The sequence below is a fragment of the Paenibacillus sp. RC21 genome (genome assembly GCF_044907935.1).
Lineage (GTDB): Bacteria > Bacillota > Bacilli > Paenibacillales > Paenibacillaceae > Paenibacillus > Paenibacillus terrae_A.
Genome location: NZ_JBIYCS010000004.1, coordinates 57,672 through 769,778, shown reverse-complemented (window position 1 = coordinate 769,778; position 712,107 = coordinate 57,672). Strand labels below are relative to the sequence as shown.

The window sequence follows — 712,107 nt, the reverse complement described above, 5'->3', positions numbered from 1 at the left end:
TTTTAAAACAACCCCGCTCGACTTGCATGTATTAGGCACGCCGCCAGCGTTCGTCCTGAGCCAGGATCAAACTCTCCATTAAAGACCAACCGAAGCTGGTTTATAGAAAGAGCGATACGCTCATTTTGAAACTGACGAGATAAAATATCTCATTGTTCGCTTCCATTTTATACAGCCTGACGGCATGTACCAAAATCTCAGCGTTGGATTTTGCAAGCAAAATCCGTACTCACTCGTTGTTCAGTTTTCAAAGATCAAACATTTCTTTTTCGCCTCAGGGTTTCTTTCATCCCCTCAGCAACTTTTATAGTATATCATGTATCTCTCAGTTGTGTCAACACTTTTTTTTCAAAAGTGTTTTTCGCTCTACTTGATAACACTTGAAGCGACAAGAAATAATATATCATACTTCTATTATATTACGCAACTGTTTTTTTAAAAAAACTTACTTAAGTAACAATACACTCGATATATAGCTCTCTTTGAACCATTAAGTTAATGATTTCCCCGTTTACCTGCACCAACGGACGAGTCGGATGGTCTCGATCAGCAAATATAATTTCCCCTGTACGGTTATCATTGAGACGCACTTTGGTTCCGTTATTGAATTGAGTGAGCTTTTGGATGAAAACCTGTACAACACCCGGGTCCAGCTTACCAAATGATTCTGATTTGATTTGCTCCAGTACCAGATACGGGGATTGTGCTGGTCGGTAGGTCTTCTCCAGTGTCATGGCATGGAATACATCAGCCACTCCAACGATTTTAGCGTAAATATGAATTTGCTCCCCTTTGAGTCGCAATGGATATCCGGTACCATCCACTTTCTCATGATGCTGAAGAGCTGCCAGACGTACTCCTTCATTAATGGCCTTCACATTTTTGAGTAATTGGTAGCCTAATGAAGTATGCTGACGAATTTCTTCCTGCTCCTCCCACGTTAATTTAGAGGGCTTGTACAGAATGGCCGGGTCCATTTTAGCATTACCAATATCATGGAGTAATCCGGCAAAAGCAACCTGCATCCAGTCCTTTTGGGGCAAGCCAATCCATTGAGCAATAGAATACGAAGTCAGAGAGGTTAGTACCGCATTATGAAAAATATAATCAACTTCAATCATGACACGCGGAGTAAACGTCATTACATTATAGCGCTGGATGTATACCAGTAAGGCTTCCAACTGCCCCCGCAACTCATATATAGATAGATTAGATACGAGTACCGATTGGAATGCATTTTTCACGAGCATCACCATTTTGTCGTACTCTTCCTGGAATAAAACGGACTCATCCCGCTCCTCTAACGAAGGGGATTGCGCTTCAGGAGCCCCAACTCGAGCAGTAGCATGATCTTCACCAGCTTTTGTCGAACCATCAGGCCCTACTTCTACTTGCTGGATCAGGAATGCTTGTAAAATCTCCAAATCACGCGGTAGCAAAATACGGCCCTTCGGGAGCAGCAAGCTGCCCATTTCAGTAAATACGTCGCTTTGCAATCTAAGTCCTGCTTTTAATTCGGATACGGGTACTGTTGTCATGGTCAACCTCTCTGTTCTCATAACAGCAGCTCTAGCTGTCAGTTTTTATTATGTCATTATATTACTTGAACCTGATCCTGTACATTCATTTTATATGATTTTTAGCATACTTGCTGTATTCATCTGTCGGCAATAAAAAAAGACTCCCTGACCAATGGCCAAGGAGTCTTCCCCGTCATTTAAAAACCAATACCACTGTTTATATCGGTGGATTGTTACTCGTCCTCAGAAGGCTCCGAATCGTTACCTTGTGTACCTTCTACATCCGTACTAAGTGCTGAATCATCTGGTGATGGAGATGCACCCTCACCAACTTCTAGGTTAGTATCCTGCTCCTCGAGCAATTCATCGAGCAATTCATCCTGCTCCTCATTCTTGTTCGCACGACAAACGGTAGCAACCGAATCATCTTCGCGGATGTTGATCAGCCTTACCCCTTGTGTATTCCGACCCATCGTCGAAATTTCCTCCATGCTGGTCCGAATCAAGGTTCCACTGGCTGTAATGATCATCAGATCCTCTTCGGTTTTTACAACCTTGAGGCCAACAACTGGACCATTTTTATCCGTGACATTAATCGTCTTGATCCCCTTACCTCCACGGCCTTGGATACGGTAATCCAGTACAGGAGTACGTTTGCCATATCCTTTGGCTGTTACGATCAGGATATCCAGGCTGGTATCAACAATATCCATGCCTATTACAGCGTCACTCTTATCGAGAGTAATACCTTTAACCCCAGTGGCACTACGACCCATGGAACGTACATCACTCTCAGGGAAGCGGATAGACATGCCCTGCGCCGTACCAATGATCATTTCCTGCTGTCCATCGGTCAGCTTCACTTCGATCAGGGCATCATCCTCACGCAGGTTGATGGCAATCAAGCCACCCTTACGGATATTAGCGTAGTTATCGAGCGGTGTCTTCTTGATAATCCCTTGCTGAGTAGCAAAGAACAGATAGCTGTCCTCTACAAATTCCTCAATTGGAATAACCGCATTGATCGACTCGCCCTGCTCAATCTGAATCAGGTTAATGATCGGTGTCCCCCGGGCTGTCCGGCTCAGATCAGGAATCTCATAGGCCTTAATCCGATATACTTTACCCTTGTCGGTGAAGAATAACAAATGATGATGTGAATTCGTAATGAACAGATGCTCTACGAAATCCTCATCCTTGGTATCCATCCCCACTACACCACGACCGCCGCGTTTTTGACTACGATAAGTAGTCACGGGAAGACGCTTAATATATCCGGTATGGGTTACAGTAATGATAACATCCTCACGGGGAATAAGATCCTCATCCAGAATACTCTCTTCACCCACTGTAATTTCAGTACGACGTTCATCTGCGAAACGCCCTCTTAGCTCATTAAGCTCTTCGCTGATGATGTTAAGCACCAGATGCTCGTTGGCCAAAATTTCGCGGTATTCCGCAATCTTTTGCAACAACTCATTGTATTCGTTCTCGATCTTCTCACGTTCCAAGCCAGTCAGACGTTGCAGACGCATATCCAGAATGGCCTGAGCCTGCTCAAGAGACAGCGAGAAGCGTTCAATCAGTCCTTCACGCGCTGCTTCTGCGGTCTGTGAGGAACGAATCAATGCAATGACCTCGTCCAGATGGTCAAGGGCAGTGCGCAAACCTTCCAGAATGTGTGCCCTGGCCTCGGCTTTTTTCAGATCAAATTCTGTACGACGACGAATGACTTCAACCTGATGCTTGAGGTAATGATACAAGACATCTTTCAGGTTCAGAATCTTCGGCTCGTTATTTACAATTGCAAGCATATTGATACCGAAAGTGGACTGCATTGCCGTATGCTTAAACAAATTGTTCAGAACAACGTTCGGGTTCACATCCCTGCGCAACTCCATAACGACACGCATGCCTGTACGGTCCGATTCATCCCGCAGATCGGTGATGCCCTCAATACGTTTATCACGTACTAATTCAGCAATTTTTTCGACCAGACGAGCCTTATTTACTTGGTAAGGCAGCTCATGCACGATAATCCGTGCTTTATTGCCAATCTCTTCTATGGTGGTCTTCGCACGCATAGTTACAGATCCGCGGCCAGTCTGGTATGCCTGACGAATGCCCGAGCGTCCCAAAATATAACCTGCTGTCGGGAAATCCGGCCCTTGAATATAATCCATCAGTTCCATCGGTGTAATGTCAGGGTTCTCAATCAGTGCTTGTACACCGTCAATAACCTCTCCCAAGTTATGCGGAGGAATATTAGTAGCCATTCCGACCGCAATCCCGCCGACGCCGTTCACTAGCAAGTTAGGATAACGTGCAGGCAACACGACTGGCTCGTTCTCCTCACCATCGTAGTTCGGCATAAAATCAACGGTCTCTTTGTTCAGATCACGCAGCATTTCCATCGCGATCTTCGACAATCGCGCTTCCGTGTAACGCATCGCAGCCGCCATATCTCCATCAACGGAGCCAAAATTACCGTGTCCGTCCACCAGCATATAACGCAAAGAAAAATCCTGCGCCATCCGAACCATCGTATCGTATACAGCCGTATCACCATGAGGATGATATTTACCAATAACTTCACCGACGATTCTTGCCGATTTTTTGTATGGCTTGTCTGGCGACATGCCTAGCTCGGACATCGCAAACAAAATACGGCGGTGTACCGGCTTCAGTCCGTCCCGCACATCAGGCAAGGCACGGCTAACAATAATACTCATGGCATAATCCATAAAGGATTCGCGCATTTCCACTCCGATATCCCTGTTGATGATTTGCGAGTTTTTTTGATCCGCCATGCTGGTCCTCCTTCTCATCCTTCAATACATTGCTCTCTATGTGAAAAGCCTAACAAGACACTGCCTATATACTCCGCTCTGTGCGCAGGATTTTGGCTGAAATCCTCATCTGTATAATTATATTACTTTCACAAAAAGAGCACAATTAAACACATCTGTCCGCTTTACAGCGTAAAACCCTCAGAAGTTGCCCTTCTATGAGCAGCAGATGGCTAATGCATCGTACGGCTCACAGGTCCTGATCATGACAAATTCCCCCGAACTGGGGATTAGCCCCCACCCTGAAGGCCTTTTCCACATACAATACGTATACGGTCAGGGTTAACTGAGCACAATTCCGAAAAAACGCCGTATTTCTCTATTATATCATTGTTTTAAGCACTTGTCCTTTAGTTTCCCTTGTTTTGTTCAAGCGTTTTGAATTCCATGGAACGTGACTTACATTTTCAAAAGAAAGGGATGAGAATACTTGTCTATTCAACGAGTATCCAGTAAGTGGACCAAAACAAATGTCATCCTCCCCAATCCGTCGTTGTCCACTTATGTACCAGAAACACGTTTGTATGCAATGGAACACTTGAATGAAATGTTGGCAGTGTACGGAACCGTCTATATTAAGCCGGATAACGGTACTTATGGGAAAGGGGTTATGCGCGCAGAAAGACTCACTGAACCGCTTCCGCCGACTGAAGAGGGAATTATCGGGGAAAGAACGTGGTACATCCTTCGTTATGAGGTAGAGACCCACACCTTCGAAAATCCGGAAGACCTGCATAAAGCAGTTTCTCATCGCATACGGAAGCGCCCTTATCTAATTCAACGAGGAATCCCCCTTCTTCATCATGATGCGTGTCCCTTTGATCTACGGGTATTAACACAGATGAACTTGAGAAAGCAATGGGAGACAACGCTCATCATAGGACGTGTAGCTGCTCCTGACAAAGTCGTCACCAATCACCACAGCGGGGGCACAGTGCGCTTTTTCAATGAACTAGTAGCCCCATATCTGGATGTAAAGGAAGCGGTACGACTGGAGCAAAAACTATCGAAAATGGGCGAACGGGTAGCTTGGCAGCTACAAAAAAGATATCCTCGTTTGAGGGAAATTGGATTGGATATAGGACTGGATCAGCAAATCTATCCGTGGATTTTGGAAGTGAATACGAGACCAGCCATTAAAGTGTTCTCTTCCCTGCCCAACAAAAGCCTATATCATAAAATATTCAGGTATGCTGTAGGCTACGGCCGTTATACAGCATCCACGGGTAAACCTGCACGCACTAAGAAAAAGGCGTAAAGCTTTGATATTAAATATTCAAATTCTCCCCGACGGGTTAATGACAGGAAAAGGGACGCTCAATCTGAGCGCCCCTTGGCAAAATCCATCAATGAAAGCAGTTAATACAGCCGTCCATGATGGAATAGTGTAAATTTAAACATCAAGATTTTTCACGTACTTGGCGTGCTCCTGAATAAAGTCGCGACGCGGTTCAACATTATCGCCCATTAGGGTATCGAACATCGTATCAGCCAGCATTGCATCACTGATGGTAACTTGAAGCATTGTACGGCTCTCTGGGTCCATTGTCGTTTCCCACAACTGGGTTGCGTTCATTTCACCCAAACCTTTATAACGCTGTACGTTGTACTTCGCATTTTCTCCGAATTCACTGATGATAGCATCACGTTCGGCTTCAGAGTTTGCATAACGTACGACCTTATTGCGCTCTACCTTAAACAGCGGCGGCTGAGCAATATAGACATAGCCGGCGTCAATAATTTTACGCAAGTACCGATAAAAAAATGTCAGCAACAGCGTCCGAATATGGGCTCCATCGACGTCCGCATCGGTCATAATAATGACCTTGTGATAACGAGCTTTAGCAATATCGAAATCGTCGCCAATCCCCGTTCCCATAGCCGTTACCATTGACCGAATTTCATCACTGGACAAAATACGATCCAAACGTGCCTTCTCGACGTTCAGGATTTTACCGCGAATCGGCAAAATAGCCTGAAAGTGACGATCACGGCCTTGCTTGGCCGATCCGCCCGCTGAATCGCCTTCGACGATGTACAGTTCGCTAATCGACGCATCCTTGGAAGAACAGTCTGCCAGCTTACCTGGGAGGGAGCTGATTTCCAGCGCACTTTTACGACGAGTCAGCTCACGCGCTTTACGTGCAGCCTCACGAGCACGGGCTGCTTGTAATGATTTATCAACAACGCGACGGGAGACAGACGGATTTTCCTCCAGAAATTCCTGAAGTTTCTCTGCGAACAGGGATTCGACAATCCCGCGCACCTCACTGTTACCCAGCTTCGTTTTGGTCTGACCTTCAAACTGAGGTTCCGGGATTTTGACGGAGATAATCGCTGTCAGTCCTTCACGCACATCGTCACCCGTCAAGTTGGCGGTGTTGTCCTTGATAAAGCCATTTTTGCGTGCATAATCGTTAATGATCCGGGTCAATGCGCTCTTGAAGCCAGATTCATGGGTGCCGCCTTCATGGGTGTTGATGTTGTTGGCGAAAGAATAAATATTTTCGGTATAGCTGTCGTTATATTGCAGCGCAACTTCGACCTGAATCATATCGCGTGAGCCTTCGACATAGATCGGTTGCTCATGAAGTGCTTCTCTTTTCTGATTCAAAAATTGCACGTATTCACTGATTCCGCCCTCGTAGTGGAACGTATCACTGGCGCCAGTCCGTTCATCGGTCAAGCTAATCGCAATTCCTTTGTTCAGGAAAGCCAACTCACGAATCCGCGTTTGGAGCGTCTCATAGTCATATACGGTCGTTTCTGTAAAAATTTGATCGTCCGGGTAGAACGTCGTTTGGGTACCGGTTTCGTCCGTATCGCCAATGACTCTGACATCATACTGCGGAGCACCGCGATGGTATTCCTGCTCGTACATATGCCCATCCCGTTTGACGTGAACGACCATTTTGCTGGAGAGGGCGTTCACTACGGATACACCAACACCGTGCAGACCGCCGGATACCTTGTACCCTCCGCCTCCGAATTTACCACCTGCGTGAAGCACAGTCATAACGACTTCCAGCGCAGATTTTTTCATTTTGGCGTGTTCGCTTACTGGAATACCGCGTCCGTTATCTGTAACGGTAACGCTGTTATCTTCGTGAACGACAACTTGAATGCTGTCACAATAGCCTGCCAGCGCTTCGTCAATGCTGTTGTCCACAACTTCCCAGACCAGATGATGGAGCCCTTTGGCACTGGTGGAACCGATATACATCCCGGGACGTTTCCGAACCGCCTCCAGGCCCTCCAGGACCTGAATCTCACCCGCATCATAAGACGGTTGATTCATAGACATGCCTTTCACCTACTTCTATAGATTCTATGGTTAAGCATTGGCAACAAACTGGTTTGCCCGCTTTTTGAGAGTTGTTGAGGAGATGGGGGAATAATACACCGTATTTTGAGTCACCACGATGGACTTGGCTTCCTCTTCACCAATCATCTCGACATGCTTTTGCTGTTGGGCGTGGTTCACGTACTGCTTGGAGATTTTAGAGGATTTTTCAATCGAGATATCGAAAATAGCCACAAGCTCTGACGAGCGGATGATTTTTTCTCCACCCAGATGAATATACATAGCGGTCACTCACTCCTTAGTGTTCCACATGCCCGTCGTGGACGTGATAAATACTGGCATCCTTGAGCCGTTCTGCATTCAAGGTCTCAATACCAGTTGCCGTAATAAAGGTCTGTACCTTGCTCTGGAAGGTCTCGATCAGTTGGGTCTGACGGTAGGGGTCCAGTTCGGATAGAACATCATCCAGCAGCAGGACAGGATATTCACCAATTTCCTCATGGATTAATTCAATTTCAGCCAGCTTCAAGGACAGGGCAGTCGTCCGCTGCTGCCCCTGAGAGCCATACGTATGCACTTCCCTGCCGTTAATGGCAAAGGCCAAATCATCACGATGGGGTCCTGCCAAAGTCATACCACGGCGGATTTCCTGTTCCCTCATTTGGGATAACTTTATCATAAATCGCTCCAATAAGACAGCTTCATCTTCTTCCTCCGGCTCGCTGAAGGAGGGAACATAGGTTAATTTTAACTCCTCAGTCCCTCCCGCGATCCCTTCATGAATGGCCTGAGCCCACTTTTGCAGCTTTGTTATAAATTGTTTCCGCTTTTTAACAATTTTAACACCGTGCTCAACAAGTTGCTCATTCCATACCTCCAGCATGAGCTGTACGGAAGCCATATCTTTGCCCCAAGCTTGTTTGAGCAGGTTGTTACGCTGGACCAGCACTTTCTGGTATTGCTGCAAATGGTACAGATATCCCGGAGCAACCTGTCCAATTTCCATGTCAAGAAACCGGCGACGTACCCCCGGTGTTCCCTTGACGATTTCCAAATCCTCAGGTGCAAACATAACGACATTCAGCGAACCGATAAAATCGCTCAGCTTTCGCTGCTCCAGTCCGTTGATCTTCGCTTTTTTCCCTTGTGTGGATAACGACAGATCCAGCCTGATTTTTCCGTATTTTTTATCCACATCCGCAGCTAGATGAGTGGAGGTAGCCCCGAAAGAGATCAACTCCTTGTCGCGCGACGTCCGATGACTTTTGGTCAGAGCCAGGACAAAAATCGCCTCTACCAGGTTCGTTTTGCCCTGCGCATTTTGTCCAATCAGCAAATTAACGGGCCCAAATTCATTCAGCTCCAGCTGTTCATAGTTCCGGTATTGCTGCAAAACAATATTGTTCACAAACACATAGGGTCCCCCTTGTTATTCCGCACCTAAAAGGAGTCCTTGCCGACCAGGCGATCATGCTCCTGCCGTGATCTCGAAACTTCCGTTGTCCTCTACTTCTACGGTATCGCCTGGGTACAATTTTCTTCCGCGTCGTTCTTCCGGCTCACCGTTGACACGAACTTGCCCCTCCTGCAACAGAGCTTTGGCCATTCCCCCTGTAGAAACACAATCAGCTAATTTTAAAAATTGATCGAGCTTGATGTATTCGGTCTGTATAGATATCCGTTTCAAGGCTTGTTCATCCTTTCGCTTGCTCTCAATAAGTGACGCTAGACGTTAGTTGGTGGTGCGATATGGCAGGATGATGTACAGTGCATTGCTGGAGTCTGCCGGTTTTAAAATGATCGGGCTCATAATGCCGGTAAAAGCAATCGTCAGCTGCTCACTGTCAATCACCTTCAGCACATCAAGCATATATTTCGAGTTGAACGAGATTTTGAGCGGCTCTCCCTCAAATTTGGAGACTGTGACTTCCTCACGTACTTTACCCAGCTCGGAGGAGCTGGAGGAAATCTCCAAGCCACCGTTTTCCAGCGACTGCATTTTTACAATATTCGTTTTTTCCTCACGGGACAGCAAATAAGCACGGTCGATGGATTCGCTCAAACTTTTTGTATCCACAATCAGTTCTGTTTTGTAGGAGGTTGGAATAATTCTAGAAGTATCCGGATACGTTCCGTCCAAAATGCGGGAATAAAACAGAACCCGGTCAATTTTGAATAGTACCTGGTTGTCTGCTACGACGATATCCACAAGCATATTTTGATCCGGAATAATTTTGCTCAGTTCGTTCAACGTTTTACCTGCAATGACAACATTGCTGAAGCGCAAGCCTTCGGACGTTTCCAAACGGGCGCTACGGGTGGCGAGGCGGTGGCGGTCCGTTGCTACAAATTTTAATTCGCCCTCAGCCAAATTCCACAATACCCCTGTCAAAATAGGTGTCGTTTCGTGAGTGGAAATGGAGAAAACGGTCTGTTTGATCATGTTTTTGAGCAAATCACCTGGTACAGAGATAACCTGATTTTCTTCAATGCTCGGAAGCACCGGGAATTCCTCAGGGTCCAGACCCACAATCTGAATTTCGGTTGCACCGGATGAGATGAAGGTTTGGAAATGGTCTTTTACCTCCATGCGGATCTCCTGAGACGGCAGCTTCTTGATGATTTCGACAAAGAACTTGGCTGGCAGTACAACACTTCCCGGTTGTTCGACCTGAACGACGGTTTGGTCACCATCCTCCATCGGAATAAAGGATTGAATGGAGATGTCAGTATCGCTGGCAGTCAACGTTACTCCCTGATGATTCACATCCAGCTTAATACCACTCAAAATCGGAATCGTGGTCCGACTTGATATGGCCTTGGATACATGTTGTATAGCCTCGTTCAATACGTTTTTCAAAATGCTGATCTTCATAAGTTCCTCCTACGGGTTTTAATCCTTCAAGCACGCGTTGACGCGGGCCTTATTTAGGTGATGTATATCTTTAAAATCTATTAGTAATAGTAATAGGCGCACTGAATATGTGGATAAGTCGGTGTAAGCCTAATAAAATCAAGCCTATCCACATGTGTATAAGTTGTGTATAGGCTCTGAACTTGTTCAGGTTGGATTTTTGATTTTTTCGATTAGGCTGTTGATAACTTTGAACAGCTCCTGATCCACTTGAATGGATTTGGAGATTTTTTCGTGCGCATGAATGACGGTTGTATGGTCGCGTCCACCGAAGGCTTCTCCGATTTTCGGCAACGAATAGTCGGTTAGCTCGCGCGACAGGTACATGGCGATCTGCCGTGGAAAAGCCACAGCCTTCGTCCGCTTGCGTGCTTTGAAATCCTCCAAGCGCAAATTGTAAAATTCCCCGACTTGATGCTGTATATCCTGAATGGTAATCATTTTGGGACGACTGGAAGGAATAATGTCCTTTAACGCCTCGGCCGCGAGATGACTTGTCACATCCTGATTGGTCAGCGAGGAATAGGCAACAACGCGAATCAGTGCCCCTTCCAGCTCACGGATGTTCGTATCAATCTGGTTGGCGATATACATCATAGCCTCATTGGGAATATCCAGGTTTTCCGCTCTCGCCTTTTTCCGGAGAATTGCAATTCGCGTTTCCAGATCCGGCGGCTGAATATCCGTAATCAATCCCCACTCAAAGCGGGAACGCAGCCGTTCCTCCAGCGTTGGGATCTCCTTAGGCGGACGATCACTTGAGATAATAATTTGTTTGCGTTCCTCATGAAGCGCATTGAACGTGTGAAAAAATTCCTCCTGCGTCGACTCCTTGCCTGCAATAAACTGAATATCATCAATGAGCAAAATATCAATATTACGATATTTGTTCCGGAAGCTTTCCCCACGGTTGTCCCGGATGGCATTAATAAATTCGTTCGTAAACTTCTCCGATGACAAATACACGACCTTGCTGGCCGGGTTGTGTTCCAAAATATAATGCCCGATGGCGTGCATCAGATGCGTTTTTCCCAGACCTACACCGCCGTACAGAAACAGCGGGTTGTAAGCTTTGGCCGGCGCCTCGGCGACGGCCAGCGATGCTGCATGGGCAAAACGGTTCCCCGATCCGATGACAAACGTATCGAATGTATATTTGGGATTCAGCATATGGGACACGGCTTCTTCATGTACGACCGGCTGCTGCTGAGGTTGTTGCTGGAGATCGAACTCGGCGGGCTTGTTCTCCTCAATGACGAACTTGACCTCCAGCTGCTTGCCCAAAATTTCATAAACCGTTGCCCCGACTAGCTTGGTATAGCGGCTTTCAAGCCATTCCACGGCAAAAGTTGTCGGTGCGGAAATCACAATGGAGTGGTCATTCAGTTTCGCTGCCTTGGTAGCCTTAAACCAAGTGTCGTAACTCGGCTTACTCAGCTTGGTTTGTATGATGGATAGAATTTGCTGCCATAGTTCAGAGGTATGGCTGTCCACAGACGTCACTCCTTTTAAATCCTGACATTTTGCCGTTTAAGCTGCAGAGAGCTGCTCCCGGCGCTTCGGCAAAACGCCTAAAATCCCAAAAATGTTGTTGAAGGCCATAAAAAGACATACCGCCGCCTAAATCATGCGGCAGTGTGATGAGAGAACGCAGCACAAAATGGTCCTGAAAAAAAGCTAATGGAAAAATCCGCTGCTGATCGGCAGAAGAAGGCGATATTTCTCAGGAGGGTATGTGCGGCACGATCCGTTCTCTTGATCCCGCAGGCCAAAACGGGACTGCAATATGTCGAAATCAAATGAAAAATGTAGAATATATCCCCAGAATCCCGAATCCGCACAAAAATAAAAAGATGGATAAATTGAACTTGTTCACAACTTTATCCACAGGGTGTTGATAATATGGAGGGTAAAACAACATATTCACATTCAAAAGTAATATCATCATAGCAAAAGAAGCCTTGTATTTCAATGACTCATGGTTATTTATCCACAAATTCAATCTGTTGTGTACAATTTTTATTCACAACACAAGATATTGTTTATAATTTGTTCAGTTTTCGACAATAACTCTTTATCGTCTCAAAATGTTATGCACAGGTTATGACCATTTAAATCACAATTCAGCTTTTTTTGTGGATCTGTGCATAACAGCCGTTGCCTTTTGGTCACAGGAGGCGTTTTTCCTGTTGAAAATTTCCGGTAACGTTTCCGAAAATATTTTTAATGATATGGTCATGATGCTTGGAAATATGCCGATCTCAAAATAGAGACGGTGTGAAGGAATAGGAAGGAAGAGCAAACAGTAAGGAATAGGAGTGGTGGAAGGAACGCAAAATGTAGACAAGCTGATATTGAAGAAGGAAGGTCAAAGAAAATCCACGATAAAAAAGGACAAAAGAGCGTGGGATAAGTGAACTGGATGAAGGAGCAAAATCTCTGGGCGTGAAAAAGAGGGAGAGGATTGCGTGATTTTGGGGGAGGGGATTAAGCTGTACATTGACTTTGGCCGCTATTTGTGGTTAAATGTACAAAGGTGTTTTTTGTGGAGATTGCTATGTTAGGTATATTCCATATAAAACGTATTCCTTGTAAGGAGGTGCAGTACAATGAGACCGACTTTCAGACCGAATGTCAGCAAGCGTAAAAAAGTTCACGGCTTCCGTAAAAGAATGAGCACAAAGAATGGCCGTAAAGTTTTGGCAGCTCGTCGCCAAAAAGGCAGAAAAGTATTGAGTGCGTAATGCGTGCATAAAGACCACTACGGTGGTCTTTTTTTTTCATAATGGAGGTATTTATGGGGCGGATCGCTTTCCCTGTGTCTGCAGAAATGCAGTGAAAAAAGAGGGAGGAGCACCGCAACCTGCTCTATATTAGATGAAGCTTTTGAAAATGGATGTAAAATAAGCGAGATTACCATGGGGGAATGTTGTCCATACTTCTTACTATATAAGGGGTAAGGATTGGCATGCCGGCATGTGTAAAAGAGATGAGCAAGGAGAAGCGCCGTGCAAAAAAAATTGCGTCTACGAAACCGGGCGGACTTTGGGCGAGTATACCGCCATGGCAAATCTTTTGCCAACCATCAGTTTGTGGTGTACTGGTTCCGCCGCAGAGAGGTAGAGCAGTTCCGCGTTGGAATTTCGGCCAGCAAGAAGATCGGCAACGCAGTTGTCCGCAACCGGATGCGCAGGATCGTTAAGGAAATTATGCGCCATCATGAGCATGAATTGGTGGAGCAAATTGACCTGATTTTTATCGTCCGCAAGGGAGCGGTTACAATGTCGTATCAGGAGCTGGAGAAAAGCGTGCTGCACGTTCTGCGCAAAGCCTCGCTGCTCAAGTCTTCACGCCGATAGTCAGTATCTTTGTCCTACAGGATATGGTATGATTTACGTTGGAATGGATTGGTTAAGAAAGGGGTTATGAAGTGTCGCGTTTGAAGACTCAACGGGGGAAATGGTTCCTCCTGATTGCCTTATTGGCACTTGTTGCTGTGCTGTCTGGATGTGCTCCGACAGTCCACAATTCTTACACGACGGCAGATTTGGCCAATGGATCTTGGTGGCAAAGATATGTCGTTTACTGGTTTTCGTATGCGCTGGATACGTTTGCCCAATGGTTCTCTGGAGAGTATGGCCTGGCCGTACTGATACTGGTGATTATCGTGCGTACCATTATTTTGCCGCTTACACTCAAGCAAGTACGCAGTTCTAAAGCAATGCAGGCCATTCAGCCGCAATTAAAAGAAATTCAAGCGAAATACAAGGATACGCCTGAGAAAGTCCAGCAAGAGACGATGAGGCTGTTCCAGGAAAACAAGGTCAACCCGATGGCGGGCTGTCTTCCTTTGGTCGTTCAGATGCCGATTTTCATCGCGCTCTATAATGCCATTTACTATAACTCGGCATTGCGGGATCATGATTTCTTGTGGCTCCAGTTAGGTAAACCGGATCACTTCTTTATCCTGCCAATTCTGGCGGCAATCACAACATTCGTCCAAACCTGGATGATGATGAAAATGAATCCGACTCCGCAGCAGGGACCGATGCAATTTTTGCTGTACGTCTATCCGGTGCTGATTCTGTTCATGTCGTATAACTTCCCATCTGCTTTGCCGTTATACTGGTTCTACAGTAATATTTACACGATTATTCAAAACTATTTCCTTTATCGGAATAAGGATAAAGAAGTTGCGCTGGCAAATGTGAAAACAGCCAGTCTTACGAAAACAGGTTCCTCCAATAGCAATAACAAGAAAAAAGGTGGCAGAAACTCGAAGGGGGCTAAAAAGTCGAGATGACCAAAGTCGTGACTTCAGGAAAAACCGTTGAAGATGCTGTAAAACAAGGACTCTCCCAGCTGGGAGTAAGCCGTGAACGGGTAACCGTAAACGTGTTGGAACAGCCGTCAAAAGGATTCCTGGGGTGGCTCGGGGTCAAGAAGGCGAAGGTAGAGCTTACTCTGCTGTCTGATCCGTCTCCCGAAACCACACACGCGGCTGAACATTATGTATCGACACAAACGCCAATCGTGGGACAGGCTGTTGTTACGGAAGCTGAACCTGTTACGCAGGAAGTACGTACGAGCAAGGAAGCCTCCACGGGCCATGCAGATCCCTATGAAGAAGCTGTGCGTTTTATTCATGAAACAGCAGCGGGAATGGGACTGGATGTGGAAGTGGATGTTCGTCACCGCAAGGATGAAAGCATACTGGATATATCCGGTCCGTCGCTCGGCATGCTGATCGGCCGCCGGGGACAGACGCTGGATGCATTGCAGTACCTGACGAATATCGTTGCTAACCGTCATTCTGACAAATTCATCCGGATTGTGCTGGATGCCGAGCAATTTCGCGCACGTCGGCAAAAAACGCTGGAGGATTTGGCGGATCGGCTGGCCAACCAAGCTATTCGTTACGGCAAGGAAGTAGTGCTGGAGCCAATGCCGTCACAGGAGCGGAAGCTGATTCACGCCAAGCTTCAACAGCATGCGCTGGTTAGAACATACAGCAAGGGGGACGAGCCGAATCGGCGCGTCGTCATTGCTAAAAAATAATCCGACGCAATGGCTCTCTGCAAGGTGCAGAAGCCATTGCTTTTTTTTAAACATAAGACTTTATAAGTTACACTCTATTTGTTCTTATATTTCTCGCTGAAACGGTTGCCGTCCTTGATCAAGGACGGCAATGCCGTTTCTACTTGACAGGAGGTAGAAATCATATGCTGAGCGATACCATAGCTGCCATAGCAACGGCTGTCGGCGAAGGGGGCATTGCGGTTGTACGGGTCAGCGGCCCGGAAGCCGTTACGGAAGTGGAAGCTTTGTTCCGAAGCAAAACGCCTCTAAGCAAGGCTCCATCTCATACGGTACACTATGGACATATTATAGATCCTCAAAGCCACGAAAAGGTGGAGGAAGTTCTAGTTACGGTCATGCGAGCGCCGCGTTCTTTTACAACAGAAGATGTCGTAGAAATCAGTACCCATGGTGGGGTTGTAGCCGTCAAACGGGTGATGGATTTACTACTGCTGCAAAATATACGTTTGGCCGAGCCGGGCGAATTTACGAAGCGTGCTTTTCTGAATGGTCGTATTGATCTGAGTCAGGCGGAGGGAGTCATTGACCTGATTCGCTCGAAGTCGGATAAAGCTTTTTCAGTAGCTTTGAAGCAAGTAGATGGACAACTGTCACAGAATATCCGCCGTTTGCGTCATGTTCTGGTAGAGACACTGGCTCATATTGAAGTGAACATTGATTATCCTGAGCATGATGTGGAATCTTTTACGTCTGAGTTAATCAAGGATAAGAGCAGTCAGGTCATGGCGGAAATTGATCGGCTGCTGCATACAGCGGAGCAGGGGAAAATTTTACGTGAGGGCTTAACCACAGCGATTGTCGGAAGACCGAATGTGGGGAAATCCTCGCTGCTGAATACACTGGCTCAGGGCGAACGGGCGATTGTGACCGATATTCCGGGCACGACCCGTGACGTTATTGAGGAATATGTGACGATTAACAGCATTCCTCTGAAGCTGCTGGATACGGCTGGCATTCGGGAAACGATGGATGTAGTGGAACGGATCGGGGTAGAGCGTTCGAGAACGGCGGTTAGTGAAGCGGATCTGCTGCTCATCGTGATTAACGCTAACGAACCACTGCATGAGGATGAAATGGCATTAATGGAACAAATCCGCGGTAGACAAGCGATTGTCATTATGAATAAAATGGACTTACCGGCCCAAGTAGACCAGGATTTGCTGCTGCGTTATGTTCCTGAAGAGCTTATCGTACCGATGTCTGTAAAGGAAAATGAGGGAGCAGATCGGTTGGAGCAGGCCATATCACAATTGTTCTTTAGCGGTAAGCTGGAATCAGCCGATATGACATATGTCAGCAATGTACGGCATATTGCTTTGTTAAAGAAGGCTCGCCAATCGTTGGTAGATGCCTATGAAGCCGCTGATCAATTCGTTCCGATTGACATGATTCAGATTGATGTACGGCTGGCGTGGGAGCATTTGGGCGAGATTGTGGGCGATACGGCGCATGATGCCTTAATCGATCAAATATTTTCACAATTCTGTCTGGGCAAATAGGACATTCGAGTATGGCTGGGTTAAGCCCTGCTATCTTTATAGATATACAAGAGCATATTCGGTACGCGAACACCGAAGTGCATAAGGAGGTAAGAAAGGTATGGGATATCAAGGAGGCGACTATGACGTAATTGTCGTAGGCGCGGGCCATGCGGGTGTGGAATCCGCCTTGGCAGCAGCCCGGATGGGCTGCCGTACGTTGATGATTACGATTAACCTGGATATGGTCGCGTTCATGCCCTGCAACCCGTCTATTGGGGGTCCTGCTAAGGGACATGTGGTGCGTGAAATTGATGCTTTGGGCGGCGAAATGGGCCGGAACATCGACAAGACGTTTATCCAAATGCGGATGTTGAACACAGGTAAGGGGCCTGCGGTCCACGCATTGCGCGCACAGGCAGACAAGTTCTCTTATCAGCATACGATGAAGGAAACGATGGAAAAGGAACCAAATCTGACCTTGCGCCAGGGAATGGTGGAAGAGCTGATTATTGAAAACGGTCATTGCGTGGGCGTCATCACGAAGACCGGCACGGAGTACCGAAGCAAAGCGGTTGTATTAACTACAGGCACTTATTTACGTGGTAAAATCATTATGGGTGAGCTGATGTATGAGAGTGGCCCGAACAATCAACAGCCTTCGTTGAGACTGTCTGAGCATTTGCGCGAGCTGGGCTTTGATCTGGTCCGCTTCAAAACGGGTACACCGCCGCGCGTGCATAAGGACACGATTGATTTTAGCAAAACCGAAATTCAGCCGGGGGACGATCAGCCGAAGTTTTTCTCGTATGAAACGAAGTCTTCGGATAATGAGCAGCTTCCTTGCTGGCTGACCTATACTTCAGTGGAAACTCATCAGATTATTAATGATAATTTGCATCGTGCGCCGATGTTTTCTGGTCTGATTGAAGGAACAGGACCGCGTTATTGTCCATCTATTGAAGATAAAGTGGTGCGTTTTAGTGATAAGCCGAAGCATCAGATTTTTCTGGAGCCTGAAGGTAAAAACACATCTGAATACTATGTTCAAGGCTTGTCGACCAGCTTGCCTGAGGATGTGCAATTAGCTGTGCTGCGCTCGATTCCGGGGATGGAAAAGGTAGAAATGATGCGTAACGGCTATGCGATTGAGTATGATGCCATGGTGCCTACACAATTGTGGCCTACGTTGGAAACGAAAAGAGTGCCCGGCCTGTTCACGGCGGGTCAAATTAACGGCACTTCCGGTTATGAAGAAGCTGCGGGTCAAGGGATTATGGCAGGTATTAACGCGGCTCGTAAGGTGCAGGGCAAAGAACCTGTCGTGCTGGACCGCTCCCAAGGCTACATTGGGGTTCTGATCGACGATCTGGTGACCAAGGGTACGAATGAGCCTTACCGCTTGCTAACGTCCCGTGCGGAATACCGCCTGTTGCTGCGTCATGATAATGCAGATTTGCGATTGACTCCGATCGGGCATGATATCGGCCTGATTACGAATGAACGGTACGAGCGCTTTTTGGATAAAAAGCAAAAGGTAGAGCAAGAGATTGAGCGTTTGCGTCTGGCGAAGGTTCGTCCAGTTGATGTAAATGAGATGCTGGAGCAAGGTGGATCTGCACCGATACAGGACGGCAGTAATTTGTTAACCGTGCTGCGTCGACCAGAGATCAGCTATGCACAAGTGGCACAAATTTCACCTTCACCTGTAGCTCTGACTGAGGAGGAACAGGAGCAGGTCGAAATCCAGATTAAGTATGCGGGCTACATCGAGAAACAACTGATGCATGTAGAACGTCTGCAAAAAATGGAGAAGAAAAAACTTCCAGAGGATATCATATACGATGAGGTTCAGGGTTTGGCGATTGAAGCCAAGCAGAAGCTTGCCAAAATTCGTCCGATGTCGATTGGTCAGGCATCCCGTATTTCGGGTGTGACGCCTGCGGATATTTCCATTTTGCTCGTTTATCTGGAGCATTATAACCGCGTAACGGCAGCAAGGGGATCATAATGGACGCGATACAACAGCAATTTAAGCAGCGACTGGCAGAGCATAGCATTGTGATTAATGACAGTCAGCTAGAGCAGTTCGAAACGTATTACCGTGTGCTGGTTGAGTGGAATGAAAAGATGAACCTGACAGGCATTACAGAGCGTGATGCGGTGTACACCAAGCATTTTTATGATTCTCTTTCGCTGGCTTTTTATGTTCCGTTAAATGATGTGGAAAGCTTGGCAGATATCGGATCGGGTGCAGGATTCCCCGGTATTCCTTTGAAAATATGCTTTCCGCAGATTCAGTTGACCATTGTGGATTCGTTGAACAAACGCATACAATTTCTGGCGCATGTGGTAGAACAACTGGGATTGGAAGACGTGGAGCTGATTCATAGCAGGGCAGAAGAATTGGGTCGTAAAACGGGATACCGGGACAGCTATGATCTGGTCACAGCCAGAGCCGTTGCCCGTCTTGCGGTGCTGAATGAATTTTGTTTGCCTTTTGTCCGTGAAGGAGGTCACTTTGCTGCGATGAAGGGCAGTGACCCAACAGAGGAAATCAAGGAAGCTTCCTACAGCTTGAAAGAGCTTAAGGGAAAAATTAAGCATATTCAGGCTTTTCAGTTACCTGTAGAGGATGCAGCCAGACATATGATTATTATTGAAAAAAGAGCAGCTACACCACGGAAATATCCGCGTAAGCCGGGTACGCCTTTAAAAACACCGTTAGTGTAACCAATTGAAAGAAAGTGAATGTTTCACGTGAAACATTCACTTTTTTTATGGCTTGCGATGCTCTTTACATAAACAACGTAAAATGCAGAAGGTCTTTACTTACGACGCAGAGGAACATGGATAAATAGGCATCTGATCGGGTACACAATTTATTCTCTGATCCTTCCGAAAAGCTGGTAGAGACGATAGGATTATGGCTGGAAAAGTGATAGAATAGAGATAATCGTTTTTGATGTAAGTTGACTGCTTCCCGTACCGTTCAATTCAGATATACATAAGGGGGAGCGGGACAACAATGCCAGGGAGAATACGTGGAGTGTACCCGGTTACGGCGCTGTCTCATATAAAAGGGGCTACGATCCGCGTAAGGAACTGTTTTTCACGAAGCGCTGTTAGTATGGTGCTATTATGAAATTAGGTGGTATTATACGGAATGAAAGAACAATTTTCCAAGCTATTTGGTTTGACGGAGCGATCCTCTGGGGACGAAATAAAACAAATTCCAGTTGGGGATATTGTCAGCAGTCCTTATCAGCCCCGCACCATATTTGACGACGAGAAGATTGATGAGCTATGCCAGACCATTAAGACGCATGGTGTAATTCAGCCGATTGTCGTTCGTTTCCGTAATGGACATTACGAAATTATAGCAGGGGAACGTCGATGGAGAGCTGTTACCAAGCTGGGGATGGATACCATTCCAGCCATTGTTCGTGAGTTTAATGATTCACAAGCTGCGTCCATCGCGTTGATTGAGAATCTTCAAAGGGAAGGGCTAACAGCGATTGAAGAGGCTGTAGCTTACCAGAAGCTGATTGATCTGCATCAGCTCACCCAGGAAAGTCTCGCTCAGCGACTTGGCAAAAGCCAATCCACTATTGCTAATAAGATACGGCTGCTTCACCTGCCAGAGAGAGTGAAAGGTGCTCTAATGGAACGCAAAGTGTCCGAGCGTCATGCCCGTGCGTTATTGTCATTAGAGACTGAAGAGCTACAGTATAAGGTTTTGGATGAAGTCATCGCTAAGGAACTCAATGTGAAACAGACAGAGGCGAGAGTCGCCTTTTATAAACAAGTGTCCACGATGAAGAAATCCAAGCGGATTTCCTTTACTAAGGATGTCCGGCTTGCGCTGAATACGATTCGTCAATCCATTGATATGGTGTCTGGCTCAGGGTTGGATATCAAGACCAAGGAATCCGATCATGAGGATCACTATGAGATTGTCATTCAAATTCCCAAACGTAAGTAAGGGATGAAGCGTACAGGCGGCAGCAATTGCCGCTTTTTCTGTCTAACGCCGAATAAAACCGCAGCATACTCGCATTCTATTTTAAAAATTGCCGTTATCCGTAAGCTAATGATGGAGAATCGTCTTACTAGAGGATTTTGCAATATAAGCATTTTGCATCAATCGCAAGAGCGATTTTAAATCAGCAATATATAGATCCAAACGGTTTAGTTTGTCTATCTATTGTACTTTTAAGCGTTGGGAATCGAATGATGCAAAATGCTGTTCAAGAAATATAGCAGGATTCCGATTAAATTATGAGGTGAATGAAGTGTCAAAAATAATAGCCGTAGCCAATCAAAAGGGCGGAGTGGGCAAAACAACTACTTCCGTGAATTTGGGCGCCGGACTTGCTTCCCTCGGCAAAAGGGTATTGCTCGTGGATATCGACCCGCAAGGTAATACAACCAGCGGTGTGGGTATCAATAAGGCGGATGTGGCAAATTGCATTTATGATGTACTCATTAATGAGGTTGATCCTAGCGAAGCGATTGTCAGTACACAGATTGAGGGACTGGATATTATTCCGGCCACCATTCAGCTGGCAGGAGCGGAAATTGAGCTGGTACCGACCATTTCTCGTGAACTCAGGTTAAAAAGATCGCTCCAGCTCGTCAAGCATAAGTACGATTATATATTGATTGATTGCCCTCCGTCGTTGGGGATTTTGACACTTAATTCTTTAACAGCCTCTGATTCGGTCATTATCCCCATTCAATGTGAATATTACGCATTGGAAGGATTAAGTCAGCTACTGAATACGGTGCGATTGGTACAAAAGCACTTGAATACCTCGCTGCAAATTGAAGGCGTATTGTTGACGATGTTTGACGCCCGCACTAATTTGGGTATTCAGGTGATTGAAGAAGTGAAAAAGTATTTTCAAAGCAAGGTTTATCAGACGATTATTCCACGCAATGTGAGACTCAGTGAAGCACCATCACATGGCCAGTCCATTATTACGTATGATCCCCGCTCTCGTGGGGCAGAGGTATATATTGAGTTGGCAAAGGAAGTGGCATCTTATGAGTAAACGGTTGGGAAAAGGGCTGGATGCACTCATTCCCTCCCTTACAGTCAATGATGAGGACAAGGTTGTTGACATTCCACTTAGCCAGTTGCGTGCAAATCCGTACCAGCCTCGAAAAACGTTTGATGAGGAATCGATTAAAGAACTGGCAGAATCCATTCGTCAGCACGGTGTTATCCAACCTATTATTGCGCGTAGTGTATTAAGAGGCTATGAAATTATTGCAGGTGAAAGAAGATTTCGGGCTTCTCAATATTGTGGGAATTCGACGATACCTGTGGTTGTTCGCAATTTTACCGATCAGCAGGTAATGGAGATTGCCCTGATTGAGAATTTGCAGCGTGAAAATCTGAACGCTATGGAAATAGCAGTAGCTTATCAGGGATTAATGGATCAGTTCTCGTTAACTCAAGAGGAATTGTCCTTGAAAGTGGGTAAGTCGCGCTCTCATATTGCGAATTTTCTTCGTTTGCTTGCATTGCCGGAGGAAGTTAAGGATCATGTTTCACGTGGAACATTATCTATGGGACATGCCAGAGCGATTGTTGGGCTTAAAAATCCCGATATGGTGAAGCAATTGGCGACACAATGTATTGAGCAACAATGGAGTGTTCGGGAGCTGGAAGAAGCTGTACAGCAGTTGGATCATAAGCCTGGTGAAGCGAAGGCCAAGTCCAAGGTGAGAAAAAAGGACCCTTTTATTGATCATATGGAAGAGTCCTTGCGTGAACGTTTTAAAACAACTGTGAAAATCAAGCATAACAAGGATAAAGGTAAAATCGAATTGAATTATTACAGCCAGCAGGATTTGGAAAGATTACTGGAGCTATTGCAGTAGTCTGTACGAAATAGGACATGTCTCCTTGATCGAAATGGGAAGTGAGATATGTCTTTGCTTTGTCTGGAAGTGAAGGAATCAGAATGGTCTGGATGGATAAACTAATAGCCTTTTGTTATTTGTTTCGCTGTCCTCAAACGTATAAAATAAGAGGTATGCAGTGACATGATTTTTGAGGTGGAGGAGTAGAAGCAAGCATATGGCTGAATTGAACGGACTAATCATGGAACAGCTTGCCGGAATCGTTGCAGGGATTGTGCTTATTTTGCTCATCCTGATGATTGTTATCATTGTGCAGGGTGCAAAGTTGAAGAAGATGCGACGAAAGTATGAAACCATGATGGCAGGCAGCGGTGTCGAAAATTTGGAAACGCTGCTGATTGATTTGAAGGTGCAAATGGATACGATTGAGGATGAGCAGGAAGCCCATCGTGCAAGTATGGAATCTCTACGCAGTAAACTGACTGGCCTGAAGGGACATATAGGTATCAAACGCTATAATGCCTTTGGCAAGCGAGGGAGCGATTTAAGCTTCTCCATGGCCATTGTAGATGATAATCAGGATGGTATCGTATTAACCGGTATTTATAACCGGGATGGCTCTTATGTGTATGCCAAGCCCCTGGAAGCGGGGCAGTCATCCTATTCCTTATCTCCTGAAGAGAAAGAAGCCGTTACTCTTGCGCAGCAAGCAGGACGGAACGGTAATGCCACTCCTTAATCGCGGAGTATAAGCTGCCAGCAATGATATCTGATAATTTCATTACCAGATTTAGTCTTGTATTTTGCAACACAAAGTATTCCATAAAGCCGCCGACGTTAACGATTCCTGTCAAATGGATATCGCCGACCGGCGGTAATTCTTTATTTACCCCCGCTCCAGGCTTCAAAGGCCCGTCCGCAACCTGAATGCATCCGACGCTGGAGGTTTGTCCAAGACATGCGTCTATGCCGATGATATAGGGCTGGTCGTACCGGGTGTGTATGCCGTCCAATGTTGTTTGCAGATTCATAGCATGTACAGGCTCCTCCAATGTTCCGTAAAGGTGAAAGAGCGGGCTTTTATAACGTGACAACTGGGTACCTACGAGCGGGCCGAGACAATCTCCAGTAGAACGGTCGGTGCCGATGCAAATAATAACGATATTTTGCAGACTGGGCGCCTGGTGCAAATGGAACAGCAAACGATGGCTGATGGCTGATTGGATCCCGGGGTCGGTGTGTGATATTTTTAAGCTAAGGGGTTCTTGCTCCGGAATGAAGTCAGATGGATGAGTCATGGAATCTTCCTTTCGCTCTGTAATGGAGTGTGCAGATTGCGCTCGCTTTATAGACCGTTAGCTGTTGGCATAGCATTGATCAGAGATGAAAACCAGCAGTAAACTGCCTTAGAGAATGACAATTAGCCTGCGGGTAACAATTATTCTCAAGATAGTAGATAGTATATGGATAAGTTTGGGGTTTTATACTCGGCGAAGTAGATTATTCATAGCAAAATGAATGAAACCAGTAGATGGGCTTATGTAGTAGACAATAGAATTTGGGAAACCAGAAGAGTGTCCCTTGTGTAAGGAGGAGCAACAGAATGACCTTAATGCGTTGGTTGGAGAACAATACAGGGACGACTGCTGTTGTGAAGGATGCGATGCACTGGAAGGATGTTATATGGGAATGGCTTTCAGATAGTGCGATGTGGTCGACTTTGTTGTTTGTGGTTTTGAAGATTGCCATTATTTTCATCATCACACGTATCTTTATTCGCGTTATTAATAAAATTATAGATAAGTCGATGCAGCAAAAGGGAGAGAACAGCAGGTTTCAATTGAATACCAGGCGGCTAACAACCGTCCGAGAACTGCTGAAAAATGTAACAAATATCGTATTCAATTTTATTCTGATTATGCTGGTATTGTCTCAAATGGGCATTAATCTCGGGCCTCTGATTGCCGGAGCCGGAGTGCTTGGGTTGGCCGTTGGTTTTGGGGCGCAGAGCTTGGTTAAGGATGTGATTACCGGGTTCTTTATTATTTTCGAGGATCAGTTTGCTGTAGGAGACGTCATTCAGACAGGAACCTTCAAAGGTACAGTAGAAGTGATTGGGCTGCGTACAACCAGGCTGGTGAGCTGGAAAGGGGAAGTTTATATTTTACCTAACGGCTCGATTACGGCGGTTACGAACTTTTCCATGTCCAATTCGTTGGCGGTGGTGGATGTACCGATGAAGGCCGAGCGTACTCTGGAGGAAGCTGTTGGTTTGGTAAAGCAAGCGATCCATGGCATTGAAGAGTCCAACGTGCAGATGCTGAATATACCGGATGTTCTGGGGGTTCAGTCCATGACGACATCAGAGTATATTGTGCGTGTTGTGGCGGAGTGTATGCCGAATACAGGGGCTGCGGTAGAACGTGATATTCAGAATAACATCAAGAAGGCACTAGAGGATGAGGAACATCGTCAGAGCGCGCTGGAGACGGCGGTAACCCTCGAGAAGGAAGACGAGCAAGAAAGAAAAGGGGGAGAGAAGGGTGGAGCGTAAGTCGTTTGAACTGGGGGACATTGTGCAGATGAAGAAGCCCCATCCCTGCGGAACGAATGAAATGGAAATTATCCGTATGGGTATGGATATTCGGATCAAATGTGTCGGTTGCCAGCACAGTGTGCTGATTCCGCGTGCCAAGTTCGAAAAGAATATGAAGAAGGTGCTGCGTTCAAAATCCAACGCTGACGGGCAAAATTCGGAAACGAACTGAGCCGGGGGAGCTGAGTGATTTTGGACAGCAATGAACTTGCATCATGGGCACAATGATGATATAATAAACCTTGCTGCGGAAAGGTACCCAAGAGGTCTAAGGGGGCTGACTCGAAATCAGTTAGGCGTCGCAAGGCGTGCGTGGGTTCGACTCCCACTCTTTCCGCCACTATAATAAATCGCACTGTATCAACGTTTTCAGTACGATATGTGGGTCGAAAGCTATACGATTTTACACGAAAATTGAGCTAGATGATTCCGATATACCTAAATAAATGATTCCGTTAACCTCTTACGCTAAACACGCGTAGGAGGTTTTTTAGTATGGATAAACGTATGGGCCGCAAGACAATTAGCGCGCGTAAACCGTTGCAGACGTGGGGCTATCATCAAACACGCTTGAGGAAGCGTTGGACATTGTTGTTGAGGTGAAATGTGCGTGCGTGTTAGAGAACACTGAGATTAATTACGTGAAAAAGCAAATTTGCTACCAGCGGTGAAGAATAAGAACCGTAAGTCGCGTATTTTACCGTTGTCCACAACTACAATTCGGCTACTAAAACAGTTGTCCACAGAGACAGCAGAGCATTTTGACACGCCATACTTATTCACAACCAATTACGGACAGTAATTAAGTGAAAAGACGATACAGAAATCGTTCGATAAATACGCGGAGAAGGCGAAGCTAGGACGGTCAATGTCGCCGCATGTGTTGAGGCATAATTTCGCTACTATGGCGGCTGAGAATGGAATGTCGATATTTCATCTACAGAAGTTAATGGGGCACGCAGATATTGCAACAATGCGGAAGTATGTACAGATTAGCGAGGGAAGTCTAGCGGATGAGCACCGGAAGCATTCTCCGTTATCGAGACTGCGGAAATGAAAGGAATTTATGTTTGCAAAAAGTAGGATTAGAGCGTAGTTTGTTGTATAACATTCCATAGCAAGACGCACGGTATTGGTGAGGCGTAATGAGTAAATTTGAATCGTTGTCTTTGCTTGTCCAATTTGGAATGCTTATTTTAAGTCTCATTGCTATAATTATTTCTATCGTTAGATTGAACCAAAAGCAGGATAGAAAAAGAGAATAGATAAAAAGGAAATAACCTGCATCTTACCGGACCAGGTTATTTCCACAAAAATTAATTTAGAAAGGCCGTGCGTCTTGTCACTACGGCTTCTTTCTTTTGTCAATTATATTTTACAGCTAATTGCTTAATGATACAACAGGATTATTATTATATTTACTTATATGTTTGCCTAACAACGTGTCTTCATCGTTTGAGACAGAATGATAGGAATTCAAAATAATCGCTTACCCCTTCGTGTGAGGAACGTAGATGGGTCCGTTTTTCTGCGTTTTCTTTTAGTGACAATGGACTAGTACAATGGTATTATTTAGGTAAATTTGAGATGAAGGGGGGATTCTGGGTTGTTGGGCGGATTGTATACGTAATGAGAGATTAAAAAGCGAAGGAGTTGACGAAGTGGCCCTCGAACAAGCCGCGTTTTTCAGTACTAGATCGTTTATGGCCGAAATGTTTAATGATGCTCTTTATTATCTTCAAGAAGGTGAAGCTGCGGAATATGAGTTTGCGCAATATAGATTTTATAGGTCTGCAATTATAAACTTTTGTGCCTCGGCTGAAGCAGCGGTATCAAAAATAGTACATAATCATCTTAGACAGAATGAAGATTCTTTGGAGCACTATGACATTGATTTGCTGAAGAGTCTTAATGACTTTAATGCACCCCCGCCAAAGAGCTTCAGGACAATTAGAAGTAAAATTACAACGGTCGAACGACTACTAAATCAAAAATATACCAAGAAGAATAAAAAATCATATATAGAATTAACTGAGCTGAGAAATAAAATCATCCATTACAACACTTCCTATGCTGCCATTGTATACGAGGATGGGAGTGTGAAAAGAGTGGCGAGTGGGGCTCCTGAAGTTGTCGATGCTTTTATAACTGAGTTGCTCAGATTGTATGGATATAACTCGGTGGAGGGGTTTCATTCAAAGCGTATACCTATTTATTAAGTGTTCTTTTACCGTAATTTCAACCGCAGATCAGGACCTAATTTAACGTTAAAATCACGTATCCCATAGGTTAGACGATGATGATATAGGAGTTGGAGTAGTTCACATTATAATTGGACACTCAAGGTTTGAATTTTTAGCTGGGGGCGACGTTAACTTTTTAAATGTTTTTCTATATATAATAAAATTAGTTGCTGAGGTCGGAACACCCAACCGACACGCCCAAGCGGTCTTAAAAGGGATGGAGAAGATTTTAACTAATTTTCAAAGGATAGGCCTCGTCAATTTGACGGGGCTTTTATATCATTCCTCATCTATGAGTGTGATTATTTCACGAATGTCTGTAATGCCTAATGCATCTGCGATTTCCTCGATATGTTTGAAGTTTATATTTTCTCTCTTTTCATTCGCCAGTTCAGATAGAGCTGCTCTACGGACACCAGTCTTGTGAGACAATTCGTTTAGGGAAATCCCTCTTGCTTTGATTAACTCGCCGAGCATTATCTTTACCTTCATTCCACACACTCCTATTTTATTTTAAAACCCGTTGACTGTACTCATAAGCGTACAATATAATAAAGATAAATGTTGTACGTATAAGCGTACGAATTAAAAAAATAGTCCCTATTATTTTAGGAGCTAAGGCGTTTAGAGGAAGAAAAGGAGGACGGATGTATGAGTAAATCGTTGGGATTGGAATGGGCTTCGATGGTATACGGGCCGTATGATTTGCCGCATATGTATGAGATATTCGAGGGAGTACTTTATAAAGGATGCTACTTCTTCTATCTGGACAATGGTGTGCTATGCCTGCGTCAGGTTCGCAAGTTAGGTCAGCCGGAGCATACACAATTGTTCATCGATGGAGATAGTGCAGGACTACAACTGGCAGTGGGGATTCGGCGTGATTTGATGGAGGTAGTAACTGACATCATCAGAAGCTGGAGGGACAAGAGCGGGCTTACTTTTCTGTTCGATGAATTACTGTGTCTACAAGGAAGGGGAGACATACAACTGAATCTTGTAAAAGACAAGGGTTAGGATGTTCTTCTGAGGTGTCATTACAGCAAAAAAATACCCCTGACAGCAGGAAAATAAGTACCGTCAGGAGCATATTTTGTTGTTATAGCTGGTTTGGCGGGTAGTTATAGCGTTTTGTTTTTTTCGAGCCGGAGATCATCAGTAGGATGGCTGCGATCAAATGTAGTATCCAGCCCACTACGGGGATCCAGGCCAGCAAAGAGGTCAATATCCCCCATACAGAGCCGTAGATCGCTTCCTGATTGCGTAACGACAGGATGAGTGTTACTGCATGCAGGATAAGCATGAATCCCAGAGCCGAGTAACCGGTCCCCATGACAATAGCTCCTCCTACAATCGGTACGGCAAGCACCAATTCGAATATACCTGATATCCACTTTAATATTCGAGAATAACTCATCTTAAAACCTCCGTAAAAGTAGGTCTTTGTACTTGGATATATTCTAGCAGAAGGAGCCGGATTAATCTGCATTTTACCAGTATATGCAAAAAGTCCGATAATGCAACAAAGGAGGACCTCAAAGGTCCTCCATCGTAGGCGATACATTTTTAACAGGATACGATCTGTCCAATCACATCACGAAACTCGGTGTACTGACAAGCAATACCAGTGTTGAAAAGACAGAGTCCTTTTACACAAACCTAACGCTTCTAATGCCCGGAATGGATCTCCTAACAGTTTGTTCGGCTACGTCATCCAACGGAACCACACCTCTCTGTTGTATCGCCTGATTATAATATGGCCCGAATGTCGAGAAAATATACATTAATGAACGCGGGCTTTCGTTTTTTTCTTCCATTTGCGATTATGGTTGGTCGTCTCCGGAAAAGATTCGCCTCTTTCCAGTGTCACTTGCTGCGGGTTTTGAATTTCGGTATGAAAGCTTTTCTCGCCCACTTCCATATACACGCCGTCATTTGGTGCTTTGTCACCTGGCTCAAATTCGGTTTTTTCACCCATAAGGTTGTTCCTCCTTTACTACTTGGATTGAACTGCAACGGTTATTGTGCGCCGATATGAGCAGAAACATCCGGGAACAAGCACACTGAATGTCAGAAAAAAACCGAGTTCTTTCCTATATATAGATAAATCTTACTGTACATATAAAATCGTGAAGAATGGAATGTATGAAGCTGATTTAGCTGATGTACAACACATGAACTCAATTGCAGGTTGCAATCAGCTGCTCGATTTGGTAAACTGTTTTAGTGCGAGTTTAGGCTCGTTCCTTGCTCTCAACCGAGATTGAGGGCCTTATGTCCATAAGGAGGTGTAAAGAATGCGCAAATATGAAGTGATGTACATTATTCGTCCTGACATTGAACAAGAAGCTGTTCAAGCGGCAGTCGATAAATTCCAAGGTATCATCTCCAACGGCGGTGGCGAAATTACGAGTCACGATGTAACTAAACGCCGTCTTGCGTATGAGATTAAGAAATTCCGTGATGGTTCTTTCGTTCTGGTAAACTTCACAGCAGAACCTGCTGTAGTTGCTGAGCTTGAGCGTATCATGAAAATTTCTGACGAAGTAATTCGTTATCTCATTACGAACGACGTAGCTTAATTATTGTACGTGATTATGTAATGAACAACGCTCAAAGGAGGGGATTGGATTGTTGAACCGTGTCATTCTGATCGGTCGTTTGACCAAAGATCCGGAGCTGCGCTATACACCGTCTGGTGTAGCAGTAACCCAGTTCACCCTGGCTGTAGACCGTCCGTTTACGAGTCAAGGCGGCGAACGGGAAGCGGATTTCTTGCCGATCGTAACCTGGCGTCAGCTTGCTGAAACATGCGCTAACTATCTTCGCAAAGGTCGTTTAACGGCTGTTGAAGGCCGTGTTCAGGTGCGTAATTATGAGAACAATGAAGGAAAGCGTGTATACGTGACTGAAATTGTAGCTGATAATGTGCGTTTCCTGGAATCTAACCGCGATAGCGGTAACGGTGGCGGCAATAGCGGTGGAGCTGCGCGTGAGGAGTCTCCTTTCGGAGGCGGTAACAGCAATAGTGGACGCGGGAATAATAACTCGCGAAACAATCAGGATCCTTTTTCCGATGACGGAAAACCGATCGATATTTCGGATGATGATCTACCATTTTAATTGGGAAAGGACTGACAAAGAATGGGCTTCAGACAAAGAGAAGGCGGAGACGATAACAAAAGACCAGCTCGTCGTGGTGGTCGCAACAAACGTCGTAAAGTATGTTTCTTCACTGTGAACAAAATTACTCACATTGACTATAAAGATACAGACCTGCTTAAAAAATTCATCAGCGAACGTGGAAAAATTCTTCCTCGTCGTGTGACTGGAACAAGCGCGAAATATCAACGTATGTTGACAATCGCGGTTAAACGTTCCCGTCAAATCGCATTGCTTCCTTACACTACTGAATAGTAGTTTCATGGAAGAGAAAAAGAGGCGCTCCCGATTTCGGGAGCGCCTCTTTTATGATTTTTCTTATTGACAACAAGTCCCATGTATTGTAACTTACTAATAATACAATCCATGTTTAACCATTATGCTTAGCTCGGCTTTTCTAGTCGCATTTGTGATCGCATGTTCCCCCAACTCGCCAGAGTATACATTTAGATTTCTGAAATGTTATTTTATATTACATGGTAACTAATATTATCGGTAATTTTTTGAAATAAAATTCATAAACTTTACAAAAAAAGATAGTTTGCATTTTTACATTACACAAAAAAAGATATTGACGTGATATTAATTTACACTTAAGATAAGCCTTAATAAAAATATAATGGTTATCAGAACCCTAAATTGACCAAAGGTCTAAAACACGTGTTTACGCTATCATTGGTAACGGTAAGGAGGATGCACAGATATCATTTTCAAACCTCAAGCTTTAACGAATCAACGCAGGAAAGAGACAGGCTGTTAAATAAAAGAACCGACTAAGGGGGATGAATAGAATGGTGCAAACGAAGAAATGGGTTTCTTTGCTTATGGCGCTTACGATCGTTGGTGTTCTGTTTGCAGGATGTAGCGGAGGTGCTAATGAAGCACAGCCGGGCAATACGGATAATAAAACAGAGGGTAAAGAAAGCAGCCCACAAGTCACGGAGGGTGTTATTAAAGCAAGTGATCTGACGCAAAATCCGCCTGGTGCTACGAACCGGAAGGATAACATTGTGGTAGGTATGGTATCACCTAAAGGGGTATTTAACCCGTTGTTCTGGCAAACAACTTACGATCTATATGTAGTCAGAACGTTATTTGATTCCTTTTTACAGGTGAAAGCGGATGGTACATACGAAAATAGCTTGGCTGACAAGATTGATGTATCTCAGGATGGCTTGAAATACACGTTCCACCTGAAGCCAGGTGTGAAGTATAGTGACGGGACACCAGTAACGGTGAAGGATTATGCTTTTGTCCTGAAGGTACTGCATGATCCGAATTACGATGGAGAAACCGATATTCTGTCCTTCAAAATTAAAGGCGGCAAGGAATATCATGATGGCAAGGCGAATGATATCTCCGGTATCAAGGTCATTGATGATAATACGGTAGAGGTAACCGTTACAGAAGCAACAGCTTATACAAAGGATTTTCTGGGTGAGCAATACTTCATGCCAGAAGCTTATTATGGAAAAGGTTTCAAAAAGGGCAACCTGGACAGCATCAAGGCGCTTAATAATAAGCCAATCGGCTCCGGGCAGTATGTGTTGAAAAGCTTCTCCCCGGGTCAACAAGTCGTACTTGAAGCCAATCCAAACTACTTCAAGGGCGCACCGAAGGTAAAATCGGTTATTTTCAAAACCACGACAGACGAAACCAACTTGTCTATGCTGCAAACGGGTGAGACCGATATAGACAATGTTACGGTTACAGAAGATAACGTAGAGGAATTGAAATCTCTGGGCTTCCTGGACGTGAATATTATGCCGACCAACGGCTACGGATATATTGCATTTAATCACAAAGAAAAGAAATTTCAGGACCCTAAGGTGCGCCAAGCTCTGACCATTGGTTTGAACCGGAAGGAGATTGTGGAAGGGGTGTACGGTCCGTATGCGAACGTCATTAACATTCCACAGTCTACAGAAGCCTGGTCTTATACGAATGAAGGCATTAACAAATATGAGTTTGATACCGCTAAAGCAAAGGCTCTGCTGGATGAGGCTGGCTGGAAGGTTGGAGCGGACGGTATCCGTGAGAAGGATGGTGAAAAGTTTACCATTAACTTCTCAGCGACTGCGGATAATCCAGTAGTAGAGGCCTTGCTGCCGATTATGTCCAACAACTACAAGGAACTGGGCATTAAGCTGAATTCTGAAACACTGGATTTTAACGCGATTATGGATAAAAAAGATACGGGCAAGTTCGATATGTTCTTTGCCGCCTGGGGATTGACACCTGATCCAGATACAACGGTCTACCTGACCAACGGCTCACAAAATGATGTTGGCTACTCCAATAAAAAGGTCGATGAGCTGACGATTGCGGGTAAAAAGGAATTGGATCAAGAGAAACGTAAAGTGATTTACAAGGAGCTTTATCAAGAGCTGAACAAGGATTTGCCAGCCATTTTTATGTATCAGCGCAGAGATATGTGGCCAGTTAATGGGCGTGTATCCGGCTTAGAAATTACACCATACAAAGATTTTGAATTCAGTCTGTATAACGCTCAGCTCGCTCAATAAGGGTTGCCAATCGTATGCTCAGCTCTCACGGGCTGGGCATATCAATTCTTTATTTGTCTGGAGGAATGATTATGAAGCAGTATATTATTCGAAGACTGCTGCAACTCATCCCCACACTCATTGGCATATCCATTATCGTATTTGCGATTTCAGCCATGGTGCCGGGTGATTATATTACAGCCAAGCAGAACCCGAATATGACCGCCGAAAAGGCACAGCAGCTACGACATATCTACGGGTTGGATAAGCCGGAGTACCAACGCTATTTTATATGGGCGGGTAATATGCTGAAGGGTAATATGGGGGATTCATTACAGCATAAGCAGCCGGTAACGAAGGTCATTGGCAATTATGTATGGAACTCTTTTATTATCGCTTTTTTCAGTCTTATTTTTAGCTGGCTGATTGCAGTTGTTGCCGGGGTATTTTCAGCCAAGTTCCAATACTCGTTATTCGATAAATTCGTCACGCTATTCATATTTTTGTGCATGTCGCTGCCGTCTTTCTTTATCGGTCTTTTGGTGATCAAAATATTTGCACTGGAATGGGGTATTTTCCCGGTTGGCGGCATGACAACTGCAGGAATGGAGCCAGGCTCATGGGCTTATATCGTGGATGTTCTCAAGCACATGTTCCTGCCAACGCTCGTTCTTACGATGCTGAGCACAGGCAGTCTAACCCGGTATTTCCGTACAGGTATGCTGGAGGTTATTCGTCAGGATTATATTCGCACCGCACGCGCTAAGGGCTTGAAGGAACGGACGGTTATTTTCAAGCATGCTCTGCGCAACGCACTGATTCCAGCTATCACGCTGCTTGGCTTTGAGCTTCCCGCCTTATTTGGCGGGGCGATGATTTTGGAGAAGGTGTTTGTGTGGCCAGGTGTGGGTCAGGTTTATCTGGAGTCGATCAGTATGCGGGATTATCCGTTTATGCTGGGCTTCACTATTTTTCTGGCGGTCCTTACGCTCATTGGTAATTTGCTCTCGGATGTATTGTATGGCATGGCAGATCCAAGAATTCGCTTGAAGTAGGAGGGATACTATTGCCCGCAGAAACAGTCACGATTGAAACCAATCAAAAGGCGGCGATCCGTCCTGAAGCGTCTCCATGGAGAATCGCCGTTCGCCGTTTTAACCAGAACCATTTGGCTTTAGCTGGACTCATTATATTGATTCTTATGGTGATCATTTGCATATTTGGGCCGATGATTTCACCTTATCATCTGGATGATTACAAGCTATCTGACAAAAATTTAGCCCCGAATGCCCAATACTGGCTCGGTACGGATAAGTTTGGCAGAGATATTTTGCTGCGTACGATGCTGGCTGGCCGTATTTCTTTGACGGTGGGGTTGGTGGCCACGTTTATTTCGGTTGTGATCGGTGCGACGTTGGGTGCACTGGCAGGATTCTATCGTAAAGGCGTGGATACGATCATTATGCGGATTGCCGATATTTTTATGGCATTGCCTACATTGCCGCTGCTGATTATTTTAGGTGCCGTTCTGTCCGATTTAAAGGTTGATCCAGCGAACCGGATTTATTTTCTGATGCTCATTATCGGGGTCTTGAGCTGGACGAGCTTGTCCCGTCTGGTCAGGGGACAGATTCTTACGCTGCGTGAACAGGAGTTCATGCAAGCGACGGAAGCGCTCGGCTTGAGAGACCGCCGCAAAATATTCCGTCATCTGCTGCCGAATACGATTCCTACTATTATAGTTACAGCTACGCTCGGGGTGGCCGGGGCGATTATCACGGAGTCAGCGCTCAGTTATCTGGGGATCGGCGTTGTGCCGCCCACACCTTCGTGGGGAAATATGATTTCGGCTGCGAACAATCTGATCGACTTCCGCAAACGGCCCTGGATATGGGTTCCACCAGGAATGTGTATTTTGATTACGGTTGTAGCAATTAACCTGATTGGCGACGGTTTGCGCGATGCACTGGATCCTAAAATGAAGAAGTAGGAGACGAACGTTTATGGAAAATGCTTTGATTGAATTTCGTAACCTGAAAACCCACTTTCATACCTCTAGCGGAACTGTCAAAGCGGTCAATGACGTCAGTTTTAAAATACGTGAGGGTGAAACGCTCTGTGTGGTAGGCGAATCCGGCTGCGGCAAAAGTGTAACAGCCATGACGATGATGCGGCTGATTGATTCCCCACACACCTCGGACGGTGAAATCTGGTTTGAGGGCAAAAACCTGTTAACGCTGAATAAAGGTCAGATGCAACAAATTCGCGGCAATGACATTTCAATTATTTTTCAGGAGCCGATGTCTTCGCTGAATCCAGTGCTCACCATTGGAGAACAGATTACCGAGCCGCTGCTGATGCATACATTAATGAGTAAAAAGGAAGCACATAACCGGGCGATTGAGCTGATCAATCTGGTTGGTATTTCGCGTCCGAAGGAAATATTTCATTCGTATCCGCATGAACTGAGTGGTGGTATGCGCCAGCGGATCATGATTGCTATCGCACTGAGTTGTAATCCGAAGCTGCTCATTGCGGATGAACCGACAACGGCACTGGACGTTACGATTCAGGCGCAAATTCTCGATCTGATGCGGGATTTGAAGGATAAACTCAAAACGTCTATTATGCTGATTACGCATGATCTAGGTGTAGTGGCTGAAATGGCCGATTATGTGGTCGTCATGTATGCCGGGAACGTGATTGAAGAGGCCCCCGTCATTGAGCTGTTCAAGAATCCGCAGCATCCATATACGCAAGGGTTATTGAAGGCGAAGCCCGTCATTAATCAGAAGATTGATCGGCTGTATTCGATCCCTGGTCAGGTTCCCAACCCGATTGAGCTGGAGGAAAACTGTCATTTTCATGATCGGTGTGCGCATTGTATGCAAATCTGTAAGGATCAGGCCCCTCCCCTGCACGAAAAGAAGAACGGTCATAAGGTTGCCTGCTGGCTATATGAGGAAGAAGGAGGGCAACGGGTATGAGCGAGCCTTTAATTCAAGTGGAAGGTCTGAAAAAATATTTCCCGATCACAGGCGGGATTTTTCAGCGTACCGTGGGACATGTGAAAGCGGTCGATGATGTGTCTTTTAACATCCATAAGGGAGAGTCCTTCGGTCTGGTAGGAGAATCCGGTTGTGGCAAAAGCACGATTGGGCGTACGATTCTCAGACTGATGGATAAGACAGAGGGATCAGTGCGATACAAGGGAGAGGACTTGCATGCGTTAAGCAAGGAGCAGATTCGTGCGCTTCGTCCGAAGCTGCAAATTGTCTTTCAGGACCCTTTTAGCTCATTGAATCCGAGAATTAAGGTAGGTGAAGCCATCGGGGAAGCACTGCTGGATCACGGATTGATTGACCGTAGCAAGCTGCGGAAAAAGGTGAACGAGACGCTGGATATCTGCGGGCTATCCTCCTATCACTATGATCGGTATCCGCATGAGTTCTCTGGCGGTCAGCGTCAGCGGATCGGGATTGCGCGGGCTTTGATTTTGAATCCTGATTTTATCGTGGCTGACGAGCCAGTATCTGCACTTGATGTGTCTATTCAGGCTCAGATCATTAACTTGTTAAGTGATTTGCAGCAGGAACGGCAGTTGACTTATCTGTTCATCTCGCATGATCTGAGTGTGGTCGAGCATCTATGCAGCCGTATCGGTGTGATGTATCTAGGCTCGATGGTGGAGTTAACTTCCAAAGAGGAGCTCTTCCGCAATCCGCTTCATCCGTATACGAAGGCGCTGCTGTCGGCGGTTCCCATTCCCGATCCTACGATCAAGAGACAACGGATTGTGCTAAAAGGGGACATTCCTTCCCCGGCGAATCCGCCGTCAGGCTGCAAGTTCCATACACGTTGTCCTATGACGGAGGCCCGTTGTAAAACGGAAATTCCAGCGTATCGGGATGCGGGCGATCAGCATTTTGTGGCCTGTCATTTTGCCTAGAAACATAGTAGAAAGCCTTTTTGAATCATTTGACTTATAAAAATCTGTCAGCCTGCAAGCAGGAATTGGCGGGTTTTTTGCTGTGGAATGTAAAAGACAAAAAAATTGTATCTTTTTTTCGAAAAGTTGCAGACAAAATGGATTTTTCATCGTCTAATAAAGTATGGGGGTTATTACGATGATGAAAAAATACTGGTTACGTTGGGCTATTGTTGTCCCGGTACTTATTATATTGATTTTTATTACACTTGGACCAAGGCTGCTGGTCGGTAAGCCGGATGTGGATGCAGGAGCTGCGGTGCTGATGGACATGCAGACGGGAGAATTGTTGATGGATGTGAATGGCGATACGCCTATGCCTTCCGCAAATATGTCCAAGCTCATGACCGAGCTGCTGGTGCTGGAGGATATTCGTGCCGGGCGGTTGGGCTGGAATGATGAAGTGAAAATCAGCCGTTACGCAAGTACAGTAGGTGGTGTAAATCTGTCACTCCGATATGGTGAAAGGCTGACGGTGTCCGAACTGTTCCAGAGCATGGTTGTGTATTCGGCTAATGACGCGGCTGTGGCACTGGCGGAGCGCTCAGCAGGCAGTGAACCGGCTTTTGTGAAGCGTATGAACGATAAGGCGGCTAAGATTGGATTGACGTCCTACAGCCAATTCAGCAATGCGTCAGGAGCGGGGCAGAGTGAGTTGGGTCCTAACCATCCCGAGAATATTCGGGGAGAAACGCAAATGACGGCAAGCGATACGGCGAAGCTGGCCTCCTACCTTATTACGTCGCATCCGGAGATTTTGAGAACGTCCAGCCGTACGCAGATGGAATTGAAGGATAAGGGCATCTATATTAGTAATACGAACTGGATGCTGCCTTCCTTGGCGGGACCCTACTCTTACGCAGGAACGGATGGACTGAAAGCGGGATACACCAGCGATGCGGGATATTGCTTCACTGGTACAGCCGAACAGCATGGCAGAAGGCTGGTTGCTGTAGTGCTGGGGGCACCGAGCAAGGAGGAACGCTTCGAGCAGACACGGAAGCTGTTCGACTATGGTTTCGCTCTGTCTACCTCTTTCCCGGTACGACTGCAAAATTTGGCTAAGCTGACTTCGCGCTAAGGTAAGGAACGACTTTAAAAGCTTCATAGGGGGAACCTCGGATTGATGATGGGATTGCACACCCAATGACCCCAAAAATGAAAACTAGAGTAGAAGCCCCTTTTGCAGATTCAGTGTAGGAGGGTCTTTTTGTTGTTTTTCGGAATGACGGTTTGGTATAGTGTGGGGAAAAAGCGTATGTCGCAGAGGAGGAAGAATACATACGATTGGGCACTGGAAGTAGAATGGGAGAAGGAGGGAATGGGTATGGAAGACCGGGATTGGCATCTATTACAGGCTTTATATACACATAAAAATATTACGAAAACAGCCCAGAGCATGTTTATGTCACAGCCTGCTTTGACCAGTCGGCTCCAGCATATTGAAAAGGAGTTCGGCATTACGATTGTACAGCGGGGAAGGCGGGGGGTTAATTTCACTCCCCAAGGGGAATATATGGCGCTGACTGCCGAAGAAATGTTGAAAAAATATCAAAAGATAAAAGATGATCTGCTCAATATGGAAGAGAAGGTTACTGGGACGTTAAGGCTGGGAGCGGGCTTCTTTTTCACTAAAAATAAGCTGCCCAAGGTTCTGAAAATGTTCAAGGAGCGTTATCCTGATGTCGAATTCAAAGTCATAGCGGGGCAGAGTAAAAGAATCCATCAATTGATTTTTAATCAAGATATTCATATTGGCTTTATCCGGGGGGGTTATTCATGGAAAGATGAGAAGCATTTTTTATTTCAGGACACCCTGTGCATTGTTTCTAAAAGTGAAATTGATCTGAGCGATCTGCCCAATCGACCCCGAATTGACTATGGTACGGATTATGTATTGAAAGCATCCATAGACAACTGGTGGGCTGAGAATTATTCGGTGCCTCCCTTGGTAGGTATGGAAGTAGATCAGGTGGACGCCTGTCGGGAGATGGTCATGAATGGTCTGGGCTATGCGATTATGCCGAGTATGTATTTTGATGAAGAGGATATTACGAAGGTGGAAATGAAGAATCAGGAAGGGAAGCCTGTCCACCGCAATACGTGGATGTTTTACCATGGGGAGTCGTTGCAATTGAACGTGGTGAAGGCTTTTGTGAGCTTTGTCAAAGATCTGGATTTTCAGAACATACGGTGATGGATAAGAACTGTCATAGCTATTTGATATGGCGGGGCATCAGAAAATTCGATTTTAACGGATATGGTTTCTATATTACAGTAGTAGTAAGCATAACGGAGGCAGCACTATTTTGACCGTCTATACAGTCGGCTGGAATAGGGCGTTATTTTTAATCTAAAATCTCATTAAACCTATGAGTAAAGTTTATTTAATATTATTATATTCGATGGAGGCGAATGAGAAGGAAGGCCGGAATTAGTTGATAGAGGATGTGAATCCGTGAGTAAGTATATTGGAAAAACGTTGCTGCAAGTGGTACCGGTGCTTTTTATTATCACACTGATTGTATTCATTCTTGTGCATATAACAGGTGATCCGGTGGCGATGATGCTACCAGATACGGCAACAGCTGAGGATCGGAGGATATTGACGGAGGCGCTTGGTCTGGATCAGCCGCTGTATGTGCAGTATTATATTTTTCTGTCTAATTTGGTACAAGGGGATTTTGGTACTTCCTTCCGTTACAGTGAACCTGCGTTGCCTATCGTTCTGGAGAGGTTGCCTGCCAGCTTTGAGTTAGCGGTTGCATCGATGATTATTGCTTGCTGTCTCGCTATTCCTCTGGGGATATGGTCTGCGGTGAAGCGTAATTCCTTCATTGATATCTTCATTTCGGGTGTATCCGTACTGGGTAAAGCCATGCCGAATTTTTGGGTAGGCATCATGCTGATTCTGGTCGTAGCTGTTCATTGGGGCTGGACTCCGGTATCTGGAAGAGGGGGCTTGTCTCATTTGATCTTACCGGCGATTACATTGGGGACAGGGATAGCAGCGGAAATGACCCGATTAATCCGTTCCAGTATGCTGGAAATCATCGGACAGGACTATATCCGAACCGCTCGAAGCAAAGGAATTAGGGAAATGATCGTGATTAACAAGCATGCCCTCCGCAATGCATTAATTCCGGTGGTGACGATAACCGGGCTGCAATTCACTAATTTGGTGGGTGGATCACTGGTGACCGAGACTATATTTTCCTGGCCCGGCATGGGGCAACTGATTGTGCAGGCGATTAATACTCATGATATGGCGATCATTCAGGCTTCGGTATTCGTAGTAGCCATTATGGTCATTCTGATCACGGTCATTACGGATATTGCCTATAAAGTTCTGGATCCTCGTATTAAGTACAATGAATAATAGCGAAGGCTCTATTTTTTTAAATTTTAAACCAACTAAACAAGTGGAAAAAATAAGTTTTCGGGGAACTCGAAGAAAAATAGAAGAGGCAGGTAGAAGAGGATGCGGAAAATAGCTTGGGTATGGCTGATGTTAGTTTTGGCGGTGACGGGATGCACCAGTACGAACGGATCGGTACAGGAAAAGACGCTGACGATCGGCAACACGATTGATAACGTAACGTTCGATATCCATGATCATGGAAATACGCAGACAGAATCAATTCATGTCAATATATTTGAATATTTGGTGAAGAAGGATGGCAATGATCCACAAAAAAAACTACCGGGGCTCGCTACATCCTGGAAGCGGACGGATGACAAGACATGGAGATTCGAGCTGCGGAAGGGAGTCAAGTTTCATAACGGAGATCCATTCACCGCCGCAGATGTGAAGTTTACACTGGAGCGCGTAGCCAAAGATAAATCGCTCGTGGATTATTCATCTTATTCCGGTATCCAGCAGGTGAACGTTATTGATGATTATACTGTGGACATCATTACGAAAGGACCTGACCCGATTCTGTTGGGTCGCTTAAGCAGAATTAGCTCAGGGATCCTGCCAGCAGCTTATTTTCAAAAACAGGGTGTAGAAGGATTCATCCGAAATCCGGTGGGCACAGGCCCGTACAAGTTGGATAAATGGATTAAGGACGACCGTGTGGAGTTGGTCAAAAATACAGACTATTACGGAGACAAGCCCCAATGGGATCGTCTGGTGTTCCGTACGATTCCTGAATCCACGACCCGTATATCCGAGCTGTTGACAGGCGCTATTGATATTGCTGTCATCATCCCGCCGGGGGATATCCAGCGTGTACAGGATAGCGGATCAACTTACTATACTGATAAGGATAGCGCGCGGGTCCAAAGCTTGCTGGTGCGTCAGACACCCGGAGTCGTAACCGCTAATCCCAAAGTGCGGGAAGCTATTGAGCTGGCTATTGATAAGAAGGGACTCGTAGACAATGTACTTGGTGGGGCAGGAGTTCCCACACAGGAGGCGATTGGCCCGGGTATCCTGGGACATGAACCCAAGCTGTTCAATACGAATGTCTATAATCCTGAACGTGCCAAGCAATTATTGGTGGAAGCAGGATATCCGAATGGGGTGGAGCTGACGTTGAGCAGTCCGGCCAGTACGAAGGAGGTCGCTGAGACGATCGCTGCATATTTGACAGAGGTCAACTTCAAGGTGAAGCTTGAAATTCTGGAACAGACGCAATATAAACAACGGGATAACTCCAATACCTTTAAGGAACTGGCGCTCCAGGGTAAAGGCAACTCCATGTTTGAGTCACCACTTCCGCTGGAAGTATTTACAACGGAAAATGCCAAAGGCCAGACCGATTATAGCAACCCGGAGGTCGACAAGCTTCTGAAAGACGCTGCTACCAATCTGGATGATCAGAAGAGAGCAGAGCAGTACCAAAAAGCACAGGAGATTCTGGCGGTGGATCGCCCTCGAATTTTCTTGTACCAGAACAAGTTCAATTATGGTGTCAGTAACCGGGTGGAGCTTACTCCACGTGTGGACGAGATGTTCTATGCAGATGATATTAAGCTGAAAGAATAGTCGGATAAAAAGGGAATGGGGTGGTATGAGTATGTCTGAATCTGTACAATCCAAGGCTGCTCTTGCTTTGCCCGTACAAAGCGTGGGTACACAAGGATTGCTGAGGAGGGGTCTGAGCTATCTGTTTCAGAGCAAGACAGGCATTCTGGGCCTGATTGTTCTTGTCATTATTGTGTCTATTTCTGTGGCTGCACCCGTGATTGCCCCTCATGATCCGGCTCAGACCAACATCGCGCGGAAGTTGTTGCCACCGGCATGGATAGCAGGAGGAACGACTGAATTTCTACTGGGGACAGATAGTTTGGGCAGAGATATTTGGAGCCGAATCGTGTACGGGTCGCGTGTCTCGCTAATCGTGGGTTTCTGTTCCGTAGGTATTTCGGGTGCTATTGGCATTACTCTAGGACTGATCTCGGGATATTACGGCCGCTGGGTGGATGCGTTCATTATGCGGATTGTAGATGCCTTTCTGGCTATACCCACGATCCTGTTTATGATGTTGTTCATGCTGGTGCTCGGGCAGGGAGTGGGAACGCTGATTTTTGTCATTGGGATAACGGGCTGGGTGAGCTATACAAGAATGGTACGGAGTGAGGTTCTGAGTGTACGCGAACGTGATTATGTACGCGCGGCAAGAGTGGCCGGTGCTGATGATTTCCGAATCATACGAGTACATGTGCTGCCTAATGTGATTTCTTCTTTTATTATCATTTCTACGCTTAGCATAGGCCGGGTGATTATTTCCGAGGCGGCTTTGAGCTTCCTTGGATTGGGCATTCAGTCGCCTGCCGTATCGTGGGGAGGAATGTTGAGTGACGGGCGCCAGTATTTGGCTACAAGCTGGTGGGTGGCTACTTTTCCGGGTATTGCTATTACGATTACCGTGCTCGCCATTATATTTGTCGGAGATTGGCTAAGGGATTGGCTTGATCCCAAGCTGGATGTATAGCAGGTCAGTTGATGGTTCGGCATAGGCAGGAAAGGAGAGATAGAATGCCGGAAATGTTGCTGGAGGTCAAGGATTTACAGACCTCGTTCATGACGAAGTCTGGTGTGGTCCCGGCAGTCAATCGGGTATCGTTCCATGTAGCCAAGGGAGAAACGCTGTGTATTGTCGGTGAATCAGGCAGCGGCAAAAGCGTGACCTCGTTGTCCATCATTGGATTGATAGATCGGCCGGGGAAGGTCGTAGGCGGCGAAATTGTACTGGAAGGCTGTAATTTGTTGGAGCTGAAGCCCAAAGAAATGCGTAAAATTCGCGGTAACGAAATCTCGATGATTTTTCAGGAGCCTATGACTTCGCTGAATCCCGTGTTTACGATCGGCAGCCAAATTTCGGAATCACTACGAACTCATACGGGATTGAGTAAACAGGAGGCCAGGCTCAAAAGCATCGAGATGCTGAAACTGGTCGACATTTCCCATCCCGAAAAGGTCATTCATTATTTTCCTCATCAATTATCGGGCGGTATGAGACAACGAGTCATGATTGCGAGCGCCTTGTCCTGCCACCCCAAGCTGCTCATTGCGGATGAGCCTACAACGGCACTGGATGTAACCATTCAGGCGCAAATCATGGATCTAATCGGACAACTGAGCGACACGCTGGAGATGGGCGTCATCTGGATTACTCATGATCTGGGCGTGGTGGCTGAAATGGCAGACCGGGTTGCGGTAATGTATGCCGGTGAAATTGTGGAGGAAGCGTATGCAGTTGATTTGTTTGACCGTCCGCTTCATCCGTATACGATAGGTCTGATGCATTCGCTACCCCAAATGGATGGATATCAGGAGGAATTATATTCGATCCCCGGGACAGTACCTCAACTGTCGCAGCTTCCGAAAGGGTGTGCCTTTCAATCACGTTGTCCTGTGGCGACAACCAGATGTATGTTGGACAAGCCAGAGCTGGAACAGGTGGAGGCAGGTCATGTCGTGCGTTGCTTTTATCCCGGCGCTAAAGGGGAGGTGCTATGAGCTTGGCCATTTCGGAAGAGAAGCCTTTGCTTGAGGTCAAGGACTTGAAAAAATATTACCCAGTAAAAACAGGATGGTTATCACGCAAAACCGGTTATGTTCGAGCGGTGGACGGTCTTAGCTTTTCGGTTAACCGGGGGGAGACGCTGGGTATTGTCGGTGAATCAGGTAGCGGGAAAACGACGCTGGGACAGATGATTTTACAATTGCAGGAGCCGACAGGCGGTGAAGTCTGGTTCGACCAGCGTAAATTGACAGGGATGAGCGGTAAGACATTGCGTCATGTTCGTGCCGATTTGCAGCTCATTTTTCAGGACCCTTACGCTTCTCTGAATCCACGAATGAAAATTAAGGATATTATCGCAGAGCCGCTGATCATTCGCGGGGAAACAGAAGGATTGCAGTTAAGAAAGCGAATTAGCGAATTGATGGAAATTGTCGGCTTGGGAGAGCATCATCTGAATCGGTATCCGCACGAATTCAGTGGTGGACAGCGGCAGCGGATCGGAATCGCCCGGGCATTATCGCTAAATCCAAAGCTGATTGTTTGTGACGAGGCGGTTTCGGCGCTCGATGTTTCGATTCAGGCTCAGATTTTAAATCTATTGAAAAGGCTGCAAAAGGAATATCAGCTAACGTATATTTTCATTGCTCACGGTCTTGCCTCCGTTAAATTCGTCAGTGAACATATAGCTGTCATGTATTTGGGCAGGATCGTTGAAATGGGGCAGAGGGATGAGCTGTTTGCTCACCCCAAGCACCCGTATACGAAGTCATTACTGTCGTCCATTCCTGTATCTCATCCACGGAAAACCAAGGAGAGGATTTTGTTGAAGGGCGACATTCCAAGTCCGATCAACCCGCCAAGCGGTTGTAGCTTTCATACTCGTTGTCCAATGGCTCAGGATATTTGCAAAAGTCAGATTCCAGTCTTCGAGCAGCATAAAGACAGGCATGGCGTAGCCTGCCATTTTCCAATGTGAGTGACGATGTAAGCAACACATACAGGAACAAATGCGGAAACTCAAATGAACCAGAGTGTGAGGTGAGGGAAAGTGAGTTATCAACGTCAAATGATTTTGAATTTTTTTATGAATAGTACAGGCTTTCATGAAACCGCGTGGAGGCATCCTCTGGCAGAGCCGGCGGGGGTAACAGATTTTTCTTTATATAAGAAGATGGCGCTTATTGCAGAACAAGCCAAATTCCATACGATATTTTTGGCAGATTCTTACGAGTTGGGCGAGAAAGTCAAGCATCAGGCATTAAACCGTCTGGAGCCGTATACGCTGCTGGCGGCTTTAGCTGCGGTAACGGAGCGCATAGGATTGGTGGCTACGGTATCTACTTCTTATACAGAACCTTTTCACACAGCCCGTCTGTTTGCTTCGCTGGATCATTTGAGTCAGGGGCGTGCAGGCTGGAACATTGTGACGACAGGCATCGGCAACACGCATCTGAATTTCAGCAGAGAGCAGAATTTTGAGCATACGGAGCGCTATGAACGGGCCTTGGAATTTGTACAGTTGACGACCAAGCTGTGGGATAGCTGGGAAGACGATGCGCTGCTGTTTAACAAAGACGAGGGACTATATGCCGATACGGACAAAATCCATGCGATTCGCCATAAAAGCGAGCGCTTCTCGGTCGAAGGTCCGCTGAATCTTCCACGCCCTCCGCAGGGCTATCCGGTGCTGGCACAGGCGGGTTCGTCGGAGGATGGGAAGGAACTGGCCGCCCGGACGGGAGAAATGATCTACACGGCCCAGCAGACGTTAAAGGATGCACAGGCGTTCTATGCTGACGTGAAATCGAGAGTGGAGAAATACGGACGTAATCCGGAGGATGTCAAAATCGTACCGGGCTTTAGCTTGATCGTCGGAGCTACCGAATCTGAGGCGAGAGAGAAGGAGGCTGAGCTGCGCGAGTCGGTTATACCCGAGCTTGGGCTACAGCGGTTGTCTAACCGACTGAAGGTGGATTTGTCCGCCTATCCGCTGGATGGTCCGGTTCCGCAGTTGCCTGACCCTGCCACCATTAATGAGAACCGGAGTCGGTTTGAATTAATGAAAAATATGATCGAAACCGAAAAGCTGACGATTCGCCAATTGATCGAAAGGGCTTCCGGGGGCAATGGCCACCGTACCTTTGCCGGGACGGCTGTCCAGATTGCCGACGAGATGGAGGAATGGTTCAGTCAGGGAGCCTGTGACGGCTTTGTAATCCGGCCGCAGCAGTTGCCGACCGGGCTGGAGGATTTTGCTCGCCTTGTCGTGCCTGAGCTCCAACGCAGAGGATTATTCCATACGGAGTATGAGGGAAGAACCCTGCGTGAGAATCTCGGTCTATCTCGGCCGACGAATCAATTTGCTGCCAAGTTACAGAAGGGGAAAGGAGTTCTTCATACATGAGCGAAGGAAGAAAACTGAAATTCGGATTGTTCATTCAGGCTGCCGGTCACCATACATCGGGCTGGCGGCACAAAGATGCCCAATCGGGAAGTGAAAATTTTGAATTAATCAAGCAACTGGCTCAAACAGCCGAGCGGGCCAAACTGGATATGGTTTTTCTCGCTGATGGTCTGATCACGTCTCCCGATGCTGCGGCATCCGTCATCGCCCGTTTTGAGCCGATTACATTGCTGGCTGCCTTATCTACGGTCACCAGCCGGATCGGTCTTGCTGTCACAGCCTCAACGACATATTACGATCCTTTTAATATCGCCCGCTTGTTAGCATCTGTGGACCAACTGAGCCAGGGGCGAGCAGCATGGAATGTTGTCACAACCTCATCACCTGAAGCGGCCAAAAACTTTTCGCGGGAAGATCACCCGGATCATCATTTGCGGTATGAACGCGCTGCGGAGTTTGTCGAGGTCGTCAAAGGGCTGTGGGATAGCTGGGAACAGCAGCCCTACATTGTGAATAAAGAAACGGGAGAGTACATCGACAAGAGCAAGCTGCATGAGCTGAATCATGAAGGCACATTTTTCTCCGTAAAAGGGCCGCTTAATGTCACGCAAAGTCCTCAAGGCCATCCAGTCATTATTCAGGCAGGATCATCTGGCCCGGGCCAGGATCTCGCTGCCCGGATTGGTGAAGTGGTGTTTACGGCACAGCAATCCTTGGAGGATGCACAGCAGTTCTACAGTCATCTGAAAGCACAACTGCCCAAATACGGTCGTACCGCTGAGCATCTACACATCATGCCAGGATTGCTTCCGGTTATCGGTGCCACAGAGAAGGAAGCTCATGAAAAATATGAATATTTGCAAAGCTTTATTGATGACTCCTTCGCTTACGACTCCTTGTCAGAGAGATTTCAGTATGATATGAGGGCTTATTCTTTGGATGAACCGGTTCCGGATATTCCGGAAGCGGACGGGCGAAAGAGTCGTCCTCAACTGCTGCTCAAGCTTGCACGCGATAAGGGGTACACGTTGCGCCAGCTGTACAAGGAGGTTGCCGGAGCGCGTGGGCACCGCATTGTGACGGGCACGCCTCTGCAAATTGCAGATCACATCCAGCAATGGTTCGTGGGATATGCCGCCGATGGGTTTAATATTATGCCGCCTTATGTACCGGGTGGATTGGATGAATTTGTGGGCGGTGTAATCCCTGAACTTCAGAATCGCGGGTTGTTCAGGACAGAGTACGAGGGCAGCACGCTGCGGGAGCATCTGGGCTTACCTGTCCCGGTAAACCGCCATACACGCGTGGCTTCACCATAAACAACCAAAAGCAACCAAGAGGAGAGAACGATATGTCGAGCATAGACCAACCATTTAAGGAGCTTCCGACAACCAGTATTTCAGATGTTCTGGGCGGATTAACCAATCTGGATTATGATATTAAGCCGATACACGGGCACTGCAAGATTGCAGGCAGAGCATTTACCGTGACTATACCTGCGGGAGATAATTTGGCCGTGCTTCGGGCCATTCGGGAAGCTAACCCCGACGATGTGTTGGTTATTGACGCCAAGGGAGATACCAGCCGTGCGGTGGCGGGTGATTTTGTGGCAGGATTAGCGCAGACACTGGGGTTGCAGGGGATTGTAGTGGACGGCGTGATTCGCGATATTGAGGGGGTCCGAACGCTGAACTTTCCCATTTTTTCCAGAGGGACTACGATTGCCTCGGGCAATAAATATGGTGGAGGCAAAACGAATGTACCCGTATCGGTTGGCGGAGTAAGTATCCAACCCGGAGACTGGATTGTCGGGGATATTGACGGCGTCGTGGTTGTTCCACAGGGGATGGAGCAGCAGGTGGCTGAAGAAGCGAGGCTGAAATATGCTCAGGACCAGCGGCGGGAGACAGAAGTGTCCGGCAATAAAGAAGCAGCACTGCGTTATCTGGACAAGGTACTCGGATTAGGCGCAGGCTCCATTTAATTATACACATACAGAAAAACCATCTACCCCTTTAGAGGAGCGATAGATGGTTTTTCTGTATGTGTACTTTTCAGTATGTTACGCTTTTTGACAACAAGGTAGCAGACCTTTTATGCTGTGGGGGGGAAGTTTCCGCTTCATAAGAGCCAAATTCGGTTTAATGAAGAGATGGGATTTATCGAAGTAAAGAAGGAAGGAACCTGTTATGGAGAGAAGACATAGGAGAAGGACAGACGGCAAGCCTAAGAATAAAAAAAGGTTTACCGCTCTATATATTTCATGTATTGTTTTGTTTCTGATTGCGGTGGGAGGATATCTGTTCCGTAAACAGCTGACGCTGGTGGCCTTTGACTGGTTCGTATCTCCGACGTTGGAGAGCAAGCTGGAGAAGTCCTTTCAGCCGCGCCAATCGGAGGGACAGAAGCAGTCGGAGCCGGTTGCTTATCGGAAAGAGCCGTTTTCGGTGCTGCTGCTCGGTACGGACCAAAGGCCGAACGAGAAGGCGCGTGGCCGCTCGGATACGGTTATTTATGCGGCTGTACGGCCTGCGGAATCGCGTGTGCTTCTGGTTTCCCTTCCAAGGGATACGTATGTCCAGATTGTCGGACATGATCCAAATCATGACGGTGAGGATGATTTTGATAAGTTGGGGCATGCTTATGCGTTCGGAGGCGAGGATATGTCCATAGCTACGGTAGAGAAGCTGATGGAGCATAAGGCCGATTATTATGCTACGATTAATTTCCAGGGTATTCAGGATGCTGTAAATGCGGTGGGCGGGGTTGAGCTTCCCATCGACAAGCCGATTGAGAATAAAAATCCGCTGCATATCAAGTTCCGCATCGAGGCGGGCAAGCCGCTTTATAATGGCGAAGAAGCGATGTATTATGTTAGATATAGGGAAGACAGCGACTTTAACCGTACCAAACGGCAGCAAATTTTTCTGAATGCAATGGCGGATAAGCTGCTGAATATCAACGGAATCTCCAAGATTCCGGAGCTGCTCGATACTATGGGAGCCAATTTCAAGACGGACATGGAGCCTACTTTTATTACAGGACTTGGCAAGCAGGCCATTTCGCAGGGGCAACCACAAATTTCGAGCTTTACGATTACAGGGGAAGGTTTCAAGAAAAAGGGCCTGTATTATGACCGGGCCAATGAACAGGAACTCGAATACGCCAGACTTATGATCGCAAACTGGCTGGATTCTGGCACAACCCCGCAGACGCTGAAGCTTCCCGACAAGCAGGACATTCAGTGAGTAATCATTTGATTTTACAATTGATTTTGAGGGGGATTCTTTTCTCATGAATATCGCTTTTTTCTTGCTTCCCAAACAAGAGGTTGCTTTTGTCACGGCGGATGCAACTTTACGGCAAACGTTGGAGCGAATGGAGCATCACCGCTTCACGGCGGTTCCGATTTTGGATAAGGAAGGTAGATATACCGGCACGGTTACAGAGGGTGATCTGCTGTGGCATATGAAGGAATCTGAGGGGAAAATAACCTTTGAAAACGCTTCGAAGTTTATGCTCAAGGACGTCCCGCTTCGGGTTTCGATAAAGCCGGTGTCCATTGATGCCAATATGGAGGATTTAATTAATTTGGCTAAGGTGCAGAACTTTGTACCTGTGGTGGATGATATGGAACGGTTTATTGGCATTGTCCGCCGTAGCCAGATTATTGAATATTGTGAAAAATTCGTGTCGAGAGAATCGCTTAACTCGTCATCCTAAAGCAAGCAGCATAGCTGCTTTGAAAATAACTATTTATCCTATGGGGTAACAGTTATTTTCAAAATAGGATATGCTATAATGGAGAATAAAGCTTTTTCAGAGGGGTGTGACTCTTCATCATATGCCTAAAGAAATGGATGTAGTTAAACGGGCCAAGGTGATTGAATGGCTCAAAACAGAGGTACTTGATCAGGTTTCCCGTCTGTTTAAAGCGATGTGGGAGGGCAGTACAGCCCGCATTGGCGATTGTCTGGCGAGTCTGATGATGAGCAGTTATATTTTGGGAAGACGTCTTGGGGTGCCTTACCGTGAATTGGATGATCTCCTCATCGACAAGCTAAGAAAGCACAGAAAAGAAGGACACCAGCTGGAGGATTGGTATCAGGACATATCCGCACTGGAAGAACATATGCGTAAGAGGTGAAAACTTTGAAATTCCGCTTGGCAACTGTAGCATGGAGCGTTATTTATTTGCTTCTGCTGCTGTCTCTATTGACACCCTTAAGAATCTTTACCGTATTTTTGCTGATTGTGCCTGGCGTTGTATTGTTTTCATCGCTGCCTTTCAAGGGATTTCTGATTCATGTCATACCGGTGCTGTTGATTATAGCGCTACAAGATGTATATTTGCTGCTTCCCGCGATTTATTTTCTGATCCCCGCCTTGTTAATGGGACGGGTATATAAAAAGGGAGCACCTGCTTTTCAGGCGTTGATGACCGGAACGGGTGTGATTTTAGCCGAGTTGTTGGTTGTATTGCTCATCGCTACGTATACCTTCGGGTTTGATCTTTCGCAGTATCTTCGTGATCAGGCTGCTATATCGGCAAATCTGGTACAGCAAATCCTAAATGGCAATCCGATGCTTCCTGGCATGAATTGGACAGCAGAAGATACACAGAGACTCGGTACGATGATGATCGGCAAAGTTCCATATGTGCTGATCCTGACCTCGTTTTTACTGGCTGTGATCACGCACGCTCTGACGCGTCCGGCATTGAGTAGCCTTGATGTGCCTGTACGCAAAATGAAGCCTGCCCGAGAATGGAGACTGCCACGCGCGCTCATCTGGTATTACCTGCTGGCGATTGTGTTTGAGTGGGTGGCTATGTCCTCTGACAGCAGTTGGGTTCAGGCGGTTTCTGTTAGTATGTTGCCGCTGATTCATGCGTGCTTTATTATCCAGACGATCGGATTTATTTACTTCTGGACGCATAGCCGTAACATGAGCCCTGTGATCGCGGTGCTGCTATCGCTCGTCGTTCTGGTGTTCCAGCCACTCCGCATTATCGGTATTATTGATTTGGCCTTTCCGCTGCGTGAAGCTATTACAAGATCAAAGAAATAGGGTGAACAGTCATGCCTAAATTTCTACAAAAACGCTGGCACGGCTATCAGACTGTCTGGGCGTTTTTACTGCTGCTGGTGCTTGTCATATGTATTTCCATGTATAACTGGGAACTGGGTGTGATGGGACTGGTGCTGTCATTCTTGCTCGGCGGGCTGATGCTGAAGACGGAATTGGATTTCCGTCGGGAACTGAATCAATATATCAGCGGCCTTTCCTTTCGCATCAAGCGGGTGGAAGGGGAAGCGGTCAGCTCACTGCCGTTTGGCATCATTTTATACAGTGAAAATCGAACGGTAGAATGGCACAATCGGTTCGCTGGGGAAATGTTCGAGGACCAGTCACTGATAGGCGAGCCGCTCCAGGACCTTTTTCCCCAGCTGGCAGGAGCTTTGGGTGCCAAAAAGGAAACGAAGGAGCCTGTGCGTGAGCTAAAGGTAGAGCTACAGCATGATGAGCGCTATTATCAGTTCCTCATCGTGCTGGATGAGCGTCTGATTTATTTGTATGAAGTAACGGAGTTGGCGGTGCTGCGCAAGCAGTATGAGAACGAGCGGCTGGCGCTCGGCATCGTTATGCTTGATAATATGGATGAAGCTGCTCAGGGAATGGACGATCAGCAACGTACCGCGCTTATTGCGAAGGTGTCGAGCGAGATTACAGCATGGGCGAACCAGTACAATATTTATTTGCGCCGTTTGTCATCCGAGCGCTATCTCATCATGCTGAATCACAAGGCGCTTCAGGAGCTGGAGCAAAGTCGATTCGTCATTCTGGATACGGTGCGGGAAATGACTGCCGATTTGAAAGTGCCGATGACACTGAGCATCGGTTTGTCCTTCGGCGCGGAGAGCATCAAGGAGCTGGGTGAGCTGGCTCAGTCCAGTCTGGATATGGCGCTCGGACGGGGTGGCGACCAAGCGGCGGTGAAGGCCGGACAGCGTCTATCTTTTTACGGCGGCAAGTCCAATGCTGTCGAAAAGCGTACACGGGTGCGCGCGCGGGTCATTGCGCACGCGCTGCGTGACCTGATGCAGGAGAGCGACCGCGTGCTGATCATGGGGCACAAAATACCGGACATGGATGCACTGGGAGCAGCCATTGGGGTGTGGAAGGCGGCAGCGCTCTACAACGTAGAGGCGCACATCGTGCTGGATAAATCCAATCCGTCCATCGACCGGATGATGGAGCAGGTGAACAAGGACGAGAATCTGTCGGCAGCGCTCATGACACCAGAGCAGTCGCTCCAGTTGATGACCGAGCACAGCCTGCTGGTCGTGGTGGATACGCACAAGGCCTCGATGACGATTGAGCCAAAATTGGTGCAGACGGCGAGCAGGGTGGTCGTTGTAGATCATCATCGTCGGGGCGAGGAGTTTATTAACGACTCTGTTTTGATTTATCTGGAGCCATATGCGTCGTCGGCTTGTGAGCTGGTGACAGAGCTGCTGCAATATATTCATGAGAAGGTTCAACTGACGCCGCTGGAGGCGACATCGTTGCTTGCAGGGATTACGGTGGATACCAAGCATTTTTCCTTGCATACAGGCTCGCGGACGTTTGAGGCTGCCGGTTTTTTGCGGCGTAGCGGGGCGGATACAGTGATGATCCAGCGTTTGTTAAAAGAGGACCTGGATGAATATATTGCTAAGGCGGAAATTATTAAGCATGCTAAAATGATATATGGGCACATCGCGCTTGCGGTGACAGAGCCCGGACAGAAGATACCGCAGCTCCTGATTGCTCAGGTGGCGGATTCATTACTCAATATGACGGATGTACTGGCCTCTTTTGTGGTCAGTGAACGTCCTGACGGCCTGGTGGGGATCAGCGCCCGTTCACTCGGACGCATGAATGTACAGGTCGTCATGGAACGGCTAGGCGGCGGAGGACATCTGACGAATGCGGCGGTTCAGCTGGATTGTCCGCTGGAGGAAGCCAAACGCAGAGTGGTCGACGTGCTGGCCGAAATTGATGGGGAAGAGGGGTTATTTGAATGAGAGTGATTTTTATTAAAGATATGAAGGGCCAAGGCAAGAAGGGACAAATTAAGGAAGTATCGGATGGGTACGCAGCGAATTTTCTGCTGCCGCGCGGTATTGCCCGCCCGGCGACGGAAGGGAATATGAAGACGCTGGAGAACCAGAACGCTGCTGAGGAAAAGCGCAAGCAAGAGGAAAAGGAAGAGGCGCAGGCACTCGGCAAAAAGCTGGAATCCACAACCGTTCAGCTGAAAGCAAAAGCTGGTGAAGGCGGTCGACTGTTCGGCGCAATTACAAGCAAGCAAATCGCGGAAGCGGTCGCTGCAACGGGGATTAAGCTGGACAAACGCAAAATCGAGCTGGAAGAACCGATTCGTACGTTGGGCGTGACTCAAATGACCGTTAAGCTTCATCCTGAGGTCAAAGCTACGCTGAAGGTACAGGTGACCGAAGAATAATTATGGGCGGCGAATTTTTCGATCGGATTCCTCCGCAAAATCTGGAGGCAGAACAGGCGGTTATCGGGTCCATTTTGCTCCAGTCCGAAGCACTGATTACAGCGATGGAGCGGGTGCAGACCGAGGATTTTTACGATAAGGCTCACCAGATGATTTACGAAGCGATGATTGAGCTGGGTGAATCCGGACAGCCGATAGACTTGGTTACACTGACCTCGAAAATTCAGGACAAGGGTCAGCTGGAGGATATCGGGGGCGTCAGCTATCTGGCGAAGCTGGCTCACGGGGTGCCGACAGCGGCTAACGTGGATTATTACGCTCAGATTATTGAAGAAAAGGCGATGCTCCGCCGATTGATTCGTGCAGCCACGCAGATTGTGAGCGAAGGCTATAGCGGCGGCGAGGACGTCGCTGGTATGCTGAGCGATGCCGAGCGCAAGATTATGGAGATATCCAATGGGCGCTCGGGCAGCGGCTTTATTGCCATCCGCGATGTCGTGATGGAAGTGTTCGACCGGGTCGAATTGCTGCATCAGAACAAGGGCAATACGACCGGGATTCCGTCCGGCTTTGTTGATTTGGACAAGATGACGGCGGGTTTCCAGCGCAATGATCTAATCATTGTGGCAGCTCGTCCATCCGTGGGTAAAACGGCGTTCGCCCTGAATATTGCGCAAAACGTTGCGGTTCGGGCGAAGGAGACGGTAGCCATCTTCAGTCTGGAAATGTCGGCGGCCCAGCTCGTTCAGCGGATGATCTGCGCCGAGGCCAATCTGGACGCGAACGTCATGCGGACAGGTGATTTTAAAGGCGACGACGATTGGGCGAAGCTGACGATGGGCATTGCGGCCTTGTCAGAGGCCGAGATCTATATTGACGATACGCCGGGTATTACTGTTGCGGATATCCGTGCCAAGTGCCGCCGTCTCAAGACGGAAAAAGGACTCGGCATGATCGTGATCGACTACTTGCAGCTCATTCATGGGCGCGGGAAATCGGGCGAGAATCGGCAGCAGGAGGTATCCGAAATTTCACGGACCTTGAAGCAAATTGCCCGTGAGCTGGAAGTGCCTGTAATCGCCCTTTCCCAGTTAAGCCGGGGTGTAGAGCAGCGTCAGGACAAGCGTCCGATGATGAGTGACTTGCGGGAATCCGGTTCCATTGAGCAGGATGCTGATATCGTCGCGTTTCTGTACCGGGATGATTACTATAATCAGGAAACGGAAAAGAAAAATATTATTGAGATTATCATTGCCAAGCAACGTAACGGCCCGGTCGGTACGGTAGAGCTGGTGTTTCTCAAAAATTATAATAAATTCGCCAATTATGAGCGTGCCCATTCGGATGCGTTCGCTGGATAACGGAATGATATATTTGAAAAAAGGCTCTTTCGACGCGGTTTGCGCGATGTCGAAGGGCCTTTTACATATCATGCTCATATGTTTTCATATAAGGACCGAAACTCTCAATTACGAACAATACTATTTTCATGTGATATAATGTTCGCTTTTTATTTGACTTTAAAAAATGGTGCTGTTACACTTATAGTGCTGCTTCAACGCAGTGGGGAGATCATTACGCCCGGGGCTTTCCGTACCTACGGAATGTCTGCGACGGACGTTTTTTCCTGCTGTCCGAGAACGTTCTATATCTGTCCGCTCAGGCGGTTGAAGTCAGATATACGTAGCGCGTCAGCCCAAAATCAGAGTGTCTGTGGGCACTCCACGGAGGAATGAAACATGTCAACTGTAGTCGTTGTGGGAACACAATGGGGAGACGAAGGCAAAGGTAAAATTACGGACTATCTGGCGGAAAGCGCTGAAGTGGTGGCCCGTTACCAAGGCGGAAACAATGCCGGTCATACGATTCTCATTGACGGTAAAAAGTACAAGCTGAGCCTGATTCCATCCGGCGTTTTTTATGAAGATAAAAAGTGTGTCATTGGCAACGGCATGGTAGTTAATCCGGCCGCTCTTATTGAAGAAATTACTTACATTCACGATAATGGCTTTTCTACGAAAAATCTGGTCATTAGCGACCGTGCACATGTTATTATGCCATACCACATCACGTTGGATGTGCTGGAGGAAGACCGCAAAGGACCTAACCAAATCGGTACGACGCGTAAAGGGATCGGCCCTGCTTATATGGATAAAGCTGCACGTAATGGTATTCGTATTGCTGATTTGCTGGATGCAGAGGAATTCGAAAAGAAGCTGCGCCATCAAACAAAAGAGAAGAATCAAATGATTGAACAAGTATACGGCGGCAAGCCGCTGGATGTAGAAGAAATACTGAAACAATACCTGGAGTATGCAGAATTTGTTCGTCCTTATGTAGGGGATACGTCTGTTGTGTTGAATGATGCGATTGATGCGAATCAAAAGGTACTGTTCGAGGGCGCGCAAGGCGTTATGCTCGATATCGACCAAGGTACGTATCCGTACGTTACGTCCTCGAACCCATCGGCTGGCGGCGTATGTATCGGTTCCGGTGTAGGCCCGTCCAAGATTCAACAAGTCATCGGTGTAGCTAAATCCTACACAACTCGTGTCGGTGACGGTCCGTTCCCAACGGAACTGAATGATGAAATCGGCGATTACATCCGTGAAACAGGTCATGAGTATGGTACCGTTACAGGTCGTGCTCGTCGTGTTGGCTGGTTTGATAGTGTGGTTGTACGTCATGCCCGTCGTGTCAGCGGACTTACAGGTTTGTCCTTGAACTCGCTGGACGTATTGACAGGTCTGAAAACGGTGAAAATTTGCACAGGCTACAAGTATCGCGGTGAGGTGATTACGCATTATCCGGCTAGTTTGAAAATGCTGGCGGAGTGCGAGGCCGTATACGAGGAACTGCCAGGCTGGAGCGAAGACATTACTGGCGTGAAAACGCTGGAGGAACTGCCTGAGACTACTCGTAATTACGTACAACGCGTATCTGAGCTGACAGGTATTCCAATTGCAATCTTCTCTGTTGGTCGTAACCGTGACCAAACGAACCAGGTGCTTCCGATTTACCTGTAAGCTAGCAGAATTGTTTTCATCTGTTAAGGCGTTATGCATAGCTATTCCTGCACGACCAAGGAGAGAGAGGCTGTTAAAAGCCCCCCTCTCCTTTTTTTATGTAAAAACCGTTCCTCTGATTTCCTTCCCCTTTACAAAATCTTATCGCCCATGTCGATTTGTGATAACAAACCCTCTCTATAATCCAGATAGAAAGAGATTCGGACGTCTAGACGTCTTGAGAGGGATGAATTATGAACTGGTATCTTCGCTCACTTGGCACACGCAAAATTGTGGAGTTCATCGTGCTCGTTATTTTCGTCATTTTTTTCCTGGGGCCTCTGACTAACCTGTTGCTGCTGGCGGTTTCAGGAAAATGGCAGTATCCTGCACCGCTGCCACAGAGCTTGTCACTGGAATGGTGGAAATTTGTATTGACCCAGGATGATGTGCTCAGCTCCATATCTCTATCCTTCCTGATCGCCATTACGGTTACCGTGTGCTCGATTATCGTATGTGTTCCCGCTGCCTACGCCTTCGCGCGGATTTCGTTTCCGCTGAGTAAGTGGTTTTTGTTTTCATTTTTGCTCACGCATGCTTTTCCAAAAATGGGGCTGTACGTGTCTATCGCGGTGTTGTTCTACAAGTTCGGGCTGATGAACACCTTTACGGGCATTGTATTGATCCACATGGTGAACACGCTGATGTACATGACCTGGATTCCTTCCTCTGCGTTCCGCAGCGTCCATCGTGCTCAAGAGGAATCTGCCCGGGATGCCGGGGCGGGACCGTTACGGGTTTTCTGGAAAATTACGTTCCCCATGGCGCTGCCCGGCATTGTGGTCGCTTCCATCTTTACATTTCTCGCTTCATTAGATGAGGCGCAGGGAACGCTGCTCGTCGGGACACCAGACTATAAAACGATGCCTGTCATTATGTATTCCATTATTGCGGATTATCCGAGTACTACGGGTGCTGTATTCTCCGTCATTTTGACTCTGCCCACAGTGATCTTGCTGCTGGCCGCAAGGCGTTTCGTAAGTGCGGACGTGCTGGCTGGCGGATTCCAGGTGAAATAATGCAATTGGTAAAAAGGAGCCAAAGCTAATGTCCATTCAATTATCCATTCGTGAGTTAACCAAGCGCTTTAAGACGGGAGACGGAGTCAAGGGCATCTCACTTGACGTGATGAAAGGGGAACTTGTGACCCTGCTCGGTCCTTCCGGCTGTGGTAAAACAACCGTGCTTCGCTCCATTGGCGGCTTTCTGGACCCGGACAGTGGCGACATTCAGATTCAGGGTAAAAGTGTGCTCAAGTTGCCACCCGAAAAACGCCCAACCGCTATGGTGTTCCAAAGCTATAATTTGTGGCCGCATATGACGGTGTATGACAACCTTGCTTTCGGGTTGAAGATTCGTAAGGTGAAAAAGGCAGAGATTGACCGCCAGGTGAAGGAGGCGCTGGCGCTGGTTCGGCTGGAGACGGCAGAGCGTAAAACGCCGGGGCAGCTCTCGGGCGGTCAGCAGCAGCGGGTAGCACTTGCTCGGGCTCTGCTGCTAAAGCCGGATGTATTGCTGCTGGACGAGCCTTTTTCAGCGCTCGATGCCAAGCTGCGCATGGAGATGAGGGAGGAGCTGCGCGACATCCAGACCCAGACGGGGATGACGATGGTGTTCGTCACCCACGATCAGGAGGAGGCCTTATCCATTTCCGACCGGATCGTCGTTATGAATGCGGGTCGGATTGAGCAGCTCTCGTCACCGCAGGAGATTTATGACAAGCCACAGTCGCTTTTTGTAGCGGGCTTTATTGGTCGCATCAATTTATTAAAGGGGGTGAGTACAGGTCGCAGTGTGTCCGTGAGCGGAATTGCGTTCGCGCAGGAGCATGAATACAGCGGTGAATCCATGGTCGGTGTAAGGCCAGAGGATATTGTTCTGACGACGGAAGAAAATGGCTCTCTAGCCGGAACGATCAGGCAAGTGATGATTCTCGGGCATTATGCGGAGGTTTCGCTGGATAGCGGTACCGATCATCTGAAAATGTTTGTGCCACGTGAACGGGCGGCCGATCTGCGCAGTGGAGAGCAAATCAGATTCAGCTTCAGTAAAATTGTTACTTTTCCAGCAGCACAGTGAAGATTCACGATCAACCTCTACATCGCATCAATGTCCATCATGAACGCATCATCTGGTGATGCTGCGAACTTGTGCAACTATCTAAAGGAGGCAACAACGTGTTTGGGAAAAAGAAGATGGGTCTGATTTTGTCTGGGGTGCTTAGCTTATCGTTGTTGGCTGGATGTGGAAACGGTGGTAATGCCGCTACAGCTACAGGGGAAGCCAAGGATACGAAAGCGGGAGCAGCTACGGGAACGACAGAAATCTCCTTGTACACTGGCGGTTCTTTGAACGTCAAAGAGCTGTGGGAAACGTTAATCAAGGACTTTGAAGCTAAAAATGATCACGTTAAGGTCAAACTGGTGTATTTGCCAGCGGGAACCGGGGGCGCATCTACACTGGATCGTCTGATCGCAGCCAAGAAGAGCGGGCAAACCGATACAGATATCGACCTGTACGAAGGCAGTCTGGATGACATCACCAAAGGGGTAGGCGAAAAACTGTGGGAAACGGTAGACACCGCCAAAGTTCCGAACCTGGCGAATGTAGATGAAACGTATCTCAAGCAAGTAAACAATCAGGCCATTCCATACCGTGCCTCTTCGGTTGTTCTCGCCTACAACAGTGCAAAAGTAGCGACACCTCCGAAAACAGCGGATGAGCTGTATACGTGGATTCGTCAGCACCCGGGAAAATTTGCTTATAACGACCCGTCCACGGGTGGATCGGGTAGCTCGTTTGTGAACACGGTTATCTATAATTTCCTTCCTCCAGAGGCGATGAACAGTGATGATCCGGCAAATATGAAGAAATGGGATCAAGGCTTCTCGTTGCTCAAGGAACTGGGTCCTTCGATGTACCAAAAGGGAGTCTATCCGAAAAAGAACCAAGGCACGCTTGATATTTTGGCAAGTGAAGAGGTGGACATGGTTCCGGCCTGGTCCGATATGGCGCTCGAACAACTGGCTAAAGGTCTGCTTCCAGACACGGTGAAGCTGACACAGATCGACCCTGCTTTTACAGGCGGTCCGTCTTATCTGATGGTTCCTTCGCTTTCCTCCAAAAAAGAAGCAACACAAGAATTCCTGAATTTTGTGCTGACGCCAGAAGCGCAAACGGTGGTCATCAACAAAATGTATGGCTATCCGGGGATTAAGTGGAGTCTGATGCCAAGTGAATTGCAAGAAAAATTCAACAGTGTATCTTCTGGATACCGTAGCTTTAACAGCGGCGAGCTCCAGCAGGAAATCTACAAACGCTGGCAGAGTGAAGTAGCGGGCGGTTAATCATGAGTTCATCGTCCAAAAGGGGGATGCTGGGGCTTGCCCTGGTCATCCCGTCTTTTCTCATTTTGCTGGTCGTCGTCATTATTCCGATTCTCTATGCCGTAAAGGAAAGCCTGATAGATCAGCATGGAACGGGCTACGGGCTGGCGAACTATATCCGCCTCTTTACGGAGCCTGCGATGCGAAAAAACATTATATATACGATCAATGTCACACTGGTCTCGACAGCCCTCACATTGGTCATCAGCTACGCTTTGGCGATTTATCTGCGATTTGGAAAAGGTTTTGTTGTCAAATGGATCGGCCGATTGTATTTTGTCCCGATGTTCGTTCCCGGCGTAATTGCAACCTATGCGATCATTACGATGTACGGCAATCATGGCTGGGCTGCACGCCTTTTGTTGCCGCTGGGTATTGAAACCATTCCGAGGATTATTTACGACTACAAAGGTCTGGTGCTGGCTAATCTGTGGTTTAACATTCCATTCGCCACCATGCTGCTAAGCTCGGCCCTTGCCAGCATTCCAAACGCTGTTGTGGAGAGTGCCAGAGACGCGGGAGCCAGCACGCTGCAACTGTTTGGGCGCTTTATTTTACCCCTTTCCTACAAAACGATGTGGGTTGCGGTGACCTTCATCTTTATGGGGATTATGGGCAGCTTCACAGCTCCGTTCCTGATTGGCGCCAACTCGCCGCAGGTGCTGGGTGTCGCAATGCAGCAGGTATTTTCCAGCTATCAGGAGACGCATACAGCCAGCGCTATGGCAGTGTTTATGTTTTTACTGTGTTCTTTTATGGGATACTTTTACATTCGAACCATGGTGAATGATGCGGATGCGAGCTAGACAGCCGCTATAAACTAAGGAGGTTACAGGGATGAACAGCCAAGCAGAGGTGCAGATTACCGGGTTTAGTGGGCGAGTGTGGGAAAAGGACCTGCTGGATTGCGGGTATCGGATTGCCTTACACAAAGCGGAGGTTGAACTCAGTCCGGGGAACGGATTCCGGTTCACGTTTTCCATGCCCGAAGACGGGTTCGCGGAGCTTGACCTGCTCGCCAGATCGGACAGTGACTGGGCTGCGACAGATCGGGAATCCGCCTTCGTGCGCCTCTACCTGAACGAAGCCTATAATCAGGATGTTATTTTGTATTATGGCAGCAGTCAGGGTGTGTACACCCGTTTGTTGGGGTATCTAAAAGAAGGCGATTATGAGGTCTATGCCGAATTTCGAGAACTGGAGTCGGCTCCGCTTGTATCCAGAGCATGGATTGACGGGGTTGAAATGCGCTGCGTGGCCGATTCGTCTCCAAGATCGCTGATTTATCGCCACACCCCACTTTTATACGGTCGCAATCTGGCACATCCCTATGAGAACCGCTTTACGGATACACCGCTTGTTCTGTTCTACTCCGTGGAAGAGAATGAGGGGAAAACGGTCATTGAATACCAGATGATGTACAGCCATGAGGATGAAGGAACGCCCGCACCGCTGCTCATGAGCAAATGGGGGAGAACCACCGATATCGAATGGATGTACCGCGTCGAGCTGGATGCCGGGGGCAATGTTCTGGATGCTGTTTTCCAGGGGGCATATCATATTACGACTGCGTTTAATGGCAACTATGATCTGGGCGGGCATCCTGTTCTCCAATCCGCAACAACCAATGGAAACTTTAAGGATGACATTTCATCGGACTATCGTTTTATGCTGCCGCCTGCTTTCCAGTGGAAGCCAGAGGAAGAGCCGCGTGAGGCGGTCATGAGTCGTTTTCCTTTTGCCTATCAGGTCACCGGGTGGGAGATGGAGCGTCAGCAGGAGCTGGAAATGCCGTCAAATGCGTCTTCCATTATGCTTGCCCACCAACGCAGCTATGTATTTATCCAGACTTCAAAACGCCCCTTAAGGAATTCCAGCAGTGAATTGTCTCCAGCGTCCAAGCCGGGCTTTAACCGACGCGAGGAAGATGCCTGTGTGGATATAGAGCTTCGCCTTCACGGGTCGGAGCAGTGGTATTCATCGTGCTATCATGATCTGCGACTGGGTGAATTCAGGGCTGCTTATGAGGGTGCAGAGTCGCATTTTTCTACAACGGTCAAGTTATCTGGAGAGGCTGTGCTTGAGGATATAGCTGAAATCAGAGCCGTATTGCTGGAGGGCGGTGCGGACAGCATGGAAGTGGCTGGACTGTATGCTTTTACGCTAAACGAGGAAAACCTGCCGCAGTTTCCTGGTATTCGTACAGATCGGGTGATTGAGCTAACGCGGCATCATCCAGCGGGTATTTTATGGGCAGCAGACAAAAACGGAGCGGGTGATGGCAATCATACTGTGAATCATATGGTGAACCGTACTGTGGATGACCCGACAAGTCAGGATGGGGAGTCATGAGCAGGCTACTGTATGTGGAAGGAACGGTCGATAGAACCTGCACCCAGAGCCATATTACGTACTCTTTTCACATCCCACAGCCGACTGACACGATCCGCATTCACTTCTCTTACACCCCCAAGTTATTGGAGGATCAGGAGCAAGCGCGAGAAATTATTGAGGAAAGCATGAGCAAATACGGATACGACGAACCGGGACATTCATCAGATCTGTGGAAGAAGTATATGCCACTGCAAAATTTATTGACGCTGTCTGTCGATGACCCTCTCCGCCATCGGGGAAATGCACACCGTCCCGAGATGCAGCAGGAGCATTGGCTCGGTTCGTCTGCGGCTTCGCCGGGATTCCTCGCAGGAGATAATCCGGCGGGAATGTGGCGGATTACCGTCAGTCTGCATGCCGTTGTGACCGAGACGCTTGTTTACCAAATTCACGTATTGGGGGAGGGAGCCATATATGCTTAAATGGATTCCGTCTGAGCTTCACACCCATACGCTTCACAGTGACGGAAAGCAAACGCTGGAGGAGCTTGCCCAAAGCGCAGCGGACCTCGGGCTTGAATGCATCGCTATGACGGATCACAATACCCAGTCGGCACTTGTGGATCAGGAACGGGTCCAGCAGCAGTTCGGTGTCCCGATCATTTCAGGGATGGAGTGGACGACCTTTTACGGACATTTGCTGACGCTGGGGGTAGACCGCTTTATTGACTGGCGAGTGCTGGGGCCGGATGACATTCATGAGGGAATCCGGCAAGTGCATGAGCAGGGAGGCATTGCAGGGCTTGCCCATCCATTCAGGATCGGAAGTCCGATCTGTACGGGGTGCTTTTGGGAATACACCATTCAGGACTGGCATGAGGTCGATTATATTGAGGTCTGGTCAACGCTTATGCCGTCTATTAAGCGGGATAGCCAGCGGGCGTTTGCCATGTGGACGGATTTATTGAATCAGGGGTATCGCATCACGGCTGTAAGTGGTCGGGACTGGCATGTATCCAAACCGGATGATGCGCTTCCGGCTGTCACGTATCTGGGTGTTCATGGTGAAGCAGAAGAGCAGGAGAGCTTAGTTAACCGGGCAGTCGAGGCGATCCGCCTCGGTTCGGTGTCGGTTACGATGGGACCGTTACTGACGATGTCGGCACAGGTTAAGGGCAGTGAAAAGCGATATCACATCGGCGAATGTGTAGAGCTGGCTGTGGAGGATTCACTGTCTGTGACGGTTCAATTGGATGTGGAAACGAGAGCAGGCCATTACAACCTTGAGCCTCAGAACCTTCGCCTTCTGCTGACAAGCGGCCAGGGGGTATGCTTCGAAACTTATATCCCTGCTCAATCAGGTGAATATACGCTATCATTACAAGATCCAACAGGAAAAGGCTGGGTGCGAGCCGAATTATATGGATATATGGAAGATTGCGTCACGATGATTGCCTTTACAAATCCGATGTATATCACTTGAACTCAGGTCACTATAATAGAAAGGCTGGGCTTTGGACGGTGTCAACAAAACAAGAGAACATTAAGCAGCTTATAGAGGAATATATAGAGGTCAACCAAATTGAGCCGGGCGAGAGGCTGCCTTCGGAAGCTGAACTTTCCCGATTGTTCTGCGTCTCGCGTGCGACGCTACGGGGAGCCGTCCGCCAGTTGGAAACGGAAGGCAAGCTGTTGGTGAAGCACGGGAGTGGTACGTTCGCTACTTGCCCGCTGCCGAGCATTCCAAGCTCGCTGGACCGCCTGTACAGCATCGGGGACATGATCCGTTCGGCAGGGTTGCGGGAAGACGAGCAGCTGGAATCTATCAAGAGGATGAAGGTTTGTCCTCCTGAAATTGCCGAACGAATGAGGTTTTCCGAGAATGAGCCCATGATCGTTCTGGAGCGTACTCGCACAGCCGATGGGGAAGCGGTAGCACATTCTATCAATTGGATGCCGGAGACATTAGCAGGTTCGATTTTGGACGGCGGGTCTTTTTCGGGTTCGCTTTTTCAAAGTCTGGAACTTAAAGCCGGGGTACGAATCGTTGGCGCGTATTCGGAGCTTACCGTCCCGAGTCATGACGATGCCCATATGACGCGTCTGTTGAAGCATCCGCAGGCCACGGTGTTACTGCTCAAGCAGCTTCATTACGATGAGCTGAACAGACAGGTGTTGTATTCACTGGATTATGTCCGCAGCGACATTTTCCATTTTTGGGTGCGCCGTACGCGCTGATTCATGTAAGAATTACATCTACTATCCAACCGTGCTAGTTTTACATATTCCAAGGGTTAAAAATCGTCATATCTCGTCAATACTGATCTATATGCACTTCATGATGATACACATGGCAAGATGCGTATAAGGAGGTAACGGGATATGAGGTGGCTTGGATGGCTGCTTAAAAAAGGAATAACAGTGGTGCTGGTCAGTGCTTTAACGCTGGCAGTAACAGGTGTGGTCGTGAATGCCTATGTTCAATCGCTGCTGCGGCAGTTTAACATTCAACTGGATCATCAGCCAGTATGGGGATTGGGTTGGCTGAATGGAAGCTCTGGCACCGATAAAAGTACAGGTACGGGAAAAAACAAAGCTACGGGTGGCGGTTCGGAAAGTGTAACACCGCCTGATGATGCTTTATCCGTCATGGGACAGGGCTTAGATGAGAGTGGGAGCGGCGCAGGAGGCACGGGTACCAGTGGGGCAACGAATGGGAAAACCCCGCAGGAGGGCGGTTCTTCGTCGACTGGTGCGTCACGGAACGCTACACCTGAAACGAGTATTGAAGGTCATGACCTGGTCATCACGCCCGATAATTTGACGGAAAAGAAGAACAGTTTACCCGCCGAGCAGAAGCAGGAAATTTTTGCGATTCTGATGAATAAATTGCCGCCTGAGGAAATGCAGAAAATATCTGCCGCGATGGAAGGCGGCCTGACCGAGCAGGAGCTGCAGGATATTCAGCAGGTGCTTGCGAAGTATCTAACGAAAGAAGAGTATAACAAGCTGATGGGTATGCTTAAATAGTAACGATTCGACTATGGGGAATGCTCATGCTCACAATAGGACTGTGGAATCCGCGCCGGGCGCGGATTTTTTTGCGTGTCAGGCAGAAATTGGAGTGGAGTTGAATTCTTTGTAAAGGCTATGTTAAAGTAAACAGTGTCGCGAAAAGGTTAAAATTTTGAAACCTTTTACGCAACTATGCAATGCTAGATAGCGACTAATATCATAGATACTTGTAAATACAGGCTGGAATCATAGCGAGAAAAACCAATAACGAACGCATTTATATAGAGATAAGATATGCTGAAAAGGAGAGAATCATGGAGGTTTTTAAGGGGAAGCATTCACCAGACAGCAGGAAAGAAGAATCAAGCGTTGAAAACAAGCCTGCTGGAGCAGCAGGAAAAATAGCAATGTGGTGGAACGGACGGAGAAAATGGTTGAGCTGGACCGCAGGCGGTGTGGTGATTGCAGGCAGTCTTATTTTTGCTGGCAATCAATATGTCGGAGCCAATACGGTTCCTTATTATAAAGTGTATGTAAAGGGTGTGGAGGTCGGAAGCATCCTCAATGAGCAACAGCTAAATCAACTGTATGCAACGAAGAGCAAGCAATATAAGGACAAGTATCCCGGTGTGGACATGGTGCTCAATACAAGCGCGGTAACGACAGGCATTGAAAAGGCGTATAAAGTGGATATCGACAGCGGAGCAACACTGAAGAAGCTGGACGGCATGCTCACCGCGTATGCCAAAGGAGTAGAAGTGAAGGTCAACGGCCAGACGGTCGGTATTGTAAAGGATAAAGCGACTGCACAGGCTGCTTTGAAGCAAGTGCAGAAGAAATACACACCTGCGGGTGAGGCCACGGCTACAGGCATCAAGGGACTGGTTCGCAAAACATCCGTGGGCAGCAGTCATGCAAGTACCAGTAGCAAAGCCCCTAAAGCATGGCTGGAGTCTGCCAGTATTCGTGAGAAAATTGCATATGAGCCTGTAAAAGCGGACCCGAATAAGGTGCTGACAGAGGCAGAAGCGGTTAAAGCACTGACTGAGGCGCGTGAGGAACCTGTAACGTATACGGTACAGGAAGGCGATTCCTTGTCGTCGATTGCGAATAAATTTAATATGACCGCTTGGGAGATTAAGCAGAACAACCCCGGCTCGCGTGAGCTGTATCTGCAAATCGGGGATGAATTGAAGCTTACCGCTCCAAAGGCTCCGGTTACGGTCCGGACGGTAGAGAAGGTCGTTGAGCAGATTGCCATTGAGCCTGAGATTGAGGTTCGCCAAAGTGACGAGCTGAAAGCAGGAGTTACCAAGGTTGTCAGACCTGGACAGGCAGGCTTGAAGGAAATGGATTACCGTCTGACCAAGGAGAATGGCGAGGTCGTGCAAGAGGAATGGCTCGGTCAAAAGGTGTTGCAGCCGTCTGTTTCCGAGGTGGTTTTGAAAGGAACAAAGGTCGTAGGCGAAGGATCGGGAGAGTTCGCTTGGCCGGTGTCCGGCGCAGCGATGTCGAGCAGCTTTGGCGCACGCTGGGGACGTATGCATGAGGGTGTCGATTTGGTCGGCAGTCCTGACATCCACGCATCGGATGAAGGTGTAGTTACATTTGCAGGTCAGCAGAATGGCTACGGCAATGTCATTATGATCGACCATGGTAATGGCTACCAGACGGTATACGGGCATTTGAGCAGCATTGGCGTTCATGTGGGACAGGTGGTTCAGCAAGGCGAGTCGATCGGTGTTATGGGGAACACGGGACGCTCGACAGGAACACATCTGCATTTTGAAATTCGTAAAGACAATACGCCACGCAATCCAATGACGTATTTAAGATAGAAGGATCGTTTATAACGCTGGATGATAATTCATGAGGATACGGGGAAGGCCATGTTTTTCTGCATGCTTAACAGTGGGTGCAGGCATGGCTTTTTTTGTGTAAGAAAAAGGGGCTGGACAAGTAATAGAATGGCGTGCGGGTATGGTAGAATAGAATAAGCAACTTATGGACACTGACAAACGAAAGTTAATATATAACATGATCCGTAGGAAGAGGTGAGCGCTGTATGCAGGGAACGATTCTGGTGGTGGATGATGAACAGCCTATCGCTGATATTTTGAAATTTAATTTGGAAAAAGAGGGCTATCAGGTGATTTGCGCCTTCGATGGAATCAGCGCGGTGGATATCGCAGTCAAGCAGCAGCCTGACCTGATCTTGCTGGACCTGATGCTGCCGGGGATGGACGGCATGGATGTGTGCCGCGAGGTGCGCGGGCATCAGCTCCAGACGCCGATTATTATGCTGACCGCCAAAGATGGGGAAATCGACAAGGTGCTGGGGTTGGAGCTGGGCGCAGATGATTATGTGACGAAGCCGTTCAGCACACGGGAATTGCTGGCGCGGGTGAAGGCACAGATGCGCAGACAGCAGCGCGGCGGGGCAGGCACGTCGGAAAGCCGTTCGCAGGAAGAGAAGCAGGGGCTGCGCGTGGCGGACCTCTTTTTTGATACGGATATGTATACAGCATACAAAAACGGTACACCGCTCGATCTGACGCACCGGGAGTATGAGCTTCTGTATTATATGGCTAAAAATGCCGGGAAGGTCATGACAAGGGAGCATTTGCTCCAGGCGGTGTGGGGCTTCGAATACTACGGGGATGTGCGGACGGTGGATGTGACGATCCGGCGGCTGCGCGAGAAGATTGAGGAAAACCCGAGCAAGCCGGAGACGATCCTGACGCGCCGTGGACTCGGATACATTATTAGCGGGGGCAAAGGTGGCCTGCGGGCATGAGATGGCTGTCTTTCTTTCGCACGATTCATGCGAAGCTGATCATTATTTATGTGCTGTTGATTTTAGTGGCGATGCAGCTGATCGGGGTCTATTTTGTCAGCTCCATGAAGAACTCTTTGACGAGCAACTTTACACAGGACTTGCAGGCGCGGGCGGAAATGCTGTCCGTGCTGGCAGAGCAGGATCTGAACGGCAGTGACGGTAAAATGGAGGAAGACAGCGTGGAAAGTCTGCGCGCACGCGTGAATAATCTGTTTGATTTTAGCGGTGCAGAAATTCAGGTATTGGATGCCAGCGGCAAGGTGCTGATTACTTCTCAAGGCTCACACGCCGATTATGTCGGACGCAAAAATACGCAGACGGTGGTCAGCCGTGCACTCCAGGGTATCCGTGACAATGAGGAGTACATGGTGGACGAGGATAATGTCCGCAAGAAGGTCGTCGCCAAGCCCGTCATCAGCCAAGGCAAGATTGTCGGTGCGGTGTATATCGCCGCCTCGATGACGGAGCTGTACGATACGATGAAGCGCATTAACAATGTGTTTCTCTCGGGTATGCTGATTGCGCTGGCGTTGACGGCTGTGCTGGGCGTGGTGCTGGCGCATACGATTACGCACCCGATCAAGGTGATGACGCGTCATGCGACAGAGGTTGCCGAGGGCAAATTCGACCAGCAGATGCCTGTGTTTGGCGACGATGAGATCGGCAGGCTCAGTGTGGCCTTTAACTATATGACAGGCCGCTTGCGCGAGGCGTTGTCACAAAATGAAGAGGAGAAGGAAAAGCTCTCCTCCATCTTGACCAACATGAGCGACGGAGTGGTCGCTACAGATGACAATGGCCGGGTTATTCTGGTCAACCGCCGAGCCAGTGCGATGCTGGGCGTGAACGAGAACGAAATGACCGGCAGACATATCGCGGTGCTGCTCGGTATCGACCCGGAGGAAACCGAGGCCCTGTACAGCGGTTCTTCGGCTTCCACGCTCTTGCAGCTGGAGCCAGCGGGTCAGGACGAGCCGATCGTTATCCGCGTGACGTTCACGCCGATTCATCGGCGGGAATTTGGCATCACGGGAACGATTGCGGTGCTCCAGGACGTGACGGAGCAGGAGGAAATGGAGACGACACGTCGGGAGTTCGTAGCGAATGTATCGCATGAGCTGCGCACCCCGTTGACGACGATCCGCAGCTATGCCGAAGCGCTGGATGACGGCGCAATGGGTGAACCGCAGCTCGCGGAGCGTTTCGTAGGCGTGATCCGCAACGAGACGGAGCGTATGATCCGGTTAGTCACGGATTTGCTGCATCTGTCGCGGCTGGATTCCAATGAAGCGCCCTTGCGGATGCAGCCTGCGGATGTGATGGAAATGCTGGACGAAGTCGCGGATCGATTTTCTTTTCAAATGAAGCAAAAGCATATCCGGTCTGGAATGTTCGTGGAGCAGGGGATCGGCAAGGTCGTGATTGACCGGGATCAAATTGAGCAGGTGCTGGACAATCTGATGTCCAATGCTTTGAAATATACACCTGAGGGCGGAAATATTCGGATTGAAGCTCGCCGCAATAGTGAGGGGATGCTGTCTATTTCGGTACAGGATACCGGGATAGGGATTCCCAAAAAGGATTTGGACCGGATTTTTGAACGGTTTTACCGTGTGGACAAGGCCAGATCGCGCAATATGGGCGGTACGGGACTAGGGCTGTCGATTGCCCGGGAAATTGTAAAGGCGCATGGAGGCCAGATTTTTCTGGAGTCAGAATATGGTCAAGGGACCTGCACAACCTTTACGCTCCCCATGTTGGGTGAAGGGAGGGAAGCACAGTGAAGGAACGTTTGAAATCATGGGCGCTTATTTTGCTGGTTGCTTCCAGCCTTGTACAGAGTTATTTTCTGATTTATCGTCTTCCGGGCAGTGATTCTGTACTTACTTCGGAGACGAACTATGTCAAAACCGAGAGCATGGGACAGGAGAAAAAAATTGAAAAGCTCGTGTTTCCCGATAAAATGCTGATTCATCAAGGGCAAAACAAGCATACCGTTTTTTATCCGGGCGTTGCTTTCTATGATTTGATTTTTACACGGCTGGAGAGCCGGAGCTTCAACAGCTTTAAACGTCGGAGTATCCAGTCGGCAGATTGGGCGCGGATTCGCAGCGAGAATGAGGGCATGGAATTATCCTTTTCAGGCGGTGTCCCGGTTTCATTACTGGAGCGAGTTATGCGTCTGACGCCGGATTCCGTGTTTCAGGGAGAGACGATTAATCGTATCTGGATCTATATAGATGAGAAAAATGCCAAGCCGCACGCCCTCTTTTTCAGTGCCAGAGGCGATGTGGTGTATGAGGCGAATCAGTTTGATATGACGATGGAGGATATCCGGCAGCATGTGAATTTCGGTAAAAATGCCCCGTTGTACGAGCTGGTGGATAATCAGTACTATATTCCTGCAGATGACCTGGAGACGGTGCAGCCCGTGGTATATGCCGGGCTATTCACGACAGAGCAGATGCAGCGGAATTTGTTTTTCGATCCAGGGATTACGCGAAATATTCAGGAGAAGGACGGTTCCCAAATTTATACGGACAGCAAGCGCAGTCTGCAAATTAAGCAGGAGCAGCGTTGGATGAGCTATACCGATCCGAGTGCACCGGGGGCGGGCGGAAGCAGTTCGGTGAGGGATGTGCTGTCGGCAGTTGATTTTGTGAATCAGCATGGCGGTTGGGATGCTTCGTATCAGTTGAAAATGAGAAGCAGCGACGAGAACCGTACCAATGTGCTGTTCCAGCAGTATTACGGATCTTATCCGGTGCTGGATACGCCATCCTTCCGGTTTGGCACGATTTTGTTGGAAATCCAGCAGGAAACGGCATCCGTCTATGATCGTTCGCTGTTGTATCTCAAGGGCGGCGAGCCATCCTCGAAGAAGGTTATGCTTCCGGGTGGCGAAACTTTGAAGAAGCAGCTCGAAGCTGTAGCTAAAGGGAAAACGATTAGAGATCTGACCCCTGTATATCAGCCGGAGCTGATCAATGATGGGTTAAAGCTCGTTCCCGAGTGGAGTGTTACGTTGGGCGACGGTTCTGTGGCAGAGATTCACGCTGTTGCAGTGACGGCGACAACGTCGAGTACACCGCAAACGCAGCAATCTCAGGCGGTAAAGAAGTGACTGATTCAGATTTGGTGCTGCTCACACAGCATAGCACCAGCAAAGGGATAAAGCATGGCCAGGGTTATGACAGAAAGGGGGAACGGGAATGGATTGGAGCCGCGCCAAAAACGTACTGATCTGCACGTTTTTGCTGCTCAATGTAGTACTGGGGCGCCAGTTGTGGAGTGATGCGCAGGAAACGGCAGGGCCGAATCTGGATTTTACTTCGCTGGATGAAAATACGCAGCGTTTAATGGAAGAGAAGAGCATTCAGGTGTTGGCTCCGATTCCCGGGGATACCCCCCAGTTGCCGAAGCTGTCTTACACGTATGTACATGGCGGGGAAAAGGATGAGCGTGTGAAGTTACCGGAGCCGGTAGACAGCAAGCTGGTATTCACCCACGATGCGCTGGTTGAGGCATTGCAGCCGCAAATCAGGGACATCGACAACTACCAGTATGATCCGCTGGATGTTCAGGAGGAGCTTACATCCGGACAGGCAGATGCTTTTGTGCTACACCCATTGGTACAGGGAAAGTGGCCTTTATTTAATGTGAAGATGGCCCTGTTTTACAGTAACCAGAAAATTATCGGATATCGCAAAATTCAGGTTGATCTCCAGCCCTCGGATGAAGCGAAGAAAATGCTGCCCGCATCCAAGGCGCTGGCAAGGTTGATTGACAGTTATTTGCCGCGTGATGCGATTGTGAAGGATATCCGGCTGGGTTATTACGGACAAACCTTTAACTCGGATAGCCAGGTGGCTGCACCTGTATGGCGGTTTATGCTGGATAACGGGCAAGGCGTGTATTACGTGCAGATGAACGGAGATGTCATAAGTCCAAAGACAGAACAAACAGAAGGGTCTTGAACAGATATGGGGATTTCATTTACCGTGCTGTCGAGCGGTTCGACCGGCAACGCCACCGTTGTCCGGAACGAAGACACGACATTACTCATCGACGCAGGTCTCAGCGCGAAGCGTATTGATGAATTGCTGAAGGAACGCGATCTGAGCGGAGAAGAGTTGGATGGTATTTTGGTCACACATGAGCATTCCGATCATGTTAAAGGACTAGGCGCCATGGCGCGTAAATATAATTTACCTGTGTATGCGAATGAGAAGACGTGGTTTGCCATCAGCAATGCTGTTGGGCAGATTGCGGACGATAACCGCAGGATATTGGAGACAGGCGCAACACGCGAATTTGAATCGTTGCGTGTAGAGTCTTTTGGTATATCTCATGATGCGGCTGAGCCGGTAGGCTATAGCTTTTACGATGGGGCAGAGAAGCTCAGTGTAGCCACCGATCTGGGCTATGTCAGCGACAAGGTGAAGCTGGCGATTTCCGACGCAGATGTATTGGTACTGGAGTCTAATCATGATGTGGAAATGCTGCGTATGGGGCGTTATCCTTGGAACATCAAACGCCGTATTCTCAGTGATATCGGTCACTTATCCAATGAGATGGCGGGCGCGATTCTTAGCGAGCTGCTGACGGGACGGACGAAGCGAACGTATTTGGCACATTTGAGCCGCGACCACAATATGATGGAGCTGGCAAAGCTGACCGTGCGCGGGGCGATGGAGGACCGTGGCTGCTTTTACAAGGACAGTGAGTTCCGATTGTGCGATACGTATTATGACCGTCCTACACCGTGGGATAAGGTAAGTGAGTCATAAAGCTGTCTAGCTCGGCGGCTTTGCGTTCTACCTCTTCGCGGGTTACAATGCCTTTGTCCACCAGTAACTCAATGAGTGTACTTAACGCCAGAGTGTTGCGGTAATGCTCGTCTTTCAGATCCGCAAGCTTGGCAGCCATACGAACTTCATCCATAGCTGAGCGATGTTGATTCATCATACATTCCTCCTGTTAAAATATTTGAAAAATGGCGTGTGATCGGCTTGGTTTTGCCGGGTGCTGTGATACAATAAAGCTAACAACTGAAAGCTTTCTGAAAGAAAGCTCGTATCAGAAGCATAAGCTGTTACAAGCGAACGGGAACAGGCCAGAACGTCTCTATGAGACGATCATTTTGTAATAGAATAGAAGACTTGTTACTATTGTAGTCAATTGATTTGGAAATCATTCCTCCTTTTTCCTCTATTCGGAGTGGATTGCGGCGTGTATGCTGGTTAATGAGATCAGGATGCTTAGGGAGGCCCCATTTGTGGTGATTAATAAGTAGGCTGAAATGAGCTGTTGTTTCGGTCATGGGGGATATTCAATCCATTTTGGCGTTCAAACGGAGCGAGTCTCTGTAGCATAGGTTGGCGCAAGCCCGAATAGCCCTAATTTTTTAGTGAGTGTCGGTGCATGACAACGAAGGGGAGAGGATGAACATGGGCTTGTTTGATGACGATTTTTATTCAACGAGGGTATCCACGCGTGCGGCCAAAAAAAAGGCATTCAAGGCACGTCGTGGAGGACAGGAACGTTGGTCGCACAGGAACCGGAGCGTGAGTCCGGTGCAGGCCGCTGTCATTAGCGGTGCAGTTAGTGCGGTGGTTGCGGTGCTGCTGTTCAGCTTTATTACAGGTCTGCCCTCCACGACAGCGGTAACCGGAGCAAGTCATTATCCCATGCGCCAAGCGGCGGGTGATCCGTATGACCGAATTGTGCAGGCGGCAGCCAAGGTACGTCCGGCCGTCGTCAGCATCGTGAACCTGAAAGGGGAAGACGGTCATAGCACGGAGCCGTCGGCGCTTGGATCAGGTGTTATTTTCCGGATAGCTTCCGGCAAAGCCTTCATTATGACTAACAACCATGTGATCGAAGGCTCGGATGATCTGGAGATTGTAACTGTGGATGGTATCAAAAAAGAGGCGAAGCTGATCGGCAAGGATCGCATTAGCGATATCGCAGTGCTGGCGGTAGACGATAAGGGCATTAGCACAATAGCGGATATCGGTGATTCCAGTAAGCTTCGTCTGGGCGAGACTGTGATTGCCATTGGCAATCCGCTTGGTTTGGGCGATACGCTCACATCTGGTATTGTGAGCTATACGAATCGGATCATTCCCATTTCCATTAATCAGGATGGCGTATATGACTGGGAACAGCATGTCATCCAGACCGATGCAGCAATTAATGAAGGAAACAGCGGCGGTGCGCTGGTCGATCTGGACGGACGTGTGATAGGCATCAATACGATGAAAATTGCCGATACCGGTGTTGAAGGACTCGGCTTCGCGATTCCGGCCAATGAGGTCATGAAGACGGTGAATGAACTGGTTGAGGATGGCAAGATTACCCGCCCTTATCTGGGAGTATACACGGTCGACCTTAATAATGAGTATGCTCCGCTGGATGAAACACAGCGCAAGGAACTCAAGCTGCCTGACACCGTAAAGGACGGGGCAGTTGTTCTGGAGGCGCACGGCCCTGCCGAGGAGGCAGGCTTGAAGCTGAACGATGTCATTACCGCGTTCGATAGTGAACCGATCAACTCGACGCTTGATTTGCGACGCTACTTGTACGATAACAAGAAAATTGGCGACGAGCTGAAGGTTACCTTTTATCGGGCAGGCAAGGAAGAATCCGTGACGTTGAAATTAACGGATAAGCCGGAAGGCTAAGGTTTAATGGTTAGGCATAACTATAAAAAAAGGCGTTCTCCGGATCATTTTCCGGGAACGCCTTTTCAGTTTGTCGGTTGTATTTTAGGCTAGGATGCCGTTCCTGTCACACGGGTTCCGCTCTTGGTAATCTTGTAGGTCACCACATCGCCGCTCCAGAAATGGAACTTCAGCGTGACTTCACCATCCTTCACACTGTTAAAAAATTCAGGCAGCAGCTTGATGCCATTCGCATCATAGGCAGGGGCAAAGGTGTTGCCAAATTCCTTATACGGTGTCCAATCCTGCGGACCGGCATTGCCGCCATTGGTATAAACAGCTTCCATTGTGGCAAGCTGGCTGCCACGGAAGTCCGTTGGAATGGTAAAGGTTTGCGTAGTACCCTCGGTTGCGCTTAATTTTGGTGTATCATATACGATTACTTTGAAATTCCACTCTGCCCCCTTATTAAACTTGGCGTTAATGACTGCATTCTCACCATATTTACCGGAGGTGGTTAGGCTGGTAAGCAAGCTGGCCTTCAAGGTTAATGTATCTCCGCTCAGTGTGTAGTCGGTGCCCTGTTTCAGTTGCTTGTTGTTGGCGCTTAGTGTGCTCAGCTGATTGCCGTTCAGGTTTAAAGTGACCGTGGCATCCTGAACGGAAGTGCCTTTCTTCAAGTGAATGAGGTCACTGACTGCATTGGAGGAACGTCCTTTTAAGCTGGATTTCATGACATTAAAGAGTTCAGGATCGGACCACTTGTATGTTGTGCGGTTAAAATGCTGGCCATTGTCCCAGAGGATGCCTGTTAATTTTTTCTCTTTCATATAATAGGTCAAAAACTCAAAGAATTTCAGCTTTTCGCCTTGTTCAATAACGCCTGTATTTTTATCGAAGCCGAGCAGACCGTATTCGCCGACAATGACCGGAATACCTTTAGACACAAATGTGTTATAGGCGTTATCAAAGGTTTGAATAATATCGTTTTTGGTATCCTTCTCAAATGTAGTATATCCGGCAATATTCACACTAAAAGGCCAATAGCCGTAATAGTGAATGGTCGCAATCAGGTTGGGATCGTTCAGCTTGGTTATCGTGTTGTACAGCTCGTTGATTTTGTTCTGGGCAGGTGAAGTATCCAAGCCGGGCAGAACAAGTGGGCGGGTTGCATTATTACCGCCAGAGGCGCGGACGATTTTGTGGAAGGAAACATTCAGTTCTTGGAGCATCTGGTTCATTTTCGCTTCATCCGTCGTTCCTCCTTCGGAGAAACGGGGTTCGTTAATACTCTCGAACATCAGCTTGTTCGGCTGATCTTTAAAGCGATTGGCAATTTGTGTCCAAAGTGAATTATAACGAGCCAGCACTTCATCATGCTTGGGCTCCATACTGCTTACCCATAACCACGAATCATGATGGACATTGAGCATGACGTACAGATTGGCATCCAGTGCCCAGCGGACGACTTCTTCTACACGGTTCATGTAGGCAGCGTCAACGGTATAATTCGGTGCTGCTCCTATGTGTTTATCCCAGGTGACGGGAATACGAATGCTTTTGTATCCTTGGGCAGCAATTTGCTTGATCAGTGCCTGAGTAATGCGTGGATTGCCCCAGGCAGTCTCATCTGCCCCGACAGCATCCAGAGAATTTCCTAAATTCCATCCGGGCTGCATGGCTTCGACATATGATTGCATACTGCTTGTGGCGGCAGTTTGCGATGCTTGTCCGTCAGATTCGGCAGCGGCGGCAACGGACGCGAACGTGGATAATAAGAGGGTAATGGCAAGCGTCAACGACAGCAATGAAACGGGTCTTCGTTTGAACATACAGGCAGGCCCCTTTACAAAGTTATTTTTGAAAGCGCTTTCCATTGAGATACTACCATACTATTCCATTATAGAATACCTATATAATTAGTGGGAAAATCATGTGATAATTAGTTATTTTATGATTGTAAACGTTATTGTTGCCAAAATGTAAGAATGATTGTAAAATCTATGGCCCTACGCAGAAATCAGAGCAGCATTGAATAGTAAATACAGGAGGAAGAAGGAGATGAATATGAACAAGTGGGACACGGAAGAGGCCATTCGGCGCTGGAATATGCATGCTGAGAATTTTACCGCCAGATACACTGAAGAAGGGGATCGCTCTCGCGAAGTGCTGTTGAATCCTGCATTACAAGAATGCATGGGCACCCTCGCGGGTAAAAAAGTGCTGGATGCCGGGTGTGGTGAAGGTTATCTGAGCCGTAAAATGGTCAGGGCGGGTGCGCTGGTGGAAGGTGTCGATTATTCGCCGGAAATGCTGGAGCTTGCAAGAAAGCGGACACCGTCAGATTTGGGGATTACGTATCATCACGGTAATCTGGAGAAGCTGGAGATGTTCGGGGATCAGAGCTTTGATCTAATCGTTTCAAACATGGTCATACAGGACCTGGAGGATTATGAGCAGGCGATTGCGGAAATGCGGCGGCTGCTGGTGCCAGGGGGCAGCTTTATTTTCTCTATATTGCATCCGTGCTTTCAGACACCAGAGAGTGGATGGGTAAAGGATGAGGCAGGGAAAAAGCTGTACTGGAAAGTAAACCGTTATTTCAGTGAAGGCGTATTGGAGCAAGATATGCCTTATGATCAGGAGGAAAAGCTTCTGTACTTCCACCGCACGCTGGGCAGCTACGTACAGGCTATTACTGGAGCAGGTCTGCTGCTGGAAGCAATGATCGAACCGAAGCCGTCCGCAGAGATGCTGGAGCGATATCCCGATTTCCACGAGGGCCTGAACGTCAGCTATTTTCTCATTTTTAAAACCAAGCGTCAGGGATAGGAATCAAGCCCTTTTCTTTCCGCGTTAAGTGTGGTAGAACAAAAGAAGGTGTTTGTAACAGACACCAAACAACTGGAAGAGCTTCATACGGAAAGGGATGCAACTGGGATGTACGTGGTATGTAAAGAGCATGTGGAACTGGCAATTGATATGTTCGTCGATGAATACGAGGATGCACCGGATGTCGTCGATCTCAAGGAAACGAAATTTTCGGATTGGGACCCTCCAGTGAAGTGCAAGGAATGTGAGCAGAAAGCGGAATTTTTAGTCGTCTAAAAAACAAGCACGGGCGTTTCGGGCAGAAACGTCCTTTTTGTATACTAGGATTTTGCAAAATCCTCATACATATAGCTATACTTATTCCCAACAGGTGCTGAGACAGGAGTGAACGATGGATGGACCCTTTGCTGCATTCACTGTTTCGTCCGATTCAGGTCAATGGAAGTGATTCTTCCACAACCTATATCGAAAAAAGGCCGTCTGCTGCGCTGAGAGCTTATGTCGCTTGCTATTGGGAGTCCGGTCCGGTTACTGGAGAGGTTTTGGAGGGGAATCTGGGTGTTTTGTGTGGTAACGAAGCTACATTAAGCTTGTCAGGTGAAGAAGCGGTGGATCGGGTATTACCTGATGGCTGTACGGATATTCTATTAAAATACAACCCGGTGAGTAAGCGTCAGGATATCTCGTACTGCGGGACGTTTACACATCCGTTCGTGTCTGCCAGACAAGCAGGTACCGAGACACGCATTTTTGCTGTGCGATTTTTTCCGGGCGGAGCACATTATTTTCACGGCATGCCGACTCACTTGTTTACAGGCGGTAATTATCGCTTGGATGATATATGGCCCGAGAATATCGAGATCATAGGTGAGCGCATTTTGGAAGCTCGGGATTTCAATGAACGGGTGCGGATGATGGACGAGTATCTGAACCAGCTTATACTGCGCCAAGGGACGAACGATTGTGATCTGATGAAAAATCTGCTGCATCGTATTTTTGTAAGTAGTGGGAGTATGAGTGTTAAAGAGCTTGCAGAGCGCGAAGCGATCAGTGAAAGACAGATCAACCGCAAGTTCGGGCAATGGATCGGGATCAGTCCCAAAAAGTTCAGTGAAGTCGTCCGCTTCCAAAGCGTTCTGCAAAGTATTCAAAGCGGTAACCCTCTGGATTGGACGGAGCTTGCGTTGGAGCACAGCTTTTTTGATCAGGCCCACCTGATTCGTGATTTTCGCAGGTTTTATGGAGATTCTCCGCTTACCGCGGCTAAGGATTTACGGAAGTTGTCCGATTTTTACAATACACGCCCAGAGGCTTCGGCTATACTCAAAATATGAATAAGAATGGCAAAGGAGAGATGTGAATATGAGTGGAACGCTGCAAGTTCGAGATCATTTGCTGAATGAGCTGGAGACCGGAGTACGGACGGGGGAAGCCTTGATCCGTAAAATACGTCCAGAGGATTGGGGCTTTCGCCCGCAGGACAATTTCCGCTCACTTTTGGAGCTAGTGCATCATTTTGTACTCATTCCTGCTTCGGATCTTGCCATTATGCATCAGGAGAAGTCCGAGGAAGAAGTGGGGAATATTGAAAACAGCCTGTCCGAGGTAGACGATCCCGAACGCTTGGCTGCAAGTTTCAGGGAGAATTTTGAGGCGTATAAAGCTTACATTCTTTCGCTTAGCGAAGAGGATTATCTGAATCGTTCGACCAAAGCCTTTTATATGGAGCATGGACATTTGCAGGTCCAATGGCAGATTGAGACCATGACACACGTGTTCCATCACCGTTCGCAAATATATAATTATTTGAAGCAGTTGGGGCATGAAGTGAGCTTTTTTATGTTGTATGCTTGAGTATTTTTTAAAGATTTATGGAGGGCACCTGCGCGGTGCTCTCTTTTTTGATTGTAATTAAGCATTTCTGAGATGGTATGGCTCTACTCAAACGCGCGTGAAACTTCTTTACTAACTCGTCTGAGAATCCCGATTTGCTTTTCATTCAATCTGCTGGTCAACGCAACAAACTCATCTATTGCCTCTTGCCGAATAGTTTCGTCTTTAGTCATATGTTCTTTGGAAAACATCAATTCACTGATAGACACGTTTAAGGCAGTTAACACCTTTTCCAAGGTATCAATCGAAAAGTTTCTTTCGCCTCTTTCTAATGCACCAATATATCGATAGTCCAAGCTTGCGATGTCAGCCAGTTTTTGCTGTGTAAGTCCCTTTGCATTTCGAATAGCACGGATTCTTATACCCATTTGCTTGCGTAATTCTGTCATATAACCACCTCATAACAAGCTTATGGAAGATGCAGTATAAAAGTCAGGTCAAAATATATAGTAAAAATGGTTTATATTACGCATTTTAAGTAGTATAATTAATTTGTTTAGTCACTCCTTACGAGTGGTTAGCAATTCTAAATCGATAATGAGGATATACTAGAGGAGGTAATATTTTTGCAAGAGGACATTCTAAAATCACTCAAACCGGACATCATTGTTGAAATGTTAGAGATGGCTGTGGCTTTTGAAAATTGGAAGAAGGTGATGGAGACGGCAGATATTTTGTACCAATGTGTACAGCGTATCTATGAAGAACGACAGTATCATAAAGCAATGGAATTACCCATTCCGCATGTCAATTTAGAACGTCCGTTGGTATATTATTTTGGGCTCAGTCACCTGATGTGTGGAATGGTTCACCAGAACCAGGGCGCATATGAGCAGGCAAGGGAGTGCATCTATAAGTATGCTGAGCTGGGGTGGATGGAGGATTTAAAGGAAGAAGACATTCAGGTTGTCGAGGAGTTCAGGTTTTTAGCCAAAACTAATTTATATGCAGTAGATATTTTGTCTGGAAATATAGGGCTTGTCGAGGAATACGTTGCCTTTTTGCAGGATAATCTAGAGGAAATATTACCTGGGCTGAATACCATATTACAGGCAGCGCTTATGTATCATTTGGATGTAGGGGATATTTTACATACGTTTGCAGAGCAGATTGATGAATTCGGGAGTTATGAAGACGCAGAGAACATATCTTACTATTATAGCTACTGCTATCACTTGGCTTTGTACTATCGGAAGTGTGGCAGATTACAGGAAGCGGTGGGGCTTACTGTGCAGGCGATACATATAGCCGATCAGTCAGGTAACGATCGTAATTTCAAGAAATGTACAGCATTGTTCGAATCACTGCGCGAGTGGGCGACAGCTGAACAAATCAGCGAATATCGTCAGATGCTAATGCAGTGTCTTGATGAATACGAAACGGATAGGCATACATTGTGAAGATAGTAAATGAATGATCCGCTATGATCTGAACAGCGAATAGGCTCGTAACGGAGAGGAAATAGATAGGTAAGAGACGTTTCAGATGCTAAAATAACTATGTTAAAGCCATCTTTTTAAGTTAGGGATTTTAAATACGATTTTACATTATCATTCGACATAGATAGGGGTATGGAATTTGTTTATTCAACTTATAGGTGTTGGCAAGTTAAAAGAGAAGTATTTGGTCATGGGCATTCAAGAATACGCTAAACGGCTGGGACCATACATCAAGTTTCAAATGATCGAAGTAGCCGATGAAAAGGCTCCTGACACACTGAGCGAAGCGGAAGTCCGACAGGTCAAGGAGCGAGAGGGAGAGCGCATCCTTGCTCATGTGAAGAGTGAAGCACACGTGATTGTGCTTGCAATCGACGGCAAACTGTGGAGCTCGGAAGAGCTCGCAGAGGAATTGGACAAGCTAGGCACCTACGGCACAAGCCATGTTGTCTTCGTCATTGGCGGCAGCCACGGTCTCTCTGACGAAGTCCTCCGCCGCGCCCAGCAGAAGCTAAGCTTCGGAAGGATGACTTTGCCTCATCAACTGATGAGGTTGGTGTTGGTGGAGCAGATTTACCGAGCGGTGAAGATCAATCGAGGGGAACCGTATCATAAGTAATAGTAAAGCGAATCCCCCTTTTTGCATACATTTTATCTTCATTATAAAGTATATTTTCCGATGTTCATTTAGGAGAAAAAGTTGATTTCTTTTCATAAATAGTGGAGAAAATGGATCGGATACACTTAATTTTACAGAAAAAATAAGGGATTGTAGAATAAACCTATCATGTTAAGGAGCGGATCTCTACAATGCCAAAACAACAACGACGTACCTTTACCTCAGAATTTAAAAAGCAAATGGTGCAACTCTATGAAAACGGGAAATCCAGAGCAGCCCTTGTGGAGGAATATGGCCTCACAGCCTCTGCTTTAGACCGCTGGATCAAACAAGCTCAGACATCGGGTTCCTTCAAAGAGAAGGACAATCGTTCGCCCGAGGAAAACGAATTAATCGCTTTGCGAAAAGAACTCCAGCGTCTGAGGATGGAAAACGATATTTTAAAGCCATGGGACGAAAGTAGCTATCATCCAGAATAACCGTGATAAATACTCGGTATCAGCAATGTGTGACGTCCTGCAAATCGCAAGAAGTACATTTTATTACGACGCCCAAGAACGAGCCACTGAAGACGATGTCACCGAAGCTATTGTGGATATCTTTCACAAGAATCGCAAAGCCTACGGCACACGCAAGATCAAAGTGAAGCTACATGAGCGTGGGTTGATCGTCTCCAGACGCCGAATTGGTCGGATTATGAAAGAGCAAGGACTGGTTTCCAGCTACACCGTGGCACAATATAAGCTCCATAAAACTGCTTGTAATACAGACACAACGGCGTGAGTTTGAGCAAACGGAAGCCAAACGCTTCGTTGTTAGCGATCTGACTTATGTGAAGGTCCAGAACCGATGGCATTACATTTGTGTGCTGGTCGAGGTCCAAACAAGGATGCTGCTCTGATTTCCCGCGCTTTTGCGAGCGTCAAGGGCGATTTGTGTCAGATTTAGTGGTTTCATACGGACCGTGGCAGCGAGTTTAAAAATCAAAAGATGGACGAACTGCTGGAGACGTTTGAAAAAAGCTTCGTATCCATGGAACACTAGGATATATGACGCCTGTTCAGTATCGTCATGCAGCCCTTAAAAAAGTTGTCTGATTTACTGTTGACAATCCAAAGTCAGCTAATCGACCTTGGCAGGAAGGCATTCTTAATCTCAACAACTATTCTAATAATTACCCCAACAACCACTGATGCTTTGAAGTCTGTCAGAGGTTGTTTTTTTATTGAGATTTGCAGGGAGAGGGTACGGTCTGTATTTTATAGAGATTTTGTAGAGGCTAGGATTTAAACTATGAAAAAAGTTTGGTGAAAATGTAGTTATCATGAGCTGATTTCCTAAGGATCACAATAAAATTGTGTTTTGAAAAAGCAGATATTCTTCAACATTGTCAGACAAGATACTAGAAGTATGTTTTCCAAGTCTTGTCGAAAAAAGTTTATTGGCTTACACTGAGTAGGTAAATTGTCTCAAATTTAAAAATATGAAAAAAGAACTAAGATAGGCTAGCTATATGTAGATGTCCTATAATCGGTGTCCTACATCTGAGAGTTTTTTTGTGATGATAGTCTACAGCGAAACTAAGATACTAGGAAGAAGGAACTACTACATCTACCAGCAGGCCAATCAGTTTCTAAGAGGAGGTGAAAAAGAGGGAACTTAGCAAGTTACATCTCGGCAGACGGTTTAAGCATACCTAGTTCCAAGAATAATCAACTGAACGGATGGTTGGACCGCATGTGATGGTGGAAATTGAGTTTCACGCTTCATATTGTCGAGCGGTTGTTTAGATTTTGTATAGGTCCCTCGTAATATAATGTTGAAATACATTGTGTAAACTGTGCGTATTCTGCCGTTTGCAGTATGTAAGTAGCAAAGACCATCGAAGGAGAGGGGAAGATAGCTACTAAACATGATCAACAGCCAGCACCCCACGGCACTTACACGTTCATCTGGAACTCCGCAAGAGTTTCGATGATATAAAAAAGGCTGCTGGGATCAAGCCAATAGCATATGTTTATTCGCTTGAGCGGTTAAATCGAGGAAATGAGCTCGATATAGAAAAAAATCTGGCAATAAAGGGGTAATTTGTTTGAAAAGAAAACGTAGTTTGAGCAAAGCTGTGCTATCTCTCTGCCTAGCAGTTTTGCTTTTCTTGCAGACGGTGACGTTCTCTGCTGTCGCGTTTGCGGAGAGAACGTCAGACGGTTTCGGGACGGCGGACGAACCGTCGTCGGTATCTGAGGCAGTGTACGCTGCGCCGACCGAACCGTTGCCAGTACCAGAGGCGGTGTTCGCTATGCCGGCCAATCTCGTAGCGATGGCGGCAGTCCCGACGGACAAAACGGCGGTGTTCATGGAAGCTAATTCAACCTTTCCGCTGGAAGTGACGCAGGGAAATGCTGTTATTGATCCAAACGGTATTATTCAGGGTAGACAGCCATTTACTCTCAAATCGGAAGGTCTGAAGGTGCCAGTGAATGGTGATGACTCTAATCCGACAAATGCGAATCTCGACCTATACATTCAGAAGGGTGACTGGATCGAGCTGAAAAGAGAAGACTACTTCAAGGAAGTGGTGTTGCCGACAACTAATAAAACCCTGAATGCACAGACTGAATCAGGTATGAAACAGCTTGGTACCGCCTATTTCACTCCAAATAGCATCAGGATTGTATTTAACGGTGATGATAACTTTTTCAATGGTGTTGGACGAGGTATTGTCTTCAGCTTTGTAACTACTGCCGATGCAGATGTAACGGGAATGGAGTATGGCGATACAAAGCCTATCAACATCTTTGGCGGTGCTTATCAGCTAGAGAACCCAGATGTTACAGCAGCGTATAGCATTACTTTAAGCTCGCCTGGAATGATCAGGTGGGATCAGTATGGTTATCGCGGAATTCAACCGGCACAATTTGTTGAGGGAGCGATTACTTGGCAGTCAAGCGTATCTGCATTCGATCAGTTTGATAAAACAATCAAATTACCGCTAGACGGGAAGACATTTTATACGAATCCTTCAACTTATAATACCGGCTTTGGAAATGTCCGCGGTATCTATATGGAGGATTCATTCAAAGTAAATGACCAAAATGTAACTCCAGACATTGGGGCAGACGGATCGCTGACTTACACTTTCCCACAGGGAACAGGTGTAGATCCAAAGGTTGAATATAAAACATGGATTCCAAAGGAAGCCTATTATTACGAGCACCGGAATCCGCCAGGCAATCTTGGTCGCAGCTATCGGGATATGAATGGCAAAGTGGAACTGAGACAGGACAATAATATGTTGGTGCAGGCAGGTCAGGAAATTTCTTTCGCACCCGACTGGATTCAAGCCAGCGCCTCGTATGACAATCCTAATGAAACAATCACATGGAAAGTCACTGTTAACCAGTATAACAAAAAAGGTTTAAAGGACTTTACCATCACAAATGTACTACCTCAAGGGCTGGAGTTTACTTCAGCCACATGGCAGACGTGGGTGGATGGCACTGCATCTGAGGTACAATCAATTGTACCGGATGCGAACAGCGTTTATTCCTTTGGGGATATTAACGGTAAAGTGGAACTAGTGATTAAGAGTAAGGTAACAAGCGGTTCCAACTTCAGAATCGACCCACGCGCTAACTGGAATTTGGACACAACAGGCGGTATTCAGAACAATGATGTGACAACTGGTTTAAGACCTGTCGCAGTAACTGACGAGGCAATCGTTACTATCGGTGCGCATACTTTTACAAAAACAGGCTCTGTTTCGATGGAGGATTATAACCTGGGCGGCATCACGTGGACCGTTAATTTAACACCACAGTATGCCCTGCCAAATGCGGCGGTATACGATGTGCTAGTGCATGGCGGCGATTTGAACGTCTTGGACAACGCAGTGGATGCAACAGGCGAGGTGAGTGCGGAAACGATTGCGAAAATCAAGGCGAATGTTAATACTGCTCAGCTTTGGAAGCAATATCGCGAAGGTACTCTCAAGAGCGCAAACGGCTTAACCTTGAAGGTTATCCCTTTGACAGTGAACGGTGAAGTCGTGGCGGATTTGATCAAGGTGACCGGATACACCGACAAAGCTGCATCCTTCAGCTTCCGTTCACTTGAGACCAAGCCGGATATCCTCTTCAGACAGGATATTAACGCAGGGAAAACAAGCTGGAATCGGGCCTTGCTCTTTGACGGCGAAACCGTAAAAACTGCTGCGGAAAACGCTGTTAATCTTCATCTGCGTATGCTGAACAAGGATATGCTCTTTGCGTCGAAGCCATTGAAAGCAGATGGTACACTTGAAAATGTTAATCCAAATAACGTAAATAACTACATTAGAAACGACAGCAATGAAGCGTGGACGATTTCTGGCTATGACAGGACAACCAAGACTGTTACATTCCGCTTAGGGGTGAATATGCCAGGATACAACACAGAAGAAATGGCTAAGGACGGTGGTAGCCGAGTAATCAGCAACATCAAGCTAGTGGATACACTGCCTGAAGGCTGGGAATTCGTGCCGTTTTCTGAGAGCAAAGATGTTGAGCTTTGGAAAGGCTACTCGGACAATGGTGGAGGCACCGAGTATGGTGTCAGAAACGACGCCAGAACAATTATTGAACCAGGCACTAATGCTCATGTGGTAAACTTCTCCCATAATGAAAACGTAGGAACTTTCACCTTCTCTAAATTGGAAAGTCCTTATGTCATTTTGGTAAAGGCAAGACCATCCAATGTGGCATTAGGCAAATATTTAGAGGAATACACTACAAACGGCACAACCAAGCAGGTGTTGTATAATAAAGCTGACCTTCATATGACATGGGGCGGAGAGGAAAAGGTTCTCACTGAACAACGTAAGATTATCGTACCTATTCAGACCTTGGGCAAGTCGGTAACTAAGCCAGTTCCAGGGGTGCTGGAATGGACAGTGAACTATACCCCGCCATTTAACATGAAGCAGGGCGTTTATCTGCAGGATACCCTAGGTGCAGGCATGAATCTGCGCTATGAAGAAAACGGAAAGCTTGTGCTGACAGCGCCTAGTATGGCAGTCTATCGTGCTAAACTGACTGCCAGCGGTGCTCTGGAACGAGAGGGCGCAGCACTGGATCTAAGCGACCCGAATGCTGAAGTTCAGGTAGAAGCTGCACCAGGCGCGGGAGGCACCACAGTTTTAAAATTCAAAATGAACGACCCTAATAAGTTTTACCAGTTTGTGTACCAAACAGAGGTTGATTCATCTAAAGCGAAAGCCGGAGACAAAATGGGCAACGAGGTAAAGCTGGAGGGTGATGACAATCTGAAATCTGTCAGTGCCAGAAGCGAAAGCACGCTGGACAGTTCGGACGTAGCCGGCAGTTCAAGCTCCAATGCCCTGCTGCCCCTGAAAAAGGTGGATCCTAATGGCAATCCGCTAAAAGGCGTAGAGTTTACGCTCTATAAGAAGGACGATGGAACTCAAATCGCCAAAGGAACAACCGATAGCGGAGGGAAACTTAATCTGCTATTCCCAGATCCAGGGTATTATGAGCTGAAGGAAACTTATATTGACACAACGACATGGTTGCCGACTACAAGAATTTATCAGGTGTACGTAGGGAATACGCCCGGGAAGCCCATCTGGGTAGATGGCGTAAAAGTAACCTCTGATAATCCGCTGGTCGTACCTACGCCGGCGCAAGGAAAGCTGACTATCAGCAATAAGGTTGGAGGAAACGGCAGCGATTCTTCCAAGGAATTTGAATACACCGTGACCTTTACCGGCGAAGGCAAGGACGGAAAGTACACCTATAAGAAGCCGGATAATACGTTTGGCACGATCAAGAGCGGAGATAAGATTATCCTCAAGCACGGGGAATCTGTGACGCTCCCGATATTGCCTGCGGATCTGGTCTATACCGTAACAGAGGCCGATTATACGACCGTTGACGGTTATATCACCACGCCGGAGACGAGAGAGCTGTCCGGCACAATCGTGAATAAAGGCGACCACAAGGCGGATTTCATCAATGAACGGACCGTCAACAAACTGACCGTCAGCAATACGGTCATGGGCAACGGCGGCGACAAGACGAAGGTGTTCGAGTACACCGTCGTCTTTGAGGATGCAGGCAAGGATGGAAGCTACTCTTACTTGAAGTCGGGCGGAGGCACAGGTACGATCAAGTCCCGCGATACCTTCAAGCTCAAGGATGGAGAGACACTGGATATTTCGGGTCTGCCTAAGGGTCTGAAATACACAATTACCCAGAAGGAATACACAGCCGACGAATACGTGACCATTCCTGAGGAACGGTATTATACCGGAGTCATGGAGGGCAAAGATGAAGATGCCCCGTTTACGAACGTGCGAGTCTTGGAGGGCGACTTGCTAATCAGCAACACGATTAAAGGCAAAGACGACGACAAAAAGAAGCCGTTCAAGTACACAGTCACCTTCACAGGCGAGAGAGCGAACGAATCCTACTCTTATGTGAAGTCGGATGGCAGTAAGGGCACGATCAAGAGCGGAGAGACCTTCGAGCTTACAGATGGCCAGACGCTCATTGTGCAAGGACTTCCGACATATCTCCAGTATAAGGTGACCCAGGATGATTATACGAAAGACGGCTATGTGACAGATCCTGAAAGTCTCGTTCGCACAGGCACCATTCCACAGAAAAAAGCGGCCGAAGCACACTTTGTCAATACCCGCCCGTATCTGGAAGGCGTGCTGCGTGATAACAACACAGGAGAAGTCATTCCGAATGCCCCCATCACGGTGACCGATCTGAACACAGGCAAGGAGCTTCAGACGAAGACAAATGAGAAGGGTGAATATTCGGTCCCAGCCGCAGCGGATACCGACTATACGATCACATATACGAAGTGGTATCAGGTAGGTGGGAAGGGTGTGCCTGTCGAGTTCACGCAAAAAGCAAATGTGGACGGCAGCGTGACGGACGAGACCGTTCCGGCGGACATTACGGCGGTAGGGATCGTTCTGTTCAAGCAGCTGAATGGAGCAAAAGAGCTATTCAACGATTCGTTTACCAACCAGATGCATATCTATTTGAAGGACAAGGACGGCAATTATATTAAGGAGAACGGTCGTCCTAAGGCGTTTCCGATGGCTTCGAACGGAACTTTCTCTGTGGAAGGGCTAAGCGAGCAGAAGTACACAATGGAAGTTCGCTATAAAGCTGAGACCGGCGAGGAACTGCTCCTCAAAGTGACGCAACTGGACGTGAAAGCTAACGGAGAGCTGAATATTTCCGAGGAATTGGTCGACCCTTATGGTACGGTTTATGATGAAACGACAGGAGATGCCATCACTGGCAAGAAAATTGACGGAGCCAAAGTTACACTGTATTATGCGGATACGAAGCGGAATAGAGATAACGGCCGCATTCCGGGTACGAAAGTAACGCTTCCTCCGGTTCCGAATTTTCCACCGCACAACAACGAGAGCCCGGAGCAGGATAGCGATGCAAATGGCTCCTATGCGTACATGGTGTTTCCTGAAGCGGATTACTATCTGATCGTAACGAAGGACGGATACGAGACGCACCGGAGTGATACGATTTCTGTCGATTTTGACATTATAAAATACGACGTGCCAATGAAGCCGATCAGTTCCGGTGGCGGCTCCGGCAATGGTAACAGCGGAACCGGCAACGGCAACAGTGGAACCGGCAACGGCAACAGTGGAACCGACAACGGTAACAACGGAACCGACAACGGTAACAACGGAACCGACAACGGCAACAGTGGAACCGACAACGGCAACAACGGAACCGACAACGGTAACAACGGAACCGACAACGGCAACAGTGGAACCGACAACGGCAACAACGGAACCGACAACGGTAACAACGGAACCGACAACGGTAACAACGGAACCGACAACGGTAACAACGGAACCGACAACGGTAACAACGGAACCGACAATGGTAACAACGGAACCGACAACGGCAACAGTGGAACCGACAACGGCAACAACGGAACCGACAACGGTAACAGCGGAACCGATAACGGTAACAGCGGAACCGATAACGGTAACAACGAAACCGACAACGTCGGCAACGGAACCGACAACGTCGGCAACGAGCTGGACGATGCTCCGAAAACCGGAGACAACAGCGTATCGCCAATCTTCTATATGGTTTTGGCGCTGATGTCCTTGATGACGATTGGGTTCTGTCTACTCGGTAACAAGAAGAAAAAGCACATCCAGTGACCGGGAAGGCGGTAAGAAAATGAGCAAAACTAAAAAGTTTCTTATCGCCGTTTCCTCCCTTCTGTTGGTATTTTCCCTCGTTAATATTGCGAGAACCTTTCTGGGGGATTATGCCGAGCAGCAGAAAATCGAAGAGCTGACAAAAGTTTGGGAGGAAGGGTCGGACAAAGGCGGAGGGGATGCATTCCCCTCCCTTTTGTTCAATAAGGCGAATGAGCCGGTTATGCTTCCCGAATTTCGAGAGCTTTACGAGAGGAACTCGGACATCGTCGGCTGGCTGAAGATTGACGGCACCCGAATTGAGTACCCAGTCATGCAGAATCCACAGGATGCGGAGTACTATCTCAATCATGATTTCGATAAAAAGGAAAACAAAGGGGGCCTCCCCTTTTTGGACGCGCATAGCCGGACCAACGGTTCGGACATTTTGCTGATTCACGGACACCACATGAAAAGCGGCTGGATGTTTAAAGATTTAATGAAGTACAAGAACGAAAGCTTTTATAAAGAGCATGCTACGTTCCAGTTCAGCACGCTTTACGAAAAGGAAGAGTATGAAATTGTTGCCGTTATTCTGTCAAAAGTTTATCGCAAATCGGACGACGTTTTTAAATACTACCAGATTGAGAAGGTAAGTACGCCCGCCGAGTTTGACTCATATATTCAGAACATCAAAAAACTCGCTCTTTACGATACGGGCGTGACAGCCCGATATGGCGACAAGCTTATTGTACTGTCTACGTGTGAATACTCAACCGAGGACGGCCGGTTAGCGGTGATCGCCCGAAAGCGTAAATGACGATATTGAAACACGGTGTCAAGCTGCTTCATATGCGTTATAGAAGAGAGGCAGGGCATTAGTGCCTCTCTTCTATTTTTTTGTGACCAATCTCTCCATCTGACGCCACCGTTTCGTTCCTTAAGCAAATGCACCTCCAGCATATCCTCTTCATACAGACAAGGAAATGGATCATCCCTTATTAGTCATGTTAGCCACCTGTAGAATCTAGGAAATTAGTGAAGAATACTACAGTATACTACATTTAAATGCTCTGTAAGATGTGCAGCTCTTAAATAGTTTTACTTAAAGGAGGTTTATTACAGGATTGATTGAGCAAAAGGTGGGCTACCTGATGAATGAAGAACTTATACACCTACCACGTCTTTGTTCTACTTTTACGATATAAACTGGGCGTTTGCCGTTACTAGGACAGGTGTCCCTACATAGAAATAAGTTGATGAGAAAGGCTTATGTCATGAGCAGGGATGGTGTAAAGTAGATGGCACAAAAGTTGCAAAAGAAAAGTACACGATTAACCGGAAGGATCGTAATTCCGGGTAATCCGTCATACAATACGGCCAGAATGGAGTTCAATAGGCGCTTTTCCAAATTTCCAAGGGTCATTGTTTTTTGCCAACGGACTCAGGATGTGATCAACGCAGTCAAATGGGCTCGTGAGCGGGGCATACGTCTGCGAGTGCGCAGCGGGCGGCATAGCTATGAAGGCTTCTCGGCTGTAAATGGCGGCATTATTATTGATGTGAGCGAGATGAATAAGGTTAAGGTTGATCGAAAAAATAGAGTGGCCATTGTACAAACGGGAAATCCACTTGCCCGTGTGTACAAAAAGCTGTGGGATAAGCGTGTGGCCATTCCGGCGGGGACTGCGCCCGACGTAGGCGTAGCTGGGCTTACCTTGGGAGGAGGCATTGGACTTCTTTCCCGCAAATATGGACTTACGTGCGATAACTTGAAACAAGTGAAGATGGTCGTAGCTTCGGGAAGGTATGGGGCAAGGACGATTGTGGCAAACCGGAAGAAACATTCCGATCTGTTGTGGGCATCACGAGGCGGAGGGGGAGGGAACTTTGGTGTTGCTACAGAATATACATTTCGGGTTAGGCCGATTTCATCGGTATCTATTTACAGTATTACATGGAAATGGAGTGACCTTGAGAAGGTGTTACCAACTTGGCAGCGCTGGGCCCCGTCTGTCACGAACCGCTTAACCTCAACAATTGAGGTGGCTGCCAAGCAGGTGGGAACCATTGTATCTACCGGGCAATTGCTTGGCGGTGCAGAGGAGCTGCGTCGATTGATTAGACCGCTCTTGCGAGCAGGCACTCCGGTGAAGGTGATGGTGAAGACAGTACCTTTTATTGAAGCAACCAAATTTTTTGCCGAATCGGACCTGAATTTGGAACCGAAGTTTAAAATAACCGGGGCCTACGGGTTCCAAGCTTTGCCGCCTGTAGGAGTACGAATTATACGTGACTTTTTATCCAAAGCACCCAACAGACATTCTAGCGTGTGGAGTCAAAGCTTAGGTGGTGCAGGAAGCGCGGTGAGTCGAGTATCGCCTACTGCAACGGCCTATCCTCATCGGAAGGCTGAGACAATCTACGAACTGTCAGCCCGCTGGAGAAACAATGGGGAGCAGGAGCGGAATATTCAGTGGGTGGAAAGGTTTCGCAGAGCGTTACGTCCCTTTGTTAAAGGGGATTATGTGAATTTTCCCGATCTGCAGATTAAGAACTGGCCCAAGGCGTATTATGGCGTGAACTTTGGCAGATTGAAGCAGGTGAAACGAAAGTACGATCCTCATAATGTGTTTCGTTTTGCTCAGAGTATTCCAGTGGATAAACAGGTCGGAAAATGACAATATGCACACCAGATCGAAATTGCTAAAAGAGCTGACAGATGCAGCTCCTTTAGCAATTTCGCTGATAGAGACGTAAGCTGAACCGTATCATAAGTAGGGCGAAAAATAATAAGAGCTACGAATTTCAATACCAATGCGCTTCAGCGTATGGACTTTCAGAAGAACTTTAGTCTTAGGTAACGACTTTAGTCGTTGACATTCATGTCAAAATCAACCTGCTTTGAGCAGGTGGTCGTTTAAGTGGGATGATGTAGCTTTTGGTATTGATGAGCATCGTCAATGCCAATCATATTCTTAGGTTGATTGGTTCAAAAGTTACATGGGGGAATACGAGCAAGCACGGTTATTGAAGGAATTTGTAGACACTGAGCTTGTGCCTGGTAACTTATCAATCGCCAAACCCTGAAAACTATACAGACAATGCTAGCGACTACATTTAATTCATGGAAAGGCTGATATAAAAATGGACTTGTTGTAAGTTATGCAATAAAGGCTAGGCGCTACTCCAGTGAGAGAGCTGCCTGTGAAAGATGGCTCAGAGGGTGTTAGATATACTTGATGATATAATGGCATAAAATATTAAAAAGGATGACTGATATGAAAAAAGCAGTGAAAGTAGCCTCCTAATATTAAATAAATTATATTAGGGGGCGTTGAAGTTGGAATTCAGTATTATTAATCGTGACAATTGGTATCGAAAAGAATACTTTGAACATTATTTACAACAACAGACAACATTCAGTATGACGAATGAAATTAATATTACTGTTCTAATGAAGAACTTAAAGAAAAAGGGATATAAGCTATATCCTGCGTTTATTTTTATGGTTACAAGAATAGTTAATTCTCACAGAGAATTTAGAACGTGTTTTAACTCAGAGGGTAATTTAGGTTATTGGGCAGAGATTTGTCCTTGTTATACTATTTTTGACAATAGGACGCATACATTTTCAGCCATTTGGTCGCCAAATATGAATAATTTTTCAGAGTTTCATTTTCAGTATGAAAAGGATGTCCGAAAATACAATGGTACAGGTAGTTTATTTCCAAAAGAACCTATACCAGATAATAATATTCCGATATCTATGATTCCTTGGAGTTCTTTTAAAGCGTTTAACTTAAATATTAATAATGGTGGAAACTTTCTCTTACCAATAATAACTGGCGGAAAATACTCCCAAGTGAATAATGAATTATTCCTGCCTGTCTCTTTACAAATTCATCATTCTGTTTGCGATGGCTACCATGCATCTGTTTTTATGAATGATTTACAAAGATTCGCTAATGAAAGCGAAGACTGGGTTTAACTGGTCGTTTGTTGATAAGCTTGGCGTTCGATGGTGCTTGATGGTTTAAACGTATGTGATTACAAAGTAGGGCCATCCGACAAAGGATGGTCCTAAAACTTGCTGTTACAGACAGCGCGGAGAACCTTATCAGAAGCGAATCGGCTCGCTTGAAATTCTCCACTTGGGGTGTCCACTCTATTGACAGTAGTCCAAGCTGTTTGCTGCACCAGTTGTATACTGGTAAAGACCTACTTAAGATACATATAATTCTAAAGAGGTAAGGCCCTTAGAAAAAATAATAAAATTGCTGGATAAGCAAACAAAGGAAACCTGGCTATAGTCAACAGGAGGGTTCAATATGTGGTTTGGGAAGAAAGAAACGCAACTGGATCGAATAAAAAATAAACTGAATCAAGCCATGCGCAAAGACACGGCTTTCTCGGTGTTCGGAGCATCCTCACATCAATACAAGGTTAATGAGAAGCTTACAGCAAAAGAGCTGGCGGACTGGCAGGCCCATAATCAGGTCACTCTTCCTGAGCCTTACGCGCAGTTTTTAACGAAAGTCGGCAACGGAGGCGCCGGACCCTATTATGGAATTTATCCGATTGAAAAGGCAGCTTCCTATACCGAGCGCCAGGCACTCCTTGCAAAATCCGTTCTGCATCCCGGGATGACCAAAGAGGAATGGAACCATCTAATTGAGCCCCTGACCAAGGATGAGGACATCCCCGATGAGGAATACGACGACACCTGTAATAAGGTGCTGGGCGGCATGTTGTGCATAGGTACCCAAGGCTGCGAATACGAAATGTATCTCGTACTTGAAGGGAAACATAGGGGGAGAATTGTGTACACCTCCGATTTTCATCCCGATCATCCCTTTTTCTTTGTCTATGAAGACAGCTTTCTGGACTGGTACGAGCGCTGGCTGGATGAAATTATTCTGGATTATGATATCGGGTGGTTTGGCAGTCGAATACCGGGTGATGAGAATGTGCTGATCCAGATTTATCAGAGCGCTCCAAACGAAGAAATCCAAGCAAAAGCGCTTGATGGAATGTCCAAGTTTAAGAAAATATCTCAGCCAACCCTTGGTTTTTTGAAAAATATTGCGGAGCAAAGCCCAAAAAATCGGACCGCAGCCATTTGGCTAATCTGCAAAACTTCTTTTGACGCGGGTAGAAAATATCTTCTGGAGCTGTTGCAATCGGATGGGCATGAGGATTTTCTGCAAGCTTTACAGATTCTACATGCTTCCAGTAAAACTGCGGATTTAACGGAATGTATTTCAGTGATCTTGCAAAGGCTTGACAGGATTCACGACCCGGAAACGTTGCGTTATGCAGGGTATATCTTGGAAGATTACGGTGGGATTACTCTCCAGAACTTTGCGCCTTTCTTGTGTCACGCCGACCCGAAAATGCAAACCACGGCCATCTATGCCGCGCGCAGTTGCGAAAACAAGCTGGGAGGCTGGCAGATCATTGAACAGATGTTGATGGGGGGCGGCCCGCAGGTTATGAATAACTTAATTTTGTACTGGGGCATTATTCCACATGAGAAGTTGCTGCCTTACTATAAGGCGGTATGGCCGAAATATCAAAGAGATCCGAAATTCAGAGAAAAATTTATGGGTTGTTTGCGAGAACTACATTTGCCAGATGATTATTTCGACAAAGACGAATCGTGAGGAAGGTCTAGATGATCCCGTTAGTAGATTTGAGCCTATTGAGTAGCGGCAAGTTTTTTTGGAAATAATGAGATAAAAGGAGAGATGGAAATGTCCTATATCGTTGATTTTACTAATGTGTCTACGGTTGGTTTAGAGTCTTCACCTGTAGTAGAAGCGCTTGCTGGCTTGCGTGCTAATGAAGCCCGTTACTTTATGAACAAATACAAGCATGAATTTACGGTTGTGTCAGCTAGTGAAAGTCAGGAGACCCTTGATTATGTGAACCGAGTTCTGAAAGAGCGTGATATTGAGTTTGTGGCCAAACCTTTAGAAACGTCACGTTTTCAAGTTGAAAATATTAAATTTGCTTACGTCTTTTATGAGGATGGTCTTGAGGTCAACGTCATGTATACGGTTGGTGACCCTAAGAAGCGGGCCGTTGGTTTTAAGCTTTCTGAGGGGATGGAGGTACCAAAGGAGCTAGAAGGGAAGTTTAAGTTCGCTAGGCAGAAGTCAAAACTAGCTGGAACAATCCGAGGTTCGTTTTTTGTAATTAAAAGAGAATATTAAAGTAAGCAAAAGTGCAATTTGGAGGAATCGATCCACTTATTCTATTTGCAAAAAAAGATGCGATATCAAAGAATGGACCATCCCGCAAAAGGATGGTCCTAAATCTTGCCGTTACAGACAGTACGGAGAACCGTATCACAAGTAGATTGAAATTTTTTCCAAGGAAAGGGTTGAGCGTTCTTCCGTCTTTCAACCCTGATCTCGATTTCGATGAAGGACCTGCTTCGGTAAGAGAAATACGGACACAGCTGAGGGAGGCAAATGATGTACTTTTATGTACATCTGAATATGGGAATGGCGTGCCCGGTGTGTTAAAAAATGCCTTGGATTTGAATGCTGGGATTGTAGAAAGAGGGAGCTATTTAATGTTTTTCTTTAGTAACAGTAGACGTTCCAATCCCACTGCTCATTTTTTTGAATAGCAAGATGGCAAGAAGTAATGCAACGCTTACAGCAGCCAAACCTACCCAATTTAAATTCAGAACAGAGGTACGACTGATGACAAGGCCGCCTAATCCAGATCCTAGCGCAAAACCAAATTGGATGAAGGAAGTATTTACGCTCAGGGCAATGTCTGGATTTCGAGGTACCAGAGTGACCAAAAATAGCTGCTGAGCAGGGGAAATGCTCCAGGTTGCTAACATAAAGATCATTAAAACCAAGATTAATACAATGATATTGACACCAGCTAGAGTGAATAAAAGGAGCATTGCTCCCTGTAACAGGAGTCCAATACAAATTGTGAATCTCGATCCCTTTGTATCTGCCAATTGTCCACCCACTTTGGATCCGATGAAGCTGCAAATTCCCGCTAGGAATAAAACACCGCTAATTTCGGTTATGGAAAGAGAGGATGCGGCTTGCAAGAAAGGTGTAATATAAGTAAAGAGCGTAGAGTAACCACCAATATAAAATAAAGTAATAGCCAAGGCAGTTACAATTTTTGAATCTTTTAAAATAGAGAACTGCATCCTGAGGGTAACAGCTTCTTCTTCTCTGATTGCAGGAACCTTTTTATAGATGATAAACAATGGAAGAACGCTTATTATACCGATCAAAATAAACAAAACTCTCCATCCAAACATCTCGCTAAAAAATGTACCAGCTGGAACACCCAGAACTAACGAACTACTGAGCCCCATCAAAATAATACCGATGGCATTGCCCCTTCTTTCTTTTTCGACGAGTCGTGTCGCTACTGCCATGGCTACTACGGTAGCGATTCCTCCGCTAGCCCCTTGAATAATTCGTACCCATAGTAATGTTTCGTAAGAAAGGTTTACAAGCATAAGTCCGTTGCTGGCAATAAACACACTGAGGGCAGCCATCAGTAGCTTCTTGCGATCCATATTAATTGTTAATGCAATCAGAATCGGAGCAACAATGGCCGCTGCGAGAGCAAATACAGTCACCAGTAAACCAGCTTCGGAAGTAGATACTCTCAAGTCCATGGCGATCATTTCAATGACTCCTGTAATAATATATTCAATGGTTCCAATTAGAAAAACAGCAAGTGCTAGGACATATATAATCAATTTATTTTTCAATTTAATCCGCTCCTCCTCAGTTTCATTCAAGCAAGAAACTTTTTAGACTTTTATCTATAAATACGGAATCTGGTTCATGCTGTCCAATGCCTGCGCAATGCCCCCACTTGGATTCAATCGGGAGGAAGAATGCATTTGGTATATGGCGTGCTTCAACTTTGTTATCCTGGGGAGGGAAGAAAAGGTCTGTACTTCCCGGCATAACCAGGGCCCGTGCTGTTATCCTGCTTAATGCAAGGTCAAAATCGCCGTTATACGTCGGATTAGCGCTAATGTCACCTGTAATTCCGGTACGTAACATGGTGATCAGGTCATTCGCATCAAAGGTCAAAAATACGTGATCCCAGTAATCGACGAGATATTCCTCCAGTGTGTGGTAGCCCTCTTGCTGATAGAGCTGCTCTAGATAATAAGCCTGAGAGAACCCCCAAGCTGCGTAGACTCGACCCATGGCTGCCAATCCCGTTTTGGGTTTCTGCGTGTAAAAGCCATTGTTCCAAGCAGAATCAGCCTGAAGAGCAGCGATCATTCCTTCAAATACAACCTTTGCATGTGGCCGAGTCATGGCAGTCCCGCCGAATGGAGCGATTCGTTTTACCATATCAGGATAACTTGCCCCCCACTGAAAGGTCTGCACAGCGCCTAGTGACCAACCTACAACGAGGGCGATTTCTGCAATACCAAACTTTTGATTCACCAGTTGATGCTGCAGTCGCACATTATCATAAATCGAAATCAGCGGGAAATTTGCTTGATGATAAGGTGGTGGCGTATTGCTTGGCGAGGAGGAGAGTCCATTGCCCAACATATTGGGGACGATGATAAAATATTTTTCTGGATCCAGTGCCTTGCCAGGTCCGATTAACCATTCGTTATCAGTATGCAAGCCGGCAAACCAGGTGGGATAGACAATCACATTATTTTTGGCTGCATTTAGCATGCCGTATGTTTTGTAGGCGAGAATGGCATTTGGCAGAGTGTCACCGGATTGCAGCAGAACATCTCCTAATTCATAAATTTCATAATCCCTCATATAAAAAACTCCTTTTCATAGCTAAAAGTATGAACTACCTTCCTTGTCATCACTCTACGATGCTGCTATTGTTAAGTCAAAGAAACGTTTATAAAGAGAACGTTCATTTTTTTTGAATTAAGGAGCGGAACTCCATGGAATTGCGCCAATTAAAAACCTTTTATACGCTTGCTTCCACACTCAACTTTACCCGAGCTGCCGAAGTGCAGAACTATGTCCCTTCCACGGTTACGATGCAAATGAAGGCCTTAGAGGAAGAATTGGGTGTCAAGCTGGTGGACAGATTGGGTAAAAATGTGACTTTGACCGATGCAGGGAGAACGTTCCTGCGCTATGCAGATAACATATTGAGTGTGGTTGAAGAAGCACAGCATGCCGTCAAGCAATCCGGCGAATTGACGGGTACGGTAATCATAAGTGCCGATGAAACGTTGTGTACGTACCGGCTGCCGGCTGTATTGCGCCAGTTTCGGTTGAGCTATCCAGGGGTTCGGTTAATGTTCCGACCGCTGCCTAATTCGAACCTCAAACAGAGCTTGCGTGAAGGGGACGCTGACATTATTTTTACGCTGGATGAGGACAAGGGCGAGACCGGATTTTGCGGTGAAAAAATGCTGGATGAGCCCTTTTATCTATTGGTATCACCGGATCATCCTTTGGCAGCACATCCTGCATTGGCCATTGAAGATTTTCATGGCGAGACCTTTTTGTTGACGGAGAAGGGATGCTCCTATCGCACTTTTTTTGATCGAAGTCTGTCACAGAAGGGCATGGGGGGAATTACCGAATTGGAGTTTTACAGTGCTGAGGCTATTAAACAATGTGCGAAAATAGGAATGGGCATTGCCATACTGCCTGAAATGGCCGTGATCGGAGAAGTGAATCGGGGAGAACTGGTTCCGTTGCCTTGGGATCTGACCGCCACATCGTTTGCAACCCAAATGATGTGGCATGAAGAGAAGTGGATTTCGCCTGCAATCGAAGCCTTTTTGAGCTTGACCAGAGAAACATTTTTGAAAAATAACACCTAAAGAGATTCGGATTCGCGCACAGGTGTGCAATTAACTCATGATCCTACGCATGATGAATGCCAGTCTTGATTATTCGCTAGATTTAGAATATAAGAATAGAGTTGAATTCGGCAGGTACTGGTCATACTTTATCTGCTATTTTGTATGCGGCTAGGATGTCGACAGAGTGTTTCGTCGCACTGGATTTTTCGCCGATAGACCTGTTAAGCTGAACCGTACCACAAGTGATGGTAAAGAAAATTCGTTACCCACAATAAAAAGCACTTAAATATGTTCTACCTAGTTCGGTGCAAAGACTCATGGAGGTTTTGCATTTTATGTCTAAAAAGCATGAAGATAGGGAGAATATTGCATTGCACGTCTGGATAAGGTGCTGTCAGAAGCGTTGAAAGAATTGGTTACTGACAGTCTCGTTGAACGGACGGTATATCCAGAAATACCGGCTAAAGTCTGTTATAAGATCACGGAATATGGAATGACACTGAGTTCGATATTTGAAGTGTTGCATGAATAGGAAAAAGAACGCAGCAATAACCTATCGAACTACCGGCAACAACTAGTTTTGCTTCCAACGTTTTAAGCAGGCTAAAGCTCCGATGGAGAAGAGCCTATCAAGCGATTTTTGGCGTGCGCATGCCCTTGGCGTAAACTGAATTATAATCAGTGAGCGAGGTGAACTTCCATGGCACAATCGAATGAAATGCGCGCACGGGCTAAGAAGTTTCAGGATCGTCCGGTCTACGTCACCCTGCACAGCGGAGAGACTTACGTCGGCTACATCACCGACGTTAATTACGGCGAGTTGGTACTTGCCAGTTCTGGAGCTCCCCCACGCGCTTCTTCCGGGAAGCAAGACTCCCGATCTCTCAAACGCAGAGCTGGTGTGTATACCCCGGGCGTCCGTCTCGGCAACCGAAGAAGCGGCGCGAGTAAACCGTCTGGCCGTTCGCGCTTCCACAAGCCGGACGCAAGGTGTCTGCATTTCTGCCGATGGTGGGAGCGCTGTTCGGCATGATCCAGAAAAAGGTGATTATAGTCTAATCCACATATAGATTCCATTAATATGCATTTTTTGTGTGGTACTCTAAGGTGGTTCAGTGGTGACCTTAAGAGAAGATACAATGAAAAATTGGTTTCAATGCGCTCAAACTAAACGTTACGGATGAACAAAGAAAGCTGTTTGCTGCACCGGTTGTATACTGCTGAAAACCTACTTAAAGATACATATAGTTCTAAAGAGGTAAGACCCTTAGAAAAAATAATAAAATTGCTGGGTAAGCAAATAGAGGAAACCTGGCTATAGTCAACAGGAGGGTTCAATATGTGGTTTGGGAAGAAAGAAACGCAACTGGATCGAATAAAAAACAAACTGAGTCAAGCCATGCGCAAAGACGCGGCTTTCTCGGTGTTTGGAGCATCCTCACATCAATACAAGGTTAATGAGAAGCTTACTGCAAAAGAGCTGGCGGACTGGCAAGCCCACAATCAGGTCACTCTTCCTGAGCCTTACGCGCAGTTTTTAACGAAAGTCGGCAACGGAGGCGCCGGACCCTATTATGGAATTTATCCGATTGAAAAGGCAGCTTCCTATACCGAGCGCCAGGCACTCCTTGCAAAATCCGTTCTGCATCCCGGGATGACCAAAGAGGAATGGAACCATCTAATTGAGCCCCTGACCAAGGATGAGGACATCCCCGATGAGGAATACGACGACACCTGTAATAAGGTGCTGGGCGGCATGTTGTGCATAGGTACCCAAGGCTGCGAATACGAAATGTATCTCGTACTTGAAGGGAAATACAGGGGGAGAATTGTGTACACCTCCGATTTTCATCCCGATCATCCTTTTTTCTTTGTCTATGAAGACAGCTTTCTGGACTGGTACGAGCGCTGGCTGGATGAAATTATTCTGGATTATGATATCGGGTGGTTTGGCAGTCGAATACCGGGTGATGAGAATGCGCTGATCCAGATTTATCAGAGCGCTCCAAACGAAGAAATCCAAGCAAAAGCGCTTGATGGAATGTCCAAGTTTAAGAAAATATCTCAGCCAACCCTTGGTTTTTTGAAAAATATTGCGGAGCAAAGCCCAAAAAATCGGACCACAGCCATTTGGCTAATCTGCAAAACTTCTTTTGACGCGGGTAGAAAATATCTTCTGGAGCTGTTGCAATCGGATGGGCATGAGGATTTTCTGCAAGCTTTACAGATTCTACATGCTTCCAGTAAAACTGCGGATTTAACGGAATGTATTTCAGTGATCTTGCAAAGGCTTGACAGGATTCACGACCCGGAAACGTTGCGTTATGCAGGGTATATTTTGGAAGATTACGGTGGGATTACTCTCCAGAACTTTGCGCCTTTCTTGTGTCACGCCGACCCGAAAATGCAAACCACGGCCATCTATGCCGCGCGCAGTTGCGAAAACAAGCTGGGAGGCTGGCAGATCATTGAACAGATGTTGATGGGGGGCGGCCCGCAGGTTATGAATAACTTAATTTTGTACTGGGGCATTATTCCACATGAGAAGTTGCTGCCTTACTATAAGGCGGTATGGCCGAAATATCAAAAAGATCCGAAATTCAGAGAAAAATTTATCGGTTGTTTGCGAGAACTACATCTGCCAGATGATTATTTCGACAAAGACGAATCGTGAGAAAGGTGTACCTGAATCACCCCAAGGTTGTCTCCTCCATTCATACAGAGGTTTTGTTTTCCATAAGGACGAACCGAATAAGAATGTGGACTAATGCAAATGCTTCGATAGAATATCATTCTATATTGTTGTATTCAGGATTTTATAATACAGATTGGAGAGGTAATCATGGGAAATACGGATAAGTTTGAAATGATAGCTAATGTATATGACACTTCTGAAAGAATTCAGATTGCAAAGGCATCATCTGATGCCATTCGTGAATATGTAGTTGACGCTAATAGTAAGAATGCTATTGATTTCGGGTGTGGAACGGGTCTCGTCGGAATGAACTTGTTAAACGATTTTAATTCTATGCTTTTTCTGGATACTTCACAAAACATGATTAATCAAATAAAGCAAAAAATTACTGATTTTAATATTCATAATGCAGATACAATATGCTTTGATTTTGAAAAGGAAGGTCTATCGGATCTTCATGCTGACTATATTTTTATGGCTCAGGTTCTGCTCCATATTCATGATGTTGAATTCGTTTTATCCAGATTATTTGATGTTCTAAATGAAGGAGGACATTTATTAATCGTAGATTTTAATAAAAATGAAAAAGTAGTTTCAGATATAGTTCATAACGGATTTAGTCAAGAAGAGCTGACTGACATTATGACTAAAATAGGATACAGAGATATTCAGTCCAAAACTTTTTTTAACGGAAATAAAATATTCATGGGACATGATGCATCTATGTTTATTCTTGATTCTAAAAAATAAACTTTTAGGCAGAAATGATCCCGTTAGTAGATTTGAGACTATTGAGTAGCGGCAATTTTTTTGGAAATAATGAGTTAAAAGGAGAGATGGAAATGCCCTATATCGTTGATTTTAATAATGTGTCTACGGTTGGTTTAGAGTCTTCACCTGTAGTAGAAGCGCTTGCTGGTTTGCGTGCTAATGAAGCCCGTTACTTTATGAACAAATACAAGCATGAATTTACGGTTGTGCCAGCTAGTGAAAGTCAGGAGACCCTTGATTATGTGAACCGAGTTTTGAAAGAGCGTGATATTGAGTTTGAGGCCAAACCTTTAGAAACGTCACGTTTTCAAGTGGAAAATATTAAATTTGCTTACGTCTTTTATGAGGATGGTCTTGAGGTCAACGTCATGTATACGGTTGATGATACTAAGAAGCGGGCCGTTGGCTTTAAGCTTTCTGAGGGGATGGAGGTACCAAAGGAGTTAGAAGGGAAGTTTAAGTTTGCTAGGCAGAAGTCAAAACTAGCTGGAACAATTCGGGGTTCGTTTTTTGTAATTAAAGGAGAATATTAAAGTAAGCAAAAGCGCAATTGGAGAAATCCATCCACTTTTTCTATTTGTAAAAAAGATGCGAGATCAAAGAAAGGGCTATCCCACAAAAGGATGGCCCTAAATTTTGCCGTTACAGCCATCGCGGTGAGCCTTACCATAAGTAACGGCAAGCTTTTTGGAGAAAAACTCGCAGCAGCTTGTATTACATCATGCCGACCATAGGAGCAGGTTGGGTCAGACTCTGATCGGAATGATGCGTAAATAGGCTCCTGCAAGTTTTTTCAACACAGTGAGTAAATGTACGATGCATTCCTTTCACTTTCTGGGGGCGTAGAAATCTGGAATCGAGAGTTCATCTTTACAGAGGCGAAGTGAGTTTTTCAGATAGTTGACCGAGCTGATCCAGGGTAGGTTATAGTTTTACTGGCTTGAAGCCTACATTTATAACCTGTTTTTTCATGGAAAAATGATTCCTTTAGTTTTGCTTCCAACGTTTGGAGCAGACTAATGCCCCGGTGACGGCGAGCCCATCAAGCGATTTTGGGCGTGCGCATGCCCCATTCGCACAAGCAGCCCGCCCGCCCCTGGCGTAAACTGAATTATAATCAGTGAGCGAGGTGAACTTCCATGGCACAATCGAAAGAGATGCGCGCACGGGCTAAGAAGTTTCAGGGCCGTCCGGTCTGCGTCACCCTGCATAGCGGAGAGACTTACGTCGGCTACATCACCGACGTTAATTGCGGCGGGTTGGTACTTGCCAGCGCTGGAGCCCCCCCACGCGCTTCTTCCGGGAAGCAAGGCTCCCGATCTCCCAAACGCAGAGCCAGTTCGCATGCCCCGGGCGTCCGTCTCGGCAATCGGAGAAGCGGCGCGCGCAAACCGTCCGTCCGTTCGCGCTCCCGCAAGCCGGACGCCAAGGTGTCGGCATTCCTGCCGATGATGGGCTCGCTGCTCGGTGGCCTGGGCGGCGCCACTGCGGGCGCAGGAGCGCTCGGCGGTGCGCTCGGTGGCGGCCTGCGGCTGTTCGGCATGATCCAGAAATTTGTTCCGGTCGTGAAGATGGGCTACGGCATGATCAAGTCCATTCGCCCGTTCTTCGGCGCAGTTCAAGGCTTGATGACCCCGGTCGCGTCGGATAACGAATAATCGTATATCTGTCAAAGGGGGCTATTCGCGATAGGTGCGGACGCATATTCTGCGCGGATCAAGGGATAATGGCGGCACGGCCTATACCCTATCCTTTTCTAAAAAGGAAGCTAACGTGACCTCGAAGGACTGGTCGTCTTTGACAACCAGTCTTTTCGTTGCTGTTTCAGACAGCACGGTGAACTGTATTATAAATAATAGAAAGCTTTGGTATAATAACCCGGGAGGGAGAAGAACATGCACACGATAGAGAGCTTAATGAAGCAATTAGAGCAATTGAGTATTGACAGCAAAGGGACATTGTTGGTCCATTCTTCTATGAAAAGTATGGGGTCGGTCGAGGGTGGTGCGGACACAGTCTTGGATGCGTTTACAGAGTATATGAAGGATGGGCTGCTGGTGTTACCGACCCATACGTGGTCCTACATCAATGCGGATAATCCCAGATTTTACGTGGATCAGTCATCTTGCTGCGTCGGTATCCTACCTGAACTTTTTCGCAAACGGCCTGGCGTGATACGTTCGTTACACCCCACCCATTCGGTGGCAGCATTAGGTCGGGATTCCATAGCTTTCACCAACGACGATCATCGTTACGATACGCCATGCGCGAGAGGCTCCGCCTGGGGGAAGCTGCTCGATCGAAAGGCGACCATCTTGTTGGTTGGGGTCGATTTAAAACGCAACACATTTATCCATGGAGTTGAAGAATGGGTAGACATCCAGGGCAGGTTAACGGATGAGCATGAGATGCTTTACACGGTTCTACCTGATGGAACGGAAATCCCTGTACCTTCCCGCAGACATTGTGGGTTGTCGTGGTCGGAGCATTTTTGGAAAGTAGATGAGGTCCTTGAACGTAAAGGTGCAATGTATAAGGGACAGCTTGGCGATGCGATTGTAAGGGTTTGTGATGCGGCGATGGTGGCGGACGTCATCACGGAAATGCTCAAGGACAATCCGGATTTGTTCTCGGATAATCTTCCCTTGGATCATTAATATGGATTATGAAAGGGCCGTCCGGTAACGGATGGCCCTAAAAATTTGCCGTTACAGACAACTCGGTGAACCGTCAGAGATTAGACTGCGATTATGTAAGCTAGATCACTCTTTTTGCTATATGATAAGATGTAGTTAATTTAACTGAACGCAATAGTAAAGGAATATACTATTTGAGGATTTTGCAGAATCCTGTATTTCAATGAATCGTAGTTGTCGAATCAAAAAAGGAGAAGATTTGTGAGCCCATCAGTATGGTATGATCTCGTTTTATTCCTCCTATTGTTTGCTTTATATGTTTATGTTTTTGCTACCGTTAGGATTACAAACTTACATAAGGTTTACTTCTTATTTCATTTTTTAATGATGCTTTGGCCATTGTGTCAATTTGCTACAGATATGGCTCATGATCGGCGGTTGCAGTTGTTTTATGTGACCATGTCCTTTGTCTCACTCTCCATGTTGGGGAGCGGTTGGCTTCTTCTTACCGTTTTTCTTACCGGAAATGCTGATAAATTAGGAAAAAAAAGATTATTCCTGTTGTTTGCGCCAGCGGTTATTGCAGTAGTTGGTGTGGTCATGAACCCGTTTAGTCTGTTTGTAGCTCCGCTGGAGGGCGGTTACATCGATAGAGCATATGGCCCATGGTTCTGGATTGTGATCGTTATTCTGGTCAGCTACTTTTTTGCTTCCCTCTCTGTTTTGTTTCGGACATTGCATTCCTCCCAAACGTCACCAACGATTAAAAAACAAGTAAAAATAACGCTGTGGGGAATATTCGTGCTGTTCGCTTTTGCAGGTAGCGATGCCCTTCTTAATGTGGTCCTAAGCGAGTGGTTGCCGATCATTCCAGGATTGACTTCTCTGGGGATTTTTCTTTCAGATCTATTTTTCGTATATGTCATAAAAAAATACAATGTGTTTGATCTTGTTTACATCGCTCATGAGGATGTGATCAATACGATTCCATATGGAATACTTGTGCTAGATGAAAATGAATCCATTGTTGAAGTCAACAAAGCTTTACAATCCTTTATAGATCTACATGTGGGCGATCATTTTGATATGGAGGCGTTTCTGGGGTCTGTTCGTGTAGAGGGCAGTAGCAAGAGGTTTCTGGATCATTATAAGCAAAAAGAAAATACCTTGTCTCCAATGGAAATCATCGTTGAGCGCGACAGCGCGCGTCATTTTATACTACAAGCTTCTCCGATTGTTGATTCTTACCGTATGCAAATCGGTCATATCCTTACGTTTCAGGATGTCTCACAAGAGCGCTATCTTGTTAAAGAAATGAATCGGCAGAATGAGATCCTTCAGGAACGAAATCATTCACTTGATCGCATTCGTCATGAGTTATCCCAAGCCAATCGACAACTTGAAGAATTAGTCCTTACTGACAGTTTAACAAACTGCTACAATCGCCGTTATTTGACCCAGCACCTGACTCATGAGGTGATTACCAATATTCATTATAAAACCCCGTTTTCACTCATACTCTTCGATATTGATTTCTTTAAAGCTATCAATGACCGCTATGGACATGTAAAAGGGGATGAAGTTCTTTATCGTACTGCTCAAGCAGTCAAACAATCCATTCGTAGTACCGATATTCTAACTCGATATGGCGGGGAGGAATTCATGATCTACCTTCCGCATACAGAACGCCAGTTAGCCAAACAATTAGCGGAACGAGTGAGATTATCGGTAGAGTCGAACCACATTGTAGTGGAGCATGAGATCGAACAGGTTTCCATTACGATAAGTATAGGGATTTTATCCATTGAGGATTTTGATCATGAACATGTACTGGACAATCCAGAAGAGTATTTAATCCAACTTTTTGCTGCAGTAGATAAGGCACTTTACCAAGCCAAGCAAAATGGACGCAATCGGATCGAATTTGCAGAATTCCAGAGTAAAAAGGAAGGATACTCATATCATACAAGGAATTATAGAAACTCATATTAACGTAAGTGACTATGAAAATTCGGCACACAAAAAACTCTGGGTTCCTTGGTGCAGGTACCCAGAGTTTCGCTTTGTTGATGGTATGCAGGGAGCCGTGCGGCCCCATTTTTCGGTCATAAATCGGCTTCCGATCTCTCCGCAAGCATGGTCATGACTTGGATTAATTATCTTTGGAGTGTCGTTCCCCCACTTGGTACTCATTCTCATGTTCAAACATATATTTCACCGTTACGGGATCTTGGCCCGTCAGCTTCTTGAAGTCGTCCGTAAATATATCCATTTTCCCTAAGCGAATTGCTTGTCCAAAGGTAACCATACCTTCAGAAGAGAAGGGGGCTTCGGAATCTTCTGCAAATTTGCCATCTGTTGTTCTGGGAACTCCCATTGCATCAAATACGCCGTAATTTTCTTCATCTGTGATCTGCTTGTAGGTAACATGATGACCCGTTACTTCATTTGCAATCTCGATAAAGTCGGACATTGTTATTAATTCAGGACCATTTATATTTAATATTGCCTCATGATAGTTGTCTGCTGCTAATGCATAAGCGACAGCCTTTGCACAATCTTTCCGTGAGATATAGGCCATCTTGCCGTCACCCTGGTTATTTTTCAACACGCCGTCAGACTTCACAAAGGTGAAGTAATTGGTAACCATAGCTTCCGCATATTGCGAATTACGCAGGAAAATATAATCTAACCCGACACTTTTGATATAATCCTCCGTATACACATGGTCCAGTTTTTCAACACTTGGATTGGATTCATCAGCCGCGTTAACCAATGAAGTATAGATGATTTGTTTTACTCCAGCTTCTTTCGCCGCATCGACCACGTTTTTGTGTGCATTTTGGCGCTTTACCCCTACAAAAGGCATGGAGATTAAAGCAAGCTGATCTGCATTAGCAAAAGCTTTTGCAAGACCGTCTATTTTATTGAAATTGGTCACATGTGTTTCAATGCCTTGATCTGCATACTCTTGTAAAGATGCCGGATCATATGCACAAAAAATAATTTGGTCTTTTTCCACTAATTTCAATAAATATTCAGCCGCTTGTCTGCCCAGATTGCCATCTACACCTGTTAATAATAATTTACCCATGCTTGTCGTCACTCCTTGCTGAAATGATCTACACTTATATATTATGTGAAAAAAAGAACAATGTATAACACAAAAAACTTATGGACTATTGCTAAATCGAATTTTGTATTTGATGCAGGAATGAGTACAATGCCGGATTTGAATTATTTTTTAAGTAGCCTATTTCGATTTTAAAAGTATGGTGTGAATCATGTATGGGAATGAATCGGACCTCTTCCTTCAGGTCAGCAAGATCATAGTTATCTGGAAAAAAGCCAATTAAATTCTCTGTAATGATATAAAACAGCTTGGTTTCGACATCATCTGCGGTTCGAAGGATATTGGGCTGGTAACCATCTTCCATGGCATGTTGAATCATCAAATAATAGGAGTCTCCAATAATCATTGGATTCAGCATGACAAGCGGATACTTATATAATTCATCCTTTGAGATGGATTCACAACAGAAGAGGGGATGTTGTTTACTTACAGCCGCGCAGTATCGCCCGCTATATAATGTATGGGTTAGGATTTCCTCTTTCCCTGTAAACTCTGAGTCAAAGGCCACGGCCACGTCATATATTCCTTTTTGCAGATACTCAGCGACATCCTTTAGCAATACTTTATTTAATTCAAGTTTAATCTTTGGATAATTTTCTTTAAATGAAGGAATGAATTTCAACAAGCTTTGGATATCTGTGATCGCAGCATATTCGATGCTCAATAGTTGGGTATTATTTTTCCGGAAATTTTCCATGCTTGTTTGCATATGATTATATTGCTTCCAAAGCACGACGGCCTCTGCATAAAACAGCCATCCCGCTTTTGTGGGCTCAATCGGAATTTGTTTTCTGTCAATCAACTGAATGTTGAACTCATTCTCAAGCGCGGCAATTTGTTGGCTAATCGTAGTCTGCGATACAAAATTTTTCTTTGCTGTTTCTGTAAAATTTCTACATTCAACGAGATCTATAAAATATTTCATCCTTTTTAGATTCATGTTTACCTCCAATTGTATGAAATTTATTATAACTTACGTTCCCGCCATAAATTCAAGCCAGCGTACCCTAAGGTTAATAGGCAAACCGGCGGTTCATAATTTGGAGGTAATGTCAGCTTATTGCCGCACATTGCTAAGTAAAGAATAAGCATAAGGATTTCCGCTACAGATTCTAGGGTCCTTATGCTTTCTTTGGATTCTATTTTTTGTAGTATTGGCCGTTGGGCAAGAATGGATAATTCATCATTAGTATATCACGCTTACAGGTTCTTAGACACACCATGCAGACATGTAAAATGTGAACTCGCGTATCTGCTGGCCAGTTGTTAATGTACCGGAGCATCCGAAAAATAATGCGGAGCGATGAGAAAAAAAGCACAGGGTGCCCCATGCTGAGCTGGTTCTATTTTTTTATACTATATGAACGATGATTTCAAATTTTCTCTTTTCAAGAAAAATGCTGAGCTATATTTGCTAGATACTCTTCTTCATCCGTATTTTCTTTCATATGAATGAGCATCTTTGCATCTTCTCCAACTACATATCGGAATTGATTTGTACCGTCTGTGGCCGCTTGATATATTGTTTCGGCAACAATATCTGGAGGCGAAGCGTATGCTGGGTGTTTTTCCATTTCACCCAATTTACCCAGAAATGCAGTAGTAAACGGCTTATAGTCCGTTAATGCATCATTAAAAAAGAACTCCATCGATCTTCCACCAAAGTCCGTATTAATAGCACCTGGTTCAATCAACTTTACTTTGATGTTTTGTGATGCTAATTCATAAGATACGGATTCAGAAAAACCTTCTACCGCGAATTTAGATGAATGATACAGAGACATCGTAGGAAAGGTCACTTTCCCTCCCATAGAAGAGATATTGATCAGCAAACCTTCTTGATTAGATCTAAAATGTGGCAACATGGCTTTAGTCATACGGATAAGACCAAAAACGTTCACTTCAAACTGTCTTCTAATCTGCTCATCCGTAGCTACTTCTATAAGACCCATTGTTCCATATCCAGCATTATTGAGAAGAACGTCAATTTTACCAAACCGTTGAATCGCTTCCGCTAACGCAGATTGAATAGTATCTTCTTTCTCAACATCAAGCCTTAGCACCAACACATTATCTAGTGTAATGAATTCAGTTTCTTGTTCAGGTGAACGCATCGTGGCTACTACGTTCCATCCTCTTTCAGCAAAATGTTTTACCGTAGCTCTCCCAATGCCCGATGAAGCACCCGTGATGAAAATTGTTTTCATTAACAATTCCTCCTAAAAGTTTTGTGAGCGTTACATCTTGAACATGGTTGGTACAAAACTTACTTCGTAAGCATTTGAATTCACTAAATTCTGCTCTTCTCTTGCACTAACTGCTCCATGCTTAACAATCCCTGGGCAATGGTTGTAAGTTTGGCTTTATATTCTTCTATCCCAATTTGGATGCAGATGATCTGTGCTGGATGCATTTCATCTTTATAAAGCGAATATTGCTCAAATAATTGATCTAACTTTTTTTGTGATTCCTCTTGTACTTGCCTCAACCAAATAATCACCTTGTCATACCCAACAAATTCACCGAAATAAAGCCTCATCATAAAATCAGATTTCTTAATACTGTCTCCCTCTAGTGGCGCTTGTAAATAGGCGTTAAAACATTCTCGTCCTTTAGCCGTTATATTTAAAACATTCTTGTTAGGCTTACCTTCCTGGAGCACAAATTCCTTAGTTATCAATTCCTCCTTCTCCATTCGAGTAAGTGTGGGATAAATCGTTCCATAACTTGAACTATAGAAATTAGAGAATACATCCTCCAATAACTGTTTTATTTCGTATCCAGTCAACGATTCTTTCATAAGCATGCCTAAAATAACATCCTGAGTGTTCAAAATAGGACCTCCTTGCAATTTAGGAATATTTGTATATCACGATTACAATATATCAATCAGATATATGCTATGTCAATATATAAAATTTATTATTGCATGTAGATAACAAGAAGAAGCCCCATCTTTAGCCTATTTTATGCTTTCTTGTTGAATAATTTCGAGAAAATGAAGTGGAGAACGATACCACAAGTAACGGCCAATCCAAGCTATAACCCTTACAAAAAGCTGAGTTAAGGCCTGGGTTTTATATTCTTGGAGCCCTGTGGACAACTTATCACTTTTTTTTCCATACTCAAATGGTTTATAATTATCAGATAATAGTCGATATAATTTTTAATAGATTATATTTTAGTTATAATAGAGACAGAAAAGGTATGTTCCTGAGTGGAGCCTTGCTTCTTGTATCACCTAAGCAGGAGGGCCTACTCTTTTTTGCAAATATAAGAGATAAGGAAGGTTTTTATGAGTAGCATACAGAAAAAAACAGACGTTATCTTAATTGGTGCCGGAGTCATGAGTGCGACTCTGGGATCATTGCTTAAAGAGTTAGCACCGGAATGGGAAATCACAGTGTTTGAGAAACTCGCAAGCGCAGGAGAAGAAAGCTCTAACGAATGGAATAATGCCGGTACGGGCCATGCCGCACTATGTGAGCTGAACTATACATCCGAAAAAACCGACGGATCTGTAGATATTAGTAAAGCTGTAAATATTAACGAGCAATTTCAGCTCTCAAGACAGTTTTGGTCTTTTCTTGTAAACAGCAATTTGATTCGTAATCCGCAGGACTTTATCAAGCCAATACCTCATATGAGTTTGGTAATAGGGGAACAAGACGTAACTTTTTTGAATAAGCGATTTAAAGCGCTATCAAACGTCCCTCTGTTCCAAGGAATGGAATTTTCTGATGACCCTGAAAAGCTGAAGGAATGGATTCCGCTGATCATGGAAGGCCGTACATCGAATGAACCGATCGCGGCAACCAAAATCGACTCCGGAACAGATGTCAACTTTGGTGCTTTAACACGCATGTTGTTTGACCATTTACAAAGTAAAAACGTCGAGATCAAATACAAGCATAGTATTAAGAATATTAAACGTACGAGCGACGGCTCATGGGAAGTCAAAGTGCATAATCTTGAAAGCGGTAAAATCGAATACCATACTGCCAAATTTATCTTTATCGGTGGTGGTGGCGGAAGTCTACCTTTACTACAAAGAACTGGTATTCCTGAGTCCAAACATATCGGAGGATTTCCGGTAAGTGGACTGTTTATGGTATGTAACAATCCTAAAGTTGTCGAGCAGCATCATGCAAAAGTATACGGTAAAGCTAAGCTTGGTGCTCCTCCCATGTCTGTTCCACATCTGGATACAAGATACATCGGCAACAAAAAAGCACTATTGTTTGGACCGTTTGCCGGCTTCTCACCAAAGTTTTTGAAAACGGGTTCAAATTTGGATTTGATCTGTTCTGTCAAACCCAATAACCTCTTCACGATGTTAGCGGCAGGCGCAAAAGAGATGGCATTGACCAAATACCTGATCCAGCAAGTGATGTTATCGAATGAAAAGCGTCTGGAAGAATTACGTGAGTTTATTCCGAACGCCAAAATTGAGGACTGGGAGATCGTGATAGCGGGCCAACGTGTGCAGGTGATCAAAGATACGGAGGCTGGTAAAGGAACCCTTCAATTTGGTACGGAAGTGGTTAGTGCCGCTGATGGCTCGGTAGCTGCATTGCTCGGTGCTTCTCCGGGTGCTTCTACTGCTGTTAACGTTATGCTGGAAGTATTAGAAAGATGTTTCCCACAACATATGAAAGAGTGGGAACCGAAGATAAAAGAAATGATTCCTTCTTATGGTGTGTCACTAGCAGAAAACCCGGAGCTTTTCCAAGAAATTCATGATTCCACAACGCAGACGCTTGGTCTGGGCGAAAAGGAACCGATCCATGGTTAATTTTTGGATGTAGAACCTAGCCCCAGGCTCAACTCACTTGTGAGAATTACCTTTTTTGATAAAATGCACATTAATCTTACGATATGTATTAAAATCGCATAAACAACAACGTCAAGCGGTGGGAAATATTCCCACCGCTAAAATGCTTGCATAAGAATACAAAATGTTGCAATCCTCCCATGTTTCCGATCATAGGTGTCTGATATAGTGATCACAGTAATTATGTAAGCGCTTCACATAAAACGGAATCGTTTATGGGTATTCGGGGTTGAAGAAAGGGGACAGAGAGATGAGAAGAAAGAGACAGGCATGGTTGTTGCTGGTGGTGGCGATTATGTTCAGTTCGTGGCCGATGCGGCTGACACCAGCGGCGGCAGCCGCATCGGCTGGTGTTTCGGCAGTCGTAAACGGGGGATTCGAGACGGACTTCTGGAGTGATCAATCGTGGCAGGTGGAAGCATCAGATTGGAATCAGATGGATATTCAGCATTATGCCTATGCCAGTGATCCTTTTATTACGCCGTCTGAAGATACGTATGCACTCAAGTATTGGATCAACGACGCGGCGCCGACGGACCAGCAGGTCACGGTCAGCCAGAAGCTTCCGACGCTGCAGCCAGGCAGTTATGAGCTGTCGGTGCAATCGATGGGCGGCGCCGATGCCGAAGCGGGACATTTACGGGTATTCGCAGGTACCGATCAGAGCGGTGAGGTGGCAACGTCAGGCTATAACCAATGGGGAAGCGTGACCTTGAAATTCGTGCTGACCGAGCAGACTTCCGATCTGGTCATTGGGGCGAGGATCAGCGGCGCTGCGGCTGCGTGGGGCTATCTGGACCGCTTTACCTTAAAGCAGGCCAGCACGGATACGACCCACCCGGTAGCAGCGGATATTTTCGTGAAGAAGGTCGAAGGATTGAAGTCTGATTTTATCAAAGGTGTCGATATATCCAGCATTCTTTCTCTGGAGCAGAGTGGAGTACGCTTCTATAACGAGCAAGGCACAGAGCAGGATATATTCCAGACGCTGAAGGAATCCGGCGTAAACTATGTCCGGGTGCGTGTGTGGAATAACCCGTATGATGTGAAAGGTAACGGCTATGGCGGCGGGAACAACGATCTGGCCAAAGCGATCGAAATCGGCAAGCGGGCGACCAACAACGGGCTGAAGCTGCTGGTGGATTTCCACTATTCCGATTTCTGGGCCGATCCGGGCAAGCAGCATGTGCCGAAGGCCTGGCAGAATCTGAGCTTTGCTGACAAGGAACAGGCGGTGTACGACTATACCCGGGACAGCCTGCAGCAGCTGCTCAATCAGGGTATAGATGTGGGGATGGTGCAGGTCGGCAATGAGACGAACCAGTCGTTTATCGGGGAGAAAGATTGGACGAAGATTAGTGCTTTATTTAATAAGGGAAGCCAGGCGGTGCGTGCCGTGGATCCGAATATTCTCGTGGCACTGCATTTTACCAATCCGGAGACGCCGGGCCGCTATGCTTCCTATGCGAAGGCGCTGTCGGACAACCGCGTGGACTATGATGTCTTTGCCAGCTCGTATTATCCGTTCTGGCACGGTTCACTGAGCAATCTCACAGCAGTACTGAAGCAGGTAGCAGATACGTATGGTAAAAAAGTGATGGTGGCGGAAACGTCCTATGCGTATACATCTGAAGATGGCGATGGGCATGAGAATACCGCCCCGAGAAGCTCGGGACAGACGCTGGACTATCCGATCAGTGCTCAGGGGCAGGCCACGTCGGTCCGTAATGTCATTGAAGCGGTGTCCAATGTAGGCGATGCAGGCATTGGTGTATTTTATTGGGAGCCAGCCTGGCTGCCGGTAGGACCAAGAGCCGATGTCGAGCAGAACAAGCAGCTGTGGGAACAATATGGTTCCGGCTGGGCGGCGAGCTATGCTGCGGAATATGACCCTGACGATGCGGGCAAATGGTATGGCGGTAGCGCGGTAGACAACCAGGCGCTGTTTGATTTTACGGGCCATCCACTTCCTTCGCTGAAGGTGTTTAACTACGTCAACACGGGAGCGGTTGCTACGCTCCAGGTGGATGCAGTCCAAGCGGTCACGTTAACGGCCAATGTGGGCGATAACATTTCGCTGCCAGATTCGGTCACCGTGATGTATAACGACGGCAGCACCGGAACACTTGCTGTGGAGTGGGACCAGGCGGCCTTAGAGCAAGCGGTGAGCCAGGGAGCGGGCAGTTACGTGATTAAAGGGACAGCCAAAGGCGGTTATCCGGCGCAGGCGGCGCTGGAGATTCGCAGGCCGAATCTGCTGGTGAACGGCGGCTTTGAACAGAGCGACCGGAGCATGTGGGAGATTACTTACGGTGACGGAAGCGCGCCCCACACCGACTACCAGAACAAAGCCTCCGATGCGAAGTCGGGCCAGTATTCGCTGCATTTCTATTCGGCGGCTGCGGTTAATTTCCGGGTGGAACAGGCGGTCTACGGTTTGAAGTCCGGCTACTACGACCTCTCGATGTCGATTCAGGGTGGCGATGCGAAGAACGCGCAAATGAAATTGTTTGCCGCGACTGGCGGCAAGGAAGATAAGGTAGATGCCGATGTAAATGGCTGGGTACAGTGGAATCAGCCGGTCATTCGCGATATACGGGTAACCGACGGCAAGCTGACGGTGGGTGCTTCCATTCAGGCAGACGGCGGGGCGTGGGGATCGCTGGATGATTTCTATCTGACGTTCGTCCGGGATGTAGAGGCAGCACCGGGCAAAGATTCCTCCAAAAATTCGTCTACTGGTGGCGGCAGTATATCTGCCGTACAGAGCGAGAATGTGACAGTCAGTGTGGACGGCGGCAAGAACAGCAGTACTATGCTCTCCAATGTCGTCATTCAGCGGACAACGCTGTCCGACGGGTCGAAAAAAGACCGGGTCAGCTATGGAGCTGCTCAGGCACGGGAGGCATTGAGCAGCGTGAAGGCCGAAGGACGTTCCAGCGTCCGGCTGGTGATGCCTGATTCAAAGGATGAAGTCTCCGAGCTTGAATTCGCTCTGCCAAAGGATACGGCGAAGACGCTGGCGGATGCGGGGGTCGGTCTGGAAGTATACACTAACCATGCCCGTCTGATCCTGTCCCCATCAACGCTCGCTTCGATGGACGGGAACCGTCAGTTTACGCTCAGTCCGGTAAAGAGTGAAGCGGCAATCCAGGCGGTAGCGGAACGGGCAAAACAGAATAGCCTCGTGCAAGAAGCCGCCGGACAGGGTGAAGTTCGCGTTATTGGCCGACCGGTGATGATCGAGACGAATCTGCAGGGGCAGTCGGTAGAACTGGTGCTGCCACTGCCGCAGCAATCGCTGCCGAACTCTGCCGAAGAACGCCAGGCTTTCCTGAGCAATCTGGCTGTGTATGTGGAGCATGGCGACGGCACCAGAGAGCTGGTGCAGCCGACGCTGCTGTGGGACGGTAACCACCCGGCAGGACTCAGTTTTAGTGTAAACAAGTTCAGCACCTTTACGGTACTGCATCTGAACAAGCAGATCGCGAGCATAGGCGGAGAGCAGGAGAGTGAGCGTTCGCAACCGTATATGCAAGGCTATCCGAATGGGACATTCCAGCCGGCGCGTAGGATGACACGGGCGGAGCTGGCAGAGATTCTGTTTCGTCTGGCTGTTGACCGATCGGAGCAGCCGTTGGTGGAATCGTCAGCATCGCAGAATCGCCCTAACTATACGGATGTTGCTGGGCAGAACTGGGCTGCCGAAGCGATTGATACCGTGACAACGGCCGGATGGATGAAGGGATACAGCAGCAGCACTTTCGCACCGGAGCGTCCGATCACTAGAGCAGAGATGGCGACAGTGCTGGCACGCTGGAAGAATCTGAGCGGAGCAGCTTCGGCAACCTTCCCGGATACGACCGGACACTGGGCGAAAGATGATATTGCACGGGTACAGCAAGCCGACTATATGCATGGCATGCCGGACGGCAGCTTCCAGCCGGACCAGACTCTGAGCCGGGCAGAGGCGGTCACTTTGTTCAATCGGGTATGGAAGAGAGAGCCAGTATCCTTCACTAACTCGTCTAGGTGGTCAGATGTCCCGGTCGGACATTGGGCTTTCGGGGACATTGCCGCAGCAACAACCCGGATTCGCTAGGATATACTGGTAAGCCAAACTTATCTGCATTTCCTGCCTGCATGTCTGGATCACATTCGGTCGGTGATTCCCCAAAAGGCCTTGGCTTTTACCTGCCAAGACTATCTAAATCATGTGCATGATCAATTACCTCATGATATATCTCGTTTAGATTACTTCGCAAGAAGAGTCTAGAGTTAGTAGGTTGGTACTCAGAATTATATATTGATTCTACTTCTTTAACTGAAATTGCATCAACAGTGGCGACTCTTCCTGCTGTTTCAATAGACCATTTGGGTATATCAAAGCTGTCCTTTGCGGGATGGCTTTTTGGTCAAAACTTGCCGTTACAGATAGCGCAGCGAGCCGTATCACAAGTAATAGTAAAGCGCAGAAAGTAGGATAGATCGAGTTTTAAATCATCCGGTTGCTGGAGATAGCGGTGCCGGGAATGTTAGAATTAAAAAAAAGGGCGAAAAGTAGGAGGCAGAGCTGATGCGGGACAATCTGTTGCCACAACTGGAAGCGTGGCACGAGGAAGATGAATTCGAAGAAATCGTAAATGCCATTATGGAGTTTCCTGTGGAGGACAGGGATTATGTGTTGGTCAGTCATTTGGGCAGAGCGCTGAACAATCTCGAGCGTTACGAAGAGGCGGTTGAACAGTTCCTATCCATTGAAGAGGAGGGGAAAGGCGATCCGCTGTGGCATTACCGCATAGGTTTTGCCTATTACTACCTGGATCAATATGAGGAGGCCTTGCGCGCATTTGAAACCGCAGATCAGTTAGACCCTGGGGATGAGGATACCTTGGAGTTCCTGGATTTGGCTCGGAGCAAAGTCCTTCAGAAGGTAGTGGAGGTGTCCAATGCCGAGGTTGATACCGTTGTGGATTTCGATTTCACGGACTTTTGGGATGACAGTGAACATGCGTTAGAACAATATGTTATGGATGATCCGCCCACTGATGAGCTAATCGCCTCCTTAGAAGAGGAATTGGTATTCAGGTTGCCGGCCTTCTATATTCATATGATGAAGCTGCATAACGGGGGAGTTCCTCAGAACAGATGCTTCTCTATAGGTGGATCGGTCTCCGGGTCGCAAGAGCATATCAGAATTTTAGGCATTCTGGGAATTGGACGGGAAAAGAGACATTCGCTGTGCGGTGAATCAGGCAGCCGTTTCAGAATTGAGAATGGGGGATATCCTGAAATTGGCGTGGTCATTTGTGATTGCCCTGCCGAGTCTGAGGTGGTCATGCTGGATTACCGTGAATCCGGCAATGACGGCGAACCGGAGGTTGTCTATGTGGATAAAGAGAATAACTACAAGATTACGCAGCTTGCGCCCAATTTCGAGGCCTTTATTCGCGGGCTGGAAAAAGAATAAATGAGGAGTCTGATTCGTTCAGGCTCTTTTTTTTGCCTTGCTATCGTTCCGCTGAACCGCATTCTCCGAAAAATTTACAACTCTATAATAACTTTCAATCAGAGATTTGGCAGAAAACGTATTTGTGTGTGCTGAATATCATATCGACGGGATCGATCCGGCAGTCAAAGGAGACGTCTTGTCTTCGAGAAGATCGGGAATGATCATGCGCTCGATTCGAGCCAGTCTCGAGAGACAAGTACGTCAAAGCCTGGCTTTGTTATGATGAAAAGTGAACCCAATCTTTCCCTTGGGCAGCTCCCATCTTTTTAAAGAAAATTTGAGCCCGTTTATTCTCAGTAGAAGTTATCCAGGTCATACTAGCATATCCATGATTTTGTGAATATTTTTGACATTCTAAAAAAAGCTGTGATTCCACTTCCGTATCTCTAAATGGTTCCATTATAAAGAGGTCGTTCATAACTGTGATTTTGTCTGCTTTCATCGTGCTAAATGTAAAGAATAATGTAGCAAAGCCGACTAGCTTTCCACCTTGTTCTGCCACAAATTGTATACCGTTTTGCTGATCAAAAAGGGTTTGAATCAAATTATGAATTTTTTCGACAGGTGGCCTAGGGTTTTGATAAAAACCAACGATGTACTCATACATTAACTCGGTCAAACTGTTTAAATCATCAGGCGCAGCGTTTCTTACTACAAATGACATTAGATATACTCCTTTTTCATTAAATTTGAATTATTATACTATATTAAGTATAAATATTCAAATGGGCGTGTACTGTGAGAATGTGGACAGCGCGTCCTAACAACCATTGCCGACGTTCCATGTCGTTGATGGTTGTTTTTACTCCAATAGGTTTATACAGGCCTAGATGGCTTAATCCCTATCAATTATAGGTCGTTTTTAGCCGATAAACCAGTTAAGCTGAACCGTATCATAAATGAATGACCCAATCGTGATTCCCATTCGTTAAAATTGAACTTATTCCGAATTACTTAAGCAATGTAAGTGTCACCTCTATCGTATTATCAATAAATGATCGCTCTGGACGAGACTTCATCATTACGGTTAGTCCAATTAACGATACGATTAGCGCCTGTGATACAGCCTTCGCATCTAGCCCAATCTCAAGCTCACCTGATTGTATACCTCGTTCAATGGTTTCTTGAAATATGACCGATAGGTACATTTGATGTTCCCTTGTAAGAATTTCAAATTTCTCATCATGAGGCGCAAGTTCGACCATTGTATTGATGCAAAAGCATCCTTTTCTAGGATCTCCTGTATATTCCTCATCGACCACACCTTCAAAAAAAGTGCGAAATGCTTCTTTTACAGATGGGTTGCTTTGAAGTCTGGTTCGGACCAGAGAAGCACGGGACATCATGTATTTGCGTAGCGCGACTTCGAACAATTCTTTTTTGCCCCCAAAAGCTGAGTATATACTGGGGCGTTGAATTGCCATTCTGGAAGTTAAATCACTTAATGAGGTAGCCTCATATCCCTTCTCCCAAAATAGTTGCATAGCTGCATCTAATACTTGTTCTTCGTCAAATTCGCGGGTTCGTCCCATAATCAATACCTCTCGTTACTCTTGATTTTATTTTAATTGCTCAATGACTCTGATCATGTGTAATTGTCAGCAGTCTTTTTTTGCGTACCAAATAGTATGTTATTATCTTATAATTAGCCGTTTATATTGTCAAATGAAGGTTAGTTTATCCTAACAAGGGAAGTTGATTTATTGACATTATTCGTTTCTATGAGTTATATTTACTGGGAAAATTATCATACCGATCAGTATGATATTTTTTGCCGTATTTAAAATCAATGGAGATAGGGGGGCAGCATCAATCTGAGCTACACATCAACCTGCTTGAAAAGAACCGGAATAATAGTTTGAAGCTGCTGACAGAGAAAGCTATTAGTATAGGAGAGATTGATCATGGAAATAGGTATTACTTCGTTTGTAGAAACGAAACCGGACGTTCAGACAGGTGAAGTGATGAGTCACGCACAGCGATTGCGTGAAGTTGTCGAGGAAATTGTCCTTGCTGATCAAGTAGGACTTGATGTGTTTGGCGTAGGTGAGCATCATCGGAAGGATTATTCGGCATCTTCACCAGCAGTTGTGCTGTCTGCGGCTGCATCGCAGACGAAACGGATTCGGCTGACCAGTGCAGTGACGGTGCTTTCTTCAGCTGATCCGGTGCGCGTTTTTCAGGATTTTGCTACGCTGGATGGTATTTCGAATGGACGTGCGGAGATTATGGCTGGCCGGGGCTCCTTTATAGAATCTTTTCCACTGTTTGGCTATGACTTGGACGACTACGATGAGCTGTTTGAACAACATTTGGCATTGCTCCTTAAGATACGGGAGTCCGAAAAAGTAACCTGGAAGGGCGGGCATCGGCCAGCGATTAACAATTTGGGCGTGTATCCAAGGCCGGTTCAGAATCCTTTACCGATATGGGTTGGCAGTGGGGGCAGACAGGATTCTGCTATCCGAGCAGGTCTGTTAGGACTGCCATTGATGCTGGCGATCATTGGTGGAAACCCGACCAATTTTGCACCGCTCGTGCAGCTTTATAAGAAAGCAGCAGCACACGCTGGTCATGATGAATCGCAGCTTAAGGTTGGGTCGCACTCGATAGGATTTGTCGGAGAGAATACTGAACGAGCTGCAGATACATATTTCCCTTCTACGATGGCAGGTATGAATAGATTAGGCAAGGAGCGGGGCTGGGCGCATTACGATCGTTCTAGCTACGATGCCGCGCGCAGCTTTGAAGGTGCACTGTATGTCGGCGATCCGGAGACTGTTGCCCAGAAGATCATCCACCTTCGCAAAAATGTAGGCGTTACACGCTTTATGCTGTATGTTCCGTTAAGCACGATGCCGCATGCCGAGGTGATGAGAGCCATTGAGCTGCTAGGAACAGAGGTAGCACCCCGAGTTCGGGAAGAAATAGCCAAGTGGGAAGCCGAGACAGAAAAAAGATCATAATTCAATTATAGGAGTGATTCAAATGAATTTTGAAAGTCGGGTATTGCCAGAATTAAGGCCGATATTAGCACAATTTCCTGGTTTTCAACTGGAGGAAAATTTAGAACTGAGCAGAAGCTATTTGTCGAGTCCTCCCATTGAGAAGTCGGAGCACGTACATACGACAAGCCGGATGATTCCAAGCGTAGCAGGCGAAATATTGGTCAAAATCTACGAACCTGCCCAGCGCACTAACGCTAAGCTTCCGGCCATGCTGTGGGTTCACGGGGGAGGCTATGTGATGGGGCATCCTGATATGGACGACGCTTTGTGCGAACGCTTCGTGTAGGCGGCTAAATGCGTCGTCGTATCGGTCGATTATCGACTTGCTCCCGAGCACCCCTACCCAGCTGCCATCGATGACTGTTATGCCGGCTTGACGTGGATGACGGGCGAAGCTGAGCTGCTGGGCATCGACTTGGATCGGATCGCGATTGCCGGTGCAAGCGGGGGCGGCGGTTTGACCGCAGCGCTTGCTTTAATGGTTCGCGACAAAGGCGGGCCAGCCCTCGTCTTCCAAATGCCGCTGTATCTGATGATCGACGACCGCAATATTACGGCGTCAAGCCATGAAAATACGGCCGATAATGCAACATGGAACCGGACGAACAATTTGGCGGCCTGGAGCATGTACTTGGGCGATCGTACCGAAGATAACGAGGTGTCCCCACATGCGGTCCCGTCGAGAGCGGAAAGCTTGGCGGGGCTACCGCCGACCTATACGTGCGTAGGCCAGCTCGATCTGTTCCGAGATGAGACGATCGAATATGTGGCACGTCTTGCTCAAGCGGGTGTAGACGTCGAATTTCATCTGTATCCCGGCACATTCCACAGCTTTGAAGGGATGGTTCCGAAAGCGGAAGTAAGCCAGCGCGCCAGCCAAAGTTATGTGGACGCCATTGCAAGAGCGCTTAATCCTTAAATAATCCAGGGGCTGTCTCCAAAGGTCTGAAACGACTTGGGAGATAGCTCCTTTGTAATACACAGTTCAGGATTTTTGCAAATTCCTCAGTTATCAAAGATGGTAGGGAATGAAAGGCACCTTTTCCGTAGAAAATTAATACAATGGAGCATGAAGCATGACATTAGCCCAGAAAGGTGAGTGATTATGGACGGAACGATCCTTAATTTCTATGCCAGCGGCAATACGGCTGAAGGATTTGCTAACCTGTATAATTCGTCACTTCAAGGATTAACACGTTTGTTTGTCTTAAAAGGAGGCCCTGGAACGGGGAAATCAAGGCTTATTCGAGAAATTGGAGAGCATATGGCACAGCAAGGCTATGAGATATGGATTCTCCATTGCGCAGCGGATAACGATTCGTTGGACGGAGTAATTATACCCAAGTTAAAAGCAGGAATCGTGGATGGAACGGCACCACATGTCATTGAGCCCGAACTGCCTGAGACAGTCATCGTACACGTGGATGTAGAGCAGGCAGCCGATAGGCTTCAGTTGAATCTGCAGAAGCAAGAAATCGACAGCTTGACCGAACAGATCACGCAAGCACATAACCAAGCCTATTCCGGCTTTGCCGAAGCACTTCGTATTCACGACGAATGGGAAACCATATATATAGCCAGCATGAATTTCCAATTAGCTGATGAACTGACCCAGGAGTATATTGAACTCCTCTATGGTGATCGGAAACTGGAGAGAGTAAGTCGGGTAGACCGTCGTTTTCTAGGTGCGACTACGCCGAAGGGGGCTGTTGATTACGTCCCTAATTTGACCGCGGGCTTAAAGAGGTATCTGGTTAAAGGCCGCGCCGGATCCGGTAAATCTACTCTGTTAAAGAAATTAGCGGCTGAAGGAATACAACGTGGCTTTGATATCGAAATCTACCATTGTGGCTTCGATCCGAACAGTCTCGATATGATTATCGTGCGAGAGCTTGGGTTTGCTATTTTCGACAGCACGGCACCGCATGAGTACGAGCCCGTCCACGCCACCGATGAAATCGTTGATATGTATTCGCGATGTATACAGACCGGCACAGATGAAGCGCATTCGGATGCTATTGCCGACATTAAAGAGCGATACTCTAAAGCCATGAAGCAATCCATACAGCATCTGACACAAGCTAAGTCCTTACGGGATGAGTTAAAGGAAATCTATGCGGCGACGATGGATGTCCACCTTGTAGATCAGATAAGATCCCGGATAGAACAGGAAATTAGGGAATATTTGGTATCTGTGAGCAGGAACAACTGACCTCGTTAATTAAAATGGCTAGAGGAAAGGTGCGTCTATAGCGCCTTTCTCCTAGCCCTCTTTTATACCGTGTAGTCTCTACTTATTTCCCTTGCGTACCTTTAACAGTTTACCTTTTACGGTCGTATTCTTCATAATCTCCATTACAAGTGGACCCTTACCATTCAAAATCTCAACATCGGTTACATGATCAAGAATCGTAATGATCCCGATATCGTCTGCGGTTACCCCGTCAAGCTTAGCAATGGTTCCAACAAAGTCTACGGCTCTAAGTTTCTTTTTTTTGCCACCATTAAAATTCAACTTCATAATCTGTTGGTTTAATTGCTCGCGCTTGTCTTTTTTAAGTACAGTTCTGACATGTAGCTTCTGTTCAAAATCTTCTCTACGGCGATCAACAGCCTCTTCTGAGGGAGCCTTTACTTTCGGAATCGCGAATCCAATGTATGCTTCAATATCGGCTAATCGTCTGTCATCCTTAGGCGTAACTAAGGTAATGGCTTTCCCCGTCTTGCCTGCACGTCCCGTACGTCCTGTACGATGAACATAGCTTTCCTTCTCAAGGGGAATATCATAGTTAATGACATGGGTGATATTCGTGATATCAATACCTCTAGCAGCTACATCAGTCGCAATCAAGTAACGAAATTGTCCCCTTCTGAACGCATTCATCACCTCGAAACGCTCCTCCTGCTCCATCCCCCCATGAATACGATCACACGGATACTCCAGATCAGCCAAGGCTCTGAATAGTTTATCTACATTTTCCTGCGTACGGCAGAAAATAATGCAGCTCTCAGGATTCTCAACAATGAGCAGATTTTGAAGTAATACCAGCTTGTCCGCCTCCGCCACCTGAATCAAAGAGTGATCAATTGTAGCTGTAGTTATACCGGCTGCTTTTATTTCAATTTCAACAGGATCGTTCATATACTTGTGTGACAGTCTGGCTACATCCTCAGGAAAAGTAGCGGAGAATAACATCGTAACCCGGTCACTAGGCAGGGCCTGAATGATCGACTGAACTTGCTCGATAAAGCCCATATTCAGCATTTCATCAGCCTCATCAATAACGAGATAGGCCATCCGATCTAACGATAGCGTGCCTCGTTCAATATGGTCCAGTACACGTCCTGGCGTACCTACAGCCATATGTGTTCTTTGTTTTAACTCGGCCTTTTGTATATGAAAAGGATGTTTCCCATAAAGGGGCGTTGCTTTTATCCGCTTAAAGCGTCCAATATTCGTGATGTCTTCGGTGACCTGTAGCGCGAGTTCACGGGTTGGCGTCAGGATTAAAGCTTGGGGCTTATTTTCATTCCAATCTACTAGCTCACAGAGTGGAATACCATACGATGCTGTTTTGCCGCTACCTGTTTGTGATTTGGCAACAAGATCCTTCTTCTCAAGCGCAACTGGAATGACTTTCGTCTGAACTTCTGTTGGCGTCTCATAGCCTAGACTATCCAGCGCTCTCACGATTTCTTCACTTAATGGATAATCTGAAAAATGCTTCTGACTCATTTTCAACCTCTTCTGCGCTGTATTTGGAATACCTATACATATAGAATGTCATCGTGCATCTAACTTATACTTATATAGTATACTCTATATCCAGACTCACTCTAATACATATCGAATATTCCCCAATCTTGCCGTTACAGACTACAAAAGCAATTTTTCGCTTAGATTTAATTGAAACGATGTATAGCAAAGGATCGCAGATGTTTGGCTGTCCCGCAATGATGTAAAGTTTTTCGGGTTAAGTCTTTATTTTCACACGTAGCAGAAAATAACCACTCATTATTATAATTGGGAATGTAAGCGTTTTATTTATTTGAAGATATTAAACCTAATACGTGTAAGGAGGAGATTTGATGTTGAGGTTTAAAGCAGGCAAGTTGGTGAGCAGTTTGGCGTTGGCAGGTGTGTTGTTATCGTCTGTTCTGGTGAATCAGGCTGATGCTGGTCTGGCGAAGGGAAGCAAATTCCTCGGGAATGTCATTGCTGGCAGTGTCCCTCCTAGTTACGGAACGTACTGGAATCAGGTGACGCCGGAGAATTCAACCAAGTGGGGCTCGGTTGAAGGCAGCCGTAACAATATGAACTGGTCGCAGGCGGATACCGCCTACAATTATGCCCGTAATAATGGCTTCCCATTCAAGTTTCACACCTTGGTATGGGGCGCCCAGGAGCCAGGATGGATTGGCGGATTGTCGGCTGCTGATCAGAAGGTGGAAGTGACCCAGTGGATTCAAGCTGCCGGTCAGCGCTATCCGAATGCGGCGTTTGTAGATGTGGTGAATGAGCCACTGCATCAAAAGCCGTCCTTCCGCAATGCCATTGGTGGTGACGGGTCGACCGGATGGGATTGGGTAATATGGTCGTTCCAACAGGCCAGACAAGCTTTTCCGAATGCCAAGCTACTTATAAATGAATATGGAATTATCAACGATCCTTCATTAACCGACCAATACGTCAATATTATTAATCAGCTCAAGAGTAGAGGCTTAATTGACGGAATTGGAATTCAATGCCACCAGTTCAGTATGGACACCGTCTCAGTTAACACGATGAACACTGTACTGAACAAGCTATCGGCAACAGGATTGCCAATCTATGTGTCGGAGCTGGATATGACTGGCGACGACAACACCCAGCTTGCCAGATACAAGGAGAAATTCCCGGTATTATGGCAGCATTCCGCGGTGAAGGGAGTTACGCTCTGGGGATACATCCAGGGGCAAACCTGGATATCGAATACACATCTGCTGAACTCGAACGGTTCGGAACGTCCTGCGCTCCAATGGCTGAGACAATATCTGGGCAGCTAGTCCAATGGCGATGCAAAAAAAACAGATGTGGGACTTTTGCTGAGCGTCTGGGATGGGGGTGACGTTTACTTGACTAAGTCTTTTGTAGAATGCTTTGAGCGACTTTAAAGCTTAAGCCTTGGGTGAAATGATGTGCTCCCAAGGCTTTTTTCTTTTTAACCTATATGTACGAATACATAGAGCAAACTTGGCTATTACTAAATGCAAAACTTTAATCTACTTGAAATAAAACCGTCTGGACGGTATAATAAAATGGGTGGTGATAAAAATGAATACAACTAAAACAGCATTAAAAAAAGAATTAATTCTTAAAGCGGCTTCCATAATTGTACACGAAGAAGGAGTAGAGAAATTAACTTTAGAAGCGGTTGCCAAGAAGGCGGGAATAAGTAAGGGAGGATTACTTTATCATTTTCCGAATAAAGATGAATTGATTCTGGGCATGGTCGAGCAACTGTCGAGCAGCTTTGTAACCGAATTTAATGAGAGAGCAGAAAGTGATATGCATTCTAAAGGAAGATGGACTCGCGCTTATATGAATTCATCATTTTCTGGAGATCGGGACGTAAGTGACCTGTATACAGCTCTCTCTGCCGCTCATTTTACTAACCCTCAAATGCTAAAACTACTTCAGGACGAGTATGCTAATATCCAAAATAAAATCGAAAACGATGAATTGGATCCGATTCGTTCTACAATGGTCCGATTAGTTATAGACGGTTTGTGGTTTGCGGAAATGTTCGGGTTAGCTCCTCCGAATGAAGAACTACGGAAGAAAATTACGGAAGAATTAAAGACATATATAAAGGAGCATTTTGCATAAATCCCATAAGCGTTGGGAATCGAATGATGCAAAATGCTGAAAGGAGAATGAATAATGGCCTATCTTTTCTTGGTAATCTCTATTATTGGTGAGCTTATTGGAACTTCAATGCTTAAAGCTTCAGAAGGCTTTACCAGACTGTACCCGACTTTATTTACATTTGTCGCGTTTTTTATTTCCTTCTTTTTTCTCTCTTTGGTTCTCAAAACGCTCCCTTTAAATATGACTTATGCAATCTGGTCAGGTGTAGGAGCTGTTGCTACAACGCTTATTTCAGTATTGATTTGGAAAGAAAAAATCAATACAGGAAGTATCGTAGGCATTTCTTTAATTGTTATTGGCGTGGTGGTGCTGAACCTGTTTGGTGCAGGACATGGTGAGGCAAAAGGTACAACAGAAACAGTTAGCTCAATCGTTCAAAAGTGAGATAAAATATATAGTGGTCCAAGTAGAACATATGCAAACCAGTCTTTTTTTGAAGGGTATTCAAAGTCCAGATTCCTGAAAGGGGATATGGGCTTTTTGTATGTGCAAATGCACAATCAATTTCGTCCGTTCTTCAATATTTTTCACCCTCCGTAATCGATATAATGAAAGCGTAATCAAAAATTGCCCGGGGGGTTAGGCAGATGGAAGGGTTGACGATTAGTTGGATAGGAGCTCTGGCAGGGCTGGCTATTGCGATTATTCTGATATTAAGAAAGCTGAATCCGGTTTACGCTTTGTTTTTGGGAGCCATTGTAGGCGCTTTATTGGGCGGAGCCAATTTAGAGCAGACCATTAGTGTGTTGATTAGCGGTACGCAAAGTGTGATGGGGACGGTCATTCGTGTGCTCGCCGCAGGGGTATTGGCAGGTGTGATGATGGAGTCCGGGGCGGCGGAGACGATTGCGCAGGCTATTGTAAAAAAGTTCGGCGGTAGCAAAGCAATTCTTGCACTAGCCTTGGCAACGATGATTATTACGGCGGTAGGCGTATTTATTCCGGTCGCAGTGCTGATCGTGGCACCTATTGCGTTGTCGGTCGGGAACAAAATGGGGATTTCCAAGCTGGCGCTCCTGCTGGCCTTATCGGGAGGCGGAAAGGCGGGTAACATCATCTCACCGAATCCCAATACGATTGCGGCGGCACGTGGATTCAATCTGGATTTAAGCCATGTTATGCTGGCAGGTGTGGTTCCTGCGATATGTGGTTTAATCGTGACCGTTCTGGTTGCGTCTATGTTGAAAACCAAAGGTGTGAAGGTATCCGACCAGGATACGATGGACAGTGATGTCGATACTTCGAAGTACCCGGCGCTGGGACGGGCAATTGTAGCTCCGTTGGTAGCTGTTATTTTGCTGATGATTAATCCGATTGGTTCCATTTCCGGTATTGAAGCGCTGTCGAGTTTCAAGGTGGACGCGATGTACATTTTGCCGATTGCCGGGATTGTGGGTATGCTGGCAATGGGGCAAGGACGCAATATTTTAAAATATTCGGCCTCCGGTTTGAATAAAATGACGGCGACCGTGCTGATTTTGATCGGTGCAGGCGGGATTGCGGGTCTGATCTCTGCTTCCAACTTGTCTACTCAGGTGGTTGGCTTGATTGAAGCCTCGGGAGTTTCTGGCACATTTTTGGCACCGCTTGCAGGTATTCTGATGGCGGCTGCCACAGCGTCGACCTCAACGGGAGTTATTTTGGCGACAGGCTCGTTTGGGGAAGCTATTCTGAACATGGGGACGGCCCCGTTGGCCGCAGCTGTGATGGTGCATACAGGGGCTACGGTCATCGACTCCTTGCCACAAGGCAACTATTTTCACGTCACGGCAGACAGCATGAAAATGAGTATTAAACAACGGATGGGACTCATCCCTTATGAAGCTATTGTGGGTGGAACGATGACGATTGTGGCGACATTGATATATGGATTTTTACTTTAACATTGATGATGAGGTGAGAAGATGAGAGAGAAGACATTTGTGCTGGCACCGGATTCCTTTAAAGAAAGTATGACAGCCAAAGAAGTGTGTATCGCGATGGAAAAAGGACTGCGCAAGGTCTATCCGGCCGCAAATTATGTCCACGTCCCTATGGCGGACGGCGGTGAAGGAACGGTACAGTCATTGGTGGATGCGACAGGCGGGCAGATTCGTTATATCGAGGTGACCGGACCGCTTGGAGAACCTGTAACTGCTGCATACGGCTTGCTGGGAGACGGCACCACTGCAGCAATTGAGATGGCATCCGCCAGCGGAATTCATCTGGTCAATAAGGATAACAAAAATCCGCTAAAGACAACAACTTACGGTACGGGTGAGCTAATCCGTGAGTGTCTGAATCAGGGGATTCGAAAGATTATTATTGGTATTGGTGGAAGCGCGACGAATGACGGCGGTACAGGAATGGCGGAAGCGCTGGGTGCCAGATTTCTTGATGCAAAAGGGAACACTCTTCCACGCGGCGGGGGCAGTCTGGGAGAACTGGCCAGTATTAATATTTCATCTCTGGATGACCGCTTGCAGCAGGTACAATTGATTGTAGCCTGCGATGTGACGAATCCGTTGTGCGGAGCGCATGGAGCATCTCATGTATTCGGTCCGCAAAAAGGGGCAACACCGGAGATGGCGCAGCAATTGGATGCCAATCTTGCTCATTACGCGGAGGTGGTGAAGCGACAGCTGGGCAAGGATGTGCGCGATCTTCCTGGCGCGGGAGCAGCAGGTGGATTGGGTGCGGGACTGTTGATTTTTACTCAGGCAGCGCTGCAAAAAGGCATTGAAATTGTGATCGAATACACCGGGTTAAAGCAAAAGCTGGCGAAGGCGGATATCGTTTTTACGGGGGAAGGCGGCATTGATTTTCAGACCAAATTCGGGAAAACTCCATATGGGGTAGCTCAGGCTGCCAAACAATCCGGCAAAAAGGTCATTGCAGTCGCTGGCTATATCGGGGAAGGGATCGATACGTTGTACAAGGAAGGAATAGATGCGGTGTTCGGCATCGTGCCGGGAGCCTCGGAGCTGGATAAGCTGTTGGTAGAAGGGCCGCAAAACGTAGAGCGTACGTGTGAGAATATCGCAAGGGTGCTTCAATTCGGCGAGAAATGAACAATCGATAAGCGAGGTAACATAAAACGGCATAATACAAATACGATATAATACGAGTGCTCGCCTGCAATCCCGATCTTAGCCAAAGGAGATTGGCTGAGAAATTCGGGAGTGACGGCGAGCGGAAATATGTTATTTTTACCGAAAAATGATCTGGCATAATACAGCAGTTCATTGATACAGTGCCAATAAGCCGTGCGTAAGCTCAAAAAGTTGAAGGAGATTTCGGGGATCTTTACCCGTTAAGGTATGGATGCGCTTCAGGCGGTATTGCAGCGTGTTCCGGTGAATATTTAATTCGTCTGCGGTGAGGGACACACTGCCGTTATGGTTAATAAAGCTTCGCAGCGTATCCAGCAAATCCACGGTGTCTTCCAGTTTAGTGACCAGATGGATCGTGTTCGTCAGGTTAGATTGGCTCAGTTTGACCCAAAATTCGACTTCTGCAAAAGAGATTATCTGCACGGGCGGGCGCAGAGCCAGTAAAACATTCATGGCTGACTTGGCCTGCAAATAACAATCCGCAATGTTATGCTCTTGTCTGCTGACGGCAATCAGCACATGGGGGTGGCTACGCACAAGCGGCTCCAGCAGCTTGTCTGTCACCTCCTGATTTTGCATCAGGATGAGATAGCTGTTCTCCTCCATACGAAAGGACGGATGCTGCATGAATATATTGGACAGTTCGGCTAAATTAGCCGGGTCGTCAGGAAGATACTTTACATATACCGCCGAAGTTTTTAGAAGCAAATCAATGTGATATTGAGTCGCTTCTTTTTTTATTTTTAGGGTATAGGCTCCCTGATGATTCAACAGCATTTCCAGCACGGATTTTTTACGGTTAGCTTCGTGGGCCAGATGCTCCAGAGAGATTCGCTGCTCGATCAGGAGCGATACCGTGGTTTTGACGATATTGCAAAAAGGCCGCACTTCATCGGGATTGCCCGTAATGCCAATAACACCGACTCGTTCATGATGAATGACGATGGGCTCATTGGTCCCCTTTTTCTCATAGTGGCCGTCCTGCCATACTTCAATCATTTTCCCGGTTTCGAGCGCATGAACAGCTCCTTGGTGAACAGTTCCAACCCGTTCGCTTTCGCCGCTGCCAATGATGATGCCTCGTTCATTCATAATATTGATATTGTATGGAATATCCTTCATCATTTTGTCTACGATGTCTTGGGCTTGTTTTTCGGAGAGCTGGAACAGTCTGCGATTCCTCCTTTATCTATAGTGATATAGTATATTTTAATACACTACCTTTATGAAAGGGTTTCCAATTTATTGTGCATCTGAACAATATGATAAGGCAGGTCGCTGAACATGTCAGTCAATTTTATCATAGATGTGAAATTGCAGCGTATTATGATAATCCATTAGACGATGTTATATATTTTAGTATTGAGTTGTAATCTACGGAGGAGAGTATAGTTGTAGGCAAAAGTATAACCGTGCCCACAAAAAGGACATTTTGAAAAAAAGATGACCCGCTTGTGGGCCTTTTGTGTTTTAATCAGAATATTAGAAGAATACGATATGGGGATTTAATCAGAAAATCTTTGTCTTGATATGCTGATGTACCTATTGGTCGAAATTATTTGATGAAATGAGCCTTTAATATTTAAATGGGGGAATAAATAAGTATGTCAGAACAACATAGTATTAATATTCCAGCACATCATAATATATACACAGGTAAGTCTAATCGAGAACTACGAATTGACTTTTCTATCCCACAAAATGGAGTTAATGAAAACACGGGATTGATTATTTTCGTCCCTGGGTTCGGCGGTAATATTGATTCTAAAGTTTACATGAAAATGAGGGAACTATTTGCTGACAAATACAATATGGTAACGATTCAGTGTAATTATTTTGGTAGTTCATATATGCAATCATCAGTAAACTACAAGTTTAAAAATCCTCAGATTTTACGAAGTGTACTTACGATAGATGAAATGGAGAGAATAAATAAAGACTCTTCTATTTTACTAAATATATTGTCTGAAAAAAATATTCTAGTTTCTGTGATTGCTGATATAGATGAAAGCATAGAGGAATTTAATGATATGAGTTATATGCAGGCAGTAGATATTATCAGCGCTGTAGAGTCGGTTAAAATCATACTAAATGGAAATGGTTTAACATTTAAGTCCAATAGAATTATTGGATACGGACACTCTCATGGGGCATACCTATTACACTTAAGCAATAGGTTAGCACCTACTTTGTTTTCATATTTGATAGACAACTCGGCTTGGATAGAGCCGGCATATTTATCCGATATTAGAGTTTTATATAAGACTATGGGAAATTCAACGTTTGTTTATGAATTTGACTATTTTGCGAAGAAAATAGTGCGAAATAAGCAAGACTTAAACTTAGAGACGCTTTATAAAGATTTTAATGGAAATACGCAGGTTTTATCTTTTCAAGGAGATGAGGATAATTTAGTTAACCATGTAGAAAAAAAACGTATTGTAGAGACTATCAATAATTCAGATTTTATACTTGTTAAAAAGGAAGATGTAGATCATATAAAATATAAATCGAATGGTCATGGTTTAGATGCAGATTTTTTAGAGCTTTTCTCCTATGCATTAGAATTAGAACGCCCAACAAAAGAAACCTTAAAAAAAGATTTGAAATATAAAGTCGATTTTGAAAGTGTATTTATAGAAGTTGATTATGCGCACGGATTACCAATATTTAATTTTAATTTTAAGTGAAACGTCAACCTCATTCAGTACTTATCGCACCTGCTCAGTTTCCCATGTGATTTTTAAAGTTTAGTTTATATATCAGGTAACAAGCACCAAAAAGCAGGCTGCTCTTAAGGAGTAACCTGCTTTTTCTGTCTTACCCTTTTTATTGCCAGCCACGCAGTCTAATGATGAACCTCGCGGAAGCTATAGGTAATGTCGTGCAGTTCTTTCTTTAAACGGCCGTCTTTAGACGCTGGTGCATATCCAAGCACCTGGTAGTAATTCTTTTCGGTCTTAATAATCACTACATGGGTGACATATTTGTCCACATCTTTCTTGCCTTTAATCGTGAACTCAAGGGCAGGATATCCATGAATGGTTGTGTTAGAGACAGGTCCTACACTGGACAGGTTCCACTCTTTGGTTAAGTTATTTTCAGCTTTCTTACCATACTGTTGAAGAGTTATATTGCCCAATTGCTTTTTTGAGTGGGATAGTACCACAACGGACTTTTGAATGTACGGATTGAATATCGCAATCCCTGCTTTTCCTTCACGGTCCGGGTCTGTTGACCAGTCCAGTGGGGCCGTGATTTGAAACCGTCCATCTTTACTTACATAGCTTTGCTCTTTCTTGCTCACCAGGGCTTCAGGAGGCACATAGCTATTTGCCAGTATAAAAATAGCATTTACAAACGAGGCTCCCAAGATCACCATTGCGGTAAAAAATATAAATAGCGAACGTTTCATTGTCTTTTTGCTAATCGACTCTAAATCCCGTACCTTTACAACATATGTACCTGCAGCTAAATCACCAATTCGTTGTCTTGATGCAGTCACTAACACGCTGATACCAGCAGGTATCCCACCCATTAGCAACGGATTGGTGTCTATTAGCCTGAGCAGCGTACGAATGAGTGATTTAAGAAAACCAGGAGGCTTTCCTTCCCCGTTAACCACCTTAATACGAAAAACGAACTTACCAAGCGTATAGCCTGTGTAACCTTCCAAAAGCAAATAATAGCTGAAGAAAGCAATAAGGAGAATACAACGGGATGCAATCGCTAAAGGCAAAAACCATCTATCCGTTATTTGAATGACAGAAATAAAAAAACAAATATACCCGAATAAAAAAAATATGAAATCAAAAACCGTTGCTCCCCACCGTCTATACAGAGTAGAATTCCCGTACGTTTTTGATATTTCGGCCATCCTGTTGGTGTCTGCCCCATAATTTTGACCATGCCGAATGTACATCTGTCTTGCAGTTTCCTGCGGATTGTGTGATACGTGCTGTTCGTCCAAAAAATACACCTCTTCTTAATAATTAAAAACATACTCCTTATATTAACGGTCATTTTACAATCCATGTTTAGGAAAACATTCTATAAACAAAGAAATCACTATAAATATCCCTTCCTCTCATTTACTCTATAATTGGAAGAAGAAAGTAACGATAGACTCAGGAAGCATAGGTATGCAAGAAAAACTGGCAAAAGTGAACAAGGCGGCAAGAGGTGAGAATGTGAAAGGTGAGTTTCCGGTTATAACGACCGAACGTCTCTTATGACGAAAAATGGTAGTGACGGACAGCAAGGACATGTTGGAATACTTTTCAGATGAGCAGGTTATGAAGTTTTATGGACTGAGCCCGTTTGAGTCTGAACAGGATGCACTGGATGAGATCAGTTGGTATGATCGGATTTTTGAGACAGATCAGGGAATCCGCTGGGCTATTCAAACAAATGAAGGTAAAATCATCGGTTCTTGCGGATTTCATAACTGGGATCAACGTCATCACCGGGCAGAAATGGGCTATGAATTGTCCAGAGCCTATTGGGGCCAAGGGTTAATGTCGGAGGTACTTGCAGCTGTAATCGACTATGGGTTTAATACCCTCTCATTGAACCGCATTCAGGCGCTAGTAGAGCCAGAGAATGCACAATCCTTGCGTTTGCTTGAAAAGACGGGCTTTCGGCAAGAAGGGCTCCTCTCCCAATATGAATTTACGTCCGGGAAATATGATGATCTTTACATGTGCGCATTGGTCAAATCAGAGTATATCAATCGTTCTCAGAAATGATAGATGTAGGTGGATCAAGCGGGGGAGCATGGATAGGAAGAAGGTTGGTCATTGTACAACATGATCGACCTTCTTTTTGATTTAAATGTGGTGAACCATTATCGTTGAAGCGGCATACACATTTCATATTGCTCAATGGGGTCTTTCGAGAGACCTATTTTTTGGATAAAGCCTTCAAGAGAGTCATTGTCGGACAGACAAATGTACACCTTCTCAATCTTTTGGATCTCTGCTGCTCTATGAAGGAGGGTGCATCCTAATCCTTGGTTGCGATGCTTAGGATCGGACCCAAATAAAGTTGATTTTACCCTGAGCACTCATGCTCACCATGCCGAGGCGGTTAAACACCCTAATTCAGGACAATACACCTCTTATTCGATATCAGATGTAGAATTTCGTTAATTTGCTTTGTTTCTCGCCGCCCTGCACCTGGTTTATCTTATACACAAGATGGTGAGCCAATCAGTGATGAGCAGATTTGTGAATGGATCATGGAGTTCTTAGCAGGCGAAGGCGCGAACTACGGCTATCGTAAACTGACCGTGCTTTTAAGCCGCCGCCATCAACTGAAAATTAACAAGAAGAAAGTTTACCGTCTATGCAAGCGGATGGATGTGCTTCGTCCACAGCGGAAACTCAAGATTAAATTCTCTGGCCCATCGCAATACCATCTTTGGATCAAGCTCATGTTGTCTTGCTATAGCGGTCATGTTGCCGATTTCCTTCCCCTTGGCAACCATCATCTTCTTGAAATTTAGATCATACTGTTTCTTCTTCATTTCGTTCCCCTCCGCCTCAATATTATTGTATCGGAGTAAGGGGTGTACTGTCCAAGTTCAAATAGGGGCTAAATAGACACCAAAAAAAGAGCGGGCTATCTTTTCGATAACCTGCTCTTTTTCTTGATTTTTAGCCTTGCGCCATACTTAATGACATTGGCTTAATGGCACGCCTTTTTATGCACCTATTGTCATTGAATAGTCCTTCATGTTGAACGAACAATCGTTAAGCATTATTACATGATACATATTTCGAGTGGTATCCGGCGAGTCTAGCGGCCATGATGCACCCGCGCAGAAGCACTAACTGAATCTCGGTCAGATCACCAGCACGCGTTTGGCTATGCGCGTGGCGGCTGTGACTTTGTTGTTACGCGCCGCTATTTGAACTTGACGAGATCCTGGAAGATCAGTTCAGCCCAGGTATTGCCCCTGGCCTGGACGAGCGAGCCGCCATCCTTGAGCGGTCCTAGCGCAATCGGCGCGAAACCGAGTTGTTCGGCCAGAACCGCGACCGGCGCCACCGCATTTTCGTCGTCGCTTGACAAAAACACGACGCGGCTGCCGCCATTCACGCTCGGATCAGCGGCCAGAACGGCAGCGGGCAGATGGTTAAAGCCCTTTACGAACCTGGCGCCGGTAAACGCTTTGGCGACAACTGCGGACGACGGCTGACCATCCAGGTCTTCAACGGGAGCATTTGTATTTGTCGCGTCGATGATCGTCTTGCCCTGCCAGGTTGTGATCTGCTTCGCGACTTCGCGATGTTCCCAAAACGGAATCGCCAGGAAGATCGTGTCGGACGCGATTGCATCCTGCAGCGTCCTAGGGACAACGGTGGGGCCGATCGCTCGTGCCTGCTGTATCAACGTCACGGGAGGGCGCCGGCTGGCGACGGTCACATCGATGTTCTTTCTTGCAAATGCTCGGGCGAGTGCTTGGCCTACCGCGCCAAAGCCAATAATCGAATAGCTCATGTTAACTCTCCATTCAGGGGACGTTTTGATCAACCACGGACCCATGTTAATTGGTAACCGGGCGTGAGGGACCGTTGCCCGCGATGCGCCACGCGAGACAATACCCGCTGGACAATCACCGAAATAAATCCCGCTTATTAATCAGGATTCCATACTTATCGACACAACTCGGATCATCTTCGTCAAGTTGACAGACCCCCCACACGCTTTTCGGCGTGATCTCAGATGGCTGATAAGCCGCCGTCGACAGACAAATCCACCCCATTCACGAAGCTCGAATCGTCTGAAGCAAGAAACAGCGCGGCCGTCGCAATTTCCTCAGGACGGCCCATCTTTCCCCGCGGGATCAGGGATTCGAACATCCGCTTCGTCTCCTCGTCGATAGCTTGGTCCTGCATCGGTGTGGCGATCGGCCCCGGGCTCAGCACGTTCACCCGGATATTCCTGCCCTTCAGTTCGTTGAGCCAAGTGCGTGCGAATGAGCGCAACGCCGCCTTGCTCGCCGCATACACGCCGAAACCAGGAAAACCTTTCACCGAAGTAACTGACCCGGTCATGATGATCGATCCGCCATCGTTGAACAGCGGCAACGCCTTCTGGACCGCAAACAGCGTTCCGCGCGTATTCAGGCCGAAGGTCGCATCGAAGTGCTGCTCGCTAATCTCGCCCAGTGGGCCGGCTTCGCCCGTGCCAGCGCTCGCGAATAGGACATCGATCTTGCCCTTTTCCCGCTTTACTGTATCGAACAGGCGGTCGAGGTCGTCGAGATTGGCCGAGTCGCCGCGCACGCCGGTCACGTTCCGGCCAATCAGCTTGACGGCCTCGTCGAGCGCCTCCTGCCTCCGGCCCGTGATGAAAACATAGGCGCCTTCTTCAACGAACCGCATGGCGCTCGCCAGCGCCATGCCGCTCGATCCACCCGTGATGACTGCAACCTTACCTTCAAGTTTTCCCATGACTTCTTTCCCCTTTCGTGATGTCCGACAGTGTCTCGGTTCCCATTTGCACAAATGTGCTGTATCTTGTGGATCACTGATTCAGATACAGGTTCATCATATATGGATCAGTGATCCATTGTCAAGGCGATTTATGCGAGACTACGCCATAAAAAATTACATCCAATTTGATTATAGTTCCCTTTCGGAACATTAGCAATAATATTTGATAGAATGTTTCCAAAAGGAACATTTATAATGTAATATATTAATAGGGGTGATTTAGGTGGCTACATTCGCCGAGAGATTTAAAATGCTTCGTGAAGAGCGAGGATGGACGCAGGAGCAAGCTGCAGAACGATTGAAAATATCTAGATCTACCATAGCTGGATACGAGTCTGACAAAAAAGGCAGAACACCAAGGAAGGAAACGATCGATAAGATTGCCACTCTTTTTGGGGTTTCTATAGACTTTTTATTAGGTCGCATTAACGAAGAATACAGCGGCCAGTACTCAGATTCTAGAAAATATTTCCGAGCGAGCGCTGTCACGGGCGAAGCCGGCCCACTGGGCGAGATTACCGAGCAGCCATTGTCAAGGCGATTTATGCGAGCCGACGCCAGAAAAAATTACAGCCATCTACTTGCAGTCGCGCGTGACGTCGTCACCGAGCATGGTGCCGACGCGTCCATGCGAGATATCGCCCGCCGGGCCGACGTCGGGTTGGCCACACTGCTTCGCCATTTCCCGACGCGAGAAGCCTTGTTCGAAGCGTTGCTGCGTATGAATGTGGACGCACTGATGCAGCAGGCAGCCGAACTCGAAACGTCGAATCCACCTGACGAAGCGCTGGTGTCCTGGTTTCGCGAAGGGGTGGCATTCGTTCATAGCTATAGCGGCGTTTGCGCCTTGTTGGCGAGCGCCCACGCGGACCCGGACTCCGCGCTTCACGCTTCAAGCTCAGCGGTGCGGTCAGCGGGCGCGCGACTACTGCTCCGCGCTCAGGCCGAGGGAACTGCGCGCGCCGATATGGATGGGGTCGACCTGTTCGCCCTGATGTCGGCGCTCGGCTGGCTCGTCGGCCAGCCCGGATTCGCGCCACGGGGGGATCATCTCTTTCACGTTATTACGAGCGCCATCCTGATAAATCGGCCTAGCAACGGTGTCAAGAAGGCAACGTGTTGAATCAGATTTGCCGACGCATACTTTCCTACCAGGGAAGCCCCGGGGATTCGAACCAGACGGCGGAAAGCTGACTGGAGCCGACACTCGAAGGTCATTACCGCACTCGATCGATTGGCCGCTCCTGGCCGACACCGGAAGCTCGCCTTCACATCGGGGGCGAAAGTCGGCTCAGCATGTCGCCTAGGCTAAACTGTTGCGTAACAGTTACACTGGATTACATTTCTGTCGGAAACTTGCGAAGCCCGCCCATAGCCGCTGTCGGACCCGGACGGGACATTGGCGCGCGCGACACAAGGCGCGGGATTGCGTTGTGACGGAGCCTCACCTAACGTACAGCAAGCGAGAGCGCTCCGATTCTGCATAGATAGCTCGCGCCAGCATTTGTGCCCTGCCGACTTCAGGAGAAAATGATGCGTGGCCTGGTGATGGGAATCGCTATCATCTCAGCGAGCTGGCCGTTTATAAAGGCTCTCGCTCAGGATGACTCGGACATGCCTAAGGAGAGATGGGGAAAGACGGAAGACGGTCACAGCCGAATCACCGCGCGGCAGAGAAACTCAGAAATCGGACTTCGCGACAATTGTGGCCCCTCCTGGTTTCGCCATCGCTATGGACAGGCTGGACAGGACAATACACCTCTTATTCGATATCAGATGTAGAATTTCGTTAATTTGCTTTGTTTTTCGCCCGAATTGACGTTCTTCTCCACACTTCGGGGGAGACCCGCAATCAAAAGTCAGGCTCGGTTAGATTTCGATAAAGTTCTAAATTGCCCTTCTCTAGGGCATCGCGTTGCTCTTTAAGGTGTTGAATCTCTTCACGCAGACGTTCGATGGTTGCTTCCATCTCGTCGATTCCGTCTTGTAGTTGTTGGCTGTACTCGTTCATGCGTGTTGCTCCTTTCTTTACTTATAGCGGCTTAAGATTAAACCTTAATCTGCTTTGGCTTCACAGTGCCTTGTTTCACCGCTTCCATATATTCATACGGGGACAAATCGTAAATGCTGCCGTGGATGCGGATACGATTATAATCTTGTATAAACTGACTTACGACTTCATAGGCCTGTGGATATGTTTCAAACTCATGCCGCTGATAGCACTCCGCCTCTATGATCGAATGATACGATTCGATATGCGCGTTTTTATTCGGCGTTTTTGGCGGGATGCGCTCGTGAATCATGACAAACTCGTTACAAGCTTCCTCAAACAGGTTGCTAATAAATTGCGGACCATTGTCCGAACGAATGACGGGCTTTTCTGCCTTGTCAAAGAGCTGACGTTTCATCAGTGCTTCCTGCATGATCTGAACGAGATGCTTCGCTTCGCACGTCAATCCAATGTGATAAGTAACTACGGCGCGATCAAACACATCTAAGATGCTCATTAGGAAGAAGAACCGTTGCTCGCCTTGGACCCATCCATACTTAATGTCAGTCTCCCACAGTTGATTAGAGGCCGTTATGACGCGATTGTTGGCAAGTCGCTTGGGATGCTTAATCTTGAGTTTCCGCTGTGGACGAAGCACATCCATCCGCTTGCATAGACGGTAAACTTTCTTCTTGTTAATTTTCAGTTGATGGCGGCGGCTTAAAAGCACGGTCAGTTTACGATAGCCGTAGTTCGCGCCTTCGCCTGCTAAGAACTCCATGATCCATTCACAAATCTGCTCATCACTGATTGGCTCACCATCTTGTGTATAAGATAAACCAGGTGCAGGGCGACCGGCCCTGTGGATTGTTTCTTGGGCTTGCTCTGGCCTATTCACGTATGCATAATACGTTGAGCGTTCTACCTCTAGCACACGCAGTACAAAGCTGATGCTATGCCCTCGTGTAATATACTTCTGGGCGATTTCTATTTTATCCGCAAGTACGGGTTCGTTTTTTTAGTAGGTCTTTGAGAATATCCCTCTCTAAGGCTTGCTCTGCAAAGAGCTTCTTAAGTTTCTCATTCTCTTTCACAAGCTCTGCATAATCTTCTGAAGTCGGTACAAATTTCGCTTGCTTAATACTAGAATCATCCAGTGTATCTAGATCCTTACGATTTAATTCTCTGGCCCATCGCAATACCATCTTTGGATCAAGCTCATGTTGTCTTGATATAACGGTCATGTTGCCGATTTCCTTCCCCTTGGCAACCACCATCTTCTTGAAATTTAGATCATACTGTTTCTTCTTCATTTCGTTCCCCTCCGCCTCAATATTATTGTATCGGAGTAAGGGGTGTACTGTCCAAGTTCAAATAGGGGCTAAATAGGAGGCACGTTTGATTCACTTCGTAGATGCCAAGAAAAGCTTCCTGTGTACTGGTGGCGTAATAAGGTGTGTCACTTTGCCAATGGATGTGACAGTCGGTGAGGGTCTTACGAAAAGCTGCGACGTCATCAAATGTAACTTCCTTAAGAATATACGAAGATGAGGGGGCAGCGGCTGGGGTGGAGGGCAGAGTGCCGTTGTAGTATTTCAGCGTATAGCGTGCCTGGTAGCCTTGCTTTTCATATAATTTGACTGCCCGATGATTATCCTTGATGACTTCGAGCCATAGCTGCTGGCAGTCCGCGGAGATGCCTGTTTGTTTATGTAATTCCAGCAACTTGTTGCTAATCCCCTGACCACGATAAGCCGGAGCGATGCATAGCGTGCCGCAACGCATGGTCTTGTACCCGTCGAACTGCCGGACACCGCCGAGAATTAAGCCGATCGGTTGATCCTCATCCATGGCAAGGAAAGAGTGATTCCGTGTATTACCCTCTGGACCAAAAAAACGTGCTGCGAAATCGTCCTGATCCGTGGTCAGGCGAATGGAATAATCCGAGAACCCAAGCGAAAATGCTTGAAAAATGTGTTCCATGCTGACGTCATTGCATCTCATATAGGTGATCACCGTTATTCCCCCCTAGAAATTCATGCTATATTTGGATTATAGGGAATTAAGGGGGCTCCATCAATCTCCCACTGAAAATGAAAATAACCCCTTAAAAAAGGGGATTGGTGCTGGGTGTTGTAGGGGTGCAATTCGTGTCGCCAAGATCGGGATTTGCAGAGATGTCACGATAATGGTTGAGCTTATATTCAATAATTTTTTGGGTTTCCATAAGTCTGGAAATTTCTTGTTGAATCTTCTGATTATGTTTTTCAAGTAAGGAGTCGCTTCTGGCAGCTACAACGAAGGAAGAAGTATATCAATTGCTGGATCAGGTGCATTAATTCAATGCGCTAAGAACTTGAATCAAAGAAGAGAGACTCCCGAAGTTTCAGTCGGGAGCCTCTTTTTTGAGAAGGTCATTGCGTGAGTCAGCGGCGTTCACCGCGTGACATGAGCATGATGCCCAGAAATACAAAGCCTGCACCAGCTAGATGAGCAAATGAGAAGGATTCACGGAGGATGATATAGGACAGCAGCAGTGTGCTGACGGGAATACAACCCGTGTATACAGCTGCTGTACTAGCCGGTACTCTTGACACGCCCCGAAACCATAATACGTAGGCTAATGCTGTGACAAAGATACCATAATATAAGACTAGCCCAATCTCCCCTGCACCAACGTGGTTAAAGTTGAACTGTTGGGCCTCCCCAAAGGAACAAGCCAGAAACATGAAGAATGAAAAGAGTGTTATATACATGGTTCCAAGCAGGGAAGAGACATGGCTGGATAGCATCTTGCGTAACACTGTCAGTGCCGCTTCTCCAAACACAGCAGACAGAACAAGCAGCAGGCCAATGAACGAGGTTGCGTTGGGAGCATTGAACCAGAGCGCCGATATGTGAGGTACTTGCAGTGCCAAAACACCGAGCAGTGAACAGGCGATCCCGAGACCGGGGCGTAGCGTAATCTTTTCTCTCAGCAGTACATACGAAAGAAGTGCAACGATAGCTGGGGTCAAGCTTGTTAAAATTCCACTTTCGGAAGCAGAGGCGTAGGCCAGCCCGTACAGCATTAGGACGCGGAAGAGAAACATGCCGATCAGAGCCTGAATGAACAGGATTAATGCATCCCGTTTGCTGATCCTTAGTGAATATTTCTTGATGAATACAATGGGTATCAAGAACAGAAGGGCAACGGCCAGACTGGCAGATTGCGATAAAAAAACAGGCAGCCGCATCACGACCAGTTTACCGACTACCACAGAACTGCCGACAATGGAGGTTGCGATCACTAATTCCATGTAAGTCGAAAAGGTTGGTTTGTTCATTTCATCTCACCTCTTGTACAGATATTGATATATACTGTACCAATAGAAACTGGGCACTTGTAGATCCAGTTGAAGAGGTTTTTGACAGTACCGCTTGAGGGGGCAGCCTATGTGGGTATCTATCGATAAGAATGTGACAGTTCCGATGCTGCGTCAGGTGTATCAAGCGATACGGGACCGTATTTTAGCCGGAGAACTGCAAGCAGGATATAAACTTCCTTCGACCCGGGTGCTGGCCTTACAGTTGAACGTTTCCCGGAATGTTATTCTCGAAGCTTATGAAATGCTGCTAGCCGAAGGCTTAGCCATTGCGCGCCCGGGTTCAGGTACCTATGTAGCCGAGGGGGCCGTTCTTCCAGGTTATGTATCCGCACCGCCTATCGAGGCGTCTGTGTCTGCAATGGATACTCCATATTCAAATGAGGTGTCGGTAATTTCCTTCCGGACAGGCCTCCCCGCATTGGAATTATTTCCGCGCAAATCATGGGCCGACTTGCTTCAGAGCGTATGCAAAGAGGCTCCTGATCTGGCACTGGGTTATGGCGACCCTGCTGGAGAGCCTGAGTTACGAAGGGAGCTGGCCGACTATTTGGTTCACACCAGGGGAGTGAAAGCCAGACCGGAACATATTGTAATCACTAGCGGAGCAGTACAAGCGATTCAGCTTGTCACCCGTCTGTTGCTGTCAGTTGGGGACGAAGCTCTGGTAGAGGAACCGACAAATGAAGATTTAAAAAGCATTCTGTCGGCTACAGGGGCCACACTGCGGAGCATGCCTGTTGATGATTCGGGAGTTATAACAGCCGATCTGCCGCAAAAGAAACACCCCAAGCTGGCATATCTTACACCCTCGCACCAGTTCCCGCTGGGAGGTATCTTGCCGATCCAAAGGCGGATCGAGCTTATCCAGTATGCAGCCCGGACAGGATGCCTTCTGCTCGAAGATGATTATGACAGTGAGTTCCGGTATGATGGGGCGCCTGTCCACTCCTTGCAGAGTCTGGACCCAGACCGGGTGCTATATGTCGGGACGTTTAGCAAAATTTTGTTCCCCGCACTGCGGATCGGCTATATTGTTCTTCCCCCATCACGAGTCGCTGATTTTATCCGTTTAAAGCAACTGGCGGATTACCAGACGGCGAGCTTGGAGCAAATTGTGTTGAGTCGGTATATCAGGAAGCGACTCCTTCATAAGCATGTACATAAGATGAAAAAAGTGTACGCCAAGCGTCGTCAGGTCCTGCTTGATAGCCTGGAGCAGCATTTTACAGGGCAATACCGGGTATGTGGCCGATCAGCTGGTTTACATTTGGTAGCAGAGTTTCAGTTCCCACTCCGAGAGAATCTGCTAGAACATCTCCGTAGCGAAAATGTATTTGCAGCACAGCTCGAAGGAAACCGACTGCTAATGGGCTACGGGCATCTAAAGGAAAACGAAATTCGTGAAGGGGTTAGCAGGATTAGGAATGCCCTGCAACGGTAGTACACGCAAAAGCATCCTATCCTTAAGTGAGGATAGGATGCCCTTTTCATAGCAAGATATCGTGTTCCATGATCACTATTCATACGAGGTTTGAGCAATGTAATTGCTACATAAAGTCAAAAAAATAACGGATTACATGAAAAAAGACGGGCGAGGTGTAGGTCAAACTATCGACCCGGCTTAAGTAGCTTTTTTTCAAAGCATCGAACTTGTCATCATCGCCGATTAATAAATCCCGCTTCAGCACGGAAACCGTTAAGCTGCCGAAGAAACCGCTCAAGCTGATCAGCATGCCGAAAATAATTCCAAATTTCAGGTCAAATGGCGTCAGGTAGGGATAGATCAGATACGAAGCTCCTATCGTCACGATAAACGCGAATGCAAAGCCTCCCCAAGTTAAATTCGGGTTGGAGGTTGGGACGACTTTCCGCTTACCGAAATAGAGAGATGCCAGATAGTGTGCAACATCATTGAGTTGTGTCAATACCACTAGAAAAAGTACGAGTTTCGCCCCGTATTGCGGTGTAGCGAATTGAAAGTAGGCCAAGTGACTAAGCCCGAAAACCATCAGCATAAGCCCCCACTGGGTTGAGCTGACACTGCGCAGAAAACCGACCGTTCCTTTGTTAATCAATCGCGGGAGCGGCAGGAGCAAGAATACATAAATAGGGATAAAGACAATAAACATCCCGTACCACCCGATATAAATCCAATAAAACTGCACAGGAATCGCCAAGTACGCCCACAAAAAAAGTCTGCGATCGGCTTTTCTGGATTTGATCATGGAGAAATATTCTTTCAGCGCAAAGAAAGTGAGTGCCATCAGGGAAAGCAGTGAAACAATCGGATTAAAAAGAGTTGCCAAGCAAAAGATAAAGAACATGCCCCACCAGGTTTTGATGCGAAGTCCGATGGCTGCATAGTCTTTGTTGGGCTGTGTTTTGACGATCACAACATAAATCAATTGGATAGCCAATAAGGCTGTGAAAATAAGGATTAACGTTAATAGCGAGCTGTCCATTGCCAATCACCAACTTATCGCGAGGTAGGAGTCCATTATAGGATTCCTATGTTATTATGAAGGAATAACCCAAACTTGATAAGGAGAAATTTTGTAAATGGTAGCTGATCAATCCGTCTTTATCTTACTTACGAATACGGGAACGTTTCTTACGAGAGTCATTAAGAGCTATACGAGGGCACCATACAATCACGCCTCCATTTCCTTCAACCGGGAACTTTCGGAGTTATACAGCTTCGGGAGAAAGACCCCTAATAACCCTCTGGATGGTGGTTTCGTGAAAGAGGATATTAAGACAGGTACATACAGCAGATTTCCGAATACAACATGTGTCATCTACGAGCTTCAAGTAACCGAGCGTGAAGTCGAGAAAATGAAACGGGTCCTACACGTCTTTATCAGAAGTCGTCAAAAATATATGTATAACTTACTGGGTTTGATTGGTATTGCACTCAAAGAACCCGTCGAGTTCAGTAATTCCTATTTTTGTTCGCAATTCGTTGCAGAAATTTTACAGCGATCCGGCATAAAAATATGGAACAAGTTGCCCGCTCTTATTACGCCGGACGATTTTCGGCAAAGCGACCGACTGCATTTGATTTATGAAGGAAAATTGAGTGACTACGAGCCTCAATCCTAAGCTGGAGAGCCGCGAGCGCCCCTTTTATTCAAACGCCCCGCGTACCTCTTTAACAATTCGCTTTAATGCATCAATCTGCCTAACATTTAATTCGCTGACAACAGCTGTGTTTTCATCAACTCCAAATTAGACAAGCATCATATTTATAGCTACTATAGAAAGGTAAATAAAATCTGAATGGAGGATTTCATATGAAAATCGCATTAACAGGAGCAACCGGGCAACTGGGTTCCATCGTGGTAGAGGCGTTGCTTGCATCCGTATCGGCAGAAGACCTTATTGTTAGCGTGAGAAATCCGGAAAAAGCAGAAAACTTGCGTGCCCGTGGCGTTGACGTTCGTCTTGGCGATTTTGATAAACCGGAGACGCTGGACCAAGCGTTTACTGGTGTAGACCGATTGCTGATTATATCCGCAGACGGCGATAATGATACGAGAATCCGCCAGCATAAGGCTGCTGTGGATGCTGCTGTACGTGCGGGAGTAGGCTTCATCGCTTATACCAGCGCTGCCAATGCGGCTGACAGCACTCTGTTCCTTGCACCTGTACATCGTATAACGGAGGAGTTCATTCGCGAATCGGGCATTCCTTACTCCTTCCTGCGTAATAACTGGTATCTTGAGAATGAAGCAGGCACGATTCAATCCGTGCTGGCCGGGGCTCCTTGGCTGACCTCAGCAGGTTCCGGTAAAGTAGGTTGGGCTGCCCGTGCAGATTATGCGCAAGCGGCGGCAGTCGTTTTGTCCAGCGAAGGGCATGAGAATACGATATACGAGCTTTCAGGCAAGCCGATTACCCAAGAAGAGTTTGCGGCGATTCTTGCTGAGGTGCTGGGTAAGGATGTGCCTGTACAGCAGGTAGACGATACTGCGTATGCCGACATTATGCTTGGTGCGGGCGTACCGGAAGCCGCAATCCCTATTGTGGTCGGTATTCAAAAAGCGATTCGTGAAGGAGCTTTGGATGTTGTAAGCAACGATTTCGAGAAGCTTCTGAAACGCCCGCTTACGCCGCTTAGCCAAGGAATTCGTGAGCTGGTTGAGCAAACAAAGGCATAAAATCGCCGTAGAGCACATTTTCAAAATATGATTCTGCTCATGATGAAGGATGCTACCCTAACAAGGCGGGCATCCTTTTTTAATCATCATAATCATTTCAAAAGGAAAGGGAAATCCTAAACTAATTTCCTCTATTAGTGGAATCGTTGCTGATTATCCAATATACTTGTAAGGAACTCCAAGGAGGGCTTGGAGCAAGGTTTGTTTCATAGGACGATCACAGGTGTAGAATTGATAATGAATGGAGTACATACAAATATGTCTAATTTGCCAAATTGCCCGGAATGTAATTCAGAATACACGTACGAGGATCGGAGTCTTTTCATTTGCCCGGAATGCGCTCATGAGTGGTCTTCCGAATCAGAAGCAGCAAACAATGAAGATGTAAAAGTCATCAAAGATGCCAATGGTAACGTTCTGCAGGACGGTGATTCTGTAACCGTCATTAAAGACCTTAAAGTCAAAGGAAGCTCATCCGTCCTGAAAATCGGCACAAAAGTAAAGAATATCCGTCTGGTGGAAGGCGATCATGATATTGATTGCAAAATTGATGGCTTCGGAGCGATGAAATTAAAATCGGAGTTTGTGAAAAAGAACTAAAAGCTATGTTAACGCAACCCAACGAGTTTGGAGTTTGTACTGGAAAAACCCTTTGATATAAGAGGGGTTTTTCTTTATATTCGGACAGCTTCAGGAGGTAGAATCATAGTCATAGATGGACCAACAGCAACAGCCCTGAAACTTGAATTGGAAAAAGAAATATGCTGTTTATCTCAACGTATTTCAGAGACACTTTTCAGTTCAATGAGGATTTAGAAAAGGAGAAGCTAGGCGCTTCTCCTTGGATTATACATCGTTTACAGCGGTGCCAGCCAAACGGTTCCGGTTCCCCTGTACACATTGACCAGCCCTTCGCCGGAAGCAGCCGAGCCCATTTTGGTTTTCCCGGATTTCTCGACGGTGAACTGTAAGGTATTGGACCACATGAGGGCAAAGTTACCATCCACCTTCAGCACATCGTTTTGCAATTCTATAACGACCGCTTCCTCGGAAGGGATAGGCGCTTGCAGGGCAAGAACTCCTTTTCCCCGAGCGCTTAAATTAAATAATCCTTCTCCACCCAGAGCGGCCGAGGAAAGGTTGCTACGGGCAACAACGGATATGTCCAGCGTAGTTTCACAAGCTAAAAATAAGCCGTCTTCGATAGCAATGTGATCATTATCGACATCAATGAGCCAAATGTAACTATAAGTAGGTTCCAGCATAATCGTACCCGTGCCTTTATAGAGAGGTTTGATGGCACTTGTTCCCGTTACAGCACCGGACACCAAATTTCGCATTAAGCCCCCGACGCCTTTTACGCCGGTAGTCATCTCCATACTGCCCACCGTATATTGCATGGCGCCCGCCTTCATCATAATTTCACTATTGTTGATTTCGATCATGAGCTGCTTGCGGCGCATGTTACTTTTGCTCATATAGTAATTGGCTTCCGCAGCCGCAACCGAGGTGCAGCTTAAATCCGATATGTATTCCAATACGGTAAATCCACCTAATTGGTCTGCGATGGCAACATTGCTGTTATCCTTTAGGTTATTGATGACAAAAGCCATGGATGTATGAGCCCCCTTGCTGTATTCACGCTGTGAGGATTGAAATCTCTTTTATTCCATAAAATATTCGACAGAAAGATTTCGTTTCCTGCGGAAAATCCTCAGGTTCTCTTAAGCCGATTCCATATTTAGAAAGCAGAGCTTGAAAAAAACGCGGAAAAGGTTCAAAATAAAGATATCGGTTTTTAAAATGGTTTGCTCACAAAGCAGCCGATGAGAACGAGACATTGAAGCAGGGGGTAGGGCAAGTGGAGATAGGTATCAGCACATTTGTAGAAACAACGCCGGATACACAGACGGGTGAGGTCATCAGTCATGCACAACGAATACGTGAAGTTGTCGAGGAGATTGTGCTTGCAGATCGGGTAGGACTGGATGTATATGGCGTGGGAGAGCATCATCGTAAAGACTATGCGGCATCTGCTCCTGCGGTAATACTAGCTGCTGCTGCTTCACAGACCCAGCGGATTCGGCTGACCAGCGCGGTTACGGTGCTTTCCTCGGATGATCCGGTACGTGTATTTCAGGATTTTGCCACATTGGACGGCATCTCGAATGGACGAGCTGAGATTATGGCAGGCCGGGGTTCTTTTATCGAATCGTTCCCGTTGTTTGGCTATGATTTGGATAACTATGACGAACTGTTTGATGAAAAACTCGAACTGTTATTGAAAATACGGGATTCTGAAAAAGTCACCTGGAAAGGTGGACATCGGCCTGCGATCAATAATCTGGGCGTGTATCCACGTCCGGTTCAGGACCCGTTGCCCGTATGGATTGGTAGCGGAGGCAATCAGGAATCTGTGGTTCGCGCGGGCTTGCTCGGGTTACCATTGGTTCTGGCGATCATTGGCGGTAGTCCTGTGCAGTTTGCGCCGCTTGTGGAGCTGTATAAAAAAGCCGCTACGCACGCAGGTCATGATGCATCATTACTTCCGGTTGCATCCCACTCGCATGGTTTTATTGCGGAAAGTACCGAGCTTGCAGCGGAAAAGTTTTTCCCTTCCACCCAGCAAAGCATGAACGTCCTTGGGCGTGAGCGTGGATGGGGTCCTTACACCCGTTCCAGCTTCGATGCCGCACGCAGCTTTGAAGGTGCATTGTATGTAGGCGATCCCGATACGGTTGCTCAGAAAATCATTCACCTGCGTAAGCAGGTAGGCATTACACGCTTTCTGTTGCACGTACCTGTAGGCACGATGCCGCACGAGGATGTCATGAGAGCCATTGAGTTATTGGGAACAGAGGTAGCGCCACGGGTGCGCGAAGAGATATCCAAGTGGGAAGCTGAGAGTAAATAAACGTTTTTCTTCTAAATGGATGGATAAATAAGAAAGGAGCAGGCCTTTGGTACAAGGTGGCTCCTTTCTTTTTTGAGAGTTATCGAGTATTCAACAAAGGGCACTTAAGAGAAGGGATTGGACAAAGGTTTCTTAATCGCTAAAATTGAACCATTTGCTGACATCTATTTTTTTATGTTCATACCTATATCGCCACTCGTTGGATTCGGGCTGATACGTATAATCCTTTTGCCACGCTATGATATTTCCTACAACCGCTCGTATGGAAGAGGTAAGATAGGAGACTTCCTGATTCGTCATCATGGGATGGAGGGACAGGCGCACCCAGCCGGGTTTTCTCGATAAGTCTCCCGCATGGATGAGGTCTGACATCTCATTAGAGGTTTGTTGATCGATGCCCAGCAAATAGTGTCCATACGTTCCTGCACAGGAGCAACCGCCGCGGACCTGAATTCCGAACCGATCATTCAGTAATTTTACGATCAGATTGTAGTGGATATGGTCGACAACGAAAGAAACGATTCCGAGTCGTTCTTGGCTTCTTCCACCTAAAACGTGCAAGTGTGGTATTCCTTTCAACCCTTTTAAGAGTGATGACGTTAACTCCTTTTCGCGCTCCAAAATGCGGTTTTGGCCCATCTGTTCTTTCAGTTGAATGCAGAGCGCCGTTCGTATGGCCTGTAGAAAAGCAGGAGTCCCCCCATCCTCGCGTGCTTCGATATTGTCTTTATATTCGTACCCACCCCAAGGATTGGTCCAGCTTACCGTACCGCCTCCTGGCTGATCCGGGGCATGGTTGAGGCTTAGTTTCGGATCCATAATGAGAACACCGCTTGTTCCGGGGCCGCCGAGAAATTTGTGGGGAGAAAATACAATAGCATCCAATCTTTCAAGCGGCTCTGTGGGATGCATGTTGATCTCGGCATAAGGGGCGTTTGCGGAAAAATCAATGAAACACACCCCGCCATGCTCATGCATTTTGCGGGACAGTTGATAAATCGGCGGTTCAAACCCCGTAACATTGGAACAGGCTGTAAAAGCGCCGATCTTGATAGGGCGACGACGGAATTGAAGCAGCAAACGTTCCAGATTTGCCGGATCAACGGTACCACCGGGACCGGGAGGAATGCACACGACGTCTCCAATCGTTTCAGCCCAGGAGATATGATTCGAGTGATGCTCCATATGGGTGACAAAAATAACGGGACGTTCTTTTTCAGCGATAGGGTAGTGATGCTTTAATTTTTCATGTATTTTCAATCCCAGCATGCGTTGAAGCTTATTTATTGCCCCTGTCATACCGGACCCGGCAAACAGAATGATGTCTTGTTCGTTGGCATGAACGTGGTTCTTAATGATTCGCTTTGCCTCTTCGTAGGCTTGGGTCATCAGGGTACCTGTCAAATTAGACTCCGTATGGGTATTCGCCACAAAAGGGCCGAAATGGTTAGCTATTTTGGACTCAATAGGTCCATACAGACGACCGCTGGCAGCCCAATCCGCATACACCAGCTTTTTTGGCCCGTATGGAGATTCAAAGGTTTGACGATATCCAATCGTACCTTTCCGATACCGTGCGAAATAAGCCTCGCCAGAAGGCTGGTACGCACTATTGTTGCTTCCGATTCGAGCCTTGAGCATACGGGCGCCTCCCATGTGGTTCTGTCGTTCTAGGGTACGTAGGAAGACCCGAATGGGTTAAGAAAAATAGGCGAATGTCATCATTTTGTCAAAATAAAAGCCTCATCCGAAAGCCGGACAAGGCGTGCGTACATCTTATATGAACAGCTGCATATCGGATTCGAGCGCATCTTTGAGATACGTTTTGGCCTCGATAATTTCTAGTTCAGGTATGAATTCTTCGGGTTTAAAACCCATAATGTCCACCGATAGCTTGCAGGCATAAAATTTGACGTTCTTTTTCCGTGCCCCCTTCAAGAAATGAATCAGCTTCGGGGCTTCGTTATCTTCGATCATTTCTGTCAGCATCAGCTTGCCGAGACCGCTAAAATTCATTTTGGACAACGGCAGCTGCTCAGGTCCTTTTGGAGTCATCCAGCCCATAATTTTTTCATAAATCGTCTTGTCCTCAAGCGTCATTTTATCAGGATCACGAACCAGAAATAGTCCCCAGAACGCAAAAAACATCGTCACGTCCACGTCCAATTCCCGAGCCGTATTCGCCAAAATCAGTCCAGCCATCGCCTTATCGTAATCCCCGCTGAACATGAGCAGGTTCATCTTTTTGTCCACTACCTTCCGCCTCCATTACCAACAGATATATTCAGTATGGATTTGGAAATGAGAAGTATGCCCAGTTCACATATCGCTCACAATTGGAGGGCAACTATCGTAAGAAGGAATGAATATCAAATCGTTTTGCCAACTTATTAAAAGTATCTTTAACCAAGCAGTATAGCGAAGAGCCGATCTTACTTTACCTCCTTTCAGTAACACTATAAAATACACAGTATGCATATTTATGTCTTATACCCACCTAAAGGAGAGTGTAACTTATGAGTGAAAGCTGTGTTCCTACTGGTGTGATGCTAAAAGATACTGGGTTCGGATATACGTTGTCCTTAATAGGCGGTAAATATAAAATGATCATTTTGTATTGTCTATCTGAAAATAAGGTTATGCGGCATAATGAGCTGAAGCGAAGGATCGGTACCATTTCTTTTAAAACGCTAAGCATTATGTTGAAAGAACTGGAGGCAGATGGCCTGATTATACGCAAGGAATTTCCCCAAGTCCCTCCAAAAGTTGAATATTCATTATCTGAACGCGGTCTTTCTCTCATTCCATTGTTAAATATGATGTGCGAGTGGGGAGAGAATAACAGTTCGCCAGCTCTGGAGGCTATACAGCGGTAGGCATAGCTATTTAGTCTAATTCAAAAAGAAGTATCTCCTAAACAAGGAAATACTTCTTTTTTAGCTTTAATAAAGCTACCTATTACAGGTTGTCCACAAAATTCAAATAATCTTTTGTGCTATTTTCCAAATGGCGTGTAACCGGTTCATTTTCTTTGCCAGGCTCATTTTCACCAGGTTCGCTTTCTATACCATAAAACGCAAAAAACGAACGATAATCCGCATTGCAGTATAGCAATGTAGTTTCAAAAGGAGATAATAAATGTTCAAGCGTATAGCGGTATCTTCCCTCTTCGCTGTAATCTTCTTTTTTGATTCCGGCAGATACAGCTAAGCCGACTTTACGATTCTTTAATTTATCCCCTCCATTTGAACCATATGCCCAACCATAAGCAAAAACATCGTCAAGCCACTTTTTAAGAAGTGGCGGACAATTAAACCAATAGACCGGGAACTGTAAAACAAGATTACGATGTGATTCAATTAATTGCTGTTCTTTTTCCACATCAATGTTTCCGTCAGGGTAAATGTTATACAATTCGTGTACAGTATACTTTTCAGGATATTTTTTGAGTTCTTCTACCCATCGCTTATTAATCACGGATTTTTCTATGTTTGGGTGCGATACGATAATGAGAGTTTTCAAAGATTTGCCCTCCTTGAATATGGTTTACTTCTAGAGTATAGAGTACGCACTGCAAATAAGTAAGTATGCACTTTTAGTACAGGTACTTACATAAAGGTTAGTGTAAATTCAGTTTTGTATATTTTTTAGCCTACAGATTTATAGAATACTATTATTTTTGCTGGGCGGTTGGTATGGGGTGTTATAGGCATAATGCGAGTAAAATACATGACCGGATAAAGCCATGTCTTCTCGGTTATATGCGTGTATTCCATACCATTCATTTAGAGTGACCGTTACCAATGTCATATCTCCATGCCATCCTCATTCTGTATAATCTCAAAGGAATTCAAGACACAAGCCTGAGATCGGGAGGATCATGAGAAAGTGAGTATAGAGAACAAATATAAAGCGCTTGAACTGGAAAAGCCAGGTATCTACGAATTGGAGGGGCTGGAGGTTGGAGTCACCTCCAATTGTAATTTTAAATGCGATTATTGCTGCGCATACCAGCGTAATGATGGACAATGCATCAGCAGTAAAGAAGTGATACGCATCATTGATGAAATCCCCACCTTAAAGCGCGTGCGGCTGTCCGGGGGAGAGGTGACCTTGAAGTATCAGGATTGTCTGGACATTGTGGCTCACTGTTCGAGCAAGGGAATCGCTACCCAGCTCAACACTAATGCCAGCTTGCTCAGTCCTGAACGAATTGAGAGGCTGCGTGATGCGGGGCTTTCCAACATCCATATCTCCTTCAACTTCACGGACCCCGAAAAATATGCGGCATATTATCATGTTCATCCGCGCATGTATGAGACAATCGCCCAGAATATTCGGTTATGTACCGAAGCCAAGCTGGAAACGGTGCTGGAGACCTTGCTATTTGCCGAGACGCAGAACAACATGCCAGCGATCAGCGAGAAAGTATATGAACTCGGTGTACGAATTCATGAAATCCAAAATAGCATCGTGATGGATCATACCAACTGGAACGCTATCTCCACCAAGGAAGCACTTGTTCGTTCCGTTCATGACTTGATCGCACATAAAAAGGACGATACCGTGCTGTATTTCACCTGTATGGATCGTTTTGCAGAAGCACTGGGCTTCAAGGAGCAGCCAGGTGTTTATTTTTCCAACTGCGTGGATGGTAAGAAGCAGCTTCATCTTCACGGGAATGGCGATATTCTGATCTGCGAGCTGTGCCATCCTGTGGTCATAGGCAACATTTACAACGGAACTTCCTTAAAAGATATTTACACCCATAAACCCAAGCCGCTTCAGGATTTTCTCGACAAACTGCCTTGTCCTGCATACGATGCACTTTTTCCGAATGGGATATAAGAGAGGAAAGATGTAAATAACGGAGTGATTGCCCTTAAAAGCGGCTATTGCTAAATAGCAGGGATGTTACAGCATCCTTGCTATTTTTTATTATATATTTGATCACAATTCCATCAGGATTTACAATGCGTAAAAGTGAAATGAGGCAACTACCTGATTTCTATGGAATTCGTTTTCGTGAAAGGGTTTACATGCTAGAATATAAGAAGGCTATCCTCTTACGAAAGAAGGAACAGATATGAAGTACAGAAATGTAGGCAACAGTGGTCTTAAAATCAGTGAAATCGGTTTGGGCAGTTGGTTGACGTACGGGACAGCCGCCGAGCAGGAAGCAGCTCATACCTGTATTGCCAAAGCCTTTGAACTCGGGATCAATTTCTTTGATACCGCCAATGCGTATAATCGGGGTGAGGGCGAAAAGGCTATGGGAGCGGCTTTGAAGCCTTATCGAAGAGAAAGCTACGTGTTATCTACGAAGGTTTACTTTCCAATGGATTCCGGTCCTAATGACAGGGGACTGTCCCGCAAGCACATTATGGAGCAATGCGAGGCTAGTCTTCAACGTCTTGGCACGGATTATATCGATATTTACTTCTGCCACCGTTACGATCAGGACACCCCTTTGGAAGAGACGCTGCGGGCTCTGGATGACCTTCAGGCTCAAGGCAAGATCCTGTATGCTGCAGTAAGCGAATGGAGTGCTGCCCAGCTCACGGATGCTTATGGCATTGGAAAAAGGCTGAATCTGCGTCCGCTGATTGCCAACCAGCCGATCTATAATATGTTCGAACGTTATATCGAACATGAGGTACTCCCTGTATCCGGGCAGGTAGGTATCGGCCAAATTGTATTTTCGCCTCTGGCCCAAGGTATCCTCACGGGTAAATACAAACCGGGACAACCTTTACCGACGGGCAGCCGCGGGGCTGATGCCTCCGTCAATAATGTCATCAGCAGTTACATGAACGATACCGTTCTAAACTGTGTCCAGGAGCTGGATAAGCTGGCGAAGGATTTGGGTGTCACCCTGTCACAGCTCGCGCTTGCCTGGATTCTGAGAGAACCGGGTATCAGCGCTGCACTCATTGGGGCCACTAAACCGACACAAATCGAAGAAAATGTGAAAGCAGTCGAGGTGACGCTTCAACCAGAGGCATGCGCGGAAATTGAGCGGATTCTGAAGCAAGCAGAGGGGTTCGAGCCTTTGCGTTAAGCATTCACACGAGCCCCTGTAGAGGGGGACCATCAATAAAAAAGTCTCGCTCTTCCTGTCCGTAACAGAGAAGGGCGAGATTTTTTAACTTGCTTCAAGCATCGCGTAAATACCCGAAATCACACTAAATACAATCCCGCTCACTACAATGAGGTTTGTTTCTTACTAAGATCTATCGGATCGAAAAAGATGGGCAACAGCCATTTTGACTGACGAAAATCCATAGGGCTTCCAGCAACCCTAGCATCAATACCTTTTGCCCCCAGTACTTTCGTCTGGAGCTTTTGACCAATTATAATGCTGCTTTAATGACTTTTTTATAATACAGGATGGATAGTATCCCGAAAATGGAATATAAGGCGGTGTATAGTACCATAACGATGATCATAGGCATCCAAACTTCTGTTCCAAACAAGAACCAGCCGGATTGGACGGCGAAATAGCTGTGTGAAAGGCCGATTACTAATGGAATGCCGAAGTTAAAGATTTGTTTTATTTTGATGCCTCTAAGCAGGTCCCCTTGTGTGAACCCTAACTTTCTCAACACCGTATAATTGGCTTTTTCGTCTTCGCTCTCATCCATTTGCTTAAAATAAAGGATACAGCCTGATGTAATGAGAAAGGTGAGTCCTAAAAATCCAACTACAAACATGATCACTCCCATATCTCTCTTCTGATTGCTGCTCATTTCAAGGCGTGATGTTTGTTGGTCATTAAAATTGGCGGCTTTAAAGAGGCGATCGGCTTCTTTGATCTGGTCCTCATTCATCATATCAATTCCAATATATAAGGATGATTTCTTTTGAATCTCAGGATTTGCATCTTTCTTTAACCGCTCAAAGATGGTTTCGTCTACAATGACAGTGGGTAGTCCGCCGGCTGTAAAATAGTAGGGAATAACATATTCCTTTTTTAGACCCAAATATTGTTGATGTATGACTTCCTTTTTCCCCTTCAAGTCCAATGGGCCAAAGCTTTTCAAGGACATAAATTTCTGTAACAGATCATTATAGCCCGTTAAAATCGTTTGACCTGGGGATACATCCGTAGCCTCCACAGATTGATCGCTTATGACAGGCAGCGTCATGGAATTCGTACCGATATTTAATCCTTCCAGAGGGGTCTCCATAATTTGCGCTGCGTTCACACTGACTTGAATGACTTCAATTTTCTTTTCACGATACTGTATGTCATGCTCCTGAAGTAACGTTTTGAATTTCTCCGCATCCGCTACATTCGTCATTGCAAAATGGGAAGGTACATTGCCCTCAGCCGCTTGATCCGCAGAATAATAGGCGATATAGCTTAAGGAGAGTAAACCGATGGCAAGTGCCGATACCGTCGTAATAATGGTCAACAACAAAGCATTGGATTTCATGCGGAACATAATGGATGAGAGAGACAGCACCTCATTAATGTTTAAATAGCCGCCTTTACTTTTTCTGATGATATTTGAAATAAAGCGGATGGATCCTTTATAAAAAAGAAGTGTTCCGATGATGACAGAGCCCAAAATAAACACCATAGCCATAAATAATTCATTCATGGATGTAAAGTCTCCACCAAACAATTTGGAAGAAACATAGTATCCTAAAGCGATGAATGAAACTCCAATGATCCCAATGATCATCTCAAAGATAGATATTTCCTTGATTTTCCCTTCGGTGGTTGAGGTCACTCTGAACAAAGACAAAATACTCTGTCTTTTGATAAAGGAATAATTCATGATCATGATCAACAGGTAGATCATACAAAATACAATAAGTGTTTGAACAAGTGCCTGGTTGGAGAAATACAGAGTAGCAATCGCATCGATGCCCGTCGTCTTAAATAAAATCATGATCACTAATTTGGAAAAGGAAAATCCAACTATAATTCCAATGAATAAGGAACTGAAGTATAGAATTAAGTTTTCAGCACTCAGGAGGCGAAAGATTTTATTTTTGGTCATGCCGATTAATTGAAACAAACCAATTTCTTTGCTGCGTCTTTTGATGAAAATATTATTAGCATACAAAAGGAAAATACAGACAATAGCGACCAGCAGGACGGATGCTGCCCGTATGGAAGCTGCACCTTTAACAGAGCCCTTCACTTCGTCCATGGAGGGATCGTATTGTAATGTGACAAAAGCGAAATAGAGCGCAACACTGAAAATGAGAGCAAAAACATAAAGGTAATAATTTTTCAGGTTTTTTTTCAAATTCTTTAGAATGAGCAGATTAATGTTCATATTGGACCCCGCCTAAGACCCCTTGGGTTCTCATGATATCTTGGAAGAAGCTTTGTCTTTCTTGTTCACCTTTATGAAGCTGTGTATACATTTGTCCATCCTTAATAAAAATGACTCTACTGCAATGGCTGGCAGCGACGGGATCGTGCGTGACCATAATGATGGTTGCCTTGCGCTTCTGGTTTAACTGGCCCAGCTTGTTCAATAAATCGGAAGCTGATTTGGAATCCAGCGCACCCGTAGGTTCATCGGCAAAAATAATACTGGGCTCATGAATAAACGCTCTGGCCGCAGATGTACGCTGTTTCTGTCCACCCGAGATTTCATTGGGGTACTTATCTTTCAACTCATAAATTCCCAGTTCTGTAGCCACGTCCTGAAATCTTCGGTTGGCCTCTTTTTTAGGCGTTTTGGTGATGGATAAGGGTAAAAGAATGTTCTCCTTCACGGTTAGCGTATCCAGCAGATTATACTCTTGAAAAATAAACCCTAAATGCTTTTTGCGGAATTCAGCCAGTTGCTTTTCCTTCATTTTCGTCATTTCGATGTCATTGATTTTAATGGACCCGTGGCTCACGTGATCAATGGAGGAAAGGACATTCAGCAGAGTGGTTTTACCTGAACCAGAGGCTCCCATAATACTGACAAATTCGCCTTCTTCAATAAGGATATCAATTCCCTTTAATACCTCCTGCATATTTAACTTATTACCGTAGCTTTTATGAATTTTATGGGCTTCTAAAATATTCACTTCGATGCACTCCTTTTTGTTCTTGTAACTTTATTATAAAAATAGGGATGCTGCTTTTCCTTTGATTGAGCGAACAATACATAAAAGCATGTGACATCTCTGTCACATGCTCACCATACTCACGAAATCATTTTGTTTGGGAAAAATTAAAGTAAAGGTTGTACCGGCGTCCGGTTTGGAATGCATATCTATATGTATGAGCAAAGGCGTTGCTGCCTTTTTCGTTAAATATAACCCCATGCCCGTTGAAGTATGATCAGAATGTTGGGTCGTGGATGTAAAACCTTTCTCGAAAATACGGGGTATATCCTTCGGATCAATACCGCGACCAAAGTCTTGGACCTCAAGCCGTATTCGATCATTTTGTTCATAGCTGTGAATGATAATATCACTGGCATCGCTATATTTGATGGCATTGGTTAAGAGCTGCCTAACGATAAAAGCAAGCCATTTGGCATCACTCAGCACTTCCATTTGCTCAAGTTGGATATCAAAACCGATCCCTTTTTGGATGCACCATGATTGTAATGTTTTAATCTCTTTAAAAACCAGAGATTTTAAATTCACTTGCTCCACATACAAATCATTTTCAATAAAAGATATGCGTTTGTGATGGAGCTGCTGATCCAGCAGTAAGTGAATTCGTAACCATTCATAAGTTAGTTGAGCCTTTAGGGATTTATCGTCCAATCGCTCAATCATCAAATGCATGGCGGTCAAAGGTGTTTTTACCTCATGAATCCAGGATAATAGTTCATCTTTTTCGTGTTCAAGTGTCAATTGATTTTGCGAGATGATTTGTTGTAATCGTTCGGTCTGGTCGGTGATTTTTTGTTCAATGATTTGCTCAAATGGACTCTCCGGTTCGCCTATACCCGTTAATTCGAGAGGGATTTCCCATTCTTCTAGTGTTTTATAGAATTTGGTTTCTTTAGGGTAGCGGATAATTAAAAAACCCAAGAATACCATCATAGATAAGAAGACAATATAAAGGATCGGCATAAACGGGATTGCTGCATCCACATAAGCGATGAGCAGGATAAGGAATTGCTGACATACAAAAAGTAGAATCCAGCTTCGCCTTTCCATAAGATATTTTTTAATCATAGGCATGTGCCTCTTCTGTAGCCATGTAGCCTTGCCCCACCTTCGTTTCAATGAAACGGCCCAAATCCAGCTCATCCAGTTTTTTTCGCAGGCGATTCAAGTTGACGGTCAGGGTATTGTCGCTGACAAAACGTTCATCATCCCAAAGGCTTTTAATTAATTCCTCCCGGGAGACAATTTTGTTTTTTTGCTCAATTAGAAGCTTTAAAATATAAATTTCGTTCTTGGTTAATTCGATGGAGCCAGCCTCATTGGCAACTACATTTTTTTCGTAATCGACCGTGGCTCCACACCATGTTTTCAGGGAGACAGGTTCTGTATTGTAATTGTACACGCGGCGAAGTGTCGCCTGTAATTTTGCAATGAGTACATCAAAATGAAACGGTTTTTGGATAAAATCATCCGCTCCAAGCTGCATCGACATCACCATATCCGTAGGGTGATCACGTGATGATAAGAAGAGGATAGGGACGTTAGAGCGGGATCGAATCATTCGACACCAATGAAACCCATCAAATTTCGGTAATTGAATATCAATCACGACCAGATCAGGCTTTATCGTTGTGAATTCCTGAATTACCTTACTAAAGTCCTGGATGCCATACACATCATAGGCCCATTGAGTTAATCTATCTTTAACTTCATGAAATAAAGTTTCATCATCTTCAATTAGCAAGATTTTAAACAACGATTTCACCGCACTTTTAACATTTTTATATAAAGTGTATAGCAAAATTGGTTTGCGTGCTATATGTATAAGTCTCCACTTTATACTGCGCTAATCTGCTGTTAATAGTTGAGCTCTATAGTAGGATCTATATCCACAAATATCATATAAACTAAAGGATGGATACAAGTATGGGGATTCATACGTATTTTCGATCGCTAAACGAGCTGGAAAGGATCATCCGCTGTCCAGGCAAGTTTAAATTTGAAGAACACAGCGTATCTGCTCATTCGTGGAAAGTGGTACAGTATGCCAAAACGCTGGCTGATATCGAAGAGCGAAACGGCGTAAGCATTGACTGGAAAAAGCTTTACGAGATCACAAGTAGTCACGATTATGGGGAGATTTTTATTGGAGACATAAAAACGCCTGTTAAGCATTCCTCCAAGGAACTCCGGTTATTAATCCAGCAGGTCGAAGAAGGTATGGTTGAGTATTTTATTGAAGAGAACATTCCGGAGGAGTTCAAAGCCATTTTCCGCAAACAGTTACGGGAAGGCAAGGACAATTCAGTAGAAGGTTTGATCCTTGAAGTTGCTGACAAGATGGATCAGGTGTACGAAGCATTTGCCGAACTACAGCGGGGAAATACTGAAAAAGAATTTATAGTCATGTATCGTAATGCGCTCGTTAAAATCAAAAATATTCGATTAAAATGCGTTGATTATTTTTTGGAAAATATTTTGCCGGATATGGTTAAGGAAGAAACGCCTTCATCCATTGATATTAAAAAGATTACGGAAGAAGCCTTAGCACTATAAATGAATTTTCTTACCGTCCAGAAGCTACAGAAGCGCTTCTGTTCATACATAATGATGTTTTTTTTAGTAATGGAGTAACCCCCGTATAAAAATAAAGAGCAATAAGTGGCAGTGATTAAAACTGCCCTTATTGCTCTTTTCTTCATGCATAGTCCTTGAACACTTTCTTAATATATGAAAATGTTATTTATTCCGAAAAAGGGTTGGGGAAATTCGTTTTAGTGGCTGCATTTTGTTGCTTGGTATTGCCAATTCCAAGTTCGCCATTTTTGTTATATCCCCAAGACCAGACCGTTCCATCCGCTGTCAAAGCGTGCGAATGGTTGCCTGCTGCACTGAATGCTACTACATCAGTAAGTGGAGTATTCATTTCATCTACCACTTGGGTAGGGACTTTAATAGAAAATACATCGGTTCCATCACCTACCTGCCCATCATTATTCGTTCCCCATCCCCACAGAGTTCCGTCATTTTTAAGGGCAAAAGTTTGGGATTTGCCTGCTTTCAGTCTACTTACATCGGAAATATTGATCAATACGGGTGATCTTCTAAAAGTAGAGGTTCCGTCCCCAAGCTTTCCAGAAGTATTGCTACCGGAAGCGTATACTTCTCCGCTATTCGTTAAAACATAAATGCGGTCAGCCCCGGCAGTAAAGGTTTTGATATCATCAATTCGATATTGAACAGGGGTAAGCTGGTTTTCTTTATCATCCTGTCCCAGTGCGCCATCATAACCTTTTCCCCATACCCATAGCTGATTATTTTTGTCTAAAGCTGCACCAAAGCTATCGCCAGCGTCAATGGCTACAATATCCTCCAAACCTTGTACCTGGACAGGCTTAACGGAAAAGGCGGAAACCCCTTTTGTGCCAATACCGAGTTGCCCAAAGTTATTTTCTCCGTAGGCCCATACGGTTCCGTCATTTTTTAAGGCCAGTGTGAATTGACCTCCTGCTCTCACTTCCTTAACATCATTAATATATTTGTTCTTAACAGGCTCTCTTGCCGTATCCCTCTTATTTCCAGTGCCCAGCTCGCCGTAACTTGCAAAACCCCAGGACCAGATGGTTCCGTCTTTTTTGAGCAAGGTTGAATGCAAATCACCAGCATCAATCATAGCGATATCAGATACAGCCGCTTGCATCGGACTTGTTTTATTATTTCCTCCACCAGCGCCTACGCCGAGTTTGCCATTACTGTTACTTCCCGTTGCATAAAATGAAGATCCATCTTCCATGGCCAGGAAAGCATTAGTTGTCCCTGCCGAGAGCAAATGATCGTAATTTACAGTAGAATCAGCGCTTGCTGTAATGGAACTTCCCATCAGAAGTGTGGATGCGGCGAGAGCTGCGAAACCTAGTTTTTTTAACATATTACTAAACACACCTTTCGAAATATAATGGATAATACTGACATGATTACAGCAACCAAATTGTTCCTGCCCACGTCTTAATAGTGAATCGTATTTTATAAACCAGATTAGGGAGGATCACTTATGAAAAATAGAGTTTCTGCCCTTGCCCTTATCTTGCTTGCAGCAGCATTATTGTCGGCATGTTCTAAAACAGAATCGGTTACGTTGGTTAACGAATCTAACGAATCGGTAGCTCAATCTATTTTTGATTTAGATCGTCTGGAAAGCACAACGGTATACACGGGGCGTGCTAAAATCGAAAGTATTGAAAAGATTGAAAAAGAAGTAGAACAACCATTAGCTGCCCCCACCATGGACTATTTGATCCGATTTGAACAGCCTGTTCAATTTGCTAAAGGACTGCCCAAAAGTGATGATCCAACCGAAAAGCCTATCCAGTCGGTGTATATATCTGTTCCAGATACACATATTTATAAGCAGATGGATGATCAGCGCAGGCAATTAATCAATCCAGCAGAATTACAGGTGGGGGAACCCATTGAAGTCTCTTATGTGTACCCTGTAACACCTGTTTTCCTGGCATTGGAAATCATCGTGCTGGATGAATGATAAAGGAGGCTGGTAAGGCCTCCTTACTCCTATGGAAGCACATTACATCGTAAGGCTTAGGTGATATTAATGAGTTTTACCATGTTGTAGATATAACGTGTTTGCTCATACTTCACCATAGTGCCTGCAGAGTTTTTAACTTGAATACCGGTCGAGCCTCCACCATCAAGAAGAATGGCTTCAAAGCAATCCTGTTGGATAAAATAATTGCGAAGCTGTTTCAGAGTCGCATTTTCATGAACAACCAGGTAGACCTGCCAAATATTATTCACGACTTTGAAGCCTAGGCCAGTTCGCCCGGTGGAGTCGGTGTATCGCAAGGTTCCATTCAAATCGAATTTTTCAATATCTTTTAAAGCCTCAAGCCATTCTTTTTCCTCCATCTTCAGCGACAGGCTGCCGCCGCTAATAATAGACTTATACGTAATCGAAGTCCCCATTTGTTTTTTGAGATCCGTCACACTTGAAGCACGGGTAATCCCCATTTTTGTTTTGTTGCTCTCCGTGTACACAAATGCTGTACCCCGGCTATTCCCTTTGGCATTCGCCTTGCTGTCATGGGTATTATTGGGTGTGACCGCAATGGATAGGCAATCCGTCGGCGGCTTTGTTGTGCTGATGGGGTTGAAGAAGCCCCCATTAATCCCATAGTCGGTTTGCTGTGTGATCCGGCTTCTAATATTTTTATTTTGAATATTCGAAGCTGGCGTAATGATCACATGAAAACCATCGGACGTTTTGGTATAAGAGTAGTTTGTTGGCATTATGGGCAACCTCCGGGTGAAGTATTTTGAAACCGAATCTCGCGCGATAATTCGTTTCTCATATATATAGGAAATTTACAGCCGTCTCTTACAACCTGGAAATCAAATTTTTCTAAAAATATTTGATATAGCGTGTACTGAGACAATGCTTGACTTCAAGTTAACTTTAAGTAGTAACATACTGGATGTAACGTGATGGTGATCAGAAAGGCCGATGACATTCTTTTGATATAGGAGTGATGGAAATTGAAAAAGAAACAACTGGGTAAAAGTGACCTTAAAGTATCTGCACTGGGTCTGGGCTGCATGGGAATGTCCGAATATTATGGAGAGTTGAATGATCAGGAGTCGATCAAAACGCTTCATCGTGCGTTGGAATTGGGGATCAACTTCTGGGATACAGCAGATGTCTATGGTGTAGGAGAAAATGAAAAATTGATCAGTCAAGTCCTGCGGAGCCACCGGGATGAGGTGGTATTGGCTACCAAATTCTCCATTATGCGCGGAGAGGATGGGGGATTCTTGGGTGTAAACGGCCGTCCTGAATATGTGAAGGAAGCGTGTGACCGCAGTCTTCAAAGGCTGGGTGTAGATGTCATTGATTTGTACTACCAGCACCGTGTCGATCCGAATGTACCTATCGAGGAAACGGTCGGCGCGATGAGTGACCTGGTTCAGGCGGGTAAAGTCCGCTATTTGGGACTGTCCGAAGCTTCTCCTGCGCTCATTCGACGCGCCCACAAGGTGCACCCGATCACAGCCCTGCAAACGGAATACTCCTTATGGAGCCGGGAAGCGGAAGATGAGGTTATACCCGCTTGCAAGGAGCTGGGAATTGAGTTTGTAGCGTACAGTCCGCTGGGACGCGGTTTTTTGAGCGGGCAAATTCAGAAGTTTGATGATTTTGCAGAAGATGATTTCCGTCGTACCGTGCCACGCTTTCAGCCTGAGAATTTCCAGAAAAATCTCGATCTCGTACAGCATATTAAGGACCTCGCTGCTCAAAAAGGGGTCAAGCCTTCTCAACTGGCCTTGGCATGGCTACTTGCGCAAGAGGGAATTGTACCGATTCCAGGCACCAAGCGGGTTACTTATTTAGAGGAAAATGCGGGGGGAGTCGATATCTCTTTATCTACGGAGGAAATGGAAAATATTAACGAGATCATTCCCAAAGGAATGGCAGCTGGCCTTCGTTATGCGGCAGAGCGGATGCCGAATTGGCAAGCAGAATAATTCCAGCTTTATAACCCAAAAAGCCGTCCTTAACGCGGATCGGCGCGAAAGGCGGCTTTGCGGGGCTTACATATACAGCTATGGTCGTGGTTTGAAAATACCGAAGGGACGTCCTACAGGCAGGAACGTACGGCCAAAATGTGCATTCAGAACAGCGGCTCCTGTACCGTATAGCGAGAGTAGACCAATACCCATTTCAGCATAAGCGGCGATGGTATGGAAAATCTCTGGTGCAACGCCGAATGCATCAAAGCTAAGACCGAGGAACAGAAAATCAATCAGGACAAAGATAAAGAATAGGACCTTATGCGTCTCCATCGCTCCAATGGTCATGAACAGCGTGAAGATGAGGTAGCCGGCAAAGGCAAAGCCGAGCTGCTTACCGTCTACAGCAGACGCCAGCTCAGGGCCGAATACGCCCATTTTGATCATCCAGCTACTGGCTACGGCTAACCAGAAGAAGGCGTAAGCACCAAAAGCCGTCATGCCAAAGGTGTTGTTATGCTTTGCATCCTGAATGCAGGCAAACAGCTGTGCAAAGGCACCAAGGAAGATAGCCCAAGGGATGATGAAGCTCAAGCCCTCAGTGAGACCGAGCTTTTGGGATGAAGCGACAAGCGTTACAATAGCCAAGCCAAACAGACCGATCGCGCTCGGATCGGCCGTTACGATTTTTACGTTAGAATGAGATTCGTTTTGCATGAAAAAATAGAAGCCTCCAATAATGTTCAAGTACGCGTCAATCTGCCGATGCCAGAATCACACTGACATATTGTAACGGAAACAGAGGAACTCGCATAGTACATAATTCTGCTAGCGATTGCGGTTGCCTTTATTCACATTATTGCTCCCACCCTCAATACTGACTGATTTGCCTGAAGTATCTGTGATGTTGTCCTTAATTTCATTGGAGCTGGAATCGGTGACACGTATTCCTATGTTGGAAAATCCGGAGTACGTGGTCATTTCGTTACCAATAATTTTGTTGTTGTTTGCGTTAGCAAGGCGAATGATTGTGTCAGGATTAAGTGAAGAATTGGTTTGAAAAAACTCATTGTCTGTAAAAGTATTGCCGTCCGATTGAACCAGAAGACCTTGCAGGGATGCATTTTTTATCGTATTTTTGTATACATTATTGTCTGTTGCTCCAGTCAGTACAAAGATTCCCCGAGGATAATTTTCAATTACATTATTGTTGACGGTGTTGTGGGCACCGCTATTAGGGATACGAATGCCAGCATATCCGTCGGATTGATGGGTTTTGTTAATAATTTGGTTTCCGGTGACCGTTGTGTAGGTTGCGCGTGACAGATTGATTCCACTGCCGCCGCCCGAATTGGTAATTTGGTTATTCGTAATTTTGACGTTACGGAACTCGCCTGCCGGATAGCTTTCATGTCCGGTGGCAATGGCATGTCCATTATTCTGGTCAAAGCGGCTGTTGGTAATCTCTGAATCTCTCGTTCTGCGAAGAAGGGCTCCGATTGTGGTATCGCTAATCTCCACGCGATCCAGCGTGAGGTGCGAGACGGCCACATCTATAATCATACCGCCTACCTGACTTTCGCCACGAGCTTCACGGTTCGCACGGTCTGCGTCAATGGTGAGATTCGATAACTTCACGTCTAGTCGGTCAGAATTGTTTCGTAGAATCGGATTCCCAATCACGTATTGGTTTTTAGACCCTGTTTTTTTGAAAATCGTTTTGCCCATTCCGTCACCGTTCAGACTCACCCCGGCATATAAACGGATCGAATCGTCGACCAGATATGTACCTGCCGGGAAGTACACGGTTCCCTCTGTACCACGATCATAAAAATACTTCAACGCATTTTGGATTTCCCTGGATTGTGATGAATTCGAATTGGGTTTAACGCCAAGATCCTTGGCATTAATTACATTGTCGGCTGCTTGGGCCACATGCGAGCTTCCTCCTATAGAGCCTTGAATAACGAGTGCAATGACAGCTACCAGCAATAAGCTGAGCCTGCCCTTGCGATTAAAAATACTAGACATTGTAAACACTCCTCCTAACAAGATTGTTGAAACAATTACATAATTACCCTTAATGTATCGGTTAAAATGGGTTTTATTTCAAGTCTTTACTACAATAAAATTACAGAGCCACTAACTTTCAGCTTGCTTTAATTTTATTTTCAGCTTGACTGGGTACAATCAAGGCAATTTTCCTTGGGAGGACACATAACGAATGAAAACGAAAAAGACCGTTTGGATTCCAGCAATAATCGCAGTGACGGCAGCAGCTCTGCTCGTAATCTACTATTACTACATGTCTTCGGTTTCCGGCGGCGGACCTGGTCCGCGACCGCCAGAAGGCGGCGTAAGTAACCTGCCTACAGGGCCTGTGGGCAGACGTCCCGGTGGAGAAGGTGGGGGCAATGGGGAAATATTCAAGACTTTGGGTACGATCTCCGTATTCCTTGGCGCGGCCGCTTTTTCTTGGTTCTGGTTTAAGAAGAAGCTAAGATCGCCATCGATATGGGTCAGAAAAGCCGGGAAGTTGTTACATTCCCTGCATAAGCTGCTGGGTTGGGCGACCTTGATCCTGATTGCTGTTCACGGTATCTATTTCTTGATTACCAAGCTTCAAGATCACAAAACCTACACCGGGCTTGCGGGCTTTGCCATTCTGCTGGCAATCGCCGGGTATGGCTTCTTCATTAACAAAGTTCGTAACAAGTGGATGCGGACCGTGCATCGTTTGCTGGGATTGCTTTGGGTTCCCGTGTTGCTGCTACATGCTGGCGGATCCGCGATCATGGCGGTCATCGCCAGCCTTGCAGTGGGGGTTCTTGTCTGGGTACTGGAAAGAATGGCAGGCAAAACGACGAAGCCTGTCCCAGGGGACGCTCTCTGACTATCTTGAATGGTGTTACGTCGGGATTTGTGATAATATTTACACTTATATAAAATGAGGAAGTGACAAAGTGATAAACATAACGATTCCAATCCCGGACATCACGATTACCAAACAGGTTAACCCTGAACTGAGCCATATTTACGGATTTACAGATTTCCACCTGATTCCCAGAGATAAGAGTGGTATTTTTATGTTTTACAACGCGCAGGAGGAATTATTGTTCGTTGGTAAAGCAAGAAAGCTGAGACAAAGAATCAAAAAGCATTTTGAAGACACCGTATCGCCGATTAAGGCGAATCGCAACGAAGTGGCGATTATTGAGGTTTGTATTGTAGAGGATGCGGTAGAGCGAGAAATCTATGAAACCTACATCATCAATTCACAGAAGGCTAAATATAACGTCGAGAAAGTGTTTTTTAAGTAATGAAGTAACTTTCGTGTGAACATAAAGAGCAATAAGTCGCAGTGATTGTACTGCCCTTATTGCTCTTTTGTATTACTGTATTTAGATCCTTCCAGAGAGGGTGACGTGGTATGAATAAAACAGACCGTCTGCTAGCGATCTTGCTAGAGTTGCAGCGTAAGGATATTTTACGAGCCGAGGATTTGGCGGCTATATTCGAAACGAGTGTAAGAACCATCTATCGGGATATTCAGGCTCTAAGCGAATCGGGCGTACCGATTGTAGGAGCGCCGGGCATTGGATATTCCTTGATGGAGGGGTACTTCCTGCCCCCAGTGAGCTTTACCGTAGAAGAGGCTGTGGCATTGCTAATCGGGACGGATTTTGTCGAACAAAAATTTGATACAGATTACGGGACCAAGGCGCAGGCTTCCCGTAGGAAAATTGAAGCCATTTTACCGGAGAGCGTTCGCAGGGAAGTTTCCCGGGTGCGTACAACCATCAGACTGCTCGCGGTAGGTGAAGGGGCAAACCATAGAGAGAAAACTTATTTGGAAACGCTGCGTCTCGCTATATTGGAACAACGGAAGGTACGATTCGGCTACTCCAAAAGAATGCCAGAGGCTGACGGGAATCGTCAAAGTGTGCGTGTGGTCGCCCCCTATGGTCTTGTACTGACTCATGGTTCATGGGTTTTGCTTGGTCAATGCGAATTGCGGCAGCAGCTCCGCCACTTCCGCTTGTCCCGTATGGACGAGCTGACCGTGCTGGAGGACAGGTTTCAGCTCCCCGCCGATTTTAAATTGCAGGATTACAAGCAAGCAGATGATCGCCATATATATGTTCGCATACTAGCCCGTCCTGAGATTGCTGATAAAGTGAAGGAAGCGAACAATTTTTACATGGAGGCTGTAGAGGAGCATCCGGATGGACTGCATGTACTCTTCCGTGTCAGACAGCCGGAGGAACTACTGCAATGGATACTAGGGTGGGGTGCAGATATGTTCGTGCTGGAGCCTGAATCGCTCCGGGATCGGGTACGAACGGAAGTCGAAAAAATGTTGAAATGCTACTGACATAAGGCTGTCAGTAGCAATTGTGTATAGTAAAGCTACTTGAAGGAGAGGGGCAGTTAATAGTATATGAATACAACAACCGAAACATTGCAGCGTTTTGAACAAACGGTACAACACTATCTTCTTGAATTGGACCACTTTAGCTTGGAGCAATTGCAGTACACACCACAGGAAGGCGAATGGTCGCTTGGACAAATGTACCTTCATTTGGTGAACTCTGCTCTTTATATGCATCTGAAGAACATTGATCTTTGTCTAAAGCCAGATGGAGAGATAGGGACTAAAACGGAGGCAGGCACGGCCATTTTTGATCTGGGAGGCTTTCCGCCCGTGCGTATCCAGGTCCCGCCATCCCCGCAGTACACTCCCCAGCAACCGACTGGCAAAGAAGAAATTGTGGAGGGATTAAACGTTGTAATTGGAAAAATGAGAGAGATTGAGCCGAACGTTGGGGAAACAGCAGGGAAGTCTACCGTTTCTCATCCCAGATTCGGCGCGTTGAACGCTGGAGAGTGGTTTACGCTTATCGAGATGCATTATCGCCATCATCTTTTGCAGAAGGAGCGCTTGAAGCACGCAATAGCCGATTAATCGTCTCCCGGCGCAGCCCGATGAACTGGCCGATTTCCTCCTGCGTCAGCACGTCCGTTAACGTGGCGGGGGCAATATAGGAGTGGAACCAGCGTTGAAGCTTCCGAAGCTTCTCGGCAGGTGACACCTCGGTGAGCTGGTCAATTCGTTGCTGCATCATGCGCAACTTGTCCTGTAGCTGCAAAGCGATAGCCCGACATTGAGCCGGGTCCTGCTCCAGCGCCTGATACCATTCTTTTTGCGACAGAACCTCAACCTCAGAGGTTACCAGCGCCACCGCTGTACCATAATAAGGATTGGGGCTGATCAGGGAGTGGTGCGGGATGATTTCATCGGGCACAATAACGTTGACTAAAATTTGTGAGCCGTCCTCATGGACTCGGATGATTTTTAACAAGCCACTCTTTAACAGATACAGAGGGCCGGATTCTCCTTGTCGAAATAGGGTCTCCCCTTTGTGTAATATCATGAACGTGAACAGCCTCCATTTCATGTATTTCGGTTTTTAGATGAACCCGCCGTTGACGCGGATCGTCTGCCCGGTAACCCATTGTGATTTGGCGCTGACCAGGAACTCAATCACATCCGCGATATCCTCGGGTTCACCGAGACGGCCGAACGCATTCATTTTTTTCATACCTTCGATCTGCTGCTCGGTTTTCCCTTCTTGAAAAAGCTCGGTATTCACGGGGCCGGGAGCCACGGCGTTGATCGTAATTTGTTTGCTTCCGAACTCCTTGGCAAGCTGACGGGTAAATTGCTCAACGGCGCCTTTGGTACCCGCGTATACGCTATACGAAGGAAACATTTGTCCAATCACGGATGTGGAAATGTTCACGATTCTTCCGTAGTTCTCCATATGCTTCATCGCTTGCTGGCAAGCAAAGAAGGTGCCTTTTACATTCAGTGCAAATTGTTTGTCAAAATCGGCCTCTGTCACGTCTGCAAGCGGCTTGGTGATCATCAGCCCTGCGTTGTTAACCAGAATATCCACTTTTCCAAATTCAGTAATCGTACTTGTAAATAATGCTTCAATATCACTCATCTTGCCCAAATCAGCGTGAAGTGCTATGGCTTTGCCGCCTTTTTGAATAATGCCCTCCACGACTTCTTTGGCTTTGTCCGGGCTGCTGGCATAATTGATGATTACATTAGCGCCCAGATCAGCCAGCTGCTCGGCAATGGCACGTCCAATTCCTCTGGAGGAACCGGTAATAATCGCTGTTTTTCCGTCCAAATGCTTCATATGTGCTTAACCTTCTTTCCATATATTTTTTAAGAGATTCCTTTTTCTAAAAGCGCCCATACATCCGAAAACTCCTGGTCAATCGCAGGATTCTTCCATTCGTAAGCATGAGCGGGATGATGGAAACGGGCTGTGGCATAGAAAAGGGTACGCGCCAGTTGGGCTGGCTGATCCGATGTGATGCCCCCGCGTACAATGATGTCAGCGAGCTGATCTACAATGTGGGCGATATGCTGGTCGATTAAATCAGTGGCTTGCTCGGTGACCCGGGTATACATGTCGAACATTTCCTCGTCATCGCGGGCATAATACTGCTTGAGTTCGATCAAGGTCTGTGTATATCGTTGTAAATGCGGCGTTCCCAGCAGGGATGAATCCTGACACACCTCCGTTAACGGAGCGATAATCTTTTCATTCAGCCATTTTTCGGTCACGCCTTCAAGAAGCTCGGCTTTGCTTTTAAAATGTCGATAAATGGTGCCATGACTTACTCCCAATACTTTGGCAACATCGGTCACGGAGGTTTTGGCTACACCAAAACGTCTAAGTGTGTCTTCTGTAGCGATGAGAATCTGTTCCTTGGTTAAAATATCTGAGGATTTTTCCATAGAGACACGGTCAAGTTGCCGTGTGAGTCACCTCCTTAAAGTCAGGATATCAAAAAGAGTATCAAATGACAAATATTTATTTTTGTCATTTGATACTCTTTTATTTTTAAACTAATTTAAAGGAATAAACTGAAACCCTACAACAGTGATTCGATGACAGAATCTATTTCAAAGGGCTCCGTCGTTGATTCAAATCTTCCATTTACATGACCATCGCGATCGATCAGAAACTTGGAGAAATTCCACTTGATCCCGTCGCCAGCGTATATTTCCGGATACTTATCCCTCAAGAAATCCTCCATCCATTGACCGTCCTTGGTTTGGGTATCGAAGCCTTGAAACGGTGCCTGTTGTGTCAGATATTGAAATAAAGGATGAGGAGATGGACCTCTTACATCCGTTTTCTCAAATAGCGTGAATGTTACTCCATGGTTAATTTGGCAGACTCCCTGAACTTCCGAATTGCTACCCGGCTCTTTTTCATTGAATTGGTTACAAGGAAACGCGAGAATTTCAAAACCCTGTTCCCGTCGACTTTCATAGAGCTTCTGTAGATCAGCGAATTGACGGGAAAAGCTACATTTGCTGGCTGTGTTTACGATGAGGAGAACTTTCCCGCTGTAGTCTGACAGTTTAATCGGCTTCCCGTTAATTGAGGTTGCTTGAAAATCATAAATAGACATATTAAAATCCCTCCTCATATTACTTTTTATACATCATATATCCAGAGTGTCTATTGGTCTAATATATTATTCGAATGACCTTTATAGGTAGAAGGGGATTTGCCTCTTTCATATCAAACTGTGGCATTCGCCGTTACCAAGATAGAATATGGATGCATATTCATGTAATGCGTGCAAAAACCCAACAGAATCGAGGGATACTCGTGCCCATTGGAAAGATGATTCAATATAAGGAAATGCGACAACATCCCGTTTTAAGTTCTTATCTGCCGGAGACCCGTTGGATTAGCAATGCAAGAACTTTGCGCATGCTGGACGAATATCGGACGGTTTTCATTAAGCCTAATTATGGAAGCGGGGGGACTGGTATTATACGGGCCAAAAAGCTGGGGAGGAGGTATGAGATTCGTTGCGGCTCCAGTCGAAGAATTGTCAGATCCCACGCGGTGAGAAGAGCGATCAAAACCCATCGGAGGCCTCATCGCCGTTATTTGGTACAGCAAGGACTTCGGTTAGCGAAGTACAAAGGTTCGATTTTTGATGTTAGAGTGTATATGCAGAAGCCGGATTCGGAATGGGTCATTTCAGGAATAACCGGTCGTGTTGCCGCACCCCAAAAAGTGGTTACCAATTACCGCAAAGGAGGACATGCGGCACCATTGTCCAAAGTGCTTTTAAAGGTCTTTAAAAATGACAGAACGAAAATGAAAGAGACTCTGGATCAGATCATCGAACTTTCTAAAATGGTTGCCGACACGATAGATAAAAATCATCCGTTTCGCGAGCTGGGTATTGATCTTGCTATTGAGAAGAATGGTCAAATCTGGATTATCGAGGCCAATCCGCATCCCGGACATAAGTTGTTCAAGCAGCTCCCCAATCATAAGATGATTCACAACATTTTGAGAAACAAACGTCGGATTGAAAAACATTAGTATAAAGTTATACTCCATTTTTCAGCCTGAATCCGGCCCTCATCAAGAGCCGAATTCAGGCTGATGTGTTATTTTGTCTTGTTTTATAGTGTGGTCATTGGCCTCGCGGTTCAACATATTCAATAAAAGTGCCATCCGGGTGCTCTACAAAAATACTCGGCCCCACAGGACCGTGCTGATCCCTTACAATCGGGGTCCCTTCTGCGGCCAGAATGGCTTTAAGCTCTGTCATGGAGTCCACATACACTACAGAGCGCAGGTTTTTGGCAAGCTCCAAAGCTTGCTCGGTCCCCGAAACGATGACATAGGGATAGACCGAGGCTAATTGAAGCTCGGCGTCGGGAATAGCCCATTGTCTGTCTGACGGCTTTCCTGTTATTTTTTCATAATGGGCTACAGCCGACTCCAGATTACTCGCAAATACGGGAATAAAATGATCTGTAATATTCATAATTTCATCCTCCAGTTGAGTTGTACATAATGGTGGTATTTTATGTAAAAAGAAGCCGCTCAAAATCATGAGAAGGCTCCTTATTACGGATAATGGTTCAGTTATCCGTCGAACTACCTAAACTGAATGAAAGAATTGTTTGATATTCGTTTACATGAGGCTGCGGAAAAAGAATATAACCAGCTGGATGGTTCAGTTCTTGATGAGGTCAATAAAGTCAATGAAGGAGTTAATATTCCGGTATGGAAAAGACAATATGATTAGAATGGTGAAGATCATTATAGGAGCAGACTACTCCCCCTGCTCTTGTCTTGCCTGCTCTCCTGCTCACCGATCCAGAAGCCAAGCGCGAGTAATGCTAAAAAAAAAAAAGACGCTTCTGGTTTCCCAAAGACGTCTTTAATAATCTTCAATCCATAAAGATACATATATAAATAAGACGTAAGCTAGAACAAAGAATGTAATCACACTAAGGGGGATAATCCAAGTAAGATGAGTCTTAAATGGTGTTAGCATTTTCTGGATAGTCGGCAGAGATCTATATTCTAATTCTTCTAAATCTTCCTCCGCTTCTTCTTCATCTCTAACTAAAAGTTCACTCCATAACTTGTAAGTTCAACAGCTGATGGCTTGACAGACGATGTACTATTCTCTTTTGATTGAGACTGAATTAATTTTTCAACCTTTTTGCTTTTTGTCTCTTGCCCGCCTATCAGTACCTTCCAACTATCGCCCTTTTTAATGATGGGGTATGTGACTGTATTTATTGAACCATCATCTTTTCTAGTTAATTCAACCGTAGCAGTATAGGTGCCATCAGAAGCTGAAACGACATTTTTGATGCTGACATCAGAAAATGGATTATTGCTTACTGATTCCTTATACTCTTTCAATTGTTCCTGTTCGCTATTAAATCTCGTATCTATCACCCATTTTGCGGCTTCCGAAGCATCTCCGGATATTGCGGCTTCCACATAGTTTTTTATTGATTGTTTGGCTAATTCTTCATTAGAAGCACTCTCGGCGCCAGTAAGACCAGGAAATACGGACATTGCAAGCAAAGAAATCAATAACATTGTCTTTTTTATTTTACCATTAAAGCTTGAAAATTTCATTAATATTCCATCCTTTCTTTTTTTAGATAAATATACCTTACGTCGTTTTGGAATAAATGTTCACTACAATCATGTAAAAAAGTTCAATAATAATGAGGCCGCCACCTGAATACAATTTACTTGTTATCTTCTTCCTTAACATAAGTAGCGTCATATGCAATAATTACTTTGGTTTTATCTGTAGCCTCTGAAACATCGTAAACTACTTCATTTTGACTGAAGTGTTTTTACAAACAATCCATCCTTCGTTTTGATCCTGTCAGGATGATTAAGTTGTTCTACAACATCGGCCGGAACTGGCTCGTAAGTAACACTTTCCGATTTTCTAAGGATATCAGCTTCGGCATTTACATTATTTATAATACATCCAGTGAATGCAACAGCACTCACTGTTAAAATAGCCAGCATCCAAGTTATTGGTTTTAATTTCATAGAAACCTCACAAATTATTATTTATTTTGTATATCCATTTCCAGATATAGAAATTCCGCCAGAGTGATTTCCAATGAGTAAATACACTGGGTTATCTGATGTTCCTTTAGGAACATTATAAAATGTAATTGTTGTCTTATTGCCGTCACTAATATTGCCATAAACCTGAACTGTATCAGATTTATTTTTATAATCTTTAGTCATGAATTGATAGTTAACTCTAGCTGGTTTACTAGAACTATAGGTGTCCTGTACTAAAGTAACAGAAACTTGCCCAGATCTATGAGTAGGTAAAGGGCTTGGCATGTGAAATAATATTATAAATATATTGCATTGTTATTATAATTTTTTATCAATGGTAATCATTTCAATAATAATTATATCACACGATTTCTGTTTTTCTACGCAAATGTTCAATAATCCCCTATAAATGAATCCCCTCTCCTAGATAGCTAACCTTACAAAGCTTTTAACAAGCTTGTATTGCCATTTCCTTTAGGTTAAAGGATAGGTTTTATGGGTCATTGGTTGGTTTTTGAAATTAATATTTATAGACAGTATGAACACTTTCTCTATTAAACAGACATTTAACATTCACTTTAACGAAGAAGCAAAATTGATAATTATAGGGAGTGTTTCACTTGTTCTAAGATGTAATTTCCAGAAATGAGATTAATTTATTGAAAATATATACATTAATTAATCTGTGGTCAATTTATTTTTTACATAAATACATTCTTTTGAATTATTTGATATGATTAAGCTTTTCTCAAACTACAACGTGAACCCTAAGAAACAACGCAAAGAAGTCTCCAGACCTGAGGCCCAGAGCTTTCTTTGTTTAGGTCAGTTATTATTTTGCGTCCGAAGGCAATGAACCGGCTACGCCCCAAATTTCCACATTAACTTTGTTTGTACCACCGCGGAACTGAATTGTATATCGTCCAGAACGCAAACCGTCCGAAATTCCCGCATCAGTACTTCTCCAAACTGTTTCACTGTTTTTGCTGATTGTCTTGCCGTCAACATACACTTTACCAGAATCGTTGTGCTGTACAGTAAAATCAACCGGGGCATTAACATAGTTCCTAATGCGCAATTTAACATGCCCAAAACCCTTAGGAACCTCGAAGCTACCTGGTGCAGTTGCACTTCCCCCTACAGTAAAGTTAAAAGAATTCCCCACGCTCTGAGGAGTTACTACATGGTCACCAGTAGTTGTTGTACTTGCATCTTGGGTCGCTGTAGTGGATATATTCGCAGAAATCCTATCAGGATGATAAAGTCTGTCTAGTACGTCAGCAGGGGGAACAGGATCGTAAGTAACGCTTTCGTTTGGAATAGGGGCATCGTGATCAGCAAGCACACTATTTGTAATAACAACAGTTAATACACTAGCACTTACTGCCAAAATAATGAGCCCCCAAGTTGTTGCTTTGAATTTCACAGCCACACATCCATTCTAATTATTTTGTAAACCCATTTCCTGATATGAAAAGTCAATAGGCGTGACAAATCCCGTCCATTATTGAAAGAATAGGATAGGAAGTGTAACTGTTGAACATTCAGAATCTCACGAACTAAAAAGGACGCTCCAGATCAATTCCAGAGACGTCCTTCGTGACTTTTCTGTTTTTCAGTAGCATTGTTTTAAAAAATCAGAAAGTTGCTGGCCCTACTCAGTTGTTATTGGTAAGCAGGTGCAAGGTAAGTATTGCGAACATTCGTAGCGACAAAATCCCATGAGCTTATTCTTTGTCCAGTGTAATCATCATACTGAACGGCTCTATACTTTTTAAGAGTTAAGTCAGCCGAAACCCCTAGTCTACTAAATCTACTCGGGTCTGCCGGGATTTGCGTTGCTACTGAATACAAGTACGAAACTCCGACAGTAAAAGATACATCGTCGTATTTTAGCGTAGTAGAAGCGGTATAGGTTTCCCCACTATTAACTGTATAATTACTTGCTTTGGCCCAGTAAGGAGTATTCTTATGATAATTGATAAATTGGTGATCTCTTGTAGTACCTGAAATAAACGTGTTGTCAATGTGGGTACTGGAAGGCCGTATTACAGAGTCGACAGCTTCTAACTGGACTGTGGTATTCTTATCATTTGAGGCAGCTACGTAAGAATCATAATCTTCTTTTGTCAAAAAGGACACTACATCGCCGTTATCCAAAGAAACCGTTTTATAGGCTCCATCAACCACAATAGTCGCAGAAACAACATCCGGTTGGGGTACTGCTGCATCATTTTGTGCTGCGTAAATGTTAGGTGTACCCACAACAAAAAGCAGTAAAGCAGAAAGAATAATCGCGAATTTTTTCATAAGATTTCCTCCTGGTCATATATTTACATTATAATGATAACAATAACATCTGTTTTGCGGACGTTTTATCACACTTCATAAAGGAGAGATATACATGTATTCCGTAAGCGGCACCATAGCTTTAATATCAAGCATGTCTATGTTCTGGCTTTTATACTATTTAGAACACATCAGTTCCGCAGGGTTTAATGATGCTTTTTACTTATTCCCACTGATCTTAATTGTTCTTTGTATTTATTTTTATTGGAAGGATCATGATGCAAAAAAGTAGGTGATCCTTCATCTCATTATCCAGACACTTATATCCCCTCCCTTCTTGACCGGTTGATGCACACATTCGGTCTTGGGTGGCATTTTCGCTGCCCTTGACCCGGTCACTCTACCGATTGATCTTGCTTCGTATGTCACTACATTTTCACAGCCAGGACTCCTTTCCAAACAAGTAGCTTAAATACCTTGTTAAGTGATATTTATACAAATTCCTATGCACTATTGAAGTAGATAGGAGGTGTATACATCTTGCGTTACAAAAATACATAAATTTTTAATTAATGGTAATCATTTCAATAATAATTATATCACACGATTTCTGTTTTTCTACGCAAATGTTCAATAATCCCCTATAAATGAATCCCCTCTCCTAGATAGCTAGCCTCACAAAGCTTTTAACAAGCTTGTATTTCCATTTCCTGTTAATGTATTTTTATTTTAAAAAATCCATTATATAGAATGATTATATTAGTTAGATGAGAGGAGGGATAGTTCCGCATAAACAGCATCCGTTTTATTTACTTGAACGAAACCAGCGTCATGCTAAGGCAAGAAAAACAATGTAGGTGATGTGGCTCTGAAAGCATGAGGATGTTTGGTTATATCAGTTGGGTCAGCTTCTTGGTCTGGAACATACGGTTGTACTGATTTATCAGTTCATCCAAAAGCATAGACTGTTCAAGCACACAGGCATGTCCGAAACCATACTGTTTCGTACAGATCATGCAATCGTTGCCGGGCATCTTCCAACTGTTGATTTAACGTTTCATCTGTATTCATAGCGCATTTCCTCCTAATGTATCTCATTTTAGGATGGAATGTGGAAATATGAATGGCTGTTTTAGCAATCAAAAATCAGCAAAATATAGCAAAAACGTGCATACTGCTGCGGTAAGAATTGTTGTGTGTACATATCCGTAGATGAAACTTCCTGATACGCCGTAATTTGAGGTTCAAAGCGCTGGAGAATATGATCCACATCAATAGCTCTCCGCCTAATTAATCATAGACCCCGAAAATGTTTGGGGTGGAAAACCGCTCACGAATCCTTTTCAGAGTAACTGTCGCACTTGGCTTGACAATCTGTCTCTATATAAAAAATTCAATATAAAGGGTTAATATTCTTGTATGTGGTGAGCTGCTTTTTAGCATGGTCATCGTGCGAGTGCCTTGCCTTCTGATCACTGGGTGTATGGTCAGGAAAATCCAGCCAACATACGGATTTGTGATTGAACAGTTACATTACATTTTTGTGCATGTTAATTTTTGAAATGAGAATGTATTTAACTATAAAATAAGACATTTCATAGAATAATATTCGTTAAGTGATAGGAGGGTTGTTTTTGCATACATCAAGATGGATTAGAAAAGTAGATACCTTGGGAAGAGTCGTTATACCGATGGATATAAGGAGGGAATTAGGCATTGTAAAGCAGGACGCGTTCTCATTGTCCTCAACAGAACAAGGCATCATCCTACATCAAATAGACAAAGAACAATGTGGGTTATGTGACTCAAAAGATAGTCTGATGCTATATAGAGATTGCTTTGTTTGTATCGCCTGTAGACATGAACTGAAATCCTTATGATTGGCTAAAGAAATTGGGGCAGCTTCCAATTGCTGATTTAACGTTTCATAGCGCATTCCATCCCAATGAATCTCATTTTAGATTGGAATGTGGAAATATGAATGGCTGTTTTAGCAATCAAAAATCAGCAAAATATAGCAAAAAAAGACCAGCGGCTAGGCTGGTCAATGGTAATAAAATTAAAAACCGGATCACATTCCACCAATGTGACCTTGAGTTTCAATCGTGCCAGGGCTTGAGTGGCCAGGAATTGGATAATCAGCTTGAGATTGTGATGCGAATACCAGTAAAAAGCTAATTACCGCCAAGAAGAAAACCATCTTTTTGATCAATTTTTTCCCATAGACTGTGCAACTGATCTCGTGTTTCAGAAACGGCATACGCTTTGAATCGTTCAAATAACATTGCACAATTATGCGAAAGTAGTCCTTTATTAATGAATTCAGCCTTTTCCCATGCATTTAGCAGACATTTGAAACCATATGGATATCTACCTTTATTTAGGCTATATTTTGCTAGTTTATACCAAAATCGTACGTATTCCTCTGGTAAAACTTGTTGTGTGAATACGTCATCCGATGAAGATTCATGATAGTTTACGATTTGGGATTCAAAACGCTTGAGGATATGATCCACATCAATATTGTATCTATTGGCCGTTTCCATGACATTTAGGAGTTCAGCAAAAATGTGTTGTTCGCCTGCTATATACTCTACATAATCGGGCAAGATACTAATATCTCCAGACATAAGCTTGTTTACGTACGTATTAATTTTCGCCCATTGCTGATATTGATTCTTCCAATAAAGTGAATCTGGGTCATTCTCCTTTACCCAACTTAGATCAGCATAACCGCGAATGTGTGCTAATGCTTGTTCATGATCTCCTTTTGCATCGCAAGCATTAGCACACAGCAGCTTAGAATAAGCTATGTAGGCAAACAGCGGCTTACTTGGACTTTTCTGCGGCTCTGTTCCTTTTCGCTTAGAGTTATGAACCAAATCATATTGAATTTGTCCTAATTGACCCATTTGGTATGCAAATTCATAAACCTTGTCCCACAGGCTTAATGATCTATACACGTTTGCTAAATCTTTTAAGGCATCCAGTTGATCTATCTCATGTAAGCGATGGACAAACGTCTCAAACTTATTCGCTGCATTCAAGTTAAGATTCTGATCCTTTCCAACCGCAATCTGAAACAACCGATAATGGGACAAGGCAAGTCGTTCGGAATGCTGCTGCTTTTCACTCTCGGCTATATTTTCATACAGGTAAGCGGCTGCGTCCTGATACCCATTTTGGAAAGAAGCTTCGGCTAATTCAAAAAGGTTGGGAAGATAGCCAAGATTATCTAGTAGAACACTTACCACTCGCTGCAAACAATCCAGCCGATGAAACTGCACACATCGGTACAGGAAGGGGCAAATTCTTCGCCAGTTAATCGGTTCATCTACAGTGCACTCTTCAACATACCGTTCATAAAAATGATCCGGTGGTAAATTCATGCCCGCAGTAATGAGATCCAATTGGTAAACGGAAATAGGACGGTTGCTCGTCAAAATGCCACTCATCGTGCCGGGATTCAAGCCTGCGATGTGCCCAAATTGAGTCTTGCTCAAGCCTTTTTCTTTCAGATATGTTTGAATTTCTGCTCTTATCTTAGGTGTGATTTCCATGAATAAACCACCCTCTCAGCGTGAACTATAATATGATGCTCATTTTAATAAAAAAATTAATTGGAAATCTTATAATATAATAAAATTTTTGCCTTTCCTTAATTATACCATCTTATGGAATAATAATAAATTCTTCTATTTTATTGCTTTTTATCTTGGTAATAGGAGTTGTTTCAATGAGAAATATAGCAATGACAAGAAAGATAGACTCGCTAGGACGATTCGGAATGCCTAAAGAAATACTATATATGGTTGATATTAGACCAGGCGATTCAGTGGAAATTTTTATGGATGCAGAAGCGAGCACAATATCACTAGGTAAATACATCGGCCAATCCTGTAAATTTTGCCAATCAACCGAAGTATTAAGCACCTTTAAAAATTCTCTCATATGCAATGAATGTAAAAGTCAATTGATAGCTACTCAAAAGGATAAACGGAATCCACAACCAAAAGAGGTGATGACACAGCTGCTTTTGGTTTTGCTAGAAAAGTACCCTGACGCTACACAACAGGAATATTCTGATATGTTACGCATACCAATAGCTCGTTTAAGGAATCTTTGTCAAACAATTACACAGAACAAAAATAATGAGAAAGAGATTAAGTCCAATCCGGGCATCAATTCTACCATACTCAAAAGGAGAGGTTAGCATTGAAAAATACAGGTATGATACGCTCTCTAGATACGTTATTTCGGATCGTTATACCCAAAGAAATGCGCGTAACCATGAACTTGGAGGTTGGTGATGCTATTGAATTTCTTGTGGATGATGAAGGGAGCTTCTTTGGTCTGCAAAAGTATGTCGGCACTTCTTGTAAGCTGTGTGGCTCAATTGAACGTCTAACCTATTCCAAGGGCAAGCTTTTATGTACGAACTGCATAACTGAATTGAAGGGGAATATAGGCATTAGTACAATACCAGTGCCCAAGATTAAGGAGCCAAGACAAAGAGAAAAACGAACGTATCAGCCGACACAAAGCTTGATCGAGAAACTAAGGGAATTGATGCGTGAACATCCCAATGCCAAGCAAAGCCAATACGCCAAATGGATTGGCGTTTCGCAAGGCCGTATATCTCAACTCAAAAAGTTATTGTAGGCTGACCGGAGATCCATTTTCGATCATTTTCCGAGCAATTGTATACAACAAAAAAATGCCTGCTTGCGTAGCAGACACATCGAGAAATCCATACAGTATGAAAAACCACCGGATAGTTAGGCTCTCGAACCTATTCCTGGTGGTTTTTCTGTCTCGTACTTGCTTATAGATGTTTATCAGCTTTGTTATGGGTTTACTTTTTGATAATCGGAATCCATACCTCGCAGCGATAGTCCTCAGCCCGCGAGTCCCCCATCATATATACCTCCAGCTCAGGTCCGCCTGAATGCTCATAATTGCTGGCCGGGAACCATTCCTGATAGATTCGTTGCCATACCTTTTGGATCGAGTGAGGCATAGGGCCGATGGATGTAAACACGGCCCAAGTTTCGGCCGGAATCGTTCTGGCATCCAATCCGTTGGAAGCAGCTACGTCCTCACTGCCTTCGGCGGCAATCAGGTACGTAAATTTCTCTTCCCCATGCTTGAAATCCAAACAAATACCGAGGATATCGTCGCTTGTTCCCAAGGCTTGAATCCGATCCGATGTACCATCAGCGTTCAGCTCGTCCCAGAATTTCGGGATTTCCCGGAAATTTTCACCGTCTTTCGTTGTGACTTGGATGGACTTGCCAATGACCGTAAAGGCCGCTTTCTCTACAATTTTATAATCCATATCCTGATCTCCCTTCAACGATAGATGGAAGGTAATGCGTGGAAAGGCTTTCAGGTTCACCCCAGGGCTTCTGGCCTCAGAGGGAGATATACCATGTACCTTACGGAACGCTTTAGAAAAAGATTCGGGGGAATCATATCCGTATTTGAACGCTACATCCAAGACTTTGGTGGTAGAAAGACTCAATTCCTGTGCAGCCAAGGTCAATCGACGTTTACGTATATATTCGGCTACCGTGACGCCGGTTAGCATATGAAACATACGTTGGAAATGAAAGGGAGACGAATAGGCTGCCTTTGCAATTTCGTCGATATCCAGCGGCTGCTGCATTCTTTCTTCCATCAGATCCAGCGCGTTCTTGATCCGAAGTAACCATTCCAACCGCATCACCTTCCTTGGTTGTAATCATATCATTAGCGGTGTCCGTAATCCTGTCTTTGCGTGCTCTTGTTGAACAGACTCTGTCGCCTAGTTTAATGGGACGCATACTCTGTTTCAAGTCGGAATTTCATACTGAAATTTTGGAAGATACAATTCGTCTCTCCCTCTTGTGTTCATAATTAAAATTTGGGACAATGAAAGAAGCGTTTAAATAGCGAAGACTGCTTAAACATGCTATGATGCAATGATGGCTGAGACGAATTTTAACGTTTTGAAAAGAGGATCGAACATGAAAAAAGAATCCATTTATGGATTAACACTAGATCAGTTGACAGCATGGCTCATCGAGCGTGGACATAAGAAATCCCGGGCGTTGCAGGTATGGGACGCACTTTATCGGAAACGGATTACTGATTTTGCCGCGATGACGGAGGTTCATGAGAACTGTACCCGCCTGTTGGCAGAGCATTTTCCGATTGAAACATTGGAGGAACACGTAAAGCAGCAGTCGGCGGATGGGACGGTCAAATTCTTGTTCCGTCTCCAGGATGGAAATCTGATTGAGACAGTATTGATGCGGCACAAGTTTGGGCTGTCGGTATGTGTGACAACGCAGGTGGGCTGTAACATCGGGTGCAGCTTTTGCGCGAGCGGGCTGTTGAAGAAGAGTCGTGACCTGTCCAGCGGTGAAATCGTCGAGCAGATTATGAAGGTGCAGTTGTATCTGGATCAGGAACGTCCAGGCGACCGGGTCAGTCACGTCGTCGTGATGGGGATTGGTGAGCCGTTTGATAACTTCGTGAACCTGTCCGACTTTATCCGAGTCATTAAGGATCATAAAGGGCTGGCGATTGGTCCGCGTCATATTACAGTTTCCACGAGCGGACTTGCCGATAAAATTATTGAATTTGCCGATTCCGATCTGCATGTCAATTTGGCGATTTCCCTTCATGCACCGAATAATGAGACTCGTACCCGCATTATGAAGATCAATCGGGCGATCCCGATTGAGAAGCTGATGCAGGCGATTGATTATTATTTGGACAAAACAAATCGTCGTATTACGCTGGAGTATATTTTGCTGAAGGATATTAATGATACCAAGGAGCATGCGCTGGAGTTGGCTGAGTTGGTAGGCCACCGTCGTAATTTGGCAAATGTAAACCTGATTCCATACAATCCGGTGGATGAGCATAGCCAATACCAGCGGAGTGAGTCGGAGTCGATTACGGGCTTCTATGATGTTCTGAAAAAACAAGGCATTAGCTGTAGTGTTCGGCTGGAGCATGGAGTCGACATTGACGCGGCTTGCGGACAGTTGCGCAGCAAGCAAATCCGCAAGGATGCAAAAGGTAGTCGCAATCCGGAACGCGAGGCGATTAGTTAATACAGAAGCGTACTCTTTAACAGGAGTACGCTTTTTTATGCCTGGATTATTGAGGAGAAAGAAAAGCGCTCCTACCTAACTTAGTCTATAAATGTGAAAATAGTCACGTAATCATGGCTGTTTTTACGTTATAGTGAGTGGTTAGTGGAGGGGTTATATGGCTAACGTAATTTCGAATGTGGCGCTCGTTCCGGGCATTTATATGATGAAAATAGAGGGAACCTTTAAAGGGGAAATGGGCCAGTTTTACATGCTGCGCAGCGGAACCGGGTACCCATTGCTACCTAGACCTATCAGCATTTACGATATCGGGGATGAGGACATTTCCTTTTTATATCGGGTTGTTGGAGAAGGGACCCATTTGTTTTCCCAGTTGCAGTCGGGGCAGGAGATTCAGTTGGAAGGACCTTTCGGCAATGGCTTTCCTCAGGTAGAAGGCAGCTTGGCCTTAATCGGCGGTGGTATGGGCACGGCCCCCTTGCTGCTGGCTGCAAAGCATTATCCGCATGCACATGTTTATCTGGGATTTGCGCTGCAAGCCTTTGGGGTGGATGCTTTTGAAGCTGTGGCAGCATCTGTGCAGGTTCGTGTAGGGGGAAGCATCGTCGAGAAGGTCGATCCTCATCTCTATGCGAATATGTTTTCCTGTGGGCCGACTCCGATGCTACAAGCGCTTGCGGAGAAGACAGAAGGCTCGTCATCCCGTTTATATATTTCAACAGAAAGACATATGGCCTGTGGTATTGGCGCGTGTTTGGGCTGCACCATGCATACCCGTGGAGGTAATAAGAGGGTGTGTAAGGAAGGGCCTGTATTCCCGGTAGAGGAGGTGGATTTTGATGATCTCCATGGCGTGTAATATTGCGGGCGTACCGTTCAAGAACCCGATCATCATGGCATCCGGTACATTTGGGTTCGGGCGTGAGTATGCGGAATTTTACTCTCCTGAACTGTTGGGGGGCATCGTTGGCAAGGGATTAACCCTTCATCCGAAGGCGGGCAATACCGGATCACGCATACATGAAACAGCATCTGGTATGCTCAATAGTGTGGGACTGGAAAATCCGGGGGTTGCGGCCTTTTTGAAGGATGAGCTGGATGACATGACGCGCTGGGACACGGCTGTGATTGCTAATGTCGGTGGCTCGAATCTGGAGGAGTACGTTCAGGCTGTAGCCATGATTACGGAAAATGCGCAAAAACGGCGCACGATGAATCGCAGAGGCGTCGATATGCTGGAACTGAACATTTCCTGTCCCAACGTAAAGCAGGGCGGAATGCAATTCGGCATTCAGACGGAGGTGGCGCGGGACGTAGTACGGCAGGTGCGCAATGTAACGGCGCTTCCGCTTGTCGTGAAGTTGTCCCCAAATGCAGAGAATATTACGCAGATGGCGGTCATGTGCGAGGAAGAAGGCGCAGACGGTGTCTCGCTGATCAATACATTTTCTGCGATGAAAATTGATATACGTCGGCAGCGAAGTGTTTTTACGAATACGTATGCAGGTCTTTCTGGCCCGGCGATCAAGCCGATTGCCTTGCGCATGGTTCATCAGGTGGCGCAAGCAGTATCCATTCCGGTAATCGGGATGGGGGGCATCAGCTCGGTGGAGGATATTATCGAATTTACGATGGCAGGAGCGGCTGCGATTCAGGTGGGAACATACAATTTTGTCCACTTGCACGCAGGGGCCGAGCTGGTCTACGGTCTTGAACAATGGATGCTGCGGGAAAAGGTGCAGACGTTGGACGAGATACGGGGAATCGTATAAAATACTTCCTCATTTTCATAATGAAAGCACATAGAACCTCCCTGTCTGTTCAAGACAAGGGGGTTTTATGTTTATTTTACCGAAACATCCATGTGTATCTAGTGAGCAATATCTCACTTATTCAAAATGAACGAAATGGAGAATTAGTTCTTCCTTATTCAGCATATTGTTTTATTTCAGATAGAGGCTCCGTTTGTTGTCATTGGAGCTCTTAGAGTTTGCAGATTAAGAGGGAAATTGTCAAACAGTGTCGAATATCAAGGAATTAATAGGATAGAAGACATGCTCTTCTTCCCAATGGAGAGCTTGAGAAAGAAGCTAGGTGATGGGGTTGAGATTTAAAGGTAAGTCGAAACCGAGACGACAATTCAAAGTTTCGCTACAGTTTATGATTATTATTTTGGTTGTTTTAGTTATTATTATTTCCTTAATTATATCCTTGCTTCTCATTCGTAATTTCGTGATTAACAAGCATTTTGATAATACGAAGGAAAAACTTTCGGGTATTGCCAAGGTCATTGCAAGTGACAGCGATGTCATTCGAAATGTTGAGCATGGAGTTCCTGTGAAGCAGATCCAGGACTATTCGCTCAGAGTAATGAATAACGTTAATGTAGATTTTGTTGTCATTCTGAACCGTGATTTAATTCGACTATCCCATCCGGATGAAACGATGGTTGGCAAACCGTTCTCTGATCTGAATGATGCCAGAAGAGCGCTATCCGGTCAGGGCCATTTTTCCGAAAATATAGGTATTTTAGGCAAAGGCTACCGATATTTTACGCCGATATTTAATAAACAGAATGAGGTCATTGGCATTGTATGTGTAGGACTGACCATGAGAACCCTGAATCATGATTTGATGCAGGCGCAGTATACCATTTTTGGAGGACTGATGCTTGGGCTCTTTAGTGGGGTTCTGGGCGCTATCATCCTGGCTCAAAAAATCAAAACGATTTTATTCGGGCTTGAGCCGCAAGAAATAGCAGCACGATTACGTGAAAAAGAAATTATTGAAAATGAGGTCGCTGAAGGAATTATAGCCATTTCGGCTGACAAGAAAATTATACTCATGAACAAAGAAGCTCAGGCCAAGTATCAATTGGCGAACCAGGACATGGAAGCCCCGATTGGCGAGCAGGTCGATACCAACTTTTATAATGTGCTCTTCAAGAGAGTGTTTGATGACAAGAAGAAGATCAAGGATCGCTCATTTTATGTGAATGGTATAGAAGTCATTGCGACAGTAACCCCTATGTATATTGAAAATGAGTTTTTTGGAGCAGTTGCAACGCTGCGAGACCAATCCGAGATGATTCATCTTAGCAACCAGTTAAGTGGTACAAAATATTATATTAACTCCCTGCGCGGACAGACCCATGAATTTATGAACAAAATGCACGTCATATCCGGACTGATTGAGATGAGGCAATATGCAGAGGTCAGTCAGTATATTCAGCAGCTAAATCACCGGTATCAAAATGAGGTAGGCTTTCTGACCGAGAGAATTAAAGTTCCGGCATTAGCAGGTTTTATTATGGGTAAAATCAACGAAGCACGCGAACAGAATATTTCGGTTCTTCTTGAAGATAGCTCAAACGTCTCCAATGTGGAGATGCAGGACATCGTTCATGATGTCATACACATACTGGGCAATTTTTTTGACAACGCCATAGACTCGATTTTACAAAAAAAACAACCTGGTAGAATTGAGTTGAAATTGAACTATGAATGTGAGGGAAATGTATTCATTCTGAAAGTGAAAGATAATGGTATGGGGATTGATTATGAAATGCAAAAAAGAATATTCGAGCATGGCTTCTCAACCAAAGGTGAAGATAGAGGCTACGGCTTGAATCTGGTTAGAACCATGGTGGAAAATCATCAGGGGATCATTGAGCTTGATAGCCAACCGGGCCTGGGAACAAGTATATATGTAGAGTTGCCCTGTACATTGGAGGTGACAAATGAATGAAGGTTTTAATTGTTGAGGATGATCCCATGGTTGCTGAGCTAAATCAACAGTTTATTGAACGCATGGACAATTTGGATGTTGTATGTAGGGCAGATACTGTCAAGAAGGCACAGGATTGTCTTCAAAAATGGACACCAGATCTGGTATTACTGGACGTTTATTTACCCGGAAAAAGCGGCTTGACCTTATTATCACATATTCAGGAGCATCAGTATCACGCGTCGGTTATTTTAATTACGGCTGCAAAAGATATTCAAACGGTGAAGGAAGCTGTTTTTTATGGAGTTGCGGACTATTTAATTAAACCTTTTACATTCGAACGCTTTAAGCTGGCTGTTGAGAAAATCCAGCGTTTGGCTACGGTGATGGAGGAAGGGAACGGAATTAATCAAGCTGTCATTGATCACTATTTTAATAAAGAAGAGCATACGGGTATGGAGAAGAAAGAACCTTCTGAAAACCTATCCAAGAATCTTTCCAGAAACCTGTCCAAAAATTTGTCGAAACTGACCATGACCACGATACTGAAAAGCATCCAAGAGCTGGACGGTCCATTTTCCGTCGAAGCCTTAGCTAGAGAAGTGGACCTGTCTCGTATTACGGTAAAAAAATATATCCAATTCCTGGTGGAGGATAGCTTCTTGATTGAATCTATAGAATACCACAAGGTTGGAAGGCCGCTAATGCTCTATCAGGTGAATCCTAATTTAAAAGAACCGCTATTTCCATTGTAATTCTGGAAATAGCGGTTCTCTTTTGTCCAACGAGAGTGTTGAGCTTCCTGATTAGTTCATAGAAAGAACAGGAAGTGGGACCAGATTATCCGAAGATTGGGTCGTGAGTATATCATGGAAGTTGTCGTAGCTGGTTTCAATCATGTTGGATAGCGCCGTAACGGTATTCGAGCCGGCATGAGGCGTAACCAAAACTCTTGGATACAGCTCAATAAGCTTCTGGATCGTTGGATCGGGGAGCATTTGCCATGGGTCAAATGCTCTGAAAAATAATTCATCTTCTTTAGGGAAGACATCCGTAGCGAAGCCTTCCAGATGGTTGCTAAGCAAAGCGTCCAAAATGGCTTGGTTATCTTGTAATTCGCCACGTGAAGTATTGATTAGAATAGAGCCCTTTTTCATTTTTTCTAAAAAGCTGGCATTAATCATTTTGTCGTTCTGTCCCGGCAGATAAGGAACGTGCACACTGACGATATCACTCTCTGCCAGTAGTTTATCTAAGGTTGTAAATGGAATGACTTCCTTGGCTATGTCGGATTGGTACACATCATAGCCAATAACAGATGCTCCCAAGCCTTTAAACAATTTGGCTTCCGTCAGACCAATGCGACCGACCCCGATGATCCCAACTTTACAGTTATGGATCTCTTTGCTGAATGTATGCTCGTCCACAATGAAATTTTTGAACGAGCTTTTGGCAGTCATATAAGCTGTATGACGAAACAGCATCATAGCCAGAGTTAAGGATAGCTCCGCGATGGCATTCGGAGAGTAGGATGGCACGCGTGCGACCTTCATTCCGAATTCGCTGCAGGCATCCAAATCAATGTGGTTGATTCCGACCGTTCTGGTGAAAACATATTGAATGCCGTATTCCTTAAATTTCGTGAGATTCTCTCGATTCGCGGCACAGTTTCCTCTTAACAAAACGGCATCGTGATGCTGTGCCAACTCTGCATTGCTGGAGGTTAACAGTTCTTCTACCAACGTTAGTTGGAAGTTATATTTATTGAGGTCATGGAAATATGGTTGCTCATAAGAACGGACACCATAGCAAATGATTTTTAACATGTTGTTTTCCCCCTGATTTAGAAAATGCCAATTTTATCAATGATATTTAGCGTGATGATCCAAACTGGAATCATGACGACAGAAGTTATAGTAGATAGAAGCGATGCATTGGATGTCAATATGGCTTCCTTGTCAAAACTGATGGCATAGGCTGCCGCTACGGTAGCTGTAGGAGTAGCCATCATAATGACAATAGTAGATAAAGCGACAGAATCGACTGACAGAATATGAGATACAGTCAACAAGGCCAGTAAAATGATGTTAACAATGGGTACAAGCCAAACTTTAACTATGCTGTAATACCAAGAGGTCTTATCAGTAGCTGCCGATTTGAAGCTGATCTCACCCAATGTCGAGCCAATCGATAACCAGGCTAATGGAGAAGCTAGCCCAGCAAGGTAGGTCATGGGCTTGAACAACCAGACAGCGGTTTGATCAATTCTTAGAAAAGCAAACTGCTGAATGGCCCCATCCTCTGTAGCTACGCTCATTTGTGGCAAATAGCCCTGAAGCAACCAAACAAATAAGCCTAGAAAAGTGGCGATAACAATCGGATTTAAAAACATGGTTTTGAGATTTTTAAGCTCCATTTTTAAGCCGCTCATTTTGATATAGCCATAGGAGTATAAGAAAATGCGGTAGCCTATATTAAAAATGGAACTGTACATAACTCCGGTAGGCCCATAAATGGCCCCGACAATTGGAATTCCGAAAAAAGTAGTAGAACCGAAAATAGTCAACACTCGTAAAACATCCTGTTTATCCTTGTCGTAGCTCAGGAAGAAAGGTTTTGAAATAAAGATGAGAATAATATAAATGAGAATACCCCATATTAAAACATTCATACCTTGTTTTAACATTATAGGATTAATATCTTGCATGAAAGAATTAAAGGCTAGTGCTGGTAGAGCCACGGTTAGAACAACCTTGGATAACAACTTTCCTACTGCTGCGTTAAAAATCCCCTTCTTGCGGCAAAAGAAACCAAGAAGGATAATAAAAACGGTGGAAGCAATAGAACTGACAATTTTGTTATCTGTTAAGGTCGCTGTAATCATTTCTAGTAAAGACATAGATAAAACCCTCTCTTATACCTTTTTTCACAAAAGTGACTATGCAATTCCCTGATCTTTTGGCCAAAGTGTTGGTTTGCACCTTTATAGTAAAATGACTTTGTGAAAAAAAGAACAATATGTAATTAATTTAACTTATGAAACTAATTTAAAAAATTTATACGTTACATCAGATGGGAAAATGAGAGGTACTCACCAACATACATGCTATAATATAAATCATTAAACCCCACTTAATCAGTGGGTTAAATAGAGGAAACAAGCAGGAGGAACCTATGAATCCGATACAGCATATACTGGACGAATTTTCGTTGATCGTGCTGGATGGCGCAATGGCTACGGAGCTGGAGCGTCACGGGCATGATCTGAACGACAGCTTATGGTCGGCTAAAATACTTCATGAGCACCCGGAGTCTATCAAGCGTGTGCATAGAGACTATTTCGAAGCGGGGGCAGACTGCGCGATCACTGCGAGCTATCAGGCTACCGTTGAAGGCTACGTCAAACGGGGTTTAAGCGAAAATGAAGCGCTGGAGTTGATTCAGTCCTCGGTACGGATTGCCGTACAGGCGCGGGATGAATTTTGGGCAGACATTACGGCTGGTGCAAAACAACAGCAGCGTCCCAAACCGCTGGTCGCGGCCTCCGTCGGCCCCTACGGGGCGTTTTTGGCGGATGGATCTGAATACCGTGGTGATTACAAGCTGAGCGAAGAGCAGCTTGTCGAGTTTCACCGACCGCGTATGAAAGCGCTGATTGAGGCGGGCGCAGACATTTTAGCCTGTGAAACAATACCATGTCTGGTCGAAGCCAAGGCCATCACGCGATTGCTAAAGGAATTTCCCGGTACGTATGCCTGGATCAGCTTTAGTGCAAAGGATGGGCAGCACATCAGCAATGGGGAGTCCGCCGCTGATTGCGCCGAATGGCTGGATGAGCATGAGCAAGTGGCTGCCGTAGGTATTAATTGTACTTTGCCGCAGTACATTCCATCACTCATCCACGAAATGCGCAGTCATACAGATAAGCCCGTGGTGGTGTATCCCAATCTGGGGGAGGAATATGACCCGGTTACCAAGACATGGCACGGTACGAGCTGTACCGGGACGTTCGGGCAGAGTGCCCGCCAATGGTATGAAGCAGGAGCCCGTCTGATTGGTGGTTGTTGCCGGACTCAGCCGGAGGATATCCAAGGGATTGTGGCATGGTCGAGAGACGCATAGGCGGGGCTGAGCGTAAGATGAAGAAGGCAATTCATAAGGGGCGTCCTCCCAATGTACTGTAAAAGTAAACAGGCTGAACCAAGTGACTCTCCAGTAATGGAGGGGCTTGGTTCAGCCTGTTTTTTGTAATGACGACTGGATCTTCGCATCATGCAGGCGTGACGTACAACAGCAGGATAAGACCCCACTGGGTACGATGTGCTCCATGATCTCCGGTTAGCTGTCTGACAGCCGTTCCAGCAACGCATCCCCGTTCTGACTTACCCGAATGTAGGCATAATGAGCGTTCTGTTCAACATTACGCCCGGTTCCCTCAGGGATGAAATAATTCTCAATACCGTACTGAATACGTGAACCATTCCATTGTCCATTTAGAATAACCTCATGATTGGAAAGCTTTTCACCATCCTGGTACAGTCGATCAGCGATATATACTCCTTGGCTACCCGGCGTGAGAACGACTTTAACCTTGCCCCGGTTCCAATTGTCCTGCGAAAAAGGGGTAGAGATATCGTAATTCAGCATGACATAATCGCCTTGTAACAGAGAGCGAGGGTCTACAGGAGCCAGTTTGAGCTTGATGGAAGCGCCTGTGGCAAGCAGGGTTTCACTTCTCACGGTCTGATAGCCGATCACACCGAGCTGTAGCACGATGACTACAGCGATCAGCAGCGGGCTTAAGCGCATGAAGCTAAAGCTGCGGTGGTCGGCCTCAAACGCTGTCTTGCCGCTATGGGCCATCCGCCGATCCGCCCACCACGTAATTCCGAGTGCAATGATACCCAGCAGCGCCAGCGTAAAGGACTTATACAGTAGCGTCCACAACAAATCATAGTATTTGAAGCCAATAAAAATAAACCAGAACGCTACGCTTGTGATGGCCTCCGATCTATGTTTTAGTCGGATGAAGGCAAAGACCATGCCTGTAACGATAACGAAATAAAGAATGTTAATCAGCACATAAGAGTGTGGAATGACATCCTTGAAAAAGGTCGCCCAAAACATAAACAGCAAGCTGAAAAATAAGGAGCTATCCCGAAGGTGTTCCCGCGATGCCGTCTTGGGTATAAAATAACTTGCTGCATACAGCACAGCATTGACCAAGAAAAGAGAAAGGATAATGTACTCAAAGGACCAGTTCCAAGAATCCCACTCCTGAAACTGCTGAAATAGAATGGTCGCCAAATTCAGGTTTACAAAGGTATAGGTAAAAAAGAGTTGCCTTTTCCCTTTGGAGCGAAACCATCCGGCGATGGAAACGATCAGAAATAATACCGAAAGCAACGTTATATCTGACCATAAAATGGCTGCCCAGCCTGTAATATAGCTGATCGTCAACAGGGTATAACGTATTACAGAATCCAGCTTGGATTCCGGAATGGCAATCATCGAAATCATAAGCAGCAACGACACACCCAACAGTACATATTCGGTGTGGTTTACATTCGTGCTAATGTTAATCAGTCCGATCAGGGATATACTTCCAATCAGCACTCCAACCACTTTGATCACGCGGGATACGGTTTTGCTGATCCATTCACTGCTACGTTCTTCGGGAACGGTTGTCTCAGTCTTTGATGTACTGATGCCCGTTGTCTCCGTATCGGATTTTGCGATATCCCCTTTGTTCTCGTTGGATATTTCCCCAGCTTCCGGCGGTGTTTTCCCCAAACGATTCAAATAACGGAAAAACCATACATTACCCGTCAACAGCAGCGCCACAAAAATCAACCCAAAGACAAAGAACAGCGATGAAGAGTACGCTTCCGCCAGCTCGATAAATTTAAAGACAGCAAAAGCGGAGGTCGCCAATGCATTCAAGGTGAGCAGCGTTTTACTCAGTCGGACCTTGGTAAACACATAAAATCCAATAGCGATTACAGCGATACATGGTATGTTCATAATGAGACCATATTCATCCAATGCAAAAGAGTTAGTCATCGTCAGCACGGCTATATGGAAAACGATAAAGCTCATATTTTTCAGCGGTCCAGAATGTATGCGATGAAGGAATGTCAATAGAAACAACACCAGATTGACCAGTGCGAACAATCCGGCGATGGACAAAGATTCCAGTTCGCTGTAAGGCGCGCTTTGCATCGTAGGGTAAAAGTAGAGCCACAAGGCGAGATGAATCAGCACAAAAGACAGCATATAAAAAGGATTGTAGCGGGTAATCCAGCTTAGCAGCAGAGCCGGAACCGACCAAATTAAAAACAACCCGTAACTATCCGCGTGGGAATTGTATATTTGACCAAGCAACGCCACGGAAACGCCAAAGGCTATACAGCCAGCTACCAGAAATACATTCGACAGAAAGGCTTGCTGACTGGGAACAGCGCGTACACGTGCAAATACAAAGGACAAACCATAGAACAGAACGATAAGCGCAGCAGCCAGCACAATTTTGGCCGTCCGATCCAGCCCACCCCAATTGGAGGCGAAAAAATAAATAATCGCGGCCAGTACCAGTGAGATGCCCAGCAGATAGCCCGTACGTATCGCATTGAATCGCAGCATTTGTTTCACGTACCTTTCCTGTTGGTTTGATGCCTATTATAGCGTTGAAAGGGCTAAGAACCAAATCGGAATTAGGATCAGGTCATAAAAAAAGGAGAACCACCGTACACGGTTGTTCTCCTGTATGGCTGCTGAACTCCATGCAAGCATACCCATACTATTATCCAGATGCTGTTTTTCCACACCTTGCCACGCCTCGCTACATGCTAAGCGTTGGCGTGTGGAACTCTTGCCGGGCTTGATGTCGGAACCGATGCTCACGTGGCGGAATCCCTGCCGTTTTCTTAAATGCCTTGGAAAAGGTGGACATATCCGTGTAGCCGATGGACTGGGCAATGATCGACAAATTGTAAGTCGTTTGCTCCAGCAATCTTTTGGCCTCATCGATTTTGAGGTTTTGCAAATACTTGGCGGGGGAAATCAGGAAGGTGGAATGGAATTTGCGTGAAAAATGCGCGCGATCCACGCCTACATGCTCGGCAATCTGTTCAATCGTAATTCGGTCACAATAGTGCATATCAATGTAATCTTTCCCCTGCTGTAGCCAATAGTCGGAGCATACAGAATTGCGTAGTGTGTCCGATGTGTTGCGGGACAGCTCCTCGAAAATCTGGTGCAGTGTAATGAGACGCGAGAGATCGCTGTCACGTCTGCTGTTGTCATTTACAATGGAAAACAAATTCGAGATGAGTCCAGTGACTTCCTCGCTTACTGCGTTGGCCAAAAAAGGCGTACAGGGCTTAATCCCGATTCGCTCCAGCAGCGCAAGGGATTTGGGTCCCTCAAAAGCAATCCATACCTTTTGCAGCGGGTTCTCCTGATCCGTGTAATATTCATGTGCAAGATGCGGGAAGAAGCAGAACAGGTCGGACTTTTGCACATGATATTTCTTTTGCTTATAAATAAACTCAGCCTGACCGTCAAGCACAAAAATTAAATAGAAATAAGGCACAGCCTTGGGGCCGACATGACAGCTGGTCTTGGAAATATCCATACCGAGCCTGACTGGCCATATCGCGCTGGATTTTTCCAATTCAGTAGCTGTGAAATAATGGTCTTCCACGATGTCGAAGTGATCTTCGTTCTTTACTCTTTTCACAACAATGTCACCTCTCCTTTGGTGGAGATAAGGGGGTTTTGATTTTATTGTATATAAAGGAATGTATAATTACAAGTTAATTCATTGGAATTTAGGGTTATAAATCAAAACTTCTGCATAACCAGCCGATGGAGGACGCTGTCCTGAACCAGTTGACGAATCGGGCTATTCGTGAAACATCCGAATTCAAGTAACTGTCATGAATTAAAAGAATAGGTAACGAAACGAAAACAGGGCTCCTTATGCACACAGCACAGGAGTCCTGTTTTCTATTGTCTCTCAGCATACCGGGTTATTTCGCAATAACGGTCATAAATGGAGCGCGTTCAACGGCTGTTGCCCCGGCATTGTTCAAAATCTCGGTGTTCTCATCGCTATTCGTAATGACGATAGAGGTGGTGGTGTCGTACCCGGCAGCCTTGATCGGGCCCGCTTCAAACTCCAGTAGTACATCTCCCGTCTGTACTTCATCACCTGCTTGAACATACGTCGTAAAAAATTCACCCTTCAGCTTCACGGTGTCTACGCCTACATGAATCAGCACCTCGGTTCCGTCATCGCCGACAATGGCTACCGCATGTTTCGTTTTAGCTACGGTAGCGATTTTACCCTGAAATGGGGCGATCACCCGTCCGTGATCCGGGATAATAGCCAATCCTTTGCCCATGGCAGCAAAGCCGGGATCGCTAACTTCGCTTAGTTCAATGATAGTTCCGTTCAGAGGACCGTATAGCACTTTTTCTCCTGATAGCGGCTTCATCTCGTCTGAAGTATTCTTTTCATTGTCACCTTCGTCTTCCACATTGTCAGGCTCTTTAAATCCAAGCAGATAAGATACAACGGCCCCGATGGTAAAACTGACGACGATACCAATAATCACATAAACAAATGTCGGGCCAGCAAAGATAGGCAGGGATTGTAAACCGCTTGGAGCCATCGTAATCGCTTTGGCCCCTACAGCGCCGGGAATAGCTCCACCAATGGCCCCGCCAATCATGCCTGCATAAAAAGGTTTCTTCAGTCGCAGTGTGACTCCATAAATTCCGGGTTCCGTAATCCCCAACAAGGCGGAGAGCAGAGAAGAGCCGGAGAGTGATTTCAATTCTTTGTTTTTGGTGCGTAGCAGAACGCCTAAGATCGCACCTGCTTGCCCCATAACCCCCATAAATGTTGCCGGTATTGTATAATCATAGCCATTCACAGCCAGGGATTGCACAATGATTGGGATTAGTCCGTAGTGCATGCCTGTGATGACGAGGGCTTGAATGGAGCCACCCAGAATAAACCCGGCCAACAGTCCGGACGTATTAAACAAGAAATTAATGGCGGTTGTCACTCCATGAGCTGCATACGTACCCACAGGTCCGATGGCATACAGGGCTAGAGGAATCATAACCAAAAGCACTACTAATGGTGCTAATACGATTTTTAGTACATTAGGTGTACGTTTGTAAACAAATTTTTCGACATAAGACGTTAACCAGATGGTTAGCAAAATCGGAATGACCGTAGAAGCGTAATTCACCAGAGGGATGTTCAGGCCGAGAAAATCAATCGTGCTGGCACCGCCGTTTTTTAAATCCAGTAAATTGGGATGGAGCATCGCCGCGGCAATCGTTGCAGCTATAAATTCGTTGGATTTAAACCTTCTGGCAGCGCTTATGGCAAGCAGTATAGGCAAGAAATGAAATATGCCGTCTCCAATAACGTTTAATATCTGGTAAGTACCACTGTCTTCGGAAAGTACATGGAGTGTGGTGAGAATAGCCAGTAGCGCTTTGACCATCCCGGCTCCAGCCAGTGCAGGAAGCAATGGTGTAAAGCAGCTCGCGATCGTCTCCAGAATATTATTGAACCAATTCTGCTTTTTCTTGGGAGCAGATGAACCTCTTTTATCCCCTGAACCCAATTGAGCAGACTTCACAAGCTCTTCATAGACGTCGGCTACTTCGTTACCGATAATGACCTGATATTGTCCGCCATTTAGGGTAACTCCTTTAACGCCCTTCAATTTCTGTATTTTTTCTTTGTTGGGTACGCTTTCATCATACAGTTTAAAACGTAACCGGGTCATGCAATGAACGACGCTCTCGACGTTTTCCTCGCCGCCGACGCCCTCCAGGATATCCTTGGCTAATTTCTGCTTATCCATTTTAACCCCTCCAGCATACTTCTTTAATGCCTGGCTCTTCCAATCTCGAAAGAGCCAGGGTTATGAACATCACATCATGGCTGCATCGTTAACTGAACGGGTCCAATCAAGCCAGTAGGCTCCTGTAACAGATACTGTGAAAGGAAGTCGGCTTGCTCTTTGACGAGCGTGTTGGTTACTTCAATGACCAGCGTATTTATACCTGGGACCAACGCTTTGGTGACATCAAAATCATATGGTGGGCAGATCCGGCTTCCGACCGAGTGACCGTTGATCCAGACTTCAGCGACTTCATATGCTTGCCCAAGTGCTAATCGCGCCTGCTTTGGCATAGCTGTGACCTCAAAATCAATCTGGTATCTCACGGTTCCTACGAACTCTGGGTATAAATCCGGGGTTGCTAAATTCACCAGTTCTTTCAGTTCAATCTGTTCGCCAAAGTGAGGATATTGCTCCGCAGAGGCCAAGGAAACCTTCCACTTTCCCTCGATTATCATTGTTGTAGCATCAGATAAGTTGGTTTTTGGAGTTGACATGGATACCAGTTTCTCATCCAACCTGCTGTTGAATATAAAAACTTTGGATTCATATGCACTCAGTGTCAGAGACAGAGTCGTTCCGGCGGGATGGACACCCGAATCCAACTGTACAAGCTGGTTCGCCAAAGCGTCATACTCATATACGTTGCCGGACAATGGAATATCAATAGATGAAGTCATAGACTCATAGGGGTGCTCGTTAAAAAACATGAACACATCTCCGTCCGCTTGCTGGTAGTGATAATAGCGCAGATACGGCTGGTGATCCGATACATTTATTTCATAGATACCTTCATCACGCAGTTTTTCAGCTATAGTTTCCAATGAAACCAGTCTGGAATTCTTGTGTTGACGGATTTTGTCCAGCACTGTTTCTGCACCGCTGCCCTCACTGGAGCGCTCAGGGAAGCCTCCTACAAAGAATACGCGCAGTCCTTGATCCAGCCCGTCTCCTAATGCGGTTAAAAGGGAGTAGGGGAGCGCTTCAGCATAAGGAATGACCACACATGCAAAACGTTCGCTGTTTACAACGAGCTGTCCATCTGTGACGATTGCGTCAACCAGCGTATCAGCAGGCACAATATCAAATTCAATTTGATGCTGAGTCAGCTCTCGTGCCGGCTTTTGGAACAGCATATAATCCCCTGACCATTCTGCTTCTGCATGATACAGGATTGCTGCCTGAGCGATATGGATGCCATCCGTCAGCAAGTGACTCATGCGGTTCATATACTGCATCAGAATGTGCATGTATCTGAACTGCGGATCTTTCCCGTCTGCATAGAAATGTGGGGGGCAATCCGGGTCAGGGAACGGTTTGGGCGAAAAGGCGTGCGGAACAAAATAGTTCACTCCCCGAACCAGCATATGGTCCGTGATCCATTTCATCAGCTTGAGTCCTTCTCCCCAGCCATAAGCACCATATACTTCGCACATCGTACGGCCTTTCTTTTTGGGATCTATATGCCCCAGAGAAGCCCCCATTTTCGCCAATCCATAATGAAAAAATTCTCCATCCCAGCCCTTTGAGGTAAAGGATTTGAAGGTTCCACGATCCATGCCCGGCATAATTTGATGCAGCACCACATCAATACCGGACATATCCTGTTCCCACAATCCCCGGTAAAAATGCCCTGTTCCGTAGCCAAGTCGCGCATGAGCATTGTTGTCCTCGATCAAATGACCGATGTATTCGACCCCATGCGAACGGCACCATCCGCCAAGCTTGCCGGTAAAGTGATCGGCATACAGTTGGCTGACCAGATTCATGTAGGCATAACGGACGTTGTGCGCCTGCGCTCCCCCATCTACGGACAGCAAAGGCAGCAAACGCAGAACCTCTCCAGATAGCAGCGGCTTCAGCAGATCAAGCATATCGTCGCGCCACGGCAGCACCATATCGAATCTCCCGATGGAACCGAACGCGCCATGCATATTCCCAAAACGGGGTTCATCGGAGAAAAAGCCTGCAATAGTAGAACCAAAGTCCGCCTCATAATGCTGCCAGTGCGCTTCGTATACCGTATCAATCAGGACCTGCGTCGCTTCCGGTACAATCGGATTCAGGTAGCCTTCCGTTTCCTTTTCTCCACCGTAAAAAGTCTGCACCAGTGTAAAGATTCGCCATTCTCCCTCCGGCAAATCCCAGTACACCTTGCCATCATGCAAATACTGGCTAATATCAATCAAAGTATCAGTGTCAACCTCATCCATGTTCTGTTTCTTGGCAGCAATGACACCGATAATCCGGTCTCCCGGGTGCGGGGCCGCCCATTTAACCAGAAAACTGGCGTGCTTCAGTGGACCTGCAAAATCCTGTTGATGTGTTTTCAGGAAGCTTTTTTGCAGATGTGGAAAATCACTTTTGATTTTCCCGACGGCATATCCGGTTGGGAAATGGGAATCATCCAAAATCCACACCTTCATGCTCCGTTTCCGGGCTTCATCTAAAATAATGTCCATATCTCGCCACCATTTGTCCCCGACAAAGTCAGGATGCGGCCGTGACTCGACACATACGGCTTGAATGCCCGTACTTTGCATTTTTTCCATATAATCTCTCAGCGTACTTTCATCTTCACCATGCTGCCAAAAGAAAGGGAGTATATAGTTGTCTTGCCGACCGGCGAGCACGTCTTCTATTTTTTTCATGGATATCCCCCCGGAATATTTATAATTTTTTTTATGGAATACTACTTTTTTGCCGAAGAAAATATTCTTAATAGTGTACTTTTATGTGTATTGTAATATTTTAGATATAAATGATAACTTCTCTTTCTATACTCACATGATAACGCTTTTATTTAGGGATATTAATACCGAAATACAAGTTGTTGACTGTCCAAACTTAAGGTTATAATAATAGGAGGGGTGATGGGGTTAATGGAACATGATGAATTGGATCGCAAGCTGCGTAAATTGACGGCAAGTGAGGAAGCCTATCGAGAACATCCGTATCTGTCCGAGAAATATAACAGCATTAAACAGATTGAATATAACGGCCAAAAAGTGTTTGTGTTTTATTTGGAGGGCGGCAAAATCAAGATTACAAAGCACAGTCGATTTGCTGAGGTTCCTATGCATATCCACAATGATATTGAAATGAATTATGTCTATTCGGGGCAGTGTACACAGATCATCAACAATCAGACGGTGACATTAACCGAGGGCCAAATTTGTATTGTAGATACCGAAGCGCCACATGCGATTTTGGCGACAGGCGAGAATGATATTATTGTGAACATTTCAATGAGCAGAGAATATTTCTCAACTTCTTTTCTAAGTCGCTTGTCCAGTCGCAGCATGATTACGGACTTTCTGGTGAATGCAATTTCGGATAATCAGACGCACAACAGATACATTATTTTTCATTCCGAAAACAGCAGAAAGCTCGGCTTGTTTATGCGGGAGCTTCTGTGTGAATATTATGATCAATCCCTGTGTTCTGAAGAGATGATCGACTGTTATATGGTCTTGATCTTTTCTGAACTATTGCGCGTATTCCAATTTGATACGAACCAGAAGCATGCCAAATCGTCTTCCCATCCATCCGTCATTGAGATTCTTCACTACCTGGAAGAGAACTTCCAAACGTGTACGCTTGCTTCTACAGCAGAGCACTTTAATTTCCATCCGAACTACCTGAGTGCGCTACTTAAAAAATCGACCGGACGATCGTTTAAACAATTGATTTTGATCCACCGAATGACGCGTTCCTCGCTCCTTCTTTCCAATACGGATACACCTGTCTATCATATTGCGGCCGATATCGGCTATGATAATTTGAGCTTTTTTTACCGAAAATTTAAAGACTATTTCGGCGTAACTCCGAATGAATATAGAGAGAAGCATAAAGTGTAATATCCCGATATGCATAACAAAAGCTCCATGGCTGGTTTGAGACAAGCCGTGGAGCTTTTTAAGTTGTGAGCTATGAGGTTAGCCTATGTTTATACGTTGAGGATTCCTTCTTTTGGAATAACGTTAAAGGCTTTGGCCAGATCCGCCAATTCCTGATCCGTAATCCGCTGCTGGATATCATGCTTAGCAATGAGCATATAAATTTGCGCCGCTTTTTCAATCGTTTCAATCAGGCCAAACGCTTCATCAATGGAGCTGCCTGTTCCGAAAATACCGTGATGAGGCCATAATACGGCGTGATGATCCTTCATTTTTTTGGCCGTTTCGCGGCCGATTTCGCTGGAGCCCGGTACCATCCAAGGGATTACGCCGATACCGTCTGGGAAGACGACAATACATTCGGTACACATTTCCCACAGTGTTTTGGTAAACTGGTTTTCGTCCAGACTATGAATGAAGGTCATGGCAATGACATGGGTGGCATGATTATGGATTACAACACGATGGTTAGGATCGACCTTCAAGCGCTCAATGTGGCTCATAAAATGAGACGGCAATTCGCTGGTAGGTACCGCGTCATGCTTGAGGCCCCACAAGACTTCCAATTGCTCGCCATCCTGCGAGACACGGAGGACACCTAAATTGGCTTCTGGATCGGAGATTACGTTTTTAAAATACTTGCCTGATCCGGTGACGATAAAATATTTGCCTGCCAACTCATTCACAGGAAAAGCAGGTTTGATCGTACGAATAACATGATGGATATCAAGATATTTGGATACCTCTGCTTCATCCAGAATATAACTGACATTCCCTCCGTTACGCTCATCCCAGCCGAATTTCCACATGTTTTGCGTAATTTCCGCCATCTCGCGGACGAATGGAATATCCAGCTCCGATTTCCGTTCTTTATGATTCTCCAGTACAGTAGTCATGGATGATCTCTCCCTTTGGATGATTTAAACATACAAGCTTATACATGCGGTAATTACCGTTTTAGCAGTACCTGTTGTTCATAGTTTTTTGCTTCGGCCAGCCATTCTTCACGAACGGGGACACCGTTTTGAGCGCAATAGTAATCCCATACGGCCCCGAACGGATATGATTTGAATTCTTCGACAAGGGCAAGACGAGTGGTAAAGTCCCGTTCCTCTTCCGCCTGCTTCAATGCTTCAATCGGTTCCAGCATAGCGCGAAGGAGCGCTTTGATCGTGTTGCGTGTTCCGATGACCCATGCAGCCACATGATTGATGCTGCCGTCAAAGAAATCTAGGCCGATATGGGTTCGGGAAAGCAATTCTCCGCGAACCAGCTCACGGGCAATGTCGAGTAATTCGTCGTCCATGGTCACCACATGATCGCTGTCCCAACGAACGGGTCTGCTGACATGGAGCAATAATTGATCGGTGAACATCAGCACGGAAGACAGTTTATTTGAAATGACTTCAGTCGGATGGAAGTGACCGGAATCGAGACAAATGGATTTACCCCGAGTCAGCGCATAACCCATATAGAATTCATGCGAGCCAACGACATAGCTTTCCGAACCGATGCCGAACAGCTTGCTTTCAACCGCATCTATGTTGTATTCTTCACTGATTTTTTCACTGAAAATCTCGTCCAGAGAATCTCTAAGGCGTTCTCTTGGAGCCAAGCGGTCAATCGGGGTATCCTTGTAACCATCCGGCATCCAGTGGTTGGTAACACATGGCTGACCGAGCTCTTTTCCAAAATACTCCGCAATCCTACGTGATTTTTTACAGTGTGTGATCCAGAAATTGCGAATTTCAGGGTCCTTGTGGCTCAGCGTGAAGCCGTCTTCCGCTTTGGGATGGGAGAACAAGGTGGGGTTAAAATCAAGCCCCAATCCCTGCTGTTTGGCCCAGTCTACCCAGTTCTGAAAATGGCGCGGCTCCAATTGATCCAGATCCACTTGTTCTGTGGTATCCGCATAGATCGCGTGCAGATTGACCTTGTGTTGACCCGGAATGAGCGACAGGGCTTTCTCTAAATCCTGACGTAATTCATCCGGTGTACCTGCTCTGCCCGGGTAGCTGCCTGTTACAGCAATGCCCCCGCTAAGCTGTTTGTCTTTGAACAGGAACCCCTGAACATCATCTCCCTGCCAGCAGTGTAATGATATTTTGATCTCTGAAAGCTTCCGTAAAACGTCATCCACCTGAATACCGTGGCGGGCATACAGCTTTTTTGCTTCGTTATAACTGACTTCAATGGCTTGATTCATGGGTTTACTCCTTTATCGAGATATCTGAATAGAGGACGCTGTTTGCTTCCTGAGATTTTCCCAGCGTTCCAGAACTCCTTCCAGTCCATCCACTGTCCTCGGTTGATATAACTGAGTCGGGAAGGATTGGGCAATGACACTGCCAGCAGCCTGGAGATCCTCAAGAGCACCAGTGCTGATGAGCTGCACGACAATATTACCGATGGCCGTCGACTCGGAAGGTCCAGCGTGAACCTCAATCCCCAAAAGATCGGCTGTTAGCTGACATAGTAACTCGTTGTTAGCGCCTCCGCCGACAATGTGCAATTGAGTAACCGTTTCGTCTGTTAAACGCTGTAGCTCATGTAAGGCATCCCGGTAGCTCAAGGCCAGGCTGTCGAAAATACAGCGGGCGAGCGAACCCGGTGTCCGGGGAATGGGTTGCCCCGTTTCCTCGCAGAACCGTTGAATTTCAAGGGTCATGCTATCCGGGTTTAAAAATGCGGGCAGGTTACAGAGAACGAGACTGGCAAACGGCGTTTCTGCCGAAGCCAGTTGGGCCAATTCGGCAAAGCTATGAGCGGAATCGCCCTCTTTTCTTACCTCCTGAATCATCCATAGGCCCATAATGTTTTTCAGAAAACGGTACGTATCGTAAGCTCCCCACTCATTGGTGTAGTTCGCCTGCATGGCTGCCTTGGTATTCAAGGCTTGTCGCCGCTCCATACCCAGAAGTGACCACGTTCCGCTGCTGATATAGGCCCACGATTCTTCCCGCTTCGACGGAACACCCGCCACAGCCGATGCTGTATCGTGTGTAGGCACGACAATGAGCTGGCAGTCTGGAAGATCGTACTGCTGAGCAAGCTCCGGTAAGATTGCCCCCAGAGTCTGACCGGGCTTGGTAAGCGCTGCAAATTGATTACGGCGAAGACGGAGCAGGGACAGTAGTTCTTCATCCAACTCCCGGGTATTCACATTTAAAAGCTGCATGGTAGATGCATTTGTCGTTTCATTCATCATGATGCCCGTAAGGCGGTAATACAGATAATCGGGAACCATCAGAATTTTATCTGCTTGGGCGAGCTGTTCCCGATCATGGACGAACAGTTGATACAGCGTGTTAAAGTTCAGCTCCTGAATGCCTGTCTTCTCATATACATCTTCTCTGCTTATGAGCTGGTGCAGCTTTTCGGGTGCATGAAGAGTTCGTGCATCGCGATAGGCGTAGATATCATGAATGCGACGACCTTCCTGATCCAGCAGGACGTAATCTACAGCCCATGTATCTATGCCGAGCGTGCAGGAATGAATCCCTTTCTGTTTGGCTTTTTGCAGTCCTTTTATGATCTCGTCAAACAGATCATCGACATTCCAGTAATCATGTCCGTCCCTTTCCGTAAAGGAGTTGCCGAACCTGTGAAGCTCTTCCAAGTGAAGCTGGCCACCTTGCAGGGTTGCACTTACGAGTCTTCCGCTTGAAGCCCCAATATCAACAGCAAGATAGTTATCCATATAAAATCTCCTTACGTGGGTGAAGTCCCGGCAGTCGAAGCTCCTGCCTCTTTACATCTTATATAATTCAATACTACTTCCGTTTTTCTGTGTAGTCAACACAAACGGAAACATAATATATGGTTTTATTTTTGTTTTTCAAATTATAAATAAAATATAATATTGTTTGTGTGGTTTTATGTGCATTAATATCCGTTTTCTACAATATATGTACCTTAATCGGAGGGGGACGCTGTTTTGTAATGTTCGAATTGTGGAATGTTCTTCAAGTGCCGCTGTCTGTATGAAAAATAGTCTTGAAACCGCCCGCCAGAGGGTGTAGTATACAAGGTATCAATTTCATATGACTCGTATAATATTGGGGATATGGCCCAAAAGTTTCTACCGGACGACCACAGTAATCGTCCGACTATGAGTGATAGCGCATCGGCTTCGGATGAATGCGGCATTTATTTGTGCGCTAATCCGTCAGGGATTACAACCCCAGGGACAGGCTTCACTTGAGAAACAACTCAAGGGAGCCTGTCCTTTTTTTGGTTTTGGCAGATTTATTCTATTTAAGAAGGAGCGATACCCGCATCATGAAAGTTTTGGAAGAACGTATTCGTCAAGAGGGACAGATTTTATCCGACACGGTATTAAAGGTAGATTCATTTTTGAATCATCAGGTAGATACAGCATTGGCGCTGGAGATTGGTAAGGAGTTCGTACGTCTTTTTGGCGGTGCTCCCATTACGAAGGTGCTTACGATTGAAGCAAGCGGCATTCAGTTTGCCATGGCTACAGCCATTGCATTGGGTGTTCCGTTCATCTATGCGAAGAAAAAGAAGGCAATCACGCTGAACGAGCAGGTTTACTTCGCTGAGGTCCACTCGTTTACACGGCAGGAAACCTATCAGGTGAGTATTTCCCAAAAATATCTCGATACCAGCGACCATGTGCTGATCGTGGATGATTTTCTGGCGACTGGCGCAGCATTGGTCGGACTTACGGATATTGTGAAGGAAGCAGGAGCGGAGCTGGCCGGGGTCGGCTGCGTGATTGAAAAGAGCTTTCAGGAAGGCCGTGGACTGCTGGAGCAAAGAGGTATTGCCGTACGTTCTCTTGCACGTATCGCTTCGATGGCACCTGGCGAGGTTCATTTTATAGAAGAAGCGGGTGCGGTGATTCCTTCCGTTAAGGAGAATGTGGGATGCTAAGCAAACAAAAGTTATTCGCGCTGGGCTTCCAGCATGTGATGGCGATGTATGCCGGAGCGATTGCCGTACCTCTGATTGTAGGGGGAGCATTGCACCTGACGCCAGCCCAAATGGCCTATCTGGTAGCTGCGGATCTGTTCACCTGTGGGATTGCCACGTTGTTGCAGATTATGGGCACACGGTTTTTCGGCAGTAGATTGCCTGTCATTCTGGGCTGTACGTTTACGGCGGTGGGTCCGATTATCGCGATTGCGTCGACCTCGAATTTGGCGACCGCGTACGGAGCCATTATTTTATCCGGTATATTCGTGGTGCTCGCGGCACCGTTGTATGGCAAGCTGCTACGCTTTTTCCCGACGGTGGTTACGGGCTCGGTGGTTACGATTATCGGCCTGTCCCTCATTCCGGTGGCGATGAATAACGTAGCAGGGGGCCAGGGCAGCGCGGATTTTGGACAGCCGCGTAATTTGCTGCTGGCGTTAGTTACTTTACTGGTTATTTTACTTGTGAATCGGTTGGCCAAGGGCTTTTTGCGCTCGATTTCTGTGCTCATCGGTCTGTTTGCGGGTACCGTGGTCGCTTATGCGATGGGGATGGTACATTTTGCTCCAGTGGCGCAAGCGTCTTGGGTGAGTGTTGCACAGCCGTTTTATTTTGGTAAGCCTGAGTTTAGCATTATGGCAGTATGTACAATGATTATCGTTAATATTGTCAGCATGGTCGAGTCTACGGGCGTTTATTTGGCAGTGGGCAAGGCGATTGACCAGAAGGTAGAGCAGAAGCAAATCGTCAATGGGCTGCGCTCTGAGGGACTTGCGATTATGCTCGGGGGTATTTTCAATGCGTTTCCTTACACGGCATTCTCGCAAAATGTAGGTCTGATCTCATTAACACGTGTCAAGTCGCGGAACGTTATTTTTGCTGCGGGTGGTATTATGGTTGTTCTTGGTCTGTTGCCCAAACTGGCTGCCTTAACGACAGTGATTCCTAATGCTGTGCTGGGAGGGGCGATGATCGTCATGTTCGGTTCGGTTGCTGCGTCGGGCATGTCTATTTTGTCAGAAGTGGACTTGCGGAAGGAAAGCAATCTGCTGATAGCGGCATGTAGCATTGCGGTGGGCCTCGGCTCTGCCGTGCTGCCCCAAGTGTTTGACCAACTGCCGAGCTTTGCCAAAATGCTGCTGCAAAACGGCATCGTATCCGGCTCGATTACGGCGATTGTCTTGAATATCGTTTTAACGAAAAAACAGGGCGAGTCAGTCGAAGGCGGGACGGTGGCGGAGGTTCCGCAGAAGGTTTGATAATTAGGATTAGATAAAGACCGCCGGAGAGAGGACGTAAGCCTCTTTTTCCGGCTTTTTGGCATAGAGTTATTGATAAAACCCTCTTCCTGTATGAAGATCGGGGTTTGAGATTCTATTAGAAGAATTTGCTAGAGTGGTAGGCGAGGTCATGGTATAATCTACCTTATGGATTTTGAATAGTGGTGGATGTTTTCAGACCACGGCGCAGCTTCCCGAAAGGGGGTGAAGCCGATGGTCAACCTTGTGTCGTGCTACGATGTGTTGCGTTGGATGGTTACGTTACTAAGCCTGGTGTTTAGTATTCGTAAACTTTATCGCTGGCTACGTCGGAAATTTCGGAACAAGCGAAAACCCACCGCTTAATTAGGTTAGGCGCCTAACGGTGGGTTTAGCTAAGCATTTAGCGCGCCGTGGTGATCCACAGCCTTTCAAGTCCTAAGAGTCTTTGCCGTTGGTAGCGGCGAAGACTCTTTTTAGTATACGGACACGGTGGTTATCTCTATACCTAATTTTATCACGTCCATTGCGTACACGCAACGCAAAGCCACAGCCTTGTTTCTCGCTGTATCATTAAAATTTAAATTATTATGCGACATTTGTTGACAAGCCTGTAACAACAAAATAAGATAGTCCTAATTCGTAATATAGAGGAATAAAGGAAGAAAACAGGTGTGAACCGGACTTTCCACCTACAGGGTTTCGCTGAAATCATGTAGATGGCTGTTGTGCGTGTTCACTTAAAAGGGAAGTTCGGTAGATTCCGACACGGACCCGCCACTGTATACAGGCATCAGCAGGGAATTGCTGTAGCTTTCGGAACAGCCACTGGAACTGTGAAGAACCGGGAAGGCCTGAGAGATAAGCCTGAAGTCAGGAGACCTGCCTGTTTTAACATCACTGTCAGACCCACGGGATGCTGGGGAGGTGGTTAGGCGTGCTGCATACGGGAATGTCTGAAACCGATCCGATCCCCCTTGTTTTTAGAGGGTGAAGAGGGTGAGCTTAGGCATTTTATAATGAAAGCATTTCTGACTGCTGATTAAGCGGTCGGGGATGCTTTTTTCGCGTTAGGTATGTATGAGATTACAAGATGAGGGGAGTCAATAGAATGATAAGCAATCGTAAAAAGCGTTCATGGTTTATATGTACAGGGGTGATGCTACTGCTGGCAGTTATGGCTCTTTCGGGATGCTCGACAACTAATAAGACGGCGGATAGCCCCAGCAAGGGCGAGAACACATCCACACAACAGGCTACAGCAGATAAGAAACTGGTGATGGCGTATACGTGGAAACCGTCGGGCGTTGACCCGCACGGAGACAATAGCTGGGATGTCATGCGGTCCGGCGCAGGTGAGACACTTGTCCGTTTGAATGAAAAGCTGGAACCAGTGGCTTGGCTGGCCAAGGAATGGAAGCAGGACAGTCCCACAGTTTGGACGTTCAGCTTGCAGGATAAGGTCACTTTTCATGACGGAAAGAGTATGGACGCGGAAAGTGTGAAGGCTTCCCTGCTGCGCTCCATCGAGAAAAGCCATTTGGCAAAGGATTTGCTAGACGTAAAGTCGATTGATGTAACTGGGCCGCTGTCGTTGAAAATCACGACAAACCAGCCCAATTCAGCGCTGGTGTCCAATCTGGCTGATCCATCGACGATTGTGCTGGATGTAGCGTCTATGAAGGATGAGCAGAGCTACCCTGCGATGACAGGTGCTTTTAAAATTAAAGCGTTCAACAAGGATCAGTCATTGGTCGTAGAGCGTTATGACGAATATTGGGGCGAGAAGGCACGGCTGGCTGAAGCAACGATGAAGTTCATTACGGACGGCAATTCACGCCTGTTGGCGCTGCAATCTGGCGAAGTAGATGTAGCGACTGATATTCCGGTGGATAACGCGGAGGTATTAAAAAAGAACGATAAGCTGCAAGTGCTGTCGGCTCCCTCTTTGCGCACTCATATGATCGTGTATAACATGGAGTCGCCTGTGTTCAAGGATGCCGCGAACCGCAAAGTAGTGGACAGCCTGATACCACGTGCATCCATTGTGAGTGCGATCATGAGAGGCTATGGTACGGAGGCAAGCAGCCCATTCCCGAGCATTCTCTTCTTCGGCAAGGTGGAACGTAAAGCGCTGGACGGAACGGCGGAGCAGTTGTTGACGAAGGATGGTTGGCAAAAGGATGCCCAAGGTACATGGACCAAGCAAGGCAAGCCGTTCGAGGTTACGTTGCTGACCTTCCCTCAGCGTCCAGAGCTTTCGGTCATGGCTGAGGTGATTCAGAGCCAACTGCTGAAAGAGGGCATCCAGGTGAAGATCCGCAAGGTGGAAAATATCGACGAGGCGCTAACCAAAAACGATTGGGATTTTGCCATGTACAGTATGCTGACTGCCCATACGGGGGAGCCGCAATATTTTATGGACATGTTTTATTCCTCTAAAAGCGAGGCCAATGTAAGCCGTTATGGTTCCAAACCGCTGGAGAACCTTCTTGGCAGCTTGAAGCTGGCGAAGGATACAGCACAGCGTAATGCCGTGACATTGCAAGCGCTGGATATCATTAATACCGATTTGCCGCAGTCGTTTATTGTTCACCCTGATAATGTATTTGGGGTGAAAAAAGGGGTTGAGGGCTTTACACCGCATCCGATTGAATATTACTACATTACGGCGCAATCCGATATTGCGGAATAACGGGCTGCGTACCCTATGATTCGTTTTATTCTGGAACGTGTGGCGCAGCTTGTCATCATTGTGTTCGTTGTATCCACGCTGACGTTTGTGCTGATGAGGCTGGCTCCCGGCGACCCTGCTACCATTCTGCTCACTGCGCATAATGTGCCTGCCTCTGAGGAGGCGTTGACGGCGCTGCGGAAGGAGCTGGGCTTGAGCGAGTCGCTTCATATTCAGTATGTAAACTGGCTGCGGGATGTGTTCACAGGGCACTGGGGCACCTCCTATGTATCCAAGGAGTCGGTGCTAACCGAGCTGTGGAACAGACTGCCTGCTACCGTGGAGCTGGCCTCGGCGGGCTTTGCCGTCATGACGTTGCTGACTCTTGGGATGGGGCTGGCTGCCTCGGTAAAATCCAGCGGTTGGCTGGATCGTCTGGGAAGGCTGTTTGCACTGCTCGGATCGTCCATCCCCTCTTTTTGGCTTGGCTTTCTGCTGATTTACCTGTTCTCCGTCCGTTTGGGCTGGCTCCCGTCCATGGGTCGGGAAGATTGGACTCATTTGGTACTGCCAGCGCTGACCCTTGGGGCAGGTTTGGGGGCTGTGCAAGCCCGTGTGCTGCGTGCTCAAATGCTGGAGCTGGGTGACCGGAATTTTGTGAAGGCGGCGAAGGCCAGAGGCTTTTCCCGCACGCATATTCTGTTTTTTGAGATATTCAAGCATGCGATTTTGCCGATCATCACGCTGTTAGGCACGAATCTGTCATTTATGCTGGCGGGCAATGTCATCGTAGAGACGATTTTTTCATGGCCGGGTTTAGGCAAGTATTTTATAGATGCGATTACGCAGCGGGATTATCCAGTGATTCAGGGGTATGTTATTTTTGCTGCATTTTTAATCGTAGGTGTTCAGTGTTTGGTAGATGTGGTCCAGGCGGCTGTAGATCCAAGGTTGCGATTGCGTTAGGGGAGGAAGTTGAAAATGAAAAACATGCGGCTGTCCTTCAAAGGGAGCTTACTGACAGGAGGAGTGCTGCTGGGCCTGATCGTGCTGCTCGGGGTACTGGCTCCATGGGTTGCTCCTCACGATCCTCTTGATGTGGACCTTCTGAACCGTTTGGCACCACCTAGTCGGAAATATCCATTTGGTACGGATCATCTGGGTCGGGATGTACTGTCACGGCTGATTTACGGCATTCGGACAAGCGTACTGATTGCCTGTGCGATTACAGCAGCCACGCTCTGCATCAGTTTGCCGATAGGCTTGCTCATTGGCTATGTGCGCGGGCGTGTGGATCAGCTAGTCATGCGGGTGATTGACGGAGTGCTTGCTTTTCCCGATATTATTTTGACGGTGGCGATTGTGGGTATCTTGGGTCCGGGCTTTGTAAACATGACCTTAGCCATTATTGCGGTACGGTGGGCCGGGTATGTTCGGTATATTCGCACCCTTGTTCAAAAAGCCTGTCAGGAGGACTATGTGAGATACGCCCGTTTATCCGGTAATTCACATGTGCGCGTACTGAGACGTTATGTATTGCCACAAGTGCTGCCACAGCTGCTTGTGTATGCGGTTTGGGACATCGGGCGAGTGGTGCTTATGGTTGCCGGACTTTCCTTTCTGGGGCTGGGCGTACAGCCGCCTAAGCCGGAATGGGGCGTGATGCTGCATGATGCGACGTCGTATTTTCAGGTGGCGCCGCATGTCATGATTTTTCCGGGCTTGGCGATTATGCTGTTTGTGCTTGCGTGCCAGCTTCTGGGAGACCGATTCTCCGAAAAGGGGGCGGCAGAATGAAGGATGGGACAGGACAGATGAAAGGAAATATGGTAGGGCGCAAGCCAATGTTGCACGTGGAACATCTGGAGATATGCCCCATAGGCACAGGAGCGGGTACACGTATTGGCGCAGCAGCAGGTGCGTACGCAGGTGGGAAGCCGGGTGCGAATGGGAAAACAATACGGAACAGCGTCAACCAACCGCTGCTCCGGGATGTCAGCTTTTCCGTGTATCCGGGGGAAATTGTGGCTCTAACCGGGCCGAGCGGATGTGGCAAGAGTCTGACCGCGCACGCAATCTCGGGCATGCTGGAGCCGGGGATCGGCGTTACGCAGGGGCATATGTACTACAACGGGGAGGACATCGTCCCGTTCGATGAACGGCGCTGGCAAAGGCTGCGCCGCGAGGACATTGCCCTGCTCATTCAACAATCGCTGAGCGGGTTGAATCCGATCCGTACCGTCCGCGCACAGCTGACGGACACGCTTAGACTGCACGGGCGGCGCTGGATGCCGCCCGACCAGAGGGGGCTGGGCAACCTACCCCGCCCTGTACAGCATCAAGCCCCCCCACAGGGCGTGCTGCCCCGGATGTGGCAGATGCTGAGACGGATTGCACAGCTGGCTGGAGGCTGCGCTACTCAAGCGCAGGAGGATTATCTGTGCTCTTTATTGAGCAAGGTCGGGTTTGCAGACCCTGAGCATATTTTGTCCTCGTACCCTTTTGAATTAAGCGGAGGGATGTGTCAAAGGGTACTGCTGGCTGCGATGCTAAGCTCCGGTCCGCGCCTTTTTATTGCCGATGAGCCTACCACGGCGCTGGATGTTATCAACCGGGACAAGGTTCTGGCGTTATTCCAACAGTTGAGAGAGGACTTGGATCTCACCATTTTGCTGATTTCTCATGATCGTCAGGGTGTGAGTCGTGTGGCGGATCGTGTACTGGAGATGAGCCCGGAAGGAAGGATGCTCGAATGATACTGGAACTAAAGCAAGTGACCAAAGCCTATCCTGTCCGCAGACGGAGAAAAGGCTGGTTCAACAAGCAAGAAAGCGGGCAGGCCGCCGTGAAGCAGGTGAGTCTGGAGCTGCAACGGGGAGAATGCCTTGGACTGGTTGGCGAAAGCGGAAGCGGCAAAAGTACGCTGGTACAATGTATCCTAAGGCTGGAATCGTTGACCTCGGGGGAGCTTTGGCTGGATCATCAGCCCATTCACACTGGAAGGATGAAGGATATCCATCTGTACAAACGAATCCAGCTGGTCGCACAGGATTCGTCTTCCTCGCTCCATCCTCGCATGATCATACGAGATATTTTGGAGGAGCCGATCCGTAACTATTTTCCCGAACGAAAAGCGCAAGCGCTGGAGATCTGCCTGTCTTTACTGGAATCGGTGGGGCTGGACGCGGAATGTCTGGAGAAATACCCATCGCAGCTAAGCGGCGGACAAAAGCAGCGGGTATGCATCGCCCGTGCGCTGGCGGTGGAGCCGGAAATCATCTTGTTCGACGAGTCCGTCGCCAATCTCGATACGGAAACGCAGGCTTCCGTACTGGACATGCTCAAGAAAGCACAGGAGGAGCGCCAGCTATCCTATCTTTTTATCACCCATGATCTTCAATCCACCCGTCCGTTTTGTGATCGGATTGCCGTCATGTATCAGGGGGAGATTGTGGAGATATTTCAGGAGTGGGATAAAGACCTGTTACAGCATGAATACACGCGTACTCTGTTTCAAACGTTGACGGAATGAGCCATACCTCTCATATTCTACAAATTTAAAATAAATATGAGCTTTCTTTGTCGAATATGTTGACAAAATAGGATGTGATACCTATTCTAAATATGATTATGATAATCATTATCACATATATAGAAAAGGGGAAATACATTGATGTCCGTTCGACACCGCAAGACTGCCACCATTATGCTGGTGGCAATCCTCTTATTATCCGTTATTTTGGGTTGCGCGAAGCAGGAGAATACACCTGCATCCACCTCAACTGACGGAGCTGCCAATGAAAAGTCGATCACACTATCGTGGCCGCGTGACATTGGTACGATGAATCCTCACGTATACAATCCTTCCCAACTTTTTGCACAATCCATGATTTATGAGCCGTTAGTCAGCTACAAGCAAGGTGGCAAGCTGGAGCCTGCTTTGGCTGAAGCCTGGACCATTTCAAAGGACGGCAAAACATATACGTTCAAGCTGCGCAAAGGCGTGAAATTTTCAGATGGAACGCTATTTAATGCGGCTATTGTCAAAAAGAACTTTGACGCTATCATGAAAAATGAGAAAACGCACAGCTGGCTTGGTATAGTAAGCGTTCTCGACAAAACTGAAGCTGTAGATGACAGCACCTTCCGCATGACGCTCAAAGAGCCGTACTATCCGGTGCTTCAGGACTTGTCCGTCGTTCGTCCGTTCCGTTTTCTGGGTGAAGCCGGGTTCCCGGATGATGGAGATACGTCCAAAGGCATCAAGAAACCGGTAGGTACCGGACCTTGGATGCTGGATGAATACAAACAAGACGAATATGCGACCTTCAAGCGTAACCCGAATTATTGGGGAACCGCACCGAAGGTGGATAAAATTATCGTAAAGATCATTCCCGATGGCGAAACACGTGTAATGGCTTTTGAGAAAGGCGATCTGGACCTGATTTACGGAGAGGGCGTCATCAGTCTGGATGCTTTCAAGCAGCTTCGCGACACGAATAATTATGTGACCAAGCTGTCCGAGCCTGTCGGTACAAGAAGCCTGTTGCTCAACTCATCCAATCCCAAGCTGGCAGACCTTCGGGTACGTCTGGCGCTCCAGCATGGCTTTAACAAGCAGGCGATGGTGGAAGGCGTGACCTCGGGGCTGGAGGAAAAAGCGGATACTGTTTTATCCAAAAACTATCCGTATACAAATGTGGACTTACAGCCCGTTGACTATGATGTGGAAAAATCCAAAGCGTTGCTGGATGAGGCTGGCTGGAAGCTGCCCGCAGGCGGCACGGTACGGGAGAAGGACGGACAACAGCTGGATTTTGAGCTGATTTTTGATAAGACCGATCCGATCCAAAAGGCGATGGCCGAAACCATTCAGGCGGAATGGGGAGAACTGGGTGTCAAGGTGAACCTGACCGGACTGGAGCTGACGGTTCAAATCAAACGCCTTAGATCCAATCAGTTTGATCTGTACTTCTGGTACAACTATGGTGCGCCTTATGATCCGCATTCCTTTATTAATGTCATTGCCAAGAAGAGCTTTGGGATTTCCGAGGTACTGAGCGCTCTTCCGATGAAGAAGGATCTGGATCAGCAAGTACACGAAGCCCTCTCATCGACAGACGAAACCAAGCGTCAGGAGCTGTATGCTTCGATTCTGAAGACTCTTCAGGAGCAATCTGCCATTGTGCCTATTTCGTATATTAAGAAAACCGCAGTATATCAGAAAAAGATTACGAATTTTGTATTCCCGGCCAATCGGGATGAAAATCCGTTTGAGGGAATTGAAATCGGGAAGTAGTTGAAATCGAAGGGTAACGATAGTTTACAGGATAGGAGGACAACTCATGATCAGCTATATCGGGAAGCGAATGGTAGCGGTCATTCCTATTGTTCTCTTTGCCACCCTCGTTACCTTTGCACTCATTCATATTTCACCAGTTGATCCGGCCGAAGCCTATTTGACGGCAGCTCATATCTATCCAACTCCGGAAATTTTGGAGCAGAAAAGACATGAGTTTGGGCTGGATCAGCCTTTGCTGACGCAGTATATACAGACGCTGCAAAGAATCAGTCGGCTGGACTTTGGTACTTCATATCTGACGAACAAGCCGGTGTGGGATGAGGTGAAGGTTCGGCTGCCTGCCACCGTCGAGCTGGCGCTGAGCAGTATGGTGCTATCTATCGTGGTGAGTATCCCGCTGGGCGTACTGGCGGCGATGCGTAAAAATGGCTGGATCGACATGCTTAGTCGGGGAATTTCTTATTTTGGAGCGTCTATTCCTCAATTCTGGCTGGGATATCTGCTGATCTTCTTTTTCTCCGTGAGGCTGGATTGGCTGCCTGTAGAGGGGCGGGGGACATGGCAGCATCTGGTGTTGCCTACATTGACTCTGTCGCTGGTTCTGATTGCTCTATATACGCGCCTGCTGCGCTCCAGTGTATTGGAGCAGCTTCAGGAAACGTATGTGCAGTATGCCAGAACCAGAGGGATTCGTGAACGGGTGATCATGCTCAAGCATGTGCTCAAAATTGCCATTGCCCCGCTGATTACGGGTATGGGCATGAATCTGGGCAAGCTGCTGACCGGAACGATTATTGTCGAGCAGGTGTTTTCATGGCCCGGGTTTGGCCGTTATTTTGTGGAAGCGATTTTTAACCGGGATATCCCCGTCATACAATGCTATGTGTTTTTGGCGGCATGCCTGTTCATCGTATGCAATTTGCTCGTTGATCTGGTGCATTTGTATATGGATCCCCGAATTTCATCGAAGGGACGAACAGAGCAGTGATGATAAGGTTGCGTACAATGCTCAAGGGTCAAAAGGTGATCGTGGTCTGCTCTGTAGTGCTTTTGATTCTTTTTATGATTATGGCGCTGGCCCCGTGGCTGGCTCCCCATGATCCGGTTAAAGTCAATTTACTGCATAAGCTGGAAGGCCCTTCGAAAGAATATTGGCTGGGAACCGATCATTTGGGTCGGGACAATCTGTCCCGGCTGCTGTATGGAGCGCGGATTTCGCTCGGTTTTGCGACATTAATTTTCTTGTCCTCGCTTAGTATCGGTGTCGTGATCGGATCGGTTGCAGGTTATTTGGGCGGCTGGGTCGATAGTGTACTGATGCGGTTTTGCGAAGGCATTATGGCGTTTCCGAATCTGGTGCTGGTGCTGGGTATTGTCGGTATTTTTGGGCCGGGTCTCATGCAGGTACTGCTCGCCTTGATGATGGTGCAGTGGGTGTATTATGCCAGAATGTGCCGCAATATGGTCGTCAGTCTGAAAGAGCGGAATTTCATAGCTGCCGCAAGGATTAGCGGGTCCTCCTCAGGAGCCATTATCCGGCGGCATATCATTCCGAATGTACTGCGGCCGATTGTGGTCATGGGTACGCTGGAAATGGGCTGGGCGATCATGGATATTTCGGCGTTGTCTTTCCTCGGTCTGGGCATCCAGCCGCCGACCCCCGAATGGGGAGCGATGATCCATGAAGGAACGGGATACATCCGCAGTCATCCGGAATTAATGATCTATCCGGGCGTCATGATTCTGGTGGTGGTAATGGCCTTCAATATATTGGGGGAGGCGCTGTCCGACCGATACGGAATTGCCAAACGTCAGTAAAACAGGAGTGAGAACAACGATGGATGACGGGGCGAAGTCGAAGGTGCTGGAGGTCAGCGGCTTGCAGGTGAAGCTCAAAACCGATGCAGGGGCGGTGTCTCTGCTGGAGCCGATCCATTTTGAGCTGAAAAAGGGACAGGTTCTTGGTCTTGTCGGCGAGAGTGGCAGCGGCAAAACGGTAACCTGTAACGCGCTGCTCCAGTTGCTGGATCGCCAGACGATGGACGTGGAAGGCAGTGTCCGTCTGAACGGGCGCGAGCTGAATGGAATGGCTTCAGAGGAGATACGGCGTATTCGGGGCAAAGACATCGCGTTTATTATGCAAAATCCAATGAGCGCCTTTACGCCGGTGTATACGATTGGGTCTCAGTTTATGGAAACGATCCGCACGCACACCGGGTTGACCACACGACAGGCCCGCGACCTTGCCATATCAGCTTTGGAAAACATGAATCTGCCCGACCCGGCCAAGCTGATGAAACGTTATTCGTTTCAGTTGAGCGGGGGGATGCTGCAACGGGTCATGATTGCCATTTCTATGTGCCTGCGGCCAGCGGTAGTTATTGCAGATGAACCAACGACGGCGCTCGATGTCGTTAATCAGCTACAGGTGCTAAGAGAGCTGAATCGCTTGCGTACGGAATACGACACTTCCATTTTGCTGATCTCGCATGATCTGGGCGTCATATCCCAAATGGCGGATGAAGTGGCTGTCATGCAGCGGGGACGTATCGTTGAGCAGGCGGAGGTTCATCAGTTGTTCGATCAGCCACAGCATGATTATACGAAAATGCTGCTGCATGCCAGGCCCAAGTTGTCCCTACGGGGCGTGAATCAGGTAGGCGAGTAGTCGCCTGTGGACGGTTATACTTTCAAAAGGGGAGCGAATGCGCGTGTTACAAGTGAAGGAAGTAACTCATAGCTATGGAAGGCGCAAATGGTCGGGCCGCTCCGAACCACGCCCCCCTGTGCTGGCGGACGTTTCGCTTACCATAGAGAGCGGATTTTGCCTGGGATTGCTTGGAACCAGCGGAGCGGGTAAAAGCACGCTGGGCAAGGTCATTCTGGGGCTGGAGAAGCCACAGGAGGGCCGGGTACTGTTTCAGGGTCAGGACATTTATAATGGAAGCACACAAGCCCGCAGGGGGCTGCGACGGGATATGCAGGTCGTATTTCAGGACTGTTATTCGGCTGTAAATCCCCGGATGACCGCCGGACAGATTATCGGGGAGCCTCTGGACAATTACGAGCGGTTATCGGTGCAGGAGCAAAAGAGAACGGTTGAGCACCTGCTGGAACGAGTTGGTCTCAAGCCGGAGGATAGGAATAAACTTCCGCATCAATTCAGCGGCGGACAATTGCAGCGAATCAACATCGCCCGGGCGATTGCACTCAAACCAAAGCTAATTGTGCTGGATGAGTCCGTCAGTAGCCTGGATATGGTTCACCAGATGCACATTTTATCCCTGCTGGGAGAGCTGAAATCCTCGTTTGGATTGTCGTATCTATTCATCACACATGATATTCGGGCGGCTTACGCCGTCTGTGATGGCTTTGCTGTGATGGAGAAGGGGAGATTGATCGAGCGCTGTGACGAGAAGGACCAGATTTTTGAATCCGCTCATCCGGCTGTGCAACGGTTGATCTCGTCCATATTGCCGGAACATCCAGCAGACCGTCTTTCACTCCATGAATGAGAGTTGACCCGCAAGGGTCCTTTTTTTTGTGCAACATATGGATAAGTAATTGAAATCAAATTTACCTGTTGTATTATTTGAATAACTCGTTATAATATAAAATCATAGTAAATTACTTGGATTAAGAAGGGGTATCACATATGAAGAAATCTGCTTTTGTTGCAGCGATTGGCCTATCTCTCGTGCTATTGACGGGAGCCTTGAGTGGGTGTTCCTCGAAGGAAGCAGCATCGGGGGATAAGGTTATTTATGTGGGCACACAAAATGACTACCCGCCGTTCGCTTTTACGAATGATAAAAATGAGCTGACCGGATACGATGTAGAAGTGGTCAAGGAGATCGACAAGAAGCTGGACGGCTACAAGTTTGAGTTTGTACCTTCCGGCTGGGACGGAATTTTCCTGGCGCTGGAATCGAACAAGATTCAGGTCGTAGCAGATGAAGTCGCCAAAAATCCTGAGCGTGAGCAAAAATATTTGTTCTCGGATGAATCCTACTTTCAGGCACAATCCGTCATTGTTGTGAAAAAAGGCAGAACGGATATACACTCTCTCAAGGATTTGGAAGGCAAGAAGGTAGCTGCATCAGTAGGCGATTCCTACACACAATTGCTGGAACAATATAATGCGAAGAATGGGAATAAAATTATTTTGAAATACAATGATACAGGCACTTCGTCCGATAACCTTCAAGACGTGCAAAATGGCCGGGTGGACGCTTATGTGAATGATCCAGTCATGACGGCTGCTACGATCAAGAAGGAAGGTTTGCAGGTCGAAGCGATAGGTGATCCTGTGCAAACGGATGATATCAATCTGGTGTTCAAAAAGGATAAGCAGAGCGAAGAGCTGAAAGCTAAAATCGACCCGATTATTAAAGAGCTTAAAACGGACGGAACGCTGAAAAAGCTGTCTGAACAATGGACAGGCGGGGAATATATCCCGCAGTAACAACAATGTAATGGGTAAAGTGAGGTTCCTATGGAAAAGCTGTTTGACCTTGATTATATGCTGAAAAGCCTTCCCCGGATCGTGGAGTATCTCCCCGTTACGCTATGGATTGCATTTTTGTCCATGCTGCTGGGTTCGATCATCGGGTTGGGGACGGCCTTAATTCGGATATACAAGGTGCCTGTATTGGCGCAATTGTCTACGTTGTATGTCTCGTACATTCGGGGAACGCCGCTCATCGTGCAGTTATTTCTCGTATATTATGGAATACCCAAGTTTTTATATTATTTTCAGAGCGAATACGGTTTCTTGCAACAATTAAATATCTACGTGATTCCACCCGAGATTTTCGCACTGTTGTCATTTTCGTTGAATCTCGGGGGTTATCTGTCGGAGACGTTCCGAGCGGCGATTAATTCGGTGGATCGTGGGCAATTTGAGGCTGCCAATTCCATCGGGATGAGCCAAACACAGATTATGCTTAAAATTGTGCTGCCACAGGCGCTAACGGTGGCTTTGCCCAATTTGGGGAACACGCTGATTAGTACGGTAAAGGATACGTCTTTTATCTTTATGATTGGTGTCGTTGATATGATGGGACAGGCCAAAATTATGGGCGCGCGGGCGCTGGCCTTTTTTGAGGTATACGTTGCGGTGTCCCTGATCTACTGGCTGGTGTGCATCATTATTGAGCGCGGGCTTGTTGTGCTGGAGAAGCGTATTCGAATTTACGAAAGAAGTGAGTAAGAGCATGATTCAACTTCATCAAATTCATAAGCATTTTGGACAACATCATGTGTTGAAGGGAATAGACCTGACCGTAGGCAAGGGAGAAGTCGTGGTTATTCTGGGGCCAAGCGGATCGGGCAAGTCCACATTGCTGCGCAGCATCAATTTCTTGGAGCAGCCGACCAGCGGTGTCATTGAGATCGACGGTGTGAAGGTGGATGCAGCCAAGGCGGGGAAAAAGGACATTCTCGGACTGCGCACGGCAACGGCGATGGTATTTCAGCAATACCAACTGTTCAAAAACCTGAATGCCCTCCACAATGTCATGATCGGCCTGACCAGTGTCAAAAAGCTGGACCGCAAGCAGGCGAGGGAGATCAGTGAAGGCATTCTGGAAAAGGTCGGGTTGAAGGATCGCATGACCTACTACCCTGCCCAGCTTTCGGGTGGACAGCAGCAGCGTGTGGCAATTGCCCGCGCTTTGGCACTAAATCCGCAGGTGTTGCTGTTCGACGAACCAACGTCCTCACTCGACCCTGAGCTGGTGGATGAGGTGCTGTCGGTGATTCAAAAGGTAGCGAGTGAAGGTAATACGATGATTATCGTCACGCATGAGCTTGGCTTTGCGAGGGATGTCGCGGATCGGGTCGTGCTGATGGAGCATGGTGTGATCGTGGAGCAGGGCCTGGTGGAGCAGTTTTTCACCAATCCGAAGGAAGAACGGACACGACAATTCCTGGGCAAAGCGTTGGTACAGAGAGCGCCGCAGGAGCAACCGGTATCTTCGTAAAATACGTGGAACGGGGTACAACAAGGTTCACCTCCATATGCAGTACCAGTGAAGACACCTTAAATGGTGTCTTTTTTCATTTCAGTGGCTGTTTTGGGCTATATACATGGCGGCTAGAAAGCTTGCTATAACACGATTTCTGGGGCTTGCGGTTAATGAATACAGTGAGTTTCACTGATGCTATGCGAAGATGGGGGGCAAGTTTGGCCGTCACGTAACCAGTGTTAAATATAGCCGCCTTCCATATCTCCTCATCCGTACTTCGATTCGTTAAAACTACTTCTCTAAAACCTCCAAAGCTTTTTAGTTTTCTTTTACTAAACTGCTCACTTATGCCTAATATGTTCCAACACGGCAAGCTGATTCAAGCTGAGCGGTTTTACTCACCTTTGTAAGGCTCAAAACCCTTGAAAAATGATATAATAATAACGAATGGAGCTGATAACGATGGATTTACTTGACCCACGTGTAGATTTTGTATTCAAACGGATATTTGGCAGCGAGAACAATAAGGATGTGCTACTGGCGTTTCTTAACCGTATTTTCACCGAAGCTGGCGAGCCGCCGCTGACTGAGATCATCCTGATGAATCCCTATACGGATAAAGATGATCCGCTCGACAAACAGTCCATCTTTGATGTTTACGCCAAGACCTCTGAAGGTAAACTAATTGATATAGAAATGCAGCTTTTTAATAAGTATGATATTGAGAAACGAACGCTGTTTTATTGGTCCAAACGATATGCGAGTCAACTCAGCGAGGGCGATAAGTACCGAGAACTGAAGAAATGCGTGACGATCAACATTTTAAACTATTCGTTCTTGAAGAATGAGCAATATCATAACATATTTCATTTGCGGGAAGACCGGACAGGGATATCCTTGATTGATGACATTGAGGTTCATTTCTTGGAATTGCCTAAGCTGGATGAGCATAGCGTTCCGTCTGAAGGCGGATTGATCAATTGGCTGTTGTTTCTAAAAAGTGCCGATACTTCATATTGGGAGGTGCTGAAGATGAATGAGCCAGGTTTGGAGAAGGCGATGGACACCCTGCAATATTTGAGTCAGAATTCGGATGCCAGACGATTGTATGAGGCCAGACAGAAGTATCTGCATGATGAGGCATCTATGCTGGAAAGTGCAGAAATGGAAGGTGTTAAGAAAGTGGCCAAGAATATGCTCGAAATGAATCTGGATATAACGACCATTGTGAAGGCCACTGGATTAACGGAACAGGAAATCAAAGGCTTGAGCAAGAATAGTTAAGGGTATTTCTATATCGAATTTAAAGACATACTGAATGTAATGTCAAGGAATTAAAAAGAAGAGACTCGAAACCGAGGCACTTCTTTTTAATTCTCTTTTGATTGACAGCTATGTTTAAGATGGTTTAGCCTATATTCACATTGAGGTCTTTAAAAATATCAATTAGGGCTGTTGCATCTTGTTCGTTAAGACTTAGAAGTACTCGCTTCTTTTCTTTAACAGTAAATGAAATATGCCCAGTGAGAATATTTTTCTCAATGTACACCGTATCAGGAGGGTTTAGATTAGCAGCTGAAGCCTCCTGATCTTTTTTGTCATTAGATAGCATTTTTATTGCATCTTTTCTAGGGAGTGCGGGGAGTAGGGCAGCAAGCTCTTGAAGTCGTGCTTTAAAAGACTCCTTACTAATAACTTCTTTTGTTCCTACAGCTAGATTCTCTTTTCGTAAATCTAGTGGATCACGATTAGCGACAAGAACAAATTGACTTGGTTGTTCTGCAATGCCCATAATAACTCTGCTCATCTTTGTGTACTTACCATTGATGTTAGAGACTATAGATCCTCCTGCATTCCAATATGACCATGATTCAGTAGTTGCTTTGTCAACTGTTTCAAAACATCTTTTAAGGACCTGGTAGTTCCTCTGTGATATCGACATTTTTAGCGATATATTATGTAGGGTGACATCAAAACTGTCATTACATCCGTAGAAGCTTATGTGTCGTTATCTTCGGACAGGGGTATCCACTCCCCCTCGCCTCTATCGTACAAATCCACAACTTGTAGCTTAAAGATGACTTCTACATGCTCTTGGTAGACAATCAGCTTTTCTACATAGCTGTCGATGAACTTCTTGATCGCAGGAAGGTTTCGGCTGGAGATGTGGTCCTGAATGCCAGAAAGCAGTTGTCGCAGACTTTCCTCTGTGATGGTTGCTTTTTCTTTTACATGCTGAGCCTCAAAGATGACTGAGCCATCCGTGCTTGTACACATAGAGTCTGTAAAATAAATTGTGTACTCACCCACGCTTATTTCCAATGTCACTTAAATCAGTCTTGTGATTTTTTGTGAAGTACGTAATGTATAGAATGAAAAGTGTTGAAATGAATTCCGAGGGGGAGCTATGTATCAAAAGGGGGCAATATCGTGAGGCCATCGGAATTGGCTTGATCTTTTCGCTCTCCATTGTGTTGTTCGTCGCTATTTATTCCCAAACGATACCGGATCAGGACATGCCGCCTGTGAAGCGGGGAGTGTTGGATTTGTCGAATTGGGATTTCCACAAGCAGGGATGGGTCAACCTGGATGGAGAGTGGGAATTTTATGAAGATGAATTACTGGAGCCTGCCGATTTTCGCGAAGGGACGCGTACAGAGGTCTCGTATTTATCCGTACCTGGCACGTGGAAAGGAAAATCAGCGAATGGCGGTATGAACCGAACAGGGTATGGTACGTACCGGTTGAAAGTGCTTATTAAAGATACGGATGAAGTTTTAGGTTTAAAAATAAGGAGTATTCGCCTTTCCCATCGATTGTTCATTAACGGCAAGTTAGAAGGCGAAAGTGGGCGCCCAGCAGTCGATATCAAGGAGCATCAGGCTGGAAATACGCCCTACAGCGCGTTTTTTCACACGGATGCCAAAGAAATCGACATTGTAATTCAAGTGTCTAACTACGTATTTGTCACCGGTGGTATTGCTGGCTCGATCCCATTCGGATTGGCTGAAGATGTGACGAAGCTAAACAGTATACAGATCGGCACCGATATCGGAATTATTTTGATTCTTGGCATGTTTGGCGTGTATCATCTCAGCTTCTGTCTGCTAGGGCGAAGAGAGAAAACATATTGGCTCAGCGGGCTGTATTTGCTGCTGCTTTTATTGGAAAAAGCACTTTTTGGCGAAAAGATTTTACAGAGGGTACTGCCTGGCCTCCCTTTTGATATTGTTTACAAGCTGCTGGATTTAAGCGAATTTGTCGGCGCTGTGGTGCTCATCCTGTTTTTCAGTTCAGTTGAAGCCCGCCTCATGTCGTCTCGGATGATGAAGCTGATACTGACTCCGTTAGGCCTATATATTACGGCGGTTGTCGTGTTGCCTTATCGTGTGCATATCCAGGGAAAATACGTTTTCTTTTTTTACTTAATCATCGTTTTCCTATACATTATTGGCAGAATGGCGTATCTGTACATTCAAAGCCAAGGCGGCTCATCCGATCGGAAGGAATTAATGCTTTTTATTGGCGGAAGCGTTTCGATGATGATCTTTTTGGTGGACGGAAGCCTCTATTCGGAGAATATGGTTTCGACCGATCTGGTGGGAAAACTCGGAGTAGTTTGTTTCATCATCATCATGAATATCCTGCTCGTGGTTCGATTCTCGAATGCTTATGAGAAGACGGAGCTACTTTCCTATCAATTGACGGTTTCCAACCAGCTCAAGGACGAGTTTTTGATGAACACATCCCACGAGCTCAAGACTCCACTGCATGGCATCCTGAATATGACGTCTTATTTACTGGATGATGAGGAAAAAAATCTGTCGCCGAAGCAAAAACGGAATCTTTCGCTGATCAAGGATACATCTATCAAGCTGTCCATGCTCATTCACGATTTAGTCGATGTTACCCGTTTGAGGCACGGGGAACTGAGTCTGCATCCGACCGCTGTGGATGCCAGAATGGTAACACAGATTGTATTCGATGTACTGCAATTTGAGCTTTTGGGCAAAGCTGTGCAACTGGATAATCAAGTCGATCCCGATGTCTGGGTGCAAGCGGACGAGAATCGGCTGCGTCAAATCATGTACAATCTGGTCAGCAATGCCGTTAAGCATACAGACAAAGGGTCGATCAAGGTGGTGTCGAGCGTTGCCAAGGGAATTGTTACGATTTCTGTCGAGGATACTGGAACAGGGATTCCTAAGGATAAACATGCTGTAATTTTCGAATATTTTGAGCAGCTTGACGGGCCGCTGCCTAAGGATGGATATACAGGAATGGGCGTTGGTTTGTATATTAGCCGCAAGTTGGTCGAACGCATGGGTGGAGAAATTTGGGTGGATTGGTCGGAGGTCGGTCAAGGCACACGCATGACGTTTACATTGCCAAGCGCAGTCCAAGTACCGGCTAATCGTGAAACGGCATATGCGTTGCAAGAGCAGCAGCGATATACCGATAAGGATCAGGAGCTGAATATTTGGGATGGACACGAGCATACCGTAATGATTGTTGACGATGAAGCCTCCAATATCCACACCTTGTTGAATATTTTGAAACGGCATCGCTACAATGTCGTCACCGCTTTCTCAGCAAAAGAAGCATTGGAGAAAATAGAAGAGTACCCGCAAGTCGATCTTGTCATTCTCGATGTGATGATGCCGGGGATCTCGGGCATTGAGCTGTGTCAGAGACTGCGAAGCAGCTACTCCATTCTCGATCTGCCCATTTTGTTCGCAACGGTTAAGGATACGCCGCAAGACATCGCGCTCGGCTTCAGGGCCGGGGCGAACGATTATTTGACCAAGCCGTTTGAGGCGGAAACGCTCATTGCCAGAATCCAGACCCTGATCGCTGTGAAAACATCGCTCCAAGAAGCGATTCGCAATGAGCTGGCGTTCCATCAAGCGCAGATCAAACCGCATTTTCTCTACAACGCCTTGAGCAGCGTTATTTCATTTTGCTATACGGACGGGGAAAAAGCTGCGTACTTGTTATCGATGCTCAGTCAGTATTTGCGCTACATCCTGGATATGGATTCTTCCACGCTGTTCGTCCCTCTCTACCGGGAAATGGAGTTAATCCAGGCGTATGTTGAGATTGAGAAAGCCCGTTTCGGAGAGAGGTTCGACTACGACTTTCACTACGATAACCGTATAGAGCATTTGGAAATTCCTTCTTTATGCATCCAGCCTTTTGTCGAGAATGCGATTCGGCACGGTTTGTTCGAGAAGGAAGGACACGGCAAGGTGACGCTTGCGATCAACGAGGGAGACGGTTATATCCGGGTGGTAGTCGAAGACGACGGCGTCGGCATACCGGATGATCTGTTGGACCGTATGTCCAAAGGAGACCTGCAGGATTGCGGCATCGGCATCCATAATATCCGCAAGCGTCTGGACTCTCTCCCAGGGGCAACGCTAAACATCAGCTCCGATAGGGGAAGAGGAACTAAAATAACGATGTATTTGCCTGTAAGGAATAACGAAAAGATCGGTTCGGGTAAACGGAGGAGGAGCGAGGTTGTTTAATGCGGTCATTGTGGAGGACGAAATACCGATTTTGAATTTAATGAAATATGTCATCGGGCAAAACCCGTACTTTACGATCATAGGTGCTTTTACAAGCTCGCTTGAGGCGCTGGCCAGCCTGTCTGAGCTTAGGCCGGATGTCGCTTTCCTCGATGTGGAAATGCCAAAGATGAACGGGCTGGAACTCGCGGAAAATATCAACGAAGCGTCGGAGCAGACGAAAATCATCTTCACGACGGCTTACAAGCATTATGCGCTGGATGCATTCAAGGTTTATGCCTTCGACTATATTTTGAAGCCTGTGACACCCGCGGCGATCGAGCGGATCGCAAACCGGCTGGTCAAGCTGCATCGACCTGTCGGCAATGCTGAACAGCAGGTGGGGCTTGCCTCGATTCGGTGCTTTGGAGGATTCGAGGTCCGAAGTCGGGAAGGATCGCTAATCCGCTTTCCGACACGCAAGACGGAGGAGTTATTCGCTTATTTCCTCTGCCATCCGGGTCAGAATCTCAACAAGTGGCGATTGGCGGAATTGCTGTGGCCGGATATGAGCGAGGACCGCGCGTCGCATAATTTGCACAACACGATGTATCGTTTAAAGAAACTGTTGAAAGAGCAAGAGATCGGCATGGAGATTCAGAAAACGAACGAAGGATACATGCTGGAACCATCGGATCGAACGTACGATGTGCTGGAATATGAGCGGTATGACTTTTCTCTTGTGGGAGGATTTCAGGATGCGGCGCAAGCGGAACATGTATGCTCGCTCTACAAAGGTCCGCTACTGGATAGAAAAGATTACTTCTGGAAATCTCCGCTGGAGGAAGTATTCTGCAAACAGTACACATCGCTTGTACGCAGCTTGATCCAGCAGGATCTCGCCAGGGAGGATTGGAAAAAGGCGGAGCAGAAGATTGATTCGTATTTGACCATGTATCCCCTGCATGAGGAGATGAATCAGACTTTGTTGAGCATCTATGCAAGCAGTGGGGACAAGGAGAAAATCGTCAGGCATTACGCGCAGTTCGAGGCTTCTTATCGCAAGGAACTGGGGCTGGAGCCGCCGCAGGAGCTGAGAAGCCAGAAGGCGTCGTATTTGGAGTAATCTTGTCCGACCGTTTTTACCGAAAACTGAATACTGGATTAATAAGAAAGTGATTATTCCCAGTTGAAGAGTCTATTAGGGAATAGTCTCTTTTTTTTCGACATTATTCGTGGTTTTGTGAGAATTTTGTGAGAACAGTTTGATAGAATGTTGCAATGGGGGGAGGCAATATGGGGCGAGTGAATCAAGCGATACTGTTGGGAGTTCTGGCAAATCGAGCATTTCAATCACGATATATAATCAGGACGAGCAGAAACACGTAAGTAGCGACAGTAGATAGCACTAGAAATATATATAAGATTATGGAAACTATCAAATGTGGAAAGCGGGGGCATCCCCATTCCGCAATGAAGACGGTATTGTTCAGCCGATACATGAATCAGATGTTAGCAAGCAGAGATCCTGCAACGGAAAGACCAGAAGGGGACGTTAGGCATAGGCGAAAATAGTCGGTCTCTTATGGGTTCTCTTTTTGCTTTTTTTAGACTTGTTTAGATTCAACGCTTTAAAATTCATTCTGCGAAACGATCAGGGGGGAACAAAATGTTTAGAAAAGAAAAAATGAAGCTTGTGGCAGTGATAGCTATTCTATGTATGATTTCAACTTTGTTAGGTAATTTTAATGCCGCTTCTGCGGCTACTACTGACATATTAAAGAAAGCCTATATTACAAGCTACAATACTGGCAAGGTTGATGTGGTGGATTTGGAAAGCGGTACGGTGGAATTGGGCAAAATTACGGTTGGGAGTCAGCCCAATAGCGCAGCGTTCAACCCGAACGGTACGCAGGTTTTTGTGACCAACAGAACGAGTGGAACTGTTTCTGTGATTAATCCGGCTACTGATACGGTGGTCGGCACAATAACAGTGGGCTCACAACCTCACGGAGTAGCCTTTAACTCGGATGGCAGCAAAGCTTATGTAGCTAATATGAGCAGCAACACACTGTCAGTAATCAATACAGCAACGCTTACAGTTACGGGTACAATAAGTGTATTATCAAGTCCTGTAGCCATGGTAGTGGCAGGCCAAAAGCTTTATCTGACTCAGTCTGGCGCTAACAAAGTAGCAGTCGTGGATTTTACCAACGATACGATTACCAGTCAAATTACGGCGGGAGCCCGCCCGTATGGTCTTTCGGTTAATCCTGCGGGTACCAAGATTTATGTAGCTAATCAAGGGAACAATACAGTTTCTGTCATCAACGTTGTGGACAACACGGTGGAAGCAACTGTCCCTGTGGGCAGCAACCCATCGGCTACTGAGGTGTCTCCCGACGGGAGCAGGGTTTACGTGGCTAATAGTGGCTCTGGAACTGTTTCAGTAATCAATACCGCTAGTAATACAGTGGAAAGCACCGTAGCGGTTGGTTCTAATCCCTATGTGGTCGGTATTTCGGCTGATGGCAGTAAAGCCTTTACGGTCAATTATAGCAGCAGCAACATGAGCGTAATCAGAACATCCGATAATAAGGTAATTCAGACTATAGCTTTAAGCAATGGTCCCTTTATGGTCGGTACCTTCATGGTTTCTACGGCTATGGCTGGTAGCCAGAACCCTCCTGTTTATTCGGATGCCACACTAAGCTCGCTGAATTTAAGCGGCATTACGCTCGATCAAACGGTAACTGGAAGTGTGTACGCCTATACTGCAACTGTGCCTAACGATGTTTCGGTCACGACAGCTACGTATACAACTACTGATAGCCACGCGACAGCGGCTTTACAGCTTAATGGGGCTCCAGTTAACAATCCGATTAATCTAAGTGTGGGATCTAATGTCATTAGCATTGTAGTGACTGCACAGGATGGAACGACGAAAAGCTATGAGGTAACTGTTACACGAGCTGGTTCAAATCATGCTGCCTTAAGCTCGCTGAATTTAAGCGGCATTACGCTCGATCAAACGGTAAGTGAAAGTGTGTACGCCTATACTGCAACTGTGCCTAACGATGTTTCGGTCACGACAGCTACGTATACAACTACTGATAGCCACGCGACGGCTGCTTTACAGCTCAATGGGACTCCGGTTAACAATCCGATTAGTCTAAGTGTGGGGTCAAATATCATTAGCTTTGTAGTGACTGCACAGGATGGAACGACGAAAAGCTATACGGTCAATGTCACACGGGCTCCCCGGTTGGTTACTGCTATCACAGTGTCCGGCGCTAGTGGAACAATGTCCGTTGGAGACTCTCTTCAATTTAAGGCAAATGTAACTCCTGACAATGCAACGGATAAAACCTTTAGCTGGTCGGTAATTCCTGGTACAGGGGAAGCAACGATCAATGCTGATGGTGTACTTGTTGCCACTCAAGCTGGTACTATTACAATTCAGGCAGTTGCTCGTGATGGATCAGGTGTTGTGGGAACGAAGGTCATTACGATCGACAAACGTTCTTCTAGCCGTGGTGGTAGTTCTACTACAACTGACACTAATCTGACTCCTGCACCTGTACCGACTCCTGTACCGGCTCCTGCACCTGTACCGGCTCCGACACCTGATCCTGCAAAGGATGTGTTCAAGTCAGATGTAGTGAAGGGTGACGTCAATGTTATTAAGAACATTGAGACTCGGATTCAGGAAGCTAAAAAAACTCCGGTTACATTAACTCTTTCGGACACTAAAGGGCACTGGGCTGAAAAGACTATCGATACTTTCGTAAAGCTGCATGTGATTGAAGGTTACAACGATGGTAAGTTCAAGCCGGATGGTAAGATTACACGCGCTGAATTTGCAGTGATTCTGAGTAGCGTGTTCGATATCAAAGGTGGCAACAATACGAGTGTCGCATTGAAGGACGTTGGCAGCCACTGGGCAAAAGACGCAATCAAGAAACTTGTAGAGGCTGGGGTCATCAGCGGATATGAGGACGGTACGTTCAAGCCGGATAACACGATCACCCGGGAGGAAATGGTTGTTCTTTTATCCCGCATCTTAAACCTTAACAACGTATCGAAGGACACCACCAAAGGCAATTTCGATGACTTGAAGGGTTCTTATGCAGCAAACGAGATCAAAGCTGAAGCACAAGCAGGTATCATCAGCGGTAGAGCAGATGGAAAGTTTGATCCCAAGAGCAACTCCACACGTGCAGAAGCTCTGCAAATCATCCTGAATGCGCTGAAGCTCAATCCGCAATTGAAGACGCTGGTGGATTCACTTAACTAAATACCGTTTCTCCGAATAAAAGGGACAAGTGTATTTTGCACTTGGCTCTTTTGTTTTTTATCGAAAAAGATTAGTCAAAATATTGCCCTATAATCTATTTCCCCTTTTCGGATCAAAGTTAGCTCGATCATGATTGGAAACTAGACATGTAGAATTGCAGCTCCAGATTTATGAACGCACCATTCTTCATTCATTCTTTTCCTTAGCAAAGTAGCTTCTCACACTTATTCATGATAAATTCTAAGAACAATAAAGTGAAGATGTAATCGGGAAGGAACAAGGGTACATGAAAAAGGTTCTATTCATTAATACAGGAGGGACGATTTCTTCCTCCTATCAGGAAAATGGCCTGACGCCGACCCAATCGGCTGAAAATATTTTGGCGGAAATTCCAGAGTTGAAGGAAATCTGTGAAATTGATGCCCATAATCTGATGAGCATTGATAGCACGAACACACAACCGGAGGATTGGGCCTCCATCGCCCGAATGGTACATCGTTCCCTCGATCAGTACGACGGCATCGTCATTGCCCATGGCACGGATACGATGGCTTATACGGCTTCGGCTTTGAGCTTCATGTTGGGGACCGTAGACAAGCCTGTTGTGGTGACGGGGTCGCAGGTGTCCATTCTGGCTGAGCACAGTGATTCCAAAAAAAATGTAATCGACTCGTTCCTGACCGCATGTGGCGAGGTAGCGGGAGTATTTGTCGTATTTAACGGCAAAATCATCAACGGCAGCCGCAGCTCCAAAATCAGAACGCGCAGCTATAACGCTTTTGAGAGTATTAACTATCCGTATATCGGCCTCGTGGAAGACGGGAAGGTGGTCTATACAGAGGGCGTATTTGCGAATCGCGGTACAGTTCTCCATCCGTACAATGACGTGTATGCTTCGGAGGTATTTCTGCTCAGACTGATTCCGGGTACGAATCCGGCGATTTTCGATGCCATTCAGGGTTTGGGCTATAAAGGGATCGTGATTGAGGGCTTTGGCATGGGTGGCGTGCCCTTCAAGGAAAGAAGCCTGATCAGCAAAATTGAGGAATTAATGAAGGATGGCATGAGTATCGTCGTGACCACCCAATGTCCTTATGAGGGCGGCGATCTGACGATTTACGAGGTGGGGCAGAAGGTGCTGGAAAAGGGTGTTATTCCGGGTTATGACATGACGACGGAGGCACTTGTGACTAAAATGATGTGGGCGTTGGGTCAGACCACTGACCCTGCGGGAGTAGCAAAAATTATGGCCACGAACTATGCGGACGAGGTTTCCTTGCCTACGGATACAGCCACAGCCTCCCTGTAAGGAAGGGAGGCTGGTTTCCGCAACAGGAACAGGCAATCAGAACAGGTAAAAGGGGCAACTGGCTAACGCTGAGTCTGCCCCAGTCTATTTTGAATCTGAATAGCCAGTTCCAACGATTGTACTGCTGACTCCAGTGGAATCTGGCATTCTGAATGTCCGCCAAAGCATTCAAGTGCATGCTCTAAACTTTTTTCGTATGGATTGACAGATTCGAGGTTGATTTTTTGCTGCCCTGATGCGGTATACTCATATAATGCGGTGGGTATAAGATCGTTTTCGTCGCTTTCATGAAATACCAGCTTGGCCTTTTCAAAATAAGCTTCATAGGCCACCGTGAACGGGTAACCTCCTGGCATATGGGAAGAAGCGATGACTTCTGTGAACGTATCCTGATGCTGAAAATAGGCCCGAACCTGCGCCTGCTCAGGATTGACCACCTCTGTACCCCAGACTGTACACGGGTCACTGGGTCCCAACAGCCATGTGAGTAAATCCAGCTCATGAATCATGAACTGAGTAGGGATGGAGCTTAGCCCAAGGTTCCCCCATAGGGGAGGCGTTTCTCTTTTCAAGGACAAGGAAATGAGCTTCCCGTATTTTTGTTGACGGTGAGCCTCATAAAGAAAGGTATAGGCAGGATCAAACTTAATGAACTGGTTGACGAGAACCTTTTTGCCATATTGCTGCTCAGCCTGTTGTATAAGGAGAGTGTCTTCGAGATTAAGGCAAACCGGTGTTTCACAAAATACATGCTTTCCGTGCTTCAACGCATCAACGGCATGTGACCTGTGTGCATGAGAGGGCAGGCATATATCGACGATGTCTACGAATGGATCAAGCAGAATATCCTCTATATTTTGTGTAACCTCTACGTTCAGCTCCTTTTTCAGCTTGTGCAGTTTGGTTTCATTTCTTCCGTATACGACGATTCTGTTCACCTGGGCATGGTTGTTTAAAAGTGACGCATGATACGAACCGAATCCCGTCCCCAATATTCCAATATTCATTATCTATTACACCCCTTTACTTCTATGATACGCTCCTATTTTTGCCAACGGGGTGTCAACAATCTATGTACTATCTGTTCAATTCGGATTAACCATCTATGGTGGAGGTATGATTGTGAGACTGCATCGTTTGATTGCGATTTTATTATGTATCGAATCCAGAGGAAGAATGAAGGCCAAGGAATTGGCATCCGCACTGGAAACCTCTGTACGCTCAATCTACAGGGATATCGACCTTTTGGCTGAAGCCGGGGTTCCGATTGTTACTGCAACGGGCCCAAAGGGCGGAATTTACTTGATGGAGGGCTATACGGCGAACCTTAAACAGTTAAATGGCGGTGATGTCATTCAGTTGTACTTAACGGGTATGGGCATTTATACAGGCGGGCCAACGGAATCGGGCTTGAAGCTGAAAAATGCACTGCTCAAACTGGAACAGACAATGCCAGACTCTTATCAGTCAGATATTCGGAAGGCCAAAGCGCGGTTTTATTTTGATGATACGCCCTGGTGGACGGAGCGCGTAGCGATTCCCTGCCTTGAGGTCGTGAGAGCTGCGGTATGGGGGTCTTATAAAATAACCATTCAGTACCGTAGAGCGGACGGAGTCTGTTCTTCACGGCATATACATCCCTATGGACTTGTGGTGAAAAAGGGAGATTGGTATCTCATTGCCTTTTGTGAAGCTGGGCAGGAGATTCGGACCTTTAAGTGCGGGCGAATCATGGCGGTTAAGGTTAAGCCGTCTGCGGAGTTCTTTGAGGTTCCTGTGGATTTTTCGCTGGAAAATCACTGGACGAAGCAAGAAACAACATTTAAGGAGTTGTGCAGAGAGAAAGAATACTACCCGGTTGTGATCCGGACGAATGAGGCGCAAGCTGGAATCGTAGCGAAAAGACTGGAAATTCTCCAGTCCGCACAGGAAGGAAGCCATTTGCTTCTGACCGTAAACATGTACAGTTATGAAGCGGCCTGTCGTGATGCAATGGATTGGATTGGCCGGGTTGAAATCGTAGAGCCTGCAACCCTTCGGCATTTTGTGAAGGGGCAAATCAGCCAACTCCAGAAAAAATATATATAAATTATCAAAAAAACACCTGCCTATGGCAGATGCTTTTGCTTGTTACGTCCAGGCCCAGAGGAATCCGTCACGATCCCAGGCGATTTTACCGCCATGAAGCTTGCGAAACGCTTTTTTGATTTCCTTTTCGAGAGATACATGACCGTGCTCACTTATAAACACATACTGCTCTCCATACTCAGAGCGTACATATGCAATCGCGTCTTCTTGTTTCAAGGTTCCCACTTCCCGAATTTGCTCGACCATCCATGCTGCAATTTGTTGTTCTGTTGTAAGGGTATTGTCCATTTGATTTGTCATATCCTTTCCTTCGTTCCATAATACACCGGATTATAGCTATATTGACCTATGGTAAGATAAGTGTTTTTCAATTCACTCTCCATATAGTATACGCAAACTAGGAAATTACCAAATCTGTCGGTAGTAGCCCCAATTTGGGGATTGGTTTTGAATAGTTTGTAAATACGCAACTTATTATTCATATTTATACATCTATGAAATAAATACTATGAACTATATGTTTTTAGTTTTTTATATTTTAGAATAGTAATCATTGTTGTGCTTTATTGCAATTAACTGTTGTAAGGGGCGCGTAAGAGGGAGCAGGGGACCTTACTCTAAGAACTACGTGAGCAATCCACATCGCTAAGCTTGTGATTCATGTGATTTCAAGAAACGGTTGACTCTGTCCAAATAAATTTTAAGTAAACGAATTTATGCAGTTGGCGAAGTGGGTTTTGTTTTGTATAATAAAGGGAATATTCACGGGAATTTTCTTTTTTTGAATTGAAAACATACAAGTAATCCCTGGGGGTGCCTGATTTGAAGGAAACAACCACGATTCGTGCAGAGCTGGAGCAGTATATCAGACGTGAAGGAATCACGATTAGTAAGTTTGGGGAGAACACGGGTATTAATGCGGGCACGATCAGTGCCATTATCAACGGTAATCGGCCGATTGCGATGTTGCTATTGGATCGGATTGCGGCAGGCATGGGGCTTGAAGAGGGAAGTCTCTATGAGCTGTACATTGAAGAATTTATACGGAATTCAGCACCAAATTGGCGACGGGTTCGCCCATTTTTGTATCGTTGTGCAGAGCTGAATAAGCTGGACTGTATTGAACAAGTCGTGGAATTTATGATGGACTATCTGATTTACGCTCCGGCCTTGTTTGAGACGGCAGAAGAATTGTTCAGAAAAGGCAAGTTTGCGGCAGCGGCTATCATCTATAAAAATGTCTCGGAAAGTGAGAAGTATCAGCATTCCGAGCGTCTGGCTCTCTGCCAGTATCGGTTATTTACAATCGCTGTCGGTGATGATCAGGATGAAAATTTGTGGGCCGCCACACACTTTGAAAGCTTTGTAGATCGATTGGGTGAAGTGGATCAACTGGATGCATTAAAAGATTTGGCCAATACTTATGTTTCGCTGCGTCGGTGGGATAAAGTAGACGCGTTAGCTGATAAAATGTGTCGCAGGGCTAAAGTACAGTATGATCAAAAATATGGAAAAACAAGAAAAACAGAGCGTGACAAGCAAACAAAGGGTCCTTTGTTTATGTATATTGTATACTCTTACGTGCTGCGTGCAGGTATTTGTGACGAACGAGGGGATTACGAAAAGGCTTTGGAATATGTCTCCCTGTACGCTGATCTAAGCTGGGTGCAGGAGGATACGGAAGAAGCACGCCGCTTGAAGGAACAGTGTAGCAACTGGGCTGAGGCTAACGGATATCTGTATCAGCTTATGTCCGGTAAACTGGACGTCATTCCACAGTATGTGGCCTATCTGGAAAGAAACGAAGGCGAGATTCTGATGGGATTGTTCAAAATCATGCTGGCCGCAAACCGTTATGAATTTAATGTGGACGACGTATTGCAACGTTTCGAGAAACAGATTGCTGCATTTGCGGATCACCATACCAAGGTAGGCACCTATACGGAGCAAGTGTCAGCGGATCTCTATGCACGATTCCTGGCAGAGCTGGCTTGCTACGATCTCGATAATAAGCGTTATGCGAAAGGTATGAAATTTCTGTTGGAAAGCCTGTCCTATTCCGTGGTGCTGAATGGTAATCCTGTAACGATTAAATGTGTAGGTTTATTTGAGAAATTCCGGCATACTGCCTCGCCTGAGGAGACGGAGGAATATAAAAATTTACTTAGAGAGGTAGATCACTTTAATGATAAAAAAGATCATTTTTTTTCTGCTCGCGTTTAATTTTTTTATCATACTGAATTCTTCACCCATTGCTCCCCCTGTAGAGGATCCTAGCGGAGCTCACAGTCATGGGATGGGTGGCTGGTCATTTTCATCCCGGGATACTTCTGCTTAAATTAGGCTGGGTAGCACATGAAAGGTATTCTCTTGTAAAAGAGGATACCTTTTTTATTGTGGCGGAACACTCGCGAATGAAGTCTTTTCCATTAAGGCTTGGATATTTGCGGTTGAGCAGGCGGGAACCAGACATGACGCAGATCCACCCACCCCTGGCTGTTGAAGGAAACGCCGCGCACAGAAGGGAGATATGCTGTCTGGACGGGCTTTTCATATAAAATATGGAGCTGGTGCTCATGAATAAGCCGGGCTTCGATATGCTCGAATTGACGCGCCCTGATCGTATGATCCGCTTCCCGTGTAATATCGCGCAGCAGTCTTTCGATATCAACGCGGCTATGCGGCTCGACATGCCCGGATACATTGAGATACAGATCGAACAGGCGCAATTGCTCATCACGGTCACGAAACAGAGAAAAGATGATCAGGTCTGATTCCATACGGATGGAGGAGCTTTTGAATTCATTCATGGATGCAGCCACGATATTACAAGTATATCCGCACGATTCCAACTGGGCCGCGACCCGGTCCGCATCGGCTCTATACTCGGGAATGGTCGCAATTTGCAACGTTGCCGGGGGTTCATACGAGTCGTCGGATGCATCCACCATCGGAGGGAGGCTGCGATGATCCAGACACGCCACGATACGGGCACGTACTTCTGGGTTACGTAACGGCCCGTCCTTGTGTGTATTGCATGTAATAAATTTACGCACCGAAGCTGCCGAGTGAATCTGACTCCATGCAGTATCCGTGTTCCCGGCCAATACGGGATTGTGGATGATATGAAAGGGCGAAGCTGTATCTGCGGTATCCGCCGCCGATTCCGGCTTGGCCGCCCACGGGAGCTGAACAATTTCCACCCGGTCGAGATGGGCGCGGCCTTGAAAATAAGGAGCGAATGCCTCCAGTATGCATAAGCTCTCGTTCATCTCCGTGACCTTGAAAGCCCCTGTGCCCACAGGGCGGATGCCAAAGGCCGCTTCACCCGCCTGATTCAGCTCACGAGGCACGATGGCGGCACGACTGGTACACAGGAAGGACAGAAACAGCTCATTCGGCTCCTTCAGCTCGAAGCGTACCATCGTCGGACTTAGCGCCTGTACGTGCTCGATTTGCCGAACGATAAAATGGTACAGCCTCCGTCCCGGCGCACGGCTCAGCCGCTCAAAGGTATAAACCACATCCTCGGCGGTCAGTATTTTGCCGTTATGGAACAGTACTTCCTTACGCAAGAAAAAGGTCCATTGCGTACGGGTAGCGTCCACCTCCCAAGCGTGCGCCAGTCCCGGTAATATCTCACCGCTCTCGTTCGCCCGGCGGGCCAGCCCGTCAAAGACGTGGCTGGATACGAAGGACTCCGCGAGCCAGTTCATATATAGCGGGTCCAGCGTGTATAGCTGCTGGCGAATGGGCAGACGCAACGTATCAATCTGCTGCTGATCGCTGCGAACCTCTGCGTGATGCCCGAAGTAGTTCAGCAGCCAGCCTTGCAAATGCTCCTGCATCGTGGATGAACGCGAATGGGTCCGGATTTCATCCAATGCGCGTTTGATGTCGTGGCGGTCGATGGCCTGCATCATGGACTGCACCGCAATGTCCTCCGGCTGAATCAGGAAGTGCAGGCTGGAGCGGCGGCCCCTGCCTCGGCGGGGAGTCCACTGTATCCAGTCATGCTTTTCCATTTTCTGAATGATCATCAAGGCATTGCGGTGGGTGCAGTCAAAAATAACCGCCAGCTCATCCAGCGTAGTCTCTATTGTATGGTTCTCATCCCTGTCGTCAGCGGTGTGCGAGTGAAGCCGTAAAAATTGGGCATGAAGTTTCATAAATGGTTGCTCCGTTTCCCCTATGGATGATTAAAGTGCAGTCGTTTATATAAAATAGGAAATTTTACGTCGATTAATTTCTCTTTATCTTCTTATTTTATCATCTACAATAAGGGTTATAAAGCATATTTGTGGAGGTATTTACCATGCATGACAAGTTGAGTGGAACGTCTTTGCCGAAACCGTCGTTCCTGTCCGCCTTTGCTGCTGCGATTGTGTTGGCGCTGGTTCATCAATATCTGTTTTACGGGCATGCGCTGGGCGTGTCTCTGCCGATTTTTGTCATTCTGTTCTACACCTATATGTATGTCTATAACCGGGATCGTATCCGGCTTGACTTATGGATGGGGAAATTGCTGTTTGCCGTGATTGTGCTGCTGTCGCTGACATATGCGCTGTTCGATAATCCGGTCCTATATGTGTTAAATGCATTGGCTATACCTGCTCTGATTAGTGTACATATGGTGATGCTGCTCGGGGAGAAGAGGCATAGCTGGTCGGAACCCGGTATCATTGGTCAGGCGTTAAGCCATTTGTTTTATCAAAATCTTCGGCATGTCGTGACTCCGTTTCGGATGTTCAAGACAGCAGCCTTTCGGAATGTAAAGGATGAGCGCAAGCGTGTATTGGGGAAAGTGATGGTTGGTTTGCTGATCGCCCTGCCACTGCTGTTCATCATTATATCTCTGCTGGCATCAGCGGATGGGCTGTTCGAGGAACTGTTATCGGGTATACCTTCATGGATCGGCACGCTGTCATTTGGTAGCGGAATGCTGCGGCTAATCTGGACCTGTTTTTTTACCTTCTGTTTCTTCTGCTATTTGTGGGGATTTGTACAGCCTGCTCCGCGTAATACGGAGAGAGAGGTTCAGTCATGGCATGGGTTAGACGAGCGCACGAATGGTCAAACCACCGAGTATGATGGTCACTCTTCAGTGATGATTAACAAATCAGCAGTGCCTTACCACGAGTCGGTCGCGATCAAGTTTGATCCTGTGATTACCGCTACGGTGCTGATTGTTATGAATCTGGTGTATGTTGTATTCGTCGTATTGCAGTTCGGATATCTGTTTGGTGCATGGGAAGGTGCCTTGCCGGAAGGAACCTCGTATGCAGAATATGCGAGAAGGGGCTTCGGGGAGCTGGTTATGGTGACAGGCATCAACTTTGTCCTGATGATCAGTGTGCTAAAGTGGACCGAATTCGGCTCAAATATATTGCAAAAAATGAACAACGGCCTGCTGTATGTACTCGTGGGCTGCTCGGGCGTGATGCTGTATTCAGGCTATACCCGGCTGGTCATGTACGAAGAGGCCTACGGATATACGTACACCCGTTATCTGGTACACGCGTTTATGATTTTTCTGGGCTTGCTGCTACTCATCGCAGCAGTGCGCATTCATGTCCGTCAGCTTCCGCTGGCAAAATATTATGTTGTACTCGCTTTGGTGGCGTATCTCGTCGTGAATTATGTGGGCATTGATGTACGGATTGCTGAAAATAATCTCGAACGGTATCGCACTACCTCGGTGATCGATAAGGAATATTTGAGTGGGCTATCGGCGGATGCTATTCCGCTGCTGATTGAATTTAGCCGTAAGGAACACGGAGCGATGGATGAGTTTCTACAAGGTCGTCTGATGAGCATGACGAGGGAAGAAACGGCATGGCCAGCGTTCAATTGGGCTGAATATCGGGCACAGCGCAAGCTGCACGACTATATTTTGGAATGAGAGGTGCTTGGGAATGATCGGAACAGATGCAGTACAGGGTATGGTTTTGGAGCTACAAAATGAAATGTCACAGTATCAGCATCAGTTTGATGTAAGACGGAACGCTTTTCTCGCGGAGGCTATGTATCTCGGCTTGAGTGAGGGGGAGGCCCGCTCTTATGCTATCCAGAGCATCGGTCCGGTCGTTCCCGTCACGTGTATGCCCACGCTGGCTCCCGGCAAAGCCCGGCCGCTCAGTCCGATGCTGGAAGCACGCTACCGTTATGCCGGGTACTGGCAGGACATGGGAGAGCATATGCTCTTGCCGGATGACGTGCTACGGATCTCAAGCACAGAGCGGTTTCGCAGCTGGATCAGCGACATGCGGAATTATTGGGTGGAATCGGCCCCATACCGATTTGGGGATGATCGTCTTTCGCTGCTGTCGGTCGCCAATGAGGAGGAAGGCCACTTTTCCATGCTGGTCTGGAAGGAGCCCGGTGAGGAGCCAGAGGTGTGGACCTACGCTTCGCAGCATGAATACCGATTCAGTCATTTGCTCCACTGGTTCAAGTGGCTGAACGGGCGGAGTGAAGAATGAGAGGTACGTACAGATCACTAAAAAGAATCGTATATCTGACTTTTTTGAAGCCGGAATTGACCGACAAGTACGCTTTGACACAGATGTCGAAGTGTATTTGCCAGTCAAGTCCGTAAAAGTGCAATATAACACCTCTTATATGGGCCATCCTCCTATACATGATGCAAATTGTAGTTATCAACAGATCCGTCTGATTACCAAAACTCTTCCAAGCGTAGGGTCACGCTCGCATTACCGCTGACATTGTTCAATGTTCGCAAGGCCAGAGTTAAATTACCGTTTCCGGGAAGTGTAAAAGGAACTTGTACATTGGTGACACCCTCTATCGTTCCTGCAAGTGACAGGCCCCCCAAAACCCGAACTCCTTGAGACGTATTCATAGCCGTTGCCAAGATATCCGACTGCAAGGAGCTCTCGGAAGAGGGAGTCCCGCTCACTGCTCCGAAGGATGCGCCAGTGAGGACTGAATTAACCCGGACTTCCCATTGGAGATCGGCCGAAGCCAATATATCAAAGCTGGCAGCCCCCAAATTTATAGAGTTTACCTGGGTGCTGTTGTCTGGAAAAAAGAGTTTTCTTCGGAAGCTCACTGTAGGAGTGAAGGCAGTACTTGATATCGTGGCATTGATCCGGGTTTCTGATGTGATTCGGGAGGTCTTAAAGATGGAACCCAGGTTGGTAAAATACCTTCCGCCTACATTGATGCTGAAGGCTCCCCCGGATGTGCCGTTGAGAACGGTTGCCCTGATATTCTGGTTAGCGTCCTTCAGTAGTGCAGCGCTTGACGGAGTGAAGCGATGCACTGTAACGGCTTGCTGAAACAGCTGAGGATTGATTGCAACGATACGGAATTCTACTTGTCCGTAGGTATAGTTGTAGCGAACCTGGTAAAGATAGCCGTCAGTTGTGTCCAGGGTCACCCGACTAGAACCGGTTCCATCCATCGTATCAATATTCCATGAGGATTGATAAACCTTCAACGTCTCTACTCCATTTTGTAACAGAGCCACATATACGCCGCTGCTATCTTGTCCAAAATAAGCCCCATTTGTATTGTCGCTATATCCCCATTCAGCCCGCTGAGTTCCTGTGGGGGGGCTGGGAACTTGTACATTAATACCGGATTCAAATGCCGCCCCGTTAAGAAATTGTCCGCGTTCCGCTGTTTGGAGCTCTGCACGATCATTGGAAGCTGCTGATGTACTCAGTTGATACGTTTCTGCTGAATTTTGCACATTTCCTCCGCCGTTTGTGGTGACAATATCCCTCAACTGAGAAATACCATAATTGGAAGCGTAGTTGAACTGAGGACTTGCTTCAGCCGTTTGTAACTTGTCAGTCATTGAGTTCAGTGTTGGTGAAACGCCTGATAAGTTGTATATCGGTTGAATTGTTGGACTCATGGATGTACCACTCCCTTCTATGAACATCGAAATTTACCTGATAATGAATTCAATCATGATCGGTACAGACGGATCAAGTGTATCTCCATCCGGAAGGTTAATCGCAGTTGCTGAAACGGAGGATGAATTATCTAATTGGAGTACACCGTTAATATAGAGAAGATAGTAGTTGAACGTTGTTGGAAATGAAGTTATTGTCAATCCTGCATCATCAATAAAGTTTATAGCCGCAATTGAAAAGGAGGCTCCTGTTCCTGTGCCTTCTAAAATGTTGGAGACAAATTTTTTTGATCCCTGAAACGGAGGAATAATTGGCATAAGTATATCTCACCTCCAGTTATTGAAACCTGGAGATTCACAGTTTACGAGACTGAGAATCTCCAGGCTAACGTATATCATGTGAGAAAATGGTTCTGAATCCATTTTATTTAAAAAATTGATTAAGTGCTGATCGTAACCGTTGGTGCCGAAATGGCTGGCTGAGTCGTAATGGATGAGACCGTATTCCCAAAGCTGGCTACAGCAAGGGTGACAGGAACACCTACGGCAATATCAGTGGTCGCCAAAACTAGACTGGCGGGTGTCAAAGTGGATAAAGTAGCCTGCTGCAAAACACCATTCACAAATACATTGTAATAATCGTCTGCGCTAAGGACAGGTAAAGCGACGACTGGAGCATCAGCATCATCAACAAAGCTTGCGGCGAGAAGTGTTGTAACACCTCCGGCAATATCACCAGCAGTTACAGCTGAGAAAAAATTTGTAATAGCTGGGCTTACAGTAGTGGTGACTACGCCTCCGCTTGCGACCGGTGCAGTTGCAACGGCGGTATAAACAGGTTTAATAACGGGCATGTTGGTACCTCCATTCTAAAATTGGGGGAATTTATTTTTTTGAAAAATTACAGGGGATTCAGTCCCATTTTCAGTAAATTCAGAAAGAAAAATAATGTAACGGCGAAATGGAAGTGAGCATTAAAAATTTATTTTTTTGGAAAAAAATTTAAGGAGGTCATCTGTCCAATCAGGTTCGTTTAGATTCCATAAGATAATGAAACTGTACTTAATTATGGAGGTGTCAGTATTGGGAAATTTATTGTTGCGTAAAAGATATCGCTTGACCCAGGTGGCAAGGAAAAAAAAGAAGGAAAGAGATCAAAAGATGGGAGCGTTCCGTTTTATGCCCATTTATCGTACAGGAACGAGCTGCATTCGTAACAAAAAGGGAAATAAACGTATTTATAGACAGGGTAGAAGAAGAGAGAGAATATGCGCTTATAGACATCATTTGCACGCTGAGCGGGTGCCCTCAGGTTTATCAAATAAAAAAATCTGTTTTATGAAATTCAAAGGTCAACGAAGACTGCGAGGCGGCGAACAGGAGCCTCAAGGCAATTCAGGAGGAGCAGTTCAAGGGGTGCATGGATTAAGGGGGACCGATGGTAATGCTGGGCATCAAGGCATACAAGGTCCGGCTGGGCCACAGGGCATTCCGGGTAGTGCCGGACCCCAGGGCCAGGCGGGCGCCATAGGCCCCCAAGGTGAACAGGGTCTTCAGGGGGTTCCAGGGATTCAAGGCTTGCAAGGAGAGGCTGGGCCACAGGGAGAGCAGGGACCACCGCTTAATTTGGATGGGATCACGGTTGTGCCTGAGGTACAGCGATATTTCTATTTTGCCGATTCAGATCTGACGGGTACGGTTGAAATCCCTATTTCCCAGTTTACGAATGATGATGGACAGTTGGCAAGTCAGCTTCCAGAATTGGGTGCGAACAGCTACACGGATTTGTATATTAATGGGGTACTGCAGGAAAGCAGGTTGTACCAGATAAGTAGTACCACATTGACTGTTGAATTGGAAGAAGCTCTTGTAATTGCGGGTACGCCGTTTATTTTCGAGGTTTTTCAATTTACATTAAGAATGGCGAACTGAGCGAAATTATAAATTGGTATTATTAGACCAAACCGTGTATCTCCTGTTGAAGAGGTTACATTATCTGATTATTACGAAGCCCATACTACTGCCGATGTAACTTCTTCAGCAGGTACCGTTTCTTTTCCAATTCACGCCATGTGATGATAAATATTTCCTTATCCAAAGCATGTATGCCTATTTTGGGTGTATTGAGTCTTTTGAATAAGGAGGTTTTTTCTTGGATCGCGTAGGAATGGTCAGGGACTTGGATAGCTTAGGTCGGATTGTCATCCCCGTAGATATAAGGAGGCGTCTTGGGATTGGCAAGCATACAGCCATGGAATTTTGGATGACGGAGAGTGGCTTGATTATGCGACGATGCGTGGGGGAGGCCTGTATTTTATGTGGCGAGCTTCAACATCTTACATATTTTAAAAGTGCTTGGATCTGTATCTTCTGTATGAATGAACTGAAAAATAAACGATAAAGCTGGCAATCAGATGATTTGGCATGTATGTTACAATAAAAGGGCGAGTGACCCACCACAAGTTTCTCGCCCAGTCGATTGCTGTCAAGCGATCGGCTTTTTTAATTGTGCATAGTACATCCGATGATATTGATTAATCAGCTCGTCCAAAACCATAGATTGCCTGAGTACATCAATATGGCTTAGTCCATATTTTGCTTGCAAATCATAGAGCCGTTGTCGATTGTTCTCTAGTCGCTGCTGCAAAGTCTCTTCATTTCCCATCATACATCCCTCCTTAGGTGATACTTATTTTAGGGTGCCATGTGTATTTTTGGGAAATATGAAAGTGCATGAGGATATCTATTCTAATCTTGGTGTTTGTATAGATTAAAACATATCCTTTTCAAACAATCATTTTATCCCCTACTAGGGTCACCTGTGATGAGTGAAAAAACTTAGGTATTTCGGATACGAAGTTAACAGGATGGAGGTATTTTCTGAAAAAATCGGTTTCTTATAACTTGATGAGTTGAATATACGAGAGTTTAGTTATGAAAAATATCTGGTGAACCGACGATTTGGACTTACCAAATCCACAAATCACTGAAAGAACACTCAGATTTTTCTGAATTAATATTTTTAAAGATTACTGACTATAACCCAAAGTACGAGTACTCTTTTAAGGTCAAATTATTATAAAAAACTTGTTGCATCAAGCTTGGATGGAACTACCTGGATTCGTTCATATGGACGATAGAGCATAAAAAAGGATACATAAACATATTATAAATTTTGGAATTTTCATAGTTTTATAGTCAATGACATAAAGAGGGTTTGTTGCTATAGTTTGGGGCATGGGGCGATTTAGTTCTCTCCTTTCACCTTAGAACTGCAACAGTGAGTGTCTAATGAATAGAGGGACTCAAAGGGCTGTGTGCAAACCTCATGCATCTTAATGGGGAGCACATCATAAAAGGAGGTGTCCTTTTATAGAAAATTAGAGGAATGGAATTTTATCAATTTGTTTTAAAATTATATTAAAATTTAGGGAGGATATAGAATGAAGAAGGGGAATATCCATAAAGTTATGACTAAAAAAATCGTTACAATTGCTGCACTTACTATTTTATCATTACACAGTTCATTGTTTTTTTCTTTGCAAGCCTCTGCTGCTACCACATCCTTATTGTCGTGGGATTTAGTTGATTCTACTAAGCACCTAGAATGGGGAGGAAGTACAGCTTATCAAACTTCATTTAATGCCGGGGTAAATACCTGGGAAAATTATAAATTTGGCATTATTAGACCGGACTATGCATCAACTATTGAAGATGTTACTTTGTCCGATTATTACGATATAGATAACTATGCTGCTCTAACCTATCCATCAGGTAGGATGACATTCAATCAATATCGAATGAACCAGTTGAGTTCTGCTGAGAAACAAAATGTTGCCACTCATGAGCTTGGTCATGCTCTTGGGTTGGAACATAATACAAGTAATGATTTAATGTATGCGTATGTTACGTCTATAACAAGGCTCAGCGCTAATGATAAAGCTTCATACGATCTTGCTTATAAAAGATACTAATTAAGGAGGTACAACCAATGAAAACTAGCATGAAGAAAGCATTTATGATCTTGTCCATTTTCACTACGGTTGCAATACTGGCTTCTGGCTGTTCAAATCCTAAGATAGACAAGAATATAACGAAATCTGGCGAAATTCCAACTAGCTATATACAAGCATCATTTGTTATAGATATAAATAACCCCAAAGAGGTTGTAGGTTATGCTGACTATGCATTTGTAGGCCTCGTAGAAGAAATGACGGGAACGGAGTATAAATTTCCTGTCACGAAAGAAACGGAGGATGGCCCCAAAGTATTGACGATGCCCTATACGAATTATTCCGTTAAAGTGCTTGATAATATAAAAGGTAATTTAAAGAAGGATGTTTCCATTCCAATTCAAAAATTCGGAGGTCTGAGTGATGATAAGAGCGAATATTTCTTAAATGAAGACGATCTTCTTCCACAGGAAGGAAAAATTTATGTATTCACTGCTAACGCACGGCCCGATGGTTCTATGTTAGTATCAGGCCCTAATTCTAACATAGAGGTAAAAACAGATGTTTTTTCGAAAAACAGTATCCAGGCGCTTAGTGAAGAGAGCATTGCTAATGAACTAACCAAGACAGAGGAGTATAAAACGTATCAAGATGCCTATAAAAATGAGATTGTTAAAGATCGAGAAAGATTTATTTCCAAGTATGAAGCTCCTTAATATGAGCATTCTGCTGCGAAACTCTAAATACCAATTTCTGATATAAATTTTTGTGAAGCAGTCTAAACCTCTACTATAAGGGATTTAGACTGCTTTTAATCTAAAGATGTATATTCTCTTACTTTGCAAATCCTCAAAAGAAAAAACCAGCTCTAGGAGCTGATTTTACGGGAGAAATCGTTTTAATGAAATCTTCAAACCCCACCATGTTGGTCAAATGGTTTGTAAGTAGATCCTTTTTCAAGATGTTGTATTGGAACGATCACTATCGCCACTAATAAAAGAATGGATGCCAAAAGGAGTAAACTTAATTTATTTTTCATCTTCACGCACCTCATCAATTAAAGTTTGGTAGGATTTTATTATATCGGAAGATGCATTTTTTCTATAACGCTCGATTAATTTCACGCACTCAATTATATAGGGCCTGTTATTAGTAGCAGAGGATAATTCCAAGCTGCTAATTAAATATTTAAATCCCTCTTGATATTCACCTCTACGTAAGTAGTAATTAGCTAATCCTTTTAAAAAACGAGCGAAGCTCTCTGACATTAATTGTTGTGTGTACACGCCTACACTTTTTTGTTGTTCCGTTAAAGACTGGATCTCTAATTCAAACCGCTTGAGTACATCATCTACATTAAAATCATATTGGTTAGCCGCTTCAATTATGTTAATCAATGCGGGGAGAACCTCGTTTTTCTTGGAAGTAACGTAAGATAAATAGTCTGGAAGGACACCTATATCTCCAGCCAACAGCTTATTCACGTACGTATTAGCCTGTGCCCATTCTGTAAACCGCCCCTTCCATAGTAAGGTCTGTTCATCAGTCTCCTTCACCCAACTTAAATCAGCGTAAATGTACGTATACTCCAATGCCTGATTGTAGTCTTTTTGCGCTTCACAGACACCTGCATGAAGTAAATAGGAGTAGGCCCAATACACAAATGGAGGATTGACCGAAGTTTTCTTCTTTTTCCGTCTTTTTAGCTTAACCTGTTGATTGATCTCACACTGAATGGCGGCCTTGTCTCCCATGATCTTAGCGAATATGTTTACTTTGCCCCATTTCCGTAATGAGCGATATGTATTCACTAAATCCTTTAACGCGTCGAGCTGGTCAGCATCATCAAGCCGTTCAACGTAATCCTCGAAATGGATCGCAGCCTGGTAATTTATTTCCTGATCGTCCCCTTGCTTCGCCATAAAAATGCGGTACTGACAAAGGGCTAGTCGCTCAGAGTGCTGCTTTTTCTCACCGACGGCTATGCTCTCATAAAGGATGATGGACGCTGCGAATTTCCCTTGTTGGAATAAGTCCTCAGCTATGCTAAACAGAGCATCGGCGTATGCCAGCTTTTCCATGAGCAAGCTGACGACCTGCTCAATACAATCCAACATGTCCAACTCCGCGCAATTGTACAAAAGGGGTCTGACTCTACGGATGTTAGGGGTTGTTGAACTCAAAAATTCCTCAATATAATTCTTGTAAAAATGCCCTTTGGAGTGGCCTAATGTAGCTGTAATGCGATCTAACTGATGAATGGAGAGTGCACGGTTGCCTGTGACGATCCCGCTTATTGTGCCTGGATTGATGCCTGCCACCAGGCCGAATTGGGTAATGTTGAACCCATTCTGTTTCATGAAGTTTTCCAGTTCTGCGCGTATCGTGGTTGTAGGTTCCAAATTGTAACAACCCCTTTAACGTAACGTTTTATGTAGTCCGTTAGATACTGATCTATAAGGATATTTTTTGGGACAATCCGATGCTAAAATATAAAGCTATTCTGGGAGATATTATACCATCTTATGGATGTATTATATATACTTTTCAAGTAATTACTTTTTGTGAATTATGGATGTGTAAAGCTGGAGAGATATTGAAGTTCAAAGCACAAACAACCCTGTATATCTTGAGAAAATCAAGACACGCAGGGTCGTTCTATGTGAACAGGCTGACCTCACTGCCTGTAACGGCAAGTTTCAGCTTACCGCTTGGCCAAGGCCAATATTTCATCTGCAACGAGATCAGGGCGATATTGATGAATATAATGCTCGGTATCCTTAACCACCAATTGCTTCGATTGCACGGACCAGGAAGTAAATTCCTTTTCGTATTTGTTCCAGACGTCATTAGGAACCCCTAAGTAATCGGATGTCAGCACGGTAAGCGGGAAAAGGAAGGGCTGTTTGTCATCCAATACGACCTTTGCATTCGTCCGCGATTGACGTAGCTCGTCCTCTATATTGGCATTTTCAAGCTTAAGCAATGAGGCTGTCAGATCAATCTTCTTCAGTTCATCCGGCACGAACTTCAAGCCGTTGCGAGCTGCACGTGAGGCTTCGATAAAACTGTCAGAGTGAAAAAGCATCCGAATCACGCCTGTTTTCATGAGCAACTGATTGATAAAGCCGCCGCGTACTGGCTCCTCAGCATCAGCATAGTAATATTCTGGGCTTCCGCTATCCAACATCACAATGCCTTGTACCTCGTCCGGGTATTTCTGTGCAAACCGGAGCGTTTCGAGGGATCCTAGCGAATGTGCTACAAGCAGGTAAGGTGGCTTTTGACCAGACACCTGCAGCAATTCGTGTATTTCATTCGTTATTGTATCAATGTCACGCTTCTTGTCCGTCGTATCACTATACCCATAGCCGAACCGGTCATAAACTGCGAATTTAACATGTGGTGCAATCTTCTCATACAGTGGGGAAAAATCAACATACGGATTGGCCGTGCCCCACCCGGAAGCGAATACAACCGTTACTTTCCCTTGTCCTCCGGTATATAAATGCATATTATGCCCATTCACATTGTATAGCTTTCCGCTGGGGGTATAAGATTTCAGATCCTGCCGGGTGCTTACCTGTTCATATATCACACCTGATGCCAGAAGAACCAAAATGGCCAGCAACCCGAACATAACCGTCTTCCATAATCTTTTAAGCCATTTTTTCACTTCTCGCATCCCCCTTTATCTCAACAGCTATTCTCCTTGTATTCCCGTCATTATAAATGCTCAATCTTATCCAAAAGAAAACAGCAGCTTAATTTTAACTTAATTATTATTTTGTTTCGTCAGCAGCCGTAGTCTCTCTACATCTTTCGGATGCTCAGCAGCGAATGGGCGGACAGAGTAAATGAAAGAGGGAAGCTGCTATCCACAGCTTCCCTCTTATAGATTTTACAAGTAATCATTGTATTGTTATCACGGATATATGAGTACCGACAAATCAGTATGATTATGGTATCGACTAATGTTCTGCTCAAAGGGCATAATTGTAAAGAGAAATCCTATATCTCAAGAACTATCTAGACACTATTTTGATTGGTAAATATTAGAAGTGAATAGCGTACAATATTCATTGTGCGATATGTAAAACGAACTAAAAAAAGAATCTTTCTTATTTCATTTTAGTTATTTAAGACTATTTTTTCAACTCCTTTTTGTAACTAAATACCTATAATATATCTTTTAAGCAGTCTTCCACATAGTCGGGGGCTGCTTTTTGCATTTGGCTAACCGTATGAAGGTATCGTTGCGTCGTATTGATGTGGGAGTGTCCGAGATTTTCCTGCACCTGCTGTAACGATGCACCATGAATCAAGGCTAATGTAGCATTCGTGTGGCGAAACCAGTGGGGGGTTATCTTTTTCGTGATCCCAGCTTTTTCCCTGGCCAGCTTAATAATCGTCTCCACTTGCCTTACTGACAACGGAAACAACCTCTCCCGCATATTTAATGGTTCCTCTTGCTGGAAAGCGTCTCTGTACTGCTTGTACATCTCCCAAAGTCTTGCGGGTACTTTGACCTCGCGCTGTTTGCCTCCTTTTCCGTTAAACACGGTCAGCCACATGAACATTTCCGTCGGATCGGTATGGAAGTGATCCCACTGTATAGACACCATCTCAGACACCCGAAGCCCCAATAAAACCAGCGTGAGCGCGATCAGATAATTCCGTTCCCCCTGTGTTTTTAAATAGGCTAAAAGCTGACGCAGCTCATTTTTGGTTAAGAAATGATTTTTACTGTTCACTGGAATCCTGGGGGTTCGCACACTTGTGGTGGGATTGTGCTGAAAAATATGAATGCTCGGATCACTCCCCCACTTGTATAGCGATTTTAATGGGGCCAAGAAGCTGGCAATGGTCGCTGGTGCAGGTGTTTGCTTGGTAGGACTGCAAGCACCCTCTAATAAGCCGATTTTATAGACCTCTATATCCTGCCATGTTACTTTCCGTAACGGTTTACCAGATGTGAAATTTCGAAACTGCTGAATGGCCCTCTTGTAGTTGCGCAGGGTATACGGGGAGTTAGTGCAAGTACTTAAAAATAATCCTGTAATTTCGTCATCCGTGTACGTCTCCGGGTTATGCATGGAAGGGGCATGTAGCTGAGAAGATGTCATTTTAGACGTATACATAAAAAAATTCCTCCTGTTCGTTCGCACAATGAATATTGTGCGATATCTATTCTCAATATTAAGGCAAATCGCTGACCGCGCGTCAAACTGGAGGAATATTTATGGAAAATGTTTTAGTGAGCTGTCTAACTCGTCTGCTATCTAAAGATAAACAATTGTATGAACACTGCCTGCGGGTTGGCAATATGGCTAAGCGAATAGCTCCTTACCTGGATTTTGATGACCAGCAGACACGGAAATTCGTCATAGGCTGTTGCATTCACGATGTTGGAAAAATGCTGCTGCCGGATGACATTTTGAATAAATCAGCTCCTTTAAATGAAGAAGAATGGAAAATCATGAGGCTTCACCCCCTGTTGGGTACCCAGCTTATTTTAAGAGAGGGCATGCTGGAGCAGGATATTGTAGATATCGTTCGATTTCACCATGAACGCTGGGATGGACAGGGCTATCCGTTTGGCATAAGTGGTGACAAAATTCCGCCTATGGCTCGAATGTGTTCCATCATGGATGCATTTGATAGTATGATTTCCGATCGACCGTATCGCCAGGGCATGTCCATTCAGGAGGCCAAAGAGGAGCTTTGGCGTCACATTGGAACACAATTTGATTTGCTATATGTTGAACGGTTTTTGCATCTGCCTGAGGACCTGTCGAGTGCCCTTGGACAATAATTCAGAGGGAGGCATGTTCCATGGTATTCACCATCGCAGGTCTTATCATTTTGATGATCGTTGTATGCTTGGTCAATGGAATTATTCATTTCATAGATTTAAAAAAACAATTGGGTATTAAAGAGCTGGAGAAAAAGGAAATTAAGAAGTTACTGGAGGAGGCCAACAGCAAGTTGAATCGGCGGGAAGCCTTTCGCTTGGGTATTCCGGATGAGGGCTGTGCGTTTGAGTTTTTACATTTTGGAGATGAGGCTCTGGCAAGGCTTACTCATAGAAAAGGGATCGGTAAAATACAAGACATTAGCGTGAAGGGGCTAAAGCTGATTTGCGATTATGATCTGCCTTTGAAAAAACCGGTTCTCATTCAGGTTGAATTTGAGCTAAATAAAGAGCCTTTTGTCTTGCAGGCACATTTAATCCGAAAAGAGGCGCATATTAGCCAGCCTTTTATAACCTATGGGCTTGTGTTTGATGAAATGAGTTCCAGCGATCAGGAAAGGCTGATGTACTGCATTAATCAGCGCGTTTTAAAAACCGCAGCTCCCACCACACCTACACCTGTGGTATAAAAAAAGCCACGATCGCTTTTGTGTATCTGTTCCCGTTATGGAATGACCTGAGCCGTCGGGGAAAGGATCACAAGACGGCTCGTGGCTATTATCTATTGTGCGCTGTACGGATTGGTGCTGTAGGTCAACGAAAATTCACCCAATCCGTCAAAGAGCTTGTCCACCAGGTAGGCAGGGTCATACAGCATCCGACCTGATCCCAGATCGCGATAGTTCTCGAAGCTCCAGCCCCATGGCGCATTAGCGGCATTGGCACGGCCGTTGTCGCCCTTGAACGTGCCGTAGCTGCTCCACAGGTCCAGCGTAAAATCGTTCCGCAGCGGCCACAGCGAGGTTTCCAGCGGGATCAGCTCGTACCCCATACGCTTGCTATCGTCAAAATTACCGATTTTGGAGTCCCATAGCTGTCCACCGGAGGCGTTGAGATTCACCGGAGTTCCGGCCTGAAAGATGTAGCCGGATTTGCCTTTGGCGCCTTTACCGTTGTAAGGCTTGAGCGCGTGTCCGAAATCACCGTCCGATTCGAGGAAGGACTCGTCATTTTGCGCACTGTATACCAAGGGATGGGTGCCGGAGGCGTTCGTTTCAGTGGTGAAGTTGCTGTCATAGTAAACTGAGCTCATTCCTGGATCATATTGAACCGCCTTGTTGGCAGGGCCATACATGCCCAGCTTGGCGTGTCTCGGCATCAAAGCCAATTCCAGCTCGCCGTTCGGATTGGTCACCCTGGTGCCGTCTTTTTTGGCTGTGCCTGGCTTGCGGATCGTGAACATCATGCCTTCCATATCATTTTCATGATCTCCCAACGTCCCTCGTGGATCATGTGTAGCGTAGAACAGATCGTAACCGATGAAATAGTGGGTATCTGATTCCACGACCGACCAGTATACGCTTGGCTTCAAGGGTAAGCTGCTGCCTTTGGCATACTTGCCGATATTATCCCAGTTGTTTAGCCCTGACCAGTCGCCGTCAAAGTTTACGGGAATCGGAATATCCCCTTCGGGGTTGTTACCTACATCCTGATACAGCACAGGCGACCAGTATTCCACAAGTCTGGACTGCTCGGATGCGCTCAGACCCGCTGCTGCTGCCTTGGATGGAGCCACAGCGGGTGCGATCAGGGTCGCCCCCAGAATGATAACCGCTGCTAATGCTTTGTTTCCTTTTTTCCACATGATAAACACACTCCTTCGTTTCGTGAGATTTTTAATTCCAGTGGAGCAGATTGGCGATGCCGCCAATAATAACCCAGGAAATAAAATGTGGAAGATATAAAATGGTTTGCGATATCTTCTGAATGCGGGAAGAGGTCAGCTCATGGAGCATCACCGCCAGCAGCGCATATAGCTGCCAGTCTATTTTCATTTATTTCCAAACCTGACGATATACAGTTCTCTCTTTCTTCGAAGAATACCTGCCTGTACGCACAGTTTCCGCGTTCGTATTCATACAGCGGCCTTTGATGAATCCCTCCCGTATGGATCGTAGGTAATAAGATGCGTTTCACAATTCGGTTATACCCCGGCTGTGGACCTCGGGATATAAAAATAATTAAGTGGAGACATTTTCAAACTTTCGTTAGAATTATGGCATGTGAATATTTGAGAACAAAAAAATAACCCTAGGATTTTCTTATGCTTACGGAGGCTAGTCCATTGAAACCAAAAATAGAAGATGTAGCAAAGCGTGCAGGTGTTTCTCCAACGACGGTTTCCAGAGTCATGAATAACAGGGGATATATCAGTGAAAAGACACGTTCGTTAGTATACAACGCTATGGAAGAGCTGAATTATGTACCGAACGAAATGGCCAGATCGCTGTTATCCAAACAAAGCAACATTATAGGGTTGATTTTTCCAACCGTGAGTAATCCCTTTTATGCGGAACTGATATTTCATATTGAACTCGCTTGCGAGGAGCTGGGGTATAAGGTTTTTTTGTGCAACAGTTTGAAAAGTGCAGAGAAGGAAGCCAATTATTTGAGCATGCTGCTGCGGAACCAAGTGGATGGAATTATTGTCGGCAGTCATAACAGGGGTGTATTTGAGCGAGTAAACTCTTCATTCCCGATTGTCTCAATTGACCAGTATATTTCTGAAGAGGCGGTTGTCGTTTCTTCGGATAATTATTTGGGTGGGAAGCTGGCAACGGAACATTTAATTCATAAAGGCTGTCAAAAAATCATTCATATCAATGGGCCGTACATGCTGCAAACCGAGACACATTTGCGTTTGGAGGCCTACCAAAAAACGATGGAGAATCACGGGTTGGAGTCCATTTTTTACGAAGTCCCAAGGTCTTTTGATCAAGAATTATATAAACAAATCATTCATCAGATTTTTAGTGAGCATCCAGATGTGGATGGTATTTTTGCGAGTGATGATATCTTGGCGGCAAACGTATATTTTGAAGCCTTGAAGACAGGTAGACGTGTGCCGGAAACGTTGAAAGTTGTTGGATATGATGGGACAGAGACGGCCCAAGCCTTTATGCCACAGTTAACCACCATTCGTCAGCCCATTCAGCAAATGGCCCGGCAAGCCGTAGGAATTTTGAACAAACGAATTAATGGACAGGACTACACGGGGGACTTAAATCCGCTGCTCCCGGTCCATTTGATCCCTGGGCAGACAACCTAGAATGATGGCCGTTCCCCTATTTCTTTTGTTGGGTAACGGCTATTTATTTTTTTGAAAAATTTTATGTCAATCGTTTGACATGTCAATCCTTTAGTATATAATATAAATTATTATAGAATGTTTTCTGAAAACGCTTTACTTGCAACGTGAATCTCACATAAGGGGACGAAGAAGATGAGCAATAAGTTAAGCCTCAAAGAGAAGTTAAGCTATGGCCTGAGTGATACCGCTTACAATTTGGTATTCACTGTTGTTTCAACATATCTCATGTTTTACTACACCGATGTTGCAGGACTAAGCCTCGAATCTGTCGGTCTGTTATTTTTAATTGTCCGTGTACTCGATGCCTTCGCCAGTCCGATCTTCGGGATTCTCATTGATAGAACCAATTCCAAGTATGGTAAAGCACGGCCCTGGTTTCTATGGTTGGCAATTCCATTCGGGATTATCACGGTGCTGTCTTTTGCTGTAGGCTATTTCGATGATTCTTATAAACTGGCGTATGCCTATATTACCTACATTTTACTGAACATTATCTTTGCAGGTATCAATGTACCTATTTCGGCGATGCTACCGAGTCTCACTACGAATCCACTGGAAAGAAGCTCGGCCAATATGTTTCGTAATATCGGCGGACAGATTGGTGTGTTGGTATCAGGTGTGGTTGCTCTTCCATTGGTCATTTTTTTTGGAGGGGGGACGAACCAAAAGGGATTTATATTCACCATGGGGATATTCTCCGTGTTATCCGTAATTATGTTTCTATTAACGTTTAGGAATACGAGAGAGCGTGTTCAATATGATCAGGGCAAACCGGTTCCTTTCCGAGACAGCATTAAGGCGCTCTTGCCCAATTTTCCATGGTGGATGCTTGCACTGACTAATTTTGTGATCTTTATCGGCGTAGTGGCCAAAGGGTCTACCATGATATTCTTCTTTAAATATAATATGGGAAACGAGGGAATGAGTTCGCTTGCCAATGGGATTAATGCAGGTGCCATGATCATCGGTATGTTGCTAGTTCCATTTATTGTAAAGAAAATGAAGAACCGAAATCTGGTTTTGATTGGGTTACTGGTCAGTATTCTGGGACAGATTGTGATGTGGATGGGTTCGATGGAGCCTTCTGTTGCTCTTACACTGTTTGGTGTTGCTCTGGGATCGTTTGGTTTGGGGGCTGCGCAAAGTACGGTTTTTGTTATGTTTGCCGATACCGTCGATTTTGGAGAATGGAAGTTTGGTGTCAGAGCTCAAGGTCTGTTAACGGCAGCCGGAACGATCGGAATTCAGTTTGGCGCAGGGATTGCAGGAGCTTTAACATCCAAAATTCTGGCTAAGGGAGGGTTTGTAGCTAACATGGCGCAGACAGAGTCTGCATTGCAGGCCATTACAACTAATTTTGTCTGGATTCCTGCGATTGCATTTGCGATATGTATGCTCTTCATTTATATGTACCGGATTGACTTTGTCCAAAGCCAAATGCGTGCAGAGCTGATTGAAAGAAGAGCGGCTCAGTAACTTAGCATATTCATATTCAAAAAATTTGAGATTGAGGTGGCTGTCATGTCATTACAATATATTGAAACTTCTGTTCATGGGTTGACGCTAAGAGGAACAGCTCATATTCCTGAGACCCTCAAGGGCAGTAAATATCCTACTGTCATTATGTTTCATGGATTTGGGGCTAACCGGATCGAATATTTTTACTCATTTGTTCAAATTTCACGCCTGCTTGAAAAGCAAGGGATTGCAGCTGTGCGGTTTGATTTTGGAGGGCATGGCGAAAGCGAGGGTGATTTTTACGACGTGACCATTTCCGGAGAGGTGGAAGAGGGAAAGGCCATCGTTAACTTTGTCCGGCAGCTGGAATTCGTAGACCCGTCCCGAGTCAGTCTAATGGGAATGAGCCTAGGGAGCGTGGTTGCCAGTATAGTAGCTGGTGATTTGTCTGAAGACATTCACTCTTTATGTATGTGGTCCCCTGCGGCAACCGTAACCGACGAAATCAATAACAACAAAACGATTCAGGGACAATCGATTTCGTCCATGGATCAACAGGGGTACTTTGATTTCAACAGTTTGCGTCTTGGACCGGGATTCATTGAGGATGTAGCCAGCTTGGATATTTACACCAGAGCCTCAAGTTTTAAAGGAAATGTCGCCATTATACATGGAGATCAGGACTTTATAGCACCCATTCAATATGCCTATCAATATGAACAAGCCTATTCACAGCCCATTGGCATTCAGATCATTGAAGGTGCCGACCATTCATGGGGAAATGTACCTCATCGGGAACAGCTGTTCAGAAATACGTTAGATTTTTTTGAAAAGAACGCTAAATAATAGATATCCCACAGTGGGAGAACAGGGGAGAAACCATCATGTCTATTAAAAATGAAATTATGCTTATCACTTATGCAGACAGCATGGGGAAGAATTTGAAAGAGCTGGGGGAACTGCTAAAAGGCCATTTTAAACAGGTTATCGGTGGCGTCCATTTGCTTCCTTTTTATCCGTCTTCGGCAGACCGTGGCTTTGCTCCGATGACCTATGAGAACGTTGACGCACCCTTTGGTGACTGGGAAGATATTAAACGGCTGTCTCAGGATTTTTACCTCATGTTTGATTTTATGATTAATCATATCTCTCGCAGCTCGGCGTATTTTCAGGACTTTGTCCAACATAAAGACGCTTCGCCGTACGCCGACTTGTTTATCCGGTACAAGGATTTTTGGCCGAATGGAGAGCCCACTCAGGAAGAAGTGGATTTGATTTATAAAAGAAAGCCACGTGCGCCTTATGTTGATGTCGAGTTTAAGGATGGTACGACGGAAAAGGTATGGTGTACCTTTGATGGGGAACAGGTGGATCTTAATCTGCACTCGGACGTGACCCAGCAATTTGTCAGAGAAAACCTGATTCGTCTGGCTGAAAAGGGTGCTTCGATCATCCGACTTGATGCTTTTGCATATGCTACCAAAAAAAGAGGAACCAATTGTTTTTTCGTGGAGCCTGAAATTTGGGACATGCTTGGTGAAGCACAGGAGATATTGAAGCCATACGGCGTCGATGTTCTGCCGGAGATTCATGAACATTACTCCATTCAGTTGAAGCTTGCTGAGAAGGATCATTGGGTTTACGATTTTGCCCTGCCTATGCTGGTGCTGCACACACTGTATAGCGGTAATAGTGAGCGTCTCACTCACTGGCTGAACATCTGTCCGAGAAAGCAGTTTACTACGCTGGATACTCATGATGGAATTGGAGTAGTGGATGCCAAGGGCTTAATGACGGATGAAGAGATCGAAGAGACCAAAAATAATTTGTTCTCCAAGGGAGCTAACATTAAAAGGGTATACAATACGGCCGCCTATAATAACCTGGATATCTATCAACTCAACTGTACGTACTATTCAGCACTCGGCAACAACGATGATGCCTATGTACTGGCAAGAGCCATTCAGTTTTTTGCACCGGGCATCCCCCAAGTCTATTATGTAGGGCTGCTGGCAGGTGAAAATGACATCGCGCTATTGGAAGAAACGAAGGTAGGCCGTAACATTAATCGGCATTACTATTCCCAAGAGGAAGTCATTGAAAACCTGGAAAGACCAGTTTTGAAGCGATTGTTTCAGTTGATGAAATTCCGCAATTCCTATCCTGCTTTTGATGGTGAAATCAAAATCGTAGAAGCTGGAAATTCCGATCAGTTGGAAATCCAATGGGAAAAAGGGACCTATCGTGCCCTTCTGAAAGCCAACGTGCGGACCCACGCATTTACAGTTGATTATGTAGATCTGGAAAAAGGGTCCCTTGTACGTCTGACAGGCGTTTAACTGATAGGACGCATCGGATTCCAAGAGCATAACAGAATATAATGTCCTGCACGGTTATTCAGCCGCCCGCCCACAGTCTATTCCCTGTTGCGGGCGGATTTTCATTTTACGGTAACCACCGGGCGTGATGCCTTCCAGCTTTTTCAGGGAACGGTTCACCGCCAGCTCACGCAGCACGGATACTTCGATTTCCTCCACTATTGATTCCAGTGTATCCGCGAACCTTTTTTCTCGACCCATTCATCCGCCGCCGCTTTACGCCTGCCCGCTGTTCTCACCTTCGCTCTGCCGTACCCCTTTCTGCATGTCCTACTAACATCTACAAATATTGACGCTTTAGCTCCTGTACACAGGCTTCAATTCGTTCCGGTATGATGTGAAATAGTGAAGACCACGGCATGAACAGCTCCGGCGCGAAGTAATATTCCTCAAATTCCATGGCTGGTACGAAGGACAACGATTGGAGATGGCGCCGTACAAGCCCATCAATTTCATCATTCGTGGCAATCAGGCCGTGGAACAGCTCGTTCGTCAGCAGCCCGTCCACCCCGGCGCGTTCGTTCGCATTGGTGTACAGGTCAGGCAACAATTCGAAAATGTCCGTGATCGGCGAGAAAGCGTGCTTTCCCGGTTGAGAGTACAGACGTACATGCGTACCGTCTAGTAGATTACCGCGGTCCTTGAGTAGCCCTTTGAACACTCTGCCGTGGAAGCTGGCTTCGCAGTCTACGACCTCACCATCATGCCCGACATAGACCCACACATGCTCCAGCTCATAGAGGTGACCGATTTCGTAGTCCCACCAGATGGCATACTCCACAATATGCTTCACCCGTTCGTCCGAAAATTCCAATGTGCGACGAAAGGAGGGGGAAGGACCCGGTTGATCCAGCACCGTCACACCAACAAAATCCGGGTAAAATGGCTCCTTGTGATCAAACATCAGGTAAGGCGCATATCGCAGCCAAAGAGCGGTATTGTTGTCATTATCGGTTACATTCATGGGCGGAACCTCCGTTTCGTGTAATGTAGTGAAGCTATGAATACCTGTTATTTCTGCTAATCATACAACTGCTTGTATTCCTCGTCTATATGACCCCCGGTTCGCACTTCGAGGGACGAATTATGCACTATTCTAATATTCTGAGCCTCAAATGTTATTGAGAGATGAAAGAGAAGAGATGAAAGCGTTAATGTTGAGGAAAAAAATAAAATGTGTCATTTTAAAAAAAGTCTATACATATAAATTAAATGTATAGACAAATTTAAAAAGCGGATTTATAATTACGCTGTAAACGTTTTCTAGTAGTTAGCATCCAATCAGACCTTGAAGGGAAGGAACAATCATGAAGAAAATTTTACTGGCGTGTAGCTCAGGTATGTCTACAAGTTTGCTGGTTACCAAAATGCAGGATTATGCCAAATCTATTGGAGACGAGGCTGAAATTTGGGCAGTAGGTCAAGATCAGGCGACAGAAGACATGGCTAATGCTGACGCGGTATTGATTGGCCCGCAAATGAGTTTTCTTAAAGGACAGCTGCAAAAGGAAGCTGCTCAATACGGTATCCATGTAGAAGTGATCGACATGATGGCGTACGGACTGGTGGACGGCAAGAAAGTCTATGAACAGGCTTTGAAGCTGGTGGAGCGTAAAAATGGATAAAGTCAACATAGCCGATCTGACGGAAGAGCAAATTAGTTTCCAACTCATTCTTCATAGTGGAAGCGCTCGCAGTAAAGTGATTCAAGCACTGAGCGAATACCGGAATGAGAACACGGAAGGTGCAGACGATCTCATTAAGCAGGCGAAGCAGGATTTGCGGGCTGCGCATGATATCCATTTTCAAATGGTGAAGAATGAAGCCGGAGGAAACCCAACTCCTTTGTCGCTCCTTCTGATGCATGCGGAAGATCATCTCATGTCCACGGTCACTATGAAGGATCTGGTTCAAGAGCTGCTGGAGCTTTTTAAATCCAGAAATTTATAATCTGTACACAAGAGTTTGTGAAATTAGGGGCATGAAAATTTCACAACAAACCTGATGCAAGTTACTTCGCGGGGAGGAATAGGCTTTGTTTGAAAAATTAAGCCAAATTTTAATACCTATTGCCGGTAAACTGAACAACAACCGCTATCTTACTGTACTGCGTGATGCATTTATGTTGTCATTTCCATTAACGGTTTTCGGCTCCATTATCGTCGTTATTATTAATCTGCCGTTTCTGAAAGGGTGGATGGGCGAGGGCAATCTGACGACTTTTCAGAATCTGCTGAATATTGCGCCCAATGCAACACTGAATATCATGACTATGTTCGTGGTCGTGGGGATCGGATATTATCTATCCCGAAGTTATAAGGTCGAACCGATATTTGGCGGCATGATCGCTTTGGCCAGCTTCCTGATGCTGACTCCGTTCGTGCTGACACAAGAAAGCGGTGCCACGATTGCTGGGGTCATTCCGGTCGACCGGATCGGGGCCAAGGGCATGTTCCTCGGGATGATCGTCGCTTTTATCGCGGCTGAGATTTACCGAAAGGTGACGCAGAAGAAGATTGTTATTAAAATGCCACCAGGGGTTCCGCCAGCGGTTGCCAAGTCTTTTGCCGCGTTGCTTCCTGCGTGTATTACGCTGGGCATATTTTTAATCATCAACGTAGTGGTTACTCTGACGCTTCATAATAACCTGCATGATTTGATTTATCATGCCGTTCAGGCACCGCTGGTGCATTTGGGCAGTGGCATTATCCCTACCTTGATTGCTGTTTTCTTTGTCCAGCTCTTATGGTTCTTTGGACTTCATGGTCAGATTATTATCAACTCGGTCATGGACCCGATCTGGAACACGCTGGCACTTGAAAACTATGAAGCGTACTCCAAAGGTTTGGAGCTGCCGCATATTATCACTAAGCAGTTTGTGGATATTTATACAGTAGGTATCGGTGGTACAGGTATGACCCTGGCCGTGGTGCTCTCGATTCTATTCTTCCTCAAGAGCAAGCAAATGAAGCAGGTCAGTAAGCTGGCCCTTGGACCGGGTCTGTTTAATGTCAACGAACCCGTCATATTCGGTCTGCCGATTGTGATGAATCCGCTGATTTTTGTCCCATGGGTCATTTCTCCAATGATCGTTACACTGATTACTTACTTTGCCATGTCCACCGGGATTGTACCGCCGCCAAACGGGATACAGGTTCCTTGGACGATGCCGTTGTTCTTTAGTGGAATGATGGGTACGGGCTCTCTGATGGGTGGCGTGCTGCAACTGTTTAATATGGCTGTCGTCTTTATCATCTGGTTCCCGTTCCTGAAAATTATCGACCGGGTAAATGTTCGTAAAGAACAGGAAGAGGAGCTTGGCCAAGCAGCCAGTGCAGGCAAGGATCAAACTGTTGGAATGTAACGTGAATGAGCTGCTGGATTAGCAGCTTGTTCATTGGAAAAGAGAGAGGAGTAGAGCTGTGAATCATACCGAAATGAAAGATACAGAGAAGCAAACCGTTTCATACCGTTTTCCATCCGACTTCTGGTGGGGTTCCTCAGCTTCGGCTACCCAGACAGAAGGAACCGTGGAGGGAGACGGCAAAGGACCGAACATATGGGATTATTGGTTTGAGCAGGAGCCGAACCGTTTCTATGACGGGGTCGGTCCTGCGGATACGTCCCGTTTCTATACCCTTTACAAAGAAGATATTGCACTCATGAAAGAGCTTGGTCACAACTCTTTCCGGTTCTCCATTTCCTGGTCGCGTCTGTTTCCGGCGGGAAGAGGTGCCATAAACCAGCAGGCGGTTCAATTCTATAATGCCGTCATTGAAGAATTGCGTCAGGCCGATATTGAGCCGTTCGTGAATCTGTATCATTTTGATTTGCCGATGGCTTTACAGGAAAAGGGAGGCTGGGTGAACCGGGATACGGTCGAAGCATATGTGGATTATGCCAATATCTGCTTCGAGCTGTTCGGGGATCGTGTAGCCAAATGGTTTACGCATAACGAGCCAATTGTCCCGGTGGAAGGCGGCTATCTGTACGATTTCCACTATCCGAATGAAGTGGATTTCCGTAAAGCTGTACAGGTGGGGTATCATACCCTGTTATCGAGCGCAAGTGCCATTCAGGCATACAGAAAGGGAGGCTACAAGGGCAAAATCGGCATTATTTTGAACCTGACGCCAACCTATCCGCGTAGTCAGCATCCGGCAGACGTGCAGGCCGCTGAGATATGCGATGCGTTCTTTAACCGTTCCTTTTTAGACCCATCTGTGACGGGAGAATTTAATCCTTTGCTCGTGGAGCTGCTGCGCCAAGAGGAATTTTTACCCATCACGGAAGAAGGGGATCGGGAGATTATACGTCAGGGCACTGTGGACCTGCTAGGCATTAACTATTATCAGCCGCGCAGAGTCAAGGCCCGCGAAAGTCTGCCGAACCCGGACGCGCCTTTTGTGCCGGAACGTTACTTTGATTATTATGTGATGCCAGGTCGCAAGATGAATGAGATGCGGGGCTGGGAGATCTATGAGAAGGGCATTTACGATATCCTGACCAATGTCAGACAGAATTACGGAAATATTGAATGCTTTATCTCGGAAAACGGGATGGGTGTTCAGGGCGAAGAGAAATTCAGGGATGAACAGGGTATGATCCGCGATGACTATCGCATTGATTTTATCCGTGAGCATCTAAAATGGGTTCAACGGGCGATCTCGGAGGGCTCAAATGTGAAAGGCTATCACCTGTGGACGTTTATGGACAACTGGTCCTGGTCGAACGCCTATAAAAACCGCTATGGCTTTGTATCTGTCGACCTGCAGGACGGAGGCAAACGATCCGTTAAACAAAGTGGGCACTGGTTCAAGCAGGTGATCGAAAATAACGGATTTTAAGGTGGTCCTCTGGACCGCCTTTTTTTCTTCATCACCGAAAATGGACTATGCCGTATGCCGCTGGTGAGAAAGTGTAATGTTCGGTATACTTACTTATACCGTAACACCTTAACGTCCCGCCTGCAGAACAAAATGAACCAGCGATACCGATGTTTTGGTAAAATGCTGACATAAAACAATTTTTAGTACAGGTGGTAGACTGATGAATAAATACGAGCGGATTGCACAAGAGGTCAAACAGCGGATTATGGATAAGACTTATAGCGGTGATGATCCGATTCCCGATGAAATTTCGCTGGCAAGTGAGTTTCAGGTGAGTCGGATGACGATTAAGAGGGCATTGGATACGTTGGTGATGGAAGGGCTGCTGAATCGTAAACGAGGACACGGAACCTTTATCGTCAAATCGGTTCACAACGGTCCTGTTAATGTCGTCGTGAATGAAATGCTGGGGTTAACCAATCTGCTGCGCGGGAAAGAAATCAAAAATAAAATCGTAGCCTTTGACGTTCAATTTCCATCCGAGGAAGTAGCGGCTCATCTATTTATTGATGCCAATTCTCCTGTGTATCACCTCATCCGTCTGCGTGTTGTAGAGGGTGAGCCCTATGTTATCGAGCGCACGTACATGCCCACGAAGCTGATTAGCGGTATTACCGAGCAGGTGCTGTATGGCTCGGTGTACAAACATATTAAGGAGGAGCTGGGCCTTAATATTGTCGGTTCACATCGTACAATTCGCGCGTCCAAGTCGACAGAACTGGATCGGGAGCATTTGGACTGTGCAGCGGATGATCCAATCTTGGAAATTGAGCAGGTGGGATATCTGGATACGGGTATTCCGTTTGAATACTCTTTCTCACGACATCGGTACGACAAATTTGTGTTTACCACAGTGAACCGGATGCGTTGATAAGTAAAGAATAAAAGAATAAGCATAAGGATTCGAGCTACAGATCTCGGATCCTTATGCTTTCTTTTGGTTAACCATTTAGGGGAAAAGGAGACGTTCTATTTTTTACAATAAGAAATAAAATTTTCTAACCATTGTATGATTCCAGTCTCGCGTAAAATAGCACCATCTAATACAAGATAATCGCCAAAGTTATCACTATCAAGAGGAGGAATAGTTTCATAGCGTTCTTTATTTTTGCGTAAATGTTCCAGCCTATCTTGATGTTGAAGCAGCTGATGTTCCAACAGATCTAATCGGGTTGTTACATCCAGATGATTAGAAAAATACATTCTCAGCCTAAACACATCTTTGGGAGTCGGTTCAATAGGCTCTGCTTTTTTTAACCATTGTAAAAAATCTTCTTTGCCTTCCTCCGTAATCGAATACAATTTTTTTTCTAAAATCTCTCCGCTAATTTGGATTTCGTAGACGATAAGTCCCTCATTAAGCAGTTTTTTTAATTCTGGATAGATCTGACTGTGCTTTGCAGTCCAAAATTCGCCTAAATCTCTACTGAATTCTTTACCGATATCATAACCAGTCATAGGTTCTTTATTTAACAAGCCTAGGATGGCATATTTTAAAGTTCTCATAAGGCTCTCTTCCTTATACATATTCGTCGTTTATTGGTTAAGTATAACATATTTAGCGAGTCCACAATAAAATTGATACATATATTCAAAAACACGTTCGACAAATCATATAAACACATACATGTTTCTGTTGATATATTCGAAAGTGCATGTTAATATTAATTCGAAATATGTGAATGATTTCACAATACAACGACGAGGGAGAAGAAGATCTTAGTGGAACTTACAAAAAAGAGATGGATTATTCTGATTGCAAGCTGCTTTATTAATCTGTGTATTGGATCAATTTACGCGTGGAGTGTATTTTCTGCCCCAATGGCAGAATATTTGAGCAGCGTCACAGGACTTAGTTTAACACCGGGGAATTTGGCTATAGCATTTACGATTACAAATTCGGTAGGTCCTATCACGATGATTTCAGGTGGCTGGATTAATGATCGGTTCGGGCCCAAGAAAGTGATCTTTGTAGGGGGCTTGCTGTTTGGAGGCGGTATGATTTTATCAGGATTTGCAACATCTGTAGGTTACCTGGTATTGGCTTACGGTATCATACTCGGCCTAGGAACGGGAATGGTTTACGGATGCACAATTAGCAACTCTATTAAGTTTTTCCCTGACAAAAGAGGATTAGTTGGCGGTATAACAACGGCTGCTTATGGAATAAGCTCAGTTATTATACCTCCTATTGCCAATAGTTTAATCAATAGGTCTGGTGTGACATCAGCGTTCATTATCATCGGTATAGCATTTCTTATTATTGTATGTGCTGCTTCTTTCTTCATTGAGAAATGTCCATCTGATTTTGTCCCTGCAGGATGGACACCCAAGACTGTAAATGTTGGCCGTTCTATTCAGAACGACAAAGACTGGAAAGGCATGCTCTCAAGCCCTCTGTTTTATATCATGATCTTGTTATTAATGTGTGGTGCTTTTGCCGGACTCATGTGTACATCACAAGCTTCTCCTATAGCTCAGAAAATGATTGGTATGTCTGCGGCAGCCGCTACGACAGTTGTTTCCGTATTGGCATTGTTTAACACGGGCGGACGAATCGTTGCAGGCTATATTTCGGACAAAATCGGTCGAATCAATACCCTGGCATTTTCCTCTGTCTTTTCGGTCATAGGACTCACATTGCTTTATTTTTCAGGCGAAGGTAGTGTGTTGACATTCTATATTGGTATTTCAGTTATTGGTTTATGCTTTGGTGCACTGATGGGGGTATTTCCTGGATTTACTGCCGATCAGTTTGGTGTGAGAAATAATAGTGTGAATTATGGAATTATGTTTATTGGATTTGCAACAGCAGGATACTTTGGCCCATCCATTATGAGTCATGTTTACAGCACAGACAGTAGCTATCAGAGAGCTTTTGTCATTGCGGCCGTACTTGGCATAACAGGACTTGTTCTAACATTTGTATATAAGTTGGCTGCCCGAAAAAATCTGAAGATGGCTGTGGATAAGAATTAGAAAGCTATCCATTAAACGTAAGAAAGCAATAAATACAGATAAGGAGAATGAAATCATGCAAAGAAAATATCCAAACCTAAGTAAACCAATCACGATTGGAAATGTGACTTTCAGAAATAGAATGTTTGGCTCTCCTATGGGAGGTACAGATATTACAGCTGACTGCACTATTGGACCGAAATCTACAGCTTTTTATGAATTAAGAGCCAAAGGCGGTGCTGCGTCAGTCACGGTCAGTGAAGTTGTAGTTCATCCCGAAACGGAAGCTTCCCATATGTACCATCTGGATCTGGGGACAGTAGATTCTCTTGCTAGTTTTACCTATACTGCAGACGCTATTCGCCGTCACGGGGCAATTGCCAGTGTGGAATTATCTCATTCTGGACAGTATGCAGGAACTTATCTGACTGACAAAAATAAGAAACAAGGACTTGCTCAGTGGGGACCCAGCCCCGGAGTACGCCCGGACGGCAGAGAAGTAAAGGAACTTTCGCAAGAACTAATTGATGATATCGTAGCAGCTTATGGTAGCTGTGCTGGACTTGCCAAGAGAGCAGGTTATGAAATGATTATGGTTCATGGCGGACATGGATGGTTGATTAATCAGTTTTTTTCTCCTTATTTCAACCGCAGAACAGACAAGTATGGCGGATCTTTGGAAAACAGGGTGCGTTTTGCACAGGAGGTTCTGGACAGTGTCCGTGAAGCGGTGGGTTCTGGCTTCCCAATCGAGTTTAGAATGAGTGGTTCGGAGTTATTTGAAGGCGGCTATGACCTGACAGAAGGTATAGAAATTGCTAAATTAATCGAATCAAGAGTCGACTTGCTCCATGTATCTGCTGGAACTTATCAGACAGGCTTTGGTATCACACACCCTTCGATGTTCTTGCCTCATGGAAGTAATGTTTATCTTGCAGCAGAGATCAAGAAGCATGTAAGTGTTCCGGTTGCAACGGTCGGCGGATTAAATGACCCGGCTCAAATGGAAGAAATCATTGCCAGCGGTCAGGCGGATGTTGTTGAAATGGCTCGCGCACTGCTGGCTGATCCAGAGCTTCCAAAAAAGGTGATGAGTAACCGCGACGAGGACATTATTAAATGTCTGAGATGCTTCACCTGTATGGCTGAACGTGCAGAAACATCCACAAGACGCTGTACGGTTAACCCATTAATTGGTCGTGAAATGGATGGAACAGAAATATATCCTTCCCCTAATCCACGTAAGGTTCTAGTAGCCGGCGGAGGCCCAGGCGGACTTTATGCAGCTCTTACTGCAGCTAAACGGGGACATAAAGTCATTCTATGTGAGAAGTCTGACGAGGTAGGTGGTATCTTGAGGGGAGAACAGGCGATTCCTTTTAAATATGAGATGTATGAGTTAGGTGTTACTCTCGGAAAACTGGCCAAAGACGCTGGCGTTGAGATTCGTTTGAATACACCTGTTACTAAAGAGTATGCGGAGAAAGAAAATGTGGATGCGTTAATTATAGCTGTTGGTTCCGCACCGCTTGTCCCTCCGATTCCTGGATTGGATGGTGATAACGTAGTCATTGTGAATGACTACTACCTGGAGAAGGACAGGGTCAGCGATAGCGTAGTCGTATTGGGAGGAGGTCTGGCAGGCTGTGAAGCAGCCATTCACTTTGCCCAGGAAGGTAAGACTGTTCATCTGGTAGAGATGAGAGCAGAGCTGGCTCCAGATGCTAATATTAGACATCGTCCCATTATGCTAAAAGAAATCGAAAAGAATAACATTCAAGTTCATTTAGGATTTAAAGGGCTATGTGTTACACAAGAAGGTGTTGTTTGCGCTGATCCCAATGGTGAAGAACATCTTGTTCCAGGTACTTCAGTCATTTGTGCGCTTGGACAACGGCCAAGAAGAAACGTAGTAGATGAGTTAATAGATTGTGCACCTTATGTTGCACAAATCGGAGATTGTGTGAAGGCATCTACGATCACGACTGCAATATATCAAGGATATCATGCAGCGCTTGATATCTAATGATCTGCGACTCACTATCACCACCTGGCCTGAGACGCTTCTGGAAGTTTAAGAGAGGCATTCGAACATAGTGGTTCAACACCAATCGCACAACTCCTGCAAATGAGTACAACATTGCGCAAGAGTTGTGCGATATTTTTTTAGGTTTAAGCAATATTCCAGATGCGAAAGTTAGTTACCAAGCAACCTTACTTCATGCACAGTCGGGGTGTACCAGTTGTTCGGGTTATTAAATAACACCGCATTGACGAGATTAATTCGTACATAGCGTGCCTGGAAGTTAACCTTGTCACTGGTAAACCCATACGCAGTATTACTTGTGCGGTCAATGGTGGAATAGTTAACTCCATCCGCGCTGTATTCAATTTTATATTTGTAATACGCTTCAGATCCTTTGTACATAAACCAGGAAATATCCACTTCGCTGATCGTCTTCGTACTGCCGAGATCAACCTGCCACCAAGCGGGCCAGGATGCAGATGCAGCCTTCCATGAGGTTTGGGCATTACCGTCATTCGCCAGCGAAGCCGGAGAGCCGGATGCGGCTGAGTTAGCAGTCGCCGTTTTGCCTTGCGCGTGATTCACAAGCGAAGGCAGAATCATGTTGCCTGCCGCGGCATCCAGATCCCAACTGCTGTACCAGTTCAGCGTTGCCGTTTTGCTGGAGTCATTCAGGGTCAGCGGTAGCCATATAAACTTGTGGTCGCTCAGATTGAGCGGATTCCAACGGTCGCCCATATAGATGTAGCTGGTTCCTGCGCTGCCAGTAATGGTGGCGATGGAGTGAATTTGCGAACCATAAGCTGCTGGATCACCGAAGGGTGAAAGCGCAGACCAGCTTCCCGTCATGGAGCTGGCGGTTGCATAAGCACCCTGATTCGGATACCAGCCGGATGCCTGCGAGGTAAACAGGTAGTAGGTGTTGTTCTTTTTCACAACAGCAGGGGCTTCACGGTAGCCATTCTCGAAAATCCAACCCACAAACGATTGCACGCCCGTATAATCGTCGGTCAGCTTGAAGATCGCCATCGTATCGTTGGCACCGCCATTTTTGCGGGAAGCTGTAACGAGGTAGCCACTGCCGTCCGTATCCGTGAATACGGTCATATCGCGGGATTCATAATTCAGTGGGCGGAAGCTGCCTTGGTAGGCAAAAGTCCCGTCTGGTGTATCGCTGGTAGCGACAGCTACGCGGCCCAGCGAATAATCGGTGCCATTTTCATAATGCGCCCATAGCACGTATTTTCCGGTTGCTTGGTTATAAATGACCTTGGGACGCTCGATTTTGCTGGAATTCAGCTCAGGGGCGGAATCCTTGCTGAGAATAGTGCTGCGGAAGGACCAATTTTTCAGGTCGGTTGAGGTATATACGTTCACTTTTTCAAATTTCCAGTTCTCGGCATGCTCGCCGTACCAATAATAAGTGGAGCCTACCTTTAGAATATTGCCGCTGTTGGCCTGAATCGGATTACCTGCGGTATCCTTCCAATCCGTTCCGTTTGTAATAGCTGTGCTTGCTGCTGCGTTCAGCGATAGTGCTGCATCAGCATGAATGGTATCCAAACCATTCAGCGCTTCGACTCCATAGGTTGCATGGGTCACACCTGTCGTATCGGCATGCACTGCATTCGGTTGAAGCCCTGTACCGACCACTGCAAGTATGATGCATATCCATGCGCCCAGCCATTTGCTATTGATTAACTTCACGATATCATCTGCCTCCCTTAATGCGGATAGGATGACCAGAACAGCTTGTCCGGCACCTCATCTTCGATTTTATCTTAATTGGAAGCGTTTACAAGTGGAATAAATTGAAGTTTTTAGAATGGTGAAACTGCCGTAAAGGGGAAAGGTCATTGCTTATATTCTGAAACGTTTAAGATTGTGCGTTTTGTCATTGACATGTTCACAAATTATTTCAAATTTAAAGTGACTGCAATCACACAGGCAACGATTTCTCGTCGGTATACTTGGCTGTACTTAGGTGGTGTACAAAGGGTGGCATGTTACGGAAGCGCCTTTTGCCTTTTGTTCACCTTATTTTAAAGAGAAGAGGGATGCAAGGATGCTGAGCGAGCAAACCATTGCAACGATCAAATCGACCGTACCTGTTTTAGAAGTACACGGAACTACAATCACCAAACGCTTTTACCAGATGATGTTTGAGGCTCATCCTGAGCTTCTCAATATATTCAATCACGCGAATCAGAAGCAAGGACGTCAACAGGGGGCGCTTGCCAATGCGGTATATGCGGCTGCACAGCACATTGACCGTCTGGAGGAAATCCTTCCGGTGGTGCGTCAGATTGCACACAAGCATCGCAGTTTGGGAATTCAACCAGAGCATTATCCCATCGTCGGAAAATATCTGCTTGCCGCGATCAAGGATGTGCTGGGTGAAGCGGCTACAGACGAGATCATCGCCGCATGGGCCGAGGCCTATGGTGTGATCGCTAATGTATTTATAGACGTGGAAGCTGAAATGTACAAGGAGGCGGAACAGCAGCAGGGAGGCTGGCCAGACTTTAAGAGCTTTGTTGTGCAGAATAAGGTCAAGGAAAGCGATCAAATTACGTCCTTTTATCTGGTGCCGCAGGATGGACAGGTGCTGCCTGCATTCGAGCCTGGGCAATACATCAGCCTACAGATGCGGATTCCGGGTGAACATAATACCCACATCCGTCAATACAGCCTTTCGGATGCACCGGGCCAACCTCACTACCGGATATCCGTAAAGCGCGAGGATGCTGTAGGGTCCCGTCCGGCGGGGAAAGTATCTGTGTATCTGCATGAGCAGGTGCAGGCGGGAGATGTACTACAGGTATCTGCACCGGCCGGCGATTTCACGCTGGATCGGACAGATCGCAGACCTGTCGTGCTGATCAGCGGTGGGGTCGGGCTAACCCCGATGGTCAGTATGCTGGCTTCCTTGGTGAAGTCTGCCCCGGATCGCCCCGTCACCTTTGTCCATGCAGCAGTCAATGGGGATAACCATGCTCTGCGTAATGAGGTGGAAAAGCTGGTCGCCACACATGCACAGGCCGCAGTCCGGTGGTGTTACAGCAGACCAACGGAGCAGGATCGGCTGGCGCAGGCTTTTCACAAGGAAGGCCGTTTAGATCTGGCCTGGTTGCAATCTGTGATACCGGAACGTAACGCACAGTATTACTTTTGCGGTCCTGAAGCGTTCATGCAATCGGTGTATGGTCTGTTGAAGGAATGGAATATTCCTGCTTCGGATATCCACTATGAATTTTTTGGCCCTGCCAGTGCGTGGGAAGCAGAAGCGAAGTAAGACGTTTAAAAAGACGAAGGATAGCTTCCTTCGTCTTTTGTTGATCATCACGTTTGGAGTTTATATTAATGCTGTTCGTGTTACTTAAATGCTGTTAATCCTCAGACTGTTTCGTCCTGACCGGGAGGTCGCAGAAACGCTGCTTGCTGCGGCATATACTGGCGTAAAGCCTCCGGAATACGGATCGAGCCGTCCTCTTGCTGGTGATTCTCCAGCAGTGGAATCAAAATACGGGGTGAAGCAACTGCCGTATTGTTGAGCGTGTAGGCATATTGCAGCTTGCCGTTCGCATCCCGGTAGCGGATGTTGGAACGCCGCGCCTGAAAATCAAGCAATTGGGACGACGAATGCGTCTCGCCGTAAGCCTGTCGGCTGGGCATCCATGTCTCAATATCCACCTGCTTGTAAGTTTTTTGCGCCATATCGCCTGTACAGACGGCCATTTTGCGATAAGGCAGCTCCAGTTGTTGAAGCAGGTCTTCCGCATTACGCGTAATCTCCTGAAACATCTGCTCCGAAGCATCCAGACTGGCTTCGCAGATCACCACCTGCTCGACCTTGGCGAACTGGTGAACACGATACAGTCCGTGTACATCTCTTCCGGCCGAGCCGACCTCATTACGGAAGCATATCGACACAGCTGCCAACCGGATGGGGTCCGTAACGTCCACGATTTCACCGCTGTAATACGAGACAAGCGGGACCTCCGAGGTACCGACGAGCCATTGATCCTCTCCTGCGATACGGTACGTCTGATCCACCCCGAGCGGGAAGAAGCCAGTGCTGTGCATCGCCTCGGCGCGTACCATCAGCGGAACGTCCAGCAGCTGGAAGCCCCGTTCGGTCAGCAGGTCCACTGCAAGTTGCTGTACTGCCCGGTGCAACGTGACTCCGGCTCCTGTCAGGTAGTAGTTCCGGGTTCCGGCTGTTTTGACGCCACGAGTAACGTCGATCAGGCTGTGAAGCTGACCGAGCGCCATATGATCGCGTGGCTCGAATCCCAAATCGGGAACCGTACCGATCCGCTCCAGTTCTACATTATCCTCATCCGATCTGCCCCGTGGTGTATCTGGCGAAACGATATTAGGAACCAGAAGCATGAGCTGTTGAAACTGCTCCTCCACTTCCCGCTGTGGAGCTTCCAGACGGTCTAACTGTCCGTTAATTTCTTTGACCCGCCGCTTGGTTTCTTCCGCCTGATCGCTCTTCCCGGCATGAATCAATGCACCAATATCCTGACTACATTGATTCCGCGTTTGACGGAGTTGCTCCACTTCCTGAAGCAACTGCTTTCTCCGGTTATCCAGGGTGAGCAGCTCTGCAACCGAGACCTGTATTCCTTTTCCATTTGCTGCTGCCTGAACCTGTTCCTGATGTTCTCTGATCCACTTGATATCCAACATGACACCGCACTCCTTTTCGGATAAAAATACAAAAAGCGCCCTCATCCACATGGGACGAGGAGCGCTCTGATCTCGCGGTGCCACCCAAATTGACCGAACAGCATGACAGATGTCATGACTCTCCAATCCACTTTGCTCCGCTATAACGGGCGGGTGTCCGGTTTACTTAGGAATACATGTTCATCTTGTACACTCATGTATGTTCCTTGGCGTAAACGCCTCCGAGTTGGATGCTCTTCACGGGCGTAATGTCGTTTGCTTTTTTGTTAGTATACGGATTTTTGGCAGGTTAATCAAGCTACAACAGCTTTTTAAGCTGCGATATACGGCCTTGTGACACGCCAAGCCATTGTGCATATTCGCCCTGCTTGGCATGGGGATGTTCATGTACCATTTTTCTTAGACGCTCGACTAATCGTTGTGATGATTGGTTGACTCTCTTTCCTTTGTACGCAGGTTTCTTAACCATCGGAACAGGAGTGCGACTAACGCCTATATTGCCTTTTAGCTCTTGTATACAGGTTTTACATAAAAGTGAATTTCTAAAATAGGTCAGATCTTCGACAGCATTACATAGGTTACAGGCGACCCCGATATACTTTCGCATACTCAAAAAACCGGTTTCAATATCCATATAAAATTCTAAAGGATCGCCAACATCGATACCCATAGACATCCGCATTTCTTTAGGAATAACGATTCGGCCTAACTGATCTAAAGAGCGAGTCATACCTGTATTCTTCATATGATATCCTCCTTCTTCATCTGTCTTGGCAAAGCTCATTCCTCCAGTTGGGCACTTGCCTGATCGAACACTTGTTGTATGAGCTGGCTTATGCGAGCTTCTGAGATACCCAACATGCCAGCATATTGCTGTTGTGTAGCATGTGGATGGCTTTCATATAGATCTAAAAGAAGTTGGGCCATGATCTCTTTGGGCTGAAAGACTTGTACACGCATAGATACGGTCTTGAGCATATAGTTGCAATTTTTACATATGAGAGAGCCTTTGAAACCACTTAATTCTTCAGTAGAGAGACAAAAATGACAAGACTGCCCGTAGTATCTTTGTAGTAATAGCGTACCCGTCTTTTCATCTGCAAAAAATTCAATAGAATGACCGTGAAAAATATCGCATGTATACAGGATTTCCTTGGGAATGACTAAGCGCCCTGTAGGGTCTAAGTTTTTTGTCATTTTTACATGAGGCATTGCCAAAAGACCTCCTATTACCAAGATAAAAAGCAATAAAATAGAAGCATTTATTCTTATTCCAAAATGTGGTATTATCAGGAGTAGTCAAAACTTCTATCATATTATAAGTTTCCAAAATATATTTTCTAAAAAAATGTGTATCATATTAAAGTTCACGCTGAAAGGGTGGTTTATTTATGGAAATCACACCCAAGATTAGAGCAGAATTAGAAAGATACCTAAAACAAGCAGGCTTGAGCATGACCGAGTTTGGACACATTGCTGGCATGAATCCGGGCACAGTAAGCGGTATTATAACGGGCAATCGTACCATTTCGGTGCACCAATTGGATCGCATTACGTTAGGAATGAATTTACCAACAGACCATTTCTATGAAAGATATATTGAAGAAAGTGTGATAGATGCACCGCTGAACTGGAGAAGAATTAGCCCGTTCTTGTACCGCTGTGTGCAGTTTCAGCGCGTAGACTGTTTGCAAAAAGTAGTAAGTGTGCTGCTGGATGATCTGGGCTATCTTCCTTATCTCTTTGCATTAGCAGAGGATTGTTATGAACAAGATTATCGGGAAGCAGCGGCTTACCTATACGAGAACATCGCCGAGGGCGAAAAACAGCAGCATTCGGAACGACTTGCGATCTGCCACTATCGCTTGTTCACCATTGCGATCGGAAAGGATCAAAATCGCAATATGGACGCCGCCGCCAAATTCGAATCGTTTGTCCATCGTTTGCATGAAGCCGACCAACTGGATGCGCTGAAAGATTTAGCGAATGTGTACAGAGCATTGAGTCAGTGGGACAAGGTATATAAGTATGCAAAGCAAATGGGACAATTAGGACAGGTTCAATATGATTTGGTTCACAACTCCAAGCGTAAAGGAAAAGAGTCGCAGAAAAAACCAAGTAAGCCGCTTTTTACCTACATAGCCTATTCCGAACTAATGTGTGCTAATGCTTGCGATGCGAAAGGAGATCATAAACATGCACTAGAACATCTTCAGGGCTATACCGATCTAAGTTGGGTAAAGGAGCAGGACCCCGATTCGCTTTATTGGAAGGGGCAATATCAGCAATGGGCGAAAATTAATACTTACGTGAACAAGCTGATGTCGGGAGATGTGAGTGTCTTGCCGGATTACGTAGAGTATATGGCAGGCGAAAAATATATTTTCAACGAACTCTTAAACGTCATTGAAGCAGCTAATCAGTACAATATTAATGTTGATCATATCCTCAAGCGCTTTGAACCCCAAATTGCCGCGTATCAGGAGCCATCCCCTGCTGATATTAAGCAACAATTTTTGCCACAGCAGTATGCACGGTTTTGGTACAAGATGGCCAAGTATAGCCTTAATAAAGGAAGATATTCATATGGTTTCGAGTGCCTTTTAGTCGCTTGGGAAAAAGCTCTTACAATTAATAATCAACTGATTATCTCAAATTGTGCACGATTATTTGATCGTTTTAGTGTGAATGCTGTCTTTGAAGCAGGAAAAAAACTTCAAAAAATGTGGAAAGAAAATGATCAAAAAGATGGTTTTGTTCTTGACAGCAATTAGCTTTGTACTGGTACTCGTACTACCAGTTCAGGCTAAAGATCCTATCCTGGGCACATTTAAACCTAAGAACACATTGGTGGAGCTTGATCCGAGCACTATTTCATTACCATTGACCAGCCTAGCTGCTGGTCTTTTTTTGCTATATTTTGTTGATTTTTGATTGCTAAAATAGCAATCCATATTTCCACATTCCAACCTAAAATGAGATTCATTAGGAGGGAATGCGCTATGAATACAGATGAAACGTTAAATCAACAGTTGGAAGATGCCCGGCAACGATTGCATGATCTGTACAAACAGTATGGTTTCGGACATGCCTGTGTGCTTGAACAGTCTATGTTTTTGGATGAACTGATTAATCAGTACAACCGTATGTTTCAGACCAAGAAGCTGACCCAACTGATATAACCAAACATCCTCATGCTTTCAAAGCCACATCACCTACATTGTTTTTCTTGCCTTAGCATGACGCCTGGTTTCGTTCAAGTAAATAAAACAGATACTGTTTATGCAAAACTATCCCTCCTCTCATCTAACTAATATAATCATTCTATATAATGGCTTTTTTAAAAGAAAAATACATTACCATGTCATAAAATGTAATTAATTTCTTGAGGTATGGGTAAGAATCGATGCACATATTAATTTCAAAAACCAACCAATGACCCATAAAACCTATCCTTTGGCCTAAAGGAAATGGCAATGCAAGCTTGTTAAGAGCTTTGTAAGGTTAGCTATCTAGGAGGGGGGATTCATTTATAGGGGATTCTTGAATTTTGTGGTAGGAAAATAGAAGTTTTGTGATACAATAATTATTGTAATTATTACCATTGATTAAAAAATATAATAATATTGAAATATTTTATGGTGTGATTTCATATGCAATTTTCTTCACTTTACTTTTGCTCGATTACATAAGATTACATACTTACATGTTTATTAGCGTTGTTAGTCGCTTTTTTTGTGAGTTTCTATGCAAAAGAAGTTTCTATAAAATAATATTATTTGGAGGGATTTCTTTGAAAAAGAAAAGTTTTGCGTTGATTGCTCTATCAGTAGCTCTATTTTCTGTTCCTGTTGTATCTGTTGCAAATGCTGAGGTAACTAATTCTAATATTGCTGTTAGTGAGTCAGCTACTTCACAGCCCAAAGTAGTTAAAGCCTACATAACTACAGATAGTGGTTTGGAAGAAATTTCGTTAAATGAGTATCAAAAACTTCTTTCTCAAGAACAGCCACAGACAGTCACAGCTCAAGTTTATGATGGCGAAAATAGGATTAGTCCAATGGCTGATACTGGCCTTGACTTTGTTTCTAAGCGTAAATTAATCCAGTCCTTATACTATCCTAGTCAATTACAAGTAGCTATGAAAAGCGATGTAACTGACTATATTAAAAATAAAAGCAAAACTACCACAGTAACCCAAACGGTAGGTTGGTCAAAAAGTTATACGTGGAGTGCGAATATGACCGTTTCCACTAAATGGAATGACGCAGTAACTTCAGTTCTAGGAGGTGGCTGGTCAACTACTGACTCCTATACTTATACTAGTTCTCTAACTGTTAAGCCTGGATATCAAGCGAAACTACAATTTACCCCTTTTTATAAAGTAGTTACAGGAGACCTAGTTGGTTATAATTATGTGGATACGGTATTAGAGCGCATCCGTAATGTTACCATCAAAACCCCTGTTAAACTTGCGGGTGGTAAAGTACAAGGTGTAATCACTGTAGTAGAAACAAAGCTATAGTAATTAATTGATAATGTAAAAGAAGAAGGACTAGTCCTTCTTCTTTTTTTTAAAATATTCATATTCACTTACAGCTAAGTAAGCTACTCCAATAATCAAAGCTATTACGGCAAAAACTTTTAGAGAATCAAACGTTACATTATAATTAGGATTTAACGTTCCGGCTCCTATAATTGATGCACAAAGATAATAAGAAGAATACAACATAGCAGATATAAAACAAAATATAGTTCCTGTCGCGGCCCTATTCATTGTCATCACCCTTTATAATTTTATGTAATAAATCCAAAAAATATAAACATGATTATTATAATCCAAAAGGTTGCGCACATCAACTTTTGGAGATTGTCAATATTCATCACTTCTCTTACCCCTCCCAGTCATCCTGACAGAATCAAAACGAAGGATGGATTGTTTGTAAAAAAACTTCAGTCAAAATGAAGTAGTTTATGGTCAGTCAACAGATGAGGAAACGCAAGAGAGGATCATCTGCAAGAAAAAAGATGGAACCTTGCTATTACGGGAGACCAAAGCTGGTAAAAAAGAAGCCGTGTTGCAAACTTTTAGTGAAACCATGCTCACCTACAAAATCTAATCATTAAAATTTACACTCATTTCAAAAAATAAGAAAGCTAATTTTAAGTGACATGCAGAAAGCCTAAAATCTGTGACGACTCTTCCCTTCTTCTGTGAAAATCTAACCGCTCAGATCTGAGCTATACCCGTTGTTCTATTTCTCTGGACGACCTACTTTTTTCATCATGATCCTTCCAATAAGAATAAATACAAAGAACAATTAAGATCAGTGGAAATAAGTAAAAAGCATCATTAAATCCTGCGGAATGGGTGACTCTTAAATAGTATAAAAAGTCAAAACATAGACATGCTTGATATTAAAGCAATGGTACCGCTTAGGGAATACATGTATCTCTCTCCTTTATGAAGTGTGATAAAACGCCTGTAAAACAGATGTGAATGTTATCATTATAATGTAAATATATGACCAGAAGGGAATATCATGAAAAAAATAGCGATTATTATTGCTGCTTTACTGCTTTTTGTTGTAGGTACACCTAACATTTACGCAGCACAAAATGATGTAGCAGTACCTCATCCTGATAAGATTTCGGCGAATACATCCACTAAGGTGACCCGAGATACTGGTACAACAACTACTGGTGACCATGTCATAACTCCTCAGAGCGTGGGGAATTCTTTTAACTTTACTGTAGGGGGAAGTGCAACTGCACCAGGTAGCTTCGAGGTTCCTAAGGGGTTTGGGCATGTTAAATTGCGCATTAGAAATTATGCTAATGCCCCGGTTGATTTTACTGTACAGCACAACGATTCTGGTAAAGTGTATGTTGACGGCAAGACAATCAGCAAAAACAGTGAAACAGTTTGGAGAAGTACTGATGCGGGATTTTCGGACGGTTTGCGTTCTGGACGATATACAATTCAGTTCCGGGGCGGTACAAACAAAGTTAATGTGGAAATTTGGGGCGTAGCCGGTTCATTGCCTTCGGACGCAAAATAATAACTGACCTAAACAAAGAAAGCTCTGGGCCTCAGGTCTGGAGCTTCTTTGCGTTTTTTCTTAGGGTTCACGTTGTAGTTTGAGAAAACAGGCTTAGGAAGATGTATCAACCAATGTATAAGCTTTATATTGAAGATTTAACTGAATCTTAAGTAGCTCAGCAATTACACATTAGTCAACAGGCGGTGAGCAAATGGAAGAAAAATGCTCCAGGAACTATCTCAGACAGTGGACTTTTAAGATTAATACAAATAGTTCAGAAAAAGGACAGCCAAGCTATGCTACAGCTCATTGATATCTCTTAAAAAACGATATTTTGCATGTAAGTAAATTTATTTACTTGCCACAAGAAGATGCCATTTCCCAGATTATCGTTGAATTTTTAGAGTACATTCAGTTAAACCAACTGGAATAGAAACTTTTAAATAAAAAAGTATGAATGAATTGTAAAAATGCTTCTTTTTTTCCCTATATAACGAGAAGCAAATAAAAGCGCGCAGCTTTCTCTAGCCAGTCTGATTAGACAAAAAAACTTTAATTAAAAGGAGATAATTATTATGGCATTTACAAAAGAATACACTGCTAGTATCGTTTTGAATTTGGATCAGGTCAGACAAATGCAAAGAGCACAACGAAATGTTTATGATAAGGGTCTTGTAGAGCAAAATACTAATGCTTTGGCCATTGCGTTAAGTACTTCGCTGTCTGTTATTGGAGCTATGTTTTTTAAATACACTGCACCTAGTTTGGCAGCAGGCATAGCTTCTCTCCTGGTGGGTATGATTCCTAGTGAAAAAGAAGCTCTCAAAAGTATGGTTATTAATGGTTACTGGGAAATGGGGTATCTCCAAGACTTTTTGGAGGACAATCAAGGGAGATATGATTTGATTGAAGTTAAATTCCCATTTATTGAATACGAAACACAGGGAATCAGATTCATTACCGGTAAAGGTGTAGTGACGCGAGTGCATTCCACCAGCGGTGGATGGATGCTTCTTTAATAGTCATAGAAAAGATAATCGCTTGTCTTTATCTAAGACAAGCGGTTATCTTTTCCTCCAACCAAAATTTATTCGAAAAATTTTTGCATTAATTTTCCATTATACCCGCTAATAATCTCATATGAAACAACGCTATTTTTAGGAACGGCCGAATTGTATTGATAGACTACTAAATTTTTTCCTCCCAATATGGTTAATCCAAGTTTCCTTTCTTGTTTTGATCTAATAGTGATCCAGTACAAGTCGGACAAGGGTGTACTTGAATTGGATTTTTTTAGCTGTAATTGCGAAAATACATTTATGATTTGATTAATTGATTTAGGGTCTGACACGGTTATTTTTTTTTCATTTGCAGAATTATCATCTGATTTAATAATTTCAATTGTGTCAATGTCCCCTAAATTTACTTGTCCCAAAGCTGCTTCTTTAAAAGATATAGTCGTTTTAGATGTAAAAATGGCTCCTGCAACGACTATTACTACTAGAAGTATTATGGAACTTAGAATGTATTTTTTTTGTATTTTCATAAAGTCCTCCTTATGAATCATATGTACATAATATACCATAAATATAAAAAAATTACCATAACAGCCTTTAGGCCCTTCCATACTGGATTCGTCTCCAACTCCTTCAAGCCCGTTGCCGTTTTTTTCGTGTAGTCTTCCCCGACAAACATATAACCCGGGTTTCGTTTTTGCGAAGGGGGGGGATAGGCCTTAGCCAAGCTCAAAATGGGCTATAGTCTCTATAATGCTTTTTTAATTTCATGTAAAATGTAATGATTACCAAAATGGGCAGCGATGGAGGGAAACATGAAGGATTTGAAAGATCGTTTACATATGATCCGCCAAGAGCAGAGCAAGCTGCTTAAGGAATACCAGACGTTAATTGCGGACTACGAAGCCTCGGATGTCATTCTGGAGAATGAGGTGCTACGGAAGAAATTTGAGGATGTTCAGGCCCACTGCCTTCGTCTGGAAGAGCGGGTACAACATATCGAGCAGGAAAATGGAAAGCTGCGCACGGCGCTGACGGAGCAAATGCTGAGCGAGAAGGCCAATATGATCCGCATCTCGCGTGAAAAGCTGGAAACCTATTTTGCTTCCAGAACAGCAGAAGGGACGAACCGATTGACTGCCTTTGAATACGGGGCTAAAAATCGTGTAGACCAGCTTATTCAGCAAAGCACTCATGAGCTTAAAGAGGATCAGGAGGAGATCGTCGCCAGATTGCGGCAGTTCTCGGAGGAGATCCGTGAGCGGATCATGGAGCAGCGCCGACGTTTCCAAGAGGCTGAGCAAAACTTGCTTCATTATACAGCGAACGGGCTGGACCAGCTCCAAGAAGAAGAGATCAGCGAAGAAACGATGCAGAAGCGCATGAAGCAGAATCAGTTCGAAATGAAGCTGGGCTTGAACTGGATCAACAAGCTGGGGATTTTGCTCATTATTTTAGGTGTAGGAGCTGCCTTTAAATATTCATATTCCAACTGGTTTACAGGAAATATGAAGGGCGTGGCCTTCTTTCTGTTAGGAGCGCTGATGCTGGGTGGCGGCGAGTGGTTGTACCGCAAACAGAAGCAGACCTTTGCGCTCGGGATATTGGGCGGCGGTATTTCGGTGCTGTACGGGTCGATTTTTTACAGCTACTTTTTACTCGAAATTATAGGAATGTATACAGGCATTGGCCTATCCGTGCTGGTGACGGTGACCGCTGTGCTGTTGTCGTTAAGGTATGAATCCCGAACGATTTGTTCTTTTGGATTGGTAGGGGGATATCTCCCGTTGTTTTCCTACATGGCGGCGAACGGGCTGGAAGGGAACTCGGTTTACATCGCCATGGGCTACCTGTTCCTGCTGAACCTGCTGATTCTGCTCGTATCCTTCCGCAAACGTTGGGTCGTCGTGCAGTATATCAGCTTTCTGCTGAATACGCCCCTGATGATTGTACTGGTATGGTTGTCGGATAGCACGACTGCAAGCATGTTGTATGCAGTTATTACATTTGCAATGTACCTCGGGATGACGCTCTGGGTGCCGTTCCGATTAAAAGAAAAGCTATCCTGGCTGGATTTCTCCCTGCTGGCTCTGAACACAGTCGTAAGCTGTACCGTTCTGTACTCTCTGTTCGACGATGCAGGCCTGGATGATTACAAAGGCTTGCTGGCACTCGTCTTTTGCCTGGTGTATGGGGGCTTGGCGCAATGGGTCAGCAGATTTATTCCGGAAGAGAAACAGACAAAGGTATTGTTTTATGCCACCTCCTTGACCTTCGCCATTCTGATGGTTCCGTTCCAGTTTGGAGTCAAATGGCTATCTATGGGCTGGCTAATCGAGGCCGTTCTCCTGACGTTGTATGGCAACCGTTATCGGTTGAAGGAATTGGAGCGAGCTGGCTGGGGCATTCTATTACTATGTCTGGGGGCGTTCTTTTTCGTCGATTTCCCTATATATCTGCTGTCGGGATTTGAGAAGGATTATTTTGGCCTCAAATACACGCTTATTACGCTGGGGATGCTGATCGTTACCGTCTTTTATGCGAATCAGTTCGGTCGTCCAGATGCATTCAAAAACATTCGTCTGTACGAGATGCGTATCATGCAGGGTTTTAAATATGTGACGCTGGTGAATGTATATGGTTATTTGCTGTATGAAGCCGGGCATTGGTATAACATCATCGTACCCGAAGGATTCACACACTATTCCTTTTACAAAGCGCTGCTGTACACCTGTGTATCGCTGGTTTTGGCTTACTCCTTACCTAAAGTGAAGCTGCTGTATGATCAGGTGATTAAATACTACAGCTTGGCGTTGTATGGCATCGGCTATGCGTTGGGGCTGCTGGTTACCGTGGCCATTCCAACCTTGCATGACAATTATGCGCAAAATACGGCTGCCGATTATGTGGCGCTGGTGGTGCTGGCTGTCTTCAATGTCCTGGTATTTTTCAGCAGCAAGGATTTTCTGAACGCACTGATGACCCGACATTATCGAAGCACGGAGCTGTATCCCGTTATCATGGGCGTATATTTGCTGGGTGTGATTACCGCATTCCTCGGGGTTCAGTTCCGTCTGGGAGATGCCGGGCTTGTATTCAGCTTGGTGTATCTGTTGCTGGCCATTTTGTATATTGTCTACGGTTTCCGCAAACGGGTTGTCTACATTCGCAGATTTGGTCTGGGATTGACTTTGTTATCGACAGGCAAGCTACTGCTGTATGACCTGCATCTGTTAACGACAGGAAGCACCATCGTAGCTTACTTCTCTTTTGGTGTGGTATTATTGGCGATTTCGTATATTTATCAAAAAGTATCGAATCGCATGGGAGAGACCATTATAAAGAAGGATGTTGAAGGAAAAATGTAGTTTTTTGTAGGATTATATAGATATCCGACAATATGAAAATAAATTCGATAATAGTGAAAAATATTGTATGTCCTTACATCCTACTTACGCTATAATGAGTAAAAATTATTTATGTACGCATGCTTATGTTTATGCGGAAGTAGAGAGAATGAGGGGGATACAATGAGTTTGAGCAAGGGGCAGAACAGCCTGAACGATAAAAATGAACGCTTCTCGTCGGCCGGATTCATATTGGCAGCGATCGGGAGTGCGGCAGGACTCGGCAACATTTGGAAATTTCCATATATTACTGGACAGTATGGTGGGGCGGCATTTTTCATGCTGTTTATCGTCTGTCTGTTGCTTGTAGGTTTACCTGTATTGCTGGCTGAGCTGGCGCTTGGTCGAGCTGGCCGGGGTAGTGCTGCTTCTGCTATGGTCAAAGTAGGCGGTCATCCGATTTGGGGTAAATTAAGCATCATGTATGTTATTATCCCGTTTGTCATTTTGTCGTTCTACAGTATCGTAGGGGGCTGGACGCTCCATTATGCTATACAGGCATTCACCGGAAAATTGTTCTCCAATAACGATTTTGCCGGACAATTCGCCGCATTCTCTTCGGGCTACGCACCACTGGCATGGCTGTTGATTGTTTTTGCCATTTGTGCAGTTGTCGTTATTTTGGGTGTATCCAACGGGATTGAAAAATTCAATAAAATCCTCATTCCTGCCAAAGTCATTCTATTGCTCGTCTTGATGGTGAATGCTCTGTTGCTGCCAGGTTCTGGCGCAGGTGTAGCTTTCTTTTTGAACCCTGATTTTTCTAAGCTCACTATAGAATCAGCATTGGTTGCTTTGGGACATGCCTTCTTCTCACTATCTCTGGGGATGGGAATCATGGTAACGTATGGTGCGTATGTGGATCGCCGCCAATCGCTGGGTACGGCTGCGTTGGCCATTGGAGGAGGCGACTTGATCTATGCGTTTATCGCAGGTATGATCATTTTCCCAACTACCTTTTCTTTCGGTATTAACCCGGCTCAAGGACCGTCTTTGGTCTTTATCGCATTGCCAGCAGCGTTTTCCGCTATGCCTTTCGGTTCGTTTTTCGGCGGTTTGTTCTTTGTACTGCTGGCGGTTGCAGCCATCGGCTCGATGGTATCTCTGTTGGAGGTGCCTGTCGCCTATGTGATGGAACGTTTCCGTTGGAGTCGTGTCCGCTCAGTTATCATTATTTCCATCCTGTGTCTGTTGATGGGTGTTCCATCCGCATTGTCTATGGGGCTGGTGCCGGAACTGAAGGTCGGAGGCAAGTCATTCTTTGACTTTGTAGATTTCACGGCATCCAACATCTTCTTGCCACTCGGTGGCCTGATGGTCGTTATCTTTGCAGGGTACTATTGGAAAAATGCAGCAGAGCAAGCGAACCTCAAGCCTGCATGGTTCCGAATCTGGCTGTTTGCCCTTCGGTATGTTGCACCGATCCTGATGTTGCTGGTATTCCTGCATACCTCAGGCATCATCAAATTTTAAGCTAAAATCATCAAAAAGGCATTTTCTTCCCAAGGGAAGAGATGCCTTTTTTTGTATATCTATCAGTGGTTACCTAACTGTGGAAAGGAGTGATATAATAAAAACATTGTCATTAATTTTAACTTCATTGAAATCATTACGAATATGAAGTTTTATATAATGAACGAAAAGGCTACAGGGCATCGAACCAAAACGATGTGCAGGAGAGGGAAAGGGCAGAAGAGCATTGAAACAGACAGGGAGCTTGAATTTGCATGAAGGATGGCGGCTGAAATGAAGTCTAATCCGTTGCCATCACAACGTCGTTATATGCCGGGACTGGACGGGTTAAGAGCGCTGGCGGTCATCGCAGTCATTGTGTATCATCTGAATCCGGATTGGTTGCCGGGAGGCTTGTTGGGTGTAGGCGTTTTTTTTACGTTATCGGGGTATTTAATCACGGATATTCTGGTAAGTCAGTGGGATACATATCATAGTTTTAAAATGAAAGATTTCTGGTTGCGTCGGGCCAGAAGGCTGCTGCCTGCCATGCTGACGGTTGTAGCCGTCATTGTCCTGTGCTCGTTGCTTTTCGATCCGTCACGGCTCACGGCCTTGCGTGGAGATGTACCTGCTGCATTGGTATATATGAGTAACTGGTGGTTTATTTTTCATCAGGTATCGTATTTTGAAAGCTTTGGACCACCTTCGCCGCTCGGACATCTGTGGTCGCTGGCGGTGGAGGAACAATTCTATATCCTGTGGCCGTTAATGCTGGCGCTTGGGCTGAAATATATGCCCAAGCGTATTGTGCTCGCAGGCTGGGTAACTTGCCTGGCGTTGATCTCTGCGCTGCTGATGGCAGTAATTTACGTGCCCGGAACTGATCCCAGCCGGGTGTATTATGGCACGGATACACGCGGATTCGCCCTGCTGATCGGTGCGGCGCTGGCTTTGGTATGGCCGAGCGGCAAGCTGAAAGGGCAAGCGTCTGCCAAGGCGCGCTTGTTCCTGGATGGTATTGGGGCTGTAAGCTTGCTGCTGCTGTGTCACTGGGCATGGGCCTCGAATGAATATGACCCGTCTTTGTATCGGGGGGGCTTGCTGGGCATAGCTTTGGTCACTGCTATTGTGGTCGCAGCGTTAGCACATCCGGTGAGCCATCTCGGAAAGCTGCTTGGACTCAAGCCGCTGCGCTGGATCGGCGCACGTTCCTACGGGCTATATCTGTGGCATGTTCCGGTTATCACCCTGGCGACACCGCAGGTGGATACCGAGGGTGTGCATGTGCTGCGAATCATTTTACAACTGTTAGCAACCATATTACTTGCGTCTCTCTCATATAAATATATCGAGGAGCCGATCCGGCACGGAGGGTTTCGCCACTGGATCGCGGGCATCCGTACAGCGGTTCGCAGACAGGCACGCTGGAGATGGATGCCTGCAACCGCAGCATCTGTGCTTTTTATAGGAGTTTTTGTGGGCACCATTCACCTCTACGTGACGCCTACTGGCGTAATCACGCAGGCAGCGGCGAACGATGGGATTCTAAGCGGGAAGACAGTGCCGCCGCTTCACGGAACTGTATCCGTGGCTTCGAAGGAGCCGAAAGCCAAACCACAAGTATCCGGGGGCAGCAAGGTGCAGGACGCAGTTAAGGTCCAAGCTCAAACCCAAGCGCCAAAGAATGCGGAGACTAAGGCTGGCACTACGGATGGGGCTAAGGTTCAGTCGGATACTTCGACCCAACAGCAACAGGCAACGCCTAGTGCAGATGTTGGCGCAGGTGTGACCGCAATTGGCGATTCTGTCATGCTGGATGTGCAGGCATACATTCAGCAAGCTTTTCCAGACGCGGTTGTAGACGGACGGATCGGTCGGCAGATGGCGGAAGCGCCTGCCGTGCTGGAGCAGTTGAGGCAGAACGGACAGCTAGGGAAGACAGTCATTATTGAGCTGGGCACAAACGGTGCCTTTACCAAGGGCCAATTGACCGATTTGCTCGGCAGTCTGAAGGATGCGAAGCGTATTATCCTCGTGAATACTCGTGTCCCACGTCCGTGGGAGAGCATCGTGAACAGGCATCTTGCCGAAGCGGCAGCCCAGGATGAACGGATTACGATGATCGACTGGTACGGAGCCAGCTCTGGCAAAAACTCGTATTTTGAACCCGACGGAGTTCATTTGAAGCCCAAAGGCGCCAAAGCCTATGCATCTTTGTTGGCTCAGGTTTTGACAAAGCAATCTTAAATAGCAATCGTTGTCAAGTAGCTGTGATGCGCAAATATCACGGCTCCTTTTTATTTTATTGAGCTATTTCAGTTGGTTTCCTCTATCTTAAATATGAATTGTTATTTATATTTTCGTCATAACTATTCTAATTTTAGAAATCGGGTAGTGAAGCGGGTTTTCGTTGGTGTGACAAGGATCGACGGAATATGACAATTTTCAGGGAATTCCACTTGTGATTTTTGAAGCCTGAAGGGTAACAACTCTTTGCTATTTGGCTACAATTTTTCAATTTTCATTCTACTTATTTATGGTAAGGTTACCTAGACGAACATGCCTGATTTCGGGAAATATTAATTGTGGTGGGGGTACATAAGCTAATGGAAAAGAGTTACACACATAGCAGGACAAGAGAGCATCGCTTGAAGAGGAACAAAAGAAGAATCATATTCATTGCTATTTTATTATTCGTGATCGGCTGTATTACGCTCATTGTGCTAAAGGTTTCAGATAGCAAACCACCAGCCCAAACACTGGAGCAAGTAAAAAAAACAGATGCCGTATCCAATGACAAATCAAAAGGTAAAGCAAATGCCGAATCGAATGGTAAAGTTGCTTCACAAAAAGACGATGCCGGAGTTGAAGATGGTGCCTTTGTTGAGAAATATTTAAACCAACAAATGCTGGGGCAGAAGCCTGATGGAGCCGACGGTAAAAAAGTAGCTTATTTATCTTTTGATGATGGGCCATCCGTGACGGTAACACCTGAAATATTAGATATTCTGAAAAAACAGAAGGTTAAGGCGACCTTTTTTGTCGTAGGAAAGGAAGCCGATGATAATGAACATACGAAGAATATCATCAAAAGAATTGTTGCAGAAGGTCACGCTATAGGAAACCATACGTATTCACATAACTATAAGTATCTATATCCCCACAAGGCTGTAAGTACGGACAACGTTATGAAGGATATTGAAAAGAACAATCAGGTATTAAAAAGCATTCTGGGACCGGACTTCTCGACAAGAATGATTCGATTCCCGGGAGGCCACATGACGTGGAAGAAAAAAGATCCAAAAGGTATGGCCGCATTAGATGCAGCTTTACTTAAGAAGGATTACCACCAAGTGGATTGGAATGTATTAACTAAAGATGCAGAGGGACGACACAAAAAAGCGGCCGGACTCATAAACCAATTCATGAAGTCTGTAAAGGGTCGAGAAAAAGCCGTGATCTTAATGCATGATACCTATGGCAAGGAAGAAACTGCAAAGGCTTTACCAGTCATCATAGAATATTTGAAAAAACAGGGATATGAATTTAAGATTATGAAGTGAATATATGTTTAGGTTGCTTCCTTTTCGAAAACTACTTATACTATAATTAGAGAAGTAAAGAAACAAAGAAAAATTGTTTCTCGGAATAGAATGGGTGGAAAAGGGGGAGTATACTATGGTAATAGCTAATGAGGCGGTGGAACGAGTGGAATGGAAACGTGCGCGTGTCTCGCAAAAACGCCAAGTCACAATACCTCAAAAACTGTATGAACAGGCTGGAATTAAGGATGAAGTGGAATTCGGGATCAAAGGAAATAACATCATTATTCGTCCTGTACGTGAAAATACTGCGAATGACAATTTTTCTGATCTTATCTTAGCTGATCTCATTAAGGAAGGGTACAAGGATCAGGAACTGCTTCAAAAATTCCGTGAAAGACAGGCTGAGCTTCACGGGGCTGTAAAGTCATTAATTGCTGAATCCGGAGAGGCTGCCCGTAATTTTAAATCTGGCGATGATGATACGGATGAACTATTTGGCGATGTGGTGGAGGATTAAATGCTTCCAGTCACATACTTAGGTCCTGCAAAACGATATTTTAAAAAGCTTTCTGAAAGACCGTTAAAGTCAGCCTACCTGGATGCTATTACAGCCATACGACTTGATCCCTCCATTGGAGAGCACAAAACAGGTGATCTAAGCGGAACTCTTGGCTACAATGTATTTTATAAAGGTACCAATTATGAAATTGCGTATCGGCTAGAAGAAAATGAGGAAGGCGAACTCATTGTAGTCATATTGGCCGGTTCCAGGGAAAATTTCTATGAAGAACTCAAGCGTTACTTGAAAAGCTGAAAACTTTAGATTTCAAAGAAAAAATGATAGATAACAAGAAAAGGACGAGGGCCATTGGCCCCGTCCTTTTCTATTGTAGAAGATTACATTTCGTCCGCTTTAGAGCCGTTCCGCTTCAGCCATCGCCTGAATGAAGGCTCCGATACCTTTGGGATCGTTCGTCACAATCGGCTCGCTGATATAGTAAGCGAAGGTGCCGTCCCGACGATCTTTACCGCCCAAACCGCTTACTTGCACCGTTTTATTCAGATTCACGAGTCCTTCTTCGGTAATCGTGATAAATTCATCAATAATACCTTTACGGATGATTTCTGCCTCTTGACGATAATGCTCTGGCAGATAACCTTTGCGTACGCCTTTGGCGATCGCATAGAGAATCATGCAGGAAGCGGAGGCTTCCAGATAGTTCCCCTTCAGATGGCCCAGATTGAGCACCTGATAAAAGACTCCGCTTTCCTCATCGCGTACTTCCAGCAGGGCTTCCAGTGTTTCCGTCAGCATACTTAGCAGTTCGGAACGGTCGGCGTGATCTTCCGGTATATAGTCCAGCACATCAACAAGCGCCATGACGAACCAGCCGATGGAGCGTCCCCAGAAGTTCTTGGAACAGCCTGACTGCGGATTGCACCAAGGCTGTTCACGTTTTTCATCCCAAGCGTGGTAGAGCAAGCCCGTTTCAGGATCACGTGTATGCTTGTAGCAGAGCTTGAACTGCAGGGTCACATCGCTGAATTCAGACGAATCTCCGAATTCGCGGATGAATTCCGCATAAAACGGGGCACCCATATACAAGCCGTCCAGCCAAATTTGATATGGATAAATTTGCTTATGCCAGAATGCGCCTTCATGCGTACGAGGGTGCTTCTCCAACTGACTGCGCAGATGGGCAGCCGCCTTTTTATAACGTTCATCTCCTGTGGCATGATACAGCGGGAATAACAGCTTGCCATTGTTCACGTGGTCAATATTGTATTCATCCACTTTATAGCGCTGAATAACCCCTTTTTCGTCAACAAAATGATCCATTTGTTTTTTCACATATTCCATATACTTGGGATCGCCTGTCAGTTCACCGACCGCTTCCAAGCCTTTGTAAATGACGCCGTGGTCATATTCCCATTTTTCATAAAATTCCGGACTTCGTTTAAGTACAGAGTCGCTCATTCGTACAGACCAAGGCTCTGTTTTTTTGGATGGAGATGTTGGTTGTGATGTTGGATTTGCCATGATACAGTCACCTCTTTGGTAAATATTTGATTGGTAATCGTTGTTTGTGCTTACATGGAAGGCGTATGTGATTTAGGGTCAGCAGGTTTGTTCTTGAAACCTACATTATTGTTGCCCCAGCACCGATCGTAATTAAAACCTGTCAGATCCTCGAATACCTTTCGAGCTTCCGGTTTGGCTGACTTCATGGAGCCGCCGTTTTTGAGACGATCAATTTCGGTAATCAGCTTCTTGTGGCTGTCGATATCCAGCTTCATCACGACAGACGCGATCATACCGATGATCGCCAAAACGATGGTTCCAACGACGAGCACGTAAAATATAGCATGCTGAGCTGCGACCGGCTGACTATCAGCCCCGGATACGAATCCGAAATGCTGTAACACCCAGCCAAGTATGAAGACGACGACGGCTCGAACCATTTTACCTGCGAAAGTCATCATACCTGCATAAATTCCTTCCCGGCGACGACCAGTCAGTGCCTCATCTACATCAGCAAGGAACGTATATTGATTCCAGGGAATATAGTAGACCCCGCCTGTACCAAGACCCATAAACAGTGTGATGACATATAGCCATACCATCGTATTGGAGGCTCCCGTTATATAGAGCAGGCCATAACCCGCTACGCTAAAGCAAACGACGACGAGTGCGGCGATAAAAGGCATACGGAACCCTTTGCGCACACAGAACTGGATGAAGAAATAGGTGGAAATTAATTGAATGACAGAGTTAAAGCTATTCAGATTAGATACCATCTCCGAGCTTTGGAACAGGGAAAACACAATAAAGTACGTAAAGGCAGAAGTGAACAGCCACTCGGCTGAAAAGCCGCCCAGATACATGCCCAGATGATGACGGAACGTCTTCACCCGGAAGGTAGAGGAAATGTCAATAAACAGCTTTTTCATGGAATCTATAAAGGAAAGCGGAGCCTCACCTTCCAGTTCCTTTTGCAGTTCCTCCGTAGGCCGTTCCCAAGAATTTTTGTACAAAAATGCCATCGCAATGAGCAAGATACCTGCAAACACGAGTCCGGTATAAAAGAAGGGCAATGGAGAGTCTTTGCCATACTCAGCGATAAAGCGACCAGGGATAAAAGCGGCGGCAAAATTGGCAATTTTACCGAACATGGCCTTCCATCCAGTCAATCTGGAGCGCGCGCCGAAGTCCCGGGTCATCTCTGAGGCGAGTGCTTCATAGGGCACCATAACAGAGGTATACACCAGTTCAAACAGCACGTACGTACTTAGGTAATACCAGAAACCCAACCCATCTACCCAAAGCAACGGATACACGAGCATCAGTGGAATACCCATCATAATGAAAAAACGGCGTCTGCCGAATTTACGGCCCAGGCGGGTTCGATGAAAGTTGTCGCTAATAAAGCCCATGATCGGATTGCTGACTGCATCGATGATGCTGGCAACGGAGAAAATGGCTGCGGCCTGAACGGGAGACAGTCCGCAAAAGGTTGTATAAAAGTACATTAACCATGCGCCACTAATAGCAAGTGCACCGCTTCCCAGCATGTTGCCGCTTCCATAGGCGAGTGTATGTTTCATTGTGATTTTTCGTTCCATGATCTGTTCACCTCATATTTTGTCTGGTTATGAGGACTATCACCGGTCGCTATATTATGCAGTATGTCTATGTTGGTAGATGGGCCAGGGCGTCCTGATTGGGTGGGGCTTTTAACGTGCCCCTATATTGTTGCCGCTCGGAGTGCCCGAGCCGATCAGATCGCTTCCTGAAGCCAGCTTGAGGAAGTTACCTAGCTGGATGGAACCGTCTGCACTTCTAGTAACGGAAGGAACGAGACTGACAAAGTCAGCGGCGCTGGCGAGAAGACCTTTGGCATTGGTGCTTTTTTTGCTTTTCCACCAGACATTAGAATTGTCCTGATCGGTTCCACTGGTCTTGTCACTGGCTGTTCCTTCAAAGGAAAGATTGTTAACGAACACGTGTTCCCCTTTGTCAAAAGCAAAATTGCTTTCGCCATTGCTCCATGAGGTATTATTAGTCAGGGTAATGGAGCCGGGGTTGCTATTGTAGGTAAAGCCATGCTTTTTGTTCTGAAAGGCAATGCTGTTTTTCACGATATGGTTGACCTTGATTTTGTCCCCGCCCAGCTTAAAACCATTGCCGTCACTGTTAGCGGTAGACGTTCCGTCAGAAGTCTGTCCGTTGTGGTGGGCGACACTGTTCAAGATCGTTACCGCTCCGATAGGACCCGTTTCCGTTTTGGTGTACAAATCCCAGCCATCGTCTACGTTGTAAGCAGCCAGGCAGTTATCGAACACATTCCCTGGTCCTACGGTCAGCTTGGCGGCAAATCCGTCGGCATCCTCACCGTTGTCAGGATCAGCATTATCATGAGAGTAGGAGTTCAAGATTAGGTTGTTCGAAGGCCATTCACTGTTAGCGGCTGTAGTGGAATAGCGTCCGAGTTGAAGACCGGTGTCCCGGTTATGGTGAGTTTCCACGTTTTCAATCCGGTTGTTGCTGCCGCCGATATAGATACCGTTATCCCCGGCACCCTTTACTTCAAGGCCTTTTACCAGCCAATAGTCTCCGAAAAGCTGGAGTCCACGGTTAGCGGAGCCAAAGGCTTGACCCGAAAAATCAAGTACAGGCTTTTCACTGCCGTAAGCAACCAACCCTTTGAGGGAGCCATTGCTGCCATTATTTCCATGCTGAACGGTAATCGTTGAGGAATAGGCGTAGTTGCCTCCGCGCAGGTAAATGGTTTTACCAGGAGCAATTTGTGCAAGTGCCGCTTCAAGAGTAGTAGGACTGGATATGGTGCCTGGATTGGACACGTTACCATTTGGCGCTACATACAAGTCGCCTGCCGCCAGTGTGGTGGAGATAGCAGATGAATCCGTTGCACTGGCAGCCTCTTCTGAAAGGGAAGAAGAAGGAGCATTGGATGACGTATCTGCGTAAGCGGTTCCAATAAGAAAAGAAGAAGCGAAAACAAAAGAAACACCGAGCCTCAGAGCGTTAAACCCGTTTTTTGGACGTTCATTGCGTTTAAACATGTAAATTCCTCCTTATTTCATCTTTTATTTTAAAAGAAGATAGCACTATAAAAGCGACTTATGCTGTCTTTCATGTGAAACGAGGGCACCTCCCTGGGTGACGGATTAACTGGCATATGTCTAAAACGCTCTAAGAAGTATAAGCTCAGTTTAATATATGTTAACGTTTGCATCAACTGTTTTTTGATGATATTTTAAGATTGTGAAAAAAAGTTCACACTTTTGTTTCAACTAAAAAACGGTTTTGCCAAGCTGGGAAAAATTGATTACACTTATACAATATACACATATTAGGAATAGAATCTATGAGAAAAGGCGGGTCTGACGCATGGATAACGGGAATCATTTGACGAGTCCAGCTACACGGAAAGTTTCGGACAAGCAGCCGCAAGTTGAAAATGAGATCGTGGATTGGCTTAAAGCGATTACGGTGGGTGTTGTTCTCGTGTTCATTATGCACGGGTTGCTGTTTGCGCCATCTGTCGTTGAGGGAGCATCCATGGAGCCGAATTTCAAAACAAATGAACGGGTTGTCTTGAATAAACTGATTTACGATTTTCGTGATCCCAAGCCCAGTGAGGTCGTTGTATTCCATGTGAGAAAGGAAGGAAGGGACTTCATTAAGCGTGTTATTGGGGTTGCAGGAGACACGATTAAATATCAAGGCGACAATCTTTACGTGAATGGTAAGAAGGTGGAAGAGTCATACATTCAGGGAGCTGTCCAAGAAGCACATGCCAAGGGCGAGCTGTACAACAATGTGGACTTTCCGAATGCAACGATAACCGAGTCCAAGGTTCCCGAAGGTACTATTTTTGTCATGGGCGATCATCGTAATAATAGTAGAGACAGTCGTGCGATTGGCTTTGTTTCGATTAAAGATATTGTTGGACGTGCGGATGTGGTTTTCTGGCCGCTGGGCAGCGCGCAGTGGGTAAAGCATGATGAATAGAAGAGCGCCTAAGACGGAATGCTGTTCCCCGTTTTAGGCGCTTTGCGTGTCTCTGAAGCTGTTATATTTTTTGGGTAAAAGGGTCAGGCAGCTTGCGCCAGTCCTGCTCCATCTCTTCAGGAGTCAGCAGCGTCTCATCCAGCGTACGCTCGATTTCTTCCCGATTCATGTCTATGCCGATAAATACGAGCTTGGTCACCCGGTCCCCGTATTTTTCATCCCAGTCTGGCGTTTTCTCAAAATCTTCTCCGAGATAGTATTGCCGTTCTTCCTCGGTCAAAACAGATACCCATAGTCCTGCGCGTGCAAATTGCTTGGAGCTGCCCGCCTGACTGAATGTAAAAGCGGTACGGTTCTGCGTAGCGAACCACACCAATCCCTTGGAACGGACAACCTCGGCAGGCCATTTGGCCAGCCATTTTAACAAACGTTCCGGGTGAAGCGGGATTTTGCGCTTGTACACAAACGAAGCAATACCGTATTCCTCTGTCTCCGGTACGTGTTCTTCCTTGTTCATCTCCTGGATCCAGCCTGCCGATTGGCTGGCTGTTTCAAAGTCGAAGCGATGCGTGTTCAAAATCTCCTTCGGGTCCACTTTACCGTACTCGGAACGAATGATTTTGGCGTTCGGTTGAATACCGCGCAGCGCTTTTTCCAGTCGCTCCAGCTCCTCGGGGGATACCAGATCGCATTTGTTAATAATCAGCACATCACAAAATTCCACCTGCTCTACCAGCAGATCAACAATGCCGCGCGCATCTTCGTCCGCAACCTCCTGCCCGCGATCCTTGAGGGAATCTCTGGAGTAGAAGTCCTTCCAAAATTCCGGCGCATTCACAACAGTAACCATCGTATCCAGCCGGGTCAGCTTGGTCAGGTCGATGTCGTTTTCTTCATCTACATAACTGAACGTTTGGGCTACCGGGATGGGTTCGCCGATGCCTGTGGACTCAATAAGGATATAGTCGAACTTTTTATCCAGCGCCAGCCGCTCTACCTCTTTTAAGAGGTCTTCTCGCAGGGTGCAGCAGATGCAGCCGTTGGACATTTCCACCAGCTTCTCATTAACGCGGGATAATCCTCCGCCGTCCCGAACGAGATCGGCATCAATGTTCACCTCGCTCATGTCATTGACAATGACAGCTACCCGCAAGCCATCCCGATTATTCAGCACATGATTGAGCAGCGTAGTTTTGCCTGAACCGAGGTACCCGCTAAGTACCGTCACCGGTATTTTCTTTTCCAATTCCATAGTGTTTGCCAACATAATCACTCATCCCTTCGAAAGTGTTCATGAAATGCTGATTGTGTTGTAGTGGCTACAATGTCAGATAGGGAAGCTACAATGCTATCCTTGTCGGTTTCTTTTAATCGTAATAATTACGAATAATAAAATCAGTAAATCATTAATGAAGGGAAATGTCAAGGGAGGCTGTAAGGAAAGGGGAGAAAAAATGAACAAAAGGAAGTGATCTATATGTTATTGGGTGCCGTATCATACCTGAAAAGTTGTATTTCAATAATTGAAACTTACGAATTATATTTAACTGCTTCAAATGACAAATAGGCGTATAATAACTCATTAGACCTAAGAAAATTGTCCCATACAAAGGAGATATTTTAGAATGAAGATTGGTAAAAAACTATCCATTAGTTTTGCAGCCGTATTATTGCTTACATTGGTTGTGGGCGTTATTGGTGAGTATGCTACTTCGTCTTTACATACATCTTATCAAAGCATGATTGATGACAGAGTCGATAAAATTTTGATTATTAAAGAATTGCAGTATGATGCTGCGAGCCAGACTAAGTATTTTCGCGGGTATCTGGTGACTGGCGATCAGGATGAAATGAACAGTTATCTGAAAGCACGCGAAACCTTTGCAACGACCATGAAGAAGCTGCAATCAACGCCAGCACTGGACAAGCCCAAGCAAATGGCAGCAAAGCTCCAGCAGATGGAGGCTGAATATGCAGATATCGTAAAGGAAATTACCTCATATAAGCAGCAGGGGGATGTCTCGACCTACACGAGATTAGTGGAGGAAAAATGTAAGCCGATGGCACTTGCACTGGAGCAGCAGTCACAGGTCATGGAGCAATACCAGATGGACCTACTGAATCAATCCCAAGTCGAGCAGGGTGAGAAGCTTCAATATGTACAGACGATGATTATCATTGCGATGGCGCTTGCACTGGTAATCGGGATCGTATTGGCGTATGTAATCACCCGTATGATTGCCCGTCCGGTGGTTCAGGTGGCTCAAGCTGCGCGGCGTATTGCAGAAGGGGATCTGACACAGGAGGATATTCAAATTCGGCAGAAAGATGAAATTGGTGAAATGGCGCAGAGCTTTAACGATATGAAACGCCAGCTTCGTTCGCTGCTGCAAGTGATCTATCAAAACGCACAGGGAGTTACGCTGGCTTCGGGTGAGCTGTCCAATGGCTCCGGACAGGTGGCGGAAGGTACACGGCAGATGGCGGAGACGGTACAGGGAATCCATGATTCGGCGGGCAATCAGGTTGAGCGAAATCGTGAAAACCAGCAGGCGGTCAAGGAAAGCGCAGAAGGCGTTCAAAAGATTGCCCAATCCGCATCCATTACCGCAGAGCTGTCCGAGCGGGCGATTCACGAGACAGAGCGCGGCAATGCAGACCTGGAGGAAACGGTTATGCAGATGCGCCATATTCAGGATACGATGAAGGACTCGGTCAAGGTCATTCAGGACTTGGGCGAGCAATCGAAGAGAATCCAAAGTGTAACGCAGTTCATTCGCGATATCGCCAAGCAAACCAATTTGCTGTCATTGAACGCCTCCATTGAAGCGGCCAGAGCCGGGGAATCGGGTAAGGGCTTTGCTGTCGTGGCGGGTGAAGTGAAGAAGCTGGCGGAACAGACAGGTCAAGCATCCCAGCAGATTGCTGTCTTTATGGACGCCATGGCGGATACAGTGAACCAGGCCGTGGACTCGATCCAGAAAGGCTCCAGCGAGGTTGAGGCTGGAACAGATCTGATTCATCGCACCGGGCAGACGTTTAGCAAAGTACATGAAGCAGTACAAACGGTCGCTGAGCATACGCAGGAGGTGTCGGCTGCGACCGAAGAATTGTCTGCCATTACCGGGCAACTGCTGGACTCGGAGCAAAAGCTGGTAGGCTTGTCCAGTGAGATTGCAGAGGAATCGGAGTCGGCTGCGGCTGTGTGCGAGGAGCAGCTCGCTTCTATGAAGGTCATCGCAGATTCTGCCGATTCGCTGCGTCATATGGCTGCCCAGCTAATGTCGGAAATACAGCATTTCCGCATTACAAACGATGCAGACGAGAACAGGGCCTCGGCTTCGACTCATCCAAAGGATACGAATGGCGGGCGCGGCACGTCCACCAGACGTACATCTATGGATAGAATTTCAATTTCGGATACACCGATTCATCCCGCTTCCTTAGCGGGAAGTGTTAGATAACAGAGTCTTCCGGGCATCCAGACTGAAACCAAGAGGACTTGCGCAAACAACACGCAAGTCCTCTTTTTGGCTATCTGGCTTCATATACTCGTATACGTCGGCTTTTTAAATTCGCCAGGTATCGCCACTTTGTACTCAGCCTTTGACCGCTCCCGCGACAACACCTTTGACGATGTATTTTTGCAGGAAAATAAATACGACGATGGAAGGCAGCACAGCCATCACCATTGCTGTCATGGCATACTGCCAGTCTGACGTATACTGTCCGACGAAGGTATAGGCCGCCAGCGTAAGCGTTTTGGTGCTGGGTGAGCCGTTAACCATGAGCAGGGGCAGCAGAAAGTCGTTCCAAATCCACATCACGTCGATGATCACAATGGTGGCGGTGACGGATTTTAGCAAGGGGAAAATCACCGAAAAGAAAAGCCGGAAGCCTGAGGCTCCGTCGATCTTGGCGCTTTCGTCAATCTCGTTGGGAATCCCTTTGACAAACCCGTGGTAGATAAACACCGCCAGCGGTGCGCCGAAGCCCCAATACAGCAGGCCAAGTCCCCAGGTACTGTCCGCCAGATGCAGGTCTTTCGCGAGTCGCAAGACAGTCAGCATAATGGACTGAAACGGGATTAACATTGGCATAATGCACAGCATGTAGATTGCGGAACTCCATTTGCTTTTGGTCCGTGCCAGCTTATAGGCGGCAATAGAGGATACCAGTACGATACCTGCTAGCCCGACTACGGTAATGATCGTGTTATTCAGAAATAAGCGTGGATAGTTAATGAATTTCCATACATATACGTAGTTATCCAGCGAAAGCTGCTTGGGCAGCGCAATGACGTCGGTCATGACCTCAGCGAAGCTTTTGAACGAATTGTTAATGGCAAGAAACAGCGGATACAAAAATAACAGCGATAATACAATCATGCCCGCTTCCAGCAAAATACGTCCCATACGTCTGCGTTGCATCAGGCTTCAACCTCCCTGCGTTTGAAAATAGACAATTGGATGATCGTAATGATCAGCACTGCGACGAATAATAATAACGCTTTGGCTGTTCCATAGCCGTACAGATTGTTCTGGAACGTGTCCCGATAAATATCATACGCAATACTGTATGTTGTACCTCCCGGCCCGCCGCCAGTCAGGGATAGAATGACGTCGAACACCTTGATCGAGTTGGTCAGAGCCATGAAAACCGAGATCGTGATGGAAGGGGCCAGCAGTGGCAGCGTAATACTGAAAAATCTCCGAATCGGCCCCGCTCCGTCCACAATAGCGGCTTCCTTCAGATCCTCCGGTACGGACTGCAAGCCTGCAATGTAAATGACCATATAAAAGCCAATGGATTGCCAGATAGATACCGCCAAAATGGAAATAAACGCGAGCCCTTCTTGCCCCAGCCAACTGAGCTGGAAGATGCCCCAGCCTGTGCTGTTTCCCAGTGACTCAAAGCCCTGCATAAAGATAAACTTCCAGATAAATCCGACAATCACGAGACTGAGGATATAAGGGATAAAAAAGGCCGCCCGCAGCCAAGCCGAGCTTTTCAGCTTCATGTCGAGGACGAGTGCCAGCAAGATAGCCAGCACGTTAACCAGCACAATGTACAAAATCGCATATTTGACCGTAAACCAGGCCGCATGGGCGAAGTTGGCGTCTCCGAGCAGGATTTGTTTGAAATTATCCAGGCCTACAAATTTCGGATGCTTGGATATTCCATTCCACTTGGTCAGGGAATAGCGTATCGTCATCAAAAACGGAATATAAAATGCAATCGTAATGCACAGGATTACGGGCAGTGTGAACAAGCCAAACTCCAATTTACTGCCCTTATCGCCCCGGCTTCCCCTTTTTTTCAGCATAACGCACCTCTTTTTCTCAACATTTTCCGATCTTTCGTTCCAAGCCGTTTGAGATATAATGAAAGTATAGGATAGCCCCTGGGGCCGGACCAATGGATTTAAGAAAACAGTTGAGGGTAAAAATGTGTACGCTTTCAAAAGGGGCGATTTTATCGTGATACCAGAACGAGCAGGTGCAGTTCTCAGATCCATGTGGAGACGAATAACGCAAAAATTGGTGAACAAGCTTATTTTGCTTTTTACCTCGGTGATCATTCTGGTGGTAGGCTCGCTGACGATTATCTCCTATCAGATGATTGAAAGAGAATCGGTGAATCATAGCATTGCCAGCACAACGAATAATCTGCTGCTGGTTAATCAGAACCTGGAGGATTATCTGGAGGGGATGCAGCAGTTGGCCCTGCCGCAGCTTCGTTATAACGATATTATGAACGCGATTGCGAATGAAAATCGGGACTATGCTTCCCGAATGGTCATTGAAAATTACTTGCGCAGCATGTTTTATTCCCGCAGTGATCTGGAAGCTATTTATCTGTACGTGGCAGATCGCCATCAATATTATGTGGTGACCCGGGAGACGTACAATATTACGGTGCGCCAAGGGATGAACACGGATATTCCCAAGCTGCCCTGGTATAAGGAGGCGATGGCGAGCACGGCCAACGAATCGTTTCAATCCTTTGTGGGTTCCCGCTCGGATATGGGGTATGTAGCACCACAGGCCAGCTTTATGGCGTACCATCGGGTGCTGAGGTCGATTGCATCTCGTCACCCGCAGGCGGTGTTGTCCTTTTATTACAATACGAGCGCTGTGGACGATATCATGAAGAACATTCCACTCGGCAAAGGGGACCATCTCATGCTGCTAAGTCCTGAACGTATTCCCTTTTACGTGGACAGCCTTCCGTTATACGAGCGAATGCGGGACTCGGGGGTGCTGGCACAGATTGGACAGGGAGGGAGCGGACGAGTAACATGGTCGGACAGTAGCGGCAGCCAGGAGTATCTGGTCGTGTATGATGCCGGGAAAAAAGAAGGCTGGCGGCTCGTCAAGCCGATCCCATACCGTCAAATTTACGAAGCGGCTACGACGACACGAAATTGGAGCTACGTGATCGGGATTTTGTTTTTAGGGGTGTCTATTATTTTGGTAACGCTGACCTCGAATGCCATTACTAGTCCCTTACACAAGCTGTCCACCCAGATGAAGCGGTTTAGTACCGGGGACTTCGGGGCAACTGCCCTTGTGAAGGGCCATGACGAGATTGCGTATTTGTCGCTGCATTTTAACGAAATGGTCCAAAGAACCGAAGAATTAATTAATGAGCGCTACCGAATGAAGCTGGTCGAGAAAAACGCTATACTCAAGGCGCTGGAGGCTGAAATTAATCCCCATTTTCTGTACAATGCGCTACAAGCCATATCCACACAGGCATTAAAGCGTGAGATGTTCGATATGGCGGATATGGTCGATGCGTTGGCCCAAACCCTGCGGTATTCCATCAACGGCAAGGATATCGTGGTTGCCCGCGAAGAACTCCAGCATATTGAACGGTATATGGGATTGCAAAAGGCAAGGTTCGGGACAAGACTGCGAATCGAGCTGGAGTGGGAGGACACGCTGATGGAGCTGCGAATCCCGAGGTTGTCCGTACAAACGTTGGTAGAAAATTCGATCAAGCATGCGCTGGAAAAGGTATCAAGCGATATTCTGATTGTCATTTCAGCCGAATCCAGCTCTACAGATGCCACGATTACAGTCCGGGACAACGGCCCGGGGATCTCGGAGGATAAGCTTAGACAGGTGCTGGATTCGTTCGAAGAGAAATGGGAGGAACGGGAGAGTGAGCATATCGGCTTAAAAAATCTGAATACACGATTGAAGCTGTTGTATGGAGATCAGGCGGGACTATCCATACATACGGATGAAACGGGAACAGAAATCCAAATGCGCATCCCCCAGGGAGGAAGTAGTCATGTATAACGTATTGATCATTGACGATGAGGAGCCGCTGCGCGAAGCTATTCGCATTGTCGGAGACTGGAACAACCTCGGCATCGGGCAGGTGTTTGAGGCGACGAATGGCAGACTTGGACTGGAGCTGCTGGAACGGCACCCCATAGATGTGGTCATGGTGGATATGAAAATGCCGGAGCTGAACGGTATCGAATTTCTTCGTGCCATCGAGAAGGCGTATCCTAATTTGCTGACGATTGTCATTAGCGGCTATGACGATTTTGAGTTTACACGGCAAGCCATTCAATCCCGAGTGGTAGATTATTTGCTCAAGCCGATCAATCGGCAGGAATTGAATCAGGCGCTGCGCACAGCGGTAGATATATTGGAAAGCCGCAAGCAAAGCGAAAGCAAATTCATTAGCCAGAACATTACGCTGAATATGTCGCTGCCGAAGCTCAAGGAGAAGCTATATTTGTCCATTCTGGACGGTAGCTTTAAGAGACAGGCGAATGCGTCGTTACTCCCCATGATCGGTGCAGATCAACCGGGGAACCGCTTTGGGGTGATCGTGCTGCGGTTGCTGAACAGGGATGAGGTTCGCATGACACGTTTTCACGGGGAGACCGATCTGATGGATTTTGCCGTGACGAACGTCATGGCTCAGACTTCGGATGAGCGACTGAGCTGCTTTAGCTTTCCTCATCCGAGACGGGAGCGCGAGGTCGTTTCGATTTGCACATTGTCTCCGGGGCAGGAAGAACATATGCCTCTTCTGCTGGCACAAGTGACACAGAAGGCGGTTACGAATCTGCATGGATTGTTTGGCATGGTGGTAGCTGCGGGGGTGGGTAAGCCTTGTACGGACATACTGGATCTGGCAGCTGCTTATACGGATGCCAAGGCGCATATCCACAGCACGGACGTATTGAAGCTGACAGGGACATCGGTCATCCATACCGTGCGCCGGCAGGAAATGATGCCAGAGGAAGTGTCGTGGACCGATCGGCTGCTGTTGATCCAGAAGGATGCCCAGACAGGCCAGGCGAATCGGGCGAAGGTACTGCTAAACGACCTGCTGAAGCAGTTGGCATCTGGCTCTGCTTTTCGTTTGCAGGATGCAGATCGGATGATGGGCGAGTTTCATTTTTTACTGAGAGAAGCGGCTACGGAGCCGGGTGCATTCATATATGTATCTGCATCTGTGTCTGAGCCGGAGGGGGCTTCGGGGGAACAGAGAAAAAGCGTGGCTGAGGGCGATATTGCTGCGGACTTTACGGACTTTGGCCAGTATGGACAGCGGCTGCATCGGATGCTGGAGCTTTACATTGCCGGGGTTCAGCATGCTCAAGGGGGGAGTCAGCCCTTTGATATTACGGAGATCAAACGGCATATTGACCGATATTACTTTGAAGATATCAAAATTTCATTTTTTGCCGAAACGTATTTTTTAAGTCGGGAATACTTGATGAAGCTGTTCAAGCAGCAGTTTGGTTACGGCATTCACGAATATGTGCAGAAGGTCAGAATGGACAAGGCGAAGGAGCTGCTAGGCGATTCCAGCCTGAAAATTCAAGAGATTTCCGATATGCTTGGCTACAAGGACAAGAATTATTTTAGCAAGGCTTTTCGTAATTATTATCAGGTGTCACCGTCGGAGTATCGTGTGAGCTTGCAATAAACCACTTTTTTACCCTTAATGCTTCACTAATCTGCCTTTTTAAATCGGACTATATTTTTTAGAATGAGCGCATGGACGTTGATCACGAATAAATGGGGGAGTATCCATGTTAAAGAAGATGATGGCGTTATCCGGCAGTTTGCTTTTGACGGTCGGTTTGTTGAGCGGATGCGGAAGCAGCGGCGACTCAGATGCGGCGAAAGGGAATGCTGGTGGCAAAGAAGAATTGAAAACGGTTACAATAAATATGTTCACAGCCTCACCGGAGTATACCGATGCTTTTAACGCGTATATCGAAGAGTATAAGAAGGTCAAGCCAAATGTGAAGATCAATCTGGAAATTATGCAGGCGGACTATAACACCATTCTCAAATCCAAAATTGCCTCAGGCAGTACACCAGATGTATTCCAGACCACGGCAGGAGGCGATATCGACACGTATGCTGATTATAGCGCCGATCTGACGAATGAGCCGCTGGCGGCAGCCATGACGGATGCCGTTCGAGCGAATATGAGCTCCAGTGACGGCAAAGTGCTGGGCTTCCCGGTGAAGGGGAACCTGTTTACGCTGATTTACAACAAGGATTTGCTTACCAAGGCTGGGGTAACCTCCCCGCCGAAGACGATTGCAGAAATGCAGGACGCAGTCACCAAGCTTGAGGCGAAGGGCATTACACCATTTGCAAATGCATATAAAGAGTGGTGGGTATGGAAGCACATCTTCCAGCACTATGTAGATGCCGCCGCGCAGGATGCAGGTGTAGAGCCGAAGCAGCTCGTCAATGATTTTATTGCAGGCAAAGCGAAAATCAAGGACTATCCGGTGCTGTACAACAACTTCTTTAGCTTTATTGATTTGACGGTGAAGCATGGCACGGATAAGCCGCTGGAACGGGACAGTAATGCGGAAGTGAGTGATTTTGCATCCGGTAAAGCTGCGTTTATGACGGGGAAAGGCGCATGGGATGAGGAAGCGATCAAGAAGATTAATCCTGACCTCAAGATTGGCATTATGGGCTATCCGGTAAGTGACAAGGCTGATCAATCGGTCATTATTACCGGTGCTGACCAAGCGCTGCGTATTAACAAGGATTCGGAAGTAGCCAAGGAGACGATTGAATTTTTCAACTGGCTGTACACTTCGGAATACGGTAAGAACTGGTTCTCTCAGGTAGCCAAGGTCATTCCTCCAATCAAGGATGCGCCGCTTCCTGATCTGGAAATGCCTAAGGAAATGGAAAGCATTTTGAAAACGTCGAAGTCTGGTGATCTGTCTGTCAACTACTCGCTGGACACGTTCCATCAAAAATTTGGCGAGCTGATGCAGGCTTATATCAGCGGCAACATGAACAAGGATCAGGCAGTTGCTGAGATTGAAAAAGCATGGGTGCAATTAGGCTCGGCACAATAAAACTGGTTTCGCGCTAAGGCGTCCGTAAGGGCGTCTTTTTTTTGTATAGTTTTTGAGTTTAACTTATCTGAACAAAAAAATATCTAATATTATTTAAATATATACTTGCAAAAAGTTATTAAGTTGTGGATAATAGATTGTGTACAATATATCTGCGACATACAACATATATCATGGCTACATAACGCAAAATACGGAGATACCTCGGCTGGGGAATCTCTTTCCGTTCTTCTGTTCCTGAACAATATCAACGTGGCTACTGAGGCCTAAGTAATCCCACGTTGTTTATATATAAACAGGGCACCTGCAACGAAGTGTACGCTTCGTTGCAGGTGCCCTGTTTTGTTTTATAGGTTATCCATTAGAGAAGAAGTAGAGTATGTATGAGAAGGAAGATGATGAATGATCGTCTGAGGTTAGTAGAGTCAACTGTAAAATACAGTCGCCGAAGGACGTTTTTACGTGCTATAATTCTATTAACAACAGAATGGCTTAGGTGGCGGTCGGCTAAGTCTCCCGGAAGGGAGGTGATGCCTGTGGAGGTTAAAGATGCTCTGACATTAATGATGATGTTCGGCACGCTATTAGTAGCGTTGATCGGATTAATCGTTACGATTGTTATTGCGTTGAACCAAAACAAAAAGGAATAGACCGCCCTGGACAAGGAAAAACGGTCTATTTCTAATAGAGCTAGCCCTGTTCAGCCGACCGCTCTTCAAAGCGGCTGTTGCCAAGAGTAGGGATGTTACCAGCATCCTTGCTCTTTTTTAGTATATCCTTCTATCATTTATTTTAGCACATTTGAATAATCGATGTAACCAAATGCGGCGGTTATTTGGTGAAAATTTTAATCTCCTTCGGAGCGAGAGTCACGGTGATCGAACCGTTGTTGATCTGAATGGAGTCGTTGCTTAATTGGTTGGTCAGACGGGTGCCGTTGGACAGGTTGTCAAAGTTGCCGATCGTGCGGGTTTGGCTGTTCCACGAGTTGTTGATGAGTACGATGGCCTCGTCGCCGTTTTTAGAGCGCTGGAAGCTGTAAAAGGAGTCATCTGCCCATTTTTCCTTTTGATTGCCGTTTTGCAGGGCAGGGTGGCTGTTGCGCACACGGTTCAGCTTGGCAATGTACTGGTACAGCTCATGATTGGCGTTAAAAACGGCGTTTTCCCGGTTGGCAGGATCATCTCCGCCATTAAATCCTTGCTCGGTGCCTTGATAGATAATTGGAATCCCGCGCGATGTCAAAGTAAAACCCAAGGCGGCCTTGAGCTGCGGCCATTTGTCAGAGCTGGCACCAGGCTTGCCGGAGGCCTCGTTGAGGAAACGTTTCACATCATGATTGTCGATAAATACGCCGTTGGTCTGGGTATCGCGATAGTGACGATCATCCGAGTAGCGTTCCTTGATTTTGGTCATGGATTGATCGCGTCCAAACACATCCTTGATCGTATAATACATTGGAAAATCCAGTGCGGCATCGAGATATCGGGTGTAATCCCCCACATAAGCGGGATCGCCACTAAAAATCTCACCGATGGTGAAGGTATTGGCTGCTTCGTCAAAATCCTTTAAGAAGCCTTTGGGTACATGCTTGGCAGTGTCCACCCGCAGTCCGTCGACTCCTGACTCGTTCAACAACCATTTGATCCAGTTTTTAAGCTCGTTCGCTGTTGCGGGGTTGTCCTGATTCAGGTCATCCAATCCGGCCACGTCACCGTTTTCGATTTTCGATTGGTTGTTGGAGCTGTAGTCTGCCCCTGTGATGTCGCCGTTGTGATGATACCAGTCTGCTTTGTCAAAAGGAGCCTTGGCGAAGCCGTTCCCTGGTTGAAAATCGCCCGTGTGATTGGGGACTACGTCCAGCATAACAGCCATATTTTTGTCGTGTGCTTTACGGACCAGCTCTTTGAATTTGTCCATTGTTCCAAGATGTCCATCTACCGCATAAAAATCATACGTATGATAGCCGTGGTAAGCGAATTCGCTCTTTTGCATCGTTACCGGAGTAATCCAGATGGCGGTAAAGCCCATATTTTGAATGTAGTCGAGCTGGTTGATAATGCCTTGAAAATCGCCGCCATGCCATTTGCGCTGGTCGCTGTTGTTGGAATTGAAGCCACCGTAATTATCGTTCGATGTATCCCCGTTGCTGAATCGGTCTGTCATGATAAAGTAAATGCTCTGCTTGCTCCAGTCTGTACCAAGGGGAGATGGATTGGGGGGATTACTCGGTTCGGTGGGAGTGGAGCCGCCCGAAGGCGACCCCGTTTGGATAGATCCTGCGGCTCCGTTAGAGCCGGGCGTGTAGGTAGAAGTACCTGTGGTGAAGAAGTAGTTTTTGGTGTTGTTGCTATCCCAGTTGTTATTACCGTCATTAAAAGCGGCTTCCAATTGGGAGGCAGAACCGATATCGACAGTAATTTTAGCATAGCCGCTAATCTCGGCATCCTGCATTTTCACACCAGGCACGGCAGTCCAATTCCCGCCTGCCGGGCGGTAGTGAATGTAAGGCGAATTGAAGCCTTTTTTGTAGTATATAGTTACCTTGTTGGTTGTACCGCCGCCTTCTCCGGGATTGGTACCGGATGGAGCACCTGATGTGACGGCTCCTGCTTTGCCGCTGTCGCCTGGAGTGTAGGTAGAAGTCCCCGTGCTGAAAAGGTAGTTTTTGGTGTTGTTGCTGTCCCAGTTGTTATTGCCATCATTAAAGGCAACCTCTAATTGGGAGGCAGAGCCGATATCGACAGTGATTTTAGCATAGCCGCTAATTTCGGCATCCTGCATTTTCACGCCAGGTGCAGCCGTCCAGCTTCCGCCAGCCGGGCGGTAGTGAATGTAAGGCGAGTTGAAGCCTTTTTTGTAGTATACAGTTACTTGGTTGCCTGTACCGCCGCCGTTATCGCCTGGCTTGGCCTTGCTGATAATATACTGTTTGAATCCATCCAGTTCACCGGTTGGTGAGCCGTCGTTGTTGACGAGATTGTTGATGCGCAATAGCGTAAAGCCGTGATAACCAAACTTTGTGATTTTCTCTTCAATTTTCTGGAATCTGCTGCCACCCGTTGGGAGCGCATTTTCACCATTCAGGCGAACGCCCTTGGCATTCGCGATCGAGGAGACGGTATCTACCAGTGTGGACGGCAAGGAATAATTAGGTGCTGTGCCACTGTCGTTCATCTCCAGTGCAGTAAAGGTTAGATCCAGATCGGCATCCTTGAACTTTTGAATAATACGATTGTAATCATAATATCCACCTGCATGCTCCGTGCTGTGAGGCATGGCAGGGTTGTTCATCTGCCAGTGCAGGCCGGAAATCTTGGCTCCGATACGGACACCGAACACAGAATCGAAGTTTTTGTGGGCAGCTGCTCCGATGAACCCCAGATGATTTTCAAGCACGCTTTGGTACCACGACAAGAAATCCTTCCCATAGGTGGAAGTATACCCGCCGTTCGTGTAAAATCCGTCCCCGTCAGTCGGCGGATTGATTTGGCTAAGGCTGCTTAGCTTGGTACCCCAAGCCGCATTAATCTTGTCCAATGATCCATACTTTTCATTCATGGCCGTGCGGAATGCATTTTTGGCTGTTTCGGTATAGGCCTGGAACTTGCCACGTGCCGGGTAGCTCCATCCTGCCGCCGGATAGTAGGACGGGTATCGCAATTCACCGGAAGGGCCACCGCTTAAATAAATTTTGGGAATGATGCTTTTGTACCCGGCAAAATTTTCAGCAAACGAGGCATACAACTCATCATATTGCTTGCCGACCCCGCTCCATAGCGGCGAAAGGGCTTCATTATTGACATAGCTGTTTTCGTTCTTGAACTGCATTTCATCTGCACTGCCCTTGCTAGACAGCCAGCTTGGCAGCGGGATGCTGCAGTCGTCACCTACATTTCCACCGCACTTATGCGTAGAGATGATGGGAACCCACTTCAGGCCCACTTCTTTAACCGCATCTGCATAGGTCTTGTAGTAGCTCCAATCGAACTGGTTATCTCCTGCACTCTCCACATAACCCCACCAGACGTCGGTGGTGAGGGCATACACGCCATTGCTTTTCAGCGTTTGCAGTTGCTTTTTGAATGCGCCCCAGTCATTGATTTTCGCCAGCGGCCCCATGACGGAAGCCTGAAAATCGTCAGCAACCGCAGCGCTTGCCGTATTGGAGGGTGAGCCAATGAAGGCGGTCAGAGATAGCACAAGGCTTAGCAGAATCAGGCACCCTTTGTTCCATAGACTTCGATACAAGGTCAAACCGATCATCCTCCCCAAAGCATAGTCTATTTCGATAACATTCTGTAAACGTTTACAAAATGATTATAAAGCAAGCGGTTGCACAAAAAGAAGAATTTATTGCACACTCGGGGTGGAGAAATATGACATTTTGAGTTAGCAACCGTGTCCTTAATATGAGTTCAGGCAAAAAAATAAGGCATAGGTCTGAGTAAGACGCATGCCTTTTAGTAATGTGCGGATAGCCAATGCCAGCATAGGGGAAAGAGAACCTAGACGTATAGAAGCTTTGTTCCAGCCTGTATGAAAGTATTGCAAGGGTTATTACTGCTTGAGGATTTTTCAAAATCCAGGCTTAATAAATAGGGCGATTCTTCTGGTCAGCAATGCCGCTTTTTCGGTAAAAATACGTATTGATCCGATCCCGCCATTCCCTGGCGTGCTCAGCCTGATGCTCCAGCCGCTCCAGTACCTGTTCATAGATCGCTTCATCCAGATGATCCCGCAGACTAATCCATGTGTCTCTGAGGCCGACCGCACGTTCTGCACCATCAAAATGTGTATCATAAATGTGTTGAATGACGGTTTGACCAGAGTGGAGCGCGTGCGTATAAGGAACATGATGAAAGAATAATAGCAGCTCATCCGGGCAGGTTTCAGTAGATTCGTAGATATTGGCATGGGGAGAAAAATATTGTCCTGCATACCCCGTTCCAGTTGCGGTCGTGCGATCCACCCCGATGCCACGGCAATCAGCAAAATGATAGGTGCCCCACATCGAATATTCGTAGCCGTCTACATCTGGCCCATAGTGGTGACCGGGGCTGACCATCCAGCCGACCCCAAGCGGGGCGGTGTAGGACTCGTAGATATTCCATGAATCGAGCAGCATTTGCTTAATAGCAGGAATGAAATCTGTACCGCTGTCACTCTTTCCTTGTCCGCCAAACGTCAGCCGAACCCACTCATCAGTGATTTCGTCTGCGGATAGCTCCGGGTCCCATGCCAACCGACCGTAGCCATAAAGATTGGACTGGGCGAGCAGATGTCCGGTCCAATTGGTGTCCGCTCCAATATTGGATACAGCTGCGATCCCATAGTTGGTGTGTTTGGTGGAGGAAGGAGAAGCAGAATCGCTCTTGCTATGCAGAGCGCCGTTCACGATGCGCTTGATGGTGGAGCCTTTTCCCTGTGCGTAGGTGTCAAAATCCAGTACCTCCTTCCATTGCGGAACAAGGTAACACAGATGCCGCTGCTGTCCCGTGTATTCTTGTGCAATCTGGAATTCCAGCAATACCTGGGTAGCTTCCAGCGCGCCAAACAGGGGGGAGACAGGCTCCCGCACCTGAAAATCCATGGGACCATTTTTAATCTGTAAAATGACATTTTCCCGAAACAGCCCATCCAGTGGTTTAAAATGGTCAAAGGCCGCGCGAGCCCGATCCGTCTTGCGGTCACGCCAGTCCTGCTTGCAGTCATAGACAAAGCAACGCCAAATCACCCGTCCGCCGCAGGGCCGCAACGCATCTGCCAGCATATTGGCTCCATTGGCGTGATGACGCCCGTAGCTGAACGGCCCGGGCCGATTCTCGGAATCGGCTTTTACCACGAAGCCGCCCAGATCAGGAACGGCGGCGTAAACTTCCCGGGCTTTGGCCTGCCACCATTCAGCTACGCCAGGGTCCAGAGGATCCGCGGTGGTTAACCCGCCGAGCTGAATAGGGCTGGCATAATTAATGCTCAAATAGATTTGGATGCCATAGGCGCGAAACACCGCAGCCACTTTGGCCACATCTGGTAGAAATGTGTCTGTAATCAGCTCTGTTTCTACGTGATGGACATTCACATTGTTAATGGACAGCGCCTGAATGCCAACAGAGGCAAGTAGACGGGCATAGTCTCGAAGGCGGTCCATATTTGTAGTAAAGGCATTATTTTCGAAAAAAATGGATGTTCCCGCATATCCGCGTTCCACACTACCGTCCATGTTATCCCAGTGGTTGATCATGCGGATGGGATTAGCCGGATTGGATAACACATCCAGAAGGGGGGCGTGCAAGGATTCGGTGACGGGCTTCAGCTCACCATCCAGTCCTCCTTGCAGGTAGCGCAGCAGATGAAAAACCCCGTATAATACGCCTTTGGTGGTCTGCCCGGCGATCGTGACGTACGCTCTCTTTATGTCATCATCATCGTAGTCATACGAAGCTGAATGTGCCGGGTGCGGAATCCCTATCCCACGAATTCGGTAGCCTTCTGCGCTCACATCTGCCTGTTCTTCTGCGCTAAATCGTTCTGCCGCCAACGGGTGCCCTCCGAACGTACCTAGCACAATGAATGGCGCATTCACAGGAACGGTACTAATCTTCGGCTGCTGTCCGAACATGGAGGTCAATCCGTGCTGAAGCTCACTCGCAGCCGTGTGAAGCACTTCATCTGCCTCTTGAACCACGATGACTCTGCACCAAGCGGGCAAATCCTCCACCTTGCGATTGCGGTGATAATGCAGCCAAGCGTCATAGCCGCTCTCTTTTTGCATATCCCTGCGCTTGCTCATATTTGGGGCCTCCTTTTGGGCAGGTGAAGGTTAGTGTCAGGCATGCTGCTCCTGATCCAGACTCATGTGCCGGGGAAGAACCAGACGGTTGCCCTTGCCTTCATACAGCCACAAAATAGCGGTAACTCCGCGCGGATAATATTTGCTGCCGTGGGCAATACCGGAGAGCATTTGGTCGCTCCAGCACCAATAGGATTCCTCAGGGTGCAGGAGCCATGAGACATGGGCAGCATCTGCGGCCTGCCCTGCTTCCTCCCAAGGCAGCTCCAGCAGCTCACGGGCAATAAACTGCGACAGATAGATTTTACTCAGCCAGGAGTTGTTACTGGTTGATGACAGCTTCCAGCCTCCATCTTTGAACAGGCAAACTCCCGGTGCCAGCACCGTTTCCAAATGGCGTCGCAGCGCTTGGATATATCCGCCAAATCGCCCATTGAGTTGAAGTGCCTCTTCGCAGCCTGTGAAGTAAGGGAAGATCAGCCCCTCAATCGCAGGGACAATCTGTGAATCATTGCCCTCCTGAATGACGGCAGGAATATAGCCCTTGTCTGTCATCTGCGCCGTGATCGCTGCTGCGCATTTGTCTGCCTGTAAGCCTGCTTCCCGTGAAAGGGAAGCAAGCCCTTCTGAGGCAAATAGCTTTTCCAGCGCAACATATACCGCCCAGCATTTGCTGCCCAAATAAATATTGTTGCGGGACTGGCCCAGCGATACGTCCAGACTATCGTAGGTTGTAATTTCTGTGCCTCCAAGGGTTCTGGAGCTATCCAAGCCCATTAAGCCGTTTCGTTGTGCCGGGTCTGGATGATCCCGCTGTAGCATACTATCAAAGCATTCACGCAAGATAGGCAGCATACGCGTCGTAAACGCCTGGTCCTGTGTCTGTTCGATATACACTGTGGCGCAGCATAGCCAGTTCACCAGCTCTTCGTGGCTCATATAAGAGAAGCAACCGTCAATCCCTGCCAGCTCATAACAGGAGTACCCCGGACGGGAGAACACATTTGCCACGCCCATATCATGCGTAAACGTGATGCCGCCCGGATAGGTTTGTTCGTCTGCCGGAAACCGTACCTCATCCCGGTAGCTGTACCGTTTGACGAACCACTCCAGCTCGTTGCGTACCGTCCACGGGTTCAAAATCAATTCATAGTAGAGCTGATCCGCCGTCAGATCGAGCGTATTCATCATCCGATACTCGCCTTCGTTCACAATCCAGATCGGTTCTCCATCCGCTTGCTGACTAAGCAACTGGGTGCTGCCGTAATAGCTGTGAATCGCCTGCGCGAGCATAAATTCCTGATCCGGGCTCAAGCTTACCGACTCCATCCAGCGATTAGTCTGAATACAGGCTGCGGTCAGGTCTGTAAAATGCTCCAAAGCATAGCTCGCCACGTCTTCAATATCCTTGAATAGACGAGTATAGTAATACGTCGCCTCGATGCCTGTCGTCACGATACCGCCGCGATAGAAGCATATGGCGAAGGAATACGTGCGCTTTTCGCCTGCGGGAACGTCCATGAGGAGCGCACCCGTCACGCCCAGGCCAAAGGATAAATTCTCGTCCATGCTTTCCCCGAGAAGGTTCTCCATTGCAAATCCACTTGCAGGTATCGCTTCGCTGCTATTAGTCACAATAGCTGTGCTGCGCCCTTGGCCAACGCCCGTGAGTCTTTGCGAGTGGGGAGAATCCACAGCGTCCCTGCGTGGGTCTTCTCCTACAATGCGTATGCCACTGTACGGATCACTGCCCTGATAGCCGAAAAAAGCTCTCCGCGCAGCCGTTCCCTGCGTATTATCGACCGTAAGCTCGGCAAATACCGCCGGAACCAGCGCTGCCCGCAGCTCATCCGCATCCGCTTTTCCCGGCTCCGGCACCGGACGGACAGGAGAATACAGCCGGAACGTTAAATCTCCAGCACTCCATGTATCCGTGCCCGCTTTCAGCTCACGGGTAATGTCTTGATCGGCAAAGGCACCGAGCTGCGGCTCCGTTCGTTTATCCTTTTTCTCCACATCGTATCGGGCGCTTTCGTCCTGTGCGACTGTAAAAAAGGGAAGCGCCTCATATACCTCACCGTCTCTGGATTGCAGCCCGATATATACATTTTCATCTGCTGGCTTGCCCAGCTCCAGGCCGAGTCCACCCCGATTACCTTTGAACCCGAGCGTAAAGCTGGAGAAGGCTCCGATAGGTGAGTGTTGCGTGTTATAAAATATATTTTTCGTCATATAATGAAACCCCTTTCAACATAAAGAGTGACTTTCATATACAAAAGTATTTTGCAGCATGTTCATATATTCGCCATATGCTATACTCACTTGATCTCATATAGAGCCTAGCATGCTACGCTCCGGGGAGCCATTGTCAAATCGCGCATTAATTTATCCAAATCGCGCCGAAAACGATATACTGGAGTAAAATCCTATGTACGCAAGGAGGGGAAGCATGTCGTCACCACGTGTACCGAATCGCCCAGACCATCCAGATCCTACAGCTACTGGAGAGGAATTCTTTTTTCCCGATGTGCGAACGACGGTCAATCTGTTTGCCATTCATACGCGAAGTGTCGGAAGGGACTGGAACTACCCACCACACGAGCATCCTCAATATGAAATTAATATCGTGCTTGCAGGAGAGCAGGTGATGGTGGTGAATGGTCGCAGCTATACACAGCGGCAGGGGGATCTGGTGCTGCTGCGACCGGGAATCTTTCACTCCAGCCACAGCAGCGGGGAGGGCTTTACGTATTTTTGCATGCATTTCGACATTGATGACAAGTTGTTTCTTTCGTTGCTGAGTCGTCTGGAGCAAGTGCTGTTTCCAGCCGAAGGTGCGGTAGCGAGGCAGATGGGACCAGCGCTGGATAAGCTGCTCGACCTCTCCACGCCCGATGCCGAAAAAGCAGGAGATTCGGTGGCGAAGCGTATGCGGATACAATCTGCCGTATTTGAGCTGTTCGCTACGTTGTGGGAGGCGGTGTCCAGTGAAGCGGCACATCTGCCGGGGCGCGGATACGTGCAGGCTGAGCTTGCCTATCAGATTGCCAGCCGACTTCAGGGCAGAGTGAATCAGCATTTTGGACAAATCGACTCTGTAGAAAAGCATGATGGGATTGAAGGCATTTCATCGGAATTAGGGATTAGCGTTTCCCATTGTAATCGTGTATTTCGTAGTGTCTTCGGTGTATCTCCCCGTGTGTATCTGTCTGGCCTTGTCCTGCACGAGGCCAAGTTACTATTAGCAGATCCCCAATGGACGGTGCAGCAAATTACCGATATGCTCGGCTACGGGAACATTGCGCATTTTAGCAGGCAATTCAAGCGCTGGTCCGGTCAGTCGCCGACATCCTACCGCAAAAGCACGGTGCAGGAAAGCCCATCCGAATAAAATTATGTATGCTAATAAAATAGTTATGATATAATCCGTACAAAGGAGCTGAGAATTGTATGAATTTACATCATAAACGTGTCGTCGTCATTGGCGGCAGTGCAGGTATAGGGCTGGCAACAGCGATAGAAGCAGCAAAGCAGGGAGCGAGTATCGTGATCGCTGGACGTTCTGCGGAGAAACTGGAGCAGGCGAAGAAAGTTATCCCTGCCGAATTGGTGGAAACCTTCCAACTGAATAATCAGAAGGAGGAGGAAGTGCAGGCATTTTTTGAAAAGGTCGGCGCATTCGACCATCTGTTTACACCAGGCGCGAGCTACACACGTGGTCCGATCACGATTGATACGGAAAAGGCGAAGACGCCGTTTGAGGGGAAATTCTGGCCGCAATATTTCGCTGCCAAGCATGCGGTTCCGCATATTTCCAGGGAAGGCTCCATCGTCCTCATGTCTGGAGCATTCAGCCAGCGGCCGATGGGCTTTGGCGCTACATACGGGGCGGCAAACGGCGCAATCGAAAGCTTGGGTAAAGCTTTGGCGGTAGAATTGGCTCCGGTACGGGTCAATGTTGTATCTCCCGGCACTATCTGGAGAGACGGTCCCGAGGGCGAACAGCGGGCGCAAGCTTTTGAGGAATATAAGGAAGTAACCTTGCTCCATCGGGTGGGTTATAACGAGGAAATCGCGCATACCGTGCTGTATCTGATGACGAACAAGTTCACCACCGGAAGCGTGCTGTTCCCGGATGGCGGCTACACGCTGATCTAATCCAAGCCACACGCAATCAACAGGTAGGAAACCTATTTTCTAAACAAAAACCGGACTAACACGTATGCATCGTGTTAGCCGGTTTTCTTTGGCTATAGGGTATCAAGTCCTTCTCTATAGCAGTTCTCTTTACCGTCATAGTTTTACATGGTAATATTCGATTGTTGGATATAATTCAAAGCCATTGTCTGAATAGATGATAAAAAATAAAGTATATATGCAATATAACCTTGTATTTAAGGAGTAGATTACCTATGGACCAAGTGGATCATAAAATTTTGTTATGTCTACAAAACCAGGCACGCATCTCCATGACCGAGCTGGGCAAGGAGGTTGGACTTTCCCAGCCCGCTGTCACGGAAAGAGTAAGGCGCATGGAGGATAAAGGCATTATCACTGGATATCGTGCCATGGTTTCACATGAGAAAGTCGGAAAGCCGATCATGGCTCATGTGCTCGTGCACACGAATCAATGCAACTCATTTGTTGAGTTTTGCCAATCTGCGCCTGAAGTCATTGAGTGTCATCGAATTAGCGGTGAGCAAAATTATTTACTTAAGGTTATGGTCGAATCCATGCTTAAGCTGGAGCAATTCGGGGATGAGTGCGGAAAGCACGGTCACTCTACCACGTTAATCGTCTTATCCTCGCCTGTAGAGCTTAAACATGTAACTCCCGCTTTATTAGACCCTATTTGAGCTGCCGTAAATGGCTTGGCAAAGCTCGGTTGTAAACGGACCCGACATACCTTCAAATGCTGTATTGGTAAAGGCAACAACGCTGAGTCTTTGCGTGGGATCAACGAACCATGAATGACCGTAAGCTCCTCCGAGACGCCACGTTCCGGGGGATTCTGCTGTTTCGCCTTCGTCGGGATTTTGGAGTACGGTGAATCCCAGTCCGAAGCCCCGTCCCGGCCAGCCTGCCAAGGGGAGGTTCCCGGTTTGGATGGTGCCCATTTCACGGACCCATTCCTCTGGAAGTAACGGATTGCCGCCGTTTCGCAGTGTTTCCAGCAGTCGCATAAAGTCTTTTGCGCTGCCAATCATACCCGAGCCGCCAGAGTGGAAAGCCGTGGGATCAAAGGCGCGTGCAGGCTGAAAACGAAGTCCCGCCGTGCCTTCAAACACCTGCGCAACCTCAAGCTCACGCATCCGCCGGGGTTCGGCTGTATCGTTAACATAAGGAGCCGCAAGTCGTCCGGCATCAGCGACCGAGAAACGGGTATCATGCATATCGAGAGGTTCTGTAACGAGCTTTTTAACAGCCTGCTCAAGGGTTGTGCCGCATACGCGACTAATGATTGCACCGAGTACATCGGTGGCAATGGAATAACCCCATGCTTTACCCGGTGTATACAACAGAGGCACAGAAGCCAAACGTTGCAAGTTCTCTTCAAGCGTAAGATTTGAGAAATCCATGCCATCCGATACGCCTGCACGTTGATAGGGGCCTCCGCCTTCTTCCTCTAAAAAGCCATAGGTCAGCCCGGCAGTATGTGTGAGCAATTGCCGTACCGTAATGGATGGCTGCTCGCCGCTGATCAAGCGGGGGCGAAAGTCCGGCAACCAGCGTTCAATGGATTCATCGAGTCCAATCTGTCCTTGGGCTGCCAAAACCAAGGCCGCTGTAGATACAATCGGCTTGGATACAGAAGAGAGCCGAAATAAAGCATCCTCGCGCATGGGAATATTTTCTTCTCGATCAGCCAGCCCGGCCGCTCGCACATACACGGGTGAACCATCCATATATATCATGACGACTGCGCCAACCAGGCGCTTCTCGGCAAGGGTTTGATCTATGACTGCATTCACACGTCCGTCCAGACCATCTTGTATCGCTAAAACTCTATTTTCTACACTCATGAATATCTCATCCTCTCTATGATCCAGCGGTTATCGCTTGATGGAACTTAGTTTACAGGATAGGAAGACGACCTTACATAAGGTAACAAAGGTATTCAGTGAGTATTCACGTTAAAATAAAATTATTTTAAAAGGATGGCCTTGGATTTAAATGAATGGGGTTTTCAAGAAGTTATGCTGCACTTTACAGTAACTTTTTAAGTTGAGATACACGTCCTTGTGACACACCAAGCCATTTGGCATAGTCATATTGTCTGGCATCGGGATGTTCCTAAATGAGTTCTCTAAGGCGTCCGAGTAATTTTTCTGCTGACTGGTTCGTTCTTTTGTAGATAGGCATATCTTTTTTAATAGAAGGAGTCGGAATGGAGCAACAATCTATATTCCCCTTTAATTTATGGATACATTCTATGCATAGAAATGAATCTCTGAAATAGGTTAGATTTTCAGCCGACTTTGAATATTTTGTTTAATAATTGGTCGTAATTTTCCGCAGTCGGAATTAGATTGCGAAATTTTGGTACTCTGAAGTTGTAGCTGTTCCCTTCCGAATAGTCTCAGAAATCCGAAAGACTCCCTCATCACTCAATATGGGATCCAGTGCAGATACAGATATTGACTCTATTTCAGGGCAACTGCTGGAATCATCCAAGGCAGACACTGTGTAAATATCATAACCCTTTCTCAATCTACCGTATTTTCGTAAAACTACTCGCAGCGCATCTGTGGATTGGGAGCTTCTACAGATTCCTCAATTTTAACATCGGTTTGAACTGTTCTCCCCCTAATTTGATAAAGCATCCTAGTCCAACCACCTTATTTTTCCTATTTTATAAAATTCTATAGTATTGTTCTTTTACTTTCAACTTTGTGGCTAGTCTAACAAAACGAAATGAGCATGGATATGAGCATTGGCGGATATAGGATTTCTAAAGAAAGGTGATAAAATTGACAAATTTTACTAAAACATTGAAAAGTGATACATTTATTATATCTTCTTGGATAATTCTGCATGAGTATTAGAATAGCTTTACAGAGGGGATGGTTAGAGAGGGACAATCAAATCAGTTGTTATTAACACAAAAAATATCTTTTGAAAGGGAAGATAGAGGTGAAAACAGTTTAAAATTCCGCTATTTTATGTATGTTATTGGGTATTTCTTTTTCTTTAATTCAATTTACCTTATAGGCTGTATTTTTAGGGGTTAGAACTGTAGGGGCACTATATATTTCTATACCTAGGCAGTATGTATTGTTTTATTTTAATAGGGATTGAGTAAAATAAAATCTATTTCGGAGGGAATTAATATGAAGAAGAAAATTGCTATTATAACTATGTCATTGGCCTTTTGCTTTGGGAGCGCGGCCTCGGCTGCCCCAACGTTAGAAAATAACATACCTACTAATAATCCTTTATCAGTAAGTGAAAATAATAATGTACAGGTTGGTTCTAAGATCGAGGCAAATCAAGATAGCTTTGATAAGGATTCACTTAGTCCAGAAGCATTAAAGGCTGTGAATGAATATTTTAACGATTTTAAAAAACCACAGATTAACAGTCTGGGAGTAAATGAGTCTCTAGTTGATTACAAAATTGTATCGGCTGATAATTCTGACCCAGACAATATCAATGTTTCCGTTAAGTTAACTTATGGGGATATAGGTGAATTACCAGCAGCACCCTATAACATTGAAAAGGAGGGAGGTAATTATATAGTCAAACAACCTAAAGGCTTGGTATATGATATTGCACCTACTAGTTCAACATATGGAAAAGTAGAAACGGGAGTATTTGTGGAGCCTTCTAAGGCTTTACAAGGTGATGTTCAACTAGCTGTGAGAAATCTGACTTATTATTCGGAGAATCATGGAATGAATTTAAGTCAGATCGGAAATTTCTTTGGAAACTACAGAAATCAGGTTACATTTAATGGGAGTCAGTCAATCGTAGACTCGGATGTACAAGCTATAAGAGTAATTTATGGTGTAGGCACATATAAAGATGGCGCACTTGTTAAATTGGGAGTCAGTTCATCTGTTAATGGTGAGGGGTCTTACAATAAATATGTTCAAGTACCTTCGGGCAGTGGTAGATTAGCATTTGCTGACACCCGCGAGAGTAGGGGAAATGGTCTTATTCATTTAGAAGGAAATGTGTTAGAAAATGAATAAGACCATTCTGGAATAATAAATAAGGTAGAGTTCACAAAATTTGAACTCTACCTTATTTATTTGAAGAAGCATTTGTGGTAAAATTTACAATAAAGGAGGTTTTTTTCAATTGAAGATTGTACTACGTAAGAAGTTGGCTTGCTTGGTTGTCTTAGGAGGGATTTTGACTGTAATTGCTACAGGTTTTGGAGGGGATAAGGAGCCTCATAAACTTCCCGATAAGCCCAAAGAGGCTGCTGTTTCGACATTTTCAGAATATATGGACGCTTCGATGAGTCGTGATTATGATAAGATGCTTTCACTGTCTGATGATTATCGTTTTAAAACAGACCGGGCACGACTTAATTTTCTAAAAGCTCAAGGAACACCGATAGACTATCGTATCATTTCTGTAAATGACGCAGACCCTTCTAAGATTGTCGTTTCATCGATAACGAAGTATGAGGACATGGAATTACCTCCCATTAAGTATATTATTGCCTTTGAGGAAGGAACGTACAAGTTGAAAATGAGGAATGTCGTGGTCAATATGATTCCCTCATCACCTGACTATAAAACAGTCGAGTACGAGCCTGATAAGGTGGACGATAATTTAGAAGATAATTTTAATGGTTAAGGATCTTATAGAAGAAAATAGGCGAAGGGAGTTATCCTTCGCCTATTATTATCCTTATTTATAAAACGAATATATAAAAGGAAAGAAGCGTTGAACTCATATCTACAGGCGAGGAAGTGAGTGATAATTTATGAACAGGAGAAGCTATATTTACATCATCGTAGCTGCTTCTTGGGATTCTTTTTCTCTACACTTTTTTCACTGGACGTAACACTGCGTAACCGTATCCTTCCGGGAAATGCCGCTGATAATCCTGCTTCGTTTCCTCATCCCATTCATATCCCATGCTGGCAGGGTCAAAGCTCCAAGCCTTCTCCTCCACAATTCTCATAACCTCTCCATTGTTTTTTAAATAATTGAAGGGCGGGTGAAAAAACACCAGATAATCTGATTCGGGAATGCTCCGGCACTCCATTCCTGCTGGAATCTCTCCAGCGTAATCAGCGGCAACCGGTATTCCATAGAGATAGCCCTTCTGACCATCCTGATAGAACCAGCCTGCGGTTTGACCCAATTGTTCGGGTAGCTTGAGATGAGACATGCTTTCCAGTGTTCCACAAATTTCATCACAATTATGACCGTTTCTCCAGAAATCACCGTAGTTTCGAGAAGAGGTATCCCAGATTCCAATAAATTTGTGTGCTGGTATACGCTCAATTTTGATTTCGGCTTCTTGCAAATGTTCCTTAACCATCTGATCCCGCTCCTTCAAATGATAATGATAAGGAGAGAACACTTCAACACGAATCGCTAACGGAATAGGTCTAGGCTCTCTTTGGTATACAGCCGGAGTTACCTCAAAGGCTTTTACAAATGCTCGTGTAAAAGCTTCTTGTGAAGAAAACCCATACTTTATGGCAACATCAAGGATGCGAACATTGCCATCCCGGAGTTCAAGGGCTGCACGGCTAATCCGGCGCATCCACACATAATCCCTTAACGTCATTCCTGTAAGAGAATGGAACTGTTTTGTACAGTAATAAGGAGAGTAGCCTAACTGATTGGACATTCTCAACAACGATGGTGCTGAAGTAAGATTATTATCAATCCAATCAATCATGAGTTGGACCATTTCGTTCCATTCGTACACGATGGTTCCCTCCTTTCGATTCCATCTTAACAGGCGGAATGCAGGAATATTTGACTTGAGTTGCATGCACACTTTTGTCTTGTTCTGTACTACTCCTCTACATAGCGGATATATGGATGTTGGAAGTATCTTTGATCAGACACGAAAAAATATTGTTTGCCTACAACCAGAGGAGGGATCACAGACTTTGAGGAAATATATAATTCTTTATATTCACCTCCGTTAGAAGCATCCCTCTGTATGACCAAGCAATCGTCTGTGATTTTAACTAATTTAGCGATTTCAGCCGGGTGATATCCTGAATAATAATAAATCCAGCCGAAAATCATTGAAAAAAATATAACCCTTAAAATAGCTGCCGCCGTTTTATTCTTAGTAATCAACATTCGTACAAACCTCCCATAATGCCATACAATGAATAGGATGACTTGAGAAAAGAATCGGGACTAATCAATTCTTTCATTAGAACAAAAAGCCTACCCGCCTGTACAACGACAGATAGGCTGGATAGTCAGTTTGTTAAAGAGTACAGTAATCAGATTGGCCATGCTTCCTCAGGCACCCCGTATTGTGAGAAAATATAATCTCTAGACTCATTGGCTAACTTGCGCAAACGTTGAATGTCTACATGCAGCATTTTTCCGTTCCGTTTGACAGCTTTCCCAGCCACAAACACTGAATCGACGTTGCTCGTGTTTGCACATTGCACAACAGCACCGATTGGATGATTTACCGGAAACATATTCAGATCGTTGGTTCGAATCATAATCAGATCGGCTTCTTTTCCCGGAGTTAACGTACCGATCTTATGATCCAGTCCCAATGCTCGGGCACCGTCAATCGTCGCGAATTCTATAATGTCCCGTGCTGAAATGGTGAGTTCCACCGGCATTTCTCCTGTGGATAAAATCTTTCCATTGATTCTGGAACGTTCTGCTTGCAAGGCGAACTTCATTTGTGCAAACATGTCTCCACCGGTTGATACTACAACATCGACTCCTAGTGAGGGTCTTCCTCCGTTCTCCATAAATAGCCCTGTAGCCGGATAGCCATGTCCCATCATCATTTCGATTTCTGGAGTAACGGAAATGGAGGCGCCCGAATCTGCGATTAGCTTATACTCCTCATAGCTGAGTGTATTGGCATGGGCAAAGTTAAGATCCGATCCGAGCAGTCCAGCCTTATGCAATTTTTCAATCGATCGATCCACCGAACCCCATGTCCCGAACCCTAAATGCATTGTACACAGCACACCAAGCTCCCGAGCGAATCGAATCTCATCAACTGTTGTTTCCCATGCGCTAAATTCTGGTCCTCTTATGGCTAACCCCATGGTAAGCAACTGGTCATCTGATGAGAAATACTGCTTTTTCACCCGTCTGCTGTCATCGGATTGTCGAATTCGGCTTTCTCTGGACCAATATTCTCCATCACCAGAAACTCCGTGGGCAAAGACCGCTCTTGTTTCCGATTCTTGCAAGCCCCGGATCAGCTCGTCTGTATGATCGGGTGAATTAATCATCGACCAATCCAGTAGTGTGGTAACCCCTGCATCCAATGCTTCCAGTGCGCCAAGCAGATTCGCTACATATCCATCCTGCGGACGTAATTTAGCTCCAATATTCCCATAGTACATACGCCCCAAGTACTTTTCGAGAGACCAATCGGCACCTACATTACGAACGACAGATTCCCAGGTGTGGCGATGTGTATCCACGAATCCCGGCATAACAATCATGTTTGTAGCGTCAACAACTTCACAATCGGCTGCTTCTAGCTCCGGTTGAACAGCGATAATTTTTTTTCCCTCGATAAGAATATCCGCTTTTTTAAAATCACCCATTGTCTTATCGAGCGTGAGTACACAGCCGTTTTTGATTAATAAACGATTGTTCATCTTTTTATCTCCTTTGTGTGTTGTTAGATGACTTATTTCTATGCCCTCTCTTAGATCGACATTTAACCTCAGCATGATGCATCATTCGATTCCCAACGCTCGAAAGTACAATATATAGACGAACTAAACCGTTTCGATCTATATATTGCTGATTTGAAATCGCTCTTGGGATTTATGCAAAATGCTTAACCTATATATGTATATTGTAAGCCTGATGATATAAAATCACAGTATATCTTTTCGTGCAGGGACAAGAATATACACCAAAAAGCCTACCTACCGATCATCTGGCAGATAGACTTTTGCAAAATAAAGCTGTGTTGGATAGGGATTAGCGCTCCCATGCTTCTGTACGCAGCTGCTGCTGGCGGGTAAATAATGCCGGATAAATGAACAGGCTGAGCAGCACGCTGGTCAGAATAGCAGAGGTCATGGTGGTAAATACGATCAGCAACTGCAAACGGACAGCGGCAATGGGATTGGCTCCTGCGATAATCTGCCCGGTCATCATGCCGGGAAGCTGGACAAGCCCCAGCGTTTTCTGTCCCTCAATGGTTGGAATCATACTGGAGCGTATGCAATCCTTGAGTATAGGGAAAATGGCTTGTCTCGGTGTGCCACCTAGTGCCAGGATGAGCATGATTTCAGGCTTGCGCAGCAGCACCTCCGACTTGAGCCGGGACACCAGCAGACTGGACAAAATCATGGAGCTGCCAATGATCATGCCGCTAATCGGAATCATATACCGGGCTGTCGCCGGAATGATATGCAGGCTAATCAGGAATGCCTGTGTAACGATTTCCACACACAGCAGCGTCAGGAATGATTTCCACATCAGGCCGGGAATAAATCGTCCTTTGCGTGCCACATTTTGGGAGGCTACGGTGATCATGAGCAGAATGAACAATGTGATAAATCCGTAGCTCTGCATCCCGAAAATCAAATGCAGCACATAGCCGATGGCCAGCAACTGAACCGATGCTCTGATCGTGGCGATAATGATATCCCGATCCAGACCAAGCTTGAAGGATTTGGACATGACGATGGCGATGAACACAAAACCGAGAGAAAGAATCAGGGCAACAATTGTCATACCCATTCTCCTGCTATGAACCTGCGGGTTTCATTGTGCTGTGGTGCATCGAAAAAAGCCTCGGTATCCGCTTGCTCCACGAGCTTTCCGTCGATCATCAGCCATGTTTCATGGCCTACTCTGCGGGCTTGTTCCATATGATGCGTAATCCAGATCATCGTCGTTCCCTCTTCTTTGTTCATTTGAAGCAACAGTTCCTCTACCTCTTTGACCGAGGCCGGGTCCAGTGCGGAAGTAATCTCATCCAGCAGTAAAATATCCGGGCGGTTCGCAAGCGTTCGCGCCAAGGCCAAGCGCTGTCTTTGACCTCCGGATAGCTCCTGCGCCTTTTGCTCCAGTAGATCGCGGGTAAGCCCTACACGCTCTAACAAGTCGCCTGGATCATGCAGCACCGTTCCATGCAACCGTTCTACGGTCTGAAGATTATACAGAACGGTTCCTTGCAGCATGGGGGCATCCTGAAAAACCAGTGCGACCTTTCGTCTCAGTTCAGGGATTTCCCATTCGGAAAGGGGCTTGCCGAATACGCTGATTTCCCCTTCATCCGGCGTCAGTAGAAGATTACACAGTGAAAGCAGCGTGCTTTTACCAGACCCGGACGGGCCAACCAGCGTGGTGATTTTGCCGGGAGAAACTTTTGCCGTAATTCCATTCAGGACAGCACGTTGACGTTCAGACCCGATGAAGTATTTGGTGATGTGCTTAAATTCAATGGCTGGAAGTGGCTTGGGATCCATAGATATAGCTATCTCCTTTACATGGGATCGAAAAAGTGGTCAGACCCGCTCTATGATCTTGCTTCGTTCATTATATCAGTAAAAGCTGATATGCTTTCAAACCATAGCTTTTTTGTATAAACTAATAGGTAAACTAATAGGATTAGCTAAAATAGAAATCAGGCTCATTTTGTATTTTTATACGTCAGCATTTTGCATCATTCGATTCCCGACGCTTTATGCAAAATGCTCACGTCAATGCCTTACATAGAAATTAGAAATTCGATTAAAGGAGAAATGCTGATGTCACCCAGAAACGGAGTGAAGCTGCACGATATTCTACAGGCTGCCGAGGACATTGCCAATGAACGGGGGATGGGCGATGTCACGCTCACCACGCTGGCGCAGAAGCTGCACATTCGCCCCCCGTCTTTGTATAACCACGTGGACGGGTTGAACGGACTGCGCCAAGTGCTGGCTCTACACAGCCTGGGACAGTTGGAAGAAGCTTTGATGAGCGCGGCGGTTGGCAGAGCGGGTGACGATGCACTGACCGCTATGGGGAAAGCCTATATGCGATATGCCCGCGAGCGACCCGGTTTGTATGAAGCGATGCTGTATGCAACTGATCGAAATAATACCGAAGTGAGGCAGGCTGCGGATCGTGTGGCGGAGCTTGTCATTTCTGTTCTGTCCAGCGGCTACGGATTTAAGGAAGAGGATTGTGTTCATGCGGCGAGGGGATTCCGCAGTCTGCTTCACGGTTTTGCCTCGCTCGAACAGAAGGGCGGCTTCGGTTTACCCGTAGAAGTGGATCGGAGTATTGAAGTCATGATGAACACTTTTTTGGCAGGTTTGCGTGTGCAACAGAAATGAGTATAACATGAGGTTCAAACTCTGTGAGGTTTCCTGTTAATGGCTTCTATAAAATAAAATGTATAATTATCTGTTCTGTGTGGCTAAAAATTGGTATACTCAAAAAATACTGTTAAACGGCCGAGTATGGAACCGGTTCTACAGAGAGAATGAATCAAGGGATATTGGGGGATTGTGGATGCAACAGGTTTTACAGGATGTGCTCGGTGTAATTAACGACTTTTTCTGGTCCAAGTTGTTAATTGTCATGCTGATCGCATTGGGACTATTTTTTACGTTCCGCACTAAGGGTCTGCAAGTACGAATGATCGGAGATATGTTCCGGGTACTAAAAGAGTCAAAACGCGGCTCCAGGGACAGCATTTCGCCTTTTCAGGCATTTTGTATCAGCATGGCGGCACGTGTGGGTACGGGTAACATTACGGGGATTGCTCTTGCCATTGCGCTGGGTGGGCCGGGTGCGGTGTTCTGGATGTGGATCATTGCGATTATCGGATCAGCCTCCAGCTTCGTTGAAAGCACATTAGCCCAAGTATATAAAGTGAAGGACAAAGATGGATTCCGCGGTGGCCCCGCGTATTACATGGAGATCGGATTGAAGAAGCGGTGGATGGGTATTGTTTTTGCGATACTGATTACACTGAGCTTTGGTCTGGTCTTTAACGCGGTGCAGTCCAACACGATTACGCTAGCTTTCGAAAATGCCTTCGGCACGAGTCGGCTGGTTGTGGGTCTGCTGATGGCGGCTGTGTTTGCGGTCATTATTTTTGGGGGGATCAAGCGGATTGCCAAAATGTCGGAATATATCGTCATTGTACTGGCAGTGCTGTATATCGGAATTGCGCTGTTTATTGTAATCATTAATATTCAGCAATTGCCGCAGGTGTTGTCCCTGATCGTACGCAGTGCGTTCGGTTTCGAGCAGGTTGCGGGAGGCTCCCTCGGGGCAGCCTTGATGCACGGCATCAAGCGTGGTTTGTTTTCCAATGAAGCAGGAATGGGGAGCGCACCGAATGCGGCAGCTACCGCAGACACCAGCCATCCGGTCAAGCAAGGCTTGATTCAGGCTTTTGGAGTGTTAACGGATACGCTTATTATTTGTACAAGCACGGCAATGATTATTTTGTTATCCAGGGCGTATACGAAGCCGGGGCTTAGCGGGATTGAGCTGACCCAGGCGGCTCTGAGTGTGCACATCGGCCCGTGGGCGTCCGGTTTTCTTGCCATTATGGTATTCCTGTTCGCTTTTAGCACATTGATCGGTAACTACTATTACGGCGAAACGAACATTGAGTTTATGAAATCGAAGAAAATCTGGGTATGGCTGTATCGCGCTGCTGTAATTGGCATGGTGATTTTCGGAGCAGTGGCCAAGGTGCAGCTGGTGTGGGATATTGCCGATTTATTCATGGGGATGATGGTCGTTGTCAATCTGATTGCCATTGCCCTTTTATCCCGAGTCGCTTTTGCAGCTTTAAAGGATTATTCACGGCAGAAAAAGGCGGGTCAGGACCCTGTCTTCTATAAAGATAGCATTCCGGGGCTAGAGCAAGTGGAGTGCTGGGAGCGGGGAACCAAGCTTTAAGGCAACGCTTGATCACAAACTCGGCGTACCCATCTGATTGCGTCCTGAACCATACGGGTAAAATACTTCTGTATAATGTAGAAGAGAGACTGCGAATACAGGAGGGATATTATGAACGTACTGGTGATTGGCGCAAATGGAAAAGTAGGCAGACATCTCGTTCGTCTGTTGGGTGAAAATGGAGCGCATCGCGTAAAGGCGTTGATCCGCAATCAGGATCAGGCCGAAGCGCTTGAACGCTTGGGCGCGGAAACGGTGATAGCTGACCTCGAAGGAACGGTTGACGACATTGCCGCAGCCGTAAAGGGTAGCGACGCTATCGTGTTCACGGCTGGCTCCGGTGGCAAAACAGGCGCGGACAAAACCCTGCTCATCGACCTCGATGGAGCGGTCAAGGCTATGGAGGCTGCCGAGCAGGCGGGCATCCGCCGCTTCATTATGGTCAGCGCAAGGCATGCGGAGAATCGGGAGCAATGGCCTGAGTCGATTAAGCCGTACTACGTGGCGAAGCATTATGCAGACCGCCTGCTGGAAGCGAGTAATCTGGACTACACGATCTTTCGTCCGGGTGGACTGACAGATGATCCCGGTGTTGGAAAGGTCGCTACGGAGGATGATCCTTCCGTTAGTACCATTTCCCGTGAGGATGTAGCCGCAGTGGTAGTAGCGGCACTGGATGAACGGCAGACGTATCACCGTGCGATTAATCTGGCGTCAGGCAGCACGCCCATTGCTGAGGCTGTCCAGCAGGGTTGATGGATTTAGGAGCATTCACATCATAGTTGGAGAGAGGCAGACCAGGGATGTTATTCCGGGTCTGCCTTTTTGCTGCGGAATATCTGCGAAAAGATTTGTTTAAAACTAATGATATTATTTATAATACTAATATAATTAGTTTTAAACAAGATGAGGAGATGAGATGGATGCGTGTTGTTCAGGTGCAGCATGTAGTTCAATTGACGTTTCTGCCGAGACTGTTCCCGGTGAACTGCTATTTGGTGCAGGAAAAGGAGGGGCTAACATTGATAGATGCCGGACTTCCTTATAGTGCAGATGGTATCGAGAAGGCTGTTGCGCGGATGGGGCAGCCAATCCTACGAATTGTACTTACTCATGCCCATGAGGATCATGTGGGTGCACTGGATAGGTTGAAGGCACGGCATCCGGATGTGCAAGTATTCATTTCCAGACGGGATGCGCGGCTGTTAAAGGGCGATGTATCGCTGGATACGGGTGAACCGAATACTCCGATTCGGGGCAGTGTGCCCAAAAACATCCGTACACAGCCTGACGTTCTGCTGCAAGAAGGGGATCATGTGGGTTCGTTGCTGGCGATCAGCGCACCGGGACATACGCCAGGCTCGATGGCATTTCTGGACACTCGTACCCGTGCATTGATTGCAGGCGATGCCCTCCAGGTCCGAGGCGGCGTTGCGGTGTCAGGGAGGCTTAAGCCGCTGTTTCCATTTCCCGCACTGGCCACCTGGAACAGGGAAATTTCACTGGAAAGCGCCAAAAAGCTGGCGCGATTCAAGCCATCTCTACTGGCTGTCGGACATGGCAACCTGCTTGAACATCCACAGGACTCAATCGAACGGGCCATTCAGGAGATGGAGCGGCAATTTGTGAAGAAATGATTCTGTATTCAGCCAACTTTCAGCCAGAACTCACGATGCCCTCAGCTATGACAGATACAATATGAGGAAAATAGATACAGAGAGAGGTGCATCGGATTTGAACGTGTGGAAAGAGAACCGCCTGAAATATATACTTCTGTTCAGTCTCATATTGTGTGCTGTGGTTAGTGTGGTTTCGTTATGGAGTTATTCTGGCAGCTCGGCATCCCAGTCTGCTGCTATTAGACAGGGCCCGTCCGGCGGATTTGGAGGAGGCGGCGGACCCGGTAGAGGCATGGGAGCGCCGGGGCAACGCCCCTCGAACGGACAGAGCGCTGGAAATCGTGGAGCAGGAAATGTAGGGCAGGATACCCGCTCCAATTCGACATCGACGGATACCATGGACAGCTCTGACGGTAAGAGTCAAGGTACGACAGGCCAATCTGCCGATTCATCCACCCAAGGTACATCGACATCGGGTGACAAAGGTACAACGGCCGGGAATGACACATCTACCTCCGGAGGCAACGGTGCTGTCAGAGACGGGCAACAGCGAGGTCCGGGCGGTATGTCCGGTAACGGCGGCCCTGGTATGAGCATGGGCGGACCCGGCGGTGGTATGAGTGGTGGAAGAGGCGGACAGTCTTCATCTGCTTATGCGACTCCGCTGGCGATCTTTGCCGCTTTGTTCTTCGGTGCGTTTGTATTCATTGTGTACCGTTTTCGGGCCAGTGTATGGAAGATCGGGGAACGTAACCGGGGGCTGATGTTATGGACCGTGCTTGGCGTGGGATTCTTTTTAAGAATGGCGATAGCGCCGTGGATTTCGGGGCACATGGATTTAATGCTATTCCGTAACTGGGCTACAACGGCAGCGGACAGCTTAACGGGATTTTACACGAACGGATCAAGTGATTATCCGCCGTTCTATATTTATATTTTATATGTGATCGGTAAAATCGGCTCTACGGACGCTTTCAGTCCCTATATGTCCGTGCTGCTACGGCTTCCGAATATATTAGCCGATATCGCGACAGCGTACATGCTGTATCGGTTGGCGAGCAAACGAGTCGGCTTTGGAATCAGCATCGGGCTGGCATTGTTCTATGTATTTAACCCGGCGGTATTTATCAATTCGACCTTCTGGGGACAAGTAGATTCATTCTTTACATTGCTGATTGTGGGTATGGTTGTGTTGTTGGTGGAAAACAGAGTAGGCTGGTCCACCGTATTGTTTACGATAGCGGTGTTGATGAAGCCACAGGGGATTATTTATGGCCCGATTCTGTTCTTCGAGCTGCTGAGACAACGCAAAGTACAACCTTGGTTGCTGGCTGTAGGTGCAGCGGTTGTGACGACAATTCTGGTCGTGCTGCCATTTTCATGGGGGCAGGAGCCATTATGGCTGCTTGATTTATACAAAGGAACGGTTGGTGAGTATCCGTATGCTTCTGTGAACGCATATAATTTCTTCGCACTGATTGGTGGCAACTACACGCAGGACACAACGACGTTGTTCCTGTTCAGCTACCACACATGGGGCATGATCGGCATTGTGTTGGTGACTTTGTTTACGTGGTGGATGTATGCATGCAGTGGCAAACCAGAGTTTGTGGCCGCGGCTGCACTGGTGCAGATTGCGGGTGTGTTCACCTTCGCTTCCAGCATGCATGAACGGTATCTGTTCCCGGCCGCGGCGTTGGCAGTGCTGGCGTATCTGTATTTGCGGGACCGGAGATTTTTATGGCTTGCGGGTGGATTCAGTCTCACGATTTTCCTGAACACCTTCGATATTTTCTATAGCTCGAACTCTCAGGACAGCTATGGAGTTATTCTATGTGTGACCTCGTTGTTGAACGTGCTGCTGTTTGGATATCTGGTCAAAGTGGTATGGGATTGCTCCAAGTCCGCCACGATTCAGGCCAAGTCCGCCGAGGACACGGCTGCACCGGAGCTTCCTTCTGGGAAGCACGTATGGGGAGCGTCTCCCCAAGGTGTGAACACAACGATTGAAAGATAGCCCATTATATAGGGTGAAAAAAAGGAAACCGCCCTTTGGCGAAATGGAAGTGGCAGGTATACCAGCCATAAACCATTAAGCCAAAGAAGCGGCTTTTTTGTTGCTCTTCATGCCAGAACAACATTGGATGTACCTCAATCCATATATTCGTTCAGTTTCTGTACATCGCAAATGGTAATCTCTCGTGTACCCTTAATATGAATAATCCCCAGCTGTTCAAATTTTGCGAATTTGCGACTGATGGTTTCGCGTGTGACACCCACATAATTAGCCATTTCTTCGCGTGAAAGGGGGAGATTTATTTTAATGTAGGAGCCGTCCGGTTTTCCGTATTTATGCCCAAGCTCAAGAATCATATAAGCGATACGGATTTCCGGGTCTTTGGTAGCCAGGCTTTGAGCCAGCTTTTCGGTATGTGCCAAGCGTTTAGTAATGGTTTTGAGCAGCTTCAAAGAGATATCGGGATTGTTGTGAATCGACTGCTCCATATCATCCTTGGTGAGCATACAAATATCAGTATCTTTTAAGGCATACGCACTAAAGTTACTCAGCTCATCGCTGTTAAATATGTTCAACTCGCCAAAAAAATCGCCAGTTGTCAGAATGTGCAGAATTTGTTCTTTGCCCTGAGGTGTCATTTTCAGAAGCTTGACATGCCCGCTTTTAATAATGTACAGCGTATCGGATGCTTGTTCCTCGATAATCAAGGCCTCGCCTTTCTGATATTTCCGGTGTCGGATCATGGAGCTGACCTTACACAAATCTTCGCAGGACAAAGAGGAAAAGATAGGCACTTTGCGGGCACAGGGCTCCTTTTCGCACTGGCAGGGGCAGGACATCTCATTCACATTCATTCACTCCATTCATAAACCGGAAACTAAAAAGTATAGTGCGTTCTTGTTATTCTGTATCATCTATTGGGGCAAAATGGCTTTGATCCTCACCGCAGACTGGACAAACCCAGTCTTCCGGAAGGTCCTCAAACGCTGTACCGGGCATAATGTCTTCATCGGGGTCCCCCAAAGCAGGATCATAAATGTATCCACAGGGTTGACATACATATTTTTTCATCTTTAGCTCTCCTTGTCACCAAAAATTTTTGTAAGCTCTGGCGCGTCCGGTTTGAGTCCCTGAATGATGGCTGTTTTGTATGGAAGTGAAGTGAGGGCATCCCCAAAACCGATCACGCCGCAGATAGAGTCGTTTTGTATGAACATTCGTGTATAAGAAGCTTGATTTTCACTGGTCAGGCTGGTGTCGCATTCCTGTTCATTTACTAGGCCAATGGAAAAGAGAGGGGATTCATAGCTGTTCGATAGAGTTACAGGGATGGGACACTGGTAGCTGACGGATGCACCCGTCATATTAGCTCCTGCTACTTTTCCTTGCTCTATAGCACTTTCCCATAATCCATCCACTCTATTGTGAAACTCGGCTACATCACCTGCCGCATATATATTGGCGAAGCTGGTTTCCATCTGTGCATTCACCAGAATGCCGTGTCCAATATCAAGTCCGGTTTGGCGAGCAAGCTCAGTATTAGGTACAATTCCGATAGAATACACGACATGCCCGCAGGGAATTACAGAGCCGTCCTGTAGTTCTACACCGTCTACATGATCTGTGCCTGTAATACGCTTTACGCCTTGTCCAAGGCTTACCTTCGTGCCCCGTTCAGTAATCCGATGGGTCAAAATAGAAGAGGCCTTCTCATCTAGCTGGCGTGGCATAAGCCGGTGCGAAGCTTCCAAAATGGTTACAGCATACCCGGCTTGCTGGAAGGACCAGGCGGTTTCTATGCCCTGAATACCACCGCCGATGATACATATCCGGTCTCCTTTCTGCAATTCCGTTTTAAGTCTGTCTGCATCTTGTCGAAAACGGATATTGTGAACATTCCTTAGTGAAGCTCCGTCCAGTAAAAGCTTACGGTTGTGGGCTCCTGTACACAGCAGTAACTTGTCATAAGCAACGATTTGCCCGTTTGCTGTTTCAATGGTGCAGTCCTCTGCATGTATCGCGGTGACCTTTATGCCGGAATAAACATTAATTCGTTGATTGGCAAACCATTTTTCCTTTTTGATCAGGATTTTGTCGCTGTGCAAGTCAGTGAATAATCCCTTGGAAAGCTTGACTCTGTTATACGGAAGGGATGTTTCTTCCCCGTAAATAGAAATTTCGGCTAGCTCATCATGATCTCTAATCGCTTTCGCCGCGTTGACGGCGGCAACGCTGCCTCCGATAATAACGTAATGTTGGTTACCCATTCAGCATCTCTCCTATTTCGCTATACGCTGCCTTTGTTCAAATGACGCTAAGCAGTAAATCTGAGACAAATTCAGCGGCATTTTTAATTTTCTTTACTTTTTCATCTTCTGTAGGAGAGAAGCGAATGCGTACCGGGAATTCCACATGCGTCATACCAGTCGACTTGATGACATCAGAAGTGCTTTGGACCTTCATATTGGTACCGATTAAGTAATCCTGTACGACTTCAATGGCTTCCCCGCTCCAGCCGTAGGAACCAAAGGCAGCGGCAAGCTTACCTTCCAGATTCATCTTTTGCATTTTTTGCAGCAGGTCTTCCAGCTTGCCCGTCATGTCCGCATATTTGGTAGAGCTACCGACGAAAACAGCATCCGCTGAGGCAATACTATTCAATATCTCCGTTTCATCCGCCTTATCTACATCCCATAGCTCCACCCTGATTTGGTTTTCCAAAAAGCAGTCTTTCAGGATGTTTGCCATTTTTTTAGTATTATTTTTTAAAGTGGCATAGACAATCGCTACTTTTTTATCATCCTTAGTTTCGGTACTCATAGAGGCGTACAAATCAATAAACTTGGCAATGTCATGTCGGATCGCGAAGCCGTGGGAAGGAGCAATCATCTCAATATCCAGGTCAGAAACAGCTTCGATTAATGTACGCACATATCTGCGATGCGGATGAATAATAGCCTGATAGTATCCGATAAAGTCCTCGGTAATATCAAAACCCGCCTCATCGGCAAATAGATGCTCTACAGCCACGTGTGTACTGAAAATATCACAAGGGAACAAGATTTTATCTTCTATGCAGTACGTAATCATGGTTTCTTCCGTATGGAGGTAAGGTGTTTCCTTGAACAGCAGCGTCTTGCCTCCAATATCCAGTTGATCCCCGTCCTTGATCACCAGGAAGTTGCGATGCTGAAGCTTGTACATTTGTTGAATTTCCGGAACAGCAATCTCAGTGCAGACAATCGTAGCGTTCGTTGCTTTGGAAGCAAGTGCTGCCAATCCGCCCGAATGATCTGGTTCCGTGTGATTGACGATAATATATTGAATGTCCAGCGGATCAATCAATTCGGTTACAGCTTCGGCAAATTCCCTGCCAAACGCCATATCCACGGTATCCACAATGGTTGGTTTTCCAGTTTTCAATAGATATGCATTATAGGTTGTACCCTTAGATAGTAGAAGACGATGAAAGGGAACCTCGCGATTATCAATTTTTCCTACCCAATAAATATCCTTTGCCAGTTGAAATCCGGGCTTCATAGGAACAACCTCCTGCTTGTTTTTGTTTGTCTAACACCATTCGATTCTAGTTGGATGTGTCGATGGAAAAGAGGATTGAAATCAAATTTTTGAATATTTAAAAGTATTTTTTACTTAAATTTATATTTGTGATTGCAATCACAAGGCGAGCGTAATAATCAAATACAATAAGACCATATAGATTGAAACCTGAGAACATGCCAGGTATCCAATCCATCATAGGCAAATCAATTTCAAACAGGAGAGTGAACCTACATGAAGAAATCAAACCTCATTCAGTTTCAGGAATATAAAGAAGCTGCGTTTACAAAACGAATTGTGCATAAGGAAGCCGACAATGTAATTTTTATTCTCAACTTTACTCCTAATGCTGAGCTGCCAACACATAATCATCCAGAAGCGAATGTATATTTGCTTGTTCTTGAAGGTACCGGTACTGTAACTGTGAATGGTGAAGAAACGGAAGTTGTCCAAGGGGATATGATCCATGTTACAGGAGATGAGCGCTTTTCCTATCGCGGTGGTGCGGAGGCGAATTCCAGCCTGCATGTGGTGTTGACCAAAACGCCAAGTGAAAGCTATGCGCAAAATATATAAAGAGGGTACATCACCGTAGCTATATAAATTATAAAAATAAAAAGTGTTAAATTTTTTTACGCATATATTGATAATGAATATCATTATCAAATTATTGAAAGAGGTGTTTGTGGCCGATGCAGACAGTAGATTACACACAGGTGCCAGGGCACTGGATATTGGCAAGTCTCGGTAAGCGCGTGCTCAGGCCCGGAGGGTTGAAAACGACACGCTGGATGATAGAAGGGCTTGACGTAACCGGGAAAGATGAGGTTATTGAGTTTGCTCCCGGATTGGGCATAACTGCCCAAATGACACTGCAACTGAATCCCCGCCGTTATATTGCGATTGAACAGAATGAGAAGGCGGCTTCTATCGTGAAAACGTATGTAAGTGGAGCAAACCGGGAAGTGATTATTGCCGATGCTGAACAGGTTCCGTTGCCGGATGCCTCTGCGACGGTGGTATATGGGGAAGCTATGCTGACTATGCAGACAAGGGTCAAGAAAGCACAGATTATTTCGGAAGCCAAACGACTTCTGAAACCGGGCGGGAAGTATGCTATTCATGAGATGTGCTTAGCTTCAAATGATATTGAGCCTGAGATCAGAAAGCAGATTTACAAGGATTTAGCTGTAGCCATGAGAGTTAATGCGACACCGTTGACGGTACTGGAATGGGAACAGCTGCTGAAAGAGGAAGGCTTTAAGGTTGTTAAAATCTATACGGTTCCCATGCACTTACTGCATCTGCCACGTATCATTCAGGATGAGGGCTGGTTGAGATTTGGCAAAATTGCCTTTAACCTTATGCGAAACCGCGCTGCCCGAGCTAGAGTTATGGGTATGCGCAAACAATTTGTAAAGCACGCCGACCATCTGCAAGCGGTCAGTATAATCGCTGAGCGATAGTCTGAAGTCCCGAATAGGAGAATAATGAAGCTTTTTTGGGCAAATAGGAATAAAGGAGACGAAACCCCAATCAGGGATTCGTCTCCTTTTGTGAATGTGCTGCTATGTCAGACTAAATTTATTTTTGAAGATTTTAATTTTGGTTATAGATTCTGTACAGGAATACGGCAGCCTCGGCACGAGTAGTTGGTGCTTTCGGAGCTATTTTGCCGTCTGATCCTGTAATGAGACCTTCCTGCACCAGCGCAGCCAAGCTTGCAGCAGCATAATTGGCGATGTCTGCCCGATCACTGAAGGATTCGAGTGCAGCCGTCGAAGATGTAATCGCCAGTTTATTTGCTTTTTGCAGGGCTTTGTCCGTCAAGACCATCATATCCTGTCTGGATATAGGTGCATTGGGATTAAATTTGTTGTCACCGGAGCCGCCTGCGATACCCAGTTTTTTGGCTATGCCTGCTGCTTCGTAGTAATAGCTTCCTTGCTTAACATCGGCAAAGTTGCTATCGAAGCTTGTGCTTAATCCCAGTGTTTTCACCAATAGTGTCAGATATTCCGCCCGCGTGATCTTGGCCGCAGGGGAGAATTTAGTATCTGTTGTTCCATTGATGACTCCCTTGGAAGACAGTACCTCAATTTGTTTCTTGGCCCAAGCATATTGACTCAAATCCTGGAAGGATTTTTCGACATAGGCTACAGCGAATTGGCTAAAATGATGAGTGGTAAAGCTGACTTGTCCAGTTACCGCATCATATTTTCCTGAAGTCACCGGAGTTGCATGACCTGCTGCATCTACATATTGGATGACTATATGCTCTGGATTTTTCAGCTCGGCTGCTGTAGGTGTATAAGGAATAGCTACAGTTACAGCTGCATTGTTGTTACTCCAAGGCAATAGCTTGCCGTTTGCTTTCAGGTTCAGTTCAACGACAGGGCGAGTACCCATGTCGGACTTCGCTTGTGCATCCAGCTTGTTTTTGCTGCCGGAGCTTAATTCGAGCGTGATGTTTTGTGCACCTGCTGCTCCAGCCGTTCCAAGCATGTTACCTGGCAGGGTTACAACCGCGATACCCGTTTTGATTTTAATGGCACGGGAAGCATCCGCTGCGGTTACAAAGCTTGCTGGCAGTGTCAGCTCATAGGATTTCGCTTGATTGGATTCCACGGTGACCTCTACAGTTTTCATTCCTTTGCCATCCGCTTGGGATGTGGCGAAGGCGTTGTTCAGGAAGTCAGAATCCATCGTTATCGTAGCTACACCTGTGCTGGTGTTCAGCTTGGTACTAAATGATTCAATGGCATTACCCTTGGCATCCAACACGCGGACAGACGAGGCTGTGCTCGGTGTCCCGGTTGTGGAGCTGCCGCTGGAACTGCTACCAGCACCGCTAATAGCAGTACCACTGCCTGTGCTAGTATCAGGGCTAGAATCCGTATCCGTGCTGTCGTCGTCATCTTTGTTGCTGCTTGTGTCAGAAATGTTAATCATCAATATAGCATCGTTGCCCTTATCGAATTGTACTTCCAACGGAAGGTTGCCCTTCGGCTGTGTTGCCAGATACTCTTTCTTAATCGTGAGCACATCCTGGTTTACGGTGTAAGCCGCTTCTCCAATGGATGCCCCTTCCAGCTTGATATCTGTAATAGACGATGCACTGTTCCAGGTGATGGTCGTTTCTACATCTGCCTGATTGCTCGCTTTTTTGTCAAAGCTGGCTGTTTTCGGGCTAATGCTTGCATCTACCTCCACAGGATTTTGGATGGCCCGAATGGTCAATACCGCTTTGTCTCCAAAGTCAAAGAGCAACTCAACACTGACGGTGTCGCCTTCTTTCAGATTTAAGCCGGAAAGGAAGCCTTTTTTCAGCGTCAGAGTATTTCCGTTAACGGTATAATCATGACCTTGGATCAGAGCGTCCCTGTCATAAACAGCTTCTGTGACACTTCGGCTAGGACCTTGGTTCACTCCATAGACCGCTTGTGTGACGCTATGGGCTTCGTTCCAGGTAATTTCCGTGGTCACATCCATTGGATGGTCAAGGTCAAAGTTGTGGGTTGTTGGACTGATCGTGGTCGGAATGGCCGAAATAATCACTTCACCCGACGCCAGCACCTCTATTTGCCGGGTACCGGTTTTGCTTACTCCGGTTTCATCCTTCGCATCTGCATAAACGATATACTTGCCGGCCTGTGGAGTCGGCCACTGGTAGGCATTGCCTGCAGAATAAGTGTCGAGCGTTACAGTCTGCTGTGTACTTTCATTCCACGCCCGGAAGGAGTACGATTTGTTCCCGATCCCCCCAGTAGCCTCAGCACTCAAAGCAATGGTGCCTTCTGAAGCTTCATGATTGGCTTTTAAATGTACGGATAATGGCGTATACACCTTAAATGGAATGGAGTTGCTTCCGGCGTACTCTTCTGCCGCAGAACCCTGCCAACCGTAAAGGGTAAGATCTGTCGTATCATTAAACGCTCCCCAGCCGATGTTGGACACGCCTTCGCCCAAAATCACCACTCTGAGGTTGGGGGAGCCGACAAAGGCAAAGCCTCCGAGTGTAGTATTACTGTCCAAAATGGCGACTGACTTCAAATGATTGGAGAAAGCGAAAGCCCAGTCGTTAATTTTCGTTAGGTTGCTTCCCAACACAAGTGATTCGATGCCTGTATCGGAAAAAGCAAAGCTTCCGATTTCCGTCAAGCTGTCAGGCAGTTTAACAGATTTCAGATTGCTGGTTCTGCTAAAGGCAGAAGTACCAATGGTCAGCAATCCCTCAGGAAATTGGATGTCTGTAAGGAACTGTGCCCTTTGGAAAGCATAATTACTGATTTCCTTTACGGTCGCCGGAATTTGATAAGAAGCATCCGGCTTAGCCGCAGGGTATAAAATCAAATTGGTTTTGGCTTTATCCAGCAGCACACCATCTTCACTGGCATAAAAATCATTATCTTGCGCAACATTGACACTCTTGATCATCAGTGAGCTGGCAAAAGGATTACCGCCGATGGAGGTCACGCCTTTTCCAATATTCACAATGGACAGCCGCTCGGAGTTGCCCAGTACATTGCTGCCCAGAGACTGCACTTGATCCGGGAAGGTGATTTCCACCAGACTGCTGTTATATTGGAAGGCATAGTCGCCAATTTTTTTGACTCCCTTGCCAAGATCGATACTGGTCAGCTTGAAGTTATAAGCGAATGCATACGCACCCAGCTCTTCTACCCCATCTCCCAAATTCACTTTTTCCAGCTTGTCGGAGTGGGTAAATGCCGCTTTCCCGATCGTTTTGACGCTGTCGGGAATCGTCAGGGAAAGCAAGCTGACGCTGGAATCAAAGGCCTGATTTCCAATGCTTTGCAGGCCATCCGTAAGCGTGATGGAGCTCAAATTGGCTGCAACATGAAAGGCAAAGTCTTCAATTTTGGTCACGGTGTCAGGAATCGTATAGGCATCTCGGCTGTGTCCGGCGGGATAGCGGACCAAGGTCGTTTTGTCCTTGTTGAAAAGCACCCCGTCCTGACTTGAGAAGGCTGTATTGCCCACAGACACTTCGATATTTTTTAGGCTTGAGTTTCCCGTGCTGTCAAATGCCTGCTGTCCCATTTGGGTTACGCCCTTCCCGATGGAAACATTGGCCAGCTTCGCATTTTCGGCAAATGCGGCGTAGCCCAAGGTGGTTACACTGTCCGGAATGACAACAGAAGAGATCAGCGTTTCCGCAAAGCCCCTTTGCCCAATGGTGAGTAGCCCGCTGCCCAATTTGACGGAAGCGATACGACTTCCCCAGAAGGCTTCGTCCCCGATGGAAGTGACGGAGTCCGGTATTTCGACGGATCTGATCGCCGAGGAAGAGAAGGCTGCACGGCCAATCGAGGTCAGATGGCTTGGTAGCTTAATTTCTTTCAAGCTTGTCGTAAGGAAAAATGCATGGTCGCCAATTTCCGTTACATTGTCCGGAATATTAATGGAAACGAGATTACTGGTTTCCCGGAAGGCGCCCTGATTAATTCGGGTTAAACCATCCGGCAGATGCATCGCTTTCAGAGCTGTGTCACGGGCAAAGGCATTATCGCCGATTTCCTTCACCGTGCTTGGCAGCGTAATTTGTTCAAGTTTGGCGAGATCGGAAAAGCTGCTTTCCCCGATCACTTCCAGTCCCTCCGATAAGGTGACAACTTTAAGCTCCTTGTTATAGGCAAATGCCGCCCTGCCGATTTTTTTCACCGAGTCCGGAATCTTCACGGACAAAATATCTTCACGGTAGGCAAAGGCTTCTTCGCCGATTTCCGTCACATGATCTGGAATGACAATGTGGCCGCCAGAGCCGTTATAGCTCGTCAAAACTCCACTCACGATAGTGAATTCGGAGCTGGAGGCTCCCTCTACCATGATTCGGCTGGTGGCGGATTTCCCCGAGGCTGTTGCTGTAATGGTTGCCGTTCCGGCCGCTTTTGCCTTCACCATTCCATTCTGATCCACACTGGCAACGGACTCATTGGAGCTGGTCCAGGTGATCGGACCAGAAACCACTTCGGGATTGGTTGTGGCTTTCAAGGGCTTGTTCGAGCCAACGGTCAGCTTCAACGCAGCCCGGTTCAGCACAATTCCCTGGCCTCCGATCGGTGTGACCGTAACCTGGCTGGAAGCGGACTTTCCATTAGTTGTGGCGGTAATCCTGGCCGTTCCCGCACTTACGCCTGTAACGGCTCCCTCTGTATCTACAGTGGTTATGGCCGGATCAGAGCTTGCCCAGGTAACCGTTTTGTACGTAGCGTTAACTGGCGTAATATTCGCTGTCAGATCCTCGGTTGTACCGACGACTAAGGATAGGGCTTCCTTATCCAGCGTGATGCCCTCCGTTCCAATCGGTTCAAGAACAATACTTGCGCTACTGCTGTTGAATGCATAGTCAAACATGTCTACTTGGATCTTGTCGGTAGGAAGGCCATTATTCGTCAGCTTATCCTTCAGATCGGTGATATCCATGGTCACCGTATTGACGGATGTTCCGTCCGCCAGCTTTTCATCGGCATCCTTGATAGCCACCAGATTGGACAGGGCACCACCATTTTCTGTGGCTAATTGTAATCCGCTGGTATAGTGGTTATCCTTGATAATCATTTTTAAGAACGTCTTACCGTTTTCCTTATAAATGCTGTAATCGGCTAAGGTAGGGCCTGTTTTGTCATAGGCAAAATCAAAGGTCCAGGAATCGGTTCCCTGCCCGTTTGTACCTGCGACTACCCCGGTAACCTTAAAGGCATATATTCCTTCCGGTACTTCGTTATTATTTTGATCCAGTCCGTCAAAGGAAGGCTTATCGTTCAGAAGAGCCTCCGCCCAGCTAACGACACCGGAGCTTACATAATAAAGCGATTTAGGCACTTGCGAATAATCGAATTCCTTGACAATATTCCCGTCTCGGTCTGTAATGGTATATTTCAGGCTTTCCGCATTACGCAAAAGACCTGTTGCCACTCCCAATATTCTGTATGAATTGCCCAGACTTATAGGCGAAATAGCGAATTTCTCCGGCATGACACCCCACTCCTGACCAAGCGCAATGGCTACTTGGTTTTGGCCCAGAAGATACCCTTGACCGGGGTACAAATTATAAGGGGAACTGCCTTTAATAGAGTATCCATCTTTGCCATATTCCGTACCATCGAAAATGCGAGGTTGTCCCCAATCTCCATAGAAGCCGACGAACGGCATGGAGAGGTTCACGCCTTTTTCCGCATTCAGCATAACGAACCCGTCAATAAAGGTTCCGTTTTTAGTAGCCTGATCGAACTGTGCTTTGAGTGCATCCGACAACGTAATTTTCACGGTAACCGTTGCTGTGCCGCGTGCAGGTACGGTTACTTTTCCGTCCGTTACACCGCTGTATTGCACTTGGATGCCTTTGCCAGCATAATCTGTGGAGTGCTGTGAAAAGAGGTTCTTGCCATCCTTCGTCACTATTTTCTCCGATAAAGTGGCCGTATTCAGGTCATAGGTCAACGCCTGATCGGAGATGCTGTGAATATCGAAGGTAAAGGAGTAGACACCTGCCTTGTTGTAGCCCAATTCAGCTTTGGGTCTGTCATTACCCTGTACAGTCAAATAGGCTCCGGTAGTGACTGCTCCGTTCACATTGGCCAAGCCCGCGCCTTGCTTACGGGGAGAATAATATTGCTGATCCTCGTCCTTGGCTGGATGGGCAGTGCTCATCAGCAGGGTATGTACCAGCTTTTCTCGTTCAATAGGGTCTGAAATATTCAGTTTGCTGGTAACATACTCTTTCACCAAGACTTCGGCTCCGGCGATATGAGGAGATGCCATAGACGTACCGCTCATATTTTCATATTTATTGCCGGGAACGGTAGAGTAGATATTTTCACCGGGTGCAGTGATTTCCGGTTTCAGTTTTAAGTCCGGCGAAACGCCCCATGAAGAAAATTCCGACATTTTATATGCATCCGCATTGGGTGCGTCTGTCTTGAATTTTTCATCCAGCGTCAGTTGTTTATTTGCCAATTCCAACAGATACAGTCCGTCATCCTTGGTAATGGATACGGCTGGAATGTAGTAGGAGCTGATATCCATGTTGGCTCTGCCTGATTCATTATCATAAATAACGGTAGCAACGGCACCAGCAGAATACGCAGCGCCGACCTTTTGCTGGAAGCCTATTTGGTTGCCACGGGACATCAAGGCTATTTTACCTTTTAAATCCCCCGCCTTTTTAATGTCTTCCGCAGTTCCAAAACCGGCATCTACATAATCATATGTACGGTTTAGTGCCTGTATTTTGGGGTCAGCGGCAGTGGAGGTGTCGTTGAATATAATCTTTCGATCCCCTGCCAGAATATAAGGGGCATCTGATGTAGCGGTATTAATCATACTTGCTACGGATAGAGCAGCATCGTATGTGGAAGGAGCAGAAACAATTGAATTGTCAGGCTCGTTCGCATAGGGAAGGTTGGAACCGGACTGGTTTTGATAAGCGGCGCTGTAACTGTTTCCAGCAGCTACCACAAGATTGATTCCAGCGTTCGCAATCCTGCTGTACATGTCATCCTTACTTGCTTCCCCGGCTGTGGAAAAGCCTGCATTGGAACCAAGACTCATATTGATGACATCTGCGCCCATTTTAACGGAATCATCCAAGGCGGCAATAATGTCAGCATCCGTGGTGAATCCATTGAGATCATCGAACACCTTCATGATCATTAATTGGGCGTCAGGAGCAATCCCTTTTAATTTATCGCCGTTAGCGGCGATGGTGCCTGCCACATGGGTACCGTGGGCGTTATCAGAACTGGCAGAAGGAATGACATTGGTGTCTTTATCTGCGTAGTCATAGGCGAAAGGAACTTTATCATCCATGTAGACATCATCTATGCTTACTTTGCCTGCAGACATATCGGCACTGCTCAGAATGTCGCTAACCTTTTGGCGGGTGTGTTTCAGGGTCAATGCGGGAGGCATATGCGTGGAAAATGCTTCATGCTTCCAATCCAGACCGGTGTCGATGACAGCTACAGTCGTACCTTTTCCTGTATATCCTGCTGCAATAGCCTCAGGAGAACCGATCATCGCGGAGCTATTGGCCATATAAGTCTCCATAGACTGTTTAGGAACGATTTTTTCATATTTGTTGGCTACCCATGCGTTTTTCACGCCAGGCAATTTTCGAATTTCTTTCAGCTCTTGGTAGTCTACCTTTACCGAAATCGCATTCATAACCATGTAATAATCGTAAATGACTTCTAGTTTGGGGGCCAAGACTTTACTTAAGCCTAAAGCGCCTAACGAAGAGGAGTCTTTGATGGAGAGTGCACGAATCTGGTTTTTTACCGATTCATGCTGGGTTGTGAGGGTGCGCTCGCTGCTTCTTAGAGCATTCAGCTGATTGCCGAAAGCTTTGGGGGAAGCACTGGAAATGAGCGGAGCTCCTTGTAATTCCACAATCACGGTTACTTTCCCTGAGGGTTCGTAGGTGGCTTGTGTAACGTTGGTTTCTTCTGATGCTTCATAGGTTGCTTCTGCAACGGATTTCTTGCCTATTCCGCTGTTGTTTAGGGTCCCGTTTTCTAGCTTTTCTTTAAAGCTAGGTTCACTAGGGTCTGCGTTTGCTACTGCACTGGTTGTCTGATCTGTACTAGCCAGTGTAGGTACAACGTTATTCTCATCTGTAGCTGCCGCCGCGAAGCCTAATCCTGCGGCAAACAGGGTGTTGCTTACGAGTAAGGCGATGAGAAAGCCTGCAATCCATTTTTTCTTCCAAACCTTCAGCAATCTTGTTCCCTCCTGAAAATATATTGGTATAGTAAAAAAATCCATTAGGATCCATTGATGTGCATCATCATTCGTCTAAAATGATAATGATTATCATTATCAATATACTTAATAATGATAGAAATAGTCAATATCGAATTTTTTAAATTTAGAGTATTGAAGGATTCGATCGTGTTGTGGAGGTGTGATGCAGGTTGTTTTCAAGCGATTCTCGGAGTCTATGTAATCGGGAAAAAGATAGGAAAGGAAAGCTGTGTCGATAGCCGCCTGGCTCAAGCGCTCAAGCGGCTTTTGGGGTGCTGCTCATACCCCGGAATACGACATAAACCCGCCGTCTACCGGAATCACTGTGCCCGTAACAAAGCCGGATGTCTGTTCATCCACGAGCCACAGCAGGGTGCCAAGCAGATCGTCCGGTACGCCGAAGCGGCGCATGGGGGTGTGGGCGATGATTTTATCCGCACGTTCAGTGAGGGAGCCGTCCTCGCGGGTTAGCAGACTGCGGTTTTGCTCTGTGAGAAAAAAGCCCGGTGCTATAGCGTTGACGCGAATACCCGCTTCAGCCAGATGGACAGCCAGCCATTGTGTGAAGTTGTTAATGGCAGCCTTGGCTGCGCTGTAAGCCGGAACTTTGGTCATCGGGCTGGGAGCGCTCATAGAGGAAATGTTCAGCACGACTGCTCCTGAACGTCCTGTCATGCCCTGTGCGAATATTTGTGTCGGAATGAGCGTTCCGATAAAATTGACGTCCAGCACCTGGCGAAAACCGGGTATGCTCAGCTCGAAGAAGGTGGTGATATCGGGCTGCGTCAAGTCCTCCAACCGGAATGTTTCGCGGGTGGTATTGGCGCTCGCATGATTCCCTCCGGCTCCGTTGACCAGAATATCACAAGCGCCGAATTGCTTGCGTACCGCCTGTTCGGCCCGCCGAACGCTGTCAGCTTCGGTGACGTCACAGGCCACAGCCATCGCTTCTCCGCCTGCGGCCTGAATATCATGGACTACATGCAGGCCCTTTTCTTCCGTTCGGTTCAGAATAGCGACCTTCACGCCTTGCCTTGCCAGCTCGCGGGCCATCGCGCTGCATAGCACTCCGGCACCGCCTGTAACTACTGCTGTTTTGCCTGCCAGTGAAGGGTGTAGAGAAAGTGTGCTCATAGGGTCGACTCCTTCGTATGGACTGATCCGGTCAGCGTGGTTTCCGTCCTGGAAACAGGAGAATTGTGTCGGACCTGGTTACATGTCAATGCATCCCACAGCCCCCATAAATACATAATCCCAAGTGCGCGGTCATACAGTCCATATCCGGGTCTGCATTGTTCTCCCCACAAATGGCGACCATGGTCCGGTCTGGCGTAGCCCGTAAAGCCAACATCGTGATACGCCTGGACAATGCCCGCAATATCGACGGTTCCATCCTGAGTTCGGTGAGATGTTTCGATAAAATCTCCGTTAGCGGAAACACGCACATTGCGGATATGGGCAAACGGAATACGATCCTTGAACTCATAAATCATAGAAACGATTTCATTTTTGGGGTTGGCTCCCAGCGAGCCAGAGCATAGGGTAATCCCGTTCGCGGGACTGTCGTACAGCGCCAGCAGCCTGCGCAAATGAGCCTGGCTTGTGATGATGCGTGGCAGTCCGAATACAGACCATGGCGGATCATCGGGGTGAATAGCCATCCGAATGCCGCTGCGTTCGGCAGCGGGAATAACGGCCTCCAGAAAGTAAGCCAGATTCCGCCACAGGTCTTCCTCCGTGACGTGGGTGTACGCTTCAAACAAAGCCGTCAGATGCTCCAGTCGCTCCGGTTCCCAACCGGGCATGGTTAACGAGCTATTTTCGTTAATTCGGCGTACCAGTTCGAACGGATCAAGATCTTCAATTCGTGACTTCTCGAAGAAGAGAGCCGTCGAGCCGTCCTCCAGTTCCTTCTGCAAATCGGTGCGCAGCCAGTCAAAAATGGGCATAAAATTATAGCAGACGACCTTCACGCCGTTGTGGCCGAGCTTTTCCAATGTACGTATGTAGTTACGGATATACTGATCGCGCGTCGATCGTCCGAGCTTGATATCCTCATGCACATTCACACTTTCAACGACCTCATTGTGAAATCCCGCCTGTACAACCTGCTCTCGAAATGCCACAATACGCTCCAAAGGCCATTCTTCTCCGGCTGGAATATCGTGTAGCGCCCACACGATCCCTTCTACCCCCGGAATTTGTCGGATTTGCTCCAGCGTTACCGTATCGTTTCCTTCACCGAACCAACGAAATACCATGCGCATGCTTTGCACCGCCCCATTTGTCATATGATAGGTGTAACAGCAATTTCCAATTCCCGATGTTTCCACATTACCATATTGCTAGAGACAATTGGAATAGTTAACCAAAATAAAGTGATGCACAAACCAAAAGGAGGAAGTAGGTTATGCAACTGCATCGAGCCATTGTAGTGGATGATGAAATATTCACTCGCAAAGGACTGCTTCAACTCATGGATTGGGAAGCCTGCGGCTTTGAGGTCGTTGGGGAGGCGGATAACGGTGAGGATGCACTTGAACTGATCGGCAGCGTCCATCCTGATCTGGTCATCACCGATATTCGTATGCCTGTGCTGGACGGATTGGAGCTGATCCGTTGTGTACTCGGACGGGGGGCGGATCATCCTGCGTTTATTATCTTGAGCGGCTACAGCGATTTTGCTTATGCACAGCAGGCACTTCGTTACGGGGTTCACGATTTTATGCTCAAGCCGATTGATGAGAAGGACTTTTCGGCTACATTGCGCAGGCTGAGTAAAAGGCTGCATCATGAGCAGCAGAATGCACAGCTCTATCAGAGTCGCCGTACAGGTGAGCTGTTGGAGACACTGATGATGAATGGGGAAGATGACGTCGTGGTGACGGCTTGGGAACAGCAGCTACGTCTTGGAGAAGCTGCACATATGTACTATGTGCTCGTCGAGCTGAATGATCAACATCCGTGGCGTCCCGATGGCAACGCTGTTCCGCTGTCGCTTTTCCAATTCAGAGAGCTTGTAGAGCAGGCACTTTATCGTTTGATTGACGGTAAGTATCCTCTCTATGTCCATGAGCACCGTAATCGGATTGGCATCATAGTGCCGGACTTCTTTTTGAAGTGCTTTGAATCCAGGGCAGACGCTTTTATGAAAGCGCTACAACGAGAATTGGAGGAGCTGGAGTTACTGAAAAATCAGATGGGGAACCGGGTCTTTATATACGTGGGAAGCCCTGTTCAACGATTGCAAGATATCCATCGGTCCTATGAACGTGCCAAGGAAGCGGCGCTCCATAAATACATTCATGACCGCAGCGGCATTGTCCTGTATCAGGAGGAGGGAATGCCAACGCTCCACTATAGGACGATCCATCAGGATGTACTGGATTGCTTGACGGAGCAGATAGAGGAGATACGGTTGGAGGAGCTATATTCGACCGTAGATCATCTGTTTTGCAGCTTTCGTGAGCAACATTACGCCCCGGAGGGTGTGAAAATGAACTTGCATCAATGCGTAATCAGCATCGTGCGGGTCATTCAAAATATGCAGGGCGATGAACGCTCGCTTCTGTCCTTAGAACCGATGATGGGCTGGCAGGATATGAACCTGTCGCTGGGTGAATTACAGCGGCTATTTACAGCTTTTGCCGAGGAAAGCAGTCGAATGATTGGGGTGTTGCGCAAGGAGCGTCAACAGGGAGGAATTCAGCACATCCGCACCTACATTGAGCAGCATGCGGCAGAGAATATTAACCTGAAAAGTATAGCAGCCCGCTTTTACATGAATCCGGTCTACCTGGGCCAATTGTTCAGAAAAACGTACGGGGTGTACTTTAACGAATTCCTGCTGCAATTGCGGGTTCAGGAGGCTAAACGGTTGCTTCGTCAGACCGATTTGCGCATTTATGAAATTGCCGAGCGTGTGGGCTTTGGTAGCCCGGATTATTTTGTCACCCAATTTGAGAAATTGGTGCAGGCCAAGCCAAGCGAATACCGCAGTAGCCTGAATACCCGTGTGGAGCCGCAAAGGGGCAGCGAATGAGTATGCTGCGCTCAACCCTTGACCATGTCCGCCTGCGGGATAAAATGCTGCTGCTGTATTTTTTCTGTGTATTTGCGCCAGTGGTGCTGACCAATCTGATTTTTTACCACGTCACCTCGCAAAATGTGAAGGAACAGCGTATGCAGGATATTTCCCGTGCGCTGGAGCAGATCAAAATTGAGTTTTACCGTGAGTTTGAAGATGCGATGGAGATCTCGTCTATCTTTTATACCGATCATCAGCTAAACGAACTATTGGAGCAAACATACCCCCATCCTGCTGAATATATTGCCGCCTATGATTCTTATTTACGTCGTATGTTAAACAATACTTACAGTCCTGTATACCATTCTGTGGGTGGAATGACGATCTACACAGATAATCCGACTCTACTGGATTCCGGGGGAATCAGCTTTATAGATGAGCGGGTTAAAAGCTTGTCCTGGTATGCCAAAATCCCGCCCGGACGGCAGTCCAAGCCTATATTTGTACGTACTGACGACGGTACGGGCGAACAACTGCACCCCTTTAGCCTGATTCGGCGGATGAACTATTTTTATTCCCAAAATGGCCGCGAGAAAATACTGAAAATAGAGCTGCGAATGTCGTCCATTCAAGAGATTTTCCATAATCTGAATTTGCGGGGCAGTCTCTTTCTGCTCAACGAACGGGGGGAAATCGAATATACGACCGATTCCAGGATTGATATCAATCATAAGGTCGTGGCCTATAGCACCCTCCAGCAGTCCAAGGACACTATAGAGTTCAAGACAAATTATGTGCTGACGAGTAATCTCAATGGCTGGAGCATTGTGACTGCGGTGTCGGGCGATGAAGTGCTGTATGAAATGGAGAAATCCCGCAATTTTGTGCTGCTGTTAACCTGCATGAATATGCTGCTGCCTACCTTGATCATCATCTGGATTACACGTTCGCTGAACGTGCGCATTCATCGTATTCTGAAGCATATGAAAAAGGTGAAAAATCAGCATTTTGAACTGATCCCCGGTACAGAATCGCGAGATGAAATTGGGCAGTTAACAGGTGAATTTAATCGGATGACACTGAAAATAAAGCGACTGATTAACGATGTCTATGTGGCGGATATTCAGCGAAAAAATTTGGAGATTCTACGCAGGCATGCCCAGTTGAATGCACTTCACAGCCAGATTAACCCTCATTTTCTGTTCAATGCGCTGGAGACGATACGTATGCGAAGCCTGATGAAGCATGAAGACGAGACAGCCCGCATTATCCATAACATGGCACGAATTTTCCGCAATTCGTTGGTGTGGAACAAGGACAGGGTCACGCTGCGGGAGGAACTGGAACTCATTCGTTGTTTTTTGGAAATCCAGCAATATCGATTTGGGGATCGGATACAGTACGAAGTGCAGGCGAGCCCCGAGGACCTGGACTATCTGCTTCCCAAAATGGTTGTGCTTACGCTGGTTGAAAATGCAAGCATTCATGGCATTGAGCCGCTGAAGCATGGGGGGCGCATCGAGATTCATTTTGAGCACAGGGAGGAGCGGCTGATGCTAACGGTACGAGATGATGGAGTTGGCATGTCTGTGGAACAGGTACAACGGCTGTACGGTTACATGCACAGACAGGAGGAAATGGGCGAGCGTATCGGTCTGCAGAATGTCATCTATCGTCTGAAGCTTTACTACGGAAGCCGCTTTGAGCTTGATATTTGCAGCGCACCCGGCGAGGGGACAGAGATTCGTATTTTGATTCCGGCAGATGTGAAATGAGGCCTGCTTCCTTTAGTTTCCTAAGTAACACCTTTAGATTGGTGGGTGAACGAAATTCACGGCATTTTATAAAATGAAAGTGCTTACAATTTAGAGTGTGCGGAATTTCCAGTGCTTGAGGTATGTCCGTACAATGTTCACACACAACCGACAAAAGAGGCTGAAAGGGGAAGTCTGACATGACAAGCAAAAGGTTCGGGATCATCAGTCTAGTTATGGTCATGATGGCATCTATGATCGCTGCCTGCTCAGGAAGCTCGGGCAAGGAGCCTGCGCCGGGAGATAGCAAGGAAAAGGTGACCTTTACGTATTTTAACGCTAACTCGGGCAAGGACATGAACACGAATGAGACGCGGATCGGCAAAATATTGGAGGATCAGACGGGGGTAAACTGGAAGCTGGAGCATTTGGTGGGGGATGCCAACACGAAGATCGGTACGTTCATTGCCAGTAATGATTACCCGGACGCACTTGTACCTGAGGGCACGATTGATAAGCTGCTGGATGCCGGAGCTTTCATTCCCCTCAATGACCTGATTGACAGATATGGACCGAATATCAAGCGCGTATACGGACCTTATTACAACCTGATGAAGGCGGAGGACGGGAACATTTATTTTTTGCCGCTCAGTGCGGTGATAGGCGATTATTTGCCCGCGCCCAATATTGAGCAGGGAGCTTTTTGGGTGCAACGCAGGGTGTTGAAAGAAGCGGGATATCCAAAAATTAAAACGTTCGACGAATATGTGGTTCTGATTCGCAACTATGCGAAAAAGCATGCAGGCGAAGGATTGACCGGATACTTGGCGTTAACAACGCAGGATAAATTTTTTGCTTTTACGAACGCGCCGATGCATCTGGCAGGCTATCCAAACGATGGCGGCACGATTATTGATATGCAATCGCACCAGGCCACGGATTACGGAGATGAGGACATCACTAAACGGTATCTGAAAGAGCTGAATCAGCTCAACACAGAGAGCCTGTTCGATAAATCGTCCTTTGTGGACAATTACGATCAATATTTGGCGAAGCTGACTTCGGGCAAGGTGCTTGGCTTCTTCGATTATCGCTGGCAGGCGGGGCAGGCGTTGAGTAATCTTCAGGAAGCTTCCAAGCAATCAGGTAATGACGATCTGGAATATGTGGCTTTGCCCGTTGTGTACGATCAAAATATTAAGGATCAGTATCTTGATCCTCCATCATTCATTAATAACCGGGGCATTGGAATTACGGTTAGCGCCAAGGACCCGGTGCGTATGATCCAATTTTTTGACAACCTGCTGACAGATGAAAATCAGGTGTTATCCAACTGGGGAATCAAGGGCGAGACCTATGAGGTAGATGAAAAGGGACGCTTTTATCGTACTGAGAAGCAGATTACTGAGACTGGTAAGGATGCGTTCCGCGAGACATTCGGGTTCAAATATTTTGAATACAATTGGCCGCGATATGGCAACGGTTCTTCCCTGCCTGATGGTAACTCGGTTGGCCCGGGGCGGCAGCCTGAGGTTGCGCGTATGTCCTACACGGAGGGAGATAAAAAGCTGCTAAAAGCCTATGGTGTAGAGTCCTTCTCGCAAATGTTTTCTGCCCCAGACAAGCGCCCATGGTATCCGGCTTGGAGTATCCCGATTGCCCAAGGCTCACCTGCGCAGCTCTTCCAGCAAAAGAAGGGCGACCTGCAACGCAAATATTTCCCACGTTTAGTGCTGTCTGCACCGGGGCAGTTTGAGGCGATTTGGAATGAGTACACTACTGAATTCATCAAGCTGGATGTGAAGGAGTATGAGGAGCTGATTACGAAGGAGGTTGCCAAAAAAATCGAAACTGCTGGTAAAAAATAAAGGAGGAAGCAGCTATGGGCAACACGGCACCTGTCACGACCTCACAGAGCCATTTGCCGCCCTCACGGCGAACTGGCTTTAGCGGATTTATGCACAAGCTGAACCAGCAGCGGGCACTGGTATGGATGTCCATCCCTTTTTTAATCTGGTTGTTTATTTTCAAATATTTGCCTATCTGGGGCTGGACGATTGCTTTTCAGGATTTTAAGCCTGCCCGTAAGCTGCTCGATCAGCAGTGGGTTGGGTTGAAGCATTTCCGTTTTCTGTTTCAGGATGAACACTTTCTGCGGGTGATGCGCAATACGCTGGCGATGAGCTTCATTAATCTGGTGCTGGGCTTTGTAACTGCTATAATATTGGCAATTTTGCTGAATGAGCTTCGTCAGATCGTATTCAAGCGAGTGGTGCAGACGGTCAGCTACTTGCCGCATTTTATTTCGTGGGTCGTCGCGGCGAGCATTATCAGTACGGCGCTGTCTGCGGATGGCGGCATTGTCAATGAGGTGCTGATGTGGCTGGGGCTGATCAAGGAGCCTATCCTGTGGCTGGGCGAGGGAAGCTATTTCTGGGGCATTCTCGGTGCATCGGAAGTATGGAAAAATGTCGGCTGGAACACCATCATTTATTTGGCCGCGATGACGATGATTGATCCGTCACAGTATGAGGCGGCTGAGATGGACGGAGCCGGGCGTTTTCAGCGGATTTGGCATGTGACCTTGCCAGGATTAAAGCCTGTGTTCATCATCCTGCTCATTATGAACATCGGCAACCTGCTGGAATCGGGCTTTGAGCCGCAATATTTATTGGGTAACGGCATGAACGTGGATTACTCGGAAAATCTGGATATTTTTGTACTGAAATATGGTATTCAGATGGGTAACTTCTCGCTTTCGATTGCTGCCGGGATGTTTAAAACAGTAGTCAGCTTTATTTTACTATTTAGCGCCAATCATATTGCGAAGCGGTTAGGGGAGGAGAGGTTGTTCTGAGAAAAGAGTGAGTTATGGGGAGGGTGTATCGTCGCTTCGCGTGCAGATTGTTCTTCCGACCGCTGCCGCTTCTTCAGAACAATTCTGCCCGCTCCGCTGCTACCCGCCATAAAGTCACTTTTTTTAAGAACTGAGAGTGGTGGCAGGGGAGAACTTGAGGGAAGGCGCGTGCTCGCGCTCCCTTGGGTAACTGCGTCATGATGGATGGCTCAGCTTCGCTATCGCTTGTTTTTAGGACTGAGCTAGTGGTGGTGATAACAGAAGGTGCGTGTTCATGCATATTACAGGTGCAGGTCAGTGGATTTTTAACAGGCCGCTTCGCGGACCTTACCAAGGCCTTATGGACGAACTGAATTACAACTTCTAATAGAGATAATAATCCCCAATAATCCACTCAAATTGCCACACATCTAACTACTCATATAACCGTTCCAAATAACAGTACCAACAGCTCCAATAACAATTAATCGAACTAGAGTGCTTAAGCTATTTTTTAGAAAGGAGAGGGAGTTATGGGCAAAGGAAAAGCGTTGCATGGGCGGTTTCGGGCGCCATCGGATCGGATGTTTGATGCGTGCAATATTGTATTTATGCTATGTCTGATGGTGTTCACGCTGTATCCATTTTTGAATACGCTGGCGGTTTCGCTGAATGAAGCGAATGATTCGATTCGGGGTGGTATTTATTTGTGGCCGCGTGAATTTACGTGGAGTAATTACGAATTTATATTCAAGGAAGCGACGATTTTTCATGCCACGTTAATTTCTGTGCTGCGTACGGTGACGGGTACGGTGACCTCGGTGTTTTGTTGTGCGATGGTGGCGTATACGATCAGTCGGCCGGAGTATGTGCTGCGCAAATTTGTCTCGATTGCTTTTATTTTGACGATGTATTTTAACGGTGGATTGATTCCAAACTTTCTCCTGATTCGTGAGCTGGGGATGCTTGGAAGCTTCTGGGTGTATATCGTGCCTGGGCTGATCGGGGTGTTCAATGTGATTGTGATTCGCTCCTTTATTGAAGGCTTACCGGAAGGGATTTTGGAGTCGGCGCGTATAGATGGGGCGGGCGAATTTGCGACTTTTATGCGTATCGTTTTGCCGCTGTGTGTCCCGGTGCTGGCAACGGTGTCGCTGTTCACGGCGGTGGCGCAATGGAACTCCTGGTTCGATGTATTTTTGTACAATTCGTCGTATGAGCAGTGGAGCACCCTCCAGTATGAGCTGATGAAAATATTGCAAAATTCCAACACGTCCGTGAACGCTCAGGATTATGCCAGCCAATTCGCAGGCTCGGAAAATCTGGCGAAGTCGGTCACTCCTACTTCCATTCGTGCCACGATGACGATTGTGGCGTCTGTGCCTATTATTTTAGTTTACCCTTTTTTGCAAAAATATTTTGTGAAGGGTATGACTTTGGGTGGTGTCAAGGGATAAGCAAGGACCGGAAATGTGTGAAACTCACTTTCTTATATTTTGAAAATATGGGCATGGGAGGGATTGTGTTGAGGTCATTTTTGTACAAATCTTTTGGTCTGGTGCTGGTCGGGGTGCTGTTATTGCCAGTGGGGTGGTGGGGCCCGTCTGTAGCGGAGGCGACCCCAACTGTGGAACATTCCCCGCCAGTTGCGGATACGGTTCTGCCGACTGGAAGTGTGAATAAGACCATCGGGACGTATGGATTTGAGCAAGGCAACGGTGAGGGCTGGAAGCCTCGAGGGACTTATACCCAAATCGCATCCGTCTCAGAAGCTGCATATGGCAGCGTACACAGCCTGAAGGTAACCGCTCGCACGGAGGTTTGGAACGGTGCGGAGTTGGCTGTGAAGTCGCTGTTGCAGCCGGGTGTGGAATATGAGATTAGCGGCTATGTGAAGCTGGACGGCAATTCTACGACGCCGAGCTTGATTAAGTTTACGATGGAGCAGCAGCCGACAGGCGGGGCTACGACATGGAAAACGATTGCGCAGAAGGAGACGATGGATACATCGTGGGTCAAACTTCAAGGAACATATACGTTCACCGGGGGGATGGATGCATTGAAGCTGTATGTGGAAAGCTCGAATCCCGCGCAGGCCTATTATCTGGATGAGGTGGAAATCAGGCAGGTATCAGAAACGCCAACGGAGCCGACAAGTGGTATCGTATCCGGTTTCGAAGATGGTACGGCTCAAGGCTGGGTATCCCGTATGGGTACCGAGACGGTGCAGGTGTCGAATGTCGATGCACGAACCGGATCGTACAGTCTGTTGACGACAGGCAGACAACAAACATATGCCGGGCCAAAGCTGGACGTGACTGCTACGGTGCAAAAAGGCAGCCGTTACATGGTCAGCGCTTGGGTAAAGCTGGCACCGAGCGAGCAGCAGCCTGCCAAGGTGCGGCTCAGCGTGCAGCGCGATCATCAAGGTGAAAGTACGTATGAAACTGTGGTAGGCAACACGGCTATCACAACTGGGGGATGGACGCATTTGTCCGGAACGTATACTCTCGCGCATGAGGCAGATACCGTCTCTATGTATTTTGAAACGGCAGAAGGTAAGGCTTCCTTTTACATGGATGATTTCGAGCTGTCGCTTGTGCCGCCGCTGGCTATTGAGAAGGACATTCCCTCTTTGCATGGATTGTATCAGGGACAGTTCAGCCTCGGTACGGCTATTGAAGCTTTCCAGACAGAAGGGGCTTACGGGGAACTGGTGCAGAAGCATTTTAACAGCGTCGCCGCCGGAAATGCGATGAAGCCGATCTCCTTGCAGCCGTCCGAAGGACAGTTCCATTGGGAAGAAGCAGACCGGATTGTGCAATTTGCACAGCAGCATGGGATTGCTATCCGTTTCCATACACTGGTGTGGCATAACCAGACCGGGGACTGGATGTTTAAGGATAAGAATGGACAGCCGATGACACCGACCGCGGAAAATAAAAAGCTTTTGCTGGATCGGCTGGAGACGCATATTCGTGCTGTTGCAGCCCGTTATAAAAATGCAATCACCGACTGGGATGTGGTGAATGAAGTCATTGATCCCGACCAGCCGGACGGTATGCGCCGCAGCAAGTGGTATCAGATTACCGGCACGGATTATATTGACAAAGCATTCCGTGTCACGAGGGAAGCGGCAGGTCCGAACGCCCGACTGTTCATTAACGATTACAACACGCATGAACCGAAGAAACGGGATTTTCTATACAATTTAGTGCGTGATTTGCTCGCTAAAGGTGTACCGATCGATGGCGTAGGTCACCAATCACATATCCGACTGGAGTTTCCTGCTGTTGGCGAGATTGAGCAGTCCATTGAAAAGTTTGCTTCGCTCGGCCTGGATAATCAGATTACGGAGCTGGATATGGGCCTGTATTCTAATGATACAGATCGCTACGAAACGATACCTGAAGCCATGCTGATCCGGCAGGCTTACCGCTATCGGGCGTTGTTCGATATGTTTTCAAGGCAGCAGGAGCATATCAGTAATGTGACGATTTGGGGTACGGATGATGGAAATACGTGGCTCAGTATGTTCCCGATTGCCCGGCTGGATAAGCCGCTGCTGTTCGACGAACGGTTAAAGGCCAAATATGCCTATTGGGCGCTTGTTGACCCGTCCAAAGTACCACCCTTGCCTGCGGGGAGAAACGAATAGCAGCATAGTAAAGCGATGGACCTTCCGACTTTATAGCGCAGAAAAACAGGCCGTCTTCGTATGTTCATGTGACATGTAAAAGACGGCCTGCCTGGTTATCGTAAAAGTATAGCGACTCTACTCCAGATTGGCGTGTTGACCAAACATAGATTCAGAAGTCAGCTTGCGTAGCTCCATCGTTTTGAGCACCAATGCATCGCCATACAGCAGCAAGGTTTGCTCAAATAGTGAACCCATGGGCTGAATGGTTTGGTAATCCTTGTTGGATGGGTCCTTGGGTGCGCCTGGAAGCTTGACGATAATATCAGCCAGCTTGCCAATGGTCGATCCAGGGGAAGTGGTCAGAAGTGCCAGAGAAGCCCCCAGCTTTTTCGCCTTTTCTGCCATCGAGGTCAGACTTTTGGTTTCACCAGAGCCTGAACCGATAATCAGCAAGTCGCCTTCGCCCAAGCCGGGAGTTACCGTTTCCCCGACCACATAAGCCTGAACACCCATATGCATCAGCCGCATCGCCAGCGAACGGATCATGAACCCGGAACGGCCTGCGCCTGCGACAAACACCTTATTCGCTGAGGCAATGGACTGGATCAGTTGCTCTGATTCCTCATCACTGACTAGCTGTGGAACCCATTGCAGCTCCTTGAGCACCTCGGATAAATATTGAGAGGTTTCCATTGGAATTAACCTTGTTTAATGAGCTGCTGCATTTGGGAAGCAACGGCTTTTTTGTCGTCCTCGCCAGTGATCCCGCCGCCCACAATAACCAGATCCGGTTGAGCCTTAACTACCTCAGCCAGTGTGCTCAGCTTAATGCCGCCAGCAACCGCTGTTTTGGAGTTTTTCACGACTTTTTTAACCGTTTGCAGTGCTTCGAACGGGCTTTGTCCTTCAGCTTGCAGATCGTAGCCTGTATGCACGCAGATGTAGTCTACGCCGAGAGCGTCGATTTCTTTCGCGCGTTGCTCCAGGTTTTTAACACCGATCATGTCCACCAGGATTTTTTTGCCGCCTTGTTTTTTCGCTTCTTCTACCGCACCTTTGATCGTTGCATCTTCAGCTACAGCCAGAATCGTAACGATATCTGCGCCAGCTTCGGAAGCTTTCATCACTTCGTAACCGCCTGCATCCATAACTTTCAGGTCAGCCAGCACTTTCAGATTCGGGAATGCTTCTTTCATTGCTTTTACCGCATGAAGTCCTTCATTAATGACAATCGGCGTACCGATTTCTACGATATCAATATACGATTCTACTTCTTTTACCAATGCAATGCCTTGCGGGATATCTACTAAGTCTAAAGCCAATTGAAGTTCCATGTTATTAACTTCACTCCTTTAGTGAATTTGTATTGGATGAACAGGTACATGCTCTGTTGAGTGCTGTGAATACTTTGGTTTCATGCACAGGTTTGATTGTAAGCCCCCGGTATCCGATTGAAAAGTACGCACTATTTCGTAACGTAGTTACCCTGACGATACTATGACTTCTTTTTGACCTCCTTTGGAGGGCCTGATTCACATCTTTGTTATGGATTATTTCTATAGCAGGATTCATTTATTCATCGGCTATAAACCATACATGACTATGTTAGGTTGCAAAAGAAACTGCATATCTATGATTGAATTGACTTCAAGTTAGCTTTTGTCTATATTTGTAATATACTGGTATGCTAGAGGAATGACAACGCGGATGCTCCTGATGAGAATACATGGGTAAACGTCATTTTCAGGATAGGGAGGCGGGTTTTAGTGGAAGAGGTCCTGAATCAAAGGGAAGCTATTTATTTGTTGTCGGACAGCCACGAACTCGACAAGGCTTGTGAGTTGTTTAGAATCAGCTACACACATAACGATTGGGATGAAGCGAACAAGGTTGCAGACTATCTGCATGCTTTGGCTGAAAGCCTGTATCACATCCAACTGAGAAATGCTGCGGACGGCAAGCACGAGATATTGAATACCAAACATCCATTGGTATTTTATTATGCATACAGTTATTTGGCTAAATCTATTTATTTTCAGAATAAGGGTAAGTATCAAGAAGCCAGAGAATATATTATGAAGTACGGCGAAATGGGTTGGTTTATGGGGCTGGATGAGAGCGGCCATGAAGAAGTGGAAAGATTTCGTTTTCTCGCCAAGGCCAACCTGTACACGATTGAATTGCTTTCGGGAAAACGGGAGCTTCTGACCGAATATGTTCAATTTCTTCACGCCAATGATGAGGAACTGCTTCCAGGATTGGTCGGTATTGCCGAAGCAGCTAATTTGAATAATTGGAATATTGACGATCTGCTGAATGATTTTGCCCACGATATTGAGATATTTGAAGGTTATGAAGATAGAGGAAACCGCGTATATTATTTAAAGCTGGTTAACCAATTAGCCATTTATTATTTCAAACAGGAGCAGTACACGGTTGCGTTAAATTATGTCCTTGCTTCTCTGCAATTCTCTGTTAGTGTAGAAGCAGATGCCGATTTCAGGACACTGGTCGCTCTGTTTGAGGCTTATCGAGATTTGGCAACATCGTCACAGCAAGAGCAATATCAAACCATTTTATTAAGGGGGCTTCATAATGAAAAAGGCTTTAATCTCGGTAACTATGGTCTTGGTGTTTCTTAGTATTGTGATTCCGGCGGGAACTGTACTGGGTGAGCTAGACCCCGTGAATCCTGCCAATCATGGGGTGTTCTCTGTTACTGTTTAAACTTGATTGGATTGATAAGTCCCAGCAGGGATTTTGTAAATAAAGGGAGCGTACTTTAACGCATGTGAAATGATGCGATAAGTGGCTCCCTTTTTCATGTCAGGATTTTGCAAACTCCTCATGTGTAAACTATGTTATTTTACGATATAGGAAGTCAAGTTCTTCGCCAGATGCTGCATCGTTTCACTCGCTTGTTGCATACGCTCCATTATTTCGGTAAAAGAGTTTACGAGCGTCGCTTGCTCCTGCGAAGAAGCAACAATTTGCTCAATTTCCTCTTCCATCTGACGAACGGAGTTTTGTACATCCTTGAGAGCCGCTTCAATGTCAACTGTCGCTTTTTTGGATTCTACCGAGAGTTTACGCACTTCTTGAGCGACGATACCAAAGCCTGCTCCTGCTTCTCCGACACGTGCCGCTTCAATGGCAGCATTTAATCCAAGCAGGTTGGTTTGGTCGGAGATTTCTTTGATGAATACAGCGACCTGATTGATTTTACCCGAGTTTTGTACGGCAATTTGGGTATTCTTCAAAATCTGCTCACTGGTAGCCTGTAGCTCCTCGGAATGCGCTGCTACATGCTGCACCATGTCAATGAGATGCTCGGTGATGGAAAGGTTCTCAGTGACGATTTGATCCAACTGATTCTTGTTAGTCAAATTATAGGAAGCAGCAAATGCTGCAACGACCTCGCCATTTTCGTCAAACACAGGAATACTGACCATATCAAGAGGATACCCCAGCAGTTCAGCAGGAACGTGGGTCAGGCTGGGCTCACGCCCATTTTTAAGCATGGAAAAATTTTGGTAGCCCTTGAGCAGCTCTGAGCCGACTTCAAAGCCGAGCTCCATCCCCTCCGACTCGCTATAAGCCAGTACATGAGTACGGTCAAAGAGGCAAAGGGTTACCTTCTCACGCATAATCTGTTGTATGTAGGGAATGGATGCAATTAATGCATCTACTGTATTCAAATATATTACCTACCTTTCTTTACTAAATATATATTTTATAGTTATGTATTCATTATCGGTCTTTAGAGTGATAAAAGTTATAAATGTAATGAAAAATTCAACGGGTATGAGAGTTTCAGAAAAAAGGCACACCGCTTCCAGTCAGGAAACGATATGCCTTTTCGTTTTATAATGATGCAAAAGCTTCTTGTATTCGGATCACTCGCCGCGCTGTTCGAATAATTGTACGATTTCGACAATGACCTTGGTTGCAAGCACCATGTTGTCCACAGAGACATACTCGAATTTGCCGTGGTAGTTCTCCCCACCTGTAAAAATATTCGGTGTAGGCAGTCCCATATAGGACAGCTGTGAACCATCTGTACCGCCGCGAATCGGCTTGATGATCGGATCAATGCCCAGCTTTGTCATCGCTTCATGGGCAACATCCACGATGTGCTTGACGGGCTCGATTTTCTCCTTCATGTTGTAATACTGATCTCTCAGCTCCAGAACGATACGGTTTTCTCCATATGCGGCTTGCAGCTCTTTCACCACGTTCGTTAAGTAAGCCTTCCGGTTTTCAAAGCTTTCACGATCAAAATCACGGATGATATAGTACAGTTTGGCTTGTTCTACCGTACCCTCAAATTCCAGCAAATGATAAAAGCCATCGTATCCGTCCGTGTATTCCGGAGCTTCATTCGCCGGCAATCGTCCGTTCAGCTCCATGGCAATTTTGACGGCGTTAATCATTTTGTTTTTGGCTGTACCAGGATGGACATTAACGCCATGAATAGTAATATGGGCGGCTGCGGCGTTGAAGCTTTCATATTCCAGTTCTCCAAGCGGTCCACCATCCACTGTATACGCATATTCAGCACCAAAAGCAGCTACATCAAACCGTTCCGGTCCTCTTCCAATCTCCTCGTCCGGTGTAAATGCGACGCGAATCTTGCCGTGCTGGATCTTCGGGTGATCCAGCAGATAATGTATGGCTGTCATAATTTCTGCGATCCCGGCTTTGTTATCTGCACCAAGCAATGTGGTACCGTCCGTTGTGATCAGGGTGTGACCTTTATATTGAGGCAGCTCGGGAAACTCGCGCGGAGAGAGTGTCACACCCAGCGACGTATTCAGCGTAATGTCGCCCCCATCATAGTTTTCAATCAATTGAGGCTTTACCCCTGCGCCAGTCATTTCGGTAGCGGTATCGAGATGGGCCAAAAAGCCGATAACCGGAACTTCTTTATCCGTATTGGAAGGAAGGGTTGCCATGACATAACCGTTGTCGTCCATAGTTATGTCCGCCATACCAATGGCTTTCAGTTCGTTGACCAGCAGGTTGCCCAGTGTGAGCTGTCCGGGCGTGGTTGGGCAAGTATTGCTGCTTTCATCGGCTTGGGTATCTACCTGAACATAAGTGGTCAGGCGTTCAATCAGTTCCTGTTTCATACGTATATCCTCCTTGGTGTCATTTCTGATATGAACCATATTTTATCATGATTGGACTTGTTATATGAAAAATTTGGCTTAACCTTCTAAAACGACAGCTTGTGTTGTACAGAGACGACGAGTAAGATAACAGTAAAAGAACGTAAAAATGGAGTAAAACCATCAAAGGAGTATGCAATGCCTACGTTAAAAGATATTGCTCAGGAGGCGGAAGTTTCCATATCAACAGTCTCTCGGGTATTGAATTATGATGAAACATTGTCAGTGTCAGAGGAAACGCGGCGTAAAATTTTTGAAGTTGCCGAACGGATGAAATATACGACTGTTAAACGTAAAAATGGCGGTATCGGGCGTCAGCCTCGTAAAAAGGCCGAGGGGCCGATCCGGCTCGGTATGGTTCATTGGTTTAGCGCGTATCAGGAACTGGAGGACCCGTATTATCTGTCCATCCGATTCGGCGTGGAAAAGGAATGCCGCCAGAGCGGAGCGCAATTGGAGCGCATTTTTCGGCGGGAAGACCTGTCCGCACTAAAGACACTGTCCGAAGAGCTGCACGGGCTGATCGTTCTCGGGCACTTTAGCAGCAAGGAAGTGGAGCGTATGCTGGAGCTTCCTGTTCCTTGTGTTTTTCTGGATCACCCGGTAGAGCGTACGGGGGCGGACTATGTCGTCATTGACCTCGCTCGTGCTGCGGCGGACGCGCTGGATTATTTGATGGACGCGGGCCATCGCCACATCGGTTATGTGGGCATGGGTAAGGATGAGCAGGCCCATGATTCCGATCAGGCGGAGATGGATGCCCGCTATGAGACCTTTTTGCGGTATAAAGGGCAGCATGGGCTATGCACGTCGAACGACGTTCATGTGTGCGGCGGAACGGCGGCAGACGGCTTTCGTGCGATGGAAGCGGCCATTCTGGCGGGGCCAGGGAACCTGCCTACAGCCTTCTTTGTTGCGAGCGATTCGGTGGCGATTGGCGTATTAAAGGCGCTGGAGCAGCACCAAATTGCTGTCCCTGAACGTATTTCAATCGTCGGCTTCAATGATATTCCGACAGCGGAATATTTGACACCGTCGCTGACGACGGTCAAGACGTATACCGAATTGATGGGAGAAACGGGCGTTCAGCTCTTGCTGCATACGGTGCGCAACGGTCCAAATGAGGTCGGTCGCAAGGTCACCATTCCGACCGAGCTGATGATTCGTAACAGCAGTGCGTCGCCGTTTACGGCTTCGATATAGAAATGTGCTCCATTGTGTATTTCATGATCTTCACAGCTCCGGATGCCGGGGCTGTTTTTTTGTATGGACAGATGAAAAAAACGGAATTGACAAATACTTTGTAAATGCTTACATTAAAAATATATTTATTTTACTAAGTTTTACTCGTTATTTTTACTTGAATATTTTACTATGGTATCAGATTGGAAAATAAAAGGTTGAGGTGACTGCCCATGCGTACCATTTTGCCGTTGAATGACCAGTGGTTTTACCGTCCTGAATATGTTGAGAGCGAAATAAGCGCAGGAATTGATGCGAGTCGGTATGAGCCCATTCTGCTGCCACACACCAATGTAGAGCTGCCGTATAACTATTTTGACGACAAGGCGTTTCAGTTTGTTTCCACGTATAAAAGGGAGTTGGACATTCCGACGGATGCCAAGGGGAAACGGGTGTACGTCGATTTTGAAGGGGTCATGACTTATGCGGAGATATATCTGAATGGGGTAAAAGCGGGGGAGCATAAAGGTGGCTACACGCCGTTCAGTATTGAATTGACCGGACTTGCGGAATATGGCGGCTCCAACGTGCTAACGGTCATTGTCGATTCCACGGAACGGGATGACATCCCTCCTTTTGGGGCAGTTATTGACTATCTGACCTACGGTGGTATTTACCGCGAGGTGCAGCTGCGAGTTGTCGAGCCTGTGCATCTCGGCACGGTATTCCTCCAAACACCGGAGCCGCTTGCGGCAAGCAAGGCGGTACGCGTGGTCTTGGAGCTGGAGGGGATTGGTGATCAGGAGAACGATTTGACGGTTGCCCTGCGACTGCTGGACGGAGCGAACGTGAAGGCGGAGACCGGGCCGACAGCAGTGGCGGCAGCGGAGGTGACGCTGGAACTGAACGAGCTGGGCGGCCTGCAGCTTTGGGATATAGATGATCCCAAGCTGTATGAAGCAGAGCTGACGCTGCTAAGAGACGGGGAAGAGCTGGATCGGCTGAATGTGCGCTTTGGCTTCCGCGAAGCCGAATTCCAGCCGGATGGATTTTACCTGAACGGGCGAAAGATCAAGCTGCTCGGCTTGAACCGCCATCAGTCTTACCCGTATGTCGGCTATGCCATGCCGAAAAGAGCGCAGCGCCGTGATGCCGATGTACTCAAAGAGGAATTGGGCCTGAATATGGTGCGGACATCGCATTACCCGCAGTCCCGTCATTTCCTGGACCGTTGCGATGAGATCGGATTGCTCGTTTTTGAGGAAATTCCGGGCTGGCAGCATATCGGCGGCGAAGCGTGGAAGGAACAGGCGGTAAAGGATGTAGAGGACATGATTATCCGTGATCGTAATCATCCGTCTATTGTGATCTGGGGCGTGCGGATTAATGAATCGCAGGATGATCATGAGCTGTACGCACGTACTAATGAGCTTGCACGCAAGCTTGATCCGACTCGTGCGACTGGCGGCGTGCGCTATATTGTAGGCAGCGAGCTGCTGGAAGATGTGTATACGATGAACGATTTTGTTCATGACGGTGGGCATAAAAAATATTTGGCGAAGGAAATTCGCAATTTCGATACGTACGACGATACAGAAGGCGTAGATGGCGAAACGACAGGCTTGCGTCAGCCTTCCCTCGTCACGAAGCTGGATCACCCAGTCCCTTATCTGGTGACGGAATATAACGGGCATATGTATCCGACCAAACGTTTTGATCAGGAGGAACGGGTAATGGAGCACGCGCTGCGCCATACGCGGGTCCAGAACGCCTCCTATGCCGATGAAGGTATTGCTGGTGCGATTGGCTGGTGCGCTTTTGACTACAATACCCACGCGGATTTTGGTTCTGGCGATAAAATCTGCTACCACGGTGTCATGGATATGTTCCGCCTGCCCAAATTCGCAGCGAACGTGTATCGCAGTCAGAAGCGGGTCGAGCAGGAAGTCATTTTGGAGCCAGTCACTTACTGGTCACGTGGCGAACGGAACATCGGGGGCGTTGTGCCGCTGGTTGTGTTCACCAATTGTGATGAGGTGGAATTCATTTATGGTGACGAGCGCAAGGGCGTCTATCGTCCAAACCAGGAAAAGTATCCGGCGCTTCCGAATCCTCCCGTCGTCATCGACGAGCTGACAGGCCACTGGGGCATGAAGTGGGAAGATGCCGTGTTCATCGGGTACGTGGACGGTCAAGAGGTCGTTCGCAGACGCTATTCCCGTAATCCCGTACCCACGGAGCTGCGTGTAGCTGCCGACGATACAGTGCTGGAAGCGGGAGATTGGGATGTCACGCGAGTTGTAGTGGATGCTCTGGATGAATACGGCAACGTCTTGCCGTTCTATGCTGATCCGGTTTCCGTGGAGGTCGAGGGAGCGGGTGAATTAATCGGTCCGTCCAGCCTATCGCTAATTGGTGGGCGTATTGCGTTCTGGATTCGTACGAAGGGTGAGGCTGGCAATATCCGCGTGAAGGTTTCCGCGCCATCTCGTTTTAGTCCGCAGGAAGTGAGTATTCATGTGCAGTAGAGTTAAAATGAAGAACATTTAACGATATATGATGTGGGTTATTTCTTCGTTTATTTAAGAAGGGGTTGTCGATCAGGTTCTGCAAAGGATCTGAGAAGGCAACCCTTTTTTGGCCTGTGTATAGGGACTCTAATCTATGAGTCTGTTAATTTGTGTATTATTGCTGAGTCAGTTGACGTTGCGTTCATAGATTGGAAGCATAGAATACACTATCAAGCGCAAGGGAGGTGAATCCTATGGCGATTCTATTACCTCAGCAATTCTATTCTCTCGCTGCTAATATTGGTAAATCATACTTTGAAAACCTGAACGGTGGCGCGAATGCTACAATTACCGTTAATAATAACGGTCCGGCTCCGATCAATCTTGTCGTTACTCGTGTCAACGCACCCGTGATCACTTATGTTATCCCTCCAACTAACAGTCTCACGTTGGCTGTTGCTTTACTACTGGTAGCCGCTCTTCAGACTACCGCAGCTGGAGCAGCTACGGGTACGATCCAGATTGCGACAGCTGATTTTTAAGCTGTAACGATCTGTTCCTCTAGCTCTAGTTTGCCGTAAGGTGAGCTAGAGCTTTTTGCTTTGAAAATTTTCTGAAACTTTTTTTAGGTTGTGCCGATATATACATATGGCATAGTAAATACACATCGAAAAGGAGCATCCCCTTTATGAGCTTTAGCAATCCGGTTTTACGTGATGACATCTTCGTGCGTGAAGATGAAAGAGAAGCTAGCGAACAACGCATGACCATCGGGGGCACGATTAACAAAACGCTGCTCCTGCTGGTTCTGCTGATTATCGCGGGCAGTATCACCTGGTATATGACCTACCAAGGTACAGTAGAGGTATTATCCTTGATCACCGCAGGCTCACTTGGCATGGTCGGAGTAGCGCTGGCTATATCCTTTTTTCCCAAATCGGCCCCGTTTCTATCGCCTGTTTACGCGATTCTGAGCGGTTTTGCTTTAGGCGGAATTTCAGCTTTTATGGAATATGACTATCCCGGCATCGTGGCGAATGCGATTTTGCTGACGGTGGGCATTTTGTTTTTGATGCTCTTTATGTATACACAGCGGATCATTAAGGTTACCCGGGGCTTTATCTCCTTCGTTGTCTTGTGTACGTTGGCGATTTTCCTGGTGACGCTGGTCGACTTTATTTTGAACTTTTTCGGGATGAATGTTCCGTATATTCATGAGACAGGCTGGCTTGGTATCGGTATCAGTCTGTTTATCGTTGTGATAGCGGCTTTGAATCTGCTGCTGGATTTTAATTTCATCGAGGAGCAAGCGGATCAAGGCGCACCGAAATATATGGAGTGGTATGGCGCGTTTGCATTGCTGGTGACTTTAGTGTGGCTGTATGTGCGGATTTTGGAGCTGTTGTCCAAATTCAGTAAGAGAGACTAAGTGTCTGCGATTCATGAATAGTTTCACTTCATGTGCAGATAGGTGCAGGATAAGGAGAAGAGGACGGCTGAGGGCCACCTGCTGATGCAAGTGGCCTTTGCAGTTACCTGTTAACACCGTGATTGAAAGGAACAATGGTTGAATTTGAAGAAGGAAAAGAAACCGGATTCAAAATACTAAAAAATGTCATCCGCATAAATGTAACTACTAATGTTTTTCTCATGTGAATGCACTCCCTGTAAGATATTGTGATACTTTGTCAGCTGTTCCGTTGTTGCAAACATGCCAAATGTATAAATTAGGACAGATTCAGTACAATTTGGCTCATAACTCTAAAAAAGAAACTAGGCCGAAAACTAAACTGCGTTCTGGACCACTGTTTGCATACATAGCCTACGCTGAACTGATGTGCGCACATGCTTGTGATGCGAAAGGAAACCATAAACAGGCAATAGAACATATTCAAGGTTATGCTGATCTAAGTTGGGTAAAAGAGAATGACGATGAATCACTTTATTGGAAAAACCAATTTCAGCAATGGGCTAAAATTAATACTTACGTAAACAGGCTTATGTCTGGAGATATTAGCGTTCTACCGGATTACGTTGAGCACATATTAGGCGAAAAACATATTTTTGCTGAACTTTTAAACGTCATAGAAGTAGCTAATCGATACGACATCGACATTGATCATATTCTTCAGCACTTTGAACCCCAAATTGCAGCTTATCGAAACCAAGCTTATACGAGTACATTAGCAGAGCGGCAAGTTATACTCGAAGAAAATGTACGATTCTGGTATAAGTTAGCCAAGTACAACCTGAATAGAGGCAGATACTCATATGGTTTCAAATGTTTAATAGATGCTTTTGAAAAAGCCATTACTCTTAAACATGCACTTCTTATTGCTAATTGTGTTGGTTTGTTTGAGCGTTTCAGAGCAAATGCTGAACCTGGAATACTAGTTCGGTACAACATGTGGGAAAGAAATGATCGAAAAGACGGCTTTGCTATTTGTAGCGATTAGCTTTTTACTGGTATTCGCACTACCAGTTCCAATCGGAATCCCAAGCTCAAGCACAATCCAAGTTCAAGGACACATTGGGACATTTTAAGCAAGTATCGATTTATTACCATAGGCCAGCCTTTGGCTGGTCTTTTTTTTGTAGCTTTTTGGCTAAAAAATGATCATGCTGTATTTGTTCATTATCCTCTAAAATGAAATTCATTAGGAGGTTGAAGGCATGAACATAGATGAAACTTTAACGATAAATCAACAGTTGGAAAGCGCACGTCAACGATTGCATGATCTTTATGAACAGTATGGTTTTGGACATGCTTGCGTACTTGAGCAGGCTATGATTTTGGACGAACTAATTAATCAGTACAATCGTATGTATCAGACTAAGAAGTTACATCACCACTATGTTCAGTCAGAAACCTTAGAAGCCACATCCTTTGTATGCAAAAATATTCCTCTTCCCAATCCCACATAACGCTCATAATTATTCTATAAAATGAATTATTTGAGAAAAAAATAAAAATACATTCCTATGTAATAAAATATAAAATTTGTTTTTTATTAACTGCAAAGTGTGATATCTGATGGAACAGACTCAGAAAAGGCTATGGTTGTCGGTGGATATATCATTTAGGAGAGAGTGGACAGAATAATAAATTGACCTTGGAGGAAGTGAATGACCTCATGGCTGCGTATGAGCTGCTTTCTTCAAAACCTATTCAACCTTTCAAAAGGCAATAAAAAAAGCCACTCATCATTGAGCGACTTATCTGTCTATGTATTACGGTTATCAGCATGAGAATACCGATATCTGACTTTTATATTAAGCTTTATATACTTTATGTGCACCAAATGAACACAGGCGCTTATTTAAAACCCGAAAAAGAAACAGCAATAAGACCTATTCCCGTAAGCGGGATGCAAAACGCTGTGCTGTTGCATAAAAGCATTTGTACTTAGTTACTAGAGAGGAATGACAAGATCATTTTACTGATTACTGAAAATGACCGTCAAAGAGCAAAAATCGGTAGAAACCGGAAAATGAACGATTAAACCACAAGAAGCTGGCGTTTGCTCACTTTCTCAATGCTAATTGTCCCAAGCGGTACGCTTGCCCATGTTCTCACCGTTTTTCATGGCCTGGAAACATTCAGTACAGAATCGGATGCCCAATGAAACATCCGCCCTTCATAATACCTCCGGGTGAAGTAAGGTTAAGATAGAAATTACCAGTAGACCAAGCGCTTCCGTTAATTTCATCAAATGTTTTACCCGGCTGTACTTTTCCACTCATCTTAACTGGACCACTAGCTGATCCCTGAGTTACTGTTATATTAATTGGGGCACTCCCGTCATTTGACACAAACACTCTAGCATATCCATATCCCGGATCAATGTAGAAACGCTCTGACATGTCAGTATTCCCAAGAGACTTAGCTAGTACCTTATTAGTGGCCTGAGGAGTAATGACGTGATCCCCCACTTTTGGCGCATTCACATCAGTCGTAGCTGCTGCAGAAGCAGTTAATGGAATTGCAACAGCTAAAGACAAGACCGAAAGCAAAGAAGCCTTTTTAATGTTCTTCATATACAAAACCTACTCTCTTTTTCAAATTTTGTTTTTACTCTAAACCAGTCATAAATTTCCTTATTGAGTTAATAAAAGTGATCCCCTCTTTCCAAGATAAGGATAGAAAAGCCTTGATTAATCAACTTCCAATATCTTAATGAGGCACGCTACGGAATTGAACCGCGCAAGGGTTCTGACCAGGCTGTTCATGTTTCCGCTGGTTAACTGGTACCTTGCCTGCCTGCACGTGCCGTAAAGCCTCGGATGATCTCTGGGAAATGGTTCTGGATGAAGCTGATTTAAAGAAGTTCTGCTGCGAGCTGCTCTCGTCATCGGTCAAAGTTGTTTGTTTTTGTTTTTAACTCTGAGTTGCTGTTCCATTTTTTAAGTATTTCATTCCCGAGGAGTTTGCAAAAATCAAATAAGCGACTTCCAATGAACAATATATAGATCGAGATGGTCTAGTTCGTCTATATATTGCACTTCGGAGCGACTGGAATCGAATTTTGCAAAATCCTGTCCACAAAAACTATCCAAAAAAAGCACACAAATTTGTGTGATCAGGCTATGGAGAAACCTCCTATTTTTGCGAGTAGTAAAAGAACCTGTTTAAAAACTGCATTTTACGTTAAATACATAGAAGTTAGGTAAAACATAACGACAGTAAGTAAAGGAGTGGGGCCTATGTATCAAGTGGTGCTGGTGAGGCATGGAGAAAGCGTATATAACCGCCAAAATCTGTTTACAGGCTGGACGGATGTCGACCTGACCGAGCAGGGAACCCATGAAGCTATAGAGGCGGGCCGTATTCTCAAGGAGGCCGGGTATACGTTTGATCTGGCGTTCGCTTCGGTGCTAAAACGATCCATTCGTACGCTGTATCACATTTTGGACGAGCTGGATCATTTGTGGATACCCGTGCAGAAGTCGTGGAAACTGAACGAACGCCATTATGGTGCTCTTCAGGGACTCAGCAAGCTGGATTCTGCCGTCCAATACGGCGAGGAGCAGGTTCATATCTGGCGGCGCAGCCTGACGGTACGGCCTCCCATGCTGGATGAACAGGATGAACGCAGTCCTCACAGGGAGGAACGATACCGTAACATTAAGCCGGAAGAGCTGCCGCTTGGGGAAAGTTTGGAGGATACCGTGCATCGGGTCGGTGAGTTTTGGAAGCAGCGGATTGTGCCCTTGGTGCAAAAAAAGGAACGGGTCATTATTTCCGCGCATGGCAACACCCTGCGGGCATTGATCAAGTACATGGAGAATTTGGACGAAACCGCACTGCTGGATTTGAATATTCCGACTGGCATTCCGCTGGTATATGAGCTGGACGAGCATATAGATCCCATTCGGCGCTTCTATCTTGGTGATCCGAGTCATGTGGAGGCGAAAAAACAGGTTGTGGCTAACCAAAGCAAGGTGACGGAGTGATTTTCGATAAAAAAAGAGGACAGGGCGCATCCTCGCATCCTGTCCTCTTTGGGTTGGGTATAAGTTAAGCGTCCACGTCGTCGTCTGCTTCCGGGCTGTCATCCTCGGCGGGAAGCGCCCACACCGATACACTGCCAGCACGAACCGGGAATACGCCGTAGCCATCCTGTTCAATCTGTACGATATGGTCGTGACGGCCCGTCAGATCGGTCCAATGCTCTCCTGCGCGGTGTTTTCCCACAAACATACGCTTCTCTCCGTTGTCGGCGTTGGTGACTACCACGGCACAGCCGGAGCCCTTCAGTTCAGGCACGCCCTGACGAACCCATCCAATCGTATGGGGATCATCCAAATAATCCTTTTGCTCACCATAGGCTTTATGATATCGGGCGTACAGGAGCGGATCCAGCTCGGCCTGTTTGCCTTTCACGGGCGTTTGCCCTTGAATGCCATAGTAATCGCCGTAGAATACGCAGGGGTAACCGTCCTTGCGCAGCAAGATGAGCGCGTAGGCGCTGGGCTTAAACCAGTCCTCTACCCACGATTCCAGAGCTTCATGGGGCTGGGAATCATGATTATCGACAAAAGTAACGGAGTTCAGGGGATGAGTCTGGACTAGCGTATCCTCGAAAATGGTGCTTAAATCGAAATCCTTTCCACCCAAGGAAGCGCTATGTAGTTTGTAGTGGAGGGATACGTCAAACAGGTCGATTTTATAATCAATGGTGTCCAGAAATTTTTGACATGATTCCAGATCGGGTTTCCAAAACTCGCCGACCATATAAAAGTCCTGTCCGCGCTTTTTGATCATTTCCGTCGCGAACTCCCGTACAAATTCATGATTGATATGCTTGATTGCGTCCAGCCGAAACCCGTTGCATTGCAGGGTATCCACCAGCCATTTGCCCCAGCGGATCATTTCCTTGCGCACTTCCTGATGATTATAGTCAATATTGGCGAACATCAAATAATCATAATTACCGAATTCATCATCTACATGCTCGCTCCAGCTTTTGTTTTTGCCTAAAATACGATAAATTCCCGTTCGGTCCTGACTTGCATCGTAATCTGTTCCGTTAAAATGCTCAAAATTCCATTGAAATGTGGAATACTGACCCTGACGACCGGGGAACGTAAATTTAGTCCAGCCTTCGATATCGAACGGCTCGGAAATGACCTCATTGCGGTTATCCGGGTTGACCTCGACGACCTTGAATACTTCGGTTTCATCCGCGCCAGCTTTATGGTTCATGACCAGATCGACATAGACGGCTACACCGTGGCAAACGCAGGCAGCAATAGCCTCCAGCAGATTTTCCCTTGTACCGTATTTGGTGCGCACCGCACCTTTTTGATCAAACTCACCCAGATCGTAAAGGTCATAGACGCCGTATCCCGTATCCTCGGGGGATTGGCCCTTGGTGACAGGTGGAATCCATATCGCGTCAATTCCTTTGGCCTTCAATTCCGGTGCCAGGCGGGCAAGTTTCTTCCAGTGGGAGCCGTCAGCCTCGACGTTCCACTCGAAAAACTGCATCATCGTATGGTTCCTTTTCATCATGCGTCCCTCCTTCATATATAACAAGTTACCCACCAAGCAAGGGGGGCTAAACGTCAGGCGGTTAATAAGCTGCCGAACGAAGAACAGGGATCGCTGTATAACGTATGCCAAATGATTAAAATTTGTTATACCTTGAGAGTATATATATTCGATAGCTAGAAAAGGGAACGTGAAAACGGTAGAATGAATTTAACTTAACAAAGGTTCGGGTTTCAGGTATTCGGTAAACGTGAGCAACGGGGAAAGGAGGGGCGGACATGACGGAATCGCAGTCAATCAGTAACGAAGCGGGTAAACCGCTGATGAAAAAATGTACGTATTGTCAGGAGCTGAAGCCTTTAACGGAATTTCAGCGCAGAACCGGTCGCCGGGCCGGTCCTTATTCCCGGCGTGGTCCTTGTCGTTCCTGCCGGGGGTTAGCGGCGCAAGAACGTGCGTCTGCGTCCGCTCCTTCCGGCGAGGGAAGAAAGCCCCTCACGGCTTCCCTGGCATCGCATGGCGCTGGGGATGAGGCAGTCGTGCAAAGCATGGAGGCGTCCGCACAGCCTGACGTGCAGCCTCAGCCGCCACGCAGGAAGCCAGTCACGGATAAAGCCCGTGAGCGTCATCGGCAGCGCGTTCGACATTTGCTCAGCAGGCTGAAGCCTGCGGATACCAAGGTTCTGCGGCTCAACCGTAACGGTATGATTCGGCTAAGGGGCAAAACTGATCAGGGGAGACGTTGGCATCAGGAGATTGAATTTGATCTGGCGGTTACACTGGTCAGAGAGCGCATGGCAGTGGTTGTTAATCCGTACACCATCCGCAGACTCTACAGCAATAAGGAATTCCGTCAATATGTGCTCAAGCGTGATCGCTATACCTGCTTTTTCTGCGGGGGTTATGGTGCTACCATTGATCATTTGCTGCCCCGTGCCAAAGGGGGACACACTACGCCCGTCAATTGTGTATGTGCTTGCAACGAATGCAATCAATTCAAGGCGGCCCGTGATGTCGATGAATTCATCGAATCTGGTGTGCCGTTGCCATCTCCTGATGATTCCGATGCCCCTGAGGACTCCCTATGAAAGCCGGGCGGCGCTTCTGAGGGTGTCGGTTTCTCGGTCTTGAGTACAGCTCGACCTCAAAGCCGGATTCCTTCCATGCGGTTGTTCCGCCTTATCTGAAAATGTTTTAGCCATCGTATCAAACCTCCGTATACATATTTTGTGGTGATTTTCATGTGATCGCGATATGAGATTCACTCTTTCTATTACCCTTGCATGCTATGATATGACCCCTTTTTTTGCGGAAAATTGGACAAAATCTAAGTTTATTCTAATTTTTATCTAAAATAACAATAAAAATTTTGTAGAAATTTGTGCAAATTTAAAATTTCTTCGACGATTGTGTTGTAAACAGTGTAATATAGAGGTATAGGGTTCCGTTTCGGCCTGTTGTAGTCACGAAGGAGCGCTTCGTGGGATATTCCGCAGCAGTAACAACAGAATACCGTCTGAACATATACAATTGGCGTTTGCGATGAATCAGTCTTGCCCCATTGGGTATAGGCCGGTTTTAGCTGTGCTTCTTGCATGTTTAAGGGCGTGAATTCAATGAACGTTTTATTGCTAGAGTTTATGGATACAGGTTACGAGAAAGGAATGGACTTCTATTTTCACAGTAAAGGAGGACGTTCACGCATGTCTGAAAACCAACAAGAGGTGGCTGTAACACAAGAAGCTACTAAAGAGTCTCGGGATGTATTGGACCAATTGATGAAACCGGAGGTTCAGCAATCGCTGACCGTACTGGTTGAGAATCTGCCCAAGTTGACTGAGATGGTTACTTTGATGACCGACGCTTATGATGTAGCCCGTAGTTTGGCAACCGACCCTGTATTTATCGGCGATATGAAAAGTTCCATGGGAGAGTTTGTGAAGCCTGTTACAGAGTCGGCTAAAGGCTTGGCTTCTGCTGCCATTGAAGCAGGAGACCGCGTACAAACTACAGACGGCAGTGTAGGTCTGTTTGGCCTGCTCAAAATGCTTAAAGATCCAAATGTACAAAAAACGCTGCGTTTCAGCCAGGCTTTCCTGGATATTCTGAATGAGCGCCAACGCGAGAGCAAATAATTACCTGATCAAGAACGGAGGATGGACATGTCGAAGCAAATTTTGATCTTGGGCGGCGGATACGGTGGCTTGCTGGCCGCTCTGACAGCACGCCAGCATCTGGACGCTAGCCAAGCAACCATTACAGTGGTAAACCGCTTTGCGTCTCACCAAATTATTACGGAGCTGCACCGTTTGGCGGCAGGTACAATTGCCGAGAAAGCTGTTGCGCTTCCTTTGGAGAAACTGCTGCGTAACAAAGAAATTATCCTGAAAGTGGATACGGTTTCGGAAATCAAACCGGATGATAAAAAAGTAACTCTGGCCAGTGGCGCTACGTTGAGCTATGATGCTCTCGTCATTTCCCTGGGCAGCGAAACGGCTTACTTCGGTATTCCGGGGCTGCAAGAACACAGCTTCACGCTGAAATCAGTGGCAGAAGCGAATCGCATTCGCGCACACGTAGAAGCTCGTCTGGATGCTTACAAGCAATCCGGCAACAAAGCGGACGCTACAATCGTTATCGGTGGTGGCGGTCTGACTGGTGTCGAGCTGGTGGGCGAATATGCTGACAAGCTGCCTGCGGTTTGTCGTGAAAAAGGCATTAACTACGAAGATATTAACCTGTATTGCGTAGAAGCTGGACCATCTATTTTGGCAGGCTTCCCTCAAGCACTGGTTGATCGTGCAGTAACAAGCCTTGAAAAACGTGGCGTTCAAATCGTAGCCGGTGTTCCAATTACAGAAATGAAAGCCGACGAAGTTCTGCTCAAAGACGGACGTTCGATCCAAACGAACACCCTGATCTGGACAGGCGGCGTACAAGGCAACGCACTGGTTGGCGCATCCGGTATCGAAGTGAACCGTGGCCGCGCAACCGTGAACGGTGCACTGCAATCCACTTCCCATGAAGACATCTTCCTCGCTGGCGACAGCGCAGTGGTGTTCCCAGATGAAGGCGAGCGTCCATACCCTCCAACTGCACAGTTGGCTTGGCAAATGGGCGAAACGGTTGGTTACAACATTTTTGCTTACTTCAACGGAGCGAAAATGGAACGCTTCACACCAGTGTTCTCCGGTACGCTGGGCAGCTTGGGCAGAACAGACGCGATCGGTACGGTTGGTGCGAATGGCACCCAACTGAAAGGCGCTGTAGCCACTTTGATGAAGGAAGGCAGTAACATCCGTTACCTGTCCCACATCAAAGGACTTTTTGCATTGGCCTATTAATATTCCTTACATTTTATATGCTTTATTCGAAGAGAGCGCTGAACGGCGCTCTCTTTTTGTTATGTAATTGAACCTTCTATACATCATTATGTGTAAAAATAAATATTCTTTATTGAGGTAAATATTATAAATTTTGGTTGAAATTCTATGTTTGTAGGAGTAGACTACTTACGAAAAAATAACTAGGAGGGCATTATGGAAATTAGATTATTAATCTGCTTTATAATTTTATTGAGTTTGGGTGCTACTAACACGAATTTGACATCAGCGCAAGCTCAAGGACAAACGCACATACACTTGAAGGTCAATGATCATTACGTTTTATACACCTACCCTGCATCACCCTTTGTGGATAAGAAGGGCAGACTGCTTATACCGCTCCAAGCGGCTAAGGATATATTGGGTGGTAAAGTAACTTACAATGCAGCGAGCAAAACCGCTTCTGTTGATCTGTTGGGCCGTAATGTAACGGCAACGATCGGATCACCCGAAATATCGGTTAACGGCGAACCCATGACAATGGACACAGTCCCCATCATGAAAAGCAATGCGATGTTTTTGCCGGTATCCGTCCTGTTGAAAGATACAGATGCGAAGATGGAGTGGGATTCCAAGCGGGGCTTATTGAAACTAAGGCATGATAGCTTTACGGAAAGTCCAGTTCTTATGAATTTTAAGGGACAAGACTTGGCTCAGGTCATTGACGCGAATGCATTTGATCTTACTTCCTTTGATTGGGATCGCAAGAAAGGCATACTGGATATTTATGCTATGTACGAGGGCGGCTTATCACCTGCTTCCAGGCAAATCGACTTTAATCCTATGATTGTTTATAGCAAAGGGACCTATAGTGTAAATCCTTATTCTAAATTCAATATGAATTATAAAGTTAAAATCACCAGCCATGGTAATTTGATTTATACCCAAAATATTGATACAACCGATGCGGATAAAGATTATATAAAATATATTACTTCCGTAGGCAGATTGATTCAATAATTGTTCAGACTATCGAAGGTTGCAGTTATGAAAAAAAGAGACAGGGAAAATAGCTTTTTCGTTCGAATGAACAACTGATGTTAAAACGTGACTTTGGTAAATCGAGTGAGAAAGTGCAGTGTATTATTTCAGTGGGACGGCTTGTTGAATAGAGTGAATGGTGATTTGTGCGGGTCACCTCTGGGAATATAAGCAAAAAGAGACCGGATCTTTAAGGATCCGGTCTCTTTTTGCTCGCGCTCGTAAATAACGTACAGGGAAATTAGCTAATTATAAAAGATCTTTCCCCGTATGCTGTAAACAAACAAGCAATCCTTAGAAGGTAGCGATTTGGCTACTGTTCCCTTTATTACGGATGTACCCTTCCACTCTGTCAATGGATTCTCTATCTTTTAGCTGATCAATAATGCCATCTGTCAGGGTACTTCTTTGATTGTTCGAAAGTTTATTCCAATCATCCGAATTTACATACACATCCACCGTAGCTTTACTGCTGTCGCCTCTTACGCTGAAATCAAAGCCGTACCCGGCGTAGTTGCTGTATCTATCAAACAAAGAACGTTGGATCGTGCTTGCGTCGAAAGATGTACCTATTTTTTTAATCGTAACATCGCCTTTGCTGTTGGTTGTAAAGCTCGCCAATTTATCGTTATTACTGGAGTTTCTAACCGTACCCTCAATATCAGCATTTTTATACTCTTTCAAAATATCTTCCACGATGTCTTCAAGGTAGCTCTCTTTTCTGCTGTCGGATAGGTCTGTCCATCTGGTCTTTGTCATTTCGATGGTCACCGTAATATCGTTTTTGTCGCCACTGAGCGAGATATCAGAATTAGTGCTATAGGCATCACTGTGATCATCGTTCAGTTCCTTTTGAAGATCCTTCAAGGAGCTAGAGCTGCTTTTGTTTGCGTCATCTTTTAGCGTCTGATTGTCTTTTTGCAATTGAGCGATGGTAGCGTCTTTAGTTGTGTTCGCTGCTTTCGCTGTGTTCAGTTCCTGAGTCAGCGTCGTAATCTGGTTGTTCAATGCTGTAACTGTAGATTGATCAATCGGAACGCCTTTGTCAGCAATGACTACGCGTTTGTTGGTACCGTCCCAATCTACTTTTTTATCCAAAGCTGTACCTGCCAGACGAAGCGGGAGATAAGTCACGCCATCCAGCATAAATGGTTCTGTTTTTGCATCATAAGGAACCTCAGTTCCGTTGTAGATGATTTTGATATTGTTATAAACTGCTTGGATCGGCTTAGTCACTTGCGCGGCATATGTGGATTGGCTGAAAAGAGCCCCCGATATGGCCAAGGCGGATACGGCAGTGATGATGACAGGCTTTTTCATAGATTTCAATGATTTCATTCGTTGGTCTACCCCTTTATTTAAGAATTATAGCCTAGTTCATAGACTAGAGTAACATTAATGCCTACAAAATCCAACACGTTTGGAGGGATATTAGCAGATGTGCTTATATTGGTTAGACGCAACAGCAACAGTAAAAGTTGCCCTGTTTTCGTAAAAGTTTTTTTGAAAAGTTGTCAAACAAAACAAGTCAAACAAAATAAGCCCGCTGCACAAGACAGCGAGGCTTGATGGGAAAATATTGCGTCAAAGCTTATATCCAAAGCACGAATTATTTGCCGTCCTTCAGCTTGCCTGCTGTTTCCTGAAGACGGCCTTTGGCCTTATCCAGCTTACCTTCGGCTTGAAGGGATTTATTATCCGTGGCATTCCCGATTTGATCCTTGATTTCACCTTTGGCTTTGTTAACATTACCTTTGATTTTATCGCTGATTCCGTTATCCTTCATGTTGTAGCCCTCCTTATAATGATCGAACATTCATTCAGCATGCTGTAGTTAGTCTTTACCCGAACGAGGGTGATGCGAAACGGAAAGCTGTGCGACATACAAGGGTATAATGATGGATACAGGCCAAATCAGAACGTGAAATGAGGAGTGGGCGTATGCTTAAAATTTTGTTATTTATTTTTGTTATTCAAATTATTTACGTGTCTGCGTATACACTGCGTATGATTTTGACGCTGAAAGGACAGAAGTACGTTGCTGCGCTCATAAGTACTGTAGAAGTTACGATCTATGTGCTGGGCCTGAACATGGTGCTTAAGTATTTGGATCAGGTGGCAAGTCTCGCGGTTTACGCCATCGGCTATGCGCTTGGTATTCTCATTGGAGCATGGATTGAGGAAAAAATAGCGCTCGGCTACGTAACCGTCAAGGTGATCAGCAATGAGGTCAACGGAGGTATCGCCAATGCGCTGCGTGACAAAGGGTACGGTGTTACAGCCTGGCTGGGCAGCGGGCGGGATGGAGATCGACTGGTGATGGAAATTTTGGCTAAGCGAAAAAATCAGAACAAGCTGTACCAATCCATTCTGGATATTGATCCCAAGGCCTTTGTCATTACAGTGGAGCCGAAGCAGTTTCATGGCGGTTTCTGGACCAAGGCGATCCGTAAGTAAACATTTTGGAAAAATACGCATATTTTTCAGAGGATGGAGCATATTAATACCCGCACAGGAGGGATTTAACAATATGCCAACAGGAACAGTCAAATGGTTTAATGCAGATAAAGGCTTCGGCTTTATCGAGACAGAGGGCCAGGATATTTTTGTCCACTACAGCGCTATCGACGGCGAAGGCTTCAAGACGCTGGACGAAGGCCAGCATGTGGAATTTAACGTGGTGGAAAGCCAGCGCGGGCCGCAGGCGGAGCATGTCACCAAGACCAGCTAAAAACGGTCAGGACGAGCTGGATCAGAGGAGCCTCTTTGCCGCTTCGTTGGGCGGGGCTCCCTTCTAATGGGGATTACCCCATAAAACCGAGGGGGGAATGTAGATGTACAGACGCCAGGCTCCGGAGATTATCCCAGAGGAAGATACGGCGATTTGGTCGTGTACCAACGAGGGTTGCAACGGCTGGATGCGGACGGATTTCACCTTTTTGAGCGAACCGGTTTGTCCGTTCTGCCAAGCCTCCATGGGACAGGAAACGCGGATGCTCCCGATTCTCAATCGAACGGGCAACTCTTTTGTGGCCCAACGCTCCTGAGTAAAGGCGAGTATGTTGACCACGTGTGTAGAATCTATGAACATCAAAAGCCGCTCCAGCGACATGCTGAGCGGCTTTTGGTTGTGAAGCTTTGAGAATAGGGCCAATTGTCCAAGGCATACATCGATCACGGCCTCTCCATGCGCTGCACGGAATCGCGATACACGATGTGACCTTGTACAAGGACCCGGCCAAAACGACTGCCGGGATGGCTTATTTTTTTCATCATCGATTCAATGGCAGTACGTGCCATCTGTTCAATGTCCACTCCAACGGTAGTCAGCTGCGGAACAATAAGGGTGGCATATACATCGTTGTCGAAGCCAACCACAGAGCAATCTTCAGGCACACGGTATCCCAGAGCAATGAGCTTTTGCACCAGGTTGTACGCGACCTGGTCACAGTTGCATACGAAGGCGGTCGGCAGTGGCTGAGGCAGCTCCATATCAACGTATACGCCCTCGTCGTCCCGGTCGCTGAGCACCCACTCGTTACGCAGGGGCAGCCTGTGCTCCAGCAAGGATTTATAGTAGCCGAGGAAACGGTCCTGAATGCTACTGGTGGAGTAGAGATTACCCACATATGCGATGTCCCGGTGTCCCTGGGCGATCAAATAGTTGGTCAGCTCGTAGGCTCCGTAAAAATTATCGGTTACTACGGAGTCAATATCGGCATGCTCATCATAAAAATCAAGAAACATTTTGGGCAGGTCCATGGACTGCACTAGCTCAATATATGGCTTACTCACTTGTCCCAGAAGAATGAAGCCATCCACCTTGCGATCGTAATAGATACGTGGCAGATTAAGCTGTTCTTCGTCCTCGCGATGGAGGATGTGAAGAATGCCGTAGTAGCCGTATTGCTCGAGTTCCCGCGAAATTTGCTGATAGATGTGCAGATAAAACGATTGGCCGGGGCCGGTAAAACGCTCGGGAATGACAACACCAATGTTATAGGTGAGGCCCTCCTTCATGGACTTGGCAGCGGTATTGAAACGGTAGCCCATTTCGCCCGCAAGCGTCTTGATGCGCTCCTTTAGCTCATCGCTAACTCCATCCTTGTCATTGAGCGCCTTCGACACGGTCACGCTGCTAACCCCCAGCTTTTCTGCAATGTCCCGCATCGTTACGTTGCTCTTCATTTCCTGTTCCGCCTTCCAATTTAAAAAAGATCAACATCAGCAGCATAGCCGCCCTGTCGAGAAAAATCAGCAGCATAGCTGTCCTGTAAACATAAAGAGCAGCAGCGTAGCTGCCCAGAGAACAACCATTAGCCTGCGGATAACAGTTGTTCTCTGGATAGTATACATGGTTCCGCAGGCAGGATAAAGCTTGCGGCTTATGACCGCTGCGAAGAATGAGGGCGTGCCTGCAATAGCGCTTCATTCCGCTGAATCAGCTCACGTCGGACAGCGGCGCTGCCGAGTGAACGCAGTGGGTCAGGCGGTGTGTTGAACGTGTAGTCCTCCAAGCGGGCGACGGTCGTTGTTGCCACGTGGATACGGGTATCACTGGAGGCGTAGTAAATAAAGACTTCATTTTGCTCGTTAACCACTGCTCCATTGCAAAAAATAACGTTCGAGACATCCCCGACACGCTCTTCATCATAGGGGGCTATAAAATGCCCGCCGGGCTTGGCGATGACGCGCGAAGGGTCCTCCAGGCTGGTGGCAAAGGTGTAGAGCACATATCGCAAACCAGCGGCGGTATTGCGTACGCCATGAGCGATATGAATCCAGCCGCGGCTGGTCTTGATCGGAGCGGGCCCTTGTCCGTTCTTGGCTTCGTACACCGTATGATAGCAGCGCTCGTCAATCACTGTTTCGCTCTCAATCACAGGCTGTGTAATATCCTCGCACAGACCGAAGGCAATGCCGCCGCCCGAGCCGGTGGAAATAAATCCGTCCTGCGGACGCGTGTAAAAGGCGTATTGGCCGTTCACGAATTCGGGGTGCAGGACAACGTTACGCTGTTGCGGTGATCGGGTGGAGATATTCGGTAGACGGGTCCATGTGCGAAGATCGCGGGTGCGGACCAGTCCGGCCTGAGCGACAGCGCTGGAGGTGTCGTGTGCTGGTGCGTCAGGGTCCTTTTTCTCCGAACAATAAATGCCGTAGATCCAGCCGTCCTCATGCTTTACCAGCCGCATATCGTACATATTCGTTTCGTCCGGGTCGATATCGTCCCATATCAATGGAGCATCGATGAACCGGAACTGGTCAATACCGTTATCGCTCTCGGCCAGGGCAAAAAACGATTTCCGATCCAGCCCCTCGGTGCGGGAAACCAGTATATATTTGCCCTCATGATAGATCGCGCCAGGGTTTAGCGCTGCATTCACGCCCAGACGCTCCATGAAAAACGGGTTCGTCTGCTCGTTCAAATCAAACCGCCAGTGCAGCGGGACATGATGACGTGTGAGTACAGGGTAACGGTAGCGTTCGTAGATGCCATTGTAAAAGGTGGTGTTGACCTCATTCGGGCGTGTAATCAGTTCCTCTTGCTGCGCAAGCAGCTTATGGTATTGAGTATGAATCATTTCGTTTCCATCCTTTCCAGCATTTCGATGCAAAATCGGCTGTTGTGATAAGGGCATTTCCAAGGTCCAGCAATCTCTCTCGGATCAGGCTTGCCATCCGCTTGAACGGACCAGAACCATTCACCTCCAGGTCGTGGATCTACGATATACTGCCGAGTGTAGGCCCACAAATCCCGTACAATCTGTAAGAAACGTTCGTCCTGTGTTTGTTGATACGCATTGTAAAAGCCGACGATTCCTTCTGCCTGTACCCACCATATGCGCGAGGTGTCTACCCGATCGCCTTCCCGTTCGTTGATCAGTGAACCATCTGACTGAACAGCACGTTCGGCTACCGCATGGGCGATATCCACCACCATGTCTACATATTCCGGGGGATGGTGCCCCAGTACGTTCATAGCTTCCTCAATCAGCCAACTGGCTTCAATGTCGTGACCGTACGAGGTCAGGTCGAGCAGAGAGCGCCAGTCACTGTCGAAAAATACCCCCAACCGCCGGGCGGAAGCATCGTAAACACGACTGTATAAAATGTCCAGTACATTCGCCAGTGCATCTCGCACGCTTTTATCCGGCCATACGCGCAGTAATTGGGTATACGCTTCCAGAACATGAATATGTGTATTCATGGTGATATGCGCGGTAACCCCGTTTTCGCTGAGCAGCTCATTGGGCTGTGTGTTCCACATCCGGTCAAATTGTTCACCGTATGCCTGGCGGGTGCGATCATATCCTTTTTGCTCCAGCAGGTGAAACAGCTCCTTAGCTAGTGGCAGTGCATCGGGGTCGCCCGTTGCCTGCGCATATTCGGACAAGGCATAAATGGCGAATGCCTGCGCGTAGACGTGCTTGCACGTGTCGGCAGGACGGCCCGTATGATCTGCCATCCAGTACATTCCTCCATATACCGGGTCTATCAGGTGCTCTTGCAGGAACAGGAAAGCGTGTCGAGCGGCATCCTTATAGATGCGTTCCCCGGTCACACGGGCTGCCGCCGAGAATGACCAGAGTAACCGTGCAGCGGCAATCCCGCCCTTGTCCGCCTTCGTATGGATGTGCAGATCGACATCCACCTCACCATAAAATCCACCGTGCGCTTCATCCTTCAACCTTAGCCAGAACGGGAGTATATGATCCTTCCATTCCTGTCTGATCTCATGTAGCAATGTGTCCAAGAGGCAAAACCCTCCTTTGTAAATTATATTAGGTTATCGGTAACTTTATTTAAAATCATAATCACGTATTTCAAAGCTGTCAACTCTCCTGAAACATAACCGTTACCCCAAGGCTAATGGTTATGTTTCAGGGCAGCTATGCTGCTATTGTTATTACTCTGGGTGGGAAGCACTGTCCGAATTATATTGACATTATGAAACTTTTATAGCTCTGCTTATATATTCACAAAATAATAAAATTGACATAGTAAGCGTTATCATAATAAAATGATTTTGTTAGTTTAACGATAACCTTATTTCAAAAATCAGGAGGGGTCGTTTTATGAAGTTGTCCAAGGTTTTGGCGCCGTTACTATCGGTGCTGTTGTTAGCGGGGTTGTTTGCAGGGTGTGCCCCAAAAGGATCAGATACGCCAGCAGCCAGCTCTGATCCGAAGGATGTGGAGGGTGAAATCACGGTCATTACACAACGGACAGACATTGTGGATACGGTGTTTCAGGATTACGCCAAGGAATTTAACAAGCTTTATCCGAAGGTGAAGGTCAATTTTCAGGCATTAGCCGATTATGAGAGCCAAATTAAAATTCGGATGGGGACCAGGGATTACGGAGATGTTTTGCTTATTCCTACCAGCATTCCCATTGCAGAACTACCCGAATTTTTCGAACCACTGGGCACTTATGAGGAGATGAAAAGCAAGTATACCGGCATTGAAGAACGTATGGTGGACAATAATGTCTACGGTATTCCGGTAGCAATGACGTATTCCGGTGTGATTTATAACAAAAATGTGTTCAAGGATGCGGGGATCACGCAACTTCCTAAAACCCCGGATCAATTTTTGAAAGCGCTACAGCAGATTAAGGACAAAACCAAGGCGGTGCCGCTGTTTACGAACTATGCCTCCGGGTGGGCACTGACCCAGTGGGAAGCTGATTTGGCTACAGTGGCAGGTACGAAGGAATATGTGAATGTCACACAGCCGAATACAGACGACAATTTCACGAAGGGTCAGCCTCACTATGAGCTGTATAAGATCATGTACGATGCCGCTAAAAATGGTCTGATTGAAAAAGACCCGACCACGACGGATTGGGAGACCTCCAAGGCGGATTTGGCTCAAGGCAAAATCGGTACGATGGTACTTGGCTCCTGGGCCATTGACCAGATCAAAAGCACAGCCACCAACAAGGATGATATCGGCTTTATGCCGTTTCCGACAAATGCCTCCAAGGTGCTTGTTCCGCTGGCAGGTGATTACAACCTCGGCATTAACGTAAACAGTGAAAATAAAGCAGCGGCCCGTGCCTGGGTGGACTGGTTTACTGACAAGTCCAACTATGCTGTAGAGCAGGCGGGCAGCATCAGTCCGCTGAAGGGTGCGGAATTGCCTAACATTCTGAAGCAATACGAAGATCAAGGAGTTGTCTTTGAAACGCTCACTCCTTCGCCAAAAGGACAGGAAGGGATTGTCAATAAAATCGACACAAAGGGAGAAATCGGTTTGTGGCAGCCGGACTTCAAGAAACGCATTATTGAGGCAGCGGTCGGTAACCGCCCGGAATCGTATGACACCATTATGAAGGATCTGAACGACGCATGGGTGAAGGCGCGTGCTGAAGTGGCTGCGAAGGAAGCCAAATAGTCATCTGAACTGACGATTAGAAAGGATCGACGTAGCAGTCGATGGACGGATAGCCAGGAGGTGCAGCATGTTTAAATTTTCGAATCTCAGCTACTCCAAACAAAGAATGGCGATTATTGCAGCCTTTTCATTTATTCCGCTGGCGCTGCTGGTCACTTTTGCGTACTTGCCAGTGATCAACATGTTCAAATACAGCTTTTCGGACTGGAACGGCTATAGTAAGCGTCTTGAATATGTGGGCTTTGAAAACTATACCAAAATCTTTACCGACCCCGAGTATTTTTCGGTGTTTAAGGTCAGTCTGTATTACTTTGTCGCTACGTTTGTACAGATGGGGCTGGCCCTTTATTTTGCAACCATTCTCAGCTTTCAAACCTGGTTTAAAAATGTATTTAAGGGCATTTTATTTTTCCCTTCCCTGATGAACGGGGTGGCCATTGGTTTTATTTTTCTGTTCTTCTTCAAGCCGGACGGCACGCTGGATACACTACTTCAGGCACTGGGGCTGGGTTCGTATATCAAGCTGTGGCTGGGCAACCCGGAGATTATCAATATTTCACTGGCCGGCACGTCGATCTGGAGATACATGGGCTTTAACTTTATTGTGTTTCTCGGTGCGATTTCCTCCATATCAAGTGATCTGTATGAAGCGTCTGATATGGACGGGGCCAACCGCTGGCATCAGTTTCGGTACATTATTTTGCCGAGTATCAAGCGGATTTTGCAGCTGAATCTCATCTTGGCGATTAGCGGTGCGATCAGTGCATTCGATATTCCGTATATTATGACTGGCGGCTCCAATGGCAGTAAAACGTTCGTCATTCAGACGATTGACGTGGCGTTCAAATACAGCAAGGTCGGTCTGGCCTCGGCGCTGGCGGTTATTTTGCTGCTGATCGTGATTGTAGTTACGCTGCTGCAACGTTTGCTGATTCGGGGGGAGGAGGATTAACCGTGTATATGCTGAAAAGAACGCTGGCGAACAGCATCAAGTATGCCGCGCTTTTGCTGGGTGCGTTCGTCGCACTGCTGCCGATTGTCGTGATTTTGTTTGCTTCCTTGAAGACGAAGGCTGAATATTCGGCAACCAGTCCTCTGACTCCCCCGGTGAACTGGCTGAATTGGGCGAACTACGCCAAAGCCTTTGTGAACGGCAACATGCTGACCGGATTTGTGAACACGGCCTTTATTCTGATCATTTCGATCATCGGCGCGACGTTGACCGGCTCTATGATCGCGTATATTTTGAATCGTTTTAAATTTAAAGGCAAAAGTCTCATGCTGGGTGCGTTTTTGCTCGCAACCCTCATTCCGGGGGTAACGACACAGGTATCGACATTCCAGATTATCAACAAGCTGGAACTGTTTAACACGCCTTGGGCAGCTATTTTGCTGTATTTGGGAACCGATATTATTGCGGTGTATATTTTTCTGCAATTTCTGGATTCCATTGCGGTGGCACTGGACGAATCGGCCATGTTGGATGGTGCCTCCTATCTGACCATCTACTGGCGCATTATTTTGCCCCTGCTCAAGCCCGCCATTGTGACGGTCATTATTATCAAAGGGGTTAATATTTACAACGATTTTTACACCCCGTTTCTGTATATGCCCAAAACAAGCCTTCAGGTCATTTCGACGGCGTTGTTCAAGTTTAAAGGGCCGTATGGCTCGCAATGGGAAGTGATCAGCGCGGGTATAATCATTGCTATTATTCCGACACTTATTGCATTTTTGTCATTACAAAAATATATCTATAACGGATTCGCGCAGGGCTCAGTGAAATAGAACAACGGTTTAATAGAAAATCAAAAAATCAAGTGTCTCGGTGAGAGGAGAGCATATGTATGAGTAAATTGAATGTGGATTTGGATGTAGGTAACGTACGAATTGTGGGAGACAGTCTGCCGGAAATGCCGTGGCAGGATAAGCCTGAAGGCAGTGAGGCTCCGGTATGGAGACATACTGAGAATCCGGTCATTGGACGCAATCCGGTGCCGGGCATTGCCCGTATTTTCAACAGTGCAGTAGCTCCGTATGAGGGGCGGTTTGTGGGGGTGTTTCGGGCGGAAACGATTAATGGACGCCCGCATTTGCATCTGGGCTGGAGTGACGACGGGTTGGCTTGGGACATTGAAACGGAACGCTTGCATTTGGTCGATGAGGAAGGGGACGATTACCAGCCTAATTATGCTTACGATCCGCGTCTGGTCCGAGTGGAGGACACATATTATATCATCTGGTGTACAGATTTTTACGGTGCGGCGTTGGGGATAGCGCAAACGAAGGATTTTAAAAACTTTGTACGATTGGAAAATCCGTTCCTGCCGTTTAATCGAAACGGTGTGCTATTACCCCGCAAATTAAACGGAAACTATGTGCTGCTATCCCGTCCGAGCGACAGCGGTCATACGCCGTTCGGCGATATTTTTCTCAGTGAAAGCCCAGATCTGGTGTATTGGGGCAAGCACCGTCATGTGATGAGCAAGGGCGGACAGGGCTGGTGGCAATCAGTGAAGATTGGCGGCGGACCGGCTCCGATCGAGACGACCGAGGGCTGGCTCATGTTCTACCACGGAGTGACGGGCACGTGCAATGGACTGGTATACAGCATGGGGGTAGCCGTTCTTGACCTGGATGACCCATCTAAGGTTAAATATCGTTCCTCCAATTTCGTGCTGACCCCGGAGGAATGGTACGAGGAACGTGGCTTTGTGCCAAACGTAGTGTTCCCGTGTGCTACGCTGCATGATGCCGACACCGGACGGATCGCGATCTATTATGGAGCCGCTGACACGTATGTAGGTGTCGCATACACGACAGTATCCGACATGATGAAGTATGTCATCGCAACGGATGAAGTGGTTGCAGACGACCATGAGTTGGGCCGGATGTAGGAGGGGACCTGAATGCCGGAGGACATGTCTTTACAGCAATTGCAGTCGTATATGGGCAGTAGCCCGAAGCCGCCGGATTTTGATGCGTACTGGGAACGGGCGCTACAGGAGCTGGAGCGGCAGCCGCTGGATTATATGCTGGAGCCAGCCGATTTTGTCTCTCCGCTGGTGGAGTGCTTTCATCTGTATTTTATAGGGGTAGGCGGAGCGAAGGTTCATGGAAAGCTCGTCCGACCCAAGCATAGTACGGAAAGAGGTCCTGCTTTAGCGATGTTTCACGGATATTCTTGTGACAGCGGCGATTGGTTCGATAAAGTGAGCTATGCCGCACACGGGTTCACCGTGCTGGCCATGGATTGCCGGGGGCAAGGCGGGCTGTCCGAGGACAACTTGCAGGTTCAGGGAACGACGATTCGCGGACATATCATCCGGGGGATCGACGACCCGAGCCCGGATCGGCTCTATTACCGCAATGTATTTTTGGATACCGTGCAGACGGTGCGCATTCTGATGTCAATGGAGCAGGTAGACCCTAATCGAATCGGCGCATTCGGCTGCTCCCAAGGGGGAGCATTGACGGTTGCCTGCACAGCATTGGAGCCACGTGTACGTGTAGCGGTTCCGGTATATCCTTTCCTGTCGGACTATAAAAGAGCTTGGGCGCTGGATGCCACCACGTCTGCATATGAGGAGCTGGTGTATTATTTTCGCTGGTTCGATCCGAATCATGTGCGCGAGGAAGAGTTATTTCACCGATTAGGCTACATCGACATTCAACATTTGGCAGATCGTATTCGTGGTCGGGTGCTATTTGTGACGGGGCTGTCGGATACGATCTGCCCACCTTCCACACAATATGCGGTGTACAATAAAATCGCGTCGGACAAGGAAATGCTCCTGTATCACGAATACGGCCATGAATACTTACCATATCTGTCGGATCACGCCATGAGCGAATTTTTACAGCTTTAGGGGGTTGAACTTCGGGTTAGGCTCCTTTATAGTAATGTCTATAACCTTCGTGATGCGTGATCAATGAATGTCCCATTTGTATAACCTCAATAATATGGTTTGAGGGTCTCTACCAGGAACCGATAAATCCTGATTACAAAAAGTGTACGTCTTGTACATTTCTTGTGGTCAGGATTTTTTTGCGTATATCGAGGGATTTACATGACAGCAAAGGAGCTTATGTAATGAACTTTAAAGTAGTTATCTTAACGATTGCGACCTTTACGGTGGGACTGGTGGAGTTAATTATCGGCGGCGTCCTGCCCCAAATTGCGCAGGATTTGAATGTCTCCGTAAGCACGGCTGGACAGCTTATTATGATCTATGCACTTGTCTATGCTATCGCCGGGCCGACATTATTGGCGCTGACCGCCAGAATTGAACGAAAACGGCTGTATTTATGGTCGATGTTTATTTTTATTCTGGGAAGCCTGTTGGCCTTCTGGAGTCCGAATTATGCAGTCTTATTTATATCCCGTATCGTTACCGCCGCAAGTGGATCGCTGATTGTGACGTTATCGCTGACGATTGCCGTCAAAGTGGTGTCCAAGGCTTATCAGGCGCGGGTTCTTGGTGTGATCTCCATGGGGGTTAGCTCGTCCATCGTGCTAGGTATTCCAGCCGGGGTGCTGATTGGAAATGCGTTTGGCTGGCGGGTGCTGTTCCTGATTATCGCTGTATTGACGGTAGTTGCTATGCTCGTCATGAACTTGTTTATGGAGCGGATTCCGACGGAACATGTCGTGCCGATGCGCGAGCAACTGAAATCCTTGAAAAATGTGAAGGTGATTAGTGCGCATCTGGTGACTACGCTAACGTTGGCGGGTCATTACACACTGTATGCGTATTTCACTCCATTTATGGAGAATATGATGGGCTTGAACGCATCGTGGATTAGTGTCGCCTATTTTGTATTTGGACTTTCGGCTGTTGGGGGCGGTTTTATTGGCGGCTCTTTGGCGGATCGTTTTGGCACAGCGAAGAGTATTTTGATCATTGTGGGCGTATTTATCGCCGTGATGTTCTTGCTGCCATTCTCGGTTCACTCGATGTATGTATTTGCGCCGTTGCTGATCATCTGGGGAATATTGAGCTGGGCCTTGTCCCCGCCGATGCAGAGCTATCTCATCGAAAATGCCCCCGAATCAGGAAGTATTCAGCAAAGCTTCAATTTCTCTGCTCTCCAGATCGGGATTGCTCTCGGTTCAGCCTTGGGCGGTGCGGTAATTGAGAATAGTGAATCGGTTGCCACGAATGCATGGGTAGGCGGGGCTTTTGTGATTGTTGCTTTTGTATGTGGCGTATTTTCGATTACGAGAACCGGAGCATCGCAAGCCGTCAGAGGGCACGGGCACCAATCCATTTTATAGCTCGATACGGCATTCTCCTCTTTTATAAGGAGAGAAACTATGTTATACTACACGCAATTATGAAGAAGGAGGTGAGGTAGGTGAATCACGAGATGCTGAACAACCGTATTAGCCAGCTGCCGATTGCTATGGCTGGCATTATGCATACTTTTCCGTACAACGGGAGAAGTCTGTCCAATTTTAATCATACGGTTGTAAACATCGCGAGAAGACGCCTACCTTAACTCGAACGGATTGCTGTATCATCCAAAGAGTCGCGGGCTACTAGCTCCTGCGGCTCTTTTTGTGTTGCGCGGGTAAGGGTCTTCCTAAATAAAGGAGAGCCTGAACATGTATATCGTGAACGGTCAACAGTTGAAAAAATACCAAGGTGCCAATCTGATTCTGGACAGTGCATCGTTTGATATTCATACGGGGGAAAAGGTGGGACTCATCGGCCGCAACGGAAGCGGTAAAACCACCCTATTACGCCTAATCGCACGTTTGTCCCGCCCGGATGAAGGGCAGCTCGTCATCGCCAAGGATACGAAAATCGGCTATTTGCCGCAAATCCCGGCGGAGTTTGAACACTTGAGCGTGTATGAAACGCTGGCTTACGCCTATCGTGAGCTGAAGGATTGCCGCAATCAGATGAGCGAGCTGGAGCGTGAAATGTCCGATCCGGTAGTAGCTGCGGATGCAGATCGTTTGGAGAAGCTGCTGCAATCGTATGCCGCCTTGCAGGAACGGTTTGAGCGAAGCGGCGGCTATGAAATGGATGCGAATATCGATCAGGTAGCCGACGGGCTGCGTATCCCCAAAGCCATGTATACGCGCAGCTTTGGTTCGTTGTCCGGCGGGGAGAAAACGAAAATTGCACTCGCGTCCCAGTTGATTGGACGACCGGATCTGTTGCTGCTGGATGAGCCGACCAACCACTTGGATTTAAAAGGTCTGGAATGGCTGGAGCAATTTTTACAAGCCTATACGGGCGCGTGTGTTGTTGTATCACATGATCGTTATTTTCTGGATCGCGTTGCCGTCAAGATGATTGAGCTGGAGGATGGCGAGGCGTTTACGTATTATGCAAACTACAGTGGCTACGTCAAGGAGAAGGAAGAACGGCTGCTGCTGCAATTCGAGGACTACAAGGAACAGCAAAAGCGGATCAAGAAGATGAAAGAGGCCATTCGGCGTTTTGAAGAGTGGGGACGCAATGGGGATAACGAAAAGTTTTTTAAAAAAGCGAACTCGATCCGTAAAGCATTAGAGCGCATGGAGCTGGTGAAGCGGCCTGTACTGGACCCGCAAGGGGCTGAGTTTAATTTGAGACTGGAGGACCGTTCGGGCCGACGCGTGCTGCATTTCGAAGAAATGGCCAAAGCCTACGGGGAGCGCCAGATATTAAAAGGGGCTACAGGCAGTCTGGAGTTTGGTGAAAAGGTGGCGCTGCTGGGAGATAACGGTTCGGGAAAAACGACGCTGCTCAAGCTGCTGCTCGGTCAGGAGAGTGCGGATGCAGGCATGGTGCAATGGGGCGCACGCGTGGAGTATGGATATTTGGCGCAGCAGGAAAGAGAGCGGGACAGTCGTGCGACCGTGCTTGTGTACTTCAAGGAAGAAGCGGGTGTGGAGGAAGGCGAGGCACGAGGGCTGCTGGCGAAGTATTTGTTCTACGGAGCAGATGTGTTTAAGCCTGTTAGCATGCTGTCCGGTGGAGAATGGTCCCGCTTGCGGCTGGCGTTGCTGGTCATGAAAAAGCCGAACTTGCTGGTGCTGGATGAGCCGACCAACCATTTGGACATCGACTCACGCGAGGCGCTGGAGGAAGCGCTGGACAGTTACACGGGAACCGTGCTGGCGATTTCGCACGACCGTTATTTTGTGAACAAGCTGGCTGGGCGCGTCTGGGAGCTGGAGGACGGAAAGCTGGCCTCTTATCTGGGCGGCTTCGATGAATACCAGGCGAAGAAGCGGGAACTGGAACACGCCCGCTTCCTGAGCACAGGAGATGCCGGGGCACGCACGGCATCCGGAAGCAGAGCCGCTGCAGGTGGCGGCTCTGGCTTGGGCGGGGCTGCATCTGTCAGTGCAGCCAGCAACAGAACGTCTTCGGCTGCGCGGACAGGAGCGCCTGCCGAAGACGATGCGAGCCGCACGCGTCCGGGTGCGGCAGGTCGTTTAGACACGCCCGCCGCAGGGGGCGGGTCGTCCGCTGGCACGGGGGCACGCGGAGCGAAGGCCGCGAAGCCGTCCCGCACGCCCGCCGTATCCAGCGAGCGGCTGGAGCAGGCGATTGCCGCCAAGGAAGTGGAATTGGCGGCGGCGGATGCCGAGCTGGAGCAGCTTGGCACAAGCAGCGACACGATGCGCATGGCGGAGCTGTGGGACGCGCGTGAACGACTGCAAGCGGAGCTGGACACGCTGCTCGGCGAGTGGATTGAACTGGAGTAGTTGACAGGCTAGTTACTAAATAGACAACGGTTTATTTTATATAGAGGGTGGCCCTGAGGTAGAACGTTTACTGAAGGGCTACCCTCATCATTTTATTTTACATAAAGAAAGTTGTTTACATTTCGCAACATGTGATATTTTTTAATCTGTACCTTAATATGAGTCACTGTTAAGTGAAGTTTATGTTGTCAATAAAGATCTTACATATCAAATGTACACGTCGGAACTATTTTGTGATTTGCTTGTGAATGGAGGGAATAGTATGTCGGACTCCTTACTGGAGGTCAGTCAGGTAACGAAAAAAATGGGAAAAAGGAATTTGTTAGATCGTGTTTCATTTAAGCTTCAGGAAGGAAAGATATATGGATTCATCGGACCTAATGGAGCTGGTAAAACCACAATGATGCGAATCATGACCGGACTGATGCAGCCAACCAGCGGCTCTGTAAAGATAGCTTCATATGATGTACAGACGGATCGGGAAAAGGCGCTGTCCAAGGTGGGTGCTATTATTGAATCTCCGGTCTTTTTTGATTATATGACAGGCAGGCAGGTTTTACGAAATTTGTCACGGTTGCACTCTGAGATTGCACCCTCAGATCGGGAGATACATATTGAAGAGTTGCTTACAAAGGTAAGACTGGAAACACGGGGGGATGACAAGGTGAAAACCTATTCGCTGGGTATGAAGCAAAGGCTCGGGATTGCGCAGTCTATGCTGGGGGCTCCAGAGCTTCTATTGCTAGATGAACCGTCAAACGGCCTTGACCCTATGGGGATGCGAGAGCTGAGAGATATTGTGCTTCGTCTGCGTGATTCAGCGAATTATGCCTTTTTTATTTCAAGTCACTTGCTGGATGAGTTGCAGCAAATGTGTGACGAACTGATTGTAATTAAAGAAGGGACACTAGTTTGGAAGGGGCCCGCTGATCAACTGGTTGAGGACGGCCAACGTCTGGAGGATGCTTTTATGGGATTAATGGGACTATGAAGCTATTAATATACAGCGAGTTCGAGCGATTATGGAGACGAAAGTGGTTCTGGCTCATGGTTTTATGTACACCGATGCTAGCCTGTTCGACAGGAGTATATTTTTTGCGCACGATGAAGGTTCCTGTAGAGGTATTATCCTTAAACTTTGTCGTTACTGGTCTGCGTGAGAATTTGTTTTTAGCATGCAATATAGCTGTGGCTGCTTTAGCTGCTGCTGTATACACTGAGGAATTTCGAAGCGGGCAACTGCGTTTGTTATTTATGCGCCGATTTACCCGCGGTCAGATTTTCTGGAGTAAGCTGCTGGTTTTGAATGCTTCTATCTTGCTTCTTCTCATTGCATTTGCAGTATCCTCGCAGGTGATCGTTGAAGTATGGACTCTTTCATATGATGTAAGTGATGCGGGGCTGTCCGGATCTCAAGGACTGCAGATGCTTGAATACTATGGTTGGGCGCTTGCCTCATTAGTAGCAATAAGCTCCTTCTACTGCTTCGTCGCTATGTACAGCAAGAGTGTAACGTATGCCATCGGTGTTTGTATGGTATATAATCTGGGCTCTCTGTTGTTTGATTCGTTGTACTTAAAATGGGCCTCTTTTGTTTCTCATATCCCATACTTATACAACGTAATCACGTTTATGATTATTCCGTATATGCAGCATATAGGATTAGATAGATCTTTAATGGGGAATTTGTCCGTGAATGGAGCAATTGTCACCGTTGTTAGTCTATATCTTATTTTTTTTACTTGGGGCGCATATCGCCGTTTTGTGACCGATGATTATCTGTATTAGGGGGATTTCTCCATATAAAAGTGGAAAAGATCCAATCGACCGCTTGAGGGTCAGTTGGATCTTATTTAACACTAATTCCTCCCGAGACTCTACCTCAGTACACCGAAGCTGTCTTCGAAGTGTTCTTGATACCGTTGGCATCGTTCAATATGATATTGCCCCATGCCGTCGGCGTTTTCCAGTCGCTGCTGTTCACAAGGTCAAGCCATGCGTTCTCGCTGTTGTTGCCCGTCCAGGACCAGGCCAGATAGCCGATGCCTTTGGCTTGGGATTGCTTCATGACCTCATAAGGGTTCACGGTGGTACCCAGATTGTTGTTGCCATTGTTGTAGTTGTAGCCAAATTCGCCCACGATGACAGCCAGCCCCTTATCTTTCATAGCTTGCAGCTCGGAGCCGATCTTGCTGGAATCATTGTAGTTGGCGTACATATGGACGGAGAACAGCAAATTATGGTTGGGATCATGCTGTAATAGCTCAATGCCATGGGCTTTAATCGGGGAAGCATATTGTCCCCAACCGGAGCCGTCGATCACAATCGTATTCGGCAAGCCTGCGTTGCGCAGTGTGGTGATCGCCGTTTTGTAAGCGTCCCGCCATGCGGCATCGAACAGGTTATGGTCGCCCCATTCATTCGCGATATTCACGAGGACATACTTTTGGTTATCGGCCAGTACTTTTTTCACCGCTGGATCAGCGAAATAACGGGCCATATCGTTCAAACGATTGGCATCATTGCTGCCCGTAACATCGTGCAGTTCAACGACAGAGATCAGCTTGAGCTGTTTGGCGCGGTTGATAATTTCCTCCAGTCTTTGTGCTGATCCATTCGTTTGCCACACAATTCGAACGGTGTTGGACTTCGTCGCCGCAATGGTATCCAATGCCTGATAGGCTTGTGTATCAAACCAGATATGAGGGTTATTCACTCCACGCATGACAAAGGTATTTCCGTTCGCATCCTTCAGACTGGTTCCGCTTACATAAAACCCCGAGGCTGCAAACGATCTACCTCCATTCAACAAACCCATGCTGGAAAAAAGCAGCAACACTACAGCGAATACCAGTACCTTTTTGCCATTTAACCGCCAATCTCCCACAAACAAACGCCTCCTCCTCTATAGTCAAGTTAATCCTATGTTGAAAATGGATACATATTACACCAATTGTGATGTTGGAATGGCATATCGTTTCTTTTACATAGAGTTCGGGTATTAATTGTCTGGTCGCGCAATAGATTGACATAGGGGAAAAGGAGGTATGAGTATGTGGAAATGGGGCAAGAGGCTGTCAATACTAGCTTCGGTACTTCTAATGGCGATTATTGTAAGCGCATGCAATAAGGATGATGCGTCAGGTAAAGTGAAGATTGAATTTTTCCAGAACAAGCCGGAGGCCAAGGGTTCCTTCGATAAACTGATCTCCCGATTCAATCAGGAGCATCCTGGTATTGAAGTGACACAGGTGAATCCGCCAGAGGCAGAGACGGTGTTATTGACCCGAGTGGTTAAAAATGATGTACCTGACATTGTAGGGCTCGGGGCTACCGACACCTATTCCATTTTGGCGCAGAGCGGTATTTTTACGGAATTGGCGAATACGGATCTGCCGCATACCGTGGACCCCATCTACCTCAAAATGCTCAAGGATGTGACCGGGGCCGATCCGGTGTACGGAATTCCTTACGCTGCCAATGCGAATGGTGTGATGTACAACAAAACACTTTTTAAGGAAATGGGATTACAGGTGCCCAAAACGTGGGATGAGCTGATCCTAACGGTACAAAAGATCAAGGCCGCAGGCAAAATCCCGTTCTATTTTACATATAAAGATGATTGGCAGACGAACCTTCCCTTTAATGCACTTGGTCCGAATCTGGTGGGCATTGATTTTTTCCTGCAACGACGTGCAAATCAGGTCACCTTTCAGGACAAGTACCGCAAGGTTGCGGAAAAGCAGCTGGAGCTGCTGAAATATGGACATGGCGATAATTTTGGCAAAAACTATGCGGACGGGAACCGTGCCTTTGCTAATGGACAGGGGTTTATGTACATCCAGGGCTCATGGGCGATATCTGAAATCCGCAAGGCGAACCCGAAGGTGGAGCTTGGGTTCTTCCCGTTACCAACAGGGAACGATGAACAGGCGGTCAAGCTGGTGTCTGGTATAGATACACTGTTAGCCGTTTCGGAGAGCACTCCGCATAAAAAAGAGGCCGAGGAGTTCATTGCCTTCCTGCTGAAGCCGGAGAACAGCAAGCAGTACATTACAGAGCAGACGCTGTTTTCAGCGGTGAAGGGAGTCACGCAGGATGATCCGAGTGTAGCGGAGCTGCTGCCGTATTTTAAATCCGGGCGTGTCATTGATTTTGCCGATCATTATATTCCGAAAGCCGTACAGTTAAACTCCATTGTGCAGGCCTTCCTGCAAAACGGAGACATCGACGCTTATTTGGCGAAGCTGGACAGTGAATGGAATAAGGTAGCTAACCGCCGATAGGGGAGGAGGATAAGACATGAATAAGCGACTAACGGCTTTCTATTGGATGACCATGCCGGCTGTCCTGTTGTTTTTTATATTTTTGACATTGCCTGCTTTGCAGGGCTTTTATTATTCGCTCACGAACTGGAACGGCTTTGGTCATCAATATCACTTTGTCGGGTTCAAAAACTATGTCAACCTGTTTCAGGACGATAATGTGGGGAACGCATACTGGTTTACCTTCAAGTTTGCCATTGTGGTCACGATTGCGATTAACGTCCTTAGTTTGCTAATTGCGCTGGGGCTGAATGCTAAAATACGGTTCCGTAACTTTTTCCGGGGTATTTATTTTTTGCCTAATATTTTGAGCGTGCTGATTGTCGGGTACATATTCAATTACTTGTTTTCGAACGTGTTTACGATTTGGGGGCAAAATTTAGGCATTACCTTTTTATCGACCAACATTTTGGGCAGCGAACAGTTGGCTTGGGTGGGGGTTGTGATCGTAGCCGCATGGCAGGGCATTGCCTTCAATACGATTCTCTATCTGGCCGGGCTGCAAACCATCCCGACAAGTCTGTACGAGGCATCCAATCTGGACGGTGCAGGCAAATGGCGTGAATTCTGGAGTATTACGTTTCCGCTGATTGCCCCGTTTTTTACGATCAATATGGTATTGGCGATGAAAAATTCCCTCATGGTGTTCGACCAAATCGTGGCCTTGACGAACGGTGGACCGGGGCGGGCGACACAGTCGATATCACACTTGATCTATACAGGGGGCTTTAGAGGCGGGGAGTTTGCTTATCAGTCGGCTAACTCTGTCATTTATTTTATTGTGATTGCGATGATTTCCATCTTGCAGCTACGATTCCTCCAGAGAAGGGAGATGGATAACTGATGAAAATGAGCAGACATACCAACTGGCCTGCACTGCTTCTGGTGACGTTGGGAACGATATTTATCCTGTTTCCCCTCTATATGACGGTGACGATTGCGCTTAAAAATCCTGAGCAGATGGCGCATTCTGCCTTTGCTTTTCCGACCGAGCTGCATTGGGAAAATTTTAGTCGTGCGGTGGAAATGACCAACTTTTTCAGCGCTTTTCAAAATAGTGTGATGGTCACGACATCAACGGTAGTGCTGACGCTGTTGACCAATTCCATGGTCGCTTATGCAATTTCGCGTAATATGCAGCGGCGCTTTTTTAAAGGATTATATTTTTACTTTGTGAGCGCCATGTTCATTCCGTTCCCGATCATCATGCTGCCGATTGTTAAATTGGCCTCGGGACTTCATATGACCAATCTGTTTGGTCTGATTATGCTGCATACGGTGTACGGGCTGGCGTTTAATGTGTTCGTCTATGTCGGCTATATCCGTTCCATTCCGGTGGCGCTGGAAGAGGCGGCTACAGTAGACGGGGCGACGACATGGGGCACGTTCTGGCGAATTATTTTTCCGTTGATGGCACCAATTAGTGCTACCGTTGGGATACTCACCTGCCTGTCCACCTATAACGACTTTCTGCTGCCGCTCATTATTATCAGCGATCCGGAGCAGTATACGTTGCCGCTCGTTCAGTATGTGTTCCAGGGGCAGTTTAATACAGACTTCAATCTGGCCTTTGCCTCGTACCTGATGGCCTTGCTGCCAATGATTATCGTCTATTTTATTGCACAAAAATGGATCATCAACGGCGTTACGCAAGGCTCCGTGAAGTAAGTGAGAATAGAATAACTCCAACCACATCGCAGCTTACTGGGAAAAATAAAGGTGTCCCATATACCGCAGCTCACACAGGTATATGGGACACCCTTTTTTATAGTATTGCTATTTAGATGCTTCGCTTTGAGTCGTCAGAGGCTGTAAGGGTACAGTAATCTCTGCTTCTGGTTCGTCTGTTGTATAGAAGAACATATAGATAGAAGCCTCGGTTCCCTTGAAATTCTTATAGACATCAACCGCTTTGTTATTGCCGTCCCCTGTAAAATTAGCCGAGATCGGTTTACCCAAAATCCGTTCTTTACCCAGGCCAATATGAGTCTGGTTGATCCCGCCAAAACGAGCGTCCTTGCTTTCAGTTTCTACGAACAAGTCCGCCCCTTGCTTGTAGTAGGTCCACTTCACAGGATAACCGCCGATTTGTGTAGTTAGCGTCTGTTTTTGTTCAGAAATATCCTTTAAACGCTGTGGCGTTTTGTCATCCGAATGGATCGTAACCTTATATTTCCCTGTAAACGTAATCGGTGTATCCTTGGCAATCACAAGATCGGAGGGTCGTTCAAAACGGAGGGTGGTCAGATCAGGAGTGCTACTGGGTGATGACCATTTGTTACCCTCCAACGTTTTACCGTTTACGGAAAGGAAGTATTTTTGATAAGGTATATCGGCGAATTTCTTCTTGCCTCTGATCGTGAGACGGATTTGCGTAGGTGTGACAACCATCTGTTCCATTATGAAATTCGGATTTCCTTTCTCCAAAGGAATATTCAGGACGGTTTTAATGGTTCCGCTCTCCATTTGTTTTTTGCTAAGATGGAGATCAAAATTTATCGGTTCATCTATACTTTTCTCGGTTTTGGCATATTGCAGCTTGTAAGTAATTTGCCCTTCCGGTACATGTTCTCGGATAAAATATTGCTGTGCTGTATACTCCCCGTTATCTCCGGGTTTGCCAAAAGCCCCTCCAGGCTGCGACATCACAGGCTCTCCGCCTTTGTAGGCAATGATTTGCGGATTATCCCATCTCTTGGGTATCGACGAATCGAAGGTAATCGCCGAGGACAGCAACAGTTTATCCTTCCCTTGTTCAAATACCTGCACCTTCATATCTTGTAAACCGTCACGATCCAGTGTGAAAGTTTGTATTTTGGGAGATTGGGTATCAAGCGGTAAATCCAACTCCTGTATGCTGTCAAGCTCTACATGTTCTACGGTCAGCCGCATGTTCTCTGTGTCCTGCTGCGGTGTCCAGTCACTTTCAAAGTACCCGTTGTACCGTTGATTTTTCGGGTCCCATTGTTGAAAGTTATACTCCCCTTCACTGTTTTTCCCCGTGGCGTTTTTAAGCGTTATGCCTTTGACATTCCAAAACTCGTTGTCTTTACTTTTTGCCACATTCAAGCTGTACAGGATCACGGTCCGGTTCTCATCCACAATAGCCGTATGCAGCGTCAGTTTCACTCCATCTCTGGTGATGGACTGCTCTAGTGGCTGCCCAAGGTCTTGATTTAGTGCCGTCTGAATGCCGCTTCTTCCGTGTAGCAAATTGTCCCAATTATAATGGATGGCGGCATAGACGGGAACAGCAATGAGAAGTGCGCTCAGAGAAGCAGCGATAGCTATTTTGCGCCAATTTCTGTTTCGGCGTGGAGTAACTGATTCGACTGAATCGTAAGCATTTGTTAAAGTGGAGGCAGCCTGTCCTGCCTGTTCCATCCGATCCCACATCTTCTCGAAGTCAGGATAGGCAACTCCCGAATCATCATTTAATTTGCGCTTCAATGCCTGTTCTACTTTTTTCATAGTTCTCTCCTTCCAGCTCGGGAATCTGTGCGCCTGTATCCCTCAGTATTCGCTCCATTAGCCGAAGCCCTTTGTGTGTCCTTGATTTGACGGTTCCCAGCGGGATTGTCAGCAACTCGGATATTTCCGCCAGCGTGAAATCATGCATATATCGGAGTGTTAGCACAGCGCGGATTTTGGCCGGAAGACGATTCATATAAACAGCCCATTCCTCTGCGGATTCGCGGTCCTCCACCAGCCTGTCTACGGGCTTGCTTTCGGTCCCGGTGAATAAATAGGGATTAGCCGACACCTTCATATGCAAGCTGTTTCGGCGTTTAAGGTAATTCAGACAATGGTTTACTGTAATTTTCATAATCCAGGCCTTTAGGTGTTCGATATGTTCGCGATTGCTGCGAAACAAAGTGATAAACACTTCCTGAGTTAAATCTTCTGCATCCGATGCATTATGTACCATATAGTAGCAGGTCCGGTATACATCCCGTTGATACAGATCAAACAAATCTCGATTGCTCTCCAATATGTGCCCTCCTTTCCTGTGCAGGTTACCTATATAACAACTGCCGCTCCAAAAAGGTTCATTTGTTGTGAAAATTAAACGTCTGCGTCGATGTATTTCGCTTTTCTTCAAATGTACCATGTTTTTTTTGTGCCATTATTTTCAGGTTGCTTGCTCATCCGTTAATGATGTAATGGTAAAACGCAAAAGAAGCCTGTAAATCTCAAAAACTGCAGATTTACAGGCTTCTTATATTTTCCGAAGTTTTAGACACGAAGGAATGAACAGTCCTTTACGCGGAAGTACATTGACGGGCAGCGTGCGGATATACTTCCGCTTAGTCAGCCAGCCGCACGAGCGTTCTGCCCTGTGAGCGGGCCGCCAGGATGTCCTCCAGCGCGTTTGGAAGGTCAGCCAGCCCGATTTCGCGCTCGACAAGCTGCTCCAGTTGTTTCGGCTTCCAGTCGCTGCCGAGCCGCTTCCAGATCGCTACGCGTGTTTCATAAGGGCAGAAGACGGAGTCTATGCCCAGCAGGCTGACACCGCGCAAGATAAACGGCAGCACCGTGGTAGGCAGCTTGGTGCCCGCCGTCAGACCGCTCACGGCAACGGAGCCGTTGTAGGCGATCTGGCTGAGCAGCGAAGCGAGCGGCTTTCCGCCTACGGGATCAATAGCCGCTTGCCAGAGCTGCTTGCCCAGCGGGCGGATGCTCTCCGCGCCGTCGTAGACCTCATCGCGGGAGATCAGCTCAGCCGCTCCGAGCGCCTTGAGGTAGTCGTGCGCCTCGGCTTTGCCGCTACTGGCTACAACATGGTAGCCCCTATTGCCCAGCAGTGCAATCGCGGCTCCGCCTACGCCCCCCGTTGCTCCGGTGACGAGCACCTTGCCCTGATCCGGCGTAACGCCGTTTTGCTCCAGCCGATGCAACGACAGGGCCGCGGTAAAGCCGGCTGTCCCATAAATCATGGCTTCTCTTGGCGTAAGTCCGTCTGGAAGAGGAACCACCCAGTCCGCAGGCACACGCGCATATTCGCTGAATCCCCCGAATTGAGACACACCGAATCCGTATCCGGTAACGAGAACGGCTTGTCCTTCGCTGAAACGGCTATCCTCCGAAGAGACGACGGTTCCCGAGCAATCTATGCCGGGCACGAACGGATAGGCTTTGACAATATTGCCATCCTTGCGGGCGGCAAGCCCGTCTTTATAATTGATGCTGGAATAAGCGACACGAATCAATACTTCTCCAGCAGGTAAACTGCCAGTTTCCAGAGAGCGTACCTCTGCTTGAACTTCACCGTCCTGCGTCTGATCAACGACAAGGGCTTGAAATGATTGAGTCATTTGTAAAAGCCTCCTTTATTGCAATATAAGCCTTTGATGGCGGAACATTTTAGTATACTTCACAAATCGTGCATAAGCAGTATACAACCATCCGCGCAGCCTGTCAGCGGCAATGCTCACAGGCCCATATTCTATTTTACCCTTCTGCGTTTCAATAAAGTTCGATAATCAGTTGTGAAGAAGGTGATAAATGAATTCTTACGCGTTTTGCAAATCATTTTACACAAACGGGATGTATTTTCAGAAAGACTGTGCTAACATACCCTTTGTTCGTTAAATAATTCTATGAAGAAAGGTGAATGAATGACAACCAGAGCACTAAAAAAAGGGTCGGTATTGTCCGAAGCCAAGGAACTGAATTTGTTCCATTTGACATGGCCCATTTTCCTCGAATTGTTCCTGTTTATGCTGATGGGCAGCGTCGATACGTTCATGATCAGTTCTGTATCTGATAATGCCGTGTCGGGTGTAGGCGCGTCCAACCAAATTATTTCAATTGCCATCCTTGTACTGGAGGTTATCGGCAACGGCGCTGCTATCGTCGTAGCTCAATATATCGGTTCTAAGAAGCTTGTCGAAGCGGCCCAGGTTACGGGTACGGCCATTACCTTGAATTTGATGGTAGGTCTTTTGCTTAGCGTGATTTTTCTTGTATTTGGTACTCATATGCTGCAATGGCTTAACGTCCAGGGAGATATTCTGGTTTATGCAGAATCCTATATGAGTATCGTCGGGGGTGCCATTTTCCTTCAGGCATTGATCAACGCGCTGGCGGCGACGATTCGTACACATGGTTTTACCAAGGAAACGATGTATGTATCCATGCTGATGAACGTGATCCACGTGGTCGGTAACTATGTTTTGATTTTCGGACATTGGGGAATGCCTGCGCTCGGCGTAGAGGGGGCAGCTATTTCTACGGTGGGAAGCCGTTTTGTGTGTCTCCTGATTTTCTTCTGGCTGATGTACCGCGTAACCGAGGTGCGTGTCGAGTGGAGATATTACGTTCAGTTGTCCAAAAAGTTTATCGCTAAAATTTTGCGCATTGGTGTACCCTCCGCGCTGGAGTCCATCATGTATCAGTCGTGTCAGCTCATTTTCACACTGTACGTGACCTATCTGGGCGCAGAAGCGATGGCGACCCGTCAATATGCCAATAACATTTCGAGCTATATCTACTTGTTCAGTATGGCGGTCGGTATGGGTACGGCCATCGTGGTCGGAAGACTGGTCGGAGCCAGACAGAAGGATACAGCCTACAAACGTGTAATGAGTAGTGTAAAATGGGCGCTCCTCGTGACCGTTGTTATTGATGTGATTATTATCTTTTTCCGCGTGCCATTGCTCAGCTTGTTCACCGAAAACCCTGAGATTATTCGCTTGGGAGCGCAGGTGATTTTACTTAGCATTCTGTTGGAAACCGGTCGGACGACGAATATTGTTATTATTAACTCGTTGCGTGCTGCTGGAGATGCCAAGTTCCCGGTCTTTATAGGACTGATCTCCATGGTCTGCATGAGCTTGCCACTCGGTTATCTGCTTGTGTTCAAGCTGGATATGGGACTCGCTGGTGTGTGGTTGGCGATTGCCGCAGATGAATGGACTCGTGCCTTCATTATGTATGCCCGCTGGAGAAGCCGTTTGTGGGAAAAGCATGCGCTGGTGGAGCACGATACACCAGATCAGCCAGCAACCCCAATTCCGGTACACTGATTCGAGGATCATTTATGATTATGTAGAGGTAGTTCAAGAGAGCATCTTGAACTGCCTCTTTTTGCTGCATGGAGAGTAAATAGTAGTTTTATAAGCTGATTTAAAAAAGGTACATGGAAAACGGAGTAGGCGGAATGGTGCTGTACAAGCGAAGCGGTCGCTTTAAAAGCTTTCGTAGGAAAGCTCGCTTCGGAAGCGTTACATCCCCGGATTTCTACTCTGATCATAGGATTAATTCCAGAAATCCGGGGGCGGTGGCGATGGGAAGCACCATCCGTCTGCGCAGTGGCACGATAGGTAACTTTTAAGTTCAGATTATATAATCATGGTATTCATAAATAGAAGTATGGTAAATTTACTAAAAAAAAGATATACTTTTGTTGCACTAATGCAGTGCATGCAGTACATGAGGGACAAGGAGCGTATCCATGAAGAAACCGACGATTGAAGATGTTGCCCAGAAGGCGGGAGTGTCTAAAAGCACCGTCTCGCAATTTCTGAACAAACGATATAAATACATGAGCGACCAGACCAGAGACCGGATTGCCGAGGTCATTCGGGAATTAAATTATCAGCCCAACGGGCTGGCCCGCAGTTTAAAACAGAACCGGACGTTTATGGTGGGTGTCATTGTAGCCAACATTGATTACACGCTGTCGATCCAGTCCATTCGGGCTATTGAGGAGGAATTGCAGCGTTTTGGCATTCAGGTTATCATCTGTAACGCCGACGAAAACCCGGACAAGGAGAGCCAGTATATTGAGATGCTCAAGGCTCGTCAGGTGGACGGATTGATTATTTTCCCGACAGGCAAGCATGCGGATATTTACAACCAGCTCATTCGTGAAAAGTACCCGTTGGTGTTTTTGGATCGTCTGGTAGACGGTGTGAACACGCGCAGCCTGTTGCTGGATAACGAAATGGCGGTCAAGCTGGCGATTCAGGAGCTGGTGGCCCATAAGCATGAACGGATCGCGCTGATTACCCTGCCGCTGGGACTGAACCGGATTACTCCAAGGGTAGAGCGGTTGAGCGGGTACAAAAAGGCGCTGGAAGAGCGTGGCTTGCCCTTTCGGGAAGAGTACATGCGCAGTGTGCCGAAGGAGGATATCCAGCAGACGCTGGAGGAGCTATTTCAGTTGCCAGAGCCGCCGACTGCGCTGTTGGCCGGGAACGATATCGTGCTGGCAGAGGTGCTGAAATATGTGAATGCCCGACGTAAACGCATTCCGGCCGAGCTGTCCATTATCGGAATTGACGATGCAGAGTTTGCCCATATTTACAATCCGCCGATTACGACCATTACGCAGCCGATTGCGGATATGGGAAAGCAGGCTGCAAAGACGCTGTTGTCCAGCATCGAGGAGGGCGGCGAATCGGTTCCGATCATTTACCGCTTTGTGCCTGATTTAAACCGGGGTGAATCCGTCAAAACGTTGTAGGTGAACCTCTAATATCACATCATAAGAAATAACCCGTATTCCTGTCTGCGTTATAAGCCTGCATATACTTGCTCAGGCCGCGCATAAGTGAATACGGGTTATTTGAGTTATCTCCGAAGCTTCCTAACTCACCCTTGTTGAGCTTGTGGAACCAGCGATGAAGGAAAAGGCAGGGGTAAGAAACCTGCCTAATTCGTGCTGGCGCTGAGCAAAAAGGACTCCAGCTCAGATCGCGTAGGATAGCCGTCCATGTCTCCGGCTGACATGACAGCCAGTGCGCCGAGGGCGTTGCCGCGTTTGACCGCTTCGGCCAGGGGCAAGCCCTCCAGCAGTGCGCTGATGACGCCAGCGGCAAAGCCGTCGCCCGCCCCAACGGTATCGACGACATGCTCCACTCGGAAGCGTTTCACATATCCTTCTGCATCGGCGGATTTATAATACGCTCCTTCTGTCCCCAGCTTGATGATGACCAGCGAAGTACCACGGTCAAGGTAGAAGGAAGCGATATCCTCAGGTGAGGTGTAGCCTGTCAATATTTTACCTTCATGAATGCCTGGCAGAAGCCAGTCGCAACCCTCAGATGCCTCGTTAATAGCCTCCACCATCGTTTGCGTATCAGGCCATAACTTGGGTCTGAGGTTCGGATCGAAGGATACGGTTTTTCCTGCCTTTTTCATAAACTGCCGCGCATGTCGGGCGAAGTCACGACATTCGGGAGAAAGGGCGACAGAAATACCTGTAAAGTGCAGGTGGCGTGCCCCGGCAAAGTATGCCTCGTTAAAATCGGCGATGCTTAATGTGGAAGCGGCAGAGTGTCTGCGAAAATACTCGACCTCCGGATCCCCGCTTGTGACTTTGGATTTAATCAGCATCCCGGTAGAGTGGTCTTTGGTAAACATGACGTTCTGGGTGTCGATCCCCTCCTGACGCAGCGCCCCGGCAATGAACCTGCCGAATGCATCCTCGCCTAGTTTGGTCACGAGCCCTGCTCGTAGTCCCAAACGTGCCAAACCGGACGAAACATTCGTCTCTGCTCCGGCCAGCGCTTTGGTGAACGAACGCACCTCATCCAGAGAGCCTGCTTCATTGGCATAAAACATGGCCATCGGTTCTCCGAAGGTAACAGCATCCAATGTTGCGGTCATTCTAAATTCCTCCTTTGTTTAGTAAACTAAATCTGTAAGCGTATGCACCAATTGAATAAATTGAAATTATCACATAAATCGGTTTTTCACAATGAGGAAGTTGATATATTTGTTAAAAACTTTTTGGATAATGTAGATAAAAAAATATGAATTTGTTTATCAAACGGTAAAAAGAGTGTAAAAGTTCGTGAATATTAAGGATTTTTCAAGGAATAGTGAAGAATTGGGTTGACACCCCCATAGATAATTATTACAATTCTAGCTAAGAAGTAGAGTTAGAAACCGCTTTTATAACAATTCCATTGATAAAAAAGTTTATCTAAACAGGAGGAATGTTTTTATGGAAATGCGTTATTCAACTCATCCCGAACATGCCAAGCATTTTACGACTGAAGAACTGCGTCAGCACTATTTGATACAGGAACTGTTTGTGCCTGAGGAAGTTAAGCTGGTTTATACGCATGAAGATCGTGTCATTATCGGGGGCATTCATCCCGTGAATAAATCCGTTGCGCTGGAAGGCAACGATCAAATCAAGGCGGAAACCTTTTTGGAGCGCCGGGAACTGGGCATTTTTAATGTCGGCGGCAGCGGTACTGTAAAAGTTGACGGTGAAACCTATGAGTTGAACACGAAAGACTGTCTCTACGTAGGCAGAGGGGGCAAGGAGTTGATCTTTGAAAGCGATTCCAGCTCGAAACCTGCAAAATTTTACATTGTGTCGGCGCTGGCTCATACCACGTATCCGACAACGAAGCAGTCTTTTGCCGATGTGCCGTCTGAAAGTCTGGGCGCGCAGGAAACAGCCAATAACCGCACCTTGCGCCGCTTTATCCATGATGAAGGCATTCAGAGCTGTCAGCTGGTTATGGGGATGACGACACTGGAAAACGGAAGCGTATGGAACTCCATGCCAACACATGTTCATGACCGTCGTATGGAAGTGTATTTCTACTTTGAGCTGGATGAGAACGCCAGAATGTTCCACCTGATGGGTGAGCCGAACGAGACGCGCCATCTGGTGATGAAGAATGATGAAGCGGTTATTTCGCCACCTTGGTCTATTCACTGTGGCGCGGCTACTGGCAGCTATACCTTCATTTGGGGCATGGCTGGAGAAAATAAAACTTACAAAGACATGGATCAGGTAGCCATGAGCGAGTTGCGTTAATCCGGCATATTGGAGCGGGGTACTTGCAAGCGGTTAATGGAATATAGCCATCCCATTCGTGGAAAGGATCAGGAACATGACGAAAAAGAAAGTTTTGGAGCATATCACTTCGGTTGGTGTTGTCGCAGTCATTCGGGGAAACACAGCGGAGGAAGCGTACCAAATGTCCAAAGCCTGTATTGAAGGCGGTTTGGACAATATTGAGCTTACGTTTACCACGCCGGATGCGGATCAGGTGATTCGCAGATTGAGAGACGAATTTAAGGACCGGGCTGTTATTGGTGCGGGAACCGTACTAGAGCCGCTGACAGCGAGAATTGCTATTTTGGCTGGAGCAGAGTTCGTAGTGAGTCCTTCTTTTGAAGAAGAAACGGCGAAGCTGTGTAATTTGTACGCGATTCCCTATATGCCCGGTTGCATGACGCTGAATGAAATTAAGGAAGCGATGAAGCTGGGCAGTGATGTCGTGAAGCTGTTCCCTGGTAGTGCCATGGGTGCGGATTTTGTCAAGGCGGTCAAAGGGCCAATGCCTCATGTACAAATTATGCCAACGGGCGGCGTCGATCTGGATAACATGGAAACATGGCTACGCAACGGAAGTGTCGCAGTGGGCATCGGGGGAAACCTGACGGCTCCGGCCAAGGATGGCCGCTACGATCTGATCACAGAGAACGCTGCGCGTTATGTGGCTAAATATAAGGAAGTTCGTGCAGCGCTGTAGGATTCATTGAGGTATATATTTTAAACTAATATATGATGGAGGCGTAAGTATGGGTCTGGATACTTTTTCATTGGATTTTTTCAGCCTGAAAGGCAAAACAGCGATTGTAACGGGTGGCAACAGCGGCTTGGGTCAGGGATATTCAGTAGCTTTGGCTAAAGCGGGCGCGGATCTGTTCATTGTAGCCAACAATGATGATTATGAAGAAACAAGACGTCTGCTCGAACCTACAGGTGTGAAGGTTGTTTTTCATGAGGCGGATCTGACGCAAAGAGAATCTATTACAAAGATTGTAGAAGAAAGTGTCAAGGCATTCGGCAAAATCGATATTCTCGTAAACAACGCAGGTACGATTCGTCGCGCTCCTTTGCTGGAGTACAAAGATGAGGATTGGGACGCGGTGATGGAAATCAACCTGAATGCTGTTTATCACCTGAGTCAGGAAGTAGCAAAGGTGATGGTTGAGCAAAAAGGCGGGAAAATTATCAACGTCGCTTCCATGCTTGCTTTTCAGGGTGGAAAGTTCGTTCCGCCGTATACAGCAAGTAAGCACGCAGTGGCTGGCTTGACCAAGGCGTTTGCCAACGAGCTGGCGGTTCATAACGTTCAGATTAATGCGATTGCCCCTGGTTATATTGCTACGGCGAACACAGCTCCAATCCGTGCGGATGAGAGCCGCAATCAGGAAATCTTGTCGCGTATTCCTGCGGGGCGCTGGGGAGATCCGTCCGATTTGATGGGAGTTGTTGTTTTCCTCGCAAGTCAGGGCTCCGACTACATGAACGGTCATATCTTGGCGGTGGATGGCGGCTGGCTGGTACGTTAAGCAGCACTGGATGCATCTAAGTCATAGACCGAAAGCTGCCTCAAAAGGAAAGCATCCTTTCGGGCAGCTTTTGTTTGTTTGGCTGTAGCTGTGGTTGTACGCTGAATTGAAGATTTGGAGTGCTACGCTTATCCGTCCTATGCATATGGCATAAATGCCATTATAATTTAATGAGATAGAAATTGCTCAGGCTCCAGCCGTACACTCGGTTGGAGCCTTTGAGCATAACACAGATAGATTGGAGAATGGAGAGATGAGTTCACAGCAACACCAACGAGCTTTGGTATACAAATCCTTGTGGCATGCCGGTCCTTGGGTGCTTGCCGCAGGGATCATTCTGGTAGGTGCCAATCTGCGCGCCTCGATTACCTCGGTAGGACCTCTTATCGGTTTGATTAAGGATTCTTTGCATATTTCGAATACACTGAGTGGCCTATTAACGACATTGCCGCTGCTGGCTTTTGCCCTGTTGTCGCCTTTTGTAGCCAAACTGTCGCGCCGCTTCGGGTCGCCTCTTATTATTTTTGCAGCCTTGCTGCTGTTGACCGCAGGTATTGTGGTGCGCTCAACGCTGGGGGTGACCGCATTATTTGCTGGGACAGCCATGTTGGGACTGGCTATTGCCGTGTGTAATGTTTTGCTGCCCAGTTTGATCAAAGAGGAGTTTCCTCGCAACAGCGGGCTGATGACCGGCGTATATTCAGTATCCATGAATGTAGTCGCTGCAACAGCATCCGGTCTGAGTATACCGCTGGCTCTGAACGGAGGTTTGGGCTGGCGCGGTGCTTTGGGAATATGGGGGATTGTGGGTGTCGTAGGTATTTTACTCTGGGTGCCCCAGCTTCTTAAGGCGCGCAAAACGGCCAATAAAGCGGCAGTGTCTGCCCGAACCGTGAATGTGTATACATCGTCTTTGGCTTGGAAGGTGACGCTGTTTATGGGGCTGCAATCTGCCCTATTCTACGTCCCTGCCGCATGGTTTCCCGAGATGATGGTTGGACAGGGAATGGATTCAGAGACTGCGGGATGGATGCTGTCCATGCTGCAGTTTTCGCAAATGCCGTTTACTTTTATTGTGCCTATTTGGGCAGCTCGGGTAAAGGATCAGCGGGTATTGGTTCTGATTATGGCTGCGCTGTATTTTATCGGTCTGGGTGGATTTCTGCTTGGGGCTACACAGTGGAGTGTGATTTGGGTCATTTGTATCGGTATAGCGGGTGGTTTTGCTTTCCCGTTGGTGATGATGTTCTTTAATTTGCGGACGCGGACACCGCAGCAGGCAGCAGAGCTGTCTGGTATGGCGCAATCCTTTGGTTATTTGCTAGCAGCGACAGGGCCGACGCTGTTCGGTTATTTACATGATGCAACACAAGGCTGGACAATTCCGCTGCTTCTACTCTTGTGTCTGAGCGTTTTGCTCATGTTTACAGGGCTGGGTGCAGCCAAGAAACGATATGTCGGAGGCGAGGTGGATGATCAGGCTACAATTTGATACAGACGGTTATAGTGTAATCTGTAGTGCAGATCGTGTTATGTTGTTGGCTAAAGAGTTTGCGCTACTGCGCTTTCTATACGATAACCGGAATCAGGTGTTCACCCGGGAACAACTGCTGGATCGTGTGTGGCCGCTGGAATATCCGGTGGAGCGCACGGTGGATGATCATATCTACAGATTGCGTAAAAAGCTCAAGCCATGGAATGCTCTTCGTATTCATACGGTCCGGGGGTATGGCTACAGCTTGACCCTTACTGGCGTGCAACGACAGAATCATCCGTCCCTGCGCGATCAGGAGGTACAAGACGCTGTCCACGGACTGTTACGGAAATACCAATTGCTGGGACAGGGGAATTCCATCGTGGCGCTGGCTGCTCAGCAGGAGCAGATGGGGTTCGAACTGTCTCCTTTTTATCAGATGTATACCCGGTTTGTGCAGGCCGATATATTGTGGTTTTTGGAACGGGAGGACTTTACACCTAAAGATCGACTGTACTGGATGTTACTGCTATATATAGGTACAGCAGGGGTAACGGATCAGAAGCTTGCTCTATGTGAGCAGGCGCTTTCCAGTGGATTACTATCCGCCGAGCAGGAGCGGGAATTGCGTATTCTCAACATCCTGGAGGCTTATGTGGAGAATGGACAACCTGAACGTGCACTGGAGAGACTTCCGCTGGCTTTTGCAGTGATGGAGCGGGATGAGCTGGACAAATTTGTGATGCCTGTTGCGCTGATGGAGATGTACATGCATCTGACCGCCAACCGTATGGAGGAGGCTAGGGTACTATCCGTTCGATTGGAAGGGATGCTATCTGAGGCTCCGTATTTGCGGGAGCTGGGGCGTTATCGGATGATGCAGGGATTCATGCTCCTGCTTACCGGGGGAGTGGACGAGGCCGAGCGGCTATTGGATGAGGGGCTGAACACGCTTGATATGGCTAAACAGGAGCTGCTTAAAATCAAGGCAGTCTGTCAAATCCGCGGCTTTTTGAAGCGTTATGGTGCTTTTCCTGCGTTGGAAGAGAAATATGCTACTCAATATGAACGACTTGATCGGGACAATGGCTTAACGATGCATCGTTTGGCACTAAGGCGTTGGTTGGAGCAAACACTTTCTGCGGTCTGACATGTTTCTCGCTGTCTGATTTTCCTCTGATATAGGCCCGCTAGAATGTTCTTATTGCTAATAATGCAGAAAATGAGAGCAGGGTGAATAGAAATGAAGGAAAAAAAAGAATCAGAATCCACGCCCAGCATTTGGCGCAACGGCCGTTTTCGGCGGATGTTTGCGGCGCACACGGCTGCTTCCTTTGGCGATTGGTTTGATGCCATCGCCATTCAGGTGCTCGTCGCTTACCGCTGGGAAGCCGACCCCATGCTGATTGCGCTGATTCCGGTAGTGATGGCGCTGCCGGGTCTGCTGCTGGGCTCTATCGCGGGCACGTTTGCCGACCGGGTGCATAAGGCCCGGCTGATGATCGTCTGCGATGCAGTTATTGCCTTGTTGACGCTGGCGATTCTCGCTGTTTCGGGGCCAGTGTGGCTGTTGCCTCTGCTGGGTCTGCGTGCGGCGGCTGGCGTGTTCCAAATGCCGTCACAGCAAGGCTTGACACGCACTGTAGTCGCCAGCAGCGACCTGTTTCGGGCGACCTCGCTGAATGGGCTGGTCAATCAGGCTTCCAAAGTGGCGGGTCCATTATTGGGAGCCATGACCTTGGCTGTGATGTCGCCCCAAGCCTGCATTATCCTCAATGCGCTGCTGCGCCTGTGCTCAGGCCTGGTTCTGTGGCCGCTACGCGGAATCGGCCCCGCCCTCGTCAGCATAGAGCAGCAAGCGACTATTGCTGTGCTGCAAGGAAAGCCGGATTCGCCAAGCGAGGCTGAGGCTGATGAAGCCGAGAATCGGAAGGAGCGTGTCGGCGCGTCCCGTTTTTTCAGCCAATGGCGCGAGGGCTGGGCGTTCCTATGGCGCAGCCGAATGCTTTTGCATACGCTTGTGTTCGGACTTTTCGGCATGATCGCCATTCTCATGATTGACTACCAGTTTCCGACGTTGCTGCGAGTGCTAGCCCCGGGTAACGAATCGCTGCTCGGTTGGCTGGTTTCAGCCATAGGCGCTGGCGCCGTCGGATGCATGCTTGTGCTTAATCGCTTGAATCGCATAAGCGCAGGCTGGGGGCTCGGTGGAGGTTATGTGCTGGTTGGTGGAGCTATTGCTGCTTTAGGCTGGGCGCAACCGGGGACAGGATTACCCGTACTGCTTATGATTGGGGCCATGCTAGGCGTGGGAAACGGCCTGTACATCATCACCCAGAATTACATATTGCAAGCCCGAACACCGGCCGATATGGTGGGGCGCGTCTTCGGTATCCAAAGTACCGTGACCGGAGCGATCATGATCGTCTCACCGCTTATCGGGGGTGCAATGATTCGCATAGCCGGAGCAGGAACTACCTTTGTCTGGATTGGGGTGACGATTGGGGCTTTGGGCTTAGTCGGACTCATGCTTCAATCCGTCATTTGGCGCGAGTCACCTGCTGATTTCAACAATTCTGCTGTGAAAAATGCCGACCCTGCACAGTAGTTGGTTTCCAAATTTTATAACTGAACATTTTTAGAATAGGAGGATGATTATGACTCAAAAATCTTCGTCCACAACGTCTGTGGCGCGGTTACTGGAGGGATCGCGGGTGTATCTGCGTCCGATTCACGTGGAGGACACCGAACTATACTATAATACGTTGTTTGATCAGGACGTGAGGAGGATGACGGGTACGCAGCGCAGCTTTACCAAGGATCAAATTGGGCGTTATATTGAATCCAAAGGGCAGGGTACCTCCAGCTTGCTGCTACTCATTGCCCTTCAGGAAGATGACCGTATCATTGGTGACATTGCTCTTCAGGATATGGACAGCCTGAACCGCAGTGCCAACATCCGCATTGCCATTAATGAACAGGAGAATCAGGGAAAAGGCTACGGCACTGAGGCGCTTGTGCTAATGCTGGATTACGGATTCGGTATCTGTAATCTGCATCGAATTGAGCTGAACGTGTATGATTTTAATGAACGGGCTATCCGTTGCTATGAAAAAATAGGCTTCCAACGTGAAGGCGTGCAACGGGATGCTTTATTTTATAATCATCAATACCATGACTCCATTCTGATGAGTATGCTGTCCTCTGAATACCGTGTCCGCTATGTAGAAAAAGCAGAGAACTGATTCAAAGCATTTACAGCGGTTTAATGAAAAGGTATAATAAAGGCATATATGCGCGAACTTATGTAGGTTACTGAATGACAACATAAAATGACAATGAATTACCGGAGGAGCCTGTCACCAAGGCTCCTCTTTGTCTTTTTTTAAGGGGATCTGTAATTACAGGTTCCTTTTTTGTTGTGTTCAGGGCACGTCAGCACATATTTTGCGCAAATTTTTAGCATTTTATCAATACTAGATGTCTACCATTTGATGATTAAAGGAGGTATATGAGCCATGCAATTTATATTGTATCTTTTGCTGATTCTGCTGTTTACTAAAGTGGCTGGTGATCTGTCGGTAAGGCTCGGTCAGCCTTCAGTGCTAGGGAAGCTGATTGCTGGTATTGTACTCGGTCCAGCGGTATTGGGGTGGGTTCAGAACAACACACTTATTCATGATATGTCTGAAATCGGAGTGCTGCTGCTGATGTTCATTGCCGGGCTGGAGACGGATCTGGATCAGCTTCGGCGTAACTGGAAACCAGCGGTAGCCGTAGCAGTTGGGGGGATTATTCTTCCGTTGATCTGCGGTTTTGGAGTTGGGGAAGCCTTCGGATTTTCGGTGCATGAAGGATGGTTTCTCGGTGTTGTCCTGAGCGCCACTTCCGTCAGCATTACGGTGCAGGTGCTAAAGGATATGAACAAGCTTAACACCCGGGAAGGCTCGACGATTTTGGGTGCAGCGGTGCTGGATGATGTACTTGTCGTGGTGTTGCTTGCAGTGATGATGAGTGTATTCGGGGTAGGAGGGGGAACATCTCTGGGGCTTCTCGTCGGCAAAAAGCTTCTTTTCTTTGTCGTCGCTATATTCGGAGGATGGTTTGTGGTTCCCTGGATCATGAAAATACTGGCTCCGCTCAAGGTGACAGAGGCCACCATTACCGCTGCTTTGATCATCTGCTTCGGGTTTGCGTATTTTGCAGATATGTTGGGTATGGCGGGCATTATCGGAGCCTTTGCTGCCGGGATTGCCATTTCGCAAACGAGCTTTAAGCATGTCGTGGAAGAAAAAGTGGAGCCCATCGCTTATTCCATCTTTGTCCCTGTGTTTTTTGTCAGCATTGGATTAAATGTTTCCTTCGAGGGAGTAGGGCAGCAGATCGGGTTTGTCGTTGCATTGACACTGGTTGCTATGGTGACGAAGCTGATCGGTGGCGGAATCGGGGCACGTCTGACAGGCTTTAATAACCGTTCTTCGCTCGCGATTGGCTCCGGTATGATATCTCGCGGTGAAGTCGCGCTCATTATCGCAGCTACTGGGCTGCAAACGGGCCTGCTGGCACAGCAATATTTTACATCCGTCATTATTGCTGTCATTCTGACGACTTTGGCTGCACCTCCGATTCTCAAGCTGTGCTTTAGCGATAAGAAATCTCCCGGCCATGAGCAGAAGAAGCATAGCTAAGTCATACCTAAAAGACCCTCCGGGTTCATATTCCCACGGTGTGCATGGAAGGTTCGGTTTGTAACAAAACCGAACCTTTCATGACATATGGGACATGACCGAAGGGTCTTTTTCATACATATATGTTCGGATTAGGTGCAGGAATTAGGACTCGGATACCACGGTGAAACGTTGGTTCAGATGCTGTGGTTTCTCGATTTCGTCAATTACAGCCACCGCATAATCTTCATAGCTGACATAGCTTGCGCCTTTGGAATTGACTTGCAGCACATCTTTGCCAACTTGATAAGAACCTGTGCGTTTGCCGAGAGCAAATTCAGCGGAAGGACTAATGAAAGTCCAGTTCAGATCGTTGGTTCCACGCAAAATTTCCAGATTCTTTCCTTGATTATTAGCCGTTGGGTATACGAAATCCGGGAAATCAGGAGTGTCTTTTACCAACAAGGTTTGGGACTCATCTGTGAACAGGCTGCCTGCGCCGCCCACAACAATCAGGCGAGTACCGGACACATTACGCAGTGCTTCAATTAGAATGTTACCTGCATCTACATGCAGATGCTCCTGACCACGTGGAGCAGCAAAAGCGTTAACGACAACGTCAAAGTCTTTCAGGTCGTCTGTTTTCAGATCGAAAACGTCTTTTTGTACCACAGTCGCACGGCTGTCTGTGACTTTGGCAGAGTCGCGAACGATCGCTGTTACTTCATGCCCTCTGTCCAATGCCTCTTTAACAATGTTGCCTCCTGCTTTACCGCCTGCACCAATAACTGCAATTTTCATAATAAATAGCCTCCTATAAATATGATCTGTATGATTCATTAGTTTGATCGTAAGTTCATCCTGTTCATTCACGAACTTGGATATGTAACTATTATAGTTACATTTCGGAATGAAAGTCAAGTCCTTCTGTTGGGCATCCTAAAGCCATCCGATTAAAAAGAAATGATACCGTTTAAGTATATAAGGTGAAGCTGAATGAGCCTGGATAAGCAACTTTGGATAGATAAAAACAACAGACAGGAAAGGAAGAGTGAACCGATATGAGTAAAAAGATACAGCTTGAACCCGCAGCGCAGAAGTTCGCAGACGATAACGCCAAGCCTCCGTTTCTGTACGATTTGGGCCCTGCAAAGGGACGTGAAGCGGTCAATGAGGTCCAAGCGGGTCCGGCAAACAAGCCTGCCGCAGACCTGGAAGACCTGTCCATTCCCGGTGGGCCAAGCGGGGAGGTCAAGGTCCGGATTGTTCGTCCACAACAGGTGACAGGCGACCTCCCGGTTATTGTATACATCCACGGGGCAGGATGGGTATTCGGTAATGCCCACACGCATGATCGTCTGATCCGTGAGCTGGCTGTGGGTGCGCAGGCAGCGGTTGTATTCCCGGAATACAGCTTGTCACCTGAAGCAAAATATCCAACGGCAATTGAGGAAATCTACGCGGTCGTTCAGTGGGTGGCTCAGCATGGACGCGAGCATGGGCTGAAGCCTGATACGCTGACGGTAGCTGGAGACAGTGTCGGCGGTAACATGACCGCAGCCGTAACATTGCTTGCCAAGGAACGAAGCGCTCCTGCTATCCGACAGCAGTTGTTGTTCTACCCGGTGACAGACGCTTCTTTTGACACGGAATCGTATCATGAATTCGCCACAGGGTATTTCCTGAGCCGTGAAGGGATGCAATGGTTCTGGGATCAATACACGACAGACCCCAATGAACGGGCACAGATTACGGCGTCTCCGCTGCGGGCAACGACCGAACAGCTCAAGGGGCTGCCGCCAGCATTGGTCATCACAGGCGAGGCTGACGTGCTGCGGGATGAAGGGGAAGCTTATGCGAACAAGCTGCGTGAGGCCGGGGTGGATGTGATCGCTGCCCGCTTTCAGGGCATCATTCACGACTTCGTAATGCTGAACCCGTTATCGGAAACCGCAGCCAAGCGCGGGGCGATTGCGCTGGCTACCTCATGGCTGCGCCAAGGGTTTGAGGGCTAGTGCAATATAAAGCTTTTCAAAGGCACTGACATATGATGTGGTCTATTTCTGTTAAGGACTGAGGCTGTTTTCCCGAAGGATTTACTTTCGGGAGGACAGCTTTTTATATATGCCTAAAATGAAACCGCTTCACGTTAGTTAAACAGAGTGATAATATAAAATTTGAAAGAGTTGACCGACAATCAGCATAAGGAGGATATCCATGCCATTTCAGGGACAACGCATTTTGCCTGCGGCTAAGCATATGAAACAGCTGGAGGATATTTTGGACAGCTCCTATGAGTATACGGTTTTTCTGGATACGCACGTAGCACAGCTACGCAGCCTGTACCAGTTGGCGCGGAGCCACAACAAGCGGATGCTTCTTCATGCCGATCTGGTGCAGGGCTTAAAGAATGATGAATATGCCACTGAATATTTGTGTCAGGAGATTAAGCCGTTCGGTATTATTTCGACCCGATCCGGTGTGATTGCGACCGCCAAAAAGAAAGGTATTCTCGCTGTACAACGGGTATTCATGCTAGATACGATTGCGCTGGAAAAAAGCTACGCACTGGTGGAAAAAACGCGACCCGATTACATCGAGGTACTGCCCGGCGTAGTTCCGCCCATGATTACAGAGGTTAGTGAACGCACGGGTATTCCCATCTTGGCGGGAGGACTGATTCGTACCCCTGAGGATGTGGAAGCAGCGCTCGCTGCTGGAGCTACAGCAGTTACAACATCCAATAAACAGCTTTTTGAGCATTATAGGCAATAGCTAATAACCCCTTTTCACAGAGTACGGTGTGTGCTAGGATATAGATAAGTTAATACTCGTCAGGAGATTTGGAGAGACCATGAACCGCTCGGCATACGCCGCAGCGATGTTCGTGGTCTTTTTTTGTATCTTTTGATGACTGGGTCGGTGGATGATTATAGAGATGGAGGGATAGAAAATGGGAGAGCTTGCATTTGCTGCGCAGGAGAGAACGGCTGTTTTGGAGCGTATGGGGCGTGAGCATTTTGATATTTTAATTATTGGCGGCGGGATTACAGGGGCAGGGATTGCGCTGGATGCCGCTGACCGCGGCTTGAAGACAGCGCTGGTCGAGATGCAGGATTTTGCGGCAGGTACGTCCAGTCGATCCACAAAGCTGGTGCATGGCGGCCTTCGATATTTGAAGCAGTTTGAGGTTAAAATGGTAGCCGAGGTCGGGAAGGAGCGGGCAATTGTATTCGAAAATGGCCCGCATGTGACCACGCCGGAGCGTATGCTGCTTCCGTTTCACAAGGGAGGCACGTTTAACGCATTTACCACTTCTGTCGGACTGCTGGTATATGATTTTCTCGCCGGGGTTAAGCATAGTGAACGCCGCCGAATGCTGGATATTCGGGCTACGCTGGAGCGGGAGCCTTTGTTGAAGCGGGAAGGACTCAAGGGGAGCGGCAGCTATGTGGAGTACCGTACGGACGATGCTCGTCTGACGATTGAGGTCATGAAGGAGGCTGTGGCACGAGGAGCTTTGGCTGTAAACTACGCCAAGGCCGACAAGCTGCTGTATGATGACGGACAAATCAGCGGCGCGAGCGTAACGGATCGGGTAACGGGGCAGTCTCATGAAATCCGGGCTTCGCTGGTTGTTAACGCCGCCGGACCGTGGGTGGATACGCTGCGGGAGATGGATCGGTCCAAAGAAGGCAAGGTACTTCGCTTGACCAAAGGTGTCCATCTGGTGTTCGATGCCAAGCGATTCCCGCTCAGACAGGCCGTTTATTTTGATACACCGGATGGACGGATGGTATTCGCTATTCCCCGTGACGGGAAAACGTACGCAGGTACGACCGACACGGTATATGAAGGGGATACAGCTCATCCCCGAATGACCGCCAAAGACCGGACATATGTGCTTCAAGCGATCAACGGCATGTTTCCTGAGGTGAAGCTGACCGTCAAGGATGTGGAATCGAGCTGGGCAGGTGTACGGCCGCTCATTTACGAGGATGGCAAAAGCCCTTCGGAAATTTCGCGCAAGGATGAAATTTGGGAATCCCGCTCGGGCCTGATCACGATTGCGGGTGGCAAGCTGACAGGCTACCGGAAAATGTCCGAACTGGTTGTAGACCGTGTGGTACGGGAGCTGGGGCGCTTACACGGGCAGACCTTCCGGGCATGTCGTACCAGGCACATCCCGATCTCGGGCGGTAACGTAGGCGGCTCCGCCGGTTGGGATGCCTTCGTGAGCGGGCAAGCGGCAGCAGGTGCTGCGCTCGGATTGCCGCCAGAAACCGCCAGAGCATGGGCCACTCGATATGGCTCCAATGCGGAGCGGTTGTTTGCCATAGCGGCACGCAGCATGAAGGAGGCCAGCGAGACGGAAGCGGCGCTGCCTGTGGAAGTGCGTGTCCCGCTCCTGTATGCCATGGAGCAGGAAATGACGGTGACACCGTCTGATTTTTTCATACGCCGCACCGGAGCGTTGTTTTTTGAGATTGACGGGGTGAAGCGCTGGAAGCAGCCCGTCATTGCGCTGATGTCTGAGCATGCAGGCTGGAGCGCCGCGCAAGAGCGACAACATGCGGCAGAGCTGGATACTTATTTGCACGAAGCCGTGACGCCTGTTGAGGCTGAGAAGAAACCCGGCGCTGTTAAAGCGATCTGATGGTACGGGAGATAAGTGACTCTTACTTCCGAATAGACGAAGAAGCTCCGTCCCACTACAGCTAGTGGAACGGAGCTTCTTCGTTTTGTATATCAGGGGCAGTATCCATTCAATATCTCGTGTGTTACTGAGCTTACAGCATCAAGTGGAACAGGAACGGAGCAGCCGCCAAGGTAAAGAGGGCGGCGAGCACCATAGAGATGCTGGAAATAGTGCCCGTCAGCGAACTGAACTCGAACGCTTTGGAGGTACCTGTACCATGAGCCCCGGTACCGAGCAGTACACCGCGCGAAACTTCATTTTCGATATGGAACAGCTTCACGATCATCGGACCGATAATGAGACCGCTCAATCCGGTTAAAATAACGAACACAGCCGTGACTGTCGGATTACCGCCAATCGTTTGTGAAACATTCATGGCAATCGGTGTCGTAATGGAGCGAGGAATCAGGCTGCTCATCAGCGAGGAATCCAGATGCATCCATTTGGCGAGTACCATGGAGGATACTACGGCTACGACTGAACCGGACAGCACGCTAAGCACGATTTGGGTCGCATGTTTTTTCAGCACAGGGAAATATCGGTACAAAGGGACGGCAAATGCAATCGTGGCTGGTTGGAGCAGCATGGAGAGCAAATGGGCACCCGAGTTATAGGAACGGTAATTTATACCCGAAAGCGTCAAAATTAAAATAATAATGATCGGTGTAATGAGTAGTGGAGACATATACACCTTGGGGAGCGTGCGGTACATGCGTTTGGCCATCCAGTAAATAGCGAGCGTCAATACAATACATAGAAGACCGATCATGATGATTTGTGCTCCTTTCGTTTGCCGAGCAGACTGGCGATCATGCCCGTGCAGGCCATCACGAGAAAGGTACCAAGCAGTACGACCAGCATAATGCTCATACCATCGTGCTCCAGCATCGGCCAATAATTCATAACGCCGACAGCGGAGGGAATAAAGAATAATAGCAGTTCGGCCAGCAGCCAGTTTGCGCCGATCTCAATCCAGCTTAGGCGGATCACGCCTGTTTGCAGCAGAATAAAGAGAATCAGCATGCCGATAATGCTACCGGGTACAGGCAGGTGAAGCCAGGAGACCACCGCGTTCAGGATGAGCGAAAAGGCCATCAGGACGGCGATCTGGAGGACACCGCGTATGAAGCTTTTCATATATAATGGCTCCTATCTATGAGTTCCGTTATTTTTCAAACTGTAATGAAATTTTACATCACAAGCTTTCATGAGTAAAATGCATATAAAGAATACGATGTATTCCGTTTGTCTATGGAAGAAGGTGATGGGATGGATATCCGACATTTGCAGTATTTTTTGGAGGTCGCGCGCTTGCGCAGCTTTACGAAGGCGGCCCAGAGCATGTTTATTACACAGCCGACGATCAGCAAGACGATTAAAAGCCTGGAGGATGAATTGGGTGTCGCTTTGTTTGACCGGATCGGCAAAAGAATCGAGCTGACGGACGCGGGCAAGGTGATTGAGCTTCAGGCGCAAGCGATTGTGAAGTCCTTCCAGAGCTTGTCGTCCGAGCTGAGTGATTTGATGAACCTGAAAAAAGGGCACATCCGTATCGGTCTGCCTCCCATGGTCGGATCGAGCTTTTTTCCACGCGTCATTGGGGAATTTCACAAGGCATATCCCGATGTGACCATTCAGCTATTTGAGGATGGGGCAAAAAAAGTAGAACAGGACGTAGGCGCGGGCGCACTGGATATTGGTGTAATTGTGCTGCCAGCAAGTGGGGATATATTCGAGACGTTTCTGTTCGTGGAGGAAAAGCTGAACTTGCTGGTTCACCCTACGCATGTACTGGCAGAGCGTACAGAGGTACCGCTGGCAGCGCTGGCGGAGGAATCGTTTGTACTGTTCCGCGAGGATTTTACACTGCATGACCGTATTATTGCAGAGTGTGTCCGGGCTGGCTTCCAGCCGCGCGTCGTCTATGAAAGCTCACAGTGGGACCTGATCAGCGAAATGGTTGCTGCGAACTTGGGGATAGCGCTACTGCCGGAAGCGATTTGCCGTGAACTTGATTCTGAACGATTGCGTGTTATTCCACTCGTTGATCCCGTCATTCCCTGGCATCTAGGGATGATCTGGCGAAAGGATCGGTATCTGTCCTTTGCCGCGAGAGAATGGATTACGTTTACGCAGGAACTACTGCGGACGGAGTACCGAAGAAAGTAGTAAGCGAGGAAGTAAGGGAAGAAATAAGTAAGATGAGGGTATCCTACCGGAAAGTTAACACGTACAGGTACGGCAGCGGAACACGAGGCTATGTACAAAAAAAGCTGCCCGTAAGGGCAGCGGTGTAGCTTTCTTCTATGGATGTGCCTGATTGTCGCCATTTATCGCTCGCTTGGTGTGGAGATACTTGTCCATAATTCGGTCAAGTCGAGAGGATTTGACCAATACACGTTCATCCCTTAATCCATGTAAGGTTGCCATACGATTTAGTTCGCAGCGTTCTTTTTCCATAAGTTTTTCCAATTGTTCGAGGTCCAAAAAGCCCACCCCCCATGTCGATTGTAAGGCATGTCTCCTCTAACGGCAGAAGATTTTCTAATACAAATCTTATTTCCATTTTACCACTTTTTATTAACAATAATCCAGCTTTCCAGACATTTAGCGACTTATAATTATCGTTTTGCTATTTCTACCCGATTGCGTCCTGAGCGTTTGGCTTCATATAGAGCGTCGTCCACCTTCTCCAATAATTTATCCGCTGCAATGGTAGGGAAGCTGCCTGCTCCGATAGATACCGTCAGAGAAACGATGGTTCCGTCATTTAGTTGAAAGGGACCGTTTTCCACAGCCTTTCGAATCTTTTCGGCAAAGCTTGCTGCTTTCCGGCTGTCGCAATCTCCAATCAGAATGGCAAATTCTTCTCCGCCTTTACGGGAGGGGTATGTCTTCCTTGTAGACTCCCGGTTTAACAAAATTCCCAATTGGTTTAAGACGGTGTCACCGTTCAAATGGCCATACGTATCATTAATATTTTTAAAGTGGTCAATATCCAGCATCAGGAGTCCAAAGGGTTGTTTAGTAGCCTTGGAAGTATGAAAGACCTCTTCAAATAGCGCATCGAAAGCACGCGGACTGTATAATCCGGTTAAATGGTCCCGATTCGCAGCGTCTTCGAGTAGATGAATGGCCCGTTCTGTTTTTTTGATATGGGACACCATAAAATAAGTGAACAGGCCGCCAAGCAACTTAACGGTTGTGACTATTATAATAGTTTCATTATCAGGAGGATTAACCACATAGAAAGTAGATAACAGCGACACAACAGCAGCTCCAAGCACGGCTGACATCCATTTGCGGAGCGTTAGGCTTTTTTCTCGAATGAAGGTAAGTGAAATGCCCAGTGTCATGAAGCAATTGACAGTAGCAGTCAGAGAAACATCTGTCCAACCACCGGTGATATAAATACGGTACAGGCTTATGATCAGGGTGGTCAACAGACCGGATATTGGTCCTCCCATATAAACAGATATGATAATAGCCAATTGGCGCAGATCGACCACAAAATGCCCGCGGATCCATAAACCAGTCATCATTAAAAGAATACCAAACAGTCCCAGCATTAAACCGTTCATTACCCGATAAAGGAATACATGTTTTTCCAGGTAACGTTCGTATTTTCGTGAAAGCAAATTTCCAAAGAATAAGAAGCTCGTTAATAATCCGAAGTTGTTAATTAATTCTTTTAACATAACCCTATCCTTTATGCTGTAATGTGAGTTTGACAATGCTGAGAATAAAGTAATAAGCCTCACTTCTATATTTCGGTAAAAAATAAGTGTGAGTGAATACCAATCGACCATAAACGATGCTTATGACCCTTACGTTTCCTTTATCTTCGTGATAAAGTGAAAGGACTATGATCGGAACGGGTGATCGTATGAAGGAACCAATTAACATATCGGTGCGACCCCTTGTGGAATATGTGCATCGGAGCGGCAGCATTCACGGTGGTTTCCGCTCGAACAGCAGCATGCTGGAGGGAACACGCGTACACCAGCTTATCCAAAAAAGTTATAAGGAGCATGACCGCAAAGAGGTACATTTGCGTACAGAAATTCTATATGAGGGTGCTCTATTTATCGTTGAGGGCCGCTGTGATGGACTGATTGAGCTGGACGGCATATGGACAGTTGATGAAATCAAGTCGGTTTCCATTCCTCTCGAAGATATTCCGGGGGACGGTCAACCTGTGCATTGGGCGCAAGCGTTTCTGTACGCCTATATGATTGCCCGCGAAGAGCAGCGCAATTCCATGCAGGCCCAGCTTACTTATGTACAGGCATACAGCGGAGAAATTCGGCGCTTCAGACGGGAGTTATCCTTTGCAGAGCTGGAGACCTTTGCGCTGAGGATGGTCGAGGGTTATGCGCCGTATGCATTCCTGCTGAGAGCACATGCAGAGAAGCGGGATGCCAGTATTGCAACACTGGCCTTTCCCTTTGACACGTATCGTTCAGGCCAGCGGCCTCTGGCGGGTTCGGTGTACAAGACGATTGCAGAAGGGGTCAATCTGTTTGCTAAAGCGCCTACGGGTATCGGTAAAACGGTATCTACCCTGTTTCCTGCAATCAAGGCCATCGGTGAAGGGCTGGTGAGCCGGGTATATTATGTGACGGCCCGTACCACAACCCGCGCAGCAGCGGAAGAAGCGTATGCCAAAATGCAGGCCCAAGGGCTGCATATGCATGTAGTAACCTTGACGGCGAAGGATAAAATCTACTTCAAGGATGAAAATGATTGCGATGCCGGAGCATGCAGCATGTGCGAGGGATATTACGACCGGATCAACGGTGCGGTGTCCGATATTTTGGCGAACGAGACGTTGATGACCCGGGCGGTGATTGAGTATTATGCGCGCAAGCATAGGGTATGTCCGTTTGAATTTTCGCTGGACGTGGCATATGCCTCGGAGGGTATAATCAGTGACTATAATTATGTTTTTGATCCGCGTATTTCCTTGAAAAGACTGCTGGAGGAGCACAAGCGAAAAGGTGTTGTGCTGGTGGATGAGGCGCATAATCTGGTGGAACGCGGCCGGGATATGTTTTCGGCGGAAATTTTGAAAACGTCTTTTTTGGAATTGAAAAAAGAATTCAAGCTGCTAAGCCCGGAGATTGCGGGGTCGGCTAGTGCAGTTAACGCGCACATGATTGCATTGCGCAAGCTATACGCGGATACAGGAAAAGCAGTAAATACGGTAGCACCGCATGAGGTGCTGGATCTATTGGCACCTTTTGTAGAGGCAGCCGAACATGAACTGTTAACGGGCGTCGGTAGTACGAGCAGCTCGGGAGCGGCCTAAACATTGCTGTTGGATACGTATTTTGCCGCTCAAAGCATGCTGCGGATTGCAGCTTTGTACGATGAACGCTACGTCACTTATATTGAGGCGGGACGCAGTGAAGTGCGGGTCAAGCTGTTCTGCCTGGATCCTTCGCATTTGCTGGGACAGGCTGTGAAGGGCTATCGCTCTGCGATTTATTTTTCTGCGACGTTGACGCCGCTTGCGTATTACCGGGACATGCTGGGAGCAAGGGAAGAAGATTACACGTTGCAGGTTCCTTCTCCTTTTCATCAGGAGCAATGGGATGTACGCCTGTTACCACTCTCTATCCGTTATCGGGATCGTGAGCGCTCGAAAGGGGCGATTGCAGATATGCTGGCGGGATTGGCTGAGGAACGTAAAGGGAATATGCTCGTGTTTTTCCCTTCCTATCCGTATCTGCGAGAGGTATATGAGGAATTTATGACCCGGGGCGTGTCCGTGGAAACGCTGGTACAAAGTCCAGGGATGACCGAACCGGAGCGGGATCACTTTCTGGAGGCTTTTCAGCCGGGGCAAGAGCGTACCCTGCTTGGCTTTGCCGTACTGGGAGGCGTGTTTGCGGAAGGCGTTGATTTGCCGGGTGATCGTTTGAACGGAGTCGTAGTTGTTGGTGTCGGGTTGCCGCAAATTGGCGCAGAGCGGGATGTGCTGCGAGATTATTTTTCGGAACAGGGACGGAATGGATTCAACTATGCGTATGTGTATCCGGGGATGAACAAGGTTCTTCAGGCAGGGGGCAGGCTTATCCGCACAGAGCATGACGAAGGCTTGCTGGTGCTGATAGATGACCGGTTTGCCAAGGAGCCGTATGCTTCTTTGCTGCCGGAGGAATGGAGAAGCTATCGTTTGACGGAACAAGCGGGATCAGGGAAGGAATGGACAGGCCATGAATTTTAATTTTCATAATGACTCTATACGCGGGGTACTACGTAGTTTTGGACAAGAGGAAGCAGAAGTGGACAATATGGAGACTTTTGTGACTTTTGCGCGCTTGGCTAACGGTATTTTCAGAGAAATAGATACCGATCTTACCAAGCTGGGAGTCTCTCAGGGCCGAATCATCGTCCTTAGCCTGTTGCATTGCCATACGCTGCACCGGATGACACCATCAGAGCTGTCAGAAAAGGCAGATGTGACGCGGGGAACCATGACGGGGCTAATCGACGGTCTGGAGCGGGATGGAATGATTGAACGGGTGGCTCACGAGAGCGATGGACGAATGGTCACGGTCGGACTAAAGGAGGCAGGACGGGAGCTACTGGTAACGGTCGTGCCTTACTATATGAAGCTGATCCGTGCATGTATGTCCGAGTTTACGACAGAGGATCATGAGATGATGAAGGGCTTGCTCGGTAAAATGAAAAGGGGTTTTGAACGGTCTTTGCCGAAATGCTGAGTTCCTGATATGAGGGATAAGGAATAGGGGGAGAACATGTTTTTTTATACAGATGAGGTCTATGAAGCGCGTGATTTTGGTTCGATGGATGCCCGGGAAGGCGAGTGGAGAAATTGTGAGTTTATCCGCTGTCGCTTTCGGGGGGTGGAGATGAATGAATCTCTTGTTGAAGACTGTACTTTTGTGGACTGTGATTTTACCGGAGCCATCCTGAATGCCTCTCATTACAAGGAGTCTGCCTTTACGAATTGTCTATTTACCAGTGCCAATCTGTTTGTGGCCCGGTTTGATAACTGCAAGCTGGTAGGCTCAGATTTCGCGGGGGCGAATATGGATGGTATCACGATTACAGGCGGAGATTGGTCATACACGAACTTGCGTCATGCAGATTTAAGAAAACAGGATTTGCGAAAAATACGATTCAAGGAAGCTGACTTAACCGAATGTAATCTGGAAAAGGCAGATTTGCGGGAAGCGGATCTTACCCGAGTAAGGCTGCACCGGGCGCAGCTTCAAGGAACGGATCTGCGGGGTGCGAAGATGGATGGCGTGAATTTTAAAGATTTGGATATCACCGGAGCGAAGCTCGATATCCAGCAGGCGGTAGCCGTGGCCCGATCCTATGGAGCGAAGGTGGAAGGGTAAAAGCACGGAGTAAACAAAAAAATTCCTGCTCCAGCGGCAGAACCTGAGGATCAGGGCCGGGACTGGACAGGGAAATGGGTGCTTTATATGTTGAACTGACCCGAGAGGGGGAGGATTGTATGGTGGGGACCAAAGAGGCATTAGCTTTTCTTTTTTCTTTGTTGGGCAAGGACTACATAATGATCCAGACGTTGACTTAGCTCTACAATGGAAGGGTCGGTAAAGGCTTCATGCTGTGCCTTTGTAATAAGCTCGCTGCGCAATTCTTCAATGATGGCAAGCAAACCATCCCCGGCTGCATTCAGATTGGATACCATAGGCTGCACCTTCTTCCCTGCTGCTCATTAGATTATAAAAGTAATTGCATAAAATTTGAATTATACATTAATGGTAAATATAGGTCATTTTTTTATTGATGTAAAGTAGTATAGCACATTTACTCTAGCGAAGTGATCAGGCATAATTAAAGATGATTGCCGATGAGAACATGCCTGTTACGCGGGGATATAAGGAAGGAAGAGACAGATGAGTCAGACAAACGTTTATTTTAATCATGATGGTGGAGTGGATGATCTGGTATCCCTGTTTATGCTGCTTCAGATGGAGCAAGTTCATTTGACCGGAGTATCGGTTATTCCAGCAGATGGTTACCTGGAGCCTGCGACGGATGCCAGCCGTAAAATTATTGATCGTTTTGGCCGAAATAAAGGGCCTGTGGAAGTCGCTAAATCTAATTCACGCGGTAAAAATCCATTTCCTGCCGCTTGGCGTTTACATTCCTTTTATGTAGATGCATTGCCAGTGCTGAATGAATCGGGACAAATGGAAGCGCCGCTTTCAGCTCTGCCGGCTCATCAGCATCTGATCGAGAAGGTACGTGGAGCCGAAGGCAAAACACTGCTCCTGTTCACTGGACCGCTGACCGATCTGGCACGCGCGCTGGATGAGGCACCGGATATTGAAGCGAAAATTGACAAGCTGGTATGGATGGGCGGTACCTTTGAAAAAGGTAATGTAGAGGAGCCTGAGCATGACGGCACAGCAGAATGGAATGTGTTCTGGGATCCGGAAGCAGCATATCGGGTATGGCAAAGTGGCATTACCATTGATCTGGTGGCACTGGAAAGCACAAGCAAAGTGCCATTAACGCCAGCCGTACGCAATCGTTGGGCTTCCGAGCGCCGCTATGAAGGCGTGGATTTCCTGGGCAACTGCTACGCAGGGTGTCCGCCGCTCGTCTATAGCGAGACGAACTCGACCTACTACCTATGGGATGTGCTGACCACCGCATCGGTGGGACGTCCGGATATTGTAAAGAAAAAGACGGTACATTGCAGCGTCATCGCAGATGGTCCAAGTCAGGGCAGAACCGTGGAACAGGCGGAAGGCCGCCCTGTTAATCTGGTATATGACACGGATCCGGAAGCCTTTTTTACGTACATGGCGGATTTGGCCAAGCTGGCTGCTCCCAAGCGTTATTAGGCCCAGCCCTGCACATATACGTAAGTTTAGAGAGACAATTACTACCTATTAGCAAACATCCATGACATGAAAACCCGTGACGATATCCGTCACGGGTTTTTGTGCCCTTTTAGGCCATGTATGAGTAGAATTCAGCCTCTGCTTTAAGCAAATGCCGGAATGATCATGCAATTGGGTAGCAGCAGACAGAGTGACTTCCCCCGCGTTTGTAAACTTCACCGCGTTGTCTACCAAATTGATCAGCATTCGCCTGGTCATACCCCTGTCAAGTAGACAGATGAAAAAAGCTATGCAGCCAGCGCGTGCCGATATTCAATCGGTGCGCGCTGTTTGAGTTTAGCTTGAAACCGTTGGTAGTTATAAAAGTAGATATATTCCTCTACGGCTTGATGGATCTCTGCTTCTGATTTACACTGGTGAAGGTACAACTTCTCTGTCTTGAGATGCGAAAAAAAGGATTCGATGCATGCGTTATCCAGGCAGGTTGCTTTGCGAGAGTGGCTGCCTTTGACGCTGAATGCCTCTAATCGTGTGTTGTACGCCTGAGACGTATATTGGAAGCCTTGGTCCGAATGGAGTACGGCTTCCGAGACGTCTCTTTTTCGTGTCCACTGCTCCACCGTATCCAGGACCAGTTTCACATCGTTACGGTCGGAGATTTGCCAAGCGACAATCTCATTGTTAAAGAGATCCTGGATCGCGGACAGGTAATAAAAATGGGTGCCATCCGAGATATAAGTAATATCGGTGTGCAAGTGGATGGCTACCATATGCTCCTTGATTTCATGGTCCCGCGTATGGGCTTCAGCTCGTTGCGCGTGTGTATTTCGCCACTTGTAGTAATTGGCCCTGGATAGCCCTGCAATGGCTAGTAGGCGCGTAATGCCATGGAGGTCACGCAGTTCTTCAATCACTTCGTAGTGATCTTGTAGTCTAAGCTTCGCTCCGTTACCAGATTTGGATATCGCTTTTTTAAGTAGTCCACCTGAGCTTTCAAGTAATCCCGTTCTTCTTTGATACTGGCAAACGCCTTACGGGGGGGACGTCCTTTCATAGGGCTTGAGGAGCCCTTGCGTGTATCGAGTGGCTCTCCATTTCGATACTTTCTTACCCATACTTTAGTGCTTAATCCCCAACCTCTCTGCGGCTACTTTATAACTCTCCGCTCCAGCCAGATATGTTTGAATTGCTTTCATTTTGAACTCTTCCGTATATGCTTGAAATACCTGTCCCTTTTTGCCAAAAAAATCCCCTCCAAGTTCACTCGTTTCCTCATGTTAACACAAGGTTTTTTTATGAGTGTCTACTTAAAGGGGATATTACCACTAATTGTGCGGTTTTTTTGTTAAATTAAAACGTAAACAATTGTACCAACTACAGATATGGCCATCATCAATAGTGAAATAATATGTTTTTGTGAACTTCGAATATATTTCCATTGGAAGATAGATCGAACACCGAACACTAGAATAAGTAATACGCCAATCCAAACATATTTATAAGGTTCTTTAACAAAAAGAACTGACAAAATTACCACAATACCCCCAATCACAATGAACCACCTGTATGGGATAAAACCATCCGTGTCTGATATCTTCTCATCTGTTTTGCTGATAATTTTATCCAGAACAAATTGAATCACAGCTGCAATAAATAATACAAGAGCAAAACTCATTGGTATCACCTTCTTTTTCCATTTGTTCAACTATACTACACCAATCCAAATTTTTCATGCATCAATAAACAAATGATCCAATATTTTCCTGTTCAAGGCTTTCTTTTTTGTATCTCAAGGTCACGTCGCAGCTTGAACGAATCTTTATCAAACGATACAAAAAATTAGCATTTATGGGGTAGTACCAGCGAAGCTGTCACAGCCCGTAAAGTAAACCAGTGAAAAGTTCCGGTTTTTGTTGGTATCGGAACCATAGTTCTGCTTTGCACTCGTTATTCTGGTTCAACGTGGTTTCCAAGGCGCAATTTGAACCACGTAGCTGTCATGAAGTGCAAACATGTGGAAATTGATGGTAACTACTTTGCGGGTGGTGTCACGTTCGCTGGTACTGCCCCTATACATGATTATTTCATTGTAGACCGGGCTTTCTACTTCCATTTACCTATTCGCTTGCGCAAACCTTCATTTCGTAGGTCTAGTGAGGAGGTTTTTTGAGAGGTATAGGGTATACGAATACATATTTATGAAATTATTAAATGATTTTTTTGGTTTTTTATACATTCGTTTGCAATCTCATCATATGAAAAAAGTGTAATTAAATAGGAGGATAGAACCAGTAATATCATGTAAATATTCTATATAATAGGTTCAGAGGTGGGATTATGAATAGACTGGAAGCACTAGAACACTTTCAAAAGACCTATGCAGAAGATGTGCTGAATCAGAAATTACACCAAGTAATGTCTTTGTATGAGCAAAGAAAAGACGAGCTCATCTTATCTTTTATTCAATCCTTTCAATTGATCTGCCTGCAAGCCAATTCTACAGAAGTGGCCAAGACAAGGATTGGATACATTACCTATTCAATGAGGCGCACGTATCTGATGGATCGAAACTATAACTATGTCATCGAAGCCTATGATAAAAATTGGTTCTTTGATCCTCAACCTTGTTATGGAACCTATGATGCAGGATGGGCATTTAGCTATCTGGGAGAACTGGAGGATGAATTGAATCAGCTCCGAAAACCCTATATGAATAAGGTTATTCAGCCTGATGTTGAGCGCTTTGCACTTCAGGTTGCGGAGAAATTTCATGAATATGTTTTGAGATTAGCTAAGGAAGCTATTCCATTGGCTATACAAACACCAGAATTCAGGGCTTTGAGGTGCGAAGATGATTTGGAAGTAAGAATAGGGGAGTATAAAGGAATCAGTGAGGCGGTGTATTCAGCAGCATATGGAATATTACATGATTCAACAGGATAACCGTATTACAGAGTATATGCATTCCGAAGAGATGAATCGTAGCCAGCTCTTGGAGTGGGCAGCCAGCGCGGAGGATTCCATTTTACAATTTTATGTTTCAGGTGATGCAGACTATATCGATTTTATTGAGCATCCGGTATCCATAGTTTCAGAGCAGCTAAAGGAAATCTTTGATATATATCAAGCCGGATTAAGCTGGAAGTTGGTTGTTTTTGCCGATATGCAGCGAATGCAGCAAACGAGGTATTGGCTGGCTAATCCGCCTAGCCTTACGTGTTTATCACCACTTAGTGAATATCATAGGGACGGTACACTGAGGAAAATCATTTTAGATGAATATGCAGTGGAGAATCATAAGATATTCAGGGTTCAGGATGCCAATCATCATATCATTGTGGATCTTGATGTGGCTGAATGTATTTTAAAGTTCGATCTGGCAGGCTTGAAATTACAGAAGGTTGATACAGAGGGGCCATTTATGCAAAGGAGAGTCCAAGAATGAGTGAGAGCTATGTAGTGGATGGAGCACAGATACAGTGTAACTATGGAAGCCATACAGGAAGGTTTAGTGTTTCAGCTAACAGAGGGATTAGCATTGGTGATAAATTGCAGGGGAATATTCAGGATTTTCACCCACAGACTCATATCCCTTCATTCGGAATGTGCCGTAGTATGCATAATCCTGCAGTTTCTTCTGCAAACAAAGGTAATTGCGGAAAAATCATTCCGCAGCCCTGCAAACCGAGCGTATCTATGCCTTGGTTGAATGGAAAGAAGGATGTATACGTAGACCAATCTCCGGCTCTTATGAGCTGCTCCACGAACTTATGCATGTGGTGTGGAAAAATTTCATTCACGACAGACGGACAGGAATAGCTACTGATTGTAAGAAGTGACATCACATGTTAAGACAAATGGGGGGAGTAAGATGGGACTGGCAGGAACTGTACTGACGTATGGGAATATTAGGGTAAATGCACCGTATGATATTGTCCGGCTGCTGGACTTTGAATTGACGCAGAAGGTGAATGAGCACGGCAAGGTGTATATCACTGCTCTCATACCGGATGAGGATCATGCTAAGTATGACGGTTTAGCACATGATGAGGATGTGCTGGAGGTATATGAGACGGATGAAGATCGAGGGACCGTTAGTATTTTTAAAGGAATAGTCACCAATATTAGCATTGGATTCAAAAATGGTGTATATCACATGTACATAGAGGCTGCCTCTTTTACGTATTTGATGGATCAACAACGGAAAAACCGTTCGTTTCAAGACAGCAGCTTGACGTATTACCAATTGTTCCGCGAACTCATAGATGCTTATCCACACGGGGATTTTATTGACCTGACGGACAGCGATAAAAAGCTGGACGGCTTTTCGATTCAGTATGGGGAGAGTGATTGGGAGTTTCTAAAAAGAATGGCCTCTCATCTGCAAACTGGACTGATTGCCGAGATTACATCAAAGTTTCCGAGATTATGGCTGGGTACATCGAAAGATCAGGTGAAAGGTGAACTGCGTAGCATTAACTTTTCCCTCCAAAAAACAAAATCAGGCCCCCAGTATACATATGCTGAAGTGGAGGATACGAAACGTTTTGAACTTGGAGATGTCGTCGTGTTTCAACGAAAGCATTGGGTTATCGATCAGATTCATGCAGAGATGAAGCAAGGTCTTATGACATACGACTACTTCCTCGTTCCGGAAGCAGGCATTCCGAGGGAGGTTATATATAATCAACTCATACAAGGTGCCTCCATTGAAGGGAAAGTCATTGATTTAGATGGTGAAGGAGAGTCGGTTAAACTTCACTTGTCCGTGGATTCTTTGCAGTCCAAAGCTGGGGGTTGCTGGTTTTCTTACCCCACCTTGTATACCGGTGGTGGAATCGGTTGGCACTGCATGCCCGAGCTTGGGGATCATGTCCATTTATATTTTCCGTCCAACAAAGAGCAGGAAGCTCGCGTGGTTCAATCCCTGCGTAAGAGAGACTACAAAGGAGATGAAATCAGCAAGCCGTCAAGAAAGCTGTTTCATACCAAAACTCAAAAAGTGGCGAGATTCGATGATAAAGAAGTAGCTCTCTCCACCCAGAAAGAAAAGATACTTGTACGCTTAAATCCTGCTTCCGGTATTCACGTGTATAGTCATCACGATCTTACCTTTCACGCCGATACAGACTTGGTGCTGCATGGCAAAAAGGTACAGATGACCGCTACTCGCGAAATATCTCTGACGTGCAAAACCAGCTATATCCGAACCGATGGAACGCTTCATATCAAGGCCAGTAAGCTCATGAAAAACCAGGTGCCTGATGCAGAACTGAAAGCCTATAAATCCCTGATTCAAGAATTGAAGGGAAAGGGATATCCGCAATGGGTGCAGGATTTGCTGCTTCATTTTAAAAAGGACTATTACAAAGCCGTGGCAGCAGGTGACAAGAAGGGTGCCAAGGAAGCAGCAGCCAAGGCCAAGCAATTACGTCAGCAGGTGGCAGAAATAGATCGTATGCCTGCCTGGGCCAGAGCGCAAATGCATGAATACACGTCCCAGTGGTGGGAAGCGCACGGCGCAAATGACAAAGCCAAGCAAAAGCAGATGCATCTTCTCGCCAACCAACTGCGTGACAATGTGCTAATCAACGAGCTGATTCGTGGGCATTCAGCTAACTCCTATCTCGATGCGAACCGGCTAGAAGAACTATCTGGACAATACGCAGATGCGGCTCATAAGCTGACTGTTGCTGATCAAAAGGCCATAGCCAAGGAAGCCGCCGCCCTGCGGAGTAAGTATGGCGTGAACAGCCAGCTTGCGAGAGAGAATTTGAACAAGCTTGCCAAGAAGTATCCAGACAGCTTCTCGTACAAGCTTCCAACAACAGGCGATTGGGATAAGGAGCTTAACGCGGCACTGCAAGATTTTGCGAAAAAATACGGTCTGGAGAATAAGGGCTATGGCCGTGATGTGCTCGCAGTGTATCTGCATCAAGTAGCCAACGGCATTCTTCCATGGCCTAAGGTTAATAAGGCTGCAACGCCGACTGTTCCAACAACGAAAACGGAACCGGGCAAGAAGACGCCGATTACTCCTGAAAAGCCGACGAAGGAAGAACCGAAGCCATTAAATCCTAAGGATTATAAAGATGGATTAGTAGCAGTGAAAAAGATTGAAAATTATATAAGTAATAAAGGCATAAAAGGTAATCAGGCTCAAGCTCTGTATAGAGTAAATGATTACACCAATAACAGTATTATTCAAAAGAAGCTTTCTTCGAACCGCAAGGCACCACTTGTGTTCTTCTTTGAAGGAGACGGCTCTTATAGTCATAAACAAGAAGATCACCCGGAAGGTCGGTATGGAGCGATGGCAATTGTGGTGATAGACGGCGAAATTAAATATACAAGCAATAATGCAAGTACACTTCCAGATTATGAAAATGAGGATGCCACGGTAAATGATGGGGTATATGAATTTGTGGGTGGATGGCACAAGATTAATGATCTGAAAAAGAGGTATCCAGCGTTACGCGTTAGAAATGGAGGAGTAGTACCTTCTACGAAAGGTAAAAACAAGAAGCCCCATAATGCAACTGGTATCAACATTCACAAGGGTTTTAACGAAGATCGGTTGCCTAATAAAACTTCAATTGGTTGTATTACGATCCATAAAGACGAGTTTACACAATTTCTTATTGTGCTAGGAGTGGTGAAACATTCTTTAACAGAAGAACCTAATACATCAATTCAGGGGCTGACCATAATTGATCGAAAAGACAGAAAGAAATAGTAGAAGCAATGAAATGGAAAGAAGTATTAGGAGGTAGGGATTGGGTGAGAAAAACAACAATAATATGTTGTTTGGCGTTTTCAATTTTATATGGCTGTGTTCAACATAATAATAGTATAACATCGAGCGAATACAATAAAATTAATACAGATCAGGTAGTAAAACCAACACAGAATAAAAAACAAATAAATTGGATGTGGCTCCAAGGTGAAAATGATAGCGAGTCTTTAGACTATTTGGCGGATATGGAAGACTCCACAGGTAATACCTATATTGTTTTAGATGACATTATAGATGAGTTATATGCAAATAATAAGGAGAGTTTTCCTAAAAGTGAACTGGAGATACACCGAATCTCTGATGATGGCAAAGCCATAGTTTTATACAGAGAAACAAACTATTTGGATTACAGCGCCTTCCTAATCTATGACTTATCCACGTCTAAGAAAATATATCAGTTCAATATACCAAATAGTTACTATGCTGTGGTATCCCCTGATTTAAGTAGATGTATTTATACAAAGAATGGGGCCTTTTATCAATACAGTATTCAGGAACGACTTACTAAAAAGCTCAATATTTTGAGCCATAAAGGTACGAATGATTCTGCTCTTTATGATCATTTTTCTCCAGATAGCAAGAAGCTCTGTATTCAGGATGGTAATAATAACTTAATCATTTTTGATCTACTGAATAATAAAGAAATCAAACGAATCAGCATGGGACAAGAGAATATACAGGTTAAAGAATGGCTTCAGAACGACCTACTGGTCTATACCAACAATAATTCTAACCAGACGTATATTTTGGATTTAAAGAATGATCATAGGAGGTTGTTGGCAAAGACCTCTGAAGCTCCTGTTTTAACATTGGATAGCCGAATAATCGCTTATTTGAACTCGTCGGGAGAAGTAGAACAACGTGATACTCAAACAGGTCTGCTTATAAAATATCCTGATATCATGCATCGGATAGGATTTCCCACCGTTCCTACACAATGGGTACAGACTACAACGGATTTGGTGAAATATCGGAAAAGTATCCCGGCAAAGAAGATTAGCGCATCTTCTACGCTTTCTGACCAAGCAGGAAATTCCTATGCTGCCCGTAACATTATGGATGGAGATGCGAGTACAGCATGGTGTGAAGGGGCTAAGGGAGACGGGATTGGGGAGTGGATTAAGATTGATTTTGGTTCTGTGCAAGAATTGAAAGGTTTCGAACTCATAAATGGCTTGGCTAAGTCATCTGATACTTTCCAAGCAAATAATAGAGTTAAGCGAATGAAACTAGAGTTCTCAAATGGACAGACCATGATGATAGATAACCATTTTATGAGAAACGAATTTATTGATAATCCCGTTCACACCTCATTTGTGAAAATAACGATTGAGGCAGTAGAGAAAGGAAGCAAATATCACGATACATGTATGTCGGAGATACGATTCTTCTAAGTATTCTTAAAAAAAGGAGAAGGCATATGAAATGGAAAGAACCAACGTTTGGTGCAACACCTATGTTGAAAGCTTTAACAACCGCTAATGCACACAGGAAAGCAAAGGCTTTTGATCTTGCGGCAGAACAAAAGAAACAAAAACTGAATTATCCTGACTGGGCCCAAACCTGGATGCGTAAATACAAGGAGGATTGGTATATCGCTAAAGCAAACGGCGACGAGGTCGGGATGCGTAAAGCGCAAAAGCTGGCAGAGGGACTTCGAAGCAAGTTACGTGAAATGGCCACGTTCCCCAAGTGGGCTCAAGAGCAGATGCAAAAAGAAAGCGTCCGCTGGATGGCTGCTGAGGCAAGCGGAAATATCAAGCAAAAGTTAGCCGCTGAGAAGGCGGGACGAGCCATTCGCGAGAAGTTGGGCCTGATCGATACGAGCACTAAAGAACCACCTAAGAAGGATGATTCTAAACCTGCACAGGTACCTTCTGATAAATCAGAAAATGATAGTTTTGAAGCTGAGCTTTCTAAGTTCCCGGAATCATACAGGCCTGCACTATTAAAATTACACAAGCAGCATCCCTCCTGGCGTTTTATAGCGGAAGAAACTAATGTAGATTTTAATAGTTTTCTCAAGGCAGAAATGAAAAATGGATTGGTATGCACTGAAGTGAGCAAATATGGATACTCACCGTCTTGGAGGGATCCAAAGTTTAAATATGATAGAGGATATAATGCTGCTTCTCCTAAGGCAGTTTCATATTATTTAGATCCTCGTAATTTTCTTACCGAGTCTCGTGTATTCCAATTTTTGTCCGGAAAGTATGATAAGAACACCCAAAATAAAGAGGCTGTTAATAAAGTGCTAAGCAAAAGTTTGGCTAATAAAGGGGATGTATTTCTAAAGGCAGGCGGCAATGAGGCGAGTGCAGTATTTTTAGCGGCAAAGGCCATGGTTGAATCGGGAGGCGGAACTTCAACTTTAGGAAAGGGACAGGTCCCGGAATATATCGGTTGGTACAACATGTATGGCATTGGTGCAAACGATGGGAATGCACTCAAAAATGGTGCAAAAAAAGCTAAGTCAGAGAACTGGAATTCTGTCGATAGTGCAATAATCGGCGGAGGTAAATGGATTAATGAAAATTATATTCAAAAAGGGCAAGATACTCTTTATAGCCTAAAGTGGAATGTAAATTCCTTCAGGAACAATGGAACTATTAGTAAGCAGTATGCTACCAATATTATGGATGCATATATAAAATCGGATCGTTTTTCCAAGGGTCTTAAAACTGTGGACGCACCTCTTACTTTTAGGATACCCGTATATAAAAATATGCCTGCAGCTGCTTGCCCTGAACCTACACAGGCTTCATCAAAATAATCGAGTTATTATAAAAATAGGAAATTTGAAAGAAGGGGAAGTGTGATTAATAAAAAGTTATTTGTACTTGTTTTAGTCATTTTAATTTTCAGTGGTTGTGGTGTGAATAAAGAGGTTGAGGTAAAAAGTATTGCTCCTAAATCAGCTACACCAACTATTGTTAGTCCTGAGATAACGAAAGATTCTAGTAAAGCTACTGTGCAAGATTCTGACACATTAGATCAGTTTATAAAGAAAATTCAACCCAAGAATGAGCATCTTCAAAAAATAATAAAAGAAGATTTGGACCGTGATGGAAAGCTGGAATACGTGCTTGCTTTTGGATTAGAAAAAGAGGAAATTTACAACATATTTATAGTCCGGGAGGATGCGGGCTATCACATCATTGCTAAACTAGAGGACCCCGTTATAGTTGTGCATCTAAATACTGATGTGAAAATCATGAAGCTGGATCAAACGGATCAAAAGTTTATCGTTGTATACTCTATAGGCGATGGAGGTGCTTACTCCGAGGGATTCTCCATATATGCCTTGGAAAATAATCATATTAAAAGTATAAATTCTGATTTTCCTAGTGCTACTGGGCAAGGGATTCGGACGTTAAAAGATACCGATCATGACGGTGTCTTTGAAAGTGTCGATTATTACGAGTTTAGTGACATTCAGGAGCATACCATCGTAGTCTATCAAAAATATGATGGAACAGGACCAGAAAAAATGGAGCTTTTGTATAAAAATAAAAAGTTTGTATATCCAACCGATCCCAAGGCTGTGATACAAAATTACTTGGAAGTCGATTATCTTATGAAATGGTTTGGCTTACCTTTCCCTGAAATGGACCAGCTCACCGATCTGGCAGCAAGGCAAACATATGATTTTGAGGATGTCATCGATTTTTCCAGTTTAGCATATTTATCTTACTCGGGGTTGGACCTGAGTTATGAAGAGATTAGCGGCGATGAGAACCGAAAAGTATATTTGGTAAAAGATAATTCATTAGAAGAAAGAGCAAAAAAAGAAATTACGTTTACATTAGAAAAACAGTCAGGCAAGTGGAGGATTATGAGTATAGAGATAAACGATAAATTGTAGAGAGCGTGATATCCAGCATGAGTTACTTGAAGTACGGGCGAATTTGTTACGTGCTGTTACTACTAATTTCCTGTGTAGTACTGAACGGATGTACGAAGGAAAATGATTCTTCAAAAGCAGCAACAAATCATACGCTTTCTCTCCAAAATGAAGCCAAAATGATTTCCTATTCGAAAAGGCTGGATACGTTGCTAGAGACACTTCATATAATCAGCAATGAGAATATGGATTCTGATGTCAGAGAAAGTAAGCTTCAGGACTTCACACAGGATCTTAATTTGTTGCTAAACGAACCAGAAAGTGTAGAGATGAAGGACGGAGAATTTGCAGAACAGTTTGATAACAAACTTACTGTGATAACGAAAACGTTCCAGTTAAAAAATCAACGGCTAAACGTTAGAGTTGTGAATTATAGAGCACCTAATACGCTAACAGGTACGATCGGAGGTAAATATACATTTGTTCAGTGGTGGAGTGCGAAGCAGCTTGTGCACGCCCAGATGCTTAACGATGATGGGCCAGAATTAACTACGGATTTTGTGGTTCGAGATTCAGACCACGGAATACGGTTGATGTTAGGGGGATATGTTTCAATATATCATCCAGCCCCAGTATTTGTTGCTTTGTGGGAATTGTCTGGGCAAAAGTGGACGCAGGAAAGAATAGTAATAGATAAGATGAAGCTCCCTGATTTGTGGTATTTGAACAAGGATGTGAATGAGCCTATTATTTTCGAGAATCGACAACATGATAGCATGAGTATCGGAGTTTTAGACCACCGCGATGGTTTTTTAATAAACAGTGATCATTCTGATAAGAACATTACCATTGAGTTCTCTAGAAGTGGAGAAGTCTGTATTGATTCTGAACATAGCATCAGCTCAAATGCTCATATTGAACAGCAAAGCTACGAACTCATTCAAGCGAAATATTCGGAACATGGAATCGTGATTAAATACCCTCAAATTACAAAACTCAAGGATACTGCAAAGCAAAAATCTTTAAACCAAATTCTTAAGACCGAAGCGGTAAAAGGATTACACGAACATGTCGATTCTGGTACTGAAGCTCATGTAGAGATTGATTATGAAATTAAACGGCAAAGTGAACGGTTCTTGAGTGTTCAATATACGGGTATTCGTTATGTGAAGGACGCAGCCTATCCTAATCATATTTTCTATACGACCAACTTGGATATGAAGCAGGCTTTAAGATTAAGATTGAGTGATCTGGTAAAGATCGAAAAACCTTTTTTAGAGCTTATAAAAAGCGGAAAGGTCACAGCTGTAGAGCCAGAACAAAAAGATTTGCTTGGTAATTTTACTCAAGATGAGTTAAATCAATGGTTAACAGATGCAGACCTATTAAAAGGTTCAGCTGAGGATTCAGGATTAGATACGTTTAGTTATCTCACAAGTGATTCATTGGGAATTAGTATACCCGTGGCTCATGCAGTAGGGGATCATGCAGAGTATGAAATTCGTCTTACACAAATTCCAAATGATATGAAGCGAAATCAGGAATTATGGAGTGAGCTAAGTCCTGTTGCTGATCAGCCAGCTACCGTTGTAAATGAAGGTAAATTGGATACCGACCAGTATGAAGTCGAAGAGTCGCAGTCTTTTCAAACTACTCTTGAAGGCTTTGGGAAAGTAAGGTTTGTATCCACATATGGATATCCGGAAGGTCTTCGTAAATTCTTTTTCTTCCTTTTAGATGAGCAAGGACATATTATATATCCATTTCCCGAGTTCTACGGGAATCATGAGTGGGTCGCACGTTACGGAGGTGTAGAAGCGGTGGCCTTCAAGGATGTGAATAAGGATGGATTAAAGGATGTTATCATCATTAGTAGTGTGGATAACGGAATTCATGGACCTGGTAGAGTTGATCCATTTCCTATAGCAGGTATCTACTTTCAAAAGAAAAATAAAACTTTTACCACGCTCCCTGCATTGGATCAGGCCATCAACGATCAGGGGCATAATCAAACCATTAAAGATGTCATTCAATACGTAAGCAAACAACGGATAAACGTAAACTAACCGACAAAAAGGGGCAGAGACATGGGATATCCAATCATCAAGTATAACGGAACGGTTTTATCTCTTAAAAATCCGAAAATTAAAGTTGTACAGAAAATGAATGAGCATGTGAAAGTCTTTTTAACGGGTGTGTTAACCGGCACTCAAATGGAAGAGTATACGGATCATATGGAGGCAGGAGCTAAGTTAGTTGTTTCTTACCTGAATGATGATCAGAAACAGATTGTGTTGTTCCGGGGATTAGTCACGCAGTTCAGAATCAAGTTGGTGTCCAATGTAGCTTATTTGGTCGCCGAAGCCCTATCCTATACTAGCCAGCTGGATGAAGTGCCTCATAGACAATCCTTTCAAAATGTAAAAATGAAGCTACAGGCTTTGCTTGAACATGTACTCAAATCATATCCTAAAGCCAATTGTACCAGTCGCTTAAAGGATCAGCTTTTACAGGGATTTACGATGCAATTCGACGAGACGGACTGGTCGTTTCTGAAACGTATAGCGTCTCGGCTTGGTTGGGGACTGATACCTGATCCGATAGGAGAGAACCCTCAGTTTTATTTTGGATTACCCGATGGTGTCCATAAAGGTGAGCTGAAACAGTATAACTACTCTATGACCAGAAAAACCAAACCAGGGGCAAGCAAAGACGACAATCTTTTGTATTATAAAGTGCAAACGACGGGGCCGAAAGATGTCCTGCTACAAATTGGGGCTGAGGTTAAATTCAAAGGGAAAGCTTTATACGTCTTGCAGTCTGTTGCGTTTATACGACACAATTCCTTATGGCATGAATATGTGCTAACCACCTCTGATGGAATGAAGCAGGAACTGATTGTAAACGAGAACATTCGTGGCATATCATTGAAGTCGAAAGTGATTGGAATTGAACAGGATCATGTGAAGGTATTCTTTTATGAAATGGATAAGGTCAAGCCGAACGTTAAGGAAACCTTTGCTTTTCCAACTGCTACATTTTATACATCGGAAGGGAATACGGGATGGTACTGCATGCCGGAGCTTTTTGACTTTGTAGATATCTACTTTCCGACCCATAACGAAAAAGACGCTATTGTAACCCACTCGATCCGAAAGAGATCTAAAGGGGGAGACTTTATTAAGGACCCGTCAACGAAGATATTTATGACTAAGTACCGCAAAGCTATTATATTTGAGAAAAATGAAATTTTAATCACGGGGAATGACGATGAAGTGGTGATTCGACTGCTGGATGACCATGGAATCGAACTGCGGAGTAAAAAGGACATCCGTGTTAAGGCTGACGGCAACTTAGTATTCAATGCGGGTAACACAATACAAGTCACAGCGAAGGATGCCATCGGTTTAAAATGTAAAACAAGTCTGATAGAAATGGATGGTAACATCAAAATGACAGGAGAAAAGATAAAGACGCAATAACTAAATCCATCGTGAGAGGGTAAAGAGTATGGCTAAAGAAACTACAGGAGCAATCGTAAACGAGAAACCGCCTACCCAAGAAGATATGATCCAAGAGTGGAAACGTAAAATAAGCAAAGGCGAATATCCTTTTATTTATGTAATTCAGCATCGTACCAAAAGTGAAGAACGGTAAAATTTATGGCTTAACGTTACTTGCCTATCCAGGGGTTATGATATCTTAGCCGAAAAAAAGTACAAAAATATTCTAAAGCTCTACAATGCTCTACAAAGTTCGACATATTGTTCGCTTTTTCGCATCATATGTTATTATATTAGGGATTTTTATTGCTATTTATCATATATTTATGTATAATCTATCGTGTTGAAAGATTGATTGTACGTAATATGCTGATGAGGGTGGGTTCATGACGCTGCTCGACAGTAATGAAAGCAAGAAGCGGATGTGCCAGATTTACAACGAAATTTCAAAGGAACTGTTCGGCTTCGGCACCACGCTACTGCGGGCCACCGTTGAGAACAACATTGTTACCTTTGTTGCGAAGCACCGGCGTTCTCCACGCTCGGCGGCATTGGAAGTGGAAGCCCCCGGCTTGAAGCTGGAAGTGGATTTCCGAATGTCCATGCTGTATAAGAAGAGACTTCGCGAGAAGCTGATTGAGGATATGGGGCTCGATATTGAAGCTCTACTGCGCGACTATGATTCAGCAACGCAGTGGGCAATCACGAACATCATACTGAAGGAATCCTAATACAATTGGATATTCGGCTTTTCGCTTCGGATCTATCTGAGGGGAGAACCTGTTATAACGCGCAGCGGGATCAGCTTATTCTTTGTTTACGAAGAAAAGTATTCTTGTTTTACAAGAGTACTTTTCTTTTTTGTGTTATCAGGTTCGCAGAATGAATAAATAGGGGGAGTTTCAAATGAAAAAATGGTTTAAAGGGTTCATGGCTTTGACCTTGGCATCTGTTGTGCTTGCAGGTTGCGGCAGCAATGCTACCGGAGGTCAGGAAGATGGGAAAAGCAGCTCGGCTGATGGCAAGAAGAAGCTAATCATTTCCACATGGGGCTTCTCCGAGGACTTTTTTAACAAAGAAGTGTATGAGCCTTTTGAGAAGGAACACAACGTTGATATTGTAGTAGAGATTGGGAATAACGCAGAACGGTTGAACAAAATTAGTCAAGGAAGCACAGACGTCGATCTGATTTATCTGTCTGATTATTATGCCCAACAGGGAATTCAACAGGGTTTGTTTGAAAAGCTGGATCGCAGCAAGGTGCCGAACCTGAATCAAATTTATGATATTGCCAAAGCACCGCTGGGTGAGGAGTATGGCCCTGCTTATACGGTTGGCCGCCTTGGTATTGCTTACAACCCGGAGCTGGTTAAAAAGAATGTGACCTCTTGGGCTGATCTGTGGGGCAGTGAGTTCAAAGGAAACGTGACCCTGCCGAACATTACGGCTACGGCTGGACCGATGGTTGTAGACGCGGCCTCCAAGGTAGCGGGTAGTAAAGAGTTTAATGAAGACCAGGCATTCGGGAAACTGAAAGAACTGAGTCCGAATATCGTTAAGTTTTATAGCAAAACCTCCGAGTTCGTCAACATGTTCAGTCAGCAGGAAATCGCGGGCGGACCGATTATGGAGATGTACTTCAAAGATTTGAAAGCAGCAGTGCCTGGAGCCAAATTTGTAGCGCCGAGTGAAGGGGCTTATGCAGTAATGAACACGATCAATGTGGTTAAAGGCTCCGACCAAAAAGAATTGGCTGAGGAATTTATCAACTGGCAGCTGAGTAAGGAAGTTCAAGAGAAGTCCGCCAAGGCGAAGGTTGATTCTCCGGTGAATACGCAGGTGGTGCTGTCCGGTGCGGATACAGAAGGAATTACGTATGGTGCAGATGTGGTAAACAAGCTGACCAAGCTGGATATGAAATACGTCAATGACCATATCAAGGCATGGACGGATCGCTGGAACCGGGAAGTTGCTCAATAATGAAAAAAGCCATATTAGATGTAGATACTGGTATTGATGATGCGCTGGGTATTTTATTAGCCACCAAAAGCGGCCAACTGGATGTTACAGCGATTACTACCGTATGCGGTAATGTATCGCTTAAACAGGCAACATTGAACACATGCAAAATCCTCGACCTTTTGGATAGACCGGATATTCCGGTTTATCGGGGGGCCGACGCTCCATTAATCCGTAAAGGATTGCATGAGCACCGTATTCATGGGGAAGACGGTATTGGGGGCGCATTGAGTGGAGTTGTTCCTGCCATTTCGGCGTCCGAAGGTTTTGCGCCGGACATCATCATTGATACAGTCATGGCTCACCCTGGAGAACTGACCCTGGTTTGCACCGGGCCGCTCACGAATCTGGCGTTGGCGCTTCTGAAATGCCCAGAGTTGACGCAATATGTCAATGAGGTCATTTTTATGGGTGGTGTTATTCACGGGTGCGGCAATATTACGCCTGTGGCAGAATATAACATGTATGCTGACCCGGAAGCGGCGCGGATCGTATTTCATGCCGGATTTGGGCGGTTGGTACAGGTGGGACTGGATGTAACACGGAAGGCACTGCTGACGACGGACCATATTGCCCGTCTCACCGATCCGGCGATTCGCAGTTATGTGGCTGAAAGCACAGCCATTTATACCAAGCGTTATGAGGAACGTAACGGAGTAAAAGCGTGTGCGCTTCATGATCCGCTTGCTGTAGGCGTTGCGCTGAATTCGAGGCTGGTGGAAACTTCGCTAATGTATGTCGATGTGGAAACCTCCAGCCGTATATGTGACGGACAAACGGTGGGCGATGTACAGAATCGTCTCAATCATAGCCCGAACATGAACGTGTGCGAACAGGTGGAAAACGAGGCATTTCTGGAACTGTTTATTCAGGTGCTGAACAAGGAATAACATATTGATAACCGCAAGGAGCTACCCATGAAGAAAACATACTTGTATTGGCTGCTGCTGCCAGGTCTGCTCTTTCTGGCGGTGTTCATGGTCATTCCGATTGTGTTAACGATCGGCTCGACCTTCGTACAGAACAGCTCATTCACCCTAGAAGGCTATCTCCATTTCTTCAAGGACCCTTATTTTCTGAAAATATTGCTGACTACGCTGGAAGTCAGTATCGTTACGACGCTCGTATGCGTGCTACTCGGCTTCCCGACGGCTTATTATATTTCGCAAAAGGCCCCGCGCCGCAAAGGGATTTTGCTGGCGCTGGCTATCTTTCCCTTGCTGACCAGTCCGGTGGTGCGGTCATTTAGCTGGATGGTCATTTTGGGTCGCAAAGGGCTGTTGAATAACGTGCTCATCGGTTTAGGACTCGTTGATGAGCCGCTCAATATTTTGTATACCCCGGCGGCGATGATTATTGGTCTGGTGCATTTGTTTTTACCGCTGATGATTATTTCACTGATTGGTGTACTCGAAAATATCGACGGTGATCTCGTCCATGCAGCTCAGAGTCTCGGTGCCTCCAAATTCAGCGCATTCCGTAAAATTGTATTTCCTCTGTCTGTGCCGGGCCTGATTATCGGAAGCATTCTCGTTTTCGTGGGCAGCTTGACGGCTTATACGACACCAGCACTACTTGGAGGAAAACAGCGCGTCATTGCTACATTTTTGTATCAGAACGCAATGACGCTGAATGACTGGTTTCTTGCCTCCGTTATTGCAACGATTATGATTGTCATTACATTTATCGTGGTCGGTCTCTTAAATAAGGCGGCCCATAAACTCAATCCGAAGGGGTAGGTGGATATGCGGGAGAAACATTACGGACTAGGCTTCTTTAGCCTGCTGGTCTTCGTCTTTCTGCTCGGTCCGCTGTTGATCATATCGGTCACTTCTTTCGAGCCGGGCACGGTATTAAAATTTCCTCCGCAGGGCTTTTCCTTGCGCTGGTATCAAAATATTTTTGAAGTGGATCTGTTTATGTCCACATTCAAAACGTCGATTGTCGTCTCTCTGCTGGGTAACATTTTGGCGCTGCTGATCGGCATGCCTGCCGCTTATGCGCTTAGTCGTTTTTCGTTTTACGGGAAGGATGCGCTGAATGCCTTGTTCCTCTCCCCGCTGCTCATACCGGGTATTGTGCTGGGCTTTACACTGCTGCGTTATCTGATCATTGTTTATCATTTGCCGGTATACGCAGGACTGTTGATCGGACATACGGTAATTATGCTGCCGTTCATTATACGGGTCATTGCGTCCAGCTTGTCCAACTTTGATTTTGCGATTGAGGAAGCAGCGCTCAGTTTGGGAGCCGGACGGCTGGAAACCTTTTTCAAAGTGGTTCTGCCCAACATCCGTTCGGGTATTATTGCGGCTATCCTGATTGCCTTTCTGGAATCATTCAACAATGTCGACATTTCCGTCTTCATGACAGGACCGGGATTCAGCACCCTGCCTATTCAAATGCTGACCTACGTCGAAAATTATTTTGACCCGACGATTGCAGCGATTTCGGTAATGCTGATGATTTTGACCGGTATTCTGATGTTCTTGATTGAACGACTGATGGGATTGTCTTACTTCACTAAAAGGTAATGGAGGCTTCAACCATATGGCACTGCTTACTCTGGATCGTGTATCGGTCGCTTATGATAACCAACTGATCTTGCAGGATTTCGATTTGCAGCTCGAACGGGGGCAATTGCTCTCGTTGCTCGGACCGAGTGGATGTGGCAAAACGACCACGCTTCGTCTGATTGCAGGATTTCTTGAAGCTAAACAAGGGACGTTTTTGTTTGGCGATAAAGATTACACCCGGGTTCCGGTGAACAAACGGAATTTCGGTTTTGTATTTCAAAGCTATGCGCTTTTCCCGCATTTGTCCGTTTTTGATAATGTTGCCTTTGGACTGCGGCTGCGCAAGGTGAAGGAAGATGATATAAAACGCCGTGTTATGGCTATGCTGGATACAGTCAGTCTGGTGGGCTTTGAAAAGCGGTTCCCCGGCGAACTGTCTGGTGGACAGCGTCAGCGTGTTGCGATTGCACGGGCGCTTGTGATTGAACCCGACCTGCTGCTGTTCGATGAACCGCTGAGTAATCTGGATGCAAACCTGCGTGTGAATATGCGTGTAGAAATTCGCCGTATTCAACAGGAATTGGGGATTACCACTGTATACGTATCGCATGATCAGGAGGAATGTTTTTCGATTTCTGACCGGGTTGCGATTATGAACAAGGGGAATATCGAGCAGTTGGATGCGCCATCAACGATTTTTAAATATCCAACCACCGAATTTGTCGCCCGTTTTATCGGATTCAATAATTTCTTGTCCTTTGACGAACGCGTTGAGGAGGGGGAACGAATTCGCCTGAGTACAAGCGATCTTTCGTTTAGTGTGGCCCGTAATCAGGGTACAGTCCAGCCGGGTGCCCGCCAGGGGGCTATTCGTCCGGATGATTTGGTTATCCGCACAGCAGGCAATGAGACGGGAGAAAATGAGCTTCCCGGCATCATTAAAGTGAGCACTTACCTGGGGCGCAGCTATCAGTATGTGGTAGAAACGGCGAAAGGAAGCTTCACCGCCAATCAGGAGATGGACACGCCGTACCTGAGCGGTCAACGGGTTACCCTGCATTTTCCGGCAGATAAAATGGTGCTGGTCCAATAATCAGCGGGTTCGATGAAGGAGATACATCATGCGTGCAGACAAAATGATTTTACAAGTTAAAGTGTATAACAGCTATTACAAGACGTTCGAGGAAGGCAATGTTGCTATACTTGACGGCAAGTTTATGTATATTGGTCAGCGTGGCCTGGAGTCGTTTGAAGTGAATGAAATTGTAGAAGGGCACGGGAAATATATGATTCCCGGCCTGATCGACATTCATCTCCATATTGAAAGCACAATGGTGACACCGGCGACCTTTTCCTATGGACTCATTCGCAACGGTGTGACGACGATTGTACCGGAACCGCACGAAATGGCGAATGTTTTTGGATTGGAAGGCATTCAGGAAATGATGGCGGCCAGCAAGGATTGCGTGGCTGATATGTTTTACGGTATTCCAAGCTCTGTCCCGGCAACGCCGCTCGAAACCTCAGGGGGCGAGATTGATATTCCTGAGATTGACGCACTGTTGCAAACCGGTGAGATGATCTGTCTGGGAGAAATTATGAACTATGTGGATGTGATTCGTGATCCGGAGGGCAAGACCAACCGTATTTTACGCCATGTTCGTGAGCATTACCCGGAGCTGATCATTGAAGGGCATACGCCGCAGTTGCTTGATCTGGACCTGCATCAGTTGATCTACGCGGGAATTGGCTCGGACCATACCCACCAAAGCATTGAAGGCATGAAGGCGCGTATGGCTGCGGGGATGTTCATCGAGATTCAGGAAAAATCCATGACCCCTGAAGTGATGGAGTATTTGATTCAGGAAGACGTGGCGCAGCATTTTTGCTTTATAACGGATGATGTGATGCCGGATTCCTTCGTAGAGCGTGGGCATCTGAACCATATTGTAAGCAAAGCAATTGGGATGGGTATGAAGCCTGAGGATGCGATCTATGCCGCTACGTTCACGCCTGCGACACGGATGCGTATGCACGACCGGGGCACGATTGCACCGGGGAAAATAGCTGATTTTGTCTTGTTGTCTGACCTGAGCCATTTTGAAGTAGAGCGGGTGTACAAGGATGGGCAAAAGGTATTCGATAAATTTGAAGAGTATCATCAAGATTCGTTAAGCTGCCGTTTTCCACCTCATTTTTACCAAAGTGTAAAGCTGAAGCCTCTCACAGAGCGGGATTTTACCGTAGAGCTGGATGTAGCGGATGGTACACATCATTGCCGTATTATGATGGTGAAGGACGGATCGACCTTTACGAGCGAACGTATTGCACCTGAGCAGGTGGCGAATGGTGAGCTGATGTGGGAACAGAGCGAACACGGGCTTATCGCTACTTTTGAGCGATATGGCAAGAATGGTAACCGTGCCTATGGTTTGATCGGGGGAGACACGATTAAGCGCGGGGCGGTGGCAACCACGTATTCGCACGATAACCATAACTTGCTGGTCGTAGGGCATAACAAGCAGGATATGATATTGGCGGCGAATACGGTTCTTTCCAGTCAAGGCGGCTTTTGCGTAGTTGAAAATGGCAAGGTGCTGTCCCATTTGCCGTTAACCGTAGGCGGGATTTTAACAGAAGGACCGCTAGAAATGGTGGCGGCCCACGTGAAGGAGCTGCGTTCTGCCTTGCTGTCGCTCGGTTACCGCCATTACAATCCAATCATGTCGCTGAGCACTCATTCTTTGCCAGTCAGCCCGGCTTTGAAAATTACTGATCACGGCTTGATTGATGTAAACGCGGGCAAGGTTGTACCTTTGATTGTGGATCCTTTGGAGATAAGAGAATAATTAGTAGAGCCGACCCTTTTGCGGGTCGGCTCTTTTGTCGTGGTCAGTTTTATGATTGAAGCGCTCGAATTTCAGCTTCCGACAAACCGGACGCTTTGGCGATAATATCTATACCTAAGCCTAAACGGAGCATATTTCGTGCAATTTCAGCCCGACTTTCTGCTTTACCCTCTGCTTTACCTTCTGCCTTGCCTTCTTCTTTTGCTCCTTCAATCATGGATGCCTCATCATGTAAATACCGTTGTCTTGCTTCATATTGAAGACGGGCTTCCCGATCCTGACTTAGGAATTCCAAGGTATTCATCGCTTTTTTCAGTACAGGCTCGTTCATGGTCAGCACCTCCCATTGTGATGGATTCGCTCCTTTTAGAAACAAAAGCCAGTTTACCAATCATATAAGATGATCTTAAAAAGTTACCTATAGTGCCACTCCGCAGACAGATGGTGCTTCCCATCGCCACCGCCCCCGGATTTCCGGAACAAAGCTTATAATCAGGGGAGAAATCCGGGGACAAAAGCGACCGCTTCGCTTGTACAGCACAGCACCATTCTATCTGCTCCGTTTTCTATGTGAATTTTCAAGTTCAAAACGTAAAGAAAAAGATCTTTGCGAAAATCAAGAGAATCTTCCATTTATATCAAACCTTTTTTTAATCTATTATACCATGTCATCCAGTGAGCAAGCACATATTGAGCAGCACTTTGGAAAGCCAGATTTTTTAACGTCAATAACCAGGAATGAGAAAATCGTGTAGTTGGGTGATCACATCCAATTTTCCCCGTGTGGTAGGGTTCATGAGTATATAAAGGAGATATATGCTGAACTGGTGCTTTAGCAGACAAAATTAACATCTTCTATACTCGTATTAATGTAACCTATGTATAACGCGTTGACGGCTTGCGGGATAAAGACTACATTTAGGCTGGATATATACTACAAATATTCCGATTGGATATTAGGAGAGTGTTCAATAATGACTCGTGCTTTTGATGGTCTTGTAGTGCCGGACGCGTTGGAAACGGATTTGATTGCATTTCGAAGGGAATTGCATCGTTACCCGGAAGTTTTGTTTGAGGTGGAACGGACGGCTGCGTACATAGCGGAGCTTCTCCAAAGCTGGGGGCTGGAGGTACAGACAGAAGTCGGGAAGCATTTTGGTAAAGGAGTAGTTGGTATATTACGCGGAACACAGGCCGGGGATACGGTGCTACTGCGTGCGGATATAGACGCTTTGCCTGTAACAGAGCAAAACACCGCCAATTATATCTCCACGATACCCGGAGCCATGCACGCGTGCGGTCATGATGCACATACAGCGATGCTGTTGGGAGCCGCCAAGGTGCTCAGTCATAATCGAGATCAGGTTCGAGGTACGATTAAGTTTGTTTTTCAGCCAGCGGAGGAGGGGGCATTGGTGTCTCCCCTGGATGGCAGGCTGATTAGTGGAGGAAAGGATATGATCGAGGCTGGTGTACTGGAGGATGTAAAGACGGTGTTTGCCATGCACGTATGGCCGGATCTTCCTGTAGGAACGATTGGATTTCATCGGCACACGTCTATGGCCGCTTCTTCGCATTTTACAATCCGGTTTGCCGGACTTTCGGGACATCATAGCACGCCCCATCTTTCCTCGGATGCCATAATTATGGCCGCCCAATTCATCACGGATATTAAAATATTTATGTCCACCGCCATCGATCCGCAGGAAGCGGCTGTCCTATCTTTCGGTACACTGCAAGCAGGCAGCGCCAAAAATGTTATCGCAGGTCACAGCGAAATTACGGGAACCTTCCGGGCTTTTCGCACAGAGACGGTTGAACGGATCACCCAAGCGATTGTGGATCGTGCGAACAGTATTGCATCTTTACATGGCGGCTCCGCACATATTGTGCAACGGACAGGAACGGTTCTTCAAAACAATCCTGTGGTCGTACAAGCTGCGGTGCGCGCGGCAGGGAAAGTCTTTGGAGTGGAAAGTACGGAAGTGCTGGCTGCTCCCTTTTTAGCCGGGGAGGATTTTGCGCTCTATACACAGCAGGTTCCCGGCGTATTCGGTTTTATCGGGATAAGCACACCAGGTACACAGCAAGCGTATCCGCTGCACCATCCCCAATTTGATATCGACGAACGAGCCTTGATTCTTGGGGCGCGCATGCATATAGAATTTGCGTTGCAAGTATTGAACGATACGAAAGATAAATGAATTTTCAAAGGATATGACACTTCACGTAATCTTCATGATTAAGGCCTAATAAGCTCTTGCAAATAACTGACCTAATGTTATAATTAAAACAGGATTTAGATTAAGTCTAAATTAATTACTGAGTATTTATTGGAATCACGCATGGGATTTGCAGGTTAATCAAACACTAATGTCACGGGAATTCAGGCTTCACTCAAACTATACTATGGATGATGAGAGGGGAATTACACATGAGTACATTAAATCATACGAACGCTCAACCTACACAAGAGGTTATTCAAGAATTGCATAAGGCTTTGAACCGTCAGGTAGCTACCTGGTCGGTGTTGTACACGAAGCTGCATTATTTCCACTGGTACGTAAAAGGACCTCATTTCTTCACACTGCATGCAAAATTTGAAGAGCTTTATAATGAAGCGACAGCTAACCTGGATATGATTGCTGAACGTTTGCTGGCCATTGGAGGCCGTCCTGCCGCTACCTTGAAGGAGCATTTGCAACTGTCAGCCATTCAGGAGTCAGCAGGTGAGCAGACAGCCGAGGATATGGTAAAATCCGTGGTTACGGATTTCAAAACCATCACTACTGAGCTGGCTAACGGCATGGAAGCAGCGGATGCGGCACATGACAAAGCGACTGAGGATCTTCTTAATGGCTTGAGAGAAGCGGTGGATAAACATATCTGGATGCTCAACGCATATTTGGGATAAGCTTTTGGGAGAGATTGCCATGGATATGAAGATCAGGTGAACAAGACACACATCCCGTTGGTTCCAGACCACCACTGGAGTATAATGACGGATAGGCGCGAAAGACAACTGGCTCATAAGTATTGAGAGCTGCCGGGATGGGGTGTACGTATGGAAGTGAAGCAACAGCTTTTGCGTGAAGCGAAGCAGTTTATATATACATGTTATGAGGAGCTGGGCCGAAGCCGCGATGAAGCGGAGGCCCGGCTTCTTGATATTCGTCACGACATAGATACTTCGGGAACGTATGATCATACCTATGATGAGCTGGAGCATGGGTCACAGATGGCTTGGCGTAACAGCAATCGTTGTATCGGTCGTTTGTTTTGGGATAAGCTTCTGGTAAGGGATGCCCGCGAGGCTTCAAGTACAGCGGAAGTGGTTCATGAGCTGTTAGAGCATATACGCATAGGGACAAATGGCGGTAAAATCAAGCCGACGCTTACCGTGTTTCGCTCGTCCAAGCCGGGGCAACCGGATATTCGCATTTGGAATCATCAATTGATTCGGTATGCCGGCTATGAGAGCGCTGAAGGAGTAATCGGGGACCCGATCTCGGTAGAATTCACAAATGCATGCCGCCGCATGGGCTGGCAAGGAGCCATGACTCCCTTTGATGTATTGCCGCTGATTGTGGAAGCAGGTGGACAGCCTCCTGAGCTGTTTGATATTCCCGAACATTTGGTGCAGGAGGTACCTATTGAACACCCGGAACTTCCGGGGTTGGCTTCGTTGGGTTTGCGTTGGTATGCCGTGCCTATGATTTCAGATATGACGCTGGAGATTGGCGGTATCATCTACACCGCAGCTCCTTTTAACGGCTGGTATATGGGGACAGAGATTGGTGCGCGTAATTTTGCCGATCCCTTCCGTTATAACATACTGCCGCAGGTAGCCGAGCTGATGGGGCTGAATACCTCAAGCGAAACGACGTTATGGCGCGATCGGGCGCTGGTGGAGTTGAACAGTGCTGTGCTGTATTCTTTTAAAAAAGCGGGAGTCAGCATTGTCGATCACCATACGGCAGCTGCACAATTCCAGCTGTTTGAGGAACGGGAAGCCCAGGCGGGGCGTGCGCTCACAGGCGATTGGACATGGCTGATCCCGCCGTTATCTCCGGCGACAACGCATATTTTTCATAGTTCCTACGATAATCGGCTTGTAAAGCCAAATTTCGGAGTTCAAGAGAAGCCGTATATGCAGAAGAAGCCCCAAGGCTGTCCTTTCCATTCTTGATCATGTTCATGGAAAGCTTTAAGTATCGGATTCGGGTTCCTATTCTATATGATTAGAGTAAATTCAGCTTTTTCATGTCATAAGGTCGAGGAGCGAGGCGGAGTTGGAAAGAAATCAGGCAGAGCGCATCGTCGCTAAGCTTTTGCAACGGGCTGATATAGGTGTGACGGTCAAGCTGGAGAAACGCTTTCCCGGCGGGCGGCTGATTGGGGGCAAATATGCCATGAATGCTCACACCATTACAATGTATATGGACACGATTGAAACACAATGTATTCAGATGTTTGGCAGCGTCGAACGAGTCGAGGAGTACTTTACGGTTGTGCTTGCGCATGAGATTGGACACGCCGCTGATTCTGAGCTGCCTGACCTCTCCGATGCTATGGAACAGGAGAGCGAGTTAGGGACCCGGCAACGGTTTGCGCTGCAAATTGAAGAAAATGCATGGAACTATGCGCTCGGATTGGTGCCGAAGATTGAGACAACGTTCATTTCCATCGTTATTGAAGAGTCCTTGTTGGCCTATCGGGTCCCGGTTGTGGAGCAGTCTGACATTGCATAAGGATGATGATCCGAGAGCCGACAGGCTCTTTTTTTTGTGTGGCGAGATCAAAAGCGGGTAATTGGAACGATTCAAAGTAGAAGTTTTTTTAGCTGTGACACACGTCCCTGAGACAATTCGAGCATCTCGGCCAATTCTTTTTGTGAAACATTAGGGTGTTTTTCCATGAGCTGTTTTAGTTTATGCAGGAGCTCAGTCTGATTTCTGTAATTCCTTCTTTTCTTGGGCTGAGCAGGACGTGTTTCGCCTGAATGACTGGAGGGATTATCGCTCTTTAGTTTCTCAATGCAATCGCTGCATATCAGATGATCTCTGAAGTAGCTCAGGTCATCTACAGCACCGCAAAAATAACAAGATACCCCTGTATATTTACGGATCATCAGGCCCTCTGATGTAATAAAAAAATCAAGGGCATCTCCAATATTGATATTCATAGAATTTCGCAGCTCCTTGGGCAGTACGATGCGGCCCAGATGGTCTAATGGTCGTGTCATTCCTGTATTTTTCATTATTCATTTCCCCTCTCATAATTGCGCTTATCGGTGCAAAAATCGTAGGTTATGTATGTTGTAAAGTACAAAGCGCGTATATTGCAGTTTGAATTGTATTAGCTATGAACAAAAAAGAAGCTCCAGCATGACGAACAATGACGTCTGCCGGAGCGTGGTACAGCCCAATGAATCTAAGATGTCGAGTCAAATTATTGTGGGTTGGTTGTCCAAATACCGGCTACTTTTAATTGAACCCGCGAAGGCAGCTTCAATGCCGCCAATGTCAGGTCGGCCATATCTTGTGGCTGAAGCATGCGGTCCTCGTCGCCAATCGGCAAACCTGCATTTGCTGCCAGTTCCGTATTGACTGTGCTTGGAGTCAGCGCGGTGACGCGAATGTTGGATTTGCGAACCTCCTGCATCAGTGACTCCGTGAAGCCCATCAAAGCAAACTTGGAGGCGCAATACGCCGAGCCTGTGGCGAAGCCTCGTTCCCCTGCTGTAGAGGATACATTAATAATGTTGCCGCTCTGCTGAGCAAGCATGCTCGGAAGAACCGCGTGTGTGACATAATAGGTTCCCAGCAAATTCACGCGGATCATGCGTTCCCACTCTTCGGGGTCCATGTCTGCGACTGTGCCGAATGTAGCAATTCCTGCGTTGTTAATCAAAATATCGACAGCGCCCAGCTCATGCTCCAGCGAGGCTACAGCTGCAGCGGCCTGTGCGCGATCAGATATATCCGCGACAGCGCTAACCACCTTCACGCCGTATGTACTCCCCAGTGAATCTTGCAGCTTTTGCAGGTCAGGTAGTGTGCGTGAGATTAATCCCAGGTTGACGCCTTCCTTGGCCAAGGCCTCGGCAATGGCTTTACCAATGCCTTTGGTGGCGCCTGTAATAATGGCTATTTTATTTTTAAGTTCCATCCAGTCTCCTCCTTATGGCTACATACAAGTTGTGCATTTAAGCACATGGTTATATTATACTGATTTAATTTCCCTGAACCAAACTTCCACTCCAGGTCGCTTATTTCGCTTAGTTGCGACCTGGAGTAGAAGACCGCTGACAATGGTCATGATGGCCTATTTGGAAATATGAATATCGCCTGAAGTCGTTTTGACCTTTATAACGTTCACACTGCCGGGAACGGATTCGGGAGTATCTATACTTCCTGAGTCGGAGCGGACATTATAAATACCTTTAAAATCAGGGGCCTGCTTAATCCTCACATCACCGGAGTCTGAATCGACTTTCAGGTTGGCTGTGGTACGTTGTGTGATATTCGTAATACCGGAGGTCAGGGAAACTTGACCATTGCCGCTATAATCGTTAATTTTGGCATCCCCTGAAGTGAGTTGCAATTCCATATTTGCTGTAACCTGACTAGCCGTAAAACTGCCGGATGTTAACTTGGCGACCAAGCGGGTACTTTGGAGGTTTGAAATCTCGGCATTGCCAGAAGTGGCTGTGATGTTTGTGTTTTGAATGGAGGCATCCTGGAGGTTTACGCTTCCTGAATGTACATCTGCCTGTAGCCCTTTTAGGGTTTCACCAGCGGGCATTTCTACCGTGATCGTTTGTTTCAAATCAGGAGAGATAGAGAAGAATGCCAAGGAAAGGGCTGGCTCAGATTGAATGGAAAGCTTACCGTTCTCAATACGGGCATTATGAATCTGGTCGGCTACTTTTGTCTGGACTTCTCCACTCATGCGTATCGTGCCCTGCTCGCCGGAACCGGGAGTAAAGACAATAGAGACATCATCGGAGCTATTCACTTTAAGTTCCTGTAGCTGTCCACGTGTGAACGTCCATTTTTTATCAATAGCTGTTATTTCCTGCATCGCTTGTTGGTTCCATGGAGCACCGTAGGCTACCATCCCGGCCACACCGATGATGATACATAGACCCGCTGCAATAAACCATTTTTTATTCATGTTACTCGTTAGCTCCCCTCAGGGTAGTCTGATTCCATTTCCAGTATCGAACCGTACCTATGACCAGAAGGTTCAAAAGGTAGCGTACTCCAGACAGCAGCAATAGGCCAATCCCGGTCAACATGATGGAAAAAAAGAATTTAGCGGGATAAAAGTTGCCGTTCAGCGCATAATCTGCGATAGCAAGAAGGGGGGCCACTATCAAGCTGACCGCTGCTGCGGCCAACGAAACCCATACTGCCCACAAAGACGCTAAGACAGGAATGGAGATTAACAAATTGAGAAACAACAGCCCTAAGAAAGTAAATAGATTGCGTGCGAAGCTTCCCTGGCGAAGTGGAGGAGGGGATGTATTCCAGGTTGCATTGGGATCATCCAGCGCTTCGCGAGCGATATCCTCCGGGTTGCCCAATTCGCTGGCAATTTCGGCCTCACTTTTTCCATTCACCAACCCATAGTCAAAATGCTGACTTAAATCACCAAGCAGTTCATTACGTTCCTCTGCGGGGAGAGGGGAGAGACGTTGCTCCACCTCTGTAAGAAACTGTTTTCTATTCATCGGGATTTCCTTCCTTCAGTAGGCTTGCGACATGATGGACAAATTCATTCCATTCCCGTGTAAGTATTCTCGTGTAATTGCTGCCTGCATCGGTCAGCCGATAATATTTACGGGGGGGTCCCTCGGTCGATTCCTGTAAATAAGTTGTACAGTATCCCTCTGATACCAGACGGCGAAGCAGCGGATATAAAGCTCCTTCGGCTACTTCGATATGACGGGAGACGGCCTGAGCCAGTTCGTAGCCGTAACGGTCCCTGCGCCCAATTAAAACAAGAACGCACAGTTCCAGCACCCCTTTTTTGAATTGGATGTTCACATTCATGAGCGGTGCTCCCTTCCTGGATGTTATCATTGCTTCATGGGTGTCGTTTGGAGTATGGGGGAGAAATGTGTGCTTGAACATAAGAGATTTCAGGTACTAATCATAAATCAGTAGTCAGGTATAATTTAACATCATGTACTGTTTAATGCAAGGTACTAAAATTTTAAAAATAAATCTGCGGGCTCATTTTAGGAGTTTTCTTTCGCTTTTAGAGTCAATGAGATAGCGAATGCTGCTGAAAAAAGTAGTTCTATTTAGAAAAACGCCGAATCTTGGGGGAATTTGCGGAAAAGGAACTGCTTTAATTTCATTCTTAAGGATGTTAAATTGTAAAATCAGCATGTTGCATCATTCGATTCCCAACGCTCGAAAGTACAATAGATAGACGAACTAAACCGTTCCGATCTATATATTGCTGATTTGAAATCGCTCTTGGGATTGTTGCAAAATGCTCAAATAAAAGGGTCCATAGAGATAAAGATCATTTCTTATGAAAAGGATGGGGTAAAGGATGAATTGGGAACGCTGGTATATGGAGCTGGATCAGGATCAGGATGATGAGACTTGGGAAGTATCAGAGGAAGTCGTGCTTCGGGGCACGGTACAACTCCATTTTTACGGACAGGACTCGGAGGTAGAGATAGAGTTTATTGTGTCCGCCGATTCCGAGGAAGAAGCACAGGCCGTAAGAGAGCCTAAGCAGGAGCAAAAAAAGACATGGGAGCAATATATGGCACATGGGTCAGACATTCATCCTCGTGTGCTGGAAGCGATACACCATTACTATGCAGATGTAGTGGAAAAGTACCGGAGCGCTTATACCTCATGGGGAGAAGACCCGGATGAATATGCGCCTTATGTGGAACGCTCGGAACAACTGCTGAAACGGTTACAGCTGGTGTCTATATTGATTCCAGACTCAGCGGAAGAGGATGAGCTGTATTTGAATTTTAGCTGTTCCTGGGATAGAGAGCATGGCTTGGGTGTACATATGAAGCAGGGAACACCCGAGCATATTCAAGGGGCATACACATTATATGATTTGGAATAGAATCCCCTTCCGGCGTTTAGGAAAAAAGAGGGCCGGGAAGGGGAGGGTTATAGAAATTAGCTGGATACAGCCAACGAATCTCTGGCTGCTTGAGCAGCCAGCACCATTTGCTGTAATGCGGCGACGGATTCATCCTTGGTGCGGGTTTTCAGGCCACAGTCTGGATTGACCCAAAATAAATCAGAAGGCAGTACGCGCAGGGCACGCTGTATCATACTCAGCATTTCTGACACATCGGGAATGCGCGGGCTATGGATATCATATACGCCCAGACCGATGCCTTTGTCATACACCTGATCCTCAAAGCTGACAATCAGTTCTCCGTGGCTACGCGAGGTTTCAATAGAAATGACGTCGGCATCCATATCGGAGATGGATTGGATCATATCCTGAAATTCGGAATAGCACATATGCGTATGGATTTGGGTGGCGGGTTCAACGGTTGCTGTTGTAACAAGAAAGGCTTGAACCGCCCACGCCAGATAGGCTTGCTGCTGTTCTTTTTTCAGTGGAAGCCCTTCACGGATCGCGGGTTCATCGACCTGAATCATGCCAATCCCCGCTTTTTCCAGTGCTTCTACCTCTGCACGCAGGGCCAGTGCTAACTGTAAAGCAACCTGACTGCGAGGAATATCATTACGTTCGAAGGACCAGTTCAAAATCGTTACCGGACCTGTCAGCATTCCTTTGACTGGCTTGGAGGTCAACGATTGGGCGAAGGCCGTTTCTTCCACGGTCATGGGTTGATCGAACGACACGTCTCCGTATATAATCGGCGGTTTAACACACCGGGAGCCGTAGGACTGCACCCACCCGTTTTGTGTAAAGGCAAAGCCTTTCAGCTTTTCGCCAAAAAATTCAACCATGTCTGTCCGCTCAAATTCCCCGTGTACGAGCACATCAATGCCAATGTCCTCCTGGATATCAATCCATTCCTTGATTTGCTGCTGAATGAACGTCCGATACTGCTCGGCAGACCATTCCCCTTTGCGATAGTGCAGACGGGCTTTGCGAACCTCTGCGGTTTGCGGGAAGCTGCCAATCGTCGTCGTAGGCAGTGGAGGCAGATTCAGCTTGTCCTGCTGGATCACACGACGCTCAGCGAAGGGAACGCTGCGTGACTGCGGCTCTTTCGCCAGTAGATCCGCCATATCGGTAGCGGTCTGTACTCGTGCCGCCGAGCTGTTGAAGCGGGCTACCACGTCCGCACTCTGCTCAAGCTTGGCAATTGCCGAGGGTTCGCGTTTGCCAAGCGCAGCGGTCAAAGCTGCGATTTCTTCCAGCTTTTCATCGGCAAAGGCCAGCGCTTGCACCAGCTCTCGGTCCAGCTTGTGCTCTGCTTCCAGACTGACTGGCACATGCAGCAGACTGCATGATGGCTGCACGATGAGCTGTGCAGCGGTGGTTTGCTCTGCCAGTTGTCCAAGCAGCGCAGCTACGGTGTTCAGATCGGAGCGCCATATATTGCGCCCGTCAATAACACCAGCGGCCAGCGTTTTCCCTGCGGGGAAGCCATGTCGTAGCACATGTTCCAGGTTTTCGCCATCATCGTGCACAAAATCAAGACCTATTCCCTGTACCGGGAGCGTGGACAGGCGCTCATAATGATCCAGACTGCCAAAGTAGGTTTGCAGCACGATATTTAAGGATGGAGCAGCTTGGGCCAGAGCCTCATAGGCCTCCTGAATAATGTCCAAATCCTCTGTCGGGAATGAGGTGGTCAAGACAGGCTCATCTACCTGCACCCACTGAACGCCTTCCGCAGCCAGCTCAGACAGGACGCGGGCGTACAGTGGCAGGAAGCTTCGTATGATCGCGGCCAAATCCTTACGGTCATAGCCTTTGGACAGAGCAACGAACGAATAAGGACCGATAATGACGGGTTTACCTTCAATTCCTAGTTCCTGTTTCGCTTCACGATAAGCCTGCAACGGCTTATTCTCGGTGAACACCGGAGTTGCATTTGCCAATTCCGGTACGATGTAGTGGTAATTGGTATTCAGCCATTTGGTCATTTCACTGGCGGTGGCACCCTTTTGTCCACGGGCTATCCCGAAATAGACGGACAGAGGAACAGGCCCATCGGGACGGTAGTTGAACCGTTCCGGCACCAGACCGAACATCACGGATGTATCAAGCATGTGATCGTAATAGGAAAAGTCTCCGACCGGAATTCGATCGATTCCCTTGTCGCGCTGCTTGCTCAGATGCTCCAATCGCAATCGTTTCATCTCGGTATGCAATTCGCTTTCATCCATGCTGCCGTTCCAGAAGCGTTCCAGTGCTTTCTTCCATTCCCGGTTTCCTCCGATACGCGGATATCCCAGGTTACTGCTGATCAAGCCGGACAACTCAGGCAATTCGGTAAATGACATGTACTTTTCCTCCCAGGCTGGTAGCCAGTTTATTTTTGCGTACAAAAAAAGACATTCCTCCCCGGGGTTAAAAATGAGTAGGGGAAAGAATGCCTCCGTTATTTAAAAAATGAAAATTCGGCGACTGCTCTTAACACCTCCCTATCTCCCGTAGGTACTTGCGATGTTGTTGAAATAGGCAGGTCTCCTGACTTACGGATCATGACTTTCAGCGCTCCTTCCCGGTCTGTGGACCAGTGGGTGTATCAACAGCTGAAAATTCCCCGTTTACAGTGGCGGGACCGCGCCGGACTTGCACCAGCTTCCCTTTTAAGCCTGTACTGAATAGAACAGACACCTATCTCCAAGCTATGCGATTATGGTATGACGAATAATTATGCACTCGTATACTTGTTCACCATCATAAGTGAAACTTGCAGGATACGCAATATAAACTCTGTTTAAATCTAAAATGAACTACATGCAAAAAAAGACAAGCCCTCTCCATAAGGAAAGGATTTGTCTTAGGGTGTAGTATCTCATGCGAGTATAACATCGCCTTAGGCTAATGTAACTATAGATCCTGCCTGAATGCTGGCCTTCACATCCACCAGTCGTTGATTGCGGCTGCCCCGGAAGGGAAGGGTCAGATCCTTTTGCTGTTCTACAAAAGGACCGTCCACAATCACATCGCACAGCAGCGCCAGCTCCCGGCGGGCCTGATCCGTAAGCAGCTCCTCATAGTCAAAGCCCGTATAGGCCCACACGGTTCGGTCAGGGCAGGCAGCGCGGAAGTCGCGCACAAACTGCGTGCATTCCGATGCCGAGAAAAAAGGGTCTCCGCCGCAAAGGGTTAACCCGTCCAGCAGTGGATTATCTGCGATGTCACGGATGACTTCCTGCTGTCGCTCCAGTGTGAACGGTTCACCTGCGCGGAAGCTCCATGACGAGGGATTGAAGCAGCCGGGGCAGGCATGGCGGCAACCGCTAATGAATACGACGGTACGCAGGCCATGCCCTTCGTTCAGAGATTCCGGAATGTAGCCGCACAAATTCACCGATGCTTCACCCGGTCACGCACCTCAGCCTGCTTCGCGGCGTTGAAGCGAACGGTATAATCACCTGTCAGATATCCGGTTACCCGGCGCAAGCGCTGAAAATGCGTATGTTCTTCATCAGCACCGCATTCGGGACAGCTTGTCCCGATAATGCCCTCGTAGCCGCATTCCGTGCAGCGGTCTACCGGATGATTGATGGAGAAGTACCCAATGTTCTGATGGAGCGCGTATTGTACAATTTTAAGAAACGCCTCCGGGTTATTCCGCGCATTACCATCCAACTCGATGTACGAAATCGCACCAGCGTTGCACAGATTATGAAATGGGGCTTCGAGGCTGATTTTACGGGCAGCCGGGAGCGTGTAATACACAGGAATGTGGAAAGAGTTCGTGTAGTATTCTCGATCATTTACCTCGGGAATAATTCCAAAATCACGCTGATCCAGCAACGTGAACTTGCCGGATAGACCCTCGGCAGGCGTAGCGAATAGTGTAATGTTAAGATCATGCAATTCACTCATACGGTCGCAGTAGACACGCATAGAAGCTATGATTCGCTGTGCTTCACGGTATACAGCGTCATCCTCTCCGTGGTGCTTGCCATACAGTGCCTTCATGCATTCGGCTAACCCGATAAACCCGACCGACAGCGTACCGTGCTTCAGTACGTTGCCCACTTTTTCATCCGGCTCCAGCTTTTCTCCGCCTTCCCATACCCCTTCGCGCATCATAAAGTCTGAGGCTTTTGCCGGCTGGCTGGTCTGTATATGGTAGCGATGGATCAGTCCGTCCACGGCAATGCGCATAACCTCTTCCAATCTGGTATCAAAGCCATCCCGGTCAGGTATCTTGCGCTTGCCTGTGCAAATACCGTACTCAATGCCAAGACGCACCAGATTAATCGTATTGAATGAGAGATTACCCTTGCCGCTTTGACGGTTTCTGCCGAAACGGTCAGCAAAGGTGCGGGTACGGCAGCCCATCGTCGCAATAATGGTATCCGGATCATCTGCGCGGTAATAGGGCAGGTTGAAGGTAGCATCCACATTGACAAAATTGGGATACATACGTTTGCTGGAGCATTCTACTGCCCGCATGAATAAGTCATAGTTGATATCGCCTTCGGCCTGATTAATTCCTTTTTTGCATTGGAAAATATGCTGTGGGAAAATAGGGGTTTCCCCGCTGCCCAGGCCACGAATAGTGGCCTCCAGCAATGATTGCGTAACAAGCCGCCCTTCAGCAGAAGTACACATACCGTAATTCAGTGATGTGAACGGAATTTGCCCGCCTGCCCGACTGCTCATGGTATTCAGGTTATGAATAAGGGATTCAGCGGCCTGGCGGGTCTCCGTCTCCGTTTCTTCACGTGCGAATGCGTATGAACGAGGGCAGACCTCCTGTAATAGGCTGCTGGCTATATGTAATTCGTCATCAGGCAGGGTGGGTTCTATTTCTTCTCCGAACAGACGGAGTCCCTTTCGCAGATGCTTGCGGAAGGACCGGGCCACGAAAGGAGCAAGGTCCCAGTCTATTTTATTGGCAGAGACACCTCCAAATTGGCTGTTTTGCTGAGACTGAAATATAATAGCCACCAGTGCCATAGCAGACATAATGGTTTGTGGTGTGCGCACAGAGCCATTGCCTGTATTAAAACCATCTTGCAACAAACGACCAAAAGGTATAAAGATACAGTTCGTAGTCCCGAGCACATATTGGTCCAAATCGTGAACATACACATATCCGTGGTCGATAGCGTCTGTCAGTTCAGGCGGAAGCACACGTAGTCGCGCATACCATTTGGCGTACTCGGAGCCGAGCTTACTCATTTTTCCACTGAACGACTCTCCATTCAAATTTGCATTCTCCCGCAGCATGTCCAAGTCTTGTGCCCCAATGACCCGCTCGCCGATGCTGTATAATTGATGTTCCTCCAACACTTTCATTGCAAAAACCTCCATATAGTAAAATATATATTATTCTCCAAAAAACAATATATTGACGATATCGTGTACTAAACAATTGTTTCGGTCTATATATTGTATATATGGATGGATAGAGAGTATGTGATTATTGTCACGTCGACAGGGGGAGAACGCACAAAAAAGTCAGGTGAAAGTTAGGAACACATCAACGAATACGCTCCTTATTCTACACCTGACGATCGAATATTTGACGGAAAACAAATAGGATGGCAATCCATTGGATCTGAGTATGTTTTGTAATAAATTACTGAATAATTTAAAGCAGCTTTTTCAGTTGGGACACCCGGCCTTGTGAGATATCGAGCATTTCGGCATATACCTTTTGCGGCAGGTTGGGATGTTCCTGAATCAGCTTTCGGAGCTTTTTTACCATTTCTCCTTGCTGGACTCTGGATTGTTTAGGCTGCCAGGTTGTATGGTTACGAACCGGCTTGGTATGTTCTTGAGCCTGGATGGCTTCGGTGCTGGTGGGATGTACATTTTCCTCTGTCTTTAATACCTGAATGCAATCGGCGCAAATAAAGCTATCACGAAAATAAGTCAAATGATCAACTGCGCCGCAAAATTTGCAGGATACACCTGTATATTTCCTTAATACAAATCCTTCTTCATTCACGAAAAATTCGAGCGAATCACCAATATTGATATCCATCGTGGTGCGCATTTCCTTGGGAAGCACGATTCGCCCCAATTGATCCAGAGGCCGTGTCATTCCGGTATTTTTCATAAACCCTTCCTCCTTTGATTATATATCCTGATTATACCAAAAAATATTATTTTTTGCTTTGTTTTTTGCTTTATTTATTGAAGAAAATATACAATTTTTTTAATTTACACACTGTTACTAACCAGGTACATTGGCTAAGAGCTTCCTGAATGGTTCTGTAGAAGGCGCGGACGAAGCTACAATTCGTGATTATAAGCTCATGTCCTAACAAACACCGATATCCACGCCATTGGCGACACTGGTCTATTCGGTATTGATTGAGGAAAGACACCAAATGGTGAGCAACAGCAATTGTTGCCGGGGTACTCCTTTTTCGCTATGATATATTAAAACGCTTTCATAACGGCCTTTTATGATATTTTAAATGGAGACAAGGAGATGACGGATATGAGTCATGAAACAACGGATCTAGAATATCTTTTTCAAAATCCGAAGCTTCATCTGGACGAACGTGTACGGGATTTGGTGTCTCGGCTAACCTTGGAGGAAAAGATTGATTCCATGCTGCAATATCAGCCTGCCATTGAACGATTGGGAGTCCCCGCATACAAGCATGGTACGGAAGCAGCACATGGTATAGCCTGGTTAGGAGAGGCGACTTCATTTCCGCAGCCTGTGGGGTTGGCTTGTACGTGGGATACGGAACTGATGCGACAAGTCGGCTCGGTTATTTCGGATGAAGCGCGTGTGTACTACCGCCGTGACCCGGCTCTAAACGGACTGACGTTATGGGCACCAACCGTAGATATGGAGCGTGATCCGCGCTGGGGGCGTAATGAGGAAGCGTATGGAGAAGACCCGTATTTGACGGGAGAACTGGCGAAGGAATTGGTCAAAGGCATACAGGGCGATCATCCGGTATATTTGAAAGCGGTTGCGACATTAAAGCATTTCCTCGGAAACAATAACGAGGTGGACCGGGGAAGTGATTCCTCCAGCATAGACCCGCGAAACCTTCGTGAATACTATCTGAAAGCCTTCGAGAAGCCTTTTACGGAAGGCAAAGCCCAGTCCATGATGACCTCTTATAACCTGATTAATGGAACGCCTGCTACGTTGTACCACGGTGTTAATGATATTGTCAGGGACGAATGGGGAATGGACGGCTTTGTCGTCAGTGATGCTGGTGATGTGATGGGAATCGTAAAGGACCATCAGTATTATGACTCCCACACACCGGGTGTGGCTGAATCTATTCGCGCGGGGATCGACAGCATTACAGATGATGCGGATTTGTCCAAGCAGGCCATTCGTGATGCCTTGGCGCAAGGAACGCTGCAAGAAACGGACCTGGATCAGGCGTTGTTCCATACATTTCGTGTTCGCTTTCGTCTCGGGGAATTTGATCCGGCGACAGACAATCCCTATGCCTTGGTCGGGGAAGAGGTCTTGATGACAGAGCAAGCCCGTGAACTGTCGTTGCGTGCAGCGAGAGAGCAGATCGTACTGTTGAAAAATGAGCGTTCGCTCCTGCCGCTGGACCCTGCGGGGTGCGGCAAGGTGGCGGTGATCGGGGCGCTCGGCAATGAGGTGTACCGCGACTGGTATTCCGGCACGCTTCCATATTTTGTGACACCGCTTGAAGCGATTCGCGCCAAGCTGGAAACCGAAGACGCCCAGGAGCGCGTCATATACCGCGATGCCAAGGATCGCGTGACCTTCGCGGCGGCGGCTGACGGAGCGAAGCTTACAGTTGATTCCTTCGGTGACATGCGGTTGTCCCATGATGCCGAACCAACGGTTTTGACCGTGAACGATTGGGGCTACGGCAGCGTCACGTTGACCGACGAGCGCCTGGGTACCTATGTGACGAGCGATGAGGAAACGCTTCGTGTGACAGCTGAGGAAGCGTATGGCTGGTATGTCAAAGAAGTCTTTGGACTGACTCCTGTTGAAAAAGGGGAGCATCTGTGGACAACATGGAACGGCAAGCCTGTGATCACAGGGACAGAGGGTTCATTGAAGGTAACGGAAGCCGCTAACCAGGACCATACAACATTCCGGGTAGAGACGGTGTCGGATGGTTTAGTGGAAGCAATAGCCACTGCGCAAGCTGCAGATACAGTGATTGTATTCGTCGGCAATCACCCGCTGATTAACGGTAAGGAAGAGAATGACCGTCCGGGCTTGGAGTTGGCAGCTTCCCAGCAGCGGCTCATCGAGGAAGTGTATCGGGTTAACCCTAATACGATCGTGGTTCTGACGGGCAGCTATCCGTTTGCCATCCCTTGGGTACAGGAGCATATTCCAGCGATCGTGTACACGTCTCATGCCGGGCAAGAGCATGGCACGGCAGTAGCGGATGTGCTGTTTGGGGATTACGCGCCAGCGGGTCGTTTGAATATGACATGGTATCAAGCGGAGGATCAATTGGGTAATATCAAAGATTACGATATTATTCGCGGCGGACGTACCTATCAATATTTTGAAGGTGAACCTTTATACGTGTTCGGCCACGGTTTGACGTATTCGCCATTTGAGTACAGCCATCTGCGCACAGATGCCCAAGCGCCCGATTCAAACGACAGGTCCGTCCCCGAAGGTCGTGTGAACTCTTTTGGTGCCCTGGATGCCACGGATACCCTGAATGTATGGGTGGACGTTACGAATCAGGGCATAGCTGCTGGGGAGGAGGTTGTACAGCTATATGTACGGCCCGGAGCTTCGCGAGTAAAGCGAGCATTGAAGACGTTGTGTGGATTTCAACGCATCCGCTTGGAGCCGGGGGAGACGCGAACGATTTCTTTTACAATGCGAGTGAAGGATTGGGCGATTTGGGATGTCACACGGGATCGCTATTGCGTTGAAGCTGGCGAGTACACCTTGCTGGCAGGTGCTTCTTCAGCGGATATCCGGCTGGAGCACCCTGTGAACGTTAGAGGTGAAGTTATTCCGCCCCGTCAAGCCGAACAAAGCATTCGCGCCGAAAACTTTGATGATTGTTCCCGTATCCTGCTGGATGAAAGCAAGGAGCAAAAGGAGGCCTGTGTACGTCCGCGTTCACCTCAACGTCCCGGCTGGATTGCCTTTCATGGCGTAGAATTAGATACGGTGAGCGCGGTTGAACTTCAATGCCGCGTGTCAGGCAATAGTAGCGATGCAGCAATTGAGCTTTGTTTGGATACGCCGGACAGCGAAGTTGCAGCACGTATAAACGTTGGCCATACGGGAGGAGCGCAAGCATGGATGACGCTCTCCGAAGCACTGGGTACAGTCTCAGGTTCACGTGATGTGTACCTGTGGTTGAGTGGCGAAGTGCGGCTAAGTTATTTTACTTTGAGCGCTTGTGCTACAGGAGATTCCAGCCTTCAGGCTTGAACTTACTTCTGACTTCACGTACAATGCATTCAACGAAGTTTCTACAGCTTAGGGGTGTCATTTCATTTGAATAGTGAAAAAAGACTACGCACCGCAACGCCCAGATGGCTTGGGGTGGCGGTAAAGGCTCTTGTCTATTTGGAAAAGCATGGAGAGCTCTGTGCCAGCGGGTCTATTGCCCGCTCTATTGACTGTGAGGTCACCTTGGTGCGCAGGGTGCTGACGCGACTTGTACAGGCAGAATTAATAGAAGCACGTGAAGGCCGTGAGGGAGGCTATGTGCTTACCCGTTCGGCAGACCATATTACACTTGCCGATATATACCACGCCATTGAAATATGTGATCCGATTTTTCCAGGTATGATGCATGAGCCAGAGACGAATCCTTTTTGTGAGGAGCTTGCAACCGCCGTATCGGAAATCGTAGTCGAGAGCGAACGACGTATGCTGGAGGTATGGGAGTCTCATACGCTGGCCTCACTCGCCAAGCGTACAACGCTGGTGGTGGGCGGCAGTAGCCATAGTGAAGGCGAGGATGCCAAGGCTTCTTCCAAAGGGGATTAACACATTTTTTTCAAAACGGATAATAGCCGATACGACTCTTCCGAGAGAGGGTTGTATCGGCTATTTCTGTAGGGTGCTCATATGATGCGAAATCGTAAATGAAAAGAATGCCCGCTTTATACCTGATAGGAGCAGACCCGATTACGCCCTGCATTTTTAGCTTCGTATAGCGCTCTATCCGCCTGTTCCAGCAGAGCCGCCCCTGACATATCCTCCCCGGTATCGGGAAAGGTCGTTACGCCGATAGACACCGTGACTTTGAGTACAAGCCCGTCTGACAAAACGAACTCGTACTGATCTACCCCGCCAAGGATCTGATTCGCTATGCGTAACGCTTGCCGGAAAGCACAATTCGGCAGAAGTACGGTGAATTCCTCCCCGCCGCTGCGGGTTACCACATCAAAGGAGCGACATTTTTCCCTCAAAATCTGACCTAGCTGACGCAGCACTGCATCCCCGGCCGCATGACCGTAGGTATCGTTCACTTCCTTAAAATGATCAATATCCAACACCAGTACAGATAAGTGCTCGTGACGTTGACGAGCTTGAGGAAGCTGCTCTTCCAATGAAAATTCGAGCTGTCTTCTGTTGCTTAAATTGGTGAGATGATCTGTATAGGAGGTATGCTCCAGACGAAGTAATAGCTCATTGGAGGTATTGATGGACTCAGCAATGAGATACAGAAGAAATCCGCCTGCCATAGAAATAACAAAATGGAGCGGATAAACGTCCAGAACATCATTAATATCATTCAAATTAATTGTGAGAGAGCAGAAAATAATGCCCAAAGCGAAAACGTTCATCATCATCATCTTCGTTAAACGTGACCAGGACAGATGTGACAGCAAAGCGCAACCCAGGCCCACGAGCATCATAAAAAAAGCCCCCACAATGGCTTGAGTGGTGATACCAAACAGCATTAATCTGCCTAAGCATATAAATAGGGTAGCCATGAGTGTTGCCGGTCCGCCAATGTAAGCCGCCGTAGCTACGATGGCCAGATGACGAAGATCGGCAATTGTATTAAAGCCCACTGGGAACGAATAGTACATCAAGATAATGCCATAGCATCCAAAAAGAGCGCCTCCGATCCAATGTGCCTTACGCTTTAAGGTATGTAGGCGGATTTTATATCTTTGAGATATGAGCCCGGTTATGTACAAAAAGGTGACAAGGATACAGGTATTTACAAAAAACGTACTGAACAAGATGTTAACCCTCCCGAGAGGCATATTTCTTCATTTTATCAAAAAAACTGACATTAGGCTTGGAAATGAAGAATTTATTGAAATTTATTACGCGGATGTGACTTATAACGTTTCGTCCTTACACTTAGTGCATAACTGGGAATAGATTGAGCATACTCCAAATATACAAGAATTAGGAAAAAGATGTGGGGTCCATTACTGCCACTTTGGAGATGAGGTTTGCTCATGATTCGCTATCCCTATCGCAAATATAATAAAAAGTCGGGGGCGGACAGGAATAATGGAAGCTCTTCGCATTTTCTTAAGATCGAGGCTCAATTGGAAACCAACCTGGAGCAAATCAAGGAATTGACGTCAGGCAGCCCGGACTTCCTGATTCGCCGCTTTAGTCTGGGGCTGAAAGCTGACGTTCCTGCTGCCATTGTATTTCTGGATAGTATGGTCAAGACGGACACAGTGAATGAACTCGTCATGAAATCATTGCTTAGCCGACCATCCGCCGAGGTGGCTGCTGAGGTAGAAAGTGCAGAAGGGCTTTACAGTCGGATACAGGGCCATGCACTTGAACTTGGTGAAGTGAAGGAATGCGATGATTGGAACTCCATGATGGAACAGCTCTTGATGGGAGATACGATCATTTTACTGGAAGGGTGTACAAAGGCCATTGCGTGTGGCACACGTGGAGGAGAGAAGCGTGCGGTCAACGAGCCCACCACACAGTCTGTCGTCAGGGGACCGAAAGAGGGATTTGTGGAATCCCTGTTCACGAATATTTCTCTTGTCCGACGGCGGATTAAAAGCTCCGATCTTACGATGGAGATGTTCAAAGTAGGAAGCACGTCCCTCACGAATGTAGCCATGCTGTATATGAAGAATATTGCAGATCAAAGTGTTGTAGATGAAGTTCGTCAACGGGTAAAAAACATCAATATCGACGCCGTATTCGAATCCGGTATGGTAGAGGAGATGATACAGGACCATAATTTCACACCATTCCCAACGATCTATAACACGGAAAGACCAGATACGATCAGTAGCAATATTATGGAGGGCCGAGTGGCGCTCATCATAGATGGAAATCCGTTTGTACTAGTGATGCCTACCGTATTTGCCCAATTCTTTCAGAGTGCTTCGGATTATGAGGAACGTTACGATATGGCGACTGTCGTCCGACTCATTCGATATATCAGCTTTATCATTCTAATCTTGGGGCCTTCTCTCTACATTGCCCTAACGACGTATCATTACGAAATGATACCGACCCCGCTGCTGATCAGCATACTGGCTCAGCGGGAATCCGTTCCTTTTCCGGCATTTCTGGAGGCGCTTATTTTGGAGGTTACTTTTGAGATCTTGCGTGAAGCGGGTATTCGAATGCCACGTGTGGGTGGACAAACGGTATCCGTTATTGGTGCGCTTGTCTTGGGACAAGCGGCTGTGGAGGCCGGGATCGTCACCCCGCTGCTCACGATTGTGGTAGCCCTGACGGGGATTGCCAGCTTCGCCATTCCAGCCTATAACATGTCGGTGGCCGGGAGACTGTTCCGATTTGTTTTTATGATACTATCAGCGTTTATGGGGCTGTATGGCATTACATTGGGGCTGATTGCGCTGATTGCCCATATGAACAGCCTACGTTCTTTTGGGGTGCCCTACATGGCCCCTTTCAGCCCCTTTGTACTGGAGAGTCAAAAGGATGCTGTATTGCGTCTCCCATTCTGGATGATGCGGACACGTCCTAAAAGCATTACATCTACTAACCAGACACGAATGAAGGATGGAAGCGGAATTTCCTCTTCCGATAAAACGACACCGATGCAGGAGGGGGGAGCCGAGGGTGTATCAGGGGAAGGGGAATGAACGAAGCACGGTAACCTTCAAGGGGAGAATGTGGGCTCTGAGCCTGGTGGGGCTACTATTGATGCCCCTCCTGTCTGGTTGTTGGGATTCAGTAGAGCTAAATCAGAGAGCAGTCGTAGCGGCAATAGGCATTGATGTGGCTGGAGAAACGGATTATGAGGTTTCCCTGCAGGTTATCGTGGCAGATGAAATCGCCGGGGCCAAAGCGAGAGGAGATACCCCTATCGTGTTGTTTCAGGAAAAGGGGAACAGTCTTTTTCAAGCCATCCGCAAAGCTTCACAGAAGGTTCCACGCGAAATTTCTCTGGCCCATGCAAGATTGGTCGTCATTGGGGAAAATCTGGCACGGCGTGGAATCGGAGATACGCTGGATTTTCTGGAAAGGTATACGGAGACCCGGCTCACGATGAAAATGCTGGTAGCGCGCGGTGAGACTGGGAAGGATGTACTGGCAACCATGACCGCGATCGGCCGTATTCCTGCTAATGATATTTCAGGAAAGCTGGAAACATCTCAGCGTTTGTATGCAGGGGATTACGCCGTGAGTCTCGACGATGTCATTCGCGGCATGTCCAATAAGGGCGGCGGTCCTCTTCTTACGGGCGTAAAAGTGGATGGTAGGATGGAGCAGGCCCCCCGTAAGAACAATGTGGACAATATTTTACCGGAAGCGATCGTGCGTATTACCGGGATGGGAGTGTTCCGAAAGGATCGTCTCGTACACTGGTTGGAAGATGACCAGGCGATTGGACTGTCTATCGTGAACAACAAGGTGAAAAGTGCTGAAACCACATTGAGCTGCGGCAAGAAAGGCGAAGTCATCGGGATCGAAACCTTGTTCTCTAAGGCAAATGTACGCAGCCTGATGGAGCAAGGAGAGCCTGTTTTTGTAATTGACTTAAAGCAAGTCGGGGCGATACAGGAAGCTGAGTGTCCGATTGACTTGAAAAGTCCAGAGGTGATGAAAAGCTTGCAGAGGCAATGGGCAGAGGAAACAAAAAAAGTGATTTCATCAACGGTTAGAGAGGTTCAGCGTACCCGTAGCGATGTACTCGGCTTCGGCCTTGAGCTGGAGAGAAGCCATCCTGCGCAATGGAAAAGGCTTTCTTCCCGATGGAGCCGTTATTTTGCAGAAAGCACCGTTCGTGTTCAGGTCACTTCGGTACTGAAGCATACGCAGGCACGGACCAACCCGTATTCAAGGGGTGAGTCCCAATAGTCGAACAGGGGGAGGAGGCAAGGCGATGAAAAAAATACAAATAGATGCGATAGAGATAATTTCCCTCATGATTCTATTTGAATTGGGAACGTCTATGATGTCCATTCCTGGAAGGGATGCGGGCAAGGATGCATGGCTGGCTATCCTCATCGCTACAGGGCTTGGGGCCCTGCTTTTTCTGTGCTACGGCAGCCTTCACAGACGCTACCCCAATTTGCTTATGACGCAATACAGCAAAGTTATCATGGGCAGAAAGGCAGGAGGCGTGATTGCTTTTTTGTATATTGTTTTTTTTATGTACGGTGGGGCACGTGATCTTCGAGATACGGGGACACTGATTGCCGATCGGACACTCCCGCATACACCGTTAATCATCATCAGTGCTCTGATGATCGCGCTTGTGATGTACGTGATGCATTTAGGGCTTGAAGTGGCGGGGCGAACAGCGATTTGGCTGCTGGTCTTTATGCTGGTACTGGGGCTCGCAACGAATGTAATGCTCGTGTTGTCCGGCATTGTGGACTGGGGGAATCTGCTGCCTATTGCCCAGCATGGCTGGCAGCCGATATGGCGGGTGATTTATTCACAGGCCTTGATGCTGCCGTTTGGTGAGATGGTTACCTTTACGATGATTCTTCCCACATTAAAGAAAGACTATCGTGCCAACGGCGTTGGTGTTTCCGCTGTGCTGCTGGGGGGCATCATCCTGACCATAGTTGCGCTGGTAAACGTACTTTCACTCGGAGAGGACGTGTTCCAGCGGGCCACGTACCCGATACTATCCACGATCAGCAAGGTGGAAATATCGGATTTCATCGACAGGGTGGATGTTATTGGGGTCATGACCGTTATTATCTTTGATTTTTTTAAGATCTTTATTTTCTATTATGCGGCGATAAAGGCAGCAGAAGACGTATTTAACACTTCTAGCCGCAAGTTGCTGCTGCCATTCGGAATAATTATGCTCATATCTTCGGTACTGATGGCTCAAAGCTATCAGGAGCATATTAAAATAGGCGATTTCGTGTTGAAATACATATTCCCTATATTTTCTGTATTTTTCCCGCTCCTGTTGCTAATGGTGTCCTGGTTTAAGAAGACCGAAAACACAACAAGGAAGGAGAATGCTTCGTGAATCATGGTCTTGGACACGTAAGGCTGGTCAGTACCGGGCAAATGCTCATTCTTATGTTCCATTTTCTGCTGGGAAATGCGGTCATTATCAATTTGGATAATGAATATGAACGGGATACATGGATTGCCCAGCTCATCGCTATGGGTGTCGGGATCGTATTGTTCCGAATGTATACCTACACAGCAGAAATGTTTCCCGGCCAAACGTTGACCACCTATGCCCGTAAATTGCTCGGGAATACGAGTGGAACAGCAGTGGGGATACTGTACATTCTGTTTTTTCTGTATTTAACCAGTAGAAATCTACGCGATGAGACTGAGCTGGTCCGTGTCTCCATACTGGAAAAAACACCAAGTATGGTCGTTGCCTTTCTGATGGTAATATGTGTGATTTATGTTCTCTGGCTCGGATTTGAAGTGTTGGCCCGCACTGGACAGATCTTTCTTTCGGTGGTGTTACTCGTCATTTTCTGGGGAACTACACTATTAATCTTATCGGGCAGCATTCATCTGGAAGAGCTGAGGCCTGTAATGAGTCAGGGCTTTAAGCCTGTACTCAGCTCAGTAATTAGAGAACGTTTGCCTTTTCCTTACGGTGAAATGATCTGTTTCATGATGTTTATCCCTTGTGTACATAAGCCTTCACAGATGACCAGAGCAGGTTATGTGGGCATTATAGCTGCGGGTATCGTTTTAGTTGAAGTCGCCATATTAAATGTAACCGTGCTGGGTACGGATATAACGGAGCGTTCTATCTTTCCATTATTAAGCACGTTTGCGAATGTCCAGCTTTCGGAATACGTCCAGCGTCCCGATGTCATTATACTGATGTCTGTACTGATCGGGGACTTTTTTAAAGTGGCTTTGTTCTTCTATGCATCCGCGGTGGGGATATCCGATATATTTGGTTTACCCTACCGAAAAACGCTGCTTCCCTGCGGTATCCTTGTTTTACTGTGGTCCCAGATAGGAACATCGAGCCTGAGCGAGCATTTTGAATTTGGACGGCAGTCCCTAATTTATATTCATCCATTATTTGTTTACATTTTCCCCATTCTGCTTTTTCTGATGGCTCTTGTGCGAAGAAGCAGAGTTAGAAGAGGGAACTCTCAGAAAACGTGACCATCGTGAGAAAAGGAATTGAAGTGCGTATCCAATTTGCTTTTTGCCCACGGTAACAAAGAGCAACAGCAGCATTCCTGCCAAGACGATATATTCGGATGGTCGCAGGGTGCCAAAAGCCAATGAAATAGAATCCCAAGGATTATGAATACCAAATAGCCAGTTCACCAGCAGATTGGTTCCGAGCATGAGTACCATAAAGAGTGTGAATATCCAGAGTATTTTCATAAAATATCCTCCCCGTGTGTATGAGCTGAACGTATATCTTGTATACATTGTGTTGCAAAGTGGCTCAATTTATCCGATCCCATTGACTTGAAATGAATTAGGATTTATACTTATTCTAAATTGATTTATTATTGTAATTATAAGTTGAGAATAAATATAATCTGCGATCGTTAAGGGAGATGCGGTATGAGAACTTTAAATTTAACTTCGCAGCGCCAAGCGGTATATGATGTGGTTCGTGAGGCCCACGATCATCCTACCGCAGCCGATGTTATGAACCGGTTGATGGAGCGCGGATATAATCTTGCCTATGGAACGGTATATAATTCGCTACGTTATTTAACAGATAAGGAATTGATCCGCGAGTTGAAGCTAGGGGAAGCTGCCAGTCGTTATGATGGACGAATGGATGATCATCAGCATATTATTTGTCAGGTATGTGGACGGGTAGATGAAGTGATGAGCGAGGTTCCACATGATTGGATCGAGACGGTTGCACATGAAACGGGATATACCATCGCCCATGCCCATGTCGTATTCGGAGGAGTGTGTAAGGAATGCCAAAGCAAGCGAATCAAATAACGAATCGTTTCACAGCAGCCGAGATGCCTAAACGGGTGAAGGGTAACTGGACAACGATGTTATCCGCTCCCTCTGCCCCTGCGTTACAGACGGTTCCTTCCAATGAGCCGTTGTACTGCCCGACTACACGCCGCATCGTTCTGATCAGCTCGGTTCCGGGTGTCGTTCATGGTTTGGTACGTACGTTGTCAGACGCGTGCTTTGATGTGATGGTGTTCCATCGCTGGGAGCCTGAAGTACAACGTCATTTGGGAAGCGATCTGCTGATTTACGATTTGACCGCTACCGATACACGGAGTGAATTACTGGATATCCGTAATCGTCTTGAGGCGGAACAGATGAAAGATACACCCGTTATGTATGTGATTCAGGATCGGATGGCTGTTCGTGCGCATGAGCTGCTTCCTTCGGAAGAGGTGCTGGTATGGCCGCTGGCTTCTAATCATATGGTGCATGACATTGAACGGATGATTGTACGTCATCCGGCAGCTTCCCGTCAGGCAACGCAAGGCAGCCGTCGTACGGTGTTCAAGGACATCTGGATTGACCGTGATAAAATGTTAGTATATAAAGAAGAGAATCAATTAAATCTGACCAAAACGGAATATGATTTGTTGTTGAAGCTGATTGATGCTCAAGGCAAAGTCATTTCTCGGGAGCAGATGATGCATGATATCTGGGAGACGGATTTTGTAGGCGGCAGCAATGTCGTGGATGTGCATGTTAAAAGCTTGCGCAAGAAGCTGGGCGACCGGCCTGCGGAGCCTGAATATATTGCAACGGTAAGAGGTGTAGGCTACAGATTGGCGGATTGAACTGAAGCTGATCAGGCTATGAATTGCCGCCGGATGGAGACATTCGGCGGATGTATATAAATCCCTTTGAAGAAACTGACATTAGGTGTGACGGTTGACTTTATCAGGATATATACACTACAATCGGTAGTGTGAGGTGCTTCTTATGAAACGACTGAATTTTAAAACTGGCGAAACCGGACTCAACCGATTTTTCGGACCTCTGGAAGCCAAAATTATGGATATTTTATGGTCCACTTCGGATCGGAGCATCAAAGAAGTGCAGACCGCGTTGGAGGGGGATCGGGACTTTAATTTCAATACGGTGATGACCGTGATGAACCGTCTGGTGGAAAAGGGAATACTGAGTAAGAGTATACGCGGGAGAACGTCTTTGTATCGACCGGTTTTGAGCAGGGAAGAATTCAGGGATGAACAGTCCAAGGAGTTAAGCCACGAACTGGTGGATGAATTCGGTCCACTCGCTGTAAATCATATGATTGATGCTCTGGAGGTGGCCGATCCTATGCTGATCGAACGTCTGGAACAAAAAATTAAACAATGGAAAAAGGATATATAGACGATGTGGAAAACACGTTCTAAATTACTGTTTACAGCAGGCGCCTTTATTTCGGGTTTCGCCCTTATACAGATGGGTATGTACGCCGGGCAGCATATTTTCGGCTGGAAATTGGATTTTAACGTGTTTCAGATTTGTAGAAGTCTGTTGCAGAACTATGGAATTGGCTACATGGTGGATGCCCTCAGTGGACTCGTCTTTCTCACCTTTGGGATTGCCGGGGTAGAAGCGATACGGCAGTGTATGGCCACAAGGGCGGCTTTCCGCAGACTGCGCCGGATGCGTGACCTGCCGCTGACGGAGGCACTGGGTGAACGATATCGTGAACTGGGAGCCGACCGGATTTGGGTCATTGATTATGCCAAGCCTGCCGCTTTCACCATGGGATTATGGAAGCCTCGCATTGTATTATCCTCCGCATTGCTGTCCCTACTGGACAAGTACGAGGAAGAGGCTGTCATATACCATGAAGCGTATCATATGAAGCATTATGATCCATTAAAGACATGGTTGCTGCAAATGTGCGCCACATTGCTGTTCTACTTGCCGGTGCTGCGTCATATTACCAACCATTATAAGATAGCCCGTGAAATTTTGGCTGACAATGAAGCAATTAAACGCACAGGTTCACCAATGGGAATTGGAAGTGCATTGCTCAAACTGCTGAGAATGACGCCCGCGAATGCCCATCTGGTGAATTCCGCCGCTTGTTCCTCTTTTGCAGAAACGTCCATTAATTATCGGATCTCACGTATTCTAGACCCTCAGCAAGAGCCGGTAATCCAATTGCCCTGGCGTTCGATTATGTTATCCAGCTATGTGCTAGTGATGCTGACGCTTATGTTTGCCCTGGCGTTAATGTAGTTTGGCAAGATATATCCTAATGGGTGGCGCTTTATGCGCTACCGATTATTGATGCATAATACACTACATTTTGTAGTGTTGATTACCTAATCTGTACACAAATTAAGAGGAGATGAGCATATGAATCAAACACTTACGAATATTGGATTACTGTTGGTACGAATCTTTACAGGGGTTATTTTTATTGTTCACGGTTCACAAAAATTTCAGGGATTAGACGGTACCTCAGGTTTCTTCCAAAGTATCGGACTTCCTGGATGGTTGGCTCCTGTGGTCGCTACAGTTGAGCTAGTTGGCGGTATTGCGCTTGTCCTGGGCATTGGGACACGACTCGCCGGGGCAGCATTGACCATCGTTATGATCGGTGTATTGCTGACTGCTAAAAAAGGACAGCCCTTTGGCTCGATTGAATTTGATCTTCTGGTTCTGTTCGCCAGTCTCCAGCAAGCGTTGGTTGGCGCACGTTTTCTTTCGCTGGATCAGTTGTTCAGCCGTAAAAAGCATGAAAGCAGTAACGTACAGGTCTAAATGATCATATAACCGCGTCCTTAGTCTCAGGGCGCGGTTTTTTTATTTTGCTCATTTATGAAAATTGGATGTAAATCATTTGCTTTATTTAACCGATATAACTTCCATCGAGTGTAATTTCAAAAACATAGCTTTTCAAGTAAAGGGGAAAAACACATGGAAAAAATGCGAAAGAGAAAAACCATTTGGACACTCAGGAACAAGCTGATTTTAGGATTTTTACTTGTTTTGTTGTTACCAAGCTTAAGTATATCTATCGCGACCTATAAATCATCATTTAATGCTATGGAGAAACAGCTCTACAGCAGTGCAAATCAGGGGGTAGCGACGGCCAACTCAATTATTGAATATGCAATCGCCAGTAAAATTAAAGATGCGAGTTATTTGGCGGAGCGCCTCGACAGATCGATGATTGACGGTCGAAATAGTCCGTTGATTCAGCCTGAGCTGATCCAATACAAAGGCTTACACGAAGATGCGAACGATATTTTTGTCGGTACAACAGAGGGCTTGATGATTCGCGGCGTACCCAAGGAGAACGAAGGTACATTTGATCCCCGCAAACGACCATGGTACATCGAAGCGATGAAGCAGCCCGGTAAGGTGATGATCACCCCTGTCATCATCAATTCTTCGGGTATTCCTGTTGTCGTGGTATCTCAAACGCTCTCCGACCAGTCCGGTGTTCTCGGAATCTCTCTGAATCTGGAAAGTGTACGTAAGCTGGCTTCCATCAAAGTGGGGCAGGAAGGGTATATCGTCATTATGGACCATACGAAAAAATTTGTGGTCCATCCTACGGCTAAACCGGGTACATCTTCTCAGGAAAGCTTTATTAATACGATGTACACTGCGTCGAGCGGAAACTTTAACTACGTGCATGATAATCATGAGAAATATTTGACCTATGTAACGAATGAGGATACCGGCTGGAAAATTGCAGGAACCTTCCATCAATCTGAAATTAGCGATGCCACCGCTGCCATGCGTTACGTAACTATTTTCGTGCTGGCAGCCTCGTTGGTGATTGCGCTTGTTGCGATTTTCCTGATCACCAGTTCGGTTCTGGTGCCGATCCGCAGGCTGCAAAAATCGGCAGAGCGAATCAGTGAAGGAGATTTGACGGGAGATCTGGAAACCGGAAAAACAGATGAGGTTGGCGAGTTATCTTCCCATTTTCAAACGATGGTGGACAGTTTACGTACGATGATTCGAAGCGTACACGAAACAACAGATCGGGTAGGTTCCTCGGCAGAGGAGCTGGCTGCGGGTGCAGATCAGACGACCAAAGCCATCGAGCATGTCACCATTGCTATTCAGGATGTAGCCGTAGGCAGCGAACGTCAGGTTCAGAGTGTAAAATATGGCTCCGGGCGTATGGAGGAGCTTGCCCGGCAGGCTGAGAATGTATCCGAGCGAATGATGGGCGTATCTGAGAATGTGAAGCGAAATGCCGAGTCAGCTCAAGAGGGCAGCAAGGCAGCTACGCAAGCTGTACAGAAGATGCATGACATCGACGAGACGGTTAATGATCTGGGACAGGCGATGGATTCTCTTAGCGAGCGCTCCGGTGAAATTGTGAATATTATCAGCGTTATATCCGGAATTGCTAAACAGACGAATCTGCTGGCACTGAACGCGTCCATTGAGGCGGCACGCGCCGGGGATCATGGTAAAGGGTTTGCTGTGGTTGCGACAGAGGTACGTAAGCTGGCCGAGGAATCGGCCAAATCGGCTACCTTGATTTCGCAGCGTATTGATGCGATGCAGGTGGATATGAACCATGCTTTGACAGCTATGCATCAAGCACGGACACGAGTTACGGAAGGAATTGATTCGGTAAGCACGTCGGAGCAATCCTTTGCAGAAATTAGCCATGCCGTGGAACGAGCGATGGAGCATATCAATGACATTACCGGAGTGACACAGGAAATGGCTCGGGGTGCGTCAGGTGTCGTGAGTATTATGAGCGATATTTCCCATATTTCGAACGAGGCAGCGGGCAACACGGAGTCGATCTCAGCCGCCGCTGAGCAGCAGCTCGCTTCTATTGAGGAAATTGCTTCTTCCTCAGCGGACCTAAGCCAAATGGCAGAGGAACTGCGCGAACTGGTCGGACGTTTCCAAGTGGAAGGAAAAGATCAATAAAACGATAAAAGCGCCCGGATACATGAGTTTATCTCATGTCCGGGCGCTTTTTTTTACATGCATTTTGCCACAACTTCTTTGTCGTAGGTACAAAAATTATCTTTGGAATGACTTGCGACGATCCAGCCGAAAACGCATGCGGCGCGGACTGTCGGAAGTGCGTAGAGAACTTCTCTGAACCATATTGTTGAGCAGCAGCGCGAAAATGACCAGCAATGTCCCGTACAGTTCAAAATGGCTGATGGTATAGCCTTGGAAATACATAAGCACCAGTGTGGTAATCGGTACAAAGTTAATAAACAAAATTCCGTTCAGTGGTGACAGCATTCGGATTCCGGCATTCCAGCTCAGCAAGGCTGCCAGCCCCGGAAGCAGGATCATAAAGCTCATTTCATATTTGACCGACCATACATGCTGCCAGTCTGGTACCGCAACCCAGTTGAAGGCGGAGGCGGTTGTGACGACTACAAAGGAAACCAGAGTTCCGAGCAGGCAGGTTAAGGTAGAGTATCGAAGAGTGGACCACCCTGCAAAATGGCTGCCTCCCATGGAATACACGACCCACCCAATCACCCCTGCGAAAATGAGCAGCAGCGGCAGCAAATGCTGTCCGGCGAGTGTGAAAAAGGTCCATTTTCCGTTTGTAATCACGAGTACAGCTCCAGCCAGTGCGATCATCATACTGATCAGTGTGTATTTTGGCGGCATTTTACGGGTCATGACCCATATCATCGCAATCGAAATCATCGGCATCAGCACTTCCATAATAGAAGCTACAATGGTACCTGCTGCACCCATCGTGTGCTGTCCCTGGAAAACGGCCATATTATAAATGGTAAATCCCATCGTACCAAAGAACAGCAATGTCTTGCCCTTGCCCTCAAAGCGAAAAGCAGCACGTCCCTCTTTGAGCCACAATAGCACGATCAGTATGAGCGTAACCGAAAAATAACGTAAAAATGAAAAGTACAGCGGATTGACTTGTTGCAATGCAATGTGCGAAACCGGAAACATGGCCCCCCAGGACATACTGGCGATCAGGCACAATAAAGATCCGGTCATGATTTGTCTATTCATGGTGAAAGAAAGCTCCTCCTTGCCGGCCGCAGCGGACATATCTTATGGACACATCATAATGGATAGGGAGCTGTTGGTAAAATGATTGAAAATAAACGTTATCATCATTTAAAATGATAATAAGTGACAAGGCACGTCAATTTTGATGGCCTTGTCCTTCACGATAAGGGGGAGCAGTAGTGGATCTGAACGACTTAAACATTTTCCAGACGGTGGCTGCTCATGGCAGTGTCAGCAAGGCGGCAGCCGAGCTTAGCTATGTCCAGTCCAATGTAACGGCCAGAATCAAGCTACTGGAAAAGGAGCTGCAAACGCCTTTATTTTATAGACATAAGCGGGGCATGATCCTCAACGCGGAGGGCAAGCGTCTGTTGCAATATACGAAAAGCATTTTGTCGCAATTCGAGGAAATGAAACATGCGTTTCAGAGTACCTCAGCGCCCTCGGGGGTGTTGGAGATAGGAATCGTGGAGACAGTGATCGCTCTCCCGGCGATTTTACATGCTTACTATAGCAAGTACCCGGATGTCGAGCTGTCCCTCAAGGCAGGGGTTACGGAGCACCTGGTACAGGAGGTTGCGGAGATGAGGCTGGATGGTGCCTTTGTGACCGGACCGGTGAAGCATCCCCTCATTGAACAGTTGGATGTGTTTCAGGAAAAGCTGGTCCTTGTTTCCCAAGGAGATGACTTTTCCGTTGAGGATGTAACGACCCGTCCGCTCCTTTTATATAAAAAAGGCTGCGGCTACCGTGGGCGGCTGGAAACCTGGCTCAAGATGGAGGGCATTATTCCCAAGCAGATTATGGAGTTTGGAACATTCGAGACGATTATCGGCAGTGTGGCGGCTGGCATTGGAATGACGGTTTTTCCTGAATCCTCGATCAGCGGGCTGGCTGCCCGGGGTCTGGTGCATTGTCATGCAATGCCTGAGCCGTACAACGAAGTGACAACGGTATTTATCCGTCGTAAGGAAGCCTATGTGACCAGTACCTTGCAGTCTTTTATGGATGAAATTATCGCCCAGACGGGGGCATAGCTTTATCGTTGGGGCTCAGGTACAATGAAAAAGATTTGATCTCATTTTTCTTCCTGAAGGAGGGCTACTATGTTCACAATATATCCGGCTGCTTCCCGATTCAGCTTCGATAAGGGATGGCTGCGGGGCAGTCACAGCTTTTCATTCGCGGAATATCAGGATGATAACAATACAGAGTTTGGTCCCATGCGTGTCTGTAATGACGACGTGATCGCACCGGGACGAGGCTTTGGGGCGCATCCGCATAGTGATATGGAGATTGTCTCTATTGTGCTGTACGGCGAGCTGCGTCATGAGGACAACCGTGGACATGTGGAGGTGACGAATTTTGGAGGTATCCAGCGGATGTCCGCAGGCCACGGGATCATCCATACGGAGCACAACGCTTCGCAAACAGAGGATGTCAGTCTGCTGCAATTGTGGTTTAGCCCGCTTACGAGAGGACTGGAACCGTCGTATGAAGCTACTGCGTTCAACCCGGATCGTTTGCATGGTCAGCTTCTGCCTGTTGTTGCCGGGAAGCGTGTTCCGGGCACGGATGGCGAAATAGCTGCGATTAATCAGGATTTGACGATTTATTTAAGCAAGCTTCAGACCGGAGAGCGTGTGGAATTCACACAGTCCGAGGGGCGACGCGTGTTCTTGTTTGTTATCGAAGGCTCACTGCGTGTGAACGGTGAACATATGCTGAACGGGCGCGATTCGGCCCGCATTGAGCAGGAGCCGAAGCTGTCGCTGGAGGCACAGGAGCCTGTCTTTTATATGCTGATTGATTTGCCCTAAAAGGAGGTGCGCGCAATGGCGCAGCAGGAAACATGGCTGATCAAGCATGCCGTCACGGGTCGCAGCTTTGCTGACAGCCGCAAGCAGACTTTGGATTGCCGTTTGGAATCGGCGGACGGCGTGTTTCGCTTCACGCTTCAAGAGCTGCCGCGTGAGGCAGCGGTGGAGATTGTGCGTTATAGCAGGGAACTGAATGTATTCCGTTTTGTAACGCCAGAGGACGGAGCCATTGTGAAGCATTGGTATTACGTTAACCCGGAAAGCGTGAAATATAATGATCAGACAGGGGAGCTTACGTTCGAAGCTGGTTCTGAGATTGAGTACCATCCTGACGAATATTGGGGAGATTAATCACCATTTTATAATGATGTTTTCGGAGACTCTGCATGATTGCAGGGTCTTTTTGTCATCTATTCAACATGCTGAGACTGTTGGATACATAATCCTGCGCAGGCTGGTACATCCTACATGTCATATACCTGATCGGCCATTCGTAGAGGGGGATAACGATGAAGAAAGTTCACTTTCCCAAGCTGCCGAGATTACCGTGGAGCCGGCGCACGATTCCGGCTGCAGATCGCAAGACACGAAATTACGATGCTCTTAAAGGACTGCCTGAACCATCATGGCTGGAACAGCCGTTACGGAGCAGTCTGGAAGACAATTTGACTGCTTTGCGTGATATTTTCAAGGATTGCTCTGATATCGTCTATCGAGAGCTGATGATTTCCCCTGAACGCAAAGGGATGTTGGCTTATATTGAAGGCACGGTGAAATCGGAGGATTTGCAGGATCATATCCTGCGACCTTTCATTTTGGGCATGATGCTTAACGACCCCGAGGTAAACGGAACATTAGATCCGCTGGATGAAACTCGGATTTCCATGTCCCAGACCAAAACGATGGATCAATGGAAAATGGTCTCGGCGGCGATACTGGACGGCAATGCCGCCTTGTTCGTAGACGGTAAGTCTCGTGCGTATATCTTCAGTGCTAAGGGAGGCGTCCGCCGTGGCGTGGAGGAGCCTCAGACCGAGGCGGTTATTCGTGGGCCGCGTGAAGGATTTACCGAGACCCTTCGTGTAAATACCGCTTTGCTGCGATTCAAGCTGAAGACCCCCAAGCTCAAGATGCACAGCATGACCATGGGAACAGAAACCCAAACAGGTGTTGTACTTACCTATATTGAGGGCATCATAGATCCGAAGCTGGTGGAGGATGTAAAAAAAAGGCTTAGCGATATCGAAATAGATGGTGTGCTGGAGACAGGATACATTGAGGAACTGATTGAGGATCACCCGTTTTCACCGTTTCCGGAAATGGAATACACGGAACGTCCGGATACGGTTACCGCGCAATTGCTGGAAGGACGTTTTGCCATTTTTGTGGACGGTACGCCCTTTGCCCTGATTGGGCCAGTCACGATGTGGCAGATGATGCAAGCGAGCGAAGACTATTACGAGCGTTTTTTCATCAGTAACATGGTGCGCTGGATTCGGTTTCTTTTTCTCATATTAGCCCTCTTTTTACCTGCATTATATGTAGCGGTCACGACCTATCATCATGATATGCTGCCGACGACGCTCATCCTGAGCATTGCGGCGGCGCGTGAATCTATCCCTTTCCCCGCCTTGGTGGAAGCATTGATTATGGAGATTTCCTTTGAGGCGTTACGGGAAGCGGGGATTCGTCTCCCCAAAACGGTCGGCCAGGCTGTCAGTATCCTCGGTGCACTTGTTATCGGTCAAGCCTCTGTACAGGCGGGAATTGTGTCGGCACCGGTGGTTATTATCGTGTCGCTCACAGGTATTGCGTCGTTTACTATTCCGCGTTTTAACTTTGCTATTACGGTCCGCATGTTACGGTTCCCGATTATGCTGATGGCAGGTGTGTTCGGGCTGTTTGGAATCATTATCGCGACCACACTGCTCGCTACACATTTAACCAAGCTAACGTCGTTTGGTGTGCCTTACATGAGCGGGTATAGCCCATACAATCACATGGACCAAAAGGATATCGTCGTTCGTGCGCCATGGTGGAAAATGACCAAACGTCCTTCCTGGATTGGAAAAGGTAACAACAAACGAGCGAAGGGAAACATGAATGGATCGCCCACAACCGAGGAGGGATGGTAATGAAGAAGCCCAAAGAGTCTGATGCAGGGAAAGTACGTAAAGCGGCTGTGCTCAGCTGTTTGCTGCTTTGTTCTGTTCTTTTGGGTGGATGCTGGGATCGCCGTGAAGTGAACGATGTAGCCTTTGTAATGGGGACCGGGTTGGATAAGGAAGGGGATCAATACCGTGTAACGATGCAAATTGCTCTTCCCGGACAACTCGGATCTTCGGGAAGCACAGGAGGCGGTGGAGGTACTAGTGGAACGAAATCCTATTATCTGGAGTCCAAGATAGGTCCAAGCTTCCGGGGAGCAAGCACTGAGGAACAGCGAGGGGTTTCACGAACGCTGAATTATTCCCATCGGCGGGTGCTATTATTCGGCGAGGCACTGGCACGTGAGGGGATCAGCAAAATGATGGATGTGCTGGCGCGTATTCCGCAGAACCGTCTGTCTTCGCTGGTCGTCATAACGAAGGGCTCGACGCTGGAAGTGCTTCAGGCGGATGCCCCGATTGAGCAATATCCAGCAGAGATGGTGCGTGAGCTTAATTACTCATATATGAAAAAACCTCGCTCCATTAAATTGCTGATGAATTCAATCCTGATGGATGGTATTGACCCGGCTGTGCCAGTGATGTCTCTCGTAAAAAATGGTCCCGCCAACATAAAGGACAAGAAGACGAATATTCAGGTGGATGGGCTGGCTGTATTTCGCAAAGACAGGGTAACGGGGATTATAGATAACCATCTAAGCCGGTTTCTGCTATTGGGTATGGAGCAGGCTAAGGATACGGAGATATTCATCCCCCCTCCTAAAGGTGCTGGTTATATATCCGTTCATCTCATCGAAAATAACGTCCATATCAAGCCTCATATTCAGGGGGATGATATTCGAATGACCATTCGTCTGAACTGCAACGGGAATGTAAGAGAGGATGAGACCACTTTCGATATATCCAATGGGGAAAATTTGAAGTGGCTGGAGCAGCAGGTTGCCGAAGAGATCAAGAAAGAGCTGGGTGAGGCTGTCCGGGTTATTCAGCAAAAATATCATTCAGACATACTTGGCTTTGGCCGGGCTATCATTATGAGTCGTCCAGATGAATGGAAACGGATTAAACCTCGATGGGAGCAATTGTATCCCAAGGTGGAGGTCACCATAAATCCGATCGTGCATATTGAGAATATCGGTGCGGTCACCAAACCATTCGGGATCAAAAAGGAGGACATCCAAAATGAATAAAGTATTTTTGTTGCCTTTGGTGCTGGCTACGCTGTTCATGTATCTGATTGACCGCAAAAGTCTGAAATCTGCACCTGCAGTCAATCGCTGGGTCTCACGCGTATTGTATGTCATTAGCATTGGTATCTGGATATACGGCACCTCGACAAAGAGTTCCGTATATGTGGCCACATGGCTAAGCCGTTTCATTGACATGTGGATCCCTCCTGTGTTGTAAAGAGAGCAAGATGCCTGTGGGGAAAAAGGGGGATCTCGTGCATGGAACAGTCCACAACCAGGCAAATCATACTGCTCAGTGTGTTGCTTGAGACCAATATAACCCTGTTACATGCTCCTTCACAGGCGGCAGCGTTCGCAGAACGACATGCCTATTGGACCTGCGTGGTTGCAGCCATAGTGCCTGTGCTACGACCCAAGCGTATAGGAGAAGAACGGGGGAAGTAGAATGAAGCAAGACTTGGAAATGATCCGGTTCATTGATATGCATACGTCGGCTGCATTGCAACGCATGTAATGGATGCCTGCGGCCAAAAGGAGGATGTACCTGTATGAAGCAATTCACAACCAGACAAATCGTGCTGCTTGGTATGTTGATGGAGGTCAGTATTACCATTGTGCATGCTCCGACGCAGGCAGCAGATTACGCGCATCAGCATGCCTATTGGACCTGTGCGATTGCTGCCATCGTAATATGCTTGCCGATCTGGGCGATGTTGAAGCTTAAGCGGCGTTTTCCGGATCAGGATCTGCTACAGGCCATAGTCAGCTCTCACCCCGTGCTAGGGCGTATGCTGCTTGTGGTTTATATTATTTTATTCCTGATCATTTTTGCACGAGATCTGAGAATTATTACCGATCTGGTTGGAATTGTACTTTTGCCGCTGACTCCGATTGTCGTCATATCCCTTATTATGCTGCTGACCTTAACGTTCATGGCTAAGGGCGGTATAAGCACGATTGTGAATATGGCGGAGATTTTTGTACCGTTGTCGGTTCTGACGATGCTGACGATGCCGCTTGTTTTCGGGCGTAATATGGATTTTTCGGCACTGAGACCGATTTTGCACCCGGATGTAAATGGAGTTATCAAAGGTAGCTGGCGTATGCTCGGATATATGGCAGATATTATGCTGCTGCCTTTTGTGATTTCGGGAAAAAGCTATGGTCCCCGGAGCGCGTGGCTAGGACATTTGACCGGAACCGCTTTTATGATCATCATGGTGCTGCTGGAGGAGCTGGTTATTGGAGTTCCTATCTTGTCGCGGCTGTTTTATCCATCGTATGAACTGGCGCGTCAGTTGCAGTTAACCGACTTTCTGGATCGGTTCGACTTGTTTGTGGCTGCACTGACTGTACCAACCCTGCTTACAAAGATTGGTGTTGATCTGTACGTTACCAGTTTGGCGGTAAAGCGCATGTTTGCCCATACACGGGGGAGTCTGATGGTTTGGCCCGTAGGCTTGTTGGGTTATGTCTGTTCCTTTATGCTGTTTTCTAATATCGTCCAAATTTATGATTTTAGCCGGGAGTGGACGATGGTGATGATTATTTTCTTTGTCTTCATGCCTTTTGTGCTATGGCTGCTGCTCCGACCCAAGCCTGAAGAATATAACGAATATCATAAGCCATCTGGAGAGAAGCAGGATAGTACGAGTCAGCAGGATAGCACAAGCCAGCAAGAAAGCCAGCAGGCAAGCAGAACAGAACAAGCTAACTTATAAGTTTACTGTATTCATAGGAAAAAGAATTCTTATTTGTCTTTCAGCCCTCTAATTGTATACTTGGTAGAAAGGATTATGACTTCGATTTCTACAAGGGAGGGAACAGGATGGCACAACGCATGGCAGGCAAGAGAGTTGCTCTTGCCGGTCCCCGTAAAGCAGACGAAATGGCGCTGCTGGTTACAAAAATGGGGGGCGAGCCGGTGCTGCGTCCGGCCCAGGGCACAGTTTTTCTGGATGATATTGAGCTGCGCAATGCGGTTGTATCGTGGGTGAAGCGGCCGCCGGACTGGAACATTTTTACGACAGGTATGGGGCTGGACGCGCTGTTCGATATGGCGGAGGATATGGGCGTGGCGGAACAGATTATGGAGCTGCTGCTAGGTTCAAATATTGCGGCGCGGGGCTACAAGACGGTCAATGGACTCAAAAAGCGTGGCTTCACGCCAGATGTACGAGACGAGGATGGAAGCTTGACCGGGTTAACGCGTGCTTTTGCGCCGTATGATCTGAAGGGGAAGGAAGTGCTGTTGCAGCTGCATGGTGATCCGGCCCCACGGCTGGTGAAGTGGCTGGACGAGCAGGGGGCAGTAACTCGGCAGGTGCTTCCTTATAAGCATATTCCACCAGAGGAAGCGAATTTGCAAGCGTTGCTGGCGGATATCGTGAATCGTAATGTTGATGCTGTTACGTTCACCAGCGGTCCACAGATCCGCTTTTTGGCTCAATATGCGAGGGACCAGAAGCAGATGGAAGACGTGCTGGAAGCTTTTCGCCAGGATGTGATCGCTGTGTCGGTAGGCAAGGTGACGGCGCAGTCCATTTTGGAGGAAGGGATTGAACGGATTGTGTTTCCGGTGGAGGAACGAATGGGCGCTATGATGGTGGAGCTGGGAAGATATTTTGAGCATAGCGCCTCGGTGCACGGCTGCGGTCTTGAAGTTGTGAACTGAAAACTAACCCATATCCTTGCGATAAAGGGTAAAATGAAGATAAGGGCCTACAGGGTCTTTATCTTTTTTTGTTGGAAATGCATCGACAGAAGTTTTTGTTATAGCGAAAATATTTATTTAATATAATGAAAAAGCCTCGATGCGGGATACCAGAACAGGAGCTGAGACGTTATGAATTCCATTTGTGTATTTGCCGGGTCCAGACCCGGACATTCATCGGTATATCTTCAGGAGGCAGGCAAGCTTGGAGAGGCTATGGCCCGGCATCATGTTCGTCTGATCTATGGAGGCTCCAGCAAGGGGCTGATGGGCGAGGTCGCGGATGCGATGCTGGCAGGGGGCGGTCAGGTCACCGGGATTATGCCGACCCTGTTATTCGATGCAGAGATTATTCACCGGGGAGTTACCGAATTTATTGAGGTGGCGAGCATGCATGAACGCAAAGCGGTGATGAGCGAAAAGGCTGACGCATTCATTGCCCTTCCGGGCGGATTGGGAACATTTGAGGAGCTATTCGAGGTGCTGTGCTGGGCGCAAATCGGCATTCATCGCAAGCCCATCGGGCTGCTGAATGTGAACGGATATTTTGACCCGTTGGCGGAAATGGTGCGTCATAGTGTGCGCGAGGGATTTACCGGAGTTGACCACCCAACGCTGCTGAGTATCTCTGCGGACCCGGACGAATTGTTGCATATGTTAAAAAATAAGGCAGAGAACTTGAAATAAAGCGTTTTTCATGCTTGCGCAACTGATTGAGCCAAGGTTATGATAAGACCCATAATCAAATAGCGGACAGACAAGGTGCCTTTGCGATGGAACGAAGGGTAACAGGGAATCGGGTGCAAGTCCCGAGCGGTCCCGCCACTGTAAGGAAGAGGATTTTTTCAGACGTCACTCGTAAGAAAACGGGGAAGACGAAAAAATCTGTTGATGCCGAGCCAGGAGACCTACCTTGATCTGTATGCACCGTTAACCTTCGCGGAGAGGATGGGTGTACGAAATCAGGAAATCAGGCGCACGCTGCTTTTTCCATGTTGCTTACAGGTTTGCGTGGAGCTGAACGTGCAGAAGCGTTTCAAGCGTGAACAGGCAGATGGAAAGCAACGACACGATGGCGGAAGACAAGAAGTGTCTTCTTATGCTGTGTCCGTCTGATGATACGATGCGTACATAGGAAACCCATCCGGGCAGGATGGGTTTTTTTGAGTTACAGGATGTCCATATACAAGTGAAATAGATAGAAGTGTGGAAAACATAGCCTAGATTTAAGAAGGAGGATAACGATGAGCCAATTAGGAAAATTGCTCGTGATTGGATTCGGACCGGGGGATATGGAACATATCACCAAACGGGCGCTGGATGCGCTGGCCGAGAGTGAGGTCATTATCGGCTACAACACCTATGTGGATCTGATCCGTCCGTTGTTGAACGGACAGGAGATTGTGCGCACAGGGATGACAGAGGAAGTGAGCCGTGCGCAGGAGGCGGTTCGACAGGCGGAGATGGGCAAGAAGGTAGCCGTCATTTCCAGTGGAGACGCAGGCGTATATGGCATGGCCGGGTTAGTGTACGAAGTGCTGATGCAAAAGGGGTGGCGTCGTGAGGACGGGGTTGAGGTAGAAGTCGTGCCGGGAATATCGGCGATTCAGTCCTGTGCTTCGCTGTTGGGTGCGCCCGTCATGCATGATGCATGCACGATCAGTCTGAGTGACCATTTGACCCCTTGGGAAACGATTGTGAAACGTGTAGAAGCGGCAGCTTCGGCAGATTTTGTCATTGCACTGTACAATCCGCGCAGTGGTCGGCGTACACGCCAGATAGTTGAGACGCAGTCCATTTTGTTGCGCTACCGTGATCCGCAGACTCCGGTCGGGTTGGTCAAGAGTGCTTACCGTGACCGTCAGCAAGTCGTAGTGACGACGCTGGAGGACATGCTGAACCATGATATCGGTATGCTGACGACCGTCATTATCGGCAATTCCTCGACAATGGTGTATGACGGCCTGATCGTGACGCCGCGCGGGTATCAGCGCAAGTATACGCTGGATGCGTCCGAGCAGGCGCTGAAGCCGCATCAGCGGCTCCGCACGGAAGCGGAGCCGTGGTCGCTGGGCGCGCAAGAGGATCGCGCGTTGAATGCGTCGCAGGCGGGCGCAGCACCCGCAGTGCCAGCCCCCGCGGGTGCTGGCGGGACCGCGCCCGCGCCTTCCGCGAGCGGTGCTGCTGCGGCGGTTGCCACGCAGGCACGCCCGCAAGCGGTGGCTGCCGTGCAGGCCGCGCCTGCGGCGCAAGCCGGGGCGGTCCCGGCATCGCTGGCAGCGGAGGCGCTGAGCCGCCTCGCTGCGGGCGGTAAGCTGCCGGGCGAAGCGAGCGCACGCTGGAACGGGCAAGCGCCCGCCGTGAGCGTCGCTGGAACGGCAGCCGTGGCCGGAGCGGTGGCTACGGCCGGGACAGCGACAGGCAGCTTTGGCAAGCCTGCGCTGTTTGAGGTGGGCGTTTCCCCCGGCGTGGGAAACAAGAAGTTCACCGCTCGCCAGATGGCGCTGCTCGCCGAGGTAGCGGGTGATGAAGGCGAGCTGGAGTACACGCCGGATCACCAGATCGTGCTGCGCGTGCCGTGCGCGGACCCGGAGGAGCTGGTAGGGCGGCTGCGGGATGAACGATTCATCGTGATGCCGATTGGCGATGTGTTTAAGGTGAAGGCGTGCGACTTCTGCAATATGGAGAAGGATGACGCTGTGCCTGTGGCAGAGCATCTACAGGTTGTACTGGGCGGATTGCAGGCACCCAAGGAAACGAGCATTGCTTTGAACGGCTGCGGTATGGCCTGCTATGGAGCGGTGCTGGAGGATATCGGGATTGTGTACCGCAAGGGAGGATACGATCTGTTCCTCGGCGGCAAAAAATTCGGACGCAACGCTCATGCCGCTCAACCTGTGGCAGAGGGCATTCCGGGGGATCAGATTACGGATATCGTTGAGAACGTCATCGCTGAATATAAGGAAAAAGGGCATCCGAACGAGCGTTTTCATAAATTTTTCAAGCGTGTGGGCGTGGTAGCGGGTTTTCGGCATGAAGATGCGCCTGCAATAGTGGAAGTGAATGCCGTTTGTGGTGATTAATGGGCTAGAAAGCCTGTTTTTATGGATGTAAGCATATAGATAAAATAGGGCGTCTTGCAGGTCATCCCTATTTTGATGAGGAGGAAAATACAGCAGTGAATGCAATATTGTTGGTTGGACATGGAAGTCGGGACCCGGAGGGGAACCGGGAGCTGCTGGAGTTTGCACAGGCGGTGGCAGATCGTGTGCCGGATATGTGTGTGGAAACCTGTTTTTTGGAGTTGACACGGCCCAGCATTGCTGAGGGTGTGCAGGCATGTGTGGAACAAGGGGCGACGCGAGTCGTGCTTGTTCCGATTATTCTGTTCGCGGCGGGACATGCCAAAATTGATATTCCGATGGCGATTGATCGTGCGAAGGCTAAATATCCTCAGGTGGAATTTGTATATGGACGTCCGATTGGCGTTCACGAAAAAATTGTCAGTATTCTGCAAAGTCGCTTGAAAGAGGCACGTCCGGTTGCGGTTCCAGCCGGTATGGATAGCGCTGTGGAGGCTTCTGCCGAGGTGACGGATGAAGAAACGGCTGTGCTGGTGCTGGGACGCGGAAGCAGCGATCCGGATGCGAATAGCGACTTTTTCAAAATTACCCGTATGCTGTGGGAAAAACTCCCGTATACGTGGGTGGAGAGCAGCTTTATCGGTGTGACTCAGCCTTCTTTTCCAGATGGTTTGGAGCGTTGTCTGCGTCTGGGTGCCAAAAAAATCATCGTGCTTCCATACTTTCTGTTCACAGGTGTGCTGATTAAGCGTATCGGAGAAATGACGGAGGAATTTGCGGAGTCTCATCCTGCATTACAAGTGGAAATGGGCGGATATTTTGGGTTCCATCCACAATTGGTCGAGCTAGTGCTGGAGCGTGCCAACGAAGGCTTGGTTGGCAAGGTGATGGCCAATTGCGATAACTGCCAGTTCCGTCTGGAGGCGCAGGAGCACCACCATCATCACCACGACCATGATCACGATCACGGACATGACCACGATCATCACGATCACCATCATGATCATCACGACCATGACCACCATGCACATGGACACGATCATCATCATGAGAAACACTCACATGATCACAACCACGAGCATGAGCATGTACATGCGCACAGCCATGATGACCATGATCATGAACACCACCACGATCATGCACATACGCCGTCTGTGGTGAACGGAAGCGGCATTTCTGGCAGCGGGCAGGTGAAGGGCTCATGATATTCATGCTATGCGGAACGAGCGATGCTCGGGAACTGGCGCTGCAAATCCGTGACAACGGCTTCAAAGTATTGGCCTCCGTCGTAACAGAAAGCGCGGCAGCGAGCCTGTCCGAAGTGGGGCTGGACGTACGTACAGGTCGAATGACAGCCGATGAAATGGCAGCAGTGGTTCGGGAACAGGGAGTACAGGCTATCGTTGATGCCAGTCATCCTTTTGCAGAAGAAGCACATGCGAATGCTATGACAGCCGCCCGCGAGTCCGGGGTTCCTTATGTTCGCTACGAGCGGGCAGGGCTGGTGTATGACAATCATCCGCTGCTTCACATCGTACCCTCCTATGAGGAAGCCGCATTGGAAGCGAAGCAGCTCAAAGGCTCAGTAATGCTTACGACAGGCAGCAAGACGCTCGGCACGTTCACCAAGCATTTGCTCGAAGACCCGGAGATTCGTTTGGTTGCACGTATGCTCCCGCGTCTGGACAATATGGAGAAATGCGGCGAGCTAGGCATGGAGCAAAAAAATATTATCGCCATGCAGGGACCTTTTTCCCGCGAGATGAACGAGGCATTGTACAGGCACTTCGGCACGACGGTGATGGTGACCAAGGAAAGCGGACGCACGGGAGCGGTGGATGAGAAGGTTCAATCTGCCCTGGAGCTGGGTATTCATGTCATTTTGATTTCCAGACCGGAAGTGGAATTTGGCACCGTATTTGATCATTTTGACGGAGTGATCGACGCACTGCGCACAACCAAAATGGACCCTTCGATCTGAACTATGACCCTGTGAATCTGATCGATCCGGGTAATTAACAACCCAGTCAATCCGATAAATCCAGAACTTTTTCTGACGTGTATTTAAAATATAGTCATCTTAAAATGCGTATATAAACTAATTTTCCATAAAGGAGTAGTCGAAACGATGGATTTTAAAACAGATTTCAAACCGCTGACGGTGCAGCCGCAGGAGATTGAGGGCAAAAGCTTCGAGATGATCACGGAAGAACTGGGAGAGCATCCTTTTACAGAAGCGCAATATCCAGTCGTTCAGCGCGTTATTCACGCGTCTGCTGATTTTGAGCTGGGCCGCAGCATGGTGTTTCATCCGAAAGCGATTGAAGCCGGGGTTGCAGCTATTCGCGCAGGGCAGCAGGTCGTTGCTGACGTGCAAATGATTCAGGCGGGACTCAGCAAGGATCGTATCCGTCAGTTTGGCGGGGATGTGCATGTGTACATTTCGGACCCGGACGTGATGGAAGAAGCAAAAAGACTGAATACGACACGCGCCATTATTTCGATGCGCAAAGCGATTCAGGCAGGTGAAGGCGGTATCTATGCGATTGGTAATGCGCCGACAGCGCTGCTGGAGCTGATTCGTCTGGTGAAAGAAGGAGCGGCCAAGCCCGGCCTGATTATCGGGATGCCAGTCGGTTTCGTATCGGCGGCAGAATCGAAGGACGAGCTGCGCAAGCTGGATATTCCGTTCATTACGAACATTGGGCGCAAGGGCGGCAGTACCATCGTCGTGGCGGCATTGAATGCAATCTCCTTAATGGCTGTCCGCTAGATGCGGTTGCCCGTTTGCTGTATCATGAAATGAATTGGAGCATGATCAGCATGAGAGGTTAAGGAGGAATTGGCATGAAAAAGGAAGCGGCGTCCGCCGACAGACCCAAACGGATGAAAAGTGGTGAAGCCCCCGCGCCGGACAAGCCGATGCGGTCAGGCTTTACAACCGGAGCCTGTGCGGCTGCGGTTGCCAAGGGAGCGGTGCAACTGCTCATCACGGGCATTCCGCCGAAGGAAGCGGTGATATCGCTGCCAGCGGGTTTCGATCATGCGTTTGAGCTGATCGAGCCTGTGCTGAACGCGGACGAGGCTTCCTGCACGACGATCAAGGACGGCGGCGATGACCCGGATGCGACGCATCAGGCGAGAATTATCGCGTCTGTTAGCTGGCGGGAGGAACCGGGCATTGAGCTCGACGGCGGTATCGGCGTGGGGCGGGTGACGAAGCCTGGCCTGCCTGTACCTGTCGGGGAAGCAGCGATCAATCCTGTGCCGCGCCGGATGATTACGGAGGCCGTCACAGGCGTGCTTGAGGAGCACGGATCGGCCAAAGGTGTCCGTGTCGTCATCAGCGTGCCGGACGGCGAAGAAATCGCCAAGAAGACGCTGAATGGGCGACTTGGTATTCTTGGCGGTATTTCCATACTGGGTACGCGAGGTGTGGTGGTTCCATTTTCCACATCAGCTTATAAAGCGAGTGTCGTGCAGGCCATATCGGTTGCGCAAGCGATGGATTGCAAGGAAATTGTCCTGACCACAGGCGGTAGCAGTGAAAAATATGCAATGCAAATGTACGATCAGCTGACGGAAGAAGCTTTTATTCAGATGGGTGATTTTGTCGGCTTTGCGATCAAGCATGGAAAACGGCTGGGAATGAAGAAAATTATTCTCGTCGGCATGCCCGGCAAGCTGTCGAAGGTCGCTCAAGGTGTCATGATGGTTCATTCCAAGAGCGCCCCGGTGGATTTTGGCTTTTTGGCCGAGGTCGCGCGTGAAGCGGGTGTGGACGAGTCGCTTGCAGCAGCGGTGGCCGAGGCAAATACAGCTACCCAGGTGGCGGATATGATGACCGAGGCGAATGCGCTGAGCTTTTTTGAAAAGCTGTGCACCTATGGCTGTCATCATTGTCTGGAGCATGCAGGTGGTGGAATCGTTGTAGAAATGGTACTGGTAACGATGAAAGGGAATGTGCTGGGGAGGGCGAGAGTCGGTGAGTAGAGTGATCCGTGTCATTGGTATCGGTGAAAATGGAGGGGCAGGTCTGTCGCAGGAGACGCTGGAGCGAATCGAGCGTGCGGACGTGCTGGTTGGCGGAGAGCGCCAACTGGCCTTTTTTCCGACAGCCGCAGGGGAAAAACGAACATTAAAGAGCGGCTTTTCCGCCGTGGTGGAAGAATTGGGACGTTTGCGTGAGGCCAAGGATATTGTCGTGCTTGCGTCAGGCGATCCGCTTTTTTTTGGCATCGCAGGGTATTTATCCGCCAAGCTGGGGGCTGAGCATCTGGATATTTTGCCTCATCTCAGCTCGGTTCAGTTGGCGTTCGCGCGTTTGGGCGAGAGCTGGCAGGATGCGGTGCTGGAAAGCGTACACGGTCGTCCGATGACCGGACTGGCGCAACGGATCGACGGACAGAACAAGGTCGCGCTGCTGACGGACGACCGGAATCATCCCGTCGCAGTCGCTGCCTATCTGCTGCATTACGGCATGACAGAATACGATGCCTTTGTCGGCGAGTATTTGGGCGGACCGGATGAGACATATCGGCATTATACGCTGGAGGAGATGGCGCAGGGAGAGTTCCAACCCCTGAATGTGGTTATTTTGCGCCGCCGTAAGGGGGCGGACGTGCCTGCGATTCGTCGGGGATTTGGCTTTGAGGATGCGGAATTTCATCAGCGCAAGCCGGAAAAAGGGCTGATTACGAAGCGCGAAGTGCGTGTATTCAGCCTGTCCGAGCTGCGTCTGACAGAGCGAAGCATCGTATGGGACATTGGCGCAGGCTCTGGTTCTGTAGCTGTGGAGTGTGCGCGGCTGGCGAAGTACGGGCAAGTGTTTGCCATTGAGAAGAATGAAGGCGATCTCGCCAATGTGGAAGCGAACAAGATTAGATTTCGCACCGATTTTCCGGTCATTCACGCCAAAGCGCCTGCCGGACTGGACGAGCTGCCAGACCCGGATGCGGTGTTTATCGGCGGGAGCGGGGGAGAGCTGGCAGAGCTGATTCGTCTGTGTGCTTCCCGTCTGCGTACGGATGGACGAATCGTAGTGAATGCTGCAACGATTGAGACGCTGCATGATGGCATGAAGGCGATGCAAGAAGCGGGGCTGGAAGCCTCGGTGACGTTACTGCAAACAGCGCGTAGCAAGCCGATTTTGAATATGACGCGTTTTGACGGACTAAATCCGATATATGTTATTACAGGGCGGCCGTCGGTAGAAGCGGCTGACGAGGTAGCAGGGGAGTAATTTGCTAGATCAAAGAGGGGGAGAGAGACAGCATGAATACGGCGGCAACAGGAACACTTTACGGCGTAGGCGTGGGGCCGGGTGATCCCGAGCTGATTACGGTCAAGGCGTACCGTATGCTTCAGGAATGCGCAGTTGTGGCTTATCCGAAAAAACGTCGGGGAGGCAAATCGTATGCCCATGAAATCGTGGAGCTGTACGTAAACCCGGAGGAAAAAGAGATGCTGGGGCTTATTTTCCCGATGACCAAGGACCCGGTTGTGTTGGAACGGGAGTGGAACAAAACGGTGGTGGCCTGCTGGGAGGCTCTAAGTCAAGGCAAGGATGTAGCCTTTGTCACCGAGGGGGACCCGAATTTGTACAGTACCTTTATTCACTTGGCGCGTCTCATGAAGGAGCTTCATCCTGAGGTGCCGATTGTATCTATTCCGGGTATTTCCTCTGTGCTGGGAGCAGCGGCGGCGCTGGAGTTGCCTTTGGCAGACGGAGATCAGCAGGTCGGTATTATTCCGGCTACCCATGATAAGGAAGCGATGAAGCGGGCGATTGAAAATCACGATACGGTCGTGTTTATCAAGGTTGCCAAGGTGCTGGATCTGATTTTGGATGTGCTGGATGAACTGAATCTGGGGGATCGGGCGTCTGTCATTACCAAGGTCACTTCTCCTTATGAAATGGTATGGCGTAACGCGCGCGAGCTGCGCGGACAGGAGCTTGAATATCTGAGTCTGATGGTGGTGAGCAAATGAGTTTGGAGCCTAAAGTATATATTGTAGGAGCGGGGCCCGGCGATCCTGAGCTGATTACCGTCAAAGGCTCAAGAATTTTACGTACGGCAGATGTGGTGCTGTACACGGATTCACTTGTGAACGACGAGCTGATCGCCACGGCCAAGCCAGAGGCGCAGGTGCTGCAAAGCTCAGGCATGGATCTGGAGCGGCAGGTCGAAATTATGAGCGAAGCTGTGCAGGCAGGACGCAGTGTAGCTCGTGTACATACGGGGGACCCGGCAGTGTACGGCGCCATTTTGGAGCAAATGGTGCTGCTGAAGCAGCGCGGAGTCGCTTACGAAATCGTGCCGGGTGTCAGCTCGGTCTTCGCTTCTGCTGCCGTACTTGGCGCAGAGCTGACTGTGCCTGACCTGACGCAGACCGTCATCCTGACACGTGCGGAGGGCCGCACACCTGTACCGGATCGGGAAAAGCTGCGCGACCTGGCATCCCACCACTGTACAGTGGCTCTATTCCTCAGTGCAACGTTGGCGAAGAAGGTTGTTGTCGAGTTTCTGGCGGCTGGCTGGAGCGAGGACACGCCTGTAGCGGTTGTGCAGCGAGCAACCTGGCCGGACCAAAAGATCGTGCGCACGACGCTCGCTCAATTGCCAGCCGATCTGCGCGCAGCGGGAATTACGATGCATGCGATGATTTTGGCAGGCTGGGCGCTGGACCCTGGTCTGGTAGACAAGGACGCGCATCGTTCCAAGTTGTATGATAAGTCGTTCACCCACGGCTACCGGAAGGGAGTGAAGCCCGGTGAGTAATCCATTTGCCGCTGTGGCGATCACGAAGCACGGAGTGGAGATGGTTCGTAATTTAGGAGCCAGCTTTCCGGGAACGGATGTGTATTACATGTCCAAGTTTGAGCGGGGCGACGAGCAGGAGCGCGGTATTGAATTGTTCGAAGGCTCGGTTAAGCTGATTTTGCCGGATTTATTTAAGCAATATAACGGTATTATTTTATTTATTTCCCTCGGTGCGGTCGTCCGTATGATTGCGCCGATTTTAGTGGATAAAAAGGTAGACCCGGCGGTGGTCGTCATTGATGATCGCGGGGAGCATGTCATTAGCGTACTGTCCGGGCATTTGGGCGGTGCCAATGAACTGACCCGTCATGTGGCTTCGGTACTCGGCGCACGCCCGGTAATTACGACTGCATCGGATGTGCAGGGCACGATTCCGGTGGACATGTTCGGTCGGGAATTGGGTTGGGTGGTCGACAGCTTCGACAAGGCAACTCCGGTAAGCGCGGCTGTTGTGAATGAGGAGCCTGTGGCGCTCGTGCAAGAGACAGGCGAACGGAACTGGTGGCGTTATGACAAGCCTGTGCCTGCCCATATCAAGGTATATGCTTCGATGGCAGAAGCTTCACAAGAGCCGTTCAATGCCGCATTGGTCGTTAGCGACCGTCTGCTGGAGCCGGAGGAAGAGGAACGGTTTCTGGCTAATGGTGTGCTGTATCGTCCGAAAAGTCTGGTGCTCGGCATCGGCTGTAATCGGGGGACTGCTGTGGAGGAGCTGGAGGCTGGCGTGCTGGACAGCTTGAATGAGCTTCGCTTGTCAGTGAAAAGCGTGCGCAATATTGCGACCATTGATCTGAAAAAGGATGAAGAGGGTTTGCTTGCCCTTTGCGCCAAATACGGCTGGGAGCTGGTGACGTACATCCCGTCAGAGCTAAACACCGTACAGCTTCCCAATCCATCGGAAACGGTCTTTAAGTACACAGGAGCGTACGGTGTCAGCGAGCCTTCAGCGCTGTTATCCTCCGGTGCAGATCATTGGCTGCTGGAGAAGAAAAAAAGCGGCAATATGACGATATCCGTAGCACGGGTATCTTATGACTGATCGCAATAAGCAGGATGTGCGAACAGCTCAGTCCTCTGTTGCACACAGAAGTCGTATTGTCGTGGCTGGAACGGGCAGTGGCTCGGGCAAAACGACCGTCACCCTCGGGCTGATGAAGGCTTTTTCCGATAGCGGCCTGCGGGTGCAGGGTTTTAAGTGCGGGCCGGATTATATTGATCCGACCTATCACACCGCCGCGACCGGAACGCCTTCGCGTAATCTCGATTCATGGATGACCTCGCCGGATACGGTGCGTGAAACCTTTATCCGTGCCTCCGAAGGTGCGGATATTTCCGTGATTGAAGGCGTCATGGGGCTTTATGACGGCAAGGACCCGCTCAGCAACACCGGGTCGACTGCCGAAATCGCCATGCTGACGGATAGCCCTGTGCTGCTGGTCGTTGACGTACGTAGTATGGCACGAAGCGCGGCCGCTATTGTACTGGGTTTCCAGCGTCTGGAGCCGAAGCTGCGCATTACGGGTGTGATCGTGAACCGCTGCGGAAGCCAAGGGCATTACGGCATCGTCAAAAAGGCGATCGAGCAGGAGTGCGGCATCCCCGTGCTCGGCTGGCTCCAACGTGACGACGGTCTGGATATTCCCGAGCGTCATCTGGGCTTGGTCCCGGCTGTTGAGCGCGGCGAACTGGAGCCGCTCTTTCAACGGGCAGCAGAGCTGATCCGCGCAGGCACGGATTTGGCCGCGCTGCGGGTACTGGCGGACTCGGCTCCGCCGTTGTCTCTGCCAGTGCAGCCGTTATTTGCCCCGGATCGGCTTTCGTCGGAGACGCAAGCCGACGCCGGGGAACGTCCGGTCATTGCCGTTGCCAGAGATGCGGCGTTCAATTTTTACTACCCGGAAAATTTGGATTTGCTGCGTCAGTCGGGAGCTGAACTTTCCTTTTTCAGTCCGCTGGCTGGAGAACGCGTACCTGAGCAGGCAAGCGGCCTATATCTGGGCGGTGGTTTCCCCGAGGAGTTCGCCGCTGCCATTGCTGCGAATACGGGCTTTCTGGAAGATATCCGCAACGCGGTGAGTGGGGATATGCCTGTATTCGCCGAATGCGGTGGTTACATGGTACTGGCACGTACGCTTACAGATCGTTCCGGTGCTGTGCATAGCATGGCGGGGGTCATCCCGTCCGATGTGCGAATGCAGGACAAGCGGGCCGCGCTCGGCTACCGGGAAGCAACTGCATTACAGGATTGTCTGTTGCTGGAGGCTGGAGAGACAATCCGGGGACATGAGTTTCATTATTCCGTGATGGTCTATGATGAATCAGCCTCCCCGTACCCTTATGCCTATCAAACCAAGGGGATGCGCGGGCTCCAGAGCGAAGGCTATGTGAAGGGGAACCTGTTGGCAGCCTATACACATATCCACCTCGCTTCTTTTCCCAAGGCGGCAGTACGCTGGGTGGAAAAATGCAGGGCATTCGGTCAGTAATCCACCATCTGGCAACCATCGCAACTATAGTTCCTAACAGGATAAAAGAACAACTTCATGTGTACGCCAAAAAAGCCGGGTTCCTTGCTGACAAGGGTCCGGCTTTTCTAAACTTAGGTAAGATTCAACCTTACATAACATGGAAGCGTATTCATTACTTTTTTGGTGATTTACTCACATGAGCTTCTTCAACTGGGAAATCCTTCCCTGACTCACGCCTAGCATAGAAGCGAGTTGTTTTTGTGAGGATGCTGGATGCTCTTCCATAAGCTCTCTCATTTTTTCCAGAATAACATCTGTACGCTGATAAATCTTTTTCATATGCATATTTTGCTTGATTGGAGTCAAATTGGTTTCTGCCACCGTGACCGGAAGCAAATCTTCCGTTTTCATTGCTGCTGTACATTCGTCGCAAATAAACTGGTCTTTAAAATAAGTGTTCGTATCAACCGCACCGCAAAATATGCAATTGGTTGATTTGTACTTACGGAGCATGAGTGTCTGGTCTTCAATAAAAAACTCTAATGGATCGCCGATGTCAATCTCCATCGTCATGCGCAACTCTTTAGGAAGCACAATTCGTCCCAAGCTGTCCAAAGGCCGGGTCATTCCAGTCCTCTTCATTCATGCAACCTCCCCGGTTTTTAAGATTCATAGAATGTATAAGTTTTAAGAAGAGCTTAACAATTCTATAACCGCAAGCATAAACTTCTTACTAAAAAGCGATCCAGCCTTTTTTAGAAAACACATGAACACGCTTTTTTTCTTACGAGTATACCATAAACCGATGAATTCGCCAGTGTTCACGCATATAAATTTTTGAATATGTTTATTCCGATCGAATATATATGCTATAATCTTCTGCTAAAGGATTTAATAGCCCGCCTGTAGAATTATTTATATATGCCATAGCTCGGGCGATGATGGCGGTGTTATGCGCAACGGGTGAGGGCTAGTTTAAATTTTTGAGCCCAGAGACGACACAAATAAGAACAAATGACACGGGACATCGCCTTTAAAGTCCTTATATACAGATTAGGCAAGGAGGATTCATCATGGAAAGAAGAAAAGCATTGTTGTTAGGAGATTATACGTATCCGGAGTTTCACCCGCTACAAGGGGTGGACGGAGAGATTAGCCATATTTTACAGGATTGGATGACAGTACAATGCAGCGAGAATCGTAAAATGCTGCTCAAGGAAAACCTGGCCTCATTTGATTTATGCATCTCATACTGCGATAGCCGCAAGGAGGTTCTGTCTCCCCAGCAAACAGCAGGGTTGCTGTCCTACGTCAGTGGCGGGGGTGGACTGCTCGTGCTGCACAACGGAATTACGTTGCAAGGCCGATATGAAATTGCACAGCTCATTGGGGCGCGTTTTTTGCGGCATCCTGTTGCGGGCCAGTTGTCCTTCAAGGTGATGGAGCCGGACCACCCGATTATGGAAGGGATTGAACCGTTTGAGATCGAGGAGGAGCCGTATCGGTTTGACTTTGATCCGTTTACTGAAAAAACACTGTTGATGGAATACGAATACGAGGGCCAATGGTGCCCAGCAGCATGGTCGTTGTCCTATGGCTTGGGTCGGGTTGTCTATTTGATGCCTGGACACAATCAGCCAAGCTTCCAGCATGAAGGGTATCGAAAGTTGATTCTTCAGGCTGCCAAGTGGGCCGGACGCTTGCGGGGCTAGTATAACTGATGTCTTCTAACTAGGGAAGGGGAGCTGCGGACTTTATGCGGTTCCCCTTTTCGGGTTATACTATAGGAAATCACAGGTAGGGGAGGATATATCATGAGCGATTTGTTCAAAAAAGCCATCTCATTGGGATGGGGCCTCACCATTGTCAGCAAAGAAAAGGTGGAAAAAGCCGTCGAGGATCTTGTAAACCGGGGAGAACTTGCACCATCGGAATCCAAAGCGCTGGTCGATCGTCTGATCGAACGGGGCACAGAGGAACAGGGACAATTCAAAACGGCAATCCGCGAGCAGGTTAGCCGCATTTTGCAGGAGCTGGACGTACCTACCGAAAATGATGTCGCAAGTTTGGAGCAACGTGTGGCATCCCTGGAAAAACAGGTAGCGGAGCTGGAAAAAGAAAAGGCAGCGCTTACGGGTTCGAGCGATGCTGAAGAAGGGAACCGACTGGATTAAAATGGCGGTTCGTATAAAGCACGCCGGTCGTTACCGGGAAATTGCCATGGCGCTGGCGCGTCATGGCTTTGGCTATATGGTGGAGGAAATAGGCCTGTTCCAGCTATTATCGCTGCCCCGTAAGTGGCTGATGAGAGAAACGCCAGAGTCCAAAACGCTGGGCGAACGGATTCGGCTGGTGCTGGAGGATCTGGGGCCTGCGTTTATTAAGCTTGGGCAGTTGGCAAGTACGCGCGCAGACCTGTTGCCGGAGCCGATTATCCGTGAGCTGGTCAAGCTTCAGGATCAGGTGCCGCCTTTTTCTGCTGAAACAGCACGCGGCATTTTGGAACAGGAGCTGGACACGTCATTGGAGGATATTATGACCCGTTTTGACGATGTTCCGCTGGCTGCTGCTTCCATTGGTCAGGTGCATCTGGGTAAGCTGCACAGCGGAGAACTGGTCGCCATTAAAATCCAACGGCCTGGCGTGAACCGCATCATTCGTCGGGATCTGGATATTTTGCGGGAACTGACTGCAATAGCGGTCAAACGCTGGGAATGGGTGGGACGCTATCAGCTTAGCCAGATGGTGGAGGAACTGGGCAGATCGCTTATTCAGGAACTGGATTACAACCATGAAGCCCGCAATACGGAGAAAATCTCGCTCCAGTTCGAGCAGGACCCGCATATCCATATTCCGAAAATATATTGGGACCATACCTCTTCACGTGTGTTAACCATGGAGTTTTTGGATGGTACCCATCTGGGCAATCGAGAAGAGCTATTACGTCGTGGATATGATTTGAAGGATCTGGCACAGCGGCTGGTAAACAGTATGCTGCATCAAATCTTTATTGAAGGTTTTTTTCACGCCGATCCTCATCCGGGAAATTTGCTTGTCCTGAAAAATGGCAGTCTCGCTTATTTGGACTTCGGCATGACCGGGCGGCTGAGTGAAGAGATGAAGAATCATCTTGCCTCGCTTATTATCGCGCTGATGCGCAAAAATACCGATGCCATGGTTCGGGCTATCGAACGGCTGGGGCTGGTTGAGCCAGATACGGATATGAACGCGCTGCGTGCCGATCTGGATAAGATGCGCGAAGATTACTCGGATGTTCCGTTCTCGCAGGTCAGCATCGGGAATGCCCTGAACGACCTGTTCGGCGCAGCACAGCGGCACCGGATCGGCCTGCCTTCAGACGTCTTGCTGCTCGGCAAATCGCTGCTGACGCTGGAAGGGGTCATTGAGCATCTCGACCCTGATCTTAGCATTCTTGCTCTGGCGGAGCCTTTTGGCAACAAGCTGTTAAAGGAGCGCTTTAGCAGTCGCCGTATCCGGGGCAAGCTGCTGGGCGGTGCGACCGAGCTGGTCGAGACGCTGATGGAGCTTCCAGGGCAGGCAAGGCACCTGGCTTCGATTATCAGCAAAGGCAAGCTCAAGCTGGAGGTCACCGTGCCGGAGCTGGAAATGCTCTTGCGCAGGCTGGATCAAATCAGCAATCGCCTGTCGTTCAGCATCGTACTGCTGGCGTTCAGCATTATTATGGTCGGCCTGATTATCGGTTCATCGCTGAATCATCAGGCGACTGTGCTGTGGAATGTGCCTGCGATTGAGATTGGCTTTGTCGTCGCTCTCTTAATGGTTGCTTTTTTGCTGTATTCTATTTTTAAATCAGGAAGATTTTAGATACCCATCGGAAAGGATGAGCCATGGATAATCATGAGATCAACACCATCCCCATTCATAGTTTCCAAATCACCGATGTGCCGTGGCACCGTCTGACGACTCCATATGGCAGGGGTAGCGAGCTGCCGCAATTGATATCGGACGGAAAATATGATGACATTGCTAATCTGATTGAGCATCAGGGCACATTGTGGCAGGTTACGCCATGGGCGTTGCTCTTTTTATTAAGAAATATGCATGCGAGAAAAGCGGATGATATCACGCTAGAAGAATTAGAGTGTTATCACGCAGTTATCGGGGCATTGGACATGCAAAATGCACAAGCCGATTCACAGAAGTCTGTCGAATCCCTGACCATGCTGTTGGATGAAAAATATCTGTGGCCAGAAGACACCGATCCTGAAGAAGATGAATTGGAATGGGAAGAGGAAGAAGCGCGAGGCTATGATCCGGTGGCCTTTTGGAGCTATTACGATTATAGTTATCGGTTATTGAAGCGGGCATTACCTGACTTTGAGAGCATGCTCCAGCATAGCTCCGACCCGGATATCTCTGACGCCCTATTGGAGCTTGTACGGGAATTGCGAAAATTTTAAATATAAGAAAACGAATTAAACGAAGGAAACACGCGATATTCCAAGGAAACGCCTGTTTTCTTTTTCTAAATAGCCTCTTACCTGACTCGTTTCTGCGAACCCCTTACGTTATAATGATGGACTGAATATAACGGGCGGGTTCGTGTGAGAGAAACGAGCCGAATCATAGGAGAGCCTATGCGATTGGCCGCTGGACGGAGGCCCGGAACGACACCGGGCGCGGGTCAACACGCTGTTCTCCGTTAATATAGGAGGCTGGAAAGAAACCGTATGAATTTTAGACAACAATGGTTCGGTAATATCCGGGCTGATATACTTGCAGGTATGACCGTTGCGCTGGCACTAATCCCGGAGGCGATTGCCTTCTCGATCATTGCCGGCGTCAATCCGATGGTCGGACTGTACGCCTCCATTTCGATGGCAATTGTTATTTCTTTTGCAGGCGGGCGCCCGGCGATGATCTCGGCAGCAACCGGGGCTGTAGCGGTGCTGGTCGTGGGTTTGGTGAAGGATCATGGCGTGGAATATCTGTTTGCGGCTACTATTTTGGCAGGTATTATTCAGGTGCTGCTGGGTGTTTTGAAAATAGGGCGTTTTATAAGCTTTATTTCGCAGCCAGTCATGACCGGGTTTGTGAATGCGCTGGCGATTCTCGTCTTTATGGCGCAGCTCACCCACTTTCACGGAGCCAATTGGATCATGTACGCGATGGTGGCGGGTACGCTGCTCATTGTGTATATTTTGCCGAGGTTTGTGAAAAGCATTCCCGCTCCATTGACGGCAATCGTTATCATGACGATCATCACGTATATGTTCGGGTTAAATGTTAAAACCGTAGGCGATATCGGTACGCTGACTAGCTCACTGCCTTCATTCCATATGCCGCAAATTGAGTGGTCGTTGCATACATTGTGGATATTGCTGCCGTATTCCTTTACGATGGCGCTGGTGGGACTGCTGGAATCATTGCTGACAGCCAGTATTTTGGATGAAATGACCGAAACGAAAAGCAATAAAAACCGGGAAGCCCGTGGGCAAGGGATTGCCAACTTTGTAAATGGTTTTTTCGGCGGTATGGGTGGCTGTGCTATGATCGGGCAATCCGTTATTAATGTTAGCTCGGGAGGTAGAGGGCGTTTGTCCACCTTCACGGCAGGGGTGTTTCTGGCTTTTCTGCTGTTGGTGCTCGGCGGGGTTGTGAAGGAAGTACCGATGGGCGCACTGGTGGGAGTTATGTTTATGGTGTGTATCGGAACAGTGGACTGGAATTCGTTCCGAAACATAGCCAGGGTTCCCAAGGCGGACACATTTATCATGGTTACGACGGTCGTCATTGTGGTGGCTACGCATGATTTGTCTAAGGGAGTTATCGTGGGTGTGTTGCTGAGTGCCCTGCATTTTGGCTGGAAAATGGCTAAAATCCGCATCAGCGCGACAGAGGACGACGATGAAAAGGTGTACCATGTTAGCGGTCCGATGTTTTTCGCTTCGACGACTCATTTTGTCGACCATTTTGAACCTTCGGATGATCCGAAACGCGTGGTGGTGGATTTCAGCCAATCGCATATTTGGGATCATTCTGCGGTAACCGCCATTGGGAAGGTGCTGCAAAAGTACACGAAATCCGGTAAGTTGATTACCCTGCGGGGACTGAACGAGGAAAGCCGTTTGATTGTGGAAAAGCTCGGCGGTTCTGTAGTTACGGAGCCGCTGGTGTGATAAATCGTATAGAATAGATCAAAGCCTGGAATGGAATTTAGCCATTTCAGGCTTTTTTGCATGCATTTCTGAAATGAAACAAAGGTTTTCTTCCTAAATCATAGATAAATATGACAAATTTTTGTCGGAGTATTGACGTAATAATTGGGCTGGAATACAATCATTGTTATTAAACTCACAAAATACATAGGATTAATCGAAAATTGAAAGGTATGTACATATGAATTTAGACTGGGAGTTTATCGTAGAGAGCTTGCCGCTGTATGGTGAGGCGATGTGGCTTACACTGAAGATTGCTTTTTGGGCCATACTTTTTTCGCTGATCGTCGGTTTGCTGTGCAGTATCGTGTTGTATTACAAGGTGAAGGGTATCAGCGGCATTATTGTAGCGTATATTGAGCTTTCCCGAAATACACCGCTGCTGGTACAGTTGTATTTTCTGTACTATGGTTTTACAAAAATTGGGTTGCATATGAGCGAAATGACGTGCGCCATCATTGGTATGACCTTTTTGGGCGGAGGGTATATGGCAGAGGCGTTCCGTGGTGGGATTGAAGCAGTGAGTAAAACTCAGACGGAATCCGGGCTTAGCTTGGGACTGTCCAAGGTGCAACTGGCGCGGTATGTTATTTTGCCACAGGCCTTTGCTATCAGTGTTCCATCCTTGGGTGCGAATGCGATTTTTCTGCTCAAAGAAACCTCCATTGTTGGCGCCATTGCTTTGCTAGATATTATGAATGTGGCAAAAGACCTGATCGGCATGTACTACAAAACGGCGGAATCGCTGATTCTGCTGGTGCTGGCTTATCTCGTCCTGCTTTTGCCTTTGTCGATGCTGCTGACATGGGTGGAAAGGAAGGTGCGATATGCAGAATTCGGGGATTAATGTGCTTTTTGAAGGTTCCAATTTTGAGCGTCTGTTAGGTGGGTTACTCGTTACGATGGAAATTGCATTTATTTCGATTGTGATCGGCACAGTGCTGGGCATCGTGATGGGGCTATTGCGCACTTTAAAGTCGGGACCGATTCGATTTGTATTACGGCTTTATCTGGAGACGTTTCGTATTATTCCGATTTTGGTTTGGCTGTATGTCGTGTACTTCGGCTTCACGCCTTTGCTGAATGTGAACATTAGCGGGGAGCTAACGGCAATTATCGTGTTTAGCTTATGGGGTGCGGCGGAGATCGGTGACATCGTTCGTGGTGCGCTCGAATCGTTACCCAAGCATCAGGTGGAATCCGGGCAAGCACTGGGTCTGACGTATGGACAGTTATACCGTCATGTGCTCATTCCTCAGGCGGTGCGCCGAATGCTGCCGGGTTCTATTAATCTGGCGACACGGATGATCAAAACAACGTCATTGGTGGTGTTGATTGGCGTGGTAGAGGTGGTAAAGGTCGGACAACAGATTATTGAGCTTGGTGTGATTAAAGCGCCTGCTGCATCCTTTTGGGTGTACGGTTTTATTTTTATACTCTATTTTCTCGTATGTTATCCGTTATCCAGACTTTCCAAAAGATTCGAACGCAGATGGCAAAATTAGCAGGATGGGGTGGCGTAATGGCAGAGGCTGTGGAGGTTTTGCTGGAGATTCGAGGGCTGGACAAAAGCTTCGGTGATCGAAAGGTACTCCAACAGATTGATCTGGAGGTAACGAAGGGGGAGGTCGTGGTTGTTCTTGGCCCTTCGGGCTGTGGAAAAAGCACACTTCTGCGATGCCTCAATGGTCTGGAGCCAGTCCAAGGCGGAGAAATCCAATATAGAGGGCAGGATCTTACGGATAAAAAAGTGAATTGGCGGGAGATACGACAGCATATCGGGATGGTATTCCAGAACTATGAGCTGTTTCCCCATATGACCGTTTTGGAAAATATATTGCTAGGCCCGCTTAAAGTGCAGCGAAGAAACAAGCAGGAAGCGCTCAAGCAAGCGGAGCAATTATTGGAACGGGTCGGTCTATTGGATCGCAAGGATGCGTATCCGAGAGAGTTATCAGGCGGACAAAAGCAGCGGATTGCGATTGTACGCGCACTGTGTATGAACCCTGAAATTATGCTCTTTGACGAAGTCACGGCATCCTTGGACCCGGAAATGGTCAGAGAGGTGCTGGATGTGATGCGAGAACTGGCGCGACAGGGAATGACGATGATTATCGTGACGCATGAGATGGGATTCGCCAAGTCGGTGGGGGATCGTATCGTTTTTATGGATCAAGGACAAATATGCGAAATGACCACGCCACAGCAATTTTTCACCCAACCGGAAACAGAGCGTGCCCAGCACTTTCTGGATATATTTCAGTATGAAACTACATAAACAGGGGGATGAATACGATGAAAAAAGGGTTGAAGTTAACGGCATTATTGCTGGCTGTAAGCCTGCTGCTTATCGGAATGACGGGCTGCGCGGGAGCAGGAGGCAATGTCAATGGCAATTCTGGCTCGGCAAAATTTGCTTCGATTGAGGACATTAAAAAGAACGGCAAAATCCGAATTGGTGTTTTCGCGGATAAGCCTCCGTTTGGCTACGTGGATTCAGAAGGGAAGAATCAGGGCTTTGACGTATATATTGCGAAACGATTTGCCAAGGATCTATTGGGCGATGAGTCCAAGGTAGAGTTCGTGCTGGTGGATGCCGCCAGCCGGGTCGCTTATTTGCAATCCAACAAGGTAGACATCATCATGGCTAACTTTACCGTGACGGACGAGCGCAAAGAAAAGGTCGATTTTACTAATCCATACATGAAATTATCCTTTGGCATTGTATCACCCGACAGCGCTCCGATCACTACGATTGATCAATTGAAGAACTCGGATCAGAAGCTGATTGTCGCAAAAGGAACGACGGCTGAGACCTATTTTACGAAAAATTATCCTGACATCAAGCTGCTCAAATTCGATCAGTACACGGAAATTTTCTCAGCTCTCAAAGACAAGCGCGGCGCTGCCATCGCTAACGATAATACAGAGCTGATCGCTTGGGCGAAAGCCAATCCCGGCTTCACCGTAACCATTCCGGCCTTTGGCGGCCAGGATACGATTGCACCCGCAGTAGCGAAGGGAAATAAGGAGCTGTTAGACTGGATCAACAATGAGCTGGCTACATTAGGCAAGGAAAACTTTGTGCATCAAGCCTACAAGGACACACTGACCTCTGTTTACGGAGAAGGCTTTACAGACCAATTGGTCGTAGAGGGCGGCAAAGTGGAATAATCGTTGTTTCATACATGAAGGCATTAAGGAAGCGTTGGGGGGAATGAACCCGGCGCTTTTTATTATTAAGAAAAAATGGGCCTTTTAGCAATTTCAGCAGTACAGTAGAATTAGAGAGTTGTATTTATTGAATCGAGTCATTTTATTTATAAAATAAGTAATAAGGAGTTACGCGAAAGTAAAGTCAGTACCACTATCTGAAAGACATTGCTAAGCCCATTATCGACGCCGATCGCAAGTTAAAAATGGAACTCAAAAAGAGCATGCGCGGGATTCGCGACATCGAACGAAAAATAGAGCAAGTTGAATCCAAAGCGCTTGTAACAGAGAAAACGGAACAGTCTATTACGCAAAAAATTTAATCGCAATAGCGCAGGCTACCTCAACGACTTAGAGCAAAAATGGAATTCACTTATGAGCTAGTTAATTATGCTGTCATAGTTAAAAAACTATTTAGTTAAGGGAAGGTCGGCTTATTTGGAAATGGAAAGGACAGTTAAACCAAGTTCAGACATTGTCATAGAGGGTTATTTAGATACATTCTCCATTGTGAATCGAATATCTGAAGAAGTAATAAAAAGGTTATCTTTACTCAACTAACCGTTTCCTGTTTTGGCCAACACTCGCCCTCCGCGTTCGCGCTGCCATCGTTCCGGTCCCATTCCGTTTCTAAAACTTATTCAAATTTAGGATATATCAAATTTTATAGCGATTTACATCCTTTCAATAAGATTGCATAATGATGTATTATAAAGTATGCATATTTATATCATATACTTACCAAAAGGAGAGTGTAACTTGTGCGCGAAACCTATATTCCAACTGGCGTGAAACTAAAAGAAACTGGCTTTGGATACACGTTGTCCTTAATAGGCGGTAAATATAAAATGATCATTATGTATTGGCTGTCTGAAAATAAGGTAATGCGGTTTAATGAGCTGAATCGATGTATCGGTACCATTTCCTTTAAAACGCAAAGCATCATGTTAAAAGAGCTGGAGGCAGATGGGCTTATCATACGCAAGGAATTTCCCCAAATACCTCCAAAAGTTGAATATTCATTATCTGAAAGTGGTCTTTCTCTCATTCCATTGTTAAATATGATGTGCGAGTGGGGAGAGAAAAACAGTTCGCCAGCTCTGGAGGCTGTACAGCGGTAGGCATAGTTGTCTTGTTTATATTACAAAGAAGTATCTCCTGAACAGGGAAATACTTCTTTTTTATAGCAGTCTTAATAAAGCTAACTATTACAGATTGTCAAGCTTTGGAGTGGGTTACTCGTAAATATACCATAACGGTTATTGCAGCGATGGCAACAACCGCAGCTCCAATCCAGCTAATCGAAGCTAAGGAAACTTGTTCCACGAAAACGCCTCCAATTCCTGCACCAGCACCCATAGCAAGCTGTAAAACTGAACTATTCATACTCACCATAATGCCTGAGGCCGCCGGAGCAAGCGTCATTAAGTGATATTGCTGAGTTGGACTTGTTGACCAAGCGGAGAGAGCCCAAAATATGAGCACAAGGAAAATGATAGCAGGCGATTGGGCTGATAATGACAGTAGAACTAAGGCTACTACATGCAGTACCATACTGACAAATAAAGTACGAGGGAATCCCCATTTATCCGTACTATAGCCGCCAAGCTTTGAGCCGAATAAGCTGGCAATCCCGAAAGCGAATAAAGCAATGATAACTGTTTTACTGTTCATCCCTGTAATCGACAGCAGGAAGGGAGAAATGTAGGTGTAGACCGTAGAATAACCAGAAATCCATAAGAAAGTGATCATTAGGGCTGCAATTATTTTCGGTTGCTTAATTAAAGCAAGCTGTTTGCGCAAGGGAACCGACTCATCGCCATTTGAGCGTGGGATGACTAAGAGTATAACGATCATCGCAAGAATACTAAGTGCACCGATTCCTTCGAAGATCAATCTCCAATCATAAGCGGAAGCAATAACTCTGCCTAGCGGAACACCGATAATCAACGAGGTGCTAAAGCCCATAAGGATTGTTGCAATTGCACTTCCCTGTTTATCAGGTGGAGTCATCTTGGTAGCGACAGTAAAGGAGGTTACAACGAATACTCCCATGCTTAGTGCAAGAATAACGCGTGAGACTAAAAGAAATCCAAAGCCAGGTAAAACTACGGCGATAATATTTCCAATCACAAATACACCAAGTGAATAAACTAAAAGCTTGCGCTGCTCCATTCGTGCTGTAAATGCGATAAGGAAAGGTGTTCCAAAAGCATAGGCGAGTGAAAAAACAGTAATGAGCTGACCAGCAGCAGCGACGGAGACATTAACGTCTCTTGCAACTGTGTCGAGAATCCCTGCTATGATATACTCGGATGTTCCAAGCAAGAAGCTAACAGCGGCTAATAAGTAAACTTTCCAAGCATTAGACATATAATTATCCCTCTTTCTTAAGTTTCTATATTTCCAGGTTATAGAAATTTATTTATTTCCTTCTTTGAGTATAAAGATTGCACTGTAAATATGTAAGTACGCACTTTTAGTACAGGTACTGTCATAAAGGTGAGTGTCACCCTGAGCATATACACTAAATTTTGTTAACACCGTATTATGATTATTAAACTCCCTCGGGGAACTATAGATTCAACATCGAAAGGGCTGCCGCGTGGCAGCCCTTCGCTCAGCTAACGGGCAGCATAGTTTATTAATCTAAGATTGTTGTTGAAGTGATAAAAGTTCTTACCTAAGCACTGACGGTTGCTGTCCCGGCATACCGATTGCTGAATCCATACTTTATAAATCTCAAAACCAATGAAAAGGGACCCCGGTTCAAAATTGATTTATTCGCGACAAAAAAAGGTGGACACTCATGAGGTGTCCACCTTTCTCATTGGAAATTTTAAAGCACGGATTACTTGGTACTTGGGGTTGATGACTTCAGTTGGTCGATTTGAAGTTGGCCTTTCCAGCTTCCCTCAGTCCCACCGATGCGATTCACATTGATTTGCAATACCATCTCTTGCGGCAGCTTATGACCAACCGTCATGAACGCGATTATCCCCTCTGGCTCGCCTTGATCGGCGATCCCTGTATCCAGTTTATTACCTTTGGAATCCGTAAGGTAGAACGGCAGATTATCAGCGTTAGGAGTACCAAAATTTATGAACGTGCACAAGCCATACAAGCTTCCTTACAAAGATGCTTGAGTAAAAAAAGAGCCTAATTTACTTCAAGGTGTTGTCAGAATATTCAGTAAAATTGAAGAATTAAAACCTAGTTATACAGCCGTTTCGCGGCTAGTGAAACCCTTGGAACATATCGCTAGCATTCTCACTCCTGAGGAAGATAAAAGTAGTGAGACGGCTGGGTGGGAACTGTCCCTGCTACTGGAATGGGTGAAACAAACCTACACGCATCAGAGTGACGAGCTAATGGTTAACAATTTACTTAACTTTTCCAGAGGGTTTTGGAAAGGCTTGTTCACTTGTTATGACCATTACTACATTCCAAGAACGAGCAATGACTTAGAGCAATTCTTTCGACGGACGAAGGCTAGTCACCGTCGTATTACGGGACTTCGTAATTGGAACAGTTACATCATACGCAATGGTGAAATGATCGTATTAGTGAATGATGCACTGCGCCAAGAACATGTCATTTCACGACTGCGCTCAGTTTGCTTTACTCGCTATAAATCTCGAAAAGCACTGTGGGATCAGCGTTTAACCAGCGTTATATTACGCAAAAAATTTAATCGCAATAGCGCAGGCTACCTCAACGACTTAGAGCAAAAATGGAATTCACTTATAAGTTAGTTAATTATGCTGTCGTAGTTTTTTTAGATAGCAAAACAGCGCCAGACGGATATCGAACCTATCTGGCGCTTTATTTTTAGAGATATGAAAAACAATTTTATTTCTTTTGTGCAAACAGCCACTCAATCATATCCTGATTTTGCAAAGCGGGAACCCATGAGAAGTGTCCTACAGGTTTGATAATTCCAGCTTCATATTCAGTAAAATGAATGAGATTTCCGTTTTGTGCTTTAATGGCAGCTACCATTTCTTGCGAGTTTTTAGGGCTTACCGAGGTGTCGTCTACGGCATGGAAGGCCCAAATAGGTACGTTTTTCAATACTTCCACGTGTTTAGGATCAACAGGTGCATACATGTTAACGGCTTTTTCATAGTTGGTCAAACCGGCAATCGGCACACCTGCGGCGAACAAATCAAGATTTTTCTCCAACAATCTCCATGTTCCCATAGCTCCTTGAGAAATACCAACGATATAGATTCGGTTAGTGTCGATCGGATATTTTAACGCCGTTTCACGTACCAGATCGGCTACAGCGCTGTTGCGCGGCTCATCCGCCCAAATGAATTTATGTTCCAGGTCAATCGGGCTTTGTGGAGCGATTACGAAGGAAGGGTGCTTGGCTTGCTGCTCAGGAGAAGCCCAAGTAACGGCACCAGCATTCGCCAGTAGGTTCACTCCGTTTCCGTCACCACGCTCACCGTTTCCGTGCAGAAACACAACCAGCGGGTAGGTTTTGCCAGACTCTACTTTAGGCTCAAACGTAAAGTAGTTCAGCTTGAAGCCGTCTTTATTTTCAAAAGTGTTTTTTTGGAAATCGTCCACGATAGGCGTAACTTTATCGGTTGCTTTTACAGTCTGTGCAGTGGCTGGAATGACTGCTTTCTTTTGAGTTGCTATGTCTTTCTTTTGACTAATGTAATAATTCAACGTGTTGATGCGGTTAACTGCGCTTGTTGCATCGTAAGTAAGGGTACTTGCATTTTTATCTTGCTTATCCAGCTCAATCACGACATATTTACCATGAGTACTGCGGTTGGTAATAGCTCCAGTATCATTGGTATATACACCGGTCACTGTTCTGTCTGTATATACATCATTGAGTACAGATTGCACCTGAAAGCTGGAAGTGGATAAGGATGCCCCGTCAATATTGGTGCTGTATTTCAGTACAACGGCAGAAACGACTTCACCCAAAGGCTGTACCTGAGTAAGCAGGGTAGCCTGTGGTGCTGGTACATCGGATGCTGCGGCAGAGCTGGAGGACGGGAAAACGATCGTGAGCAGGAACACGAAAGATAGTAAAACAAGGGCGAAACGTCTTCTTTGCATGAAATTGATCTCCTTTGGTGTCATTTTTTAAAGCGCTTACACATGCTTGGGATGGTTGACTGTATAATGCTGCATCGATATAAATCAAAAAAAGGCAAACTCCGGGTACATTAATGTACTCGGGTTTTGCCTTTTCAGTAACAATCCCACTTGCAGGATAGCATCTTCATTGGAATTTGACAAGTGAAAGCGCTACAATACTGGTTTTTTTTGGAATATGAAAGGGTATGCCGAAGTTTCTATGCGCAAAATTGCGGATCAGATCGAATATTCGCCAAGTGAAGCATGCTGCACGGCTTGACTTCCCTGCTCCTGAGTTTTGATTTCCCAACAGCAAATTTGAATGATGAATTAATTTCATTCACTATAGATACCTTTTTCAAGGGGTTAAGCTGCTGATGCAGCGACTCCAAAAGGCTTAGCAAAGCCCCAAATCAGAAAGCTGCTCCAGCACTGCTTCAATACGGCGTTTATCTTTTTTGAGCATAACAAGCTGCAAAGAAGCATGAAGCAGGTCTGAGATGTTAGCCCAAGTGTCTGCTTCCAGAGGAGGAAGAAGATCCCGTTGAATCATGATATTCAACGCTTCGGTTGTGATTTTCTGATAAAGCTCGCTATCGGATAGCCATTCAAGCAACTGTTTAGTTGTAGGATGGGAGTGGGCGAAGAGCGTTGCCCAGCCTTCTACTGGATGATTCACCTTATCCCGCATCCAGTCAATGACCTGTGGTGAATGAAAATGCTGTAGCTGTCCGTTAGCAGTGTACCCTTCTAATTTACCGTCCCCCGTCGAATGCTGTAGCAGGTTATTGCACACGTATGCCAAGCCTTCATGCCTGGGCAGGCAGCGGGCGGTCAGGTAGGCACGGGTAGATACAAATGTAACTGCTATAATAGAGCCGCTATTTGGAACCAAGGAAGAAGTCCACGTTTGCACAGCGCCCGGCTGCCATAAGGAGCGGACCCAATCAGCAGCCCCGTCGCCAGCAGTTTCTCCTATAAAAACACCCCATATAGCGAAATTCACAGGACTATGCTGAAGGCGCTGCTCCCAGGCAAGGAAAATATCCTTCGGATCATATGCTTGAAAGGTCTGCAAAATGGCGGGATTGTCTACGCCATGCATCGTAGTGTAATTAACCAAAGCTTCAAGTGAATGGGCATCCTCCAGCTTCACATTGCAGAACACATCCAGCCAGCGTACCCACATTTGTAGTGGGTGACTTGTGAGCTGAATGCCATGCTCGTCAATCACTGTCGTCCAATCCCATACCCATAGGCCGTGCAACGTGAGGATGGTGTCTATATAGGCGGGCAGATTGTCCGCAAGCAAGGTCAACCGATCCTGCTCGTGATCATAGCAGAACACCGCAGGCTCGGTAGTGGATGTAGCCAAATCGAGTAACACTGGATCGCCAGCACCGTTGTAGTTGAAAATCAGATACCGATGTTCGTCCGTCGTCGCTGGTGAGTCTGCATTTTCCCCATAGGATGTGAAATAGCTAATATACTCATGATTCCAGCCGAACTCTCCCGTGATATCTTCGAGTATGTTCAGTCCGTGATCAGAGGTGAAGCTATATTCACCTGTACGTTTCGATACATCAGCTACAATGCAATGTTGAGGAAGCGACCATAACAGATATAAGCTGCCGCACCGTTGGATCAGTTCAGACAGGGAGGCAGGCAAAGTCATCTGTAGCCGTTCCTCCAGAGCAGTTATCTCCACTGTGGAGATGCCCTCCGTCGACTTGTATTCCACGTCAGGCATTCCGCTTTGTCTCAGACGTTCTGCGATATCTCCCAGCCTATCAAGGATTTGCCCAAAATATGCCGTCATTTCATTCGTCCTCCTCTTACTTTAAAACCCGGCAATGCTGCTTCTGCAAGAATGTTAGAATCTTATCACAAACCTTCATTGCTCTCACTTTCTGTTCATGGAGTCCAAAAGTAAATGAGAGATATGCTATAATCAGGAAATAAAATAGTTTTAGATTAGTCTATCTTACTTGCGTAGGAACTACAATTTGTGAAGGCATGGAGGAGGAACACATCATAATGGCATCAGGGGTACAAGCATACATAGATCCGATTTTCGAGGCAATTGATAAGGTATACGCTTCTGAGCAAAAACGAATCGCCGAATTCCAGACAAAAAGTGCCCTTCACGAAGGAATTCATGAATACTTGAACGTCATGTGTAATAAGAACGGACTACGGGTAGACATCTATGAGCTATTTGATTGGGACAGTCGTAAACCGGATACGAAGATTCCTAATTTTACGGAGGGTGTAACGCTCCAGCAGGTGCAGGACGAATGGATGCCTGTGATCAGGGAACGGATAGAGACGCTGTTTAAGTCTGAAAAATTTAGTTCCATGTTCTTTCGTTATCGGCTGGAATTTCATCTGGAAGTGGTCTTGGAGAAGAAATCCAGCCATTTTACATTTTCACTTCTAAACGAAGATAAACGACAGCATTTGTTAGCCTCTATCCAGCAGTTTGTGGAACAGAAGCTCAACCCCTCCAGTAAAGCTGTGCCGAAGGAAAAGGACGATTTTTTCTTTGTGAGGCACTTGCTCGATCCTCATTTGTACCCTATAGATGCCGAACGGGTAGGTGACCTTCTGGATCGAATGGATGCAAAAGTGAAGGTGAGCCGCAATCGTGAGGAAGCATGGAGACATCAGCTTAACGGTGACTTGAAGCGTTGGGCCGAAGATGAATTTTTGGCGAGGTATGCGGATCGTGAAAAAAGCTACGGGCTGGATTATACGGTGAAGCCTGATATTCGTCCTTCAGATATTCCTGCACCAGCCATAGAGATGTTCCTGCTCACCGCGATGCGAGTGGGTTCGACCGATGCCGATGCACGGCAGAAATATTTGGAGATCGCTTCACAGCTAGGCTCGGAGCAGGCCGCCCAGTGGCTCAAGAGCGGATCAGGTAGCATTCCAGCGCTATACACAAGCGAGCGTGTCACCTGTAAAGCGAATGATATTTTGCAAACGCTGGAGGTTCATATTCGTTCGGAGGAAGAAGAGAGCTACAGGGAAGCGCTCGTATATGTATGCGATATTTTACAGAAGGGCTTTACCAAGGAATATCGCCTGAAGCTCAAGAGCAAGGTGAAAAATATCCTGCCTGTGCCCAAGCTGGCTAAATCCACGTTGCATCGTTTTTTTGCCAATGCACTGGAATATCCAGCTCTCTACCCGCTACTGGCTGAATATGCAGATATCGCGATGGAAGAGTTCAAGTGGTACAACGATGTGGATCCGGGAGAAAAATCGGCGATGCCGGGCACCTATGCGGTGATGGGACTGGGCCTGAAAGGAACGGACTATTTTCCATTGGTGATTCGCTATATGAAGCTGGTGGACACGGAGCATCAGTCGGTACAGGACGGCTACGCGGCTGCTTTTGCCGAAGCGCATGGACTGACACCGGACACGATTCCAGTTTGGACGAAGATTCTTCTGGCAGGCAACCAAAGTGCCAAGCCGTTGAAGTCGTCCGGAATCCAAAATGTGGAGCAGGCACAGGTGCTGGTCGAGGAGCTTGAGAAGCTGGACGATTACGACAAAGAGCTGCTCGTTTACCGAATTTGGGGCGGCGAGAAAAAGCTGAAAAGCAGTCTGAAACAGGCTAATCCTGAGGTAAAAGCACTGCTGGAATCTCTTATTCCATAAAAGCATTGTATTCGTGGTAATACTGAAGTCCCTGTGCGATGCGGTGGATGTCAGGCTCGTTGCCGCTGCGGCGTAGCACTTCAATGACATCCTGCACGGTCGCTATCTCCAGCCATGTCTGTGCATGGTGATCGGGAAGGGAAGCGGGAATACTTTCATCGCGGTGATTGGTGACGGTGAGACCTGCATCCTCCAGCTCCCATAGCTCTTCCTCAGGGATGATATAATAGGTGGTATTGACAGGATTGCTCTGAAAACGTTCCAGATTGGTGAATACCCATTCATTCATACCGCTCACGCTCAGAGATTCATCCTTGAAGCGTTTCTGTTCCATCCTCGTCAGGCCAGCTCTTCCTGAATGATTTCTGTTTTCAGACCTTTGGCGCTTGTAATCGTAATACTAATCGCATCAAAGCCGTTCCGCTTCGCCTCTTCAAAATCGCATAGCTTGCCGTTGATCAGCTCAAGCTGCCCATCCTCATCCACATCGTCTGAAAATTCATCATCCCAATCGACATTGTAATAAGCGGTCACGCTCACCTCAAACGTATCCTCACCGTCTTCATCTAAATAGGGTAAAAGGGGAGTGCGGTTGTTCTGCTGTTCCTCCGTATATACTTCGCATAGCAGTGCGTCGTAACCGTGTCGGGTTCCGTCAAATATCACGATCTGTTCGCCCGTGACCGTATCCTCCGCAATCATGAGCTGAGGTGCAAATTCAGTCACGGCGATCAGCTCGTCCATCCACTCTCCATAATAAAAAATATGAAATTTCGTATGTCCGGCCTGAGAACGGAGCTTTCCTGTCCATTCCTGCTCGATCCATGTGTCTGGGTTCTCGGGTACAGCCCATCCCTCCAAATAAGCAGGTCCCAATCGATATTGTTGTGTTTCTGTCATAAGTATCCCCTTCCTTTCTCACGGATATTTTTCATATTATGAATAGAGTAACGATTTTATTGTCCTCGTCCACGTCTACTTTTACGGTAATTCCCAGCTTGTCCTTGAACAGTCTACTGATATTGATGTAGTTATCTTTCACAAGACTGCTTGATCCACCAGAGCTGCGAGTCATACCTGTTGTGATAATGGAGCGAACATATGCCTTGTCAAGCCTGGCTTCGGGATTATAAGTATAGATGACTTGTTCCTGCTGGTTATAATAATGCTGTAACTGACTGTAATCGTTGGCGTTCTTATAATTCTTCTCTTGCCGAACGTAATCGGGATGATCCAGGGTGTAGTGAATCCTTCCGTCCAGAAAAGGATTTTCTTTGGAGGGCTTGAGTTCATATTGTCCATAGGCTAACTGAAACAAGTATTCTAAGCCGGCGCCTTCCGCCTGATAGTAGAGCTGACGGTCGTCGCCTTTTTTGTCTATAGCGGTAAAGCTGCTGATTACAGGCCAGGCATCATACTTTTCACCCTCCAAGTCCACGGCAACCTTGTACTGTACAAGTACCTTTTCATTTTGAAATAACCCGAAGCTGCTCATGATGAAATAGGCGGGAACACATATTACCCCGATAATAAGTATGAATATAAATATTTTGACTCGCATGAGTAGGTTGATTCTCCTTTGGTTGTCGATTATCTTGACAGTTCCCGCTTGGCAGACACGCCGAATTCCTCATGTTGTAACAATTGCTTCAGGGCATGTTGTGCGAAAGGCAGGTGCTTATGTGAGCACAGCAGCGCAAAGGCTGCTTCCTTGACTAATATGTATGCATCACTGTGGATCAGCTTCAGGGCCAATCCGAGTTCTGCTTCCGAGCAGGGCATCCATGCCAAAGTTTGCAAAGCGGCTATTTGCACATCATCATCTTCGTCAGGCGTGACCAGCAGCTCGCAAATTCCCCGTAAAATGGTCGGCTGCTGGTTGCCATCCGTGTACAGTCCGATGACCTTCAGCGCCTCCATACGAATAAGCTCATCCTCGGACGACTGCTGCGCCAACTGCAACAGAAAAAATCCGTTCGTCATTTTGGGATGATCCAGATCATCATGTGTAAAAGAATGACAGCGCAGCAGCTCCCGAGCCTCCTGTTTATTCATTCAACTCTGCAATCTCCGCACGGATGCCTCTGCACAGGAAGCTGCCTGACAGACCGGTTATTGCATCAATATCAATGACCATGTCCGCTTCTTCATAACGGAAATCAAGCTGTAAAATGATATTTTCCGTTTCCATAGCCGTCAACTCATGTTCCTTTGTTTCTAAAAAAGTAAAGGTCACCGCGTAACGGGATACATTTTCCGTTGAAGACATAGTAAGTAAGGGTTGCTCAGCGGAAGGCGTCAGATCGGGTGATTTGGGTATCAGTACGGTAGGTGGTGATAGTTCAATCGTCAATGTTATCTGGTCCTTTGTGATATCGGCTGCTGTAATGTGGTCATAATGAAAGGGAGGGAAATATCCGAGCTTTTCCACGATTTTATCTGCTCCTTGAATGGAGACGGTCGGTGAGAAAGCCAGTTCAAGCCCGATGGAGCCTGCCAACTGGCTCTCATATTGCGGATTGATACGTAAAAGAGCCTGTTCCGCCCCTACCTCCACAATCGTGCCGATAAAATACTGCTTGCCATGAATCAGAACAATATCATGCGGAACGAACGGCAGTGTGCCCCCGGCTTTGTAATGAATGAGATAATCGTTTTCTTTTTTCTCAACGTTTTGAACCTGAATATGCATAAGTTTCAACCTCCTGATGTTTAGTATAATGGATTTTTCAAGGTTGTGGTAAAGAAAAACAAGTTCATGATTGGAAAACATAATTCATGCCCGGGGTATCTCGTTCAAGCATTTCTTCTATCATAATATATGACATGGCAACTAAATTCATCTTTTGTATCCGTTCATTAAAATGGTTTGGAAACCCGTTCATATTCGCGTATACTAGGAAAGTCATATATGGAACGGCCTGAGCCGCATTGCGGCCGTATGTTTTGGTTACATGAACAGAATCAACGATAACGGATAAGCTCCCTTCCTGAAAAGGGTTGAATGAGAACCGATACAAAAATGGGAATTCTGAACTATGGAACGATGAATGTCATATGGCACATGAACCTATTTTACGTGACACATATTGAATACGGATAAGGGAAGTGAATACCACTTGAAGAATTTTGCAGCATTAGGCGTAGAGCAACATTGGGTAGACGCCTTGAAAGAGCAGGGAATTACAGCACCAACACCTGTACAGCAGGAGTCCATTCCGCTGTTGATGGAAGGTCAGGACGTTATTGCCGAGGCGCATACGGGAACAGGTAAAACGCTTGCGTTTTTACTGCCGATTTTGCAAAAAATGAATCTGGACAAGCGCCATCCGCAGGCGCTCGTGATTGCTCCAACGCGTGAGCTGGCGCTCCAGATTACACAGGAAGCGAACTTATTGGCGGCTACGGAGCCAAGCTTGTCGTTGCTGGCTGTTTATGGAGGCCAGGATGTAGAGCGTCAGCTTCGCAAGCTGAAGGGCGGCGCACAGTTGATTATCGGTACACCCGGACGATTGCTGGATCACCTGAGACGCGGCACGCTGGATCTGAGCGGTGTTAAAATGCTGGTGCTGGATGAAGCCGACCAAATGCTGCACATGGGCTTTCTGAACGATGTAGAGACGATTCTTCAGGAAGTTCCGTACCGGAGACAGACCATGCTGTTCTCCGCTACAATGCCAGCAGGTATCCGCAAACTGGCTCGTGTATATATGAACGAGCCTGTGGATGTAAAAGTGAAGTCTGCTTCTTCCGTTCCGGTGAGCCAAATCCGTCAGGTCGTTGTACAGACGACGGATCGGGGCAAGCAGCAAGCATTAGTGGATATGCTGAATGCAGATCGTCCGTATTTGGCTGTTATTTTCTGCCGTACGAAGCGCCGCGCTGCTGCGTTAAATGAGCAGTTGCAAGAGATGGGCTTCGAGAGCGGCGAGCTTCACGGGGATTTGTCCCAGAACAAGCGTGAGCAAGTAATGAAGGCGTTCCGTGAAGCTAAGCTTCAATTGCTTGTAGCGACCGATGTAGCCGCACGCGGCCTGGATGTGGAAGGCGTAACGCATGTCTTCAACTATGACATGCCGCAGGATGCCGAAAGCTACATCCACCGCATCGGGCGTACTGGCCGTGCCGGAGGCAAGGGTGTGGCGGTAACGCTCGCCACGCCACGGGATGTTCCAGAGCTTCGGAACATCCAGAAGGTTGCTGGTGTCACATTCACCAGCAGCGAGGGCGGCGGGCAGCGTAGACCTGCTGCCGGTACAGCTGAGCGGCAGGATGGAGAACGCCGCTCAGGCAGAAACGACCGCCGTTCCTTCGGCGGCAACGGTTCCGGCGGCGGACGCCGGGGCAGCGGCCGTGAACAGGCTGACCGTCGTGACGGCACAGGCCGTGGCCGCACGGAGCGGGAACAGCCGCGCGAAGGACGCGCAGCTTCCGCAGGCGGCGAACGTCGCTCCAGCCGCAGCAGCGAACGCGGCGGGTATGACCGCAGCAGCGGCGGCTCCACTCGCGGAGGCCAAGGTCGCTCCGTAGGGCAAAGCAGCGAACGCGGCGGGTATGACCGCAGCAGCGGCGGCTCCGCTCGGGGAGGCCAAGGTCGCTCGGCAGGGCAAAGCAGCGAACGCGGCGGGTATGACCGCAGCAGCGGCGGCTCCGCTCGCGGAGGCCAAGGTGGTCGCATTGGACAAGCCAAAGGCGGCCCGCGCGGGACTCAAGGACAGGGAGGCCGTCGCGGACGGTCCAGATAAAGCAAGAGCGTTCTCATAGAACGCTCAACTATGGTTATGATAATAGCCCCGGAGAGGCTCATCTTCCGGGGCTATTATCATCTCCACCCATGCCGCCAACGCGGCAGCATCATAGGATGGAATAAGCGGCATTACTATTTTGGGCAAACAAAGAAAACCAGCAGCATAGCTGCCTTAAAAACAACTGATTAACTTGGCGATAACAGTTGTTTTTAAGATAGATACGGAGGTTATACATCATGCACGAACAGGATATGGGCAAACGCGCTATGGTGTCAGCGTGGATCAGCCTGATCAGCAACATCCTATTAACTGGCATTAAAATCATTACAGGCGTCATGTTCAACAGCAAGGTGCTGGTTGCTGATGGTGTGCATAACGCCGGGGACGTAATCGCCTCGGCAACGGCGCTGGGGGCGATGCGTATATCGAGTCTGCCGCCGGATGAGGATCATCCATATGGTCACGGCAAGGCAGAGGTTATTGGAGCCAGCGTGGTAGCGGTCATTTTGTTCGCAGCCGGCATATTTATCGGCTACCATTCCATTATGGCGCTGTTTGAACCGATGCCGAAGGAACATATACTGGCATTGGTGGCGGCGATCATCTCCCTGCTCTGGAAGCAATGGCTGTATATATATACGATCCGTATCGGAAGGGCAGCCAATAGCCAGGGTCTCATTGCTACGGCCAAAGATCATCTGGCGGACGTGTACGCCTCCGCTGCTGCTGTACTGGGTATCGGTTTGGGCTTGATCGGGGAGCACTGGAGCATTCATATTTTATCCTACGGTGACCCGATTGCCGGGTTTGTGGTCGCATTGCTGGTTCTGAGGCTGGCGTGGGAAATGGGCCGTGAATCCATAGATGTACTGATGGAAAAGGCGATTGCAACCGAGGAAATCGAAAGCTATGCCGAAGCAGCCCTAAGTGTAGCCGAGGTTCAGCGAATTGACCGCATCCGTGCCCGTGAGCACGGTCATTACATTATTGTGGATATCCGCGCTTCTGTGGATGCCTCCCTGACGATTCAGCAGGGACATGATATTATCCGGCTGATCAAAGGGGCCGTGATGAAGCAGGAGCCGAGGGTTTACGAGGTGCTTGTGCATCTTAATCCATGGTACGCGGACACTCCTGACAAAGCTAACCTGGCGCCGCAAGAACATAAGAATAACAGCGTGACAGACAAGGAAAACTACCATTAGTCACAGGTCAATCGTGTACGCTGAACAGACGACGCGAATTGACAGATAACTTGCAGGGAGGGTATGCTTTTATAAGCTGAAAGATGTTGAATAAAAGCGAGGTTACTCGAAAATATGCGAAAAATATTAAAATGGCTGGGCATTTCTGTGACTGCGGCAGTTCTTTTGGTGGGCGGATATTATGCTTACTCTATATATCATTTTACAAATCAAATTTCGGTCGCTACCGGTCAGGATTCGAAATTTAAGCCGCAAGCACAAAGCCAGTCCCCAACGAATGTACAGCCTGTAGAAGTATCTCTTCCCCCAGAGTGGGATGGGAAAGAGAGAGTGAATATTTTGCTGCTGGGCGGCGATTCACGCGGGGAGGATTCAGGACGCTCTGACTCTGTTATGGTTGCTTCTGTTGATCCGGTCACGAAGAAGGCTACGCTCATGTCCATCCTGCGTGATACGTACGTTGATATTCCGGGCCATGGGCAAAGTCGATTGAATGCTGCATTTTCTTACGGCGGGCCTGATCTGACCAGACAAACGGTGAGCGGCCTGCTCGGCATACCGATCCAATACTATGTATACACGGATTTTAACGGCTTTATTGCGCTGGTGGATTCTGTGGGCGGTATTGATTTGGATGTCGAAAAGGATATGTACTACACTTCCAAAGCAGACAAGCACCAGTTTGATATTGATTTGAAAAAGGGAATGCAGCACATGGACGGTAAAACGGCCTTGCAATATGTGCGTTTTCGTCATGATGCCACTTCCGATTTTACGCGTACGGAGCGGCAACGCAAATTTATTACCGAGCTGGGTGGCAAAATCCAGTCGACCTCGTCTCTGATTAAGCTGCCAAGTATTTTAAACAGCATCTCTCCATATATTGAAACGAATCTGAGCACAACGGAAATGCTGCAACTGGCTTCATTGGGCTTTAATATCGACGCCAAAACGATCGCGAAACAGCAAATTCCACCGAATGAGCTGGTGCGAGAGACAACGGTTAAGGGGGCACAGGTGTTGGGTGTGGACCAGAGAAAGCTTAAGAACTTTGTACAAAATATGTTTGAGCAAGAAAACAAACCTGTGACCACAACGACGGATTCCGCTGCAACCAAGACAAACGATACTCCATAACATTCCAAAGCAAGCAAAGTCTGTATGCTGTCGTACAACTTTGTTTGCTTTTGTGTTTATTCGGGTATAACCTTGTATATTTTGATCTAAGAATATATCTTAACGATATGAAGGGTCATTACACTCATTTGCTTAAAGAGAAGGGGAATGTCATGTGGAAACAACTCCGGCATGGAAAGACCGATTCAAAAAGTTTTTTCTGAACAACAAGTTTGTGTTATTCCTGCTGGTACTGCTGCTGATCGGCTTAAATGTATTGGTGCTTACCAAAATTTCGTACATATTTACCCCCGTTATTGTGCTGCTGAAAACGATCATTCTCCCAGTCATTTTGTCCGGAGTTTTGTACTATCTGTTCAATCCGCTGGTTGATGTACTGGAGCGCAACAAGGTCAAGCGGATATACTCCATTATTGTGCTGTATTTGCTCATCATAGGGATCATTACCATCGTGATTACATCGGTAGTGCCCGTGATCCGCGATCAGATTCAGGGATTGATTCAAAATGTGCCTGCATATAGCGAGCAAGTACAACAACAGTTTGAGAAATTAATTGGCAGTGACTTCGTGAACCAGTTCCAAAACACGATTCAAATCAATCCGTCGGAGCTGGCCTCCAAAGCTTCTGAAAAGTTATCTGCCTTCATTAATAATATCTGGGCAAGTTTGGGAAGTTTTTTGGGTGTAGTCACAGAAACGGTGCTTGCGATCGCTACGGTTCCATTTATTCTGTTCTACCTGCTGAAGGATGGACGCAAGCTGCCACAGTCGGTGCTGAAGATGTTCCCGCCTATGTTTCGTAAAGAGACTGATCGCATTATGACCGAAATGAATCATCAGGTCAGCTCATATATCCGGGGGCAGATTATTGTCAGCTTCTGTATCGGGGTGCTGTTGTATATCGGCTACTTGATCATCGGACTGGACTATTCTCTGACGCTTGCCGTCATTGCGTCCTTTACGAGCGTTGTTCCTTATTTGGGACCTGTGATTGCCATTACGCCTGCATTAATTGTAGCTTTGGTAACATCTCCGGTTATGCTGCTCAAAATGGTCATTGTATGGACAGTCGTACAGCTCATTGAGGGTAAATTTATTTCTCCGCAAATTATGGGCAAGTCTCTCCGGGTGCATCCAATCACGATTATCTTTGTCATTCTGACGGCGGGCAATCTGTTTGGAGTGGTAGGGATTATACTGGCGGTTCCGGGCTATGCTGTATTGAAGGTTATCGTCACACATCTGTTTAGTTTCTTTAAAAAGCGTTCTCATCTTTATGAAGCGGATAAAGTGAAGGCGAGCCTCAACGAAAAATAAACATTTCCAATTCCTGTGTGAAATCAATTTTTCAGGGTAAATCAAATTGAGTCCTCTTGGGTAACTGTGGCTTCTCGTGCTATAATTAATGCCTATTCTTATTCCCAAACAGAAAGGTCAGACTTTATATGATAAAACTCAGCATTCTTGACCAATCTCCGGTATCGGAAGGCATGACGCATGCGCAAGCATTACAAAAGACCGCTGAGCTTGCTATAGAGGCGGAGCGCTTGGGCTATCATCGCTTTTGGGTATCAGAGCATCATGCTGCCTCTAATCTTGCTGGTTCCAGCCCGGAGGTATTGATTTCGCATCTGGCCGCTCGTACCCGGGCAATTCGAGTGGGATCAGGGGGTGTGATGCTGCCGCATTACAGCGCTTATAAAGTAGCGGAAAACTTCCGTGTACTGGAGGGCTTGTACCCGGGGCGCATGGATTTGGGCCTGGGACGTGCCCCGGGAGGCATGCCAATCGCTACCAGAGCCTTGCAGGAGGGCAAAATTAGAGGTGGCGTCGATCTGTACCCTGAGCAGTTGGATGACCTGCTAGCTTATTTGCATGATAGTACAGGCAGTGAGCATCGCTTCGGCTCATTACAGGCGATGCCGCTCGTAGAAACCGTGCCAGAAATGTGGCTGCTAGGCTCCAGCGGCGACAGTGCAGGGCTTGCAGCCGAACGCGGCGTGGGCTTCGCATTTGCGCAGTTCATCAACGGCGAAGGCGGCACAGGAGCGATGAAGGAGTATCAGGAGCATTTTAAGCCTTCGCAGCATAGTGACCGTCCACGTTCGCTTGTCGCTGTATTTGCTATCTGTGCGGATACCGAAGAGGAAGCCAACCGATTGGCTTCCAGTATGGACCTGTCCCTGGTGTTGCTAGAGCAGGGAATGCGTTCCGCTGGCACACCTTCCGTAGAAAAGGCATTGGCCTATCCGTATACGCCATATGACCGGATGCGCATCCGCGAGAATCGCAAGCGTATGGTGGTTGGCTCACCCGAGCAGGTGAAGCACCAAATTGAGCAATTGAGTGAGGCTTATCATACACAGGAAATCATGGTGGCAAGTATTATTCATGACTTTGACGCCAAGTTGAAATCCATACGTCTCATGGCTGAAGCATTTGGGCTGCGTTCTGTACAGTCTTGATGTTGTCTGCCGGATATTAGAAGATCACAGCTTTGAGGAGCTGTGGTCTTTTTTTGTGAATTTTCGGGTCATTTTCCGTGAAATGATTCCTATGCTAAGGGAATATGCCAATCAATACTTGATAATGATTATCAATATCTTTATTATATAAAGATAGAATGAAGTTTTGATGAATAACGTGCGTTAAGCCCGTGACTATATATTAGATAAGGGAAAGGAATGATTCCGAATGTTTCGTCTGAAAACGGCTAATCTGGATATTGCTTATGAAGATCGGTTGATTGTGGAGGATCTGAACGTTGAAATACCGCAAGGGAAAATCACAGCATTGGTGGGCGCAAATGGCTCCGGCAAGTCCACCATTCTGAAGACGATGGCTCGCATCATGAATCCTAAAGGCGGCAGCGTTCTGCTCGATGGTAAATCCATTCATAAGCAATCCACCCGGGAGGTAGCGAAGCAGTTGGCTATTTTGCCGCAAAATCCGACTGCACCGGAAGGATTGACTGTGACGGAACTGGTATCTTACGGACGTTTCCCCTATCAAAAAGGCTTTGGCTCTATGAAAGCAGATGATCGTAAAATGGTAGAGTGGGCCATTCAGGTGACAGGAATGAGCGAGTTCCACGATCGCCCGATCGACCAGCTTTCTGGCGGGCAGCGCCAGCGTGCATGGATTGCCATGGCGCTTGCGCAGGATACGGATATTTTGTTTCTGGATGAACCGACTACCTTTTTGGATATGGCGCATCAATTGGAAGTGTTGCATTTGTTAGAGTATTTGAACACTTCGGCTGAACGTACCATTGTCATGGTCGTGCATGATTTGAACCATGCAGCCCGGTACGCCCAGCATATGATCGCGATCAAAAAAGGGAAGGCCGAGGCTGTAGGAACGCCAACCGAGGTCATGTCCCCTGACGTGCTGCGCGAGGTGTTCGGTATTGAAGCAGATATCGTAACAGATCCTCGTACAGGTGTACCGCTGTGTCTTCCATATGCTTTGGCCGGACAACCAGCGGTAAGCCAAGCCGCAAAGGGATTGAAACTGGAAGAGAATCAACTGGTGGGCTCCGTTTCCGAGCGGCGTGAAGCCAGACCACAGGTAGCGGCAAGAGGATAAAGGAGACCTAATGAAACCACTGGATTATGATCAGCTTGAGCAATTAGCGCGAATAGTGACAGACACACCTGAAGATGCGGTATACTCCGGGCCCGTGGCAGAATGGCTTGAACCGGATAAGCTTGGCTCTGTGATGGAGTATTATGGTGAGTTGCTGCGTGCGGAAGACGGCTTGACCACAGCCGTTTATTTTGTAAACCAGCTGCGAGGTCTTGTGTTTGCTCAGCATTTTATGGTGTCTTTGTGTGAACGCCGTCTCGATCTGTCCGTTTCCAATCTCAGATTTCATATTTGTTATCAAGGGAAATATCCCGCCATCAGCTTTCAGGTCATCGACCAAACAGAGCTGGACAACAACAGGCAAGACGAGCATCATTCATCCGGTCAAGCGCAGCAGGTGTTGCGTGACTTTTACAGCTTGCAGATCAGACCGATACTGGAGGCGATGGCTTCGGCAGGAGGTGCATCTGTTGGACAGATGTGGGGACAATTTCCGCTGACTTTGCTGTATTTTAAGGATAGAGTCCAGCCATCGCTAACCGATCCACAGGATGTGGAGCATTTTGAACAAGATTATGATTATGTGACACGGGAGCTGGAGGGAGAGGTATTCGGGCGTAAAAGAAACCCGTTTACGGTTCGTCTTGTTGAGCTGGATAACCCTTACCGTCCCGGTGAGAAGGCATATATGAAACCGTCCTGCTGCCAATATTACAAGACAGGTGGAGGTCAGCGGTATTGTTTTGCGTGTCCAAGGATGTCTGTTTCAGAACGTGAAGAACGCAGACTCGAAGTGGTGGCGTCTCGCTAAAGTCGAGGGATGTTGGCGTGTCTGTCTCGTTTTGGGTAAAATAGGTGATGAAACTTAAACCAAGCGAAACAAAGGAGGGTGCTATATGTCTGTCTATTCACATCATGCCGTAACACCAGCGAATCAGGAGGTTCCTCTGGATACCTACACCGGTAAGGTGCTGGTCATCGCGAATACCGCAAGCAAATGCGGACTTACCCCGCAATATGGGGATTTGCAAAAGCTATATGATGAATATAAGGATCGGGGACTGGTTGTATTAGGCTTCCCTTGTAACCAATTTGGCGGTCAGGAGCCGGGCAGCAGCGAGGAAGCGGCTGAATTTTGCCAACTGAATTACGGGGTTAATTTCCCGGTATTCGCTAAAGTGGACGTTAACGGTCCGGATACAGCACCTCTGTTTGAATATTTGAAAAAGCAGCAGCCTGGAGAGCAGGAAGATGGCACGATTCAATGGAATTTCACGAAATTCATTGTGGATCGTGAAGGTGTGCCTGTGGGGCGCTTTGAACCCAAGGAATCACCAGAGGCGATGAAAGCGGCTATCGAGCAACTCCTGTAATAGCTTCCAGCTTAGTCAGAAATATACGTTTAGATAAGGTCGAATCTTCGTTGTTTTCCGAGATTCGGCCTTTTTTCGCTTTCTGTATTTCACATTTGATTGTTCGTTGCAGTAGCATTTGGAAGCCTGATAAAAAGGCATAATCAAGCCCCATACGGGAAAAACTGAATGAAGCAAAGAGGCGTTGCAGCAAACGACTAACGTTGTATCTTCCTGACTTTAAAAAATGTGGACAAATTGTGAATATCATAAATAGCTATTGTAATGTGAAAAATATCACACTATAATAAGTGCATGAAGTGAAATAAATCACAATCAACAAAGTAGTTACGTGAAACAATTCACAATTATTATACATTTTATGCCCACACCAAGGAGGAATTCAACATGAAAGTAGCAGTTATCGGATGTACACACGCAGGTACGGCAGCCATCGTCAACACAGCCAAATGCTATCCAGATGCAGAAATTACCGTTTACGAGCGTAATGACAATATTTCGTTTTTATCCTGTGGTATTGCACTGTACGTAGGTGGTGTCGTCAAAGATCCGCACGGATTATTTTATTCTTCCCCGAATGAACTGGCTGAGCTGGGTGTCGTGACCAAGATGCTTCATGAGGTAACGAATGTCGATACAGCAGGTAAAACGCTGCAAGCACGCAATCTCCAAACAGGAGAAGAATTCACGGACACCTTTGATAAATTGATTGTAACTACAGGCTCGTGGCCTATTATTCCGAAGCTGGAAGGTATTGAGCTCGATCATATTCTGCTCTGCAAAAACTATAATCATTCCAATGACATCATTGAGAAAGCCAAGCATGTACAGAACATTACAGTTGTCGGAGCCGGATATATTGGTGTTGAGCTGGTGGAAGCTTTTCAAATGAACGGTAAGAACGTTACGCTGATTGACAGCGCGGATCGTATTTTGAATAAATATTTGGACCCGGAATATACAGACCGAATTGAAGGTTCCTTGAAGGAACATGGCATCAAGCTGGTGCTGGGAGAAACAGTGAGCCGTTTTGAAGGAAGTAACGGTAAGGTGAATAAAGTGGTTACATCCAAAGGAGAATATGAAACAGAGCTTGTTATTCTCTGCATCGGCTTCCGTCCTCAAACGGATCTGCTTAAAGGTCAGGTAGACATGCTGCCCAACGGCGCGATCATTGTGGACAATTATATGCAAAGCAGCTGCCCGGACGTATTTGCCGCAGGCGATAGCTGTGCAATACGCTACAACCCGACAGGCAAAACGGCTTATATTCCATTGGCAACCAACGCTGTTCGTATGGGTACGCTGGTGGCACGCAATTTGGTTCAGCCGACCATTGCCTATATGGGAACACAGGGAACTTCGGGTATTAAAATTTATGAAGATAATATTGCAGGAACAGGTTTGACGGAAGCGGCAGCAGCGGACGAAGGCATGGCTGTAGAGGCTGTAACCATTGAGGACAGCTACCGTCCTGAATTTATGCCAACCTCGGAAAAGGTACTGCTGAAGGTTGTATATGAGCAGGAAACACGGAGAATTGTCGGGGCACAAATTATGTCGAAGGTAGATTTGACCCAATCGATTAATACCCTGTCGGTGGCGATCCAAAATCATATGACCATTGATCAACTGGCCTTTGTGGATTTCTTCTTCCAGCCGCATTATAATAAGCCTTGGAATTTCTTGAATGCAGCGGGTTTGCAAGCATTGCCGCTGATATCTGAACGGAAGCCAGTTACCGTATAATTCATTTTGTCTGTGACATTGTTCATAAGTTTGTCAACAATATGAGACGTACAGATGAATCCTTATAGTACAATATAGAGAGCATAAGGATTAGGGGGTAAGTGATTTATGGATTTGTTTTATATCCTTTTTCTTGTAGCCGTGGCGCTGGTAGGACTCGGAGGAGTTATTTGGTTCCTGAGGGCAGTTGAAAAGGAAGAATATAACTAAATCATAGGCACTTAGTGGCGCGGTAGATGCAAGAATACACGAAAAACAGTCCTTTATCCAAGGGCTGTTTTTTTAATATTCATTAAAGTGATTTTTTTCACAAACAAAATCACTGATTTTAAATAAAATATGAGAGAGAACATTCGAGTGAAAAGATGTTAAAGGAGCGGAATATATGGCAAGTTATAAACCGGGGCAGATTGCTGAAAAGACGGTGGAAACAGGAGTGGCCAAAGCGAACAATCCATGGACTGTGGCAGTGGTATTGGGATTTTTGGCAGGTGCATTTATTGCGCTTGGATTTTTGCTGGATATACGTGTTATCGCAAGCGCGCCCAAAGAATGGGGAAGTATTGCTACTTTTATTGGAGCAGCCGTGTTCCCTGTAGGTCTGGTATTGGTATTGATCGGAGGCGGAGAATTGCTGACCGGTAATATGATGGCTGTGCCACTGGCGAGATGGGCAGGACGGATCAAGACCGGGGCGATGTTCCGTAATTTGGCGATTATTACGCTTAGTAATTTTGCGGGCGCGTTGTTTGTTGCCTTTTTCTTTGGTCATGTGCTGGGTTTAACCGAGACAGGACCTTATTTGGACAAAGTGGTGGATATGGCGGGACACAAGCTGCATGAAAGCTTTTTGCAATCGTTTATATCCGGTATTGGATGTAACTGGCTGGTAGCGCTGGCTGTATGGCTGGCGTATAGCACGGATTCGATCGGTGGCAAAATTATGGGGATCTGGTTCCCGACGATGGCCTTTGTAGCTATCGGATTCCAGCACGTTGTAGCCAATATGTTTCTGATTCCGGCGGCTATTTTCGCAGGTCATTTTTCATGGGCAGATTATGTCATGAACTTCATTCCGGTTTGGCTGGGGAATTTGGTGGGAGGAAGCATGTTCGTAGCTGGAGCTTACTGGTTGGCATATTTGAAAAAGCCTCATTCCGCTGTACATTCTGTGAATGATTCATCTCAGGCATCTTCATCTACTGCAACAACTCCGTTGAGTGACCATGCTTGATTAAGCAGCGCTTTGGAAAAATGGGAACAAAGTAAATCCGCCATGACAGGTCCGGGGGAACGAAACCTGTCATGGCGGATTTTTTTGGGAGTGGTCCATGATTTGGCATGGAGGATGAGTGTGCTCTCGTCCATAATGCCTTGATCTCTTTTACCCTTGGTATTCATTACTGAAACAGGTATTGTCAAAAATAATATAGAATATTAGAAATCCGTTTTGCTGTGAGCAGCAAGCGGATTTTTTGAGCTTTGTGGACGGATTTGGGTTGGAAAAATCCTTCTCTTGCCATAGGACATAGCTGTATATATGATAAGAACAGTGTAATTTTTGGAAACGGTAATGGAAAGGAGCATCAACATCATGGATCATCGCAACAGCGCGTCTCCTGAGGCTGTGCTTCAGCAAGACTTGCAAGGGAGGCAGCGAGTGACGGAGCGTACGGACGGTATTTTTCCGGCTGTATGTCCGCTGGATTGCCCGGATACGTGCGGGCTCCTGCTTCACAAGGAAGATGGAAAGATCGTCAAGGTGACCGGTAATCCGGATCATCCTATTACGAAGGGGGCCATTTGCAACAAAGTTCGCAATATGACGGAGCGAGTGTATGACCCCGAACGGCTGCTCTATCCGTTGAAGCGTGTAGGTCCCAAGGGGCAAGGGAAGTTCGAACGAATTAGCTGGGAGGAGGCAGTGGATACCATTACAGGCCGCTTCAAGGAACTGATTCGCACGGACGGACCGGAATCTATTCTCCCCTACAGCTTTTACGGCAATATGGGCGTGTTGAGTGTGGACGGGATGGATCGCCGTTTTTTCAATGCGCTGGGTTCAAGCCAACTGGACCAGACGATTTGCAGTGTGGCTGGGAATGAAGGCTGGGCATCCGTCATGGGTTTTAAGGGTGGCACCAGTCCGGAGGATACAGAGGATGCTGACCTCATTATTGTATGGGGTGGAAATGTCATCAGCACCAATATGCATCAAGTGGTATTGGCTGAGAAGGCACGTAAAAAAGGTGCCAAGGTGATCGTCATTGATGTCCACCGCAATCGGACAGCGCAATGGGCGGATTGGTTCATTCCGCTCTACCCGGGAACGGATACTGCGCTCGCGCTGGGTGTTATGCACGTACTGTTCGAGCAAGGGCTGACGGACGATGAATTTTTGCGCCGCTATACGGTCGGTCATGAGGAACTGCGCGAGCATGTGAGGGCATATACCCCGCAGCGGGTCTCACGTATTACAGGTGTGCCGGAGGCAGATATTATTCGTCTGGCGGAGATGTATGGACAGGCACGAGCGGCGTATATCAACATTGGCAACGGGCTTCAACATCACGATAATGGCGGCATGAATGTACGCGCGGTTACATGCTTGCCAGCGCTCACCGGGCAATGGCTGAAGCACGGCGGGGGAGCATCACGTTCCAATGGGGCTTACGGCAAATTCAACGGTGCCAACCTGGCGCGTCCTGATCTGCGTAAGAACCCGGATGCCCGGGCGATCAACATGAACCAAATCGGCGAAGCGCTGCTACAGAAGGACGAGCCGATCAAGGCGCTGTTCGTGTATTGCAGCAATCCGGTTGTCGTAGCACCTGATGCTGATCGGGTGACGCAGGGGTTTGAACGGGAGGATCTGTTTACGGTCGTTCACGACCTGTTCCTCACCGATACGGCCCGCTATGCGGATATTGTACTGCCTGCGGCGTCTTCTTTTGAAGGCACAGACCTGTATAAATCGTATTGGCATCATTATATCCAGATGCAGGCGCCTGTCATTGCACCACTCGGGGAAAGCAAAAGCAACTATGAGCTGTTTAGCCTGCTCGGACAGGCTATGGGCTTTGACGAGGCTGCTTTCACGGAAAGTGAAGAGGACATGGTCGCGGGTGCACTTGATAACCCGACGAATCCTTATCTCAACGGTGTGACTTTGGAAGCCTTAAAAAAGTCACCTTTTGTCAAACTGGACATGACGCCAAAGGCTACCTATCTGGATCGTCTGACTACGCCTTCGGGCAAGATTGAGCTGTATTCGGAAAAGATGAAGCAAGCGGGTCTGCCCGCGATGCCTTCGTATGTGCCGCTGATTGAAGGATACGACGGAGAGCATCGACCGCAAGCGGACGAGCGGTTTCCGCTGATGTTTATTTCGCCGCCGAATCATAATTTTCTGAATTCCACGTTTGCAAATTTACCCAAGCATCAGCGGCTGGAACGGGAGCCTTTGCTGCAAATTCATCCGGAGGATGCTCAGGCAAGAGACATCGCGGACGGTGATCCGGTTACTGTATGGAACGACCGGGGAACGTATGAGCTGAAAGCCAAAGTCACGGATCTGATGCTGCCTGGTACGGTGATTAGCCAAGGGTTATGGTGGGAAGGTAAAGGACGCAGACAGCGTGCCAATGTGTTAACCTCTGACCGACTGTCGGATATGGGGCGGGGGGCTACTTTCTTTTCAACGGTGGTGAATGTGAAGCGTCAATGAGATAATGTTTTTTTATGGTGTCAGATGCTAAAGGAGAAACAGAATATATGAAATGGTTGGATTCTTATCCGAAAGAAGTGAAAGTGTTTCTTGTCGCCAGCCTGATTAATTCCGCCGGAAGCTCTCTAATGTGGCCGTTGGTTAGCATGTATGTGTTTGACGAGCTGCACCGCAGTATGGGAGATGCGGGGATTGCGATTTTGGTGCAGTCCCTGGGCGGGATTTTTGGTCAGGTGCTAGGAGGAGCCCTTTATCACCGCATTGGGGCCAAAAAACTGATTGTCGGCTCGCTGGCAATGAACGCGTTGGGACTTCTCACGCTTCCATTTACCAGCGGTCACTGGGTTGCGTTTGTTATTATGATGGGCTTTATCGGCTTTTTTAATGTCGTATCTGTGCCCGCAATTCAGGCATTTGTAGGTTTTCGCTTTGCTGACCGTCGTGGAGAGCTGTTCAACATTATCTATGTTGCCAATAATATAGGGGTGGCGTTGGGTACGGGACTGAGCGGCGTTCTGGCTGATCTCTCTTATCAGCTCAGCTTTGTCATGAACGGGATTACCTCTGCGGTATTTGCCGGGTTTTTCTGGTTCTATCTGAGCAGGGTCGACCGGGAAGAGGGGGAAGTTCAGCTCAGCAAGTCCGTGAAGAAAAGAACAGAGGAAATACCAGCGCGGCTGCTTTTCCGTGATACCAGGCTGTATCTCTTCGTTGGGTTGGGCTCGCTCTTTTTATGGTTCGGTAATTCGCTCTGGAATACGGGCGTATCTCCATATATTATTGAGCAGGGCTTGCCTAAAACGATGTACGGGCTACTATGGACACTGAACGGTGTGCTTATTTTTGCTGCACAGCCGATTATTTTCTGGCTCAAACGTCTTTATGCCCGTCACGCTTCGGCTCAAATGACGTGGGCAGGGGGATTTTATTTGGCAGCTTATATCGTCATGTTAGGCACACAGAACTATACGGGGATGATATTCGCCATGGTTTTGGCGACCCTGGGAGAGATGCTGATCGCACCAGCGGTTCCGGCATTTTTGTCCGACCATGGAGGTCGGGGAGCACCCTTTTACATCGGGTTAGTCGGGGGGATTGGCGCTGCCGGACGGGTGATGGGGCCTTATATTATGGGGAGGCTATATGATGGCGGAGGTCTGCCACCCACACTTTGGCTGGCAGCGGGCGTGGCGGTTTTGTCCATCCTGTTCTTTATTCTGCATAGCGGATTGAACCGTTCCCGCTGTGAAGAGGATGCTTTTGAGACTACTACGTCCAAGGCAGACGTTTCCAGTACTTAAGTCCTAATAAAGACTGTGACAAGCCCGTGATTATGGTACAATAAATGACGAATGGTTGCTGCCTATACTTCAGGAACGCCTTCACAGGAAGGATTGAAAGAAATTGCTTACAAGTCAACCCCTGACGATACGTCATTCGGAGATGAAGGATGCTCCTGATCTGATTGCGCTGGATGAATTGGTATGGAATGAACGAACGGCCCCCGCCTCGCTGTCATGGAAGTCGCGTGGGGAGTTTTTGCGCAATACGCCTCCGGGCTCTCAACTGGTCGCTATCGAACAGGGAGTGCTCTGCGGTTATATCGGATTTCGTTCTCCAACGCTGTTGGCTAGTAATTGCCATGTGTTAGAAATAAATATAGCCGTGCATCCAGCCTATCACCGCAACGGTATTGGGATGGCGCTTATGAACGCCATGAAGGATATTGCAGCCGCTGAGGGCATTCGCAAATTAAGCTTGCGGGTACTCTCGTGCAACACGGAGGCCCTAATGTTTTATGAAAAATGCGGATTCTCGATCGAAGGACGTTTGCATGAGGAGTTTTACATAGCGGGCCAATTCGTGGACGATGTGTTAATGGCCTATTTCTTAAAATAGACATGGATTCTATAGCTCAATCAGCTTCTTATAGCATCCTATAAGCCGTTCATAAGGAACAGCGCCGCAGACCCTAAACGGGTTGCGGCGCTGTTTTATGGTGCAAGGTTACCGAAGCTGTTTCCACTCGCTCTGGAGCATGCCGTACACAGCATGGTTCATATAGCCGTCGGGCAGCAGTTCCGCTTCGCGGATAATACCTTCGAGCACGAAGCCCAGACGCTCCGGGATCCCCCGGCTGCGGCGGTTGGTGGTGGCGCAACGGATTTCGATCCGGTGAAGGTCCAGCTCTATCAGCGCATACTCGATGAATACGCGGCATGCGCTGGTCATAAGACCTTGTCCTTCGTAACCGTGTCCAAGCCAGTATCCAATGCTGACCGAACGGTGAGTCCAATTGACTTCATGGTAGCTGATGATGCCAGCCAACTCATTATCCAGCCAGATTCCGGCGGTCACGCTGCCGTTCTCTGCGGCTTGCTTTAAGGCGCTCTGCACAAACTGCTCTGTGTGGCTGACTTCCGTAGTGGAATCCACCCATGGAAGCCACTGACGCAGGCGGTCACGGGACATTTCGATCAGCTCAAACAGAGGCTGCACATGCTCCTTGGTGAGCGGACGAAGGACGGTGCGTTCGTCCAACGCGTATGTAAACATGATTGATCCCCTCTTTCACTCGGAAAATCGCTAAACCAGCCAGTCTAGCATTTAATCCCATGCTACCTTATTCTGCGAGAGTCGTCAAAATGGAGAGGAAGCTGCAAACTCAATAGGTCCCACCCGGAACCGTCCATGCTCATATACATACTTCAGCTCCAAATCCCCTACAAATTCGGTTGGGGATACGCTGCCCGATACGGTGGCGCGTAGAGGACGTTGTTCGGCATCGTACATGACGACAGAGCTGAAATCGAGGCGGTCTGTAAAATGGGCTGGATCATCGTAAAACGCCGATGCTTTAGGGTCGAGCGTGTGTGTGATGCCATCAATCGTGACTGTAATATGCACCTGCTGGTTGTGGTCACACAATTCTACACTGCTGTGAACCCGCCGGGACACAGCATCTGCCGCCGATTCAACCGGATATTCGTCCATGGTCTGTGCGTTGACGATATGAAGCTCCTGCAATTCGACACCTGTGCCTGAGGCGAGGGTCAGGATGACTACAGCTTCGTGAACGCCATCGCCGTTTACATCCGTATAGTACAACTGTGGTGCGGTGGCGACATCTGCTGAGCCTGACCATGCGAATGTACGACGCTGCTGGCCGATTTTCAGCGTGGCTGTACGGAATAGCCCCTGGGACGGCTCCTCAACATACAATTTTACGGATGAGTCTTCAGGAGCGACGGCTAACGGACGCGATTGTATGGGTTCAGGTGCCGGATCCGGTGAAGGATGACCGGAAATTATACTGGAAGAGGACAAAAGCATAGACAGCAGGATCACGATGAGTAGCTTAAACACGGGTGGGTTCTCCTTTTCCGGGTAAAATAAAAGATATATACACTATAACGAATTTATTTGTCAGAAATGTTAACTCTTTTTCATAACTTGTTACTTTTTGGGCTGAAGAGGGCATAAGGTTTTTCATTTTATTGAGTTATGCGGTGTGAAAGGGTATATTTAAGGGAACAGATTTTGTACAGATTACACGGAAGAAAGGTTGATTAGCGTGGAGAAGCCGATCACTCCCCCCAATTTTATTAAGAGTGTCATTGAAGAGGATTTACGTACCGGTAAGGTAAAGGAAGTTGTTACACGATTTCCACCGGAGCCGAACGGATATTTGCACATTGGACATGCCAAAGCCATCTGGATCAATTTCTCGTTGGGAGATGAATTCGGAGGACGCACCAACCTGCGTTTTGACGATACGAATCCGGCGAAGGAAGACACGGAATACGTAAACTCCATTCAGGAGGACGTGAAGTGGCTGGGTTACGAATGGGAGGAGAAACATTTTGCCTCCAACTATTTTGACGAAATGTACAAGCGCGCCGTTTTGCTGATCCAGAAGGGTAAAGCCTACGTGGACGATCAAAGCGCGGATCAAATCCGCGAAACTCGTGGCACACTGACCGAACCGGGGCAAAACAGTCCTTACCGTGAACGTAGCGTGGAGGAAAATTTCAAGCTGTTCGAAGAAATGCGTGCAGGGAAATACCAAAACGGTGAAAAGGTGCTGCGTGCCAAAATTGATATGGCTTCGGGAAACATTAATTTACGTGATCCGGTGATTTACCGTATTTCGCATACCGAGCATCACAACACGGGTGACAAATGGTGCATTTACCCGATGTATTCCTACGCTCATCCGCTAGAGGATGCCATCGAGGGTGTAACGCACTCGCTCTGTTCGCTGGAGTTTGAGGATCAGCGTCCGTTGTACGATTGGGTTGTAGCCGAATGCGAGATGGAAAAGGTACCGCACCAATACGAATTTGGACGGTTGAACCTGGCTCAAACCGTAACCAGCAAGCGTAAGCTCAAGCTTCTGGTAGATGAGAAGCATGTAGACGGCTGGGATGATCCGCGTATGCCAACGATTTCCGGCTTGCGCCGCCGTGGCTATACGCCGGAAGCGATCCGCAGCTTTGTATATGAGACGGGCATTTCCAAAGCCTATGGCGTGATTGACCTGCAAGTGCTGGAGCATTTTGCACGTGAGGACTTGAAGCTACAGGCACCTCGTACAATGGCGGTCATTGATCCGTTGAAGGTGGTCATTACGAACTATCCTGAAGGACAGGTTGAAATGCTGGAAGCGGAAAACAACACGGAAAATCCGGAGCTGGGCATACGCCAAATTCCGTTTTCGCGTGAGATTTATATCGAGCGTGAGGATTTCATGGAGAATCCGCCGAGCAAATACTTCCGCCTGTTCCCAGGCAATGAAGTACGCCTCAAGCATGCTTATTTCATCAAATGTAACGATGTCATTAAAGATGCGGATGGTCATGTAACGGAAATCCATTGTACCTACGATATAGAAACCAAGAGCGGATCCGGCTTCACCGGACGTAAAGTCAAAGGCACAATCCATTGGGTGGAGGCTACTCAGGCCGTTCCTGCTGAATTCCGCCTGTATGAGCCTTTGATTAACGCAGAAGATCCGGAAGCGATTGAAGAGGATGGAACGGAAAAAACCTTCCTCGACCAATTGAATCCGAACTCTCTGGAAATTGCTCACGGCTTTGTCGAGCCGAATATGAAGGAAGCACAATCGCAGGACAAGTTCCAATTTTTCCGTCATGGTTATTTCAGTGTCGATCCGAAGCTTTCCAAGCCGGGTGAGCCTGTATTCAACCGTGTAGTATCACTGAAAAGCTCTTTCCAATTGCCCAAGCAATAGTTATTGGACAGCGTGGGACGAATGGTGGCCTCGTGTGACCAAGTCAAAAAGGAGTCTGCCATCGGCAGACTCCTTTGCTTTACGCTCACGGGCTCCATATATAATGATAGTTGGCGATACTAGACATCCCTGTCTGTAAGGGGCAAGCAAGAGAAGAAAAGGGTGTTATATTCCTCGGGTGTTGTTAAGGGGCTTCTTCTGCTTGTTTGTGGTCTTCGGCATGACAGGGCTTGTAACCGTTCTTGTACAGCATATACCACATGATGGCGAATCCTATAAAGCCGAGCAAGGCAAAGAAGACACCTGCATTGTACATCATTTCGCCACCGAAATTCTGGAACAGCCAGCCTCCTGCAAAGCCTGCTACAATGCCAGATATCCCACTCCACGTCAACGTATATACGGCCTGCCCGGATGAGCGGTAAGCTATCGGTGTGAACAGGACGGTCAACTGGGTGCCTACATAGAAATATCCACCGAAGGTGACGCAATGAAGTGCCTGAATGAATACGATCTGAATCGGGTCCGTGGCCAAGGCCATGAGCTCCCAACGTAAAGCAAACAGCAAACTGACAAGGGCCAGACAGCCGACCATTACTGTCATTTTTTTCTTCAAAAAGCGGTCGAACAGCAAAAAAACAATAATTTCGAATATCGATGACATAAAGACAGCAAAACCCAGCATCAGCTTGGACCCGCCCAGCTCGGTGATATACAGGGACATAAAGGCGCTGTTGATCGAATTCGGAATGGATACCAAGATACCCAACAAAATGAAAGATATAAAGTATCCGTTCATTAAAATGCTGCCAAAGCCACGCAAATGAATGGTTGCCGTTTCAACGCTGCTTTTCAGTGGTGGAATCGCCAGGGTACAGATCAGGGCAGCCAGAAGCAGCACAGTAAAGATGGTGGATATACTGGATATTCCCGTTTGGTCAATGATCAGGCCAGCTACTGCCGCCGTCACAGCCCAGCCGAAGGAACCCCATATGCGGAAGGAGCCGAATTTCCGGTCCGTGCCCTCAATGTAGCTGAGAATGAGACTGTTACTTTGGGCGAACAAAGGACTTTGGAAGAAATAAAAACCGATCATCGACACATAAATCATGACATACGTATGGACATGAAATAAAGCTTGCAGCAGCAGTAATGTACCTGTAATCATAAACAGTAAAATACGCCGAAGGTTACGACTCCGGTCACTGGTATATCCCCAGAAGGGATTCGCGAATACCGATACAAAAGGCCCAATCGCCATCAGGCTCCCGATCTCAAGCTTGTCCATGCCGATCTCTTGAAGATACAACGGGAAGAAGCTGGAGAAAATGACCATGGCTCCATACAGAAAAAAATTGTACAGCTTTAAGGAGTATAGAGGAGTCTCTTGAATTTCTCTATTTTGCAAGGCAAGCCATTCCTTTCTTAGCCCGGTAGAGAATAAAGCATAGGATGCCGATCTATGGGAAGGTTCTCTATCCAATGTATCATGTGTTGAAAGGGTTAACAAACCAATAAATTAACAATTATGTAATATTTATTCGAGGATACTAATTCGATAATAGTTTAAGCAAACTTAATGACTATTGCGTTATTTTGTTGGTTTTTATTTTTGGTGCTCCAAGGGGCGACATGTAGATGAACTGCAGCGTTTGAGTCTATATATTGTTGGTTCAAGCAGATACTTGGTTGGTTACAAAATCCTTATTTAAAAATAGGTTCTTAAGACCTAAAGTTTATACAAAGAATAGCCGATACTTAATCCATAATCAGGGTGATTTAGGATTATTTTTTTCTGATTTAAAATATAATGACGCAGATATTACATAAAACTAGAATATTATTCCTTATAAGGGAATATATGGGTTTATCTGACCTATATCGTTGGTTTTATGAGATATCGGATGGAAAGGAATGAAAAATGGCATCGCAGCATCGTAGAGACAATTCCTTGTACCGCCGTTTTCCTCGGCTTCATCTGCTTCAGGCAGGAGAAGGATATGAGTTGCTGGCTTCTAAAACCAACGAGCCCAACATAGCACTGACTCGTGAGGGGCGATCATATTATTTGCATGATCCTGAGCAGCCTGGGCGGGAAGCAGAGCTATTTGTTTTCGATTTTAAAGAAGTTAAACCTCAAGCGCACGTGATTTTTTTTGGAGTAGGACTAGGGTATCATATCCGCAAATTTTTGCGTAGACACCCAAATACCAGCTTCTCCATCGTCGAGCCGGATACTGGTGTGATGAATATTTTTTTGCAGCACCTGAATGAAAACGACTGGCTGGCTGATGAGATGATCGAAGAAGTTATGGTAGGAGCAATTACTGGGGAGACGCTCGGTACACTGCACAGGTTGATTGATCGTGTATCTGGAGTGCTGGTTGTTCCGTGGCTCCCGTATCGCTCTTTATTTACTGCGGAACTGAAGAAGTTTAATGAAATATTGTACAGGATGGTGTCCAGCAAGAAGGAGAAAATGGCTATCAACCATGTTTATGAGAAAAAGTGGGCACTAAACAGTATGCATAATATTCCCTTTATTTTACATAGTTCGGATTTTCTGTACACGGGATCAGAGCATATTGCAGGCAAGCCAGCCTTAATAATATCAGCTGGTCCTTCCCTTAACGACGAAATTGAGCACCTGCGCTACATTCGGGAGAATAATCTTGCGTACCTGTTTACGGTAGGGTCGGCAGTGAACACGATGGTGGAGCATGGCATATACCCGCATGGCACGTTCAGTTATGATCCGAACGAATACAACGTAAATGTCATTCAAAAGGTGATCGACAAGGGAATTGATTCTATTCCACTCATTTTCGGCAGTACGGTCGGTAAACACACACTTGATGATTATCCAGGTCGTCTTATGCATGTCATCATCTCTCAGGATGAGCTCTCCATGCACATATTGCGCACACCGGAGGGACATAAACCGACGATTATTAACGATGCTCCTTCTGTAGCGGTCATTGCACTCCAATGTATGATCCGGATGAAAGCAGACCCTATTGTGCTGGTGGGGCAAAATTTAGCTTATCGTGATGAACAATATTATGCTGAGGGGATTACTCATGCCCAAGGTGTTCCAGCTAGTGCGGATTTGCCGCGTGTACAGGGCGTTCATGGCCAGCAGGTGGTTACACGACATTCTTTTATCAAAATGAAAACAGAGATGGAATTTTACATCAGTACAGCGAAGGGAACTGAATTTATTAACACAACATGTGAAGGCGCTGCTATCAAGGGAACATCTTTTCAGAACTTGGAAGAGGTAATCCAGACGCGGTTAAAAGGTCCGATTGAGGATTCGTGGCTGCAAACCAGCAGTAATTCGGAATACGATCTCTTGTATCTGAGGTCACGCATTGAAGAGCTTCAGCGGGCTGAAGAGGCCTTTCAAGCAATTATGGAACAGATTCACCACGCTCTGCTCGATATCAAACATAAGCTCAGTCTGAAGCAGTTTAATATGCTAAACGTGTCCTTTGGGCAGTTTGATAACTTGTTTGCCTCATTAATAGGCAATTGTTTTTTCAAAATATATGTTTTGCCTCGCCAGCGTATGCGGTATGAGTTTTTGTACAGTAAAATGGACGCCATTCGGAGCAGTAGGAATTCTCAGATCAGAGGGGAGCAAATTCTGCTGTACTTCGGGGATTTCATATGGAAATGTCAGCAAGATTATATGGAAATTAAGAGTGAGATCCATGAATTTCACCGTTCCATTCACACCCAAATAAAAGGAGTACGTATATGAGCAAGAAAAAAAGAAATAAGAATCATGTAAATCGAATGATTAAGGCAAGTGTACTGACAACACAGGTACTCAACCTGGCAAACCCTTATATTTCAGCGGCGTTTGCATCAGAGAGTGTAAGTAACAACGCGACGGAGAATGTATCCGTTTCTGACGGGTTCGTCCAAGAAGCTTCTTCATCCAGCGTGGTTTCATCGGTCTATATGAAGGCGCAAATAGACGAGCCCCCATACTATACATGGCTTTCACCTCAGGCAAGCGGCGTTTCTTTTTATGAAAATCTGTTTATGGCATTCAGTGAAGAGGTGCAACTGGGAGCAGGCCATCTGGTGGTGCATCGGCAGGATGGGAGCGAAGTGGGAAGAATAAACGTAAGCGGAGGAACGGTTACAGGGGGAGATATACGTTTCAGTGGCCAAAGTGTGGTGATGAAACTGGATCACCTGCTGACGGATAGTACAGACTACTATGTAGAGGTCAGCTCGGGGATGTTTGTAGACCGTGCAGGCCAGGGAAACAATGCAATTTGGGACAAGAACACGTGGAGCTTCCGGACAGCAGACGCCACAGCGCCGAAGCTGGTAAGGAAAGTATCACCGGAAGGTTCAGAGCTAAGTGGATCGGGCCCAGTTGCAGGCTTTATGATGGAGTTTAATGAGCCGATGAAGTGGGGCCAGGGGTATGTAAGGCTGCACGAAGCCTTGGGAGGAACCGTGGTACGAGAGCTGCGGATAACCGGAGCCGGGAATTCGAATTTTATGCTAAAAGGCGAGGAAAATATAGCGTACATTGAGCTATCAGGTGAACTGGAGGAAGGAAAGTCGTATTATCTGGAAATCACCTCGGGAGCGCTGACGGATTTGGCGATGAACCCGTATGTGGGGATGCATACACCGGAGGATTGGACGTTCCGCGTACGAGATGAGCGCCCATATTCTATCTATACATATCCCCGTGAATATGCACATACGCTCACGCCGGATTTGGGAATAGCCTTTAGCGAAGAAATGCAACTGGGCACAGGCCGTCTTGTCATGCATCGGCAGGATGGGAGCGAAGTGGGAAGAATAAACGTAAGCGGAGGAACGGTTACAGGGGGAGATATACGTTTCAGTGGCCAAAGTGTGGTGATGAAACTGGATCACCCGCTGACGGATAGTACGGACTACTATGTAGAGGTTAGCTCGGGGATGTTTGTGGACCGTGCAGGCCAGGGAAACAATGCAATTTGGGACAAGAACACGTGGAGCTTCCGGACAGCAGACGTCACAGCGCCGAAGCTGGTAAGGAAAGTATCACCGGAAGGTTCAGAGCTAAGTGGATCGAGCCCAGTTGCAGGCTTTATGATGGAGTTTAATGAGCCGATGAAGTGGGGCCAGGGGTATGTAAGGCTGCACGAAGCCTTGGGAGGAACCGTGGTACGAGAGCTGCGGATAACCGGAGCCGGGAATTCGAATTTTATGCTAAAAGGCGAGGAAAATATAGCGTACATTGAGCTATCAGGTGAACTGGAGGAAGGAAAGTCGTATTATCTGGAAATCACCTCGGGAGCGCTGACGGATTTGGCGATGAACCCGTATGTGGGGATGCATACACCGGAGGATTGGACGTTCCGCGTCCTAGATACGCGCCCACATCGTCCTAAGGATAAAGAAACGTCTGATCAGGATACTTCGTCTGCTGCTTCCCCAACAGAGAACAAGACTGGTGTTGTAATAGCAGACGCTAAGACAGCATCCGATAAGAGCAGTACTATTCAACTTATCGGTTTGAATGATGGAGACGCGGGTCAAGCTCTAAATGTTACAAATGTTGACCAGAAAGAACTGGTGGTGGATGCTTCTGGCTATAGTGAAGCAGCAAAAGTGAGTATACCTTCCGCCTTTTTACAACAATACGCGAAAGAAAACACAAATCTGCCGATTAGCATACGAACAGCAGCAGCCCAGTTTACTCTTTCTACTGAACTGATCGACAAATTAGTCGCATTATATCCAGAAGATAGTCTGACAGTTGAAATTTCGTCGTTGACAGGCGAAAACGGTGCACAAGTAAGACAAGCTATTGCTGACACGGGTTTAGCGGGTGTTGTGGTAAACCCGGTTGATTTCAAGCTTATGGCCGGAGATCACGAGATCACTGAATTTTTCGGTCACTACGTGGAACGGAAGTTAATTCTGGATCATGAAGTTGATCCTGAGCACGTAGCGGCCGTATGGTTCGATCCTAAAACAGGCGCGTTATCGTCAGTTCCCGTGTTGGTTCGGAATGTGAATGGCCAAACAGAGGCAATCATCAAATCAAATCATAACAGTATTTATGCTGTAGTATCAGCAGACAAAAAGTTTAAGGATCTGGAGAATCATTGGGCGCAAAAAGATGTGGAGATGTTAGCAAACAAGCTGATTGTCAAAGGTGTCCAGCCTGATATTTTTGAGCCGAATCGAGCTGTAACAAGAGCTGAATTTGTGGCATTGCTTGTGCGTGGGCTCGGTATGCAGGAAAAGCCGTTAACGGAACATTTTACGGATGTGAAAGAAAACGCCTGGTATGCTGGTAGTGTGGGAGCTGCAATGGAAGCCGGCCTGATCCGTGGTTACGGGAATCGGTCATTTGGACCAGAAAAATTGATTACCCGTGAGGAGATCGTGGTTATTACCGAAAAGGCAGCACATTATGCCCAAATTCTGAATGCTGGCCCTGCTAGTGAGAAATATAAAGAGATATACAGCGATGCATCCGCTGTTTCTCCTTGGGCTCAAGAGGCTATGGCGAAGGCTACAGAGCAAGGCTTAATTAAAGGCGTCTCCCCCGGCTTGCTTGCCCCTAAACAGCAGGCGACCCGGGTGGAAGCGACTTCCATACTGAAACGGTTTTTGCAACTCATTAAATTCACGAATTAAAAAGCAATGAACTAGATGAAGAGATAAAGAGGTACTTTCTATTTTCAGGCGATCCAGATGGATCGCCATTTTTTATTCTTTATCTGGATGCTATGATTAGAGCTGTCCCTTTTTTTGAAATCCACTTATATAACAGGAAATCCTCGAAGTGATGGCTCTATTCTGTAATCATTCATAATTAATGATAGAATTTATCTGGGAAAAGGAGGTTTAATGGTGATGGTGGAGGTGACTGGAATTATCGTAGCAGGCGGACGATCTAGCAGAATGGGACAGGATAAAGCGATGCTCCAGCTTGGGGGAGTTACAGTACTGGAGAGAATATCTGCTGTGCTAGGGCAAGTAGCGCAACGAGTTATCGTCGTGGCCCGAGATACGCAGCAGTATAGACGGTTTGGTCTGGAAACGACGACAGACCTGTATCCTGGCTTGGGGCCTTTGAGCGGCATCCATGCGGGGCTTTCTGCTTCCAACACGGAGTGGGGAATTGTCGTCGCCTGTGATATGCCCTTCGTGCAGCCAGAGGTACTACGTGCCTTGATTGCCCATACAACGGACTGGGCAGCGGTGCAAAAGACAACCAGTGACCAAAGGAAACAAGAAGCGGAAGGGGAGCAAGCACTGATGGGTGGAAATGGCTTGTTGAACCGGGCAACGGAATCAGCATTACAAGCGGTAATCACTTCTGTGGATGGGCGTATACATCCGTTGCTGGGCATGTATCATCGAAGTGTGCTGCCGTCCGCCGAGCATTGTCTGCGCAATGGTCGTCTGCGTCTGATTGGCTGGCTGGATCTCCTGAACGTTCGTTATGCGACAGCGGATGATGGGCCGGGAGCGAGCTTAGAAATGTGGCAGCAAGCCGTCTTCAATATGAACAACCCTCAGGATTATCAGCTTACAGTAAATCGTTTGGAGCACATGCAAGATTTACCGGATGTGCAGAAAACTCAGAAAATACAGAGCGATAATCACATCAAGGACAGGAAGGAAATATCGAAAGATGAGAGAGAAGGTAGGTAATGATTTTTGGGGGAGTACATAACATGCTAGAAGCTGTTATCCATGCCGTTTTATTGGCATTGGGGCTGATTTTGCCTTTGGGAGTGCAAAATGTATTTGTGTTTAATCAGGGGGCGTCACAGTCGCGGTTTCGCAATGCACTGCCTGCCGTTATTACGGCGGGAGTCTGTGACACGGTCCTGATTGGGCTCGCAGTTGGGGGCGTCTCCCTTATTTTGCAGCGTTTTCTGTGGCTTACGAATGCGCTTTATGCAGCAGGCTGTCTATTTCTGCTTTATATGGCCTGGACCCTGTGGAAATCGAAGGCGGCTTCCTCGGGAGAAAGCCAGCCTATGCCGCCGAAGCGGCAGATGATTTTTGCTGCTTCAGTATCCTTACTGAATCCTCATGCCATTCTGGATACCGTCGGCGTGATTGGAACCAGCTCCCTCCAATATGATGGTGGGGAACGCTGGGCTTTCGGACTGGCCGCCGTGTCGGTATCGTGGATATGGTTTATTGGTTTGGCGACGGCCGGACGTCTTGTAGGACGTATGGATTCAGAAGGAAGATTCGGCATCATGCTCAATAAAATATCGGCCTTGATTATTTTAGGCTTGGCTATTTATATGGCGGTAAATTTTATGAACAGTATGTGATCCAAACCTTGTTACAAGAAAAACTTCAGTAACGCGAATACCCCGCTCAAAGCGAAGGGAATACCGATCAGAAACAGCATAAAGGCAAGGCAGCCTGCACCATTTACACCGCCTGCAATTAGGGCATCACGAGGGTTCGCTGGATTGTATAATACGTTAATCTTTCTGCCAACCCTGTTGAAGCTCAGATTGGTGCTATAAGGATTCCAGAATTCTACGACTTCACCTGAAGTGGTGTAGAAGCGTACCTTCAATCGGCGGGTGTAACTGGTATCTACCGGATCATCACGGTCAAAGGGAACGATATCAACGTCTACCTCGATATGCGCATCCACGATTTGCCCCTTGGTACGAACCCAATGGCGTTTGCGGTAGCGATGGCGGCGGATGGTCCTGAATCCAAAATAGATGAGTACTAGTCCAAGCAAGCAGAAGAACGGCATCAGCAGCTCGGAACTAAAATGAAACCAATATACATTGAAATCAATTGAGATGGTAATCTACTCCTTTGCATAGCTTAATATTAAATATAATTTCGTGACCATCCATGTTGGTGAAAAAAGCAGCTTATCAATATATCGGTCCTTTATTAAAATCGTTTTAATTCTTCTGGATTGATCATAGATCGGGGTTAAGTGAAATATGAAAAAGCCCACTTCCTAGGGAAGCGGACCTTTCAGTAAATTTGAAATCATGAGCTTATAACGATGCTGACTATTTTTTGTTGGAATAAGACATATCAAAATCTACATCCTCGATAAATTCGATAACCTCGCCATTGGGGCTGTAGATCACAGCGTTTTTTACCACCAGAGGGGGCTCACCAAGCGTGAGCTGATCCGGTTCTACAAAGGTTCTTGCTCCATGAGCAAGGGCTTTTTGGTATATTTCGTTTACATTATCCACGTAAAATGCGAAGTGCAGCAAAGCACCGTGGGCAATTTCATCCTCCGAGGAAGCTTTTTTTCCTTGAGCGGGAATGACTGCATCGTTATCAAAAATTTCAAGACAGGTCCTTTGATCAGGTGAAATGAGCATGGAAGCTTCCCGAATTTGAAAGGACGGCAGACTCCAATGATGTCCTCTTTTAAAACCCAACACCTCCGTATAAAATGCAATGGTTGCTTGATAATCCTGGGCTTGGATCGCCACATGTGCAAGACCCTTCACGCTCATTCAAAATCTCCCCTTATAAATAAGTTCACCTTATTATATGGATAATAATAAGGTTCATATATATGAAAAGTGAGGATTTTAGCCTATATTAGTTATTAAATAAAAGTTAATTCGTACAAAAAACATTACTTTTTAAGATCGAAGCAGGAGGTGCTTGATATGCATCATCACATAGACGATATTGATTACAAAATTATGCAGTTGCTTCAGCATGACGCCCGGATATCTATTTCCCAGATCAGTAAAGAAATCTCGATGTCTCAACCGTCCGTTAAAGAAAGAATTATCAAGCTGGAGGATCGAGGGATTATTTCCGGTTATAGCACCGTATTTAATTTACGTGAACTGAATCGGGGAACGACCACTTTTATTCTATTAAAGACAGAGCATTGCCAAGAGCTGGTTGATTTTTGTAGAGAAGTGAAGGAGGTCACCGATTTATTTCGCATCAGCGGGGAATTTAATTATCTCATCAAGTTACAAACTGCGTCGGTAGAGGAAATTGCAGAGTTTCAGGATTCACTGGTGAAATTAGGCCCTTCGAAGTCGCATATTTGTATGAAAAATATACTGGAAAACAGAGTTTTGTTGTAAGGCAGTTGGAGAACAGGACATTCAGAGCATCCAATATTCGGAATATCGAATAAAAGAATGTTTGGATTGGATGAAAAAAAGTGACGCCGATTACAACAGCGTCACTGTAATACCCTGCTCCAGACGTTGCACGTCCTGGAGCTCGATCTTTCCGGCCATGGCGTGCAACGCCGCCGCCGTGCCGCAGGCCGCTCCCCGCCGCAGCATTGCCGGGAGCCCCAGCCCCGCCACCGCGCCGGTGACCAGCCCGGCGACCATGGCGTCACCGCTGCCGAGCGCGCTGACAATGTCCGCGTTCGGCAGGCTCACGCGGTAGCGCGCATCGCGCGTCACCGCCAGCGCCCCGCGCGCGCCGAGCGAGATGACGGCCAGCTGCGCTCCGGCCTCCAGCAGCTGCGCTGCCGCCGCATCAGCGGCATCCGCGCCCGCTGCGTCGATGCCGGCGAAGCGGGCGGCCTCGTCCTCGTTAGGCTTCACGAGGTCGGGCCTTCCGCGCAGCCCCAGGCGCAAGGCCTCGCCGCTCGCGTCCAGCGCCACTCGCGCACCGCGCGCCTTCGCCAGCGTGCACAGCTCGGCGTACAGATCCGGCGGGCAGCCCGGAGGCAGGCTGCCCGAGAACACGACCCAAGCCGAGTCCGCGGCAAGGGTCGTGATTTTGCGTCGCAGCGTGGCCAGCTCAAGCGGCCCGATAGTCGGGCCGCTTTCGATCAGCTCGGTCTGCGTGCGCGTGGACGGGTCGAGCACGGTAATGGCGAGACGGGTTTCTCCGTGCGCCGTTTCGATAAAATCGGCGCTTACACCTTCCGCGCTCAACCCGTCGATGAGCAGCCGTCCGGTGTGTCCGGCGGCAAACCCTGTCGCCCGCACAGGCTCGCCCAAAGTGCGAATGACGCGGGCGGCATTCACGCCTTTGCCGCCCGGCACCGTCAGGCCGCCCTCGATCCGGTGGACGGCATTCAGACCGAAGCCTGCAACCGTGTAGATTTTATCCACAGCCGCGTTAAGCGTTACGGTGGTAATCACAAGGTATCACTCCTTTAAGAAATTAGCTTTAAACCCAGTGCTGCGGCAAGAATCATAGCGATGAACAGGACACGCAATACGCTTTTTTGTTCACCGTACAAGAACATGCCTGTAATCGTGCTGCCGACCGTTCCGATGCCTGTCCATACCGCGTAGGAAGTTCCCATAGGCAAACTCTTCATGGCGTAGCTGAGCAGCGAGAAGCTAATGACAAAAGATAGAACCATGAGCATGAGTGCTTTCCAGCCCTTGCCAACCGTAACTCCTTTCATGCCAATGACTCCAAACACTTCCGAGCATCCCGCGATAACCAATGCAATCCAAGCCATTATGCGCCACTCCCTTCCTGAGCATCCCGGTCAGTAACCAATTTCAGGCCTACGACACCTGCCAGCAAAAGCGCGATTAACAGTGTTTTGGACCATTGAAACGGTTCCCCGAACAGCAGCATTTCACCTACAACGGTCCCGCCTGTTCCAAGTCCGGTAAATACAGCGTACACCGTGCCTACAGGCAAACGGCTGGCCGCTTTCATGATCAAATAAAAGCTGGCTATCATAGCCAGCACGGTTACAATCCAGGCGAGTGCAGAATCTGCGTGCTTCAGACCCGAGACCCATACGACCTCAATAAGGCCACCTATAAAAACATAAATCCAGCTGCGATTCATGATGAGCGTTCCCCTTTAAATATAGAATAGTTGTAAATTAATCACTCGTTATGTTCTTGTCCTTCACGCTTCATGAGGCGGGGTTAACGTAATCCCGCGCCAAAAAATAGGCCATGCAGCTTTCAATCTTCGGTGGTAGTTCAGGCTGCCACTATAGAGCAGTTCCACCATGATTCCGTCCAGCAGTGTTATGAAGGATAGAGCCATATCCACTGGCTCCATATGTCCAAAGGGTTCCCTATCTCGTGCATTCCGGAGGATGCGAGTTAATTTTCGCTCCATATTTTCCAGAAAAGGATTAACAATATCCAGAACCTCGGAATACAAAGACACAGGCGGTAAGAAGGAAAAGCGAAGCATAAACTTGGCTGTGTTGTTGCTCTCATATTCCTGTCCCATCCAAAACAGGAAGTCATGCAGCGTATGCTCCAGCGGCTGATCTCTGCGTTCCGAAAAGTATTCAAAAATACGTAAATTCTGCTCTTGAAAAGCGTACCTCGCCACCTGTAGAAACAGATCCTCCTTGCCTTGAAAATGCGCATATATAGAAGGTTTTCGAATACCTACCTCAGCGGCAATATTGCTTAAGGATGCCCCCTCATACCCATTGGCGGCAAATTGGAAAAGAGCGGCTTTTCGAATGTCTTCCATTCCCATCATTTTCACCTACCTAACGTTCGTTAGTTTATTTTTGCACGAAAAAAAGTAAGTGTCAACCCGGGTTTATCCGGTTTTGTTTTGAGTTTTTCTACGGATTCTTTTTTTCTTCATAAATCTTAACAAAAAAGTGGGAAGAAATAAGGTGCTCATGTACAATATAATGAAGATGTCTATTTTTTAAGATGAATCATCCAGTTCATATATACAGTGTCTGTTTCTTGCTGTTTGATGAGGATGCAGTGCATTGGAAATGAGGTAAATTATGAGGCGAAGCTTACTGGCCGTGTTAATTGCGGCTATGGTTTTTGGTATTTATTATTTTGGCTTGTTTAATTCCATCGGCACAAATGAAGGAACCGTCATCAGTATCTTTTCTACCCTGTCGGTTATCTCCATCAGTCTGATTATTTTTTCGGAGAATCGTAATCCTTCCACCACGATGTCCTGGATTTTGCTGCTGGCCCTGCTGCCAGTGGTTGGACTTCCTCTTTATTTTTTGTTTGGGCAAAATGTGTTCAAACGCCGCAAGTATAACAAAAAGGCATTGCGTGACCAGCAGGCTTACGACCGTATTGAGAAGGATGCCATGCACGTCAAACGCGATCTGACCTGCTTTACAGATGAGCAGCAGCAGTTGATGCGTTTGGCACGCAGGCTGGCCCGTTCCCCGATTTATTTTGCGGCGGAAACCCAAATCTTGAACAACGGAGATGAAACCTTCTCCACACTATTGGCGGAACTACGCAAGGCAGAGCATCATATCCACATGGAATACTACATTTTTCGGTCGGATGATATCGGCACCAGCATTCAGGAAATCTTGATCGAAAAGGCCAAAGCTGGCGTCAAGGTGCGGTTTATGTACGATGCGGTGGGCAGCATTCAGCTGTCGAAGACTTTCTTGAAGGAAATGCGGGATGCGGGGATAGAAGTCGTCGCTTATGGCGGCGCACGGATCTTGTTCTTTTCCAGCCGGGTAAACTACCGTAATCACCGTAAAATTGTGGTTATCGACGGCAATATTGGATTGATCGGCGGTCTGAATGTAGGGGATGAGTACCTCAGCCGCAACAAAGCCTACGGCTTTTGGCGTGACACGCACATGGTCGTAAAGGGCGAGGCTGTGCGGACGCTGCAACTTATATTTTTGCAGGACTGGCTTCATATGACGGGTGAATCGGTGCTGGATAAGGAATATCTGTCCCCCAAAATCGAGCCAATTACGGACGGAGGCGTGCAGATTATTGCCAGCGGCCCGGATAATGAGCGAAGAGTGCTCAAAAATCTGTTCTTCTCCATGATCACATCCGCCCGCAAATCGGTATGGATTGCCACTCCTTACTTTATCCCGGATGAAGATATTTTGACCGCACTGCGGATGGCGGCTCTGTCCGGTTTGGACGTGCGGATTCTGTTTCCTGCGAAACCGGACAAGTGGCTGCCGTTCCTCGCGTCCCATTCGTATTTCCAAACGTTGCTGGAGGTTGGGGTCAAGGTATATGAGTATGAAAAAGGCTTCCTCCATTCCAAACTTCTCATTATTGACGGAGAGGTTGCGACCATCGGGACGGCTAATATGGACATGCGTAGCTTCCACCTGAATTTTGAAGTGAACGCTCTGTTGATCCGAACGCATAGTGTACAGCAGATGGTGGCGGATTACGAGCGGGATTTGCAGTCTGCCAGCCTGATCGTCCGCGAGGAATTTATGAAGAAGCGTCTGTTCAAGCGTTTGATGGAATCACTCGCCCGGCTGCTTTCACCGCTGCTATAGGTTGAATGAAGAAAGCAAGCAAGCACGCAACAGTGCCATCCCAATTTTAAAATGTGGTAAAGCCCAACATATCTTGTAAACGATATAGTATATCTTTCCAAAATGTAGAATTATCCTCGTAAGCTTCCAGATCCAGACTGTATTTAGCTCCCCGGTTATTCCACAATGTATCAAAATAGGCCGCAATCTGTCGGGTCAGCTTACTGTCCGCTGGAGCGGCCACCCGCAATTCATTCTCCAGATTCAGATCGTCCAGATTACGTGGTGTCAAATTCGTGGAGCCGCCCAAAATGATGTGATCTCCTTGTCCCTTGGCAATATAAATTAGCTTGGTATGGTATTGCTCATGGGTCGTATTATACCAGCGGATTTGGATTTTTCCGCCCGATTTATCGGACAGTTCTTTGGCAACCGGACGATTGGGGATACCGATTTTTTCCTGTCCAAACGCGTTTTGATTCGGGTCCAGCAACAATTGGATGTTCACACCGCGTGCAGAGGCATCCAGAAGGCTGTTCAACACTTTACGGTCTGCCAAATAAAACATGCCCATATGAATGCTATCGCCTTTCTTTGTTTGCCCGATGGCATCCAGAACCGATGTGTATACCTTGCCTTCGGTTAGATATTGGATCCGGTATCTGTCTTTTCCCGATTGAGCAGAGGCTTCTGCTTGTGGCGTATAGGCAGGAAGCTGCCCTCCGCCAGAGAAGTCCAGCACCGCCTGCTCGGTTTGTAAAATGTCCCCGATGATGGGTCCCTTCACCTCCAGCGCCACATTGGAGTGATATGCACTCGCATCGTGAACGTTGCCTGTGGAAATGAGCGCTGTCTGCTCGCTGGCAACCAATTTACGATGATTGGCCTTGACGTTCAACAGCTTGAGATAGGAGCGTGCCGTAACGTCAGGTCCGTCACTGGCCATCAGGTTGGGAATCCAGCCCGTGCCCTGCTGTCCGAACCATTGGAAAAAGGTACGCCACACGGCAGAATAGATCGGCGTGGAATCCCGCAGCGGGTCCACATCAGTCTGAACGACCTGAATTCCCGCTCGCTTCATATTCTCCAGCAAATGATTGGGAGATGAATTGTAATTGGTATTGACTTCATCCGTAATGAAAAAGATAGGCATATCGGGACGAGCCTTCTTTTTGGCAATCAGACGCTCGGTCATCTGTGCGCTGACTTGGGGAAAGCGCTGGCCCTTATGTTTATAATCGTTGAACAGAAACAGATCGATGACGATAAATTGTTTGGCTTCATCAATGATCCCAAACATACGGTTTAAAATTTGCCCTTCATGCTGTGCGGTACTTCCATCCCTGGAGGGATAGGTCAAATCCGTCCAGAAGTTCACCTCGTTGGTTGAATACTCCTGACTTTCATAGGAGACGAAGGGGGGCAATGGCTTATGGGTCTGATAGATCATGACGGCAATCAGCCACAGGATGAGTAACAGGATAATGATTTTAATAGTACGGCTTTTTCGATGCAGCCAATTATGTTTAGCCATATGGCGTTCAACTCCTCAATTGAATGCTGCATTCCATTTTATCGTGCCGGAACCTGCAGTTTATGATGGGATACTGTCTAGTTATTAACGCAAGTGTACAGGATTGAAGCGTAATGATCGGAAGGAAAGGTATGGATGGTTGGAGTTGTTTCAGGACATATGTCCTTTATGGTGAGACTAACCTATACTTTAATAAATAGAAAAGTCACTTAGATAGGGAGAATAACGATTCATGAGAGGAATTTTGTTTGCTTTTTTGGGAGGCGCTTGTATTACGCTGCAAGGGGTAGCGAATACACGGATTAGTCAGGATATCGGTACATGGCAGGCGGCTACGGTTACTCAACTGACGGGTGTTATTTTGGCGGCATTGGTCTGGATGTTTACACGAGATGGCAGCTTGGCAGAGATGAAGCAGGTGAAGCCCATGTATCTCTTAGGTGGCGCTTTTGCAGCTATCATCATATTTAGTGAAGTCACCGCTATTCAGCATATTGGGGTTACGTTCACGATCTCGGCGCTGTTGATTGCCCAGTTGTGCCTGACCTTCCTGGTTGATATAAACGGATGGTTCGGTGTAGTGAAGCAGAAGATGAAGCTCCCGCAATTTATAGGCATTGGCATGATGATTGCGGGTGTGATCATTTTGAAGCTCTAAATAGAACTTTATTCGGAGAAGGAACCCAGAACGTAGAAAACGAAGGTGAGCCCAAGCATGAAAGAAATTCAGGATCAAGAGCAACTGAAGCATTTTTTACAATTGCATCAGTTAGAATCGATACTACATGAGCCACTGCGGCCTCATTTGTCGCTGCATCGTTTGGAACAAGGGGAAAAGCTGTGCTCCCAAGGGGATTCCATTGAACATCTGTACATATTGGTACAGGGCAAGGTCAAGATTTATACCAGTTCAACGGAAGGTAAAACACTGGTTCTTTGCTTTAAAACACCGATTGAGATCATAGGAGATGTTGAATATATTCGCAGCAGCAACGTGATCAACACGGTGGAGGCTGTGTCTCCTATATATGTAATCGGTATTCACCACCAGTGGATGAATAAATATGGCAGAGACTACGCTCCAATGCTGCAATTTTTGCTGGATATCGTTACCCGGAAGTTTTGCATGGATTCCGACTTCTCCAGCTTTAACTTAATGTATCCTGTGGAAGTCAGGCTGGCCAGTTACCTGCTATCCGTTTCTTTTGACGAAGGTGATGCTTCTTTTCATGAGGAACTGCGGGCATCCAGTCTCGTAGATGTGGCGAATTTAATCGGAACCAGCTATAGGCATCTCAACCGTGTGATTCGCAAGATGAGCGCAGATGGATTGGTGGAACGAGCACGGGGCTATATTGTAATTCGTGACAGAGAAGGTTTGGGCCAACTGGCAGGCCATAATATTTATGAAGCATAATCATTCGTAAAAGAATTAGCGGGGGAGAGTTGAAATTATGCTATCAGGAATTGTACTGGCGGTTATCGCAGGAGCCTTTGTTAGCCTGCAAACGATATTCAATAATAAGGTGAACGAACGGACAGGTTCATGGGCTACAACCACACTTGTGCTGGGAACGGGGTTTCTGGCCTCCTTGCTCGGCAGTCTTATTTTTGCAGGGAAAAATACATTTACACTACAGCATATGCAGCCGTGGTACTGGTTCAGTGGAATGATTGGTGTTGGCGTGGTGTTCTGTCTGGTACAAGGAGTGAAGCTGCTTGGTCCGACTTATGCGATCTCTATCGTATTAACGGCACAATTGGGCACTGCTTTGCTGTGGGATTCGTTAGGATGGCTGGGACTGGAAAAGATTCCGTTCACCTTCACCAAGCTGATCGGCGTGCTGGTCATTATCGGAGGCATTTTGATATTCAAGTTCGGCAACGGACGTACGAAGGACCAGCAAGAAAGCATTTCACATGTACCTGATTCGATGAAGGGATAACGGATGTTAATATGACCTGACCTTTATCTTGACATCATGAAGCTTATCAAACAGGGAATTGAAGTCTGCTAAAAGGCCAGCCGCATCCGTAGCTGTGTTATTAGGTTGTGCTATTGCAGGCGATGCATTAATGGGTGTTCCCTGCTCTGTTGTTGTGCGAGTTTTGGGATATAAAAAGTCGCCTAGGGTACGACTTCAATGGATGAAAAAATGGAGAAACGTTGGAGATAGAGGGGCGCATCATCCGGGCGACGTTCTGCTGGGTGTAAAAATGCTATCGTTAAGACTATTTCCAAGTATACGAGCCCGTTCTCCATATTGATGCGGAGAACGGGCTCGTTTGCTGCTTCGGGCTACCCTTTGCGGAAGGCCCCTTAATTATCAGGCCGCGGAAGCCGTCCCGCGGCGCTCACGGATGCGGGAACGTCGGCCGAGCAGAAAGCCGACCAGGGAGGCCAGCATCTGCTGGAACACCATGCCGAGCACGACCGGCAGTGCGACCGGAGCAGGGAAATAGGAGACGGCCAGGACGGCCCCTGCGCTGATATTGCGCATGCCGCCGTTGAAGATGAGCGCTACCTGATCCGCTTCGTTCCAGCCCAGCAGCCTGGAGGAGCAGTAGCTCAGCATATATCCAGTGGAAGCCAGTGCAACAATGACGGCGGCAAGACCGGCGAGCCTCAGGTTGAGATGGGTCAGGTAAGGTGCGACAACTGACCCGTTAATGGCTACCACTGTAGCCATCATCAGCTTGGAGAGCGGGTTCAGCCGCGGGCTCCAGCGCGGGGCGACGGTGCCTTTGGTCCATTCGTTGAGGATCATGCCCAGCAGCGAGGGGACGACGATCATCCAGAACAGGCTGCCCATCATGGCCGCCGCGTCCAGCTTCACGCTCGCTCCGATCAAGAGCGAGAGGACACCGGGAACGGCGAAAGGAGCTAGTATCGTGTCGATAAGAATGATCGACAGGGTTAAGGCGATGTTGCCTTTATAAATGCTGACCCAGACAAAGCTGCTGACTCCGGTCGGAATGGCCGCGGCCAGAATCAGTCCGGTAATCGTATAGGCATCCCCGGGAAAAGCTAAATGGCCGAAGGCCATAGCAACGACCGGCATGGCCAGATGCAGAATGAACAGGCAGATAATGAGCGGAGCGGGTTTCTTGAGCACATTCAGGAAATCTCTGAACCCGAGACTGATACTTCCCGCAAAGGTCATGAAGGCAAACAGCCATGGCGACAGATAAGTAAAGGATGACAGGCTGCTGCCGCAAAACACGCCTACGATGATGCTGATCGGAGTGATCAGGGGCATCAACCGGTTCAGCCGCACATTCAAAGAGTGAAGCATGGGCAAATAACTTCCTTTGCAATTATAGGATACTGCTATATATCCCGATCAGTTGGATAACGCTGCAGCTTTTTTCGAAAAATCCGTTTACACCTGCTCGGGGGCGGTAAGGAACAGCTCGCCTTCTATGGTCTGCGGGTTCAGCAGCAGATTCAGTATTGGGCAGGCCTCCTCCACGGCCTTATGCAGCGCGTCAATGGTTTCCTGTGACTCGGAGGATGTAATATGCAGCTTGTAGCGGATATTGTGCGGGAAAATCGGAATATGCTCGTATCCGGGGCTGCCCGCCAGCGGGTGCTGCTGGCCGCTCACCTCAACCTCCAGCGCGTCAAGGCTGACTCCCCTCTGTGAAGCCTGGATCAGCGTAATATGCGTCAGGCAGCTTCCCAACACGCCAAGCTGAAGCTCCGGAGAGCTTGGGCCCAGGCTGTAGCCGGCGTAATCCTCTGGGCTGTCGCTGATGACCTGGAAATCACGGATGCGGATTTCACGCACGCCGCTGCGCCCCTTGGCCTTTACCTTGGCGCTGAAGCGGTTGTATTCCGGCTGTTGCTCGGCCTTTTCTCTGAGAAGCAGACCCGCTTCCCGTTTCTGCTGCAAGTACTCTTTTAATGTACTCATTGCTTTAGCCTCCCTTGGGTAGTTGAATGCCGCAACCTATAGCTGCAGCAGTTGCTCGTCAAATAGAGTAATTAGAGCCGATATTGACCTTGGACAAAAATTGTCTGGTTCTCTCCTGGCGGGGACTCAGGTAAATATCCTGTGGGGTCCCTTGTTCCACAATCTGCCCATTGTCCATGAAGATGACCTTGTCGGCAATTTCATAGACAAAATTCATCTCGTGCGAGACGATAATCATCGTTCTGCCCTCGCGGGCGGCGGTTCGGATCACCTCCAGTACGTCGTTTACCATTTCCGGGTCCAGGGCCGAGGTCGGTTCATCCAGCAAAATGACCTTGGGGTTCAACGCCAGCGCCCTGGCAATCGCTACCCTCTGCTGCTGTCCGCCGGAAAGATGCCGGGGATAATAGCTTTTTCTGTTGCTCAGACCGACCTTGTCCAAATAATGATCAGCGATTTTCCGCGCTTCGGCTTTGCTTTTTTTCTGCACTTCCGTAAGCCCCAGCATGACATTTGCCAGCGCCGTTTTATGCTTGAACAGATTGAACTGCTGGAACACCATTGTTGTATGCTGCCTTAAATAAAGAATGTCATTTTTTTTCGCTTGTCTGGCATCGATTACCCTGCCGTCTAATTCGATAATGCCGTCTTCCGGCTTCTCCAGGTAATTGATGCAGCGCAAAATGGTTGATTTGCCCGAACCGGACGGGCCGATAATGGCCACGACCTGCCCTTCCCCGACATCCAGATCAATGCCTTTGAGAACCTGGTGTTTATGAAATTGCTTATGAAGGCTACGAACTCGTATCATTGAAGTCAACCTGTCTTTCGTTTGCTCTTAGTTTGTTCTCGGCGACCCGGATCAGCCGTGCGGCAACGATGGTAATAATCCAATAGATGATAGCCAGCGCGACATAGGATTCAAAGAAGCGATAGTTTTTTGAGGCCAGCAGCCGGGCTCCGGCAGTCAGCTCCACCACGGCGCAGGTAAACGCCAGCGAAGTGTTTTTAATCATGCCGATAAAGGCATTGCCGAGTGAAGGAAGGGCAACGATCAAAGCCTCGGGCAGCACAATTTTGAAAAAGGTCTGGCTTGCGGTCATTCCGATGGACATGGCGGCTTCGGTCTGGCCCTTGTCCACGGCTTCCAGGCCGGCGCGGATCGTCTCCGAACAGTAGGCGCCCTCATTAAGCGCAAACGCGACGACGACAAACACTATCGGGTTGATCCCGTTCACGCTGTACTCCACCCCCTGGGCATGGCTCCAGTATTGCAGCAGCAGCGGTATGCCGAAGTAGGCAATGTACAGTTGTATGATCAGCGGGGTGCCCCGCATGAAGGAAACATACAAGCCGGACAGGGGGTAGAGCACAGGCACCTTGTTTATTTTGACCAGAGCCACGACGAATCCGATCAGCCAACTGAAAACAACGGATAACAGCACGATTTCGAATGTGATTGGAATGTACTTGATGAGTTGCGGAATCATATCCATAACCACACCAAAATCAAATAGATTTGGCATAAAATAGACCCCTTTCGTACTGCCTGATCAGTTATTCGGCCGTGCCCTTACTGATATCCGTATCAAAATATTGAACGGCCAGCCTGGAAAGCGTTCCGTCCGCTCTTAATGTGGCCAGTGCGCCGTCCACCGCAGTGCGGATTTCCGCTCCTTTGTCCGTTTTTGGGAAAATAAAATATACGCCGGGATTGCTGATCCGTTTGGCCTGCTCCAGCGGGAGCGTCACTTTGTCCAGATTTTTGAATCCGAACTCGTCCACGATTTCTTTGTATGAGGACAAGCCGTGCAGCTTGAAATCAAGCTCATTGTTTTCAATTTTCTGATAGACCTGGACATCCTCCAGATCGGCATAGGTAATTTGGATCGGATTGTCGGGATGCTCTTTATTGAACGCTTCGATGAAGTTGTCGTTCGCGCTGCCATCGGTGGTGACTATGGCTCTTTTTCCGCCGAGATCATCTAGGCTTTTCAGCGTGTCCTCATTCTTCCGTTTCACAATAACTGTGCTGGCATAGCCGTAAGGCTCCGAGCTGAAAAGATATTTTTCTTCCCGCTCCGGCTTTTTGGAAATACTGTTGGCTCCGATCTGGTAACGCCCCGCATCAATTCCGGAAAAAATTCCGTCGAACTTCACCCGCTCAAACTTGATTTCGTATTGTGGCAGCAACTCGTCCACCGCTTTCAACAGGGCGATGTCGTAGCCATCCAGCTCATCTTGGTCATTTGAGAAGGTAAAAGGCTTTGTCGTTCCGCCTGTGCCTACCAGCAAAGTGGTCACCGTTTCCGGCTGTGTCGCCGCTTCCCTGCCTGCTTTCGCATTCGTGCTCTGAGCCGTTGTGTTTTGACCGCATGCTGTCAACAGCACCAACAATAACAGGCCTGCCATTTTTACCGTGTGCATAGATGTGTTCAACTTCATTGCGAAAGCTCCTCTCTAAAAACATATAATTCACATCGTTTTTGTCTGCTTTTACGTTATTTTAGCCAGATCACTTTTTTCAGTCAAAGCTTTTGCTTGGAAAAAGTGTTTCGTTTTGAAACAATTTGAAGCGGTGAGGCTTATCAATATTGATCGATATTTTCTTTGATAGTTAAGGCCAGTTGAAGCAATTCCCGGTTGTAGGCTTCGTTGACGGCATCGTAATAAGCGGTTTCGCGGGTAAGATGGGTTGTGAACACGCCGGTGGCCTGCAAATACCGTTTGTGAAAAGCGCGGTTGATCGTGCCGTCCTGGCGCGTGTAGGCAATAATCGGAAGTGCCGCATAAAATAACCGCTTGGCGCTTTCCCGGTTGCCTGCCGCATAACGTTGATAGATTCCGTTGAAAATTTCAAACAACCCCGACGGCATCACGACCTGCACGCCCCTGTCCAGCAGCTCGATGAGCTGCTCGTTCCCTTTTCCGCTGGAAATATTGATCGCCCCGTCCGTTGCCTGCAGTAGCCTGGAGTATTTCGGATTGTTGTTCTTCACCTCCACCTTCACCCCGACCACGCTGGCAAATTCATGAAAGCAACGGAGCAGCAGCTCATCCTTTAATCCGTCGCCTTGGCCGTCCACATCCTGGAGGATCAGGAAAGGGGGCCGCGCCTTGTCAATCTCCTGAATATCCTGCCAATATTGGCTGTCCGTCGTGTAATCCAGCATGATATTGGCGCCATCTGCTCCATATTTCAGGAAGTCGTCCAGCAGTCCAAGTCGCTCTTTGCCTGTCGGCGCATTGATGCTGGCGATGATCAAGGCTTTGCCTTTGCTGACCTCGGCGGTGGCTTTCACGATTTCGCGCCGCTCGTCCAGCGTCAAATGCGCGATTTCACTGGCAAGACAGGGAACCAGGAAACCGGACGAACCGGCATCGAGCGCAGCCTGGATTTGCTTTTGCAATGAGGGATAATCAATTTTCAAATCAGCGGTGAACGGGGTGAGCACAGTGGTGACGATTCCGTGTAGTGAAAAGGATGGATTTGACATCGGGTTACCTCCATAACAGATCAAATTTTGTAGGTTCAGCATTTTTCAAAATGCTTGGTTGTATGATTGTATACTTTATATTAGTATTCCTATATGTTCAATGCGATTTAAAAGGTGAAATGATTCAATTTGAAACAATTGCAAAAATGATCGAAAAAGGAGGACAACATGTGAGAAAGAAGCATCTAAATGCGAATGCCTCCACAAAACACAGTCTGGTTGTGGTGTACGGGGATGACGGAAGTGTATTCCATTCCACCTTGCAGGACAATATCCGCGCTGAAGCGGATGCGGAGTTGCGCAGCAGGTTGCCCTTGCTGCGGCACAGGCAAGACGTGCAGTTCAGAAAAAAAATAAGCAGAAGCATCTGGGAAATCAAAGGAATACGGATGAATATTCAGGGGATCAGCATGAATCTGTTCCTCTTCGAGAAGCTTGGACCCGGTGGGGAGCACAATGATTATGCCATCCGGTTCGAGGACGAGCAGGACTGGGACAGGGATCATATCTGGTTTGACCAAAGCGCAGCCATTGAGGAAATCATCGCCCAAATTCATAAATACGGCCAGAGCATGAGCCCCGTGATCATTATCGGCGAGGTCGGCACCGGCAAAAATATAGTTGCCAACGAGCTCTATAAAACCTGCTTTCTGAATAAAGATCATTTCATCAGGCAAAAGCCGCTGATGATTATCGACTGCATTCTAATGACAAGTAAAAAATGGAAGTGGATACTGGAGCACAGCAACTCGCCGTTTATGGAGATCGGACACATCATTTATATTAAAAATGTGGAGGTACTGTCAGTTTCTTTTATCAAGCAAATGCATGAGTATTTTAAAGACGGGGCCGTCTATTCGCACAACAAAATTATCTTTTCCTATTCCTGCCGCAACTCGGATGATGAACCGGATGAAATATGCCGGCTGTTCGCCAACAACCTGGGCTGTCTAAAATTGCAGCTGCCCACGCTGCGCAGCCGAAAAGAAAGTATTCCGAACTTGATCCGTCTGTGCCGCCATGAGATGAATGAAACCCCGGAGAAGGCACGGATTGATTTTGAAGCGGAGGCGGTGGAGCTGATGCGGGATTTTTATTGGGAGGATAACCTGGAGCAGTTAAAAAGGGTGGTCGAGGAACTGGCCCTGAATGCAATGGGAAGCTGCATTACCAAAGCAGAGGTGGCGGCGACTTTAAAAAAAGAATCGCAGCGCCCGCAGCGCTCCATCTCCAGCATCAATATGAACCAGACACTCGATGATATCATGAAGGATATCATTTTGCTGGTTTTGCAGGAGGAAAACATGAATCAGTCTAAGGCGGCCAAACGGCTCGGAATCGGGCGTAGTACTATGTGGAGGAAGCTGAACGGGAACTGACGGGCAGGGGAAAACTATTAATATTTCAATTTATAAATATACAAAATGGAATGAAAAGTTCCCTGGACTTTCTCTCAAGCAAAGCCTTGATATTCAAGGCTTTTTTTGTCTTTTATTAAGATATGAGGCTATGTTAAATCGTTATTAGGACACTTTAAATGAGTTTCTTTGGAATCTATTGGCTTGGCAGCGTTTGATAGAAGGCCGGCAATGATAACACCAATAAGTACCGCGATCATGGCGTGTAAGAGACCGAAAGACTCCCCCAGAAACCCTAATGCGGGAGGGCCTACTAAAAAGGCAATGTATCCGGTGGTCGCCACTGCACCCACTCTGGCGGCTGCCCCTTGGGGTTCATCTCCCGCAGCAGATAATCCTACGGGAAAGCCAAGCGAGGCTCCAAGACCCCATAGCAGCACACCGAATGCGGCTACCCCATAATGCGGTCCCCAAATCACAAGAACAATGCCGACAGCTGCCATGAGCGCACTTCCTTTTAAAACAGGCACCCTTCCATACTTATCCAATACGAATCCGCCAGTAAAACGCCCAATCGTCATCGCTGCGACAAATAAACCATAAATGTAAGAGCCGGTTAAAGAATCCACTCCGTACCCGTCTATCATGGTTAAAGGCAGCCAATCATTCGCTGATCCCTCCGCAAAGGCCATACCCAGTACGATAATACCAATGAGCAGAACCCGTCGTTCCTTCCAAACAGCAAGCTGCTGCGATAAGACGGATCTGGCTTGAGGAGAATGCTCCAAAGCTTCTTTACCTGTATGGGAGGGCAGGAATCGATACAAATAAATAGATGTGGTGGCAATAAGAACAGCCAGAGTGGTATAAGCACAGGGACGTGGGCTGCGGCAGCTCCTGAGCCGATGGCTGCGCCTATAAGTGTACCAGCGCTGAACGATCCGTGGAAAGCAGGCAGCAGGGTTTTGCTTAAACGGTTTTCAACAGCGGACCCTTCCACATTCAAAGCGACTTCTGCCGACCCGTAGCCGCATCCGAAAATAGCAAGTCCGACGAATACCATACCCGTTAATGAAAAGACAGTCCCTACACCTATAATTATAAAACCTATTAAAAACAACAGCGAGCTGCCGAGGATAACCAGTTGCGCACCTGTACGTGCAATGATGTGGCCTGTACTCAGTAGTCCCAGTATAGAGCCTGCCGCCATTCCGAAAATAATAACTCCCATCTCCGCAGTTGAAGCACCCAGTGTATCCCGGACTGTAGGTGTTCGGGAGACCCAAGATGCAAAAGCCACACCTGGAAGAGCAAATAATAAGAATAGCATATTGCGAACGAACTTTGGATCTTTGGAAAGCTGTGCTGTCATACAAAGAACTCCTTACCGCCGCTTATCTAAAAGCCGCAAAGAATAGACAAAGCTTTAAGTGGACATGTCGTTTTATATATCCTTCCATGCTTTTGACAATACTTATTAAAAGCATGATAATAAACTGTACTATAATTTAGTATCAGGCATTTGTCCAACTTCATGGAGTGAAATGAAAACCTTTTAAACAGGAAGGAAAGTGTACATGGCAACGAATAAAGAAAATATGTTAGAAGGCAAACTATATATGGCTGGCGGAAAAGAATTGGCAAAGGATAGCAAGAAATCGAGAATGCTTACCCGTTTGTTCAATTACAGTACGGAAGAGCAACAGGAGTACCGGGTAGAGCTACTTAAACAACTGTTCGAGTCTACAGGTCAGGAGATATATATCGAACCCCCATTTCGCTGTGACTATGGCTGTCACATTACAGTGGGCAATCAGTTCTATGCCAATTATGACTGCATCATTATTGACGTAGCGAAAGTAACAATAGGGGATCATGTTTTTTTCGGCCCCAGGGTAGGCGTATATACGGCTGGGCATCCGATAGATTCAGATGTGCGCAACACCTTGCTGGAATTTGGTAAACCGATAACGATTGGAAACAGTGTATGGATTGGCGCAAATACCGTAATCACTCCAGGAGTGAATATTGGAAATAATGTAGTTATTGGGGCTGGATCTATCGTTACCAAAGACATTCCTGATAATGTGGTTGCCGTAGGAAATCCATGTAAAGTGCTAAGGGAAATTACAGATGGAGACAGACGGTACTGGGAAAAGCAAAAAAATGATTATTACGAAGACATTGAGGACTAAGGCACAAACAAAACTCACCTGAACGGTTTATATAAGCAAAGGAAAGGCTCGCGATTGTGTATATATTTTTCCATCCATGCTACAATGAAGGTATCTAAATGATTGCCTGTAATAATACATAAAAGATCGGTTACCATGTTCGGGAACGGTCTTATTTGTGTTTTCAGACCAGTGTAAATACATGAAGTGACCTGAATGAGGTGGGACATAGATGAGTAATGTGGAAAATAAACCCGAAGCAACTGAGGGTTCTGGCAGATCCGGCTCTTTGCTGCCTGCTGCACGGACAGGTGAACGGAAGATAGAGCATGTCCGCCTTTGTTTGCAAGAGGACGTGGCAGGTCAAGGCATCACGAATGGATTGGAGCGCTATGCCTTTAAACACTGTGCGCTGCCTGAGCTGCATTTTGATGAGATACGTCTGGACACTACTTTTTTGGGACGAGCTGTGCGAACGCCACTGTTGATTAGTTCCATGACAGGTGGCAGCGCCGAGACGGGAGCGATTAATGAGCGCTTGGCAGAAACAGCGGAGAAACGCGGCTGGGCGCTGGGGGTAGGCTCGGTGCGGGCTGCGGTGGAAAAAGAAGAATTGGCTCCGACCTTTGCGGTTCGCCGTCTGGCACCAAGTATTCCAATCCTTGCCAATCTGGGAGCGGTGCAGTTGAAATACGGATTTGGTGTGGACGACTGTCGCCGTGCGGTGGAGATTGCCGGAGCGGACATGCTGGTACTTCATTTGAACGGATTGCAGGAGGTTTTCCAACCCGAAGGGAACCTGGATTTTAGCGGATTGCTTGGACGTATTGAGGAGTTGTGCCGCCAGCTTTCAGTGCCTGTAGGCGTGAAGGAAGTAGGCTGGGGTATAGATGGTGAGACAGCTTCGAGATTGTACGATGCGGGGGCAGCTTTTATTGATGTCGCTGGCGCAGGCGGTACAAGCTGGAGTCAGGTGGAAAAATTCCGTAATCCCGATCCTGTACGCCGTGCAGCGGCGGAAGCATTTGCGGATTGGGGAAACTCCACTGCAGATTGTATCGTAGAAGTCAGAGCCGCTCAGCCCAATGGTGCTCTGATAGGCAGCGGTGGATTGAGAGACGGTGTCGATGCAGCCAAGGCACTTGCCTTGGGCGCTGATATGGCTGGCTTCGGACGTTCCTTGCTTGGCTCGGCGGTTGCTTCCAGAGAGGCGTTGGAGGCGCGATTGGAGCAGGTGGAGCTGGAATTGCGCACAGTCATGTTCGGAATTGGAGTAGCTGGGATTAAAGGACTTAAAGACACGACTCGGTTGAGAAAGAAGGTGAACGCATGAGCAGCACTACAACCTTGGTACCGATGAACGCAGAGCAATATGAACGGTTTGAGCAGCGCTCGCTCGCAGACTACGCGGACGAAAAAATCCAGGCAGGCACATGGACGGTGGAAGAAGCGCCGGAACGCGCGGCAGAAAGCTTTGCCCGATACCTGCCACAGAGACTGGACACTCCCCATGCTCACCTTTACATGCTGATGTATTCGGATACTGATGATGTGGAGAGCCAAGAGGAAGCGGGCTATATCTGGTTCAATATTACGGATAGCGTGCAAGGAAAAGAAGCTTTTCTGCTGGATATTCTCGTCTACGATTCATATCAGGGGCGGGGGTTAGGTACAATGGCGATGGGGGCTTTGGAACAGGAAGCTCGCAGGCTGGGAGCTGTTCGCATCGGTTTGCATGTATTTGGGCATAATGAGCGGGCTTTGCATGTGTATCGCAAGTCCGGCTATCGGGTTACAGATATTCAGATGAGCAAAGAGATTTAAATGAAGAAGTAGAGGTTGTAGCAAAATCCTGAAAGTCACAGCCATATGCTTGCCGCATGTACGGGTTCTCATATATAATGTGGGTTGGTAAACTAACGGATGGCATAACGCACATTTTATATAAACGGGAGTTGTTCTGATTATGGCTTTAAAAGCGGGGATCGTGGGCTTGCCGAACGTGGGCAAATCAACACTGTTTAACGCAATAACGCAGGCGGGTGCGGAATCCGCAAACTATCCATTTTGTACGATTGACCCTAATGTGGGTGTCGTTGAAGTACCGGATGAGCGGCTGGATAAGCTGACTGAACTGGTTGTGCCGAACAAAACGGTACCGACGGCTTTTGAATTTGTTGATATTGCAGGACTTGTACGCGGTGCGAGCAAGGGTGAGGGTTTGGGTAACAAGTTTCTGGCTCATATTCGTGAAGTGGATGCGATTGTGCATGTAGTACGTTGTTTTGAAGATGAGAACATCACCCATGTGGACGGCAAAATCGACCCGATCAGTGACATTCAGACCATTAATCTGGAACTGATTCTGGCGGATATCGAAAGCGTAGACAAGCGCATTGAGCGTTCCCGCAAAAACATGAAGGGTGGCAACAAGCAATACACCCAGGAAGTTGAAGTGCTGGAGCGGATCAAGGAATCACTGTATGCTGATAAGCCTGCGCGCAGCGTGGAATTGTCGGATGAAGAACAGTTGATTGTACGTGATCTTCATTTGCTTACGATGAAGCCTGTACTGTACGCAGCTAATGTCAGCGAAGACGGTGTAACGGAAGCCGACAGCAATCCTTATGTGCAAAAGGTACGTGATTTTGCTGTAGCGGAAAATGCAGAAGTGGTGCCGATTAGCGCCAAAGTAGAATCTGAAATTGCCGAGCTGGAAGGCGAAGACAAGGCAATGTTCCTGGAGGAACTGGGACTGGCTGAATCCGGTCTGAATCGTCTGATTAAAGCAGCTTACCGCTTGTTGGGTCTGTATACGTATTTCACAGCGGGTGTGCAGGAAGTACGCGCATGGACCATTCACAAAGGAACAAAGGCACCGGGCGCTGCAGGCGTAATCCATACGGATTTTGAACGCGGATTTATTCGTGCCGAGGTTGTATCCTACAACGATTTGGTTGCTGCTGGTTCTATGAACGGGGCTAAGGAACGTGGTCAGCTTCGTTTGGAAGGTAAGGAATATGTGGTACAAGACGGAGACGTTATGCATTTCCGTTTTAATGTATAACATTAGGTTTGCAGTATAAAACATTGTGCTAAATAAAGTAGTCGCTGCCTGTATTGGGTGGCGGCTTTTTATTATTAAATTATGGTTGTTATTCAATTCATGAATTAGAAGTATTTTTAGTAGCTAATTAATTAATTAGTTGGTATAATAAAGAGCTGTAGCCAGTGAATTTGAATCTGGCTTCATATTAATTTAACTGAAGAGGTGAATCGCTTGTTGGACCGATTGCAATCATTGGCGGACCGCTACGATAAACTGAGCGAACTGCTCTGCGATCCGGATGTAGCGAACGATAGCAAGAAACTTAGAGATTATTCCAAAGAACAGTCTGATTTACAGCCTGCTTATGAAGCATATACTGAATATAAAACTGTCGTTGAAGAGCTGGACGCTGCTAAAGCTATGCAGGCCGAAAAGCTGGACGACGAGATGCGTGAAATGGTAAAAATGGAGATTGATGAGCTCAGTGCCCGCAAACGGGAGCTGGACGAGAAAATCCGCATTTTGCTGCTGCCGAAGGACCCGAACGATGATAAGAATGTGATTATCGAGATTCGTGGTGCAGCGGGTGGTGACGAAGCGGCATTGTTCGCGGCGGATCTGTACCGGATGTACACTCGTTATGCCGATACCCAAGGCTGGCGTGTAGAGCTGATGGACGCGAACATGAATGACCTCGGAGGTTTCAAAGAGGTTATTTTCATGATTAACGGACGCGGTGCATACAGCAAAATGAAATTCGAAAGCGGAGCACACCGCGTACAGCGGATTCCGACGACGGAATCCGGCGGACGTATTCATACATCTACATCTACGGTATCCGTTATGCCTGAGGCCGAAGAAGTGGATGTTGAAATTTCCGACAAGGATATCCGCGTAGATACGTTCTGCTCCAGCGGTGCTGGCGGTCAGTCCGTTAATACGACCAAGTCGGCGGTGCGTGTAACGCATATGCCAACAGGCATTATGGCAACCTGTCAGGACGGTAAATCCCAAAACTCCAACAAGGAGAAGGCACTCCAGGTTTTGCGTGCCCGTATTTCGGATATGCTTCGTCAGGAAGAGGAAGCCAAATATGCAGGCGAGCGTAAGAGCAAAGTAGGTACCGGGGATCGCAGTGAGCGTATTCGTACCTACAACTTCCCGCAAAGCCGTGTAACAGATCATCGCATCGGGCTGACCATGCACAAGCTGGATCAGGTGATGAACGGGGAGATCGAAGAAATCGTATCGGCGCTCACGATTGCAGAGCAGGCTGATTTGATGGAACAAGAGGTTTAAGTTTTGGGACACGAACGCGATCTTGTGTATCGGATGTCGCCGGAGCGGAGCATGAGTATCAGAGAAGCCTTAGTTGAGGCTTCTTCTTTTTTAGGAAGCTGCGGCGTGCTGGAGCCGCAGCATAACGCTCGTCTGCTGCTGGAGCATGTGCTCGGGCTGGAAGGCACGGCGTTCTACGCTGCGCTGGGCGATCCGTTCCCAGCCTCGGGTAAAGAGGCGTGGGAAGCGGTCATAGCCCGCAAAGCAGCGGGTGAACCGGCGCAGTATATTATCGGACGGCAGGAGTTTTATGGCCGTCCGTTCGCGGTTTCGCCGTCGGTGCTGATTCCGCGGCCCGAGACAGAGCTGCTCGTCGAGGCTATTCTTCAGCACGGCGACCGATTGTGGCCGGACGGCGCTCCGCAGGCGCTCGATATCGGCGCGGGCAGCGGGGCGATTGCCGTCACGCTGGCGGCTGAGCGGCCCCGCTGGCGCGTGGTGGCGGGGGATATCTCCGCCGCAGCGCTGGAGATGGCGGCGCATAACGCCACTGTCAACGGCGCAGCCGTGGAGCTGCGCGAAGGCGACCTGCTGGCGCCGTTCGCGGGAGAGGCGGTGGACATCCTGGTGTCCAATCCGCCGTATATCCCGGCCGCCGACATCGCAGGCTTGCAGCCGGAGGTGCGCGACCATGAGCCGCGTATGGCGCTGGATGGCGGGCCTGACGGACTTGGCCCGTATCGGGCGATGCTGGAGCAGCTTGGGCTGCTTCAGGCTCCGCCGCGGTTGATCGGGTTTGAGCTGGGCATGGGACAGGCCAGAGACGTGGCTGGACTGCTGGAGCAGGCAGGTCATTGGAATACGATTCTAATCGTTCCAGACCTTGCTGGAATCGAACGTCATGTCCTGGGCGTTGCGGAATAATGCTGCATTTTCTTTTTGCGAGTCTTTCCTTTAGAATAAAAGGAGTATGACCGAGAAACGGCTCAGGGGGAAATCATGCTTCAGAAATTGAAAAAAATTGACGGTCCGGTGATCTTCATTCTGGTTTTGCTGATGGCAATCAGCATCATAACGGTATATAGCGCGGGCAGAGGCCCTACCAACTTGGCGGAGCACGGCAATGACTACCAGAAGATGATCGGGTATTATATATTGGGTTTTGTGGTGATCTTGGGTATAGCGGTAGTCGATTTTCGAATATTTATTAAAAAAGCACTGTATGTATATGGAGGCGGAATATTCCTGCTTGCTCTCGGCTTTTTTGGCGGGACGGTTAACAACTCTCAGGGCTTTTTGAAAATCGGTGGCTTGAACCTTCAGCCTGCTGAGGTATTCAAGCTGGTTCTTATCATTTTTCTGACTTATATGCTGATTAAGAAGCGCAAGAGCAAGCTGTATTTTGTTCAGGATGTACTTCCAGTCGCTCTGGTGAGCTTTGTCCCTTTTGCTATGGTCATGGTGCAAAATGACTTGGGGAATGCGCTCGGATACATCGTCATCGTCCTTGGTATGCTATGGATTGGTAATGTGAAGGCATCCCATGCACTGATCGGATTTACCATATTTGTAGTTGCCGTTGGTGGCGGGCTCAAAGCCTATATTTCGTTTCATGATGAGATCGATTCTTTTATGAAGGGGATTGGCCGTAGTCACTGGGTAGAGCGACTGGACCCTTGGCTGGTACCGGAAAAAGCGACCGCAAAGGCATCTTACCATACCAAAAATGCCAAGCTGGCGATTGCCTCTGGCGGGATGATGGGCAAAGGCTTTTTGCAGGGGACTTCGGTTCAATCCGGTCGTGTGCCTTACACGTATGCGGATTCTATTTTTGTGGTCGTAGCGGAGGAATTTGGCTTTGTTGGCTCGTCGGTGCTGTTGTTGCTATATTTTATTTTGATTCATCGAATGATCCTGATCTCGCTGGAATGCCGTGACCGTGCCGGACCATATCTTATCGTCGGTATTGTATCCATGTTGCTGTATCAGATTTTTGAAAATATCGGCGCGTTTTTGGGCATCATGCCACTGACGGGAATTACGCTCCCTTTTATAAGCTATGGGGGGACGTCTTTGCTTATTAACATGGCTAGCATTGGCTTGGTTATGAGTATTAAGGTCCACGGTCAGGAGCTGGAGGACGATCTGCCACAGCCATCCAGAGTGAGTTTGGCGAAGGAGAAGAAGGCTTAATGCTATGCTTCTAAATGGATGTCACTTGATGCTTAGGGTGAGGGGAAATAGTGAGATACGAAGGGTCCAGATTGTGAAATCTGGGCTTTTTCGTATTCGCGGACTGCTCCGAAGCTTCGGCCCAGATCCATGTGCTTGATGTAGGGTGTATTGGGTGTTTTTAAAATGGTCTTGAACATTTTACGAGATTCATAGGTTTAGCCTCTCCCAAACCGGACAGACTGATAGACATGATAGAGTTTGGGGGGATTGGGATGAGAAGCTGGACCAAGCAAGCTGCAATGATACTATTTTGTATTTCAATATTATTGATGTCGTGGGAAGGTCAAAAAACAGATGCCGCCATGACAACAGGGACAAGAGGGCCTGTAGTGGCAGGGATGGCAACGACAGGAGCGGGCGTCATTCCTCATGATTCCATCCGATTGCGCATTTTGGCCAATTCGGATCGTCCGGAGGATCAACTGGTAAAACGTGAAATTAGGGATACCATCGTACAGCAGATGGATACGTGGGTGGGGAAGCTGGAAAACCCGCAAAGCTTGGATCAGGCCAGAGTGCTGATTGCTGCTCATTTACCCGAAATTGACCGTTTAGTAGGTGCGGAACTGGCTCGACGGGGTATCTCGTACGACCATCAGGTAGAATTGGCAAACGTACCTTTTCCGACGAAGATGTACGGTGGGCTTGTCTATCCGGCAGGGGATTATGAAGCGCTTCGGGTCACGCTGGGACAAGGCAAAGGGCAAAATTGGTGGTGCGTGCTGTTTCCTCCGTTGTGCTTCATTGATGCGGGCAGCGGGGAAGCGGCAGCTCAAACGGTCTCGGCAAAAGCGGACCAAGGAGGCGGACGGACGAATGCCGCTGACAAGGAGCCGGAAGTACGGTTTTTTCTATGGGAGGCATTGACGGGGTTGTGGGGATGGGTGAGTGGACTTTTTGCCTAATCGTCGTAAGTTGTAGAAAAGAGAACAACGGGTGCATCACCCCGGTATGTTATAATGGGATATAGGGTTTACAGCTATGAGACATGGACAGATTTGGTTCAGATAAGCCGCCCAAGTAAGTTCTTTAGGGATAGAGCTAACTGAACCAGGACTGTATGACAATAAGATATGGGATGATCTAATATGAGTGATAAATCGAACCAAATACAAGGTTTGCGCAGAGAGTCTTTGCAGAAGGAAATATGTGAGCGGGTATTGGACGAACAGGGGCTTCATAGGCTAAAGCCGCCGTTGGCCGATTCCCATACGAAATGGTGGGACGTAAGAGAATTGGTTGTTGAAGGGGAATCATCTGGTGAAATGTTATCCAGACAAGACCGTATTGCGGCGGAAAAAGGCATTCGTGAGGCCGCTGTGCTGCTGCAAGCAGGAGAGACGGTAGCGTTCCCTACCGAGACGGTGTACGGCTTGGGCGCTGATGCGCGTAGCACGGAAGCGGTAGAATCGGTATTCTCCGCCAAAGGGCGTCCTTCCGATAATCCCCTGATCGTGCATGTTTCCGACCCTGCCCAGCTGGACGGCATGGTAACGGAAGTGAATGATACGGCGCGGGCGCTGATGGATGCGTTCTGGCCGGGACCGCTGACGCTGGTGTTGCCTGTGATGCCTCAAGCACTGTCGCCTCGTGTGACGGCGGGGCTGGACACGGTCGGCGTGCGCATGCCGGATCATCCGGTAGCGCTGCGTCTGATCGCAGAAGCAGGCTGTCCGCTGGCTGCGCCAAGCGCCAATCGCTCGGGCAGGCCCAGTCCGACCCTTGCACACCATGTGCGTGAGGACCTGGAGGGCCGCATCGGCGGCATTTTGGACGGTGGCCCCACGGGTGTGGGGCTGGAGTCCACGGTGGTGCAGGCCGGTGACGACGGAACCGTCACCATCCTGCGCCCCGGCGGCGTGACGGCCGAGCAGCTCGCTGCGGTCGCTCGCGCCGTCGAGCTGGACCCTGCGTTGGTCGCCGCTTCGCCCGGCGAGGACGCCGATAGCCCGGCACCGCGTTCGCCGGGCATGAAGTACACGCACTACGCGCCGCGAGGCCGCTTGAGCGTAGTGCATGGCCCGTCAACCGCTGAGGTGACGGGCTGGATTCGCGCCGCGCTGGCGGAGGCGTCCGCGCGGGGGGAGCGCACAGCAGTGCTCGCGTTCGACGAGCATGCCGCCGGCTATGCCGGAGAGCGCGTTTACACGCTGGGCAAGCTGGACGCACTCCATGAGGCAGCGCAGCGCCTGTACGGCGTGCTGCGCCGCTGCGATGAGGAAGGCGTCACCTTTATTTTGGCGGAAGCCTGTCCGCCGAAAGGGCTGGGAGACGCCGTTATGAACCGCCTGCTCAAAGCGGCGGGCCATCGGATCGTCCGTCTCTAGGACGGCGCCGATATTTGTCCAATGATGTAGAGGCTTTAGATGGATTAACTTTTCAGCATTGTTTCCTCTCAACTTATCCCGGTACAGGCACGTTCACCGTATGCTTGTACTGTTTTGCCTCTTGTCCGCATAACGTGTACAAGAGCGGACGGATATTTGGGGGGATGGAGTATGCTGGCAGCCTCTGCCCATGCCGGGCAGATTGTAACGATTCTGGTCATGGCTGTAGCGCTGGGGACGGATGCGTTATCGTTGGGCGTAGGGATCGGCATGAAAGGAATACGCCTGCGGGACGTGCTGCGGATCAGTACGGTCATTGGCTTTTTTCACATTCTGATGCCATTGCTGGGTATGTTCACAGGCCATTATATGAGTTCTTTACTGGGCCATGTGACGACCTACTTTGCAGGGGGATTACTCATCCTTTTGGGCGGGCATATGGTTTATAATTCCTTCAAAGGGGACGGAGTACAGGTGTTGGACCATCGTTCGTCCTTGGGCCTTTTGCTATTTGCGCTTGGAGTGAGCGTTGACTCCTTTTCTGTTGGGGTGTCACTTGGCATGTTCCAGAGTGATTTGGTACTAACCGTTCTGGCGTTTGGCTTTTGCGGGGGAGCGATGGCGATGCTGGGACTGCTGTTAGGCCGAAAGGTCAGCCGCAATCTGGGAGACTATGGAGAAGCGGTGGGCGGTGCCATTCTACTGGCGTTCGGCTTTATGTTTATGTTTTAATTATATATTATTTCAACATACGGGGGGTGAAGACGTTGAAACATATCTTATTCGTATGCACAGGGAACACCTGTCGCAGTCCGATGGCTGAAGGGATGCTGCGCAAGCTGGCTACTGAGCACGGACTAGGGTTGGAAGTGCGTTCGGCGGGAGTAGCTGCGATGGAAGGCACACCCATTTCCCGACATGCAGAGGCGGTGCTACGTGACCACAATATCTCGGATCAAATCACCTCAACTCCTTTGAACGGTGGGCTTGCCGAGTGGGCGCATCTGATTTTAACCTTGACCCAAGGGCATAAGCAGCACGTAATTCAGCGCTTTCCCCAAACGGCGGGCAAAGTGTTTACGCTCAAGGAATATGTGGAGGACCGGGATTCGGTGCTGAATGATGTACAGGAGCTGGATGGTCTGTACGCTTCACAACAACTGATGGGTTCGCTGGGGCAGGAGCTTTCGGCACGGGAGCGTGAGCGGATGATTGAACTGCATCAACGTATTCCGGGCTTTGATATTTCTGATCCGTTCGGCGGTCCGCGTGAAGATTACGATGTCACGGCTGGGGAAATCCGAACGGCGCTGCATAAGCTGGTGGACAAGCTAAAGGCATTGTCCGAATAAAGTTTGTATCACTCATCTATTTTGTACGGGATCTGTTGATTTTCGACGGTTAATCCGTTAAGATAAGGTGGAAAAACAAGAATCCGGTGTAACTGGCGACAAAAGTGGGATTAACCACGATGGAGCACCGGATATACGGCCGGTCGCCTGGGCAAAAGAGCAAATCCACATTGGCTGTGGACTGCTCTTTTTTCGTATATGAGCTAGGTCCGGCCTCCGGTGGCCTTCTGTCCAGACAAATGACAATGATTCTTCCGTGTGCTGTTACTTCGAGTATTCGAACCGAGAGAGGGTCCTTTTTTTAGTTGGGTCTTCCATTTTTCCTGCTCGAAATCCGATTCATCGGCTATAATATAGTCAGATTGTGATTCAGGAGAGAGTGTGTTGAACATGGGGCATAAGCCCGTGCCCAGTCTCTGTGGGGCTGTTCAACCAAAGGAGGTTCCAATGGCAGGACAATTGGATCATGAGGTTACGCTTGAAGCACAGACCGCTTCTGTCGTGAAGGAAATAGCAGAAGCAGCCAGTCTCAAGGCTGGTCGTTTGCTGGTTATCGGGGTAAGCACCAGTGAGGTGGCTGGAAGCAGGATTGGCACGGCGGGAGCGCTCGATGTAGCGCAGCAATTGCTGGCTGGAGTGGAATCCGTTAGCAGGGCGTATGGTTTTGACGTGGCATTTCAATGCTGCGAGCATTTGAACCGTGCGCTAGTCGTTGAGCGAGCCGTGCTGGAGCGGCTGGGACTGACGGAGGTTGCCGCCGTTCCCGTTCGTACGGCAGGCGGATCTATGGCTACCGTCGCCTATCGTGCGCTGGAAGATGCATGTCTGACGGCGAATGTACAAGCACATGCGGGGATAGACATTGGTGAGACGCTGATCGGTATGCATTTGCAACCGATTGCTGTTCCGTTTCGTCCAGGCCTTCGCTGGATTGGCGAAGCGCGTGTGACGGCGGCGTTCACTCGTCCCCCGCTCATCGGAGGACAACGAGCGGTGTATAGTCTGGAGCAAGAAGCCGGCGGAAGCTGTGACTAGCATTTGCAATTTGGTTTGGACAGCATGTTTGTATCTTTTTTGTATTGATGATGAGGTACCCAACAGAGGAGCAGGCGCTTGCCTGTATACCTGACAATTGACCATGGAGAGGGAGTAATCAATCATGATGGAACATTTGCGTAAAAGTGACCCGGCAGTGCTGGAAGCAATGGGACTTGAACTGAAACGACAACGCCACAATATCGAGCTGATCGCATCCGAAAATATCGTCAGCGAAGCGGTAATGGAAGCAATGGGCTCTGTACTGACAAATAAATATGCTGAAGGCTATCCGGGTAAACGCTATTACGGTGGCTGTGAGCATGTAGATATCGTTGAGGACATTGCACGCGACCGTGCCAAAGAACTGTTCGGTGCAGAGCATGCTAACGTACAAGCTCACTCTGGAGCGCAAGCGAACATGGCAGTATATCTGGCAGCTCTTAAACCTGGAGATACCGTACTGGGTATGAACCTAGCGCACGGCGGCCATCTTACACATGGAAGCCCGGTTAACGCCTCCGGCTTGTTGTATAACTTTGCCGCTTACGGTGTACGTGAAGACAACTTCCGCATCGACTATGATGAAGTGCGCAAGGCAGCCTTCAAGCATCGCCCTCGTCTGATTGTAGCCGGCGCGAGCGCATATCCGCGCACCATTGATTTTGAAGCCTTCGCTTCCATTGCCAACGATGTGGGCGCTCTGTTCATGGTCGATATGGCACATATCGCGGGTCTTGTGGCAGCGGGTATTCATCCAAGCCCGGTTCCGCATGCTCAATTTGTAACAACAACGACACACAAAACGCTGCGTGGTCCGCGTGGAGGTCTGATTTTGACTCGCAAAGCGTGGGCGCAAGCGATTGATAAAGCTATTTTCCCAGGTACTCAAGGGGGGCCGTTGATGCATGTGATCGCATCCAAAGCCGTTGCCTTGGGTGAAGCGCTCCAGCCTTCCTTCAAAACCTATGCACAAAACGTAGTTCGCAACGCTCAGGTGCTGGCTGAGACATTGCTGGCTGAAGGCATTAACATTGTATCCGGTGGTACGGATAATCACCTGATGCTGCTGGACACGCGTAGCTTGAACATCACTGGAAAAGAAGCGGAGCATGTGCTGGATTCCGTGGGCATTACAGTGAACAAAAACGCGATTCCTTTCGACCCGACCAGTCCGTTCGTTACCAGCGGAATCCGCATTGGTACACCTGCTGCAACGTCCCGTGGTATGGATGAAGAGGCTATGGTCAAAATCGGTAAAATCATTGCCGAAACTCTTAAAAATCCGAAGGATGATACGGTATTGTCCAAAGCCAGCCAAGCTGTTGGCGAACTGACAGACAAATTCCCGATCTACCCAAGTATTCAATACTAATCAATCGGCTTGTTCATGCTCCCCCTCAGCCTCAGGTTGTCAGCCTTGGTATCTGGGGGGGGGGCCATGACTACACATATGATGTGACTGATAAGGCTGTTTTTCTTCCGTAAGCCGGAGGGGGAACAGCCTTTTTTTGATTTCTAGCGATTCTGCCTGTTTCTGGCGATATCCTGGTCCTTTAAAGTATTTGAGTTGAATTTGGCGCTGACAAAGGGTGGACCCTTCAAGTCGACGGAGTCTGTTGCGTTTGGACATATATAATGAAGCGTTTACAAATAACCGTCTTGGATTGGGTACTGCCAAAGCCATTATTTTCTTTGTCATCGTTGCAATCATTACCAGCATCCAGGTGTGTCTGACGAAGAAAAAGGAGGTCGAAATGTAATGGGAAAAACAAGCGACATTTTGGCTCATTTCGCTTCGTGGCCGATGACCTTCCATTTTGAGAACTACGCGAATGCCTGGAATAAAATAAAACAGCGACAAGATATGGAGTTGGAACTTTCAACGTTTCCCTAAGGGACTGAATCAGGATCTGAGTAGTAGCATGCAGGCCTATATTGCGGGAGTCATTACGAAGGATGAAATGCTCCAGCAATTTCAGGAGGCATGGGACAATTTGAAGTACAGATAAAAGACTGATGCTGTATTAGGACACAAAGCCTGTAGGTTAGGCAGGAAGTCCAAAATTCAAAAGGCTCTGACGGTCAAGTGCCGTCAGAGCCTTTTTTATGCACTTTTTGTATGACAAAAGTCACTCTTGAAGTGGCGAAGTATGCATTTTACCTGTCATATCTTCCTCTTGACAAAAGGTTGCGGTGGCAGGTGTTAAATCAATCAAGGGAATGTTATAATAAACAGGATTTACAGGCACGCATTGCATCTGTGCTTATTTGGTTTGTACAAATAGGTTACATAGATCCTTTCCATACAGGATGTTCGATATTCTGGTGCGAAAGAACGTGACGATAATACCGGAGGGAATATATCATGGCAAAACTGGTGGTTTGTGATCACCCTTTGATCCAACACAAACTTACATTTATCCGCGATGTGCGGACCAACACCAAGGATTTCCGCGAACTGGTGGATGAAGTAGCAACATTGATGGCTTATGAAATTACGCGGGATATCCCGCTGGAGAGCATTACGGTGCAGACACCGGTTGCTGAGACAGAAGGCAAGGTTATTTCCGGTCGCATGCTGGGTCTCATTCCAATCTTGCGTGCAGGCTTGGGGATGCTGGATGGCGTTGTCAAACTGCTGCCGGCAGCAAAGGTAGGGCATGTGGGACTGTTCCGTGATCCCGAGACATTGCAGCCTGTGGAATACTATACGAAGTTGCCTACAGACGTGACTGAGCGTGAATTGATCGTGATTGATCCGATGCTTGCAACGGGAGGCTCGGCGATCGCGGCTATTGATGTGTTGAAAAAGAGAGGCTGTACCCAAATTAAGATGATGAATTTGATTGCCGCTCCTGAGGGAGTCAAGGCCGTTCAGGATGCCCATCCTGATGTAGATATTTATGTTGCTGCACTGGACGAGCGTCTGGATGATCACGGCTACATTATTCCGGGTCTTGGTGATGCGGGAGACCGTCTGTACGGAACCAAGTAAAGGGCCTCTGGTTCGGCATAATATATGGGCGTTACGGACAAGTCGTTTTTCATAGGAGAACGGTCTTGGAACCGGACGTTTATCTTGAAAAGGGGTTCAACAGAAAATGTCCAAAATCAAAGTGATGACTATTTTTGGCGTGCGTCCGGAAGCGATTAAGATGGCTCCTCTTATTTTGGAGCTTCAACGTCACCCCGAGCATATCGAGTCCTTAGTATGCGTAACGGCTCAACATCGCCAAATGCTCGATCAGGTTCTGGAAGTGTTTAATATCCACCCTGACTATGATCTGGATGTGATGAAGGATCGTCAGACGCTTAATGAAATTTCCATTCGTGTACTTCAAGGATTGGAACCTGTGTTACGTGAGGCAAAGCCTGATATCGTGCTCGTTCACGGGGATACGCTGACGACTTTCCTGGCCAGCTATGCGGCCTTTATGCAACAGATCGAAGTAGGGCATGTGGAAGCGGGCTTGCGGACGTGGAACAAGCTTTCTCCGTACCCTGAGGAAATGAACCGTCAACTGACAGGAGTGCTGTCTGATCTTCATTTTTCTCCTACATCTTTATCTGCTGGGAATTTGCGGAAGGAAAATAAACCTGAATCGCGAATATATGTAACAGGCAATACCGTGACTGACGTATTTCAGTATACGGTTCGCCAGGATTACGAGCATCCGGTGCTGGAATGGGCTGAAGGCAAACGCCTGATTCTGATGACGGCACACCGCCGGGAGTCCCAGGGCGAACCACATCGCCAAATTTTTAGTGCGGTCAAACGGATCGCAGACGAGTTTGAGGATATCGCTATCGTGTATCCAGTTCATCCGAGTCCGGCTGTGAAGGAGCCTGCATTTGAGATTTTAGGCAACCATCCGCGTATTAAGCTGATTGATCCGCTGGATGTGGTGGATTTACACAACTTTTATCCGCACACTCATCTCATACTTACTGATTCGGGTGGTCTTCAGGAGGAAGCACCTTCATTCGGCGTGCCTGTACTGGTACTGCGTGATACGACTGAAAGACCGGAAGGAATTGAAGCTGGCACACTGGAACTGGTGGGTACGAGTGAAGAGAACGTCTACAATCGGACCAAGGCTCTTTTGACGGATTCTGCATTATATGAGTCTATGAGTCAGGCAGCAAACCCTTATGGCGATGGACGAGCTTCGGTAAGAATTGTCAATGCTATTTTGCACCATTATGGTGTTCAATCCGAACGTCCTGAAGAATTTCACACAATGTTCACAAAAGGTGTCCGCACCACATAATCATCCTTACAGGGTAAGCATACAGTTAAACTGTACGGTTACCAAGGGGTACGGCATTTTAGGATGCTTTGTCGACTGATTTTATACTTTAGGGCACTAAAATATCTCAATTGACAAAGCATCTTATATTTAAGTAAAATGGACTGGAATTGCAGGGGTGACATGGAAAAGTGGTCAAACCTTCCAAGCAAAACAACAACCGAAATAACACCGGAAATGCCTTCAAGGCAATTGGACTGGTGAGCGCTATCGGCATTGATTTGGCCGTGTGCACACTGGGTGGTTTTTATGCCGGAAAGTGGCTAGACACCAAACTTGGTGGTTCCGGAATTTGGATTGGCGTAAGCGTTCTCGCAGGCTTGGTTGTAGGCGCATTGAGTATTGCCCTTGTGATCGGAAAGGTATTGAGGGATAACCATGAGTGAGATGACCCGAATGCAAAAAATGTTATGGATCGTAGCGCTTTGTATTATGGCTCTGTGTTTCCTGGTCTCCGCCTTCATGCCCCAACATCGTGACATTGCTCACGGAATCATTCTGGGAACGGGAGTAAGCTGTCTTAATGTGCTGTATATGGCCTACAAAATTCGACAGGTTGCGAGTGCGGCCGCCGGTGAAGGCAAGAAGAAAAGGGTGGGCATCGGCTTTGGAGTTCGTGTAGCGACCTCTATTTTGGCGGTAGTGCTGGCGATAGAATTTCCGGCCTATTTCCATGAGATCGCTGTAATGGCAAGCCTGGTAACTGGACAGTTTCTTCTTTTAATTATAGGCATCATATTCGCGCTACAGGAAAAATGATGGCTCAACTGAGAAAGGGGTGAGAAAACATGTTGCATGAATCACCGATTATCCAATTGGGCGGGTTCAACATTGACTTGTCCATCATTATTATGCTTATAGTAACCTGTGCTATTGTGTTTGGACTGGCTTTTGCCGCAACACGCAATTTGTCTGTAGACAATCCTGGCAAGCTGCAAAACTTTATGGAATGGGTTGTAGAATTCGTTCAAGGGCTTATATCCAGTACGATGGATTTGAAGAAAGGGAAGCCATTCCTATCATTGGGGATGACGCTGATCATGTTCATTTTCGTCGGGAATATGCTTGGTTTGCCGTTCGGAATCGTGACTGAATTCGATAATGTACAAAGCGCACAAGTATTTGGGCATGAAATCGTTCCAGTCAAGGAAGCATTGGAGCAAGCACAGGCGGCTCATCCGGGCGAACCTGCCCACGTGGGTGTCAACTGGTGGAAATCACCTACCGCAGATGCAGGGGTATCCATTGGTCTGGCATTGATGATCTTTGTGCTGGTTCATTTCCTGGGAATCTTCCGTAACACCAAAGCTTATTTCAAGCATTACATTCAGCCATTCCCTTTCTTTTTGCCAATTAACCTGATTGAGCAGTTCTCGAAACTTTTGACACATGGTATGCGTCTATTCGGTAATATCTTTGCCGGCGAGGTTTTGATTAGTGTGCTGCTGAAATTGACAGCAATTGGTGTTGGAGGGTGGATTGCCTCCGTACTGGGGCTGGTTGTATGGCAAGGATTCAGTATCTTTGTCGGCAGTATTCAGGCGTTCGTCTTTACCATTTTGACGTTCGTGTATATTTCACAGGCAATTGATACGCACGAAGAAGAGCATTAGGTCATTTCAGTTTCCGGTTTTTAGTTAAGTTCAGGAGTGCGCTTCGCTCTTAACTGCAAATACATGTACAACACAAATACACATCTCTAAGGAGGATTTTTAAAATGGGAGCTTGGGCATTAATAGCAGCAGCTATCGCAGTAGGTTTGGGTGCGCTCGGCGCAGGTATTGGTAACGGTCTGATCGTAAGTAAAACAGTTGAAGGTATCGCTCGTCAGCCAGAAGCAAAAGCTTCATTGCAAACTGTCATGTTTATCGGTGTAGGTCTGGTCGAAGCACTGCCAATCATCGGTGTCGTCCTGGCATTCATTTTCTACGCAGCAGCTTAATTGAATGGAAGCAAGGTTTGGCGGGGAAGGCACAGCCATCCGCGCCTTCTTTGTTCGTTTGAGATATGAAAGATCTAGGACTGACGTTCACCGGAAAGGAGTGACTTCAATTGCATTTTAATTGGACAAGTATCGTTTTTACTGTAATTGCATTTTTGATCTTGTACTGGTTGCTGACCCGTTATGCATTCGGCCCCCTCTTTTCAGTTATGGAGAAGCGGCGTGAGCTTGTTTTGAAGCAAATGAATGAAGCGGCACAGACGCGTGAACAGGCTGCTGCTTATGTTGAGGAGCAAAAGCAGGCTCTCCAACAGGCACGCAAAGAAGCCTACGATATTATTGAGCAGTCGAAACAAACAGGTAGCAAGCAAGCGGAGCAAATTATCGTTCAGGCTAAGGACGAAGCTGTCCGCCTGAAAGACGAAGCTGTTCGTGAGATCACAAGCGAGCGCAATAAGGCAGTTGCCGAGCTGCGCAGCGAAGTGGGCCGTGCTTCGGTACAAATCGCTTCCAAGCTGATTCAAAAAGAAATCAAGGAAGACCAAGTCCAGGGAGAGCTTGTCGACCAGTACCTTAAAGAGGTAGGAGGCAAAGCATGAGCCGGGATACGGTAGTTGCCAAACGGTATGCGAAAGCTTTGTTTGAAGTGGCGGAGCAAGAGCAAACCATTATGGAGACCGAGCAAGAGCTGCGTGCTTTTGTAGAAGCTGTCTCTGGGGATGCTGAAATCCGTAAGTTCATCAACTCTCCTAACATTACGGAAGCGGTCAAGCTTCAGGTTCTGGCTAACAGTTTTGAGAGCAAGCTGTCTGCCCCACTGATCAACACGATTAAGCTGTTGATCCAGCGTAGCAGAGCGGATTTGTTTGAATCTCTTCTCGCCGGATACCTCGATATTCAGGAGTACAAGCTGGGACTTGCCCATGCAAAGGTGTATTCCACTTATGCGCTCAGTGAGCAGGAAAAAACAGCGGTAGCCGAGCAATTCGGAGCCCGTGAACATAAAACAATCCGTGTGGAAAACATAGTGGACCCGAGTCTGCTGGGCGGATTGAAAGTGGTTATCGGCGATACGCTGTACGACGGTAGTCTGGCCGGCAAGCTGGATCGTCTTGAGAAATCCTTTAACAGACGAGTATAGAAGATAGGGGTGAACACACTTGAGTATCAAACCTGAAGAAATCAGTTCATTGATTAAAAGTCAGATTGAACAATATAAAAATGATATTGAGGTCGTTGAAGTCGGCACTGTTGTTGAAGTCGGCGACGGTATTGCCCGCGTCTACGGACTGGAAAAAGTCATGTCCGGTGAATTGGTTGAATTCGAAAACGGCGTTTTGGGCTTGGCGCTCAATGTGGAAGAAAGCAATGTCGGTGTTGTTATTCTCGGTCAATTCTCCGATATCCGTGAAGGCGGTCAAGTGAAACGTACAGGTCAGATCATGCAGGTTCCTGTAGGGGAAGCATTGATCGGACGTGTTGTTAATCCGCTGGGACAACCAGTTGACGGTAAAGGCCCGATTGCTACAACGGAATTCCGTCCGGTAGAAAGCCAAGCTCCAGGCGTTATGGCCCGTAAATCGGTACATGAGCCAATGCAAACGGGGATTAAAGCTATTGATGCGATGGTTCCGATTGGTCGCGGTCAACGCGAGCTGATCATCGGTGACCGTCAAACAGGTAAAACCTCTATTGCGATTGACGCGATTTTGAATCAAAAAGGCAGCGGCATGAAATGTATTTATGTTGCCATCGGCCAAAAGCAATCTACGGTAGCTCAAGTCGTTGAAACCTTGCGTCGTCATGGTGCTTTGGAATATACGATTGTCGTTACAGCGGCAGCTTCCGACCCATCACCATTGCTCTATATCGCACCTTACTCTGGCTGCGCTATGGGTGAGTACTTTATGTACAAAGGCGAGCACGTATTGGTTGTATACGATGACTTGACCAAACAAGCGTCAGCTTACCGGGAACTTTCCCTGTTGCTGCGTCGTCCACCGGGCCGTGAGGCATACCCAGGAGACGTTTTCTATCTGCATTCCCGCTTGCTGGAACGTGCAGCGAAGCTGAATGACGAGTTAGGCGGCGGATCGCTAACTGCGTTGCCATTCATTGAAACACAGGCTTCCGACGTATCTGCCTATATTCCAACGAACGTTATTTCCATCACAGACGGACAAATCTTCCTCGAAGCTGACTTGTTCTATGCAGGACAACGTCCGGCGATTAACGTAGGTATTTCTGTATCCCGTGTAGGTGGTTCGGCTCAGATCAAAGCGATGAAAAAGGTTGCAGGTTCCCTGCGTCTGGATCTCGCCCAATATCGTGAGCTTCAAGCGTTCTCCCAATTCGGTTCCGATTTGGACAAGTCCACCAAAGCTCGTCTGGATCGCGGCGCGCGTATGATGGAGATTTTGAAACAGGGTGTTAACCAGCCTCTGGCTGTAGAGCAACAGGTTGTGAGCTTGTACACTGCGGTAAAAGGCTTCCTGGATGATATTCCTGTAGCAGACGTGAAACGTTTTGAGAAAGACTTCCTTTCTTATATAGAGTCTGATCATCAAGATATTCTTCAATCTATTCGTGATACAAAAGACTTGGTTCCTGATAACGATGCGGCTCTCAAAGCAGCTATCGAGAAATTCAAAAAATCATTTGCCACGTCGGTTTAATACATTGGAATTTGCCAGTTTATGACGAGAAGTGTCCTAAGGAAGCGTGCCCTCCGGGCTGTGGCTTCCTTGGCATGTTTTATACTCAATAACAGGCCCTTTATGATTAGTCCGGCTGGACTGTCCTTCATCATGGACGGCCGGATATCCAGAACCGGTTTACGAAGTTAGCTTTGACTTTGTCAAAGCTAAGTGAATGCTTACGAAGTAGCTTTGGCTTTGCCAAAGCTTGAAGGTGGTGAAATCATGGCAAAAGGTATGCGCGAGATTAAACGTCAGATCAAAAGTGTGCAGAGTACGAAGCAGATTACGAAAGCGATGGAGATGGTAGCTGCATCCAAGCTTAGAAAAGCTCAGGAGAAGGCTGAGGCGGCTCGTCCTTATTCGGAAAAGCTTAGGGAAGTTGTGACCAGTATTGCTGCGGGGTCAAACAGCGTTAAGCACCCGATGCTGGAATCGCGTCCGGTCAAAAAGACGGCATATCTCATCATTACATCTGATCGTGGTCTGGCTGGTGGTTATAATGCCAACATTTTGCGGCAGGTTACACAGACAATTGCGGAACGTCACCGTTCACAGGATGAGTTTACAATTTTCATTATTGGACGAAAAGGACGGGACTATTTCAGACGCCGCGAGTTTCCTATTGCCGAGTCGGTAACAGATCTGTCGGATACACCTGCTTTTGCAGATATCAAGACGATTGCCAACAAAGCTGTGCAGGGTTTTGAGCTCAAAGAATTTGATGAGCTGTATCTATGCTATAACCGCTTTGTTAATGCATTGACTCAGATTCCAACCGTTGACCGTCTGTTGCCTATGGCGACGCCGGATTCCGCTGCTGCTGCATCCTCGATTAACTATGAGTATGAGCCGTCACCGGAAGGAGTGCTGGAAGTGCTGTTGCCGCGATACGCGGAAACACTCATCTACGGTGCTTTGCTGAACGGTAAGGCGAGTGAACTGGGAGCAAAAATGACAGCAATGGGATCTGCCACTAAAAATGCTACGAAGCTGATTGGTGAGCTGTCGCTGACCTATAACCGTGCTCGTCAAGCGGCTATTACCCAGGAAATTACGGAAATCGTGGCAGGGGCAAGTGCCCAGTCTTAATGGTTTTTTTTGCGGACTGCTGTATAGCTGGTCCTATACTAATATGATAATTTGCGGGCGCAAAACAAATCGTGTAGTTCGGATTTGCGGCTGTGCAAGCTTGTAGGAGGGAAACCAAAAGATGAACAAAGGACGCGTAGTGAGCATCATGGGTCCGGTTGTCGACGTTGAGTTTGAACGCGGACAGCTTCCGGAAATCCTGAATGCCATTCATATTGGGACTGTGCTGGAGAACGGAGTCAAAGTTGACCTGACGCTCGAAGCATCGAAACACCTTGGTGACAACCGTGTGCGTTGTATTGCCATGTCTTCCACAGATGGTCTGGTTCGTGGAGTTGAAGCAATCGATCAGGGAGCACCTATTTCGGTACCTGTCGGTGAAGCAACTCTGGGACGCGTATTTAACGTACTTGGAACGCCAATTGATAATGGTACTGATTTGAGTGAAGCAGCTAGAAATCCGATTCACCGTCAGGCTCCTGCCTTCGATGAATTGACAACTCAAGCAGAAATGCTCGAAACCGGCATTAAAGTTATCGACCTGCTGGCTCCGTACGCCAAAGGCGGTAAAGTCGGATTGTTTGGTGGTGCCGGCGTAGGTAAGACCGTAACCATCCAGGAATTGATTAACAATATCGCTCAGGAACATGGTGGTATTTCCGTATTCGCAGGCGTTGGTGAACGTACGCGTGAGGGAAATGACTTGTACCATGAAATGAGAGATTCCGGCGTTATCAATAAAACAGCGATGGTGTTCGGACAAATGAACGAGCCTCCAGGCGCACGTTTGCGTGTTGCCCTTACCGGTCTGACGATGGCGGAGTATTTCCGTGATCAAGAAGGCCGTGACGTGTTGCTCTTTATTGATAACATCTTCCGCTTTACCCAAGCGGGTTCTGAGGTTTCCGCCCTGTTGGGACGTATGCCTTCGGCAGTAGGTTACCAGCCTACACTGGCAACTGAGATGGGTCAATTGCAAGAACGGATCACTTCTACTAAAAAGGGTTCTGTTACTTCCATTCAGGCCATCTATGTGCCTGCGGATGACTACACTGACCCGGCTCCTGCTACAACGTTTGCCCACTTGGATGCAACGACAAACCTGGAGCGCAAAATTTCCGAAATGGGTATTTACCCGGCGGTTGATCCACTAGCATCAAGCTCCCGGATTTTGGCTCCAGAAGTTGTAGGTGAAGAGCACTACAATGTAGCACAAGGCGTAAAACAAATTTTGGCCCGCTATAACGAGCTTCAGGATATCATTGCCATCCTGGGTATGGACGAGCTGAGTGAAGAAGACAAAATGCTGGTAGCCCGTGCGCGCAAAATCCAGCGTTTCCTGTCCCAACCTTTCCACGTTGCCGAAACGTTCAACGGCTTCCCGGGTAAATATGTACCGGTTAAAGAAACTGTACGAAGCTTCAAAGAAATTCTGGAAGGCAAGTATGATCATCTTCCAGAAGCGGCCTTCCTTTTTGTAGGGGCCATCGAGGAAGCGGTAGAAAAAGCCAAAACGCTGTAGCATACAGGCGAAGAATAGCCGAGCCTTACGAAGTGAGCTGTCTGCGGGCAGCTTTCAGGAGGGATTCAAGTGAGCACATATTTGTTGGAGATTGTGACGCCGGAGCGCCTGGTCTTTGCAGAACAGGTAAACAGCATCAGTGTTCGCGGCTCGGAAGGCGATCTCGGGATTTTACCCGGACACCTTCCCTTGGTCACTCCCTTGAAGATTGCGCCGGTACGTATTAAAACTGGCGGTCAGACAGAAGTGATTGCGGTCAATGGGGGCTTTGTCGAAGTCCGCAAGGATAAAGTGGTCATTTTGGCTGAAAGTGCGGAGCGTTCCGAGAATATTGATGTGGAGCGTGCCCGTGCGGCAAGGGAGCGGGCAGAGCTGCGGCTCCAGAGCAAACAGGAGAAAGTAGACCATCATCGGGCGGAGGTAGCCCTGCAACGGGCACTTAATCGTCTGAATGCAACGAGCATCAGAACCAATAAGAATTAACATTGGGTTTTTAACTGGATTGTAAAAGGGTTCGGCATGGTATACGGATGGGATGACAAGGAGACCGCTTCATAGTTTCTGCCAAATGATGTTCCGGCAGAAGAAGATGAGGTAGACTTTTCCTTCCTTCGATCACTGTGATCGAGCCCTTTTTTTGATATGATTTCCAAAAATACTGTCCCATTTCTTGCTTAATAGCTAGGTACATAGTACCTTTTAAATTCACGAAACAGAAGGAAATGTTCGTATTTTGTCGAAATAATTGTCCTGAAAGTAGAAATAGCACTGGCATATTAGGCGTTCGCCGAGTATTATAAAGAAGTCTGTGACGCAGATGGGAGGGATTACGGATGAACGGGAAGCAGCAATTGGCTGAACAGTTAAGTCAATCGGCGAGTATGACCGCGCTGGTCTCCATGATCGTGTCGCTCATTTGTATAGCGCTAGCTTGGTGGGCTTTACAGAGCTTAAAGCTGGATTTATTCATCAGGCATCCTAAGGGGCCACAGGGCAGATTGCTGCACTTGTTTCTTGCCATTATGTTGGGACAGCTGGTGTCCGGCTTTCTTTTAAGCTATATCTCATGGAGCCAGATGCTTTAGAATGTGTTTTAATATGAAGTGGGCGGGTTATATGACTTTATGGCCCTGTATCTGCGGGAATTGTCGAATAACATCGCGCCATATTGTTAACAATGGTAAACAAAAGAACTATACGTGTATAGCTGGCCCGACAGGCTGGAAACACAATAGTCGTCATGTTTAAAAAACGCTTGTATACTTGATTTAATCAGTGTTATGATGGCAGTTAGTGTATTAGTAAAATCTTGTTTTTTTATGTAATGAAAAAGCAAGGCATGAAAATAGCGGAATATGTTCTTTTTTTCCATGATGGAAAAGGGAAATGACGCGCGGAGGGAACCATAGATGAGCAAATTTATCGTCCGCGGTGGCAACAGATTGACCGGGAGTGTCAAAGTCAGCGGAGCCAAAAACTCAGTTCTGCCGATCATCGCCGCATCTCTTTTAGGAGAAGAAGGAGAAAGTGTTATCATTGATGCACCTCCTCTAGACGATGTGATGACCATTAGCAAAGTGCTGGAGTCCTTAGGAGCAGGCGTTACATACCAAGACGAGGTCATTCGTGTTGACGCACGGAAGATAATTTCCTGTGAAGCCCCTTACGAGTGGGTTAGGAAAATGCGCGCATCGTTTTTGGTTATGGGGCCGTTGCTTACACGTTTGGGACACACAAGAATTTCGCTTCCAGGCGGATGTGCAATTGGTACGCGACCGATTGATCAGCATTTGAAGGGTTTTGAAGCATTGGGTGCCGAGATTAGTCTGGGCCAAGGGTTTATTGAAGCTAAAATTAACGGGCGTCTGCGTGGAGCCAAAGTTTATTTGGATGTAGCCAGCGTAGGTGCGACCGAAAATATTATGATGGCCGCTACTCTTGCGGAGGGCATTACCACCATTGAAAATGCTGCGAAGGAACCTGAGATCGTCGATCTTGCGAATTTCCTGAACGGTATGGGTGCCAAGGTGCGCGGTGCAGGTACAGGCGTTATTCGCATTGAAGGCGTTGAAAAGCTGCACGGTGTGAAGCATACGGTCATTCCCGACCGGGTAGAAGCAGGTACTTACATGGTTGCTGCTGCGATCACAGGCGGGAACGTATATGTAGAAGGCGCGATATCGGACCATTTGGGACCGGTTATCTCCAAGATGGAAGAAATGGGTGTAATCATTCAACCGGATGAAAATGGAATTCGCGTGATTTCGGATAAACCGTTAAAGGCCGTTGATGTTAAAACGTTGCCTTATCCTGGTTTCCCTACGGATATGCAGTCCCAGATGATGGCACTTCAACTTGCCGCTGAAGGCACCAGCATTATCACGGAAACCGTGTTTGAAAATCGTTTTATGCATGTGGATGAATTTCATCTGATGAATGCGGAGATTAAAGTTGAAGGCCGTTCCGCAATTGTAACCGGCAATGCTAAATTGACAGGTGCAAAAGTGACCTCGACAGATCTGCGTGCAGGTGCTGCTTTGATTCTGACTGGACTGATTGCGGAAGGTACAACGGAGGTATCCGGCGTACATCACATCGACCGTGGTTATGTTCATCTGGCCGAGAAGCTGACCGGGTTAGGCGCGGACATTTACAGAGTAACGGTAGAAGAGCCCAAGCTGGATGTCTCCAGTGCTGAGCGCGTCATACCAGAACCGGCATCAGGGAATCTGTTTAAGATCCAGCCTTCCCTGGCCTAAGCTTTAGTGTATATAGCCTCATGCGGCTACATGCTGTAACATTTACGAACAAGTGAGAAACCAAGTCCATAAAGGGCTTGGTTTTTTTATGTTTTCAGCCTGTCTTTTTCATTCTTTCAGTTCTCTTAAAAGGGTTCTATCAAAGTGGACGACCTCATATGATTGAAAGTATCTGCTGGAGCATATCACTGCTTCCAGCCGGACTCAAGCCCTTTGATGGAGGTTTCAGCTTATGAAAGATTCACAGGTTCGTATTCGTATACCGATTCATCATTCCAAGGAACATCGCCGGGCTTCACCTGAGGGAGACAGTCACGGCTCTATAGCTGTTGTACAGGCAGGGCGTCCTGTGCCACAGCAGATCGTTCCGCCGGGCGCGTCAGCTCCTGACAGAGTGACCTTCACCGCCCGGCGTACGGCGGCGGCGGTCACTCCCGCGCAGCGCCCTATCCCCGCGTCGCCGCCCGTCTCTGGGGCAGCTACGACCCGCGGCAGCCTGCCGCCCGCGCTGCTGCCGCATCTGCGGCCTTCTGCTGGGCGTGTCCCGCGCTGGGGCAGCCGCCGCCCATGGCTGCCCGCCGCGGCTATGGCGGGCCTGCTGGCGCTAGCGCTGGCCGTGCCCACACTGCTGGCATGGCCTAGCCACACGGCGCAGCCGTTGCCGCCTAGCAACCGCACGGCCACGTCTGCGGTTGCGAAGGGCGAGGCGCCTGTTACACGCCTGCCGGGCGTCCCGCCCATTCCTGCGGTGCCCGCCGCGCCAGCGCGCAGTGTACCAGCGGCGGCAGAGCCGGACGTGCGCGTGTACGTCACGTCCACCGGTCGCACGGAGACGCTGCCGCTAGAGCAATACATTGTCGGCGTAGTAGCAGCCGAAATGCCGCCCAGCTTCGAGGGCGAGGCGCTGAAGGCGCAGGCTATTGCCGCGCGTACCTTCATTGCCCGGCGTTTGCTGGCTGATGACACCAGCGGCGCTCCGGCGGGGGCGGATGTGACCGATACGGTTAAGCACCAGGCCTACATTTCCAAAGCCAAACTTAATAGAGAGTGGGGGCATTCTGGCAAATCCGCAGAACTGGCCAAAATCCGGCAGGCTGTACGCGACACCAAGGATACGATCATGGTATATGAGGGTAAACCGATTACCGCTTCCTTTTTTTCTACCAGTAACGGTTATACTGAAAATTCAGAGGATGTATGGGCCAAGGCTGTGCCTTATTTACGGAGTGTGTCAAGTCCATGGGACAAGCAGCTTGCGCCCCGTTATACAGAAACCATCACGCTGAGCCGTCAGAATGTGCTTGATAGATTGGGATTGAGCCGTACGGCGATAGCCGCTTCTACTGGAGGAGGGAGTATACCGGAAATTCGGGTACTTTCCAAGACAAAGGGGCATCGGATCAAGCAGATCGAGGTAGGAGGCACTATTTTTACTGGACCGGAAATCCGAAACAAGCTGGGGCTGCGTTCTGCTGAATTTACGTGGAAGGCCGAAGGAGATCAGATCGCCATTACAACCTACGGCTACGGACATGGTGTCGGTATGAGCCAATGGGGAGCTAACGGAATGGCCAAGGAAGGACATACAGCCACTCAAATTCTCCTTCACTATTACACGGGCGTTTCCTTTGCCCAAGCCTCTCGTATTCTAAGTTAGTAAATTTTTCAAAACTTTGAAGTATAAAAGAGTTGCACCCGGTAACACTGGTTACTGAGGTGATGAGCAAATGAGTGAACAAAATAAAAACCAGAACCAAAATCATGAAGAAACACCCAAAACCTTTCAGGGTGGAAGGGCTTCACGGCCGTCTTCGTGGAAAAAGCTGTTGTCCAAAAGGTGGGCATACCCGGCAGCCTACATTGCCGCAGCAGCCATTATACTAACTTTAGTGTGGGTCTATCAGGATGCCAACCAGAAGTCTTTCAAACCTGACCCAGCTAATTCATCGGTACAGAATACATCAACGGTCAATACCGATGTCACCGGACAACAGCCTGAAAGTATGGAAGTCGTTGCCCAGTCGGAAAATCTCGCATGGCCGGTGGCGGATGCTGCCGCAGTACAGGTCGTAAAGCCATTCTTTGACGAAAACGCGACAGCTGACGAACAGGCGGCTGCGATGGTAGAGTACGATAGAACCTTTACCGCCAACACTGGCATTGATCTTTCTCGCGCCGATGATCAAACGTTCGAAGTGAGAGCCGCCCTCAGTGGTAAGGTGACCCGTGTGGAACAACACCCGCTGGCAGGCAATGTTGTGGAAATTACGCATGATAACAATCTCAGAACCGTTTACCAAAGCTTGAACGATCTGAAAGTAAAAGAAGGCGATCAAGTAAAACAGAACGATGTCATCGCTTCGGCGGGTCGTAATGAACTTGAAAAGGATTTGAAAACACATCTGCATTTTGAAGTGTATCAGGATGCCAAGCCAGTGAATCCAACCGGTCTGCTTCCTAAAAAATAAATTCGGCATAGCTTTTCATGCAAAGCGGGGGATCATCATCCCTCGCTTTTTCTTGTGCTTTTGTAGTTCATTGGGTAAACATAAGTTGCTTTTGCCAAATAAATAGGCCTTCCGAAGCATGTCTTCCCGCCATACCGCGAATATATAGGCATACTCCTCATATAATGTACCAAACTATCCACAGTGGGGAGGCGGGAGCGTGCACGATTACATCAAGGAACGGACCATCAAAATCGGTCGCTGTATCGTGGAAACAAGGAATACGGTCCGTACGATTGCCAAGGAATTTGGTGTCTCCAAGAGCACGGTGCATAAAGATCTGACCGAACGGCTGCCTGAAATCAACCCAGACCTTGCAGATCAGGTGAAGCACATTCTCGAATACCATAAATCCATTCGTCATCTGCGGGGAGGGGAAGCGACGAAAATCAAGTACAAAAAAACGAGCGGAAAAAGAAGGGAGATCCTCGTTTCAGGCAAGTCTTAAAAATATATAGTGAATTGGCTGGCAAAGCCATTGAATCAACCCCCTGAAGTATGATATGTTAAAAGATGGTACAAGATCGAAAAATGACATGTAACCGTAGGTTTATACATATATTTGCCGCTTCTTGTCGAATCTTAGCTTTTTAAAATATCACTTTGGGGGCCTTTTTAATATGTTCAGTAATGATATCGGTATCGACCTCGGTACGGCCAACGTGCTTATCCACGTCAAAGGGAAGGGGGTTGTTCTTGACGAACCTTCCGTTGTTGCAATAGAAAGCGATACAAAAAGAGTTCTGGCTGTCGGAGAGGAAGCACGCCGTATGGTTGGACGTACTCCCGGTAATATCATAGCCATCCGTCCACTGCGCGACGGTGTCATCGCCGATTTTGAAGTGACTGAAGCCATGCTAAAATATTTTATCAATCGTGTAGGGGGAAAAAGCTGGTATAGCCACCCTCGTATTCTGATCTGTGCGCCGACGAACATTACCTCAGTGGAACAAAAAGCGATTCGTGAAGCGGCGGAGCGTAGCGGGGCTAAAGAAGTATTTTTGGAGGAAGAGCCAAAAGCAGCTGCCATCGGGGCAGGAATGGATATTTTTGAGCCTAGTGGCAACATGGTTGTGGATATTGGTGGTGGAACAACAGACGTTGCGGTTCTCTCTATGGGGGATGTAGTAACGGCTTCTTCCATTAAAATGGCAGGAGACAAGTTTGATTCCGCCATCATGAAATATGTGAAAACAAAGTACAAGCTTTTGATCGGGGAACGTACGGCGGAAGATATTAAAATCGCCATCGGCACCGTGCATCCGAGCGGACGACAGGCAGAGATGGACATTCGGGGACGAGATATGGTATCCGGGTTGCCTAAAACGTTAAGTATTTCTGCGGCTGAAGTGCAGGATGCGCTCAGAGATCCTGTGTCAGCGATTGTTGCTGCGGCCAAGTTTGTATTGGAGCAGACCCCACCGGAACTGTCAGCCGACATTATTGACCGCGGTGTTATTTTGACAGGCGGCGGCGCGTTGCTGAGCGGATTGGACGAGCTGCTTGCCGAGGAACTGCGTGTTCCGGTGCTGGTTGCTGAAGATCCGATGCATTGTGTCGTTAAGGGCACAGGAATTATGCTGGATAATTTGGATCATGTCGTTAAGAAAAAGTTCTAATCTGCCGATAGTGATTATAAAAGACTCGTATACGGTCAGGCAGGCTATCTAGGTTTTGGCTTCCATGCCTCCGTACGAGCAGATGTTTGACCAGGAGAGTATAGGATTGGGGTGCACGATACATGTTGAGAGGTTTATATACTGCGGCCGCCGGAATGACAACGCAACAACGACGCCATGACACTGTGACGCAAAATATTGCCAATATGAACACAACGGGATACAAGCAGGAAAATAGTGTTCAGCGTTCTTTTCCCGAAATGCTTATTTCGATGACCGGGGGCAATCCAAATAACCCGGACCGTACGGTCGGCAAGCTCAATACTGGCGTTTTTGCTGAGGAAAGCCTCTCCCCTTACATTCAGGGGGCATTGAAGGATAGCGGACAAGCTACGGATTTCGCGATACAGTCCAATATTAACGTGAATGACCCGGCAACCGGTCGGCCAATGGCTTTTGATCGGGCGGGGAAATTCATCAATGCTAACGGTGAAGTCACCTATCGTCCGGAAGCGTTTTTTACGGTTCAAGACAGCAACGGTAATGTACGCTACACACGTGATGGGCATTTTCAGGTAAATGGAACGGGTGCGTTGCTCTCGTCGACGGGTTCAGCAGTGCTGGATACGAATGGTAAGCCGATTCAATTGACGGGGGCTGTTTCAGCGCTTAAAGTAAATGAGCGGGGCGAATTGGTGGACAAAGCCTCCAATCAGACGTTGGGAACGACGCTCGGAATCAGTGTCATTGACCGTCCATACCAGCTCGTTCGTGAAGGTAACGGGAATTTTCGTCTGAATGATACAGACGGTGCTACGGCCAGAACGATGACTGCAAATGATGTGGTATCTGTCCGTCAAGGCTATCTGGAAGTATCTAATGTGGACGCTTCGCAGTCGATGGTGGATATGATGGCTGCGTTAAGAGCGTATGAAGCGAATCAGAAGGTCATTCAATTTTATGATAAAAGCTTGGACAAGGCCGTTAATGAAGTAGGCCGTGTATAACAGGGGGTAAGTGATGAACAACTCCATGATCGGCGCAATGGTATCTATGGCCAGTGTGCAGCAACGCTTGGATTTGATTGCCGATAATATCGCCAATGTCAATACGGTTGGTTATAAGAGTAAACAGGGTTCTTTTGAAGATGTGCTGGCCAATGTGCAGCAGCAGCCTTCGACGTATCTCCAAAATGGACGGGCTATGCCGCTCGGCTATAATTTGGGCTACGGTGTGAAATTAGCTTTGGCTATGAAAAATATGGAGCAGGGACCGCTTAAAGAGACGGGGCTTCCTACCGATCTGGCGATCCAGGGCAATGCCATGTTCGAAGTTCAGGGAAATGGACAGAAGGCTTGGACGCGTGACGGCAGCTTTCATTTTGTTCCAGATCCGAATGACGGCAAAACGATGTTCCTGACAACTGCTGAAGGCTATCAAGTGCTGGATAACAATGATGTTCCTGTAACTGCTCCGTCTGGCTCCAAGGTAGCGATTAACCCGGACGGTGAATTGCTCATTCGCCCAGACGGAACGGGAAATCCAATAGTTGGTCAGCGGATCAAGCTGATGGATGTGCAACGTCCAGAAGGATTGGAACAGCGGGACGATAACCTGTTCGTGTTAGCATATGGTGTGACAGAAGCGAATGTATTTGGTGCAGCAGGTGTAGCGGGCGCTGTTCCAGCGGACGTATCTGTACGTTCCGGCTATTTGGAACAGTCTAATGTGGATTTAGCGGGTGAAATGACGGACATGATGCAAGTTCAGCGAATGTATCAATTGGCGGCACGGGCGCTGACTTCTAGCGATACAATGTTGAACCTGGCTAACAATCTGAGGGCATAGGGATTTGGTGATGAAAGAAGAACAACCCGATTCTCGTCCGGTGCCTGAAAAGGCGAAGTCTCGCTGGTGTACTGCCCGTTATTTCGTAATCCCGTTGCTGTTCCTATTCTCGCTGCTGGGTGGTTTGATTGCAGGATATGTGATCGTAGGCAAGCAAGGGCTGGCAGGCGTATTTGAATGGAAAACCTGGCAGCATGTCATTGATCTTATATTTGCGCCTTAGTTTACTTTAAAAATAGTGGGGCAGGGAGAAGGTCGCTCCGCGAATGATTTGATCTTACGATCGCTGTTGCAACCGGATTTTCTTTTTTTATAAGTTATTCAGATGTGAAAATCCCGTTGAAAAGGCGAACGCTTACGCTTCTCCAGATTCAAATCCTTCGCTCCGCTGGCTACCCGCAATCGACCCCACTCTTGTTAAGGTAAACCACTCGCAATTTGTGTTGGGTAGCATATAAAAACAACAAAACCCTGTGCCAAGCGGCGCAGGGTTTTGTTATGCCCAAACGTAACTGGCCCAACGCAGCACGTCGTTGGAGGGCCAATGAAGGCCATCGCATGGGCCTTCGGTGTTGTTCCGCCCTTCACGCCAAGCGAGTATTATTGAAGCGAGGCTTTCTTTTTTTGAGCCAAAAGTAACTTGGCGGAGAGGTTTATTTGAATCTGGAGAAGCGGCAGCGTTCGCCTTTGCCCCTGAATTTTAACCTTATCGGGTTTTATATAATGAAAAAATTAAGGGGCAACAGCGATCGGAAGATCAAATAAATCGCGCAGCCCATCCCCCTTGACTCAAATTGAAGCTCCGCTTCACCCCATAATAGGAGCACCCAATATGGTACTTCCGCGTAATTTTCTTTTTACATCTGATAACTGTATAATGATGGGGAAGTTTAAACACTGCGGGGTAAGACCAAGCACGGGCAAAAGGGCCTCTTCGCGCCTCTGGTTGCATAACCGGCGGAAAAAGCCCCTTATCTCAACCTTCACTTCTGCAGTAGGTGAAGGATATCTAACATTGTTACCGCTTTGAACTGTTATTATGCAGCGCAGGCGGGGTAATATTATGCTTGCAGCGGCTCTATTTTGTTAAGGGCCTGAACCCTGCAAGCGGGAGGAGTTATTAAAGTAAATGGACAAATTGCAATTGGATGTTAATCAAATTCAGGAGATTATCCCGCATCGGCCGCCGTTTTTGTTGGTGGACCGCATTATTGAGCTGGAGGAAGGGAAAAGAGCAGTAGGTATTAAAAATGTAACGATGAATGAGCCTCATTTCATTGGACACTTTCCTGGTTATCCGGTTATGCCGGGTGTGCTGATTACTGAAGCCTTGGCTCAGGTAGGGGCATTCGCACTGCTGCATCTGGAAAGCAATCGCGGCAAAATTGGTTTCTTGGCAGGGCTGGATGGCTTCCGTTTTCGCGGACAGGTGGTTCCTGGGGATACGCTGACGCTTGAAGTGGAAATAACCCGTTCCAAAGGAGCATTCGGCAAAGGGAAGGCTACGGCTAAGGTAGGCGATACAGTAGTAGCTGAGGGCGAGATTATGTTTGCATTGTCCGATCCTCCCCAATAAGCAAGCTCTGCTGACATAAGCACGACGTCTGAACCGAGTGCATGTGTACATAGAAATCCTGTTTTGACCAACCAAAAACGGAGAGGGGAAATTGGCATGACGCAGTTGAGTAAAAAAGCATTGGAAAGCATTGAGAGCTGGCTGCATGACCCTTATATTGATGAAGAGACCAAACAGGAGTTGCGCGCATTGGAAGGCAACGAGCAGGAGTTGGAGGATCGCTTTTACAAAGAGCTGGAATTCGGTACAGGTGGTCTGCGCGGAGTGATCGGGGCGGGCAGCAACCGGATGAATCGTTACGTCATTGGACGTGCGACTCAGGGACTGGCTCGTTATATTTTGGAGCAGCATGCGGGGAAAGAAGGGAAGCCTTCGGTTGTAATCGCGCATGACTCGCGTCATTTCTCGCCAGAGTTTGCTTTGGATGCGGCTTTGGTGCTGGCAGGCAACGGCATCGTTGCCAAGCTATTCCCGTCCTTGCGTTCAACGCCACAGCTTTCTTTTAGCGTACGACATTTGGGAGCCAGTGGCGGGATTGTCGTAACAGCAAGCCATAACCCTCCTGAATATAATGGATACAAGGTATACAACGATGAAGGTGGTCAGCTTGTTCCCGATCAGGCCGAGCAGGTAATTGGTTATATCCATGAGGTTCCTTCTTTTGCTGATATTCACCGTCTGACACGTGAAGAAGCAGAGGCACAGGGCCTGCTGGTTTGGCTTGGAGAGCAAGAAGATGAAGCGTTTGTGGATACGGTAGCCAGTGTGAGTGTTAATCGTGAGCTGATTGCAGCTGGACCGGGCAAAAACTTCAAGGTTGTGTTTACACCTCTTCATGGCTCAGGCAACGTACCGATTCGCCATGTGTTGGAGAAAATCGGTTTCGAGCAGGTGCATATTGTGCCTGAACAAGAACAGCCAGATGCTGAATTTTCCACTGTCAAATCTCCAAACCCGGAAGAACGCGATGCCTTCAAGCTGGCGATTGCGCTGGGTGAAAAGATTGGTGCGGACTTGTTGATCGGTACAGACCCGGATGCAGATCGCATGGGAGCGGTTGTGAAAAACCGTGACGGCGAGTATGTAGTATTGTCCGGTAATCAGTCTGGCGCGATCATGGTCTACTACTTGTTGAACCAGCTAAAAGAAACGGGTAAGCTTCCAAGTAACGGAGCGGTCATTAAAACCATCGTAACGAGTGAAATGGGCGCAGTGATTGCTGAGCATTTTGGAGCAACCGTATTTAACACGCTTACGGGCTTCAAGTACATTGGTGAGAAAATGAATCAGTTTGACCAAACAGGCGATTATATCTACCTGTTTGGCTATGAGGAGAGCTACGGATATTTGGCAGGTAATTATGCCCGTGACAAGGATGCGGTCTTGGCGGCTATGCTGATCGCTGAAGCGGCTGCTTATTACAGTACCCAAGGCAAGACGCTGTATGATGTTTTAGAGGAGCTGTACGAGCAGTTTGGTTACTTTCTGGAAAAGCTGGAGTCCCGCACACTCAAGGGCAAGGATGGAGTGGCGCAGATTCAAGGCAAAATGACGGATTGGCGTACTACCCCGCCTCTGGAAATTGCAGGCGTGAAGGTGGAAAAAGTGCTGGATTACTCACAGGGGTTGGACGGACTTCCGCAAGAGAATGTGCTTAAGTTCTTACTGGAAGACGGTTCGTGGTTCTGCTTGCGTCCTTCCGGTACCGAGCCGAAGATTAAAGTATACTTTGCCGTACGAGGTTCCTCTCTGGCGGATGCTGAGCGAAGAATCAGCCGTCTGGTGGAAGCTGTTATGGCACGCGTAGACGCTTGAGCTAAATCCATTTATAATAGAATAGGGTTAAGGTAATTGGATACGAACTAAGAAATCGGTGACCTCTCACGGCAAAGGGCAGTACGCCGTGGAGGTTATTTCTGTGTTGTAGAATAAACTGGAAGAGGCTTTGGGAAAATAAGCTTGTTCCGGTAACGGAGGATTTTGCAAAATCCAATGAGTGCCTACCAACAACTGAGTAAGGACAAGGTGAGCAGCATTGGATTTTGCAAAATCCCGAATATTAAGGAGGTTCTTTAGTGTATCAGAAATGGCAGTATTGGAATACGGCTTCTCGAAAATGGTTATGGATTCTGGTTGCACTTGGTTTGCTGGCTTCAATTCCTATAATTGCCGATCGTCTGGAGACAGAATCATCAAGTAAAAAAGTAGAGATCGTATTCGACTATCGGGATTTGACGGAGGCAGCTTCGTATCAGGCTCACCCGCAGGATTACCTGAATGAGCAGCTTGACCGCTTAAAGCAGGCCGGTGTGAACAGTATGGCAATGTATGAAAGCACGCTGGATGATTTCCGCAAAGCAGGCCATGTTGTAACCTATACGACTCAGAACATTGCAGATATGGAAAAGCGGGTATCACCCGCCAACGAGAATTTTACTTACGTTGTTTTCACTAATCAGGAAAACGCTTCGGCATTGAAGCCGTTAATTGAACGTACTTTTAACAGTCTGGACATTAACGTAAAACCATGGACTTATCAGGGCCATGAAGGGCTCGTTGTAGAAACTTCTCCAGAGGATGCGTATCTCAAACCCATGCAGCCTGATCCGATTGCCGTGAAACAGCTTCGGAGTAAAGGATTTTTTATCGTTCCTCGGATGAGCGACAGTCTTCCTTACAATCAGGAATTGACGGAAGAGACGTTGGCTTCTTTTCAGGAGAATGGCGTAAAACGCATTTTGTTTGAAGGAGATTCTGTCAAAGGGTTTACAGATAATGAGAAAGAAAACAGTCTGGCGGCATTCGCTCAACTACTGAACAAATACAATATTGGCCTGGCCGCTATTGAAAACTTGAAAAAACCGCAGGCAGGCTTCAACAAGCTGGCTTACGCTATAAAATATAACGTTGTGCGCCTGTACTCACTGAGCGACAAAGATTCAACGCTTGATGTGGAGACGTTGGCTGATCGTTTTGCATTGGCGACCAAGGACCGCAACATTCGCATGCTGTATCTTAATACAGCTCCGACCCGCAGTGTGGCTGAGGCCAAAGTGAAGGATTCTGTAGATAACCTGATCCATAGTTTGGACAAACCGGGTAATGCTGTTCAACGGATGGAGAAAAAGGGATTTGAGCTTGGACAGGCTGAACCATTTCAAGTGGTTGATTCGTCGTACCAGCGTTACCTGAAATTGGTGGTTGTGCTGGGGGCACTGGCTTTCTTTTCCATTATGGTGTCGTATTTTGTTCCAGCGTTGACCTTGCTAGCATTTGGGTTGGGATTGATTGGCTCAGCAGGTCTTTACGTTCTGAACTCCAGCTTGATGGAGCAGGGCTTGGCACTACTTGCAGCGATTAGCGGACCCACAGTTGCAATGGTTATTGCTGTGCGTACGATTAGAATCAAACGTGAACAGGAGCCTGAGCTTTCAGTAGGTCGTCGTCTCGTTCAAACACTTGTATTGTACGTTCAGACAGCAGTCTTGTCGTTGGCTGCTGTACCGTTTGTTATTGCGTTGTTGAATAGTATTGCTTACAGCCTTGTGCTGAACCAATTTAGAGGCGTAAGTTTGCTTCACATTTTGCCGATTTTTTTGGCGGCAATATATATTTTCTTTTATCGGGGCGTTTCTATACGCGAAGAAATCTCAAAGCTGCTGCGCACGCCGATTACCGTACTATGGGTCATCGTACTGGCTGTTATTGGAGCTGCAGGAGTGTACTATTTGAGCCGTACAGGGAATGCGGGTACCGTGTCTAACACAGAGCTGGTTTTCCGAAATTTCCTTGAGAATGCATTTGGTGTGCGTCCGCGTAATAAGGAATTTTTGATGGCACACCCACTGTTTATTGCAGGTGCATTCCTTGCGTTGAAATATCGCAAAGCGATCTATTTGCTGATTATAGCTGTTATTGGTCAAGCCTCTATGGTCGATACCTTTGCTCACATTCATTCTCCAGCGGCACTCTCGCTTAGTCGTGGGCTGCTAGGATTGGGATTTGGTCTGATTCTGGGAATTATCGCAATTGTCGTGTGGCAAGTGCTGGAAGGATGTTGGAAGAAATGGTCACCACCGTTCAAACGATAATAATCTCGGGTTATTACGGCTTTCGCAATAGTGGAGACGAGGCAGTGCTCAAGTCGATTTTGACAGCATTAGAGGAGGAAAGCCGTCATGCGGGTATTACGGTTAAGCCTGTTGTGCTGTCTTCGGACCCCGATTGGACGCAGAAGATGTACGGAGTAGAAGCCGTACCACGTATGAGTCTGGGAGAAGTTCGGAGAGCGATTAAAAACAGTGACGGGTTAATCAGCGGCGGCGGAAGTTTGCTTCAGGACGCAACAAGTCCCAAAAGCATTCCTTATTATCTTGCGATTCTCAAGCTGGCTCAGTGGGCCGGAAAGCCGACGTTTGTGTATGCTCAAGGCATTGGTCCGGTGCAACGGAAGATATTCTACCCTATGATCCGGTCTGTGTTTCAGCGCTGCGAATATGTATCTGTAAGAGATGAACAGTCTGCGGCGCTACTGGGCACCATGAAATTAAAACGCCCTGCTGTAGAGGTTGTTCCCGATCCCGTAATGGGGCTTCCAATGCCCTCCCATTCTGAAGGTTTGCACAAAGCGGCTGTTGAAGGGGAGGATGAACTTCCGATTGTTGGTGTGTCGGTACGTTACTGGGACAAGGAGCGTCGTGAATTAATGGCGATTGCGGAAGGTTTGAAGAAATTAGTTGCTGAACGCCGTGTGCATTTGCGCTTTTTCCCTTTTCATCTGCCGGACGATGAGCAGGCTTCAAGGATGGTAATGGATTTATTAGGGGATGTTAGGGAAACGGGCAGTCGTGTCAGCATGTGTGAGCAGGTTACCGATCCTCAGCAGATGCTGCTGGAAGTCAGCCGTTGCAGTTTGATGATCGGGATGAGATTGCATAGTCTGATTTATGCAGCATCCCATCATGTGCCCCCGTTGGGGATATCCTATGATCCGAAAATTGACCATTTTCTTGATCGTGTCGGTAGCCAGCCTGTAGGTACCACAGAAGCGCTGAATGGTCAAAAGCTGGCTGCTGAGGCTGTACGACTGCTGGATCAGCGAAGTCAATGGATCGAGAGCCAGGGAGCGGCAATTGCTTTGTTAAAAAGCGAGGCTCGCTTACCGGCACAGCATATCGTTAATTACTTGTGTCGCAAAGGATGATGGATACAGTGACAGTTGATAAGGTTACGAATGTGCCTACCGTCCCGATTTTCGGTGTTCCGGTATCAAGGCTTAATATGAAAGATACATTAAATGTATTGATCCAAGCGGTAGAGTCTCGCCGTCCGCATCAAGTAATTACTGCTAATCCAATTATGGTTATGGCTGCATTGGAAAATCCAATGTACATGTCCGTGATGAAGCAGGCGGAACTCATCGTCCCGGATGGGACTGGCGTGGTTTGGGCCGCAAATTATGTAGGGCATCCAGTACCAGAACGTGTGGCGGGTTTTGATTTGTTACATGAATTGCTTGGAGCTGGAGAAAACTATCATTGGAAGGTTTATTTGCTCGGATCGACATCCGAGGTGATTCAAGCGACTGCACAACGGGTACATGAGCTTTATCCTGGAATTACGGTTTGCGGCAAGCGTGACGGATTTTTTGGACCGGAAGAGGATGAAGCAGTGATTGCAGCTATTCGTGAAGCAAATCCCGATTTGCTGTTTGTAGCACGTGGAGCAGACACGCAGGAACCCTGGATTGGTAAATATAAAGAAGAATTAGGTGTTCCCGTGATGATGGGGGTGGGCGGCAGCTTCGATGTCATATCCGGTAAAGCTAAACGCGCTCCTAAATTGTTCCAAAAGCTCAGAGCTGAGTGGCTGTATAGGCTACTGAAAGAGCCAAGTCGCTACAAAAGAATGCTTGCGCTGCCGAAATTCGCCGTGAAAGTGATGCGTGAAAAAGAAAACGTCACAAAAGTGTGATAAATAGCTTGAATCTGCCTTCAAAACCCGCTAATTTGCCAGAATATGAAGCTTGGTATTTATTTTCGATCAGAGTATAATTCAATGCGGTTACATCTGAAAAGGGATTGCTTTAAAATTGGGGGTCGAATGATCAAATGCTATTGATCTATATTATTGGTTTCATCATGGCACTGGGACTTGCGCTGTTATTGACACCGCTCGTCAAGAAATTTGCTGTGAAGGTTGGAGCCGTCGATGTGCCGAATGCCCGAAAGGTACATACCCGAATTATGCCGCGTCTTGGCGGTCTGGGGATTTTCCTGGCATTTCTTTTGTCCTTATTGGCGATTTTACCTTTTGTGCCTGAAGGAATGTTGTCCTCACGGGATATTAATTTTATCGCAGCCTTTCTGATTGGCGGAACGCTGATTACACTGATTGGTGCTCTCGATGATCGTTTTGATCTTAATGCAAAATTGAAATTTTTGGCTCAAATTGCCGTTGCGTGTATGGTTGTATTTGCTTTTGATATTCGTGTTGATTTTGTGAATGTGCCTTTTCAGGATGCATATTCTTCTTTGGAAAGCTGGATCTCCATCCCGCTTACGATTTTCTGGATTGTAGGTGTAACGAATGCCATCAATTTGATTGATGGTCTGGATGGACTGGCTGCTGGTGTTTCGGGAATCGCAATCGGAACGATTTTTGTAATGTCTCTTCTGATGGGCAACTATATGGTTGCTATGCTTTGTCTGGTGCTGCTGGGCAGCATTATCGGATTTCTGTTTTTTAACTTTCATCCTGCAAAAATATTTATGGGTGATACAGGATCTCTATTTTTGGGCTTCTGCCTGGCGATGCTGTCGATGCTTGGATTCAAACAGATCGCTATTGTATCGTTTATTACGCCATTGATCATTATCGGCGTACCTTTGTCAGATACATTTTTTGCAATCATTCGTCGCAAGTTGCAGAAAAAACCGATTTTCTCACCAGATAAAGGTCATTTACATCACTGCCTGCGTGAATTGGGCTTTAGCCACAGACAGACCGTATTGATTATTTACGCTATTGCTGCATTTTTCGGTGTATTAGCCGTGATTCAATCATATGCTGCGCTTAATGAAGCGAACTGGGTTATCTTTGTCGTGATATGTATTATGATGTTCTTCTTGCAGATCGGCGCCGAGGTTATTGGTCTTGTCGGTAAAACCAAACGTCCGGTGATTAACACCTTGATTCGGTTGCTGGCTAAGCCAGATTCTCAGACTCGTTCGAAATTATAATTTTTTATTTTAAAAAGTAAGCCTTCAAGCTTGGCGGTATACCGCGGGTTTGAGGGCTTTTTTGTTCTTCGCTATGAAAAAACTCCCTCCTTTTTTGCGTATTTACTAATTTTTTGTATGTTCGCTACCGATAAAAAAGATATTGAATGATTACGTACCCCAAGGTGCGACAGAATCTAAGGAGGACAATGATTTGAAACGATTGCTATCTATGTTGCTGACGGTTGGTCTCATCATTGGCTTGGTGCCGGCGGCCCTGGTAGGTACGGCTCATGCTGCGACGGGAACTTATTTTATTTTTCCAAATGAAAAATATGACGTGGATTCAGCCAGGTCGGTAAACACGGACCGTATTACAGTTAACGGAACGATTAACGGAGTGAACGGAAGCACGATATCATATAGTGTATTCCAGCTCTCCAAAAATGGAACGACCCTTAACGTGGTAAATAAAAATGAGAGCCAAAAGGGCGGAATTACAGTCACTGGCTCCACGCTTAAAGTTACAGACATTAAACTGTTTCCTGGTTTGAACCGAATCACATTCCAAAGCAGCCAAAACTCGGCGGATATGAAGGATTCTATTTACGTAGAGTACCAGGATGGACCAAAGGTTTATGATCTGTCTGCTACGCTGAACGGTAAAACTGAGCAGTTAGTAGAGAACCAGACAGCTGTGCTGACAGACGCTGGTAATAGCGGTTCGGATGACGTTAAAGTGGTCATTCAAGGTACGGCGCCTAATGCTGACAGTGTAACACTCACGTCTGCAAAAAGCAGTAATACGTATACTGTTAACTCTTATACCGGCTACAAACTAACAGGAAGCGTTGTACTCAGTCCGGGTAAAAATATAGTGACTCTTAAAGTGGGTAACGGAACTCAGGCTCTTACGGTTACACGTGAAATTACGATCTATACGGGCAAGCCTGAATTTTCCGATTTGAACCTGAACATGGACGGGAATGTGTCGGCCGATCTGACCACTTCGCCTGACTTTACCGTATCATCTACGAGTGGAGTTGTTTTGAAGGGTAAGGTTTTGGTTCCAGGCGGTGCATCCGATCCGGGAGTGGCTACAATCAATGCACGGTTTACAGATGTGAGTAACAATGGCAGTGCTGTGGGTAGTGCTAGTGGGATTGATGCCACGATTGATACTGCTAATGTGGTTACATCCAATGGTTATAAGGTATATCCATTTCAGGTGACTGTACCTTCAGAGGTTGTGGTGGATCATTTGACCAGAGTATCCTTGGGTCTAACTTATAGTGATACCAGTACCCCGCCTTCTCCATCGGCTGTCCAATTTACATTGCGCAGCAGCACTCAGCCGTATATTGATGATGTAAACTATCTTCCTGATTTTAACAATCAATTGTTGAGTAGAATTAATGGAAGCGGGTCTGATCAGGCGACTGCCATAGATGAAGCTATGAAGTTAACTGGAAGCTCTATGAAGAACAAGACTACAGATGCTCCATCTGTTCCTGTAGGTATGGAGTTCATCGTTGTTAACGGTGCACCTTCTTCAATCAGTGAGCTTTCTGGGGTATCGGTTCATACTGTAGGATCACCTCAAGATGTGATTCGGACAATCAATGGCAAGTCAACACAAGTGAAGAAAATCGTTGCTTATGTAGACACTTTGCCTAAAGAAGGACAGAACGTACTGAATTTTTACCTGAATGGTGACTCGACCAAGTTAATTAAAGCCACAGTGAATCTGTTGCAGGGTCCATTCATGAAATATGATACGATTTATGACGGACAACAAATTCCGTTAAATACCTCCAGCTCAAACTTGAATACCTATAAGCTGACTCAATTGGGCTACTTTAAAGGTAAATTGCTTGATGTGAGCAACACAGCAGATATTCATTACACTGGAAGTAACCGAAATGTATTCCTGTATATTAATAATGTATTGGTTGATTTGGATGGCTCAGGGGCGGACTTTAAGCTTGCTTCTTCCTCGGAAACAGCCGCAGCCAACGCACTGGCAAGCGGGAATAATGAAATCAAATTTGTGTACAAGCCAGGTATTGAATATAGCAATACGGTAAAAGTAAACTTTACACAGACCAATATTCCAGTAATTCCAGTTCCAAACACACAGGGGATTATTCCTTTTACACCTGTTAGTGGCTTGAGCAGTACTCCGAAATATAGCGAAATTGCACCGAAAACAAAAGATGCTAATTTCACTAAAGTGGATGATACCAATTACAATACATCCCTGAAAAATATCAATGTATTTGGTACATTCAGTATTGCTGATTTGGGTAAAGCGGATCAGGTCAATGGTTCGTTAAGCGATATTGCCAATAAAGATCAATATATTTTGGAGATTAAGGGATCGGACGACAGCGAGGTTAATTGGACGCTGAATAATGAGTTTTACTCAGCAGAAGATGCTAAGACAGCATACAACTCTGGTTCCACTACAGATAAATTTACAAATAAAGAATTAAAAGACCTGCTTGTGTACTATCACCCGGACAAAAAGTATTTCAGCTTTGTGTTGAAAAACCAAACCGTTCCGCAAGATGGAACACCAGTAGCCTATAACATTACCTTGTACAACAGTGGCAAGAGCGGACCATTTGCAACGTTCCGACTGCAAGTATCTGGTCAATCCACATCTTTTGATATTTTGCGTCCGCTTCCTGAAAAGAGAATCGTGAATCAAAACTTTGTGCAAGTGGTTGTGAACGCAGGTAATGCAGATAGTGTTATGGTAGGTAAGGAAACAGCAATTCAAGAGGGATTCGATTCTGATTATGATGGCACTGTTGATTACCCTTCAACCTACAAAGCTATCGTCACAGGTCTAAAGGCCAACAAAGATAATAAAATTGACGTAGTGGTTACAAAAGGTAAAGATAAACTGAAACAGACCATTACGGTTAAATATGTGCCTACTAATATTCCTGGTGAGCAGTACATGGAAGCGATGAAAACATCGCACAAAGTGTTTGATGGTAATCTTACACTTGCTTTTGCTAAGGGAACTAGTCTGATTCGTCGGGATTATGATCAACCGCAGCAATTCAAAAATCAGGTTTTCTCTGGTCATACATTGTACTTTGCGATAGCAAATAGCGAAGATGGTGTGGTGGACCGTCATGAATTTGAAACTGAAAAAGCATTGTCGGATATGCAGAGCTTGATTGCAGATGGAAGTAGATACTTCAACAGAGAATTCCCAACTCGTTTTACCAAGTCAAGTCCGGTATTCTGGATTGACCCAGGTACAGCAGATGATATCAAAACGGATGCTTACGATCCGGTAACTTATGGTACTGATCCTTATCAACTGGCTAATAAGTCACAAAATGACAGTAGTAAGATCAAAAACTTCTACTGGCGTGATCCTTCTAATGAATTAGTACCATCCAAGCGTGCAACATTAACCTTGACGTATGATAGCAGTATCGCGCAGGATGCAGGGAAACAAATGACAGTGTTCTATTTTGATTCGGATCTTAAAGATTGGCAGAACATTGGCGGTGTGGTGGATCCGAAGAAACATACCATTAAAGTACCGTTTGATCGTTTCGGCTACTATGTTGTAGCTAAGGTTGGAGAAACGTATAGTGATGTCATTAAGCACAAGTATGCCAGAGATTACATTGAGGCCACTTTGGCTAAGGGTGTCATGAACCCAATGGATCCAATTAATAGCTTTGGACCTGACAGCTACATTAAAAGAGGCGAATTTACGTCTATGATTGTCAAAGGTCTGCAAATTCCTCTTAATTTCAGCGGAGCGAAGCATTTTGATGACGTGTCTATTCCAAATACGATATCGGCAGATGCTCTCTATGATTATCGTTATATTGAAACAGCCGCACGTGCCGGTATTGTAAAAGGTTCGCAACCGAGAATCTTTATGCCGGAAGATGTAATTACACGTCAGGATGTAGCAGTCATTATCGCCAAGGCATTGAATTTGAAGCTGGAGACAGATCACGACAAGATCATGAAGAATCTGTCTAAAACCTTTAAAGATGCAGACAAGATTGATTACTATGCACAAGCATCTGTGCTTGCGATTGCCAAGAAGGGCTTTATCACGGGTTCACCTGTTGATGCTAGTGATCTGAAAAAAGGGTATATGTTTAATCCTACATCTCTGACCTTGCGTGGAGATGCGGCCATTATTATAGCTAAAGTTATGGCTGATAAAAAGTTGCTTCCTAAAATCTAGATCCTAAAAAAACTGAATTTATTGAACATCCCTCCATGCGAACTTGGAATTCCCTTTCATATACATGAGAGGGATGTTTTTTAAAAATCAGCTATTTGACTGGGATTAAGGGCCTATGCCATAATAACAATGAGCAGATAACTGATGGGTAAGTTTACAGTGTTTTTGTTCTTGAACTACCATAAATGCATTTAAATTAACTACTTTTTTTTAAGTATTTATCTCAAAATGTGTTTATTATTTGCTTATATGTTTTTTTGCACATTTATCTGAAACTTTACGCCTATTTCATCGTAGTAGAGGATTAGTGTGCTTAAATGCTACATAAAGAAGTGAGTGGGGAGTGATGAGATGTCTCAGTTTTCAATACGCCGTCCTGTAACAGTATTTATGTTAATTGTTACTTTGTTGATCGGGGGCGGTATTTTTGCGTTAAGACTTCCTGTCGAGCAGATGCCGGATATGAAGCTGCCTATTGCTATGGTAGTGACCAGTATTCCAAACTCGACACCGACAGAAGTTGAGGAATTGGTTACCAAGCCTATTGAAAAAGGTCTATCGTCCATTCAGGATGTGGATACGATTAGCTCTCAGTCTTCTGAGGGGACCTCTATGGTCATGATTCAGTTTAACTGGGGAGTAGATCTAAATCAGGCTACATTGGATATGCGAGATAAATTGGATGGTGTTCGGGGTTCACTTCCCAAAGCTGCCAATTCACCGCGTGTTTTGAAACTGGATCTCAATGCTACACCTGTAATTAATTTGGCATTTACTGGTGATCAGGATGTTAACAAACTGAAGCCTATTGCAGAGGATATCATCGAACCACAGCTCGAAAGAATCTCAGGGGTCGCTTCGGTCGGTTTGTCTGGGGGACAGGAGCGGTTGGTTCGAATTACTGTAGACCAAGCCAAACTGCAAAGTTATGGTATTACATTAGATCAGATCAGCCAGGCATTATCAGCTAATAATGTGGCCGGCTCTGCAGGTTCTGTTGATCGTGGTAATACGGAGATTCAAATCAGGGTCCAAGGTGAATATCAGGCTGTTTCGGAAATGGGAGAGACTCCGATCACTGTGGGCAAAGGCAGTGTAAAATTAAAGGATGTCGCAACCATTGAAGATTCCTTGGATGATGTCACCACCATTTCCACATACAATGGTAAGCCAAGTATTAATATTTCAGTCACAAAGGCTACCGGAGGGAATACACTTGCCATTGCTAATTCTGTTAAGGAAAGTCTGGATTCAATCCGTAAGAACTTGCCTGCGGGGACTCAGCTTGAGATGGTCACAGACGCTTCCAAACCTATTAGCGATTCTGTACATTCACTAGTAGAGCATGCTGTATTAGGACTTATTATTGCAGCTATCGTGTTACTGTTATTTCTTAATAGCGCACGTTCTACAATTATTGCAAGTATCGTTATTCCAATTTCTTTTGTAGCAACGTTTATGATGATGTATTTCAGTGGACAAACCATTAACATTATTTCATTGAGTGGATTGCTACTGGGGCTAGGATCCTTTGTTGACTTTGCTGTCGTTATTATCGAGAATATTTTTAGACAACGACATGAAGGCAAAAGCATGCTGCAGGGCGCTATTGATGGCTCCAAGCAAGTGGGTAATGCGGTAATGGCATCTGCACTTGCACAAATAGTAGTGTTTTTACCAGTTGTATTTGTAGATGGAATTGCGGGCGTGCTGTTTAAGCCGTTAGCCTTGACCGTAATTTTCTCTCATATTGCTGCTTTGCTAGTATCGCTTTTGCTTGTACCTATGCTTAGTTCACGTTGGTTGCCTACTGTACCAGATGAGTCAATATATTCTTCGGGTACCTATAAAGGGATTAACCCGATTATCTGGTTTAATATCGCCTTTGAGAAATTTAAAGGCGGATACAGCCGTATTCTCAAGTGGGGGATTAACCACCGCAAAAGTGTTTTGACTATTACTTTGCTTATGTTTGTAGCTGCGGCAGCTTTGATTCCTATGGTTAAAACGGAATTTATTCCTGAATCGGACCAAGGTGAGTTTACGCTCTCTGTAACGATGCCTAATGGAACCATGTTGGAAGAAACAGAGAAGGTTGTTCGAGGAATTGAAAAGGAAATTTTAAAGATTCCTGAACTTGATAAAATGTCAGTAACTATAGGCTCTGGAGGCGGTGTATCAAGTGTATCCGGTTCAACATCTGCTAATGCTGCGCAGATTAGCGTTACGCTGAAGGATGGGCATGTCCGGCCTACTGACGACGTGGTAAATGAGCTCCGAAAAAAAGTTGAAAATATCCCTGATGCGGAAATCATTCTTCAATCCTCAACCGGGTTATCAAGTGGATCAGCCGTAAACATCAACTTGAAGGGTGATGATGTAGAAGTATTGCGGGAGCTTTCGGATAATCTCGTAGCTGAGGTTAAGAATATACCGGGAGCGGTGAATGTTAAGAGTACGTTGAATGCTACTCGTGAGGAATATGAGATTACGATTAATCGAGAGCTTGCCAGCCGATATGGTTTGTCAGCATCTCAAATTTTGTCTGTTGTGAGTACCTCCTTTAACGGCTCGGTTGCTACAAGCTATCGTACCGGAGAAGACCAGATTGATGTGAAAATATCGTTGCCGAATGAGTATCGCCATGATCTGGCCTATCTGCAAACATTGCGGATTACAACTGCACAAGGGATCGATGTGCCTCTGTCATCGGTGGCCAGTATCGATAAGCGTGAGGTTCCCGAGACTATTACACGCGAGAATCAAACACGTCAAGTACAGATTACTGCTGACATAGACGGAACAGGAGACATTCTTACAGTTAATCAAAAAATAGATGCTCTCCTGAAAGGTACTCATTTCCCTGAGGGATATAGTGCAGATACGGATGGTGGACAAAATGAGCAAATGATGGAGTCCTTTACAAATCTGGCAGTAGCTATATTGCTATCTGTAGTGCTGATTTATATGGTCATGGCAGGGCAGTTTGAATCCTTGCTTACGCCGTTTGTTATTATGTTCTCGATTCCACCTACATTAATAGGTGTGCTTATTGGTTTGGTTGTAACAGGATCTAGTCTTAGTGTGTCGGCTCTAACCGGTTATATTATGCTCGTCGGCCTGGTTGTGAATAACGCTATCGTCATGATTGATTTCATCATTCAGCTCCGAAAAGAAGGACAAGATCGGGATGAAGCTATTATTCATGGAGCGTCTGAGCGGTTGCGTCCGATTTTGATGACAACGCTGGCTACTGTACTAGCTTTGCTCCCAATGGCATTTGCTACAGGCAGTGGTAACGAGTCACAAGCGCCGATGGCAGTTGTTGTTGTATTCGGGTTATCCTTCGCAGCTGTTATTACATTGGTTCTTATTCCGGTAGTATACGTTATCATGGATAATAGGATACAAAAGCGTAAAGAACGGAAATTGAAAAGACAGCTCAAAAAAGAAGCAAAGATGCAACAAAAGAGTGTTCACATTTAATAATGAGGTGAAGAGATATAATGAATAAAAAAAGTGCTCTGATTGCCACGACATTGCTTTTGTCAGTTGCATTGGCAGGCTGCGGTGGGGGGGAAGCCCCCGCCGCTCCGGCCGCGGTGCAGAAAACGATTCCGATCCAGGTAGCAAAAGTGGCTAAAGGCAGTATTGAGGATTCATCAGGTATTGTAGGCAGCTTTGCGCCCAAAGACACGGCTCAGGTTGCCCCGAAAATTAGCGGAAAAATACTGAACATTAATTTGACGGTGGGACAAAAGGTAAACAAAGGCGATATTTTGTTTACGATTGATCAGAAAGACCTTCACGACACGATTACGCAGTCTCAGGAATCTTACCAGGTTGCACTTGCTAGTTTGAAGCAAGCTGAAAGCGGAGCAGCGCAATCTGTTCAGCAGGGAGAGTCTGCTGTGGACCAGGCTAAGAGCGCACTGGTACAGCAAGACAATGCCATTACCCAAGCGCAGACTGCTGTGGTAGATGCCCAGAGTTCCGTGCGTGATGCTCAGAATACGCTAAATCGTAACCAGCAGTTGTTTAGTGCCGGTGCTGTTTCGCAATCTGACCTGGAACAGTCTCAAATAGCGCATAGAAGAGCTCAAACCGCGTTGGAAAACGCCCAGCTCTCACTTCATAATGCGCAAACATCCAAGGAAAGTGCCCAGACAACATATACTAATGCCCAGAAGTCATTGCGTCTTGCACAACAGAAAACGGGTATTGATGTAGCACGTGCTTCGGTCAATCAGTCCAAGGCTGCTTTGGACACTGCACGTAGTCAGCTTGTCAATGCTGTAGTCAGAGCACCTATGTCTGGCACCATTTCAGTTGTGACTGGTACAACAGGACAAATGGTCAGCCCTCAGTCAGCCGTTGTTACGATTGCAAATACAAATCCTATCCTAGCCAAGGTGAACGTTTCTGAGGAAGAGTTGCTTAAGCTAAAGGTAGGATCTATTGTAACCGTAGGGGTGGACTCTTTGGATAAGCGCATTGAGGCTAAAGTGACAGCGGTCAATCCGGTTATGGATAATGATCTCAAGGCATATCCTGTCGAAATTTCAGTACCCAATCCATCTGGCGAGTTCAAATCCGGTATGGTTGTGTATGTTTATATGAAATCCGAAGCTGCACAAAACATTTTGGTATCACAAGATGCCATTACAGAGCAAGCTGGGAAAAAGTATGCTTATGTAGTTGAGGGTGCTACTGCTAAACGGGTAGAAGTGCAAACAGGCCAGGAAAGCGCCAAGGAGGTTGAAATAACCAAGGGGCTTACCGAGGGTCAGACCATTGCCGTTAAGGGAATAAGCCTGCTTACTGATGGTGCTAAGGTTAATATAGTGAAGTAAATTGTTTTGCTCTGGGTGTGCAGGCTATAAAAATTGCTGATCCTCCGTCATTACCTACTACTTTAAGTGTTCAATCTGGGCGTATCCTTGGGATTTATGTATCCTTTATATTCTATGGATAATGTACAGTGAATATACTCATTAAGGGACTACCATAAATGCGCAAGAGAACTCTTGTACATTAAGGTTGAACAGGTAAAAGTTGTAGGATGACGGAGGAACAGGTTCAATAGTATAATTATGACTGTAGGAAAGCGGAATACATATTCAAAAAAAATAAAAAAATTTTTTTGAAACGGACGCAACTTTTCGAACCCATGCTACGTCTAATTGGGTGAGTATGAAACAAAGGGGTACAAAAGCGTAAAGACATAATTCGCTAAAAAAATTCTTTACGACATTGTTATCACATTGTATAATACTGGAGTACGTCATAAATGGACGCTTTCTTTCAACTAGATTCCAAGCTTCTGTGATATTGTCACAGATATCATTTTATAAGGGTTCTCATAAAGCTCGGAAAGGAGGTGTAACGACTGATGAGTGACAAGATCCGACAAAAAGACAAAAATAATATTTCTGGTTATATTCAAGGAGGAGAAAAAAAGGTTATGACAAAGTTTAATAAAAAAATGATCAACGTGCTGGCAACAGCAACATTGGTTGCTGGTGTTGCAGCTCCAATCGCAGCACTGACTGCACCAACTGCAGTTCATGCAGCTTCTAGCTATACTGCTGTTAATACTCCTAGCATTGGTTCAAGCCAAACTACAAACACTACTCTGGGTAGAGTAAAAGTTAACGTAAGCCAAGCTTCTGTTGGTAAAGGTGAATCTTTCACTGTTACATTGCCTAAAGGCTTTGAATTTGCTACTAACCCTAATATTGTTCCTACTGCTATTGATTCTACTTATGGTTTGGGCGTTTACATTGATCCAGGCGATAACAATGATGATGCTGCTGCTCGTGCAGAAACTGGATATGTTCCGGGTGAAGGTTTGACTGTAGAGAAGCTCACTAATAACTCTGCAAGAGTGACTTTCAACTTTACTAACTCTAAAGATAGCGTTGATCTTTATCTGAACTTTGGTAAAATCAATGTTAACGGACCTAGCAATGGACCTGTAAAAGCTACTATTGATGCAGCTTCTGCAAGTGGTTTTACTAGCGGCGAAGCGACAATTGCAAACGTAGTTTCTTCTGGTCAAGTATCTTTGTCTGCTGCTGATACAGTTTCCAGTGAAGAAAACTTTACTGCAACTTTGAAAGTTAAAGAAGAAACTGCTGGTTCTTTGGGTAACAGCAATATTAAATTGAAATTGCCTAGCGGTTTCAAATGGGATTCCGCTCCTAAAGCCGACCCAACTATTTTGTTTACTTCTAACACAGACAAAGCAATTAAGCCAGAAGACGTGAGATATTCTGCTGATGGTGACACACTCACTTTGTCTTTGAGAAAAGTAAGTGATGCCCAAACTTCTTTCCAATTGCCTGTAGGATTCTATGTTGATGATGAAAACAGTGCTAAAGAAGGCGATGTTACTGTAAGTATCTCTGGTAACGCAACAACTGACGTTAGCTCCCTTGTAGTTGGTAGCTATGGTCAAATCGGTGGTGGCGTTTCCGTTGCTACTCCAACAACAATTCTTGCTGGTCATGATGAGCAAAAAATTGGTGATATCGTAATTAAAGAAACTGTTGCTAATTCCTTTGTAAAAGGACGTACTGTAACTTTGCGTCTGCCTGAGGGTGCTCGTTGGCAGTCAACTTTTGAAAGCAACAACCCTGGAAGCAGCTTCTCCGGTTCTATGGAGAACACTAACGGTTTGGGTGGAGCAGAGGTTTCCTATACTGACTCTGACAAACGTACTTTGAAATTGACTTTCAACAACGCTAACAGCACTACTGACGCTGGTAGCTTGAAACTGAAAAACGTTGAAGTTGCTACACAGCCAGGTTTCTCCGGTGACCTGAACGTTGATGTTGCTGGTAGCCAAGGTCTGAGCGGTACTGTTAAGGTTGCAGCTGTGAAGCAAGCTGTTACTTTGGCTGCTGCATCCAAACCAACCCTGACAATCGGTCTGGGCGACCAACAAGTTGGTGACATCACAATTACTGAAGCGGCTAAAGAAGCTTTCGTTAAGAAAGATGGTAGCCGTGAAGTAATCTTGGAATTGCCAACAGGCGTACGTTTTGCTGCTACTCCAGAAGTTAAAGTAACAGCTGGTGACGTTAAAGTGAAGAGCGTATCCACTGATACTTACGGCGAAAGCAACAAAGGCCGTCTGAGCTTCTACATCGATAGCGAAAGTGCTACTCCAAGTACAATCACAATCACAGCTCCTAAGTTGACTGTTGACCGTACTGTAGCTCAAGGCGACATCGTAGCTAAGCTGAAAGGTAGCGCAGTATCTTACACTGCATACAAAGGCGCATCTGACAACACTCAAAACTGGAAAGACAACAACACTGCAGCTGCTGAAACAGCAATCGCAACTGTTGGAACTCCAGCTCCAGGTGCTACTAGTACTAAAGCTGTCTTCACACTGGGAAGCACTTCTTACACTGTAGATGGTCAAAGTAAAACAGCAGAAGTAGCTCCTTATGCTGAAAACGGACGCACTTACTTGCCAGTACGTTATGCAGCTGAAGCTCTGGGTGTATCCCAACAAAACATCCTGTTTGACAAAGCAACTTCCACAGTTACCCTGATCAAAGGTAGCACTGTTGCTCAAATCAAACTGAACACAAACCTGTTGACTGTTAACGGTTCTGTGATTCGTATGGACGTTAAAGCTGTGACTAACAAAAACCGTACTGTACTGCCAATCGCTTGGGTGAGCAGAGCGCTGGATGCATCCATCACTTATGATGCAACTGCAAAAACAGTTACTGTTGAAAACAAAAACTAATTTAAGAGCAACTCTTTTGAGTTAACTGAATTAGATGAGAAGAGGGTTCCTTTTGGAGCCCTTTTCTTTTATTAGCCTTATTGACAAAGGAGAGAAATTATGAAACGTTTTGGAGTGGCGGTACTTTCCACATTGGTTCTTTCTTCTGCATTTGCCAATCTTGCAGGGGCTCAAACAGGTAATATAAAGGTTATTATTAACGGTGTAACTCAGCAATATACACAGTCCCCAGTGATTAGTCAAAGTACAACCTTAGTGCCTCTTCGCGGGGTTTTTGAAAGCCTGGGAGCACAAGTGGAGTGGGATAGCAAAGCTAAAAAAGTAATTGCATCCAAAAATGATGATACCTTAACTTTGAATGTTGGTTCTAAACTTGCTTATAAGAATAGTGCTCCTGTACAACTCGATGCAGCTACTCAAATTCAAAAGGGTCAAGTGTTCGTTCCTCTGCGCTTTGTGAGCCAATCATTAGGCGCCAAAGTAAATTGGGATAAGACTACTCGGACGGTAACTATTTTAAATCAAGCTGATGGAAGCACTGCTGGTGATCAAGCCAACAGCTTATCCAGTAAGCCTTTCACAGCTCCTGTGACTAAAGTTACGTATGATACCTACTATAATGATTCTTTGAGCTACGATGATGCAGTTAAACTGGCTATAGCTGATAGTACCTCAGTTAAATCAGGAGAAACCAGTATTGATCAAGCTGGGAAAATCATGAAAGAAGCAGGCAAAAATATTGACTTTGTTCCTGCTGAAGCCGGTGTTGAAGCCTCTGATAAAGCCTTCAAAGGTTATGCTCAAACAAATCTTAACTATGAGACTACAAAGAAAAACTTAGAGATGACTAAGGAAGGCATTCAATACAACGTGAAGGATCTTTATAACAAGCTTCTTCAAAAGCAAAATGCAGTTAAGCTAACTGCATTGAATATTGAAGATGCCGAGCGCAAGCTGAAAGTCGCACAAATTAAAAGAGACAATCAAATGTCAAGTGACTATGAGGTCACTCAAGCAACCAACCAGTTGACTCAAAATCAAGCTGCTTTAGATAAGGCTAAAAAAGATCTGGACAGTGCGTATATATCTTTGAATCAAGCGATTGGCTATAAACCGGAGCAACGTTATGAATTAAAGGATAAGCCTGTCTATTCTGAATTTAAAGATAATGTGGAAACTAAGGTAAGCCAGGTACTTACTAGCAGCACTGCTATTTGGTTAAGTGAGCAACAAGTGGATTTAGCTGAATTAAGCCTAAAGCTTTATAATTTTAATGCTTCTGGAAATACGCCTTACGAAGCTGAACAGCTTAACGTTGAAAAAGCTCAGTATGCTACTGAGGGAACAAAGAAACAGCTCGAAGGACTTGTAAGATCAATTTATAACAACATTAAAGGTTTGGAAAGTCAGTATTCTCAAATTCAAGCTGGTTTAGTGAGCGCTAGAAGTGCGGCCGATATGGCTAAAAAGCAATTTGATGTAGGTTTGGCGACCGAGCTCCAGGTTTATGAAGCCAATCTGAAAGTGACTACCGCAGAACAACAAGCTGAGGATTTAGTTACAAGTATTGATACGTTGAAGCTGGCTTATGACAAGCCTTGGGCTATGCAAGGCGGTTCTTCTGGAGCAAGCCAATAATAATGCTAATATAATTTTTTTTTACAGATGCATTAACCTGCTGTAGGAGGATTTACATGAAATCACGCTACAAAGTATCGCTGGCAGCAGTTTTGCTTGGAGGAGGGATAGTTGCAGGCTCCTTAATGAACAACTCAGTTAATGGAGCCTCCAGCTCCGGACAACCAGGTACAGCTGATGATCCAGTCGTAACCAAAAGCTATGTTGACCAGAAAATCGCTGCGGCAATCAAAGGTGGAGCATCAGCAAGTAGCACTAATAGTAAAACGACTAGCTCAGCAGCCCCCACCACAAACGCTACTTCTAACGCCACGACAGCTGGAGCTTCTAGCTCAGGTAAAGCTTCCACAGCTGTGGAACAGACCGAGGAATTGAAGGTTGTTGATGTAAAGCCTGGTCAAAAGCTGATTGCCAAAGTTGGAGCGGAATTTATTTTACGTAACGGGAATGCTGTTGTTTATACTATGGATGCCAGCGGAGCTATTGATATCACTTCTGGAACAGAAATTGTCCATAATCAGGCGGTTGAGAAAAATCATTTACTATCCTTTCCTAGAGAAGGAAGAGGTATTCAGGTAAAAGAAGGCCAGAAGTTTGGCCTGGTCGTCATGGTACGTGGCGGTTATACTCTCCAATAGGTTGTATGTTGGAATGTTCTTTTTCGTAAATACTTCTTAGGATAGAAAATTGTTCTTGGCTAAGCTGACTCCAAACGCTGCACACTAACCTCATGAAAGAAAATACAATTGATGGAGGTGTGTACGATGGCATCAAGAGGTCAAAGACGATTGATTCCCGAAAGCCGTACCAGATTACATGATTTGAAGTATGAAATTGCTGCTGAGTTTGGGCTTCCTGTTTATAATCCCCAATATGCGCATATACATCCGAGTGCAGACAGTGAGTTTGCTGCGGAGTTGGGCGAGTTTAAAGGAAACGCAAATGTGGAGTGGCGCGATTTGACATCAAGACAGAATGGCTCTGTAGGTGGTGAAATTACCAAGCGATTGGTACAATCTGCCGAACGCAGCTTATCTGAATTTGGTACCTTGTAAGTTGCAATAATTTTTACTGATTTTGACGTGCAATCGTTTTTAAAAATAAGGCTATCCTCATGTGAATCAGAAATTTAACTCTTGTCAATTTGCCTTAGTTTGGCGCTTTGTAATTGGGCGATATGAATTGACACCTTGATTTAAATAGGATATCATGGCATTTGAGGCTTGTACGCAACCTTTTCCTACCGGAAAAGGTTCATTTTTTGTTAATCAGGTATAGAAGTCATTTTCCGGCCACATGTTGGCGTGAGAGTGTCTGGCTAATACCATTGCCATGTCAGGATTTTATATAAATCCTCATGTATTTTAATTGTGGGAGGTTGAAATTCATGTCTGTAAAAGGCCGCCATTTGTTTACGTCTGAGTCTGTAACAGAAGGTCATCCGGATAAAATCTGTGATCAGATTTCCGACGCCGTATTGGACGCCTTTTTGGCTAACGACCCTAATGCACGGGTAGCGTGTGAAGTATCAGTAGCTACTGGTCTCGTTCTCGTCATTGGTGAAATCAGCTCCAAATCGGAATACGTGGATATTCCATCCATTGTACGCAATACGATTAAGGAAATTGGCTATACACGTGCGAAATATGGCTTTGATTATAATACTTGCGCTGTATTGACTTCTTTGAATGAACAATCGCCGGACATCGCTCAAGGGGTTAACGCTGCTCTGGAAAGCCGTGATCCTGCTGAAGTAGATAAAGAAACGGAAAACATTGGAGCAGGCGATCAAGGGTTGATGTTCGGTTTTGCTACGAATGAAACACCTGAGTTGATGCCGTTGCCTATCGCCATGTCTCACCGTATTGCACGCCGCTTGGCCGAAGTGCGCAAGGATGGAACATTAAAGTACCTTCGCCCGGATGGTAAAACCCAGGTAACGGTAGAGTATGAAAATGGTAAGCCAATACGTATTGATGCCATTGTTGTTTCTACGCAGCATGCAGAAGATACTACATTGGAGCAAATTCAAGCAGACATCAAGGAAAAGGTTATTTTGCCAGTTGTTCCTGCGGAATTGCTGGATGAGCAAACCAAGTATTACATTAATCCAACAGGTCGCTTTGTTATTGGCGGACCTCAAGGGGATGCAGGTCTAACAGGCCGCAAAATTATTGTAGATACGTATGGTGGTTATGCGCGTCATGGCGGGGGAGCATTCTCTGGTAAGGATCCGACCAAAGTGGACCGTTCCGCAGCTTACGCTGCCCGTTATGTAGCGAAAAACCTAGTTGCAGCCGGATTGGCAGATAAAGTGGAAATTCAGCTTGCTTATGCCATTGGTGTAGCTACACCAGTTTCGATTAGCGTCGATACATACGGTACTGGGAAAGTAAGCGACGAGAAGCTCGTTGAACTGATTCGTAACAATTTTGATCTTCGCCCCACAGGTATCATTCGAATGCTGAATCTGCGTCGTCCAATTTACAAGCAAACGGCTGCTTACGGTCACTTTGGTCGTACAGATCTGGATGTGCCATGGGAGAGCATAGACAAAGCTGACGCTCTGAGAGTGCAAGCCGGTCTGTAATTTCTCATATGCTATCAAATATAAGCAATAACCAAAAAAAGACTGTCTCATGATTTACATGAGCAGTCTTTTTTTGATGTATTCTACAAGCTAAGTTGTGAATAGCTGTGATGAATTTCTAAGCGCCTACTACTCTGTTGGGGGTGTAAGATTCAACAGCTTTTGAAGCAAATGACAAACTTTTTTCAGCTCTTTACGCTGCTCCAAATATGAGAAAAGAGCTTTTAAAAGACCCATTTGGGGATTCGCTTTCAAAGCTTCTTCCTTTAATAGAGTCGCAATTTGCTGGTACTCCTGCTTTTCCCTCGAACTCCATGAAGACAGCAGAATACTGTCCTCCAGAGAGTAGAGAAGGCCGTTAATCTGGCGGCCCTGATCAAAGGGATTGCTTAGAATGCTTTCAGGTAACCAACCCTGATTGCTCCACAAATGAGAGGCCGAATCGGTACTCTTCAGGCTGGCAACCAAGGAATTGGATAAGAAGATGATGAATTGCGCAAGCTGCTCAATCGTTTCATCATTCATCCGATCGGCAAAGAAGCGAATATATTCAAATACAACACTTTTTAGCACAAAGGTCATATCCCATGCATGATCTTCAATCTCCGGTCCGAAAACATCAATCAGACAGTCACGTACCCATTTGTACAGCTTGTACTCATGTTGTTCAAAGGCGCCATTGAGTTGCTCATTTTGAAAAATAAGCATGGACGGCTCAGGAAGATCCATCATGAGATACACTTTGTTTTCAACGAGGTTTTTCAAATAAAGAACGGCAAAACCGTGCAGTTTATCATGATTAGTGAGATCAGGTTTACTGTAAAGTGCCCGGATATCCTGTTCAATATTTTTCTCTAGGATAATGCACATTTCTAGAGGCAGTTCTTCTTTTCCCTGAAAATATTTATAAAAGGATGCCTTTGCCATCCCACTTTCTTTTGCGATCTCTTCAACAGATGTTGAATAGTAGCCTTTTCTGGAAAACAGCCGAATGGCTGCCTGTAAGATATCATTTTTTTTGCTTTCCATACTTACTTCCCCCTAGGGTTCAATCCGACAGTATATACTTCACTACATGCAACTACAAAGGTTGATCGGGTGTGATAGCCGTGTGTTGCTGTTTTTTGAGCTGACGGCGCATCTTGAACTTGGCCATGATCATATACAATGATGGTACTACAAACAGGGTTAAAAAAGTCGAGAATAACAATCCGAAAATGACGGTAAACGCCAGTGGTTTAAAGAGCAGGCTTCCCAATAGAGCTAACGGAATCATACCTACTATTGCAGCCAGAGAAGTCAATAAAATGGGTCTAAAACGGGCAGCGGCTGCTCTTATCACAGCTTCTTTCAACTCCATTCCCTCATGTCGGGCATCCTCGATGAACTCAATTAACACAATTCCGTTTCGCACTACAATTCCCGCCAGCGCGATAATTCCCATGATGCTCATAAATCCGATAGGCATACCTGTCAGGAAAATACCAATAATGCCGCCGGCTGCTGCCAAGTACACTGTCGTCATAATGATAATAGGAATGGAGAGAGAATAAAATTGCATAGTGATCAAGAGTAAAATGAGCAAGACTACAACAATCGCCAGCTTCCCTAAATCCCCGAATATGGTGGACTGATCGGAGGTTTCACCGCCCACTTCCCATTTATATCCTTCAGGGAACTTCATTTGTGCCAGTTTGCTTTCTACATCCACCATCGCTTCGCTTGCAGTTCGCCCGTTCAAGTCGGCTTCCACCGTAATCGTCCGCTCCATATTGTAATGCTTGATTTGCTGAATAGCAAATGATGGCTTAACCAGTACGAGCTGGTTTAACGGAATCTGCACACCGGCTGAATTGACTACACTTAATTGTTGGAAAAGCGCGCTGGGCTCCTCGTTGCTATGATTCAAATACAATTTAATATCCACCAGATCGTTACCTGTATCAAATTGGCTAACTTTAGCCCCTTCTTTTAATAGAAGCAGAGTACGGGTCAGATCTGTGTAGCTTACCAGATATTGATCCATGGCTTGCTTGTTAACCTGCAAATCCAGTGCATATCTTTCAATTCCTATATCATCCACGATGCCGGTTGTACCCTCTACTGTGGCGATCTGCTCTTTTACTTTTTGGGAAAGGGTTTGCAGCTGATTCAGATTCTGACCTGAAATCCGGATAGAAACGGGCTTACCCACCGGGACTCCCAGACGTGGAACATACGTCGTAACTGTAGTTCCAGGATAGGACTTTTTAACATGCTGTTCCCAAGCATCAACTGTCGTATCGAGATCAAAAATATTTTGTTTGCCGACGACGGCAATTTGTCCTACGGTCTCATCATATCTAATATCTCCACCCGAACTATTAATGTCACTATATAACTGCGGTGCAGTTCCTCCGGCACTGTAGACGACCTTGGAGGTTTCGGGTTGCTTCTTTATCCAGCCTGCAATGTCTTTGACGATCTGGTCTGTTTCTATAACGGAGGTGCCTATAGGCATCTTTATATTTAATGCGACATGAGGGTCCTCCGATTCAGGAAAGAGTTCAACTGAGGTAAAAGGAACCAATCCATAAGCGGCTGTTCCGAGCATGAGTCCTGCCATTGCAGTCAGCAAGGGACGCTTAATGACTTTGGGCATCAACTTTTGTGAATACAGCTTGTTTAAAGACTGAATCTGTTGGCCCAACAAGCCTGCCGGTTTAGTTTTACCCTTAGGGTGACGAGTCTGTCTGCGTTTCTCATACCATTCTCGGAAAATAGGGATGATGGTGAGTGACATGATCATGGAGGCAAGCATGGTCAGAGAAACAATGGTGGGAATGGGCTTGATGAATGCCCCTACATTTCCGGGTAGAAACAACAGTGGAGCAAAGGCCGAGATGGTAGCCAGTGTGGCAACCAAAATAGAAAGCATCACCTCTTTGGTTCCTTTTATAGCTGCATCTGTAGGCGATTCTCCTAATTCCGTAAGTCTCCGCTCAATATTATCATTGACCACTACGGCGTCATCGACGAGTATGCCAAGTACAATGATCAGACCGACAACGGAAATTTGATTGAGTGTAATACCGAGCATAGGCAAAAAGATAATAGCAATCGCAACCGAAATCGGAATCGCTAGTGCGACAAAAGCAGAGGTAAGCAAATTCAAGCCCAACATACAAACGAGAATAACAGCCACAATCGCAAGAATCGTTTCACGTTTTAAGTCCTCGAAGATATGATCTACCTGATCCTTTTGTGCAAAAAGAGTTTCAAGGCGAACACCTTCGGGAAGTGTTTTCTCCAGCTCTTTGAGCTTGGTATTGACCTTTTCGCTCATAGGCGGGACGTCTGTACCTTTTTCTGCTCCAATGTTTAGCGTAATGGCTGGTTTACCCCCAACATAGGCAAAGTATTCTGCTTGGGGATGTGCCAGCTCCGTTGTAGCGACATCTCGCAAATACACAGGAGCCCCTTCCTCTGTACGTGTCAGAATGGCCTGATTTAATTCTTCGGCTTTTTGGGTTTCTCTGACAATGAGTTGAAAGGTGCGTCCGTTGTATTCAATATCACCGGTAGGAACCCGATCAATTTGTGACTGGATCGCTTGTGCGACCTGCCCCCACGACAGATGGTACTGCTGAAGCTTCTGATTGTCGATTTGGACACGTACTTCCTGGTCAGGAAGACCATTGAACTTGACACTTGATATACCTGATAATGTATTGAGCTGATCTTTCCACGTTGTGGTCAAATCATTTAGTTTATACAGCGGTGCAGGAGAGTCAGCGACCAGGGCATAGGAGCCGATAAACGAGCTGGTCAGCTTATCATTCACAACAGGTGTTTCAGCACCTTGGGGAAGGTCAGCTTGCGCATCCTGTACTTTTTTTCGCATATTATCCCAAACCGTTTGAGGATCAACTCCATTTTTGGATTCGATTAAAATAGAGGAGAATCCGTTACCAGAAGTCGAATTAATCGTTTTAACGCCTTCCACTTCCTTGATGCGTTTTTCCAGTTCTTTGGTTACGGTTTGTTCTACTTTTTGTGGTGAAGCACCAGGGTAGACTGTTGTAACCATAGCATTCTGTATTGTGACATCCGGCATCTCCTGCTGCGGTAACTGGAAAAAGCCGAAGATTCCGACTAAAATCAGCATGACAAAAAACAGCAACGTAATTTTTCGTTTTTTTACGATATACTCAATCATGGGCGTCCGCCTTCCTCCGACTGAATCGCATTTCCATCAAACAGGGTTTCCGCCCCTTTAATGACAATACGTTCGCCTTCACGAAGGCCGGATACGATTTGAAGCTGATTTTCTACGACCTGATTGCCAAGCTCTACTGAAGTTTTAACAGCTTTTCCTTGAACATCTTTAAAAATGAATGGCTTGCTTCCCGTGTTAATGACTGCTTCGGCCGGAATGAGAATGCCGTTTTTGTCTGTTACCTGATGAGCAGCTTTAATAACCTGACCGGGTAACCAGTTTCTTTGCGGATTGGAAATGACAATCTCTACATTAACCCTGCCTGTATTGGTACTCGTTGACGGATAAACGTTGGATACTGTGCCTTGACGGGTTTCCTCGTATAACATGACACTGACCTGTTGCCCCTTCTTCCAATCTCTGATCTCACTGTCCGGTACTGGAAGCAGTACCTTGAGACGGTCAATGGAGCCTATGCGATAGACGGCCTGGCCTGAAGCGACCAAGTCACCTGTATTTACACTCTTGCCTAAAATAACGCCGTTCACAGGAGAAATTAGACGAGTACGTGAAAGCGCAAGTTCTGCCTGTCCTTTGGCGACAAGGGCTTTTTCATAGTTGGCACGGGCCTGTTTTTTGGAAGCAGCAGCTTGTTCACTGGCGGCGAGAGCCTTGCTTTTACCCGCAAGCGCATCTTGAAAGGAAGCCTGGGCGGATTGGTGCTCTTCGGCTGTGGCCCCTTCCAGCAAAAGGGACAGGGATTCCTTGGCTTGCTCCAGATCTTTCAGGGCTGCGGTAGCATTCAGGCGAGCATTCTCATTATCCGATGCGGTAGCAGCGCCAGCCTCAAACAGCTTCTGCGTACGCTCGCTATCCGTCTTGGCTTTATTATAGGCGCTTTGTGCCTTATCTACAGCGGCTTGCGCTTGCTGTTTCTCTTGAGCACGTGCACCTTTATTTACCTTGTTAACATTCGCGCTGGCTCCTGTAATGCCGGCATCGGCGGATTGAATCGCAGAGGTAGCAGCCTGTAGATTAGCCTGTGCGTTATCAATACCAGCCTGTGCCTCCAGGATGGAGGCTGTCGCCTGTGCCACCTGAAGCTTGTAGTCAGCATCATCCAAACTAGCAATTACGTTGCCTTTCTGTACAGTGGTGCCGACAGTGAGATATGCACTGGCTACGGTGCCTCCATTTTGAAAAGCCAGTGTGTTTTCCTCATAAGCCTGTAGAGTGCCTGACAAGTTATAGGCAGTATGGAGCGGAGAGGATTTGACAACTGCAGTACGCACAACGGTTGGCTGTGCAGCTGAGCCTGGATTAGCATCTTTCTCCACGCTGGAACATCCAGCGATGACAATGCTCAGGGATAAAGTAAGTACGATGAGTGCCCGTTGTTTATTCATGATTCCAAACCTCCACGATAGGTTGCAAAATTAGATTTGAACCAATCAGTATTATTTGAACCGATGAGTTCATGTGTATTATAGTGTGCTGATTATGCATTCGTCAATTTATAGTTTGTGTTTTATGAAATAGTTAACGGGATTTTCGTAACTTTTGCCTTTATAATAAGTCTATTAACATAAGAGGCTTTTTTTGTTTATTTGATAGAGTTTAGAGTACATGATCGGAAAAGTCCGTTTGAATACAATGAAGATGGGAGAGCTATCATCCATATGGTTTTAGGTAATAGGAAACAAGGCAATGAGAAGGTAGATGGCAGAGGGATCGCTAAAAGATGGGCTGTTTTGACACTGGCGGGAGTATTGTGGGTTGGACCCGTAGCCGGAACAGGCGCCCTGATTCCGTTAAACGACTGGATATCTGCGCCGATTGCGAGTGCAGCTTCCGGTTCAACTGTAAAGTTGGGGGAAGGAATAATTACTTCTGGTGCAACATTGATGAATTATCGTTTTAAAGGCTCCAAAGGAACAGCGTTAGCTGATATCGTCCGGGTAGACTTGCAAAATCCGTATGTCAAGCTGGATGTTATGACCGGGAAAAATGGACAGTTCACAACCCGTCAAAGCACAGGTGGTATGGCAAAAGAGACTGGAGCAGTCGCTGGTGTGAACGGAGATTATTTTAATACCTCCAGCGAGGGTGCCCCGATTGGTGGACAAGTATCGAAGGGGGTATTGATGTCTACTCCGTCCGATTTAACGGGGATGTATGCTTTTGCAGTAACCAAGGACGGTTCCCCAATGGTAGAGCAGTTTACCTTTGAAGGCACAGTAAAAGCCGGGGATGGATCAACTTTCCCTTTAACGGGGATGAATAAGGCTTCGTATTCGCCTGAAACAAGTGGAAGCAGCTATAGTCATTCCAACGCAATGTATATTTATACATCTGCCTGGAAAGCAATTGAGCGGCCGAAAAACAGCTCAACAACGCCTACCGAGGTGTTGGTGCAAAATGGTGTGGTTACACAAATTTCCAACAATGCTACGTTGAATATGACTGTGCCACAGGACGGCTATATTTTACGTACTCACGGCAAAGCGGCCGATTATGTCAAAGCCCATCTGACAGTGGGAGAAACGGTAGAAACCAGCTATCATCTTCGTGTCAAATCGACAGGGAGTGAGGTGGATCCTTCCAATCTCCAGATGATGATTGGCGGACACACCATATTGGTGAATGACGGTCAGAAAACTTCGTTTTCCCGCAGTACAACGAGCATAGGCGGGACGCGGGCGCGGACGGCTTTGGGATATTCCCGTGACAAGCGTTACGCTTACGTCATTGCCGTTGAGAAGAACGGGAACAGCGTGGGTGTATCCCTGAGTGAGTTGCAAACGCTGATGAAAGATATTGGTGTCTGGAAGGGTATGAACCTGGATGGGGGCGGCTCCACCACGATGGTAACCCGTGATTTGGGAGATACGACAGCAGGACTTACGTTCAATACGGAATACGGTACGGAGCAACGGAGCGTAGTAAACGGTGTGGGTGTGTACACCAGTGCGCCTAAAGGGACGCTCAAAGGCTTCACGATTAAAGGCAATAAAACGCTGCTTATTGGTCAGACCGGAAGCTATTCTTTTAAAGGCTATGATACCTACTACAATCCGTTCGATACCTCGAATGTACAAGTGACGTGGAAATCGAGCAACCCGTCCGTCGTGTCGGTGAGTGGCGGGGTTGTGAAGGGAGCCAAACCAGGGACAGCTACGTTGACGGCGTCCAGTGGCTCAGCCAGTGCTACAACCAAGGTTACTGTGCTGGGAGCAGATGAAATTTCATCACTTACAGCAGGCAGTGGCACAGGATCGCTTACGGCAGGAGCTAAAATTGCGGTTCCGGTAACTGCAAAGACGAAAGACGGCCAGAGCGTCAGCATTTCGTCAGATGCGCTCAAATGGGAGTTCATCGGCTTTAAGGGAAGTGTTAAGGACAATCAACTTACGGTAAATACGGTAGATGCGGGTGTGAAAACGGGCTATGCCATCGGTCGCTACGATGGTTTCAGCGCTGTCGTCTTCCTGTCTGCTGACGGGGCGAGCACAAACAACTGGGAGAACTTCGAAAATGTTTCGTATCCGGTTGACTTTACTTCGAATGTGGAAGGCGTTACTGGCACAGCGGCTGTTGCACAAGGAGATGGCGACCATGCCAATTCCAAAGTGCTTGAGCTGAATTATGACATGACGAACGGCAGTGGTAAAATGTATGCTTACGCCCAGCTGAACGGTACAACTGGCAAAACGCTTGAACAAGCGGCTACATCCATCTCGATTGATGTTAGAGGAGATAAGAGCCTGAACTGGTTGCGGGCGGAGCTGGAAGATGCCCAAGGCAAAACGGCATATATAGACCTGGCCAAAGTGATCGACTGGAACGGCTGGAAAACAATTAACGCAGACATGAGCGGTTTGAATATCTCATATCCGGCGAAGCTCAAGCGCCTGTATGTAGTCAATGTCGCTGAAGGTCAGGATGAGCGTGCTAAAACAGGTAATATTGCTTTTGATAATATTTCTTTTAATACACCGGGAACGGTCGGAACCGAAGGACTCAAAAAAGGAACGGCTCAAATGGCAATCGGACAAAAGTCAATGACCGTGAACGGGACGCTAACAACAATTGATGCGGCTCCGATGACCCGCAACGGTTCAACGTATGTACCGATCAAGTACGTGCTGGACGCTTTTGGCGGGCAAGCCAAGTGGAACGCAGGCGATCAGCGGATTACGATTATGCGTGGCGGTGTGCTGATGGATTTGACGGTGGGTAAAAAAGAAGTCGTCATGAACGGCAAGCGTCAGAGCACTGATGTAGCGCCCATTGTGTTAGGTGGCAGGACTTTAGTCCCATTAAGACTCGTGTCAGAGCAGTTAGGAATGACTGTAAAATGGGAACAAGAAACGAAGACCATCACCCTCCAGTCATGATATGGTATGATATATACTTGAAATGCTAGGATTGGAGTAGAACATTTGTGGACTTTCAAGCCGATATCATAGACCGAGTCATTAAGAATGCCATTCAGGTGATGGAGAACAGTAAATATCAGATGTTCGAAATTTTGGACACGGCCCGGACCGAGCTGATCACATTAAATCAGGAACTCCAGAGCGTCCTGAAGGAAACGGCAGAAACGATTGAAAAGGTGGACCAGTTGGAAATGAACTATCGGCGGTCCCGTATTCGGCTGACTGAGGTCAGCCGTGACTTTGTCCGCTATTCGGAAGAGGATATCAAGCAGGCTTACGAGAAAGCAACACAGCTTCAGCTCGATGTGATGATCTTTCGCGAGAAGGAAATGTACCTCAAGGCCAGAAGAGATGATCTTCAAAAGCGGGCTAAAAGTGTCGAGGCCTCTGTCGAGCGGGCCGAAACCATCGGTTCGCAGATGGGCGTCGTGCTGGAATACTTGTCGGGTGAGTTGGGACAAGTAACGCGGATCATCGAATCGGCCAAAAACCGGCAGTTTATTGGTCTGAAAATTATTTTAGCCCAGGAAGAGGAGCGCAAGCGGATATCCCGTGAAATTCACGATGGACCTGCACAGCTTCTTGCGCATCTAGTGCTTAGGACGGAAATTGTGGAAAGAATGATCGCCAAGCAGGAATTTAAGATGGTTCAGGACGAAATAGTAGACTTGAAGAAACAGGTTCGCTCCAGTCTTGAGGAAATGCGAAAGGTTATTTTCAATCTGCGTCCTATGGCCCTGGATGACTTGGGACTTGTTCCGACGCTCCGGAAATATGTGCAGGATTTTGAAGAGAAAACGAAGATTAGATCGCTTTTTGAAACAAGGGGCAAGGAACACCGTCTCTCTTCCGCGATGGAAGCAGCCATTTACCGTCTGATCCAAGAAGCTTTGACCAACGCTGCCAAGCATGCTTATCCTACCTATGTGCTTGTTGAGATTACTTATCAGGCGCAGCTTGTAAAAATCGTGGTGCAGGATAACGGTCTGGGCTTTAAGCCAGAGCTTTTTCAGCAGAAAAGCAAAGATCATGGGCATTTTGGTCTGATTGGTATGCGGGAAAGGGTTGAACTGCTCGAGGGGAGAATGGAGATCGAATCAGCTGAGAATCAAGGCACCAAGATAGTGATTCATATCCCAACCAACGTGGAAAAGGGAAAGGAGTAACAACATGGAAAATCAGGAAATTAGTAACGCACCCATTAAAGTACTCTTGGCGGACGATCATCAGTTGTTCCGTGAAGGGCTTAAACGTATTTTGAATATGGAGGACGACATTGAGGTCATCGGCGAATGTGGCGATGGTATTCAGGTGTTGGAGTTCTGTAATGTAGAGAAGCCGGATATCGTTCTGATGGACATTAATATGCCTATTGAAAACGGTGTAGAGGCAACTGAAAAACTGCGTGAGATGTTCCCGGATGTCAAAGTTATCATTCTGTCCATTCATGATGATGAAAGCTATGTATTCGAGACGTTGCGCAAGGGAGCTAACGGCTACCTGTTAAAAGATATGGAGGCCGAGTCCCTCATTAACGCGATTCGCTCTGTACATGAAGGGTATGCGTTTATTCATCCGAAGGTAACGGGTAAACTCATTCAGCAGCTCCGTCGGATGACGTACCTGAATGAAACCGGGGCTATGGCTGAAGGTCATACCAAGGAAGCTGGCGTGAAGTTCGTCGCAGGCGAAAATAACCCACTGACCCGTCGTGAGGCTGAAGTGTTGCGCTTAATGGCAGAAGGCAAGAGCAACAAGATGATCGGTGAATATTTATTCATTAGTGAAAAAACGGTCAAAAACCATGTCAGCAGTATTTTGCAAAAAATGGAGGTTGATGACCGGACACAAGCGGTTATTAACTCAATCAAATACGGATGGGTTACGCTGTAAAGTGTAGTCTTTGAAACCCAGTACATAACCGTGACACCTCTTCCTGTTATACGGCATATATTGTCGCTATAGGAGGAGGTGGAACCTTCGTGATGGCTCATTTGGTTTGGATATTGCTTATATATGGTCTGGGAGCCGCAGTCGTGCATCTTATGTATATACGGCAAGCGGTTCAAGCCTATCGCAATGGCGACGATGTGCGTGCGTTATCTTCGGATCAATGGCCGACCCGTTATATTGTCATTACTTCTAATGACGGAGAACGTGTGGAGTGGGTGATGCGTTCATTGAGCATACTTGCCTGGTTACGTCGTAAGCCGCTGCATGTGACGGTACTGGATGATGAATCCGTGGACGATACGCTGCCGATCCTTACACGGATGATAGGTTACAGCCATATGGATGTTTCGGTCATTTCATATCGTTTTTCACCGGGAAACCCGGTTTTACCGAGGTCAGGCGGTGAAAAGCAGGTTGTTATTGACCTCAGAACAGTCAACCCGTTGGTGGATGCTCCACTTGTTCGTTAATGACAAAGTATTGTGGACATTACGGTCGAAACCGGATATAAATGTTATAAGGAATTGCATATGCAAGATAAAAGGGATTTCGCTGAAATCCGAATGATGTGAAGTACACTTCAGGCTATGAGCCATGGAAGTGTGCTTTTTTTGTTGTATGGGTAGGAGGAAAAACAAACACTTGAGGAGTGGGAGGGGGGCCAAATGAAAATTTCGGTATATGTGGTCAATTATAGGGGGAAATGGGATATCCGCTTATCCGTGGATATTCGAGTAGATATGACATGGTGGTTGAAAGCGAGCGATGGACAGGAGAATGCTGTCGAAAAATGGGTGATACTGGGGCGAGGTCTTCCGTTGCCTTGGGGCGTAAAGCTGTGTGAAGTGTTCAGGGGATCAACGGACATGGAGCGATGGACAAGGGAGCAATGGTGGCAATACGTTCTCGCACAGCTAAAGGATGAGCTGAATTCAGAGCCTTTTGACGCAGATCAGTATTTGGCCAAAGGAATCGATGCTATATGCATTTGGGATGGGCAGATACTCCATCCAAGCAGCATGATGTTTGGGAGAGGGAGTGAGGAACGGAGAATGGCAGGAGTAACGTACCTCAGTCAAACAAGGCATTTTAACAGTGAAATCGAAAAACTGGATATGGAGTGTGTGGCACGACAAGCGGATGTGCTGGCTGATTTGCTGTCAGGACGCCAGTTGCTCGTTCCGGAAGCTGAAGCGCTGCTGGCTGAGGCGGCGCCAGGTTTGGAGCGCGTTTGGCGCTCAGCTGCGCAGCTCGCGTACCTGCAAGGCCGGCTCAGCTTTGCTGCTGGCCTTGCACCATATACGCGCCGGTCCGCCGCGCGTGATCTCCGCTGCAATCGTTGCGGCAGCGGGGCGATGTACCGCACGGGCTGTGCATCGTGCGGACGCAAGGCGTGCGCCTACTGCGAGACGTGTCTCGCGCTGGGGCGCAGCCGTGAGTGCTCGCTGCTGCTGCGCGGTGCAGCGAAACCCGCCGTGCCGCGCACGGCGGACACAGCCCCGGCCTCGGAGCTTGACCGCTGGGGGCTGAGCCCTGCGCAACGCGCCGCCGCCGAAGCGGCGCTGCGCTTTTTGGCCGCACCGCCCGGTGGGGTGCGGGGGCCAGTCCGCCCGCAAAGCCTCTGGCTCCGGGCGTGCGAGCTGCTGCGGCGTGGCATGGCTACACGCCGGGGGCCAAGCCCTGCTGCTGCGCCGCAGGGCAATGTCCTTGCCCGCGACAGCAGCAGCAGGCATTCTTCGCCAACAACTGGCGAAGGCGTATGGCACATGCCTGGCGTCGGCGGTAAGGCCGATGTCGCGGCAGAGCGGTTTTTACTCTGGGCCGTGACTGGCGCAGGCAAGACAGAAATGATGTTTCCACTCCTGCAACATGTGCTGGAGCATGGAGGAACGGCGCTTGTAGCGACACCGCGTCGGGATGTGGTACTGGAATTGGCCCCCCGTTTGGCAATCGCCTTTCCCCATGTAAGCATGGTGACGCTCTATGGAGGCAGTGATGAACGCTGGCAAAGGGGACAGCTGACACTTGCGACAACTCATCAGCTTCTGCGTTATCGTCAGGCCTTTGATCTGGTTGTCATTGACGAGATTGACGCGTTTCCTTATCACAATGATCCTATGCTCGCCTTTGCCGCACAGGCTGTGTGTAAGCCGGAGGGGAAATTCATTTATTTGTCTGCTACTCCACCGATACTATTGCAAAAAGAGGCTGCACGCGGCCTATTACCGCACGCCAAGGTTCCCGTTCGTTTTCATCGTCATCCACTGCCTGTCCCATTCCGTTTGGAGACTACTCCGGTGAAGCATTGGCTGCAAAAAGGGCGGCTTCCTGCATCCCTGATTCAACGCTTGTCCGCATCCATACATCGCGGCGCTCAGGTCTTCCTGTTTGTAACACGAATCTCACATATTCAATCTCTAGTAGAATTGTTGATCAAACGCCTGCCTCATATCCCAATTGCGGGCACCTCATCCCAGGATGAAGAGCGAAGCGCTAAGGTACGTTCCTTTCGGGCAACTGAAATACGTGTACTGGTCACAACCACTATTTTGGAACGCGGTGTGACGGTTCCACGGAGTGATGTATATGTACTGGACGCGGATAGCAGTCTTTTTGATGAAGCTTCTCTGGTACAAATGGCTGGTCGAGCAGGAAGGTCGAAGGATGACCCGCGTGGAAGCGTCGTTTTCACATCTCCCCAATGGACTCGCGGCCAAAAGAGGGCGATTAGACAAATTAAGCGTATGAATACACTAGCGCGAAAAAAGGGCTATCTACAGGAGGTAAAACATTAAATGCGCAAAATAAAAAAAGTTTTTTTGGAAATGTGAAACCTGATGCAATGTTGACACGTAAACTACCAAGAGAGGTGCATTTTGTATGAAAATGATGCGCAGAACTCAACTTTTTTTGAATTGGCTACTTCAGCGTCAGTCGGAAACATGTATCGCTTGTGGAATTCACGCTGGGAGTTTTTCCAAGTTTCCCGGGATTTGTACTTCTTGTTCGGCTCAAATTCCCTGGATTCACAACATTCGATGTGTTCATTGTGGACGCTCGACATTTTGTCCTGATTGTGTAAGGTCTGACCGGACAGCACGCTACTATGTGTGTAATCGGAGTGCGGCTAGCTATACGCCTATCATGAGAGAATGGATTGGGCAGTTTAAGTATCGCGGAAATGAAAAGTACGGTCCTCCGCTCGGCGAAATGATGCATCGGGCTTATCAGGCTATGAGGCATGAGTTTACTGGTCGGGAATATTTTCGTTTCAATCAGTCTCTGCGGAACGTGAATTTGGTGACATGTGTTCCGGTAAGTGAGACACGACTGACAGAGCGAGGTTTCAATCAGGCTCAAATTTTGGCAGAGGAGCTTGCCAAGCGGAATAAGCTGCTCTTTTTACCTTTACTTGCTCGTCCGCAAGATACTGGCAAACAAAGCTTCAAAACAAAAAAAGAACGCACACACACGATGTATAATGCGTTCTCTGTTGTGCCAGGTATGACGGAGTTAATTAAGCATTTTGTTTTAAATGCTGAGTTTCAACGCAAAATGGAGTATCATAAATATGTTACTGTTTTGCTGGTGGACGATATTTATACAACTGGAAGTACTTTACAAGCGTGTGCGCGTGTTTTAGGGGAAAAGGCATCCGAAGAGGGTATACATATGACCATTTTTTGTCTGACTTTGGCAAGGTCATAAGCCTGAATTTCATGTCCCCTTTACGAGAGTTTTGGTTTGGAGCCAGGGAAAAAAGTTCATACCGTTCCGAGAAAAGCCCAAATGCTAGAGCAGAGAAGCCTTTTAAACCGCACAATAAGCAAGATTTGACAACGAGATAGAGAGAGGTATATAATAAAAATATAGACACACACAAAAAGTAAGGAAGTGAGGGATGAAAACAGAATATTTCAATTTAGAGGTTGATTTATTTGGAAAATAGGAGTACAATTTCTATCTGTTGATAGCTAACATGGTTTGGTAATAAATGATTAGCTAACGACAACAGAGCGGACATTGGGAGTGTCTCGCTCAGTAGTAAAGCAGTTAATTAAAATTTGACTTAAAAAAGAGGAGAGAAAAAATCATGAAAAACGTAATGAAAAAAGTAGCAGTATCTAGCATGTTGGCAATCAGTTTAGGTGCAGTATCTCTGTTGAGTCCACTTGCTACAGGTCAAGTATCCGCAAAGTCTAACTCGGATTACAACAAGGATCAGGCAGAACTACAACTGATTATTGAACAACAAGAAGCAGCACAGAAAGCACTGGAAGCTAGACTCTTCGGAACTGAAAATGCTACGACTACAACACCGGCTCAACCAGCTGCCGAGAACAATAATCAAACAACAACACCAGCTACTACAACTGTAACACCGGCTACTGTAAATACAATCACAGTAAGTGTTCAAGATGGCGATACGCTGACTTCCATTGCTGAAAAATACGGTGTAACTGTTGAAGAACTGCTTAAAATCAACGACCTGATTAAAGCAGGCCAAGAACTGCAAGTTCCACAAACAAACACTAATAAATAATTCATTATAAATTCATAATAAAATGTTTTTATTAAACCAAGTGTTTGACTACAGTATACGGGAAGGCCTCTATTAAAACAATGCTTTTTTGAATAATTATTTGTGAAATAGCATGTTTTTTTGGACTGCAAATTTTCAATGGTGCGTCTACACCTATCTTCAGATAGATTTTAAGCTGGGATGATGTTAGTCGCATTGATATAATGAATACCCACACTCCATGTGCGGAGCATTCGTATGGGCGCCGTTCCCCCGGATTTGTAGCAGTTACTTGGTGGCATTCGGGGCACAGGTGAACATGAATTCTTCTGAGGATTGTTTCGCCCGGTTTTTCCCTCATCTTGATTCGTATATCTACATCCAATTATAATCATATACAGCTATTTTAATTATAGTGAAGCGCTATTCCCGAAATAACCGGAATGGCGCTTATTTTATTTTCATCTAAAAACCTGAGCGTTGTATGACGATAAATAGACACATGCATTAGATTGATCTGGGAGAAATCATTTGTCTCCTTAGGTTACATGCGATTTGCATATCATTATATAGATGTAAGTAAAGATTTGATATTAGGTTATGGCCCCGTTAGCTGGTGTAGGATTTAAATGCTTAGATTTCTCGTTGCACTTCCTAATACAGAGTACGTTAAGCATTTTGTACCTTTATTATGATATCGTACAAAATGTGCAATTGTGTAAAATCTATCACTCTTTTTTTAAAAATATTCGCTAGACGAGGCTCTTAGGTGTAAGGTAATGTAAGGATACACCAATACAAGACCGGAAACAGGAAAGGGGCGCTGCAGAGGATGAACTTGGATAACTGTCCTCGCTGTGGAAAGCTGTTTATTATGAATGTTAGGGGAATCTGCCCAAACTGTATTAAAGAAATTGAGCTTGAATACGAGCAATGCGTCAAATATATACGTGAAAATAAGGGCTGTCATATGCAGGAGCTTTCGGAGGCTACCGGGATATCCGTTAAGCAAGTTACGACCTTTATACGTGAGGGACGTATTTCCATTGCTAATGCGCCTAATATGACGTATCCTTGCGAGGTATGCGGGACACCGATACGGGAAGGGCATATGTGCGATTCTTGTCGAACACGCCTGACCAAAGACCTGCATCAGGCCGCCAGCGAAAGCAGCAAGCAGGATCAGAGTAATGGTATGGGTTCAGGTACCTACAGTGCGATTGATAAACTTCGCGGAAAGTAGTACAAGGGAATTAAAAACGAATTCAGCTATTCAAAAAGTTTCAAATACCGCCGATAATCTTTATAGAGCTTATCGGTTTTTTTATTTTTAGCAAACATGCACAAAATAAAGAAGTAAGACATAATACGAACCATGTTCGACGCTATGTCGTCTGATACATTCTGACCATTTCAAATAAATAAGGAAGGTGGAAGTTATGAAAATTAACGAGACCAACCGCATCGGAGCCATTAACCCATATCAACGAAATATTGAAGCAGGACGCCAGGAGGAACAAAAGAAATCCCGTCGCAAGGACGAGGTCTCGATTTCCCCGGAAGCGATGGAAATGCTGAACCGCAGCAGTGACGCAGACCGCGTTAAAAAGATTCAGGAGCTTAAGCAGCAAGTAGCTTCTGGAACCTACCGTGTGGATGCTGACAAAATTGCAGAGAAGCTGTTACCTTACTTCAAACAGTCTTCCGAAAGCTAGGTGAAGGGTATGCCTTTAGAGCGCCTGATTGATGTGTTGGAGGAACTCAGAGTGTCACATCAGCAATTAATTTCATTGGGAGAGCAGAAAAAAGATGCGCTGATCTCCAATCGGGTGGAACAACTTATCGCTGTCATGAATCAGGAATCGAAGCTTTCCAGATACATTGAGCAGTTGGATGAACAACGTATGCAGGCTGCATATGCATTTTTGCAGGAACGTGGTATTAAGTCCAGGTTGAACCTCAATATTACGGAATTGTCCCGTCTCGTTTTTGATCTAGAAGACAAGCAGCGGCTCCTTCATATTCAAAAAAATTTGGCGAATACTCTTCAGGAATTGAAGAAACTAAATGAGTTGAATCAACAGCTTATACAGCAGGCGATTTCCTATATCGATTTTTCCATTGAGAGTATGTCATATTATGCGGAATCGGAAGCGACTTACCAGCGCCCGGCCGATAAAAGTATATCAACTGTGACGGCGGGCCTATTTGATACACGCGCCTAATAGAAGGAGGAAAACATGGTCTCAACATTTCATGGTATAGAAACAGCCAAAAGAAGCTTAAACACACAAACGGCAGCATTAAATACAACCGGACACAATATTTCCAATGCCAACACAGCCGGTTATTCCAGACAAGTGGTCAGTATGAAAGCCTCTGAATCTATGGAGGCGTATGGTTTGAACCGTTCTGTTGTAAGAGGTCAGATGGGTACAGGGGTCGAATTTACCGCTATTGAGCGTGTTCGTCAGACATTTCTGGATGACCAGTACCGCAACGAAAGTTCTTCTCAAGGTGGCTGGGATATCCGCTATGATACGTTGAATAAGCTGGAAACGATTATGAACGAGCCCTCGGATACGGGGATCCGCAAAGTCATGGATAACTTTTGGGATGCATGGTCCGATCTGAGCCAAGATCCTCAGGATGTTACGAATCGCAAAATTGTAAAAGAGACTACGCTTGCTCTGACAGATGCTATGAATCAGGCCAGCAAACAGTTGGATGCACTCAGTTCTGATTTGACTAGTAACGTTACATTAAAAACAACTGAGATGAACTCATTATTGCAGTCTGTAGCGGATCTGAACGGTAATATTTATAAACTGGAGCAAATTGGAGATAACCCGAATGATTTGCGGGATCAGCGGGATTATGCGATTGACCAGTTGTCCAAACTTGCGAATGTGCAGGTAACTCAGTTGGATAACGGCTATCAGGTAACGGTGGCCGGACAAGTAGCTGTTGCGGGTACAGAGGTAACCGCTATTACGGCGGCTGGTCTTGAGGCTGCATATCAGGGGGGGACATTAACCGGCGGAGAAGTGTACGGTATGATTCTATCCCGGGATAAATATGTAGCGGATTACAAGAGTCAGATGGACCAGTTGGCTAATACCCTGGCAAATGGCAACATTGAAATTACTTTACCCGCAGGTACAGTTCTACCCGAGGGAACGGTACTGAATTCGGGTGCCAATAACACAGCAGTCACTTACTCGAATGCGAATAACAATAGAACCTTGACGGCCGATTTAAAAGTAACCGTACAAGGGATTAATGGCCTTCACCAGCTAGGATACACGCTTAGTGGCACGACACCGCAAAAAGGTGGGGCGTTCTTTACCTCCAAAGATGGGGCTGCCATTACAGCAGGTAATATTACGCTGAATAAGGATATTCAAGATGATCCCAACAAAATTTCCAGCTCTTTGCGGGTAGATGGAACGGGTACGGCGAATGAGAAGGTAACCGTAGGTAACAATGCTTTGGCATTGACAATGGCGAACCTGAAAAATGTGAAGTTTGGCTTTAATACCACTCAAGCCCAGACAACCACTGTAGATGACTTCTTCAGTTCAATCGTAGGACAATTGGGCGTCCAAACCAAGGAAGCAGAGCGCCAATCACAAAATGCACAGCTGTTGACCGAGCAAGTGGACATGAACCGTCAGTCGGTCAGTGGGGTGTCATTGGATGAAGAAATGTCCAATATGATCAAATTTCAGCATGCTTATAGTGCAGCCTCACGGTTCATGACTACATTTGACCAACTGTTGGACAAGCTGATTAATGGTACAGGCCGCGTAGGTCTCTAGTATAATGAGAAGGTGGAGTAAGTTATGCCAATTCGAGTAACCTCAGGGATGACCAATATGCAACTGCTCAGTAACCTGAATCGGAATAACAATAATATGGGCAAAATGGAGAACCAGATTTCTACAGGTCGTAAGTTGAATAAGCCTTCAGACGACCCTGTAGGAGTAACCTATGCACTACGTTACAGAGCTGAGCTAGCTTCTAATGAACAATACAAAACCAATTCAGACGCAGCAGTTAGCTGGTTGGATTTTACTGATACGACTATGCAACAGGCCGGTGATGTAATGAAGCGGCTTAAAGAGCTGACAGTTCAGGCTTCAAGTGAAACACTTCCTCAATCCGCCCTGGATTCGATTAAACTGGAAGTTGACCAACTAAAAGAGCAAATGATGAATATTGGTAACAGTCAGCTTCGTGGGAAGTATGTTTTCAATGGGCAAAATTATGATCAGGCACCGTATCAGCTATCAGCTACGGTCACGAGTTATGATCAGATTAATCCGGATCAAGGTGCAGTTAGTTATGCGATCGGGGATCAAGATGCATTTCGGGTAAACACGTCAGGCAGCGATTTTTTCGGGAAATCGACAGATGCAGATAATGTTTTTAAGGTCATGGATGCATTATCCACCGCATTAACCAGTGGGAATAGTACAGCAATATCAAGTCAACTTTCAAGCATTGAATCCCGTTTTACCAAAATGCAAACAAGTTTGTCTGAAGTAGGTGCACGCACGAACCGGGTTGAATTGGTACAAGCCCGTTTAGATGATCGTAATTTGAATTTGACGACACTTCAAGCCAAAACAGAGGATGCAGACGTTGCCAGTCTGATGATTCAAGCTACATCTGCCCAAACTATCTATGAGGCTGCCTTGAAATCATCTGCCAAGATCATGCAGCCATCTCTGATGGACTTTATGAGTTGATTTTTATCTTTGACATTGTTACTTGAAGCTATGGACGAGTGGTCCGTAGCTTTTTTGTTACTATTTATAGGAGGAGTTACTAATGACCCCAAAACAGAAAATAGAAGAAGAAAACCAAGATACCAACACCGTTCTTTATGTGTTTCCAAAAGGAATACCGGGCTTTGAACAACTTCGGGAATTTCAACTACAGGAGCATAATGAATTATTTAGTCTTTTCAGTGCAGTAGAGCAACCTGCTACTATTTTTATTACTGTAAATCCCTTTGATTTTTTTGAAGATTATGAATTTGAGCTATCTGATGATGCTCTTGAGGATATTGGAATTACCAGTCAAGAACAGATAGCAGTACGATGTATCTGCACATGGAACAGCGATCAATCCAAAACAACGGTGAATTTGCTTGCACCTTTAATTTTTAACGTTGAACAGCATACAGGAAAGCAAATCGTTTTGCAGAATACAGACTATACAATTAAGCATCCATTATGGAATGGAATAGAGCCCGACAAAGGCGGTGAGTCCTGATGCTCGTATTGACGCGTAAAAAGGGTGAATCCATTGTGATTCAGAATGATATCGTCATTACTGTTCTTTCCGTTGAAGGGGATAATGTGAAAATTGGTATTTCTGCTCCTAAGGATATCGATATTTACCGAAAAGAAGTCTTTGATGCTATTCAGCAAAACAATCAATGTGCAGTTATGGATTCCAATGCCATCCAAAGTGCAATGTTGGAGATGGAAGAGAGAAAGTCCTGATTCGCTAATCTTAGAGGTGCACATACATTGAGGAAGGCCGACACAAGTAAAGTGTCGGTCTTTGTTTGACTAGATTTTATGCTTAATTATCTGGAACAATAATTTTGATATAACCATGTTCTCCACCGTTTATCGTAATATCGAAAATCTCCACTTGGGTGAGTTTGAAAGTTTCGAAAACTACTAAGAAAATATTTCAAAAAAAAGCTGGAATGCTATAAACAATTCTCATCATAGGGTCGATATATATTTTAGAGCGGTAATTCTTCAGGGCGGCCGACCTGTGAAGACGCTTATACCACAAGGACGTGGGAATTAAACCATTTCAGGGAGGAAATATAAAATGATTATCAATCACAACTTACCAGCAGTAAATACACACCGTAACATGCAATTGAACAACACAGCAGCAAGTAAAAACATGGAAAAATTGTCTTCAGGTCTGCGTATCAACCGTGCAGCTGACGATGCTGCTGGTCTCTCCATTTCCGAAAAAATGCGCGGTCAAATCCGTGGTCTGGAACAAGCACAACGTAACGTTCAAGACGGTATCTCTTTCGCACAAACAGCTGAGGGTGCAATGAACGAAGTATCCTCCATGTTGACTCGTATGAAAGAACTGGGCGTTCAACAACTTAATGATACTTACAGCGCTGGCGATAAATCCAACATCAAAGCAGAACTTGGTCAATTGGGCGGTCAAATTGATGCAATCCTGTCCAACACTAAATTCAACGGTATTGCGATTTCTGGTGGAACCGTTAAAATCCAAGCTGATGATAACGTGTTCGTTCTCAGTATTAAAGGTATCAGTTCCACTGGTTTCCGTGGCCTCAAATCTGATGTAAAACTTTCTGCTACAACAGCTGCAATTGAAGCTGTTGCTAAGCAACGTGCGAACCTCGGTGCTATGCAAAACCGTATGGAATACACTTCCAACAACTTGGGCACAACTGTAGAAAACCTGACAGCTTCCGAATCCCGTATTCGTGATACTGACATGGCAAAAGAAATGGTTACTCTGTCCAAAAACAACATCTTGCTGCAAGCTTCCCAATCTATGCTTTCACAAGCAAACTCCGCGCCACAAGGCGTATTGTCGTTGCTGCGTTAATTTTAAACGACATAAGTTTACAAAAAAAAGATCCTGTGTATCGCAGGATCTTTTTTTTTGTTTTTTATTTTATTTTTTTCATAAATATTTGCACTCATTTACCGATATATAATGTATTGGCATTTCAAATACAGAACGGTTTTATTGTGTCTAATATTATTAATGGAGGTTATTCTATGGACTCGATGATCCCCCCTAGCACTGGGAGTTTGTTGCCGATTCAGCCATCAGCAGGAATACAACGTGAAGCCCCTTCAGATGCCGAAACCAATTATGCTACTGTACAAGATGCTGTCCAGACAGCCAATAGAAGTGGTACCGCGCAGAAACAGCAGACACATGAGGAAGCAGTTTTGGAGCTACAGAAAGCAATTGATGCTATTCAAGGCCCACAGAAGACGTTTGAAATATCGGTACATGAAAAGACACATGCAATCATGATAAAAGTGATGAACAAGGAAACGGGAGATTTGATTCGTGAGGTACCTCCTGAGAAAATTCTGGATATAGCGGCTATGATGATGGGAATTTCTGGAATAATTATCGATAAAAAAGTATAGGGGGACATATAATTATGGTAACCAGAATAAGTGGCCTTGCCTCTGGGATGGATATTGATGCAATGGTCAAAAAGTTGATGACTGCTGAACGTGTACCGCTAGATAAGCTGAATCAACAAAAACAACTGATGGAATGGAAACGGGAAAACTATCGTGAGTCCAGTACTAAAGTTGTTTCATTTCTACAAGATAAACTAGGTACATTAAGTCGTACTGCTTCAATGAATCCGCAGAAAGTAACAGTAACGGGAAATAGTGACGCGTTGACTGCATCGGCTTCATCGTCTGCCAGTGGGGTATTGGATATCTCGGTAATAAATCTCGCTACTGCCGCAAGATCTGTCTCAGACAGCTCATGGTCTGAAAAGGCAAGCACTGAGCTTGCCTTTTCAGATGGGGCAGCTCGTACGGTTCAGGTTGGTGGGGCCACCATTGATGTGGATGCCAACGAAACGATTGAATCGTTTGTCAAAAAAATTAATGAGAACAGTAAGACAGGAGTAACTGCTCTATATGATGCCAAATCCGGTTTGTCATTAACAAGTAAAACCACCGGTTCCCAAGCATTCAATATTGATTCTCAAATTAGTAGTGAGTTTAAACTATCTTCAACGAACGGAACCGATGCTTTGCTAAAGGTAAATGGACTTGAAGTCAAAAAATCTTCTAATAATTTTACCATTAATGGTATTGATATTACGCTTAAGACAGCAGGTGGTGCTGCGACAAGAATAGAAGCTACCAAAGATACGGATAAGATCGTCGAAAATATTCAAAGCTTTGTTGATGCTTATAATGATGTTCTTGCTACACTCAACAGCAAGGTTAGTGAGGAGAGATATAAAAAATACGCTCCGCTTACGACGGAACAAAAAGCCGGTATGAGCGATGATGAAGTCAAGCTCTGGACAACCAAGGCCAAGAGTGGGATGCTTAGAAACGATCCTATCCTGCAGGATACATTATCTGAAATGCGTAATGCCATGATTCAAGGTGTAGATATCGGCAGAGTTGATGCAAATGGTAAGAATAAGCCTTTAATGATGTCTGAGCTTGGGATCACTACGGGGACGTATGATACGAAAGGCAAGCTAATTTTGGATGCAGACAAATTGCGTGCAGCGGTTGAAAAAGACCCGGATATTATCACGAATTTTTTTGGGAAACAGGATCCAAGTACCGCGCTAACCAATAAATACACACAGCAAGATGGTGTTATTGCTAAACTTAAAAAGATTTCGAATACTTCACTGCAAAGAATGGCCGATACAGCCGGTACTTCAAAAGTTAGTAAGGATCTAACGGCTTCATTTCTTTCTACGAGCACAATGGGAGAGCAATTAACGAGTCTGGACCGTCGAATTAGTGACATGACCAGCCGTCTAACGATGATTGAAACTAACTATTACAAAAAATTCACCGCCATGGAAACGGCAATAAGCAAGTATAATAATACATCTTCGAGTCTTACAGGCATGTCGTCATAAAGGAGGTTTTACAATTGATCAATACACCCTATCAGAAATACCGGCAGACTCAAGCACAAACTGCATCCAAGCCTAAACTGCTGATTATGCTGTACGATGGGGCTATTCGTTTCGTTCGTGCGGGGATTGAGGGGATAGAGAATAGGGATAACGAGAAAGCAAATAATAATTTGTGTAAAGCACAAGCTATTGTACACGAGTTGATATCTGCGTTGAATTTTGAGTATCCAATATCCCATGACTTATTGCGGGTGTATGAATATATGCTGCATGAGCTGATCGAGGCGAATGTTCACAAAATAGCCGCTCCGGCACAAGAGGTGCTGGAACATTTGACTGACCTACGGGAAGCTTGGTTGGAAGCCATGAAAATGCCTGGTGTAGTTGGTAGTGTGTAATGGCAGATCCTAATATGCAAGTACTCCTTGAAGAACTGCAACATAGGACAGAAGCAGTGTTATCTAACCTTATGAATTTAAGTGAGGAAGAGTTTGAACAGTTTGCAGATCAAAGGCAGCGCATTGTAGAACAGATGCAGTCCTTTCAGCCGTCGATAACGGAAAATAATAAGCAGAAAATTCGTGATATACTAAGTCACGATTCGGTAATTTTACAGCGTATGCATGCACTTAAGGATGAAGCGGGTCACTGGATGGAGAAACGTGGAGCCATTCGTGTGCAGCAGCATGCATACCAGCAGGCTTATTCTGTAGACAGTTTGTTTATTGATCATCGCAAATAAAAATGCTTTATGGAGCGTACCCCATTCGATTTAAGAATGGGGGTATTTTCTGTGAAAAGCTTCATTCCATTAAGAGTAAATCCGATATACTAGTTAACAAATATTAATGCGAAACGGTGGTATTACCTTGTCTCAACTACAAATAAACCATACAATTCTAGAGCAGAGGTTTCCTCATGTTGCAACCCAAATAAATAGTTTGCCGAATGATGACTTATCTATACCTTTGTTTACGGAGCCCTTTGAAAGGGATATCGCTTGGCTTAATGCTGTTCAGGGAGCAATTGGAAACGGAAAGATCCTTTTTGTATATGGATTTGAAAGGGGACTCAGCATTGTTGATCTCCTCGAATTGTACCCGAATCACTGGCTGTTTGTATACGAGCCGGATGAGCGGCTTTTTCGGAAGGCTGTGACGGAGTATGACCTCAGTCTTTTGCTGGGGCATCCCAATTTGTACTGGCTATCTGTTGGTGATTCTCAGCTCAATATGATGTTTCATATGCTGAATAGTTACATGATGGAAGATTTAGTGTTTATTGCGCTGCGTAAGTATCTATCAGATGATATGAGTATGCTACGTGAAGTAAAGGGAAAATTTCAGGAGTACCGCCAGAGCTTTATGATAGATAAACATACAGAGCATCGTTTTCGAGAAGAATGGACTCGAAATTTTCTATATCATCTATCTGATGTACTATACACTCCTTCCATTGAGCGGCTTTTTCACGCTTTTGAGGGTGTGACGGTGATTGTTGTATCATCAGGCCCATCTTTACAGGAAGATATCGAATGGCTGAAAAAATTACGTCCTCACGCACTGATTATTTCAGCAGGCTCCAGCATTCAGGCATTAATAAAGCATGGAATACAGCCTCACCTTGCTGTAATAATGGATGGCCATTCAGTCAATAAGAAAATCTTTGCTTCCTCTGAAACGAGAGAGCAGCCTTTATTGTTTACTTCCTCTTCTTATTATGAAATCTCTGACCAGAACTGTGCAGAGAAAATCCATAGTATTATGAAAAGTGATGCTATATCTCAGTATTTCTTTGGACTCAGTAAAGAGGAACTCTTTATATCCCCTACAGAGACGGTCGCAGGAACAGTTATTCAAGTAGCAGCATGTCTAGGGGCTAAACGGATCATACTTGCAGGTCAGGATTTGTCGTTCCCTGATAACAAATTCTACGCAGATGGAATTGAACATTTTGCAGCCGAAACTACAGATAAGAAAGTGCAGGAAGCACCTAAAAAAGTGCTAAATGTAAAGGGGACATACAATACTACAGACGAAAGTTTCTCCCAGATGAAGGATGGACTCGAAAATCTGATTAAGGCACTTCCAAGGATTGAATTTATCAATTCAACTCGAAATGGTGCAGTGATTGAGGGAGCCCCATACGAACCGATGGAAGAGATGTATAAATTGTTAGCATCAGAATCTGTTGATCATGATGCAATTGCCGATTTGATAAACAAAATAAATATTGCTGCTGATATGAATAAGGTGCAGGATGTCAGAGATAAGCTGATAGCGACACTCGGAGATCTTTCCAATGTACGTTCTGAGATTGCAGCAATTCATAAGCTGATGAAAAAAATACGCGAATTTAGCCGGACTAAACCAGCAAAGGCCCAAAGTATGGTGGAGTCTATAGAGCAGATGTGGGGATTGATTGCCAACAGGGATTGGTTCTCACCTATATTTGAGTCCATTATGCCTATCGAAATTGCGCGTTTTGATCAGGTGCTCCCTGTGATTGTGACAGAACATCAGTTGACTCGTAAGTCTGATCTAATCTATGAGCATCTGGGTAAGCTGCTAGAGGATATCACAGCACAAATCCCAATACTTGAAGAAATGTTTTCAGAATCGATTCGCCGTTTAGATAAAAAAACAGATAGCGATCCATTGGTCCATAAAGATATATAAATTAATCGTTTTACACTCCGGAGGTCATTATGTTTACCAACAAGATTGTACTGGTTACGGGCGGCACAGGCTCGATTGGAAGCGAAATTGTACGTAATATTTTATCCTATAATCCTAAAGCTCTGCGAATTTTTAGCCGGGATGAGAGTAAGCAGTTTGATCTGCAGCAGGAATTAAAAGAATATACGAATGTCCGTTATCTGATCGGTGATATCAGGGACAAGCAGAGGCTCAGCTATGCCATGGAGGATGTAGATTACATTTTTCATGCCGCTGCTCTTAAACATGTGCCTGCATGCGAGTACAACCCCATGGAGGCAGTGAAAACGAATGTCATAGGTGTACAAAATTTAATAGAGGCAGCTATTGAGCATAATGTAGAAAAAGTGGTAGCCATCAGCACAGATAAAGTGGTAAATCCAACAAATACAATGGGTGCTACAAAGTTACTATCAGAACGTTTGATTTCAGCGGCCAACTTGTACAAAGGTAGCAAACGTACCGTCTTCTCATGTGTCCGCTTTGGGAATGTTATGGGCTCAAGGGGGTCTGTTATTCCGTTATTCCGGGATCAGATTGCTAAGGGAATCCCGGTGACTGTCACACATGCAGAGATGACCCGATTTATGATGTCTATTCCTCAAGCAGCTCAACTGGTAATAGATGCAGCGCATCACTCACAAGGCGGAGAAGTATTTGTACTTAAAATGCCGATTCTTAAAATCACAGACTTGGCCCAATGTTTGATTGATTCGTTTGAACAGGCAACTGGCAATATCTATTCGGGTGAAGTCATCGAGTCTGGAATACGGCCGGGAGAAAAACTGTATGAAGAACTGATGTCACTTGAGGAATCTGAAAGAGCATTGGAGAATGGACAAATGTATATTATCCCTTCGTCATTTCATACAGCAGAGCAGGAATATGAAGGTTTTCAAAAGGCGATTCCTCAAGAGTATTCTTCGAAGACTGCACCGCAGATCTTCCAGACAGCCATTCGGGAACTGATTGAAAAAAATGGATTGGGTTTTACAATTGGTACTGTATGATGGGCAATCACAAATGCCTGGCGATTATTCCTGCGCGCGGTGGATCAAAAGGTTTACCTGGTAAGAACATTAGATTGTTACATGATAAACCGCTCATTCAATATAGTATTGAGGCAGCGTTGAACAGTAGCTGTGTAGATGAAGTTGTAGTTACAACGGATAGTGCAGAAATTGCTCGTGTGTCAGGCCAAGCTGGCGCAGCAGTTCCATTTATAAGGCCCGCTGAGCTGGCTACCGATGAGGCCAAAAGCATTGATGTATTAAAGCATGCTGTTGAATTTTATGAACAGACACTGGATCAATTTTTTGATGTTATTATGCTGCTGCAGCCCACATCTCCATTGCGAAATGCTATGGATATTGAAGAGGCGTATACAATATTTTCAAGTAATCAGGCTGATTCACTACAAAGTGTCGCTTTATCAGAAGTTCAACCCTACCTGCTAAGAGAAATGGATAACGGACGGCTTACGTCCTACCTGAAAGGTGAAAGGGAGCATTTGAGGAGACAGGATCTCAAGGAATTGTATGTTCTAAACGGAGCCATCTATATCGTAAAAAGAGATTTGTTGATGAACAGTGGCACTCTGATAGGACCTAATAATTGTGGCTACATTATGCCCAAAGAGCGATCTGTTGACATAGATGACGAGTTTGATTTAAAAATGGCAGAGTTTCTTTGGAGAGAATCCAATCACAAGTGATCCTCGCAATAGGAGGGAGTAGTGTAACATGCAAAGTTTTTTATCGAATAACGACAGCCACTCCATCTACATTATTGCAGAGGTGGGCGTAAATCATAACGGATCATTGGATCTCGCATTTGAGTGTATTGATCAGGCGATTTTGTGCGGTGCCGATGCGGTGAAGTTCCAGACCTTTAAAAGCGAAAAACTGGTAACCAAGTACGCCCAAAAGGCTAATTACCAGACAGAAAATACGAACTCCACCGAGAGCCAACTGGACATGTTAAAACAGCTGGAATTAAGCTTTGATGATTTTGTTCTGTTGAAAAAGTATTGTGAGGTTAAAGGAATAGACTTTCTTTCTACACCCTTTGATGAAGAAAGTGCCGATTTTCTGAATTCAATTGATATCGATGCATTCAAGGTTGGATCGGGAGATATGAACAATATTCCCTTTCTTCAGAAGCTCGATCGCTATGAGCGTCCAATTATTTTATCTACCGGAATGTCTAATCTGGATGAAATTGGAGAATCGTTACAAGCATTCAAAAAAAGTGACGTATTATTGCTACACTGTACTTCCGACTATCCGGCACCTTTGGAAGATGTTAACTTGTTGGCTCTGAATACCATTTCTAAAGCTTTTGGGAAGGTCACAGGATATTCGGATCATACTGCTGGGATTGAGATTGCTGTAGCGGCTTCAGCATTGGGAGCGAGAATTATTGAAAAGCATTTTACGTTGGATCGATCACTTCCAGGTCCTGACCATAAGGCTTCACTGGAGCCTGTTGATTTCTCCAGAATGGTTGTTGCGATTCGTAATGTAGAGCAGGCTTTGGGGGATGGGGTTAAAAGGTGTATGCCCTCTGAGGAAAGCACCAGAGCTGTTGCAAGAAAAAGTGTTGTGATGGCAGCACCTAAAAAGGCAGGCCAGACGATAACTCAAGAAGACCTAGTCATCAAACGCCCTGGAACGGGAATAGCGCCTAAATATTATGCTGATTTAGTTGGCAAGCAGCTTTTAAAGGATGTACATGAAGACTATTTGTTGTCATGGGATGATGTGCAATGAAGAAAGTATTGGTGATTACCGGAACACGGGCTGATTATGGGATATATTACCCGGTTTTGCGGGCTATTGAGGATGAAAATGCTCTGGAGCTCCATCTGTTGGTGACAGGAATGCATTTATCTCCACAGTACGGATATACATTGGACGCTATTCAAAAGGACGGATTTCGTGTATCCGCTAAGGTAGACTGTCTGCTGCAAGGGTCAACTCATGCCAACATGTCTCGCTCTATCGGAATAGCAATCATGGGCATGACGCAATCCATCGAGGCTTTGGAGCCAGACTTCGTCGTTGTTCTGGGAGATCGGGGAGAAATGCTTGCAGCCGCGATTGTGTCTTCTCACATGAACATTCCGCTTGTTCACTTACATGGTGGCGAAGTGTCCGGCACGATTGATGAGTCTGTTCGGCATGCGATCAGTAAGTTGGCTCACATTCACTTCGTGGCTACAAATGGAAGTAGAGAGCGCCTAATCAGGCTTGGTGAAGAACCGCGGAGAATTCATGTAGTCGGTGCCCCGAGAATTGAAACGATGATGAAGACATCCTTGCCTGAGCTAGAGGAGACAAAACGTAAATACGATCTGGATTTAGATAACGATTATGTGTTATTTGCTTACCATCCTGTCACAACGGAAGAGGCCGATATGAGCATGCTTGGTAAGATGCTAGAAGTTCTTTTGACTGGAGAGAATGAGGTTATTTGTGTGATGCCTAATTCGGATGCTGGAGCCGATGCGATCGTGGACGTGTATAATCGCTTTGCTACAAGAGAGGGGATATACTTTGTAGCCAGTTTTGAGCAGCTTGATTATCTGACGATGTTGAAGAATGCAAAAATATTAATTGGAAATTCTTCATCGGGGATTATTGAGGCTGCTTCTTTTCATGTTCCAGTCATTAATATCGGAACTCGGCAGACAGGCAGAGAGCGTTCTGCGAACACCATAGATATTGCTCAGAATGAAAAGGAACTCTCCATTGCACTGGAATATGCGCTATCCGCTTTGTTTCAACAAACGGTTGCCAATTCAAGTAATGTGTACAGTAAGAAGGGTACAAGTGCACGTATCGTTGATGTATTAAAAAGTACGGTTAAAACAGATGAGCTTATCCAAAAAACGATTACCTATTAGGGAGATGATGGCATTTGAGCTACATCGTTTTCGGAGCAGGCGGGCATGGCAAGGTAGTTGTAGATATTTTGCGTTCCTGTCAAGAAACAATCGTTGGTGTGATGGATGACGGCTGTCCGATAGAAGAATGGAATGGCATACTGAATCTTGGCGGTATGGGGCAATTACACCAGGTCACATTAAAGTACCCGGAAGCTTTGTACATTGTAGCAATCGGGAACAATTCCATTCGTATGAATATTGTGGAGCGTTTAAAACAGATGCAGGTTCAATTTGGTACTGCTATCCATTCAAGTGCTGTCATTGGCTCCAATGTCTCCATAGGTGAAGGAACGGTAGTGATGCCTAACGCAGTTATTAATGCAGATACCCATATCGGAGAGCATGTCATCATTAACACGGCAGCTACCATAGACCATGATTGCTGTGTCGAACACTTTGCACATATCTCACCAGGGGTGCATGTGGCTGGAGGGGTTACTATCGGTTGTCGGAGTCATGTAGGTATAAGTGCGAGCCTTATTCCGGGCGTGAGTATAGGGAATGACACAATAATAGGAGCGGCTTCATGCGTAATCCGTAATCTGCCGGATCATGTTGTTGCCGTAGGGTGTCCAGCGAGAGTTATCAAAAACTTATAGGATAAGGGATGAAGTGAAATGTCCAGTGACAAAAGAATTTATTTATCATCACCGCATATGGGCGGGGCGGAGCAGCAGTATATTGCCGAGGCTTTTGAGACGAACTGGATTGCGCCTTTGGGTAAGAATGTTGACCTCTTCGAATCGGAAGTGGCAAATTACGTAGGTAGCAAAGGAGCGGTAGCCCTGAGTTCCGGTACAGCAGCTATTCACTTAGCCTTAATTTTGCTGAATGTTCAACAAGATGATATCGTTTTTTGTTCGTCACTCACCTTTGTTGCTAGTGCTAACCCTATACTATATCAAGGGGCTATTCCCGTCTTTATTGATTCTGAGCCCGACAGCTGGAATATGTCCCCAGAGGCATTAGAGAGAGCGCTTAAAACATATGCAGATAAAGGGCAGAAGCCTAAGGCTGTCATTGTGGTTAATCTATATGGGCAAAGTGCTGATTATGATCGGTTGAAGAAGTTATGCGATGAATATGAAGTCCCTATCATAGAGGATGCCGCAGAGTCACTAGGAGCTACATATGGTAAGCAAATGAGTGGGGTAATAGGTAAATTCGGTATATTTTCCTTTAATGGAAATAAAATAATCACAACGTCAGGTGGAGGAATGCTGGTTTCTGAAGATGTGATTCTGTTAGAGAAGGCAAGATTTTACGCCACACAAGCCAGAGACCGTGCCAAGCATTATCAGCATAGTCAGATCGGATATAACTACCGTCTGAGTAACGTCTTAGCAGGAATTGGGCGCGGTCAACTACAGGTTTTGGACAAAAGGATTTCTCAAAAGAGGGGAATATTTAAAAACTATTATGACGCTTTATCTGCCATAGATGGTATAGAGTTTATGCCAGAAGCATCATTTGGAAAGTCGACTCGATGGTTAACTACTATGTTAATTGATTCAAAAAAAATTAGAAAGACCGTTACCAATATCATTGATGGTCTGGAAGAGTTTAATATTGAATCACGTCCGGTATGGAAACCGCTGCATATACAGCCTCTGTTTGCGGAGGCAGATTACTTTAAACATGATGTAGAAAAAGATGTGAGTAAGGAATTGTTTTTGAATGGAATTTGTTTACCATCGGATACCAATATGACTTTCGAAGATCAAAAGTTTGTCATTGAACAGTTAACAAAAATAATTAATAGCAGGGTTTAGAGGTATTCTTAATAACTAATATTTAGAGCAACACGAATGGGAGAGAAGAACATGAAAATTGTACTATTCAGGAGAAACGGTGTTATTGCTCCTTATATCACCGACGATTATGCTGTTGCATTTGAACAATTGGGACATGAAATACTGTATGTTAGATTAGAAGAGGGATTCGGGCTTTCAGAAATTCAAAATATAAGGGATTTTAATCCAGATATGGCTGTTGCTTATGGGGGTGTTGGAATCTTTCAAGATGGAAAACAATTCCTGTTGCGCCAAATGGGCATTCCACTCGTTTCTTTACATTATGACAATCCTCTTTTTTCAATAGATGAAGGATTGGAAGCAGAATTTCAAGAGCATGCTTCGTATTATTATCATTTTGTGTGGGATAAATATTGTTTGCAGTTGCTTATTGAACGAAATATTAAGAATGTACATCCAATAATGCTTGCTACAAATCCTCTGAAGTTTTATCCGAATCCCGAAATTAGAGCTAAAGAAGGCGAAATGGCGTTCGTTGGTAACATAGCCAAAGTTGATAATAACGTTGTAGAAGAACATCTTGAACAAAAGTTCATTAATTTCATCATTAATGAAAAAGTGAAGAATATAAATATCCCCACTTATGATTTATGTAGGGAAGCATTTTTATTAAAGGATTTTGAACCTATTCGATATCTCTATGAAAAACATCCATATGCATTTTGGAGAAATATTTATGCGCCGATTCATATCCGTGGAAGTGCTATTTTACGTCAGCATGTTTTGAATAGTATTAGTGGGATTGATATTCATGTATATGGATCAAAGGAATTATCGAGTACCCATCTTATTCATCATCCGTCAGTAGCTAATAGTGAACTTAGTTCGTTATATCAAAGCTATGCGATAAATCTTAATATTTCTTCTCTCCAGCTTGAGACTTCAGTCAATAACAGAGTTTTCGACGTTTTTGCTTCTAAATCCTTTGTTCTCAGTGACTATAAAGATGACATGAAGCTGTTATTCCCTGATGTATGGAACGAAATCTCTTTTGGGAGTCTTGAAGAGCTTGTCACTAAGGGGGATTATTTCTTAACTCATCCTAAAGAAAGAATAGAGCTTGTGGAAGAATTATATGAGCATGTTATTACGAAACATACCTATAAGGAACGGGCTATGGAAGTGATCGAGATCGTAACTGCTTCAAAATTAAATTATGCGAGAGAAAAAGAACTAAACTCCTACAAAGCAGATAAAAGTAAGGAAGTATCGAAACAATGTCCTGTTTGTAGTGGAACTAGTTTCTCACCGTTGTATTCTATTGAAGGACATGATGGTTTTGAAACCAATCTACACCGCTGTGCTGAATGCTGTACAGTGTTTATGAATCCTCAACCGACAGAGGGCTATTTAGACTGGTTTTATAACAATGTCTATTATTCTAACGAGCATCGGACAAAAATGGGTTGGTCTACAGATTTGGAACAAATTACTCCAGGCCTATTAGCTGTATTAGAAGCTAGAATGGATTTGGTTGAGACATATGTAGATCAGACTAAGTATCCTAGAGGTAAGCTACTTGATTTGGGATGCTCAACAGGTAATTTTGTACTAGAGGCTCAACTTCGCTACTGGGATGTAAAAGGAGTGGAGATATCAGAAAAAGCAGCTCAATTAGGTAGACAAAAACATGGACTAAATATTACAACGGGTTCATTGGATGAGCATTTATTTGATAATGAATCGTTTGATGTTGTAACAGCTTTTGATGTATTGGAGCATATCCCTAATCCGCATCATTTCATGGAGAATATAAGACGGGTGCTAAAAGCCGGAGGATTATTTATTGTAAATACACCTAATGTCAGTTCGACAGCCAGCTATCATTCTGGAAGCGGTTGGCGACATCTAGACCCACCATTACATGTTATTCTATATGATCATATTTCCTTGAGAATACTTATGAGAATGCATAATTTCAAAATTCTTAAAATATCTGGTGGCTCGGAGTATTTAGGCCAGATGCAAATCGTAGCTATGAAAGAAGATTAAATTTTATCTATTCAGCTTGTCTAGGCATCCTGCTATTAAAAAGAGACCACTTAAAATTAACTTTTGTGAGAGAAAGTAAATAAACGTATAAAAAGACGATCCCCTAAATAAAATAGAGGCCGTATGAAAAAAAGGTACAATCTTCTCAAGTTTTATCGAGGAGATTGTACCTTCTCTCTATATAATTAAGGGATTAAACCAAGTAGGTGAATGGGATGATTCAAAAACACAATCTATGACTTTAAGCCCTTATTTGGAACTTTATAACTTGGTAGTGCCGAAAGACAATATGTTACAACAAATCAACGAACTGGCTGGCTTCTCTGTTGTTTATGAAGAACTGAAAGACTTGAATTTACTTGACATGCTTTGGGGCAAAACCGTTAAAATTGCATTGGAAAAGGGCATTATTAAAAGCAAAGTCATCATTGTCGATGCCACTCATACAAAAGCTCGTTACAACCAGAAATCTCCCCGGAAAATCTTGCTGGATCGTTCCCGCAAGTTGAGAAAAGCGGTCTATAAGGCAGATGAATCACTCAAGGCCAAGTTCCCGGTCAAGAATGTAATGTACTTGAGGAAGAGATCGACTACTGTCAAAAACTCATTGCCGTGCTTGAAGCTGAAGGCGGTATTTGCGAATTGCCGAAAATTAAAGAACCTTTGAATTTCTTGAAAGAAACGGTCGCCGATGACCTGCAACAATTACGTATCTCAGAAGACCAAGATGCAAAAGTTGGCCACAAGAGCGCGGATTCCTCGTTTTTTGGCTATAAGACCCATCTTGCCATGACCGAGGAACGAATCATAACGGCAGCCGTTGTCACAACGGGTGAAAAGAATGACAGCAAGCAACTGCAATTGCTGATTGAAAAAAGTAAAGCAACGGGTATGGAAATCAAATCGATCATCGGAGATACAGCTTACTCTGAAAAAGACAACATCGTTTACGCTAAAAGCAATGAAATTGAACTGATCGGCAAACTCAATCCGCTCATTACACAAGGGGCACGTAAGAAAGAAAATGAATTTCAATTCAATAAAGATGCAGGCATGTACGTGTGTAAGGCCGGCCATATGGCGATTCAGAGAGCACGGACAGGAGAAAAGGGCGTTAACAATAACCAAAAGAATACCTATAACTTCGATGTAGAAGTATGTAAGAGGTGTTCTTTTAAAGGAGGATGCTACAATGAAGGAGCAAAAAGCAAGTCCTACTCAGTGAGTATTAAATCTGGCGAACACACGGAACAAATGTCGTTCCAGGAAAGCGAGTACTTCAAAGCGAAGTCAAGAGAACGCTACAAAATTGAAGCGAAGAATAGTGAACTCAAACACAGACAAGGGTATGATGTAGCGTCATCTTCGGTTCTAACTGGCATGCAGTTACAAGGTGCAATGGCGATCTTTACTGTAAACTTGAAGAGAATATTGAAGCTGATGAAGTAAGAAATAAGGCATAAAGACCTGAATTTATAACAAAAAGACGGCCTTCATTCCCTATTACTACGAAATTGAGATCGTCTTTTGTTTCATGCTCTTAACTACTCCGTCAACTTTTTCAAATTGTCCATAAATACGGTCACAGTTCAGTAGCCGGATAGTCTTTTTTTGTTATTTAGTTGAATACTCGCTTACTTCAAACGTGAGTATTTTATTGAATATTACGTAGTCTTTACGGTTGCTGAATGGACCTTTGTTATTATTGTGCTTATCAATGGCAAAGAATGAAGCACCTCTACCAGCATCTTTTGCATCATACCAAGCGATGAAGGCATTCAGTTCTTTTTTGCTTAAATCGAATTCTTTATCAAATCCATTATCCATTGTTACAGTCAGAATTGCACGGTCACCAGTAGGCTGGGAGGTACCATCTGTATCCGACGGATCAGGCTTAGTAGACGGATCCGGTGTTGTAGATGGGTCAGGCTTAGTAGACGGATCCGGTGTTGTAGATGGATCAGGCTTAGTAGACGGATCTGGTGTTGTAGATGGATCCGGTGTAACTACTCCAATGGAAGTTGCTGATGCTTCTTTTGAATTTGGACTTTCACCCCCATCAGAAATGGCTGAAACGACATAATAATAGGGTAATCCGTTTGTAACTGAAGTATCTATGAAAGAGGTATCTTTTATTGATACGCTAATATTCGTGTACGGTCCACCTAAGGTTGTCGATCTTTTAACTGTATAAGTTTTAGCATCCGTAACTGCGTCCCAATTCAAGGTTACTTTTGAATCGCCACCAACAGCAACTAAGTTCTGAGGTGCACTAGGTAATATACTTCCTGTAAAAACATCTAATTCATTAATGGTTCCAGTTCCATCCATAACTAGGTATCTAACACCAGAAGCATGACCTACAAATGGGTTGCCGTTCATGGGATATGCTGAAGTTTCAAACCCGCCAATGTATGTTTTATTGTCATTGTATAATTTCCATCTAAATGTTCCAGTAGCATCCAGACGATAGGAGTTAATAGTGTGAGTTTCTCCTAAATCTATAACTAGAGTCTGTGATTTCAAGGATACCGATGTTTTATTATTATCATCAGTTGCTAATAAGGTTGTTTCACCTCCGCTGAATGTGCCATATGTTATAGTTCCTGGTTTCCCATTGGCAAGACCACCTGGATAGGCGTTTACTGAAGATAATGGAATCAATAATAAAATCAGTAGCAAGATTGGTGTAATTAATCCGAATTTTTTTCTCATTTAATGTAGAACCCCTTTGACATATTTATTTTGCTTCATGAGAATATAAAAATAACAAAGGGATGTCTAAACATTAATGTCTATATATTCAAATATAAGTTTAATTGTGGATTAATTTTTTTAGAGTGACGGATTGTAATATGAAGTGCGACACACTCACTGGAAATAAGTAAATAAAGGGCCAATGGCCGGATTCGTGTAGAATGCAGTCACCACAACACCCTCTACACAAGGAGAATCCACCACGAGCTACACTCATCTTAGCAAAGTCGAACGCAGCAAGCTAGAAATCCTCCACCAGCAAGGGAAAAGCGCACGAGCCATTGCCTGGGAACTCGGAAGACATCCTGCGACCATTAGCCGAGAGCTTCGTCGTAATGCAAAGCAGGAGCTGTATGAAGCTAAATGTTCTCATGAAGCTTACAAGCAGCGCCGTAGGGCTTCCGTACCTGTCGGGCAAGTGGACACCAGAACAAGCTGCGGTCATCGAAAAGAAGCTTCAGGCCACCTGGTCTCCTGAGCAGATCGTGGAGCGACTGCGTCAGGAAGGACAACGTATCGTGTGCTTTAAAACCATCTCGCTGGCTGTATACGAGTCGCTTGGTGAAGGGCGTGTTAACGGCCCTTCGGCACAAAGGCAAAAGACAGAAGCCTGCTGAAACCCGTGGCAAGTTTGCCGTAGGCAGACCGATTTCCCAGCGTCCGAAAGAAGTCCGTTCTCGTCAGACGTTTGGACACTGGGAGCTGGACACCGTGGTTTTGGGACGTGGGAAAAGTAAAGGCTGTGTAGCTACATTTGTGGAACGCAAGACACGTCTGTACACCGCCAGTCAGATGTCTGATCGCACGGCGTATCTATGGAGAATGCCTTTGGCGTTGCCGCTTCCCAGTACCCTGTCGGCGCCTTCCAGACCGCAACCGCCGACCGAGGCAAGGAGTTTGCCTGTTATACCAGTCTGGAAGCTACGCATGGAGTGCAGGTCTACTTTGCTGACCCTTACTCGTCCTGGCAGCGCGTCTCCAACGAGAACGCCAATGGGCTCTTGCGCGAATTTTTCCCCAAAGGGACCGATTTCGCCCAAGTGAGGGACGATGAATGGCGCGTGCACTAGACCTCATCAACCACAGACCACGAAAATGTTTGGGCTGGAAAACTGCTCACGAATCCTTTTCAGAAGAACTGTCGTACTTGGCTTGACAATCCGTCGAGTAATATCTCTTACATTATATAATTTTGCTGCTATTTGTTTGTTTTGTGACAGCATGCTCGATACTTTGACACGTCCCACAATATATCATTGAGAGGATTTAAAGTACTATGGAGATGTCATATGGTGAAAGGATTTGTGAGAGGATTAATTGTGTTTTTACTGGCGGCTATTTTCTGAACAAGGTGTCTATGCCGAACCATCGGTAGCCAACCAACAAGCAGTTTCTGAGTACACTTTGGAATTTCCAAGCTCACGCTATCCAGAAACGGGGGCACACATTAAGGATGCGATTGCAGCCGGACATTCTGTGTACGATTGATCGGGATGGAGCTGAGGAAAACCACAAGGAGTCCTTAAAAGGGGTTCCGACTAAAAAGGGATATGACCACGACGAATGGCCTATGGCAATGTGCGTGGAAGGTGGCGCAGGTGCTGATATCCAATACATAAGTCCAAAGAATAATCGTTAGTTGGTTCGTGAGTAGACTAAGTACCCAAATGGAACCCGAGTGATTTTATAATAAACGAGGCTCTGCCAATTAAAGTCTCATACCAACTATATATTTTTACTGACTGGCTTTGGAGGAAAGTCCTCTAGATTTGAGTATACAAACGGAGACATTAAGGTGAACGGGACGCAAATTTCCAATACAACCCTGTGAAATATACCTCGAATTATGCAAGCTCGGATAATGCGGTTTTAATTGTTCTAAATGAAGGGACGCTTTTCACCTATTTTGAATCAGCATATAGTTCTGGCAACCCTCCCTATCACAGTTCCTCTTTCGTTGACACCAACGGCAGAACTACTCCAAGACGTCTGGATTTTATTGATATGGCTGGAGATCCAGATATTCTTGTATATGATCTTGATAAAAAGAAAGTCATTGATTTTGCAAGTAGCTTGAATTACTACTATGCCAAAGGGATTGAGCCGCATCCAACAGTGGTTTACTATAATTAAGCAAAATGGGACGCAACAAAAAATTTAATTGAATTTATTTTATGAGTTTCGAACGCTCACGAAGAGTTTACTATATGAATATAGTAGGCTCTTTTGCTTATTATACCATGCCAATCTATAGGAATAGAGTGCTTTACAAATAAAAATTGGAATAACTATGTATGAAAACATTATCAATTCCAATTGACAATGGATAACTTTGGATGGTATAGTCGGAAATGTGGGCGAGAGCTTCACTTCATTTGATGACGAAGGGAATGTTAGTGCATGCAAGGTAAAGTAAAATGGTTTAACGCAGAAAAAGGTTATGGTTTCATTGAAACTGCTGATGGCGGCGACGTATTCGTTCATTTTTCCGCAATTCAAACAGAAGGCTTCAAAACACTTGAAGAAGGACAAGACGTGGAGTTCGACATTGTCGAAGGCGCACGTGGACCACAAGCCGCTAACGTAACCAAATTATAATCATCCCCGGCATAGCCGACCTACATAATTGGTAAGATGGTTAGCAATGGATAACGCGCTAGCAACTGCCCTGGAATGTATTCCAGGGCTTTTTTATGTTTTCTGGGTATATAAAAAGGCCCCTTACACGATGTAAGGAGCTGCACAATGAAAAACTACTCGACAGAACCGTCGAAGTCAGCCATCTCCACAACTGCTTCTCTAAGCGTCCGTCTGGAAAGCGGAATTAATAGCGCAGGATGACTTGAGTGATTAGATAAGCACGGAGTGCGGATCCAATGTCCAAGGAAAAGACGATGACGGCCCTAGGGTGGGTCAAGACGGCCAACGGGATACCTTGGAGCAGCTTAGGAAATGGAAGCGACACAGAGCTCACAGTGACCGTTCACAGCAAAAGGAAATCTTAGGCTGCAAATGGAGCGGTGAGCAATAGCTCCTCCAGCGGAGTGTTGCCGATGTTTTCTACGTTGACGGTAAAGGACAAAGTATCTTCCTGCCCGACACGCAGAGCGCTGGAGCTAAGTGTGAGTTTAGGAAAGCCGTGCATACCACCACAGGCCTGCATCGGATTCAGTGTGTAAAGGCCACCCCTCCTTTTTCGTTAAAGCAGCTGAACGTAAAGCCGGGAATACATAAATGTCACGATGCAGCAGAGCAACTATTTTTATATGTGCTCATTATTCACATGTGTATGTGTGTCTCTTTAAAACATGATCTTTTTCAAAAAATGAGGTTTGAGGAAGCGTTTTAGCGAAAAAAGAAGAATTTTGTAAAATAGCTTCGAAATGTCGGGTGCTTTTTTTACTTGGCGTTAACATATGTGTTATACTGAAGGGGCAAAGGAGGCGTGCCCTATGAACTTAACAGTACGAGGTCAACAGATCGAGGTTACCGACGCTTTGAAGGAATACGTTGATAAGAAATTCAGCAGACTTGAGAAGTATTTCGATGCACCCCCGACGTCTGACGGAAGTGTAACGTTAAGCACAACCAGAGATTTGCACACTGTAGAAGTAACCATTCCTTTGCCGGGGCTTGTACTCCGTGCCGAAGACGAAAGCGACGACATGTATGCGTCCATTGATGCCGTGGTAGACAAGCTTGAGCGGCAGATTCGCAAGCATAAAACCAAGCTGAACCGTAAATTTCGTCAGGAGGGCAGCTTGAAAACCCTTTTTGTAGAAGATACGGCAGGTGGCGTGGCTGTTGCTGAAGATGCAGAATTGGATGAGCTGGAAGTCGTCCGCACCAAGCGTTTCTTATTGAAACCGATGGATGTGGAAGAGGCCATTCTTCAAATGAACATGGTTGGACATAATTTCTTTGTATTTGCCAATATTGATAACGAAGAAGTCAGCGTGGTTTACAAGCGCAATGATGGTAAATACGGCCTGATCGAACGGGAATAATCTGTAAGACAGGAACTTATCATGTTTTAAAATGAATAGAGGGTTCCCGATTGAAAGCATGCTTCATTGGAGATTGGGAAGAATGAAACTAACGACGAGCCTTATCCTTGCGAACCTGGCGGGGTAGGGCTCTTTTATATGTTTTTCTGAAAATGAAATGAAATTTTAAGCAAATAAACGTAACTAAATGTGTATTTCATGCGTGAATTGTTTTGGTATCTTTAACCGGATGCAAATCAGGGAGCGGCTTGTGTTGCGGCATGTCCTACAAACTGTTACAATTTATGCAAAGAACATCGCACGATGGGCTGGTATAGCCGGGCCTGTCAAACATATCGGGATCAATTTCATCATGGACCCTTTCTTATTGTGAAATTGATTCTATTAATTGTTTTGCGTGAAAGGGGTAAACCATGTTAGGAATTGTAAAGAAAATTTTTGGAGATACAAACGAACGTGACGTCAAGCGTTTAATGAAGACGGTTGAGCTGATCAATAAATTAGAGCCGGATTTCGAGAAGCTATCGGATGAGGAACTGCAAGCGAAAACGGCGGAGTTTAAAGCCCGGATTGAGCAGGGAACTACGGCGGAAGAGATTTTGCCGGATGCTTTCGCAACCGTTCGTGAGGCGTCCAAGCGGGTATTGGGCAAACGTCATTATGACGTGCAGATGCTTGGTGGTATTGCGCTGCATGAAGGTAGAATTGCCGAAATGAAAACTGGCGAAGGTAAAACACTAGTGGGAACACTGCCGGTTTATTTGAATGCACTGTTGGGTAAAGGCGTGCACGTGGTTACGGTCAATGACTATTTGGCGCAACGTGACAGCGGAGAAATGGGACAAATCTATAACTTCCTGGGCATGTCGGTCGGGCTGAATTTGTCTGGTCTGGGTCATGGAGAAAAGCAAGCTGCATATGCTTGCGACATCACATACGGCACGAACAATGAGTTTGGATTCGATTACCTGCGTGACAACATGGTGCTCTACAAAGAACAGATGGTACAACGTCCGTTGTATTTCTGTATCATTGATGAAGTGGATTCGATTCTCGTCGATGAAGCCCGTACGCCGTTGATTATCTCTGGACAAGCTCAGAAATCCACAGAGCTGTATTTTGCGGCTGACCGTTTTGTGAAGAGTCTGAATGTTGAAGAAGATTACACCTTGGATATCAAGGTGAAGTCGGTTGCTTTGACCGAGAACGGTGTATCCAAAGCTGAGAATTTCTTCGGACTGGAGAACCTGTACGATCAGGAAAGTGTTACAATCAATCACCACATCGTACAGGCCTTGAAGGCTAACGCTATTATGCGTCTGGATGTGGATTATGTCGTAGCTGACGGCGAAGTTCTGATTGTCGATGAGTTCACAGGCCGTCTGATGGCCGGACGTCGCTACAGCGATGGTTTGCATCAGGCGATTGAAGCGAAGGAAAACATTGTTGTACAGAACGAGAGCATGACGCTGGCGACGATTACTTTCCAAAACTATTTCCGTATGTATCGCAAATTGGCAGGTATGACGGGTACAGCTAAAACAGAAGAAGAAGAATTCAAAAAAATATATGGTCTGGAAGTTCTCCAGATCCCTACGAACCGGGCAAATCAGCGTGTGGATATGCCTGACGTAGTATACAAGAGCGTAAAAGGTAAATTCCATGCGGTAGTGGATGAAATTGTGGAGCGCCACAAAAACAACCAGCCGATATTGGTAGGTACGATTTCTATTGAAAATTCGGAGCTTCTTTCCGAAATGCTGAAACGCAAAGGAGTACGGCATAAAGTGCTTAACGCCAAGTATCATGCCGAGGAAGCTGAAATCATTTCCCGCGCAGGTGAAGCGGGTTCAGTAACCATTGCCACGAACATGGCAGGGCGGGGTACAGACATCGTGTTGGGCGAAGGCGTATCGGGTATTGGCGGCTTACACATCATCGGTACAGAGCGTCATGAATCACGTCGTATTGATAATCAGCTTCGTGGCCGTGCAGGACGCCAAGGTGATCCGGGGTCTACACAGTTTTACTTATCGCTGGGCGATGAGTTGATGAAGCGTTTTGGTGCGGACAACGTACTCAATATGATGGAGCGCTTGGGCTTCGAGGAAGACCAACCAATCGAGAGTCGTATGATTACACGTGCTATCGAATCGGCGCAAAAACGCGTTGAGGGCAACAACTTTGACCAGCGCAAAGTCGTTCTCCAGTATGATGACGTGATGAACCAGCAGCGTACTATTATTTACAAACAGCGTCGTGAAGTGCTGGAATCCGAGAACATTAAAGAAGTCGTGTTCGACATGATCAAGCCTGTCATTGAGCGTGTGGTGGAAGCACATTGCGGCGATGACATCCCTGAAAACTGGGAACTTGAAGAAGTGGCAGAATATGTGAATAACAATCTGCTTGATGAAAATGCAATCAGTCGTGATGACCTGTGGGGTAAAGAAAAAGAAGAGATCGTTGAACTGGTCTTCGAGAAAGTTAACGAAAGATACCACAGACGTGAAGAGACGATTGGCGAAGACATGGTACGCGAGTTCGAGAAAGTTATTGTACTGCGTGCAGTGGATAGCAAATGGATGGATCATATCGATGCTATGGATCAGCTGCGTCAAGGTATTCACTTGCGTGCTTATGGTGGTACCGATCCGTTGCGTGAATACCAGTTTGAAGGTTTTGAAATGTTCCATGCCATGATCGCCAGCATCCAGGAGGAAGTAGCGACTTACATCATGAAGGCGCAAATTGAATCCAACCAAGAGCGTCAGGCTGTCATCGACGAAGACAAAATCTCGACGAGTGGCGAACCTGCTGCTCCTAAAAAGAAATCTGCCCCTTCGCGTCCGCGCAGAAGATAACGGATTTAGGGAAGCATTCATTTCCTGTAATGCATATAATGGCAGGCGGCAGTTTATCCAACTGACCGTCGGCCATTTTGTGCCATACAGGGGAGCACCCGGTTATTTAAAAGCCGTTTGACTTTACGGCGGTCGGTAGCGAAGCGAAGGATTTGAATCTGGAGAAGTGTCAGCGATCATAAGATCAAATCATTCGCGTAGCGTCTCCTCACCCAGCCGTACTCATAACAGTTTTAAACCCTTAACCCATCGCCAAAAGGAGAATGACATAATGATTGATCCAAATGTTAAGCATGATTTAAGAGAAATAGGCAAGAAACTAACAAACCTTAGGGGGTCTCTTTGACTTAGATCTCAAACAGGAAATGATCGCAAACTTTGAGGAAAAGATGGCTGCGCCTGATTTTTGGGATGATAACGATAAAGCCCAAGCTGTGATCGCGGAAATGAACGCGGTTAAGTCTTCGGTAGACAGCTATGAACAGCTCCGTCAGGAATATGAGGATGCGGGGATGATGGCTGAGCTGGCTGATGAGGAAGGCGACGAAACACTGGCTGGAGAAATTGAGAACAGTATCAGATCCTTGCTGAGCAAGCTTGAGGAGTTCGAACTGCAATTGCTTTTAAATCAGCCATATGACAAGCTTAATGCTATTTTGGAGTTGCATCCGGGGGCAGGCGGAACCGAGTCGCAGGACTGGGGTCAAATGCTGCTACGGATGTATACACGCTGGGCAGAAAAACGCGGCTTTAAGGTAGAAACGCTGGATTACCTTGCGGGTGATGAAGCAGGGATCAAAAGTGTAACGCTGTTGATCAAGGGCTATAATGCTTACGGCTACCTCAAAGCAGAAAAAGGCGTGCATCGTCTCGTGCGCATTTCTCCATTTGATTCCTCGGGTCGTCGGCATACGTCGTTCGTATCCTGTGATGTCGTGCCGGAAATTGCGGATGATGTGGACGTGGAAATCCGGACAGAGGATCTTAAAATTGATACGTACCGCGCCAGCGGCGCAGGCGGTCAGCATATTAACACGACCGATTCAGCAGTTCGGATTACGCATCTTCCTTCCGGCATTGTTGTAACTTGTCAAAATGAGCGCTCCCAGATCAAGAACCGTGAGCAGGCTATGACGATGCTTCGTTCCAAGCTCTACGAGCGCAAAATTGAAGAGCAGCGTCAACAATTGGACGAAATCCGTGGGGAACAGTCCGATATTGCATGGGGCAGCCAAATTCGTTCTTACGTGTTCCACCCATACAGCATGGTGAAGGATCATCGTACCAGTGTGGAAACAGGCAATGTAGGGGCTGTCATGGATGGCGATCTGGACCCGTTCATCGACGGTTACCTGCGCAGTCAGATCAAGCTGGACGCAGAATAATAGCCTGTATGTTTTCCTACAGACCCATAGGCCATGTGCCTATGGACTGTAGGAATTTTTGTGTACACGGTATTTTTAAATTAAAGGAGAATACGAAAGATGTCTCAAATGAATCTCCCCGCTGCTCGGCGAAGACGCCGTAGGCCTCTGATTGCCGCCAGCGGCCCCGCTCGCAATGTGATGGATGTTCTGCTCATTGTGCTCGGCTCCTTCATTACGGCGCTGACCTTCAATATGTTCCTGCTTCCTAACCGAATTGCATCCGGGGGTGTGTCGGGTTTATCTATTTTGGGCCAGGATCTGTTTGGTCTGGAACCAGCTTATACGCAGTGGGGAATGAATATTCCGTTATTTATAGCGGGGGTGCTGCTGTTAGGAAAGAAATACGGTTTGCGTTCCCTGCTGGGAAGTATCATGTTACCTTTATTCGTTTATCTAACTAAGGATTGGGCAGTTCCGACAACGAATCCGTTGCTGGCTTCGCTGTATGGTGGAATCGGAGTAGGGTTGGGATTGGGCACTGTATTCCGGGGCAGAGGCTCGACGGGTGGGCTGGCTATTTTGGCGCAGATCATTCAAAAATATACCGGCCTCAGCCTATCACTCTGCGTCATGCTTATGGACGGTACAGTCATCACACTGGCTGGCTTTGCTCTATCGCCGGAGCGGGCGCTGTATGCACTAATTGGTTTGTTTGTAACTGGCAAGGTCATTGATGCCGTGGAAATGGGGTTAAGCTACTCCAAAGTGGCCTATATCATATCCAATCAGAAGGAAAAGATCACACAGGCTATTTTACATGACTTGGATCGGGGATTGACGGAGTTGGCTGGACGAGGCGGTTATACGAACGAAGAACGTCCTGTGCTAATGGTTGTGGTAGGCCAAAATGAGGTGACCCGTCTCAAAACGCTTGTTCGCTTGGTAGATCCGGATGCTTTCGTGATCATTAGTAATACGCGTGAAGTATTGGGTGAAGGTTTTAAGAAGGAAGGCTGAAACAAAGTGGCCTGCCGAAAGGCTTGTTTTAGCTAATAAATAAGGGGAACTCCGTTTTTGCAAAACGTGGTTTCCCTTTTTGTATTTATACAGGTTCTGATAGGAACTTCAACATCAGATGCAGAAATGAGCAATCTAAATAAATACCAATGCATGAGACAATCACTTCAAATTTGGGTGAATAACTTTACATGAGTATGTTGTATTTATATGAATAGAGTCGTATAATAATACATATTTCATAGGAACGGAATGGAGGAAGGTCTGTGAGCAGCAAGCTAAAAGTGGCAATTGTCGGTTCCACCGGGTATGGCGGGGTGGAGCTCATTCGTTTTTTGGTTCATCATCCGCAGGTAGAGATCGTATCTGTTATTTCTTCGTCCAGCGCGGGTGTCCCGATCAGTGACGGGTTTCCACATCTGACGGACATTGTGGTTCAGGATTTGGACGGTGTCGATGTTCAAGAGACGGCTGCCAAGGCTGATCTGGTTTTCACAGCTACACCTTCTGGTGTCAGCACCAAGCTGGTGCCGCAGCTTCTTGATGCCGGATTGAAGGTCATTGACCTCTCTGGGGATTTCAGACTGCGAAGCGGGGAAACGTACGAAGCATGGTATAAAAAGCCTGCGGCTTCACCCGAATATCTCAAGCAAGCCGTATACGGACTCAGCGAGGTGTATGCAGAAAAGCTTGCTGGCGTCTCTTTTATTTCTAATCCGGGCTGCTACCCAACGGCAACATTGCTGGGAATTATCCCTGCGTTGAAGGCAGATTGGATCGACCATCGGACGCTGATTGTAGATGCCAAATCCGGAGTATCCGGCTCCGGCCGGGGAACAAGTCTCGTTTCGCATTATGCGGAGATGAACGAGAATTTTAAAGCCTACAAGATTAACAAGCACCAGCATATCCCTGAAATCGAACAGGTTTTGGGCGATATTGCGGGTGAGGACGTTACGATTACGTTTACAACACAACTGGTTCCGATGACCCGAGGAATTATGAGTACGATTTATGTCACGTTGAAGGGTGATTACACAGATCAGGATCTCATCGGGCTATACCGGGATTATTATAAAGACCAACCTTTTGTCCGTGTGCGCGGTGAAGGTGTATGGCCAGCAACGAAGGAAGTATTTGGCTCCAATTACTGCGATATCGGTTTTGCAGCAGATGCACGGACTGGGCGCCTTACGATTATTTCGGTCATTGATAACGTCGTGAAGGGTGCTGCCGGACAGGCGATTCAGAACTTAAACTTGATGATGGGATGGGAGGAGAACCTCGGACTGGGCTTCATACCGGTATATCCGTAAAGCAGCAAGCAGCCACAACATGGAACGGGAAACGTAAGCGGGCGGGAATGGATTCGCAAATAGAACCGTTACTTATAGAAAGCGTTGCGGACGAGGGCACACAATTATGAGCAAATCAGGGTTTACGGTAGTAAACGGGGGGAATATCGTAACCCCGCGCGGCTTTACAGCCGGAGGATTGCATTGCGGACTTAAAAATACTGACCGCAACGATATCGGCGCGATTCGCTGCGAGGTTGAGGCTACAGCCGCTGCGGTATACACCACCAATGTATTTCAGGCTGCACCGCTCAAAGTGACTCGCGAGAGCCTCGTGGATGGTCGGCTGCAAGCGGTCGTGGTGAACAGCGGGAACGCCAATGCCTGCACTGGACAGCAAGGAGAGCAAGATGCTTACGCCATGCGCTCGGCTGCTGCTCGTGAGCTGGGTGTTGCGGAGAGCAATGTAGCGGTTGCATCGACGGGCGTGATTGGTGAGCATTTGAAAATGGACCGTGTGCTTGGCGGCATATCTGCATTACCTGGCCGTGTGAACGGGGAAAGCGATGGAGCGGAGCAATTTACCCAAGCCATTCTGACGACGGACTTGGTTAAGAAGGAAGCATGCGTGGCGGTTGAAGTGGATGGCGTGACCATACACATTGCCGGAGCAGCGAAGGGCTCGGGCATGATTCATCCGAACATGGCGACGATGCTGGCTTTTATGACCTGTGATGCTGCGATTGGGCAGACTGCACTTCATCAGCTATTGAAGCAGGCAACGGATACCAGCTTTAATATGATTACGGTAGATGGCGATACGAGCACGAACGATATGCTGATTGCGATGGCAAGCGGGCTGGCGGGTAACCGTGAGCTGCACGCAGGACATCCCGATTGGGATGCTTTTGCCGAAGCGTTCACCTATATCTGCCGTGAGCTGGCGAAGGCAATTGCCCGCGATGGGGAAGGCGCTACGAAGCTGGTAGAGGTGTCCGTGAGCGGCGCGGTAAGCGATGCATCTGCTCAAGCGATCGCGAAGACAGTGATCGGGTCTAGTCTGGTGAAGTCGGCCGTTTTTGGAGCTGATGCGAACTGGGGCCGGATTATTGCAGCTGTCGGACGGGCCGGAGAGCCGGTCAACCCGGATACGGTAGACATCCGCTTGGGTGATATTGTTGTGCTGAGCGCGTCCAGTCCGGTCTCTTTTGATGAAGATGAGGCGCTCTCCTACCTTCGGGGAGATACGGTGCGGATTATTGTAGATTTGCATCACGGGAACGGAACCGCCACAGCATGGGGCTGTGACTTAACCTACGATTACGTGCGGATTAACGCTGCATATCGGACATAGACAACGGAATAAGCACGGATGGAATGCTGGCATTATTGTAAAATGGCACGGACTGTGCAGAGGAGAAAAGGGGAGATTATATGCAATCGGCAGTGGAGAACGCGGATCAAGCAAATCATGCGGGATTGGCACGTCGTAATTTTGTGATGAAATGCGGAGGAAGTACGCTGGCTGCGTTGCCTGATTCCTTCTTTGACGATCTGGCCCGCTTGCAGTCGGAAGGCCTTCAACCTGTTATTGTACATGGCGGCGGCCCTGCGATCTCCGACAATTTGGCGAAGCTGGGCATCGAAACGGAATTCATCAACGGGTTGCGCAAAACAACCGAACCCGTGCTGGATGTCGTGGAAATGGTGCTGGCGGGCAGCATTAACAAGCAGATTGTACGCAGAATCGGAATACACGGAGGTCGAGCACTGGGTTTGTCAGGCAGTGATGGCTATTTAATCGAGGCAAAGCCTGTGTCGAATGCCGCAGAGGTCGGCTGGGTCGGAGAAGTAACGTCTGTTCAGGCTTCGATTATTACAGGTGTGCTGGATATGAACTACATGCCCGTTATTGCGCCCATCGGGATTGATAGATCTGGTCAGCGCTACAACATTAATGCAGATACAGCGGCGGGTGCAGTAGCCTCTCATCTTGGAGTCAGCCGGATGATCGTCGTTACGGATGTGCCGGGCATATTGAAAAAGATTGGCGGAGAAAAGAAGGTGCTGGACTCCATCACCGTACAGGAGATTGAGGATATGATCAGCACAGGTGAAATATACGGCGGCATGATTCCTAAGGTGAGAGCGGCTATTGCCTGCATCCACGGCAAGGTGAAGGAAGTTGTCATTGTGAACGGCAGTGAACCGCAGGTATTAAGCCGTGTGCTGGGTGGAGAAGCCATTGGAACGCGCATCATGCGTATGCAGTAGTCATCCTATACAAACCAGTCTATAAAACAAAGCGAAAAGGGAGCGTGAACATAATGAGTAAGGAAGCAAATACGCTGGTGAGCGTCGAAACGCCAGGTACGAACGGAACCGTTGCCGGAGCAGAAACGGAAAAGGCATCCGCAGCTGTGCAGACAAACAGCTCTCTTTTTCCAACCTACGCAAGATACCCGCTCACACTGGTCAAAGGACAAGGAAGCTGGCTGTGGGATGATCAGGGCAAGCGTTATCTGGATTTCATGTCAGGCATTGCTGTTACCAATCTTGGACATGCGCCACAGGCTGTAGCTGAACGCTTGAAAAAGCAGATTGATGAACTATGGCATGTATCCAATCTGTTTCATATTCCGGGGCAGGAACGGGCCGCCGCTCTACTGACTGCCAATAGCAGCGCAGATGCTGTGTTCTTCTGCAACAGCGGCGCAGAAGCGAATGAAGCTGCGATCAAGCTGGCGCGTCGTTATCACCAGAAGGTGAAGCAGACTGGACGCTACGAGATCATTACGTTCACGCAATCCTTCCACGGACGGACGCTGGCAACCTTGACCGCTACGGGTCAGGATAAAGTAAAAGAAGGCTTTTTACCGCTTCCAGCCGGGTTCAAAAGTGTTCCGCTCCACGATCAGGCTGCGCTCGAAGAGGCAATCAGCGAGAATACGGCCGCAATCATGCTGGAAATGGTGCAGGCAGAAGGCGGAATGTATCCGGTCGAACCTGCTTTTGTAGACGTGATTACAAAGCTTTGCAACGAGCATGGATTGCTTTTGATCATTGATGAGGTACAGACGGGCATGGGACGTACAGGCAAGTTGTTTTCCTTTGAGCACTACGGCATAGAGCCGGATATCTTTACGTTGGCGAAGGGGTTGGGCAGTGGTTTTTCCGTTGGTGCGATGCTGGGCAAAGGATATTTGCGCGAAGCGTTCACGGCGGGCAGTCACGGCTCCACCTTTGGCGGTACTCCGCTTGCTATGGCAGCGGTTCAGGCGACCATTGAAACGATTATTGACGAAAAACTTCCAGAGCGTGCGGCTGAGCTGGGCGAGTATTTGTTCCAAAGTCTGCAAAAGCAGCTTGGAGAGATTCCTTTTGTGAAGGATATCCGTGGAAAAGGCCTGATGGTCGGCATCGAGTGTGCTGAGCCTGTGGCGGAACTTGTTTTGGCAGGACAAAAGAAGGGCATTCTGTTCATTACCGCAGGACCGAACGTGGTTCGCCTGTTGCCTAACCTGTATGTAACGAAGGACGAGATAGATCAGGCTGTAGAACTTATTACTGAGTTGATTCAGGAGCATATTGCTTAGGTGGTTAAACTGCCTAGATTAGAGTGTAAAAGGAGACGATAGCATGAGCCAGGGCGGGGCATTGCAGCAAATTAACTTGAAGGGGCGGGACTTCCTTGAGTTGGACGACTACTCGACCGAAGAAATTCAATATTTAATTGATCTCGCCATCGAAATCAAGCGCAAGCATAAAAATGGAGAAACCTATCAGCCGCTGAAGGGGAAAACGATCGGACTGATTTTTGAAAAATCCTCTACACGTACGCGGGTGTCTTTTGAAGTCGGCATGTTTCAATTGGGCGGTCATGCCCTTTTTCTCAGTAAAAACGACATTCAACTAGGACGCGGTGAGCCTATTAGCGATATGGCACAGGTGATGTCTCGTTATCTGGATGGCATTATGATCCGCACTTTCGGACACGATAATGTTGTAGAGTTGGCGCGTTATGCATCTGTTCCTGTGATCAACGGCTTGAGCGATTTGGCGCATCCGTGTCAGGTGCTGGCTGATTATCAGACCTTGTATGAGCAAAAGGGCAAGCTTAAAGGACTTAAATTGGCCTACATCGGGGACGGCAACAATATGGCGCATTCCCTGTTGATTGGTGGAGCGAAGCTTGGCGTGCATGTATCGATTGCAAGTCCTGCTGGATATGAGCCTGATCCGAGTGTTGTGGCAGCTTCCCGTGAGATTGCCAAGCAAACCGGCAGTGAGATTGTGATTACCCAAAGTCCGCAAGAAGCAGTAAAGGATGCAGATGCAATCTACACGGATGTATGGGCGAGCATGGGCTTTGAGGAAGAGCAGAAGGAACGGGAGCTTGCTTTTGCCGACTTCCAGGTGAATGAGGAGCTGGTTAAGCTGGCGAAGCCGGATTATCTGTTCCTGCACTGTCTACCTGCGCATCGTGGCGAAGAAGTGAGCGCAGGTGTAATCGACGGACCGAATTCAGTGATTTTTGATGAGGCTGAGAACCGTCTGCATGCACAAAAAGCATTGATGGTTGCTTTGATGGGATAAAGAAGTTATGTTTTATGGTTAGAAAGATTGCATTTGTGGAAGATGATCTGTAGATTTAGATGCAGATGTGAATGAAAGATAGTGGCTAGAAGCATTCGGGGAGGACTTTCAATCATGGCAAAAGAAAAAATCGTACTCGCATATTCCGGCGGTCTGGATACGTCGGTCATTTTGAAATGGCTTAAAGAAACCTACGACGCTGAAATTATAGCGTTTACCGCAGATATCGGACAGAAGGAAGAGCTGGATGGTTTGGAGGAAAAAGCGCTCGCTACGGGAGCCTCCAAAGTGTATATTGATGATCTGCGTGATGAATTCGCCAAGGATTTTATTTATCCGATGTTTCAGGCGGGTGCTTTGTATGAAGGACAATATTTGCTCGGAACGAGTATTGCACGTCCATTGATCGCTAAACGGATGGTGGATATTGCGATTGCAGAGGGTGCAACAGCTATCGCTCACGGCGCGACAGGCAAAGGCAACGATCAGGTGCGCTTCGAGCTGAACGCGGCGGCGTTGACGCCCGATATCAAGGTGATCGCACCTTGGCGGCTGGAAGAGTTCCGCAATCAGTTCCCGGGCCGGGCAGAAATGATTGCCTATGCGGAGAAACACGATATTCCGGTAACCGCTTCTGCGGCCAAGCCGTACTCCATGGACCGTAATCTGCTGCATATTAGTTATGAAAGCGGCGTGCTGGAGGACCCTTGGTTTGATCCGAGCGCTCCTGAAAATAAAGAAATGTTCTTGCTCAGCAATGCACCTGAGGATGCTCCTGATGAAGCGGAATATTTGGAGCTGGAGTTTGAAGCAGGAAACTGTGTCGCTTTGAACGGAGAGCAGCTAAACCCGTTGCAGGTTATGGAAAAGCTGAATGAGTTGGGCGGCAAGCATGGCATCGGACGTGTGGACATGGTGGAAAACCGTTTTGTCGGTATGAAGAGCCGCGGAGTGTACGAGACGCCGGGCGGTACGATCCTGTTCACAGCTCATCGCAAAATGGAGTCCATCACGATGGATCGCGAGGTTATGAATCTGCGCGACAGTCTGATTACCCGATATGCTACGCTGGTCTACAACGGTTTCTGGTTCGCGCCGGAGCGTGTGGCTTTGCAGGCACTGGTTCATGAGAGCCAAAAGAATGTCAGTGGTACCGTGCGCGTGAAGCTGTACAAAGGCAATATTATTGGCGCAGGTGTCAAAAGTCCGGTCAGCTTGTACAACCCGGATATTGCGACGATGGAAGCTGATCCGACACAAGCTTACGATCAAGGGGATGCAACAGGTTTTATCCGCTTGAATGCCCTGCGCTTGAAGGTCAATGCAGGGGTAGCCAAAAATAATAAATAAATGAATTACCTAAAAATGTACGGGATGCGGGCCGTCCTTGTCCAAGTGACGAGGGCGGCTTGTATTGCAGAGAGGGGATCTTGCAAAAATGAGTAAGCTATGGGGCGGACGTTTTACGAAGCAGACCAACAAGCTGGTAGAGGAATACACGGCTTCCATCGGGTTTGATCAGGCGTTGGCGGAAGAAGATATTCAGGGCAGTTTGGCTCATGTAGCCATGCTGGGCAAATGCGGGATTATTCCGCAGGCCGATGCGGATACGATCAGGGAAGGACTACACACGGTATTGGAGCGTATCCGCCGTGGGGAGATTGAATTTTCGGTTTCGGACGAGGATATTCATATGAATATCGAAAAAAATCTGATCGAAGCGATTGGTCCGGTTGGCGGGAAGCTGCACACCGGGCGCAGCCGTAATGATCAGGTGGCAACGGATATGCACTTGTATTTGCGCGGACGTGTGGTGGCGCTGGTCGGTATGCTGCATGATGTACAAGCCGCACTGATTGGGCAGGCGAAGGATAATCTGGATACGATTGTACCCGGATATACGCATTTGCAGCGGGCGCAGCCTATTTTGTTCGCGCATCATTTGCTCGCATATGTATCTATGCTGGAGCGCGATATTGACCGACTCAAAGACAGCTACAAGCGCATTAATGTATTACCGCTCGGTGCGGGTGCTTTAGCTGGAACGACCTTTCCGATAGACCGTCATTTTGTAGCCGAGCAACTGGGTTTTGATGGCGTGTATGAAAATAGTCTGGACGCCGTTAGCGACCGGGACTTTATCGTAGAGTTTCTGGCTGGAGCTTCGCTGATCATGGCGCATTTGTCGCGTCTAAGCGAAGAGCTGGTGCTGTGGAGCAGCACGGAGTTTGGCTTCGTGGAGCTGGATGATGCTTTTTGCACAGGCAGCAGCATTATGCCGCAGAAGAAAAACCCGGACGTACCGGAGCTGGTACGCGGTAAAACTGGACGCGTCTATGGCAATCTCGTTGGACTGCTGACCGTATTGAAATCCTTGCCGCTGGCGTACAACAAGGATATGCAGGAGGACAAGGAAGGCATGTTCGATACTGTTGCTACGCTGGAAGGGGCTTTGCAGTTGTTCGCGCCAATGATCGCAACGATGAAGGTGAACAAGGATCGCATGCGTCAAGCGGTCAATCAGGACTTCTCCAATGCGACAGATATTGCAGATTTCCTCGTCGGCAAGGGACTTCCTTTCCGTCAGGCGCATGAGGTCATCGGCAAAACGGTACTGTATTGCATCCAGCATGGCAAGTATTTGCTTGATCTGACACTGGAGGAATTCCAGCAGTTTTCCGACTTGTTCGACGACCGCATCTATGAGGTGCTTCAACCGGAAGCGGTGGTTAATGCCCGGAATGTATACGGTGGAACTGCAACCGGACAGGTACAGGCAGCCATCGGACGCAGTGAACAGCTTCTGAGCAGCACGTCTACATGGTTTGAAGGGCACAAACGGAGTAACTAATGAGGCTAAAAGAATTCTTGCACAGCAGCGGGACGCTGTGTAGAATTTAATAGTTTAGCACATAAGCAGGATATCAAGATAGCAAGGGCACCGTTCGCGGTGCTTTTTGTGCTTTTTAAAGTATTAGGAGGGGGATTGGCTTTAATGGTGATCTGAACATTGATAGATTGCGTAAGATTTCCTGGACAGGTGCAATCACGGGAATCATTAAATAGTTCTATATACCTATGTATGCATTAGTGTGAAAGTTTCTAGAATTTACATTATTGTATACCTACTCCTACTACGAGTATGGTAGAATAGCACTAAGTTTTTAATTGCATTACCAATTCATCAGGACAGAACTGGTATCGAATGAATAAATGTAAGGTTTTTACAGGTCTCTCTTGACCAGAAGACTTGCATCAATGTGTAAACGAAGGGTTTAAATGAGAATAAGAGAATGTCCTGCTTTCAGGAAGACGTAAGACCATAGATGCAGGGACAGATCAAGAGGCAGAGTCCGGACGGTTCAGGGAGGTATTATGAGAAGCAAAAGAACGGCGCGGCAGTTAAAGAGCGCATGGATCGGTTATCACGCTTCTGACGCCGATCAGCTGGTGTCTTCGTTGCACGAAGAGCGGATGAAGGACGAGAAGTTGCTGCGCGAGGAACGGGAGCTTTTCCACGCGGCGCTGGAACGGAAGAAGCAACGGGATGCAGAGTTGAAGCAGCTGCTTGCGGATGCGCTCGCAGAAGAGCGGCGTTGGATTGAAAGGGCGGGAATCCATGGGTGACAGGCTGAGGTGGCAGATTGGGGGAGTTTCAATTCCCCAAACGAAGAGAAGAATAAAAGAAGAGCGTCAGCAGATCGCTCGACTGGAGCAGCAACTGGAGGCCCAGCGGACGGAGCAGGCCCCGGTGTTATACAAGCTGGATTTTCATATTGAGGAGCTGGAACGGCGGCTTCAGGATACGGAACTGCGAATCCAGGCATTACAGAGCGCGGCGGATACGGCAGCAGCGGTGGAGCAATTGCTGGATGAAAGTGTGCAGGATGGACAAGCGCAGGAGGCGCAAGTCCAATATCTTAGCGGCCAACAGGAACAGGCTGCGGCAGGAGCCGCCTTGGGAGTAGTCTCCAGCGCTCCTGGTTCCGCAGGCGGAGAGGCCGCCACGGGAATGCAGAACGGACGGAACGGCAAGGCCCGCCTTGGAGACCAATTGGTGGACAACGGCATAATTACCCGCGACCAGCTTACCGACGCCATCCGAAACCAAAAACGTTACGGTGGCAGGCTGGGCGACATTTTGGTAGAAATGGGCTTCATTACCGCAGAGCAGTTGCAGGAGCAGGTGGATAGTGATAAATCCAAAGAGCGACTGGGCGACATGCTGGTACGTTACGGCTATATTTCACCAGAGCAGCTAGAGCGCGCACTGGAGTTCCAAGCGAAGAGCGGCGGGCTGCTCGGCGATATTTTGCTGTCATTGCAAATGCTGGAGCCTGCGGATTTGTACCGCGCGATTGCTACACAGAACCGGATCGGCCGTATTGGTGAAGAGCTGGCACTGGATGCAGCCTATAAGTTACCCGAGCAGGTGGCCATGGCTTACGGCGTGGTCGTCATTCATGAATATATGAACCGCTATATTGTGGCGGTCAGTGATCCGTTGCTGGAAGAGCGGCGCTTGAAGCTGGAGGACATTCTCGGCATGCCGGTGGAGCAGGTGCTGGCGACCAAGGAAGAGATGGAGCAGCTCTGGGGTAAGATCTACGGTGAAGAAATGATGCAGGAGAGCACGACCGGATTGTTGGAAAAAGAGCCGCATAATTCGGCGCGCACGACCTTTACGAAGGGACAACTGTGGGTGTTCGCGGCGATGGGCGTGATTACGCTGCTCGGTCTTTTCTGGAACAGCTGGAATACTGTGCTGATCATCAATATGCTGATTCAGCTGTTTTATTTTGCCATGACGCTATTTAAATTTGGTATTATTTATCTCGGTTCCCGGCGTGGGGCGCAGCTTCGCTTCACGAAGGAAGAGGTCGACGCCATGGATGAGAAAAAGCTGCCGATCTATACGATTCTCGTACCGATGTACAAGGAGGCGGGCGTGCTTCCGATGCTGCTGCGGAATTTGGAGCAGCTTGATTATCCAAAATCCAAGCTGGATGTGCGGCTGCTGATTGAAGAGGACGATATTGAGACCATTGAGCTGCTTCGTGAAATGAAGCTGCCCGCCTATTATACGACACTGGTCGTCCCTGACGGCTTGCCCAAAACCAAGCCGAAGGCGTGTAACTACGGACTTATTCGGGCGCGCGGCGAATTTGTGGTTATTTATGATGCCGAGGATCGTCCCGACTCCGACCAGCTAAAAAAGGTCATTGCGGCGTTCGACTCGCTCCCTGAGCATTATGCGTGTATTCAAGCGAAGCTCAACTATTTTAACAGTACGCAAAATTTGCTGACCCGCTGGTTCACGCAGGAATACAGTATGTGGTTCGAACTGCTGCTGCCGGGTATTATGCAGTTAGATACGCCTATTCCTTTGGGCGGAACATCCAATCATTTTCGGGTATCCGTGCTCAAAGATATCAATGCGTGGGACCCCTACAATGTAACCGAGGATGCCGATCTGGGTATACGTCTGTATAAAGGCGGTTACAAAACCGCCATTGTCGATTCCCGTACATGGGAGGAAGCGAACAGTCGCGTAGGGAACTGGATTCGTCAGCGGTCACGCTGGATCAAGGGATATATGCAGACATGGCTGGTTCATATGCGCAATCCGGTGAAGTTGGTGCGTGAGGTGGGCTGGAAAGGCTTTTTCGGCTTTCAGGTAATGATTTTGGCGACACCGATGCTGCCTTTGTTGAATCCAATTTTTTGGGGATTGCTGATTTTATGGTTTGGTTGGGAAATGGCCTTTATTCCCAAGCTGTTCCCGGGATATGTGTATTACCTGGCCAGCGCGGAATTTTATATCGGTAACTTTTTGTTCGTATTCAGTAACGTGGCCGGAATGTATTGGGTCATCGGGGAACTGGAAGAGCGCGGTGAACGTACATTTTCATATTCCATGGTCAAATATGGGCTTCTCTCTCCGCTGTATTGGGTACTTATGAGTATTGCTGCGGTGAAGGCAGCCTGGCAGCTCATTACCAAGCCGTTCTATTGGGAGAAGACGACGCATGGTCTGACCGATATGCATGACCTGGATGAAGCCCCGGCACAGTCCTCCTGAATATGAAGAAAGAAGGAGCAAGAATGGAGACAAAAACACCTTTTTTATCTGTTGTCATTCCCATGTATAATGAAAGCTCACATCTGGAGCGTTCACTCAAGGTGATTGATGGGGTGCTGTCTGTGGTCACTTCACGCTATGAGCTGATTGTCATAGATGACGGTTCCAGAGACGATACGTGGCTCAAGCTGTCCGAATTGTCCCGTCGTATGCCTTCTCTGCTCGCACTTCGGCTCAGCCGGAACTTCGGCAAGGAGCTAGCGCTGTGCGCAGGTCTGGAAAACGCCTCCGGCGATGCCATCATCGTCATGGACGGAGATTTGCAGCATCCTCCTGAGATGATTGGGGAAATGGTGCGTTTATGGCAGGATGAGGGTTACGATCTGGTCGAATGTGTGAAGGAATTCCGTGGAGAAGAGTCGGTAGGCAAAAAGTTTGGGGCTTCATTGTTCTACGCGACCTTGAACCGTTTGACGGGCTTTAACCTCAAAGATGCCTCGGATTATAAGCTGCTGGATCGCCGGGTGGTGGATGCCTGGATGGCGATGCCTGAACGGATTCCATTTTTTCGCGGGATGACGGCCTGGCTTGGTTTCCGCAAAACCCAGATTTCGTTCCGGGTGGCTCCTCGGGAGGAGGGCCCCAGTCGCTGGAGTCCGTTGGGACTGGTTCGGCTGGCAGCGGAAGCAATAGTTTCGTTTTCAACCGTGCCGTTGCGGGTAGTAAGTTTAATGGGACTCATTTTTATGCTGATTTCAGTTATATTGGGAATTCAAACCTTGGCGCACAAATTAACGGGTACCGCTGTGACCGGTTTTACAACTGTTATTTTGCTGCTCTTGATTATCGGCAGTGTATTGATGCTGTCCATCGGAGTGGTAGGAGAATATATCGCCGCCATATATCACGAAGTCAAAGCCAGACCTCGTTATCTGATTGCAGACAAACGAGCGAACGCTGACCGATTGTGGGTGGACAGGGAGTTTAATCAACATGATCAGACGTTCATATCTAAAGTATCCAATCATTAAATATGGCATTGTGGGGCTGCTGGGTACAGGTATCCATGTCGGTGTACTTGTACTGCTGGTGGAACTGTTCAGGGTGCCTGCGGTAACGGCTACTACGATCGGATTCGTAGTCACGCTGCTTGTATCGTATGTGCTGAACCGGAACTGGACATTCGAGCCTACCGGGGAGGGGAGTCGCACCCAGTTTCTTAAATATTTGTTGGTCTGCTCCTGTGGCCTGCTCTTGAATGCAGGTCTGATGTACGCAACCATTCACTGGATCGGCTGGTCGTATCTGATCGGTGAGGTACTGACCACCATCATCGTGCCCGTTCACAATTATATCTGGAATCGCTATTGGATTTTCTCCGTTCCACAACAGCGTCAGAAAGAGACTTCATAATTTTGAGAAAAAAACACCGTAACAAGTTTGAGGGGGAACGAGAGGAATGTCCTTTCGCAAATGGTCAGCAAACAGATGGATGGTTATAGGTCTGTTTGTGTTTATACTTGCGCTGGAGCTGTTCGCAGGCATTTATTTCAGTTATGTTCTGGGATACATGCATACGGACGCGCTCAGTCGCGTAGCCAATGCATTTTATGTGCTATATAGCCGTGATCCGCATTTGGGTGCCATCGGATTCATCTGGAATCCGTTGCCCAGTCTTTTGGAAATGGTGATATTACTGCTGTACCCATTATTTCCGGCATTAGCATCCTACGGATTGGCGGCTGTCATCCTGAGTGCTACCTTTGCCGCTTTGACAGCTGTGCTGCTGTATCGGGCGGGTGTCAGAACAGGGCTTAGCTCGGGAATGAGCTTGATGCTGGCGCTGTTCTATGCGCTGAATCCGTTTATTTTATTGTTCGGTGCCAACGGGCTGAGCGATTCGCTATACATATATTTTATTATGATGACGGTGATTGAATTTGCGCTGTGGCTCAAGGACCGCATGACGGCGAGTCTGATCGTATCCGGATTAGCGCTTGCCATGGCGTTCTGGACTCGATATGAGGCAGTCCCCCTCGGGGTGGCGATGGCGGGCGGCGTGGTCGTGGCCATTCTGTTTCTTCACCGGAACATGGGCAGACGTGAGCTGCCTTTTCGGGAAAAGCTACATAAGGTCGAGGCGACCTGGCTGCTTCTCCTGCTGCCTGTTGTTTTTTCCGGTCTGTTGTGGATTTTCTTTAACTATCTCATTATGGGAAATGCCTTCTATTTCCTTAATTCGGAGTATTCCAACACGGCGCAATCGGCAGAATTGCTAAATGATGATAAATTCGTGGAAATCTTTAATCATCCGTTGGTTGCCTTGAAATTTATCGCTTCTAAAACCCTCTGGTATTCCGTGCCGTTGTTCGCTATTCTGTTCATTCGACTGTTAAGCGGGCGGTTGTTGCGGTGGGGAACGCTGGTTATTTTACTGTTGTTCCTGTCTGTGCCGGGTTTACAATTTTTACTCATGATGAAGCAATCCTCATATGGATGGTTCCGCTATTTTATGTACGTGTTTCCGATTACCGTTGCCTGGCTGCCGTATGAGCTGAGTCAGCTCCAGGATAGAGCGCGGCGGGCGGCCTTTGGTCTGGTGTCCGTCAGTCTGGTGCTTACAGCCGGATTACTCTCCTATGCACTGACTCGCCCGGATATCGCGCCGGATGAGAACAGCTTCCTCACACGAACAGGGAATGTGAACTATGTAAGACAGGAATCGGACCGGAAAATTGCAGTCTGGCTGGATGAGCATTTGCCAAAGTCAACCATTATGACCGATTCGGCCTCAGCCTACACCATGATTGTATATAGCCAGTATCCGAAGCGCTTCCTGATCACAAGTGATTATACGTTTAATAGGGCATTAAGCTATCCGCAGGAAAGTCATGTGGATTATATCCTTGTACCTCAGATCAAGTCGGGCATGCCACTGAGTAAAATCAACATGGTGTATCCGAATTTGTATGAAAAAGGAGCACCCTGGGTTCAGCTCGAAGGCGAGTTTAACGGGGAATGGCGCTTGTACAAAGTGCTACCCAAGTCACAATCCGATTCTCCATCTACGGCTGCGACGACAGCTCCTTGATGTGTGGCAAGACCCTGAATCTTGATTGGCATATAGCTTCATAATGAATACCCGCAGCTTTACCACTTCGCCATGATACGGCGAGGGAAGCTGCGGGTATTTTTTACACTTATTTATCGCCCCTTGAGCGGCAACCAGGCGAGTACATCCTGTATTTTCGCGTCCCAGTATCCCCATTCATGAGTCCCTGGACCCTCTTCGTAGGTCAGTGGAATCCCGGCAGTATCGCACGCTTTACGAAAGGTCTGGTTTCCCTCATACAGAAAATCCTCCGTACCACAGCATTGGTAGAGCAGGGGGAGTGAAGTTCCCAAGGTAGCATGACGTTGTAGCAACTCCAGCAAGTCGTGATCTGTTCCGCGTATTTCATCTGGACCAAAAATGTGACTCCATTCCGCCGAACTCATCGCTTTATGTATAGGGTCGATGCGTGCCGCGTGTAAATCCATTACCCCCGAGAGACTGGCAGCGGCCGCAAAGCGCTCTGGATGCTGGAGTGCCAGTTTGAAGGCACCATACCCGCCCATGGAAAGACCCGCCACAAAATTGTCTTCCCGCTTGGCGGACAAGGGAAAGAAAGAACGTGCCAAAGTCGGCAATTCTTCACTGATAAAGGTCCCGTAAGCCCCTCCCTGCTCCATATCGGTATAAAAACTCCGGTGAATCTGCGGCATTACAACAGCAATCCCCAGTGAAGCAACGTAGCGTTCAATGGAGGTTCTGCGTAACCAGATCGAATCATCGTCCGACAGGCCGTGCAGCAAATACAGTGTTGGGTGTGGTCCGGTTCCTTGCTTGCCTTCGAGTCCTATCTGCGAACGGGTTTCCTGAGGGAGAATAACATGCATGGATGTGCTCAAGCCAAGGACTTCTGAATAAAACTGACATTGAATAAGAGCCATAGGAAAACCTCTTTTACTAGGGATTTTGTGATTTCAGTATAACGTAGTCTGTCCAAATATACATATCCCAGTGAATAACTAGGTATTAAGTCCTGAGTCCCATTTATGCTACATAAGGACGGGTTATGGTTATATGGGACGATTTTTTTAATTTGGGGGTTTTTTGGGTTTGATTTCTGGTAAAGTGTTTAAAAAAAGAATGGTGAAGCCAATCATAAGGAGGAATTCAGAGTATGGGAAATAAGTTCAGAAACACAGTTACTAGTGTATTGAGTACAGGTCTTATTCTTAGCGCATTCAGCGCAGCAGCAGCCGCTCCTCAGAATACAAGCGGTCATTGGGCAGGAGACCAGGTACAACGTTGGTCGGCTACAGGAAAATTAGACGGTGCGGTGAAAACGGATGCGGCCATCACACGTGCAGAATTTATCGTTCTCTTGAACCGTAGTCTCGGTACGTTCACGCAGGATACTCCAGCCGTGACGGACGTAACGTATGCGGACAGTGTTCAGGTAAACGGTAATGGAAACAGAACGTTCACAGATGTACCAGCTTCGCACTGGGCATTCAATGAACTGACAAATGCCGTGAATGCAGGTTACATAAGCGGCTATGCAGATAACAAGCTCAAACCGAATGGAAAAGTAACGCGTCAGGAAGCTGCCGCTATTGTGGGCAAAGCCATTGGACTGACAGCAGGTAACGCGGCAGATGTTACCAAGTTCATAGACTCCGACAAAATCGGATCATGGGCGAAAAAAAGTGTAGCCGCTGCTGCGGAGCAAAAAATCATCAACGGTTATCCTGATGGTAAATTCCAGCCATTGAAGTCGCTGACACGTGCAGAAGCAGTTGCTATTCTGGATGCAGCTTCCGGTTACAACCTGAGCGCGGTTGATAATCTCACATCGACTCCTGGTGGAACGGTAACAGATTCCACATACGGTAACGTTACGGATTCGACGTATGGTAACACGTCTACTGCTCCTGGAAGCGAAACAGAAGATAGCAGCACCAGCACAGACAGCACGACAACGAATACAGACAGCACAACGAACAACAGCACGGATACGACTACGGACAGCTCCACAGCGACAGACACAAGCACTGATACAACTACAGATTCAAACACTGATGCGGTAGCTTCCAGTGATACACTTAAAGTAAACGAAGTGCATGACGGCGAAGGTACGATTACGGGGACAGCTAAAGCAGGTTCCACAGTAACCGTCTATTCCAACGATCTGCCAATCGGTAGTGAAGTAGCCAAGGACGATGGTACGTTTAGCATTAGCGTGCTTACTCAAAAAGCCACTGTTAGGCTGGTTGTCAAAGCAGTGGATGAAGACGGAAGCGAAAGTGCGCCTGTAGAAATTTCTGTTTCAGGCAAACGCAGCGAGTAAAACCATCCCGTCACTTGAAATCCCCCTTTAACTCCGCTGGTACCAATTCAGGCGGTAGTCGAAGGGGATTTTTTGTTATGATTGTATGCATGCTTTATTCACTTATGCCGTCTTCTACAATAGGCTCCTGCTGTTCGCGTGTTTGCGGCTCAGGCGATGTGCTTCCGCTGTGAACAGCCACAATACGCTGCTGCGCACGGTAGGTATCACGGCTGATTCGGGTGCGCTCCACGGTCTTGCCATCTACGATCTTCATTCGGTACGTTTCCACCACGTATCCTGCCTTGCCCTGCCGAAGCACCTGATAGAAGCCGGGGGAAAGTGAGTCATTACGGATTGTTTTCTCTGGAATGGGTAATACACGAACCGTACGCGATTCCAGCTCATAGGACACATTGGACGGGAATGTGCCGAAAAATTTGACGGTAAGCGTCCGGTTTTGGACAGCGGCACGAAGGAGCAAATGCTTGCCTGTATTGTTTTTGAAGCGGAAATTGATAGATCCTGTAGCAAAAGTTGCATCCTGACCTTTGGGTAGGTAGCTGACCGGCAAGGAATGGTTGCGGCGCTCAACAATGTCCAGACCGACTCGCAGCGCCGCATTATAGACGGTGCTGGATACCTGACAAATCCCGCCGCCAATGCCCGGTTCCAGCTGCCCGTTTACGATCACGGGAGCTTCACGAAAGCCATGTGTGCGCTCAGCCTTGGCAATGATCTGACCATAATCGAATATCTCGCCCGGCTTGAGAATCAAACCGTCAACGGTGCTTGCCGCTGAATTGACGTTGTACACACGTCCTTCCGAGCTGCTGCTGAGGCTGGTGGAAAACTGGACAATTTTGCGCTCAATCCCTTCGCTCCGCAGACTGTCCACCATAATGTCCGGCTCTAGTTGACGAAACGGCAGCTCTACCCGCACTGGCTCCCCGGAAGCGGTAAAATCCTTGGGCAGCTCCTTATCCAGCGCTACGCCCAGCTTGGGCCAATCCAGGCGCCTGGCAGAGCGGCCGGGAATATAGCGAATCTGATCGTCCCCGTCGATCTGGCGCACGGCATTGACAGGCTTGCCGTAACGCTGTTCCTCCCAATTAGCTCCGAACCTGGCCTGCAAGGCTGACTCCTGCCGGGAAGGTGTGATGGTCCATTCTTTTCCAAAGGAAAACCGCGTCTGCGCACGAGTCCAAAGATGCTCCGAGACGAGCGCATTCACGGCATCACGGAATGCCTTCGCTTCATAGTGGATACCCGCTTCCCCGAGCGTAAGCTTGATATCCTGCGCGCTACTGTCGCTGTCCGTCAGGATCAGGGGGCGTTGCTTCAATGTATTCAGCTTTGTGTCCAGCAGTCGGAGCGCGGCTGTTTTATCCATATTTCCCACATTGACTCCTCCGACTGTTACGCCTTTCGGCAGCGTTTGCCTGTCGGCGTACAGATGCAGTCCTCCCCACAACATGGCCAACGCCAGAATTACAGTCCATATCCAGATGAAGGATAAATGAATTTTTTTCATAATGCGGCTGTCTCCTGTCTCGTAAGCTTGGCAGCGTGTTCATGTGCCATAATATTCATATATATGTGCCAAAAGCAGAAAACTTTCGGTACTATTTAGGTAACAAATTTGTTACAATGATAAACGGTATGATGAAATACAGGACTTTTTAAAGGAAATGCATGGAATATGTCGAATGGATATTAAGTTATACGTATTATGATTAAGCAGCGGGAAGTGATCGAGTGATTGAAATGCAGGATGTGTGGAAGACCTATACTAATGGAACCCACGCACTTCAGGGAGTATCGGTCAAAATTGACCGTAATGAATTCGTATACGTAGTCGGCCCGTCCGGGGCGGGTAAATCGACTTTTATGAAGCTTATTTATAGAGAAGAAGTACCGACCAAGGGGCAAATTTCAGTTAATGGATTTAATATCGGGAAGCTCAAGCAGCGTAAAATTCCCTACGTTCGTCGTAACATCGGAGTCATTTTTCAGGATTTCCGGCTTTTGCCGCGTTTGACGGCCTATGAGAATGTCGCTTTTGCGATGGAAGTCATTGAGGCTCCCAAGAAGCTGATTCGCAAACGGGTGCCGGAAGTGCTCGAATTGGTTGGCTTGAAAACGAAAATGAATCGCGAGCCTGCCCAGCTTTCCGGTGGGGAGCAGCAGCGCGTAGCTATTGCACGGGCTATTGTCAACAATCCGTCCGTGATCATTGCCGATGAACCCACAGGTAATTTGGACCCCGAAACATCGTGGGAGATCATGCAGTTGCTGGACGAAATTAATTTTCGCGGCACGACCATTGTTATGGCGACACACAATAAGGACATCGTAAACTCCATGCGTAAACGCGTCATTGCCATCGAAAATGGTAACATCGTAAGGGATCAGGTGAGAGGGGAGTACGGATATGACTTTTAATACCTTCTTGCGTCATCTGCGGGAAGGCTTCAAAAACATATTCCGCAATGGCTGGATGTCCGTGGCATCCGTCACCTCGATTGTTGTGTCACTGCTTATACTGGGTGTGTTTATTATGCTGGTGCTTAACGTCAACTCCTTGGCTGATCAGGCGGATAGCCAGGTGGAGGTTAACGTATTTTTGGAGCTGAATGTAGAACAAAACATGCGTGAAACGCTGCAAAAGGAAATCGCGGCGATGCCGGAAATTAGCAAAACCACCTTTATCACCAAAGCTCAAGGCTTGGAGGAGCTGCGAAAAGATTTGGGAGACAGCGGCAAGGAGCTGCTGGAAGGTTTTGATAAGGACAGCAATCCGCTTCCAGACAAAATCGTTGTAGAGGTCATTGAACCGACAACGGTCCCATTTGTGGCTGAGAAGATTGAGAAGCTGAACACGATACATCCGGAGAAACCGATTTTAAAGGTCCGTTACGGAAAAGGTACCGTGGAGACGCTCTTCACCATTACCAAGCTCATCCGTAATGTGGGCTTTATATTCGTAGCTGGATTGGGACTTATGTCCATGTTCCTGATTTCGAATACGATCCGCGTGACCATTTTGGCACGACGCAGAGAGATTGGCATTATGAAACTGGTTGGTGCGACCAACTTTTTTATACGATGGCCGTTTTTTATTGAAGGTGCGCTTATTGGCCTGATGGGTTCTGTGATTACGGTAGGTATTTTGTTTGCTGGTTATCAGCGTTTGCTTACAGCCGTTCAAGGCGATATTGCACTGAATATGTTGAAGCTTATGCCGCTTCAGGGCGTTTGGATTCAATTGAGTGCCCTGCTAATCATTTTGGGAATGCTCGTCGGGATTGTAGGCAGTACCCTATCCATGCGCAAGTTCTTGAAAGTATAAAGATTCATTGGTGGACGTCACAGTCGGTATTCTTTAGAACGGGGAAGCCGGTGTTATTTTGCGATAAAGGATGGGGAGTGCAAGTTGAAAAAAACAGGATCTGTGTTGGCCGCTACTTTGGTAGCCGCATTGCTAATCCAGCCTTCTGACGGATATGCCAAAAGCATGCATGAAATCAATTCGCAACTGAATCAATTGGAAAAGCAGGCCCAATCTGCCAAGCAACAGCAGGAAAAGGCGGCTCAAGATAAACAGTATGCCCAACATTACAAAAATAAAACCGTGCAAAACCTGAAAATTGTACTCGACCAGATTAACAGCGTCAGCGACCAGTTGACTCGTGTAGCGGTTCAGATTGATCAAACCGAAGATAATCTGCGTGCAACCAAAAAAGATTTATCTGAAGCGATTGACCGCATTCAGGCACGTGAAAAGATGCTGGAGACCCGTGTGCGCTTGATGTATACGGACGGAACGGTCTCGTATATGGACGTGCTTATGTCTTCGGCCAGCTTTAGCGATTTCCTCAGCCGGGTGGATTCCCTGAAAACGATCGTGGAGCAGGATCAAATCTTGTTGGACGAGCATAAAAAGGACAAGGCTCTGGTCGTAAGCAAGAAGAAGCAGCTCGACACAGAATATAAAAATGCCAAGAAGCTGTATGCGCTTAAGCAGGACGCCAAAGTAGAACTGAATTCGAAGGAAAAAGAGAAGCAAAGACTGATTGCCAATTATGATCATGATATTGCTGAGTCGGATGAAATCAGTGAAGAGCAAAATGATATGCTGGTAGCCCTCGCTAACAAACGTGTGGGTCTGTTGCAGGAGAAAAATAAGCTCAGAGCGGAGCAGGCGGCTAAAGCGGCACGTGCTAGAGCGGCTGCGCGTGCCGCTGAAGCCAAGCGATATGCCTCTTCATCCTCAGGCGCAGGCTCGAATTCCAGTCATACGGCAGCCAGTACGTATACGGGTGGATCGGGCACGTTGGCTTTGCCTGTATCCAATTACCGACTCTCGTCTACTTTTGGCATGCGGGTACATCCGATTACCGGCAAGCTTAAAGGCCATACAGGCATTGATATGGCGGCTCCACAGGGAACCGATATTCATGCAGCAGAAGATGGTGTTGTCATTGTTGCGGAATGGTGGAGTGGCTATGGCAATACGGTCGTGATTGATCACGGAGACGGATTATGGACCCTATACGGACATATTCGCAATGGCGGTACGGTGGTACGTACAGGACAGACTGTGAAACGCGGTCAAAAAATTGCAGAAGTTGGTTCGACGGGCAATTCAACAGGACCTCATTGTCATTTTGAGGTGCGCGAGAATAACAAACCAGTAAATCCGATGAACTATCTATAGTTGAAAAGGGAAGCCCTATTTGTAGCCAATACGGTTGTAGATAGGGCTTTGTCTTCATAGCTTGATACCCGGTGCAGAACATGTGCATTGAAACACAGAGTAGGATACAATTAACATATTCCGTACAAGCTAGACGTATACTGCGTGGATGGATATGCGTTGTAAGGCAATAGTATACAAGATCAATAGAAGGCGGTGGACGATTAGATGTTGAAAAAAAGTACAGCGGTACTCTTGATGGTGATTGGGCTGCTTGGCGGTAGCCTGCTCACTTTTGCTTATACTGGAACGACGACAGTGGGAAGCAGCGCTCTGGGCGAAGGACTGCTGGCGAGCGTGACAGGTAGCAGTTCCACCTCCAGAAGTGATATCCGCAAAATCGAGACAGCGATGGATCTGATTCAGGGGCAATATTATCAGGACGTCGACCGTACCAAGCTGGTGGACGGAGCCATCAACGGTATGATGGAATCGCTCGGCGACCCATATTCCTCTTATATGGGCAAAGAAACAGCACAGCAGTTTGAACAGTCCATTGAAGGCTCCTTTACCGGAATCGGGGCTGAGGTAGCGGCAGAAAACGGAAAAGTGGTCGTAGTAACGCCAATTAAAGGCTCACCGGCCGAGAAGGCGGGACTGCGTTCCAAGGACATTATTTTGTCCGTTAACGGTGAAACGCTGGATGGTCTGGATTTGAACAAGGCCGTTTCCAAAATACGTGGACCTAAAGGTAGTCAGGCCAAGGTCAAAATTCAGCGCAACGGCTCTCCTGATCCGTTGGAATACACCATTACCCGTGACAGCATTGATATGGAAACCGTGACGGCTCATATGGAAAGCGGCGGTGTAGGTGTAATCACGATTACCCAGTTCTCCTTGAATACAGCAGATCGTTTTAAAGAAGAACTCGCGAAGCTGGAAAAACAGGGACTTAAAGGGCTCGTCATCGACGTGCGTAATAACCCGGGCGGCGTACTTTCCGTCGTGATTGATATCGCACAGCAATTTGTACCTTCTGGCAAAACGATCGTGCAAGTGGAAGACAAGAATCAGAAGCGTGAAGAAGAGAAATCCAAAGGATCAAGTAAGAAATATCCGGTGACGCTGCTCATGAATAAAGGTAGCGCAAGCGCGTCCGAGATCCTGGCAGGCGCTCTCCAGCAATCGGCTGGCGCAGTATTGATCGGGGAAAATTCCTTTGGTAAAGGTACCGTACAGACCAGCTATGACAAGCAAATGGGCGACGGTAGCCTGCTTAAAATCACGATTGCCAAATGGCTGACGCCAGATGGAACGTGGATTCATAAAAAAGGCATTAAGCCGGATATCGCGGTGGAACAGCCTGAATTCTTCACAGCAGCACCACTGAACAAGGAAAAGCCGTTGAAATACAATATGAATAGCGGCGATGTGAAAAATGCGCAAATCATTCTGCAAGGCTTGGGCTACAAGCCAGGCCGCGAAGACGGCTATTTTGATAAAGTGACGGAAAGCTCCGTTAATGCTTTTCAAAAACAGGCGAAGCTGACGGTTAACGGTGTGATTGATGCGAAGACAGCAGCGGCGATGGAAGCCAAGCTGATCGAAAAAATTCGCGATCCGAAAAATGACAATCAACTCAAGCAGGGGATTGAAGAGATTCGGAAGGAAATGAAGACCAGCGCAGCGAAATAGTAATAAGGCTACAACAAAGGGGGCTGGAAACAGCCTCCTTTTATTTTGGGATTTATTTGCAGTCTGCCGGATTGTCTTCCCTACGTTGGCAATTTCATATAGAATAAATGGATATGAAATGTACGTGATCCGCTGAACAGCGGGCCAGGGGCATAAGGAGTGTGAATGAACTTGGAATGGGCTTTACAATGGGGATGGAGCGTTCTAAATGCTTGCTTGTACCTGCTTTTGCAGCCGTTTTACTATATCTCGATACTCATTGTCGCGCTTGGCTATCGTCGGCAAATGCTGCTGGAGCGCAAGCTCTTTCATACCAGGCTGCATAATTGGCCGGGGGAGACGTGGCGTGTGGTCTGGAGTGGTCTAATTGCGGGGCTGGCCCTGTCTGCTCTGGGAATGTTCGTAAGTGTGCATCTGACCACGGCCTCCATCGTATGCCTGTGGGTGACCACATTGCTGCTTATGCTGGTGCGCGTGCGTTACCTGTGCCTGGCCTATTCGGTGGGCCTGCTGGGTGTAGCCCAGTTTGCTCTGAACGTGGCAGAGGGCTGGCAGCCTGTGGGAACGCTTGGAACATCGGTGGCAGCCATCCGTGGATTGGATATTCCTGCGTTGCTGGTACTGGTTGCTGTGCTGCATGTGGCTGAGGCGCTACTGGTTCGCTGGCAGGGAGGAAAGGCCGCAACACCACTGTTCGTGGAGGGCAAGCGGGGAAGGCTGGTCGGAGGCTACCGGATGGAAGACCTCTGGCCCATTCCGTTGTTGCTTCTGGTTCCTGTTCAGGGAGGTTTTGCGCTTCCGTGGACGCCGCTGTTTGGTGATGGAACCGGATATATGCTGGCAGCCTTGCCTGTTCTTATGGGCTTCAGCAGCGTGACGTTAGGCCAGTTGCCACGCCAGAAGGCGGTGCTAACGTCCAACCGCCTGCTTCTCTACAGTGGAGCCTTGCTCCTGCTGAGCCTGCTGGCGGCGTGGTGGAGTCCGCTGACGCTGGTGGCAGCGTTGTTCTCCTTCCTGGCCCATGAGGCGCTGATCTGGTACGGCAACATGGAAGAGAGCCGTCTCAGCCCTATGTTTGTTCATCCGGAGCAAGGGCTGCGTGTGCTGGCTGTGCTGCCGGACAGTCCGGCGACGGCGATGGGTATTCTGCCCGGCGAGGCCATTTACCGCGTCAACAGCGTCGTCGTGAACAGCCGCAACGAATTGCACCAAGCCTTGCGGATCAACTCTGCTTTTTGCAAGCTGGAGGTACGTAACCTTCAAGGTGAGAGCAAGTTTGTGCAGCGCGGTATGTACGATGGTGATCACCACCAGTTGGGAGTCGTGCTTGCACCGGATGCGGACGCGAACTGGGCCGTATCCATACGCCCTGCCTCAATCTATCGGATTGTTGCCATGCGCTTGGGCGCACGGCGGCGCAAAGGTGGACAGGCATCCAAGACGGAGAGTCCAAGTTTGGACACGATAGAAAAATAGATGGCACAGCGAGAGGGAAGTTTTATTTGACTAGTTTCGAATAAGGCTGTCCTCTTTCTTTTATTCAGACTGTAGCCTGCTTGAAATGACTATTCTGATCGATATACAATGAATGTGTAATGCGATACCTTGATGAACCGAATGCCTATCAAGTGTGTTAAGCAAGGAGAGGGAAAGATGAATGCGATTCACTTTATTCGAGAGTACATCAGGCATCCACGCAGCGTAGGCGCTGTTATACCAAGCTCAAAACAGTTGGCCAAGCAAATTACCACACCAATCTACTTTGACCAAGCATCGTGCATCATTGAGTATGGTGCAGGTACCGGTGTGTTTACGCAAGAACTGATTAAGAACAAGCGCCCGGATACGCTACTGCTAGTGATTGAGGCCAATGAATCGTTTTACAAAACATTGCAAAGCAAGTACGGACACTTGGAGCAAGTACACGTCATTCATGGATCGGCCGAGCATGTAGCCCGGTATATGAAACAGTATCATGTCTCGAAAGTGGATTACATCGTATCAGGACTCCCTTTTACCAGCTTGCCTGCCGCCTTATCCAGCCTGATTTTGGGACAAACGGCCGAAGTACTGGGTCAGGAGGGCAAATTTATTACGTTCCAGTATAGTAAGGTAAAACACAATTTTTTTCGTACCTTCTTTGGCGACATCCAGATCAAAAAGGTACATTACAACGTCCCGCCCGCCTATGTTTTCACTTGCAGTCTGTAATCGGTTAGCTATGTAGAGGATTAGAATAAACACGAATGTGAAGATACGGATTTCCATGAGAAGACCTGGTCAGCGTCATTAAGATGTTGAAAAGGTCTTTTTTGTTGAGCGTTCTTTGTAGGCTATTTACGGAGATGTAAGATAGGAGGGATATGTTAAAATGCAAAATTTGTTTAAGGAATCATATTTTAAAATGGGACTTAACCTATATATTACATATGCTGGAACCTGTTAGATTTTGTGTGATTCAACGATTAATCTGAACTTCGTTAAAAGGGGATTTATATATGGTAAAACCGCTGATGTTCATGCGTTGGTGTGAGTATTATGAATTAAGTGATCGTGAGACAGATTTTATATCGTTTTTTATGATGAATTTCTCAGCCGCGCGATCAGGCAACCAACCAAAGCTTAGGGAGCAATTTATCGAAATTCAGAAAAAAACCTTTCCTGAATACCCGTTTGATATCACCCCGGAGGAACTGGATTATCCCAAATTTGAAGGATTGATGAGACAGGTGTTGAAAATTCATTTTGACACGGCGGAGCTGCTATACTCCTTCTATCTTCAAAAGCTGTGCGCACCTTTAGCAGAATACATTTTATCCACTGGAGAGTCAGAGCCTGCACGCATTTATTATAAGCTTATTCAAAAGGACAAGGTACGGTAGGGGAGATGGGTGTGAATCAACAAGAGTTTCTGAATAGATTGAAGAAGAATGATGAAAATATTGAAAAACTATTGCGTCTGAAGATTCCCGTTTCATAAACGGGGTCGTGATCGCCGCCGGTGGCGACTGGACGGCGTATTAATTTTCCATGAGGAATGGTTTATCAGGCTCCGTGTCTACTGAGATGATAAAGACTACATAAAGCAATATGATAGCCCGCCCTTCAGCCCGTTCTCCATGCCCTTCGTTCCAGGTACTGCCCCTATTTGGGAGCAGATATAGAGATTTGCAATCCGCAAAATAAAAAAGTCCCTTGGCTAAGGGGCTTTTTCGATACCCCAAGCTTTATGGTTATTTAATCGGCAACAGGCAAGCAAGACTGAAAGGGATACGTCCCCGAAACGCCAGCTTGAGTTTTATATATGGCTGTCTTCGGCTGACGGCTGATCGGCGGCGCAACGAACAGTTGGAACGGCGGTTACAGCAAATGTCCAAGCGGCGAATTCATGTTCTACTATATGGCTATATGGAATAATCTATGTATATGGACCTCCGTCCAACAAATAGTTCGATATGCAGGCTTGGTCGGTAGAACGTATAGCAGAGCTGTACTATTACACATTTGTCAACAAGAAGCCGGTAACGGTATTACCTTGATGCAAACGGCAAACCCATCATGTGCGGTGTGAATACGGCTGTTGCAACACTTGAAGATCTGGGCCAATTCTGGATTTCGGACGGAGAGGAGAGTGTAGTCAACCGGATACTTGGAGCTTCGACTGGCGAAATTCAAGCGCTTATCAACAAAAACGAGTGGACGAGCTACAATGTGGCAGATGAATACTCCTACGATCCTACAAAAAAAATTAATTTGCAGATTAGAGTAAGGTGACGCTGTACCAGAACGATAAACTCGTTTGGGGTCAGTAGCCTTAAAGCCTGACGGAGCGGCACTCGTATGGGTGCCGCTCTTTTCAAACTTAAAGGAGGAAAGCGGCATGAAGGTGGAAAATAGTAGTAGTATTTGGTTCAAACGTTCCAAATGGCTGCCTGTCGTCATGGCATGCACGATTATAGTAGGGGGGGCTCTATCGGGTCCAACTGTAGTTCACGGTCAAACGGCAAAGACCGTTACCATTAAAGTTGATACATCCAAGGATCGTAAGCCTATTAGCCCTTATATTTACGGTACGAATCAGGAGTTGGCAGGCGATGAGAATCTGACTGCCAGACGACTTGGTGGCAATCGAATGACCGGATATAACTGGGAAAACAATATGTCCAATGCAGGAAGCGATTGGGAGCAATCCAGCGATAACTATTTATGCGACAATGGCGGTCTGACAAAAGCTGAATGTGAAAAGCCGGGGGCGGTGACGACTTCGTTTCATGATCAATCGCTGAAGCTAGGCACTTATTCTTTAGTTACGCTGCCGATGGCCGGTTATGTGGCCAAGGATGGAAATGGAAGTGTGCAGGAAAGCGAAAAGGCTCCTTCCGCTCGTTGGAATCAGGTCGTAAACGCTAAAAATGCGCCGTTTCAACTGCAGCCTGATCTGAATGACAATCAGGTTTATGCGGATGAATTCGTCAACTTTTTAGTGAAAAAGTACGGCGCTGCTTCAACAAAGACGGGTGTGAAAGGATATGCGCTTGACAATGAACCCGCTCTCTGGTCGCATACGCATCCACGCATTCATGGTGAAAATGTCGGAGCGAAAGAGTTGGTAGATCGGTCGGTAAGTTTATCCAAATCTGTCAAATCGGTTGACGCGGGTGCGGAAATTTTTGGGCCGGTTCTTTACGGTTTTGGCGCCTATAAAGATCTTCAAACTGCACCTGATTGGAACTCTGTAAAAGGAAACTACAGCTGGTTCGTGGACTATTACCTGGATCAAATGCGTCTCAGCTCGCAAGCCGAAGGCAAGAGATTGCTGGATGTTTTCGATGTACACTGGTATCCCGAAGCGATGGGCGGAGGCATACGAATTACGAATGAGGTAGGCAACGACGAAACGAAGAAAGCCAGAATGCAGGCGCCTCGTACTTTGTGGGATCCGACCTACAAGGAAGATAGCTGGATCGCTCAATGGAACAGCGAATTCTTGCCTTTACTGCCTCGATTGAAGCAGTCGGTGGATAAGTATTACCCGGGAACCAAGCTGGCTTTGACCGAGTATAGCTATGGCGGCGAAAATGATATTTCCGGCGGTATCGCTATGACCGATGTGCTGGGCATCTTGGGCAAAAACGATGTTTATATGGCAAACTACTGGAAGTTAAAGGATGGTGCCAACAACTACGTTAGTGCCGCTTACAAGCTTTACCGCAATTATGACGGAAAAAGCTCTACTTTCGGTGATATCAGCGTTAATGTGCAAACGTCGGATATTGTCAATAGCTCGGTGCATGCTTCCGTAACGGATGCATCCTACAAAGAACTGCACCTCGTTGTCATGAATAAAAGCATGGACAGTGCATTCGACGCCCAATTCGATCTTTCCGGCGAGACGACTTACGGTTCCGGTAAAGTATGGGGCTTCGACAAAAATAGCTCGCAAATTAAGGAAGCAGCGCCAATTACGCAAATTTCAGGCAACCGCTTTACCTATACAGTACCGCCTTTGACGGCTTATCACATCGTGTTGACTGCCGGCAATGATACGTCTGTGCCACCTGGGGAAGGTCCTGAAAGCTTTGCGCTGAGAGCTGAGGCTGGCGATGGGAAAGTCGATTTGTCCTGGGACGCTTCCAGCGGAGTTGTAGGTTACAGTGTACAGCGGGCAACGTATGAAAACGGTCCTTTTACTGCTGTAGCATCCAACTTGATCGAAACGTCTTATACGGATACTAACGTAACGAACGGCACTTTTTACTATTATAAAGTAACCGCAAAAACAAATGCGGGAACGAGCGAATCCAATGTCTTGAAAGCGGTTCCGAGGACGCCTGTAGACGGTCCTGTTCGCTATGAAGCCGAAGATGGCACGCTGAAGGGAACCATTGTGGAATCCAGCGGGACCGGCTTCTCAGGTACTGGTTATGTAACTAATTTCCACAATGCAGGGGATTCCCTGACGATGACGATTCAGGCTCCAACGGCAGGCTTGTACAATCTTACAATCGGCTACCGTTCTCCTCATGATGACAAACGCACGAATTTCTCTTTAAACGGCAAAGCGTCTGGCGAGCTGGTACTTTGGAAATCGGCTGATTTTAAAGAAACTTCCGGTGGTAAGGTTCTGTTGAATGCAGGGGCGAATACGATTGGTTTTGAAACAGGCTGGGGCTGGTACGATATCGACTACGTCAAGCTGGAGCCTGCTGCTGACCGTCCACCGCATGCGGTAACCAAAACGCTCATCAATCCGAATGCGACGGTAGAAGCAAAAGCATTGATGAACTACCTGGTTGATCAATACGGGAAGAATATGCTTTCCGGTCAAGAGGATATGCCCGAAATTGATTGGCTTCAAGCAAATGTAGGTAAAAAGCCGGCTATTGCGGCGCTTGACCTGATTGACTATTCGCCAAGCAGAGCGGAACACGGTCTTAGTTCCACAGAGACGGAAAAGGCGATTGAATGGGATAAGCAAGGGGGCATCGTTACCTTTGCATGGCACTGGAACGCGCCGAAAGGTCTTATCGATACGCAAGGAAAAGAATGGTGGAGAGGCTTCTATGCCGATTCGACTACATTCGATATAGAATATGCGATGAATAATCCAGAGTCCGAAGATTATAAATTGCTTATTCGCGACATCGATGTGATTGCAGGGCAATTGAAGAAGTTGCAGGATGCGAAAGTTCCTGTCCTGTTCCGTCCTTTGCACGAAGCGGAAGGCAAATGGTTCTGGTGGGGCGCTAAAGGTCCTGAGCCTGTTAAAAAATTGTATATTTTAATGCACGACCGTTTGACTAATGTGCACAAATTGAACAATCTGATTTGGGTTTGGAATTCTGTTGCTCCGGATTGGTATCCGGGAGACGAGTATGTGGATATTTTGAGCTTTGACTCTTATCCGCAAGCAGGCGACTACAGTCCGCAAATTGCAAAATATGAAGACCTTGTTACATTGGGCAAGGACAAAAAGTTAGTTGCCATGAGCGAAAACGGACCTATCCCGGATCCTGATTTGATGAAGGCGTATCAAGCCCATTGGAGCTGGTTTGCTACATGGTATGGGGATTTTCTGAGAGACGGCAAACAAAACAGCCTTGAGCATCTGAAAAAAGTGTATAATCATCCGAACGTCATTACGCTTGAAAAGCTCCCGACTAACTTAAAAACGTATGGCATTACCGAACAGCCGTCAGTACCGGGCAGCTTCACGCTGAACGCAGCGGGCGAAACGGCGAAAGTAAAGCTGAGCTGGACAGCATCGGCGAATGCGGTAAGCTATGAAGTGAAGCGTTCGACGGCTGAAAACGGCGCGTTCGCCACAGTAGCGAGCGATGTATACGGAAGCAGCTACACCGACACAGCCGTAACGGCAGACACGACGTACTACTACCAAGTCGTAGCGAAGAACAATGCAGGACAATCGGTTTCGAACACGGCTAGCGCAGCGCCGAAAGCGGATGCTCAGGAGCCGCCAAAGGGACTGTTGCTCCAGTATCACGCAGCGGATACCAATGTGAACGACAATCAATTGAAGCCGTATTTCCAAATTTTAAACAAAGGTACAAACTCCGTACCGATCAACGAGTTGAAAATTCGCTACTACTACACGATCGACGGCGACCGCGCGCAGACATTCAACTGCGACTATGCGACGCTGAGCTGCTCGAAGCTGAATGGCAAGCTGGTTAAAATGGATAAATCTGTAACAGGTGCTGATTATTATTTGGAAGTCAGCTTCAACTCGAATGCAGGCGTGTTAGCACCTGGAGGAAGCACGGGCGAAATTCAAACCCGTATTCATAAAACAGACTGGTCGAACTATAACGAAAGTGACGATTACTCGTATAAAGGTACGCAAACTTCATATGCTGATCATACAAAAGCCACGTTGTATCATAATGGCGTACTTGTTTGGGGAACCGAACCGACAGCTAATTAAGACAAGCGTCCGTTATACGGCAACATGTGAATCAACCGATTATTTGCCAAGAGAGGGGGGGCATTACGTTCTTCTCTTGGTCTAAGCCACCAGTTTCTATGGAGAGTCTTCAAGATCATATGCAATTAGACTAGGCCAATCTTAAGGGATTGGTCTTTTCTTATTGATTATTTTGTAAAAAAAGAAATGATTTGTTTATTTTCATCATTCTTGTAACACATCAAGAATTATAATTTCTTTAGAGTTGGTGGGAAGGAGGATAGGCTTTTAAGATGAATAACCATGTATGATTTAAAGCAGTTGGCTCAGTGGATGAAGGGACGACTATCAGAAGGGACTTGCTAAAAGTTTAACAAAGGAGCTAAAACCACTTGTTTGAAAGGAGTTCGTAGGTATTGAAATAGTTTTATAGAGGGGCTGACCTGTTGTGTACCTCATGCTCAAAGGACATAAGGTAGTGTTGCATTTTTTGGAAAAAATTTATCTTGTTTTTTTTATTAGACGATCCAAAACCAAACCAATAAGATACCAGAAACCTAGTGTAGTCAAGTATACAACTACTATTGAAATATCTGCTTCTCGTACAAATCGAAATGATTCGTAAATCCAAACCAACGGACTAATAATAGCCAATAGTATATTGTAGTCGTCGTATCCTGAAATGTTTACAATAATTACTAAAATTGAGATTAGGACCAACCAAAAGCGAAATGATTTCATTGACCATACCTCCAAACAAATATTTACAGTTAACATAACATATAGTCGTCGTAGTTGCAAAAAATAATACAACTAAATATATACTTACTTCTTGGATAGTATGAGTTAATTTTCATTAAACATGAAAGAAGGTCAAGTGATGAAAATAAATAAGACGGTTGTAACAATCGGGACTACCATTCTCTTAATTTCCTCTCTTGAATGAATCCGAGAGAGCCCTTTTTCCATGAAATCATCAAAATTTGTAATGAATGAAGAGTTTGAATGTTGGAAAAGGGAGGTATTTCAAACCCAAAATATTTCGGGAATCGTAAAAAAAGACTTCTTTCTAAGGCATCATCAATTAAAGTGACTATATAGACCATATATTTCACTATTTACGTGATTTTGTATTGAAATGAATTTCCTAAAGGATAGAGTTTACATATAAAATATCACTTATGATATGTCCAAAACTAATTGAGGGGGACTGACATGGACACACACCTACGATCCGCTCAAAGATAGAGACAGAATTGAAGCAAAGGGGCTATAGCTTTAGCAGT

Annotated in this window: 623 protein-coding genes, 1 tRNA gene, 1 rRNA gene, 16 pseudogenes and 6 riboswitches (1 of these 647 cut by a window edge); of the genes and pseudogenes, 453 read left to right on the top strand and 188 right to left on the bottom strand. The window is 46.8% G+C overall.

The genetic code is table 11. From position 1 onward, the window contains the following. The 3 genes from ABIA61_RS17035 to gyrA form a co-directional block, all read right to left on the bottom strand. A 16S ribosomal RNA gene (locus tag ABIA61_RS17035) occupies positions 1-82 on the bottom strand; the annotation flags it as partial. Between the two features lie 367 nt (positions 83-449). Continuing rightward, on the bottom strand, positions 450-1,538 hold the full coding sequence (locus ABIA61_RS17030; RefSeq protein WP_283654035.1) for an HD-GYP domain-containing protein: 1,089 nt from the start codon (positions 1,536-1,538) through the stop codon (positions 450-452). 215 nt (positions 1,539-1,753) lie between these two features. After that, positions 1,754-4,330: a DNA gyrase subunit A gene (gyrA, locus tag ABIA61_RS17025; protein WP_283654034.1), complete on the bottom strand. Its 2,577-nt coding sequence runs from the start codon at positions 4,328-4,330 to the stop codon at positions 1,754-1,756. A 469-nt stretch (positions 4,331-4,799) separates the two neighbouring features. Between gyrA and ABIA61_RS17020 the strand changes: the two genes are divergently transcribed. Next, positions 4,800-5,627 (top strand): YheC/YheD family protein, encoded by an 828-nt coding sequence (locus ABIA61_RS17020; RefSeq protein ID WP_283654033.1) that lies wholly within the window; start codon positions 4,800-4,802, stop codon positions 5,625-5,627. Positions 5,628-5,762: 135 nt separating this feature from the next. On the opposite strand, the gene gyrB is transcribed toward ABIA61_RS17020, so the two are convergent. From gyrB to dnaA, 6 genes are all read right to left on the bottom strand, one after another. Next, entirely contained in the window at positions 5,763-7,673 is a 1,911-nt protein-coding gene (gene gyrB / locus ABIA61_RS17015; RefSeq protein WP_283654032.1) for a DNA topoisomerase (ATP-hydrolyzing) subunit B, read from the bottom strand. A 30-nt stretch (positions 7,674-7,703) separates the two neighbouring features. After that, positions 7,704-7,955, bottom strand: a complete 252-nt coding sequence (remB, locus tag ABIA61_RS17010) for an extracellular matrix regulator RemB (protein WP_007433255.1) — start codon at positions 7,953-7,955, stop codon at positions 7,704-7,706. A 16-nt stretch (positions 7,956-7,971) separates the two neighbouring features. Next, complete coding sequence (gene recF, locus ABIA61_RS17005; RefSeq protein WP_025683680.1) at positions 7,972-9,087, bottom strand: DNA replication/repair protein RecF; 1,116 nt, start codon at positions 9,085-9,087, stop codon at positions 7,972-7,974. A 54-nt stretch (positions 9,088-9,141) separates the two neighbouring features. Then, positions 9,142-9,360, bottom strand: a complete 219-nt coding sequence (gene yaaA, locus ABIA61_RS17000) for a S4 domain-containing protein YaaA (RefSeq protein WP_014279009.1) — start codon at positions 9,358-9,360, stop codon at positions 9,142-9,144. A gap of 45 nt (positions 9,361-9,405) precedes the next feature. Continuing rightward, positions 9,406-10,548, bottom strand: coding sequence for a DNA polymerase III subunit beta (gene dnaN, locus ABIA61_RS16995; protein ID WP_025683682.1), 1,143 nt, complete (start codon positions 10,546-10,548; stop codon positions 9,406-9,408). A gap of 186 nt (positions 10,549-10,734) precedes the next feature. Then, entirely contained in the window at positions 10,735-12,081 is a 1,347-nt protein-coding gene (dnaA, locus tag ABIA61_RS16990; RefSeq protein ID WP_014279007.1) for a chromosomal replication initiator protein DnaA, read from the bottom strand. A 1,115-nt stretch (positions 12,082-13,196) separates the two neighbouring features. On the opposite strand from dnaA, the gene rpmH reads away from it, so the two are divergent. From rpmH to ABIA61_RS16935, 11 genes are all read left to right on the top strand, one after another. After that, on the top strand, positions 13,197-13,331 hold the full coding sequence (rpmH, locus tag ABIA61_RS16985) for a 50S ribosomal protein L34 (protein WP_007433250.1): 135 nt from the start codon (positions 13,197-13,199) through the stop codon (positions 13,329-13,331). 264 nt (positions 13,332-13,595) lie between these two features. After that, positions 13,596-13,946: a ribonuclease P protein component gene (gene rnpA / locus ABIA61_RS16980; protein ID WP_283654031.1), complete on the top strand. Its 351-nt coding sequence runs from the start codon at positions 13,596-13,598 to the stop codon at positions 13,944-13,946. A gap of 71 nt (positions 13,947-14,017) precedes the next feature. Beyond that, on the top strand, positions 14,018-14,890 hold the full coding sequence (locus ABIA61_RS16975; RefSeq protein ID WP_283654030.1) for a YidC/Oxa1 family membrane protein insertase: 873 nt from the start codon (positions 14,018-14,020) through the stop codon (positions 14,888-14,890). Continuing rightward, on the top strand, positions 14,887-15,645 hold the full coding sequence (jag, locus tag ABIA61_RS16970; RefSeq protein WP_283654029.1) for an RNA-binding cell elongation regulator Jag/EloR: 759 nt from the start codon (positions 14,887-14,889) through the stop codon (positions 15,643-15,645). Before ABIA61_RS16975 ends, jag begins: the two co-directional genes overlap by 4 nt. 164 nt (positions 15,646-15,809) lie before the next feature. Beyond that, complete coding sequence (gene mnmE / locus ABIA61_RS16965; RefSeq protein ID WP_404521413.1) at positions 15,810-17,186, top strand: tRNA uridine-5-carboxymethylaminomethyl(34) synthesis GTPase MnmE; 1,377 nt, start codon at positions 15,810-15,812, stop codon at positions 17,184-17,186. A gap of 100 nt (positions 17,187-17,286) precedes the next feature. Further along, complete coding sequence (gene mnmG / locus ABIA61_RS16960) at positions 17,287-19,176, top strand: tRNA uridine-5-carboxymethylaminomethyl(34) synthesis enzyme MnmG (protein ID WP_404521411.1); 1,890 nt, start codon at positions 17,287-17,289, stop codon at positions 19,174-19,176. Next, positions 19,176-19,898 carry a 16S rRNA (guanine(527)-N(7))-methyltransferase RsmG gene (gene rsmG, locus ABIA61_RS16955; RefSeq protein ID WP_014279002.1) on the top strand — a complete coding sequence of 241 codons (723 nt, stop codon included), beginning with the start codon at positions 19,176-19,178 and terminating at the stop codon, positions 19,896-19,898. The genes mnmG and rsmG overlap by 1 nt, the downstream gene beginning before the upstream one ends. A 433-nt stretch (positions 19,899-20,331) precedes the next feature. Next, positions 20,332-21,150 (top strand): nucleoid occlusion protein, encoded by an 819-nt coding sequence (gene noc, locus ABIA61_RS16950; RefSeq protein WP_283654025.1) that lies wholly within the window; start codon positions 20,332-20,334, stop codon positions 21,148-21,150. 310 nt (positions 21,151-21,460) lie between these two features. Next, the gene (locus ABIA61_RS16945) at positions 21,461-22,222 is read left to right on the top strand and encodes a ParA family protein (RefSeq protein ID WP_025683689.1); all 762 of its coding nucleotides are present in this window, start codon (positions 21,461-21,463) and stop codon (positions 22,220-22,222) included. Next, positions 22,215-23,057 carry a ParB/RepB/Spo0J family partition protein gene (locus tag ABIA61_RS16940; RefSeq protein WP_283654024.1) on the top strand — a complete coding sequence of 281 codons (843 nt, stop codon included), beginning with the start codon at positions 22,215-22,217 and terminating at the stop codon, positions 23,055-23,057. Before ABIA61_RS16945 ends, ABIA61_RS16940 begins: the two co-directional genes overlap by 8 nt. 199 nt (positions 23,058-23,256) lie before the next feature. Further along, positions 23,257-23,778 carry a DUF4446 family protein gene (locus ABIA61_RS16935; protein WP_404581038.1) on the top strand — a complete coding sequence of 174 codons (522 nt, stop codon included), beginning with the start codon at positions 23,257-23,259 and terminating at the stop codon, positions 23,776-23,778. Here the strand turns inward: ABIA61_RS16935 and yyaC are convergent. Next, a complete protein-coding gene (gene yyaC, locus ABIA61_RS16930) occupies positions 23,732-24,337 on the bottom strand; it encodes a spore protease YyaC (RefSeq protein ID WP_283654022.1) in 606 nt (201 codons plus the stop codon). The two genes, ABIA61_RS16935 and yyaC, sit on opposite strands and share 47 nt — an antisense overlap. 305 nt (positions 24,338-24,642) lie before the next feature. Between yyaC and ABIA61_RS16925 the strand changes: the two genes are divergently transcribed. The 7 genes from ABIA61_RS16925 to ABIA61_RS16895 all read left to right on the top strand — a co-directional run bounded on the left by ABIA61_RS16925 (position 24,643) and on the right by ABIA61_RS16895 (position 27,854). Then, positions 24,643-25,593: a mechanosensitive ion channel family protein gene (locus ABIA61_RS16925; RefSeq protein ID WP_283654021.1), complete on the top strand. Its 951-nt coding sequence runs from the start codon at positions 24,643-24,645 to the stop codon at positions 25,591-25,593. After that, positions 25,583-25,807 (top strand): DUF951 domain-containing protein, encoded by a 225-nt coding sequence (locus ABIA61_RS16920; RefSeq protein WP_283654020.1) that lies wholly within the window; start codon positions 25,583-25,585, stop codon positions 25,805-25,807. The genes ABIA61_RS16925 and ABIA61_RS16920 overlap by 11 nt, the downstream gene beginning before the upstream one ends. A 77-nt stretch (positions 25,808-25,884) precedes the next feature. Further along, positions 25,885-25,975 (top strand) — tRNA-Ser (locus ABIA61_RS16915). A gap of 327 nt (positions 25,976-26,302) precedes the next feature. Next, positions 26,303-26,437, top strand: coding sequence for a site-specific integrase (locus ABIA61_RS16910; protein ID WP_404529711.1), 135 nt, complete (start codon positions 26,303-26,305; stop codon positions 26,435-26,437). A gap of 15 nt (positions 26,438-26,452) precedes the next feature. After that, the gene (locus tag ABIA61_RS16905; protein WP_349361981.1) at positions 26,453-26,692 is read left to right on the top strand and encodes a tyrosine-type recombinase/integrase; all 240 of its coding nucleotides are present in this window, start codon (positions 26,453-26,455) and stop codon (positions 26,690-26,692) included. Positions 26,693-26,780: 88 nt separating this feature from the next. Continuing rightward, on the top strand, positions 26,781-26,900 hold the full coding sequence (locus ABIA61_RS16900; RefSeq protein ID WP_404521407.1) for a putative holin-like toxin: 120 nt from the start codon (positions 26,781-26,783) through the stop codon (positions 26,898-26,900). A gap of 396 nt (positions 26,901-27,296) precedes the next feature. Continuing rightward, positions 27,297-27,854 carry a hypothetical protein gene (locus ABIA61_RS16895; RefSeq protein ID WP_283654018.1) on the top strand — a complete coding sequence of 186 codons (558 nt, stop codon included), beginning with the start codon at positions 27,297-27,299 and terminating at the stop codon, positions 27,852-27,854. Positions 27,855-28,157: 303 nt separating this feature from the next. Here the strand turns inward: ABIA61_RS16895 and ABIA61_RS16890 are convergent, their stop codons facing one another. Continuing rightward, the gene (locus ABIA61_RS16890) at positions 28,158-28,370 is read right to left on the bottom strand and encodes a helix-turn-helix domain-containing protein (RefSeq protein ID WP_192513185.1); all 213 of its coding nucleotides are present in this window, start codon (positions 28,368-28,370) and stop codon (positions 28,158-28,160) included. Between the two features lie 159 nt (positions 28,371-28,529). Here ABIA61_RS16890 and ABIA61_RS16885 point away from each other — a divergent pair, with 159 nt between their 5' ends. Then, complete coding sequence (locus tag ABIA61_RS16885; protein ID WP_283654017.1) at positions 28,530-28,895, top strand: hypothetical protein; 366 nt, start codon at positions 28,530-28,532, stop codon at positions 28,893-28,895. An 82-nt stretch (positions 28,896-28,977) separates the two neighbouring features. Here ABIA61_RS16885 and ABIA61_RS16880 read toward each other — a convergent pair whose 3' ends face one another. Continuing rightward, positions 28,978-29,295: a hypothetical protein gene (locus ABIA61_RS16880; protein ID WP_283654016.1), complete on the bottom strand. Its 318-nt coding sequence runs from the start codon at positions 29,293-29,295 to the stop codon at positions 28,978-28,980. Positions 29,296-29,661: 366 nt separating this feature from the next. Further along, a complete protein-coding gene (locus ABIA61_RS16875) occupies positions 29,662-29,856 on the bottom strand; it encodes a YjzC family protein (RefSeq protein WP_283654015.1) in 195 nt (64 codons plus the stop codon). 319 nt (positions 29,857-30,175) lie between these two features. Between ABIA61_RS16875 and rpsF the strand changes: the two genes are divergently transcribed. The 42 genes from rpsF (at position 30,176) to ABIA61_RS16665 (ending at position 73,851) form a co-directional block, all read left to right on the top strand. Beyond that, positions 30,176-30,460, top strand: coding sequence for a 30S ribosomal protein S6 (rpsF, locus tag ABIA61_RS16870; RefSeq protein ID WP_014278989.1), 285 nt, complete (start codon positions 30,176-30,178; stop codon positions 30,458-30,460). A gap of 49 nt (positions 30,461-30,509) precedes the next feature. After that, complete coding sequence (ssb, locus tag ABIA61_RS16865) at positions 30,510-31,001, top strand: single-stranded DNA-binding protein (RefSeq protein WP_283654014.1); 492 nt, start codon at positions 30,510-30,512, stop codon at positions 30,999-31,001. A gap of 21 nt (positions 31,002-31,022) precedes the next feature. Further along, complete coding sequence (rpsR, locus tag ABIA61_RS16860; RefSeq protein ID WP_013312800.1) at positions 31,023-31,295, top strand: 30S ribosomal protein S18; 273 nt, start codon at positions 31,023-31,025, stop codon at positions 31,293-31,295. A 536-nt stretch (positions 31,296-31,831) separates the two neighbouring features. Further along, positions 31,832-33,565 (top strand): ABC transporter substrate-binding protein, encoded by a 1,734-nt coding sequence (locus ABIA61_RS16855; protein ID WP_404581037.1) that lies wholly within the window; start codon positions 31,832-31,834, stop codon positions 33,563-33,565. A gap of 71 nt (positions 33,566-33,636) precedes the next feature. Beyond that, the gene (locus ABIA61_RS16850; RefSeq protein WP_044648137.1) at positions 33,637-34,599 is read left to right on the top strand and encodes an ABC transporter permease; all 963 of its coding nucleotides are present in this window, start codon (positions 33,637-33,639) and stop codon (positions 34,597-34,599) included. An 11-nt stretch (positions 34,600-34,610) separates the two neighbouring features. Further along, positions 34,611-35,534, top strand: coding sequence for an oligopeptide ABC transporter permease (opp4C, locus tag ABIA61_RS16845; protein ID WP_283654012.1), 924 nt, complete (start codon positions 34,611-34,613; stop codon positions 35,532-35,534). Between the two features lie 13 nt (positions 35,535-35,547). Further along, positions 35,548-36,531 carry an ABC transporter ATP-binding protein gene (locus ABIA61_RS16840; RefSeq protein ID WP_283654011.1) on the top strand — a complete coding sequence of 328 codons (984 nt, stop codon included), beginning with the start codon at positions 35,548-35,550 and terminating at the stop codon, positions 36,529-36,531. Beyond that, complete coding sequence (locus ABIA61_RS16835) at positions 36,528-37,493, top strand: ABC transporter ATP-binding protein (protein ID WP_404581036.1); 966 nt, start codon at positions 36,528-36,530, stop codon at positions 37,491-37,493. The genes ABIA61_RS16840 and ABIA61_RS16835 overlap by 4 nt, the downstream gene beginning before the upstream one ends. Positions 37,494-37,671: 178 nt before the next feature. Next, positions 37,672-38,613: a D-alanyl-D-alanine carboxypeptidase family protein gene (locus ABIA61_RS16830; protein WP_283654009.1), complete on the top strand. Its 942-nt coding sequence runs from the start codon at positions 37,672-37,674 to the stop codon at positions 38,611-38,613. Positions 38,614-38,859: 246 nt separating this feature from the next. Then, positions 38,860-39,729, top strand: a complete 870-nt coding sequence (locus ABIA61_RS16825; protein ID WP_404521423.1) for a LysR family transcriptional regulator — start codon at positions 38,860-38,862, stop codon at positions 39,727-39,729. A 261-nt stretch (positions 39,730-39,990) separates the two neighbouring features. Continuing rightward, positions 39,991-40,911, top strand: coding sequence for an ABC transporter permease (locus ABIA61_RS16820; RefSeq protein WP_404581034.1), 921 nt, complete (start codon positions 39,991-39,993; stop codon positions 40,909-40,911). Positions 40,912-41,013: 102 nt separating this feature from the next. After that, a complete protein-coding gene (locus ABIA61_RS16815) occupies positions 41,014-42,525 on the top strand; it encodes an ABC transporter substrate-binding protein (protein ID WP_283654007.1) in 1,512 nt (503 codons plus the stop codon). Positions 42,526-42,556: 31 nt separating this feature from the next. Next, positions 42,557-43,474 (top strand): ABC transporter permease, encoded by a 918-nt coding sequence (locus ABIA61_RS16810; RefSeq protein WP_283654006.1) that lies wholly within the window; start codon positions 42,557-42,559, stop codon positions 43,472-43,474. Positions 43,475-43,518: 44 nt separating this feature from the next. After that, a complete protein-coding gene (locus ABIA61_RS16805) occupies positions 43,519-44,502 on the top strand; it encodes an ABC transporter ATP-binding protein (protein ID WP_404581033.1) in 984 nt (327 codons plus the stop codon). Next, entirely contained in the window at positions 44,499-45,485 is a 987-nt protein-coding gene (locus ABIA61_RS16800; RefSeq protein ID WP_283654004.1) for an ABC transporter ATP-binding protein, read from the top strand. The genes ABIA61_RS16805 and ABIA61_RS16800 overlap by 4 nt, the downstream gene beginning before the upstream one ends. Before the next feature lie 90 nt (positions 45,486-45,575). After that, positions 45,576-46,913, top strand: coding sequence for an LLM class flavin-dependent oxidoreductase (locus ABIA61_RS16795; RefSeq protein WP_404580133.1), 1,338 nt, complete (start codon positions 45,576-45,578; stop codon positions 46,911-46,913). Next, on the top strand, positions 46,910-48,232 hold the full coding sequence (locus ABIA61_RS16790) for an LLM class flavin-dependent oxidoreductase (RefSeq protein WP_283654003.1): 1,323 nt from the start codon (positions 46,910-46,912) through the stop codon (positions 48,230-48,232). The genes ABIA61_RS16795 and ABIA61_RS16790 overlap by 4 nt, the downstream gene beginning before the upstream one ends. A 32-nt stretch (positions 48,233-48,264) precedes the next feature. Next, the gene (locus tag ABIA61_RS16785) at positions 48,265-48,897 is read left to right on the top strand and encodes an RraA family protein (RefSeq protein WP_283654002.1); all 633 of its coding nucleotides are present in this window, start codon (positions 48,265-48,267) and stop codon (positions 48,895-48,897) included. Positions 48,898-49,102: 205 nt separating this feature from the next. Beyond that, on the top strand, positions 49,103-50,161 hold the full coding sequence (locus ABIA61_RS16780) for an LCP family protein (protein ID WP_404581032.1): 1,059 nt from the start codon (positions 49,103-49,105) through the stop codon (positions 50,159-50,161). A gap of 46 nt (positions 50,162-50,207) precedes the next feature. Continuing rightward, a complete protein-coding gene (locus tag ABIA61_RS16775; protein WP_283653999.1) occupies positions 50,208-50,636 on the top strand; it encodes a CBS domain-containing protein in 429 nt (142 codons plus the stop codon). Between the two features lie 121 nt (positions 50,637-50,757). Then, positions 50,758-51,060, top strand: a complete 303-nt coding sequence (locus tag ABIA61_RS16770) for a MazG-like family protein (protein ID WP_283653998.1) — start codon at positions 50,758-50,760, stop codon at positions 51,058-51,060. A 5-nt stretch (positions 51,061-51,065) separates the two neighbouring features. Next, the gene (locus tag ABIA61_RS16765; RefSeq protein ID WP_044648131.1) at positions 51,066-51,983 is read left to right on the top strand and encodes a DUF2232 domain-containing protein; all 918 of its coding nucleotides are present in this window, start codon (positions 51,066-51,068) and stop codon (positions 51,981-51,983) included. An 11-nt stretch (positions 51,984-51,994) separates the two neighbouring features. Further along, complete coding sequence (locus tag ABIA61_RS16760) at positions 51,995-53,983, top strand: DHH family phosphoesterase (protein ID WP_014278977.1); 1,989 nt, start codon at positions 51,995-51,997, stop codon at positions 53,981-53,983. Then, a complete protein-coding gene (gene rplI / locus ABIA61_RS16755) occupies positions 53,980-54,423 on the top strand; it encodes a 50S ribosomal protein L9 (RefSeq protein WP_014278976.1) in 444 nt (147 codons plus the stop codon). The genes ABIA61_RS16760 and rplI overlap by 4 nt, the downstream gene beginning before the upstream one ends. 2 nt (positions 54,424-54,425) lie before the next feature. Next, positions 54,426-55,784, top strand: a complete 1,359-nt coding sequence (dnaB, locus tag ABIA61_RS16750) for a replicative DNA helicase (protein ID WP_014278975.1) — start codon at positions 54,426-54,428, stop codon at positions 55,782-55,784. A 378-nt stretch (positions 55,785-56,162) separates the two neighbouring features. Next, positions 56,163-57,449 carry an adenylosuccinate synthase gene (locus ABIA61_RS16745; RefSeq protein WP_044648129.1) on the top strand — a complete coding sequence of 429 codons (1,287 nt, stop codon included), beginning with the start codon at positions 56,163-56,165 and terminating at the stop codon, positions 57,447-57,449. Between the two features lie 233 nt (positions 57,450-57,682). Further along, positions 57,683-58,507 carry an ABC transporter permease gene (locus tag ABIA61_RS16740; protein WP_149096164.1) on the top strand — a complete coding sequence of 275 codons (825 nt, stop codon included), beginning with the start codon at positions 57,683-57,685 and terminating at the stop codon, positions 58,505-58,507. A 28-nt stretch (positions 58,508-58,535) separates the two neighbouring features. Next, positions 58,536-59,567, top strand: a complete 1,032-nt coding sequence (locus ABIA61_RS16735) for an ABC transporter ATP-binding protein (RefSeq protein WP_044648128.1) — start codon at positions 58,536-58,538, stop codon at positions 59,565-59,567. Positions 59,568-59,665: 98 nt separating this feature from the next. Next, positions 59,666-60,835 (top strand): extracellular solute-binding protein, encoded by a 1,170-nt coding sequence (locus tag ABIA61_RS16730; RefSeq protein ID WP_283653997.1) that lies wholly within the window; start codon positions 59,666-59,668, stop codon positions 60,833-60,835. Positions 60,836-60,837: 2 nt separating this feature from the next. After that, the gene (locus tag ABIA61_RS16725) at positions 60,838-61,680 is read left to right on the top strand and encodes an ABC transporter permease (protein ID WP_283653996.1); all 843 of its coding nucleotides are present in this window, start codon (positions 60,838-60,840) and stop codon (positions 61,678-61,680) included. Positions 61,681-61,711: 31 nt separating this feature from the next. After that, positions 61,712-63,226 carry a hypothetical protein gene (locus tag ABIA61_RS16720; RefSeq protein ID WP_404581030.1) on the top strand — a complete coding sequence of 505 codons (1,515 nt, stop codon included), beginning with the start codon at positions 61,712-61,714 and terminating at the stop codon, positions 63,224-63,226. After that, positions 63,223-63,690 carry a hypothetical protein gene (locus ABIA61_RS16715; RefSeq protein ID WP_283653994.1) on the top strand — a complete coding sequence of 156 codons (468 nt, stop codon included), beginning with the start codon at positions 63,223-63,225 and terminating at the stop codon, positions 63,688-63,690. Before ABIA61_RS16720 ends, ABIA61_RS16715 begins: the two co-directional genes overlap by 4 nt. Further along, positions 63,683-64,690, top strand: a complete 1,008-nt coding sequence (locus ABIA61_RS16710) for a CehA/McbA family metallohydrolase (protein WP_283653993.1) — start codon at positions 63,683-63,685, stop codon at positions 64,688-64,690. Before ABIA61_RS16715 ends, ABIA61_RS16710 begins: the two co-directional genes overlap by 8 nt. Before the next feature lie 38 nt (positions 64,691-64,728). Next, positions 64,729-65,445, top strand: coding sequence for a GntR family transcriptional regulator (locus ABIA61_RS16705; RefSeq protein WP_283653992.1), 717 nt, complete (start codon positions 64,729-64,731; stop codon positions 65,443-65,445). Positions 65,446-65,589: 144 nt separating this feature from the next. After that, positions 65,590-66,237, top strand: a complete 648-nt coding sequence (locus ABIA61_RS16700) for a hypothetical protein (protein ID WP_404581029.1) — start codon at positions 65,590-65,592, stop codon at positions 66,235-66,237. A 299-nt stretch (positions 66,238-66,536) separates the two neighbouring features. Further along, entirely contained in the window at positions 66,537-68,060 is a 1,524-nt protein-coding gene (locus ABIA61_RS16695) for a peptidoglycan DD-metalloendopeptidase family protein (RefSeq protein WP_404581028.1), read from the top strand. 227 nt (positions 68,061-68,287) lie between these two features. Continuing rightward, positions 68,288-69,019 carry a response regulator YycF gene (gene yycF / locus ABIA61_RS16690; RefSeq protein WP_014278963.1) on the top strand — a complete coding sequence of 244 codons (732 nt, stop codon included), beginning with the start codon at positions 68,288-68,290 and terminating at the stop codon, positions 69,017-69,019. Continuing rightward, positions 69,016-70,845 carry a cell wall metabolism sensor histidine kinase WalK gene (walK, locus tag ABIA61_RS16685; protein ID WP_044648119.1) on the top strand — a complete coding sequence of 610 codons (1,830 nt, stop codon included), beginning with the start codon at positions 69,016-69,018 and terminating at the stop codon, positions 70,843-70,845. Before yycF ends, walK begins: the two co-directional genes overlap by 4 nt. Continuing rightward, positions 70,842-72,185, top strand: coding sequence for a YycH family regulatory protein (locus tag ABIA61_RS16680; RefSeq protein WP_404581027.1), 1,344 nt, complete (start codon positions 70,842-70,844; stop codon positions 72,183-72,185). The genes walK and ABIA61_RS16680 overlap by 4 nt, the downstream gene beginning before the upstream one ends. After that, positions 72,182-72,304 (top strand): hypothetical protein, encoded by a 123-nt coding sequence (locus tag ABIA61_RS16675; protein WP_404521380.1) that lies wholly within the window; start codon positions 72,182-72,184, stop codon positions 72,302-72,304. Before ABIA61_RS16680 ends, ABIA61_RS16675 begins: the two co-directional genes overlap by 4 nt. Further along, on the top strand, positions 72,274-73,038 hold the full coding sequence (gene yycI, locus ABIA61_RS16670) for a two-component system regulatory protein YycI (RefSeq protein ID WP_283653988.1): 765 nt from the start codon (positions 72,274-72,276) through the stop codon (positions 73,036-73,038). The genes ABIA61_RS16675 and yycI overlap by 31 nt, the downstream gene beginning before the upstream one ends. A 6-nt stretch (positions 73,039-73,044) precedes the next feature. Beyond that, complete coding sequence (locus ABIA61_RS16665; RefSeq protein ID WP_283653987.1) at positions 73,045-73,851, top strand: MBL fold metallo-hydrolase; 807 nt, start codon at positions 73,045-73,047, stop codon at positions 73,849-73,851. Here the strand turns inward: ABIA61_RS16665 and ABIA61_RS16660 are convergent. Next, the gene (locus ABIA61_RS16660) at positions 73,820-74,026 is read right to left on the bottom strand and encodes a hypothetical protein (RefSeq protein WP_283656356.1); all 207 of its coding nucleotides are present in this window, start codon (positions 74,024-74,026) and stop codon (positions 73,820-73,822) included. The two genes, ABIA61_RS16665 and ABIA61_RS16660, sit on opposite strands and share 32 nt — an antisense overlap. A 485-nt stretch (positions 74,027-74,511) precedes the next feature. On the opposite strand from ABIA61_RS16660, the gene ABIA61_RS16655 reads away from it, so the two are divergent. Continuing rightward, complete coding sequence (locus ABIA61_RS16655; RefSeq protein WP_283653986.1) at positions 74,512-75,747, top strand: S1C family serine protease; 1,236 nt, start codon at positions 74,512-74,514, stop codon at positions 75,745-75,747. 89 nt (positions 75,748-75,836) lie between these two features. Here the strand turns inward: ABIA61_RS16655 and ABIA61_RS16650 are convergent, their stop codons facing one another. Next, complete coding sequence (locus ABIA61_RS16650; protein ID WP_404581026.1) at positions 75,837-77,558, bottom strand: cellulase family glycosylhydrolase; 1,722 nt, start codon at positions 77,556-77,558, stop codon at positions 75,837-75,839. 235 nt (positions 77,559-77,793) lie between these two features. Between ABIA61_RS16650 and ABIA61_RS16645 the strand changes: the two genes are divergently transcribed. From ABIA61_RS16645 to ABIA61_RS16630, 4 genes are all read left to right on the top strand, one after another. Continuing rightward, positions 77,794-78,558 carry a class I SAM-dependent methyltransferase gene (locus ABIA61_RS16645; protein WP_404581049.1) on the top strand — a complete coding sequence of 255 codons (765 nt, stop codon included), beginning with the start codon at positions 77,794-77,796 and terminating at the stop codon, positions 78,556-78,558. A gap of 108 nt (positions 78,559-78,666) precedes the next feature. After that, entirely contained in the window at positions 78,667-78,834 is a 168-nt protein-coding gene (locus ABIA61_RS16640; protein WP_081750721.1) for a CxxH/CxxC protein, read from the top strand. Between the two features lie 119 nt (positions 78,835-78,953). Beyond that, a complete protein-coding gene (locus ABIA61_RS16635) occupies positions 78,954-79,892 on the top strand; it encodes a DUF6597 domain-containing transcriptional factor (RefSeq protein WP_404581025.1) in 939 nt (312 codons plus the stop codon). Between the two features lie 28 nt (positions 79,893-79,920). Then, on the top strand, positions 79,921-80,412 hold the full coding sequence (locus ABIA61_RS16630) for a DinB family protein (protein ID WP_404521375.1): 492 nt from the start codon (positions 79,921-79,923) through the stop codon (positions 80,410-80,412). Between the two features lie 83 nt (positions 80,413-80,495). Here ABIA61_RS16630 and ABIA61_RS16625 read toward each other — a convergent pair whose 3' ends face one another. Then, positions 80,496-80,840 carry a helix-turn-helix domain-containing protein gene (locus ABIA61_RS16625; RefSeq protein ID WP_404521373.1) on the bottom strand — a complete coding sequence of 115 codons (345 nt, stop codon included), beginning with the start codon at positions 80,838-80,840 and terminating at the stop codon, positions 80,496-80,498. Between the two features lie 177 nt (positions 80,841-81,017). On the opposite strand from ABIA61_RS16625, the gene ABIA61_RS16620 reads away from it, so the two are divergent. The 10 genes and pseudogenes from ABIA61_RS16620 to ABIA61_RS16575 all read left to right on the top strand — a co-directional run bounded on the left by ABIA61_RS16620 (position 81,018) and on the right by ABIA61_RS16575 (position 97,349). Next, the gene (locus ABIA61_RS16620; RefSeq protein ID WP_404521371.1) at positions 81,018-81,851 is read left to right on the top strand and encodes a DNA-binding protein; all 834 of its coding nucleotides are present in this window, start codon (positions 81,018-81,020) and stop codon (positions 81,849-81,851) included. A 178-nt stretch (positions 81,852-82,029) separates the two neighbouring features. Further along, positions 82,030-82,509 carry a 23S rRNA (pseudouridine(1915)-N(3))-methyltransferase RlmH gene (gene rlmH / locus ABIA61_RS16615; RefSeq protein ID WP_013312768.1) on the top strand — a complete coding sequence of 160 codons (480 nt, stop codon included), beginning with the start codon at positions 82,030-82,032 and terminating at the stop codon, positions 82,507-82,509. Positions 82,510-82,700: 191 nt separating this feature from the next. After that, a pseudogene (locus ABIA61_RS16610) lies at positions 82,701-83,523 on the top strand (IS3 family transposase); the annotation flags it as partial. Between the two features lie 1,078 nt (positions 83,524-84,601). After that, positions 84,602-90,730 carry a DUF7601 domain-containing protein gene (locus ABIA61_RS16605; RefSeq protein WP_404581024.1) on the top strand — a complete coding sequence of 2,043 codons (6,129 nt, stop codon included), beginning with the start codon at positions 84,602-84,604 and terminating at the stop codon, positions 90,728-90,730. A gap of 19 nt (positions 90,731-90,749) precedes the next feature. Further along, entirely contained in the window at positions 90,750-91,529 is a 780-nt protein-coding gene (locus ABIA61_RS16600; protein WP_044647838.1) for a class B sortase, read from the top strand. A gap of 481 nt (positions 91,530-92,010) precedes the next feature. After that, positions 92,011-93,390 carry an FAD-binding oxidoreductase gene (locus ABIA61_RS16595; RefSeq protein ID WP_044647837.1) on the top strand — a complete coding sequence of 460 codons (1,380 nt, stop codon included), beginning with the start codon at positions 92,011-92,013 and terminating at the stop codon, positions 93,388-93,390. 662 nt (positions 93,391-94,052) lie between these two features. Further along, positions 94,053-94,700: a type A chloramphenicol O-acetyltransferase gene (gene catA / locus ABIA61_RS16590; RefSeq protein WP_404581023.1), complete on the top strand. Its 648-nt coding sequence runs from the start codon at positions 94,053-94,055 to the stop codon at positions 94,698-94,700. 340 nt (positions 94,701-95,040) lie between these two features. Further along, positions 95,041-96,375: an SMI1/KNR4 family protein gene (locus ABIA61_RS16585; protein ID WP_283653970.1), complete on the top strand. Its 1,335-nt coding sequence runs from the start codon at positions 95,041-95,043 to the stop codon at positions 96,373-96,375. Between the two features lie 90 nt (positions 96,376-96,465). Then, positions 96,466-96,927, top strand: a complete 462-nt coding sequence (locus tag ABIA61_RS16580) for a phage tail protein (protein ID WP_404520639.1) — start codon at positions 96,466-96,468, stop codon at positions 96,925-96,927. A 92-nt stretch (positions 96,928-97,019) separates the two neighbouring features. Then, the gene (locus ABIA61_RS16575) at positions 97,020-97,349 is read left to right on the top strand and encodes an NADPH-dependent FMN reductase (RefSeq protein ID WP_404520654.1); all 330 of its coding nucleotides are present in this window, start codon (positions 97,020-97,022) and stop codon (positions 97,347-97,349) included. On the opposite strand, the gene ABIA61_RS16570 is transcribed toward ABIA61_RS16575, so the two are convergent. Together ABIA61_RS16570 and ABIA61_RS16565 are read right to left on the bottom strand one after the other, a co-directional pair. After that, positions 97,290-98,474, bottom strand: coding sequence for an MFS transporter (locus ABIA61_RS16570; protein WP_404520638.1), 1,185 nt, complete (start codon positions 98,472-98,474; stop codon positions 97,290-97,292). The genes ABIA61_RS16575 and ABIA61_RS16570 overlap by 60 nt on opposite strands. A gap of 22 nt (positions 98,475-98,496) precedes the next feature. Further along, positions 98,497-99,507 (bottom strand): alpha/beta fold hydrolase, encoded by a 1,011-nt coding sequence (locus tag ABIA61_RS16565; RefSeq protein WP_283653967.1) that lies wholly within the window; start codon positions 99,505-99,507, stop codon positions 98,497-98,499. Positions 99,508-99,641: 134 nt separating this feature from the next. On the opposite strand from ABIA61_RS16565, the gene ABIA61_RS16560 reads away from it, so the two are divergent. The 9 genes and pseudogenes from ABIA61_RS16560 (at position 99,642) to ABIA61_RS16520 (ending at position 108,614) form a co-directional block, all read left to right on the top strand. Next, positions 99,642-100,538 (top strand): LysR family transcriptional regulator, encoded by an 897-nt coding sequence (locus ABIA61_RS16560; protein ID WP_283653966.1) that lies wholly within the window; start codon positions 99,642-99,644, stop codon positions 100,536-100,538. 370 nt (positions 100,539-100,908) lie between these two features. After that, a complete protein-coding gene (locus ABIA61_RS16555) occupies positions 100,909-101,052 on the top strand; it encodes a winged helix-turn-helix transcriptional regulator (protein WP_404520635.1) in 144 nt (47 codons plus the stop codon). Between the two features lie 168 nt (positions 101,053-101,220). After that, a pseudogene (locus ABIA61_RS16550) lies at positions 101,221-101,549 on the top strand (hypothetical protein); the annotation flags it as partial. 310 nt (positions 101,550-101,859) lie between these two features. After that, the gene (locus ABIA61_RS16545) at positions 101,860-103,194 is read left to right on the top strand and encodes an SMI1/KNR4 family protein (protein ID WP_404520634.1); all 1,335 of its coding nucleotides are present in this window, start codon (positions 101,860-101,862) and stop codon (positions 103,192-103,194) included. Positions 103,195-103,362: 168 nt separating this feature from the next. After that, the gene (locus ABIA61_RS16540; RefSeq protein ID WP_283653964.1) at positions 103,363-103,965 is read left to right on the top strand and encodes a class I SAM-dependent methyltransferase; all 603 of its coding nucleotides are present in this window, start codon (positions 103,363-103,365) and stop codon (positions 103,963-103,965) included. 92 nt (positions 103,966-104,057) lie between these two features. Next, positions 104,058-104,519 (top strand): phage tail protein, encoded by a 462-nt coding sequence (locus ABIA61_RS16535; protein WP_283653963.1) that lies wholly within the window; start codon positions 104,058-104,060, stop codon positions 104,517-104,519. A gap of 606 nt (positions 104,520-105,125) precedes the next feature. Further along, positions 105,126-105,644 (top strand): hypothetical protein, encoded by a 519-nt coding sequence (locus ABIA61_RS16530; protein WP_283653962.1) that lies wholly within the window; start codon positions 105,126-105,128, stop codon positions 105,642-105,644. Between the two features lie 237 nt (positions 105,645-105,881). After that, on the top strand, positions 105,882-106,643 hold the full coding sequence (locus ABIA61_RS16525) for an AAC(3) family N-acetyltransferase (protein ID WP_404581022.1): 762 nt from the start codon (positions 105,882-105,884) through the stop codon (positions 106,641-106,643). A 240-nt stretch (positions 106,644-106,883) separates the two neighbouring features. Then, positions 106,884-108,614, top strand: a complete 1,731-nt coding sequence (locus ABIA61_RS16520) for a histidine kinase N-terminal 7TM domain-containing diguanylate cyclase (protein WP_404581021.1) — start codon at positions 106,884-106,886, stop codon at positions 108,612-108,614. 160 nt (positions 108,615-108,774) lie between these two features. Here ABIA61_RS16520 and ABIA61_RS16515 read toward each other — a convergent pair whose 3' ends face one another. The 4 genes from ABIA61_RS16515 to ABIA61_RS16500 form a co-directional block, all read right to left on the bottom strand. Further along, the gene (locus ABIA61_RS16515; RefSeq protein WP_404581020.1) at positions 108,775-109,716 is read right to left on the bottom strand and encodes an NmrA family NAD(P)-binding protein; all 942 of its coding nucleotides are present in this window, start codon (positions 109,714-109,716) and stop codon (positions 108,775-108,777) included. Between the two features lie 91 nt (positions 109,717-109,807). Then, the gene (locus ABIA61_RS16510; RefSeq protein ID WP_404581019.1) at positions 109,808-110,695 is read right to left on the bottom strand and encodes a LysR family transcriptional regulator; all 888 of its coding nucleotides are present in this window, start codon (positions 110,693-110,695) and stop codon (positions 109,808-109,810) included. A 448-nt stretch (positions 110,696-111,143) separates the two neighbouring features. Beyond that, positions 111,144-111,962, bottom strand: a complete 819-nt coding sequence (locus ABIA61_RS16505; protein WP_404581018.1) for an SDR family oxidoreductase — start codon at positions 111,960-111,962, stop codon at positions 111,144-111,146. A gap of 83 nt (positions 111,963-112,045) precedes the next feature. Then, a complete protein-coding gene (locus ABIA61_RS16500) occupies positions 112,046-112,588 on the bottom strand; it encodes a PadR family transcriptional regulator (RefSeq protein ID WP_404581017.1) in 543 nt (180 codons plus the stop codon). Positions 112,589-113,050: 462 nt separating this feature from the next. Between ABIA61_RS16500 and ABIA61_RS16495 the strand changes: the two genes are divergently transcribed. The 4 genes and pseudogenes from ABIA61_RS16495 (at position 113,051) to ABIA61_RS16480 (ending at position 120,059) form a co-directional block, all read left to right on the top strand. Next, a complete protein-coding gene (locus ABIA61_RS16495) occupies positions 113,051-114,550 on the top strand; it encodes a malate:quinone oxidoreductase (protein WP_404581016.1) in 1,500 nt (499 codons plus the stop codon). A 289-nt stretch (positions 114,551-114,839) separates the two neighbouring features. After that, positions 114,840-118,691 carry a glycosyl hydrolase 53 family protein gene (locus ABIA61_RS16490; RefSeq protein WP_404581015.1) on the top strand — a complete coding sequence of 1,284 codons (3,852 nt, stop codon included), beginning with the start codon at positions 114,840-114,842 and terminating at the stop codon, positions 118,689-118,691. Positions 118,692-118,826: 135 nt separating this feature from the next. After that, a pseudogene (locus ABIA61_RS16485) lies at positions 118,827-118,978 on the top strand (amidohydrolase family protein); the annotation flags it as partial. Positions 118,979-119,165: 187 nt separating this feature from the next. Continuing rightward, positions 119,166-120,059: an SMI1/KNR4 family protein gene (locus ABIA61_RS16480; RefSeq protein ID WP_283653949.1), complete on the top strand. Its 894-nt coding sequence runs from the start codon at positions 119,166-119,168 to the stop codon at positions 120,057-120,059. A gap of 259 nt (positions 120,060-120,318) precedes the next feature. On the opposite strand, the gene ABIA61_RS16475 is transcribed toward ABIA61_RS16480, so the two are convergent. Then, positions 120,319-120,765, bottom strand: a complete 447-nt coding sequence (locus ABIA61_RS16475) for a GNAT family N-acetyltransferase (protein ID WP_404581014.1) — start codon at positions 120,763-120,765, stop codon at positions 120,319-120,321. 286 nt (positions 120,766-121,051) lie between these two features. Continuing rightward, positions 121,052-121,633 carry a TetR/AcrR family transcriptional regulator gene (locus ABIA61_RS16470; protein ID WP_283653947.1) on the bottom strand — a complete coding sequence of 194 codons (582 nt, stop codon included), beginning with the start codon at positions 121,631-121,633 and terminating at the stop codon, positions 121,052-121,054. Between the two features lie 372 nt (positions 121,634-122,005). On the opposite strand from ABIA61_RS16470, the gene ABIA61_RS16465 reads away from it, so the two are divergent. From ABIA61_RS16465 to ABIA61_RS16455, 3 genes and pseudogenes are all read left to right on the top strand, one after another. Continuing rightward, complete coding sequence (locus ABIA61_RS16465) at positions 122,006-123,067, top strand: LLM class flavin-dependent oxidoreductase (protein WP_404581013.1); 1,062 nt, start codon at positions 122,006-122,008, stop codon at positions 123,065-123,067. A gap of 22 nt (positions 123,068-123,089) precedes the next feature. Then, positions 123,090-124,028, top strand: a pseudogene (locus ABIA61_RS16460) (alpha/beta hydrolase). A 186-nt stretch (positions 124,029-124,214) separates the two neighbouring features. Continuing rightward, entirely contained in the window at positions 124,215-125,321 is a 1,107-nt protein-coding gene (locus tag ABIA61_RS16455; RefSeq protein WP_404581012.1) for a PRK06851 family protein, read from the top strand. Between the two features lie 78 nt (positions 125,322-125,399). On the opposite strand, the gene ABIA61_RS16450 is transcribed toward ABIA61_RS16455, so the two are convergent. Continuing rightward, on the bottom strand, positions 125,400-126,845 hold the full coding sequence (locus tag ABIA61_RS16450; RefSeq protein ID WP_404580131.1) for a DEAD/DEAH box helicase: 1,446 nt from the start codon (positions 126,843-126,845) through the stop codon (positions 125,400-125,402). 353 nt (positions 126,846-127,198) lie between these two features. On the opposite strand from ABIA61_RS16450, the gene ABIA61_RS16445 reads away from it, so the two are divergent. The 5 genes from ABIA61_RS16445 (at position 127,199) to ABIA61_RS16425 (ending at position 132,070) form a co-directional block, all read left to right on the top strand. Next, complete coding sequence (locus tag ABIA61_RS16445) at positions 127,199-128,155, top strand: endo-1,4-beta-xylanase (RefSeq protein WP_283653944.1); 957 nt, start codon at positions 127,199-127,201, stop codon at positions 128,153-128,155. Positions 128,156-128,423: 268 nt separating this feature from the next. Next, positions 128,424-128,978, top strand: coding sequence for a TetR/AcrR family transcriptional regulator (locus ABIA61_RS16440; RefSeq protein ID WP_283653943.1), 555 nt, complete (start codon positions 128,424-128,426; stop codon positions 128,976-128,978). Between the two features lie 54 nt (positions 128,979-129,032). Beyond that, positions 129,033-129,404 carry a DMT family transporter gene (locus tag ABIA61_RS16435; RefSeq protein WP_283653942.1) on the top strand — a complete coding sequence of 124 codons (372 nt, stop codon included), beginning with the start codon at positions 129,033-129,035 and terminating at the stop codon, positions 129,402-129,404. Between the two features lie 203 nt (positions 129,405-129,607). Further along, positions 129,608-130,903, top strand: a complete 1,296-nt coding sequence (locus tag ABIA61_RS16430) for a GntP family permease (RefSeq protein ID WP_404581011.1) — start codon at positions 129,608-129,610, stop codon at positions 130,901-130,903. Positions 130,904-130,924: 21 nt separating this feature from the next. Further along, positions 130,925-132,070: a glycerate kinase family protein gene (locus tag ABIA61_RS16425; protein ID WP_283653940.1), complete on the top strand. Its 1,146-nt coding sequence runs from the start codon at positions 130,925-130,927 to the stop codon at positions 132,068-132,070. Positions 132,071-132,241: 171 nt separating this feature from the next. On the opposite strand, the gene ABIA61_RS16420 is transcribed toward ABIA61_RS16425, so the two are convergent. Continuing rightward, a complete protein-coding gene (locus tag ABIA61_RS16420; RefSeq protein ID WP_283653939.1) occupies positions 132,242-133,237 on the bottom strand; it encodes a CdaR family transcriptional regulator in 996 nt (331 codons plus the stop codon). A gap of 479 nt (positions 133,238-133,716) precedes the next feature. Here ABIA61_RS16420 and ABIA61_RS16415 point away from each other — a divergent pair, with 479 nt between their 5' ends. Then, positions 133,717-134,802 (top strand): DUF2920 family protein, encoded by a 1,086-nt coding sequence (locus ABIA61_RS16415; protein WP_404581010.1) that lies wholly within the window; start codon positions 133,717-133,719, stop codon positions 134,800-134,802. 158 nt (positions 134,803-134,960) lie between these two features. Here the strand turns inward: ABIA61_RS16415 and ABIA61_RS16410 are convergent, their stop codons facing one another. Then, positions 134,961-136,091, bottom strand: coding sequence for an RDD family protein (locus tag ABIA61_RS16410; protein ID WP_404581009.1), 1,131 nt, complete (start codon positions 136,089-136,091; stop codon positions 134,961-134,963). 262 nt (positions 136,092-136,353) lie between these two features. Between ABIA61_RS16410 and ABIA61_RS16405 the strand changes: the two genes are divergently transcribed. Both ABIA61_RS16405 and ABIA61_RS16400 read left to right on the top strand, forming a co-directional pair. Beyond that, entirely contained in the window at positions 136,354-136,860 is a 507-nt protein-coding gene (locus ABIA61_RS16405; RefSeq protein WP_404581008.1) for a GNAT family N-acetyltransferase, read from the top strand. 419 nt (positions 136,861-137,279) lie between these two features. Next, positions 137,280-137,501 (top strand): annotated as a pseudogene (locus ABIA61_RS16400) (helix-turn-helix domain-containing protein); the annotation flags it as partial. Here ABIA61_RS16400 and ABIA61_RS16395 read toward each other — a convergent pair. From ABIA61_RS16395 to ABIA61_RS16385, 3 genes are all read right to left on the bottom strand, one after another. Continuing rightward, positions 137,457-137,639: a hypothetical protein gene (locus tag ABIA61_RS16395; protein ID WP_283652673.1), complete on the bottom strand. Its 183-nt coding sequence runs from the start codon at positions 137,637-137,639 to the stop codon at positions 137,457-137,459. The pseudogene ABIA61_RS16400 and the gene ABIA61_RS16395 sit on opposite strands and share 45 nt — an antisense overlap. Before the next feature lie 380 nt (positions 137,640-138,019). Further along, the gene (locus ABIA61_RS16390) at positions 138,020-138,616 is read right to left on the bottom strand and encodes an NADPH-dependent F420 reductase (RefSeq protein WP_283653936.1); all 597 of its coding nucleotides are present in this window, start codon (positions 138,614-138,616) and stop codon (positions 138,020-138,022) included. A gap of 221 nt (positions 138,617-138,837) precedes the next feature. Continuing rightward, the gene (locus tag ABIA61_RS16385) at positions 138,838-139,572 is read right to left on the bottom strand and encodes an SDR family NAD(P)-dependent oxidoreductase (protein ID WP_209942310.1); all 735 of its coding nucleotides are present in this window, start codon (positions 139,570-139,572) and stop codon (positions 138,838-138,840) included. A gap of 265 nt (positions 139,573-139,837) precedes the next feature. On the opposite strand from ABIA61_RS16385, the gene ABIA61_RS16380 reads away from it, so the two are divergent. Both ABIA61_RS16380 and ABIA61_RS16375 read left to right on the top strand, forming a co-directional pair. Then, positions 139,838-140,737, top strand: coding sequence for an SbtR family transcriptional regulator (locus tag ABIA61_RS16380; RefSeq protein ID WP_283652675.1), 900 nt, complete (start codon positions 139,838-139,840; stop codon positions 140,735-140,737). A gap of 491 nt (positions 140,738-141,228) precedes the next feature. Then, on the top strand, positions 141,229-141,396 hold the full coding sequence (locus ABIA61_RS16375; protein ID WP_283652676.1) for a hypothetical protein: 168 nt from the start codon (positions 141,229-141,231) through the stop codon (positions 141,394-141,396). Positions 141,397-141,466: 70 nt separating this feature from the next. Here ABIA61_RS16375 and ABIA61_RS16370 read toward each other — a convergent pair whose 3' ends face one another. From ABIA61_RS16370 to ABIA61_RS16350, 5 genes are all read right to left on the bottom strand, one after another. Next, positions 141,467-141,625 carry a hypothetical protein gene (locus tag ABIA61_RS16370; RefSeq protein ID WP_014279385.1) on the bottom strand — a complete coding sequence of 53 codons (159 nt, stop codon included), beginning with the start codon at positions 141,623-141,625 and terminating at the stop codon, positions 141,467-141,469. Positions 141,626-141,662: 37 nt separating this feature from the next. Next, the gene (locus tag ABIA61_RS16365) at positions 141,663-142,556 is read right to left on the bottom strand and encodes an IS3 family transposase (RefSeq protein WP_283656303.1); all 894 of its coding nucleotides are present in this window, start codon (positions 142,554-142,556) and stop codon (positions 141,663-141,665) included. A 40-nt stretch (positions 142,557-142,596) separates the two neighbouring features. Further along, a complete protein-coding gene (locus ABIA61_RS16360) occupies positions 142,597-142,917 on the bottom strand; it encodes a hypothetical protein (protein ID WP_404581007.1) in 321 nt (106 codons plus the stop codon). Between the two features lie 22 nt (positions 142,918-142,939). After that, positions 142,940-143,620: a GNAT family N-acetyltransferase gene (locus tag ABIA61_RS16355; RefSeq protein ID WP_404581006.1), complete on the bottom strand. Its 681-nt coding sequence runs from the start codon at positions 143,618-143,620 to the stop codon at positions 142,940-142,942. A gap of 410 nt (positions 143,621-144,030) precedes the next feature. Continuing rightward, a complete protein-coding gene (locus ABIA61_RS16350; protein WP_283653933.1) occupies positions 144,031-144,930 on the bottom strand; it encodes a DMT family transporter in 900 nt (299 codons plus the stop codon). A 109-nt stretch (positions 144,931-145,039) separates the two neighbouring features. Here ABIA61_RS16350 and pdxR point away from each other — a divergent pair, with 109 nt between their 5' ends. After that, positions 145,040-146,413: a MocR-like pyridoxine biosynthesis transcription factor PdxR gene (gene pdxR / locus ABIA61_RS16345; RefSeq protein WP_283653932.1), complete on the top strand. Its 1,374-nt coding sequence runs from the start codon at positions 145,040-145,042 to the stop codon at positions 146,411-146,413. Between the two features lie 106 nt (positions 146,414-146,519). Here the strand turns inward: pdxR and ABIA61_RS16340 are convergent, their stop codons facing one another. Continuing rightward, positions 146,520-147,434 (bottom strand): phosphatidate cytidylyltransferase, encoded by a 915-nt coding sequence (locus ABIA61_RS16340; RefSeq protein WP_404581005.1) that lies wholly within the window; start codon positions 147,432-147,434, stop codon positions 146,520-146,522. A 97-nt stretch (positions 147,435-147,531) separates the two neighbouring features. Between ABIA61_RS16340 and ABIA61_RS16335 the strand changes: the two genes are divergently transcribed. From ABIA61_RS16335 to ABIA61_RS16325, 3 genes are all read left to right on the top strand, one after another. Further along, positions 147,532-148,074 carry a hypothetical protein gene (locus ABIA61_RS16335; protein WP_404581004.1) on the top strand — a complete coding sequence of 181 codons (543 nt, stop codon included), beginning with the start codon at positions 147,532-147,534 and terminating at the stop codon, positions 148,072-148,074. 191 nt (positions 148,075-148,265) lie between these two features. After that, positions 148,266-149,132, top strand: coding sequence for an SDR family oxidoreductase (locus ABIA61_RS16330; protein WP_283653929.1), 867 nt, complete (start codon positions 148,266-148,268; stop codon positions 149,130-149,132). A gap of 258 nt (positions 149,133-149,390) precedes the next feature. Further along, complete coding sequence (locus tag ABIA61_RS16325) at positions 149,391-149,732, top strand: zinc ribbon domain-containing protein YjdM (RefSeq protein WP_283656353.1); 342 nt, start codon at positions 149,391-149,393, stop codon at positions 149,730-149,732. A gap of 257 nt (positions 149,733-149,989) precedes the next feature. Here the strand turns inward: ABIA61_RS16325 and ABIA61_RS16320 are convergent, their stop codons facing one another. Then, positions 149,990-150,745 carry an AIM24 family protein gene (locus tag ABIA61_RS16320; RefSeq protein WP_044648815.1) on the bottom strand — a complete coding sequence of 252 codons (756 nt, stop codon included), beginning with the start codon at positions 150,743-150,745 and terminating at the stop codon, positions 149,990-149,992. A gap of 248 nt (positions 150,746-150,993) precedes the next feature. Between ABIA61_RS16320 and ABIA61_RS16315 the strand changes: the two genes are divergently transcribed. Next, positions 150,994-152,046, top strand: coding sequence for an LLM class flavin-dependent oxidoreductase (locus ABIA61_RS16315; RefSeq protein WP_283653928.1), 1,053 nt, complete (start codon positions 150,994-150,996; stop codon positions 152,044-152,046). A gap of 132 nt (positions 152,047-152,178) precedes the next feature. Here the strand turns inward: ABIA61_RS16315 and ABIA61_RS16310 are convergent, their stop codons facing one another. Together ABIA61_RS16310 and ABIA61_RS16305 are read right to left on the bottom strand one after the other, a co-directional pair. Further along, a complete protein-coding gene (locus ABIA61_RS16310; protein ID WP_404581003.1) occupies positions 152,179-153,687 on the bottom strand; it encodes an aminotransferase class V-fold PLP-dependent enzyme in 1,509 nt (502 codons plus the stop codon). Between the two features lie 135 nt (positions 153,688-153,822). After that, positions 153,823-154,299 (bottom strand): DsrE/DsrF/DrsH-like family protein, encoded by a 477-nt coding sequence (locus ABIA61_RS16305; protein ID WP_404581002.1) that lies wholly within the window; start codon positions 154,297-154,299, stop codon positions 153,823-153,825. Between the two features lie 263 nt (positions 154,300-154,562). On the opposite strand from ABIA61_RS16305, the gene ABIA61_RS16300 reads away from it, so the two are divergent. Next, positions 154,563-154,922, top strand: coding sequence for a winged helix-turn-helix transcriptional regulator (locus tag ABIA61_RS16300; RefSeq protein ID WP_283653925.1), 360 nt, complete (start codon positions 154,563-154,565; stop codon positions 154,920-154,922). Positions 154,923-155,004: 82 nt separating this feature from the next. Here ABIA61_RS16300 and ABIA61_RS16295 read toward each other — a convergent pair whose 3' ends face one another. Continuing rightward, complete coding sequence (locus tag ABIA61_RS16295) at positions 155,005-155,568, bottom strand: NAD(P)H-dependent oxidoreductase (RefSeq protein ID WP_283653924.1); 564 nt, start codon at positions 155,566-155,568, stop codon at positions 155,005-155,007. A 366-nt stretch (positions 155,569-155,934) separates the two neighbouring features. On the opposite strand from ABIA61_RS16295, the gene ABIA61_RS16290 reads away from it, so the two are divergent. After that, on the top strand, positions 155,935-156,894 hold the full coding sequence (locus tag ABIA61_RS16290) for a radical SAM protein (RefSeq protein WP_283653923.1): 960 nt from the start codon (positions 155,935-155,937) through the stop codon (positions 156,892-156,894). A gap of 238 nt (positions 156,895-157,132) precedes the next feature. Next, positions 157,133-158,107, top strand: a complete 975-nt coding sequence (locus ABIA61_RS16285) for an aldo/keto reductase family protein (RefSeq protein ID WP_404581001.1) — start codon at positions 157,133-157,135, stop codon at positions 158,105-158,107. 292 nt (positions 158,108-158,399) lie between these two features. On the opposite strand, the gene ABIA61_RS16280 is transcribed toward ABIA61_RS16285, so the two are convergent. The 4 genes from ABIA61_RS16280 to ABIA61_RS16265 all read right to left on the bottom strand — a co-directional run bounded on the left by ABIA61_RS16280 (position 158,400) and on the right by ABIA61_RS16265 (position 162,886). Next, positions 158,400-160,340, bottom strand: a complete 1,941-nt coding sequence (locus tag ABIA61_RS16280; protein ID WP_404581000.1) for an FtsX-like permease family protein — start codon at positions 160,338-160,340, stop codon at positions 158,400-158,402. Next, a complete protein-coding gene (locus ABIA61_RS16275; protein ID WP_283653920.1) occupies positions 160,330-161,091 on the bottom strand; it encodes an ABC transporter ATP-binding protein in 762 nt (253 codons plus the stop codon). The genes ABIA61_RS16280 and ABIA61_RS16275 overlap by 11 nt, the downstream gene beginning before the upstream one ends. Positions 161,092-161,193: 102 nt before the next feature. Next, positions 161,194-162,198, bottom strand: a complete 1,005-nt coding sequence (locus tag ABIA61_RS16270) for a sensor histidine kinase (RefSeq protein WP_283653919.1) — start codon at positions 162,196-162,198, stop codon at positions 161,194-161,196. Further along, entirely contained in the window at positions 162,191-162,886 is a 696-nt protein-coding gene (locus ABIA61_RS16265; protein WP_283653918.1) for a response regulator transcription factor, read from the bottom strand. The genes ABIA61_RS16270 and ABIA61_RS16265 overlap by 8 nt, the downstream gene beginning before the upstream one ends. Positions 162,887-163,056: 170 nt before the next feature. Here ABIA61_RS16265 and ABIA61_RS16260 point away from each other — a divergent pair, with 170 nt between their 5' ends. Continuing rightward, entirely contained in the window at positions 163,057-163,686 is a 630-nt protein-coding gene (locus ABIA61_RS16260) for a YfbR-like 5'-deoxynucleotidase (protein WP_283653917.1), read from the top strand. Positions 163,687-163,873: 187 nt separating this feature from the next. On the opposite strand, the gene ABIA61_RS16255 is transcribed toward ABIA61_RS16260, so the two are convergent. Beyond that, positions 163,874-165,058: an RCC1 domain-containing protein gene (locus tag ABIA61_RS16255; protein WP_283653916.1), complete on the bottom strand. Its 1,185-nt coding sequence runs from the start codon at positions 165,056-165,058 to the stop codon at positions 163,874-163,876. Between the two features lie 123 nt (positions 165,059-165,181). Between ABIA61_RS16255 and ABIA61_RS16250 the strand changes: the two genes are divergently transcribed. After that, the gene (locus ABIA61_RS16250; protein ID WP_283653915.1) at positions 165,182-165,670 is read left to right on the top strand and encodes a hypothetical protein; all 489 of its coding nucleotides are present in this window, start codon (positions 165,182-165,184) and stop codon (positions 165,668-165,670) included. 56 nt (positions 165,671-165,726) lie between these two features. Here the strand turns inward: ABIA61_RS16250 and ABIA61_RS16245 are convergent, their stop codons facing one another. Beyond that, the gene (locus ABIA61_RS16245; protein ID WP_404580999.1) at positions 165,727-166,434 is read right to left on the bottom strand and encodes a phosphodiester glycosidase family protein; all 708 of its coding nucleotides are present in this window, start codon (positions 166,432-166,434) and stop codon (positions 165,727-165,729) included. Between the two features lie 246 nt (positions 166,435-166,680). Between ABIA61_RS16245 and ABIA61_RS16240 the strand changes: the two genes are divergently transcribed. Continuing rightward, positions 166,681-167,667: an aldo/keto reductase gene (locus ABIA61_RS16240; RefSeq protein ID WP_283653913.1), complete on the top strand. Its 987-nt coding sequence runs from the start codon at positions 166,681-166,683 to the stop codon at positions 167,665-167,667. A gap of 78 nt (positions 167,668-167,745) precedes the next feature. On the opposite strand, the gene ABIA61_RS16235 is transcribed toward ABIA61_RS16240, so the two are convergent. Together ABIA61_RS16235 and ABIA61_RS16230 are read right to left on the bottom strand one after the other, a co-directional pair. After that, positions 167,746-168,369, bottom strand: a complete 624-nt coding sequence (locus ABIA61_RS16235) for an acetate uptake transporter (protein WP_137060860.1) — start codon at positions 168,367-168,369, stop codon at positions 167,746-167,748. A gap of 111 nt (positions 168,370-168,480) precedes the next feature. After that, positions 168,481-169,683 (bottom strand): glycosyl hydrolase family 28-related protein, encoded by a 1,203-nt coding sequence (locus ABIA61_RS16230; protein ID WP_404580998.1) that lies wholly within the window; start codon positions 169,681-169,683, stop codon positions 168,481-168,483. Between the two features lie 193 nt (positions 169,684-169,876). On the opposite strand from ABIA61_RS16230, the gene ABIA61_RS16225 reads away from it, so the two are divergent. From ABIA61_RS16225 to ABIA61_RS16210, 4 genes are all read left to right on the top strand, one after another. Then, positions 169,877-170,545, top strand: a complete 669-nt coding sequence (locus tag ABIA61_RS16225; RefSeq protein WP_404520588.1) for a hypothetical protein — start codon at positions 169,877-169,879, stop codon at positions 170,543-170,545. A 70-nt stretch (positions 170,546-170,615) separates the two neighbouring features. Continuing rightward, positions 170,616-170,972: a nucleotide excision repair endonuclease gene (locus ABIA61_RS16220; protein WP_404580997.1), complete on the top strand. Its 357-nt coding sequence runs from the start codon at positions 170,616-170,618 to the stop codon at positions 170,970-170,972. A 110-nt stretch (positions 170,973-171,082) separates the two neighbouring features. Continuing rightward, entirely contained in the window at positions 171,083-172,027 is a 945-nt protein-coding gene (locus tag ABIA61_RS16215; RefSeq protein WP_404580996.1) for a helix-turn-helix transcriptional regulator, read from the top strand. Positions 172,028-172,093: 66 nt separating this feature from the next. Further along, a complete protein-coding gene (locus ABIA61_RS16210) occupies positions 172,094-172,618 on the top strand; it encodes a DinB family protein (RefSeq protein WP_404580995.1) in 525 nt (174 codons plus the stop codon). On the opposite strand, the gene ABIA61_RS16205 is transcribed toward ABIA61_RS16210, so the two are convergent. The 4 genes from ABIA61_RS16205 to ABIA61_RS16190 form a co-directional block, all read right to left on the bottom strand. Beyond that, positions 172,551-173,087, bottom strand: coding sequence for a Crp/Fnr family transcriptional regulator (locus ABIA61_RS16205; RefSeq protein WP_404580994.1), 537 nt, complete (start codon positions 173,085-173,087; stop codon positions 172,551-172,553). The two genes, ABIA61_RS16210 and ABIA61_RS16205, sit on opposite strands and share 68 nt — an antisense overlap. A gap of 36 nt (positions 173,088-173,123) precedes the next feature. Next, positions 173,124-173,864, bottom strand: a complete 741-nt coding sequence (locus tag ABIA61_RS16200; protein ID WP_283653906.1) for an SDR family oxidoreductase — start codon at positions 173,862-173,864, stop codon at positions 173,124-173,126. A 29-nt stretch (positions 173,865-173,893) separates the two neighbouring features. Next, positions 173,894-174,472 carry a TetR/AcrR family transcriptional regulator gene (locus tag ABIA61_RS16195; protein ID WP_283653905.1) on the bottom strand — a complete coding sequence of 193 codons (579 nt, stop codon included), beginning with the start codon at positions 174,470-174,472 and terminating at the stop codon, positions 173,894-173,896. A gap of 137 nt (positions 174,473-174,609) precedes the next feature. Beyond that, positions 174,610-175,155 (bottom strand): glutathione peroxidase, encoded by a 546-nt coding sequence (locus ABIA61_RS16190; RefSeq protein ID WP_134911868.1) that lies wholly within the window; start codon positions 175,153-175,155, stop codon positions 174,610-174,612. 203 nt (positions 175,156-175,358) lie between these two features. Between ABIA61_RS16190 and ABIA61_RS16185 the strand changes: the two genes are divergently transcribed. Beyond that, the gene (locus ABIA61_RS16185) at positions 175,359-176,090 is read left to right on the top strand and encodes a YheC/YheD family protein (RefSeq protein WP_283653903.1); all 732 of its coding nucleotides are present in this window, start codon (positions 175,359-175,361) and stop codon (positions 176,088-176,090) included. Between the two features lie 94 nt (positions 176,091-176,184). Here the strand turns inward: ABIA61_RS16185 and ABIA61_RS16180 are convergent, their stop codons facing one another. After that, entirely contained in the window at positions 176,185-176,541 is a 357-nt protein-coding gene (locus ABIA61_RS16180; RefSeq protein WP_283653902.1) for a VOC family protein, read from the bottom strand. Between the two features lie 126 nt (positions 176,542-176,667). On the opposite strand from ABIA61_RS16180, the gene ABIA61_RS16175 reads away from it, so the two are divergent. Further along, on the top strand, positions 176,668-176,805 hold the full coding sequence (locus ABIA61_RS16175) for a hypothetical protein (protein ID WP_404580993.1): 138 nt from the start codon (positions 176,668-176,670) through the stop codon (positions 176,803-176,805). A gap of 323 nt (positions 176,806-177,128) precedes the next feature. Here the strand turns inward: ABIA61_RS16175 and ABIA61_RS16170 are convergent, their stop codons facing one another. The 7 genes from ABIA61_RS16170 to ABIA61_RS16140 all read right to left on the bottom strand — a co-directional run bounded on the left by ABIA61_RS16170 (position 177,129) and on the right by ABIA61_RS16140 (position 183,958). Beyond that, positions 177,129-177,656 (bottom strand): nuclear transport factor 2 family protein, encoded by a 528-nt coding sequence (locus ABIA61_RS16170; protein ID WP_283653900.1) that lies wholly within the window; start codon positions 177,654-177,656, stop codon positions 177,129-177,131. Positions 177,657-177,863: 207 nt separating this feature from the next. Continuing rightward, positions 177,864-178,088, bottom strand: coding sequence for a hypothetical protein (locus tag ABIA61_RS16165; RefSeq protein ID WP_283653899.1), 225 nt, complete (start codon positions 178,086-178,088; stop codon positions 177,864-177,866). 21 nt (positions 178,089-178,109) lie between these two features. Continuing rightward, positions 178,110-178,292: a hypothetical protein gene (locus ABIA61_RS16160; RefSeq protein WP_152643799.1), complete on the bottom strand. Its 183-nt coding sequence runs from the start codon at positions 178,290-178,292 to the stop codon at positions 178,110-178,112. Between the two features lie 649 nt (positions 178,293-178,941). Further along, entirely contained in the window at positions 178,942-179,535 is a 594-nt protein-coding gene (locus ABIA61_RS16155) for a hypothetical protein (RefSeq protein WP_283653897.1), read from the bottom strand. Positions 179,536-179,774: 239 nt separating this feature from the next. Next, positions 179,775-180,419 carry a hypothetical protein gene (locus ABIA61_RS16150; RefSeq protein ID WP_283653896.1) on the bottom strand — a complete coding sequence of 215 codons (645 nt, stop codon included), beginning with the start codon at positions 180,417-180,419 and terminating at the stop codon, positions 179,775-179,777. An 869-nt stretch (positions 180,420-181,288) separates the two neighbouring features. Next, positions 181,289-181,414: an aspartyl-phosphate phosphatase Spo0E family protein gene (locus tag ABIA61_RS16145; protein WP_235332259.1), complete on the bottom strand. Its 126-nt coding sequence runs from the start codon at positions 181,412-181,414 to the stop codon at positions 181,289-181,291. A gap of 1,158 nt (positions 181,415-182,572) precedes the next feature. After that, positions 182,573-183,958: a transcriptional regulator gene (locus ABIA61_RS16140; RefSeq protein ID WP_404580992.1), complete on the bottom strand. Its 1,386-nt coding sequence runs from the start codon at positions 183,956-183,958 to the stop codon at positions 182,573-182,575. A gap of 176 nt (positions 183,959-184,134) precedes the next feature. Here ABIA61_RS16140 and ABIA61_RS16135 point away from each other — a divergent pair, with 176 nt between their 5' ends. Both ABIA61_RS16135 and ABIA61_RS16130 read left to right on the top strand, forming a co-directional pair. After that, positions 184,135-184,611: a hypothetical protein gene (locus ABIA61_RS16135; protein WP_283653894.1), complete on the top strand. Its 477-nt coding sequence runs from the start codon at positions 184,135-184,137 to the stop codon at positions 184,609-184,611. A gap of 2 nt (positions 184,612-184,613) precedes the next feature. Then, complete coding sequence (locus tag ABIA61_RS16130; RefSeq protein ID WP_404580991.1) at positions 184,614-185,060, top strand: AbrB/MazE/SpoVT family DNA-binding domain-containing protein; 447 nt, start codon at positions 184,614-184,616, stop codon at positions 185,058-185,060. Between the two features lie 193 nt (positions 185,061-185,253). Here ABIA61_RS16130 and ABIA61_RS16125 read toward each other — a convergent pair whose 3' ends face one another. Next, positions 185,254-186,123, bottom strand: coding sequence for an AraC family transcriptional regulator (locus tag ABIA61_RS16125; RefSeq protein WP_404520575.1), 870 nt, complete (start codon positions 186,121-186,123; stop codon positions 185,254-185,256). Positions 186,124-186,406: 283 nt separating this feature from the next. Here ABIA61_RS16125 and rlmN point away from each other — a divergent pair, with 283 nt between their 5' ends. The 5 genes from rlmN (at position 186,407) to ABIA61_RS16100 (ending at position 191,985) form a co-directional block, all read left to right on the top strand. Further along, positions 186,407-187,504, top strand: a complete 1,098-nt coding sequence (gene rlmN, locus ABIA61_RS16120; protein ID WP_283653892.1) for a dual-specificity RNA methyltransferase RlmN — start codon at positions 186,407-186,409, stop codon at positions 187,502-187,504. Positions 187,505-187,661: 157 nt separating this feature from the next. Next, positions 187,662-188,363 (top strand): dihydroorotate dehydrogenase electron transfer subunit, encoded by a 702-nt coding sequence (locus ABIA61_RS16115; protein WP_283653891.1) that lies wholly within the window; start codon positions 187,662-187,664, stop codon positions 188,361-188,363. Beyond that, the gene (locus tag ABIA61_RS16110; protein ID WP_404520573.1) at positions 188,344-189,276 is read left to right on the top strand and encodes a dihydroorotate dehydrogenase; all 933 of its coding nucleotides are present in this window, start codon (positions 188,344-188,346) and stop codon (positions 189,274-189,276) included. The genes ABIA61_RS16115 and ABIA61_RS16110 overlap by 20 nt, the downstream gene beginning before the upstream one ends. 388 nt (positions 189,277-189,664) lie before the next feature. Then, positions 189,665-191,251, top strand: a complete 1,587-nt coding sequence (locus tag ABIA61_RS16105) for an ATP-binding protein (protein WP_404529675.1) — start codon at positions 189,665-189,667, stop codon at positions 191,249-191,251. Further along, the gene (locus ABIA61_RS16100) at positions 191,248-191,985 is read left to right on the top strand and encodes a response regulator (protein WP_283653889.1); all 738 of its coding nucleotides are present in this window, start codon (positions 191,248-191,250) and stop codon (positions 191,983-191,985) included. Before ABIA61_RS16105 ends, ABIA61_RS16100 begins: the two co-directional genes overlap by 4 nt. Positions 191,986-192,036: 51 nt before the next feature. On the opposite strand, the gene ABIA61_RS16095 is transcribed toward ABIA61_RS16100, so the two are convergent. Both ABIA61_RS16095 and ABIA61_RS16090 read right to left on the bottom strand, forming a co-directional pair. Further along, a complete protein-coding gene (locus ABIA61_RS16095; protein WP_404520568.1) occupies positions 192,037-193,056 on the bottom strand; it encodes a 2-hydroxyacid dehydrogenase in 1,020 nt (339 codons plus the stop codon). Positions 193,057-193,073: 17 nt separating this feature from the next. Beyond that, a complete protein-coding gene (locus ABIA61_RS16090; RefSeq protein WP_283653887.1) occupies positions 193,074-194,129 on the bottom strand; it encodes an AEC family transporter in 1,056 nt (351 codons plus the stop codon). Between the two features lie 275 nt (positions 194,130-194,404). On the opposite strand from ABIA61_RS16090, the gene mmuM reads away from it, so the two are divergent. Beyond that, positions 194,405-195,352: a homocysteine S-methyltransferase gene (mmuM, locus tag ABIA61_RS16085; RefSeq protein WP_283653886.1), complete on the top strand. Its 948-nt coding sequence runs from the start codon at positions 194,405-194,407 to the stop codon at positions 195,350-195,352. 216 nt (positions 195,353-195,568) lie between these two features. On the opposite strand, the gene ABIA61_RS16080 is transcribed toward mmuM, so the two are convergent. The 4 genes from ABIA61_RS16080 to ABIA61_RS16065 all read right to left on the bottom strand — a co-directional run bounded on the left by ABIA61_RS16080 (position 195,569) and on the right by ABIA61_RS16065 (position 203,813). After that, positions 195,569-197,872, bottom strand: coding sequence for a GDYXXLXY domain-containing protein (locus tag ABIA61_RS16080; protein ID WP_404581048.1), 2,304 nt, complete (start codon positions 197,870-197,872; stop codon positions 195,569-195,571). A gap of 199 nt (positions 197,873-198,071) precedes the next feature. Further along, positions 198,072-198,971 (bottom strand): helix-turn-helix domain-containing protein, encoded by a 900-nt coding sequence (locus ABIA61_RS16075; protein ID WP_404520566.1) that lies wholly within the window; start codon positions 198,969-198,971, stop codon positions 198,072-198,074. Positions 198,972-199,263: 292 nt separating this feature from the next. Further along, on the bottom strand, positions 199,264-201,123 hold the full coding sequence (locus ABIA61_RS16070; protein WP_404520564.1) for a beta-glucoside-specific PTS transporter subunit IIABC: 1,860 nt from the start codon (positions 201,121-201,123) through the stop codon (positions 199,264-199,266). 74 nt (positions 201,124-201,197) lie between these two features. Beyond that, on the bottom strand, positions 201,198-203,813 hold the full coding sequence (locus ABIA61_RS16065) for a glycosyl hydrolase (RefSeq protein WP_404580990.1): 2,616 nt from the start codon (positions 203,811-203,813) through the stop codon (positions 201,198-201,200). Between the two features lie 231 nt (positions 203,814-204,044). On the opposite strand from ABIA61_RS16065, the gene ABIA61_RS16060 reads away from it, so the two are divergent. After that, on the top strand, positions 204,045-205,022 hold the full coding sequence (locus ABIA61_RS16060; RefSeq protein ID WP_404575681.1) for an AraC family transcriptional regulator: 978 nt from the start codon (positions 204,045-204,047) through the stop codon (positions 205,020-205,022). An 89-nt stretch (positions 205,023-205,111) separates the two neighbouring features. Here the strand turns inward: ABIA61_RS16060 and rhaD are convergent, their stop codons facing one another. From rhaD to rhaB, 3 genes are read right to left on the bottom strand one after another with little or no spacing between them, the layout of a single operon-like run. After that, positions 205,112-205,957 carry a rhamnulose-1-phosphate aldolase gene (rhaD, locus tag ABIA61_RS16055; RefSeq protein WP_283653881.1) on the bottom strand — a complete coding sequence of 282 codons (846 nt, stop codon included), beginning with the start codon at positions 205,955-205,957 and terminating at the stop codon, positions 205,112-205,114. A 53-nt stretch (positions 205,958-206,010) separates the two neighbouring features. Further along, complete coding sequence (rhaA, locus tag ABIA61_RS16050) at positions 206,011-207,267, bottom strand: L-rhamnose isomerase (RefSeq protein ID WP_404520557.1); 1,257 nt, start codon at positions 207,265-207,267, stop codon at positions 206,011-206,013. A 12-nt stretch (positions 207,268-207,279) separates the two neighbouring features. Beyond that, on the bottom strand, positions 207,280-208,761 hold the full coding sequence (gene rhaB, locus ABIA61_RS16045) for a rhamnulokinase (RefSeq protein WP_404520555.1): 1,482 nt from the start codon (positions 208,759-208,761) through the stop codon (positions 207,280-207,282). 328 nt (positions 208,762-209,089) lie between these two features. Then, positions 209,090-209,193: riboswitch (purine riboswitch) on the top strand. A gap of 149 nt (positions 209,194-209,342) precedes the next feature. On the opposite strand from rhaB, the gene ABIA61_RS16040 reads away from it, so the two are divergent. The 16 genes from ABIA61_RS16040 to ABIA61_RS15965 all read left to right on the top strand — a co-directional run bounded on the left by ABIA61_RS16040 (position 209,343) and on the right by ABIA61_RS15965 (position 226,490). Beyond that, positions 209,343-209,960, top strand: a complete 618-nt coding sequence (locus ABIA61_RS16040; RefSeq protein ID WP_404520553.1) for a xanthine phosphoribosyltransferase — start codon at positions 209,343-209,345, stop codon at positions 209,958-209,960. After that, on the top strand, positions 209,954-211,261 hold the full coding sequence (locus ABIA61_RS16035; RefSeq protein ID WP_404580989.1) for a nucleobase:cation symporter-2 family protein: 1,308 nt from the start codon (positions 209,954-209,956) through the stop codon (positions 211,259-211,261). The genes ABIA61_RS16040 and ABIA61_RS16035 overlap by 7 nt, the downstream gene beginning before the upstream one ends. Positions 211,262-211,967: 706 nt before the next feature. Then, positions 211,968-212,165, top strand: a riboswitch (cobalamin riboswitch). 207 nt (positions 212,166-212,372) lie between these two features. Continuing rightward, positions 212,373-213,956, top strand: a complete 1,584-nt coding sequence (locus ABIA61_RS16030) for an ABC transporter substrate-binding protein (RefSeq protein ID WP_404580988.1) — start codon at positions 212,373-212,375, stop codon at positions 213,954-213,956. A 15-nt stretch (positions 213,957-213,971) separates the two neighbouring features. Further along, positions 213,972-214,901 carry a nickel ABC transporter permease gene (nikB, locus tag ABIA61_RS16025; RefSeq protein ID WP_404520547.1) on the top strand — a complete coding sequence of 310 codons (930 nt, stop codon included), beginning with the start codon at positions 213,972-213,974 and terminating at the stop codon, positions 214,899-214,901. Positions 214,902-214,916: 15 nt separating this feature from the next. Continuing rightward, positions 214,917-215,732, top strand: coding sequence for a nickel transporter permease (gene nikC, locus ABIA61_RS16020; protein ID WP_283653874.1), 816 nt, complete (start codon positions 214,917-214,919; stop codon positions 215,730-215,732). Further along, positions 215,729-216,691, top strand: a complete 963-nt coding sequence (locus tag ABIA61_RS16015; protein WP_283653873.1) for an ATP-binding cassette domain-containing protein — start codon at positions 215,729-215,731, stop codon at positions 216,689-216,691. The genes nikC (ABIA61_RS16020) and ABIA61_RS16015 overlap by 4 nt, the downstream gene beginning before the upstream one ends. After that, positions 216,688-217,467 (top strand): ABC transporter ATP-binding protein, encoded by a 780-nt coding sequence (locus tag ABIA61_RS16010; RefSeq protein WP_283653872.1) that lies wholly within the window; start codon positions 216,688-216,690, stop codon positions 217,465-217,467. Before ABIA61_RS16015 ends, ABIA61_RS16010 begins: the two co-directional genes overlap by 4 nt. Positions 217,468-217,608: 141 nt before the next feature. Then, entirely contained in the window at positions 217,609-219,234 is a 1,626-nt protein-coding gene (gene nikA / locus ABIA61_RS16005) for a nickel ABC transporter substrate-binding protein (protein ID WP_283653871.1), read from the top strand. A gap of 46 nt (positions 219,235-219,280) precedes the next feature. After that, on the top strand, positions 219,281-220,225 hold the full coding sequence (gene nikB / locus ABIA61_RS16000; protein ID WP_283653870.1) for a nickel ABC transporter permease subunit NikB: 945 nt from the start codon (positions 219,281-219,283) through the stop codon (positions 220,223-220,225). Further along, the gene (gene nikC / locus ABIA61_RS15995) at positions 220,225-221,055 is read left to right on the top strand and encodes a nickel ABC transporter permease subunit NikC (protein WP_283656350.1); all 831 of its coding nucleotides are present in this window, start codon (positions 220,225-220,227) and stop codon (positions 221,053-221,055) included. Before nikB (ABIA61_RS16000) ends, nikC (ABIA61_RS15995) begins: the two co-directional genes overlap by 1 nt. 19 nt (positions 221,056-221,074) lie before the next feature. Next, complete coding sequence (gene nikD, locus ABIA61_RS15990; protein WP_404520542.1) at positions 221,075-221,905, top strand: nickel import ATP-binding protein NikD; 831 nt, start codon at positions 221,075-221,077, stop codon at positions 221,903-221,905. Positions 221,906-221,942: 37 nt separating this feature from the next. Then, a complete protein-coding gene (gene nikE, locus ABIA61_RS15985) occupies positions 221,943-222,752 on the top strand; it encodes a nickel import ATP-binding protein NikE (protein WP_283653868.1) in 810 nt (269 codons plus the stop codon). 140 nt (positions 222,753-222,892) lie between these two features. Continuing rightward, a complete protein-coding gene (locus ABIA61_RS15980) occupies positions 222,893-223,702 on the top strand; it encodes a transporter substrate-binding domain-containing protein (RefSeq protein ID WP_283653867.1) in 810 nt (269 codons plus the stop codon). 30 nt (positions 223,703-223,732) lie between these two features. Continuing rightward, positions 223,733-224,449: an amino acid ABC transporter permease gene (locus ABIA61_RS15975; protein ID WP_149094332.1), complete on the top strand. Its 717-nt coding sequence runs from the start codon at positions 223,733-223,735 to the stop codon at positions 224,447-224,449. 4 nt (positions 224,450-224,453) lie between these two features. Beyond that, the gene (locus ABIA61_RS15970) at positions 224,454-225,221 is read left to right on the top strand and encodes an amino acid ABC transporter ATP-binding protein (RefSeq protein ID WP_404580987.1); all 768 of its coding nucleotides are present in this window, start codon (positions 224,454-224,456) and stop codon (positions 225,219-225,221) included. Between the two features lie 432 nt (positions 225,222-225,653). After that, positions 225,654-226,490: an Rpn family recombination-promoting nuclease/putative transposase gene (locus tag ABIA61_RS15965; protein WP_481857682.1), complete on the top strand. Its 837-nt coding sequence runs from the start codon at positions 225,654-225,656 to the stop codon at positions 226,488-226,490. Between the two features lie 124 nt (positions 226,491-226,614). On the opposite strand, the gene ABIA61_RS15960 is transcribed toward ABIA61_RS15965, so the two are convergent. Beyond that, entirely contained in the window at positions 226,615-226,998 is a 384-nt protein-coding gene (locus ABIA61_RS15960; RefSeq protein WP_283653863.1) for a hypothetical protein, read from the bottom strand. Between the two features lie 206 nt (positions 226,999-227,204). Then, positions 227,205-227,483 carry a hypothetical protein gene (locus ABIA61_RS15955; RefSeq protein ID WP_404580986.1) on the bottom strand — a complete coding sequence of 93 codons (279 nt, stop codon included), beginning with the start codon at positions 227,481-227,483 and terminating at the stop codon, positions 227,205-227,207. Positions 227,484-227,578: 95 nt separating this feature from the next. Between ABIA61_RS15955 and ABIA61_RS15950 the strand changes: the two genes are divergently transcribed. The 4 genes from ABIA61_RS15950 to ABIA61_RS15935 all read left to right on the top strand — a co-directional run bounded on the left by ABIA61_RS15950 (position 227,579) and on the right by ABIA61_RS15935 (position 236,322). Beyond that, positions 227,579-230,737, top strand: a complete 3,159-nt coding sequence (locus tag ABIA61_RS15950) for an ATP-binding protein (protein WP_483874945.1) — start codon at positions 227,579-227,581, stop codon at positions 230,735-230,737. Continuing rightward, positions 230,730-231,842 carry a response regulator gene (locus ABIA61_RS15945; protein ID WP_404580985.1) on the top strand — a complete coding sequence of 371 codons (1,113 nt, stop codon included), beginning with the start codon at positions 230,730-230,732 and terminating at the stop codon, positions 231,840-231,842. The genes ABIA61_RS15950 and ABIA61_RS15945 overlap by 8 nt, the downstream gene beginning before the upstream one ends. A gap of 543 nt (positions 231,843-232,385) precedes the next feature. Next, on the top strand, positions 232,386-235,013 hold the full coding sequence (locus tag ABIA61_RS15940) for an S-layer homology domain-containing protein (protein ID WP_404520534.1): 2,628 nt from the start codon (positions 232,386-232,388) through the stop codon (positions 235,011-235,013). A gap of 286 nt (positions 235,014-235,299) precedes the next feature. Next, positions 235,300-236,322: an asparaginase gene (locus tag ABIA61_RS15935; RefSeq protein ID WP_283653859.1), complete on the top strand. Its 1,023-nt coding sequence runs from the start codon at positions 235,300-235,302 to the stop codon at positions 236,320-236,322. Between the two features lie 62 nt (positions 236,323-236,384). Here the strand turns inward: ABIA61_RS15935 and ABIA61_RS15930 are convergent, their stop codons facing one another. Continuing rightward, positions 236,385-237,332: a Gfo/Idh/MocA family protein gene (locus ABIA61_RS15930; protein ID WP_404520647.1), complete on the bottom strand. Its 948-nt coding sequence runs from the start codon at positions 237,330-237,332 to the stop codon at positions 236,385-236,387. A gap of 49 nt (positions 237,333-237,381) precedes the next feature. On the opposite strand from ABIA61_RS15930, the gene ABIA61_RS15925 reads away from it, so the two are divergent. Then, positions 237,382-238,410, top strand: coding sequence for a helix-turn-helix transcriptional regulator (locus ABIA61_RS15925; RefSeq protein ID WP_483874944.1), 1,029 nt, complete (start codon positions 237,382-237,384; stop codon positions 238,408-238,410). A 42-nt stretch (positions 238,411-238,452) separates the two neighbouring features. Here ABIA61_RS15925 and ABIA61_RS15920 read toward each other — a convergent pair whose 3' ends face one another. Next, positions 238,453-238,698, bottom strand: a complete 246-nt coding sequence (locus ABIA61_RS15920; RefSeq protein ID WP_283656347.1) for a DUF6953 family protein — start codon at positions 238,696-238,698, stop codon at positions 238,453-238,455. A gap of 534 nt (positions 238,699-239,232) precedes the next feature. On the opposite strand from ABIA61_RS15920, the gene ABIA61_RS15915 reads away from it, so the two are divergent. Then, entirely contained in the window at positions 239,233-240,633 is a 1,401-nt protein-coding gene (locus ABIA61_RS15915) for a transcriptional regulator (RefSeq protein ID WP_349362248.1), read from the top strand. Positions 240,634-240,839: 206 nt separating this feature from the next. Here the strand turns inward: ABIA61_RS15915 and ABIA61_RS15910 are convergent, their stop codons facing one another. Next, positions 240,840-242,579: an ABC transporter substrate-binding protein gene (locus ABIA61_RS15910; RefSeq protein WP_283653856.1), complete on the bottom strand. Its 1,740-nt coding sequence runs from the start codon at positions 242,577-242,579 to the stop codon at positions 240,840-240,842. 146 nt (positions 242,580-242,725) lie between these two features. On the opposite strand from ABIA61_RS15910, the gene ABIA61_RS15905 reads away from it, so the two are divergent. Further along, positions 242,726-244,312: a DUF4153 domain-containing protein gene (locus ABIA61_RS15905; RefSeq protein WP_404520527.1), complete on the top strand. Its 1,587-nt coding sequence runs from the start codon at positions 242,726-242,728 to the stop codon at positions 244,310-244,312. 13 nt (positions 244,313-244,325) lie between these two features. After that, positions 244,326-244,892 carry a hypothetical protein gene (locus ABIA61_RS15900; protein WP_283653854.1) on the top strand — a complete coding sequence of 189 codons (567 nt, stop codon included), beginning with the start codon at positions 244,326-244,328 and terminating at the stop codon, positions 244,890-244,892. Between the two features lie 194 nt (positions 244,893-245,086). Here ABIA61_RS15900 and ABIA61_RS15895 read toward each other — a convergent pair whose 3' ends face one another. From ABIA61_RS15895 to ABIA61_RS15885, 3 genes are all read right to left on the bottom strand, one after another. Continuing rightward, complete coding sequence (locus ABIA61_RS15895) at positions 245,087-246,235, bottom strand: hypothetical protein (RefSeq protein ID WP_404580984.1); 1,149 nt, start codon at positions 246,233-246,235, stop codon at positions 245,087-245,089. A 93-nt stretch (positions 246,236-246,328) separates the two neighbouring features. Then, complete coding sequence (locus tag ABIA61_RS15890; RefSeq protein ID WP_283653852.1) at positions 246,329-246,613, bottom strand: DUF4183 domain-containing protein; 285 nt, start codon at positions 246,611-246,613, stop codon at positions 246,329-246,331. Positions 246,614-246,735: 122 nt separating this feature from the next. After that, positions 246,736-247,149 (bottom strand): DUF4183 domain-containing protein, encoded by a 414-nt coding sequence (locus tag ABIA61_RS15885; protein WP_283653851.1) that lies wholly within the window; start codon positions 247,147-247,149, stop codon positions 246,736-246,738. Between the two features lie 484 nt (positions 247,150-247,633). On the opposite strand from ABIA61_RS15885, the gene ABIA61_RS15880 reads away from it, so the two are divergent. Beyond that, entirely contained in the window at positions 247,634-248,227 is a 594-nt protein-coding gene (locus ABIA61_RS15880) for a DUF4183 domain-containing protein (protein WP_283653850.1), read from the top strand. 553 nt (positions 248,228-248,780) lie between these two features. Here ABIA61_RS15880 and ABIA61_RS15875 read toward each other — a convergent pair. Next, the gene (locus ABIA61_RS15875) at positions 248,781-248,960 is read right to left on the bottom strand and encodes a Spo0E family sporulation regulatory protein-aspartic acid phosphatase (protein WP_404580983.1); all 180 of its coding nucleotides are present in this window, start codon (positions 248,958-248,960) and stop codon (positions 248,781-248,783) included. 778 nt (positions 248,961-249,738) lie between these two features. On the opposite strand from ABIA61_RS15875, the gene ABIA61_RS15870 reads away from it, so the two are divergent. Further along, positions 249,739-250,269 carry a matrixin family metalloprotease gene (locus ABIA61_RS15870; protein ID WP_342415988.1) on the top strand — a complete coding sequence of 177 codons (531 nt, stop codon included), beginning with the start codon at positions 249,739-249,741 and terminating at the stop codon, positions 250,267-250,269. A 17-nt stretch (positions 250,270-250,286) separates the two neighbouring features. Beyond that, positions 250,287-250,964, top strand: a complete 678-nt coding sequence (locus ABIA61_RS15865) for a cell surface protein (RefSeq protein WP_283653848.1) — start codon at positions 250,287-250,289, stop codon at positions 250,962-250,964. Positions 250,965-251,276: 312 nt separating this feature from the next. On the opposite strand, the gene ABIA61_RS15860 is transcribed toward ABIA61_RS15865, so the two are convergent. The 3 genes from ABIA61_RS15860 to ABIA61_RS15850 all read right to left on the bottom strand — a co-directional run bounded on the left by ABIA61_RS15860 (position 251,277) and on the right by ABIA61_RS15850 (position 255,389). Continuing rightward, positions 251,277-252,650, bottom strand: coding sequence for a transcriptional regulator (locus tag ABIA61_RS15860; protein WP_404580982.1), 1,374 nt, complete (start codon positions 252,648-252,650; stop codon positions 251,277-251,279). Positions 252,651-252,952: 302 nt separating this feature from the next. Beyond that, positions 252,953-253,933, bottom strand: a complete 981-nt coding sequence (locus ABIA61_RS15855) for an alpha/beta hydrolase (RefSeq protein WP_283653843.1) — start codon at positions 253,931-253,933, stop codon at positions 252,953-252,955. 493 nt (positions 253,934-254,426) lie between these two features. Beyond that, the gene (locus ABIA61_RS15850) at positions 254,427-255,389 is read right to left on the bottom strand and encodes a tyrosine-type recombinase/integrase (RefSeq protein WP_283653842.1); all 963 of its coding nucleotides are present in this window, start codon (positions 255,387-255,389) and stop codon (positions 254,427-254,429) included. A 101-nt stretch (positions 255,390-255,490) separates the two neighbouring features. Between ABIA61_RS15850 and ABIA61_RS15845 the strand changes: the two genes are divergently transcribed. Continuing rightward, positions 255,491-256,063 carry an HD-GYP domain-containing protein gene (locus tag ABIA61_RS15845; protein ID WP_283653841.1) on the top strand — a complete coding sequence of 191 codons (573 nt, stop codon included), beginning with the start codon at positions 255,491-255,493 and terminating at the stop codon, positions 256,061-256,063. A 20-nt stretch (positions 256,064-256,083) separates the two neighbouring features. Next, positions 256,084-256,632 carry a PilZ domain-containing protein gene (locus ABIA61_RS15840; protein ID WP_044644198.1) on the top strand — a complete coding sequence of 183 codons (549 nt, stop codon included), beginning with the start codon at positions 256,084-256,086 and terminating at the stop codon, positions 256,630-256,632. A 92-nt stretch (positions 256,633-256,724) separates the two neighbouring features. Here the strand turns inward: ABIA61_RS15840 and ABIA61_RS15835 are convergent, their stop codons facing one another. Both ABIA61_RS15835 and ABIA61_RS15830 read right to left on the bottom strand, forming a co-directional pair. Then, the gene (locus tag ABIA61_RS15835) at positions 256,725-257,807 is read right to left on the bottom strand and encodes a hypothetical protein (protein WP_283653839.1); all 1,083 of its coding nucleotides are present in this window, start codon (positions 257,805-257,807) and stop codon (positions 256,725-256,727) included. A 55-nt stretch (positions 257,808-257,862) separates the two neighbouring features. Next, positions 257,863-257,970, bottom strand: a pseudogene (locus ABIA61_RS15830) (sugar ABC transporter permease); the annotation flags it as partial. 317 nt (positions 257,971-258,287) lie between these two features. Between ABIA61_RS15830 and ABIA61_RS15825 the strand changes: the two are divergent. From ABIA61_RS15825 to gtfA, 4 genes are all read left to right on the top strand, one after another. Continuing rightward, the gene (locus tag ABIA61_RS15825; protein WP_283653838.1) at positions 258,288-259,271 is read left to right on the top strand and encodes a LacI family DNA-binding transcriptional regulator; all 984 of its coding nucleotides are present in this window, start codon (positions 258,288-258,290) and stop codon (positions 259,269-259,271) included. Between the two features lie 174 nt (positions 259,272-259,445). Continuing rightward, a complete protein-coding gene (locus ABIA61_RS15820; RefSeq protein ID WP_283653837.1) occupies positions 259,446-260,789 on the top strand; it encodes an MFS transporter in 1,344 nt (447 codons plus the stop codon). 45 nt (positions 260,790-260,834) lie between these two features. Next, positions 260,835-261,617 carry an alpha/beta hydrolase family protein gene (locus ABIA61_RS15815; RefSeq protein ID WP_404580981.1) on the top strand — a complete coding sequence of 261 codons (783 nt, stop codon included), beginning with the start codon at positions 260,835-260,837 and terminating at the stop codon, positions 261,615-261,617. Between the two features lie 38 nt (positions 261,618-261,655). Further along, entirely contained in the window at positions 261,656-263,110 is a 1,455-nt protein-coding gene (gene gtfA, locus ABIA61_RS15810) for a sucrose phosphorylase (RefSeq protein WP_404520515.1), read from the top strand. Positions 263,111-263,164: 54 nt separating this feature from the next. On the opposite strand, the gene ABIA61_RS15805 is transcribed toward gtfA, so the two are convergent. Together ABIA61_RS15805 and ABIA61_RS15800 are read right to left on the bottom strand one after the other, a co-directional pair. Next, entirely contained in the window at positions 263,165-263,350 is a 186-nt protein-coding gene (locus tag ABIA61_RS15805) for a hypothetical protein (protein WP_283653834.1), read from the bottom strand. 79 nt (positions 263,351-263,429) lie between these two features. Further along, the gene (locus ABIA61_RS15800) at positions 263,430-264,113 is read right to left on the bottom strand and encodes a hypothetical protein (protein WP_404520513.1); all 684 of its coding nucleotides are present in this window, start codon (positions 264,111-264,113) and stop codon (positions 263,430-263,432) included. Between the two features lie 343 nt (positions 264,114-264,456). Between ABIA61_RS15800 and ABIA61_RS15795 the strand changes: the two genes are divergently transcribed. From ABIA61_RS15795 to ABIA61_RS15775, 5 genes are all read left to right on the top strand, one after another. Beyond that, positions 264,457-264,774, top strand: coding sequence for a PTS sugar transporter subunit IIB (locus ABIA61_RS15795; protein WP_044644206.1), 318 nt, complete (start codon positions 264,457-264,459; stop codon positions 264,772-264,774). Further along, the gene (locus ABIA61_RS15790; protein ID WP_283653832.1) at positions 264,767-265,099 is read left to right on the top strand and encodes a PTS sugar transporter subunit IIA; all 333 of its coding nucleotides are present in this window, start codon (positions 264,767-264,769) and stop codon (positions 265,097-265,099) included. The genes ABIA61_RS15795 and ABIA61_RS15790 overlap by 8 nt, the downstream gene beginning before the upstream one ends. Before the next feature lie 85 nt (positions 265,100-265,184). Beyond that, the gene (celB, locus tag ABIA61_RS15785) at positions 265,185-266,513 is read left to right on the top strand and encodes a PTS cellobiose transporter subunit IIC (protein WP_283653831.1); all 1,329 of its coding nucleotides are present in this window, start codon (positions 265,185-265,187) and stop codon (positions 266,511-266,513) included. 73 nt (positions 266,514-266,586) lie between these two features. Continuing rightward, complete coding sequence (locus ABIA61_RS15780; protein ID WP_404581045.1) at positions 266,587-267,996, top strand: glycoside hydrolase family 1 protein; 1,410 nt, start codon at positions 266,587-266,589, stop codon at positions 267,994-267,996. 202 nt (positions 267,997-268,198) lie between these two features. Next, a complete protein-coding gene (locus tag ABIA61_RS15775; RefSeq protein WP_283653830.1) occupies positions 268,199-268,909 on the top strand; it encodes a GntR family transcriptional regulator in 711 nt (236 codons plus the stop codon). A gap of 98 nt (positions 268,910-269,007) precedes the next feature. Here the strand turns inward: ABIA61_RS15775 and ABIA61_RS15770 are convergent, their stop codons facing one another. Next, the gene (locus ABIA61_RS15770) at positions 269,008-269,544 is read right to left on the bottom strand and encodes a PadR family transcriptional regulator (RefSeq protein ID WP_044644212.1); all 537 of its coding nucleotides are present in this window, start codon (positions 269,542-269,544) and stop codon (positions 269,008-269,010) included. Between the two features lie 216 nt (positions 269,545-269,760). Here ABIA61_RS15770 and ABIA61_RS15765 point away from each other — a divergent pair, with 216 nt between their 5' ends. Continuing rightward, entirely contained in the window at positions 269,761-271,017 is a 1,257-nt protein-coding gene (locus ABIA61_RS15765; protein WP_404520509.1) for an L-lactate MFS transporter, read from the top strand. A gap of 55 nt (positions 271,018-271,072) precedes the next feature. After that, positions 271,073-273,022: an oxidoreductase gene (locus tag ABIA61_RS15760; protein WP_404520508.1), complete on the top strand. Its 1,950-nt coding sequence runs from the start codon at positions 271,073-271,075 to the stop codon at positions 273,020-273,022. 171 nt (positions 273,023-273,193) lie between these two features. Here the strand turns inward: ABIA61_RS15760 and ABIA61_RS15755 are convergent, their stop codons facing one another. Continuing rightward, positions 273,194-274,729: a family 43 glycosylhydrolase gene (locus ABIA61_RS15755; RefSeq protein ID WP_404520506.1), complete on the bottom strand. Its 1,536-nt coding sequence runs from the start codon at positions 274,727-274,729 to the stop codon at positions 273,194-273,196. A 358-nt stretch (positions 274,730-275,087) separates the two neighbouring features. Between ABIA61_RS15755 and hmpA the strand changes: the two genes are divergently transcribed. Continuing rightward, positions 275,088-276,317, top strand: a complete 1,230-nt coding sequence (hmpA, locus tag ABIA61_RS15750; RefSeq protein ID WP_404580980.1) for an NO-inducible flavohemoprotein — start codon at positions 275,088-275,090, stop codon at positions 276,315-276,317. A 101-nt stretch (positions 276,318-276,418) separates the two neighbouring features. On the opposite strand, the gene serS is transcribed toward hmpA, so the two are convergent. The 3 genes from serS to ABIA61_RS15735 form a co-directional block, all read right to left on the bottom strand. After that, positions 276,419-277,720, bottom strand: a complete 1,302-nt coding sequence (serS, locus tag ABIA61_RS15745) for a serine--tRNA ligase (RefSeq protein WP_283653825.1) — start codon at positions 277,718-277,720, stop codon at positions 276,419-276,421. Between the two features lie 298 nt (positions 277,721-278,018). After that, positions 278,019-278,465: an AbrB/MazE/SpoVT family DNA-binding domain-containing protein gene (locus ABIA61_RS15740; protein ID WP_283653824.1), complete on the bottom strand. Its 447-nt coding sequence runs from the start codon at positions 278,463-278,465 to the stop codon at positions 278,019-278,021. Between the two features lie 35 nt (positions 278,466-278,500). Continuing rightward, positions 278,501-278,932, bottom strand: a complete 432-nt coding sequence (locus ABIA61_RS15735) for an AbrB/MazE/SpoVT family DNA-binding domain-containing protein (protein ID WP_283653823.1) — start codon at positions 278,930-278,932, stop codon at positions 278,501-278,503. 179 nt (positions 278,933-279,111) lie between these two features. On the opposite strand from ABIA61_RS15735, the gene ABIA61_RS15730 reads away from it, so the two are divergent. The 3 genes from ABIA61_RS15730 (at position 279,112) to ABIA61_RS15720 (ending at position 282,245) form a co-directional block, all read left to right on the top strand. Further along, the gene (locus ABIA61_RS15730) at positions 279,112-280,494 is read left to right on the top strand and encodes a helix-turn-helix domain-containing protein (RefSeq protein ID WP_283653822.1); all 1,383 of its coding nucleotides are present in this window, start codon (positions 279,112-279,114) and stop codon (positions 280,492-280,494) included. Between the two features lie 228 nt (positions 280,495-280,722). Beyond that, complete coding sequence (locus tag ABIA61_RS15725) at positions 280,723-280,902, top strand: aspartyl-phosphate phosphatase Spo0E family protein (RefSeq protein ID WP_044644219.1); 180 nt, start codon at positions 280,723-280,725, stop codon at positions 280,900-280,902. 611 nt (positions 280,903-281,513) lie between these two features. Further along, entirely contained in the window at positions 281,514-282,245 is a 732-nt protein-coding gene (locus tag ABIA61_RS15720; protein ID WP_283653821.1) for a hypothetical protein, read from the top strand. A gap of 30 nt (positions 282,246-282,275) precedes the next feature. Here ABIA61_RS15720 and ABIA61_RS15715 read toward each other — a convergent pair whose 3' ends face one another. Beyond that, the gene (locus ABIA61_RS15715; protein ID WP_283653820.1) at positions 282,276-282,497 is read right to left on the bottom strand and encodes a hypothetical protein; all 222 of its coding nucleotides are present in this window, start codon (positions 282,495-282,497) and stop codon (positions 282,276-282,278) included. A 766-nt stretch (positions 282,498-283,263) separates the two neighbouring features. On the opposite strand from ABIA61_RS15715, the gene ABIA61_RS15710 reads away from it, so the two are divergent. Together ABIA61_RS15710 and ABIA61_RS15705 are read left to right on the top strand one after the other, a co-directional pair. Next, a complete protein-coding gene (locus tag ABIA61_RS15710; protein WP_283653819.1) occupies positions 283,264-283,782 on the top strand; it encodes a hypothetical protein in 519 nt (172 codons plus the stop codon). A 557-nt stretch (positions 283,783-284,339) separates the two neighbouring features. Beyond that, entirely contained in the window at positions 284,340-284,783 is a 444-nt protein-coding gene (locus ABIA61_RS15705; RefSeq protein WP_137060791.1) for a hypothetical protein, read from the top strand. A 68-nt stretch (positions 284,784-284,851) separates the two neighbouring features. Here the strand turns inward: ABIA61_RS15705 and ABIA61_RS15700 are convergent, their stop codons facing one another. Next, a complete protein-coding gene (locus ABIA61_RS15700; protein ID WP_283653818.1) occupies positions 284,852-285,310 on the bottom strand; it encodes a DUF5301 domain-containing protein in 459 nt (152 codons plus the stop codon). Positions 285,311-285,595: 285 nt separating this feature from the next. Between ABIA61_RS15700 and ABIA61_RS15695 the strand changes: the two genes are divergently transcribed. From ABIA61_RS15695 to ABIA61_RS15670, 6 genes are all read left to right on the top strand, one after another. Further along, a complete protein-coding gene (locus ABIA61_RS15695) occupies positions 285,596-288,148 on the top strand; it encodes a DUF2339 domain-containing protein (protein WP_404580979.1) in 2,553 nt (850 codons plus the stop codon). 162 nt (positions 288,149-288,310) lie between these two features. Then, positions 288,311-289,660: a sodium-dependent transporter gene (locus tag ABIA61_RS15690; protein ID WP_283653816.1), complete on the top strand. Its 1,350-nt coding sequence runs from the start codon at positions 288,311-288,313 to the stop codon at positions 289,658-289,660. A 273-nt stretch (positions 289,661-289,933) separates the two neighbouring features. Next, a complete protein-coding gene (locus ABIA61_RS15685) occupies positions 289,934-291,889 on the top strand; it encodes an acyltransferase family protein (protein ID WP_404580978.1) in 1,956 nt (651 codons plus the stop codon). A gap of 359 nt (positions 291,890-292,248) precedes the next feature. Further along, complete coding sequence (locus tag ABIA61_RS15680; protein ID WP_404520487.1) at positions 292,249-293,205, top strand: polysaccharide deacetylase family protein; 957 nt, start codon at positions 292,249-292,251, stop codon at positions 293,203-293,205. 115 nt (positions 293,206-293,320) lie between these two features. Next, a complete protein-coding gene (locus ABIA61_RS15675) occupies positions 293,321-293,704 on the top strand; it encodes an AbrB/MazE/SpoVT family DNA-binding domain-containing protein (protein ID WP_044644231.1) in 384 nt (127 codons plus the stop codon). Then, entirely contained in the window at positions 293,705-294,001 is a 297-nt protein-coding gene (locus ABIA61_RS15670; protein ID WP_044644232.1) for a type II toxin-antitoxin system RelE/ParE family toxin, read from the top strand. Between the two features lie 99 nt (positions 294,002-294,100). Here ABIA61_RS15670 and ABIA61_RS15665 read toward each other — a convergent pair whose 3' ends face one another. From ABIA61_RS15665 to ABIA61_RS15655, 3 genes are all read right to left on the bottom strand, one after another. After that, positions 294,101-295,228, bottom strand: a complete 1,128-nt coding sequence (locus ABIA61_RS15665; protein WP_283653814.1) for a glycoside hydrolase family 88/105 protein — start codon at positions 295,226-295,228, stop codon at positions 294,101-294,103. 50 nt (positions 295,229-295,278) lie between these two features. After that, the gene (locus tag ABIA61_RS15660) at positions 295,279-296,811 is read right to left on the bottom strand and encodes an MFS transporter (protein ID WP_283653813.1); all 1,533 of its coding nucleotides are present in this window, start codon (positions 296,809-296,811) and stop codon (positions 295,279-295,281) included. 111 nt (positions 296,812-296,922) lie between these two features. Then, on the bottom strand, positions 296,923-298,272 hold the full coding sequence (locus tag ABIA61_RS15655) for a right-handed parallel beta-helix repeat-containing protein (RefSeq protein WP_283653812.1): 1,350 nt from the start codon (positions 298,270-298,272) through the stop codon (positions 296,923-296,925). 328 nt (positions 298,273-298,600) lie between these two features. Between ABIA61_RS15655 and lepB the strand changes: the two genes are divergently transcribed. Further along, on the top strand, positions 298,601-299,224 hold the full coding sequence (gene lepB, locus ABIA61_RS15650) for a signal peptidase I (protein ID WP_283653811.1): 624 nt from the start codon (positions 298,601-298,603) through the stop codon (positions 299,222-299,224). Between the two features lie 61 nt (positions 299,225-299,285). Here lepB and ABIA61_RS15645 read toward each other — a convergent pair whose 3' ends face one another. Then, positions 299,286-300,488, bottom strand: a complete 1,203-nt coding sequence (locus ABIA61_RS15645; protein ID WP_283656344.1) for a GTP-binding protein — start codon at positions 300,486-300,488, stop codon at positions 299,286-299,288. A 361-nt stretch (positions 300,489-300,849) separates the two neighbouring features. On the opposite strand from ABIA61_RS15645, the gene ABIA61_RS15640 reads away from it, so the two are divergent. Further along, entirely contained in the window at positions 300,850-302,688 is a 1,839-nt protein-coding gene (locus ABIA61_RS15640) for a methyl-accepting chemotaxis protein (protein ID WP_283653810.1), read from the top strand. 135 nt (positions 302,689-302,823) lie between these two features. On the opposite strand, the gene ABIA61_RS15635 is transcribed toward ABIA61_RS15640, so the two are convergent. Both ABIA61_RS15635 and ABIA61_RS15630 read right to left on the bottom strand, forming a co-directional pair. Beyond that, on the bottom strand, positions 302,824-303,654 hold the full coding sequence (locus ABIA61_RS15635) for a carbohydrate ABC transporter permease (protein WP_192511029.1): 831 nt from the start codon (positions 303,652-303,654) through the stop codon (positions 302,824-302,826). Then, complete coding sequence (locus tag ABIA61_RS15630; RefSeq protein ID WP_082067081.1) at positions 303,654-304,550, bottom strand: carbohydrate ABC transporter permease; 897 nt, start codon at positions 304,548-304,550, stop codon at positions 303,654-303,656. The genes ABIA61_RS15635 and ABIA61_RS15630 overlap by 1 nt, the downstream gene beginning before the upstream one ends. Positions 304,551-304,740: 190 nt before the next feature. Here ABIA61_RS15630 and ABIA61_RS15625 point away from each other — a divergent pair, with 190 nt between their 5' ends. From ABIA61_RS15625 to ABIA61_RS15610, 4 genes are all read left to right on the top strand, one after another. Further along, positions 304,741-306,534: a cache domain-containing sensor histidine kinase gene (locus tag ABIA61_RS15625; RefSeq protein WP_404520646.1), complete on the top strand. Its 1,794-nt coding sequence runs from the start codon at positions 304,741-304,743 to the stop codon at positions 306,532-306,534. Beyond that, positions 306,527-308,188, top strand: a complete 1,662-nt coding sequence (locus tag ABIA61_RS15620; RefSeq protein ID WP_404520481.1) for a response regulator — start codon at positions 306,527-306,529, stop codon at positions 308,186-308,188. The genes ABIA61_RS15625 and ABIA61_RS15620 overlap by 8 nt, the downstream gene beginning before the upstream one ends. Positions 308,189-308,294: 106 nt before the next feature. Continuing rightward, positions 308,295-309,599 (top strand): ABC transporter substrate-binding protein, encoded by a 1,305-nt coding sequence (locus ABIA61_RS15615; protein WP_283653809.1) that lies wholly within the window; start codon positions 308,295-308,297, stop codon positions 309,597-309,599. Positions 309,600-310,135: 536 nt separating this feature from the next. Beyond that, positions 310,136-310,249: a putative holin-like toxin gene (locus ABIA61_RS15610; RefSeq protein WP_283653808.1), complete on the top strand. Its 114-nt coding sequence runs from the start codon at positions 310,136-310,138 to the stop codon at positions 310,247-310,249. A gap of 181 nt (positions 310,250-310,430) precedes the next feature. On the opposite strand, the gene ABIA61_RS15605 is transcribed toward ABIA61_RS15610, so the two are convergent. The 3 genes from ABIA61_RS15605 to ABIA61_RS15595 all read right to left on the bottom strand — a co-directional run bounded on the left by ABIA61_RS15605 (position 310,431) and on the right by ABIA61_RS15595 (position 318,624). Then, complete coding sequence (locus ABIA61_RS15605) at positions 310,431-313,856, bottom strand: family 14 glycosylhydrolase (protein WP_283653807.1); 3,426 nt, start codon at positions 313,854-313,856, stop codon at positions 310,431-310,433. A 334-nt stretch (positions 313,857-314,190) separates the two neighbouring features. After that, the gene (locus ABIA61_RS15600; RefSeq protein WP_283653806.1) at positions 314,191-316,392 is read right to left on the bottom strand and encodes an alpha-glucuronidase family glycosyl hydrolase; all 2,202 of its coding nucleotides are present in this window, start codon (positions 316,390-316,392) and stop codon (positions 314,191-314,193) included. Positions 316,393-316,428: 36 nt separating this feature from the next. Then, positions 316,429-318,624 carry a glycoside hydrolase family 52 protein gene (locus ABIA61_RS15595; protein ID WP_283653805.1) on the bottom strand — a complete coding sequence of 732 codons (2,196 nt, stop codon included), beginning with the start codon at positions 318,622-318,624 and terminating at the stop codon, positions 316,429-316,431. 217 nt (positions 318,625-318,841) lie between these two features. On the opposite strand from ABIA61_RS15595, the gene ABIA61_RS15590 reads away from it, so the two are divergent. From ABIA61_RS15590 to ABIA61_RS15580, 3 genes are all read left to right on the top strand, one after another. Continuing rightward, on the top strand, positions 318,842-319,783 hold the full coding sequence (locus ABIA61_RS15590) for a helix-turn-helix domain-containing protein (protein ID WP_283653804.1): 942 nt from the start codon (positions 318,842-318,844) through the stop codon (positions 319,781-319,783). Positions 319,784-319,842: 59 nt separating this feature from the next. Beyond that, entirely contained in the window at positions 319,843-320,550 is a 708-nt protein-coding gene (locus ABIA61_RS15585; RefSeq protein WP_283653803.1) for an SDR family oxidoreductase, read from the top strand. Positions 320,551-320,804: 254 nt separating this feature from the next. After that, positions 320,805-321,248 (top strand): Lrp/AsnC family transcriptional regulator, encoded by a 444-nt coding sequence (locus tag ABIA61_RS15580; protein WP_283653802.1) that lies wholly within the window; start codon positions 320,805-320,807, stop codon positions 321,246-321,248. Here the strand turns inward: ABIA61_RS15580 and ABIA61_RS15575 are convergent. Continuing rightward, positions 321,234-322,415, bottom strand: coding sequence for a serine hydrolase domain-containing protein (locus tag ABIA61_RS15575; RefSeq protein ID WP_283653801.1), 1,182 nt, complete (start codon positions 322,413-322,415; stop codon positions 321,234-321,236). The genes ABIA61_RS15580 and ABIA61_RS15575 overlap by 15 nt on opposite strands. 1,308 nt (positions 322,416-323,723) lie before the next feature. On the opposite strand from ABIA61_RS15575, the gene ABIA61_RS15570 reads away from it, so the two are divergent. Beyond that, positions 323,724-324,587: a hypothetical protein gene (locus ABIA61_RS15570; RefSeq protein ID WP_283653800.1), complete on the top strand. Its 864-nt coding sequence runs from the start codon at positions 323,724-323,726 to the stop codon at positions 324,585-324,587. Positions 324,588-324,696: 109 nt separating this feature from the next. Next, a complete protein-coding gene (locus ABIA61_RS15565) occupies positions 324,697-325,203 on the top strand; it encodes a hypothetical protein (RefSeq protein WP_283653799.1) in 507 nt (168 codons plus the stop codon). A 187-nt stretch (positions 325,204-325,390) separates the two neighbouring features. Here ABIA61_RS15565 and ABIA61_RS15560 read toward each other — a convergent pair whose 3' ends face one another. The 5 genes from ABIA61_RS15560 to ABIA61_RS15540 form a co-directional block, all read right to left on the bottom strand. After that, positions 325,391-326,293 (bottom strand): AraC family transcriptional regulator, encoded by a 903-nt coding sequence (locus ABIA61_RS15560; RefSeq protein ID WP_283653798.1) that lies wholly within the window; start codon positions 326,291-326,293, stop codon positions 325,391-325,393. 89 nt (positions 326,294-326,382) lie between these two features. Further along, the gene (locus tag ABIA61_RS15555; protein WP_283653797.1) at positions 326,383-326,679 is read right to left on the bottom strand and encodes a hypothetical protein; all 297 of its coding nucleotides are present in this window, start codon (positions 326,677-326,679) and stop codon (positions 326,383-326,385) included. A gap of 149 nt (positions 326,680-326,828) precedes the next feature. Next, positions 326,829-328,190, bottom strand: a complete 1,362-nt coding sequence (locus ABIA61_RS15550; protein WP_283653796.1) for an amidohydrolase family protein — start codon at positions 328,188-328,190, stop codon at positions 326,829-326,831. A gap of 331 nt (positions 328,191-328,521) precedes the next feature. Further along, on the bottom strand, positions 328,522-329,283 hold the full coding sequence (locus ABIA61_RS15545) for an ABC transporter permease (protein ID WP_283653795.1): 762 nt from the start codon (positions 329,281-329,283) through the stop codon (positions 328,522-328,524). After that, the gene (locus tag ABIA61_RS15540) at positions 329,280-330,020 is read right to left on the bottom strand and encodes an ABC transporter ATP-binding protein (RefSeq protein WP_404580977.1); all 741 of its coding nucleotides are present in this window, start codon (positions 330,018-330,020) and stop codon (positions 329,280-329,282) included. Before ABIA61_RS15540 ends, ABIA61_RS15545 begins: the two co-directional genes overlap by 4 nt. A 282-nt stretch (positions 330,021-330,302) precedes the next feature. On the opposite strand from ABIA61_RS15540, the gene ABIA61_RS15535 reads away from it, so the two are divergent. The 5 genes from ABIA61_RS15535 (at position 330,303) to ABIA61_RS15515 (ending at position 336,096) form a co-directional block, all read left to right on the top strand. Further along, positions 330,303-330,875, top strand: coding sequence for a TetR/AcrR family transcriptional regulator (locus ABIA61_RS15535; protein ID WP_404580976.1), 573 nt, complete (start codon positions 330,303-330,305; stop codon positions 330,873-330,875). Between the two features lie 178 nt (positions 330,876-331,053). Then, positions 331,054-332,460: an alanine/glycine:cation symporter family protein gene (locus tag ABIA61_RS15530; RefSeq protein WP_404580975.1), complete on the top strand. Its 1,407-nt coding sequence runs from the start codon at positions 331,054-331,056 to the stop codon at positions 332,458-332,460. 111 nt (positions 332,461-332,571) lie between these two features. Next, positions 332,572-333,216, top strand: a complete 645-nt coding sequence (locus ABIA61_RS15525; protein WP_404580974.1) for an SDR family oxidoreductase — start codon at positions 332,572-332,574, stop codon at positions 333,214-333,216. Positions 333,217-333,383: 167 nt separating this feature from the next. Continuing rightward, entirely contained in the window at positions 333,384-334,097 is a 714-nt protein-coding gene (locus ABIA61_RS15520; protein WP_283653790.1) for an MBL fold metallo-hydrolase, read from the top strand. Positions 334,098-334,371: 274 nt separating this feature from the next. Further along, positions 334,372-336,096, top strand: a complete 1,725-nt coding sequence (locus tag ABIA61_RS15515) for a glycosyltransferase 87 family protein (protein ID WP_283656343.1) — start codon at positions 334,372-334,374, stop codon at positions 336,094-336,096. Between the two features lie 134 nt (positions 336,097-336,230). Here ABIA61_RS15515 and ABIA61_RS15510 read toward each other — a convergent pair whose 3' ends face one another. The 4 genes from ABIA61_RS15510 to ABIA61_RS15495 form a co-directional block, all read right to left on the bottom strand. Continuing rightward, the gene (locus ABIA61_RS15510) at positions 336,231-336,935 is read right to left on the bottom strand and encodes a Crp/Fnr family transcriptional regulator (protein ID WP_404581044.1); all 705 of its coding nucleotides are present in this window, start codon (positions 336,933-336,935) and stop codon (positions 336,231-336,233) included. A gap of 61 nt (positions 336,936-336,996) precedes the next feature. Next, the gene (gene rd / locus ABIA61_RS15505; protein WP_192511049.1) at positions 336,997-337,167 is read right to left on the bottom strand and encodes a rubredoxin; all 171 of its coding nucleotides are present in this window, start codon (positions 337,165-337,167) and stop codon (positions 336,997-336,999) included. Between the two features lie 2 nt (positions 337,168-337,169). Further along, positions 337,170-338,363, bottom strand: coding sequence for an NAD(P)/FAD-dependent oxidoreductase (locus tag ABIA61_RS15500; protein ID WP_404580973.1), 1,194 nt, complete (start codon positions 338,361-338,363; stop codon positions 337,170-337,172). Positions 338,364-338,400: 37 nt separating this feature from the next. Further along, positions 338,401-339,636: an FprA family A-type flavoprotein gene (locus ABIA61_RS15495; RefSeq protein WP_283653787.1), complete on the bottom strand. Its 1,236-nt coding sequence runs from the start codon at positions 339,634-339,636 to the stop codon at positions 338,401-338,403. Positions 339,637-339,891: 255 nt separating this feature from the next. Here ABIA61_RS15495 and ABIA61_RS15490 point away from each other — a divergent pair, with 255 nt between their 5' ends. Both ABIA61_RS15490 and ABIA61_RS15485 read left to right on the top strand, forming a co-directional pair. Then, positions 339,892-340,233 (top strand): cupin domain-containing protein, encoded by a 342-nt coding sequence (locus ABIA61_RS15490; protein ID WP_404580972.1) that lies wholly within the window; start codon positions 339,892-339,894, stop codon positions 340,231-340,233. A gap of 116 nt (positions 340,234-340,349) precedes the next feature. Further along, entirely contained in the window at positions 340,350-341,123 is a 774-nt protein-coding gene (locus tag ABIA61_RS15485) for a class I SAM-dependent methyltransferase (protein WP_404580971.1), read from the top strand. A 133-nt stretch (positions 341,124-341,256) separates the two neighbouring features. On the opposite strand, the gene ABIA61_RS15480 is transcribed toward ABIA61_RS15485, so the two are convergent. The 3 genes from ABIA61_RS15480 to uxuA form a co-directional block, all read right to left on the bottom strand. Beyond that, a complete protein-coding gene (locus ABIA61_RS15480; RefSeq protein ID WP_404580970.1) occupies positions 341,257-349,401 on the bottom strand; it encodes a leucine-rich repeat protein in 8,145 nt (2,714 codons plus the stop codon). 303 nt (positions 349,402-349,704) lie between these two features. After that, positions 349,705-350,559, bottom strand: a complete 855-nt coding sequence (locus tag ABIA61_RS15475; RefSeq protein WP_283653782.1) for an SDR family oxidoreductase — start codon at positions 350,557-350,559, stop codon at positions 349,705-349,707. Next, entirely contained in the window at positions 350,556-351,692 is a 1,137-nt protein-coding gene (gene uxuA, locus ABIA61_RS15470) for a mannonate dehydratase (protein ID WP_404581043.1), read from the bottom strand. The genes ABIA61_RS15475 and uxuA overlap by 4 nt, the downstream gene beginning before the upstream one ends. A 143-nt stretch (positions 351,693-351,835) precedes the next feature. Here uxuA and ABIA61_RS15465 point away from each other — a divergent pair, with 143 nt between their 5' ends. From ABIA61_RS15465 to ABIA61_RS15440, 6 genes are all read left to right on the top strand, one after another. Beyond that, positions 351,836-353,467 (top strand): response regulator, encoded by a 1,632-nt coding sequence (locus ABIA61_RS15465; RefSeq protein WP_404580969.1) that lies wholly within the window; start codon positions 351,836-351,838, stop codon positions 353,465-353,467. Next, on the top strand, positions 353,464-355,227 hold the full coding sequence (locus ABIA61_RS15460; protein WP_283653779.1) for a sensor histidine kinase: 1,764 nt from the start codon (positions 353,464-353,466) through the stop codon (positions 355,225-355,227). The genes ABIA61_RS15465 and ABIA61_RS15460 overlap by 4 nt, the downstream gene beginning before the upstream one ends. 179 nt (positions 355,228-355,406) lie before the next feature. Then, positions 355,407-357,074 carry an ABC transporter substrate-binding protein gene (locus ABIA61_RS15455; RefSeq protein ID WP_404520461.1) on the top strand — a complete coding sequence of 556 codons (1,668 nt, stop codon included), beginning with the start codon at positions 355,407-355,409 and terminating at the stop codon, positions 357,072-357,074. 14 nt (positions 357,075-357,088) lie between these two features. Then, entirely contained in the window at positions 357,089-358,063 is a 975-nt protein-coding gene (locus tag ABIA61_RS15450; RefSeq protein WP_283653777.1) for an ABC transporter permease, read from the top strand. A gap of 512 nt (positions 358,064-358,575) precedes the next feature. After that, positions 358,576-359,499, top strand: coding sequence for a carbohydrate ABC transporter permease (locus tag ABIA61_RS15445; RefSeq protein WP_283653776.1), 924 nt, complete (start codon positions 358,576-358,578; stop codon positions 359,497-359,499). 53 nt (positions 359,500-359,552) lie between these two features. Continuing rightward, positions 359,553-361,700, top strand: a complete 2,148-nt coding sequence (locus ABIA61_RS15440; protein WP_283658044.1) for an endo-1,4-beta-xylanase — start codon at positions 359,553-359,555, stop codon at positions 361,698-361,700. Positions 361,701-361,817: 117 nt separating this feature from the next. Here ABIA61_RS15440 and hxlB read toward each other — a convergent pair whose 3' ends face one another. Beyond that, complete coding sequence (gene hxlB, locus ABIA61_RS15435; RefSeq protein WP_283653774.1) at positions 361,818-362,375, bottom strand: 6-phospho-3-hexuloisomerase; 558 nt, start codon at positions 362,373-362,375, stop codon at positions 361,818-361,820. 5 nt (positions 362,376-362,380) lie between these two features. Further along, on the bottom strand, positions 362,381-363,016 hold the full coding sequence (gene hxlA, locus ABIA61_RS15430) for a 3-hexulose-6-phosphate synthase (protein WP_044644275.1): 636 nt from the start codon (positions 363,014-363,016) through the stop codon (positions 362,381-362,383). Positions 363,017-363,448: 432 nt separating this feature from the next. On the opposite strand from hxlA, the gene ABIA61_RS15425 reads away from it, so the two are divergent. Next, positions 363,449-364,324: a DNA-binding protein gene (locus ABIA61_RS15425; protein ID WP_404520457.1), complete on the top strand. Its 876-nt coding sequence runs from the start codon at positions 363,449-363,451 to the stop codon at positions 364,322-364,324. A gap of 219 nt (positions 364,325-364,543) precedes the next feature. On the opposite strand, the gene ABIA61_RS15420 is transcribed toward ABIA61_RS15425, so the two are convergent. Continuing rightward, entirely contained in the window at positions 364,544-365,380 is an 837-nt protein-coding gene (locus tag ABIA61_RS15420; RefSeq protein ID WP_404520456.1) for a methyl-accepting chemotaxis protein, read from the bottom strand. 198 nt (positions 365,381-365,578) lie between these two features. Beyond that, complete coding sequence (pepT, locus tag ABIA61_RS15415; RefSeq protein ID WP_404520455.1) at positions 365,579-366,814, bottom strand: peptidase T; 1,236 nt, start codon at positions 366,812-366,814, stop codon at positions 365,579-365,581. A 177-nt stretch (positions 366,815-366,991) separates the two neighbouring features. Between pepT and ABIA61_RS15410 the strand changes: the two genes are divergently transcribed. From ABIA61_RS15410 to ABIA61_RS15385, 6 genes and pseudogenes are all read left to right on the top strand, one after another. Beyond that, positions 366,992-368,056: a LacI family DNA-binding transcriptional regulator gene (locus ABIA61_RS15410; RefSeq protein WP_404520454.1), complete on the top strand. Its 1,065-nt coding sequence runs from the start codon at positions 366,992-366,994 to the stop codon at positions 368,054-368,056. A gap of 212 nt (positions 368,057-368,268) precedes the next feature. After that, complete coding sequence (locus ABIA61_RS15405; protein ID WP_404520453.1) at positions 368,269-370,563, top strand: glycoside hydrolase family 2 protein; 2,295 nt, start codon at positions 368,269-368,271, stop codon at positions 370,561-370,563. Positions 370,564-370,799: 236 nt separating this feature from the next. Further along, positions 370,800-371,087: a hypothetical protein gene (locus ABIA61_RS15400; RefSeq protein WP_044644281.1), complete on the top strand. Its 288-nt coding sequence runs from the start codon at positions 370,800-370,802 to the stop codon at positions 371,085-371,087. A 146-nt stretch (positions 371,088-371,233) separates the two neighbouring features. After that, positions 371,234-371,974, top strand: a complete 741-nt coding sequence (locus ABIA61_RS15395; RefSeq protein ID WP_283653768.1) for a Bax inhibitor-1/YccA family protein — start codon at positions 371,234-371,236, stop codon at positions 371,972-371,974. A 286-nt stretch (positions 371,975-372,260) separates the two neighbouring features. After that, a pseudogene (locus ABIA61_RS15390) lies at positions 372,261-373,001 on the top strand (transcriptional regulator); the annotation flags it as partial. A 217-nt stretch (positions 373,002-373,218) separates the two neighbouring features. Beyond that, a complete protein-coding gene (locus tag ABIA61_RS15385) occupies positions 373,219-373,470 on the top strand; it encodes an aspartyl-phosphate phosphatase Spo0E family protein (protein ID WP_283653767.1) in 252 nt (83 codons plus the stop codon). 675 nt (positions 373,471-374,145) lie between these two features. On the opposite strand, the gene ABIA61_RS15380 is transcribed toward ABIA61_RS15385, so the two are convergent. After that, entirely contained in the window at positions 374,146-374,583 is a 438-nt protein-coding gene (locus ABIA61_RS15380; protein ID WP_283657438.1) for a hypothetical protein, read from the bottom strand. A gap of 666 nt (positions 374,584-375,249) precedes the next feature. Here ABIA61_RS15380 and gpmA point away from each other — a divergent pair. After that, positions 375,250-375,999: a 2,3-diphosphoglycerate-dependent phosphoglycerate mutase gene (gene gpmA, locus ABIA61_RS15375; RefSeq protein ID WP_283653765.1), complete on the top strand. Its 750-nt coding sequence runs from the start codon at positions 375,250-375,252 to the stop codon at positions 375,997-375,999. Between the two features lie 64 nt (positions 376,000-376,063). Here gpmA and ABIA61_RS15370 read toward each other — a convergent pair whose 3' ends face one another. Then, a complete protein-coding gene (locus ABIA61_RS15370) occupies positions 376,064-377,557 on the bottom strand; it encodes an alpha-amylase (protein ID WP_404520643.1) in 1,494 nt (497 codons plus the stop codon). A 260-nt stretch (positions 377,558-377,817) separates the two neighbouring features. Between ABIA61_RS15370 and ABIA61_RS15365 the strand changes: the two genes are divergently transcribed. From ABIA61_RS15365 to ABIA61_RS15350, 4 genes are all read left to right on the top strand, one after another. Next, positions 377,818-378,627 (top strand): HNH endonuclease, encoded by an 810-nt coding sequence (locus tag ABIA61_RS15365; protein WP_283653764.1) that lies wholly within the window; start codon positions 377,818-377,820, stop codon positions 378,625-378,627. Positions 378,628-379,242: 615 nt separating this feature from the next. Further along, on the top strand, positions 379,243-379,674 hold the full coding sequence (locus tag ABIA61_RS15360; RefSeq protein ID WP_044644287.1) for a DUF1641 domain-containing protein: 432 nt from the start codon (positions 379,243-379,245) through the stop codon (positions 379,672-379,674). A gap of 27 nt (positions 379,675-379,701) precedes the next feature. Further along, entirely contained in the window at positions 379,702-380,883 is a 1,182-nt protein-coding gene (locus ABIA61_RS15355) for an NAD(P)/FAD-dependent oxidoreductase (protein WP_283653763.1), read from the top strand. Positions 380,884-381,078: 195 nt separating this feature from the next. Then, entirely contained in the window at positions 381,079-381,882 is an 804-nt protein-coding gene (locus ABIA61_RS15350; RefSeq protein ID WP_283653762.1) for a copper amine oxidase N-terminal domain-containing protein, read from the top strand. Positions 381,883-382,197: 315 nt separating this feature from the next. Here the strand turns inward: ABIA61_RS15350 and ABIA61_RS15345 are convergent, their stop codons facing one another. Further along, a complete protein-coding gene (locus ABIA61_RS15345) occupies positions 382,198-383,241 on the bottom strand; it encodes a stalk domain-containing protein (protein WP_283653761.1) in 1,044 nt (347 codons plus the stop codon). Between the two features lie 271 nt (positions 383,242-383,512). Then, a complete protein-coding gene (locus ABIA61_RS15340; RefSeq protein WP_283653760.1) occupies positions 383,513-383,689 on the bottom strand; it encodes a CsbD family protein in 177 nt (58 codons plus the stop codon). A 155-nt stretch (positions 383,690-383,844) separates the two neighbouring features. Between ABIA61_RS15340 and ABIA61_RS15335 the strand changes: the two genes are divergently transcribed. The 3 genes from ABIA61_RS15335 to ABIA61_RS15325 all read left to right on the top strand — a co-directional run bounded on the left by ABIA61_RS15335 (position 383,845) and on the right by ABIA61_RS15325 (position 384,950). Then, positions 383,845-384,360, top strand: a complete 516-nt coding sequence (locus ABIA61_RS15335; RefSeq protein ID WP_025683910.1) for a DUF2179 domain-containing protein — start codon at positions 383,845-383,847, stop codon at positions 384,358-384,360. A gap of 73 nt (positions 384,361-384,433) precedes the next feature. Beyond that, positions 384,434-384,634: a cold-shock protein gene (locus ABIA61_RS15330; RefSeq protein ID WP_044644292.1), complete on the top strand. Its 201-nt coding sequence runs from the start codon at positions 384,434-384,436 to the stop codon at positions 384,632-384,634. Between the two features lie 103 nt (positions 384,635-384,737). Continuing rightward, the gene (locus ABIA61_RS15325) at positions 384,738-384,950 is read left to right on the top strand and encodes a cold-shock protein (protein ID WP_014278674.1); all 213 of its coding nucleotides are present in this window, start codon (positions 384,738-384,740) and stop codon (positions 384,948-384,950) included. Between the two features lie 127 nt (positions 384,951-385,077). Here ABIA61_RS15325 and ABIA61_RS15320 read toward each other — a convergent pair whose 3' ends face one another. From ABIA61_RS15320 to ABIA61_RS15310, 3 genes are all read right to left on the bottom strand, one after another. Then, positions 385,078-386,091: a substrate-binding domain-containing protein gene (locus tag ABIA61_RS15320; RefSeq protein ID WP_134912006.1), complete on the bottom strand. Its 1,014-nt coding sequence runs from the start codon at positions 386,089-386,091 to the stop codon at positions 385,078-385,080. 197 nt (positions 386,092-386,288) lie between these two features. After that, complete coding sequence (locus tag ABIA61_RS15315; protein WP_404580968.1) at positions 386,289-387,488, bottom strand: glycoside hydrolase family 130 protein; 1,200 nt, start codon at positions 387,486-387,488, stop codon at positions 386,289-386,291. Continuing rightward, the gene (locus tag ABIA61_RS15310) at positions 387,485-388,660 is read right to left on the bottom strand and encodes an AGE family epimerase/isomerase (protein ID WP_404580967.1); all 1,176 of its coding nucleotides are present in this window, start codon (positions 388,658-388,660) and stop codon (positions 387,485-387,487) included. Before ABIA61_RS15310 ends, ABIA61_RS15315 begins: the two co-directional genes overlap by 4 nt. Positions 388,661-388,982: 322 nt before the next feature. On the opposite strand from ABIA61_RS15310, the gene ABIA61_RS15305 reads away from it, so the two are divergent. The 10 genes from ABIA61_RS15305 to ABIA61_RS15260 all read left to right on the top strand — a co-directional run bounded on the left by ABIA61_RS15305 (position 388,983) and on the right by ABIA61_RS15260 (position 399,804). Next, on the top strand, positions 388,983-390,305 hold the full coding sequence (locus tag ABIA61_RS15305; RefSeq protein WP_404580966.1) for an ABC transporter substrate-binding protein: 1,323 nt from the start codon (positions 388,983-388,985) through the stop codon (positions 390,303-390,305). A gap of 67 nt (positions 390,306-390,372) precedes the next feature. Further along, on the top strand, positions 390,373-391,257 hold the full coding sequence (locus ABIA61_RS15300) for a carbohydrate ABC transporter permease (RefSeq protein ID WP_404519312.1): 885 nt from the start codon (positions 390,373-390,375) through the stop codon (positions 391,255-391,257). A 2-nt stretch (positions 391,258-391,259) separates the two neighbouring features. After that, the gene (locus ABIA61_RS15295; protein ID WP_283653755.1) at positions 391,260-392,093 is read left to right on the top strand and encodes a carbohydrate ABC transporter permease; all 834 of its coding nucleotides are present in this window, start codon (positions 391,260-391,262) and stop codon (positions 392,091-392,093) included. A gap of 59 nt (positions 392,094-392,152) precedes the next feature. After that, the gene (locus ABIA61_RS15290; protein WP_283653754.1) at positions 392,153-393,202 is read left to right on the top strand and encodes a glycoside hydrolase family 130 protein; all 1,050 of its coding nucleotides are present in this window, start codon (positions 392,153-392,155) and stop codon (positions 393,200-393,202) included. Between the two features lie 12 nt (positions 393,203-393,214). Next, positions 393,215-394,174 (top strand): acetylxylan esterase, encoded by a 960-nt coding sequence (locus tag ABIA61_RS15285; protein WP_404580965.1) that lies wholly within the window; start codon positions 393,215-393,217, stop codon positions 394,172-394,174. Between the two features lie 56 nt (positions 394,175-394,230). Beyond that, positions 394,231-394,330: riboswitch (purine riboswitch) on the top strand. A gap of 68 nt (positions 394,331-394,398) precedes the next feature. Beyond that, positions 394,399-395,583: an MFS transporter gene (locus ABIA61_RS15280; RefSeq protein ID WP_283653752.1), complete on the top strand. Its 1,185-nt coding sequence runs from the start codon at positions 394,399-394,401 to the stop codon at positions 395,581-395,583. Between the two features lie 80 nt (positions 395,584-395,663). Beyond that, positions 395,664-395,807: a hypothetical protein gene (locus ABIA61_RS15275; protein ID WP_170970742.1), complete on the top strand. Its 144-nt coding sequence runs from the start codon at positions 395,664-395,666 to the stop codon at positions 395,805-395,807. Positions 395,808-395,913: 106 nt separating this feature from the next. Next, on the top strand, positions 395,914-398,016 hold the full coding sequence (gene abc-f, locus ABIA61_RS15270) for a ribosomal protection-like ABC-F family protein (protein WP_404580964.1): 2,103 nt from the start codon (positions 395,914-395,916) through the stop codon (positions 398,014-398,016). 262 nt (positions 398,017-398,278) lie between these two features. After that, complete coding sequence (locus tag ABIA61_RS15265) at positions 398,279-399,007, top strand: ABC transporter ATP-binding protein (RefSeq protein ID WP_283653750.1); 729 nt, start codon at positions 398,279-398,281, stop codon at positions 399,005-399,007. Next, positions 399,004-399,804 (top strand): ABC transporter permease, encoded by an 801-nt coding sequence (locus ABIA61_RS15260; RefSeq protein ID WP_283653749.1) that lies wholly within the window; start codon positions 399,004-399,006, stop codon positions 399,802-399,804. Before ABIA61_RS15265 ends, ABIA61_RS15260 begins: the two co-directional genes overlap by 4 nt. Positions 399,805-399,898: 94 nt before the next feature. Here the strand turns inward: ABIA61_RS15260 and ABIA61_RS15255 are convergent, their stop codons facing one another. Continuing rightward, the gene (locus ABIA61_RS15255) at positions 399,899-400,903 is read right to left on the bottom strand and encodes a cellulase family glycosylhydrolase (RefSeq protein ID WP_404580963.1); all 1,005 of its coding nucleotides are present in this window, start codon (positions 400,901-400,903) and stop codon (positions 399,899-399,901) included. A gap of 166 nt (positions 400,904-401,069) precedes the next feature. On the opposite strand from ABIA61_RS15255, the gene ABIA61_RS15250 reads away from it, so the two are divergent. From ABIA61_RS15250 to ABIA61_RS15240, 3 genes are read left to right on the top strand one after another with little or no spacing between them, the layout of a single operon-like run. Beyond that, positions 401,070-402,302, top strand: a complete 1,233-nt coding sequence (locus ABIA61_RS15250) for an ABC transporter substrate-binding protein (protein WP_283653747.1) — start codon at positions 401,070-401,072, stop codon at positions 402,300-402,302. A gap of 16 nt (positions 402,303-402,318) precedes the next feature. Further along, complete coding sequence (locus tag ABIA61_RS15245) at positions 402,319-403,185, top strand: carbohydrate ABC transporter permease (protein WP_404580962.1); 867 nt, start codon at positions 402,319-402,321, stop codon at positions 403,183-403,185. Next, positions 403,185-404,009: a carbohydrate ABC transporter permease gene (locus ABIA61_RS15240; protein ID WP_283653745.1), complete on the top strand. Its 825-nt coding sequence runs from the start codon at positions 403,185-403,187 to the stop codon at positions 404,007-404,009. The genes ABIA61_RS15245 and ABIA61_RS15240 overlap by 1 nt, the downstream gene beginning before the upstream one ends. A gap of 108 nt (positions 404,010-404,117) precedes the next feature. On the opposite strand, the gene ABIA61_RS15235 is transcribed toward ABIA61_RS15240, so the two are convergent. The 3 genes from ABIA61_RS15235 to ABIA61_RS15225 form a co-directional block, all read right to left on the bottom strand. Then, positions 404,118-405,812 (bottom strand): DUF4179 domain-containing protein, encoded by a 1,695-nt coding sequence (locus ABIA61_RS15235; protein ID WP_404580961.1) that lies wholly within the window; start codon positions 405,810-405,812, stop codon positions 404,118-404,120. Continuing rightward, positions 405,772-406,332, bottom strand: a complete 561-nt coding sequence (locus tag ABIA61_RS15230; protein ID WP_283653743.1) for an RNA polymerase sigma factor — start codon at positions 406,330-406,332, stop codon at positions 405,772-405,774. The genes ABIA61_RS15235 and ABIA61_RS15230 overlap by 41 nt, the downstream gene beginning before the upstream one ends. 316 nt (positions 406,333-406,648) lie before the next feature. Next, positions 406,649-407,656, bottom strand: a complete 1,008-nt coding sequence (locus tag ABIA61_RS15225; protein WP_283653742.1) for an acrylyl-CoA reductase family protein — start codon at positions 407,654-407,656, stop codon at positions 406,649-406,651. 303 nt (positions 407,657-407,959) lie between these two features. Here ABIA61_RS15225 and ABIA61_RS15220 point away from each other — a divergent pair, with 303 nt between their 5' ends. The 3 genes from ABIA61_RS15220 to ABIA61_RS15210 all read left to right on the top strand — a co-directional run bounded on the left by ABIA61_RS15220 (position 407,960) and on the right by ABIA61_RS15210 (position 410,811). Next, entirely contained in the window at positions 407,960-409,369 is a 1,410-nt protein-coding gene (locus tag ABIA61_RS15220; protein WP_283653741.1) for an MATE family efflux transporter, read from the top strand. A gap of 113 nt (positions 409,370-409,482) precedes the next feature. Next, positions 409,483-409,677 (top strand): hypothetical protein, encoded by a 195-nt coding sequence (locus ABIA61_RS15215; RefSeq protein ID WP_404519318.1) that lies wholly within the window; start codon positions 409,483-409,485, stop codon positions 409,675-409,677. Positions 409,678-409,797: 120 nt separating this feature from the next. Further along, positions 409,798-410,811, top strand: coding sequence for a LacI family DNA-binding transcriptional regulator (locus ABIA61_RS15210; protein WP_283653740.1), 1,014 nt, complete (start codon positions 409,798-409,800; stop codon positions 410,809-410,811). Positions 410,812-410,999: 188 nt separating this feature from the next. Here the strand turns inward: ABIA61_RS15210 and ABIA61_RS15205 are convergent, their stop codons facing one another. Continuing rightward, entirely contained in the window at positions 411,000-411,956 is a 957-nt protein-coding gene (locus ABIA61_RS15205; RefSeq protein ID WP_283653739.1) for a sugar kinase, read from the bottom strand. Positions 411,957-412,296: 340 nt separating this feature from the next. On the opposite strand from ABIA61_RS15205, the gene kduI reads away from it, so the two are divergent. From kduI to ABIA61_RS15165, 8 genes are all read left to right on the top strand, one after another. Continuing rightward, positions 412,297-413,127, top strand: coding sequence for a 5-dehydro-4-deoxy-D-glucuronate isomerase (gene kduI, locus ABIA61_RS15200; protein ID WP_404580960.1), 831 nt, complete (start codon positions 412,297-412,299; stop codon positions 413,125-413,127). A 76-nt stretch (positions 413,128-413,203) separates the two neighbouring features. Then, a complete protein-coding gene (locus ABIA61_RS15195) occupies positions 413,204-413,848 on the top strand; it encodes a bifunctional 2-keto-4-hydroxyglutarate aldolase/2-keto-3-deoxy-6-phosphogluconate aldolase (RefSeq protein ID WP_283653737.1) in 645 nt (214 codons plus the stop codon). A gap of 49 nt (positions 413,849-413,897) precedes the next feature. Further along, positions 413,898-414,674, top strand: coding sequence for a 2-dehydro-3-deoxy-D-gluconate 5-dehydrogenase KduD (gene kduD, locus ABIA61_RS15190; protein WP_404580959.1), 777 nt, complete (start codon positions 413,898-413,900; stop codon positions 414,672-414,674). 253 nt (positions 414,675-414,927) lie between these two features. Continuing rightward, positions 414,928-416,166 carry a CynX/NimT family MFS transporter gene (locus ABIA61_RS15185; RefSeq protein ID WP_283653735.1) on the top strand — a complete coding sequence of 413 codons (1,239 nt, stop codon included), beginning with the start codon at positions 414,928-414,930 and terminating at the stop codon, positions 416,164-416,166. Continuing rightward, on the top strand, positions 416,147-417,298 hold the full coding sequence (locus ABIA61_RS15180) for a winged helix-turn-helix domain-containing protein (RefSeq protein WP_404580958.1): 1,152 nt from the start codon (positions 416,147-416,149) through the stop codon (positions 417,296-417,298). Before ABIA61_RS15185 ends, ABIA61_RS15180 begins: the two co-directional genes overlap by 20 nt. A 93-nt stretch (positions 417,299-417,391) precedes the next feature. Beyond that, positions 417,392-418,756 (top strand): MFS transporter, encoded by a 1,365-nt coding sequence (locus ABIA61_RS15175; protein WP_404580957.1) that lies wholly within the window; start codon positions 417,392-417,394, stop codon positions 418,754-418,756. Positions 418,757-418,805: 49 nt separating this feature from the next. Further along, entirely contained in the window at positions 418,806-419,393 is a 588-nt protein-coding gene (locus ABIA61_RS15170) for a GNAT family N-acetyltransferase (protein WP_404580956.1), read from the top strand. A gap of 273 nt (positions 419,394-419,666) precedes the next feature. Continuing rightward, on the top strand, positions 419,667-420,836 hold the full coding sequence (locus ABIA61_RS15165) for a cation:proton antiporter (RefSeq protein ID WP_283653731.1): 1,170 nt from the start codon (positions 419,667-419,669) through the stop codon (positions 420,834-420,836). Positions 420,837-420,980: 144 nt separating this feature from the next. Here ABIA61_RS15165 and ABIA61_RS15160 read toward each other — a convergent pair whose 3' ends face one another. Then, complete coding sequence (locus tag ABIA61_RS15160; protein WP_283653730.1) at positions 420,981-421,616, bottom strand: NAD(P)-dependent oxidoreductase; 636 nt, start codon at positions 421,614-421,616, stop codon at positions 420,981-420,983. Positions 421,617-421,876: 260 nt separating this feature from the next. Between ABIA61_RS15160 and ABIA61_RS15155 the strand changes: the two genes are divergently transcribed. The 3 genes from ABIA61_RS15155 to ABIA61_RS15145 all read left to right on the top strand — a co-directional run bounded on the left by ABIA61_RS15155 (position 421,877) and on the right by ABIA61_RS15145 (position 425,472). Beyond that, positions 421,877-422,830: an alpha/beta hydrolase gene (locus tag ABIA61_RS15155; RefSeq protein ID WP_404580955.1), complete on the top strand. Its 954-nt coding sequence runs from the start codon at positions 421,877-421,879 to the stop codon at positions 422,828-422,830. A 202-nt stretch (positions 422,831-423,032) separates the two neighbouring features. Next, the gene (locus tag ABIA61_RS15150) at positions 423,033-423,590 is read left to right on the top strand and encodes a glycerol-3-phosphate responsive antiterminator (protein WP_404580954.1); all 558 of its coding nucleotides are present in this window, start codon (positions 423,033-423,035) and stop codon (positions 423,588-423,590) included. 178 nt (positions 423,591-423,768) lie between these two features. After that, on the top strand, positions 423,769-425,472 hold the full coding sequence (locus tag ABIA61_RS15145; RefSeq protein WP_283653727.1) for a glycerol-3-phosphate dehydrogenase/oxidase: 1,704 nt from the start codon (positions 423,769-423,771) through the stop codon (positions 425,470-425,472). A gap of 133 nt (positions 425,473-425,605) precedes the next feature. On the opposite strand, the gene ABIA61_RS15140 is transcribed toward ABIA61_RS15145, so the two are convergent. After that, positions 425,606-426,283 carry a CidB/LrgB family autolysis modulator gene (locus ABIA61_RS15140; RefSeq protein WP_283653726.1) on the bottom strand — a complete coding sequence of 226 codons (678 nt, stop codon included), beginning with the start codon at positions 426,281-426,283 and terminating at the stop codon, positions 425,606-425,608. Continuing rightward, positions 426,280-426,651 (bottom strand): CidA/LrgA family protein, encoded by a 372-nt coding sequence (locus ABIA61_RS15135; protein WP_014278636.1) that lies wholly within the window; start codon positions 426,649-426,651, stop codon positions 426,280-426,282. The genes ABIA61_RS15140 and ABIA61_RS15135 overlap by 4 nt, the downstream gene beginning before the upstream one ends. A gap of 132 nt (positions 426,652-426,783) precedes the next feature. Between ABIA61_RS15135 and cidR the strand changes: the two genes are divergently transcribed. Then, entirely contained in the window at positions 426,784-427,683 is a 900-nt protein-coding gene (gene cidR, locus ABIA61_RS15130) for a cidABC operon transcriptional activator CidR (protein WP_044644329.1), read from the top strand. 135 nt (positions 427,684-427,818) lie between these two features. On the opposite strand, the gene ABIA61_RS15125 is transcribed toward cidR, so the two are convergent. Together ABIA61_RS15125 and ABIA61_RS15120 are read right to left on the bottom strand one after the other, a co-directional pair. Beyond that, positions 427,819-427,974, bottom strand: a complete 156-nt coding sequence (locus ABIA61_RS15125) for an aspartyl-phosphate phosphatase Spo0E family protein (RefSeq protein ID WP_283656341.1) — start codon at positions 427,972-427,974, stop codon at positions 427,819-427,821. Between the two features lie 161 nt (positions 427,975-428,135). Next, positions 428,136-429,212 (bottom strand): diguanylate cyclase, encoded by a 1,077-nt coding sequence (locus ABIA61_RS15120; protein WP_283653724.1) that lies wholly within the window; start codon positions 429,210-429,212, stop codon positions 428,136-428,138. Between the two features lie 167 nt (positions 429,213-429,379). On the opposite strand from ABIA61_RS15120, the pseudogene ABIA61_RS15115 reads away from it, so the two are divergent. The 3 genes and pseudogenes from ABIA61_RS15115 (at position 429,380) to ABIA61_RS15105 (ending at position 432,890) form a co-directional block, all read left to right on the top strand. Further along, positions 429,380-431,746, top strand: a pseudogene (locus ABIA61_RS15115) (helicase C-terminal domain-containing protein). Next, entirely contained in the window at positions 431,736-432,245 is a 510-nt protein-coding gene (locus ABIA61_RS15110) for a MarR family winged helix-turn-helix transcriptional regulator (RefSeq protein ID WP_283653722.1), read from the top strand. The pseudogene ABIA61_RS15115 and the gene ABIA61_RS15110 overlap by 11 nt, the downstream one beginning before the upstream one ends. Before the next feature lie 36 nt (positions 432,246-432,281). Continuing rightward, positions 432,282-432,890, top strand: coding sequence for a pentapeptide repeat-containing protein (locus tag ABIA61_RS15105; protein ID WP_283653721.1), 609 nt, complete (start codon positions 432,282-432,284; stop codon positions 432,888-432,890). A gap of 140 nt (positions 432,891-433,030) precedes the next feature. Here the strand turns inward: ABIA61_RS15105 and ABIA61_RS15100 are convergent, their stop codons facing one another. Continuing rightward, positions 433,031-433,207, bottom strand: coding sequence for an aspartyl-phosphate phosphatase Spo0E family protein (locus ABIA61_RS15100; RefSeq protein WP_082067086.1), 177 nt, complete (start codon positions 433,205-433,207; stop codon positions 433,031-433,033). Positions 433,208-433,415: 208 nt separating this feature from the next. Between ABIA61_RS15100 and ABIA61_RS15095 the strand changes: the two genes are divergently transcribed. Further along, on the top strand, positions 433,416-434,372 hold the full coding sequence (locus ABIA61_RS15095; protein WP_404580952.1) for a nucleoside hydrolase: 957 nt from the start codon (positions 433,416-433,418) through the stop codon (positions 434,370-434,372). A gap of 48 nt (positions 434,373-434,420) precedes the next feature. Here the strand turns inward: ABIA61_RS15095 and ABIA61_RS15090 are convergent, their stop codons facing one another. The 3 genes from ABIA61_RS15090 to ABIA61_RS15080 form a co-directional block, all read right to left on the bottom strand. Then, the gene (locus ABIA61_RS15090) at positions 434,421-434,618 is read right to left on the bottom strand and encodes an ATP-binding protein (protein ID WP_404580951.1); all 198 of its coding nucleotides are present in this window, start codon (positions 434,616-434,618) and stop codon (positions 434,421-434,423) included. Positions 434,619-434,659: 41 nt separating this feature from the next. Continuing rightward, positions 434,660-435,286: an IS3 family transposase gene (locus ABIA61_RS15085; RefSeq protein ID WP_404580950.1), complete on the bottom strand. Its 627-nt coding sequence runs from the start codon at positions 435,284-435,286 to the stop codon at positions 434,660-434,662. Positions 435,287-435,717: 431 nt separating this feature from the next. Further along, entirely contained in the window at positions 435,718-436,077 is a 360-nt protein-coding gene (locus ABIA61_RS15080; RefSeq protein WP_235332153.1) for a DUF4181 domain-containing protein, read from the bottom strand. Positions 436,078-436,709: 632 nt separating this feature from the next. Here ABIA61_RS15080 and ABIA61_RS15075 point away from each other — a divergent pair. The 17 genes from ABIA61_RS15075 (at position 436,710) to ABIA61_RS14995 (ending at position 455,899) form a co-directional block, all read left to right on the top strand. Then, the gene (locus ABIA61_RS15075) at positions 436,710-437,315 is read left to right on the top strand and encodes a hypothetical protein (protein ID WP_404580949.1); all 606 of its coding nucleotides are present in this window, start codon (positions 436,710-436,712) and stop codon (positions 437,313-437,315) included. After that, the gene (locus ABIA61_RS15070) at positions 437,299-437,817 is read left to right on the top strand and encodes a hypothetical protein (protein ID WP_404580948.1); all 519 of its coding nucleotides are present in this window, start codon (positions 437,299-437,301) and stop codon (positions 437,815-437,817) included. The genes ABIA61_RS15075 and ABIA61_RS15070 overlap by 17 nt, the downstream gene beginning before the upstream one ends. Then, positions 437,814-438,191: a DUF4280 domain-containing protein gene (locus ABIA61_RS15065; RefSeq protein ID WP_283653715.1), complete on the top strand. Its 378-nt coding sequence runs from the start codon at positions 437,814-437,816 to the stop codon at positions 438,189-438,191. The genes ABIA61_RS15070 and ABIA61_RS15065 overlap by 4 nt, the downstream gene beginning before the upstream one ends. Before the next feature lie 52 nt (positions 438,192-438,243). Further along, on the top strand, positions 438,244-441,108 hold the full coding sequence (locus ABIA61_RS15060; protein WP_404580947.1) for a phage baseplate assembly protein V: 2,865 nt from the start codon (positions 438,244-438,246) through the stop codon (positions 441,106-441,108). 44 nt (positions 441,109-441,152) lie between these two features. Then, a complete protein-coding gene (locus ABIA61_RS15055; protein ID WP_404519364.1) occupies positions 441,153-442,562 on the top strand; it encodes an NADase-type glycan-binding domain-containing protein in 1,410 nt (469 codons plus the stop codon). A gap of 26 nt (positions 442,563-442,588) precedes the next feature. Beyond that, positions 442,589-443,941: an N-acetylglucosaminidase gene (locus ABIA61_RS15050; protein ID WP_283653712.1), complete on the top strand. Its 1,353-nt coding sequence runs from the start codon at positions 442,589-442,591 to the stop codon at positions 443,939-443,941. A gap of 42 nt (positions 443,942-443,983) precedes the next feature. Next, on the top strand, positions 443,984-445,033 hold the full coding sequence (locus tag ABIA61_RS15045; protein WP_404580946.1) for a hypothetical protein: 1,050 nt from the start codon (positions 443,984-443,986) through the stop codon (positions 445,031-445,033). Between the two features lie 17 nt (positions 445,034-445,050). Further along, positions 445,051-447,078, top strand: a complete 2,028-nt coding sequence (locus tag ABIA61_RS15040) for a polysaccharide deacetylase family protein (protein WP_404580945.1) — start codon at positions 445,051-445,053, stop codon at positions 447,076-447,078. Between the two features lie 21 nt (positions 447,079-447,099). Continuing rightward, the gene (locus tag ABIA61_RS15035) at positions 447,100-448,494 is read left to right on the top strand and encodes a hypothetical protein (protein WP_283653708.1); all 1,395 of its coding nucleotides are present in this window, start codon (positions 447,100-447,102) and stop codon (positions 448,492-448,494) included. Between the two features lie 28 nt (positions 448,495-448,522). Next, complete coding sequence (locus tag ABIA61_RS15030) at positions 448,523-448,669, top strand: hypothetical protein (RefSeq protein WP_283653707.1); 147 nt, start codon at positions 448,523-448,525, stop codon at positions 448,667-448,669. A gap of 232 nt (positions 448,670-448,901) precedes the next feature. Next, a complete protein-coding gene (locus ABIA61_RS15025; protein ID WP_014278613.1) occupies positions 448,902-449,246 on the top strand; it encodes a hypothetical protein in 345 nt (114 codons plus the stop codon). 175 nt (positions 449,247-449,421) lie between these two features. Then, complete coding sequence (locus ABIA61_RS15020; RefSeq protein WP_404580944.1) at positions 449,422-450,495, top strand: ABC transporter substrate-binding protein; 1,074 nt, start codon at positions 449,422-449,424, stop codon at positions 450,493-450,495. Then, positions 450,495-451,424, top strand: coding sequence for a nucleoside hydrolase (locus ABIA61_RS15015; protein ID WP_404580943.1), 930 nt, complete (start codon positions 450,495-450,497; stop codon positions 451,422-451,424). Before ABIA61_RS15020 ends, ABIA61_RS15015 begins: the two co-directional genes overlap by 1 nt. Positions 451,425-451,451: 27 nt before the next feature. Continuing rightward, positions 451,452-452,273 (top strand): ABC transporter permease, encoded by an 822-nt coding sequence (locus ABIA61_RS15010; protein WP_283653704.1) that lies wholly within the window; start codon positions 451,452-451,454, stop codon positions 452,271-452,273. Positions 452,274-452,279: 6 nt separating this feature from the next. Continuing rightward, on the top strand, positions 452,280-453,068 hold the full coding sequence (locus tag ABIA61_RS15005) for an ABC transporter permease (RefSeq protein WP_404580942.1): 789 nt from the start codon (positions 452,280-452,282) through the stop codon (positions 453,066-453,068). Positions 453,069-453,084: 16 nt separating this feature from the next. Beyond that, a complete protein-coding gene (locus ABIA61_RS15000) occupies positions 453,085-454,143 on the top strand; it encodes an ABC transporter ATP-binding protein (RefSeq protein WP_404580941.1) in 1,059 nt (352 codons plus the stop codon). Positions 454,144-454,171: 28 nt separating this feature from the next. Further along, entirely contained in the window at positions 454,172-455,899 is a 1,728-nt protein-coding gene (locus ABIA61_RS14995) for an adenine deaminase C-terminal domain-containing protein (RefSeq protein WP_404580940.1), read from the top strand. A 49-nt stretch (positions 455,900-455,948) separates the two neighbouring features. Here the strand turns inward: ABIA61_RS14995 and ABIA61_RS14990 are convergent. After that, positions 455,949-456,290 (bottom strand): annotated as a pseudogene (locus tag ABIA61_RS14990) (Rpn family recombination-promoting nuclease/putative transposase); the annotation flags it as partial. Between the two features lie 583 nt (positions 456,291-456,873). On the opposite strand from ABIA61_RS14990, the gene ABIA61_RS14985 reads away from it, so the two are divergent. From ABIA61_RS14985 to ABIA61_RS14970, 4 genes are all read left to right on the top strand, one after another. Continuing rightward, positions 456,874-458,103, top strand: a complete 1,230-nt coding sequence (locus ABIA61_RS14985; RefSeq protein ID WP_404580939.1) for a M20 metallopeptidase family protein — start codon at positions 456,874-456,876, stop codon at positions 458,101-458,103. A gap of 230 nt (positions 458,104-458,333) precedes the next feature. Further along, positions 458,334-458,813 (top strand): Dps family protein, encoded by a 480-nt coding sequence (locus ABIA61_RS14980; protein WP_283653700.1) that lies wholly within the window; start codon positions 458,334-458,336, stop codon positions 458,811-458,813. Positions 458,814-458,963: 150 nt separating this feature from the next. Next, positions 458,964-460,088 carry a nitric oxide synthase oxygenase gene (locus ABIA61_RS14975; protein ID WP_404519370.1) on the top strand — a complete coding sequence of 375 codons (1,125 nt, stop codon included), beginning with the start codon at positions 458,964-458,966 and terminating at the stop codon, positions 460,086-460,088. A gap of 103 nt (positions 460,089-460,191) precedes the next feature. Next, a complete protein-coding gene (locus ABIA61_RS14970; protein ID WP_283653698.1) occupies positions 460,192-460,650 on the top strand; it encodes a hypothetical protein in 459 nt (152 codons plus the stop codon). A 71-nt stretch (positions 460,651-460,721) separates the two neighbouring features. On the opposite strand, the gene ABIA61_RS14965 is transcribed toward ABIA61_RS14970, so the two are convergent. From ABIA61_RS14965 to ABIA61_RS14945, 5 genes are all read right to left on the bottom strand, one after another. Continuing rightward, positions 460,722-461,159: an AbrB/MazE/SpoVT family DNA-binding domain-containing protein gene (locus ABIA61_RS14965; protein ID WP_283653697.1), complete on the bottom strand. Its 438-nt coding sequence runs from the start codon at positions 461,157-461,159 to the stop codon at positions 460,722-460,724. A 191-nt stretch (positions 461,160-461,350) separates the two neighbouring features. Beyond that, positions 461,351-462,070 carry a 3-ketoacyl-ACP reductase gene (locus tag ABIA61_RS14960; protein WP_283653696.1) on the bottom strand — a complete coding sequence of 240 codons (720 nt, stop codon included), beginning with the start codon at positions 462,068-462,070 and terminating at the stop codon, positions 461,351-461,353. Positions 462,071-462,226: 156 nt separating this feature from the next. Continuing rightward, positions 462,227-463,078 carry a DUF4097 family beta strand repeat-containing protein gene (locus ABIA61_RS14955; protein ID WP_283653695.1) on the bottom strand — a complete coding sequence of 284 codons (852 nt, stop codon included), beginning with the start codon at positions 463,076-463,078 and terminating at the stop codon, positions 462,227-462,229. Between the two features lies 1 nt (position 463,079). Further along, on the bottom strand, positions 463,080-463,637 hold the full coding sequence (locus ABIA61_RS14950; RefSeq protein ID WP_283653694.1) for a DUF1700 domain-containing protein: 558 nt from the start codon (positions 463,635-463,637) through the stop codon (positions 463,080-463,082). Continuing rightward, positions 463,630-463,959, bottom strand: coding sequence for a PadR family transcriptional regulator (locus ABIA61_RS14945; protein ID WP_044644363.1), 330 nt, complete (start codon positions 463,957-463,959; stop codon positions 463,630-463,632). The genes ABIA61_RS14950 and ABIA61_RS14945 overlap by 8 nt, the downstream gene beginning before the upstream one ends. Before the next feature lie 511 nt (positions 463,960-464,470). On the opposite strand from ABIA61_RS14945, the gene ABIA61_RS14940 reads away from it, so the two are divergent. Further along, complete coding sequence (locus ABIA61_RS14940) at positions 464,471-465,010, top strand: DUF6985 domain-containing protein (protein WP_404580938.1); 540 nt, start codon at positions 464,471-464,473, stop codon at positions 465,008-465,010. 56 nt (positions 465,011-465,066) lie between these two features. On the opposite strand, the gene metE is transcribed toward ABIA61_RS14940, so the two are convergent. The 4 genes from metE to ABIA61_RS14920 form a co-directional block, all read right to left on the bottom strand. Then, on the bottom strand, positions 465,067-467,385 hold the full coding sequence (metE, locus tag ABIA61_RS14935) for a 5-methyltetrahydropteroyltriglutamate--homocysteine S-methyltransferase (RefSeq protein WP_404580936.1): 2,319 nt from the start codon (positions 467,383-467,385) through the stop codon (positions 465,067-465,069). Between the two features lie 160 nt (positions 467,386-467,545). After that, a riboswitch (cobalamin riboswitch) is annotated at positions 467,546-467,741 on the bottom strand. Positions 467,742-467,924: 183 nt separating this feature from the next. Beyond that, on the bottom strand, positions 467,925-468,422 hold the full coding sequence (gene nrdG / locus ABIA61_RS14930) for an anaerobic ribonucleoside-triphosphate reductase activating protein (RefSeq protein ID WP_283653691.1): 498 nt from the start codon (positions 468,420-468,422) through the stop codon (positions 467,925-467,927). Then, positions 468,419-470,368, bottom strand: coding sequence for an anaerobic ribonucleoside triphosphate reductase (locus ABIA61_RS14925; protein WP_283653690.1), 1,950 nt, complete (start codon positions 470,366-470,368; stop codon positions 468,419-468,421). Before ABIA61_RS14925 ends, nrdG begins: the two co-directional genes overlap by 4 nt. A gap of 295 nt (positions 470,369-470,663) precedes the next feature. Continuing rightward, positions 470,664-471,134, bottom strand: coding sequence for an AbrB/MazE/SpoVT family DNA-binding domain-containing protein (locus tag ABIA61_RS14920; RefSeq protein ID WP_014278591.1), 471 nt, complete (start codon positions 471,132-471,134; stop codon positions 470,664-470,666). A gap of 121 nt (positions 471,135-471,255) precedes the next feature. Here ABIA61_RS14920 and ABIA61_RS14915 point away from each other — a divergent pair. The 3 genes and pseudogenes from ABIA61_RS14915 to ABIA61_RS14905 form a co-directional block, all read left to right on the top strand. Beyond that, positions 471,256-471,386, top strand: a pseudogene (locus ABIA61_RS14915) (DUF7916 family protein); the annotation flags it as partial. 135 nt (positions 471,387-471,521) lie between these two features. Next, positions 471,522-474,452 (top strand): glycoside hydrolase family 3 C-terminal domain-containing protein, encoded by a 2,931-nt coding sequence (locus tag ABIA61_RS14910; RefSeq protein WP_283653689.1) that lies wholly within the window; start codon positions 471,522-471,524, stop codon positions 474,450-474,452. 66 nt (positions 474,453-474,518) lie between these two features. Then, complete coding sequence (locus tag ABIA61_RS14905; RefSeq protein WP_283653688.1) at positions 474,519-475,016, top strand: Rrf2 family transcriptional regulator; 498 nt, start codon at positions 474,519-474,521, stop codon at positions 475,014-475,016. A 116-nt stretch (positions 475,017-475,132) separates the two neighbouring features. Here the strand turns inward: ABIA61_RS14905 and ABIA61_RS14900 are convergent, their stop codons facing one another. Next, complete coding sequence (locus ABIA61_RS14900; RefSeq protein WP_044644369.1) at positions 475,133-476,224, bottom strand: GGDEF domain-containing protein; 1,092 nt, start codon at positions 476,222-476,224, stop codon at positions 475,133-475,135. Between the two features lie 225 nt (positions 476,225-476,449). Between ABIA61_RS14900 and ABIA61_RS14895 the strand changes: the two genes are divergently transcribed. The 4 genes from ABIA61_RS14895 to ABIA61_RS14880 are packed head-to-tail and all read left to right on the top strand — an operon-like array spanning position 476,450 to position 481,559. Continuing rightward, entirely contained in the window at positions 476,450-478,084 is a 1,635-nt protein-coding gene (locus ABIA61_RS14895; protein ID WP_283653686.1) for a spore germination protein, read from the top strand. Next, on the top strand, positions 478,062-479,303 hold the full coding sequence (locus ABIA61_RS14890; RefSeq protein WP_404519375.1) for a Ger(x)C family spore germination protein: 1,242 nt from the start codon (positions 478,062-478,064) through the stop codon (positions 479,301-479,303). Before ABIA61_RS14895 ends, ABIA61_RS14890 begins: the two co-directional genes overlap by 23 nt. A gap of 25 nt (positions 479,304-479,328) precedes the next feature. Then, the gene (locus tag ABIA61_RS14885; protein WP_404519377.1) at positions 479,329-480,438 is read left to right on the top strand and encodes a GerAB/ArcD/ProY family transporter; all 1,110 of its coding nucleotides are present in this window, start codon (positions 479,329-479,331) and stop codon (positions 480,436-480,438) included. Beyond that, a complete protein-coding gene (locus tag ABIA61_RS14880; RefSeq protein ID WP_283653684.1) occupies positions 480,435-481,559 on the top strand; it encodes a GerAB/ArcD/ProY family transporter in 1,125 nt (374 codons plus the stop codon). The genes ABIA61_RS14885 and ABIA61_RS14880 overlap by 4 nt, the downstream gene beginning before the upstream one ends. Here the strand turns inward: ABIA61_RS14880 and ABIA61_RS26640 are convergent. Continuing rightward, positions 481,470-481,787, bottom strand: a complete 318-nt coding sequence (locus tag ABIA61_RS26640; protein WP_283657419.1) for a YczF family membrane protein — start codon at positions 481,785-481,787, stop codon at positions 481,470-481,472. The genes ABIA61_RS14880 and ABIA61_RS26640 overlap by 90 nt on opposite strands. A 186-nt stretch (positions 481,788-481,973) precedes the next feature. Here ABIA61_RS26640 and ABIA61_RS14875 point away from each other — a divergent pair, with 186 nt between their 5' ends. The 6 genes from ABIA61_RS14875 (at position 481,974) to ABIA61_RS14850 (ending at position 487,283) form a co-directional block, all read left to right on the top strand. Next, on the top strand, positions 481,974-482,369 hold the full coding sequence (locus ABIA61_RS14875; protein ID WP_044644373.1) for a Fur family transcriptional regulator: 396 nt from the start codon (positions 481,974-481,976) through the stop codon (positions 482,367-482,369). Then, positions 482,345-483,184 carry a winged helix-turn-helix transcriptional regulator gene (locus ABIA61_RS14870; RefSeq protein ID WP_283653682.1) on the top strand — a complete coding sequence of 280 codons (840 nt, stop codon included), beginning with the start codon at positions 482,345-482,347 and terminating at the stop codon, positions 483,182-483,184. The genes ABIA61_RS14875 and ABIA61_RS14870 overlap by 25 nt, the downstream gene beginning before the upstream one ends. Before the next feature lie 145 nt (positions 483,185-483,329). Continuing rightward, positions 483,330-483,743, top strand: coding sequence for a BlaI/MecI/CopY family transcriptional regulator (locus ABIA61_RS14865; RefSeq protein ID WP_014278583.1), 414 nt, complete (start codon positions 483,330-483,332; stop codon positions 483,741-483,743). Positions 483,744-483,746: 3 nt separating this feature from the next. Further along, positions 483,747-484,607, top strand: a complete 861-nt coding sequence (locus tag ABIA61_RS14860) for a M56 family metallopeptidase (protein ID WP_283653681.1) — start codon at positions 483,747-483,749, stop codon at positions 484,605-484,607. Positions 484,608-484,727: 120 nt separating this feature from the next. Continuing rightward, positions 484,728-485,135: a DoxX family protein gene (locus ABIA61_RS14855; protein ID WP_044644376.1), complete on the top strand. Its 408-nt coding sequence runs from the start codon at positions 484,728-484,730 to the stop codon at positions 485,133-485,135. A 156-nt stretch (positions 485,136-485,291) separates the two neighbouring features. Beyond that, positions 485,292-487,283, top strand: coding sequence for a methyl-accepting chemotaxis protein (locus tag ABIA61_RS14850; RefSeq protein ID WP_404519379.1), 1,992 nt, complete (start codon positions 485,292-485,294; stop codon positions 487,281-487,283). Positions 487,284-487,379: 96 nt separating this feature from the next. Here ABIA61_RS14850 and ABIA61_RS14845 read toward each other — a convergent pair whose 3' ends face one another. Then, positions 487,380-488,360 (bottom strand): DMT family transporter, encoded by a 981-nt coding sequence (locus ABIA61_RS14845; RefSeq protein ID WP_404519380.1) that lies wholly within the window; start codon positions 488,358-488,360, stop codon positions 487,380-487,382. Positions 488,361-488,539: 179 nt separating this feature from the next. Here ABIA61_RS14845 and ABIA61_RS14840 point away from each other — a divergent pair, with 179 nt between their 5' ends. The 20 genes from ABIA61_RS14840 to ABIA61_RS14745 all read left to right on the top strand — a co-directional run bounded on the left by ABIA61_RS14840 (position 488,540) and on the right by ABIA61_RS14745 (position 508,644). Further along, positions 488,540-489,397, top strand: coding sequence for a LysR family transcriptional regulator (locus tag ABIA61_RS14840; protein ID WP_283653677.1), 858 nt, complete (start codon positions 488,540-488,542; stop codon positions 489,395-489,397). Positions 489,398-489,466: 69 nt separating this feature from the next. Next, the gene (locus ABIA61_RS14835) at positions 489,467-490,180 is read left to right on the top strand and encodes a pirin family protein (protein WP_404519381.1); all 714 of its coding nucleotides are present in this window, start codon (positions 489,467-489,469) and stop codon (positions 490,178-490,180) included. A gap of 15 nt (positions 490,181-490,195) precedes the next feature. Continuing rightward, a complete protein-coding gene (locus ABIA61_RS14830; protein ID WP_283653675.1) occupies positions 490,196-490,531 on the top strand; it encodes a hypothetical protein in 336 nt (111 codons plus the stop codon). 158 nt (positions 490,532-490,689) lie between these two features. Continuing rightward, a complete protein-coding gene (locus ABIA61_RS14825) occupies positions 490,690-492,315 on the top strand; it encodes a spore germination protein (RefSeq protein ID WP_283653674.1) in 1,626 nt (541 codons plus the stop codon). After that, positions 492,309-493,538: a Ger(x)C family spore germination protein gene (locus ABIA61_RS14820; protein WP_349361884.1), complete on the top strand. Its 1,230-nt coding sequence runs from the start codon at positions 492,309-492,311 to the stop codon at positions 493,536-493,538. Before ABIA61_RS14825 ends, ABIA61_RS14820 begins: the two co-directional genes overlap by 7 nt. After that, positions 493,531-493,755 carry a hypothetical protein gene (locus tag ABIA61_RS14815; protein ID WP_044644384.1) on the top strand — a complete coding sequence of 75 codons (225 nt, stop codon included), beginning with the start codon at positions 493,531-493,533 and terminating at the stop codon, positions 493,753-493,755. The genes ABIA61_RS14820 and ABIA61_RS14815 overlap by 8 nt, the downstream gene beginning before the upstream one ends. Positions 493,756-493,796: 41 nt before the next feature. Continuing rightward, positions 493,797-493,982, top strand: coding sequence for a hypothetical protein (locus ABIA61_RS14810; RefSeq protein WP_349361883.1), 186 nt, complete (start codon positions 493,797-493,799; stop codon positions 493,980-493,982). Positions 493,983-494,086: 104 nt separating this feature from the next. Then, positions 494,087-495,259, top strand: a complete 1,173-nt coding sequence (locus tag ABIA61_RS14805) for a GerAB/ArcD/ProY family transporter (protein WP_404580935.1) — start codon at positions 494,087-494,089, stop codon at positions 495,257-495,259. A gap of 107 nt (positions 495,260-495,366) precedes the next feature. Continuing rightward, positions 495,367-496,212: a uroporphyrinogen-III synthase gene (locus tag ABIA61_RS14800; RefSeq protein WP_404580934.1), complete on the top strand. Its 846-nt coding sequence runs from the start codon at positions 495,367-495,369 to the stop codon at positions 496,210-496,212. Between the two features lie 171 nt (positions 496,213-496,383). Next, positions 496,384-496,938, top strand: a complete 555-nt coding sequence (locus tag ABIA61_RS14795) for an LOG family protein (protein WP_404580933.1) — start codon at positions 496,384-496,386, stop codon at positions 496,936-496,938. 57 nt (positions 496,939-496,995) lie between these two features. After that, positions 496,996-497,181: riboswitch (cobalamin riboswitch) on the top strand. Positions 497,182-497,495: 314 nt separating this feature from the next. After that, positions 497,496-499,334: a precorrin-3B C(17)-methyltransferase gene (gene cobJ / locus ABIA61_RS14790; RefSeq protein WP_404580932.1), complete on the top strand. Its 1,839-nt coding sequence runs from the start codon at positions 497,496-497,498 to the stop codon at positions 499,332-499,334. Between the two features lie 95 nt (positions 499,335-499,429). Next, entirely contained in the window at positions 499,430-500,539 is a 1,110-nt protein-coding gene (locus ABIA61_RS14785; RefSeq protein ID WP_404519387.1) for a sirohydrochlorin chelatase, read from the top strand. Further along, entirely contained in the window at positions 500,536-501,315 is a 780-nt protein-coding gene (gene cobK, locus ABIA61_RS14780; RefSeq protein ID WP_283653666.1) for a precorrin-6A reductase, read from the top strand. The genes ABIA61_RS14785 and cobK overlap by 4 nt, the downstream gene beginning before the upstream one ends. Before the next feature lie 147 nt (positions 501,316-501,462). Next, positions 501,463-502,107, top strand: a complete 645-nt coding sequence (locus ABIA61_RS14775; protein ID WP_014278561.1) for a precorrin-8X methylmutase — start codon at positions 501,463-501,465, stop codon at positions 502,105-502,107. Positions 502,108-502,181: 74 nt separating this feature from the next. Further along, positions 502,182-503,327 (top strand): cobalt-precorrin-5B (C(1))-methyltransferase, encoded by a 1,146-nt coding sequence (locus ABIA61_RS14770; RefSeq protein WP_404519388.1) that lies wholly within the window; start codon positions 502,182-502,184, stop codon positions 503,325-503,327. Continuing rightward, complete coding sequence (cbiE, locus tag ABIA61_RS14765) at positions 503,320-504,576, top strand: precorrin-6y C5,15-methyltransferase (decarboxylating) subunit CbiE (protein ID WP_404580931.1); 1,257 nt, start codon at positions 503,320-503,322, stop codon at positions 504,574-504,576. Before ABIA61_RS14770 ends, cbiE begins: the two co-directional genes overlap by 8 nt. A 32-nt stretch (positions 504,577-504,608) precedes the next feature. Continuing rightward, the gene (gene cobI / locus ABIA61_RS14760; protein WP_283653664.1) at positions 504,609-505,325 is read left to right on the top strand and encodes a precorrin-2 C(20)-methyltransferase; all 717 of its coding nucleotides are present in this window, start codon (positions 504,609-504,611) and stop codon (positions 505,323-505,325) included. Then, positions 505,322-506,116 carry a precorrin-4 C(11)-methyltransferase gene (gene cobM, locus ABIA61_RS14755; protein ID WP_134912100.1) on the top strand — a complete coding sequence of 265 codons (795 nt, stop codon included), beginning with the start codon at positions 505,322-505,324 and terminating at the stop codon, positions 506,114-506,116. Before cobI ends, cobM begins: the two co-directional genes overlap by 4 nt. Next, entirely contained in the window at positions 506,109-507,197 is a 1,089-nt protein-coding gene (locus ABIA61_RS14750; RefSeq protein WP_404580930.1) for a cobalt-precorrin 5A hydrolase, read from the top strand. The genes cobM and ABIA61_RS14750 overlap by 8 nt, the downstream gene beginning before the upstream one ends. Next, on the top strand, positions 507,190-508,644 hold the full coding sequence (locus ABIA61_RS14745) for a cobyrinic acid a,c-diamide synthase CobB (RefSeq protein ID WP_404580929.1): 1,455 nt from the start codon (positions 507,190-507,192) through the stop codon (positions 508,642-508,644). Before ABIA61_RS14750 ends, ABIA61_RS14745 begins: the two co-directional genes overlap by 8 nt. A gap of 174 nt (positions 508,645-508,818) precedes the next feature. Here the strand turns inward: ABIA61_RS14745 and ABIA61_RS14740 are convergent, their stop codons facing one another. Next, positions 508,819-509,268, bottom strand: coding sequence for an AbrB/MazE/SpoVT family DNA-binding domain-containing protein (locus tag ABIA61_RS14740; RefSeq protein ID WP_283653660.1), 450 nt, complete (start codon positions 509,266-509,268; stop codon positions 508,819-508,821). A 431-nt stretch (positions 509,269-509,699) separates the two neighbouring features. On the opposite strand from ABIA61_RS14740, the gene ABIA61_RS14735 reads away from it, so the two are divergent. From ABIA61_RS14735 to ABIA61_RS14690, 10 genes are all read left to right on the top strand, one after another. Beyond that, entirely contained in the window at positions 509,700-510,338 is a 639-nt protein-coding gene (locus ABIA61_RS14735) for a ThuA domain-containing protein (RefSeq protein ID WP_404580928.1), read from the top strand. A 102-nt stretch (positions 510,339-510,440) separates the two neighbouring features. Then, positions 510,441-510,800 (top strand): phasin family protein, encoded by a 360-nt coding sequence (locus ABIA61_RS14730; protein WP_283653658.1) that lies wholly within the window; start codon positions 510,441-510,443, stop codon positions 510,798-510,800. 1 nt (position 510,801) lies between these two features. Next, complete coding sequence (locus tag ABIA61_RS14725; protein ID WP_283656338.1) at positions 510,802-512,472, top strand: ABC1 kinase family protein; 1,671 nt, start codon at positions 510,802-510,804, stop codon at positions 512,470-512,472. Between the two features lie 23 nt (positions 512,473-512,495). Further along, positions 512,496-513,068 (top strand): hypothetical protein, encoded by a 573-nt coding sequence (locus tag ABIA61_RS14720; protein WP_404519392.1) that lies wholly within the window; start codon positions 512,496-512,498, stop codon positions 513,066-513,068. Between the two features lie 270 nt (positions 513,069-513,338). Continuing rightward, entirely contained in the window at positions 513,339-514,787 is a 1,449-nt protein-coding gene (locus ABIA61_RS14715; protein WP_404580927.1) for a SulP family inorganic anion transporter, read from the top strand. 220 nt (positions 514,788-515,007) lie between these two features. Further along, entirely contained in the window at positions 515,008-515,673 is a 666-nt protein-coding gene (locus tag ABIA61_RS14710; RefSeq protein WP_283653655.1) for an amino acid ABC transporter permease, read from the top strand. Next, positions 515,654-516,331 carry an amino acid ABC transporter permease gene (locus tag ABIA61_RS14705; protein ID WP_044644408.1) on the top strand — a complete coding sequence of 226 codons (678 nt, stop codon included), beginning with the start codon at positions 515,654-515,656 and terminating at the stop codon, positions 516,329-516,331. Before ABIA61_RS14710 ends, ABIA61_RS14705 begins: the two co-directional genes overlap by 20 nt. Positions 516,332-516,348: 17 nt before the next feature. Beyond that, positions 516,349-517,104, top strand: coding sequence for an amino acid ABC transporter ATP-binding protein (locus ABIA61_RS14700; protein WP_283656337.1), 756 nt, complete (start codon positions 516,349-516,351; stop codon positions 517,102-517,104). A 17-nt stretch (positions 517,105-517,121) separates the two neighbouring features. Beyond that, positions 517,122-518,000 carry a cysteine ABC transporter substrate-binding protein gene (locus ABIA61_RS14695; RefSeq protein WP_404580926.1) on the top strand — a complete coding sequence of 293 codons (879 nt, stop codon included), beginning with the start codon at positions 517,122-517,124 and terminating at the stop codon, positions 517,998-518,000. Between the two features lie 800 nt (positions 518,001-518,800). Beyond that, positions 518,801-519,160 (top strand): winged helix-turn-helix transcriptional regulator, encoded by a 360-nt coding sequence (locus ABIA61_RS14690; protein WP_283653653.1) that lies wholly within the window; start codon positions 518,801-518,803, stop codon positions 519,158-519,160. Between the two features lie 97 nt (positions 519,161-519,257). Here the strand turns inward: ABIA61_RS14690 and ABIA61_RS14685 are convergent, their stop codons facing one another. Then, a complete protein-coding gene (locus ABIA61_RS14685) occupies positions 519,258-520,412 on the bottom strand; it encodes an MFS transporter (protein WP_404580925.1) in 1,155 nt (384 codons plus the stop codon). Positions 520,413-520,890: 478 nt separating this feature from the next. Beyond that, positions 520,891-521,154: a hypothetical protein gene (locus ABIA61_RS14680; RefSeq protein ID WP_283653651.1), complete on the bottom strand. Its 264-nt coding sequence runs from the start codon at positions 521,152-521,154 to the stop codon at positions 520,891-520,893. Positions 521,155-521,278: 124 nt separating this feature from the next. Here ABIA61_RS14680 and ABIA61_RS14675 point away from each other — a divergent pair, with 124 nt between their 5' ends. Further along, the gene (locus ABIA61_RS14675) at positions 521,279-521,794 is read left to right on the top strand and encodes a hypothetical protein (protein WP_404580924.1); all 516 of its coding nucleotides are present in this window, start codon (positions 521,279-521,281) and stop codon (positions 521,792-521,794) included. A 97-nt stretch (positions 521,795-521,891) separates the two neighbouring features. Here ABIA61_RS14675 and ABIA61_RS14670 read toward each other — a convergent pair whose 3' ends face one another. Further along, a complete protein-coding gene (locus ABIA61_RS14670; RefSeq protein WP_404580923.1) occupies positions 521,892-523,124 on the bottom strand; it encodes a peptidase in 1,233 nt (410 codons plus the stop codon). Positions 523,125-523,542: 418 nt separating this feature from the next. Then, positions 523,543-524,964 (bottom strand): SMI1/KNR4 family protein, encoded by a 1,422-nt coding sequence (locus ABIA61_RS14665; RefSeq protein ID WP_404580922.1) that lies wholly within the window; start codon positions 524,962-524,964, stop codon positions 523,543-523,545. 218 nt (positions 524,965-525,182) lie between these two features. Here ABIA61_RS14665 and ABIA61_RS14660 point away from each other — a divergent pair, with 218 nt between their 5' ends. After that, a complete protein-coding gene (locus tag ABIA61_RS14660; RefSeq protein ID WP_404580921.1) occupies positions 525,183-526,817 on the top strand; it encodes a DUF6138 family protein in 1,635 nt (544 codons plus the stop codon). Here the strand turns inward: ABIA61_RS14660 and ABIA61_RS14655 are convergent. From ABIA61_RS14655 to ABIA61_RS14635, 5 genes are read right to left on the bottom strand one after another with little or no spacing between them, the layout of a single operon-like run. Then, complete coding sequence (locus ABIA61_RS14655; protein ID WP_404580920.1) at positions 526,807-527,151, bottom strand: DUF7716 domain-containing protein; 345 nt, start codon at positions 527,149-527,151, stop codon at positions 526,807-526,809. The genes ABIA61_RS14660 and ABIA61_RS14655 overlap by 11 nt on opposite strands. Before the next feature lie 5 nt (positions 527,152-527,156). Next, the gene (locus ABIA61_RS14650) at positions 527,157-527,717 is read right to left on the bottom strand and encodes a hypothetical protein (protein ID WP_404580919.1); all 561 of its coding nucleotides are present in this window, start codon (positions 527,715-527,717) and stop codon (positions 527,157-527,159) included. A gap of 31 nt (positions 527,718-527,748) precedes the next feature. After that, positions 527,749-528,378, bottom strand: a complete 630-nt coding sequence (locus ABIA61_RS14645; protein WP_404519397.1) for a hypothetical protein — start codon at positions 528,376-528,378, stop codon at positions 527,749-527,751. Between the two features lie 29 nt (positions 528,379-528,407). After that, on the bottom strand, positions 528,408-528,872 hold the full coding sequence (locus ABIA61_RS14640; RefSeq protein ID WP_283653642.1) for a HEAT repeat domain-containing protein: 465 nt from the start codon (positions 528,870-528,872) through the stop codon (positions 528,408-528,410). Further along, the gene (locus tag ABIA61_RS14635; protein WP_404580918.1) at positions 528,865-529,509 is read right to left on the bottom strand and encodes an immunity 50 family protein; all 645 of its coding nucleotides are present in this window, start codon (positions 529,507-529,509) and stop codon (positions 528,865-528,867) included. Before ABIA61_RS14635 ends, ABIA61_RS14640 begins: the two co-directional genes overlap by 8 nt. 427 nt (positions 529,510-529,936) lie before the next feature. Between ABIA61_RS14635 and ABIA61_RS14630 the strand changes: the two genes are divergently transcribed. The 10 genes from ABIA61_RS14630 (at position 529,937) to ABIA61_RS14585 (ending at position 541,852) form a co-directional block, all read left to right on the top strand. Further along, on the top strand, positions 529,937-531,562 hold the full coding sequence (locus tag ABIA61_RS14630) for a DEAD/DEAH box helicase (RefSeq protein WP_404580917.1): 1,626 nt from the start codon (positions 529,937-529,939) through the stop codon (positions 531,560-531,562). A gap of 239 nt (positions 531,563-531,801) precedes the next feature. Continuing rightward, on the top strand, positions 531,802-532,770 hold the full coding sequence (locus ABIA61_RS14625) for a cation diffusion facilitator family transporter (RefSeq protein WP_404519400.1): 969 nt from the start codon (positions 531,802-531,804) through the stop codon (positions 532,768-532,770). Positions 532,771-532,884: 114 nt separating this feature from the next. Further along, positions 532,885-533,907, top strand: a complete 1,023-nt coding sequence (locus ABIA61_RS14620; protein WP_283653638.1) for an LCP family protein — start codon at positions 532,885-532,887, stop codon at positions 533,905-533,907. A gap of 154 nt (positions 533,908-534,061) precedes the next feature. Next, on the top strand, positions 534,062-535,225 hold the full coding sequence (locus tag ABIA61_RS14615; RefSeq protein ID WP_283653637.1) for an AI-2E family transporter: 1,164 nt from the start codon (positions 534,062-534,064) through the stop codon (positions 535,223-535,225). A gap of 128 nt (positions 535,226-535,353) precedes the next feature. Next, complete coding sequence (locus ABIA61_RS14610; RefSeq protein WP_404580916.1) at positions 535,354-536,373, top strand: LLM class flavin-dependent oxidoreductase; 1,020 nt, start codon at positions 535,354-535,356, stop codon at positions 536,371-536,373. A 229-nt stretch (positions 536,374-536,602) separates the two neighbouring features. After that, positions 536,603-537,496 carry an ABC transporter ATP-binding protein gene (locus ABIA61_RS14605; RefSeq protein WP_283653627.1) on the top strand — a complete coding sequence of 298 codons (894 nt, stop codon included), beginning with the start codon at positions 536,603-536,605 and terminating at the stop codon, positions 537,494-537,496. A 10-nt stretch (positions 537,497-537,506) separates the two neighbouring features. Beyond that, the gene (locus tag ABIA61_RS14600; RefSeq protein ID WP_404519403.1) at positions 537,507-538,307 is read left to right on the top strand and encodes a hypothetical protein; all 801 of its coding nucleotides are present in this window, start codon (positions 537,507-537,509) and stop codon (positions 538,305-538,307) included. Between the two features lie 85 nt (positions 538,308-538,392). Further along, positions 538,393-538,869: a glutathione peroxidase gene (locus ABIA61_RS14595; protein WP_014278523.1), complete on the top strand. Its 477-nt coding sequence runs from the start codon at positions 538,393-538,395 to the stop codon at positions 538,867-538,869. A 387-nt stretch (positions 538,870-539,256) separates the two neighbouring features. Next, the gene (locus tag ABIA61_RS14590) at positions 539,257-540,618 is read left to right on the top strand and encodes an FAD-dependent oxidoreductase (protein WP_283653624.1); all 1,362 of its coding nucleotides are present in this window, start codon (positions 539,257-539,259) and stop codon (positions 540,616-540,618) included. 385 nt (positions 540,619-541,003) lie between these two features. Beyond that, the gene (locus tag ABIA61_RS14585) at positions 541,004-541,852 is read left to right on the top strand and encodes a formate/nitrite transporter family protein (protein ID WP_283653623.1); all 849 of its coding nucleotides are present in this window, start codon (positions 541,004-541,006) and stop codon (positions 541,850-541,852) included. Here the strand turns inward: ABIA61_RS14585 and ABIA61_RS14580 are convergent. Continuing rightward, a complete protein-coding gene (locus ABIA61_RS14580; protein ID WP_404580915.1) occupies positions 541,804-542,019 on the bottom strand; it encodes a hypothetical protein in 216 nt (71 codons plus the stop codon). The genes ABIA61_RS14585 and ABIA61_RS14580 overlap by 49 nt on opposite strands. A gap of 193 nt (positions 542,020-542,212) precedes the next feature. Between ABIA61_RS14580 and ABIA61_RS14575 the strand changes: the two genes are divergently transcribed. The 3 genes from ABIA61_RS14575 to ABIA61_RS14565 all read left to right on the top strand — a co-directional run bounded on the left by ABIA61_RS14575 (position 542,213) and on the right by ABIA61_RS14565 (position 546,244). Further along, positions 542,213-544,345: a molybdopterin-containing oxidoreductase family protein gene (locus ABIA61_RS14575; RefSeq protein WP_404580914.1), complete on the top strand. Its 2,133-nt coding sequence runs from the start codon at positions 542,213-542,215 to the stop codon at positions 544,343-544,345. 47 nt (positions 544,346-544,392) lie between these two features. Next, entirely contained in the window at positions 544,393-545,646 is a 1,254-nt protein-coding gene (locus tag ABIA61_RS14570; RefSeq protein WP_404580913.1) for an MFS transporter, read from the top strand. 103 nt (positions 545,647-545,749) lie between these two features. Continuing rightward, positions 545,750-546,244, top strand: a complete 495-nt coding sequence (locus ABIA61_RS14565) for a GNAT family N-acetyltransferase (protein ID WP_283653620.1) — start codon at positions 545,750-545,752, stop codon at positions 546,242-546,244. A 108-nt stretch (positions 546,245-546,352) separates the two neighbouring features. On the opposite strand, the gene ABIA61_RS14560 is transcribed toward ABIA61_RS14565, so the two are convergent. Beyond that, positions 546,353-546,901 (bottom strand): GNAT family N-acetyltransferase, encoded by a 549-nt coding sequence (locus ABIA61_RS14560; RefSeq protein WP_044646191.1) that lies wholly within the window; start codon positions 546,899-546,901, stop codon positions 546,353-546,355. 84 nt (positions 546,902-546,985) lie between these two features. Beyond that, positions 546,986-547,711: a copper amine oxidase gene (locus ABIA61_RS14555; protein ID WP_283653619.1), complete on the bottom strand. Its 726-nt coding sequence runs from the start codon at positions 547,709-547,711 to the stop codon at positions 546,986-546,988. A 208-nt stretch (positions 547,712-547,919) separates the two neighbouring features. Between ABIA61_RS14555 and ABIA61_RS14550 the strand changes: the two genes are divergently transcribed. Beyond that, positions 547,920-549,599 (top strand): glutamine--tRNA ligase/YqeY domain fusion protein, encoded by a 1,680-nt coding sequence (locus tag ABIA61_RS14550; RefSeq protein WP_283653618.1) that lies wholly within the window; start codon positions 547,920-547,922, stop codon positions 549,597-549,599. A 184-nt stretch (positions 549,600-549,783) separates the two neighbouring features. Here the strand turns inward: ABIA61_RS14550 and ABIA61_RS14545 are convergent, their stop codons facing one another. Then, positions 549,784-551,007, bottom strand: a complete 1,224-nt coding sequence (locus ABIA61_RS14545; protein ID WP_283653617.1) for an MFS transporter — start codon at positions 551,005-551,007, stop codon at positions 549,784-549,786. A gap of 513 nt (positions 551,008-551,520) precedes the next feature. Between ABIA61_RS14545 and ABIA61_RS14540 the strand changes: the two genes are divergently transcribed. The 4 genes from ABIA61_RS14540 (at position 551,521) to ABIA61_RS14525 (ending at position 557,929) form a co-directional block, all read left to right on the top strand. Next, a complete protein-coding gene (locus ABIA61_RS14540) occupies positions 551,521-553,365 on the top strand; it encodes a motility associated factor glycosyltransferase family protein (RefSeq protein ID WP_404519406.1) in 1,845 nt (614 codons plus the stop codon). Next, positions 553,362-556,268: an Ig-like domain-containing protein gene (locus ABIA61_RS14535; RefSeq protein WP_404580912.1), complete on the top strand. Its 2,907-nt coding sequence runs from the start codon at positions 553,362-553,364 to the stop codon at positions 556,266-556,268. Before ABIA61_RS14540 ends, ABIA61_RS14535 begins: the two co-directional genes overlap by 4 nt. Positions 556,269-556,487: 219 nt before the next feature. After that, positions 556,488-557,291, top strand: coding sequence for a molybdenum cofactor guanylyltransferase (gene mobA, locus ABIA61_RS14530; RefSeq protein ID WP_283653614.1), 804 nt, complete (start codon positions 556,488-556,490; stop codon positions 557,289-557,291). Positions 557,292-557,314: 23 nt separating this feature from the next. After that, positions 557,315-557,929: a LysE/ArgO family amino acid transporter gene (locus ABIA61_RS14525; RefSeq protein WP_283657399.1), complete on the top strand. Its 615-nt coding sequence runs from the start codon at positions 557,315-557,317 to the stop codon at positions 557,927-557,929. Positions 557,930-557,940: 11 nt separating this feature from the next. Here ABIA61_RS14525 and ABIA61_RS14520 read toward each other — a convergent pair whose 3' ends face one another. Beyond that, complete coding sequence (locus ABIA61_RS14520; protein WP_349361880.1) at positions 557,941-558,372, bottom strand: DUF3592 domain-containing protein; 432 nt, start codon at positions 558,370-558,372, stop codon at positions 557,941-557,943. A gap of 271 nt (positions 558,373-558,643) precedes the next feature. Next, positions 558,644-559,105 (bottom strand): VOC family protein, encoded by a 462-nt coding sequence (locus tag ABIA61_RS14515; protein ID WP_404580911.1) that lies wholly within the window; start codon positions 559,103-559,105, stop codon positions 558,644-558,646. A 159-nt stretch (positions 559,106-559,264) separates the two neighbouring features. Between ABIA61_RS14515 and ABIA61_RS14510 the strand changes: the two genes are divergently transcribed. Beyond that, positions 559,265-559,699, top strand: a complete 435-nt coding sequence (locus tag ABIA61_RS14510; RefSeq protein ID WP_283653611.1) for an Lrp/AsnC family transcriptional regulator — start codon at positions 559,265-559,267, stop codon at positions 559,697-559,699. A 90-nt stretch (positions 559,700-559,789) separates the two neighbouring features. On the opposite strand, the gene ABIA61_RS14505 is transcribed toward ABIA61_RS14510, so the two are convergent. The 4 genes from ABIA61_RS14505 to ABIA61_RS14490 form a co-directional block, all read right to left on the bottom strand. Further along, entirely contained in the window at positions 559,790-560,722 is a 933-nt protein-coding gene (locus ABIA61_RS14505; protein ID WP_404580910.1) for a 1-phosphofructokinase family hexose kinase, read from the bottom strand. 14 nt (positions 560,723-560,736) lie between these two features. Continuing rightward, positions 560,737-561,051, bottom strand: a complete 315-nt coding sequence (locus tag ABIA61_RS14500) for a DMT family transporter (RefSeq protein WP_283653609.1) — start codon at positions 561,049-561,051, stop codon at positions 560,737-560,739. Beyond that, positions 561,051-561,392 (bottom strand): DMT family transporter, encoded by a 342-nt coding sequence (locus tag ABIA61_RS14495; protein WP_014278502.1) that lies wholly within the window; start codon positions 561,390-561,392, stop codon positions 561,051-561,053. The genes ABIA61_RS14500 and ABIA61_RS14495 overlap by 1 nt, the downstream gene beginning before the upstream one ends. Before the next feature lie 63 nt (positions 561,393-561,455). Beyond that, positions 561,456-562,049, bottom strand: a complete 594-nt coding sequence (locus tag ABIA61_RS14490; protein WP_044646200.1) for a TetR/AcrR family transcriptional regulator — start codon at positions 562,047-562,049, stop codon at positions 561,456-561,458. Between the two features lie 265 nt (positions 562,050-562,314). On the opposite strand from ABIA61_RS14490, the gene cls reads away from it, so the two are divergent. Then, positions 562,315-563,826 carry a cardiolipin synthase gene (cls, locus tag ABIA61_RS14485; RefSeq protein ID WP_283653606.1) on the top strand — a complete coding sequence of 504 codons (1,512 nt, stop codon included), beginning with the start codon at positions 562,315-562,317 and terminating at the stop codon, positions 563,824-563,826. A gap of 46 nt (positions 563,827-563,872) precedes the next feature. Here the strand turns inward: cls and ABIA61_RS14480 are convergent, their stop codons facing one another. After that, the gene (locus ABIA61_RS14480; protein ID WP_283653605.1) at positions 563,873-565,339 is read right to left on the bottom strand and encodes a phospholipase D family protein; all 1,467 of its coding nucleotides are present in this window, start codon (positions 565,337-565,339) and stop codon (positions 563,873-563,875) included. Positions 565,340-565,571: 232 nt separating this feature from the next. Here ABIA61_RS14480 and ABIA61_RS14475 point away from each other — a divergent pair, with 232 nt between their 5' ends. Genes ABIA61_RS14475 through ABIA61_RS14465 form a run of 3 tightly spaced genes read left to right on the top strand, consistent with a single transcriptional unit; the run spans position 565,572 to position 567,285 of the window. Continuing rightward, positions 565,572-565,997, top strand: a complete 426-nt coding sequence (locus ABIA61_RS14475) for a DMT family transporter (protein ID WP_283653604.1) — start codon at positions 565,572-565,574, stop codon at positions 565,995-565,997. A 57-nt stretch (positions 565,998-566,054) separates the two neighbouring features. Beyond that, complete coding sequence (locus ABIA61_RS14470) at positions 566,055-566,756, top strand: Crp/Fnr family transcriptional regulator (protein WP_283653603.1); 702 nt, start codon at positions 566,055-566,057, stop codon at positions 566,754-566,756. Between the two features lie 37 nt (positions 566,757-566,793). Continuing rightward, positions 566,794-567,285, top strand: coding sequence for a DMT family transporter (locus ABIA61_RS14465; RefSeq protein WP_283653602.1), 492 nt, complete (start codon positions 566,794-566,796; stop codon positions 567,283-567,285). A 381-nt stretch (positions 567,286-567,666) separates the two neighbouring features. Here ABIA61_RS14465 and ABIA61_RS14460 read toward each other — a convergent pair whose 3' ends face one another. The 6 genes from ABIA61_RS14460 to ABIA61_RS14435 form a co-directional block, all read right to left on the bottom strand. Then, positions 567,667-568,635 (bottom strand): bile acid:sodium symporter family protein, encoded by a 969-nt coding sequence (locus ABIA61_RS14460; protein ID WP_283653601.1) that lies wholly within the window; start codon positions 568,633-568,635, stop codon positions 567,667-567,669. A gap of 87 nt (positions 568,636-568,722) precedes the next feature. After that, on the bottom strand, positions 568,723-569,256 hold the full coding sequence (locus tag ABIA61_RS14455; RefSeq protein ID WP_404580909.1) for an OsmC family protein: 534 nt from the start codon (positions 569,254-569,256) through the stop codon (positions 568,723-568,725). Positions 569,257-569,314: 58 nt separating this feature from the next. Continuing rightward, positions 569,315-570,067 (bottom strand): amino acid ABC transporter ATP-binding protein, encoded by a 753-nt coding sequence (locus ABIA61_RS14450; RefSeq protein WP_283653599.1) that lies wholly within the window; start codon positions 570,065-570,067, stop codon positions 569,315-569,317. Continuing rightward, positions 570,051-570,782: an amino acid ABC transporter permease gene (locus ABIA61_RS14445; protein ID WP_283653598.1), complete on the bottom strand. Its 732-nt coding sequence runs from the start codon at positions 570,780-570,782 to the stop codon at positions 570,051-570,053. Before ABIA61_RS14445 ends, ABIA61_RS14450 begins: the two co-directional genes overlap by 17 nt. 31 nt (positions 570,783-570,813) lie before the next feature. After that, positions 570,814-571,701 (bottom strand): transporter substrate-binding domain-containing protein, encoded by an 888-nt coding sequence (locus ABIA61_RS14440; RefSeq protein ID WP_404519416.1) that lies wholly within the window; start codon positions 571,699-571,701, stop codon positions 570,814-570,816. 143 nt (positions 571,702-571,844) lie between these two features. Continuing rightward, positions 571,845-572,753 (bottom strand): dihydrodipicolinate synthase family protein, encoded by a 909-nt coding sequence (locus ABIA61_RS14435; protein WP_283653596.1) that lies wholly within the window; start codon positions 572,751-572,753, stop codon positions 571,845-571,847. Between the two features lie 170 nt (positions 572,754-572,923). Between ABIA61_RS14435 and ABIA61_RS14430 the strand changes: the two genes are divergently transcribed. Continuing rightward, on the top strand, positions 572,924-574,132 hold the full coding sequence (locus tag ABIA61_RS14430; RefSeq protein WP_404519418.1) for a helix-turn-helix domain-containing protein: 1,209 nt from the start codon (positions 572,924-572,926) through the stop codon (positions 574,130-574,132). A gap of 128 nt (positions 574,133-574,260) precedes the next feature. Here the strand turns inward: ABIA61_RS14430 and ABIA61_RS14425 are convergent. Next, positions 574,261-575,483 (bottom strand): annotated as a pseudogene (locus tag ABIA61_RS14425) (MFS transporter). Positions 575,484-575,688: 205 nt separating this feature from the next. Here ABIA61_RS14425 and ABIA61_RS14420 point away from each other — a divergent pair. The 50 genes and pseudogenes from ABIA61_RS14420 to metK all read left to right on the top strand — a co-directional run bounded on the left by ABIA61_RS14420 (position 575,689) and on the right by metK (position 632,882). Continuing rightward, positions 575,689-576,306: a sugar O-acetyltransferase gene (locus ABIA61_RS14420; protein WP_283653593.1), complete on the top strand. Its 618-nt coding sequence runs from the start codon at positions 575,689-575,691 to the stop codon at positions 576,304-576,306. Positions 576,307-576,517: 211 nt separating this feature from the next. Then, a complete protein-coding gene (gene fni / locus ABIA61_RS14415; RefSeq protein WP_404519419.1) occupies positions 576,518-577,618 on the top strand; it encodes a type 2 isopentenyl-diphosphate Delta-isomerase in 1,101 nt (366 codons plus the stop codon). Further along, a complete protein-coding gene (locus tag ABIA61_RS14410) occupies positions 577,615-578,109 on the top strand; it encodes a GNAT family N-acetyltransferase (protein ID WP_283657396.1) in 495 nt (164 codons plus the stop codon). The genes fni and ABIA61_RS14410 overlap by 4 nt, the downstream gene beginning before the upstream one ends. Before the next feature lie 142 nt (positions 578,110-578,251). After that, complete coding sequence (ychF, locus tag ABIA61_RS14405; RefSeq protein ID WP_014278491.1) at positions 578,252-579,352, top strand: redox-regulated ATPase YchF; 1,101 nt, start codon at positions 578,252-578,254, stop codon at positions 579,350-579,352. 213 nt (positions 579,353-579,565) lie between these two features. Beyond that, positions 579,566-580,633: a peptide chain release factor 1 gene (gene prfA / locus ABIA61_RS14400; protein ID WP_025683383.1), complete on the top strand. Its 1,068-nt coding sequence runs from the start codon at positions 579,566-579,568 to the stop codon at positions 580,631-580,633. Positions 580,634-580,636: 3 nt separating this feature from the next. Next, positions 580,637-581,536: a peptide chain release factor N(5)-glutamine methyltransferase gene (gene prmC / locus ABIA61_RS14395; RefSeq protein ID WP_283653590.1), complete on the top strand. Its 900-nt coding sequence runs from the start codon at positions 580,637-580,639 to the stop codon at positions 581,534-581,536. A gap of 75 nt (positions 581,537-581,611) precedes the next feature. Then, on the top strand, positions 581,612-582,805 hold the full coding sequence (locus tag ABIA61_RS14390) for an FtsW/RodA/SpoVE family cell cycle protein (protein ID WP_283653589.1): 1,194 nt from the start codon (positions 581,612-581,614) through the stop codon (positions 582,803-582,805). 254 nt (positions 582,806-583,059) lie between these two features. Beyond that, positions 583,060-583,752 carry a stage II sporulation protein R gene (gene spoIIR / locus ABIA61_RS14385; protein WP_404519421.1) on the top strand — a complete coding sequence of 231 codons (693 nt, stop codon included), beginning with the start codon at positions 583,060-583,062 and terminating at the stop codon, positions 583,750-583,752. A 183-nt stretch (positions 583,753-583,935) separates the two neighbouring features. Next, positions 583,936-585,174 carry an L-threonylcarbamoyladenylate synthase gene (locus ABIA61_RS14380; protein WP_404580908.1) on the top strand — a complete coding sequence of 413 codons (1,239 nt, stop codon included), beginning with the start codon at positions 583,936-583,938 and terminating at the stop codon, positions 585,172-585,174. A gap of 171 nt (positions 585,175-585,345) precedes the next feature. Further along, the gene (locus tag ABIA61_RS14375; RefSeq protein WP_283653586.1) at positions 585,346-585,906 is read left to right on the top strand and encodes a manganese efflux pump MntP; all 561 of its coding nucleotides are present in this window, start codon (positions 585,346-585,348) and stop codon (positions 585,904-585,906) included. Between the two features lie 35 nt (positions 585,907-585,941). Then, positions 585,942-586,526 carry a low molecular weight protein arginine phosphatase gene (locus ABIA61_RS14370; protein ID WP_283653585.1) on the top strand — a complete coding sequence of 195 codons (585 nt, stop codon included), beginning with the start codon at positions 585,942-585,944 and terminating at the stop codon, positions 586,524-586,526. Between the two features lie 78 nt (positions 586,527-586,604). Continuing rightward, positions 586,605-586,686, top strand: a riboswitch (ZMP/ZTP riboswitch). Between the two features lie 287 nt (positions 586,687-586,973). Continuing rightward, positions 586,974-587,561 carry a TIGR01440 family protein gene (locus tag ABIA61_RS14365; RefSeq protein ID WP_404519423.1) on the top strand — a complete coding sequence of 196 codons (588 nt, stop codon included), beginning with the start codon at positions 586,974-586,976 and terminating at the stop codon, positions 587,559-587,561. Positions 587,562-587,685: 124 nt separating this feature from the next. Further along, on the top strand, positions 587,686-588,936 hold the full coding sequence (locus ABIA61_RS14360; RefSeq protein ID WP_044646218.1) for a serine hydroxymethyltransferase: 1,251 nt from the start codon (positions 587,686-587,688) through the stop codon (positions 588,934-588,936). Positions 588,937-589,089: 153 nt separating this feature from the next. Continuing rightward, a pseudogene (locus tag ABIA61_RS14355) lies at positions 589,090-589,324 on the top strand (sugar ABC transporter permease); the annotation flags it as partial. Then, positions 589,324-589,458 (top strand): hypothetical protein, encoded by a 135-nt coding sequence (locus tag ABIA61_RS14350; protein ID WP_404519424.1) that lies wholly within the window; start codon positions 589,324-589,326, stop codon positions 589,456-589,458. The pseudogene ABIA61_RS14355 and the gene ABIA61_RS14350, both read left to right, overlap by 1 nt. 471 nt (positions 589,459-589,929) lie before the next feature. Next, positions 589,930-590,559, top strand: a complete 630-nt coding sequence (upp, locus tag ABIA61_RS14345) for a uracil phosphoribosyltransferase (protein WP_013312332.1) — start codon at positions 589,930-589,932, stop codon at positions 590,557-590,559. 106 nt (positions 590,560-590,665) lie between these two features. Next, entirely contained in the window at positions 590,666-591,835 is a 1,170-nt protein-coding gene (wecB, locus tag ABIA61_RS14340) for a non-hydrolyzing UDP-N-acetylglucosamine 2-epimerase (protein ID WP_283653582.1), read from the top strand. Between the two features lie 170 nt (positions 591,836-592,005). Beyond that, entirely contained in the window at positions 592,006-592,260 is a 255-nt protein-coding gene (locus ABIA61_RS14335) for an AtpZ/AtpI family protein (protein ID WP_283653581.1), read from the top strand. Further along, a complete protein-coding gene (locus tag ABIA61_RS14330; protein WP_044646220.1) occupies positions 592,253-592,633 on the top strand; it encodes an ATP synthase subunit I in 381 nt (126 codons plus the stop codon). Before ABIA61_RS14335 ends, ABIA61_RS14330 begins: the two co-directional genes overlap by 8 nt. Positions 592,634-592,662: 29 nt before the next feature. Further along, a complete protein-coding gene (atpB, locus tag ABIA61_RS14325; protein WP_283653580.1) occupies positions 592,663-593,487 on the top strand; it encodes a F0F1 ATP synthase subunit A in 825 nt (274 codons plus the stop codon). A 104-nt stretch (positions 593,488-593,591) separates the two neighbouring features. After that, on the top strand, positions 593,592-593,816 hold the full coding sequence (gene atpE, locus ABIA61_RS14320; RefSeq protein ID WP_014278475.1) for a F0F1 ATP synthase subunit C: 225 nt from the start codon (positions 593,592-593,594) through the stop codon (positions 593,814-593,816). Between the two features lie 110 nt (positions 593,817-593,926). Further along, positions 593,927-594,415 (top strand): F0F1 ATP synthase subunit B, encoded by a 489-nt coding sequence (atpF, locus tag ABIA61_RS14315; protein WP_283653579.1) that lies wholly within the window; start codon positions 593,927-593,929, stop codon positions 594,413-594,415. Then, positions 594,412-594,957 (top strand): F0F1 ATP synthase subunit delta, encoded by a 546-nt coding sequence (locus tag ABIA61_RS14310; RefSeq protein WP_044646223.1) that lies wholly within the window; start codon positions 594,412-594,414, stop codon positions 594,955-594,957. Before atpF ends, ABIA61_RS14310 begins: the two co-directional genes overlap by 4 nt. Before the next feature lie 19 nt (positions 594,958-594,976). Continuing rightward, on the top strand, positions 594,977-596,491 hold the full coding sequence (gene atpA, locus ABIA61_RS14305) for a F0F1 ATP synthase subunit alpha (protein WP_283653578.1): 1,515 nt from the start codon (positions 594,977-594,979) through the stop codon (positions 596,489-596,491). 246 nt (positions 596,492-596,737) lie between these two features. Continuing rightward, positions 596,738-597,604 (top strand): ATP synthase F1 subunit gamma, encoded by an 867-nt coding sequence (gene atpG, locus ABIA61_RS14300; protein ID WP_404580907.1) that lies wholly within the window; start codon positions 596,738-596,740, stop codon positions 597,602-597,604. A 121-nt stretch (positions 597,605-597,725) separates the two neighbouring features. Further along, complete coding sequence (gene atpD / locus ABIA61_RS14295; protein ID WP_014278469.1) at positions 597,726-599,126, top strand: F0F1 ATP synthase subunit beta; 1,401 nt, start codon at positions 597,726-597,728, stop codon at positions 599,124-599,126. Between the two features lie 69 nt (positions 599,127-599,195). Continuing rightward, positions 599,196-599,609: a F0F1 ATP synthase subunit epsilon gene (locus tag ABIA61_RS14290; RefSeq protein WP_283653577.1), complete on the top strand. Its 414-nt coding sequence runs from the start codon at positions 599,196-599,198 to the stop codon at positions 599,607-599,609. 350 nt (positions 599,610-599,959) lie between these two features. Next, on the top strand, positions 599,960-600,211 hold the full coding sequence (locus ABIA61_RS14285) for a DUF1146 family protein (RefSeq protein WP_044646227.1): 252 nt from the start codon (positions 599,960-599,962) through the stop codon (positions 600,209-600,211). Between the two features lie 324 nt (positions 600,212-600,535). Beyond that, the gene (murA, locus tag ABIA61_RS14280) at positions 600,536-601,885 is read left to right on the top strand and encodes a UDP-N-acetylglucosamine 1-carboxyvinyltransferase (RefSeq protein WP_283653576.1); all 1,350 of its coding nucleotides are present in this window, start codon (positions 600,536-600,538) and stop codon (positions 601,883-601,885) included. Positions 601,886-602,117: 232 nt separating this feature from the next. Further along, the gene (gene spoIID / locus ABIA61_RS14275; protein ID WP_404580906.1) at positions 602,118-603,542 is read left to right on the top strand and encodes a stage II sporulation protein D; all 1,425 of its coding nucleotides are present in this window, start codon (positions 602,118-602,120) and stop codon (positions 603,540-603,542) included. Positions 603,543-603,612: 70 nt separating this feature from the next. Next, positions 603,613-604,353, top strand: a complete 741-nt coding sequence (gene spoIIQ, locus ABIA61_RS14270; RefSeq protein ID WP_283653574.1) for a stage II sporulation protein SpoIIQ — start codon at positions 603,613-603,615, stop codon at positions 604,351-604,353. Positions 604,354-604,552: 199 nt separating this feature from the next. Continuing rightward, positions 604,553-604,840 (top strand): sporulation transcriptional regulator SpoIIID, encoded by a 288-nt coding sequence (gene spoIIID, locus ABIA61_RS14265; RefSeq protein ID WP_007432737.1) that lies wholly within the window; start codon positions 604,553-604,555, stop codon positions 604,838-604,840. Positions 604,841-605,012: 172 nt separating this feature from the next. Further along, complete coding sequence (mreB, locus tag ABIA61_RS14260) at positions 605,013-606,011, top strand: rod shape-determining protein (RefSeq protein WP_044646231.1); 999 nt, start codon at positions 605,013-605,015, stop codon at positions 606,009-606,011. A 122-nt stretch (positions 606,012-606,133) separates the two neighbouring features. Next, a complete protein-coding gene (locus ABIA61_RS14255; RefSeq protein WP_283653573.1) occupies positions 606,134-607,018 on the top strand; it encodes a flagellar hook-basal body protein in 885 nt (294 codons plus the stop codon). A gap of 13 nt (positions 607,019-607,031) precedes the next feature. Further along, complete coding sequence (locus ABIA61_RS14250; RefSeq protein ID WP_404580905.1) at positions 607,032-607,859, top strand: flagellar hook-basal body protein; 828 nt, start codon at positions 607,032-607,034, stop codon at positions 607,857-607,859. A 10-nt stretch (positions 607,860-607,869) separates the two neighbouring features. Then, on the top strand, positions 607,870-608,082 hold the full coding sequence (locus tag ABIA61_RS14245; protein ID WP_404580904.1) for a DNA-directed RNA polymerase subunit beta: 213 nt from the start codon (positions 607,870-607,872) through the stop codon (positions 608,080-608,082). A gap of 906 nt (positions 608,083-608,988) precedes the next feature. Continuing rightward, complete coding sequence (gene fabZ / locus ABIA61_RS14240) at positions 608,989-609,435, top strand: 3-hydroxyacyl-ACP dehydratase FabZ (protein ID WP_283653570.1); 447 nt, start codon at positions 608,989-608,991, stop codon at positions 609,433-609,435. A gap of 96 nt (positions 609,436-609,531) precedes the next feature. Beyond that, positions 609,532-611,250 (top strand): phospho-sugar mutase, encoded by a 1,719-nt coding sequence (locus ABIA61_RS14235; RefSeq protein WP_404580903.1) that lies wholly within the window; start codon positions 609,532-609,534, stop codon positions 611,248-611,250. A 260-nt stretch (positions 611,251-611,510) separates the two neighbouring features. Then, positions 611,511-613,526 carry a DUF5693 family protein gene (locus ABIA61_RS14230; protein ID WP_404580902.1) on the top strand — a complete coding sequence of 672 codons (2,016 nt, stop codon included), beginning with the start codon at positions 611,511-611,513 and terminating at the stop codon, positions 613,524-613,526. Beyond that, on the top strand, positions 613,502-614,638 hold the full coding sequence (gene csaB / locus ABIA61_RS14225) for a polysaccharide pyruvyl transferase CsaB (RefSeq protein WP_283653568.1): 1,137 nt from the start codon (positions 613,502-613,504) through the stop codon (positions 614,636-614,638). Before ABIA61_RS14230 ends, csaB begins: the two co-directional genes overlap by 25 nt. An 8-nt stretch (positions 614,639-614,646) precedes the next feature. Further along, a complete protein-coding gene (locus ABIA61_RS14220; RefSeq protein ID WP_404580901.1) occupies positions 614,647-615,408 on the top strand; it encodes a WecB/TagA/CpsF family glycosyltransferase in 762 nt (253 codons plus the stop codon). A gap of 137 nt (positions 615,409-615,545) precedes the next feature. After that, the gene (locus tag ABIA61_RS14215) at positions 615,546-616,676 is read left to right on the top strand and encodes a glycosyltransferase family 4 protein (protein WP_044648751.1); all 1,131 of its coding nucleotides are present in this window, start codon (positions 615,546-615,548) and stop codon (positions 616,674-616,676) included. A 193-nt stretch (positions 616,677-616,869) separates the two neighbouring features. Further along, positions 616,870-620,889, top strand: a complete 4,020-nt coding sequence (locus tag ABIA61_RS14210; protein ID WP_404580900.1) for an S-layer homology domain-containing protein — start codon at positions 616,870-616,872, stop codon at positions 620,887-620,889. A 351-nt stretch (positions 620,890-621,240) separates the two neighbouring features. Then, complete coding sequence (locus ABIA61_RS14205) at positions 621,241-624,375, top strand: efflux RND transporter permease subunit (protein WP_404580899.1); 3,135 nt, start codon at positions 621,241-621,243, stop codon at positions 624,373-624,375. 20 nt (positions 624,376-624,395) lie between these two features. Continuing rightward, a complete protein-coding gene (locus ABIA61_RS14200) occupies positions 624,396-625,742 on the top strand; it encodes an efflux RND transporter periplasmic adaptor subunit (protein ID WP_404519431.1) in 1,347 nt (448 codons plus the stop codon). 539 nt (positions 625,743-626,281) lie between these two features. Further along, complete coding sequence (locus ABIA61_RS14195) at positions 626,282-628,654, top strand: copper amine oxidase N-terminal domain-containing protein (protein ID WP_404580898.1); 2,373 nt, start codon at positions 626,282-626,284, stop codon at positions 628,652-628,654. Positions 628,655-628,753: 99 nt separating this feature from the next. Further along, positions 628,754-630,292, top strand: a complete 1,539-nt coding sequence (locus tag ABIA61_RS14190; protein ID WP_404580897.1) for a stalk domain-containing protein — start codon at positions 628,754-628,756, stop codon at positions 630,290-630,292. A 56-nt stretch (positions 630,293-630,348) separates the two neighbouring features. Next, entirely contained in the window at positions 630,349-630,930 is a 582-nt protein-coding gene (locus tag ABIA61_RS14185) for a hypothetical protein (protein WP_283653561.1), read from the top strand. Positions 630,931-631,056: 126 nt separating this feature from the next. Continuing rightward, a complete protein-coding gene (locus ABIA61_RS14180; RefSeq protein ID WP_283653560.1) occupies positions 631,057-631,347 on the top strand; it encodes an alpha/beta-type small acid-soluble spore protein in 291 nt (96 codons plus the stop codon). 332 nt (positions 631,348-631,679) lie between these two features. Next, a complete protein-coding gene (gene metK / locus ABIA61_RS14175) occupies positions 631,680-632,882 on the top strand; it encodes a methionine adenosyltransferase (RefSeq protein ID WP_044648613.1) in 1,203 nt (400 codons plus the stop codon). A gap of 129 nt (positions 632,883-633,011) precedes the next feature. On the opposite strand, the gene ABIA61_RS14170 is transcribed toward metK, so the two are convergent. The 3 genes from ABIA61_RS14170 to ABIA61_RS14160 are packed head-to-tail and all read right to left on the bottom strand — an operon-like array spanning position 633,012 to position 638,486. Beyond that, positions 633,012-633,911, bottom strand: a complete 900-nt coding sequence (locus ABIA61_RS14170; protein ID WP_404519437.1) for a TetR/AcrR family transcriptional regulator — start codon at positions 633,909-633,911, stop codon at positions 633,012-633,014. A gap of 52 nt (positions 633,912-633,963) precedes the next feature. After that, positions 633,964-637,080, bottom strand: coding sequence for an efflux RND transporter permease subunit (locus ABIA61_RS14165; RefSeq protein ID WP_283653559.1), 3,117 nt, complete (start codon positions 637,078-637,080; stop codon positions 633,964-633,966). After that, positions 637,077-638,486 carry an efflux RND transporter periplasmic adaptor subunit gene (locus tag ABIA61_RS14160; RefSeq protein ID WP_283653558.1) on the bottom strand — a complete coding sequence of 470 codons (1,410 nt, stop codon included), beginning with the start codon at positions 638,484-638,486 and terminating at the stop codon, positions 637,077-637,079. Before ABIA61_RS14160 ends, ABIA61_RS14165 begins: the two co-directional genes overlap by 4 nt. 273 nt (positions 638,487-638,759) lie before the next feature. Here ABIA61_RS14160 and ABIA61_RS14155 point away from each other — a divergent pair, with 273 nt between their 5' ends. From ABIA61_RS14155 to ABIA61_RS14020, 28 genes and pseudogenes are all read left to right on the top strand, one after another. Continuing rightward, positions 638,760-641,477, top strand: coding sequence for a stalk domain-containing protein (locus ABIA61_RS14155; protein ID WP_404580896.1), 2,718 nt, complete (start codon positions 638,760-638,762; stop codon positions 641,475-641,477). 47 nt (positions 641,478-641,524) lie between these two features. Beyond that, positions 641,525-642,685 carry a sensor histidine kinase gene (locus tag ABIA61_RS14150; RefSeq protein ID WP_283653556.1) on the top strand — a complete coding sequence of 387 codons (1,161 nt, stop codon included), beginning with the start codon at positions 641,525-641,527 and terminating at the stop codon, positions 642,683-642,685. Positions 642,686-642,689: 4 nt separating this feature from the next. Next, a complete protein-coding gene (locus ABIA61_RS14145) occupies positions 642,690-643,412 on the top strand; it encodes a response regulator (protein ID WP_007432713.1) in 723 nt (240 codons plus the stop codon). A gap of 92 nt (positions 643,413-643,504) precedes the next feature. Further along, complete coding sequence (locus ABIA61_RS14140; protein WP_283656335.1) at positions 643,505-643,942, top strand: hypothetical protein; 438 nt, start codon at positions 643,505-643,507, stop codon at positions 643,940-643,942. 195 nt (positions 643,943-644,137) lie between these two features. Continuing rightward, positions 644,138-646,267 (top strand): ATP-dependent helicase ComFA, encoded by a 2,130-nt coding sequence (locus tag ABIA61_RS14135; protein ID WP_404580895.1) that lies wholly within the window; start codon positions 644,138-644,140, stop codon positions 646,265-646,267. 349 nt (positions 646,268-646,616) lie between these two features. Further along, entirely contained in the window at positions 646,617-647,180 is a 564-nt protein-coding gene (locus tag ABIA61_RS14130; RefSeq protein WP_404519440.1) for a ComF family protein, read from the top strand. Positions 647,181-647,565: 385 nt separating this feature from the next. Then, positions 647,566-648,015 carry a LysM peptidoglycan-binding domain-containing protein gene (locus ABIA61_RS14125; RefSeq protein WP_283653554.1) on the top strand — a complete coding sequence of 150 codons (450 nt, stop codon included), beginning with the start codon at positions 647,566-647,568 and terminating at the stop codon, positions 648,013-648,015. A gap of 811 nt (positions 648,016-648,826) precedes the next feature. Then, the gene (locus ABIA61_RS14120; RefSeq protein ID WP_283653553.1) at positions 648,827-649,237 is read left to right on the top strand and encodes a TIGR03826 family flagellar region protein; all 411 of its coding nucleotides are present in this window, start codon (positions 648,827-648,829) and stop codon (positions 649,235-649,237) included. A 196-nt stretch (positions 649,238-649,433) separates the two neighbouring features. After that, positions 649,434-649,709 carry a flagellar biosynthesis anti-sigma factor FlgM gene (gene flgM, locus ABIA61_RS14115; protein WP_014278436.1) on the top strand — a complete coding sequence of 92 codons (276 nt, stop codon included), beginning with the start codon at positions 649,434-649,436 and terminating at the stop codon, positions 649,707-649,709. 9 nt (positions 649,710-649,718) lie between these two features. After that, positions 649,719-650,219 carry a flagellar protein FlgN gene (locus ABIA61_RS14110; RefSeq protein WP_283653552.1) on the top strand — a complete coding sequence of 167 codons (501 nt, stop codon included), beginning with the start codon at positions 649,719-649,721 and terminating at the stop codon, positions 650,217-650,219. A gap of 15 nt (positions 650,220-650,234) precedes the next feature. Then, on the top strand, positions 650,235-651,815 hold the full coding sequence (flgK, locus tag ABIA61_RS14105; protein WP_283653551.1) for a flagellar hook-associated protein FlgK: 1,581 nt from the start codon (positions 650,235-650,237) through the stop codon (positions 651,813-651,815). Between the two features lie 24 nt (positions 651,816-651,839). Further along, positions 651,840-652,748, top strand: coding sequence for a flagellar hook-associated protein FlgL (gene flgL, locus ABIA61_RS14100; protein ID WP_283653550.1), 909 nt, complete (start codon positions 651,840-651,842; stop codon positions 652,746-652,748). Positions 652,749-652,830: 82 nt separating this feature from the next. Next, complete coding sequence (locus tag ABIA61_RS14095; protein WP_283653549.1) at positions 652,831-653,277, top strand: flagellar assembly protein FliW; 447 nt, start codon at positions 652,831-652,833, stop codon at positions 653,275-653,277. Beyond that, positions 653,277-653,510, top strand: coding sequence for a carbon storage regulator CsrA (gene csrA, locus ABIA61_RS14090; RefSeq protein WP_283653548.1), 234 nt, complete (start codon positions 653,277-653,279; stop codon positions 653,508-653,510). The genes ABIA61_RS14095 and csrA overlap by 1 nt, the downstream gene beginning before the upstream one ends. A 343-nt stretch (positions 653,511-653,853) precedes the next feature. Next, entirely contained in the window at positions 653,854-654,624 is a 771-nt protein-coding gene (locus tag ABIA61_RS14085; protein WP_283653547.1) for a flagellin N-terminal helical domain-containing protein, read from the top strand. Between the two features lie 176 nt (positions 654,625-654,800). Continuing rightward, positions 654,801-655,184 carry a flagellar protein FlaG gene (locus ABIA61_RS14080; protein ID WP_404580894.1) on the top strand — a complete coding sequence of 128 codons (384 nt, stop codon included), beginning with the start codon at positions 654,801-654,803 and terminating at the stop codon, positions 655,182-655,184. A gap of 14 nt (positions 655,185-655,198) precedes the next feature. Then, positions 655,199-656,671, top strand: a complete 1,473-nt coding sequence (gene fliD, locus ABIA61_RS14075) for a flagellar filament capping protein FliD (protein WP_283653545.1) — start codon at positions 655,199-655,201, stop codon at positions 656,669-656,671. Positions 656,672-656,685: 14 nt separating this feature from the next. Next, complete coding sequence (gene fliS / locus ABIA61_RS14070; RefSeq protein ID WP_053326240.1) at positions 656,686-657,069, top strand: flagellar export chaperone FliS; 384 nt, start codon at positions 656,686-656,688, stop codon at positions 657,067-657,069. A 71-nt stretch (positions 657,070-657,140) separates the two neighbouring features. Next, on the top strand, positions 657,141-657,413 hold the full coding sequence (locus ABIA61_RS14065; protein ID WP_283657380.1) for a hypothetical protein: 273 nt from the start codon (positions 657,141-657,143) through the stop codon (positions 657,411-657,413). A gap of 199 nt (positions 657,414-657,612) precedes the next feature. Beyond that, a complete protein-coding gene (locus ABIA61_RS14060; protein ID WP_404580893.1) occupies positions 657,613-659,349 on the top strand; it encodes a motility associated factor glycosyltransferase family protein in 1,737 nt (578 codons plus the stop codon). 29 nt (positions 659,350-659,378) lie between these two features. Beyond that, entirely contained in the window at positions 659,379-660,398 is a 1,020-nt protein-coding gene (locus ABIA61_RS14055; RefSeq protein WP_404580892.1) for a UDP-N-acetylglucosamine 4,6-dehydratase family protein, read from the top strand. Further along, positions 660,398-661,102 (top strand): acylneuraminate cytidylyltransferase family protein, encoded by a 705-nt coding sequence (locus ABIA61_RS14050; RefSeq protein ID WP_283653540.1) that lies wholly within the window; start codon positions 660,398-660,400, stop codon positions 661,100-661,102. Before ABIA61_RS14055 ends, ABIA61_RS14050 begins: the two co-directional genes overlap by 1 nt. Before the next feature lie 28 nt (positions 661,103-661,130). Continuing rightward, positions 661,131-662,159, top strand: coding sequence for an N-acetylneuraminate synthase (neuB, locus tag ABIA61_RS14045; RefSeq protein WP_283653539.1), 1,029 nt, complete (start codon positions 661,131-661,133; stop codon positions 662,157-662,159). Continuing rightward, positions 662,156-663,295 carry a UDP-N-acetylglucosamine 2-epimerase gene (gene neuC / locus ABIA61_RS14040; protein ID WP_283653538.1) on the top strand — a complete coding sequence of 380 codons (1,140 nt, stop codon included), beginning with the start codon at positions 662,156-662,158 and terminating at the stop codon, positions 663,293-663,295. The genes neuB and neuC overlap by 4 nt, the downstream gene beginning before the upstream one ends. Positions 663,296-663,309: 14 nt before the next feature. Continuing rightward, positions 663,310-663,936, top strand: coding sequence for an acetyltransferase (locus ABIA61_RS14035; RefSeq protein WP_283653537.1), 627 nt, complete (start codon positions 663,310-663,312; stop codon positions 663,934-663,936). An 18-nt stretch (positions 663,937-663,954) separates the two neighbouring features. After that, a complete protein-coding gene (locus ABIA61_RS14030; protein WP_404580891.1) occupies positions 663,955-665,109 on the top strand; it encodes a DegT/DnrJ/EryC1/StrS family aminotransferase in 1,155 nt (384 codons plus the stop codon). A 51-nt stretch (positions 665,110-665,160) separates the two neighbouring features. Further along, the gene (locus ABIA61_RS14025; protein WP_283653535.1) at positions 665,161-667,143 is read left to right on the top strand and encodes a glycosyltransferase family protein; all 1,983 of its coding nucleotides are present in this window, start codon (positions 665,161-665,163) and stop codon (positions 667,141-667,143) included. A gap of 235 nt (positions 667,144-667,378) precedes the next feature. Beyond that, positions 667,379-668,592, top strand: a pseudogene (locus tag ABIA61_RS14020) (transposase). A 165-nt stretch (positions 668,593-668,757) separates the two neighbouring features. Here the strand turns inward: ABIA61_RS14020 and ABIA61_RS14015 are convergent. Further along, a complete protein-coding gene (locus tag ABIA61_RS14015; protein WP_283653534.1) occupies positions 668,758-669,858 on the bottom strand; it encodes a fibronectin type III domain-containing protein in 1,101 nt (366 codons plus the stop codon). 289 nt (positions 669,859-670,147) lie between these two features. Here ABIA61_RS14015 and ABIA61_RS14010 point away from each other — a divergent pair. From ABIA61_RS14010 to ABIA61_RS13995, 4 genes and pseudogenes are all read left to right on the top strand, one after another. Next, positions 670,148-671,056: pseudogene (locus ABIA61_RS14010) on the top strand (IS30 family transposase). A 161-nt stretch (positions 671,057-671,217) separates the two neighbouring features. Next, positions 671,218-671,536 (top strand): annotated as a pseudogene (locus ABIA61_RS14005) (NucA/NucB deoxyribonuclease domain-containing protein); the annotation flags it as partial. 191 nt (positions 671,537-671,727) lie between these two features. Next, entirely contained in the window at positions 671,728-672,033 is a 306-nt protein-coding gene (locus ABIA61_RS14000) for a hypothetical protein (protein ID WP_404529630.1), read from the top strand. A 267-nt stretch (positions 672,034-672,300) separates the two neighbouring features. Then, complete coding sequence (locus ABIA61_RS13995; RefSeq protein WP_013373372.1) at positions 672,301-672,498, top strand: cold shock domain-containing protein; 198 nt, start codon at positions 672,301-672,303, stop codon at positions 672,496-672,498. A 403-nt stretch (positions 672,499-672,901) separates the two neighbouring features. Here the strand turns inward: ABIA61_RS13995 and ABIA61_RS13990 are convergent, their stop codons facing one another. Then, positions 672,902-673,045 carry a hypothetical protein gene (locus tag ABIA61_RS13990; RefSeq protein ID WP_283653532.1) on the bottom strand — a complete coding sequence of 48 codons (144 nt, stop codon included), beginning with the start codon at positions 673,043-673,045 and terminating at the stop codon, positions 672,902-672,904. Positions 673,046-673,352: 307 nt separating this feature from the next. Between ABIA61_RS13990 and hpf the strand changes: the two genes are divergently transcribed. The 16 genes from hpf to ABIA61_RS13910 all read left to right on the top strand — a co-directional run bounded on the left by hpf (position 673,353) and on the right by ABIA61_RS13910 (position 694,219). Continuing rightward, positions 673,353-673,907 carry a ribosome hibernation-promoting factor, HPF/YfiA family gene (gene hpf / locus ABIA61_RS13985; RefSeq protein WP_137060524.1) on the top strand — a complete coding sequence of 185 codons (555 nt, stop codon included), beginning with the start codon at positions 673,353-673,355 and terminating at the stop codon, positions 673,905-673,907. Positions 673,908-674,320: 413 nt separating this feature from the next. Continuing rightward, a complete protein-coding gene (secA, locus tag ABIA61_RS13980; protein ID WP_283653531.1) occupies positions 674,321-676,771 on the top strand; it encodes a preprotein translocase subunit SecA in 2,451 nt (816 codons plus the stop codon). A 271-nt stretch (positions 676,772-677,042) separates the two neighbouring features. Beyond that, positions 677,043-678,156, top strand: a protein-coding gene (gene prfB, locus ABIA61_RS13975) for a peptide chain release factor 2 (protein WP_137060522.1) whose coding sequence is annotated in 2 segments (ribosomal slippage) — positions 677,043-677,114 and positions 677,116-678,156 — 1,113 coding nt in all. Because the reading frame shifts where the segments join, the coding sequence is not laid out codon by codon here. Between the two features lie 99 nt (positions 678,157-678,255). Beyond that, positions 678,256-679,155, top strand: a complete 900-nt coding sequence (locus ABIA61_RS13970; RefSeq protein WP_283653529.1) for a YitT family protein — start codon at positions 678,256-678,258, stop codon at positions 679,153-679,155. Positions 679,156-679,421: 266 nt separating this feature from the next. Beyond that, the gene (gene argC, locus ABIA61_RS13965) at positions 679,422-680,471 is read left to right on the top strand and encodes an N-acetyl-gamma-glutamyl-phosphate reductase (RefSeq protein WP_283653528.1); all 1,050 of its coding nucleotides are present in this window, start codon (positions 679,422-679,424) and stop codon (positions 680,469-680,471) included. Positions 680,472-680,577: 106 nt separating this feature from the next. Beyond that, positions 680,578-681,804, top strand: coding sequence for a bifunctional glutamate N-acetyltransferase/amino-acid acetyltransferase ArgJ (argJ, locus tag ABIA61_RS13960; RefSeq protein ID WP_404519452.1), 1,227 nt, complete (start codon positions 680,578-680,580; stop codon positions 681,802-681,804). 80 nt (positions 681,805-681,884) lie between these two features. Then, positions 681,885-682,724: an acetylglutamate kinase gene (argB, locus tag ABIA61_RS13955; RefSeq protein ID WP_283653527.1), complete on the top strand. Its 840-nt coding sequence runs from the start codon at positions 681,885-681,887 to the stop codon at positions 682,722-682,724. A 53-nt stretch (positions 682,725-682,777) separates the two neighbouring features. Continuing rightward, positions 682,778-684,046, top strand: a complete 1,269-nt coding sequence (locus ABIA61_RS13950) for an acetylornithine transaminase (RefSeq protein ID WP_283653526.1) — start codon at positions 682,778-682,780, stop codon at positions 684,044-684,046. Between the two features lie 43 nt (positions 684,047-684,089). Continuing rightward, positions 684,090-685,046, top strand: coding sequence for an ornithine carbamoyltransferase (gene argF / locus ABIA61_RS13945; RefSeq protein ID WP_134912217.1), 957 nt, complete (start codon positions 684,090-684,092; stop codon positions 685,044-685,046). A gap of 114 nt (positions 685,047-685,160) precedes the next feature. Further along, on the top strand, positions 685,161-686,396 hold the full coding sequence (locus ABIA61_RS13940; protein ID WP_044646925.1) for an argininosuccinate synthase: 1,236 nt from the start codon (positions 685,161-685,163) through the stop codon (positions 686,394-686,396). Between the two features lie 88 nt (positions 686,397-686,484). Continuing rightward, positions 686,485-687,897 carry an argininosuccinate lyase gene (argH, locus tag ABIA61_RS13935; protein WP_404519453.1) on the top strand — a complete coding sequence of 471 codons (1,413 nt, stop codon included), beginning with the start codon at positions 686,485-686,487 and terminating at the stop codon, positions 687,895-687,897. Positions 687,898-688,421: 524 nt separating this feature from the next. Further along, positions 688,422-688,673, top strand: coding sequence for a hypothetical protein (locus tag ABIA61_RS13930; protein WP_283653524.1), 252 nt, complete (start codon positions 688,422-688,424; stop codon positions 688,671-688,673). Beyond that, positions 688,666-691,128 (top strand): cyclic di-GMP-binding domain-containing protein, MshE-related, encoded by a 2,463-nt coding sequence (locus ABIA61_RS13925; RefSeq protein WP_404580890.1) that lies wholly within the window; start codon positions 688,666-688,668, stop codon positions 691,126-691,128. The genes ABIA61_RS13930 and ABIA61_RS13925 overlap by 8 nt, the downstream gene beginning before the upstream one ends. Before the next feature lie 23 nt (positions 691,129-691,151). Beyond that, positions 691,152-692,159 (top strand): glycosyltransferase family 2 protein, encoded by a 1,008-nt coding sequence (locus ABIA61_RS13920; protein WP_044646921.1) that lies wholly within the window; start codon positions 691,152-691,154, stop codon positions 692,157-692,159. Further along, positions 692,122-692,541 carry a GtrA family protein gene (locus ABIA61_RS13915; protein WP_044646920.1) on the top strand — a complete coding sequence of 140 codons (420 nt, stop codon included), beginning with the start codon at positions 692,122-692,124 and terminating at the stop codon, positions 692,539-692,541. Before ABIA61_RS13920 ends, ABIA61_RS13915 begins: the two co-directional genes overlap by 38 nt. A gap of 46 nt (positions 692,542-692,587) precedes the next feature. Next, complete coding sequence (locus tag ABIA61_RS13910) at positions 692,588-694,219, top strand: ArnT family glycosyltransferase (protein ID WP_404519458.1); 1,632 nt, start codon at positions 692,588-692,590, stop codon at positions 694,217-694,219. Positions 694,220-694,332: 113 nt separating this feature from the next. Here ABIA61_RS13910 and ABIA61_RS13905 read toward each other — a convergent pair whose 3' ends face one another. Then, entirely contained in the window at positions 694,333-695,121 is a 789-nt protein-coding gene (locus ABIA61_RS13905) for an alpha/beta hydrolase (protein WP_404580889.1), read from the bottom strand. A gap of 233 nt (positions 695,122-695,354) precedes the next feature. On the opposite strand from ABIA61_RS13905, the gene ABIA61_RS13900 reads away from it, so the two are divergent. After that, positions 695,355-696,524 (top strand): S-layer homology domain-containing protein, encoded by a 1,170-nt coding sequence (locus tag ABIA61_RS13900; RefSeq protein ID WP_404519460.1) that lies wholly within the window; start codon positions 695,355-695,357, stop codon positions 696,522-696,524. A 94-nt stretch (positions 696,525-696,618) separates the two neighbouring features. On the opposite strand, the gene ABIA61_RS13895 is transcribed toward ABIA61_RS13900, so the two are convergent. Continuing rightward, positions 696,619-698,037 carry a VanW family protein gene (locus tag ABIA61_RS13895; protein WP_283653519.1) on the bottom strand — a complete coding sequence of 473 codons (1,419 nt, stop codon included), beginning with the start codon at positions 698,035-698,037 and terminating at the stop codon, positions 696,619-696,621. A gap of 224 nt (positions 698,038-698,261) precedes the next feature. Here ABIA61_RS13895 and ftsE point away from each other — a divergent pair, with 224 nt between their 5' ends. From ftsE to ABIA61_RS13840, 11 genes and pseudogenes are all read left to right on the top strand, one after another. Further along, positions 698,262-698,948 (top strand): cell division ATP-binding protein FtsE, encoded by a 687-nt coding sequence (gene ftsE / locus ABIA61_RS13890; RefSeq protein ID WP_014278394.1) that lies wholly within the window; start codon positions 698,262-698,264, stop codon positions 698,946-698,948. Beyond that, complete coding sequence (ftsX, locus tag ABIA61_RS13885; protein ID WP_404580888.1) at positions 698,938-699,855, top strand: permease-like cell division protein FtsX; 918 nt, start codon at positions 698,938-698,940, stop codon at positions 699,853-699,855. The genes ftsE and ftsX overlap by 11 nt, the downstream gene beginning before the upstream one ends. Before the next feature lie 84 nt (positions 699,856-699,939). Next, on the top strand, positions 699,940-701,223 hold the full coding sequence (locus ABIA61_RS13880) for a murein hydrolase activator EnvC family protein (RefSeq protein WP_283653517.1): 1,284 nt from the start codon (positions 699,940-699,942) through the stop codon (positions 701,221-701,223). 207 nt (positions 701,224-701,430) lie between these two features. Continuing rightward, positions 701,431-702,897, top strand: a complete 1,467-nt coding sequence (locus ABIA61_RS13875; RefSeq protein ID WP_283653516.1) for a S41 family peptidase — start codon at positions 701,431-701,433, stop codon at positions 702,895-702,897. A gap of 165 nt (positions 702,898-703,062) precedes the next feature. Continuing rightward, positions 703,063-704,373 (top strand): serine protease, encoded by a 1,311-nt coding sequence (locus ABIA61_RS13870; protein WP_283653515.1) that lies wholly within the window; start codon positions 703,063-703,065, stop codon positions 704,371-704,373. A 177-nt stretch (positions 704,374-704,550) separates the two neighbouring features. Beyond that, positions 704,551-705,108 carry a class I SAM-dependent methyltransferase gene (locus ABIA61_RS13865; protein WP_283653514.1) on the top strand — a complete coding sequence of 186 codons (558 nt, stop codon included), beginning with the start codon at positions 704,551-704,553 and terminating at the stop codon, positions 705,106-705,108. A gap of 287 nt (positions 705,109-705,395) precedes the next feature. Further along, on the top strand, positions 705,396-705,779 hold the full coding sequence (locus ABIA61_RS13860) for a hypothetical protein (protein WP_192512777.1): 384 nt from the start codon (positions 705,396-705,398) through the stop codon (positions 705,777-705,779). 409 nt (positions 705,780-706,188) lie between these two features. Further along, positions 706,189-706,314 (top strand): hypothetical protein, encoded by a 126-nt coding sequence (locus tag ABIA61_RS13855; protein WP_404529631.1) that lies wholly within the window; start codon positions 706,189-706,191, stop codon positions 706,312-706,314. Between the two features lie 141 nt (positions 706,315-706,455). Continuing rightward, a complete protein-coding gene (locus tag ABIA61_RS13850) occupies positions 706,456-706,671 on the top strand; it encodes a hypothetical protein (protein WP_283653513.1) in 216 nt (71 codons plus the stop codon). 106 nt (positions 706,672-706,777) lie between these two features. Then, positions 706,778-710,842: a glycosyl hydrolase gene (locus tag ABIA61_RS13845; RefSeq protein WP_404580887.1), complete on the top strand. Its 4,065-nt coding sequence runs from the start codon at positions 706,778-706,780 to the stop codon at positions 710,840-710,842. Between the two features lie 1,211 nt (positions 710,843-712,053). Next, positions 712,054-712,107: pseudogene (locus ABIA61_RS13840) on the top strand (helix-turn-helix domain-containing protein); its annotated part runs 822 nt beyond the window's last position; the annotation flags it as partial.

What these genes read in the sequence shown, in the direction of transcription:
- nikB (WP_283653870.1), top strand. Translation starts at nt 219,281, where the DNA reads ATGATCAGCTATATCGGGAAGCGAATGGTAGCGGTCATTCCTATTGTT.
- ABIA61_RS16565 (WP_283653967.1), bottom strand. Translation starts at nt 99,507, where the DNA reads ATGAGGGATTATGAAATTTATGAATTAGGAGATGTTCTGCTGCAATCC.
- ABIA61_RS16630 (WP_404521375.1), top strand. Translation starts at nt 79,921, where the DNA reads ATGAGTGGAACGCTGCAAGTTCGAGATCATTTGCTGAATGAGCTGGAG.
- ABIA61_RS14015 (WP_283653534.1), bottom strand. Translation starts at nt 669,858, where the DNA reads ATGAGAAAAAAATTCGGATTAATTACACCAATCTTGCTACTGATTTTA.
- ABIA61_RS16450 (WP_404580131.1), bottom strand. Translation starts at nt 126,845, where the DNA reads ATGAGTCAGAAGCATTTTTCAGATTATCCATTAAGTGAAGAAATCGTG.
- ABIA61_RS16810 (WP_283654006.1), top strand. Translation starts at nt 42,557, where the DNA reads ATGTCTGAATCTGTACAATCCAAGGCTGCTCTTGCTTTGCCCGTACAA.
- ABIA61_RS14200 (WP_404519431.1), top strand. Translation starts at nt 624,396, where the DNA reads ATGAATAAAAAAAGTGCTCTGATTGCCACGACATTGCTTTTGTCAGTT.
- ABIA61_RS16360 (WP_404581007.1), bottom strand. Translation starts at nt 142,917, where the DNA reads ATGAAGAAGAAACAGTATGATCTAAATTTCAAGAAGATGGTGGTTGCC.
- ABIA61_RS15380 (WP_283657438.1), bottom strand. Translation starts at nt 374,583, where the DNA reads ATGAAGAACATTAAAAAGGCTTCTTTGCTTTCGGTCTTGTCTTTAGCT.
- ABIA61_RS15195 (WP_283653737.1), top strand. Translation starts at nt 413,204, where the DNA reads ATGACGAAAAAGAAAGTTTTGGAGCATATCACTTCGGTTGGTGTTGTC.
- ABIA61_RS15675 (WP_044644231.1), top strand. Translation starts at nt 293,321, where the DNA reads ATGGTAATAGCTAATGAGGCGGTGGAACGAGTGGAATGGAAACGTGCG.
- ABIA61_RS15330 (WP_044644292.1), top strand. Translation starts at nt 384,434, where the DNA reads ATGCCAACAGGAACAGTCAAATGGTTTAATGCAGATAAAGGCTTCGGC.
- ABIA61_RS14645 (WP_404519397.1), bottom strand. Translation starts at nt 528,378, where the DNA reads ATGCGAGTCAAAATATTTATATTCATACTTATTATCGGGGTAATATGT.
- hxlA (WP_044644275.1), bottom strand. Translation starts at nt 363,016, where the DNA reads ATGGAACTTCAATTGGCTTTAGACTTAGTAGATATCCCGCAAGGCATT.
- ABIA61_RS15555 (WP_283653797.1), bottom strand. Translation starts at nt 326,679, where the DNA reads ATGTTGATTACTAAGAATAAAACGGCGGCAGCTATTTTAAGGGTTATA.
- rhaD (WP_283653881.1), bottom strand. Translation starts at nt 205,957, where the DNA reads ATGACTACTGTACTGGAGAATCATAAAGAACGGAAATCGGAGCTGGAT.
- nikC (WP_283653874.1), top strand. Translation starts at nt 214,917, where the DNA reads ATGAAAAACATGCGGCTGTCCTTCAAAGGGAGCTTACTGACAGGAGGA.
- fni (WP_404519419.1), top strand. Translation starts at nt 576,518, where the DNA reads ATGAGTAATGTGGAAAATAAACCCGAAGCAACTGAGGGTTCTGGCAGA.
- ABIA61_RS16510 (WP_404581019.1), bottom strand. Translation starts at nt 110,695, where the DNA reads ATGAATCTAAAAAGGATGAAATATTTTATAGATCTCGTTGAATGTAGA.
- ABIA61_RS13910 (WP_404519458.1), top strand. Translation starts at nt 692,588, where the DNA reads ATGTCCTTTCGCAAATGGTCAGCAAACAGATGGATGGTTATAGGTCTG.
- ABIA61_RS16245 (WP_404580999.1), bottom strand. Translation starts at nt 166,434, where the DNA reads ATGCCAACAAACTACTCTTATACCAAAACGTCCGATGGTTTTCATGTG.
- ABIA61_RS16470 (WP_283653947.1), bottom strand. Translation starts at nt 121,633, where the DNA reads ATGGGACGAACCCGCGAATTTGACGAAGAACAAGTATTAGATGCAGCT.
- ABIA61_RS16115 (WP_283653891.1), top strand. Translation starts at nt 187,662, where the DNA reads ATGGCTAACGTAATTTCGAATGTGGCGCTCGTTCCGGGCATTTATATG.
- rsmG (WP_014279002.1), top strand. Translation starts at nt 19,176, where the DNA reads ATGGACGCGATACAACAGCAATTTAAGCAGCGACTGGCAGAGCATAGC.
- ABIA61_RS16825 (WP_404521423.1), top strand. Translation starts at nt 38,860, where the DNA reads ATGGAAGACCGGGATTGGCATCTATTACAGGCTTTATATACACATAAA.
- ABIA61_RS15475 (WP_283653782.1), bottom strand. Translation starts at nt 350,559, where the DNA reads ATGAGCACACTTTCTCTACACCCTTCACTGGCAGGCAAAACAGCAGTA.
- ABIA61_RS16110 (WP_404520573.1), top strand. Translation starts at nt 188,344, where the DNA reads ATGATCTCCATGGCGTGTAATATTGCGGGCGTACCGTTCAAGAACCCG.
- yyaC (WP_283654022.1), bottom strand. Translation starts at nt 24,337, where the DNA reads ATGACTCATCCATCTGACTTCATTCCGGAGCAAGAACCCCTTAGCTTA.
- ABIA61_RS14920 (WP_014278591.1), bottom strand. Translation starts at nt 471,134, where the DNA reads ATGAAAAATACCGGAATGACACGGCCTCTGGATCAATTGGGGCGAATC.
- ABIA61_RS14535 (WP_404580912.1), top strand. Translation starts at nt 553,362, where the DNA reads ATGAGCAAGAAAAAAAGAAATAAGAATCATGTAAATCGAATGATTAAG.
- ABIA61_RS15870 (WP_342415988.1), top strand. Translation starts at nt 249,739, where the DNA reads ATGAAGAAGGGGAATATCCATAAAGTTATGACTAAAAAAATCGTTACA.
- ABIA61_RS14580 (WP_404580915.1), bottom strand. Translation starts at nt 542,019, where the DNA reads ATGAATACCAAGGGTAAAAGAGATCAAGGCATTATGGACGAGAGCACA.
- ABIA61_RS16770 (WP_283653998.1), top strand. Translation starts at nt 50,758, where the DNA reads ATGCCTAAAGAAATGGATGTAGTTAAACGGGCCAAGGTGATTGAATGG.
- ABIA61_RS14250 (WP_404580905.1), top strand. Translation starts at nt 607,032, where the DNA reads ATGAACAACTCCATGATCGGCGCAATGGTATCTATGGCCAGTGTGCAG.
- ABIA61_RS14820 (WP_349361884.1), top strand. Translation starts at nt 492,309, where the DNA reads ATGGTAATGAAGAAGCCCAAAGAGTCTGATGCAGGGAAAGTACGTAAA.
- ABIA61_RS14925 (WP_283653690.1), bottom strand. Translation starts at nt 470,368, where the DNA reads ATGAAAGTGTTGGAGGAACATCAATTATACAGCATCGGCGAGCGGGTC.
- murA (WP_283653576.1), top strand. Translation starts at nt 600,536, where the DNA reads ATGAGCAAATTTATCGTCCGCGGTGGCAACAGATTGACCGGGAGTGTC.
- ABIA61_RS14720 (WP_404519392.1), top strand. Translation starts at nt 512,496, where the DNA reads ATGGATAATCATGAGATCAACACCATCCCCATTCATAGTTTCCAAATC.
- ABIA61_RS16225 (WP_404520588.1), top strand. Translation starts at nt 169,877, where the DNA reads ATGAAAACGAAAAAGACCGTTTGGATTCCAGCAATAATCGCAGTGACG.
- ABIA61_RS15450 (WP_283653777.1), top strand. Translation starts at nt 357,089, where the DNA reads ATGGGCAACACGGCACCTGTCACGACCTCACAGAGCCATTTGCCGCCC.
- ABIA61_RS16420 (WP_283653939.1), bottom strand. Translation starts at nt 133,237, where the DNA reads ATGATGAAGGATATTCCATACAATATCAATATTATGAATGAACGAGGC.
- ABIA61_RS15680 (WP_404520487.1), top strand. Translation starts at nt 292,249, where the DNA reads ATGGAAAAGAGTTACACACATAGCAGGACAAGAGAGCATCGCTTGAAG.
- ABIA61_RS14835 (WP_404519381.1), top strand. Translation starts at nt 489,467, where the DNA reads ATGTTCACAATATATCCGGCTGCTTCCCGATTCAGCTTCGATAAGGGA.
- ABIA61_RS16105 (WP_404529675.1), top strand. Translation starts at nt 189,665, where the DNA reads ATGATTATTATTTTGGTTGTTTTAGTTATTATTATTTCCTTAATTATA.
- ABIA61_RS15035 (WP_283653708.1), top strand. Translation starts at nt 447,100, where the DNA reads ATGGGATATCCAATCATCAAGTATAACGGAACGGTTTTATCTCTTAAA.
- ABIA61_RS15215 (WP_404519318.1), top strand. Translation starts at nt 409,483, where the DNA reads ATGGAAAACGGAGTAGGCGGAATGGTGCTGTACAAGCGAAGCGGTCGC.
- ABIA61_RS14515 (WP_404580911.1), bottom strand. Translation starts at nt 559,105, where the DNA reads ATGAGCGTGAAGGGTCTTGCACATGTGGCGATCCAAGCCCAGGATTAT.
- ABIA61_RS16150 (WP_283653896.1), bottom strand. Translation starts at nt 180,419, where the DNA reads ATGAAAAAATTCGCGATTATTCTTTCTGCTTTACTGCTTTTTGTTGTG.
- atpB (WP_283653580.1), top strand. Translation starts at nt 592,663, where the DNA reads ATGTTGCATGAATCACCGATTATCCAATTGGGCGGGTTCAACATTGAC.
- ABIA61_RS16300 (WP_283653925.1), top strand. Translation starts at nt 154,563, where the DNA reads ATGAGTGAAAGCTGTGTTCCTACTGGTGTGATGCTAAAAGATACTGGG.
- ABIA61_RS16370 (WP_014279385.1), bottom strand. Translation starts at nt 141,625, where the DNA reads ATGAACGAGTACAGCCAACAACTACAAGACGGAATCGACGAGATGGAA.
- ABIA61_RS16805 (WP_404581033.1), top strand. Translation starts at nt 43,519, where the DNA reads ATGCCGGAAATGTTGCTGGAGGTCAAGGATTTACAGACCTCGTTCATG.
- ABIA61_RS16335 (WP_404581004.1), top strand. Translation starts at nt 147,532, where the DNA reads ATGGTAGCTGATCAATCCGTCTTTATCTTACTTACGAATACGGGAACG.
- ABIA61_RS14500 (WP_283653609.1), bottom strand. Translation starts at nt 561,051, where the DNA reads ATGGCTTGGATTGCATTGGTTATCGCGGGATGCTCGGAAGTGTTTGGA.
- ABIA61_RS15585 (WP_283653803.1), top strand. Translation starts at nt 319,843, where the DNA reads ATGAATTTACATCATAAACGTGTCGTCGTCATTGGCGGCAGTGCAGGT.
- jag (WP_283654029.1), top strand. Translation starts at nt 14,887, where the DNA reads ATGACCAAAGTCGTGACTTCAGGAAAAACCGTTGAAGATGCTGTAAAA.
- mmuM (WP_283653886.1), top strand. Translation starts at nt 194,405, where the DNA reads ATGAATCCGATACAGCATATACTGGACGAATTTTCGTTGATCGTGCTG.
- ABIA61_RS16445 (WP_283653944.1), top strand. Translation starts at nt 127,199, where the DNA reads ATGTTGAGGTTTAAAGCAGGCAAGTTGGTGAGCAGTTTGGCGTTGGCA.
- ABIA61_RS16040 (WP_404520553.1), top strand. Translation starts at nt 209,343, where the DNA reads ATGAAAGTTTTGGAAGAACGTATTCGTCAAGAGGGACAGATTTTATCC.
- ABIA61_RS15670 (WP_044644232.1), top strand. Translation starts at nt 293,705, where the DNA reads ATGCTTCCAGTCACATACTTAGGTCCTGCAAAACGATATTTTAAAAAG.
- ABIA61_RS15695 (WP_404580979.1), top strand. Translation starts at nt 285,596, where the DNA reads ATGAAGGATTTGAAAGATCGTTTACATATGATCCGCCAAGAGCAGAGC.
- ABIA61_RS13970 (WP_283653529.1), top strand. Translation starts at nt 678,256, where the DNA reads ATGTCTCAAATGAATCTCCCCGCTGCTCGGCGAAGACGCCGTAGGCCT.
- ABIA61_RS14660 (WP_404580921.1), top strand. Translation starts at nt 525,183, where the DNA reads ATGGCATCAGGGGTACAAGCATACATAGATCCGATTTTCGAGGCAATT.
- ABIA61_RS16525 (WP_404581022.1), top strand. Translation starts at nt 105,882, where the DNA reads ATGCACACGATAGAGAGCTTAATGAAGCAATTAGAGCAATTGAGTATT.
- ABIA61_RS14965 (WP_283653697.1), bottom strand. Translation starts at nt 461,159, where the DNA reads ATGAAAAATACAGGAATGACACGACCATTAGACCATCTGGGCCGCATC.
- flgL (WP_283653550.1), top strand. Translation starts at nt 651,840, where the DNA reads ATGCCAATTCGAGTAACCTCAGGGATGACCAATATGCAACTGCTCAGT.
- ABIA61_RS15600 (WP_283653806.1), bottom strand. Translation starts at nt 316,392, where the DNA reads ATGAGCAAGCGCAGGGATATGCAAAAAGAGAGCGGCTATGACGCTTGG.
- ABIA61_RS14130 (WP_404519440.1), top strand. Translation starts at nt 646,617, where the DNA reads ATGAGAGAATGGATTGGGCAGTTTAAGTATCGCGGAAATGAAAAGTAC.
- ABIA61_RS13875 (WP_283653516.1), top strand. Translation starts at nt 701,431, where the DNA reads ATGTTGAAAAAAAGTACAGCGGTACTCTTGATGGTGATTGGGCTGCTT.
- ABIA61_RS14980 (WP_283653700.1), top strand. Translation starts at nt 458,334, where the DNA reads ATGAGTACATTAAATCATACGAACGCTCAACCTACACAAGAGGTTATT.
- ABIA61_RS16175 (WP_404580993.1), top strand. Translation starts at nt 176,668, where the DNA reads ATGAAAGAATTGTTTGATATTCGTTTACATGAGGCTGCGGAAAAAGAA.
- ABIA61_RS14940 (WP_404580938.1), top strand. Translation starts at nt 464,471, where the DNA reads ATGAATTGGGAACGCTGGTATATGGAGCTGGATCAGGATCAGGATGAT.
- ABIA61_RS15975 (WP_149094332.1), top strand. Translation starts at nt 223,733, where the DNA reads ATGGAAAAGCTGTTTGACCTTGATTATATGCTGAAAAGCCTTCCCCGG.
- ABIA61_RS15715 (WP_283653820.1), bottom strand. Translation starts at nt 282,497, where the DNA reads ATGAATAGGGCCGCGACAGGAACTATATTTTGTTTTATATCTGCTATG.
- ABIA61_RS16250 (WP_283653915.1), top strand. Translation starts at nt 165,182, where the DNA reads ATGAAAAATAGAGTTTCTGCCCTTGCCCTTATCTTGCTTGCAGCAGCA.
- ABIA61_RS15060 (WP_404580947.1), top strand. Translation starts at nt 438,244, where the DNA reads ATGGGACTGGCAGGAACTGTACTGACGTATGGGAATATTAGGGTAAAT.
- ABIA61_RS15145 (WP_283653727.1), top strand. Translation starts at nt 423,769, where the DNA reads ATGGGAGAGCTTGCATTTGCTGCGCAGGAGAGAACGGCTGTTTTGGAG.
- ABIA61_RS15360 (WP_044644287.1), top strand. Translation starts at nt 379,243, where the DNA reads ATGTCTGAAAACCAACAAGAGGTGGCTGTAACACAAGAAGCTACTAAA.
- ABIA61_RS15485 (WP_404580971.1), top strand. Translation starts at nt 340,350, where the DNA reads ATGCAGACAGTAGATTACACACAGGTGCCAGGGCACTGGATATTGGCA.
- ABIA61_RS15510 (WP_404581044.1), bottom strand. Translation starts at nt 336,935, where the DNA reads ATGTCCTGCCCCTGCCAGTGCGAAAAGGAGCCCTGTGCCCGCAAAGTG.
- ABIA61_RS16855 (WP_404581037.1), top strand. Translation starts at nt 31,832, where the DNA reads ATGGTGCAAACGAAGAAATGGGTTTCTTTGCTTATGGCGCTTACGATC.
- ABIA61_RS14715 (WP_404580927.1), top strand. Translation starts at nt 513,339, where the DNA reads ATGAATTTTAGACAACAATGGTTCGGTAATATCCGGGCTGATATACTT.
- ABIA61_RS15500 (WP_404580973.1), bottom strand. Translation starts at nt 338,363, where the DNA reads ATGGGTAACCAACATTACGTTATTATCGGAGGCAGCGTTGCCGCCGTC.
- ABIA61_RS14845 (WP_404519380.1), bottom strand. Translation starts at nt 488,360, where the DNA reads ATGAATAGACAAATCATGACCGGATCTTTATTGTGCCTGATCGCCAGT.
- ABIA61_RS14195 (WP_404580898.1), top strand. Translation starts at nt 626,282, where the DNA reads ATGAGTGACAAGATCCGACAAAAAGACAAAAATAATATTTCTGGTTAT.
- ABIA61_RS16475 (WP_404581014.1), bottom strand. Translation starts at nt 120,765, where the DNA reads ATGTCATTTGTAGTAAGAAACGCTGCGCCTGATGATTTAAACAGTTTG.
- ABIA61_RS16600 (WP_044647838.1), top strand. Translation starts at nt 90,750, where the DNA reads ATGAGCAAAACTAAAAAGTTTCTTATCGCCGTTTCCTCCCTTCTGTTG.
- hxlB (WP_283653774.1), bottom strand. Translation starts at nt 362,375, where the DNA reads ATGGAAACCTCTCAATATTTATCCGAGGTGCTCAAGGAGCTGCAATGG.
- ABIA61_RS16125 (WP_404520575.1), bottom strand. Translation starts at nt 186,123, where the DNA reads ATGCGGTTGGAATGGTTACTTCGGATCAAGAACGCGCTGGATCTGATG.
- ABIA61_RS15880 (WP_283653850.1), top strand. Translation starts at nt 247,634, where the DNA reads ATGAAATTCAAAGGTCAACGAAGACTGCGAGGCGGCGAACAGGAGCCT.
- ABIA61_RS14215 (WP_044648751.1), top strand. Translation starts at nt 615,546, where the DNA reads ATGCTATTGATCTATATTATTGGTTTCATCATGGCACTGGGACTTGCG.
- ABIA61_RS16385 (WP_209942310.1), bottom strand. Translation starts at nt 139,572, where the DNA reads ATGGGAAAACTTGAAGGTAAGGTTGCAGTCATCACGGGTGGATCGAGC.
- ABIA61_RS15660 (WP_283653813.1), bottom strand. Translation starts at nt 296,811, where the DNA reads ATGGAACGAAAAATCACAATGAAACATACACTCGCCTATGGAAGCGGC.
- argF (WP_134912217.1), top strand. Translation starts at nt 684,090, where the DNA reads ATGAGCCAGGGCGGGGCATTGCAGCAAATTAACTTGAAGGGGCGGGAC.
- dnaB (WP_014278975.1), top strand. Translation starts at nt 54,426, where the DNA reads ATGGGCGGCGAATTTTTCGATCGGATTCCTCCGCAAAATCTGGAGGCA.
- ABIA61_RS15370 (WP_404520643.1), bottom strand. Translation starts at nt 377,557, where the DNA reads ATGAAAAGGAACCATACGATGATGCAGTTTTTCGAGTGGAACGTCGAG.
- ABIA61_RS14410 (WP_283657396.1), top strand. Translation starts at nt 577,615, where the DNA reads ATGAGCAGCACTACAACCTTGGTACCGATGAACGCAGAGCAATATGAA.
- ABIA61_RS16285 (WP_404581001.1), top strand. Translation starts at nt 157,133, where the DNA reads ATGAAGTACAGAAATGTAGGCAACAGTGGTCTTAAAATCAGTGAAATC.
- ABIA61_RS15260 (WP_283653749.1), top strand. Translation starts at nt 399,004, where the DNA reads ATGAAGCTATTAATATACAGCGAGTTCGAGCGATTATGGAGACGAAAG.
- ABIA61_RS14025 (WP_283653535.1), top strand. Translation starts at nt 665,161, where the DNA reads ATGAAAATTGTACTATTCAGGAGAAACGGTGTTATTGCTCCTTATATC.
- ABIA61_RS15955 (WP_404580986.1), bottom strand. Translation starts at nt 227,483, where the DNA reads ATGTGTACAAGCACGGATGGCTCAGTCATCTTTGAGGCTCAGCATGTA.
- ABIA61_RS16700 (WP_404581029.1), top strand. Translation starts at nt 65,590, where the DNA reads ATGAGGTGGCTTGGATGGCTGCTTAAAAAAGGAATAACAGTGGTGCTG.
- ABIA61_RS14080 (WP_404580894.1), top strand. Translation starts at nt 654,801, where the DNA reads ATGGACTCGATGATCCCCCCTAGCACTGGGAGTTTGTTGCCGATTCAG.
- ABIA61_RS15000 (WP_404580941.1), top strand. Translation starts at nt 453,085, where the DNA reads ATGGCACTGCTTACTCTGGATCGTGTATCGGTCGCTTATGATAACCAA.
- ABIA61_RS15515 (WP_283656343.1), top strand. Translation starts at nt 334,372, where the DNA reads ATGGGAGCGCCGGGGCAACGCCCCTCGAACGGACAGAGCGCTGGAAAT.
- ABIA61_RS14895 (WP_283653686.1), top strand. Translation starts at nt 476,450, where the DNA reads ATGATTCGCTATCCCTATCGCAAATATAATAAAAAGTCGGGGGCGGAC.
- ABIA61_RS15815 (WP_404580981.1), top strand. Translation starts at nt 260,835, where the DNA reads ATGTCATTACAATATATTGAAACTTCTGTTCATGGGTTGACGCTAAGA.
- ABIA61_RS16170 (WP_283653900.1), bottom strand. Translation starts at nt 177,656, where the DNA reads ATGAAATTTTCAAGCTTTAATGGTAAAATAAAAAAGACAATGTTATTG.
- remB (WP_007433255.1), bottom strand. Translation starts at nt 7,955, where the DNA reads ATGTATATTCATCTGGGTGGAGAAAAAATCATCCGCTCGTCAGAGCTT.
- ABIA61_RS15150 (WP_404580954.1), top strand. Translation starts at nt 423,033, where the DNA reads ATGCCATTTCAGGGACAACGCATTTTGCCTGCGGCTAAGCATATGAAA.
- ABIA61_RS15905 (WP_404520527.1), top strand. Translation starts at nt 242,726, where the DNA reads ATGCATGACAAGTTGAGTGGAACGTCTTTGCCGAAACCGTCGTTCCTG.
- ABIA61_RS16660 (WP_283656356.1), bottom strand. Translation starts at nt 74,026, where the DNA reads ATGAATCAACATCGCTCAGCTATGGATGAAGTTCGTATGGCTGCCAAG.
- ABIA61_RS15690 (WP_283653816.1), top strand. Translation starts at nt 288,311, where the DNA reads ATGAGTTTGAGCAAGGGGCAGAACAGCCTGAACGATAAAAATGAACGC.
- ABIA61_RS14885 (WP_404519377.1), top strand. Translation starts at nt 479,329, where the DNA reads ATGAAAAAAATACAAATAGATGCGATAGAGATAATTTCCCTCATGATT.
- ABIA61_RS15095 (WP_404580952.1), top strand. Translation starts at nt 433,416, where the DNA reads ATGAGTCAGACAAACGTTTATTTTAATCATGATGGTGGAGTGGATGAT.
- ABIA61_RS15440 (WP_283658044.1), top strand. Translation starts at nt 359,553, where the DNA reads ATGGGAGGGATTGTGTTGAGGTCATTTTTGTACAAATCTTTTGGTCTG.
- ABIA61_RS14995 (WP_404580940.1), top strand. Translation starts at nt 454,172, where the DNA reads ATGCGTGCAGACAAAATGATTTTACAAGTTAAAGTGTATAACAGCTAT.
- ABIA61_RS16430 (WP_404581011.1), top strand. Translation starts at nt 129,608, where the DNA reads ATGGAAGGGTTGACGATTAGTTGGATAGGAGCTCTGGCAGGGCTGGCT.
- yycF (WP_014278963.1), top strand. Translation starts at nt 68,288, where the DNA reads ATGCAGGGAACGATTCTGGTGGTGGATGATGAACAGCCTATCGCTGAT.
- ABIA61_RS15770 (WP_044644212.1), bottom strand. Translation starts at nt 269,544, where the DNA reads ATGAGAACTTTAAAATATGCCATCCTAGGCTTGTTAAATAAAGAACCT.
- cobM (WP_134912100.1), top strand. Translation starts at nt 505,322, where the DNA reads ATGAGTTTGGAGCCTAAAGTATATATTGTAGGAGCGGGGCCCGGCGAT.
- ABIA61_RS13930 (WP_283653524.1), top strand. Translation starts at nt 688,422, where the DNA reads ATGAGAAGCAAAAGAACGGCGCGGCAGTTAAAGAGCGCATGGATCGGT.
- ABIA61_RS16635 (WP_404581025.1), top strand. Translation starts at nt 78,954, where the DNA reads ATGGACCCTTTGCTGCATTCACTGTTTCGTCCGATTCAGGTCAATGGA.
- ABIA61_RS16200 (WP_283653906.1), bottom strand. Translation starts at nt 173,864, where the DNA reads ATGAAGCATTTGGACGGAAAAACAGCGATTATTACCGGTTCCTCCAGA.
- ABIA61_RS15920 (WP_283656347.1), bottom strand. Translation starts at nt 238,698, where the DNA reads ATGGACAATACCCTTACAACAGAACAACAAATTGCAGCATGGATGGTC.
- ABIA61_RS15280 (WP_283653752.1), top strand. Translation starts at nt 394,399, where the DNA reads ATGAACTTTAAAGTAGTTATCTTAACGATTGCGACCTTTACGGTGGGA.
- ABIA61_RS16035 (WP_404580989.1), top strand. Translation starts at nt 209,954, where the DNA reads ATGCTAAGCAAACAAAAGTTATTCGCGCTGGGCTTCCAGCATGTGATG.
- mnmG (WP_404521411.1), top strand. Translation starts at nt 17,287, where the DNA reads ATGGGATATCAAGGAGGCGACTATGACGTAATTGTCGTAGGCGCGGGC.
- neuC (WP_283653538.1), top strand. Translation starts at nt 662,156, where the DNA reads ATGAAGAAAGTATTGGTGATTACCGGAACACGGGCTGATTATGGGATA.
- ABIA61_RS14795 (WP_404580933.1), top strand. Translation starts at nt 496,384, where the DNA reads ATGAATTCCATTTGTGTATTTGCCGGGTCCAGACCCGGACATTCATCG.
- ABIA61_RS14420 (WP_283653593.1), top strand. Translation starts at nt 575,689, where the DNA reads ATGGCAACGAATAAAGAAAATATGTTAGAAGGCAAACTATATATGGCT.
- ABIA61_RS14190 (WP_404580897.1), top strand. Translation starts at nt 628,754, where the DNA reads ATGAAACGTTTTGGAGTGGCGGTACTTTCCACATTGGTTCTTTCTTCT.
- ABIA61_RS16270 (WP_283653919.1), bottom strand. Translation starts at nt 162,198, where the DNA reads ATGATTAAAAAATATCTTATGGAAAGGCGAAGCTGGATTCTACTTTTT.
- ABIA61_RS14945 (WP_044644363.1), bottom strand. Translation starts at nt 463,959, where the DNA reads ATGAATGTGAACATCCAATTCAAAAAAGGGGTGCTGGAACTGTGCGTT.
- ABIA61_RS15140 (WP_283653726.1), bottom strand. Translation starts at nt 426,283, where the DNA reads ATGATCGGTCTTCTATGTATTGTATTGACGCTCGCTATTTACTGGATG.
- ABIA61_RS14460 (WP_283653601.1), bottom strand. Translation starts at nt 568,635, where the DNA reads ATGCTTCACTCTTTGAATGTGCGGCTGAACCGGTTGATGCCCCTGATC.
- ABIA61_RS14605 (WP_283653627.1), top strand. Translation starts at nt 536,603, where the DNA reads ATGTTTCGTCTGAAAACGGCTAATCTGGATATTGCTTATGAAGATCGG.
- ABIA61_RS14850 (WP_404519379.1), top strand. Translation starts at nt 485,292, where the DNA reads ATGGAAAAAATGCGAAAGAGAAAAACCATTTGGACACTCAGGAACAAG.
- ABIA61_RS14245 (WP_404580904.1), top strand. Translation starts at nt 607,870, where the DNA reads ATGAAAGAAGAACAACCCGATTCTCGTCCGGTGCCTGAAAAGGCGAAG.
- ABIA61_RS15910 (WP_283653856.1), bottom strand. Translation starts at nt 242,579, where the DNA reads ATGAAACTTCATGCCCAATTTTTACGGCTTCACTCGCACACCGCTGAC.
- ABIA61_RS14360 (WP_044646218.1), top strand. Translation starts at nt 587,686, where the DNA reads ATGATGGAACATTTGCGTAAAAGTGACCCGGCAGTGCTGGAAGCAATG.
- flgM (WP_014278436.1), top strand. Translation starts at nt 649,434, where the DNA reads ATGAAAATTAACGAGACCAACCGCATCGGAGCCATTAACCCATATCAA.
- pdxR (WP_283653932.1), top strand. Translation starts at nt 145,040, where the DNA reads ATGTGGGTATCTATCGATAAGAATGTGACAGTTCCGATGCTGCGTCAG.
- ABIA61_RS14235 (WP_404580903.1), top strand. Translation starts at nt 609,532, where the DNA reads ATGACGCAGTTGAGTAAAAAAGCATTGGAAAGCATTGAGAGCTGGCTG.
- ABIA61_RS14365 (WP_404519423.1), top strand. Translation starts at nt 586,974, where the DNA reads ATGGCAGGACAATTGGATCATGAGGTTACGCTTGAAGCACAGACCGCT.
- ABIA61_RS13905 (WP_404580889.1), bottom strand. Translation starts at nt 695,121, where the DNA reads ATGGCTCTTATTCAATGTCAGTTTTATTCAGAAGTCCTTGGCTTGAGC.
- ABIA61_RS14855 (WP_044644376.1), top strand. Translation starts at nt 484,728, where the DNA reads ATGAATCAAACACTTACGAATATTGGATTACTGTTGGTACGAATCTTT.
- ABIA61_RS15315 (WP_404580968.1), bottom strand. Translation starts at nt 387,488, where the DNA reads ATGATTCATACTCAATACCATAAGCTGCTTGCGCAGCAAGAGGAACTG.
- ABIA61_RS14470 (WP_283653603.1), top strand. Translation starts at nt 566,055, where the DNA reads ATGAAAGAAATTCAGGATCAAGAGCAACTGAAGCATTTTTTACAATTG.
- ABIA61_RS15460 (WP_283653779.1), top strand. Translation starts at nt 353,464, where the DNA reads ATGAGTATGCTGCGCTCAACCCTTGACCATGTCCGCCTGCGGGATAAA.
- ABIA61_RS15800 (WP_404520513.1), bottom strand. Translation starts at nt 264,113, where the DNA reads ATGAATGTAACCGATAATGACAACAATACCGCTCTTTGGCTGCGATAT.
- ABIA61_RS14815 (WP_044644384.1), top strand. Translation starts at nt 493,531, where the DNA reads ATGAATAAAGTATTTTTGTTGCCTTTGGTGCTGGCTACGCTGTTCATG.
- ABIA61_RS15760 (WP_404520508.1), top strand. Translation starts at nt 271,073, where the DNA reads ATGCAAAGAAAATATCCAAACCTAAGTAAACCAATCACGATTGGAAAT.
- ABIA61_RS16725 (WP_283653996.1), top strand. Translation starts at nt 60,838, where the DNA reads ATGAGTTCATCGTCCAAAAGGGGGATGCTGGGGCTTGCCCTGGTCATC.
- ABIA61_RS16560 (WP_283653966.1), top strand. Translation starts at nt 99,642, where the DNA reads ATGGAATTGCGCCAATTAAAAACCTTTTATACGCTTGCTTCCACACTC.
- ABIA61_RS15205 (WP_283653739.1), bottom strand. Translation starts at nt 411,956, where the DNA reads ATGACCGCAACATTGGATGCTGTTACCTTCGGAGAACCGATGGCCATG.
- walK (WP_044648119.1), top strand. Translation starts at nt 69,016, where the DNA reads ATGAGATGGCTGTCTTTCTTTCGCACGATTCATGCGAAGCTGATCATT.
- argH (WP_404519453.1), top strand. Translation starts at nt 686,485, where the DNA reads ATGAGTAAGCTATGGGGCGGACGTTTTACGAAGCAGACCAACAAGCTG.
- ABIA61_RS16070 (WP_404520564.1), bottom strand. Translation starts at nt 201,123, where the DNA reads ATGGATAAGCAGAAATTAGCCAAGGATATCCTGGAGGGCGTCGGCGGC.
- rpsR (WP_013312800.1), top strand. Translation starts at nt 31,023, where the DNA reads ATGGGCTTCAGACAAAGAGAAGGCGGAGACGATAACAAAAGACCAGCT.
- ABIA61_RS14480 (WP_283653605.1), bottom strand. Translation starts at nt 565,339, where the DNA reads ATGGCTAAACATAATTGGCTGCATCGAAAAAGCCGTACTATTAAAATC.
- fabZ (WP_283653570.1), top strand. Translation starts at nt 608,989, where the DNA reads ATGGACAAATTGCAATTGGATGTTAATCAAATTCAGGAGATTATCCCG.
- ABIA61_RS15700 (WP_283653818.1), bottom strand. Translation starts at nt 285,310, where the DNA reads ATGAAAATACAAAAAAAATACATTCTAAGTTCCATAATACTTCTAGTA.
- ABIA61_RS16800 (WP_283654004.1), top strand. Translation starts at nt 44,499, where the DNA reads ATGAGCTTGGCCATTTCGGAAGAGAAGCCTTTGCTTGAGGTCAAGGAC.
- ABIA61_RS15705 (WP_137060791.1), top strand. Translation starts at nt 284,340, where the DNA reads ATGGCATTTACAAAAGAATACACTGCTAGTATCGTTTTGAATTTGGAT.
- ABIA61_RS15890 (WP_283653852.1), bottom strand. Translation starts at nt 246,613, where the DNA reads ATGCCAATTATTCCTCCGTTTCAGGGATCAAAAAAATTTGTCTCCAAC.
- ABIA61_RS15455 (WP_404520461.1), top strand. Translation starts at nt 355,407, where the DNA reads ATGACAAGCAAAAGGTTCGGGATCATCAGTCTAGTTATGGTCATGATG.
- ABIA61_RS16210 (WP_404580995.1), top strand. Translation starts at nt 172,094, where the DNA reads ATGAATACAACAACCGAAACATTGCAGCGTTTTGAACAAACGGTACAA.
- ABIA61_RS14950 (WP_283653694.1), bottom strand. Translation starts at nt 463,637, where the DNA reads ATGAATAGAAAACAGTTTCTTACAGAGGTGGAGCAACGTCTCTCCCCT.
- lepB (WP_283653811.1), top strand. Translation starts at nt 298,601, where the DNA reads ATGGATAACGGGAATCATTTGACGAGTCCAGCTACACGGAAAGTTTCG.
- ABIA61_RS15290 (WP_283653754.1), top strand. Translation starts at nt 392,153, where the DNA reads ATGAGTAAATTGAATGTGGATTTGGATGTAGGTAACGTACGAATTGTG.
- ABIA61_RS16585 (WP_283653970.1), top strand. Translation starts at nt 95,041, where the DNA reads ATGTGGTTTGGGAAGAAAGAAACGCAACTGGATCGAATAAAAAATAAA.
- ABIA61_RS14725 (WP_283656338.1), top strand. Translation starts at nt 510,802, where the DNA reads ATGGCGGTTCGTATAAAGCACGCCGGTCGTTACCGGGAAATTGCCATG.
- ABIA61_RS14640 (WP_283653642.1), bottom strand. Translation starts at nt 528,872, where the DNA reads ATGAATAAACAGGAGGCTCGGGAGCTGCTGCGCTGTCATTCTTTTACA.
- ABIA61_RS15980 (WP_283653867.1), top strand. Translation starts at nt 222,893, where the DNA reads ATGAAGAAATCTGCTTTTGTTGCAGCGATTGGCCTATCTCTCGTGCTA.
- ABIA61_RS15125 (WP_283656341.1), bottom strand. Translation starts at nt 427,974, where the DNA reads ATGGAAAAAGAACGCTGCGAACTAAATCGTATGGCAACCTTACATGGA.
- ABIA61_RS15220 (WP_283653741.1), top strand. Translation starts at nt 407,960, where the DNA reads ATGACAACCAGAGCACTAAAAAAAGGGTCGGTATTGTCCGAAGCCAAG.
- ABIA61_RS14740 (WP_283653660.1), bottom strand. Translation starts at nt 509,268, where the DNA reads ATGAAGAGGACTGGAATGACCCGGCCTTTGGACAGCTTGGGACGAATT.
- ABIA61_RS14635 (WP_404580918.1), bottom strand. Translation starts at nt 529,509, where the DNA reads ATGCATATTCAGGTTCAAAACGTTGAGAAAAAAGAAAACGATTATCTC.
- ABIA61_RS15665 (WP_283653814.1), bottom strand. Translation starts at nt 295,228, where the DNA reads ATGGCAAATCCAACATCACAACCAACATCTCCATCCAAAAAAACAGAG.
- cobI (WP_283653664.1), top strand. Translation starts at nt 504,609, where the DNA reads ATGAATACGGCGGCAACAGGAACACTTTACGGCGTAGGCGTGGGGCCG.
- ABIA61_RS15935 (WP_283653859.1), top strand. Translation starts at nt 235,300, where the DNA reads ATGAAAAAGGTTCTATTCATTAATACAGGAGGGACGATTTCTTCCTCC.
- ABIA61_RS14450 (WP_283653599.1), bottom strand. Translation starts at nt 570,067, where the DNA reads ATGATACGAGTTCGTAGCCTTCATAAGCAATTTCATAAACACCAGGTT.
- ABIA61_RS16160 (WP_152643799.1), bottom strand. Translation starts at nt 178,292, where the DNA reads ATGACTAAAGATTATAAAAATAAATCTGATACAGTTCAGGTTTATGGC.
- ABIA61_RS14775 (WP_014278561.1), top strand. Translation starts at nt 501,463, where the DNA reads ATGGATTTTAAAACAGATTTCAAACCGCTGACGGTGCAGCCGCAGGAG.
- ABIA61_RS15210 (WP_283653740.1), top strand. Translation starts at nt 409,798, where the DNA reads ATGAAGAAACCGACGATTGAAGATGTTGCCCAGAAGGCGGGAGTGTCT.
- ABIA61_RS16595 (WP_044647837.1), top strand. Translation starts at nt 92,011, where the DNA reads ATGGCACAAAAGTTGCAAAAGAAAAGTACACGATTAACCGGAAGGATC.
- rhaB (WP_404520555.1), bottom strand. Translation starts at nt 208,761, where the DNA reads ATGGATAACTATCTTGCTGTTGATATTGGGGCTTCAAGCGGAAGACTC.
- ABIA61_RS15685 (WP_404580978.1), top strand. Translation starts at nt 289,934, where the DNA reads ATGAAGTCTAATCCGTTGCCATCACAACGTCGTTATATGCCGGGACTG.
- ABIA61_RS16320 (WP_044648815.1), bottom strand. Translation starts at nt 150,745, where the DNA reads ATGGCTTTTGTCATCAATAACCTAAAGGATAACAGCAATGTTGCCATC.
- nikD (WP_404520542.1), top strand. Translation starts at nt 221,075, where the DNA reads ATGGATGACGGGGCGAAGTCGAAGGTGCTGGAGGTCAGCGGCTTGCAG.
- ABIA61_RS14380 (WP_404580908.1), top strand. Translation starts at nt 583,936, where the DNA reads ATGAGTGATAAATCGAACCAAATACAAGGTTTGCGCAGAGAGTCTTTG.
- ABIA61_RS14805 (WP_404580935.1), top strand. Translation starts at nt 494,087, where the DNA reads ATGAAGCAATTCACAACCAGACAAATCGTGCTGCTTGGTATGTTGATG.
- ABIA61_RS15110 (WP_283653722.1), top strand. Translation starts at nt 431,736, where the DNA reads ATGAATTTTAATTTTCATAATGACTCTATACGCGGGGTACTACGTAGT.
- dnaN (WP_025683682.1), bottom strand. Translation starts at nt 10,548, where the DNA reads ATGAAGATCAGCATTTTGAAAAACGTATTGAACGAGGCTATACAACAT.
- ABIA61_RS15350 (WP_283653762.1), top strand. Translation starts at nt 381,079, where the DNA reads ATGGAAATTAGATTATTAATCTGCTTTATAATTTTATTGAGTTTGGGT.
- ABIA61_RS16010 (WP_283653872.1), top strand. Translation starts at nt 216,688, where the DNA reads ATGATACTGGAACTAAAGCAAGTGACCAAAGCCTATCCTGTCCGCAGA.
- rd (WP_192511049.1), bottom strand. Translation starts at nt 337,167, where the DNA reads ATGAAAAAATATGTATGTCAACCCTGTGGATACATTTATGATCCTGCT.
- ABIA61_RS14585 (WP_283653623.1), top strand. Translation starts at nt 541,004, where the DNA reads ATGGCAAGTTATAAACCGGGGCAGATTGCTGAAAAGACGGTGGAAACA.
- ABIA61_RS15345 (WP_283653761.1), bottom strand. Translation starts at nt 383,241, where the DNA reads ATGAAATCATTGAAATCTATGAAAAAGCCTGTCATCATCACTGCCGTA.
- ABIA61_RS14600 (WP_404519403.1), top strand. Translation starts at nt 537,507, where the DNA reads ATGAAACCACTGGATTATGATCAGCTTGAGCAATTAGCGCGAATAGTG.
- atpE (WP_014278475.1), top strand. Translation starts at nt 593,592, where the DNA reads ATGGGAGCTTGGGCATTAATAGCAGCAGCTATCGCAGTAGGTTTGGGT.
- ABIA61_RS16710 (WP_283653993.1), top strand. Translation starts at nt 63,683, where the DNA reads ATGCTTAAATGGATTCCGTCTGAGCTTCACACCCATACGCTTCACAGT.
- ABIA61_RS16440 (WP_283653943.1), top strand. Translation starts at nt 128,424, where the DNA reads ATGAATACAACTAAAACAGCATTAAAAAAAGAATTAATTCTTAAAGCG.
- ABIA61_RS16925 (WP_283654021.1), top strand. Translation starts at nt 24,643, where the DNA reads ATGACCTTAATGCGTTGGTTGGAGAACAATACAGGGACGACTGCTGTT.
- ABIA61_RS15170 (WP_404580956.1), top strand. Translation starts at nt 418,806, where the DNA reads ATGACTCAAAAATCTTCGTCCACAACGTCTGTGGCGCGGTTACTGGAG.
- ABIA61_RS14770 (WP_404519388.1), top strand. Translation starts at nt 502,182, where the DNA reads ATGAAAAAGGAAGCGGCGTCCGCCGACAGACCCAAACGGATGAAAAGT.
- ABIA61_RS14375 (WP_283653586.1), top strand. Translation starts at nt 585,346, where the DNA reads ATGCTGGCAGCCTCTGCCCATGCCGGGCAGATTGTAACGATTCTGGTC.
- ABIA61_RS15235 (WP_404580961.1), bottom strand. Translation starts at nt 405,812, where the DNA reads ATGAAAAAAGTAGAACAGGCATTGAAGCGCAAATTAAATGATGATTCG.
- ABIA61_RS15175 (WP_404580957.1), top strand. Translation starts at nt 417,392, where the DNA reads ATGAAGGAAAAAAAAGAATCAGAATCCACGCCCAGCATTTGGCGCAAC.
- ABIA61_RS13940 (WP_044646925.1), top strand. Translation starts at nt 685,161, where the DNA reads ATGGCAAAAGAAAAAATCGTACTCGCATATTCCGGCGGTCTGGATACG.
- ABIA61_RS16330 (WP_283653929.1), top strand. Translation starts at nt 148,266, where the DNA reads ATGAAAATCGCATTAACAGGAGCAACCGGGCAACTGGGTTCCATCGTG.
- ABIA61_RS14030 (WP_404580891.1), top strand. Translation starts at nt 663,955, where the DNA reads ATGTCCAGTGACAAAAGAATTTATTTATCATCACCGCATATGGGCGGG.
- ABIA61_RS16545 (WP_404520634.1), top strand. Translation starts at nt 101,860, where the DNA reads ATGTGGTTTGGGAAGAAAGAAACGCAACTGGATCGAATAAAAAACAAA.
- nikA (WP_283653871.1), top strand. Translation starts at nt 217,609, where the DNA reads ATGTCCGTTCGACACCGCAAGACTGCCACCATTATGCTGGTGGCAATC.
- ABIA61_RS14310 (WP_044646223.1), top strand. Translation starts at nt 594,412, where the DNA reads ATGAGCCGGGATACGGTAGTTGCCAAACGGTATGCGAAAGCTTTGTTT.
- ABIA61_RS15595 (WP_283653805.1), bottom strand. Translation starts at nt 318,624, where the DNA reads ATGACGAAAAATATATTTTATAACACGCAACACTCACCTATCGGAGCC.
- ABIA61_RS14180 (WP_283653560.1), top strand. Translation starts at nt 631,057, where the DNA reads ATGGCATCAAGAGGTCAAAGACGATTGATTCCCGAAAGCCGTACCAGA.
- ABIA61_RS16090 (WP_283653887.1), bottom strand. Translation starts at nt 194,129, where the DNA reads ATGTCTTTACTAGAAATGATTACAGCGACCTTAACAGATAACAAAATT.
- ABIA61_RS16190 (WP_134911868.1), bottom strand. Translation starts at nt 175,155, where the DNA reads ATGTCTATTTATGATTTTCAAGCAACCTCAATTAACGGGAAGCCGATT.
- ABIA61_RS14475 (WP_283653604.1), top strand. Translation starts at nt 565,572, where the DNA reads ATGAGAGGAATTTTGTTTGCTTTTTTGGGAGGCGCTTGTATTACGCTG.
- ABIA61_RS16790 (WP_283654003.1), top strand. Translation starts at nt 46,910, where the DNA reads ATGAGCGAAGGAAGAAAACTGAAATTCGGATTGTTCATTCAGGCTGCC.
- ABIA61_RS15535 (WP_404580976.1), top strand. Translation starts at nt 330,303, where the DNA reads ATGTCACCCAGAAACGGAGTGAAGCTGCACGATATTCTACAGGCTGCC.
- ABIA61_RS16395 (WP_283652673.1), bottom strand. Translation starts at nt 137,639, where the DNA reads ATGAAGAAGAAACAGTATGATCTAAATTTCAAGAAGATGATGGTTGCC.
- ABIA61_RS16780 (WP_404581032.1), top strand. Translation starts at nt 49,103, where the DNA reads ATGGAGAGAAGACATAGGAGAAGGACAGACGGCAAGCCTAAGAATAAA.
- hmpA (WP_404580980.1), top strand. Translation starts at nt 275,088, where the DNA reads ATGCTGAGCGAGCAAACCATTGCAACGATCAAATCGACCGTACCTGTT.
- ABIA61_RS15900 (WP_283653854.1), top strand. Translation starts at nt 244,326, where the DNA reads ATGATCGGAACAGATGCAGTACAGGGTATGGTTTTGGAGCTACAAAAT.
- ABIA61_RS15120 (WP_283653724.1), bottom strand. Translation starts at nt 429,212, where the DNA reads ATGTTAAAAGAATTAATTAACAACTTCGGATTATTAACGAGCTTCTTA.
- ABIA61_RS16875 (WP_283654015.1), bottom strand. Translation starts at nt 29,856, where the DNA reads ATGGGTGAAAAAACCGAATTTGAGCCAGGTGACAAAGCACCAAATGAC.
- ABIA61_RS15135 (WP_014278636.1), bottom strand. Translation starts at nt 426,651, where the DNA reads ATGAAAAGCTTCATACGCGGTGTCCTCCAGATCGCCGTCCTGATGGCC.
- ABIA61_RS15240 (WP_283653745.1), top strand. Translation starts at nt 403,185, where the DNA reads ATGAAAATGAGCAGACATACCAACTGGCCTGCACTGCTTCTGGTGACG.
- ABIA61_RS15245 (WP_404580962.1), top strand. Translation starts at nt 402,319, where the DNA reads ATGAATAAGCGACTAACGGCTTTCTATTGGATGACCATGCCGGCTGTC.
- ABIA61_RS15620 (WP_404520481.1), top strand. Translation starts at nt 306,527, where the DNA reads ATGTATAACGTATTGATCATTGACGATGAGGAGCCGCTGCGCGAAGCT.
- ABIA61_RS15625 (WP_404520646.1), top strand. Translation starts at nt 304,741, where the DNA reads ATGTGGAGACGAATAACGCAAAAATTGGTGAACAAGCTTATTTTGCTT.
- ABIA61_RS15225 (WP_283653742.1), bottom strand. Translation starts at nt 407,656, where the DNA reads ATGACTCAATCATTTCAAGCCCTTGTCGTTGATCAGACGCAGGACGGT.
- ABIA61_RS16375 (WP_283652676.1), top strand. Translation starts at nt 141,229, where the DNA reads ATGCCTAAGGAGAGATGGGGAAAGACGGAAGACGGTCACAGCCGAATC.
- ABIA61_RS14490 (WP_044646200.1), bottom strand. Translation starts at nt 562,049, where the DNA reads ATGGGAATGGAAGACATTCGAAAAGCCGCTCTTTTCCAATTTGCCGCC.
- nikE (WP_283653868.1), top strand. Translation starts at nt 221,943, where the DNA reads ATGCGCGTGTTACAAGTGAAGGAAGTAACTCATAGCTATGGAAGGCGC.
- ABIA61_RS16180 (WP_283653902.1), bottom strand. Translation starts at nt 176,541, where the DNA reads ATGAATATTACAGATCATTTTATTCCCGTATTTGCGAGTAATCTGGAG.
- ABIA61_RS15410 (WP_404520454.1), top strand. Translation starts at nt 366,992, where the DNA reads ATGCCTACGTTAAAAGATATTGCTCAGGAGGCGGAAGTTTCCATATCA.
- ABIA61_RS16665 (WP_283653987.1), top strand. Translation starts at nt 73,045, where the DNA reads ATGGGGATTTCATTTACCGTGCTGTCGAGCGGTTCGACCGGCAACGCC.
- ABIA61_RS14140 (WP_283656335.1), top strand. Translation starts at nt 643,505, where the DNA reads ATGGCTCATTTGGTTTGGATATTGCTTATATATGGTCTGGGAGCCGCA.
- ABIA61_RS14985 (WP_404580939.1), top strand. Translation starts at nt 456,874, where the DNA reads ATGACTCGTGCTTTTGATGGTCTTGTAGTGCCGGACGCGTTGGAAACG.
- ABIA61_RS16540 (WP_283653964.1), top strand. Translation starts at nt 103,363, where the DNA reads ATGGGAAATACGGATAAGTTTGAAATGATAGCTAATGTATATGACACT.
- ABIA61_RS14700 (WP_283656337.1), top strand. Translation starts at nt 516,349, where the DNA reads ATGGCAGAGGCTGTGGAGGTTTTGCTGGAGATTCGAGGGCTGGACAAA.
- ABIA61_RS15285 (WP_404580965.1), top strand. Translation starts at nt 393,215, where the DNA reads ATGCCGGAGGACATGTCTTTACAGCAATTGCAGTCGTATATGGGCAGT.
- ABIA61_RS14710 (WP_283653655.1), top strand. Translation starts at nt 515,008, where the DNA reads ATGAATTTAGACTGGGAGTTTATCGTAGAGAGCTTGCCGCTGTATGGT.
- ABIA61_RS14065 (WP_283657380.1), top strand. Translation starts at nt 657,141, where the DNA reads ATGAATTTAAGTGAGGAAGAGTTTGAACAGTTTGCAGATCAAAGGCAG.
- ABIA61_RS14540 (WP_404519406.1), top strand. Translation starts at nt 551,521, where the DNA reads ATGGCATCGCAGCATCGTAGAGACAATTCCTTGTACCGCCGTTTTCCT.
- ABIA61_RS13895 (WP_283653519.1), bottom strand. Translation starts at nt 698,037, where the DNA reads ATGAAAAAAATTCATTTATCCTTCATCTGGATATGGACTGTAATTCTG.
- ABIA61_RS15725 (WP_044644219.1), top strand. Translation starts at nt 280,723, where the DNA reads ATGAATACAGATGAAACGTTAAATCAACAGTTGGAAGATGCCCGGCAA.
- ABIA61_RS15525 (WP_404580974.1), top strand. Translation starts at nt 332,572, where the DNA reads ATGAACGTACTGGTGATTGGCGCAAATGGAAAAGTAGGCAGACATCTC.
- ABIA61_RS14570 (WP_404580913.1), top strand. Translation starts at nt 544,393, where the DNA reads ATGAAATGGTTGGATTCTTATCCGAAAGAAGTGAAAGTGTTTCTTGTC.
- ABIA61_RS15180 (WP_404580958.1), top strand. Translation starts at nt 416,147, where the DNA reads ATGATCAGGCTACAATTTGATACAGACGGTTATAGTGTAATCTGTAGT.
- ABIA61_RS14330 (WP_044646220.1), top strand. Translation starts at nt 592,253, where the DNA reads ATGAGTGAGATGACCCGAATGCAAAAAATGTTATGGATCGTAGCGCTT.
- ABIA61_RS15185 (WP_283653735.1), top strand. Translation starts at nt 414,928, where the DNA reads ATGAGTTCACAGCAACACCAACGAGCTTTGGTATACAAATCCTTGTGG.
- ABIA61_RS15640 (WP_283653810.1), top strand. Translation starts at nt 300,850, where the DNA reads ATGAAGATTGGTAAAAAACTATCCATTAGTTTTGCAGCCGTATTATTG.
- ABIA61_RS15340 (WP_283653760.1), bottom strand. Translation starts at nt 383,689, where the DNA reads ATGAAGGATAACGGAATCAGCGATAAAATCAAAGGTAATGTTAACAAA.
- gyrA (WP_283654034.1), bottom strand. Translation starts at nt 4,330, where the DNA reads ATGGCGGATCAAAAAAACTCGCAAATCATCAACAGGGATATCGGAGTG.
- ABIA61_RS14050 (WP_283653540.1), top strand. Translation starts at nt 660,398, where the DNA reads ATGGGCAATCACAAATGCCTGGCGATTATTCCTGCGCGCGGTGGATCA.
- ABIA61_RS16495 (WP_404581016.1), top strand. Translation starts at nt 113,051, where the DNA reads ATGAGTAGCATACAGAAAAAAACAGACGTTATCTTAATTGGTGCCGGA.
- ABIA61_RS14650 (WP_404580919.1), bottom strand. Translation starts at nt 527,717, where the DNA reads ATGACAGAAACACAACAATATCGATTGGGACCTGCTTATTTGGAGGGA.
- ABIA61_RS13990 (WP_283653532.1), bottom strand. Translation starts at nt 673,045, where the DNA reads ATGCACGGCTTTCCTAAACTCACACTTAGCTCCAGCGCTCTGCGTGTC.
- metK (WP_044648613.1), top strand. Translation starts at nt 631,680, where the DNA reads ATGTCTGTAAAAGGCCGCCATTTGTTTACGTCTGAGTCTGTAACAGAA.
- ABIA61_RS16015 (WP_283653873.1), top strand. Translation starts at nt 215,729, where the DNA reads ATGAAGGATGGGACAGGACAGATGAAAGGAAATATGGTAGGGCGCAAG.
- ABIA61_RS16575 (WP_404520654.1), top strand. Translation starts at nt 97,020, where the DNA reads ATGGTCCTAAATCTTGCCGTTACAGACAGTACGGAGAACCGTATCACA.
- ABIA61_RS16405 (WP_404581008.1), top strand. Translation starts at nt 136,354, where the DNA reads ATGGTAGTGACGGACAGCAAGGACATGTTGGAATACTTTTCAGATGAG.
- noc (WP_283654025.1), top strand. Translation starts at nt 20,332, where the DNA reads ATGAAAGAACAATTTTCCAAGCTATTTGGTTTGACGGAGCGATCCTCT.
- serS (WP_283653825.1), bottom strand. Translation starts at nt 277,720, where the DNA reads ATGTTGGATATCAAGTGGATCAGAGAACATCAGGAACAGGTTCAGGCA.
- ABIA61_RS17030 (WP_283654035.1), bottom strand. Translation starts at nt 1,538, where the DNA reads ATGACAACAGTACCCGTATCCGAATTAAAAGCAGGACTTAGATTGCAA.
- ABIA61_RS15570 (WP_283653800.1), top strand. Translation starts at nt 323,724, where the DNA reads ATGAAGAAGAAAATTGCTATTATAACTATGTCATTGGCCTTTTGCTTT.
- ABIA61_RS16850 (WP_044648137.1), top strand. Translation starts at nt 33,637, where the DNA reads ATGAAGCAGTATATTATTCGAAGACTGCTGCAACTCATCCCCACACTC.
- ABIA61_RS15575 (WP_283653801.1), bottom strand. Translation starts at nt 322,415, where the DNA reads ATGAGTGTAGAAAATAGAGTTTTAGCGATACAAGATGGTCTGGACGGA.
- ABIA61_RS13915 (WP_044646920.1), top strand. Translation starts at nt 692,122, where the DNA reads ATGATCAGACGTTCATATCTAAAGTATCCAATCATTAAATATGGCATT.
- ABIA61_RS14870 (WP_283653682.1), top strand. Translation starts at nt 482,345, where the DNA reads ATGCCAAAGCAAGCGAATCAAATAACGAATCGTTTCACAGCAGCCGAG.
- ABIA61_RS14730 (WP_283653658.1), top strand. Translation starts at nt 510,441, where the DNA reads ATGAGCGATTTGTTCAAAAAAGCCATCTCATTGGGATGGGGCCTCACC.
- ABIA61_RS15740 (WP_283653824.1), bottom strand. Translation starts at nt 278,465, where the DNA reads ATGAAGAATACAGGTATGACTCGCTCTTTAGATCAGTTAGGCCGAATC.
- ABIA61_RS16655 (WP_283653986.1), top strand. Translation starts at nt 74,512, where the DNA reads ATGGGCTTGTTTGATGACGATTTTTATTCAACGAGGGTATCCACGCGT.
- ABIA61_RS14110 (WP_283653552.1), top strand. Translation starts at nt 649,719, where the DNA reads ATGCCTTTAGAGCGCCTGATTGATGTGTTGGAGGAACTCAGAGTGTCA.
- rpsF (WP_014278989.1), top strand. Translation starts at nt 30,176, where the DNA reads ATGCGCAAATATGAAGTGATGTACATTATTCGTCCTGACATTGAACAA.
- ABIA61_RS16885 (WP_283654017.1), top strand. Translation starts at nt 28,530, where the DNA reads ATGAGTAAATCGTTGGGATTGGAATGGGCTTCGATGGTATACGGGCCG.
- ABIA61_RS15805 (WP_283653834.1), bottom strand. Translation starts at nt 263,350, where the DNA reads ATGGGTCGAGAAAAAAGGTTCGCGGATACACTGGAATCAATAGTGGAG.
- ABIA61_RS14495 (WP_014278502.1), bottom strand. Translation starts at nt 561,392, where the DNA reads ATGAATCGCAGCTGGATTTATGTTTTTATAGGTGGCCTTATTGAGGTC.
- ABIA61_RS14745 (WP_404580929.1), top strand. Translation starts at nt 507,190, where the DNA reads ATGACTGATCGCAATAAGCAGGATGTGCGAACAGCTCAGTCCTCTGTT.
- ABIA61_RS15580 (WP_283653802.1), top strand. Translation starts at nt 320,805, where the DNA reads ATGGACCAAGTGGATCATAAAATTTTGTTATGTCTACAAAACCAGGCA.
- ABIA61_RS16940 (WP_283654024.1), top strand. Translation starts at nt 22,215, where the DNA reads ATGAGTAAACGGTTGGGAAAAGGGCTGGATGCACTCATTCCCTCCCTT.
- ABIA61_RS15970 (WP_404580987.1), top strand. Translation starts at nt 224,454, where the DNA reads ATGATTCAACTTCATCAAATTCATAAGCATTTTGGACAACATCATGTG.
- ABIA61_RS26640 (WP_283657419.1), bottom strand. Translation starts at nt 481,787, where the DNA reads ATGAAAATACTCTGGATATTCACACTCTTTATGGTACTCATGCTCGGA.
- ABIA61_RS15530 (WP_404580975.1), top strand. Translation starts at nt 331,054, where the DNA reads ATGCAACAGGTTTTACAGGATGTGCTCGGTGTAATTAACGACTTTTTC.
- ABIA61_RS14510 (WP_283653611.1), top strand. Translation starts at nt 559,265, where the DNA reads ATGCATCATCACATAGACGATATTGATTACAAAATTATGCAGTTGCTT.
- ABIA61_RS16260 (WP_283653917.1), top strand. Translation starts at nt 163,057, where the DNA reads ATGGGGATTCATACGTATTTTCGATCGCTAAACGAGCTGGAAAGGATC.
- cobJ (WP_404580932.1), top strand. Translation starts at nt 497,496, where the DNA reads ATGAGCCAATTAGGAAAATTGCTCGTGATTGGATTCGGACCGGGGGAT.
- ABIA61_RS16030 (WP_404580988.1), top strand. Translation starts at nt 212,373, where the DNA reads ATGATAAGCAATCGTAAAAAGCGTTCATGGTTTATATGTACAGGGGTG.
- ABIA61_RS15025 (WP_014278613.1), top strand. Translation starts at nt 448,902, where the DNA reads ATGACGCTGCTCGACAGTAATGAAAGCAAGAAGCGGATGTGCCAGATT.
- ABIA61_RS16065 (WP_404580990.1), bottom strand. Translation starts at nt 203,813, where the DNA reads ATGAAAAAAATAGAAGACGTGCTCGCCGGTCGGCAAGACAACTATATA.
- ABIA61_RS15965 (WP_481857682.1), top strand. Translation starts at nt 225,654, where the DNA reads ATGGAGCTGATAACGATGGATTTACTTGACCCACGTGTAGATTTTGTA.
- ABIA61_RS15540 (WP_404580977.1), bottom strand. Translation starts at nt 330,020, where the DNA reads ATGGATCCCAAGCCACTTCCAGCCATTGAATTTAAGCACATCACCAAA.
- ABIA61_RS14670 (WP_404580923.1), bottom strand. Translation starts at nt 523,124, where the DNA reads ATGCAAAGAAGACGTTTCGCCCTTGTTTTACTATCTTTCGTGTTCCTG.
- ABIA61_RS14170 (WP_404519437.1), bottom strand. Translation starts at nt 633,911, where the DNA reads ATGGAAAGCAAAAAAAATGATATCTTACAGGCAGCCATTCGGCTGTTT.
- hpf (WP_137060524.1), top strand. Translation starts at nt 673,353, where the DNA reads ATGAACTTAACAGTACGAGGTCAACAGATCGAGGTTACCGACGCTTTG.
- ABIA61_RS15865 (WP_283653848.1), top strand. Translation starts at nt 250,287, where the DNA reads ATGAAAACTAGCATGAAGAAAGCATTTATGATCTTGTCCATTTTCACT.
- ABIA61_RS15845 (WP_283653841.1), top strand. Translation starts at nt 255,491, where the DNA reads ATGGAAAATGTTTTAGTGAGCTGTCTAACTCGTCTGCTATCTAAAGAT.
- ABIA61_RS14120 (WP_283653553.1), top strand. Translation starts at nt 648,827, where the DNA reads ATGAACTTGGATAACTGTCCTCGCTGTGGAAAGCTGTTTATTATGAAT.
- ABIA61_RS15445 (WP_283653776.1), top strand. Translation starts at nt 358,576, where the DNA reads ATGGGCAAAGGAAAAGCGTTGCATGGGCGGTTTCGGGCGCCATCGGAT.
- ABIA61_RS14205 (WP_404580899.1), top strand. Translation starts at nt 621,241, where the DNA reads ATGTCTCAGTTTTCAATACGCCGTCCTGTAACAGTATTTATGTTAATT.
- ABIA61_RS13995 (WP_013373372.1), top strand. Translation starts at nt 672,301, where the DNA reads ATGCAAGGTAAAGTAAAATGGTTTAACGCAGAAAAAGGTTATGGTTTC.
- ABIA61_RS14625 (WP_404519400.1), top strand. Translation starts at nt 531,802, where the DNA reads ATGCACGAACAGGATATGGGCAAACGCGCTATGGTGTCAGCGTGGATC.
- ABIA61_RS14810 (WP_349361883.1), top strand. Translation starts at nt 493,797, where the DNA reads ATGGAACAGTCCACAACCAGGCAAATCATACTGCTCAGTGTGTTGCTT.
- ABIA61_RS15265 (WP_283653750.1), top strand. Translation starts at nt 398,279, where the DNA reads ATGTCGGACTCCTTACTGGAGGTCAGTCAGGTAACGAAAAAAATGGGA.
- ABIA61_RS16195 (WP_283653905.1), bottom strand. Translation starts at nt 174,472, where the DNA reads ATGGAAAAATCCTCAGATATTTTAACCAAGGAACAGATTCTCATCGCT.
- ABIA61_RS16350 (WP_283653933.1), bottom strand. Translation starts at nt 144,930, where the DNA reads ATGAACAAACCAACCTTTTCGACTTACATGGAATTAGTGATCGCAACC.
- kduI (WP_404580960.1), top strand. Translation starts at nt 412,297, where the DNA reads ATGGAAATGCGTTATTCAACTCATCCCGAACATGCCAAGCATTTTACG.
- ABIA61_RS14655 (WP_404580920.1), bottom strand. Translation starts at nt 527,151, where the DNA reads ATGGAACAGAAACGCTTCAAGGATGAATCTCTGAGCGTGAGCGGTATG.
- ABIA61_RS14590 (WP_283653624.1), top strand. Translation starts at nt 539,257, where the DNA reads ATGAAAGTAGCAGTTATCGGATGTACACACGCAGGTACGGCAGCCATC.
- ABIA61_RS14575 (WP_404580914.1), top strand. Translation starts at nt 542,213, where the DNA reads ATGGATCATCGCAACAGCGCGTCTCCTGAGGCTGTGCTTCAGCAAGAC.
- yycI (WP_283653988.1), top strand. Translation starts at nt 72,274, where the DNA reads ATGGATTGGAGCCGCGCCAAAAACGTACTGATCTGCACGTTTTTGCTG.
- ABIA61_RS16235 (WP_137060860.1), bottom strand. Translation starts at nt 168,369, where the DNA reads ATGCAAAACGAATCTCATTCTAACGTAAAAATCGTAACGGCCGATCCG.
- ABIA61_RS14960 (WP_283653696.1), bottom strand. Translation starts at nt 462,070, where the DNA reads ATGGAACTTAAAAATAAAATAGCCATTATTACAGGCGCCACCAAAGGC.
- csrA (WP_283653548.1), top strand. Translation starts at nt 653,277, where the DNA reads ATGCTCGTATTGACGCGTAAAAAGGGTGAATCCATTGTGATTCAGAAT.
- ABIA61_RS15065 (WP_283653715.1), top strand. Translation starts at nt 437,814, where the DNA reads ATGAGTGAGAGCTATGTAGTGGATGGAGCACAGATACAGTGTAACTAT.
- ABIA61_RS15365 (WP_283653764.1), top strand. Translation starts at nt 377,818, where the DNA reads ATGACGGAATCGCAGTCAATCAGTAACGAAGCGGGTAAACCGCTGATG.
- ABIA61_RS15850 (WP_283653842.1), bottom strand. Translation starts at nt 255,389, where the DNA reads ATGTATACGTCTAAAATGACATCTTCTCAGCTACATGCCCCTTCCATG.
- ABIA61_RS16745 (WP_044648129.1), top strand. Translation starts at nt 56,163, where the DNA reads ATGTCAACTGTAGTCGTTGTGGGAACACAATGGGGAGACGAAGGCAAA.
- ABIA61_RS15105 (WP_283653721.1), top strand. Translation starts at nt 432,282, where the DNA reads ATGTTTTTTTATACAGATGAGGTCTATGAAGCGCGTGATTTTGGTTCG.
- ABIA61_RS15790 (WP_283653832.1), top strand. Translation starts at nt 264,767, where the DNA reads ATGGATAAAGTCAACATAGCCGATCTGACGGAAGAGCAAATTAGTTTC.
- ABIA61_RS14865 (WP_014278583.1), top strand. Translation starts at nt 483,330, where the DNA reads ATGAAACGACTGAATTTTAAAACTGGCGAAACCGGACTCAACCGATTT.
- ABIA61_RS16935 (WP_404581038.1), top strand. Translation starts at nt 23,257, where the DNA reads ATGGCTGAATTGAACGGACTAATCATGGAACAGCTTGCCGGAATCGTT.
- ABIA61_RS16535 (WP_283653963.1), top strand. Translation starts at nt 104,058, where the DNA reads ATGCCCTATATCGTTGATTTTAATAATGTGTCTACGGTTGGTTTAGAG.
- ychF (WP_014278491.1), top strand. Translation starts at nt 578,252, where the DNA reads ATGGCTTTAAAAGCGGGGATCGTGGGCTTGCCGAACGTGGGCAAATCA.
- ABIA61_RS14125 (WP_283653554.1), top strand. Translation starts at nt 647,566, where the DNA reads ATGAAAAACGTAATGAAAAAAGTAGCAGTATCTAGCATGTTGGCAATC.
- ABIA61_RS16830 (WP_283654009.1), top strand. Translation starts at nt 37,672, where the DNA reads ATGATGAAAAAATACTGGTTACGTTGGGCTATTGTTGTCCCGGTACTT.
- ABIA61_RS15385 (WP_283653767.1), top strand. Translation starts at nt 373,219, where the DNA reads ATGAACATAGATGAAACTTTAACGATAAATCAACAGTTGGAAAGCGCA.
- ABIA61_RS14875 (WP_044644373.1), top strand. Translation starts at nt 481,974, where the DNA reads ATGAGAACTTTAAATTTAACTTCGCAGCGCCAAGCGGTATATGATGTG.
- ABIA61_RS15490 (WP_404580972.1), top strand. Translation starts at nt 339,892, where the DNA reads ATGAAGAAATCAAACCTCATTCAGTTTCAGGAATATAAAGAAGCTGCG.
- ABIA61_RS14455 (WP_404580909.1), bottom strand. Translation starts at nt 569,256, where the DNA reads ATGAGTACATTAAAAGAGTACTTGCAGCAGAAACGGGAAGCGGGTCTG.
- ABIA61_RS14435 (WP_283653596.1), bottom strand. Translation starts at nt 572,753, where the DNA reads ATGTCAAATCCATCCTTTTCACTACACGGAATCGTCACCACTGTGCTC.
- ABIA61_RS16390 (WP_283653936.1), bottom strand. Translation starts at nt 138,616, where the DNA reads ATGAGCTATTCGATTATTGGCTTTGGCGCGGTAGGCCAAGCACTCGCC.
- uxuA (WP_404581043.1), bottom strand. Translation starts at nt 351,692, where the DNA reads ATGCGCATGGTATTTCGTTGGTTCGGTGAAGGAAACGATACGGTAACG.
- ABIA61_RS15940 (WP_404520534.1), top strand. Translation starts at nt 232,386, where the DNA reads ATGTTTAGAAAAGAAAAAATGAAGCTTGTGGCAGTGATAGCTATTCTA.
- ABIA61_RS16435 (WP_283653942.1), top strand. Translation starts at nt 129,033, where the DNA reads ATGGCCTATCTTTTCTTGGTAATCTCTATTATTGGTGAGCTTATTGGA.
- ABIA61_RS16465 (WP_404581013.1), top strand. Translation starts at nt 122,006, where the DNA reads ATGGAAATAGGTATTACTTCGTTTGTAGAAACGAAACCGGACGTTCAG.
- ABIA61_RS16840 (WP_283654011.1), top strand. Translation starts at nt 35,548, where the DNA reads ATGGAAAATGCTTTGATTGAATTTCGTAACCTGAAAACCCACTTTCAT.
- cobK (WP_283653666.1), top strand. Translation starts at nt 500,536, where the DNA reads ATGATATTCATGCTATGCGGAACGAGCGATGCTCGGGAACTGGCGCTG.
- atpD (WP_014278469.1), top strand. Translation starts at nt 597,726, where the DNA reads ATGAACAAAGGACGCGTAGTGAGCATCATGGGTCCGGTTGTCGACGTT.
- ABIA61_RS13850 (WP_283653513.1), top strand. Translation starts at nt 706,456, where the DNA reads ATGTGCGGTGTGAATACGGCTGTTGCAACACTTGAAGATCTGGGCCAA.
- ABIA61_RS15895 (WP_404580984.1), bottom strand. Translation starts at nt 246,235, where the DNA reads ATGACTGACAAGTTACAAACGGCTGAAGCAAGTCCTCAGTTCAACTAC.
- ABIA61_RS14620 (WP_283653638.1), top strand. Translation starts at nt 532,885, where the DNA reads ATGCGAAAAATATTAAAATGGCTGGGCATTTCTGTGACTGCGGCAGTT.
- ABIA61_RS15885 (WP_283653851.1), bottom strand. Translation starts at nt 247,149, where the DNA reads ATGCCCGTTATTAAACCTGTTTATACCGCCGTTGCAACTGCACCGGTC.
- ABIA61_RS15395 (WP_283653768.1), top strand. Translation starts at nt 371,234, where the DNA reads ATGAGCTTTAGCAATCCGGTTTTACGTGATGACATCTTCGTGCGTGAA.
- wecB (WP_283653582.1), top strand. Translation starts at nt 590,666, where the DNA reads ATGTCCAAAATCAAAGTGATGACTATTTTTGGCGTGCGTCCGGAAGCG.
- nikC (WP_283656350.1), top strand. Translation starts at nt 220,225, where the DNA reads ATGATAAGGTTGCGTACAATGCTCAAGGGTCAAAAGGTGATCGTGGTC.
- ABIA61_RS16100 (WP_283653889.1), top strand. Translation starts at nt 191,248, where the DNA reads ATGAAGGTTTTAATTGTTGAGGATGATCCCATGGTTGCTGAGCTAAAT.
- ABIA61_RS16140 (WP_404580992.1), bottom strand. Translation starts at nt 183,958, where the DNA reads ATGGAAATCACACCTAAGATAAGAGCAGAAATTCAAACATATCTGAAA.
- ABIA61_RS15840 (WP_044644198.1), top strand. Translation starts at nt 256,084, where the DNA reads ATGGTATTCACCATCGCAGGTCTTATCATTTTGATGATCGTTGTATGC.
- gpmA (WP_283653765.1), top strand. Translation starts at nt 375,250, where the DNA reads ATGTATCAAGTGGTGCTGGTGAGGCATGGAGAAAGCGTATATAACCGC.
- ABIA61_RS15875 (WP_404580983.1), bottom strand. Translation starts at nt 248,960, where the DNA reads ATGGGAAATGAAGAGACTTTGCAGCAGCGACTAGAGAACAATCGACAA.
- ABIA61_RS15010 (WP_283653704.1), top strand. Translation starts at nt 451,452, where the DNA reads ATGAAGAAAACATACTTGTATTGGCTGCTGCTGCCAGGTCTGCTCTTT.
- ABIA61_RS16775 (WP_283653999.1), top strand. Translation starts at nt 50,208, where the DNA reads ATGAATATCGCTTTTTTCTTGCTTCCCAAACAAGAGGTTGCTTTTGTC.
- ABIA61_RS16735 (WP_044648128.1), top strand. Translation starts at nt 58,536, where the DNA reads ATGTCCATTCAATTATCCATTCGTGAGTTAACCAAGCGCTTTAAGACG.
- ABIA61_RS14185 (WP_283653561.1), top strand. Translation starts at nt 630,349, where the DNA reads ATGAAATCACGCTACAAAGTATCGCTGGCAGCAGTTTTGCTTGGAGGA.
- ABIA61_RS14525 (WP_283657399.1), top strand. Translation starts at nt 557,315, where the DNA reads ATGCTAGAAGCTGTTATCCATGCCGTTTTATTGGCATTGGGGCTGATT.
- ABIA61_RS16880 (WP_283654016.1), bottom strand. Translation starts at nt 29,295, where the DNA reads ATGAGTTATTCTCGAATATTAAAGTGGATATCAGGTATATTCGAATTG.
- ABIA61_RS15050 (WP_283653712.1), top strand. Translation starts at nt 442,589, where the DNA reads ATGAAATGGAAAGAACCAACGTTTGGTGCAACACCTATGTTGAAAGCT.
- ABIA61_RS16490 (WP_404581015.1), top strand. Translation starts at nt 114,840, where the DNA reads ATGAGAAGAAAGAGACAGGCATGGTTGTTGCTGGTGGTGGCGATTATG.
- ABIA61_RS16325 (WP_283656353.1), top strand. Translation starts at nt 149,391, where the DNA reads ATGTCTAATTTGCCAAATTGCCCGGAATGTAATTCAGAATACACGTAC.
- ABIA61_RS15160 (WP_283653730.1), bottom strand. Translation starts at nt 421,616, where the DNA reads ATGAAAATTGCAGTTATTGGTGCAGGCGGTAAAGCAGGAGGCAACATT.
- nikB (WP_404520547.1), top strand. Translation starts at nt 213,972, where the DNA reads ATGATTCGTTTTATTCTGGAACGTGTGGCGCAGCTTGTCATCATTGTG.
- ABIA61_RS14465 (WP_283653602.1), top strand. Translation starts at nt 566,794, where the DNA reads ATGCTATCAGGAATTGTACTGGCGGTTATCGCAGGAGCCTTTGTTAGC.
- ABIA61_RS16230 (WP_404580998.1), bottom strand. Translation starts at nt 169,683, where the DNA reads ATGTCTAGTATTTTTAATCGCAAGGGCAGGCTCAGCTTATTGCTGGTA.
- ABIA61_RS13870 (WP_283653515.1), top strand. Translation starts at nt 703,063, where the DNA reads ATGAACTTGGAATGGGCTTTACAATGGGGATGGAGCGTTCTAAATGCT.
- ABIA61_RS15775 (WP_283653830.1), top strand. Translation starts at nt 268,199, where the DNA reads ATGAATAAATACGAGCGGATTGCACAAGAGGTCAAACAGCGGATTATG.
- ABIA61_RS16835 (WP_404581036.1), top strand. Translation starts at nt 36,528, where the DNA reads ATGAGCGAGCCTTTAATTCAAGTGGAAGGTCTGAAAAAATATTTCCCG.
- ABIA61_RS13925 (WP_404580890.1), top strand. Translation starts at nt 688,666, where the DNA reads ATGGGTGACAGGCTGAGGTGGCAGATTGGGGGAGTTTCAATTCCCCAA.
- ABIA61_RS14665 (WP_404580922.1), bottom strand. Translation starts at nt 524,964, where the DNA reads ATGACGGCATATTTTGGGCAAATCCTTGATAGGCTGGGAGATATCGCA.
- ABIA61_RS15335 (WP_025683910.1), top strand. Translation starts at nt 383,845, where the DNA reads ATGCTTAAAATTTTGTTATTTATTTTTGTTATTCAAATTATTTACGTG.
- ABIA61_RS14285 (WP_044646227.1), top strand. Translation starts at nt 599,960, where the DNA reads ATGAACGGGAAGCAGCAATTGGCTGAACAGTTAAGTCAATCGGCGAGT.
- kduD (WP_404580959.1), top strand. Translation starts at nt 413,898, where the DNA reads ATGGGTCTGGATACTTTTTCATTGGATTTTTTCAGCCTGAAAGGCAAA.
- ABIA61_RS16080 (WP_404581048.1), bottom strand. Translation starts at nt 197,872, where the DNA reads ATGCTGCGATTCAATGCGATACGTACGGGCTATCTGCTGGGCATCTCA.
- ABIA61_RS14055 (WP_404580892.1), top strand. Translation starts at nt 659,379, where the DNA reads ATGTTTACCAACAAGATTGTACTGGTTACGGGCGGCACAGGCTCGATT.
- ABIA61_RS13920 (WP_044646921.1), top strand. Translation starts at nt 691,152, where the DNA reads ATGGAGACAAAAACACCTTTTTTATCTGTTGTCATTCCCATGTATAAT.
- rlmN (WP_283653892.1), top strand. Translation starts at nt 186,407, where the DNA reads ATGAAAAAAGAATCCATTTATGGATTAACACTAGATCAGTTGACAGCA.
- ABIA61_RS14595 (WP_014278523.1), top strand. Translation starts at nt 538,393, where the DNA reads ATGTCTGTCTATTCACATCATGCCGTAACACCAGCGAATCAGGAGGTT.
- ABIA61_RS15165 (WP_283653731.1), top strand. Translation starts at nt 419,667, where the DNA reads ATGCAATTTATATTGTATCTTTTGCTGATTCTGCTGTTTACTAAAGTG.
- ABIA61_RS15950 (WP_483874945.1), top strand. Translation starts at nt 227,579, where the DNA reads ATGAAAAGTGTTGAAATGAATTCCGAGGGGGAGCTATGTATCAAAAGG.
- ABIA61_RS16340 (WP_404581005.1), bottom strand. Translation starts at nt 147,434, where the DNA reads ATGGACAGCTCGCTATTAACGTTAATCCTTATTTTCACAGCCTTATTG.
- ABIA61_RS14610 (WP_404580916.1), top strand. Translation starts at nt 535,354, where the DNA reads ATGATAAAACTCAGCATTCTTGACCAATCTCCGGTATCGGAAGGCATG.
- ABIA61_RS13865 (WP_283653514.1), top strand. Translation starts at nt 704,551, where the DNA reads ATGAATGCGATTCACTTTATTCGAGAGTACATCAGGCATCCACGCAGC.
- ABIA61_RS14735 (WP_404580928.1), top strand. Translation starts at nt 509,700, where the DNA reads ATGGAAAGAAGAAAAGCATTGTTGTTAGGAGATTATACGTATCCGGAG.
- csaB (WP_283653568.1), top strand. Translation starts at nt 613,502, where the DNA reads ATGGTCACCACCGTTCAAACGATAATAATCTCGGGTTATTACGGCTTT.
- ABIA61_RS14825 (WP_283653674.1), top strand. Translation starts at nt 490,690, where the DNA reads ATGAAGAAAGTTCACTTTCCCAAGCTGCCGAGATTACCGTGGAGCCGG.
- ABIA61_RS15405 (WP_404520453.1), top strand. Translation starts at nt 368,269, where the DNA reads ATGCGTACCATTTTGCCGTTGAATGACCAGTGGTTTTACCGTCCTGAA.
- ABIA61_RS16215 (WP_404580996.1), top strand. Translation starts at nt 171,083, where the DNA reads ATGAATAAAACAGACCGTCTGCTAGCGATCTTGCTAGAGTTGCAGCGT.
- gyrB (WP_283654032.1), bottom strand. Translation starts at nt 7,673, where the DNA reads ATGTCTATGAATCAACCGTCTTATGATGCGGGTGAGATTCAGGTCCTG.
- ABIA61_RS16795 (WP_404580133.1), top strand. Translation starts at nt 45,576, where the DNA reads ATGATTTTGAATTTTTTTATGAATAGTACAGGCTTTCATGAAACCGCG.
- ABIA61_RS15730 (WP_283653822.1), top strand. Translation starts at nt 279,112, where the DNA reads ATGGAAATCACACCCAAGATTAGAGCAGAATTAGAAAGATACCTAAAA.
- ABIA61_RS14910 (WP_283653689.1), top strand. Translation starts at nt 471,522, where the DNA reads ATGAGTCATGAAACAACGGATCTAGAATATCTTTTTCAAAATCCGAAG.
- ABIA61_RS15615 (WP_283653809.1), top strand. Translation starts at nt 308,295, where the DNA reads ATGTTAAAGAAGATGATGGCGTTATCCGGCAGTTTGCTTTTGACGGTC.
- neuB (WP_283653539.1), top strand. Translation starts at nt 661,131, where the DNA reads ATGCAAAGTTTTTTATCGAATAACGACAGCCACTCCATCTACATTATT.
- ABIA61_RS15400 (WP_044644281.1), top strand. Translation starts at nt 370,800, where the DNA reads ATGGCGATTCTATTACCTCAGCAATTCTATTCTCTCGCTGCTAATATT.
- ABIA61_RS13900 (WP_404519460.1), top strand. Translation starts at nt 695,355, where the DNA reads ATGGGAAATAAGTTCAGAAACACAGTTACTAGTGTATTGAGTACAGGT.
- fliD (WP_283653545.1), top strand. Translation starts at nt 655,199, where the DNA reads ATGGTAACCAGAATAAGTGGCCTTGCCTCTGGGATGGATATTGATGCA.
- ABIA61_RS14390 (WP_283653589.1), top strand. Translation starts at nt 581,612, where the DNA reads ATGCTTCAGAAATTGAAAAAAATTGACGGTCCGGTGATCTTCATTCTG.
- ABIA61_RS16625 (WP_404521373.1), bottom strand. Translation starts at nt 80,840, where the DNA reads ATGACAGAATTACGCAAGCAAATGGGTATAAGAATCCGTGCTATTCGA.
- ABIA61_RS14145 (WP_007432713.1), top strand. Translation starts at nt 642,690, where the DNA reads ATGGAAAATCAGGAAATTAGTAACGCACCCATTAAAGTACTCTTGGCG.
- ABIA61_RS16640 (WP_081750721.1), top strand. Translation starts at nt 78,667, where the DNA reads ATGTACGTGGTATGTAAAGAGCATGTGGAACTGGCAATTGATATGTTC.
- ABIA61_RS15655 (WP_283653812.1), bottom strand. Translation starts at nt 298,272, where the DNA reads ATGTTTAAACGCAATGAACGTCCAAAAAACGGGTTTAACGCTCTGAGG.
- ABIA61_RS15005 (WP_404580942.1), top strand. Translation starts at nt 452,280, where the DNA reads ATGCGGGAGAAACATTACGGACTAGGCTTCTTTAGCCTGCTGGTCTTC.
- ABIA61_RS16415 (WP_404581010.1), top strand. Translation starts at nt 133,717, where the DNA reads ATGTCAGAACAACATAGTATTAATATTCCAGCACATCATAATATATAC.
- ABIA61_RS16695 (WP_404581028.1), top strand. Translation starts at nt 66,537, where the DNA reads ATGGAGGTTTTTAAGGGGAAGCATTCACCAGACAGCAGGAAAGAAGAA.
- ABIA61_RS14975 (WP_404519370.1), top strand. Translation starts at nt 458,964, where the DNA reads ATGGAAGTGAAGCAACAGCTTTTGCGTGAAGCGAAGCAGTTTATATAT.
- ABIA61_RS15305 (WP_404580966.1), top strand. Translation starts at nt 388,983, where the DNA reads ATGAAGTTGTCCAAGGTTTTGGCGCCGTTACTATCGGTGCTGTTGTTA.
- ABIA61_RS16165 (WP_283653899.1), bottom strand. Translation starts at nt 178,088, where the DNA reads ATGAAATTAAAACCAATAACTTGGATGCTGGCTATTTTAACAGTGAGT.
- ABIA61_RS14520 (WP_349361880.1), bottom strand. Translation starts at nt 558,372, where the DNA reads ATGCCGTTCTTCTGCTTGCTTGGACTAGTACTCATCTATTTTGGATTC.
- ABIA61_RS16760 (WP_014278977.1), top strand. Translation starts at nt 51,995, where the DNA reads ATGCCTAAATTTCTACAAAAACGCTGGCACGGCTATCAGACTGTCTGG.
- ABIA61_RS15250 (WP_283653747.1), top strand. Translation starts at nt 401,070, where the DNA reads ATGTGGAAATGGGGCAAGAGGCTGTCAATACTAGCTTCGGTACTTCTA.
- ABIA61_RS15015 (WP_404580943.1), top strand. Translation starts at nt 450,495, where the DNA reads ATGAAAAAAGCCATATTAGATGTAGATACTGGTATTGATGATGCGCTG.
- ABIA61_RS15855 (WP_283653843.1), bottom strand. Translation starts at nt 253,933, where the DNA reads ATGCGAGAAGTGAAAAAATGGCTTAAAAGATTATGGAAGACGGTTATG.
- ABIA61_RS16580 (WP_404520639.1), top strand. Translation starts at nt 96,466, where the DNA reads ATGTCCTATATCGTTGATTTTACTAATGTGTCTACGGTTGGTTTAGAG.
- ABIA61_RS14440 (WP_404519416.1), bottom strand. Translation starts at nt 571,701, where the DNA reads ATGAAGTTGAACACATCTATGCACACGGTAAAAATGGCAGGCCTGTTA.
- metE (WP_404580936.1), bottom strand. Translation starts at nt 467,385, where the DNA reads ATGTCATTTACCGAATTGCCTGAGTTGTCCGGCTTGATCAGCAGTAAC.
- upp (WP_013312332.1), top strand. Translation starts at nt 589,930, where the DNA reads ATGGCAAAACTGGTGGTTTGTGATCACCCTTTGATCCAACACAAACTT.
- ABIA61_RS15020 (WP_404580944.1), top strand. Translation starts at nt 449,422, where the DNA reads ATGAAAAAATGGTTTAAAGGGTTCATGGCTTTGACCTTGGCATCTGTT.
- ABIA61_RS16505 (WP_404581018.1), bottom strand. Translation starts at nt 111,962, where the DNA reads ATGAAAACAATTTTCATCACGGGTGCTTCATCGGGCATTGGGAGAGCT.
- ABIA61_RS14095 (WP_283653549.1), top strand. Translation starts at nt 652,831, where the DNA reads ATGACCCCAAAACAGAAAATAGAAGAAGAAAACCAAGATACCAACACC.
- ABIA61_RS15635 (WP_192511029.1), bottom strand. Translation starts at nt 303,654, where the DNA reads ATGCAACGCAGACGTATGGGACGTATTTTGCTGGAAGCGGGCATGATT.
- ABIA61_RS15735 (WP_283653823.1), bottom strand. Translation starts at nt 278,932, where the DNA reads ATGCCTCATGTAAAAATGACAAAAAACTTAGACCCTACAGGGCGCTTA.
- secA (WP_283653531.1), top strand. Translation starts at nt 674,321, where the DNA reads ATGTTAGGAATTGTAAAGAAAATTTTTGGAGATACAAACGAACGTGAC.
- ABIA61_RS16900 (WP_404521407.1), top strand. Translation starts at nt 26,781, where the DNA reads ATGAGTAAATTTGAATCGTTGTCTTTGCTTGTCCAATTTGGAATGCTT.
- ABIA61_RS16060 (WP_404575681.1), top strand. Translation starts at nt 204,045, where the DNA reads ATGGAACATGATGAATTGGATCGCAAGCTGCGTAAATTGACGGCAAGT.
- ABIA61_RS15100 (WP_082067086.1), bottom strand. Translation starts at nt 433,207, where the DNA reads ATGGTATCCAATCTGAATGCAGCCGGGGATGGTTTGCTTGCCATCATT.
- ABIA61_RS15520 (WP_283653790.1), top strand. Translation starts at nt 333,384, where the DNA reads ATGCGTGTTGTTCAGGTGCAGCATGTAGTTCAATTGACGTTTCTGCCG.
- ABIA61_RS15795 (WP_044644206.1), top strand. Translation starts at nt 264,457, where the DNA reads ATGAAGAAAATTTTACTGGCGTGTAGCTCAGGTATGTCTACAAGTTTG.
- ABIA61_RS14830 (WP_283653675.1), top strand. Translation starts at nt 490,196, where the DNA reads ATGGCGCAGCAGGAAACATGGCTGATCAAGCATGCCGTCACGGGTCGC.
- ABIA61_RS13860 (WP_192512777.1), top strand. Translation starts at nt 705,396, where the DNA reads ATGGTAAAACCGCTGATGTTCATGCGTTGGTGTGAGTATTATGAATTA.
- ABIA61_RS15040 (WP_404580945.1), top strand. Translation starts at nt 445,051, where the DNA reads ATGAGTTACTTGAAGTACGGGCGAATTTGTTACGTGCTGTTACTACTA.
- ABIA61_RS14155 (WP_404580896.1), top strand. Translation starts at nt 638,760, where the DNA reads ATGGTTTTAGGTAATAGGAAACAAGGCAATGAGAAGGTAGATGGCAGA.
- ABIA61_RS15325 (WP_014278674.1), top strand. Translation starts at nt 384,738, where the DNA reads ATGTACAGACGCCAGGCTCCGGAGATTATCCCAGAGGAAGATACGGCG.
- ABIA61_RS15545 (WP_283653795.1), bottom strand. Translation starts at nt 329,283, where the DNA reads ATGACAATTGTTGCCCTGATTCTTTCTCTCGGTTTTGTGTTCATCGCC.
- ABIA61_RS14860 (WP_283653681.1), top strand. Translation starts at nt 483,747, where the DNA reads ATGTGGAAAACACGTTCTAAATTACTGTTTACAGCAGGCGCCTTTATT.
- ABIA61_RS15465 (WP_404580969.1), top strand. Translation starts at nt 351,836, where the DNA reads ATGCAACTGCATCGAGCCATTGTAGTGGATGATGAAATATTCACTCGC.
- ABIA61_RS14445 (WP_283653598.1), bottom strand. Translation starts at nt 570,782, where the DNA reads ATGCCAAATCTATTTGATTTTGGTGTGGTTATGGATATGATTCCGCAA.
- gtfA (WP_404520515.1), top strand. Translation starts at nt 261,656, where the DNA reads ATGTCTATTAAAAATGAAATTATGCTTATCACTTATGCAGACAGCATG.
- ABIA61_RS14560 (WP_044646191.1), bottom strand. Translation starts at nt 546,901, where the DNA reads ATGTTTACATACGCGTTGGACGAACGCACCGTCCTTCGTCCGCTCACC.
- ABIA61_RS15070 (WP_404580948.1), top strand. Translation starts at nt 437,299, where the DNA reads ATGATTCAACAGGATAACCGTATTACAGAGTATATGCATTCCGAAGAG.
- ABIA61_RS16515 (WP_404581020.1), bottom strand. Translation starts at nt 109,716, where the DNA reads ATGGGTAAATTATTATTAACAGGTGTAGATGGCAATCTGGGCAGACAA.
- ABIA61_RS14350 (WP_404519424.1), top strand. Translation starts at nt 589,324, where the DNA reads ATGGGAAAAACAAGCGACATTTTGGCTCATTTCGCTTCGTGGCCGATG.
- ABIA61_RS16650 (WP_404581026.1), bottom strand. Translation starts at nt 77,558, where the DNA reads ATGTTCAAACGAAGACCCGTTTCATTGCTGTCGTTGACGCTTGCCATT.
- ABIA61_RS15155 (WP_404580955.1), top strand. Translation starts at nt 421,877, where the DNA reads ATGAGTAAAAAGATACAGCTTGAACCCGCAGCGCAGAAGTTCGCAGAC.
- ABIA61_RS15630 (WP_082067081.1), bottom strand. Translation starts at nt 304,550, where the DNA reads ATGCTGAAAAAAAGGGGAAGCCGGGGCGATAAGGGCAGTAAATTGGAG.
- ABIA61_RS15355 (WP_283653763.1), top strand. Translation starts at nt 379,702, where the DNA reads ATGTCGAAGCAAATTTTGATCTTGGGCGGCGGATACGGTGGCTTGCTG.
- ABIA61_RS15090 (WP_404580951.1), bottom strand. Translation starts at nt 434,618, where the DNA reads ATGCTGATCAATTTGGTAGACAACGCGGTGAAGTTTACAAACGCGGGG.
- ABIA61_RS15835 (WP_283653839.1), bottom strand. Translation starts at nt 257,807, where the DNA reads ATGTGGAAAAAAGGAAACAAAGCATTAGCAGCGGTTATCATTCTGGGG.
- ABIA61_RS16645 (WP_404581049.1), top strand. Translation starts at nt 77,794, where the DNA reads ATGAACAAGTGGGACACGGAAGAGGCCATTCGGCGCTGGAATATGCAT.
- spoIIQ (WP_283653574.1), top strand. Translation starts at nt 603,613, where the DNA reads ATGAGTGAACAAAATAAAAACCAGAACCAAAATCATGAAGAAACACCC.
- mobA (WP_283653614.1), top strand. Translation starts at nt 556,488, where the DNA reads ATGGTGGAGGTGACTGGAATTATCGTAGCAGGCGGACGATCTAGCAGA.
- ABIA61_RS14695 (WP_404580926.1), top strand. Translation starts at nt 517,122, where the DNA reads ATGAAAAAAGGGTTGAAGTTAACGGCATTATTGCTGGCTGTAAGCCTG.
- ABIA61_RS14705 (WP_044644408.1), top strand. Translation starts at nt 515,654, where the DNA reads ATGCAGAATTCGGGGATTAATGTGCTTTTTGAAGGTTCCAATTTTGAG.
- ABIA61_RS16480 (WP_283653949.1), top strand. Translation starts at nt 119,166, where the DNA reads ATGCGGGACAATCTGTTGCCACAACTGGAAGCGTGGCACGAGGAAGAT.
- ABIA61_RS15320 (WP_134912006.1), bottom strand. Translation starts at nt 386,091, where the DNA reads ATGAAGAGCAACGTAACGATGCGGGACATTGCAGAAAAGCTGGGGGTT.
- ABIA61_RS14165 (WP_283653559.1), bottom strand. Translation starts at nt 637,080, where the DNA reads ATGATTGAGTATATCGTAAAAAAACGAAAAATTACGTTGCTGTTTTTT.
- rpmH (WP_007433250.1), top strand. Translation starts at nt 13,197, where the DNA reads ATGAGACCGACTTTCAGACCGAATGTCAGCAAGCGTAAAAAAGTTCAC.
- mreB (WP_044646231.1), top strand. Translation starts at nt 605,013, where the DNA reads ATGTTCAGTAATGATATCGGTATCGACCTCGGTACGGCCAACGTGCTT.
- cidR (WP_044644329.1), top strand. Translation starts at nt 426,784, where the DNA reads ATGGATATCCGACATTTGCAGTATTTTTTGGAGGTCGCGCGCTTGCGC.
- ABIA61_RS15780 (WP_404581045.1), top strand. Translation starts at nt 266,587, where the DNA reads ATGAAAGATACAGAGAAGCAAACCGTTTCATACCGTTTTCCATCCGAC.
- ABIA61_RS16205 (WP_404580994.1), bottom strand. Translation starts at nt 173,087, where the DNA reads ATGATATTACACAAAGGGGAGACCCTATTTCGACAAGGAGAATCCGGC.
- ABIA61_RS14955 (WP_283653695.1), bottom strand. Translation starts at nt 463,078, where the DNA reads ATGAATAAAAAATGGTTTATTGCAGCGGGTCTATGTATCATCATCGGT.
- ABIA61_RS15960 (WP_283653863.1), bottom strand. Translation starts at nt 226,998, where the DNA reads ATGGGCATTGCAGAACAACCAAGTCAATTTGTTCTTGTCGCTAATCGT.
- ABIA61_RS16425 (WP_283653940.1), top strand. Translation starts at nt 130,925, where the DNA reads ATGAGAGAGAAGACATTTGTGCTGGCACCGGATTCCTTTAAAGAAAGT.
- ABIA61_RS16785 (WP_283654002.1), top strand. Translation starts at nt 48,265, where the DNA reads ATGTCGAGCATAGACCAACCATTTAAGGAGCTTCCGACAACCAGTATT.
- ABIA61_RS16530 (WP_283653962.1), top strand. Translation starts at nt 105,126, where the DNA reads ATGGCACAATCGAAAGAGATGCGCGCACGGGCTAAGAAGTTTCAGGGC.
- argB (WP_283653527.1), top strand. Translation starts at nt 681,885, where the DNA reads ATGCAATCGGCAGTGGAGAACGCGGATCAAGCAAATCATGCGGGATTG.
- ABIA61_RS14085 (WP_283653547.1), top strand. Translation starts at nt 653,854, where the DNA reads ATGATTATCAATCACAACTTACCAGCAGTAAATACACACCGTAACATG.
- rplI (WP_014278976.1), top strand. Translation starts at nt 53,980, where the DNA reads ATGAGAGTGATTTTTATTAAAGATATGAAGGGCCAAGGCAAGAAGGGA.
- ABIA61_RS14685 (WP_404580925.1), bottom strand. Translation starts at nt 520,412, where the DNA reads ATGTCTAATGCTTGGAAAGTTTACTTATTAGCCGCTGTTAGCTTCTTG.
- ABIA61_RS15300 (WP_404519312.1), top strand. Translation starts at nt 390,373, where the DNA reads ATGTTTAAATTTTCGAATCTCAGCTACTCCAAACAAAGAATGGCGATT.
- spoIIR (WP_404519421.1), top strand. Translation starts at nt 583,060, where the DNA reads ATGAGAAGCTGGACCAAGCAAGCTGCAATGATACTATTTTGTATTTCA.
- ABIA61_RS16890 (WP_192513185.1), bottom strand. Translation starts at nt 28,370, where the DNA reads ATGAAGGTAAAGATAATGCTCGGCGAGTTAATCAAAGCAAGAGGGATT.
- ABIA61_RS14255 (WP_283653573.1), top strand. Translation starts at nt 606,134, where the DNA reads ATGTTGAGAGGTTTATATACTGCGGCCGCCGGAATGACAACGCAACAA.
- ABIA61_RS16135 (WP_283653894.1), top strand. Translation starts at nt 184,135, where the DNA reads ATGAGAAATATAGCAATGACAAGAAAGATAGACTCGCTAGGACGATTC.
- ABIA61_RS15075 (WP_404580949.1), top strand. Translation starts at nt 436,710, where the DNA reads ATGAATAGACTGGAAGCACTAGAACACTTTCAAAAGACCTATGCAGAA.
- rhaA (WP_404520557.1), bottom strand. Translation starts at nt 207,267, where the DNA reads ATGAATCAAGCCATTGAAGTCAGTTATAACGAAGCAAAAAAGCTGTAT.
- ABIA61_RS16740 (WP_149096164.1), top strand. Translation starts at nt 57,683, where the DNA reads ATGAACTGGTATCTTCGCTCACTTGGCACACGCAAAATTGTGGAGTTC.
- ABIA61_RS14160 (WP_283653558.1), bottom strand. Translation starts at nt 638,486, where the DNA reads ATGAATAAACAACGGGCACTCATCGTACTTACTTTATCCCTGAGCATT.
- ABIA61_RS14800 (WP_404580934.1), top strand. Translation starts at nt 495,367, where the DNA reads ATGGCACAACGCATGGCAGGCAAGAGAGTTGCTCTTGCCGGTCCCCGT.
- ABIA61_RS15590 (WP_283653804.1), top strand. Translation starts at nt 318,842, where the DNA reads ATGTCGTCACCACGTGTACCGAATCGCCCAGACCATCCAGATCCTACA.
- ABIA61_RS16145 (WP_235332259.1), bottom strand. Translation starts at nt 181,414, where the DNA reads ATGATCTGTACGAAACAGTATGGTTTCGGACATGCCTGTGTGCTTGAA.
- atpG (WP_404580907.1), top strand. Translation starts at nt 596,738, where the DNA reads ATGGCAAAAGGTATGCGCGAGATTAAACGTCAGATCAAAAGTGTGCAG.
- ABIA61_RS15710 (WP_283653819.1), top strand. Translation starts at nt 283,264, where the DNA reads ATGAAAAAAATAGCGATTATTATTGCTGCTTTACTGCTTTTTGTTGTA.
- pepT (WP_404520455.1), bottom strand. Translation starts at nt 366,814, where the DNA reads ATGAAACAGGAACTGATTGAACGCCTGACCACTTATGTTCAGGTAGAT.
- mnmE (WP_404521413.1), top strand. Translation starts at nt 15,810, where the DNA reads ATGCTGAGCGATACCATAGCTGCCATAGCAACGGCTGTCGGCGAAGGG.
- ABIA61_RS16280 (WP_404581000.1), bottom strand. Translation starts at nt 160,340, where the DNA reads ATGAACATTAATCTGCTCATTCTAAAGAATTTGAAAAAAAACCTGAAA.
- spoIID (WP_404580906.1), top strand. Translation starts at nt 602,118, where the DNA reads ATGAAAGATTCACAGGTTCGTATTCGTATACCGATTCATCATTCCAAG.
- ABIA61_RS16715 (WP_283653994.1), top strand. Translation starts at nt 63,223, where the DNA reads ATGAGCAGGCTACTGTATGTGGAAGGAACGGTCGATAGAACCTGCACC.
- ABIA61_RS15550 (WP_283653796.1), bottom strand. Translation starts at nt 328,190, where the DNA reads ATGAACAATCGTTTATTAATCAAAAACGGCTGTGTACTCACGCTCGAT.
- ABIA61_RS16455 (WP_404581012.1), top strand. Translation starts at nt 124,215, where the DNA reads ATGGACGGAACGATCCTTAATTTCTATGCCAGCGGCAATACGGCTGAA.
- ABIA61_RS15495 (WP_283653787.1), bottom strand. Translation starts at nt 339,636, where the DNA reads ATGAAGCCCGGATTTCAACTGGCAAAGGATATTTATTGGGTAGGAAAA.
- ABIA61_RS16095 (WP_404520568.1), bottom strand. Translation starts at nt 193,056, where the DNA reads ATGTTAAAAATCATTTGCTATGGTGTCCGTTCTTATGAGCAACCATAT.
- argJ (WP_404519452.1), top strand. Translation starts at nt 680,578, where the DNA reads ATGAGCAAATCAGGGTTTACGGTAGTAAACGGGGGGAATATCGTAACC.
- ABIA61_RS16255 (WP_283653916.1), bottom strand. Translation starts at nt 165,058, where the DNA reads ATGTTAAAAAAACTAGGTTTCGCAGCTCTCGCCGCATCCACACTTCTG.
- ABIA61_RS15820 (WP_283653837.1), top strand. Translation starts at nt 259,446, where the DNA reads ATGAGCAATAAGTTAAGCCTCAAAGAGAAGTTAAGCTATGGCCTGAGT.
- ABIA61_RS16310 (WP_404581003.1), bottom strand. Translation starts at nt 153,687, where the DNA reads ATGCTCAAGGCTCGAATCGGAAGCAACAATAGTGCGTACCAGCCTTCT.
- ftsX (WP_404580888.1), top strand. Translation starts at nt 698,938, where the DNA reads ATGACTTTTAATACCTTCTTGCGTCATCTGCGGGAAGGCTTCAAAAAC.
- ABIA61_RS13950 (WP_283653526.1), top strand. Translation starts at nt 682,778, where the DNA reads ATGAGTAAGGAAGCAAATACGCTGGTGAGCGTCGAAACGCCAGGTACG.
- ABIA61_RS13845 (WP_404580887.1), top strand. Translation starts at nt 706,778, where the DNA reads ATGAAGGTGGAAAATAGTAGTAGTATTTGGTTCAAACGTTCCAAATGG.
- ABIA61_RS16720 (WP_404581030.1), top strand. Translation starts at nt 61,712, where the DNA reads ATGAACAGCCAAGCAGAGGTGCAGATTACCGGGTTTAGTGGGCGAGTG.
- cls (WP_283653606.1), top strand. Translation starts at nt 562,315, where the DNA reads ATGAGGCGAAGCTTACTGGCCGTGTTAATTGCGGCTATGGTTTTTGGT.
- ABIA61_RS16815 (WP_283654007.1), top strand. Translation starts at nt 41,014, where the DNA reads ATGCGGAAAATAGCTTGGGTATGGCTGATGTTAGTTTTGGCGGTGACG.
- ABIA61_RS15030 (WP_283653707.1), top strand. Translation starts at nt 448,523, where the DNA reads ATGGCTAAAGAAACTACAGGAGCAATCGTAAACGAGAAACCGCCTACC.
- abc-f (WP_404580964.1), top strand. Translation starts at nt 395,914, where the DNA reads ATGTATATCGTGAACGGTCAACAGTTGAAAAAATACCAAGGTGCCAAT.
- ABIA61_RS14135 (WP_404580895.1), top strand. Translation starts at nt 644,138, where the DNA reads ATGAAAATTTCGGTATATGTGGTCAATTATAGGGGGAAATGGGATATC.
- flgK (WP_283653551.1), top strand. Translation starts at nt 650,235, where the DNA reads ATGGTCTCAACATTTCATGGTATAGAAACAGCCAAAAGAAGCTTAAAC.